The organism is Phycicoccus jejuensis (assembly GCF_044797865.1).
Lineage (GTDB): Bacteria > Actinomycetota > Actinomycetes > Actinomycetales > Dermatophilaceae > Phycicoccus > Phycicoccus jejuensis.
Genome location: NZ_CP085209.1, coordinates 2836256 through 3742574 on the forward strand (window position 1 = coordinate 2836256; position 906319 = coordinate 3742574).

At 73.2% G+C, this 906319-nt stretch carries 857 protein-coding genes, 8 tRNA genes, 3 rRNA genes, 4 pseudogenes and 3 riboswitches (2 of these 875 cut by a window edge); of the genes and pseudogenes, 318 read left to right on the plus strand and 554 right to left on the minus strand.

All coding sequences use genetic code 11. From position 1 onward, the window contains the following. A protein-coding gene (locus LG324_RS13465) for a type IIA DNA topoisomerase subunit B (protein ID WP_404348651.1) crosses the window boundary here: on the minus strand, positions 1-1945 show its 5' portion. It extends 182 nt beyond the left edge of the window; the window shows 1945 of its 2127 coding nt (coding positions 1-1945); the start codon lies at positions 1943-1945; its stop codon lies beyond the left edge, outside the window. Positions 1946-2181: 236 nt separating this feature from the next. On the opposite strand from LG324_RS13465, the gene LG324_RS13470 reads away from it, so the two are divergent. Continuing rightward, positions 2182-2394, plus strand: a complete 213-nt coding sequence (locus LG324_RS13470; protein WP_030528975.1) for a hypothetical protein — start codon at positions 2182-2184, stop codon at positions 2392-2394. Positions 2395-2429: 35 nt separating this feature from the next. After that, on the plus strand, positions 2430-2912 hold the full coding sequence (locus tag LG324_RS13475; RefSeq protein ID WP_030528974.1) for a DUF456 domain-containing protein: 483 nt from the start codon (positions 2430-2432) through the stop codon (positions 2910-2912). 34 nt (positions 2913-2946) lie between these two features. Here LG324_RS13475 and LG324_RS13480 read toward each other — a convergent pair whose 3' ends face one another. The 6 genes from LG324_RS13480 to LG324_RS13505 form a co-directional block, all read right to left on the minus strand. Next, a complete protein-coding gene (locus tag LG324_RS13480) occupies positions 2947-3327 on the minus strand; it encodes a DUF3040 domain-containing protein (RefSeq protein WP_404348653.1) in 381 nt (126 codons plus the stop codon). Positions 3328-3390: 63 nt separating this feature from the next. Further along, entirely contained in the window at positions 3391-4689 is a 1299-nt protein-coding gene (gene dinB, locus LG324_RS13485; RefSeq protein ID WP_404348656.1) for a DNA polymerase IV, read from the minus strand. Between the two features lie 18 nt (positions 4690-4707). Next, positions 4708-5481, minus strand: a complete 774-nt coding sequence (locus LG324_RS13490; protein ID WP_030528971.1) for a bifunctional 2-polyprenyl-6-hydroxyphenol methylase/3-demethylubiquinol 3-O-methyltransferase UbiG — start codon at positions 5479-5481, stop codon at positions 4708-4710. A gap of 45 nt (positions 5482-5526) precedes the next feature. After that, on the minus strand, positions 5527-9354 hold the full coding sequence (locus tag LG324_RS13495; protein WP_404353149.1) for a DNA polymerase III subunit alpha: 3828 nt from the start codon (positions 9352-9354) through the stop codon (positions 5527-5529). 59 nt (positions 9355-9413) lie between these two features. After that, positions 9414-9827: an SAV_6107 family HEPN domain-containing protein gene (locus tag LG324_RS13500; protein WP_036830319.1), complete on the minus strand. Its 414-nt coding sequence runs from the start codon at positions 9825-9827 to the stop codon at positions 9414-9416. 14 nt (positions 9828-9841) lie between these two features. Continuing rightward, positions 9842-10117: a DUF6504 family protein gene (locus LG324_RS13505; protein WP_207021630.1), complete on the minus strand. Its 276-nt coding sequence runs from the start codon at positions 10115-10117 to the stop codon at positions 9842-9844. A gap of 220 nt (positions 10118-10337) precedes the next feature. Between LG324_RS13505 and LG324_RS13510 the strand changes: the two genes are divergently transcribed. Both LG324_RS13510 and LG324_RS13515 read left to right on the plus strand, forming a co-directional pair. Continuing rightward, complete coding sequence (locus LG324_RS13510; RefSeq protein WP_404348659.1) at positions 10338-10874, plus strand: YbaK/EbsC family protein; 537 nt, start codon at positions 10338-10340, stop codon at positions 10872-10874. Between the two features lie 53 nt (positions 10875-10927). Then, positions 10928-11401 carry a heme-degrading domain-containing protein gene (locus tag LG324_RS13515; RefSeq protein WP_404348661.1) on the plus strand — a complete coding sequence of 158 codons (474 nt, stop codon included), beginning with the start codon at positions 10928-10930 and terminating at the stop codon, positions 11399-11401. Here LG324_RS13515 and LG324_RS13520 read toward each other — a convergent pair. From LG324_RS13520 to LG324_RS13535, 4 genes are all read right to left on the minus strand, one after another. Beyond that, positions 11361-12485, minus strand: a complete 1125-nt coding sequence (locus tag LG324_RS13520) for a threonine aldolase family protein (protein ID WP_404348663.1) — start codon at positions 12483-12485, stop codon at positions 11361-11363. The genes LG324_RS13515 and LG324_RS13520 overlap by 41 nt on opposite strands. Before the next feature lie 96 nt (positions 12486-12581). Continuing rightward, the gene (locus LG324_RS13525; protein ID WP_404348666.1) at positions 12582-12899 is read right to left on the minus strand and encodes a DUF1963 domain-containing protein; all 318 of its coding nucleotides are present in this window, start codon (positions 12897-12899) and stop codon (positions 12582-12584) included. 6 nt (positions 12900-12905) lie between these two features. Next, the gene (locus LG324_RS13530) at positions 12906-13526 is read right to left on the minus strand and encodes a DUF1963 domain-containing protein (RefSeq protein ID WP_404348668.1); all 621 of its coding nucleotides are present in this window, start codon (positions 13524-13526) and stop codon (positions 12906-12908) included. Positions 13527-14076: 550 nt separating this feature from the next. Then, positions 14077-14322, minus strand: coding sequence for a hypothetical protein (locus LG324_RS13535; RefSeq protein ID WP_404348669.1), 246 nt, complete (start codon positions 14320-14322; stop codon positions 14077-14079). Between the two features lie 300 nt (positions 14323-14622). On the opposite strand from LG324_RS13535, the gene LG324_RS13540 reads away from it, so the two are divergent. Beyond that, a complete protein-coding gene (locus LG324_RS13540) occupies positions 14623-15111 on the plus strand; it encodes a hypothetical protein (protein ID WP_404348672.1) in 489 nt (162 codons plus the stop codon). Between the two features lie 286 nt (positions 15112-15397). On the opposite strand, the gene LG324_RS13545 is transcribed toward LG324_RS13540, so the two are convergent. Continuing rightward, a complete protein-coding gene (locus LG324_RS13545) occupies positions 15398-15841 on the minus strand; it encodes a hypothetical protein (RefSeq protein ID WP_404348674.1) in 444 nt (147 codons plus the stop codon). 277 nt (positions 15842-16118) lie between these two features. Between LG324_RS13545 and LG324_RS13550 the strand changes: the two genes are divergently transcribed. From LG324_RS13550 to LG324_RS13560, 3 genes are all read left to right on the plus strand, one after another. Further along, the gene (locus tag LG324_RS13550) at positions 16119-16628 is read left to right on the plus strand and encodes a DUF2716 domain-containing protein (protein ID WP_404348676.1); all 510 of its coding nucleotides are present in this window, start codon (positions 16119-16121) and stop codon (positions 16626-16628) included. 76 nt (positions 16629-16704) lie between these two features. Continuing rightward, positions 16705-17124, plus strand: coding sequence for a hypothetical protein (locus LG324_RS13555; protein WP_215511259.1), 420 nt, complete (start codon positions 16705-16707; stop codon positions 17122-17124). A 349-nt stretch (positions 17125-17473) separates the two neighbouring features. Beyond that, positions 17474-17722, plus strand: a complete 249-nt coding sequence (locus tag LG324_RS13560; RefSeq protein WP_404348678.1) for a DUF6959 family protein — start codon at positions 17474-17476, stop codon at positions 17720-17722. Positions 17723-17776: 54 nt separating this feature from the next. On the opposite strand, the gene LG324_RS13565 is transcribed toward LG324_RS13560, so the two are convergent. Beyond that, positions 17777-18418 (minus strand): hypothetical protein, encoded by a 642-nt coding sequence (locus LG324_RS13565; protein ID WP_404348680.1) that lies wholly within the window; start codon positions 18416-18418, stop codon positions 17777-17779. 578 nt (positions 18419-18996) lie between these two features. Between LG324_RS13565 and LG324_RS13570 the strand changes: the two genes are divergently transcribed. The 14 genes from LG324_RS13570 (at position 18997) to LG324_RS13635 (ending at position 31178) form a co-directional block, all read left to right on the plus strand. Further along, entirely contained in the window at positions 18997-19155 is a 159-nt protein-coding gene (locus LG324_RS13570; protein ID WP_404348683.1) for a hypothetical protein, read from the plus strand. A gap of 69 nt (positions 19156-19224) precedes the next feature. Beyond that, positions 19225-19536 (plus strand): hypothetical protein, encoded by a 312-nt coding sequence (locus LG324_RS13575; RefSeq protein WP_404348685.1) that lies wholly within the window; start codon positions 19225-19227, stop codon positions 19534-19536. Between the two features lie 68 nt (positions 19537-19604). Further along, positions 19605-20522: a tyrosine-type recombinase/integrase gene (locus LG324_RS13580; protein WP_404348687.1), complete on the plus strand. Its 918-nt coding sequence runs from the start codon at positions 19605-19607 to the stop codon at positions 20520-20522. Between the two features lie 273 nt (positions 20523-20795). Next, positions 20796-21272 carry a hypothetical protein gene (locus LG324_RS13585; protein WP_404348689.1) on the plus strand — a complete coding sequence of 159 codons (477 nt, stop codon included), beginning with the start codon at positions 20796-20798 and terminating at the stop codon, positions 21270-21272. Positions 21273-21554: 282 nt separating this feature from the next. Then, a complete protein-coding gene (locus tag LG324_RS13590; RefSeq protein ID WP_404348691.1) occupies positions 21555-21821 on the plus strand; it encodes a hypothetical protein in 267 nt (88 codons plus the stop codon). Positions 21822-22407: 586 nt separating this feature from the next. Continuing rightward, positions 22408-23283, plus strand: a complete 876-nt coding sequence (locus LG324_RS13595; protein ID WP_404348694.1) for a DNA polymerase beta superfamily protein — start codon at positions 22408-22410, stop codon at positions 23281-23283. A 221-nt stretch (positions 23284-23504) separates the two neighbouring features. Beyond that, entirely contained in the window at positions 23505-23879 is a 375-nt protein-coding gene (locus LG324_RS13600; RefSeq protein ID WP_404348696.1) for a hypothetical protein, read from the plus strand. A 56-nt stretch (positions 23880-23935) separates the two neighbouring features. Then, positions 23936-24430 carry a hypothetical protein gene (locus LG324_RS13605; protein ID WP_404348699.1) on the plus strand — a complete coding sequence of 165 codons (495 nt, stop codon included), beginning with the start codon at positions 23936-23938 and terminating at the stop codon, positions 24428-24430. Positions 24431-24694: 264 nt separating this feature from the next. Continuing rightward, a complete protein-coding gene (locus tag LG324_RS13610) occupies positions 24695-25357 on the plus strand; it encodes a DUF4304 domain-containing protein (RefSeq protein WP_404348701.1) in 663 nt (220 codons plus the stop codon). Positions 25358-25588: 231 nt separating this feature from the next. Continuing rightward, complete coding sequence (locus LG324_RS13615) at positions 25589-27046, plus strand: 3' terminal RNA ribose 2'-O-methyltransferase Hen1 (protein WP_404348703.1); 1458 nt, start codon at positions 25589-25591, stop codon at positions 27044-27046. After that, positions 27039-29573 (plus strand): polynucleotide kinase-phosphatase, encoded by a 2535-nt coding sequence (locus LG324_RS13620; protein ID WP_404348705.1) that lies wholly within the window; start codon positions 27039-27041, stop codon positions 29571-29573. Before LG324_RS13615 ends, LG324_RS13620 begins: the two co-directional genes overlap by 8 nt. Before the next feature lie 260 nt (positions 29574-29833). Further along, the gene (locus tag LG324_RS13625; protein WP_404348707.1) at positions 29834-30118 is read left to right on the plus strand and encodes a hypothetical protein; all 285 of its coding nucleotides are present in this window, start codon (positions 29834-29836) and stop codon (positions 30116-30118) included. A 57-nt stretch (positions 30119-30175) separates the two neighbouring features. Further along, positions 30176-30562, plus strand: a complete 387-nt coding sequence (locus LG324_RS13630) for a hypothetical protein (RefSeq protein ID WP_404348708.1) — start codon at positions 30176-30178, stop codon at positions 30560-30562. Between the two features lie 235 nt (positions 30563-30797). Beyond that, on the plus strand, positions 30798-31178 hold the full coding sequence (locus LG324_RS13635; RefSeq protein WP_404348710.1) for a hypothetical protein: 381 nt from the start codon (positions 30798-30800) through the stop codon (positions 31176-31178). A gap of 67 nt (positions 31179-31245) precedes the next feature. On the opposite strand, the gene LG324_RS13640 is transcribed toward LG324_RS13635, so the two are convergent. Next, complete coding sequence (locus tag LG324_RS13640; protein WP_404348713.1) at positions 31246-31644, minus strand: hypothetical protein; 399 nt, start codon at positions 31642-31644, stop codon at positions 31246-31248. A gap of 263 nt (positions 31645-31907) precedes the next feature. Here LG324_RS13640 and LG324_RS13645 point away from each other — a divergent pair, with 263 nt between their 5' ends. Both LG324_RS13645 and LG324_RS13650 read left to right on the plus strand, forming a co-directional pair. Further along, complete coding sequence (locus LG324_RS13645) at positions 31908-32387, plus strand: hypothetical protein (protein ID WP_404348714.1); 480 nt, start codon at positions 31908-31910, stop codon at positions 32385-32387. Between the two features lie 70 nt (positions 32388-32457). After that, on the plus strand, positions 32458-32892 hold the full coding sequence (locus LG324_RS13650) for a hypothetical protein (protein ID WP_404348716.1): 435 nt from the start codon (positions 32458-32460) through the stop codon (positions 32890-32892). 37 nt (positions 32893-32929) lie between these two features. On the opposite strand, the gene LG324_RS13655 is transcribed toward LG324_RS13650, so the two are convergent. Continuing rightward, positions 32930-33835, minus strand: coding sequence for a methylenetetrahydrofolate reductase (locus tag LG324_RS13655; protein WP_404348717.1), 906 nt, complete (start codon positions 33833-33835; stop codon positions 32930-32932). 105 nt (positions 33836-33940) lie between these two features. Between LG324_RS13655 and LG324_RS13660 the strand changes: the two genes are divergently transcribed. Further along, on the plus strand, positions 33941-35026 hold the full coding sequence (locus LG324_RS13660; protein ID WP_404348718.1) for a polyprenyl synthetase family protein: 1086 nt from the start codon (positions 33941-33943) through the stop codon (positions 35024-35026). A gap of 9 nt (positions 35027-35035) precedes the next feature. On the opposite strand, the gene LG324_RS13665 is transcribed toward LG324_RS13660, so the two are convergent. Beyond that, complete coding sequence (locus tag LG324_RS13665) at positions 35036-35425, minus strand: Rv2175c family DNA-binding protein (RefSeq protein WP_030528960.1); 390 nt, start codon at positions 35423-35425, stop codon at positions 35036-35038. A 165-nt stretch (positions 35426-35590) separates the two neighbouring features. Here LG324_RS13665 and LG324_RS13670 point away from each other — a divergent pair, with 165 nt between their 5' ends. The 3 genes from LG324_RS13670 to LG324_RS13680 are packed head-to-tail and all read left to right on the plus strand — an operon-like array spanning position 35591 to position 39596. Continuing rightward, positions 35591-36700: a LysM peptidoglycan-binding domain-containing protein gene (locus LG324_RS13670; RefSeq protein ID WP_404348720.1), complete on the plus strand. Its 1110-nt coding sequence runs from the start codon at positions 35591-35593 to the stop codon at positions 36698-36700. Positions 36701-36750: 50 nt separating this feature from the next. Further along, a complete protein-coding gene (gene pknB / locus LG324_RS13675; RefSeq protein WP_404348722.1) occupies positions 36751-38661 on the plus strand; it encodes a Stk1 family PASTA domain-containing Ser/Thr kinase in 1911 nt (636 codons plus the stop codon). A 5-nt stretch (positions 38662-38666) separates the two neighbouring features. Then, complete coding sequence (locus LG324_RS13680; RefSeq protein WP_404348724.1) at positions 38667-39596, plus strand: DMT family transporter; 930 nt, start codon at positions 38667-38669, stop codon at positions 39594-39596. Between the two features lie 314 nt (positions 39597-39910). Here LG324_RS13680 and LG324_RS13685 read toward each other — a convergent pair whose 3' ends face one another. The 6 genes from LG324_RS13685 to LG324_RS13710 form a co-directional block, all read right to left on the minus strand. Continuing rightward, positions 39911-40243: a hypothetical protein gene (locus LG324_RS13685; RefSeq protein WP_157577636.1), complete on the minus strand. Its 333-nt coding sequence runs from the start codon at positions 40241-40243 to the stop codon at positions 39911-39913. Between the two features lie 63 nt (positions 40244-40306). Next, on the minus strand, positions 40307-41353 hold the full coding sequence (locus LG324_RS13690; protein ID WP_404348726.1) for a threonine aldolase family protein: 1047 nt from the start codon (positions 41351-41353) through the stop codon (positions 40307-40309). A gap of 8 nt (positions 41354-41361) precedes the next feature. Then, complete coding sequence (locus tag LG324_RS13695; protein ID WP_404348728.1) at positions 41362-42714, minus strand: class II 3-deoxy-7-phosphoheptulonate synthase; 1353 nt, start codon at positions 42712-42714, stop codon at positions 41362-41364. Positions 42715-42784: 70 nt separating this feature from the next. Continuing rightward, on the minus strand, positions 42785-43486 hold the full coding sequence (locus LG324_RS13700) for a response regulator (RefSeq protein ID WP_404348730.1): 702 nt from the start codon (positions 43484-43486) through the stop codon (positions 42785-42787). Further along, positions 43483-44664, minus strand: coding sequence for a MacS family sensor histidine kinase (gene macS / locus LG324_RS13705; RefSeq protein WP_404348732.1), 1182 nt, complete (start codon positions 44662-44664; stop codon positions 43483-43485). Before macS ends, LG324_RS13700 begins: the two co-directional genes overlap by 4 nt. A 7-nt stretch (positions 44665-44671) precedes the next feature. Next, positions 44672-45478 (minus strand): 1-acyl-sn-glycerol-3-phosphate acyltransferase, encoded by an 807-nt coding sequence (locus tag LG324_RS13710; protein ID WP_030528951.1) that lies wholly within the window; start codon positions 45476-45478, stop codon positions 44672-44674. A 144-nt stretch (positions 45479-45622) separates the two neighbouring features. On the opposite strand from LG324_RS13710, the gene LG324_RS13715 reads away from it, so the two are divergent. After that, positions 45623-46168, plus strand: coding sequence for a hypothetical protein (locus tag LG324_RS13715; protein ID WP_404348734.1), 546 nt, complete (start codon positions 45623-45625; stop codon positions 46166-46168). A 9-nt stretch (positions 46169-46177) separates the two neighbouring features. Here the strand turns inward: LG324_RS13715 and LG324_RS13720 are convergent, their stop codons facing one another. Genes LG324_RS13720 through LG324_RS13735 form a run of 4 tightly spaced genes read right to left on the minus strand, consistent with a single transcriptional unit; the run spans position 46178 to position 48709 of the window. Beyond that, the gene (locus tag LG324_RS13720; protein ID WP_404348736.1) at positions 46178-46861 is read right to left on the minus strand and encodes an endonuclease/exonuclease/phosphatase family protein; all 684 of its coding nucleotides are present in this window, start codon (positions 46859-46861) and stop codon (positions 46178-46180) included. A 9-nt stretch (positions 46862-46870) separates the two neighbouring features. Then, a complete protein-coding gene (locus LG324_RS13725) occupies positions 46871-47911 on the minus strand; it encodes an ROK family glucokinase (RefSeq protein WP_211251020.1) in 1041 nt (346 codons plus the stop codon). Continuing rightward, positions 47904-48257: a hypothetical protein gene (locus LG324_RS13730; RefSeq protein WP_404348740.1), complete on the minus strand. Its 354-nt coding sequence runs from the start codon at positions 48255-48257 to the stop codon at positions 47904-47906. The genes LG324_RS13725 and LG324_RS13730 overlap by 8 nt, the downstream gene beginning before the upstream one ends. Before the next feature lie 8 nt (positions 48258-48265). Further along, complete coding sequence (locus tag LG324_RS13735) at positions 48266-48709, minus strand: SRPBCC family protein (protein WP_030528946.1); 444 nt, start codon at positions 48707-48709, stop codon at positions 48266-48268. Positions 48710-48783: 74 nt separating this feature from the next. Between LG324_RS13735 and LG324_RS13740 the strand changes: the two genes are divergently transcribed. Both LG324_RS13740 and LG324_RS13745 read left to right on the plus strand, forming a co-directional pair. Then, entirely contained in the window at positions 48784-50574 is a 1791-nt protein-coding gene (locus tag LG324_RS13740; protein WP_404348742.1) for an AMP-dependent synthetase/ligase, read from the plus strand. Further along, positions 50567-51949, plus strand: coding sequence for a hypothetical protein (locus LG324_RS13745; RefSeq protein ID WP_404348744.1), 1383 nt, complete (start codon positions 50567-50569; stop codon positions 51947-51949). The genes LG324_RS13740 and LG324_RS13745 overlap by 8 nt, the downstream gene beginning before the upstream one ends. Here the strand turns inward: LG324_RS13745 and LG324_RS13750 are convergent. From LG324_RS13750 to LG324_RS13760, 3 genes are all read right to left on the minus strand, one after another. Beyond that, complete coding sequence (locus tag LG324_RS13750) at positions 51906-53162, minus strand: hypothetical protein (protein WP_404348746.1); 1257 nt, start codon at positions 53160-53162, stop codon at positions 51906-51908. The two genes, LG324_RS13745 and LG324_RS13750, sit on opposite strands and share 44 nt — an antisense overlap. A gap of 23 nt (positions 53163-53185) precedes the next feature. Continuing rightward, positions 53186-53434 carry a hypothetical protein gene (locus LG324_RS13755; protein ID WP_030528942.1) on the minus strand — a complete coding sequence of 83 codons (249 nt, stop codon included), beginning with the start codon at positions 53432-53434 and terminating at the stop codon, positions 53186-53188. A gap of 87 nt (positions 53435-53521) precedes the next feature. Beyond that, positions 53522-59887 (minus strand): Ig-like domain-containing protein, encoded by a 6366-nt coding sequence (locus LG324_RS13760; protein WP_404348749.1) that lies wholly within the window; start codon positions 59885-59887, stop codon positions 53522-53524. Positions 59888-60049: 162 nt separating this feature from the next. Here LG324_RS13760 and LG324_RS13765 point away from each other — a divergent pair, with 162 nt between their 5' ends. The 4 genes from LG324_RS13765 to LG324_RS13780 all read left to right on the plus strand — a co-directional run bounded on the left by LG324_RS13765 (position 60050) and on the right by LG324_RS13780 (position 63338). Next, the gene (locus LG324_RS13765) at positions 60050-61768 is read left to right on the plus strand and encodes a DEDD exonuclease domain-containing protein (RefSeq protein WP_030528239.1); all 1719 of its coding nucleotides are present in this window, start codon (positions 60050-60052) and stop codon (positions 61766-61768) included. A gap of 66 nt (positions 61769-61834) precedes the next feature. Next, positions 61835-62236 (plus strand): VOC family protein, encoded by a 402-nt coding sequence (locus LG324_RS13770; protein ID WP_404348752.1) that lies wholly within the window; start codon positions 61835-61837, stop codon positions 62234-62236. Positions 62237-62277: 41 nt separating this feature from the next. After that, positions 62278-63033 carry a dienelactone hydrolase family protein gene (locus LG324_RS13775; RefSeq protein WP_404348754.1) on the plus strand — a complete coding sequence of 252 codons (756 nt, stop codon included), beginning with the start codon at positions 62278-62280 and terminating at the stop codon, positions 63031-63033. A gap of 23 nt (positions 63034-63056) precedes the next feature. After that, on the plus strand, positions 63057-63338 hold the full coding sequence (locus tag LG324_RS13780; RefSeq protein ID WP_030528237.1) for an Lrp/AsnC family transcriptional regulator: 282 nt from the start codon (positions 63057-63059) through the stop codon (positions 63336-63338). Positions 63339-63363: 25 nt separating this feature from the next. On the opposite strand, the gene trpD is transcribed toward LG324_RS13780, so the two are convergent. Together trpD and LG324_RS13790 are read right to left on the minus strand one after the other, a co-directional pair. Continuing rightward, positions 63364-64437 carry an anthranilate phosphoribosyltransferase gene (gene trpD / locus LG324_RS13785; protein ID WP_404348756.1) on the minus strand — a complete coding sequence of 358 codons (1074 nt, stop codon included), beginning with the start codon at positions 64435-64437 and terminating at the stop codon, positions 63364-63366. 5 nt (positions 64438-64442) lie between these two features. Further along, complete coding sequence (locus LG324_RS13790) at positions 64443-64889, minus strand: hypothetical protein (protein WP_404348757.1); 447 nt, start codon at positions 64887-64889, stop codon at positions 64443-64445. A 221-nt stretch (positions 64890-65110) separates the two neighbouring features. Between LG324_RS13790 and LG324_RS13795 the strand changes: the two genes are divergently transcribed. From LG324_RS13795 to LG324_RS13820, 6 genes are all read left to right on the plus strand, one after another. Then, positions 65111-65695: a heme-copper oxidase subunit III gene (locus LG324_RS13795; RefSeq protein ID WP_030528234.1), complete on the plus strand. Its 585-nt coding sequence runs from the start codon at positions 65111-65113 to the stop codon at positions 65693-65695. A gap of 54 nt (positions 65696-65749) precedes the next feature. Then, on the plus strand, positions 65750-66562 hold the full coding sequence (locus tag LG324_RS13800; RefSeq protein WP_404348759.1) for a cytochrome c: 813 nt from the start codon (positions 65750-65752) through the stop codon (positions 66560-66562). Between the two features lie 43 nt (positions 66563-66605). After that, positions 66606-67751, plus strand: a complete 1146-nt coding sequence (locus LG324_RS13805; protein WP_404348761.1) for a Rieske 2Fe-2S domain-containing protein — start codon at positions 66606-66608, stop codon at positions 67749-67751. 1 nt (position 67752) lies between these two features. Further along, positions 67753-69492 (plus strand): ubiquinol-cytochrome c reductase cytochrome b subunit, encoded by a 1740-nt coding sequence (locus tag LG324_RS13810; RefSeq protein WP_030528231.1) that lies wholly within the window; start codon positions 67753-67755, stop codon positions 69490-69492. Positions 69493-69591: 99 nt separating this feature from the next. Beyond that, positions 69592-71004, plus strand: coding sequence for a serine hydrolase domain-containing protein (locus LG324_RS13815; RefSeq protein WP_404348763.1), 1413 nt, complete (start codon positions 69592-69594; stop codon positions 71002-71004). Positions 71005-71007: 3 nt separating this feature from the next. Continuing rightward, on the plus strand, positions 71008-71361 hold the full coding sequence (locus LG324_RS13820) for a metallopeptidase family protein (protein ID WP_404348765.1): 354 nt from the start codon (positions 71008-71010) through the stop codon (positions 71359-71361). Positions 71362-71437: 76 nt separating this feature from the next. On the opposite strand, the gene LG324_RS13825 is transcribed toward LG324_RS13820, so the two are convergent. From LG324_RS13825 to coxB, 3 genes are read right to left on the minus strand one after another with little or no spacing between them, the layout of a single operon-like run. Next, entirely contained in the window at positions 71438-71851 is a 414-nt protein-coding gene (locus LG324_RS13825; RefSeq protein WP_404348767.1) for a cytochrome c oxidase subunit 4, read from the minus strand. A gap of 3 nt (positions 71852-71854) precedes the next feature. Next, positions 71855-73600 (minus strand): cytochrome c oxidase subunit I, encoded by a 1746-nt coding sequence (ctaD, locus tag LG324_RS13830; protein ID WP_404353150.1) that lies wholly within the window; start codon positions 73598-73600, stop codon positions 71855-71857. A gap of 25 nt (positions 73601-73625) precedes the next feature. Beyond that, positions 73626-74519 carry a cytochrome c oxidase subunit II gene (gene coxB / locus LG324_RS13835; RefSeq protein ID WP_404348769.1) on the minus strand — a complete coding sequence of 298 codons (894 nt, stop codon included), beginning with the start codon at positions 74517-74519 and terminating at the stop codon, positions 73626-73628. Between the two features lie 130 nt (positions 74520-74649). On the opposite strand from coxB, the gene LG324_RS13840 reads away from it, so the two are divergent. Together LG324_RS13840 and LG324_RS13845 are read left to right on the plus strand one after the other, a co-directional pair. Continuing rightward, a complete protein-coding gene (locus LG324_RS13840) occupies positions 74650-75780 on the plus strand; it encodes an aminotransferase class V-fold PLP-dependent enzyme (protein WP_404348772.1) in 1131 nt (376 codons plus the stop codon). Beyond that, a complete protein-coding gene (locus tag LG324_RS13845) occupies positions 75777-76022 on the plus strand; it encodes a sulfurtransferase TusA family protein (protein WP_030528224.1) in 246 nt (81 codons plus the stop codon). The genes LG324_RS13840 and LG324_RS13845 overlap by 4 nt, the downstream gene beginning before the upstream one ends. Here LG324_RS13845 and aat read toward each other — a convergent pair. The 4 genes from aat to LG324_RS13865 form a co-directional block, all read right to left on the minus strand. Then, positions 75980-76684 carry a leucyl/phenylalanyl-tRNA--protein transferase gene (gene aat / locus LG324_RS13850; protein WP_404348773.1) on the minus strand — a complete coding sequence of 235 codons (705 nt, stop codon included), beginning with the start codon at positions 76682-76684 and terminating at the stop codon, positions 75980-75982. The two genes, LG324_RS13845 and aat, sit on opposite strands and share 43 nt — an antisense overlap. Positions 76685-76698: 14 nt before the next feature. Beyond that, positions 76699-77682 (minus strand): carbohydrate kinase family protein, encoded by a 984-nt coding sequence (locus tag LG324_RS13855; protein ID WP_404348775.1) that lies wholly within the window; start codon positions 77680-77682, stop codon positions 76699-76701. Between the two features lie 77 nt (positions 77683-77759). Further along, complete coding sequence (locus LG324_RS13860; RefSeq protein ID WP_030528221.1) at positions 77760-78131, minus strand: iron-sulfur cluster assembly accessory protein; 372 nt, start codon at positions 78129-78131, stop codon at positions 77760-77762. A gap of 206 nt (positions 78132-78337) precedes the next feature. Beyond that, positions 78338-79501 carry a glycerate kinase gene (locus LG324_RS13865; RefSeq protein WP_404348777.1) on the minus strand — a complete coding sequence of 388 codons (1164 nt, stop codon included), beginning with the start codon at positions 79499-79501 and terminating at the stop codon, positions 78338-78340. 86 nt (positions 79502-79587) lie between these two features. Between LG324_RS13865 and LG324_RS13870 the strand changes: the two genes are divergently transcribed. Both LG324_RS13870 and nadA read left to right on the plus strand, forming a co-directional pair. Continuing rightward, positions 79588-80103 (plus strand): DinB family protein, encoded by a 516-nt coding sequence (locus tag LG324_RS13870; RefSeq protein WP_404348778.1) that lies wholly within the window; start codon positions 79588-79590, stop codon positions 80101-80103. A 19-nt stretch (positions 80104-80122) separates the two neighbouring features. Then, positions 80123-81319, plus strand: a complete 1197-nt coding sequence (gene nadA / locus LG324_RS13875) for a quinolinate synthase NadA (protein ID WP_404348781.1) — start codon at positions 80123-80125, stop codon at positions 81317-81319. 6 nt (positions 81320-81325) lie between these two features. Here nadA and LG324_RS13880 read toward each other — a convergent pair whose 3' ends face one another. Genes LG324_RS13880 through LG324_RS13895 form a run of 4 tightly spaced genes read right to left on the minus strand, consistent with a single transcriptional unit; the run spans position 81326 to position 84509 of the window. Continuing rightward, positions 81326-81874 (minus strand): hypothetical protein, encoded by a 549-nt coding sequence (locus LG324_RS13880; protein WP_242525606.1) that lies wholly within the window; start codon positions 81872-81874, stop codon positions 81326-81328. After that, on the minus strand, positions 81864-82091 hold the full coding sequence (locus LG324_RS13885) for a hypothetical protein (RefSeq protein ID WP_030528216.1): 228 nt from the start codon (positions 82089-82091) through the stop codon (positions 81864-81866). The genes LG324_RS13880 and LG324_RS13885 overlap by 11 nt, the downstream gene beginning before the upstream one ends. Before the next feature lie 55 nt (positions 82092-82146). Continuing rightward, the gene (locus LG324_RS13890) at positions 82147-83190 is read right to left on the minus strand and encodes a glutathione S-transferase family protein (RefSeq protein ID WP_207021571.1); all 1044 of its coding nucleotides are present in this window, start codon (positions 83188-83190) and stop codon (positions 82147-82149) included. Between the two features lie 17 nt (positions 83191-83207). After that, entirely contained in the window at positions 83208-84509 is a 1302-nt protein-coding gene (locus LG324_RS13895; RefSeq protein ID WP_404353151.1) for a dipeptidase, read from the minus strand. A 151-nt stretch (positions 84510-84660) separates the two neighbouring features. On the opposite strand from LG324_RS13895, the gene LG324_RS13900 reads away from it, so the two are divergent. Continuing rightward, the gene (locus LG324_RS13900; protein ID WP_404348783.1) at positions 84661-85239 is read left to right on the plus strand and encodes a DUF3043 domain-containing protein; all 579 of its coding nucleotides are present in this window, start codon (positions 84661-84663) and stop codon (positions 85237-85239) included. Positions 85240-85249: 10 nt separating this feature from the next. Here the strand turns inward: LG324_RS13900 and LG324_RS13905 are convergent, their stop codons facing one another. The 3 genes from LG324_RS13905 to gcvT all read right to left on the minus strand — a co-directional run bounded on the left by LG324_RS13905 (position 85250) and on the right by gcvT (position 89835). Next, positions 85250-88429 (minus strand): hypothetical protein, encoded by a 3180-nt coding sequence (locus LG324_RS13905; RefSeq protein ID WP_404348785.1) that lies wholly within the window; start codon positions 88427-88429, stop codon positions 85250-85252. A gap of 90 nt (positions 88430-88519) precedes the next feature. Beyond that, on the minus strand, positions 88520-88735 hold the full coding sequence (locus tag LG324_RS13910) for a hypothetical protein (protein ID WP_030528212.1): 216 nt from the start codon (positions 88733-88735) through the stop codon (positions 88520-88522). Continuing rightward, positions 88732-89835, minus strand: a complete 1104-nt coding sequence (gcvT, locus tag LG324_RS13915; RefSeq protein ID WP_404348787.1) for a glycine cleavage system aminomethyltransferase GcvT — start codon at positions 89833-89835, stop codon at positions 88732-88734. The genes LG324_RS13910 and gcvT overlap by 4 nt, the downstream gene beginning before the upstream one ends. A gap of 56 nt (positions 89836-89891) precedes the next feature. Between gcvT and LG324_RS13920 the strand changes: the two genes are divergently transcribed. Next, the gene (locus tag LG324_RS13920) at positions 89892-91418 is read left to right on the plus strand and encodes a leucyl aminopeptidase (RefSeq protein ID WP_404348790.1); all 1527 of its coding nucleotides are present in this window, start codon (positions 89892-89894) and stop codon (positions 91416-91418) included. Between the two features lie 73 nt (positions 91419-91491). Here LG324_RS13920 and LG324_RS13925 read toward each other — a convergent pair whose 3' ends face one another. Then, the gene (locus LG324_RS13925; protein WP_030528209.1) at positions 91492-91686 is read right to left on the minus strand and encodes a DUF5302 domain-containing protein; all 195 of its coding nucleotides are present in this window, start codon (positions 91684-91686) and stop codon (positions 91492-91494) included. Between the two features lie 77 nt (positions 91687-91763). Then, on the minus strand, positions 91764-92090 hold the full coding sequence (locus tag LG324_RS13930) for a hypothetical protein (RefSeq protein WP_404348792.1): 327 nt from the start codon (positions 92088-92090) through the stop codon (positions 91764-91766). Positions 92091-92251: 161 nt separating this feature from the next. Here LG324_RS13930 and lpdA point away from each other — a divergent pair, with 161 nt between their 5' ends. Genes lpdA through LG324_RS13945 form a run of 3 tightly spaced genes read left to right on the plus strand, consistent with a single transcriptional unit; the run spans position 92252 to position 96476 of the window. Then, positions 92252-93634, plus strand: a complete 1383-nt coding sequence (gene lpdA / locus LG324_RS13935) for a dihydrolipoyl dehydrogenase (protein WP_404348795.1) — start codon at positions 92252-92254, stop codon at positions 93632-93634. 39 nt (positions 93635-93673) lie between these two features. After that, a complete protein-coding gene (sucB, locus tag LG324_RS13940) occupies positions 93674-95575 on the plus strand; it encodes a 2-oxoglutarate dehydrogenase, E2 component, dihydrolipoamide succinyltransferase (RefSeq protein WP_404348798.1) in 1902 nt (633 codons plus the stop codon). Positions 95576-95585: 10 nt separating this feature from the next. Next, positions 95586-96476, plus strand: coding sequence for a TIGR01777 family oxidoreductase (locus tag LG324_RS13945; RefSeq protein WP_036829692.1), 891 nt, complete (start codon positions 95586-95588; stop codon positions 96474-96476). A 9-nt stretch (positions 96477-96485) separates the two neighbouring features. Here the strand turns inward: LG324_RS13945 and LG324_RS13950 are convergent, their stop codons facing one another. Beyond that, on the minus strand, positions 96486-97958 hold the full coding sequence (locus LG324_RS13950; RefSeq protein WP_404348802.1) for a protein kinase: 1473 nt from the start codon (positions 97956-97958) through the stop codon (positions 96486-96488). A gap of 84 nt (positions 97959-98042) precedes the next feature. Here LG324_RS13950 and LG324_RS13955 point away from each other — a divergent pair, with 84 nt between their 5' ends. Next, positions 98043-98777: a Type 1 glutamine amidotransferase-like domain-containing protein gene (locus LG324_RS13955; RefSeq protein ID WP_404348805.1), complete on the plus strand. Its 735-nt coding sequence runs from the start codon at positions 98043-98045 to the stop codon at positions 98775-98777. Between the two features lie 12 nt (positions 98778-98789). Here LG324_RS13955 and LG324_RS13960 read toward each other — a convergent pair whose 3' ends face one another. Together LG324_RS13960 and LG324_RS13965 are read right to left on the minus strand one after the other, a co-directional pair. Then, a complete protein-coding gene (locus LG324_RS13960; protein ID WP_404348808.1) occupies positions 98790-99821 on the minus strand; it encodes a Gfo/Idh/MocA family protein in 1032 nt (343 codons plus the stop codon). Next, positions 99818-102106: an MMPL family transporter gene (locus tag LG324_RS13965; protein ID WP_404348810.1), complete on the minus strand. Its 2289-nt coding sequence runs from the start codon at positions 102104-102106 to the stop codon at positions 99818-99820. The genes LG324_RS13960 and LG324_RS13965 overlap by 4 nt, the downstream gene beginning before the upstream one ends. Positions 102107-102177: 71 nt before the next feature. Here LG324_RS13965 and lipB point away from each other — a divergent pair, with 71 nt between their 5' ends. Genes lipB through LG324_RS13980 form a run of 3 tightly spaced genes read left to right on the plus strand, consistent with a single transcriptional unit; the run spans position 102178 to position 104684 of the window. Then, positions 102178-102816, plus strand: a complete 639-nt coding sequence (lipB, locus tag LG324_RS13970; protein WP_030528200.1) for a lipoyl(octanoyl) transferase LipB — start codon at positions 102178-102180, stop codon at positions 102814-102816. 57 nt (positions 102817-102873) lie between these two features. Continuing rightward, positions 102874-103899 carry a lipoyl synthase gene (gene lipA, locus LG324_RS13975; protein WP_030528199.1) on the plus strand — a complete coding sequence of 342 codons (1026 nt, stop codon included), beginning with the start codon at positions 102874-102876 and terminating at the stop codon, positions 103897-103899. Between the two features lie 59 nt (positions 103900-103958). After that, entirely contained in the window at positions 103959-104684 is a 726-nt protein-coding gene (locus LG324_RS13980) for a DUF4191 domain-containing protein (protein WP_030528198.1), read from the plus strand. A gap of 21 nt (positions 104685-104705) precedes the next feature. Here LG324_RS13980 and LG324_RS13985 read toward each other — a convergent pair whose 3' ends face one another. Next, complete coding sequence (locus tag LG324_RS13985; protein ID WP_404348813.1) at positions 104706-105152, minus strand: hypothetical protein; 447 nt, start codon at positions 105150-105152, stop codon at positions 104706-104708. A gap of 188 nt (positions 105153-105340) precedes the next feature. Between LG324_RS13985 and glnA the strand changes: the two genes are divergently transcribed. The 3 genes from glnA (at position 105341) to LG324_RS14000 (ending at position 109055) form a co-directional block, all read left to right on the plus strand. Further along, positions 105341-106765 (plus strand): type I glutamate--ammonia ligase, encoded by a 1425-nt coding sequence (gene glnA / locus LG324_RS13990; RefSeq protein ID WP_404348816.1) that lies wholly within the window; start codon positions 105341-105343, stop codon positions 106763-106765. A 102-nt stretch (positions 106766-106867) separates the two neighbouring features. Beyond that, a complete protein-coding gene (locus LG324_RS13995) occupies positions 106868-107695 on the plus strand; it encodes an LLM class flavin-dependent oxidoreductase (protein WP_404348819.1) in 828 nt (275 codons plus the stop codon). A gap of 250 nt (positions 107696-107945) precedes the next feature. Continuing rightward, positions 107946-109055: a hypothetical protein gene (locus LG324_RS14000; RefSeq protein ID WP_404348822.1), complete on the plus strand. Its 1110-nt coding sequence runs from the start codon at positions 107946-107948 to the stop codon at positions 109053-109055. Here the strand turns inward: LG324_RS14000 and LG324_RS14005 are convergent, their stop codons facing one another. The 4 genes from LG324_RS14005 to LG324_RS14020 form a co-directional block, all read right to left on the minus strand. Continuing rightward, entirely contained in the window at positions 109056-109634 is a 579-nt protein-coding gene (locus LG324_RS14005) for a molybdenum cofactor guanylyltransferase (protein ID WP_404348825.1), read from the minus strand. Beyond that, a complete protein-coding gene (locus LG324_RS14010) occupies positions 109631-110527 on the minus strand; it encodes a cation diffusion facilitator family transporter (protein ID WP_404348828.1) in 897 nt (298 codons plus the stop codon). The genes LG324_RS14005 and LG324_RS14010 overlap by 4 nt, the downstream gene beginning before the upstream one ends. Next, entirely contained in the window at positions 110524-110823 is a 300-nt protein-coding gene (locus tag LG324_RS14015; protein ID WP_342666161.1) for a metalloregulator ArsR/SmtB family transcription factor, read from the minus strand. The genes LG324_RS14010 and LG324_RS14015 overlap by 4 nt, the downstream gene beginning before the upstream one ends. 63 nt (positions 110824-110886) lie before the next feature. After that, the gene (locus LG324_RS14020; RefSeq protein WP_404348831.1) at positions 110887-111657 is read right to left on the minus strand and encodes a thioesterase family protein; all 771 of its coding nucleotides are present in this window, start codon (positions 111655-111657) and stop codon (positions 110887-110889) included. Between the two features lie 171 nt (positions 111658-111828). Between LG324_RS14020 and LG324_RS14025 the strand changes: the two genes are divergently transcribed. The 3 genes from LG324_RS14025 (at position 111829) to LG324_RS14035 (ending at position 113659) form a co-directional block, all read left to right on the plus strand. Next, the gene (locus tag LG324_RS14025) at positions 111829-112269 is read left to right on the plus strand and encodes an Hsp20/alpha crystallin family protein (protein ID WP_030528189.1); all 441 of its coding nucleotides are present in this window, start codon (positions 111829-111831) and stop codon (positions 112267-112269) included. Between the two features lie 151 nt (positions 112270-112420). Continuing rightward, the gene (locus LG324_RS14030) at positions 112421-112993 is read left to right on the plus strand and encodes a dihydrofolate reductase family protein (protein WP_404348834.1); all 573 of its coding nucleotides are present in this window, start codon (positions 112421-112423) and stop codon (positions 112991-112993) included. Between the two features lie 36 nt (positions 112994-113029). Beyond that, positions 113030-113659 (plus strand): class II aldolase/adducin family protein, encoded by a 630-nt coding sequence (locus tag LG324_RS14035; RefSeq protein ID WP_404348837.1) that lies wholly within the window; start codon positions 113030-113032, stop codon positions 113657-113659. 7 nt (positions 113660-113666) lie between these two features. Here the strand turns inward: LG324_RS14035 and LG324_RS14040 are convergent, their stop codons facing one another. From LG324_RS14040 to mtnA, 3 genes are read right to left on the minus strand one after another with little or no spacing between them, the layout of a single operon-like run. Continuing rightward, positions 113667-114440 carry a hypothetical protein gene (locus LG324_RS14040; protein WP_207021522.1) on the minus strand — a complete coding sequence of 258 codons (774 nt, stop codon included), beginning with the start codon at positions 114438-114440 and terminating at the stop codon, positions 113667-113669. Next, positions 114437-115126 carry a SatD family protein gene (locus LG324_RS14045; protein WP_207021521.1) on the minus strand — a complete coding sequence of 230 codons (690 nt, stop codon included), beginning with the start codon at positions 115124-115126 and terminating at the stop codon, positions 114437-114439. The genes LG324_RS14040 and LG324_RS14045 overlap by 4 nt, the downstream gene beginning before the upstream one ends. Before the next feature lie 46 nt (positions 115127-115172). Then, a complete protein-coding gene (gene mtnA / locus LG324_RS14050) occupies positions 115173-116219 on the minus strand; it encodes an S-methyl-5-thioribose-1-phosphate isomerase (protein WP_404348839.1) in 1047 nt (348 codons plus the stop codon). A 73-nt stretch (positions 116220-116292) separates the two neighbouring features. Between mtnA and LG324_RS14055 the strand changes: the two genes are divergently transcribed. Both LG324_RS14055 and LG324_RS14060 read left to right on the plus strand, forming a co-directional pair. Next, positions 116293-118134: a hypothetical protein gene (locus tag LG324_RS14055; protein ID WP_404348841.1), complete on the plus strand. Its 1842-nt coding sequence runs from the start codon at positions 116293-116295 to the stop codon at positions 118132-118134. Positions 118135-118307: 173 nt separating this feature from the next. Then, positions 118308-119171 carry a universal stress protein gene (locus tag LG324_RS14060; protein WP_404348843.1) on the plus strand — a complete coding sequence of 288 codons (864 nt, stop codon included), beginning with the start codon at positions 118308-118310 and terminating at the stop codon, positions 119169-119171. On the opposite strand, the gene LG324_RS14065 is transcribed toward LG324_RS14060, so the two are convergent. The 24 genes from LG324_RS14065 to mraZ form a co-directional block, all read right to left on the minus strand. After that, complete coding sequence (locus LG324_RS14065; RefSeq protein WP_404348846.1) at positions 119161-121302, minus strand: S9 family peptidase; 2142 nt, start codon at positions 121300-121302, stop codon at positions 119161-119163. The two genes, LG324_RS14060 and LG324_RS14065, sit on opposite strands and share 11 nt — an antisense overlap. Before the next feature lie 73 nt (positions 121303-121375). After that, positions 121376-123190 (minus strand): bifunctional metallophosphatase/5'-nucleotidase, encoded by a 1815-nt coding sequence (locus tag LG324_RS14070; RefSeq protein ID WP_404348848.1) that lies wholly within the window; start codon positions 123188-123190, stop codon positions 121376-121378. A gap of 157 nt (positions 123191-123347) precedes the next feature. Then, a complete protein-coding gene (dnaE, locus tag LG324_RS14075; RefSeq protein ID WP_030528169.1) occupies positions 123348-126968 on the minus strand; it encodes a DNA polymerase III subunit alpha in 3621 nt (1206 codons plus the stop codon). A 79-nt stretch (positions 126969-127047) separates the two neighbouring features. Then, positions 127048-127971, minus strand: coding sequence for an RluA family pseudouridine synthase (locus LG324_RS14080; protein ID WP_030528168.1), 924 nt, complete (start codon positions 127969-127971; stop codon positions 127048-127050). Next, complete coding sequence (lspA, locus tag LG324_RS14085) at positions 127964-128545, minus strand: signal peptidase II (protein ID WP_084696725.1); 582 nt, start codon at positions 128543-128545, stop codon at positions 127964-127966. Before lspA ends, LG324_RS14080 begins: the two co-directional genes overlap by 8 nt. Beyond that, entirely contained in the window at positions 128518-129372 is an 855-nt protein-coding gene (locus tag LG324_RS14090) for a TraR/DksA family transcriptional regulator (protein ID WP_404348853.1), read from the minus strand. The genes lspA and LG324_RS14090 overlap by 28 nt, the downstream gene beginning before the upstream one ends. 171 nt (positions 129373-129543) lie before the next feature. Continuing rightward, on the minus strand, positions 129544-131070 hold the full coding sequence (locus LG324_RS14095; protein WP_404348855.1) for a DivIVA domain-containing protein: 1527 nt from the start codon (positions 131068-131070) through the stop codon (positions 129544-129546). Between the two features lie 143 nt (positions 131071-131213). Continuing rightward, a complete protein-coding gene (locus LG324_RS14100; protein WP_030528164.1) occupies positions 131214-131504 on the minus strand; it encodes a YggT family protein in 291 nt (96 codons plus the stop codon). A gap of 49 nt (positions 131505-131553) precedes the next feature. Beyond that, on the minus strand, positions 131554-132042 hold the full coding sequence (locus LG324_RS14105; RefSeq protein ID WP_030528163.1) for a cell division protein SepF: 489 nt from the start codon (positions 132040-132042) through the stop codon (positions 131554-131556). Between the two features lie 56 nt (positions 132043-132098). Next, entirely contained in the window at positions 132099-132800 is a 702-nt protein-coding gene (locus tag LG324_RS14110) for a YggS family pyridoxal phosphate-dependent enzyme (protein ID WP_404348858.1), read from the minus strand. Then, positions 132797-133531 carry a polyphenol oxidase family protein gene (locus LG324_RS14115; protein ID WP_404348860.1) on the minus strand — a complete coding sequence of 245 codons (735 nt, stop codon included), beginning with the start codon at positions 133529-133531 and terminating at the stop codon, positions 132797-132799. The genes LG324_RS14110 and LG324_RS14115 overlap by 4 nt, the downstream gene beginning before the upstream one ends. Next, positions 133531-134790 (minus strand): cell division protein FtsZ, encoded by a 1260-nt coding sequence (gene ftsZ / locus LG324_RS14120; protein WP_404348862.1) that lies wholly within the window; start codon positions 134788-134790, stop codon positions 133531-133533. Before ftsZ ends, LG324_RS14115 begins: the two co-directional genes overlap by 1 nt. A gap of 232 nt (positions 134791-135022) precedes the next feature. Then, a complete protein-coding gene (locus tag LG324_RS14125; RefSeq protein ID WP_030528159.1) occupies positions 135023-135778 on the minus strand; it encodes a cell division protein FtsQ/DivIB in 756 nt (251 codons plus the stop codon). Then, positions 135775-137232, minus strand: coding sequence for a UDP-N-acetylmuramate--L-alanine ligase (murC, locus tag LG324_RS14130; RefSeq protein WP_404348863.1), 1458 nt, complete (start codon positions 137230-137232; stop codon positions 135775-135777). The genes LG324_RS14125 and murC overlap by 4 nt, the downstream gene beginning before the upstream one ends. A 2-nt stretch (positions 137233-137234) precedes the next feature. Beyond that, positions 137235-138326, minus strand: coding sequence for an undecaprenyldiphospho-muramoylpentapeptide beta-N-acetylglucosaminyltransferase (gene murG / locus LG324_RS14135; protein ID WP_404348865.1), 1092 nt, complete (start codon positions 138324-138326; stop codon positions 137235-137237). Beyond that, positions 138323-139585: a putative lipid II flippase FtsW gene (gene ftsW / locus LG324_RS14140; protein ID WP_404348868.1), complete on the minus strand. Its 1263-nt coding sequence runs from the start codon at positions 139583-139585 to the stop codon at positions 138323-138325. Before ftsW ends, murG begins: the two co-directional genes overlap by 4 nt. A gap of 3 nt (positions 139586-139588) precedes the next feature. Beyond that, a complete protein-coding gene (murD, locus tag LG324_RS14145; protein ID WP_404348871.1) occupies positions 139589-141079 on the minus strand; it encodes a UDP-N-acetylmuramoyl-L-alanine--D-glutamate ligase in 1491 nt (496 codons plus the stop codon). Beyond that, positions 141076-142158 carry a phospho-N-acetylmuramoyl-pentapeptide-transferase gene (mraY, locus tag LG324_RS14150; protein ID WP_030528154.1) on the minus strand — a complete coding sequence of 361 codons (1083 nt, stop codon included), beginning with the start codon at positions 142156-142158 and terminating at the stop codon, positions 141076-141078. Before mraY ends, murD begins: the two co-directional genes overlap by 4 nt. Next, positions 142155-143558: a UDP-N-acetylmuramoyl-tripeptide--D-alanyl-D-alanine ligase gene (gene murF / locus LG324_RS14155; protein ID WP_404348874.1), complete on the minus strand. Its 1404-nt coding sequence runs from the start codon at positions 143556-143558 to the stop codon at positions 142155-142157. Before murF ends, mraY begins: the two co-directional genes overlap by 4 nt. Next, positions 143555-145096, minus strand: a complete 1542-nt coding sequence (locus LG324_RS14160; RefSeq protein ID WP_404348876.1) for a UDP-N-acetylmuramoyl-L-alanyl-D-glutamate--2,6-diaminopimelate ligase — start codon at positions 145094-145096, stop codon at positions 143555-143557. Before LG324_RS14160 ends, murF begins: the two co-directional genes overlap by 4 nt. Positions 145097-145106: 10 nt before the next feature. Further along, entirely contained in the window at positions 145107-146912 is a 1806-nt protein-coding gene (locus LG324_RS14165; RefSeq protein ID WP_404348878.1) for a peptidoglycan D,D-transpeptidase FtsI family protein, read from the minus strand. A gap of 271 nt (positions 146913-147183) precedes the next feature. Next, positions 147184-147660 (minus strand): hypothetical protein, encoded by a 477-nt coding sequence (locus tag LG324_RS14170; RefSeq protein ID WP_207021505.1) that lies wholly within the window; start codon positions 147658-147660, stop codon positions 147184-147186. Continuing rightward, a complete protein-coding gene (gene rsmH, locus LG324_RS14175) occupies positions 147657-148637 on the minus strand; it encodes a 16S rRNA (cytosine(1402)-N(4))-methyltransferase RsmH (RefSeq protein ID WP_404348882.1) in 981 nt (326 codons plus the stop codon). The genes LG324_RS14170 and rsmH overlap by 4 nt, the downstream gene beginning before the upstream one ends. 179 nt (positions 148638-148816) lie before the next feature. Further along, positions 148817-149260 (minus strand): division/cell wall cluster transcriptional repressor MraZ, encoded by a 444-nt coding sequence (gene mraZ / locus LG324_RS14180; protein ID WP_030528148.1) that lies wholly within the window; start codon positions 149258-149260, stop codon positions 148817-148819. A 408-nt stretch (positions 149261-149668) separates the two neighbouring features. On the opposite strand from mraZ, the gene LG324_RS14185 reads away from it, so the two are divergent. From LG324_RS14185 to LG324_RS14195, 3 genes are read left to right on the plus strand one after another with little or no spacing between them, the layout of a single operon-like run. Beyond that, on the plus strand, positions 149669-150673 hold the full coding sequence (locus tag LG324_RS14185) for an AAA family ATPase (RefSeq protein ID WP_404348884.1): 1005 nt from the start codon (positions 149669-149671) through the stop codon (positions 150671-150673). 3 nt (positions 150674-150676) lie between these two features. After that, a complete protein-coding gene (locus tag LG324_RS14190) occupies positions 150677-151939 on the plus strand; it encodes a DUF58 domain-containing protein (protein WP_404348886.1) in 1263 nt (420 codons plus the stop codon). Further along, entirely contained in the window at positions 151936-154260 is a 2325-nt protein-coding gene (locus LG324_RS14195) for a DUF3488 and DUF4129 domain-containing transglutaminase family protein (RefSeq protein ID WP_404348888.1), read from the plus strand. The genes LG324_RS14190 and LG324_RS14195 overlap by 4 nt, the downstream gene beginning before the upstream one ends. 35 nt (positions 154261-154295) lie before the next feature. On the opposite strand, the gene LG324_RS14200 is transcribed toward LG324_RS14195, so the two are convergent. From LG324_RS14200 to LG324_RS14225, 6 genes are all read right to left on the minus strand, one after another. Further along, positions 154296-155822 carry an RNA polymerase sigma factor gene (locus LG324_RS14200; protein WP_030528144.1) on the minus strand — a complete coding sequence of 509 codons (1527 nt, stop codon included), beginning with the start codon at positions 155820-155822 and terminating at the stop codon, positions 154296-154298. 245 nt (positions 155823-156067) lie between these two features. Continuing rightward, the gene (locus tag LG324_RS14205; RefSeq protein ID WP_030528143.1) at positions 156068-156457 is read right to left on the minus strand and encodes a universal stress protein; all 390 of its coding nucleotides are present in this window, start codon (positions 156455-156457) and stop codon (positions 156068-156070) included. A gap of 29 nt (positions 156458-156486) precedes the next feature. Next, entirely contained in the window at positions 156487-157644 is a 1158-nt protein-coding gene (locus tag LG324_RS14210) for a homoserine O-acetyltransferase (protein ID WP_404348891.1), read from the minus strand. Positions 157645-157660: 16 nt separating this feature from the next. Then, a riboswitch (SAM riboswitch) is annotated at positions 157661-157772 on the minus strand. Positions 157773-157857: 85 nt separating this feature from the next. Then, positions 157858-158982: a DUF4192 domain-containing protein gene (locus LG324_RS14215; protein WP_404348894.1), complete on the minus strand. Its 1125-nt coding sequence runs from the start codon at positions 158980-158982 to the stop codon at positions 157858-157860. 130 nt (positions 158983-159112) lie between these two features. Beyond that, positions 159113-159484, minus strand: a complete 372-nt coding sequence (locus tag LG324_RS14220) for a YkvA family protein (protein ID WP_030528140.1) — start codon at positions 159482-159484, stop codon at positions 159113-159115. Between the two features lie 32 nt (positions 159485-159516). Continuing rightward, positions 159517-160254 carry an EcsC family protein gene (locus LG324_RS14225; RefSeq protein WP_242525598.1) on the minus strand — a complete coding sequence of 246 codons (738 nt, stop codon included), beginning with the start codon at positions 160252-160254 and terminating at the stop codon, positions 159517-159519. A 139-nt stretch (positions 160255-160393) separates the two neighbouring features. Between LG324_RS14225 and LG324_RS14230 the strand changes: the two genes are divergently transcribed. Then, positions 160394-162085: a DNA polymerase gene (locus LG324_RS14230; protein WP_404348897.1), complete on the plus strand. Its 1692-nt coding sequence runs from the start codon at positions 160394-160396 to the stop codon at positions 162083-162085. Between the two features lie 17 nt (positions 162086-162102). Here the strand turns inward: LG324_RS14230 and LG324_RS14235 are convergent, their stop codons facing one another. The 5 genes from LG324_RS14235 to LG324_RS14255 form a co-directional block, all read right to left on the minus strand. Beyond that, entirely contained in the window at positions 162103-163029 is a 927-nt protein-coding gene (locus LG324_RS14235) for a proteasome assembly chaperone family protein (protein ID WP_404353152.1), read from the minus strand. A gap of 85 nt (positions 163030-163114) precedes the next feature. After that, positions 163115-166960 carry an ATP-dependent RNA helicase HrpA gene (gene hrpA / locus LG324_RS14240; protein ID WP_404348899.1) on the minus strand — a complete coding sequence of 1282 codons (3846 nt, stop codon included), beginning with the start codon at positions 166958-166960 and terminating at the stop codon, positions 163115-163117. 21 nt (positions 166961-166981) lie between these two features. Next, positions 166982-168154 carry a hypothetical protein gene (locus tag LG324_RS14245; protein WP_404348901.1) on the minus strand — a complete coding sequence of 391 codons (1173 nt, stop codon included), beginning with the start codon at positions 168152-168154 and terminating at the stop codon, positions 166982-166984. After that, positions 168154-168444 carry a hypothetical protein gene (locus LG324_RS14250; RefSeq protein ID WP_030528134.1) on the minus strand — a complete coding sequence of 97 codons (291 nt, stop codon included), beginning with the start codon at positions 168442-168444 and terminating at the stop codon, positions 168154-168156. The genes LG324_RS14245 and LG324_RS14250 overlap by 1 nt, the downstream gene beginning before the upstream one ends. Before the next feature lie 72 nt (positions 168445-168516). Continuing rightward, the gene (locus tag LG324_RS14255) at positions 168517-169884 is read right to left on the minus strand and encodes a bifunctional o-acetylhomoserine/o-acetylserine sulfhydrylase (protein WP_051750423.1); all 1368 of its coding nucleotides are present in this window, start codon (positions 169882-169884) and stop codon (positions 168517-168519) included. A gap of 80 nt (positions 169885-169964) precedes the next feature. Then, positions 169965-170077, minus strand: a riboswitch (SAM riboswitch). 83 nt (positions 170078-170160) lie between these two features. Here LG324_RS14255 and mgrA point away from each other — a divergent pair. Then, positions 170161-171210 (plus strand): L-glyceraldehyde 3-phosphate reductase, encoded by a 1050-nt coding sequence (gene mgrA, locus LG324_RS14260; protein ID WP_404348903.1) that lies wholly within the window; start codon positions 170161-170163, stop codon positions 171208-171210. Positions 171211-171223: 13 nt separating this feature from the next. Next, a complete protein-coding gene (locus tag LG324_RS14265; protein WP_404348905.1) occupies positions 171224-171658 on the plus strand; it encodes a nitroreductase family deazaflavin-dependent oxidoreductase in 435 nt (144 codons plus the stop codon). Between the two features lie 27 nt (positions 171659-171685). Here the strand turns inward: LG324_RS14265 and LG324_RS14270 are convergent, their stop codons facing one another. Continuing rightward, positions 171686-172144 (minus strand): hypothetical protein, encoded by a 459-nt coding sequence (locus LG324_RS14270; protein ID WP_207021492.1) that lies wholly within the window; start codon positions 172142-172144, stop codon positions 171686-171688. Further along, positions 172137-172499, minus strand: coding sequence for a hypothetical protein (locus LG324_RS14275; protein ID WP_030528129.1), 363 nt, complete (start codon positions 172497-172499; stop codon positions 172137-172139). Before LG324_RS14275 ends, LG324_RS14270 begins: the two co-directional genes overlap by 8 nt. A gap of 81 nt (positions 172500-172580) precedes the next feature. On the opposite strand from LG324_RS14275, the gene LG324_RS14280 reads away from it, so the two are divergent. Beyond that, entirely contained in the window at positions 172581-173486 is a 906-nt protein-coding gene (locus LG324_RS14280; protein WP_404348908.1) for an alpha/beta fold hydrolase, read from the plus strand. 25 nt (positions 173487-173511) lie between these two features. On the opposite strand, the gene rocD is transcribed toward LG324_RS14280, so the two are convergent. The 4 genes from rocD to LG324_RS14300 all read right to left on the minus strand — a co-directional run bounded on the left by rocD (position 173512) and on the right by LG324_RS14300 (position 177057). Then, positions 173512-174729 carry an ornithine--oxo-acid transaminase gene (gene rocD, locus LG324_RS14285; RefSeq protein ID WP_404348910.1) on the minus strand — a complete coding sequence of 406 codons (1218 nt, stop codon included), beginning with the start codon at positions 174727-174729 and terminating at the stop codon, positions 173512-173514. Positions 174730-174805: 76 nt separating this feature from the next. Next, positions 174806-175189: a hypothetical protein gene (locus LG324_RS14290; protein ID WP_404348912.1), complete on the minus strand. Its 384-nt coding sequence runs from the start codon at positions 175187-175189 to the stop codon at positions 174806-174808. Positions 175190-175293: 104 nt separating this feature from the next. Then, positions 175294-176283: a patatin-like phospholipase family protein gene (locus LG324_RS14295; RefSeq protein WP_404348914.1), complete on the minus strand. Its 990-nt coding sequence runs from the start codon at positions 176281-176283 to the stop codon at positions 175294-175296. A 78-nt stretch (positions 176284-176361) separates the two neighbouring features. After that, positions 176362-177057: a SprT-like domain-containing protein gene (locus LG324_RS14300; protein WP_404348916.1), complete on the minus strand. Its 696-nt coding sequence runs from the start codon at positions 177055-177057 to the stop codon at positions 176362-176364. 249 nt (positions 177058-177306) lie between these two features. Here LG324_RS14300 and LG324_RS14305 point away from each other — a divergent pair, with 249 nt between their 5' ends. Further along, the gene (locus LG324_RS14305) at positions 177307-178878 is read left to right on the plus strand and encodes an OFA family MFS transporter (protein ID WP_404348917.1); all 1572 of its coding nucleotides are present in this window, start codon (positions 177307-177309) and stop codon (positions 178876-178878) included. A gap of 125 nt (positions 178879-179003) precedes the next feature. On the opposite strand, the gene LG324_RS14310 is transcribed toward LG324_RS14305, so the two are convergent. From LG324_RS14310 to LG324_RS14320, 3 genes are all read right to left on the minus strand, one after another. Continuing rightward, positions 179004-179873, minus strand: a complete 870-nt coding sequence (locus tag LG324_RS14310; RefSeq protein ID WP_404348919.1) for a hypothetical protein — start codon at positions 179871-179873, stop codon at positions 179004-179006. 41 nt (positions 179874-179914) lie between these two features. After that, the gene (locus LG324_RS14315; RefSeq protein ID WP_404348921.1) at positions 179915-180493 is read right to left on the minus strand and encodes a DUF6318 family protein; all 579 of its coding nucleotides are present in this window, start codon (positions 180491-180493) and stop codon (positions 179915-179917) included. 98 nt (positions 180494-180591) lie between these two features. Beyond that, a complete protein-coding gene (locus LG324_RS14320; protein ID WP_404348923.1) occupies positions 180592-180969 on the minus strand; it encodes a winged helix-turn-helix transcriptional regulator in 378 nt (125 codons plus the stop codon). A 102-nt stretch (positions 180970-181071) separates the two neighbouring features. On the opposite strand from LG324_RS14320, the gene LG324_RS14325 reads away from it, so the two are divergent. Both LG324_RS14325 and LG324_RS14330 read left to right on the plus strand, forming a co-directional pair. Next, positions 181072-181938, plus strand: coding sequence for an SDR family oxidoreductase (locus LG324_RS14325; protein WP_404348925.1), 867 nt, complete (start codon positions 181072-181074; stop codon positions 181936-181938). Further along, complete coding sequence (locus tag LG324_RS14330; protein ID WP_404348928.1) at positions 181935-182777, plus strand: SDR family oxidoreductase; 843 nt, start codon at positions 181935-181937, stop codon at positions 182775-182777. Before LG324_RS14325 ends, LG324_RS14330 begins: the two co-directional genes overlap by 4 nt. A gap of 33 nt (positions 182778-182810) precedes the next feature. On the opposite strand, the gene LG324_RS14335 is transcribed toward LG324_RS14330, so the two are convergent. From LG324_RS14335 to LG324_RS14345, 3 genes are read right to left on the minus strand one after another with little or no spacing between them, the layout of a single operon-like run. Beyond that, entirely contained in the window at positions 182811-183821 is a 1011-nt protein-coding gene (locus LG324_RS14335) for an aldo/keto reductase family protein (RefSeq protein WP_404348930.1), read from the minus strand. 57 nt (positions 183822-183878) lie between these two features. Then, positions 183879-184214: a hypothetical protein gene (locus tag LG324_RS14340; protein ID WP_404348932.1), complete on the minus strand. Its 336-nt coding sequence runs from the start codon at positions 184212-184214 to the stop codon at positions 183879-183881. Between the two features lies 1 nt (position 184215). Then, a complete protein-coding gene (locus tag LG324_RS14345; RefSeq protein WP_404348935.1) occupies positions 184216-185301 on the minus strand; it encodes a hypothetical protein in 1086 nt (361 codons plus the stop codon). A 264-nt stretch (positions 185302-185565) separates the two neighbouring features. On the opposite strand from LG324_RS14345, the gene LG324_RS14350 reads away from it, so the two are divergent. From LG324_RS14350 to LG324_RS14360, 3 genes are all read left to right on the plus strand, one after another. Beyond that, positions 185566-187272 carry a SulP family inorganic anion transporter gene (locus LG324_RS14350; RefSeq protein WP_404348937.1) on the plus strand — a complete coding sequence of 569 codons (1707 nt, stop codon included), beginning with the start codon at positions 185566-185568 and terminating at the stop codon, positions 187270-187272. A 358-nt stretch (positions 187273-187630) separates the two neighbouring features. Further along, entirely contained in the window at positions 187631-188620 is a 990-nt protein-coding gene (locus LG324_RS14355; protein WP_404348939.1) for a hypothetical protein, read from the plus strand. 179 nt (positions 188621-188799) lie between these two features. Beyond that, the gene (locus LG324_RS14360; RefSeq protein ID WP_404348942.1) at positions 188800-189387 is read left to right on the plus strand and encodes a hypothetical protein; all 588 of its coding nucleotides are present in this window, start codon (positions 188800-188802) and stop codon (positions 189385-189387) included. 83 nt (positions 189388-189470) lie between these two features. Here the strand turns inward: LG324_RS14360 and LG324_RS14365 are convergent, their stop codons facing one another. Next, positions 189471-190256 (minus strand): DUF4352 domain-containing protein, encoded by a 786-nt coding sequence (locus LG324_RS14365; RefSeq protein WP_404348944.1) that lies wholly within the window; start codon positions 190254-190256, stop codon positions 189471-189473. A 221-nt stretch (positions 190257-190477) separates the two neighbouring features. On the opposite strand from LG324_RS14365, the gene LG324_RS14370 reads away from it, so the two are divergent. The 3 genes from LG324_RS14370 (at position 190478) to LG324_RS14380 (ending at position 193929) form a co-directional block, all read left to right on the plus strand. Then, positions 190478-191824 carry a DUF222 domain-containing protein gene (locus LG324_RS14370; RefSeq protein ID WP_404348947.1) on the plus strand — a complete coding sequence of 449 codons (1347 nt, stop codon included), beginning with the start codon at positions 190478-190480 and terminating at the stop codon, positions 191822-191824. An 85-nt stretch (positions 191825-191909) separates the two neighbouring features. Beyond that, a complete protein-coding gene (locus tag LG324_RS14375) occupies positions 191910-192839 on the plus strand; it encodes a hypothetical protein (RefSeq protein ID WP_404348949.1) in 930 nt (309 codons plus the stop codon). Positions 192840-192885: 46 nt separating this feature from the next. After that, positions 192886-193929: a LacI family DNA-binding transcriptional regulator gene (locus LG324_RS14380; RefSeq protein ID WP_404353153.1), complete on the plus strand. Its 1044-nt coding sequence runs from the start codon at positions 192886-192888 to the stop codon at positions 193927-193929. A gap of 53 nt (positions 193930-193982) precedes the next feature. Here LG324_RS14380 and LG324_RS14385 read toward each other — a convergent pair whose 3' ends face one another. The 6 genes from LG324_RS14385 to LG324_RS14410 all read right to left on the minus strand — a co-directional run bounded on the left by LG324_RS14385 (position 193983) and on the right by LG324_RS14410 (position 208243). Continuing rightward, entirely contained in the window at positions 193983-195896 is a 1914-nt protein-coding gene (locus tag LG324_RS14385) for a glycosyl hydrolase family 28-related protein (protein WP_404348951.1), read from the minus strand. 153 nt (positions 195897-196049) lie between these two features. Continuing rightward, positions 196050-196181, minus strand: coding sequence for a hypothetical protein (locus tag LG324_RS14390; protein WP_404348953.1), 132 nt, complete (start codon positions 196179-196181; stop codon positions 196050-196052). 546 nt (positions 196182-196727) lie between these two features. Continuing rightward, positions 196728-200081, minus strand: a complete 3354-nt coding sequence (locus tag LG324_RS14395; RefSeq protein WP_404348956.1) for a DUF499 domain-containing protein — start codon at positions 200079-200081, stop codon at positions 196728-196730. Beyond that, positions 200081-201922, minus strand: a complete 1842-nt coding sequence (locus LG324_RS14400) for a DUF262 domain-containing protein (RefSeq protein WP_404348958.1) — start codon at positions 201920-201922, stop codon at positions 200081-200083. Before LG324_RS14400 ends, LG324_RS14395 begins: the two co-directional genes overlap by 1 nt. A gap of 1 nt (position 201923) precedes the next feature. Beyond that, entirely contained in the window at positions 201924-204698 is a 2775-nt protein-coding gene (locus LG324_RS14405; RefSeq protein ID WP_404348961.1) for a DUF1156 domain-containing protein, read from the minus strand. A gap of 134 nt (positions 204699-204832) precedes the next feature. Next, entirely contained in the window at positions 204833-208243 is a 3411-nt protein-coding gene (locus tag LG324_RS14410) for a helicase-related protein (protein ID WP_404348963.1), read from the minus strand. 500 nt (positions 208244-208743) lie between these two features. Between LG324_RS14410 and LG324_RS14415 the strand changes: the two genes are divergently transcribed. Then, a complete protein-coding gene (locus LG324_RS14415; protein WP_404348965.1) occupies positions 208744-211014 on the plus strand; it encodes a DEAD/DEAH box helicase in 2271 nt (756 codons plus the stop codon). Between the two features lie 99 nt (positions 211015-211113). On the opposite strand, the gene LG324_RS14420 is transcribed toward LG324_RS14415, so the two are convergent. The 4 genes from LG324_RS14420 to LG324_RS14435 form a co-directional block, all read right to left on the minus strand. After that, entirely contained in the window at positions 211114-212298 is a 1185-nt protein-coding gene (locus LG324_RS14420; RefSeq protein WP_404348967.1) for a hypothetical protein, read from the minus strand. Positions 212299-212968: 670 nt separating this feature from the next. Beyond that, complete coding sequence (locus LG324_RS14425; RefSeq protein WP_404348969.1) at positions 212969-215935, minus strand: vitamin B12-dependent ribonucleotide reductase; 2967 nt, start codon at positions 215933-215935, stop codon at positions 212969-212971. 58 nt (positions 215936-215993) lie between these two features. Continuing rightward, positions 215994-216491, minus strand: a complete 498-nt coding sequence (gene nrdR / locus LG324_RS14430) for a transcriptional regulator NrdR (protein ID WP_030528099.1) — start codon at positions 216489-216491, stop codon at positions 215994-215996. 295 nt (positions 216492-216786) lie between these two features. Next, the gene (locus LG324_RS14435; protein WP_030528098.1) at positions 216787-216972 is read right to left on the minus strand and encodes a hypothetical protein; all 186 of its coding nucleotides are present in this window, start codon (positions 216970-216972) and stop codon (positions 216787-216789) included. A gap of 184 nt (positions 216973-217156) precedes the next feature. On the opposite strand from LG324_RS14435, the gene LG324_RS14440 reads away from it, so the two are divergent. Further along, positions 217157-217324 carry a hypothetical protein gene (locus LG324_RS14440; protein WP_157577486.1) on the plus strand — a complete coding sequence of 56 codons (168 nt, stop codon included), beginning with the start codon at positions 217157-217159 and terminating at the stop codon, positions 217322-217324. Between the two features lie 10 nt (positions 217325-217334). Here the strand turns inward: LG324_RS14440 and LG324_RS14445 are convergent, their stop codons facing one another. Continuing rightward, positions 217335-218063: an ABC transporter substrate-binding protein gene (locus LG324_RS14445; RefSeq protein WP_404348973.1), complete on the minus strand. Its 729-nt coding sequence runs from the start codon at positions 218061-218063 to the stop codon at positions 217335-217337. 56 nt (positions 218064-218119) lie between these two features. On the opposite strand from LG324_RS14445, the gene LG324_RS14450 reads away from it, so the two are divergent. Continuing rightward, the gene (locus LG324_RS14450; protein ID WP_404348974.1) at positions 218120-218701 is read left to right on the plus strand and encodes a GNAT family N-acetyltransferase; all 582 of its coding nucleotides are present in this window, start codon (positions 218120-218122) and stop codon (positions 218699-218701) included. 217 nt (positions 218702-218918) lie between these two features. On the opposite strand, the gene LG324_RS14455 is transcribed toward LG324_RS14450, so the two are convergent. Together LG324_RS14455 and LG324_RS14460 are read right to left on the minus strand one after the other, a co-directional pair. Beyond that, complete coding sequence (locus LG324_RS14455; protein WP_404348976.1) at positions 218919-219098, minus strand: hypothetical protein; 180 nt, start codon at positions 219096-219098, stop codon at positions 218919-218921. A 272-nt stretch (positions 219099-219370) separates the two neighbouring features. Then, positions 219371-219772 carry a LysM peptidoglycan-binding domain-containing protein gene (locus tag LG324_RS14460; protein WP_404348978.1) on the minus strand — a complete coding sequence of 134 codons (402 nt, stop codon included), beginning with the start codon at positions 219770-219772 and terminating at the stop codon, positions 219371-219373. A gap of 250 nt (positions 219773-220022) precedes the next feature. Here LG324_RS14460 and lexA point away from each other — a divergent pair, with 250 nt between their 5' ends. Further along, entirely contained in the window at positions 220023-220739 is a 717-nt protein-coding gene (gene lexA, locus LG324_RS14465; RefSeq protein ID WP_242525592.1) for a transcriptional repressor LexA, read from the plus strand. Between the two features lie 12 nt (positions 220740-220751). Here the strand turns inward: lexA and LG324_RS14470 are convergent, their stop codons facing one another. Then, positions 220752-221720: a succinylglutamate desuccinylase/aspartoacylase family protein gene (locus tag LG324_RS14470; RefSeq protein WP_030528092.1), complete on the minus strand. Its 969-nt coding sequence runs from the start codon at positions 221718-221720 to the stop codon at positions 220752-220754. Continuing rightward, positions 221720-222196, minus strand: a complete 477-nt coding sequence (locus LG324_RS14475) for an ATP-dependent zinc protease (RefSeq protein WP_404348982.1) — start codon at positions 222194-222196, stop codon at positions 221720-221722. The genes LG324_RS14470 and LG324_RS14475 overlap by 1 nt, the downstream gene beginning before the upstream one ends. A 23-nt stretch (positions 222197-222219) precedes the next feature. On the opposite strand from LG324_RS14475, the gene LG324_RS14480 reads away from it, so the two are divergent. Beyond that, positions 222220-223419 (plus strand): RimK family alpha-L-glutamate ligase, encoded by a 1200-nt coding sequence (locus tag LG324_RS14480; RefSeq protein WP_404348984.1) that lies wholly within the window; start codon positions 222220-222222, stop codon positions 223417-223419. 9 nt (positions 223420-223428) lie between these two features. Here LG324_RS14480 and LG324_RS14485 read toward each other — a convergent pair whose 3' ends face one another. Both LG324_RS14485 and LG324_RS14490 read right to left on the minus strand, forming a co-directional pair. After that, complete coding sequence (locus tag LG324_RS14485; RefSeq protein ID WP_404348987.1) at positions 223429-223938, minus strand: GNAT family N-acetyltransferase; 510 nt, start codon at positions 223936-223938, stop codon at positions 223429-223431. Next, positions 223935-224909: an NAD-dependent protein deacetylase gene (locus tag LG324_RS14490; RefSeq protein ID WP_404348989.1), complete on the minus strand. Its 975-nt coding sequence runs from the start codon at positions 224907-224909 to the stop codon at positions 223935-223937. The genes LG324_RS14485 and LG324_RS14490 overlap by 4 nt, the downstream gene beginning before the upstream one ends. Before the next feature lie 108 nt (positions 224910-225017). Here LG324_RS14490 and LG324_RS14495 point away from each other — a divergent pair, with 108 nt between their 5' ends. Next, positions 225018-225971 carry a LysR family transcriptional regulator gene (locus tag LG324_RS14495; RefSeq protein ID WP_030528087.1) on the plus strand — a complete coding sequence of 318 codons (954 nt, stop codon included), beginning with the start codon at positions 225018-225020 and terminating at the stop codon, positions 225969-225971. Between the two features lie 7 nt (positions 225972-225978). Here LG324_RS14495 and LG324_RS14500 read toward each other — a convergent pair whose 3' ends face one another. The 9 genes from LG324_RS14500 to LG324_RS14540 form a co-directional block, all read right to left on the minus strand. Beyond that, positions 225979-228357 carry a ComEC/Rec2 family competence protein gene (locus tag LG324_RS14500; RefSeq protein WP_404348992.1) on the minus strand — a complete coding sequence of 793 codons (2379 nt, stop codon included), beginning with the start codon at positions 228355-228357 and terminating at the stop codon, positions 225979-225981. Continuing rightward, on the minus strand, positions 228354-229232 hold the full coding sequence (locus LG324_RS14505) for a ComEA family DNA-binding protein (RefSeq protein WP_404348994.1): 879 nt from the start codon (positions 229230-229232) through the stop codon (positions 228354-228356). Before LG324_RS14505 ends, LG324_RS14500 begins: the two co-directional genes overlap by 4 nt. Positions 229233-229343: 111 nt before the next feature. After that, positions 229344-229961, minus strand: a complete 618-nt coding sequence (locus LG324_RS14510; protein ID WP_404348996.1) for a glycerol-3-phosphate acyltransferase — start codon at positions 229959-229961, stop codon at positions 229344-229346. Next, the gene (locus LG324_RS14515) at positions 229961-230821 is read right to left on the minus strand and encodes a DegV family protein (RefSeq protein ID WP_404348999.1); all 861 of its coding nucleotides are present in this window, start codon (positions 230819-230821) and stop codon (positions 229961-229963) included. Before LG324_RS14515 ends, LG324_RS14510 begins: the two co-directional genes overlap by 1 nt. Positions 230822-230861: 40 nt before the next feature. Then, positions 230862-232220, minus strand: a complete 1359-nt coding sequence (locus LG324_RS14520) for an aminotransferase class V-fold PLP-dependent enzyme (protein WP_404349001.1) — start codon at positions 232218-232220, stop codon at positions 230862-230864. Positions 232221-232260: 40 nt separating this feature from the next. Next, a riboswitch (SAM riboswitch) is annotated at positions 232261-232374 on the minus strand. An 83-nt stretch (positions 232375-232457) separates the two neighbouring features. After that, positions 232458-234110 carry an amidohydrolase gene (locus LG324_RS14525; RefSeq protein ID WP_404349004.1) on the minus strand — a complete coding sequence of 551 codons (1653 nt, stop codon included), beginning with the start codon at positions 234108-234110 and terminating at the stop codon, positions 232458-232460. Between the two features lie 18 nt (positions 234111-234128). Next, complete coding sequence (leuS, locus tag LG324_RS14530) at positions 234129-237032, minus strand: leucine--tRNA ligase (protein ID WP_404353154.1); 2904 nt, start codon at positions 237030-237032, stop codon at positions 234129-234131. 161 nt (positions 237033-237193) lie between these two features. Continuing rightward, on the minus strand, positions 237194-237658 hold the full coding sequence (locus tag LG324_RS14535; protein ID WP_404349005.1) for a DUF4396 domain-containing protein: 465 nt from the start codon (positions 237656-237658) through the stop codon (positions 237194-237196). 34 nt (positions 237659-237692) lie between these two features. Further along, the gene (locus tag LG324_RS14540; RefSeq protein ID WP_404349008.1) at positions 237693-238325 is read right to left on the minus strand and encodes a lysoplasmalogenase; all 633 of its coding nucleotides are present in this window, start codon (positions 238323-238325) and stop codon (positions 237693-237695) included. A gap of 428 nt (positions 238326-238753) precedes the next feature. Between LG324_RS14540 and LG324_RS14545 the strand changes: the two genes are divergently transcribed. Beyond that, complete coding sequence (locus LG324_RS14545) at positions 238754-239581, plus strand: helix-turn-helix domain-containing protein (RefSeq protein ID WP_404349010.1); 828 nt, start codon at positions 238754-238756, stop codon at positions 239579-239581. A gap of 16 nt (positions 239582-239597) precedes the next feature. Here the strand turns inward: LG324_RS14545 and LG324_RS14550 are convergent, their stop codons facing one another. Then, positions 239598-241070: a flavin-containing monooxygenase gene (locus LG324_RS14550; RefSeq protein WP_404349013.1), complete on the minus strand. Its 1473-nt coding sequence runs from the start codon at positions 241068-241070 to the stop codon at positions 239598-239600. Positions 241071-241163: 93 nt separating this feature from the next. Here LG324_RS14550 and LG324_RS14555 point away from each other — a divergent pair, with 93 nt between their 5' ends. The 3 genes from LG324_RS14555 to LG324_RS14565 are packed head-to-tail and all read left to right on the plus strand — an operon-like array spanning position 241164 to position 243417. Beyond that, positions 241164-241673: a glutathione peroxidase gene (locus LG324_RS14555; RefSeq protein ID WP_030528075.1), complete on the plus strand. Its 510-nt coding sequence runs from the start codon at positions 241164-241166 to the stop codon at positions 241671-241673. After that, the gene (locus tag LG324_RS14560; RefSeq protein ID WP_404349015.1) at positions 241670-242815 is read left to right on the plus strand and encodes a metallophosphoesterase; all 1146 of its coding nucleotides are present in this window, start codon (positions 241670-241672) and stop codon (positions 242813-242815) included. The genes LG324_RS14555 and LG324_RS14560 overlap by 4 nt, the downstream gene beginning before the upstream one ends. Further along, entirely contained in the window at positions 242812-243417 is a 606-nt protein-coding gene (locus LG324_RS14565; protein WP_404349017.1) for a DNA-3-methyladenine glycosylase I, read from the plus strand. The genes LG324_RS14560 and LG324_RS14565 overlap by 4 nt, the downstream gene beginning before the upstream one ends. A 97-nt stretch (positions 243418-243514) precedes the next feature. On the opposite strand, the gene katG is transcribed toward LG324_RS14565, so the two are convergent. The 7 genes from katG to LG324_RS14600 all read right to left on the minus strand — a co-directional run bounded on the left by katG (position 243515) and on the right by LG324_RS14600 (position 248473). Continuing rightward, positions 243515-245704: a catalase/peroxidase HPI gene (gene katG, locus LG324_RS14570; RefSeq protein WP_404349019.1), complete on the minus strand. Its 2190-nt coding sequence runs from the start codon at positions 245702-245704 to the stop codon at positions 243515-243517. A gap of 62 nt (positions 245705-245766) precedes the next feature. Beyond that, on the minus strand, positions 245767-246198 hold the full coding sequence (locus LG324_RS14575; RefSeq protein ID WP_030528071.1) for a Fur family transcriptional regulator: 432 nt from the start codon (positions 246196-246198) through the stop codon (positions 245767-245769). A gap of 251 nt (positions 246199-246449) precedes the next feature. Then, positions 246450-246522: transfer RNA gene (locus tag LG324_RS14580), tRNA-Ala, on the minus strand. 67 nt (positions 246523-246589) lie between these two features. After that, positions 246590-247249: a histidine phosphatase family protein gene (locus tag LG324_RS14585; protein ID WP_404349022.1), complete on the minus strand. Its 660-nt coding sequence runs from the start codon at positions 247247-247249 to the stop codon at positions 246590-246592. Next, complete coding sequence (rsfS, locus tag LG324_RS14590; protein WP_030528069.1) at positions 247246-247626, minus strand: ribosome silencing factor; 381 nt, start codon at positions 247624-247626, stop codon at positions 247246-247248. The genes LG324_RS14585 and rsfS overlap by 4 nt, the downstream gene beginning before the upstream one ends. Then, positions 247623-248192 (minus strand): nicotinate-nucleotide adenylyltransferase, encoded by a 570-nt coding sequence (gene nadD / locus LG324_RS14595; protein ID WP_030528068.1) that lies wholly within the window; start codon positions 248190-248192, stop codon positions 247623-247625. The genes rsfS and nadD overlap by 4 nt, the downstream gene beginning before the upstream one ends. A 26-nt stretch (positions 248193-248218) precedes the next feature. Beyond that, entirely contained in the window at positions 248219-248473 is a 255-nt protein-coding gene (locus LG324_RS14600; RefSeq protein WP_404349026.1) for a hypothetical protein, read from the minus strand. Positions 248474-249038: 565 nt separating this feature from the next. Between LG324_RS14600 and LG324_RS14605 the strand changes: the two genes are divergently transcribed. Next, the gene (locus LG324_RS14605; RefSeq protein WP_051750415.1) at positions 249039-250043 is read left to right on the plus strand and encodes a glycosyltransferase family 2 protein; all 1005 of its coding nucleotides are present in this window, start codon (positions 249039-249041) and stop codon (positions 250041-250043) included. On the opposite strand, the gene LG324_RS14610 is transcribed toward LG324_RS14605, so the two are convergent. Continuing rightward, on the minus strand, positions 250028-251335 hold the full coding sequence (locus LG324_RS14610) for a glutamate-5-semialdehyde dehydrogenase (protein ID WP_404349030.1): 1308 nt from the start codon (positions 251333-251335) through the stop codon (positions 250028-250030). The genes LG324_RS14605 and LG324_RS14610 overlap by 16 nt on opposite strands. Positions 251336-251401: 66 nt before the next feature. On the opposite strand from LG324_RS14610, the gene pdxY reads away from it, so the two are divergent. Next, positions 251402-252265 carry a pyridoxal kinase PdxY gene (gene pdxY / locus LG324_RS14615; protein WP_404349031.1) on the plus strand — a complete coding sequence of 288 codons (864 nt, stop codon included), beginning with the start codon at positions 251402-251404 and terminating at the stop codon, positions 252263-252265. Between the two features lie 144 nt (positions 252266-252409). Here pdxY and proB read toward each other — a convergent pair whose 3' ends face one another. The 6 genes from proB to LG324_RS14645 form a co-directional block, all read right to left on the minus strand. Beyond that, entirely contained in the window at positions 252410-253543 is a 1134-nt protein-coding gene (gene proB / locus LG324_RS14620; RefSeq protein ID WP_051750414.1) for a glutamate 5-kinase, read from the minus strand. A gap of 5 nt (positions 253544-253548) precedes the next feature. Beyond that, the gene (gene obgE, locus LG324_RS14625) at positions 253549-255072 is read right to left on the minus strand and encodes a GTPase ObgE (RefSeq protein WP_404349033.1); all 1524 of its coding nucleotides are present in this window, start codon (positions 255070-255072) and stop codon (positions 253549-253551) included. A 101-nt stretch (positions 255073-255173) separates the two neighbouring features. Next, entirely contained in the window at positions 255174-255440 is a 267-nt protein-coding gene (gene rpmA / locus LG324_RS14630; protein WP_030528061.1) for a 50S ribosomal protein L27, read from the minus strand. Positions 255441-255477: 37 nt separating this feature from the next. Further along, a complete protein-coding gene (rplU, locus tag LG324_RS14635; protein ID WP_207021391.1) occupies positions 255478-255786 on the minus strand; it encodes a 50S ribosomal protein L21 in 309 nt (102 codons plus the stop codon). A 182-nt stretch (positions 255787-255968) separates the two neighbouring features. Beyond that, a complete protein-coding gene (locus LG324_RS14640; RefSeq protein WP_404349036.1) occupies positions 255969-258869 on the minus strand; it encodes an Rne/Rng family ribonuclease in 2901 nt (966 codons plus the stop codon). 73 nt (positions 258870-258942) lie between these two features. After that, positions 258943-259701: a TIGR03936 family radical SAM-associated protein gene (locus tag LG324_RS14645; protein ID WP_404349038.1), complete on the minus strand. Its 759-nt coding sequence runs from the start codon at positions 259699-259701 to the stop codon at positions 258943-258945. Between the two features lie 154 nt (positions 259702-259855). On the opposite strand from LG324_RS14645, the gene LG324_RS14650 reads away from it, so the two are divergent. Further along, positions 259856-261223, plus strand: coding sequence for a transaminase (locus tag LG324_RS14650; protein ID WP_404349040.1), 1368 nt, complete (start codon positions 259856-259858; stop codon positions 261221-261223). A gap of 75 nt (positions 261224-261298) precedes the next feature. Here LG324_RS14650 and LG324_RS14655 read toward each other — a convergent pair whose 3' ends face one another. The 5 genes from LG324_RS14655 to LG324_RS14675 form a co-directional block, all read right to left on the minus strand. Then, positions 261299-263296, minus strand: a complete 1998-nt coding sequence (locus LG324_RS14655) for a protease pro-enzyme activation domain-containing protein (RefSeq protein WP_404349043.1) — start codon at positions 263294-263296, stop codon at positions 261299-261301. Positions 263297-263449: 153 nt separating this feature from the next. Further along, a complete protein-coding gene (locus tag LG324_RS14660) occupies positions 263450-264412 on the minus strand; it encodes a permease prefix domain 1-containing protein (protein ID WP_404349045.1) in 963 nt (320 codons plus the stop codon). A 24-nt stretch (positions 264413-264436) separates the two neighbouring features. Further along, positions 264437-264769, minus strand: a complete 333-nt coding sequence (locus tag LG324_RS14665; protein WP_030528054.1) for a PadR family transcriptional regulator — start codon at positions 264767-264769, stop codon at positions 264437-264439. A 69-nt stretch (positions 264770-264838) separates the two neighbouring features. Then, entirely contained in the window at positions 264839-265789 is a 951-nt protein-coding gene (locus tag LG324_RS14670) for an acyl-CoA thioesterase (protein WP_404349048.1), read from the minus strand. Between the two features lie 32 nt (positions 265790-265821). Further along, positions 265822-266739: a potassium channel family protein gene (locus LG324_RS14675; RefSeq protein ID WP_404349051.1), complete on the minus strand. Its 918-nt coding sequence runs from the start codon at positions 266737-266739 to the stop codon at positions 265822-265824. A gap of 107 nt (positions 266740-266846) precedes the next feature. Here LG324_RS14675 and LG324_RS14680 point away from each other — a divergent pair, with 107 nt between their 5' ends. Then, complete coding sequence (locus LG324_RS14680; RefSeq protein ID WP_030528051.1) at positions 266847-267284, plus strand: YdeI/OmpD-associated family protein; 438 nt, start codon at positions 266847-266849, stop codon at positions 267282-267284. A 367-nt stretch (positions 267285-267651) separates the two neighbouring features. On the opposite strand, the gene LG324_RS14685 is transcribed toward LG324_RS14680, so the two are convergent. Continuing rightward, entirely contained in the window at positions 267652-269625 is a 1974-nt protein-coding gene (locus LG324_RS14685; RefSeq protein ID WP_404349054.1) for a TIGR03960 family B12-binding radical SAM protein, read from the minus strand. A 54-nt stretch (positions 269626-269679) separates the two neighbouring features. Here LG324_RS14685 and LG324_RS14690 point away from each other — a divergent pair, with 54 nt between their 5' ends. The 3 genes from LG324_RS14690 (at position 269680) to LG324_RS14700 (ending at position 272903) form a co-directional block, all read left to right on the plus strand. Next, positions 269680-271059, plus strand: coding sequence for a dihydrolipoyl dehydrogenase family protein (locus LG324_RS14690; RefSeq protein WP_404349057.1), 1380 nt, complete (start codon positions 269680-269682; stop codon positions 271057-271059). A 420-nt stretch (positions 271060-271479) separates the two neighbouring features. Beyond that, positions 271480-272055, plus strand: coding sequence for an RNA polymerase sigma factor (locus LG324_RS14695; protein WP_404349059.1), 576 nt, complete (start codon positions 271480-271482; stop codon positions 272053-272055). Next, complete coding sequence (locus LG324_RS14700) at positions 272052-272903, plus strand: hypothetical protein (protein WP_404349061.1); 852 nt, start codon at positions 272052-272054, stop codon at positions 272901-272903. The genes LG324_RS14695 and LG324_RS14700 overlap by 4 nt, the downstream gene beginning before the upstream one ends. Before the next feature lie 116 nt (positions 272904-273019). Here LG324_RS14700 and LG324_RS14705 read toward each other — a convergent pair whose 3' ends face one another. From LG324_RS14705 to rbfA, 5 genes are all read right to left on the minus strand, one after another. Further along, positions 273020-274891, minus strand: coding sequence for an AMP-dependent synthetase/ligase (locus LG324_RS14705; RefSeq protein ID WP_404349063.1), 1872 nt, complete (start codon positions 274889-274891; stop codon positions 273020-273022). 97 nt (positions 274892-274988) lie between these two features. Next, entirely contained in the window at positions 274989-276095 is a 1107-nt protein-coding gene (locus LG324_RS14710) for an FtsW/RodA/SpoVE family cell cycle protein (protein WP_404349066.1), read from the minus strand. A 14-nt stretch (positions 276096-276109) separates the two neighbouring features. Further along, positions 276110-277072 (minus strand): bifunctional riboflavin kinase/FAD synthetase, encoded by a 963-nt coding sequence (locus LG324_RS14715; protein WP_030528044.1) that lies wholly within the window; start codon positions 277070-277072, stop codon positions 276110-276112. Between the two features lie 10 nt (positions 277073-277082). Then, entirely contained in the window at positions 277083-278012 is a 930-nt protein-coding gene (gene truB, locus LG324_RS14720) for a tRNA pseudouridine(55) synthase TruB (protein WP_404349068.1), read from the minus strand. Further along, positions 277996-278478, minus strand: a complete 483-nt coding sequence (rbfA, locus tag LG324_RS14725) for a 30S ribosome-binding factor RbfA (RefSeq protein WP_404349071.1) — start codon at positions 278476-278478, stop codon at positions 277996-277998. The genes truB and rbfA overlap by 17 nt, the downstream gene beginning before the upstream one ends. 101 nt (positions 278479-278579) lie before the next feature. Here rbfA and LG324_RS14730 point away from each other — a divergent pair, with 101 nt between their 5' ends. After that, a complete protein-coding gene (locus tag LG324_RS14730) occupies positions 278580-279653 on the plus strand; it encodes a Dyp-type peroxidase (protein ID WP_404349074.1) in 1074 nt (357 codons plus the stop codon). Between the two features lie 81 nt (positions 279654-279734). Here LG324_RS14730 and infB read toward each other — a convergent pair. The 4 genes and pseudogenes from infB to rimP all read right to left on the minus strand — a co-directional run bounded on the left by infB (position 279735) and on the right by rimP (position 284602). Next, positions 279735-282571: pseudogene (gene infB / locus LG324_RS14735) on the minus strand (translation initiation factor IF-2). Between the two features lie 130 nt (positions 282572-282701). Next, entirely contained in the window at positions 282702-283001 is a 300-nt protein-coding gene (locus LG324_RS14740; protein ID WP_404349077.1) for a YlxR family protein, read from the minus strand. Positions 283002-283012: 11 nt separating this feature from the next. After that, entirely contained in the window at positions 283013-284077 is a 1065-nt protein-coding gene (gene nusA, locus LG324_RS14745) for a transcription termination factor NusA (protein ID WP_030528038.1), read from the minus strand. A gap of 3 nt (positions 284078-284080) precedes the next feature. Next, positions 284081-284602: a ribosome maturation factor RimP gene (gene rimP / locus LG324_RS14750; RefSeq protein WP_030528037.1), complete on the minus strand. Its 522-nt coding sequence runs from the start codon at positions 284600-284602 to the stop codon at positions 284081-284083. Between the two features lie 102 nt (positions 284603-284704). On the opposite strand from rimP, the gene LG324_RS14755 reads away from it, so the two are divergent. Both LG324_RS14755 and LG324_RS14760 read left to right on the plus strand, forming a co-directional pair. Then, on the plus strand, positions 284705-285622 hold the full coding sequence (locus LG324_RS14755; RefSeq protein WP_404349081.1) for a DUF4439 domain-containing protein: 918 nt from the start codon (positions 284705-284707) through the stop codon (positions 285620-285622). Beyond that, a complete protein-coding gene (locus LG324_RS14760; protein WP_404349083.1) occupies positions 285619-286512 on the plus strand; it encodes an aminoglycoside phosphotransferase family protein in 894 nt (297 codons plus the stop codon). The genes LG324_RS14755 and LG324_RS14760 overlap by 4 nt, the downstream gene beginning before the upstream one ends. A 48-nt stretch (positions 286513-286560) precedes the next feature. Here LG324_RS14760 and LG324_RS14765 read toward each other — a convergent pair whose 3' ends face one another. From LG324_RS14765 to LG324_RS14790, 6 genes are all read right to left on the minus strand, one after another. Further along, the gene (locus LG324_RS14765; RefSeq protein WP_030528034.1) at positions 286561-287037 is read right to left on the minus strand and encodes a (2Fe-2S)-binding protein; all 477 of its coding nucleotides are present in this window, start codon (positions 287035-287037) and stop codon (positions 286561-286563) included. Positions 287038-287047: 10 nt separating this feature from the next. Next, positions 287048-289099 (minus strand): molybdopterin cofactor-binding domain-containing protein, encoded by a 2052-nt coding sequence (locus tag LG324_RS14770; protein ID WP_404349086.1) that lies wholly within the window; start codon positions 289097-289099, stop codon positions 287048-287050. Continuing rightward, positions 289060-289392, minus strand: a complete 333-nt coding sequence (locus tag LG324_RS14775) for a hypothetical protein (RefSeq protein WP_404349089.1) — start codon at positions 289390-289392, stop codon at positions 289060-289062. Before LG324_RS14775 ends, LG324_RS14770 begins: the two co-directional genes overlap by 40 nt. A 127-nt stretch (positions 289393-289519) precedes the next feature. After that, on the minus strand, positions 289520-290581 hold the full coding sequence (locus tag LG324_RS14780) for an ABC transporter ATP-binding protein (protein ID WP_404349091.1): 1062 nt from the start codon (positions 290579-290581) through the stop codon (positions 289520-289522). Then, positions 290578-292173 (minus strand): ABC transporter permease, encoded by a 1596-nt coding sequence (locus LG324_RS14785; protein ID WP_404349093.1) that lies wholly within the window; start codon positions 292171-292173, stop codon positions 290578-290580. The genes LG324_RS14780 and LG324_RS14785 overlap by 4 nt, the downstream gene beginning before the upstream one ends. Next, on the minus strand, positions 292174-293205 hold the full coding sequence (locus tag LG324_RS14790) for an extracellular solute-binding protein (protein WP_030528030.1): 1032 nt from the start codon (positions 293203-293205) through the stop codon (positions 292174-292176). It lies immediately after the preceding gene. A 149-nt stretch (positions 293206-293354) separates the two neighbouring features. Here LG324_RS14790 and LG324_RS14795 point away from each other — a divergent pair, with 149 nt between their 5' ends. Then, positions 293355-295985: an AMP-binding protein gene (locus tag LG324_RS14795; protein WP_404349096.1), complete on the plus strand. Its 2631-nt coding sequence runs from the start codon at positions 293355-293357 to the stop codon at positions 295983-295985. Here the strand turns inward: LG324_RS14795 and LG324_RS14800 are convergent. Further along, complete coding sequence (locus LG324_RS14800; protein WP_404349099.1) at positions 295901-296317, minus strand: pyridoxamine 5'-phosphate oxidase family protein; 417 nt, start codon at positions 296315-296317, stop codon at positions 295901-295903. The two genes, LG324_RS14795 and LG324_RS14800, sit on opposite strands and share 85 nt — an antisense overlap. A 108-nt stretch (positions 296318-296425) precedes the next feature. Between LG324_RS14800 and LG324_RS14805 the strand changes: the two genes are divergently transcribed. Continuing rightward, on the plus strand, positions 296426-298417 hold the full coding sequence (locus LG324_RS14805) for a thioredoxin domain-containing protein (RefSeq protein ID WP_404349101.1): 1992 nt from the start codon (positions 296426-296428) through the stop codon (positions 298415-298417). 459 nt (positions 298418-298876) lie between these two features. Here the strand turns inward: LG324_RS14805 and LG324_RS14810 are convergent, their stop codons facing one another. Genes LG324_RS14810 through LG324_RS14820 form a run of 3 tightly spaced genes read right to left on the minus strand, consistent with a single transcriptional unit; the run spans position 298877 to position 301670 of the window. Next, complete coding sequence (locus LG324_RS14810) at positions 298877-299656, minus strand: FAD:protein FMN transferase (RefSeq protein WP_404349104.1); 780 nt, start codon at positions 299654-299656, stop codon at positions 298877-298879. Continuing rightward, positions 299653-300204 carry an FMN-binding protein gene (locus tag LG324_RS14815; RefSeq protein WP_404349106.1) on the minus strand — a complete coding sequence of 184 codons (552 nt, stop codon included), beginning with the start codon at positions 300202-300204 and terminating at the stop codon, positions 299653-299655. Before LG324_RS14815 ends, LG324_RS14810 begins: the two co-directional genes overlap by 4 nt. A gap of 35 nt (positions 300205-300239) precedes the next feature. Continuing rightward, a complete protein-coding gene (locus LG324_RS14820) occupies positions 300240-301670 on the minus strand; it encodes a ferric reductase-like transmembrane domain-containing protein (RefSeq protein ID WP_404349109.1) in 1431 nt (476 codons plus the stop codon). Between the two features lie 116 nt (positions 301671-301786). On the opposite strand from LG324_RS14820, the gene LG324_RS14825 reads away from it, so the two are divergent. Beyond that, complete coding sequence (locus tag LG324_RS14825; RefSeq protein WP_404349112.1) at positions 301787-303709, plus strand: alpha-amylase family protein; 1923 nt, start codon at positions 301787-301789, stop codon at positions 303707-303709. A 67-nt stretch (positions 303710-303776) separates the two neighbouring features. On the opposite strand, the gene LG324_RS14830 is transcribed toward LG324_RS14825, so the two are convergent. After that, entirely contained in the window at positions 303777-304685 is a 909-nt protein-coding gene (locus LG324_RS14830) for a hypothetical protein (protein ID WP_404349114.1), read from the minus strand. 119 nt (positions 304686-304804) lie between these two features. Further along, positions 304805-305650: a DDE-type integrase/transposase/recombinase gene (locus LG324_RS14835; RefSeq protein ID WP_404349116.1), complete on the minus strand. Its 846-nt coding sequence runs from the start codon at positions 305648-305650 to the stop codon at positions 304805-304807. A gap of 61 nt (positions 305651-305711) precedes the next feature. Here LG324_RS14835 and LG324_RS14840 point away from each other — a divergent pair, with 61 nt between their 5' ends. Continuing rightward, complete coding sequence (locus tag LG324_RS14840) at positions 305712-307058, plus strand: IS256 family transposase (protein ID WP_404349120.1); 1347 nt, start codon at positions 305712-305714, stop codon at positions 307056-307058. A 31-nt stretch (positions 307059-307089) separates the two neighbouring features. Here the strand turns inward: LG324_RS14840 and LG324_RS14845 are convergent, their stop codons facing one another. From LG324_RS14845 to LG324_RS14860, 4 genes are all read right to left on the minus strand, one after another. Then, on the minus strand, positions 307090-307446 hold the full coding sequence (locus tag LG324_RS14845; RefSeq protein WP_404349122.1) for a helix-turn-helix domain-containing protein: 357 nt from the start codon (positions 307444-307446) through the stop codon (positions 307090-307092). Positions 307447-307600: 154 nt separating this feature from the next. Then, entirely contained in the window at positions 307601-308380 is a 780-nt protein-coding gene (locus tag LG324_RS14850) for a TSUP family transporter (RefSeq protein ID WP_207023117.1), read from the minus strand. 3 nt (positions 308381-308383) lie between these two features. After that, positions 308384-309139 carry an HAD family hydrolase gene (locus LG324_RS14855; RefSeq protein WP_404349124.1) on the minus strand — a complete coding sequence of 252 codons (756 nt, stop codon included), beginning with the start codon at positions 309137-309139 and terminating at the stop codon, positions 308384-308386. Continuing rightward, the gene (locus LG324_RS14860) at positions 309136-310905 is read right to left on the minus strand and encodes a proline--tRNA ligase (protein ID WP_404349126.1); all 1770 of its coding nucleotides are present in this window, start codon (positions 310903-310905) and stop codon (positions 309136-309138) included. The genes LG324_RS14855 and LG324_RS14860 overlap by 4 nt, the downstream gene beginning before the upstream one ends. 210 nt (positions 310906-311115) lie before the next feature. Between LG324_RS14860 and LG324_RS14865 the strand changes: the two genes are divergently transcribed. From LG324_RS14865 to LG324_RS14880, 4 genes are all read left to right on the plus strand, one after another. Further along, complete coding sequence (locus LG324_RS14865; RefSeq protein ID WP_051750410.1) at positions 311116-312387, plus strand: ROK family protein; 1272 nt, start codon at positions 311116-311118, stop codon at positions 312385-312387. A gap of 152 nt (positions 312388-312539) precedes the next feature. Next, positions 312540-314138: a multiple monosaccharide ABC transporter ATP-binding protein gene (gene mmsA / locus LG324_RS14870; protein ID WP_207023126.1), complete on the plus strand. Its 1599-nt coding sequence runs from the start codon at positions 312540-312542 to the stop codon at positions 314136-314138. A 19-nt stretch (positions 314139-314157) separates the two neighbouring features. Then, complete coding sequence (gene mmsB / locus LG324_RS14875; RefSeq protein WP_404349130.1) at positions 314158-315459, plus strand: multiple monosaccharide ABC transporter permease; 1302 nt, start codon at positions 314158-314160, stop codon at positions 315457-315459. Positions 315460-315548: 89 nt separating this feature from the next. Next, positions 315549-316658: a substrate-binding domain-containing protein gene (locus LG324_RS14880; RefSeq protein WP_404349132.1), complete on the plus strand. Its 1110-nt coding sequence runs from the start codon at positions 315549-315551 to the stop codon at positions 316656-316658. A gap of 98 nt (positions 316659-316756) precedes the next feature. On the opposite strand, the gene LG324_RS14885 is transcribed toward LG324_RS14880, so the two are convergent. The 4 genes from LG324_RS14885 to ispG are packed head-to-tail and all read right to left on the minus strand — an operon-like array spanning position 316757 to position 320001. After that, positions 316757-317620 carry a GNAT family N-acetyltransferase gene (locus LG324_RS14885; RefSeq protein WP_404349134.1) on the minus strand — a complete coding sequence of 288 codons (864 nt, stop codon included), beginning with the start codon at positions 317618-317620 and terminating at the stop codon, positions 316757-316759. A 16-nt stretch (positions 317621-317636) separates the two neighbouring features. Beyond that, positions 317637-318482 carry a DUF4081 domain-containing GNAT family N-acetyltransferase gene (locus LG324_RS14890; protein ID WP_030528013.1) on the minus strand — a complete coding sequence of 282 codons (846 nt, stop codon included), beginning with the start codon at positions 318480-318482 and terminating at the stop codon, positions 317637-317639. A 9-nt stretch (positions 318483-318491) separates the two neighbouring features. Next, the gene (locus LG324_RS14895; RefSeq protein WP_404349136.1) at positions 318492-318836 is read right to left on the minus strand and encodes a hypothetical protein; all 345 of its coding nucleotides are present in this window, start codon (positions 318834-318836) and stop codon (positions 318492-318494) included. Positions 318837-318840: 4 nt separating this feature from the next. Beyond that, positions 318841-320001: a flavodoxin-dependent (E)-4-hydroxy-3-methylbut-2-enyl-diphosphate synthase gene (ispG, locus tag LG324_RS14900; protein WP_404349137.1), complete on the minus strand. Its 1161-nt coding sequence runs from the start codon at positions 319999-320001 to the stop codon at positions 318841-318843. A 34-nt stretch (positions 320002-320035) separates the two neighbouring features. Between ispG and LG324_RS14905 the strand changes: the two genes are divergently transcribed. Next, positions 320036-320989, plus strand: a complete 954-nt coding sequence (locus tag LG324_RS14905) for a hypothetical protein (protein ID WP_404349139.1) — start codon at positions 320036-320038, stop codon at positions 320987-320989. 444 nt (positions 320990-321433) lie between these two features. On the opposite strand, the gene LG324_RS14910 is transcribed toward LG324_RS14905, so the two are convergent. The 10 genes from LG324_RS14910 to LG324_RS14955 form a co-directional block, all read right to left on the minus strand. After that, a complete protein-coding gene (locus tag LG324_RS14910; protein ID WP_404349141.1) occupies positions 321434-322795 on the minus strand; it encodes a M50 family metallopeptidase in 1362 nt (453 codons plus the stop codon). Beyond that, positions 322792-324009 (minus strand): 1-deoxy-D-xylulose-5-phosphate reductoisomerase, encoded by a 1218-nt coding sequence (dxr, locus tag LG324_RS14915; RefSeq protein ID WP_404349143.1) that lies wholly within the window; start codon positions 324007-324009, stop codon positions 322792-322794. The genes LG324_RS14910 and dxr overlap by 4 nt, the downstream gene beginning before the upstream one ends. Before the next feature lie 23 nt (positions 324010-324032). Next, positions 324033-325079: a DnaB-like helicase C-terminal domain-containing protein gene (locus LG324_RS14920; protein ID WP_051750408.1), complete on the minus strand. Its 1047-nt coding sequence runs from the start codon at positions 325077-325079 to the stop codon at positions 324033-324035. Between the two features lie 89 nt (positions 325080-325168). Continuing rightward, positions 325169-326629, minus strand: coding sequence for an NAD-dependent succinate-semialdehyde dehydrogenase (locus tag LG324_RS14925; RefSeq protein WP_404349145.1), 1461 nt, complete (start codon positions 326627-326629; stop codon positions 325169-325171). Positions 326630-326716: 87 nt separating this feature from the next. Further along, positions 326717-327982, minus strand: coding sequence for a saccharopine dehydrogenase family protein (locus LG324_RS14930; protein ID WP_404349148.1), 1266 nt, complete (start codon positions 327980-327982; stop codon positions 326717-326719). Positions 327983-328025: 43 nt separating this feature from the next. Then, positions 328026-328835, minus strand: coding sequence for an ABC transporter permease (locus tag LG324_RS14935; RefSeq protein ID WP_404349150.1), 810 nt, complete (start codon positions 328833-328835; stop codon positions 328026-328028). Next, a complete protein-coding gene (locus LG324_RS14940) occupies positions 328832-329746 on the minus strand; it encodes an ABC transporter permease (protein ID WP_404349153.1) in 915 nt (304 codons plus the stop codon). The genes LG324_RS14935 and LG324_RS14940 overlap by 4 nt, the downstream gene beginning before the upstream one ends. Then, positions 329743-330882, minus strand: coding sequence for an ABC transporter ATP-binding protein (locus LG324_RS14945; protein WP_404349155.1), 1140 nt, complete (start codon positions 330880-330882; stop codon positions 329743-329745). Before LG324_RS14945 ends, LG324_RS14940 begins: the two co-directional genes overlap by 4 nt. Then, positions 330882-332123, minus strand: a complete 1242-nt coding sequence (locus tag LG324_RS14950; protein WP_404349157.1) for a PotD/PotF family extracellular solute-binding protein — start codon at positions 332121-332123, stop codon at positions 330882-330884. The genes LG324_RS14945 and LG324_RS14950 overlap by 1 nt, the downstream gene beginning before the upstream one ends. A 12-nt stretch (positions 332124-332135) precedes the next feature. Further along, positions 332136-333581 (minus strand): gamma-aminobutyraldehyde dehydrogenase, encoded by a 1446-nt coding sequence (locus LG324_RS14955; protein ID WP_404349159.1) that lies wholly within the window; start codon positions 333579-333581, stop codon positions 332136-332138. Between the two features lie 201 nt (positions 333582-333782). Here LG324_RS14955 and LG324_RS14960 point away from each other — a divergent pair, with 201 nt between their 5' ends. From LG324_RS14960 to LG324_RS14975, 4 genes are all read left to right on the plus strand, one after another. Beyond that, positions 333783-334274: an Lrp/AsnC family transcriptional regulator gene (locus tag LG324_RS14960; protein WP_030527999.1), complete on the plus strand. Its 492-nt coding sequence runs from the start codon at positions 333783-333785 to the stop codon at positions 334272-334274. Beyond that, positions 334271-335710 carry an aspartate aminotransferase family protein gene (locus LG324_RS14965; protein WP_404349161.1) on the plus strand — a complete coding sequence of 480 codons (1440 nt, stop codon included), beginning with the start codon at positions 334271-334273 and terminating at the stop codon, positions 335708-335710. Before LG324_RS14960 ends, LG324_RS14965 begins: the two co-directional genes overlap by 4 nt. Positions 335711-335775: 65 nt before the next feature. Then, positions 335776-337089 carry an NAD(P)/FAD-dependent oxidoreductase gene (locus LG324_RS14970; protein WP_404349164.1) on the plus strand — a complete coding sequence of 438 codons (1314 nt, stop codon included), beginning with the start codon at positions 335776-335778 and terminating at the stop codon, positions 337087-337089. Positions 337090-337118: 29 nt separating this feature from the next. Then, on the plus strand, positions 337119-338225 hold the full coding sequence (locus LG324_RS14975; RefSeq protein WP_404349166.1) for an LOG family protein: 1107 nt from the start codon (positions 337119-337121) through the stop codon (positions 338223-338225). Here LG324_RS14975 and LG324_RS14980 read toward each other — a convergent pair. The 3 genes from LG324_RS14980 to rlmN all read right to left on the minus strand — a co-directional run bounded on the left by LG324_RS14980 (position 338222) and on the right by rlmN (position 341264). Beyond that, positions 338222-338776, minus strand: coding sequence for a DUF805 domain-containing protein (locus LG324_RS14980; RefSeq protein ID WP_404349168.1), 555 nt, complete (start codon positions 338774-338776; stop codon positions 338222-338224). The two genes, LG324_RS14975 and LG324_RS14980, sit on opposite strands and share 4 nt — an antisense overlap. A gap of 71 nt (positions 338777-338847) precedes the next feature. Further along, the gene (locus LG324_RS14985; RefSeq protein ID WP_404349170.1) at positions 338848-340029 is read right to left on the minus strand and encodes a hypothetical protein; all 1182 of its coding nucleotides are present in this window, start codon (positions 340027-340029) and stop codon (positions 338848-338850) included. Positions 340030-340061: 32 nt separating this feature from the next. Further along, positions 340062-341264 carry a 23S rRNA (adenine(2503)-C(2))-methyltransferase RlmN gene (gene rlmN, locus LG324_RS14990; RefSeq protein ID WP_404349172.1) on the minus strand — a complete coding sequence of 401 codons (1203 nt, stop codon included), beginning with the start codon at positions 341262-341264 and terminating at the stop codon, positions 340062-340064. 175 nt (positions 341265-341439) lie between these two features. On the opposite strand from rlmN, the gene LG324_RS14995 reads away from it, so the two are divergent. Continuing rightward, a complete protein-coding gene (locus LG324_RS14995) occupies positions 341440-342276 on the plus strand; it encodes a hypothetical protein (RefSeq protein WP_404349174.1) in 837 nt (278 codons plus the stop codon). Positions 342277-342299: 23 nt separating this feature from the next. Here the strand turns inward: LG324_RS14995 and LG324_RS15000 are convergent, their stop codons facing one another. The 3 genes from LG324_RS15000 to pyrH all read right to left on the minus strand — a co-directional run bounded on the left by LG324_RS15000 (position 342300) and on the right by pyrH (position 344534). After that, positions 342300-343166, minus strand: coding sequence for a phosphatidate cytidylyltransferase (locus LG324_RS15000; protein ID WP_404349176.1), 867 nt, complete (start codon positions 343164-343166; stop codon positions 342300-342302). Positions 343167-343173: 7 nt separating this feature from the next. Beyond that, positions 343174-343731, minus strand: coding sequence for a ribosome recycling factor (gene frr, locus LG324_RS15005; protein WP_404349179.1), 558 nt, complete (start codon positions 343729-343731; stop codon positions 343174-343176). Between the two features lie 86 nt (positions 343732-343817). Then, positions 343818-344534 (minus strand): UMP kinase, encoded by a 717-nt coding sequence (gene pyrH / locus LG324_RS15010; RefSeq protein WP_030527990.1) that lies wholly within the window; start codon positions 344532-344534, stop codon positions 343818-343820. A gap of 189 nt (positions 344535-344723) precedes the next feature. Here pyrH and LG324_RS15015 point away from each other — a divergent pair, with 189 nt between their 5' ends. Together LG324_RS15015 and LG324_RS15020 are read left to right on the plus strand one after the other, a co-directional pair. Beyond that, positions 344724-345212 (plus strand): phosphoribosyltransferase, encoded by a 489-nt coding sequence (locus LG324_RS15015; protein ID WP_404349181.1) that lies wholly within the window; start codon positions 344724-344726, stop codon positions 345210-345212. A 3-nt stretch (positions 345213-345215) separates the two neighbouring features. Next, positions 345216-345749: an NUDIX domain-containing protein gene (locus LG324_RS15020; protein ID WP_404349183.1), complete on the plus strand. Its 534-nt coding sequence runs from the start codon at positions 345216-345218 to the stop codon at positions 345747-345749. 19 nt (positions 345750-345768) lie between these two features. Here the strand turns inward: LG324_RS15020 and LG324_RS15025 are convergent, their stop codons facing one another. After that, entirely contained in the window at positions 345769-345948 is a 180-nt protein-coding gene (locus tag LG324_RS15025) for a hypothetical protein (RefSeq protein WP_404349184.1), read from the minus strand. Between the two features lie 88 nt (positions 345949-346036). Between LG324_RS15025 and LG324_RS15030 the strand changes: the two genes are divergently transcribed. Continuing rightward, positions 346037-346417: a nuclear transport factor 2 family protein gene (locus tag LG324_RS15030; RefSeq protein WP_404349186.1), complete on the plus strand. Its 381-nt coding sequence runs from the start codon at positions 346037-346039 to the stop codon at positions 346415-346417. Positions 346418-346480: 63 nt separating this feature from the next. Here the strand turns inward: LG324_RS15030 and tsf are convergent, their stop codons facing one another. Both tsf and rpsB read right to left on the minus strand, forming a co-directional pair. Next, positions 346481-347311 carry a translation elongation factor Ts gene (gene tsf, locus LG324_RS15035; protein ID WP_404349189.1) on the minus strand — a complete coding sequence of 277 codons (831 nt, stop codon included), beginning with the start codon at positions 347309-347311 and terminating at the stop codon, positions 346481-346483. A gap of 68 nt (positions 347312-347379) precedes the next feature. Further along, complete coding sequence (gene rpsB / locus LG324_RS15040; RefSeq protein ID WP_404349191.1) at positions 347380-348315, minus strand: 30S ribosomal protein S2; 936 nt, start codon at positions 348313-348315, stop codon at positions 347380-347382. A gap of 295 nt (positions 348316-348610) precedes the next feature. Between rpsB and LG324_RS15045 the strand changes: the two genes are divergently transcribed. The 3 genes from LG324_RS15045 to LG324_RS15055 all read left to right on the plus strand — a co-directional run bounded on the left by LG324_RS15045 (position 348611) and on the right by LG324_RS15055 (position 351767). Beyond that, positions 348611-349864 (plus strand): MFS transporter, encoded by a 1254-nt coding sequence (locus LG324_RS15045; RefSeq protein WP_404349193.1) that lies wholly within the window; start codon positions 348611-348613, stop codon positions 349862-349864. Between the two features lie 10 nt (positions 349865-349874). Next, positions 349875-351041: a pyridoxal phosphate-dependent aminotransferase gene (locus tag LG324_RS15050; RefSeq protein WP_404349195.1), complete on the plus strand. Its 1167-nt coding sequence runs from the start codon at positions 349875-349877 to the stop codon at positions 351039-351041. A gap of 105 nt (positions 351042-351146) precedes the next feature. Then, positions 351147-351767, plus strand: coding sequence for a murein hydrolase activator EnvC family protein (locus tag LG324_RS15055; RefSeq protein WP_404349198.1), 621 nt, complete (start codon positions 351147-351149; stop codon positions 351765-351767). On the opposite strand, the gene LG324_RS15060 is transcribed toward LG324_RS15055, so the two are convergent. From LG324_RS15060 to LG324_RS15080, 5 genes are all read right to left on the minus strand, one after another. Further along, positions 351754-353007 carry a hypothetical protein gene (locus LG324_RS15060; protein WP_404349200.1) on the minus strand — a complete coding sequence of 418 codons (1254 nt, stop codon included), beginning with the start codon at positions 353005-353007 and terminating at the stop codon, positions 351754-351756. The two genes, LG324_RS15055 and LG324_RS15060, sit on opposite strands and share 14 nt — an antisense overlap. Further along, positions 353000-353911, minus strand: a complete 912-nt coding sequence (locus LG324_RS15065) for a tyrosine recombinase XerC (RefSeq protein ID WP_404349203.1) — start codon at positions 353909-353911, stop codon at positions 353000-353002. The genes LG324_RS15060 and LG324_RS15065 overlap by 8 nt, the downstream gene beginning before the upstream one ends. Before the next feature lie 88 nt (positions 353912-353999). Next, the gene (dprA, locus tag LG324_RS15070; protein ID WP_404349205.1) at positions 354000-355136 is read right to left on the minus strand and encodes a DNA-processing protein DprA; all 1137 of its coding nucleotides are present in this window, start codon (positions 355134-355136) and stop codon (positions 354000-354002) included. Further along, on the minus strand, positions 355133-356674 hold the full coding sequence (locus tag LG324_RS15075) for a YifB family Mg chelatase-like AAA ATPase (RefSeq protein WP_404349207.1): 1542 nt from the start codon (positions 356672-356674) through the stop codon (positions 355133-355135). Before LG324_RS15075 ends, dprA begins: the two co-directional genes overlap by 4 nt. Continuing rightward, positions 356671-357063 carry a YraN family protein gene (locus tag LG324_RS15080; RefSeq protein WP_207023197.1) on the minus strand — a complete coding sequence of 131 codons (393 nt, stop codon included), beginning with the start codon at positions 357061-357063 and terminating at the stop codon, positions 356671-356673. The genes LG324_RS15075 and LG324_RS15080 overlap by 4 nt, the downstream gene beginning before the upstream one ends. Positions 357064-357243: 180 nt before the next feature. Here LG324_RS15080 and LG324_RS15085 point away from each other — a divergent pair, with 180 nt between their 5' ends. Beyond that, a complete protein-coding gene (locus LG324_RS15085; RefSeq protein WP_404349209.1) occupies positions 357244-358626 on the plus strand; it encodes an NAD-dependent succinate-semialdehyde dehydrogenase in 1383 nt (460 codons plus the stop codon). Between the two features lie 16 nt (positions 358627-358642). Here LG324_RS15085 and LG324_RS15090 read toward each other — a convergent pair whose 3' ends face one another. The 5 genes from LG324_RS15090 to rplS are packed head-to-tail and all read right to left on the minus strand — an operon-like array spanning position 358643 to position 361248. Next, positions 358643-358957, minus strand: a complete 315-nt coding sequence (locus LG324_RS15090) for a DUF2469 domain-containing protein (protein WP_030527975.1) — start codon at positions 358955-358957, stop codon at positions 358643-358645. Beyond that, positions 358954-359694, minus strand: coding sequence for a ribonuclease HII (locus LG324_RS15095; protein ID WP_404349213.1), 741 nt, complete (start codon positions 359692-359694; stop codon positions 358954-358956). The genes LG324_RS15090 and LG324_RS15095 overlap by 4 nt, the downstream gene beginning before the upstream one ends. Beyond that, positions 359691-360455, minus strand: a complete 765-nt coding sequence (gene lepB, locus LG324_RS15100; protein ID WP_242525814.1) for a signal peptidase I — start codon at positions 360453-360455, stop codon at positions 359691-359693. Before lepB (LG324_RS15100) ends, LG324_RS15095 begins: the two co-directional genes overlap by 4 nt. Further along, positions 360452-360832 carry a S26 family signal peptidase gene (locus LG324_RS15105; RefSeq protein WP_030527972.1) on the minus strand — a complete coding sequence of 127 codons (381 nt, stop codon included), beginning with the start codon at positions 360830-360832 and terminating at the stop codon, positions 360452-360454. Before LG324_RS15105 ends, lepB (LG324_RS15100) begins: the two co-directional genes overlap by 4 nt. A gap of 56 nt (positions 360833-360888) precedes the next feature. Continuing rightward, the gene (gene rplS, locus LG324_RS15110; protein WP_030527971.1) at positions 360889-361248 is read right to left on the minus strand and encodes a 50S ribosomal protein L19; all 360 of its coding nucleotides are present in this window, start codon (positions 361246-361248) and stop codon (positions 360889-360891) included. A gap of 226 nt (positions 361249-361474) precedes the next feature. On the opposite strand from rplS, the gene LG324_RS15115 reads away from it, so the two are divergent. Next, positions 361475-362233, plus strand: a complete 759-nt coding sequence (locus LG324_RS15115; RefSeq protein WP_404349216.1) for an ABC transporter permease — start codon at positions 361475-361477, stop codon at positions 362231-362233. Positions 362234-362332: 99 nt separating this feature from the next. Here the strand turns inward: LG324_RS15115 and trmD are convergent, their stop codons facing one another. The 5 genes from trmD to LG324_RS15140 all read right to left on the minus strand — a co-directional run bounded on the left by trmD (position 362333) and on the right by LG324_RS15140 (position 365508). Further along, entirely contained in the window at positions 362333-363547 is a 1215-nt protein-coding gene (gene trmD, locus LG324_RS15120) for a tRNA (guanosine(37)-N1)-methyltransferase TrmD (protein ID WP_404349218.1), read from the minus strand. A 5-nt stretch (positions 363548-363552) separates the two neighbouring features. After that, a complete protein-coding gene (gene rimM / locus LG324_RS15125) occupies positions 363553-364092 on the minus strand; it encodes a ribosome maturation factor RimM (protein WP_207023202.1) in 540 nt (179 codons plus the stop codon). 94 nt (positions 364093-364186) lie between these two features. Next, a complete protein-coding gene (locus LG324_RS15130; RefSeq protein ID WP_030527967.1) occupies positions 364187-364429 on the minus strand; it encodes an RNA-binding protein in 243 nt (80 codons plus the stop codon). A 2-nt stretch (positions 364430-364431) separates the two neighbouring features. Next, positions 364432-364893, minus strand: a complete 462-nt coding sequence (gene rpsP, locus LG324_RS15135; protein ID WP_404349222.1) for a 30S ribosomal protein S16 — start codon at positions 364891-364893, stop codon at positions 364432-364434. 180 nt (positions 364894-365073) lie between these two features. Then, positions 365074-365508 (minus strand): MarR family winged helix-turn-helix transcriptional regulator, encoded by a 435-nt coding sequence (locus LG324_RS15140; protein ID WP_404349225.1) that lies wholly within the window; start codon positions 365506-365508, stop codon positions 365074-365076. Between the two features lie 74 nt (positions 365509-365582). Here LG324_RS15140 and LG324_RS15145 point away from each other — a divergent pair, with 74 nt between their 5' ends. Beyond that, entirely contained in the window at positions 365583-366278 is a 696-nt protein-coding gene (locus LG324_RS15145) for a maleylpyruvate isomerase family mycothiol-dependent enzyme (protein WP_404349227.1), read from the plus strand. Positions 366279-366368: 90 nt separating this feature from the next. Here the strand turns inward: LG324_RS15145 and LG324_RS15150 are convergent, their stop codons facing one another. Further along, positions 366369-366830 (minus strand): RrF2 family transcriptional regulator, encoded by a 462-nt coding sequence (locus tag LG324_RS15150; protein ID WP_404349229.1) that lies wholly within the window; start codon positions 366828-366830, stop codon positions 366369-366371. A gap of 121 nt (positions 366831-366951) precedes the next feature. Between LG324_RS15150 and LG324_RS15155 the strand changes: the two genes are divergently transcribed. Then, positions 366952-367905 (plus strand): sulfite exporter TauE/SafE family protein, encoded by a 954-nt coding sequence (locus tag LG324_RS15155; RefSeq protein WP_404349231.1) that lies wholly within the window; start codon positions 366952-366954, stop codon positions 367903-367905. 6 nt (positions 367906-367911) lie between these two features. Here LG324_RS15155 and LG324_RS15160 read toward each other — a convergent pair whose 3' ends face one another. Continuing rightward, on the minus strand, positions 367912-368997 hold the full coding sequence (locus LG324_RS15160) for an amidohydrolase family protein (protein WP_404349233.1): 1086 nt from the start codon (positions 368995-368997) through the stop codon (positions 367912-367914). 86 nt (positions 368998-369083) lie between these two features. Between LG324_RS15160 and LG324_RS15165 the strand changes: the two genes are divergently transcribed. From LG324_RS15165 to LG324_RS15175, 3 genes are read left to right on the plus strand one after another with little or no spacing between them, the layout of a single operon-like run. Further along, complete coding sequence (locus LG324_RS15165) at positions 369084-369656, plus strand: helix-turn-helix domain-containing protein (RefSeq protein ID WP_404349235.1); 573 nt, start codon at positions 369084-369086, stop codon at positions 369654-369656. Between the two features lie 2 nt (positions 369657-369658). Continuing rightward, a complete protein-coding gene (locus tag LG324_RS15170) occupies positions 369659-369898 on the plus strand; it encodes a hypothetical protein (protein WP_404349237.1) in 240 nt (79 codons plus the stop codon). A 45-nt stretch (positions 369899-369943) separates the two neighbouring features. Next, positions 369944-370678, plus strand: coding sequence for an MFS transporter (locus LG324_RS15175; RefSeq protein WP_404349239.1), 735 nt, complete (start codon positions 369944-369946; stop codon positions 370676-370678). On the opposite strand, the gene LG324_RS15180 is transcribed toward LG324_RS15175, so the two are convergent. From LG324_RS15180 to LG324_RS15200, 5 genes are all read right to left on the minus strand, one after another. Beyond that, positions 370668-371483, minus strand: coding sequence for an alpha/beta fold hydrolase (locus tag LG324_RS15180; protein ID WP_404349242.1), 816 nt, complete (start codon positions 371481-371483; stop codon positions 370668-370670). The genes LG324_RS15175 and LG324_RS15180 overlap by 11 nt on opposite strands. Further along, positions 371480-373078 (minus strand): signal recognition particle protein, encoded by a 1599-nt coding sequence (ffh, locus tag LG324_RS15185; protein ID WP_404349244.1) that lies wholly within the window; start codon positions 373076-373078, stop codon positions 371480-371482. The genes LG324_RS15180 and ffh overlap by 4 nt, the downstream gene beginning before the upstream one ends. Before the next feature lie 185 nt (positions 373079-373263). Next, positions 373264-375660 (minus strand): [protein-PII] uridylyltransferase, encoded by a 2397-nt coding sequence (locus tag LG324_RS15190; protein WP_404349247.1) that lies wholly within the window; start codon positions 375658-375660, stop codon positions 373264-373266. 3 nt (positions 375661-375663) lie between these two features. Further along, positions 375664-376002, minus strand: coding sequence for a P-II family nitrogen regulator (locus tag LG324_RS15195; RefSeq protein ID WP_030527957.1), 339 nt, complete (start codon positions 376000-376002; stop codon positions 375664-375666). Next, positions 376002-377399: an ammonium transporter gene (locus LG324_RS15200; RefSeq protein WP_404349249.1), complete on the minus strand. Its 1398-nt coding sequence runs from the start codon at positions 377397-377399 to the stop codon at positions 376002-376004. Before LG324_RS15200 ends, LG324_RS15195 begins: the two co-directional genes overlap by 1 nt. A gap of 141 nt (positions 377400-377540) precedes the next feature. Between LG324_RS15200 and LG324_RS15205 the strand changes: the two genes are divergently transcribed. After that, positions 377541-377927: a thiol-disulfide oxidoreductase DCC family protein gene (locus LG324_RS15205; RefSeq protein ID WP_404349252.1), complete on the plus strand. Its 387-nt coding sequence runs from the start codon at positions 377541-377543 to the stop codon at positions 377925-377927. A 31-nt stretch (positions 377928-377958) separates the two neighbouring features. Here the strand turns inward: LG324_RS15205 and ftsY are convergent, their stop codons facing one another. The 3 genes from ftsY to LG324_RS15220 all read right to left on the minus strand — a co-directional run bounded on the left by ftsY (position 377959) and on the right by LG324_RS15220 (position 381453). After that, on the minus strand, positions 377959-379161 hold the full coding sequence (gene ftsY, locus LG324_RS15210) for a signal recognition particle-docking protein FtsY (protein WP_404349254.1): 1203 nt from the start codon (positions 379159-379161) through the stop codon (positions 377959-377961). Between the two features lie 55 nt (positions 379162-379216). Beyond that, complete coding sequence (locus tag LG324_RS15215) at positions 379217-381169, minus strand: M13 family metallopeptidase (RefSeq protein ID WP_404349257.1); 1953 nt, start codon at positions 381167-381169, stop codon at positions 379217-379219. An 80-nt stretch (positions 381170-381249) separates the two neighbouring features. Then, positions 381250-381453, minus strand: a complete 204-nt coding sequence (locus tag LG324_RS15220; protein ID WP_404349260.1) for a hypothetical protein — start codon at positions 381451-381453, stop codon at positions 381250-381252. A 74-nt stretch (positions 381454-381527) separates the two neighbouring features. On the opposite strand from LG324_RS15220, the gene lepB (LG324_RS15225) reads away from it, so the two are divergent. Both lepB (LG324_RS15225) and LG324_RS15230 read left to right on the plus strand, forming a co-directional pair. Beyond that, positions 381528-382244, plus strand: coding sequence for a signal peptidase I (gene lepB / locus LG324_RS15225; RefSeq protein WP_404349263.1), 717 nt, complete (start codon positions 381528-381530; stop codon positions 382242-382244). A gap of 183 nt (positions 382245-382427) precedes the next feature. Continuing rightward, complete coding sequence (locus tag LG324_RS15230; RefSeq protein ID WP_404349265.1) at positions 382428-383459, plus strand: NAD-dependent epimerase/dehydratase family protein; 1032 nt, start codon at positions 382428-382430, stop codon at positions 383457-383459. Between the two features lie 230 nt (positions 383460-383689). On the opposite strand, the gene smc is transcribed toward LG324_RS15230, so the two are convergent. The 3 genes from smc to LG324_RS15245 all read right to left on the minus strand — a co-directional run bounded on the left by smc (position 383690) and on the right by LG324_RS15245 (position 388226). Next, entirely contained in the window at positions 383690-387262 is a 3573-nt protein-coding gene (gene smc / locus LG324_RS15235) for a chromosome segregation protein SMC (RefSeq protein ID WP_404349267.1), read from the minus strand. A 295-nt stretch (positions 387263-387557) separates the two neighbouring features. Then, positions 387558-387851 (minus strand): chorismate mutase, encoded by a 294-nt coding sequence (locus LG324_RS15240; protein WP_036829645.1) that lies wholly within the window; start codon positions 387849-387851, stop codon positions 387558-387560. Between the two features lie 60 nt (positions 387852-387911). Beyond that, the gene (locus LG324_RS15245; protein WP_404349270.1) at positions 387912-388226 is read right to left on the minus strand and encodes an acylphosphatase; all 315 of its coding nucleotides are present in this window, start codon (positions 388224-388226) and stop codon (positions 387912-387914) included. 93 nt (positions 388227-388319) lie between these two features. Between LG324_RS15245 and LG324_RS15250 the strand changes: the two genes are divergently transcribed. Next, entirely contained in the window at positions 388320-390263 is a 1944-nt protein-coding gene (locus LG324_RS15250; protein WP_404349272.1) for an acyltransferase family protein, read from the plus strand. On the opposite strand, the gene mutM is transcribed toward LG324_RS15250, so the two are convergent. From mutM to LG324_RS15300, 10 genes are all read right to left on the minus strand, one after another. Beyond that, positions 390241-391110 carry a bifunctional DNA-formamidopyrimidine glycosylase/DNA-(apurinic or apyrimidinic site) lyase gene (gene mutM, locus LG324_RS15255; protein WP_207023241.1) on the minus strand — a complete coding sequence of 290 codons (870 nt, stop codon included), beginning with the start codon at positions 391108-391110 and terminating at the stop codon, positions 390241-390243. The genes LG324_RS15250 and mutM overlap by 23 nt on opposite strands. Continuing rightward, positions 391103-391867, minus strand: a complete 765-nt coding sequence (rnc, locus tag LG324_RS15260) for a ribonuclease III (protein ID WP_036829643.1) — start codon at positions 391865-391867, stop codon at positions 391103-391105. The genes mutM and rnc overlap by 8 nt, the downstream gene beginning before the upstream one ends. Before the next feature lie 11 nt (positions 391868-391878). Next, complete coding sequence (gene rpmF, locus LG324_RS15265) at positions 391879-392073, minus strand: 50S ribosomal protein L32 (protein WP_030527944.1); 195 nt, start codon at positions 392071-392073, stop codon at positions 391879-391881. Position 392074: 1 nt separating this feature from the next. Further along, positions 392075-392653, minus strand: a complete 579-nt coding sequence (locus tag LG324_RS15270) for a DUF177 domain-containing protein (protein WP_030527943.1) — start codon at positions 392651-392653, stop codon at positions 392075-392077. Between the two features lie 101 nt (positions 392654-392754). Further along, positions 392755-394875 carry an acyltransferase family protein gene (locus LG324_RS15275; protein ID WP_404349277.1) on the minus strand — a complete coding sequence of 707 codons (2121 nt, stop codon included), beginning with the start codon at positions 394873-394875 and terminating at the stop codon, positions 392755-392757. After that, positions 394865-395368, minus strand: a complete 504-nt coding sequence (gene coaD / locus LG324_RS15280) for a pantetheine-phosphate adenylyltransferase (RefSeq protein ID WP_404349280.1) — start codon at positions 395366-395368, stop codon at positions 394865-394867. The genes LG324_RS15275 and coaD overlap by 11 nt, the downstream gene beginning before the upstream one ends. Before the next feature lie 35 nt (positions 395369-395403). Then, complete coding sequence (locus tag LG324_RS15285) at positions 395404-396033, minus strand: hemerythrin domain-containing protein (RefSeq protein WP_404349282.1); 630 nt, start codon at positions 396031-396033, stop codon at positions 395404-395406. 62 nt (positions 396034-396095) lie between these two features. Continuing rightward, the gene (gene rsmD, locus LG324_RS15290) at positions 396096-396659 is read right to left on the minus strand and encodes a 16S rRNA (guanine(966)-N(2))-methyltransferase RsmD (protein ID WP_207023250.1); all 564 of its coding nucleotides are present in this window, start codon (positions 396657-396659) and stop codon (positions 396096-396098) included. Next, entirely contained in the window at positions 396659-398833 is a 2175-nt protein-coding gene (locus LG324_RS15295) for an ATP-dependent DNA helicase RecG (RefSeq protein WP_404349285.1), read from the minus strand. Before LG324_RS15295 ends, rsmD begins: the two co-directional genes overlap by 1 nt. Position 398834: 1 nt before the next feature. Beyond that, positions 398835-400499: a DAK2 domain-containing protein gene (locus LG324_RS15300; protein WP_404349287.1), complete on the minus strand. Its 1665-nt coding sequence runs from the start codon at positions 400497-400499 to the stop codon at positions 398835-398837. A gap of 147 nt (positions 400500-400646) precedes the next feature. On the opposite strand from LG324_RS15300, the gene rpmB reads away from it, so the two are divergent. Further along, positions 400647-400841, plus strand: coding sequence for a 50S ribosomal protein L28 (rpmB, locus tag LG324_RS15305; protein ID WP_030527936.1), 195 nt, complete (start codon positions 400647-400649; stop codon positions 400839-400841). Between the two features lie 74 nt (positions 400842-400915). Here the strand turns inward: rpmB and thiL are convergent, their stop codons facing one another. Beyond that, entirely contained in the window at positions 400916-401923 is a 1008-nt protein-coding gene (gene thiL / locus LG324_RS15310; protein WP_404349289.1) for a thiamine-phosphate kinase, read from the minus strand. Between the two features lie 131 nt (positions 401924-402054). On the opposite strand from thiL, the gene LG324_RS15315 reads away from it, so the two are divergent. Both LG324_RS15315 and LG324_RS15320 read left to right on the plus strand, forming a co-directional pair. Next, positions 402055-402288 carry an Lrp/AsnC family transcriptional regulator gene (locus LG324_RS15315; protein ID WP_207023259.1) on the plus strand — a complete coding sequence of 78 codons (234 nt, stop codon included), beginning with the start codon at positions 402055-402057 and terminating at the stop codon, positions 402286-402288. A gap of 2 nt (positions 402289-402290) precedes the next feature. Continuing rightward, positions 402291-402728 (plus strand): DUF3515 family protein, encoded by a 438-nt coding sequence (locus LG324_RS15320; RefSeq protein ID WP_404349291.1) that lies wholly within the window; start codon positions 402291-402293, stop codon positions 402726-402728. Between the two features lie 19 nt (positions 402729-402747). On the opposite strand, the gene LG324_RS15325 is transcribed toward LG324_RS15320, so the two are convergent. Continuing rightward, complete coding sequence (locus LG324_RS15325) at positions 402748-403869, minus strand: D-alanine--D-alanine ligase family protein (RefSeq protein ID WP_404349293.1); 1122 nt, start codon at positions 403867-403869, stop codon at positions 402748-402750. 26 nt (positions 403870-403895) lie between these two features. On the opposite strand from LG324_RS15325, the gene LG324_RS15330 reads away from it, so the two are divergent. Next, positions 403896-405002, plus strand: a complete 1107-nt coding sequence (locus tag LG324_RS15330; RefSeq protein WP_404349295.1) for a trans-sulfuration enzyme family protein — start codon at positions 403896-403898, stop codon at positions 405000-405002. Between the two features lie 21 nt (positions 405003-405023). On the opposite strand, the gene LG324_RS15335 is transcribed toward LG324_RS15330, so the two are convergent. Continuing rightward, positions 405024-406022: an NAD(P)H-dependent glycerol-3-phosphate dehydrogenase gene (locus tag LG324_RS15335; RefSeq protein ID WP_030527930.1), complete on the minus strand. Its 999-nt coding sequence runs from the start codon at positions 406020-406022 to the stop codon at positions 405024-405026. After that, positions 406019-406777 (minus strand): lysophospholipid acyltransferase family protein, encoded by a 759-nt coding sequence (locus LG324_RS15340; RefSeq protein ID WP_404349297.1) that lies wholly within the window; start codon positions 406775-406777, stop codon positions 406019-406021. Before LG324_RS15340 ends, LG324_RS15335 begins: the two co-directional genes overlap by 4 nt. A gap of 89 nt (positions 406778-406866) precedes the next feature. On the opposite strand from LG324_RS15340, the gene cofC reads away from it, so the two are divergent. Continuing rightward, on the plus strand, positions 406867-407709 hold the full coding sequence (gene cofC / locus LG324_RS15345; protein WP_404349299.1) for a 2-phospho-L-lactate guanylyltransferase: 843 nt from the start codon (positions 406867-406869) through the stop codon (positions 407707-407709). A 22-nt stretch (positions 407710-407731) separates the two neighbouring features. Here cofC and LG324_RS15350 read toward each other — a convergent pair whose 3' ends face one another. The 3 genes from LG324_RS15350 to leuC form a co-directional block, all read right to left on the minus strand. Next, positions 407732-408481, minus strand: coding sequence for an HU family DNA-binding protein (locus LG324_RS15350; RefSeq protein WP_404349302.1), 750 nt, complete (start codon positions 408479-408481; stop codon positions 407732-407734). A gap of 259 nt (positions 408482-408740) precedes the next feature. Then, on the minus strand, positions 408741-409331 hold the full coding sequence (gene leuD / locus LG324_RS15355; RefSeq protein ID WP_215511142.1) for a 3-isopropylmalate dehydratase small subunit: 591 nt from the start codon (positions 409329-409331) through the stop codon (positions 408741-408743). Continuing rightward, a complete protein-coding gene (gene leuC, locus LG324_RS15360) occupies positions 409331-410743 on the minus strand; it encodes a 3-isopropylmalate dehydratase large subunit (protein WP_404349304.1) in 1413 nt (470 codons plus the stop codon). The genes leuD and leuC overlap by 1 nt, the downstream gene beginning before the upstream one ends. 152 nt (positions 410744-410895) lie before the next feature. Between leuC and LG324_RS15365 the strand changes: the two genes are divergently transcribed. Beyond that, positions 410896-411639, plus strand: coding sequence for an IclR family transcriptional regulator (locus tag LG324_RS15365; protein WP_030527924.1), 744 nt, complete (start codon positions 410896-410898; stop codon positions 411637-411639). A gap of 109 nt (positions 411640-411748) precedes the next feature. Then, entirely contained in the window at positions 411749-412087 is a 339-nt protein-coding gene (locus LG324_RS15370) for an NAD(P)-dependent oxidoreductase (RefSeq protein ID WP_207023276.1), read from the plus strand. Between the two features lie 4 nt (positions 412088-412091). On the opposite strand, the gene LG324_RS15375 is transcribed toward LG324_RS15370, so the two are convergent. Next, complete coding sequence (locus tag LG324_RS15375; RefSeq protein ID WP_207023279.1) at positions 412092-412589, minus strand: monooxygenase family protein; 498 nt, start codon at positions 412587-412589, stop codon at positions 412092-412094. 87 nt (positions 412590-412676) lie between these two features. On the opposite strand from LG324_RS15375, the gene LG324_RS15380 reads away from it, so the two are divergent. After that, a complete protein-coding gene (locus LG324_RS15380) occupies positions 412677-413306 on the plus strand; it encodes a MerR family transcriptional regulator (RefSeq protein WP_404349308.1) in 630 nt (209 codons plus the stop codon). 62 nt (positions 413307-413368) lie between these two features. Here the strand turns inward: LG324_RS15380 and LG324_RS15385 are convergent. The 4 genes from LG324_RS15385 to gltX all read right to left on the minus strand — a co-directional run bounded on the left by LG324_RS15385 (position 413369) and on the right by gltX (position 416002). Next, a tRNA-Glu gene (locus LG324_RS15385) sits at positions 413369-413441 on the minus strand. 104 nt (positions 413442-413545) lie between these two features. Further along, a tRNA-Gln gene (locus LG324_RS15390) sits at positions 413546-413620 on the minus strand. Positions 413621-413717: 97 nt separating this feature from the next. After that, positions 413718-414458 carry an HAD family hydrolase gene (locus tag LG324_RS15395; protein WP_404349310.1) on the minus strand — a complete coding sequence of 247 codons (741 nt, stop codon included), beginning with the start codon at positions 414456-414458 and terminating at the stop codon, positions 413718-413720. Beyond that, positions 414455-416002: a glutamate--tRNA ligase gene (gene gltX / locus LG324_RS15400; RefSeq protein WP_404349313.1), complete on the minus strand. Its 1548-nt coding sequence runs from the start codon at positions 416000-416002 to the stop codon at positions 414455-414457. The genes LG324_RS15395 and gltX overlap by 4 nt, the downstream gene beginning before the upstream one ends. 68 nt (positions 416003-416070) lie before the next feature. Here gltX and LG324_RS15405 point away from each other — a divergent pair, with 68 nt between their 5' ends. Both LG324_RS15405 and LG324_RS15410 read left to right on the plus strand, forming a co-directional pair. Further along, positions 416071-416775 (plus strand): DUF2306 domain-containing protein, encoded by a 705-nt coding sequence (locus LG324_RS15405; RefSeq protein ID WP_404349315.1) that lies wholly within the window; start codon positions 416071-416073, stop codon positions 416773-416775. A gap of 32 nt (positions 416776-416807) precedes the next feature. Then, a complete protein-coding gene (locus tag LG324_RS15410; protein ID WP_404349318.1) occupies positions 416808-417107 on the plus strand; it encodes a DUF1905 domain-containing protein in 300 nt (99 codons plus the stop codon). Positions 417108-417125: 18 nt separating this feature from the next. Here the strand turns inward: LG324_RS15410 and LG324_RS15415 are convergent, their stop codons facing one another. The 3 genes from LG324_RS15415 to LG324_RS15425 form a co-directional block, all read right to left on the minus strand. Further along, positions 417126-417404, minus strand: a complete 279-nt coding sequence (locus tag LG324_RS15415) for a hypothetical protein (protein ID WP_030527916.1) — start codon at positions 417402-417404, stop codon at positions 417126-417128. 85 nt (positions 417405-417489) lie between these two features. Beyond that, complete coding sequence (locus LG324_RS15420) at positions 417490-418260, minus strand: fumarylacetoacetate hydrolase family protein (protein ID WP_207023291.1); 771 nt, start codon at positions 418258-418260, stop codon at positions 417490-417492. Between the two features lie 29 nt (positions 418261-418289). Then, the gene (locus LG324_RS15425; RefSeq protein ID WP_404349320.1) at positions 418290-419216 is read right to left on the minus strand and encodes an SGNH/GDSL hydrolase family protein; all 927 of its coding nucleotides are present in this window, start codon (positions 419214-419216) and stop codon (positions 418290-418292) included. A 131-nt stretch (positions 419217-419347) separates the two neighbouring features. Between LG324_RS15425 and LG324_RS15430 the strand changes: the two genes are divergently transcribed. Continuing rightward, a complete protein-coding gene (locus tag LG324_RS15430; protein WP_404349322.1) occupies positions 419348-420268 on the plus strand; it encodes a 3-methyladenine DNA glycosylase in 921 nt (306 codons plus the stop codon). Here the strand turns inward: LG324_RS15430 and LG324_RS15435 are convergent. Further along, complete coding sequence (locus LG324_RS15435; protein ID WP_404349325.1) at positions 420221-421597, minus strand: HNH endonuclease; 1377 nt, start codon at positions 421595-421597, stop codon at positions 420221-420223. The two genes, LG324_RS15430 and LG324_RS15435, sit on opposite strands and share 48 nt — an antisense overlap. Before the next feature lie 119 nt (positions 421598-421716). Here LG324_RS15435 and LG324_RS15440 point away from each other — a divergent pair, with 119 nt between their 5' ends. From LG324_RS15440 to LG324_RS15470, 7 genes are all read left to right on the plus strand, one after another. Further along, on the plus strand, positions 421717-422004 hold the full coding sequence (locus LG324_RS15440; protein ID WP_404349327.1) for a hypothetical protein: 288 nt from the start codon (positions 421717-421719) through the stop codon (positions 422002-422004). 20 nt (positions 422005-422024) lie between these two features. Next, positions 422025-422444 carry a hypothetical protein gene (locus tag LG324_RS15445; protein ID WP_404349330.1) on the plus strand — a complete coding sequence of 140 codons (420 nt, stop codon included), beginning with the start codon at positions 422025-422027 and terminating at the stop codon, positions 422442-422444. A gap of 106 nt (positions 422445-422550) precedes the next feature. Then, positions 422551-423861 carry an MFS transporter gene (locus LG324_RS15450; RefSeq protein WP_404349332.1) on the plus strand — a complete coding sequence of 437 codons (1311 nt, stop codon included), beginning with the start codon at positions 422551-422553 and terminating at the stop codon, positions 423859-423861. A 128-nt stretch (positions 423862-423989) separates the two neighbouring features. After that, positions 423990-425243 (plus strand): ABC transporter substrate-binding protein, encoded by a 1254-nt coding sequence (locus tag LG324_RS15455; RefSeq protein ID WP_404349334.1) that lies wholly within the window; start codon positions 423990-423992, stop codon positions 425241-425243. Further along, complete coding sequence (locus tag LG324_RS15460) at positions 425240-426178, plus strand: carbohydrate ABC transporter permease (protein ID WP_404349337.1); 939 nt, start codon at positions 425240-425242, stop codon at positions 426176-426178. The genes LG324_RS15455 and LG324_RS15460 overlap by 4 nt, the downstream gene beginning before the upstream one ends. Then, a complete protein-coding gene (locus LG324_RS15465; RefSeq protein WP_030527907.1) occupies positions 426175-427014 on the plus strand; it encodes a carbohydrate ABC transporter permease in 840 nt (279 codons plus the stop codon). The genes LG324_RS15460 and LG324_RS15465 overlap by 4 nt, the downstream gene beginning before the upstream one ends. 32 nt (positions 427015-427046) lie before the next feature. Further along, the gene (locus LG324_RS15470; RefSeq protein ID WP_207023307.1) at positions 427047-428231 is read left to right on the plus strand and encodes an ABC transporter ATP-binding protein; all 1185 of its coding nucleotides are present in this window, start codon (positions 427047-427049) and stop codon (positions 428229-428231) included. A 6-nt stretch (positions 428232-428237) separates the two neighbouring features. On the opposite strand, the gene cimA is transcribed toward LG324_RS15470, so the two are convergent. Next, positions 428238-429830 (minus strand): citramalate synthase, encoded by a 1593-nt coding sequence (cimA, locus tag LG324_RS15475; protein WP_207023309.1) that lies wholly within the window; start codon positions 429828-429830, stop codon positions 428238-428240. Positions 429831-430216: 386 nt separating this feature from the next. Between cimA and LG324_RS15480 the strand changes: the two are divergent. Both LG324_RS15480 and LG324_RS15485 read left to right on the plus strand, forming a co-directional pair. Beyond that, a pseudogene (locus LG324_RS15480) lies at positions 430217-430489 on the plus strand (LLM class flavin-dependent oxidoreductase); the annotation flags it as partial. A gap of 139 nt (positions 430490-430628) precedes the next feature. Then, the gene (locus LG324_RS15485) at positions 430629-430763 is read left to right on the plus strand and encodes a hypothetical protein (RefSeq protein WP_404353175.1); all 135 of its coding nucleotides are present in this window, start codon (positions 430629-430631) and stop codon (positions 430761-430763) included. Positions 430764-430785: 22 nt separating this feature from the next. Here LG324_RS15485 and LG324_RS15490 read toward each other — a convergent pair whose 3' ends face one another. Together LG324_RS15490 and LG324_RS15495 are read right to left on the minus strand one after the other, a co-directional pair. Then, positions 430786-431910 (minus strand): MBL fold metallo-hydrolase, encoded by a 1125-nt coding sequence (locus tag LG324_RS15490; RefSeq protein ID WP_404349341.1) that lies wholly within the window; start codon positions 431908-431910, stop codon positions 430786-430788. A gap of 21 nt (positions 431911-431931) precedes the next feature. Then, complete coding sequence (locus LG324_RS15495; protein WP_404349344.1) at positions 431932-433074, minus strand: phosphotransferase; 1143 nt, start codon at positions 433072-433074, stop codon at positions 431932-431934. Positions 433075-433123: 49 nt separating this feature from the next. On the opposite strand from LG324_RS15495, the gene LG324_RS15500 reads away from it, so the two are divergent. Continuing rightward, entirely contained in the window at positions 433124-433543 is a 420-nt protein-coding gene (locus LG324_RS15500; protein ID WP_404349347.1) for a MarR family winged helix-turn-helix transcriptional regulator, read from the plus strand. Between the two features lie 13 nt (positions 433544-433556). On the opposite strand, the gene LG324_RS15505 is transcribed toward LG324_RS15500, so the two are convergent. The 11 genes from LG324_RS15505 to LG324_RS15555 all read right to left on the minus strand — a co-directional run bounded on the left by LG324_RS15505 (position 433557) and on the right by LG324_RS15555 (position 446344). Beyond that, on the minus strand, positions 433557-434303 hold the full coding sequence (locus LG324_RS15505; RefSeq protein ID WP_404349350.1) for a gamma-glutamyl-gamma-aminobutyrate hydrolase family protein: 747 nt from the start codon (positions 434301-434303) through the stop codon (positions 433557-433559). 8 nt (positions 434304-434311) lie between these two features. Further along, positions 434312-435079 (minus strand): 3-oxoacyl-ACP reductase, encoded by a 768-nt coding sequence (locus LG324_RS15510; protein ID WP_404349352.1) that lies wholly within the window; start codon positions 435077-435079, stop codon positions 434312-434314. Positions 435080-435131: 52 nt separating this feature from the next. Continuing rightward, on the minus strand, positions 435132-436517 hold the full coding sequence (locus LG324_RS15515; protein WP_030527901.1) for an aldehyde dehydrogenase: 1386 nt from the start codon (positions 436515-436517) through the stop codon (positions 435132-435134). A gap of 10 nt (positions 436518-436527) precedes the next feature. Then, a complete protein-coding gene (locus LG324_RS15520) occupies positions 436528-437913 on the minus strand; it encodes a glutamine synthetase family protein (RefSeq protein ID WP_030527900.1) in 1386 nt (461 codons plus the stop codon). 14 nt (positions 437914-437927) lie between these two features. Beyond that, positions 437928-438650 carry a FadR/GntR family transcriptional regulator gene (locus LG324_RS15525; protein WP_404349355.1) on the minus strand — a complete coding sequence of 241 codons (723 nt, stop codon included), beginning with the start codon at positions 438648-438650 and terminating at the stop codon, positions 437928-437930. Between the two features lie 83 nt (positions 438651-438733). After that, positions 438734-441199, minus strand: a complete 2466-nt coding sequence (locus tag LG324_RS15530) for an FAD-dependent oxidoreductase (protein ID WP_404349357.1) — start codon at positions 441197-441199, stop codon at positions 438734-438736. Then, positions 441196-442095: a phosphotransferase gene (locus tag LG324_RS15535; protein ID WP_404349359.1), complete on the minus strand. Its 900-nt coding sequence runs from the start codon at positions 442093-442095 to the stop codon at positions 441196-441198. The genes LG324_RS15530 and LG324_RS15535 overlap by 4 nt, the downstream gene beginning before the upstream one ends. 11 nt (positions 442096-442106) lie before the next feature. Continuing rightward, on the minus strand, positions 442107-443762 hold the full coding sequence (locus LG324_RS15540; protein ID WP_404349362.1) for an amino acid permease: 1656 nt from the start codon (positions 443760-443762) through the stop codon (positions 442107-442109). Positions 443763-443884: 122 nt separating this feature from the next. Continuing rightward, positions 443885-444979: a branched-chain amino acid aminotransferase gene (locus tag LG324_RS15545; RefSeq protein ID WP_404349364.1), complete on the minus strand. Its 1095-nt coding sequence runs from the start codon at positions 444977-444979 to the stop codon at positions 443885-443887. 58 nt (positions 444980-445037) lie between these two features. Then, positions 445038-446108 carry a 3-isopropylmalate dehydrogenase gene (locus tag LG324_RS15550; RefSeq protein WP_404349368.1) on the minus strand — a complete coding sequence of 357 codons (1071 nt, stop codon included), beginning with the start codon at positions 446106-446108 and terminating at the stop codon, positions 445038-445040. Between the two features lie 140 nt (positions 446109-446248). Further along, positions 446249-446344, minus strand: a complete 96-nt coding sequence (locus LG324_RS15555) for a hypothetical protein (protein ID WP_030527893.1) — start codon at positions 446342-446344, stop codon at positions 446249-446251. 423 nt (positions 446345-446767) lie between these two features. Here LG324_RS15555 and LG324_RS15560 point away from each other — a divergent pair, with 423 nt between their 5' ends. Further along, the gene (locus LG324_RS15560; protein ID WP_404349371.1) at positions 446768-447283 is read left to right on the plus strand and encodes a DUF3995 domain-containing protein; all 516 of its coding nucleotides are present in this window, start codon (positions 446768-446770) and stop codon (positions 447281-447283) included. Here LG324_RS15560 and serA read toward each other — a convergent pair. The 5 genes from serA to LG324_RS15585 form a co-directional block, all read right to left on the minus strand. After that, complete coding sequence (gene serA, locus LG324_RS15565) at positions 447270-448856, minus strand: phosphoglycerate dehydrogenase (protein ID WP_030527891.1); 1587 nt, start codon at positions 448854-448856, stop codon at positions 447270-447272. The genes LG324_RS15560 and serA overlap by 14 nt on opposite strands. Before the next feature lie 150 nt (positions 448857-449006). Next, positions 449007-449474 (minus strand): DedA family protein, encoded by a 468-nt coding sequence (locus tag LG324_RS15570; RefSeq protein WP_404349374.1) that lies wholly within the window; start codon positions 449472-449474, stop codon positions 449007-449009. Positions 449475-449565: 91 nt separating this feature from the next. Further along, positions 449566-450597, minus strand: coding sequence for a ketol-acid reductoisomerase (ilvC, locus tag LG324_RS15575; protein ID WP_404349376.1), 1032 nt, complete (start codon positions 450595-450597; stop codon positions 449566-449568). Positions 450598-450658: 61 nt separating this feature from the next. Further along, complete coding sequence (ilvN, locus tag LG324_RS15580) at positions 450659-451171, minus strand: acetolactate synthase small subunit (protein ID WP_030527888.1); 513 nt, start codon at positions 451169-451171, stop codon at positions 450659-450661. A gap of 9 nt (positions 451172-451180) precedes the next feature. Continuing rightward, positions 451181-453061, minus strand: a complete 1881-nt coding sequence (locus LG324_RS15585) for an acetolactate synthase large subunit (RefSeq protein WP_030527887.1) — start codon at positions 453059-453061, stop codon at positions 451181-451183. A 264-nt stretch (positions 453062-453325) separates the two neighbouring features. Between LG324_RS15585 and LG324_RS15590 the strand changes: the two genes are divergently transcribed. Beyond that, on the plus strand, positions 453326-453541 hold the full coding sequence (locus LG324_RS15590) for a hypothetical protein (protein WP_404349380.1): 216 nt from the start codon (positions 453326-453328) through the stop codon (positions 453539-453541). Continuing rightward, positions 453538-454110 (plus strand): FUSC family protein, encoded by a 573-nt coding sequence (locus LG324_RS15595; RefSeq protein ID WP_404349382.1) that lies wholly within the window; start codon positions 453538-453540, stop codon positions 454108-454110. Before LG324_RS15590 ends, LG324_RS15595 begins: the two co-directional genes overlap by 4 nt. Here the strand turns inward: LG324_RS15595 and LG324_RS15600 are convergent. The 3 genes from LG324_RS15600 to ilvD are packed head-to-tail and all read right to left on the minus strand — an operon-like array spanning position 454095 to position 458140. Beyond that, positions 454095-455666, minus strand: a complete 1572-nt coding sequence (locus tag LG324_RS15600) for a hypothetical protein (protein WP_404349384.1) — start codon at positions 455664-455666, stop codon at positions 454095-454097. The two genes, LG324_RS15595 and LG324_RS15600, sit on opposite strands and share 16 nt — an antisense overlap. A gap of 7 nt (positions 455667-455673) precedes the next feature. Continuing rightward, positions 455674-456447: an ABC transporter ATP-binding protein gene (locus LG324_RS15605; RefSeq protein ID WP_242525817.1), complete on the minus strand. Its 774-nt coding sequence runs from the start codon at positions 456445-456447 to the stop codon at positions 455674-455676. Continuing rightward, positions 456440-458140 carry a dihydroxy-acid dehydratase gene (ilvD, locus tag LG324_RS15610; RefSeq protein ID WP_404349387.1) on the minus strand — a complete coding sequence of 567 codons (1701 nt, stop codon included), beginning with the start codon at positions 458138-458140 and terminating at the stop codon, positions 456440-456442. Before ilvD ends, LG324_RS15605 begins: the two co-directional genes overlap by 8 nt. Positions 458141-458312: 172 nt before the next feature. Here ilvD and LG324_RS15615 point away from each other — a divergent pair, with 172 nt between their 5' ends. Then, positions 458313-458903: a fasciclin domain-containing protein gene (locus tag LG324_RS15615; protein WP_404349390.1), complete on the plus strand. Its 591-nt coding sequence runs from the start codon at positions 458313-458315 to the stop codon at positions 458901-458903. A gap of 73 nt (positions 458904-458976) precedes the next feature. Here LG324_RS15615 and LG324_RS15620 read toward each other — a convergent pair whose 3' ends face one another. From LG324_RS15620 to LG324_RS15635, 4 genes are all read right to left on the minus strand, one after another. Next, positions 458977-459789 carry an anti-sigma factor family protein gene (locus tag LG324_RS15620; protein WP_404349392.1) on the minus strand — a complete coding sequence of 271 codons (813 nt, stop codon included), beginning with the start codon at positions 459787-459789 and terminating at the stop codon, positions 458977-458979. Next, entirely contained in the window at positions 459776-460354 is a 579-nt protein-coding gene (locus LG324_RS15625) for an RNA polymerase sigma factor (protein WP_245616120.1), read from the minus strand. The genes LG324_RS15620 and LG324_RS15625 overlap by 14 nt, the downstream gene beginning before the upstream one ends. A 109-nt stretch (positions 460355-460463) precedes the next feature. After that, the gene (locus tag LG324_RS15630) at positions 460464-461114 is read right to left on the minus strand and encodes a fasciclin domain-containing protein (RefSeq protein ID WP_207023350.1); all 651 of its coding nucleotides are present in this window, start codon (positions 461112-461114) and stop codon (positions 460464-460466) included. A 119-nt stretch (positions 461115-461233) separates the two neighbouring features. After that, entirely contained in the window at positions 461234-463312 is a 2079-nt protein-coding gene (locus LG324_RS15635) for an MMPL family transporter (protein ID WP_404349395.1), read from the minus strand. 74 nt (positions 463313-463386) lie between these two features. Here LG324_RS15635 and LG324_RS15640 point away from each other — a divergent pair, with 74 nt between their 5' ends. Together LG324_RS15640 and LG324_RS15645 are read left to right on the plus strand one after the other, a co-directional pair. After that, complete coding sequence (locus LG324_RS15640; protein ID WP_404349397.1) at positions 463387-463875, plus strand: MarR family winged helix-turn-helix transcriptional regulator; 489 nt, start codon at positions 463387-463389, stop codon at positions 463873-463875. Further along, the gene (locus tag LG324_RS15645) at positions 463872-464855 is read left to right on the plus strand and encodes an SDR family NAD(P)-dependent oxidoreductase (RefSeq protein ID WP_404349400.1); all 984 of its coding nucleotides are present in this window, start codon (positions 463872-463874) and stop codon (positions 464853-464855) included. The genes LG324_RS15640 and LG324_RS15645 overlap by 4 nt, the downstream gene beginning before the upstream one ends. Before the next feature lie 4 nt (positions 464856-464859). On the opposite strand, the gene LG324_RS15650 is transcribed toward LG324_RS15645, so the two are convergent. The 5 genes from LG324_RS15650 to gatC form a co-directional block, all read right to left on the minus strand. Further along, on the minus strand, positions 464860-465492 hold the full coding sequence (locus LG324_RS15650) for a DUF3626 domain-containing protein (protein ID WP_404349402.1): 633 nt from the start codon (positions 465490-465492) through the stop codon (positions 464860-464862). Beyond that, entirely contained in the window at positions 465479-466009 is a 531-nt protein-coding gene (locus LG324_RS15655) for a histidine phosphatase family protein (RefSeq protein ID WP_030527874.1), read from the minus strand. Before LG324_RS15655 ends, LG324_RS15650 begins: the two co-directional genes overlap by 14 nt. 78 nt (positions 466010-466087) lie before the next feature. Beyond that, on the minus strand, positions 466088-467614 hold the full coding sequence (gene gatB, locus LG324_RS15660) for an Asp-tRNA(Asn)/Glu-tRNA(Gln) amidotransferase subunit GatB (RefSeq protein WP_030527873.1): 1527 nt from the start codon (positions 467612-467614) through the stop codon (positions 466088-466090). Further along, positions 467611-469128 carry an Asp-tRNA(Asn)/Glu-tRNA(Gln) amidotransferase subunit GatA gene (gatA, locus tag LG324_RS15665; RefSeq protein ID WP_404349406.1) on the minus strand — a complete coding sequence of 506 codons (1518 nt, stop codon included), beginning with the start codon at positions 469126-469128 and terminating at the stop codon, positions 467611-467613. The genes gatB and gatA overlap by 4 nt, the downstream gene beginning before the upstream one ends. Before the next feature lie 8 nt (positions 469129-469136). Next, positions 469137-469433: an Asp-tRNA(Asn)/Glu-tRNA(Gln) amidotransferase subunit GatC gene (gene gatC / locus LG324_RS15670; RefSeq protein WP_030527871.1), complete on the minus strand. Its 297-nt coding sequence runs from the start codon at positions 469431-469433 to the stop codon at positions 469137-469139. Positions 469434-469559: 126 nt separating this feature from the next. On the opposite strand from gatC, the gene LG324_RS15675 reads away from it, so the two are divergent. Beyond that, positions 469560-470231, plus strand: a complete 672-nt coding sequence (locus LG324_RS15675; RefSeq protein WP_030527870.1) for a trimeric intracellular cation channel family protein — start codon at positions 469560-469562, stop codon at positions 470229-470231. 10 nt (positions 470232-470241) lie between these two features. Here LG324_RS15675 and LG324_RS15680 read toward each other — a convergent pair whose 3' ends face one another. Continuing rightward, positions 470242-470793 (minus strand): hypothetical protein, encoded by a 552-nt coding sequence (locus LG324_RS15680; RefSeq protein ID WP_404349411.1) that lies wholly within the window; start codon positions 470791-470793, stop codon positions 470242-470244. A 62-nt stretch (positions 470794-470855) separates the two neighbouring features. Here LG324_RS15680 and LG324_RS15685 point away from each other — a divergent pair, with 62 nt between their 5' ends. After that, on the plus strand, positions 470856-471275 hold the full coding sequence (locus LG324_RS15685) for a YbaB/EbfC family nucleoid-associated protein (RefSeq protein WP_207023374.1): 420 nt from the start codon (positions 470856-470858) through the stop codon (positions 471273-471275). Continuing rightward, on the plus strand, positions 471272-471727 hold the full coding sequence (locus LG324_RS15690; RefSeq protein WP_207023376.1) for a hypothetical protein: 456 nt from the start codon (positions 471272-471274) through the stop codon (positions 471725-471727). Before LG324_RS15685 ends, LG324_RS15690 begins: the two co-directional genes overlap by 4 nt. Positions 471728-471746: 19 nt before the next feature. On the opposite strand, the gene LG324_RS15695 is transcribed toward LG324_RS15690, so the two are convergent. Next, entirely contained in the window at positions 471747-472097 is a 351-nt protein-coding gene (locus LG324_RS15695) for a hypothetical protein (RefSeq protein ID WP_030527866.1), read from the minus strand. 127 nt (positions 472098-472224) lie between these two features. Here LG324_RS15695 and LG324_RS15700 point away from each other — a divergent pair, with 127 nt between their 5' ends. Together LG324_RS15700 and LG324_RS15705 are read left to right on the plus strand one after the other, a co-directional pair. Further along, positions 472225-472524, plus strand: coding sequence for a hypothetical protein (locus tag LG324_RS15700; protein WP_404349415.1), 300 nt, complete (start codon positions 472225-472227; stop codon positions 472522-472524). Next, the gene (locus LG324_RS15705; RefSeq protein ID WP_404349418.1) at positions 472521-473522 is read left to right on the plus strand and encodes a hypothetical protein; all 1002 of its coding nucleotides are present in this window, start codon (positions 472521-472523) and stop codon (positions 473520-473522) included. Before LG324_RS15700 ends, LG324_RS15705 begins: the two co-directional genes overlap by 4 nt. Before the next feature lie 18 nt (positions 473523-473540). On the opposite strand, the gene ligA is transcribed toward LG324_RS15705, so the two are convergent. Genes ligA through LG324_RS15720 form a run of 3 tightly spaced genes read right to left on the minus strand, consistent with a single transcriptional unit; the run spans position 473541 to position 476621 of the window. Continuing rightward, entirely contained in the window at positions 473541-475694 is a 2154-nt protein-coding gene (gene ligA, locus LG324_RS15710; protein WP_404349421.1) for an NAD-dependent DNA ligase LigA, read from the minus strand. 40 nt (positions 475695-475734) lie between these two features. Beyond that, positions 475735-476100 (minus strand): hypothetical protein, encoded by a 366-nt coding sequence (locus LG324_RS15715; RefSeq protein ID WP_404349423.1) that lies wholly within the window; start codon positions 476098-476100, stop codon positions 475735-475737. A 44-nt stretch (positions 476101-476144) separates the two neighbouring features. Beyond that, complete coding sequence (locus LG324_RS15720) at positions 476145-476621, minus strand: DUF664 domain-containing protein (RefSeq protein ID WP_404349426.1); 477 nt, start codon at positions 476619-476621, stop codon at positions 476145-476147. Positions 476622-476728: 107 nt separating this feature from the next. On the opposite strand from LG324_RS15720, the gene LG324_RS15725 reads away from it, so the two are divergent. Both LG324_RS15725 and LG324_RS15730 read left to right on the plus strand, forming a co-directional pair. Beyond that, positions 476729-477085: a YciI family protein gene (locus LG324_RS15725; RefSeq protein ID WP_030527860.1), complete on the plus strand. Its 357-nt coding sequence runs from the start codon at positions 476729-476731 to the stop codon at positions 477083-477085. 111 nt (positions 477086-477196) lie between these two features. Beyond that, positions 477197-478690 (plus strand): long-chain fatty acid--CoA ligase, encoded by a 1494-nt coding sequence (locus tag LG324_RS15730; protein ID WP_404349428.1) that lies wholly within the window; start codon positions 477197-477199, stop codon positions 478688-478690. Positions 478691-478702: 12 nt separating this feature from the next. Here the strand turns inward: LG324_RS15730 and LG324_RS15735 are convergent, their stop codons facing one another. The 3 genes from LG324_RS15735 to LG324_RS15745 are packed head-to-tail and all read right to left on the minus strand — an operon-like array spanning position 478703 to position 481577. Next, a complete protein-coding gene (locus tag LG324_RS15735) occupies positions 478703-479671 on the minus strand; it encodes a DMT family transporter (RefSeq protein ID WP_404349430.1) in 969 nt (322 codons plus the stop codon). Further along, positions 479671-480672 carry a methionine synthase gene (locus LG324_RS15740; protein ID WP_245616119.1) on the minus strand — a complete coding sequence of 334 codons (1002 nt, stop codon included), beginning with the start codon at positions 480670-480672 and terminating at the stop codon, positions 479671-479673. Before LG324_RS15740 ends, LG324_RS15735 begins: the two co-directional genes overlap by 1 nt. Further along, complete coding sequence (locus LG324_RS15745; RefSeq protein ID WP_404349433.1) at positions 480669-481577, minus strand: DUF1272 domain-containing protein; 909 nt, start codon at positions 481575-481577, stop codon at positions 480669-480671. The genes LG324_RS15740 and LG324_RS15745 overlap by 4 nt, the downstream gene beginning before the upstream one ends. A gap of 80 nt (positions 481578-481657) precedes the next feature. Between LG324_RS15745 and LG324_RS15750 the strand changes: the two genes are divergently transcribed. Both LG324_RS15750 and LG324_RS15755 read left to right on the plus strand, forming a co-directional pair. Beyond that, complete coding sequence (locus LG324_RS15750) at positions 481658-483079, plus strand: PLP-dependent aminotransferase family protein (protein WP_404349435.1); 1422 nt, start codon at positions 481658-481660, stop codon at positions 483077-483079. Between the two features lie 72 nt (positions 483080-483151). Beyond that, entirely contained in the window at positions 483152-483433 is a 282-nt protein-coding gene (locus tag LG324_RS15755; protein WP_404349437.1) for an excalibur calcium-binding domain-containing protein, read from the plus strand. A gap of 66 nt (positions 483434-483499) precedes the next feature. Here LG324_RS15755 and LG324_RS15760 read toward each other — a convergent pair whose 3' ends face one another. Continuing rightward, complete coding sequence (locus LG324_RS15760) at positions 483500-484474, minus strand: pirin family protein (RefSeq protein ID WP_207023396.1); 975 nt, start codon at positions 484472-484474, stop codon at positions 483500-483502. 109 nt (positions 484475-484583) lie between these two features. Here LG324_RS15760 and LG324_RS15765 point away from each other — a divergent pair, with 109 nt between their 5' ends. After that, complete coding sequence (locus LG324_RS15765) at positions 484584-484778, plus strand: hypothetical protein (protein ID WP_030527852.1); 195 nt, start codon at positions 484584-484586, stop codon at positions 484776-484778. Between the two features lie 5 nt (positions 484779-484783). Here LG324_RS15765 and LG324_RS15770 read toward each other — a convergent pair whose 3' ends face one another. The 5 genes from LG324_RS15770 to LG324_RS15790 form a co-directional block, all read right to left on the minus strand. Next, the gene (locus tag LG324_RS15770) at positions 484784-485128 is read right to left on the minus strand and encodes a TraR/DksA family transcriptional regulator (RefSeq protein ID WP_404349440.1); all 345 of its coding nucleotides are present in this window, start codon (positions 485126-485128) and stop codon (positions 484784-484786) included. Continuing rightward, positions 485118-486200, minus strand: coding sequence for a tRNA 2-thiouridine(34) synthase MnmA (gene mnmA, locus LG324_RS15775; protein ID WP_207023398.1), 1083 nt, complete (start codon positions 486198-486200; stop codon positions 485118-485120). The genes LG324_RS15770 and mnmA overlap by 11 nt, the downstream gene beginning before the upstream one ends. Then, positions 486200-487384 carry a cysteine desulfurase family protein gene (locus LG324_RS15780; protein WP_404349443.1) on the minus strand — a complete coding sequence of 395 codons (1185 nt, stop codon included), beginning with the start codon at positions 487382-487384 and terminating at the stop codon, positions 486200-486202. Before LG324_RS15780 ends, mnmA begins: the two co-directional genes overlap by 1 nt. Before the next feature lie 139 nt (positions 487385-487523). Continuing rightward, the gene (locus tag LG324_RS15785) at positions 487524-488483 is read right to left on the minus strand and encodes an electron transfer flavoprotein subunit alpha/FixB family protein (protein ID WP_030527848.1); all 960 of its coding nucleotides are present in this window, start codon (positions 488481-488483) and stop codon (positions 487524-487526) included. 32 nt (positions 488484-488515) lie between these two features. Then, positions 488516-489304, minus strand: coding sequence for an electron transfer flavoprotein subunit beta/FixA family protein (locus LG324_RS15790; protein WP_030527847.1), 789 nt, complete (start codon positions 489302-489304; stop codon positions 488516-488518). 248 nt (positions 489305-489552) lie between these two features. Here LG324_RS15790 and LG324_RS15795 point away from each other — a divergent pair, with 248 nt between their 5' ends. Genes LG324_RS15795 through LG324_RS15805 form a run of 3 tightly spaced genes read left to right on the plus strand, consistent with a single transcriptional unit; the run spans position 489553 to position 491584 of the window. Then, positions 489553-489834, plus strand: coding sequence for a hypothetical protein (locus LG324_RS15795; RefSeq protein WP_404349447.1), 282 nt, complete (start codon positions 489553-489555; stop codon positions 489832-489834). Beyond that, positions 489831-490274: a DUF4394 domain-containing protein gene (locus LG324_RS15800; protein WP_404349449.1), complete on the plus strand. Its 444-nt coding sequence runs from the start codon at positions 489831-489833 to the stop codon at positions 490272-490274. Before LG324_RS15795 ends, LG324_RS15800 begins: the two co-directional genes overlap by 4 nt. 41 nt (positions 490275-490315) lie before the next feature. Next, the gene (locus tag LG324_RS15805; protein WP_404349451.1) at positions 490316-491584 is read left to right on the plus strand and encodes a DUF2254 domain-containing protein; all 1269 of its coding nucleotides are present in this window, start codon (positions 490316-490318) and stop codon (positions 491582-491584) included. A 28-nt stretch (positions 491585-491612) separates the two neighbouring features. Here the strand turns inward: LG324_RS15805 and LG324_RS15810 are convergent, their stop codons facing one another. Both LG324_RS15810 and LG324_RS15815 read right to left on the minus strand, forming a co-directional pair. Next, positions 491613-492392: an enoyl-CoA hydratase/isomerase family protein gene (locus LG324_RS15810; protein ID WP_404349453.1), complete on the minus strand. Its 780-nt coding sequence runs from the start codon at positions 492390-492392 to the stop codon at positions 491613-491615. Further along, positions 492389-492859, minus strand: a complete 471-nt coding sequence (locus LG324_RS15815; RefSeq protein ID WP_207023414.1) for a T3SS (YopN, CesT) and YbjN peptide-binding chaperone 1 — start codon at positions 492857-492859, stop codon at positions 492389-492391. Before LG324_RS15815 ends, LG324_RS15810 begins: the two co-directional genes overlap by 4 nt. 195 nt (positions 492860-493054) lie before the next feature. Between LG324_RS15815 and LG324_RS15820 the strand changes: the two genes are divergently transcribed. Both LG324_RS15820 and glgX read left to right on the plus strand, forming a co-directional pair. Then, positions 493055-494476 carry an aspartate aminotransferase family protein gene (locus LG324_RS15820; RefSeq protein ID WP_404349455.1) on the plus strand — a complete coding sequence of 474 codons (1422 nt, stop codon included), beginning with the start codon at positions 493055-493057 and terminating at the stop codon, positions 494474-494476. A gap of 59 nt (positions 494477-494535) precedes the next feature. Further along, the gene (glgX, locus tag LG324_RS15825; RefSeq protein WP_404349457.1) at positions 494536-496665 is read left to right on the plus strand and encodes a glycogen debranching protein GlgX; all 2130 of its coding nucleotides are present in this window, start codon (positions 494536-494538) and stop codon (positions 496663-496665) included. 20 nt (positions 496666-496685) lie between these two features. Here glgX and LG324_RS15830 read toward each other — a convergent pair whose 3' ends face one another. Continuing rightward, positions 496686-497213 (minus strand): hypothetical protein, encoded by a 528-nt coding sequence (locus tag LG324_RS15830; protein WP_030527840.1) that lies wholly within the window; start codon positions 497211-497213, stop codon positions 496686-496688. Positions 497214-497323: 110 nt separating this feature from the next. Here LG324_RS15830 and LG324_RS15835 point away from each other — a divergent pair, with 110 nt between their 5' ends. The 6 genes from LG324_RS15835 to glgB all read left to right on the plus strand — a co-directional run bounded on the left by LG324_RS15835 (position 497324) and on the right by glgB (position 508822). Further along, positions 497324-498637, plus strand: coding sequence for an alpha-hydroxy-acid oxidizing protein (locus tag LG324_RS15835; protein ID WP_404349460.1), 1314 nt, complete (start codon positions 497324-497326; stop codon positions 498635-498637). Between the two features lie 130 nt (positions 498638-498767). Then, positions 498768-501308, plus strand: coding sequence for a glycogen/starch/alpha-glucan phosphorylase (locus LG324_RS15840; RefSeq protein WP_030527838.1), 2541 nt, complete (start codon positions 498768-498770; stop codon positions 501306-501308). Between the two features lie 66 nt (positions 501309-501374). Then, complete coding sequence (locus LG324_RS15845) at positions 501375-503402, plus strand: maltotransferase domain-containing protein (RefSeq protein WP_404349463.1); 2028 nt, start codon at positions 501375-501377, stop codon at positions 503400-503402. A gap of 14 nt (positions 503403-503416) precedes the next feature. Continuing rightward, positions 503417-505150, plus strand: a complete 1734-nt coding sequence (gene treS / locus LG324_RS15850; protein WP_404353155.1) for a maltose alpha-D-glucosyltransferase — start codon at positions 503417-503419, stop codon at positions 505148-505150. Beyond that, the gene (locus tag LG324_RS15855; protein ID WP_404349465.1) at positions 505143-506600 is read left to right on the plus strand and encodes an aminoglycoside phosphotransferase; all 1458 of its coding nucleotides are present in this window, start codon (positions 505143-505145) and stop codon (positions 506598-506600) included. The genes treS and LG324_RS15855 overlap by 8 nt, the downstream gene beginning before the upstream one ends. Continuing rightward, positions 506597-508822, plus strand: coding sequence for a 1,4-alpha-glucan branching protein GlgB (gene glgB, locus LG324_RS15860; RefSeq protein ID WP_051750390.1), 2226 nt, complete (start codon positions 506597-506599; stop codon positions 508820-508822). Before LG324_RS15855 ends, glgB begins: the two co-directional genes overlap by 4 nt. A gap of 61 nt (positions 508823-508883) precedes the next feature. Here glgB and LG324_RS15865 read toward each other — a convergent pair whose 3' ends face one another. From LG324_RS15865 to LG324_RS15875, 3 genes are read right to left on the minus strand one after another with little or no spacing between them, the layout of a single operon-like run. Continuing rightward, on the minus strand, positions 508884-509423 hold the full coding sequence (locus tag LG324_RS15865) for a DsrE/DsrF/DrsH-like family protein (RefSeq protein WP_030527833.1): 540 nt from the start codon (positions 509421-509423) through the stop codon (positions 508884-508886). Between the two features lies 1 nt (position 509424). Further along, complete coding sequence (locus tag LG324_RS15870; protein ID WP_404349468.1) at positions 509425-509739, minus strand: TusE/DsrC/DsvC family sulfur relay protein; 315 nt, start codon at positions 509737-509739, stop codon at positions 509425-509427. Positions 509740-509763: 24 nt separating this feature from the next. Continuing rightward, positions 509764-511008 (minus strand): NAD(P)/FAD-dependent oxidoreductase, encoded by a 1245-nt coding sequence (locus tag LG324_RS15875; protein WP_404349471.1) that lies wholly within the window; start codon positions 511006-511008, stop codon positions 509764-509766. Between the two features lie 115 nt (positions 511009-511123). On the opposite strand from LG324_RS15875, the gene pgm reads away from it, so the two are divergent. Continuing rightward, positions 511124-512788, plus strand: coding sequence for a phosphoglucomutase (alpha-D-glucose-1,6-bisphosphate-dependent) (gene pgm, locus LG324_RS15880; RefSeq protein WP_404349473.1), 1665 nt, complete (start codon positions 511124-511126; stop codon positions 512786-512788). Between the two features lie 276 nt (positions 512789-513064). Here the strand turns inward: pgm and LG324_RS15885 are convergent, their stop codons facing one another. After that, positions 513065-513598, minus strand: coding sequence for a DUF1697 domain-containing protein (locus tag LG324_RS15885; protein ID WP_404349475.1), 534 nt, complete (start codon positions 513596-513598; stop codon positions 513065-513067). A gap of 86 nt (positions 513599-513684) precedes the next feature. Between LG324_RS15885 and LG324_RS15890 the strand changes: the two genes are divergently transcribed. Further along, positions 513685-513981 (plus strand): hypothetical protein, encoded by a 297-nt coding sequence (locus tag LG324_RS15890; RefSeq protein ID WP_404349477.1) that lies wholly within the window; start codon positions 513685-513687, stop codon positions 513979-513981. Here LG324_RS15890 and LG324_RS15895 read toward each other — a convergent pair. From LG324_RS15895 to LG324_RS15925, 7 genes are all read right to left on the minus strand, one after another. Beyond that, positions 513956-515224, minus strand: a complete 1269-nt coding sequence (locus LG324_RS15895) for a RimK family alpha-L-glutamate ligase (protein WP_207023447.1) — start codon at positions 515222-515224, stop codon at positions 513956-513958. The genes LG324_RS15890 and LG324_RS15895 overlap by 26 nt on opposite strands. A gap of 15 nt (positions 515225-515239) precedes the next feature. Beyond that, positions 515240-515986 carry an esterase family protein gene (locus tag LG324_RS15900; RefSeq protein ID WP_404349480.1) on the minus strand — a complete coding sequence of 249 codons (747 nt, stop codon included), beginning with the start codon at positions 515984-515986 and terminating at the stop codon, positions 515240-515242. Between the two features lie 22 nt (positions 515987-516008). Beyond that, positions 516009-517061, minus strand: coding sequence for an alpha/beta hydrolase-fold protein (locus LG324_RS15905; protein ID WP_404349482.1), 1053 nt, complete (start codon positions 517059-517061; stop codon positions 516009-516011). A 2-nt stretch (positions 517062-517063) separates the two neighbouring features. After that, positions 517064-518059 carry a tetratricopeptide repeat protein gene (locus LG324_RS15910; protein WP_404349486.1) on the minus strand — a complete coding sequence of 332 codons (996 nt, stop codon included), beginning with the start codon at positions 518057-518059 and terminating at the stop codon, positions 517064-517066. A gap of 43 nt (positions 518060-518102) precedes the next feature. After that, positions 518103-519128 (minus strand): hypothetical protein, encoded by a 1026-nt coding sequence (locus LG324_RS15915; RefSeq protein WP_404349489.1) that lies wholly within the window; start codon positions 519126-519128, stop codon positions 518103-518105. Continuing rightward, the gene (locus tag LG324_RS15920) at positions 519125-519826 is read right to left on the minus strand and encodes a hypothetical protein (protein WP_404349492.1); all 702 of its coding nucleotides are present in this window, start codon (positions 519824-519826) and stop codon (positions 519125-519127) included. Before LG324_RS15920 ends, LG324_RS15915 begins: the two co-directional genes overlap by 4 nt. 107 nt (positions 519827-519933) lie before the next feature. After that, the gene (locus LG324_RS15925) at positions 519934-520449 is read right to left on the minus strand and encodes a MarR family winged helix-turn-helix transcriptional regulator (RefSeq protein WP_404349494.1); all 516 of its coding nucleotides are present in this window, start codon (positions 520447-520449) and stop codon (positions 519934-519936) included. Between the two features lie 62 nt (positions 520450-520511). On the opposite strand from LG324_RS15925, the gene LG324_RS15930 reads away from it, so the two are divergent. Beyond that, a complete protein-coding gene (locus tag LG324_RS15930; RefSeq protein WP_404349497.1) occupies positions 520512-521276 on the plus strand; it encodes an HAD family hydrolase in 765 nt (254 codons plus the stop codon). Then, entirely contained in the window at positions 521273-523816 is a 2544-nt protein-coding gene (locus tag LG324_RS15935) for a glycoside hydrolase family 65 protein (RefSeq protein WP_404349499.1), read from the plus strand. The genes LG324_RS15930 and LG324_RS15935 overlap by 4 nt, the downstream gene beginning before the upstream one ends. A 20-nt stretch (positions 523817-523836) precedes the next feature. On the opposite strand, the gene meaB (LG324_RS15940) is transcribed toward LG324_RS15935, so the two are convergent. Further along, on the minus strand, positions 523837-524802 hold the full coding sequence (gene meaB / locus LG324_RS15940; RefSeq protein WP_404353156.1) for a methylmalonyl Co-A mutase-associated GTPase MeaB: 966 nt from the start codon (positions 524800-524802) through the stop codon (positions 523837-523839). Positions 524803-524807: 5 nt separating this feature from the next. Then, a complete protein-coding gene (locus tag LG324_RS15945) occupies positions 524808-526007 on the minus strand; it encodes an acetyl-CoA C-acetyltransferase (RefSeq protein WP_404349501.1) in 1200 nt (399 codons plus the stop codon). Positions 526008-526142: 135 nt separating this feature from the next. Here LG324_RS15945 and mce point away from each other — a divergent pair, with 135 nt between their 5' ends. Beyond that, complete coding sequence (gene mce / locus LG324_RS15950; RefSeq protein WP_030527815.1) at positions 526143-526580, plus strand: methylmalonyl-CoA epimerase; 438 nt, start codon at positions 526143-526145, stop codon at positions 526578-526580. A gap of 6 nt (positions 526581-526586) precedes the next feature. Here the strand turns inward: mce and LG324_RS15955 are convergent, their stop codons facing one another. After that, positions 526587-528596 (minus strand): hypothetical protein, encoded by a 2010-nt coding sequence (locus LG324_RS15955; protein WP_404349503.1) that lies wholly within the window; start codon positions 528594-528596, stop codon positions 526587-526589. A 150-nt stretch (positions 528597-528746) separates the two neighbouring features. Between LG324_RS15955 and ccrA the strand changes: the two genes are divergently transcribed. Then, a complete protein-coding gene (ccrA, locus tag LG324_RS15960; RefSeq protein ID WP_207023466.1) occupies positions 528747-530087 on the plus strand; it encodes a crotonyl-CoA carboxylase/reductase in 1341 nt (446 codons plus the stop codon). A 73-nt stretch (positions 530088-530160) separates the two neighbouring features. Next, positions 530161-531387 carry an AI-2E family transporter gene (locus LG324_RS15965; RefSeq protein ID WP_404349506.1) on the plus strand — a complete coding sequence of 409 codons (1227 nt, stop codon included), beginning with the start codon at positions 530161-530163 and terminating at the stop codon, positions 531385-531387. Positions 531388-531393: 6 nt separating this feature from the next. Here LG324_RS15965 and LG324_RS15970 read toward each other — a convergent pair whose 3' ends face one another. The 5 genes from LG324_RS15970 to LG324_RS15990 form a co-directional block, all read right to left on the minus strand. After that, positions 531394-531672: a hypothetical protein gene (locus LG324_RS15970; RefSeq protein ID WP_404349508.1), complete on the minus strand. Its 279-nt coding sequence runs from the start codon at positions 531670-531672 to the stop codon at positions 531394-531396. A gap of 17 nt (positions 531673-531689) precedes the next feature. Next, positions 531690-534155 carry an FAD-dependent oxidoreductase gene (locus LG324_RS15975; protein WP_404349510.1) on the minus strand — a complete coding sequence of 822 codons (2466 nt, stop codon included), beginning with the start codon at positions 534153-534155 and terminating at the stop codon, positions 531690-531692. Positions 534156-534202: 47 nt separating this feature from the next. Next, a complete protein-coding gene (locus LG324_RS15980) occupies positions 534203-535534 on the minus strand; it encodes a peptidoglycan DD-metalloendopeptidase family protein (protein ID WP_404349512.1) in 1332 nt (443 codons plus the stop codon). Between the two features lie 223 nt (positions 535535-535757). Further along, positions 535758-537536 (minus strand): 3-hydroxyacyl-CoA dehydrogenase family protein, encoded by a 1779-nt coding sequence (locus tag LG324_RS15985; protein WP_404349514.1) that lies wholly within the window; start codon positions 537534-537536, stop codon positions 535758-535760. 84 nt (positions 537537-537620) lie between these two features. Beyond that, positions 537621-538076, minus strand: a complete 456-nt coding sequence (locus LG324_RS15990) for a hypothetical protein (RefSeq protein ID WP_207023474.1) — start codon at positions 538074-538076, stop codon at positions 537621-537623. Positions 538077-538160: 84 nt separating this feature from the next. On the opposite strand from LG324_RS15990, the gene nucS reads away from it, so the two are divergent. Next, positions 538161-538856, plus strand: coding sequence for an endonuclease NucS (gene nucS / locus LG324_RS15995; protein ID WP_404349516.1), 696 nt, complete (start codon positions 538161-538163; stop codon positions 538854-538856). Between the two features lie 32 nt (positions 538857-538888). Here nucS and LG324_RS16000 read toward each other — a convergent pair whose 3' ends face one another. Next, positions 538889-539332 (minus strand): histidine phosphatase family protein, encoded by a 444-nt coding sequence (locus LG324_RS16000; protein WP_404349519.1) that lies wholly within the window; start codon positions 539330-539332, stop codon positions 538889-538891. 148 nt (positions 539333-539480) lie between these two features. Between LG324_RS16000 and LG324_RS16005 the strand changes: the two genes are divergently transcribed. Next, positions 539481-540026, plus strand: coding sequence for a type 1 glutamine amidotransferase domain-containing protein (locus tag LG324_RS16005; RefSeq protein WP_030527804.1), 546 nt, complete (start codon positions 539481-539483; stop codon positions 540024-540026). A 27-nt stretch (positions 540027-540053) separates the two neighbouring features. On the opposite strand, the gene LG324_RS16010 is transcribed toward LG324_RS16005, so the two are convergent. Continuing rightward, on the minus strand, positions 540054-542132 hold the full coding sequence (locus LG324_RS16010; protein WP_404349523.1) for a methylmalonyl-CoA mutase family protein: 2079 nt from the start codon (positions 542130-542132) through the stop codon (positions 540054-540056). 105 nt (positions 542133-542237) lie between these two features. Then, the gene (locus tag LG324_RS16015) at positions 542238-542576 is read right to left on the minus strand and encodes an STAS domain-containing protein (RefSeq protein ID WP_242525824.1); all 339 of its coding nucleotides are present in this window, start codon (positions 542574-542576) and stop codon (positions 542238-542240) included. Positions 542577-542729: 153 nt separating this feature from the next. Between LG324_RS16015 and LG324_RS16020 the strand changes: the two genes are divergently transcribed. Next, on the plus strand, positions 542730-543353 hold the full coding sequence (locus LG324_RS16020) for a cob(I)yrinic acid a,c-diamide adenosyltransferase (RefSeq protein WP_404349527.1): 624 nt from the start codon (positions 542730-542732) through the stop codon (positions 543351-543353). Between the two features lie 2 nt (positions 543354-543355). Here LG324_RS16020 and LG324_RS16025 read toward each other — a convergent pair whose 3' ends face one another. The 17 genes from LG324_RS16025 to LG324_RS16105 form a co-directional block, all read right to left on the minus strand. Next, the gene (locus tag LG324_RS16025; RefSeq protein WP_030527800.1) at positions 543356-543787 is read right to left on the minus strand and encodes a DUF2550 family protein; all 432 of its coding nucleotides are present in this window, start codon (positions 543785-543787) and stop codon (positions 543356-543358) included. Positions 543788-543812: 25 nt separating this feature from the next. After that, complete coding sequence (locus LG324_RS16030; RefSeq protein ID WP_030527799.1) at positions 543813-544079, minus strand: F0F1 ATP synthase subunit epsilon; 267 nt, start codon at positions 544077-544079, stop codon at positions 543813-543815. Beyond that, entirely contained in the window at positions 544076-545533 is a 1458-nt protein-coding gene (atpD, locus tag LG324_RS16035; protein ID WP_030527798.1) for a F0F1 ATP synthase subunit beta, read from the minus strand. The genes LG324_RS16030 and atpD overlap by 4 nt, the downstream gene beginning before the upstream one ends. A 14-nt stretch (positions 545534-545547) precedes the next feature. Further along, positions 545548-546447: a F0F1 ATP synthase subunit gamma gene (locus tag LG324_RS16040; RefSeq protein ID WP_030527797.1), complete on the minus strand. Its 900-nt coding sequence runs from the start codon at positions 546445-546447 to the stop codon at positions 545548-545550. A gap of 36 nt (positions 546448-546483) precedes the next feature. Continuing rightward, the gene (atpA, locus tag LG324_RS16045) at positions 546484-548124 is read right to left on the minus strand and encodes a F0F1 ATP synthase subunit alpha (protein WP_030527796.1); all 1641 of its coding nucleotides are present in this window, start codon (positions 548122-548124) and stop codon (positions 546484-546486) included. 78 nt (positions 548125-548202) lie between these two features. After that, on the minus strand, positions 548203-549015 hold the full coding sequence (locus LG324_RS16050; RefSeq protein ID WP_030527795.1) for a F0F1 ATP synthase subunit delta: 813 nt from the start codon (positions 549013-549015) through the stop codon (positions 548203-548205). Next, entirely contained in the window at positions 549015-549599 is a 585-nt protein-coding gene (locus tag LG324_RS16055; RefSeq protein WP_030527794.1) for a F0F1 ATP synthase subunit B, read from the minus strand. The genes LG324_RS16050 and LG324_RS16055 overlap by 1 nt, the downstream gene beginning before the upstream one ends. Before the next feature lie 56 nt (positions 549600-549655). After that, positions 549656-549877 (minus strand): ATP synthase F0 subunit C, encoded by a 222-nt coding sequence (atpE, locus tag LG324_RS16060; RefSeq protein WP_030527793.1) that lies wholly within the window; start codon positions 549875-549877, stop codon positions 549656-549658. Positions 549878-549960: 83 nt separating this feature from the next. Then, positions 549961-550800: a F0F1 ATP synthase subunit A gene (gene atpB / locus LG324_RS16065; protein WP_404349533.1), complete on the minus strand. Its 840-nt coding sequence runs from the start codon at positions 550798-550800 to the stop codon at positions 549961-549963. A 115-nt stretch (positions 550801-550915) separates the two neighbouring features. Continuing rightward, the gene (locus LG324_RS16070; protein ID WP_404349535.1) at positions 550916-551371 is read right to left on the minus strand and encodes a hypothetical protein; all 456 of its coding nucleotides are present in this window, start codon (positions 551369-551371) and stop codon (positions 550916-550918) included. A 95-nt stretch (positions 551372-551466) separates the two neighbouring features. Next, positions 551467-552852, minus strand: coding sequence for a sugar transferase (locus tag LG324_RS16075; protein ID WP_207023482.1), 1386 nt, complete (start codon positions 552850-552852; stop codon positions 551467-551469). 20 nt (positions 552853-552872) lie between these two features. Then, the gene (gene glyA, locus LG324_RS16080) at positions 552873-554153 is read right to left on the minus strand and encodes a serine hydroxymethyltransferase (protein ID WP_030527789.1); all 1281 of its coding nucleotides are present in this window, start codon (positions 554151-554153) and stop codon (positions 552873-552875) included. Further along, on the minus strand, positions 554146-554862 hold the full coding sequence (locus tag LG324_RS16085; protein ID WP_036829612.1) for an L-threonylcarbamoyladenylate synthase: 717 nt from the start codon (positions 554860-554862) through the stop codon (positions 554146-554148). The genes glyA and LG324_RS16085 overlap by 8 nt, the downstream gene beginning before the upstream one ends. A 43-nt stretch (positions 554863-554905) precedes the next feature. Continuing rightward, positions 554906-555775, minus strand: a complete 870-nt coding sequence (gene prmC, locus LG324_RS16090; protein ID WP_404349539.1) for a peptide chain release factor N(5)-glutamine methyltransferase — start codon at positions 555773-555775, stop codon at positions 554906-554908. Continuing rightward, entirely contained in the window at positions 555772-556848 is a 1077-nt protein-coding gene (prfA, locus tag LG324_RS16095; RefSeq protein WP_404349541.1) for a peptide chain release factor 1, read from the minus strand. Before prfA ends, prmC begins: the two co-directional genes overlap by 4 nt. Positions 556849-556932: 84 nt before the next feature. Continuing rightward, the gene (gene rpmE / locus LG324_RS16100) at positions 556933-557148 is read right to left on the minus strand and encodes a 50S ribosomal protein L31 (protein ID WP_030527785.1); all 216 of its coding nucleotides are present in this window, start codon (positions 557146-557148) and stop codon (positions 556933-556935) included. Between the two features lie 242 nt (positions 557149-557390). Beyond that, positions 557391-557837 carry a sensor histidine kinase gene (locus LG324_RS16105; RefSeq protein ID WP_404349544.1) on the minus strand — a complete coding sequence of 149 codons (447 nt, stop codon included), beginning with the start codon at positions 557835-557837 and terminating at the stop codon, positions 557391-557393. Positions 557838-558000: 163 nt separating this feature from the next. Between LG324_RS16105 and LG324_RS16110 the strand changes: the two genes are divergently transcribed. After that, positions 558001-558855: an LLM class flavin-dependent oxidoreductase gene (locus LG324_RS16110; protein WP_404349547.1), complete on the plus strand. Its 855-nt coding sequence runs from the start codon at positions 558001-558003 to the stop codon at positions 558853-558855. A 75-nt stretch (positions 558856-558930) separates the two neighbouring features. Here the strand turns inward: LG324_RS16110 and rho are convergent, their stop codons facing one another. The 7 genes from rho to LG324_RS16145 all read right to left on the minus strand — a co-directional run bounded on the left by rho (position 558931) and on the right by LG324_RS16145 (position 567867). Beyond that, a complete protein-coding gene (gene rho, locus LG324_RS16115) occupies positions 558931-560724 on the minus strand; it encodes a transcription termination factor Rho (RefSeq protein ID WP_404349549.1) in 1794 nt (597 codons plus the stop codon). Between the two features lie 245 nt (positions 560725-560969). Next, positions 560970-561902, minus strand: a complete 933-nt coding sequence (gene thrB / locus LG324_RS16120; RefSeq protein ID WP_030527781.1) for a homoserine kinase — start codon at positions 561900-561902, stop codon at positions 560970-560972. Position 561903: 1 nt separating this feature from the next. Further along, positions 561904-563007, minus strand: coding sequence for a threonine synthase (gene thrC, locus LG324_RS16125; RefSeq protein ID WP_404349551.1), 1104 nt, complete (start codon positions 563005-563007; stop codon positions 561904-561906). Position 563008: 1 nt separating this feature from the next. Beyond that, positions 563009-564322 (minus strand): homoserine dehydrogenase, encoded by a 1314-nt coding sequence (locus LG324_RS16130; RefSeq protein ID WP_030527779.1) that lies wholly within the window; start codon positions 564320-564322, stop codon positions 563009-563011. Positions 564323-564351: 29 nt separating this feature from the next. Then, positions 564352-565770, minus strand: coding sequence for a diaminopimelate decarboxylase (gene lysA / locus LG324_RS16135; protein ID WP_404349555.1), 1419 nt, complete (start codon positions 565768-565770; stop codon positions 564352-564354). Positions 565771-565781: 11 nt separating this feature from the next. Then, entirely contained in the window at positions 565782-567428 is a 1647-nt protein-coding gene (argS, locus tag LG324_RS16140) for an arginine--tRNA ligase (protein WP_404349558.1), read from the minus strand. A 10-nt stretch (positions 567429-567438) separates the two neighbouring features. After that, the gene (locus LG324_RS16145) at positions 567439-567867 is read right to left on the minus strand and encodes a response regulator (RefSeq protein ID WP_051750386.1); all 429 of its coding nucleotides are present in this window, start codon (positions 567865-567867) and stop codon (positions 567439-567441) included. A 65-nt stretch (positions 567868-567932) separates the two neighbouring features. Here LG324_RS16145 and LG324_RS16150 point away from each other — a divergent pair. The 3 genes from LG324_RS16150 to LG324_RS16160 all read left to right on the plus strand — a co-directional run bounded on the left by LG324_RS16150 (position 567933) and on the right by LG324_RS16160 (position 571181). Then, positions 567933-568004: transfer RNA gene (locus LG324_RS16150), tRNA-Arg, on the plus strand. Between the two features lie 390 nt (positions 568005-568394). Beyond that, complete coding sequence (locus tag LG324_RS16155) at positions 568395-570416, plus strand: DEAD/DEAH box helicase (protein ID WP_404349561.1); 2022 nt, start codon at positions 568395-568397, stop codon at positions 570414-570416. A gap of 15 nt (positions 570417-570431) precedes the next feature. Continuing rightward, the gene (locus LG324_RS16160; protein ID WP_404349564.1) at positions 570432-571181 is read left to right on the plus strand and encodes a ZIP family metal transporter; all 750 of its coding nucleotides are present in this window, start codon (positions 570432-570434) and stop codon (positions 571179-571181) included. 37 nt (positions 571182-571218) lie between these two features. Here LG324_RS16160 and LG324_RS16165 read toward each other — a convergent pair whose 3' ends face one another. Next, positions 571219-572247, minus strand: a complete 1029-nt coding sequence (locus LG324_RS16165) for a hemolysin family protein (protein WP_404349567.1) — start codon at positions 572245-572247, stop codon at positions 571219-571221. Further along, positions 572244-573575, minus strand: coding sequence for a hemolysin family protein (locus LG324_RS16170; protein WP_030527772.1), 1332 nt, complete (start codon positions 573573-573575; stop codon positions 572244-572246). The genes LG324_RS16165 and LG324_RS16170 overlap by 4 nt, the downstream gene beginning before the upstream one ends. A gap of 164 nt (positions 573576-573739) precedes the next feature. On the opposite strand from LG324_RS16170, the gene LG324_RS16175 reads away from it, so the two are divergent. From LG324_RS16175 to LG324_RS16195, 5 genes are all read left to right on the plus strand, one after another. After that, positions 573740-574741 carry an ABC transporter ATP-binding protein gene (locus tag LG324_RS16175; RefSeq protein ID WP_404349569.1) on the plus strand — a complete coding sequence of 334 codons (1002 nt, stop codon included), beginning with the start codon at positions 573740-573742 and terminating at the stop codon, positions 574739-574741. After that, positions 574738-575535: an ABC transporter permease subunit gene (locus LG324_RS16180; RefSeq protein ID WP_030527770.1), complete on the plus strand. Its 798-nt coding sequence runs from the start codon at positions 574738-574740 to the stop codon at positions 575533-575535. The genes LG324_RS16175 and LG324_RS16180 overlap by 4 nt, the downstream gene beginning before the upstream one ends. A 181-nt stretch (positions 575536-575716) precedes the next feature. After that, positions 575717-579526 carry a multifunctional oxoglutarate decarboxylase/oxoglutarate dehydrogenase thiamine pyrophosphate-binding subunit/dihydrolipoyllysine-residue succinyltransferase subunit gene (locus LG324_RS16185; RefSeq protein ID WP_404349573.1) on the plus strand — a complete coding sequence of 1270 codons (3810 nt, stop codon included), beginning with the start codon at positions 575717-575719 and terminating at the stop codon, positions 579524-579526. A 27-nt stretch (positions 579527-579553) separates the two neighbouring features. Continuing rightward, positions 579554-579730 (plus strand): DUF6104 family protein, encoded by a 177-nt coding sequence (locus LG324_RS16190; RefSeq protein ID WP_169742049.1) that lies wholly within the window; start codon positions 579554-579556, stop codon positions 579728-579730. 8 nt (positions 579731-579738) lie between these two features. Further along, the gene (locus LG324_RS16195) at positions 579739-580413 is read left to right on the plus strand and encodes a GDSL-type esterase/lipase family protein (protein WP_030527768.1); all 675 of its coding nucleotides are present in this window, start codon (positions 579739-579741) and stop codon (positions 580411-580413) included. Between the two features lie 132 nt (positions 580414-580545). On the opposite strand, the gene LG324_RS16200 is transcribed toward LG324_RS16195, so the two are convergent. From LG324_RS16200 to rfbB, 4 genes are read right to left on the minus strand one after another with little or no spacing between them, the layout of a single operon-like run. Then, positions 580546-581514: a zinc-binding dehydrogenase gene (locus LG324_RS16200; RefSeq protein WP_404349576.1), complete on the minus strand. Its 969-nt coding sequence runs from the start codon at positions 581512-581514 to the stop codon at positions 580546-580548. A gap of 10 nt (positions 581515-581524) precedes the next feature. Then, the gene (locus tag LG324_RS16205) at positions 581525-582193 is read right to left on the minus strand and encodes a bifunctional 2-polyprenyl-6-hydroxyphenol methylase/3-demethylubiquinol 3-O-methyltransferase UbiG (RefSeq protein WP_051750385.1); all 669 of its coding nucleotides are present in this window, start codon (positions 582191-582193) and stop codon (positions 581525-581527) included. A gap of 50 nt (positions 582194-582243) precedes the next feature. After that, positions 582244-583107, minus strand: a complete 864-nt coding sequence (gene rfbD / locus LG324_RS16210) for a dTDP-4-dehydrorhamnose reductase (protein ID WP_404349580.1) — start codon at positions 583105-583107, stop codon at positions 582244-582246. Further along, on the minus strand, positions 583107-584114 hold the full coding sequence (rfbB, locus tag LG324_RS16215; protein WP_404349583.1) for a dTDP-glucose 4,6-dehydratase: 1008 nt from the start codon (positions 584112-584114) through the stop codon (positions 583107-583109). The genes rfbD and rfbB overlap by 1 nt, the downstream gene beginning before the upstream one ends. A gap of 52 nt (positions 584115-584166) precedes the next feature. Between rfbB and rfbA the strand changes: the two genes are divergently transcribed. Further along, positions 584167-585039 (plus strand): glucose-1-phosphate thymidylyltransferase RfbA, encoded by an 873-nt coding sequence (gene rfbA / locus LG324_RS16220; protein ID WP_030527763.1) that lies wholly within the window; start codon positions 584167-584169, stop codon positions 585037-585039. Continuing rightward, entirely contained in the window at positions 585039-585647 is a 609-nt protein-coding gene (locus LG324_RS16225) for a dTDP-4-dehydrorhamnose 3,5-epimerase family protein (RefSeq protein ID WP_404349586.1), read from the plus strand. The genes rfbA and LG324_RS16225 overlap by 1 nt, the downstream gene beginning before the upstream one ends. A 6-nt stretch (positions 585648-585653) precedes the next feature. Here the strand turns inward: LG324_RS16225 and LG324_RS16230 are convergent, their stop codons facing one another. Further along, entirely contained in the window at positions 585654-586832 is a 1179-nt protein-coding gene (locus tag LG324_RS16230) for an NADP-dependent malic enzyme (RefSeq protein ID WP_207023534.1), read from the minus strand. 310 nt (positions 586833-587142) lie between these two features. On the opposite strand from LG324_RS16230, the gene LG324_RS16235 reads away from it, so the two are divergent. The 5 genes from LG324_RS16235 to sodN are packed head-to-tail and all read left to right on the plus strand — an operon-like array spanning position 587143 to position 590596. Then, complete coding sequence (locus LG324_RS16235) at positions 587143-588063, plus strand: ABC transporter substrate-binding protein (protein ID WP_404349589.1); 921 nt, start codon at positions 587143-587145, stop codon at positions 588061-588063. 2 nt (positions 588064-588065) lie between these two features. Then, on the plus strand, positions 588066-588980 hold the full coding sequence (locus tag LG324_RS16240; RefSeq protein WP_404349591.1) for an amino acid ABC transporter permease: 915 nt from the start codon (positions 588066-588068) through the stop codon (positions 588978-588980). Further along, positions 588980-589840 (plus strand): amino acid ABC transporter ATP-binding protein, encoded by an 861-nt coding sequence (locus LG324_RS16245; protein WP_404349594.1) that lies wholly within the window; start codon positions 588980-588982, stop codon positions 589838-589840. The genes LG324_RS16240 and LG324_RS16245 overlap by 1 nt, the downstream gene beginning before the upstream one ends. Then, complete coding sequence (locus LG324_RS16250; protein ID WP_207023543.1) at positions 589837-590154, plus strand: S24 family peptidase; 318 nt, start codon at positions 589837-589839, stop codon at positions 590152-590154. Before LG324_RS16245 ends, LG324_RS16250 begins: the two co-directional genes overlap by 4 nt. A gap of 46 nt (positions 590155-590200) precedes the next feature. Then, positions 590201-590596: a superoxide dismutase, Ni gene (gene sodN / locus LG324_RS16255; protein ID WP_030527756.1), complete on the plus strand. Its 396-nt coding sequence runs from the start codon at positions 590201-590203 to the stop codon at positions 590594-590596. Between the two features lie 74 nt (positions 590597-590670). Here the strand turns inward: sodN and manA are convergent, their stop codons facing one another. From manA to LG324_RS16275, 4 genes are read right to left on the minus strand one after another with little or no spacing between them, the layout of a single operon-like run. Then, positions 590671-591825 carry a mannose-6-phosphate isomerase, class I gene (gene manA, locus LG324_RS16260; protein ID WP_030527755.1) on the minus strand — a complete coding sequence of 385 codons (1155 nt, stop codon included), beginning with the start codon at positions 591823-591825 and terminating at the stop codon, positions 590671-590673. A 49-nt stretch (positions 591826-591874) separates the two neighbouring features. Further along, positions 591875-593191: an HD-GYP domain-containing protein gene (locus tag LG324_RS16265; protein WP_404349598.1), complete on the minus strand. Its 1317-nt coding sequence runs from the start codon at positions 593189-593191 to the stop codon at positions 591875-591877. 5 nt (positions 593192-593196) lie between these two features. Beyond that, positions 593197-594450 carry an HD-GYP domain-containing protein gene (locus LG324_RS16270; protein ID WP_404349600.1) on the minus strand — a complete coding sequence of 418 codons (1254 nt, stop codon included), beginning with the start codon at positions 594448-594450 and terminating at the stop codon, positions 593197-593199. 25 nt (positions 594451-594475) lie between these two features. Beyond that, on the minus strand, positions 594476-594619 hold the full coding sequence (locus LG324_RS16275; protein WP_404349602.1) for a hypothetical protein: 144 nt from the start codon (positions 594617-594619) through the stop codon (positions 594476-594478). Between the two features lie 159 nt (positions 594620-594778). Here LG324_RS16275 and LG324_RS16280 point away from each other — a divergent pair, with 159 nt between their 5' ends. Beyond that, positions 594779-594853, plus strand: a complete 75-nt coding sequence (locus tag LG324_RS16280; protein ID WP_009775747.1) for a 50S ribosomal protein bL37 — start codon at positions 594779-594781, stop codon at positions 594851-594853. 62 nt (positions 594854-594915) lie between these two features. Here LG324_RS16280 and rsrA read toward each other — a convergent pair whose 3' ends face one another. The 4 genes from rsrA to LG324_RS16300 all read right to left on the minus strand — a co-directional run bounded on the left by rsrA (position 594916) and on the right by LG324_RS16300 (position 597415). Beyond that, the gene (rsrA, locus tag LG324_RS16285; RefSeq protein ID WP_036829601.1) at positions 594916-595191 is read right to left on the minus strand and encodes a mycothiol system anti-sigma-R factor; all 276 of its coding nucleotides are present in this window, start codon (positions 595189-595191) and stop codon (positions 594916-594918) included. Then, positions 595191-595823, minus strand: coding sequence for a sigma-70 family RNA polymerase sigma factor (locus LG324_RS16290; protein WP_036829600.1), 633 nt, complete (start codon positions 595821-595823; stop codon positions 595191-595193). Before LG324_RS16290 ends, rsrA begins: the two co-directional genes overlap by 1 nt. Positions 595824-595958: 135 nt before the next feature. After that, positions 595959-596576 carry an alpha/beta family hydrolase gene (locus tag LG324_RS16295; RefSeq protein WP_404349606.1) on the minus strand — a complete coding sequence of 206 codons (618 nt, stop codon included), beginning with the start codon at positions 596574-596576 and terminating at the stop codon, positions 595959-595961. Then, on the minus strand, positions 596573-597415 hold the full coding sequence (locus LG324_RS16300; protein WP_404349609.1) for an SOS response-associated peptidase: 843 nt from the start codon (positions 597413-597415) through the stop codon (positions 596573-596575). Before LG324_RS16300 ends, LG324_RS16295 begins: the two co-directional genes overlap by 4 nt. A gap of 87 nt (positions 597416-597502) precedes the next feature. Here LG324_RS16300 and LG324_RS16305 point away from each other — a divergent pair, with 87 nt between their 5' ends. From LG324_RS16305 to rsgA, 3 genes are read left to right on the plus strand one after another with little or no spacing between them, the layout of a single operon-like run. Continuing rightward, positions 597503-598045: a DoxX family protein gene (locus tag LG324_RS16305; RefSeq protein ID WP_030527748.1), complete on the plus strand. Its 543-nt coding sequence runs from the start codon at positions 597503-597505 to the stop codon at positions 598043-598045. Continuing rightward, positions 598032-599324: a 3-phosphoshikimate 1-carboxyvinyltransferase gene (gene aroA / locus LG324_RS16310; RefSeq protein ID WP_404349613.1), complete on the plus strand. Its 1293-nt coding sequence runs from the start codon at positions 598032-598034 to the stop codon at positions 599322-599324. The genes LG324_RS16305 and aroA overlap by 14 nt, the downstream gene beginning before the upstream one ends. Further along, positions 599324-600352 (plus strand): ribosome small subunit-dependent GTPase A, encoded by a 1029-nt coding sequence (gene rsgA, locus LG324_RS16315; RefSeq protein ID WP_404349615.1) that lies wholly within the window; start codon positions 599324-599326, stop codon positions 600350-600352. The genes aroA and rsgA overlap by 1 nt, the downstream gene beginning before the upstream one ends. A gap of 39 nt (positions 600353-600391) precedes the next feature. Here the strand turns inward: rsgA and LG324_RS16320 are convergent, their stop codons facing one another. The 5 genes from LG324_RS16320 to LG324_RS16340 form a co-directional block, all read right to left on the minus strand. Next, positions 600392-601600 carry an ABC transporter ATP-binding protein gene (locus LG324_RS16320; protein WP_404349617.1) on the minus strand — a complete coding sequence of 403 codons (1209 nt, stop codon included), beginning with the start codon at positions 601598-601600 and terminating at the stop codon, positions 600392-600394. Next, the gene (locus LG324_RS16325) at positions 601593-602624 is read right to left on the minus strand and encodes an ABC transporter ATP-binding protein (RefSeq protein ID WP_051750438.1); all 1032 of its coding nucleotides are present in this window, start codon (positions 602622-602624) and stop codon (positions 601593-601595) included. Before LG324_RS16325 ends, LG324_RS16320 begins: the two co-directional genes overlap by 8 nt. A gap of 8 nt (positions 602625-602632) precedes the next feature. Continuing rightward, complete coding sequence (locus LG324_RS16330) at positions 602633-603553, minus strand: ABC transporter permease (protein ID WP_030527743.1); 921 nt, start codon at positions 603551-603553, stop codon at positions 602633-602635. Next, positions 603546-604475: an ABC transporter permease gene (locus tag LG324_RS16335; RefSeq protein WP_157577460.1), complete on the minus strand. Its 930-nt coding sequence runs from the start codon at positions 604473-604475 to the stop codon at positions 603546-603548. Before LG324_RS16335 ends, LG324_RS16330 begins: the two co-directional genes overlap by 8 nt. A 212-nt stretch (positions 604476-604687) precedes the next feature. Next, on the minus strand, positions 604688-606310 hold the full coding sequence (locus LG324_RS16340; protein WP_245616115.1) for an ABC transporter substrate-binding protein: 1623 nt from the start codon (positions 606308-606310) through the stop codon (positions 604688-604690). A gap of 276 nt (positions 606311-606586) precedes the next feature. Here LG324_RS16340 and hisN point away from each other — a divergent pair, with 276 nt between their 5' ends. After that, positions 606587-607369, plus strand: coding sequence for a histidinol-phosphatase (gene hisN / locus LG324_RS16345; protein ID WP_404349621.1), 783 nt, complete (start codon positions 606587-606589; stop codon positions 607367-607369). Here the strand turns inward: hisN and LG324_RS16350 are convergent. From LG324_RS16350 to LG324_RS16375, 6 genes are all read right to left on the minus strand, one after another. Beyond that, on the minus strand, positions 607366-607881 hold the full coding sequence (locus LG324_RS16350) for a methylated-DNA--[protein]-cysteine S-methyltransferase (protein WP_404349624.1): 516 nt from the start codon (positions 607879-607881) through the stop codon (positions 607366-607368). The two genes, hisN and LG324_RS16350, sit on opposite strands and share 4 nt — an antisense overlap. Continuing rightward, positions 607871-609217 (minus strand): pitrilysin family protein, encoded by a 1347-nt coding sequence (locus LG324_RS16355; protein WP_036829597.1) that lies wholly within the window; start codon positions 609215-609217, stop codon positions 607871-607873. The genes LG324_RS16350 and LG324_RS16355 overlap by 11 nt, the downstream gene beginning before the upstream one ends. After that, positions 609214-610512 carry a M16 family metallopeptidase gene (locus tag LG324_RS16360; protein WP_404349628.1) on the minus strand — a complete coding sequence of 433 codons (1299 nt, stop codon included), beginning with the start codon at positions 610510-610512 and terminating at the stop codon, positions 609214-609216. The genes LG324_RS16355 and LG324_RS16360 overlap by 4 nt, the downstream gene beginning before the upstream one ends. Positions 610513-610570: 58 nt before the next feature. Beyond that, entirely contained in the window at positions 610571-611935 is a 1365-nt protein-coding gene (locus LG324_RS16365; RefSeq protein ID WP_036829700.1) for an NAD(P)/FAD-dependent oxidoreductase, read from the minus strand. A gap of 306 nt (positions 611936-612241) precedes the next feature. Continuing rightward, positions 612242-612318, minus strand: a tRNA-Met gene (locus tag LG324_RS16370). 96 nt (positions 612319-612414) lie between these two features. Then, positions 612415-615486 carry a UPF0182 family protein gene (locus tag LG324_RS16375; protein ID WP_404349630.1) on the minus strand — a complete coding sequence of 1024 codons (3072 nt, stop codon included), beginning with the start codon at positions 615484-615486 and terminating at the stop codon, positions 612415-612417. 103 nt (positions 615487-615589) lie between these two features. On the opposite strand from LG324_RS16375, the gene LG324_RS16380 reads away from it, so the two are divergent. Then, positions 615590-616132 carry a PPA1309 family protein gene (locus LG324_RS16380; protein WP_404349633.1) on the plus strand — a complete coding sequence of 181 codons (543 nt, stop codon included), beginning with the start codon at positions 615590-615592 and terminating at the stop codon, positions 616130-616132. Between the two features lie 22 nt (positions 616133-616154). Here LG324_RS16380 and LG324_RS16385 read toward each other — a convergent pair whose 3' ends face one another. Then, entirely contained in the window at positions 616155-617228 is a 1074-nt protein-coding gene (locus tag LG324_RS16385; protein WP_404349635.1) for a PDZ domain-containing protein, read from the minus strand. Next, positions 617225-617659 (minus strand): molybdenum cofactor biosynthesis protein MoaE, encoded by a 435-nt coding sequence (locus tag LG324_RS16390; RefSeq protein ID WP_030529688.1) that lies wholly within the window; start codon positions 617657-617659, stop codon positions 617225-617227. Before LG324_RS16390 ends, LG324_RS16385 begins: the two co-directional genes overlap by 4 nt. Before the next feature lie 98 nt (positions 617660-617757). Here LG324_RS16390 and LG324_RS16395 point away from each other — a divergent pair, with 98 nt between their 5' ends. Further along, the gene (locus tag LG324_RS16395; RefSeq protein ID WP_404349638.1) at positions 617758-619125 is read left to right on the plus strand and encodes a zinc-dependent metalloprotease; all 1368 of its coding nucleotides are present in this window, start codon (positions 617758-617760) and stop codon (positions 619123-619125) included. Then, positions 619122-619703 carry an NUDIX hydrolase gene (locus LG324_RS16400; RefSeq protein ID WP_030529686.1) on the plus strand — a complete coding sequence of 194 codons (582 nt, stop codon included), beginning with the start codon at positions 619122-619124 and terminating at the stop codon, positions 619701-619703. Before LG324_RS16395 ends, LG324_RS16400 begins: the two co-directional genes overlap by 4 nt. Here the strand turns inward: LG324_RS16400 and LG324_RS16405 are convergent. Beyond that, complete coding sequence (locus tag LG324_RS16405) at positions 619659-620207, minus strand: M48 family metallopeptidase (RefSeq protein ID WP_404349641.1); 549 nt, start codon at positions 620205-620207, stop codon at positions 619659-619661. The genes LG324_RS16400 and LG324_RS16405 overlap by 45 nt on opposite strands. Before the next feature lie 196 nt (positions 620208-620403). Between LG324_RS16405 and LG324_RS16410 the strand changes: the two genes are divergently transcribed. The 3 genes from LG324_RS16410 (at position 620404) to LG324_RS16420 (ending at position 622598) form a co-directional block, all read left to right on the plus strand. Then, positions 620404-620565: a DUF5679 domain-containing protein gene (locus LG324_RS16410; RefSeq protein ID WP_013493366.1), complete on the plus strand. Its 162-nt coding sequence runs from the start codon at positions 620404-620406 to the stop codon at positions 620563-620565. Positions 620566-620700: 135 nt separating this feature from the next. Beyond that, positions 620701-621246, plus strand: coding sequence for a hypothetical protein (locus tag LG324_RS16415; RefSeq protein WP_404349644.1), 546 nt, complete (start codon positions 620701-620703; stop codon positions 621244-621246). After that, positions 621243-622598, plus strand: a complete 1356-nt coding sequence (locus LG324_RS16420; protein WP_030529683.1) for an AarF/ABC1/UbiB kinase family protein — start codon at positions 621243-621245, stop codon at positions 622596-622598. Before LG324_RS16415 ends, LG324_RS16420 begins: the two co-directional genes overlap by 4 nt. 4 nt (positions 622599-622602) lie before the next feature. Here LG324_RS16420 and LG324_RS16425 read toward each other — a convergent pair whose 3' ends face one another. From LG324_RS16425 to LG324_RS16450, 6 genes are all read right to left on the minus strand, one after another. After that, positions 622603-622800, minus strand: a complete 198-nt coding sequence (locus LG324_RS16425) for a hypothetical protein (protein WP_404349647.1) — start codon at positions 622798-622800, stop codon at positions 622603-622605. 2 nt (positions 622801-622802) lie between these two features. Further along, entirely contained in the window at positions 622803-623375 is a 573-nt protein-coding gene (locus LG324_RS16430) for an HhH-GPD-type base excision DNA repair protein (RefSeq protein WP_404349649.1), read from the minus strand. Positions 623376-623502: 127 nt separating this feature from the next. Beyond that, on the minus strand, positions 623503-623634 hold the full coding sequence (locus tag LG324_RS16435; RefSeq protein ID WP_256437940.1) for a hypothetical protein: 132 nt from the start codon (positions 623632-623634) through the stop codon (positions 623503-623505). A gap of 50 nt (positions 623635-623684) precedes the next feature. Next, the gene (locus LG324_RS16440; protein WP_030529680.1) at positions 623685-623972 is read right to left on the minus strand and encodes a WhiB family transcriptional regulator; all 288 of its coding nucleotides are present in this window, start codon (positions 623970-623972) and stop codon (positions 623685-623687) included. A 212-nt stretch (positions 623973-624184) separates the two neighbouring features. Further along, entirely contained in the window at positions 624185-624427 is a 243-nt protein-coding gene (locus LG324_RS16445; protein WP_030529679.1) for a hypothetical protein, read from the minus strand. A 157-nt stretch (positions 624428-624584) separates the two neighbouring features. Next, positions 624585-626708 (minus strand): ATP-dependent DNA helicase UvrD2, encoded by a 2124-nt coding sequence (locus LG324_RS16450; RefSeq protein WP_404349653.1) that lies wholly within the window; start codon positions 626706-626708, stop codon positions 624585-624587. A 94-nt stretch (positions 626709-626802) separates the two neighbouring features. Here LG324_RS16450 and LG324_RS16455 point away from each other — a divergent pair, with 94 nt between their 5' ends. Continuing rightward, the gene (locus LG324_RS16455) at positions 626803-627063 is read left to right on the plus strand and encodes a mycoredoxin (RefSeq protein ID WP_030529677.1); all 261 of its coding nucleotides are present in this window, start codon (positions 626803-626805) and stop codon (positions 627061-627063) included. Between the two features lie 15 nt (positions 627064-627078). Here the strand turns inward: LG324_RS16455 and nudC are convergent, their stop codons facing one another. Continuing rightward, the gene (gene nudC, locus LG324_RS16460; protein WP_030529676.1) at positions 627079-628023 is read right to left on the minus strand and encodes an NAD(+) diphosphatase; all 945 of its coding nucleotides are present in this window, start codon (positions 628021-628023) and stop codon (positions 627079-627081) included. Positions 628024-628064: 41 nt separating this feature from the next. On the opposite strand from nudC, the gene LG324_RS16465 reads away from it, so the two are divergent. Further along, entirely contained in the window at positions 628065-629204 is a 1140-nt protein-coding gene (locus LG324_RS16465; protein WP_404349657.1) for a phosphotransferase, read from the plus strand. Here LG324_RS16465 and LG324_RS16470 read toward each other — a convergent pair. Then, positions 629155-632457, minus strand: coding sequence for a UvrD-helicase domain-containing protein (locus LG324_RS16470; protein WP_404349659.1), 3303 nt, complete (start codon positions 632455-632457; stop codon positions 629155-629157). The genes LG324_RS16465 and LG324_RS16470 overlap by 50 nt on opposite strands. Continuing rightward, positions 632454-635546 (minus strand): ATP-dependent helicase, encoded by a 3093-nt coding sequence (locus LG324_RS16475; RefSeq protein ID WP_404349661.1) that lies wholly within the window; start codon positions 635544-635546, stop codon positions 632454-632456. Before LG324_RS16475 ends, LG324_RS16470 begins: the two co-directional genes overlap by 4 nt. A 122-nt stretch (positions 635547-635668) precedes the next feature. On the opposite strand from LG324_RS16475, the gene LG324_RS16480 reads away from it, so the two are divergent. Then, positions 635669-636388 (plus strand): VOC family protein, encoded by a 720-nt coding sequence (locus LG324_RS16480; protein ID WP_404349664.1) that lies wholly within the window; start codon positions 635669-635671, stop codon positions 636386-636388. Between the two features lie 10 nt (positions 636389-636398). On the opposite strand, the gene LG324_RS16485 is transcribed toward LG324_RS16480, so the two are convergent. From LG324_RS16485 to moeB, 3 genes are all read right to left on the minus strand, one after another. Beyond that, positions 636399-637841 carry a DUF222 domain-containing protein gene (locus tag LG324_RS16485; RefSeq protein WP_404349666.1) on the minus strand — a complete coding sequence of 481 codons (1443 nt, stop codon included), beginning with the start codon at positions 637839-637841 and terminating at the stop codon, positions 636399-636401. 118 nt (positions 637842-637959) lie between these two features. After that, positions 637960-638397 (minus strand): DUF1810 domain-containing protein, encoded by a 438-nt coding sequence (locus LG324_RS16490; RefSeq protein ID WP_404349668.1) that lies wholly within the window; start codon positions 638395-638397, stop codon positions 637960-637962. Between the two features lie 2 nt (positions 638398-638399). Further along, positions 638400-639596, minus strand: coding sequence for a molybdopterin-synthase adenylyltransferase MoeB (gene moeB / locus LG324_RS16495; protein WP_404349670.1), 1197 nt, complete (start codon positions 639594-639596; stop codon positions 638400-638402). 91 nt (positions 639597-639687) lie between these two features. On the opposite strand from moeB, the gene LG324_RS16500 reads away from it, so the two are divergent. From LG324_RS16500 to LG324_RS16510, 3 genes are all read left to right on the plus strand, one after another. Next, positions 639688-640308 (plus strand): TetR/AcrR family transcriptional regulator, encoded by a 621-nt coding sequence (locus tag LG324_RS16500; protein ID WP_207025348.1) that lies wholly within the window; start codon positions 639688-639690, stop codon positions 640306-640308. A gap of 133 nt (positions 640309-640441) precedes the next feature. Further along, complete coding sequence (locus tag LG324_RS16505) at positions 640442-640666, plus strand: DUF3107 domain-containing protein (RefSeq protein WP_030529618.1); 225 nt, start codon at positions 640442-640444, stop codon at positions 640664-640666. A gap of 149 nt (positions 640667-640815) precedes the next feature. Then, positions 640816-641142, plus strand: coding sequence for a GlsB/YeaQ/YmgE family stress response membrane protein (locus LG324_RS16510; RefSeq protein WP_242525966.1), 327 nt, complete (start codon positions 640816-640818; stop codon positions 641140-641142). Positions 641143-641209: 67 nt separating this feature from the next. On the opposite strand, the gene LG324_RS16515 is transcribed toward LG324_RS16510, so the two are convergent. Further along, positions 641210-641878 (minus strand): ferritin-like fold-containing protein, encoded by a 669-nt coding sequence (locus LG324_RS16515; protein WP_030529616.1) that lies wholly within the window; start codon positions 641876-641878, stop codon positions 641210-641212. A gap of 185 nt (positions 641879-642063) precedes the next feature. On the opposite strand from LG324_RS16515, the gene LG324_RS16520 reads away from it, so the two are divergent. After that, on the plus strand, positions 642064-643599 hold the full coding sequence (locus LG324_RS16520) for a DEAD/DEAH box helicase (protein WP_404349674.1): 1536 nt from the start codon (positions 642064-642066) through the stop codon (positions 643597-643599). Between the two features lie 78 nt (positions 643600-643677). Here the strand turns inward: LG324_RS16520 and LG324_RS16525 are convergent, their stop codons facing one another. The 3 genes from LG324_RS16525 to LG324_RS16535 form a co-directional block, all read right to left on the minus strand. Beyond that, on the minus strand, positions 643678-644733 hold the full coding sequence (locus LG324_RS16525; RefSeq protein ID WP_404349677.1) for an NAD(P)-dependent alcohol dehydrogenase: 1056 nt from the start codon (positions 644731-644733) through the stop codon (positions 643678-643680). Positions 644734-644824: 91 nt separating this feature from the next. Then, the gene (locus LG324_RS16530) at positions 644825-645598 is read right to left on the minus strand and encodes a ParA family protein (RefSeq protein ID WP_030529613.1); all 774 of its coding nucleotides are present in this window, start codon (positions 645596-645598) and stop codon (positions 644825-644827) included. Positions 645599-645641: 43 nt separating this feature from the next. Then, entirely contained in the window at positions 645642-646547 is a 906-nt protein-coding gene (locus LG324_RS16535) for a LysR family transcriptional regulator (RefSeq protein ID WP_030529612.1), read from the minus strand. Between the two features lie 76 nt (positions 646548-646623). Here LG324_RS16535 and LG324_RS16540 point away from each other — a divergent pair, with 76 nt between their 5' ends. Next, positions 646624-646890 (plus strand): hypothetical protein, encoded by a 267-nt coding sequence (locus tag LG324_RS16540; RefSeq protein WP_207025343.1) that lies wholly within the window; start codon positions 646624-646626, stop codon positions 646888-646890. A gap of 7 nt (positions 646891-646897) precedes the next feature. Here LG324_RS16540 and LG324_RS16545 read toward each other — a convergent pair whose 3' ends face one another. Then, on the minus strand, positions 646898-647338 hold the full coding sequence (locus LG324_RS16545) for a VOC family protein (RefSeq protein WP_404349681.1): 441 nt from the start codon (positions 647336-647338) through the stop codon (positions 646898-646900). Between the two features lie 101 nt (positions 647339-647439). On the opposite strand from LG324_RS16545, the gene LG324_RS16550 reads away from it, so the two are divergent. Together LG324_RS16550 and LG324_RS16555 are read left to right on the plus strand one after the other, a co-directional pair. Continuing rightward, the gene (locus tag LG324_RS16550) at positions 647440-648306 is read left to right on the plus strand and encodes a methylenetetrahydrofolate reductase (protein ID WP_404349683.1); all 867 of its coding nucleotides are present in this window, start codon (positions 647440-647442) and stop codon (positions 648304-648306) included. A gap of 28 nt (positions 648307-648334) precedes the next feature. Continuing rightward, positions 648335-649219 carry a homocysteine S-methyltransferase family protein gene (locus LG324_RS16555; protein ID WP_404349686.1) on the plus strand — a complete coding sequence of 295 codons (885 nt, stop codon included), beginning with the start codon at positions 648335-648337 and terminating at the stop codon, positions 649217-649219. Here the strand turns inward: LG324_RS16555 and LG324_RS16560 are convergent. From LG324_RS16560 to LG324_RS16580, 5 genes are read right to left on the minus strand one after another with little or no spacing between them, the layout of a single operon-like run. Continuing rightward, entirely contained in the window at positions 649206-649790 is a 585-nt protein-coding gene (locus tag LG324_RS16560; protein ID WP_404349688.1) for a DUF1638 domain-containing protein, read from the minus strand. The genes LG324_RS16555 and LG324_RS16560 overlap by 14 nt on opposite strands. Positions 649791-649818: 28 nt before the next feature. Further along, positions 649819-651795: an ASKHA domain-containing protein gene (locus LG324_RS16565; protein ID WP_404349690.1), complete on the minus strand. Its 1977-nt coding sequence runs from the start codon at positions 651793-651795 to the stop codon at positions 649819-649821. Further along, a complete protein-coding gene (locus LG324_RS16570) occupies positions 651792-652685 on the minus strand; it encodes a dihydropteroate synthase (protein ID WP_404349693.1) in 894 nt (297 codons plus the stop codon). The genes LG324_RS16565 and LG324_RS16570 overlap by 4 nt, the downstream gene beginning before the upstream one ends. Beyond that, complete coding sequence (locus LG324_RS16575) at positions 652682-653347, minus strand: corrinoid protein (protein ID WP_207025338.1); 666 nt, start codon at positions 653345-653347, stop codon at positions 652682-652684. The genes LG324_RS16570 and LG324_RS16575 overlap by 4 nt, the downstream gene beginning before the upstream one ends. Then, positions 653344-654111, minus strand: a complete 768-nt coding sequence (locus LG324_RS16580) for an IclR family transcriptional regulator (RefSeq protein ID WP_404349695.1) — start codon at positions 654109-654111, stop codon at positions 653344-653346. The genes LG324_RS16575 and LG324_RS16580 overlap by 4 nt, the downstream gene beginning before the upstream one ends. A gap of 137 nt (positions 654112-654248) precedes the next feature. Between LG324_RS16580 and LG324_RS16585 the strand changes: the two genes are divergently transcribed. The 9 genes from LG324_RS16585 to LG324_RS16625 all read left to right on the plus strand — a co-directional run bounded on the left by LG324_RS16585 (position 654249) and on the right by LG324_RS16625 (position 667007). Then, a complete protein-coding gene (locus LG324_RS16585) occupies positions 654249-655688 on the plus strand; it encodes a trimethylamine methyltransferase family protein (protein ID WP_404349698.1) in 1440 nt (479 codons plus the stop codon). 46 nt (positions 655689-655734) lie between these two features. After that, on the plus strand, positions 655735-656517 hold the full coding sequence (locus LG324_RS16590) for an IclR family transcriptional regulator (RefSeq protein WP_404349700.1): 783 nt from the start codon (positions 655735-655737) through the stop codon (positions 656515-656517). Between the two features lie 138 nt (positions 656518-656655). Continuing rightward, a complete protein-coding gene (locus LG324_RS16595) occupies positions 656656-657735 on the plus strand; it encodes a glycine betaine/L-proline ABC transporter ATP-binding protein (protein ID WP_207025334.1) in 1080 nt (359 codons plus the stop codon). Beyond that, positions 657732-659846 (plus strand): proline/glycine betaine ABC transporter permease, encoded by a 2115-nt coding sequence (locus LG324_RS16600; RefSeq protein WP_030529599.1) that lies wholly within the window; start codon positions 657732-657734, stop codon positions 659844-659846. The genes LG324_RS16595 and LG324_RS16600 overlap by 4 nt, the downstream gene beginning before the upstream one ends. 56 nt (positions 659847-659902) lie before the next feature. Beyond that, complete coding sequence (locus tag LG324_RS16605) at positions 659903-660877, plus strand: ABC transporter substrate-binding protein (protein ID WP_404349703.1); 975 nt, start codon at positions 659903-659905, stop codon at positions 660875-660877. A 142-nt stretch (positions 660878-661019) separates the two neighbouring features. Continuing rightward, complete coding sequence (locus tag LG324_RS16610) at positions 661020-662639, plus strand: BCCT family transporter (RefSeq protein ID WP_404349705.1); 1620 nt, start codon at positions 661020-661022, stop codon at positions 662637-662639. 119 nt (positions 662640-662758) lie between these two features. Next, a complete protein-coding gene (locus LG324_RS16615) occupies positions 662759-665284 on the plus strand; it encodes an FAD-dependent oxidoreductase (RefSeq protein WP_404349707.1) in 2526 nt (841 codons plus the stop codon). Beyond that, positions 665281-666054: an electron transfer flavoprotein subunit beta/FixA family protein gene (locus LG324_RS16620; protein WP_404349709.1), complete on the plus strand. Its 774-nt coding sequence runs from the start codon at positions 665281-665283 to the stop codon at positions 666052-666054. Before LG324_RS16615 ends, LG324_RS16620 begins: the two co-directional genes overlap by 4 nt. Then, complete coding sequence (locus LG324_RS16625) at positions 666051-667007, plus strand: electron transfer flavoprotein subunit alpha/FixB family protein (protein WP_404349711.1); 957 nt, start codon at positions 666051-666053, stop codon at positions 667005-667007. Before LG324_RS16620 ends, LG324_RS16625 begins: the two co-directional genes overlap by 4 nt. Before the next feature lie 14 nt (positions 667008-667021). On the opposite strand, the gene LG324_RS16630 is transcribed toward LG324_RS16625, so the two are convergent. Beyond that, the gene (locus LG324_RS16630) at positions 667022-667873 is read right to left on the minus strand and encodes a RecB family exonuclease (RefSeq protein WP_404349713.1); all 852 of its coding nucleotides are present in this window, start codon (positions 667871-667873) and stop codon (positions 667022-667024) included. Positions 667874-667955: 82 nt separating this feature from the next. Between LG324_RS16630 and LG324_RS16635 the strand changes: the two genes are divergently transcribed. The 4 genes from LG324_RS16635 to betT all read left to right on the plus strand — a co-directional run bounded on the left by LG324_RS16635 (position 667956) and on the right by betT (position 674838). Continuing rightward, a complete protein-coding gene (locus LG324_RS16635) occupies positions 667956-669344 on the plus strand; it encodes an L-serine ammonia-lyase (protein WP_404349715.1) in 1389 nt (462 codons plus the stop codon). Positions 669345-669528: 184 nt separating this feature from the next. Then, positions 669529-670998, plus strand: a complete 1470-nt coding sequence (locus tag LG324_RS16640) for an aldehyde dehydrogenase family protein (RefSeq protein WP_404349717.1) — start codon at positions 669529-669531, stop codon at positions 670996-670998. Between the two features lie 53 nt (positions 670999-671051). Next, positions 671052-672731, plus strand: a complete 1680-nt coding sequence (betA, locus tag LG324_RS16645; RefSeq protein WP_207025355.1) for a choline dehydrogenase — start codon at positions 671052-671054, stop codon at positions 672729-672731. A gap of 22 nt (positions 672732-672753) precedes the next feature. Then, positions 672754-674838 carry a choline BCCT transporter BetT gene (gene betT / locus LG324_RS16650; protein ID WP_404349720.1) on the plus strand — a complete coding sequence of 695 codons (2085 nt, stop codon included), beginning with the start codon at positions 672754-672756 and terminating at the stop codon, positions 674836-674838. Here betT and LG324_RS16655 read toward each other — a convergent pair. Next, positions 674762-675970 (minus strand): MFS transporter, encoded by a 1209-nt coding sequence (locus tag LG324_RS16655; RefSeq protein ID WP_404349724.1) that lies wholly within the window; start codon positions 675968-675970, stop codon positions 674762-674764. The genes betT and LG324_RS16655 overlap by 77 nt on opposite strands. Before the next feature lie 26 nt (positions 675971-675996). Between LG324_RS16655 and LG324_RS16660 the strand changes: the two genes are divergently transcribed. Beyond that, positions 675997-676569 (plus strand): CGNR zinc finger domain-containing protein, encoded by a 573-nt coding sequence (locus tag LG324_RS16660; protein ID WP_207025323.1) that lies wholly within the window; start codon positions 675997-675999, stop codon positions 676567-676569. Between the two features lie 24 nt (positions 676570-676593). Here the strand turns inward: LG324_RS16660 and LG324_RS16665 are convergent, their stop codons facing one another. Next, the gene (locus LG324_RS16665) at positions 676594-677028 is read right to left on the minus strand and encodes a hypothetical protein (RefSeq protein WP_030529586.1); all 435 of its coding nucleotides are present in this window, start codon (positions 677026-677028) and stop codon (positions 676594-676596) included. 72 nt (positions 677029-677100) lie between these two features. Between LG324_RS16665 and LG324_RS16670 the strand changes: the two genes are divergently transcribed. Both LG324_RS16670 and LG324_RS16675 read left to right on the plus strand, forming a co-directional pair. After that, on the plus strand, positions 677101-677550 hold the full coding sequence (locus LG324_RS16670; RefSeq protein ID WP_030529585.1) for a hypothetical protein: 450 nt from the start codon (positions 677101-677103) through the stop codon (positions 677548-677550). Between the two features lie 43 nt (positions 677551-677593). After that, positions 677594-677764: a hypothetical protein gene (locus LG324_RS16675; protein WP_157577715.1), complete on the plus strand. Its 171-nt coding sequence runs from the start codon at positions 677594-677596 to the stop codon at positions 677762-677764. Positions 677765-677785: 21 nt separating this feature from the next. Here the strand turns inward: LG324_RS16675 and purU are convergent, their stop codons facing one another. Continuing rightward, the gene (gene purU / locus LG324_RS16680; protein WP_404349728.1) at positions 677786-678637 is read right to left on the minus strand and encodes a formyltetrahydrofolate deformylase; all 852 of its coding nucleotides are present in this window, start codon (positions 678635-678637) and stop codon (positions 677786-677788) included. Positions 678638-678752: 115 nt separating this feature from the next. Here purU and LG324_RS16685 point away from each other — a divergent pair. After that, positions 678753-678992, plus strand: a pseudogene (locus LG324_RS16685) (histidine kinase dimerization/phospho-acceptor domain-containing protein); the annotation flags it as partial. 327 nt (positions 678993-679319) lie between these two features. Here LG324_RS16685 and LG324_RS16690 read toward each other — a convergent pair. After that, positions 679320-679943 carry a MarC family protein gene (locus LG324_RS16690; RefSeq protein WP_207025319.1) on the minus strand — a complete coding sequence of 208 codons (624 nt, stop codon included), beginning with the start codon at positions 679941-679943 and terminating at the stop codon, positions 679320-679322. Continuing rightward, on the minus strand, positions 679940-680785 hold the full coding sequence (locus LG324_RS16695; protein ID WP_030529581.1) for a PHP domain-containing protein: 846 nt from the start codon (positions 680783-680785) through the stop codon (positions 679940-679942). Before LG324_RS16695 ends, LG324_RS16690 begins: the two co-directional genes overlap by 4 nt. 97 nt (positions 680786-680882) lie before the next feature. Between LG324_RS16695 and LG324_RS16700 the strand changes: the two genes are divergently transcribed. Both LG324_RS16700 and LG324_RS16705 read left to right on the plus strand, forming a co-directional pair. After that, positions 680883-681389: a SigE family RNA polymerase sigma factor gene (locus tag LG324_RS16700; RefSeq protein ID WP_030529580.1), complete on the plus strand. Its 507-nt coding sequence runs from the start codon at positions 680883-680885 to the stop codon at positions 681387-681389. Next, entirely contained in the window at positions 681386-682504 is a 1119-nt protein-coding gene (locus LG324_RS16705; protein ID WP_404349732.1) for a hypothetical protein, read from the plus strand. The genes LG324_RS16700 and LG324_RS16705 overlap by 4 nt, the downstream gene beginning before the upstream one ends. Positions 682505-682508: 4 nt before the next feature. Here LG324_RS16705 and LG324_RS16710 read toward each other — a convergent pair whose 3' ends face one another. Both LG324_RS16710 and LG324_RS16715 read right to left on the minus strand, forming a co-directional pair. Beyond that, complete coding sequence (locus LG324_RS16710) at positions 682509-683051, minus strand: MaoC family dehydratase (RefSeq protein WP_404349735.1); 543 nt, start codon at positions 683049-683051, stop codon at positions 682509-682511. Between the two features lie 160 nt (positions 683052-683211). Further along, positions 683212-684150, minus strand: a complete 939-nt coding sequence (locus LG324_RS16715) for a type IV toxin-antitoxin system AbiEi family antitoxin domain-containing protein (protein ID WP_404349737.1) — start codon at positions 684148-684150, stop codon at positions 683212-683214. 162 nt (positions 684151-684312) lie between these two features. Here LG324_RS16715 and glpK point away from each other — a divergent pair, with 162 nt between their 5' ends. After that, positions 684313-685824: a glycerol kinase GlpK gene (gene glpK / locus LG324_RS16720; protein WP_207025313.1), complete on the plus strand. Its 1512-nt coding sequence runs from the start codon at positions 684313-684315 to the stop codon at positions 685822-685824. Positions 685825-685832: 8 nt separating this feature from the next. Here glpK and LG324_RS16725 read toward each other — a convergent pair whose 3' ends face one another. Both LG324_RS16725 and LG324_RS16730 read right to left on the minus strand, forming a co-directional pair. Further along, complete coding sequence (locus LG324_RS16725; protein ID WP_404349739.1) at positions 685833-687377, minus strand: class I adenylate-forming enzyme family protein; 1545 nt, start codon at positions 687375-687377, stop codon at positions 685833-685835. Continuing rightward, positions 687374-688447, minus strand: coding sequence for a DUF2332 domain-containing protein (locus LG324_RS16730; RefSeq protein WP_404349742.1), 1074 nt, complete (start codon positions 688445-688447; stop codon positions 687374-687376). The genes LG324_RS16725 and LG324_RS16730 overlap by 4 nt, the downstream gene beginning before the upstream one ends. Positions 688448-688533: 86 nt before the next feature. On the opposite strand from LG324_RS16730, the gene LG324_RS16735 reads away from it, so the two are divergent. Continuing rightward, positions 688534-690024 (plus strand): aminopeptidase P family protein, encoded by a 1491-nt coding sequence (locus LG324_RS16735; RefSeq protein ID WP_404349745.1) that lies wholly within the window; start codon positions 688534-688536, stop codon positions 690022-690024. Here LG324_RS16735 and LG324_RS16740 read toward each other — a convergent pair. From LG324_RS16740 to LG324_RS16755, 4 genes are all read right to left on the minus strand, one after another. Then, a complete protein-coding gene (locus tag LG324_RS16740) occupies positions 690002-690676 on the minus strand; it encodes a hypothetical protein (RefSeq protein ID WP_404349747.1) in 675 nt (224 codons plus the stop codon). The two genes, LG324_RS16735 and LG324_RS16740, sit on opposite strands and share 23 nt — an antisense overlap. A gap of 4 nt (positions 690677-690680) precedes the next feature. After that, entirely contained in the window at positions 690681-691424 is a 744-nt protein-coding gene (locus tag LG324_RS16745) for a PIG-L deacetylase family protein (protein WP_404349749.1), read from the minus strand. A 32-nt stretch (positions 691425-691456) separates the two neighbouring features. Then, positions 691457-692044, minus strand: coding sequence for a general stress protein (locus LG324_RS16750; protein ID WP_404349752.1), 588 nt, complete (start codon positions 692042-692044; stop codon positions 691457-691459). A gap of 70 nt (positions 692045-692114) precedes the next feature. Then, positions 692115-693314 carry an acyl-CoA dehydrogenase family protein gene (locus LG324_RS16755; RefSeq protein WP_404349754.1) on the minus strand — a complete coding sequence of 400 codons (1200 nt, stop codon included), beginning with the start codon at positions 693312-693314 and terminating at the stop codon, positions 692115-692117. A gap of 291 nt (positions 693315-693605) precedes the next feature. Between LG324_RS16755 and LG324_RS16760 the strand changes: the two genes are divergently transcribed. The 4 genes from LG324_RS16760 to LG324_RS16775 are packed head-to-tail and all read left to right on the plus strand — an operon-like array spanning position 693606 to position 697363. Next, positions 693606-694451 carry a serine protein kinase RIO gene (locus LG324_RS16760; RefSeq protein WP_404353157.1) on the plus strand — a complete coding sequence of 282 codons (846 nt, stop codon included), beginning with the start codon at positions 693606-693608 and terminating at the stop codon, positions 694449-694451. Positions 694452-694484: 33 nt separating this feature from the next. After that, positions 694485-695279, plus strand: a complete 795-nt coding sequence (locus LG324_RS16765) for an alpha/beta hydrolase (RefSeq protein WP_404349757.1) — start codon at positions 694485-694487, stop codon at positions 695277-695279. A gap of 9 nt (positions 695280-695288) precedes the next feature. Then, positions 695289-696329, plus strand: a complete 1041-nt coding sequence (locus LG324_RS16770) for a Gfo/Idh/MocA family protein (RefSeq protein WP_404349759.1) — start codon at positions 695289-695291, stop codon at positions 696327-696329. Between the two features lie 5 nt (positions 696330-696334). Beyond that, positions 696335-697363, plus strand: a complete 1029-nt coding sequence (locus tag LG324_RS16775; protein WP_404349762.1) for a saccharopine dehydrogenase — start codon at positions 696335-696337, stop codon at positions 697361-697363. A gap of 21 nt (positions 697364-697384) precedes the next feature. Here LG324_RS16775 and LG324_RS16780 read toward each other — a convergent pair whose 3' ends face one another. The 3 genes from LG324_RS16780 to LG324_RS16790 form a co-directional block, all read right to left on the minus strand. Beyond that, the gene (locus LG324_RS16780) at positions 697385-698248 is read right to left on the minus strand and encodes an HpcH/HpaI aldolase/citrate lyase family protein (RefSeq protein ID WP_404349765.1); all 864 of its coding nucleotides are present in this window, start codon (positions 698246-698248) and stop codon (positions 697385-697387) included. Further along, positions 698245-699309, minus strand: coding sequence for an HpcH/HpaI aldolase/citrate lyase family protein (locus LG324_RS16785; RefSeq protein WP_404349767.1), 1065 nt, complete (start codon positions 699307-699309; stop codon positions 698245-698247). Before LG324_RS16785 ends, LG324_RS16780 begins: the two co-directional genes overlap by 4 nt. A gap of 303 nt (positions 699310-699612) precedes the next feature. Then, complete coding sequence (locus LG324_RS16790) at positions 699613-701055, minus strand: DUF222 domain-containing protein (RefSeq protein WP_404349770.1); 1443 nt, start codon at positions 701053-701055, stop codon at positions 699613-699615. A 320-nt stretch (positions 701056-701375) separates the two neighbouring features. On the opposite strand from LG324_RS16790, the gene LG324_RS16795 reads away from it, so the two are divergent. Genes LG324_RS16795 through LG324_RS16810 form a run of 4 tightly spaced genes read left to right on the plus strand, consistent with a single transcriptional unit; the run spans position 701376 to position 705035 of the window. Next, positions 701376-702029 carry a hypothetical protein gene (locus LG324_RS16795; RefSeq protein WP_404349772.1) on the plus strand — a complete coding sequence of 218 codons (654 nt, stop codon included), beginning with the start codon at positions 701376-701378 and terminating at the stop codon, positions 702027-702029. A 10-nt stretch (positions 702030-702039) separates the two neighbouring features. Beyond that, positions 702040-703338 (plus strand): magnesium transporter MgtE N-terminal domain-containing protein, encoded by a 1299-nt coding sequence (locus LG324_RS16800; protein ID WP_030529560.1) that lies wholly within the window; start codon positions 702040-702042, stop codon positions 703336-703338. Further along, positions 703331-703891: a DUF1003 domain-containing protein gene (locus LG324_RS16805; RefSeq protein WP_207025228.1), complete on the plus strand. Its 561-nt coding sequence runs from the start codon at positions 703331-703333 to the stop codon at positions 703889-703891. The genes LG324_RS16800 and LG324_RS16805 overlap by 8 nt, the downstream gene beginning before the upstream one ends. A gap of 10 nt (positions 703892-703901) precedes the next feature. Continuing rightward, entirely contained in the window at positions 703902-705035 is a 1134-nt protein-coding gene (locus LG324_RS16810; RefSeq protein WP_030529558.1) for an Mrp/NBP35 family ATP-binding protein, read from the plus strand. Positions 705036-705065: 30 nt separating this feature from the next. On the opposite strand, the gene LG324_RS16815 is transcribed toward LG324_RS16810, so the two are convergent. The 4 genes from LG324_RS16815 to sigE are packed head-to-tail and all read right to left on the minus strand — an operon-like array spanning position 705066 to position 708108. Then, positions 705066-705557 carry a twin-arginine translocase TatA/TatE family subunit gene (locus LG324_RS16815; protein ID WP_404349777.1) on the minus strand — a complete coding sequence of 164 codons (492 nt, stop codon included), beginning with the start codon at positions 705555-705557 and terminating at the stop codon, positions 705066-705068. A 27-nt stretch (positions 705558-705584) separates the two neighbouring features. Next, positions 705585-706937: a trypsin-like peptidase domain-containing protein gene (locus LG324_RS16820; protein ID WP_404349779.1), complete on the minus strand. Its 1353-nt coding sequence runs from the start codon at positions 706935-706937 to the stop codon at positions 705585-705587. Continuing rightward, positions 706934-707488 carry an anti-sigma factor family protein gene (locus LG324_RS16825; RefSeq protein ID WP_404349781.1) on the minus strand — a complete coding sequence of 185 codons (555 nt, stop codon included), beginning with the start codon at positions 707486-707488 and terminating at the stop codon, positions 706934-706936. The genes LG324_RS16820 and LG324_RS16825 overlap by 4 nt, the downstream gene beginning before the upstream one ends. After that, positions 707485-708108 carry an RNA polymerase sigma factor SigE gene (sigE, locus tag LG324_RS16830; RefSeq protein ID WP_051750730.1) on the minus strand — a complete coding sequence of 208 codons (624 nt, stop codon included), beginning with the start codon at positions 708106-708108 and terminating at the stop codon, positions 707485-707487. Before sigE ends, LG324_RS16825 begins: the two co-directional genes overlap by 4 nt. A 135-nt stretch (positions 708109-708243) precedes the next feature. On the opposite strand from sigE, the gene LG324_RS16835 reads away from it, so the two are divergent. After that, complete coding sequence (locus LG324_RS16835; RefSeq protein WP_207025224.1) at positions 708244-708879, plus strand: O-methyltransferase; 636 nt, start codon at positions 708244-708246, stop codon at positions 708877-708879. A 9-nt stretch (positions 708880-708888) separates the two neighbouring features. Here LG324_RS16835 and LG324_RS16840 read toward each other — a convergent pair whose 3' ends face one another. The 8 genes from LG324_RS16840 to dapE all read right to left on the minus strand — a co-directional run bounded on the left by LG324_RS16840 (position 708889) and on the right by dapE (position 715816). After that, positions 708889-709245 (minus strand): hypothetical protein, encoded by a 357-nt coding sequence (locus LG324_RS16840; RefSeq protein ID WP_030529552.1) that lies wholly within the window; start codon positions 709243-709245, stop codon positions 708889-708891. 189 nt (positions 709246-709434) lie between these two features. Further along, complete coding sequence (locus LG324_RS16845; protein WP_084696920.1) at positions 709435-709605, minus strand: DUF3117 domain-containing protein; 171 nt, start codon at positions 709603-709605, stop codon at positions 709435-709437. A 125-nt stretch (positions 709606-709730) separates the two neighbouring features. Further along, entirely contained in the window at positions 709731-711053 is a 1323-nt protein-coding gene (locus LG324_RS16850; protein WP_404349786.1) for a hypothetical protein, read from the minus strand. Next, a complete protein-coding gene (locus tag LG324_RS16855; protein ID WP_404349789.1) occupies positions 711040-713097 on the minus strand; it encodes a DivIVA domain-containing protein in 2058 nt (685 codons plus the stop codon). The genes LG324_RS16850 and LG324_RS16855 overlap by 14 nt, the downstream gene beginning before the upstream one ends. Further along, positions 713094-713531 carry an SRPBCC family protein gene (locus LG324_RS16860; protein WP_404349792.1) on the minus strand — a complete coding sequence of 146 codons (438 nt, stop codon included), beginning with the start codon at positions 713529-713531 and terminating at the stop codon, positions 713094-713096. Before LG324_RS16860 ends, LG324_RS16855 begins: the two co-directional genes overlap by 4 nt. Then, positions 713531-713860, minus strand: a complete 330-nt coding sequence (locus LG324_RS16865) for a DivIVA domain-containing protein (protein ID WP_404349795.1) — start codon at positions 713858-713860, stop codon at positions 713531-713533. The genes LG324_RS16860 and LG324_RS16865 overlap by 1 nt, the downstream gene beginning before the upstream one ends. A 48-nt stretch (positions 713861-713908) precedes the next feature. Beyond that, positions 713909-714637: a TIGR00730 family Rossman fold protein gene (locus LG324_RS16870; RefSeq protein ID WP_404353158.1), complete on the minus strand. Its 729-nt coding sequence runs from the start codon at positions 714635-714637 to the stop codon at positions 713909-713911. A 72-nt stretch (positions 714638-714709) separates the two neighbouring features. Continuing rightward, positions 714710-715816: a succinyl-diaminopimelate desuccinylase gene (dapE, locus tag LG324_RS16875; RefSeq protein ID WP_404349797.1), complete on the minus strand. Its 1107-nt coding sequence runs from the start codon at positions 715814-715816 to the stop codon at positions 714710-714712. 69 nt (positions 715817-715885) lie between these two features. Here dapE and dapD point away from each other — a divergent pair, with 69 nt between their 5' ends. From dapD to LG324_RS16890, 3 genes are read left to right on the plus strand one after another with little or no spacing between them, the layout of a single operon-like run. After that, positions 715886-716809 (plus strand): 2,3,4,5-tetrahydropyridine-2,6-dicarboxylate N-succinyltransferase, encoded by a 924-nt coding sequence (gene dapD, locus LG324_RS16880; RefSeq protein WP_404349799.1) that lies wholly within the window; start codon positions 715886-715888, stop codon positions 716807-716809. Positions 716810-716858: 49 nt separating this feature from the next. Then, positions 716859-717746: a hypothetical protein gene (locus LG324_RS16885; protein WP_404349802.1), complete on the plus strand. Its 888-nt coding sequence runs from the start codon at positions 716859-716861 to the stop codon at positions 717744-717746. Between the two features lie 49 nt (positions 717747-717795). Continuing rightward, positions 717796-718305 carry a hypothetical protein gene (locus LG324_RS16890; RefSeq protein ID WP_404349804.1) on the plus strand — a complete coding sequence of 170 codons (510 nt, stop codon included), beginning with the start codon at positions 717796-717798 and terminating at the stop codon, positions 718303-718305. Between the two features lie 76 nt (positions 718306-718381). Here LG324_RS16890 and LG324_RS16895 read toward each other — a convergent pair whose 3' ends face one another. From LG324_RS16895 to fdxA, 3 genes are all read right to left on the minus strand, one after another. Next, the gene (locus tag LG324_RS16895) at positions 718382-719668 is read right to left on the minus strand and encodes a citrate synthase (protein ID WP_404349807.1); all 1287 of its coding nucleotides are present in this window, start codon (positions 719666-719668) and stop codon (positions 718382-718384) included. 89 nt (positions 719669-719757) lie between these two features. After that, the gene (gene dapC / locus LG324_RS16900) at positions 719758-720918 is read right to left on the minus strand and encodes a succinyldiaminopimelate transaminase (RefSeq protein WP_404349810.1); all 1161 of its coding nucleotides are present in this window, start codon (positions 720916-720918) and stop codon (positions 719758-719760) included. Positions 720919-720922: 4 nt separating this feature from the next. After that, on the minus strand, positions 720923-721249 hold the full coding sequence (gene fdxA / locus LG324_RS16905; protein ID WP_030529541.1) for a ferredoxin: 327 nt from the start codon (positions 721247-721249) through the stop codon (positions 720923-720925). A gap of 21 nt (positions 721250-721270) precedes the next feature. Between fdxA and LG324_RS16910 the strand changes: the two genes are divergently transcribed. Next, complete coding sequence (locus tag LG324_RS16910; protein WP_404349814.1) at positions 721271-722311, plus strand: GNAT family N-acetyltransferase; 1041 nt, start codon at positions 721271-721273, stop codon at positions 722309-722311. Here LG324_RS16910 and LG324_RS16915 read toward each other — a convergent pair. From LG324_RS16915 to typA, 6 genes are all read right to left on the minus strand, one after another. Next, positions 722280-724946, minus strand: coding sequence for a hypothetical protein (locus LG324_RS16915; protein ID WP_404349817.1), 2667 nt, complete (start codon positions 724944-724946; stop codon positions 722280-722282). The two genes, LG324_RS16910 and LG324_RS16915, sit on opposite strands and share 32 nt — an antisense overlap. Before the next feature lie 104 nt (positions 724947-725050). Beyond that, complete coding sequence (locus LG324_RS16920) at positions 725051-726793, minus strand: VanW family protein (protein ID WP_404349820.1); 1743 nt, start codon at positions 726791-726793, stop codon at positions 725051-725053. After that, positions 726790-727281, minus strand: a complete 492-nt coding sequence (locus LG324_RS16925) for a flavin reductase family protein (protein ID WP_030529537.1) — start codon at positions 727279-727281, stop codon at positions 726790-726792. The genes LG324_RS16920 and LG324_RS16925 overlap by 4 nt, the downstream gene beginning before the upstream one ends. Then, on the minus strand, positions 727278-728135 hold the full coding sequence (locus LG324_RS16930) for a PIG-L family deacetylase (protein WP_404349824.1): 858 nt from the start codon (positions 728133-728135) through the stop codon (positions 727278-727280). Before LG324_RS16930 ends, LG324_RS16925 begins: the two co-directional genes overlap by 4 nt. Then, positions 728132-729982 (minus strand): ABC transporter substrate-binding protein, encoded by a 1851-nt coding sequence (locus LG324_RS16935; protein ID WP_404349826.1) that lies wholly within the window; start codon positions 729980-729982, stop codon positions 728132-728134. The genes LG324_RS16930 and LG324_RS16935 overlap by 4 nt, the downstream gene beginning before the upstream one ends. A gap of 9 nt (positions 729983-729991) precedes the next feature. Further along, positions 729992-731887, minus strand: coding sequence for a translational GTPase TypA (typA, locus tag LG324_RS16940; RefSeq protein ID WP_030529534.1), 1896 nt, complete (start codon positions 731885-731887; stop codon positions 729992-729994). Positions 731888-732142: 255 nt separating this feature from the next. Between typA and LG324_RS16945 the strand changes: the two genes are divergently transcribed. From LG324_RS16945 to LG324_RS16985, 9 genes are all read left to right on the plus strand, one after another. Then, positions 732143-733819, plus strand: a complete 1677-nt coding sequence (locus LG324_RS16945) for an ABC transporter substrate-binding protein (RefSeq protein WP_404349830.1) — start codon at positions 732143-732145, stop codon at positions 733817-733819. A 111-nt stretch (positions 733820-733930) separates the two neighbouring features. Beyond that, a complete protein-coding gene (locus LG324_RS16950) occupies positions 733931-734938 on the plus strand; it encodes an ABC transporter permease (RefSeq protein WP_207025211.1) in 1008 nt (335 codons plus the stop codon). Next, positions 734935-735918, plus strand: coding sequence for an ABC transporter permease (locus LG324_RS16955; RefSeq protein ID WP_404349833.1), 984 nt, complete (start codon positions 734935-734937; stop codon positions 735916-735918). The genes LG324_RS16950 and LG324_RS16955 overlap by 4 nt, the downstream gene beginning before the upstream one ends. Positions 735919-735925: 7 nt before the next feature. Further along, a complete protein-coding gene (locus LG324_RS16960) occupies positions 735926-736942 on the plus strand; it encodes an ABC transporter ATP-binding protein (RefSeq protein ID WP_404349836.1) in 1017 nt (338 codons plus the stop codon). Then, the gene (locus LG324_RS16965; RefSeq protein ID WP_404349838.1) at positions 736939-738153 is read left to right on the plus strand and encodes an ABC transporter ATP-binding protein; all 1215 of its coding nucleotides are present in this window, start codon (positions 736939-736941) and stop codon (positions 738151-738153) included. Before LG324_RS16960 ends, LG324_RS16965 begins: the two co-directional genes overlap by 4 nt. Positions 738154-738218: 65 nt before the next feature. Continuing rightward, on the plus strand, positions 738219-738527 hold the full coding sequence (locus tag LG324_RS16970; protein WP_404349841.1) for a 4a-hydroxytetrahydrobiopterin dehydratase: 309 nt from the start codon (positions 738219-738221) through the stop codon (positions 738525-738527). A 1-nt stretch (position 738528) separates the two neighbouring features. Continuing rightward, positions 738529-739278 (plus strand): VIT family protein, encoded by a 750-nt coding sequence (locus tag LG324_RS16975; protein WP_404349844.1) that lies wholly within the window; start codon positions 738529-738531, stop codon positions 739276-739278. Between the two features lie 3 nt (positions 739279-739281). Beyond that, positions 739282-739977, plus strand: coding sequence for a type 1 glutamine amidotransferase (locus LG324_RS16980; protein WP_404349847.1), 696 nt, complete (start codon positions 739282-739284; stop codon positions 739975-739977). A gap of 257 nt (positions 739978-740234) precedes the next feature. Continuing rightward, on the plus strand, positions 740235-741206 hold the full coding sequence (locus LG324_RS16985) for a hypothetical protein (RefSeq protein ID WP_404349849.1): 972 nt from the start codon (positions 740235-740237) through the stop codon (positions 741204-741206). A gap of 83 nt (positions 741207-741289) precedes the next feature. Here the strand turns inward: LG324_RS16985 and malQ are convergent, their stop codons facing one another. From malQ to LG324_RS17000, 3 genes are all read right to left on the minus strand, one after another. Beyond that, positions 741290-743419 (minus strand): 4-alpha-glucanotransferase, encoded by a 2130-nt coding sequence (gene malQ, locus LG324_RS16990; protein ID WP_404349851.1) that lies wholly within the window; start codon positions 743417-743419, stop codon positions 741290-741292. Positions 743420-743489: 70 nt separating this feature from the next. Beyond that, entirely contained in the window at positions 743490-745139 is a 1650-nt protein-coding gene (gene mctP, locus LG324_RS16995; protein WP_030529523.1) for a monocarboxylate uptake permease MctP, read from the minus strand. Further along, positions 745136-745459: a DUF3311 domain-containing protein gene (locus LG324_RS17000; protein ID WP_084696916.1), complete on the minus strand. Its 324-nt coding sequence runs from the start codon at positions 745457-745459 to the stop codon at positions 745136-745138. Before LG324_RS17000 ends, mctP begins: the two co-directional genes overlap by 4 nt. 137 nt (positions 745460-745596) lie before the next feature. Here LG324_RS17000 and LG324_RS17005 point away from each other — a divergent pair, with 137 nt between their 5' ends. Together LG324_RS17005 and LG324_RS17010 are read left to right on the plus strand one after the other, a co-directional pair. After that, entirely contained in the window at positions 745597-746394 is a 798-nt protein-coding gene (locus tag LG324_RS17005; RefSeq protein WP_036830605.1) for a PIG-L family deacetylase, read from the plus strand. A gap of 106 nt (positions 746395-746500) precedes the next feature. After that, the gene (locus LG324_RS17010) at positions 746501-747313 is read left to right on the plus strand and encodes an SGNH/GDSL hydrolase family protein (protein ID WP_404349856.1); all 813 of its coding nucleotides are present in this window, start codon (positions 746501-746503) and stop codon (positions 747311-747313) included. Between the two features lie 22 nt (positions 747314-747335). Here the strand turns inward: LG324_RS17010 and LG324_RS17015 are convergent, their stop codons facing one another. Further along, positions 747336-748262 (minus strand): universal stress protein, encoded by a 927-nt coding sequence (locus LG324_RS17015; RefSeq protein ID WP_404349860.1) that lies wholly within the window; start codon positions 748260-748262, stop codon positions 747336-747338. A gap of 143 nt (positions 748263-748405) precedes the next feature. Between LG324_RS17015 and LG324_RS17020 the strand changes: the two genes are divergently transcribed. After that, positions 748406-748591 carry a hypothetical protein gene (locus LG324_RS17020; RefSeq protein ID WP_404349862.1) on the plus strand — a complete coding sequence of 62 codons (186 nt, stop codon included), beginning with the start codon at positions 748406-748408 and terminating at the stop codon, positions 748589-748591. A 159-nt stretch (positions 748592-748750) separates the two neighbouring features. Here LG324_RS17020 and LG324_RS17025 read toward each other — a convergent pair whose 3' ends face one another. The 3 genes from LG324_RS17025 to LG324_RS17035 are packed head-to-tail and all read right to left on the minus strand — an operon-like array spanning position 748751 to position 750110. Then, complete coding sequence (locus LG324_RS17025) at positions 748751-749209, minus strand: hypothetical protein (RefSeq protein ID WP_404349865.1); 459 nt, start codon at positions 749207-749209, stop codon at positions 748751-748753. Further along, positions 749200-749784 carry a helix-turn-helix domain-containing protein gene (locus tag LG324_RS17030; RefSeq protein WP_404349867.1) on the minus strand — a complete coding sequence of 195 codons (585 nt, stop codon included), beginning with the start codon at positions 749782-749784 and terminating at the stop codon, positions 749200-749202. Before LG324_RS17030 ends, LG324_RS17025 begins: the two co-directional genes overlap by 10 nt. 47 nt (positions 749785-749831) lie before the next feature. Then, entirely contained in the window at positions 749832-750110 is a 279-nt protein-coding gene (locus LG324_RS17035; RefSeq protein ID WP_404349869.1) for a DUF3024 domain-containing protein, read from the minus strand. 148 nt (positions 750111-750258) lie between these two features. Here LG324_RS17035 and LG324_RS17040 point away from each other — a divergent pair, with 148 nt between their 5' ends. The 4 genes from LG324_RS17040 (at position 750259) to LG324_RS17055 (ending at position 754983) form a co-directional block, all read left to right on the plus strand. Then, positions 750259-750453, plus strand: a complete 195-nt coding sequence (locus tag LG324_RS17040; protein WP_404349872.1) for a hypothetical protein — start codon at positions 750259-750261, stop codon at positions 750451-750453. Between the two features lie 112 nt (positions 750454-750565). Beyond that, positions 750566-753412 (plus strand): MobF family relaxase, encoded by a 2847-nt coding sequence (gene mobF / locus LG324_RS17045; protein ID WP_404349875.1) that lies wholly within the window; start codon positions 750566-750568, stop codon positions 753410-753412. A 160-nt stretch (positions 753413-753572) separates the two neighbouring features. Further along, on the plus strand, positions 753573-753803 hold the full coding sequence (locus tag LG324_RS17050; RefSeq protein WP_404349878.1) for a helix-turn-helix transcriptional regulator: 231 nt from the start codon (positions 753573-753575) through the stop codon (positions 753801-753803). A 58-nt stretch (positions 753804-753861) separates the two neighbouring features. After that, positions 753862-754983, plus strand: coding sequence for a tyrosine-type recombinase/integrase (locus tag LG324_RS17055; protein ID WP_404349881.1), 1122 nt, complete (start codon positions 753862-753864; stop codon positions 754981-754983). 301 nt (positions 754984-755284) lie between these two features. On the opposite strand, the gene LG324_RS17060 is transcribed toward LG324_RS17055, so the two are convergent. Further along, positions 755285-756757, minus strand: coding sequence for a protein kinase (locus LG324_RS17060; protein WP_404349883.1), 1473 nt, complete (start codon positions 756755-756757; stop codon positions 755285-755287). A gap of 1135 nt (positions 756758-757892) precedes the next feature. Further along, positions 757893-759530: a hypothetical protein gene (locus tag LG324_RS17065; protein ID WP_404349885.1), complete on the minus strand. Its 1638-nt coding sequence runs from the start codon at positions 759528-759530 to the stop codon at positions 757893-757895. Positions 759531-760556: 1026 nt separating this feature from the next. On the opposite strand from LG324_RS17065, the gene LG324_RS17070 reads away from it, so the two are divergent. The 4 genes from LG324_RS17070 (at position 760557) to LG324_RS17085 (ending at position 765757) form a co-directional block, all read left to right on the plus strand. After that, a complete protein-coding gene (locus LG324_RS17070; RefSeq protein ID WP_404349887.1) occupies positions 760557-762395 on the plus strand; it encodes a GTPase domain-containing protein in 1839 nt (612 codons plus the stop codon). A gap of 14 nt (positions 762396-762409) precedes the next feature. Then, positions 762410-764134, plus strand: coding sequence for a GTPase (locus tag LG324_RS17075; RefSeq protein ID WP_404349890.1), 1725 nt, complete (start codon positions 762410-762412; stop codon positions 764132-764134). 85 nt (positions 764135-764219) lie between these two features. Then, the gene (locus tag LG324_RS17080) at positions 764220-764366 is read left to right on the plus strand and encodes a hypothetical protein (protein WP_404349893.1); all 147 of its coding nucleotides are present in this window, start codon (positions 764220-764222) and stop codon (positions 764364-764366) included. A gap of 308 nt (positions 764367-764674) precedes the next feature. After that, positions 764675-765757, plus strand: a complete 1083-nt coding sequence (locus LG324_RS17085; protein WP_192912052.1) for an IS110 family transposase — start codon at positions 764675-764677, stop codon at positions 765755-765757. Positions 765758-765808: 51 nt separating this feature from the next. Here LG324_RS17085 and LG324_RS17090 read toward each other — a convergent pair whose 3' ends face one another. The 3 genes from LG324_RS17090 to LG324_RS17100 form a co-directional block, all read right to left on the minus strand. Then, positions 765809-766879, minus strand: a complete 1071-nt coding sequence (locus LG324_RS17090; protein WP_404349896.1) for a transposase — start codon at positions 766877-766879, stop codon at positions 765809-765811. Positions 766880-767177: 298 nt separating this feature from the next. Further along, a complete protein-coding gene (locus LG324_RS17095; RefSeq protein ID WP_404349898.1) occupies positions 767178-767447 on the minus strand; it encodes a hypothetical protein in 270 nt (89 codons plus the stop codon). A 134-nt stretch (positions 767448-767581) separates the two neighbouring features. Continuing rightward, positions 767582-768205, minus strand: a complete 624-nt coding sequence (locus LG324_RS17100; protein WP_404349900.1) for a uracil-DNA glycosylase — start codon at positions 768203-768205, stop codon at positions 767582-767584. Positions 768206-768761: 556 nt separating this feature from the next. Here LG324_RS17100 and LG324_RS17105 point away from each other — a divergent pair. Then, entirely contained in the window at positions 768762-769316 is a 555-nt protein-coding gene (locus tag LG324_RS17105) for a DUF1697 domain-containing protein (RefSeq protein ID WP_404349903.1), read from the plus strand. A 125-nt stretch (positions 769317-769441) separates the two neighbouring features. Here the strand turns inward: LG324_RS17105 and LG324_RS17110 are convergent, their stop codons facing one another. From LG324_RS17110 to LG324_RS17135, 6 genes are all read right to left on the minus strand, one after another. Further along, positions 769442-770341: a transposase gene (locus LG324_RS17110; RefSeq protein ID WP_404349906.1), complete on the minus strand. Its 900-nt coding sequence runs from the start codon at positions 770339-770341 to the stop codon at positions 769442-769444. A gap of 580 nt (positions 770342-770921) precedes the next feature. Then, positions 770922-772007 carry a redox-regulated ATPase YchF gene (ychF, locus tag LG324_RS17115; protein WP_404349908.1) on the minus strand — a complete coding sequence of 362 codons (1086 nt, stop codon included), beginning with the start codon at positions 772005-772007 and terminating at the stop codon, positions 770922-770924. Positions 772008-772019: 12 nt separating this feature from the next. Beyond that, on the minus strand, positions 772020-772376 hold the full coding sequence (locus tag LG324_RS17120) for a YdeI family protein (protein ID WP_030529505.1): 357 nt from the start codon (positions 772374-772376) through the stop codon (positions 772020-772022). 134 nt (positions 772377-772510) lie between these two features. Beyond that, the gene (locus tag LG324_RS17125; RefSeq protein WP_036830589.1) at positions 772511-773026 is read right to left on the minus strand and encodes an NUDIX hydrolase; all 516 of its coding nucleotides are present in this window, start codon (positions 773024-773026) and stop codon (positions 772511-772513) included. Between the two features lie 9 nt (positions 773027-773035). Then, positions 773036-773683: a hypothetical protein gene (locus tag LG324_RS17130; RefSeq protein WP_030529503.1), complete on the minus strand. Its 648-nt coding sequence runs from the start codon at positions 773681-773683 to the stop codon at positions 773036-773038. 20 nt (positions 773684-773703) lie between these two features. Continuing rightward, complete coding sequence (locus tag LG324_RS17135) at positions 773704-774165, minus strand: glutathione peroxidase (RefSeq protein ID WP_404349912.1); 462 nt, start codon at positions 774163-774165, stop codon at positions 773704-773706. A gap of 9 nt (positions 774166-774174) precedes the next feature. On the opposite strand from LG324_RS17135, the gene LG324_RS17140 reads away from it, so the two are divergent. Further along, the gene (locus tag LG324_RS17140) at positions 774175-775368 is read left to right on the plus strand and encodes a DNA recombination protein RmuC (RefSeq protein WP_404349915.1); all 1194 of its coding nucleotides are present in this window, start codon (positions 774175-774177) and stop codon (positions 775366-775368) included. Here LG324_RS17140 and LG324_RS17145 read toward each other — a convergent pair. After that, positions 775350-775805, minus strand: a complete 456-nt coding sequence (locus tag LG324_RS17145) for a GNAT family N-acetyltransferase (RefSeq protein ID WP_404349918.1) — start codon at positions 775803-775805, stop codon at positions 775350-775352. The genes LG324_RS17140 and LG324_RS17145 overlap by 19 nt on opposite strands. Before the next feature lie 10 nt (positions 775806-775815). After that, positions 775816-776829, minus strand: coding sequence for a 4-hydroxy-3-methylbut-2-enyl diphosphate reductase (locus LG324_RS17150; RefSeq protein WP_036830585.1), 1014 nt, complete (start codon positions 776827-776829; stop codon positions 775816-775818). 82 nt (positions 776830-776911) lie between these two features. Between LG324_RS17150 and xseA the strand changes: the two genes are divergently transcribed. After that, positions 776912-778156 (plus strand): exodeoxyribonuclease VII large subunit, encoded by a 1245-nt coding sequence (xseA, locus tag LG324_RS17155; protein ID WP_404349921.1) that lies wholly within the window; start codon positions 776912-776914, stop codon positions 778154-778156. A gap of 19 nt (positions 778157-778175) precedes the next feature. Here xseA and LG324_RS17160 read toward each other — a convergent pair whose 3' ends face one another. Further along, the gene (locus LG324_RS17160; RefSeq protein ID WP_404349924.1) at positions 778176-778775 is read right to left on the minus strand and encodes a TetR/AcrR family transcriptional regulator; all 600 of its coding nucleotides are present in this window, start codon (positions 778773-778775) and stop codon (positions 778176-778178) included. 77 nt (positions 778776-778852) lie between these two features. Here LG324_RS17160 and LG324_RS17165 point away from each other — a divergent pair, with 77 nt between their 5' ends. Beyond that, complete coding sequence (locus LG324_RS17165) at positions 778853-779401, plus strand: hypothetical protein (protein ID WP_404349926.1); 549 nt, start codon at positions 778853-778855, stop codon at positions 779399-779401. 9 nt (positions 779402-779410) lie between these two features. Further along, a complete protein-coding gene (locus tag LG324_RS17170) occupies positions 779411-779644 on the plus strand; it encodes an exodeoxyribonuclease VII small subunit (RefSeq protein ID WP_030529496.1) in 234 nt (77 codons plus the stop codon). 48 nt (positions 779645-779692) lie between these two features. Here LG324_RS17170 and LG324_RS17175 read toward each other — a convergent pair whose 3' ends face one another. Together LG324_RS17175 and LG324_RS17180 are read right to left on the minus strand one after the other, a co-directional pair. Next, positions 779693-780244: a dihydrofolate reductase family protein gene (locus LG324_RS17175; protein ID WP_030529495.1), complete on the minus strand. Its 552-nt coding sequence runs from the start codon at positions 780242-780244 to the stop codon at positions 779693-779695. Between the two features lie 324 nt (positions 780245-780568). Continuing rightward, positions 780569-781126, minus strand: a complete 558-nt coding sequence (locus LG324_RS17180; RefSeq protein ID WP_030529494.1) for a DUF4245 domain-containing protein — start codon at positions 781124-781126, stop codon at positions 780569-780571. Positions 781127-781253: 127 nt separating this feature from the next. Between LG324_RS17180 and LG324_RS17185 the strand changes: the two genes are divergently transcribed. From LG324_RS17185 to lhgO, 6 genes are read left to right on the plus strand one after another with little or no spacing between them, the layout of a single operon-like run. Beyond that, positions 781254-782183: a carbohydrate kinase family protein gene (locus LG324_RS17185; RefSeq protein ID WP_404349931.1), complete on the plus strand. Its 930-nt coding sequence runs from the start codon at positions 781254-781256 to the stop codon at positions 782181-782183. Continuing rightward, complete coding sequence (locus LG324_RS17190; protein WP_404349933.1) at positions 782180-783883, plus strand: fumarate hydratase; 1704 nt, start codon at positions 782180-782182, stop codon at positions 783881-783883. The genes LG324_RS17185 and LG324_RS17190 overlap by 4 nt, the downstream gene beginning before the upstream one ends. Continuing rightward, positions 783880-784398, plus strand: coding sequence for a beta-class carbonic anhydrase (locus tag LG324_RS17195; RefSeq protein ID WP_404349935.1), 519 nt, complete (start codon positions 783880-783882; stop codon positions 784396-784398). Before LG324_RS17190 ends, LG324_RS17195 begins: the two co-directional genes overlap by 4 nt. Then, a complete protein-coding gene (locus LG324_RS17200; RefSeq protein ID WP_404349937.1) occupies positions 784395-785234 on the plus strand; it encodes an MOSC domain-containing protein in 840 nt (279 codons plus the stop codon). The genes LG324_RS17195 and LG324_RS17200 overlap by 4 nt, the downstream gene beginning before the upstream one ends. Before the next feature lie 10 nt (positions 785235-785244). Beyond that, positions 785245-786630, plus strand: coding sequence for a GH1 family beta-glucosidase (locus tag LG324_RS17205; RefSeq protein WP_404349940.1), 1386 nt, complete (start codon positions 785245-785247; stop codon positions 786628-786630). Between the two features lie 19 nt (positions 786631-786649). Beyond that, positions 786650-787837, plus strand: coding sequence for an L-2-hydroxyglutarate oxidase (gene lhgO, locus LG324_RS17210; RefSeq protein WP_404349942.1), 1188 nt, complete (start codon positions 786650-786652; stop codon positions 787835-787837). Between the two features lie 33 nt (positions 787838-787870). Here lhgO and LG324_RS17215 read toward each other — a convergent pair whose 3' ends face one another. From LG324_RS17215 to rplM, 4 genes are all read right to left on the minus strand, one after another. Further along, positions 787871-788296, minus strand: a complete 426-nt coding sequence (locus LG324_RS17215) for an Ohr family peroxiredoxin (protein WP_030529487.1) — start codon at positions 788294-788296, stop codon at positions 787871-787873. Positions 788297-788364: 68 nt separating this feature from the next. Beyond that, a complete protein-coding gene (gene glmM / locus LG324_RS17220) occupies positions 788365-789711 on the minus strand; it encodes a phosphoglucosamine mutase (protein WP_207025174.1) in 1347 nt (448 codons plus the stop codon). 116 nt (positions 789712-789827) lie between these two features. After that, positions 789828-790340 carry a 30S ribosomal protein S9 gene (gene rpsI, locus LG324_RS17225; protein WP_030529485.1) on the minus strand — a complete coding sequence of 171 codons (513 nt, stop codon included), beginning with the start codon at positions 790338-790340 and terminating at the stop codon, positions 789828-789830. Beyond that, positions 790340-790783, minus strand: coding sequence for a 50S ribosomal protein L13 (rplM, locus tag LG324_RS17230; RefSeq protein WP_030529484.1), 444 nt, complete (start codon positions 790781-790783; stop codon positions 790340-790342). The genes rpsI and rplM overlap by 1 nt, the downstream gene beginning before the upstream one ends. Before the next feature lie 220 nt (positions 790784-791003). Here rplM and LG324_RS17235 point away from each other — a divergent pair, with 220 nt between their 5' ends. The 10 genes from LG324_RS17235 to LG324_RS17280 all read left to right on the plus strand — a co-directional run bounded on the left by LG324_RS17235 (position 791004) and on the right by LG324_RS17280 (position 800123). Further along, positions 791004-791618: an ArsR/SmtB family transcription factor gene (locus LG324_RS17235; RefSeq protein WP_404349946.1), complete on the plus strand. Its 615-nt coding sequence runs from the start codon at positions 791004-791006 to the stop codon at positions 791616-791618. Beyond that, positions 791615-792904, plus strand: coding sequence for an MFS transporter (locus LG324_RS17240; RefSeq protein WP_404349948.1), 1290 nt, complete (start codon positions 791615-791617; stop codon positions 792902-792904). Before LG324_RS17235 ends, LG324_RS17240 begins: the two co-directional genes overlap by 4 nt. Before the next feature lie 69 nt (positions 792905-792973). Further along, positions 792974-793636, plus strand: coding sequence for a hypothetical protein (locus tag LG324_RS17245; RefSeq protein WP_404349951.1), 663 nt, complete (start codon positions 792974-792976; stop codon positions 793634-793636). A gap of 18 nt (positions 793637-793654) precedes the next feature. Next, on the plus strand, positions 793655-794176 hold the full coding sequence (locus LG324_RS17250; protein WP_207025171.1) for a sigma-70 family RNA polymerase sigma factor: 522 nt from the start codon (positions 793655-793657) through the stop codon (positions 794174-794176). Next, complete coding sequence (locus tag LG324_RS17255; RefSeq protein WP_404349954.1) at positions 794173-794838, plus strand: anti-sigma factor family protein; 666 nt, start codon at positions 794173-794175, stop codon at positions 794836-794838. Before LG324_RS17250 ends, LG324_RS17255 begins: the two co-directional genes overlap by 4 nt. A 109-nt stretch (positions 794839-794947) precedes the next feature. Beyond that, positions 794948-796156 carry an iron-containing alcohol dehydrogenase gene (locus LG324_RS17260; protein ID WP_207025169.1) on the plus strand — a complete coding sequence of 403 codons (1209 nt, stop codon included), beginning with the start codon at positions 794948-794950 and terminating at the stop codon, positions 796154-796156. Next, on the plus strand, positions 796153-797526 hold the full coding sequence (locus LG324_RS17265) for a GAF domain-containing sensor histidine kinase (RefSeq protein ID WP_404349958.1): 1374 nt from the start codon (positions 796153-796155) through the stop codon (positions 797524-797526). The genes LG324_RS17260 and LG324_RS17265 overlap by 4 nt, the downstream gene beginning before the upstream one ends. Further along, a complete protein-coding gene (locus tag LG324_RS17270) occupies positions 797520-798203 on the plus strand; it encodes a MadR family response regulator transcription factor (protein WP_306790197.1) in 684 nt (227 codons plus the stop codon). The genes LG324_RS17265 and LG324_RS17270 overlap by 7 nt, the downstream gene beginning before the upstream one ends. Positions 798204-798329: 126 nt before the next feature. After that, the gene (locus LG324_RS17275) at positions 798330-799736 is read left to right on the plus strand and encodes a DUF222 domain-containing protein (protein ID WP_404349961.1); all 1407 of its coding nucleotides are present in this window, start codon (positions 798330-798332) and stop codon (positions 799734-799736) included. 9 nt (positions 799737-799745) lie between these two features. Then, entirely contained in the window at positions 799746-800123 is a 378-nt protein-coding gene (locus tag LG324_RS17280; RefSeq protein ID WP_404349964.1) for an AAA family ATPase, read from the plus strand. A gap of 17 nt (positions 800124-800140) precedes the next feature. Here LG324_RS17280 and mftM read toward each other — a convergent pair whose 3' ends face one another. The 4 genes from mftM to mdo form a co-directional block, all read right to left on the minus strand. Continuing rightward, entirely contained in the window at positions 800141-801055 is a 915-nt protein-coding gene (gene mftM / locus LG324_RS17285; protein WP_404349967.1) for a mycofactocin oligosaccharide methyltransferase MftM, read from the minus strand. Continuing rightward, the gene (locus LG324_RS17290; RefSeq protein ID WP_030529734.1) at positions 801052-802578 is read right to left on the minus strand and encodes a VWA domain-containing protein; all 1527 of its coding nucleotides are present in this window, start codon (positions 802576-802578) and stop codon (positions 801052-801054) included. The genes mftM and LG324_RS17290 overlap by 4 nt, the downstream gene beginning before the upstream one ends. A gap of 9 nt (positions 802579-802587) precedes the next feature. Then, positions 802588-803775 (minus strand): MoxR family ATPase, encoded by a 1188-nt coding sequence (locus tag LG324_RS17295; protein WP_030529735.1) that lies wholly within the window; start codon positions 803773-803775, stop codon positions 802588-802590. Positions 803776-803881: 106 nt separating this feature from the next. Next, positions 803882-805174: an NDMA-dependent methanol dehydrogenase gene (gene mdo / locus LG324_RS17300; protein WP_404349971.1), complete on the minus strand. Its 1293-nt coding sequence runs from the start codon at positions 805172-805174 to the stop codon at positions 803882-803884. Between the two features lie 237 nt (positions 805175-805411). On the opposite strand from mdo, the gene mftA reads away from it, so the two are divergent. From mftA to LG324_RS17340, 8 genes are read left to right on the plus strand one after another with little or no spacing between them, the layout of a single operon-like run. Then, positions 805412-805522, plus strand: coding sequence for a mycofactocin precursor MftA (gene mftA, locus LG324_RS17305; protein WP_030529737.1), 111 nt, complete (start codon positions 805412-805414; stop codon positions 805520-805522). Positions 805523-805532: 10 nt separating this feature from the next. Continuing rightward, complete coding sequence (gene mftB, locus LG324_RS17310) at positions 805533-805796, plus strand: mycofactocin biosynthesis chaperone MftB (RefSeq protein WP_030529738.1); 264 nt, start codon at positions 805533-805535, stop codon at positions 805794-805796. Next, on the plus strand, positions 805793-807028 hold the full coding sequence (gene mftC, locus LG324_RS17315; protein ID WP_030529739.1) for a mycofactocin radical SAM maturase: 1236 nt from the start codon (positions 805793-805795) through the stop codon (positions 807026-807028). The genes mftB and mftC overlap by 4 nt, the downstream gene beginning before the upstream one ends. Positions 807029-807033: 5 nt before the next feature. After that, complete coding sequence (gene mftE / locus LG324_RS17320) at positions 807034-807768, plus strand: mycofactocin biosynthesis peptidyl-dipeptidase MftE (protein WP_404349976.1); 735 nt, start codon at positions 807034-807036, stop codon at positions 807766-807768. Next, a complete protein-coding gene (locus tag LG324_RS17325) occupies positions 807765-808535 on the plus strand; it encodes a mycofactocin-coupled SDR family oxidoreductase (protein WP_404349978.1) in 771 nt (256 codons plus the stop codon). Before mftE ends, LG324_RS17325 begins: the two co-directional genes overlap by 4 nt. Further along, positions 808528-809952, plus strand: a complete 1425-nt coding sequence (gene mftF, locus LG324_RS17330; RefSeq protein ID WP_404349981.1) for a mycofactocin biosynthesis glycosyltransferase MftF — start codon at positions 808528-808530, stop codon at positions 809950-809952. Before LG324_RS17325 ends, mftF begins: the two co-directional genes overlap by 8 nt. Continuing rightward, entirely contained in the window at positions 809949-811139 is a 1191-nt protein-coding gene (mftD, locus tag LG324_RS17335; protein WP_404349984.1) for a pre-mycofactocin synthase MftD, read from the plus strand. The genes mftF and mftD overlap by 4 nt, the downstream gene beginning before the upstream one ends. Before the next feature lie 4 nt (positions 811140-811143). Next, positions 811144-811803, plus strand: coding sequence for a hypothetical protein (locus LG324_RS17340; protein WP_404349987.1), 660 nt, complete (start codon positions 811144-811146; stop codon positions 811801-811803). Between the two features lie 106 nt (positions 811804-811909). On the opposite strand, the gene LG324_RS17345 is transcribed toward LG324_RS17340, so the two are convergent. From LG324_RS17345 to rpsJ, 41 genes are all read right to left on the minus strand, one after another. Further along, positions 811910-815047, minus strand: a complete 3138-nt coding sequence (locus LG324_RS17345) for an alpha-amylase family glycosyl hydrolase (protein WP_404349989.1) — start codon at positions 815045-815047, stop codon at positions 811910-811912. Positions 815048-815187: 140 nt separating this feature from the next. Next, positions 815188-816882, minus strand: a complete 1695-nt coding sequence (locus tag LG324_RS17350) for an ABC-F family ATP-binding cassette domain-containing protein (protein WP_404349991.1) — start codon at positions 816880-816882, stop codon at positions 815188-815190. 119 nt (positions 816883-817001) lie between these two features. Next, positions 817002-817118 (minus strand): 5S ribosomal RNA (gene rrf, locus LG324_RS17355). 83 nt (positions 817119-817201) lie between these two features. Then, a 23S ribosomal RNA gene (locus tag LG324_RS17360) occupies positions 817202-820332 on the minus strand. Positions 820333-820741: 409 nt separating this feature from the next. Continuing rightward, positions 820742-822267 (minus strand): 16S ribosomal RNA (locus LG324_RS17365). The 16S, 23S and 5S rRNA genes sit together here, the layout of an rRNA operon. A 637-nt stretch (positions 822268-822904) precedes the next feature. Next, a complete protein-coding gene (truA, locus tag LG324_RS17370; protein WP_404353159.1) occupies positions 822905-823750 on the minus strand; it encodes a tRNA pseudouridine(38-40) synthase TruA in 846 nt (281 codons plus the stop codon). A 92-nt stretch (positions 823751-823842) separates the two neighbouring features. Further along, positions 823843-824541: a 50S ribosomal protein L17 gene (gene rplQ, locus LG324_RS17375; RefSeq protein ID WP_030526860.1), complete on the minus strand. Its 699-nt coding sequence runs from the start codon at positions 824539-824541 to the stop codon at positions 823843-823845. A 38-nt stretch (positions 824542-824579) separates the two neighbouring features. Beyond that, a complete protein-coding gene (locus tag LG324_RS17380) occupies positions 824580-825614 on the minus strand; it encodes a DNA-directed RNA polymerase subunit alpha (RefSeq protein WP_030526859.1) in 1035 nt (344 codons plus the stop codon). Between the two features lie 152 nt (positions 825615-825766). Further along, complete coding sequence (rpsD, locus tag LG324_RS17385; RefSeq protein ID WP_030526858.1) at positions 825767-826375, minus strand: 30S ribosomal protein S4; 609 nt, start codon at positions 826373-826375, stop codon at positions 825767-825769. Between the two features lie 35 nt (positions 826376-826410). Then, entirely contained in the window at positions 826411-826815 is a 405-nt protein-coding gene (gene rpsK, locus LG324_RS17390) for a 30S ribosomal protein S11 (RefSeq protein WP_030526857.1), read from the minus strand. A gap of 58 nt (positions 826816-826873) precedes the next feature. After that, entirely contained in the window at positions 826874-827251 is a 378-nt protein-coding gene (gene rpsM, locus LG324_RS17395) for a 30S ribosomal protein S13 (RefSeq protein ID WP_030526856.1), read from the minus strand. Positions 827252-827465: 214 nt separating this feature from the next. Continuing rightward, entirely contained in the window at positions 827466-827579 is a 114-nt protein-coding gene (rpmJ, locus tag LG324_RS17400; RefSeq protein WP_006592630.1) for a 50S ribosomal protein L36, read from the minus strand. A gap of 28 nt (positions 827580-827607) precedes the next feature. Further along, on the minus strand, positions 827608-827829 hold the full coding sequence (gene infA / locus LG324_RS17405) for a translation initiation factor IF-1 (RefSeq protein ID WP_006946284.1): 222 nt from the start codon (positions 827827-827829) through the stop codon (positions 827608-827610). A 412-nt stretch (positions 827830-828241) separates the two neighbouring features. Beyond that, positions 828242-829267 carry a methylmalonyl Co-A mutase-associated GTPase MeaB gene (gene meaB / locus LG324_RS17410; RefSeq protein WP_404349998.1) on the minus strand — a complete coding sequence of 342 codons (1026 nt, stop codon included), beginning with the start codon at positions 829265-829267 and terminating at the stop codon, positions 828242-828244. Then, positions 829264-831432: a methylmalonyl-CoA mutase gene (gene scpA / locus LG324_RS17415; protein ID WP_404349999.1), complete on the minus strand. Its 2169-nt coding sequence runs from the start codon at positions 831430-831432 to the stop codon at positions 829264-829266. The genes meaB (LG324_RS17410) and scpA overlap by 4 nt, the downstream gene beginning before the upstream one ends. Further along, complete coding sequence (locus LG324_RS17420) at positions 831429-833246, minus strand: methylmalonyl-CoA mutase subunit beta (RefSeq protein WP_404350001.1); 1818 nt, start codon at positions 833244-833246, stop codon at positions 831429-831431. The genes scpA and LG324_RS17420 overlap by 4 nt, the downstream gene beginning before the upstream one ends. 102 nt (positions 833247-833348) lie before the next feature. Next, positions 833349-834203, minus strand: coding sequence for a type I methionyl aminopeptidase (gene map / locus LG324_RS17425; RefSeq protein ID WP_404350004.1), 855 nt, complete (start codon positions 834201-834203; stop codon positions 833349-833351). Between the two features lie 119 nt (positions 834204-834322). Beyond that, the gene (locus LG324_RS17430; RefSeq protein WP_404350006.1) at positions 834323-835264 is read right to left on the minus strand and encodes a DUF559 domain-containing protein; all 942 of its coding nucleotides are present in this window, start codon (positions 835262-835264) and stop codon (positions 834323-834325) included. A gap of 212 nt (positions 835265-835476) precedes the next feature. After that, positions 835477-836037 (minus strand): adenylate kinase, encoded by a 561-nt coding sequence (locus LG324_RS17435; RefSeq protein ID WP_030526850.1) that lies wholly within the window; start codon positions 836035-836037, stop codon positions 835477-835479. A 64-nt stretch (positions 836038-836101) separates the two neighbouring features. Then, positions 836102-837415 carry a preprotein translocase subunit SecY gene (gene secY / locus LG324_RS17440; RefSeq protein WP_030526849.1) on the minus strand — a complete coding sequence of 438 codons (1314 nt, stop codon included), beginning with the start codon at positions 837413-837415 and terminating at the stop codon, positions 836102-836104. A gap of 175 nt (positions 837416-837590) precedes the next feature. Continuing rightward, positions 837591-838082, minus strand: coding sequence for a 50S ribosomal protein L15 (rplO, locus tag LG324_RS17445; RefSeq protein ID WP_051750200.1), 492 nt, complete (start codon positions 838080-838082; stop codon positions 837591-837593). Between the two features lie 2 nt (positions 838083-838084). Next, a complete protein-coding gene (gene rpmD, locus LG324_RS17450) occupies positions 838085-838267 on the minus strand; it encodes a 50S ribosomal protein L30 (RefSeq protein ID WP_030526847.1) in 183 nt (60 codons plus the stop codon). Beyond that, positions 838267-838908, minus strand: a complete 642-nt coding sequence (rpsE, locus tag LG324_RS17455) for a 30S ribosomal protein S5 (protein ID WP_030526846.1) — start codon at positions 838906-838908, stop codon at positions 838267-838269. Before rpsE ends, rpmD begins: the two co-directional genes overlap by 1 nt. 46 nt (positions 838909-838954) lie before the next feature. Then, on the minus strand, positions 838955-839329 hold the full coding sequence (gene rplR / locus LG324_RS17460; protein WP_030526845.1) for a 50S ribosomal protein L18: 375 nt from the start codon (positions 839327-839329) through the stop codon (positions 838955-838957). A 3-nt stretch (positions 839330-839332) separates the two neighbouring features. Further along, a complete protein-coding gene (gene rplF / locus LG324_RS17465) occupies positions 839333-839869 on the minus strand; it encodes a 50S ribosomal protein L6 (RefSeq protein WP_030526844.1) in 537 nt (178 codons plus the stop codon). Between the two features lie 12 nt (positions 839870-839881). After that, positions 839882-840280 (minus strand): 30S ribosomal protein S8, encoded by a 399-nt coding sequence (rpsH, locus tag LG324_RS17470; RefSeq protein WP_030526843.1) that lies wholly within the window; start codon positions 840278-840280, stop codon positions 839882-839884. Between the two features lie 109 nt (positions 840281-840389). Continuing rightward, positions 840390-840575, minus strand: a complete 186-nt coding sequence (locus tag LG324_RS17475; RefSeq protein WP_030526842.1) for a type Z 30S ribosomal protein S14 — start codon at positions 840573-840575, stop codon at positions 840390-840392. Between the two features lies 1 nt (position 840576). Then, complete coding sequence (gene rplE / locus LG324_RS17480; RefSeq protein ID WP_030526841.1) at positions 840577-841137, minus strand: 50S ribosomal protein L5; 561 nt, start codon at positions 841135-841137, stop codon at positions 840577-840579. Between the two features lie 5 nt (positions 841138-841142). Further along, positions 841143-841487, minus strand: coding sequence for a 50S ribosomal protein L24 (gene rplX / locus LG324_RS17485; RefSeq protein WP_030526840.1), 345 nt, complete (start codon positions 841485-841487; stop codon positions 841143-841145). A 3-nt stretch (positions 841488-841490) separates the two neighbouring features. Beyond that, entirely contained in the window at positions 841491-841859 is a 369-nt protein-coding gene (rplN, locus tag LG324_RS17490; RefSeq protein WP_030526839.1) for a 50S ribosomal protein L14, read from the minus strand. An 80-nt stretch (positions 841860-841939) separates the two neighbouring features. Continuing rightward, on the minus strand, positions 841940-842227 hold the full coding sequence (rpsQ, locus tag LG324_RS17495; RefSeq protein ID WP_051750125.1) for a 30S ribosomal protein S17: 288 nt from the start codon (positions 842225-842227) through the stop codon (positions 841940-841942). Continuing rightward, positions 842224-842460, minus strand: coding sequence for a 50S ribosomal protein L29 (gene rpmC / locus LG324_RS17500; protein WP_030526837.1), 237 nt, complete (start codon positions 842458-842460; stop codon positions 842224-842226). The genes rpsQ and rpmC overlap by 4 nt, the downstream gene beginning before the upstream one ends. Further along, positions 842460-842879 (minus strand): 50S ribosomal protein L16, encoded by a 420-nt coding sequence (gene rplP / locus LG324_RS17505; RefSeq protein WP_030526836.1) that lies wholly within the window; start codon positions 842877-842879, stop codon positions 842460-842462. The genes rpmC and rplP overlap by 1 nt, the downstream gene beginning before the upstream one ends. 3 nt (positions 842880-842882) lie before the next feature. Then, entirely contained in the window at positions 842883-843680 is a 798-nt protein-coding gene (gene rpsC, locus LG324_RS17510; protein ID WP_030526835.1) for a 30S ribosomal protein S3, read from the minus strand. After that, positions 843680-844078 carry a 50S ribosomal protein L22 gene (rplV, locus tag LG324_RS17515; RefSeq protein WP_030526834.1) on the minus strand — a complete coding sequence of 133 codons (399 nt, stop codon included), beginning with the start codon at positions 844076-844078 and terminating at the stop codon, positions 843680-843682. Before rplV ends, rpsC begins: the two co-directional genes overlap by 1 nt. Next, positions 844078-844359, minus strand: coding sequence for a 30S ribosomal protein S19 (rpsS, locus tag LG324_RS17520; protein ID WP_030526833.1), 282 nt, complete (start codon positions 844357-844359; stop codon positions 844078-844080). The genes rplV and rpsS overlap by 1 nt, the downstream gene beginning before the upstream one ends. 15 nt (positions 844360-844374) lie before the next feature. Continuing rightward, entirely contained in the window at positions 844375-845211 is an 837-nt protein-coding gene (rplB, locus tag LG324_RS17525) for a 50S ribosomal protein L2 (protein WP_030526832.1), read from the minus strand. A gap of 19 nt (positions 845212-845230) precedes the next feature. Next, a complete protein-coding gene (gene rplW / locus LG324_RS17530; RefSeq protein WP_030526831.1) occupies positions 845231-845530 on the minus strand; it encodes a 50S ribosomal protein L23 in 300 nt (99 codons plus the stop codon). Further along, complete coding sequence (gene rplD / locus LG324_RS17535) at positions 845527-846210, minus strand: 50S ribosomal protein L4 (protein WP_404350020.1); 684 nt, start codon at positions 846208-846210, stop codon at positions 845527-845529. The genes rplW and rplD overlap by 4 nt, the downstream gene beginning before the upstream one ends. Before the next feature lie 2 nt (positions 846211-846212). Then, complete coding sequence (gene rplC / locus LG324_RS17540) at positions 846213-846866, minus strand: 50S ribosomal protein L3 (RefSeq protein ID WP_030526830.1); 654 nt, start codon at positions 846864-846866, stop codon at positions 846213-846215. An 8-nt stretch (positions 846867-846874) separates the two neighbouring features. Further along, positions 846875-847183, minus strand: coding sequence for a 30S ribosomal protein S10 (gene rpsJ / locus LG324_RS17545; RefSeq protein ID WP_012867945.1), 309 nt, complete (start codon positions 847181-847183; stop codon positions 846875-846877). 424 nt (positions 847184-847607) lie between these two features. On the opposite strand from rpsJ, the gene LG324_RS17550 reads away from it, so the two are divergent. From LG324_RS17550 to LG324_RS17560, 3 genes and pseudogenes are all read left to right on the plus strand, one after another. Beyond that, positions 847608-848132, plus strand: a complete 525-nt coding sequence (locus LG324_RS17550) for an ArsR/SmtB family transcription factor (RefSeq protein ID WP_404350025.1) — start codon at positions 847608-847610, stop codon at positions 848130-848132. 32 nt (positions 848133-848164) lie between these two features. Continuing rightward, positions 848165-848482: pseudogene (locus LG324_RS17555) on the plus strand (MFS transporter); the annotation flags it as partial. A 265-nt stretch (positions 848483-848747) separates the two neighbouring features. Further along, positions 848748-849224 (plus strand): hypothetical protein, encoded by a 477-nt coding sequence (locus LG324_RS17560; protein WP_404350027.1) that lies wholly within the window; start codon positions 848748-848750, stop codon positions 849222-849224. Here the strand turns inward: LG324_RS17560 and LG324_RS17565 are convergent. Beyond that, positions 849124-850056: an EamA family transporter gene (locus LG324_RS17565; RefSeq protein ID WP_404350029.1), complete on the minus strand. Its 933-nt coding sequence runs from the start codon at positions 850054-850056 to the stop codon at positions 849124-849126. The two genes, LG324_RS17560 and LG324_RS17565, sit on opposite strands and share 101 nt — an antisense overlap. A 73-nt stretch (positions 850057-850129) precedes the next feature. Between LG324_RS17565 and LG324_RS17570 the strand changes: the two genes are divergently transcribed. Both LG324_RS17570 and LG324_RS17575 read left to right on the plus strand, forming a co-directional pair. Then, positions 850130-851047, plus strand: a complete 918-nt coding sequence (locus tag LG324_RS17570) for a LysR family transcriptional regulator (protein WP_404350031.1) — start codon at positions 850130-850132, stop codon at positions 851045-851047. A 102-nt stretch (positions 851048-851149) separates the two neighbouring features. After that, positions 851150-851992: a hypothetical protein gene (locus LG324_RS17575; protein ID WP_404350034.1), complete on the plus strand. Its 843-nt coding sequence runs from the start codon at positions 851150-851152 to the stop codon at positions 851990-851992. An 89-nt stretch (positions 851993-852081) separates the two neighbouring features. On the opposite strand, the gene tuf is transcribed toward LG324_RS17575, so the two are convergent. The 28 genes from tuf to LG324_RS17715 form a co-directional block, all read right to left on the minus strand. After that, positions 852082-853278 carry an elongation factor Tu gene (gene tuf / locus LG324_RS17580; RefSeq protein ID WP_030526824.1) on the minus strand — a complete coding sequence of 399 codons (1197 nt, stop codon included), beginning with the start codon at positions 853276-853278 and terminating at the stop codon, positions 852082-852084. Between the two features lie 120 nt (positions 853279-853398). Continuing rightward, positions 853399-855513 carry an elongation factor G gene (fusA, locus tag LG324_RS17585; RefSeq protein WP_404350037.1) on the minus strand — a complete coding sequence of 705 codons (2115 nt, stop codon included), beginning with the start codon at positions 855511-855513 and terminating at the stop codon, positions 853399-853401. Positions 855514-855616: 103 nt separating this feature from the next. Next, a complete protein-coding gene (gene rpsG, locus LG324_RS17590; RefSeq protein ID WP_030526822.1) occupies positions 855617-856087 on the minus strand; it encodes a 30S ribosomal protein S7 in 471 nt (156 codons plus the stop codon). Continuing rightward, the gene (gene rpsL, locus LG324_RS17595) at positions 856087-856461 is read right to left on the minus strand and encodes a 30S ribosomal protein S12 (protein WP_030526821.1); all 375 of its coding nucleotides are present in this window, start codon (positions 856459-856461) and stop codon (positions 856087-856089) included. The genes rpsG and rpsL overlap by 1 nt, the downstream gene beginning before the upstream one ends. Positions 856462-856762: 301 nt before the next feature. Next, positions 856763-857290: a GNAT family N-acetyltransferase gene (locus LG324_RS17600; RefSeq protein WP_404350041.1), complete on the minus strand. Its 528-nt coding sequence runs from the start codon at positions 857288-857290 to the stop codon at positions 856763-856765. Between the two features lie 4 nt (positions 857291-857294). Beyond that, positions 857295-857990 (minus strand): spermidine synthase, encoded by a 696-nt coding sequence (locus tag LG324_RS17605; protein ID WP_404350043.1) that lies wholly within the window; start codon positions 857988-857990, stop codon positions 857295-857297. Between the two features lie 92 nt (positions 857991-858082). Then, the gene (locus tag LG324_RS17610; RefSeq protein ID WP_404350046.1) at positions 858083-861970 is read right to left on the minus strand and encodes a DNA-directed RNA polymerase subunit beta'; all 3888 of its coding nucleotides are present in this window, start codon (positions 861968-861970) and stop codon (positions 858083-858085) included. A gap of 101 nt (positions 861971-862071) precedes the next feature. Continuing rightward, the gene (gene rpoB, locus LG324_RS17615; protein ID WP_207025145.1) at positions 862072-865557 is read right to left on the minus strand and encodes a DNA-directed RNA polymerase subunit beta; all 3486 of its coding nucleotides are present in this window, start codon (positions 865555-865557) and stop codon (positions 862072-862074) included. Between the two features lie 350 nt (positions 865558-865907). Beyond that, positions 865908-866555 carry a hypothetical protein gene (locus LG324_RS17620; RefSeq protein ID WP_404350049.1) on the minus strand — a complete coding sequence of 216 codons (648 nt, stop codon included), beginning with the start codon at positions 866553-866555 and terminating at the stop codon, positions 865908-865910. Continuing rightward, on the minus strand, positions 866539-867024 hold the full coding sequence (locus LG324_RS17625) for a hypothetical protein (protein WP_207025143.1): 486 nt from the start codon (positions 867022-867024) through the stop codon (positions 866539-866541). Before LG324_RS17625 ends, LG324_RS17620 begins: the two co-directional genes overlap by 17 nt. Next, positions 867021-868277, minus strand: a complete 1257-nt coding sequence (locus tag LG324_RS17630; RefSeq protein WP_404350051.1) for an MCE family protein — start codon at positions 868275-868277, stop codon at positions 867021-867023. The genes LG324_RS17625 and LG324_RS17630 overlap by 4 nt, the downstream gene beginning before the upstream one ends. Continuing rightward, positions 868274-869482, minus strand: a complete 1209-nt coding sequence (locus LG324_RS17635; protein WP_404350054.1) for an MCE family protein — start codon at positions 869480-869482, stop codon at positions 868274-868276. Before LG324_RS17635 ends, LG324_RS17630 begins: the two co-directional genes overlap by 4 nt. Next, positions 869479-870666: an MCE family protein gene (locus LG324_RS17640; protein ID WP_404350056.1), complete on the minus strand. Its 1188-nt coding sequence runs from the start codon at positions 870664-870666 to the stop codon at positions 869479-869481. Before LG324_RS17640 ends, LG324_RS17635 begins: the two co-directional genes overlap by 4 nt. Continuing rightward, positions 870663-871688 carry an MCE family protein gene (locus tag LG324_RS17645; RefSeq protein WP_404350059.1) on the minus strand — a complete coding sequence of 342 codons (1026 nt, stop codon included), beginning with the start codon at positions 871686-871688 and terminating at the stop codon, positions 870663-870665. The genes LG324_RS17640 and LG324_RS17645 overlap by 4 nt, the downstream gene beginning before the upstream one ends. Continuing rightward, positions 871685-872716 (minus strand): MCE family protein, encoded by a 1032-nt coding sequence (locus tag LG324_RS17650; RefSeq protein WP_404350061.1) that lies wholly within the window; start codon positions 872714-872716, stop codon positions 871685-871687. Before LG324_RS17650 ends, LG324_RS17645 begins: the two co-directional genes overlap by 4 nt. Continuing rightward, on the minus strand, positions 872713-874011 hold the full coding sequence (locus LG324_RS17655) for an MCE family protein (RefSeq protein WP_404350063.1): 1299 nt from the start codon (positions 874009-874011) through the stop codon (positions 872713-872715). Before LG324_RS17655 ends, LG324_RS17650 begins: the two co-directional genes overlap by 4 nt. After that, the gene (locus LG324_RS17660; protein WP_207025137.1) at positions 874008-874835 is read right to left on the minus strand and encodes an ABC transporter permease; all 828 of its coding nucleotides are present in this window, start codon (positions 874833-874835) and stop codon (positions 874008-874010) included. Before LG324_RS17660 ends, LG324_RS17655 begins: the two co-directional genes overlap by 4 nt. A 5-nt stretch (positions 874836-874840) precedes the next feature. After that, on the minus strand, positions 874841-875608 hold the full coding sequence (locus tag LG324_RS17665) for an ABC transporter permease (RefSeq protein ID WP_030526807.1): 768 nt from the start codon (positions 875606-875608) through the stop codon (positions 874841-874843). Continuing rightward, positions 875605-876576, minus strand: a complete 972-nt coding sequence (locus LG324_RS17670; protein ID WP_036828735.1) for an ABC transporter ATP-binding protein — start codon at positions 876574-876576, stop codon at positions 875605-875607. The genes LG324_RS17665 and LG324_RS17670 overlap by 4 nt, the downstream gene beginning before the upstream one ends. Positions 876577-876859: 283 nt before the next feature. After that, a complete protein-coding gene (gene rplL, locus LG324_RS17675) occupies positions 876860-877252 on the minus strand; it encodes a 50S ribosomal protein L7/L12 (protein WP_030526805.1) in 393 nt (130 codons plus the stop codon). A gap of 67 nt (positions 877253-877319) precedes the next feature. Further along, positions 877320-877937, minus strand: coding sequence for a 50S ribosomal protein L10 (rplJ, locus tag LG324_RS17680; RefSeq protein ID WP_404350068.1), 618 nt, complete (start codon positions 877935-877937; stop codon positions 877320-877322). A 329-nt stretch (positions 877938-878266) separates the two neighbouring features. After that, a complete protein-coding gene (locus LG324_RS17685; protein WP_030526803.1) occupies positions 878267-879094 on the minus strand; it encodes a hypothetical protein in 828 nt (275 codons plus the stop codon). A 178-nt stretch (positions 879095-879272) separates the two neighbouring features. Beyond that, entirely contained in the window at positions 879273-879989 is a 717-nt protein-coding gene (gene rplA, locus LG324_RS17690) for a 50S ribosomal protein L1 (protein WP_030526802.1), read from the minus strand. Between the two features lie 77 nt (positions 879990-880066). Further along, positions 880067-880498: a 50S ribosomal protein L11 gene (gene rplK, locus LG324_RS17695; protein WP_030526801.1), complete on the minus strand. Its 432-nt coding sequence runs from the start codon at positions 880496-880498 to the stop codon at positions 880067-880069. Between the two features lie 88 nt (positions 880499-880586). Then, positions 880587-881477: a transcription termination/antitermination protein NusG gene (gene nusG / locus LG324_RS17700; RefSeq protein WP_030526800.1), complete on the minus strand. Its 891-nt coding sequence runs from the start codon at positions 881475-881477 to the stop codon at positions 880587-880589. Positions 881478-881536: 59 nt separating this feature from the next. Then, positions 881537-881803, minus strand: coding sequence for a preprotein translocase subunit SecE (secE, locus tag LG324_RS17705; RefSeq protein WP_030526799.1), 267 nt, complete (start codon positions 881801-881803; stop codon positions 881537-881539). Positions 881804-881919: 116 nt separating this feature from the next. After that, a tRNA-Trp gene (locus tag LG324_RS17710) sits at positions 881920-881992 on the minus strand. Between the two features lie 156 nt (positions 881993-882148). Beyond that, entirely contained in the window at positions 882149-882982 is an 834-nt protein-coding gene (locus tag LG324_RS17715) for an endonuclease/exonuclease/phosphatase family protein (protein ID WP_404350073.1), read from the minus strand. A gap of 162 nt (positions 882983-883144) precedes the next feature. Between LG324_RS17715 and LG324_RS17720 the strand changes: the two genes are divergently transcribed. The 4 genes from LG324_RS17720 (at position 883145) to LG324_RS17735 (ending at position 887143) form a co-directional block, all read left to right on the plus strand. Then, the gene (locus LG324_RS17720; protein ID WP_404350075.1) at positions 883145-884446 is read left to right on the plus strand and encodes an aminotransferase class I/II-fold pyridoxal phosphate-dependent enzyme; all 1302 of its coding nucleotides are present in this window, start codon (positions 883145-883147) and stop codon (positions 884444-884446) included. A 4-nt stretch (positions 884447-884450) separates the two neighbouring features. Continuing rightward, a complete protein-coding gene (locus LG324_RS17725; protein ID WP_030526795.1) occupies positions 884451-884954 on the plus strand; it encodes a DUF5709 domain-containing protein in 504 nt (167 codons plus the stop codon). A gap of 119 nt (positions 884955-885073) precedes the next feature. Further along, complete coding sequence (locus LG324_RS17730; protein ID WP_404353160.1) at positions 885074-886039, plus strand: adenosine deaminase; 966 nt, start codon at positions 885074-885076, stop codon at positions 886037-886039. 501 nt (positions 886040-886540) lie between these two features. Continuing rightward, complete coding sequence (locus LG324_RS17735) at positions 886541-887143, plus strand: helix-turn-helix domain-containing protein (protein ID WP_404350077.1); 603 nt, start codon at positions 886541-886543, stop codon at positions 887141-887143. A gap of 91 nt (positions 887144-887234) precedes the next feature. Here the strand turns inward: LG324_RS17735 and LG324_RS17740 are convergent, their stop codons facing one another. The 8 genes from LG324_RS17740 to LG324_RS17775 form a co-directional block, all read right to left on the minus strand. After that, positions 887235-888305, minus strand: a complete 1071-nt coding sequence (locus tag LG324_RS17740) for a UDP-N-acetylmuramate dehydrogenase (protein WP_404350079.1) — start codon at positions 888303-888305, stop codon at positions 887235-887237. Next, positions 888305-888727, minus strand: a complete 423-nt coding sequence (locus tag LG324_RS17745; protein ID WP_404350081.1) for a MaoC family dehydratase — start codon at positions 888725-888727, stop codon at positions 888305-888307. The genes LG324_RS17740 and LG324_RS17745 overlap by 1 nt, the downstream gene beginning before the upstream one ends. Beyond that, positions 888727-889176, minus strand: a complete 450-nt coding sequence (locus tag LG324_RS17750; protein WP_030526790.1) for a MaoC family dehydratase N-terminal domain-containing protein — start codon at positions 889174-889176, stop codon at positions 888727-888729. Before LG324_RS17750 ends, LG324_RS17745 begins: the two co-directional genes overlap by 1 nt. A 125-nt stretch (positions 889177-889301) precedes the next feature. Next, positions 889302-889469, minus strand: coding sequence for a 50S ribosomal protein L33 (rpmG, locus tag LG324_RS17755; protein WP_030526789.1), 168 nt, complete (start codon positions 889467-889469; stop codon positions 889302-889304). Between the two features lie 130 nt (positions 889470-889599). Beyond that, positions 889600-889673, minus strand: a tRNA-Met gene (locus LG324_RS17760). A 52-nt stretch (positions 889674-889725) separates the two neighbouring features. Next, positions 889726-889798 (minus strand) — tRNA-Thr (locus LG324_RS17765). Positions 889799-889848: 50 nt separating this feature from the next. After that, positions 889849-890619, minus strand: a complete 771-nt coding sequence (locus tag LG324_RS17770; RefSeq protein ID WP_404350084.1) for a helical backbone metal receptor — start codon at positions 890617-890619, stop codon at positions 889849-889851. A gap of 2 nt (positions 890620-890621) precedes the next feature. After that, a complete protein-coding gene (locus LG324_RS17775) occupies positions 890622-891383 on the minus strand; it encodes an SDR family NAD(P)-dependent oxidoreductase (protein ID WP_404350086.1) in 762 nt (253 codons plus the stop codon). 78 nt (positions 891384-891461) lie between these two features. Between LG324_RS17775 and LG324_RS17780 the strand changes: the two genes are divergently transcribed. Both LG324_RS17780 and LG324_RS17785 read left to right on the plus strand, forming a co-directional pair. After that, positions 891462-892259 carry a deoxyribonuclease IV gene (locus tag LG324_RS17780; RefSeq protein ID WP_404350088.1) on the plus strand — a complete coding sequence of 266 codons (798 nt, stop codon included), beginning with the start codon at positions 891462-891464 and terminating at the stop codon, positions 892257-892259. Positions 892260-892356: 97 nt separating this feature from the next. Next, positions 892357-893607: a glycoside hydrolase family 76 protein gene (locus tag LG324_RS17785; RefSeq protein ID WP_404350090.1), complete on the plus strand. Its 1251-nt coding sequence runs from the start codon at positions 892357-892359 to the stop codon at positions 893605-893607. A gap of 41 nt (positions 893608-893648) precedes the next feature. On the opposite strand, the gene LG324_RS17790 is transcribed toward LG324_RS17785, so the two are convergent. The 7 genes from LG324_RS17790 to LG324_RS17820 all read right to left on the minus strand — a co-directional run. Then, a complete protein-coding gene (locus tag LG324_RS17790) occupies positions 893649-897200 on the minus strand; it encodes an ATP-binding cassette domain-containing protein (protein WP_404350092.1) in 3552 nt (1183 codons plus the stop codon). Positions 897201-897256: 56 nt separating this feature from the next. Continuing rightward, complete coding sequence (gene icmF, locus LG324_RS17795; protein ID WP_404350095.1) at positions 897257-900499, minus strand: fused isobutyryl-CoA mutase/GTPase IcmF; 3243 nt, start codon at positions 900497-900499, stop codon at positions 897257-897259. Positions 900500-900560: 61 nt separating this feature from the next. Beyond that, the gene (locus LG324_RS17800) at positions 900561-901610 is read right to left on the minus strand and encodes a diguanylate cyclase (RefSeq protein ID WP_404350098.1); all 1050 of its coding nucleotides are present in this window, start codon (positions 901608-901610) and stop codon (positions 900561-900563) included. A 93-nt stretch (positions 901611-901703) separates the two neighbouring features. Further along, positions 901704-902150 (minus strand): type II 3-dehydroquinate dehydratase, encoded by a 447-nt coding sequence (gene aroQ, locus LG324_RS17805; protein ID WP_404350100.1) that lies wholly within the window; start codon positions 902148-902150, stop codon positions 901704-901706. 105 nt (positions 902151-902255) lie between these two features. After that, positions 902256-904898 carry a DUF4153 domain-containing protein gene (locus tag LG324_RS17810; RefSeq protein WP_404350102.1) on the minus strand — a complete coding sequence of 881 codons (2643 nt, stop codon included), beginning with the start codon at positions 904896-904898 and terminating at the stop codon, positions 902256-902258. Then, on the minus strand, positions 904895-905593 hold the full coding sequence (locus tag LG324_RS17815) for a response regulator transcription factor (protein ID WP_404350104.1): 699 nt from the start codon (positions 905591-905593) through the stop codon (positions 904895-904897). The genes LG324_RS17810 and LG324_RS17815 overlap by 4 nt, the downstream gene beginning before the upstream one ends. Positions 905594-905682: 89 nt before the next feature. Then, on the minus strand, positions 905683-906319 hold the 3' portion of the coding sequence (locus LG324_RS17820) for an NADPH-dependent F420 reductase (RefSeq protein WP_404350106.1). Its footprint extends 47 nt past the window's final position; only the last 637 of its 684 coding nucleotides appear in the window; the start codon falls outside the window, past its right edge — the gene reads right to left on this strand; the stop codon is at positions 905683-905685.

A 906319-nucleotide genomic window follows, 5' to 3' on the forward strand; every position in this document is an offset into this window, starting at 1 on the left:
CGTCCATCTCGCCGAGGCCCTTGTAGCGCTGGAGCGGCTTGGTCTTCTTGCCGCGCTTGGCGAGCAAGGCCATCGTCCGGCGCATCTCGGCCTCGGAGTAGGTGTAGATGACCTCGTTGGCCTTGCTGCCGGGGTTGACGACCTCGATGCGGTGCAGCGGCGGCACCGCGGCGAAGACCCGGCCGGCCTCGACGAGCGGGCGCATGTAGCGGAAGAAGAGGGTGAGCAGGAGGGTCCGGATGTGGGCGCCGTCGACGTCGGCGTCGGTCATGATGATGACCTTGCCGTAGCGCGCCGACTCGAGGTCGAAGGTGCGCCCGGAGCCGGCGCCGATGACCTGGATGATCGAGGCGCACTCGGCGTTGCCGAGCATGTCGGTGACCGAGGCCTTCTGGACGTTGAGGATCTTCCCGCGGATCGGCAGGAGGGCCTGGTGGTCGCTGCTGCGGGCGAGCTTCGCGGTGCCGAGCGCGCTGTCGCCCTCGACGATGAACAGCTCGGTGTGCTCGGGGTCGCTGCTGCGGCAGTCGGCGAGCTTGGCCGGGAGCGAGGACGACTCCAGCGCGGTCTTCCGGCGCTGGGTCTCCTTGTGCATCCGCGCGCTGATCCGCGACTTCATCTCGGCGACGACCTTCTCGAGGAGGGTCGCGGCCTGCTGCTTGGTGGGGCGCTTGGTCTCGGTGAGCAGCGCGGTGAGCTCACGCTCGACGACGCGCGAGACGATCTGGCGGACCGCGGCCGTGCCGAGGACCTCCTTGGTCTGGCCCTCGAACTGCGGCTCGGCGAGGCGGACGGTGACGACGGCGGTGAGGCCGGCGAGCGCGTCGTCCTTCTCGAGCTTGTCGGTGCCCGCCTTGAGCCGGCGGGCGTTGGCCTCGACCTGCTTGCGCAGCACCTTGAGCAGCGACTGCTCGAAGCCGGCGACGTGGGTGCCGCCCTTCGGCGTGGCGATGATGTTGACGAAGGAGCGCAGCGTCGTGTCGTAGCCGCTGCCCCAGCGCACCGCGACGTCGACGACGCACTCGCGCTCGACGTCGGTCGGGGTCATGTGGCCGGCGGCGTCGAGGACGGGCACCGTCTCGGTGAAGGTCCCGGTGCCCTGGAGGCGCCAGACGTCGGTGACCGGGGCGTCGGCGGCGAGGTACTCGCAGAACTCGGAGATGCCGCCGTCGTGGAGGAAGACCTCCTCGGTCGGCTCCTCGCCGCGCTCGTCGCGGACGACGATGGTCAGGCCGGGGACGAGGAAGGAGGTCTGCCGGGCGCGGCCGAGCAGGCCCTCGAGGTCGAGCCCGGCGTCCTTGAGGAAGATCTGCCGGTCGGCCCAGTAGCGCACGCGCGTGCCGGTGACCCCGCGCTTGGGCTTGCCGACGACCTCGAGGTCGCTCGTGGCGGTGTAGGGGGTGAACTCGTGCTCCGGGTCCTTGCGGCCCTGGGCGCCCGCGACGTCGGAGAAGACACCCGGCTCGCCGCGGCGGAAGCTCATCGCGTAGGTCTTGCCGGCGCGGTCGACCTCGACGTCGAGCCGGGAGGAGAGGGCGTTGACGACGGAGGCGCCGACGCCGTGGAGGCCTCCTGAGGCCGTGTACGAGCCGCCGCCGAACTTGCCGCCCGCGTGCAGGCGCGTGTAGACGAGCTCGACGCCGGTCAGGCCGGTGCGCGGCTCGATGTCGACGGGGACGCCGCGGCCGTTGTCGCGGACCTCGACCGAGCCGTCGCCGTGGAGGATGACCTCGACCCGGTCGCAGAAGCCGCCGAGGGCCTCGTCGACCGCGTTGTCGATGATCTCCCACAGGCAGTGCATGAGGCCGCGGGAGTCGGTGGACCCGATGTACATGCCGGGACGCTTGCGCACCGCCTCGAGGCCCTCGAGGACCTGGAGGTGGTGGGCGGTGTACTCGGTCGCGGACTTGCTCGTCGCGGTCTTCTTGGCAGCGGTCGCAGGCACGTCCGCAGGGTATCCGGCGGCCCCGACGGCCCCCGACAGGCGCACCGCAGGGCCCGGTGCCGACGCGTCCGGGGGGTCGGTCGAAAGATCACGATCTCGACACCGCCCGGTCAGTTCGACACCCCCTCCGCCCCGGGAAGCAAACGGCGTGCTTGACTGTTGCAACGCCTGCCGATCCACACAGGGTCGGTGGACCGAACACCTAGCACTGACCCGGACGAGCCGAGGAGGCCGACGTGAACGCCGCACTGGCACCCACCCTGACCGCCGCGGACCGGTGCGACCGCTGCGGGGCCCAGGCGTACATCCGCGCCCGCCTCCACGCCGGCGGAGAGCTCCTGTTCTGCGCCCACCACGGCCGTGAGCACGTGCCGGCCCTCGTGGACAAGGCCGACATCATCGACGAGAGCGAGCGGCTGACCGAGCGCCAGCCCGTCGTCGGCGACTGACCCCACCCGCAGCATCCCTCACCGTGGACGCGCCGGTGGATGACATCTGGCTCGTCCTGCCCCCGCTCCTCATCCTGCTCGGGCTCGTCGGGATCGTCGTCCCGGCGCTGCCCGGCACCCTCCTCGTCGTGGCGGGCGTGGCCGTCTGGGCCGTCGTCACGCACACCCCCACCGCATGGGTCCTGCTGACCCTCGCCGTCCTCGTCGCCGTCGCCGGCCGCGTGCTGCAGTACCTCGTCCCCGGGCGGCGGATGAAGGCGCAGGGCGTGCGCACCTCGACCCTGGCGCTGGCCCTCGTCCTCGCGGTCGTCGGGTTCTTCGTCGTCCCGGTCATCGGGGCGCTCATCGGGTTCGTGCTCGGTATCTGGCTCGTCGAGACCGGCCGGGGCGCCTCCCGTGCGGAGGCGTGGACGCGCACGAAGCACGCCGTCGTGGCCGTCGCCCAGAGCATGGGCATCGAGCTCGCGGCGGCGCTCGTCGTCGCCGGGCTCTACGTGCTCGGTCTGCTGCTCACCTGACGGGTCCGCCCACCGCTGCTGCGGCGGGCAGGATTCACCAGTTGCCGCCCTGGCGGCGCTCCCAGCGCTCGTCGAGCCGGTCGATGAGCGAGCTCTTGCGGCGGGGGCGGCCCTTGGCCGGCTGGACGCCGCCCTCGGGGCTGACGACACCGAGGTGGGCCTTGCGGGGCGGGGTGACGGCGTAGGCGACCGAGGCGACCATGAGGGCGAAGCCGATGGCCCCGACCCACATCGTCGTGTTGACCCCGACGAGGACGAGACCGAGCCCCGCGACCAGCCCGAGCACGCCGATGATCCACCGTCGTCGCTGGAGGAACCCGCCGCCCTTCATGCTGGAGGCGAACTTCGGGTCCTCGGCGGCGAGCGCCTGTTCCATCTGCTCGAGCATCTTCTGCTCGTGGTCGGAGAGGGGCACAGATCCTCCCTGGTCGGCCCAAGGCGTCCTCACGACGCCCCCGGGGGGTGTAGCTCTGGAATGTCAGGATATGTCGCGGCGTCCTCCCACGGAAGCGGATGGACGAGGTTGCACACCAGACGGACGAGGTTCGACGTCCGTGGGGCGGGGACGGACGAGGCTGGCCGGCCGGACCACCCCCGAGCCGAACCGCGCGCGGGCCCGGTCGACCGCCCGGTCGGCGTCCCGCCAGCCGTGCTCGGGCTCGCCGAGCACCCCCTGCAGCGGGGCCTCCGTCGCCGGGACGAGACCGGAGAGCCGGACCCCGACGAGGCGGATCCGGGCGCGCTGGAGGCCGAGGGCGTCGAAGAGGGAGACCGCCGTCGCGTGGAGCGTGCGTCCGCTGTCGGTCGGTTCGCGCAGCGTCCGGGAGCGGGTGATCGTCGTGAAGTCGCTGAACCTCACCTTGAGGGTGACGGTCCGCCCGGTGAGCCCGGCCGCGCGGGCCCGGGCCGCGGTGCGGTCACCGAGCCCGAGGAGGCGCCGGCGGATCTCGGTGGCGTCGTCGATGTCGGCCTCGAAGGTCTCGTCGCTGCCGATGCTCTTCTCGCGCTGCTCGCGCTCGACCGGCCGGGGGTCGCGCCCCCAGGCGAGCTCGTGGAGGTGGCGCCCGGTGGCCGTGCCGAGCGCGCGCTCGAGCGTCGCGAGCGGCGTGTGGGCGATGTCGGCGACGGTGTGCAGGCCGAGCCGGGTCAAGGCCTCCTCGGTGCGGTCCCCGACCCCCCACAGCGCCGCGACGGGCAGCTGCTGGACGAACGGCACGACCTCGTCGCGCGGGACGACGACCATCCCGTCCGGCTTGGCCAGCCCGGAGGCGAGCTTCGCGACGAACTTGCTCGGCCCGACCCCGACGGAGCAGGTGATGCCCTGCTCGTCGTGGATGGTGTCGCGGAGCATCTGGGCGATGGCCGCGGGGCTGCCGAGGCGGCGCAGCGCCCCGGAGACGTCGAGGAAGGCCTCGTCGAGCGAGAGCGGCTCCAGGTGCGGCGTCACCGACCGGAAGGTCTCCATCACCCCGGCCGAGATCGTCGCGTAGAGGTCGTGGTCGGGGCGCAGCACGGTGGCCTGCGGGCAGAGGCGACGGGCCCGGGACATCGGCATGGCGGAGGCGACCCCGAACCGGCGCGCCTCGTAGGTCGCCGACAGGACGACGCCGCGGGTGCCGCCGCCGATGATCACCGGGGTGCCGACGAGCTCGGGGTGGGCGAGCAGGCTCGCGGACGCGTAGAAGGCGTCCATGTCGACGTGGAGGACGGTGCAGCCGGTGTCGTCGGGCGGGGTGTCGACGAGCCGCTCGGGCAGCGCGAACTGCCGCCGGCTCACGGGGCGCTCCCCCGGTGCTCAGCCCCGGGTCGCGAGGACGTGCAGGGCGCTGCCGAGGCTGCCGAGCACCGGGTGGGCGGTGTCGGCCGCCGCGGCCTCCTCGAGGGCGGCGAGGGCGGTGCGGTCGGCCTCGGAGTCGAGCAGCGCGGAGGGCACGAGGTCGGCGAAGACCCGCACGCCCTGGACGTGGACCGGGGTGAGGCCCTGTGCCTGGACGAGCGCGACGACCGCGGCCTCGTCGAACCGCCGGGGCGCGGGGTCCTCCTCGCCCCAGCGCCCGTCGGGGCGCTCGAGGACCGCGCGGGCCCGGTCGAGCCGGCCGGCGAGGGCGTGGGTGAGGACGGCGTGCAGGCGCTGCGCGACGACGAGGCTGAAGGTGCCCCCGGGGGCGAGGAGGCCGGCGGCCGCCCCGACCGCGGCCGCGGGGTCGTCGACGACCTCGAGGGTGCCGTGGAGGCAGACGAGGTCGAAGGGCTCGTCGGCGCCGACGAGGGAGGCGACGGTGTCGGCGTCGCCCTGCAGCGCCCGGACCCGGGCCTCGACACCGCGCTCGCTCGCGCGCCGGCGCAGCGAGAAGAGGGCGTCCGGGCTGGGGTCGACGACGGTGAGCTCGTGGCCGGCGACGGCGAGGGGCACGGCCGTGCCGCCGGTGCCCCCGCCGAGGTCGAGGACCCGCAGCGGCCGGCCGAGCGCGGTGCGGCGCTGCTCGGCGTGGGCGTCGAGGACGCGCTGGACCGCCGTCGTCCGCGACCCGCTCGCGGGGCCGGGCCGCCGGCCGCGGTCGTCGGACACGGTGGGTCTCCTCCGGGACGGTGGGGCGCTGGTGCGGTGCCCACCCTAGTGTCCCGAGCTGCCGGGGCTCGCGTGCCACAGCTTGCGCGGCGGCAGCGCCGGGGTCGCGGCCGCCGCGGCCGGGACGACCCGCCCCGGGGGCGTGCCCGGGACCGGTCGCGGCATCCCGCCCGGGTGGTCGAGGACCGGGGCCCCACGGCCGGCGCGGGGGTCGGCGCCCGCCGGCTTGATGTCGGCGTACGGCGACTGGCGGAAGCCGGAGGCGTGGACGAGGACCCGGCGTCCGGAGCGCTCGGCGGCCTCGCGGGCGGCGTGCTCGGCGGCCTCGGCGCGGGCGACCGCCTCGGCCTCCCCCGCCGCGACGGCGGCCCGCACGGCCTCGAGCCCCCCGAGCTGCCAGGCGTCCCAGAGCGCCGCGAGCTCCCACGCACCGGTGGCGCGGATGGAGACGCCGCGGTCGCCGGTGCGGCGCAGCACACCGCGGACGAGGAGCAGCCACGAGTGGAAGACGACGCCGGAGTACGGGCCCTGGACGTCCTCGAAGAAGGTGCAGTCCGAGGGGCCGGTGCCGTCGTCGAGGGTGAGGAAGACCACCCGCCGTCCGGAGCGCACCGGCGGGGTCTGGGTCGCGACCTTGACCCCGGCGACCCAGACCTCCGAGCGGCTCCGGGAGCCGACGAGGTCGCGGCTGCGGGTGACCCCGAGGGCCTCGAGCAGCGGCTCGTAGAAGCTGACGACGTGGCTCGAGACGTCGAGGCCGAGCACGTCGAGCTCGGCCCGGACCCGCTCGGCCCCGGTCATCTCGGGCAGCCCGGCCCCGGCGACGAGGCGCGGGCGGTCGCCGAGGTCGAGGGTCAGCTGGGTCGGCTGCTCCGCGGCGGGCACGACCTCACGGGCGGCCCGGCTCTGCGCGGCCGCGCGGAGACGGACGTCGACCCCGCCCGCCTCGACCTCGGCCGCCGCGGAGGTCGGCAGCGCCCGCCGGGCGGCGCGCGTCCCACGGGAGCGCCCGCTCCCCCGGTCCCAGCGGTCGAGCTCGGCGACGTGGAGGAGCAGGTCGCGGCGGGTGACCCGGCCGCGCCGCCCGAGCCCGCCGTCGGCCGTCGTGCCGTGGAGGGAGTCGAAGGCGCCGGCGAGGACGAGCCGCTCGACGACCGGGCGGCTGACCCGGGCGCGGGCCCAGAAGTCGCCGAGGTCGGCGTAGGGCTGGCCGGCGACGACGCGGGCGACCTCGGCCTCGCTGATGCCCTTGACGTCGGCGAGCGAGAGCCGGATGCCGTAGGGCTGGGGGTCCTGCTTCCACCCCGGGCGCGGGTCCGGGGCGACCTCCTCGACCGGCTCGATCCGGTAGACCTCGCGCGAGGCGTTGACGTCGAGGCCGAGCACGGGGATGCCGAAGGAGCGGGCGTCGTCGAGGAGCAGCCGCTTGGGGTACATCCCCGGGTCGTGCGTGAGGATGCCGGAGAGGAAGGCCGCCGGGTGGTGGGTCTTCAGCCACGCCGAGTGGTAGGTCGGCAGCGCGAAGGCCGCGGCGTGCGCCTTGCAGAACCCGAAGGACGCGAAGGACTTGAGGACCTCCCAGATCCGGTCGCGGTCCTCGGCCGCGTAGCCGCGGGCCGCGGCCGCCGGGCGCCACCACGCCTCGACCTCCTGCTGGCCGTGCGGGGTGCCCATCGAGCGGCGGACCTCGTCGGCCTGGGCCAGGCTCACCCCGGTCGTCTCGGCGACGATGAGGAGCACCTGCTCGTGGAAGACGACGACGCCCTCGGTCTCCGCGAGCGCGGGGACCAGGCTCGGGTGGAGGAAGCGCGTCTCGCGCCAGCCGTGCCGGGACTCGAGGAACGGCGTGATCATGTCGGACTTGACCGGGCCGGGCCGGAAGAGCGAGATGTCGACGATGAGGTCGTCGAAGGCGGTCGGGCCGAGCTTGCCGACGAGCTCGCGCTGGCCGGGGCTCTCGATCTGGAACATCCCGAGGGTGCGGGTCGTGCGGATCAGCTCGAAGGTGTCGGGGTCGTCGAGCGGCACCTGCGCCTCGTCGTCGAGGTCGATGCGCTCGCCGGTGACCCGCTCGACCTCGGCGACGGCGTGCGCCATCGAGGACTGCATCCGGATGCCGAGGACGTCGAGCTTGAGGAAGCCGAGGGTCTCGACGTCGTCCTTGTCGAGCTGGCTCATCGGGAAGCCGAGCCAGGACGCCTCGACGGGCGTGCGGTCGAGCATCCCGGCGTTGGACAGGACGACGCCGCACGGGTGCAGGACGATGTGGCGGGGCAGGCCGTCGAGGGACTCGACGAGGTCGAAGAACTGCGCCATCCGCGGGGAGTCCAGGCCGCGGCTGCGCAGCTCGGGCAGGTCGGCGATGGCATGCCGGGCGTCCTTGGCGCGCACGTGCGGGAAGGCCTTGGCGATCTCGTCGATCTCGAGCGGGGGCATCCCGAGCGCGGCCCCGACGTCGCGGACGGCGTGGCGGACCTTGTAGGTGTCCATCATCGAGACGCACGTGACGCGCTCGCCGCCGAAGCGCTCGAGGACGGCCTCGTAGATCTCGGTGCGGCGGGCGGACTCGACGTCGACGTCGATGTCCGGCAGCTCGGCGCGCAGCGGGGAGCAGAACCGCTCCATGAGCAGCCGGTGGCGGATCGGGTCGACCCCGCTGATGCCGAGGAGGTGGTTGACGAGGCTGCCGGCGCCCGAGCCGCGGGCCGCGACCCGCACGCCGCGGGCCCGGATGAGGTCGGTGACCTCGGCGACGGTGAGGAAGTACGTCGGGTAGCCGAGCGAGCGGACGACGGTGAGCTCGGCGTCGAGGCGGTCGAGGACGACCTGCCGCTCGGTGTCGGTGGCGTCCGGGTAGCGCCGGCCGACCGCCGCGCGGCAGCGCTGCGCGAGGACGTCCATCGGGTCGGTGCCGGGCTCGATGCCGAGGATCTCGGGCTCGGGCAGGTGGACCGCGCCGATGCCGAGGTCGTCGCGGGCGTGCTGGACGCACTCGGCGGCCACCCGCGCGGTCATCGCGAGGAGGCGCTGCGCGCGGGCGGTGTCGCCGCCCGTGACGGTGAGGGCCCGGGCGTGCATGTCGGCGGTGCTCGCGAGGTGGCCGGCGTCGGTGACCCGGTCGAGGTGGCGGGAGTCGAGGACGACGAGCCGGCGCGCGGCGTCGAGGACGTCGACGGTGCGCACCTGCCCCGGCTCGGCGTGCCGGACGGCGGCGCTGAGGACGGCCGTCACGCCGGCGGCGTCGGCGAGGGCGAGCATCCGGCCGGTGTGCGACCGGCAGCCGGGGGTGCCCTCGGGGCCGCCGTGGAGGACGACCTCGACGGCGAGGCCGTCGCGCGGCAGGAGCGCGCGCCAGCGGGCGAGGAGGTCGCGGGCGTGCTCGCGCTGCCCGGCGAGGACGGCGCGCCCGACGTCGGAGTCGGGGCCGAGAAGGACGACGAGGCGCGCGGGGGCCGCGGCGTCGTCGCCGGCCGGGGCGGTCCACCGGGCGAGGAGGGCCGGGGTGGTGACCGGGATACCGCGCTCGCCGCGCAGGTGGGTCTCGGTGACGAGCCGGCAGAGGGAGGCCCAGCCGGCGCCCGCGGCCGCTCCCCCGCCGCCGCCCCGACCGAGGACGGTGACCCGGGGCCGGCGCGGGTCGACGATCGCGCCGCCGCGCACCGGTGTGCGTGCCCGCCGCACGGGCGGGGCGGGCAGGAGGTCCTCGACGGCGAGGTCGACCCCGAGGACGGGGTCGACACCCGCCGCGCCGCACGCCTGCGCGAAGCGGACCGCGCCGTAGAGGCCGTCGCGGTCGGTCAGCGCGAGCGCGCCCTGGCCGAGGTCGACGGCGCGGGCGACGAGGTCCTCGGGCTGCGAGGCGCCGTAGCGCATCGAGTAGCCGGAGGCGACGTGGAGGTGGGCGAACCCGTCGGCGGTGGGCACGGCGGGCCTCAGGCGGAGCGGACGGGCGCGAGCCGGCGGGCGGCGGGGGCGACGGGGACCCCGAGGCGGGCCGCGACGAGGTCGAGGAGGACCTCGGCGTCGCGCAGGAGGTCGTCGGCCTCGCGGGCGGTGACCCGGACCAGGCCGGTCTCGACCCCGACCCGGTGCCCGGTCACCGCGGCGAAGCGCTCGGCCCACTCGGTGAGCTCGGGCGCGGTGCGGGCGACGAGCGCCCAGACGTCGTGCGGCCCGGCGCCGGGGGCCTCGGGCGCCGGCCGGGAGGCGACGAGCGCGGCGGCGGCGCGCAGCGCGGCGAGCGAGGCCGCGAGGTAGCGGGTGGAGGCCCGGCCCGCGACGCAGGCGTCGGCGAGGGAGGCGCGGGAGCGCTCGAGGAGGTCGAGGGTGGTGGCGGCGTGGGGCATCGGTCTCGTCCGTCTCAGTCGTGGGCCCGCAGGAGGAGCCAGTGGTCGTCGTCACGGCCGAGGTCGAAGACCCCGACCGGACCGGACGGCGGGCGGGCCTCGACCCGCCACACCCGCCGCTCGGTCGCGGTGGCCGCACCGTCCTCCCCCACCTCGCGCCACCAGGCGCGCCGCTCCTGCCAGGCGTCGAGGACGGCGCACACGGTGTAGCGCCGCCCCCGCCAGACGAAGGAGCGCGGAGCCGGGTCGGCCCCCGCCACCTCGAGCGGGTCGTCGTGACGACGCACCATGAGGCACCTCCGGACGGGCAGGACCGATCGCCCGGCGACCTCGCGGGGCCGGTGGACCGGTGGGGGATGTTCGAACGCGTGTTCGACCTGATGACCACTGTAGACCCCCGTCCCGACATCCCGTCAAGCGGTTCCGAGGACCCGGACCGGCTCGTCCGGGGCGCCGCGACACCTCCCCGCACACCTCCCGCACGGGGCCCCGCGTCACTACGCTGCGGTCATGTCGACCGACCCCGCCGACGTGGCCGCCGCACCCCCTCCGGAGCGCGACCTCACGGCCCACCGGCGCGTCGCCGGGGTCCTTGAGACCCTCGCCCTGCACCACGTCCGCCCCGAGCTGCGCCAGCTGCCCGGGGCGGTCCGCACCGCGCAGGCCGCCGCGGACGCGCTCGGGGTCTCCCCCGCCGAGATCGCCAACAGCCTCGTCTTCGTCGCCGTCGGCGCCGACGGCTCTCGCACGCCCCTGCTCGTCCTCGCCTCGGGCGGGCACCGCGTCGACACCGCGAAGGTCGGGAGCCTCCTCGAGGTCGACGCGCTCGAGCGGGCCGACCCCGACTTCGTCCGCGAGCACACCGGGATGGCCATCGGCGGTGTCGCGCCCGTCGGGCACCCGCAGCGGCTGCAGACGGTCGTCGACGTCACCCTCGGGCGCTACGACCGCGTCTGGGCGGCCGCCGGCCACAGCCACGCCGTCTTCGCGACGACCTACGACGAGCTGATCCGCATCACCGGCGGCCAGGCGATGGACGTCGCCTGACCCGGGACCCGACCGGCGCACGGATCGGTTGACAGGTGCCCCATGATGGCGCTGTGGACCAGTGGCCGACGACGGAGGACATCGCGCGGGCGGAGGACGAGGTCGTCCTGCCCGAGCTCACCGAGCAGACCGCCTACGCCCTCGGCCGCCGGTCCGTGGAGGCGGGTCTGGAGCAGGGGCTGCCGATCGCGGTCGGGGTCTGGCGAGGAGAGCGCCAGCTGTTCCACTGCGCGCTCCCCGGGTCGACGCGCGACAACAACGAGTGGCTGCGCCGCAAGGGGCGCGTGGTGATGCGGTTCGAACGCTCCTCGCTGTACGTCGCCCGACTGTGCAAGGACCAAGGGACTACTCTCGCAGAGAAGTTCGCGCTGCCCTCGGCACGGTTCGCCGCTGCCGGCGGCGCCGTCCCGCTGCACGTCCGGGGAGCCGGTGTCATCGGGTGGATGGGCGTCTCCGGGCTGCCGCAGCTCGAGGACCACCGGTTCGTCATGAGGATCCTGCGCGAGCACCTCGACGCGCGGCGCTGACTAGGCTCCTCATCGCGGCCAGCTGGTCCTCGACGTCCCAGTCGAGGGTCGCGTCGCCCACGGTGAGCTCGGTCATCGCCCAGCCAGGCACCTCGGCCGGGCGCCACCGGCTCGCCAGCGCGACGTGGTCGGTCTCCATGACGCGCAGGGTCGCCTCCTCCAGCGCCTCGAGCGGGGCGTCCACGAAGACCCGGAACGCGTTGGTGTGCGGCGGGTCGGGGTGGACCCGCACACCGTCGACCGAGCCCAGGCCCGCGGCGAGCTCCCGGGCACGGGTGGCGTACACCGCCATCCGGGGCAGCCGGCGGCGCAGCCCGTCACGCGCGCCGACGGCGTAGGGCAGCATCGAGAACAGCGTCCCCCCGTGCCTGGCCCGCCAGCGTCGGGCCTGCGCGACCAGGTCCTGGGAGCCGGCCAACGCGGCGCCGGCGACCCCACCGAGGCCCTTGTAGAACGAGACGTACACGGAGTCGAACAGGGCGGCGATCTCCGCGAGCGGGCGGTCGTAGAAGGGTTGGCTCTCCCACAGCCGGGCCCCGTCGAGGTGGACCGGCACGCCCCGCTCGCGCGCCCGGTCGGTGAAGGCGACCAGCTCCTCCCACGAGGGCAGCAGGTAACCGGCATCCCGGAGGGGGAGCTCGAGGCTCACCGCGGCCAGCGGCCCGGCCAGCCGGTCGAGGTCCGCAACCGTCGCGGGACGTGGCTCGTCGGTCAGGTGCTGCACCCGCAGGTGGTGCATCTCGGACAGGGCGTCCAGCTCGTGCACCACGAGGTGCGAGAGCCCGTGCACGGCCACCGCGTCGGTGGACGACCGCTCGGCCCAGGAGCGCATCGCGGCCTGCTGCGCCATGACCCCGCTGGGCATGAACACCGCCGACTCGGTGCCCAACAGCTGCGCCACCTCGTGTTCCAGCGCCTCGACCTCGCCGCCGCCGCCGTACCGGTCGAGGTCGGGCACCGTCGCCGCGTCGGCCAGCTCCGCCAGCCACCGCCCGGGCGTGATGTCACCGTGCCCGACCAGCCATCGGGTGCACCCACGACGAGCCGCCGCCCGACGATCGGCAGGTGTCGCTGCGTCCGTCATCTCGCGAGCGTAGCCCGCCGGCACGGTCGCGTCAGGGCTGATGTTTCCTGCGCCGCAACGCGACTGGCAGCGACGACGCGCGGTCCGTGACGGTGGTCAGCAGCACTGCCAGGTGAACGAGATGGCGGTGGGGTCGTCGTTCGTAGGGTCGCCCGTGCGCGCCAGCCAGTACAGGGTTCCGACGTCGCCCCACATCATGTCGAGGTCGTCGTCGCTGTCGACCTGGAACAGCAGCTCCCACCGCTCGGCCTCCGCGCGGAGCCTGGGGTCCGTCCACGCGACCTCGTTGTGCAGCGCGGCGTGGGCGACCTCGTCCTCGACAGGGCCCTGGACCGGCGTGGCGTAACCGCCCACCTGGTGCCGCGGCCCGGTGTGGCGTTCGTCGAGGGCCTCGGTGAAGTCGTCGCCGGCCACGGGATGCTACATGAAGGAGCGGTGGTCCTGCCCGGGCTCCAGGAACGCGTCGCGCAGGTCCGGGTGATCCCATCCCGGTGCGGTCATGATGGTCCGCCCTGCCATGCGGGCCTCGGGGTAGACGGTGATCCCGTCGGGCGCCTCCCGCGCAGGGGCCGTGAGGTCTGTCGGGAGGTGGACGGCGCGGGCGCCCTGCAACGTGGCTGCGTCCCAGGTTCCGACCGTCGTCTCGTGGTCGTCGTAGGACCCGTCGAAGTAGAAGAAGAGCAGCCTCCCCGACGACGGGGCGGGCAGCGCGAGGGCGAAGGTCGCGAGCTGGTCGCAGTCGAGCTCGCCGATGTACGAGAGGGGGCCGTGGCCCTCCCACCACGGCCACGGCATGTCATCCGGCAGGGTCGGTAGCCCTCCGAGCCTGCCGACCTGCCGCTGCGCCCCCGTGACGGGAACGAGCCGGATCGCGGGCCGGAGCAGCCGGAGCCAGCGCTCGCGGACGTCGTCGGGCAGGTACCGGTCGGCGATCCCGCGAACAAGGTCCTCGTCCGTCACCTCGTCAGGGCGGGGCCGGCTCGTCTCGGGCGGCGAGTTGTCCGGCGCATCGTCGCGTCGCTTGCCGAAGGGAAATCGCATGGCACACATCGTGCCTCGCGACCCACGATGCCGCTCGCCGCTCTGCGCTGGGGGCAGTCCGCGTCCACCAGACCGCGACCCGGGGAGCTGGCGGTGGAAGGCGGCCCCACGCCGATGCAGCCGCCCTCTTCGATGTCCGTCCGCGCCCGCGGTGGCTCCGCGTAGCCTGCACTCTGTGCAGGAAACGTCGAACGCCCGCCCTTCGCTGCGGTGGGACGACCCGTGGTTCGCACTCGCGCTCGTCGGTCTGCCGGTCGGAGCAGCGCTCGCAGCCACCTTCTGGCTCGCCGGCGTTCTTTGGCCCGGGTTCCTCCCGCCACCGTGGGCCGGCGGAGTCATCGGGCTCGCCTACGGGGCGAGAGCTGCTCTGAGGAGTGCCCGAGCGGGGGGCTGACGAGGCCGGGAGGGCAAGCACCCCCCACGGCTCTTGATGTCCTCCGCATCCAGCGCCCCCGGTCGGTGTACGCGCGACGAGCGGAGCAGGGTCGCGTTCAGCGCTCATGCCGATGTGCGGATGTTTCGCGTGGCGAGCACGAGTGACGACGGCGGCTCAGATGTTGAAGATGACCAAGGCTGCGATGTATCCGGCGAAGCTGGACCAGAGAAGGCCGGTACCGAACGCCGGCATCCGGGGTCGTCGTCGCCCCAGCAGCCGTGTCACTCCTCCCACGACGAGCATCAGCGCCACCAGGATCACGGTGAGGGCGATCTCTGGGATGGCGCCCCATTCCCGCCGCGGGGGCGAGCTCGCGTAGCCCAATGCAGGCTGCACGACGATCAGAACACCGACGGCCACTCCGAGGAGCGCAGGACCTCTCCCACTCGCACGTGCGCTGGTCGGCGCCGGCCGCTCAGCTGCCCGTTGCTCAGGAGCCTGCAACTCGGCCACCCCCAACGTCGTTCATGCCTCGTCCGGGTCAAGAGCCTCGACGTTTCGGGCGGCGTCAGCAGCAACGATGAGCAAAGCGTTGCGAGTCCGTGATCCACGGGAGGCGGTGAAGCATCCATGGCCCTCGTGACATCTCCACCCATGACACAGCAGGTGAGGCTTCACAAACGGTCGAGGCAATTCCGCTTGGCGGCTATCGTCGCTCGCGTGACGTACGACATCAGTTTGGTGCGTCCCGAGCCAGGTCTAACCGCGCTCCAGACGCTCGAGTGGCAGAGCGCGCAGTTCGATCTTGAGGCGTTCGAGCTCGAGGGCCCGGCTCTCCTGCATTTGTCAGAGCATGACGTCGCCGGCTGGAGACGGGTGTGCGAACAAGTCGCGTCGTGGGGCTACGAGACACAGCAGGAGAGCTTTCCGTCCTACGTGGGGGTCGCCCTCGTGGATCCCCGCGTCCGAGTGGAGTTCTCGGGTGTCTCAGGGTCGATCGCCATCCCCTTTTGGTACGTAGGTGACGCGGCGGCCCGGGCGCTCCGGGTCGCTTACGAGATCGGTCGCCTCATGGAGCGCGAGTTCGGGTTTGTTGGTGTCGATGGACAAACTGAGGCGGGGCTGGACGTGGTGCACCTGACAGAGGCCGTCGCCCTGTATCTGGGCACCCGTGGGGCTGCACTCCGGGCGATATCAGAACGCGAGTAGCGGCATGATCCCGCCGAGCCAGACCGACTCTGCGGTCAAGACGCAGCTCCCACGCTGGCGAGGTGAGCAACTTCTCGGCTGAGACGCGACCCGCTCGCTCAGCCCTCGCAGGGCCAACAGTTCACTCGCCGTGCGACTCGGTGTCTAAATTGTCAGTGCGCAGCCGACGTCGCCGTAGCGTCGACACTCATGGAGCCACGACGGGAACTGGATCTCGGCCCCGTTTGGTCGCTGAGGGAGTCGTCTCGAGTTAGAACATTCCCAACCCGCTCATGCCGCGCTGCGATCACACGACTCGGCGCACGTCCCAGGCAGCCCAGCGCCCTGGCCATCGCTCCACGGTCAGCTCATCGCCAAGGTCCCCGATGCCCACGTGGCCGGCCTCAAACCCCAACAGCACACCGACGACGCCGATTGCCTTGCCCCTGGAGAACTGCTCGAGCGGTTCGACGGCGCGGATGGTCTCACCGACCCTCTCCGCCAAAGGTCGCGGACCACCGCGCTCCAAGACGAGACGCCCGTGCTCACCCATCTCCACGACAGCGCTCTCGGCCGTCTGCTCGAGCAGCAACAGGAGACCGTCCAGAGTGTGAAGCTTCACTACGCCAACGTCCTGGACAGTCAGCCAGACATGAACCGGCTCAGGGCGGCGCGCACCCTCGAACTCGTGCCACTGGGTCGTCACGGCTTCGAGGCGGTGGCCCACCAGCGCGTCGGGGGCGATCTGCACAGACGCCATGCTGTCACTTTTACACGAGACTCGCGCCCTCGCCGAGGCCTTCACAGGCCGCGGACAGCGCCATCGATCTGCCGCCAAGCGTGAGCCCAGACATCCTCAACGGATCGCGCGGAGGACCTCATTCGCCTGCGCCCGCGCTGCAGCCCAGCGAGGTGAGGATTCCAGTGACGAGGCGTGCCACAGCTGGGCGTTCTCGGGTCCGCTCATGCCGCGTAGAGACTGCAAGTCACCATGCGCGGACGCTTCCCGCGTGGGTACCTCTCGAGGCATGATCAGCCCGTTTGCCGCGGAGGGCATCTGGATCCCCTTGGACCACGACGTCGCTTGGGCACCCTTTGAGCGATTCCACTTCGAGGCGAACTACTACGAGACCCAGCAACCGGCGATTGCACTTCCGGAGGACGCCCTGGTCGTAGACCTGGCCCCGGTCTTTACCGACGAGGGTGCGATGTTCGCCGCCGGAGAAGCCGCGATCAACGCCTCGGCCCTACGTGCGTTCGTGTCGCTCGCGGGGGACCTCGAGATGACAGCCCTCGACTGGCAGCACACCCCCTACCGGTACTCCCCCGCGAAGCACGCGTTGGCCAACATCGAGGCGTGGCCCGTCCCGGTCTTTCCTAACGGGGACTACTACATCCATCTCGGACCCGACGCTGCGTGGGGAACCTTCGGGCACCCCTGGCAACGAACCATCACACTCTGGGGACGCAGCCTCACCGAGTCTCTCGGTGCCGACCTTCTTTCGTGGTTGCCCCGTCACCCGCAGAGCCGAACCTGATGTCCTCATCTGCCGCCGACCGTGCGTATCTTCATCCCGGCGTCGCGCCCCAATCGCTGGCGGCAGACTCAGGCCCGTGATTGCCGAGCGATGGTCCGATCTGGTGTCGGAAATGTACGTACTAGTACATGAGCAGGCTGCTCTGTATGAGGTGACCCACGAAGTCAGGGATCTTGGTTCTGAGACTCCGGACGTCGTACACGGGCCGTGGCTGGCAAGTGAGTGCCAAGCCGCTCTGATCCCGTGGCATGAGGCGGGCTGGCTGGACCTCGTGGCCGACGAGAACCCTCCGCAAATGCTCGCGGCCGCCGAGTGGCGGCACCGAGCCACACAAGAAGGTGCCTACATGGTTCTTGCTGCCAAGGATGCGACGAAACTCCTTCAGGACACGTCCCTTTGGACCATCGACAGCGCAGACGGCCACGTCATGCTCTCGCTGAACGACGAGGGCGTTCGGCACGACTACCCGGAGTGGCTGGCCCTAGCGCAGCCCTGAACACGTCCTGCAATGCCGCGGAGCGGGCACGATCAGCAGTCCTCATCCTGGGCCCGAGAAGCGCCGCGAACACATGCTCGCCTCGTCACGCCGGCCAGTGTCTTCCTCCCAGATGCAAGCCGCGCAGCGACTTAGGTCTTCTCGGCCTGGCCGAGGATGGGCCGACTCATCGTGCCCACAGTCGGGGCATGACTTGTCGACGACCGGCGGACATGCTCGCTGCGAACGACGCCAGAAGGGCATGAATCCATTGTTGGCCCGCTGGCTCCCTGGACCATCCGAAATGGCCGCACCTCGGTCGCTTCGAAGTCCAGCGCCGAAGGTGGTGGCCGCATGGGAGGCTCCCGTCATGGAACGTGCCACTGAGATTGAACTCCTGTCGCCCAAGACCAATCGAGTCGTCGTCCGAACGATGGGCCGGCGATACGCGGGCATCGTCGTACAGGGTGACCGTCTCAGTGAGTGGGTGACCATGGCGCGCTCCACGAACCCTGAGGACCGTGACGAACTCCGTCAAGAACTAGAGGAGTCCCTGCGGGAAGTCATCCGAGCGTCCGAAGCCGCGGGCATCGGCGTGCCTCACCTGCCGCCAATCTGACACTTCCGGAGACGTGCGCACATGCCGCAGTTGGTGACATCGCCCACGAGGCTTCTACGCCGGGTCGGTTGCCTCGTCGATGACCTGGCACCCGGTGGGGTCAGTGAGGAGGATCCTTGCGGGCTTGACCGCTGCCGCCTCGATGCTGGCCAGATTGGGGGTCTGTTGAAGTAGCGCCTTGGCCTCGGCGGGGCTGCGTGCGGGCAGGGAGAGCGTGCCGTCATCAGCCACGGCGGCTAGAAGCGAGCCGTCACCAGCTGTACCGTAGAGGGACGAGTCATACGCGAAGACGGGCGACTTGTTGAGGAAGACCAGGGTGCGACCGAGGTCTCGCAGATCCTGGTCGGCACGATCTGGGTCGATGTCCGGGCCGAATGCCAACCCGATGGTGATCTCGTCGCCCACCGCGGCCTGGCCGCTGACGACGTGGTCGACCATGAAGTGGGCCTCCACTGTCTTCCAGACGGCGTCATCCGCATCGAAGTCGACGGTCTGACCGTCCGGGGCGTCGGCACCGGCAACAACGAACGCCTTGCCGGGCGCTGCGGACTTGAAGCGCCCGGTGACGACGGCAGTGGTCATCGCTTTGGGCTCGGCCTGCCCGAGGCGAAAGCGTGTATTGCCCAGCAGATCATCGAGAGAGTCGTAGGGCTGGCAGCTGCCCGCACCTTCAGTGCGGTCTCGGAGTGCTTCCATGGTTCCCGGGCTCCCCAGCGAGCATGCCGAAAGAGTGAAGCCAACAGCGAGCACGACGGCTTGTCGAACTGCCCGCATGCGTGCCTCCCGGGGTGTACCCGCTTCGTCCTGTGACGCCACCAGGGGACGGTTGGGTTCCACTGTGGCAGGGCATCAGCCAGCGCGCACTGGAGTCAGTGCAAGGTCGGCCTCAAACGTCCGGACATGCCGCGATGCACTTGGTCCGCCCGTGCGTCCTCGTCCGGATGACATGCTCCTGGGGTGGCAAAGGAACACGGGTCTCGGCTCCCCACTCGCACCAACGAGTGGGCAGTCGCTGTGCGCCTGAACGACGGGCGCGTCCTCTTCTGGTGCGGGGAGCAATCCGAGCGCAGAGGCCAAGACTGGGCCGGAGAGTCGCAAGCATTTCGCTTCCCTACGCAAGCGGACGCGGAGCGGTACGCCGCAGCGTGCGCGAGCAACTCCAAGGCGTGGGAGTACCGCGCCGTTCTCCTGAAGCAGTCGCGGTAGCTGTCCGACCGTTCGCTCATGCCGCGACTCGTGCGGAGGCAAGGCGGGGGCAAGTAGCCTCGCGTTCCATGGCCGAGGATGAGAAGTGGGTGTCGCTGCGAAGCCTGCTTCAAAGTGAGGTGCGGGCGATGGGCTGGCGGCTTTCTGCTCTTACCGAGGCCGAGCGGGATGAGCTCCTCGATGAGCTGACAGACCGCCTGTACTCCAAGGTCAGCCTCGCTGAGTAGGGGTGAACAGTCGCCCTCTCATGCCGCTGGTTGGCGGGCACGTGGTCTGCCTGCGACACACTCCTGTGTATGGATATCACTCCGACGGATGCGGTTGGCGAGCGTGACGTCACGGTGAGCATTCACGTCTTTCCGCCTGGCGCAGCCGTCGTTTCGAACTGGGACGACGAGAGCAGACTGCAACTGCACGTCGACGACCTTCACGACCAGCAGGTCGTCCAGATCATCGCCAATGTGGCAGGGCTGCGGTCGTTGGCTCGCCACTGCCTGACGTTGGCGCAAGAAGGGCTCACTGGCCCACAGCATGTCGATTTCGATGCTGATTCCGGCTGGTTCGAGACGCATGAGGTCGGGCTCCGTATTCAGCGGGGGTGGGAGTAGAACGACCAGCTGGCGTCGTCTTTGACGCGATGGCTTGACCGTTCCCTGGTCAGGGCAGACGCTGCCCGATGGCCACTTCGCATGTCCTGACCCCGATCGCCCTCCCTCCCATCGACGACCGTCTGCTCCACGCCATCGCGGCCTACCTGGCCCGCTTCAAGGGGGCCTCGCGAATGCACAGCGAGTCCGATCTGCGCGTGTACCTCACCTGGTGCCGCGAACACGGCCTCGACCCGCTGGCCGCTCAACGCCCACACCTAGAGCTGTACGTGCGCTGGATGCAAGAGGTTCGCCGATACCGTCCCTCGACGATCAGCCGGAGGCTCGCCGTCGTGGCCGGCTTCTACCGCACCTGCGTGATCGACGACGTTCTAACGCACTCACCAGCCGGATACGTCCGCCGGCCCAACGTCCCGCCCGAGTCGCCCACCCTCGGGCTGACCCACCTGCAGTTCGAGGCCATGCTCGCCACCGCCCGCACCTCGCCCAACCCAAACGACTTCGCCCTCGTGGCGATGCTCGGACTGCTCGGACTGCGGATCTTCGAGGTCTGCGGGTCGGACATCACCGATCTCGGCGAGGAGCACGGCCACCGCGTGCTCAAGGTCCGCGGCAAAGGCGGCAAGGTCGTCCTGACCCCCCTGCCACCCGCGGTGTCCCGAGCCATCGAACGCGCAGTCGGGGAGCGAGAGTCCGGCCCGATCCTGCGTACTCGACGGGGCACCCGGATGGACCGCCAGTGCGCGACCCGCCGCCTGCGCCGCATCGCCGAAGCCGGCGGCGTGCACGTCGCGCGGATGCACCCCCACATGCTGCGCCACACCTTCGTCACCACCATGCTCGACGCCGGCGTCGACCTGCGCGACGTCCAGATCGCCGCCCGCCACGCAGACCCACGCACCACCATGCGCTACGACCGAGCACGCAAGAACCTCGACCGCCACCCCAACTACATCCTCGCCGCCTACATGGCCTCCGGCACCTGACACTGAGGCAGGCAGCGCCTACCGCTCATGCCGCGGGGCGGTGCAGTAGCGACCGGTCCGTCCCCTCGCGCCCGTCCAATCACATTCGGATCGCGCGGCCACACCTCATACTTCATCAATGCCTGACATCGCCCAGGGAGAAGCTCTCGCGACGACGCCGTCCGCGCCGGCGGCAATGGTCGGCGTGCTCTCTTCACTCTGGCCATGGTCGCTGCCGGTTCGGCGGCCCTCGTCGTGTGTGTGGGGGTCGTCGGCCGACTCAGCGGCTGGCTCGTGCTCGACCCGCTGACAGGCCACACCACCGCGACGGTCGCACTTCTCCTCGTCTCCTTGATGATCGCCATCTGGCTGGCTCCCGCTCGGCTCGGTCGCGGCCCGGTCTTCCGCGCTTTGACCAGCGCTGGTCTCGCCACCCTGCTGCTCGGTACCGCCGGCTACGCGGTCCTCTTCGCGCCCACCGGGCACACCACCTACCCCGCCCCAGGGGGCCGCACCGCGCTCGTGGTCACTGACGACATCGACGTCATCGACCCCCTGTGGATCCTCACCGTTCGCCAGACATCACCGTGGGCCGCTCGAACCTGGCCGGTCGGATGTTTCAACGGTGACAACCCCGGCAACTCGCTGACGTCCGTCGCATGGACCTCGCCCACCCGACTCCAGATCGAGACGGGAGGCGGCTCCAGCTTCGCGGTGGAGATCGACCCCACCACGGGCCGCCCGTCGAGCACCGCCACTGCAGGCTGCTGACAGACCACGAGACCCGCCCGCGCGTCCGCAGCCTGCGTGCAACGCAGTCGTCCACTCATGTCGCGATGTGTGACATCCAGCGAATCAGTGGTCAGGAGCGGTAGTCCTCGAACTCCCAGTAGGCCAGGCGGCCGAGTCGCTCACCGACCCCTTTACCGATGTGTCGGCCTCGACCGCCTGCACCCTCGCCGACAGCCATTGCGGCCGCTTCGCCGTGAGGTGAGAGCGGGTCCGACGCTCGCAGCGAGAGAATCGCGATCATGGAGCCGACAGCACTTGACGATGCAGAGCTCGAACAGACTGATGCGCCTGTCTGACCTCGGTGACCCACCACCGTGGAGCGCATGGGTCGAAGACCGTGACCATGCAGCGGGCGACACCTTTATCATGATCGATGCCGATCCCGATCGCCGTGAGGACCTCTACCTCACGCGGGACAGCGGACCAGCCGACGCTGCCGCCCACGACCTCGTCGCTGCGGCACGGAACGCCCTGCCCATCCTGATCGAGGAGATCCGACGCCTCCGGTCGCACCTCGACCCGATGTAGCGACCGTTCGCCCACGCCACTCCTCGTACACCTGTCGGGCACCGGGCAATTCGCGCTTCATGGGCTCACTCCGTTGCGTCCTCGGGCGTATGGCCGTCCGCCTGGCAGACAGCACGAGCACGACGGGCGATGGCGGCTCAGACGTTGCCGATGACCAACGCTGCGATGGATCCGGCACAGCTGGACCAGAGGAGACCGGTACCGAACGCCGCCATCCGGGGTCGCCGTCGCCCCAGCAACCGGGCCACTGCACCCACGACGAGCGTCATCGCCACCAGAACCACGGTGAGGGCGATCTCCGGGATGACGCCCCATTCCCTCCGCGGGGGCGAGCCCGCACACGCCAACGCGGGCTGCACGACGACCAGCACACCGACGGCCACTCCGAGGAGCGCAGGACCCCTCGCACTCCCCCGTGCACCCAACCCGGCCACCCCCCAACACCTTTCACGCCTCGTCCGAATCAAGACCCTCCACGTTTCGGGCGGTCTCCGCAGCAACGATGGGCAAAGCGTTGCCGGTCCGTGACCCACCGAGGGCGACGGCCCCACGCCGCAGGGGGTGGGAGGACGTACGGTTCGGTGTCATGAGTCCGGCAACCGAGATCCACGGGGACACGTCACTGCCAGAGGGATTCAGCCACCCGCACGCCTCTGAAGAGGCTCGGGCGATCGCACAGGCAGGCATGATCCTGCGGGTTCAGGTGGGGTCCGGTGTGCATGGCACGTCCATCAGCGGGCAGGACGACCGCGACGAGATGGGGATCTGCCTCGAGCCCCCTCGCTTCGTCACAGGACTGGCTCGCGTCCCACGGGGCATCGACGCCGGCAACGCCGAGGTCGAGTTCGAGCAGTACCAACGGCACACGGTGTGGGACAAGCCCGGCGGGTTGGCCAACCGCTCAGGAGCGGGAGACCTCGACGTGGTCATCTACTCGGCACGCAAGTGGTGCCGGCTGGCACTGGCCGGCAACCCGACGGTCCTTCTCGCCCTGTTCGTTCCGGACGAGGAAGTCGTCCACCGCAACCGGTACGGCGCCGAGCTGGTCGACAACGCTCACCGCTTCGTCTCCAAGCTCGCAGCAGCCCGCTTCCTCGGCTATCTGCAGTCGCAGCGCGACGCGATGACCGGTGCCGTCGGAGCCCACACCAACCGGCCCGAGCTCGTCGCCGTGCACGGCTACGACACCAAGTTCGCCATGCACGCCCTGCGGCTCGGCGTCCAGGGCGTCGAGCTGCTCACGACAGGCCGGATCACTCTCCCGGTGCCGGCGCCCGAGCGCGACTACCTGCGACAGGTGCGGCGAGGCGAGGTCGAGCTCGAGGAAGTGGTCGCCAAGGTCGACGAGGCCGAGGCCAGGCTCACCGCCCTGCGCAACGCCTCGGCCCTACCCGACGAGCCCGATCGTGCGTGGGTTGACGAGTGGCTGCACCGCTCACACCTGGCCTACTGGGCCCGCTGACGAAGGGACCTCGCGACCCAACTGCTCATGCCGCCACCGGCACGATGCCGGGTCAACCGGCGGAGGACCAGACCCGTTCGACCTCTGCGGCTGAGATCGCCCAACGAGTCCAGCCCTCGAGGGCGTCCAGCCGTACATCGCCCAGCCGATCATCCGGACTCAGGTGCGGCTGATCGGCCGGGCGCCCGGATGCAGGCCGTCGCGGGCAGCATGATGTGGCCATGCCCGAACTCTCGTTGATCGGCTACTGGCGCGCGGAGGGGGACACGAGCTCGCCCTATCCGGACCCGCGAGACTGGATCGACCCTGACTGGGACGAGGTCGAGCGAGACAGGACCTGGTTCTACTTCGTGTCGGGCACCTTGTTTCGTGCCTTCATGGGGTACTCGCCGTGCCGGATCTGCGGCGAGAACAACGGCGCGGTCGAGTACACGGACGGCACGTACGTCTGGCGTGAGGGCTTGGCTCACTACGTGTACGACCACGCGGTGCGACTGCCTGACGTCGTGGTGTCTCACGCCCGTCGCCGCTTGCGCGACGTCGAAGGCCTTGACCCCGACACGGACTGGTGGGTCGAGGCGACCGCGAAGAAGTAGTCGCTCATGTCGCAACTGCGGACGTGTTGTGGACCGTCGGCCGCCATGCTGTCGTCATGTCTTACGACCTTGCGGTGTGGGAGGGACGTCGCCCGTCAAACGGCGCTGATGCTGCGGCTGAGTACGAAGAGCGCATGGATGCCATGGAAAGGGCCTTGCAGGGCTCTGACGAACCTGCGCCACCAACGGCCGGGATCCGCGCGTTCGTGGAGGAAGCCCTGGCTCGGTACCCCGAGCTCGCGGACGACTCCGGCCCGGAGTGCCCCTGGGCCTCCGCGCCATTGATCGAGGAGGCCGTGGGTGACTTCATCTACTTCCCGATGACGTTCTCGGGTGCGGAGTACGCCCGGGATGTCATCGCGGACATCGCCCATGCGCGCGGGCTGGTCTGCTTCGACCCACAGGTCGAGCGCCTCCTGCCCGACGTGGACGCACCGTCTGCGTCGTTCATCGCTCAGGCTGCATACGCAGCGACGGAGGACCACTTCTCGACACAGCGTTCGCCCCGTCAACGGCGCGGCTGGCTCGCGCGACTGTTGGGAAGAGAGTGAGCCCGAGGCGACGCTTCCGCTCATGCTCCGGTGAGACCGTGAATCACGATGTGCGGATGCGGCCAGCGTGCGTACTGTGCGAGACAGGTCATCCCGTCTGCCCGCGGAGGAAACCTGGTTCCCCCTGGACGCCCTCGTACGCACCGAAGCGCGAATGCGCGGTCTAGGCACGACGCCTGGGGCTCGCAACGCGACGCGTGACGCTGCTGCAACCTCTTCCGTGAACCGGCAGCGCCGCCAACGTCCGGGTGGCACAGTGCAGGCGTGCTCGCCCGTGACGCCCTGCGCCAAGCCGTCAAGACGACACTCGCGCCTGCACTGCGCGCCCGGGGCTTCCGCGGCACCTACCCGACCTGGCGCCTGCAGCGCGAGGGCGATGTCGTGCTCGTCAACCTCTTCGGCAGCCAGTTCAACGAAGGCCCGTACGGCGACTTCCTGCTCACCATCGGTGTCGTGCCCGCGGCCTGGTGGTCCTGGAGCCATGAGTGCGCCGTGGGACACAGCCTGTTCGAGAGCGGGAGCCGCCCGGGCAAGGAGCAGCCGTGGGACTGCCTCTCCTCGAAGATCGTGCGTCCGCGTGGCCGCCGGGAGCAGTGGCCGGTCGACGCCGACCAGGACGTCACCGCCGTCGCTGAGGCGATGACCGCCGCCGCCCTACGCGCCCTGCCCGCCGCGCTCGCGCTCACCGGGCCCGGTCGGCTGGCAGCCGCCGTGGAAACGGACAAGGCGCGGTTCAGCGCGTTTGCCGCCGGGGTTCCTGGCGGGCGCGAGATGGCGCTCGCCGTGCTCATGAGCGACGTCGGCGGCGCGCGTTTCGATGCGGCCTACGCCGCGCTCGAAAAGGCTGTCAGGAACAGCAACTCACCCATGCCGCGCCGGACCCTCCCGTGGGTCCTGCACAGGGCCGGTCTCGAGAGCGGCGCGTGAGCCCGCGCAGCATCGGCGCCGGCGGGGCTGGGTGAGACGAGCGACTGCAGCTCCCAGCCCGGTCGACCGGACGGTGGCAGGCATGACGACCGACCCTGCCTCCGCTCCGGCGCACCCCGAGCCCGCTCTGCGCCGTCGCGTCGCCGGGAAGGGCATGGACGGGCGCGGCGACGACGCTCCCGAGGCGTCCCGGCAGGACTGAGCCACCGGCTGTCGCCACCCAGCGCCTGGATGGTTCACCGGTGCGCCGGGTTCCGTTCGGGCAGACTGTGCCGGGTGCTCCTGACCGTGACCACGACACACCGACCGGCGACGGATCTGGGGTATCTGCTCCACAAGCACCCCGACAGGGTGCAGCGGTTCTCCCAGTCGTTCGGGACGGCCACCGTGCTGTACCCGGAGGCCACGACCGAACGGTGCACGGCCGCGCTCCTGCTGGAGGTCGACCCGGTGCGCCTGGCGCGCTCTCGCGGGCGCACGTCCCCGGACTTCAGCCTCGGCCAGTACGTCAACGACCGCCCGTACGCCGCGTCCTCGCTCCTGGGGGTGGCGATGGCCGACGTGTTCAGCACCGCCCGCGCGGGCCGGTGCGCCTCACGTCAGGAGCTCGCGGACACGGCCATCCCGCTGGAGATCGGCCTTCCCGTGCTGCCGTGCCGCGGCGGGGAGGACTTCGCCCGCCGGGTGTTCGAACCGCTGGGGTGGACGGTGCAGGTCGAGCCCATTCCCCTGGACGAGCGGTTCCCCCAGTGGGGCGAATCGCGCTACGTGCGGTTGCGTCTGACCGGGGTGGTGCGGCTCGCCGACGCCCTCAACCAGCTGCACGTGCTGCTGCCGGTGCTGGACGAGTCCAAGCACTACTGGCAGGGACCGGACGAGGTCGACAAGCTGCTGCGCTCCGGGCAGGGCTGGCTGGCCGAGCACCCCGACGCCACGCTCATCACCCGCCGCTACCTGGGTCGGGGAGGCGGGCTGACCCGTGTCGCCCTGGCGCGTCTGGCCGAGCTGGGTGACGACGTCGACGAGTCCGTCGAGCCGGCCGCCGAGGAAGAGGCCCTGCAGCCGGCGGAGAAGCGGGTGCCGCTGAACACCGCCCGCCACGACGCGGTCCACCAGGTGCTGCTCGAGCTGGGCGCGAGCTCGGTGATCGACCTCGGCTGCGGTCCGGGGCAGTTCCTGGACCGCCTGGTGCGCACGGCGGCCTTCTCGCGGGTCGCCGGCTGCGACGTCTCGACCCGTTCCCTGCAGATCGCGGCCCGGCGGCTGCGGCTGGAGCGGATGAGCGAACGTCAGGCCGACCGGGTCACCCTCTTCCAGGGGGCCCTGACCTACGAGGACTCGCGCATGTCCGGCTTCGACGCGGCCGTGCTCATGGAGGTCATCGAGCACCTCGACCCACCGCGTCTCGGTGCGCTCGAGCGCGTCGTCTTCGGCGCGGCCCGGCCCGGCGCCGTCGTCGTGACCACCCCGAACGCCGAGTACAACGTCCGCTACGAGGGACTGAGCGGGATGCGTCACCCGGACCACCGGTTCGAGTGGACCCGCGCCGAGTTCGCGCAGTGGGCCGACCGCGTCGCTGCCGAGCACGGGTACACCGTCCGCCTCAGCGGCATCGGCGAGGTCGACGAGGACCTGGGCAGCCCGACCCAGATGGCCGTCCTCACCCGCGGGGAGTCCGACCATGCCTGACGTCGATGTGCGCGAGCCGGCCGGTCCGGTCCGGCTCACCCTCCCGGCTCGTGGGCTGGTCGTCCTCATCGGGATCTCCGGGAGCGGCAAGTCGACCTTCGCCCGCACGCACTTCAAGCCCACCGAGGTCGTCTCGAGCGATGTCTGCCGCGGGCTGGTCGCCGACGACGAGAACGACCAGTCGGCCACCCCGGACGCCTTCGACGTCCTGCACTACATCGTGGGCACCCGGCTGCGGCGGGGCCTGCTCACCGTGGTCGACGCCACGAACGTCCAGCAGGCCGCACGAGCCTCCCTGGTCGCCCTGGCCAAGAGCCACGACGTCCTGGTCGACGCCGTCGTCATCGACGTGCCGGAGAAGGTTGCCGCACAACGCAACCGCGCCCGGCCCGACCGTGACTTCGGCGACCACGTCGTGGCCCGCCAGCACCGGGACCTGCGGCGGTCCCTGCGGCGGCTCGGCAAGGAGGGCTTCCGCCGTGTGCACACCCTGCGCGAAGACCAGGTCGACACCGTCGAGATCGTGCGCGAGCGGCCGTGGAACGACCGCACCGAGGTCCACGGCCCGTTCGACATCATCGGCGACGTCCACGGCTGCGCCTCAGAGCTGACGACCCTGCTGACCGACCTCGGCTGGGACCTGCAGCTGGACCGGACCGGGCGCGCCGTGGGCGCGAGTCACCCGGCCGGTCGGCAGGCCCTCTTCGTCGGCGACCTCGTCGACCGCGGCCCCGACACCCCGGGCGTGCTGCGCCTGGTCATGGGGATGGTCGCGGCCGGAACGGCCCTGTGCGTCAGCGGGAACCACGAGGCCAAGCTCGTGCGCGCCCTGCGCGGAGCACGTGTCCAGGTCTCCCACGGACTCGCCGAGTCGATGGCCCAGCTCGCCGAGGAGGACGAGGATTTCCGCGCCGAGGCGCTGCGGTTCATGGACGGCCTGCTCAGCCACTACGTCCTGGACGGCGGCTCCCTCGTCGTCGCCCACGCCGGCCTCAAGGAGGCCTACCACGGCCGGACCTCGGGCCGGGTGCGGTCCTTCGCCCTCTACGGCGACACCACCGGTGAGACCGACGAGTACGGTCTGCCGGTGCGCTACCCGTGGGCGCGGGAGTACCGCGGCCGTGCGATGGTCGTCTACGGCCACACCCCGGTCCCGACCGCGGAGTGGGTCAACAACACCATCTGCCTCGACACCGGCGTCGTCTTCGGGGGCGCGCTGACCGCCCTGCGCTACCCCGAGAAGGAGCTCGTGTCGGTGCCCGCCGAGCAGGAGTGGTACGCCCCGGTGCGTCCCCTGGCCCCGGCCACCACGGAACGGGAGCCGGCGGTCCTCGAGATCGGTGACGTCGCCGGCACGCGCTGGCTGGAGACCACCCACGCCGGCAAGGTCAAGATCCCGGAGGAGAACGCCGCTGCCGCGCTGGAGGTCATGAGCCGCTTCGCGGTGGACCCCCGCTGGTTGATCTACCTGCCGCCGACCATGTCCCCCGTCGCCACCGCCACCCGCGACGGGTTCCTCGAGCACCCCGAGCAGGCGTTCGAGGAGTACGCGGACTGGGGAGTCGAACGTGTTGTCTGCGAAGAGAAGCACATGGGCTCACGCGCCGTCGCCGTCATCACCCGCGACTCCCACACCGCAGCCCGCCGCTTCGGCGTCACCGACGGCAGCACCGGCGTGATCCACACCCGCACCGGCCGGCCCTTCTTCGCCGACACCACCGACCTCGTGGACCGGTTGCGCGCTACTGCCGCACCGTTGTTCGACACGCTCGAGACCGACTGGCTCGCGCTGGACTGCGAGCTGCTGCCCTGGTCGGCCAAGGCCCTGGACCTCATCCGCTCCCAGTACGCCTCCGTCGGCGCGGCGGCCGCGAACGCACTGCCGGCCGCGCTCACCGTGCTGGAGCAGGCTGCCGGCCGCGGACTCGACGTCGGTGACCTCGTCGCCCGCACCCGGACGCGACTGGACAACGCCACCGCGTTCCGCGCCGCGTACGGCCACTACGTCCGGTCCACCGACGGGCTCGACGGTGTCACGCTCGCCCCCTTCCAGGTCCTGGCCGCGGAAGGCCGCCCCCTGGCCGTGACCGAGACCCACGAGTGGCACCTGGAAACCCTGTCCCGGCTCGAGGGTGACCTCATCACCCCCACCCGGCACCGGTACGTCGACCTGTCGTCCGCCACCGATCGCGAGGCCGCCACCGCGTGGTGGACGGAGATGACGGCCGACGGCGGCGAAGGCATGGTCGTCAAGCCCGCCCACCTGACCCCCGGGCGCATCCAGCCCGGCATCAAGGTCCGCGGACGGGAGTACCTCCGCATCATCTACGGGCCCGACTACCTGGACTCCCTCGACGTGCTGCGCAACCGCCACCTGGGCAAGAAGCGCCAGCTCGCCCTCCGTGAACACGCCCTCGGCCTCGAGGCCCTCACGGCGTTCGTGGAGCAGCAACCCCTCTGGAAGGTCCATCAAGCCGCCTTCGCCGTGCTCGCCCTCGAGTCCGAGCCCGTCGACCCCCGGCTCTGACGCCACCCCGACCCCGGGCCGGCCGCGACCGTACGCAGGCGCGACGAGCGCCGGACCACCCCGGACCGCCGCATGGAGTGGGGCTGAGAGGACTCCTGCTCGTGGACCTCACCAGGGTCGCGGAGCTCTTCACCTGCGGCCGCACGGCGGCCGTGCCTCGGGAACGGCGGGCGCCTCCGGCGCGTCCATGGCTCGACGTCCTCGACGGAGAGCGTCCAACGCCGCGCCAGGTGCCAGACCGACGAGGAGGGAGCCGTCCGATGAGGCGTGCGATCGAGACGTGGCTCGCCCGGCCGCGCCGATCCCTGGTCGACGCGATCCCCGGCAGCAAGTTCGTGCAGGCGCTGTGGGCCTTCCCCTACGTCTGCGCAGGATTCCTCGTGGCCCATCTCCTCGGAGCCGAGGAGGACGTCGGTGACGACCTGTGGCTGCTGTCCGTCTTCACCGTCATCGCCGTCGTGGAGACGGTCTTCGTGGTGTCGTGGCTCCGGCGCCCCACCCGGACGCAGGCCGCCCGACACGAGCGCAGGGGCACCGGCGGCTGATCGCAGGTGTCGCCGCGGCGTGCGCCGACCGGGCTCGGTCCCTGTGATCATGGCGGGGTGGGCAAGAAGCAGCAGTCCCCGACCTTCGCCGAGATCGTCCGCGGGCTCGAGCCGGTCGTGGGTGAACCCGACCCGGACGCCGGCACGTGGCCGTCGCCGATGAGGGACCGCCAGTGGACGGATGGCGCCGGCGTGATCTGGCACATGCGTGGTGCTCGCCTCGACCTCAGGGGGGTTCGACGCGTGATGGCGCTGCCCGACGTCCGTGTTCTCCACTGCTACGGCATGCACCCGCGGGAGGTCGCCGGAGAGGAACGCAACGAGCTGTTCGACCGCCTCGAGCAGTTCTTCGCAGGTCTGGCGCCGCCCATGAGCACGTTCGACGTGGCCGAGTTCAGGGACGACGACCGAGCGGTGATGCTCGTGGTCGAGGAGAGCTGCTGACTCGTCCTGTGCGCGGCCTGCGGTGTGCGGACGGCCCACCTGAGGCTCGCTGCGCCCCCGCGCGCCTTCGACTCGACAGGTCGGCATCCGCCCTCGGCCGGAGCGGCCTCGTACACCTCGGCGGCCGCCGAGCCGCTCACGGCGGCCGCCGACCCCAAGGGTCGGCTCGCGGATCTCGTCGCTCACGCCGCGCCACGTGAGCGGGTCATCGGCCGGCACCTCCTATCGTCAGGACATGCTGTCGAGCGACGCGGACGACGGGACCCGCGAGATGCCCGTGCCGGCCGGCTGGCGTCCCGCCCTGACCGAGATCGCCGACCTGCTCGTCGACGGGGACCCCCGTCGAGCTCGACGCGTCGCGTACCTGGAGCCGGTCCCGGAGCAGGTGTGGTCGCAGTGCCGTGACGCCGTCGAGGACTACGGCGACGTCGACGTCGTGCCCCTGCCGCCCGCCACCTGGGAGACCTCGGTCTGCCGGCGCTGGGGCGAGGGCTGGCTCTGTCTCGTCGACCTGTGGACCGCACAGGAGGGGCGCTGCGACCTCGTCCTCGAGGTCCGGGTCCGCGAGGAGACGGACGGGCCTCGCTTCACCATCGGCATGGTGTACGTGCCGTAGCCGAACACCCCCCGTGCAGCCGACGAGACCCCGCCGGGTCACGCTCCGACCACCCACGGCTCACGGGCTAGCGCTGACGTGCGACAGGAACGGAGAGAGCGACGGGCAACGCAAGGGGTTCGAGCTCGTCCACGATGATCCGCGCCATCGTGTCGATCATCTCCGGCGTGTACCCCGTGCCATCGGTGTCGCACACCAGGACCAGGGCCTCGTCCTGGATGAAGGAGGTCACGCCCTCGACATGCATCCCGCCACCTTCGTGACCCTCGGGAGTGACCATCGAGAGCCGACTCATGAGGTGGGGCATGGCCGACACGAGCTGAGCGGGGAGATCGTCCTTCGAGCTGACACCGCGCTCGAGGCGAAGCTCGAACGTGGGCTCCCCCCAGAACGCGAGCAGCTCAGCACCAGGGTCGGGAACTTCCCCCACGGGCACCTCGACCGGAAGTCCGTTCGCCGGCAGCACTGACTTGAATCCCTGCCGTTCGTAGAGACGGTCCTGAACACGTACGTGCCTCATCGTGACGCTCCCCCTCGGATGCTGACGTCGGCCGGCCTTGGCAGGGCCCCCAGGGCGCACACGCTAACCGCGCCCCCGACGGGCGCGCAGGTGATCCTCCGGATCGAGGACGGTCACACGTGTCTTGCGTGGCTGGTCCATGCCGCAGGAGGTCGTAGACCTGTACCAGTGCGAGGTGCTGCGAGCAGCGGGCTGGCTACAGTCCCTCCGTGAAGATCTCCGAGCCCGTCCGGAGGAGCGATGGGCTCTCACAGAGCTCTGTACACCCAGGCCGCGCAGACGTGCTGTTGGGCGGGCTCGATCCGGCGTGGCCGTTCGTGTTGGTCGAGACCTGGGACGGCCAGTCGGACTGGCACGAGGCCGTCGTCGCCGTCGGTCCGCATGAGCTGCCCCGCAGGCGAACCGTCCGCCGGCACCAGTTCGACGTGCTGGTCGACCCCGCCGAGGCCCGCGAGATCGGGGTCCAGATTCGGGCGCAGGGCGCCGCTGGTGGCGGGTTTGCGTGCTTCCAGTTCCGCGAGCGACCGCGCGCCTCGTTCAGGTTGCCCGAGTGGTCGAGGGGACGGGCCGACGCCATGCGCGGACAGGGAGTGGAGATCGCGGTCGAGCTCCCCCACGACAACGAGGTGGCTGTGGTGTGGTCGCCGAAGGAGTCGACGTTGCTGGACTACCTCAGCCGTCTGACCTGACCCTCTGGGACGCACGGCCGGACCACGCGATCGCCTGTCGGTCCTTCCCCGTGCGTGAAACCATGCGGACGTGGCGAAGAAGGGGCAGCGAGCGAGGACGTTCGTCGAGCTCGCGGCCGAGCCCACGTGGTCGCAGACCGCAGCCGCTCGGACGGGCGCGCACGCCGTCCGCCCCGGCGCGGTGAACGCCGCCGGCGAGTTCTTCGACCCCGACGGCCGGCGTCTCACGCTCGTGGATGGCGACCTGGGTCCGGCGCAGGCCCAGCGGGCCGTCGACGCAGGGGCCCTGGTCGTGGCCGAGTGCTGCGGCTGCGGTGGGGGCTCGAGGGGCTGCACCCCCGTCTGGCTCGACGCACGCCAGGTGGGCTCGCTGCGCGGCGGGGCTCCCCCGGTGTTCACCGGCCGCCACCGCGCGCCCACGTGGCTGGAGCTGTGGACCGGACCCGAGACCGACGTCGTGTTCACCCACGGCGACGTGTCGTGGGGCGGAACGGCGCTGGGATAACCCCTCTGGCCGGCCGTCGCGAACCCGGCGCCCGGCGTCAGAGACCGAGGGCCTCGTGCACCTCGAGCGTGGCGGTCGAGCGGTTCATCGTGATGAAGTGCAGCCCCGGCGCGCCCTCGTCGAGGAGGCGGCGGCCGATCTCGACGGCGATCTCGACGCCGGCCGCCCGTACCGCCGCGGGGTCGTCCTTGACGACCTCGAGGCGCTCGACGACGCCGGGCGGCAGGGGCGTGCCCATGAGCTCGCTCATCCGCTGGATCTGCCGGTAGCTCGTGACCGGCATGAGCCCCGGCGTCACCGGCAGGTCGCGGCGGGCGGCGACCCGGTCGCGCAGACGCAGCCACGTGGCGGGGTCGAAGACCATCTGGGTGATGGCGAACTCGGCGCCGGCGTCGGCCTTGCGCACGAGCACCTCGACGTCGTGGTCGAGGTCGGGGCTGTCGGGGTGGACGTCGGGGAAGGCCGCGACGCCGAGCGTGAAGTCGCCGAGCCCGCGGACGAGCCGGACGAGGTCCTCGGCGTGGTCGAGGCCGTCCGGGTGGTTGCGCCACGTGCCGCGGACGTCGCCCGGCGGGTCGCCGCGCAGCGCGAGGACGTTGCGGACGCCGGAGTCGGCGTACTGGCCGACGACCCGGCGCAGGTCGGCGACCGACTGGTCGACGCACGTGAGGTGCGCGAGCGGGGTGAGCGAGGTCTCGTCGGCGATCCGGCCCGTGACCCGGACGGTGCGGTCCTGGCTCGTGCCGCCGGCGCCGTAGGTGACCGACACGAACGCCGGGCGGACCCGCTCCAGACGACGGATCGCGTCCCAGAGGAGCACCTCCGCGGCGTCGTCCTTCGGGGGGAAGAACTCGAAGCTGACGGCCGGGCGGGCATCCCGCAGGCGCGCCGGGATCGACGCGACGAGGTGCTCGGGGCGGCCGCCCCCGCCGAAGTGGGCCATGGCGGCGAGGGTACGCGAGGCGCGACACCGTAGGCTCGGGGGCACCAGCATCCGACCGTCGCCCGTCCGGCGCCGACCCCGCCCGAACCGCCGAGGAGCCACCGCGTGACCAGCGTGCTCGACACCGCCGACCTGCGCGGACGGGTCCAGCGCGTCCTCGACGACGAGCTGGCCGCGCAGGCGCGCGTCCTCGCCGAGCTCGGACCGGACGTCGAGGACCTGCTGCTGGCGATCGGCGACCTCCTGCGGGGCGGCAAGCGGCTGCGCGCCGCCTTCCTCTACTGGGGCGGTCGCGCCGCCGGGCTCCCCGACTCCGAGTCCCTCGTGCGCCTCGCCGCCGCGATGGAGCTGTTCCAGGCCGCGGCGCTCATCCACGACGACGTCATGGACGACTCCGACACCCGCCGCGGGATGCCCGCCGCCCACCGCGCGCTCGCCACCCGGCACGCCGACCGCGGCTGGTCCGGCGACGACGCCCGCTTCGGCCTCGCGGGCGCCGTGCTCGCCGGTAACCTCTGCCTCACGTGGACCGACGAGCTCTACGCGACGTGCGGGCTGCCGGACGCCGACGTCGCCCGCGGCCGCCCCGTCTTCGACCGGATGCGCACCCAGCTGATGGCCGGCCAGTTCCTCGACGTCGTCGAGTCGGTGCGCCCCTGGGCCGGCCTGCCCGACGACGAGCGCGTCGCCCGCGCCGGCCGGGTCATCCGCTACAAGAGCGCCAAGTACACGGTCGAGCACCCCCTCCTCATCGGCGCGACGGTCGGCGGGATGGACGCCGCCGGGCTCGACGCGCTCTCGCGCTACGGCCTCGACGTCGGGCGGGCGTTCCAGCTGCGCGACGACCTGCTCGGCGTCTTCGGCGACCCGGGCGAGACCGGCAAGCCCGCCGGCGACGACCTGCGCGAGGGCAAGCGCACCGTCCTCCTCGCGCACGCCCTCGCCGGCAGCGACGCCGGCGGGCGCGCCCGGGTCGAGGAGCTCGTCGGCCGCCCGGACCTCGCGGTCGGCGACGTCGACGAGCTGCGCGGCCTCATCACCGGCTCGGGCGCCGTGGGCGTCCTCGAGGACGAGATCGGGCGGCTCGCGGACTCCGCCCGGGCCGCGCTCGACGCCGCGCCCGCGCTGGACCCGCAGGCCCGCGAGGTGCTCCTCGAGCTCGTCGCGACCGCGACCGCCCGCCGCGCCTGAGGCGAGGGCCTAGAAGGCCTCCTCCATCGCCCGCCGGCGGACCTCGGTCTTGAAGCCGGCGCGGATGGCGTCGAGCGGCGTGCCGGGCACCGGCAGCGTGTCGTCCGGGGTGTGCAGCCAGCGGATGATCTCGGCGTCGTCCATCCCGCCGTCGGCGAGCACGGTGAAGGTGCCACGCAGCGCCGGCAGGGGCCCGTCGTCGTCGACGAAGCCCGCCGGGACCGAGACGACGTTGCGCTCGCCGCGGCGCACCGCGATGAGCTCGCGCTCCTCGAGGAGGGTGCGCACGTCCGAGAGCCGGCGGCCCAGCCGCTCGACGAGGTCGGGGACGGTCAGCCACTCGGGGACGAGGGCCTCGAGGTCGTCGCGGGCGTCGGGGCTCGTCGGGGTCTCGCTCACGCGGGCCAGCGTGCCACAGCCCGGGCCGGCGACGGGAGCAGCCCCGGGGCCGCCGAATCCCTTCCACACCACGCACACCAGCCGTCACTCCGGTACCTTGAGTCCCGGATATCACAGCCGAGACGCCCTCGCGCGCCCGACACCCCCGACGAAGGACCCCTCCGCATGGTCACCGCCGCTCCCCCGCCCGCCGCTCCCGCCGCCACGCTGCACGCCGTCGCCGCCCCGGGCCGGGTCGCCCCGCACGGCTGGACCGCGCACACCGTGCGCCCCGGTGAGACGCTCGACGGCATCGCGCAGCGCTACCGCACGACCGTGCGGGTCCTCGCGGCGCACAACCACCTGAAGAACCCTGGCACGATCCACCCCGGCGACCGGATCTCGGTCCCGCGCACCTCGGGCGGCGCCTCGTCGGCCAAGGCGGCGACCACCAGGAGCACCGTCCACGTCGTGCGCTCCGGCGACACCCTCAGCGGCATCGCGCAGCGCTACGGCGTCTCGCTCGCGTCCCTGCTCAAGGCCAACCACCGCTCCGCGAGCTCGTTCATCCACCCGGGCGACCGCCTGGTCGTCCGGGGCGGGAAGACCGCGTCGTCGTCGTCCTCCAAGGCCGCCGCCCGCTCGACGGCCCCCTCGACCAGGTCCTACACCGTGCGCTCCGGCGACACCCTGAGCGGCATCGCGGCCCGGTACGACACGACGGTCGGCGCGCTCGCCCGCGCCAGCGGCATCTCCACGGGTTCGCTGCTGCGGGTCGGCCAGCGCCTCAAGGTGCCCACGACCGCGGCGCACGCGGTCTCCGACACCTTCAACAGCGTGAAGTACCCCTCCGGCGTCGTCGCGGCCGCCCGCCGCAACCACGACCTCCTCGCGAAGCGCTCGGTCCCGAGCCGCACCGAGACCAAGCGGATCATCACCGAGACCGCCCGCCGGCACGGCGTCGACCCCCGCCTCGCGCTCGCCGTCGGCTACCACGAGTCGGGCTGGAACCAGCGGGCCGTCTCCTCCGCCAACGCCGTCGGCGTCATGCAGGTCATCCCCTCCGGTGGTGAGTGGGCCTCCTCGCTCGTCGGGCGGAGGCTCAACCTGCTGGACGCCCGCGACAACATCACCGCGGGGGTCGTGATGCTGCGTGCGCTCGGCCGCGCGGCCTCCAGCACCGACCAGGCGATCGCCGGGTACTACCAGGGCCTGGCGTCGGTCCAGCGCCACGGGATGTACTCCGACACCAAGGCCTACGTGCGCTCGATCAACCGCCTCCGCGCGACCATGTGACCGGCCGGTCGCGGGACGGGGGCAGGGTCGTGACTACGTACACTCCTACGGTGTCATCCACCGGCGACGCGCTCATCGGGCGCACCCTCGACGGCCGCTACCGCGTGCTGTCGCGCCTCGCCGACGGCGGGATGGCCACCGTCTACCTCGCCCTCGACGAGCGCCTCGAGCGCGAGGTCGCACTCAAGGTGATGCGACCGCACCTCGTCCACGACGACACCTTCGTCAGCCGCTTCCGGCGCGAGGCCCGCGCGGCCGCCTCGCTCTCGCACCCGAACGTCGTCGCGGTCTTCGACCAGGGCCAGGACGACGGGCACGCCTTCCTCGCGATGGAGTACGTGCCCGGCCAGACCCTCCGGGAGGTGCTGCACGCCGAGGGCTCGCTCTCGCCGCGCGCCGCGCTCGATCTCCTCGAGCCGGTCCTCATGGCGCTCGCCGAGGCCCACGGCAAGGGCCTGATCCACCGCGACGTCAAGCCCGAGAACGTCATCATCAACGACAACGGCACCGTCAAGGTCGCCGACTTCGGCCTGGCCCGCGCGGTCTCGAGCCAGACGATGACCAGCTCGTCCGGCGTCCTGCTCGGCACCGTCGCCTACCTCTCCCCCGAGCAGGTCGAGCGCGGGGTGGCCGACGCCCGCTCCGACGTCTACGCCGCCGGCCTCGTCCTCTTCGAGATGCTGACCGGCACCAAGGCCTTCACCGGCGAGACCCCCATCCACGTGGCCTACCAGCACGTGCACGGCGGCGTGCCGGCTCCGTCCGAGCGCGTCCCCGGCCTGCCCGCGTCGATCGACGAGCTCGTCGCCGAGGCGACCGCCCGCGACCCCGACGAGCGGCCGGCCGACGCCGCCGAGCTGCTCGCGCTGCTGCGCCGCACCCGCTCCGGCCTCAGCGCCGCCGACCTCGACGCGCGCCCCGCCGGGGTCGCCGCGGCCGCCGCTGCCAGCGTGCCGACCTCGACCGCGGCCCTGCCGGTGCGCGACCGCACGGCCCTCGCGCCCGCCTCCGACACCGCCCGCACGACCGCCATCGACGTCGGGGCGCGCCCGCTCGAGGGCGTCGTCGTCGACGACCGGCGCCGCCGGCCGCGCAACTGGTGGCCGGCCGCCGCCGCGTCGGTGCTCCTCGCCGCCGCGACCGCGTGGTTCTTCTTCCTCGGCCCCGGGGCGACCGCCACCGTGCCGTCCGTCGTCGACCGCCCGCAGGCGCAGGCCGTCGCGGCGCTGCGCTCGGCCGAGCTCGACGCCACCGTGCAGCAGGCGTTCTCCGAGGACGTCGCGAGCGGCACCGTCATGGACGTGCGCCCCGGCGTGGGCTCGACCGTCCGGCGTGGCAGCGACGTCGTCCTCACCGTCTCCAAGGGCAAGGAGCGCTACGCCGTGCCCGACCTCGCCGGGTCCACCCTCGCCGAGGCCCGCCGGCAGCTGGAGTCCGGCACGCTCGCCCTCGGCAAGGTCACCGAGGCGTTCTCCGAGAAGGTGCCTGACGGCCAGGTGGTCTCGACCTCGCCCAAGGCCGGGACGCAGCTCAAGCGGGACGCCGCCGTCGCGCTCGTCGTGTCCAAGGGGCGCCAGCCGATCTCGGTGCCGGACGTCACGGGCAAGGACGCCGCGGCGGCCACGAAGACGCTGGAGGACCTCGGCCTCGACGTCGACGCCTCCCGCCAGGAGAACAGCGACACCGTCGCCGCGGGCGACGTCATCAGCCAGTCCCCGCGCGACGGCACCCTGTACCGCGGCGACCAGGTCACCCTCGTGGTGTCCAAGGGGCCGGTGCTCGTCGACGTGCCGAACGTCATCGGCAAGCAGCTGCCGGAGGCCCGCCGCATCCTCGAGGGCGCCGGCTTCCAGGTCAAGGTCGAGCGGGCCCTCGGCGGCATCTTCGGCACCGTCCGCTTCCAGGACCCCGAGAACGGCAAGGCCCGCAAGGGCTCGACCGTCACGGTCACCATCGTCTGACGACGGTGACCACCTCCCCCCGGCTCGCCCGCGCGGCGACGCTGCTCCTGCTGTTCGTCACGGCCGTCTGGGGCTCGACCTTCTTCCTCATCCGCGACCTCGTCGAGACGGTGCCGCCGAGCGACTTCCTCGCGGTGCGCTTCGCGATCGCGGCCGTCGTGATGTTCGCCGTCTTCCGGCGGCAGACGCTGGCCCTCTCGCCCGCCGACCTGCGCCTCGGGGTCGCCCTCGGCGTGCTCTACGGCCTCGCACAGGTGCTGCAGACCGTCGGGCTCGCGCACACCGACGCGTCGGTGTCGGGGTTCGTCACCGGCACCTACGTCGTCCTCACGCCCGTGCTCGGCGCGCTGCTCCTGCGCGACCGCGTCGACGCCGTCACGTGGAGCGCCGTGGCCCTCACGACCGTCGGCCTCGCCGTGCTGTCGCTGCGCGGGCTGTCGGTCGGGTACGGCGAGGGCGTGACGCTCGCGTCGGCCGTGCTCTACGCCGGGCACATCATCGTCCTCGGCCGGTGGTCGACCCCGTCCGCCGCCGTCGGACTGGCGACCGTGCAGGCCGGCGTCATCGCGCTCGTCTGCGGGGTGGGGGCGGTCCCGGACGGTCTGACCCCGCCCTCCGGCGGCGGCCAGTGGGCCTCCGTGCTCTACATGGCCCTCGTCGCCGGCGCGGCGGCCCTCTGGGCACAGACCTGGGCGCAGGCGCACCTCACGGCGACACGCGCCGCCATCGTCATGGCGATGGAACCGGTGTTCGCGGCGTTCTTCGCGGTGCTGCTCGGCGGCGAGTCGGCCACGCCCCGGCTGCTGCTCGGCGGCGGGCTCGTCGTGGCGTCGATGTACCTCGTCGAGCTGCGCGGGATGCTCGCCCGCCGGCGCCGCCGGGGGGCCAGCGCCGCGGACGACCCGCCCGTCGAGGCGCTCCACCACGACGTCTGACGCCACCCGGGGGTCGAGGTGTCGCGACGTGCCGACGTACGGTCGTCGCACGGACGACGAGACGGGTGCCGTGGACGACGGTCCGGACCAGTGGAGCCTCGAGGCCAGGCAGGTCCTGCTGGCCCGCGCCGAGGAGGTACGGACCGCGATCAGTCGCTCCGTGGACGACGTCTCGACACTCGCAGGACACCAGGCCGAGCTCCCCGAGCTGTTCGACGTCTCGGATCGGCTGCGCTCCGTGGTGGGTGCGTTCGACGACGCCGCGTTCGACCTCACCGGCGTCTCCCCGTTGGGGTCGACGCCTGGGACCCCGGTCAGAGCTGGAAGAGCCGCACGCAGACGGCGTAGCAGCGCGCCACCGACTCCGGGTCGTGGTGCTCCCCCGGAGACTCACCGACGCGCCGCGCGCGCTCGCGCAGCGCCGCTCCCGGGTCGGGCGAGACGAGGTCGAGGCACAGCCCGGTGACGACGAGCCCCGCGTCGTGCTCGTCGAGGTCGTCGATCACCAGCCCGTCGTACAGCAGGGTCGCAGCCTCGCCGAAGACCTCCCGGGCCATCTCCCGGTCGACCCCCGGCCGGGCGTCGGCCACCCACTCGGCGGTCGCGAGGAACTGGTCGTAGGGCGGGTGGGTCGGCACGGGTCGCACGTTGCGAGGGTGGCACCGTGCCAGGCCCGCCGACAACCGGGTTCCTCCGCCGGGTGCCAGGCGTCAGGCCGCGGTGAGCACCTCGCGCGCCGCGGCGATGGCGGCCTCGGTGCCGGCGTCGTCGACGTCGAGGTGCCAGACCAGGCGGACGGCCCGCGGCCCGACCGAGTACGTCCGCACGCCGTGGGCGAGCAGCGCCTCGACGAACGCGGCCGAGGTCAGCCCGGCCGCGCCGACGTCGAGGACGACGATGTTGGTCTCGACGGTGGCGGGGTCGATGACCCCGGGCACCGCCTCGGCGCAGGCGTCGGCGAAGCGGCGTGCCCGGGCGTGGTCGTCGGCGAGCCGCTCGACGTGGTGCTCGAGGGCGTGCAGGCCGGCGGCCGCGAGGATGCCCACCTGGCGCATCCCGCCGCCGTAGCGCTTGCGCCAGATGCGCGCCTCGGCCATCGCGTCGGCGGACCCGACGAGGACCGAGCCCACGGGGGCGCCGAGGCCCTTGGAGAGGCAGACCGACACGGTGTCGAACTCGCGACCGTAGTCGGCCAGCGCCACCCCGGACGCCACGTGGGCGTTCCAGAGGCGCGCGCCGTCGAGGTGCATCGCCACGCCGAGAGCCGTTGTGGCAGAACGGACCTCGCGGATAGCCCCGATCGGCTGGACGGTGCCGCCGCCGAAGTTGTGCGTGTTCTCGACGACGACGAGCGAGGTCTCGACCTGGTAGGGACCGACCCCGGTCGTCACGAGCGACATCGGGCCGGCCGGGTCGAGCAGGCCGCGCTCGCTCGCCCAGGTGCGGCTCGTGATGCCCGAGAACACCGCTGCTGCACCGAGCTCCGCGCGCACGACGTGCGCCTGCTGGTCGGCGACGAGCTCGCGACCCGGTGCGACGTGCAGCCGCAGCCCGAGCTGGTTGGCCATCGACCCGGTGGGGGTGTACAGCCCCGCCTCGTGGCCGAGCAGGCCGGCGACCTTCTCCTCGAGGACGCGGACCGTGGGGTCCTCGCCGAAGACGTCGTCGCCGACGTCGGCGCGGGCCATCGCCTCGCGCATGGCGGGGGTCGGTCGGGTCAGGGTGTCGGACAGCAGGTCGGCGCGGATGGCGGCCACCTCTCGGGTCAGTCCTGCGAGAGCATCTCGGCGACGAGGAACGCCAGCTCGAGGCTCTGCTGGTGGTTGAGGCGCGGGTCGCAGACCGACTCGTACCGGGTCCCGAGGTCGGCGTCGAGGATCTTCTCCGACCCGCCGATGCACTCGGTGACGTCGTTGCCGGTCAGCTCGACGTGGATGCCGCCCGGGTGCGTCCCGAGGCCCTGGTGGACCTCGAAGAAGCCGCGCACCTCGTCGACGACGTCGTCGAAGTCGCGGGTCTTGAACCCGGACGCCGACGAGAACGTGTTGCCGTGCATCGGGTCGCAGACCCACGAGACCTGCGCGCCGGACGCCGTGACCTTCTCGACGATGGAGGGCAGCGCCTCGCGGATGCGGCCGGCGCCCATCCGGGTGATGAAGGTCAGCCGGCCGGGCTCGCGCTGCGGGTCGATGACGTCGATCATCCGCAGGAGGTCGTCGACGTCGGCGCCCGCGGACACCTTGACGCCCACCGGGTTGCGGACCTTCGAGACGAAGTCGATGTGCGCGCCGCCGAGGTCGCGGGTGCGCTCGCCGACCCAGATGAAGTGGCCCGAGGTGTCGTAGAGCTCGCCGGTGCGCGAGTCGACGCGCGTCATCGGTCGCTCGTAGTCGAGCAGCAGCGCCTCGTGCGCGGAGAAGAACTCGGTCGTGCGCATCGCGTCGAAGTCGGCGCCGCACGCCGACATGAAGCGCATCGCCTTGTCGATGTCCTTGGCGAGGTGCTCGTAGCGGGCGTTGGCCGCGTTGGCGACGAAGCCCTTGTTCCAGTCGTGGACGTGGCGCAGGTCGGCGAAGCCGCCGGTCGTGAAGGCGCGCACGAGGTTGAGCGTCGCGCTGCTCGCGTGGTACCCGCGGACCAGGCGCATCGGGTCCGGGCGGCGCGACTCGGCGGTGAACTCGTAGTCGTTGACCATGTCGCCGCGGTAGGCCGGCAGGGTCACGCCCTCGCGGGTCTCCTCGTCGCTCGAGCGCGGCTTGGCGTACTGCCCGGCCATCCGCCCGACCTTGACGACCGGCACCGACGCGCCGTAGGTGAGGACGGCGGCCATCTGGAGGATCGTCTTGACCCGGTCGCGGATGTTGTCGGCCGTCGCCGAGGTGAAGGTCTCGGCGCAGTCGCCGCCCTGGAGTACGAACGCCTCGCCGCGCGAGACGGCGCCCATCCGGGCCTTGAGGACGTCGCACTCCCCCGCGAACACGAGCGGCGGATAGGTCGCGAGCGTCCCGACGGCCTCGTCGAGGGCGGCGCGGTCGGGCCAGGTCGGCTGCTGCGCAGCCGGGAGGTCGGCACCGGCGGCGAGCCGCTGGAGGGGCGTGGAGGAGGTGGTCGTGCTCACGAGCGTCAATGGTAGGTGCGCGTCCGGCATCCGGGACACGTGGCCCGGATGCCGGATGGCCCCCGACGCCTCAGGTGGCCGCGGGGTCCTCGTCCTCGAGGCCGTGCGCGAGCGCGAACCGGACGAGCTCGACGCGGTTGTGCAGGTGCAGCTTGCCGAGGGTGTTCTGCACGTGGTTCTGGACCGTCCGGTGCGACAGCACGAGCTGCGCGGCGATCTCCTTGCTCGTCATCCCCGTCGCGACGAGGCGCAGGATCTCGGTCTCGCGGGCGGTCAGCTGCGGGATGGGCCGCTCGGGCGCGGACTCCGTCGGCTCCTCCGCCGCGCCGAGCCGACGGAACTCCCCGAGGACGAGCCCGGCGAGCCCCGGCGTGAAGACCGCCTCGCCGCGGGCCGTCGCGAGCACGGCGTCGAGGATCTCGCCGGGCGAGGCCGACTTCACGAGGTAACCGGTGGCACCGGCCTTGATCGCCGCGAGGACGTCCTGCTGCTCGCCGCTCGCGGAGAGGATGAGCACGCGCGTCGGCAGGTCGCCGAGGGCCCGGCACACCTCGTCGCCGCGCATCCCCGGCAGGTTGAGGTCGAGGACGAGGACGTCGGGGGTCGTCGCGCGGGTGCGCCGCACGGCCGCCGGTCCGTCCGCGGCGGTGCCGACGACCTGCACGCCGCGGGCCACGAGGTCGCGCTCGAGCGCGGAGAGCCAGAGCGGGTGGTCGTCGGCGACGAGCACCCGGGGGGCGGTGTCCGTCCGGGTCGTCGGGGCGTCGGTCACGGCTGCTCCTGGGCTCGGCGCGGGACGGTGAGGTGCACGGTGCATCCTGCCCCGGGACGCGTGGTCCACGTGGCGGTTCCGCCGAGGTCCTCGACCCGGCCGCGGATGGACGACGAGACCCCCAGCCGGCCACGGGAGGAGGCGGACACGAGCTCGGCGAGCTCGGCGCCCGCGCCGTCGTCACGGACGGTCAGCTCGACGCCGGTCGCGTCGCCCTCGAGGAGCACCCAGGCGCGGGCCCCGGGACCGGCGTGCCGCTCGACGTTGTCGAGGACCGCCGAGAGCGCGGCGTCCAGCTCGTGGGCGACCTGCGGGTCGACGAGCAGCGGGTCGCCGGGCACGGCCACCCCGACGCCGGGGCGCTCGTGGGCGGTGACGAGCAGGCGCAGGTCGACCTCGGCGCCCTCGACGCCGTGGAGGTCGACGGGCGCCTCGCCCGGTGCGCCCGCCCCCGAGACGAAGCGGCGCAGCGCCCGCTCCTGGTCGGCGGCGAGGTCGGCGAGCTCCTGCGCCGGACCGCCGAGCTCGACGCCCCGGCGGTGGATCCACGCGAGGGACTGCAGCACGCCGTCGTGCACGACGCGGGCGATGCGCTCGCGCTCGCGCAGCCGCTCGCGCTCGAGCAGCACCTGCTCCTCCCGGGCGAGTCCGGAGCGGGCGAGGTCGACGGCGAGGCCGATGAGCCCGCCGAGGAGGACGAGGATGACGATGTTGTGCACGGTCGCCTGCGTCGGGCGGCCGGCGATCTCGACGAGGTCGGCGGCGGCGATGACGAGGGCTGACAGCAGCCCGCCCCGGGCCCCGGCGACGACCGCGCTGCCCGCGACCGACCCGGCCGCCCACACGGTCGGCAGCGTGTACTGGCCGGCGCTGACCGCGTCCATCCCGTCCGCGAGCGGCGTCGCGAGGATGGCGAGGACGGCGATGGCGACCTCGACCCCGACGACGACCCGGCTGCGCCGCCGGTAGAGCAGCAGCCCGAGCGACCACACCGCGAGGACGCCGATGACGAGGACGGCGACCCATGGCCGGACCATGTCGTCGCGGCGGGTCCACGCGAGGAAGGCCGCGTAGGCGGTGCCGATCGGGCGGAAGACGTCGAGCCCGCGCAGGAAGGCCTCGACGACGACCGGCTCGCGGCGGCCGGTGCGGGGTGAGCGCGGTCCGAGGACTCCCACGTGCGCCTCAGCTCGCGCGACGCTCCGGACCGGCGTCGCCCTCCAGCCCCTCGGCGTCGAGCGCGGCCTCGAGCTCGGTCGCGGCGCGCCCGGGGGTGGCGGCCTCGGCGGCCTCCTTGGCCTTGTTCTTCTTCTCGCGGGCGATGCGGTCCTTCATCGCCGTCGCGTACATGTCGACGTACTCCTGCCCGGAGAGCTCCATCAGCGCGTACATGATCTCGTCGGTGACCGAGCGCAGGACGAAGCGGTCGCCCTCCATCCCCTCGTAGCGCGAGAAGTCGAGGGGCTCGCCGATCCGGACGCCGATGCGCACGAGCTTGGGGACCTTCGTGCCCGTGGGCTGCGCCTTGTCGGTGTCGATCATCGCGACGGGGATGACCGGGACGCCGGCCTCGAGGGCCATCCGGGCGACGCCGGTGCGGCCCTTGTACAGGCGACCGTCGGGGCTGCGGGTGCCCTCGGGGTAGAGACCGAGGATCTCGCCGCGGTGCAGGACACGCAGGCCGGAGGTGAGCGCGGCCTCGCTCGCCCGGCCGCCGGAGCGGTCGATCGGCAGCTGGCCGACGCCCTTGAAGAACGCCGCCGTGAGCCGGCCCTTGAGGCCGACGCCGGTGAAGTAGTCGGCCTTGGCGAGGAAGGTCATCCGGCGCGGCACGACGAGCGGCAGGAAGATCGAGTCGCTGAAGGAGAGGTGGTTGCTCGCGAAGATCGCGGCCCCCTCCTCGGGGATGTTCTCCTCGCCCTCGACCCAGGGCCGGAACAGGAGGCGGAGGATCGGCCCCAGGACGACCGTCTTCAGCACCCAGTAGAACACCGATCCACCCTTCCGCGTCTGTGCCGGGAAGCCTAGTGCACCCCCGCGGTGTTGCTCCCCCCGTCACGGACGACGGGCGACCCCTTCGCTCGCACAGGAGGCCGTGCGAAGATCATGCCCTGCCCCGGACCCCCAGGAGTGACCGTGAACGAGCGGCCAGGCGAGATGGACGAGCGCGACGTCGACGAGCGCTTCGCGTCCATCGTGGCGGCGTGGGACGGGGCCCTCCCCTCGGCCGACGACCCCGAGGTCGACGAGACCCCCACGGCCCGGGACGCCGCTCCCGCGCAGGACGACCCGGACGAGCCCGCCGCGTCGACGCCGACCCCGCCCGCGACGCGTCCGCCGTGGGTCAACCCGCCGGTCGACGTCGTCGTCCCCGCCTCCGCGTGGCGCGCCGCCGAGCCTGCGCCCGAGCCCGCCGAGGCCGCCGCGGAGGATCCGGACGACGACGAGCACTACGACCCGCCCGCCGTCGAGCTCCCCCCGCAGGAGGACCTGCACTTCTGGGGCGCGGTCGTCGGCCTCGTCGCCGGGCCGCTCTGCCTGCTCTACGTCGCGCTGGCCCGGCCCTTCCACAGCACCCGCTGGTTCGTCGCCGGGCTCGTGCTCTCGCTGGCCGGCTTCGCGCTGCTCGTCCTGCGCCAACCCCGCCACCGCGACGACAGCGACGACGGCGCCCGCGTCTGACGCTCGGGCTCAGCCGACCTCGAGGTCGACCCAGGCGGGGCGGTGGTCGCTCGCCCGCGCCCACACCGCCTCCGGGACCGCGACCTCGCGGAAGGGCAGGACTCGCAGCCCGGGAGACGCGAAGAGGACGTCGAGGCGGCTGCGCGGTGACCGCGCCGGGAAGGTCGGGACGTGCGGGCCCGCGACGCCGAGCCGGTCCGGCTGCGCGACCCGGCGGAACGCCTCCCCGTCCTCGCCCTCGTTGAGGTCGCCGGCGACGACGAGCGGCTCGACCCCGTCGAGCGCGGCGAGGACCGCCTCGACGTGGCGCACCCGCTCGGCCGCGCGCAGGGACAGGTGCAGCGACACGGCCGTCACCTCGTGCCCGCCCGGCAGGCGGACGGTCGCCCGCGCCCAGCCCCGGGTGCGGTCGGGCCAGCGCACCGGCAGGCGGTGGTGGGACGCGTCGAGCAGCTCGACGTGCGGGGCGGTGAGCACGGTCGTCCCGCCGCTCCCCCGCTGCCGGCCGCTCCAGCGCATCCCGCAGGCGTCGGCGAAGCGCCGCAGCCGCCACGGCGCGAGCAGGCGCCGGGGCACCTCCTGGAGGCAGAGCACGTCGGGGTCGACGGCACGCACGAGCCGGGCGGCGAGCCGGTGGTCGTCGAGGAAGTCGCGCGTGTTGTACGTCGCGACCCGGAACCGCTCGACCGGCACGGCGTCCGGTCAGCCGGCGGGCGGCGCGTCGCCGGCTGCCGGACCGGACGCGTGGTCGGCCGCGTCGGCCCAGGCGAGGTCCGCCGCCCCGACCCGCGCGAGGTCCGCGGCCCCGACGAGGCCCGCCTCGTTGCCGAGCTGCGCGGCGACGATCGTCGCCTCCGGGCGGTAGCCGCGGCCGGTCAGCTGGCGCCGGAAGGCCTCGCGCGCCGGGCCGAGGAGGAGCTCGCCGGCCGCGCTCACGCCGCCGCCGATGACGAAGGTGCCCGGGTCGAGCGCCGCGGCGAGGTCGGCCATCCCGACCCCGAGCCAGCGGCCGATCTCGCCGAGCAGCTCACGGGCCAGCGCGTCGCCGTCGCGCGCGGCCTCGGTGACGAGCGGACCGGTCAGCTCGCTGGGGTCACCGCCCACGCGCTCGAAGAGGTCCGAGACGACCGGGCTGCCGGCCGACATCAGGGCGCGCGCCTCGCGGACCAGCGCGTTGCCGGAGGCGTACTGCTCCCAGCACCCGCGGTTGCCGCACTCGCAGCGGATGCCGTCCGGCACGACCTGCATGTGCCCGAACTCGCCCGCGATGCCGAAGCGGCCGCGCACGACCCGGCCGTCGAGGACGATGCCGCCGCCGATGCCGGTGCCGAGGTTGACCATGACGAGGTGGCTCTCGCCGCGGCCGGCGCCGAAGCGGTGCTCGGCCCACACCGAGGCGTTGGCGTCGTTGTCGACGAAGATCGGCATCGCGAGCCGCTCGCCGAGGGCCGCGCGCAGCGGCTCGTTGCGCCACGAGAGGTGCGGGGCGAAGACGACGGTCGCGCGGTCGGCGGCGACGAAGCCCGCGGCGCCGATGCCGACGGCCACGACCTCCTCGCTGCCCGCGCCGAGCAGCTCCTCGACCGCGGAGACGATGGTGTCCTCGACGACCCGCGGGCTCGTCGAGCGGTGCGGGGTGTCGCGGCGGGTGCGGCGCAGCACGGCGCCGCTGCCGTCGACGAGGCCGGCGGCCACCTTGGTGCCGCCGATGTCGACACCGACCGCGAGGGGTCCCTCAGCCACGGTCGCCTCCCTGCTGGTCGTCGTGGGCCCGCCCGCGGGCGGAGGCGAGGTCACCGAGGACGGCGGCGGCGAAACCTGCCAGCTCGGCGAGCGTTCCGAGCGTCTCGGGACTGAGCTGGCGGACGAAGGCCGAGGCCCGGCACACCGGGCACCACTGGCACACCGGGTCGTCGCACGAGAACGTCTCGGCGGCAGGCGGGTCGGTGCGGGTGTCGTCCGCGGCCGGCGCTCCGGTGGCTCCGGCGCCCGCCGCGGAGTCGCGACCGGCGCGGCGCAGGCTCTCGAGGAGGCGCCCGGCCTCCTCGGCGACGCTCCCGACGTCCTCGTGCCAGCGCTGCGCGGTCATCGTGGCGATCAGCCCTCGACGCGCTTCTTCAGCTCGCTGAGCGCGGCGTCGATGATGAGCTTCTCGGCCTTGCGCTTGAGCATCCCGATCATCGGGATGGTGAGGTCGACCTCGAGGTCGTAGGTGACCCGGGTGCCGGCGCCGACGGCCTCGAGGGTGTAGCTGCCGGTGAGGCCCTTGAGCAGCGAGGCGCGCACGAGGTGCCACGAGATCACGCCGGTGCCGTCCTCGGCGACCGCCCAGTCGTACTCGAGCACGTACTGGTCCTTGATCGCGCCCGCGTCGAGGGTGAACTCGACCTGGTCGGCCCAGCCGTCGCCGTCCTCGGTGAGGACCGAGCACGCCTTGACCTGCTCGGCCCACTCGGGGTAGTCCTCGAACGCCGCGATGACGTCGAGCACCTCGCCCGGGGAGGCGGCGATCTCGGTGGAGGAACGGGTGCGGTCGGCCATGGCACCGCAGGCTACCCGTAGGCCGGGGCCTAGAGTTGGGGGGCTTCCCCACCCGAGACCGAAGGAGTCCGACGGTGCACGAGACCTTCACGCCCCTCGTCCTGCCCGCGACGAACGAGGGCACGCTGGGAGACCTCCCGGCCCGTCTGGCGGCGGACCGTCCCGGGCGGGTGGCGTTCTCGGTCCGCTCCGGCGCGGGGTGGACCGACGTCACGAGCGCGACGTTCGCCGCGGAGGTCGCGGCGCTCGCCAAGGGGTTCCTCGCCGCCGGCATCGGGGTCGGCGACGTCGTGGGGATCATGAGCCGCACCCGGTACGAGTGGACCCTCGCCGACTTCGCCCTCTGGGCCGCCGGCGCCGTGCCCGTCCCCATCTACGAGACCTCCTCCCCCGACCAGGTCGAGTGGATCCTCGGCGACTCCGGCGCGGTCGGCGTGCTCGTCGAGTCCGAGTCCCACCTCGCGGCGATCGAGCGGGTCCGTGGGCGCCTGCCCGGCCTCGCGCACGTCTGGGTGCTCGACCACGGCGACGTCGACACGCTGAGCCGCGACGGGGCCGACGTCGAGGACCGCGAGCTGGTCGAGCGCCGCACGGGGATGGACCGCGACTCGCTCGCCACCGTCATCTACACCTCGGGCACGACCGGTCGCCCCAAGGGCGTCGAGCTGACGCACGGCAACTTCCTCACCCTCGCCGAGAACACCGCCGAGCAGATCGCGGCGGTCGTCAAGGCCGACGGCGCCTCGACCCTCCTCTTCCTCCCGCTCGCCCACGTCTTCGCGCGCTTCATCGAGGTGCTCGCGGTGACCGCCGGTGTGCGGATGGGCCACTCGTCGGACCTCAAGACGCTGATGGACGACTTCGCGTCGTTCCGGCCGACCTTCATCCTCGCCGTGCCGCGGGTGTTCGAGAAGGTCTACAACAGCGCCGAGGCCAAGGCGGAGGCCGGCGGCAAGGGCAAGATCTTCGCCGGAGCGGCCGCAACCGCCATCGCCTGGTCCGAGGCGCTCGACACCGGCTCGGTCCCGCTCGGGCTGCGCGTCAAGCACGCCGTCTTCGACAAGCTCGTGTACGCCAAGCTGCGCGACGCGATGGGCGGCCGGGTGCAGTACGCCGTCTCGGGCGGCGCGCCGCTCGGGACGCGGCTGGGGCACTTCTTCCGCGGCATCGGCGTCTCGATCCTCGAGGGCTACGGCCTGACCGAGACCACCGCCCCGGCGTGCGTCAACCTCCCCGACGCGATGCGCATCGGCACGGTCGGTCCGCCGCTGCCGGGCGTCGACCTCAAGATCGCCGACGACGGCGAGATCTGCATCAAGGGGGTCAACGTCTTCCGCACCTACCGCGGCAACGACGACGCGACGAAGGAGTCGGTGCGCGACGGGTGGTTCCACACCGGCGACATCGGCGAGCTCGACGAGAAGGGCTACCTGCGGATCACGGGCCGCAAGAAGGAGATCCTCGTGACGGCCGGCGGCAAGAACGTCGCGCCCGCCGTCCTCGAGGACCGCCTGCGGGCACACCCGCTCGTCAGCCAGTGCATCGTCGTCGGCGACGGCAAGCCGTTCATCGGCGCGCTCGTGACGCTCGACGAGGAGATGTACCCCGCCTGGGCCGCGAACCACGGGCTCGACGACCTGCCGTTCTCGAAGGCGAAGGACGACCCGCGCATCCAGGCAGAGATCCAGCGGGCCGTCGACGACGCGAACACCGCTGTCTCCAAGGCGGAGTCGATCCGCAAGTTCGTCGTCCTCGACGCCGACTTCACGGAGGAGTCGGGCCACCTCACGCCGTCGCTCAAGCTCAAGCGCAACGTGGTGATGCGCGACTTCGGCGACGAGGTCGACGCGCTCTACGGTGGCTGAGCCCGCGGCCGGGCGCCCCGCGCCGGGAGTGCGGGCGGCGGCACCCGCTGTCGTCCTCGCCGTCGCCTGGCTCGCCTGGTTCGGGGTCGCGCAGTGGAGCGTCGTGCGCTTCCGGGTACCGATCCTCCTCGTCCTCACGGCGGGGACGGCGCTGCTCGCGTGGTGGCTCGTCCGCCGGGTCGAGGTGCCCCTGCCCCGGTGGCTCGCACCGGTGCTCGTCCTGGGCTCGGTCGTGCTCACGCTCACCGTCCCGCTGTTCTCGTACCTGCGCGGCGGGTGGCTGACGGCGGCGCTCGCCGTCGTCGCGGTGGGCGGCGTGGCGCTCGCCGGCCTGCTCCTCGTCCGCGCGCCGTGGGGTCCGCCCGCGGTGCTGGGCGGGGCCGCCCTGACCCACACCGTGCTCGCCTCGGTCGCGGTGCTCGGGGACCGTGCACCGAAGATCGACGTGTGGGTCATCCTCCAGCAGGGCGCCGACGTCTCGGCCCGCCTCGGCAACGTCTACACGGCGCAGTGGAGCGGCTCCCCCGGTGTGCAGGACCACTTCACGTACCTGCCGTGGATGATGGTCCTCACCGCGCCGGGGCGCTGGGTCGCCGGCGACGTGCGCTGGATGATGCTCGTCTGGACCCTGGTGCTGCTGGCCGGTCTCTGGTACCTCGCCGGCGGCACGCCCTCGGGCCGGGCGCGGGCGGCGGCCGCGGCCGCGGTGCTCGTCGTCGCGCCGGGCACCATCACCCAGGTCGACCAGGCCTGGACCGAGCCCGTGCTCGCCGCCCTCCTCGTCTGGTGGGCCGCGCTCGTCCGCCGCGGGCACGCCTGGTGGGCCGTCGTGCCGCTCGCCCTGGCCTGCGCGAGCAAGCAGCACCTCGCCCTCGTCGCCCCGGTGCTCCTCGTGTGGCAGCCGTTCGGCTGGCGGCGCACTCTCGCCACCGGCGGCCTCGCGGGCGTCCTCGTCCTGCCGTGGCTCGTGGCCGACCCGGCGGCGTTCGTCGACGACACCGTGACGACCCTGCTCACCTTCCACCCGATCCGGTTCGCCAACACCTGGTACCTGTACTTCCTCAACGTCCACGGCGTGGCGCTGCCGTTCGCCGTCACCGGGCTCGCGATGCTCGCCGCGGTCGGCGGCGCGATGTGGGCCGTGTGGCGGCGCCGGCCCCCGGTCGGCGAGGTGCTGCGCTGGGCCGCGCTCGTGCTCGCCGTCGCGAACCTCGTCAACAAGCAGGCGTTCTACAACCAGTTCTGGCTGGTGGCGGCGCTCGTGCTGGCGTCGGTCCTCGTGCCCTCCGGGGCCGACGACGACGCAGCCGGGCGCGGCGACCCGGACGCGCTCAGCGCGCGAGGTCGTCGAGGCGCTGACGCCACAGCCGCGTGAGCGCCTGACGGTCGAGCCCCGCGACCTCCGGCAGGGCGGTGTCGCAGATGCGTTCGGCAGCCTGCTCACCGCCGGTGGAGGCACAGGCCCGCAGCAGCCGGTCCAGGCCGGCCTCGCCCCGCCGGTCGGCGAGGAGCTCGACGGCCTGCCACGCGGCGAGGTAGGTGACCTCGAGCGACCCACCGGCGGCGAAGGCGGCCGCGTCCGGGAGGTCCCGGGGTGCGGCGCCGGCCCGGACGGCGGCGGTCAGCGGCGCGAGCAGGTCCGTGACGGGGACGTCGGCCCCGGCGTACCCGACGTGGTCGGCGTAGCCCTCCGAGAGCCACGTGGGCAGGGCGCCCGGCAGCGTGGCGCGGACGGCGACGTGCGCCAGCTCGTGGGTGAGGACGACGGCGCGCCCGGTCCGGGTCAGGCGCGCGTGCGCCGAGGGGTCGAGCACGACGCGGTCGCCCGTGGCCCGACCGTCCTCGCCCGTCGGGCCGTCGGTGCTCGCGCCCACCCCGTCGTCCGCGGCCGCACCGAGGAGCGCCTCGCCCTCGGCCACCGTCGCCGGGGCGAGGACGAGCACTCGGCCCGGGGTGCGTGACCAGCGGCGGGCCAGACCCGGCAGCGCGTCGTCGACCGTCCGGCCGGCGGCGTCGAGGTCGGCGGACGGCAGGGTGCCGGCGACGACGGCGTGCGTCGTGCGTCGGACGGTGAGGCCCGGCATCGCCGTCCACGGCGGCGCCTGGGCCCCGGGGGCGGAGGCCTCGGACGCGACGAGCCAGCGGTCGCCGTCCCGCACGACGCCGTAGCGGGTGCGGGCCGTCCGGTCACCGCGGTCGAGGCCCGCAAGGCGGTAGCGGACCCCGACGTCGACGGCGGAGGGGTCGTCGACGGGTGCGACGACGTCGTGGGCGAGGCGGTCCGGGCGCAGCGCGCGGGTGGCGTCGAAGGCGGCCAGCTGGGCGCGGCCGGCGGCACCGTCGGGGTCGGCGACGGTGGCGCGGAACGCGTCCCGGTCACCGTCGAGGACGGCGGCGTCGCGGCGCGCGAGGAGCTCGTCCAGGGCGGTGGCGGTGGCCGAGGCGGTGTCGACCTCGGGAGAGCCGGTCGGGGTCGCGGTCCGCGGTGCGACCCGGGGTGGCGACGCGTCGCCCCCGCTGCAGCCGGCCAGGAGCACCAGCCCGACGACCGCCGCCGTCAGCGGGCGGGACGGGCGGTGGGCGGGCACCGCGTCATCGTACGGAGAACGGCTCAGCCGACGGCGCGGCTCCCGTGGGCGGCCCCGGGCTCGACCGTGGCCCGCACGGTGGCGGCGGTCTCGGCGTCGACGAGGCCGGCGCGGACGAGCCGGGTCACGACGGCCCGCTCCTCGGCGTCGAGGGCGCCGTCGGTGCGCGTGCCGGTGATGCTCAGGAGCACGGGCACCATGCAGTCGTCGCAGTGCAGCTCGCGCACCGGGCAGGTGCGGCAGTCGATGGTCATCACGTCGTCACGGGTCATGCGTCTCACCTCGTCCTCGTTGTCGTGAACGACGCTAGGGGTGACCACCGACAGGGCACCGCCGTCCCCGGTGGGGATCGGCCGGCGCTACCAGCGCAGGCTGCCGCTCGTGCCTCCGCACGAGGCCGTGACCGTCCCTGTCCCGCCGTAGAAGTTGTCGCTCTCCTTCGTCGCGTTGCCGCCCATGGTCAGGTTGCGCCACCCGCTGACCGAGCGGCCGTCGACCGAGAAGCTGCACGTGACCGAGCCGCCGAGCCCCGAGGTCCGCACGGCGATCCAGCGACAGCCGGCGCTCGTGCAGGAGCCGTTGCCGGTGGCGCACGAGCGCTCGTTGCACGTGCTGCCCTTGAGGACCTCGACCGTCTTGGGTCGCGGCCGGGTTACCGATCCCTCATCCGACCAAGGGGAGTCGTATGAGGTGTCACCCTCGGTTACCCGAGCCTTCACCCTGAATGTATGTCCTCCGAAGGACACATCCTTATCTCGGAAGGTGTCCGTAACCTGGCGCCAGCCGGTCTCCCGGCCATCGATTGAGAATTTGACCTGCTCGATACTCCGACCGTTAGTGTCATTAGCCCAAGACCACACAATGTCCCCGCCATTCAGTTCTCCTCTGGGCCGGCTCGGTACGGGAGTCGCACCGAAAGGCCTAACCCCGTTGGAGGTACCCGGCTCGGACTGCGACATGGAGTTTACGGTCCAGACACGAATGTTGAACTTTCTGTTCTCTGTCGTGCCCGCGGTCGCGTAGATCGACGTGGTGAATGACTCCACTGTCCCCGGAGCACATCTGCGCGCACAATTCACCGTTCCTGACTTACCGCCTCCGCTCCATCGAAAAGCAGTGAATGATCCCGATCGAGGCTCGCCAATACTGAACGTTACTTCGATTCGTTGGTCGTCATCAGGGGTTGAAGCCCGAACATCCTTAGGGGTCGACGGCTGTCCGACCGACGTGAACGACGACGCGTTCGACTTGGGCCCCTCGAGGTCGGCACCGTTGGTCAGGGTCGCCGTGTACCGGTACTGGCGCCCGTCGTAGGGGATGACGACGCTCGCGCTGCGGTCACCGGCCCCGGTGCGCGCGGCGACGGTCCACCCGCCGCCGTCGACGGACTGGTAGAGCGTGTAGCCGGTCGTCGGCGGCCCGTTGGGGCTGCCCTGCTCCCACGAGACGGTCAACGTCGCCGAGTCCTTCGCCGGGCCGGGGCCGCTCGCCGCGATCTTCGGGGCCGGCAGCGCGGGCGGGGTGCCGGCGGACTGCATCGAGACGGCGGGTCCGAACGGACCCGCGCCGAGCTCGTTCCACGCCTGGACCTGGACGTCCTGCTCCGCCATGTTGTCCAGGCCCGTGACGGTGGCCTGCCGCCGCGGCACGACGACGTTCTGCGTCGTGGTCTGGCCGGTCGAGGAGATCAGGCGGACGACGTACTTGCGCAGGGCGCTGCCCTCGTTGACCGGCTGGTCCCACGCGATGGTGAGGCGACCGTCGCCGCGGTCGACCATCCGCACGCCGGTCACCGCCCGCGGCAGCGTGTCGGGGCGGACGGCGGCGCTCGCTTCGGACGGGTCGCCCTCTCCCACACCGTTGACGGCCGCGACGGTGAACCTGTAGTCCTTGCCGTTCGTCAGTCCCTGGACCGTGCACGGCGAGGCGGTGCACGTCGTGCTGCCGGACGAGCCGCCGGCCCAGCGGACGACGTACGAGGTGATGGTGGCTCCGCCGTCGTAGGTGGGGGGCAGCCACGCGACGCGGGCCTGGCCGCCGGCGTCGCGGTCGGCGACCGCCTGCACGCGACGCGGCGGGTCGGGACGGCCGAGGAGGGTCACCGTGATGCGCCCGCGCGCGCTGCGCTTCGGGCCGTCGCTGAGGGTCACGGCGACCGCGGCCTTCTGCGAGGGCCGGTCGCCGGCGGTCAGCGTGACGGAGCATCCGGAGCGGGCCACGGTCAGGCCGCTCCCCTGCTCGACGGACGCGGCGGTGACGGTGCACTCGGGCTGCGGCAGCGGCGAGTCCAGGTAGGGACGCAGGTCGACGGTGCGGGACTGGCCGGCCTCGAGGCCGTCGACCGTCACCGGTCGCACGCGTGCCGGCGGCAGCGGGTCCTCGGGCGAGGTGCTGTCGGTGCCGTCGGCCCCCGCGGTGTCGGCACGGCCGATGACCCGCACGGCGATCGTCGAGGGCTCGCGCAGACCGGGCGCCGAGACCTCGATGGTGCCGTTGCTGCTGCGGGCGTCCCCGTCCGCGTGGAGCGTCAGGCGGCGGTTGCCCGCACCGTCGACGCGCAGGTCCGCGTCCGGCTCCTCCCGCCAGCGAGCGGAGAACTCGACGTCGTCGAGGGTCATGCCGACCGGGAGCCAGGCGTGGCAGACCGTCGGGATGTCGACCGTGCGGTCCAGGCCGCCCGCGGTGACCGTGACGGCGCCGTCGGGGCAGCGCAGCAGCGGCACCAGCGGCCCGACCTGCACCGGCACCGACACGTACGCCGTGCCGAAGTCCTTCTGGTCCACCGCGCTCTGGTCGGTCACCTCGAGCATCACCGCGGCCGGGCCGACATACCCGTTGGAGGAGGTCAGCTGCAGGGTCCGGTTGTCGGTGAGGCTGACCGAGAGGTTCTCCGCCGGGGAGGCCGAGACCGTCGAGGCCGTCGTCACCGACACCACCCGGCCGCGCGGGGAGCGCACGTAGTCGCCCAGGTTGACGGTCTTGGACGAGTCGGGGTCCATCGTGATGAGCGAGCCGGCCACGACGAACGGCTGCCCGTTGGCGCCGGTCGGGACGTGGATGAGCGCCATCGCCTCCTCGTTGTCCTCGTCGACGATGACGTAGGGCACCGAGTAGGCGTGGTCGAGGATCTTGACGCTGACCCGACCGTCCGGCGTGACCTGCGCGTCCGGGGAGAGGACCTCCTTGACCCGCAGCGTGGCGGGGTCGGAGTCGACGTCGGTGTCGTTGGCCAGCGCGTCGACCACCGTCGAGGTCTCCCCCGGCTTCGGCGCCGCGACGTCGTCGTTGGCCACCGGCGGGTTCTTGTACCCCGCGACGGGCCGGACGAGGATGCTCGCGCGGGACGGGTCGTACAGGCCGTCGCTGATGCCGTACGCCAGCTGGTGCACGCGGGCGGTGTCGTCCGGGACCTTGGTCCGCACCGTGTGGTCCTCGTCGACGCGCCAGGCGCGCAGGGCATCCGCCGGGTTGAGCGACTCGGTGTCGACCTCGACGACGTCGCCGCGGGCGATGAGGTCGTTGACGAGCGGCTTGACGGTGACCGTCTTGCCCGGCGCTGCGAACACCTCGTCGTCGACGGCGACGGGCGGCTGCGGGTCGCCCGGCTGCACCACGCCGACCCGCACGAACGCGCGGCTCGTCGCGCCGAAGCGGTCGCGCACCTCGTACGTGATGACCTCGGTCCCTGCGGCGAGCGGGAAGGACTCATACCGGATCGTCGTCGGCCCGACCCCCACGACCCGGCCCAGCGCGAGGTCGACCGGGCCGTCGTCGGCGCCCACGACCCCGGTCAGGGTGACGCTGTCGCCGTCGGGGTCGACGCCGAAGGTCGGGATGGTCATCGTCAGCGGGTCGCCCGCCGTCACGGTCGCGGTGAAGCTGCGAGCCACGGGCGACTGATTGACCTGCTGCTTGGTGGGAAGAGGGTTGACCTGCACCCGCGCTCGTGCGGTCTGCGCCCGACCCTTCGCTCCCTCGGCGTACGCGGCGTACTCGATCGTCACGAACTTCGGCGCCCGCAGGCCGCGGGCCTCGGGCACGTAGCGCACGACGTTGCCGGAGGCGAAGGCGCGCTGGGCGTCCCCCTTGCTCACGACCTTCACCGACTCGGGGTCCAGGCGCAGCGGGATGCCGTCGGCCATCGTGTCGTTGTCCAGCACCGGGATGCTCACCGTGTCGCCCTCGCGCACCGTCGCGGTGTCGTCCTCGACGAGCGGGACGGCGTCGTCGGCGGGGGGCTGCTGGAGCACCGACACCTCTCCGCTGGTGCGCTGCGTGCCGTCGCTCACGGTGTAGCGGATGGTGCCGCGACGCCCGGTCCCCGCGTCGAGGGGTGCGGGCTCCGCGGCCTCCAGGCGCAGCCAGCGACCCTGGTAGATGGAGGCGCGCAGCCAGCCGGAGCCGTCCGCGGGCGACGCGGCCGCGGTGACCAGCACGTCCCCACGCGGCGAGTAGTCGTTGGCGAGGACGTCGACGAGGGCGGGCGCCTGGTCGTGGAGGGTCGCGGTGTCCGGCACCGCGACCGGCGGAGCGCCCTCGGGCGGGGCGGTGAGGTCGACGCGGAGGCGGCCGGGCGCGGCGCCGGCGCCGGTGACCGCGGAGTAGCTGAGCTCGAACGTCCCGGGGGCGTTGCCGGTGACCGTGACGGTGCCGGTCGCGAGGTCGGTGTCGACCTGGAGCGGACCGACCGGCCGGACCTCGGAGCGCAGCCGCAGCGACGCGTCGGGCTCCCCGGGGTCGGCGCCGGCGATGTCGTTGCCCAGCGGCTCGACCTGCAGCGGCTTGCCGACGACGCCGCGCACGGCATCCGGCTGCGTGGTGGGGGGCTCGAAGCGCACCTCAGGCCCGGTGCCGAGCACCTGGGCCTCGACGGTGCCCTTCGTGGACCCACCGCGGCCGTCGGTGACGACGTAGCCGATCGGCTGGCGCCCCTCCTCCACCGGAGCGGTGAGCGTCACCCGCCCCGCGCCGTCGACGACGGCTCCCTCGGCGTCCGCGCGGGCGGCCAGCGTGTCGTTCTCGGGGTCGCGCCAGTCGGCGAGGACCGGCACCGACAGGCGCTTGCCCGCGATGACCGGGTAGCGCCGCTGGGTGAGCTGGGCGCCACCGGGCCGCAGGGTCGGCGCGGAGTTGACCTCGTCGCCGACGACCCGCACGGAGACGCGGGCCGCTCCCTTGGAGGTGACCTTGCCGTTGTTGACCTTGTACGAGAACTCGAGCTGCTGGCCCTCGGTCCCCGCGGGCACCGACAGGTCGACGGCCTGCCCGTCGGCCGACACGGTGGCCGCCGCGCCCCGGAGGGTCGGGGGCGTCACGTCGCGCTGGTCGATCGCGAGCACGGACCCGGCGACGTCGGTGTCGTTGTCGAGGACGTGCAGCTTGCTCACCCGGCCGGGGCGCACCGTCTGGGCGTCGGGGACGGCCTTGGGCGGCTGCTGTGCGGCGGCCTCGTCGACGAGGTTCTCGTCCTTCTTCTGGTTCTTGTCGTCCTGGCGCGTCGGCGGCGTCAGCGCGTCCCAGTTGTCGATCTTCGTCGGCTTGTCCTCGAGGTCCCAGACCCCGCCGTTGTCGAGGTCGTTGAGGACGACGAGGCCGCGGTTGACCCGCAGCGCCACGCCGTCGCGGGTCGGCTGCTCGCCGTCGGCGGGCAGCGTGGCCGTCTGCTCGTCGCCGGTGCGCCCGCAGTTGGCCCCGTAGAAGACGCGACCCTCCTCCGCCCACGCCGCGTGGACGCAGCCGCCGAGGACGACCGGGCGGCTGAGCAGCGTGGCCCCGGGGACGCGGTTCACCCGCTCGCCGACGACGACGCCGCCCGGCGAGAGGCCACCGTCGAGCGGCACCTGCGTCGCCCGGGCCGAGGACTCGACGACGACCGTGTCGGCGTCCGGGCCCGGCACCTGCAGCGCCGCCGACCGGGCCCCGTCCGTCGTCACCTGCGCGTCGACGCCGTCCCGCTCGTCGGCGGTGAAGACCCGGTCCGACGCCGGGTCGTACGCGACCCAGCGGGGGCCCACGGCCGTGACGTCCGGCGACGGGGACCGCAGGGCGGTCGGCGTGACGACGGGGCGCGAGAAGCCCCCGGCGGCCGTGGGCGCGAGGGTCGTGACCTTGCCGTCGGCGCCGGAGACGACGTGGATCGCGCCGTCGAGCCCCACGGCGAGCGCCGCCTGGCGCCCGACCGTCGCGAGCGGCTTGGCGCCGGCCGCCACGCCGGGGAACTCCGTCGTGCCGCTGCGAGGGTCGACCCGCTGGCCCCAGACCTTGCCGCTCGCGGGGTCCAGGAGCGCGAGGGTGCCGCCGCGCAGGTCGACCGGGCTCGGGCGGAAGCCCTTCGCCGTGCCGCGACCCGGGCCGGGCACGACGGCGACCGCGTCGCCGGCCGTGGAGGCGGCCACGTCGAGGGCGGAGAGCTCGCCGGTGCCGGTGTCGAGGCCGAGGACGACGGCACCGTCCTGGAGGAGGTCGAGCCCGGCGCCGGGCGCCGCGTCGGTGGCGATGCCGGTGTCGAGCTGGCCGATCGGCACGTTGGCCTTCGCGTACTTCGCCTGGGCTCCGGAGCTGACCCAGACACCGGCGTCGTTGAGGTCGGCCTCGTGGACCGTGGTGCCGTCGCTCGCGACCGCGGCGTACCCGAGGCCGGAGGCGACGAGGACGACGGCGAGCAGGCTCGCGAGGCGGCGACGGGTCTGCCGGCTCCGCGCGCGTGCGCCACCGCCACGTGCCACTGCTGCCTCCCTCGTGCGCTCCCCCGGTGCCCACGGCCTCCGGGCCGTCGCGACGTCGCCACACTGTAACCGCGCGGGCACGCCGTCGGGCCCGGACCCGGAGGGGAGCACTCCCCGCGCGCCTCGACGGACCTGTCGGTGCCCCGACCTACCGTTCGGGGCATGACGATGGTCCAGGGCACGTTCGACGACCTGGGCACCCCGCTGTCGTCCGTCGACTTCGTCGTCGTCGACCTCGAGACCACGGGCGGCAGCCCGGCCGAGTGCGGCATCACCGAGATCGGCGCCGTGCGCGTGCGCGGTGGTGTCGTCGTCGGCGAGTTCCAGACGCTCGTCAACCCCGGCGAGCCGATCCCGGCGTTCATCTCGGTCCTCACCGGCATCACCGACGCGATGGTCGCGGGCTCGCCGCGCATCGAGACCGTGCTCCCGCAGTTCCTCGAGTTCGCGGCCGGGTCGGTGCTCGTCGCCCACAACGCCCGCTTCGACGTGTCGTTCCTCAAGGCCGCGGCGCTGCGCTGCGACCGGGAGTGGCCGTCGTTCGCCGTCCTCGACACCGTGCACCTCGCCCGCCAGCTCGTCCCCCGCGACGAGGTCCGCAACCACCGCCTCGGCACGCTCGCGGCGCACTTCGGCGCCACGACCACGCCCGACCACCGGGCGCTCCACGACGCGCGCGCGACCGTCGACGTCCTCCACGCGCTGATCGGGCGGGTCGGCAGCCTCGGCGTGCACTCCCTCGAGGAGCTCCTCGACTACACCGCCCGCGTCTCCCCGGCGCGGCGCCGCAAGCGCCACCTCGCCGACGGCCTCCCGGACGCCCCCGGGGTCTACCTCTTCAAGGACGGCGACGACCGCGTCCTCTACGTCGGCACGTCGGTCTCCATCCGCACCCGCGTCCGCTCCTACTTCACCGCGTCCGAGCACCGTCGCCGGATGGGCGAGATGGTCCGCCTCGCGGAGTCCGTCTCGCCCGTGGTCTGTGCGACGACGCTCGAGGCGGAGGTCCGCGAGCTGCGGCTCATCGCCCAGCACAAGCCGCGCTACAACCGCCGCTCGCGCCATCCCGAGAAGGCGCTGTGGGTCAAGCTGACCGTCGAGCCGTTCCCGCGCCTGTCGATCGTGCGCGCCGTCGCCGCCGACGGCGCCCGCTACGCCGGGCCGTTCGGCTCTCGGCAGGCGGCGGAGGCCGCCGTGTCGGCGGTCCACGAGGTCCTCCCGCTGCGCCAGTGCGTCGAGCGGCTCTCCCCCAGCCGCCCGCGCACCGCCTGCGCCCTCGCCGAGATGGGCCGCTGCGGGGCGCCCTGCACCGGTGCGCAGGGTGTCGACGAGTACGCCGAGGTCGTCGCCGAGGCCGCCGCGCTCCTCGACGGGCACGCCCGCGGTCTCCTCACCGCGCTCCAGGAGCGGATGGCCGCCCTCTCGGGTGCGGAACGCTTCGAGGACGCGCAGGTCGTCCGCGACCGCCTCGTCGCCCTCGTGCGCGGGACGACCCGCAGCCAGCGGCTGCACCCGCTCGCCCGCATCCCCGAGCTCGTCGCCGCCCGGCGCTCGGTCACCGGCGGCTGGGAGGTCGTCTGCGTCCGCTACGGGCGGCTCGCCGGGAGCACCACCTCGCCGCGGGGCGCCGACCCGATGCCCTACATCGGGGCGCTGCGCGCGAGCGCCGAGGTCGTCGCGGCGCCCGTCGCCCCGGCCACCGCGGCGACCGCCGAGGAGAGCGAGAAGGTCCTGCGCTGGCTCGAGGCGCCCGGGGTGCGCGTCGTCGACGTCGACGGCGACTGGACCTGCCCGGTCGGCGGCGCCGCGGCCGTGCGCGAGCAGCTCGAGCCGCTCGAGACCTCGCGCCGCCGCACCGCCGGCTTCGCCGGCGTCTCCTGACCCGGGTCCGGGCAGCTCGGGCGATGCGGACGCGTCCCGTCCGCTTCCGTCCCTAGGGTCGCCCCCATGGCACCGCACCCGATCCTCGACCTCGTCGTCCTCGACTGCCCCGACCCGATGCGCCTCGCCCGCTTCTACGGCGACGTCCTCGGCTGGGACCTGGAGGAGGGGTCGCACGCCGACTGGGCGACCCTCGTCCCGCCGGGCGGCGGCGTGTCTCCCGAGCGGCCGGACGGGCGCACGACCCTCGCCTTCCAGCGCATCGACGACTGGGTGGCCCCCACCTGGCCGGGCGGCGCCCACCCGCAGCAGTTCCACCTCGACCTCTCGGTGCAGGACATCGACGCCGCCGAGCCGGCCGTGCTCGCGGCGGGCGCGAGCGTCCACGCCGAGCAGCCCTCCTCCGACGGCGGGTTCCGCGTCTACCTCGACCCGGCCGGCCATCCCTTCTGCCTCGTGCGCGGCTGACGCGACGGCCTCCCCGTTCTGCTGGGCGTAGCGTCGGCCCCGTGAGCGACCTCCACCTCGTCGACGTCCCCGTGCCCGGCGGTTCCGCCGAGGCCCACCTCTCCCTCCCGCCCGCCGGCCACGGCCCCGGCGTCCTGTTCGTCATGGACGCGATCGGCCTGCGCCCGCAGATCGCCGCGATGTGCGAGCGCATCGCCTCGTGGGGCTACACCGTCCTCGCGCCCAACGTCTTCCACCGCGAGGGCAGCGTCGCCGAGCTGATGCCGACCGGCGACCTGCGCACCCCCGAGGGCCGCGACGCGTTCATGCAGCTCGCGATGCCGCGCGTCGGCCGCCTGACGAGCGACCTCTCGCGGCCCGACGTCGCCGCCTACCTCGAGCACCTGCGCGGGCTCGACGCCACCGACGACGGCCCGGTCGGCGTCACCGGCTACTGCATGGGCGTGCGCATCGCCCTGCGCGCGGCCGGCGACCACCCCGACGTCGTCGCGGCCTGCGGCGGCTTCCACGGCGGCGGGCTGGTGACGGACGAGCCGGACAGCCCGCACCTCTCGCTCGCGACCACCCGGGCCGAGCTCGTCCTCGGCCACGCCGACCACGACCGCTCGATGCCGCCCGAGGCCGTCGAGACGCTCGGCACGGCGGCCGCCGAGGCGGGCCTGTCGGTGAGCAACGAGGTGTACCCGGACGCACCCCACGGCTACTCGATGGCCGACACCTCGATGTACCAGGAGGCGGGCGCCGAGCGGCACTTCGCCGAGCTGCGCGGGCTGCTCGACCGGACCCTGCGGTCCTGACGGCCGCTGGCTAGGCTGACCGCGTGATCACCGCCATCGTCCTCATCACCGCCGACGTCGACCGCATCCCCGAGGTCGCCCAGGAGATCGCCGACATCGACGGCGTCACCGAGGTCTACTCGGTCGCCGGCGACGCCGACCTCGTCGCGATGGTCCGCGTCCGCCAGCACGAGGCCCTCGCCGACGTCATCGCGGACCGGCTCAACAAGGTCACGGGCGTCACCGGCACGAACACGCACATCGCGTTCCGCACCTACTCCTCGCACGACCTCGAGTCGGCGTTCAGCCTCGGACTCGAGGACTGAGGGTCGGGACCAGGGCGACGCGCGCTCAGGCCCCGGCGATCTCGCGGGTCGTCGCGACCCAGCGCTCGAGCAGGCCCGCCGCGGCGCCCGAGTCGAGCGCCTGCTGGGCCCGGCGCACGCCGGTGGCCAGGGCGGCGGTCAGCGACTCCCGCGTCGGCTCGCCGTCCAGCCCGGCCGCGACGGCCAGGGCCATCCCGGCGTTGAGGACGACCGCGTTGCGCGGGGCGCCCGCCTCGCCGGCGAAGACCCGTCGGGCGACGTCGGCGTTGAAGGCGGGGTCCCCGCCGCGCAGCGCCTCGACCGGCGCGCTCGACACGCCGACGTCGGTCGGGTCGACGACGAGCTCGGTGACGACGCCGTCGCGCACCCACCAGACGGTCGAGGTCGTCGCGAGGGTCAGCTCGTCGAGGCCGTCGTCGCCGCGGAACACGGCGGCCGCCCGGCCCCGCCCGGCGAACACACCGGCGATGAGCGGGGCGATGCGGGCGTCCGCGACCCCGACGGCGGCGTAGGTCGGCTGCCCGGGGTTGGTCAGCGGGCCGAGCGCGTTGAAGGCGGTGCCCACGCCGAGCCCGGAGCGGGCCTGGGCGGCGTGCCGCATCGAGGGATGGAAGGCCGCGGCGAAGCAGAAGGTGATGCCGGCCCGGACCGCGACCTCGGCGACCCGCGACGGCGGCAGCGACAGGTCGACCCCGAGCGCCTCGAGGACGTCGGCGGACCCGGACGACGACGACGCCGCCCGGTTGCCGTGCTTGACGACGCGCAGGCCGGTCGAGGCGACGACGACCGAGGCCATCGTCGAGATGTTGACCGAGTGCATCCGGTCGCCACCGGTGCCGACGATGTCGACGCTCTCGCCGGGCACCTCGATGCGGTTCGCGTGCTCGAGCATCATGTCGGCGAGCCCGCGCAGCTCGTCGACGGTCTCGCCCTTGGCCCGCAGCGCGACGAGGAAGCCGGCGAGCTGCACCGGCGAGGCCTCGCCGGACATCACGCGGTCCATCGCCCAGCGGGCGGCGTCCGTCGACAGGTCCTCGCCGCGCAGCAGCGCGGCGAGGAGGTCCGGCCAGGTCAGCGCACCGGACGGCGAGGCGGTCACGCCGCTCAGCCGACGGTGGCCCGGCCGCGGGCGAGGCCGGCGACGGCCTCGGCGACCGCGATCGGGTCGAGGGGATGCGGGACGGCGTCGTCCGCGAGCGACCAGCCGGCCAGCCACGCGTCCTGGGGGCGGCCGATGAGCACGAGGATGGGCGGGCAGCGGAAGATCTCGTTCTTCAGCTGACGGCACAGCCCGAGCCCGCCGACCGGGGCGGCCTCGCCGTCGAGCACGACGACGTCGAACCCGCCGGCATCCATCGCCCCGATGACCGCCTCGGCCGTGGCGCACTCCTGCCACGACGCGACCTCGACGTCGCGCGCGGGGCGACGACCCGCGGCGGCGCGGACGGCGTCACGGGTCGTGATGTCGTCGCTGTAGAGGAGGACGCGCACCCGGTGGATGCCGTCGGCGCTCGAGGTGGACGGGCCCGCGGGGGCGTGCGCATCGGTCATGACGTGCATCGTAGCGAGGACGTCCCGGGGCGCCGGACCCGACCGCTCGGCGGGAACACACCACCGGTGCAGGGCGTTGTCGAGCCTTTCGGGGGGTCGCCTCGTCACACCCCCTCCGGTGTCGGCATAATGCGTCCGTGGCGACTTCTGCAGCAGCTTCCGTCAAGAACGCGGGACCGGTCCCGTCCATCCCCGGCTCCGGCCCCGCGACGCGGCCGAACATGGTGGCCGTCGGGACGATGGTCTGGCTCTCCAGCGAGCTCATGTTCTTCGCGGCGCTCTTCGCGTTCTACTTCACGCTGCGGGGGCACCTCCCCGAGATGTGGGCGGAGGAGAGCGCGATCCTCAACGTGCCGTTCGCCACGGCCAACACGATCATCCTCGTCGTCTCCTCCGTGTGGTGCCAGCTCGGTGTCCTCCAGGCCGAGCGCGGCGTCGTCGCCCGGCCGGCCGGCACCCGCCTGACCAAGGTCAGCGCCTGGGGCATGCGCGAGTGGTACGTCGTCACCTACGTCTTCGGCGCCATCTTCATCGCCGGGCAGGTGCTCGAGTACGCCACGCTCGTCACCGAGGGCGTCACCCTCTCGTCCGACTCCTACGGCTCGATCTTCTACCTCGCGACCGGCTTCCACGGCATGCACGTCACGGGCGGTCTCATCGCCTTCCTCCTCATCATCGGCCGCACCTTCACGACCCGCCGCTACACGCACGCGCAGGCCACCGGCGCCGTCGTCACGTCCTACTACTGGCACTTCGTCGACGTGGTCTGGATCGCCCTGTTCCTCATGATCTACGTCCTGAAGTAAGTTCTCCCGCACGCCGACTCGACACGTAACGCAGCAGACGACAGGAACCCCTCCGTGAACGCACTGGCAGCCCGCCGCCGGCACCCCGCAGCGATCGCCGTCCTCCTCATGATCGGCCTGTTCCTCACGGGGGCCGTCTACGCGGCGGTGGCCCCGGAGCCCGCCGACGCCACGACGCAGGCCCTCCCGGCCCAGTCGGTCGCCGAGGGCAAGGCGCTCTTCCGGGCCAACTGCGCCTCGTGCCACGGCCTCAACGCCGAGGGCCGCCAGACCGGCACCGGCGACCAGATCGCCGGCCCGCCGCTCGCGGGCGTCGGCGCCGCCGCCGTCGACTTCCAGGTCGGGACCGGCCGCATGCCGATGACCCAGCCCGGTGTGCAGGCCATGCGCTCCGACGACGTGAAGTTCACCGACGAGCAGATCGCCGCGATGGGCGCCTACATCGCCTCCCTCGCCCCGGGCCCGTCGGTCCCCTCCGACGAGGCCGTCGACCCCACCAAGGGCGACGCCGCCCTCGGTGGCGAGCTGTTCCGCGTCAACTGCGCCATGTGCCACAACTTCGCCGGCTCCGGCGGCGCCCTGACCCGCGGCAAGTACGCGCCCTCGCTGCGGGACGTCACCGGCAAGCACATCTACGAGGCGATGGCCACCGGCCCGCAGAGCATGCCGGTCTTCAACGACTCCAACATCACCCCCGAGAACAAGCGCGACGTCATCGCCTTCCTCGACACCCTCAACCAGGAGCCGAGCCCGGGCGGTCTGACCCTCGGCTCGCTCGGCCCGGTCACCGAGGGCCTCTTCGCCTGGGTCTTCGGTCTCGGCATCCTCGTGGGCTGCGCCGTCTGGCTCGGCTCCAAGGCCGCCTGACCCCCACCACGTTCCCTTCCGTCGACGACAGATCGGTACCCCGATGAACGAGCAGGACCCCCACACCCCCGGCACCGAGGTGACCCCGGCCGGGTCCCACGGTGAGGCCGTGCGCCTCGACGAGGGCCACGTCGTCGGGACCGGCGGCCTCCCGGACCGCTTCACCAACCCCGGGCTCCCCCACCACGTGCCGCGGATGGCGGACCTCGACGAGTCCGCCGCCAAGCGCGCCGAGAAGCAGGTCGCGGCCCTCTTCGGCGTCTCGATCATCGCCACGCTGCTCTTCATCGTCCTGTACTTCGCGCTCGACGTGGACCAGACGGTGTTCATCCCGGGCATCGGCACGACGAGCGCCACGAACGCCGGCCTCGGCGTCACCCTGGCCTTCTCGCTGCTCGGCATCGGCCTCGGCGCCGTGCACTGGGCCAAGACCCTCATGCCCGACGAGGAGGTCGTCGAGGAGCGCCACCCGCTGCGCGCCGCCGACGCCGACCGCGACGAGGTCGTCCGGGTCATCACCGAGGAGGGCGGCAAGTCGCAGATCGGCCGCCGCCCGCTGCTCAAGATGACGATGGGTGGCGCGCTCGGCCTCTTCGCCGTGCCGCTCGTGCTGCAGGTCGGTGGCTCGCTCGGCGAGCTGCCGCAGAAGAGCCTCTCGCTCACCTGGTGGAACGGTGGCCCCAGCGGCCCCGGCGAGGAGCCGACCTTCAAGCCGCTGCGGCTCATGAAGGACCCCGAGAACCAGCCGATCAAGGCCTCCGACGTGACGATCGGGTCGGTCTACCACGTCATGCCGCAGGGCCTCCTGCCCGACCCGGAGACCAACGAGGGCGGCGCCGAGCACCTGCTCGAGGAGAAGGCCAAGGCCGCCGTGCTCCTCATGCGCCTGGACCCCGCGCAGATCCAGTCGCAGAAGGAGCTCGACTGGGGCTACGAGGGCATCGTCGCGTACTCCAAGATCTGCACCCACGTCGGCTGCCCGGTCGGCCTCTACGAGCAGCAGACGCACCACCTGCTCTGCCCGTGCCACCAGTCGACCTTCGACGTGACCCAGGACTGCAAGGTCATCTTCGGTCCGGCGAAGCGTCCGCTGCCACAATTGAAGATCACCGTCGACGACGAGGGCTACCTCGTCTCCGCACAGCCGTTCCGCGAAGCGGTCGGCCCGAGCTTCTGGGAGCGTGGCTGACATGTCCACGACCGCGAACCAGCGTCCGGCGGACGCCCTGCGCACCGGTGACGGCCCGCGGCACGTGGCCCCGTCGGCCGGCGCGAAGAAGATCGGCGGGCTCGCCGGCTGGGTCGACGACCGCACGGGCGCCGCCAAGCCCGTCGGCTACCTCATGAAGAAGGTCTTCCCCGACCACTGGTCCTTCATGCTCGGCGAGATCGCCATGTACTCGATGATCATCTGCCTGATCACCGGTGCCTTCCTCACGTTCTGGTTCGTCCCGAGCGCCGGCCACACCGTCTACGACGGCTCCTACGTGCCGCTGCGCGGGGTCGAGATGTCGGAGGCCTACGCCTCGACGCTGCACATCTCGTTCGACATCAAGGGCGGCCTCATCATCCGCCAGATCCACCACTGGGCCGCGCTGATGTTCGTCGTCGCCCTCGTGGTCCACATGTTCCGGGTGTTCTTCACCGGGGCGTTCCGCAAGCCCCGCGAGATCAACTGGGTCATCGGCTCGGTCCTCGCCCTCCTCGCGATCGTCGAGGGCTTCGCCGGCTACTCCCTCCCGGACGACCTGCTCTCGGGCACCGGCATCCGCGCGATGGCGGGCTTCGTCCAGACGGCGCCGGTCATCGGCTCCTACCTGGTCTACGGCATCTTCGGCGGGCCGTTCCCCGGCGAGATGATCATCCCGCGCCTGTACTCGGCGCACGTGCTGCTCATCCCGGCCATCCTCATCGGCCTGTTCACGGCGCACATCGCGCTCGTGGCGCTGCAGAAGCACACCCAGTTCCCCGGCCCGGGCCGGACCAACGACAACGTCGTCGGCTACCCGGTCATGCCGGTCTACGCGGCCAAGGCCGGTGGCTTCTTCTTCATCGTCTTCGGCGTCCTGGCCCTCATCGCCGCGCTCGTCCAGATCAACCCGGTGTGGGCCTACGGCCCCTACGACCCCTCGCCGGTGACGGCCGGGTCGCAGCCGGACTGGTACATGGGCTTCGCCGACGGCGCGCTGCGCCTGCTGCCCGGCTGGCTCGAGTTCACCGTCTTCGGCTTCACCGTGTCGATGAACATCTTCCCCGGCGCGCTGATCCTGCTGCCGCTCGTCTACGTCATCCTCGGTGCGTACCCGTTCGTCGAGCGCTGGGTCACGGGTGACGAGCGCGAGCACCACCTGCTCGAGCGCCCGCGCAACGCCCCGGTCCGTACCGGCATCGGCATGGCGGGCATCACGGCGTACACCGTGCTGCTCTTCGCCTCCGGCAACGACATCATGGCGATCAAGCTCGGCATGTCGATCAACGACCTCACGTGGTTCTTCCGCGTCGGCTTCTTCGTCCTGCCGGTCGTCGTGTTCTGGGTGACCAAGCGCGTCTGCCTCTCGCTCCAGCGCCGCGACCGCGACACGGTCCTGCACGGCCGCGAGTCCGGCACGATCATCCGCACGCCCGACGGCCGCTTCTTCGAGCGTCACGAGGCCGGGCTGCCCGAGGACCAGTGGGTCCTCGTCCAGCACGAGGCCGTCGCGCCGCTCGAGCTCGAGCCCGAGGTCGACGAGCACGGCGTCGCCCGCCCGGCCGCCCGCAAGGACCGGATGCGCGCCCGCCTGTCGCGCTTCTACTTCGCCGACGCGGTCAACCCCGTCACCCCGGCGGAGCTCGCGGCCGCGCACCACCACGGCCACGAGACCGAGGCCCTCGAGGGCTCGCAGGCCGCCGGCGAGATCGAGTCCGCCGAGCCGGCCGGCCGCCACTGAGGCACCCCGCCCGACCGCCCGAGGCCGCACCCGCCCAGCGGGTGCGGCCTCGTCGCGTCCCGGGCCGTGTCGCACCGGCGCGCGCCTAGGCTGGAGCGCGTGAGCACCCTGGCGCCCCTCCCCCTGCCCCGCACCCGGCCCGAGGACGCGGGGGTGCCTCCCGCGGCGCTCGAGGCGCTCCTGGAGCGGTGGGAGCGCGTCGGTGTCGAGGCGCACGGGCTCGTCGTCCTGCGGCACGGCGAGGTCCTCGCCGAGGCGGACTGGGCGCCCTACACGCGCGACGGTATCCGGCTCGTGTACTCGGTGAGCAAGACCTTCACGGCGTGCGCCGTCGGGTTCGCCGTCTCCGACGGGCTGCTGCGCCTCGAGGACCGCCTCGTCGACCTCTTCCCCGAGGCCGCGGACGCCGCCGGCCCCCGGGCCCGCACCCTGACGCTGCACCACGTCCTCTCGATGTCGACCGGCCACCACTCGGACACCCTCACGTGGCGCGGCCTCGACGTCGCCGACTTCCCCGCGCAGTTCCTCGCGACCGAGCCGGACGAGGATCCGGGCTCCTGGTTCGTCTACCACAACGGCGCCACGCTCATGGCGGCCCTGGCGGTCCAGCGGGCCGCCGGGCAGCGCCTGCTCGACCACCTGCGCCCCCGCCTGCTCGACCCGCTCGGCATCGACGACGCCGCCTGGCAGGGCACGGACGGCCTCGACCTCGGCTATTCCGGCCTGCACGTGACGACCGAGGCGCTCGCCCGCCTCGGCGAGCTCCTGCGCGCCGACGGGGTCTGGCAGGGCCGTCGCGTGCTCCCCGAGGGATGGGTCGCGCGGATGACCTCGGTCCACGTCGACACCGCCCCGCACCCCGAGACGGTCGACTGGCAGCAGGGCTACGGCTACCAGGTCTGGCGCTGCCGGCACGACGCGTTCTGCGCGGACGGCGCGTGGGGGCAGTTCTCGCTCGTCCACCCGCCCAGCGGGCTGGTCCTGGCCGTCACCTCCCTCGCGACCGACACCCAGGCGCTGCTCGACGCGGTCTGGGAGGAGCTGCTGCCCGCGCTCTCCCCCGCGCCGCTCCCCCGCGACGACGAGGCGCACGCACGCCTGCTGGAGCGTCTCTCCGGCGCCCACCTGTTGCCGGTCACCTCCGACGACTCACCACTCCCCGAGGCCGCTCACGCGCCCGTGACGGCCCACCACGAGCCCGACGAGGACCACCCCTCGCTCCGGTCGCTCTCGGTCCGGGCCACCGGCGACGCGCACGCACCGTGGCAGCTGACGGTCGACGACGGCGACGTGCTCGTCCTGCCGGCCGGTGACGGCGCGTGGGTCGGGGACGGCCCGTGGTCCGCGTCGGCCGGCTGGACCGCCCCGGGTGTCTTCGAGGCGGTCGTCGTCGCCCGCGAGACTCCGCACGTCCTGCGCCTGCGGGCACAGGACGGCGTCCTCACCGCGGCGTGGAACGGACGGCCGCTCGGATGGCCGGCCCTCGTCGCCCTCCGGGCGCCCCGGGGCTGAGCGGTGGACGCGCTGACGCCCGAGCACTTCGACGCCATCGTCGAGGACGCGCTCGACGAGGTACCCGGGGAGCTGATGGGGATGCTCGACAACGTCGTCTTCCTCGTCGAGGACGAGCCGCCCGCCGACGACCCCGAGCTGCTCGGCGTCTACGACGGCGTCCCGCTGACCGAGCGGGGCGACGGCTGGGGGGCCGGGGCGCTCCCGGACCGCATCGTCCTCTTCCGCGGCCCCCTGACCCGGATGTGCGAGGACCTCGACGAGCTGACCGACGAGATCGCCGTCACCGTGGTCCACGAGATCGCCCACCACTTCGGGATCGACGACGCCGCGCTCCACGACCTCGGCTGGGGCTGAGACCACGCACGCCCGGTCGGACGACGACGAGGGCCGCCCGGGATCTGCCGGGCGGCCCTCGTCGTGGGTCACGTGCTCAGAGGGCGTTGGGGCCCTTCCAGTACTCGAAGGTCCAGCCGACGAGCGCGGGGATCGCGAAGAACGCCCCGATGATGAACAGCCACCAGCCGACCGCGAGTCCGAGGAAGCAGACCGCCGCGGCCCCCGCGAGGAAGAGCGGCTGCCAGCTGTGCGGGCTGAAGAAGCCGTACTCGCCCTGGATCTCGTCGATCTCGCCCAGCGGGTCGTCCCCCGGGTCGCGGTCCAGGCGCCGCCGGGTCATCCAGAGGTACCACGCGATCATCATCCCGAGCAGGCCGCCGAGGATGAGGCCGATCGTGCCGACCCACTCCGTGCCGATGACCGTCGAGGACGTCCACGTGCCGTAGATGGCCGCCATGACGAACGCGAACACGCCGATGAGCATGCCGATCCGTTCCATCGCCCGCATGGCTCAGGCCTCCTTGTTCTTCTCGTCGACGAAGGCCTCGCCGTGCAGGTCGGCCGGGCCGAGCGCGGACACCAGGCCGCTGTCGGAGCTGTGCGCGGCGTCGTGGACGCCGGCCACCGCGGCCTCGGGGTGGTGCAGGTCGAACGCGGGGCGCTCGGAGCGGATCCGCGGGATGCGGTCGAAGTTGTGCCGCGGCGGCGGGCAGGACGTCGCCCACTCGAGCGAGGCGCCGTAGCCCCACGGGTCGTCGGTCTCGACGAGCGGCGCGTACCGCCAGGTCTTCCACACGTTGTAGAAGAACGGGAGCATCGAGGCGCCGAGCAGGAAGGCACCGGCCGTCGAGATCTGGTTGCCCAGGGTGAACCCGTCCTCCGGCATGTAGTCGGCGTAGCGGCGGGGCATGCCCTGCGCACCGAGGATGTGCTGGACGAAGAAGGTCAGGTGGAAGCCGAGGAACAGCATCCAGAAGTGGATCTTCCCGAGCTTCTCGTCGAGCATCCGCCCGGTGAACTTCGGCCACCAGAAGTAGAAGCCGGCGAACATCGCGAACACGACCGTGCCGAAGACGACGTAGTGGAAGTGCGCCACGACGAAGTAGCTGTCGGAGAGCTGGAAGTCCAGCGCCGGGCTCGCGAGGATGACGCCGGTCAGGCCACCGAAGAGGAAGGTGACGAGGAAGCCCAGCGCCCAGAGCAACGGCGTCGAGAAGTCGAGCTTGCCGCCCCACATCGTGCCGATCCAGTTGAAGAACTTCACACCGGTCGGGACCGCGATGAGCATCGTCATGATCGCGAAGAACGGCAGGAGCACCTGTCCGGTCACGTACATGTGGTGCGCCCAGACGCTGACCGAGAGGGCCGCGATGGCGATGGTCGCGTAGACGAGGGTCTTGTAGCCGAAGATCGGCTTGCGCGAGAAGACCGGCAGGACCTCGGAGATGATCCCGAAGAACGGCAGCGCGATGATGTAGACCTCCGGGTGCCCGAAGAACCAGAAGATGTGCTGCCACATGATGGCCCCACCGCTGGCGGGCTCGAAGATCTGCGCCCCGAACCTCCGGTCGGCGCCGAGCGCGAAGAGCGCGGCGGCCAGGGCCGGGAAGACGAGGATGACGAGGATCGAGGTCACGAGCACGGTCCACGTGAAGATCGGCATCCGGAACATCGTCATGCCGGGGGCGCGCATCGTGAGGATCGTCGTGATGAAGTTGACGGCGCCGAGGATGGTGCCGAAGCCACTGAGGGCGAGGCCGAAGACCCAGAGGTCACCGCCGATGCCCGGGCTGTAGGTGTTGTCCGACAGCGGCGCGTAGGCGAACCAGCCGAAGGCGGCGGCGCCGTTCGGGGTGATGAAGCCCGCCGCGGCGATGAGGCCACCGAAGAGGTAGAGCCAGTACGCGAACATGTTCAGCCGCGGGAACGAGACGTCGGGCGCCCCGATCTGCAGCGGCATCAGCGCGTTGGCGAACCCGGCGAACAGCGGCGTCGCGAAGAGCAGCAGCATGATCGTGCCGTGCATCGTGAACAGCTGGTTGTACTGGTCCGGGTTGTCCACGATCTGCAGGCCCGGCTCGGCGAGCTCGGCGCGGATGAGCAGCGCCATGACGCCACCGATGAGGAACCACGCGAACGAGGTGATGAAGTACAGGTTGCCGATGACCTTGTGGTCGGTCGTCGTCACCCACTTGACGACGGTGGCACCGGGCGAGAGCCGGCGGGTGCGCTGGCGGACGCCCGCCTCGCGCCGCATCGTCGTGTCGGTCGCGGCGCTCATGTCAGTTACCTCCGCCGGGCTGGACGTTCTGGCCGCTCATCAGGGCCTCGCGGTTGAGGGTGTTGTTGAGCAGGCCGGTCTGGTCGGCCGCCCGCAGGTCGGCCATGTGCTGGTCGTACTCGGCGCGCGAGACGACCTTGACGTTGAAGAGCATCTGGGAGTGGTAGGCGCCGCAGAGCTCGGCGCACTTGCCCTTGAACTGCCCCTCCTCGGTGGGGACGACCTGGAAGCGGTTGACCCGCCCCGGGATCATGTCCATCTTCTGGAGGAAGGCCGGCACCCAGAACGAGTGGATGACGTCGCGGGAGGTGAGGACGAACTCGACCCGCTCGCCGACCGGCAGGTACAGGGTGGGGATGGTCTCCTCGGCCCCGGGCTCGCCGGTGAGGATGGCCTGCGTGCCGACCTCGTGGACGTCGTCCTCGAGGTAGTTGAAGTCCCAGCTCCACTGCTTGCCGACGACGTTGACGGTGACGTCCGGCTTCTTCGAGGTGTCGATGAGGGCGGCCTCGTCGCGTGCCGTGTAGTAGAAGAACACGACGATCATCAGCATCGGGACGACCGTGTAGAGGATCTCGATCGGGATGTTGTAGCGCAGCTGCACCGGGAGCTCGGTGTCGTCCTGGCGGCGACGGTAGGCGCCGATGCACCAGACCGTGAGGCCAATGACGAGCAGGCCGACCGCGATGAGCGCGATCCACGCGCCGATCCACAGGGTCGTGACGCGCTCGCCCCCCTCGGTCACCGCGTGCGGGAGCCATCCGGTGGAGGCGTCACCGCGCAGGTCGCCGCTGGCGCAGCCGCCGAGCGCGAGGGTGGCGAGGGCACCCACGAGGACCGTGGTGCCGAGCCGCCGCCGTGGGCGACGGGGCGAGGAGGAGTCGTGCTGGCGCACCGCTGCACCCTTCGTGTCGTGGAGCGAGGACGATCGAGGCAAACCCTACTGCACGGGTACCTCACCGGGCATGGAGGGGGGCTACCGTCGAGCCGTGGCGCACACCACCGTTCAACCTTCCACAGCCTCCTTGACGGCGGGCCTCCTCGACGCCTCGCGCGGCCCCCTCCACCCCCTCGCGGCGCAGACGCTGACGGCGGCCCTGGGCGCCGCCTGGGCCGACCCCGTCGCCCGTCACGCGCCCGGACGGGCCGCCCGGGCGCACCTCGACGCCGCACGAGCGGTGCTGGCCGGCGCTCTCGGCGCCCGTCCCGACGAGCTCTCGCTGCACGGCAGCGCCGAGGAGGCCCTGGCCGTCGGGCTCGACGGTCTCCTCCACGCGCGGCGGCGCACCGGCGACCGGACGGTGGCGGGAGCCACCGAGCGTTCCGTGCTCCTGCTGCGCGCCGGCGCCGAGGACGCCGTGCCCGTCGACGGGACCGGCCGGGTCGACGCGGACGCGTGGGAGCGCGCGGTCGCGGCCCCCGGGGTCGCCGCGGCAGTCCTCCAGACCGCGAACGGCGAGGTCGGCACGTGCCAGCCCGTCGAGCGCCTGGCCCGTGCCGCCCGGGATGCCGGGGTGCCGCTCCTCCTCGACGCGACGGCCTCCGTGGGGCGCGAGCCCCTCCCGCCGGGAGCCGGTGACGTCGTCGTGGCCGACGCCGCCTCCTTCGGGGGGCCGCCGCTCGGGCTGCTCGTGGTCCGCACCGGCACCCGGTCCTCCCTGCCCGCTCCCCGACGGGAGGCAGAGCACGGCCGCGCCCTCGCGGCGCCGTGGGTCCCGCTCGCCCTGGCCGCCGCCGAGGCCTGGCGCCAGACCGAGCACGCCTGCGCCGACGACGCACGGGAGGCGCGCGCCCTCGTGGACCGCGTCCGGGCCGCCGCCGCGGGCGTGCGCGACGTCGAGGTGCTCGGCGACCCCACGGACGCGCTCCCCCACGTCGTCACCTTCAGCGTGCTGCTCGCGGACGGGGAGGCCCTCGTCGACGAGCTGGCCGCGCGCGGGGTCGCCGTCGCCTCCGGGTCGGCCTGCACCTCGAGCACCCTGCGGCCGAGCCACGTCCTCGCCGCGATGGGGGTGCTCACGCACGGCAACGTCCGCGTGACCCTCCCGCTGGCCTCCGTCGCGCCCGACCGGGAGGACGCGGTCGCGCTGCTCTGTCGTGAGCTGCCGGACGCGGTGCGGGCCGTCCGCGTCCGGATGGGGACCGAGGACCTGTGAGCGGGGACGCGACCGTCGACGCCCGGGGCACCCGCTGCCCCGTGCCGGTCATCCGGGTCGCCCGGGCGACCCAGGACCTCTCCCCCGGGTCGACCGTCGTCCTGCTCGCCGACGACGTGGCCGCCCGGTCCGACGTGCCGGCGTGGGCGCGGATGCGCGGCCACGGGCTGACCCTCGAGGACGAGGGCTCGTGGACCCGCTACACGGTCGTCGTCGGGACGACGGTCGCCAGGTCGACCTGAGGCGCCTCGAGGGCGCGCTCGAGGGCGCGACGGTAGTCCTCCCGCGACCACTCCTGCGCGCCCATCCGGCGCAGGTGGTCGGTGGCCCACTGCACGTCGACGATCCGGCGCGGGTCGCCGTCGGCGAAGAAGCGCGCGGCGAGCCCGACGAGCGCGACCTTGGAGGCGTCCCGGACCCGGTGGAACATCGACTCCCCGGCGAAGAGCCCGCCGACCGACACCCCGTACAGGCCGCCGACGAGCGCGTCGTCCTGCCAGACCTCGATGCTGTGGGCCCATCCGAGCCGGTGCAGCTCCTCGTAGGCGGCGGCGAACTCGTCGGTGATCCACCGCCCCTCCCGCGAGGGGTCGGCGCACCCGGCGACGACGTCGGCGAAGGCGGTGTCGACGGTCACCTCGAAGCGCGGGAGCACCTTGCGCAGCGAGGACCGCACCCGCAGCGCCCCCGGCGGGATCACCCCCCGGGGGTCGGGTGACCACCAGCCCACCGTGCCGGCGCCGTCGCGGCCCAGGCCCATCGGGAAGAGCCCGAGGCGGTAGGCGGCGAGCAGCGTGCCCGGGTCGAGGTCGGCCCCGGCGGCGACGAGGTCGTCGCCCTCCACCGCGTCGGCGGCGTCGAGCAGCCAGCCGGTGGGCGGCGGCTCGACGGGAGGGAAGGCCACGGCGCGGCCCGGCGTCAGTCGCGGACGAAGCGCACGTGCGGCGCGATCTCGGCCGCCGCCCCGGCCCCGTAGGCGGCCTCGAGCCGGGCGAGGAACCCGGCCCGGCCCACCTGGTACTCCTGGGTGCCGACCGTCTCGAGGACGAACGCCGCGAGGACCGAGCCGATCTGTGCGGAGCGCTCGTGCGACAGCCCGCCGGAGAGCCCGACGAGGAAGCCGGCCCGGAACGCGTCGCCGACCCCGGTCGGGTCGACCCGCTCGACGTCGCCCGCCACCGGCACGTGCACGGGCTCCTGACCCCGGGTGCGGATCTCGGCGCCGTCCTTGCCGAGCGTCACGACCCGGGTCGTCACGCGGGCGTCGATCTCCTCCTGGGTCCACCCGGTCTTGGTCGAGGTGAGGTGCGACTCGTACTCGTTGGTGATGAGGATCTCGGCGCCGTCGACGAGCTTGCGGATGAACGGGCCGTCGGCGAAGGCCAGCTGCTGCGAGGGGTCGGCGATGAAGGGGATGCCGCGCTCGCGGCACTCGTCGGTGTGGCGCAGCATCGCGTCGGGGTCGTCGGCGCCGATGAGGACGAGGTCGAGGTCCCACCGGTCGTGGATGGGGCCGAGCTCGATCATCCGGGCCTCGCTCATCGCGCCGGCGTAGAAGGTCGCGATCTGGGCCATGTCGTCGTCGGTCGTGCAGACGAACCGGGCGGTGTGCCGCGTGCTGGAGACGAGCACGTGGTCGGTGACGACGCCGTGCCGGCCGAGCCAGCTGCGGTAGTCGGCGAAGTCCTCGCCGGCGGCCCCGACGAGGAGCGGCCGGGCCCCGAGCACCCCCATCCCGAAGCAGATGTTGCCCGCGACGCCACCGCGCCGGATGTCGAGCTGGTCGGCGAGGAAGCTGACCGAGATCTTGTCGAGCTGCTCGACGACGAGGGAGTCGGCGAAGCGGCCGCGGAAGGTCATGAGGTGGTCGGTCGCGATGGACCCGGTGACGGCGATCTGCACACCGGCAACCTACCCGGCCCCCGGGGACGCGGACGGGCCCGGACCCCTCGAGGAGGTCCGGGCCCGTCCGGGGTGCGTCAGCTGAAGCTGTCGCCGCAGGCGCAGGAGCTGCCCGCGTTGGGGTTGTCGATCGTGAAGCCCTGCTTCTCGATGGTGTCCGAGAAGTCGATGGTCGCGCCCTCGAGGTAGGGGGCGCTCATCCGGTCGACGACGACCTCGACACCGTCGAAGTCGCGGACGAGGTCACCGTCGAGGGTGCGCTCGTCGAAGTAGAGCTGGTAGATCAGGCCCGAGCAGCCGCCGGGCTGGACCCCGACGCGCAGCCGGAGGTCGTCGCGCCCCTCCTGCGCGAGCAGGGAGGCGACCTTGGAGGCGGCCACGTCCGTGAGCAGCACGCCGTGGGCGGCGGTCTCGGTGGTGGCCTCGGTGGTCTGGAGCTGGTCGCTCATGGGTGAGGACTCCTCGTCGCTGTCGGTGGGCCGGCCGGGTGGCCGCCACGAGGGGGAACCCCGGGCGGGGCCTCGGTGTTCCCGGACTCCTCCACTGTACGTCGCGCCCCCGACGGACGGTGCCACCGCCCACTCCCGTGCCCGGCTACGCCGCAGTAACTGCTGCTGTGGCGACACGTACTGCGGTGTGGCCCGCGCTCGGGGTGTCAGCGCGCCGGGGACCAGGTGCGCGCGACGCGCCGGGCGCGGGCCCGCAGGGTGCCGACCGGGTCGGCGAGCATCGCGTCGACCTCGTGCGGGTGGTCGGCGAGGGCGTAGCAGCCGGCCAGGCCCATCGTCATCGTCTCGCGGCGCCCGACGAGCAGCTCGCCGGCGACGACGACGGCCGGGCGGCCGGTCGCGGTGGTGGCCTCGGCGACGCCGGAGACGACCGAGCCGCGCACGGAGGTCCAGTCGAGCCGGTCGGTCGCCGTGACGACGAGGTCGCTGCCGGCCGCGGCGACGTCGAAGCCGGTGAGGCGCAGCACCTCGGTGACCGCGGGCACCGGGCGGGCCCCGAGGACGAGGAGGGCGTACCCGAGCCCCCCGGCCGCGCCGGCGCCGAGCTCGCGGTCGAGGCGGCGGGGCTGCCCGCTCAGGAGGTCGAGCGGGCGCGGGACCGCCCGGCCCACGACGTCGGTGAAGTGCCCGAGCGCGGACTCCAGCGCCTGCGAGGTCTCGGGCGTGGCGCCCTTGCCCGGCGAGCCGACGGCGCTCGTGCCCGAGAGGCCGAGCAGCGGGGTCTCGTCGTCGGTCGCGAGGACGATCTCGGTGCCCGAGAGACGGTCGAGCACCCCCGGCAGGCCGATGAGGGCGGACTCGTCGGCGTCGCGCAGGGCGAGGCCGCCGCGGGCGAGCACGTCGGCGGGGCCGGCGCCGAGGGCGGCGAGCATCCCCGCTCCGCCGTCGTTCGTCGCGCCGCCGCCGACCCCGACGACGACACGGTCGACGCCCTCGGCCACCGCGGCCTCGAGCAGCTGCCCGACCCCCCAGGTGCTCGTGATGCCCGGGTCGCGCTCGTCGGCGGCGAGCAGGTGCAGGCCGATGGCCTGCGCGGCCTCGACGTAGGCGGTGCGCCGCCCCGGCTCGTCGACGAGCAGGAGGGTCGCGGGCACCTCGCGACCGAGCGGGTCGCTCACGGTCGTCGCGACCATGTCGCCGCCGCAGGCGCGGGCGACGACGTCGAGGAAGCCCGGCCCGCCGCTGGAGAGGGGCAGCAGGCGCACCTCGTCGTGCGGCGCGCCGAGGGCCCAGCCCTCGGCCATCGCGGTGGCCACCTGGACCGGCCCGAGGGTCGAGCCGAAGGCGTCGGGGGCGATGAGCACGCGCACGGGGCGAGCGTATCGCCGCAGGCCCTGGCGGGTGTCGGTGGACGGGCCTAGGGTCGCGCCACCAGCCCAGCCGCCAGGAGGCCCTCGTGACCGAGACCCAGCCCACCGACCTCGACCCCGAGCGGGTCGCCCTGCTCGAGGCGCTCGCCCAGCAGCGGTACTTCTTCCTCCACACCGTCGAGGGCCTGACCGACGAGCAGGCCCGGCTCACGCCGACCGCCAGCAGCCTCTGCCTCGGCGGGCTCGTCAAGCACGTCGCGCTGACCGAGCGCGGGTGGACCGACTTCGTCGAGCACGGGACGATGGCCGGCGGCGACGACGCCGACCTCGAGGCCCGCGAGCGGGAGTTCCGCCTCCTCGAAGACGAGACCCTCGAGGGCGTCGTCGGCCTCTACCGCGAGGTCGCCGCCCACACCGACGAGCTCGTCCGCACCGTCGACCTCGACTCCAGCCACCCGCTGCCGCCCGCGCCGTGGTTCACCCCGGGCGAGCACCGCAGCGCGCGGCGCACCTTCCTCCACCTGCTCTCCGAGCTCGCGCACCACACCGGCCACGCCGACGTCATCCGCGAGACGGTCGACGGTCAGAGGTCGATGGGCTGAGCACCTAGGATCGGTCGCCGTGACCACCACGACCGGCACGCCGCAGCACGCCCCGCTCCCCCTCCTCGTCCTCGGGCAGGGCCGCGAGCTCGCGACCGAGCGGGGGGTCGAGTGCCCCGGCGACCTGCCGGCACCGTCCGACCCCGGCCTCGTCGAGCGCGCCCGGATCGCCCGTGCGGCCCTCGGCGACCGCCTCTTCGTCCTCGGGCACCACTACCAGCGCGACGAGGTCATCGAGTTCGCCGACGTCACCGGCGACTCCTTCAAGCTGGCCAAGGAGGCGGCGGCCCGCCCGGACGCCGAGTACGTCGTCTTCTGCGGCGTGCACTTCATGGCCGAGTCGGCCGACATCCTCACCTCCGACGCCCAGACCGTCGTCCTGCCCGACCTCGCCGCCGGTTGCTCGATGGCCGACATGGCGGCGCTCGACCAGGTGCAGGAGTGCTGGGACGAGCTCGTCGCCGCGGGCGTCGCGGACACGACCGTGCCGGTCACCTACATGAACTCCTCCGCGGCCATCAAGGCCTTCACCGGGCGCCACGGGGGCACCGTCTGCACCTCCTCCAACGCGCGCACCGCCCTCACCTGGGCGCTCGAGCAGGCCGGTGACGGCGGCAAGGTGCTCTTCCTCCCCGACCAGCACCTCGGCCGCAACACCTACGTCCGCGACCTCGGGGGCGACCTCGACGGCTGCGTCGTCTGGGACCCGCACCGCCCGATGGGCGGGCTGACCCCGGAGCAGCTGCGCGACGCGACGATGATCCTGTGGCGCGGGCACTGCTCGGTGCACGGCCGCTTCTCGGTCGAGGCGGTGCAGGCCGCCCGCCGCGAGGTACCGGGTGTGCGGGTCATCGTCCACCCGGAGTGTCGTCACGAGGTCGTCGAGCTCGCGGACGAGGTCGGCTCGACCGAGAAGATCATCAGGACCATCGCCGCCGCCCCGGCGGGCACGGCCTGGGCCGTCGGCACCGAGCTCAACCTCGTCCGGCGCCTCGCCGCGCAGTTCCCCGAGCAGCGCATCCTCTTCCTCGAGAAGAACGTCTGCTACTGCTCGACGATGAACCGCATCGACCTGCCTCACCTCGTGTGGGCGCTCGAGTCGCTCGTCGACGGCCGCGTCGTCAACCCGATCCGCGTCGACCCCGAGGTCGCGCACTGGGCGAAGGTCGCGCTCGACCGGATGCTCGCCCTCCCCGGCGAGACCTCGAAGGACTGACGCGCCTCACGCCTGGGCGGGTCGCCCGGTGTCCCGGACGAGGTAGAGCCAGGGGAAGGCCCGCACCGCGACGACCCATCCGTCGCCCTCGTACGCGGCGGCCGGGCGTGACCAGAGCACCCGGCGGTGCTCCCACTGCGTCGGCGTCCGCACCATCCGGTGGCGCAGCATGCCGGCGCCGACCGTGCGCCAGCCCTGGCGCCCGGCCAGCTCGAGCTCGGGCATCTCGTCGAAGGCGGTGACCGGGCCCAGCCAGCGCTCCTGCGCCTCGGTCGGCCCGTCGTCGACGACCCCGCCGAACCGCTGCTGAGCGGCCTGCCGGCTCAGGCCGAGGACCTCGCCGACGGCGGCCCAGCTGCGGCCGTCGGCCCGGGCCGCGGCCACCGCCTGCTGCAGGAGGTCGCGGGTGGCCGCGTGCGCGCTCGCGGAGCGCGCGACGAGCGCGAGGGTGTCCGGCGCCTCCTGCGCCTCGACCGGCCCGAGCACGACGCGGGCGAGACGGTCGGCCAGCGCCTCGTCGGTCACGGTCGCGGGCGCGAGCGGGTCAGGCGTCACGGTCGCGGCTCGGCAGCCAGAGCCGGTCGCCGCCGGAGGCCCGGCCCCACAGGCCACTGCCGATGGTCGCGGCGCCGAGCACCATGAGGGCGACGGTCATCCCCTGGAACAGCCCGTGGACGAAGCCGGACTCGACGACCCGGCTCAGCCAGAAGGTGACGAGGCCGACGAGCACGAGGGTCGTGCCGCCGCCGAGGGCGGTGCGTTGCGCGGTCATGTGTCAACCATCCCTTGACGTTGCCCCGATGTCAAGGGATGGTTGACAGACGAGGTCAGCCGGCGTGGACGAGCCCGTCGTCGCCGACGTGCGGGTTGTGCGCGGTCGGAACGCGCTCCCCCGCCGGCGGCGGGCCGGGCGGCGTGCCGTCGCCGAAGGGCCGTCCGCCGAGCTCCTCGCGGCCGTGCGGCGTCGCCCAGCCGGCGAGGTCCGGGCCCGCCGGCACGACGCCGGTCGGGTTGATGTCGCGGTGGACCTCGTAGTAGTGGCTCTTGACGTGCACGAAGTCGGTCGTGTCGCCGAAGCCGGGGGTCTGGAACAGGTCGCGCGCGTACGCCCAGAGGACCGGCATCTCGCTCAGCTTGCTGCGGTTGCACTTGAAGTGCCCGTGGTAGACCGCGTCGAAGCGCGCGAGGGTGGTGAAAAGCCGGACGTCGGCCTCGGTGATGGTCTCGCCCATGAGGTAGCGCCGGGTCGCGAGGCGCTCCTCGAGCCAGTCGAGCGCCGTGAAGAGCCGCTCGTACGCGGCCTCGTACGCCGCCTGGGTGCCGGCGAACCCGCAGCGGTAGACCCCGTTGTTGACCTCGGTGTAGACGCGCTTCATCACCGCGTCCATCTCCTCGCGCAGCGCCTCGGGGTAGAGGTCCGGCGCGCCGGCGCGGTGGTGCTCGCGCCACTGCGTCGACAGGTCGAGGGTCATCTGCGCGAAGCCGTTGGTCACGACCTCGCCGCTCGGGACGTCGACGAGGGCGGGCACCGTGATGCCGCGCGGGTACCCCGGGAAGCGCTTCTCGTAGGCGTCCTTGATCCGCGGGATGCCCAGCACGGGGTCGAGTCCGTCGGGGTCGAGGTCGAAGGTCCACGAGTCGGCGTCGTGCGTCGGGCCGCAGATGCCCATCGAGATCGCGTCCTCGAGCCCGAGCAGGCGCCGGACGATGATCGCCCGGTTCGCCCACGGGCAGGCCCGGGCGACGACGAGCCGGTAGCGGCCGGCCTCGACCGGCCACTCGTGCTCGCCGGCGCCGTCGACGGTCACCCGGTCCTCGATGTAGTTGGTGTCGCGCTGGAAGTCGTCCTCGACGTACGTGCCCTGGGCCACGGTCGGTCCTCTCTCGGTCAGGCGGGGAGTGCGCCGAGACGGGCGAGGAGGAGCGCCTCGGCGAGGCACACCGCCTCGAACTCGGCGAGGTGCAGCGACTCGTTCGCGCCGTGCGCGCGGGTGTCGGGGTCCTCGACGCCCGTCACGAGGATCGCGGCGTCGGGGAAGCGCTCGGCGAACGCGGCGACGAACGGTATGGACCCGCCGACGCCGATGTCGACCGGCTCGGTCCCCCATGCGTCGGTGAACGCGGCGCGCGCCTGGTCGTAGACCGGGCCCTGCGCGTCGGCGGCGAAGCCGAGCCCGCGCTCCTCGAGCTCGACCTCGACCCGCGCGCCCCACGGCGCGTTCGCCAGCAGGTGGGTCTTGAGCGCCTCGAAGGCCGCGAGGTCGTCCTGGGTCGGCGCGAGGCGCATCGACACCTTCGCCCGGGCGGAGGGGACGAGGGTGTTGGAGGAGCGCTCGATCGTCGGCACGTCGAGGCCGATCGTCGTGATCGCCGGGCGGGTCCACAGGCGCGAGAGCAGCGACCCGGTGCCGATGACCTCGACGCCGTCGAGCAGCCCGGACTCGGCCCGCAGCCGCGACTCGGGGTAGTCGAGGTCGGAGGCCTCGCCCGCGTCGAGACCGGTGACCGCCACGTCACCGGCGTCGTCGTGCATCGTCGCGAGGAGCCGGACGAGCGCGGTGATGGCGTCGGGGACGGCGCCGCCGAACATCCCGGAGTGCACGCCGTGGTCGAGGGTCGTCACGGTGACGACGACGCGGATCATCCCGCGCAGCGTCGTCGTGAGGGCCGGCTCGCCGACGTCCCAGTTCTGGCTGTCGGCGAGGACGATGGCGTCGGCCCGCAGCCGCTCGCCGTGGCGCTCGAGGATGGTCGGGAGCGAGTCGGAGCCGATCTCCTCCTCGCCCTCGACGAAGACCGTGACGCCGACGGGCAGGTCGTCGCCGTGGGCGCGCAGCGCGGCGACGTGCGCCATCACGCCGGCCTTGTCGTCGGCGGCGCCGCGGCCGTACAGCCGGCCGTCGCGCTCGGTCGGCTCGAACGGCGGGCTGTCCCAGAGCGCCTCGTCACCGGGGGGCTGGACGTCGTGGTGGGCGTAGAGCATCACGGTGCGCGAGCCCGGCGGGCCGGGGCGGTGGCCGATGACCGCGGGCCGGCCGCCCTCGCGCACGATCTCGACCTCGAGCCCCTCGCCGCGCAGCAGCTCGGCGGTCGCCTCGGCGCTCGCCTCCACGTGGGCCTGGTCGAAGGCGTCGAGCGAGACGGACGGGATGCGGGTCAGCGCCTCGAGGTCCGCGCGGACCTGCGGCATGAGCTCGCGGATGCGCTCGCGGAGAGCGGTCTTCTGGGCGTCGGGGAGCACGTCGGTCACGCCTCGAGACCCTACCGACCCGCGGGGCGCCGGCGGCGCTCGCGCCCCGGGCGGACGGAGGCACCCCGCGGATGCACCTAGAGTTGGATCCGTGTTCGGACGCAGCAAGTCGAGTGAAGAGGCTCCCGCGGCGCAGGCGCAGGCCGCCCGCGAGGGCGCCAAGGGCCGCCCCACGCCGAAGCGGCGCGACCAGGAGGCCGCCCGCAAGCGTCCGCTCGTCGTCACCGACCGCAAGGCCGCCCGTGGCCGCGACCGGCAGGAGCGCCGCGAGCAGCTGGCCAAGGTCCGCCGCGCCCTCGAGACCGGCGACGAGACGCACTTCCCGCCGCGCGACCGCGGGCCGGTCCGTCGCTACATCCGCGACTTCGTCGACGCCCGCCGCAACCTAGGCGAGTTCCTCCTGCCGGTGATGCTCATCGTCCTCGCGCTCAGCCTGGTCAAACAGCCGGCGATCTTCGCCGCGAGCGTCTACCTCACGTGGGGCGCCGTCCTCCTCGTCGTCATCGACACCGTGCTCATGTGGCGCCGCCTCAAGAGCCGCCTCGTCGAGAAGTTCGGCGCCGACGGCGTGCCGAAGGGCAGCGTCTCGTACGCGGTGATGCGCGTCTTCCAGCTGCGCCGCAGCCGTCGTCCCGTCCCGATGGTCGCGCGGGGCGAGTACCCCTCCTGACCCGGGCGGCTCAGCCGCCGCTCGCCCCGCGGGCGAGGCAGAGCGCAGAACGCATCGTCCCGTAGCCGCGGGCGGACAGGGGCGAGGTGTCGCGGTCGGCGGCCGTGCAGGTGTCGGCGACGACGGTGGGCGCGAGCCCCTCGGACGCGACCGCCGGTGCGGTGTCGCAGGCCCCGCTCGCGACGGGCGTCAGGCCGGTGCCCGCGACCTGGTCGTCGCGCGCGCAGCGCAGCGTCCGCAGCGACTCCCGCGACAGCACCCAGCCGAGCGGGGCCGCGATGGACGGCCGGGTCGGCTGGTAGAAGACCTTGACGGCCGGGCCGCGCCAGCGGTCCAGCGCGCTGCAGACCGCGCCCGAGGCGTCCTCGCAGCCGGGGACGACGTCGCGCGTGGCGAGGACGTCGAGCGCCCGGTGCAGCTGGGTGTCCGTCGAGGACAGCCCCGCCGTCGCCGCCCCCTTGGTCAGCAGCGGCACGAGGACCTCGTTCGTCGTCCCGGCCGGGACGGCCGAGAGGTCGCTGCCCTCGCCGTTGTCGAGGTAGACGAGGACCGGCAGCACGAGCGGGGCGTCCACACGTCCGGCCACCACGTCCGCGTTGTGCGCCCGCAGAGCCGGCAGCCACCGGGGTGCGAGGTCGACGAGCGTCCCGAGCCCGTCGTTGTCGGCGTAGCCGCCGTCGACGACCTGCTGCGTGTCGGGCGATCCCCCGCCGTCCGGGCACCCGGTCGCGACGACGCCCGACGGCGTGACGTAGGGGAAGCGCGAGGCGAGGAGCGCGACGGTGCTCGCGCGCAGCGCCGGTGACCGGCCGGTGCACCCCGTGCGCAGCGTGACGAGGAGGTCGACCGAGTCGGGCACCGCGGTGGGGGTCCGGCAGTCGCGCGCATCGGGGACGGTGTCGAGCCCGACCTGGCTGAGCAGGGTGCGGCACCGGGTCGCCACCGACGTGGAGTTGAGGACCAGGGCGCCGGTGACCCGTCCGGCCGGCGGCGCGAGGTAGGGCGTCCGCAGCCCCGGCACGGCGCGCTCCCACGCCCGTTCCATCAGCCCGGCGCGGTCGACCCAGCCGCTCTCCCCCGACGTCGGGAAGGCCAGGCCGGTGACCGAGCGCAGCGGGTCGCGCAGGAGGAGGCCGCTCACCGCCGAGCCAAGCGCGTCCGGGCCGGCCATCCGCTCGACCGCGGGGAAGGCCTGCCCGCTCGTGCCGGCGAACGCCGACACCGTGAGACCGACGGCCCCACCGCTGGCCCCGGACGACACGAGCGCCTCGGCGCAGTCACCCCCGGCGGCGTGCAGCGCGTCGGTCCCGAGCGCGGTCCAGGCCGCCGCCCGGATGCCGCCGCCCTCGGCGGCGAGGAGGAACAGCGGACGGACCCGGTACGACGTCCCGGGCAACGCCGTGCCGCAGCCGGGTTCGTCGAGCATCGTCCCGAGCCGGCTCGCGAGGTCGGGGCGGGCCGCGGGGTCCGGGGCGCTCTCGGCGAGGGTGCGCAGGCCGTGCACCCTCGCGTCGCTGCCCGTCAGCCCGACGACGAGGCCGGACAGGAGCACGAGCGTCATGACGGGGGCGGTGCGCAGGACCGGGGTCATCGGCCGCGACAGGAGGTCGGGTGCCCCGCCGCCCTGGAGCAGGATGACGGTGGCCCCGAGCGGCAGCGCCACGGCGGTCACCGCGAGGAGCATGACGCCGATGACCCCCAGCCGCTCGGCGCTCCCCTCCGGGAAGAGGCCGAGCACGACGAAGAGGGCGACGCCGAGCGCGAGCAGGAGCCAGCCCGCGAGCCGCGAGCGCTGCTGCGAGGTCTCGCCCAGCACCCGGCCCGGCACGAGGGCGACGAGCAGGTCCTCCGGGGCGTGGCGACCGAGGAGGCCGGCGACCCACCGGGCGAGCGGCCAGGTGAGGACCGCTCCCACGGCACCGAGCAGCAGGAGGGCGAGGTTCCACCCCCCGCTGCCGAGGGCCACCGGCGCCGTGAACGCGCGGACGAGACCGAGACCGGGGATGACGAGCACGAGAACCCCGAGGACGTCGCCGACGACCCGGGTCGTCGCCGCCTGCTCCGCGGTGACCGGCCGGCGGTAGGGGCTCCACGGCACCGTGCCCCCGCGCCGACGCCACCACAACGAGCCGGCCCACACGACGAGCGGGATGCCGACGGCCAGGCCGAACCGCACCCCGATGACGTCCCAGCGGCCGAGGAGCAGCCGCGAGGGCGGCAGTCCGACGAGGAGCACCGCGAGCGTGACGAACCACGGCAGCAGCGAGGGCTTGTGGTAGGGCGCCGCGCTCGGTCTCGGGCCGTCGCCGAGGACGCGCATCGCGACGTGGTGGCTGCGCAGCCGGCCGACGACGACGACGAGGACCGCGACGAGCCCGGTGAGCACCCCGCTGACCAGCGCGTGCCGGGCCGGGCCGGAGTCCACCCACTGCCGCTGCACGTCGGGCAGCTGGTCGAGGACGTCGGTGCCCGAGGCCAGCCCGAGGGCCGCGAACGGGACGACGACGAGCAGGCTGAAGCGGTGGGTGTAGAGCGCGCCGACGACCCGGCGGGCGGGGCCGGAGGGTCGGCGGACGTCCGAGGGCCCGTAGGGCGTCCCGTGCTCCGGTCCCCGGGGGGTGTCGCTGCGCTGCCGGGCGGCGAGGACGACCGCGAGGAGGGCCAGGAGCAGCCCGAGCCACGTGACGGCGCTCGCCGTGACGAGCGCGGTGGGGTGGCCGGCGCCGTCGGCGAGGTCGACGAGGAGCGCGGACTCGACGAGGTCGGCGCCCGCCCCGACGCCGAGCAGCACGAGGGCGGCGACCCACCAGGGCCGCCCGCGCGAGGACCCCGCGACGGCCGGGCGCAGCAGGGCCGCCGCGCCGAGGGCGTACAGCGCGACGAGCCCGACGTCGACGAGGGCGTAGGCGACGACCCAGCGGGCCATCCCGGGGACGGCGGCCACCGTCGGCGCCACGAGCGCCCAGCTCTCGCGGGTCGCCCCCGGCGAGAGGACCGCGCCGGGCGAGGTCAGCCCGCCCAGCGACACGGTCCGGCCGGCCGTCACGACCTGGGAGACCAGCCCGTCGAGCTGCCCGAGCGCGATGAGGACGGCGACGACGGCGCTCGCCCAGCCCCCGGCGAGCGCGGCCCGCCGAGGGGGCAGCACGGCCGCGAACGCGTCGCGGACCGGCATCGGTTCCGTCGCCATGCGGACCTCCTCACCCCGGCCTCCCGGCCCGTCGACCCATCGTCCTCCGGCAGGAGGCGCGGGGGTCGGACGGTGATACGCCCCGGCGCGTCAGGGAGCGGGCTCGAGCCCCATCGGCCCGTAGACCACCGCGCCGTCGCGGTGCAGGGTCACCGAGGCGACCCCGGCGTCGGCGAGCTCGTGCCAGACCTCGCCGAACCAGCTCTCGGCGTCGGACTGCGTCGGGAAGGTGGTGGTCGTCGTCGGCTCCCCGGTGACGGGGGCGCCGTCGGCGTCGGCGAAGGTCCAGGACCACTGCTCGCTCATGCGCCACGCACCCCCGCCTCGACGAACGGCGGCTTGCTGACGGTGGCCGCCACCGCCCGGCCGCGGACGTCGATCGAGACCTCGTCGCCGAGGGTCACCGACCGGTCGAGGAGCGCGAGCGCGACGCCCTGCTTGCGGGTCGGCGAGAAGGTGCCGGAGGTGACCTCCCCGACGACGGCGCCCGAGGCGTCGGTCACCGCGCAGTGCGAGCGCGGGATGCCCCGGCCGGTGACGACGAGGCCGCGCATCAGCCGGCTCTCCTTCGCGGCGCGCTCGGCGGTCAGCGCCTCCTTGCCCCAGAAGGCGTCCTTGTCCCAGCCGACGGCCCACGCCGCGCCGGCCATGACCGGCGTGATGTCGAGCGAGAGGTCGTTGCCGTGCAGCGGGTAGCCCATCTCGGTCCGCAGGGTGTCGCGGGCTCCGAGGCCGGCGGGCAGGCCGCCCTCCTCGGTGACCGCCGCGGCCAGCGCGTCCCAGACCGAGCCGGTGACGTCCCAGGCGGGGACGATCTCGTAGCCGCGCTCGCCCGTGTAGCCGGTGCGGCAGACGATGACCGGCAGCCCGTCCCACTCGGTCTCGACGAAGCTCATGTAGTCGTGGTCGACGGGCAGGCCGAGCCGGGCGAGGACCTCGTCCGAGCGCGGGCCCTGGACCGCGATGACGCCGTAGCGGTCGTGGAGGTCCTCGACGACGACGCCCTCGGGCGCCGCGGCGGCCAGCAGCTCGACGACCCGCGCGGTGTTGGCCGCGTTGGGGATGAGGAAGACGTCCTCGTCGGAGCGCAGGTACTGGATGAGGTCGTCGACGACGCCGCCGTCCTCGGTGCAGCACATCGTGTACTGGGCCTGGCCGGGGCCGATGCGCCGCAGGTCGTTGGTCAGGCACGCGTTGACGAACTCGGCGGCGCCCGGGCCGCTGACCCGCGCCTTGCCCAGGTGCGAGACGTCGAACAGACCGACGCGCGCGCGGACCGCGGTGTGCTCGGCGACGACACCCCCGCCGGGGTACTCGATCGGCATCGACCACCCCCCGAAGTCGGCCATCTTCGCGCCCAGGGCGACGTGCCGGTCGTGCAGCGGCGAGTGCTTGAGGTCGGTCATGGTCGCACCGTACCGCGACCCACGGACGCCCCGGCGGGCCCGGTTAGTCTGCCGCCATGACTTCAGTGACCGTGACGACCAAGACCTCAGCCGACCTGCCGGTCGACGCCCTCGTCGTCGGCTCCGTCCGCACCCCCGACGGCGCCGACCTCGCTGCGGGGCACGGGCTGCCGCGCAAGGCCGTCGTCCACCTGCAGGCGGTGCTCGCCGACCTCGAGGCCACAGGGAAGGCCGAGGAGGTGCACCGCGTCGTCGCGGTGCCCGGCGTCAAGGCGACCTCCGTCGTCGTCACCGGCCTCGGGGAGGGCACGACCCGCCGGACCGCCTTCGAGCACACCGTCCTGCGCGAGGCGGCCGCGTCCGCGCTGCGCTCGGTCCGCGGCAAGAAGGCCGTGGGCGTGGCCCTCCCGACGCCCGACGCCGAGTCGCTGTCGGCGGTCGCGGACGGCGCCTTCGCCGGCTGCTACGTCTACGACAAGGCCGCTCCCCTGCCCGCGCGCAAGGGCCGCCCGGCCGCCACGCCGGTCACCGGCCCGAAGATCGTCGTCGTCTCGGGCCTGGGCCAGGGCAAGGCCGCCAAGGACGCGGTCGCCCGCGCCGGGGTCCTCGGCGCCGCCCGCGACTGGGCCCGTGACCTCGTCAACATGCCGCCGAACCTGCTCTACCCGCAGTCCTTCGCCGATGCCGTCAAGAAGCGCGCGGCCGAGTCCTCCGCGAAGATCACCGTCTCGGTGCTCGACGAGAAGGCGCTCGTCAAGGGCGGCTTCGGCGGCATCACCGGCGTCGGCCAGGGCTCGTCCAACCCGCCCCGCATCGTGACGATGAGCTGGTCGCCCTCGAACGCGAAGGGCTCGGTCGCGCTCGTCGGCAAGGGCATCACGTTCGACACCGGTGGCCTCAACCTCAAGCCGTCGACCGGCATGGTGACGATGAAGTGCGACATGGCCGGCGCGGCCGCCGTCGCCGCGACGGTCCTCGCCGCCGCCGAGACCGGTGTGCCGGTGGCCGTCACGGGCTACCTCTGCCTCGCCGAGAACATGCCGAGCGGCACCGCGCAGCGGCCGAGCGACGTCGTCGTCATGCGCAACGGCACGAGCGTCGAGATCCTCGACACCGACGCCGAGGGCCGGATGGTCCTCGGCGACGGCATCTGCCTCGCCGCCGAGAAGACCCCCGACTGGATCGTCGACATCGCGACGCTGACCGGCGCGCAGATGATCGCCCTCGGCGACGACACCGCCGGCGTCATGGGCAACGACGACGCCTTCCGGGCGAAGGTCGTCGCGGCCGCCGACGCCGCGGGCGAGGGCGCCTGGCCGATGCCGCTGCCGGCGGCGCTGCGCGCCAAGCTCGACACCCCGACCGCCGACATCGCGCACAAGGGCGACCGCGCCGGCGGGATGCTCACCGCGGCCAAGTTCCTCGAGGAGTTCGTGCCCGAGGGGATGACGTGGGCGCACGTCGACATCGCCGGGCCGGCCTTCAACGAGAAGGGACCGAAGGGTCGCAACCCCAAGGGCGGCACCGGGTTCGGCGTCTCGACGCTGCTCGGTCTCGTCGAGGGGCACGCCACGCGCGCCTGACCACCGACCGCACGACGCACGGCGGGCACCCCGGACGGGGTGCCCGCCGTGCTCGCGTCGTGGAGGGTGGCGCTCAGCCGCCGCTCTTGCGCCGGAACATCTGCTGGCGGGCACTGGTCTCCGGGCCGTGCGCGTGGTCGACCTTGCCGTGCTCGGAGGAGTCTGAGACGTCGGTGCCGCCGTGGGCCTGCTTCTTGTCCAGGGCCGCCCGGAAGCGGGCCTTGACGTCGTCGGGGACGGCGGCGCGGGGTCGGTCCTTGGCGGCCATGACGGCTCCTTCGGGGTGCTCGGGATCGGGTCCCCCACCGTGCCACGCCGGGGCGCGCGAGGCCACCGGGTTCTCGCTCAGCCGCGCTCGTCGCGCCGCTGCCGCGCGGTCCAGGCCCGCATCCGCGCCGGGTAGCCGGTGAGGTTGACGTCGTAGACGGGCACCTGCAGGTTGCGGGCGACCTCGAAGGCCTGAGGGCGTGATGGCAGGGCGCGGCGGGTCCACTCGCCGTCGTGCGCGATGAGCACGACGGTCGTCGCGGTCACGTTGGTCGCCGGCTCCACGTACGCCTCGACCCCGCGCCGCGTGCCCACGAACTCCTCCAGGTGGGCACGCGCACTCGCGAGGTCGCTGCCGTCGTGCGGTGCGGCGCCACCGCGCCGGCCTCGTCTCCACCACGCCATGCGCACACGATAGGCGAGCCACCTGCCCTCTCCCTGTGCGTCCGCCACGCGTCGCCACCTCGTGCGCGGGCCCGCGGGGGTGACAGGATGCGGGACGTGGCCGGCGCGCCCACCCCCAGCGCCGCCGTGCCCACCGACCGCCACCGCGAGAACGGAGCAGCATGCCGGCCACCGCCGAAGCCACCCACGACGTCGTCGTCCTCGGAGGAGGGAGCGGCGGGTACGCCTGCGCGTTGCGCGCCGCCGAGCTCGGCCTCTCGGTCGCCCTCGTCGAGAAGGACCTCCTCGGCGGGACGTGCCTGCACCGCGGCTGCATCCCGACCAAGGCCCTGCTGCACGCCGCCGAGGTCGCGGACGCGGCGCGCGAGGCGGGCCGCTTCGGTGTGCGGGCGACCTTCGAGGGCGTCGACCTCCCGGCCGTCACGGCCTACCGCGAGGGCGTCGTGGCCCGGCTGCACAAGGGCCTCCAGGGGCTCGTCTCCGGGCGGAAGGTCGAGTACGTCGAGGGCACCGGCCGGCTCGACGGCCCGCACACCGTCGTCGTCGGCGACCGCCGGCTCGTCGGGCGCCACGTCGTGCTCGCCACCGGCTCCTACGCCCGCACGCTGCCCGGGCTCGAGCTCGGCGGCCGCGTCGTGACGAGCGACCAGGCGCTCGGCCTCGACGAGGTCCCCGGCCGCGTCGTCGTCCTCGGGGGCGGGGTGATCGGCGTCGAGTTCGCCTCCGTCATGCGCTCGTTCGGCTCCGAGGTCACCGTCGTCGAGGCCCTCCCCCGGCTCGTCGCCGCCGAGGACCCCGCCTCCAGCAAGGCGCTCGAGCGGGCCTTCCGCAAGCGCGGCATCACGGTCCGCACCGGCGCCCGTTTCGCCTCCGCGACCGACGGCGCCGACGCCGTCGCCGTCCGCCTCGAGGACGGCACCGAGCTCGAGGCCGACCTCCTACTCGTCGCCGTCGGGCGCGGCCCGGTGACCGACGGGCTCGGGTACGAGGAGGCCGGTGCCACGGTCGAGCGTGGCTTCGTCGTCACCGACGAGCGCTGCCGCACCGGCGTCGAGGGCCTGTGGGCGGTCGGCGACATCGTCCCCGGCCTGCAGCTCGCGCACCGTGGGTTCGCGCAGGGCATCTTCGTCGCCGAGTCGATCGCCGGGCTCGAGCCGGCCCCCGTCGTCGAGTCCACCATCCCCCGGGTCACCTACTGCGACCCCGAGGTCGCGTCCGTCGGTCTCACCGAGGAGCAGGCCCGCGAGGTCCACGGCGACGCCGTCGAGGCCTACGAGTACAACCTCGGTGGCAACGGCAAGAGCCAGATCCTCGGCACCCAGGGCTTCGTCAAGCTGGTGCGGGTCACCGACGGCCCCGTCGTCGGGGTCCACATGGTCGGCTCCCGGATGGGCGAGCAGGTCGGCGAGGCCCAGCTGATCGTGGGCTGGGAGGCCCACCCGGAGGACGTCACGCCCTTCGTGCACGCCCACCCGACCCAGAACGAGGCCCTCGGCGAGGCGCACCTGGCGCTCGCCGGCAAGCCCCTGCACGCACACAACTAGAGTGATGACCGCCACCGCCCACGAAGGAGAGCACCACTGATGTCGGAACGTGTACAGATGCCCGCACTCGGCGAGTCCGTGACCGAGGGGACCGTGACGCGGTGGCTCAAGGGTGTCGGCGACGAGGTCGCGGTCGACGAGCCGCTGCTCGAGGTCTCGACCGACAAGGTCGACACCGAGATCCCCTCGCCGGTCGCCGGCACGCTCCAGGAGATCCTCGTCCAGGAGGACGACACCGTCCCGGTCGGCGCCGACCTCGCCGTCATCGGTGACGGGCCGGCCTCCGGCGGTGGCGACTCCGCCCCCGAGCAGTCGCAGGAGCAGTCCTCCTCCGACGGGCCCTCCGACGAGGTGGCCGACCCGGCCGACACCGACGCGGTCGCCGAGGCCGGCGACGAGGGCGGCCAGGAGCCGGCCGAGCCGCAGTCCGACGATGGCGCGCAGGAGCAGCCCGCGCCGTCCTCGGAGGGCTCCTCCGGCGGGTCCGGCGACGGCACGACCGTCCAGATGCCCGCGCTCGGCGAGTCCGTCACCGAGGGCACCGTCACCCGCTGGCTCAAGGCCGAGGGCGACGAGGTCGCCGTCGACGAGCCGCTCCTCGAGGTCTCGACCGACAAGGTCGACACCGAGATCCCCTCGCCGGTGGCCGGCACGCTGACCAAGATCCTCGTCCAGGAGGACGAGACCGTGCCCGTGGGCGCCGACCTCGCCGTCGTCGGCGGGTCCGGCGGCGGGTCCGCCCCGGCCGCCGAGCCCGAGCAGGCTCCCGCGCAGGCCGAGGAGGCCCCCGCGAAGGAGGAGGCCCCCGAGCCCGAGCCGGAGCAGCCGGCCCAGCAGGACGAGCCCGCGCCGGCCCCGGCCGACGAGGCTCCCCCGCAGGAGAAGCCGGACGAGGCCGCCGCCGCGGCCGACGAGGCCCCGGCCGCGACCACCGCGCCGTCGTCCTCGACCTCGACCGCGCCGACCCCGCGCGAGAACGAGTCCGACGCGAGCAGCTACGTCACCCCGCTCGTGCGCAAGCTCGCCGCCGACCACGGCATCGACCTCGCGTCGGTCACCGGCACGGGCATCGGCGGGCGCATCCGCAAGCAGGACGTCCTCGCCGCCGCCGAGGCCAAGAAGGCCCCGGAGCCCGAGCCCGAGGCCCCCGCCGCGGCGCCCGCGTCCCAGCCGTCGTCGTCCTCGGCCCCGGCGGCCGCGGCGAAGCCGGCCGCCGACAACGGCCTGCGCGGCACGACGCAGCCGATGTCGCGCCTGCGCAAGACGATCGCGCGTCGCATGGTCGAGTCCCTCCAGGTCTCGGCGCAGCTGACGACGGTCGTCGAGGTCGACGTCACCCGCATCGCGCGGCTGCGCGACCGGGCCAAGGCCGACTTCGCGCAGCGCGAGGGCACGAAGCTCAGCTTCCTGCCGTTCTTCGCCCTCGCCGCGGTCGAGGCGCTCAAGGCGCACCCGACCGTCAACGCGAGCATCGAGGACGACCAGGTGACCTACCACGGCACCGAGAACCTCGGCATGGCGGTCGACACCGAGAAGGGGCTCATCGTCCCGGTCCTCAAGAACGCCGGCGACCTCAACATCGCGGGCCTGGCCCGCGGGATCGCCGACCTCGCGAACCGGACGCGGAGCAACAAGATCATGCCCGACGACCTCGCGGGCGGGACCTTCACGATCACCAACACGGGCTCGCGCGGTGCGCTGTTCGACACCCCGATCATCAACCAGCCGCAGGTCGGCATCCTCGGCACCGGCGCCGTCGTCAAGCGGCCCGTCGTCGTGACGGCCGAGGACGGTGGCGAGACGATCGCGATCCGCTCGATGGTCTACCTGGCGTTGTCCTACGACCACCGCATCGTCGACGGCGCCGACGCCGCGCGCTTCCTCACGACGATGAAGCAGCGACTCGAGGAAGGGGCGTTCGAGGCCGACCTCGGTCTCTGACGCGCCCGCCGTGAGCCGCATCGTCGTCACCGGCTCGTCCGGGCTGATCGGCACCGCGCTCGTCGCCGCGCTCCGTGAGCGCGGCGACGAGCCGGTCCGGCTGGTCCGGCGCGCCCCCGCGGCCGCCGACGAGGTCCGCTGGGACCCCGCGAGCCGCCATCTCGACCCGGCCGTCCTCGACGGCGTCGACGGCGTCGTCCACCTGGCCGGCGCGGGGGTCGGCGACAAGCGGTGGACCCCCGCCTACAAGCGCGAGATCCTCGCCTCGCGGACCGACTCGACGACCGCGGTCGCGGGGGCCGTCGCGGCGGCCGACCACCCGGTCCGCCTGGTGTCCGGGTCGGCCGTCGGCTTCTACGGCGACCGCGGTGACGAGGAGCTGACCGAGGCCAACCCGGCCGGCACCGGCTTCCTCGCCGACGTCGTCCTCGCGTGGGAGGCCTCCGCGGCTGCCGCGGTGGACGCCGGGGCCTCGGTCGCGTTCGCGCGCACCGGGATCGTCATGGCCCGTGACGGTGGCGCGATGGCCCCGCTGCTGCGCCTGGCCCGGCTCGGGCTCGGCGGCCCGCTCGGCCTCGGCCGCCAGTTCTGGCCGTGGATCACCCTCGTCGACGAGGTCCGCGCGCTGCTGCACCTGCTCGACCACCCGGAGGTCACCGGACCGGTCAACCTCGCCGGTCCCACCCCGGCCCGGCAGAAGGACGTCGCGGCCGCCCTCGGGCGCGCCCTGCACCGGCCGGCCGTGCTGCCCGCCCCGACGCCGGCGCTGCGGCTGGTCGTCGGCGAGTTCGCCGGCGAGATCATGGGCAGCCAGCGCATCGTCGGGGAGGCCCTCGTCGCGAGCGGCTTCGTCCACGAGCACGGGGACCTCGACACCGCGGCCCGCTGGCTGGTGGCCTGAGCGCGGCGCTCACGTCGCGCGCAGCGCCTCGAGCCTCCATCCGTCCGCGGTCCGGACGACCTCGACGAGCACCGGCTCCCCGGGGACAGCGGTGACGTCGGTGTCGTCGCCCGGGCGGACGACGCGGTGTGCGCCCACCCCCACCGTGGCCCGGAGCACCGCCCGGTCGGCTCCCGCGGAGCGCACCGCCACGTCGGTGACCCGGTAGCGCAGCCCCTCGTAGCGCGTGCCCGCCGCGCGCAGCGTGCGCACCGCGGCGGCGTCGCGGCGGTGCAGGGCCCCGGCCGTGGTCTCGGCGGCGTCCAGCCGGGCGGCGTCCGCGGCGCGGTAGGCGGCCGCCCGCTCGTCGGCGAGCACGGTGAGCAGCTCCTGCGGCCGCTGCACGGGGGCGAGGGGGTCCAGGCGCGGGTCGTCCGTGGCCGCCGGCTCGGCGCTCGGTGCCGCGCTCGGTGCCGCGGCCGGGACCGACGCCCGCGCGGGGTCGTCGCGGCCGACGAGGACCCCGGCCACGACGAGCGCCGCCACGAGGCCGAGGGCGCAGGCGCCGAGGCCCGCGGCACGCACGACCCGGAGGCGGCCGCCGGCCCGCGGCGCCGTCGCCCGGTGCCTCCCCCGCTGCACCGCGGGCGGGACGGGCGGCCGGCCCGCCGCGGCGCGCAGCCGGTAGGTCACCGCGCTCTCGTCGTCACCGCCGACCCGCAGGCGCAACGGCTCCGGCCGGGCGGCCGCGAAGAGCAGGCACGCGAGCTCGTCGGCCCCCGGGCGCTCCTCCGGACGGGGGTGGACCGCCGCCTCGAGCGCCGCGACGACCGCCTCCGAGCCCGCACCCGCCCGGCTCACCTCCGCGAGCGAGGGCCGCAGCCCGGGCGCACCGGGCACCTCGCCGGCGAGGCAGAGCCAGCCGAGCGCGCCGAGGGCGTAGACGTCGGCGGCGGGGGTGGGGGCGGCTCCGAGCAGCACCTCCGGGGCGAGGTGGCCGGGCGTCCCCCAGACGGCGGCCGGCGCCTCCCCCAGCACGCGTCCGAGGCCGAGGTCGGCGAGGGCCGGGCGGCCGTCGAGGTCGAGCAGGACGTTGCCGGGCGACACGTCGCCGTGCACCACGCCGGCCGCGTGCAGCCGCCCGAGGGCCTCGGCGAGAGGGGCGAGCACGGTGACGACCTCACCGGGCCCGAGGTGACCCCTGGCGCCGACGAGGGCCGCCAGCGAGCCCCCGCGCATCAGGGGCATGACGAGCGCCACGCGGGCGTCGGGCAGCGTCAGGCACGCCTCGACCCGCACGACGTGCTCGGCGGCCGCGCGGCTCGACACCGCCGCCTCGCGCACCGCGGCCTCGGCGGCCTCCGGGTCGGCGTGCGACACCTTGAGCGCCACGCGCCGCCCGTCGGTCAGGCGCACCGCCTCCCAGACGTGCGCCGTGCCTCCGCTGCCCAGCAGCCGCCCGATCCCGAAGCCCGGGACGGCCGGCGCCTGCGTCGTCTCCATGGCCACCACCGTGCCCGACCCGACGAGGACGCCAGCGGAGTTTTCCACAGACGTCATCGCCCGCCCGGCCCCTAGGGTGGCGCGATGACCACCGACGCGCCGACGATCCTCGCCACCTCGGGCGGCTACCGGCCCGGGCACCGCACCTGGTTCGAGCTCGACGCCCTCGTCCACCACGCCGTCGAGCTCTCGGGCGCCCACGGCCGACGGCCCCGGGTCGCGTTCGTCGGCACGGCCTCGGGCGACCCGGAGGCGTTCTCGTTCCGCGCACTCGAGGCCGGCCGGGTGGCCGGGTTCGACGTCAGCGTCCTGTCGCTCTTCCCCATGCCCAACCACGAGGACCCCGCGGCCCTCCTCCTCGAGCAGGACGTCGTGTGGGTCAACGGCGGCTCCGTGGCGAACCTGCTGGCGGTCTGGGACGTGCACGACCTCCGCCCCGCGATGCGCGCGGCCTGGGAGGCCGGGGTCGTGCTCGCCGGGGTGTCGGCCGGCTCGATCTGCTGGTACGTCGGGGGCACGACCGACTCCTTCGGCCCCGAGCTGCGCGCGGTGACCAACGGCCTCGGGCTGCTGCCGTACGGCAACGGCGTCCACTACGACTCGGAGGAGCGGCGCCGACCGCTGGTGCACTCGCTGGTCGCCGACGGCACCCTGCCCGAGACGCACTGCACCGACGACGGCGTCGGCCTCGTCTACCGCGGCACGGAGCTGGTCGAGGCGCTGTCCGAGCGCGACGGCAAGGGCGCCTACATCGTCACCCGGGACGGCGACCGGGCCCACGAAGAGCGGCTCGAGCCGCGCCGGCTGCCCTCTCCCTGAACGGGACCCGGGTCAGCGCGGTGGGTCGACGACCGCGACCACCCGCTCCTCGCGCGCCGAGGCGCGGGCCGCGTCGACGACCGAGAGGACGTGGACGGCGTCCCACGGGTCGACGGGCATCGCGGCCTGCGGGTCGTCGGCCGACAGCGCGGCGGCGACGGCGCGGTAGAGGTCCGCCTGGCTGCTCGACACGCGGGCGACGGGCTGGCGCTCGTCACCGCGGTACAGCCAGCCGGCGTGGTCCGCGTCGAGGTCGGACTGTGCCGACCACGGGTGCGCCTCGCCCTCGAAGTCGGCCAGGACGAACGCGGCGGCGGTGCCCAGCAACCGGATCCGTGGGCCCGGCGCCCCCGCGAGCGACGTGGCCGAGAGGTGCGACTCCACTCCCCCGGCGTGCCGGCAGAGGAGGAACGCGTCGTCCTCCGCCCGGGTGGTGCGGGCGTGCGCGGTGGCCACGACCGAGCGCACCGGGCCGAACAGCCGGACGGCGGCGTCGACGAGGTGCGTGTGCAGGTCCAGCAGCAGCCCACCGCCCTCCTCGGGCGGGGCGTTCTCGCGCCAGCGGTCCTTCGGCACGGGACGCCAACGCTCCCAGCGCATCTCGTAGCGGAACGGCTCCCCGACGAGGCCGTCGGCGACGACCTTCGCCAGCGTCACGTGCTCCGGGTCGTAGCGCCGGTTCTGGAAGACGGTGAGGGGCACGCCGGCCCGCGCGGCGTACCGCACCGCGTCCGCGGCCGAGGCTGCGTCGACGGCGAGCGGCTTGTCGACGACGCAGGCGACGCCGGCGTCGACGACGGCCCGCACCTGCTCCGCGTGGCCACCGCTCGGGGTGGCGAGCACGACGAGGTCGAGGCCCGGGACCGCGAGCAGCGCGTCGAGGTCGGCGACGACCTCGACGCCGGGCAGGTCGGAGCGCGCGGCCGCCACCCGCGCGGCGTCCCGCGTCGAGACGGCCACGACGTCGAGGCCCGCCTCCCGCAGGCGCGGCGCGTGGATGTCGCGCCCGGCGAAACCGAAGCCCGCCAACCCGACCCGCGTCATCGCGATCCCTCCGCCGGCTCGGTGGCCGGCGGGTGGGCCCCGGCCGCGTGGTGCCCCGGCCCGGACCGTCCGCCGTCGGCGACGAGCCGCGCCGGCCACCACACCCGCGGTCCGAGGTCGTGGGCCATCGCGGGCACGAGGAGCGACCGGACGACGAAGGTGTCGAGCAGCACGCCGAAGCCGACGATGAACGCGATCTGGACGAGGAACTGGATGGGCAGCACCGACAGCGCGGAGAAGGTCGCCGCGAGGACGATCCCCGCGCTCGTGATGACACCGCCGGTCACGGCGAGGCCGACGAGCACGCCCGGCCGGGTGCCGCGCACGAGCGACTCCTCGCGCACCCGCGTCATGAGGAAGATGGAGTAGTCGATGCCCAGCGCGACGAGGAACACGAAGCCGTACAACGGGATCGCGGGGTCGCCGCCGGTGAAGCCGAGCACGTGGTCGAAGACGAGGGCCGAGATCCCGATCGTGGCGCCGAAGGACACGACGTTGCCGACGACGAGGACGAGGGGCGCGACGAGCGAGCGCAGGAGCAGCGCGAGGATGACGAAGATCACCGCGAGGATCGTCGGGACGATGACGCGCAGGTCGCGCGCGCTGGCGTCGAGGACGTCGAGGTTGGTGGCCGCGTTGCCCCCCACGAGCGCGTCCGGGCTGACGGCGTCGAGGTCGGTGCGCAGCCGCTCGACGGTGTCCTCCGCGCCCGCGCTGTCGGCCGCGTCCTTCGTCGTCGCCTGGAGGAGCACGTCGCCGTCGACGACCTTCGGCGGCGGGGCGTCCTGGCCGGGCTGCGGGGGCACGAGCCCGAGGTAGGCCGAGTCGATGCCGGGGTCCTTCGAGACGAGCTCGAGCGCCGCGTCCGCGTCGGCCTGCGGCACGACGACCTGGAGCGGCTGGGCCGCGCCGGCCGCGAAGTGCTCCGCGATGACCTCCTGCGCGGTGATGGAGTCGACCTCGGTGAGGAAGGTCTCCTCGATGGAGGCACCGCCGGCCTTGAAGGTGGGGACGAACGCCGCCGCCGCGAGCAGCGCGACGAGGGTGACGACCCAGGTACGGCGCGGGTGCGTGCCGACGAGGCGGGCGACCCGGCCCCAGACGCCGCGGGCGGAGCCGACGACGTCCTCGGCGTGGGCGTGGTCGACCTTCGGGGCGAAGGGCCAGAAGATGCGGCGGCCGAAGAGCAGGAGCACGGCGGGCAGGAAGGTGAGGGACGCGAGGAGCGCGCCGGCGATGCCGAGGGCGCCGACCGGGCCGAGGCCCGAGGTGCTGCGCAGCTCGGCGAGCAGGAGGCAGAGCAGGCCGATGATGACCGTCGCCGCGGACGCGCCGACCGGTTCGACGGCGCCGCGCCAGGCCTTCTTCAGCGCGACCCACGAGCTCTCCTCGTCGTGCAGCGCCTCCTTGAAGCGGCTGACGAGCAGGAGCGCGTAGTCGGTGGCGGCGCCCACGACGAGGATGAAGAGGATGCCCTGCGACTGGCCCGACAGTGTGATGACGTCGTTCTTCGCGAGCTGGTAGACGACCGCCGCCGCGGCCGACAGGCCGAGCACCGCGCTGACGAGCACCGCGATCGGCAGGATCGGGCTGCGGTAGACGACGAGCAGGATGACGAGGACGACGACGAGCGCGACGAGCAGGAGGATCCCGTCGATCCCGGCGAACGCCTCGGAGAAGTCGGCGATGAGCCCGCCCGGGCCGCCGACGTACCCCTCGAGCCCGTCGGCCGCGAGGTCCGTGCGCAGTGCCTCGCGCAGGGCGTCCGCGCCCTCGGCGAGCGGCGTCGTCTCCCCGGAGGCCGCGGTACCCGTCGTGCCGTCGAGCGGGACCGACACGAGCACCGCCTCGCCGTCCTGGGCGGGGACGGGCACGACCTGCGACCCGGGCACGAGGTAGTCACCGAGCGTCCGGCCGGCCCCGAGGCCGGGCAGCTCGAGGGAGGGCACCGACTCGGCGAAGCGCTGCACCGCCTCGAGGTCGCCGGCGTCCAGGCGCCCGCCGCCGGTCCGCTCGACGACGACGAGGTAGGGCAGCTCGGTGCTCTCGCTGAAGCGTGCGACGGCGTCGCTGACGAGGGTCGACTCCGCCTGCGCGGGGAGGAAGGTCGAGTTGTCGTTGGACTGGACGCCGGCGAGCTTGCCCTGGGCCTGCCCGCCGATGCCGCCGACGAGCAGCCAGAGCAGGACGACGGCGACCGCGCCGAGCAGGGCCCAGCGGGGACGCCGGGCCTTCGCCCGGGGGTCGTCGGCGGGGGCCTCGGGGGTGTCGGTGTCCGCACTCATGGACCCAGCGTATTGAGGTCCGGGCGGGCCGTCCGCCGGGTCCGCCCCGGCCCCGGCGTACCGTGGGCGCCATGCGCTTCGTGCACCTCGGCTTCGCCCCCGACCTCGTCGACTACGAGGCCGGGTGGGCCACCCAGCGCGAGGTGCACGCGCAGGTCGTCGACGGCACCCTCGAGGACACGACCCTGCTGCTCGAGCACGCCGCGGTCTACACGGCCGGCAAGCGCACCGAGCCGCACGAGCGCCCGGTCGACGGCACGCCCGTCATCGACGTCGACCGTGGCGGCAAGATCACCTGGCACGGCCCCGGGCAGCTCGTCGGCTACCCGGTCGTCCGGCTGCCCGAGGTGCCGATCGACGTCGTCGCGCACGTGCGTCGCCTCGAGGAGGTGATGATCCGGACCTGCGCTGATTTCGGCGTCGAGGTCGTCCGGGTCGAGGGCCGCAGCGGCGTGTGGGTGCTCGCCGACGAGCGCGGCCCGGACCGCAAGCTCGGGGCCATCGGCGTCCGGGTCAGCCGTCGGGTGACGATGCACGGCTTCGCGCTCAACTGCGACGCCGACCTCGGCTGGGCCGACGCCATCATCCCGTGCGGCATCGCCGACGCGGGCGTCTCGTCGATCTCCCGCGAGGCCGGGCGCACGGTCACCGTCCAGGACGTCCTGCCCTACGCGGAGAAGCACCTCGCCGACGTCCTGGGCCGCGCCTGAGCACCCTCCCCGCACCGCCGTCCCGGGCTGTCGGGACCGGAGCGTAGGCTGGAACGCGTGACTGTCGCACCCGAGGGACGCCGCCTGCTGCGGGTCGAGGCGCGCAACGCCGAGACCCCGATCGAGCGCAAGCCCGAGTGGATCCGCACCACGGCCCGGATGGGGCCGGAGTACACCCAGATCCACTCGATGGTGAAGGGCCAGGGCCTGCACACCGTGTGCCAGGAGGCCGGGTGTCCCAACATCTTCGAGTGCTGGGAGGACCGCGAGGCGACCTTCCTCATCGGCGGTGACACCTGCACGCGCCGCTGCGACTTCTGCGACATCGCCACCGGGCGCCCGCAGCCGCTCGACCTCGACGAGCCGCGCCGGGTCGCGGAGTCGGTCGCGACGATGGGGCTGCGCTACGCCACCGTCACCGGTGTCGCGCGCGACGACCTCGCCGACGGCGCGGCCGGCCTCTACGCCGACACCATCCGGCAGATCCACGCGCTCAACCCCAACACGGGCGTCGAGATCCTCCCGCCCGACTTCGGCGCGAAGCCGGAGCTCGTGGGGCAGGTCTTCGACGCGCGGCCGGAGGTCTTCGCGCACAACCTCGAGACGGTGCCGCGCATCTTCCGCCGCATCCGGCCCGCGTTCACCTACGAGAAGTCCCTCAAGGTCCTCTCGATGGCCCGCGAGGCCGGTCTGGTCACCAAGTCCAACCTCATCCTCGGGATGGGCGAGGAGGACCACGAGATCGAGGAGGCCATCCGCGACCTCCACGACGCGGGCTGCGACATCCTGACGATCACGCAGTACCTGCGCCCCTCGCCGCTGCACCACCCGATCGACCGGTGGGTCAAGCCCGAGGAGTTCGTCCACTGGTCCGAGGTCGCCGACGAGGTCGGGTTCAAGGGCGTCATGGCCGGGCCGCTCGTCCGCTCGTCCTACCGCGCCGGCCGCCTCTGGGCCACGGCGATGCGCCGCTGGGGCCGTCCGATCCCCGAGCACCTCGCGCACCTAGCGCAGGCCGCGAACGACCCCGCTCGCCAGGAGGCGGCGTCGTTGGTCGCCAAGGCGGCCCGGCCCGTATCCTGAGGCCCGCGTCCCCGCACTCGCGGGCGACCGCACCGTCCTCGACCAGGAGCACCTCCCCCGTGTCCGACGCACCCGAGAAGAAGCAGGGCCGCATCGCCGAGATCCGGCAGGCCTACCAGGCGATCAAGTCGCTCGACCCGAAGCTCGGGTGGTGGATGCTCGGGGCCGCGCTGCTCACGGCGGCGGTCATCGTCGGCATCGGCGCGATCTTCGGCGGCGGCTGGCTGATCTACGCGGCCATCATCGCCATCCCCTCGGCGTTCCTCGCCGCCGTCATCGTCATGAACCGCCGCGGCAACACGGCGATGTACAAGGCGCTCGACGGGCAGGTCGGCGCCGCCGGTGCCGCCCTGACCGGCATGGGCCGGCGTGGCTGGTACGCCGCGCAGGAGCCGGTGGCGATGGAGGGCGCGCGCGGGACGCGGGCCCAGGACATGGCCGGCGCCGCGATGGTCTTCCGCGCCCTCGGCCGCCCGGGCGTCGTCCTCATCGGCGAGGGCCCCGCCGGGCGCGTCGCCAAGCTGCTCAAGCAGGAGGAGAAGAAGGTCGCCCGGGTCGCCCCCGGCGTGCCCGTCCACCTGTGGACCGTCGGCGACGGCGAGGACCAGGTCCCCGTCAAGAAGATCTCCGGCAAGCTGACCCGGATGCGTCCGGTGCTCACCAAGGCCGAGGTGTCGGTCGTCAACAAGCGCCTGAAGTCCCTCGGCGGCCTCAAGCCCCCGGTGCCCAAGGGCATCGACCCGACGAAGGCGCGCATGGACCGCAAGGCGATGCGGGGCCGCTGACGGCTCGCGCGCCCGCGCCGCTCAGGCGGCGGGCGGCGTGACCGGCACCCCCGGCCGGACGATGCGGGTGCCCGCGGCGAGGTCGTGCAGGCCGCGGCCGCCGGCGGTGAACAGCGCCGGGAGGACGAGCGCGGCGAGCACCGAGCGCAGGAGCACCTGGAGCGGGAAGACCCGCCGGCGCACCTGCCACACCTGCAGACCCACGAGCCGGTGGCCGACGCTCGAGCCGGTGACCGAGACGAGCACGGTGCTCAGCACGACGTAGACGCCGGCGACGGCCCAGCTGCTCGTCGGCAGGCCGAGGACCATCGGCGGGGTCTCCCCCGGCTGGGCGAGGTCGAAGGGCAGGACGAGGAAGGTCACGAGGGCGCTGAGCGTCCAGTCGACGACGAAGCCGACGAAGCGGCGCAGCAGCGTGGCGTCCGCCGGGGTCGCGGTGGGGCTCGGCGGGGTGGAGGTCGGCGGCACGCCACCAGCGTACGCGGCGACGCGTTCCACGCTTCGGGCGCGTCGTCCCACGCCTTGATACGGTGGCTGGCGTTACGTCGACGAAACATCCGGGTCACGGTCGGGAAACCGCCCCGCCCTAGCGTCGTCGGCAACGCCATCAGGGCTGGCTCCCATAGCCCCTGCACCGAACCAGGAGGTTCAACACAGTGTTCAGCTCCGCTGACGAGGTCCTCTCCTTCATCAAGGACGAGGACATCACGTTCGTCGACATCCGGTTCTGCGACCTTCCCGGCGTCATGCAGCACTTCAACGTGCCCGCCGCCTCGGTCGACGAGGACTTCTTCACCAACGGCCAGATGTTCGACGGATCCTCGATCCGCGGCTTCCAGGCCATCCACGAGTCCGACATGAAGCTCATCCCGGACCCGACGACGGCCTACGTCGACCCGTTCCGCGCCGAGAAGACGCTCATCATGAACTTCTCGATCGTCGACCCCTTCACCGGTGAGCCCTACAGCCGCGACCCGCGCAACATCGCCGCGAAGGCCGAGGCGTACCTCAAGTCGACGGGCATCGCCGACACCGCCTTCTTCGGCGCCGAGGCCGAGTTCTACGTCTTCGACGACGTGCGCTTCGAGACCAAGGCGAACGCCAGCTACTACTACATCGACTCCGTCGAGGCCGCGTGGAACACCGGCCGCGTCGAGGACGGCGGCAACCGCGGGTACAAGACCCGCTACAAGGGCGGCTACTTCCCCGTCCCGCCGGTCGACCACTTCGCCGACACCCGCGACAAGATCTGCCTCAACCTCGCCGAGGTCGGCCTCAACGTCGAGCGCAGCCACCACGAGGTGGGCACCGCCGGCCAGCAGGAGATCAACTACCGCTTCAACACGCTGCTGCAGTCCGGCGACGACATGATGAAGTTCAAGTACGTCGTCAAGAACACGGTCTGGGCCGAGGGCAAGACGGCGACGTTCATGCCGAAGCCGATCTTCGGCGACAACGGCTCGGGCATGCACACCCACCAGTCGCTCTGGAAGGACGGCGAGCCGCTCTTCTACGACGAGCGCGGCTACGGCGGCCTCTCCGACCTCGCGCGCTGGTACATCGGCGGTCTGCTCAAGCACGCCCCGGCGCTGCTCGCCTTCACCAACCCGACGGTCAACAGCTACCACCGCCTGGTGCCCGGCTACGAGGCCCCGGTCAACCTCGTGTACTCGGCCCGCAACCGCTCCGCCTGCGTCCGCATCCCGATCGCCGGTGACAGCCCGAAGGCCAAGCGCATCGAGTTCCGCATCCCGGACCCGTCGTCCAACCCGTACCTGTGCTTCGCGGCGCAGCTGATGGCCGGTCTCGACGGCATCCGCAACCGCATCGAGCCGCCGGAGCCCGTCGACAAGGACCTCTACGAGCTGCCGCCGGAGGAGCACGAGGCCATCGCGCAGGTCCCCGGCTCGCTGCCGGCCGTCCTCGACGCGCTCGAGGCCGACCACGAGTTCCTCCTCGAGGGCGACGTCTTCACCGAGGACCTCATCGCCACGTGGATCGAGTGGAAGCGCAAGAACGAGGTGGACCCGATCCGCTTCCGCCCGCACCCGCACGAGTTCGAGATGTACTTCGACATCTGAGCCACCGCGCGTCACGACGCCCCCGCCGGTCCGTCCGGCGGGGGCGTCGTCACGTCCCGTGGTGGCCGATGAGAACCGTCCGCCCCTAGGGTCTGCCCCACCATGCCAACCCCTCTTCGCCCCTTCCGCTTCGGCGTTCTCGCCCCGCTGGGCGACGACGTCCGCTCCTGGCTCGACGGCTGCCGCCGGATCGCCGACCAGGGGTACTCCACGGTCCTCGCACCCGACGTGCCCGGCTGGCAGCCCTCCCCCACCGCGACGCTGGCCATGGCAGCTGCGGTGACGCCGTTGCGGGTCGGGACCTGGGTCACCGCGGCGCTGGTCCGCCCGCCGTGGGTGACCGCGTGGGAGGCTCATTCCCTCACCGTCCTCACCGAGGGTCGCTTCGAGCTGGGCCTCGGGACCGGCCGACCCGGCCTGGGCGAGTTCCTCGCGGAACGCGGTGTCCCGGTTCCAGACCCGGTCTCGCCGTCGACCGGAGTGGAGCTACTGAGGGCCACGGTCGATGCGCTCCGCGACCTCGACGGCGCCGCCCACACGACGCCCGTCGCCGTCGCGGTCCGAGGACCGCTGTCGCGCGCCCTCGCCGCCGAGGTCGCCGACACGGTGACGGTCGCCCACGCCCCGACCGACCGTCGCGCGGACGTCGCGCGCCGGGTGCGCGAGGTCACCGCGGTCCGCGACGTAGAGGTCGCCCTCCACGTGCCCGTCGTCGGCGACCGGGTCGCCGCGTTCATGGCCTCCGTCCGCGACACCGACCCGGCGGCGCTGCGGGCCGCGGACTCCCTCGCCGTCCTCCCCGAGGACCCGGTCGCCGCCGCCGAGGAGCTGCTGCGCCGACGGGAGGAGCTCGACGCCAGCTACGTCGTCATCGGCGCCGACGCGGCCGACGTCCTCGCGCCCGTCGTCGAGATGCTCGAGGGCCGGTAGCCCGGCCCTCGAGCGTGCCGTGGAGCGCGCAGACGGTCGACCATCCTGAGAGGGCGACAGCGGTGCTGACCAGCCACGTCGTCAGACAACACGCCTGTGGTTCTCAGGTCGGTTTTGGCCGGTCTGGCAGCGGCGGGCTAGCGTCTCGCCCCGTTGTGTCCGGTGCAGGGACCGGCACGACTGCCGGGGGGAGACCGCACGACCGTCGGTCGTCGCACGCCGCGACGGCCCCCACCCCTGGAGTTCCTCCGTGCCCACGACCACCTCGATCACGACTGCCCTCGGCACCCTCACGGCCGTCGCCGCCCTTGCCCTCGGGACCGCCACCGCTACGCCGGCGAGCGCCGCCCAGACACCGTCGGTCGGTACCTCCGGAGGCACAGCCGCCGCGACGGCCCCGACGCCGACGACCAAGACGAACTACGGCGGCCTCTACGGCTCGACCGCGACGGACCGCACCCGCCGGGGTGTCGACCAGCAGTGGCTCAAGGTCCGCTGGGCCGACCTCGAGCCCCGGGAGGGCGTCTACGACCTCACGCCGATCACCCGCCTCCTCGCCTCGGACCCGAACCTCGTCGTCCGCCTGCACGTCCAGGGTGGCCAGTTCGCCCCTCAGTGGCTCAAGTCCGCTGCCGGCACCGCGCACGTCACCAACGCCAAGGACAGGGTGGGGGCCAACGTCGGTCGCTACTGGACCCCCCGCTACCGCGCCGCCTACGAGCGCTTCGTCGCCGCCCTCGGTGCCCGCCTGGACGACCACCCGCGCGTCGCGTCGGTCAACATGTTCGGGGCCTCCCTCGTCTACGACGAGCCGTGGATCACCGGTGGCCCCGCCGCCGGCGCCGCGCTCCACCGTGCCGGCCTGACCAAAGACAAGGCCGTCGCCGCGCAGGAAGCCGGCCTTGCCGCCACCGTCGGCGCCTTCCCGCACACCGTCGTCGAGATGCCCCTCCACAGCCGTCTCAGCTGGCCGGTGGCGGGTGGCGAGAAGGGCAGCTGGGCGGAGGGGCGCACGCTCGCCAACGCCTGGGACGCCGAGTACGGCAGCCGCGTGGTCTTCACGGACTACGGCTGGGGCGCCGGCGACTGGACCGCCGCCGCGAGCAGCCTGGCCACCGCGCCGAACCTCTACTCATGGATGCACAAGCGCGCCGACCTCGGCCGCCCGATCGGTTTCCAGGCCACGCTCGCCCCCGGCAAGGCCGCCGGCACCGTCCGCCCCACGGCGGCGGTCGCCCTCGCGGCCTCCCGGGAGGCTGCCCGGATGGGCGCCAGCTGGTTCGAGCACCACAGCTGGGGCTACCTCACCGTGGTCCAGGCCCGGGCGATGGACGCCGCGCTGTCGGCGAACGTGGGCTGATCAGCCCCCGGTGAGGTCGGCCTCGGCCTCGGCCAGTGCCTGCGGCGTCTCGACGTCGCGCGCCGCGGCCGTCCCGACGTGGACGGAGACGTAGCCCGCGTCGAGCAGCGCCATCGCCCGGCCGCCGTGGCCGGTGCCGAGCCCGAGGTGGGCCAACGACGAGCGCCGGTAGACGCCGAGCAGCGGCGTGACCCGGCCCTCGTCGTCCTCGGCGACGGCGGCGCCCACCGTCTCTTCAGCACCGAGCGCGACGACGAGCGACGGCAGCACCACCCCACCGGCCGGCATGTCGCCGGCGAGCACGGCGACCACGTCGCCGTCGCACGCCGCGGGACCCGTGAGCACCGCGGCCAGCGGACCGCCGCCGGGAGGGTCCTCGCGCACCCATCGGGCTCCCGGACGGGCCAAGGGGCGCGCAGGACCGACGAGGACGACCGGCCACCCGGACGGGATGCTCGCCACCGCCCGCTCGAGCACGCTCGACCCACCGAGGGGCGCCGCGAGCCTGTCGGCCCCGAAGCGGCGTGACGACCCGCCCGCGAGAACGACGACCGGGACGCCCTCCCGAGGCGCCGTCACCAGTCGGTCCCGTGGCAGACCGCGGCGCCGGGCGACTCGACCTGCACCGTCGCGTGCGCGATCCCGAACCGCTCGCGCAGGACACCGGCGGCCCGCTCCAGCACCGCCTCCCCCGCCTCGTCGCTCACGAGGTGCGCGGTGGCGACGTCCATACCGGAGGTGAGCGTCCACAGGTGCAGGTCGTGCACCTCGACGACGCCGTCGACCTCCTCGAGCGCCGTGCGCACGGCCTCGGGGTCGACCCCGGCCGGGGCGTGCTGGCCGAGCACGGCCAGCACCTCGCGCCCCAGGTGCACGGCACGGACGAGGACGAACACGCCGATGGCCAGCGCGACCACGGTGTCCCACCACGGGTTACCGGTCGCACCCACCAGCAGTGCCGCCACGATGACGCCGACCGACCCAGCAGCGTCGGCGAGGACCTCGAGGTAGGCGCCCCGCACGTTGAGGCTCTCGGCCGCCCCACCGCGCAGGAGGGCGAGTGAGACGAGGTTGACGACGAGCCCGATCGCCCCGACGAGCACCATCGTCCCGGAGGCCACCTCCGGCTCGGCGCCGAGGCGGCGCAGGGCCTCGATGACGACGTACACCGACACCCCGACCATGACGAGCACCGCGAAACCCGACGCGAACACCTCGGCCCGGTAGGAGCCGTACGTGCGCCGCCCGGTCGTGTCCGCGCGCGTCGCGACCCGGGTGGCGACGAGCGCCGCGCCGAGCGTGACGACGTCGGCCGCCATGTGGCCGGCGTCCGAGAGGAGGGCCAGCGAGCCCGACGCGAGGCCCGCGAGCAGCTCGACGACGAAGAAGGCCGCAACGAGGCCGAACGCGACGGCCAGCCGCCAGCGGTGCCGCCCGCCGGCGTGCCCACCGTGGCCGTGCGAGCCGCTCACGCGGTGGCCGCCCTGGCGCCGTGCCGGGCGTGGTCGCGCGCGACGCCGAGCAGCGTGCGGACGTGCTCGTCGGAGAGGGAGTAGTGGACGTGGCGTCCCTCGCGCCGGCCGACGACGACCCCCGACGCGCGCAGCAGCCGCAGCGCCTGGCTCGCCGTCGACTCCGCCGTCCGGGTCGCCTCGGCGAGGTCGTGCACGCACAGCTCCCCCGCGTCGTGCAGCGTCAGCAGCAGCCGAACCCGCGTCGGGTCACCGAGCAGCCGGAAGACCCGGGCCATCTCGTCCGTCTCGTCCACGTCTCTCCTGACATCTGATCGTCTGCTCAGATGTCATGATGCCACGTCCGGCCCGGCAGCCCGTCAGCGCGGGCGCACCGTGACGCACTGCGCGAGCGACCCGAGCGGGCCCCTCGCATCGTGCAGGCGGCTGCTGGTCAGCCCGATGCCGTTGTCGCCGAACGTGATCGACGCATCGACGCCGAGCCACTCCCCCACGGGCTCACGCAGCAGGTGCGCCGTGAGGTCGATGTTCGGGTAGTGCACCTCGCGTGGGTCGGCACGGACCGTCATCCCGTTGGCGATGTCGAGCAGGCCGGCGACCCGCGCCGTGGCACCCACCGTCTCGCCCTCGACGAGCGGCACCGGCGTCCGCACCCAGAACCACCCGCGGCCCGGCTCCTCGAGGTGGCGGCGCACCTCGACACCACCGATGAAGCCACCGGGCCACGTCTCACCCGGCGCCCAGGCCTGGAGCTCGTCGGGTCCGGGGATGCCGGGCAACGCGGTCCCGGCGACGGCGGCCGTGTCGCGCTCCGCCATGAGCCAGGCCCGCAGCAGCGCGACCGGACGGCCGGCGTGCGAGAGGCTCGCCTCGACGAGCTCGATGGTCCGTCCGGGCCGGACGACGCGCACCTCGGTGGCCACCTCGGCGACCGGGACCGTCCCGAGGATGTCGTAGCAGAGGCGCGAGAGCACGAGCCCGTCGTCGCGGCGCGCGTCCCGGTCGCGCTCGACGACGTGGGCGAGGAGGCCGAGGGCCGGCGCGATGTGCTGCTCGTCCTCGCGCCACGCGCCGCCGGTGTGCTCGCTCGCGCGGAAGGTGTGCTCGTCCAGCCGGTGGAAGTACGCCACGCCGTCGTCCTCTCGTCGGGTCCTCCAGACCCTACGCACGCCGATGCACGCGAGCGCGAACGCCGCCTTGCTGTCCTCGCGAACCCCTTGCCTGAGCGAACACCGCTGCGTAAACTTGAGTGCACACCACTCATGGCGACTCCGGTCGCCACCGATCCCGAGGAGGTTCCCATGGCCACCACCTTCGACCCGTTCCGCGACCTCGACCGCATGCTCACGGGCAGCTTCCGCCCCGCGGCGACCGCCATGCCGATGGACCTCGTGCGGTCGGCCGACGCCTTCGTCGCGCGGATCGACCTGCCCGGCGTCGACCCCGCGTCGATCGACGTCGACGTCGAGGACCGGACGCTGACGATCCGGGCCGAGCGCCGCGAGGCACCGGGCGGCGAGGTCCAGTGGCTCTCGCACGAGCGCCCGACCGGCACCTTCGCCCGACAGCTGACCCTCGGCCACGGCGTGGCGCTGGACCGCATCGCGGCCGACTACGCCGACGGGGTCCTCACGCTGACCATCCCCGTCGCCGAGGAGGCGCGTCCCCGGAAGATCAGCGTCAACCACAGCGGCTCGCGCCGCAGCATCGAGGCCGAGGCCAAGCAGCCGGCCACGGTCTGAGCGCACGCGTCCGCACGGCGGCGCCGCCCACGGTCGTGGGCGGCGCCGTCCGTTGCGCACGAGCAACCGGCGTGCGACGGGGCCGGCTGTGCGCGTACGGTCGACGGCGGCCGTCCGGCCCCGCACCACGACCACCGACCCCAGGAGCACCGTGCGCCGCCTCGTCTACTACGTCGCGACCTCCCTCGACGGCTTCATCGCCGACCCCGCCGGGGATGCCTCGGCCTTCCCGGTCGCGCCCGACACCCTCGCGGCGCTCTTCGCGGAGTACCCGGAGACCTGCCCGGCGCACGTGCGGGCCGCGCTCGGGGTCGACGCCCCGCCGCGGCACTTCGACACCGTCGTCATGGGTCGCGCCACCCACCAGCCCGCGCTCGACGCGGGCCTGACCAGCGCCTACCCGCACCTGCGGCAGTACGTCGTGACCCGGCGCGAGGACCTGCCCGAGGACCCGACCGTCACGGTCGTCCACGACGACCCGGTCGCCCTCGTGCGGGCGCTCAAGGCCGAGGAAGACGGGCTCGACGTCTGGCTCTGCGGCGGCGGCGACCTCGCCGGCCAGCTGCTCGACGAGGTCGACGAGCTGCACCTCAAGGTCAACCCGGTGCTCCTCGGCGAGGGCGTGCCGCTCGTGCGCGGCGCGGCCGACCCCGCCGCGTGGCGCCTCGCGAGCAGCACCCCGCTCCCCCACGGCGTGCTCCTCACGCGGTACGTGCGCGCCTGACCCGGCCCGCGCTCCGGCGTGCGCCATGATCACCTCGTGACCCCGACCCGCGCCGACCTCCTGGAGCAGCTCGTCGACACCGGTCGGCACGTCGTCGAGCGCGGCCTCGTCCAGGCCTCGGGCGGCAACCTGTCGGCCCGGCTGCCCGGCACTGACGCGTTCGTCGTCACCGGCACCGGGACGTGGCTGGACCGCCTGCGTCCCGAGGAGTTCGCCGAGCTGTCGCTCGACGGCGAGCACCGCGGCGGCGCAGAGCGGCCCTCGGTCGAGTGGAAGCTGCACGCCCGCACCTACGCGGCCCGCCCGGACGTGGGCGCCATCGTCCACCTCCACCCGCAGCACGTCCTGCTCGTCGACCTGCTCGGGGCGCCCATCCGGTTCACGACCCTCGACCACCAGTACTACCTCGGCTCCGCCGGACGGGTGCCGTTCCTCCCCTCCGGCACCGAAGAGCTCGCCCGGGCGGCGGCCGACGCGGCCCGTGACCACGACGCCGTCGTCCTCGCCCACCACGGCTGCTCGACCCTCGGCGACACCGTGCCGATGGCCCTGCGCCGCGCCCTCAACCTCGAGGAGGCAGCCGCGATGACCTACCGGCTGCTCGTCGCGGGCGACACGACGGCCGACTTCCCGGCCGAGTACCGGGGCCGCATCATCGACGTCTGACCGGGCCTCAGCGGGCGAGGACGAGCGTGCCGAGCGCGAGCAGCCACGACACGAAGGACCCGACGAGGAAGTACTCCGTCACCTCGTCGATGCCGACGCCGTCGACCGACTCGCGCTCGGAGCGCTTGCTCTGCAGCTCGGGGAAGCGGATGAGGCCCTTGGCGGCGATGACGAGCCCGGCGGCTCCGAGCTGACCGGCGAGGCCGAGGCCGATGATGAGGACGCGCTCCATCGGGCCGAGCAGCCGCCCGCCGCGCAGCTGCTCCGACGCATCGGGCCCCGGTGCCGAGGCGACGTGGCCGCTCGGTCGCGCGGCGCCGATCGCGACGAGGACGAGGCGCACGACGACGTTGCCGGTCGCGAGGTTGGCCAGCAGCAGGCCGGCGACGAGCAGGACCTGCCCCGGCTCGACGCCGACGAGGACCCCCGGGACGTGGGCCCAGCCGAGCCAGGCGGCGAGCGGGCCGCCGACGTCTCCGGCCCACCCCGAGAGCCCGACGAGCCAGACCGCGCCCCCGGCGAGCGAGGCGAGGGCGGCGACGTGGCCGCTGCCGGTGGTCAGCGACTGCTGCGACCAGCGCAGCCAGAGCAGCAGCGCGACGAGCGAGGCGGCGAGGACGACGACGTCGAGCGGCGACCAGAGCCCGCCGAGCACGGCGGCGCCGACGACCCCGAGCACGCCGGCGAGGCGCGCACGCCCCTCGGCCGACGGATGGGCCCCGCCGCCCCGGACGAGGTCGGCGAGCCCGACCCCGAGGAGCCACACCCCGAGCCAGGTCACGGCAACACCCGGAGGAGCTCGTGCGCCGCGAGCACGGCACCGATGCCGTCGCCACGGACGCGCTGCGAGACCGCGGACGCGCTGACGCCCTCGCGGGTCGCGAGCTCGGCCTGGGTGGTCTCGGGGTCCATCAGTCCTCGCAGGAGTCGCAGGGATCGGTCCGAGAGGGAGCCAACCAGATGGTCCCGACACAGCAGCGCCGCCGTGACGGCCGCCTCCGGTCCGGTCGCGTCGAGACCGCCCCCACGGACCATCGCGTCGGCCTCGGCGTCGACGGTGCGGACGCCGGTGCGCAGCCACCGCGTCGCCGCGCGGGCGGCCGTCTCCTCGACCGCCTCGACCGCGGCTCGCGCCGCCCACCAGCCCGGGCCGTCCTCGAGCCCCCGCTCCGGGTCGAGGTCGGAGACCGGTCCCCGCCCGATGCCGACCCGGACGTCGGCCTCCGGGAGCAGCTCGAGACGGACCCGGAGCGCGGCGTCGAGGGCCGCGCCGAGCGTCGCGTACGTGCCCTGGAACTCGTCACCGACGGTGGTCCGCAGCCCCGAGACCGACGGGCAGCGCGCGTCGGTGGCCGTGAGCGCCTCCTCGAGCCGCACCTGGAGCCGCCGCCGGTCCGCGGCCCCGCGGGACGCGACGAGGTCACCGATGAGCACGCACGGTGAAGCAGTGGACTTCAGATCAGCCATCTGAAGATCATACCTTCATGTGGCCGATCTGAAGGGCGAGGCTTCATCACCCGTCGGACGAGCCGTCCAACCGGTCGCCGGCGGCGGGCTCGACGACCCCGCGCTCGGTGGCCACCGCCGTGACGAGGCGGGCCGGGGTCACGTCGAAGGCGGGGTTGAACCCGGGCGTCCCCTCGGGCGCGACGCGCACCCCGGTGAGCATCGTCACCTCCTCCCCGGGCCGCTCCTCGATCTCGATCTCGGAGCCGTCGGCCATCGCGAGGTCGACGGTCGACCAGGGCGCCGCCACGAGCAGCGGGATGCCGGCCTCCCGGCAGGCCAGGGCCACCCCGAGCGTGCCGACCTTGTTCGCGACGTCGCCGTTGGCGGTGATGCGGTCCGCGCCGACGACCGCGCAGTCGACGAGGCCGCGCATGATCGTCGACGCCGCGGCGCCGTCGGCCTGGACCGCGTGCGGGATGCCCTCGGCCGCGAGCTCCCACGCCGTGAGCCGGGCCCCCTGCAGCAGCGGGCGCGTCTCGTCGGCGTAGACGAACTCGACGAGACCGCGCGCGTCGAGCTCGCGGACCACCCCGAGCGCGGTGCCCCACGCCGAGGTCGCGAGCACGCCCGCGTTGCAGTGAGTCAGCACGCGCAGCCGCTCCTTGCCCGTGCGCTCGAGGAGCCAGTCGGCCGCGAGGCGCGAGAGCTCGCGGTTGGCCGCCTCGTCCTCGCGCGCCACCCGTAGCGCCGCCTCGAGGACGGCGGCCCGCCCCTGCGGGACGAGAGGTCGGACGGCGTCGACGCCCCACGCGAGGTTGACCGCGGTCGGCCGGGCGTCGCGCACCCGGTCGACCTCGCGCCGGAGACGATCCTCGTCCCACCCCTCGTCCGCCGCCTGGTCCATCGCGACGACGACCCCGAGCGCACCCGTCACCCCGAGCGCCGGTGCCCCGCGCACGGCGAGGCGCCCGATGGCGTCGACGAGCGTGTCGACGTCCTCGACGACGAGGTGCTCGGTCACGGTCGGCAGGAGGGTCTGGTCGAGGATGCGCAGGGCGCCGCGTCCGTCGCGGCCGGCGGCGGCATCCCACTCGAGGGCGAGGAGGCTCATGCCCCCGACCCTAGGGCCCGTCCCGGCCGCTCCTGGACCTGCGCGCGTCGCCACCCGCCGCTAGCGTGCGCCCATGGCCAGCCTCCGCGCCCGGCACGTCCTCGGCGCCGCCCTCGTGACCACCGCCCTCCTCGCCCCGCTCGGCGCCACCGCCGCGAGCGCCCGACCCGGGTCGCACCCGCCGGCGGGAGGGGACCCGAGGGTCGCCGACGTCCTCGTGCCGATCGGCGGCGGCTACGAGACCGACACCCTGGAGGCGTTCGCGCGCACCGCCGCCGCCCGCGCCTCGGGACCGACGGTCGACCTCGTCGTCGTGCCGTCGGCCTACGGCGACGCCCCCGAGGACCGCGCCGAGAACCTCGAGCTCGCCGGCGAGCGCACCGAGCAGCTGCGCGCGGCGTGCGAGAGCGCCGTGCCGGCGCGCTTCACCGGCTGCACCGCGCGCCTCGCCGTCCTCCTCGACCGGGCCGACGCGCTCGACCCCGCGAACGCCACCGCGCTCGCCGACCCCGCGACGGACGGGATCTTCGTGCTCGGCGGCGACCAGGGCCTCGCGATGCAGGTCCTCGCCGCCAGCCCGGCCGAGCGCGCCGTCAGCGCCGCGACCCGGCGGGGTGTCGTCCTCGGCGGGACGAGCGCGGGCGCCGCCGTCGAGTCCCGCTCGATGATCAACGGCTACGTCGGCGACCTCGGGCCGGCCGAGGGCCTGCGCCGCGGGTCGACCCTGCTCTGGTGGGGTGACGACGCCGACCTCGAGCGCGGTCTCGCCACCGGCTCGCGGCGGGCGATCTACGACCAGCACTTCCACCAGCGGGGACGCCTCGGTCGCACGCTCTCGACGCTGGCGACCGCGGACGAGCACTTCCGTGGCGCGAGCCCGGTCGGGGTGGGCGTCGACTACGGCACCGGCGTGCGCGCCACCGAAGACCGACTCCTCTCCGGGGTCTTCGGCCAGGGCTCGGTCTCGGTCGTCGACCTCGAGACCCTCCGGGCCACGCACACCTGGGGCGGCGCCGAGCGCACCCTGTCGGCCCGCCGCATCCTCACCCACCTCCTGACCGAGGGCCAGACCTACGACCTGGGCACCCGCACCCTGACCCGCCTCGGTCACGTCGTCCGGCCCCCGCGGGCGACGCCCTGGCGCGCCCCGGCGGCCCCCGGGCGCGGCACGCTCGTCGTGGGCGGCGGCGTCCTCGGCTCACCCGTCATGGTCGACGTCGTCGACCGGGCCCGTGCCGTGCGCGCCGACGCCCGCGCGCGCCTCGTCGTGCTGGCCCTCGGCACCGACGCCCCGGCCCTCGGGGCGCGCTACGCCGAGGCGGCCCGGGACGCGGGCTGGAGCGGCACCGTGCAGGTCCTCACCCGCGAGACCCTGCGCGCCGACTCCCTGCGCGGCGCCACCGCCGCGTTCCTCGTCGGTGACGACCCGGCCACGGTCGGTGCCGACCTCGCCGGTCCGCGCGTGCGGGACGCCGTGACCGACGCCGTGCGGCGCACTCCCGTCGTCCTCACCGACGGCGCCGTCTCGGCCGCCGTCGGCGAGCGCTGGTCGCCGACCGCCCGCCCGACCGACGACGAGCTCGAGGACGCCGGCATCGCCGCCTTCCGCGCCGGGGACGCCCGCTGGCGCACCGGCCTCGGCCTCGTGCGCGCCACCGTCGTGCCGCACCTCGCGGCCGACAACCGCTGGGGCCGCCTCTACGGCTCGGTGGCCGTCGACCGGCACGACCTCGTCCTGGGCGTCCTCGACGGCTCGGCCGTCGTCCTGGGGCGCGGGTCGGCCTCCGTGACGGGCGAGTCCGTCGTCGTCGCCGACGGTGACGAGGCCCGGACGTGGACCTCGTCCAACGGGTCGATCGGCGCCGCGAACGTCGTCCTCGACGTCTTCTCCGACGGGCAGTGGCTGCGTCGCTGACCCCGCTCCCCGGACCCGCCGCGGCCCGGTGCGCGCGGACGTGACATCCGTCCTTGTGCCCGGGCCGCGCCGGTGGGACCGTCGGAGGTGGAGGCACCCCACCTCCCTCGACGACGGACCTCCCGAGCAGTCGCAGCCCGCCGCCGGGTGCGCTGCACGGGAAGGACGAGTCGATGAACCAGTCCCGGGTCGTCGTCGGGGTCGACGGGTCTCCGCTCTCGGAGGCCGCCGTCGTCCAGGCCGCCCACTTCGCGAGCACCCGCGGGATGACCCTGCACGTGCTCCACGCCTTCGCGCCCGACCTGCCGATGCTCGGCTTCGGTGCGCTGGCCGACCGCTCGGTCGTCACCGACCACGGCCGACGGCTCCTCGACGTCGCGGTGGCCCGCGCCCACGCCGCCCATCCCGACCTCACCGTCACCTCCGCCCTGCACGACGGCTACGCCAGCACCTCCCTCGTCGCCTCCTCGCAGACCGCCGCGCTCGTCGTCGTCGGCGTCGCCGGCCACGGGGTGCTCAGCCGCGCCGGGCTGGGCGCGGTCGCGATGCAGGTGCTCACCCACGCCCGCTGCCCCGTGCTCGTCGTCGGCCACACGAGCGCCGCCAGCACCCCGGTCTCCGGCGGCCGGGTCGTCGTCGGGTTCGACGGCTCCGACTCCTCCGTCGGAGCGCTGCGGACGGCCGTCCGGGAGGCGGACGTCCTGAGCGGGACGGTCGACGCCGTCCACGCCTGGCAGGCGCGCGCCGCGACCGACCCGACCCTCGCCGACGCCTCGAGCTGGGAGGACTACGTCGCGGGCGTCGAGCAGATGGTGGAGCGGGAGGCCGCGCCCCCGGGCCCGGAGCACCCCGACGCCAAGGTCGAGGTCCACGTCGTGCGCGACGACCCGGTGCACGCCCTCGCCGCGAGCAGCGAGGGCGCGAGCCTCCTCGTCGTCGGCGCGCGGGGACGCGGCGGCTTCGAGGGCCTGCGCGTCGGGTCGAGCGCGCTGCGCGTCGTCTCGCGCAGCGCCTGCCCGGTGCTCGTCAGCCGCTGACGGTCCCGGGGCCGTCGACGCGCTCGGTGGCCCCGAGCCGGTCGAGGACGAACGCCCACTCCCACGCGATCTGCTCCCAGGCGGCGTAGCGGCCCGAGCGGCCGCCGTGGCCGGCGGACAGCTCGGTGCGCAGGAGCACCGGGTGGGTCGCGGGGTCGTTGGTCACGGTCTCGCGCAGCCGGGCGACCCACTTGGCCGGCTCGGTGACGTAGACGCGCGTGTCGTGCAGGCTGGTCGTCGCGAGGACCGCCGGGTAGGCCTCGGGGCGCACGTTCTCGTACGGCGTGTACGCCCGCATCGTCGCGTACACCTCCGGGTCCTCGAGCGGGTTGCCCCACTCCTCCCACTCCCCCACGGTGAGCGGCAGCTCCGGCTGGAGGATGGTGGTCAGCGCGTCGACGAAGGGCACCGCCGCGTGCGCGACGCGGAACAGGCCGGGCGCCGCGTTGAGGACGGCGCCGACGAGCAGCCCGCCGGCGGAGCCACCCTCGAGGCCGAGCCGGTGCGGCGCGACCCATCCCGTCGCGACGAGGTGCTCTGCGGCGGCGACGGTGTCGGAGAAGGTGTTCGGCTTGGCGAGCAGCTTGCCCTCGTCGTACCAGCGGCGGCCCATCTCGCCGCCGCCGCGGACGTGCGCGACGGCGAACACGACGCCGCGGTCGAGCAGCCCGAGCCGTGCGACCGAGAAGTACGGGTCGGACGAGATCTCGTAGGCGCCGTAGGCCGCGAGCAGCCCCGGGTTGGTGCCGTCGGCCACGACGCCACGACGGCGCACGACGGACACCGGCACGGGCGTGCCGTCCGGCGCCGTGGCCCACTCGCGCGACTCCTCGTAGTCGGCGGCGTCGAACCCGCCGAGCACCGGCTGGCGCTTGAGCTCGGTCCGCTCCCCCGTCGCGAGGTCGACGTCGAGCACCGTCCGCGGCGTGGTCCACGACTCGACGACCACCTGGACCGACCGCTGGTCGGGCTCCGGGTTGTCGCCGAGGCCGATCGAGTGCACCGCCGTCCCGACCTCGACGTCCCACGGGGTCCCGTGGCCGGAGACGGAGGTGACGTCGCGCGGCAGCACACGCAGCGCGGTGAGGCCACCCGTGCGCAGCGAGAGGACGGTCGCGTCGTCGAACGCGTCGACGCCGACGAAGCGCTCCCCGTCGCCGGAGGCCAGCAGCGGCACCCACTGCTCGTGGCTCGTCGCGTCGAGCGGCGCCCACGCGAGGTCGGAGTCCGGGTCGTCGGCGTTGTGCACGACGAGCAGCCGGTCGTCGGCGGGCTCGACGTCGTACTCGACGCCCTCGCGCCGCGGCGCGACGACGCGCCACTGGCCCTCGGGGTCGTCCGAGGGGAGCATCCACACCTCGGAGGTGGTCTTGGAGCCGAGCCCGAGCAGGAGCCAGCGCTCGTCGCGGCTGCTGCTCACGCCCATCCAGAAGCGCTCGTCGGTCTCCTCGTGGACGAGGACGTCGTCGCCGGGGTCGCCGCCGACGCGGTGGCGCCACAGCTGGTGCGGCCGCCAGGCGTCGTCGACGCGGGTGTAGAAGACGAAGGAGCCGTCGCGGCTCAGCTCGACCCCGTACCCGATGCCGGTCAGCGTGTCGTCGAGGACGCGGCCCGTCGCCACCTCGCGGACGACGAGGTCGAAGCGCTCGTCACCGGCGGTGTCGACGGCGAAGGCGAGCAGCCGGTGGTCCGCGCTGACCGTGAGGGCCCCGAGCGAGAAGAACTCCGACTCACCCGCCTCGACGTTGCCGTCGAGCAGCACCTGCTCCCCCGGCAGCGCGGCGCCCTCGGGGTCGGGGCGCGGGTCCCCGTCGGTGCGCGGCACCCGCACGTGGATCGCGTACTGCTTGCCCTCCGCGGTGCGCGAGAAGTACCACCAGGGACCGCTCGCGACGGGCACCGAAAGGTCGTCCTCCTTGACCCGCGCGCGGATCTCGTCGAAGAGCGTCGTCCGCAGCGGGGCGAGGTGCTCGGTCATCGCCTCGGCGTAGGCGTTCTCGGCCTCGAGGTACTCGCGCAGCGCGGGGTCATCGAGGTCGCGCATCCACCAGTACGGGTCGACCACCCGGTCCCCGTGGTGCTCGCGGACGTGCTCGCGGCGCGGGGCGGTGGGCGGGGTCGGGCTCGGCATGGCGTCACCCTAGCCACGGACACGGCGAGGGCCGCACCCCGGTGGGGTACGGCCCTCGTCGGTGCCTCGCGGGTCAGAGCCCGGCGACGCGGTCCGCCGGAGCGGTGAGGTTGGGCGTGGCCCCGAAGTAGTCGACGAGGTTGGCCAGGTCCTCCTTGCCGCCGAGGACGTTCTTCCCCGCGGAGAACGCGGTGAAGGAGTCACCCCCGTTGGCGAGGAAGTTGATGGTCGCGACGCGGTAGGTGGCGTTCATGTCCATCGGCGTGCCGTTCAGGGTCATCGACCCCGGCACGACCCGGCTGCCGGCCGGCTGGGTGGCGTCCCACGTGTAGGAGAAGCCGTCCGAGACACCGAGCCCGAGCGCGTCACGGCCACCGGCTCGGCCGGGGACGTACTGCTGCTCGAGGACGGCCTTCAGCTCGGCCCCGGTGAGGTCGAGCGTCGTGAGGATGTTGCCGAACGGCGCGACGTCGTAGGCCTCGGCGTAGGTGATCTGTCCGGTGCCCTCCGCGTACTTCGGCGCGAGGAGCAGGCTGGCGCGCACGCCGCCGACGTTCATCAGCGCGAGCTGGGCGCCACCGTTGGCCGGGGCCTGGGTCCCGAAGAGGATCGCGTCGGCGACGAGGTCGGCCATCGGGGTCTCGATGCCGCGGTTGCCGCTGGAGTCACCGGTGATGTCCTGCGTGTTGCTGCCGACGACCTGCGCGGCGAGCGGGCCCGACAGGGCCTTCCACTTGTCGATGATCGCCGTCTGCGTCGCGTCCTTCGCGAAGGCGGTGCGGCTCACGAGGTGGTTGACCGAGGTCGACTTCTTCCGGTCGACCTCGCCGGTGCGGCGGTCGATGACGAGGTTGGTCTCGGAGACGACCTGGCCGTAGGACGCGGCGCTGGTCACCAGGCGCGGGTTGCCCTTCGGGTCCGGGATCGAGCAGGTGTAGGGCTGGTGGGTGTGCCCGGTGATGATGGCGTCGACGTCGGCGGTCATCGTCCTGGCGATCGTCGCGATCGGGTCGGAGATGCCGACGCACTGCTGGTAGGTGCCGCTCTGGACGCCGCCCTCGTGGAGCAGGACGACGATCGAGCTGACGCCCTTCTTGCGCAGCTCGCGCGCCTGCTTGTTCGCGGTCTCGACCTCGTCCTTGAAGTCGACGTTCGCGACGCCGGCCGGGTCGACGAGGCTCGGGGTGCCCTCGAGGGTCATGCCGATGAAGCCGACCTTGACGCCGTTGACCTTCTTGATCGAGGTCGCCGGCAGGAGCGTGCGCTCCTTGTCGTGGTGGTGGTGGCCCTTGCGGTCCTTGTCCTTGCTCGCCTGCTGCTTGAGGACGACGTTGGCGGCGAGCCACTGGAAGTCGGCGCCGGCGTAGGGCTGCGACGGGAAGTAGCAACCGTCCGTCGGGTGGCAGCCACCCTTCTGCATGCGCAGCAGCTCGGTGGTGCCCTCGTCGAACTCGTGGTTGCCGACGCTGCTGACGTCGAGCTTCATCGCGTTGAGCGACTCGACCGACGGCTCGTCGTGGAAGAGGCCCGAGAGGAACGTCGAGCCGCCGATGAGGTCACCGGCCGCGACGGTCAGCGAGCTGCCCTTCGGGGCCTTGGCCCGCAGCGTGGACAGCGCGGTCGAGAGGTACTCGGCGCCGCCGACCGGGGTCTGGCTCGGGTCGAGGGTCTTGCTCAGCGGACCGTCGGTCGCCTCGAGGTGACCGTGGTAGTCGTTGAACGAGAGCAGCTGCACCGTCGTCGTCGCCGGCGGCTTCGGGTGGTGGTGGCCACGGCCGTGGTGGTCGTCGTGGCCCCCGGCCAGCGCGGCAGGCGTGCCGGCGGCGAAGGTCGCGAGGGCGGCGGCGGCGACACCCGCACCGAGGACGCGTCGTCGGGTCGATCTCATCGTGGGGGTTCTCCTGGGATTCTCCGGGCGGGCCACCCCCTGTCCGGGCGGCCGCACGGGGTAGACCCTAGGAGAAAGTCCACGCGACGGCACCCCCTGGCGGGCATCGGGTTCCCGGTGTCGCCGGACGTTCACCGCGCGGTCGACCCGCGGGCGCTCAGGACAGACAGCGCGGGCCGAGCAGCACCTTGAGGTCACCGAAGAGGGCACCGTCGGCGGAGACCCGGTAGGCCGGGTCGAGACGGATCTCGACGGTCCGCCCGGGCTTGACGAGCTTGAGGTGGACCTCGGTCGTGCCCGGGTGGTTGGTGAGGACGCCCTTGAGCTCCTCGATGCGCTGCGGGGTCGCCCGGACGGTCTCCATCGTCACGACGACCGGGCCGCGCGGCCCCTCGCTCACGTCCGGCAGGGTGAGCTCCTGGGCGTAGATCGACACCGAGTCGTCGCGCTTGTTGAGCTTGCCGCGCACCACGGCGATCTGGTCCTGCTGGAGCATCCCCGCCACGGTCATGTACGCGCTGGGGAAGAACAGGCACTCGATCGAGCCGGCGAGGTCCTCGAGGGTCGCGATGGCCCAGAGGTCGCCCTTCTTCGTGCGCTTGATCTGCAGGCCGGTGATGAGGCCGGCGATGGTGACCATCGCCCCCTCGGGCCGGCCGGCGTCGTCGCCGGTCAGGGCGGCGATCTGGGTGTCGGCGTGCGCGGAGAGGACGTGCTCGACCCCGAAGAGCGGGTGGTCGGAGACGTAGAGGCCGAGCATCTCGCGCTCGAAGGAGAGCAGGGTCTGCTTGTCCCACTCGACCCCGGGCACGGGCGCGAGGCCCATCATGTCGCCGCCGCCCCCGCCGGAGCCGGCGTCGTCGGCGAAGGCCCCGAAGAGGCTGTCCTGCCCGATCGCCTCCTGCCGCTTCACCGCGACGAACGCGTCGACGTACTCCTCGTGGATGCGCAGCAGGCCCATCCGGGTCTCGGCCAGGCCGTCGAACGCGCCGCCCTTGATGAGCGACTCGATGGTCCGCTTGTTGCAGACGACCGCCGGCACCTTGGACATGAAGTCGCGGAAGGAGGTGAAGCGTCCCTTCTCCTCGCGGGCGGCGATGATCGCCTCGACGACGTTCTGGCCGACGTTGCGGATCGCGTGCAGGCCGAAGCGGATGTCGGTGCCGACCGCGGCGAACGGCCCGACGGAGTCGTTGACGTCCGGCGGGAGGACCTTGATGCCCATCCGGCGGCACTCGCCGAGGTAGAGGGCCGACTTGTCCTTGTCGTCGCCGACGCTCGTGAGCAGCGCGGCCATGTACTCGGCCGGGTAGTTGGCCTTGAGGTAGCCCGTCCAGTACGAGACGAGGCCGTAGGCGGCGGTGTGCGCCTTGTTGAACGCGTAGTCGGAGAACGGGACGAGGACGCCCCACAGGGCCGCGACGGAGGCCTCGTTGTAGCCGTTGGCCTTCATGCCGTCGGAGAAGGGGACGTACTCCTTGTCGAGCACCTCCTTCTTCTTCTTGCCCATCGCGCGGCGCAGGAGGTCGGCGTTGCCGAGGGTGTACCCGGCGAGCTTCTGCGCGATCTCCATGACCTGCTCCTGGTAGATCACCAGGCCGTAGGTCGTCTGGAGGATCGGCTCGAGCGCCTCGACCATCTCGGGCTGGAGCTTGCCCTTCAGCTGCGGGTCGAGCGGGACGAGCTCCTGCTTGCCGTTCTTGCGCAGGGCGAAGTTCGTGTGCGCGTTGACGCCCATCGGCCCGGGGCGGTAGAGCGCGAGGGCCGCGGAGATGTCCTCGAAGTTGTCCGGCTGCATCAGCTTGAGCAGCGTGCGCATCCCGCCGCCGTCGAGCTGGAAGACCCCGAGGGTGTCGCCCCGCGCGAGGAGGTCGTAGGTGGCCTTGTCGGTCATGTCCTTGGACAGCGCGTCGAGGTCGATCTCCTCGCCGCGGTTGGAGCGCACGTTGATGATCGCGTCGTCGAGGATCGTCAGGTTGCGCAGCCCGAGGAAGTCCATCTTGACCAGGCCGAGCGACTCGCAGCTCGGGTAGTCGAACTGCGTGATGACCTGCCCGTCCTGCAGGCGTCGCATGATCGGGATGACGTCGATGAGCGGCTCGCTCGACATGATGACGCCGGCCGCGTGCACGCCCCACTGGCGCTTGAGGCCCTCGAGGCCCTTCGCGGTCTCGACGACCTCCTGGAGGTGCTGCTCCTGCGCGACGAGGTCGCGGAACTCCTTGCCCTCGCCGTAGCGGGGGTGGTTCGGGTCGTAGATGCCCGACAGCGGCACGCCCTTGCCCATGACGTCCGGCGGCATCGCCTTGGTCAGCTGCTCGCCGACGGCGAAGGGGTGGCCCATGACGCGGGCGGAGTCCTTGACGGCCTGCTTGGCCTTGATCGTGCCGTACGTGACGATCTGCGCGACCCGCTCGGCGCCGTACTTCTCGGTGACGTAGCGGATGACCTCGCCGCGCCGGCGCTCGTCGAAGTCGACGTCGAAGTCGGGCATCGACGCGCGCTCGGGGTTGAGGAACCGCTCGAAGATCAGGCCGTGCGGGACGGGGTCGAGGTCGGTGATCTTCATCGCGTAGGCGCACATCGAGCCCGCACCCGAGCCACGGCCCGGGCCGACGCGGATCCCGTTCTCCTTGGCCCAGGTGATGAAGTCGGCGACGACGAGGAAGTACCCCGGGTAGCCCTTGGAGACGATGACCTCGGCCTCGTAGTCCGCCTGCTTCTGGGCGTACTCGGGGATGCCGCCGGGGAAGCGCTCGTGCAGGCCCTTCTGGACCTCCTTGACGAACCAGCTCGTCTCGTCCTCGCCGGGCGGGCAGGGGAAGCGCGGCATGTACCGGCCCTCGCCCTCGGTGAACGAGATGTCGCACATCTCGGCGATGAGGAGGGTGTTGTCGCAGGCCTCGGGCAGCTCGCGCCAGGTGTGGCGCATCTCGGCCGGGCTCTTGAGGTAGAAGTCGTCGGCGTCGAACTTGAACCGGCCCGGGTCCATCATCGTCGAGCCGGACTGGACGCACAGCAGCGCGCCGTGGGCCTTGGCGTCCTCGGGGCTCGTGTAGTGCAGGTCGTTCGTCGCGACGAGCGGGAGGTCGAGCTCACGGGCCAGGCGCAGGAGGTCCTGCTGCACCCGGCGCTCGATGTCGAGACCGTGGTCCATCAGCTCGCAGAAGAAGTTCTCGCGGCCGAAGATGTCGCGGAAGTCCGCGGCGGCCTGCTTCGCGAGGTCGTACTGGCCGAGGCGGATGCGGGTCTGGATCTCGCCGGAGGGGCAGCCCGTGGTCGCGATGAGGCCCTGGCCGTACTGGTCGAGCAGCTCGCGGTCGACGCGCGGCCACTTCGCGTAGACCTGGTCGAGCGAGGCCTGGCTGTCCATCCGGAAGAGGTTGTGCAGGCCGGTGTTGTCGCGGGCCAGCAGCGTCATGTGCGTGTAGGCGCCGGAGCCGGACACGTCGTCGCCGGGACGGGTGCGCTCGTCGCCCCACTTGACGCGCGTCTTGTCGGTGCGGTGGGTGCCCGGGGTGACGTACGCCTCCACGCCGATGATCGGTTTGACCCCCGTGCCCTGGGCCTTCTTCCAGAACTCGTACGCCCCGAAGACGTACCCGTGGTCGGTCGTCGCGAGGGCGGGCATCCCCATCTCGGCGGCGCGCGTGAACAGGTCGCCGATGCGGGCCGCGCCGTCGAGCATCGAGTACTCGGTGTGCACGTGCAGGTGCACGAACGAGTCGCCCTTCGAGGACGACGTGGGGCTCGGGGTCGGGGCGGCGGGGGTGGACATCGCGGACCATCCTAGGTCGCCCCGGGGACACCCTCGGCGTGTCGGGGTCCGTGTCGCCGCGAGCCCCCGCCGGACCGGCTCAGAGCCGGTCCAGCGCCTCCTGGAGGTCGGCCGGGTAGCCGCTCTCGAAGGTGACCCACTCCCCCGAGCCGGGGTGCTCGAAGCCGAGCCCGACCGCGTGCAGCCACTGCCGCTCGAGGCCGAGACGGCGGGCGAGCGTGGGGTCCGCGCCGTAGGTCGGGTCGCCGACGCAGGGGTGGCGCACGGCCGCCATGTGGACGCGGATCTGGTGGGTGCGCCCCGTCTCGAGGTGCACCTCGAGCAGGCTGGCGTGGCGGAACGCCTCGAGCAGCTCGTAGTGCGTGACCGCCGGCTTGCCGGAGTCCATCACCGCGAACTTGTAGTCGTGGCCGGGGTGGCGCCCGATGGGGGCGTCGATCGTCCCGACGAGCGGGTCCGGGAGGCCCTGGACGAGCGTGTGGTAGGTCTTCTCGACCCGCCGCTCCTTGAACGCGCGCTTGAGCACGCTGTAGCCGCGCTCGCTCTTGCAGACGACCATGAGCCCGGAGGTGCCGACGTCCAGGCGCGAGACGATGCCCTGGCGCTCGCTCGCGCCGCTCGTCGAGATGCGGTAGCCGGCGGCCTTGAGGCCGGCGAGGACGTTCGGGCCGGTCCACCCGACGCTCGGGTGCGCCGCGACGCCGACGGGCTTGTCGACGACGACGATGTCGTCGTCGTCGTGCACGACCCGCATCCCCGGCACCGGCTCGGCGACGACCTCGAGGGTCGGGCTCGCCGGGCCGCTGGGGATCGAGACCTCGAGCATGTCGCCGGCGCTCACCCGGTGGCTCTTGCCGACCGGGCTCGCGTTGACGGCGACCTCGCCGGAGGCCGCGAGGTCGGCGGCCCGGGTGCGTGAGAGCCCGAAGAGGCGGGCGATGGCGGCGTCGACGCGCTCACCCTCCAGCCCGTCGGGGACGAGGACGGTGCGCTGGTCAGCCATCGGCCGGCTCCGCCGCGTGCTGGCCCACCGGGCCGAGCGGGGTCCCCCGGTAGGCGAGGACCATGACGAGCCCGGCCGCGACGACGATCGCGATGTCGGCGACGTTGCCGACGAACCAGCCGAAGTAGTCGATGAAGTCGACGACGTGCCCGCGGCCCGGGCCCGGCTCGCGGACCAGCCGGTCGACGAGGTTGCCGACGGCGCCGCCGAGGAGCAGCCCGAGGGCCACCGCCCACGGCCGGTTGCCGACCCGGCGCACCGCGACGAGGACGAACACGAGGATGACGAGCGAGAGGACGGTGAGCATCCACGTCCTGCCGTCACCGAGCGAGAACGCCGCCCCCGGGTTGCGGATGAGGTTGAGCCGGATCGCGTCGCCGACGAGACCGACCGGCTGCCCGGGGGTGAGGGCCGCGAGGGCCCACACCTTCGTGGCCTGGTCGAGCACGAGGACGACCACCGCGATGGTCAGCAGGAGGGCGCGCAGACGGCTGCGTCGCTCGCTCCGGGGCTCGGAGGGACGGGTGGGGGTGGCGTCGGCCGCCGTCAGCGGCGCTCCTGCTTCGTCTTGCATGGCATGCACAGGGTCGCACGAGGAGCGGCCTGGAGCCGCATCTTGCCGATCGGGTTGCCGCACGACTCGCACGTGCCGTAGGTGCCGTTCGCGAGCCGCTCGAGGGCGTGCTCGGTCTGGTCGAGCATCTCGCGGGCGTTGTTGACCAGCGAGATCTCCTGCTCGCGCTCGTAGGTCTTGGCGCCGGCGTCGGCCTGGTCGTCGCCCGCGCCGTCGCCCGAGTCACGCATGAGGTGGACGAGGTCGGAGGCGGCGTGGGCGATCTCGGTGCGCAGCTGCTCGGCGTCGTGCTCGAGCTCGCGGCGCACCTCCCGCAGCTCGGCGGCGGTCCACGGGCTCTCGTCCCCGCGGACGGGCAGCGAGGCGGCGGTGGCGGCCTTCTTGGCGGGCGCCTTCTTCGCGGGCGCCTTCTTCGCGGGCGCGGCCTTGGTCGCGGCCTTCTGCGCCGGTGCGGCCTTCTTCGCGGGCGCGGCCTTCGTGGCGGGAGCCTTCTTCACCGGGGCCTTCTTCGCGGGCGCGGCCTTGGTCGCGGTCTTCTTCGCGGGCGCAGCCTTCGTGGCGGGAGCCTTCTTCACCGGGGCCTTCTTCGCGGGCGCGGCCTTGGTCGCGGCCTTCGTGGCGGGGGCCTTCTTCGCCGGGGCCTTCTTCGCGGAGGCGGCCTTGGTCGTGGTCTTCGTCGCCGCCGCCTTCGTGGCGGGCGCGGCCTTCTTCGTCGCCGCGGCCGGCGTGGCGCCTCCTCCCGACCCGCGCGTCACCGCCTTCCGGGCGGCGCCGGCCGCCCGGGAGGTCGTCTGCTTCGCGGCGGACAGGGCCCGCTTCACCACCATGGCCTGCGCCCTTTCGGGGACGGGGTGGGCCCTCGCGGCCCGCCCGGTGCGCCGAGGATACGGGCACGGCCGGGACGGTGGGGACCCGAAACGCCGGGTCCTGCCTGTGCGTTCGCTGGACGCACGAGGGGCCCGGGATCGCTCCGGGCCCCTCGTGGGTCGACGCGTGCGTCAGACCTGCTGCTCCTGCGGCTGGTCGGCGGGCGCCTCGTCGTCGTCGGCGGCGACGTTCTTGAGGTCGGCCAGCTGGCCCTGGATGTAGTCGTGCAGGCGGGCGCGGTAGTCGCGCTCGAAGCTGCGCAGGGACTCGATCTTGCGCTCCAGGAGGTTCCGCTCGCGGCCGAGCTCCTCGAGGATCGAGGCCTTCTTCTGCTGCGCCTCGGCGACCATGCCCGTCGAGCGCTCGCGCGCCTCGGTGAGCATCTCGTCGCGCTGGGTCGTCGCGGTGCCGATCATCTCGTCCCGCTGGGCCGTCGCCGTCGACACGAGCTCGTCGTGCTGCGCCTGGCCGGTCGAGACGAGCTCGTCGTGCTGCGCCTGGCCGGTCGAGACGAGCTCGTCGTGCCGGGCCTGACCCGTGGTGACGAGCTCCTCGTTGCGGGCCTGGCCCGTCGAGATGAGCTCGTCGTGCTTGCGCTGCGCGGAGCCGACGAGCTCGTCGTGCTTGCGCTGGCCCTCGGACACGAGCTCGTCGCGCTTGGACTCACCGGCGGCGACGTGCTCGTCGTGCAGGCGCTGCGCGAGGGCGATGACGCCCGCGGCGCTCGCGCCACCACCGGCGCCCGCGAGGGCGGCGGCGCCACTGGCGGAGTCGCCCTGCGCCTGCTCGGGCTTCTCGTTCGCCCGCTGCTCGGCGGCCTCGGCGCGCTGGGTCGCCTCCTGGACCTGCTGCTCGGCCTCCGCGGCGCGGCGCTCGGCCTCGGCGAGGCGCTCCTCGACGGCGGCGACGCGCTCGTCGGCCTCGCGGCGCGACTCCTCGAGGCGGGTCGTGAGGACCGACACCTGCTCGTCGACGGCGTCGCCCTGCTCCTGGCGGGCGGCGGCGAGGGCGGCGGCGTGGTCGTCGCGCTCCCCGGTGACCTCGGCCAGCTGGCCCTCGAGCTCACGGACCCGCTCCTCGAGGGAGGCGGCGCGGCGCTCGGCCTGGGCGCCCTGGTTCTGGAACTCGCCGGCGCGGCGCTCGGCGTCGGCGACGCGGGCGTCGACGTCGCCGCTCTCGCCACGCAGCGCCTCGATCTCGGCGTCGCGCTGGGCGAGGAGCTGCTCGAGCTCGGCGGTGCGCTCACCCATCTGCTTCAGCTCGCCGCGCAGCTCCTCGAGCTGCCCCTGGGCCTCGGCGACGCGGGAGTCGCCCTCGCCGCTGCTCTGCTGCAGCTCCTCGAGCTGTGCCGCGAGGTCGCTGCGGGCGCCCTCGAGCTCGGAGACGCGGGCGGCGAGGGTCGCGTTCTTGGAGCGCAGCTCCTCGGTCTCGCGCGAGGAGTCCGCGTCCGGCCGCGCGAGCGCGGCGGTCGGGGCCATCCCCCGGCCCTCGCGGCTCGCGGAGAGCTCGCCGCGCAGGTCCTCGGACTCCTTGGACATCCGGCGCATCTCGGCGACGATGTCGTCGAGGAAGTCGTCGACCTCGCGCTCGTCGTAGCCCCGACGGAACTGGGTCTGGGTGAACGTCTTGTTGAGGACGTCCTCGGGCGTGAGAGCCATGCACAACTCCTGGTGGCCGGTGGGGGACACGGTCATGGCGCACGGCAGCACGACGTGCTGGGCTCCGGGCGTCCGCAGGCCAGCCTAGACGATCGCCGACCCCCTGTGACGGGTGTGGCCTGCGGGGTCCGTCCCGGCGCGCGTCAGGCGGCGAGGCCCTCGAGGATGCGCTGGAGGATGATGACGCCGACGAACAGGACCATGAACGACAGGTCCACCGACACCGCCCCGAGGCGCAGCGGCGGGATGACCTTGCGCAGCGCCCGCAGCGGCGGCTCGGTCAGCGTGTAGACCGGCTCGGCGACGAGCAGAACCGGGCCGCGAGGCCGCCACTCGCGGGCCAGGATGCGGATCCAGTCGAGGACGACCCGCCCGATGAGCACGACGAGGTAGAGGAACACCACGAAGGCGAGAACGGCGAAGACGGCACCCATGGGTCGAGTGTGACGGATGGACCTGGGCGGCCCGTGCGCGGGGCGCCGGTCAGCTCTGGTTGAAGACGGTGCGGCCGGCGACGGCCTGACCGTCCTCCGCGAGGACCTCGACGGTCTCGGGCGAGAGGAGGAAGACCTTGGAGGTCACGCGCTCGATCGAGCCGTGCAGGCCGAACACGAGCCCAGCGGCGAAGTCGACGAGGCGCTTGGCGTCGGCGTCGCCCATGTCGGTGAGGTTCATGATGACGGGGACGCCGTCACGGAAGCTCTCGCCGATCGTCTTGGCCTCGTTGTACGTGCGCGGGTGGATCGTCGTGATCCGCGAGACGCTGGCGGCCTCGTGCGTGCGCACGACCTCGGCCACGGGACGGCGGGTGGGGAGAGGGGTCACCTCGGCTCCTCGGTGCTCGACGCGGTCGTGGTGGCCCTGCTGGTCGGCGTCGAGGTCGTCGTAGGCCTCGTCGTACTCGTCGTCGTAGCGGCCCTGGTCCTCGGCGAGGCCCAGGTAGACCATCGTCTTGCGCAGCGCGCCAGCCATCCAGTGCTCCTCGGTCGTCGGTCCTGCGGGTCAGGGCCGTTGCGTCGGGACCGAAGTTACCGGTGGGACTGGCGAGAACCGAGGATTGCCGACCCGACACGCAGGTGTGTCGCGCCTTCCGCGACGGCGTCCTCGAGGTCGCCGCTCATCCCGGCCGACAGCCAGGTGGCGTCGGGATGGTCCGCCCGCACCGCCTCCGCGAGGGCGCGCAGCCGGGCGAAGGCCGGCCGGGGCTCCTCGCCGAGCGGCGCGACCGCCATGAGGCCGCGCAGGCGCACGTGCTCGAGGCCGCCGACCACGTCGGCGAGGTCGCGGACGTCGTCCGGCGCCGCTCCCCCGCGCCCGCCGGCGGCGTCGAGCCCGACCTGGACGAGGACGTCGAGGACGCGGCCCTCGCGCTCGGCGGCGCGGTCCAGCGCCCGGGCGATCTTCGCGCGGTCGAGGGAGTGCACGACGTCGGCGTAGCGCGCGACCGACCCGGCCTTGTTCGACTGGAGCTGGCCGATGAAGTGGACGGTGAGCCGGTCCCGGTGGGCGAGCCCGGCGACCTTCGCCGAGGCCTCCTGGTCGCGGTTCTCGCCGATGTCGCGCACCCCGAGCCCGGCAAGCAGGTCGACGTCGGAGGCGGGGAAGAACTTCGTGACGGCGACGAGCGTCACGGGGTCGGTGCGTCCGGCCGCGGTGACGGCGGCGGCCACACGCTCGCGCACGGCGGCGAGGCGTCGCTCCAGCTCGGCCGCGCGCTCCGGCGTGCTCACCGCGACCTCGCGACGACACCGGCGAAGCGCCCCGTCGTGCCCTCGCCGCGGTAGGAGTAGAGGTCCTCGCGCTCGCGCGTGCAGCCGGCCACCCACGTGACGGGCACGTCGAGGTCGGCGAGCTGCCCGACGACACCGGCGGCGACGTCGACGGCGGGGGTGCCGGTCCACGAGACGGTGGCGCTGACCGGGGCGACGCGCGCGACGTCCGCGCGCATCACGGCCGGGACCTCGTAGCACCGGCCGCAGACCGACGGCCCGACGACCGCGTCGACCGAGCGCGCCCCGAGGTCGCGCATCGCCGCTACGGCGCGGCCGACCACGCCGGCGACCAGCCCGGGACGGCCGGCGTGCACGGCGGCCACGACACCCTCCGGGCTCGCGAGGAGGACGGGGACGCAGTCGGCGACGAGCACCGCGAGGGCGAGGTCCGGCGCGGTCGTGACGAGCGCGTCGCACCGCGGTGCGACCTCCGGCACGGCGTCGACGACCGCGACCTCGGCCCCGTGGCACTGGTCCATCCAGACGAGCGGGCGGCCGACCGCCTCCCCGAGGCGGCGCCGGTTCTCACGGACGTCGGCCTCGTCGTCCGCGACGTGCAGCCCGAGGTTGAGCCCGGCCCACGGCCCGCGGCTCACCCCGCCCGGGCGGCCGGTCAGGGCACGCCACGCCGCGGGGGCGGAGTCCTCCCACAGGAGCACCCCGCCCCCGGTGGGCGTCGACGTCGTCACTACTTGAGGAAGTCCGGGACGTCGAGGTCGTCGTTCTCGTCGAACGTCACGGTGCGCGGCGGCTGCTGGCGCACCGGCTCGGCCGGGGTCGACTCGCGCTCGGTGCGGACCGGCGCGTCGTCCTGCTCGGGCCGCGGGGCCGCGACCGGCGCGGGCGCCTGCGGCTGCTGCACCGGGGCGGGCTGGTGGACCGGGGGCTGCTGCACCGGCGGCTGCACGGGCGGGGCGGCCGGTGCGGCGGTGGGCGCGGCCGGCGCCGCCGGGCGGCCCTGGATGGTGCCGAGCGCCCGGTCGTCGGCCCGGCGGACCGGGGCGCCACCGTCGAAGCCCGCGGCGATGACGGTGACGCGCACCTCGTCGCCGAGCGCGTCGTCGATGACGGCACCGAAGATGATGTTCGCCTCGGGGTGCGCGGCCTCCTGGACCAGGCGCGCGGCCTCGTTGATCTCGAAGAGGCCGAGGTCGCTGCCGCCCTGGATCGACAGGAGCACGCCGTGCGCGCCGTCGATGCTCGCCTCGAGCAGCGGGCTGGAGATCGCGAGCTCGGCGGCCTGGACCGCGCGGTCCTCGCCGCGGGCCGAGCCGATGCCCATGAGCGCGGAGCCCGCCCCCTGCATGACCGACTTGACGTCGGCGAAGTCGAGGTTGATCAGGCCCGGCGTCGTGATGAGGTCGGTGATGCCCTGGACACCCGAGAGGAGCACCTGGTCGGCGCTGCGGAACGCGTCGAGCATCGACACGCCGCGGTCGCTGATCGAGAGCAGCCGGTCGTTCGGGATGACGATGAGGGTGTCGACCTCCTCGCGCAGCGCGGCGATGCCGTTCTCGGCCTGGTTGGCGCGACGGCGACCCTCGAAGGTGAAGGGGCGGGTGACGACACCGATCGTCAGGGCGCCCAGGCCCTTGGCGATGCGGGCGACGACGGGGGCACCACCGGTGCCGGTGCCACCGCCCTCGCCAGCGGTGACGAAGACCATGTCGGCCCCCTTGAGGACCTCTTCGATCTCCTCGGCGTGGTCCTCGGCCGCCTTCTTGCCGACCTCGGGGTCGGCGCCGGCGCCGAGGCCGCGGGTCAGCTCGCGGCCGACGTCGAGCTTGACGTCGGCGTCGGACATGAGGAGCGCCTGCGCATCGGTGTTGACGGCGATGAACTCGACACCCTTGAGGCCGACCTCGATCATCCGGTTGATGGCGTTGACACCGCCTCCGCCGATGCCGACGACCTTGATGACGGCGAGGTAGTTCTGGGGTGCTGCCACGGGATTCGGCCTTCCACTTCAGGTCACAGGCGTGTGTGCGACTCGGGTAACCCTCGACCTCAGGTACAGGGTTACAGTTCGGTCACGGTTGTCGATGGGGTGACGCTACGTCGCGGCGCGGTGGTCCTGCACCCTCCGGCTGGGCGTGTCGCGACATCGCGTCGGGCAAATCCTGTCACGGCTCTCAGGCCGCGCCTCACCCGCCCCACCGGTCACTCCGGCCCCGTCGGCCTCAGCGCGTGACGGGGGTGTCCGGCGCGCTGACGTCGACCGTCTTCGCCTTCGTCGTCAGCAGGGCCCGCAGGACCCGGATCTTCAGCGCGGACTCGTCCTCGCCGCCCCACACGACGGTCTTGCCGCGCAGCGTGAAGGTCACGAGGTCGGCGCTGCTCACGGTGACCGACCGCACGTCGTCGGAGAGGTCGGAGGGCAGGTCGCGCAGCAGCGCCAGGGCCGCCTGCAGCGCCTCGGGGGTCATCGCCCGGGACCCGGTGGCGGTGACGACCGGCACGCCCTTCGGCGCCTTGTCGACGCTGCCGAACGAGACCCCGGTGGCGTCCACGACCTCCAGTCGACCTTGAGGGTTCTTGACGACGATCGAGGGCACCCGCGGGACCACGTCGACGACGAGGGTCCGCGGCCAGGAGCGGCGCACCGACACCTCGGCGACGGTGACGCGCGTGCGGACGTCGGTCTCGACGGCGGCGGTGTCGACGCGCACGAGCGGCGTGCCGGTGGGCACGTCGACGAGCTCGCGGACGGCGGCGGCCTCGGCCCCCGAGACCCCGACGACCTCGACGTCGTGGACCCCGAGGGCGCCGGTCCAGCCGACGAGCCACCCCGTGCCCGCGACGAGCGCCAGCACGACGAGGGCCGCGAGCCCGCGCAGCCACGGTCGACGGCGACGGGCGAGCGCGCGCTCCCGGAAGCGGGAGGCCGACGACTCGAGGCCGCGGGCCCCGGGGCGCCGGGTCGCCGTGTGGCTCATGCCCGCTCCCCCGCTCGTGCGCGCAGCGCCTCGAGGAGCGGCGCGCCGAGACGGGTCACGTCGCCGGCGCCGACGGTCAGCACGAGGTCCCCGGGGGCGGCCGCCGCCGCGAGGAGCTCGACCGCCCGGTCGGCGTCGACCCCGACGTCGACGCGTCGACGCCCGGGCAGCTCGACGAGGGGGTCGCCGACGAGGGCCGAGGTGACGCCGGGCAGCGGCGCCTCCCGGGCGCCGTAGACGTCGAGGAGCACGACGTGGTCGGCCGGCGCGAGGGCCTGCGCGAAGACGTCGGCGAAGTCGCGCGTGCGGCTGTAGAGGTGGGGCTGGAAGACGACGAGGACCCGCCCGCGGCCGGCCCGCGCCACGACCCCCGCCGCGGTCGAGACCACCGCGGCCACCTTGGCCGGGTTGTGCGCGTAGTCGTCGACGACGGTCACGCCGTCGACCTCGCCGCGCACCTCGAACCGCCGGCGCGCGCCGGTGAAGTCCCCGAGCCCCTCGACCACGGCGTCGAGGTCGGCGCCGAGCCCGTCGACGGCGGCGCCCAGCGCGCCCACGGCGTCGAGGACGTTGTGCAGGCCGGGGACCCGGAGGGCGAGGGTGACCTCGCGCCCGCCGTGCCGGACGCGCGCGGTGGTGCCCAGCCCGGCGGGCTCGACGGCGAGGACCCGGACGTCGGCATCGGCGTGCTCGCCGTAGGTGAGGACGCGGTGGCCGCCGGCCCGGTGGTGCTGCGCGAGGCCGAGCGCGCCGGGGTCGTCGTGGCACGCGACGAGCAGCCCGCCCGGGCGGACCGTCCCCGCGAAGACGTCGTAGGCCTCGGTGACGGCCTCGGGCGTGCCGTAGAAGTCCAGGTGGTCCGGCTGCACGCTCGTGACGACGGCGACCTCGGGCCGGTAGACGACGAAGCTGCCGTCGCTCTCGTCGGCCTCGACGACGAACGCCTCGCCCGAGCCGAGGGCTGCGTTCGTGCCGAGCTGGGCGATCTCGCCGCCGCTGGCGAACGAGGGGTCGGCGCCGGCGTGGACGAGCGCGGCGGTGAGCATCGAGGTCGTCGTCGTCTTGCCGTTGGCCCCGGCGACGGCGACGACGCGGGTGCCGGCCGAGACGGCGGCGAGGGCCTGCGAGCGGTGCAGGACCCGCAGACCGCGCTGCCGGGCGGCCGCGAGCTCGGGGTTGTCCTCGCGGATCGCCGACGAGACGACGACGGTGTCGACGCCGTCGACGTGCGCCGGGTCGTGACCGACCCACACCGTCGCGCCGGCGGCCCGCAGCGCCTCGAGCACCGGGGAGTCGGCCACGTCGGAGCCGCTGACCGCCACCCCGCGCTGGAGCAGCAGCCGGGCGACGGCGGACATCCCCGCGCCGCCGATCGCGACGAGGTGGACCGCGCCCAGCTCGTCCCACGCGGGGACGGCGGCGGCGAGGTCGAAGCGCTCGTTGGTGACGGGCACGCTCAGCGCCTCCCGGCGGCGCGGACGACGAGGTCGGCGAGCAGCTCGTCGCCGCCGCGCTCCCCCACCGACGCGGCGGCCGTGGCCATCGCGGCCACCCGCCCGGTGTCGGTGACGAGGGGGACGACGGCCGAGCCGACCCACGCCGGGTCGACCGCAGCGTCGTCGACGAGCAGGCCGCCGCCGGCCTCGACGACGTGCGCGGCGTTGAGCCGTTGCTCGCCGTTGCCGACCGGCAGCGGGACGTACACGGCGGGCAGGCCGACCGCGGTGAGCTCGCAGACCGTGTTGGCGCCGGCGCGGGCGACGACGAGGTCGGCCGCGGCGTAGGCGAGGTCCATCCGGTCGCAGTACGGCAGGACGACGTAGGGGGCGCCGGGGACCGGCCCGGGGTCGAACTCCTTGCCGGCGCCGGTGACGTGCAGCACCTGGACCCCGGCGGCCGAGAGCTCGTGCACCGCGCCCGCGAACGCGGCGTTGAGGCGAGCGGCCCCGAGGGAGCCGCCGGTGACGAGCAGCGTGGGGGCGTCGGTGAGCCCGAAGCGTTCTCGCGCCTCCGCCCGGTGCGCTGCGCGGTCGAGGGTCGCGATCTCGTGGCGCAACGGCATCCCGGTGACGGTCGCACCGGGCAGCGACGTGCCGGGGAAAGTGACGCCGACCTCGGCGGCGACGCGCGCGCCGAGCCGGTTCGCCAGCCCCGGGCGGGCGTTCTGCTCGTGGACGACGACGGGCACCTTGCGGCGGCGCGCGGCGAGGTAGGCCGGCGACGCGACGAACCCGCCGAAGCCGACGACCACCTCGGCGCCGGTCGACTCGATGGCCTCCTCGGCCGCCGCCACGGCCCGGCGCAGGTTGCCCGGCAGCCGCAGCAGGGCGGCGCCCGGCCTGCGGGGGAACGGGACCCGCGGCACCTCGAGCATCGGGTACCCGCGCTCGGGCACGAGCCGGGCCTCGAGCCCCTGGGCGGTGCCGAGCGCGGTGACCCGGACGTCGGGGTCGCGTCGGCGCAGGCAGTCGGCGAGGGCGAGCAGCGGCGAGACGTGCCCGGCCGTGCCCCCGCCCGCGAGGAGGACCGAACCGGGGACGCCGCTCATGACCGGCCCCGTCGCCCGCGGACCGCGCCGGAGACCACGGCGAGCGAGCGGCGCACCGACGACGGGCGGGCCGAGAGCGCCTCGCGGCACCCCGGCTCATGACGTGCGAAGGACAGGAGGATGCCGAGCGCACCCATCGTCGAGATGAGCGAGGAGCCACCGGAGGAGACCAGCGGCAGCGGCACGCCGATGACCGGCAGCAGGCCGATGACCGCTCCGATGTTGACCATGGCCTGGACGATGATCCACGTCATGATCCCGGCCGTGACGACGCGGACGAAGAAGTCCTCGGAGCGGCTGACGAGGCGGTAGCAGGCGAAGGCGAAGCCGGCGAACAGGAGCAGGACCGCGAGGGTGCCCGGCAGCCCGAGCTCCTCGCCGATGATCGCGAAGATGAAGTCGTTGTGGGCCTCCGACAGCAGGCCCCACTTCTCGCGGCTCTGGCCGAGGCCGAGGCCCAGCCAGCCGCCGTCGGCGAGGGCGTAGCGCCCGTGGATGGACTGCCGCGCGACGCCCCACTCGTCGGTGTCGCGGCCGAGCCACACGTCGAAGCGACCGAGGCGGTTGGGGCTCGTGAGGACGAACGCGACGACGGCCCCGAGGAACGGGATGCCCGCGATGACGAACCAGCGCACCGGGATCCCGGCGGCGAAGAGCACACCGGCGACGACCGCCCCGAGGATGAGGACGGTGCCGAGGTCGTGGCCCAGCGCGACCGTGCCGACCCCGAGCGCGGCGAGCGGGACGAGATACGGGACGAGGACGTGACCGAGGTCGCGCAGGTGACGGCGCTTCTTCGCGAGGACGGCACCCCCCGCGAGGGCGAGCCCGACCTTGATGGCCTCGGAGGGCTGGATGCTGATCGGCCCGATGAACACCCAGTTGCGGTTGCCCTGGAAGCCGCCGCGGCCGAGCGGCGTGAAGACGAGCAGCTGGAGGGCGACGGCGACGAGCAGCGCGGGGACGGCCAGACGGCGCCAGGTCCGCGTGGACACGCGCGACGCGACCGCGAGGGCGACCACGCCGATCGTCGCGTAGACCGCCTGGGTCGCGAAGATCGCGTAGGCCGAGCCGTCGGTGTCGAGCGCGGTGATGGCGCTCGCCGACAGGACCATGATGAGCCCGAAGACGACGAGGGCCCCGGTGAGGAAGAGCAGCACGTAGTACGTCGTGACGGGCGAGTCGAAGCGGTCGACCCACGCCTGCACGCGCGAGGTGCCGCGCGCGGTCTGCCGGGCCGGTGCGGTGGCGGACGACACGGGCTACCCCTCGCCGGTGAGCCGCCGCACCGCCGCAGTGAAGGCGTCGCCGCGCGCACCGTAGTTCGCGAACATGTCCATCGACGCCGCGGCCGGTGCGAGCAGGACGACGTCGCCCGGGCGGGCGAGGTCGAGGGCGTGCTCCACCACGGTGTCCATGGCCCCAGTGTCCGTTTGCGCCACGTCGACGACGGGGACATCCGGGGCGTGTCGGGCGAGCGCCTCGGAAATGGCCGAACGGTCACGCCCGAGGAGGACGACGCCACGCAGCCGGTCGGCGACCGCGGCGACGAGGCCGTCGACGTCGGCGCCCTTGAGCAGCCCGCCCGCGACCCAGACGACGTGCTCGAACGCGGCCAGGCTGGCCTGCGCCGCATGGGGGTTCGTGGCCTTGGAGTCGTCGACCCAGCGCACGCCGCGCACGACCCCGAGGTCGGCGATGCGGTGCGGCTCGGGCACGAAGTCCCGCATCCCCTGGCGCACGGCCGACGGCGGCACGCCGTGGGCGCGGGCCAGCGCCGCGGCGGCGAGGGCGTTGGCCACGAGGTGCGGAGCCGGCATCGGCGCGTCGGGACCGGCGCGCAGGTCCTCGAGCGTCCCGAGCTCGGCGGCCGAGGTGCGGCGCTCGGCGACGAAGGCGCGGTCGGCGAGGACGTCCTCGACGAGCCCGAGCTCGGACAGGCCCGGCGTCCCGAGCCGGAAGCCGACGGCCCGGCAGCCCTCCTGGACGTCGGCGTCCTCGACGAGGCGCCGCGTGGCCTCGTCGTCGACGTTGTAGACGCACGCGACCTCGGTGTTGGCGTAGACCTTGCCCTTGGCGGCGGCGTACTCCTCGAGCGAGCCGTGCCAGTCGACGTGGTCGGGCGCGATGTTGAGGCAGACCGACGCCTCGGGCGCGAGGGAGTGCGACCAGTGCAGCTGGAAGCTCGAGAGCTCGACGGCGATGGCGTCGTAGGGCTGCGGGTCCATGACGGCCTCGAGGATGGGCGTGCCGACGTTGCCCGCGCTGCACGCCCGCAGCCCGGCGGCGCGCAGCATCGCGGTGAGCATCTGCACCGTCGTCGTCTTGCCGTTGGTGCCGGTGACGGTGAGCCACGGCGCCGCGCCCTCGCGCGGCCGCATCCGCCAGGCGAGCTCGACCTCGCCCCAGACCGGGAGGCCGGCCGAGGCCGCGGCGGCGAGCAGCGGCTGGTCGGGGCGCCAGCCCGGGGAGGTGACGACGAGGTCGAGGGGCTCCTCGGGCAGCGCCGACACTGTCTCGCTCCCCCAGCGCAGCCGGGCGCCGAGGATGTCGAGGATGCGCGCGCGCTCCGACATCGCCGAGCCGTCGGCGGGCTCCTGGCCGTCGACGACGAGGACCTGCGCGCCGCGCTCGAGGAGCGCGTCGGCGGCGGCGAACCCGGACACCCCGAGACCGGCGACGAGCACGCGCAGCCCGGCCCAGTCGGCCTCGCGGTGGGTCAGCGCGTCGGTGCGGGCGGACCCGGTGCTCATCCGGCCCCCACGACCCACTCGGCGTAGAACAGCCCGAGGCCGAGCGCGACGAAGAGGCCCGCCACGATCCAGAAGCGGATGACGATGGTGACCTCCTGCCACCCGAGCAGCTCGAAGTGGTGCTGCAGCGGTGCCATCTTGAACACCCGCTTCCCCGTCGTCTTGAACGAGGCGACCTGGATGATGACCGAGAGGGTGATCGTGACGAAGAGGCCGCCGAGGACGACGACGAGCAGCTCGGTGCGGGTGAGGATGGCCAGGCCGGCGAGCCCGCCGCCCAGCGCGAGCGAGCCCGTGTCGCCCATGAAGATCTTGGCCGGTGAGGCGTTCCACCAGAGGAAGCCGAAGCAGGCGCCCATGCCGCACGCGGCGACGATCGCGAGGTCGTGTGGGTCGCGGACCTCGTAGCACTTGGTGCCGGGGTTCCACTGGCAGTTCTGGTTGAACTGCCAGATGCCGATGAGCACGTACGAGGCGAAGACCATGACCGACGCCCCCGTCGCGAGGCCGTCGAGCCCGTCGGTGAGGTTCACGCCGTTGGACGTCCCCGCGACGATGACGTTGGCCCAGATGACGAAGAGGATGACGCCGACGACCGTCCCCGCGAAGGCGAGGTTGACCGGGGTGTCGCGGACGAACGAGATCGCCGTCGACGCGGGCGTGCGGAAGGAGCTGTTGGGGAACTGCAGCGCGAGCACGGCGAAGACGACGGCGACGAGCGTCTGCCCGGCGAGCTTCTGCCCGGAGCGCAGGCCGAGGCTGCGCTGCTTGCTGATCTTGATGTAGTCGTCGAGGAACCCGACCAGGCCCATCCCGGCCATGAGGAAGAGCACGAGCAGGCCGCTGACCGAGGGCACCTGGCCGGTCACGAGGTGCGCGACGGCGTACGCGGCGAGCGAGGACAGGACGATGACGGCGCCGCCCATCGTCGGCGTGCCGCGCTTGGTGTGGTGCGAGGTGGGCCCGTCGTCGCGGATGAACTGGCCGTACCCCTTCTTCACGAGGTAGCGGATGAAGGTGGGGGTCCCGAACAGGGCCAGCACGAGGGAGACCACGGCGGCGATGAGGACGGCCTTCACGGGTGCTGCTCCTGGGGGGTCGCGAGCGAGTCTCCGAGCAACCGTAGCCCGGCGTCGCGGCTCGACTTGAACAGGGCCACGTCGCCCGCGCGCAGCTCCGCGCGCAGCAGCGACTCGGCCTCGGCGGCGTCGGCGACGGTCCGGACGCGGGTGCGCCCCCCGGCCGCGGACGCGCCCTCGGCGAGCGGCGCCGCGGCCTCCCCGACGACGAGCAGCTCGTCCACGTCGTGCGCGACGGCGTCCGCGCCGACCTCGGCGTGGAGGGTGTCGGACTCGGGGCCGAGCTCGAGCATCGTGCCGAGCACGGCCCAGGTGCGCCGCCCCTCCCCCATCCGGCGCAGCGCCTCGAGGGCGGCGTGCATCGAGTCCGGGTTGGCGTTGTACGCGTCGTTGACGAGGGTCACGCCGTCCGTCCGCTCGGTGACCTCCATCCGCCACCGGCTGACCGGCGTGGCCGCGCCGAGGGCGGCGACGACGTCGGGCAGGGCGAGGCCGAGCTCGAGCGCGACGGCGAGGACCGACAGGGCGTTGCCGACGTGGTGGCGCCCGACGAGGCCGAGCGTCACGTCGGCCGCGCCGGCGGGCGTGTGCACGGTGAAGGACGCGCGGCCCCCGGCGTCGAGGACGACGTCGGTGGCCCGGACGTCGGCGTCGTCGGCCTCGCCGACGAGGACGACCCGGGCGTCGGTGACCGACGCCATCGCGCGGACGGCGGGGTCGTCGGCGTTGAGGACGGCGACGCCGTCGGCCGGCACGGCCGCGGGCAGCTCGGACTTGGCGCGGGCGATGGCCTCGCGCGAGCCGAACTCGCCGACGTGCGCGGTGCCGACGTTGAGGACGACGCCGATGCGCGGCGGGGCCATCCGGGCGAGGTAGGCGATGTGGCCGACGCCGCGCGCACCCATCTCGACGACGAGGAACCGGGTGTCGGGGGCGACGCGGCAGACGGTCAGCGGCACGCCGACCTCGGAGTTGTACGAGCCGACGGGCGCGACGGTCGGCCCGGCGGTCGCGAGGACGGTGCCGAGCAGGTCCTTGGTGCTCGTCTTGCCGGAGCTGCCGGTGATGCCGACGACGGCGAGGTGCGGCGAGCGCTCGACGACCGCCCGGGCGAGGGCGGCGAACGCCTCCTGGGTGTCGTCGACGACGACGCACGGCAGGTCCTCGAGCGGGCGCGTGGTCAGCGCGGCGACGCAGCCGGCCGCGATGGCGGCGGCGGCGAAGTCGTGGCCGTCGGCGTGCTCGCCGACGCGGGCGACGTAGAGGCCGCCGGGGGCGGCCTCGCGCGAGTCGGTGACGACCGGGCCGTCGACGAGCAGCGGGACCGCGTCGGCCTCCGTGACACCGGTGAGCCGGCCGGCGGTCAGCGCGACGACCTCGGCGAGGGGGATCGGGATCACGGCGCCACCACCGCGGCGGCCAGGCGCAGCGCCTCGCGCAGCTCGTCCCGGTCGTCGAAGGGATGGACCACTCCCCCGACGTCCTGACCGGTCTCGTGGCCCTTCCCGACGACGGCCACCGTCGCGGCCGAGCCCTCGGCGGCGACCGCGGCCACGGCCTCGCGGACCGCGCGACGGCGGTCGCCCACCTCGACGACCCGCACCTCACGGCCCTGCGCCCGCACCGACTCGACGCCCTCGAGCACGGCCGCGCGGATGACGGCGGGATCCTCGGAGCGCGGGTTGTCGTCGGTGACGACGACGAGGTCGGCGGCCTGCGCGGCGGCGGCGCCCATCGCGTGGCGCTTGTCGCGGTCACGGTCGCCGCCGGCGCCGGTGACGCACACGAGCGTGCCGGGGGTCGTCGGCCGCAGCGCGCGCAGGGCGGCGGTGATCGCGTCGGGGGTGTGCGCGTAGTCGACGACGGCGCGCGGCAGGTCGACGGCGCCGTCGAGGGCGACCCGCTCCATCCGGCCCGGCACGTGCGGGTCGGTGAGGACGGCCTCGGCGACGCGCTCGGGGGCCTCGCCGGCGAGGACGAGCGCCGCCGCGGCCATCGCCGTGTTCGTCACGTTGAAGTCTCCCGGCAGCGCTGAGCGCAGGGCCAGGTCGACGCCGTCCGGACCGGTCAGCCGGAACGCGGCCGGGTCGGTGGGGTCGGGGTGCACGCTCCAGTCGGCATCCGTCCCGGTGGCGAGGGACGCGACGGGCACCGATGCCTCCTCGAGCAGCCGTGCGCCCCAGGCGTCGTCGACGCAGACCAGCCCGCGGCGGGCGCGCTCGGGGGTGAAGAGCGAGGCCTTGGCCGCGAAGTAGTCGTCCATGTCGTGGTGGAAGTCGAGGTGGTCCTGGCTGAGGTTGGTGAAGAGCGCGACGTCGTAGACGACCCCGTCGACCCGGTGGAGGGCGAGGGCGTGGCTGCTCACCTCCATGACGCAGGTGTCGAGGCCGCGCTCGGCCATCACCGCGAGGAGGGCGTGCAGGTCGGGGGCCTCGGGGGTGGTGCGGACGCTGCCGACGCGCTCGTCGCCGATGCGGGTCTCGACCGTGCCGATGAGCCCGACCTCGTGGCCGAGGGCGGTCAGCGCCGAGTGCAGGAGGTAGGCGGTCGTCGTCTTGCCGTTGGTGCCGGTGATGCCGATCATCCGGACCGGCAGCTCCTCGGTGCCGTGGACGCGCGCGGCGACGGCGCCGAGGACGGCGCGCGGCTCCTCGACGACGACGGCCGGCAGGTCGACGCCCGCGGCGGCGAGCCGGTCGCGGCCGGCGGCGTCGGTGAGGACCGCGACCGCCCCGGCCGCGGCGACCTCGGCACCGAAGTCGGCGCCGTGGGCGCGGGCGCCCGGCAGGGCGGCGTACAGGTCCCCCGGGCGCACCGCGCGCGAGTCGAGGGTGACCCCCGTGACGGCGGGGTCGGAGGCGGGCGCCGGCGCACCGACGAGGGTCGCGAGCTCGTGGAGCGGGGTACGGCGCGGCGAGGACGGCCGGGGGGAGAGCATCCGGACGACCTTACCGCCTCGGCTGCTTCGTGCCGTCACGCAGCACGTCGGGGTCCGCGAGCGCCTCCTCGGGGTCCACCTGGAGGGTCAGGTGCTGCGCCTTCTTCCCCGTCGGCGGGATCTTCAGCTCCTGGAGGGCGTAGGTCATCACGTCCTTGAAGACCGGCCCCGCGACGTAGCCGCCGAAGAAGGGGTAGGTCGGCTTCTGGACGATGACGGCGACGACGACCTGGGGGTCGTCGGCCGGGGCGTAGCCGATGAAGCTCGCGGTCTTGCCGCTGTACTTGCCCACCTTGTCGTCGTAGAACTCGGCGGTGCCGGTCTTGCCCGCGATGCGGTAGCCGGGGATCGTCGCCTCCTCGGCGGTGCCGTCGGGGCTGACGACGCCCTCGAGCATCTTGCTGACGTCGCCCGCCGTCTGCTCCGAGACCACGCGGCTGCTTGCGGACTTCGGCATCTCCGTCACGGTGCCGTCGGCCTCGCGGACGCTGTCGACGAGGCGCGGCGCGACGCGCACGCCGCCGTTGGCGATCGTCTGGAACACCGAGGCCGCCTGGATGGCCGTGACCGAGATGCCCTGGCCGAACGCAACCGTGGCCCGCTGGGAGCCGCTCCACGTCGAGGACTTCGGCAGCAGGCCGGCCGACTCGCCGGGGTACCCGACGCCGGAGCGGGAGCCGAGGCCGAACTTGTGGAAGTAGCGCTCGAGCGTCGAGGACTTGAGGGTCTCGGAGACGAGGATGGTGCCGATGTTGCTCGACTCCGCGAGGGTGCCGGCGACCGTCCGGTACTGCGTCGGGTGCTCGTGCGAGTCCTTGAAGGACCGGTCGTAGCGCGGCAGCCGGTTGGGGATGACGACCGGGGTCGACGGCGTGACCGTCTTCTCCTCGAGGGCCGCGGCCATCGTCATGATCTTGGCGGTCGAGCCGGGCTCGAAGACGTCCGAGAACGCCTTGTTGTCCAGCTGCGCCCCCTTCTTGCCCACGTCGGTGTCGGGGTCGAAGGTCGGGTAGGAGGCCACGCTCAGGAGGTCGCCGCTGCGCGCGTCCATGATGACGACGGTGCCGGCCTTGGCCTTGGTCTCCTTGATCCGCTGGGCGAGCGCGTTCTGCGCGTACCACTGGAGCGAGGAGTTGACCGTCAGGGTCACGTCGCGGCCGTCGACGGCGGGGGTCGTGCTCGACGCCGCGGCCGGGATGGCGGTGCCGTCGCGCCCCTGCTCGTAGGTCGTCTTGCCGGGGGTGCCCTCGAGGTCCTTGTCGACCATGAGCTCGACCCCGCCGCCGGGGGTGCCGTCGTCGGTGACGTAGCCGACGAGGGCGGCGGTCGTCGTGCCCTGCGGGTAGGTGCGCTCGGAGCGGGTCTCGCGGCGGTCGCGCAGGACGCCCGGGATGCCCAGCTTGGCGATCTTGTTCCAGGTCAGCGGGGTGACGTCGCGGCTGAGGACGCGGTAGCGGCTCGTGCCGGTCAGCTGGGTCACGAGCTCGCTGACCGGGGTGCCGAGGAGCGGCGCCAGCTGCTCGGCCGCGCGCTGCACCGCGTCCGCGGAGGTCGTCGGGTCGCAGGTGTTCTTCTTCGTGCCGTAGGTGCAGACGACGGTCTGGTCGACGGTGACGACCTCGCGGACGACGCTCGAGGCGAGGACGGTGCCGTCGGCGGCGAGGATCTGCCCGCGCATCGCGGGGATGATCTGGGCCGTCACGCGCTTGCTCTCGGCCTCCGCGGCGACCGCGCTGGCGTCGAGGCCCTGGATGCGCACGAGCTGGGCGCCGAACACCGACAGGACGAAGATCGTCGCGACGGTGAGGGTGCGCATCCGGCGGCGGGTGCTGGGCCCCGGGTCCTCGCGGCGCCGGCGGGCCGGCGGACGGCCCCCTCCCCCGCCGCCGACGCCCGACGGGCGGGGGCGCGGACGCGAGGCCTGGCGCGGAGCGGGTCGCGCGCCCTGGCGCGGAGCGGGTCGCGCGCCCTGGCGAGGCGCCGGGCGCGAGCCCTGCCGGGCGGCCGGGCGGGCGGGGGCGCGACGGGTCCGGGGGCCGGGCGGCGGCGTCGTGGGCGGGGTCACGGGCGGCGGGTCCTCGCGGTCGTCAGCGGCTGGTGGGCGTGGAGGAGGCCGTCGGGCGGGCGCCCGAGGACGACTCGGTGACCACGCTAAACGTCTCGTCCTTGCTCGCCTTCTTCGCCACGCCGACGACCTTGCCGTCGCTCAGGCGCAGGAAGGCCGGCGTCTCGGCGGGGACCATCCCGAGCGAGCGCGCCTCGCGGGCGAGGGGGCCCGGGCCCGACACCGCGTCGAGCGCGTGGCGCAGGTCGTCCTGGGTGTCGGCGAGCGCGTCGGAGCGGTGCTGCAGGTCGCGCATCGTGAAGGAGCCCTTGGCCATCGCCGTGTTGAGCAGGAGCACGCCGACGAACCCCGCCACGACGAGCCCGATGCACAGGGCGAGGAAGGCGCCGCTGCCCGCGCTGACCGGCGGGGCGACGACGCGCAGCCGCCGCGGGGCCGGAGCGGTCGCCCGGCGGGGTGCCGGGCGGACCTGGGTGCGGGCCGTGGCGAGCTGGCTCATGCGGGGGCTCCGTTCGGGGAGAGACGTTCTGCGGCCCGGAGGCGGACCGAGGCGGATCGGGGGTTGGACTGCAGCTCGGCGTCCGAGGGGGTCTCGGCGCCGCGCGTCAGCAGGCGGAGGTAGGCGGCGTGCTCGGGCAGCTCGACGGGCATCCCGGCGGGGGTGCGGCTGCGAGCGCCCTCGGCGAAGGCCTGCTTCGTGATGCGGTCCTCGAGGGAGTGGTAGGACTCGACGACGATCCGGCCACCGGGTGCCAGGGCGTCGATGCCGGCGCGAACCGCCCGCTCCCAGACCTCGAGCTCGGCGTTGACCTCGATGCGCAGCGCCTGGAAGGTGCGCTTGGCCGGGTGGCCGCCGGTGCGCTGCGACGCCGCCGGCACCGCCGTCCGCAGGACCTCGACGAGGCGGGCGGAGGTGGTGAACGGCTCCTTCTCGCGCTCCCGGAGGATCGCGGAGGCGATGCGGCCGGCGAAGCGCTCCTCGCCGTAGGTCTTGAGGATGCGCGCGAGGTCGCCGTGCGCGTAGGTGTTGAGGACGTCGGCGGCGGTCATCCCCCGCGTCTGGTCCATCCGCATGTCGAGCGGGGCGTCGTGCCGGTAGGCGAAGCCGCGGTCGGCCTCGTCGAGCTGGAGCGAGGACACCCCGAGGTCGAAGAGGATCCCGTCGGCGCGGCCGTCGGCGTGCTCGGCGAGGACGTCGGCGAGCTCGTCGTAGACCGCGTGCACCGCGACGAAGCGCTCCCCGAACGGCGCGAGCCGCTCGGTGGCGAGGGCGATGGCCTCGGGGTCGCGGTCGAGGCCGACGACGCGCGCCTGCGGGCAGCGGGTGAGGATCGCCTCGGTGTGCCCACCCATCCCGAGCGTCGCGTCGACGCAGACCGCACCGGGGTGCTGCAGCGCGGGCTCGAGGAGGTCGACGCAGCGCTCGAGGAGCACGGGGACGTGGCGGGCGCCGGCGTCGCCTCGGCTGCTGGTCATCTCATTCCTTCGCGGGTGTCGTGGCGGGTCGTGGTGCGGGGCGACCCGGCGGCTGGTCCCCATCCGATCCGCGCCCGGCGCGGGGGAAGACGCGTCGGGTGTCGGGTCGGCTGGAGGCCGGCGGTCGGGTCGTGGTGCGGGCGGGTGCTGCGGTCGGGGTCGGTCGGGGGTCGTGGTCTCTACAGGCCCGGGACGACCTCCTCGGTGCCGGCGGAGTAGTCGGAGTAGGCCGGCATGACGGCCTCGAGGTAGGCCTCCCAGCGGCCGGTGTCCCAGACCTCGAGGCGGGAGCCGTTCCCGATGACGGTGCAGTCCTTGTCGAGCCCGGCGTAGGTGCGCAGGGCGGCCGGGACGGTGACGCGCCCCTGCTTGTCCGGGGTGTCCGGGTGGGCGCTGGCGCGGAAGACGCGGATGAAGTCGCGCACACCCTTGGCCGAGCCGGAGACCGACTGCATCTCCTGCGAGATGCGGTGGAACTCGCTCGTCGGGAAGACGTAGAGGCAGCCCTCCTGGCCACGGGTCACGACGAGGCCGTCGGCGAGGGCGCCACGGAAGCGGGCCGGGAGGAAGAGCCGGCCCTTCTCGTCGAGCTTGGGCGTGTGCGTGCCGAGGAACTCGTCCACGTCCCGCACCTCCTCGACCCGACGGCGGCTCCCTCTACCTCCGTGTTCCTCCACTTTACTCCACTAGTGGCCCCTCTGAAGAGCTTTTCGGGCTGTCCGAACGGCTGAATTCCAAGAACTTGCAGGTCAGCGGCGGTGGGGCGAAGTGGGGAACTTCTCGTGGACGCCCCACGCCGCGGGGCCCGGGCCGCTCCGGCGACGCGCGGGACCCCCGCGGTGGGGCGTGGTGGGGCCGGGGGTGGGGCATGGTGGGGAACCGGGTGGAGGGTGGTGGAGGCCGTGGCGGCGGGGCATCCCGCGTGCGCGAACCCATGGCCCCCGACCGCGGCCTGTTGCACGATGAGGGCACCACCGGCGGCCCTCGGCCGTTGGACGCACTCAGCAGGAGCCGACGAGAGGACCACCGGCGTGAGCGACGTCGAGCACGACCCCCAACCGAGCCCGGACGCGAGCGCGCGCGGCGCCTCCCTCGACCAGGTGCTCCAGGTGTCCAGCCGCCTGGCCACCGCGATGAGCTCGGTCATCGAGGGCAAGCAGGCCGTCGTGCGCACCGCGGTCACGGTGCTGCTCGCCGAGGGGCACCTCCTCGTCGAGGACGTCCCCGGGGTCGGCAAGACCCTGCTGGCCAAGACCCTCGCCCGGTGCATCGACGCCCCCGTGCGCCGGGTGCAGTTCACCCCGGACCTGCTGCCGAGCGACATCACCGGCGTCTCGGTCTACAACCAGGACGTGCGCGACTTCGAGTTCCGCCCCGGCGCCATCTTCGCCAACGTCGTCGTCGGCGACGAGATCAACCGCGCCTCCCCGAAGACCCAGTCGGCGCTGCTGGAGTCGATGGAGGAGGGCCAGGTCACCGTCGACGGCACGACCTACACGCTGCCGCGGCCCTTCATCGTCATGGCGACCCAGAACCCCATCGAGATGGAGGGCACCTACCCCCTGCCCGAGGCGCAGCGCGACCGGTTCATGGCCCGCATCTCGATGGGCTACCCGTCACCCCGCTCGGAGCTGGAGATGCTGGACCTGCACGGCGCCGGCTCCCCCCTGGACGCGCTGCGGCCGGTCACCGAGGCCGCGACCGTGCAGCAGATGATCGAGGCGGTGCGGCGGGTGCACGCCTCCCCCGCCGTCAAGCAGTACATCGTCGACCTCGTCGGCGCCACGCGCTCCTCGTCGGCGCTGCGCCTCGGCGCGTCCCCGCGGGCCACGCTGCACCTGCTGCGCGCCTCGCGCGCGCACGCCGCCCTCGCCGGGCGCGACCACGTCCTGCCCGACGACGTCCAGCAGGTCACCGTGCCGGTGCTCGCGCACCGGCTCATCCCCACCGGCGAGACGCAGATGGCGCGCCGCACCACGGCCGACGTCCTGACGGACCTGCTCCAGCGGGTGCGCGTCCCGGCCCCCACCCGCTGACCCGTGGACCTCCTGCGCCGCACCCTGACCACCCGAGGAGCCTCCTTCCTCGGGTGCGGGACCGTGCTCGTCGCGGCGGGCGTGCTCCTCGGCCAGCACGACGTCACCCGCATCGGCGTCCTGCTCCTCGCGCTGACGGCCGGCTCGCTCGTGCTCGTGCGCCGGCACGGCCTGCGCCTGGAGGTCACCCGGTCGGTCGAGCCGGGCCGCGTCGCCATCGACCAGCGCTCGGTCGTCACGCTGCGGGTCCGCAACCTCGAGCCCTCGCCGACGCCGGTGCTCATGGCGGAGGAGGGCATCGACTACGCGCTCGGCGACCGGCCCCGCTTCGTCATCGCGTCGATGCGCGGTGGCACGACGCAGGAGGTGCAGTACAGCGTCCGCTCGCACACCCGCGGGGTCCACCACCTCGGTCCGCTGCGCGTCCGGGTCCGCGACCCCTTCGGCCTCACGCTGCGCACCGCCGCCGTCAGCGGGCACGCCGAGGTCGTCGTCCTCCCCCGCGTGTTGCCGCTGACGGCCGGGCGCTCGCTCGGCCGCGGCATCGGCAGCGAGGGGTCGATCCCCCACATGGTCGCGCTGCACGGCGAGGACGACCAGACCATCCGCGAGTACCGCGACGGCGACGACCTGCGGCGCATCCACTGGCCGGCCACGGCGCGCACGGGCGAGCTCATGGTCCGCCAGGAGGACCGGCCGGCCAAGCGGCGCGCGGTCGTCCTCGTCGACTCGCGCACGGCGGGGCACGGCGGCTCGGGCCGCTCGGGGTCGCTCGAGTGGGCGGTGACGCTCGCGGCGTCCGTCCTCGTCCACCTCGTCGACGGCACCCACGCCGTCCACCTCCTGACCGCCGACCCGGGCGACGACACCGGGGTGCGCCACGACGACACGGTCGACGGCGGGCTCGACGCCCTCGCCCGGGTGGGCCTGGGCACCGACGACGGCACCCGCGCGGTGCTGCACGCGGCGAGCGGCCTGACCGGCCAGGGCGGGCTCGTCGTCTACGTCGGAGGACCCCTCACCGACGACGACGCGCAGACCCTCGCCGCGCTGCGCCAGCCAGGGTCCACCGGCGTGGCCCTCGTCGTCGACCCGACCCGCTTCGGGCGCACCGCCGGCGGGGAACGGCCCTCCGAGGGCGGCGCGGCCGCGACGGTCGCCACGCTCCAGGGCTCCGGCTGGCTCGCGTCCGCCGCCGACGCCGGCACCGGGCCGGCCGAGGCGTGGTCCGGGGCCGTCTCCACCACCCTGGCGGGGGCCCGATGACCCGCGCCAAGCCGCTCGAGACCCTCCTCGTCGCCCTCACCGCGCTCGCGGTCACCCTCCCGCTCACCGACCTCTTCGCGCCCACCGGCGACTGGTTGCGGCCCAGCCTCGTGCTCGTGCTCCTCGTCGCGCTGACCGGCGCGGCCCTGCGCGCCCTCACCGTCGCCCGGCCGCTCGTCGTCGCCGGGCAGGTCCTCGTGCTCACCGAGGCCGTCGCGCTCCTGCACGGCCAGGGGCACCTGTGGGGAGGGCTCGTCCTCACCCCCGAGACCGGCCGGGCCCTCGGGGTCCTCCTCGACCAGGCGTACGGCACGGTCACCGCCTACTCCGCCCCGGCGCCGTCCGACCGCGGCGTCGTGCTCGCGGTGAGCCTGCTCGTCGGCCTCGCCGCGCTCGTCACCGACGCGATCGCGGTCACGTACCGCAACCCGGCGCTCGCCGGCATCCCGCTGCTCGCCGCCTTCCTCGCGGCCGCGACGAACACCTATGCCGGTCTCGCCGCCTGGTACCTGCTGCCCCCGGCCGTCCTCTGGCTGGCCCTCGTCGGGCGGCAGGGCGTGCGGACGCTGCGGGCGTGGGGCGGGCTGGCGGCCGAGGGCCACCGCGACGCCGACCCGGGGACCTCCTTCGCCACGACCGGACGCGTCGTCGGGGCGCTGGCCCTCGCCGCCGCCGTCGTCGTGCCGGCCCTCGTCCCGCACCTGCCGACGACCTTCATCGCGGACGGCCTGGCCCGCGGGGACGGGGGTGGCAACGGCGGCGCCGTCCGGCTCTCGACGAGCATCGACATCGCCCGCGACCTCGCCGACCGCTCCACCGACCCCGTCATCACCTACCGGACCTCGGCCGACGAGCCGGAGCCGCTGCGCGTCGGCGTGCTCGACACCTACCGTCGGGGACGCTGGGTCGACACCGACGACCCGGCCTACGTCCCGCCGGACGGCCAGCTGCCGGGGTCGGGGGCCGCTCCGGACGTCAAGCGGACGACCGAGCGCATCGAGGTGCTCTCCTCGTCGGTCGCGCCGCCGCAGGTCGCCCTGCCGGCCAACCCGGTCGGGGCCCCGTTCGCCCCCGGGACGTGGCAGGTCACCTCGGGCGGCGTCGTGGAGCTGACCCAGCCGGTCGGCGAGTACACCGTCGAGTACACGAAGCTGGCGCCCGAGCCGGAGCAGTTCGGCACGACGGTCGAGGGGGCCGCCCCGAACCCCGAGGACCTCGTCGTCGACCAGCGGGCGCAGTCCGCCGTGCGCGAGGTGCTCGACCGCGTGACCGGCGACGGCGACACCCCGCTCGAGGTCGCGACGAGCATCCAGGACTACCTGCGCGGCCCGGACTTCACCTACTCCGAGGACCTCGCCGAGGACACCGCCCAGGGAGCCGCGGCCGAGGAGCCGCTCGTGCGCTTCCTGCAGACCAAGCGCGGCTACTGCGTGCAGTTCTCCAGCGCGATGATCATGATGGCGCGCGAGAGCGGCATCCCGGCGCGGATGGCCGTCGGCTTCCTCCCCGGCACACCCGACGGCAGCGAGCGGGTCGTGCGCGTCAACGACGCGCACGCGTGGCCCGAGCTGTGGTTCCCCGAGCTCGGGTGGGTGCGCTTCGAGCCGACGCCCGGCGTGCGCAGCGGCCTGCCCCCGACGTGGACCCGCGACCGGACCGACGCGACGAGCACGGCCGCCCCGTCGGCCTCGGCCGGCGCGTCCTCCACGCCGTCCGCCTCGGCGGGCCCCTCGCGCGACGTCACGGCCGAGGACCCGCAGGACACGGGCTCGACGACCTCCGCGACCGGGCCGCTCGACCTCGTGAGCCGCCACCTGACGAGCCTGCTCGTCGTCCTCGGGGTGCTCCTGGCCGCGGCGCTGCTGCCGGCCGGCGCGTGGTGGGCGCGCCGTCGGGCCCGCGCCCGGGCCCGCGACGACGCCGAGCGGGTCGAGGCCGAGTGGCAGTCGCTGCTGCTGCGGCTCGGTGACGTGGGCCTCGTGCCGACCGACGGCGCGACCCCGCGCCAGGCCTCCCAGCAGCTGGGGCGCGCCGCCTACCTCACCCCGGAGGAGGACGCCGCCCTCGACCGGGTCGTCGACGCGCTCGAGCGGGCCCGTTACGCGCGGCCCGGCGCTCCCCTGCCCGACGTCGCCGAGGACGCGCGCACGGTGTGGCGCGCGGCCCTCGGCCGCCGCCGGCGCGGTGACCGGCTGCGGGCGCTGCTGCTCCCGGCCGAGGGGCGCCGCCAGTGGGCGAACGCCCTGCGCCTGCCGGGGCGCCGTCGCGACGACGACTCCGTCACGTCCGACCGCGAGGACGAGCGCATGCCGGTCGGCTGAGCCGGCCCGACCCCGTCGTCGTGGTGCGGCGGACCTCAGTCGAGGTAGTCGCGCAGCGCCTGGCTGCGGCTCGGGTGGCGCAGCTTGCTCATCGTCTTGGACTCGATCTGGCGGATCCGCTCGCGTGTCACGCCGTAGACCTTGCCGATCTCGTCGAGGGTCTTCGGCTGGCCGTCGGTCAGGCCGAAGCGCATCGAGACGACACCGGCCTCACGCTCCGAGAGGGTGTCGAGGACGCTGTGCAGCTGCTCCTGGAGGAGGGTGAAGCTCACGGCGTCGGCCGGGACGACCGCCTCGGAGTCCTCGATGAGGTCACCGAACTCGCTGTCGCCGTCCTCGCCGAGCGGGGTGTGCAGCGAGATCGGCTCGCGGCCGTACTTCTGGACCTCGACGACCTTCTCGGGCGTCATGTCGAGCTCCTTGGCCAGCTCCTCCGGGGTGGGCTCGCGCCCGAGGTCCTGGAGCATCTGGCGCTGCACGCGGGCGAGCTTGTTGATGACCTCGACCATGTGCACCGGGATGCGGATGGTGCGCGCCTGGTCGGCCATCGCGCGGGTGATCGCCTGGCGGATCCACCACGTCGCGTAGGTCGAGAACTTGTAGCCCTTGGTGTAGTCGAACTTCTCGACCGCACGGATGAGGCCGAGGTTGCCCTCCTGGATGAGGTCGAGGAAGAGCATGCCGCGGCCGGTGTAGCGCTTGGCCAGGCTGACGACGAGACGGAGGTTGGCCTCGAGGAGGTGGTTCTTGGCCTTCTTGCCGTCCTGGGCGATCCACCACAGCTCGCGCTTGAGCTTCATGTCGATCTTGGCGCCGGAGTTCAGCTGCTCCTCGGCGAACAGGCCGGCCTCGATGCGCTTGGCGAGCTCGACCTCCTGCTCGGCGTTGAGGAGGGCGACCTTGCCGATCTGCTTGAGGTAGTCCTTGACCGGGTCGGCGGTCGCGCCGGCGGTGACGACCTGCTGCGCCGGGGCGTCGTCGTCGTCGTTGGTCATGACGAAGCCGGCGTCCTCGGTCTCGCCCTCGGGCTTGGCGGTCGTGGACTCGCCGGTCTCGTCGGCCGCCTCGTCCTCGGTGGCCAGCTCGTCCTCGAGGTCGACGGGCGCGTCCTGCGCGGGGGCCTCGGTGGCGGCGGCCTTCTTGGCCGTCGTCTTCTTCGCCGGGGCGGCCTTCTTCGCGGGCGACGCGGCGGCCGAGGCGGCCTTCTTCGTCGTCGACGCGGCGGCGGTCTTCTTGGCCGCGCCGTCGGTGGCGGCGGCCTTCTTGGCGGCCGGCTTCGCGGCGGCCTTCTTCGTCGTCGCCGTCGAGGTCTTCTTCGCGGTGCGGGTCGCGGCCGCGGCGACACCGGCGGTGTCGTCGTGGCGGACCTCGATGCCCTGGTCACCGAGGGCGCGCAGGACGACGCGGCCACGAGCCGGCGTGACGTCGGCGGCGCGCATCGCCTCGGCGACCTGCGTCCCGCTCACCGACCCGTTGGTCCGCCCCGCACGCACGAGGTTCTGGAGCGCCTCGTGGGCGAACTCGGGGGGGAGGGTGCTCGGTTCGGAGGGCTTCGAGGACACAGGCGACACCGACTACCTTTCGTCGCGGAGAACCGCTGGACCGGGACACGAAGGAGCCGGTGCTGCGGTGGTGAGGGTCCGGGGAGTGGCGCTCCGGCTGATCGGTTCGACCCCATCCGGCCCGGTGCGCTCTACCATTATAACTTTGCTCGACCGCTTCGCCCACATCCACCCGGTCGCACGCCGGCACGACGCACTGCCACAGCGCCCGTCGGGGCGCTGCAGCACAGCGGAACCGGGCCGGCTCAGCCCTTGACGGCGAGCACCGCGCACGGCGCGTCGAGCAGGATGCGCTGCGCGTTGGAGCCGAGGATCAGCTTGCCGACGGGCGTGCGGCGCCGCAGGCCGATGACGATGAGGTCGGCGCCGGTCTCGTTCGCGACCGCGATGAGGTCCTCGGCGGGCTCGTTGCCCCGCACGAGCTGACGCACCTCCATCTCGGCGCCGGCGGCCTTGATCTCGTCGGTGGCCCGGCGCAGCTCCTCCTCGGCGGAGCGCGCGGTCTCGTCGTCGAGGCCTCCCCGGTGGGAGTTGATGACGACGAGTCGGCTCCCCCGCCCCTTCGCCTCCTCGACCGCGCGAGCCAGAGCGGCCCGCCCCTCCTTCGTCGGGACGAAGCCAACGACGATCGTCACGATGTCCTCCTCGGCGCTGCTGCGGTCAGTCAGTCGACCGTACCGCAGGGCGCGTCGGGTTCAGCCGCAAGCACGGCGCGGATGAGCGCCCCGACCTGCGCGACCTCCGTGAGGAAGCCGTCGTGACCCTGGTCGGACTCGATCGTGCTCGACCGGGTGCCCGGCCGGGCCCGCACGATGTCCTCCGACAGGCGCACCGGGTAGAGGCGGTCGGTGCAGACGCCGGCGACGTGGAGCAGGCCCGGGAACGCGCGCAGGGCGGCCGCGACGCCACCGCGCCCACGACCGACGTCGTGGCTGTTCATGGCCTCCGACAGCACGAGGTAGCTGTTGGCGTCGAACCGGCGCGCCAGCTTGGTCGCGTGGTGGTCGAGGTAGCTCTCGACGTCGTAGCGCCCGCCGCCGCCGAGCGGGTCCTCCCCGGCCCGCGGCCGACGGCCGAACCGCGCGTCGAGCTCGCTCCCGTGCCGGTAGGTCGTGTGCGCGATGCGCCGGGCGATGCCGAGCCCGGTGACCGGCGCGCGTCCGGTGTCGTAGTAGTCGCCGTCCTGGTAGTCCGGGTCGTGGCGGATGGCGAGCAGCTGCGGCTGGCACCACGCCACCTGGTCGGCGGTGGCCGCGGCGGTCGAGGCGAGGACCAGGGCACGCCGTACCCGGGCGGGGAACGAGGTCGCCCACTCCAGTGCCCGCATCCCGCCCATCGAGCCGCCGAGCACGAGGGCCCAGGCGTCGATGCCGAGGTGGTCGGCCAGGGCCGCCTCCGCCGCGACCTGGTCACGGATCGTGAGGAACGGGAAGCGGCCGCCCCAGGCTCGCCCGTCCGGTGCCGTCGAGGAGGGGCCGGTGCTCCCCTGGCAGCCGCCGACGACGTTGGCCGCCACGACGAACCAGCGGTCGGTGTCGAGCGGCGCCCCGGGACCGACGAGCCCCGGCCACCAGCCCTCGGTGGGGTGCCCCGGCCCGGACGGACCGACGACGTGGCTGTCGCCCGTCAGCGCGTGCTCGACGAGGACGGCGTTGTCACCCTCCGGCGACAGGGTCCCCCACGTCTCGTAGGCGAGGGTCACCCCGGGCAGGACGCCCCCTCGCTCGAGCGGCAGGTCGCCGACCGCCGCGAAGCGACGGTCGCCGACGGGGTCGCCGGGACGCCACACGGCGCCCGTCGACCGGGTCGGGGTGGCAGTCATCGATGGGACTCCTCGGCACTCGCGCTTGCCGCGGGGGCTGTGCCGCGGCCGGGTCATCACCCGGGGCACCCCACCGCGAGGAGGGTTGCCGCCCAGCAAACCGGGGTTTGGCACTGGGACTCATGACCTGCCCCGATGGTACCGGGAGGCGCCGACGGGTACCGGTGTTCGTCCGACAGCCGAACACCGCTCCTCCACCGGCCCGGTGCGCGCTCACCCGGCCCGCCCGAGCCGTCCGGCGACCGTCGCGTCCCCACCGGCCCGCGTCAGGGTCTCGGGGCGCAGCCCGTGCTCGACGACCCCGGAGAGGAGCTGCGCGAGGCGGTAGCCCGGCTCCACCCGCAGGGCCCGCTCCAGGGCGGCGCGCGCCACGGCGCCGTCGCCGAGCTGCCAGGCGAGCTGCGCCGCCGTCGTGCACACCGCCGCCGCGTCGTCCGGCCGGTCGTCGGGGACCGCACGGGCGAGCGCCAGCAGGCGCTCGAGCAGCTCGTGACGGCCCTCGGTCCCCCGCGGGACGTGGACCCACGACCCCATCCCCGCCCAGCGCGGCAGGTGCCGCTCGAGCAGGGCGACCACCACCGCGTCGAGCAGGCCCCGGGGCACCACCCCCGGTGCGACCCAGGCGATCAGCGCGTCGCGCAGGCCGATGTCGCGCAGTCCCTCGACCGCCCGCGCCAGGACCTCCGGCGGGGGCTCGAGGCGGGGACGGCCGACCGCGTCCGGCCGGGCGAGCACGAGCGCCCAGGCCCGCACCGCCTCGCGCCGCACGCGGGCGCTCCCCCGGCGGGACCGGCGGTCGAGCGCCGGGAGCGGGAGCCAGGCCCCGACCGCCGACGCGCGCTCCGCGTCGGGGGCGACGAGGCCGTCGACCGCGGCACGGTCGGGCAGGGGCGCGAGGCCGCGGGCGACCAGCTCGGCCACCGCCGGCACCGCGTGCGGGGCCGGCAGCACCACGCCCTCGCGCGGGCAGCAGGCCCGCTCGCAGACCGGCGAGTACCGCCGTCCCCCGCGCACGACCGCGACGTCGGCCACCTCGGCGCCGTGCGACTCGAGGGCCTCGAGGAGCGCGAGCAGCAGGGGGTCGCAGGCGTGCGCCTCGTCCTCGTAGCCGACGAGGAGGACCGGCCCCGCGAGCTCCCGCCGCAGCGGCCCGAGGACGGCCTCGACCGTGTCCCCGACGTGGTCCTCGGGTGGGAGGTCGACCCGGGCGACGAAGTGGACCCGGCGCCGGTGGTCGAGGGCGACCGCCACGACGCTGCGCGTCGGGTGGTAGCCGAGCTGGTAGGGCAGGACGGCGAGCAGCTCGTCGGGCCCGTGGACGGTCGTGGTGTCGCTCATGCGACCACGCTGCCGCCGCGGGAGGCCGGTGCGACAGGGGCCGCCGGCGATCTGTGGACGACGGACCTCCGCGGCCCCGCCTGTGGACGACCGGCCCCGTGCCGCTCAGGGGACCGTGCCGGTCACCGCGTCAGCGGACGACGTCCCCCGGCACCGTCTGCGGGCCGCGACCGGTCTCGCGCTCCCACTCGAGGAACTTCTCGGTCTCCTCGACGAGCGTCGTCGCGACCCAGCCGAGCACCATCGCGTCGTCGGCGAGGCCGAGCACGCCGAGGACCGCCTCGGGCAGCAGGTCGACGGGCGAGACGACGTACGCGGCGCCGGCCGCGACGAGGCCGAGCTTGCCCATCGAGGTGCCGGTGTACTCGCCGGAGCGGATCGCGGTCACCATCCGCGGGACGGCGGAGGCGCGCTCCCCGAGCGAGGGGCCGCCGTCCTTCGTCGCGAGGCGGATGGCGCGCCCGAGGGCGCCGACGTAAGCGAGGGTGCGGGCCTTGGCCATGGGTTCCTCCTGGGGTCGCTGGGGTCGCGGGGTCAGGCCGGGCCGATGCGCCCGGCGACCGCCGGGAACTCGCGCTTGGCGTCGCTGGCGAGGCGGCGGAGCAGGACGACGTCGACCCCCGCGCCGACGACGCCGCCGACCACAGGGACGCCACGGCCGAAGCGCGAGAGCACACCCTTGCCCGAGCTCGCGACGAGCTTGAAGAACACGCCCTTCTTGACGACCATCGCGGCCGGGCCGGGCAGGCGCTGGGCGGCGAGGTTGGCGAAGCCGCCGACGGGGGCGGCGACCCCGGCCTTGGCGAGGAGGTCGTCGGCGTCGGCGCCCGCGAGGGTCAGCAGCACCGCGGCCCGCACCTGCGGCTGCGCGATGTCGTGGCCACGCACGCGGGCGATGGCCGCGGTCATCCGCGTGGCGAGGGCGTAGTACGCGACGACGTTGGCGGGCAGGGCGATCGGCAGCGTGACGAAGCCGCCGAGGCCGGTGACGAAGCCCTCGGCGCCGGCCAGCCTCAGGTGCGACCGGACGATGCCGTCGACCGCCTTCTCGACGTCGCCGCCGGCCGAGCGCAGCGCGGCGTCGGCGGTCTTCGCCGCGGAGTCGAAGGGGCCGCGGCCGTCGATGCCGACGTCGAGGATCTGGTCGACGACGCGGACCGCCTGGCGCCCGACGACACCGTCGTCGGCCTTCGGGTCGTTGGCGCGCTCGAGCGCGGAGCGGGTGTCGCTCACGGCGTCCTTGGTGGTGCGGCCTCGGTCGAGCAGTCCCACGCGTGGTCCTCCTGGTGCCCCGGGGCGGACCGTCGGGTCCGCGCGTGTCCGGCTGTCGTCATCCTGCCACGCAGGCCGCTGACCAGCGGCGTCCCGGTCCCCGTCATCGGTGACGGTGTCGGCCCGTACGCTCGGCGCCATGCTGACGGGCGAGGTGGCGGTGCTCGTGGCGGGCACGGGCGGTCGCGCGGTCGCCGTGCTCCATCGCGACCGCGTCGTCACGGTCCCGGCCGCGCAGGCCCCCGAGGTCGTCGGCCGGCTCGAGGCGGAGCACCACCCCCGGTGGGTGTGGTGGTCGGCCCGGGAGGCCGCGACCGGCGTCGTCGCGGCCCGCGTGCACCTGGCCCGCGCCTGGGACCTCGCCGAGGCCCACCGGCTCCTCCACGGCGGGTGGGACGCCTCCCCCGCGCTCGTCTGGGCCGCTGCCCACGGGCTGTCCGCCGACTCCGTCCCCGCGCCGCCCGGGGGCGACCTGTTCGACCTCGTCGGCGCCGCCGACCTGCCGGCGGACGACGTGCTCGTCGACACCGCGGGCCACCTGCGCGCCGACCACGAGCGCTGGCTCGAGGAGCCCGGCCACCTCGCCGCGTGGGCGCACGCCGCGCTCGACACGGCACGCCTCCAGCTGGACCAGATGGCCTCGGTCTCGGCCCGGCTGGCCGCGACGACGGCCTCCGAGTCCGCCGCGGCCCTGCTCTGCCTCGAGCTCGAGCGCGACGGCCTCCCGCTCGACCGCGCGACGACGGAGGGCCTCGTCGCCGGCGCGGCCGGGCCGCGCACCGTCGGCGACGCGGACGGCGTCGCGGCGCGCCGGGCCCGCGACGCCACCGTCCTGCGCCACGTGCCGGGCCGCGAGGGCACCGACCTGCGCAACCCGGTGGCCGTCAAGGAGATGCTCGCGGGCGTCGGCGTCGACGTGCCGAGCACCCGCAAGTGGGTCCTCGAGGCCTACCGCGAGGTCCATCCGGTCGTCGAGGCGCTGCTCGCGTGGCGGCGGGACGAGCGCATCGCCACCACGTACGGCTACCGCTGGCTCGACACGCACGTCGGGCCCGACGACCGGCTGCGCGGCCGGTGGACCGCCTGCGACGGCGCGGCCGGCCGGATGACGGCCGAGAACGGCCTGCACAACCTCCCGGCCGCGCTGCGCCCGGGGGTCGCCGCCCACCCGGGCCACGTCCTCGTCCGCGCCGACCTCGGGCAGGTCGAGCCCCGGGTGCTCGCGGTCGTCAGCGGCGACACCGCGTTCGCGGCGGCCACCCGGGCGGACGACCTCTACGCCCCGGTCGCCCAGCGGCTGGGCTCCGAGCGGGCCGTCGCGAAGATCGCGGTGCTCGCGGCGATGTACGGGCAGCGCAGCGGCGCGGCCGGCGAGGCGCTCAAGGGCCTCGAGGCCGCCTACCCGGTGGCCATGGGGATGCTCGACCGCGCCTACGACGCCGGGCGCCGGGCCGCCCCGCTGCGCACGTACGGCGGGCGGCTGGTGCCGACGGCCCGGTTCGTGGCCGGCCGGCCGCCGGGCGCGGACCCGCAGGTCGACGCGGCGCGGGGTCGCTTCGCGCGCAACGCCGTCATCCAGGGCTCGGCCGCCGAGCTCTTCAAGGCGTGGGCGGCCACGGTCCGCGCCTCCGTACGCGACCTCGGGGCGAGCGTGGTCCTGTGCCTCCACGACGAGCTGCTGCTCCACGTGCCCGAGGCGGCGGCCGGGGAAGCCTCCCGTCGGGTCGACGACGCACTCACCGACGCCGCGCGCCGGTGGTCGGGCGGGGCGCCGGTGCGCTTCGTCGCCGACACCTCCGTGGTGCGGCGCTGGTCGGAGGCCAAGGACTGAGGCCGCCGGCCGGGCGGTCAGGCCGTGGGGCCCTGCGGGTCGTCCTCGTCGTCCGACACCGAGCGCAGGAAGTCCTCGAACTCGGCGCCGAGCTCGTCGGCGGACGGGATCTGCGAGGTCTCGGTCGCGAGCAGGCTCGGGCGCTCCTGGCCCTCGACGAAGGCGTCGTACTGCTGCTCGAGGGCGGTGATGACCTGGCGCGCCTCGTCGCTGTTGGCGACCTCGGCGGCGATGGCCTGCTGGTTGACCCGGGCTCGCTCGACGAGCTCGTCGTTCGGGAGGTTGAGGCCGGTCGCGTCGGTGATGGCGTTGAGCGCGGCGAGCGCGCCCTCGGCCCACTCGGCGGTCGCGAGGTAGTGCGGCACGTGCACCGCGAACCCGAGCGCGTCCTGGCCGGCCTCGCCGAGGCGCAGCTCGAGGAGGGCGCCGATGGACGCCGGCACCTGGACCCGCCCGAAGGGCGAGCGGGCCTCGCCGATCAGCGCGTCGTCGGTGGCGTGCGCGGTCATCCCGACCGGACGGGTGTGCGGCACACCCATCGGGATGCCGTGCGTCGTGACGACGAGGGAGACCCCGAGCATCGCGATGAGCTCGCTGATGGCCTCGACGGTGCGCTCCCACTGGTAGTCGGGCTCGGGCCCGGTCAGCACGTAGTAGGTCTGCCCGTCGCGGTCGGTGAGCCGGTGCAGGAGCATCGCCGGGTCGTCGTACTCGAGCCAGCGGCTGGTGTCGAAGACCATCATCGGACGGCGGCCGCGGTAGTCGAGGAGCTGGTCGACGTCGAAGGAGGCGACGACCTCGGGGTCACCGGTCTCGAGGAGGTGCGAGCCGAGGGTCTCCTGGACCTGCCCGGCGTCGACGAAGCCGCCGAGCAGCACGAGCAGGACGCCCGGGCGGGGGGCGTCGACAGCGGTCTCGAGGCGGTACAGGGCGGACGGGTCCATCACGGGAGAAGCCTTTCACGGTGGTGCGTCGTGAGGGTGGAACGTCCGGCCGGGGCGACGGATTCCCCCGCCGCCGCCCGGCGGGTCACTCCGTGACGGCGGCGATGGCCCGGCGCACGCGCTTCTCGGAGACCGAGCCCTTCGTGCCGAGGCTCTGCGCGAAGAGGCTGACCCGCAGCTCCTCGACCATCCACCCGATGTCGGTGACCTCGGGGGCGGCGCGGCGGGCGGCGGGCAGCGACTCGAGGAGGTCGGCGTAGGCGGACTCGACCGCGTCGACCTGCTCCTGGAGCACCGGCTCGCGCGCGTTGCCGGCGGCGCGCTCGAGGCGGTGCTGGGCGGCCCGCAGGTAGCGCTGGAGGTCGGCGAGGCGGGCGACCCCGGTCGCGGCGACGAACCCCGGGCGGACCAGCCCGTCGAGCTGGGCCCGGACGTCGGCGCGCGCTGCCCGGGTGGCGGTGGAGGCACCGCCCGCGGCGAGCGCGTCGAGCGTGCGACGCACCTGCGCGGCGAGGACGAGCACCGGCTCGACCGCCTCGACGACGGCGAGGACGCGGGTCGCCGCGTGGGTCCGGACGGCCGCGAGCGCCGCCTCGAACGCCTCCGGGGTGCGGACCGGTCCGCGGACGTGCTCGGCGACGAGGTCGTCGACGGCGGCGTCGAGGCAGTCCTGGAGCAGCGCGGGGACCGACCCGTGCGGGTTGTCGGCGAGCGCGAGCTTCTGGGCGTTGCCGAGCCGGCCGAGCACCCGCTTCCACGGGGCCGTCGTGTTGAGCAGCAGCAGGCGCCGGACGCCCGCGCGGTGAGCCGCCGCGGCGGAGCCGGCGTCGGGGAGGACGCGCAGCCCGACGGAGGCCTCTTCGTCGACAAGCGCGGGAAAGCCGACGACGGTCAGCCGCCCGGCGCGCCCCTCGAAGGTCTCGGGGATGGTGCCGACGTCCCACGTCGTGAGGCCGGTGCGCTCGATCGAGGCGCCGGCGCGGGCCATCCCCTCGCGCACCGCTCCCCCGGCCTGCTCGCGCAGCGCGTCGAGGTCCTTGCCCACGGCGACGACGCGGCCGCCCGGGCGCTCGACCGAGAAGGTGACGCGCAGGTGGTCGGGCACGCGGGCGAGGTCGAACTCGGCCGGGTCGACGCGGACCCGGGTGCGCTCGAACAGGACCCGCGCCAGCTCCTCGACCATCGAGCCGCGCGCGGGGTCCATCTCGCGCAGCGCCGCGGCGGCGTGGTCGGGCGCCGGGACGAAGTGCACGCGGGTCGCCTTCGGCAGCGAGCGGACGAGCGCGACCGCCAGCTCGTCGCGCAGCCCGGGCACCTGCCAGTCGAACCCGTCGGCCGTGACCCGGTTGAGGACGGCGACCGGGACGTGCACGGTGACGCCGTCGGCGGCCTGCCCGGGCGCGAACTGGTAGGTGACGTCGAGCGCGAGGTCGCCCTGGCGCCAGGTGCGCGGGTAGTCGCTCGCCGACACCGACTCCCCCGCGTCGGAGGTGAGCACGTCCTCGGTGAGGTCGAGCAGGTCGGGGCGGCGGCGACGCTCGCCGCGCCACCAGCGGTCGAAGTGCCGCTCGGTGACGACGTCCGGCGGGATCCGGCTGTCGTAGAACGCGAAGACGATCTCGTCGTCGACGACGATGTCGCGGCGGCGCGCCCGCTCCTCGAGCTCGGCGACGCGGGCGAGGGTGCGTTGGTTGCGCTTCCAGAAGTCGTGCACCGGCTCCCAGTCGCCCTCGACGAACGCCGACCGCACGAAGATCTCGCGTGCGGCCTCGGGGTCGATCCGGGCGTACTGGACGGTGCGGTCGGTGACGAGCGGCACCCCGAACAGCGTCACGCGCTCGGTCGCGACGGCGGCGCCGGCCTTGCGGCTCCAGCGCGGCTCGCTGACCGTGCGCGTGACGACGTGCCTGCCGGCCTCCTCGGCCCACTCGGGGTCGATGGTGGCGACGGTCCGCGCCCACAGCCGCGAGGTCTCGACGAGCTCGGCGGCCATGACGTACTCGGGCTTGCGGCGGAAGAGGGTCGAGCCGGGGCTGATGCCGAACCGGGCTCCGCGGGCGCCGAGGTACTCGCGCTTGACCTCGTCGCGCACCCCCACGTGCGAGAGCAGGCCGGCGAGCAGCGCCCTGTGCACGGTGTCCCAGTCGGGGTCCTCGCCCTTGGCGGCGGTCGCGAGCTCGGGGTCGATGCGGGCCTGCCGGGTCGCGCGCCGGAGCTGGGCGTGCAGGTCCTGCCACTCGCGGATGCGCAGGTAGTGCAGGTACTCGTTCTTGCACATCCGCCGGAACGCGCTGTGCGAGAGCTCCTTCTGCTTCGTCTTGAGGTAGGTCCAGAGGTTGAGCAGCGCGGCGAAGTCGGAGCGCTCGTCCTTGAAGCGCGCGTGCTGCTGGTCGGCCTGCGCCTCCTTGTCGACCGGCCGCTCGCGCGGGTCCTGGATCGACAGGGCGGCGACGAGCACGAGCACCTCGCGGGTGCAGCCGAGCCGGCCGGCCTCGACGACCATCCGGGCCAGCCGCGGGTCGAGGGGCATCCGGGCGAGGGTGCGGCCGGTGGCCGTGAGCCGGCGGGCGCGCCCGCGGTGGCGACCGGGGCCGCGCTCGTCGGTGGAGAACGCCCCGAGCTCCTCGAGCAGGCGCACGCCGTCGGCGACCTGGCGGGCGTCCGGCGGGTCGACGAACGGGAAGCGCGCGACGTCGCCGAGGCCGAGCGAGGTCATCTGGAGGATGACGGCCGCGAGCGAGGTGCGCTGGATCTCGGGCTCGGTGAACTCGTCGCGCGCCTCGAAGTCCTCCTCGGAGTACAGACGGATGCAGACGCCGGGCGCGACGCGGCCGCAGCGGCCCGCCCGCTGGGCGGCGCTGGCCCGGCTGACCGGCTCGATCGGCAGCCGCTGCACCTTGGTGCGCTGGCTGTAGCGGGAGATGCGGGCGGTGCCGGTGTCGACGACGTAGCCGATGCCGGGCACCGTGAGCGAGGTCTCGGCGACGTTGGTGGCGAGGACGATCCGGCGCCCTCCGCCGCGGCGGAAGACCCGGTGCTGCTCGGCCGACGACAGCCGGGCGAACAGGGGCAGCACCTCGGTGCCCGGCAGCTTCAGGGCGTTCAACGCGTCGGCGGCGTCGCGGATCTCGCGCTCCCCCGAGAAGAACACGAGGATGTCGGTCGCGTCCGGGGCGGGCGGCGCCTCGGTCCACAGCTCCTCGACGGCCTGCACGACCCCGGTCACCTGGTCGCGCTCCTCGACGACGTGCGTGCCGTCCGGGGTCGTCTCGACGAGCGGACGGTAGCGGACCTCGACGGGGTAGGTGCGCCCGGACACCTCGAGCACCGGCACCTCGCGGACGACCTCGCCGCGCTCGTCGGTGCCGAAGTGCCGGGCGAAGCGCTCGGGGTCGATCGTCGCCGAGGTGACGACGACCTTGAGGTCGGGGCGCCGCGGCAGCAGCTGCTTGAGGTAGCCGAGGATGAAGTCGATGTTGAGGCTGCGCTCGTGCGCCTCGTCGATGATGATCGTGTCGTACCGGCGCAGGTCGCGGTCGCGCTGCATCTCGCTGAGCAGGATGCCGTCGGTCATCACCTTGACCCGCGTCGCGTCGCTGCTGTGGTCGCCGAAGCGCACCTGGTAGCCGACGGGCCCGCCGAGCTCGACCTCCATCTCCTCGGCGATGCGCTCCGCGACCGACCGGGCCGCGATCCGCCGCGGCTGGGTGTGCCCGACCTGGCGGCCCCCCGCCCCGCGGCCGAGCTCGAGGCACATCTTCGGGAGCTGGGTCGTCTTGCCCGACCCGGTCTCGCCGGCGATGACGACGACCTGGTGGTCACGCAGGGCCGCGAGGATCTCCTCGCGCGCGGCGACGACGGGCAGGTGCTCGGGGTAGTGCAGCTCCGCCGCGGCGACCGCCTCGAGCGCGGTCTCGGTGCGGGCGGGCATGCCCGACAGGATAGGTCGCCCTCACCGCGGGCTCCGACCGGACGTCCCCTGCCGCTGGGGTCCGCGCTCCTGCGGGACGACGTGCGGCAGGGCCTTCCGGGTCGCGTGCAGGCTCACCCCGGCGGTGTAGAGCCCGACCGTCCGGGCCCCGCCCGCCCGCACGAGCCGCAGCTCGCGTCCCGCGGCGGCCACCTTCGCCCGGACCACCCGGACACCGGCGGCCCGCAGCCGCGCCGCGGCTCCCCCGACGACCACCGGCGCGGACGGTGCCGCGTGGGCGACGGTGGGAGGCGCCAGCATGAGCCGGACCCGGGCGTCCTGCAGCCGGGTCCGCGCCGTCTGGCCCGCCCCCATGAGGATGCGCTCCTGGGTGCCCAGTGTCCTGGCCACGGCCACGCCGTCCGGGCCCACGACCGTCCCGACCTTCGCCGCCGTGGTGAACGACTGCCCGGCGACGCCGAGGACCCACGCGCCGGCCGCGACCCCCACGTCCCGCGCGCTCCCCTCGTCGTACCCGACGAGCAGCACCCCGTCGGCGAGCGTCCCGACGCCCTCGCCGACCACCCCGGCGGCCGCCAGCGGCGGCGCGAACCGCGTCGGCAGCGCGGCGAGCATCCCGACACCGTGGCCGACCGAGCTCGCCTGCCGCAGCGCGCGGTAGAGCGCCGAGTCGCCGATGTCGTCGTCGGCGAGCGCCCCGAGGACGCCGGCGCAGCGGGCGTCGGCGGAACGCAGCCGGTCCAGGGCCGCCGCGTGCGTGCACTCGGCGCGCAGGACGGTGGCCATCTCGTCCTGCTGCGCCCGACGGACCGCGAGCAGGACGGGGTCCACCTCGGTCGCTCCGGCCCCGACGAGGGCGACGGCGCGCTCCTCGAGGAGCCGATGGGCGTCCCACGCGTCGCCGTGCGCGGTGACCGCGTGCTGCACCACCGCCTGCTCCTCCTCGAGCACCGTCGCATAGGCGCGCAGCGGGGCCACCGCCCCGAGGTAGCGGTGGGCCGCGCGCTCGAGCACGGCCGGCGCCGTCTCGATCCGGGCGCCGAAGGCCTCGCCGGCGGGCCCGTCCCAGACCGCTCCGTCGCGCAGCCGGGCGAGGTCGGCCGCCGTGTCGGCGAGCCGCCGACCGGTCGCGTCGCACGCCGAGGCGACCGCCCGCACCCCCTCCGCCGACCCCTCGACCGGACCCAGCGACATCACCACGTCGGGCCACCCCGCAGGCCGCGCGAGACCCCCGCCTCGAGGTCGAGGTAGGCGCCCCCCGCCGTCCCGGCCGCCTCGCCGAGGACGGTCAGCGCGTCCGCCATCCGCAGCCGCGCGTGCCGCCACCCGCCGAGCAGATCCTCGAGCGCGGCGCCGCTGCAGCCGGGCCCGAACGCCCATCGGTCCGCCGCGGGGTCCCCCATGAGCGTGAGCGACTCGGCGAGGTCGAGCAGGCGCTCCCCCACCTCCAGCACGCTCGGTGCATCCACCCGGTACGTCGTCATGCCCCGACGCTAGGCGGGGGCGGCGTCCCGCCCGCCGGGTTGTCCACAGGCCCCGGCGGGCGGGAGGGTCGCTCAGCCCTGCGTAGCGCCGACGAGCTCGGGCGCCGCGTCCCCGGAGCCGTCACCGGCCGCCGCGGCGAAGCCGGCGTCGAGGTCGGCGAGGATGTCGGCGACCGACTCGATGCCCACCGCGAGGCGCACGAGACCGGGCGTGACACCGGCGGCCAGCCGGTCCTCGTCCCCGCCCTGGCTGTGCGTTGTCGACGCCGGGTGGATGGCGAGCGAGCGCACGTCGCCCATGTTCGCGACGTGGCTGTGCAGCGACAGGCCCTCGACGAAGCGGCGCCCGGCCTCGATGCCACCGCGGATCTCGAACGCGAGCACCGCCCCGGCGCCCAGCGGCGCGTACTTGTCCGCGAGCGCCTTCCCCGGGCTGCTGTCGAGCGAGGCCCACCGCACCGACTCGACCTGGGGGTGCTGCTCCAGGTGCTCGGCGACCCGGCGGGCGTTCTCGAGGTGGCGCTCCAGGCGCAGGCTGAGGGTCTCGATGCCCTGCCCGATGAGGAAGGCGTTGAACGGCGAGACCGCGGCGCCGAGGTCGCGCAGCAGCTGCACTCGCGCCTTGAGGATGTACGAGAGGTTCGCGCCGAAGGGGCTGCCGACGCCGAGGTCCGGGCCGAAGCGCAGCCCGTGGTAGCTCTCGTCCGGGGTGTTGTAGTTGGGGAAGCGCTCCGGGTCCGTCGTGTAGTCGAAGGTGCCGCCGTCGACGATGACGCCGGCGATGGACGTGCCGTGCCCGCCGAGGTACTTCGTCGCCGAGTGGATGACGACGTCGGCGCCCCACTCCAGCGGCCGGATGACGTACGGCGTCGCGATGGTGTTGTCGACGACCAGCGGCACGCCGACCTCGTGGGCGACCGCGGCGACGGCCTCGATGTCGAGGACCTCGGCCTTGGGGTTGGCGATGGTCTCGCCGAAGAACGCCTTGGTGTTGGGGCGCACCGCGTCGCGCCAGGCCTGCGGGTCGGTGTGGTCCTCGACGAAGGTGACGTCGATGCCGAGCTTGCGGAAGGTGAACTTCAGCAGGTTGACCGTGCCGCCGTAGAGCGCCGCGCTGGAGACGATGTGGTCACCGGCCTCGGCGATGTTGAGCAGGCCGAGCGTCGTCGCGGCCTGCCCGGACGCCACGAGCAGCGCCCCGACCCCGCCCTCGAGCGCCGCGATGCGCTGCTCGACGGCGTCCTGCGTCGGGTTCATGATGCGCGTGTAGATGTTGCCGAACTCGCGCAGCGCGAAGAGGTTCTCGGCGTGCGCGGTGTCGTTGAAGACGTACGACGTCGTCTGGTAGATCGGCAGGGCCCGGGCGCCGGTGGCGCTGTCGGGCTGTTGGCCGGCGTGCACCTGGCGGGTCTCGAAACCCCACTGGGACGGGTCGGTCATCGGTTCGCTCCTGACTCGTGGGTGCGACCGACCGGCGGGCCGGGCGCACGCGGACGTGTGCTCGGCGGGGTGCCCAGGGGCTCCCGCGCTTGCGCGCGACGGGTGCCGCACGCCTGGTCCTCACCCGGGGCACCCCACCGCGGAGGAGGGTTGCCGGCCAGCGAGCCGGGGCTTGGCGCTGGCGCTCATGACCTGCCGTCAGGATACGCACGGGCCGGCCCGCGGTCAGCCCCCTCCCCCGCCCGTCTCACCCCGCGAACGGGGCAGGATGACCCCATGACCTTCCACGCCGACGAGTACAAGGCCGCCGCGGGCCGCTACCGCGCCGGGATGCCCTACCGACGCACCGGCCGCTCCGGCCTCGACCTCCCCGCGATCTCGCTGGGCCTCTGGCACAACTTCGGCGACGACGTGCCGCTGGAGCGCCAGCAGGCGATCCTGCGGCGCGCGTTCGACCGGGGCGTCACCCACTTCGACCTCGCGAACAACTACGGCCCGCCCTACGGCAGTGCCGAGCGCAACTTCGGGACCCTCTTCGCCCGCGACTTCCGCCCCTACCGCGACGAGCTCGTCATCAGCTCCAAGGCGGGCTACGACATGTGGCCCGGCCCCTACGGCCAGGGCGGCGGCTCGCGGAAGTACGTCACCGCCTCGGCCGACCAGTCGCTGCGGCGCACCGGCCTGGACCACTTCGACATCTTCTACAGCCACCGCTTCGACGAGACGACCCCGCTCGAGGAGACCTGCGGGGCGCTGGACTCCCTCGTGCGTGCCGGCAAGGCGCTCTACGTGGGCATCTCGTCCTACTCGGCGCAGCGCACCCGCGAGGCCGTCGAGATCCTCCGCGCGATGGGCACGCCGCTGCTCATCCACCAGCCGTCGTACTCGATGCTCAACCGCTGGATCGAGGAGGAGGGGCTGCTGGACGCCCTCGGCGAGACCGGCGTCGGCTGCATCGCCTTCTCCCCGCTGGCCCAGGGGATGCTGACGAACAAGTACCTCAAGGGCATCCCCGAGGGTTCGCGTGCGGCGCAGGGCAAGTCGCTCGACCCGGCGCTGCTCACCGACACCGCGCTCAAGCACATCCGCGCCCTGGACCGGCTGGCGAAGACCCGCGGCCAGACCCTCGCGCAGATGGCCCTCGCGTGGGCGCTGCGCGACCCGCGCGTCACGTCGGTGCTCGTCGGCGCGAGCTCGGTCGAGCAGCTCGACGACAGCCTCGACGCCGTCAAGAAGCTGCGCTTCACGAAGGACGAGCTCGCGAAGATCGACAAGCACGCCCAGGACACGGGCATCAACCTCTGGAAGACCTCGAGCGACAAGTGAGTTGAGAGACGACATGAGCGACGACTACATCCCCTCCCCCTCCGACTGGGTGCGCGAGCAGGTCGAGAAGATCGACGAGACCGGCGACACCCGTTCGGTCAGCGTGATGGACCGCCCGGTCGTCATGCTGACGATGCGCGGCCGCAAGACCGGAGCGCTGCGCAAGGTCCCGCTGATGCGCGTCGAGCACGACGGCACGTACGCCGCCGTCGCGAGCAAGGGCGGCGCGCCGGAGCACCCCGTCTGGTACGGCAACCTCCTCGCCGACCCGAACCTCACCCTCCAGGACGGCACCGAGTCCTGGGAGGCCGTGGCCCGCGAGATCGACGGCGCCGAGCGCGAGGAGTGGTGGGAGCGCTGCGTCGCCGCCTACCCGCCGTACGCGGAGTACCAGACCAAGACCGACCGCCTCATCCCCGTCCTGCTGCTGGAGCGCAAGGACGCCTGAGGCGCCGACGTCGCCCCGGCCACCGGCTCAGTCGGAGGTCGGGGCGACGTCCTGCTCGTGGGCGGCCGCGTCGGCCCGGGCGCCGCGCTCGACGCGGCGGAACCACAGCAGGCCGAGCACCGGCAGGACGAGCGGCACGAACCCGTAGCCCTGGCCGAAGTGCGACCAGACGGTCTTGTCGGGGAAGGCCGAGGGGTCGAGGTAGGACGCCAGGCCGACGAGGAGCACCCCCGCGAGCTCGACCGCGCACGCGACGATGCCGACGCGCACCCAGCGACCGCCGCGGGCGAGGCACCACGTCGCGAGCAGGTAGACGACGGCCGCCAGCGCCGACAGGACGTAGGCCAGCGGGGCGCGGTCGAAGTACTCCGAGATCTGGAGCACCGAGCGCCCGGTGGCGGCGAGCGCCAGCACGCCGTAGACGACGACGAGCAGCACGCCGGGGCCGCCGAGGGCCCGGCGGTCGCGCGGGGCGGGGTCAGTCATAGGACATCCAGATCTGGGCGAGCCGGGCGGACATGACGCCGACGGCGAACGCGCCGACCGCGATCGAGCCCATGGCCCAGCGGGACTTCTCCTTGATGGCGAGGAACGCCGTGCCCGGCGGGATCACCGGAAGGCTCACGAGGTAGGCGATGAACGTCGCCCGCTCGGCCGAGTCGGTGACGTGCCCGCTGCCGACGAGCCCGCCGACGAGCACGACGAGCAGCGCGAGCTCGAGCAGCCCCGCGATCCCGAGGAGCAGGTCGTCGATGAGGCGGTCCCGGACGGCGTAGACGACCGCCGCGCCGCAGAGGACCACCGAGAGGCCCACGACGACGTACGTCAGCGCTGCGATCACCGGCTCATGCTAGACGGGCCGCCGTCCACGACGGCGCGGGTGCCCGTGCCGACGCCCCGGTCGGGGTGCGACACTGCGGACATGGCAACGGCGCAGCTCGGTGACGTGGAGATCGCCTACGAGGTCGACGGGCCCGACGACGGGGTGCCGATGCTCCTCGTCATGGGTCTGGGGACGCAGCTCGTGGGCTGGCCGCAGGACCTCGTCGACGGCCTGGTGACGCGCGGCTTCCGGGTCGTGCGGCACGACAACCGCGACATCGGCCTGTCGAGCTTCACCCCGGGCCCGCCGCCGGCGCGCTCGGCGGTCGTCCGCAGCTTCCTGCGCCCGGGCTCGGGCGGGGCCGACTACCTGCTCGCCGACATGGCCGACGACGCGGCCGCGCTGCTCGACCACCTCGGCATCGCCGCGGCGCACGTCGTCGGCGCCTCGATGGGCGGGATGATCGCGCAGCAGCTGACGATCGACCACCCCGAACGGGTCCTCAGCCTCACCTCGATCATGTCCAACACCGGCAGCCGCCGGCACGGGCGCGTCCACCCGCGGCTGCTGCCGACGATGGCGATGTCGTTCACGCAGCCGCGGCCGACCGACGAGGAGGAGGCGGTGCGCCTCGGGGTCGAGGGCTGGCGGGTCATCGCAGGGCCGCTCTTCGACGAGGAGGAGATGACGGCGCAGGTGCGGGCCGCGGTGCGGCGCAGCGTGAGCCCGATCGGCACGGTCCGCCAGCTGCTGGCCATCCTCGACAGCCCCGACCGCACCGAGCGCCTGCGCGAGGTCGACGTGCCGACGCTCGTCGTCCACGGCCTCGCCGACCGCCTCGTGCAGCCGAGCGGCGGCATCGCGACCGCGCAGGCCGTGCCGGGCTCGCGGCTGCTCATGTTCCCCGACATGGGGCACGACCTGCCGCGCTCCCGCCGGGTCGAGATCGTCGACGCCATCGCGCAGAACGCGGCCCGGGCGGCCGAGGTGCGCGCCGGCTCCTGAGCCCGGGTCTGTGCTGTCGGCCCGGTCAGCCGAGGGAGGCGCCGACGGCGTCGACGAGCAGCTGCACCTCGTCCTCGGTGACGACGAGCGGCGGCGCCAGGCGGATGGTCGAGCCGTGCGTATCCTTGGCGAGGACGCCGCGGGCCAGCAGCCGCTCGCACAGCTCGCGCCCGGAGGGGCCGCCCGGCGAGACGTCGAGCCCGGCCCACAGGCCGCGCACCCGCAGGCCGTCGAGGCCCCGGCCGACGAACGGGCGCAGGCCCTCCTCCAGGACCGCACCCAGCCGGGTTGCGCGCGACTGGAACTCCCCCTCGGCGAGCATGAGGCAGACCTCGTGCCCGATCGCCGCGCCCATCGGGTTGCCGCCGAAGGTCGAGCCGTGCGAGCCGGGGGTGACGACGTCGAGCACGGCGTGGTCGGCGGTGATCGCGGACACCGGGTAGAGGCCGCCGCCGAGCGCCTTGCCGAGGACGTAGACGTCGGGACGGACGTCCTCGTGCTCGCACGCGAAGGTGCGACCGGTGCGTGCGAGGCCGGACTGGACCTCGTCGGCCACCATGAGGGCGCCGGCGGTGTCACAGACCTCGCGAACCGCGCGCAGGTACCCCTCCGGCGGGATGACGACGCCGCCCTCGCCCTGGATGGGCTCGAGGAGGACCGCGACCGTCGTGTCGTCGACGGCCGCGCGCAGGGCGTCGACGTCGCCGTACCGCACCGTGCGGAACCCCGGTGTGTAGGGGCCGTACTCGTCGCGCGCGACCTTGTCGTCCGAGAAGCTGACGATGGTCGTGGTGCGTCCGTGGAAGTTGCCCTCCATGACGACGATGCTCGCGGTGTCCTCGGGGACGCCCTTGACCCGGTAGCCCCACTTGCGCGCGACCTTGATCGCGGTCTCGACGGCCTCGGCGCCGGTGTTCATCGGCAGGACGACCTCGTGACCGGTCAGCGCCGCGAGCTCCTGTGCGAACGGCCCGAGCCGGTCGTTGAGGAAGGCCCGGCTGGTCAGCGTGAGCCGGTCGAGCTGGGCGTGGGCGCGGGCCCGCAGCCGGGGGTGGCCGTGGCCGAAGTTGAGCGCCGAGTAGCCGGCCAGGCAGTCGAGGTAGCGCCGGCCCTCCACGTCGGTCACCCAGGCCCCCTCGCCGTGGGCCAGCACGACGGGCAGCGGGTGGTAGTTGTGCGCGGCGTAGCGCTCGGTGAGGGCGATGTGCGCGCCCGAGTCGAGCGGGGTGCGGTCTGACGTCATCGTCGAACCTCCTTCACCCCGACCCTAGCGACGCCGCCGGGTGGGGGCCGGGAGGCGGGCGCGGACGTCGGCGGGCTCACACCGTCCCGGGCGCGACGACGAGGTAGACCGAGGCGGCCAGCGCGACGACGACGGCGGCGAGCTTGTCCGCGGGCAGCGAGGTGCCGAAGTGCAGCCGGTCGACGAGGAGGATGCCGACCTGGAGCAGGACGATCCAGCCCATCGTCACGACCGCGAGCTCGGCGTCGCGCAGCGACGAGGCGTAGACCCAGAAGAGGACGACGAAGGCGAGCACACCGCCGACGAGCGCGACGGCGCTGCCGTCCTCGGCCCAGTGCTTGGCCGCGACCGCCCCGAGCAGGTCGAGGCCGGCGAGCACGGCCATCGCGGCGAGCGCGACGACCGGCAGCGGCCACGAGTCGGGGACGGGGAGCAACGGGACGGAGCGGATCGTGGGCATGGCGGTCTCCGGGGCGTGGTGGGCGACCCGGGGTCGGTCGCCCCTCGCCGGTCAGGAGGCGCGCGGGGGCCGCGCTGATACCTCGCGCGTCCGCCGTGCCGCGCTCAGGCGTCCCAGACCTCGGCGATCCGCGGGGCGATGCGGGCCCCGTGGGCGCGGGCCGCCTCGAAGGTCTCGGCGCCGCGCGTCATGTCCAGCGGGTTGGCGCCCATCGCCCAGAGGTCACGGGCGTCGGGGACGACGATCGCGGTGCGGCTCTCGGCCTTGAGGGCGCGCAGCTGCATCCGCGGGAGGTCGCGAAGGTGCGGGCCGACCGGGTACGGCGAGAGGACGAGGATGCGCCGGTGCCCACGCGCGAGGTCGACGTTCGCGATGCTGCGCAGACCGCCGTCGACGTAGCGCCGTCCAGCGACCTCGACGGCCGGGAACACGCCGGGCACGGCGCAGCTCGCGGCGACCGCCCGCTCCAGCGGCACTCCCCCGCGGCCGTCGAAGACGACCGAGGTGCCGGTCTCGGCGTCGACCGCGGTGACGAGCAGCCGGCCCTCCGGCCAGTCCTGGCCGACGAGGCCCAGCCCGACGGTCCCGAGCCACTCCTCCTCGGTCGGGGTGGCGGCCTCGAGCGCGGCCCGGGCGACGACGGCCCGGCCGCCGCGGCGGTCGGTGCTCAGGGTGGAGCGGACGTAGCGTCCGGCGTCCGCCGGCCCGAGACGACCGTAGCTCGTCAGCGGAGCGCCCTCCCGGATGCGGTCGAACGCGCTGTCCTCGTCGGTGCCGAGGCGCAGGTGCGCCGCGACGATCGACCCGGCCGACGTGCCGACCATCGTGTCGGCGGTGCGGACGTCGACGCCGCCGTCACGCAGGCCGAGGACGATGCCGGCCTCCCACGCGATGCCGGTGGCGCCGCCGCCGGCGAGGACGAGCGCACGCTCGACGCCGTCGTCCGGAGGCGTCCACTCCTCGAAGCCCCCGGTCGTCGGGTCGGCGACCCGGTGCGTCCCCTCGAGGGCCGGCCGGGTCGTGTCGTCCGCGACGGGGTCCGGGCCCGGTCCCGGGACCGGGGCAGGCCCGCTCGCGTCCTCGTGGGTGCTCACGCCGTCTATTGTCGGTGGTCGCCCCCGGCCGGACCACCTCCGCCCGCCGTGAAGGTCGTCACCGGACGAATCCTGAGGTCAGGCGACCTGTCCGGACCGCAGCCTGCGCACGGCGTCGAGGGGGAGACCGACGAGCTCGTCGCCGACCCTCACCTGGCAGCGCACCGCCCCGACCAGCTCGACCTCGCCGACCAGCCCGGCCCAGGGCCCGGTCGAGACCTCGACCTCGTCCCCGACCCGCGGCGGCTCGGCGACCACCCGGGGCGCGAGCGAGGCCCGGCGCAGCTCGGCGAGCTCGGCCGCGTACCGCGGGGGCATCGAGGCCGGCCGGCCGCGGTGGGTCCACGTGAAGAGGTGGGCCGCGTCGAAGGTGCGCGAGCAGCGACCGCAGGACATCACGCGGGTCGGGGCCCGGTGGCGGCTGCGCTCGTGGCCGGCCGGGCAGCGCCCGACCCAGTCACCCGGGACGCGCGGCGCGTCGGCGGGGACGCACCGCTCCCCCGAGCAGCCGATGCGCACGGCGGTCGCGCGCCACACCTCGTCGTGCCCGTGCTGCGGCCCGACGAGCGCGTGCGCGATCTCGTGGAGCAGCGTGTCGCGCACCTCCTCCTCCGAGTGCAGCCGGGTGAGGGGCGCGCTGATGCCGATCTGCCGACGGGCGAAGCGGCACACCCCGGCCCGCGTCTTCGCGCGGTCGGCGACGACGGTCCAGCCGTCCAGGCCGTGCTCGCGGACGAGCCGCCGCCCCATCGCCAGCGCCTGCTGCAGGTCCATCGCCACCTCCTCGGTCGATCTCGTCGGGACGAGCCTAGGCAGCGCCACCGACAGCACGGCCGCGCCACCCCGGGCGGACGTCGCTCCTGTGGACGACGCGCCCTCCCGGTGTGGCCTGTGGACGGTGACCGGATCGGTGCGTCGCTCCGGCCCCGGCCGCTCACGCGCCTGCCTAGTCTCGTCACCGGCGCGCCGACGGGTCAGCGTCCGAGGCGCAACGTCGCGCCGGGAGTAGTGGAAGGGGTACCCATGTCCGCCACCACCACCGAGAGCAGGCCCTCCGGGTCCGGCCTGCTGTCGCTGCTCGACCGGCACCACACGGTCGCGCCCCGCGACTACAACCGCTGGCTCATCCCGCCGGCGGCGCTGGCCATCCACCTGTGCATCGGGCAGGTGTACGCGACGAGCGTCTACAAGGCGTCGATGGTCGCCCACTTCGACAGCTCGCTCACCGCGGTCGGGCTCGTCTTCTCCATCGCCATCGTCATGCTCGGGCTCTCGGCCGCGGTGCTCGGCACGTGGGTCGACCGGGTCGGGCCGCGCAAGGCGATGTTCGCCGCCGCCTGCGCCTGGGCGCTCGGCTTCCTCGTCGGCGCGGTCGGGATGGCCACCTCCCAGCTGTGGCTGGTCTACCTCGGCTACGGCGTCATCGGCGGGACCGGGCTGGGCATCGGGTACATCTCGCCGGTGTCGACGCTCATCAAGTGGTTCCCGGACCGCCCGGGCCTCGCGACCGGTATGGCGATCATGGGCTTCGGTGGCGGGGCCATGGTCGCGTCGCCCCTGTCCCGGCAGCTCATGTCGTTCTTCGACGCCGACTACGACCCGTCGGTCTCGGGGTCGCTCGCGAACGGCACCGCCCTCACGGGGCTCTTCGTCAGCCTGGCGGTCATCTACTTCCTCGTGATGATGATCGGCGTCACGAACGTCCGTGTGCCGGCACCGGGGTGGGCCCCGGAGGGCTTCGACCCGTCGACGCTGTCCAACAAGAGCGACCTCATCACCGACCGCAGCGTGTCGGCGGCCAACGCCATCAAGACGCCGCAGTTCTGGCTGCTGTGGGTCGTCCTCTTCTGCAACGTGACCGCCGGCATCGGCATCCTCGAGCAGGCCGCGCCGATGATCCAGGACTTCTTCCGTGGCTCCGACGGCACCTCGTCGGTGGCGGTCGCGGCGGCCGGCGGGTTCGTCGGGCTGCTGTCGCTCTTCAACATGGCCGGACGCTTCGTGTGGTCGACGACCTCCGACAAGATCGGTCGCAAGCCGATCTACATGGTCTACCTCGGCGTGGGCATCGTCCTCTACCTCGTTCTCGCGCTGATCGGTTCGACGGCGACGGCGATCTTCGTGCTCGTCGCGGCGATCATCATCAGCTTCTACGGCGGTGGCTTCGCGACGGTGCCGGCCTACCTGCGCGACCTCTTCGGCACCTTCCAGGTCGGCGCCATCCACGGGCGGCTGCTCACGGCGTGGTCGGCGGCCGGTGTCGCCGGTCCGCTCATCATCAACGGGTTCCTCGACGCCGCGGGCACGCCCGGCAAGCTGACGGCGGCGGACTACCGGCCCGCGCTCTTCACGATGGTCGGGGTGCTGGCGGTCGGGTTCGTCGCCAACCTCATGGTGCGCCCGGTGGCGTCGAAGTTCCACGAGCCGGAGGGCCGGACGGCCGCCGCGGCCGAGGACTTCGCCGGCGACGAGGCCGAGGGCTCGACCGCGCGCGGCGGCTCGCTGCGGGTGTACCTGTCGTGGGGCGTCGTGCTCGTGCTGCTCGCCTACGGCGTGGTCCAGACCCTCATCACGGCGGCCAAGCTTTTCGCCTGACCTCCCCTCCCCGCTCCTCCCCGCGATCTGCGGGGGTCCGCGTGCCACCGCACCCGGACCCCCGCAGATCGCCACGAGAAGCGGACGAGCGGTGCCGGCTCCCGACGGGACGGACGTGGGCGTCGTCAGTTCGAGTAGAGACGGGCCTTGGCCTCGCGCACGGTGAGGGTCACCGGCGTTCCCTGCAGCTCGACCGCGCCGGGGATGTCGATCCACCCGCTGCCCCCGACCCGGAACTGTCCCGTGTAGACGATGTCGGCGCGGACCTGCTGCTCGCCCGGTTGGGTGTAGGTCTGCACGACGGTGCCGTCGGGGTACGGACCACCGAGGTCCGTCGTCGGACCGACCGTCCGCTCCCCCAGGTGGTAGGTGATCGACTTCAGGCGTGGTCGGATCTCGACCTCGTGACCGAGCAGCGTCGCCGGGTCCGGACGGTCGACCTCGTCAGGCCCGAACCCCGCCTCGGGGAACTGCACCTCGAAGAACGTCGGCAGGTTGACGAGGGTGACGTCACCCTCCGGCTGGATGTTGACCGTCGGCTTCGTGAAGTCGGTGTCCCGGAACGCCTGACGGATCATCCCCATCGTCAACGCGTTCGCGTTGCCCGGCACCCGCTCCGGCCAGCACGTCAGGTCCAGACGCTCCCACGCACCATCGGCCCCCGTCAGCGGTTGACCGTCCTGCTCCACCTGCCTCCGCCAGACCGCCACCGCGGGACCCTCGCCGCCTCCCGTCGTCACCCGACACAGGCCCCACGAGGCCGGGCAGAGATCCCCCTCGTTCTGACCGGGCTCAGCGGTGCTGCACGCGGAGACCGCCGCGTAGTCATAGAACGGTCCCTTGGCCGTTGCGTTGCGAAAGTAGTGAGTCGACAGAGAGTCGACTTCAACCCGGCTAAGCGTCTTCACCACACTGCCGTGCTCGGTGAGACCACCCGAGAATCCGCCGCCTGGGTCACCGGCGTAGGCGGGCGGCCATCCACCGGACAGTGCCACTGCCAATCCGAACGAAAGCCCTGCGACGAGGCGGGCCGGTCTCAGCCCCTCTCGATCCCGCGAACTAGCCATCGCTGATCCACCCACCTCAAAGCAGCGTTCGCGTCAGCCGTCAACTTCTTGTCGCGCGCAACCTCCTTGCCTGAGGAGTCAACGACCCGTGCGCCCGATTGCGTGAACTTGATGCGGACGTACTGCTCACCCTCCGGTGCGCCACCGAAACTCTGTGCCTCATTAAGGCGAACGGGCTCCTCCGCGTACCTCTGCTGCTTGTCAGCCAGCTTCTGAGTTGTGTCCTCCGAGTTCGCACAGAACTCGCACCCGCTGGTCCCCATGGACTTGATGAGGCCCGGCTGGGGCTTGGTCCAGGCGACGTTGAATTGGTCGAAGAAGTACTCGACGTACGCCTCGGCGCCGGCGGGGGTCTGCTCCCGCGCAGCGGCCGGGATCTCGGGACCACTCGAACTGGGCGAAGGAGATGGGCTCGACGACGGGGACGCGCTCGGGCTCGCCGACGTCGCGCTCGGCGACGGCTGGTCACCGCCGGAGGAGTCGCAGCCCGCGAGCAGCACCGTCCCCAGCGCCGCCCCCGCGACGACCCAGCGCGATCCCCTCGTCATGCCTGCCTCTCCGGGCGCCCCCTCGGCGACCTGACCACAAGGTACCGAGCATCGGCGCGGAGGGCACGCGGTCATCCACAGGCCCGCGACGGCCGGGCTCAGCGCGTGCGCGCCACGATCCCCTCGGCCCGGGCCGCGACCCACCCGAGCAAGGGCACGAGGTGCCCGGCGAGCTCCTCGCCCATCGGCGTCAGGCTGTACTCGACCCGCGGCGGGATGACGGGGAACGCCTCGCGGTGCACGAACCCGTCGGTCTCGAGCGTCCGCAGCGTCTGCGCGAGCATCTTCTCGCTCACGCCGTCAGCGCGGCGTCGCAGCTCGCTCCAGCGCAGCGGCCCCTCCGTCAGCGAAACGAGGACGAGTAGCCCCCACTTGCTCGTGACGTGGTCGAGGACCGTCCGGCTGGGGCATCCAGCCGCGATGACGCCGTCGGGGTAGATCGTCCGCAGGTCGCTGACCTCATTGCTCACCGTCACGCCAGTACCTTACTCGAAAGTGCGTACTGTCCCTCGGGAAGCGACCACCCCACGGCCCGGTTGCACCCACCGACCCCGCAGCACCCCAGAGAGGACCACCCCATGACCATTGTCGTCACCGGCGCCACCGGGCAGATCGGCCGCCTCGTCGTCGAGTCGCTCCTGCGCCGCGGCGCCTCCCCCGCCGACGTCCTCGCGACCGGCCGCGACGCCGACCGCCTCCGCGCCCTCGCCGACCTCGGCGTCCGCACGGCCGTCGTCGACTACGCGGACCCGGCGTCCCTCCGCGACGCCTTCGACGGCGCCGACCGCGTCCTCTTCGTGTCCGGCAGCGAGGTCGGGCAGCGCATCCCCCAGCACACCAACGTCGTCGAGGCCCTGCGCTCATCGGGCGTCGGGCTCGTCGCCTACACGAGCATCGCCGGCGCCGACTCCTCGACGATGCAGCTGGCCGCCGAGCACCAGGCGACCGAGCAGATGCTCCGCGACGCGGGACTCCCCCTCGTCCTCCTGCGCAACAGCTGGTACCTCGAGAACTACACGCCGCAGGTGCCGACCTACCTCGAGCACGGCGCGGTCGTGGGAGCGGCCGGCGACGGCAGGGTCAGTGCCGCCACCCGCGCCGACTACGCGGACGCCGCCGCGGCCGTGCTCCTCGACCCCGACGCCACCCCCGGGACGGTCCACGAGCTCGGCGGTGAGGGCTTCACCCTCGCCGACCTCGCGGCCGCCGTCTCCGAGGCGTCCGGGCGCGAGGTCGCCTACCGCGACGTCACCGAGGACGAGCTCGCCGGCATCCTCGCCGGCGCAGGCCTCCCCGACCCCGTCGCCCGCGTCTTCGCCGACTCGGACCGCGGCATCGCCCGCGGCGAGCTGGAAGTGACGAGCGGCGACCTCGAGCGCCTCATCGGCCGTGCACCCACCTCGATGCGGCAGGCCGTCGCCGACGCCGTGGCGGCGCAGCCGTGACCCGGTTCATCATCGGCGTCACGGGCGCCACGGGCGCGGTGGGTGGCCTCGTCGCCCGCGACCTCGCCGCCCGCGGTGTTCCCCAGCGACTCATCGTCCGGGACGCCTCTCGCGCACCGCAGCTGGACGGCGCCGAGGTGGCCACGGCCTCCTACCGGGACGGCGACGCGATGCGCGCCGCGCTCGACGGTGTCGACGTCCTCCTGCTCGTCTCGGCGTCCGAGTCCGAGGACCGGATGAGCGAGCACGCGAGCGCCGTCCGGTCCGCCGCCGAGGCCGGCGTCCGCCACGTCGTCTACACCTCGTTCCTCGGCGCGGCGGCCGACTGCACGTTCACGCTCGGCCGCGACCACTGGGCGACGGAGAACCTGGTCCGCGACAGCGGGATGGCCTTCACGTTCCTGCGCGACAGCCTCTACCTGGACTTCCTGCCCCTCATGGCGGGCGAGGACGGCGTCATCCGCGGACCGGCCGGGGACGGCCGGCTCGGTGCCGTCGCACGCGAGGACGTCGCCCGCGTCGCGACTGCCGCGCTGCTCGACCCGGAAACGCACGCGGGTCGCACCTACGACCTCACCGGCCCGGAGGCGTTGTCCTTCAGTCAGATCGCCGCCACCATCAGCGAGGTGACAGGGCGGGAGGTCAGCTTCCACGACGAGAGGGTCCAGGAGGCGTACGCCAGCCGCGCTCCGTACGAGGCACCCGACTGGCAGCTCGACGCGTGGGTGTCGACGTACACGGCCGTCCGGGCCGGCGAGCTCGACGTGGTCACCGACGACGTCCGGCAGGTCACCGGAAGGGCGCCGGTCTCGCTACGAGAGCTCCTCTCCTACAGCTGAACCGGCGCCCCATCCGACGAGTTCGGCTGCGCCTCAGGCCACGCGGGTCTGCGGTGCGTTCTTCTCGGTCATCGCCGGGTCGCGCACGACGGAGTCGCCGAGCGCGTCGTCGATGGCCTGCATCGCCGACGGCTCGAGGGTGACGCCCGCCGCCTTGACGTTGCTCTCGACCTGCTCGGGCCGCGACGCACCGACGAGCGCGGCGGACACGTTGTCGTTCTGTAGCACCCATGCGATGGCCAGCTGCGCCATCGTCAGGCCCGCCTCGTCCGCGATCGGCTGGAGCTTCTGCACGCGGGTCAGCAGCTCGTCGTCCATGAAGCGCTTGATCATGTCGGCGCCGCCCTTGTCGTCGGTCGCGCGCGACCCGGCCGGAGGGGCCTCGCCGGGCTTGTACTTGCCGGTGAGCACCCCCTGCGCGATCGGGCTCCAGACGATCTGACCGATGCCGAGCTCCTCGCAGGCCGGGACGACCTCGGGCTCGATGACGCGCCACAGCATCGAGTACTGCGGCTGGCTCGAGATGAGCTGGATGCCGAGGTCCTTGGCGAGGGCGTGGCCCGCGCGGATCTGGTCGGCGGTCCACTCCGAGACGCCGATGTAGAGGGCCTTGCCCTGCCGGACGACGTCGGCGAACGCCTGCATCGTCTCCTCGAGCGGCGTCTCCGTGTCGTACCGGTGGGCCTGGTAGAGGTCGACGTAGTCGGTCTGCAGGCGCTGCAGCGAGCCGTTGATCGACTCCATGATGTGCTTGCGCGACAGGCCGGTGTCGTTCTTCCCGCCGGGGCCGGTCGGCCAGTAGACCTTGGTGAAGATCTCGAGGCTCTCGCGCCGCTCGCCCTTGAGGGCCTCGCCGAGGACGCTCTCGGCCTTGGTGTTGGCGTAGACGTCGGCGGTGTCGAAGGTGCTGATGCCGTGGTCGAGAGCGGCGCGCACGCACGCGGTGGCCGCCTCGTTCTCGACCTGCGACCCGTGGGTCAGCCAGTTGCCGTAGGTGATCTCGGAGATCTTGAGACCGCTGTTGCCGAGGTATCTGAAGTCCATCCACCCACAGTAGGAGGGGTCCGCCCGCGCGAGGCTCGACAGGTGCGGGCGGACCCCCTACTTCGACGGTGTCGTCGTCGGGGTGGCCGCGGGCGAGGACACCACGGTCCGGGCCGGAGCGGGTGGCTGGGCGTCCGCGGCGGCGCCCCCGCCGGCGCCGACGTAGAAGCCCAGCAGGCCGGTGAGCACAGCGAGGACGATGCCGAGGCCGGTGAACAGGCGCGGTCGGGTCCCGTAGAGGCCGGCCGGTCCGGGGACGGCGACGCCGTAGTCGTTCTCCCAGAACTGCCAGCCCTTCGGCGCCGCGGGCCACTCGGGCTCGGGGCGCCATCCGGGGTCGGGCACCCAGCCCTCGGGCATCGGCGGCCAGGTGGGGGGCGTGACGAAGCGCATGTCAGGCGGACGCGCGGCGCTCGGTGCAGCACATCGCTGCGAGGCGCTCGGCCAGCCCGGGCACGACCTCGAGGGCGACCGGCTCCATCGCCTTGTCCGCCCCGGCGGCGCCGAGCACGGTGCCCCGGCCGATGCGCCCGAGCAGCGACACGGCGTCGAGCCCGAAGTCGGCCCGGTGCAGGTCCTCGCGGGCGATCTCGGCGACGGCGAGCAGGCAGACGTCGTCGTAGGGGCCCGTGGCCGTCGAGCGCAGCACGTGGACGCGGACGGACCCCGCACCCGGCGAGGCGGCGAGCGCGCGACGCGCGGTCGCCACCAGCAGGCCGGCGACGTGCTGGCGGTAGAGCTCGGTGCGGTGGGCGGCCGAGGCACGCCGGATGGTCAGCGCGCGGTCGGCGGCCATCCGCACCTCCTCCGCCGGGAGCACGTGCTCACCGGGCGCGAGGACGGCGATCTCGAGGACGGACCCCTCGGCGCCGAGCGCCTTGGCCCGCGTGCCCGGCTCGCGGGCGAAGACACCGTCGACGTGCTCGGTGACCGTCGCAGGGTCGTTGGCGCACAGCGCCTTCCACCAGGCGTCCAGACGGCGCTCCTCGGCGCGCACCCGCTCCTCGGCGGCGCGGCGCGCGACGTCGATGTCGGAGTGGGCCCGGCGGCGCGCGACCTGGGCGGCCTGCCGGCGCTTGGACAGGTCGAACCACGGCACGCCGCGGACCGCGGCCTCGGCGTGCCGGGCGACGATCGTCGACTCGTCGACCCGGTCGGCGCGCGGCGCGCAGGGGCGCTGGGCCGGGGCGAACCACGAGCGGTGGACGGACGTCAGGGCGTCCTCGGCGTCGAGGATCGACTCGGCCAGGGCCGACGTCGCGGCCGACGCGTGGGTGAGGGTGAGGCGGCCCGCGCCGGGGTCCTGGGGCAGCTGGCGACGGGTGACGGATCCCGTCGTCGAGGGCACCGGGACGGCTGTGGAGGCCTCGCCCGCCGGGACGGGGACACCCGCCGACGAGCGCTGCGAGAACGTCTCGCGGAACGCCGGGCTCGACACCCGGACGCGGGCTCCGTCCACCGTGACGACTGACGTGCTCACCTGAATCTCCTTCGCGGGGTTCCGTCCCTCTGCTGGTGGAAAATTACTGACCCAGAGCGGTTCTCGACCGCCACTTGACCAACCCTTTAACAACCCGTGGCGCCCCCGTGACCGACACCGTTGTCACCCTCCACCGAACGGTCGAGGCCCTCCGTCCGTCCGTCCGATGGTCCGCGGCGGTCGGTCCGTGCTGGGCTGGGTAGTACGGATTCCGCACGCGTGGAACCTGCTCGTCCCGCCGTCGCGCAGGAGCAGGATGGTGGGGTGCGCGCGCTGTCGACGATGGTCCCGGAGAACCTCCGGTCGCTGCGTCACTACCCGCGCGGTCATCTCGCGGGCGACGTGCTGGCCGGCCTCCTCGTCGCCGCGCTGGCCGTGCCGCAGTCGCTCGGGTACGCGGCCGTCGCCGGTGTCCCCCTCGTGGTCGGCCTCTGGACGCTGCCGCCGGCACTCCTCGCGTACGCCGTGTTCGGCTCGTCCAAGGTGCTTTTCGTCGGGCCGGTGTCGACCGTGTCGGTGCTGTCCGGCTCCATCGTCCGGGTGCTGTCGGGGGGCGATCCTGCGGCGGCGGTCGGCCTGACGTCGGGGCTCGCGGTGGTCGCGGGGCTCGTGCTCGTCGTCGCCGGCCTGCTGCGGCTGGGCTGGGTCGCGCAGTTCCTCAGCGAGCCCATCGTCACGGGCTTCGTCGCGGGGCTCGTCGTCCTCATCGTCGTCGGCGAGGTCCCGGCCCTCGCCGGTCTACCGGCTCCCGTCGGCGCGCTCGGTGACCGTCTCGTGGCGCTCCTGCGCGGAATCGGTGGCTTCGACGGTCCGACGCTGGCGACCGGGGCGGTCGCCCTGCTCGTGCTCTTCGCGGGCCAGCGCCTCGCGCCACGGGTTCCGTGGTCGCTGGTCGTCCTCGTCGGCGGCGTCCTCCTGTCGCGCGGGGCGGGCCTGGCGGGTCACGGCGTCGGAACCGTCGGGGCGGTCCCCAGCGGCCTCCCCGTCCCCCGGCTGCCGGACGTGGACCCGCACCTCCTCTCCGGCCTCGTCACGGGGGGCGTGGCGATCGCCGCCGTGGCCGTCGCCGAGGGTCTCGCCGCGGTGCGACTCTTCTCGGCCGACGACGTCGACGCACGCACCGACGACCGCGAGCTCGTCGCCCACGGCGCGGCCAACCTCGCCTCCGGCACCTTCGGCGGGATGGGCGTCGGCGGCTCGCTCTCGAAGACCGCGGCCAACGCGAGCGCCGGTGCGTGGACGCAGCTGAGCGGGATCACCGCGGCCGTCGCGACCCTCGTCTTCCTCGTCACCGCGACCGGGCTGCTGGCCGACCTCCCGCGCACGGTCCTGTCGGCGGTCGTCATCCACGCCGTGTGGGGGCTGGTCCACCCGAGCGCGTTCGCCCGCTACCGGCGGTTGCGGCGCAACGACTTCGTCGCCGCCGTCGTGGCCCTCGTGGGGGTCCTCGTCCTCGGGCCGCTCAACGGGCTGCTCGTCGCGGTCGCCCAGTCCATCCTCGGGCTGGTCTACCGCTCGGTGCAGGTGCGGGTCGACGAGATGGGCCGCGTCGAGGACGAGAAGGCGGCGTGGGGGTCGCTGCGCTCGGACCCCACCCGGCGGACCTACCGCGGCGTCGTCGTCGTCCGGCCGGACGGGCCGCTGTTCTGGGCGAACGCCTCGACGGTCCTCGCCCAGGTCGAGCGGATGGCCCTCGACCGGCGCGACCGGGACCGCGGCGCCACGCTCGTCCTCGACCTCGAGGCGACCAACCAGATGGACGCCACGACGTGCGACCGGCTCGGGCACCTCGTCCGGTCGCTGCGCCGCAAGGACGTCGACGTGCACCTCGTGCGGGTGCTGTCCGACGTGCGCGGGGTGCTCGAGCGCTCCGGCCTGGTCGGCCAGCTCGGGCCGCACCACCTGTGGCACTCCATCGCCGCCGGCGTCAGGGCGGCACAGCGCGCCCACCGGTCGACCGACCCCTCCTGAGCCGGCTCGCCGACGTCGGTTGTCCACAGGCCGGCGGCGGTGCAGGGGCGGGGCGAGCCCGGACGCGGCAGTCTGTCGACCGATCGGCGGGAGGTCCGCCGACCGACGGAGGGGGCGCACCATGACCGGACCGAGGTTGACGCGCGGGCTCGTGCTCGCGGCGGCGGCAGCAGCCGTCCTGACGGCGGGCGCGTGCTCGACCTCACCCGCACCGGACCGCGGGGACGCGACGCCGGCGAGCACCCTCCCGAGCCTCAGTACCACCGCGGCACGGCCGCTCGGGCCGGACGACGTCCTCCCTGTCGCCCTTTCCGCCCTCCCTCCGCGTCGCGGTTGGGCCGGGACCGCCTCGCGACGGATGACGGCGGTGTCGGTGTGCGGCCCCGACCTCGGCCTGCCGGGGCAGGCCGACGGGACGGTCGTGAGCACCGAACGGCTGCCCGCTCCGGACGCCGGCTCCTCGTCCGCGGACCCGTCACGGGTTGCCGCCGGCGTCGTGGCGGTTCCCGACGGTGACGAGGCCAGGGCCCGGGAGGTGGTCAGCGGCCTGCAGGAGTGCGACGGCCGTCGTGCGGACGGCCGCCGCTGGACCGCGACGACGGCCTCCGCGGGTGGAGCCGAGGTGGTCACCGTGACCGGGGCGCCGAGCTCGTCCGGCTCGAAGGAACCTCGGCAGGTCTTCACCGCCGCGGTGATGGACCGGCTGGTCGTCGTCTGCGTCGCCACCGACCGATCGGCGTCAGCGGCCTCGCGCTCCTCGAGCGAGTGCCTCGAGGGAGCCCGGCTCGGGGTCGCCGCGGTGCGAGCGCCGGAACCTGACCACGGGTCGGTCGCCTCCGCCGCCGTGGTGGCGGCGCGGCTCGCGCCCACGAAGGCGTGGGAGGTCGTGACGGACGAGACAGCCGCCTCCACCCCCTGTTACGGCGACGCACGGCAGCCGCCCTCGGCGGGTGTCGTCGCAACGCGATGGTCCGACGGGTCGCTCGCCGGCAGGCCGGGTAGCGTTCTCGTCCAACCGTTCCCGGACGCTGCGAGTACGACCCGCGAGCTAGAGAGGTATCGCGAGCTGGCGCGGACGTGCCGGGGCGAGGTCGTACTCCACGAGGCGACGGCCGCCACGCCGGAGTACCGCGTCACCCGCCTGCCGGCGCAGGAGACGACGAGCGGAGGCGGGGGCGTCCGCTTCCCGAGCTTCTTTGGCACCCGCACGAAGCGGCAAGGCACGTCGCAGGTGACCGAGGTGTTCGTCGACGGTCCGCACCTCGTGTTCGTCAGCGGGGAGGGCGAGAACGACCAGCAGGCGGCGGCACGGGCGGATGCCGTCCTGGACGACATCCTGGGTGGCTGAGGTCGCCGTCCCGGCCGGTCTGTGCCGCAGCGGAACTCCTCGTGTGCTGATGTGACCGAGGCGACATCAGAATGCCTTTTCAACTACTACGCGTAGTAGTAGTTTCAGTGGTGCAAGACCACCCGGCACCACAGACCACGGGCCCCCACCCCGGGCCCACCCGAAGGGACGCGAACGACATGCGCAAGGCATTCGACAAGCTCATCTCCTGGACCGGCATCATCGTCGCCACGGTCCTCCTCGTCGCCGCGGGCCTGCTCACGTGGGCCTCGACCTTCGCCACCAGCACCGTCCACGACCAGCTGGCCGCCCAGCAGATCACGATGCCCGTGGCCGCCGCCCTCACGACGCCGCAGATGAAGGCCGAGCTGACGCAGTACGCCGGCCAGGAGCTGACCACCGGCGCGCAGGCCAAGGCGTACGCCGACTACTACATCCAGGCCCACATGGACGAGGCCTCGCAGGGCAAGACGTACTCGCAGGTGTCCGGTGAGTACATGGCCGCCCTCAAGACCGCCCCCACCGCGCAGGCCACGCAGGACCTCGGCCAGCTGCGCCAGACCCTCTTCATGGGAACGACCCTCCGCGGGATGCTCCTCAACGCCTACGCCTTCGCCACCATCGGTGCGATCGCGATGTGGGCCGCCATCGCCGCCTTCGCCGGCTCCCTGGTGATGTTCGTCCTCGGCGGCCTCGGCCTCCGGCACGCACACAAGGTGAACCTCGTCGAGGCCCCCGGCATCGAGAAGATCCACTCCCACGCCTGAGACCCCAACCCTGCCACGCGATCTCGACAACGAGGCCCCGGTCGGACCACCCGACCGGGGCCTCACCCTGTGAAGGGCAGCGGCTACTTGGTGAGAGCCACGTCCACACCATCAGAGAACGCCGAGTCATGGAGCTCGACCTTTGCCAGCTTGACGTTCTTCGGCACATCGAAGTAGACGCGCCCCTTGATGGTGTTTCCGGGGTTGATCTCCTCCAGCAGCACTTCGGACCTGTCGTCATAGATCGAGGCCTCTGAGTCCGCCGAGAACTTCCGGCCCTTGCTGTCATAGGCAATCTGGTTGTCCGCGAACATGGTCTGGGGCTCATCGCCGATGTTGCTAATCGAGACATCCAGCCGACAGAACTGCCCTTGGGCCTTCGTGTTGAGGTACTCGTTCCCCACGGACTTGATGCCGCAGGTCACCTTCGAGACAACGAACTCGAACTTGCCGTCGCGAACCTTGCTGCCGATGCGCGGACCGGCTGGCTTCGTCGCTGCAGGCTTCGGCTTGGCGGTGGCTGCGGGACTCGCTGAGGTCGTTGCAGCGGCGGCGGGGGACGCGCTGGGAGCAGGGCTGGCCTCGGCCGGCGAGCTCGTGGAGGTGCTACCGACTGCCGGGGTAGTGGGCTCATCGCCGCCCGCGGACCCGAGCGCACTGCCGAGGATGATGACACCAACGACCCCTGCGGGAATCATCAGACGCTTCTTCTTGAACCACGGCTTGCCCGACGTCGCGAAAGTGCTCTGCTCGACCGCCGGCGTGGCGGCGTCCGTGCCCGGAGCGAAGTGCTCGGTCCACTGGGCGCCGTCCCAGTAGCGCTGCCGACCGTCCGCCTGCGGGTACCAGCCGGCTGGTGAGTTCGTCATGTCGTGCTCCCTGTCTCGGACATCGAGAGACACGCATCGGCCCCCCGGGGTTCACGACAACTCCCCTGCGTGAACTCCGGCGACGGTACATAACCGCTGGCCGAAGAACCAGCCGCGACTCGCGGAATCGTCCGAACGACCGATGCCGGGCAGGGTGACGCTCGGCACGAGGACTGTCGGTGGGCGTCCCTACGATGGGAGGCAATAGGAGGGAGAGCGCCATGGGGGTCGCCGCAGGGGTCGCGAGTCGATCCGCCGCGGCCTCGGTCACGGCCTTCCGGACGTCCCTCGCCGACGTGCCTGTCGACGAGCTCGACGACCGCGAGCGCATCGATCTGCTGACCGAGCTCGAGCGGCTCAAGGGCGCCGTCGCGGCGGCCCAGGCCCGAGCCACCGACGCCTTCCGTCGCTCGCACGAGGCGGCGGCTCCCCAGGACGCTGGGCGCTCCGTCGGCTCGCAGGTCGCCCTCGCTCGCCACGAGTCCCCCACTCTCGGTGACCGGTTCGTCGGGATGTCCCGCGCGCTCGTCCACGAGATGCCCGCGACGATGGCCGCATTGACCGACGGCGACATCGGCGAGCGCCACGCCCTCGAGGTCGTCCGCGAGACGGCCACGCTCACCCACGAGGACCGCGCCGAGGCCGACCGCCGCCTCGCCGGCGTCCTCCCCCGGCTCGGGCCACGGGCCGCCGGCCGCGCCGCGCGACGGGTCGCTGCCGAGCTCGACGCCGCCTCCGTCGTCCGCCGCATGGAGGCAGCGGCCGCCTCCCGACGCGTCTCGGTGCGCGCCGCACCGGACGGGATGGCATGGCTGACCGTGCTCGCCCCGCTGCGCGACGCCGTCGGCGCCTACGCCGCGGTGCGTGCCCGCGCCCAGCTGGTCGTCGGTGGCGGGTGCGACGACGAGGCACCCGACGGGCGTGGCCTCGGCGCGGTCATGGCCGACACCGCCACGAGGCTGCTCGCCGGTCTCGCGGTCGGGCAGGTCCAGCCGGTCGAGGTCCACCTCGTGATGACCGACCGCTCCCTCTTCGGGACGGGCGACCCCGCCGCCTCCGTCGACACCCCGGCCCGCATCCCGGGGCACGGCTCGGTCCCCGCGCCCGTCGCGCGCCGGTGGGTCCGCAACGCCGGCGACGCCTCCGTGTGGCTGCGACGCCTGTACGCGAGCCCCGACGCCCGCGACCTCGTCGCGATGGATGCCCGCCGTCGGCTGTTCACCGGCCTTCTGCGCCGGATGGTCGTCCTGCGCGACGACGTCTGCGCCAACCCGTGGTGCGACTCCCTCGTCGCCCACGCCGACCACGTCCACCCCGTGTGCGACGGTGGGCCGACGAGCCTCGTCAACGCGGCGGGACTCTGCGCCCGGTGCAACCTCGTCAAGGAGTCGCCCGGGTGGCAGGTGGTCGTCGTCCGCGGGTCACCCCACGAGCTCGAGGTCCGCACCCCGACCGGGCACCGCCACCGCTCTCTGTCCCCGCCCCTCCTCGGATGGGGCTCCGACCCGCCACCCGACGACGAGTCCGTGCTCGAGGGTCACCTCGCCGCCCTCCTCGACGCCGCCTGACCTCCACGCTCTGACGCTCGGCCGTTCGGTCACCCCTCGCCACGGATGCCCGGCGCCCGCCGCGACGCGCTCCTAGCCTGTCGGGGTGCCGACCGGGGGTGACGACGAGCTGGCGCGCTTGGCGCGCGAGGTCCCGGCCGTGGCCGAGCTCCTCGACGAGCACGCCGCGGCCGGGGCCGTCGTCCCCGTCGTCGAGATCCCCAGCAGCGCCAATCGGCAGCGCGGCCCACGCACCCCGCTTCTCGTCGGACTGCTGCTCGTCGTCCTCCTCGCACTCAAGCTCGGCTGGTCGCACCTCGTCACCATCGCCGACTACCTCGTCAACGGCGATCCCACCTTCCGGGTCGGTGTCGGCGTCTCACCGGTCCCCTCCGCGGAGGGCGGCCGGATGCGCGCCGCCGTGCCGCTGCCGGACCCACCGGACATCGACAGCTACGCGTTCATCGACGAGGTCGACAGCGGCGAGCCGGTCACCTTCGACCCGTGCCGTGCCATCCACTACGTCATCCACGACCCGCACGACGTCGGTAACACCGGCCGCGACGCCATCACCGACGCCGTCGCCGAGGTGTCCGCGGCGACCGGGCTGGCCTTCGTCTTCGACGGCTACACCGACGAGAAGCCCTCGCCGTCGCGCACCCTGCGGATGCCCCAGTACGACCGGCAGTGGGCACCGGTGCTCATCTCCTGGAGCGACCCGGACGAGACCCCCCGCCTCGAGGGCGGCATCGTCGGGCTCGGTGGCCCGCGGGAGTCCGACCGCCCAGCCACCCGCCGCAGCTGGGTCACCGGCGCCATCGAGCTCGACGCCCCGACGCTCGGCAGGTGGATCCACGACCCGCAGCGCCGCGGGGACGCACACGGCGTCATCGTCCACGAGCTCGGCCACGTCCTCGGGGCCGACCACCCCCAGGCCGACGACCAGCTGATGAGCGCGACCAACGGGCCGGGCACCCTCCAGGACGGCGACCGCTACGCCTTCGCCAAGCTCGGCAGCGGTCCCTGCCTGCGGTGAGCGCCCGCCTCCGAGCCGGGGTGGCTACCGTGTGGGCGTGCACCGGATGATGCCCGCCCGCCAGCGGCCGACCCTCGAGCAGGTCGCCGCCCGCGCCGGCGTCTCGCGGGCGACGGTGTCCCGGGTGGTCAACGGCTCCCCGACGGTCGAGGAGGCGATGGCCGAGCGCGTCCGCGCCGCCGTCGACGAGCTCGGCTACGTCCCCAACCCCGCTGCGCGAGCGCTGATGACGCGCCGCGCCGACGCCGTGACGCTCGTCGCGGCCGAGGCGACGAGCCGCGTCTTCGGGGACCCGTTCTTCGCCGCCGTCGCCCGCGGGGCCAGCCAGGAGCTGGCGCGCTCCGGGCTGCACATGGTGCTCTCGATGGTGCAGACCGACCAGGACCTCGACCGGCTCGCCGGCTTCCTGCGCGGCGGGCACGTCGACGGCGCGCTCGTCATCTCCGAGCACGGCGACCACGACGTCGTCGGGCTCGTCGAGGGCTGCGGCATCACCGTCGTCGCCGGCGGCCGGCCGGTCGCCGAGCACCCCGGCGTCGGGCACGTCGACCACGACAACGTCGAGGGCGGCCGGCTCGCCGCCCGTCACCTGCTGGCGAGCGGGCGGCGGTGCATCGCGACCGTCGCCGGGCCGCAGGACATGACGGCGGGGACGGACCGGCTCGCCGGGTTCCGCGAGGCACTGGGCGAGGCGTTCGACGACGAGCTCGTCGAGGTCGGCGACTTCACGACGACCGGTGGCGCGCTGGCGACATCCGTTCTGCTGCAGCGCCGCTCGGACGTCGACGGCCTCTTCGTCGCCAACGACCTGATGGCCCTCGGCGCGCTGACGGCGCTGCGGGAGGCCGGGCGCTCCGTGCCGGTCGACGTGGCGGTCATCGGCTTCGACGACGCCGACGTCGCCGCGGTGGCCGCTCCCCCGCTGACGACCGTGCGCCAGCGCACCGAGACCCAAGGTCGGCTGATGGCCCAGCTCCTGCTCGAGCGTCTCGGCCGACCGGTGCCCGACCCGCTGCCGGAGCTGGCAGCGGCCGAGGCATCCGGGTCGGTCGTGCTGGGCGTGGAGCTGGTCGTCCGCGACAGCGCCTGAGCGGGAACCTGCTCGGCGCTGCCGCGGACGGGTCCGGGCTCAGGCGGTGCGGCTCACGGGTACTCGCTGACGTACGCCGGGGTGCCGGTGTTGCTGTTGTCGACCTGGCTACCGACGTCGTTGACGACGTGGCGGGTCGTGCCGGCACCGAGGTTGACGGTCAGCAGGTGGTGCAGCCGTACACCCGGCGTGGTCGGCACCTGGAAGCCGTGCTCGGTGACGATCGACGGGTTGTTGCGGTTGTAGACGTACGACCCGCCGCCCCAGAGCTCGTGGGTGCGGACCTTCGGGGAGACGACGTAGCCGGCGTAGCCGAGGGTGCCGTCGGGCTGGGCCCAGTCCGCTTGCGTGGGCGGGTCGTAGGGAAGCTCGTTCTGGTAGAGGACGGTCCGTCCACGTTCGCCGTTCCAGATGGTGTTGTGCTGCTGGAAGTGCTCGACGAACAGGCCGGTCGCGGTGACGTCGTCCCCGTTGACGATCAGGCCGTTGGTGCCGGTGTTGACGGCCCAGCGCTCGTCGTCACCGAGGAAGCCGCCGGTGAAGTCCTCGACACCGTGGTCGGCGCGCCACACCCAGGTGTGGTCGACGAGGACATGGTCGGCGTCGATCTGCAGCGCAACCTTGACCTTGCCGATGTGCGGGCCGCCGACGCGGAAGTAGACGTCGCTGAGGGTCAGCGGGTCCTTGGCGCTCGAGCCACGACCGGAGCGGTCGCCGCCCTTGCCCTTGTCGTGGTCGTCGACGTGGAGGAGGTTGCGCGACAGCGTGGTTCCCGCGTCGATGGTGACGCCGGCGATGACCGTGCCGGCACCGTCGGCGACCTCAAGGGGCGTGGCGCCCTTCTGCGCGGTGAGGGTGGCGTGGCCCATCCCGAGGACGACCGTGCCGGGGCGCTTGACCTCGATGCTGCGGTCGACGTCGTAGATGCCGGGGGTGAGCAGCAGGTGCTGCCCCTTCGCGAGCGCCTTGTTGATGTCCTTGACCGACTCGCCGGGCTTCGCGACGTGGAAGGCGCTGAGCGGCAGCGTCTTTCCGGGTGTCAGGCCGTTCTCCCAGCTGCGGCCGCGGGTGTCGGTCTGTGCCGACGGCACGCGCACGGCCCAGCGGGTGCCGTCCATGAACAGGTACGGCTTCTCCCGGCTGACCGGCGTCGTCTCGAGCGTCGTGTACGGCGGGTTCGGGAAGGCGCTGTCGTCGGGGGCGCCCTCGACGCCGGCGAAGACCTGGTTCCACACGCCGTTGCTCCAGCTGTCGACAGTGCTGTTGCGGGTCAGCCACTGCTGCTGCGAGCCGTTGATGACGGTCTCGGCGGAGGTGTCGGCGATGAACCCGCCGCTGGCGTACTGCGGCCCGGCGGTGCAGTAGTCCATCAGGCTGAGGTTGCCGCCCTTGACGGCGACGCGGCGCATCGAGACGGCCTGGCTGACGGCCCAGAAGTTCGCCGACTGACGGCAGCCGTCCTGGCCGGTGCCGTTGACGTCGATCGTCAGGTTGCTCAGGGTGCGCCAGAAGTTGTTGAGCGCGATGCAGTTGCTCGTGCCGCCGTCGTCGAGGCAGCGGTTGTAGACCTCGATCTTGCCGATGACGTGCACGTCGTCGGGGCTCGCGCCGAGGCCGGCGACCTCGGTGTTGTAGCCGACCTTGAGCTGCAGCGGCTCGGTGGCGGTGCCGTAGGTGCCGGGCTTGAAGAGGATGCTCCAGCGGCCGGTGCCCATCTCGTCGTCGGTCTGGGCGTTGCTGATTGTGTCCACTGCGGCCTTGATGTCGGCCGTGGCCATGCTCGGGTCGAGGACGAGCACCTTGCTGCCGAGGTCGAGGCTCAGGGCCGGCGGCTTGGGCTTGGCCGGCGCCGCGGCGGCGGGCGCCAGCTGGGCGGCCGTGCCGGTGAGGGCGAGGAGGCCGGTCACGACGCCGGCGACGGCGCGGCGGGTGGCTCGGGTGGTCCTCGCGGGCGGGGGTGAGGTCATGTCGCAGTCCGTTCGCGCCGGGGCTCGCTCGTCGGTGAGAGAGCGCTCTCTGACGCGTACCCAACCACACCCCCGCTCCCCCGACAACTCGTGGCCTGCCCGGCGTGGAACCCTTGACGACGGCTTGACCGAACCCGTCGCGGGCCTGTTAGTTCAGCTGAGGATGCCGTGCCGCGCGTTCCGGGCCTGCGCACTGGAGCGCGCATCCACCATCGACCAGATCCGCACCACCTGGAGCACGATGAACCCGATGAAGACGACGGGGAGCAGAAAGTCCTGTTCCACGTCGCCCCAAAGGAGACTCTTGCGGGACCCTTAACACGTACGCGGAATCACGACCTGCCCACCTCAGAATTCTCAATAGCCGTGCGTTGAACGGCTGCATCTCAAGGCCCCAGAATGATCAAGCACGTCTCCCACGGTGGCAATCAAATCAACGGGGTGCCATCAGGAGAACGCCATCTCGTATCAGGGACACCACCTCCGTTCACCCGGCTGGATCCCAACGCTGGCACACATCGGTTATGAGGCGAAAGCCGTGGCGCTGTGGCCTGTGGCCTAGACCTTCTTCTTGAGGCCGCAGGTGGTGCACTGCAACCAGTTTGTGCTGATCCGTTGAAGTGTGTGCGTACCGCATTCCGGGCACAGATGTCCCTTCGCCACTACATCTCTCCATTCGTGAGTGAGTCATCACACAGGATGCGTGACGAAAGTGGTCTATTTTCGGCCCCACCTCCGGGGGGCGTCTCCGGACTCATATCAATTCAGCGGGACGCTGTGCGGACTCAGGCGGGCTTGCCTCTCCTACGTGGCCAACAAGAGGACGCCCGATTACAGGTCCTCGAAACTGGCCTGGTCGAACTTTAGCGTTCTCGCATTCTCCGAGATGGTGCGTACCCTGCCTTCGTTGAAGCCGTCGTCGTCTGTCGCCTCGATTTCGATTCTGACGGTGACGCGAGTGTTCTCGCCTGAGCGCAGATGCGCGAGCACCTCGTCCGCGACATTCTTGAAGTCCAGCGCGATCTTGTCAGCATGCAGAGTCTTCACGGCGAAGAAGCGGGTCGGCCAGTGAAGGTCCGGCGGAGACGGCGGCTGAGGCCCGGGGCCCGGCGAGGGCGACGGCCCTGGACCGGGACCGGGCTCGGGCTCAGGGCCCGGGCCGGGTTCCTTACTGCGCTGCTTCTGTGCGACATCTGGACGCACCAGCAAGAGCGAGTCTGTTGCCACCGGGGCGCTCTCCCTGTCGCCCGGAGTCCAGAGCCCGATGTAGCGTTCCGAAGCCTCGTCGTAGCCCGCGGCAAGAGCGAACCCGTCTGTCTGCCAGATCATCGGCAGGTCGAGGATCCCCGCGTCCAGAACCGAGCGGTCGCGCAGTCGCGGCATGTACGGGTATTGCGAGTACAGCCCCCACAACGAGCCCAGTGAGACGTGCCCGTCCTTCCAGATCTGCGGGATCCTTCCGATAGCGAGTCGGATGGTCGCCGCAGCCTGTCGCGTGGAGAGATCACCATCGTTGCCGAGGCGCCGCGAGACGCGCTCAGCGAGGGCGTCGGATTGACCCTCGACCCTGGTCTCCTTGATCAGAAACGGGGCGCCCGGGTCGGGCTGGGCCGGGACGAGGGCCCAAGTAAAGCTCTGCAGTAGCCGTGCCGTGACTGTCTGGTCGGCCTGAGCCGCCCTCTGCGATGCCTGGTTCTTCTGGTTCTGAGTTAGATCGAGGTCGGCCTCATTCGACAGAACGTGCTTCCAGCCGAGGTAGTCGCGGGTCGCGTTGTTGAGCTCCTCGAGTCGCGCCTCGTCCGCTGCGAGATAGACGAGGGCGTTGCGGTGCGTGCGGTTCGAACTTCCACGGTGCTCGATCGCCTTGTGGGCGAACTCCTTGGCCGCAGATTCAGCGTTGCGCTTGTGCGCAACCTTCGGGTGCAGAATGACCAGGCGTGCCTCGTCGCTGTCGGGGATATCGGCGTTCGACTCGGGGCAAACGTGGACGCCGGCGAAATCGCCCCGCTTGCGACCCTGGTCCTGCAGCCGTCGCACGATCTCGGCCCAGACATCTTCCTTGTGGAGGCGCTCGGCCTGGTCTTTCGCCGTACGAGTGATATTGGCCTGGACGTCGTACCAATACTTGCCCGACCCCGAATAGAAATACGTGGCGCGGTCGCCGAGTTGCGTCAGTGCGGAGTAGAAATTGCCTGGGATATCGCCAGGAATGGCGGTCCCAAGAAACACCCGCTGAGCGCCGATACCTTTGTGCACCGAGCCCGGTGCGATCGTCGGGGCCGCACCAAAGAACACGGTCCGCGCAAGGCGCTTGGTGAGCGCCCGTTGGCCGAAGAGCGGCTTCTCCTTATCGATGCGTGCGGGTTCGGAGTTCGAGCCATCGACATCGGCGTCGATGATCGGCTTCCACGAGTCTTGGAGATACTGAGTGAGTTCGGAGTTCACGTTCGATGTCGCGAGCGGGATCGACGCTGGCATGATCAGCGGCGACTGGTCTTCGCCGGTCCACAGCGCGTGGATGACCGTACTCATCAGCCGCAGGACGCCGCGGGTCCGCTGGAAGCGTTCCAGCGACGACCACTCTTCGTAGAGGGTGTCGAACAGTTCGGGGTGAATCGGGTACGTCTGCTTGATCCGGTTCTCGTAGGCTGCGTCGCGTGCCTCGCGCGGGAAGTCGTCTGAGAACTTGCGGTACATCTCGACGTACGCCCGGGCGGTCGCACCGATGGCTGCCAGGGAGGCAGCGTCAGGCTGCTTGAAAAGCCGCTGCTTGACGATGTGGTAGGCCTCGTCTGACGACGCGGGGCGCCACTGGTCGGCGACGCGGCGCACGACGTTCTGCAGGCGCTTGAGTGCTTCGAGTCCGTTCTGACCGCCGACCTCTTCGGCGTTGCCGACGACGATCTTGTCGTTCGCATCTCCTGTTTCGGAGGCAGGGATCGAGATGGCGAGCAGCACGCCCTTGGTGCCCTTGACAGCTTCGGTGAGGGACTGGGCGAAGGTGAACTGGTCGTCGAACGTGCCCCCGGCAAGATCATCGCGACCGACCAGGGAACGGGCGTAGGCGACCCACTCGTCGATGAGGATGACGGCGGGCGCGTACGTGGCGAGCAACTCGTGAAGAGCGTCGCCAGGATGAGTCCGGTCTCGGTCGGCCTTCGCAACGAGCGCATACGCCTCGGGGCCCCCGAGCTGCCACGCAAGCTCGCCCCAGATGGTGTTGACCTGAGTGCCATCGTCTTTCGCCACGCCGGACGGGCTGAAGTGGTTACCGACGATCGCGACCCTGTTCACATTGGTGGCCGAGTACCCGTTGGCGGTGAGAAGCTCCTGGGTCTCCTGCGGGAAGTTGCCGACCGGAAGCCCCGCGGCGACGTGCCACAGCGACAGCATCGAGTGGGTCTTGCCGCCACCGAAGTTGGTCTGTAGGTTGATGACCGGCGAGGCGTTGTCGTCCCCCGCGAGCCGGCGAACGGCTCGGCCGATGAGGTCACGAAGCCCCTCGGTCAGGTAGGTGCGACGGAAGAACTCGACCGGGTCCGCGTAGTCGGCGTCGACCTCGCCCCCCGTCGCGACCTTGTAGAGGTCCGCAGCGAACTCGGAGGCGTGGAAGTTGCCGGTGGCGACGTCGTCATGCGGCTGAAGAACCTCACGCCAGGGCCGGAGGCCGGCCGCCTCAGGGTTATCGACGGCTGCCTTCAGGACTTTCTTGTCGTCCTTATCGGCAGTGACGCGACGCAAATTGAGCCGAACGCCGCGGACGTCGTCTGCTTCTTTGGCGGCACCAATCAGCTTGAGGAGTCGCTCGCCGGTGTCAAGGGCACGGTAGGCGTCGTCGTCGGTAAAAGTGCCATTGTGGGCCCACTGGTTGCGCACTTCGCGAAGCTCGCTGGCGAACGTCTCCCCGGTACGCCCGATCGCCTGATTGAAGGGGTACCACCCCGGCTTGAAGCCACCGGTGATGTTGCCTTCGGTGAGGATCCTGAACTGCACCTGCGGGTCGCGGGCGTCGTACGTCTTCGTCGACGGAGCGCCGTTCTTGCTGTCCTTGGCCTCGACGAGCTTCGTCCAGACTGCACCGAGCGCGGGGTCGCCCTGCCCGACGACCGTCGCGATGAAGTCATCGAGGGCAGGCGCGAGCACCTGGAACATGCGGTCGATGCGGTCGCGGTTGCTGAGGGCCATCAGTCTGTCTCCGTCGCTTCGTCGTCGATGAACTCGTCTGGCTCGAACCGAGAGGAGTCCTCGTCGGCGAAGCCTTGGTCGATGTCGCGCTGGACGTTCTTGCCTATGGCGGCCTCGACGAGGCGGCACAGCGACTCGCGGCGCGCCCTGAAGTAGCCGTGGAAGTCGTCCGTCCGCAGCAGGTCGGCAGGGACAAGGTGGGTCCCCAACAACTCGTCGAGGCGCTGCGACTTCAGCTGAGCGCGGGACTCGATCACCTGCAGATACAAGGACGGGGCTGCGCCGCCGATGGTCCGGTTGGTGCGGGCGCTGATGGTCGTCTTGTTGATGATGCTCTCGCGGTGCTCGCCATCGACCCCGGTGTCGTTGCACCACTTCTGCGGGAAGATGTGATGAATGTCGACAGCTAGGTCGACGTACTGCACCTTGTCGAGCGCCTTGTCTTCCATCCAGTCACGGGCACCGCCCGCGAGGATGAGCGCGGCGATGCCCTTGTAGGCAGCGGCGTTCCGGGTCCGCAGCGAGTGAAGGCGCGACTCGGTGAAGTTGGCATCCTGAACGGTACGCGGGACAGGCTTCGTCTCGTCCTGCGCCCACGGCGGGACCATTTCGATATCGCGCGCGAACCGAGATTCGATCGCTGATCCGTACAGTTCGCCCAGCACGCCGCACCAGTACCAGCGAATGAGCCGCTCGCTCACACCGATGAGATCAGCGTCTTTGCCGAGGACGACCTTGATGGCAGCCAGAGGAACCAGCTGCTTGGGGTACGGCACGTCACGAGGAGCGAAGATGTGACGGTCGGCGAGGAAGGTGGCCGCCCAGATGAAAGCCTCGCGCAGAGGATCGCGCCACTCCAGGTAGTCCACCAAGGTGAGTTTGAGGACGTCCTCGCGCTTGGCAGAGATTGCGGGCGGACGGTCGGACGTGTCTTTGAGGTTCCGCTTCCGGGTGGTGAGCATCGTGAGGGCCTGCAGGAAGTCGGTGTTCTCCACTGCCGCGAGGACGGGATGGGACGACCACTTGAGCTGGGTCTCCTTCCAGTCATCGTTCAAGCGGAAGTCCTCCCCCGACTGCTCGTAGTAGCCGGCATCTCCTGCGAAGACAGCAGTGAGAAGCTCGAAGACGTTCAGAGGCAGTCCACCGATGTTGACCTTCTCGAAGACGGTCGCAACGGCTGCCTTGTCGGTGCCCTCGTCGAGAACGATCGCCGGGATGTCGTAGGTCGCGGCGGGCTTGATGAACTGCTCGTGGAAGCGTTTCCCGAGCTCTCGGTCGTCGAGTTCCAGGATCCAGCTCATGTAGTCGCCGTAGAGCAGGTGAAGCGGGAAGTACCCGTGCTCCCGCTGCTTGTCGTGGTCGCCCAGGTTCAGGACCACATCCTTGCCAAAGTTGGTACGGACGACGCCGTCGACCGGGATGCTGATGACGGCCTCATCGACTCGGTTTGAATTGCTCAGCGCCGTTTCCATGTGCATGAGGTAGCGGCGGTCGAGCAGCTTGCCGCGGCTGTCCTTTGTCGCGACCGCACCATCGCCGCTGAGCGCCTGCGTGAGTGACGTCAGACGCTGCTGGCCATCGAGGAGGAGGAATTTCGCCTCCGTCCCCGCGGCCAGGTCGACGCCCTCGACCGCGCGCGGCTTGAAGCGGACGAGCGTGTTCCCCGTCTTCAGCAACATGACCGCGCCGAGTGGGTGGCCACGCAGAACCGTCACGAGGAGCTGCCGGATGCGCTCGTCCTCCCACTTGTACCCGCGCTGGAAGTCAGGGAGCTGGATCTCCCCTGACCGCGTCCACGTCAGGTACTCGCCAAGCTCGTACATCGGCGTCAGAAAGCCCACGTCAGTCGTCCCCCCTGTCGAAGTCGAACGCTGCCTGCGCGACAGCAGGCTTCTTGACACTCCTGGCGGCGTCGAGGATCTCCGGCCAGCTGGTAACCAAGTTGTTGAAGCTGAGTGCGTCCTTCGTCCACCCGTTGCCCTCGGCGATGCGGAATAGGAGGTGCGCTAGTTCCTTCACGAGATCTGCGTCGACGGCGTTGTCCGGTCGCGTGAGAGCAGTTTTCAGGAACTGGCCGGCCGGCGCTATGCCGTCGCGTTCCAGCACCTTAATCAGATGGTGCAGCGCCTCCCAGTTGCTCGTGTGCGTGTCTTTGAGAACGGAGTAGTCCCACGAGAGATCGGCCGGCTTGATGAGTTGAACGTTGCCCGCCCGGCTGGTGAGGACCTCTTCGCGGTCCATGGTGTCAACGCTCGTGTTGCGAGCGCGAGCCAGGCTGTCCGCGTCACCGAACTTCCCGACGCCGTACCCGTACTGTCGATACCACGCGATGGCGAAGCGTGAGGTCGTGTCGAAGTCCCCCTCTTGCTCGTTCAACACCTGATCAAGGATCTCGTTTATTCGCGCTAGTGCTGCCCGGACAGTCATCCTCTTTCCGTGTGGCTCGAGCACCGCAGAGTATCGGCTAAATACAGCCATTCCCGGACCAATTGCCGCTTGCGGAAGATCGACCGGTGCAATCCGGCCCTGCTGCAGCTTACGTAAGGCGTCCGGGAGTTCTCCTTCGAGGGCCGCGATGAACCCACGGCGGTCTGTAGTTGGCGCCGCCTCACCTCTGGGTCGCAGGGACAGTACAATTGACGAAGCGAGCGCGTTCTTGCCGCTTGCAATCATCCGGTTGCTGAGCTCTGAGCGGCTCGGCCACGTGGACGTGATCTCCCATCCACTCCGGATCATGCCCTCGAGCAGGGTCTCCCAACCCGTGGATGCCTCGCCAGACTCGTCGCTATCGCTCTGCTTGAAGGCATACCAGACAGTCATCGGGTATTCCCTCGAGGCCGATTCTCGCGCGCGTGCGAATACGTCCCGGAATCCATCCTCGAAAAAACCACGAGCCCCTTCGCGGCCGCCATGTCGGTACGGATTCGCAACGAGCTCGTCGGCCTTCGGCACGAGCATTGTTGACATCAGCGCCGGGTGGATGTCTCGAAGAGACCTGCGGAGCCATACGTAGAAGAAGTCCGATAGATCGGAGTACCCAATGTTGTCGTAGTACGGAGGGTCCGTGCTGATGACGAAGTTCGCGTACGACCGCGCCGAGGCGTCGGCAGTCTCGGCATGTCCGGCGACGCCCTCAGTCGGAAGTCCGGCGAGCGCTTCGGCCGTCCACGAAACAGCACCACGCCAGCTCCCGGTCCCGTCTGCGAACTGATTCGGCTCGACGAAGTCCCAAGTCATCGGTAGCGCCTGGCGAGCAAACGTGTTCCGTGTGCTCTCACGCCCCAAGAACCAAGTGACGATGGTTGAGCCGCGGTCGGCGACCTTCGAGAGTGCCATTGCCAAGTACGTGGCGACGGCGTCGGCGTACTCACGTGATCCGCCGTCTGAAACAACCCTTTCGTGCACGTCTTTCACAAGATCACTGAACGTGGCTAGTACCCAGAGCTGTCGGTGGGTGAATAGGTCGGTCCACCTGTCAAACCCATAGATTCGAATTGTTTGATGGGTCGAAGGGCTCACGCTGTGGTCAGGCATTGTCTGCACCGGAATGTCTGGCGGCTCGGGGACATCTGCAGCTGCGACGTGGGACGCGGTAGGGGCGAGGTAAACACGCTGCCGGTTTCCCTCAGCGACAATTGCCATCAACTGATGCGACAATCGTCCAACTTGACCTTCGGCTCGAACATACTTGAGGTCGACCGAGGCCTTGCAGGCGATGCAGAACGCGCCACTTCGGCCGACGGTCCCGTCGGTTGCTGGTGTGGGTGCGCCGCCTGCGCCCTCGCCGATGGAGAACTCGACCCGCTGCCCAGAGGGATGCTCTGGTGCTTTGACGACCCGGGGGACGACGTACCGCTCGCTCCCCTTCTTGTTTCGAAGCCACCACGAGCGTACGAGCGGCATTTCGATAGCGCACGCCGGGTTCGGGCAGGCAACAGTCCGAGCCCACATCCATGCGACGACCTTCAAGCGGCGTCCGTCGGGAGTGGTTGCCGCTGGGAACATGTGTGAGAGCCGCTCCGCAGCGCGGTCCCGCATCCACTCGCCGTACGCTCGGACGTCGGCTGCAAGCCCCTCGAGTCCCTGCCAGGTCGGGATCTCCGCTTCCGTGACGCCGGGAAACAGCGGAGCTCGGCCACGGAGCCCCGACGGCAAATCGATCAGTGCCTTATTGATCAGCACTGCGACAGGATTCAGGTCAGACCCGGTGGCCTCAAGGCCGAGCCTCTGTGCTTCGAGCGGGATCGTTCCGCCGCCTGCGAAAGGATCGAGGAGCGCGGGAAGATCACCACTCGACGACTTTCGAATTTCTTCGCAAGCTTCCGCGAGCAGCCTCTGATTGCTGCTGTTGTCCCAATTGGCAAGGCGCTCAATCAGCTGGTGAAGGCGATCACGCTCGAGACGCTGCAACTCCTCCGTTGGAAATTCGTCCGGACGGGACGAAGGATCATCGACAAGCTGCGCGAAGATGACCGCACGCGCTGCAGTATGGGGCCTCCGCGCCCACCACAGGTGCAGAGTCGACGGGTGCCCGTGCTTGATGGACTTTTCCCGGGCGGACTCACGGTTGATCGCCTCCAGCGGCAGAGCCACCTCGATCAGCTTGCGCTTGTGCACTAGTTCCTCAACCCTCCGGGCCCGCGGTGACGGGCGAACCTCGCCGCCATGCGGCGCGTGATTGCGTACATCAACTTACCTATAGGGCCCCACGCTTCTAATGGAACGCGAGTCATTCGCCCGACCCTCCAGCATCAGAATGGCGACCTGCCCTTGACCCAGGTCTTGGCCCAGTCTCCGCGGACACCGGTGGCCTCGAAGTCACCGAGGTCAGTGGTGGCGAACGGGTCTCCGAGGTAGCGCACTTCGTCGAACTGCGGGCCGCGCGTGTCGACTCTCACGAGCGCGAGGCGGTAGCGCGGGGCAGCGTTCTTGCCGGTCATGACCTCGTTGTGGGTGACGAAGAAGTCCTTGGCACCCTCGATGCGGGCCTTGACCTCGATGCGGTAGGTGTCGCCGTTGCCGTCCGTCGAGAGGATGTCGAAGCCCTTGTTGTTGAAGGCCTGCTCGACCGGCTTGCGGCCGAGGTCCCGCTCTCGGGCCATCACCAGGTCCACGCCGCGACGCTCGATTTCCTTGGTCTCCTTGGCGTGCATGGGCGCGGTGGCCGGGATCTCGCCCTCGAGCATCCCGATCGGCAGCACCAGGGCCGCGGTCACGATGTGTGGCGGCTTGGTCGACATGAGCTGCTGTTGATCGAGCAGCGCGAGGCGCTTGCGGAGCCGGGTGTCGAGCTCGACGGCCTTGCGGTTGAGGCTGTCGGACGACTCCTTCGGCTTCTCGTCCTTCTGCTCCTTCTCCGATGCGACCGCGGCGTCCAGCAGGAGGCGCTCCGTTTCGGAGCTCAGGCGCTTCGTCACCAAGTCACGCGCCTTCTCGAGCTCCGCCCGCCGTCGCGGCTGCACCTCAGCGAGGTAGTCGGGGAGCTGGTTGGCGATGATCCAGCTCATCGCCTTGTCTTCGGCCTCGCCAAGCCAGGCTAGGTGCCGGGCGGCGTCGACAGCGGGGCCTGCGGGGGCGGCCACGCAGTCAAGGTAAGGCGCAGGGCCGGCGGGGGTGACGGTGCCGAACTGGTCGACGTAGGCGTAGCCAAAACGACGGGCCACCGATTCGCCAGTGGCATCGGCGACAGCTTCGACGACCCCGACCAGCAGCTGGGGCTCTTCGAGCGTCGATGAGACCAAGACCGTGCCCTGGTTGAGAGCGCCGCCGAAGTTGCGGATCGCCTCTCCCATGACCGCGTCGTGGAGCGGGTGGCCCGGTGCGAGGAGGTCCGCACGACTCAGGTCGTCCGGCTGGACGCGGGCCAGGTCGAACGTGACCCGGTCGTACTTCGTGGCGATCGGTCCGGTACCGGCCGAACGGATGTGCTGGGGCACGTTGGCGATCTCGTACCGTCCCTGCTCGCGCTTGACGATGCGACCGCCCAGCTTGGCGAACGCTGCCTTGAACGCGAGTTCGATGTAGTGCGGCTGGAGCCGACGGGCCCGTGCTTCGTCCATGGCAGCACGCAGTGCGTGCAGGTCTGCATCCGCGAGGTGCTCGGACGCGAGGGCCCGCTCATCGAGGAGGTCCTTGAGCCCGTCCCCGACGGAGGCATCGATGACCTCGTGCATCTTGGCTTTCACGTCCTCCCGCTCGCCGTACTGGATGGCTTCCAGCAGCAGGTTGCGCAGTGGGGTGTCACTGAAGGCTTCGCCGAGGACGTCGAAGACCCTGCCGCCGTAGGTCTGGCGCATTTGGTCGAGCTTCTCCAGCAGCCGGGTGAACACCTCGCCCTCTCGGGTGTTGGAGGCGACGAGGTTCCAGAGTCGGCAGACCTCCTCCTGTCCGATGCGGTGGACGCGGCCGAAACGCTGCTCGATGCGGTTGGGGTTCCACGGGAGGTCGTAGTTGACCATCAGGTGCGCGGCCTGGAGGTTGAGACCTTCGCCCGCTGCGTCGGTGGCCAGCAGAATCTGGCAGTCGCGGTTTTTGGTGAACTCCTCGGTGATCTGGCGACGCTCCGCCCGACGTACTCCACCGTGAATCGCGCGCACGGCGTCGGGCCTGCCGAGCAGCGAGCCGATCTTGCCTTGCAGGTAGTCGAGGGTGTCGCGGTGTTCGGTGAAGATGATGAACTTCCGCGGCCAACCGTTCTTGTCGGTGACGAGGGCGTGGTCCTGAAGGATGTTCGACAACTCAGTCCACTTGCGATCGGTGCCGGCCTCGCGCACCAGCCTCGCGGTCTGAACGAGGTCCGCGAGTTCAAGGAGTTCGGTGTTGAGCTCCTCAACGGTCTGGGCGGCGGTGGCAGCGTCGAGCAGTTCCTCCTCAGCCGCCTCGATCTCCTCGGCATTGAACTCGTCGTCATCGATCTCGCTCAGGTCGATGTTCGGGTCGACTTCGCGGTAGGTGCCGTTCTGGATCTCCTGTTTCTTGCGCTCCAGCCGCTCGCAGCGCCGGACCAGGCTCTTGAGGATCGCTTCGGGGCTCGAGGCCAAGCGCCGCTGGAGGACGGTGAGGGCGAAGCCGACGGTGTTCTTGCGCTTGCCACCGACTCGGTCAGCGCGGTTCATTCCCTCACGGACGTAGTGCGTGACGTGTTCGTAAAGGTCGTACTCCAGCGCGGTCAGCTCGTAGGGCACCGTCTCGGCGATACGCTCGGGGAAGAGTTTCTTGCCCTCAAAGGTCAGGAGATCCTCCTTGACCATCCGGCGCATCACGCCGCTGAGGTCCGTGCTCTTCTTCTGCTTCCCTTCGAAGCGATCGCGGTCGAGCAGTGTCAGGAAGAGTTGGAAGTCCTCTTCCTTGCCGGAGTGCGGCGTCGCCGTCATGAGAAGCAGGTGACGAGTGATCTGGCCGAGCAATTCTCCGAGCAGGAAACGCTTAGTCTTGCGCAGCTCGCCGCCGAAGTAGTGGGCGCCCATCCGGTGCGCCTCATCGACGATGATCAGGTCCCACTCGGTCTCCTTGAGCTGGGCCTGGAGCTGCTCGTTGCGAGACAGCTGGTCCATCCGCGCGATGAGGAGCGGGTTGGTCTCGAAGACGTTGAAGTTCGCCTGGGCATCGATGAGCTGGTTGGTGAGCAGATCGAACCGGAGGCCGAACTTGAAGAAGAGCTCGTCCTGCCACTGCTCGACCAGCCCGCCAGGGGCGATAATCAGGCACTGCTTGACGTCATCGCGGAGCAGCAGTTCCTTGATGTAGAGCCCAGCCATGATCGTCTTGCCGGCGCCGGGGTCGTCGGCGAGGAGGAACCGCAAGGGGGTGCGAGGCAGAAGTTCCCCGTACACAGCCCGGATCTGATGGGGCAAGGGCTGAACGTCGCTGGTGGCCACGGCAAGCATCGGATCGAAGAGCCCGGCCAGCGTGATGCGCTGGGCCTCGGCGACTAGCTTGAACACGCTCGCCTCAGCGTCGAAGGCTCGGCTTCGACTCTGCGCCGGCGACAGCTGGGCCTCGTCCTTGCGAAAGACCACCTGCTGACCAAGCTGGCCCGAGGACGTCTTGTAGGTGAGCTCAAGAGCATCGAGCCCATGCCACTGTGCCGCGATCACGGTGACAGGTTCGCCAGGGATGAGGCCGTCCAGACGCAGCCCCGCCTTCACTTGCTCCAGCAGCATTTCCACTCCCTCGTTGCCAGCCGCCCCACGGTAGTCCAAGGGCCCGACACGACTCATCGCAACACGATCGCCACTGGGGCCCCCGTTAACCTTCTCAGCACAGCGACGGACCGACGGGGACAATGGAACGAGACGAGCGGCAAGAGCTTCGCGCGGCTAGCGACGAAGTCGGGGAATGGATCGAGAGGGCTCGATCGGTGCTGGCGGGTCGGGCGCAGGTCGAGGCAGCGGGAGCACACGCCGTTGCCCAACTCCGGCAGGCCGTTGTGGAGGTGCACCACGACGGTCGTTTGCGCTGGCGGGTCCTTCCCTTGCGCCACCGGCATGAGGAAGCTCTTGGACTCATTGCTCATGAGCGTCAGCTGCCGGTCATGACGCCCACGGAATCGGAGCTCCTCGATCGGTTGCTCGACGAGACCGCTTCGTTTGTGAGACAAGGCAGGACGGCGACTGGTGCCCGGCGGCTCGTCGTCGGTGGCAAGAGACGTCAGGCAGGGACGGTGGCCGCTCGCTACCTGCGCGCGTACCGCGACTGGGCGATCGCGGTGAACCTGGCGGGACTCATCGAGCGCAGCGCCCCGGCAGCCCTACCCGCTCACCGGCGCGTTTCTAGCGGGGATGCGCTCAGCGACTGGGTGGGCTTGGCACCCCATCTTCGTGATCTTGGCCGCAGTCAGGAGGCCCTGCCTGTTGCGACCGTGGCTCACCTCCGCGACGCAGTGCAGACCATTGAAGGGGCTCTGCGCCGGGAAGAGCGCTACCGAGCGGACGTGCTCAAGGCGGCCGAAGAGCTCCGCCGCCACGAAGTAGAACGGCTGTTGCAGGACATGCCGGTCGTAAGGCTCAAGGAGGCCACCCGCGACCGCCTGCGCATCACCCCGCTCACCGATGCCGGCATCGCCACGGTCAAGGACGTGCTCGCCCACGGCAACCGACTCGAGCACCTCCCGGGCATCGGGCCGACCACGGCCACGCGTATGCGAGGGGCAGCGCAGACTCTCTGGCAGACCACCTATGACGAGATGCCTGTTCGCATCGACTTGAAGAACCGCTCCCGAGCTGCGACCGAGCTGCTGCGCCGACTCTCGGCGTGGGACGCCATGCGGCAGACCAAGGGAGCCACCACCGACTTGGCATGGACCGAGTCGCTAGCCCCCCTCGCGCAGGAGCTTGATTCGGAGGTGTCCCACCTGCTCCTGCTGTCCGAGGAGCCGTCGAGCGCCTCCTTTCACGAGGCCGTAGAGGCGGTTACCTCCCGTGGGCGCAGTCTCACCACCGCCAAGGTCAGCGGGGGCGCGCAGGGACCCTGGGACGACTTCCTCCAGCGGCCCGCCGACTACTTCGCGATGCTGTCGGAACTCGGCTTCCTGACCGAAGACGAGGAGAAGACCCACGGAGACCTCCCCGACCACATCGTCGACGCGGTGCGCCGACTTGAACTGAACACTCAACACCTGTCGGCCTCCCTGCGCGGCTACCAGAGTTTTGGCGCGCGCTTCGCGCTAGTCCAGCGGAAGGTCATCCTCGGAGACGAGATGGGGCTGGGAAAAACGGTGGAGGCTCTGGCCGTCATGGCTCATCTCCGGGCCAAGGGGGGCCACCACATGCTGGTTATCTGCCCAGCCGCTGTCGTGACCAACTGGATGCGCGAGGTGCAGTCGAAGTCGGCTCTGCGGGTTCATCGCCTACATGGGACTAGCCGGGAGGCCGGACTGCGCGGCTGGCTCCGCGGGGGTGGCGTGGCCGTGACGACCTTTGAGACGCTCGCCTGGCTGGAGCCCCAACTGCCAGGCGACCAGACCGTGGCATGCGTCGTCGTGGACGAGGCGCACTACGTGAAGAACCCCAACGCTCAGCGCTCAGAACGAACCGCCAGGCTCATCAAGCGTTCCAAACGATCTGTCCTTTTGACTGGAACGCCTTTGGAGAATCGCCTGGACGAGTTCCGCGCACTCGTCGGGTACATCCGCCCGGACCTCATTGTGGATGCCGATGAGCTCGCGCCGCAGCGGTTCCGCCGACAGGTGGCGCCGGCTTACCTGCGCCGGAACCAAGAGGACGTGCTGACCGAACTACCTGACCTTGTAGAGGTCGACGAGTGGCTCCCGATGTCGACGCAGGACACCAGTTGCTACCGAGACGCGGTGTTGGCAGGCAACTTCATGGCCATGCGCCAGGCCGCGATGATCTCGGGAGACAAGTCCGAGAAGCTGAGGCGGCTGGTGGAGGTCGTCAAGGAGGCCGAGGACAACGGCCGTCGCGTCATTGTCTTCTCCCACTTTCGAGAAGTCTTGGACAAGGTGGCAAGTGCTCTGCCGGGGCAAGTCTTCGGTCCACTAACAGGCTCTGTCCCTGCCGGAGCGCGCCAAGTGATAGTCGACCAGTTCTCATCTGCCAGCCACGGTGCCGTTCTGGTATCGCAGATCGTCGCCGGAGGGGTCGGCCTCAACATCCAAGCTGCCTCCGTTGTGGTCATCTGCGAACCTCAGCTCAAGCCAACTACCGAGTGGCAGGCCATCGCCCGGGCCCGCAGGATGGGCCAGCTCGACAAAGTGCAAGTGCATCGCCTCCTCTCTGAGGAAGGGGTCGATCAGCGCGTTACCGAGATCCTGGCGACAAAGCGAATGCTCTTCGAGGACTTCGCTCGTGTCAGCGAAACGGCGGGCAGCGCTCCCGAGGCGTTCGACGTCACTGAAGCCCAGCTAGCCCGTGAGGTCGTCGCCGCCGAACGAGGGCGCTTGTTCTCGGCGGCCCCCAACCACGCGGAATAGCGCCGGGACCCAGCCAGGCCCCGTGTGTCTCTTCGTCGTGCACGCGCGAAGCGATACGTGTGCAGTCCTCCTACGTCGGATCGCGCGGCGTTCGGTCCGCTACCACCGATTCCTACGCGCCTCTTGACGGATTGCCCCCGCGTCGAACTCGCTCGCACATAGATCCGCGAGGTCTCTGAGAGCCGTGAGCTCGCCCGCGCTCACCTCGCCGTCGATCACCGCCGCCAGGACGGCTGCATCGTAGAGGCCCGCTCGATCTCCACGGGCTGCGTTCACCTTCGCCCAAACAACCGAGGGCTCGAGATCGACGACCTCCCGCAGCTCCTCTAATGCCGGAATGTCCTTCTCGAGCTTGTACAGGATCGACGTGACCTCGTGAACGAGTCGTCGTTCGTCGTCCCGAGCCGGCCCGTCGACAGTCGAGATGAGCCAGAGGACCCAGACGAGCTCGTCGTGCAGATGGGTGCGGCTCGTGACCCGCCGGGCGACCTCCAAAATCTGCGCGTCGTGGCGGAAGATTCTTTGGGCGTGTCGACCGGCAATTCGCGTCGACCAGTAGTTCACGCCCGTCGAAATCGGAACACTCACGACGGGTATCGCGAACTTGATGATGTTGCGTTGGAGCAGGTACTTCCCCACCACCGGGAGGCTCTTGGCAGTGGCCAGCGTCGAGCCGCTGAAGACTTTCTTCAGAACTGGGCGCAAAATCGCAGGGGCTCCCTTCGATGCCGCCCCTCGGCCCATCTCTCCGCTCTTCACGGCGAATGCGACGCGGATCAGTTTCCACACGTCTTCCGGATCGTCGAGGTCCAGGGGGACGCCGTAAAGGACCGCGATGTCATATGCGAGGCGAAGTTGAACTTGCGTGACGAACAAGAGATCTACGGCGAAGCTTGCTACGCCTCCGGGCACGGTGACCGGTGACGCGCCACCTCCACTACCCATAGTGGCGGCTACCGCTCCCGTGTACGCACTCGCGCTCAATCCACCCTCGATGCCCGCGTAGCGCGATGCCAGCTGGATCCGAGCATCGGCCACCGCGTCGGGGGGCAGATGAGGGTACTTCGTTCGAAAGTAGTGCGCATCCACCTTCTCGACGTACCGGGCGAGAGAGAACGTCAGCAACTTGGCGAACCACGATCCGCCCTTGAGGTCATCGAGCGAGAGGGTCTGCGCGAAGGCCTTGAGCCCTTGAAGTTCCCCTTCGACTGCCTCTCGCTCGTCTGGGCTAGTCGCGCCCTCGCCCTGCGAGTCGTGATTTTCGGTAGACAAGCGCCTCTCCATTCATAGCAATTTCGAGCTCTTCCATCGGCCAGGCCACCCCCGATGAGCGAACCTATCCGTCTCTCACCGTTCCTTGTCGGAAGCTGCAAGAAACTCGACTACTTGGAGTACGAATCGACCCCATCAGCTGTGTCGTCTCGATGCGCAAGTCTGCTTGGGCGCACTACCAGCAAGTCTCTCGCCCTCAGTCATTACTCTGAGGGCTGTGAGACCTTGGAAGGACGACATCAGTAGCGCACTGCGCGACCTTGGTGGCGAAGGGGACTTGAGCGAGATCTACGAGCGCGTCGCACAGTTGCGTTCACCTCTGCCGCAGTCATGGCAGGCGGTCGTGCGCCACGTCATCGAGAGCCATTCATCCGACTCCGCAAACTTCAGAGGCACCGACCTCTTCTACTCAGTCTCCGGCATAGGCTCGGGTAGATGGGGCCTGCGAAGTTGAATATCTCGTGCGCTGGCGTCTGAACTAGTTGCTCTGTCGGACGTTCTCTCGATCCGCGTGGCACACACGCCCCCTGGCTCAGCAAGTTTCTCGTCTTGATTCTCGTCAGCGCTGTACGACGGGGATACAACACGCCGGCGAGGGCTTAGGTTCACGCACCCTCAGGCGGCACGACGCGGGCCCGGGCGGAGTGGTTTCCGCCCGGACCCTTGTCGTGTGGCTGGTGCGTCAGCTGCAGCCGCTGGTGGAGCCGCACCCCTCGCAGACGTAGCAGGAGCCGGCGGGGCGCATCTTCGTCCCGCAGGTCATGCACATTGGGGCGTCGGCGGCCTTGGAGTTGCCGAACGCCGCGAGGAGGTCGGCCGAGGAGTGGATCTCCGCGGAGACCTCACGGGCCGAGGCCGCACCCGAGCCGGACGCCACCGTGGCCGCGGAGCCCGCGTCCGAGGAAGGCGCGTCGGCCGGGGCCGGCGCGGACGAGGAGGCGGGCTCCTCGGCCTTCTTCGACGTGGCGCCGATGCCGACCGAGAGGGACTCGATCTCCTCGACGAGCTCCTCGTCCGACTCGCCGGACTCCGGTGCGTAGGAGCCGGTCTCGAGCTGGCGAGCCCGCTCCTCCGCCGTGTGGATGCCCATGTACGAGCGGGTGTCGAAGTCCAGGTGGTCCAGCGCCAGCCGGCGGAACACGTAGTCCATGAGCGACTGCGCCATCCGCACGTCCGGGTCGTCCGTCATGCCGGCCGGCTCGAAGCGCATGTTTGTGAACTTCTCGACGAACGTCTCGAGCGGCACGCCGTACTGCAGCGCGACCGAGGTGACGATCGAGAAGGCGTCCATGACACCGGCGAGCGTGGAGCCCTGCTTGCCGAACTTGAGGAACACCTCGCCGAGGCGGCCGTCTTCGTACGTGCCGGCGGTGAGGTAGCCCTCGGCTCCGCCCACGGCGAACGACGTCGTCTGCGAGCTGCGGCGCTTCGGCAGGCGCTCACGCGTCGGCCGGTAGACGACCTTCTCGACGATCTCCGTGGTCGCGGCGGCGACGGCGGCCGAGGCCTTGTCGGCGGCGGCGTCCTTGGCGGTCGAGCCACCGTCGGACAGCGGCTGGCCGACCTTGCAGTTGTCGCGGTAGACGGCCAGCGCCTTCAGGCCCATCTTCCAGCCCTGGACGTAGACCTCCTCGATCTCCTCGACGGTCGCCGTCTCCGGCAGGTTGACCGTCTTGCTGATCGCGCCGGAGAGGAACGGCTGCGTGGCGGCCATCATCCGGACGTGGCCCATCGGGGAGATGGCGCGCGCACCCATCGCCGTGTCGAAGACCTCGTAGTGCTCGGTCTTCAGGCCCGGCGCGTCGATGACGTGGCCCTTGTCGGCGATGTACTCGACGATCGCCTCGACGGTCTCCTCGGTGTAGCCGAGCTTGCGCAGGGCCCGCGGGATCGTCAGGTTGACGATCTGCATCGAGCCGCCGCCGACGAGCTTCTTGAACTTGACGAGCGAGAAGTCCGGCTCGATGCCGGTCGTGTCGCAGTCCATCATGAAGCCGATGGTCCCGGTGGGCGCGAGCACGGAGGCCTGCGCGTTGCGGTAGCCGTTCTTCTCACCGAGCTTGACGACGTCGTCCCAGGCCTTCGTGGCGACCCGGTGGATGTCCTTGTCCATCGTGGAGATCGTGCGGACCGCGTCGTTGGCGGCGGCGTGCTTGCGCATGACGCGCTGGTGGGCGTCCGCGTTGCGGGCGTAGCCGGCGTACGGGCCGACGACCGCGGCGAGCTCGGCAGAGCGCTTGTAGGCGGCACCGGTGAGCAGCGAGGTGATCGTCGCGGCGAGCGCGCGGCCACCGTCGGAGTCGTACCCGTGACCCGTGGCCATGAGCAGCGCACCGAGGTTGGCGTAGCCGATGCCCAGCTGGCGGTAGTCGCGGGTCGTGGCGCCGATCGACTCGGTCGGGAAGTCCGCGAAGCAGATCGAGATGTCCATCGCCGTGATGACGAGCTCGACGACCTTCTGGAAGGTGACGGCGTCGAAGGTGTCGTCGTCCTTGAGGAACTTCAGGAGGTTGAGCGAGGCGAGGTTGCACGAGGAGTTGTCGAGCGACATGTACTCCGAGCACGGGTTGGACGCGGTGATGCGGCCGGTCTCGGGGTTGGTGTGCCAGTCGTTGATCGTGTCGTCGTACTGGATGCCCGGGTCGGCGCACTCCCAGGCGGCCTTGGCGATCTTGCCCATGAGCTCGCGGGCGTCGACGGTCTCGATGACCGAGCCGTCCATCCGCGAGGTGAGGCCGAACTCGGTGCCGTCCTGGACGGCGCGCATGAAGGCGTCGTTGACGCGGACCGAGTTGTTCGCGTTCTGGTACTGGACGGAGGTGATGTCCTTGCCGCCGAGGTCCATGTCGAAGCCGGCGTCGCGCAGGGCGCGGATCTTGTCCTCCTCGCGCGCCTTGGTCTCGACGAACTCGACGATGTCCGGGTGGTCGACGTCGAGGACGACCATCTTCGCCGCGCGGCGGGTGGCGCCACCGGACTTGATGGTGCCCGCGGACGCGTCGGCGCCGCGCATGAAGGAGACCGGGCCGGAGGCGGTGCCGCCGGAGGAGAGGAGCTCCTTGGAGGAGCGGATGCGCGAGAGGTTGAGGCCCGCGCCCGAGCCGCCCTTGAAGATGAAGCCCTCCTCCTTGTACCAGTTGAGGATGGAGTCCATCGAGTCGTCGACCGAGAGGATGAAGCAGGCGCTGACCTGCTGCGGGCTCTTGGTCCCGACGTTGAACCAGACCGGCGAGTTGAAGCTGAACACCTGGTGCAGCAGGGCGTAGGTCAGCTCGTGCTCGAAGATCTCGGCGTCGTCGGCGTTCGAGAAGTAGTCGTAGTCCTTGCCCGCCTTGACGTAGGTGAGGACGACACGGTCGATGAGCTGCTTGAGCCCGGTCTCGCGCTCGGGCGTGCCGACCGCGCCGCGGAAGTACTTCGTCGTGACGATGGTGGAGGCGTTGACGCTCCAGAAGTCGGGGAACTCGACCCCGCGCTGCTCGAAGATCGTCTCGCCGGTCTTCCAGTTCTGCTGGACGACGTCGCGCTTCTCCCAGGTCACCTCGTCGTAGGGGTGCACGCCCGGGGTGGTGTAGATCCGCTCGATCTTCACCCCCTTGCCCTTGGCGGCCTTGCGGGCACCTGCACGTGCTCCGGCGACATCGGTCATGCCTCTTCCCTTCCTTCTGCCCCTCTCCCGGGGGCGGTGGTGACCTGGTGGTGCTGTTCTACTGCTGGGGTGTGACAGGCGCGGTGGCCTGCGGTTCCTGCGCGGTCGCCTCGCGTTCGGCGCGCAGGAGGGTGATGGCCGACTCGAAGTCCTCGAGGGAGTCGAAGGCCTGGTAGACGGAGGCGAAGCGCAGGTAGGCGACCTCGTCGAGCTCGCGCAGCGGCTCGAGGACGGCCAGGCCGACCTCGTGCGCGTCGATCTCGGCCGAGCCCGCACTGCGGATCGACTCCTCCACCTTCTGGGCGAGGATGGCGAGGTCGTCCTCGGTGACCGGGCGGCCCTGGCAGGCCTTGCGGACACCGACGAGGACCTTCGCCCGGCTGAACGGCTCGGTGGCGCCGGAGCGCTTGACGACGCTCAGGCTGGCGGTCTCGACGGTGGTGAACCGGCGGCCGCACTCCGGGCACTGGCGGCGGCGGCGGATGGCCGCGCCGTCGTCGGTCGTGCGGGAGTCCATGACCCGGGAGTCGGTGTGCCGGCAGAACGGACAGTGCATGACGGCGGGCCTCCCCCTGTGGACGGAACGGTGGACTCTCGTGTGAACAACCTGTGGAGAACTGGCATTTCGTGTGCACAAGATGTGGACGAACTACAGCGGTGTAACCACTAGATGTTGTGGCTCATCGTGCCATCCGTGTGACCCGCGACGCAACAGGGGGAGCTCGAAGATCGGCCGTTCGGCTGTTTGCGCAGGTCAGCGGGGGTGCGGACCCCTCCGCGACGACGGTCCACGGCGTGTCGCACCACCACCAGTGGGACGGATGTGACGCCTGAGGCACCAGATCTGGGGGTCACTCCCCCGGCGCAGCGCCCTGGTGGACCAGCGCCGCGATGACGGCACCGTGCCAGTCGCTCGGCCCCGCGCTCCCCCGCGCGCCGGCCCCGCAGCCGCACTCCCAGTGCCACCGGCCACGGGCGTCGCACCCGACGACCGGGTGGTGGCTGCGGCGGGCGGTCCGCCGACGGAAGGTGCTCATGGCCCTCAGGAGACCCCGGCGCGCGCGGTGATACGGGCATCGTCCGTTCGGCCAGGTCTGCACCGCCGAACACCCGGGGCGCGCCGACTTTGCCAATCCTTGACCAAATCCTGATGCGACTCTGGTGAATGTCAGGGAGAAGTCGGGGGCAACGCGTCTGGGAGGACACGTGATGGGTTACACCATGGAAGGCCCTCTGGGCCGCTACACCGAGGGCGCGACCTCGCGTCGCGAGCCGGGCCACGGCCCGGCCTCGCCGCTGCTCGACCTCCTCCTCGTCGGCGTCGCGGCGCTCGGGCGTCGCACCCAGGCCGCGCACGACGACGAGGACCATCGGCTGCGCCGGCACTGACCCCCGGAGCTCACCCGCGCGGGTGCAGGAGGCCCGCCAGCTCCTCGACGCCGTCGACGAGCCGCGGCCCCGGCCGCGCCCACAGCCCGTCCGCGTCGACCGCGTGGACGACGACGCCGTCGGGCAGCACCCGGGCGGCGACGAGCACGTCGGCCTGGCGCTGCGCCCCCTCGCGGTCGTAGCCGCACGGCGCGACGACGACGACCTCCGGCCTGGATGCGGCGAGGTCCTCCCACCCGATGGCGACCGACCGCTCCCCCGCCGCCCCGAGGACGCACTCGCCGCCGGCCAGCTGCACCATCTCGGGGATCCAGTGCCCCGGCGCGAACGGCGGGTCGGTCCACTCGAGCACCGCGACGCGCGGCCGCCGGCGCCCCGCGACGTGAGTACGCACGGCGTCGAGGCGCTGCCGCAGGCTCGCAACGAGGGCCGCTGCCTCCGTCTCGCGGCCGACGGCCGCCCCCACCGCGCCGACGGAGGCGAGGACCTCCTCGAGCGTGTGCGGGTCGACGGTGAGGACCGCGGCGCGGCAGCCGAGGTGGCGCAGCGCGGCGTCGACGGTCGAGACGTCGATCTCGCCCGGGGCCAGGCCCTCGGGCAGCGCGGAGGTGGAGACCACCCGGCGCGTGCGCGCCTCCGGCGGGAAGTCGCACTCGAAGGTCACGCCGACGACGTCGTCCCCCGCCCCGAGGGCGAAGAGGATCTCGGTGGCCGAGGGGATGAGGCTGACGATGCGCACGCCCCGACCCTACGGAGGTGGTGGCGCGGTGTCGGTGCGCGGTGCTTGGCTGCGGCATGACCACCTGGGAGACCCACCCCGTCACGCCCGACCGCTTCGAGGACTTCGCGGACGTCGTCAACCCCAACCGGCGTGCGACGCACTGCTGGTGCCTCTCGCACCGGCTCCGGCAGCGCGAGATCGACGAGCTCGGCGACGGCAGCCGCGAGCAGGCCGCCCGACGCCTCTGCGAGCGTGCGGTGCCGCCGGGGGTCGTCACCTACCGCGACAGCGTCCCGGTCGGGTGGTGCAACATCGGAGCGCGCAGCGACATCCCGCGGCTCGTGCACTCGACGAGGATCCACCCGGTCGACGACGTCCCGGTGTGGAGCATCGTCTGCGTCGTCGTCCGCGGCGGCCACCGGCGCCAGGGGGTGACGGCGCACCTCATCGAGGGCGCCGTGGCCTGGGCGGCCGAGCAGGGGGCGCCGGCGGTCGAGGCCCACCCGGTCGACCCCGGCGAGCGGCGGCTGGACCTGACGATGGCGTTCGTCGGGACCCGGGCGATGTTCGAGCGGGCCGGCTTCGAGGAGGTCGGTGTCACCGACGCCACCGCGAGCGGGATGCCGCGCCTGGTCATGCGGCGGACCCTGGCCTGACCCTCGGCCCGTCAGCGCCGGGGACGGCCGATCCCCCCACCCGGACCCGGTCGGGGGTCGGAGTGGGGGGACCTGCGGTGCCCCGGCGACGTGAGGGCCGCGGCCTCCCTGCAGACGACAGCCAGCGCCGCCCGCTCCGTCGTCGCGTCGGTGGAGAGCCAGCGACGACGAGGGGGTGCGACCCGGGGACCCTCTGTGTATCCCCGGGCCGCACGTCTCATTCCCCGGGGCTCTGGCTGTGGTGCACGAGTGCCGCCGTGTAGGCACCGTGCCAGCCGCCCGAGGTGGCGGACCCGCGCGCTCCGCAGCCGCACGACCAGAGCCACCGGCCCTGGCCGCCGCACTGGACGACCGGGTGGTGGGTGGGGCGGTAGGAGCCGCGACGACGTGTCCGCATGCCTTGAAGTCTGTTCGTGCACAAGGGGGTCGCGCAGCGTCGGAGCGTGCCCGCGGGCCGATGGGACCCGGAGGTCCGACAGGTCGGGGGATGCCCCCTCCCCCGTTCGGCCGAGCGTGGCGCGCTTGACAGGGGTGCGCGGCCGGCACCGGCCGGACACAGCACGGAGGGCGCCGTCTCCTCTGCACGGGAGACGACGCCCTCCGGCGTCCGAGTCGGGTCGAGGGACTCGGGGATCGTGGCGCGCCGGACCGGGCGCCCCCGGCGGCGGCTCAGCCCGCAGGGACGACCAGCTGCTGACCGGCGCGGATCTGCGCGGTGCTCAGCCCGTTGGCGAGCTGGATGGCGACGATGCCGTCGCTGATGGACATCGAGGGCAGCTCACGGGACGCGATCTCGGACAGCGTCTGGCCGGGCGACACCGAGACGGTGTGGGCCGGCTCGACGGCGCCCGCGCCCCCGAGGCCGCGCAGGCCGAGGGCTGCCGCCAGCGCGAGGGTGGCGAGCACGAGCAGCACGAGGCGGCCGCGGCGGGTGATCCGCAGCGCCGGCTGTGCGGCGCGGGCCGCACGCCCTCCGGTGGCGCCGCCCTCGAGAACGACGAGCCGCGGGCGGCGCGCCGGCACGGGGCGGGTGTGGCCGAGGTCGGTGGGGTCCCAGGCGATCGCGCTCATCATGTCCTCCATCCCGGCGGCCGGGGCCACCGTCGAACCGGTGTTCGATAGAACGTCTGTACGAGTTATAGCACGCACGTTCGAGGCGGACAAGACACGCGTCGAACACATGTTTGAGTTCGAGGCCCGTCGCTCGTAGGATGTCCGCATGCAGATCAGACTGCATGTCACCACCGACAGACCGTCTGACCTGCGAAAACACCGGTCAGGCCCCCCGTCGGCACGGGGCGGCCGCAGCGAAGGGGTCGAGATGGCACGTCCGAGGAACGCCGACATCCACGAGATGCCCGACCGCGGCGACGGCGGGGACCTCACCCACCGCCAGCGCAAGATCCTCGAGGTCATCCGCAACGCCGTCGACCGGCACGGCTACCCGCCGAGCATGCGCGAGATCGGCGAGGCCGTCGGGCTCACCTCCCCCAGCTCGGTCGCCCACCAGCTCTCGGCGCTCGAGCGCAAGGGCTTCCTGCGCCGCGACCCCAACCGGCCGCGCGCCATCGAGGTCGTCTCCCCCGACCGTCAGGGCTCCGGCTACCGCCGCCCCGAGGCCGACGAGGTCGTCGACGTCACCGGCGAGGGCGACGAGCGCCCCGAGGCCTCCTACGTCCCGGTCCTCGGCCGGATCGCCGCCGGCGTCCCGATCACCGCCGAGGAGGTCGTCGAGGACGTCTTCCCGTTGCCCAAGCAGATCGTCGGCGAGGGCAGCCTCTTCCTGCTCAAGGTCGTCGGCGACTCGATGGTCGACGCGGCCATCTGCGACGGCGACTGGGTCGTCGTGCGCCAGCAGCCGACCGCCGAGAACGGCGACATCGTCGCGGCGATGCTCGACAACGAGGCGACGGTCAAGACCTTCAAGCGGCGCGACGGCAAGGTCTGGCTCATGCCGCACAACCCGGCCTTCGAGCCGATCGACGGCGACCACGCGACGATCCTCGGCAAGGTCACCGCGGTCCTGCGCCGCGTCTGAGGCCGGCCGGCGTCAGTCCTCGACCTCGGCGATGTGGACGACCGCGTCGCCGGAGTTGACCAGCGGCGCCTCGGTGCGCCCGACGACGACGCCGGAGCGGTCGGCGTGCACCAGCCGCACCCGCTTGCCGAGCGAGTCGAAGAGGCCACCGAGGCGCGCCCCGCGCTCGACGCGCTCCCCCAGCGCGACCTCGAGGTGGAGCATGCCGGTGCCGCGCGCCCGGACCCATCCGCTGCGGAACGAGACCGCCGACGGCGCCGGCGGGTCCTCGGCGACCGGCTCGGTCATCCCGAGCGCGGCGAGCACGCGGCGCACGCCGAGCACGCCGGCGTCGACGGCCCAGCGGTCCATCCGCCACGCCTCGCCCGCCTCGTAGAGCAGGACGGTCGCGCCCCGCTCGCGGGCGGCGTACCGGAGCGAGCCGTCGCGCAGCTTCGCGTTGAGCATGACGGGGGCCGCGAAGGCCTCGGCGAGCGCGCGGGTGCGCGGGTCCTCGAGGTCGGCGCGGACCTGCGGCAGGTTGGTGCGCCGGTCCGAGCCGGTGTGCAGGTCGATGCCGACCTCGCACTTGTCGACGACCTCGGTCATGAACAGGTGCGCGATGCGCCCGGCGAGCGAGCCGCGCGGCGACCCCGGGAAGGAGCGGTTGAGGTCGCGGCGGTCGGGCAGGTATCGCTGCCCGGCCGAGAAGCCGAGGACGTTGACGATGGGGACGGCGATCAAGGTGCCGCAGAACGTCTTCGGGTCGAGGCCGGCGACGACCTGACGCACCACCTCGACCCCGACCGCCTCGTCGCCGTGGATGGCGGCGTCGACCCAGACGGTCGGTCCCTCCTCGCGCCCGTGGACGACCCGGACGGGCAGCTCGACGTCGGCGCCGGTGACCAGACGGGTGATCGGCAGCGACACCGACTGCGTGCGCCCGGCGCGCACGCGCACGTGGCCGATCTCGAAGGAGGGCCGAAGGGGGCGCCGGGCCATCAGGCCCTCCCCCGGTTGCGCCGGCGCATCGCGAGCGGCGGACGGCCGCCGAGGTAGGAGCGGCCGGGGTCGACGGCGAAGCCCTGGCGCAGCGCCTCGCGCCCGACGAGCATCCGGAAGCCCATCTCGTCGCGGCGCGCGAGGGTCATCTCGGCGGCGACCGTGCGGCCCATGAGGACGAGGTCCATCGCGACGACGAGCCGCTCCTCGGCGTGGCCCGAGGACGAGCGGACCTCGCGCACGTCGAGCACGGGGCACTCGCACTGGACGGCGTCGGCCTCCGAGCGCTGCCACGGCTGGATGCGGAAGCGGGCCCACCGCTCGCCGTCGCGCTCGAGGTCCTCGAGGTCGAAGGCGTGGATCGACGAGGACCGCGCGCCGGTGTCGAGCTTGGCCTTGACCCACGGCACACCGACCGCCGGGAGGCCGACCCACTCGCGCCAGCCCGCGAGGGTGTAGGAATGGCTGTCCGTCATCCGTCCTCTCCCGTCGGGAAACCATGAAGCTCGCGATCCTCTCCCGCGCGCCTCGCTCGTACAGTACGCAGCGCCTGCGCACCGCCGCCCAGGACCGTGGCCACCAGGTCAAGGTCCTCAACACCCTCCGCTTCGGCATCGACCTGTCCGGAGATGAGCCGGACCTCCAGTTCCGCGGCAAGCGGCTCTCGACGTACGACGCGATCCTGCCGCGGATCGGCAACTCCATCACCTACTTCGGCACCGCCGTCGTGCGGCAGTTCGAGCAGATGGACGTCTACACGCCCAACACCTCGTGGGGCATCGCGAACTCGCGGGACAAGCTGCGCGCCACCCAGATCCTGTCGCGGCACAACATCGGGATGCCGCCCACGACCTTCGTCCGCGACCGCGCCGACGTCATCCCCGCCATCGAGCGGGTCGGCGGTGCGCCGGTCGTCATCAAGCTGCTCGAGGGCACCCAGGGCATCGGGGTCATCCTCGCGCCGGAGATGAAGACCGCCGAGGCCATCATCGAGACGCTGCAGTCGACGAAGCAGAACGTCCTCATCCAGCGGTTCGTCAAGGAGAGCAAGGGCCGCGACATCCGCGCGCTCGTGGTCGGCGACCGCGTCGTCGCCGCGATGCGCCGGGTGGCCAAGGGCGACGAGTTCCGGTCCAACGTGCACCGCGGCGGGTCGGTCGAGCCGGTCGAGCTCGACCCCGACTTCGAGCGCGCCGCCGTCCGCTCCGCGCAGATCATGGGCCTGCGGGTCGCCGGTGTCGACATGCTCGAGAGCGACGAGGGGCCGCAGGTCATGGAGGTCAACTCCTCCCCCGGCCTCGAGGGGATCGAGACCGCGACCAAGCTCGACGTCGCGGGCGCGATCATCGACCACATCGACAACCAGGTCGCCTTCCCCGAGATCGACGTGCGCCAGCGCCTCACCGTCTCGACGGGCTACGGCGTCGCCGAGATCGCGGTGCACGAGGCGTCCGACCTCGTCGGGAAGTCGTTGGGCGACAGTGGTCTTCGCGAGCGTGACATCACGGCACTGACGCTGCACCGCGGGACGATGGTCATCCCCAACCCCAACAGCCACCACGTGCTCGAGGCCGGCGACCGGATGCTCTGCTTCGGCAAGCTCGAGGAGATGCGCTCGATGATCCCGAGCCGCCGCCGGCGCACGCGCAAGGTCAAGCGCCTGCCGAAGGAGCCGATCCACGACGCGCGCCCCGAGTGAGGCGAGGCGTCAGCGCCCGTCGGGGTGCGGGCGCTGCCAGAACGCGGTGTCGACGCGGCGGCCGAGCTTGTAGCCGACCTCGCGCAGCGTGCCGACGTGCTCGAACCCGTGGGCCCGGTGCAGCGCCTCGCTCGCCGGGTTGGGCTGCGCGATGACGGCGACGCAGGTGTGCACGCCGTCGGCGTCGACCCGACGCAGCAGCTCGGCGTAGAGCCGGCGGCCGAGGCCCTGCCCCCGGGCGGCCTCGGCGAGGTAGACCGACACCTCGCGGGTGCCGTCGTACGCGGCGCGCGGCCGGTAGGTGCCCGAGAACGCGTAGCCGAGCACGTCGCCGTCGGGCGCGACGGCGACGAGCACGTGGTCGCCGGGGCGCGTGGACGCGACGCGGTGGGCGTAGTGGTCGTCGGGGCGCGGCTCGAGGTCGAACGTCGCGACGGTGTTCCGGACGGCGTCGTTGTAGATGACGGCCATTCCCGGCAGGTCCGCCGGTGTGGCGGAACGGATCTCGGCCGCGGTCACGCGGCCGCCCCGTCGCGCAGCAGCTGCTCGAGCGTCGGGGCGAGGGGCGCGTCGACCCGCAGGGCCATGTGCTCGTCACCGCGCGTCGGCCCCCGCGTCACGGCAGCCACCGGGATGCCCCGGCGCGCCGCGTGCCGGACGAACCGCAGCCCCGACATCACGGCGAGCGAGGAGCCGAGGACGAGCAGCGCGGGCGCGGCGTCGGTCAGCGCGAAGCACGCGTCGACCCGCTCGCGCGGCACCGAGCCGCCGAAGAACACGACGTCGGGCTTGAGGGTGTCGGCGCCGCAGACGAGGCAGAGCGGGAGCCGGAAGCCGGCCACGGCGTCCTCGGGCAGGACGACGTCGCCGTCCGGGCGGATCTGGCTGCTCACCTGCGAGCCGTCCGGCGCCTCTCCGCGCACCCGCTCCTCGAAGCCGGGGTTGGCGGCGGCCATCCGCGCCTGGAGCTCCTCGCGGCCGGAGCGGTCGCCGCAGGTGAGGCAGACGACCTCGGCGAGCGTGCCGTGCAGCTCGGTGACGTCGTGCGAGCCGGCCGCCTGGTGCAGGCCGTCGACGTTCTGGGTGATGACCGGGCCGAGCAGCCCCGCCTCCTGGAGGGCGGCGACGGCGTGGTGGCCACGGTTGGGCTCGGCGCGCGAGAAGCGCTGCCAGCCGACGAACGAGCGCGCCCAGTACCGCTGCCGGTTCTCGCTCGAGGCGCAGAACTCGCCGTGCTGCATCGGCATGACCCGACGGGTGCCGTCGCGGCCGCGGTAGTCGGGGATGCCGGAGTCGGTGGACATCCCGGCCCCGGAGAGGACGAGGGTGCCGGGGTGCGCGCGCAGCAGGTCCGCGAGCCGCGCGACGGCGGCGGGCTCGCGGGCCTCGGGCGGCAGCGGCCGGGTCGCCCAGTCGGGGGTGCGGCCGACCTCGTCGCGACCGGCGAGCCGCAGCGTCGCGACGGGGGGCGCGCTGGGGGTCTCCGGCATGGCGCCAGTATCCCCCGCGCCGCCGACACCGCCCCGGGGAGCGGCCGCGGATGACGCCGCGTTGCGAGACCCGGGCGGTCGATAACGCCCGCTTATAGGATGGGCCCCATGATCGACGCCGCCGGCCTCCGCGTCATGCGAGCCATCTCTGAGCAGGGCAGCTTCACCGCCGCCGCCGCCTCGCTGGGCTACACCCAGCCGGCCATCTCGCAGATGGTCCGCCGCCTCGAGCAGCGCACCGGCACGGTGCTCGTCGAGCGGGTCGGGCGCAACGTCCGCCTCACCGAGGCCGGCCGGGTGCTCGCCCGCCACGCCGGCCCGGTGCTCGCCGCGCTCGACGCCGCCGAGGAGGAGGTGGCGGCCATCGCCGGGCTGCGCAGCGGCCGGGTGCGGCTCATGGCCTTCCCGTCGGCCTCGGCGACCCTCGTGCCGCGGGCGCTCTCGCTCGTCAAGCAGCGCTTCCCCGACGTGCACATCACCTTCACCGAGGCCGAGCCGCCCGAGAGCATCGCCGCCCTGCGCGCCGGCGAGTGCGACCTCGCCATCGCCTTCGCCTACGAGGGCACCGACGCCACCCGCGGCGAGGAGGACCTCGACGCGTTCGTCGTCACGCCGCTGCTCGAGGACGAGGTGCGCCTCGCCATGCCGCGCGAGCACCCGGCCGCGCACGAGGCGACGGCCCACCTCGCCGAGCTCGCGCAGGAGCCGTGGATCGCCGGCTGCCCGCGCTGCCGGGGCCACCTCGTCCAGCTCGCCGACGCCGCCGGGTTCCGCCCGGACGTCGCCTACGAGACCGAGGACTACGTCGCCGTCATGGGCCTGGTCGCCGAGGGGCTCGGCGTGGCGCTCATCCCCGACCTCATCCTGCGCACGGTCCACCACGACCAGGTCGTCGCCCTCCCGATGGAGCCGGCGTCGCGCCGCACCATCACGGCCCTGACGACCCCCGACCTCGGGCGGGTGCCGGCGGTCCGGGCCACGCTGGAGGCGCTCATCGAGAGCGCGGGCTCGCAGTCGACGGCACCGACGGTCCGGCAGCCGGAGCCGACCTTCTCGATCTGACACCCGCTCAGCGTGCGGTGACGACCCGCAGGCCGCCGCGCCGCTCGACGAGGGCGACGTCACCGCGCTGGTCGGTGCGGTAGACCGCCGAGCCCAGCCGGCGCAGCAGCGCGAGGTGCGCCGGCGCCGGGTGCCCGTAGTCGTTGTCCGCGCCGACGCTGACGACCGCGACCGGCGCGCGGACGGCGGCCATCAGCCCCTCGTCGAGGTTGGCCGAGCCGTGGTGCGGCGTCTTGACGAGCTCGAACCCGCGGGCGGCCGCCGCCATCGCCGGGTCGCGGCGCAGGCGCAGGAGGAGGTCGTGCGCCGCCTCGCGCTCGACGTCGCCGAGGAGCAGCGCGTCGACATCGCCGGTGCGGGCCGCGAGGACGACGCTGCCGTTGTTGGGCACCGACCCCTCGGCGATGCGGCGCCACGGGCTCCAGACGACGGCGTCGACCTCCCCGAGCCGGACCCGGTCGCCGGCGTGGAGGACGCCGACCGGGATGCCCGCCGCGGCCGCCGTGCGCCGGACGGTCGCGGCCGCCGACGCGGGCTCGGCGACCGGGCCGACGAGCACCTGCCGCACGGTGCGGCCACGAAGGGCGCCGGCCAGGCCGTCGACGTGGTCGGCGTGGAAGTGCGTGAGGACGACCGCGTCGAGGGTCGTGACGTCGAGCCGGTCGAGGCAGCCGTCGACGAGGGCGGGGTCGGGCCCGACGTCGACGAGCACCCCGCGCCCCGGACCGCTGCGCAGGACGACGGCGTCGCCCTGGCCGACGTCGCAGACGACGACCCGCCAGCCCTCGGGCGGCCACGTGACGAGCCGGGTCGGCAGGAAGGAGGCCAGCGCGAGCAGCGCCACGCCGAGTACGGCCACCGGCCGGCGCGCGACGCCCGCGACGAGGGCGCGACCCGTGAGGACGACGACGAGGAGCAGGCCGGCCAGCAGCAGCGCCCCGGGGGGCCCGTCCGGCCAGGGCAGCGTGCCACCCGGCACCTCGGCGGCCGCCCGCGCGACGCGCGCGATGCCGGTCGTGGGCACCACCCCGACCCACGCGACGAGCTCGGCGCCGCGCCCCCAGACGAGCGAGACGAGGGAGGCGGCCACCCCCGCGACGGTGGCGGGCGGGACGAGCGGCGCCGCGAGGAGGTTCGCGAGCACGCCGACGACGCTCACCGACCCCTGGAGCAGCACGACGACCGGGGCCGTCATCACCTGCGCGGCGACGGGCACGGCGAGCGCCGGCCCGAGCGGCGCGAGCCGACGGGGCAGCCGGCGCCCGACGGCCTCGCCCCACGGGCGGGTGAAGAGGAGCAGCCCGAGCGTCGCGAGGGTCGAGAGGACGAAGCCGTACGAGCGCGCGAGCCACGGGTCGAGGACGAGGACGACGACGACCGCGCCGGCGAGCACCGGCAGCCCGGCCGAGCGCCGCGACCGGCTGAGCCCGAGCAGCCCGATCGCGCCCATCGCGGCCGCGCGCACGACGCTCGGCTCGGGGCGCGCGAGGACGACGAACCCCGCGAGGGCCAGCCCCGCGAGCACCGGCCGCAGGGGCCGCGGGACGCCGACGACGGCGCACAGGCCGAGCACCAGCCCGGTGACGACGGCGACGTTGCTGCCGGAGACGGCGGTCAGGTGGGTCATCCCGGTGGCCCGCATCGCCTCGGTGAGGTCGGGCGGGGTGCGGCTCGTGTCGCCGATGACGAGCCCGGGCAGCAGGCCCCGCGCATCGGCCGGGGCGTCGTCGACGGCGTGGCGCAGGCCGGTGCGCAGCCGCTCGGCACCCCGCGCGACCGCCCCCGGCGGCGCGAGCGACACCGGCCGCCCGGAGACCGCGAGCGTGGCGACCCGGTCGTCGGCCAACTCCATCGGCCCGAGCCGTCCGCGGACCCGGACGGTCTCGTGCCACCGCGGCGCCAGCAGCACCTCGCCCCCGACGAGGAGGACGGGCGCCGACGTCGCGACGGTCCGCCCGCGACCGGTCAACCGCTGCACGGTGCCGGCGCGGACGAAGCGCGCCGACCCGTCACGCGCGGCCACGCGGATCGCCTCGCCGGTGACGAGCACGTCGGCGGTCACGACCGCCCGCCCGGCCGCGAGCTCGCGCACACCGCCCTGCTCGCGCGCGACCGTCGCCGCCACGGCCGACACCTGCAGCAGGGCGACGAGGACGACGGCGAGCGTGACCGGCCACCGCCACACCGCCGCACGCCCGCCCGGCCGGCGGACGACCCGCACCCACGCATGGAGGACCAGGCAGGCTACGACCTCCACACCGACGACGACCAGCCGTGCGCCCCACCCGAGCCCGAGCGTCGCGGCGGCCACCGCCCATGCGACGAGTGCCGGGCCGAGCAGCCGCAGGTCCCCCGCGTCGGCGGTGGGCGTCCCGGACTGCGTCACGGCACGACCAGCGGCCGCAGCTGCTCGAGCAGCTTCTCGCCGATGCCGCTCACCTCCGCGAGCTCGTCGACGCTCGAGAACCGGCCGTGCGCGGTGCGCCACTCGACGATCCGCTGGGCGAGGACCGGCCCGATGCCCGGCAGCCCGTCGAGCGTGCCGGCGTCGGCCGTGCTCAGCGACACCGGTGCGGCCGGGGCGCCCGACGCGCCCCCGCTCGCACCCCCGACCGGCGACGCGGGCGGTGCGACCGGGGCCTCTCCCTCCGCCGGCACCCGCACCTGCTCACCGTCGACGAGCACGCGCGCGAGGTTGACGGCGGAGAGGTCGGCCCCACCCGTCGCACCGCCGGCGGCGTCGACCGCATCGGCCACCCGGGAGCCGGCGGGCAGGGACCGCACCCCCGGGCGGCGGACGCGGCCGACGACGTGCACGACGACCTCGCCGGACGGCGACGGCGACACCGACGACGACGACGAAGGAGACGCCAGGGACGACGTCGGCACCCCGACGTCGACGGCTCCCGCCGTCACCCCGACCGGGCCGGCCCGCGCCCCGCCCCCGGGCGCGACGACGTCGCCGTCCGACCCCGCGCTCGCGACGCGCAGCCCGAGGACGACCGCGGCGAGCAGCGCGAGGACGACGACCCCGAGCACGGCCGAGCGCCCCGGCTGCCACCGCGCCCCCTGCAGCGTGGTCGGCAGCCGCACGCGTCGCCGGTCCTCGACCCGGTCGTCGGCGTCGTCGTGGACGCCTCCGTCATCGGCCTCCGACGTCGCGGACGGCACCTCGGGCACCCATCCGGCCGACCGCGAGCGAGAGCGCAGCCACGCACTCGCCCGGGGCGAGAGGGCGTCGGGGTCGGGGCGCTGGCGCATCCCCCGACGCTAGGCAGCCCACGTTCCCGCGGCACCGGGCCGCGGGCGATCTGTGGACGACGGACCGCGCCCGGCCCGCCTGTGGACGACCTGCCGCCGAGGAGACCGACGTCAGCCGCTCCGGCGCCCCCGGACCCGACCCCACGCCGCGCGCATGTTGCGCCGGTGCCGGGCGAGGACGAGCACCGACACGAGCAGCAGCCAGACCCCCTCGTCGCGCGCCAGCCCGACCACCCCCGTCGACGCGAGCCCGGCGCCGGCGACCGCCCCGAGCACCGCGAGGAAGCCGGTGGCGACGACCGAGGCCTCCCCCACCCGGCGCAGCGCGGCCAGCGCGAGCGCGAACACGACCACCGCCGCGAACGCCACCCACGGCGCCACCGCGAGGATCCCCCCGAGCGCGCAGGCGACGCCCTTGCCGCCACGCCCGCCGAGGAACGGGCTGTAGACGTGCCCGAGGACGACGCCGCCGGCGACGACGAGGGCCGGCAGCGTGCCGGCCCACAGCATGACGAGGAGCGTCGGGACGAAGGCCTTGAAGACGTCGAGGACGAGCACGAGCGCGCCCCACCGCCGGCCGAGCACCCGTCCGGCGTTCGTCGCCCCGGGGTTGCCCGACCCGGCGTGCCGCAGGTCGGCCCCGAGCGCCCGCGCCACGACGGTCGCGACGTTGGCCGAGCCGACGAGGAACCCGAGCGCCGCGAGCGCGACGAGGGCGAGGACGGCCATCAGGACACGCGCGGCACGACGGCGACCGCGAGCGTGCCCGGGCCGACGTGCGCGCCGACGACGGCGCCGAGCTCGACGACCCGCACGCCCGCGTCGGGCATCCGGCCGCGCAGCCGGCCCGCGAGGCTCTCGGCGCGCTCGGCGGAGTCCAGGTGGTGCACGGCGAGGTCGACACCGGGCGCTCCGGCCGCCACGGCGGCCTCGGCCGCCTCGACCGCGATCTCCTCGAGCCGGGCGATGGCGCGGCTCGACGTGCGCACCCGCTCGAGCGGGACGATCTGGCCGTCGCGCAGGCCGAGGATCGGCTTGATCGACAGCGCGGACCCCACGAGCGCCCCGGCCCGCCCGATCCGGCCGCCGCGCCGGAGGTACTCCAGGGTGTCGACGTAGAAGACGACCGTGGCGCCCTCGCACGTGCGCCGCACCGTCTCGGCCACCTCGTCGAGGGAGGCGCCACTGACGGCCGCCCGCGCCCCGGCGAGCACGGCCTCGCCCATCGCCATCCCGAGGGCGCGGGAGTCGACGACGCGCACCGGCACCGGGGCGGTCCCGGCGGCGAGGCCCGCGCCGGCGACCGTGCTCGACAGCTCCCCGGACAGGTGCACCGACACGATGCCGTCCGCGCCGTCGCGGGCCGACGCCTCGTAGGCCTCCGCGAACGCCGCCGGCGCCGGACGCGAGGTCGAGACGGGCGTGAAGGCGTGCAGCGCCGCGGCGACCTCGTCGGAGCCGACGTCGACGCCCTCGCGGTGCTCGTGCCCGCCGATGACGACGTGGAGCGGCACGACACGCACCGGCAGCCCCTCGAGGTCGCCCGGCGAGAGGTAGGCGGTGGAGTCGGTGACGATCGCGGTGGTCACCCTGCGCAGGCTAGCGCCCCCCACGCCCCGGGAACCGGCCTCACCAGGGCAGCGGGACGTCGAGGTCGCGCGGGTCGTCGGCCGGCACCCAGCCCCGCCCCGGCTCCTCGACGTACTCGACGCCCGGCCCGTCCGCCGCGAGCGCGGCGACGGCGGCGAGCAGCCGCTCGACGTGCTCGTCGGTCGTCGCGAGGCCGGCGCTCGCGCGCACGGCGGTCACCGCGCCGTCACCGTCCCGGGCCAGGAGCGCGTCGACGAGCCGGTGCGCGCAGAACTTGCCCGCCCGCACCCCGATGCCGTGCTCGGCGCTCAGCGCCGCCGCGACGAGGTGGCTGTCGAGGCCGTCGACGGTGAAGGCCGCCACCGGCACCCGCGGGTGGTCGGCTCCGAAGACCGAGTGCACGCGCACGCCCGGGATGCCCGCGAGCCCCTCGAGCAGCCGGGCCCCGAGCCGCGCCTCGTGCGCCTCGACCGCCGCCCGGTGGGTGCGCAGCGCCGCGCACGCGGCCGCCAGCGCGACCGCCCCGAGGACGTTCGGGCTGCCGCCCTCGTGGCGCGCCGCGCCCGTCGCCCACGTGACGCCGTCCGCCGAGACCGCCGCGCTGGCCCCTCCACCAGCGAGGTGGGGCTCGGCGGCGTCGAGCCAGTCGGCCCGCCCGACGAGGGCGCCGGCGCCGTAGGGGGCGTGCAGCTTGTGCCCCGAGAACGCGACCCAGTCGACGTCGAGCGCGGTGAGGTCGACCGGCCGGTGCGCGACGAGCTGCGCGGCGTCGAGGAGCACCCGGGCACCGTGCCGGCGGGCGACGGTGACGACGCGCTCGACCGGCCACAGCTCACCGGTCACGTTGGACGCCCCGGTGACGACGACGAGCGGGGTCGGCCCGCCCGCGAGGCCGGCGAGCGTCGACCCGAGGCGGCCGAGCGCCTCCTCCGGGGAGGCGGGAACCGGGAGCCGGTGCGTGGCGGCGGCCGGCCACGGCAGCAGCGAGGCGTGGTGCTCTGTGTCGAACACCACGACGGGCGTCCCCGGCGGCAGCGCGCGGGCGAGGAGGTTGGTCGCCTCGGTCGTGGTCCGCACGAGGACGACGAGGTCGTCGGCGCGAGCCCCGACGAAGCGCGCGACCTCGTCGCGGGCGGCCTCGTAGTGGGCGCTCGTCACCCGCGAGAGCCATCCGGTGCCGCGGTGCACCGAGCTGTAGGTGCGGGTGGCGGTCGCGACCGCGCGGACCACCGACTCGAGCGCGGGGGTCGAGGCCGCGTGGTCGAGCGGGGCGTATTCGACGAGCGCCCCGGACACGACGGGCACGGGGTCGGGCGCGACGACGGCGGGGAGGGACCGGGTCAGCAGGGAGGGGCCGGCGTGGCCGACGGCGACGAGGGCGGTGTGGTGCGTGGACATCGGGGCTCCTGAGGGCCTCGTGGACCCTCGGGACGCCCGGGATCCGCGCTTGCCGACGCCGCTGCGGCGCCGACCAGGTCGTCACCCGGGGCACCCCACCGCGGAGGAGGGTTGCCGGCCAGCGAGCCGGGGCTTGTCACTGGCACTCATGACCTACGCCGACGAGTGTGACGAACGCGCCCGCGACCCGTCATCCCGGGTCCACGACGTGGGACGGCCCCGCCGCTCCGGGTGGCCTCAGGCGTCGTCGGCGGCGTGCACGCGCCGGCCGTCGACGAAGGTCTGCAGCACCCGCGTCGCCCCGATCTCCTCGGGCGGCCCGGCGAACGGGTCGCGGTCGAGGACGACGAGGTCGGCGAGGGCGCCCTCCCGGATGCTGCCGGTCCCCTCGTGCCGGTTCACGAACGCCGAGCCGGCGGTGTACGCGGTGAGCGCGGTCGCGAGGTCGAGCCGCTGCTCGGGCAGGAACACCGGGTGCTCCGGCTCGCCCTCCCGGTGCGCCTCGGGGATCTGCCGGGTCACCGCGACGTGGATCGCGGCGAGCGGGTCGGCGGTCGAGACGGCCCAGTCGGAGCCCATCGCGAGCGTCGCCCCGGAGCGGTGCAGGTCGCCGAACGGGTACTGCCACGAGGTGCGCGGCTCGCCGAGGAAGGGGATGGTCAGCTCGACCATCTGCGCCTCGAGCGCGGCCCAGAAGGCCTGGAGGTTGGCGACGACGCCGAGCTCGCGGAAGCGGTGGACGTCGTCGGGGTGGATGACCTGGACGTGGGCGAGGTGGTGGCGCGCGTCACGGCGGCCGTTGGCGGCGATGGCTCCCTCGACGGCGTCGAGGCACTCGCGCACGGCGCGGTCGCCGATCGCGTGGAAGTGCAGCTGGAAGCCGGCGGCGTCGAGCTGCACCGCGGCCGGCAGCAACGTCTCGACGGGGACGAACGAGATGCCCGAGTTGTCGGTGTACCGGCCGTGCCCGTCGCAGTACGGGTCGAGCATCGCGGCGGTGAAGTTCTCGGGCACGCCGTCCTGCATGATCTTGACGCTCGTCGCGCGGAACCGGTTCGTGGACAGGGCGTCCCGCCGCCCGATGATGTCGGGCACCTGCTCCAGCCCGGTGTTGCGGTCCCACCAGAGCGCGCCGACGACGCGGCCGGTCAGCCGCCCGGACTCGTCGGCCGCCCGGTACGCCCGCGCCGGGTTCCCGCCGTCGCCGTAGTCGCCGATGATCGCGTCCTGCCAGGCCGTCACGCCGAGCGCGTGCAGGTGCGCCTGGGCGCGCAGCAGCCCCTCGAGCCGCTCGTCGTCGGTCGTCTCCGGGGCGATGTTGCCGACGAGGGCCATCGCGCCCTCGTGGAGGGTCCCGGTCGGGTGGCCGTCGGCGTCGCGCTCGATGCGCCCGTCGCGCGGGTCGGGGGTGTCGCGGTCGATACCGGCGCGCCGCAGCGCCTCGGAGCTGACCCAGGCGCTGTGCACGTCGCGGTTGGGCAGGAAGGCCGGCCGGGCTCCCACGACGGAGTCGAGCTCGGCCGCCGTCGGGGTGCCCCCGGGGAAGGCGGTCATCGACCACCCGCCGCCGAGCACCCACTCCTCGTCCGGGTGCTCGCGGACGTGGCGGGCGATCCGCTCGAGGTAGGCGCGCGCGGTCGAGAGCCCGTCGAGGTCGCAGCGCCCCATGTGGACCCCGGCCCACACCGGGTGCACGTGCGCGTCCTGGAAGCCGGGCAGGAGCATCCGGCCGCGCAGGTCGACGTGCTCGGTCCGCGAGGTCGCGAGGTCGAGCACCTCCTCGTGCCCGACGGCGACGACGCGCCCGTCGTCGACGGCGACGGCGGTCGGGCGCGAGCGCACCGCCCGCGCCGTGAAGACGGGCCCTCCCGACAGGATGAGGTCGACCACCGCCGCGCGCGTCCCGGGTCAGGCGGGGACGACGTTGACGAGCTTCGGGGCGCGGACGATGACCGTGCGCACCCCGTTCTCGAGGCTCGCCTGCACCTTGGGGCTCGCGAGGGCGAGCTCGCGCAGGGCGTCCTCGGTGATGTCGCTCCGCACCTCGAGGCGGTCCTTGACCTTGCCGCGCACCTGGACGACGCAGGTCACCGTGTCGTCCACCAGCAGTGCCGGGTCGGCGACCGGGAAGGGCTCGTGCGTCAGGGACCCGGTGTGCCCCAGCCGCATCCACAGCTCCTCGGCGAGGTGGGGGGCCATCGGGGCGACCATGAGCACGAGGGCCTCGGCGGCCGCGCGCGGCACACCGCCCTCGAGCTTGGTCAGCGCGTTGTTGAGCTCGGTCAGGCGCGCGATGGCCGTGTTGAAGCCGAGCGCCGCGTAGTCGGTGCGGACGGCGTCGATGGTCCGGTGCAGGACGCGGTTGGTCGCGTCGTCCGGCGTGGCGTCGGTGACGACGACCTCGCCGGTCTCCTCGTCGACGACGTTGCGCCACAGCCGCTGGAGGAAGCGCTGGCTGCCGACGACGGCCCGGGTGTCCCAGGGCTTGCTCTGCTCGAGCGGGCCGAGGCCCATCTCGTAGAGCCGGAAGGTGTCGGCGCCGTACATCTCGTACATCTCGTCCGGGCTGACCATGTTCTTGAGCGACTTGCCGATCTTCCCGAACTCGCGGGTGACCGGCTCGCCGTTCCAGGTGAAGGTGCCGTCGGGGCCCTCGACGACCTCCTTGGCCTCGACCGGCTGGTCGCGTGCGTCGCGGTACGCCGGCGCCTGGATGTAGCCCTGCGCGAAGTACGTCCGGAAGGGCTCGCTCGAGCGCAGGTGGCCGAGGTCGTGGAGGACCTTGTGCCAGAAGCGGGCGTAGAGCAGGTGCAGCACCGCGTGCTCGACGCCGCCGACGTAGAGGTCGACACCGCCGGGGTCGCGCGTGCCGGCCGGGGCGCCCGCGACCGGGGTGTCGCGCGGGCCCATCCAGTAGTCCTCGTTGGCGGGGTCGACGAGCGCGTCGCCGTTGGCCGGGTCGAGGTAGCGCAGGTAGTACCAGCAGGAGCCCGCCCACTGCGGCATGACGTTGGTGTCGCGGCGGAAGCGTCGGGTGCCGCGGCCGTCGCCGAGGTCGAGCTCGACCTCGACCCACTCCGTGTCGCGCGCCAGCGGCGGCTCGGGCTCGCTGTCGGCGTCGTCCGGGTCGTAGACCTTCGGCGAGTAGTCCGGCACGTCCGGCAGCTCGACGGGCAGCTGGTCGGCGGGCACGCCGTACGCGATGCCGTCCTCGTCGAACAGCACGGGGAACGGCTCACCCCAGTAGCGCTGGCGCGCGAAGAGCCAGTCGCGGAGCTTGTAGGTGACGGCGCCGCGGCCGTACCCCTTCTCCTCGAGCCAGGCGGTCATCCGCTCCTTGGCGTCGGCCACGCCGAGGCCGTCGAGGCTGATCTCGTCGTTGGCGGAGTTCGTCGCCGGGCCGTCGCCGGTGTAGGCGGTCGACTCGTCGTGGTCTGCCGGCGGCTGCACCGTCCGGACGATGGGCAGCTCGTAGGTGGTCGCGAAGTCCCAGTCGCGCTCGTCCTGCGCGGGCACGGCCATGATTGCGCCGGTGCCGTAGCCCATGAGGACGTAGTCGGCGACGAAGACCGGCACGCGGGCGCCGTTGACCGGGTTGATGGCGTACCCGCCGGTGAAGACACCGGTCTTGGTCTTGCCCTCGGCCTGGCGCTCGAGGTCGGTCTTCGCACCGGCCTCGGCGCGGTAGGCCACGACCGCCTCGGCCGGGGTGGCGTGCCCGCCGGTCCACGCGTCGCGCGTGCCCTCGGGCCAGCCGTCGGCCGGGACGAGGGTGTCGACGAGGGGGTGCTCGGGGGCGAGCACCATGAAGGTCGCGCCGAAGAGGGTGTCGGGTCGGGTCGTGAACACCTCGATGCCCTGCGCGTCCGGGGCGGTCTCGACCGGGAACGTCACGTGGGCGCCCTGGCTGCGGCCGATCCAGTTGCGCTGCATCGTCTTGACCTTCTCGGGCCACTCGACGCCGTCGAGGTCGTCCGCGAGCCGGTCGGCGTACTCGGTGATCCGCATGACCCACTGGCGCAGCTGGCGCTTGAAGACCGGGAAGTTGCCGCGGTCGGAGCGGCCCTCGTTCGTGACCTCCTCGTTGGCCAGCACCGTGCCGAGGCCCGGACACCAGTTGACGGTGGCCTCGACCGACTGCACGAGGCGCTGGGCGTCCAGCAGCGCGGCACGCTCGGTGTGCGAGAGGTCGTCCCACCCGCGGCCGTCGTCGGCGGGCAGCGGGCGGGTGCCGTCGCGGTACTCGGCGACGAGCTCGTCGATGGGGCGGGCGCGGCCGGTGCCGCCGTCCTCGCGGGGTGCGTCGTGGTCGTACCAGGAGTTGAAGATCTGCAGGAAGATCCACTGCGTCCAGCGGTAGTAGTCCGGGTCGATCGTGCGGATGGCGCGGCGGTCGTCGTGGCCGAGGCCGAGGCGGCGCAGCTGGCGCGCCATGATGGCGATGTTCTCCTCGGTGGTCGTGCGGGGGTGCTGCCCCGTCTGGACCGCGTACTGCTCGGCGGGCAGACCGAAGGCGTCGTAGCCGAGGCAGTGCAGGACGTTCTTCCCGAGCATCCGGTTGTAGCGCGCGAAGACGTCGGTGGCGATGTAGCCCAGCGGGTGGCCGACGTGCAGGCCGGCGCCGCTCGGGTAGGGGAACATGTCCAGGACGAGGAGGTGGCCGCCCTCGTACCCGGCGACGGCGTCGGGCTCGGCCCACGGGCCGGCGGGGTTGGGGGCGTGGAAGGTGCCACGCTCGGCCCAGCGGTCCTGCCAGGCGACCTCGATGCGGCCGGCCAGCTCGGCGGTGTAGCGGTGCGGGGTGTCGCTCATCTCGTCCTCGTCGTCGTCGTGTCCTGCGGCCATGAAAAAACCCCTCGCACAGGAGGGGTCGCCGCGCGGGCCGGGTGGGCCGCGCGGCTACGGAAGGAGCAGGAGCCTCGGCACGCGCTCAGGGTACCGCAGGGCGGTGGGCCGCTGCCGGGACACCCGGGTCAGTGCATCGCGTGGACGACGGCGTGGCCGCGGCCCCGGCTCATCAGCCAGCGGTTGACCGGGACCGTGACGACGAAGGCCAGCGCGAGCGACCCGGCGAGAGAGACCCAGAAGAGGACGGTGCCGAGGCCGGCGTCCATCGCGCCGGGGACGAGGACCATCGCCCCGTTGTCGATGACCTCCATGACGAGGATGGAGACGGTGTCGGCGGCGAAGGCCACCCCGAGGGCGGCGCCGAGCGCCAGGCCGGCGGCGCGGACCGAGCGGACGGTCAGGGCGTAGCCGGTGGCGAACGCGAGGACGACGGACAGGACCACGACCGAGCCGGTGCCGAGGCCGAAGGCGGTGCCGATGACCATCCCGGCGACCTCACCGATGGCGCAGCCCGTGAGGCAGTGCAGCGTCGCGGAGGCCGCGTCGCCCCAGCTCGTCGGGCCGTGGTGGGCGTGTGCGTGGGTGCTCATGATGGCGACAACAAGATACCCCCTGAGGGTATTCCTAGACGAGCAGGCCGGCCACGATGAGCGCCTGCGCGAGGTGGTAGGTGACGATGACGACGAGGCGCGCCCCGGGACGTGGGGTGACGAACCGGTCGAGCGCGAGCAGGGTGTCGCTGACGACGAAGAGCGTGACGCCCGCGGCGACGAGCGGGCTGCCGGTGGCCCATCCCGTCACCGCCATCGCCGCGATGACCGCCATGTAGACGCCGACCGCGGCGCCGAGCCCTGCTCCCCCGTCGCGCGTCGCGGCGGGGAGGATGCGCCGGCCGGCCACGAGCGCGACGGCGACGGTGGCCGCGCCGGCCGCGGCGAGCGCGGGGTGGTCGAGGCCGTCGCGAACGAAGGCGAGGACGTACGCGAGGTGGCCGACGAGGAAGGCCGCGAGGCCCGCGACGAAGCGTGGCTCGGAGTCGTCGAGGAGGAGGACGTCGCCCACCCCGCCGAGGACGAGCGCGACGAGCAGGGCGGGGCCGGCGGGGTGGTCGAGGGCGCCGGCCGCGAGCGCGACGGCCACGAGGCCGACCATGACTGCCGGCTTGGCCCACCGCTCGACGCCGGCGCGCTGCGTGGCGACTGCCCACCAGTCGGCGAGCGCGACGACGGCGGTGAGGACGGCGGCGACGGCGAGCACGGCCGCATCCTGCCAGCGGCGGGGCGGGCCGGCGGACGGCGGAACCGCGGTCCGGCCCGTCGCCGATCCTGAGAGCGACCGGTCGAGAGGTGCTCTCCCAGCCTCCTGCCCCTCCGGAAGGTTTCCCTTCCACCACGCAAGGTTTATCTTCCACCCGCAAGCATGTGGTTGCACCGCGGAAGGTTTCGCTGCCCGCGGGCAAGGTTTGCCTTCCACCCGGCAAGGTTTCCCTTCCGCTGTGCAGGGATGTGGTTGCGGAAGCAAGCAAATGGTTGCGGCTGGAAGGTAAACCTTCCGCGATGGCAGGAGGCTGGGGGAGCACCTGTCGACCGGTCGCTCTCAGGATTCCGGGGCCTGTGGATGACGCCCGCGGCGGCCGGGTCCGGGCGGGCAGGATCGGTGTCGTCCCCACGGAGCGGAGGAGACCGATGGACGAGCCAAGTCCGACCCAGGCCGGCGCGACCGAGGCCGGCGCGAGCGAGGCCGGCGCGACCGAGTCCGGCGCGAGCGGGGCCGGCGCGAGCGAGCAACCCGCAGGACCGCCCCCGACGAGCGAGCCGCCCACGGCATCACCGCCGGCGCTCGACGTCGCAGAACCCGGGCCGCCGACGCCCGCGCCCGGCGTCGCCCGGGGCCGCCTGTCGTGGACGACGCGCCGGGGCATCCCGCCCGAGGACACCGCCGAGCACGCGCCCTGGCTGCGCCTGCACGAGCACCTCGCGCTACGCCCCGGCGTCCGGGCCGACGGTCCACGCCGCTGGGAGCGCCCGGACGCCGACGACCCGCTCCACCTCCCGGCGCTGCTGCGCCAGGCGAGCGCCCAGCTCGACCGCGACCTCGTCCGGGCCCTCGAAGAGATCTCCCCGGTCCTGACCCCCGAGGGGTTCGACGCCCTCCGCCGGGTCGTCGCCAAGCCCTCCGACGGGGTCAACCTCGCCGAGTACCTCGGGCGCTCCGAGGCCGCCGTCAGCCGCCTCCTCACCACCCTCACCGCCCACGGTCTGGTTCGCCGGGAGCAGGGCTGGCGCGACTTCCGCACCCGCCGCACCGTCGCGACCGACGAGGGCCGCGAGCTTGTGGCCCGCGTCGAGCAGGACGTCGAGATGCTCCTGGACGCCGCGCTCGTCGCCCTCGAGGACGACGAGCGCCACCACCTGCGTCTGCTCCTGCGCGAGCTCGCCGACCGCCCGATCAAGCGGCCGCCCCGCCGCCCCCGCCGGACCGCGCGCACCCGCCCGGCCCCGGACGCCGCCTGACGACGCGACGAGACCCTCAGCGCGTCTCGAGCACCCCGTCGTCGAGGCGCCCGAAGCGGGTCGTCGCGACGTCGTACGCGTAGCTCTGCACGACCCGCCACGGACGGCGCGACCCCTGCCGCGGCAGCAGGTGCGCCCCCCGCCGCACGTACCCCGACGTGAGGTCGAGCAGCGGCCGGTCCTCCCCGCCGGAGCCGTCCCACCGCGGCACCGCGACCGTCCGCCCCCGGCTTGTGAGGTGACCCAGCAGCTGGCACATCCACCGCGCCGTGAGGTCGGCGCGCAGCGTCCAGCTGGCGTTCGTGTAGCCCACGGCCAGGAACAGGTTGGGCACGTCCGAGAGCATGCAGCCCTTGTAGACGTGACGCGACGGCACGTCGACCACCTCCCCGTCGACGACCAGCTCCGCTCCCCCGGCGAGCTCCAGCCGCAGCCCGGTGGCGGTGACGACGACGTCGGCCGGCAGCACCCGGCCCTCCCCGGTCCGCACACCCTCGGCGACGAACGCGTCGACGGTCGAGGTGACGACCTCGGCCCGCTCCCCCGACAGCACGTCGAGCAGGTCCCCGTCGGGCGCGACGCACACGCGCTGGTCCCACGGGTCGTAACGCGGCGAGAAGTGCGTGTCGACGTCGTACCCGGCGGGCAGCCGTTCCTGCAGCCGCTTGCGCAGGACCTTCCGCCCGGCCGTCGGCCACCGCCGCAGCGCCTGGTAGCTGGCCGTCGCGAGCGCCACGTTCTTGCCCCGCACCAGATGGTGCGCCGCCCGCGCGGGCAGCACGCGGCGCGCGACGTCGGCCACCCGGTCGGCGCCCGGCAGCGCGGCGACGTAGCTCGGGCTGCGCTGCAGCATCGTCACGTGCGCCGCGCCCTGCTCGACGAGCGCAGGCACGAGCGTGATGGCCGTGGCCCCGCTGCCGACGACGACGAAGCGCCGGCCCGCGACCGGCATCCCCTCCGGCCAGTGCTGCGGGTGCACGACCTCGCCACCGAACGACTCCTGGCCCGGGAACTCGACGACGTGCCCCGCGTCGTACGCGTAGTAACCCGTCGCCAGGTGCACGAAGCGCGCCCGGTGCTCGAGCACCTCCCCGTCGGACCGGCGCGCGGTCACCGTCCACCGCTCCTCGTCCGAGGACCACGCGAGCCGCGTCACCCGCTGCCCGAGATGCGTCCGCTCGGTCACGCCGTACTCGTCGGCGGTCGCCCGGACGTACTCGAGGATCTCCGACGCGGGCGCGATCGAGCGGCGACCGCGCCACGGCCGGAACGGGAAGCCCAGCGTGTACATGTCCGAGTCCGAGCGGATGCCGGGATACCGGAAGAGGTCCCACGTGCCCCCTGTCGCCTCGCGCGCCTCGAGCACCGCCCAGGTCAGCTCGGGCCGCTCGGTCGCCAGCCGGCACGCGGCGTCGATGCCGGAGATGCCGGCGCCGACGACCAGCACGTCGACGTCGAGCGGGGGCGGTCGCATCGGGTCCGGTGACACTCGCTCAGGCTAGGTCCGCCGTCGGTGCGCCGTGCGTCGAGGGTTGCCGCGCACCCCGGAACGTGCTCAGGGCCGCGTGCGACGATGAACGACATGACCACCCTCTCCGACTTCACCGCCACCACGCTCACCGGCGAGGAGCGCCCCCTGTCGACGTACGCCGGCGACGTCGTGCTCGTCGTCAACACCGCGAGCAAGTGCGGCTTCACGCCGCAGTACGCCGGTCTCGAGGCCCTCTACGACGAGCTCAAGGACGAGGGCTTCGTCGTGCTCGGTTTCCCGTGCAACCAGTTCGGGTCGCAGGAGCCGGGCAGCTCGGACGAGATCGGCGAGTTCTGCCAGATGAACTACGGCGTCTCCTTCCCGATGTTCGGCAAGGTCGACGTCAACGGTGACGACGCGCACCCGCTCTTCGAGTGGCTGAAGTCCGAGAAGAAGGGCCTGCTCGGCGGGCGCATCAAGTGGAACTTCACGAAGTTCCTCGTCGCCCGGGACGGCACGGTCGTCAAGCGCTACGCCCCGAACACCGAGCCGGCCGACCTCGCCGGTGACGTGCGCGCCGCCCTCGCCGCCCCCGCCCCGGCGTCCCCGGACGGCGCGTGAGCGCCCTCGCGGCGCTCGTCCCGGTCGTCGTCCTCGGAGGCTTCCTCGCCTTCGTCTGGCACCGCCTGGCCGTCGCCCCGCGCTGGGGCCGGCGCTGGGTGCCGTGGCTGCTTGCGCTGGTGCTCGCGGCTCTCGTCGCGGCGGTGCTGGAGCAGTTCGACGTCTGGGGCGGCGCGTGGAGCGCCGGGACGATGCGGCCGGTCGCCTGGACCGGCGCCGCGTTCCTCGCGACGTGCCTCTACCTCTTCCTCGGCCTCGTGCCGGTGGCCCTCGTCAGCGGCGCGATCTGGCTGCTGCGGTGGCGCCACGACCACGGGCGCGACGCCCGGCGCCGGTTCAACCGGGTCGCCGCGCCGCTCGTCGCCGCCCTCGCCGTCGGCCTGACCGGCTACGGCGCCTGGGAGGCCTCGCGCCCCTCGGCCACGGCCTTCGAGGTCGCCTCCCCCGAGCTGCCCGCCCAGTTCGACGGGGCCAAGGTGGCGCTGCTCACCGACCTGCACGCCGGCGCCGTCCGCAGCGCCGGGTTCACCCGCACGGTCGTCGACCTCGTCAACGCCCAGCGGCCGGACGTCGTCGTCATCGCCGGTGACCTCGTCGACGGCACCGCCGCCCGCTACCGCCAGGAGATCGCGCCGCTCGCCGACCTCGAGGCCCCGCTCGGCGTGTACGTGACGACCGGCAACCACGAGATGTACCGCGACACCGCCAACTGGGTCGACGAGTTCCGCCGCCTCGGGCTGACCGTCCTCGCCAACGAGCACACGCCGCTCGAGCGTGACGGGGCGTCGATCACCCTCGCCGGCGTCCACGACTACTCGGGCACCGGCCCGTTCACGCCCGACCCCGACGCCGCCCTCTCGGGCGTCGACGTCGCCGGCTTCACCCTCTACGCGGCGCACCAGCCGCGCCAGGCCTTCGCCGTCGAGGGCCGCGGGGTCGACCTCCAGCTGTCCGGGCACACCCACGGTGGGCAGCTGTGGCCGATCCGCTACCTCGTGCCGCTCCAGCAGCCGATGGTCGACGGCGAGGCGACGGTCGCCGGGACGCGGGTCATCACCTCGCGCGGCGCCGGCGCGTGGGGGCCGGCCGTCCGGGTGCTCGCGCCGCCGGAGGTGCCGATCATCACGCTGAGGCGCTCGTGAGCGACGCCGGCACGGTCGTCGGCGACGACGGGCTCGCGCGTCCCGTGTGGGCCGCGAGCGACCCGCTGCTGCAGCACTACTACGACACCGAGTGGGGCATGCCGGTGCGCGACGAGCGCGGGCTGTTCGAGCGCCTCTCGCTCGAGGCGTTCCAGTCGGGGCTGTCGTGGGCGACCATCCTGCGCAAGCGGCCCGCCTTCCGGGCGGCGTTCGACGGATTCGACCCCGAGGTGGTCGCCCGCTACGGCGACGACGACGTCGCCCGGCTGATGGCCGACGCGGGCATCGTCCGCAACCGCGCCAAGGTGCTCGCGACGATCACGAACGCGCGCGCGACGCTCGACCTGCGCGACGACCCCGACGGCGACCTCGCCCGCTTCGTCTGGTCGTTCCGGCCGGCCGACACCCCCCGCCCGCAGACCCCCGCCGACGTGCCCACGAGCTCGCCGGAGTCCCTCGCCCTCTCGAAGGCGTTGAAGCGCAAGGGGTTCGTCTTCGTCGGCCCGACGACGATGTACGCCCTGATGGAGGCCGTCGGCATCGTCGACACCCACCTGCTCGGCAGCCACCGGCGCGGCACGAGCGGCGTCTGGCCGAGCTGACCGACCCCCGCACCACGAACGCCGCGGCCCGGCTCTCCGTGCAGGAGGACCGGGCCGCGGCGTTCGTGCGGGACCCCGTGGGGGTCGGCGGCGCAGGTCAGCGGTGCAGGTCGAAGCGGTCGTTCTCCATGACCTGGACCCACGCGCCGACGAAGTCGTCGACGAAGCGCTGCTCGCCGTCGGCGCTGCCGTAGACCTCGGCGATGGCCCGCAGCTGCGGGTGCGAGCCGAGCACGAGCTCGACCGCGGTCGCCTGCCGGCCGTCGCTGCTGTCGTAGACGTTCGCGGTGTCGCGCGAGGTGCTCCACGTGACACCCGGCTCGAGGACCGCCGCGAGGACGTCGTTGGTCAGCTGCCCGGGACGCCGGGTCAGCACGCCCACCGAGGTGTTGCCGTACGTCGCCCCGATGGCGCGCAGGCCACCCACGAGCGCGACCATCTGCGGCGCCGAGAGCCCGAGGACGTTCGCGCGGTCGAGCAGCAGCCCCTCCGGCGCGATCTTCTCCTCGTGGCGCAGGTAGCCGCGGAAGCCGTCGGCACGCGGCTCGAGGTAGGAGTACGACTCGACGTCGGTCAGCTCCTGCGTCGCGTCGGTGCGGCCCGGCGTGAACGGCACGGTGAGCTCGCGGCCGGCGTCGCGCGCCGCCTTCTCGATGCCGGCGGAGCCGCCGAGCACGATGAGGTCGGCGAGCGAGACGGTGCGCCCGCCCTTGCCGTCGAAGTCGCTCTTGACGCGACCGAGCACCTCGAGCACCGAGGCGAGCTCGGCCGGCTCGTTGACCTCCCACGAGCGCGCCGGCTCGAGGGCGATGCGGGCACCGTTGGCGCCGCCGCGCATGTCGGTCTTCCGGAACGAGGCCGCGGAAGCCCACGCCGTCTTGACGAGCTGCTGCACCGTGAGGCCCGAGGAGAGCAGGGCCTCCTTGAGGTCCGCGACGTCGGCGTCGGTCAGCGGCTCGCCGGACGCGGCGGGCACCGGGTCCTGCCACGGCTGCACCTCGGGCACCCACGGGCCGAGGAAGCGGTCGACCGGGCCCATGTCGCGGTGGAGCAGCTTGTACCAGGCCTTGGCGAAGGCGAGGCGGAACTCCTCGAAGTTCTCGTGGAAGCGCCGCGAGATCTTCTCGTACTCCGGGTCGAAGCGCAGCGAGAGGTCGGTCGTGAGCATCGTCGGCTTGCGGCGCGCGGGCGTGCCGTCGGGGTCCGGGACCGAGTTCTCGGCGTCCTTGGCCTCCCACTGCCACGCACCGGCCGGGCTCTTGACGAGCTCCCACTCGTAGCCGAAGAGGTTGTCGAAGTAGAGGTTCGACCACTCGGTCGGCTTCTGGGTCCACGTGACCTCGAGGCCCGAGGTGATGGCGTCCATGCCCTTGCCGGAGCCGTACTCGCTCTTCCAGCCCAGGCCCATCGCGTGCACCGGGCAGCCGTTGGGCTCGGTGCCGACGAGGTCGGGGTCGCCCGCGCCGTGGGTCTTGCCGAAGGTGTGGCCGCCGGCGATGAGCGCGACGGTCTCCTCGTCGTTCATCGCCATCCGCTTGAACGTCTCACGGATGTCGCGGGCCGCCTTGACCGGGTCGGGCTCGCCGTTGGGGCCCTCCGGGTTGACGTAGATCAGGCCCATCTGCACAGCGCCGAGGGGGTTGGAGAGCTCGCGGTCGCCGCTGTAGCGCTCGTCGCCGAGCCAGGTGTCCTCGGTGCCCCAGTTGACCTCCTCGGGCTCCCAGACGTCGGTGCGGCCGAAGGCGAAGCCGAAGGTCTCGAAGCCCATGTCCTCGAGCGCGACGTTGCCGGCGAGGACGAGCAGGTCGGCCCAGGAGACCGCCTGGCCGTACTTCTGCTTGACCGGCCACAGCAGACGACGGGCCTTGTCGAGGTTCGCGTTGTCCGGCCAGGAGTTCAGGGGCGCGAAGCGCTGCTGGCCGCGCCCGCCACCGCCGCGGCCGTCCTCGACCCGGTAGGTGCCGGCGGCGTGCCAGCTCATCCGGATGAAGAGCGGGCCGTAGTGGCCGTAGTCGGCCGGCCACCAGTCCTGCGAGGTGCGCATCACCTGGACGAGGTCGGCCTTGAGCGCGTCGACGTCGAGGCCGGAGAAGGCCTGCGCGTAGTCGAAGTCGGCGCCGAGCGGGTTGCCCTTCGGGCTGTTGGTGTGCAGGACCGAGAGGTCGAGCAGGTTGGGCCACCAGTCCTGGTTGGTGCGGGGGGCGCCCTTCTTCGGGGTGGGAGCGTCGATCGCCGGGTTCTCGCTCTCGCTGCCCTGCGCGGTCACGCCCTGCTGCTGGTCGGTCACGTCAGTCCATCTCCTGTTTCGGTGGGTGGTGCTGGTGCTGGTGCGGGTCGGGTGGTCGGGGGTCAGGCGGGCCGGGCCGCGGCGCAGTCGGGGCAGGTGCCCCAGTAGACGACCTCGGCCTCGTCGATCGCGAAGCCGTGGTCGTCGTCGGCCGTGAGGCAGGGGGCCTCGCCGACGGCGCAGTCGACGTCGGCGACGGCGCCGCAGGTGCGGCACACGACGTGGTGGTGGTTGTCGCCGACGCGCGCCTCGTAGCGCGCGACGGAGCCGGCGGGCTGGAAGGCGCGCACGAGGCGGGCCTGCGTCAGCGCGTGCAGCGAGTCGTAGACGGCCTGGTGCGACACGGCGGGCAGCGGCCCGCGGACGGCCCGCAGGATGCTTCCGGTGTCGGCGTGCGGGTGGGCGTGGACGGCGGCGAGGACCTCGAGCCGCGGCCGGGTGACCCGCAGACCGGCGTCGCGGAGCATCCCGGGGAGGTCCGTGTCGGCTGCCATGCCTGCCACCCTGCCGACTTTTCCTGAACGTGTCAAGACAAGCGTTTTCCGCTCCGGGGAATGCCCCGCGTCCGGCGGATGAACCGGCCCGCAGACGCAGGAACGGGCCGGCATGTCGCCGGCCCGTCCTGGTTCCACTGGTGGAGCTGAGGGGACCCCGTCGCTCGTTCCTCGCTCCTCCTCGAATCACTCCGTTCGATCGCACGACAAAGGGCCCGGCGGAAAAGCGTGCCGGGCCCTACGTCGTGCGGTGGAGCTGAGGGGATTCGAACCCCTGACCCCCTCCATGCCATGGAGGTGCGCTACCAACTGCGCTACAGCCCCGAGTGGGTGTTCCCCCGAGGGGGCGTCGTGAAGTTTACAGACGCGGTGCCCCACTCCCAAATCGGCCTCACGGGGGCGAGGTCCCGGGCCGTGACGGCGCCCCGGAGGAGGCGTTCCAGGCCTGCAGCCGCCAGCCCTGACGGCCCTCGACGAGCTCGGCCCAGTGACAGTTGCCGAGCGAGCCGAGCACCCGCCAGGCGAGCTCCTGCTCGAGCCCGAGCAGCCACGCGACGGCCGCCCGACCGGCGGCGCCGTGGGTCGAGACGACGACGCACTCCCCCGCCGCCATCGAGCCGACGAGCGCCTGCAGGCCCTCACCGACGCGGGCGACGACGTCGGCCATCGACTCGCCGTCGCCGCCGCGCGGGACGTCCTCGCCGCGCAGGACGGCGGCGCGCTCCTCCGGCCAGCGCTCGGTGACCTGGTCGTTGGTCAGGCCCTGCCAGGCGCCGGCGTGGATCTCGCGGAAGCGGGCGTCCTCGACGAGCGGGACGCCGCACGCGCGCGCGACGCTCTCGCCGGTGCGCCGGGCGCGCTGGAGGTCGGAGGTGACGACGCGCGAGGGGCGCAGCGGCGCGAGGGCCGGCCCGACCGCCGCGGCCTGCTGCTCACCGAGCTCGGACAGGGGGCTGTCGAGCTGCCCCTGCCAGATGCCGGCGGCGTTGTGGGTCGTCTCGCCGTGCCGCAGCACGACGAGCCGGCGCGGGCCGAGCCCGTCCGGGCTCACCGGCCGCCCTGCTCGGTGCCGACGACACCGAGGTCGAGGGCGGGGCAGTCGCGCCAGAGGCGCTCGAGCTCGTAGAACTCACGCTCCTCGTCGTGCTGGACGTGGACGACGATGTCGCCGAAGTCGATGAGGACCCAGCGGCCCTCGCGCTGGCCCTCGCGGCGGATCGGCTTGACGCCGCGCTCGCGCAGGACGTCCTCGACCTCGTCGACGATCGAGCCGACCTGCCGCTCGGACTCGGCGGAGACGATGACGAAGACGTCGGTCAGCGCGAGCTGCTCGGAGACGTCGATGCCGGAGATGGTGGTCGCGAGCTTGTCGGAGGCCGCGGTGGCGGCCGCCTTCGCGAGCTCGAGCGAACGGTCGGACGCGGTCACGGTGCTCCTCGGTAGAGGTGGTACTTGCTGATGTACTGGACGACGCCGTCGGGGACGAGGTACCAGACCGGCTGGCCGGCCCGGACCCGGTCCCGGCAGTCGGTGGAGGAGATGGCCATGGCGGGCACCTCCTGGAGGGTGACGCGCTCCCCCGGCAGCCCCAGCTCGCTGAGGACGTACCCGGGGCGCGTCACGCCGACGAAGTGGGCGAGCTCGAAGAGCTCGTCCGCGTCCTTCCACGACAGGATCTGGGCCAGGGCGTCGGCGCCGGTGATGAAGAACAGCTCGGCGTCGGGGCGCTGGGCCCGCAGGTCACGGAGGGTGTCGACGGTGTAGGTGGGTCCCTCGCGGTCGATGTCGACGCGGGAGACGGTGAAGCCGGGGTTCGAGGCGGTCGCCACGACGGTCATGAGGTAGCGGTGCTCGGCGGGCGAGACCTCCCGCGCGTCCTTCTGCCACGGCTGGCCGGTGGGGACGAAGACGACCTCGTCGAGGCCGAGCAACGTCTGGACCTCGGAGGCGGCGACGAGGTGGCCGTGGTGGACGGGGTCGAACGTCCCGCCCATCACCCCGAGGCGCACCGGGCGGTCGCTCAGTGGTGCCCCGGGTGCTCGGGCCAGTGCGTGTCCTCGTGCGCGTCGGCGTCGCCGGTGGCCGTGCGGCTGCCGGCGGGGGTGCCGTCGCCGTACTCGGGACGGGCGTACTTGTTGTGCGTCCCGCGGAAGGACCAGGTGACCCCGAGGAGGAAGGCGAAGGTGAGCAGCGCGATGATCCCGATCATCCACGGCGGGATGGGGAGCTCGCGGTTGGCTTCCTCGGCGGCGATCAGGAACGCGGTGCTCGACATGAGGGACAGCGTACCGTCCCCGTTGTCCACGGATTTCGTCCACAGGGGTGTGCACGAGCGGCGCTCCCCGCACCGCCGCCTGTGGACGACGGGGCCGCGGGGTGGGACGCCGACGGAAAGGCCGGCGAAGCGGTTGCACACCCACCCGTCCGGGGACTAGAACAGTCGCACGCCCCTTCGGCGGCCGAGGTCCGGCAAGGCCTACGGTCCGAGGCCGTCCCGGGGGTGGGTCGATCGGATAACGGCACGCCGTTCCCGGTCCGGGTCCTCCCGGTCCGGAACATCCGGACCTCTCGGGGAACGGATGCCGCGCGCGACGGCGCGGGTGCTGCGGCCGACGGCCCGGAGTCGAAGACCGTCCCCTCGGGGACGGCGCCACCGTCGCGTGGCACCTCTGTGCGGTTCGCCGTGGGGACTGACCGGCTCGAGTCCGACCGGCGGCACGGCCGTCGGCGCAGGGCCCCCGAATCTCATACTCGGGGGCCCTTCGCCTTCCGCGCGCACGCACAGGCGGATCACGGCGAGACACAGGTCCCGCACGGGCTCGGCCTCTACCCTGAATGGCATGCCGCTCTCCCCCGTCCTCACGGTCGTCGTGCCGATGTACGACGAGCAGGAGGTGCTGCCGCTGTTCGTCGAGCGGCTGCGCCCCCTCGCCGAGTCCTGGGGCGTCCCCTACGAGGTCCTCTGCGTCGACGACGGCTCGACCGACGCCACGCCGGTCCTCCTCCAGCGCCTGCGCCGGGAGTGGCCGCAGCTGCGCGTCGTGCGCCTGCGGGCCAACTCCGGGCACCAGGCCGCCATCTCCGCCGGGCTGTCGCTGGCCCGCGGCGACTACGTCGTGACGATCGACGCCGACCTCCAGGACCCGCCCGAGACGATCGGCGAGATGCTCCGCGTGGCGCGCACCGAGGGCGTCGACGTCGTCTACGGCGTGCGTGAGGACCGCTCGAGCGACACCGCCTTCAAGCGCCTGACCGCCCGCGCCTTCTACCGCTCCATCCGGGCCCTGTCCGACGTCGACGCGCACGTCGACGCCGGTGACTTCCGGCTGATGTCCCGCGCCACCGTCGAGGCGGTCAACGCCCTGCCCGAGGGCAACCGGGTGCTGCGCCTCGTCGTGCCGGCGCTCGGCTTCCCCAGCGCCTCGGTCGGCTACCGGCGGGCCGCTCGCGCAGCGGGCGAGTCGAAGTACCCGCTGGCCAAGATGATCCGGCTCTCGGTCGACGCGGTCACCGGCTTCTCGATCGCCCCGCTGCGCTTCGCGACGTGGCTCGGGCTGCTCGGCGGCCTCGCCGCGCTCGTCGTCCTCGTCTACGCGCTCGTCGCGATGCTGCTCGGCAACACCCTCCCCGGCTGGACCTCGACCGTCGTCATCGTCGCGGCGGTCGGCGCCGTCCAGCTGCTCGCGCTCGGCATCCTCGGCGAGTACGTGGGGCGGACCTACTCCGCGCTCCAGGCGCGCCCGGCGTACTTCGTCGCGCACGACAGCCTCGAGCAGGACGCCGCGCGCGGCGACGAGGAGCATCCGCTCCCCCGCCCGGCGGCCTCGGGTCAGACGCGGACCTGACCGTCTCCCTCGACGACCCACTTGGTGGACGTCAGCTCGGGCAGGGCCATCGGGCCGCGGGCGTGCAGCTTCTGCGTCGAGATGCCGATCTCGGCCCCGAACCCGAACTCGCCGCCGTCGGTGAAGCGGGTGCTCGCGTTGACCATGACCGCGGCGGCGTCGACCTCGGCGGTGAAGCGACGCGCGGCCCCGCGGTCCTCGGTGACGATGGCCTCGGTGTGGCCCGAGCCGAACCGGCGGATGTGCGTCAGCGCGGCGTCGAGGTCGTCGACGACGCCGACGGACATCTCGAGGCCGTGGAACTCCGTGGCGAAGTGCTCGTCCGTGGCGGCGTCGTGGGCCACCCCGGCCGCCCGCGCGCCGGCCGAGGCGCGCTCGTCGGTGTGCAGCACGACCCCCTCGGCCGCGAGCGCGGCGAGCGCCTTGGGCAGGAAGGCGTCGGCGACGGCGCGGTGGACCAGCAGCGACTCGGCCGCGTTGCAGACGCTCGGGCGGTGCGTCTTGGCGTTGACCGCGATGGCCAGGGCCTTGTCGAGGTCCGCGGCGGCGTCGACGTAGACGTGGCAGTTGCCGATGCCGGTCTCGATGACGGGCACGGTCGAGCCGGTGACGACGGCCTGGATGAGGTCGGCGCCGCCGCGCGGGATGAGCAGGTCGACGAGACCGCGGGCCGTCATCAGCGCGGTGACGACCGAGTGGCCGCCGTCGAGCAGGGCGACCGCGTCGGCGGGCAGACCCTGGCGCTCGAGCGCGGCCCGCAGGACGGCGACGGTGGCCCGGTTGGTCTCGGCCGCGGCGCTGCCCCCGCGCAGGATGACCGCGTTGCCGGACTTGAGGCCGAGGCCGGCGGCGTCGACGGTGACGTTGGGCCGGGCCTCGTAGATCATCCCGACGACACCCATCGGCACCCGCACCTGGCGGATCTGCAGCCCGTTGGCCAGCGTCGAGCCGCGGACGACCTCGCCGACCGGGTCGGGCAGCGCGGCGATGTCGCGCAGCGCCTGGGCGACGGCCGCGACGCGCGGGGGGTCCAGTCGCAGCCGGTCCTGGAGGCTCTCGGGCATCCCGTGCTCGCGCCCGCGGGCGAGGTCGCGCTCGTTGGCGGCGACGACCTCGTCGGTGGCGGCGTCGAGGGCGTCGGCGAGCGCGTGGAGGGCGGCGTCCTTCTCGGCGCGCGAGAGCAGGGCGAGGCGGCGGGAGGCGGTGCGGGCGGCCTCGGCGAGGACGCGGACCTGCTCGACGTCGGCGGCGCTGGGCCCCTGGTCGGCCCCGGTGGCGGTGCGGTCGGACATGCGCCAAGGGTAGGCCCGGCCCCCGACGGGGGTCGCGGCACTTCCGGCGGGCGGGACGGTGACAGGATGGAGGGCGTGACGACGATCCTGTCCATCCAGTCCTCCGTCGCGTACGGCCACGTCGGCAACTCCGCGGCGGTGTTCCCCCTGCAGCGGCTCGGCGTCGAGGTGTGGCCCGTCCACACGGTGCACTTCTCGAACCACACCGGCTACGGCGCGTGGCGCGGCCCGCTCATGCCGCCGGAGGACGTCCGCGAGGTCGTCACCGGCATCGAGGAGCGCGAGGCCCTCGGCGAGGTCGACGCGGTGCTGTCGGGCTACCAGGGCGGCGAGCAGATCGGCGAGGTCGTCCTCGACGCCGTCGCGCGCACCAAGGCCGCCAACCCCTCGGCGATCTACGCCTGCGACCCGGTCATGGGCAACGCGAAGTCGGGATGCTTCGTGCACCCGGCCATCCCGGTCCTGCTGCGCGAGAAGGTCGTCCCGCAGGCCGACCTCATCACGCCGAACCAGTTCGAGCTCGGCTTCCTCACCGAGACCGACCCGGGCGACCTCGACTCCACGCTGGCCTCCGTCGAGGCCGCGCGGGCGATGGGCCCCTCGACCGTGCTCGTCACGTCGGTGCTGCGGCCCGACCGTCCCGAGGACACCATCGAGATGCTCGCGGTGCACGACGACGGCGCGTGGATCGTCCGCACCCCGCACCTGCCGCTCAAGGCCAACGGGTCGGGCGACGTGACGGCGGCGCTCTTCACGGCGCACCTGCTCGAGACCGGCGACGCCGGCGTCGCGCTCGGGCGCACCGTGTCGTCGGTGTTCGACCTGCTGCAGCGCACCCTCGACTCCGGCCGGCGCGAGCTCCAGCTCGTCCAGAGCCAGGAGGAGATCGCGCACCCGCGGATGCAGTTCGAGGTCGAGCGCATCCGCTGAAGCCCCCCGCGCCGCGCCGCGGTGGCTCGCACCAAGGACCTCACGCGTATCGGGTGACCCGATACAGCTGCGCTGAACCCCGGAACGGTTCCGGGGTACGGCGCGGTCGTATCGGGTGACCCGATACGCGTGTGACAGGTGGGGTCAGAGGACGACGAGGTCGTCGCGGTGGACGACCTCGCGCTCGTACCCCGGGCCGAGCTCGCGGGCGAGGTCGCGCGTCGAGCGGCCGAGCAGCCGCGGCAGCTCCGTCGAGGCGTAGGTGACGAGCCCGCGGGCGATGACGCGGCCGTCCGTGGCGCAGACGTCGACCGGGTCGCCCGCGGCGAACGAGCCGACGACCTCGGTGATCCCGGCCGGCAGGAGCGAGGTGCGCCGCTCGGTCACCGCGGTGACGGCGCCGTCGTCGATGACCAGCCGCCCCTTGGCCGACGTGGCGTGGGCCAGCCAACGCTTGCGCGAGGCCCGCGTCGCGGCGGCCGGCGCGAAGACGGTGCCCACGTCGGCGCCGTCGAGGCCGGCGGCGACGTCGGCGAGCCGGGTCAGGAGGGTCGGGATGCCCGCGGCGCCGGCGATGCCCGCGGCCTCGACCTTGGTCACCATCCCGCCGCTGCCGACGGCCGAGCCGGTGCCGCCGATCGTCACGGCCTCGAGGTCGGCGTCCGTCGCGACGAGCGGGACCCGCTGCGAGCCGCCCTTCGACGGCGGGCCGTCGTAGAGGCTGTCGACGTCGGTGAGGAGGACGAGCCCGTCGGCGCCCACGAGGTCGGCGACGACCGCGGCGAGGCGGTCGTTGTCGCCGAAGCGGATCTCCTGCGTGGCCACCGTGTCGTTCTCGTTGACGATCGGGACGATGCCGAGCTCGAGCAGCCGCTCGAGGGTGCGCCGGGCGTTCGTGTAGTGGCTGCGGCGGGTCGTGTCGTCGGCGGTGAGCAGGACCTGGCCCACGGTCAGGCCGTGCCGTGCGAAGGCCGCCTGGTAGGCCGCGACGAGCGCACCCTGGCCGACCGACGCGGCGGCCTGCTGGGTCGCGAGGTCGGTGGGGCGCCGGTCCAGCCCGAGCGGGCCGATGCCGGCGGCGATGGCGCCCGAGGACACGAGCACGACCTGGTGCCCGGCGGCGCGGCGCCCGGCGAGGACGTCGACGAGCGCCCCGAGCGCGTCGAGGTCGAGGCGCCCGCCGTCGGCGCTCGTCAGGGACGAGGAGCCGACCTTGACGACGAGGCGGCGGCCCGCCCCCACGGCACGGCGCAGGGCGGCGGCAGCGGTGGCGGGCACGGGCGTCAGTCCTCGTCCCGGGCCGTGGCCCAGTGGCCGGCGCGGCGCTCGGCGGCGAGCTCGTCGCGGGCCGCGGTCTGCGCGTCCTTGCGGCCGTGGAACTCGTCGCGCTTCTCGGCGCGGGTCTTGCGCCCGGAGTCCTCGAAGCGCACGTCGGTGCCGCGCGGGCCGGCCAGCAGCTCGGCGCCGCTCGCCATCGTCGGCTCCCAGTCGAAGACGACCGCGTCCTCGAGCGGGCCGATGAGGACGGTCGAGCCCGAGACGGCGCCGGCCCTGAGCAGCGCCTCCTCGACCCCGAGCCGGCTCAGCCGGTCGGCGAGGTAGCCGACGGCCTCGTCGTTGGAGAAGTCGGTCTGGCGCACCCAGCGCGTCGGCCGGTCCCCGAGGACGCGGAAGACCTCGCCCTCCGGCGTGTCCTCGCGGCGCACGTGGAAGCCGCTGTCGTCGACGGCCTTCGGGCGGATGACGACGCGCGGCCGCTCGACGACGGCGGCCTCGAGCTCGGCGCGGGCCTGCGCGACGTGGCGCGCGAGGGCGAAGGTCAGCTCCCGCAGGCCGGTGTGGGCGACGGCGGAGACGACGAACACCTCGAGGCCGCGCTCCTCGAGCATCGGCTTGACCATCTCGGCGAGGTCGCGGGCCTCGGGCACGTCGGCCTTGTTGAGCACGACGATGCGCGTGCGCTCGGACAGCGGGCGGCCGCCGAGGCTGTCGTCGGAGACGTACGCGGCGAGCTCGGCCTCGATGACGTCGAGGTCGGTCATCGGGTCGCGGCCGGGCTCGAGGGTCGCGCAGTCGACGACGTGGACGAGCACCGAGCAGCGCTCGACATGGCGGAGGAACTCCAGGCCGAGGCCCTTGCCCTCGCTCGCGCCGGGGATGAGGCCGGGGACGTCGGCGATCGTGTAGCGCTCCGAACCGGCCGTCACGACACCGAGGTTCGGCACGAGCGTCGTGAACGGGTAGTCGGCGATCTTGGGGCGGGCAGCCGAGACGACGGAGACGAGCGAGGACTTGCCGGCGCTCGGGAAGCCGATGAGCGCGACGTCGGCGAGCGACTTGAGCTCGAGGACGACGTCGAGGGCCTCCCCCGGCTCGCCGAGCAGCGCGAAGCCCGGCGCCTTGCGGCGGGCGCTGGCGAGCGCCTTGTTGCCCAGGCCGCCGCGGCCGCCGCGGGCGACGACGTAGGTGGCGTCGAAGCCGACGAGGTCGGCGAGCACCTCGCCGTCGGCGCCCTTGACGACGGTGCCCTCGGGGACGGAGAGGACGAGGTCGGCGCCGTCGGCACCGTTGCGCTCGTCACCGGCCCCCGGCTTGCCGTTCTCGGCCCGGCGGTGCGGCGTGTGGTGGTAGTCGAGGAGCGTCGTGGCCTGCGGGTCGACCGCGATGACCACGGAGCCACCCCGGCCGCCGTTGCCGCCGTCGGGACCGCCGAGCGGCTTGAACTTCTCGCGCTTGACGGATGCCACCCCGTGCCCGCCGTTGCCGGCGGAGACGTGGAGGACGACGCGGTCGACGAAGGTCGCCATCGCGGTGGGGCTCCTGACTGTGGGATGCGACGAGGGGCGGGCCGATCGCGGCCCGCCCCTCGGGTGGTGCGTGGTGCCGGGCCCGGGGGCCCGGCGAGGCGTCACACCGCGACGGTCTCCACCGGCGTGATGTTGACGGTCTTGCGGCCGCGCTTGGTGCCGAAGGTCACCGCACCCGGGACGAGCGCGAACAGCGTGTCGTCGCCGCCACGGCCGACGCCGTCGCCGGGGTGGAAGTGGGTGCCGCGCTGGCGGACGATGATCTCGCCGGCCTTGACGACCTGGCCGCCGTAGCGCTTGACGCCGAGGTACTGGGGGTTGGAGTCACGACCGTTGCGGGTCGAGGACGCACCCTTCTTGTGTGCCATGTCTGTGGTTCCTGTCCGTGAGGTCCGAGCGAGGTGCTCAGGCGTCGATCGCGGTGATCTTGACCTGGGTGAGCGGCTGGCGGTGGCCCTGGCGCTTCCGGTAGCCGGTCTTGTTCTTGTACTTGAGGATCGTGATCTTCGGGCCCTTGGCGGCCTTCACGACCTCGGCCGTCACGGTGACCTTGGCGAGCTTCGCGGCGTCGCTCGTGACGGTCCCACCGTCGACGAGGAGCAGCGGCTGCAGCTGGATCTTGTCGCCGGCGACGCCGGTCTGCTTGTCGATGAGCAGGGTGTCGCCCACGGAGACCTTCTCCTGGCGACCACCTGCGCGCACAATCGCGTACACGGTACGTACTCACTTCCTGTTCGGGCGCGCTCGCTGGTCGACCGGCCGGTAGCGACCCCGTGGACGACACGGGACACCGACGCGGTGGGCGCACCGACTCACCAGACTACCGGCGCGGCGGGCGGCCCCCCCCGGGGGCCCCCCCCCCCCCCCGCGGTCCGGGTCGTGCCTGCCGGGCTCGGTCAGGCGTCGCCGTCGGCTGCGGCCTCGACCGCCGCCGGCGGGGGGCCGGCCGGGGCGACGACGCGTCCGCGCTTGCGCCGGGTCCGCGGCGCCGGCGCGGCGGCCGGGGCCTCGACGACGGGCGCCGGGGCCGGCTCGGCGACGGGCGCGGGCGCCTCGGCCACCGGGGCGGTCTCGGCGGGCTGCTCGGCCACCGGCTGCGGGTCGGCGTCGGGCGCGGTGACGGCCGCCACCTCGGCGGCGATCTCCGTGGCGACGTCGGCCGGGTCGGTGTGCTTGAGCGCGGCGGCGTGGGCGGCCGCGGCGATCTGCGCGGCGGTCGGGCCGCCGGCCGGGCGCGCGGGCTCGGGCGCGGGCGCCTCCTTGGCCGGCTGCGGGGAGCCACCGGACGAGGTCCCGTTGCCGCCCCGGCGACCGCGGCCCGACGAGCGGCCGGAGTCGCCGCCGGAGCCGTTGCCGCCACCGTGGCCGCCGCCGGAGCGGTCGACCGGCTCGGTGTGGACGACGATGCCGCGCCCGCTGCAGTGCTCGCACTGCTCGGAGAAGACCTCGATGAGGCCGGAGCCGACGCGCTTGCGGGTCATCTGGACCAGGCCGAGCGAGGTGACCTCGGCGACCTGGTGCTTGGTGCGGTCGCGCCCGAGGCACTCGAGCAGGCGCCGGACCACGAGGTCGCGGTTGGACTCCAGCACCATGTCGATGAAGTCGATGACGATGATGCCGCCGATGTCGCGCAGCCGGAGCTGGCGGACGATCTCCTCGGCGGCCTCGAGGTTGTTCTTCGTCACCGTCTCCTCGAGGTTGCCCCCGGAGCCGACGAACTTGCCGGTGTTGACGTCGACGACGGTCATCGCCTCGGTGCGGTCGATGACGAGCGAGCCGCCCGAGGGCAGCCAGACCTTGCGGTCCATCGCCTTGGCGATCTGCTCGTCGATGCGGTGGGCCGCGAAGACGTCGTCGTCGGAGGTCCACCGCGAGACGCGCGCGGCCAGGTCGGGCGCGACGTCCTCGACGTACTCGCTGACCTCGCCCCAGGCCTTCTCGCCGGAGACGACGAGCGAGGAGAAGTCCTCGGTGAAGACGTCGCGGATGACGCGGATGGTGAGGTCGGGCTCGCCGTGCAGGAGCGCGGGCGCTCCCCCGCTGCCGGACTTCTTCGCCTTGGCGGACGCCGCCTTCTTCTCGATGCGCTCCCACTGCTTCATGAGGCGCTCGACGTCGGCCTTGAGGTCGGCCTCGGACGCGCCCTCGGCGGCGGTGCGGACGATGACGCCGGCGCCGTCCGGCACGACCTCCTTGAGGATCGCCTTGAGGCGGGCGCGCTCGGTGTCGGGGAGCTTGCGCGAGATGCCGGTCATCGAGCCCTCGGGCACGTAGACGACGTAGCGGCCGGGCAGGCTGATCTGCGAGGTGAGCCGCGCGCCCTTGTGGCCGATCGGGTCCTTGGTCACCTGGACGAGGACGGTGTCGCCGGAGGAGAGGGCGTTCTCGATGCGCTTGGCCTGGTTGACCTCGAGCCCGGCGGCGTCCCAGTTGACCTCGCCGGCGTAGAGCACGGCGTTGCGGCCCTTGCCGATGTCGACGAAGGCGGCCTCCATCGAGGGCAGGACGTTCTGGACGCGGCCGAGGTAGACGTTGCCGGCCATCGACGCGGTGGTCTCGCGGGAGACGTAGTGCTCGACGAGCACGCCGTCCTCGAGGACCCCGATCTGGGTGCGGCCCTCACGGCCGCGGACGACCATCGTCCGCTCGACGCTCTCGCGGCGGGCGAGGAACTCGGCCTCGGTGATGATCGTGCGGCGCCGGCCGGCCTCACGGCCCTCGCGGCGGCGCTGCTTCTTGGCCTCGAGGCGGGTCGAGCCCTTGACGGCCGTCGGCTCGTCGCGCTCGGCGCGCGGCTCGCGGACCTTGGTGACGGTGCCGGGCGGGTCGTCGCCCTCGCCGCCCGCTCCCCCGCGGCGGCGGCGGCGCCGGCGGCGGCTCGAGGAGGAGTCGCCGTCGCCCTCGGCCTCGGTGTCGTCGGCGGCCTGGCGACCCCCGCGGCCACCGCGGGCCGGGGCGTCGTCGTCGGCGGCGGGGGTCTCGGTGTCCTTCTCGGCGGCGGGCGCCTGCTCGTCCTCGCCCTTGCCGCGGGCGCGGCGGCCGCGGCCACCGCGACGACGGCGGCCGCGGGAGCCGCCCTCGCCCTCGTCGGTGGCGTCGGCGGAGGCGGGACGCTCGGCGGTGGTCTCGTCGGAGGCCTGCTCGGCGGCGGCGGGGGCCGCCTCGGCCGGCTCCTCGGCGCGCTCGGCGGGCGCCTCGGCCGGGGCCTGCGCGGGCGAGGTGGCCCGGCGGCGGCGCGGGGCGACCGTGACCTCGGGGGCCTGGAAGACCAGGCCGAAGGCGGGGCCGGCGGGCGCGGGCTCCTCGGCGGCGGGCGCCTCGGCCGTCGGCTCGACGGCCGCGTCCTCCTCCTCGGGCTCCTCGACGGGGACGAGCTCGGGCAGGGGCTCGGCGACCGGCTCGACGACGAGGTCGAGGGTCTGCGCGGCCGCGGCCTTCTTCGAGGTCTTCTTGCGGGCGGCGGCCTTGCGCTTGGGCTTGGCCGGGGCCTCGTCCGCGGCGGCCGCGGGGGCGTCGACCGGGGCGTCCGCGGCGGGGGCGGCGTCCGTCGCCTCGACGGCGGGCGCCGGCTCCGGGGCGGCGGCCTTCTTCGTGGCCCGCTTGCGCGGGGCCCGCTTCTTCGGCGCGGGCGCCTGGGCGGCCTCGTCGCCGCTGCTCGCCTCGACGGGCGCCGCGTCGGCGTCGGTGGTGGTGGTCGGGTCGGTCTCGGAAGCCATGACGGCCCCTTTCGTCACCCGCGGGCCGTCGACCACACCGGAGACGCCCTGGGGCGGCTCCTCGCCGGCCGTGCGGTGCACGATCGGATCGTGTGGGCCGAGCGGCCCGCACGGAAGTCAGCTGCTGCCTCGATCGGCTCGCGCGGGGGGCGCGTCACCTCTCGGGGCCGACGGCCTCCCGGTCGGCGGCCAACGGGTCGGCCACCCCGGCACGGTCCTCACGGAGCGGGCCCTGCGCCAGTCGGGTCACCAGTGGTGGAACCGGTGGTGCGAACCCCGTCACCGCGTGGAGTGCGGTCAGGATGTCATCGGGGCGTACGGACGGTGTGGTGTGCCGTACGACCATCCGCAGTATCGCACACCCCTCCTCGTCGGACCCGGCGACATGCAGGTCCAGGACCGCCTCGCGGGTGTCGAACGTGCGGGGGCCGGACTTGAAGGTGCGGGTGGTCTCGGCCCGCTCGGCGACGAGGTACGCCGCGACGACCGGCTCCAGCTCCTCCGGCGTGCTGCCCCGCAGGCGCAGGTCCCACTCGCTCGCCTCGAGCCGGTCGGCGAGCGCGCCGGGCCCGGCCTCGACGACCTCGAGGACGTCGAGGTCGACGGGCAGGGCCTCGTCGAGCGCGGCCCGGACGGCCTCGGGGTCGACCCGCTCGGTGACGCGGATCTCGAAGTACTCGGCCTCGCTCGCGGTGCCGGTCGGCGCCGCGTTGGCGTAGGAGATGAGGGGGTGCGGGTGGAAGCCCGCCGAGAAGGCCATCGGCACGCCGGAGCGGCGCAGCGCCCGCTCGAGCGCGCGCGAGAAGTCGCGGGTCGACGAGAAGCGCAGCCGGCCGCGCTTGGCGTAGCGGATGCGGAGCTTCTGGACCGCCGGGGGCGGCGGGGGTCCGTCGGGGGTGCGCTGGCGGGCCATGGTGCCCAGCGTAGGAGGCGGCGGCCGGTCGACCGAACCGGCCCCACCGGCGTCGACGGAGACCGTGGATCGAGGAGGCCCGACGTCCGCTGGTCACGGATCGAGTGGCGAGCGGGGGTTCTCGCCACGCCATCCGCAGCACTATCGTGCCTCCATGCCGAGCACCGACCGCGCCCGACTCGCCCGTCTCCTCGCCGCCGAGCAGGAGCAGTACACCGCGGACCACCCACGCAGCCGCGCGCTCTACGAGGCCGGCGGCAACCTCTTCGGCCGCGTGCCCATGACCTGGATGAACAAGTGGAGCGGCGGCTTCCCGCTCTACCTCGACCACGCCCGCGGGAACCGGATCACCGACGTCGACGACCACACCTACGTCGACTTCGCGCTCGGCGACACCGGTGCGATGGCCGGCCACTCCCCCGCGCCCACCGCGGCGGCCGTCGCCCGGCGGATGGGCGAGCTCGGCGGCATCACGACGATGCTGCCCAGCGAGGACGCGCAGTGGGTCGGCGAGGAGCTGACCCGGCGCTTCACGATGCCGCTGTGGAGCTTCACCCTCTCGGCGACCGACGCCAACCGGTGGGCGGTGCGTCTGGCCCGGCTCGCGACCGGCCGCTCGAAGATCCTCGTCTTCGGCTACTGCTACCACGGGTCGGTCGACGAGACGTTCGCGGTCCCCGGCCCCGACGGCACGACCGTCTCGCGCCCCGGGAACGTCGCTCCCCCCGTCCCGCTCGAGATGACGACCCGGGCGGCGACGTGGAACGACCTCGCGTCGGTCGAGCGCGAGCTCGCCCACGGCGACGTCGCCGCGATCCTCACCGAGCCGGCGCTGACGAACATCGGCATCGTCCTGCCCGAGCCGGGCTTCCTCGAGGGGCTGCGCGAGCTCGCCACGAAGCACGGCGCGCTGCTGATGATCGACGAGACGCACACGTTCTCGGCCGGATGGGGCGGCGCGACCCGGGCGTGGGACCTGCAGCCCGACATCTTCGTCATCGGCAAGTCGATCGGCGGCGGCATCCCCTGCGGCGCCTACGGCATCAGCGAGGAGGTGGCGCGCGCCGTCACCCGGCACACCGAGACCGGCGAGGCCGACATCATCGACGTCGGCGGTGTCGGCGGGACGCTCGCCGGCAACGCCCTCTCGACGGCGGCGATGCGGGCGACGCTCGCGGAGGTCCTCACCGAGGACGCCTTCGACCACATGCTCGGGCTCGCGAGCGCCTTCACCGAGGGGGTGCAGGCGACGCTCGACGAGTACGACGTGCCGTGGTCGGTGAGCCGGCTCGGGGCGCGCTCGGAGTACCGGTTCGCCCGTCCCGCACCGCGGTCCGGCGAGGAGGCCGCCGCGGCCCACGACGACGGCATCGACGCGTACATGCACCTGGCGATGGTCAACCGCGGCATCCTCATGACGCCGTTCCACAACATGGCGCTCATGTGCCCGGACACGACCCGGGAGGACGTCGACCTGCACACCCGGACCTTCCGCGAGGTCGTCGGCGCGCTCTACGCCTGACCCCGCGCACGCACGAGGGCCCGGCCGCACGTGGCGGCCGGGCCCTCTGCTGCGCACCCGGGGGCAGGCCGGGTGTCAGTGCCGCCGTGAGGCGGTGGCGAGGTAGCGCGCCGTCGGCGCACCCACCCCGGTGACGTCGTCCCAGCCGCGACCGGTCGTCAGGCTCGAGTCCTGGTCGAAGGTCCGGACGCTGGGGACGAGCCCGTCGTCGGCGTTGAGGCCGTTGACGTAGTCGACGCGCACGTTGCCGCGGTCGCCCTGGTGACGGACGTCGTAGAAGACGCCCGAGGTGCGGGCCAGGCGGTAGAGCGACGGGTTGGCGAAGCCGATGCGGCCACGGTGCTGCTGCACGGTGGCCTGGAGGCCGGCCATGAGCGGCGACGCGAGGCTGGTGCCACCGATCCGGTACTCGCCGTAGCGGACTCCCTGGCCGAAGCGCGTCGGCGCGTCGAAGACCTGGGTCTCACCGACGAGCATGCCGGTGGTCGGGTCCGCGTCCATCGCGACGTCGGGGACGCCGCGCATCGCGCAGCCGGTCACCGTGTGCTGCTGGTAGAACGGCTTGGTGAAGCGGTCGCTGCACCCGCCGCCGGCGCCGTAGAGGTAGCCGACCGGCGCCCACGCACCGTTCGAGAGCGTGTACTTCTCGGTGCCCCAGCCGGTCTCGAACCGGCGGCGTCCCTGCTTGTCGATGGCGAGGGCCGTGCCGCCCACTGCCGTGACGTAGGGGTCGGCCGCGGGCCAGTCCGGCGACACGACACCGGTGTTCGCGCCCTCGTCGCCGTCGTCACCCGAGGAGAAGTAGGTGCCGATGCCCTGGACGGCGCCCTGGAGGATGACCGACTCGTAGGCCTGGACGAGCGCGTCGTCGATGGTCGGCGTCTTCACGCCGTCGACGACGACGTAGGTCGGCTCGCCCCACGAGTTGGAGATGAGCGAGGCCTTGTTGTCGTGCACCACGCGGGCGATCGAGTTCAGCAGGTCGTCGTCGTAGCAGCTGGCCGCGCCGTAGTAGGCGACCTTCGCGTCGGGCGCCATCCCGTGGACGGCCTGGACGTCGAGGGTCTCCTCGCCGTACCAGCCGTTGCCACCGCACTCCTCGACCTTCGTGGGGTCGTACGTGGTGTCGTTGGCCTGCGTGAACTGGTTGCGGCGGAAGGCCTTGTCCCCGTGGCGGGTCGCGTAGGTGTTCGCGTCCTCCTCGATGGTGGGCGCCGCGAACGCGTCGGTGATGGCCACCGTCTCGCCCTTGCCGGTCAGGTGCGACGCGGTGATGCCGTACGCCGAGCGCAGCTGCTTCGGGGTGTAGCCGCACACCGAGTAGGGCAGGTGCTTGCCCTCGAACGCCGGGTCGGTCCGGTCGACCTTCTGGCCGTAGTACGCGCCGCAGGTCGTCGAGTTGACGAAGCCGGCGGGCGGCCCGAGGTCGCTCGGCGAGGCCGTCGAGGTGGACGCCGTGCCCCGGCCACCCTCCTGCGCGGGCCGGGTCCGGTGCGTCACGGTGTCGAGTCCCGTGACGGCGAGGACCTGCGCGCCGAGGGCGTCGGGCACGGTGACGGCGCTCGTCGGGGCCGTGCCCGTGGCACCGTCGAGCGTGAAGGTGCGCAGGTTCGCCGTGAAGGCCGACGAGACCGCCTCGCGGCTGCCGGAGACCTCGACGAAGTGGCGGTCGGTGCCGACGGTGTCGACGTGCAGGCCCGCGCCCCGGGCCCATCCGCTGACGGCGTCGACGGTCGCGGCGGTGGGCGCGTAGCGCGCCGCGTACCGCGCGGTGTCGAGGTAGTGCCCGTACTGCGCCGAGGACGGGTCCGAGACCGCGGCCGCGAGCCGGCGCAGGCCGGCGCCGTCGCGGGGCGCGAGCCAGACCTTGACCCGGGTCGTCGGGCCGGACGTCGCCGCCGCGGAGCGCTGGGCCTGCGCCCGCGTGGTCCACGCCGGGGCGGGGCTGACCGTGTGCCGGCCGGTGCCGTGCGGTGCAGCGGCGGCCGCGCCGGCGCCGAGCGCCCCGGCTCCGGTCGCGGCGAGGACGGCGGCGCCGACGAGCGCCACCGTCCCACGAGTGGTTCCTGTCACGGGATACCTCCTGGGAGACCTGTCACGGGGCGGTGGCCCCGTGACGCGCAGCCTCACCCCGCGAGCCCGCTTCGCACCCTGACGGATGTCACGGATCGCCCTCCGGCGCAGGGCGGCCCCGCGCCGGCGTCCTCAGCAGGTCCTCAGCCGGCGTCAGCGGCTGCGCATCCGCCGGGCGGTCTCGACCTGGTCCCAGACGGTGACGACGACGACGCCGAGCACGGTGGCGACCCGCAGGTCGCGGCCCGCGGTCGCCCATCCGCCGTCGACGAGCGCGGCGACGAACGCGGGGTCGTAGAGCCGGTCGGTCTGCGCGAGCCCGACGAGCAGCGCCGCGACCGCGAGGTCGAGGGCGACGCCCACGCCGACCGTCGTCCACGTCCAGCGGCGAGCCCGGAGGGCGCCGAGCACGAGCGCCGCGTGGGCGGCCAGCAGGACGAGGAACAGCGGCAGCCATCCCGACCAGAGCGCGGGGTCGAGCACCGGCACGGCCTCCCCGCGCACCCGGACCGGCGAGCTCGTCTCCTGCCAGACGACCGCGAGGGCCATGACGACGAGGGCGACGACCGAGAACACGGCCTCCGACCGCCCGACCGACCGTCGCGAGGACGGGGCGTCGGGGAGCTGGTCGGGCGTCCAGCCCATGACTCCCGTGCCGGGCTGCGCGCGCTCCAGGATGGCGAACACGAGCGTGGTCCAGAACACGACGTGGAACGCCGTGGTCAGCCCGGCCAGGGCGGCGCTCCCGAAGGCCGGCCCGACGCCGTCGGTCGCGACGTCGTCGACGAACAGCCGCACGACGAGGGTCCCCACCGCGGCGATCGGCGAGATGACGGTGACGAGCAGGGTGACGAGCCGGCGCCACTCGGGGTAGACCGCCGGCCCGATGAGGTGCAGCGGACGGCCGGTGTAGCCCGCGGCGAGGCGGACCGGGTCACCGAGCTCGACGAGGACGGCGCGCTCGGCCTCCTCGCGGTCGGTCGCGGCGTCGGTGTCGAGGCGGGCCTCGACCATGTCCTCGATGGTGCCGCGCAGCTCACGGTCGACGTCGTCGCGCTGGTCCTGCGCGAGCTCGCGGACGGTGGCGGAGACGTAGCGGTCGGTCAGGCTCCCCATGGTGGGCTCCTCCGGTCGGTCGGGTCAGGCGAGGTCGGTGATGGCGGCGTCGAGCGCGCGCCAGTCGGCACGGAGGGCGGCGAGGACGTCCTCGCCGGAGGGGCTCGTCCGGTAGAACTTCCGCGGGCGGGACTCCTCGGTGTTCCACTCCGCCGTGAGCAGGCCCTGCTTCTCGAGCCGGCGCAGCAGCGGGTAGAGCGTGTTGGCGTCGACCTCGAAGCCGGCCCGGCCCAGCGTCTCGAGGAGCGCGTAGCCGTAGCCCGCGGTCCGCAGGCTCGCCAGGGCGGCGACGACGACCGTGCCCCGACGCAGCTCCTGGAGGTGCCCCGCGAGGGTCGGGTCGTCGGGTGAGGTCATGCCGACACGATAGTGTGTGTCGCACACCATCGTCAACGACACACTGTCACCGATCCCCCGGTGCCCCCATCAGTCGCCGAAGCGCTCCCGGATGGCGACGAGCTCGAGGGCATGGGCGTCGAGGTCCCGGTCCTCGTCGCTGACCGGCGTCCAGGTCGGCGCCCGGACGGCCCGCCGCTCGGCGTCGAGGGCCACGAACACGGTGCGGCAGTACGTGGTCAGCTCGAGGGAGCCCTCGCCGTCGGCGGGATCGCCGGAGCGCACGTGGACGCCCACGTGCATCGACGTGCGGCCGGTGTGCAGTAGCCGCGCCTCGACCTCGACGAGGTGGCCGATGCGCAGGGGCCGGTAGAAGCGCACCCCGCCGGTGAAGATCGCGACGTTGTCGGCGCTGCCCGTCCACCGGGTGGCGAGGACGTGGGCCGCCTCGTCGATCCAGCGCATGACGATGCCGCCGTGCACCTTGCCGCCCCAGTTGACGTCGGTGGGCGCGGCGAGGAAGCGCATCGTGACGCGCGGGGCGGTGCCGGCGTCCGAGTAGACCTGGCCGGCCATCGCGGCCTCGACCTCGGCGCGGAGCTCGGCCCGGCGCACCGCCCAGCGCTGCTGCAGCTCCTCCCCCAGCGTCGCCGGGACGAGCGGCGGCACGGGGGTCGAGCGGCCCTCGGCGTCGACGGCGACGAAGACGATGAGGCAGCGCGTGGCCGGCTCGAGCCGACGGGTGCGCGGGGCGCCCGAGGCGACGTCGACCGTGATGTGCATCGACGAGCGGCCGGTGTGGACGACGGTGGCCGTCACCTCCACGAGGTCACCGACCTCGACGGGACGGGTGAAGCGGACGTTGCCGACGTACGCCGTGACGCAGTACGTGCCGCTCCAGCCGGCGGCGGCCGCGTAGCCCGCCTTGTCGATCCACTCGAGCACCCGACCGGCGCTCACCGAGCCGGAGTGCCCGGCGTCGGTCGGCGCGGCGAGGAAGCGCAGCGTGATGGCGCGGGGCGGGGTCGGTCGCTCGTCCACGGCGTCATCCTGACAGGGGCGCCGGCGGCGCGTCAGCCGTCGACGACGGTCGGGACGCGCCCGTCGGCCGCGAGCGCGCGCAGGCGGCCGACCTGGTCGGGGGTCCCGAAGACGATGAGCGTCGCGCCGGCGGCCAGCACGGTCTGCGGGGGCGGTGACGGCGTGAACGGCCCCTTCCGCGGCGCGCGCACGGCGAGCAGCTGGCACCCGCACGTCCCCGGGACGTCGACCTCGGCGAGGGTGCGGCCGACGTCGGCGTGCAGGGCGAAGGAGGCCATCCTCCGGCCGCCGATGAGCTGCGGGTTGACCGCCCGCGTGGCGCCGGCGAGGACGAGCTTCTCCTTGGAGCCGAGCGTGCGGGCCCGGCTGATGATCACGAGGGCGCGGGCACGGTCGATGCCGGCGGCCCGCAGGGTGTCGTCGCTCGCGGCGTCCCCGTGGACGAACGGGCCGGTGTGGCCCTCGAGCCGGGTGGCCTCGGTGTCGACGACGACGACCGCGTGGCCGCGGTCCAGCAGGTAGCGGGTCGTGGAGCGCCCGACCCGGCCGAACCCGCAGACGATGACGTGGTCGCGCAGCCGCGCGATGTCGCGCTCCATCCGGCGCCTCCCGAGGTGCTCGCGCAGGTGACCCTCGGTGACGGCCTCGACGAGGACCCCGAGGTTGTACAGGACGGTCCCCACCCCGAGGAGGATGAGGACGATGGTGAAGGCCTCCCCGGTGGGGCCGAGGGGCCGGACCTCGCGGAAGCCGACCGTCGCCACAGTCGTCACCGTCTGGTAGAGCGCCTCGAGCAGGGTGAAGCCGAGGACCAGGTAACCCAGTGTCCCGACGACGATGACGACGGCGAGCGCGGTGAGCGCCACCGCGATCCGTCGGACCGCGTCACCCGCCGAGTCGGTGCCGAGCAGCAGCGAGCGGCGTCCGCTGCTGCTGCTGGGCCGGCCCACGTCGTCATCGTGGCACCGGCGGACAGGTGCGCGCCGAGGGTTGCGGCCGACGCCACGGGTCGGCTCGGTCACTCCCCCGCCCGGCGCCGGTCGGGCACACTCCCCCCATGGAGTTCACGACGCAGCTGGAGGCCACGGGCGGGACGACGACGGGGTTCGTCGTCCCCGACGAGGTCGTCGAGGCGCTCGGCGGCGGGCGACGGCCCAAGGTCGCGGCGACGGTCGCCGGCCACACGTGGCGGACGAGCATCGCCGCGATGGGCGGGCGCTTCCTCCTCGGCGCGAGCGCCGCCGTCCGGGAGGCCGCGGGCATCGCGGCCGGCGAGACGCACACCGTCACGGTCGTCCTCGACGACGCGCCGCGCACCGTCGAGGTCCCCGAGGACCTCGCCGCGGCCCTCGCCGCCGACGCGGACGCGGCCCGGGCGTGGGAGGCGCTGACCTACAGCGCGCAGCGCCGGCACGCCGAGGCCGTTGTTGCGGCGAAGAAGCCCGAGACGCGGGCCCGGCGGGTCGAGACGGTCGTCGCGAGCCTGCGCGCCTGACCGCCGCCGACGAGCCCGCACGTGCGGGGTTATCGCTGTCCGTCCGGGCCGGCGCCCGCGCCAAGCCCGCACGTGCGGGGTTATCGCTGTCCGTCCCGGCCGGCGCCCGCGCCAAGCCCGCACGTGCGGGGTTATCGCTGTCCGTCCCGGCCGGCGCCCGCGCCAAGCCCGCACGTGCGGGGTTATCGCTGTCCGCTCCGCCCGGCGCCCGCGCCAAACCCGCACGTGCGGGGTTATCGCTGTCGCACCCAGCTCCGGACTTTCCGCGCCGTCACCGTGATGACGGGGAAGATCCCTCGGGACGCGGATGCATCCGCGTCGTCCCGGAAGTTCCGCGCCGTCACGGTGACGACGCGGATCCTCGCGGTCAGTGGGTGTGGGCGGCCTCGGCCATCCGCTCGCGGCCGGAGCCGAGGACGGTGAGGGGCAGGAGCGTCTTGCCGGTCGGACCGATCTCGATCTCGGTGTTCATCTGCGGGCAGACGCCGCAGTCGAAGCACGGCGTCCAACGGCAGTCGTCGACCTCGACCTCGTCGACGGCGTCGAGCCAGTCCTGCCAGAGCCACTCCTTGTCGAGGCCGGAGTCGATGTGGTCCCACGGCAGGACCTCCGACTCCTCGCGCTCGCGGGTCGTGTACCAGGCGACGTCGACGCCCTGCGGCGGCAGCTCGCGCTCGGCGGCGTCCATCCACCGCTCGTACGAGAAGTGCTCGGACCAGCCGTCGAACCGACCGCCGTCGCGCCACACGGCCTCGATGACGCGGCCGACCCGGCGGTCGCCGCGCGAGAGCAGGCCCTCGACGATGCCCGGCTTGCCGTCGTGGTACCGGAACCCGATCGAGCGGCCGAACTGCTTGTCCGACCGGATGGCGTCGCGCAGCTTCTGCAGGCGCGCGTCGGTCTCGTCGGCCCCGAGCTGGGCGGCCCACTGGAACGGCGTGTGCGGCTTGGGCACGAACCCGCCGATGGACACCGTGCAGCGGATGTCGCGGCGGCCGCTGACCTCGCGTCCGGTCTCGATGACCCGCTTGGCGAGCTCGGCGATCTGGAGCACGTCCTCGTCGGTCTCGGTCGGGAGGCCGCACATGAAGTAGAGCTTGACCTGCCGCCAGCCCGCGCCGTACGCGGCGGCGACGGTGCGGATGAGGTCGTCCTCGCTGACCATCTTGTTGATGACCTTGCGGATGCGCTCGGAGCCGCCCTCGGGCGCGAAGGTCAGGCCGGAGCGGCGACCGTTGCGGGTCAGCTCGTTCGCGAGGTCGATGTTGAAGGCGTCGACGCGCGTGGACGGCAGCGACAGACCGGTGTTCGTGCCCTCGTAGCGGTCGGCGAGGCCCTTGGTGACGTCGGCGATCTCGGAGTGGTCGGCGCTCGACAGCGAGAGCAGCCCGACCTCCTCGAAGCCGGTCGCGGCCAGACCACGCTCGACCATCTCGCCGATGCCGGTGATGGAGCGCTCGCGCACCGGGCGGGTGATCATCCCGGCCTGACAGAAGCGGCAGCCGCGGGTGCAGCCACGGAAGATCTCGACCGACATCCGCTCGTGCACCGACTCGGCGAGCGGCACGAGCGGCTGCTTCGGGTAGGGCCAGGCGTCGAGGTCCATGACGGTGTGCTTCGACACGCGCCACGGCACGCCGGGACGGTTGGGGGCGACGCGCTGGATGCGGCCGTCCGGCAGGTACGAGACGTCGTAGAAGCGCGGGACGTAGACGCCGCCGGTGCGCGCGAGGCGCATCAGCACCTCGCGCCGACCCCCCGGGCGGCCCTCGCGCTTCCACGCCCCGACGATGTCGGTGACGGCGAGCACGGCCTCCTCGCCGTCGCCCACGACCGCGGCGTCGACGAAGTCGGCGATCGTCTCGGGGTTGAACGCGGCATGGCCGCCCGCGACCACGAGCGGGTGCGACTCGTCGCGGTCGGCGGCGTGCAGCGGGATGCCGGCGAGGTCGAGCGCCGTGAGCATGTTGGTGTAGCCGAGCTCGGTCGAGAAGGAGAGCCCGAAGAGGTCGAAGTCGCCGACCGGGCGGTGCGCGTCGACGGTGAACTGCGGCACGCCGTGCTCGCGCATCAGCGCCTCGAGGTCGGGCCAGACGGCGTAGGTGCGCTCGGCGAGGGCGTCGGGCCGCTCGTTGAGCACTTCGTACAGGATCATGACGCCCTGGTTCGGCACACCGACCTCGTAGGCGTCGGGGTACATCAGCGCCCAGCGCACGGTCGCGTCGCCGGCGACGTCCCACTCCTTGACGGTGGAGTTCAGCTCGCCGCCCACGTACTGGATCGGCTTGCTGACCTGCTCGAGCAGCGGCTCGAGCCGGCGGAAGACGGACTGTCCGGGCATCCCACAAGGGTAGGTGGGGGTTGCTGCAGGCCCAAACCGTGCTTGGCTGGCCCCATGAGCAGCGACACCGCGGTGGACCTCGTCGTCATCGGCCTCGGACCGGGTGGGGAGCACCTGGCCACCGAGGCCGCCAAGGCCGGTCTCACCGTGGTCGGCGTCGACGAGCGCCTCGTCGGCGGCGAGTGCCCCTACTACGGCTGCGTCCCCTCGAAGATGGTCATCCGGGCCGCGAACCTGCTGGCCGAAGCCCGCCGGGTGGGCGGGCTCGCCGGCAGGGCCGAGGTCTCCCCCGACTGGGCGCCGGTGCACGCCCGCATCCGCGACGAGGCCACCACCGACTGGGACGACACCGTCGCCGTCGAGCGCCTCGAGCGGGCCGGGGTGCGGTTCGTGCGCGGCCACGCCCGGCTGGTGGGCACCGGCGTCGTCGACGTCGACGGCCGCCGCTACACGGCATCCCGCGGGGTCGTGCTCAACACCGGCACCGCACCCGCCGCTCCCCCGGTCGACGGCCTGGCCGACACCCCGTTCTGGACCAACCGCGAGGTGCTCCGCGACACCACCGAGCTGCCGGCCTCGATGACCGTCATCGGCGGTGGCGCGATCGGTGCCGAGCTCGCGCAGGCCTTCGCGCGCTTCGGCACGCGCGTCTCCCTCGTCGAGATGGCGCCGCGCATCCTCGCGCTCGAGGAGCCCGCGGCCTCCGAGGTCGTCACCACCTCCTTCGCGGCCGACGGCATCCAGGTCCTGGCCGGGGCCTCCATCCGGTCGGTCGCCCACGCCGACGGTCGCTTCACCGTCTCGGTCACCGACGCCGACGGCACCGACCTCGACCTCGACGCCGACCGGCTGCTCGTCGCCGCCGGCCGCCGCCCGAACCTCCACGACATCGGCCTCGACACCGTCGGGCTCGACCCCGTCGCCCGCTCGCTCGAGACCGACGAGCGGATGCGCGCGGGCGAGAAGCTGTGGGCCATCGGCGACATCACCGGCAAGGGCGCCTTCACCCACATGTCGATGTACCAGGCGGGCATCGCCGTGCGGGACATCACGGGCACGGACGGACCGTGGGCCAGCTACCACGCCGTCCCCCGCGTCACCTACACCGACCCCGAGGTCGGCGCCGTCGGGATGACCGAGCAGCAGGCGCGCGACGCCGGGGTCGACGTCCGGGTCGGGCAGGCACCGCTCGGCGAGAGCTCGCGCGGCTGGATCCACGGCCCCGGCGGCGAGGGCGTCATCGTCCTCGTCGAGGACCGGGCGGCCGGCCACCTCGTCGGCGCGACCTCGGTCGGGCCGATGGGCGGCGAGGTCCTCTCGATGCTCGCGACGGCGGTGCACGCCAAGGTGCCCACGGCAGTGCTGCGCGAGCAGGTGCTCGCCTACCCGACCTTCCACCGCTCCGTCTCCACCGCGCTCGCCGACCTCGACTGACACCCCCCTCCTCCCCTCTGTCCAGCGGAGTCGAGTGCGGAAGTGGTCGCCCCGGCTGCCACCTCCGCACTCGGCTCCTGGAGGTGGTGGAGCCGGCCGTGACCCGCTGACCCTGCAGCCGCACGCGCGAGACGGTCGCCGCACCGAGCCGTCGCCATCTCGCCTCTGCGGCGTGGTCTCACCCTGCCGACCCGCCACATCACCACGGCACGGCGGGACGGCCCCGGCGCGCCGGACGCACCACGGCACGGCAGCGACCGCGGCGGGCGGAGATGGCGGGCCACGTCCGAGACACGACTTCGTCCACGAAACCCCGGCTCCGAGCTCGTGTCTCGTCGACATTTCGGGGTGACCCCGAAATGTTGGGATCGGTGGGGCCGGCGGTGACACACTGCCGCCGGAGCCGGACAGGAGGGGGACATGGAGACACCGAGCGACCAGCCCCCGCCGGGCGACGAGGAGCGCTTCCGCGCCGCGTTCGCGGCGTGGTACCCCGACGTCCTGCGCTTCGTCAGCCGTCGCGTGCACCCCACCCACGCCGAGGACGTCGTCGCCGAGACCTTCCTCGTGCTGTGGCGGCGGGTCGCCGACCTGCCGGCCGACCCCGGTGACGGACGGGCCTGCGCCTTCGGCGTCGCCCGCGGGGTGCTGCTCAACGACCGGCGCGGTGTCCGGCGGCGCGAGGCGCTGGCCGTCCGGCTGGCCGACGAGGCCGGGCGCAGCCGTCCCTTCGGCGGCGAGGACCCCGACCTCGTCGCCCGCCGCCTCGACCTCGTCGCCGCCTGGCCGCGCCTGACGACCGGTGACCAGGAGGTGCTCGCCCTCGCCTACTGGGACGACCTCACGTCGCCGGAGGCCGCGAGCGTCCTCGGCATCTCGCCGGTCGCCTTCCGGCTGCGACTCACCCGCGCCCCACGCGCCCTGCGCCGCCACCTCGACCTCGTCGGGACCCGTTCCGCCCGAACCCGACCCGTCCCCGAAGGGAGCCCGTCATGAGCCGCTCCGACCTCGACGCCACGACCCGCGCGGCCCTGACCGCCCTCGACCCCGCCCCGCGCGAGCTCGACCCGGCCCAGCAGCGCCGCGCCGCCGCCACCCTCGAGCGGGTCCTCGCCGCTCCCCCGGCGCCGGTGCCGCCGCGGCCGGCCCCACGCCGACGCACCGGGCGCCGCCTCGCCCTGACCGGGGCCCTCGCGGCGGCGACCACCGTCGTCGGGGTCGTCGGCGCCCAGGTGCTCACCGGCGGCGACTCCGCCTACGCGACGTGGACGGCCACCCCGCACCGCCCGACGACCCCCGAGCAGCTGGCCGCCGCCGACGACTGCCGCGACTCGCTCGTCGACACCCTCCAGGGTGACGGGCCGGACCCGACCGGCGTCAGCCGCAGCACGATCGAGCGCGCCCCGGTCGTCGCCGCCGAGCAGCGCGGCGCCTGGACCCTCGTCGTCCTCGGCGACGACCGCGGCTTCGACGCCACCTGCATCACCGAGGACCGCTTCCTCGGGGGCACCGAGTTCGGCTCGATGGGCTACGGGCCGGGCTCCCCCATCCCGGGGCCGCGCGAGGTCGCCGTGACGAGCGGCGGCTCGGGCGGCTCCTCGGGGCGGATGGTCTCGGTGCTCGTCGGGCTCGTCGGCCCGCAGGTCGCCGCGGTCACCGTCCACACGCCGGACCACGGCGACGTCGTCGCGACGGTCGCGGGCGGCCACCTCGCGGCGTGGTGGCCCGGCCCGGTCGGGGTGACGCCGGACGACCCCGCCCTCGACACCACGCCCCCGGCCACGGTCACCTACACCGACGGCTCGACCCGCGAGGTCCGGCTCGGCGTCGGCGAGCGCGGCTGACGAGCCCCGCATCCCTCGGGTCGAGTGCGGAAGTGGTCGCTCCAGCGGCCACTTCCGCACTCGACTCCGGAAGGAGGGAGGGACCCCCCGGGGGGAAGGAGGGGGGAAGGGAGGGGTCAGCCGGAGTAGTGGCTGTCGAGGACGTCCTTGTACCGCTCGGCGACGACCTTGCGCTTGAGCTTGAGGCTCGGCGTCAGCTCGCCCTGCTCGACGGTGAGGTCGCTCTCGAGGATGGTGAACTTCTTGATCGTCTCCCACCGGTTGAGGCCGGCGTTCAGCTGGTCGACGTAGCCCTGGACCATCTCGCGGCAGGCGTCGGAGGTGACGACGTCGCGGTAGGAGGCGCCCTCCATCCCGTTCTGCGCGGCCCAGCCGGCGGTGGCGTCCGGGTCGAGCGTGATGAGCGCGGAGACGAAGTTGCGGTCGGCCCCGTGGACGATGAGCTGGCTCGCGTACGGGCACAGGCCCTTGAAGGTCGACTCGATGACGGCCGGCGCGATGTACTTGCCGCCGCTGGTCTTGAAGAGGTCCTTCTTGCGGTCGGTGATCCGCAGGAAGCCGCGCTCGTCGAGCTCGCCGATGTCGCCGGTGTGCAGCCAGCCGTCGGGGTCGATGGTCTCGGCCGTGGCGTCGGGGTTGTTGTGGTACCCCTCCATGTTGCCCGGGCCGCGCAGCAGCACCTCGCCGTCCTCGGCGATGCGCACCTCGATGCCGGGCAGCGGCCAGCCGACCGTGCCGTAGCGGTAGGCCCGGGTGCGGTTGACGAACGACGCGGCGCTCGTCTCGGTCATCCCGTAGCCCTCGGCGATGAGCATCCCCATCGCGTCGAACCAGCGCGCGACGTCCTGGTTGAGCGCCGCGGAGCCGGAGATGAAGAAGCGGATGTTGCCGCCGAAGCGCTCGCGGATCTTGCTCGCGACGAGCTTGTCGAGCAGGGCGTGCTTGCGCGCCAGCAGGCCGGAAGGCTGCTTGCCCTGCTCCCGCAGGATGCTCACCTCGCGGCCGGTCGCGGACGCCGCCCGGAAGAGCTTCAGCTTGAGGCCGCCCTCGGCCTCCATCATCATCTGGATGCGCGCGTACGCCTTCTCGAAGATGCGCGGCGCGGCGCCCATGAAGGTCGGCTTGACGACCGCGAGGTTGTCGACGATCTTGTCGATCCGCCCGTCGATGGCCGTCGCGAAGCCGATCTGCAGCGGCAGGGTCAGCAGGTTCTTGCCGAAGACGTGCGCGAGCGGCAGCCAGAGGTACTGGACGTCGTCCTCGGTGAGGATGTCGATGGCCTCGGTCGCGGCGCCCTCGTAGGTCCAGGCGCTGTGCAGCAGGCGCACGCCCTTGGGGCGGCCCGTCGTGCCGGAGGTGTAGATGATGGTCGCGAGCCGGTCCGGGGTCAGCGCGTCGATGCGCGCGTCGACCGCGCCGGGGTCGCCCTGGAGGTACTCCCGACCCAGCTGGCGCAGCTCGTCGAAGGTGAGCGTCCAGTCGTCGCCGTCGGGGCGGCCCTCCATGAGGACCACGCGCCCGACCCCGGGGGTCCGCTCGCGCACCGAGCGCAGCTTCTCGAGCTGCTCGGTGTTCTCCGCGAACACGACCCGCGTGCCGGAGTCGGCGAGGATGAAGGCGACGTCGTCGGCGATCGTCGTCGGGTAGATGGTCGTCGTCGCGGCGCCCGCGACCATGACCGCGAGGTCGGCGAGGGCCCACTCGTAGCGGGTGCCGGAGGCGATGGCCACGCGGTCCTCGGGCTCGACCCCGAGCGCGACCAGCCCGGCGCCGAGCTCGCGCACGACGACGTCGAGCTCGCGCCACGAGGTCGTCAGCCACTCGTCACCCGCCTCGGACACCTTGGCGTGGAGGAAGGCCGGCCGGTCGCCGGAGGCGGCGACCCGGTCGCGGAACAGGTGCGCGACGCTGCGGGCACGGTGCTCCAGGACCGCGTGGTCCACGGGCTCGTCGGCGGGGCTGTGGATCTGCGGGGTCACCCGGTGCATGGTGCATCGTCCTCGGCATCGGTGGCGTGGTCGCAGAATCCTGTCACACGAGCCGCCCGGAGGGAACGGGTTCGTTACCGGCGGGTCACTTTCCTTGTCACGGCGCGCGCGAGCCGCCCTGCGCGGCGTCGACGAGCCCGACCGCGAGCCACGAGGCGAGCATCGACGAGCCGCCGTAGGAGACGAAGGGCAGCGGCAGGCCGGTGACCGGCAGGAGGCCGAGGTTCATCCCGACGTTCTGGACCACCTGGACCGCCAGCCACGTCGCGACGCCGACCCCGACGAAGCGGCCGAAGGGTTCCTCGCAGCGCGCGGCGACGACGAGGACCCGGACGACGAGCACCCCGAGCAGCACGACGAGGCCGGCCGCCCCGACGAACCCGAGCTCCTCCCCCGCCACCGAGAACACGAAGTCGTTGAGCTGGAAGGGCACGAACCCGCCCTGGGTGCGAGGCCCCTCCATGAAGCCCTGCCCCCACAGGCCGCCCCCGGCGACGGCGAGGCGGACCTGGCCCACCTGGTAGCCGGCGCCGAGCGGGTCGGCGGACGGGTCGAGGAAGGTGAGCAGCCGCGCCCGCTGGTAGCCCGAGAGCAGCGGCGTCGTCCAGGCGGCGACGCCGAGCCCCAGGGCGGCCACCACGAGCAGCGCGACCCAGCGCAGCCGCAGCCCGGCGACGACCACCACGACGACGCCGACGGCGGTGAGGACGACCGCGCTCCCGAGGTCCGGCTGGAGCGCCACGAGGCCGACCGGCACGGCGAGGACGAGCACGGCGAGCCCGACCTCCCGGCCCCCGGGCGGCGCGCCGCGCGAGGGCCACGGGGTGAGGACGGCGGCGAGGGCCAGCACGATCCCGACCTTGGCGAGCTCGGCCGGCTGGAGGGTGAAGCCGCCGACGAGCGGGATCCAGGAGCGGGCGCCGTTGACCGTCGTGCCGAGCGGGGTCGGGACGAGCAGCAGGAGGACGACGGCCGCTCCCCAGGTCCACGGCGCCGCGACGCGCAGCCGCCCCCGCCCGGCCCGCGCGACGAGCACCGCCAGCGCCAGCCCGACGGCCGCCGTGACGAGGTGACGCACGAGGTAGGCGGACCCGGCGGTGCGGACGGTGGCCGACCACACGAGCAGCGCGCCGACGAGCGATGCCCCGCCGGCGGCGACGAAGAGCCCGACGTCGTGACCCGCCGCCCGGCCGCCCCGGCGCACGGCCGGGACGCCGGTCAGGCGGGGACGATGTTGGCGAGGACCTCGCGGCACCGCTCGACGTCCCCCGCCATCGCGTCCTTGAGCTCCTCGACGCTCTCGAAGCGCAGCGTCGGGCGGATGTGCTCGACGAACTCGACCATGACGGTCTCGTCGTAGAGGTCGAGGTCGTCGCGGTCGAGGACGTACGCCTCGACGGTGCGCCGGTCGCCGGTGTCGAAGGTGGGGTTGGTGCCGACGCTCACGGCGGCCGGCATCGTGCGGTCCGGGGCGTCGTCGGGCACGTCGAGCCGGGTCAGCCAGCCGGCGTAGACGCCCTCGGCGGGCACGAGCCCGAGGGAGTCGGGCGAGAGGTTGGCCGTCGGGTACCCGAGGCCGCGGCCCCGGTGGTTGCCGTGCACGACCTCGCCGACGACCCGGTGCGGACGGCCGAGGATGCGCGCGGCCTCGGCGACGCGGCCCTCGCCGAGCTCGCGCCGGATGACGGTCGAGCTGAAGCGCTCGCCGTCGCCGACGTCGTCGAGCGCGATGACCTCGAAGCCGAACTGCTCCCCGAGGTCGACGAGGGTGCCGACGTCGCCGGCGTTGCGGTAGCCGAAGCGGGTGTCCATCCCGACGACGACGCAGCGGGCGTCGAGGCCGCGGACGAACACGGAGCGGACGAAGTCCTCGGGCGTCTGCTGCGCGAACTCGGTCGTGAAGTCGAGGACGAGCAGGCCGTCGACGCCGGTGTCGGCGATGAGGTCGTCACGCACCCGCCCGGGGGCGATGAGCTCGGGGGCGCGCTCGGGGTGCAGGACCGCCACCGGGTGGGGGTCGAAGGTGATGGCGACCGAGGGCAGGCCGAGCCGGGCGCCGGCCTCGACGAGGGCCGAGATCACCGCCTTGTGGCCGCGGTGCACGCCGTCGAAGTTGCCGAGCGTGAGCACGCAGGGGCGCAGGGCCTCGGGCGTGGCGGCGGGGTCGGTCCATCGGTGCACGGGTGACACTCTACGAACTCGCCGGGGCGAAGGTGACGAGGGACCGCGCGGTGGGGCGCGCCTCGTCGAGCAGGGCCACGAGCGTGCCGTCCGGGGCGAACGCCGCGACCGGGCCCGTGCGGCCCGGGCTGAGCGACGGGATGCGCTGGCCGTAGCCGAGGGCGCGGGCCTCGTCGGCGTCGAGGGAGCGCGAGGGAAACGTGGCCCGGGCGGCCTCGGCCAGCGGAAGGACCGGCATCGGCTCGCCCTGGCGCGCCTCGAGGTCCGCGAGCGGGTGGGCGTCGGCCAGGGTCAGTCCGCCGACGCGGGTGCGGCGCAGGGCGGTGAGGTGGCCGGCGCTGCCGAGCGCGGCACCGAGGTCGCGCGCGAGGGCCCGCACGTAGGTGCCGGAGGAGACCGTGACCTCGACGTCGACGTCGAGCACGGCGGTGCCGTCGGGCGCCGTGCCCGCCCGGGCCTCGACGACGACGAAGCGCGACACCGTGACCGGCCGCGCCGGCAGCTGCACGTCCTCCCCCGAGCGCACCCGGTGGTAGGAACGCTTCCCGTCGACCTTGATGGCGCTGACGGCGCTCGGGACCTGCTCGACGGCGCCGGTCAGGCCCACGATGGCGGCCTCCACGGCGGCGCGGTCCAGGGACCCGGCGCCGGGGGCGCTCGTCACCTCGCCCTCGGCGTCGTCGGTCAGCGTGCTCTGGCCGAGGCGCACGGTCGCGGTGTAGTCCTTGTCGGCGCCGACGAGGTGGGTGAGCAGCCGGGTGGCCCGGCCGACGCCGAGGACGAGCACGCCGGTCGCCATCGGGTCGAGGGTGCCGGCGTGGCCGACCTTGCGGGTGGCGCACAGGCGCCGGCTGCGGGCGACGACGTCGTGGCTCGTCCAGTCCTGCGGCTTGTCGACGACGAGGAGGCCGTCGGGCGCGGGCTCAGCGCTCGAGCGCACCCGACGCCTCGTCCCGGGGCCCCTCGTCGGTGCCGTCGTCCTCGTCCGCCTCGGGCTTGCGGTAGGGGTCGGCCTCGCCGGCGTAGGTCGCGGCGGCGGCCGCGGCCGCGACCTGCGCGTCGCGCTCGCGGGCCTCCTTGAGCAGGTCCTCGAGGTGCGCCGCGGTCTCGGGGATCGCGTCGGCGATCCACTCGAGGCTCGGGGTGAGGCGGATGCCGAGCTGCTTGCCGACGAAGGAGCGCAGCCGGCCCTTGCTCTCCTCGAGCAGCCGGGCGGTCGTCTCGCGCTGGGCCTCGTCACCGAAGACGGTGTAGAAGAGCGAGGCGTGCTGGAGGTCGCCGGTCACGCGGACGTCGGTGACGGTGACGAACCCGAGGTCGGGGTCCTTGACGATGGACTCGAGGTTCGCGGCGGTCAGCGTCTTGATGCGGTCGGCGACCTTGCGGGCGCGTGCTTCGTCGGCCACGGGTCCTCCTCGGGCTGGGTGGGGTCTCGGCCTCTCGCGGGGCGTCCCCAACCCTAGTGACCCGCAGCGCCCCCGACCGCCCCGGGGCTACCATCGTCGCCATGGCGACCGCAGGGGCCCCTGTGGTGCGTGCCGCGCGTGCGGCCACGGCCACGCTCGCGGTCCTCGGGGTCTCGGCCGGCGCCCACCAGCTCGGTGGCGGGCAGGCCCCGGGGGCGGCCGCCTTCGTCGTCCTCGCGCTCGTCCTCGGCCCGGCCCTGTGGCTCGTGGCGGGGCGCCGCCTGCGTACCGCCGGGGTGCTCGGCGTGCTGGCCTCCGCCCAGGTCGTCGTCCACCTCGGGCTGCTCTCGATGGCCCCCGGCCACGGCACCGGCACCGCTGCGCACCACCACGGCGCGGCGCTGCTGGGCACCGGCGCCGCCATGCCGCCGATGACCCACCTCGAGCCGCGGATGCTCCTCGCCCACGTCGTGGCGACCCTTGCGCTCACCCTCCTGCTCGCCCGTGCCGAGGACGCCCTCTGGCACGTGGTCTCCGCGCTGCTGCCCCCGGCCGCGGCGCCGCTGCGCTCTCCCCTCGTCCCGCGGCTCGCCGTGCCCCTCGTGGCCGTCCGGCCCCTCGGGCGCACGCCGCGTCCGGTGGGGGGCCGGGCGCCACCTCTCGACGCCGACCTGCTGTGGGTCGGGTACGACGGACCGGCGTGGCTGCGCGGGGGCTCGTCGGTCGTCGTGGGCCGCATCGCGATGGACCTCGACGCCTGGGACCGCGCCGACCGCCTCTCGCGCGAGAACGCGGTCGGCCGCCGGCTCGACACCGGCGGGCCGGTGACCGGAGGGGGCGTCGACGCCCCGGCCGACCTCGCGGCCGTCGACGAGCTCGGCTTCCACCGCATCGACGACGCGGCCCATCTGCGCCGGGCGCACGCGAGCGCCCCGCACGAGCGGTTCCTGCGCCGGCCCTACTCCTACGACGACGGCACCGGCGCCGCGAGCAGCACCGGGCTGATCTTCGTCGCGTACCAGGCCGACCCCGTGCGCCAGCTCGTGCCGGTCCAGCGTCGGCTCGCCGAGATGGACCTGCTCAACCTCTGGACGACGCCGGTCGGCTCGGCCGTCTTCGCCGTCCTGCCGGGGGCGCGACCGGGCGAGCTGCTCGGCGAGGCGATGCTCACCTGACCCCGTCCCCCCACCCGTCGAGTGAACAGGACACGCCGTGCGCCCCGGAGGGCACACGGCGTGTTCTGTTCACTCGATGCGTCAGGCGCGCGGCTTCTCCCGCATCTCGTAGGTGGTGATGAGGTCCTCGAGCTGGAGGTCGTTGTAGGACCCGAGGTTGATGCCGCACTCGAAGCCCTCGCGGACCTCGGTGACGTCGTCCTTGAACCGGCGCAGACCGGCCACCTCGACGTTCTCGGCCACGACCACACCGTTGCGGGTGATGCGGGCCTTCGTCCCACGCTTGATCTCGCCGCTGCGGACGATCGAGCCGGCGATGTTGCCGAACTTGCTCGAGCGGAAGATCTCGCGGATCTCCGCCGAACCGAGCTCGACCTCCTCGAACTCCGGCTTGAGCATGCCCTTGAGGGCCTGCTCGATCTCGTCGATCGCCTGGTAGATGACCGGGTAGTACCGGATCTCGACGCCCTCGCGCTCGGCGACCTCGGCGTTCTGGCCCTCGGCCCGCACGTTGAAGCCGATGATGATCGCGTTGGACGCCATCGCCAGGTTGATGTTGTTCAGCGTGATCGCGCCGACGCCGCGGTCGATGATCCGCAGGTCGACCTCGTCGCCCACGTCGATCTGCAGCAGGGCGTCCTCGAGCGCCTCGACCGAACCCGACACGTCACCCTTGAGGATGAGGTTGAGGGTGTCGACCTTGCCCGCCGCGAGGGCCTCGTTGAGGTCCTCGAGCGAGATGCGCTTGCGGGCCTTGGCCAGGCTGGCCTGGCGGTCGGCGGCCTCGCGCTTCTCGGCGATCTGGCGCGCGGTGCGGTCGTCGGGGGCGACGACGAAGGTGTCGCCGGCCCGCGGGACCGAGGAGAGACCGAGCACCTGGACCGGACGCGACGGGGTCGCCTCCGAGACGTTCTGGCCGTGCTCGTCGAGCATGGCGCGGACGCGGCCGTGGGCCGAGCCGGCGACGATCGCGTCACCGACGTTGAGGGTGCCGGACTGGATGAGGACGGTGGCCGTCGCACCGCGACCCTTGTCGAGGTTGGCCTCGATCGCGACACCACGGGCGTCGCGGTCGGGGTTGGCCCGCAGGTCGAGCGCGGCGTCCGCGGTGAGCAGGACGGCCTCGAGGAGGCTGTCGATGTTCTGCCCCTGCTTCGCGGAGACGTCGACGAACATCGTCTCGCCGCCGTACTCCTCGGCCACGAGGTTGTACTCGGTCAGCTGCTGGCGGATCTTGCTCGGGTTCGCGCCGTCGACGTCGATCTTGTTGACCGCGACGACGATCGGCACGTCGGCCGCCTGCATGTGGTTGAGCGCCTCGATGGTCTGCGGCATGACGCCGTCGTCCGCCGCCACCACGAGGATCGCGATGTCGGTGACCTTCGCACCACGGGCACGCATGGCGGTGAACGCCTCGTGACCCGGGGTGTCGATGAAGGTGATCGGACGGTCGACGCCCTCGTGCTCGCGGTGGATCTGGTAGGCACCGATGTGCTGCGTGATGCCACCGGCCTCGCCGCCCGCGACGTCCTCGTTGCGGATGGCGTCGAGCAGGCGCGTCTTGCCGTGGTCGACGTGGCCGACGACGGTGACGACCGGCGGACGGGCCTCGAGGTCCTCGTCGTCCTCCGAGTCGATGCCGAACTCCAGGTCGATGCTGAAGGAGTCGTAGAGCTCGCGCTCCTCCTCCTCCGGCGAGACCATCCGGATGTCGTAGCCGAGCTCGGTGCCGAGGACCTTGAAGGTGTCCTCGTCGAGGCTCTGGGTCGCCGTGGCCATCTCACCGAGGTGGAACAGCACGGTGACGAGCGCACCGGGGTTGGCGTTGATCTTGTCCGCGAAGTCGCTGATGCTCGCGCCCTGGCGGATCTGGATGACGGTCGAGCCGTCGCCGCGGGGGACGCTGACGCCGCCGATCGACGGCGCTTGCATCTGCTCGAACTCGGCGCGCTTGGCGCGCTTGGACTTGCGGGCGCGGCCCGGACGACCGCCACCGCGGCCGAACGCACCCTGGGTGCTGCCGCGGCCACCGCGACCACCGGGACCACCCGGACGGCCGGCGAAGCCACCGCCACCACCGGGACGGCCGGCGCCACCGGCACCCGGACGACCGCCGCCGCGGGCCGGACGCTCGCCGGGGCGGGCGACCGCGCTGCGGTCGGGCATCATGCCGGGGCTGGGACGCGCGCCACCGGGACGGGGGCCGCCGGTGCCCGCCGGGGCACCCGGACGCGGACCGCCGGGGCGGTTCTGCGGACGGGGCATGCCCTGGCTCGGGGCGAAGGGGTTGTTGCCCGGGCGCGGGGCGGACTCGCGGCTGCGGCCCATCCCCTGGCTCGGGGCGTACGGGTTGTTGCCCGGGCGCGGGCCCGACGGGCGGGGACCGCCCGGACGCGGGCCGGCGGAGCCACCCTCGCGCGCCGCGGGGGCGGCGGGAGCGGCGGGCGCCGGTGCGGCGGGGGCCGCCGGGGCCGGGGCCTTGGGGGCCGGGGCCTTCGGGCCGGGCGTCGCCGGAGCCGGCGCGGACGGCGCCGCGGCGGCGGGCGCCGCCGGGGCCGGGGTGGCCGGAGCCGGGGTGGCCGGGGCCGCGGGGGCTTCGGGCCGGGGGTGGCCGGAGCCGGCGCGGACGGGGCCGCGGCGGCAGGCTGCTGGGGGGCCGCCGGGGCGGCGGGAGCGGCCGGAGCCGCCGGGGCGGCGGGGGCCTTGGGGGCGGGCGCCTTGGGGGCGGGCGCCTTGGCGGCGGCCTTCGGGGCCGCGGCCTCGACGGGGAACCGCTCGTTGTAGCGCCGGACCACCGGCGCCTCGATCGTCGAGCTGGCGCTCTTGACGTACTCGCCCATCTCGTTGAGGCGCTCGAGGACGACCTTGCTGGTCTCCCCGCGCTCCTTCGCAAGTGCGCTCACACGGACTTTAGACACATCTCTCCTGTCCAGGTCCGTGCCGGGGCGGCGCGGACCGTCGTTACAGCTGGGGGGTGCTCATCGCTGAGGACTCATCGGGTGCTCATTGCGTTCAAACCCGCTTCCGGTTCTGTCGTGCATCTGACGGTCACTCCTGCTCGAGGCCCTCGACCCAGGCCCGCACCTCGGTGGTGTCCGGGGCGGCACCGGCTCGCAGTGCGCGCCCGAACGCCCTCCGACGGACGGCGAGGTCGAGACACGAGACGCTCGGGTGCAGCCAGGCGCCGCGTCCCGGGCGACGGCGCCCGGGGTCGGGGAGGACCGTGGGGCCCTGCTCCGCCTGCCCGAGTACCACTCGCAGGAGTGCCGACCGGCTATCCGTCCCCCGGCACCCGATGCACGTGCGCACGGGCCCCGACGTCCGGAGTCCAGTCCGGTCGGTTCGCACCAGTCTACCGCCTATGCGGGCCCGGGCGTGTCGCGGGCACCCGTGGACCCCCCGCGGCCGGCGTCGGTGTCGGGCCGGATGTCGATCCGCCAGCCGGTCAGCTTGGCCGCGAGACGCGCGTTCTGCCCCTCGCGGCCGATGGCCAGCGAGAGCTGGTAGTCGGGGACGACGACGCGCGCGGCGCGCAGCGTCGGGTCGACGACCTCGACCGACTGCACGCGCGCCGGCGACAGGGCCGAGGCGATGAAGGACGAGGGGTCCTTGCTCCAGTCGACGATGTCGATCTTCTCGCCCTGGAGCTCGGCCATGACGGCGCGCACGCGGGCGCCCATCGGGCCGATGCAGGCGCCCTTGGCGTTGAGGCCGGGGACGGTCGAGTGCACGGCGATCTTCGTGCGGTGCCCCGCCTCGCGGGCCAGGGCCGCGATCTCGACGCTGCCGTCGGCGATCTCGGGCACCTCGAGCGCGAAGAGCTTGCGGACGAGGTTGGGGTGGGTGCGCGAGAGCCCGATCTGCGGGCCGCGGGGGCCGCGCTTGACCGAGACGACGAAGGTGCGCAGCCGCTGGCCGTGCTGGTAGGTCTCGCCGGGCACCTGCTCGGCGAGCGGGAGGATGCCCTCGATGGTGCCGAAGTCGACGAGCACGTGCTGCGGGTTCGGGCTCTGCTGGACGACGCCGGCGACGATGTCGCCCTCGCGACCCTTGAAGTCGCCGAGGATCGCGTCGTCCTCGATGTCGCGCATCCGCTGGACGATGACCTGGCGGGCCGTGGACGCGGCGACCCGACCGAAGCCGGTCGGGGTGTCGTCGAACTCTGGGCCGAGCTCGCGGCGCGGGCGGGCGGGGTTGCCCTCCTCGTCGACCTCGCCCTCGGGCGCCGGGACCTCGTGCTCCTCGCGGGCCCAGATGACGACGTGACCGGTCTTGCGGTCCAGCTCGGCGCGCGCGGAGCGGTAGTGGCCGTCGGTGCGCTGGTAGGCCAGCAGCAGGGCCTGCTCGATGGCGGGGACGATGATGTCCAGCGAGATGCCGCGCTCGCGCTCCAGGGCGCGCAGGGCGGCGAGGTCGATGTCCACGGGTCAGCTCTCCTTCGGGTCGTCGTCGCGGCGCGAGAACTCGACCTGCACGGCGGCGTGGTCGAGGTCGGGGTAGGCCAGCGGGACGGTGCGGGCGGGGGTCTTGGCGGTGGCGGGGACCTCGAGCACGAGGCCCGCGCGGTCGGCGGCCACGAGGCGTCCGGTGGTCTCGCCGTCGGCGGTCCGGGCGGTGACGAGGCGGCCGACGTTGCGCTGGAAGTGGCGCGGCAGGGTGAGCGGGCGGCCGACCCCGGCGGAGGAGACCTCGAGGGTGTAGGGCTGCTCGCCCATCACGTCGCTGGTGTCGAGGGCCTCGCTCACGGCGCGGGTGGCGTCGGCGACCTCGTCGAGGGAGAGGGGGGTGGTCGGCTCGGTGACGCGGTCGACGTCGCCGAGGTCGCGCTCGATGAGGACGCGCACGACGCGGCGCTTGCCGGCCGGCGTGACGGTGACGTCCTCGAGGACGAGGCCGGCACCGGCCAGGCCCTCCTCGAGGACGGGTCGGACGCTGTCCGCGGTGGCCATGACGCCGGTCTCCTCTCCCTGTGCAGTTCTCGTCCCGGCTCGCGCCGGGGGCACCACTCTAGGGCCCCGCGACGCGTGCTCGCACCGTGGCATGATGGCGCGGTGCCGGCCGACGACCCCCGGCGTCCGGGGCGGCGCCTGCTGCTCGCCGGCACCGGGACCGTCCTCCTGGGCGTGCTCACGGGGTGCGGCGTCCGCCTCGAGGACGACGCCCCACGCCTGCCCCTCGTGCCCACCCGTCGTCCCCTCCCGGCGCAGGACCTGATGGCGGCCCTCGTCCGCGACACCGCGGTCCTCGCCGCTGACGCGTCCGCGCTCGGCGACGACCTCGGCACGGACCTCGCGACCGCCCACCGGCGACAGGTGACCGTGCTGCGCACGACGCTGCTGCGGGCCGGCGTGCCCGCGGACGCCCTCGACCCGACCCCCTCCCCCTCCTCGACGGCCGACCCGCGGGGGCTGCGGTCCGACGTCGCCGCCCGGGAGTCGGCGGCCGCGGCGGCGGCGTCGTCGTTCGCGGCGGCTCCCACCGAGCTGCTGCCGACCCTCGCGGCGCTGCACGCGCAGCGTGTCGCGGCGGCGGCCCTGCTCGGCGAGCCGGCCCGGCCGACGGGCGACCCGCCGGCCGGGACCGGCCCCACGGACGCCCTGTCCGCCCTTCGGAGGGCCTGCTACCTGCTCGAGGTCGCGGCCGCGCGCTCCGCCGGCGCCCGGCGCGAGCGGGCCGTCGTCACCCTCGGCGTGCTGCGCGCCCTGCGCGACGACGCCGCGCGCCCGGGCCAGCCCCCGCCGGCCCTCGGGTACCCGCTGCCCTTCGCCGTCAGGACCGGGGCCGACGTGGACCGGCTCGTCGCCCGGGCCACGACCGACCTGCGCTCGTCGCTCGGCGCGGCCCTGCCCGCGCTCCTCGCGACCGACGCGCCGACCGGTCTCGCGGGCGCGGCCCGCTGGCTCGGTGGCGTCGAGGTCGAGGTGCACCGGTGGGGCGGGTCCCTCGTGCCGTTCCCGGGGCTCACGTGACCGTCGAGCTGCCGCCGGAGTGGGCGGCCCGGGTCGCCACCTACCCGGCGGACGGCGGCCCGACCGGGGAGGACTGGCTGGCGACCGTCCCCCGGCTCGTCGCCCAGGCGCTGGAGGGATGGGATCTCGTCCTCGACGACGGACCGGCGGGCACCGGGTGGACGGCCCTCGTCCTGCCCGTCCGCCGCGGCACCGAGCGCTTCGCGCTCAAGGTCGGCTGGCCGCACCCCGAGGGCACGCACGAACACCTCGCCCTGCGCACGTGGGGCGGGGAGGGCGCGGTGCGCCTCGTCGCGGCCCTGCCGTCCGACGGCCTGCTGCTCCTCGACCGGCTCGAGCGCACCGACCTGACGGACGCGTGGGACGAGGAGGCCTGCGCGGTCGTCGGCGGGCTGCTGCGGCGCCTCCACGTGCCGGCCCCGCCGCAGGTCCCGCGCATCGCCGCCTACCTCGAGCCGCACCTGGAGCGGATGGTCTCACGACCCGCCGTCCCGCGGCGCCTCGTCACGCGCACGCTCGGGCTCGCGCGCGACCTCCTGTCGGGGGCGCCGGAGCTCCTCCTGCACACCGACCTGCACTACGAGAACGTGCTGCTCCACCCGCAGGAGGGCTGGACGGCGATCGACCCCAAGCCGGTCGCGGGGCACCCCGGCTTCGACCTCTGGCCGGTGCTGCGCAACCGGTTCGCGGAGATGGGCACCGGCTCGGCCTTCCGCTGGTCGGTGCGCCGGCGGCTCGAGGTCGTGGCCGAGGCCGCGGGCCTCGACCCGGACGAGGCACGCGCCTGGACGCTGCTGCGCGCCGGGGTGGAGGTCAGCTGGGCGAGCGCGCTCGAGGGCGACGAGGCCGTCACGGCGTGCATCGCCCTGCACAAGGCGCTCGACGAGTGACCGCGGGTCGCGCCGCCCCCTCGTGACGGCACGACCCGCGGCGGGTCGTCACATCCGCTCGGCGCCGTCCCGGATCGCCTCGCGGATGCGGGTGTAGGTGCCGCAGCGGCAGATGTTGCGGATGCCGTCGAGGTCGGCGTCGGTGATGGCGCGGCCCTCGGCCCGGACGCGGCGCACGAGCGCCACCGCGGCCATGATCTGGCCGGGCTGGCAGTAGCCGCACTGCGCGACGTCGTGGTCGACCCACGCCTGCTGCATCGGGTGCAGGTCGGCGTCGACGGTGTCGGCGAGGCCCTCGATGGTCGTCACCTCGTCGTCGGGCGCGAGGTCGCCGACCCGGACCGAGCAGGGGTTGAACGCCTTGCCGTTGACGTGCGACGTGCACGCCTTGCAGACGTTGATGCCGCACCCGTACTTGGGCCCGGTGAGGCGCAGGACGTCCCGGAGGACCCAGAGGAGGCGGACGTCGTCGGCCACGTCGACCGTGACCCGCTCGCCGTTGACGAGGAAGGTGTGCTGGGGCATGGCTGGCTCCTCAGGAGGTGTAGGACAGGCCGTCGGTCGGCGACTCGGGCACGGACGGGACGAAGCTCTTCGGGGTGAAGGAGACCGTCCCGTGGTTGACGGGGAAGCGGGTCGGGACCTTGCCGGTCGCCCGGGCGTAGGCGCACGCGACCGCGGCCACCGACGCCGCGACGCCGGCCTCACCGGCGCCGCCGGGCAGCTCCTCGTCGGAGGGCATGACGATGCACCGGAACTCGGGCGGGACGTTCCACTGCCGCGTGTAGAAGTAGTTGTCCCAGCTCGCCTCGAGGAAGTGGCCGTCTTGCAGGTGGTTGCTGCTCGTGAGGGCGAGGGCGATGCCGTCGGCGACGCCGCCCATCATCTGCGCCTCGAGCCCGCGCGGGTTGACGACGAGCCCGGCGTCGACCGCGATGACCGCCTTCGTGACGCGCGGGCCGGTGACGGCGTCGCGGATCTTCCGGTTGACGGTCGCGGGCCGCGTGTCGAGCTCGACGAGCACCGCCGTCGCACCCTTGTACTCGGTGTGGACGGCGATGCCCTGGGTCACGCCCTTCGGCAGCGCGCGACCCCACCCGCCGGCCTTCGCGACCGCCTGGAGGCAGCGCTTGGCCTTCGCGTTGCGCAGGAACGACATCCGGAAGGAGTAGGGGTCCTTGCCGAAGCGCTTGGCGATCTGGTCGACGGCCAGCTCGTTGGCGGTCGCGACGTCCGGGCTGTAGATGTTGCGCATGCTGCCGGTGTTGAACCGGGTGTCGACCTCGTTGAGCAGCTGCGTGACGACGCCGAAGTCGTAGGGCAGCTCCTGGGTCAGCGTGAAGATCGACTGCGAGAGGCTGAGCCCGCCGAGGTTGGCCGGCAGCTCGGCCGCGAGGGCGGTGAGCCGCTCCCCCAGCCCGTGGCCGAAGTCGGTGACCACGCTGGTGTGCCGCTGCTCGAAGGTGAGGACCTGGCCGGCCAGCATCGTCGCCCGCACCCGCGAGGTCGCCATCGGGTGCGTGCGCCCCTGGCGCGGCTCGTCGGCGCGGTGCCACATGAGCTTGACCGGCTTGCCCATCGCCTTGGAGATCTTGGCGGCCTCGATGGCGGCGTCACCGAACAGCTTGTGCCCGAACGACCCTCCGCCGGTGACGACGTTGACGGTGACCTTCGAGATCGGCAGGCCGACCGCGCGGGCCACGTTGCGCTGCGCCACGAGCGGCGCCTTGAGGCCGGCCCACACGGTGGCGCGGTCCCGACGGACATCTGCGATGGCGCAGTTCGGCTCCAGCGCAGCGCTGCTGCGGAACATGAACTCCACCCGCAGGTCCAGGGTGCTCGCGAGCACCGGCACCTTCGGGACGACCATCGGCAGCTCGGCCCGGCGCAGCTCGGCGAGGATGGACTCGTCGTCCTCGCCGTCGACCGGCCCGCCGTTCCACTGCACGTCGAGCGCGCGGACGGCGTCGATGCACTGGCCGAAGGTCGCGGCCCGGACGGCGACACCGGTGTCGACGGTGACGACGTCGGTCACACCCGGCATCGCCTTCACCGTCGCGAGGTTGCGGACCGCGCGCGGCGTGCCGTTGAGCGTCGGCGGGCGGCAGACCATCGTCGGCAGCGCGCCCTCCACGAAGAGGTCCATCGTGAACTGCTTGCGGCCGGTCACGGCGGCGACGGCGTCGTCGCGGCCGTGCGAGGTGCCGATGACCGAGAACTCGCGGCGGGGCGTCAGAGAGACCTCGACCGCGACGTCCTCCGTGCTCGCGGCGAGCGTCGACAGCTGCCCGTACGTGAGCGTGGCGCCGGTCGGTCCGGTGACGACGCCGGCCTTCGTCGTGAGGGCCGAGAGCTGCGCGCCGAGCTCGGTGGCGGCGGCCCGCAGGAGCACGCCGCGGGCGGTGGCGGCCGCGACGCGGATCGGCGTGAACATCGACTGCATCGTGTTCGAGCCGCCGGTCAGCTGGTTGAAGACGAGCTCGGGCCGCGCCGGCGCGAGGGTGACGCGGACGCGGTCGACGGGCAGGTCGAGCTCCTCGGCGATGATCATCGCCGCAGCCGTCGTGATGCCCTGGCCGACCTCCATCCGCGGGATGCGAAGTGGGCGACGCCGTCCTCGTCGAGGTCGATCCGGATGAGCTGCGAGGTCGGCAGGGCCGAGTTGGTCTGCAGGTCACCGAGGTCGAAGATCTCGGGCACCTGCGGGGGGCTCGGCACCGCGGCGGACGCGCTCGGGGCGCCGCTCGACAGGTCGGCCGCGACGGCCAGGGTGCCGCTCGCGAGCACCCAGCCGATGAGGCGGCGGCGGCTGACGCCGGGGCGGTCCGATGGTTCCGAGGCGGGGGTCTCGGGCGTACGGGAGGTCGGGGCGGTCGTCATCGACGGTCCTTCCTGCACCCACCGACCGGACACGTCGTCGTGCCCGCAGGGGGATCGGGCGGCGCGGGTACCGAACGTTCGGAGCCGACCCCCGGACCGGATGGGTCCGGGTTCGGAGCAGGTCCGGTCAGCCGATCCCGGGCGCGCTGCCGGCCGCGAGGAGGTGCGGCCGGCCGTCGACCGTCACCTCCACCCGGGAGCCCACCGGCGGCGGCGGGGTGTGCGAGGTGCGCGCGCGGACGAGGACGTCGGCGGTGTCGAGGTGCACCTCGACGAGCGCGTCGTGACCGAAGTAGGCGACGTGGCGCACCTCCCCCGTCGGCGCCACGGCACCGGACCGGGCGTCGGCCAGGCGCAGCTGTTCGGGGCGGATCATCACCTCGACCGGGCCCGCGCCGGCGCGGCGGTCGGCCGGGAGGTCGCCGAGCGCGCAGCGCACGACCCCGGCCTCGAGCACGCCGGGGAGGAAGCAGGCCTCGCCGAGCGAGAGCGCGGAGCGGCGGTCGGCCGGCGACGAGTAGACGAGCGAGGGGGCGCCGACCTGGCTGAGCCGGCCCTCGTGCATGACGGCGACCTCGTCGGCGAACGAGAGGGCCTCGGCCTGGTCGTGCGTGACGAGCACGACGGTCGCGCCCTCGTGCGCCAGCGCGTCGGCGACGGCCTCACGGGTCGTGGCGCGCAGCTCGGGGTCGAGCGCGGAGAACGGCTCGTCGAGGAGGACGACGCGGGGACGCCGGGCCAGGGCGCGGGCGAGCGCCACCCGCTGCTGCTGACCGCCCGAGAGCTGGTCGGGGCGGCGGGAGGCGGTCTCGGCGGGCAACCCGACGAGCTCGAGCAGCTCGGCGACGCGCTCGCGAGCGCGACGCTCCCGTCGGGGGAGGCCGTAGGACAGGTTGGCCGCGACGTCGAGGTGCGGGAAGAGGTTGCCCTCCTGGGCGACGTACCCGAAGCCGCGCTTCTCCGGGGGCACCCACGTGCCGGGGGCGGCCACGAGCTCGTCACCGATGCGGACCTCGCCCGCGTCGGGGCGCATGAAGCCGGCGACGACCCGCAGCAGCGTCGTCTTGCCGCAGCCCGACGGGCCGAGCACCGCGGTCGTCGTGCCCGAGGCGACGGTGAGGTCGATGCCGTGCAGCACGGGCGTGCGGGGGTGCGACGCGGTGATGCCGGTGAGGCGCAGGGCGGTCACGGGGTGTGCTCCTCGGGGCCGCTGCGCAGCAGCAGCCAGGTCAGGGGTGCGGACAGGAGGACCAACGCGGCAGCGTACGGCGCGGCGGCCGCGTAGTCGAGGGAGGCGCTCGCCTCCCAGAACGCCGTCGACAGCGTCTGGGTGCCGGTCGGGGCGAGCAGGAGGGTCGCGGTCAGCTCGGTCGAGACGGCGATGGCGACCAGGGCGGAGCCGGCGAGGGTGCCGCGCAGCATGAGCGGCAGCTGCACCCGCACGAACGTCCGCAGCGGTCCGTCGCCGAGCGAGCGCGCGGCGTCGGAGAGCTCCGGCGGCACCGCGGCGACGGCGGCCCGCGTCGAGACCATCGCGCGCGGGATGAAGAGCACCACGTAGGCGAGGACGAGCACCGCCGAGGTCTGGTAGAGCGAGCGGGCCCAGGTGATGGAGAGGGTGATGAGCGCGAGGGCGACGACGACGCCGGGCACCGACGAGGCGAGGTAGCTGACCCGCTCGACGAGCACACCGAACCACGTGCGCCGGCGGGCGAGCAGCCACGCGGCGGGCAGCGTGGCGAGCGTGGTGACCAGGGCCGCGACGAGCGCGAGCCGGACCGTCGACCACAGGGCGGGCCAGAGCACCGTCGGCTCCAGCGCCTCCTCCGGGCGGGTGAGCCACGTGCCCGTCACCCAGGCGGGCACGCCGACGGCGAGCACGGCGAGCGCGGTGACGGCGAGCAGCGCGAGGGGCGTCGCCCGGCCGAGCCTCGCCCGGGCCGGGCGGCGGGCCGCGCCCGAGCCGACCCGCACGTACCGGGTGCGGCCGCGGGCGAGCAGCTCGACCGTGAGCAGGGCGACGGCGAGGCCGACGAGCACGAGGGCGAGGACGCTGCCGGAGCGGCTGTCGAAGGCCACGTCGAACTGGTCGAGGATCGCCGTCGTGAAGGTCGGGAAGCGGAGCATCTCGAGCGCGCCGAACTCCGACAGCAGGTGCAGCGCGACGAGCAGGACGCCACCGAGCAGCGCCGGGCGGACCTGCGCGAGACCGACCTTCGCGGCCGTGCGCCACGGGCCGAGCCCGAGGGCGCGCGCGGCCTCCTCGAGCCCGGGGTCGGCCGACCGCAGCATCGCGGCCACCGGGAGGAAGACGAACGGGAAGTACGACAGCGTCGTCACCAGCACCGCTCCCCCGAGGCCCTCGAGGCCCGGCAGCACGGTGGACCAGGCGAAGCTGTTGACGAAGGCCGGGATGGCCAGCGGCGCGACGAACAGCACGCGCCACAGGCCGGCGAGCGGCAGGCTCGTGCGCTCGACGAGCCAGGCGGCCCCGACGCCGAGGACGGTGGCGAGCGTGCCGGTCAGCGCGACGAGCGCGAGCGTGTTGCGCATCAGCTCGCCGACGCGCGGGCGGAGCAGGAGCGCGGCGACCTCGGACGGCCCGGCCTCGAAGGCCTTGAGCGCGACGACGGCCAGCGGCAGCAGGCACACCAGCGCGACGAGGACCGCCCCGAGGCGCAGACCGGGGCTGCCGCCACCCGGCCGACGACGCCGCGGGGACGCCGCCGACGCCGAACTCGGCGTGGGGGTCGGCGTCGTGACGGGCGCGGTGGTCGACACCTAGAGCAGACCGGCCTTCGTCATGAGCGAGATGACCTCGGGGCCGTTGAGGGTGAAGGGGTCGATCTGCGGGGCCTCGAGGGTGTCGAGCGGCGGCAGGGCGGGGTCGGAGGCGGCGTCACGGCCGACCGCGTACTCCTTGGAGGCCGTGGTGCCGAGCGCCTGCTGGCCCTGCTGGGAGGTGACGAAGGCGAGGAACTTCTGCGCGTCGGCCTGCTTCGTGCTGCTCTTGAGGACGGCGCCGCCGGAGAGGCTGACGAACGCGCCCGGGTCCTCGTTCTTGAAGTAGTGCAGCTTCGTGTTGCCGCTGCCCGACTTGTTGAGGGCCTGGTCGCGGTACCAGTAGTAGTGGTAGATCACGCCCATCGCCGACTGGCCGGCGTTGACGGCCTTCATCGTCGCGATGTTGTTCTGGTAGACCTTCGCGTTCTTCTTGAGCGCGTCGAGCCACGCGGCGGTCTTCTCCTCGCCCTCGGTCGCGAGGACCGCAGAGACGATGGCCTGGAAGTCGGCGCCCCCGGCCGCGGCGCCCCACTGGCCGGCGTACTTCGGGTCGGCGAGGTCCATGAGCGAGGACGGCAGGTCCTGCTCGGAGATCTTCGAGGGGTTGTAGACGAGCACGGTCGAGCGGGCCGCGATGCCGACCCAGTCCTTCGAGGACGGCGCGTAGCCCGGGCCGACCTGCGCCAGCGTCGAGGCGTCGACCGGCGCGAGCAGGCCCGCCCGCTCGACGGTCGTCATCGCCGGGGAGTTCTCGGTGAGGAAAACGTCGGCCGGGGAGCTCGCGCCCTCCTGGACGATCTGCGAGCCCATCGAGGAGTCGTTGCCGTAGCGGACCTGCACCTCGATGCCGGTCTTCTCCTGGAACTCCTTGCCCCACTCCTCGGTGAGGTTCTTGTGCTGGGCGCTGTAGATCGTCAGCTTCGAGGAGTCGAGGTCGTCGCCGGCCTCGAGGGTGCTCTCGCCGCAGGCGGCGAGGCCGAGCAGCGCGACGAGCGCGGCGGCCGTGGCGGACAGGGTCCGGCGTCTCACCGAGTCATCCTCCGTCTGTGTAGGGAAGGCTTGCCTAACTCGGTCCAGCGTAACGGAGCGCTGAGCGTGCCCACGACCGACCCGGGGCGCGAGACGGATCACACCGCCCGTCTTGCGTTAGGTGTGCCTAACCTTATTGACTGTCCGCCGTGCCCACCCTGCTCGCCACCGCCCCGCTGCCCGGCGCGACGTCGCCGACGCTCGCGCCCGACGGCGTCAGCCTGACGCGGCTCGCGGCCCTCGGCGGGCGGACCGCCCTGCACACGGTCGACGGGCCGGTGTCGTACGCCGACCTCGCGGCGCGCGCCGCCGACGTCGTCGGGCTGCTGCCCTCGGGGCGCTCGCTCGTCCACGTCCGGGCGAGCGCGACGGTGGCGACGGTCGCCCAGCTCGTGGCGGCGCGGGCCGCCGGGCACGTCGTGCTGCTCTCGGCCCCCGGGCGCGCTGCGCGGTCGCTGGCCGAGGCCTACGACCCCGACGTCGTCCTCTCCGCCGAGGGCGTCGACGTGCTCCGGCCGACGAGCGCGCACGACCTGCACCCCGAGCTCGCGCTGCTCATGAGCACGAGCGGGTCCACCGGTTCGCCCAAGCTCGTCCGGCTCTCGCAGCGCAACCTGCTGGCCAACACGGCGCAGGTCCGGGCGGCCCTGGGGGTCCGGTCCGACGACGTCGCGGCGCTCACCCTGCCGCTCAGCTACTGCTACGGCCTCTCGGTCCTGCTGTCCCACCTCGACGCCGGCGCGTCCGTCCTCCTCACGGACCTCTCCGTCGTCGACGACTGCTTCTGGGACCAGGCGCGCGCGGCCGGCGTCACGACCATCCCGGGTGTCCCGCACACCTTCGAGCTGCTCGAGCGGAGCGGCTTCGCCGAGCGCTCGCTCCCGACGCTGCGGCAGCTGACGCAGGCCGGCGGCCGGATGGACCCCGAGCGCGTCCGCCGCGTGGCCCGGCTCGGCCGCGAGCGCGGTCACGAGCTCGTCGTCATGTACGGCCAGTGCGAGGCGACCGCTCGGATGGCCTGTCTCGCAGCCGATCTCGTCGAGGAGCACCCCGACTGCGTCGGCACCCCGGTGCCCGGTGGGGCGGTGCGCATCGACGACGGCGAGATCGTCTACGCCGGCCCCAACGTGATGCTCGGGTACGCCGAGCACCCCGCGGACCTGGCGCTCGGCCGCACCGTCGACGAGCTGCGCACCGGCGACCTCGGCGAGGTGACGCCCGACGGCCTCCTGCGGGTCACCGGCCGGCGGGCGCGCTTCGTCAAGGTGCTCGGCCACCGGGTCGACCTCGACACCGTCGAGGGTGCGCTGCGCGCCGACGGCCACGACGTGCGCGTCGCCGGCCGTGACGGGCTGCTCGCGGTGTCCGCCCGCGGGGCGTCGTCCGCGCCGGCTCGGGAGCGGGTCCGCCGGGCCGCGGTCCGCGCCTCGGGGGTCCCGGCCGACGCGGTGCGCGTCGTCGCGGTCGCGGAGCACCCGCTGCTGCCGTCGGGCAAGCCGGACCACCGGGCCGTCCTGGCCCAGGCGGCACCGACCGAGGTCGAGGCCGTCGCGAGCGACGCCGGGGTGGCGGCGCTCTACTGCACCCTGCTGCACCGACCCGCGGCGCCCGACAGCACGTTCGCGTCGCTCGGCGGTGACTCGCTGTCCTTCGTCGAGGTGTCGGTGCGGCTGGAGGAGCTGCTCGGGCACCTCCCCCGCGGCTGGCACCTGATGACCGTCGCGCAGCTGGACGCCTTGCGCCGCAGCCCGGTTCGCGCATCGGGACTACGCCTCCCCCGCTGGCGCACCGTCGAGACGAGCGTGGCCCTGCGGGCCCTCGCCATCGTCCTCGTCGTCGGCACGCACACGCACGTGTTCACGCTGCAGGGCAGCGCCAACGCCCTCCTCGTCGTCGCCGGCTTCCAGCTCGCGCGCTTCCAGCTCGCGAGCCCCGACCCGGGCGAGCGCAGCCGGGGGCTGCTCGGCGCCGCGCTGCGGATGGCCCTCCCGACGCTCGTCGTCGTCTGGGCGGCGCACTTCCTCCTCGGCCTCTATGCCCCGCGCAACCTCGTCCTCATGAACTGGGCGCTCGGTGCCGAGCACCTCGGGCCGCCGTGGCGCTTCTGGTTCGTCGAGGCCCTCCTCGTCGCGCTCGTCGGCATCGGCCTGCTCGTGCGCCTCCCCCGCGTGACCGCCCTCGACCGGCGCCACCCGCTGCTGTTCCCGGTCGGCCTGTCGGTCGCTGCCTTCGTCGCCTTCCGCCTCCCGGTGCTCGACCTGCCGACGCCGCGGATGCAGGGCGCCGCGCTCGTCGTGCTCCACCTGGTCCTGCTCGGCTGGGCCCTGGCCCGGGCGACCTCCACCGGGCAGCGGCTGGCCCTCACCGCCGTGTCCGCCGCGATGGTGATGACGTTCTCGGGCAACCCCTCCCGCGATGGGCTGACCCTCGCCTGCGTGCTCGCGCTGCTCTGGGTCCCGACGGTGCGACTGCCCGGGCCGGTGGTCCCCGTCGCGCGGGTCCTCGCCTCCGCGTCGCTGTTCGTCTACGTCGCGCACTGGCAGGTGCTCCAGTGGACCTGGGGGCTGCCCGAGCACGGGCCGGTCCTCGGGCTCGTCCTCGGCACCGCCGCGGGTCTCGCCTACTGGTGGCTGTGGACCGGCCCGGTGACGGGCGGCTGGTCCCGCCTCGTCGCCCTCGGCCGGGCGCGGCGACCTCAGTCGGCCTTGGCCTCGCCCCAGCCGTGCCAGTGGCTGACCTCGACCCAGCAGCTGATCCGCCGGCGTTCGCGCACCCGGTAGTCCTGTCCGCCGTAGAGGTTCGAGAGGCGGTCGATGTCCGCCATCGCCCGCTCCGGGTCCTCCTCCCACCGCACGATGCGCCCCCGGATGCTCACGTGCGTGTACCAGCTGCCCTCCTCGAGGGCGGTCAGCGCGACCTCGGGCCGCCGGCGCATCCACGACACCCGCGCTCGCTCGGCGTCCATGTTGAGCAGGACCGTGCCGTCGTCCTCGAGGAGGTACCAGGTCGCGACGGACATCGGGGAGCCGTCCGGACGCAGGACCGCGACGACCGCCGGGTTGGGCCGGCGGAAGAGCTCGGCGACGTCTGGGGGCAGCGGGGCCTTGGGCACGGTGGGTCTCCTCGATCGGCAGCCGGGACGGTCGCCTCCAGCATGCCTGCCCGAACGCACCGCAGGCGCCCCGGCGCCCGGCCGGGTCGCCGCCCGTACGGTGGGGTGATGGCGAACCGGCTCGCGGCATCCCTCTCCCCCTACCTCCTGCAGCACGCCGACAACCCCGTCGACTGGTGGGAGTGGGGCGACGAGGCGTTCGCCGAGGCACGACGCCGGGACGTGCCCGTGCTGCTGTCGGTCGGGTACGCCGCGTGCCACTGGTGCCACGTCATGGCGCACGAGTCCTTCGAGGACGAGGAGGTCGCGCGCGTCCTCCTCGACGGGTTCGTCGCCGTCAAGGTCGACCGCGAGGAGCGCCCCGACGTCGACGCCGTCTACATGGCCGCGACCACCGCGCTGACGGGTCAGGGCGGCTGGCCGATGACGTGCCTCCTGACCCCCGACGGCGACCCGTTCTTCGCCGGCACCTACCTCCCGCGGGCGCACTTCCTCGGGCTGCTCGACAACGCGTCGCGGGTCTGGCGCGAGCAGCGCGACCAGGTCCTCGCCTCCGGCGCGCACGTCGCGCAGCGGCTTCGCGAGGTGACCGGTCCCCCGGCCCCGGCGCCCGTCCCGGCCGACGTCCTCGACGGGGCCGTCGTGCGCCTGCGCAGCCAGTACGACGAGGTGCGGGGCGGGTTCGGCGGCGCCCCGAAGTTCCCGCCGTCGATGGTGCTCGAGTTCCTCCTGCGCCACCACGCGCGCACCGGGTCCGCCGACGCCCTCGCGATGGCCCGTCACACCGGCGAGGCGATGGCCCGCGGCGGGATGTACGACCAGCTGGCCGGCGGCTTCGCGCGGTACGCGGTCGACGCCTCGTGGGTCGTGCCGCACTTCGAGAAGATGCTCTACGACAACGCCCTCCTGCTGCGCGTCTACGCCCACCTCTGGCGGGTCACCGGCGACCCCCTGGCCCGGCGGGTCGCGGAGGAGACCGCCGACTTCGTGGTCCGCGACCTCGGCACCCCCGAGGGCGCGTTCGCCTCCGCCCTCGACGCCGACACCGTCGTCGACGGCACGTCGCACGAGGGCCTGACCTACGCCTGGACCCCGGCGCAGCTCGCGGAGGTGCTCGGCGCGGACGACGGCGCCCGCGCTGCCGACCTGCTCGCCGTCACCGACGACGGCACCTTCGAGCACGGCAGCTCCACCCTGCAGCTGCGGCGCGACCCCGAGGACGCCGCGTGGTGGTCCGCCACCCGCGCCCGCCTGCTCGAGGCCCGGGGGTCCCGTCCTCAGCCGGCGCGCGACGACAAGGTCGTCACGGCCTGGAACGGCCTCGCCATCGCCGGGCTCGCCGACGCCGGGGCGCTGCTCGGGCGGCCCGACCTCGTCGACGCCGCGGCGCGCGCCGCCGACCACGTCCTCGCGACGCACGACGTCGACGGGACGCTGCACCGCACCTCTCGCGCCGGTCGCGTGTCGGCTGCACCCGCCGTCCTCGACGACCACGGCGACCTCGCCGAGGGTCTCCTGGCGCTGCACCAGGCCACCGGCGAGGCGCGCTGGCTCGTGCGCGCGGGTGACCTCCTCGACCGCGCCCTCGCGGGCTTCGTCGACGCCGACGGCGCCCTGCACGACACCGCCCACGACGCGCCGGGGCTGTTCGCTCGCCCGGCGAGCCGCAGCGACAACGCCGAGCCGTCGGGCGCCGCGGCCCTGGCCGGGGCACTCCTCACGTACTCCGCCCTCACCGGCTCGGGCCGGCACCGCGAGGCCGCCGACCGCGCGCTGGCCGCCTGTGGCTCGGTGGCCGCGTCCGAGCCACGCTTCGCCGGATGGGCCCTGGCGGTCGCCGAGGCCGCCGTGGCCGGACCGCTCCAGGTGGCCGTCGTCGGCGAGGGGTCGGAGGCCGGCGCGATGCTCGCCGCGGTCCGGGCAGCGACCTCGCCCGGGCTCGTGCACGTCGCCGGCCGGCCGGACGCCCCCGGCATCCCCCTGCTGGCCGACCGTCCTCTCGTGGACGGCGCGGCCGCCGCCTACGTGTGCCGCGGCTTCGTCTGCGACCGGCCGGTCACCGACGCCGAGGCGCTGGCCGAGGCCCTCGCGCGGGGCTGAGCGGGCGGCTGCCGTCCGTGGGCCGGGGCCCACGGACGCCGGGCGGCACAGAGGGAAGGCGACCGGCGCTCGGCGCGGCCACCGCCGTCCCGGCGCCCGCCGACCCGCGCTGCAGCCACCCGTGGGCGACCGGCGCCGGGCCGAGCGAGCCCCGCGGCGACGCCGCAGGACCCGCCGGGTCCGAGGGAGCCGACGACCCGGCACGGCGGAGCAGCGGTGGCGCACCGCAGGTGCGCCACCCGACGGGCCCGGGGCGTCGGCGGGTGCGGACGCGGGAGCACGCGGAGCTGCGATCGGACCATGACCCGGCCTGTGGCTCGAGCCGGGACCCCTGCTGAAGCCCGGCGTGGTGCGTCGAACATAGCAGCGGCCGCGCGCCCGCGGCAGGAGCCTCCTGCGGCGGTGGACAACCCCCCCGCGGCCTCGTAAACCCCGCTGTGCCACAGGCGCGGACGTTCGTCAGAGGACGATGAGCGAGTACTCCGGGTCACGCTCCGGGAGCATCCGGGCCACCCGCTCGGGGTCCACCCACGCGGCCGTCGCCCACACGTCGGCCCACGTGAGGTCGGGACCCACGACCGTGCACGAGCCGGGTCGCGCGACCCCTCGCCCGGTCCGCGGGTCGACGACGTGGGCGCCGCGTGCGGCCGCCCCGGAGGTCGCGACGCCACCGCGGCGCACGGCCACGACGTCCGCGACCCGGCCCGGCGTGCGCGGATCCTCGAGCCCGATCCGCCACGTCGGCGCGGTGACGGACGGCCCGGGCCCCACCCCGACGGCGACGTCGCCGCCGGCCCCGAGGCTGTAGGCGATCTCGGGCACGACGGCGAGGTGCTCCGCGGCCCGGGCGGCGGCCCAGCCCTTGACCAGACCGGTCGGGTCGAACACCGGGCGGCCACCCTCGCGCGAGCGCCAGGCGGAGAACAGGCCGTCGGTGCGCTCCTCGGCCTCGAGGCAGAGCTCGACGACGTCCGCGACCCAGCCGTGCACGTCGTCGACCTCGCCGTGCTGGAGGCGCAGCAGGTCGCTGTCGGCGAGCCACGTCGAGAAGACCGCGTCGGCCCGCCGCAGGTGCGCGAAGGCCCGCCGGACCGCGGCCTCGATGTCGGGGCGGGTCGGCTCGACGGCCCGCACGTGGATGCTCACCGCGGTGCCCATCACGTGCTCCACCCAGGCCCGGCGGGCGAGGACCGGCGGCGCCGGGGCGGCGGGGGCCACGGGGATCTCGGCGGTGATCACAGGTTCGCCTGGTCGATCGCGGACTGCAGCGACTGGATGTAGCCGTCGGAGGTGAACGTCGCCCCCGAGACCATGTCGATCCCGGCGTCCTGAGCCTGCACGGCCTCGTCGTTGAGGATCGGCACGGCGTAGCCGTTGATCTCCTGGTCGCGGTGGTCGCTCCACGGCACCTGCGTCACGGAAGACTTCGTGATCTTCCCGTCCTTGACGGTGATCTCGACCTGCACCGGCCCGTACCGCGTCTGGATCGCGTCGCCGGTGTAGGTCTTCGCGGCGGACGACGAGGACTTCCTCGTCGTCGAGGGGGACGGTGTCGCGCTCGAGGTGTCCGAGGACCCGGACGACGACGAGCCGGACGACGAGGACGAGTCGTCGCTCGAGCCGCTCGACGTCCCGTCGCCGCTCGCGGCGTCGGGCACCGCGGCGCCGCCGGCGTTGGCGTCGCCGAGCGCCACGGTGGTCGCGCCTTGCCCGGTCGAGGTGTGGTAGCTGAAGAGCAGGACGAGCGCCGAGACCGTGCTCAGCAGCCAGGTGGTGATGCGTCGCATCGTGGAGGTCCTCGCGGGGTCGTGGGGGTCGAGGGTCAGTAGCCGAAGCGCTCGAGGTGGATGGCGTCGTGCGGGACGCCGGCGGTGTGCGCGGCGTCGCGCACCGCGTCCATCCAGCCGTCGTTGCCGCAGACGTAGACCTCGTGGCGGGCGATGTCGGGGACGATCTCGCGCAGCGCCTGGGCGTCGCCGAGGTGCGCGGCCTGCTGGGGCAGCCAGCTCACCCGGTCCCGCACCCGGGGGCCCTCGACGAGGAGGTAGCGGGCGCCGCGGGCGGCCGCGAGCGAGCGCAGCTCGTCGGCGAGGACGGCCTCGGCGCGCGAGCGCACGCGGTGGACGACGGTGACGTCGCCGGGGTGCTGCGGGAGTTCCTCGAAGAGGGCGCGCATCGGGGTGATGCCGATGCCCGAACCCATGAGGAGCACCTTGCGCCGGGTGCGGACACCGCCGTGCATCCGGCCGTACGGGCCCTCGACGAGGACGCGGGTGCCGGGCCGCAAGGCGGCGAGACGGGCCGACCCGTCCCCGAGGTGGGCGACGGTGATCCGCAGGGTGCGTCCGTCCGGGGCGGCGGAGATCGAGTAGGGGTTCGCGCGCGTCCAGCCGGGGCCGTCGAGGAAGCGCCACTGGAGGAACTGGCCGGCGCGCACCGGCAGGTGCCGGACGCCGTCACCGCCGACGGTGACGCTCGTGACGCCGGGTCCCTCGGCGCGCACGTCGAGGACACGGATCGGGGAGCGCAGCGAGCGCCACAGCGGCAGGCCGACGCGGAAGATGAGGACGGAGGCGGCCGTGACGGCCCACAGGCCCCACCAGAAGACGGTGGCGGCACGGGAGTCGAGGAAGTCGGCGCCGGTCCACAGCTGGTGCGGCAGGACCAGCCCCGCGCCGAGGTAGCCGTAGAGGTGGATGAGGTGCCACGACTCGTAGCGCAGCCGGCGACGGGCGCGCTTGACCGAGGTGACGACGACCATGACCAGCGCCGCGGTGCCGGCCCACGCGAGGAGCATCCCCGGGTAGCTCACGACGAAGTCCCACGTCGTGCCCCAGAGGCCGAGGGGCCCGCTCGCAGCGTACCCGAGGGTGATGAGGCCGATGTGGACCACCAGCAGCGTGAAGGAGGTGAAGCCGACGAGGCGGTGCACGCGCGCCAGCTCGTCCTGCCCCCAGGCCTGCTCGACCCACGGGACGCGGGCCATGAGGACGACCTGGAGCAGCAGCAGCGCGGAGGCGACGAGCCCGGTCAGCCGGCCGGTCGACGTGAGGGCCCCGGCCAGGGTGCCGAGGTCCTGCACGCCACCGTCCTGCACCCAGAGCGCCGTGACCCCGAGGAGCACCGCCCAGCCGGCGGCCGCGGTCGCGTCCCGCCACCAGCGCGGCACGGGCACGACGGCGCAACGGGGACGGCGGAGAGCGGCGTGGGGGCGGCGGTAGGCCTCGTCGGGCGCCGCCGTGCTCGTCGTCATGCCTGAACTGTCGGGTGGCTCCCTATGCGTCACCTGTGTGCCGTCTCGGGCCGCCGTGTGAGTGCCGGGGACACGCTCCGTGGAAGCTGTGGAAACGCTTGCGCGGATTCGGCAGGATGGCGCCCGTGACCGCACCGGTGCCGCCGCCCCCCGCCCTCCCGACCTCCGGGTGGGACCCGGAGCGCGCCGGGATGCTGCAGGCGCGGCTGGAGCGCTGGTGGCCGGACCTGTGGAGCGGTCTCGTCGCCGTCTACGGCGAGGACCGGGCGGCGCAGACGGCCTCCGAGCTCGTGACCCGGGCCGCCCGCGCCTACGCGCGCCGACCCGACCGGCTGCACCGGCGCGACCTCGAGCGGATGCTGCGCCCCGACTGGCTCCAGGAGCCCTCGATGGTCGGGTACGCCGCCTACACCGAGCGCTTCGCCGGCGACCTGCGCGGGGTCGGCGAGCGCCTGGGCTACCTCGAGGAGCTCGGCGTCACCTACCTCCACCTCATGCCGCTCTTGCGCCCGCGCGAGGGCGACAACGACGGCGGCTACGCCGTGGCCGACTACCGGGAGGTGCGCGCGGACCTCGGGACGATGGAGGACCTCACCGCGCTCGCCGACTCGCTGCACGAGCGCGGGATGAGCCTCGTCCTCGACCTCGTCCTCAACCACGTCGCGCGTGAGCACGAGTGGGCGCGCAAGGCGCGCGAGGGCGTGCTGCGCTACCGCTCGTACTTCCACGTCTTCCCCGACCGCCGCCTCCCCGACGCCTACGAGCGCACGCTGCCCGAGGTCTTCCCCGACTTCGCCCCCGGCAACTTCACGTGGGACGAGGAGCTCGACGGCTGGGTCTGGACGACCTTCAACGCGTGGCAGTGGGACGTCAACTGGGGCAACCCCGACGTCCTCGTCGAGTACGCGCAGGTCGTGCTCGACCTCGCCAACCGCGGCGTCGACGTCCTGCGCCTCGACGCCATCGCCTTCATGTGGAAGCGCCTCGGCACCGACTGCCAGGGGCAGCCCGAGGTGCACGCGCTGACGCAGGTGCTGCGCGCGGTGACCCGGATCGCTTGTCCCGCAGTGGCGTTCAAGGCCGAGGCCATCGTCGCCCCCACCAAGCTGCTCGCGTACCTCGGGGAGCGCGAGCACACCGGCAAGGTGAGCGACCTCGCGTACCACAACAGCCTCATGGTGCAGGTCTGGTCGATGCTCGCGGCCCGCGACGTCCGGCTGGCCGCGCACGCGCTGGGGTCGCTGCCGCCCAAGCCCGCGAGCGCCACGTGGCTGACCTACCTGCGCTGCCACGACGACATCGGCTGGGCGATCATGGACGAGGACGCGGCGGCCGTCGGCGTCACCGGCCCGGGGCACCGCCACTTCCTCGCCGACTGGTACTCGGGCGACTTCTGGGGCTCGCCGGCGCGCGGCCTGGTCTTCCAGTTCAACCCCGAGACCGGCGACCGGCGCACGTCCGGCACCGCGGCCTCGCTCGTCGGCATCGAGGGTGCGGGCACGCCCGAGCAGCTCGACCTCGCCGTCGCGGCCCTCCGGCTCGCGCACGCCGTCGTCGTCGGCTGGGGCGGCATCCCGGTCATCTGGAGCGGCGACGAGCTCGGGCAGGTCAACGACCCCGAGTGGGCGTCGGAGCCGGGCCATGAGGACGACAACCGGTGGGCGCACCGGCCGCGGCTCGACGTCGCCGCGATGGCGACGCGGCACGACCGCTCGACGGTGTCCGGGCGGGTGTTCGGCGACCTCGTCGGGCTCGTCCGGGCGCGGGCCGCGCTGCCGCACCTGCACGGCTCGGTCGAGACGCGCATCGGCCCGGTCGACGACCCCGGCGTGCTCGTGACCCTGCGGGAACATCCCCTCGGGCGCTTCGCCGGCGTCTACAACGTGACGCCGCAGGAGCGGGTCTGGCCGGGCTGGCGGGTCCACGAGCTCGGGCTCGACGCGGCCGTCGACGCCCTCACCGGGCAGCCCCTCCCCTGGCACGCCGACGGCGACGTCCACCTGCCGCCCTACGCCGCCCTCTGGCTCACCACCCCCTGACCCCGCCCCCCTTCCACTTCCTCCTTCCCGCGAATGTGTGTTGAATCGCCGGGGACCCCCGGCGGTTTCACACGCATCCGCGCAGGCCGGCGCGGACCTGGGCCATGACGGTCGACTCCTGGAGGCGCAGCGCCAGCAGGTCGAAGCGCAGCACCCGGTCGCTGCCGAGCGTCACGGTGTTCTGCCGCAGGTTGTCGTCGGTCAGGGCGAGCCCCGAGCGATGGCCCGACCCGTCGATCTCGACGACGAGCCGGGCGAACGCCCACCGCACGTCGAGGTAGATGCGCCCCGTCGGCCCGCGACGCACGACCTGCCGGTCCGGCTCGGGGATGCCGTGGCGCCGGCACATGGCCGCGAAGTCGAGCTCGCCGAGGGACTGCGCGCCGTCCGCGACGTCCCGCACGACCTGCCGGATGAAGGGGTGGCGACCCCGGGTCCGCACCACCTTCGCCGCGGCGACGAGGTCGGCCCCGGTGACGAGCCGCTGCTGGACGGTCATCGCGAGCACGAGGGCGGCCTGCCGGTCGCTCCTCGCCCAGCCCGCGGCACGCACGGCGGCCACCGCCGGTCGTGTCCGCGGGAACGAGTCGCCGTCGACCAGCTCGTCCGGCCGTCGCCGCACCCGGTGGATGCGCACGTCGTCGACCCGCGGACACCGGGAGTTGCGCGTCACCGAGACGTGGACGTCGTGCTCGGTGAAGCCGGTGAGCCCCGCGGCGACCAGGCTGCTGACGCCGTCCACGACGGCGACCGCGTGCCCGACCTCCCACACCGCGAGCCACGGCCTCGCCGCATCCGCCAGCGGCCCGCGGTGCATCGCAACGGTCATGCGCCCGGGCAGCGCCCACCGGTCAGCCGCCACCTGGCGCGCCACGGCGTCCCGGTCGACGCCGAGCCCGCGCAGCAGCGACCGCGAGAGGATGCCGCCGTACGGTTCGGCCAGCCTCTCGACTCCTCGTCGGTGCTCCGGGTCCATCCGCGCAGCCTGCACCGCCGGGCGGTCGGCCCGCAGTCGTCATCCACAGCCCCGCGAAGGCGTGTGAAATCGCCGGTCATCCCCGGTGTCATGTGACAGGACCTGTCGGACATGTGGTGTCAGGACCTTTCGGACAGTAGTGGCCTCCAGGTGGTGCGGTCCTGGTAGCGGCGGGTGGGGTCGATGTGGAGGCGGGCGATGAGGGTGGCCTCGTGGAGGATGACCACGTCGTGGTGGTCGCGCACCACGGTGACGGTGGCGGCGGCCCAGGAACGGCCGATGCTGGTGACGGCGTCGCGGCCGAGGTTGACGTGACCGTTGGGGGCCACGGTGAAGCGGGTGGTGGTGACCGGGCCGGGGAGGGGTTGCGGGCTGGGCAGGGCCTTGGCGGTGGCGGTGTAGCGCTCGTGGGGGGTCTGGTCGGGGTCGAGGGCCTGGTGGGGGCGTTCGGTGTTGAACAGCACGTCGTAGGTGTCCAGGAGGCGTTGCAGCTCGGGGATGCCGCGGGCGGGGGCACGGGCGGTCAGCCAGCGGCGTAGGGGCTGCCAGTCGCGTTCCTTCTTCCCGCAGGTCTGGGGATGGTGCGGGCTGGCGGTGACGGGCTGGGTGCCCAGGGCGCGCACGCGGGCTTCGAAGGCGGTCATGGCGTGGGCGATGCGGCGGCCGTTGAAGGCCAGGGAGTTGTCGGTGAGCAGCATCGCCGGGGGGCCGTGGCGGGTGGCGCAGGCAGAGAACAGCTCCCACGCGTCGTGGCTGTTCTCGTTGGGGGCCACCCGGGTGCCCAGGATGTAGCGGGAGTGGTCATCGATCAGCCGCAGGATGCACACGGTGGAGGCGTCGGCCAGCCTCCACTGCTTGCCGTCCAGCTGCCAGCAGGCGTTGGGGCGGGGGTGCTCGAAGCGGCGGTAGGAGGAACGAGGCCGTTTCGCCGGCTGGGGGGTGATCAGTCCTTGACGGCACAGCACCGGAGGTGTCAGATCGTCTGTGTAAGGGGTCGGTCCGTCTGAAAGGAAGACGATGGATCCCATGACCGATGAGCAGGGCCCGGCCGCGTCGGCGGCTACGGGGAGGGACGTGGCGGCTGAGCTGGCCGCCTCGGGTGCCTTGGATGAGCTGTTCGCGCGGATCGATGCCGGCCAGGTCCAGATGACCGGCACCGACGGGTTGATCCCGGGACTGATCAAGGCCGCGCTCGAGCGAGGCCTGCAGGCCGAGCTCAGCGATCACCTCGGCTACGACAGGGGCGCCCCGGAGGCGTCGATGTTCGACAACTCCCGCAACGGGTCGACACCCAAGACGCTGGCGACCCAGGTCGGGCCGGTCGATCTGGACACCCCGCGGGATCGGCAGGGCACGTTCACCCCGCAGCTGGTCCCCAAGGGCGCGCGCCGCCTGGACGGCCTCGACGCGATGATCGTCAGCCTCTACGCCGGCGGGATGACGTTGCGCGACATCGCCCACCACCTGCACGCCACGGTCGGCACCGAGCTGTCGTACGAGACGATCAGCAAGATCGTCGACGAGATCGGCGAGGAGGTCCTGGCCTGGCAGCGGCGCCCGCTGGAGGCGCTGTACCCGGTGATCTACCTGGACGCGATCGTGGTCAAGGTCCGCGACGGCGGACACGTGGTCAACAAGGCCGCCCACCTCGCCGTCGGGGTCGACATGGACGGGGTCAAGCACGTCCTGGGGATCTGGGTGCAAACCACCGAGGGCGCCAAGTTCTGGGCGTCGGTGTGCGCCGACCTGGCCAACCGCGGCATCCGTGACGTGCTCATCGTCTGCTGCGACGGGCTCACCGGGCTGCCCGAGGCGATCGAGGCCACGTGGAGCGCCGCGACCGTGCAAACCTGCGTGGTGCACCTGATCCGGGCCTCGATGCGGTTCGTCGGCTACGGCGACCGCAAGGCCGTCGCGGCCGCGCTGCGACCGATCTACGCCGCCGCCGACGTCGCGGCCGCCCAGGCAGCGCTGGAGGCGTTCGAGGACCTCTGGGGCGGGAAGTACCCGCACGCGGTCTCCACCTGGCGCGCGGCCTGGGAACGGTTCACCCCGTTCCTCGCCTTCCCGCCCGAGCTGCGCCGGGTCATCTACACCACCAACGCGATCGAGTCCCTGAACTACCAGCTGCGCAAGATCATCAAGAACCGCGGCCACTTCCCCAACGACACCGCCGTCGTCAAGCTGCTCTGGCTGGCGATCTGCACCATCGAGGACAAACGCGCCCGAGAACGCGAGAAGGAACGCGGCCGACCCGCCGACCAACGCAAAGCCCCCGGCCGGCTCGTCGAAGGCCAGATCGTCACCAACTGGAAGAAGGCCCTCGCCCAACTCGCGATCGCCTACCCCGACCGGATCAACCCCCACCTCTGACCATGCCCCTTACACAGACACATTGACAGGCTCACAGCACCCGGTGGATGGTGCGCGGCTGCGGGACATCGACGATCCCGGCCCGGCGTAGCCGGGCCGCGATGCTGCGCGCGCCATGGTCCCAGCCCGCGGCCGCCAGCTCCTGCCGGGTCGCCACGATCAACGCCACCATCGAGGCCGGTGTGGCCGTGGGAGAGCGCGAGGGGCGGCTGGAGTCATCCAGCAGCCCCTCCACACCCCGAGCGCGAAACCGCCTCAGGTACCGGTAGTAGGAGTCACGGCCGATGCCCAACGCGGCGCACTTGGCCGCGACCGTGCCCTCCGCATCCAGCATCGAGACGAACGCCACCTGCAAACGTGCCTCCATCGGCACCGACTTCCCGGCCATGAGCAATGCTCCCGGCCCGCTCGGTGTCCGACAGGTCCTGTCACATCAACCGTCCGAAACGTCCTGTCACTCGACACCGGTCATCCCCGGCGGTTTCACACACATTCGCGGAGAGGGAGGGAGGGGGCGAGGGGGGCGGGTCGGGGTGGGGGTGTCACCAGAGGCCGGCGAGGTCTCCTCCGATGCGGAGGGTGAAGGCGCCGACGACGACGACGAAGACCGTCCGGACGAACCGGCTGCCGCGCGCGACCGCGGTGCGCGCGCCGACCCACCCGCCGAGCAGGTTCGCGACGGCCATGACCCCGCCGACGACCCACACGACGTGCCCCCCGGGGGCGAACACCGTCAGCGCGCCGAGGTTCGTCGCGAGGTTGGTGATCTTGGCCTTGGCGCTCGCCTCGAGGAAGGCGTACCCGAGCAGCCCGACGAGCGCGAAGACGAGGAAGGACCCCGTGCCCGGCCCGAGCGCGCCGTCGTAGACACCGATGACGAAGCCGGTCAGCACCGCGGCCGTCGTGTGCCGGGCGCCGCTGAAGCGCAGCCGGGTCAGCTCCCCCACCGACGGTTTGAGCAGCGTGTACGCCCCGACGACGACGAGCATGACGAGGATGACCGGGTTGAAGAGCGACTTCGGGATGTGCAACCCGAGCAGCGCCCCGCCGATCGCCCCGACGTACGCGACGGCCGCCATCGGCAGCGCCGTGCGCAGGTCCGGTTTCACCCGCCGGTAGTACGTGACCGACGCGGTGGCGGTGCCCCACACCGACCCGAACTTGTTCGTCGCGAGCACCTGGGCCGGGGTGGCCCCGGGCATCCCGAGCAGCAGCGCGGGCAGCTGGACGAGCCCGCCGCCCCCGACGACGGCGTCGACCCACCCGGCGACGAACCCGGCGAGCGCCAGCAGCGCGAGGACGTGCGGCGCGACGTCACCCACGGGTCACGCGGCGTTCCACCCGTCGACGATCTCCAGCACGTCGAGCAGCTCGTGGGCCCGCGCGTCGGGGACGGCGGTCACCTCGACCTTCTGGTTGTCGGGCAGCACCGAGTGGGGCACCCACACGGCGCGCATCCCGACCTGCTGCGGGCCGTGCACGTCCTCGAACATCCGGTCGCCGACGTACACCGCCGCGGCCGGCTCGACCCCGACGGCGCGGCACGCCGCGAGGAAGACCTCCGGGTGCGGCTTCACGTGGTCGAGCTCGCTCGAGTAGAGGTCGGCGTCGATGAGCTCGAGCACGCCGTCGCGCGCGAAGATCTCGCGGTGATACTCGCGCGTCCAGATGGTGTTGGACAGCACGCCGACCTTGATCCCCCTCTCGCGCAATCCTTCCCAGAGCGGCTTGACCTGCGGGTCGGTGAGGGTGTGCGGCTCCCAGAAGCGCCGGTACGCCGCGAGCGCGAGGTGGTGCCGGTCGTGCTCGGCGTCGACCCCGGCGGCGTCGAGGATGTCGGCGAGCGCCGCGGACGAGTGCTCGTCACGGCCGCGCGCCCACGCCCCGGCCTCCGCCTCGAGGATTCGCTCGGCCAGCCGGTGCGCCTCGTCGAGGTCGGCCTGCGGCACGTCCGGCGACCCGACGGGGATGCCGTGCACCTCGCGCGCGAAGACCCGCCACTGCTCGGGCAGGTCGACGTCGTGCCAGGGCGTCAGCGTGCCGCCCCAGTCGAAGACGACCGCCTCGACGCGGCGGCTCACGCGCGACCGACCTCCGCCAGCACCTCGCGCACCGCGTCGTCCGTGGCGACCTCGCGGCGCTCGCCGGAGCGACGGTCCTTGACCTCGACCTTCCCCTCGGCCAGCCCGCGGCCGACGACGACGATGGTCGGCACGCCGATGAGCTCGGCGTCCTTGAACTTGACTCCGGGAGAAGCCTGCCGGCGGTCGTCGAGCAGCACCTCGACACCCTCGGACTCGAGCGCGCGGGTCAGCTCCTCGGCGTACCGGTGCACCTCCTCGTCCTTGCCGGTGGCGACGACGTGCACGTCGGCGGGCGAGAGCTCGCGCGGCCAGACGAGCCCGAGCTCGTCGTGGTTGCCCTCCGCGACGCACGCGACGGCGCGCGAGACACCGACGCCGTAGGAGCCCATGACGACGGTGCGGAGCTTGCCGTTCTCGTCGAGCACCTTGAGGTCGAGCGCCTCGGCGTACTTCGTCCCGAGCTGGAAGATGTGGCCCATCTCGATGCCGCGCGCCGACTCGAGCCCGTGCCCGCACGAGGGGCAGGCGTCGCCCTCGCGGACGTCGGCGGCCTCGATCGTGCCGTCGGCGGTGAAGTCGCGCCCGGCGACGAGGTCGAGGACGTGCCGGCCGTGCTCGTCGGCGCCGGTGACCCACGCGGTGCCCTCGACGACGCGGGGGTCGAGGAGGTAGCGGATGCCCGAGGACCGCTCGGAACCGAGCGCCCCCGGCCCGATGTAGCCCTTGGTCAGCGTCGGGTAGCGCGCGAAGTCCTTCTCGTCGAACGCCTCCACGCTCGCGGGCTCGACCTGCGCCCCGAGGCGCTTCTCGTCGACCTCGCGGTCGCCGGGCAGGCCGATGGCCAGCGGCTCGCGCGTGCCGTCGGGGTGGACGAGCATGACGACGACGTTCTTCAGGGTGTCGGCGGCGGTCCACGACCGGCCGTCGGCGCGGGGGAAGGAGTGCTCGAGGTGGGCGACGAGCGTGTCGATCGTCGGGGTGTCGGGGGTGTCCTCGACGTGCGCGGCGGGCACTCCGGAGGCGTCGACCGCGTCGGGCACGGGCACCCGGACGGCCTCGACGTTCGCGGCGTACCCGCAGTTCGCGCACCGGACGTAGGTGTCCTCGCCGTTCTCGGCGGTCGCGAGAAACTCCTCGGACTTCGAGCCGCCCATCGCCCCGGCCATCGCCTGGACGATGACGTAGTGGAAGCCGAGCCGGTCGAAGATCCGGACATAGGCGTCGCGGTGCAGCTGGTAGCTCTTGTCGAGCCCGGCCTCGTCGAGGTCGAACGAGTAGCTGTCCTTCATGACGAACTCGCGCCCGCGCAGGATGCCCGCACGGGGCCGCGCCTCGTCGCGGTACTTCGTCTGGATCTGGTAGATCGACAGCGGCAGGTCCTTGTACGAGGAGTACAGGTCCTTGACGGCGAGGGTGAACATCTCCTCGTGCGTCGGGCCGAGGAGGTAGTCGTCGCCCTTGCGGTCCTGCAGGCGGAAGACACCGTCGCCGTACTCGGTCCAGCGACCGGAGGTCTCGTAGGGCTCGCGCGGCAGCAGCGCGGGGAAGAGCAGCTCCTGGGCGCCGATGGCGTCCATCTCGTCCCGCACGATGCGCTCGACGCGGCGGAGCACCTTGAGCCCCAGCGGCAGCCACGTGTAGATGCCGGGGCTGACCCGGCGGATGTACCCGGCCCGCACGAGCAGCTGGTGGCTCGGGACCTCCGCGTCCGCCGGGTTCTCGCGAAGGGTTCGCAGGAACAGGGACGACATGCGCATGGCCACGGGGAGGCTCCTGGGGTCGTGGGAGAGAACCCGGCAAGGATAACGACGCGCCCGCCCCCGGCGCCGCGCGGTTTGTGCGGCGGCCGGACAGCCCACCGCTCCCCGCGCCGCCCGCGCGGGTCCGCGCCACGGCGCCCCGCCGCCCCGGCCACCGACCGTCATTTGTCCGGTGGTCGAACGAAAGGGCCCGGCAGGGCTATGGTGACCGCCATGTCGACGTCGACGAGCCGTCGGGCCCCGGGGTCCGCGCTGCCCCGCGGAGGGGGCCGGGAGGCCGCGCGCCAGTCGACCCTGCGGGAGCACAACCTCGCCGTCGTCCTCCAGCGCGTCGTCGACGCCCAGGCCGTCGGCGCCCCGCTGTCCCGGGCGGCCATCGCCGGCGAGGTCGGCCTGGCCCGCGCCACCGTCTCGGACCTCGTCGACCGGCTCATCCAGGCCCGCCTCGTCACCGAGCTCGAGCCGCTGACCGCCTCGCGGGCCGGGCGCCCCGCCGTCCCCCTCGCCCCCTGCGGCCGCTCGGTCGTCGGGCTCGGGCTGTCGGTCGGCATCGACCACCTCTCGGCGCTCGTCCTCGACCTCGCCGGCATCACCGTCTCCGAGCGCGTCGTCGAGGTCGACCTGCGCGGGTGCGACCCCGACCGCACCTTCGCCCGCCTCGCCGAGCTCGCCGCCGAGACCGTCCGCGCCGTGACCGCCGACGGGATGCGCGTCGCGGGGGCCTGCGTCGCCCTGCCCGGCCTGGTCAGCCGCGAGACGACCACGCTGCGCTACGCGCCCAACCTCGACTGGCACGACATCGCGGTCGACGACGCGCTGACCCGCCACCCCGCCTTGGCGCACCTCCGGGTGACCGCGGCCAACGACGCCGACCTCTCGGCGCGGACCGAGGTCGAGGAGCGCCGCCGCCGCGACCGCCGCCCGGCCGAGGCCCAGAACTTCCTCTTCGCCTACGGCGCGGTCGGTATCGGCTCGGCGGTCGTGCTCGGCGGCCGCGTCTTCGAGGGCATGCACGGCTGGGGCGGCGAGATCGGCCACGTCGTCGTCGACCCCGATGGCCGGCCCTGCCACTGCGGCGCCGTGGGGTGCCTCGAGCCCTACGCCGGCAAGGACGCGATGGTCGAGGCCGCCGGCATGCCCCCGGGCACGACGACGGCGGCCCTGAGCGGCGCCGCCGAGACCGCCGGCCCGGCGGCGGACGCGGTCGACGCCGCGGCCCGCGCCCTCGGCCAGGCCGCCGCCACCGTCGTCAACGTCGTCGACGTCGACGAGGTCGTGCTCGGCGGGGTGTACGCGACGCTGCACGGCCGCCTCTCCCCCCGCGTCCTCGCGGAGCTCGAGCGCCGGGCCGTCATCGCCCGGTGGGCCACCGTCCGCGTCTCCCCCGCGCTCGGTGGCTCCAGCTCGCCGGCCCGCGGCGCCGCGCTCACCGTCCTCGACGACGTCATCGCCGACCCCTCGGCCTGGCTCGTCACGGCCGGGTGAACGGCGAGTTACCCGATCGTTACCAGCGGGTACCGGGCAGCCTCTTGCCGGACAACGGTGTCTCCAATATGTTCGGCCGTACAACAATTCGCGTGAGCCCCGGGCCCCAGCGGCCCACCGGACGCCTGAAGCCCTCAACGTCGAGGATGGGAATGAGCAACGTCGCACCGACCGCCACGGGCACGGCCCGCACCGGCAGCCACGAGGTCATCCTCGAGATGCGCGCCATCACCAAGGAGTTCCCGGGCGTCAAGGCCCTCTCCGACGTCGACATGACCGTCCGCCGCGGCGAGATCCACGCGATCTGCGGCGAGAACGGCGCCGGCAAGTCGACCCTCATGAAGGTCCTGTCGGGCGTGCACCCGCACGGCAGCTACCGCGGCGAGATCCTCTGGAACGGGGCCCCGGCCCAGTTCTCCTCGATCCGCGACAGCGAGCAGGCGGGCATCGTCATCATCCACCAGGAGCTCGCGCTCATCCCCGAGCTGTCGATCGCCGAGAACATCTTCCTCGGCAACGAGCAGACCCGCCGGGGCGCGATCGACTGGGTGCAGACGCAGGCCAAGGCCGCCCAGCTGCTCGAGCGCGTCGGGCTCTCCGAGGACCCGATGACCAAGGTCAAGGACATCGGCGTCGGCAAGCAGCAGCTCGTCGAGATCGCCAAGGCCCTGTCCAAGGACGTGCAGCTGCTCATCCTCGACGAGCCGACGGCGGCGCTCAACGAGTCCGACTCGCAGCACCTGCTGCAGATCATGGACGGCCTGCGCTCGCACGGCGTCACCTGCATCATGATCAGCCACAAGCTCAACGAGATCGAGCAGATCTCGGACGCCATCACGATCATCCGCGACGGCCGCTCCATCGAGACCCTCCGGGTCAAGGAGGACGGCGTCGACGAGAACCGCATCATCCGCGGGATGGTCGGCCGCGACCTCGAGTCGCGCTTCCCCGACCACACGCCGACGATCGGCGAGGTGTTCTTCGAGGTCAAGCACTGGAACGTCCAGCACCCGGTGCGGGCCGACCGGCTCGTGGCGAACGACGCGAGCTTCTTCGTCCGCCGCGGCGAGATCGTCGGCTTCGCCGGGCTGATGGGCGCCGGCCGCACCGAGCTGATGCGCAGCATCTTCGGCCGCTCGTACGGCACGCTCCTCGGCGGCACGATCGTCAAGGACGGCAAGGAGCTGCACCTCAAGCACGTCCGCGACGCCATCGACGCCGGCCTCGCCTACGTCACCGAGGACCGCAAGACCCTCGGCCTCAACCTCCTCGACGACATCAAGCGCACGACGGTCTCGGCCAAGCTGTCCCGGATCACCCACGGCCTCGTCGTCGACGAGACCGAGGAGTACCGGATCGCGGAGCAGTACCGCCAGGACCTGCGCACCAAGACCCCGAACGTCGAGGAGGGTGTCGCCAAGCTCTCGGGCGGCAACCAGCAGAAGGTCGTCCTCGCGAAGTGGCTCTTCACCGAGCCCGACCTGCTCATCCTCGACGAGCCCACCCGCGGCATCGACGTCGGCGCGAAGTTCGAGATCTACGGGATCATCCAGCGGCTCGCGGCGCAGGGGAAGGGCGTCATCGTCGTCTCCTCCGAGCTGCCCGAGCTGCTGGGCCTCGCCGACCGCATCTACACGATCGCCGAGGGCCGCATCACCGGCTGCCTCGACAAGGCCCAGGCCGACCAGGAGTCGCTCATGCGCCTCATGACGAAGAACACCACCCGCACCCAGGCCAACGCGGTCTCCTGACCCCGACCCGAGGACCCCCATGAACATCGTCCGCAAGATCTTCGGTGGCGACATCCGCCAGCTCGGCATGGTCGCCGCGCTCGTCATCCTCATCGCGTACTTCCAGATCAAGACCGGTGGCCTGACGCTGGACCCGAACAACGTCAACAACATCATCCAGGGCAACGCGTACATCCTCGTCCTGGCCATCGGGATGGTGCTCGTCATCATCGCCGGCCACATCGACCTCTCGGTCGGCTCGATCTCGGCGTTCGTCGGCATCGTCGTCGCCATCGCGATCCGCGACTGGAGCCTCCCCTGGCCCGTCGGCATCCTGCTCGGCATCGGCCTCGGTGCGCTCGTCGGTGTCTGGCAGGGCTTCTGGGTCGCGCGGGTCGGGATCCCGGCCTTCATCGTCACCCTCGCGGGCATGCTGTTCTTCCGCGGCGCCAACCAGTACGTCGGCAAGAGCAACACCGTCCCGGTCCCCGAGGGCTTCCAGGTGATCGGCTCGGGCTCGCTCCCCGAGGTCGGCCCGAACACCGGCTACAACAACCTCACCGTCCTGCTCGGCATCCTCGGCTGCGCGGCCATCGTCTACGGCGCCCTGCGCTCGCGGGCCCGCCTGACGAAGATCGGCGCGCAGGTCGAGGAGGCCTGGGCGATGTGGACCCGGCTCGCGCTCGTCTGCCTCGTCATCCTCGGCGCGATGTTCCTCATCGCCTCGGGCCGCAAGGGCTTCCCCGTCTCGGGCCTCATCCTCGTCGTGCTCGTCCTCGTCTACGGCTTCATCGCGAGCAAGACGGTCCTCGGCCGGCACATCTACGCGGTCGGCGGCAACCGCCACGCGGCCGAGCTCTCCGGTGTCAAGAGCCGGCAGATCAACTTCTTCGTCATGGCCAACATGGCCGTCCTCGCCTCCCTCGCCGGCATGATGTTCGTCGCCCGCTCGACCGCGTCCGGCCCCTTCGACGGTGTCGGCTGGGAGCTGGACGCGATCGCCGCGGTCTTCATCGGTGGCGCGGCGGTGACCGGCGGTGTCGGCACGGTCGTCGGCTCGATCGTCGGCGGTCTCGTCATGGCCGTCCTCAACAACGGCCTCCAGCTCGAGGGCGTCGGCGCCGACGCCACCCAGATGATCAAGGGCCTCGTCCTCCTCATCGCCGTCGCCTTCGACGTCTACAACAAGAGCCAGGGCAAGCCCTCGATCCTCGGCCTGTTCCAGCGCAACCGCGACCGCAACCGGCGCCTGGCCGAGGCCGAGAGCGGCACCGTCGACACCCAGAACCCCGCCCAGTCGAGCGTCACCTCGACGAGCAGCACCCTCGGCTCGGACTCCTGAGCCACCACCAGACCCCTCCGGCCGGCGCCCGCCGACCCGTGAGCAGGACCCCGCGTCCGCAGGACGCGCGAGTAGAAGGAAGAGCACATATGCGTCACCTCACCAAGGCGCTCGCGGTCACCGCGGTCGCCGGCCTCGCCCTCACCGGCTGCGGTCGGTCCGACTCCGACAACACGGCGGCCACGGCCAGCGCAGGCAGCTCGGCCGCGGCCGGCGGCTTCGCGGCCGACTCGGTCATCGGGATCTCCCTGCCGCAGAAGACCTCCGAGAACTGGGTGCTCGCCGAGCAGCTGTTCAAGGACGGCCTCGCCTCCGCCGGCTTCAAGGGCGACGTGCAGTTCGCCAACGGCGGTGTCTCGGAGCAGCAGAACCAGATCCAGGCCATGGTCACCAAGGGCGCCAAGGTCATCGTCGTCGGCGCCATCGACGGCTCGCAGCTGGGCACCCAGCTCAAGGCCGCCAAGGAGTCGGGCGCGACGGTCATCGCCTACGACCGCCTCCTGACCAACACCGCCGACGTCGACTACTACGTCGCGTTCGACAACTTCAAGGTCGGTGAGCTCCAGGGTCAGGCGCTCCTCGAGGGCATGGCCAAGAAGAAGCCGAACGGGCCGTACAACATCGAGCTGTTCGCCGGCTCCCCCGACGACAACAACGCCAAGGTCTTCTTCGACGGCGCGATGAGCGTCCTCAAGCCGAAGATCGACGACGGCACCCTCAAGGTCGTCTCGGGCCAGACCTCGTTCGAGCAGGCCGTCACCCAGGGCTGGAAGGCCGAGAACGCGCAGAAGCGCATGGACACCCTGCTCGCCGGCTCCTACGGCGGCAGCACCGAGCTCGACGGCGTCCTCTCCCCCAACGACACCCTGGCCCGCGCCATCCTCACCTCGGTGAAGCAGGCCGGGAAGCCGAACCCGGTCGTCACCGGCCAGGACTCCGAGGTCGAGTCCGTCAAGTCGATCATGGAGGGCGTCCAGTACTCCACGATCAACAAGGACACCCGCGAGCTCGTCAAGGAGACCATCGCGATGGTCACCGCGCTCCAGAAGGGCGAGAAGCCGACCGTCAACGACGACAAGTCGTACAACAACGGCGTCAAGGTCGTCCCGGCCAACCTCCTCGCCCCGGTCATCGTCACCAAGGAGAACGCCGCCGAGGCCTACGCCAACGACCCGACGCTCGGCCCGCTGACCAAGTGACCCCAGCCGGCTGACCGCACGGTCATCCACGACGAGGGCCCGTCCGCACCCGCGGACGGGCCCTCCGTCGTCCCCGGCGGAGAGGACGAGGAAGGCGTTCAGGCCTCGCGCTCCCAGCGGCTGCGCAGCCCGGCGTCGACGAACCCGAGCCGCTCGTAGAGCCGGTGGGCCGGGTTGTCGACGTTGACGGCGAGCCAGGCCTCCTCGCAGCCCCCGCGGGCCAGGGCCCGCAGCGACCGCGCGACGAGGTGCGCGCCGAGACCCCGGCCGCGCCAGGCCGGGACGACGCCGACCTGGTCGAGCCAGCAGTCCGACAGCGTGACGAAGCCCGCGACCCGGGCGTCGGCGTCGAGGACGACGCGCGAGCGGTCGGGCCGGAAGCCTTGGTCCTCGGTCAGCTCGCCGACCCACTCCTCGAGCGGGGTGTCGGGGAAGCCCGGTCGGTCGGCGAACGACGCCCGGTAGGCGCGGTGGAAGAGCGGGGCGGTGTCCTCGCTCCAGGCCAGGGCCTTGGTGCCGCGGGGCCGGCGCACGAGCGGCACGGCGTCGAGGTCGTGGCGCATCACGTGCTCGGCGAAGGTGCGACGCAGCCCGAGCGCGACGAGGAAGTCATCGGTGCCCGCCGAGGTCGTCTCGACGACGACCCGGGTCAGCACTCCCCCGGACCGCTGGGTGCACCAGGCGGCCAGCTGCTCCCCGAGGCCGGTGTGCCGGGCCGAGGGTCGCACGAGCCCGGTGGCGCTCCATCCCCCGCCCCCGACCTGGCGCACGGCGGCGGCCGCGACGAGGTCGCCGGTCTCGTCCCGACCGCCGACCCCGGGGCCGTCGAGGAAGAGCCGGCGCAGCATCGCCTCGTCGGCGAGGAGCGGCAGCCCGCCGTCCGCGCGCAGGCAGGCCAGGGCGAGCTCGCGCAGGTCGGGCAGGTCCGCCGGCCCGAGGGGCGTCCACTCGGTGAGGGCCATCAGCGGGGCCCGGGGCTCACAGCAGGACCGTGGAGAACTCGCCGACTTCGTGGAAGCCGAGTCGGTCGTACGTGGCCCGGGCGGCGGTGTTGAAGTCGTTGACGTAGAGCGAGACCAGCGGCGCCTGGCCGGCCATGACCTGCTCAAGCACCGAGGCGAGCATCGGCACCGCGAGACCCTGCCCGCGCAGCCGCGGCGCGACCCAGACCCCCTGGAGCTGGGCGCAGCCGAGGGCGATGCTGCCGATGTCGGTCTTGAACACGACCTCGCCGTCCTCGACGACGACGTAGGTGTGCCCCCGAGCCACGAGCGAGGAGATGGAGGCGCGGTAGCCCCTGCTCGAGCCGCTGTAGGGGCGGTAGCCGATCTCGGCGGTGAACATGTGCTCGGCCGCGGGCAGGACGAGGTCGACCTCCGAGGGACGAGCGGGGCGGACCCGCTCGTCGAGGGCGACACCGAGGGCCGACGGCGGCTGGTGGGCGGCGAGCAGCGGCTGGTGCGCCCGCACCGCCCGCGGTGTCCCCCAGTGGGGCTCGAGGTGGCTCCAGAGCCCCTCGACCTCCTCCCGTGGCCCGAAGACCGAGGCGGCCCGGCCCCGCCAGCGGCGCAGCCGCTCGGCGAACGCCGGCTGGTCGGCGGCGGTCGTGCCGACGGGGACGACGTTGGCGCTGGCCCAGCAGAGCGAGCGCAGCTCGCCCTCCTCGCGCAGGCCGAGCACCGAGCCGATGGACCCCGTGCGCGCCCCCTCGAGGAGGCGCGCGGCGACGAACACACCGCGCGGCAGGTCGCGGGCGCACACCTCGAGAGCGGCGTCGCGGTCGGCGAGCGACAGCGGCCGGACCGGGGATCGTGTGCGCAGCACGTGCACAGCCTAGGGCCGCGCGGCCCCGAGCACAGGATGCTCCAGGTCGGTGTTGTCCAGGACCCACGTGGCGCGGGACCGCGGCGCCACCTCGGTGAGGTACGTCCGCTGGCCCCCGACGTACCGGACGTTGGCCTCCGACGCGGCCCGGTGGACCTCGCGCCTCCCGTCGAGCAGCGCGGCCAGCTCACGCGCGAGCACCGTCTTGCCGGCCCCGTCGACGCCGTCGAGCGCGACGACGGTCCGCTCCCCCGGACGCAGTGTGAGCAGGCGGTCCGCCAGCTCGCGGAGCACCTCGGCCCGCTGCCCGGTCGGAGCAGGAGGGACGAACGCGTCGAGCGCGGGTGAGGTCACCCGGTCAGGAGACGGTGACGCTCGGGGCGCCCGCGGACTCCTCGTCGACCGGCTCGCCCATCTCCTCGGCGATGCGCATGGCCTCCTCGATGAGGGTCTCGACGATCTGGCTCTCGGGGACGGTCTTGATGACCTCGCCCTTGACGAAGATCTGGCCCTTGCCGTTGCCGGAGGCGACACCGAGGTCGGCCTCGCGGGCCTCGCCGGGGCCGTTGACGACGCAGCCCATGACCGCGACGCGCAGCGGCACGGTCATCCCCTCGAGACCGGCGGTCACCTCGTCGGCGAGCTTGTAGACGTCGACCTGGGCCCGACCGCACGACGGGCAGGAGACGATCTCGAGCTTGCGCGGACGCAGGTTGAGCGACTGGAGGATCTGGATGCCGACCTTGACCTCCTCGACCGGCGGGGCCGAGAGGGAGACGCGGATGGTGTCGCCGATGCCCTGCGACAGCAGCGCCCCGAACGCGGTCGCGGACTTGATCGTGCCCTGGAACGCGGGGCCGGCCTCGGTGACGCCGAGGTGCAGCGGCCAGTCGCCGCGCTCGGCGAGCAGCTGGTAGGCCTTGACCATGACGACGGGGTCGTTGTGCTTGACCGAGATCTTGAAGTCGTGGAAGTCGTGCTCTTCGAAGAGGCTCGCCTCCCAGACGGCCGACTCGACGAGCGCCTCGGCGGTCGGCTTGCCGTACTTCTCGAGGATGCGCTTGTCGAGCGAGCCCGCGTTGACCCCGATGCGGATGGAGACACCGGCCTCCTTGGCGCGGCGGGCGATCTCGCCGACCTGGTCGTCGAACTGCCGGATGTTGCCGGGGTTGACCCGCACCGCGGCGCAGCCGGCGTCGATGGCCGCGTAGACGTACTTCGGCTGGAAGTGGATGTCGGCGATGACCGGGATCTGCGACTTCTGCGCGATCGCCGGCAGGGCCTCGGCGTCGTCCTGGCTCGGGCACGCGACACGGACGATGTCGCAGCCGGCGGCGGTCAGCTCGGCGATCTGCTGGAGCGTGGCGTTGATGTCGGTCGTCGGCGTCGTCGTCATCGACTGCACCGACACCGGCGCGTCCCCGCCGACCTCGACCTTGCCGACCCGGATCTTGCGGGACGGGCGGCGGGGGGCGATGACGGGCGGCGGCGCGGCAGGCATACCGAGGGAGACGGACATGGAACCAAGCCTACGGTCCGAACCTCGGAGGACCATGAGTGACCTCCCCGCGACCTCGTCCACCCGCGCAACCCTCGACGCGGCCGTCGCCGACGCACAGGAGGCCGGGCACCTGCGCCGGCTGGTCGGCGGTCTCGACACCGAGCTCGAGGCCGCTCGTCGCGAGCGGGACCTCGTCGAGCGGCGCCACCGGCTCGAGGCCGACGACGTGCGCCGGCTCGAGGGCGTCGGGTGGTCCTCGCTCGTCGCCGCCGTGCGCGGCACCCGCACCGGTGAGCTCGACCGCGAGCGGGCGGAGGAGACCGCTGCTCGCTACGCGCTGCAGGCGGCCTCGGCGCGGGTCGCCGACCTCGAGGCCCGCCGTGCAGCGACCGTCGAGCAGCTGGAGCGCCTCGGCGACACCGCGGGCCGGGTCGAGCGGGCCCGGCACGCCCACGCCCAGGCGGTCCGGGCGGCCGGCGCCTCCCCCGAGCTCGAGACCGTCCTCGACGACCTCGCCCGGGTCGAGTCCCTCGGCACCGAGCTCGACGAGGCCACCGCCGCGGGCCGCCGCGCCGCCCACGAGCTGGCCGCCGCGCGCGGGCGCCTCGGCTCGGCCGAGAGCTGGTCGACCTACGACACCTGGCTCGGGGGTGGGCTCGTCTCGTCGATGGTCAAGCACGACCGCCTCGACGACGCCGGCCGCCACGTGGCATCGGCGCAGTCGGCCCTCGCCGACTTCGCCCGCGAGCTCGGCGACGTCGGCGCGGTCGACACCCTGCGCGCCGACCTCGGCGTCGGGCCGACGATGCGGACCGTCGACATCTGGTTCGACAACCTCTTCACCGACCTGTCGGTCCGCGCGCGCATCAAGGACTCCGCCGCCGACGTCGACGCGGCGGCGCTGGCCGTGCGCGACGTCCTCGCGGACCTCGAGCGACGCGCCGGCCTGCTCGCGCAGGAGCGGGCGGCGCTGCTGCGCCGGCGCGACGAGCTCGTCGGCGGCTGACCGACGAGGCGAGGCCGAGGCGGCAGGACGGGGTCGGGGTGACCTCGCGGTGCCGGGGACACCTCGCCGTGCCGGGGTGCCGTGGCAGTGCTGCGAGGCGAGGTCGGGGCGGCAGGGCGAGGTCGGGGCGGAAGGACGACGTCGGGGTGACCTCGCGGTGCCGGGGACACCTCGCCGTGCCGGGGTGCCGTGACAGTGCTGCGAGGCGAGGTCAGGACGGCCAGGCGAGGTCGGGGCGGCAGGGCGGAGCTGGGACGGCAGGACGAGGTCGGGGTTACTCCCGGCGCCCGGGGCGGCAGGGCGGAGCTGGGTCGGCCGGACGGGGTCGGGGTGACCGCGCGGTACCGGAGACACCTCGCCGTGCCGAGGCGCTAGGGCAGTGCGGTAAGGCGAGGTCGAGGCGGCAGGACGGGATCGGGGTGACCTCGCGGCCGCGACCCGGCGTCAGCCGAGGCGGACGGGGTTGACGAGGTCGGCGTAGATGAGCAGCGCCGACATCCCGATGAGCACGATCGCCACGGAGTAGGCGACCGGCAGGGCCTTGGCGACGTCGACGTAGCCGGGGTCCGGGCGCCCGCGCAGCCGGGCCCACCGGCGCTTCGTGCCCTCCCAGAGCGCGCCGGCGACGTGCCCTCCGTCGAGCGGCAGCAGCGGCACGAGGTTGAAGACGAAGAGCATGAGGTTGAGGCCCGCGAGCAGGCTGACGAGGAACCACAGCCGGTCGGTGACCGACCCGCCGGTCAGCGAGGAGAGCCGACCGGTCGAGGCCTCCCCCGCGACCCGGCCGACGCCGACGACCGACATCGGGCCGTCGACCTCGCGCTCGGCACCGGAGAACGCCGCGTTCCAGACACCGACCATCCGCGAGGGGATGTCGACGAGGGCGGCCGCGGTGCGCACCACCGCGTCGGTGAGGATGCCCGGCACCGCCGTCGCCGGCTGCGGGACCCACGCCGTCGGGGAGCTGCTCGTGACGCCGAGGAAGCCGGCCTCCGTGGTCTGCACGGTGCCGTCGGCGTTCGTGACCGGGCGGCCCTGGTCGTCGAGGACGGCGACCTGGGTGCGGATCGGGGTGACGCTCAGCGAGAGCTGCCGGCCGTCGCGCTCGACGACGACGTCGACGGCGCGCCCGGCGGCGGGCCGGACGAGCCGGCCCACGTCGGTCAGCTCACGGACGGGCTGCCCGCCGATCGACACGAAGCGGTCCCCGGGGAGGATGCCCGCCGCGAGGGCGGGGGTCTGCGGCTTGCCGGCGCACGACGTGGCCTGCGACGCCTGCGCGGCCGGCACGACGCACTGCGCGACGGAGGCCACCTGGGCCCCGGGCTGCGCCGTCGGCAGCCCGTGGGCGGTGACGAAGAGGGTGAGCAGGACGACGCCGATGAGGAGGTTCATCAGCGGGCCGCCCATCATGACGACGACCTTCTTGGGGACCGAGAGCCGGTAGAACACGCGGTCCTCGTCCCCCGGCTTGACCTCCTCGAGGCTCGCCGCGCGGGCCTCGTCGACGAGCTGGCTGAACCGGCCGGTGCTCGAGGCGCGCAGCATGCCGGGGGCGTCGCCGGGGCGCGGCGGGAACATCCCGATCATCCGGATGTAGCCACCGAGCGGGACGGCCTTGAGGCCGTACTCGGTCTCGCCGCGGCGTCGCGACCAGACGGTCGGGCCGAAGCCGACCATGTACTGCGTGACCTTGACGCCGAACTTCTTGGCGGGGACGAGGTGGCCGACCTCGTGCAGCGCGATGGACGCGGCGACGCCAAACGCCATGGCGAGCACGCCGACCACGTAGGCCAGGATCGTCACCGGTCTCCTCCGGGGGTCTCGACGGGTGCCGCCCCCACGATCTCGCGGGCCCGCTCGCGGGCCCACCGGTCGGCGGCGAGCACCGAGTCAACGCTCGAGGCGTCGACATCGATCCCATTGTGCCCCGCGGACGCCTCGTGCGCCTCGACCACCCGCGCCACGGTGTCGACGATGTCGGTGAACCCGATGGCGCCGTCGTGGAAGGCGTCGACCGCGACCTCGTTCGCCGCGTTGTAGACCGCCGGGTGCGTGCCGCCGGCCTCCCCCACCCGCCGGGCCAGCCGGACCGCCGGGAAGGCGTCGTCGTCGAGGGGGTGGAACTCCCACGTCTGCGCGGCGGTCCAGTCGCACGGCACGTCGACGTCGGTCAGCCGCTCGGGCCACGAGAGGCCGAGCCCGATCGGGACGAGCATCCGCGGCGGCCCGAGCTGGGCGATCGTCGAGCCGTCGTGGAACTCGACCATCGAGTGGATCTGCTGCTGGGGGTGGACGACGACGTCGATCCGGTCGAACGGGACGTCGAAGAGCAGGTGGGCCTCGATGACCTCGAGGCCCTTGTTGACGAGGGTCGCCGAGTTCGTCGTGATGACCCGGCCCATCGAGAAGTTCGGGTGCGCGAGGGCCTGGTCCGGCGTGACCCCGGCGAGCTCGGCGCGCGTGCGGCCACGGAACGGGCCGCCGCTGGCCGTGACGACGAGCCGGCGCACCTCGCTCGCCCGGCCGCCGCGCAGCGACTGCGCGATGGCGCTGTGCTCGGAGTCGACGGGGACGATCTGGTCGGGGCGGGCCGCCTTCTTGACGAGCGGGCCGCCGACGATGAGCGACTCCTTGTTCGCCAACGCCAGGGTCGAGCCCGCGGCGAGGGCCGCGAGGGTGGGCCGCAGGCCGATCGAGCCCGTGATGCCGTTGAGCACGACGTCGGCCCCGCAGCCGGCCGCGAGCGTCGCGGCGTCGTCGCCGACGACGACCTCGGGCCGGTAGGACGGGTCGCCCGCGGCGGCGGCCACCGCGGCGCGCACCTCGTCGGCGTCACCGACGGCGGCGGCCACGAGGGGCGCCCGGGTCGTGGCGGCCTGCTCGGCGAGCAGCCGCAGGTTGCGCCCGGCCGAGAGGGCGACGACGGTGAAGCGGTCCGGGTGGGCGGCGACGACCTCGAGGGCCTGGGTGCCGATCGAGCCGGTGGAGCCGAGGACGGCGACGGTGCGAGAGCTCACGGCTCGCCATCCTGCCTCATCGCTCACGACGTGAAGACGCGCTCCTCGATGAGGCGCTCGCCGACGACACGGACCTGCGGCCGGTACCGCCCGTGCTCGAAGTCCTTCTCGACCTCGAGCTCGATCTGCCCGCCGCCGAAACGGTTCTTCTCCACCGAGATGACGACCCAGCGGCGGTAGGTCTTGATCGCCCCGAGGTCGTAGGTCAGGTGCTCGCGGGCGACGATGTTCTCCTTGGTCTGGAGGATGAGCACGATGTCGGCCTCGTACGCGAGCGCGCTGCTGCCGCGCAGGTCGCGGGTGCGCATCCGGTGCCCGGCCCCGAGGCCCTCGCGGTCGGCGGCGGTGATCGCGACGACGGGGCACTCGAGCTCCATCGCGATCTCCTTGAGCGTCTCGACGACGAAGGTGACGCGGGTGGTCTCGTCGGCGGTGCCCTCGATGCCGTCGACGGGGATCTTCTGGAGGTAGTCGACGAGCACGAGCGGGGGCTCGCCGGTCTCGTCGGCGACCGCGGCGACGGTGGCGGCGATCTGGCCGATCGTCGTCATCCGGTTGCCCTCGACGATGTGCAGCCGGTCCGACCAGCGCTCGACCGCCATGAGCGCCTCCTGCCCGAAGGACAGTCCGCGCATCGCCGAGCCGAGGCCGCGGCGGTCGGGGTCCTCGGCCTCGAGGACGGCCCGGAAGGCGCGCACGTCGGCCGGCGGGAAGATCGGGTCGTCGACGAGGTCGGCCGCCGCCGCGGCCTCCAGGCCGAGGAGTCGCTGGATGAGCGAGGCGGCGGTCAGCTCGAAGGAGAAGACGACGGCGTGCCGGCCGGTGACGACGGCGTTGCGCATCATCTGCATCGCGAAGGTCGTCTTGCCGGCGCCCTCGGTGCCGGCGACGAGCACGAGCTCACCGGAGCGCAGGCCACCGGTGAAGGTCGTGTCGAGCAGGTCGAAACCGGTCGGCCACACGGTGGCCCCGGGTCGGGCGCCGAGGCGCAGTGCCTCGTCGGTGTCGTCGAGGAAGGAGCGCACGGACCGCTGGCGGTCCGGACGGTCGGAGTGACGGGCCCGGCTCATGGGGCCAGTGGAGCACCCGGGACCCGTGGGGCGCAGCCGGACGCGGACGATCCTGTCCCTTCGGACGAGGCCGCCCGCGCCCGGAGGCCTCAGGTCGCGAGACCCACGTACTTGACCTCGAGGTACTCGTCGATGCCCTCGAAGCCGCCCTCGCGGCCGAACCCGGACTGCTTGACCCCGCCGAAGGGCGCCGCCGGGTTGGAGACGATGCCGGTGTTGACGCCGACCATCCCGAACTCGAGCGCCTCGGCGACCCGCAGGACGCGGGCGTTGTCGCGGGTGAAGACGTAGCCGACGAGCCCGTACTCGGTCGCGTTGGCGCGCTGCACGGCCTCGGCCTCGGTCGCGAAGGTGCAGATCGGCGCGACCGGCCCGAAGATCTCCTCGGTGAGGCAGCGCGCGTCGGCCGGGACGTCGGTGAGGACGGTCGGCGCGTAGAAGTACCCGCGGCCCTCGACCGGCGCCCCGCCCGTGAGGACGGTCGCGCCCTTGTCGACGGCGTCCTCGACGAGCTCGTGGACCCCGCGGCGCGCCTTCTCGGTGATGAGCGGGCCGACGTCGACGCCCTTCTTCGTGCCCTTGCCGACGGTGAGGCCGGCCATCCGCTCGGCGAGCCGGCGGGAGAACTCGTCGGCGACGTCCTCGTGGACGAAGAAGCGGTTCGCCGCGGTGCAGGCCTCCCCGATGTTGCGCATCTTCGCGAGCATCGCGCCCTCGACGGCGGCGTCGAGGTCCGCGTCCTCGAAGACGACGAACGGCGCGTTGCCGCCGAGCTCCATCGAGACGCGCAGCAGCTGCTCGGCCGACTGCTCGACGAGCTTCTTGCCGACGGCGGTCGATCCGGTGAAGGTCAGCTTGCGCAGGCGCGGGTCGCGGATGACGGGCTCGCAGACCTCGCCGGAGCGGGTCGTCGTCACGACGTTGAGGACGCCGTCGGGCAGCCCGGCCTCGCGCATGACCTCGGCGAGCAGGAGCATCGTCAGCGGGGTCTCGGCCGCCGGCTTGACGACCATCGTGCAGCCGGCGGCGACCGCCGGCCCGATCTTGCGGGTGCCCATCGCGAGCGGGAAGTTCCAGGGGGTGATCATCAGCGTCGGCCCGACCGGCTGCGCCATCGTCAGCAGGCGGGTCGCGCCGTTGGGGGCCACCGAGTACCGCCCGTGGATGCGCACGGCCTCCTCGGAGAACCAGCGGAAGAACTCCGAGCCGTACGCGACCTCGCCCCTGGCCTCGGCGAGGGTCTTGCCCATCTCGAGGGTCATGAGCATCGCGAACTCGTCGGCCCGGGCGGTGACGAGGTCGAACGCGCGCCGCAGGATCTCGCCCCGCTCGCGGGGAGCCGTCGCGGCCCACGCGGGCTGGGCCTCGGCGGCAGCGGCGAGCGCCGCCATGCCGTCCTCGGGGCTCGCGTCGGCGCACGTCGTGAGGGTCGCGCCGCTCGAGGGGTCGTGGACCTCGAAGCGGGCGCCCCCGGTGGCCTCGCGCCACCGGCCGCCGATGAGCAGGCGGGTCGGGACCGACTCGACGAGGGCCTTCTGCGTGGTCGCCATGATCTCCTCCGGTGGTGCGGGACGGCGCGGGCGTGCGCCGGACGGGTCGAGCCTAGGACGGGCGGGGCGGCCGGGGGCCGGCCGGGGTCAGCGGTCCTCGAGGCCCCACGGCGAGCCGTAGCCGGCGGGCTTCGGGGCGGCGAGCAGGTCGAGGAACGGCACGGCGTCGAAGGCCTCCGGGCCGAGCACGCCGGCACCGGACCAGGCACCGTTCGAGAGCAGCTCGAGCGCGACGACGGGGTTGACCGCGGTCTGCCAGACGACGCACTGGGCGTCGTACTCGCGCATCGTGTCGGCGTTGTCGGACACGTGGTAGAGGTAGGTGCGCCGCGGCTGCCCGTCCTTGCCGGTCCCGGTGACCCACAGGCCGGCACACGTCTTGCCCTCCATCCGCGGGCCGATGGTCAGCGGGTCCGGGAGCACCGCCGCGACGAGGTCGCGGGGGCTCACCTCGACGCCCTTGACGGTGACCGGCTCGGTGCGGTCCAGGCCGAGGGTGTGCAGCGTGCGCAGGATGGTGATCATCTCCTCGCCGAGCCCGTACTTGAAGGTGACCTTCTTCGCGTCGACCCAGCGGGGCATGAGGAGCACCTCCTCGTGCTCGACGTGGACGCACTCGACCGGGCCGATGCCCTCGGGGAACTCGAAGACCTCGGGCTCGCTGAACGGCGGGAGGGTGGACCAGCCGCCGTCGGGCTCACCGGCCCGGTCCTTCTCCCAGACGACCGGCGGGTTGAGGCACTCTTCGATGATCGTCCACATCGAGAAGCCGGGGGCGAAGACCTCGTTGCCGTCCTCGTCGCGGATGACGAGGTTGGCGCCGTCGCGGGTGCCGAGCTCGTCGATCTCCGAGAAGAGGTGGTCGGCGGCGTAGCGCGCGAAGACGTCGGACAGGCCCGGCTCGACGCCGATGCCGACGAGCGCGAGGCGGCCGTCGGCCTCCCACTCCCCCGCCTGCGCGAACTGCTCGTCGCCGAGCTTGACGCCGACCTTGGCGTAGGGCTCCTCCGGGTGCCGGCGCGAGAGGCTCATCGCCATGTCGAGGTAATCGGCGCCGCCGGCGCGCGTTCCCTCGAAGATCGGGACGACGAAGCGCGGGTCCACGGCGTTGAGCACGTGCGTCGCGCCGACCTCGCGGACGAGCGCCTCGACGGCCGCGGCGTCCGAGGCGTCGACCTGCGCGGCGCGGAAGCGGCTCTCCCCCTCGCGGCGCCCGGAGGCCGCGGCCACCGTCCGCTCCGCCCGGGAGACGTCGTGGTCTGCCACGACCCACGCCTCGAAGAAGTCACGCTCTGCGGCGATGCGCGCGGCGGCGTCGCCGACGCCGCCCGCACCGATCATGAGGACGCGCACGGGAACCTTCCTGTCGGCCGGGGAGGGTCCCCGGCGGGGGGAGTCACTTGCCGCTGCGACGGGTGTTGCCGACGACCTGGCCGATGATGACCAGGGCCAGGGCGAGCACGAACATCGAGAAGCCGATGACGTTGGCCTGGGCGGGGATCCCGCGCAGGTAGGAGACGTAGACGAACTTGGGGAACGTCGTCTCGTTGCCGGAGACGAAGTTCGTGATGATGAAGTCGTCGAAGGACAGCGAGAACGACAGCAGCGCGGCCCCGACGATGCCGGGGAGGACGAGCGGGAAGGTGACCCGCCAGAACGTCGCGCCCGGCCCGGCGTAGAGGTCCTGCGCGGCCTCCTCCATGCGCGGGTCGAGGCTCTGGAGACGGGCCTTGACCGTGACGACGACGAAGCTGATGCAGAACATGATGTGCGCGATGGTGATCGTCCAGAAGCCGAGGCCGAGGCCGACGCGCGAGAAGCCCTGGACGAAGATCGTCAGCAGGCTCGCGCCGAGGACGATCTCGGGCGTGGCCATCGGGACGAAGACGAGGACGTTGCTCGCCGCCCGGCCGCGGAACTGGTGGCGCACGAGCGCGAAGGCGAGCAGCGTGCCGAGCACCGTCGCGATGACGGTCGCGATGACGCCGATCTGCAGCGAGGTGACGAGCGCGTCGCAGACCCCGGGCGCACCGCAGGGGTCCTTCCAGTGCTTGAGGGTCGGGCTCCCCTCGGGGTTCCAGACGATGTTCGACTTCCGGTAGTTGTTGAACGAGAAGACGAACGTGTAGGCGACGGGCAGGAACAGGTAGAGCAGGACGAGGACCGCGACGATGATCGCGAAGCGGTTGGTCAACCAGCGGATCACACCAGCTCCTCCGTCCCGAAGCGGCGGACGTAGACGAACACCATGGCGAGGATGAGCGCCATGAGCGTGAAGGACAGCGCGGCGGCGACGGGGAACCCGCCGAGCACCTTGAAGAACTGGCTCTCGATGACGTTGCCGACCATCTTCGTGTTGTCGGCGCCGAGCAGGTCGGCGTTGACGTAGTCACCGGCCGCCGGGATGAACGTCAGCAGCGTGCCGGCGAGGACGCCCGGCATCGACATCGGCAGGGTCACCGTCCGGAAGGTGGTGAACCCGTTGGCGTACAGGTCTCCCCCGGCCTCGATGACGCGGTGGTCGGCCCGCTCGAGGCTGGCGTAGATCGGCAGCACCATGAACGGCAGGAAGTTGTAGGTCAGGCCCGCGACGACCGCCGCCCACGTCTCGGTGATGTGGCCGCCGGGCAGCAGGTGCAGCGCGTTGAGCGTGCTCGCGACCGGACCCTCGTCGGCGAGGATCTGGCGCCACGCGACGGTGCGCAGGATGAACGAGGTGAAGAACGGCGCGATGACCGCGATGAGCATGATGTTGCGCCAGCGCCCGGCCTTGAAGGCCATCGCGTAGGCCAGCGGGTAGGCCAGGCAGAAGGCGAAGAAGGTCGCGAGCCCCGCGAAGAGCAGCGAGCGCCCGAACTGCGGCGCGAAGTCGGTGAGGGCCGAGAGGTAGTTCGAGAAGTTGACGTCGCGGTAGTAGTAGCCCGGGTACCCGGGGAACTGCGACTGCAGGCTGACCGAGAACAGCTGCACGAGCGGGACGACGAAGAAGACGAGCAGCCAGAGCGCCCCCGGGACGAGCAGGAGGTAGGGCAGCCAGCTGCGGCCCTCGCGCTCCTGCGGCGGGGTGTCGCCCGCCGGGGCGCCCCCCGCCGAGCCGGCGTGGGCGAGGGCGCTCACGCCGTCGCCTCCGCGGCGGCCCTGGCCTCGGCCTCGTCGGCCGGCACGGTGAAGGCGTGGGCATGGTTCCAGGCGATCCACACGTCGTCGCCGGGCCGCAGGTCGATGGGGTCGACGTCGAGGTTCTGCTCGTAGCAGCTCCACACCGTCCCGCTCGGGAGGCGGACGAGGTACTCGGTGGCGACCCCGGTGAACGAGACGTCGAGGACGGTGCCCTTGACGTCGTCGCCGGTGCCCTCCGGGGGGCGGCGCAGCACGCGGACCTTCTCGGGGCGCACGCCGAACATCACGGTGCCGTCGGTCGCGTTGGCCCGGGCCAGCGGCACCTTGACCTTCGTGCCCTGCACCTCGGCGACGAGGCTGTCGCCGTCGCGGTCGACGACCCGGCCGGTGCCGAGGTTGGAGCGGCCGACGAAGTTCGCGACGAACGAGGTCCGCGGCAGGTCGTACAGGTCGGCCGGGTGGCCCATCTGCTCGATCCGGCCGTGGTTCATCACCGCGACGGTGTCGGCCATCGTCATGGCCTCCTCCTGGTCGTGGGTGACGTGGATGAAGGTGAGCCCGACCTCGGTCTGGATCCGCTTGAGCTCGACCTGGAGCTGGCGGCGCAGCTTGAGGTCGAGGGCGCCGAGCGGCTCGTCGAGGAGGAGCACCTCGGGCCGGTTGACCAGGGCCCGCGCGAGCGCGACGCGCTGCTGCTGGCCACCGGAGAGCTGGGCCGGCTTGCGGGCCGCGAGGTGGTCGACCTGGACGAGCGCGAGGGTCTCGTCGGCGAGCGCGAGCGCGTTCTTGTCGCCCCGGCGCTTGGGCCCGAAGGCGACGTTGTCGCGGATGGTCAGGTGCGGGAAGAGCGCGTAGCTCTGGAACACCGTGTTGACGGGGCGCTCGTAGGGCCGGCTGCCGGTGATCTCGGTGTCGCCGATGAGCACCTTGCCGGCCGTCGGCTGCTCGAGCCCGGCGACCATCCGCAGGGTGGTCGTCTTGCCGCAGCCCGACGGGCCGAGGAGGGCGAAGAACGAGCCGCGGGGGACGACGAGGTCGAGGTCGTCGACGGCCGTGAAGTCCCCGAAGGACTTCGTGACGGACTCGAGGCGCAGGTCGCCCGTCGCCTCGCGGAAGCCGCTGTTGCGTGCCATCAGTTGCCCTGCACCTTCTGCCAGATGGCGCTGTAGGCCTGGTCGTCCTGGGGCGAGAGCGCCGGGAAGCCCTGGATGTTGTTGTCCTTGATGTACTCCGCCGACGGGAAGATGAACGGGCTCTCGGCCAGCTCGGGGTCGGACTTGGCGAGCTCCTCCTGCGCCCCCTGGACCGGGCAGACGTAGTTGACCCACGCGGCGACCTCGGCGGCGACGGCGGGCTCGTAGTAGTAGTTCATGAGCGTCATCGCGTTGCGGCGGTGCGTCGAGGTGATCGGCACCATCATGTTGTCGCTCCAGAGGGTGCCGCCGGACTCGGGGATGACGAACTGCCAGTTGTCGTTCTCGGTCTCGGCCCGGAGGATGAACAGGTCGCCGCTCCAGACGATGCCGGCGATCGCGTTGCCGGACTTGAGGTCCTCGAGGTAGCTGTTGCCCTTGATCCGGCGGATGTACCCCTCGGACATCTTCTGCTCGATGAGGTCGACCGCGTTCTCGAACTGGGTGCGCCCCCAGCCGCCGGTGATGTCGACGCCCTGGCTCTGCATGACGAGCGCGACGGTGTCGCGGAACTCCGACAGGACGACGATGCGGCCCTTGAGCTCGGGGGTCCACAGGTCGTCGAGGCTCTTGATCTCCTGGGAGACCTTCGTCTTGTCGTAGCCGATGCCGGCGAAGCCCGACTGCCAGGTGAGGGAGTAGTTGCGCCCGGGGTCGAAGCTGACGTCCTTGAGGCTGTCGAGGAGGTTGCTCGCGTTGGGCATCCGGATGATCTCGAGCGGCTGGGCCAGCTGCTCGCGGATGACGCGGTTGGCCATCCAGTCGGTGAAGACGAAGATGTCCTTGCCGATGTCCTGCTTGGCCCGCAGCTGCGGCGCGATCTTGTTGAAGTAGGAGTCGTTGTCCTCGATGTCCTCGGAGTACGTGGCCTTGATGCCCGTCTCCTTGATGAACGCCTCGAGGGTCGGGTACTGCTTGGTGTCCTCGTCGTAGTCGAGGTAGGCGGTCCAGTTGGCCCAGCGCACGACCTTGTCGGTGGCCGAGACGTCCTCCGGCAGTTGCACGGCCGCCGCCGCTCCCCCGGACGGCGGGGTCGGGGGTGCGCACGCGGCCAGGCTCGCGGCGCCGCCCAGCGCGGCCGTCCCGAGGAGCGAGCGGCGCGAGAGCTGTGCGGAGCGGGCGGCCCGGACGAGGTCGCGGACGGCGGGGTCGGCGGGGGGCCGCCGGCGGAGAGGTGCCATGGGTGACCTGCCTCAGCTCTCGATGTTGGCCATGACGTGCTTGACCCGGGTGTAGTCCTCGAACCCGTACATCGACAGGTCCTTGCCGTACCCGGACTTCTTGTAGCCCCCGTGCGGCATCTCGGCGACCAGCGGGATGTGGGTGTTGATCCACACGCAGCCGAAGTCGAGGGCCTTGCTCATCCGCATCGCGCGGCCGAAGTCCTTGGTCCACACCGAGGACGCGAGGCCGTAGTCGACCCCGTTGGCCCAGGCCACGGCCTCGGCCTCGTCGGTGAAGCGCTGGACGGTGATGACCGGGCCGAAGATCTCGTTCTGGATCGCCTCGTCGTCCTGGCGCAGCCCGGACAGCACGGTCGGCTCGAGGTAGTAGCCGTCGCCGAGCGCCGAGACCCGGTTGCCACCGGCCGCGACCTGCGCGTGCGAGGGCAGCCGCTCGACGAACCCCGAGACGTGCGCGAGCTGGCGGGCGTTGTTGACCGGGCCGAGGAGCGCGTCGGCGTCGTCGGGCAGGCCGACCGGCGCGGAGCTCTTCGCGTACTCGGCGAGCGCGGCGACGAAGTCGTCGTGGATGCGCGGCGCCGCGAGCACGCGGGTGGCCGCGGTGCAGTCCTGGCCCGCGTTGAAGTAGCCGGCGATGGCGATGCCCTCGACCGCGGCCTCGATGTCGGCGTCGTCGAAGACGACGACCGGTGCCTTGCCGCCGAGCTCGAGGTGGACGCGCTTGACCTGCGGCGCGGCGCTCGCCGCGACCTCGGCGCCGGCCCGGACCGAGCCGGTGATGGCGACGAGCGAGGGGGTCGGGTGCTCGACGACGAGGCGGCCGGTGTCGCGGTCGCCGGTCACGACGTTGAGCGTGCCGGCCGGGAGGAACTCCGAGGCGATCTCGGCGAGCAGCAGCGTGGACTCGGGGGTGGTTTCGCTCGGCTTGAGGACGACGGTGTTGCCGGCGGCCAGGGCCGGGGCGATCTTCCAGACCGCCATGAGGAGCGGGTAGTTCCAGGGCGTCACCTGGCCGACGACCCCGATCGGCTCACGACGGATCCATGAGGTGTGCCCGGCCATGTACTCGCCGGCCGCCTTGCCCTCGAGGACCCGGGCGGCCCCGGCGAAGAACCGCAGCTGGTCGACCATCGGCGGGATCTCCTCGCTCGCGGTGAGCGCCTTGATCTTGCCGGTGTTCTCGGACTCGAGGGCGATGATCTCCTCGGCGCGCGACTCGAGCGCGTCGGCGATCTTCAGCAGCGCCTGCTGCCGCTCGCTCGGCGTCGTGTTCCCCCACTCCCCGAACGCCTTCGACGCGGCGGCGTAGGCGCGGTCGACGTCCTCGGCGCCGCTGACGGGGGCCTTGGCGACGACCTGCCCGGTCGCCGGGTTGACCACGTCAGTCGTGGCTCCGGTGGAGGCGTCCGTGTAGGACCCGTCGACGAAGTTGCGCAGGTCGCGAGGGCTGCTCATGTCTGGTGCTCCCGGGGGTCGGTGGCGGGGTGGACGCGGTGCGTCGGGGTGACCGGGCACGCGGCTGCGGGCACAGTAGTACGCCGCGCCGCGAAATCACTAGGGTCCGTCCACGATTCATGGGGAATGTTGCACGAATGTGGCACGGAAGTTGCGGAATCCGTTCCCCGGTACTTGCGTGACCCCCGCCCAGCAGCCACGATGGGGCGCGTGACCGCACGGCAGCCCCGCGACCGCTCGCACGACATCCGCCTCGACGACGTCGCCAAACGCATCATCGAGCTCCTCCAGGAGGACGGACGGCAGTCCTACGCCGCCATCGCGAAGGCGGTGGGCCTCTCGGAGGCCGCCGTCCGCCAGCGCGTCCAGCGCCTCCTCGACGCCGAGGTGATGCAGATCGTCGCCGTCACCGACCCCCTCCAGGTCGGCTTCCGGCGTCAGGCGATGATCGGCATCCGCGCCGGCGGGGACCTCGTCGACCTCGGCCAGGCCCTCTCGGACATGCCGGAGGTCGACTACGTCGTGACGACGGCCGGCTCCTTCGACGTGCTCGCCGAGGTGGTCTGCGAGGACGACGACCACCTCCTCGAGCTGCTCACACAGCGCATCCGGCAGCTGCCGGGCGTCGCGAGCACCGAGACCTTCGTCTACCTCAAGCTCAACAAGCAGCACTACAACTGGGGCACCCGATGACCATCCACCCGAACGACGTGTGGGAGCCGAGCTCCGACCGGCACACCGCGACCGGCGCCCTGTACTCCGAGGCCGCCCGCGACCACCTCTGGATGCACTTCACGCGGCACTCGACCTTCGAGGACCCGGGCCACGGGGGCCTCGGCCAGTCCGTGCCGATCATCACCCGCGGCGAGGGCTGGCGGGTCTGGGACGACCGCGGCAACGAGTACATCGACGGCCTCGCCGGCCTCTTCGTCGTCAACGCCGGCCACGGTCGCACCGCGATCGCCGAGGCGATGGCCAAGCAGGCCGCGGAGCTGGCGTTCTTCCCGCTGTGGTCCTACGCGCACCCGCGGGCCATCGAGCTCGCGGAGCGGCTGGCCCACCACGCGCCGGGCGACCTCAACCGCGTCTTCTTCACGACCGGCGGCGGCGAGGCGGTCGAGACCGCGTGGAAGCTCGCCAAGCAGTACTTCAAGCTGACCGGCAAGCCGACCAAGCACAAGGTCATCTCGCGGTCGGTGGCCTACCACGGCACCCCGCAGGGCGCGCTGTCGATCACCGGCATCCCGGACGCGAAGATGCCGTTCGAGCCGCTTGTGCCCGGTGGCCACAAGGTGCCCAACACGAACATCTACCGGGCGCCGGAGCACCTGCGCGAGGACGAGAAGGCGTTCGGCCGCTGGGCCGCCGACCGGATCGCGGAGGCCATCGAGTTCGAGGGGCCCGACTCGGTCGCGGCCGTCTTCCTCGAGCCGGTGCAGAACTCCGGCGGGTGCTTCCCGCCCCCGGCCGGCTACTTCGAGCGGGTCCGCGAGATCTGCGACGAGTACGACGTCCTCCTCGTCTCCGACGAGACGATCTGCGCCTTCGGCCGGATCGGGTCGATGTTCGCCTGCCAGGACTTCGGCTACGTGCCGGACATCATCACGACCGCGAAGGGCATCACCTCCGGGTACGCCCCGCTCGGCCTGATGATCGCGAGCGAGCGCCTCTTCGAGCCGTTCCGGAAGGGCACGACGTACTTCCCGCACGGCTACACCTGGGGCGGTCACCCCGTCTCGTGCGCCGCGGCGATGGCCAACCTCGACATCTTCGACGCCGAGGGCCTCAACGACCGCGTCAAGGAGAACGCCCCCGTCTTCAAGCGCACCCTCGAGCAGCTGCTCGACCTGCCGCTCGTCGGTGACGTGCGCGGCGCCGGGTACTTCTACGGGATCGAGCTCGTCAAGGACAAGGCGACCCGCGAGACCTTCGACGACGCCGAGAGCGAGCGGCTGCTGCGCGGCTTCCTCTCCAAGGCGCTCTTCGACGCGGGCCTGTACTGCCGGGCCGACGACCGCGGCGACCCCGTCGTCCAGCTCGCGCCCCCGCTGACGATGGGTCCGAGCGAGTTCGACGAGATCGAGCGCCGCCTGCGCTCGGTGCTCACCGAGGCCGAGAACCACCTCTGAGCGTGGACGGCTCGACGGGCACCGCGCCGCTCTGGTGGGACGGCCGGTCCCCTTCTCCTGCACCGGTGTCCGACGCCGAGCTGCCGCTGCGCGCCGACGTCGTCGTCGTGGGCGGCGGCTTCACCGGGCTGTGGACGGCCTACTACCTGCTACGGGCCGACCCCTCGCTCGAGGTGCTCGTGCTCGAGTCCGAGCACGTGGGCTTCGGGGCGAGCGGGCGCAACGGCGGCTGGGTCTCGGCCCTCTGGCCGGTCGGCGCCGACACCGTCGCCGCCCGGCACGGCCGGGAGGCGACGCTCTCGCTGCTCGCCGCGCTGCGCGACACCGTCGACGAGGTCGGCCGGGTCGACGCGGACGAGCAGCTCGGCGGCGGCTTCGTCAAGGGCGGGACGGTCGCCCTCGCGTGCACCGCGGCGCAGGAGGCCCGGGCGCGGGCCGCTGCGGCCCACGGCGCGGCGTGGGGCGACGGGACGACGTGGCTCGGGCCGCAGGAGGCCCGCGAGCGCCTCGACTCCCCCGGCGTCCTCGGGGCCACCTTCAACCCGCACTGCGCCCGGGTGCAGCCGCGCGACCTCGTCGACGGTCTCGGCGCCGCGGTCCGGCGCCTCGGGGCGCGGGTCGTCGAGGGAGTGCGGGTGGCGCGCGCCGGGGACGGTGTGGTCGTCCTCGCCGACGGTCGTCGGCTCAGCGCGCGGGCGGTCGTGCTCGCGACGGAGGGATGGACCCCGCGCCTGCCCGGGCACGAGCGCGCGCTCGTCCCGGTCTACTCGCTCATGGTCGCGACCGCGCCGCTGCCCGCCGCGACGTGGGAGCGCATCGGCCTCGCGCAGCGCGAGGTGTTCACCGACCACGGGCACCTCGTCATCTACGGGCAGCGCACCGTCGACGACCGCATCGCCTTCGGCGGCCGCGGCGCGCCGTACCACCTCGGCTCCGGCATCCGGCCCGAGTTCGACCACGAGGAGGCCGTGTTCGCCTCGCTGCGGCGGACGCTGACCGACCTCCTGCCCGCGCTGCGCGGGGTGCGCTTCACGCACGCGTGGGGCGGGCCGCTCGGCATCCCCCGCGACTGGAACCCCACGGTCCTCTGGGACCCGGTGACGCGCACCGGCCGCGCCGGTGGGTACGTCGGCGACGGGGTCGCGGCCACCAACCTCGCCGGGCGGACGCTCGCCGACCTCGTCCTCGGCCGCACCAGCGCCCTCACGGCGCTGCCCTGGGTCGGCCACCGCTCGCCGTCGTGGGAGCCGGAGCCGCTGCGCTGGCTCGGGGTCAACGCCGGTCTGCAGGCCGCCCGGCTCGCGGACGCCGAGGAGACGCGGACGGGCCGCGCGAGCCGCATCGCCCCGCTCCTGTCCCGCCTGACCGGCGGCCACTGATCCCCGTGTGAGGGCGGTAGGTTCGCCCGGTGCACGAGATCGAGACCCTCGACGCCCTCGACGCCGCCCTCGACGCGGGCACCCCGCTGCGCCGGATGCGGCTGCAGGACCTCGACCTCACCGAGCGCGCCGACCGGCTGCTCGCGCGCACCGACCTCGAGGGCCTCGTCGTCCTCGGCGGCCGGCTGCCGGACCGCCTCGGCGAGCACCTGCGCCGGCACGGCGCCCTCGTCTTCCCGACCGACCCGCACGCCCCGGTCGACCCCTATCGCGCGACCCTCTACTCCCCCGAGGAGCTCTACGCCGGCCTGGCCGCCTCGGGCTACGCCACGACCCCCGACGCGCTCGCGTACGCCTGGTCGCGCGACGCGACCCTCGGCCACGACGTCTTCGTCACCCTCCTGCGGGCCGTCCACGACGACTCGATGAGCGACGCGCTCACCGACCTGCTCGACGACCTCCCCGTCGTCGGTGTCATGGGCGGCCACGCCCTGCGCCGCGACGAGGAGGCCTACGCCCGCGCCGCCGCCCTCGGGCACGCCCTCGCCCGCTCGGGCCTCGTCGTCGCCACCGGCGGAGGGCCCGGGGCGATGGAGGCCGCCAACCTCGGCGCGCTCGCCGAGCACCCCGACGACCTCGCCGCGGCGGTCGAGCGGCTGCGGGCCGTGCCCTCCTTCCGGCCCGACGTCGACGCGTGGGCGCGCCTGGCCCTCGAGGTGCGCGAGCCGCTCGTCGCGGGCCGGAGCGCGCGCGCCGTGCGCAGCGTCGGCATCCCCACGTGGTTCTACGGGCACGAGCCGCCGAACGTGTTCTGCGACGGGATCGCGAAGTACTTCAGCAACGCCATCCGCGAGGACGGGCTGCTCGCCCGCTCCCGCGCCGGCGTCGTCGTCCTCGAGGGGGCGGCCGGCACGGTGCAGGAGGTCTTCCAGGCCGCCACCCGCCTCTACTACGAGAGCGAGCCGACCGACGGCCGCCCGCTCCCCCGGCTCGTCCTCGTCGGGGCCCGGCACTGGAGCGAGACGGTGCCGGTCTGGCCCGCCCTCACGGCGCTGGCCGGCGGGCGGCCGATGGCTCAGCACGTGCACCTCGTCGACGACCTCGCCGACGCGGTCGCCCTGCTCACCTCGGCCTAGGGCCGCGCCACCTCCGGGCGTGACGGCTCGTCGCGTCCCGGCAGCGCCATGAGCCAGAGCGGGACGACGAACCCCATCGGCGCGAACGCCAGGAGGAGCCACCACGGACTCTGCCCCGCGTCCCGCAGCCGCCGCGTGCCGACCGCTGCCAGCGGGACGAGCCCGAGGACGAGCACCGCGGCGCCCAGCCGCTCGTCGAGCGCGGCCGGCGCGGCGACGAGGACCAGCACTCCGACGAACGCGAACCAGAACTCCGTCCGGCTCGCTCTCCCCTCGAAGTCCGACCACCCGTCGAGGCCCCGCCGCAGCGCCTGCGCGAACGTGACCTCGGGCGCCGGACCCCCGACCGCCGCACGGACGGGTCCGTCGGCCGGTCCCTCGTCGAGCTCGGCGGGGTCGACGCCGAGCACCTCCGCGAGCGCGGCGGAGGTCGCGAGCCCTGCCGGGCGACCACCCTCGATGCGCTGGACCGTGCGCACGCTCACGCCGCTGGCCTCGGCCAGCTGCTCCTGGCTCCATCCGCGGCGGCGCCGCACCTCACGAAGACTCACGCGCCCAGTCTCACCCGCGAGGGCGCGCCGGCACCACGACACCGACCCGCCATCCGGGTGGCGGGTGCTCCCTACGGGCGCGTGAGCAGGACGATGCCGAGGCACATCTCGTCGGTCGTGCCCTCGCCCCACACGACGTAGCGCTCCTTCTGCCCGGCGAAGGCCGGCAGCAGGTCGCGCAGCGCCTGGTCGTGGCGGCAGGTGACGGTGATGCGGTCCCCCGGCGCGACGCGGACCGGCTTCTCCAGCGGGATGCTCCCCTGGTCGTCGAAGTCCCAGCTCGCGATGTCGAGCACGCGTCGCGCGCGCTCGGTGCCCTTGTCGACGTCGACGGTGATGGACCGGCCGAGCAGGTGCATGTGCCCGGCGACGGCCCGGATCGTGCCCTTCTCCCGGACCGTGCGGGTGCAGCTCTGGACCGGGCCGGGCACGACCGGGCCGCAGAGCAGGTGCAGCAGGTCGGCGGTCGCCGGGCGCTCCTCGAAGCGGCGCGAGACGTCGGCCACCGAGACGACGCGCGCGCACAGACCGGCCGTGCGGTTCTCGCGGCACGGCAGCTCGACCGGGGCCGGCAGGAGCATCGTGTCGAGGGCCTTCTTCCGGCTGCCCGCCGCCTCCGAGACACGTAGCCGGACCGTGCTGCGGTCGGTGCCGGAGCCGGCCAGGAGGTTGTAGTGCATCTGGACGACGAGCCGGCCACCCGCCCGCAGCGGGATGCCGATGTCGTCGGCCATCACCCGCTCGCCACCTCCGGGCGCCCAGGCGCCGACCCAGTCGGCGTCGTCGAGGTTGACCCCGATGCCCTGGATCCCGCTGCCGCCGAAGCAGGTCCAGCCGTCCCCCGGGTCGGCGGAGTCGAGCTGCTCGGCCTGCGCGATGCCCTCCGGCTCGACCCGCGACACGATGACGTGGTGCACCAGCGCCGCGTTGTCGGGGCGGATGTCGACACCGCTCACGAGCTGGTCCGTGCCCAGGTGGGGGTCCAGGAGGAAGCAGCGGTAGTCGTCGGTGGCGGTGGGGGTCGGCGCCGTCGGGGTGTAGGCGCCGGGCAGCCGGACCTCGACGAAGCGCTCCCCGGCGCGCAGCGGCACGTCCGGCGGCCGCGACACCGTGGCGGAGGGCGCGGTCGTCGCGGCGGCGTGGGCCGCCTCGTGCGAGCCCTTCGCCCGCAGGTTGTCGGGCAGCGGCGCGGACGAGCAGCCCGCCAGCCCCACGGCCAGCACGGCGGCCAGGGAGAGCAGGCGTCGTCGCATGACCGGAGCGTAGTGCCGGCGCCCCCCGTCGGTCAGGCGGTGGAGGCGGCCAGCTGCCCGCAGGCGCCGTCGATCTCGGAGCCGCGGGTGTCACGGACCGTCGTCGGGATGCCGTGCGCCCGCAGCCGCTCGACGAACTGCTGCTCGACCCCGCGCCGCGACGCCGTCCACTTCGAGCCGGGCGTCGGGTTGAGCGGGATCGGGTTGACGTGCACCCAGCCCCGGCCGCGGGCGGCGAGCTTCTCGCCGAGGAGGTCGGCCCGCCACGCCTGGTCGTTGATGTCGCGGATCAGCGCGTACTCGATGCTGACGCGGCGCCCGGTGACCTCGTAGTAGCGGTGCGCGGCGTCGATGGCCTCGTCGACCTTGAAGCGCGTGTTGATCGGCACGAGCTCGTCGCGCAGCTCGTCGTCCGGAGCGTGCAGCGACAGCGCGAGCGTCACCGGGATGCCCTCGGCCGCGAGCCGGTCGATGCCCGGCACGAGGCCGACCGTCGACATCGTGATGCCCCGGGCCGAGATGCCCAGGCCCGAGGGCGCCGGCTCGGTGAGGCGCCGGATGGCGCCGATCGCCGCCTTGTAGTTGGCCAGCGCCTCGCCCATCCCCATGAAGACGATGTTGCTGACGCGGACCGGGCCGCCGGCGGGCGCCTCGTCCGAGCCCTCGGCCTCGTCGCCGAGACCGGCCCCCTCGGTGCCCGCGCCCACCTCGGGCAGCCCGCCGTGGCGCAGCATCCGGGCCGCGGCGACGACCTGCTCGACGATCTCGGCCGTCGACATGTTGCGGGTCAGGCCCTCCTGCCCGGTCGCGCAGAACGGGCAGTTCATCCCGCAGCCGGCCTGGCTGGAGATGCAGACCGTCACCCGGTTCGGGTAGCGCATGAGGACCGACTCGACGAGCGCGCCGTCGAAGAGCTTCCAGACCTGCTTGACGGTGGCGCCCTGGTCGGCCGTGATGTGGCGGACCGGCTGGAGCAGCGGCGGCAGGAGGTCGCGGACGAGGTCGTCGCGGACGGCCTTGGGCAGGTCGGTCATCTCGTCCGGGGAGTCGACGAGCCGCTCGAAGTAGTGCGTCGAGAGCTGGTTGGCGCGGAAGGCCGGGTGGCCGAGGGCCGTGGCGGCCTCGCGGCGCTCCTCGACCGTGAGGTCGGCGAGGTGACGCGGCGGCTTGCCCCGGCGGGGCGCGACGAGGGTCAGCTGGCCGGGGGCGGGGCGCGGGGCGGGGGTCTCGGACATGGTCCCCCGATTCTCGCAGGCCGGGCGCGGCCCGGGCGAACCGCGACCGGAGGCGCTGCGCGCCGCTCCCCACCTCAGGATTCTTCGGTTCGCCCACACCGGGACCTGTCATCCCTTTACTCTCTCTTTAACTTCGCTCCGCAGGGGGAGCGAGGATGCAGGGAAAGGCAGGGCCATGGGCCTGTTCGACCGCTGGCGCTCGCTCGCAGGGGGCGCCGCCACCGTCCCGGGGACGACCTCCCCCGTCCGGCACCCGCTCGCGCCGGTGCCGGACCTCGACTCCGACCCCGCGCTCGACGCCGAGGCGCGGGCGCACCTCGAGCGCCTCACCGCCGCCGCCGAGACCGACATCGACTCGATGTCGCCCGCGCGGTTCGACGCCGCGCTCACCTCCCGCCTCGTCGCGCGGGACCGGCTGCACGCGACCGGCCTGGGCTTCCAGTACGTCATGCCCTTCACCGAGCACGTCGACGAGGTGCTGACCCTCGACCTCCCGTTGAGCGTGGTCACCCTCCCCGAGTCCCGCGTCGTGGCGACGCGTCGCCACCTGTGGTCGCTCATGGAGATCGCTCGCGCCAACCTCCTCGAGGAGCTGCAGACCGCCGACGCCGAGCGCATCCGCCTCGGCCGTCCGCGCCACTCGGTCTCCGCGATCGTCGGCGACTCGCCGTACACCTCCTCCTTCGCCCGCTTCCTCCCCGAGGTGATCGAGCGCTGGCTGCCCGGCGCCGACCTCTCCGGCGGGGTCGTCTTCGCGATGCCGCACCGCAACGCCCTCGTGCTGCAGCCGTGCTCGACGCCGGCGGAGGCCCGTGCCGCCCTCGAGCTCGTCCCCGCGCACGCCGCCGAGATGTACGCCGACGGCGCGGGTCCGGTGACGCCGCACGTCTACCACTGGTACCACCGCGAGATCACGTGCCTCACCGAGGAGCTGCCCGACGGCACGCTCGCGGTGGGGTCGACGCCGGTGCTCGACGCGATGCTCACGCGCGGCCGCCGCCGCGCGGGCTGACCCGCCGCGGTCGGGCTCCCGGGTCAGGACACCGGGACGAGGAAGAACAGCAGGGCCCAGGCGATGGGCGCGACCGCGACGAGGGAGTCGAGGCGGTCCATCAGGCCGCCGTGGCCCGGGAGCATCGTCCCCATGTCCTTGATGCCGAGGTCGCGCTTGATGCTCGACTCGATGAGGTCGCCGGTCGTCGCCGCCCCGGCGGCCACCGCCCCGAGGAGCGCGCCGCCCCACCACGGCCCGTCGAGGAGCAGCGGCAGGGACACGGCGCCGACGAGCGCGCACGTGGCGACCGACCCCGCGAAGCCCTCCCAGGACTTCTTCGGGCTGAGCGAGGGCGCCATCGGGTGCTTGCCGAGGAACACCCCGACGGCGTAGCCGCCGATGTCGGAGAACACCGTGACGAGCACGAAGACGATGATGCGCTGGCGGCCGTCGGGCTCGGCCAGCATGAGCGAGGCGAAGCCCCCGAGGAAGACGGGGTAGAAGGTGACGAGCGCCGAGGCCGACAGGTCCCGGGCCGCGCCGTCGAGGCCGTCGGCGACGCGCCACACCACGAGCCCGACGAGCGTCAGGCCGAAGGTCACGACGAGCGCCTCGGCGCCGCGCAGGTACGCCGACGAGATCATCCCGACGGCCCCGAGCAGCAGCGGCGGCAGCGGGACGTGGAAGCCGCGGGTCGCGACGGCCCGCCGCACCTCCCAGGCGCCCCGGCAGATGGCGACGACCACGACGACGAGGAAGGCCCGCGGGTCGAGCACGAGGCTCGCGATGACGACGGCGCCGAGCAGCAGCCCGACCCCGATCGCGGCCCGTAGGTCGCGCCCGGCCCTGGGCTTCGTCGGGGCGTCCGCGGTGTCGGTGGCCGCGGCGGCGTCGGTGGCGTCGGTCATGGGGTGGTCAGACGTCGAGGAGCTCGGCTTCCTTGCCCTTGAGCAGCTCGTCGATCTGCTCGACGTGCCGCTTGGTGACCACCTCGAGCTCCTTCTCGGCGCGGGCGCCCTCGTCCTCGCCGACCTCGCCGTCCTTGACGAGCTTCTCGAGGGAGGTCTTCGCGCTGCGCCGGATGTTGCGGACCGACACGCGGGCCTCCTCGGCCTCGTTGTGCGCCATCTTCACGTACTCGCGACGGCGCTCCTCGGTCAGCTGCGGCATCGTGCAGCGGATGATGTTGCCGTCGTTGCTCGGGTTGACGCCGAGGTCGGCCTGCTGGATCGCCTTCTCGATGGCGTGCATCGAGGACTTGTCGAACGGGCTGATGATGATCGTGCGCGCCTCGGGCGTCTGGAACGACGCGAGCTGCTGCAGCGGGGTCGGGGCGCCGTAGTAGTCGACGGTGATCTTCTGGAACATGCCGGGGTGCGCCCGGCCGGTCCGGATACCGGCGAAGCTCTCCTTGGCGACCTCGACGGCCTTCTCCATCTTCTCCTCGGCCTCGAACAAGGTCTCGTCGATCACGGCAGGCATCTCCTTCGGTTCGCGTCGCGGGTGCGGCGCTGCGGGTCCAGTGTGTCAAAGGCCCGGCAGCACCGGGCCGGGGTCGGTCAGCCGGCGTGGACGAGGGTGCCGATGGCCTCGCCGCGCAGGGCGCGCGTCACGTTGCCGTCGCCCTCCATGCCGAAGACGACCATCGGGAGGCGGTTGTCCATGCAGAGGCTGAAGGCGGCGGCGTCGACGACCTTGAGGCCGGTGCGCAGCGCCTCGCCGAAGGTCACCTCGTCGAGCTTGCGGGCGTCCGGGTTCTCGCGGGGGTCGCTGTCGTAGACGCCGTCGACGCCGTTCTTGCTCATGAGGACCGCGTCGCACTGGCACTCGAGCGCACGCTGGGCGCTCACCGTGTCGGTGGAGAAGTACGGCATGCCGGCGCCGGCGCCGAAGATGACGACCCGGCCCTTCTCGAGGTGGCGGATCGCGCGGCGCGGGATGTAGGGCTCGGCGACCTGACCCATCGTGATGGCGCTCTGCACGCGGGTGTCGACGCCCTCCTTCTCGAGGAAGTCCTGGAGGGCGAGGCAGTTCATGACGGTGCCGAGCATGCCGATGTAGTCGGCGCGGGCGCGGTCCATGCCCTTCTGCTGCAGCTCGGCGCCGCGGAAGAAGTTGCCGCCGCCGACGACGATGGCGACCTCGATGCCCTCGCGGACCGCCGCCGCGATCTGGCGGGCCACCCCCCGGACGACGTCGGGGTCGACGCCGACCTGCCCGCCACCGAACACCTCGCCGGAGAGCTTGAGCAGCACCCGGCGCGCGCGACCCGGCATCCCGGGTGCGGCCGGGGCCTCGGTGGTGGCAGGCGTGGTCACGGGGCCTCCTCGGCGGATGGTGCACAGCGGTCGCCCGATCCTTTCACAGCACGCGCGGCCGGACCGAACCGTGAGGGAGGAGCGGCTGTCCGGGAGTGCGGGCGGACGTGGCTCCCGGACCGGGTGCAGGGCTGCCACGATGGGGCGGTGGACGACGCGCGCGAGGTGCTGACCTGGGAGCTGTTCGACGAGGCCGTCTGGTCGCTGGCCGAGGAGGTCGCCGCCGAGGGCGTCCCGGACATGATCCTGTCGATCGCCCGGGGCGGGCTGCTCATCGGCGGGGCCCTCGGGTACGCGCTCGGGGTGAAGAACACGTACACGATGAACGTCGAGTTCTACAACGGGGTCGACGAGCGCCTGGAGGTGCCGCGCATCCTCCCGCCGGCGCCCGACTTCGTCGACCTCCACGACGCGACGGTCCTCGTCGCCGACGACGTCGCGGACACCGGCCTGACCCTGCGCTCGGTGGAGGAGTTCTGCGCCGGGAAGGTCGGCCGGGTGCGGACCGCCACCATCTACGCCAAGCCCCGCTCGGTCGTCCGGCCCGACCACGTCTGGCGCGACACCGACCGCTGGATCACCTTCCCGTGGAGCGACCGCCCACCGGTCACCGGCCGCGGCGTCGTGGAGGCCTGAGCCGTGTGGCCGGTCACCGCGTCGCGGACCGTCTACGCCAACGCCTGGATCGAGGTCGTCGAGGACGACGTCGTCCGCCCCGACGGTGAGCCGGGGATCTACGGCGTCGTGCGCCTGCGCCAGCCCGCGGTCTTCGTCGTCGCCCTGACCGAGGCGGACGAGGTCGTCCTCGTCACCGTCGACCGTCACACGACCGGCTCGTCGGTCGAGGTCCCGGCGGGCGGCTCCGACGGGCCCGACACGCTGGCCGGGGCGCGCCGCGAGCTCGCCGAGGAGGCCGGGCTCCAGGCCGAGCACTGGCGCGAGGTCGGGCGGATGGACGCGCTCAACGGCATCTGCGTCGCGCCGGAGGTCGTCTACCTTGCGACCGGCCTCTCCCCCGCCGAGGGCGCCGAGCCGGAGGCCGAGGGCATCAGCGCGGTGCGCACGGTGCCGTGGCGCGAGGTGATGACGATGGTCGCCGACGGGCGCATCCGCGACGGCGAGACGGTGGCGGCGCTGATGTTCGCCGCGATCGCCCTGGGGCGCGTCGGCTGACGAGCGGGTCCTGACGGCGTCAGAGGACGCCGGCGTTGCGGAGCATGAACTCCGTGTCGGTGTCGCGCCCGCCGCGCGGGTCGCGGGCCGGCTGCGTCTCCTGGGTCGCCACCATCTCCTCCGGCCGTACCCGGGGCAGGTCGACGTGCACCCGGCGCTCGAGGTCGTGCCGGTCGGTGTGCTGCTGCGCTGCGTCCATGGCGGGCCTCCCGCCCTCATCGTCGCACGCGTGGCCGACGACGTCACGCCTCCGCACCGCTGTCGGTGGCCCGCCCTACGGTCCCGGCATGACCGCCGACCCCGCCGCCGTCGTCCGCCGCTACTGGGCCTGCGCCGAGGCCCGCGACTGGGAGGGCTTCGCCACCACGCTCTCCCCCGACGTCGTCTACCGCGTCCCGCAGACCGGTGAGGTCGTCCGCGGCCGCGAGGCCTACGTGCGCTTCAACCGGGAGTTCCCCGGCGACTGGCACCTCGTGCTCGACCGCGTGCTCACCGACGAGCGCGGCGCCATGACCCGCACGACCTTCTCCGTCGACGGCGCGACGATGACCGGGCTGTGCCTGTTCGTCCTCGACGCCGAGGGCCTGGTCACCGAGGTCGAGGACTGGTGGCCGGAGCCGTACGAGCGCCCGGCCGAGCGGGCGCACCTCACCGAGCTCGAGGACTGACACGACGCCGCCCCCGGGAGGACCCGGGGGCGGCGTGCGTGGTGCGCTCGGTGAGCGACCGGGTCAGGACCCGATGCGGAAGCGCGCGAAGCCGGTGGCCGACGCGCCGGCCTCGTCGAGGACCTTGGCGACGGTCTTCTTGGCGTCCTTGGCGAACGGCTGCTCGAGGAGCACCTGCTCCTTGAAGAAGCCGTTGACGCGACCCTCGACGATCTTCGGGAGGGCGGCCTCGGGCTTGCCCTCCTCCTTCGCGGTGGCCTCGGCGACGCGACGCTCGTTCTCGACCGTCTCGGCGTCGATCTCGTCGCGGGTGAGGACGGTCGGCGCGAACGCGGCGACGTGCATCGCGACGTCGCGGGCGGTCGTGGCGTCGCCGCCCTGCGTGGCGACGAGGACACCGATCTGCGCGGGCAGGTCGGGGCTCGTCTTGTGCAGGTAGGAGACGACGTGCTCGCCCTCGAGGCGCGCGACCCGCTTGACCTCGATCTTCTCGCCGATGGTGGCGTTGGCGTCGTCGAGGAGCTGCTTGACCGTCGTGCCGTCCTCCAGGGTGGAGTCCAGCAGCTGGTCCGCGTCCGCGGCCTTGGTGGCCACGGCCTGCGCGAGCACCTGGTCCGCGAGGGCGATGAAGCGCTCGCCCTTGGCGACGAAGTCGGTCTCGCAGAGGACCTCGACGAGGGTGCCCTGGCCGCCCTCGGCCTGCGCGGTGACCAGACCGTTGGAGGTCGTGCGGCCCTCGCGCTTGGTGACGCCCTTCTGGCCCTTGACGCGGAGGATCTCCTCGGCCTTGGCCATGTCGCCGTCGGCCTCGTCGAGAGCCTTCTTGACGTCCATCATGCCGGCCGCGGTCTTCTCGCGGAGCGCCTTGATGTCAGCGGCGGTGTAGTTCGCCATGGTTTCCTGTCTCGCTCGTTGGGGTGAGGGGAATGAGCCTGTGGCTCAGGCCTGAATGAGCCTGTGGCTCAGGCCTGCTCGGCCGGGGCGGCCTCGGCTGCCGGGGTCTCCTCGGCGGCCGGGGTCTCCTCGGCGGCCGGGGTCTCCTCGGCGGTGGCCTCGGCAGCCTCGGGGGCGGTCGCGGCGGTGGTCTCGCCGGCCTCCGGGGCCACGGCCTCGGCGGCCTGGTCGGCGTCGCCGGAGAGCAGCTCGCGCTCCCACTCGGCCAGCGGCTCCTCGCCCTGGGCCTGCTCGCCCGTGGCGGCCTGGCCACCGGAGCGCGCGATGAGACCGTCGGCGACGGCGTCGGCGATGACGCGGGTCAGGAGGGTGACCGAGCGGATGGCGTCGTCGTTGCCCGGGATCTTGTAGTCGACCTCGTCGGGGTCGCAGTTGGTGTCGAGGATCGCGATGACCGGCAGGCCGAGCTTGCGCGCCTCGTCGACCGCGAGGTGCTCCTTCTTGGTGTCGACGATCCAGACGGCCGAGGGGACCTTGGACATCGAGCGGATGCCGCCGAGGGTCTTCTCGAGCTTGTCCTTCTCGCGCTTCATCATGAGGAGCTCCTTCTTCGTGCGGCCCGAGCCGGCCACGTCGTCGAAGTTGATCTCCTCGAGCTCCTTGAGGCGCGTGAGGCGCTTGGAGATCGTCTGGAAGTTGGTGAGCATGCCACCGAGCCAGCGGTGGTTGACGTACGGCATGCCGACGCGGGTCGCCTGCTCGGCGACCGGCTCCTGCGCCTGGCGCTTGGTGCCGACGAAGAGGATGGTGCCGCCGTGGGCGACGGTCTCGCGGACGAACTCGTACGCGTTGTTGATGTAGGTCACCGACTGCTGCAGGTCGATGATGTAGATGCCGTTGCGCTCGGTCATGATGAAGCGCTTCATCTTCGGGTTCCAGCGACGGGTCTGGTGCCCGAAGTGGACGCCGCTCTCGAGGAGCTGGCGCATGGTGACGACGGCCATCGTCGTTCTCCTTGGTGTGTGTGGTTGTCAGTTGCGTCGGTGGAGCCCGAGCCCCGAGGGGTGGACCCACCTGCCTGGCGTCCCGACGCACCCCGGGCGGACCCGACCTCGTGAGGTCGCGGGCCGCCACTGCCGTGGTGCGTCCCCGGCCGGCGGACCGGCGCGGGAGGAGGACGCGCGAGATGTGGCTCCCGCACGCGGACGCACGGAGGCCATCGGACATGCTACGGCGCGCAGGGGTCCGGCACGAAATCGGTGGGCGGCCCCGCGGGAGCCGAGGTAGCGTCGCGACCTCGTGGGCCGCCTCCTCGACGTCGTCGCCCCGCCCCGGATGGGCGGGGCGTTCCGGTGGAACCTCGCGTCGTCGTGGGTCGCCCAGGTCGGCGACGGCATCGCGCTCGCGGCCGGGCCGCTGCTCGTCGCCTCGCAGACCCGCTCCCCCGTGCTCATCGCGATGGCCGCCGTCGTCCAGAAGCTGCCCGGCCTCGTGCTCGGCCTGTACGCCGGGGCGGTCGCCGACCGGGTCGACCGCCGGCGCGTCGTCCTCACCGCCAACGCGGGGCGCATCGCCGTCCTCCTGGCGCTCGTCGTCGCGCTGCTCACCGACACGCTCTCGGTCGGGCTGCTCCTCGGCCTGCTCCTGCTCGTCGGGACGGCCGAGGTGTTCGCGGACACCGGGTGGCGGGCCATCCTGCCGATGATCGTGCGGCCCGCGGACCTCGGCCTGGCCAACGCCCGTCAGATGTCGGGCTTCCTCGTCGGCGACCAGCTGATCGGGCCGGCCGTCGGGGCGGCGCTCTTCGCGCTGGGGTCGGCGGTGCCGTTCGGGGTGCACGTCCTGGCGCTCCTGCTGTCGGTCGGGCTCTTCACCCGGGTCCGCCTGCCCGTCGTCGAGCGCGCCGCCCCCGACCAGCACGTGGGCCGCGACATCCTCGACGGCCTCCGCTGGATCGCGCACAACGCCCCGGTGCGGACGCTGACGCTCGTCATCCTCGTCTTCAACGTCACGTGGGGTGCGCCGTGGGGCGTCCTCGTCTTCTGGGCGCAGGAGCGGCTCGGGGTCGGCGCCGTCAGGTTCGGCCTGCTCACGACGGCCTCGGCGACCGGAGGCATCGTCGCCGTCCTCTCCTACGGGTGGCTCGAGCGGCACGTGCCGCTGGCCCGGCTCATGAAGGCCTGCCTCGCGCTCGAGGTGCTCACCCACCTCGCCCTCGCGGTGACGACCGTCTGGGCCGTGGCCCTCGCGGTCATGGTCGTCTTCGGCGGCTACGCCTTCGTCTGGGGGTCCCTGTCGTCGGCCGTGCGCCAGCGCGCGACGCCGCAGGACTACCAGGGACGGGTCGGCAGCGTCTACTGGGTCGGCCTCGTCGGCGGGCTGCTCGTCGGGCAGCTGCTCGGCGGCGTCATCGCCGAGCGGTTCGGGGCGGCGGCGCCGTTCTGGTTCGCCTTCGCCGGGGCCGGCCTGACCCTCGTGCTCGTCTGGCGCCAGCTGGACCACATCGCGCACGCCGACGCCGGGACCACCCCGCCCGAGGGAGCCCCCGCGTAGCCTGCGGGCCATGCCCTCGATCCCCGGCCACCCCGCGCTGACCGAGTTCGGGACGACGATCTTCGCGACGATGACGCAGCTGGCCCTCGAGAAGGACGCCGTCAACCTCGGGCAGGGCTTCCCCGACACCGACGGGCCGCCCGAGGTCCTCGAGGCGGCCGTCGAGGCCATCCGGTCCGGGCGCAACCAGTACCCGCCGGGACCGGGCGTGCCGGAGCTGCGTACGGCGGTCGCGGCGCACCAGCAGCGCTTCCACGGCCTGGAGGTCGACCCCGCCCGCGAGGTGCTCGTGACCGTCGGGGCGACCGAGGCCATCGCGGCGGCCGTGCTGGCGCTCGTGCGGCCCGGCGACGAGGTCGTGACCTTCGAGCCCTACTACGACTCCTACGCGGCGACCATCGCCCTGGCCGGTGGGGCGCGGCGCACCTCGCTGCTGCGCTTCCCCGACTTCGCCGTCGACGAGGAGTCGCTGCGCGCCGCGTTCTCGGACCGGACCCGGATGGTCCTGCTCAACACGCCGCACAACCCGACGGGCAAGGTGTTCACCCGCACGGAGCTCGAGCTCGTCGCGCGGCTCGCCGTCGAGCACGACGCGTGGGTGGTGGCCGACGAGGTGTACGAGCACCTGCTCTTCGACGGCCGGCGACACCTGCCCATCGCGGCGCTGCCCGGGATGCGCGAGCGGACGCTGACCATCTCGTCCGGGGGCAAGACGTTCGCGACGACCGGGTGGAAGGTCGGCTGGCTGACCGGACCGGCGCAGGCCGTCGCCGCGGCGCGCGGGGTCAAGCAGTACCTGACCTTCGTCGGCTCGGGTCCCTTCCAGCCGGCCGTCGCCGTCGGGCTCGGGCTGCCGGACGCGGTCTTCACCGACCTCGCGTCGTCGATGGCGGCCAAGCGCGACCGGCTCGTCGCGGGGCTGCGTGCGGCCGGCTTCGAGGTGCCCGTCCCCGAGGGCGGGTACTTCGTCCTCGCCGACGCCGCGCCGCTCGGGGTGCGCGACGCCGAGGCGTTCTGCCTGGAGCTGCCCGACCTCGTCGGCGTCGTCGGGGTCCCTGCCTCCGCGTTCCACGACGACGTCGACGCCGCGCGCACCCTGGTGCGGTTCGCCTTCTGCAAGCGCGACGAGGTGCTCGACGAGGCCTGCCGTCGCCTCGCCGGCCTGCGTCGGGCCTGACCGCTCGCCCCTCCTCCGTCCACAGGGCGCCGGTGGCCGCCGTGTCGTCCACAGATGCTCCGGGCCCCCTGGCCCCCGGCCCGGCGCGCGGTCGAGGCTCGACCCATGACGACGACCGGCACCGTGGGAGCGCTCCTCGTGGCGGCGGGCCTCGCCCTCGGCGTGGGCGCGTCGGTCAGGGGTGGGGCTCCGGGGTCCGTCCCGTCCGGCCCGGCGGCTGCGGCGGCGACGCGCCCGCCGGCCGCGAGCGCGGACCCCGGCGCGCCGGGCGCCGGCTTCCCGGTCGGTCGCGCGCGGTGGCGCTGGCCGGCCACGCCCGTGCCCGGGGTCGTGCGCCGCTTCGCGCCGCCGGCGTCGGCCTACGGTCCGGGCCACCGCGGGCTCGACCTCGGAGTCGCGGGCGCGACCCCGGTGCTGGCGGTCGAGGCGGGACGGGTCACGCACGCGGGCGTCGTCGCCGGCCGGGGCACGGTGACCCTGCGGCACCGCGACGGCCTGGAGAGCACGTACGAGCCGGTCGTCCCCGAGGTGCACGTCGGCGACGAGGTCGCGGCCGGCGGGCGGCTGGGGCTGCTCGGACCGGTGTCCGCCCACTGCGGTCGACGTGCGTGCCTCCACCTCGGAGCCCGACGTGAGGGCGCCTACCTCGACCCGCTCCCGCTCCTCGCCGGAGGCGGCCACGTCCGGCTGCTGCCCCTCGGGGCGACGGGGGTCAGCGTGCGGTGACAGGCGGCGCCGCGGCGCCGGCGGCCGGTGCGACCGCCGCCAGGGGCCCGTGGCCGGCCGGTGCCGCTGCCGACGGGGCGTCGGGGCGCGCCAGCCACCAGGCGGCGGCGAGGACGACGACGAGGGCGATCGCCAGGAAGAGCGCCAGCCGGCGACGGGGCGCCGGCGCCCCGCCCCTTCCGTGGGCCGCCCGCCGGGCACGTGTCCTCGACCGGCCTGCATCTGCCTCGGGTGGTCCGCCGTCGGCCGGTGCTCCGGCCGGTGCGTCGGCCCCACGCAGCCCCGCGCGCCCGGGACGCCGCACGGAGAACCCGCGGCGGGACCGGCCGTGGAGGTCGCTGCGGCGCACGACCGCAGCGGTCGCGGTGGCGTCGGTGTCGCTGTCGGTACCGCCGACCGGCCCGGGCGCGCCCGGGTGGCCGTCCGGCGAGGACGCCGGGGCGACAGCCCGCTCGGCGAGGTCGTGGGCCGGGGAGGGCTCGCGTGCGGGCTCGTCGTCGAGGTCCTCGGGCAGCGAGTCGTCCCACCACGAGCGTCGCGGGGCGGGCCGCTCCTCGTCCGGCTCGCCCGCCGTCGCCGGCACGGGCGCGGACGCGGGCGGCGCGACCGGCCCGACGGGCACGTCGTCCTCGACCGGGGGTGGGGTGTCGTCCCACCACCGGCTGGGCGCGTCGGCGGCGGGGACGGCCGGGGCCGGAGCGGCGTCGGCCACGACGGTCACGGCGGGCTCGGGCTCGGGCTCGGGCTCGGGCTCGGGCTCGGGCTCGGGCTCGGGCTCGGGCTCGGGCTCGGGGGCAGCGAACCACGCCGGGACCGCCGCCGCCGGAGCTTGCGTGGCGGCGGGGAGCACCGAGGCGGGGAGGGCCGAGGAGTCCTCGAGGTCGAGGTCGAGGCGGTCGCCGACGGCTCGCAGGTGGGCGCCACGCGCCGCGACCTGAGCGGCGGTGCCCGCGGCCAGCACGTGGCCGTCCGGGTGGGGCCCGGTCGACGGCTCGGGGGTCGATGGCTCGGCCGACGACGGCTCGTCCTCGTCGGCCCCGAGCGCCGTGAGGTAGGCGGGGCCGTCGGTGCGCCGGAAGCGGCGGGCGAGCCGGCTGCGCTTCGGGGCCGCCTCGGCCTCGGCCAGCGCCTCCTCGAGGCTGATCTCCGTGAGGTCCTTCGGCTCCAGGTAGAGGCGCCGGACCTCGGAGATCCACTCCGGGTACGCGGTGTCCCCCACGGCGCCGGGCACCTCAGGCACGGGGGTGGGCCTGCGCGAAGGACCGCTTGAGGCGGTCGACGGACACGTGCGTGTAGATCTGGGTCGTCGCGAGCGAGGCGTGGCCGAGCAGCTCCTGGACCATCCGCAGGTCCGCCCCGCCCTCGAGCAGGTGCGTCGCGGCGCTGTGACGGAGCCCGTGCGGCCCCAGGTCGGGCGCGTCGGGGACGTGGGCCAGCAGGCGGTGCACCGCGTCGCGGACCTGCCGCGGGTCGACGCGTCGGCCGCGACGACCCAGCAGGAGCGCGGGCCCGCTGCCGCCGACCACCAGGCGTGGGCGGCCCCGCTCGAGCCACTCGGTGACGGCGTCGCGCGCCGGGGTGCCGAAGGGCACCCGCCGCTCCTTGTCGCCCTTGCCGACGACACGCGCGACGCAGGCGTCGAGGTCGACGTCGTCGACGTCGAGCCCGGTCAGCTCGCTCACCCGGATCCCGGTGGCGTACAGCAGCTCCAGGGCCGCGCGGTCGCGCAGGTGGACGGGGTCGTCGTCGTCGGCCGCGGTCGACGCGACCTCGAGCAGGGCGCCGGCCGACCGCTGCGTGAGCACCGGGGGCAGCGTGCGGTGACGGCGGGGGGCCGCGAGCCGGAGCGAGGGATCCTGCTCGACCCGTCCCGTGCGCTCGCACCAGCGGAAGAAGGTGCGCAGGGAGGCGGAGGTGCGGGCGAGCGTGGAGCGGGCGGCTCCGGAGCGGGCGACCGAGCCGAGCCACCCACGCAGGTCCGCGAGGGTGACCGACCGGAGACCGGCGTCGTCCTCGACCCCGGCCGCGGCGAGGAAGGCCGAGACGTCGCGCGTGTACGCGCGGACGGTGTTCTCGGAGCGGCCGCGCTCGGCACGCAGATGACGCTCGAACGCGGACAGCACCTCTGGCTCGGGGGCGGTCACGCCCACACGGTGTCATCGGGCCTCCCGCCACGCAACGGGAACCGCCGCAACATCAACCGTTCGTCCACGCAGGCGCCCGGGCACGTCGTCATCCGGTCCGCGGGACCGCCGCGCCGGCCGCGGTCTTGCGCCAGCGGCCGTCCGCCTGCTCCAGCAACCCCAGGACCTCGAGCACCGCGAGCGCGGCCGGGAGCCGCACCGGGTCGGTGCCCGAGAGCGCGGCGAGGCGCTCGGGTGGGAACCACCGTCGCAGCGGCGCCGCCGCCCAGACGGCGTACTCGGTCGGGTCGAGCGAGTCGGTGGGCCGGGGTTCGGCCCGGCGGGGCGCCCCGAGGTCCTCGCCGATGCGCCCGGCGAGCTCGACCACGTCCGCGACGTCGGTGACCAGCACGGCCCCGGTCTCGCGGACGAGCTCGTGGCAGCCGGCGGACGTCGGGCTGGTCACGGGGCCGGGGACCGCCCCGACGGGCCGCAGGAGGTCACGGGCCTCGCGCGCCGTCGAGAGGGAGCCCGACCGCAGCCCGGCCTCCACGACGACCGTGGCCCGCGCGAGCCCGGCGATGACCCGGTTGCGGGCGAGGAAGCGGCCCCGCAGCGGCTCGGCCCCGGGCGGCACCTCACCGACCACGGCGGCCGTCGCGGCGACCGCGCCGATGAGGCGCTCGTGCGCCCGCGGGTAGGCGCGGTCAAGCCCGCACGCGAGCACGGCGACGGTGTCCCCCTCGGCGGCGAGCGCCCCGCGGTGGGCCGCCGCGTCGATGCCGAAGGCCGCGCCGCTGACCACGGTCCACCCGCGGCCGGCGAGGCCCTCGCCGAGCTCGGCGGCCACCCGGAGCCCGTACGCGGTCGCCGTGCGGGAGCCGACGACCGCCACGGACCGCTCGGTGAGGGCGCCGACGTCCACGCTCCCCCGCACGTACAGGCAGTACGGCGGGGACGAGAGCCGGTCCAGGGCGGTCGGCCACTCCGGGTCGCCCGGGACGAGGACCCGGAGGCCGGCCGCCGCGACCGCGGCCGCCAGCCCGGGCAGGTCCAGCGCCGGCACGCGGACGTAGACCTCCCCGCCGCCCTCGGCCCGTCGCTCGCGGATCGCGGCGAGCGCCGCGCCCCCGCCCTGCTCCGCGACCGCGCGCACGGTGGGTCCGTGCTTGGGCTCGACGAGGTAGGACAGCGCCACCCGAGCCCAGCGCTCGTCGCGCTCGAGCGGCGACACGCCCCCGGTCATGCCGCCGTCCCCTCGGCGCGGCGCAGCTGGAGCCCGAGGGCGACCTCCTCGCGCCCGGGAGTGGTGCGTCCCGCGAGGTCGGCGGCGGACCACGCCACCCGGAGCACCCGGTCGTACCCGCGCAGGCTCAGCCCGCCGGTGTCGAGCGCGCGGTCGATGACGGCGGTGACCGACGGGGCGAGGCGGTAGGGCGGGCGGCGCAGGACGTGGCCGGGCGCGAGACCGTTGACGCTCCAGCCGGCTCCGCGCCAGCGCTCGGCCTGGGCACCGCGCGCGGCGAGGACCCGGGCCGCGACGACCGCGCTGGGCTCCCCCGTCTCGTCGCCGAACGCCGCGGGGCGCACCGGCGGCACGTGGACGCGCAGGTCGACCCGGTCCAGCAACGGGCCGGACAGCTTGGTCGTGTACGCGCGCAGGTCGTGGGCGCTGCACCGGCACTCGGTGCCCTTGCCGAAGGCCATCCCGCACGGGCAGGGGTTGGCGGCGAGGACCAGCAGGAAGCGCGCCGGGTAGCGCACGAGGGCCTTGGCCCGGGCGATGACGACCTCCCCGCTCTCGAGCGGCTGCCGCAGCGTCTGGAGCACCGAGGACTTGAACTCAGGCGCCTCGTCGAGGAAGAGGACGCCGTGGTGCGCGCGCGACACCGCGCCGGGCAGGACGACCCCGGAGCCCCCACCGGCGAGGGCGGCGGTGGAGGTGCTGTGGTGCGGCGCGACGAAGGGCGGGGTCCGGTCCAGGCGCGCCACCTCGCCGACCGGGGCGACGAGGCTGCGCACCGCGTGCACCTCGAGCGCCTCCTCGCGCCCCAGCCGGGGCAGGACGGTGACGAGGCGCTCGGCGAGCATCGTCTTGCCGACCCCCGGCGGGCCCGTCATCAGCAGGTGGTGCCCGCCGGTGGCCGCGAGCTCGAGCGCGACGCGCGCCTCCGGCTGGCCGACGACGTCGGCGAGGTCGGGCCGCCGGTCGGGCTCGTCGTCGGTGCCGGTCGCCCGCTCGGCGACCGGCAGCCCGCCGGGGGCCGGCTCGCGGTACCAGCGGACGACCTCCTCGAGGGTGCGGGCGCCGTGGACGACGAGCCGGTCGACGAGCTGGGCCTCGGCGACGTTCTCGACGGGGACGACGACGTGGCGCGCCCCGCGGCGGGCGGCCTCGAGCAGGGCCGGCAGCACACCGCGCACCCCGCGCAGCCGACCGTCGAGCGAGAGCTCGCCGAGGTGCACGACCGGCTCCACCGCCCCACGCGGGAGCACCCCCGACGCGGCGAGCACGGCCACGGCGATGCCGAGGTCGAAGCCCGAGCCCCGCTTGGGCACCGACGCCGGGGACAGGTTGACCGTGACACGGTGCGGCGGGACCGGGAAGCCGGCCGTCGCGGCCGCCGCCCGCACCCGGTCGGGCGCCTGGGCACAGGCGGTGTCGGGGAGGCCGCCGACCGTGAAGCCCGGCAGGCCGGCCGCGACGTGGGCCTCGACGTCGACCAGGGTGCCGTCGAGCCCGCTCAGGGCGACCGCCCGGGTGCGCCCGAGCCCGAAGGTCACGACCCCACCCCGACGACGTGCCGCACCCGGGGTGCCTCCCCCGGGCGGCACAGCACGCCGACGACGTCGATCCGGACCCGCTCGGCGCCGGGGTGGGCCCGGGCGTACACGGCCGCGAGCCGCCGCAGGCGCAGCGCCTTGGCCACGGTCACCGCCTCGACCGGGTCGCCGAACCCGGTGCCGCGCCGGGTCTTGACCTCGCAGATGACGAGGCAGCGCCCGTCGAGCGCGACGAGGTCGACCTCGCCGTGCTCGCAGCGCCAGTTGCGCTCGAGCACGCGCATCCCCCGCTCCTCGAGAAAGCGCGCAGCGAGGTCCTCCCCGTAGCGGCCGAGCCCGCGGCGGGGGTCGGGCGGAGGGGTGGGCGGTGGGGAGTCGGGCGTCGTCATGCGGCCAGCCAAGCCCGGCCGGTCGGCCCCACGACAGCCCCCCGTGGACATCTGTGGACGACGACCGCGCGTCGGCGCGCCTGTGGACGACCGCGCCGACCCGGCCGTCCGGACGGGGACGGGTGTCGTCGGCGCGTGCCAGCATCGGGTCCTCCCCGCCCGCGAGACCAGGAGCAGCCCGTGACCGCCTACCGCGTCGTCGACCCCACGCGCAACGAGCTCCTCGCCGAGCACCCCACGGCGACCGACGCCGAGGTCGAGGCCGCGCTCGGCCGCTCGCACACCGCGCAGCGCGCCTGGCGGGCCGTCCCGGTGCAGGAGCGGGCGGCCGTCGTCCGCCGCGCCGGGGAGCTGTTCGCCGAGCGACGCGACGCCCTCGCCGCGCTCGTCACCCGCGAGATGGGCAAGCGCACCGGCGAGGCGAGGGGCGAGCTCTCGCTCGTGGCCGACATCTGCGCCTACTACGCCGACGACGGCCCGGCGATGCTCGCCGACGAGCCGCTGAACCCGCGCCGTGGTGGTCGCGCCCACCTGCGCCACGAGCCGATCGGCCCGCTGCTCGGGGTCATGCCGTGGAACTTCCCCTACTACCAGGCGGTCCGGCTGGCCGCGCCCAACCTCGTCGCGGGCAACACCATCCTCCTCAAGCCCGCCCCGCAGTGTCCCGAGTCCGCCCTCGCCGCCGCGCAGGTGTGGCACGACGCAGGTCTGCCCGACGGGTGCTACGAGGTGCTGCTCGCCACCGACGAGCAGGTCGCCGACCTCGTCGCCGACCCCCGGGTCGCCGGGGTCTCGGTCACCGGGAGCGAGCGCGCCGGCTCGGCCGTCGCCGCGCAGGCCGGGCGCCACCTCACGAAGGTCGTCCTCGAGCTCGGCGGCTCCGACCCCTTCGTCGTCCTCGCCGACGCCGACCTGGACCGTGCCGTCAAGCACGCCGTCCTGGGCCGGATGCAGAACTGCGGCCAGGCGTGCAACGCCGCCAAGCGGATCCTCGTCGTCGACGCCGTCCACGACGCGTTCCTCGAGCGCTTCGCCGCCGCCATCGCGGCCCTGCGCCCCGGCGACCCCACCGACCCGGGGACGACGCTCGCCCCGATGGCCTCGGAGGCCGCGGCCACCATCCTCGTCCAGCAGGTGCAGGACGCCCTCGACCGGGGCGCCACCGCGGTCGTCGGCGGCGCCGAGCGGCCCGACCGCCCCGGCGCGTGGGTCACGCCGACGGTCCTCACCGGCGTCACACCGGGGATGCGCGCCTTCGACGAGGAGCTCTTCGGCCCGGTCGCCGTCGTCCACCGGGTCGCCGACGCCGACGCCGCGGTCGAGCTCGCCAACGCGTCACCCTTCGGCCTCGGCGGGGCGGTCTTCGGCACCGACCCGGACGCCGTGGCCGACGTCGTCGCGCGCCTGGAGACCGGCATGGTGTGGGTCAACTCGATGCAGGGGTCCATGGCCGACCTGCCCTTCGGCGGCACCAAGCGCTCCGGCGTCGGGCGCGAGCTCGGGACGCTCGGCATCCGCGAGTTCGTCAACACCAAGCTCGTCCACGAGCCCGGCGCCCGGTGACCCGCGGCGGGAGGGCCTAGAACTCGCCCTTCGGGAGCTCGAGCTCGGACTTCGCGAGCTCCTCGACGTTGACGTCCTTGAAGGTGACGACGCGGACGGTCTTCGCGAAACGCGCCGGCCGGTAGATGTCCCAGACCCACGCGTCGTGCATCGTCACGTCGAAGAAGACCTCGCCGCCGTCGGAGCGCACCTTCACGTCGACGCTGTTGCAGAGGTAGAAGCGCCGCTCGGTCTCGACGACGTGGCTGAAGAGCCCGACGACGTCGCGGTACTCGCGGTAGAGCGCCAGCTCGGCTTCGCTCTCGTACTTCTCGAGGTCCTCCGAGCTCATCGCTCCCCCACGCTCGTCAGCTTCGTCCCGGTCACCGGGCCATCATCGTCCATCGTGCCGGGCAGCCGCCACGAGCGTCGGTGCCACACCGAGGGACCGTGCGCGCGCAGGGCCTCGAGGTGGTCCGGGGCGGCGTAGCCCTTGTTGCCCACCCAGCCGTACGCGGCGTGCTCGCCGTCCTCGGCGCCGAGGTCGACCATGATGCGGTCGCGCGTCACCTTGGCGAGGACGGAGGCCGCCGCGACCGACGAGCAGCGCAGGTCGGCCTTGACCATCGTCGTGACCGGCGGGGTCGCGACGGGCGCGTCGTGCCCGAAGGCGAACAGCCCGACGTCCTCGGGGGCGGTGAGCCAGTCGTGGTTGCCGTCGAGGATGACGAGGTCGGGACGCACGCCGCACTGCGCGAGCGCCCGCGTCCCGGCCAGCCGCAGGGCCGCGATGATGCCGACCTCGTCGATCTCGGCCGCGCTCGCGTGCCCGACGGCGTGGCACAGGGCCCACCGCTCGATGCGCGGGACCATCGCCTCGCGGACGTGCGGCTGGAGCAGCTTGGAGTCGCGCACGCCCTGCGGGGCGCTGCGGCAGGTCTCGTCGATGACGACGACCCCGACCGTGACCGGACCCGCGAGCGCGCCGCGGCCGACCTCGTCCATCCCGGCGAGGACGCGGTGCCCGTCGCGCTGCAGCTGCCGCTCGACCCGCAGGCTGGGCTTCGTCGAGGAGGGGGCGGGGCTCACGAGCCGGACGGACGGGCGGGGACGCCCGAGAAGGCCTCGGGGAAGTCGGAGAGCCAGTCCAGGCGCGAGAACGGCCAGACGATGCCGACGGCGCGACCGGTGATCCGGCTGATCGGCACCGAGCCGTCGCTGCCGTCACCGGCGTCGTCGTGGTAGCGCGAGTCCTCGCTGTCGGAGCGGTGGTCGCCCATGACCCAGACGTGGCCCGCGGGCACCGTGATGTCGAAGGTGATCGAGCTGGCGACGTCCCCCGGCTTGAGGTACGGCTCGTCGACGGCCTTGCCGTTGATGCTCAGCTGCCGCTGCGCCGTGCAGCAGACGACGCGGTCGCCCGGCAGGCCGATGACGCGCTTGATGAGGTGGTCCTCGGACTCGCTGGGCAGCAGCCCGACGAAGACGAGCGCGTCGTGGATGGTCCCGGACACCCCGGTGCGGGGCGTCGTCGGGGTCTCGCCCAGCCAGCCGCCCGGGTCCTCGAAGACGACGACGTCACCGCGCTCGAGGTCGAAGGGGCCCGGGGTCAGCTTGGAGACGACGACGCGGTCCCCGACGAGGAGGGTGTCCTCCATCGAGCCGGAGGGGATGAAGAAGGCCTGGAGCAGCCACGTCTTGACGACGAAGGAGAGCACCATCGCCATGACGAGGACGAGGGCGACCTCCTTGACGGCCGCGCCGAGCAGCCCGGCCGTCGAGCGGTGCTGCTCGGGCTGCTGGGTCGGGGGCACCGGGTTCTCGCCGCGCGTGGTCTCGGGGGCGGTCACGGGAGACCCGGACCGGGGATCGTGCCGACGGAGCCCATCCGGTCCAGCGGCCAGAACCGCCACAGGACGGTGCCCACGACGTCGGAGCCGGTGCCGGCGAGGTCGGTCGACGGCGCGAGCCGCAGCGCCCCGTCGGTCTCGACGAGCCCGAGCTCACCGGCGTCGACGTGGTGGTCGGTCTTGAGGACGAGCACACGGTCTCCTGGCTCGAGGGTGGGGGCGTAGCCGGCGGTCGGGACGTGGTAGCTCTCGAGGAGCAGACCGCGCACGAGGGCACCGACGAGGACGGCGACAACGAGGACGCCGAGCACCCCGGGACGCCACGACCCGGTGCGCGCCGTGGCGGGCACCGGGTCGGTGGCGGTCGGGGCAGTCACTCGCCCGAGGGTAGTCCTCGTGGATGTGCGCCGCGCCCGGGTGGTCGGCTCGCGTCTCAGGCGTTGGCCGGGGTCTCGCGCTTCTCGCGGATCTTGGCGGCCTTGCCGCGCAGCTCGCGCAGGTAGTAGAGCTTCGCGCGACGGACGTCACCGCGGGTGACGACCTCGATCTTGTCGATGATCGGGGTGTGGAGCGGGAAGGTCCGCTCGACGCCGACACCGAAGGAGACCTTGCGGACAGTGAAGGTCTCGCCGACGCCGCCGCCGTGGCGACGGATGACGACGCCCTTGTAGACCTGGATGCGCGAGCGGGTGCCCTCGACGACCTTCACGTGGACGTTGACCGTGTCACCGGCGCGGAAGTCCGGGATGTCGGCCTTGAGCGACGCGCGGTCGAGCTCGTCGAAACGCTGCATGGTGGATCCGTTCTCGCGGGCTGCCACAGGTCATCCGCGTGCTGTCGGTACTGCTTCTCGCTGACGGGAGCGTCACCACCCGGCCGCATGCCGCTGCTCGGACCGGGGTCCGGGGCACTCCCCCTGTGGCGGGGGCCGACGGTGTGGGGTGACGCAGCGGTCCAGTCTGCCAGAGGACGACGGGTCCGGAGAAATCCGCCGAGTCGCGCGGCCCTAGGCTTCCGGGGTGACGATCGACCCCGGCCTGCCCGTCGCCCTCGCCGTCGTCCTGCTCCTCGCCGTGACGGTGGGGGGCTACGTCGTCGGCCGCCTGCCCCGGCCGGCGTCCCCGGTGCTCGCGATGGCCCGGGCGATCGGCCAGCTCGGGGTCGCCGCGCTCGTCATCACCGCCGTCGTGCGCTCCCTCGCCCTGTCGGTCGTCCTGCTCTGCGTGATGTTCACGATCGCCGTCGTGACGACCGTGCGACGGGTCGAGGCCACGCGCGCCTGGCCGTGGGCGACCGTCGCGATGCTCGCCGGCCTCCTGCCCGTGGTCGTCGTCGTGCTCGCGACGCGGACGGTCCCGCCGACGGGGCTGGCGCTCGTGCCGGTCGTCGGCATCATCGCCGGCAACACGATGAACGGGCACACCCTGACCTGCCGGCGGGCCTTCGCCGCGCTGCGCGAGGAGCACGGGCAGTACGAGGCCGGGCTGTCGCTCGGGTTGACCTGCGCCCAGGCGGTCGAGGAGGTCGTGCACCGGCGCATCCCCGAGGCGCTCGTCCCGGGCCTCGACCAGGTCCGCACCGCCGGCGTCGTCACGCTGCCGGGCGCGTTCATCGGCGTCCTCCTCGGCGGCGGCACCCCGGCGCAGGCCGCCGCGGCGCAGGTGCTCGTCCTCGTCGGCATCATGGCGGCGCAGACGGTGACCGCCGTCGTCGCCGAGCGGCTCATCGGCCGGGCGCTGCTCCTGCCGGACGACCTGCGGGCGGCGCTGCGCCCCTGACGGGCTCGAGACCCCGGTTCGTCCACGAAACCCCGGCTCCGAGGTCTTGTCTCGTGGACATTTCGGGGTGACCCCGAAATGTCGGGGCGCGCGTGGCGGTCAGCGGCGGCGCTTGGTGAGGTCGACGGTTCCGGGGAAGGAGCCCTCGCCCGGCAGCAGCCGGTAGCCCGCGCGCTTGTAGCGCCGGATGTTCGCCTCGCTGACCCGGCCGGTGTTGATCCAGTACGTCGAGACCGACTGCGGCGCACCGGCCTCCGCGAGCGCGAGCAGGTCGCGCCCGAGGCCGCGGCCCTGGAGGTCCGGGGCGACCATGAGCCGGCCGGTCTCCCAGACCGTCGGGTCATCGGGGCGCACGCGGCCGCGGACCGAGCCGACGAGCCGGCCGGACCCGTCGAGCGAGGGCACCCGCACCACCCAGGTCGTCCACTCGCCGAGGCCCCGCGCCACGTCCTCGAGGCTCTCCTCGAGCGGCGGGATGTGCCACGACCCCGAGATGCGCCCCTCCTGCATCCAGCAGGCGCGCTGGAGGACGAGCAGCTCGGGGGCGTCGGCCGGGACGGCGGGGCGCACGTCGAGGTCGTCGAGGCCGCCGACGGCCGCGGCGGGGGCGACGAGGTCCGGACGCCGCGCGACCGTGCGGGCGACCCGCTGCTCGTGGCGCCAGCGGGCGATGGCCGCGTGGTCGCCCGAGAGCAGCACCGGCGGCACCTCGCGGGCCGTGCCGCCGTCCTGCCAGAGCGCGGGCCGGGTGTAGACGGGGTACTCGAGCAGGCCACCCTCGTGCGACTCCTCGACGAGCGACTCGGCGTTGCCGACGACGCCCGGGAGCAACCGCGCGACGGCCTCGACGACCGCGAGCACCGCCACCTCTCCCCCGTTGAGCACGTAGTCGCCGAGCGAGACGACGGTGACGCGCATCCGCTCCGCCGCGTGCTCGTAGACGCGCTCGTCGAGCCCCTCGTAGCGGCCGCAGGCGAAGGCCAGCCACGGCTCGGCCGCGAGCTCGTGGGCCATCGCCTGCGTGAAGGGCACGCCGCCCGGCCCCGGGACGAGCAGGTGCGGCACGGGGGCGGCGTCGCTCGCCCCGGTGGCCACGACGTGCTGGAGCGCCCCGGCCCACGGCTCGGGCTTCATGACCATCCCGGCGCCGCCGCCGAACGGGCTGTCGTCGACGGTGCGGTGCCGGTCGTGGGCGAAGTCGCGCAGGTCGTGGACGTGCAGGTCCAGCAGCCCGTCGCGCCGCGCCTTCCCGATGAGCGAGAGGTCGAGCGGCGCGAGGTACTCCGGGAAGATCGAGACGACGTCGAGGCGCACCGGGGTCAGTCCTCGAGGTCGAACAGGCCGCCCGGCGCGTCGACGACGACGCGGCCGCCCGCGACGTCGACCTCGGGCACGAGCGCCGCGACGAACGGCACCTCGCCGGTGCGCCCGTCGTCCAGGCGCACCGCGAGCCGGTCCTGGGCGGCGCCGATGACGAGCCCGGTCACCTCGCCGATCCGCTCGCCGGCCGGCGTGTGGACCGCGAGCCCGACGAGCTCGGCCTCGGTGAAGAGGTCCTCGTCGTCCTCGTCGGCGATCTCGGGGGCGTCCGCGTCGAGGACGAGCCGGGTGCCGCGCAGGCCCTCGGCGCCGGTGCGGTCGGGGACCTCCTCGAAGGCCACCAGCCAGATGCCGTTGTGCACGCGGGTCGAGCGCACGGTGAGGGCCCGCGGGACCCCCGAGCCGGCCTCGGCCTCGGTCGCGAGCACGGCGCCGACCGCGAGGCGCAGCTCGGGCTCGTCGGTGTGCAGGCGGACGGTCACCTCGCCGCGCAGGCCGTGCGGCTTGCCGATCCGGGCGATGACGGTGGACTCGCTCACGCGGACATCCTCTCGGGGACTGGAGGGAACGGGGGGAACGACGGACGGCGGGGCACCCCGGTGTGGGGCGCCCCGCCGTCACGGGTGACGCGGGTCAGCGGACCCGGTCGGTGTCGACGATGTCGATACGGACCGGCTTGCCGCCGGCGAGGGCACCGAGGACGGTGCGCAGCGCGCTGGCGGTGCGGCCGGAGCGACCGATGACGCGGCCGAGGTCGTCGGGGTGCACGCGCACCTCGAGGACCTCGCCACGGCGCAGGTCACGACGACGGACCTGCACCTCGTCCTTGTGGTCGACGATGCCGGTCACGAGGTGCTCGAGAGCCTCCTCGAGCACGGTCAGGCCTTGTCGGCGGACGCGTCGGCGTCGGCGTCCGTGGACTCCGCCGCGGCGGCGCTGCCCTCGGTGTCGGCGGCGACAGGGGCGTCGTCGGCCTTCTTCGCGGCCTTCTTGCGCGGGGTGGTGGCGGCGCCACCGTCGGCCTCGGCCTTGCCCGCGGCGGCGACGGCCGCCTCGTAGAGGTCCTTCTTCGAGGTCTTGGGCTCGGCGACCTTGAGGGTGCCGTCCTTGTAGTGCTTGAGGAGGGCCGCGACGGCCTCGGTCGGCTGGGCGCCCTGGGCGACCCAGTAGTCCGCGCGCTCCATGTCGATCTCGATGAGCGACGGCTCCTGGTTGGGGTCGTACTTGCCGATCTCCTCGATCGCCCGACCGTCGCGCTTGGTGCGCGAGTCCATGACGACGACGCGGTAGATGGCGGTGCGGATCTTGCCCATCCGCTTGAGACGAATCTTGACGGCCACGGTGGCGGTCCCACTTTCGGTTCGTGGACGCGGCGAGACCGCACGATCTGCGTGCGGGGAGCCGACGCCCGGTGTGTAGGCGTCCGGTCCAGGGCCACACGAGAGGGGCGGGCCCGGACGGGTACAGCGGTCCAGTCTGCCAGAGCGCGCGCCCGCGGCCGAATCGGCCCGCGCCGGGGGTCAGCGGTAGGGGTCGGTGACCTCGCGCAGCAGCTCGAGCGCCTCGCGCAGCCGGGCCGTCCGCCGGGGTCCGAGGTGGGCCGCCCACTCCTGCTCGATGCGCGCCTCCTCCGCGCGCGCGACGGGGACGAGGGCGTCCGCGCGGCCCGTCAGGCGCACCAGGCGCGCCCGGCCGTCCGCGGGGTCGCGGACGCGCTCGACGTAACCGGCCCGCTCGAGCTTGTCGACGAGGGCGGTGGCGGTCTGCTTGGCGACCTGCGCACGGTCGGCGAGCACGCTGAGCCGGGTCCCCCCGGGGTCGATGCCCATGAGCAGGCGGGCCTGCGACACGGTGACGTCGTCGTGGCCGGCCGCGTGGACCGCCTCCAGCACGCGCGAGATCGCCGCGCGGGAGGCGATGAACATCAGCAGGCTGGTCGGCAGCTGCTCCGGCATCCGGCCCCTTCACATGGTCCGATGATCGAACTATATTGGTTCGTCGATAGGACCATCCTAGACGGAGGTGCCCGATGGCGGCCGCCGAGCTCGAGTCCCTCTGGGAGGGGGTCGACGACCAGCGCGAGCGCACCGCCCGCCTGCTCGAGGGCCTCGCCCCGGAGCAGTGGGACGCCCCGTCCCTGTGCGACGGATGGACGGTGCGCGACGTCGCCGCCCACCTCACGCTCCAGGCGCAGACGCTCGGTGACCTCCTCGGGCTCGTCGCCCGCCACCCCCGGATGTGGCGCCACCCCGGGCTCAACGGCACGATCCGCGAGTCGGCGCGCGTCGTGGCCGCCGAGCTGGCGACCGACGAGGTGGTCGCGCGCGTCCGGGCGGGGATCGGGTCGCGCCGGTACAACTCCTTCGTCACGCCGCTCGAGACGCTCACCGACGCGCTCGTGCACGGCCAGGACGTCGCGGTTCCCCTCGGACTGCCGCTCGCCATGCACCCCGGGCCCAGCGCCCTGGCCGCGACGCGCCGGTGGGACACGCGACGGTCGTGGCTGGCCTCCGTCAACCGACGCCTCCCGCTCGACGGCCACCGCCTGCGCGCGACCGACGTCGAGTGGGTGCGCGGGGACGGACCGGAGGTCGCGGGCCCCGTGGGCGCCCTGCTCCTCCTGCTGACCGGGCGCCCGGCCGCCCTCGACCGCCTGGCGGGCGACGGCGCGGAGGCCCTGCGCGTCCGGCTCGGCCGCCCCGCCCCCACCACCCCGGCCGCCTGACCCTGCGGATCGACCTGCGCACCACGGCGTCCCCGGACCAGGTCCGACGCGCCGACGGGGCCGACGCGCCTGCGGCCGAAGCGGCACCGGTCAGCGGCTCTCCCACGCGTCGGGCAGCTCGGCCATGGCGCGCACGTGCTCGGGCAGTCGTCCGTCGAGGACCTGCTCCAGCGTCGTCTCGTCGAGGACCCGGCGCAGGGCGGCCCGCGCCGCCACCCACACCGTCGCGAGGTGCTCGGCCGACCCCTCGTAGTGGGTCTCGTGCGGGCGCTGCCCCCGGACCTCCGCGAGCGGGCCGTCGACGGTGCGCAGGACCTCCCCCAGCGTGATCTCGCCCGGGGGGCGGGCGAGGAGGTAGCCGCCCGAGCTGCCGCGCCGGCTCGAGACGAACCCCGCGCGGCGCAGGTCGCCGAGGATCGCCTCGAGGAACTTGGCCGGGACGCCGGCCCGCCGCGCGAGCTCGTCGGAGGGGTGGGCCCGGTCCGCCGTCGGGTCCTCGGCGAGCACGAGGAGGGCACGGACGGCGTAGTCGGCGCGGGCGGAGATGTCCACGCCGCCATCCTTCCACCCGGGCGCCACCGGTCCGGGTTCCGGGAAACCCTTGCGCGCCGTGACCCCTCATCCCTATATTCCCTACTTGTCCGCTAGGTTGCATCTATCGCAGGGGGTCGCCGTGCGGCGTCTCGTTCTTCTCGCCCTCGTCGGTCTGGGCGCCCAGCTCGTCGACGGGTCGCTCGGCATGGCGTACGGGGTCACCTCGACGACCCTGCTGCTCGCCATCGGCACCAACCCCGCGGCGGCGTCCGCGACCGTCCACCTCGCCGAGATCGGCACGACGCTCGCCTCCGGTGCCTCGCACTGGAAGTTCGGCAACGTCGACTGGCGGGTCGTGCTGAAGATCGGCATCCCGGGCGCGGTCGGCGCCTTCGCCGGTGCAACCTTCCTCTCCAGCCTCGACACCTCCGTCGCGGCGCCGGTCATGTCGCTCATCCTCCTGACGCTCGGCGTGTACGTCCTCGTCCGCTTCACCGTCAAGGGCCTGCGCAAGGACCGCCTCGGCCACCCGCTGCGCTCGCGCTTCCTCGCGCCGCTCGGCCTCGTCGCCGGCTTCGTCGACTCCACCGGTGGCGGCGGCTGGGGCCCGGTCGGCACGCCGGCCATCCTCGCGAGCGGCCGCCTCGAGCCGCGCAAGGTCGTCGGCTCGATCGACACGAGCGAGTTCCTCGTCTCCGTCGCCGCGAGCCTCGGCTTCCTCCTCGCCCTGGGGTCGGAGGACATCGACTTCACCTGGGTCGTCGCCCTGCTCGCGGGTGGTCTCGTCGCGGCGCCCATCGCGGCGTGGCTCGTGCGCCACGTGCCGCCGCGCGTCCTCGGCTCGGCCGTCGGCGGGGTCATCGTCCTCACCAACACCCGCACGATCCTCAAGAGCGACTGGGTCGACGCGTCCGAGGGCACCCGCTGGGTCGTCTACGCCGTCCTCTACCTCGTGTGGGCCGCGGCCGTCGCCTGGTCGCTGCGGGCGCACCGCGCCGAGCGCGCCGAGGAGGCGCGGCTGGACCGCGAACTCGACCGCGACCTGGCCGACCTCGAGGACGCCACGGACCCCGAGGCCGCCCCGCGCGGCTGAGGCCGCTCAGCCGACGACGGACCCGCGGAGCACGACGGCCACGGGGTGCCCCAGCACCCCGACGTCGGCCCGCGGGTCCTCGGCGTAGACGACGAGGTCGGCCTCGGCCCCCTCCTCCAGCGCGGGCCGGCCGAGCCAGGCGCGGGCCGCCCACGTCGCGGCGTCGACGGCGTCGAGCGCGGAGAACCCGCAGCGGGTCAGCCGCTCGACCTCCTGGCCGGCGAGGCCGTGGGGCAGGGAGCCGCCGGCGTCGGTGCCGACGTAGACCGGCACGCCGGCCTCGTGCGCCGCCGCGACGGTCTCGTAGCGGCGGGCGTGGAGGTCGAGCATGTGCCGGTGGTAGTCGGGGAACTTCTCGCGGGCCGGCGCGGCGATCTGCGGGAAGGTGTCGATGTTGACGAGCGTGGGCACGATCGCGATGCCCTGCCGGGCGAAGGCGTCGATGCTCTCGGGGACCAGCCCGGTCGCGTGCTCGATGCAGTCGGTGCCCGCGGCGGCGAAGTCGTGCAGGCTCTGCTCGCCGAAGCAGTGCGCCGTGACCCGGGCGCCCTCCTCGTGGGCCGCCGCCACCGCCTCGGTGAGGACGTCGACCGGCCAGCACGGCGTGAGGTCGCCCACCTCGCGGTCGATCCAGTCGCCGACGAGCTTGACCCACCCGTCGCCGGCGCGCGCCTCGAGCCGCACCCGCTCGACCAGCCCGTCGGGCTCGACCTCCCACGCGAAGTTGCGGATGTAGCGGCGCGTCCGGGCGATGTGCCGCCCCGCGCGGATGATCCGCGGCAGGTCGGCGCGGTCGTCGACCCAGCGGGTGTCGCTCGGTGAGCCGGCGTCCCGGATGAGCAGCGTCCCGGCGTCGCGGTCGGTCGTGGCCTGCGCCTCCGCGGTCGCGGCGTCCGTCGCGCCGGTGGCGACGAGGCCGACGTGGCAGTGCGCGTCGACGAGGCCGGGCAGCACCCATCCCGCGACCGTCGTGACGTCGTGGTCCCCCGCCGGGCGCTCGAAGGTGAGCCGGCCGCCGAGCACCCACGCCTCGGGCCGCTCCTCCTCGCGGCCGACGAGGACGGGTCCCGTGAGGTGCAGCACCGTTGCCATGCGCCGACCCTAGCCAACGGCCCTCGTCCGTTGACGTGAGAGAACTCTCTCGATATGGGTCCTCTCAGATCAGGGAGGAGGCCGGGATGGCCGACGCGTACGACGACCTCGAGCTCGACGCCCGCGGGATGCGGGCCCTCGCGCACCCGGTGCGCGTCCGCCTCCTCGGCGAGCTGCAGCGCCACGGTCCCTCGACGGCGACCCGCCTCTCCCCCGTAGTCGGCGCGACGCCGTCGGTCACGAGCTGGCACCTGCGCCACCTCGCCGAGCACGGGATGGTCCCCGACGCGGCGGTGCCGGGGTCCGGGCGCGAGCGGTGGTGGGAGGTCGTGAGCCGGGGCTACCGGCTGTCCGCCGACGGCCCGGGTGCGCTCGAGGCCGGCCGGGCCCTCGCCCGCGTCGTCGAGGAGGTCGAGGGCGACGTCGTCGGCGACTGGCACCGCGACACCGAGCCGGGGCTGCCCCCCGCGTGGCAGGAGGTCGCGGGGCGCTCGAGCACCCGCGTGCTCGTCACCCGCGAGGAACTGCTCGCGCTCGAGGCCAGGTGGGAGGAGCTGCTCGCGCCCTACGTCCACCGCAAGACCGACCCCGCCTCCGCCCCCGCCGGCGCGCGCCTCGTCCACGTCCTGCGGCACGTGATGCCCGAGCGCGACGGCTGAGCGTGGCCGGCGCCCCGCCCCTCGCACCGACCGCCCCGCTCTGGCGCGGCCGGCGGTTCGCCACCGCCTGGGGCGCACAGACGGTGTCCGAGCTCGGCGACCGCGTCTCGGAGCTGGCCGTCCCCCTCGTCACCGCCGACCTCGCCCGCGCGCTCGTCGTCCTCACCGTCCCGGTCGCCGCAGCGCTCGGGGCGCTCACCTTCGGCCACCTGCTCGCCGTCGCCCTGCTGCTCGGGGCGTGATCGACCCTCTTCCGCTCCGCGTGGCAGCCGTTCTTCGTCGCGCTCGTGCCCCGCGAGCGCTACGTCGAGGCCAACGGGCACTTCGCCGCGACCCGCTCGGTCTCGTTCGTCGCCGGCCCCGCGCTCGGTGGCGGCCTCGTCCAGCTGCTCACCGCCCCGTACGCGCTCGTCGTCGACGGGCTCTCGTTCCTCGCCTCCGCGGGCCTGCTGCGCAGCGCCGACGTGCCCGACCGCGAGCCCGCCCCGGACGACGGCTCGTCGCTGCGCCGGCGCGTCGCCGACAGGATGCGGTACGTCTGGCGCGACCCGATCCTCGCGCCGCTGCTGCGCTGCGTGTCGTGGGTCAACCTCTTCACCTTCGTCGTGCAGGCCCTGCTCGTCGTCTTCGCCAGCCGCGAGCTCGGGCTCTCCGCCGGCACGATCGGCTTGGCCCTCGGGCTCGGCGCCTCGGGTGGGCTGCTCGGCGCGGTGGTCGCCGGACGGGTCTCGAGGCGTCTGGGCATCGGGCGCACCGGCGTCGTCGGGCTGCTGCTCTTCACGGTGCCGACGTCCGCGCTCGTCCTCGCCGACGGGTCGGACCTCGCGAAGGCGTCGGTGCTCGCGGCCGTCGAGGCGGTGACCGGCTTCGGCGTGATGCTCTTCGACGTCGGGACGGGGCCGGCGATCGCGCTCGCGGCCCTCGTCGCGGCGCTGGCAGTGCTCTGGCTCGTCGGCAGCCCGGTGCTGCGCGTCCGGGCCATCGACGACGTGCCGGACCCGGACCCCGCCGTCAGGGGCTGACCGAGCGGACGACGCGGCGCAGCGTCTCGACGACGACCTGCGGCGCGTCGGTGTGCACCCAGTGGGCGGCGCCCTTGACGGTCACGAGGCGCACGCGCGGGAAGTGCGCGCGCATCCCCGGCACGTCGTCGGGACGCACGTACCCGGACTCGGAGCCGGCCAGCCAGACGACGGGGCCGTCCCACACCGCGTCCCCGAGGTCCGGGAAGTCGGCGATGAGCGAGGCGCTCCCCCGCTCGGCGTCGGCGCGCACGAGCGCGAGGTTGGCCTGCCACGACCAGTCGCTGCCGTGCCGCCGCAGGTTCTGCAGGAGGAAGGCCTTGACGCCGGGGTCGGGCTCGCGGAAGCGCGCCTCGGCGTCCGCACGGCTGGTCAGCTCGGCCAGCGGCAGGGCGTGCATCTCGTCGATGTAGCCCCGGAAGCGGTCGAGGTCGCCGTAGCCCTTCGGGGCGATGTCGACGACGACCAGGCTCGCGAGCAGCTCGGGGTGCCGCAGCGCGAGGACCATCGAGACCTTGCCGCCGAGGCTGTGGCCGACGAGCACCCAGCGCTCCCCCGGCGCGGTCTCGGCGAGGGTCGCCGCGACGGCCGCCGCGTAGCCCTCGTAGGAGAATTCCTCGCTCCACGGCGAGCGCCCGTGGTCGGGCAGGTCGACGAGCAGGCAGCGTGCGGCCGTGCCGTCGGGGCCGGCGAGGGCCTTGGCGATCTGGGTCCAGTTGCGGCCCTGGCCGAAGAGCCCGTGGAGGAACGCGACCCGCGGGCCGTCGGTGCCGACCGCGAGCGTGTTCAGGCCGGGGGTGGTCACTTCCCGAGGAACCTGTCGAAGCCCTTCGGCAGGTTGGCCGGGTCGAAGGCGGCGGGGTCGAGGTCGCCGCCGCCGCTGCCGAAGCTCGCCCCCGAGGGCGGGGCCTGCGCGGCCTTCTGCGCCGCCGCGCGCTCCTCGGCCGCCCGCTTGGCCGGGTTGCCCGACTTGGACTTCTTGCGCTGCGGCGCCTGCTGGCGGCCGCGCTTGCCGGGGCCGGAGCCCATCCCGGGCATGCCGGGGATGCCGCCGCCCTTGGCGAGCTGCTTCATCATCTTCTGCGCCTCGCCGAAGCGCTCGAGCAGCTGGTTGACCTCGGAGGTCGTGACGCCCGAGCCCTTCGCGATGCGGGCGCGGCGCGAGCCGTTGATCTGCTTGGGGTGGTTGCGCTCGAACGGGGTCATCGAGCGGACCATCGCCTCGACCCGGTCGAACTCGCGCTCGTCGAAGGCGTCGAGCTGGGCCTTCATCTGGCCCATGCCCGGCATCATGCCGAGGATCGACTTGAGGGACCCCATCTTCTTGATGGCGGCCATCTGCTGGAGGAAGTCGTCGAACGTGAAGTCCTCGGCCGCGAGGAACTTGCGCTCCATCTCGGCGGCCTGGGTGCGGTCGAACGCCTTCTCGGCCTGCTCGATGAGGGTGAGGACGTCACCCATGTCGAGGATGCGCGAGGCCATCCGGTCGGGGTGGAAGACCTCGAAGTCCTTGGTGTTCTCGCCGGTCGAGGCGAACATGATCGGCCGGCCGGTGACCGACGCGACCGAGAGCGCCGCGCCACCGCGGGCGTCGCCGTCGAGCTTGGAGAGGACGACCCCGGTGAAGTCGACGCCCTCGAGGAAGGCCTCGGCGGTCTCGACGGCCGCCTGGCCGATCATCGCGTCGATGACGAAGAGGACCTCGTCGGGCTGGATCGCCGCGCGGATGTCGGCGGCCTGCTCCATGAGGTCGGCGTCGACCGCGAGGCGGCCCGCGGTGTCGACGATGACGATGTCGTGCTGGCGGGCGCGGGCCTCGGCGATGCCGTCGCGCGAGACGCGGACCGGGTCGCCGTGCGAGCGGGTGCCCTCGATGTCGCCGCCGACGACGTCGTGGCCGGCGATGTTGCCGCGCTCGGGCGCGTAGACCGGCACGCCGGCGCGCTGGCCGACGACCTCGAGCTGGGTGACGGCGTTCGGGCGCTGGAGGTCGGCCGCGACGAGCATCGGGGTGTGCCCCTGCTCCTTGAGCCAGAAGGCGAGCTTGCCCGCGAGGGTCGTCTTGCCCGAGCCCTGGAGGCCGGCGAGCATGATGACGGTCGGCGGCTGCTTGGCGAAGCGGATGCTGCGCGTCTCGCCGCCGAGGATGCCGACGAGCTCCTCGTTGACGATCTTGACGACCTGCTGCGCCGGGTTGAGCGCCTCGCTGACCTCGGCCCCGAGGGCGCGCTCGCGCACGCTGGCGGTGAAGGCCTTGACGACCGGCAGGGCGACGTCGGCGTCGAGGAGCGCGAGGCGGATGTCGCGCACCGTCCTGTTGACGTCGGACTCGCTGAGGCGGCCCTTGGTCCGCAGGTTGCGGAAGGTCTCGGTCAGGCGGTCGGACAGGCTCGTGAACACCGGGACAGCCTAACGACTGGTCGACGCCCCGCCGGACCGAGACCCGCGCCACCAAGGCCCGCACCCCCGAGACCTCACGCGTATCGGGTCACCCGATACGACCGCGCTTCACCCGACAACGGTTCTCGGGGAAAGCGCAGCGGTATCGGGTCACCCGATACTCGCGTGGTGGGTGTGACCGGGGGTCAGGCCGGCCCGACCCCGTCGCACGTGTCGATGACGAGGCTGACCGCCTGGGCCACCCGGGCCGGCGGCAGCGGCAGCCCGTCGGCGCCGGTGAGGTAGAAGGTGTCGAGCGTCTGCCCCGCGTAGGTCGCGATGTGCGCCGAGCGGACCGACATCCCCGCGCCGGCGAGCGCCGCCCCGAGTTCGTGGAGCAGCCCCGGCCGGTCCTGCGCCCGCACCTCGAGCACGGTCGCCTCGGTGCTGGCCCCGGGCACGACGAGCGCCCGCGCCTGGCCCGGCGAGCCGATGCCCGACTCCCGCGAGGGCCGGGGCAGGTGGGCGCGGCGGCGGTCGAGGGTCTGCAGCGGCGCGCGGTCGCCACGGCCGAGCCGGGCGAGGCCGCGGACGATGCGCTCGGGGTCCGGGACGGCGCCCGACGGGGACTCGACGTGCCACTCGTCGATGGCGATGCCGTCGACCGTGCGCAGGATGGCCGTGCGCACCGTGTGGCCCTCCGCGGCGAGCAGCCCCGCGGTGTCGGCGAACAGCCCGACCCGGTCGAGGTCGACGATGTCGAGGCGGTGCGACCCGCCGCCCGAGACGACGGTGACCCTCGGCTCACCGGCGCGCACCGCGGCCGCGACCTCGGGGTCGAGCGCGCCCGGCCCGGACGGCGTCTCGGGCCCCGCGGAGGCCGGCACCGGCTGCGGCGCGTCGAGGCGCGCCCGGACGGCGTTCGCCAGCTGGTCCAAGAGCGTCGAGCGCCAGTCGGTCCACGCGAGCGGGCCGGCGGCCGAGGCGTCGGCCTCCGAGAGCGCGAGCAGCAGCTCGAGCACCTCGCGGTCGCCGCCGACGGCCTCGACGGCGGCGTCGACGGTGGCGGGGTCCTGGTGGTCGCGACGGGTCGCGAGCTCGATGAGCGTCAGGTGCTCGCGCACGAGCGTGACGAGGACCTCGACGTCGCGCGGCGGGAACCCCCACCGGGTCGCGACGGTGCGCGTCGTCTCGGCGCCGGTCACCGAGTGGTCGTGCGCGCCGCGGACCTTGCCGATGTCGTGGAGCAGCGCGGCGACGAGGAGCAGGTCCGGGCGCGAGGTGCGGCGCACGAGCCCGGCCGCGCGGACGACGGTCTCGACGAGGTGCCGGTCGACCGTGTGCCGGTGCACGGCGTTGCGCTGCGGGCGCGAGCGGACGGCGGCCCACTCGGGCAGCCACTGCTCGACGACGCCGACCTGGTCCAGCCCCTCCCAGACGGTGACGAGCCCGGGGCCGGAGGCGAGGAGGTCGCCGAGCAGGTCGCGCGCGGCCTGCGGCCACGGCACCGGGAGCGCGGGCACGTGGGAGGCGAGGTTCTCGAGGGTCGTCGGGGCGACCGGCAGGCCGGCGCGCGCGGCGACGACCCCGGCGCGCAGCGCCATCCCGTCGTCGGTCTCGGCGAGGCGCGAGGAGCCGAGGACGACCTCGCCGTCGCTCGCGAAGTAGCCGTGCCCGAGCGGGGTCATCTGCGGGCGGCGCGGGCCGACCCGCAGCGAGCGGGCGCGCTGCGACTGCCCGGCGCGGCGCACGGTGCGGTCGAGCGCGTAGGCGATGAGCCGGCCGGCGCCGGAGACGGCGGTCAGCAGGTCGTCGGCGTCCGGGAAGCCGAGCAGCGCGGCGACGGCGTCGTGGTCCTCGCGCCCGAGACGGTCGCGGCCGCGGCCGGTCACGACGTGGACCGCGTCGCGGACGTCGAGGAGCAGCTCGTGGGCGCGGTCGACGCCCCCGTGCGGGCGGTCGGCGAGCCACGCCTCGGCGAGCGCGGCGAGGACGGTCATGTCGCGCAGGCCGCCGTGGGCCTCCTTGAGCTCGGGCTCGATCGACTGCGCGAGGTCGCCCTGGCGGGCGTGCCGGGAGCCGAGCGCCTCGACGAGCTGCGGCAGGCGCTTGCGGGCGTTGCCGCGCCAGTCGTGGGCGACGGTGGAGCGGGCGGCGGTCACGAGCTCGGCGTCCCCCGCCACCGCGGCGAGGTCGAGCATCCCGACGGCCGCGGTGAGGTCGGCGGCCGCCACCTGGCGGCACTGCGTGACCGTGCGGACGCTGTGGTCCAGGCGCACCCCGGCGTCCCAGATCGGGTACCAGACCCGGTCGGCGAGGGCGGTCAGCTCCTTGGCGGGCAGGGAGCGCTCGGAGTGCAGGAGGACGAGGTCGTAGTCGGACAGCGGCCCGGCGTCACCGCGCCCGAGGCTGCCGACGGCGGCCAGGGCCACCCCCTCGAGGCGCACCCCGCCGGTCGCGGTGCGCCAGACCTCGGCGAGCCACGCCCGGTTGAAGGTGGACAGGGCCTCCCGGCGCGCCCGGCCGGCACCGGCGACGGCGAAGTCGCGGGTGCCGGCCAGGTCGAGCCTCCGGGAGCCGATGTCGCTCGAGGAGGTGGCCATCGCTCAGATCGCCTCGACCCCGCGCTCCCCGGTGCGGACCCGGGCGACCTCCTCGACGGGCGTCACCCAGACCTTCCCGTCACCGATGCGGCCGGTCTGCGCGGCCTTGAGGACGACGTCGACGACCGAGCTGGCGTCCATGTCGTCGACGAGGACCTCGAGGCGGGTCTTCGGGACGAAGTCCACGGTGTACTCCGCGCCGCGGTAGACCTCGCTGTGCCCGCGCTGGCGGCCGTAGCCCTGGGCCTCGCTGATGGTCATGCCCTGGATGCCGAAGGCCTCGAGGGCCTCCTTCACCTCGTCGAGCTGGTGCGGCTTGATGATGGCGGTGACGAGCTTCATCACTTGGCTCCTTCGAGGTCGAGGCTCTCGCTGCTGCGGGTGGCGGGGGCGGGGGTGGCCCCGCCGAGGCGGCCGCCGCGGGTCGCGAGCTCGTAGGCGGACTCGGCGTGCTCGGCCTGGTCGATGCCGGCGACCTCGACGTCCTCCGGGATGCGCCAGCCCATCGTCGCCTTGAGGGCCAGGGCGATGACGAGGGTGACGACACCCGAGACGACGAGCGAGGCGAGCGCGACGAGGACCTGGACGACGGTCTGCTGCACGCCACCACCGTAGAAGAGGCCGGTGCTCGTGGAGAGCAGTCCCGCGCCGATGGTGCCCCAGAGGCCGGCGACGAGGTGGACGCCGACGACGTCGAGCGAGTCGTCGAAGCCGAACTTGAACTTGAGGCCGACCGCGTAGGCCGACAGGGCGCCGGCGACGAGGCCGAGGACGATCGAGCCGAGGGGCGAGAGGGCACCACAGGCCGGGGTGATGGCGACGAGGCCGGCGACGACACCGGACGCGGCGCCGACGGAGGTGGCGTGGCCGTCGCGGATCTTCTCCAGGAGCAGCCAGCCCATCATCGCCGCGCAGGTCGCGACGGTCGTGTTGACCCAGACGAGGGCCGCGGTGCCGTCGGGGGCGAGCTCGGAGCCCGCGTTGAACCCGAACCAGCCGAACCACAGCAGGCCGGCGCCGATCATCACGAGCGGGACGTTGTGCGGGCGCATCGGCACCTTGCCGAAGCCGACCCGGACCCCGACGACCAGGGCGAGGACGAGACCCGCCATGCCGGCGTTGATGTGGACGACCGTGCCGCCGGCGAAGTCGATCGGCGCGACGTTCGCGACCCCGTCGGTGGAGCCGAAGACGAGCGACGAGAGGCTCGTCTCGGCGCCGGACAGCAGGCCGCCGCCCCACACCATGTGGGCGATCGGGAAGTAGGCGAAGGTCACCCAGAGGCCCGAGAACACCATCCAGGTCGAGAACTTCACGCGGTCGGCCACCGCGCCGCTGATGAGGGCGACGGTGATGACGGCGAAGGTCAGCTGGAAGCCCACGAACGCGAGCTCGGGGATGTTCCCGTAGCCCTCGTAGCCGAACGGGTTGATGACCGCGTCGGTGTTCGCGAGGCCGAACTTCTCGAACGGGTTGGCGATGATGCCGCCCACGTTCTCGGAGCCGAAGGACATCGAGTAGCCCCAGAGGACGTAGACGATGCCGACGACGCCCATGGCGCCGAACGACATCATCATCATGTTGAGGACCGACTTGGACCGGGTCAGGCCGCCGTAGAACAGCGCGAGGCCCGGCGTGGTCATGAGGAGGACGAGGGAGGCGCAGAGGATGAGGAACCCCGCCGACGCGTAGTCGACGGTCTCCGCAGCGTCTGCCAGCGGGAGGAGTGTCGTGCTCATGGACCAGTACTGTCACGGCCCCGGGTTTCACGACCTGCCGCGTCCCGTTACGCCGGTGTTGCGGGATCGGCGTCCGTGTAAGGAACGCGTTTCGCCGTCCGGCCGGTCCCGCATCGTGAGACCCGGTGCGACGATGGAGGGGTGCCCGCTCCCGTGACGCCCCGGCTCCCGGTCCTGCTCTTCGACGGCGACTGCGCCTTCTGCAGCTCGTCGGTGCTCCTGCTCCTGCGCCTGCGCCGCTCCCCCGCCGACTACGCCGTGGAGCCGTGGCAGCAGGTCGACCTCGGGCCGCTCGGGGTCACCGAGCAGGCGTGCACCGAGGCCGTCCAGTGGGTCGCGGCCGACGGCCGGGTGTCGTCGGCGCAGGACGCCGTCGCGCGGGCGCTGCTCGCGTCGCGGCCGTGGGTGCGCCCGCTCGGGGCCCTCGTCCTCGTGCCGGGGGTGCGCCCGGTGGCGCGGGCGATCTACTTCTGGGTGGCGCGCAACCGGCACCGGCTGCCCGGCGGGACGCCGGCCTGCTCGGTCTGAGCGGGGCCGGGCGCCGCGCCGGGCGGCGGCGTCAGTCGATGATCGCGTCGACGAAGGCCTCGGCGTCGAACGGCGCGAGGTCGTCCGGGCCCTCGCCGAGCCCGACGAGCTTGACCGGCACGCCGAGCGCGCGCTGGACGGCGACGACGATGCCGCCCTTGGCGGTGCCGTCGAGCTTCGTGAGCACGATGCCGGTGATGCCGACGACCTGCGCGAAGACCTCGGCCTGCTTCATGCCGTTCTGGCCGGTCGTCGCGTCGAGGACGAGGAGGACCTCATCGACGGGGCTCTGCTTCTCGATGACGCGCTTGACCTTGCCGAGCTCGTCCATGAGGCCGGTCTTGTTCTGGAGGCGGCCCGCGGTGTCGACGATCACGACGTCGGCCTCGAGCTCCGCGGCGGCCCTGACGGCGTCGAAGGCGACCGACGCGGGGTCGGCGCCGTCGCGGTCGGAGCGCACGGTCGGGACACCGACCCGCCCGCCCCACGTCTCGAGCTGGTCGGCGGCGGCGGCGCGGAAGGTGTCGGCGGCGCCGAGGACGACGTCCTTGTCCTCGGCGACGAGCACGCGGGCCAGCTTGCCGACGGTCGTCGTCTTGCCGGTGCCGTTGACGCCGACGACGAGGATGCAGGCCGGGCGGTCGCCGACGCGCTCGTCGGCGAGCGAGCGGTCCATCGACGGGTCGACGAGGGCGAGCAGCTCCTCGCGCAGCAGGCGGCGGACGGCGGCCTCGTCGGCCACGCCCTCGACGGCGACGCGGGTCCGCAGGGCGTCGACGAGCTCGGTCGTCGCGGCGACCCCGAGGTCGGCGGCGAGGAGGGTGTCCTCGACCTCCTCCCACGCGGCGTCGTCGAGCTTGCCGCCCGCGAGCAGCGCGAGCAGGCCGCGGCCGATCGCCGTGTTGGAGCGCGCGAGGCGCGCCCGGAGGCGGTGCAGCCGGCCGGCCGGGGCCTCCGGGGTCTCGACCGTCGGGACGGTCGGGGTGGGCGCCGGCGCCGGGGCGGGCGGCTCCTCCTCGACGACCTCGCCGGGGTGCTCGATCGTCCCGATCGCGCCGTCCGGGGCGAGGTCGGCGTCGGCCGGGCCGGGCGTGCCCGGGGCGTCGGCGCGCTCGGGCGCCTCGAGGTCGCGCTCGGCGCCGCCGCGTCCGCGGACGAGCCCGAGGACCACGCCGCCGACGACGACGAGGACGGCGACGGCGATGCCGACGTAGGTGAGGATCGAGTCAGTCACCCGGCCATCCTGTCAAGGCGACCGGCGCAGCCCAAACCGGACGGGCGGGCCCGCGTCAGAAGATGCTGACCCGCTCCGCCTCCGGCAGGTACATGCCGTCGCCCGGCTGCGTCCCGAAGGCCTCGTGGAAGGCCGTGAGGTTGCGCGCGGCGTTCGCGCGCAGGTCCATCGGGCTGTGCGGGTCGACGGCGAGCAGGCGCTCGGCCTCGGCGGCCCGCGCCATCCCGCGCCAGACCTGGGCCCAGCCGAGGAAGAAGCGCTGGTCGCCGGTGAAGCCGTCGAGCTCGGGCGCCTCCTGCCCGCCGAGCGAGATCCGGTAGGCGGCGTGGCCGATGGTCAGGCCGCCGAGGTCGCCGATGTTCTCGCCGACGGTCAGCGCACCGTTGACCGGCGTGCCGGGGGCGTCGCGGGTCTCGAGGACGGAGAACTGCCCGATGAGCGCGTCCGCGAGCGCCTGGAACCGCTCGCGGTCCTCGGCGGTCCACCAGTCGCGCAGCTCGCCGCGGCCGTCGAACTGCGAGCCGGAGTCGTCGAAGCCGTGCCCGATCTCGTGGCCGATCACGGCGCCGATGCCGCCGTAGTTGACCGCGTCGTCGGCGTCGACGTCGAAGAAGGGGGGCTGGAGGATCGCCGCGGGGAAGACGATCTCGTTCATCCCCGGGTTGTAGTACGCGTTGACGGTCTGCGGGGTCATGAACCACTCGGTGCGGTCGACCGGGCCGCCGAGCTTGGCGAGGTTGCGCGCGGCCTCGAAGGCGCTGGCCCGCTTGACGTTGCCGAGCAGGTCGCCGGCCTCGACCTGGAGCGCGGTGTAGTCGCGCCAGCGGTCGGGGTAGCCGATCTTCGGGGTGAACGCCTCGAGCTTGGCCAGGGCCTCGGCCCGTGTCGCCGGCCCCATCCACGGGACGGCGGACAGGCTCTGCCGGAACGCCTCGACGACGTTGTCGACGAGCTCGAGCATCCGCGCCTTGGCGTGCGGCGGGAAGTGGCGCTCGACGTAGAGCTGCCCGACGGCCTCGCCGAGCGCGTCCTCGACGAGGGAGACGGCGCGCTTCCAGCGGTCGCGCAGCCGCGGGACGCCCGAGAGGGTGCGCCCGTAGAAGTCGAAGTTCTCCTCGACGAAGGCCGAGGACAGGTACGGAGCGTGCGCGTGGACGACGTGCCACGCGAGCCAGTCGCGCCACGCCTCCACCGGCTCGTGCCGGAGCGCCTCGCCGAGCGCGGTGAGGTAGCCGGGCTGGCGCACGACGACCGCGGAGAAGGTGCGGGCCGGGGCCTGCATCCCCGCGAGGAAGGCGTCCCAGTCGATGCCGGGGGCGAGCGCGTCGAGGCCGGCGCGGTCGAGCAGCGTGTAGGTCCTGACCGGGTCGCGGTTGGTCACCTTGTCCCAGTGGTGGGACGCGAGGTGGGTCTCGAGCGCGACGACGCGCTCGGCGGCCCCCTGCGCGCCGAGGTACCCGGCGAGCTCGAGCATCCGCGCGACGTGCGGGGTGTAGGCCTCGAGCACGGCGGCGTGCTGGGGCTCGCGGTAGTAGGACTCGTCGGGCAGGCCCAGGCCGGCCTGCTCGAGGTAGACGACGTAGCGGTCGGGGTCGCGGTCGTCGGTGTTGACGAAGGGGACGACGGGGCCGAAGACGCCCTCGCGGGCGAGCTCGCCGAGCAGGCCCATGAGGCCGGAGGCGTCGCGGACGGCCGCGACCCGCTCGAGGTCGGCGAGCACGGGGCCGGCGCCGAGGGCCTCGACCCGCTCCTCGTCCATGAAGCTCGAGTAGAGGTCGCCGACCTTGGCCGCGACCGTGCCGGGCGCGGGCGACCCGGCGGCCGTCTCCTCGATGATCGTCCGGACGTGCTCCTCGGCGGCCTCGCGCAGGGCGTCGAAGGTGCCGTAGCGCCCGCGGTCCTCGGGGATGGTCGTGCGCGCCAACCAGCTGCCGTTGGTGAACGCGAACAGGTCGTCCTGCGGGCGGACCGTCTGGTCGACGGCCGACATGTCGATGCCGGACCTCATCGGGGCGGCTCCTTCGCTCTCGGGGGTCGTCTCATTCGACCACACCCCGCGGACACCCGGAGCCGGGTGGCGCCGTGCGCTCAGGCGGCGACGGTCTCGCGCTGCGGCCGGCCGTCGTCCGGGGCCGTCCGTCGGTCGCCGCGCTCGCGCAGGCCCGCGACGGCGGCGGTCCCGCGCTCCGTCAGCACCTCGCGGCCGGCCCGACGGGCGGGGACGGCCACCATCCCGAGGACGGCGACGGCGAGGGCGACGAGGAGGAGCAGGGTGACGACGACCGCGAGCATGCGTCCATTCTCGGGACCCGGTGCGCACGTGGCCAAATCGACACCTGTCACGGGCCGCAACTAGGGTGGCGCGGGTGACCGACCCCGGTGTCGCGACGGCCGAGCCGCCCACCACCCGACGTCGGCGTCGGCTGCCGTGGTTCACCGAGGTCCTCGTCGCCGTGGTGGCGATCGCCCTCGTCCAGGCCTTCCTCGTCAAGCCCTTCGGCGTGCCGTCGCAGTCGATGGAGAACACCCTGCGGATCGGTGACCGCATCCTCGTCGACCGCCTCGACCACGCGGTCGATCGGGGTGACGTCGTCGTCTTCGGGCACGGCGCGACGTGGCAGGACCGTCGGCTGCCGCCGGCCTCGAACCCGCTCGCCCGCGTCGCGCGCGCGGTCGGCGACGTCGTCGGCATCGGCCCGAGCAACACCTCCTACACGGTCAAGCGGGTCGTCGGGCTGCCCGGCGACCGCGTCGCCTGCTGCTCGGTCGACGGCCGGGTGACGGTCGACGACGTCGCCCTCGACGAGCCCTACGTCCACGACGACCTGCCGTTCGTCCGCGGCAGCCTCGACTGCGCGAGCACCCCACGCTCTCAGCGCTGCTTCCCCCAGGTGACCGTGCCCGAGGAGAACCTCCTGGTGCTCGGCGACCACCGCTCGCAGTCGGCCGACTCCGTCCTCGGCTGCCGGGGCTCGACGTCGGGAGGCGGCGAGTGCGCCCGCTTCGTCCCCGTCGAGCGCGTCGTCGGGCCGGTGGTCCTGCGCTTCTGGCCCCTCGGCTCCGTCGGCCCCCTCCCCCGCTGACCGACTCCGCCCCACCTGTCCCACCCGTCACGACATTTCGGGGTCACCCCGAAATGTCCACGAGACACGGGTCACGAGCCGGGGTCTCGTGGACGAACCGGGGTGTCGGCGTTCGCCACGACGCGCTCCGCCCTGCGCGAACAGCCCTTCCGGGCGACCCGTCGGTCGTGGTCGGGTGGCCGGATGCGACTCCTCGTCCTCGGTGGCACCGCCTTCCTCGGTCGCGAGCTGGCCCGCGCCGGCCTCGCGCGCGGGCACGACGTCACCTGCGTGGCGCGCGGCCGCTCCGGGGCTCCGGCGGACGGCGCGAGGCTAGTCCGGGTCGACCGCGACGACCCGGACGCCGGGCTCGACGGGGTCGAGCAGGAGGACTGGGACGCGGTGCTCGACGTCGCCCGCGACCCCGGCCAGGTGCGACGGGCCGTGGCCGCCCTCGCCGGCCGGGTCGGTCACTGGGGGTTCGTGTCGACCGCCAACGTCTACGCCGACCACTCCGTCCCGGGCGCCGACGAGTCCACGCCGCTGCTCGCCCCGCGCGACGTCGGCGGCGACGACCCCGACGCCTACGGCGGCGCCAAGGTCGCGTGCGAGCAGGCCGTCCTCGACGGCCTCGGCCCGTCCCGGACGCTCGTGGCACGCGCGGGCCTCATCGGCGGGCCGGGTGACTCCTCGGGGCGCACCGGGTGGTGGCCCTGGCGCTTCGCGCACCCCGCCGCGCCGGGGCGGGTCCTCGTGCCCGCCGCCCTCGGCGACCCGGTCCAGGTCCTCGACGTCCGCGACCTCGCCGCCTGGATGGTCCGCTGCGCCGAGTCCGGCACGAGCGGCGTCGTCGACGCGGTCGGCCCGACGACGACCTTGGGGCGGCTGCTCGAGGCATCCCGTGCGGCGTCCGGCGGTGATGCCGAGGTCGTCGCGGCGGATCCGGCGTGGCTCGCCGAGCAGGGCGTCGACGCGTGGATGGGCCCGCGCTCGCTCCCGCTCTGGCTGCCGTTCGCCGAGTACGGCGGCTTCGCCTCGCGCACCGGCGAGGCCGCTCGCGCGCTCGGCCTGACCCACCGTCCCCTCCTCGAGACGCTGCGCGACACCCTCGCGTGGGAGGAGGCGCGCCCGGCCGACCAACCGCGACGCACCGGTCTCGACGACGCCGACGAGCGCGCCCTCCTCGCGGCCTGGGCGCAGGGGCCGGGTTCGTCCAGCGCGCGCGGATCCCGGTAGCCGAGTAGCGTCCCGGTCACTTCGACCGAGAGGAACACCATGAAGAAGGTTGCTCGTATCGTCGCCGTCTCGCTCATCGCGGGGGGAACGCTCCTGTCCACCACGCTGCCGGCGAACGCGTTCGTCAAGTGCGGACCGTGCTTCGGGTGCTGCGTGGCGCAGAAGTAGGACACCGCCGGGCGACCCGGCACGGAGGGGCCGGGCGCCGGGGGTGCCCGGCCCTTCCCGGGTCAGGCGGACGCGGCGACGTCGCGGATGCGCTGGCTGACGACCGTCGTCACGCCGTCGCCGCGCATCGAGACGCCGTAGAGCGCGTCGGCGACCTCCATCGTGCGCTTCTGGTGCGTGATGACGATGAGCTGGCTGGAGTCGCGCAGCTCCTCGAAGAGGGTGATGAGCCGGCCGAGGTTGGTGTCGTCGAGCGCGGCCTCGACCTCGTCCATGATGTAGAACGGGCTCGGGCGGGCCTTGAAGATCGCGACGAGCAGCGCCACCGCGACGAGCGAGCGCTCGCCGCCGGACAGCAGCGAGAGCCGCTTGACCTTCTTGCCGGGCGGGCGCGCCTCGACCTCGATGCCGGTCGTCAGCATGTTGTCGGGGTCGGTGAGGACCAGCCGCCCCTCGCCGCCGGGGAACAGCCGCTGGAAGACGCGCTCGAACTGCTCCTTGGTGTCGAAGAAGGCCTCGGTGAAGACCTGCTCCACGCGCTCGTCGACCTCCTTGACGATGTCGAGCAGGTCGCGCTTGGAGCGCTTGAGGTCCTCGAGCTGGGTCGTGAGGAAGGTGTGCCGCTCCTCGAGCGCCGCGAACTCCTCGAGCGCGAGCGGGTTGACCCGGCCGAGCGCCGAGAGGGCGCGCTCGGCCTTGCGCAGCCGCTTCTCCTGCTCCTCGCGGACGTAGGGCTGCGGCTCGGGCAGCGCGTCGGGGTCCTCCCCCGGCGCGGCGACGTGCGGGACCGGCTGGTGCGGCCCGAACTCCTCGACGAGCACGTCGGGGTCGACGCCGAGCTCCTCGACGGCCCTGGCCTGGAGCTGCTCGATGCGCGCCAGCTGCCGGGCGCGGGCCATCTCGTCGCGGTGCGCGGCGTCGGTGAGGTCGCGCAGCTCGTCCTGGACGGTCCCGAGCCGCTCCCGCAGCCCGGCCACGGTGCGGTCGCGCTCGACCCGCTCGGCCTCGGCGGCGTCGCGCAGCGTCCCGGCCCGGGTGAGCGCGGCGGCGACCTCCTCGACGGCCCACGTGGCGGCCTCGTGGACGGCGGCGGCGACCTCGGCCTCGCGGCGGCGCTTCTCGCGCCGCTCGCGCAGCCGCTCGCGGGCGGCGATCTCGTTGCGGGCGGCGCCCTCGAGGGAGTCGGCGCGCCCGGCGAGCGAGCGGGCCCGCTCCTCCTTGGTGCGCAGGGCGAGGCGGACCTCGGTCTCGGCGGTGCGGGCCCGGCTGGCCTCGAGCTCGAGGCGGTCGCGCTCGTCGGTCGAGGGGTCGGCGTCGTCGGCGGCCGGCTCGGCCTCCGCCTCGGCGAGGCGCTGGGCGAGGGCGTCCAGCTCGGCGCGGTCGGCCTCGAGCCGCTCGCTGGCACCGGCGATGGCCTTCTCGGCGCGCTCGGCCTCGGCCCCGGCGGTGCGCATCGCGGCCCCGAGTCCGCCGAGGCGCTCGGCGACGGCGGCCATCCGGGCGTCGGACTCGTGGAGGGCCTCGAGCGCGGCGTCGACGGCGGTCTCGGCGGCGGTCGCCTTCTCGCGGGCGGCGGCCAGCGCGAAGCGCGTCCGCTCGGCCCGCGCCGTGGCCTCGTCGAGGGCGGCCCGGGTCTCGTCGACGGCGGCCTGGACCTCGAGGAGGCTCTCGCCGGCGCTGCTGCCGCCGCGGGCCCAGCCGGGTCCGAAGACGTCGCCGTCGGCGGTCACGGCGGTGACGCCCGGGTGGCGGGCGACGAGGGCGACCGCGTGGGCGGCGGTCGGGACGAGGGCGACCCGCTCGAGCACCTGGTGCACGGCGGGCAGGACGGTGTCCGGGGCGGTGACGACGTCGCGCGCCCAGACGGCGTCGGCGTCCAGCGCCGGCCACGACGCCGGGTCCTGCGGCGCGGCGGTCTCGCCGACGAGCAGCGCGGCCCGGCCACCGTCGGTGTCGCGCAGCGAGGCGAGCGCGGCCGCGGCGGCGTCCGCCGACCCGACGGCGAGCGCCTCGGACGCCCACCCGAGCGCGGCGGCGACCGCGGCCTCGTGTCCCTTGGCGACCTGGACGAGCGCCGCGACCGCGCCGATGACGGCGTGCGCGTCGTCCGCGGCCTCGAGCAGCGTGGCGGCGCCGTCCTTGCGGCGCAGGCTCAGCTCGAGCGCCTCGAGGCGGGCCTGGGCGGTCGAGCGGTCGCGCTCGGCCTCGCGCTCCTCCTGCTGGAGCCGCTCGACCTCGGCCTCGACCTCGGCGAGCCGCTCGGCGGCCGCCTCGTACGTCGTGTCGAGTCCCTCCTCGCCCTCCTCCTCGTGGGCGATGCCACCCTCGAGCGAGGCGAACTCGCGCTCGGCGTCGGCGGCGCGCTGGCGGGCCTCGGTGACGAGGGCCTGGAGCCGGCCGATCTCGGCCTCCCCCGCCTCGATGCGGCTGCGCCGGGCGCCGACCTGGCCGGCGAGCTTGGCCAGCCCCTCGCGACGGTCGGCCGCGGCCCGGGCCAGGCGGGCGAGGCGCTGCTGCTCGGCGGTGAAGGCCTTCTCGGCGTCCTCGCGGGCGGCGACGGCGTCCTGGAGGGCCTGGGTCGTCTCGGCGATCTCGGCCTGGAGCAGCTCCTCGGCCTCGCGGGCGCGGGCGGCCTGCGCGCGCAGCTCCTCGGGGTCGCGGCCGGAGGTGCTCTCGTGCACCTCGTCCTGTGAGAGCAGGCGGACCCGCTCGGCCGCGACCGAGCCGGTGGACTCGAGCCGATCGCGCAGGCTCTGGAGCCGCACGACCCGCTCCTGCGCCCGGCCGAGCTCGGGCGCGGCGTCGGCGGCCTGGCGCTCGACCTCGGTCAGCCGGCCGCGGACCGTCGCGAGGGCGTCCTCCACGGCGGTGCGCCGCTCGAGGAGAGCGGTCTCGTCGGCCACCTCCTGCTCGACGATGCCGGTCAGCTGGACGAGGTCGTCGGCGAGCAGGCGCAGGCGGGCGTCGCGGACGTCGGCCTGGACGACCGCGGCCCGGCGCGCGGCCTCGGCCTGGCGACCGAGCGGCCCGAGCTGGCGGCGGATCTCGCCGGTCAGGTCCTGGACGCGGGTGAGGTTGCCCTCCATCTGCTCGAGCTTGCGCAGCGCCCGTTCCTTGCGGCGGCGGTGCTTGAGGACGCCGGCGGCCTCCTCGATGAACCCGCGGCGCTCCTCCGGGGTCGCCCGCAGCACGGTGTCGAGCTGGCCCTGGCCGACGATGACGTGCATCTCGCGGCCGAGACCGGAGTCCGAGAGGAGCTCCTGGACGTCGAGCAGGCGGCATCCCGTGCCGTTGATCGCGTACTCGGAGCCGCCGCCGCGGAACATCGTCCGGGTGATCGTCACCTCGGTGTAGTCGATGGGCAGGGCGCCGTCGGTGTTGTCGATCGTCAGGCTGACCTCGGCGCGCCCGAGCGGGGCGCGGCCGGCGGTGCCGGCGAAGATGACGTCCTCCATCTTGCCGCCGCGCAGGCTCTTGGCGCCCTGCTCGCCCATGACCCAGGCGAGCGCGTCGACGACGTTGGACTTGCCGGAGCCGTTGGGGCCGACGACGCAGGTGATGCCGGGCTCGAGGCGCATCGTCGTCGCCGAGGCGAAGGACTTGAATCCCTTGAGGGTCAGCGTCTTGAGGTACATCGGCGGGTCGTCTCTCGCAGGGGTCGGGCGGCCCCGGCCGCGGCCGGGTCGCGGGCGATGCTACCGGGGTCGCGGCGCGGTGGCGGGACGCGGCATCCCCCCGGAGGTGCCTGTGGCCCCTGGTGCCGCTGAGGCTGCTGTGCCTCGTGGGACGTCCGCGGGGCTCGTGCCCGGATCCCACGCATCCCACGCGTATCGGGTCACCCGATACGACCGCGCTCTACCCGGGAACGGTTGTCGGGTGAAGCGCACCGGTATCGGGTCACCCGATACGCGTGTGGTCCGGGGACCGGGGTCAGGAGCCGGCGCCGGCGATGTGCTCGTGGTGGTGGATGACCTCGGCGATGATGAAGTTGAGGAACGCCTCGGCGAACTGCGGGTCCAGCCCCGACTCGTCGGCGAGCGCGCGCAGGCGCGCCACCTGGCGCTCCTCGCGGCCGGGGTCGGCGGCGGGCAGCCCCGCGGCGGCCTTGAGCTCGCCGACGGCCTGGGTGCACTTGAACCGCTCGGCGAGCAGGTGCACGAGAGCGGCGTCGATGTTGTCGATGCTCGAGCGCAGCCGCGCGAGGTCCGGGGGGATGTCGCTCACGGCACCATCGTAGGAACCCGCGCCCGGGCCGGCGCGCGGCGTCCGGAGCGCGAACGGGGCTCAGCGCTCGCGGAACCCGCTCTCCCCCTTGGCCGCCGCCCACAGCGGCGCGGACACGAGAGCCACGTGGCCCGGCCGGCCGGTCGTCGACGGCTCCTCCCCGAGCATCCCGTGGAGGGCCTCGACGGCGGCGCGCGGCCCTTCGGCGACGACCTCGACCCGTCCGTCGGCGGTGTTGCGCGCCCAGCCGACGAGCCCGAGCTCGAGCGCCCGGGCCCGGGTCCACCAGCGGAAGCCGACCCCCTGCACGCGGCCGCGGACGAACACGGTCGCCCGCTCGCCGTCCCCGCGCCCGTCCTGCCGCTCCTCGTCCACGCGCCGATCGTAGGCAGCGCGCGCGACAGGCGTCACAGGCGCCCCACAGCGCGCCTCCGTCACGGCGGCCCCCCGCGTCACTACCGTTCCAGCATGGACCCGGTCGCACCCGCGGCGCCCGACGGGCTCGGTGGCGTCACCACCGCGACCCGCCCGGTCGACGACGCCTCCCGGCCGGGCCACCGCCTCGCCGGTCTCGACGGGCTGCGCGCCCTCGCGGTCGTCGCGGTCGTCGTCTTCCACCTCGACCCCGGCTGGCTGCCCGGCGGGTTCCTCGGCGTCGACGTCTTCTTCGTCCTCTCCGGGTTCCTCATCACGACGCTCCTCCTGCGCGAGCGCGCGAGCACCGGCCGGGTCGACCTGCGGGGCTTCTGGACCCGCCGCGCCCGCCGCCTGCTGCCGGCGCTGCTCGTCCTCGTGCCGTCGGCGGTGCTGCTGGCCCGCGTCGCCGAGGGCGACCTGCTCGTCGGCGTCGGTCGCCAGGTGCTCGGGGCGCTGACCTTCACCTCGAACTGGCTCGAGGTCGCGGCCGGCACCGACTACTTCGCGGCGACCTCCCCGACGCTGCTCGCGAACCTCTGGTCCCTCGCGGTCGAGGAGCAGTTCTACCTGCTGTGGCCGCTCGCGCTCCTCCTCCTGCTGCGGGCGGTCCGCCGGCCGGAGGCGCGGGCCGCCACCGCGCTCGGGCTCGCCGTCGCCTCCTCGCTGCTCATGGCCCTGCGCCTGGACCCGGACGCCCCCACGCGCGTCTACTACGGCACCGACACCCACGCGACGGGTCTGATGGTCGGCGCCGCCCTCGCGCTGGCGCTCGCCGCCCCCGGGCGCGCGGGCACGCGGACCGCCCTCTGGGAGCGCCACCGCCGCACGGTCGGCGCCGTCGCGCTCGCCGTCCTCGGCGGCCTGCTCGTCCTCGCCGACGAGCAGTCGTCGCTGACCTTCCGCGGCGGCATCCTCCTCGCCTCCCTCGCGACGGCCGGCGTCGTCCTCGTCGTGGTCGAGCGGCCCGGCCGGCTGCGCGCCCTGCTCGACCTGCCCGCGCTCCGCTGGGTCGGCTCGCGCAGCTACGGCATCTACCTGTGGCACTGGCCCGTCGTCCTCGTCGTGGGGCAGGACATCCCCGTCGCGCCGGGCGGGCTCGACTACGTGCTGACCCGCGGCTGGGCCGTGCTCGTCACGGTCGCGGCCGCGGACCTCTCCTACCGCTTCGTCGAGACCCCGGTCCGGCGCCTCGGCTTCGGCGGGGCCTTCCGGGCCCTGGCCCGCCGGATGCGTCGCGCCGGGACCCGCCGGGCCCGCACCGTGTGGGCCGTCCTCGCCGTCGCGGCCGTCGCGACGACCGCGGTGATGGCGACCGCCCCCGACCGCACCGCCACGGAGCAGATGATCGAGGCCAACGAGGCGGCCCTGGCCCGCGAGGCCGCCGCCACGAGCGCGGCGCCGACTCCCTCGGCCACCCGCTCCCCCGTACCGGCCGAGGCCGCGGGCACCCGGCCCACCGCCGCCGACTGGAGCATGCCCACGGGCGCGGAGGTCGACGCGTTCGGCGACTCGATGCTCGTCGGCGCCAAGCAGGCGATGGAGTACTACTTCCCGAAGATCCGCATCGACGCCCGCTCCAACCGCCGCTGGAGCGAGGCGCCGCGGCTCGTCGGGGCCCGTGGCGACGGGCTGCGCCGCGTCGTCGTCCTCGCCTTCGGCACGAACTTCGGCACCGACGCGCGGTCCATCGAGCGGACCCTGCGCGAGATCGGGCCGGACCGGATGGTCGTCGTCCTCACCGTGCACGGCCGCTACGCCCGGGCCGAGACCGACAACGAGCAGCTGCGCGAGGTCGTCGCCGGGCACGACAACGTCGTCGTCGCGGACTGGGACCGGGCGCTGGCCGACACGAGCGGGATGCTCCAGTCGGACGGCATCCACCCGAGCATCCGCGGGGCGCACCTCTACAGCTCGACCGTCCGGACCGCGATGGCGCAGCTGTCGGAGCGCAAGACCGGGAAGCCGGTGCGGCTCAAGCCGATCCCGCTGCCCTGACCCTGCGGGGGCGCGGCTGGCAGCGCGGGCACGAGAACGAGCTGCGGTTCATGAACTGCTCGCGGCGGATGGGGGTGCCGCAGCGTCGGCACGGGCGGCCCGCCTGGCCGTAGGCGGCGAGCGAGCGGTCGAAGTAGCCCGAGGCGCCGTTGACGTTGACGTAGAGGGCGTCGAAGCTCGTCCCGCCCTGGCCCAGCGCCTCGGTCATCACGTCGGTCGCGTGGTCGAGGAGGGCACCGATGCGCGGCTTGGTCAGGGCCGACGCCGGCCGCTCGCCGTGCACCTGCGCGCGCCAGAGGGACTCGTCGGCGTAGATGTTGCCGATGCCGGAGACGACGGTCTGGTCGAGCAGGACGCGCTTGACCGCGCTGTCCTTGGCCTTGATGCGCCGGATCGTCGCGGCCCGGTCGAAGGCCGGCTCCAGGGGGTCGGGCGCGATGTGGGCGATGCTGCGCGGCACGCCGGCGTCGTCGAGGTCGGCGAGCGCGAGACCGCCGAAGGTGCGCTGGTCGACGAAGCGCAGCTCGGGTCCGCCGTCGTCGAAGGTGAACCGGCCGTGGAGGTGCTTCTCGTCGGGCGCGGCGGCGTCCTCGACGAGCAGCTGGCCGCTCATCCCGAGGTGGAGGATGAGGCCGACGGAGTCCTCGAGGTCCCACCAGAGGTACTTGCCGCGGCGGCGGACGGCGGCGACCCGGCGGCCCTCGAGGCGCTGGGCGAGGTCCTGTGGCCCGGGCAGGTGGCGGCGCGCGACCCGATGTCCCCGCAGCTCGACGGCCGCGAGACGCCGGCCCTCGACGTGTGCGGCGAGGCCGCGGCGGACGACCTCGACCTCGGGGAGCTCAGGCACCGCTCGGGCGGCCCTCGGGCGGCTCGTGGGCGTCGCGGATGGCGGCCCAGCCGTGGGCGGCGGCCTCCTGCTCGGCGACCTTCTTCGTCCGGCCGCAGCCGCGGCCGAGGACCTGGCCGCCGACGACGACCGCGGCCTCGAAGGACTTCGCGTGCTCGGGGCCGTCCTCGGTCACGACGTACTCGGGCGAGCCGAGGCCGTGGCGCGAGCTGATCTCCTGCAGGCTCGTCTTCCAGTCCAGGCCGGCCCCGAGGGTGGCGGACTGGGCGAGCAGCGGGTCGACGAGGCTGTGGACGAGCTCGCCCGCGGCCTCGATGCCGGCCGACTGGTACACGGCGCCGATGACCGCCTCGACGGTGTCGGCGAGGATCGAGTCCTTGTCGCGCCCACCGGTGCTCTCCTCGCCGCGGCCGAGGAACACGAAGTCGCCGAGGCCGAGCGTGCGCCCGACGTCGGCGAGGGCCCGCATGTTGACCACGGCGGCGCGCAGCTTCGCGAGCTGGCCCTCGGACTCGTCCGGGTTGGTGTCGTAGAGCGTCGTCGTGACGACGAGCCCGAGGACGGAGTCACCGAGGAACTCGAGCCGCTCGTTGTGCGGCAGTCCCCCCATCTCGTACGCGTACGAGCGGTGGGTGAGGGCACGCCGGACCAGCGCCTCGTCGACCGGACCGCCGGTCACCTCCGAGAGGTGACCGACGAGCTCGGCGACGGGGCGCAGGGGCGCGAGTGCATCGGCCGAGGCCGACCCCTTCCCCATGGGGAGGGGGGTCAGCCCTGGTGCTCGGTGCGCTCGGCGGCGCCGAAGTGGCGCCCCTTGTAGGTGCCGCACGACGGGCACGCCATGTGCGGCTGGGTCGGCGCCTTGCACTGCGGGCAGGTGGTCGTCGCGACGACCGTCGCCTTCCAGTTGGCGCGGCGCGAGCGGGTGTTGGAGCGCGACATCTTCCGCTTCGGAACGGCCACGTCAGGTCCTCTTCTCTGTCGGCGTGGACGGGTTCTCGGCCAGGGCCGAGAGCGCCGCCCATCGGGGGTCGATCTCGTCGTGCTGGTGCTCGGGGTCCTCCGCGAGCGGCTGTCCGCACACGGAGCAGAGCCCGGGGCAGTCCGGCCGGCACACCGGCTGGAACGGCAGTGCAGGCACCACCGTGTCCCGGACCACCGGGTCGAGGTCGATGTAGCCGTCCTCGACGCGGTACTCCTCGTCGGCGTCCTCGTCCCCCACCTCGTGGTGGTGGTCGTGGCGATCGGCGTGAACGAACAGCTCCTGGAAGTGACCGTCGAGCGGGACGCTCACCGGGTCCAGGCACCGCACGCAGGCGCCGGTGGCCGTACCGCGCACCGAACCCGTGACGAGCACGCCCTCGACGACGGACTCCATCCGCAGCGAGAGGGACAGCGGGCTGCCCTCCTCGACGCGGATGACGTCGGTGCCGAGATCGCTCGGCGCCCCTGCCTCACGCTCGAGCTCGTGCATCGTCCCGGGTCGACGGCCCACGAGCTTGGTGTCGAGCACCAAGGGGGACCGGGGATCGAGACGCGACATGGGCTTTCGGTGGGGTCGGGACGGGTTCGGGTCACGCCGCACGGACGCAGACCGAAGGACAACGGTACCGGCAGGCCCCCCACCTCCCCAAACCGGGGCCGTCAGCGGCGTCCCGGCGGGGCGAGGGCGGCCTCGACGGCGCCCGCGACCTGCGGCGCGAGGGTGCGGGCGTAGGTCGCGGTGACGTGGTCGCCTGCGCGGTGGACGGTGACGTGCCCGACGACCAGCGGGCACTCGCCGCCGGGGCAGATCCACGGAGTGAGGTCGAGGAACGTGACGCCCTCCCCCGCCCGCGCGACGGCCGGGCGCTGCACCGGCAGGCCGCTCGCCGCGACGGCCGGGCCGGCCGCGAAGGTGCACTGCGCGAGCGCGTCGGGGTGCCAGGCGGCGCAGACGTCGAGGTCGTCCGGCGAGACGGGGCTGTCGCCGACGACGACGACCGGGAGCCCGGCTCGGGCGAGCGCGGCCCAGCGCCGCGCGTAGCCGTCCTCGAGGAGCGGGGCGTCGGTGCGCGAGCCGTCCCAGGCTCCCCGCGCCACGCCGGAGGTGACGAGCACGTCCGGCGGGTCGGCCGCGAGCGCCCGCGCCACGGCGGCGTTCCAGGCGTCGCACTCGGGGTAGGCCCGGCCGGCGTTGGCCGCCGGTGCGGCGCTGAACGCGCAGGCGGACTTGCCGTAGGTGACGACGCGCCAGCCGCGCTCGCCGGCCTGCTCCTGGAGCGCGGGCAGCCACTGCATCGCCTTGGAGTCTCCGACGAGCGCGACGGTGACGGCGCCACGCGGGTCGCCGAAGGTGCAGGCGACCGGCTCCGTGGCGCCGTGGTCGACCTGGCAGCGGTCGACGTCGGCGTCCGGCCGGTCCTCGCCGCTGACGAGCGGGTCGGGGGTGACCCAGCCGGGCTGCACGTCGTCGGCGACGGCGCGGCCCGGCACGACGGTGGATGCCCCGAGCTGCGTGAGCGGCGGCACGCGGCCGTCCGGCGGCGTCGTGACGAACGGGGACGCCAGCGGCAGCAGCGGCAGGGCGGCGAGCACGGCCAGCCCGGACATCCCGAGGCCCGCGGCGACGAGGACGCGCGGCCGACGCCGCAGCCACGTCCCGTGGTGGATCGGCTGCTCGACGAACCGCCACGACACCCACGCCGGCCAGAGCGACCCCAGGGCGAGCGCGACGCGGGCCCATCCGGGCAGCGGACCGCCGGTCAGCCGCTCGGCGCTCCAGTCCCCGAGGACGAGCACCGGCCAGTGCCAGAGGTAGATCGAGTACGACAGGCCGCCGACCCAGACCATCGCCCGGGTGCCGAGGAGCCGGACCGGGCCGGAGCGGCCCCCGCGCCACCCGGCCCAGAGGACGAGCGCGGTCGGCAGCGTCGGCAGCAGCGCCCACCCGCTCGGCCACTCGATGCCGGTGGGCAGCGCGACGGCGACGACGACGAGGGCGGCGAGCCCCAGCCAGCCGAGGGCGTCGGCGGCGCGGCTGCCGCCCGCTGGGCGCTCGCGGCCGGTCAGCCACACGGCGAGCAGGGCACCGACGCCGAGCTCCCAGACGCGGGTCGTCGTCGTGAAGAAGGACCCCTCCGGGCTCGTGTGCGAGGCGACGAGCGACCAGACGAACGACACCCCGGTCAGCGCGCCGAGGGCGATCGCCACGGTGCGGCGGTCGGGGCGCCGGCCGAGCAGGCGGGCCACGACGGCGAGGGTCAGCAGGAGGAGCGGCCAGACGACGTAGAACTGCTCCTCGACCGCGAGGCTCCAGAAGTGCTGCACCGGCGACGGGCGCACGTCCGAGGAGAGGTAGTCGACCTCGCGGCCGGCGAGGACCCAGTTGACGACGTAGGTCGCGGCGGCGATGACGTCGTGGCCGACCTGCTGGCGGCGCTGCCCGGGGATGACGAGCCACGAGAACAGGCTCGTGACGAGGAGGACGAGCACGGCGGCCGGCAGGAGCCGGCGCACGCGGCGGCCGACGAAGCGCACCCACGAGACCGTCCCCGTGCGGTCGAGCTCGGCGACGAGCAGGCCGGTGATGAGGAAGCCGGAGATGACGAAGAAGATGTCGACGCCGACGAAGCCGGCGTGGACCGGCAGGCCGGCGTGGTAGGCCAGCACGGAGAGCACCGCGACGGCGCGCAGGCCCTCGACGTCGCGCCGGAAGCCCGGGCGCCGCCCCGTCGTGCGCTGCCCGGCGCGGGTCTGCTCCGGCGCGCTCGCCTCAGCGCTCACGCAGCCGCTCGACGAGGGCGTCGCGGACCTCGTCGGGCACGAGGCCGGTCACGTCGCCGCCGTAGCGGACGACCTCCTTGACGAGCGAGCTCGAGACGTGGGCGAGCGAGGGCTCCCCCGGCAGGAACAGGGTCTCGAGGCCGGTGAGGTGGCGGTTCATGCGGGCCATCGGCAGCTCGTAGTCGAAGTCGGTCCCACCGCGCAGGCCCTTGACGAGGACGCCGGCCCCGAGGTCGCGGCAGACGTCGACGAGGAGCCGGTCCGCGAAGGCCTCGACCCGCACCACGTCGGCCAGGTCCCGGTCGGCGAGCGCGTGCTCGACGAGGGCCACCCGCTCGGGGACGGTGAACGTCCCCTGCTTGGCGGGGTTGTGGAGGATCGCCACGACCACCTCGTCGTGCAGCGCGGCGGCGCGCGCCACGACGTCGAGGTGGCCGTGGGTCACCGGGTCGTAGGAGCCGGGGCAGACGGCCCGGCGGACGCGCTCGCTCACGCGCGCCAACCTAGCAAGGGCCCGGGCGGGGTGGGTCAGTCCCCGTTCTTCGCGGCGTCCTCGACCTCCTCGGCCTTCTCCTTGGCCTCCTCCTTGATGCGGTCGGCCTCCTGGCGCGCCTCCTCGGGGGCGAGGGCGCCCTTGGCGACGGCCTCGTCGATGAGGGCGGCGACCTGCTCCTCGGAGCCGCAGCCCTCCTCGAGGAGCTGGTTGCGGCGGGTCAGCCAGTCGACGCCGAGCCGCTCGCGCACCTCGAGGTCGACCTCCTCGCGCGCCGGGTTGAGGATGGTCTGCTCCTCCTCGTTCGCGTGGTGGTTGACCACCGTCGCGAGGTCCTCGAGGGCGTCGTCGTACTTCTGGGTGTCGGTGCCCTTGGCGCGCAGGAAGGCCAGCAGCGCCTCGTTGATCTCGGCGTGCTCCTCCTCGCCGTGCTCGGCCTCGTGGTCGGTGATGTGGTCGGCCTTGCGGCGCAGGGTCGGGTAGACCTTCTCCTCCTCGGCGACGGCGTGCGCGGTCAGCACCTCGGCCAGGGCGCGGCGGGCGGCCTCGCGGTCGGTGTCGGTGCGCCGGGCCTCGCGCAGGAGGTCCTCGAAGAGCCGGTGGTCCTCGAGGATGCGCTCGATGACGTCGCCGCTGACCGGCCGGGGGATCTCGTAGTCACTCATCCACGCATCCTGTCAGACGGCACGCCTGACCTGCGTCGACGCATCCCGTCCTTCGACGAGCGTCAGGGGCGCTCGGCGAGCCAGACGGTGGTCTCGCCGTACTTGCGCGGCTTGCCGACGCGCTCGAGGCCGGCGGGCCACGCGGGCTCCGGTGAGCGCGAGGAGCGCTCGACGACGACGAGCCCGTCGTCCCCGAGCCAGCCGTCCGCCAGGCGCTCCAGCACGGAGGCCAGCGCCTCCTCCCCGACGTCGTACGGGGGGTCGAGCAGCACGAGGTCGGCCGGGCCCTCGGCCCCGGGCTCGCCGGCGAGCGCCGAGGCGACCGTCGTCGGCACGACCCGCACCCCTCGCAGCGCGAGCGAGGCGACGTTGGCGGCGATGACCGTCGCGGCGCGCCGGTCGGACTCGACGAGCACGCACGAGCGCGCCCCGCGGCTCACCGCCTCGAGGCCGAGCGCGCCGGAGCCGGCGTAGAGGTCGAGGACGTGGGCGCCGCGCACCGCGCCGCGGGCCTCGAGCGCCGAGAACAGCGCCTCGCGGACCCGGTCGCTCGTGGGGCGGGTCCCCGCGCCCGGCGGGGTGCGCAGGGTGCGTCCGCCGTGCGTGCCGGCGATGATGCGGGTCATCAGCCACGCTCCAGGTAGGCGGCCTGCTCGGCGTCGACGCGGGCCTGGACGGCGGCCGCCAGCAGGGGGTGGTTGGCGAGGTCCGGGTCGGCGTCGACGAGCGCGAAGGCGTCCTCGCAGGCCTGCTCGATGACATCCTCGTGCTCGAGGATGTTGAGGAACTCCAGCTGCGTGCGCCGGCCGTGCTGCGCTGCCCCGAGGATGTCGCCCTCGCGGCGCTGGGCGAGGTCGAGGCGGGCGAGCTCGAAGCCGTCCGTCGTCCCCGCGACCGCGGCGAGCCGGGTCAGGGCCGGCTCGGCCTCGGACCCGGTGACGAGCAGGCACAGCCCGGGGAAGCCGCCCCGGCCGATGCGCCCGCGCAGCTGGTGCAGCTGGCTCACCCCGAAGCGGTCTGCGTCCATGACGACCATGACGCTCGCGTTCGGCACGTCGACCCCGACCTCGACCACGGTCGTCGAGACGAGGACGTCGGTCTCGCCGCGCTGGAAGCGCCCCATGACGGCGTCCTTGTGCTCGGGCGACATCCGGCCGTGCAGGACCTCGAGGGTGAGCCCGGCGAGCGCCGGCTCGTCGGCCAGCCGCGTGGCAAGGGCGGTGACGCTGGTCAGCGGCCGCGGCGGCGGCGCCTGGGCCTCGTCGGCGTCGGGGTCGGTGGCCTCGACGGTGAGCACGGCGCCGTCCTCGGGCGCGTCGTCGTCGCCGATGCGCGGGCACACGACGTACGCCTGCCGGCCGGACCGCACCTCCTCGGCGATGCGCTGCCACGTCCGCTCCATCCACCCCGGCCGGTCCTCGGGCACGACGTGGGTCGTGATCGGCGCGCGCCCCGCGGGCAGCTCGCGCAGGGTCGAGGTCTCGAGGTCGCCGAAGACCGTCATCGCGACGGTGCGCGGGATGGGCGTGGCGGTCATGACGAGGACGTGCGGAGGCGTGGACCCCTTGGCGCGCAACGCGTCCCGCTGCTCGACCCCGAACCGGTGCTGCTCGTCGACGACGACCAGGGCGAGGTCGTGGAAGTCGACGTGCTCCTGGAGCAGCGCGTGCGTGCCGACGACGATGCCCGCGTCGCCGCTCACGACGTCGAGGAGGGTGCGCCGGCGCTCCGCGGTCGGCTGGCTGCCGGTGAGCAGCGCGACCCGCGTCCCGTGCTCGGCGCCGCCCAGCATCCCGCCCTCCGCGAGGTCGCCGAGCATCCGGGTGATCGTCCGGTGGTGCTGCGCGGCGAGGACCTCGGTCGGGGCGAGCAGCGCGGCCTGGCCGCCGGAGTCGACCGCCTGGAGCATCGCCCTCAGCGCGACGACCGTCTTGCCGGAGCCGACCTCGCCCTGGAGCAGCCGGTGCATCGGCACCTCGCGACCCATCTCGTCGGCGACGACCGCCCCGATGTCCCGCTGGCCGTCGGTGAGGGTGAACGGCAGCCGCTCGTCGAACGCGGCGAGCAGCCCGTCGGCCTGCCCGGCGCGGGCGCGCGTCGCCGTCGCGGCCGAGGCCCGCCGGCGCTGCGCCAGCGTCGCCTGGAGGACGAACGCCTCCTCGTAGCGCAGCCGCTGCTGCGCCGCCGCGACCTGCTCGAGGGTGTCCGGGCCGTGGATGCCGCGCAGGGCGTCGGTGCGCGACACCAGGTTCCGCCGCGCACGGACGTCCGCCGGCAGGGCGTCGGGCACGTCGTCGAGGACGTCGAGGACGCGGCGCACCGACTCGGTGACCGTCCACGTGTGCAGCTTGCCGACCCGGCGGTAGATGGGGATGAGGTCGCGCCGCTCCTCCGCGTCGTAGTCGTCGAGCATCGTGTAGCCGGGGTGCGTCAGCTGGAGGCGCCCGCGGTAGGTGCCGACCGTCCCGGCGAAGATGCCGCGGGCCCCGGGCACGAGCACCCTGTCGTGCCCCCAGGCCTTGAAGAACGTGATGTCGAGCTCGTGGCGCCCGTCGGTGATGACGACCTCGAGCATCGTGCCCTTGCGCGTCTTCATCCGCCGGGTCTGCGCGGAGCGCACCTCGGCGACCCCGACGAGGAACTCGCCCGGCGTCACGGCGCCGAGGTCGGCCTCGCGGGTGCGGTAGCGACGCGGCCAGTAGGCGAGCAGGTCGCCGACGGTGTGGACGTCGCGGTGCTTGGCGAAGTCGGCGGCGGCCGTGGCGATGATCGGCCGCAGCGGGCTGGACTCGGTCGCCACGTCACTCCACCCCGATGAGCAGCGGGTACACGGGCTGGCCGCCGTCGAGGACGACGACCTCGAGCTCGGGCCGCTCGCGCCCGAGGTCGGTGGCGAGGCGCTCGACGAGCAGCGGGTCCGCGTCGGCGCCGCGGACCAGGGTGACGAGCTCGCCGCCGGCCGAGAGGAGCCGGTCGAGGACGTCGCGCGCCGAGGCCGCGAGGTCGGTGCCGAGGAACGCGACGTCGCCGTCGACGATCCCGAGGACGTCGCCCGGGCGGCAGACGCCGGCCCAGGTCAGCGCCTCCTTGGTGGCCACGGACACCGCCCCGTGGCGGGTCGCGACGGCGGCCTGGGTCATCGCGACGACGTTGGCGTGCACCGGCCGCGCGGGGTCGAGGACGGCCATCGCCGCGATGGCCTGCACGGTGGTGCGGGCGGGGACGACGTGCACCTCGAGGCCGTCGGCCGCGCCGGCCTCGGCGGCGACCTCGGCGGCCATCAGCCCGTCGGGGTCGGCGGGCAGGACGACGACCGCGGAGGCCCCGGTGCGCCGGGCGGCGTCGAGCAGCTGGCTGGCCGAGGCGCGCCGGCCCGGGCCGAACTCCAGCGCGACGGCGCCCGCCTCCTCGAGCAGGGCCACGACCCCCGGCCCCGCGGCGCCGGCGACGACCCCGAGGGGCACGACGGCCTCACGGGCCGCGACCTGGCTCGGCAGGTGGGTGATGCGGATGCGCTCCGGCCGGCCCGCGCCGAGCGCGGCCTCGACCGCGGCGCCGGCGTCGTCGACGTGCACGTGGACGTTCCAGAGGTCCGGGCCGCCGACGACGATGAGCGAGTCGCCGAGGGCGTCGAGCTGCTCGGTCAGCGCCTGCACGCGCGCGGCGTCGGTGTCCAGCAGCAGGTACATCACCTCGAAGGCCGGCCCGGGCGCCTCGGTCTCGTCGGCCGTGTCGTCCGGCGACGGGCGCCGCGGCGGGGAGTGCCAGCGCGCGGGGTCGGTGCCGCTCGCCGCGGTGAGCAGCCCCTCGTCGGCGCTCGTCCACGCACCGGTGACGACCCGGTGCAGTGCCTCGAGGAGCAGGACGCAGCCCGCTCCCCCGGCGTCGACGACCCCGGCGCGGGCGAGGGCCGGCAGCTGCTCGGGTGTGCGGGCGAGCGCCTCCGTCGCGGCCTCGACGGCGGCGGCCGACACCTGGGCCATCGAGCCGCCGGCGTCGCAGGCCGCCCGGGCCCCGGCCGCCGCGGCGTCGGCGACGCTGAGGATGGTTCCCTCCTGCGGGTGCGCGACGCTGGCCCGGGCCTTGGCCGCCCCCCGCTCGAGGCAGGCGGCGAGGAGCGCGACGTCGACCTCGGCGGCGTCCTCCTCGACGACGACGTCGCAGACGCCTCCGACCACCTGGCTGAGGATGACCCCGGAGTTGCCGCGGGCCGAGAGCAGGACGGCGCGGCGCAGCGTGCGGCACTCCTCGACGAGCCCGACGGCGCCGCTCCCCCCGTCGGCCGAGCGCGCCGCGACGACCTCGTCGATCGCGCCGTCGAGGGTGAGGTAGAGGTTGGTGCCCGTGTCGCCGTCGGGCACGGGGAAGACGTTGAGCTCGTCGATCTCCGTGCGGCGCGCCGCGAGGGCGGCCCGGGTCAGCAGGGCCCACTGCCGGGCGTCGGCGGCGGTGAGGACGTCGGGCACGATGTCAGGGTAACGGGGTGGTCCGTCGCCCCGGCCGGAGCCGTTTTGGTCGGGCCGGTGGCCCTCGGCTACTCTTGTCCGGTTGCGCGTGCGCTCTGCGCCGCGCCCCGATGACCACACGACCGTTACTGCATCAGGAGATCTCCCGTGGCTGCCAACTGCGACGTCTGCGGCAAGGGCCCCGGTTTCGGGCACAACATCTCGCACTCGCACCGCCGCACGAAGCGCCGTTGGAACCCCAACATCCAGCGCGTCAAGGCGATGGTGGGCGAGGCCGGTGTGACCCCGAAGCGGCTCAACGTCTGCACCTCGTGCCTCAAGGCGGGCAAGGTCAAGCGCTGACCTCCCCCTGACGCACCCCGGAACGGGCGGCCTCCCTCGCGGAGGCCGCCCGTTCCGCGTCTTCCGGGCAGGGTTCAGGCGCCGGCGAAGTGGTCCCAGCCGCGCACGTCCGGCACGACCCCGTCGACGGTGACGCTCGCGCCGTCGGGCCCGGTCCCGCCGACCCGGCCCACCGCCACCCACGGCCGCCCCGGCAGCGCTCCGAGGTCGACCGACGCCGGGAAGCACCCGACGAGCGAGTGCTCCTCGCCCCCGCCGAGCACCTGGCGCAGCGCCTCGTCCGCGCCGAGGCAGCGCTCCAGCGGGCCGCTCGCGAACCGCGTCCGCAGCGCCTCCCCCGACAGGTCGATGCCCACCCCGCTCGCCCGGGCGACCCGCCCGAGGTCGGTGACGAGCCCGTCCGAGACGTCGACGAGCGCGTGCGCGCCGGCCTCGGCGGCGACCGGCCCGGCCTCCCACGGCGGCCGCGGCGCCCGGTGGGCCGCGCGCAGCCGGTCGGCGTCCTCCCCTCCCCCGGACGAACGCCCCGCGAGGTAGAGGGCCAGGCCGCCGCCGGAGGTCCCGAGCGTGCCGCAGACGGCGACGACGTCGCCGGGGCGCGCGCCCGAGCGCCGGACCGGTCGCCGGCCGCGCAGGTCGCCGAGCGCCGTGAGGGTGACCGTCACGACCCCCGCCGGCCCGGACGACAGGTCGCCGCCGACGACGGGTGCGCCGGACTCCCGCGACACCGCGGCGATGCCCTCGGCCAGCCCGAGCACCCAGTCGACCGGGGTGTCGGGGTCGGCGACGAGCGAGACGAGCAGCCCGGTCGGGACGGCACCCATCGCCGCGACGTCGGCGAGGTTCTGCACGCTCACCTTGACGCCGACGTCGTGCGGGCTCGACCAGTCGTCGCGCCAGTCGCGGCCGCGGACCATCCCGTCGGTCGTCGCGACGACCGTGCCGGACGGGGTCGCGAGCACCGCGGCGTCGTCGCCCGGGCCGACCGGCAGGGCCGCGTCGTCCGGGGCCACGGCCGCGGCGTAGAGGGGGAGGACGCGGGCGAGGAGCTCGGCCTCGTCCAGGTCGCGCAGGCGCTCCACGCGGTGCTCCCTCCCTGCGGTGACGTCCGGTCCACCGGCACGGTAGCGTCTGGGTCGAGCCCCGCCGGACCCGGTGGGCACCACGTGCGGGGCCGCACCGGCCCCGCCGACCGACGACAAGGTGGAGTTCAGTGGTCCAGGCCTACATCCTGATCCAGACCGACGTCGGGCGCGCCGCGTCCGTCGCCGCGACGATCGCCGGCATCGACGGCGTCGTCCTCGCCGAGGACGTCACCGGCCCCTACGACGTCATCGCCCGGGTGGAGGCCGCGACCGTCGACGAGCTGGGCAAGCTCGTCATCTCCCGCATCCAGGACACCGAGGGCATCACCCGCACCCTCACGTGCACCGTGGTCCACGTCTGAGCGTGCCCGGACCCCGTCGGACGGCGGCAGCGCTCGGCGCTGCCGCCGTCCTGCTGTCCGGGTGCTCCTCGGCCGTCGGGGTGAGCGTGCCCGGGGGCGCCGCGGGCTGCGGCGACCCCCGCTGGCCGGCGCAGGTCGGCGGCCACGAGCGCGTCGACACCGACCCCGCGAACGCTGCCGTCGCCGCGTGGGGCGACCCCGCGGTGGTCGCGCGCTGCGGCGTCGGCGCGCTGGCGCCGACCGAGACGGAGTGCATCGAGATCGACGGCGTCGGATGGATCCCGTCGAGCCTCTCGGACGGCACGCGCTTCACGACGTTCGGCACCGACCCCGCGCTCGAGGTGCTCGTGCCGTCGGCCTACGACCCCGCGCCGCTCCTGCTGCCGGCCTTCGACGAGGTCGCGAAAACCCTGCCGCCCAACGGTCTCCGCTGCCGCTGAACCCCGCGGCGGCGGCGCGTCAGCGCAGGCCGGTGCGCCGCTCGAGCGCCAGCGCCACGAGCTCGTCGATGAGCTCGGGGTAGGCGACCCCGGTCGCGGCCCACATCCGCGGGTACATCGAGCTCGGGGTGAAGCCGGGCATCGTGTTGACCTCGTTGAGGACGATCTCGCCCTCGTCGGTGAGGAAGAAGTCGACGCGGGCGAGGCCCTCGCAGCCGGCGGCCTCGAAGGCGCGCGCCGCCATCGACCGGATGTCGTCGGCCACCTGCGACGGCACGTCGGCCGGCGCCTCGAGCCGCACGTCGTCCCCCGCGAGGTACTTGGCCTCGAAGTCGTAGAAGTCGTGGTTCTGCACGACGACGCACTCGCCGAGCTCGCTCGTGCGGGGGGCGTCGGTGCCACGGCCCTCGAGGACGCCGCACTCGATCTCGCGCCCGACGATGCCTTGCTCGACGACGACCTTGGGGTCGTGCTCGCGGGCCGCCTCGATCGCGGCCTCGAGGGCGTCCGTCGACGCGACCTTCGTGATGCCCATGCTCGACCCGGCGCGGGCCGGCTTGACGAACACCGGGAAGGTCAGGGCGCCGACGGCGTCCATCGCGGCCGCGGGGTCGCGCCGCCAGTCGCGGTCGGTGATGACGACGTACGGGCCGATCGGCAGGCCGGCCGCCGCCAGCACGGTCTTCATCATCGCCTTGTCCATCATGACCGCCGAGGCGGTGACGCCCGACCCGACGTAGCGGACGTCGGCGAGGTCGAGCAGCCCCTGGATGGTGCCGTCCTCGCCGAACGGGCCGTGGAGCAGCGGGAAGACGACGTCGACCTCACCGAGCGTGCGCGGCGCCTGCCCCGCCTCGTGGACGACGAGGGTGCGGTCGGTGGCCGAGGTCGGGACGATGACGCTCGCCGACCCGCCGTCGACCTGCGGCTCGTGGCCGGGCGCGAGCCGCAGCGGCTCGGGGTCGTCGGCGGCGAGGACCCAGTGGCCGTCCTTGGCGATGCCCACGGGCACGACGTCGTAGCGGTCGCGGTCGAGCGCCTCGAGGACGCTCGCGGCGGTCGCGCAGGAGACGGCGTGCTCCGACGAGCGGCCCCCGAAGACGAGGGCGACGCGGATCTTGTCGGCTGGGCGGTCGGTCATCGCAGAGGACTCTAGCCGCCCCTAGGGTGGCCCTCGTGACCGACGGCCCCTCCTCGCCCGAGCCCCTCGCCCCCGCCACCCGGCTCGTCGCCCTCGGGCGCGAGCCGGCCTCCCCGGGAGCGCAGGTCGGCGCGCCGCTCGTGCTCACCTCGACCTACCACGCCGACGGCGCGGTCAGCTACGGCCGCGGCGGCAACCCGACGTGGTCGGCCCTCGAGGAGGCCCTCGGCTCGCTCGAGGGCGGCGACGCCCTCGTCCTCGCCTCCGGGATGGCCGCGGTGTCCGCCGCGTTCTCGCTCCTCCCCCACGGCGGCACCGTCGTCGTCCCGGACGCCGCCTACAACGGCGTGATGGCGACCGTCGGCGACCTCGAGGCCGAGGGCGCCGCGACGGTCCGCCGGGTCGACCTCACCGACACCGCGGCGGTCGTCGCCGCCCTCGACGGCGCCGACCTGCTCTGGCTGGAGTCGCCGACCAACCCCCTCCTCGAGGTCGCCGAGGTCGCGACCCTCGCCGCCGCCGCCCGCGAGCGCGGGGTGCTGACGGTCGTCGACAACACGTTCGCGACGCCGCTCCTCCAGCGGCCGCTCGAGGACGGCGCCGACGTCGTCGTGCACTCGGTCACCAAGTACCTCGCCGGCCACAGCGACGTCCTCCTCGGCGCGGTCGTCACGGCGCCCACCGAGGCCGGCCGCGCCCTCCACGACCGCCTGCACCGGTACCGGCGCCTGCGGGGCGCCATCGCCGGGCCGATGGAGTCCTGGCTCGCGCTGCGCGGGATGCGCACCCTGCACCTGCGCCTCGAGCGGGCCTGTGCGAGCGCGGTCGAGCTCGCGCGCCGGCTCGAGGGCCACCCGGCCGTCACCCGCGTCCGCTACCCCGGCTTCGGCGCGATCGTCAGCATCGAGGTCGTCGGCGGGGCCGACGGCGCCGAGCGCGTCTCGGCCGCCACGCGGCTCTGGGTGCACGCGACGAGCCTCGGCGGCGTCGAGAGCCTCCTCGAGCGACGCAAGCGCCAGCCCGACGAGCCCCTCAAGGTCCCCGACGAGCTGCTGCGGCTCTCGGTCGGCGTCGAGGACGTCGACGACCTGTGGCGCGACCTCGCGGCCGCCCTGGAGCACGCAGCGGGCTGACCCCGCGGGTGCCGCTGCGGCTCAGGCGGTCTCGGCCTTGCGGGGCCGCGAGAGCAGGGCGGCGACGACCTCCTGCGCGGTCCGACCGTGCCGGATCATCGCGTCGACCTGCTCGATGATCGGCACGTCGACGCCGTGCGCCCCGGCGAGCTCGAGGATCGAGGTGCAGGACTTGACCCCCTCGGCGGTCTGCCGGGTCAGCGCGACGACCTCGTCGACGGCCATCCCCTGCCCGAGCCGGACGCCGAAGGAGTGGTTGCGCGACAGCGGCGACATGCACGTCGCGATGAGGTCCCCGACCCCGGCGAGGCCCGCGAAGGTCACGGCCTCGCCGCCGAGCGCGGTCCCGAGGCGCATCGTCTCGGCGAGGCCGCGGGTGATGATCGAGGCCTTGGAGTTGTCGCCCATCCCGAGGCCCTCGGCCATCCCGACGGCGAGGGCGATGACGTTCTTGACGGCGCCGGCGATCTCGGTGCCGACGACGTCGGAGCCGGTGTACGGGCGGAAGTACGGTGCGGCACAGGCCGCGGCCACGCGCTCGGCCATCTCCTCGCTCCGGCTCGCGACGACGGACGCGGCGGGCTGCTTGGCCGCGATCTCGCGCGCGAGGTTGGGACCGGAGACGACGACGACCCGGTCGGGGTCCACGCCCCCGACCTCGGCGACGACCTCCGACATCCGCCGGGTCGTGCCGAGCTCGACGCCCTTCATGAGCGAGACGACCGCGGCGTCGCCCGGCAGCACGTGCCCCCAGGCGGTGAGGTTGTCGCGCAGGGTCTGCGAGGGCACCGCGAGGACGACGACGTCCGCGCCGTCCGCGGCCTCCGCCGGGTCGGTCGTCGCGCGGACGGTGCCCGGCAGGCGCAGCTCGGGGAGGTAGTCGCGGTTGACGCCCTCGTTGACCTGCGCGACGACCTCGGGCCGCCGGCCCCACATCGTCACCGGGGTGCCGGCGTCGGCGAGGACGGCCGCGAAGGCGGTCCCCCAGCTCCCGGTGCCGTAGACGGCCGCTCGGCTCATGACGCCTCCTCGATCGGTCGGGGTCGGCCGGTCGGGGTGACGCGGGCCCGTCGTGGGTCGAAGCGCTCGGCGGGCGCGGGCTCGCCCCGCAGCACCTCGAGCTCGATGGTGATGGCGGCCATGATCCGGCGGGTCGCCTCGGCGAGCACGTCGGCCGTCACCGGCAGGTCGTAGAGGTCCGCGAGGTCGACCGGGCGGCCGGCCCGCACCCGCATGACGGTGCGCGGCAGGAGCCGCGGCACCCGCGCGTACGGCGCGAGCATCTCCTGCGGCCCCCAGACCGCGACGGGGACGACGGGGCACCGGGTCTCGAGGGCGACGCGGGCCGCGCCGGTCTTCCCGCGCATCGGCCAGAGGCCGGGGTCGCGGGTGAGCGTGCCCTCGGGGTAGATGGCGACGCACTTGTTCGCGCGGACCGCGGCGACCGCGGCGCGGTAGGCGTCGACCGCGCTGCCCGACTCGCGGTGCACCGGGATCTGGTCGGCCGAGCGCAGCACCGCCCCGACGACCGGGACGCGGAAGACCTCGTCCTTGCCGAGGAAGCGCGGCGAGTACCCCTGGTCGACGAGGAAGTGCGCGAAGGCGAGCGGGTCGACGTGCGAGACGTGGTTGGGGCACACGACCCAGCCGCCCGTGGTCGGCAGGTGCTCGACCCCCTCCCAGCGGCGGCGCGTCAGCGCCCGGAGGACCGGCCGGAGGACGGCGATGGCGAACCGGTACCCGAAGGGACGCGAGCTGTCGGTCGGGGTGGTCACCTGTGGCCTTCCGGGGTGGGGGTCACCGCATTCTGGTCCGCGGTGCAGGTGATGTCGAGCGTGCCACGGCGGGGTGTCAGGATCGGCACGTGCCCTCGTCCCCACCCCTCGCGGTCGTCGTCCCCGTCAAGGGCGGCCCGCTCGCGAAGTCGCGCCTGCCGCTGCCGCGCGAGGACCGGATGGCCCTCGCCGACGCCTTCGCCCGTGACACCGTCGCCGCGGCCGCGTCCCTGCCCGGCGTCCGCGTGCTCGTCGTCACCGGCGACCCCGTCGTGGCGGCCTGGGCCGCGGTCGTCGCCCAGGTCGTGCCGGACCCCGGCGGGGGGCTGGACGCCGCGGTGCGGGCCGGGGTCGCGGCGGCCCGCGGCACGGGCGCCCGCCGCGCCGTCGTGCTGCTCGGGGACCACCCGGCGCTCACCGGCACCGAGCTCGCCGCCACGCTCGAGCGGACGGGCCGGCTCCCCCGGGCCGTCGTCCCCGACGCCGACGGCACCGGCACGGCGCTGCTGGACCTCGCACTCGACGACGGGCCGGCCCCGACGCGCTTCGGGGCGGGGAGCGCTGCCGCGCACGCCGACCTCGGCTGGGAGACGGTCCGGGTGCCCGCCGCGGGCCTGCGGACCGACGTCGACGACGCCGCGTCGCTGGCCGACGCCGTTGCGCTCGGGGTGGGTGCGCACACCGCCGAGGCCCTGGCTCGCGCTACCCTGCCGGGCGTGCAGGCCACCATCCACCGGGTCCCGGACGAGACGGGCGGCAGCGCGCTGCTCGACGACGGCCGCGAGGTCGAGGTGCCGATCGCCGCGCTCGTCGACAGCGGTCTCCTGCACCTGCGCAGCGGCCAGCGGGTGAGCATCGAGCTCGACGCCGACGGCCTCGTCGCCACGCGGGCCTGGATCGTCGGCATCGGGCCGGGCGAGACCATCCACTGACGGCCCCGCCCGACCCGGCGCGTCAGCGCCTGGCGGTCCTCTTGGCCGGGGCCTTCTTGGCGGCCGTCTTCTTCGCGGTCGTCGCCTTGCTCGCCGTCGCCTTCGTGGCGGTCTTCTTCGCGGGGGCGGCCTTGGTGGCGGTCTTCTTCGCCGGCGCCTTCTTCGCGGCGGTCGTCGCCGGGGTCGCCTTGGTCGCGACCTTCTTCGCCGCGGTCTTCGCCGGCGCCGTGGCCTTGGTCGTGGCCTTCTTCGCCGCGGTCTTCGCCGGGGTCGCCTTCGTCGCGACCTTCTTCGTCGCCGTCTTCGCCGGCGCCGTCCTCTTGGTCGCGGTCTTCTTCGCCGCGGTCTTGGCCGGCGCCGCCTTGGTCGCCGTCTTCTTCGCGGTCGTGGCCTTGGTCGCCGACTTCTTGGCGGCCGTCTTCTTGGCCGGGGCCGCCGCCGCGCCCGCGCTGCCGGCTGCGGCGCGCCCCGTCGCCGGGCCGCCCTTGGGGAGCGAGCTGGGCTTGCGGACGTAGTCCTTGAACGCCGTGCCCGGGCGGAAGCGCGGCGCCTTGCTCTTGGGGATGCGCACCGAGGTGCCGGTGTGCGGGTTGCGGCCGGTGCGCGCGGCGCGCTCCGCGCGGTCGAACGTGCCGAAGCCGGTGATCGCGACCTTGCCGCCCCGGGTGACCTCACGGACGATCGTGTCGAGCACGGTGTCCAGCGCGTCGTTCGCGAGCTTGCGGCTGCCGAGGGCCTTCTCGAGCTCCTTGACGATGTCTGCCTTGTTCACGGTGGATCCTCCATCGGTCGGCGCGAGGCGGCCGCCTCGACGCTGGGACGTGGGGCCGGGGCTCGCCGACCTTGTGGACGACGGTATGCCTGCCGGAGAGGCACGTCCACCACTGTCGCGGCGTGTTCTGGTTGCGCGACAGAGGCTTTGGCGTCGCCGCCGGCGTCACAGCAGCCCCACGCACACCAGCGCGGCACCCCCGAGGGGATGCCGCGCCGCTGTGTTCCTGCCCGGAAACGGTTGTGGGAGACGGACTTCGTCAGGCGGTGACGCTCGGCTTCCACGCCGGACGAATTGCCTCGTACGCCGTGATGTCCTCTTCGTGCCGCAGCGAGAGGCTGATGTCGTCCAGGCCCTCGAGCAGGCGCCAGCGGGTGTAGTCGTCGACCTCGAAGGGGGCGACGAGGTCACCGGCGGTGACGGTGCGCGACTCGAGGTCGACCGTCACCGAGGTGCCGGGCTCGTTCTCCAGCAGCTTCCAGAGCAGCTCGACGTCGTCCTGCGAGCACTGCGCGGTGAGCAGGCCCTGCTTGCCGCTGTTGCCCCGGAAGATGTCCGCGAAGCGCGAGGAGATGACGACCCGGAAGCCGTAGTCCATCAGCGCCCACACCGCGTGCTCGCGCGAGGAGCCGGTGCCGAAGTCGGGGCCGGCGACGAGGACCGACCCCGCGGCGAAGGTCGGGTCGTTGAGCACGAAGGTCTCGTCGCCCCGCCAGGCGGCGAAGAGCCCGTCCTCGAACCCGGTGCGCGTCACCCGCTTGAGGTAGACGGCCGGGATGATCTGGTCGGTGTCGACGTTGCTGCGGCGCAGCGGGACGCCGATGCCGGTGTGCGACGTGAACTTCTCCATCAGGCGTTCGCCTCCACGGGCTCGAGGTCGGTAGGGCTCGACAGGGTGCCGCGGACCGCGGTGGCAGCCGCGACGAGCGGGCTGACCAGGTGGGTCCGACCACCCTTGCCCTGTCTCCCCTCGAAGTTGCGGTTCGAGGTCGACGCGCTGCGCTCCCCCGGCGCGAGCTGGTCGGGGTTCATCCCGAGGCACATCGAGCACCCGGGCAGGCGCCACTCGGCGCCGGCCGCGGTGAAGACCTCGTGCAGGCCCTCGGCCTCGGCCTGGACGCGGACGCGGGCGGAGCCGGGGACGACGAGCATCCGCACACCGTCGGCGACGTGGCGACCCTCGATGACCTCGGCCGCGGCGCGCAGGTCCTCGATCCGGCCGTTGGTGCAGGAGCCGACGAAGACGGTGTCGACGTGGATCTCGCGCAGCGGGGTCCCGGCCTCGAGGCCCATGTACTCGAGCGCCCGGCGCGCGGCGACCTTGTCGTTGTCGTCGCCCATCGACTCGGGGTCGGGCACGGCCTCACCGAGGGGGCTGCCCTGGCCGGGGTTGGTGCCCCAGGTGACGAAGGGGGTGAGGGAGGCGGCGTCGAGCGTGACCTCGGTGTCGAACTCGGCGTCGTCGTCGCTGCGCAGCTCGCGCCAGGCCTCGACGGCGGCGTCCCAGTCGGCGCCGGTCGGTGCGTGGTCACGGCCGCGGACGTACTCGAAGGTCGTCTCGTCGGGGGCGATCATCCCGGCGCGCGCGCCGGCCTCGATCGACATGTTGCACACGGTCATCCGGGCCTCCATCGAGAGGGCGCGGATGGCGCTGCCCCGGTACTCGATGACGTGGCCCTGGCCGCCGCCCGTGCCGATCTTCGCGATGACGGCGAGGACGATGTCCTTGGCGGTCACGCCGGGCGAGAGCTCGCCCTCGACGGTCACGGCCATCGTCCGGAACGGCTTGAGCGGCAGGGTCTGCGTCGCGAGGACGTGCTCGACCTCGGAGGTGCCGATCCCGAAGGCCAGCGCCCCGAAGGCCCCGTGCGTCGAGGTGTGGCTGTCGCCGCACACGATCGTCATCCCCGGCTGGGTCAGGCCCAGCTGCGGGCCGACCACGTGGACGATGCCCTGCTCGGCGTCGCCCATCGGGTAGAGCGTGACGCCGAACTCCTCGCAGTTGCGGCGCAGCGTCTCGACCTGGGTGCGGCTCACCGGGTCGGTGATCGGGCCCGGGGTCGTCGGGACGTTGTGGTCCTCGGTCGCCAGGGTGAGGTCGGGGCGGCGGACCGGCCGGCCGGCGAGGCGGAGCCCGTCGAAGGCCTGCGGGCTCGTCACCTCGTGGAGGAGGTGGAGGTCGATGTAGAGGAGGTCGGGCTCCCCGTCGCCCCGTCGCACGACGTGCTGCTCCCACACCTTCTCGGCCAGCGTTCCGGCCATCCCACTCACCTCTCGCCCACGTGACCGCGGCGGTCGGCCGCGGGGTCGTCGGCGGCGGACGCGGCACCGCGTCGTCGCCGTCGTCCCGAGATTCGCACGGTGATGTCACGGATGGACTTGCGTCTCATCCGATGAGATAGCAATATCAAGACATGGACAACAGCAGTGGGGTCGGAGTGCTCGACAAGGCAGCCGTCGTGCTGTCCGCCCTCGAGGCCGGCCCGTCGACGCTCGCCCAGCTCGTGACGGCCACCGGCCTGGCCCGCCCGACGGCGCACCGGCTCGCCGTCGCCCTCGAGCACCACCGGCTCGTGACGCGCGACCTGCAGGGACGCTTCGTCCTCGGCCCGCGCCTCGGCGAGCTCGCGGCCGCCGCCGGCGAGGACCGCCTCCTCGCCGCCGCCGGTCCGGTTCTCGGCGCGCTGCGCGACCACACGAACGAGTCGGCGCAGCTCTTCCGCCGCCAGGGCGAGTACCGGGTGTGCGTCTCGGCCGCCGAGCGCCCCGTCGGCCTGCGCGACTCCATCCCGATCGGCGCCACCCTCTCGATGCGCGCCGGCTCGGCCGCGCAGATCCTCCTCGCGTGGGAGGAGCCCGACCGACTGCACCGTGGCCTCCAGGGCGCGGCCTTCACGGCGACGGCCCTCTCCGGGGTCCGGCGCCGGGGCTGGGCGCAGAGCGTCGGCGAGCGCGAGCCCGGCGTGGCGTCGGTCTCGGCCCCCGTCCGCTCCCCCAGCGGGCGGGTCATCGCGGCGGTCTCGATCTCGGGACCCATCGAGCGCCTCTCGCGCCAGCCCGGCCGCCTGCACGCCGCCACGGTCATGGCCGGCGCGAACAAGCTGAGCGAGGTCCTCGCGCGGCACGCCGCGCAGCAGGAGGTCCAGAACAACGCCTGACCGGTGGGGCCCGCCGGCCGCCACGCAACACGGATGTCACATGCGGCGCGCGCCGGGGCAACATGCCGCGAGCAGGCTGGGCGCACCGTCCATCGCAGGAGGAGCGCCCGTGACCCCGACCGCCGCCTCGCGCATCGCCCGTGACCGCACCCGGCTGCTCGCCTTCCCGCGCCCGGACCGGCCGGCGCTGGTCGTCGGCGGTGGCAGCGTCGCGGCCCGGCGCGCGGCGGCGCTGACCCGGGCCCGGACGCCGGTCATCGTCTTCGCACCGACCCTGTGCGACGACGTCTTCGACCTGCTCGCCGAGCGGCTCGTCACCTGGGAGAACCGGTGGCCCACGCTCGAGGACCTGCGCTCGGCGTGGCTCGTCCACGCGGCGACCGGCGACGCCCGGCTCGACGCCCGGGTGTGCGCGCTCGCCGCGAGCGCCCGGGTCACGGTCGCCTGAGGCCTCAGGACAGCCGGCTGCCGAGCCGCTGGCGGGCCGTCTCACCGCGACGACCCAGCGGGAGGACTCCGGCGATCGACGCGAGCCCGAGCGGCTTCGGACCCGCGTACGCGCTCTCGGCACCGTGCGGCGTCACCTCGTAGGTCTCGTGCCAGATGGTGACGGCGCCGGGGTCCTTCTTCGCGACGGCGTAGAACTCGGTCCACGCCGGCCGGTGCAGGTGGTCGGCGGCGTTCGCGTAGGCGTAGAGGTCCTCGGTGCTGCGCCACCACTGGACCATCGTCGTCGCCATGAGGTGCACGGTCGAGCGGCTGCCGAGGTAGCCGAGCGACTCCTCCTCCCCGCGGGCGGCCGCGGCCTTGTTGCGCTCGAGCTCGGTGATCATCCGCGGCATCGCGCTCGCGGCCTGGCGCACGATGCCGACCCGCCAGGGGCGGTGGACGCGCAGGCCGATGAGGAAGACGGTGAGGGGGCCGTCGTAGGCGTGGGTCATGCGATCCATGGGACGCTCCTGACTGGATAGTGACGCTGTCCGGTGACACCATGGTGGAGAGTGGCACTATCCGGCGTCAAGAGGGAAGGAGCGGGAGTGCGCATCTCGGAGCTGGCGGAGCGGACCGGCGTGCCGGTGCACACGCTGAAGTTCTACCTCCGGGAGGGCGTGCTGCCGCCGGGCCGGGCGACGAGCCGGACCTCGGCCGACTACGGCGACGAGCACGTCGAGCGGGTCCGGCTGGTCCGGGCGCTCGTCGAGCACGGCGGCGTCGGCCTCAGCGGTGTGCGCGCGATCGTCGGCGCCCTGGAGTCCCCTCCCCCGTCCCGTCACGACCTGCTCGGCGCGGCCGCGGCCGTCATCCCGACCCCCGCCCCCCGCGGCCCGGTCGACCCCGAGATCACGGGGCTGCTCGAGGAGCTCGGCTGGTGCACGTGGTCGGGCGCACCCGCCCTCACCGCGCTCGGCGACGCGGTGGCGGCGGCCCGGGCGGCCGGCGTCCCGCTGGACGCAGCGACCCTGCGGCGGTACGCCGCGGGGATGACCGTGGTCGCCGAGGCCGACGTCGACCTCGTCCTCGCGGCGCAGGACCCGGCCGAGGCGATGCGCACCGTCGTGGTCGGGACCGTGCTCGGCGATCCCGTGCTCGTCGCGCTGCGACGGCTCGCCCAGGAGGCGGTGAGCAGCCGGCGTCAGGCGGCCGCCGACGCGCGCGAGGACGCCTGAGACGCAGCCCCGTCGACACACGACGAAGGCCCGGTCCTGGTGGACCGGGCCTTCGCTCGATGTAGCCCCGACGGGATTCGAACCCGCGCTACCGCCTTGAGAGGGCGGCGTGCTAGGCCACTACACAACGGGGCCTCGGTGTCGTCCGGACCACCGCGAGGCGGACCGGGCAACGAGGAGAAACCTTACCGAACGGGAGGGCTTTCTCCGAAATCGCCTCCGGCCGAAGCCGGGGGCGATGGCTGGGGTACCAGGACTCGAACCTAGAACGGATGAACCAGAATCACCAGTGTTGCCAATTACACCATACCCCATGGGGTATGCCGTCCGATGTCCCGCGAGCGGGCCGACCGAGCGGCGAACCGAGAGAGAACACTACCGGGCCTCCTCCCCCGACCCAAATCGCGGGGCTCACACCCCCCGCAGACCGGCGATCTCGCGCAGCGAACGCACCACCGGCACATCGTGCTGCGCGACGAGCAGCCGCTCCCGCTCCCCCGGCTCGCCGTCGCGGACGAGCCACGCCGCGGGCATCCCGGCACCGACGGCGCCGAGCGGGTCGGTGGTCAGCTCGTCGCCGACGTACCCGGTCCGGGACGGGTCGGCCCCGAGCCGCCGCGCGGCTTCGTGGAAGGCGCGGGCATCCGGCTTGCCGAAACCGAGGGTGTCGCGGCTGCAGACGACGTCGAAGAGGTCCTCCAGCCCCGCGGCCACCAGCTTGGCCTGCGTGTAGTCACCCGCCGAGTTGGTGAGCACGCCCACCAGCACGCCCTGCTCCCGCAGCGCCCCGACCGCCGGCCGGACGTCGTCGAAGGCCTCGAGCGCGTCGAGGAAGGCCGGCTCGTAGGCCTCGTCGAACGGCGCCGACCACTCGCCGTCCGGCTGCCCGAGCCACACCGCGAGCTCGCCGAGGCGGGCCCGGCGCATCTGAGCGAAGTCGGTCTCGCCGCGCGTGTACGCGGCGAAGTGCCCCTGCGGGTCGTCACGGAAGCGCACCCCGGCCGCCGCGAGCCGCTCAGGGTCGGCATCCGGCCAGACGCGGGTCGCCGCCGCCGCGCCGGCCCGGTGCATCGCCGTGCGGGTGTCGTAGAGCGTGTCGTCGGCGTCGAGGAGGACGGCCTCGACGCCGAGGCCGTCCCACGCGGCAGTCACAGCGTCGCGCGCAGCGCCGCGAGGCGGGCGAGCGTCGAGTCCTTGCCGAGGATCTCCATCGACTCGAACAGCGGCGGGCTGACGCGCTGCCCCGAGACCGCCGTGCGCAGCGGCCCGAAGGCGAACTTCGGCTTGAGGCCGAGGCCCTCGACGAGCGCGGACCGCAACGCGGCCTCGATCGCCTCGGCGCGCCAGGTGCGATCGGCACCGAGCGGCCCGCCCCGCTCGTCCGGCACGTCCGCCAGCGCGGCCGACGCGGCGTCGAGCGTCGCGGCGGCGTCGTCCTTGAGCTGGGCGCGCGCGTCGTCCGCGACGACGACGGCGTCGTCGGCGACGTAGAACGGCGCGACGAGCGCGGTCGCCTCGGTGAGGTGGGCGATGCGGGTCTGGACGAGCTCGGCGACGAGCTCCAGGCGCGCGAGCTCGGCGAGCGAGGGGTTCTCGCCGAGGACGCCGTCCCGCACGAGGTAGGGCAGGAGGCGGGAGGCGAAGTCGCCGAGCGCGAGCGCGCGGATGTGGACGCCGTTGAGCCAGTCGAGCTTCTTGAGGTCGAAGATCGGGCCGACGGGGTTGACGAGCGACCAGTCGAAGCGCTGCGCGAACTCCTCGAAGGTGAAGAACTCGACGTCGTTGCCCTCGGCGTCCTGGGCCGGCGGGTACGCGAGCAGGCCGAGGAAGTTGACGAGCGCCTCGGGCAGGTAGCCCTCCTCCTGGAACCACGTGAGGCGCGCCTCGGGGTTCTTGCGCTTGCTGATCTTGCTCTTGTTCTCGTTGCGCAGCAGGGGCATGTGCGCGAACCGCGGCGGCTCGAGCCCCAGGCGGCGGTAGAGCAGGACGTGCTTGGGGGTCGAGCTGACCCACTCCTCGCCGCGCACGACGTGGGTGATGCCCATCTCGTGGTCGTCGACGACGACGGCGAGGTGGTAGGTCGGGAACCCGTCGGCCTTGAGGATGACCTGGTCGTCGGGGCGCGGGGCGGTCATCCGGCCGCGGATGAGGTCGTCGAACTCGAGCTCGACGTCGTCCGGGACGAGGAGTCGCACGACGGGCGTCTCGGAGAAGCCGGGCAGCGCGCGCCGCTCCTCCTCGCTCTTGCCGAGGCAGAGGCGGTCGTAGCCGGTCGGCTGCTTGAGGCGCTGCTGCTCCTCGCGCATCGCGGCGAGGCGCTCGGTCGAGCACCAGCAGAGGTAGGCGTGGCCGTCGGCGAGCAGCCGGTCGACGTAGGGGCGGTAGGTCGTCAGCCGCTCGCTCTGGCGGTACGGCGCGCACGGGCCGCCGACGTCCGGGCCCTCGTCCCAGGTGAGGCCGAGCCAGCGCAGCGTGTCGAAGACCTGCTGCTCGGAGTCCTCGCGGAAGCGCGTCCGGTCGGTGTCCTCGATGCGCAGGAGGAACCGGCCCCCCTGCTGGCGCGCGAAGGCGAGGTTGAAGAGGGACATGTACGCCGTGCCGACGTGCGGGTCGCCCGTCGGGGACGGGGCGACGCGGAGGCGGACGGGACCGGGGAGGTCGCCGGCCGGCGGGGCTGCGGGGGTGTGCTCGCTCATGATGGGGCCAGCGTAGTGACGTCGCGCCGGGGGTGGCGCACGGGCGGCGACGGGCGCAGACTCGCGGCATGGCGGGGGCGACGGCGGAGCGACCGGCGCGACGGGTGCGCCCCGTCGGCGTCGTCGTGGCCGTGCTCACGACCGTCGTGCTCGTCTTCTTCGTCCTGCGCCTCGTCACCGACGTGCCGCACCTGGTGGACGGCACCGTCCCGGACGACGACCTCGCCGAGCTCTACGTCGCGCACCCGTGGCTCGCCTACGGCCACATGGTGCCCGGCGTCCTCTACCTGCTCGGGGCCCCGCTCCAGATGTCGGCGCGCGTCCGGGACCGCCACCTGCGCCTGCACCGCCGGCTCGGCCGGGTGCTGCTCGCAAGCGGCCTCCTCTCGGGCGTCCTCGCCGTGGTGCTCGGGTTCGTGTTCGCCTGGGGCGGAGGGGCCGAGACGAGCGCGACGCTCGTCTTCGGCGCATGGTTCGTGCTCTGCCTGGCGCTCGCGCTGCGCGCCGTCCGCTCCGGGCGCATCGCCGACCACCGGCGCTGGATGGTGCGCGCGTTCGCCGTCGGGCTCGGCGTCGGGACCATCCGCCTGTGGGTGGGGCTGTTCACCGGCGTCCAGCTCGGGCTGCTCGGGATGGGCGGCACGACGATGCCGCTGCGGGCCACGTTCGGCGTGGCCTTCTGGCTCGGCCTGTCGATGCACGTCGTCGCCGGTGAGTGGTGGCTGCGTCGCCGACCGATGAGTCCGGCGACCCCCGGCGGTCGGTCCACGTGAGCCGGCAGGGAGCCGGCCGGGAGGAGCCCACCATGGACACCACGCACGACGCCACGCGACCGGGGCCGGTCGACCTGCGCTTCGACGCCGAGGTCGTCCGCAGCGACGCCCCGGGCGGCTGGTGCTACGTCGTCTGGCCGCGGTCCGCGGAGGTCTTCGGCACCCACGGCCTCGTCAAGGTCACCGGCACGGTCGACGGGCGGGACATCCGCACGTCCTTCATGGCGCTCGGCGACGGCCGCCACAAGCTGCCGGTGACGCAGGACCTGCTCCGCGCCCTCGGCAAGGACGTCGGGGACACCGTGTCGGTCCACCTCACCGAGCGGCGCTGACCCGGTTGGGCGGAGCGGTCAGGCCTGGTCCGCGGGCCGGGCGTCGCCGACGTCGGGCGAGCCGGCGGTCTCGTCGTCCTTGACCTCGTCGATCTCGTCGACGACGCGCTCGCGCTCGGCGGGGTCCAGGGCGACGCCGGCCTCGTCGAGGCCGCGGTCCAGCTCGCCCTCGATGGTCTCGCGCTCGCCGCTGTACTCCCACGACGTCACCTCGTCGACGACGTTCTGGGCGGCCTCGGTCGCGGCCTCGTGGGTGGAGGCGTCGTCGGTGGTCTCGGGGCGGTCCTGCTCGGTCACGGGGTGCTCCTCGGGGGTCGGGACGTCGTCATCCCGACCATGCCCCGTGGCGCCCGGCGCGAAACGCGGCCGGGCGCACCGGTGCTCAGTGCCGGACGAAGGGGTTGGCGAGGACCCCGATGCCCTCGACCTCGACCTCGACGCGCTGGCCGGCCTCGACCGGCCCGACGCCCGCCGGGGTCCCCGTGAGGATGACGTCGCCGGGCAGCAGGGTGAAGGCCTTGGACGCGTACGAGACGAGCGCGGCGACGCCGTGCACCATGTCGCCCGTCGTGCCGTCCTGGACGACCTCGTCGTCGCGGCGCGTGACGACCGAGAGGGACGAGACGTCGAGGTCGGTCTCGATCCACGGCCCGAGCGGGCAGAAGGTGTCGAAGCCCTTGGCCCGCGCCCACTGGCCGTCGGAGCGCTGCAGGTCGCGCGCGGTGACGTCGTTGGCGCAGGTGTAGCCGAAGACGACCGAGAGCGCGTCCTCCGGCTCGAGGTCCTTGCACATCCGGCCGATGACCACCGCGAGCTCGCCCTCGTAGTGGACCTCGGTGCTCTGCGGCGGCAGGACGACGGGGTCGCCGGGGCCGACGACCGCGGTGTTGGGCACGAGGAACATCAGCGGCTCCTCGGGCACGTCCGTCCCCATCTCGGCCGCGTGGTCGGCGTAGTTCTTGCCGATGCCGATGACCTTGCTCCGCGGGATGACCGGGGCGAGCAGGCGCACGTCCTCGACGAGGTGCGTGGCGCCGGTCAGCTCGATCCGCTGGTAGAGGGGGTCGCCGGTGACCTCGGCGATCTTCTCGCCGGCCCCGTCGACCAGGCCGTAGACGGGGTCGTCCCCGGTGGTGAACCTCGCGATGCGCATGACGCGAGCCTACCGACCGGGCGTCGGCCTCAGGAGACCCCGGCCTTCCGGGCGGCGTCCGCGACGACGCGGCCGACGACGGCGGCGCCCTCGTCGGTGAGGTGCACGTCGAAGGCGGTGCAGATGTAGGTGAGGGTGCAGACCTGCGCGACGTTGGTCGGGACCTCGCGGCCGTTGAAGGTCGTCGGCGACTCGTCGTCGAACGCGAAGGCGGCGTCGAGCGCGACGTAGCGCGCCCCCGCGGCCTTCGTCGCCTTCTCGATGGCGGCGTCGAGCCCGGAGTACGCGGTCTTCGCGGCGTCGAGCTGGGCCTCGCCCGTGCCGAGGTAGGAGGCCGCGAGCCACGGGTTGTAGTAGCCGAGGACGAGCACCGGCACGTCGGGGCCGGCCGCGGCGCGCAGCCGCTCGACGATCGTCGGCAGGTTCTTCGCGACGGTCCGCACGCCTTGCTCGGCGCAGGCGGCGTCGACCTGCAGCCGGGCCGCGCAGCGGAGCAGGTCGTTGCCGCCGATGTCGAGGGTCACCATCCGCACGTCGGAGCCGCGCTCGCGCAGGAAGGCCTCGGCCTGGGCCAGCTGGCTGCCCTCGGCGTAGTCGCAGCGGCCGCCCTCGAGGAGGGTGCCGGTGGTCTCGCCGCTGCAGGCGAGGTTCTCGACGCCGAGCTCGGTGCCGCCCTGCGACACCCGCGCTGCGGCGAGCGCGGGGTAGGCGGTGTCGCGCCGTTCGCTGCCCCCGGGCTGGTAGCCGGCGGCCAGGGAGTCGCCGAGGGCCAGGACCACGGGGCCGTCGGGGGCCGCCGTCGCGGACGCGGACGGCGATGCGGAGGCGGAGGCGGTGCTCGAGGCCGGCGCCGGGGCCGACGAGGCGGCGGGGTCCGGCTCGGAGCCGCCGATGGTGCAGCCGCCGACGAGGGCGAGCGCGGCGAGCGCGGCGGTGAGAAGCGCGGGGCGGCGCACGGGTGGACCTCCGGGTCGGTGGCTGGACGCTGACGGGGGCGCGGCGGTGGCCGCACCTCCATCCTCACCCGCGTCCAACGCCCGAGGGCTCCCGGGTGTGCCCGGGGCGTCCCGCGGTCGCGACTACCGTGGTGCGGGTGACCGTCGTCCTGGCTCGCGAGGAGTGGCGTGGGCTCGAGCGGGCCCACGCCGAGCGGGTCGACGCCGCGACCGCCGGTCACCGCACCCGTCGCGCCGACGGGCGGGCGCACCCCGTCGAGGACTTCCTGTTCCGCTACTACAACCACTCCCCTGCGAAGCTGCGCCGATGGCACCCCGGCGCCGGCGTGCTGCTCGAGGGAGCGGCGTCCACCGAGCGGGCCGGGTGGCGGCACCACGAGGTCGTCGGCGACGGCGTCCGGCTGGACCTCGGGTCGTTCCTCGACGCGCGGGGTGGCACGGTCTCGTTCGTCCGAGAGCTGCTGACGGCCACGCTCTCGCGGCCCCCGCACCTCGGGTGCTTGGGGCTGCACGAGTGGGCGATGGTCCACCGGCTGCCGGCCGACGACGTCCGCCACACCGGGTGGCCGCTGCGCCTCGGCCCGCGGGGCACCGACGAGGTCGTCGAGCGGCACGCGGTGCGGTGCTCGCACTTCGACGCCTACCGCTTCTTCACCGAGTCGGCCGCCCCGCTCAACCAGCTGCGGCCGACGCGCGAGGAGCAGGTCGCGCACGAGCAGCCGGGGTGCCTGCACGCGGGGATGGACGTCTACAAGTGGGCGTTCAAGCTCGCGCCGCTCGTGCCGAGCGACCTCACGGCGGATGCCTTCGACCTCGCGCGCGACATCCGCGTGCTCGACATGCAGGCCTCGCCGTACGACCTGCTCGAGCTCGGGTACGAGCCGGTGCGCATCGAGACGTCCGAGGGCAAGACCGAGTACCTGACGCGGCAGCGTGAGTTCACGGTCCGGTCGAACGCGTTGCGGCGCAGGCTCGTCGAGGTGCTCGAGCAGGGCGTCGCGCGCTCAGGCGGCGGTCGCGAAGAGCCAGTCGATGCGTCGCTCGAGCGCTGAGCCGCCTCGTCCGTCGGCGCCCGGTGGTGGGTGCGGCTCGCTCCCCCAGCCCAGCAGGGGCGGTGCGAGGGAGCGGTAGGAGTGCCCGGCCGGGGTGCGCGTGACCAGCTCGTGGGGTGAGCCACGCGTCACGGTGACGCACCAGCCGGGCGCCTCCTTGACGAGGTTGCAGCGCAGGCACTTCCCGTTCCCGTTCCATGCGCTGGTGGGCCCGCCGTCGTGGGCGGGGTGGGCGTGGTCGGCCTGGACGATCGGTGCGTCGCAGAACGGCGTCGTGCAGACGTCGTCGCGCAGCACGAGCATCCGGCGCAGCCCGCCGAGGAAGGTGCGGCGGCGGGAGTCCATCGCGACGAGGTCCCGCCCGTCGGGCGTCGTGTAGAGCCGGCGGAGCCACACGGACGCGGGGCCGGCCCCTCGGACCCAGGCGCGGGCGACCGGCGCCGGTACCGAGCCGTGCCCCGGGAGGCGGGCGGGCTCGTCGAGCGGGCGGTCGGCGTCACCGGTGCCGAGGAAGGAGCGGTCGGTCATGACGAGCTGGACCTCGAGGGGCTGCACCTGCCCGTGCGTCCGCCCGGAGAGCAGGCGCAGAGCGGTGTCGGCGCTGACCGCCCCGACGCCCCGCCCGTCGGGCGCCTCGTCCTCGCACTGCCCGCCGACAACGCTCCGCGCCCGGCGCAGCAAGGCGGCGTGCGCGCCGACGATCTCGTGCAGGGGGCCGAGCACCGTCAGGTAGGCCATCCCGTCGGGAGCGGGGCGCACGCTCACCCGCCGGCTCCGCACCGCGGCCTCCATCCGGCGGACGACGGACGCGGCGTCCAGCTCGGCCGCCACCCGGGCGGCGGCCCGTCCGGCCGCGCGGGCGGAGAGCCGATGGAGGGCGTCGGCGATGCGGCGGTCGACCTCGGCCCGGTCCTCGCGGGTCAGCGTCGCGGTCTCGCGGACGACCTCGACCGCGGCCCACTCGGTCGTCGTCCCGTCGGTGAGAGCGGCCATCAGACAGGGCATCTCGTGCACGAGCACCCGCGCCAGGCCGACGAACCGGTCCCCACGGCTCGGGGCCTCGCGGCGGGCGAGCGCGACTTCCGAGCCCACCGAGCGGGTCACGTCGTGCGGCGCCACCGCCTCGCGCGAGAACCGGAGCGCGTCCGTCGCACGGGCCTGGCAGGCCGCCGCCGCGGCCTTGAGCCGCTCCAGCTCGGCGACCAGCGCGACCCGCTCGTGGTCCGTCACGGCCCCGGCGTCGAGCGTGGCCAACGAGGCGCGCAGGGAGGCGACGACGTCCGCGGGCGCAGCAGCACTTCGGCTGTCCTGCAGCGAGATCGCGTCCATCGGCCGTCCCCTTTCCCTGTGCCCCACACTCTAGGAGAAGCCACCGACAAGGCTCCTCCACCGGCTACACCGAAGGCGTCCGGCGTAGACGTCGGCTCGACAGGGACGGCTACCGGGTCATGACGGTGAGGGTCCACCGCACCGGCGCACTCGTCCGGCTGACCTACGACGGCGAGGTCTTCTCCCTGTCCCTGCCGGGCGGGTACGACTGGACCGAGTTCGCCTACCACGACGCCGACCGCGAGGGCGCATTGTCGGACCTCCTGGGGTTCCTCGACGCCTACGCCGACCCGGGCACCCACGAGGTCGTCGTCCGCAGGAAGTTCCGGAGAGACCGGTCCGAGCTGCGGGTCGCCAACGGCGCCGTCCTACGGACCCGTGGCTGGAGCACCGGCCCGACCACGTAGCCGTCTGCCACCATCGTGAGGTGGCCGTCGGTCGTCCCCTCCCCGCGCTCTCGGTGCTCTGCGCGTGCGCCGCCCTCGTCGGGTGCGACTCCGGCTCCGGTCAGGTGCTGGACGCCGGCGGCACCACGGTGCTCGTCGGGGAACGGACCGACTCCGGGGGCGACGCCCTGCTCTCGGGGCGCCTCACGGACGTCGGCGGGTGCCTGGGCGTCGGCGGCACGGTCGTCGTCTGGCCCGCCGGCACGTCGGTCACCACCGGCGGCCCGGCGACGGTCCACGTGCCCGGCCGGCCGTCGGCCGCGCTCGGCGACCCGGTGGACGTCGGCGGCGGCGTGGCGCTCGAACCGGGCGAGCGGCGTTCCGACCACGAGGTGGCCGGCGTCGTCGTCCCCGCGGCCTGCGCCGAGAAGGGTGTGTGGGTGGCGGCTCCCGCCTCGTGACGGCGACCCCCGAGCCGACGACCGCTGTCGTCCGCATCGCGGACCGCGTGGAGCTCACTTGCTCCCGAACCGCCATCGACCGCGTCGCGGTGCGAGGGTCGGGGTCATGGCCAGCACCGACCACCACGTCAGCACGCCGCACGACCGCACCGGGGAGGCGTCACCCGAGGCCGTCACGAAGGCGCGCAAGGCCGTCGTCGCGTCCTCGATCGGCAACGCCCTCGAGTGGTTCGACATCATCGTCTACTCGAGCTTCGCGGTCGTCATCAGCGAGCTGTTCTTCCCCGAGGTCTCCGGCTTCGCCGCGCTGATGCTCACCTTCCTCACCTTCGCGGTGTCCTACCTCATCCGCCCGCTCGGCGCCGCGGTCATCGGCAGCTGGGCCGACCGTCACGGCCGCAAGCGCGCCCTGTCGATGACCATCCTCACGATGATGGTCGGCACCGGCCTCATGGCCGTCGCCCCGACCGCAGCCGTTGTCGGACCGGTCGCGGCCGGCCTCTGGCTGCTCGCCTCCCGTCTCGTGCAAGGGTTCTCGGCCGGCGGTGAGTTCGGCACCGCGACGACCTTCCTCGTCGAGTCGGCCCCCGACCGGCGCGCCTTCTACGGCAGCTGGCAGGTGGCGACCCAGGGCGCGGCGATGTTCCTCGCCTCCGCGTTCGGCTTCGGGCTCACCACCTTCCTGTCCCGCGACGCGCTCTACACGTGGGGCTGGCGCGTCCCGTTCTTCGTCGGGATGCTCATCGGCCCGGTCGGCTGGTACATCCGCCGGAAGATGGACGAGACCGCCGACTTCGAGCACGCCGAGAAGCTCGACTCCCCGCTGGGCTCCACGGTCAGCACGCACCTCGGCCGCCTGCTCGCGGCCGCCGGCGCCGTCGCGCTCGCGTCGATCTCGGTCTACCTCATCCTCTACATGCCGACCTTCGCCGTGAAGAGCCTCGACCTGCCGGGCTACGCGGGCTTCCTCGGCGGCATGATCGCCGGCGTCGTCACCCTCGTCGGCACCCCCTTCGTCGGGCGGCTCGCCGACCGCGTCGGCCCGGCCCGCGTCATGACCGTCGCCGCCGTCGCGGGTCTCGTCGTCGCGTGGCCCCTCTTCCAGCTGCTCGTCGCGGTGCCGACCGTCGCCGTCCTCACCGTCGTCCAGGTCGTGTTCGGCGCGGTCATGGCCTCGTACTTCGGCCCCCTGCCGGGTCTGTACCACGACCTCTTCCCGACCAACGTGCGCACGACCGGCATGGCCGTCGGCTACAACCTCGGCGTCCTCGTCTTCGGCGGCTTCGCGGGCGCGATCTTCACGTTCCTCATCGACCGCACGGGCAGCCTCTCGGCCCCCGCGTTCTACTTCATGGCGGTGGCAGCGCTGTCACTCGTGACGATCACCTTGTGCCGCAAGCGCTTCCATCTGGCCTGAGAGGTCACGGCCCGGACACGGACCGCGCCCACCTGTTGCCCTGAGGCCCACCTGCACCTAGGGTCGCTCCACCGGCTGTGACCCAGGTCACCGTCGGGCACGGCACCCAACGGAGGGAGAGCGGGCCGATGCGACTGCGACGACTCACGGGCCTGGGGGTGGTCGCGGCCTCGGTGGCGGCGCTCGCGGCCTGCAGCGACGGCGACGGCGGCACGCCCGTCATCAACGTCTACGGCAGCACCTCCGACGCGGGGTGGAGCAAGATCCTCGACGCCTGCAACGCCGCCGCCCAGGGCCGCTACACGATCCGCCCCAACCTCATCCCCAGCGACGCCGACAGCCAGCGCGAGCAGTTCGTCCGCCGCCTCGCGGCCCGTGACGAGGGCATGGACGTCCTCGGGATGGACGTCACGTGGACGGCGGAGTTCGCGGAGGCCGGGTGGATCCGCGAGCTGACCGGCGAGCAGGCGCAGGCCGCCACGGACGGCGTGCTCCAGCAGCCGATCGACACCGCGACGTGGAAGGACAAGCTCTACGGCATCCCGCGGACGACCAACGTCCAGCTCCTCTGGTACCGCAAGTCGCTCGTGCCCGACGCGCCGACGACGTGGCAGCAGGTCGTCGACCGGGCCCAGCAGCTGAAGTCCGAGAACAAGCCGTACGTCATCGGCCTGACCGCCGCGCAGTACGAGGGCTACGTGGTCGGCTTCAACACGATCCTCTCCTCGCTCGGCGGCACGCTCGTCAACGAGGACAGCACGAAGCCGACCGTCGACGAGCGCACGGTCGAGGCGCTCGGCATCCTCAAGAGCCTCGCGACCGACGGGCTGGCGAGCGCCTCCCTCTCCAACAGCCAGGAGCCGGAGGTCTTCGCCCAGATGCAGAACGGCCAGGCGGCCTTCGCCATCAACTGGCCGTACATGCTCTCGGCGATGCGCGAGGCCAACCCCGAGGTCGCCGACGACCTCGGCTGGACCAAGCTCCCGCAGTTCAAGGAGGGCGAGCCCGCCCGCGCCACGCTCGGCGGGATGAACTACGCGATCAGCACCTACAGCACGCACCCCGACCTCGCCTTCGACGCCGCGATGTGCCTGCGCAACCCCGAGGCCGAGCTCAACGGCGCCCTCGACGCCGGCAACGTCCCGGTCCTCGAGGAGGTCTTCGACGACCCCGAGTTCCAGGAGGCCTACCCGATGTACGAGGACATCCTCGCCGAGCTCGAGACCGCCGTCCCGCGGCCCAAGACGCCTCTCTACCAGAACATCTCGACGATCGTGTCGTCGACGCTGTCGCCACCGTCGCAGATCGACCCACAACGCACGGCCGACACCCTGCGCACCGAGATCCAGGACGCCATCGACGGCAAGGGGATCCTCCCGTGAGCACCCCGACGCCGCCGGCGGTCGCCGCTCCCGAGCCCGACGAGGGCCTCGTCATCGCCCGCAAGCGCGCCAGCGAGGGCCGTCGCGCCGAGCAGCGCCTGGGGCTGATGCTCTGCGCCCCGGCCGTGCTCGTCATGCTCGCGGTCGCGGCCTACCCCATCGCCTACGCGATCTACCTGTCGTTCTTCAAGGCCGACCTGCGCAAGCCGGACGCCAACGAGTTCGTCGGCCTCTCGAACTACGTGACCGTGCTGACGAGCCCGATCTGGTGGCAGTCCTTCGGCATCACGATGTTCATCACCGTCATCGGTGCCGCCGCCGAGCTCGTGCTCGGGATGCTGCTCGCGCTCGTCATGCACCGCACCCTCGTCGGCCGCGGGCTCGTGCGCACCTCGGCCCTCGTGCCGTACGCCATCGTCACCGTCGTCGCCGCGTTCTCGTGGCGCTTCGCGTGGACGCAGGGCATCGGCTGGCTGGCCGGCGACTCCGCACCGCTGACGGACCGGTGGCCCTCGATCTGGATCATCATCCTCGCCGAGGTCTGGAAGACGGTGCCCTTCATGGCGCTGCTCCTCATGGCCGGCCTGGCGCTCGTCCCCGAGGACCTCCTCAAGGCCGCCTCGATGGACGGAGCCAGTGCGTGGCAACGGTTCTGGCGCGTCACGGTCCCGCTCATCAAGCCGTCGATCCTCGTCGCGCTGCTCTTCCGCACGCTCGACGCCTTCCGCATCTTCGACAACATCTTCGTGCTGACCGGGGGCAGCAACGACACCTCGTCGGTGTCGATGGTGGCCTACAACAACCTGATCCGCGGCCTCAACCTCGGCATCGGGTCGACGATGGCGGTGCTCATCTTCATCACCACCGCGATCATCGCCTTCCTGTTCGTCAAGCTGTTCGGGGCCGCGGCCCCGGGAGGGAGCGGGTCCCGATGACTGCAGTCCCCATCACCCCCCAGCGACGCATCGGCTGGAGCGTCGCCAACGCGATCGTCCTCGTCTACGCCTTCGTCCCGATCATCTGGATCATCTCGCTCTCGCTCAAGGGCGACGACACCCTCAACGACGGCAACTTCCTGCCGCTCAACCCGGACACCACCGCCTACAGCGACATCTTCCGGAACAGCGACTTCATCCGGGCACTGGTCAACTCGATCGGCATCTGCCTCATCGCCACCGGCATCGCCCTGACGCTCGCGACGATGGCCGCCTACGCCATCGCCCGGCTCGAGTTCCCCGGCAAGCGGGCGATCGTCGCGACGTCGCTCCTCATCTCGATGTTCCCCCAGATCGCCCTCGTGACACCGCTGTTCAAGATCGAGACGGCGATCGGCATCTTCGACACCTGGCCCGGTCTCATCCTCCCGTACATCACCTTCGCCCTGCCGCTGGGCATCTACACCCTGTCGGCGTTCTTCCGCGAGATCCCCTGGGAGCTCGAGAAGGCCGCCCAGATGGACGGCGCCACGCCCTACCAGGCGTTCCGCCGGGTCATCGCCCCGCTCGCCCTCCCGGGCGTCTTCACGACGGCGATCCTCGTCTTCATCGCCTGCTGGAACGACTTCCTCTTCGCGATCTCGCTCACCTCGACCAACTCGGCGCGCACCGTGCCCGCCGCGATGTCGTACTTCACCGGCGCGACGACGTTCGAGAAGCCCACCGCGGCCATCGCGGCCGCCGCCGTCGTCATCACCATCCCGATCGTCCTGTTCGTCCTGTTCTTCCAGCGGCGGATCGTCGCCGGCCTCACCTCGGGAGCGGTCAAGGGCTGACGCCCGCGACCCGGACCACGAAGGAGCACCCCATGGCAGAGATCGTCCTCGACCACGTCGTCAAGCGGTACCCGGACGGCGCCCTCGCCGTCGACGACCTCAACCTCGAGATCCGCGACGGGGAGTTCATCATCCTCGTCGGGCCCTCGGGCTGCGGGAAGTCCACGACCCTCAACATGATCGCCGGGCTGGAGGACATCACCCAGGGCGAGCTGCGGATCGACGGCCAGGTCGTCAACGACAAGGCGCCCAAGGACCGCGACATCGCGATGGTCTTCCAGTCGTACGCGCTCTACCCGCACATGACCGTCGCCGAGAACATGGCCTTCCCGCTCGTCCTCGCCAAGGTCGACCAGAAGACGATCGACCAGAAGGTCGGCGAGGCCGCCGAGATGCTCGAGCTGACCAACCACCTCGACCGCAAGCCGGCCAACCTCTCCGGCGGGCAGCGCCAGCGCGTCGCGATGGGCCGCGCGATCGTCCGCAGCCCCAAGGCCTTTCTCATGGACGAGCCGCTGTCCAACCTCGACGCCAAGCTCCGGGTCCAGATGCGCACGCAGGTCTCGCGCATCCAGAAGGCCCTCGGCACGACGACCGTCTACGTCACCCACGACCAGACCGAGGCGATGACCCTCGGCGACCGCGTCGTCGTCATGCGCGGCGGCATCGTCCAGCAGGTCGGCTCCCCCACCGAGCTCTACGAGCACCCGACCAACCTCTTCGTCGGCGGCTTCATCGGCAGCCCGTCGATGAACTTCCTCCCGGCCACCATCGAGGGCGACCGGCTGCAGACCGGCCTCGGCGAGCTGACCGTCCCGGACGCCGTCCGCCGCGCCGTGCAGGAGTCGACCAGCAAGCAGGTGCTCATCGGGTTGCGGCCCGAGCACTTCGAGGACGCCTCCCTCGTCGGCGACAAGCCGGGCGCCACCGTCACCGTGCCGGTCGACCTCGTCGAGTCGATGGGCTCGGACGTCTACGCCTACTTCACCGTCCAGGGCGAGCAGGTCACGTCCGGCGACCTCGAGGACCTCGCGAAGGACACCGGGCAGGACATGGTCGGCGAGGGCACGACGGTCACGGCGCGGCTCGACGCCGCGGCGCGCGTCCGGGCCGGGCAGCAGGCCGAGCTGTGGGTCGACACCTCGAAGATGCACGTCTTCGACGTCGGCAGCGGTCGCAACCTCACCGCCGGCGTCGGCGAGCACGCCGACGCCTGACGCGCGTCAGCGGGGCGGCACCTGCGCGCGGACCAGCCCGTAGGTGACCGACTCGACGAGCGCGTCCCAGCTCGCCTCGAGGATGTTCGCCGCGACCCCGATCGTCGTCCACGACGTCGTGCCGTCGGAGGTCTCGATGAGCACGCGCGTCACGGCGTCGGTGCCGTGGGCGGCGTCGAGGATGCGCACCTTGTAGTCGATGAGCTCGAGGCCGGCGAGCTCCGGGTAGGTGGTGGCGAGCGCGGCCCGCAGCGCGTGGTCGAGCGCGTTCACCGGCCCGTTGCCCTCGCCGGTCTCCACGTGCCGCTCCCCCGCCGCGCGCACCTTGACGGTGGCCTCGGACAGCGCGTCCTCGTCGCCCCGCGCGTCGGTGATGACCCGCCACGACTCGGTCTCGAAGAACGCGGGCAGGCCGCCGTCGAGCTCGCGGCGCAGCAGCAGCTCGAAGCTGGCGTCGGCGGCGTCGAAGGTGTACCCGCGCAGCTCCTTCTCCTTGACGGCGGCGAGCACCCGGCGCAGCGTCGCGGCGTCCGCCTCGTCGGAGGCGTCGAGGTCGAAGCCGAGCTCGCGGGACTTCAGCTCGATGGACGCGCGCCCGGCCATGTCGGAGACGAGCATCCGCATGTCGTTGCCGACGTGCTTGGGGTCGAGGTGCTGGTAGAGGTCGGGGTCGACCTTGATGGCGCTCGCGTGCAAGCCGGCCTTGTGCGCGAACGCGCTCGAGCCGACGTACGGCTGGCGCGAGTACGCCGGCACGTTGGTCACCTCGGCGATGGCGTGCGCGATCCGGGTCGCCTCCTGGAGGCGGTGCGGCTCGAGGAGCGCGCGGCCCTGCTTGAGCTGGAGGTTGGCGACGACGGTGAGCAGGTCGGCGTTGCCGGTGCGCTCCCCGTAGCCGTTGACCGTGCCCTGCACGTGCGTGGCGCCGGCGTCGACGGCGGCCATCGAGTTGGCGACGGCGCAGCCGGTGTCGTTGTGGCAGTGGATGCCCACGCGCGCGCCGGTCGAGCGGACGACGTCGTCGACGATGCCGCCGACCTCGCCGGGCAGCAGCCCGCCGTTGGTGTCGCAGAGGGCCGCGACCTCCGCGCCGGACTCCATCGCGGCCCGGACGACCTCGAGCGCGTAGTCGCGGTCGGTGCGGTAGCCGTCGAAGAAGTGCTCGGCGTCGAGGAAGACCCGGCGGCCCTCCCCGACGAGGAAGGAGACGGTGTCGCGGACCATCTCGAGGTTCTCGGCGAGCGTCGTGCGCAGGGCGCGCTCGACGTGCCCGGTGTGCGACTTGGCGACGAGCGTGACGACCTGCGCCCGGCTGTCGAGGAGCGCGCGCACCAGCGGGTCGGTGTCGGCACGGCCGCCGGCCCGGCGCGTGGCCCCGAACGCGGCGAGGGTGGCGTTGCGCAGCCGCAGGTCGCGTGCGGCCCGGGCGAAGAACTCGGTGTCCTTGGGGTTGGCCCCCGGCCAGCCGCCCTCGATGTAGCCGACCCCGAGCTCGTCGAGGTGCGCCGCGATCGCCATCTTGTCGGCGACGGAGAGGTTGAGCCCCTCCTGCTGCGCCCCGTCACGCAGGGTCGTGTCGTACACGTGCAGGTCGGTCATCGGATCCATCCGCGAGTCAGGCCGGTCTCCCGGCGCCCGTGCCCCGGCCCGTGCGTGCCGGGGCGTCGACGCGTGGTGCTTCGTGCTCCATCATCGCCTCGCCGGTGCCCGGTCGCCCGCGGGGGTGGGCGGTCGACCGTCTCCGTCGGTCCGGCCGCACCCTCCCGAGTGACGTCCCTCCCAACGAAAAGACCTCCCGGGGTGCGGGAGGTCTGCGCGACGAGGAAGTGCTCTCGTCGCGCTACACGATGATGATCGCGGTGGTGGCCGCGTCACGGAACGTCACGGGCCCAGCGTGGCACGGGGCCGGACCGGCGGCCAGCACCCGTCCACATCGTGGCGGTGCCGGACGGCTCGATGTCACCGGGTCCTCGTACGGTGGCGGGATGAGGTACGGGCTCGAGCTCCCCTGCGGAGGCGACGACGTCCCGGCCGACCTGCTGGTCGAGCTGGGTGTCGAGGCCGAGCGCGCCGGCTGGGACGGCGTCTTCCTCGAGGACTACCTGGAGTACTACCGCGGTGAGGACCCCTCGACCTCCGACCCCTGGCTGGTCCTCGCCCTCGTGGCGGGACGGACGCAGAAGGTCACGCTGGGGACGACGGTCACCGGGCTGCTCGCGCGGGACCCCGTCGGGCTCGCCCGGGGGGCCATGACCCTGCAGGCCCTCTCCGGCGGCCGCGTGGTGCTCGGGGTGGGTGCCGGCGACCCCGGCGACCGTGGCGCAGCGCTGAACCCGTTGTGGGACACCACCCGAGGCCGGGGCGGCGGCCCGGCGGGCGGCCCGCGCCGACGGTGTCGTGCCCTACAAGCTCGCCGACACCGGGGGGTGGAGCGACCACACGACCGAGGACGTGCTCCGCCTGCGCGAGGCGGTGGCGCGCCACCGTCGACGCCGCGGCCCGGTGCGGGCCACGAGCCGGGGTCCGGGCTGACCGTCCGGGGCGGGGGCGGTGCTCAGGCTCGCACGGGGAGGCCGGCCGCCGCTTCCCACCACGGGTCGAGGCCGGGCGGGTCCGCCACGTCGACCCGGTCGCCGACGCGCGGGACGACGACCGGGACGCCCTCGGTCGCCGCGGCGACGAGCAGGCGCTCGACCGGCTCGGCCCACGGGTGCGGGGCGAGCACGAAGGTGCACCAGTGGATCGGCAGCAGCAGGCCGCCGCCGAGCTCGACGGTCGCGCGGACGGCCTCCTCGGGGTCGAGGTGGATGTCGCGCCACGCGGCGTCATAGGCACCGACGGCCATGAGCGAGACGTCGAACGGGCCGTGCTCGGCCCCGATCCCGGCATACCCGTCGAAGTACCCGGTGTCGCCGCTGAAGAACACGCGCCCGCCGGGGCCGGCGAGCACCCACGAGGCCCAGAGCGTCCCGTCGCGGCGCAGGCCGCGACCCGAGAAGTGCTGCGACTCGACCGCGGTCACCCGCACGCCGCGGACGTCGTGTCCCTCGCCCCAGTCGCACTCGACGACCCGCGCCCCGGGCACGCCCCAGACGTCGAGGTGCGCGCCGATGCCGAGCGGCACCACGAAGACGGCGTCCGTGCCGGCGGCGAGCGCCTGGATGCTCGCCATGTCGAGGTGGTCGTAGTGGTCGTGCGAGATGACGACGGCGTCGATGCGCCCGAGCGCCTCGAGCGGCACGGGGGTCGCGTGAAGGCGTCGGGGGCCGACGTGCTGGCTCGGCGAGCAGCGCTCGCTCCACACCGGGTCGAGCAGGAGACGGACGCCGTCGAGCTCGACGAGGGCGCTGGCGTGACCGAACCACGTGACGTGCAGGCCCTCGGTCGCGGGCTCGCGGTGCGCGCTGACGACGGGGATGGGCCCCGCAGGCCGGCGCGTCTCGGCGTTGGCCCGGTAGCGCTCGAGCACGTCGCGCTGGCTCGTCGGCATCGACGCCGTCCCGCGGCGGCGGTTGTGGAAGGCGCCCGCGCGGTAGTGCGGCGAGCGCCGCATCCGCTCGAGGCGGACCCCGTCCGGTCGTGCCCCCATGGCGGCACCCACGCCGCGCCCGGCGGCGGCGAGGGCCCCGAGGGCGCTCGCGGCGCCGGCGGCGACGGCCAGTCTGTTGAGTCGGCTCACCGGCCCATTGTCACCCCGGCGTCAGGCGGTGGCGGTCTCGTCCACCCTGTCGAGACAGAACCGGGCGATGGCGGCCCGGTCCCGGGCGAGCGCGGTGAGCGCCGGCGAGGGCTCGGCGCCGAGGTGCTCCCAGGGCAGGCTCGACAGCCCGGTGAGCACGAGGTGGTGCACGGCGTGGCCCCGGGCCACGACCTCCGCGGGCACGTCGCAGCCCTCGTCGCGCAGCCCCGCGACGTAGGCCGCACGGTGGGCGGCGTCGCGACCGGCGAGGTCGCCGGCCGGCGCGCGGCCGGTCTGCACGTCACCGACGAGGAGCTGGCCGAGGTCGGCGCCCGCCGGCATCGGCATCCAGTAGCCGTAGTCGACGAGGGCGAAGCCGTCGAGGCCCCGCACGGCGAGCAGGTTGTTCGGGCAGGCGTCGCCGTGGGCGGGCAGGTGCGGCAGGGCCATCGTTTCCTCGACGAGCTCGCCCGCGCGCCCGGCCGCCTCGAGCAGCCGCCCGCGCAGGTCGGCGTCGAACGCGTCGGCGACGAGCGGGTGGCGCCACGGACCGTCGTCCCGCAGCATCGGCAGGACCTGGTGCGCCAGCCGCCCGTCGCGGTAGTCGCGCAGGGTGAGCCGGACGCCGCCGACGCTCGCCAGCGGCGCCACGCGCGGGCTGCCCGACAGCCGGCCGAGCAGGCGTGCGGCGCGCACCGAGCGCTGCTCGTCCCACGGTTCGTCGACGACGTCGAGCTCCTCGAGCCAGAGGGCGCAGGACAGCTCGTCGAGGTCGCGGACGGCGACCGCGGCCGGCATCGTCAGCCCCGCCGGCAACCGGTCTGCGAGGTCCGAGCGGTAGGCGAGCGGCTCGGTGCGCCAGGGCACCCCCGCCGCCGCCACCGCCCGCAGGTGCTCCGGGACCTGCGCGAAGAGCGGCGAGCGCTCCCAGGCCTGGACGACCTTGACGAAGAGCCGGAAGGGCCGCTCACCCTCCGCCGTCACGAGCGTCCCGCACACCAGGTGCCGCGAGCGCGTCGTGATGGCCACGAGGTCGTAGGCGAACTCGCTCACCTCGACGTCCCGCACCGTGGCCGGACCGTCCACCCCGTGGTGGGCGGCGAGCATCCGGGCGAGCTCGTCGTCGTCGACGGCGGCCGGGCCGAGGGCGTCGGTGGCGACCATGCCCCCTCCTCGTAAAGTCGGTTTACCACCCAGAAGGTAAAGTGACTTTGTGACCGACGTCAAGGAGATCCTGCCCGAGCTGCTGGGGCGGCTCGTCGGACGCCTGCGGTCGGAGGTCGCGGGCCTGCTCGGCCCCGGGCTGCGCTTCTCGCACGTCCGGGTCCTCGACGCGGTGCCGTCCGAGGGCGCCAGCGTCACCGCCCTCGCGGAGCGACTCGGGATGACCAAGCAGGGCTGCGGACAGTTCGTCACGCAGCTCGAGACCGCGGGGCTCGTGCGCCGCGACGCCGAGCCGGGCGACCGCCGCGTGCGCCGCGTCCGCCTCACGCCCGAGGGCGAGCGGCTCCTCGGCCGGGCCCGGGACGCCATGGCGCGGGCCGAGGAGACCTTCGCCGCCGAGGTGGGGCCGCGGCGCTACGCCGGCTTCCGCCGGGTGCTCGACGAGCTCGGGCGCGACGCCCGCGCCTGAGCCGCGGACGCGCTCAGGGCCGGAGCGCCGCCACGTCGGCCGCCGCGCGGACGAGCGCGACGAACAGGTCGGCGAGCTCCCCCTCCTCGGCGTGCCACTGCACCCCGAGGCGGAAGCGGGCCCGCGGGTCCTCCATCGCCTCGAGCGTCCCGTCGCCGTGCCACGCCGCCGGCACCCAGCCCGACCCCTCCAGGGAGGAGGCGAGCACCGCCTGGTGGTGGTAGGTCGGCACGTCGAGCGGCAGCTCGCCGACGAAGGACGCGAGGAGGCTCCCCGGCACCGGGTCGACGTGGTGCGAGGTGTAGACGCCGGGGCTCGGGCAGTGCGCCTCGTGCCCGACGCGGTCCGGCAGGTGCTGCTCCAGCGTCCCGCCGTCCGCGACGGCCATCACCTGCATCCCCCGGCAGACGCCGAGGACCGGCAGGTCGACCTCCGCAGCCGCCCGGACCAGGGCCGTCTCCCAGGCGTCGCGGTCGGGCCGCGGCGCCTGGGAGGTGGGGTGCGGCTGCGCGCCGTAGCGGCCGGCCTCGACGTCCGCTCCCCCGGCGACGACGAGCCCGTCCACGCGCTCGAGCACCGAGCGGGCGAGCGCCGCGTCGACGTCGGGTCGCGGGGGCAGGACGACGGCCACCCCACCCGCCGCCTCGACCTGCGCGACGTACCGGTGCGGCAGGACGACGCTGCGCTGCCCCACCCAGGGGTAGCGGTCGACGTCCTCGACGTAGCAGGTGATCCCGATGACCGGGCGGTGGGTGGGCACGGCCGGGCTCAGAGCGGCGTGACGTAGGCGCCCGAGATGCCGCCGTCGACGAGGAAGGTCGAGGCGGTCATGAAGCTCGACTCGTCCGAGGCGAGGAAGAGCACCGCGTTCGCCATCTCCTCCGGCTCGCCGAAGCGACCCATCGGCACGTGGACGAGGCGGCGCGCGGCGCGCTCGGCGTCCTTGGCGAACAGCTCCTTGAGCAGCGGCGTGTTGACCGGGCCCGGGCAGAGGGCGTTGACCCGGATGCCCTCGCGGGCGAACTGCACGCCGAGCTCGCGGGTCATCGACAGGACGCCGCCCTTGGACGCGGAGTACGAGATCTGCGACGTCGCCGCACCCATGACCGCGACGAAGCTCGCCGTGTTGATGATCGAGCCGCCGCCCTGCTCGCGCATCATCGGGATGACCGCCTTGCAGCAGAGGTACACCGAGGTGAGGTTGACCTCCTGCACCCGGCGCCACGCGTCGAGGTCGGTGTCGAGGATCGAGTCGTCCTCGGGCGGGCTGATCCCCGCGTTGTTGAAGGCGATGTCGACCCGGCCGTGCTTCTCCTTCGCCGTGGCGAAGAGGGCGTCGACGTCGTCCTTGGACGCGACGTCGCAGTGCACGTACGTGCCGCCGATCTCGGCGGCGAGGGCCTCGCCCGCCTCGTCCGCGAGGTCGGCGACGACGACGGTCGCGCCCTCCTCGGCGAAGCGACGCACGGTCGCGAGGCCGATGCCGGAGCAGCCGCCGGTGACGACGGCGACCTTGCCCGCGAGCCTGCCTGACATGTTCTCTCCTCGGTGCTGGGTGGTGCGGTGGGTGGTCGGGGTGGAGCGGAGCTCAGTCCTCGGTGGAGATGAAGACGTTCTTCACCTCGGTGAACGCGTCGAGGGCGTCGGGCCCGAGCTCACGGCCGATGCCGCTCTGCTTGAACCCGCCGAAGGGCGTGGAGTAGCGGACCGACGAGTGGCTGTTGACCGAGAGGTTGCCCGCCTCGATGCCGCGCGAGACGCGCAGGGCCCGGCCGACGTCGCGCGTCCAGATCGAGCCCGAGAGCCCGTAGGCGCTGTCGTTGGCCATCGCGACGGCCTCCGCCTCGTCCTCGAAGGGCAGCACGGCGACGACCGGCCCGAAGACCTCCTCGCGCCAGATCCGGTCCTCGGTGCCCGAGGGCAGGACGACGGTCGGCGGGTACCACCAGCCGGCGCCCTCGGGGGCGCTGCCCCGAAAGGCGACGTCGACCGCGTCGTGCCCGTCGGTGCCGTCGACGTAGCCGCGGACGGTCTCGCGCTGCCGCTCGCTGACGAGCGGGCCCATCTGCGTCGCCTCGTCCCCCGGGTCGCCGACGACGACGTCGCGGACGGCGGTCTCGAAGCGCTCCATGAACGCGTCGAGGACGCTGCGCTGCACGAGGATCCGGGTGCGGGCGCAGCAGTCCTGGCCGGCGTTGTCGAGGAAGCTCATCGGGGCCGCGGCCGCCGCCTTGTCGAGGTCGGCGTCGGCGAAGACGACGTTGGCGGACTTGCCGCCGAGCTCGAGCGTCACCCGCTTGAGGTGCTCCGCAGCGCCGCGCATGATCCCCTGCCCGACCCGGGTCGAGCCGGTGAAGGCGATCTTGCGGACGTCGGGGTGGGTGACGAAGCGCTCGCCGACGACGGCGCCGGCGCCGGGCAGGACCTGCAGCACACCCTCCGGGAGGCCGGCCTCGAGCGCGAGCTCGCCGATCCGCATCGCCGTGAGCGGGGTGAGCTCGGCCGGCTTGAGCACGACGGTGTTGCCGGCGGCCAGCGCGGGGGCCATCCCCCAGCCCATGATCGGCATCGGGAAGTTCCAGGGGACGATGATGCCGACGACGCCGAGCGCCTCACGGAAGGTCACGTCGAGGCCGCCCGCGACCGGGATCTGCCGGCCGAAGAGGCGTTCCGGAGCGGCGGAGAAGTAACGCAGGACGTTGACGACGTTGCCGGCCTCCCAGCGGGCGTTGCCGATGGTGTGCCCCGCGTTGCGGACCTCGAGCCGCGCGAGCTCCTCGGTGTGCTCCTCGACGAGGTCGGCGAAGCGGCGCAGGAGCATCCCGCGGTCGGCGGGCGCGACGGCGCGCCAGGCCGGCCCGACCTCGACGGCCCGCGCGACCGCGGCGTCGGTCTCCTCGACGCCGGCCAGGGTGACCGTGGTGACGACCTCCTCGGTCGCCGGGTCGATGACGTCGTGCGTGGTGGTGCTCATCGCTGGGTGCTCACAGCCTCTCGAATCCGCGGACCCGCTCCCAGTCGGTGACCGCCGCGTTGAACGCGGTGATCTCGACGTCGGCGGCGTTGACGTAGTGGTCGACGACCTCGTCGCCGAACGCGGCGCGGGCCACCGCGCTGCCGGCGAGCAGGTCCCGCGCCTCGGCGAGGGTCGTCGGGACGTGGTCGTACTCGCCCGTGTAGGCGTTCCCCTCGCAGACCGGGGGGAGCTCGAGGCCCTCACGGATGCCGTGCAGGCCGCCGGCCATCATCGCGGCCACCGTGAGGTAGGGGTTGACGTCCCCGCCCGGGACGCGGTTCTCGACGCGCAGGCCGGCGCCGTGGCCGACGACGCGCAGGGCACAGGTGCGGTTGTCGGTGCCCCACGCGACGGCGGTCGGGGCGAACGAACCGGCAGCGAATCGCTTGTAGGAGTTGATGTTCGGCGCGTAGAAGTACGTGAGCTCACGCATCGTCGCGAGCAGGCCGGCGAGGAAGTGGTCGAAGAGCTCGGAGCGACCCCCCTCGCGCTCGTCGTCGGCGAAGACGATCTCCCCGTCGGTGCCGCGCAGCGAGAGGTGCACGTGGCACGAGTTGCCCTCGCGCTCGTCGTACTTCGCCATGAAGGTCAGCGACTGCCCGTGCCGGGCCGCGATCTCCTTGGCCCCGGTCTTGTAGACGGTGTGGTTGTCGCAGGTGCGCAGGACCTCGTCGAAGAGGAAGCCGACCTCGTGCTGGCCGAGGTTGCACTCCCCCTTGGCCGACTCGACGGTCATCCCGGCGCGGTACATCTCGTTGCGGATCTCGCGCAGGACCGGCTCGACCTTGCTGCCGCCGAGGATCGAGTAGTCGACGTTGTACCGGTTGGCCCCGGTCAGGCCCTGGTAGCGGCGGTCCCAGGCGCTGTCGTAGGAGTCCTCGAAGAGGATGAACTCGAGCTCGGTGCCGGCGAAGGCGCCCCAGCCGCCCTCCTGCGCCGCGGCCACCTGCTTCTTGAGGATGGTCCGCGGCGACTGCACGACCTCGCCCGAGCCGTCGAGCCACGACAGGTCGCACTGGACGGTGACCGACCCCGGGTGCGCGGGGGTGCGCCGCAGGGTCGAGAGGTCGAGGTCGAAGAACATGTCGCCGTAGCCGCGCTCCCACGACGAGATCGCGTAGCCCCCGACGGTGTTCATGTCGACGTCGACGGCGAGGAGGTAGTTGCAGCCCTCGGTCCCGCCGTCGAGGACGTGCTCGAGGAAGAAGGCCGCGTGGATCCGCTTGCCCTGCAACCGTCCCTGCATGTCGGTGAACGCGACGATGACGGTGTCGACGGTGCCGTCGGCCACGTCGGTCCGCAGCTGCTCGAGGGTCAGGCGCGGCGGTCCGCCGAGGTGGGTCGGGGTCGTCATGGTCGTCCTCCCGGTCATCCGATGAGCCCCCGCAGGAGTGCGGAGGTCGCGTCGCAGTGTTCTTCCATGGCGGTCCGCGCGTCGTCGGCCGCCCCGGTCAGGATGGCAGCGACGACCGCCCGGTGCTGGTCGTGCGAGTGCTGGATGTTCTTGCGGAGCACGGGGATCGCCGTGAGCAGCTCGCCGAGCGCCGCCTGCGCGCGGGTGACCGCCTCGATGAGCATCGGCGAGCCGGACACCGTGGCCACCGCGAGGTGGAGACGGCTGTCCGCGAGGCGGTGCGCCCCCGGGTCGACGGCCTCCGTCGTCTCGCGCAGGCACGTCTCGAGCCACGCGCGCTGGTCGCCGGAGAGGTCGCGGCTCGCCGCGAGCCACGCGGCCCCCGGCTCCACGACCCGCCGGAAGTCGAGCGCGTCGAGCAGGGTCGCCCCCCGTCGCACGGGTCCTCCGCTGCCGGGAGCGGGCGCGGTGTAGGTGACGACCGACCCGCCGCCCCGGCCGCGGCGCGTGGTCACCAGACCGGCGTCGCGCAGGGCGGCGATGGCGTCGCGCAGCGTGCCGCGCGCCACGCCCATCCGCTCCGCGAGCTCGCGCTCGGGCGGCAGCTGATCGCCGTCGAAGAACACGCCGAGCCGGATGGCCGTCGCGAGCTGCTCGACGGTCGTCTCGAAGGGGTTGCCCGGGGTCTGCCGGAGGATGGCCGACGGCAGGTGGGTCACGAGGGCGGGGTCGCCCATGCTCGGTCCTCCTTCCCGGACGGCGACGCCGGGGGCGTCGTGGGCAAAGGTCCCTTTCCGGACCTTTCGTGGCGTCGAGTCTGTCACGGCGTCACCGTCCGCGCCGTCCGTGGGTCGAGGGGCGGACGCCGCGACACCGTGAGGGGCAGCCGCTCCCCCGCCAGGTCGACCTCCCAGCGCCCGCTGCCGAGCCACCCGTCCTCGGCGGAGCCGGTCGCCCGGTCCCCCACGAGGGCGAGGCCGACCGACGCCCCGACCGTCGCGCCCCACGCCGCGCTCGTCACCTGCCCGGCCGGCACGTCGTCACGCAGGACGAGCTCACCGCCCCACAGCCAGGCCTGCGGCTCGGCGCACACGAGGGAGACGACCCGGCGCGCCGGGACGCGTCTGCGGCGCTCCTCCAGCGCCGCCCGCCCGAGGAAGTCGGAGCCGCCCGCGAGGTCGCAGGCGAAGAGCAGCCCGGCCTCGACCGGGGTCACCTCGGGGGTCAGCTCGCGCCCGAACGCCCGGTACCCCTTCTCGAGCCGCAGCGCCTCGATCGCCGAGTAGCCCGCGGGCACCGCACCGAGGTCCGCCCCGGCGTCCATCAGCGCGTCGTGGACGACCGCCGCCTGCTCGGTCGGTACGGACAGCTCCCACCCGAGCTCGCCGACGTACGTCATCCGGGTGGCGCGCACCATCGAGCGGCCGAGCGGCAGGACGCGCGAGGTGCCGAACGGGTGCGCGGCGTCGTCGAGGGGCTCGGGGATGAGGCGCGAGAGCAGCTCGCGCGAGCGCGGACCCATGACCCCGAGGACGGCGTACGCGCTCGTGACGTCGACGACGCCCGGCCGGCCGACGCGGTGGCGCCGCAGCCGGTCGAGGTCGCGCTCGGTCGTCGCGGCGCTCGAGACGACGAGGAACTCCTCGGGCGCGGTGCGGGTCACGGTCACGTCGGCCTGGTACCCCGCGCGCTCGTCGAGCATGCCCGTGTAGACCGTGCGCCCCACCGGCACGTCGACGTCGGCCGTGCACGTCCACTGCAGGGTGGCCAGCGCGTCGGGGCCGGTCACGAGGTACTTGCTGAACGAGGTCTGGTCGAAGACCGCGACGGCCGAGCGGGTGGCGCGCTGCTCCGCGTCGCACCAGTCGGCCCACGCCGGTCGCTCCCACGAGTACTCGAGCCGCGGTTCCTCCCCGGGCGGCGCGAAGACCAGCGGACGCTCCCACCCGTTGCGCGTCCCGAAGACCGCGCCCAGCGCGGCGACCCGGTCGTGCACCGGCGAGCAGCGTTGTGGCCGACCGGAGGTCAGCTCGCGGTTGGGCCACGGCACCGCGTAGTGCAGCCCGAGCACCTCGACCACCCGGGAGCGCAGCCACGTCGGGTTGGCCGCCACCGACGGGAAGCGGCGCAGGTCGACGGCCAGCAGGTCCGAGGTCGCCTCCCCCGCGACGACCCACTCGGCGAGCGCCCGACCTGCGCCGCCCGCCGACGCGATGCCGACGGAGTTGAAGCCGGCGGCGACGAAGAACCCGTCGCACGCGGGGGCCTCGCCGAGGATGAACTGGTTGTCCGGCGTGAAGGACTCGGGCCCGTTGTAGAACTTGCGGATGCCCGTCTCGGCGAGCACCGGGAGGCGGTGGACCGCGCTGTCCATGAGCACCGAGAAGTGCTCCCAGTCCTCCTCGAGCAGCTGGAACTCGAACGGGTAGGGGATGTCCTGCGGCGCGACCCACGGCTTGGCCTCGGGCTCGAAGCCGCCGACGAGCAGGCCACCGACCTCCTCCTTGACGTACGTGTAGCCGTCCGGGTCGCGCAGCACCGGCAGGTCGCGGTGCACGCCCTCGACCTGGTCGGTGACGACGTAGAAGTGCTCCGCCGAGTGCAGGGGCACACCGACGCCGGCCATCGCCCCGACGAGCGGCGCCCACTGGCCGGCGGCGTTGACGACCACCTCGCACTCGACCTCCCCACGGTCGGTGACGACACCCGTGACGCGCCGCCGGTCACCGCGCTGCTCCAGGTGCATCCCGGTGACGCGCACCCGCTCGTGGACGCGCACGCCGAGCTGCCGCGCGCCGCGGGCGAGCGCCTGGGTGAGGTCCGCCGGGTCCGCGCGCCCGTCGCCCGGCAGCCAGATGGCGCCGACGAGGTCGTCGGTGTGCAGCAGCGGGTAGCGCTCCGCGGCCTGCGCGGGGGTCAGCAGCTCGCACTCGAGGTCGTACGCGGCGGCGCTGGCGACCGTGCGCCGCAGCTGCACCATCCGCTCGGGGGTCCGGGCGACGGTGAGGCCGCCGCAGACGCGGTAGCCGGTCGAGAGCCCCGTCTCGGCCTCGAGCCGGCCGTAGAGCTCCGTCGAGTAGCGGACGAGCCGTGTCGCGGCCTCGCTGGCGCGCAGCTGCCCGACGAGCCCGGCTGCGTGCCAGGTCGTGCCGCACGACAGCGTGCCCTGCTCGAGGACGACGACGTCGGTCTCCCCCAGGTGCGCCAGATGGTAGGCGACGGAGGCGCCGATGACCCCGCCACCGACGACGACCACCCGTGCGCGGGAGGGCAGCTCGCCGCTCATGATCCCGCCGCCCCGGCCAGCAGCCGTTCCCAGCGCGGCCCTCCGGCGAGCTCCCGCGCGGCGTCGAGCTTCTCCGTGGCCCACGCCCGGAAGTCGAAGTCGATCTCGCCACGTCCCTCCTGGATGACGCCCCACAGCGTCCAGCCGTAGCGGGCGAGGAAGCCCCAGAGCTCGGCCCGCGCCGCGTCGCCGGGGTCGCGCCGAGCGTGGTAGACCGCGCACAGCTCGGCGAGCGCCTCGTGGTCGAGGCCGGCCTCGGCGGCCGCGTTGCCCAGCTCGAAGGACGGCTCGTTCATCCCGGAGTACTCGTAGTCGATGATGCGCAGGTCGCCCCCGTCGTCGAGGACGTTGGCGGCGAGCAGGTCGTTGTGGCAGGGCACGAGCGGCTCGGGCCGCGCGGCCAGGGCGGCCTCGGCGCGCTCGGCAACGGGCTCGAGGTCGTCGTACCCGGGCGGGAGCGCGAAGCCCTGCTGCTCGACGACCCGGCGGTACTCCCGGCGCAGCGCGGTCATGTCGAAGCGGCCGACGAACCCCGGCGCGGAGTGCAGCCGGCGCAGCGCCGTCGCGAGCCGGGGCAGGTTGGCCGCGACGTCGGCGTCCCCCCACGTGCGCCCGGGCAGGAAGGCGACGACGAGGATGCCGCGGCCGCCGAGGTAGTCGACGACCGGCGCCCCGACCCCGGTGCCCGCCGCGGCGAGGGTGTTGACGAACTCGGCGTGCCGGTCGACCCCGAGCAGCCCGGTCCCGGGGTCCGAGAGGCGCACGACGACGTCGAGGCCGGTGCCGGTGCGCACCCGCAGGTTGGTGTTGGTCAGCCCGCCGGGCAGGCGCGTCACGTGGCGCGCCTGCCCGGCGAGGACGGGGATCCCGTCGAGGACCTCGTGGTGACCGGTCACGGAGGGGCCGGTCACTTCAGCGGGTCGCCGGGCTTCCAGTCGTGCTCCACCCCGCCGTGGGCCGTCTTGCCGTGGTGCTCGAGCGCGATCTCGTCGGCGCCGGTCATGCCCTCGGGCAGGTCGATCGTCGTCTTCGGCCCGGTGAACCACTTCTTCGCCGACAGGTGCCACCCGACCCACAGCGCGACGAGCGTGCCACCGGTGAGGATGGGGGCGTAGTTGACGAACTTCCAGCTGAACTCGTCGTTCAGCGGGTTCGCGGCCGGGGTGAACGGGAGGACGAAGTACACCGACACGACCGCGATCTCCGCGACCGCGAGCGGGGCCATCCACCGCCACTTGCTGCCGAGGTTCCACCGGCCCTGCTGGAAGGAGTCACCGGCCTTCCACCGCAGGTAGATCGGGATGGCGAAGGCGAGGTAGAGGCCGATGACGGCCACCGACACGACGGCGTAGAAGGCCACCGGGACCGGGGCCCCGTTGATGTCGACCTCGACGAGCGCCGGGAGGGTGATGATCGCGGCCACGACGGACGAGACGAGGACCGCGTTGGCCGGCACCTTGCGGCTGTTGAGCCGCGCCCACCGGGAGGCACCCGGCACCGCACCGTCGCGGCTGAAGGCGAAGAGCATCCGGCTCGTCGAGGTCATGCAGGCGGTGGTGCAGAAGAACTGGCCGATGCTCGCGATGAGGAGCACGGTGCCGGCCCAGCCCGACGAGAGCGCCTGGTTGAAGATCAGGGCCACGCTGCCACCGCCCTCGGTGACCGCCGCGGGGTCCTGGACGGCGAAGAGGAAGGACAGCAGGAGGATCCAGCCACCGATGGCCGAGTAGAAGATCGAGCGCCAGATGCCCTTGGCCGCACCGTCGGCCGCGCCCTGCGTCTCCTCCGAGAGGTGGGCCGAGGCGTCGTAGCCGGTGATCGTGTACTGCGTGAGGAGGAAGCCGAGGGGCAGGACGTAGAACCAGAAGCCGAAGCCCTCGGTGTCACCCCCCGCCAGCCCGCCGCTGTTGTTGACCCGCATCGTGAAGACGTCCGCGACGCTCATGTGCTTCTCGGGGAGGAACACGAGGATGAGGATGACGGCCGCGGCGCCGACCACGTGCCACCACACCGAGACGTTGTTGAGCAGCGCGAGGAGGTGCCCGCCGAAGATGTTGACGAGCGCGGTCAGCACGAGGACGACGAGGAACATCCAGAACACGCGCTGGAGGCTGTAGCCCGCCGCCCACGACTCGCTCATCGTGCTGAACGACAGGTCGAAGAACGTCGCGGCACCGTAGGCGACCGATGCGTCGACCGCGAGCAGGCCGATGAGGTTGAGCCAGCCGGTGTAGTAACCCGCCTTCGCGCCACCGAGCTTGGCCGCCCACCAGTAGATGCCGCCGGACGTCGGGTAGGCCGACACCAGCTCCGACATGCACAGGCCGATGACGAGGATGAAGGCCGAGATGATCGGCCAGCCGATCGAGATGGCGATCGGGCCGCCGTTGTTCCACGCCTGGCCGAAGGTCGTGAAGCAGCCGGCGAGGATGGAGATGATCGAGAAGGAGATCGCGAAGTTGGAGAAGCCGGACCAGCTCCGGTTCAGCTCCTGCTTGTAGCCCAGCTCGGCGAGGAGGGCCTCGTCGTCCGAGTGGCCTTCGGTCGTCCGGGAATCGCTCACGTGCACCTCTTGGTGTGCAGAAGCGGACCGCGGGGGTCCGGGGCGGATCGAGTGGTGCACAGACAACACCCGGCGCTCCGGCGGTGTCAATGGTCCGTTCAGGAACCATTGATCGCGGTCGGTCAGGCCAGGCGCGTCAGCCAGCCGCGCGAGTCCTCGGCGCGCCCGTACTGGACGTCGAGCAGGGCCTGCCGGATGGAGCGCGTGACCTCACCGCCCTCGTCGCCCGCGGTGGACGGCGCCTCGCCGCCGTCCCAGCAGAGCTCACCGACCGGCGTGATGACCGCGGCTGTGCCACAGGCGAACACCTCGCGGATGTGCCCGTCGCGCACGCCGTCCTTCCACTCCTGGATCTCGATGCGACGCTCCTCCGGCTCGAGCCCGAGGTCCTTGGCGAGCTCGAGGATGGAGCTGCGCGTCACGCCCTCGAGGATCGTGCCGGTGAGCTCCGGGGTGAGCAGCCGCGCGTCGTCGGTGACGAGGAAGAGGTTCATCCCGCCGAGCTCCTCGATGTACGTGTGCGTCGCGGAGTCGAGGAACACGGCCTGGTCGCAGCCGTGCTCGATGCCCTCGAGCTGGCCCGCGAGCGAGGAGGCGTAGTTGCCGCCGGTCTTCGCGGCGCCGGTGCCACCGACGCCGGCCCGGGCGTAGTGCTCGGAGATCCAGAGGCGCACCGGCTTGAGGCCGCGCGGGAAGTACGCGCCGGCCGGCGAGGCGATGACCGAGTAGGTGACCTCGTTCGCCGGGCGCACCCCGAGGAAGGCCTCGCTCGCGTAGAGGAAGGGGCGCAGGTACAGGCTCGTCTCGCCCGTGCCGAACGCCGGGACCCACGCCTCGTCGACCTCGACGAGCGCGCGCAGCGAGGCGAGGAAGTCGTCGGTGGGCAGCTCGGGCAGGGCCAGGCGCCGGGCGCTGCGCTGCATCCGCTCGGCGTTGGCCTCGGGGCGGAAGGACCACACCGAGCCGTCCTCGTGGCGGTACGCCTTGAGGCCCTCGAAGACCTCCTGCGCGTAGTGCAGCACGGCGGCGCTCGGCATGATGGTGATCGGGCCGTACGGGTGGATGCGCCCGTCGTGCCACCCGCCGTCGCGGGTCCACGTGGCGCTGGCCATGTGGTCGGTGAAGTACACGCCGAAGCCGGGGTTCGCGAGGATCTCGGCACGACGCTCGTCGCTCGCGGGGTCCGGCCGGCGCTCGAGGTCGAAGGTCAGGCTCATGGGACGGAAGGTCCTTTCCTCGGGAAGCGACGGTGCTCCCGAGAGGCTAGCCGGTCGGTCAGAGGCGCGCCGCGATGGCGTCGCCGACGGCGCTCGTCGAGCGGGCGGCGGTGCCGCGCTCGGCGAGGTCGGCGGCGACGGCCTGCTCGACGCGGGCGGCGGCGTCCGCGAGCCCGACGTGCGCGAGGAGCATCGCCACCGAGAGCACGGTGGCGGTCGGGTCGGCGACGCCCTGGCCGGCGATGTCGGGGGCCGAGCCGTGGACCGGCTCGAACATGCTCGGGAAGCGGCCCTCGGGGTTGATGTTGCCGCTGGCCGCGAGGCCGATGCCGCCGGCGATGGCCGCGGCGATGTCGGTGATGATGTCGCCGAACAGGTTGTCGGTGACGACGACGTCGAAGCGGCCGGGGTCGGTCGCGAGGAAGATCGTCGCGGCGTCGACGTGCTGGTAGGCGGTCTCGACGTCGGGGAACTCGGCGCCGACCTCCTCGACCGTGCGCCGCCACAGGTGGCCGGCGTGCGTGAGGACGTTGTGCTTGTGCACGAGGGTCAGGTGCTTGCGCGGGCGGGCCTGGGCGCGGGCGAACGCGTCGCGGACGACCCGCTCGACGCCGAAGCGGGTGTTGACGCTCACCTCGGTCGCGATCTCGTGCGGCGTGCCGACGCGCAGGGCGCCGCCGTTGCCGGTGTACGGACCTTCGGTGCCCTCGCGGACGACGACGAAGTCGATCCCCTCGGGCGCGACGCGCTCGACGGCCAGCGGGCTCTCGACGCCCGGGTAGAGCTTGGCCGGGCGCAGGTTGACGTAGTGCTCGAGGGCGAAACGCAGCGGCAGGAGGACACCGCGCTCGAGGACGCCGCTCGGCACGCCGGGGTCGCCGATCGCGCCGAGGAGGATGGCGTCGTGGCCCGTGACCTCCTCGAGGACGGAGTCCGGGAGGGTCTCGCCGGTCGCGTGCCAGCGCCGGGCGCCGAGGTCGTACTCGGTGGTCGCGACCTTGGGTCCGTCGGCGCCGACCGCCGCCTCGAGCACCTTGAGCCCCTCGGCGACGACCTCCGGGCCGATCCCGTCGCCGGCGATGACGGCGAGGTCGAGGGAGGACGGGGTGGTCGTGGCGGCGTCGCTCATGTGCTCCAGCCTAGGGAGGTGGGTCCGGGATGCGGACGGCCGTCCCAGCCCGTGGAAGGGCGAGAACGGCCGTCGGGTCCGCGCCGCTCGTGGGCGGCGTCGGGGCTCAGGCCCACGCAGAGCGTGGGACCCGGTCGCTGTCAGTCGTCGCTGTGACCCTGGTCGCGCAGGTCCATCGACTCCTGCAGGGCCTGGCGTGCCAGGGTGGCCTCGTCGAACGTCGTCTCGGTGTTCATCGCGTCTCTCGTTTCCGCGGCGGGTGCCGCTCGGGGGTTCTGGGTGGTCCGGTGCTCGAGCCGGGGTGGGCCGGCGAGCGGTCAGCGGCGTCGCGGGGTCTCCGCGGCGAGGGTGCTGACTACAGGACCTCGCCGCGGCCGGGAATGAGGAGTACGCGCCGCGTCATGCCTCCACGGTAGGAGGACGTCCTACTACCCGTCAGGTCGATCCCACGATGCGGACCGCGCGACGCACGAGATGCGCGTCACACCGGCCGCCGAAGTTCGGAATCGCGCGTCTCGGCGGCCCCTGGACGACGTGATCAGCGGTGGCGACGACGGATCGAGTGCACGGGGCGCCCTCTGTCCCACGACGGCGTCCCGGGGTCCCGCCGGGGTCCTCCCCCATGCCGCGGTCGGTCGCACGCCCGTAGCGTCGACACCGTGCCTCTCCGCCCCTCCGCCCCACCCGCCCTGGTGCTCGCCGCCGGCCTCGGTACCGTGCACGCCGCCTCCAGCCTCGCGTGGGCGGCCGGCTCCCCCGTCCTCGCCGCCACCCTCGGCGAGTGGGCGACGTCGTGGCGGGACGAGTCCCCCGTGGCCGCCGGCCTCGCCCTCGCCGCCATCGGGCTCGGCAAGCTCGCCGCGGCGTGGGTCCCCCTCCTCGCCGCCCGACGTGGCGGCCCGCGGCACGGCCTGCGCATCGCGGCCTGGCTCGTCGCCGCCGCCCTCGTGCTCTACGGCCTCGCGAACACCGTCGCGGCCAACCTCGCCCTGACGGGTGGCCTCGGCCCGGTCGAGGACCTCGTGGCCGTCCGCGGCCACGCCTGGCTGTGGGACCCCCTCTTCCTCGCGTGGGGGCTCGCCCTCGCGGCCGGGCTGCGCCGCACACGACGACGGCGGCCCACCCCCGAGGGGGCGGACCGCCGTCGCGGGGTGCCGGTGGTCAGCCGAGGTTGACGACGCGCACGGTGTCGGCGCCGATCTCGCGACCGATCGCCGCGACGACCTCGTCGGGGATCGCGCGGTCGACCGTCAGCGCCACCATCGCGGTGCCGTCGGCGTCGTGCGGCGAGACCTGCATGGCGGCGATGTTGACGTCGGCGTCGCCGAGGAGGCGGCCGATCGAGCCGATGACGCCCGGCCGGTCGACGTAGGAGAAGAACGCGAGGTGGCGGCTCAGCGGGACCTCGAGGTCGTAGCCGTGGACGCCGGTGACCTTCTGGACGAGCTTCGGGCCGGTCAGCGTGCCGGCCACGGAGACGACCGTGCCGTCGGCGAGCGTGCCCTTGAGCGTCGTGACGTTGCGGTAGTCCTCGCTGCTGCCGTCGGTGACCAGGCGCGACTCCAGGCCGCGCTCCTTGGCGAGCAGCGGGGCGTTGACGTAGGTCACCGGGTCCTCGGTGATGTCGGTGAACAGGCCCTTGAGCGCCGACAGCTCCCAGATCGAGACGTCGTGCTGGGTGATCTCGCCGCGCACCTCGACGTCGAGCTGCACCGGCACGGAGCCGGCGATGGCGGTGAAGACGCGGCCGAGCTTCTCGACGAGGTCGATGCCCGGGCGGACCTCCTCGGCGACCGCGCCGCCGGACACGTTGACGGCGTCCGGCACGAGGTCGCCGCCGAGCGCCAGGCGCACGGACTTCGCGACCGCGACACCGGCCTTCTCCTGGGCCTCCTCGGTCGAGGCGCCGAGGTGCGGCGTGACGACGACCGACTCGAAGGCGAACAGCGGGCTGTCGGTGCACGGCTCGGACGCGAAGACGTCGAGTCCGGCGCCGGCGACGCGACCGTCGGCGATGGCCTCGGCGAGGGCCGACTCGTCGAGGACGCCACCGCGGGCGGCGTTGATGATCCGCACGCTCGGCTTGACCTTCGCGAGGGCCTCCTTGCCGATGAGGCCGAGGGTCTCGGGCGTCTTCGGCAGGTGGATGGTGATGAAGTCGGACTCGGCGAGCAGCTCGTCGAGGGTGACGAGGCGGGCCCCGAGCTGGCCGGCGCGCTGCACCGACACGTAGGGGTCGTAGGCGAGGATCTCGACGCCGAAGCCCTTGAGCCGCTCGGCGACCAGCTGGCCGATGCGCCCGAAGCCGACGATGCCGACCTTCTTCTCGAGCAGCTCGACGCCGCCGTACTTGCTGCGCTTCCACGCGCCGTTCTTCAGCGCCTCGTTGGCCGGCGCGATGTTGCGGGCGCAGGCGAGGAGCAGGCCGACGGCGAGCTCGGCGGCGGAGGTGATGTTCGAGGTCGGCGCGTTGACCACCATCACACCGGCCTTCGTGGCGGCGTCGACGTCGACGTTGTCGAGACCGACCCCGGCGCGGGCGACGACCTTGAGGTTCTTCGCGGCGGCGAGGGCCTCCGCGTCGACCTTGGTCGCGGACCGGATGAGGATCGCGTCGACGTCGGCGATGGCCGGCAGGAGCTGGGAGCGGTCCGCGCCGTCGGTGTGGCGCACCTCGAAGTCGGGTCCGAGGGCGTCGATGGTCGCGGGCGAGAGCTCCTCGGCGATGAGGACGACGGGCTTGGTCACGTGAAAGGTCCCTTGCGTGCGTGGGTGGTCGGGGGTCCGCCGATGCGGTGACGTGCCGTCCGGCACGCCGCTGTGCCGGGACCTCCATCGTAGGCACCCGCCAGCATGTGGACACCAGTGACCACGATGTGATCGTCGTCGCGTCCGGGGTCAGGCCGCGGCGTCGACCCGACGACGCAGCCGCCGCGCCGCGAGGACGACGAGCAGCACGACGCCGGCGGCCACGAGGAGCCACCACCAGGGCACCCGGCCGAGCGCGGCGTCGACGACCGTCATCCCGACCGTCGTGTAGACGGCCGCCCAGAGCAGGGCCCCGAGGACGACCGCGGGCAGGAAGCGGCGCAGCGGCATCCGGAGCATCCCGCTGGAGGCGTTGATCGCGCTCTGCAGGCCGACGGTGAGGAAGCCGAGGGTGACGGCGGGCGGGCCGACCCGGCGCACGAAGCGCTCGGCGCGCGCGACGGCCGGCCGGTCGAGGTGGTGGGCCCAGCGGGTGCGCCCTCCCCCGGCCCGCACGCCGCGCCCGACCCAGTACGTCGCGACCCCGCGGGCCGTGGCGCCGGCCCAGAACGCGACGAGGACGACCCAGAAGGGCCACCCGTCGACGAGGTCACGCATGTGTCGAACGTACAGAACACGCCGTGCGCGAGGAGTCGCGCACGGCGTGTTCTGCTCACTCGACGGGGTGGGTCGAGGTGGTGGTGTCGCGTCAGCGCGCGGCGGAGCCCTCGACGTAGTCGCTGTCGCGGTCGGTGTCGACCCACGCCATGAGCTGGCGCAGCTCGCGGCCGGTGCCCTCGATGGGGTGGGCGGCGCCCTTGGCGCGCAGCTCCTTGAACTCCGGTGCCCCGGCGTCCTGGTCGTCGATGAAGCGCTTGGCGAAGTTCCCGTTGCGGATGTCCTCGAGGACGGCCTTCATGTTGTCCTTGACGTGCGGGTCGATGACGCGGGGCCCGGAGACGTAGTCGCCGTACTCGGCGGTGTCGGAGACCGACCAGCGCTGCTTGGCGATGCCGCCCTCGATCATGAGGTCGACGATGAGCTTGAGCTCGTGGAGGCACTCGAAGTACGCGACCTCGGGCTGGTAGCCGGCCTCGACGAGCGTCTCGAAGCCGTACATGACGAGCTGCGAGGCGCCACCGCAGAGGACGGCCTGCTCACCGAACAGGTCGGTCTCGGTCTCCTCCGTGAAAGTGGTCTTGATGCCGCCGGCGCGCAGGCCGCCGATCGCCTTGCCGTAGGACTTCGCGAGGTCCCAGGCCGAGCCCGAGGCGTCCTGCTCGACGGCGAGGAGCACGGGCACGCCGCGCCCGTCGACGAACTCGCGGCGCACGATGTGGCCGGGGCCCTTCGGGGCGACCATGAGCACGTCGGAGCCGGCCGGCGGCTCGATGTAGCCGAAGCGGATGTTGAAGCCGTGGCCGAAGAGCAGGGCCGCGCCGTCCCGGAGGTTCGGCTCGATCTCGGCCGCGTAGAGACCGCGCTGCACCTGGTCCGGCGTGAGGATGACGACGAGGTCGGCCTCGCGGACGGCGTCGGCGACGGTGTGGACGGTCAGGCCCTCGGCCTCCGCCTTGGCGCGGCTCGTGGAGCCCTCGGCGAGGCCGACGCGCACGTCGACGCCGGAGTCGCGCAGGTTGAGGGCGTGGGCGTGGCCCTGGCTGCCGTAGCCGATGACCGCGACCTTGCGGCCCTGGATCACCGACAGGTCGGCGTCGTCGTCGTAGAACATCTCGGCCATCGGAACAGGCCTCTCCTTCGGGTCGGGTGTGCTGCTGGATGGGACTCTAGGGGGGTGCGGCTCAGGCGCTGCGGAGCGCCCGGTCCGTGATCGAGCGCGGCCCACGGCCGATCGCGACCATCCCCGACTGCACGAGCTCGCGGACACCGAAGGGCTCGAGGACCTCGAGCAGCGCGTGGAGCTTCTCGGTGGTGCCGGTCGCCTCGATGGTCAGCGACTCGGTCGCGACGTCGACGACCTTGGCCCGGAACATCTGGACCATCTCGAGGACCTGGCTGCGGGTGGCGGCGTCCGCGCGCACCTTGATGAGCATGACCTGCCGCTGGACGGCCGAGCCGGGCTCGAGCTCGACGACCTTGAGCACCTCGACGAGCTTGTTGAGCTGCTTGGTCACCTGCTCGAGCGGGAGGTCCTCGACGTCGACGACGACGGTCATCCGCGAGACCTCGGGGTGCTCGGTCTCGCCGACGGCGAGGCTGTCGATGTTGAAGCCGCGGCGGGAGAAGAGCGCGGCGATGCGCGCGAGGACGCCGGGCTTGTTCTCCACCAGGACGGACAGCGTGTGCTTGCTCATGGTTCTCCCTCAGCGGCCGTCGTGGTCGGCGTCGGTGTGCTGCTCGATGGCCTCGGACTCCTCGCGGTCCCACTGCGGAGCGGTGTCGCGGGCGACCTGGATCGCGTCGTTGCTCACGCCGGCGGGGACCATCGGCCAGACCATCGCGTCGCGCTCGACGACGAAGTCGACGACGACCGGGCGGTCGGTGACGGCCATCGCCTGGCGGATCGTCTCGTCGACGTCCTCCGGCCGCTCGCACCGCAGCCCGACGCAGCCGTAGGCGTCGGCGAGCTTGACGAAGTCGGGGACGCGCGAGCCGACCGAGGTGTGCAGGTCGGTGTTCGAGTAGCGCTCGTTGTAGAAGAGGGTCTGCCACTGGCGGACCATCCCGAGGCTGCTGTTGTTGATGATCGCGACCTTGATCGGGATGTTGTTGATGACGCAGGTGGCGAGCTCCTGGTTGGTCATCTGGAAGCAGCCGTCGCCGTCGATGGCCCAGACCGTGCGGTCCGGCTCGCCGACCTGCGCGCCCATCGCGGCCGGGACGGAGTAGCCCATCGTCCCGAGGCCGCCGGAGTTGAGCCAGGCGTTGGGCCGCTCGTACTGCACGAACTGCGCGGCCCACATCTGGTGCTGGCCGACACCGGCCACGTACACCGACTCCGGCCCGCTCAGCGCGCTGAGCCGCTCGATGACGTACTGCGGTGCGAGAGCGCCGTTCTCGGGCGCCGTGTACCCGACGGGGAAAGTCTCCTTCCAGCCGGCCACACGCTCGCGCCACGCGGTGTAGTCGCCGCCCTGCCCGGCCTCCATGTCGGCCTCGACCGCCTCGGCGAGGTCGGCGATGACGGCGCGCGCGTCGCCGACGATCGGCACCTCGGCGACGCGGTTCTTGCCGATCTCGGCCGGGTCGATGTCGGCGTGGATGACCTTGGCCTCGGGCGCGAAGGTCGACAGCTGCCCGGTGACCCGGTCGTCGAAGCGCGCGCCGAGCGCGATGATGAGGTCGCTCTTCTGGAGGCCGGTCACGGCGGCGACCGAGCCGTGCATCCCCGGCATGCCGAGGTGCAGCGGGTGGCTGTCGGGCAGGGCGCCGCGGGCCATGAGCGTCGTCACGACGGGGATCTGCGTCAGCTCGACGAAGCGGCGCAGCTCCTCGCTCGCGCGGGCCCGGATGACGCCGCCGCCGACGTAGAGGACGGGGCGCTCGGCCGCCGCGACGAGGCGCGCGGCCTCGCGGATCTGCTTGCCGTGCGGACGGGTCACCGGGTGGTAGCCGGGCAGGGCGATCTTCGGCGGCCACGAGAACGTGGTGCGCGCCTGGAGCGCGTCCTTGGAGATGTCGACGAGGACGGGCCCGGGCCGGCCGGTGCTCGCGACGTGGAACGCCTCGGCGATGACCCGCGGGATCTCGGCGGGGTCGGTGACGAGGTAGTTGTGCTTCGTGACCGGCATCGTGATGCCGCGGATGTCGGCCTCCTGGAAGGCGTCGGTCCCGATGGCCGTCGAGCTGACCTGCCCCGTGATCGCGACGATCGGCACCGAGTCCATGTAGGCGTCGGCGAGCGGCGTCACGAGGTTCGTGGCGCCGGGGCCGGAGGTCGCCATGCACACGCCGACCCGCCCCGTGGCGGCCGCGTACCCCTCGGCCGCGTGGCCGGCGCCCTGCTCGTGGCGCACGAGGATGTGGCGGACCTTGACGGAGTCCAGCAGCGGGTCGTAGGCGGGGAGGATCGCGCCGCCGGGGATGCCGAAGACCGTGTCGACCTCCATCGCCTCGAGCGAGAGCACGAGGCTCTGGGCGCCGGTCACCTCCACGGGTGCCTTGGCGCGCGCCTGCTCGGCCACCCGGGCCGGGCTGGGAGCCGGTTTCAGGGGTGCCGGGGTCGCCGGTCGGGTGTCGCTCACGTTCGTGTCACCGCTTCCTTCTCGCCGAAAGGGTCGTGCCGGGGTCCGCGCACAAAAAAACCCTCCAGTCCCATGGTGGGACGACGGAGGGAGCGCGCCTGGTCGCGGGGGCGTCAGGCGCGCTGTGGAAGTACGAGGATCCGGGCCACGCGACAACTGTCTCCCCCTCCCCCCGGTGTGTCAACCGGCGAGACGGCCGGTCCCAGCATCCGGGACCGTGGCGTCCGTCACTCCGGCGGGTCCGGGCCGCGCTCGCCTCGCGCCGTGTCCGTCCCGTGGCCACCACGCCGCGTCCTCACCCTCGCGGCCGCGCTCGTCGTCGCCGTCGCGGCCCTCGCCGCGCTCGTCGTCGCGGTGCTCTGCGCCGCCTCCTTCGGTCTCGGTGTCCTCTCCGCGGGGCCGCCCGCCTCGCGACCTTCCTCCCCGTCCTCGCGGCCCTCGGCGCCGGGCTGCCGCTGGGGCGGACCGGTGGCGTCGTGACCCTGTGGGTGGGCGTCGGCGCGCTGCTCGTCGTGGCGGCCGCCACCGCGGCCCGGGCCGGCGCCGCCCCGCAGCCGGTCCCCCTGGCCGAGGCGGGTCGGCACGCGCTGGCCACCGCCGTCGTCGCCGGGGTCGGCACCACCGTGACGAGCGCCCTCGGCCTCGGGCACGGCTACTGGCTCGTCGTCGCGGTCGCGACGGTGCTGGCGGTGTCGCGCAACGAGACCGCCGGCCAGGCCACCGCGCGGGTCGTCGGCACCGTCGTCGGTGTCGTGCTCGCCGTCCTCGCCACCGCCCTCGTCCCGACCGCCGTCGTCCTCGCCGGGGCCGGCGTCCTCGGCGTGCTCGCCCTCGCGTGGACGGCCGTCCGCGAGACCCGCTGGATGGCCGGGGCGTCGAGCGCGGCGATCGTCCTCGTCGGCTCGAGCGGCCTCGTCGGCCGGGCCTCCGGCGTCGCCCTGAAGCGGCTGCTCCTCACGGTGGCCGGGGCGGGGCTCGCCGCGCTGCTCGCGGCGCTGCTCTGGCGGGTCGAGTCCGCGGGGCCGGACCGGCGTCAGACCTGGACCTGACCGAGGCGTCCGAGCATCTCGGGGGCGGTGCGGTCGAGGTGGCGCCCGCCGAGCACGACCCCTGCGGCGAGCAGGCCGGCGCCGTAGAGGACCGAGACCACCACGACGACGGCACCGAGCAGGGCGCTCCCCCGCGACAGCACCGCGCCGACGACGACCGGGAGCACGAGCACCACCGGGCCGACGAACGACGCGAGGGCCGTGAGGCAGCCCTGGGCGGCGCCGCCGGACGACGCGGCGAAGGGGTTGCCGCCGGTCCGCGGGGCGGTGCCCGGCAGGACGGCCCCGACCCCGGCGGCGAGGCCGAGGCTCGCGCCGAACGCCGCCACGACCACGGCGAGCCAGGCGAGCACCGCCTCGATCGCGCCGATCCCCACCGACACGACGAAGGTGAGGGCGACCACCGGGCCGAAGACGACGGCCGAGGCCACGACCCGCCCGAGCCGGTCCTCCCACCCCCGCACCCCGGTGCTCACGTGCATCCACCACGCCGGCCCGTCGAAGGCGAGGTCGTTCATGAGGGTCAGCCCGGCGAAGACCGCGAGGGTCACCACCCCGGTCCCGGCGAGGGCCCCCGTCCCGGTCACGGCCGCCTGCACGACGAAGAAGACCGGCAGCACCGCCGTGCGCAGCGCGATGCTCACGAGGCGGCTGTCCCGGTACCAGGCCCGCACCCGGCGCGCGGCCACCGCGGCCGTCGGCGAGTGCCCGAGCAGGCGCGGCAGGAGCCGGCCGCGACCGATGTGCTGGCCGCCGCCGCTCGTCATCGGGGAGGTGAGCACCCGCTCGAGCTGCCGCACCCACACCCGCCAGAGGACGGCGAGCAGGCCGAGCGCGAGGGCGAGGTGGACGACGGCGGAGGCCCACCGACCGGTCGCGACGTCGAAGGGCAGGCCCCAGGCCCAGCCGACCGGCGTCCATGACGCGACGACGGCGGCATCGCGGGCGTCGAGCGAGCGCAGCGACAGGCCCGGCTCCCCCGAGGTGACGAGGAGGTTGAGGACGAGCGGCAGCAGGGTCGCGAGCGCGACGACGGCCGCCCCGAGCAGCCGACCGGTCCGGCTCGTCATCACCCCGGCGAGGGCGCTGGTGACCGCGCGCGTGAGGAGCACGGCCGTGAGCGGGCCGAGCACGGCCGCCGCGAGCGCCGCCGGGACCGCCGCGGGGTGCGAGGACCACGCGAGCACCTGGGCGAGCGCGAGCAGCGTGAGCACGACGGCGGGGATGCCCGTGAGGGTCGCGGCGAGCAGGCCCCGCGCCAGCTCGGGCGCGCGCAGCGGCAGGACGGTGAAGCGGGTGGGGTCGAGGACGTTGTCGACGCCCGTCGCGACGAGGCTGAGCACCAGCCAGAGGAGCGTGACCCCGGCGAAGAGCGGCACCGTGACCGCCGTGAGCGCGAGGGGGCGCGCCGCGAGGAGCGCGATGGACGGCCCGAGGAGGCCGACCGCACCGAGCGCGACCAGCCCTCCGATGATGGCCGACACCAGCTGGACCGAGCTGCGCGAGAGGGCGGTCCGCCACATCCGCAGCCGCAGCCGGACGATGAGCAGGGTCATCGGCGGCTCACCCCCCGAGCCAGGTGAGGCCGTCCTCCGAGACGTCGCCCGCGCCGACGAGCTCGAGGAAGCGCTGGTGCAGGGAGCCGGTCGCGGTGAGTGCGGCCACGGTGTCCTCGGCGAGCACCCGGCCGCCGGCGACGACCGCCACCCGGTCGCAGAGGCCCTCGACGAGCTCCATGACGTGGCTCGACATGACGACCGTGCCACCCGTCGCGACGTAGCGCCGCAGGATGGTTCGGATGGCCTGGCCCGACACGGGGTCGACGGCCTCGAACGGCTCGTCGAGCACGAGCAGGCGCGGGGCGTGGATGAGCGCCGCCGCGAGGCTGATCTTCTTGACCATCCCCGCGCTGTAGTCGGCGACGACCGTGTCGGCGTCGGCGGCGAGGTCGAGCACGGTGAGGAGCTCCTCGGCCCGCGGACGGCTCACGTCCTGGGGCATCCGGCGCAGGTCGGCGACGTAGTGCAGGAGCTCGCGCCCGCCCAGCTGCTCGAACAGGCGCAGCCCGTCGGGGGCGACCCCCATGACCGCCTTGGCCGCCGGCGGGTCCGCCCACACGTCGTGACCGAGGACGCGCGCGGTGCCGGCGGTCGGGCGCAGCAGGCCGGTCGCCATCGACAGCGTGGTCGTCTTGCCGGCGCCGTTGGGCCCGACGAGCCCGTAGAGGCAGCCCCGGGGCACCGCGAGCGAGAGCCCGTGGACCACCCGCCGCCCCCGGAACTCCTTGACGAGGCCGACCAGCTCGAGCGCCGGCCCCTCCCCCGGTGCGTCAGTCACACACCGCCCCCGTGCTGGCGCTCTGCACCAGCCGGCGGTACTTGGCGAGGACACCGCGGGTGTACTTCGGCTCGGGGTGCGTGACGCCCTCGGACCGCCGGCGCTCCATCTCCGCGTCGTCGACGAGGAGGTCGAGCGTGGCGTTCGCGACGTCGAGGCGGATGCGGTCGCCGTCGCGGACGAACGCGACCGGGCCCTCGTCGACGGCCTCGGGCGCGACGTGGCCGACGCACAGGCCGGTCGTGCCGCCGCTGAAGCGGCCGTCGGTGAGGAGGAGGACGTCCTTGCCGAGGCCGGCGCCCTTGATGGCCCCGGTGACGGCGAGCATCTCGCGCATCCCCGGGCCGCCCTTGGGACCCTCGTAGCGGATGACGACGACGTCGCCGGCGGTGAGGGCGCCCTGCTCGACGGCGTCCATCGCGGCGCGCTCGCCGTCGAAGACGCGGGCGGTGCCCTCGAAGACGTCGGAGTCGAAGCCGGCCGACTTGACGACCGCGCCCTCGGGGGCGAGCGAGCCCTTGAGGATGGTCAGGCCACCGGTGCGGTGGATCGGCTCGTCCATCGCACGCACGACGTGGCCGTCGGGGTCCGGCGGACGGATGTCGGCGAGGTTCTCGGCGACGGTGCGACCGGTGACGGTGAGGCAGTCCCCGTGCAGCAGACCGGCGTCCAGCAGCGCACGCATGACGACGGGGACGCCGCCGACGCGGTCGATGTCGGTCATCACGAAGCGGCCGAAGGGCTTGACGTCGGCGAGGTGCGGGACCTTGGCGCCGATCCGCTGGAAGTCGTCGATGGTGAGGTCGACCTCGGCCTCGTGGGCGATGGCCAGGAGGTGCAGGACCGCGTTGGTCGAGCCGCCGAAGGCCATGACGACGGCGATGGCGTTCTCGAACGCCTCCTTGGTCATGATGTCGCGTGCGGTGATGCCGCGGCGGAGCAGCTCGACGACCGCCTCGCCGGACTTGCGGGCGAAGCCGTCGCGGCGGCGGTCGGTGGCCGGCGGAGCGGCCGAGCCGGGCAGCGACATCCCCATCGCCTCGGCGACGGACGCCATCGTGTTGGCGGTGTACATGCCGCCGCAGGCGCCCTCCCCCGGGCAGATGGCGCGCTCGATGGCGTCGACGTCCTCACGGCTCATCTTCCCCGCGAGGCACGCTCCGACCGCCTCGAAGGCGTCGATGATCGTCACGGTCTTCTCGGTGCCGTCCGACAGCTTGGCGATGCCCGGGAGGATCGAGCCCGCGTAGAGGAAGACCGACGAGAGGTCCAGGCGCGCGGCGGCCATGAGCATCCCCGGCAGGGACTTGTCGCAGCCGGCGAGCAGGACCGAGCCGTCGAGGCGCTCGGCGCTCATGACGGTCTCGACCGAGTCGGCGATGATCTCGCGGCTGACGAGCGAGAAGTGCATCCCCTCGTGGCCCATCGAGATGCCGTCGGAGACGGAGATGGTGCCGAACTCCAGCGGGTAGCCGCCGCCGGCGTGCACGCCGTCCTTGACCGCCTTGGCCAGCCGGTCGAGCGAGAGGTTGCACGGGGTGATCTCGTTCCACGAGCTCGCGACGCCGACCTGGGGCTTCGCGAAGTCGTCGTCGCCCATGCCGACGGCGCGCAACATCCCTCGGGCGGCGGTCTTCTCGAGACCGTCGGTGACGTCGCGGCTGCGGGGCTTGATGTCGGGCGTCGTCGTCATGCCGGTCATCCTAGGTTCGCCGCCGGGGTCTCGCCCGGGTGTCCCGCCGATCGACCCACGACCGCCGCCGCCGCAGGTCGTCGAAAGTTTGTCGAAGGAAGTGCATCCACGGGCACGGTGACGACGGAAGTGGGGGTGTCAGGAACACCACCCCCTCCGGAAGGACCCCGTCATGCGACGCACCCTCGCCGCCACCGCCGCCCTCTCCCTCGCGCTCGTCGTCAGCGCCTGCGGGTCGGACTCCGACACCGACGCCGGGGCGAGCACCCCCGCCACCTCCTCGGCCGCGCCGACCTCGGCCTCGCCGAGCGCCTCGGAGTCCGCCGCCGCCTCCGCCGACATCGTCGACACCGCCGTCGCGGCCGGCGGCTTCACCACCCTCGCCACCGCGCTCGAGGCCGCCGGCCTCGTCGAGACCCTCAAGGGCGAGGGGCCGTACACGGTCTTCGCCCCGACCGACGAGGCGTTCACGGCCCTTCCCGACGGCACCCTCGACGACCTGCTCGCCGACCCGCAGGGCGCGCTGACCGACGTCCTCACCTACCACGTGGTGCCGGGCAAGGTCATGGCCGCCGACGTCGCGACGATGGACGGTCAGGAGGTCGAGACGGTCAACGGCGAGAAGCTGACCATCGGCGTCGACGGCGACACCGTCACCCTCACCGACACCTCCGGAGGCGAGGTCACGGTGACGCAGACCGACATCGAGGCCACGAACGGCGTCATCCACGTCATCGACGGCGTGCTCGTCCCCAAGGGCTGAGCCACCGACCGACGCGGACGGGCCCCGGGTGCACCAGCACCCGGGGCCCGTCCGTGTGTGCGGCGGACTCTCGTCAGAGGGCGAGGGTGCCGCGCGCGATGCTGTCGCCGGAGTGCTCGGGCTTGTCGTCGTACCCCTCGCGGGAGATGTCGACGATGACGTAGCCCTGGTCGATGAGCGACTGGTCGATGGCGAAGCGCTGGTTGCCCTCGCCGGGCCGGAGCACGCCCACCGAGACCATCCGCTTGAGGTCCTTGTTGATGAGCCACACCTCGAGGTATCCGGTGCCCGGGTCGAGCGCCGGGGTGTCGACGTCGAGGTCGAGGTGGCCGTCGACGCGGACGGCGCTGGCCGCCCCGAGGACCTGCTGCGTGTCGAGGGTGTCGAGCTTCGTCTCGCCGAGCACGACCGCGGACGGTGTCGGCTGCGGCTCCGGACCGTCCAGGGCGCGCACCCCGACGCCCCCGACGACGACCCCGGCAGCAGCGGCGGCGACGAGCCACCCGCCGGCGAAGCGGCGCCGGCGCGACCGGGCGGGCGCCAAGGAGGCCGCGGGTGCCGGGTCGGGCAGCGGAGCGACGACACCGCGCGGCGGCGCGGGCGGGGTCGCGTCGTCGGCGACCGCGCCGTCGACGACCGTGAGGACGGGACGCCCCTCCTCGTCACGGTCGATCTCGGCGGCGACCTTGTCCCAGAGGCCGGCCGGCGCGGCGACGAGGTCGACCGGGTCGCGCAGCAGCTCGGAGACGGCGCGCAGGGCGGCGACCTCGTGGGCGCAGCGGGGGCAGGTCTCGAGGTGGGCGGACACCTCGGCCGGGACCGGGTGACCGGTCGCGAGCAGCACGAGGTCGTCGTCCGGGTGGACGGCGTGCTCAGGCGTGGTCATCGGTCACCTCCTCCAGGTGGCGTCGCAGGGTCGTGAGTCCTCGGCGGATGTGGCTCTTGACGGTGCCGAGCGGGAGACCGAGCCGCTGCGCGACCTCCTCATGGGTGAGTTCGTCGACGAGGGCCAGACGGATGGCGCTCGCGCGGGGTTCGCCGAGACGGTCGAGCGCGTCGGCCAGCAGGAGCCGCGCCGCGAGCCGCTCCTCGGGGGGCGGAGCGTGCGTGTCGGGCAGGGACTCGCGCGCCGCCGCCTCGGCGTCGCGGGCCTGGCGGGCCCGCTGGGCGTGCAGGTCCGCGACCTTGTGCCGGGTGATGCCGACGAGCCAGCCGGGCACCGACCCGCGCGTCGGGTCGAGCGTGTGCCGGCCCCGCCACGCCGCGACGAACACCTGCTGGGTCACGTCCTCGGCGTCGTGGTGGTTGCCGAGCGAGCGCACCGCCAGCGTGTGGACCAGGCCCGACCAGCGGGCCCAGGCCTCCTCCAGCGCCTCGCGCGACCCCGCCACGAGACGGGCGGCGACGTCGTCGACCTGCGCCTCGGCCCCGGTCTCCGCGTCCACGCTCACGCCACCCACCCTAGGGCGTGCCGCGCGGTACGGCACCGACGGCGGCGCCGCACCGATGGTGGGGTCCTGTCCCCCCACCACCGGCGCGACGCCCGTCGCGAGCGACACCTCAGAGGTCGAGGGGCCGCAGGACGAAGACGATCCCGTGGGCGATCTGCTTGTTGCCCTTGTTGATGTCGAACCGGCGGGGGTTGACGAACGGGTTGACGTCGTTGCGGTCCTGGTCCTTGAGCTCGATGATCGGGATCCACTTGTTGAGGACCTTGACCGTCACCGTGCCGCCCTGGGCGGTCGTCAGGGCCGCGCCGTTGGCCTTGACGGCGTCCCGCTTGGTGATCGTGGCGCCCGGCACGACGTGGTAGAGCAGCACCTGCTCGATCGCGTCGACCCCGACGGCCGCGACGAGGGCCTCGAAGGTCTTCTTCTCGGTCGAGGGCCAGCGCTTGGTGAGGTCGTACGCGAGGACCTGGAACGAGCGGTCGTCGGGCAGGAACGCGGTGACCGGCGTCGTGCCGTCCGCCAGCACCTTGACCGGGCTGTTCGGCTTCGCGGCGAGCACCGCGAGGACCGCCTCGGTGACGATGTCGTAGTCGTACCAGTTGTGGTCGAACGTGTTGCCGTCGCTCGTGAGCACGGCCGCGAGGCTGCGGGTGCCGGTGGGCGTGGACGATCCGGACGACGCGCTCGCCGGGGCTGCGGCGAGGGTGGTGGCACCGAGGGCGACGGCCACGGCGGCGGTGACGAGGCGACGGGTTCGCATGGAGGACCTCCTGGTCGAGGGAGGGTCGCCCCGGTGGCGACCCACCCCCTCTTCCGCCGCGCCCCCCGGCCCGGATGCACCGGGCGGGAGGAAATTTCTCCTCCCGCCCGGGCGTGGCCTCAGGCGCTCGGCGCCCCCGCGGCGACGGGCTCCTCGTCGCGGCCGGCGCCGCGCTCGTCGTCGTGGCGCCGGAGCCTGCGCGGCCACCAGAACCGCTCGCCGAGCAGGACCGCGGCGGCCGGGACGAGCAGGGTCCGCACGATCAGCGTGTCGAGCAGGACACCGACGCAGATGATGACGCCGAGCTGCGCGAGGACCACCAGCGGCAGCACGCCGAGCACGGCGAAGACCGCGGCGAGCAGGATGCCCGCGCTCGTGATGACGCCACCGGTCGCCGCGAGGGCGCGGAGCATGCCCTCGCGCGGCCCGTGCCGCCGGGCCTCCTCGGACGCCCGTGTCACGAGGAAGATGTTGTAGTCGACGCCGAGCGCGACGAGGAAGACGAACGCCAGCAGCGGGACGCCCTCGTCGAGCCGTTCGAACCCGAGCACCTGGGTGAAGAGCACCCAGCTGATGCCGAGGCTGGCGAGGTAGGTGCCGACGACGGTCGCCACGAGGACGACCGGGGCGACGACGCTGCGCAGGAGCCCGCCGAGCGCGAGGAGCACGAGCCCGAGGATGAGCGGCAGGATGAGGGCACGGTCGCGGGAGGACGCCTCGGCCGTGTCGACCGCCTCGGCCTCGGTGCCTCCGACGTAGGTGTCGGGCTGGTCGGCGAGCGCCTCGCGCAGGGCACGGACGTTGTCGCGGACCTCGTCCGAGCCGGGGTCGCCGGAGAGCACGGCGTCGACCTCGGTCACCCCGCCGCCACTGGCCGCGACGCGGGCGGACTCGACGCCGGGGACCTGCCCGACCCGCTGCGCGAGCGCCTCGCCGTCGCCGCGCGTCATGACGACGACGGGGTCGACCGAGCCGGCCGGGAAGGACTCGCCGTAGCGCTGCGAGGCGGTGATGGACTCGGGGGTGTCGAGGAACTGGTCGGCCGTCGAGAGGCCGGCCTTGACCTGGCTGATGCCGCCCGCGGCGACCGCGAGGCCGACGACGACGACGGCGACGACCGCGACGGGTCGACGGGCGACCGCGTCACCGACCCGGCGCCAGGCCGAGTGACCGTCGGCGAGGCCGGTCTGGCCGACCCGCGGGACCTGGGGCCAGAAGATCCACCGGCCGAAGACGACGAGCGCGGCCGGCAGGACGACGAGCACGAAGAACGCCGCGACGACGACGCCGACGGCGCAGGCGAGCCCGAGCCCGCGGGTCGCGGGGAAGGCCGACAGCAGGAGGGTGAGGAGGCCGAGGACGACGGTCGAGGCGCTCGAGAGCACGGCCTCGGTGGTGCGCCGCAGCGCGTGGGCCATCGCCGCGCGCCGGTCCTCGGTGGTGCGCAGCTCGTCGCGGTAGCGCGAGATGAGCAGCAGCGCGTAGTCGGTGCCCGCACCGAAGACGAGCACCGAGAGGATGCCCACGGTCGACTCGTCCCAGGCGACGTCGAAGAGGGCCAGCGTGTGCGTCGCGGCGACGGCGGCGAGCTGGTCGGCGACGCCGACGACGGTGAGCGGCACGAGCCAGAGGACCGGGCTGCGGTAGGTGAGGACGAGCAGCAGCGCGACGACGCTCGCCGTCGCGAGCAGCAACCGGGTGTTGGCGCCGTCGAAGACACCGGCGAGGTCGGCCTGGATCGCGGCCGGACCGGTGACCTGCGCGGTCAGCCCGTCGGGCAGGTCGGCCTTCGCGGCCTCCCGGATCTGCGCGACGGTGTCGGCCGTCCGGGTCGCGTCGCCCTCCTGCACCGGGACGACGACGACGGCGGCCGTCCCGTCCTCGCTGCGCTGCGCGGGGATGCCGGCGGCGCCCGGCAGGTCGCGGGCCTTGGTCTCGATGGCCTGCGTGTCGGCGTCGGTCAGCCTGCCGTCCCGCGCGAAGAGGACGACGGCCGCCGACCCCTGCTCGTCGGGCAGCTGCTGGCGCAGCGCGGCCGCCTCGCGGCTCTCGGAGTCGAGCGGCAGGGCGGTGAGCGTGCCGTCGGGCTTCTCGGCCTGCCCGACGACGCCGACGACCGCACCGGCGGCGAGGAGCGCGACGAGCGCCAGCAGGCCGGCGACCCACCGGCGGGTGACGAGGTCGGCGATGCGTCCCACGGTTCAGCCTCCGTTGCTGTTGACAGGAATTGCTAGGATCGGAGCAACAGGTGATTCACCTAATTGCTAAGTTGGTGAGTGATATTACGGATAACGACCCCCAGGACGCAACCCGCGCCGTCACCGAGCTCGTCCCGGCCTGGACCGGCTCGAGCACGCTCGACACGCTCCAGGAGCTGACCGACGTGGCCGCCCAGGTCCCCCACGAGGTGGCCAGGCGGGCGGGCCTGTCGACCTCCGAGCTGCACTCGCTGCGGCACCTGGCGATGGGTTCGATGGGCCCGGTCGACCTCGCACGCGCGCTCGGCGTCACGTCGGCGGCCTCGTCCCAGGTCATCGACCGTCTTGTCGCCCGTGGCCACGCAGAGCGCCGCCGCCACCCCGCCGACGGCCGGCGCACCGAGGTCGTCATCACCGAGTCCGGTCGCCGCGAGGCCGTGCGTCACCTCGCCCCGATGTTCGAGGGCCTCGCCCGCACCGACGCCTCGCTGACGCCCGCCGAGCGCGAGGTCGTCGAGCGCTACCTGCGCGGCGCCATCGCCGCGATGAGGTCCCTCACGTGAGCGGCCCGCTCCCCCGGGCCGCCGCCCGGCTCGTCGACACCGCCCTGGACCGCACGGTCGCTCCCGGTTTCACCGCGCTCGGAATCGCCGTGCGCCGGCGACTGCCGGGCTGGCCCGCCGACCCCGCCGTCGGGGCCCTGGCCGGCCGGCACGTCGCCGTCACCGGCGCGACGTCGGGCCTCGGCCGGCGCACGGCCCTCGACCTCGCCACGCTCGGTGCCACCGTCCACCTCGTCGTCCGCGACGCCGAGCGCGGCGAGCGCGTCGCGGGACAGGTGGCCGCCGCCGTCGGACGACCGGACGCCGCCCGCGTCTGGCGCTGCGACGTCGCCGACCTCGACTCGGTCCGGACCTTCGCGGGTCGCTTCGCCGCCGCCGACGTGCCGCTGCGCGGGCTGGTGCACAACGCCGGCGCGCTGCCCGCGGAACGCACGGCGTCACCGCAGGGCCACGAGCTGACCCTCGCCCTGCACGTGCTCGGCCCGGTCCTCATGACCGAGCTGCTCCTGCCCGTCCTCGAGCAGGACGCCGGCCGCGTCGTCCTCGTCACCTCCGGCGGGATGTACACCCAGCCGCTCCCTGTCGACGACCCCGAGTACACGACCGGCCGCTACAGCGGGTCGGTCGCCTACGCCCGCAGCAAGCGCGGCCAGGTCGAGCTCCTCCCCGTGCTCACCGACCGCTGGGCGTCGCGCGGGGTCACGGTCCACGCCACGCACCCGGGCTGGGCGCGCACGCCCGGTCTGGACGCCTCGCTCCCGTCCTTCTCGAAGGCATTGCGCCCGGTCCTGCGCACCGACGCCGACGGCAGCGACACCACCGTCTGGGTCGTGGCGACCGAGCCCGCCCCGGAGCCGGGCCGGCTGTGGCACGACCGACGGCCACGGCCGACGAGCGTGCTGCCCTCGACGCGCACGACCACCGCGGACCGCGTGCGCTACTGGACCGGCGTCGCGGACGCCCTCGACCTGCACCCCTGAACCCTCAACGCTCCCGGGGCGACCCGAAGCGCGCGACGTGGTGCCAGACCTTCTTGAGGTCCTGCGGGTCCTCGCGTCCGGTCTCGACGGCCCGGCCGACGACCGCGGCGTCCAGCCGGCCCTCCTCCCGCTCGAGGGCGTCGCTCAGCGGCCTCGCCGCGAACGCATCGGCCGGACCGACGAGGTCGCAGCGCTCGACCGTGCCGACGGCGGTGGGCAGGAAGACGGAGTCGGGGAAGCAGAAGGTCGTCCGCGGCAGGACGGACGAGGCCAGCCGGACGTGGGCCGAGCCGAAGCGCGGGGCCCCACCGAGACCCCGCCGTCGGTGGTCCAGCGCCCCGTAGCGCGGCCGCTCCGCCGCGGGCGCGTCGTCGTAGGCGCCCCCGAACATCCGCTGCTCCCACCGCCAGCGGCTGCCCCCGGGGTGGGCGGTCAGCCCGCCGTTGCTCGTCCCGGTCTCGAACTGCGAGCGGTACACCCGGTCGTGGCCCAGGTGCTCGAGCACCGTGCGGCCGGCCGACCTGCGCTCCGGGTGGAAGTTCACCGTCACCCGGAGGGTCGAGTCCAGCGGCCCTCCGCGGGCGAGCCGCCGGACGTGCTCGAGGGCCCGCAGCCGGCGGTCGTCAGCGCCCGTCACGGGCGACGTGGAAGCGCTCGAGCTGCGCGTCGCCGAACGCGAGGTCGGACCACCGGCCGGCGTAGTGCAGGACGGCGAGCGCGCAGGTCGGGAAGCCCTCGGCCATGGCCCGGTGCCCCTCGGCGCTGCCCTCGCCGTCGGCGAGCAGCTCGGCGAGGGCGGGGATGCCGGGCGCGTGGCCGACGACCATGACGACGTCGGCGTCGTCGTCGGCCTCGTGCACGACGTCGAGCAGCGCCTCGGGAGAGGCGTTGTAGATGCGCCGGTCGTGGTGCACGTCGGCCTCGGGGCAGCCTGCCTCCCAGACGAGCTCGCACGTCTGCCGGGTCCGCTCGGCGGTCGAGCAGAGCACCTCGTCGATGCCGATGCCGTGCTCGTGCAGCCAGCGACCGGCGGCGCTCGCGTCGCGCCGGCCCCGGCCGGTCAGCTCGCGCTCGTGGTCGCCGCCCGGGTTGGTCTCCTCCGTCTTGGCGTGCCGGAGCAGGACGAGGACGCGGTCTCGGGCGGCGCTGGTCATGCTCCGATCATGCACCCGTGGGGCACGCGGGTCATCCCCACGCGCCCCCGCGTGAGGAGGGCGACAGGACCTCGCAGGTCAGGCCTGGCCGAGCCGCTCGAGGATGATGGCGCGAGCCGCGCCGGCGTCGGCCTGACCCTTCATCTCGCGCATGACCTGGCCGATGAGCGCACCGACCGCCTGCACCTTGCCGTCGCGGATCTTCGCGGCGACGTCGGGGTTGGCGGCGATGACGGCGTCGACGGCCGACTCGAGCGCCCCGGTGTCCTGGACCAGCTCCAGGCCGCGGGCGTCGGCGACGGCGGTGGGCGTGCCCTCGCCGTCGAGGACGCCCTCCCAGGCCTGCCGGGCCATCGAGTCGTTGAGGCGGCCACTCGTGACGAGGCCCTCGAGCTCGACGACGTGCGCCGGGGTGACGCCGAGGCGCGCGGCGTACGACGGCACGTCCTCGCCCTCGGTGTTGGCGCGGCGCGCGATCTCGCCGGACCACCACTTGCGGGCGGCCGCGGGCGAGGCGCCGGCGGCGACGGTGTCCTCGACGAGCTCGACGAGCCCGGCGTTGACGACGTCGCGCATCTCGAGGTCGCTGTAGCCCCAGTCGGCCTGGAGCCGCTTGCGGCGGGCGGCCGGCGGCTCGGGCAGCGTGGCCCGCAGCGCCTCGACCGTCTCGCGCGAGGGTGCGACGGGCACGAGGTCGGGCTCCGGGAAGTAGCGGTAGTCCTCGGCGTCGGACTTGACGCGGCCCGAGGTCGTGATGCCGGTGTCCTCGTGCCAGTGGCGGGTCTCCTGCGTGATGGAGCCGCCGTCGGTGAGCACCGCTGCGTGCCGGCCGATCTCGTAGCGGACGGCCCGCTCGACCGAGCGCAGCGAGTTGACGTTCTTGGTCTCGGTGCGCGTGCCGAAGGTGTCGCCGTCGCGCGGCATGAGCGAGAGGTTGACGTCGCAGCGCATCGAGCCCTGCTCCATCTTCACGTCCGAGACGTCCATCGCCTTGAGCAGGTCGCGCAGCGTCGCGACGTAGGCCTTCGCGACCTCGGGGGCCTTCTCGCGCGTCGCGACGATCGGCTTCGTGACGATCTCGATGAGCGGGATGCCGGCCCGGTTGTAGTCGACGAGCGAGTGGGTGGCGCCGTGGATGCGACCCGTCGCGCCGCCGACGTGCAGCGACTTGCCGGTGTCCTCCTCCATGTGCGCGCGCTCGATCTCGACGCGGAAGGTCGAGCCGTCCTCGAGCTCGACGTCGAGGTAGCCGTCGAAGGCGATCGGCTCGTCGTACTGCGAGGTCTGGAAGTTCTTCGGCATGTCCGGGTAGAAGTAGTTCTTCCGGGCGAACCGGCACCACTCCGCGATGGAACAGTTGAGCGCCAACCCGATCCGGATGGCCGACTCGACCGCGACCGCGTTGACGACCGGCAGGGCGCCGGGCAGGCCGAGGCACACCGGGCAGACCTGCGTGTTCGGCTCGGCGCCGAACTCGGTCGGGCAGCCGCAGAACATCTTCGTGTTCGTGCCCAGCTCGACGTGCACCTCGAGGCCCATGACGGGGTCGAACGAGGCCAGCGCCTCGTCGAACGAGAGCGTGCGCTCACCGGTCGTCGTGCTCATCGGGACACCTCCGTCAGGTCGGGCGCGCAGTCCAGCAGGGGGCCTCCCCAGGCCGCGGCGAGGCGAGCCTCGAGGGCCGCGCCCACCGAGTACAGCCGCTCGTCGGCCATCGCCGGGGCGAGCACCTGGAAGCCGGCCGGGAGGCCGTCCTCGTCGGCGAGGCCGCTCGGCAGGGACAGGCCGGGGATGCCGGCGAGGTTGGCCGGGATCGTCGCGATGTCGTTGAGGTACATGGCCATCGGGTCGTCGAGCTTGTCGCCGAGCCTGAAGGCGGTGGTCGGCGCGGTCGGCGTGACGAGGACGTCGGCCGTCTCGAACGCAGCGGCGAAGTCGTCGGCGATGAGCCGGCGCACCTTCTGCGCGGAGCCGTAGTACGCGTCGTAGTAGCCGCTCGAGAGCGCGTAGGTCCCGAGGATGATGCGGCGCTTGACCTCGTCGCCGAAGCCGGCGTCGCGGGTCGCGGCCATGACCTGCTCGGCGCTCGGCGCATCGATGCCGTCCGGGGTGACCCGCAGGCCGTAGCGCATCGCGTCGAACTTGGCGAGGTTGCTGCTCGCCTCGCTCGGGAGGATCAGGTAGTACGCAGCGAGCGCGTAGGTGAAGGACGGGCAGGAGACCTCGACGACCTCGGCCCCGGCGTCGACGAGGTGCTGGACGGCCTCGTCGAAGCGGGCCTGCACGCCGGGCTGGAAGCCCTCGCCGGTCAGCTCGCGGACGATGCCGATGCGCATCCCGCTGACGTCGGCGCGGCGCGCGGCCTCGACGACGGCGGGCACCGGGGCGTCGACGGACGTCGAGTCCATCGGGTCGTGCCCGGCGATGACCTCGTGCAGGAGAGCCGAGTCCAGCACGGTGCGGCTGCACGGGCCGGCCTGGTCGAGGGAGGACGCGAGCGCGACGAGGCCGTAGCGCGAGACCCCGCCGTAGGTCGGCTTGGTGCCGACCGTGCCGGTGACCGCGGCCGGCTGGCGGATCGAGCCGCCGGTGTCGGTGCCGATGGCCAGCGGCGCCTGGAACGAGGCGACGACCGACGACGAGCCGCCGCCCGAACCGCCGGGGATGCGGTCGAGGTCCCACGGGTTGTGGCTCGGCCCGAACGCGCTGTGCTCGGTCGAGGAGCCCATCGCGAACTCGTCCATGTTCGTCTTGCCGAGGATCGGCATGCCGGCCTCGCGCAGGCGGCGCACGACGGTCGCGTCGTACGGCGGCACCCAGCCCTCGAGGATGCGGCTGCCGCAGGTCGTCGGCAGCCCGCGGGTCGCCATGACGTCCTTGACGGCGATGGGGACGCCGGCGAGGGCGTGCAGCTCCTCCCCCGCGGCGCGACGGCGGTCGACGTCGTCGGCGGCGGCGAGCGCGCCGTCCTCGTCGACGTGCAGGTAGGAGCGCACCGCGCCGTCGACGGCGGCGGTGCGGTCGAGCAGCGCGCGGGTCACCTCGCGGGAGGAGACCGAGCCGGCGTTGAGGAGGTCGGCGAGCTCGGCGGCGGTGGCGCGGGTCAGGTCGGTGGTCACGCGGTCGGTCACTCCTCGTCCAGGATGCGGGGCACGCTGAAGCGCTGCTGCTCGCTCTCGGGGGCACCGGCGAGCGCCTCCTGCGGCGTCAGCGACGGCCGGACGACGTCCGGGCGGGTCACGTTGACGAGCGGCAGCGGGTGGCTCATCGGCTCGACGTCGGCGATCGGGGCCTGCTGCACCGTCGCGACGGACTCGAGGATGACGCCCAGCTCCCCGACCATGCGGTCGAGCTCGGCGTCCGAGAGGTCGATCCGGGCGAGCCCGGCGAGGTGCGCGACGTCGTCGCGGGTCAGGTCGGCCATGGCGGTCAGTCTATGGGGGCACGCGGTCACGGCCGCGCGGCGCCCAGCCGGCTCACGCGCCGGGGAGCCCGTGCCCGACCCGGTCCCCCACGGCGCGCCGGCCCGTGCCGCTGCGAGAATCGGCCGGTGCTCACCGACACCGCGTCGCTCCAGACGGTCCTCGACGTCGTCGGGGTCTTCGTCTTCGCCCTCTCGGGCGCCATCGTCGCGGTCCGTCGGGGGCTGGACCTCTTCGGCATCCTCGTGCTCGGCTGGGTCGCCGGCCTCGGGGGCGGGATCATCCGCGACCTCTTCCTCGGCATCACCCCGCCGGTGGCGGTGAGCGACTGGCGCCTGCTGGCCGCGGCCGTGACCGCCGGCCTCGGGGTGTTCCTCCTCCACGGCACGTGGGAGCAGTCGTCCTCGACCCGCCCGCACGCTCGGCGACGCCGCGTCTCGTCGGTCGTGCGCCTGCTCGACGCGGCCGGGCTCGCGGTCTTCGCCGTGAGCGGCGCCCTCGTCGCCCTCGACCGGTCGGCCGGGCCGCTGGCCGCGACGCTCATCGGGGGCATCACGGCGGTGGGCGGCGGCATGCTCCGCGACGTCCTCGCCCGCCAGGTCCCCGAGGTGCTCCAGCGCGAACTCTACGCCGTGCCGGCCCTCGTCGGGGCGGCGCTCGTCGTCCTCCTGCACGACCTCGACGCCCTGACGCCCCTCACGGCCTGGCTGTGCGTGGGACTGGTCTTCGTCATCCGGGTCGTGGCCGTGGCCCTGGACCTCAACGCGCCTCGGGCGCTGCGCAGCACCCCCGTCGAGTAGCAGGACCCGCTCAGGCGGGGGTGCGGGGACCGACGGCCGCGAGCAGCGCCGCGGTGTCCTCGTCCCGCACGAGGTCGGGACGGCGTTCCACCCAGCCGCGCACGACGGCCAGGGACTCCGGGAAGCCCGTCTCGCTGGGCCGCAGCGCGGCCGCGGTCCGACCGTCCTTGTCGACGAGGAGGACGGCCGCGGGCCGAGGGCCGGTGGGCGAGACGGTCGTCGGCCCGCGGAGCACGACGCGTCGCAGGTCCTGCAGTCCGGTCTCCCGCCGGGTGAACACCGTCCGCCGGGTGACGGTCCACGGCCCGACGCGGACCTCCGTGCGCCAGAGCACGAGGAGCGACCCCGCCATCGTGACGAGGAGGAGGCCGGACACCAGCCAGCCGCCGACGACGTAGCCCGTCCACCCCGAACGGCCTAGCGGGACGCCGGGGTCGCCGGCGCGGGCCGCGTCGACGACCGCCAGGAGGATGCCCAGGCAGAGGGGCGCCATGATCACGGTGGCCAGGAGGCGCAGCCCTCGCTGCACCCGGACCACCACCTCGCGCGCGTCGTCGACCACCCCCGCACGGTAGCCGTCGCGACCACGCCCCGGGGGAGCGCCGGTCCTCTAGGGTGGCGCCCATGGTGGGGTCATCGGCCGGGAACGGCTACGGAGACATCGACGCCCAGGTCGAGGCCGCGCACGAGCGCGCGCAGCGGTCCGGCGTCTGGGTGCGCGAGATGGAGCAGCTCACCGGCCGGGGCACGGCCCTGCGCGGGGGCGTGAGCGTCGAGGTCGACCTGGGCGGCACCGTCGTCGGGCTCGGCATCAGCGACACCGCCGCCGGCCACGGCGGTCAGGCCGTCGCCCAGGCCGTGCTCGAGGCGCACGCCGAGGCCCAGCGCGACCTGCGCCGGCGCACGGAGGAGTCCACCGCGGCGGCGTGGGGACCCGGGTCGGCCACCACGGCCGCGGTGACGGACGAGGTCGAGCGGCTCACCCCCCGCGCCGAGCGCGACGAGCCGGACCCCCGCCCCCGACCGCAGGGAGGTGCCTGGTGAGCGGGTTCGACGACCTCAGCCGCATCGACGGGCTCGGCCAGGCCGAGCTCGACCGGCTCGCCACCCGCGCGCGCACCGCCCTCGAGTGGCGTCGCACCGCCGAGCAGCAGCGAGCCGCCGGCGAGCACGAGGGCGTGCGAGCGACGGTGAGCGGCACCGGAGCCCTCGTCGACCTGCGCATCGCGACGAGCGCCTGCGCCGACGGCGGCGACGCGCTGGCCGCGCGGGTGGGCGAGGCCATCTCACGTGCCCGGGCCGAGGTCGCCCGCCATGTCGTACGCACCGCCGAGGACGCGTTCGGCGAGGACGCCTCCGAGGTCCGCACCGTCCGCGAACAGTGGGAGGCCGGTGCGCTCCACCGGCCGGCCGTGCTGCGCACGGGGACCGACGAGGGCGACCGCGGACCGAGGCGTCCCCCGCCCCCGCCGCCGTCCGGCGGCGGAATGTGGTGAGCCGGAAGCCGACCGCGTCCTAGCCGACCGCCGACCAGCCTCGGGCCAGGAGACGCAGGACGTTGACGACGATGCTGCCCGCGGCGACGACGAGCAGCACGCTCATGAGGGCCCAGAAGCCCCAGCGCACCGCGAGTCCGCCGGACGACCCGGGGGTCTCGGCGCGCATGGCCGACCACCAGTGGTTCTCGGCCAGCGGCCCGTATCCGCCGGTTGCGTTCGGCAGGAACGGGACCCACCAGTCCCCCGTCGCGCGTGCACGGAGCGCCTCGGTGACGACCGGGCGGACGATGAGCCACAGGGCGAGGGCAGCGATGCCGACCACCCCGATCCCCACCAGCACGAGCAGAAGCCGCAGCCCCCAGGCCATCGGTCGTCCCTTCGGTCGAGATTCCCACCCCGACACCCGGCGGGGAGCGCTCCCCATCGTCAGGGGTGGCGAGTCCGCATATCGTACGGGCGGAGGGGTCGAGGGACCTCGGGAGGGACGGAACACCGTGCAGTACGACGTGAACCCCACGGGCATCCAGCAGCATGCCGTGAGCCTGGCCGGCATCGAGGCCGACGTGCGCTCGAGCTCGACGGCCGCGGAGACGACGCTCGACGGGTCGTCCTTCGGGGTCATCAACCAGTTCCTCGCGAGCACGGTCGGGCTCTTCGCGGGCGCGGTCAACACCGGCATCTCGAACGCCGCCGCCGACCTCGGCAAGACGGTGACCATCCTGCGCACGCAGGTGACGAACTACCAGGACGACGACGCGAGCGCCGCCGGGAACGTCGCGGGGGCCGGCCGATGAGCGACCTCGTCGTCGCCCCGGGCGAGCGGTCGGCCACCTCGGGCGCCGGTCTCATCGACTCGGGCACCTCACTGTGCCAGGCCATCGGCGACCGCAGCTGGGTCGACGCGGCGCTGTCGGGCGTGGCCGTCGGGTTCGACGTCGTGGCGACGGTGAGTGACCCGCTGGGCAGCCTGTTCGCCGCAGGCATCGGGTGGGTCATCGACCACCTGGACCCCATCAAGAGCTGGTTCGACGACCTCGCGGGCAACCCCGAGGAGGTCAGCGCCTTCGCCGGCACGTGGCTCAACGTCGCCAACAGCCTCTCGGCGAGCAACACGACCTTCGTCATGGGGGCGAACCAGAAGCTCGAGGGCATGTCCGGCCCCAACATGACGCGCTACCGCGAGCACATCGACGAGATGTCCGACCGCCTGTCGTTCTGGTCCGGCGCCGCCCGGGCCATGTCGATCGGCACCGAGGCCGCCGCGGTCATCGTGGGCTTCGTCCACGGGCTGCTGCGCGACGCCCTGGCGCAGATCGCCGGGGCGATCTGCAGCTATGTCGCCGAGCTCGTCATCACCCTCGGCGCGGCGACCCCGCTGGTCATCCACCAGGCGACGACCCGCGTGTCGGCGCTCGTCGCCGAGATCGGTCCGAAGATCACCGGGCTCAAGAACTCGGTCACCGACCTCGACAGCCTCATGCACGAGCTCCGCGACATCCTCAACGACATCCCGCGCTTCCTCGGCAACCGCTACTCGGTGCCGAACCACCCCAACCTGCGGTGGAGCAACGTGGTCAACGACCCCGCCCACCTGCTCAACGGGATGTCCGTGCGCGACGCGATGAACCTCGTCAACGTCAAGCCGCAGTACCGCCACCTGTTCGCCAACGACCCCGCCCTCTGGGCCAAGGTCGTGCGCGAGGCGTTCCGGGACGGGGTGCCGGGCAACGCGAGCGACGCCGGCAAGAACATCAACGCGGCGATCCAGAACCAGATCGAGGGCCACCACTGACGCGCGCGGGCGGGGGCCTCAGTCGGGTGAGCCGGTCTCGAGCAGGCGGGTGAACTGCGCCTCGTCGAGGATGGTCAGCCCGAGCTCGCGCGCCTTGTCCTCCTTGGAGCCGGCGTTGGCGCCGACGACGACGTAGTCGGTCTTCTTCGAGACCGACCCGGACGCCTTGCCGCCGCGCGCGAGGATGGCCTCCTTGGTCTCGTCGCGCGAGTACCCCTCGAGCGAGCCGGTGACGACGACGGTGAGGCCGGCGAGGGTCTGCTCGACCGACTCGTCGCGCTCGTCCTCCATCCGCACGCCGTCGGCGGCCCACTGCTCGACGATGCGCCGGTGCCAGTCGGACCCCTCGCCGTCGAACCACTCGCGGACCGCCTGGGCGATGACCGGCCCGACGCCCTCGACGCCGGCGAGCTCCTCGAGGCTCGCCTCACGCACGCGCTCCATCGAGCCGAGGTGCTGCGCGAGCGCCCGGGCGGCCGTGGGCCCGACGTGCCGGATGGACAGCGCGACGAGCACGCGCCACAGCGGCTGGTCCTTGGCGGAGCCGAGGTTGTCGACGAGCCGCTGCCCGTTGGCCGACAGGACCCGACCGTCGACGACGGCGTCCTCGGGGTCGGTCTTCTTGGCCGCACGCGTGTAGAGCGGCACGCGGGCGACGTCGGCAGCCGTGAGCGAGAACACCATCGCCTCGCTCGGGCCGCCGAGCTCGGGGTCGTCGAGGACGCCGGACTCCAGCAGCGCCGTCGAGCCCTCCCAGCCGAGCGCCTCGATGTCGAACGCGCCGCGTCCGGCCAGCGAGAACAGCCGCTCGCGCAGCTGGCTCGGGCAGGACCGCGAGTTGGGGCAGCGGATGTCCTTGTCGCCCTCCTTCTCGTAGGCGAGCTCGGTGCCGCACGACGGGCAGTGCGTCGGCATCTCGAACTCGCGCTCCGAGCCGTCGCGCAGGGCGACGACCGGGCCGAGGATCTCGGGGATGACGTCGCCGGCCTTGCGCAGGACGACGGTGTCACCGATGAGCACGCCCTTGCGCACGACCTCGTGGGCGTTGTGCAGCGTGGCCATCGAGACGGTCGAGCCCGCGACGGTGACCGGCTCCATCACCCCGAACGGCGTGACCCGGCCGGTGCGGCCGACGTTGACCTGGATGTCGAGGAGCCTCGTGTTGACCTCCTCCGGCGGGTACTTGAACGCCATCGCCCAGCGCGGCGCGCGGCTGGTCGAGCCGAGCTGCCGCTGCACCGAGAGCTCGTCGACCTTGACGACGACCCCGTCGATCTCGTGCTCGACGCTGTGCCGGCGCTCGCCGTAGCCGTCGACGAAGGCTTGGACGTCCTCGACGCTGCCGAGGACCCGGTAGTGCGTGCTCGTGGGGAGGCCCCACGCGTGGAGCAGGTCGTAGGCCTCCGACTGCCGCGTGATGTCGAAGCCGCGCCGGGCGCCGATGCCGTGGACGAGCATCCGCAGCGGGCGGGTCGCGGTGACGCGGGGGTCCTTCTGCCGCAACGACCCCGCGGCGGCGTTGCGCGGGTTCGCGAAGGGCGGCCGACCCTGCTCGACGAGCGAGGCGTTGAGGTCGCCGAACGCCTCGATGGGGAAGAACACCTCGCCGCGCACCTCGACGAGCTCGGGCACGTCGTCGCCGTGCAGCTCGGTGGGGACGCCGTCGATGGTGCGGACGTTGAGCGTCACGTCCTCACCGGTGCGCCCGTCGCCGCGGGTGAGGGCGCGGGTGAGCCGGCCGTTCTCGTAGAGCAGGTTGATCGCGAGACCGTCGATCTTCAGCTCGCACAGCCAGTGGAAGGACGCTCCCCCGGCGTCGCGCTCGACCCGGGCGGCCCACGCCGCGAGCTCCTCGGCGGAGAAGGCGTTGTCGAGACTGAGCATCCGCTCGAGGTGGTCGACGGCCGTGAAGTCCGTGGAGAAGGTCGCCCCGCCGACCTGCTGGGTCGGGCTGTCGGGCGTGCGCAGCGAGGGGTGCTCGTCCTCGAGGGCATTGAGGCGCTTCATGAGCGCGTCGTACTCGCCGTCGCTGACCGTCGGCGCGTCCTTGACGTGGTAGGCGAACTGGTGGCCGCGCGCCTCCTCGGCCAGCGTCTCCCACTCGTGCCGGACCTCGTCCGGGACGGTGGCGGCGGGCTCCTGCGCGGCGGGGTCGGTCGGGGTCTCGCTCACCCGCCCATCCTGCCGCAGACCACCGACGGCCCGGCGCGCGTCAGCCCTGCGGGTACGGCCCGGGCGCCGACGCGGCCGGCGGGGCGGGCTCGTCGTCCCGGCGGTCGGCGAGGACGGCCGCGACGCCGAGCGCCGAACCGACGAGCGACACCAGGCCGAGCGCGGTCTGGAGCAGCGAGAGCACCGGGTACACCTCCATCCCCCACGTGCCTCCGAACCAGAAGCTCCCGGTGATGGCGGCCTGCGACACCCCGCTCACGAGGCCGATGCCGAAGGACAGCAGGGCGAAGGTCCGCCACGACGCGCGGGTGCGCCGCCGGGCGACGAGGACGAGCCCCACGAGAGGCGGCACGAGGTGCGCCACCACGAGGAGCATCGACAGCACGCTGGTGATCGAGGCCGACACGACCGTCCCTCCCGGACGGACCCCCCGCCCTCCTGCGACGGACCCTAGCGCTGCCCGGCCTGGCGGCGGGCACGCTCGAGGACGATGTCGCGCGTCACCTCCAGCTGCCCGAGGTGCTGGGCGAGCTCCTCGTGGACGTGGAGCAGGACCGCACCCTGGGTGGGGTACGCGTCCGGCTGGTCCGGCGGGGGTGCGACGGGCGGGTGCCCGAGCCGCGCGGCGCGCACGTCGTCGGCCAGGTCGCGGCGGGCGCGCGCCAGCAGGGCGAGCGCCTCCTCCGCCGTGCCCGCGGCACGGAACTCCGCGTCCCGGTCGCGCGGCACGGGCAGGCCGCGGTTGACGGTCCTCCCCCACCGCGCCATGACGCCCGCGACGTGCGTCACGAGCGCGAAGGCGCTGTTCGACCCGGGCACCTCGTCGAGCCGGGCGTTGACGTGGTGCTCGCCCAGCTCACGGCACAGCGCCTCGTACTGGTCGAGGAGGCCCTCGCAGGAGGCGAGCAGCTCGTCGGCGGCGGTCATCCGGCGAGGCTAGCCCGCCGCCGTGCGAGGTCGTGGGAGGGCGGCTGTCGAGAACCGGGCCGCTCGCTCGTCGTCCCGGTGACCGCCCCCACGAGAGGATGCCCACCGTGCCCGAGTTCATCGTCATGTTCCCCGCCGACGACGAGGCGGCCTGGCTGGCCGCCACCGCCGACCAGCGCCAGGCCACCTACGACACCGACGTCGAGTTCGTCGAGCGGCTGCGCGCCGCCGGCGGGTCGGTGACCGGTGGCGCGGCCCTCGGTCCGAGCGCCGGCGTCGCCACGCTGCGCCGGGACCCGAGCGGGGACGCCCTCGTCACCGACGGGCCCTTCGCCGAGACCGCCGAGCAGCTCTCGGGCTTCTACGTCGTGCAGGCGAGCGATCGGGACGCGGTCGTCGAGGCCGCCCGCGTCCTGCTGCGGGCCCACCCGGTCGTCGAGGTCCGCCCGGTCGACGAGGACTGAGCGGTCCCGCGCCTCGACACGAGGAGAGCCGGGTCGACCGACCTCTGGCGCGAGCGCGCCCCGGCGTACGAGGATGGGGGTCCGTCACCGACGCCGGACCCAGGAGCACCGATGACCAACCTCTCGACCAACCTCACGACGACCGCCGCGGCGCACCCCGAGCAGGACGCGCTGCGGGTCAACGGCCAGGGCGTCACCTATGCCCAGCTGCACGGCATGGCCGCCAAGGTCGCGGGGACGTTGCGCGAGAACGGCATCCAGCCCGGTGACCGCGTCGCCGTCATCCTCCCCAACGTGCCGGCCTTCCCGGTCGTCTACTGGGGCATCCTCCTCGCCGGCGGCATCGTCGTCCCGATGAACCCGCTCCTCAAGTCCGGCGAGATCGACTACTTCTTCACCGACTCCGGCGCGAAGATCGCCTTCGTCTGGCCGGACTTCGTCGACGAGGCGGTCAAGGGGGCGCAGAACAGCGGCACCCGGGTCGTGACGACGGGCGCGATGGGCCCGGAGGACTTCGAGGGCGGCACGCCCCTCCCGGAGCCCACCCCCCGCGAGGACGACGACACCGCGATCATCCTCTACACCTCCGGGACGACCGGCCGCCCGAAGGGCGCCGAGCTGACCCACAGCAACATCCACCTCAACGCGATGCGCTCGGCGCAGGTCATCCAGCAGATGACCGCCGACGACGTCGTCATGGGCTGCCTGCCCCTCTTCCACGTGTTCGGGCTCGTCGTCGGGCTCAACGCGGCGACGATCTCGGGCGCCTCGCTCGCCCTCATCCCCCGCTTCGACCCGCAGGCCGCGGTCGAGGTCATCGAGAAGGAGCGGGTGACGATCATGCAGGGCGTGCCGACGATGTACGCCGCGATCCTCAACCACCCGAGCTCGGACGGGATGGACGCCAGCTCGCTGCGCACCTGTGCCAGTGGCGGGTCCGCGATGCCGCTCGAGGTGATGAAGGCCTTCGAGGAGAAGTTCGGCTGCGTCATCCTCGAGGGCTACGGCCTGTCCGAGACCTCCCCCGTCGCGAGCTTCAACATGCCCGACAAGGAGCGCAAGCCGGGCACCATCGGCGTGGCCATCCCCGGGTGCGAGATGAGGTGCGTCGACCTCGACGGGAACGAGGTGCCGGTCGGCGAGGTCGGCGAGATCGCCATCCGTGGCGACAACGTCATGAAGGGGTACTGGAACAAGCCCGAGGCGACCGCGGAGGCCATCCCCGACGGCTGGTTCCGTACCGGCGACCTCGCGACGATGGACGACGAGGGCTACTTCACGATCGTCGACCGCAAGAAGGACATGATCCTGCGCGGCGGGATGAACGTGTACCCCCGGGAGGTCGAGGAGGTCGTCTACCAGCACCCCGACGTCCTCGAGGTCGCCGTCGTCGGCCTGCCCGACGACCTCCTCGGCGAGCAGGTCGGTGCGGCCGTCGCGCTGCGCGAGGGCTCGACCGCGACGCCGGAGGACATCATCGCGTTCACGAAGGAGCGCATCGCGGCCTACAAGTACCCCCGGAAGGTGTGGGTCGTCGACGCGCTGCCCAAGGGCCCGACCGGCAAGATCCTGCGCCGCGAGGTCCGCGCCCCCGCCGAGGGCTGAGCCGAGCCGCGGTCAGGCGGTGGTCTGCTCGCGCTCCCGCACGGCCGCGGCCTCGGGGGTGCGGGGCCGGCGGTTGACGACCCACGCGGCCGCGAGGACGACGGCGAAGCCGACCACCTGCCAGGCCCCGAGCCGCTCGTGGAGGACGAGGACGCCGAGCAGCACCGAGACGACCGGGATGAGGTAGGTGATCGTCGAGCCGACGACCGGCCCGGCGCCCCGGACGACGTCGAACTGCAGGACGTAGGCGAAGCCGGTGCCGACGACCCCCAGCACCAGGACGCAGGCGAGCGGGAGCCATCCGGGGACGTCCGTCGCGGCCCTGTGCGCCCAGAGCGCGTCGAGGCCCTCGGGGCGGGTCAGCGCCCAGCCGAGCGCCGTCGGCACCATGAGCGCGAGCCCGGTGAGCAGCGTGGCGGCAGGCATCGCGAGCCCGCCGAGGTCGGCGCCGGCGAGGAAGCGGCGGTTGTAGGTCCACCCGACGCCGTAGCTGGCGCCGCCCGCGAGGGCCATCGCGAAGCCGACGAGGTCCGGCCCCTCGGTCGAGGTCCACGGCTGCATGATCGTCACGACGCCGAGGAACCCGATGCCGACGGCCACGAGGCGCCGTCCCGTGACCCGGGCGCCGGGGAGCAGGGCGAGGGTCGCGAGCACGGTGGCGATCGGGGTCGCGGCGTTGCCGATTCCGGCGAGCGCCGACGAGATCCGCGTCTCGGACAGCGCGAACAGCGTGAACGGGAGCGTCGCGAGCAGGAGGCCGCACACGAGCAGGTGCCCCCAGACGCGCGCCCCTCGCGGGAGCCGCCCGCCCCCGGCGAGGAGCAGCGCGGTGACGACGACGGCGCCGGTGACGATGCGCAGCCCGGAGATCTGCACCGGCTCGAGCGACTCGAGACCGACCTTCATGAGCAGGAAGCTCGAACCCCAGATGAGGACGAGCGCGACGAACTTGACCTGCCAGGCCACCCGCGGGCCGGCCATCAGGACGCCTGCTCGGCGAGGCGCCGCGCGGTGTCGAGCGCGGCCCGCAGCACCCCCTGCGCCACCGCGGGGGTGACCCCCGCGAGCCCGCAGGTCGGCGCGACGACGAGCCCCTCGACGGCGGCCGCGTCCAGGCCCGCCCGCCCGAGGCCCTCGACGAGCGCGCGGTGCGCCCCGGTGTCGGTCGTCGAGCCGTCGGTCGCGAGGACGCCGGCGTACACCCCGGTCCCGGCCTCGAGCGTCGCCGCGACGCTCTCCCAGCGCGCGGGCGAGGCGGCGGTGAGGTCGAGCGCGAGCGCCCCGGCCCCGGTCGACCTCAGGAGCGGGACGGGCGCGGCGGGGTGGCAGGAGTGGACCACGGTCGGCCCGTCGTGGGCCGCGAGGAGCTCGCGCAGGCCGGAGGCGACGGTCTGCGGGTCGACCGCGCGCACCCGGCCGTAGCCGGACGCGGTCGGCAGCGAGCCCTCGAGGACGGCCGTGAGGGCCGGCTCGTCGACCTGGAGCACCACCTCGGCGCCGGGCACGAGCCGGCGGACGTCGGCGACGTGGCGGGCCATCCCCTCGGCGAGCGAGGCCCGCAGGTCCGCGGCGGCGCCGGGGTCGGTGACGACCCGCTCGCCGCGGTTCAGCTCGAGGGTGGCGGCCAGCGTCCACGGCCCGCAGACCTGCACCTTGAGCGGGCCCGACCAGCCGTCGTAGGCCTCGGCGAGCTCGTCGAGGTCCTCGCGCAGGAGCGAGGCGGTGCGCGAGGCGTCCCGGCCCGGCCGGTCGACCAGCCGCCATCCGCTCGGCTGGAGGTCGACGGGCAGGTCGACGAGCATCCCGGCGGCCCGGCCGACCATGTCGGCCCCGGGACCCCGCGCGGGCGTCTCGGGGAGGAAGGGCAGCCCGAAGCCGTCGCCGTCGACGAGGAGGTCGCGCACCGTGCGGACGGCCTCGCGCGCCGACGCCCCCGGCCAGGAGCCGATCCCGGTGGCGCGCACCGGCGCCGACGTCGTCACGTCCACCGTCCGACGAGTGCCTCGACGGAGGCCGGGACCGGCGCGTCACCGGCCCACGGCGCGGGCTCGGGCACACCGGCCACGGTCCGCAGCGGCACGACACCGCACCAGGCCCCGGCGGTCTCCTCCTCGGGGACGCTCGGGCCCCCGGCGCGCGCCTTGAGCAGCCAGCGTCCGTCGGTGATGGGGAGGGCCATCGCGAGCGTCGCGGCCTCCTCGCGGCGGGTCGTCGGCCGTACCTCGCCGGTGCGCCCGGGCAGGAGGCGGTCCGAGAGCCGGTCGAGGGCGCCGGCGCGCTCGGCGCCGGTCAGGGTCACGAGCTCGCCGTGGACGACGGCCGAGCGGTAGTTGGCCGACGACTCGAACGTCGTGTGGGCGACGACGAGCCCGTCGACGGACACGACCGTCAGGGCGGCGGGTGCGCCGGAGGCCACCCGGCGCAGCGCGCCCGCCCCGGTCGAGCCGTGCAGCAGGATGCGGTCGCCGTCGCGGGCGAAGAGCATCGGGACGACCCACGGCCGGCCGTCGACGACGGTCGACAGCGTGCCGGCGAGGACCTCGTCGAGGAGCGCGTCGAGGGCGCCGCGCTCGGTGCTGCCGCGCTCGGCGTGGCGAGCGAGCCGCTCGGGGGCACGGTCGGCGTGCGCGAGACCGCAGTAGCCGGTGCCGGGACACTCCCCCGCGGACACCACGCGCTCGGTGGAGGCGGGGGTGCGGCGCAGCGCGTCGCCGACCCGGGTCGGGCGCGGCACGAGCTCGCCGCCGCAGTTAGGGCACACCCGCTCGAGGTGCTCGGAACACCCCGCGCAGAACGTGCACTCGTGGGAACAGACGACCGCCCCCACGGCGTCGGCGGGCAGGTCGGCGTCGCAGCACTCGCACGACGGGCGCATCTTCAGGGTCACGAGGCCATCCTGCCAACACCACTGGACCACGCGGAAGGACCACTATCGACCGATCGGGCAGGACCGGTATGGTGCGAGCCGTGGCCCGCTCCCCCCGCGCCCTCGACCTGCCCCTGCGCCTGGCGGACTCGTCCGCGCCGCTGCGCCACCGGGTGGCCGACGCCGTGGTCGACGCCCTGCGCTCCGGCCGGCTGCGCCCCGGTGACACGCTCCCCTCCACCCGGACCCTGGCGGCCTCCCTCGGCGTCTCGCGCGGTCCGGTCGTCGCCGCCTACGACGAGCTCGCCGCAGCCGGGTTCCTCGTCTCGCGCGCCGGGTCGGGCGCCGTCGTCGCCGCCGGCGCGGACGTCGCGGCCCGCGCCGGCGCCGCCACCCACGTCCCCGAGCCGGGCCGCGAGCGCCCCGTGACCCCGGCCCCTCCCGTCCCCGCCGCGCGCTTCGACCTGCGCCCCGGCCGCCCGGACACCTCCCTGCTGGACCGGGCCGCGTGGCGGCGGGCGTGGCGGGCGGTCGGGGACGCCCTGCCCGGCAACGACGCCGGCGAGGTCCCGCGGCACGCCCTCCTGCGGGGCGTCCTCGCCGACCACCTGCGCCGCAGCCGCGGTGTGGTGGTCGACCCGGACGACCTCTTCGTCGTCCCCGGGGTCGGCGGCTCGCTGCGGGCGCTGCCCGAGGCGTTCGGGCTCGTGGGCCGGACGGTCGCCCTCGAGGACCCGGGCTACGTCGAGGCCTGGACGGCGTTCGGCGCCGAGGGGGTCCGCACGCACCCCGTGCCCGTGGACGCCGACGGCCTCGACCCCACCCGGCTTCCCGCGGAGACAGCCGCCGTCTACGTCACGCCCTCGCACCAGTACCCGCTCGGCGCGCGGATGCCCGTGACCCGCCGCGTCGCGCTGCTCGACTGGGCCCGCACGACGGGCGGCCTCGTCGTCGAGGACGACTACGACGGGGAGTTCCGCTACGACGTCTCCCCGCTCCCCGCGCTCCGGTCGCTGCCCGGTGCGCCGGACCACGTCGCCTACGTCGGCACCGCCTCCAAGCTCCTCGCGCCGTCGCTGCGCGTGGCGTGGGTCGCCGTCCCCCGGCACCGGCGCGACGCCTTCCGGGTCGCGGTCGAGTCGCGCGGCCTCGTCGTCAACGAGGCGACCGGCCTCGCCCTCGCCGAGCTGGTCTCGTCCGGCGCCCTCGCCGCCCACCACGCGCGCGCGAGCCGGACCTACGCGGCCCGCCGCGGCGCCCTCGTCGCCGCGGTGGCCGACCGGATGCCCGACGCGGTCCTCGAGGGCGTCGACGCGGGGCTGCACGTCGTCCTGCGCCTGCCCGACGGCACCGACGACCACGAGGTGGCCCGGCGCTGCGCGCACGTCGGTGTCGAGGTGAGCCCGTTGTCGGCGTACGCCGTCGAGTCGGACGTGCGCGGCCTGGTCGTCTGCTACGCCGGTCTGCCCGAGTCCTGCGCCGGCGACGCCGTCGAGCTGCTCGCCGCCGCGGTCATGCGCTGACCGGTTCGCCTGCGCCGCAGGCGTCCCGACCGCTAGCGTCGGTCCGTCGACACCCAGGGGGAAGGACCCGTCATGTCCCGGAAGTCCGGCGCAGCAGCCGTCGTCGAAGCGGTCGCCGTCGCGCTCACCATCGGACCGGCCGCGCCCGCGGGCGCCGTCACCGGCACGTGGAAGAACTGCACGAGCGTCAACAAGAAGTACCCGCACGGCGTGGGCAAGGTGAAGGCCAGGGACCGCACGTCCGGCCGGCCGGTCACGACGTTCCGCAAGAGCGACTCGCTCTACGCGCAGGCCATGCGGGCCAACAAGGGCCTCGACCGCGACAAGGACGGCATCGCCTGCGAGAAGCGCTGAGCCACAGGTCGGCACGACGACGCCCCCGTCACCTCACGGTGACGGGGGCGTCGCTGTCGTGCGGGGTCAGAGCACGTCGTGGCCCGGGTGCGGCTCGCTCGGGATGGTCCCGAGGCGACCGGCCTGGAAGTCCTCGAACGCCTGGATCAGCTCGGCGCGGGTGTTCATGACGAACGGGCCGTACGCCGCGACGGGCTCGCGGATCGGGCGCCCACCGAGGATGTAGAGGTCGAGGCTCGGGCTGCGGCTCTCCTGGCTCTCGTCCGCACCGACCTCGACGACGTCACCGCCACCGAGCACCGCGAGCTGGCCCATCCGCAGCGGACGCCGGTCGGGGCCGACCGAGCCGTTGCCGTTGAGGGAGTACACGAGCGCGTTGTAGGCCGGGTTCCACGGCAGCCGCACCCGCGCGCCGGGCGCCACGGTGACGTGGAGCGCGGTGATGGGCGTGTGCGTGATGCCGGGGCCCTCGTGCCCGTCGAGCTCGCCGGCGATGACGCGCACGAGCGCGCCGCCGTCGGGGCTGGACAGCAGCGCGACGTCGCCGCCACGGATGTCCTGGTAGCGCGGCGCCGACATCTTCTGCGCCGCCGGCAGGTTGACCCACAGCTGGAGGCCGTGGAAGAGACCGCCGCTGACGACGAGCTCCTCCGGCGGGACCTCGATGTGGAGCAGGCCGGAGCCGGCCGTCATCCACTGGGTGTCGCCGTTGGTGATGACGCCGCCACCGCCGTGGCTGTCGCGGTGCACGAACGAGCCGTCGATGATGTACGTGACGGTCTCGAAGCCGCGGTGCGGGTGCCACGCGGTGCCCTTGGGCTCGCCCGGGGCGTACTCGACCTCACCCATCTGGTCCATGTGGATGAAGGGGTCGAGGGCGGCGAGGTCGACGCCGGCGAACGCGCGGCGCACCGGGAACCCCTCGCCCTCGAAACCCTGCGGGGCGGTGGTCACCGAGCGCACCGGACGGGACACCGCCGTGGGCAGGGGCTCGGAGACCCGGGGCAGGGTCAGGATGTTCTCGACGGTCACGGCCGGCATGTCACTCACGCTCCTCGTGGTCATCCTCCGGGGTGGAGGGTCACCGCGTCCAACAGTAGTTGACAGTTCAACTATTCCGCGACCCGGGGCACGGGTTAGCCTTCGACGCATGAGCCGCTCCGTGTCCGTCGTCCTCGGCGCCGTCCTCGTGCTCGTCGGCCTGCTCTGGATGCTCCAGGGCCTCGGCTACGTCGGCGGCAGCCCGATGACCGGCGTGACCCTCTGGGCCGTCGTCGGCCCGCTCGTGGCGTTCGCCGGGCTCGCCCTGGCCTTCCTCGGCGGCCGGCGCAGCCGCGACGGCTGACCCCGTCAGCCCGCGTGCCGCACGCAGGTGCGGGCCGTCGGCCGGGCCTCGAGCCGGCCCGCCGGGATCGGCTGGCCGCACACCGAGCACACGCCGTAGCTGCCGTCGTCCACGCGTCGCAGCGCGGCGTCGAGCTCGGCGAGGTGCTCGCGCTGCCCGTCGGTCAGGGCCGCCAGCTGCGAGCGCTCGTACGCGATGGTCTGCCCCTCCGGGTCGTGCTCGTCGTCGGCGTTGGAGTCCTGCGAGGCCTCGACGAGGCGGCCCATGTCGGCCTCCATCCCCGCGAGCCGCTCGAGGAGGGCCGCCCGCTCGGCGAGCAGCCGCTCGGCCGGGGTGGCCTCAGGCGGCACGCGAGGTCCCCGTGATCGTCGCGGACCCGACGACCCGGGTGCCGTCGTAGAGCACGACCGACTGGCCGGGCGCGACCCCGCGCAGCCGTCGCTCCAGCCGCACGCGGACCGCGTCGCCCTCGACGGCGGCCGTCGCGGGCACCTCCTCGCCGTGGGCCCGCACCTGCGCCCCGACCGCGACCTCCCCGGCGGGCGCCGGGCCGCACCAGCGCAGGTGCGCCCCGTCGACGACGTCGACGCCGAGCAGGTCGGCCGTGCCGACGAGCACGCGGTTGCGGGGGGCGTCGACCTCGACGACGTAGCGGGGGTCGCCGTCCAGACGGGAGCGGTCGATGCCGAGCCCGCGCCGCTGGCCGACCGTGAAGCCGTGCGCGCCGGCGTGCTCGCCCACGACCTCGCCGCTCACCGCGTCGACGAGCTCGCCGGGCCGCTCCCCCAGGCGCCGGCCGAGGAAGCCGCGGGTGTCGCCGTCCGGGATGAAGCAGATGTCGTGGCTGTCGGGCTTGCGCGCCACCGAGAACCCGCGCTCCGCCGCCTCCTCGCGCACCTGCGGCTTCGTGAGGTCCCCGAGCGGGAAGAACGCGCGCCCGAGCTGGTCGGCGTCGAGGACGCCGAGGACGTAGGACTGGTCCTTGGCCGCGTCGACCGCGCGGTGCAGCTCGCGCCCCGCCGACCCCTCGACCACGCGCGCGTAGTGGCCCGTGGCCACCGCGTCGAACCCGAGGGCGAGCGCCTTGTCGAGCAGCCCGGCGAACTTGATCTTCTCGTTGCAGCGCAGGCACGGGTTCGGGGTGCGCCCGGCGGCGTACTCGGCGACGAAGTCCTCGACGACGTCCCGCTCGAACCGGGCGGCGAGGTCCCAGACGTAGAACGGGATGCCGAGGCGGTCCGCGACCCGGCGCGCGTCCCCGGCGTCCTCGAGGGTGCAGCAGCCGCGGGCCGACTCGCGCAGCGTCGCGGCCGAGCGCGAGAGGGCGAGGTGGACGCCGACGACCTCGTGGCCGGCGTCGAGCATCCGTGCGGCGGCGACCGCGGAGTCGACCCCGCCGGACATCGCGGCGACGACGCGCATCAGAGCAGCCCGCCGGCCCGCCGGGCCCGCTCGACGACCCCGGGGAGGGCGGCGAGGACGGCGTCGACGTCGGCGTCGGTCGAGGTGTGCCCGAGGGTGAGGCGCAGCGCGCCGCGGGCCGCGGTCTCGTCGTGGCCCATCGCGAGGAGGACGTGGCTGGGCTGCGGCACCCCGGCCTGGCACGCCGAGCCGGTGCTGCACTCCACCCCCGCCGCGTCGAGGAGGTAGAGCAGCGAGTCCCCCTCGCAGCCGGGGACGAGGAGGTGGGCGTTGCCGGGCAGGCGCCCCTCGGCGTCTCCCGGCCGCCAGCAGCCGCTCACCGAGATGCCGAGGTCGAGCGCGAGGGCGCCCTCGACGAGGCGGTCGCGCAGCGCCATGACCCGCTTGGCCTCGACGTCGCGGGTGGCGACCGCGTGGTCGAGGGCGACCGCGAACGCGTGGACCGCGGGGGCGTCGAGCGTGCCGCTGCGGACCTGGCGTTCCTGGCCGCCGCCGTGGAGCTGCGGCACGAGGACGGCGTCGCGACGGGCGATCAGCGCCCCCACCCCGAGGGGGCCGCCGAGCTTGTGCGCGGTGACCGTCATCAGGTCGGCGCCGGAGTCGTCGAAGCGCACCGGCAGGTGCCCGACCGCCTGGACGGCGTCGGTGTGGAAGGGGACACCGTGGGCGCGCGCGGCGGCGGCCAGCGCGGCGACGGGCTGGACGGTGCCGACCTCGTTGTTGGCCCACATGACGGAGACGAGCGCGGTGTCGTCGGCGTGCTCGGCGAGCAGGGCCGCGAGGTCGTCCGCCGACAAGTGCCCGCAGCGGTCGGGCTCGAGCCACGACACCCGGGCCCCGCGCCGCTCGACGAGGTGCTCGACGGGGTCGAGCACGGCGTGGTGCTCGATGGCGCTGGCCACCACCCGCACCCGGCGCGGCTCGTCGTCCCGGCGGGCGAGCCAGGTGCCCTTGACGGCGAGGTTGTCGGCCTCGGTCCCGCCCGAGGTGAAGACGACCTCCGAGGGTCGGGCGCCCAGGGCCGCGGCGATCCGCTCGCGCGACTCCTCCACGGTCTTGCGCGCGGCGCGGCCCGAGGTGTGCAGCGAGGAGGGGTTGCCGACGCGGCCCGCCGACTCGACGAACGCCTCGACCGCGGCGGGGAGCATCGGCGTGGTCGCCGCGTGGTCGAGGTAGTGCGTCACGAGGGTCGAGTCTACGTTTCGGGGCCTGGCGGGCCGGCGGCCGGAGTCGCCCCGGGTACGGCAGAGGGGCGAGCGGATCGCTCGCCCCTCACCTGTCGCGCTCGCGCGCGACGAGACCGCCTCGTGAGCGGTGGTCGGCTCAGCCCTTGCGCTTCTTGACCTCGGTCGTGGCCTGCGGGAGGACCGAGAAGAGGTCGCCGACGACGCCGAAGTCGACGAGCTCGAAGATCGGCGCCTCCTCGTCCTTGTTGACGGCGACGATCGTCTTGGACGTCTGCATGCCCGCGCGGTGCTGGATGGCGCCCGAGATGCCGGCCGCGACGTAGAGCTGCGGCGAGACCTGCTTGCCCGTCTGGCCGACCTGGTTGCTGTGCGGGTACCAGCCGGCGTCGACGGCCGCGCGGCTCGCGCCGACGGCGGCGCCGAGGCTGTCGGCGAACTCCTCGACGGGCGAGAAGTCGCCGCCGGTGCCGCGGCCGCCGGAGACGACGATGGCCGCCTCGGTCAGCTCCGGGCGCCCGGTCGCCTTCTTCGGCTGCGAGTCGGTGATGCGGGCCGCCTTCGCGGCGTCGCTGACGCTCACCTCGACGGCCTCGACCGCGCCGGCCTCCGGCGCGGCCTCGATGGAGGCCGAGTTGGGCTTGACGCAGATGATCGGCGTGCCGGTCGTGACCTTCGCGGTCACGGTGTACGAGCCGGCGAAGACCGACTGTGTCGTCTCGGGCGTGCCGTCCTCGCCCGCGCGGACGTCGACGGCGTCGGTGATCATCCCGGAGCCGGCCTTGATGGCCAGGCGGGCGGCGATCTCCTTGCCGGCGGCGTTGCTCGGGATGAGCACGGCTGCGGGAGAGGTCTTCTCGATGAGCTGCGCGAGGACCTCGGCCTGCGGGGCCACGAGGTAGGTCGCGGCGTCGGCGTCGTCGACGACGTACACCTTGTGCGCGCCGTACTTGGCGTAGGTCTTCTGCGCGGTCTCGGCGCCGGGGCCGATGTGCACCGCGGAGGGCTCGCCGAGGCGGCGGGCGAGGGTCAGCAGCTCGGCGGTCGCCTTGCGCAGGCGCCCCCCGGCGTGGTCGGCGAGGACGAGTACTTCAGCCATGGGTCTGTGCTCCTGGTCTCGGGCGGCCGCGGTCAGAGGAACTTCTGGGCGCTGAGGAACTCGGCGAGCTTCGCGCCGCCCTCGCCCTCGTCGGTGACGATCTGGCCCTGCTCGCGCGGCGGGCGCTTGGCGAACGCGACGACCGAGGTCCACGCGGCGCCGAGGCCCACATCACCGGCGTCGACGCCGAGGTCGGCCAGCGACCAGGTCTCGACCGGCTTCTTCTTGGCGGCCATGATCCCCTTGAAGGAGGGGTAGCGCGGCTCGTTGATCTGGTCGGTGACCGAGACGAGCGCCGGCAGCGCCGCCTCGATGGTCTCGGACGCGACGTCACCGTCGCGGCGGATGGTGACGCGGCCGTCGCCGACGGTCAGCTCCGAGGCGTAGGTGACCTGCGGCAGGCCGAGGCGCTCGGCGAGCATCGCGGGCACGACGCCCATGACGCCGTCGGTCGAGGACATCCCGGTGAGGACGAGCTCGGGGCTGCCGTCGGTCGCCTTCTCGACGGCCTTCGCGAGGACGAGCGAGGTGCCGACGGCGTCCGAGCCGTGGATCGCCTCGTCCTGCACGTGGACCGCCTTGTGGGCGCCCATCTGGAGGGCCTTCTTCAGCGCGTCGGCGGCGGCCTCGGGGCCGACCGTCACGACGGTGACCTCACCGTCGCCGGCGGCCTCGACGATCTTGAGGGCCTCCTCGACGGCGTACTCGTCGAGCTCGGAGAGCAGGCCGTCGACGGCACGGTCGACGGTGTTGTCGGACTCCTGGAACGTCCGGTCGGACTGGGCGTCCGGGACGTACTTGACGCAGACGACGATGTTCATCCGTCCCTCGTCCCTTCGTGTCGTGGGGGGTCTTGCGCCGGGTGGTCCCCGGCGCACAACGCCTCCCATCCTCTCAGCCGGTGAGCGCTCGTTCACCACCCGGTCGGCGTGACGGTCACCACCCCGTCGAGGGTCCCGCGGCCATCCGGGGCGCGACGGCGCGCCGAAGAAACCTGCGACGGCGTTCAACGGACACGCGCCGGGCCCCGTATCCACCGGTACCAGCCCACGGACCGAAGGAGCTCCCGATGCACCGCACCCGCCTCGCCGCCGCCGGCGTCCTCACCGCCGCCCTCGCCCTCCCGATGGCGCCCGCCGCCCCCGCCACCCTCCTGCCCTCCCCCGACGCCGTCGGCCTCGCGGGCGCGAGGACGCTGGTCGCCGTCGACCTCGACCGTCCGGGCTCCGCCCGCTCGCTCGGCGCCGTCACCGGCCTGACCCAGGACACGCGCCTCGTCGGTATCGACCACCGTCCGGCCGACGGGCGCGCCTCTACGCCGTCGGCGACCGCGGCGGCGTCTACACGGTGACCGTCCCCGAGCGGCGCCTGCTCTTCACCAAGGCGCCGAAGGCCACGCTCGTCAACCGGCTCACGGTCGCCCTCGAGGGCAAGCACTTCGGCGTCGACTTCAACCCCGCGGCCGACCGCCTGCGGGTCATCAGCGACACCGGCCAGAACCTGCGCCACGACGTGAACCCCGGAGGCACGACGATCGCCGACACCCCGCTCAACGTCACCGGGGCCACCGGCCCGTCGACGGGCGTGACCGCCGCCGCGTACACCAACCCCGACACCGTCGTCCTCGGGCCGGACGGCACCCAGTTCCCGGCCGGCGAGTTCGTCGGCACGGGCGAGCGCACCATGCGCTGCAACCTCAACTCCTCGGTGCTGCGCGAGAGGGCGAGCGGCTTCGAGGTCCTCGGCGACGACGGCCGGGTCCTCGTCCGCTCGTCCTTCCCCCGCGCCTGACGGTCCGCGCCACGCCCCCGACGGTCTGACAGGATCGGTGGATGAGCGACGAGGGCGGTACCGGGCCGGGCACCGTGCGACGCACCGTCGGTCCCGTCGGGGACCCGGTCACCGTCGGCTGGTGGGAGTCGCTGTGGCGCCCCTTCTGGGCGCTCCCCTCCGCCGTCGTCGTCGTGACGGCGCTCGCCGGCGCCACCCTCCCCCTCGTCGACGAGCACCTGCTCGGCGACGTCGACGTCCTCTTCGGCGGCAACGCGGACTCCGCGCGCAGCCTGCTCGGGACGATCGCCAGCGCGATGATCTCGGTGACCGGGCTGGTCTTCTCGATCACGATGGTCGTCATGCAGCTGGCGAGCAGCCAGTTCACGCCGCGGCTGCTCTCCACGTTCCTCGGCAGCCGCGTGGTCCAGGTGACCCTCGGTGTCTTCATCTCCTCGTTCGTCTTCGCGCTCATGGTGCTGCGCGACGTGCGCGGGGGTGACAGGCCGTTCGTGCCCCAGCTGTCGGTGACCGTCGCCTTCGTGCTGGTCCTCGCGAGCGTCGCCCTCTTCCTCGCGTTCATCCACCACATCACCGACTCCATCCGCGTCGACCAGGTCGTCGACCGGATCGCGCGGCTCACCGTCGAGGCCCTGGAGCGCGGGTCGGCGCAGGAGTGGGACGACACCTCCGCGGTGCCCCCGACGTGGTCGCAGGGTGACGGTCCGGGGGTGACCGTGACGACGGGGTCGGAGCACGGCGTCGTCTCGCGGGTGCACCTCAGCGCCCTCGTCGAGTGTGCCGAGCGGACGGGCGCGGTCGTCGAGCTGCGCACCCGCCTCGGCGAGGTCCGGCACCGCGGCCAGGTGCTCGCGGTCGTCCACGGGGGTCGCCGCGACGACGACCTCGCCGAGGCCGTCCGCGACGCCATCGGCCTCGGCCGGGAGCGCAGCATGACCCAGGACCCCGAGTTCGGGGTGCGCCAGCTCGTCGACATCGCCGAGCGGGCCCTCTCCCCCGGGGTCAACGACCCGACGACGGCCGTGCAGGTCCTCGACGAGCTGCACCGCATCCTCCGGGCGGCGGCGCTGCGGCCGGACCGCTCGAACCTCCTCGTCGACGGGTCGGGCGCGGTCCGGGTCGTGGACCGGCCGACGACCTTCGCCCGCCTCCTCGACCTCGCGCTCGACGAGGTCTGGCACTACGGCCGGGACGGGCTCCAGGTGCCCCGTCGCATCGAGGACCTGCTCGAGGACCTCGTCGCCGACGGGCGCCCGGAGCACGCCGCGACCGCCGCCGCCAAGCTCGCCGGGCTGCGCCGGGTCGCGTGACGCCTTCGGGTGGGCCGAGGGCGGAGGGTCAGGCGCCCTCGAACGGGGCCGGGCCCTTGCCCTTCTCGACGAAGTGGCGCATCCCGGTGGACTGGTCCTTCGTCGCGAAGAGGCCGGCGAAGAGCACGCGCTCGATCTCGAGACCGGTCTCGAGGTCGACCTCGAGACCCCGGTCGATGGCCTCCTTCGCGGCGCGCAGGGCGTAGGCGGGGCCGCCGACGTAGCGCGCGACGAGGGAGCGGGCGCTCTCGTACACCTCGGCGGCCGGGACGACCCGGTCGACGAGGCCGATGGCGAGCGCCTCCTGCGCGTCGACGAAGCGGCCGGAGAACACGAGGTACTTGGCCTTCGCCGGTCCGACGAGCCGCGCGAGGCGCTGCGTGCCGCCGGCCCCCGGGATGATGCCGAGGTTGATCTCGGGCTGGCCGAGCTTGGCGTCGTCGGCGGCGACCCGCCAGTCGCACGCGAGCGCGACCTCGCAGCCGCCCCCGAGGGCGTACCCGGTGATGGCGGCGACGGTCGGCTTCGGCAGGCCGGCGAGCGCCTTCGTGAAGTCCTGGAGCAGCGCGGAGTGGTCGACCATGTCGGTGTACGACATCGTCTCCATCTCCTTGATGTCGGCGCCCGCGGCGAAGACCTTCTCGCCGCCCCAGACGACGACGGCGGCGACGTCGCGGCGCTCGGCGGCCTCGCGGCACGCGGCGACGAGGCCGTGCTGGATCTCGGCGTTGAGCGCGTTCATCGGCGGCCGCTCGAGCCGGATGGTGCCGATGCCGTCCGCGACCTCGAGGCGGACCAGCTCGGTCACTGCCCGTCCTCGATCGGCTGGCCGGTCTCGGGGTCGATGCCGAGGATGCGCTGGTGCCACAGGTGCACGGCGGAGAGGACGACCTGGATCGAGACCTGGGTGAGCGTCGAGAGGTCCGCGCCCGGGGTGACGACGTGCTCGCCGGTGACGACGAGGGTCGTGCCCGCGATGCCGGTCTTCACGTGGTTCATGTGCAGGTTGATCTCGTTGCACGTCTCGTGGAGCTTGAGCCGGTCGGCGGTCAGCTCGTCCTGGATCTGCCACTGGCCGAACAGGCGCATGATCTCGACGTCGCCCTCGGTGCAGCGGACGAAGAGCTGCTGGTCGTTGACCGTGAAGGCCACGTCACCGTCGCCGTCGAGGTTCGGGGCGAGCCCGAGGTCGACGAGGACGTCGAGGACCCGGCCGCGCAGCGGGTGCTCGTTCGCGGGCGGCGGGAAGTTGGGCAGCGAGGTGGGGTCGGTCATGGCCCCACCGTATCGACCGCACCCGACGGCGCGACCGGGCCGGGTGGGCCGGACCGGGGCCGCCGTCGAGGCACGATGCGGCCCTCAGGACTCGCCCCGACCCCGGATCCGGTAGTACATTCGGCCCCAGACCTCTGTGATGGGTAGCCTGACGGCCCCGTCGCCACGGATTCCACCACCCCAGGAGCAGCGACGATGTCCGCGACCGAGACCCCGGCCCGCCCGTACCCCGCCCACGACCCGGCCACCTACCGCCGCCTCCCGGCGAGCAGCCGCCCGGTCGACCCGGCACGCGTCGAGTCCCTCCTCGCGGCCGAGTGGGAGCGCTTCGCGGCGAGCACCCCGGCCTCCGGCGAGCACAACACCCGCGCCGCGCGCACCCTGCCGCTCGGCGTCACCTCCTCCTTCCAGCACTGGGACCCCTACCCCGTCTCGGTCGCCTCCGCCCGGGGCGCCTGGCTGACCGACGTCGACGGCCGCCGGATGCTCGACCTGTCGATGGGCTTCGGCGCGATGCTCGTCGGCCACCTCAACCCGACCGTCGTCGAGCACGTGCAGCGCGCGCTGACCGACACCGGCACCCTGTTCGTCACCCCGTCCCCGCAGGCGACCGAGATGAGCGAGCGGTTCTGCGAGCGCTTCGGCCTCGACATGATCCGCTTCACCAACTCCGGCACCGAGTCGCTGATGTACGCGATCCGCGCCGCCCGTGCCTACACCGGCCGCAAGGCCGTCGTGAAGATCGAGGGCGGCTACCACGGCGGCTACGACGCCCTCCAGGTGTCGGTCAAGCCCGCGCTCGAGGACATCGGCCCGGCCGAGGCCCCCGTGCCCGAGGTGCCGTTCGACGTCGAGGCCGGCACCGTCCACGTCGTCCCCTACAACGACCTCGACCGCCTGCGCGCGATCCTCACCGAGCACGGCCGCGAGATCGCCGTCATGGTCGTCGAGCCCGTCGTCGAGAACCTCTCGATCGTCGTCCCCGACGCCGGGTACCTCGCCGGCGTCCGCGAGCTGTGCGACGAGCACGGCGTCGTGCTGCTCTTCGACGAGGTGAAGACCGGCCTCACCGCCGGGTACGCGGGCGCCGCGCAGCGCCTCGGCGTCAAGCCCGACCTCATCACCCTCGCCAAGTCGATCGGCGGCGGCCTGCCGCTCGCCGCGTTCGGTGGCCGTCGCGAGGTCATGGAGGTCGTCGTCGACGGCCGGATGGCGCACTTCGGCACCTACAACGGCAACCCGCTCGTCATGGCCGCCGCGAAGGCCGTCGACGAGATCTGCACCCCCGAGGCCCTCGCCGCCACCGAGGCGATCAACGTCCGCGCCCTCTCGGCCATCGACGACGTCATCGACACCTTCGAGCTGCCGGCCCACACCGTCGGCCTGGGCGTCAAGGGCTGCGTCACGTGGTCGACCGCGCCGGTGCGCACCTACCGCGACTACAAGGCGACCGACTTCGCGATGGCCGAGCTGTCGTGGCTGTGGGGCGTCAACCGCAACATCCTCACGCCGCCCGGCCTCGACGAGCAGTGGCTGGTCTCGCTCGCGCACACCGACGAGGACATGAACCTCCTCGTCGAGCACGTCCGCGAGCTCGCCGAGGCCCTGCGCGCCTGACCCGCACCGACACCGCCGACACCCCCACGCCCGCGCGACCGCCCGGCTAGGGTCCTGCCGTGCCCACCCGCCCCGCCCCGCCCGGGCCGACGACCCGTGACCTGCCGCCGCTCCCCGGGGTGACGCTCGTCCCGGGCGGCGCCGACGTCGCCGTGTACGCCGGGCACGCCGAGGCCGTCGACGTCTGCCTCTTCGAGCCCGGCGACACCGCCGGCACGAGCGAGCGAAGGGTCGCGCTGCGCGAGCGCGCCCACGGCTGGTGGTTCGGCTTCGTCCCGGGGATGGGGCCGGGGACGCGCTACGGCGTGCGGGTCGACGGCCCGTGGTCGCCCGACCACGGGCTGCACCACAACCCGGCCAAGCTGCTCCTCGACCCCTACGCCGGCGCCGTCGAGGGCGAGGTGGCGTGGGGCCCCGAGGTGTACGGCCACCGGGTCGACGAGCGGTGGCGCGGGGACCTCGAGCAGCGCTCGCCGCTCGACAGCCGGGGGCACGTCCCGCGCGGCGTCGTCGTCGACCACTCCTTCGACTGGGGCGACGACGCCCCGCCGCGCCGCTCGCGCAGCGAGACGGTCGTCTACGAGGCGCACGTGCGTAACCAGACGATGCTCCTGCCGGGAGTGCCGGAGCACCTGCGCGGCACGTACGCCGGTCTCGCGCATCCCGCCTCGGTCGAGCACCTGCTCTCGCTCGGGGTGACCACCGTCGAGCTGCTGCCCGTCCACGCCTTCACCCACGAGCCCCACCTCGTGCAGCGCGGCCTGACCAACCACTGGGGCTACAACACGCTCGGGTTCATGGCGCCGCACGCGCGCTACGCCGCCGCGTCCGACCCCCAGGGGGTCGTCGACGAGGTCAAGGGCATGGTCAAGCTGCTCCACGCCGCGGGCATCGAGGTCGTCCTCGACGTCGTCTACAACCACACCGCCGAGCAGAGCCGGTCGGGGGCGATGCTCTCGTGGCGCGGCCTGGACCAGCGCGCCTACTACCGGCTCGACGAGCGCGGGCGCGACATCGACGTCACCGGCTGCGGCAACACCCTCGACCTGCGCCACCCGGTCGTCTGCCGGATGGTCCTCGACAGCCTGCGGCACTGGGTGCAGACCTACCGCGTCGACGGGTTCCGGTTCGACCTCGCCGTCGCCCTCGGCCGCGGTCGCGGTGACGACTACGACCCCGACCACCCGTTCCTCGTCGCGCTGCGCACCGACCCCGTGCTCTCCCGGGTCGTGCTCGTCGCCGAGCCCTGGGACCTCGGGATGCACGGCTGGCGCACGGGGCAGTTCCCGCCGCCGTTCCTCGAGTGGAACGACCGCTTCCGCGACACCGCCCGGCGCTTCTGGGTCGGGGACGTGCGCGCGCAGTCGCTCGGCGAGCGCGGGCACGACGCGCGCGAGCTCGCGACCCGGCTGTCCGGCTCGCGCGACCTGTTCGGGGCCCGTGACCGCGGCCCGACCGCCTCGGTCAACTTCGTGACCGCGCACGACGGGATGACCCTCGCCGACCTCGTCGCCTACGACCGCAAGCACAACGAGGCCAACGGCGAGGACAACCGCGACGGGACCGACGGCAACGGCTCGTGGAACCACGGGGTCGAGGGACCGACCGACGACCCCGAGGTGCTGGCGGCCCGGACGCGCGCCGTCCGCGCCCTGCTCGGGACCCTGCTGCTCTCGCAGGGCGTGCCGATGCTCACCGCCGGCGACGAGATGGGACGCACCCAGGGCGGGAACAACAACCCCTACTGCCAGGACAACGAGGTGTCGTGGGTCGACTGGGAGCTCGCGCCCTGGCAGGAGGACCTCCTCGAGACCACCAAGCACCTGCTGGCCCTGCGCCGGGCGCATCCCGTCCTGCGCCAGCGCACCTGGCTGACCGGCCGCGAGGTCGACGACGAGGGGACGCTCGACGTCGCCTGGTACGCCGCCGACGGCCGGCCGATGGGTGACCGCTGGCACGGCGAGGGCACCCGCGTGCTCCAGATGGCCCTCGCGCCGCCGGTGGACGGCAGCAGCGCGGCGCTCCTCGTCGTCCACGGCGGGGTCGGCGACACCGAGGTGACGCTGCCCACCGGTCGCCACCGCCTGCTCTGGGACAGCGCGTGGGAGCGCCCGCGGGCGCAGGACGCGCCGCACGAGGGCACGGTGCTCGTCGCCGGGCCGTCGGTGCGCCTCTACGCGCCGGCCTGACGGCCCCGGTCGCGGGGGCCTCAGGCGGCGGCGATCCACCCGGCGCGCGCGACGCGCTGGAGCAGGATCACGGTGAGCACGCCGACGACGACGCTCGCGAGGAAGGCCAGCGGGTAGAGGCCGAAGCCGCCGGCGGTGAGCACGAGCGCGACGAGCAGGAGGACACCGACGACCACCGCGGCGACGCGCAGGATGCGCGCCCAGCGGGCCGAGTCGGGGTCGTCGGCCGGGGCCGTGGCCAGGATGCCGGTGCACAGCTGGTGGACGAGCAGCGTCACGACGACGATCTCGACCGTCAGGGCGGTGAGCAGCAGCGTGCCGAACCGCGGCGCGGCGAACAGCGGCGTGCCGAGGAACGCCCAGACCGGGATGCCGACGACGGCGGCCGCCCGCGCCCGGACGAACGCCGGGTGGACGCTCGCGGCGCCGGCGAGGCCGATGATCACCCACGCGTAGCCGACGAGGTCCGGCAGGACGTCCCAGCCGGCGAGCGGCAGGTCGACGACGACGACGAGAAGACCCCAGGCGACCCACACGAAACGCTGCACGGCACGACCCTAGGGCGTGCGGCCCGGGCCCGGTCGCCCGGTTCGCCCGGCGGGCCCTCGGACGGGTCGACCGGTCCCCGCCCGGCCCCGCACCGTGTAGACAGTCGGGCATGGCGGCAGCACCCAGGCAGGTGGCAGAGGGCATCGGACGCGTGGCGCAGGCGGCGATCTACCGGGCGGGATCCTTCGGTCGCCGCCCGGCCGTCCCCACCGACGGCACCCGCCTCGAGGAGGCCGCCGAGACGGTGATGTCGCGCCGCGGCTTCGCCTACGTCGCCGGCTCGGCCGGCAGCGAGGCCGGCGCCCGCGCCAACCGCGAGGCGTTCGACCGGTGGCGCGTCGTGCCGCGTCTGCTCGTCGACACCTCCGAGCGCGACCTCTCCGTCGAGGTCCTCGGCCGCCGCCACGCGACGCCGTTGCTCGTCTCCCCCGTCGGCGTGCTGTCCGCCGCCCACCCGGACGCCGACCTCGCCGTCGCCCGCGCCGCCCGGGACGCCTCCGTCACCCCGGTGCTCAGCACCCAGGCGAGCGTCCCGATGGAGACCGTCGCCGAGGCGCTGGCCGGCAGCCCGTTCTGGTACCAGCTCTACTGGAGCCGCGACGACGACCTCGCCGCCTCCCTCGTCCACCGCGCCGAGGCCTGCGGCGCCGAGGCCCTCGTCGTCACCCTCGACACCGCCTACCTCGGGTGGCGCCCCCGCGACCTCGACCTCGGCCACCTCCCCTTCGCACGCGGCGAGGGCATCGCGCAGTACACCTCCGACCCGGTCTTCGCGCGTCTCGTCGCCGAGCGCGTCGCCGCCGCCTCCGCCCGCCCGGCCGGACCGAGCCCGCGCCCCACCCCCGCCGCCGTCCGCACCCTCCTCGCGGTGAGCCGCAACCACCCCGGCGGCACCCGCGACAACCTCCGCTCCCCCGTGCCGCGTGCCGCCGTCGAGACCTTCCTCGACGTCTTCTCACGCCCCTCGCTCACCTGGGACGACCTGCCGCGGCTGCGCGGGCTGTCGAGCCTGCCGGTCGTCCTCAAGGGCGTGCTCCACCCCGACGACGCCACCCGCGCGCTCGACCTCGGGGTCGACGGCCTCTGGGTCAGCAACCACGGCGGCCGGCAGGTCGACCGCACCGTCGCCGCGCTCGACGCGCTGCCCGGCGTCGTCGCCGCCGTCCGCGAGCGCGCCCCCGGCACGCCGGTCCTCTTCGACAGCGGGGTGCGCACCGGTGTCGACGCGCTCGTCGCGCTCGCCCTCGGCGCCACCGCGGTCGGCATCGGCCGCCCGCACGTCTACGGGCTCGCCCTCGCCGGCGAGGAGGGCGTCGGCGAGGTCCTGCGCAACATCGCCGCCGAGCTCGACCTCACGGCGGCGCTGACCGGCGTCCGCACGCTCGCCGACGTCACGCCCGACCTCCTCACCCGCGCCGGCTGACCGGCATCCGGTCGAGGGGCTGCGCGCCACCCCCCGAGTGTGCAAGCGTTTCCGCACGAGGTCGCTACCCTGTGTCAGCGCACCACCGTCGCCGCGCCCGACCCACCTCCTGCCCGAAGGACGAGCACCGATGACCGACACCGTGCCCACGAGCTCCCTCGTCTCCGACGAGTCGCCGTCGACCGACGCCCGCCGGATCGGCCCGGAGTTCCGCACGACGCACCCGCTGGCCAACGGCCCGGTCGTCCAGCCGGCGACGACGGTCGACGGCTTCGTCGAGACCTTCCTCGCCGAGCTCAACTACAGCCAGGGCACGCTCCTGTCGCAGTCGACCGTCAACGACCAGTACCTCGCGCTGGCCCGGACGGTGCGCCGCTACCTCATGGCCGACTGGCTCGAGACGGGCGCGCGCCGCCGCCAGGCGCAGCAGAAGACCATCGGCTACCTCTCGGCCGAGTACCTGCTCGGCCGCCAGCTCGGCAACAACGTCCTCGCGACCAACCTCCAGGACATCGCCGAGGAGGCGATGCGCCGCTGCGGCATCGACATCGCGACGCTGCGCGCGCAGGAGGTGGAGCCAGGCCTCGGCAACGGCGGCCTCGGCCGGCTCGCGGCCTGCTTCGTCGACTCCCTCGCGACGATGGACGTCCCCTGCATCGGCTACGGCATCCGCTACGAGTACGGCATCTTCCGCCAGACCTTCGAGGAGGACCGCCAGGTCGAACGGCCCGACTCCTGGCTCTCGCTCGGCAGCCCCTGGGAGTTCCCGCACCCGGAGCGCCAGGTGCTCGTCGGCTTCGGCGGCTCGACGACCACGACGACGGACGACGCCGGCACCGAGCGGACCACGTGGACGCCCGACTGGAACGTCCTCGGGATGCCGTACCACTACATGGTCCCCGGCTTCCGCAACGGCGTCGTCAACACCCTGCGCCTGTGGAGCGCCCGCGCCACCCAGGCGTTCGATCTGCAGATCTTCAACTCCGGCGACTACGCCCAGGCCGTGCGCGCCCAGACCTTCGCCGAGAACATCTCGAAGGTCCTCTACCCCGAGGACTCCACGCCCCAGGGCAAGGAGCTGCGCCTGCAGCAGCAGTACTTCTTCGTCGCGTGCTCGCTGCACGACTTCATCGACAACACGCTGCCGGCGGACTTCGACCTGCGCCGCCTGAACGAGCGGATCATGTTCCAGCTCAACGACACCCACCCGGTGATCGCCATCCCCGAGCTGATGCGCATCCTCATCGACCGCAAGGGCTTCGACTGGGACGAGGCGTGGAGCATCACGCAGAAGTGCTTCGCCTACACCTGTCACACCCTGCTGCCCGAGGCGCTCGAGGTCTGGCCCGTCGAGCTCCTCGGCCGGCTGCTGCCCCGCCACCTCGAGATCATCTACCGGATCAACGAGGAGTTCCTCGAGGAGGTCCGCGCGGCCTTCCCCGGCGACGAGATGCGGGTGCGCCGGATGTCGGTCATCGCGGAGTACCCCGAGCGCTCGGTCCGGATGGCCTACCTCGCGACGGTGGCCGGCTCCAAGGTCAATGGCGTCGCCGAGCTGCACAGCCAGCTGCTGCGCGACAAGGTCCTCCCCGACTTCAGCGAGCTCTGGCCCGAGAAGTTCACCAACGTCACCAACGGCATCACCCCGCGCCGCTTCGTGCGCCTCGCCAACCGCCGGCTCTCCGCGCTGCTCAACGACACGATCGGCGAGGGCTGGGTCACCGACCTCGACCGGCTGCGCGAGCTCGAGCCCTACGCCGACGACGCCTCGTTCCGCGCCGAGTTCCGCCGGGTCAAGCAGGCCAACAAGGAGCGGCTGCACGACCTGCTCAAGGTCCGCGACGGGCTCGAGATCCCCCGCGACACGATGCTCGACGTCATGGTCAAGCGCCTCCACGAGTACAAGCGCCAGACCCTCAAGCTGCTCCACATCGTCTCGCTCTACGACGACGTCGTCTCCGGCCGCGTCGCCGCCGACGACATCGTCCCGCGCACCTTCGTCTTCGGCGCCAAGGCGGCCCCCGGCTACCACATGGCGAAGGAGATCATCTTCCTCATCAACGCCGTCGCCGACGTCGTCAACACCGACCCCGTCGTCGCCGGCCGGCTCTCGGTCGCGTTCCCGGCGAACTACAACGTCACCCTCGCCGAGAAGCTCATCCCGGCCGCCGACCTCTCCGAGCAGATCTCGCTCGCGGGCAAGGAGGCCTCCGGCACGGGCAACATGAAGTTCGCCCTCAACGGCGCGCTGACCATCGGCACCGACGACGGCGCGAACGTCGAGATCCGCCGGCTCGTGGGCGACGACCACTTCTTCCTCTTCGGGATGACCGAGCCGGAGGTCGAGCGGCTGCGGCCGGGCTACTCCCCCTCGAGCTACTACGAGGAGAACCCGCGCCTGCGCAGCACGATCGACCTCCTCGCGAGCGGCCGCTTCACCGACGGCGACCGCCAGGCCGTCGCCCCGGTCATCGACAACCTGCTCCACCAGGACGCCTTCATGGCCCTCGCGGACTTCCAGGCCTACCTCGACGCGCAGGCCCGCGTCGACGCCGCCTACCGCGACGAGGACGCGTGGTCGCGCTCGGCCATCCTCAACGTCGCGCGCTCGGGGTTCTTCTCCTCCGACCGCTCGATGCGCGACTACCTCGAGCGCATCTGGCGCGCCTGACCACGACGCGGACGGGCGGGTGACGCGACCCGCGCCACCCGCCCGCGTCCGTGTAGGTTCGGTGGGGTGAGTGATGCCCTCCGCACCGCCCCGCCCCAGGTCCCGATCGGCCGCATCCCGGTCCAGGACGTCCGCCCCGTCGTCGACCACGGGGCGCGCCCCGCGAAGGCCGTCGTCGGGGAGGATCTCGAGGTCTCCGCGACCGTGTTCCGGGAAGGCCACGACGCGGTCAACGCGACCGTCGTGCTCACCGACCCCGACGGCGCCGAGCACCACGTGCCGATGACGTGCACCAACGAGGGGCTCAACACGTGGGTCGCCCGCGTGACCCCCGACCGCACCGGCTGGTGGTCCTACCGGGTCGAGGGCTGGTCGGACCCCTACGGCACCTGGGAGCACGACGCGACGATCAAGGTCGCCGCCGACGTCGACACCGAGCTGATGCTCAAGGAGGGCGCCCTCGTCCTCGAGCGGGCCCTCGACGAGGTCGACCGCACCCCCGACCAGGAGAAGGTCCTCGTCGACGCCATCCGCACCCTGCGCGACGCGAGCCGCCCCGACCTCGTGCGCCTCAAGGCCGGCACGGACGCGGCCGTCGAGCTCGAGCTCGGCGCCCGCCCGCTGCGCGACATGGTCTCGCCGTCGGCCGAGCACGCGCTGCTCGTCGAGCGCGAGCGCGCCCTCTACGGCGCCTGGTACGAGCTGTTCCCGCGCAGCGAGGGCGCCCGCTACGACGCGGAGGACCACCGCTGGGTCACCGGCACGCTGCGCACCGCCGCCGAGCGCCTGCCGGCCATCGCCGCGATGAAGTTCGACGTCGTCTACCTCACGCCGATCCACCCGATCGGTCAGGCCGCGAAGAAGGGCCCGAACAACACCCTCGACGCACGCCCCGAGGACCCCGGCAGCCCGTACGCCATCGGCTCCCCCGACGGCGGCCACGACGCCATCCACCCCGACCTCGGGACCTTCGCCGACTTCGACGCGTTCGTCGCCGAGGCCGAGCGCCTCGGGATGGAGGTCGCGATGGACCTCGCCCTCCAGTGCTCCCCCGACCACCCGTGGGTCGCCGAGCACCCGGAGTGGTTCACGACGCGCGCCGACGGCACGATCGCCTACGCCGAGAACCCGCCGAAGAAGTACCAGGACATCTACCCGCTGAACTTCGACAACGACCCGGCGGGCATCTACGCCGAGGTGCGTCGCGTCGTCCAGGTGTGGATCGACCACGGCGTCAAGATCTTCCGCGTCGACAACCCGCACACCAAGCCGGTCGAGTTCTGGCAGTGGATCATCGCCGACGTGGCGAAGGACCACCCCGACGTCATCTGGCTGGCCGAGGCCTTCACGAAGCCGGCGATGATGCACACGCTCGCCAAGGTCGGCTTCCAGCAGAGCTACACGTACTACACGTGGCGCAACACCGCCCCCGAGCTGCGCGAGTACCTCCAGGAGCTCTCGGGCGAGGCGGCCGACTACATGCGGCCCTCGTTCTGGCCGACGACCCACGACATCCTCACGCCGTACATGCAGTTCGGCGGCCCGGCGGCGTGGAAGGTGCGCAGCGCCCTCGCGGCGACCCTCGTGCCGACCTACGGCATCTACGCCGGCTACGAGCTGATGGAGCACGTCGCCCGCCCCGGCGCCGAGGAGCAGATCGACAACGAGAAGTACGAGTTCAAGGACCGCGGCTGGGCGGACTACGAGCCCGGCGGCCCGAAGGAGGGCCAGTCCCTCGCGGGTTGGCTGACCATGCTCAACGAGGCGCGCCGCGCCCACCCGGCGCTGCACCGCCTGCGCAACATCCAGTTCCACCACGTCGACGACGAGAACTTCATCGCGTTCTCCAAGCGCCGCGTCCTCGACGACGGCTCCGACGACGTCGTCCTCGTCGTCGCCAACCTCGACCCGCACTCGACCCGGGCCACGACCCTGCGCCTGGACATGCCGGCGCTCGGGTTCCAGCCGGGCGACTCGTTCGAGGCCCACGACCTCGTGACCGGCGAGACGTGGACGTGGCAGCGCGACGTCTACGTCCGCCTCGGCCCGGAGGTCGAACCCTGTCACGTCGTCGAGCTGAGGAGGCCCTGGTGAGCGCGATCCCCGGGATGGGGCACAGCACCCCCGGCCTCGGCATGAACCAGCCGGGCCTGCGGCACGACCCCGAGTGGTTCCGCACGGCCGTCTTCTACGAGGTCCTCGTGCGCGCCTTCGGTGACTCGACGGGCTCGGGCGAGGGCGACTTCAAGGGCATCATCAACCGGCTGGACTACCTCCAGTGGCTCGGCATCGACTGCCTCTGGCTGCCGCCGTTCTACGCGAGCCCGCTGCGCGACGGCGGTTACGACATCTCCGACTACACGCAGGTGCTGCCGGAGTTCGGCACGCTGCCGGAGTTCCGCGAGCTCATCACCCAGGCGCACGCCCGCGGCATCCGCATCGTCACCGACCTCGTGATGAACCACACGAGCGACCAGCACCCGTGGTTCCAGGCCTCGCGCAGCGACCCGGACGGCCCGTACGGCGACTTCTACGTCTGGTCCGACACCGACGACCGCTACACCGACGCGCGGATCATCTTCATCGACACCGAGACGTCCAACTGGACCTTCGACCCGATCCGTCGCCAGTTCTTCTGGCACCGGTTCTTCAGCCACCAGCCCGACCTCAACTTCGAGAACCCGGCCGTGCACGAGGCGATCTTCGACGCCGTCCGGTTCTGGATGGACATGGGCATCGACGGCTTCCGGCTCGACGCCGTGCCCTACCTCTACGAGGAGGAGGGGCACAACTGCGAGAACCACCCGAAGACGCACGACTTCCTCGCCTCGCTGCGCCGGATGGTCGACACCGAGTACCCGGGGCGCATCCTGCTCGCCGAGGCCAACCAGCCGCCGCGCGACGTCGTCGACTACTTCGGCACCGAGGAGTCGCCGGAGTGCCAGATGTGCTTCCACTTCCCCGTCATGCCGATGCTCTACTACGCGCTGCGCGAGGAGAAGGCGTCGCCGATCATCGACGTCCTCGCCGACACGCCCGCCATCCCGGCCGGCACGCAGTGGGGCACGTTCCTGCGCAACCACGACGAGCTGACCCTCGAGATGGTGACGCCGGAGCAGCGCGCCGCGATGTACGGCTGGTACGCCCCGGACCCCCGGATGCGCGCCAACGTCGGCATCCGCCGCCGGCTCTCGCCGCTGCTCGACAACAGCCGCCCCGAGATCGAGCTGATCCACGCGCTGCTGCTCTCGCTGCCCGGCTCGCCCTGCCTCTACTACGGCGACGAGATCGGGATGGGTGACAACATCTGGCTCGACGACCGCGACGCGGTGCGCACGCCGATGCAGTGGACCCCGGACCGCAACGCCGGCTTCTCGACCGCCGACCCCGGCAAGCTCTACCTGCCCGTCGTGCAGTCGCTGGTGCACCACTACAACCACGTCAACGTCGAGGCGCAGATGGCCTCGGGCTCCTCGCTCCTGCACTGGGTGCGCGGCATGCTCGCGGTCCGCCGCGAGCACCCCGTCTTCGGGCTCGGTGACTTCACGGTCTGCGACTCCACGCACGACCGCGTCCTCGCCTACACCCGGGTCGACCGGCGCGACCGCGACGTCGAGGACCGCTCGGCCAAGGCGGTGCTCTGCATCAACAACCTCTCCTCCCGCCCGCAGGCCACGACGGTGACGCTCCCCGAGGAGCTCGCCGGCTGGGAGACGCGGGACCTGTTCGGCGGCACCGGGTTCCCCGACGTCTCCGCCGACGGCACCCTCACCGTCACCCTCGGCTCGCGCGACTTCTTCTGGCTGGCGCTCGACCCGCCGCCCGGGAGCGACCGTGGCTGAGATCCACACCGGCGCGAGCCTCACCCCCTCGAAGCAGGAGCTCGTCGAGGAGTGGATGGGTGAGCAGCGCTGGTACGCCGCGAAGGGCCGGCGACCCAGGGTGCGTCGGCTCGCGGCGTGGCGGCTCGACGACCCGGCCGGCGAGGTCGGCATCGAGACGATGGTCGTCGTCGACGAGTCCGGCGACGAGCCGGTCGTCTACCAGGTGCCGCTCACCTACCGCGGCGAGCCGCTGGCGTCCGCCGACCACGCGCTCGTGGGCACCCTCGAGCACTCGGTGCTCGGCCGCCGGTGGGTGTACGACGCGCCGCACGACCCGGCCTACGCCGCGCAGCTCCTCGAGCTCGTCCAGGGGCGGGTCCCGGCCGCGTCGTCGTCGGCCTCCGACGCCGTCGACGACTCGGTCTCGGGTGTGCCGCAGCCGAGCTGGACCTCCGCCGTCCGCGTCCGCTCGTCCCGGGTCCTCACCGGCGAGCAGTCGAACACCTCGGTCATCCTCGACACCGAGGACGAGTCCGGCGCCCGCGTGCCGCTCATCGTCAAGGTCTTCCGGATGCTCTCGCCCGGTGACAACCCCGACGTCGTGCTCCAGGGCGCCCTCGTCGACGCCGGCTCGCGCCGCGTGCCCGGGGTCGTGGGCGCGGTGACCGGCGCCTGGCCGCACCCCGGGCCCGAGGGCGACCGCCCGGCCCACGGCCACCTCGCCTTCGCGCAGGAGTTCCTGCCCGGCGTCGAGGACGCCTGGCGGGTCGCGCTGCGCGCCGCGGAGGACGGCACGGACTTCACCGGCCCGGCCCGCGAGCTCGGCGAGGCCACCGCCGAGGTGCACCGCACCCTGGCCGGTGTGCTCGGCACGAGCCCGACGACCCCCGAGCAGGTCGACGCCATCCTCGCGAGCATGCGCTCGCGCTTCGACGCCGCCGTCGCCGCCGTGCCCGGGCTCGCGGCCGAGGCGCCGGCCGTCGAGGCCGTCCTCGCTGCTGCCGCGGCGGCCGACTGGCCTGCGCTGCAACGCATCCACGGCGACTACCACCTCGGCCAGGTGCTGCGCTCCCCCGAGCGCGGCTGGGTCCTCCTCGACTTCGAGGGCGAGCCGCTGCGTCCGCTCGCCGAGCGTGTGCTGCCCGACCAGTGGGTCCGCGACGTCGCCGGGATGCTCCGCAGCTTCGACTACGTCGGCGGCACGCTCGAGCGCGTCGTCGGCCGCTCCGCCCGCTCGTGGGTCACCGCCGCCCAGGACGCCTTCCTCGACGGGTACGCCGCCGAGGCCGGCAAGGACCCCCGCCACCGTGCCGCCGTGCTCGCCGCCTTCGAGCTCGACAAGGCGCTCTACGAGGTGGTCTACGAGGCCCGCAACCGACCCGAGTGGCTCGCGGTCCCTCTCGACGCCGTGACCCGGCTGACCGCCCGCTTCTCCCCCGCCACCCCGCCGCAAGGAGATCTCTCGTGACCCCCTCCCCCAGCCCCGAGGTCGGAGGCGCCATCACCGCGCTCGTCCAGGGCCGCCACCAGCAGCCGCACGACCTGCTCGGCCAGCACCTCGAGCCGGCGGGCCTGCGCATCCGCGTCCTGCGGCCGATGGCCCGCTCGGTGCGGGTGCGCTTCGAGGACGGCGAGGAGCTCGCGCTCGAGCACGAGGCCGAGGGCGTGTGGACCGCCGTCCGGCCGGAGACGACGCGGACGATGGACTACCGCCTCCTCGTCGCGTGGGACGACGGCATCGAGCACGAGCAGGACGACCCCTACCGCTTCGCCCCGACCCTCGGCGAGGTCGACCTGCACCTCGTCGGCGAGGGCCGGCACGAGCAGCTGTGGACGGTGCTCGGCGCCCGGGTGCACACCTACCCGGGCCCCATGGGCGAGGTCCGCGGCACGTCCTTCGCGGTCTGGGCCCCGCGGGCCAAGGCCGTCCGCGTCGTCGGCGACTTCAACGGCTGGGACGGGCGCGTGCACCCGATGCGCCACCTCGGCAGCAGCGGCGTCTGGGAGCTCTTCGTCCCCGGTGTCGGCGCGGGTGCGGTCTACAAGTACGAGATCCGCGGCGCCGACGACGTCGTGCGCGCCAAGGCCGACCCGATGGCCCGCCGCACCGAGTGCCCGCCGCGCACCGGCTCCGTCGTCGACGAGAGCACCCACGCGTGGGACGACGCCGCCTGGATGGAGCAGCGCGCCTCACGCGACCCGCACACCGGCCCGATGAGCGTCTACGAGGTCCACCTCGGCTCGTGGCGCCAGGGCCTCGGCTACCGCGAGCTCGCCGAGCACCTCGTCAACTACGTGACCGACCTCGGGTTCACGCACGTCGAGCTCCTGCCCGTCATGGAGCACCCGTACGGCCCCTCGTGGGGCTACCAGGTGACGGGCTACTACGCCCCGACCGCGCGCTTCGGCGACCCCGACGACTTCAAGTACCTCGTCGACGCCCTGCACCGCGCCGGCATCGGGGTCATCCTCGACTGGGTGCCCGGGCACTTCCCGCGCGACGAGTGGGCCCTCGCCCGCTTCGACGGCCTGCCCCTCTACGAGCACCCGGACCCGCGCCGCGGCGACCAGCCCGACTGGGGCACGCACGTGTTCGACTTCGGCCGGCTCGAGGTGCGCAACTTCCTCGTCGCCAACGCGGTCTACTGGCTCGAGGAGTTCCACGTCGACGGCCTGCGGGTCGACGCCGTCGCCTCGATGCTCTACCTCGACTACTCGCGCAAGGACGGCGAGTGGATCCCCAACGTCCACGGGGGCCGCGAGCACCTCGAGGCCATCGGGCTGCTCCAGGAGGCCAACGCGACGGCCTACAAGCGGGTGCCCGGCATCGTCACGATCGCCGAGGAGTCGACCTCCTGGCCGGGCGTCACCCGCCCGACGTCCGCCGGCGGCCTCGGCTTCGGCCTCAAGTGGAACATGGGCTGGATGAACGACACCCTGCGCTACCTGCAGGAGCAGCCGGTCCACCGCCAGTACCACCACAACCTGCTGACCTTCTCGCTGATGTACGCCTTCAGCGAGAGCTTCGTGCTGCCCATCAGCCACGACGAGGTCGTCCACGGAAAGGGCTCGCTGCTGACGAAGATCCCCGGCGAGCGGCCCGAGCAGCTCGCGACGCTGCGGGCCTTCCTCGCCTACATGTGGAGCCACCCCGGCAAGCAGCTGTTGTTCATGGGCTCGGAGTTCGCCCAGCCGCAGGAGTGGGCCGACGGGCGCTCGCTCGAGTGGTGGCTCCTCGACCACGCGGCACACCACCGCGTGCACGCCCTGGTCAAGCAGCTCAACGCGCTCTACCGCGCGCACCCCGCCCTGTGGACGCTCGACGAGCAGCCCGCCGGCTTCCGGTGGCTCGACGCCGACGACAACACCGGCAACCTCCTGTCGTACCTGCGCCACGAGCGGTCCGACGGCACCGGCGACGTCGTCGTCACGGCCGTCAACTACAGCGGCGAGGACAAGGAGTGGGTGCGCCTCGGCGTCCCGCGCTCCGGCGACTGGGAGGTCGTCCTCGACACGAGCGGCTACGACGAGGCCGGCAGCCCGAGCCAGGGCGGCGTCGTCGTGTCCGCCGAGCCGACGCCCTGGAACGACCAGCCGTGGTCGGTCACGGTGCGGGTCGCCCGCCTCTCGACGGTCTACCTCGCGCCGGTCCCGGGCACCGAGCGTCCGGCCACCGTCCTCGACATCTGACGACGCGCGAACGGCCCGGCGGGTGACAGGGTCCCGCCGGGCCGTCGTGCGCGCCGCCCCCTCAGATGAACAGCAGCTGCGCGCCGTCGGTGAGCTCGATGAAGTCGCTCGCGGAGATGATGCCCTCGACGCCCTCGTAGAGGTCGTCCTCGGTCACGTGGTTCATGTCGGCCGACATCCGGCAGGCCCACATGTGCACCCCGGAGCCGCTGAGCAGCTCGAGGAACTCCGGCACGTCGGGCACGTCGAGGTCGGCGATCTGCTTCTTCATCATCCTCGTCGCCGCGGCCGTGGCCCCCGGCAGGGCGCCGAGCATGTGGTGGATCCCCACGCCGCTGTGGCCCGGCGGGTGCATCGCCGTGTTGCCGACGAAGCTGAACTTGAGGTCGGCCATCGTCGCGCGCGTGATGATGTCGAAGCCCCAGAAGGTGAAGAACATGTGCGTCTCGACGCCCTCGCCGACGGCGGCGTTGGCGAGGACGAGACCCGGGTAGGCCATGTCGAGGTTGCCCTTGGAGCAGATGATCGCGAGCTTGCGCCCGCTGTCGACGGCGTCGTCGAACGAGGGGACGACGACGGGTGCGGTGTCGGTGGCGGTCATGTCAGACACATCCCCTGGGCTTGGGTAGGCCGGAGACGTAGGCCATCTTCTTGGCGGGCTTGCCGGGGAAGAGCGCGAAGAGCTGCTTGGCGGGCGTCCCGGTCTGCGTCGAGACCCGGCGCAGGGTGGCGGTCTCGCCCTGGGCGGCGAAGTCGTCGCGCAGGAAGTGGATGAGCTTCCAGTGCTCGTCGCCGAGCCGGAGGCCGATGAGGCCGGCGAGCTCCGGGGCGAGGTCCTCGCTCCACTCGTCGGGGCGGGTGAGGAAGCCCTCCTCGTTGACCTCGACCTGGTGGCCGGCGATCGTCGTGGTGGTCATCGTGGTGTGTCCTTTCCGTGGGGCTCAGGCGGGGTTCTTGCCGGCCATCGACATCTCGGCGGGCAGGCCGAGCGGGCGACCGGGGAGCAGGGCGTTCCAGTAGACGTGCCGGAACGCGAGCTTGCCGAGGTGGTTGGCGCGCGACTCCCCGAGCAGCCGCATCGGGCCGACCTTCGGGAGGGGGAAGGTGCCCGTCAGGGGCTCGGTGTCGTAGTTGAAGTCGAGGAGCAGCGCCTTGCCGTGCCCCGACTCGACGAAGCAGTTCGCGTGGCCGTCGAAGGAGTGGGTCATCGGCCGGCCGGCGACGTGCTCGACGAAGTTCTCGACGAAGACCTCGACCGAGAAGTGCGCGACCGACCCCGCCTTGCTCGTCGGGATGTTGCTCGCGTCGCCGAGGGCGAAGACGTCGTCGTACCCGTGCGCGAGGAAGGTGCGCTTGTCGACCGGCACGTAGTTCAGCTCGTCGCCGAGCCCCGACGTGCCGACGAAGTCCGCGCCCATGTTGAGCGGCACGGTGACGAGCTGGTCGTAGGCGACCTCCCGCTCGTCGAAGGAGACGATGACCTTCCGCTCCTGGTCGATCCGCTCGACCATGAAGTCGGGCTCGACGGTGATGCCCTTCTCCTCGAGCAGGCTCCCGAGCGTCCGGCTCGCGACGGGCTTCGTGAACGCGCCGTCGAGCGGGGTGACGAAGACGAGCTCGGTGCGCTCGCGCAGGCCGCGCTGCCGCAGCCAGTCGTCGGCGAGGAAGGTGAACTCCAGCGGCGCGACCGGGCACTTGATCGGCAGCTCGGTGATGTGCACGACGAGGCGGCCGCCCGTGAAGGTGTCGAGCTGCTCGTGCAGGGCGAGGGCGCCCTCGTACGTGTAGAACTCGCCGACCTCGTGGTGCCACTGCGGGCCGAGGGTCCCCTCGGTCTGGTCGGGGCGGGGCGAGGTGCCGGTGGCGATGACGAGCTGGTCCCAGGGCAGGATGCGGCCGTCCTCCAGGCGCACCTCGTGGGCGTCGGTGTCGACCCGCTCGACCGTCCCCATGACGACGTCGACGCCGTCGTGGATGAAGGGGCGCTTGGTCCTGCGGACCTGCTCGGGGGTGGTGATCCCGAAGGGGATGAACAGGTACCCCGGCTGGTAGTCGTGGACGTCGTCGCGGTCGACGACGGTGATGGTCCATGCCTCGCGGGGCAGCCGCTTGCGCAGCTTGTTGACGATCATCGTCCCGGCGGTCCCGGCGCCGAGGACCAGCAGGTGCTTCTGGGTTCCGGTCATGGTTCCTTACTACTCGTCGTAGTAGTTGCGGTCTACCCCGTGGGGTATGTCCGGGTGTGATCTCGCAGACACCGTCACCTGTCGGTGGTGCGGGTGGTCTGCGAGGATCGGCGCCATGACCTCCTCGCGCGCCGGACAGCCCGCCCAGCCCTCCGACCTCGTCGACGTCGCGGCGCTCGTCACGGCGTACTACACGCGCGTGCCCGACCCGGAGGACGTCGACCAGCAGGTCGCGTTCGGGACCTCCGGCCACCGCGGCTCGAGCCTGCGCACGTCGTTCAACGAGGCGCACATCCTGGCCACGACGCAGGCCATCTGCGACTACCGGCGCGAGCAGGGTTACGACGGACCGCTGTTCATGGGTCGCGACACCCACGGCCTGTCCGAGCCCGCGTGGTCGAGCGCCCTCGAGGTGCTCGCCGCCAACGACGTCACGGTGCTCGTCGACTCCGGCGACCGCTACACCCCGACCCCGGCGGTGTCCCACGCGATCCTCGTCGCCAACCGCGGCAAGGTCTCCGGCGTCGACGACATGCCGGCCGGCCGCGGCCTCGCCGACGGCATCGTCGTCACCCCGTCGCACAACCCGCCGACCGACGGCGGGTTCAAGTACAACCCCCCGCACGGCGGGCCGGCCGACTCCGACGCGACGAAGGTCATCGCCGCGGCGGCCAACGCGTACCTGCGCGCCGGGCTGGACGGCGTGCGGCGCATCCCCTTCGCCCGCGCCCGGGCCGCCGCGCAGTCCTACGACTTCATGGGCCGCTACGTCGACGACCTGCCGAACGTCCTCGACCTCGACGCCGTCCGCGAGGCCGGGGTGCGGATCGGCGCCGACCCCCTCGGGGGTGCGGCCGTGGACTACTGGGGCGCGATCGCCGAGCGGCACCGCCTCGACCTCACGGTCGTCAACCCGCTCGTCGACCCGACCTGGCGCTTCATGACGCTCGACTGGGACGGCAAGATCCGAATGGACTGCTCCTCCCCCTCGGCGATGGCCTCGCTCATCGAGCGGCGCGACGAGTACGACGTCGCGACCGGCAACGACGCCGACAGCGACCGGCACGGCATCGTCACCCCGGACGCCGGTCTCATGAACCCCAACCACTACCTCGCGGTCGCCATCCGCTACCTCTACGGCGGGGCGCGCCCGCAGTGGCGCGAGGACGGCTTCATCGGCAAGACCCTCGTGTCGAGCTCGATGATCGACCGGGTCGCGGCCGACCTCGGACGCCGGCTCGTCGAGGTGCCGGTCGGCTTCAAGTGGTTCGTGCCGGGGCTGCTCGACGGTTCCGGCCCGTTCGGCGGCGAGGAGTCGGCCGGTGCGTCGTTCCTGCGCCACGACGGCTCGGTGTGGACGACCGACAAGGACGGCATCCTCCTCGCCCTGCTCGCCTCCGAGATCATCGCGCGCACCGGGCGGACCCCGAGCGAGCACTACGGCGACCTCGTCGCGCGCCACGGCGAGCCGGCCTACGCCCGCATCGACGCCCCGGCGGACCGCGCGCAGAAGGCGAAGCTCGCGGCCCTCTCCCCCGCCGACGTCGCGGCCGAGACCCTCGCCGGCGAGCCGATCACCGCCAAGCTCACCGAGGCGCCCGGCAACGGCGCGGCCATCGGCGGCCTCAAGGTCGTCACGGAGTCGGCGTGGTTCGCGGCGCGGCCGAGCGGCACCGAGGACGTCTACAAGATCTACGCCGAGTCCTTCCGCGGCCCCGACCACCTCGCCCAGGTCCAGGCCGAGGCCAAGGACGTCGTCTCCGCCGCCCTCGGCTCCTGACCCGACCGCCCCACCCGCCCCACCCGCCCCATCAGCCCCATCAGCCCCAACATTTCGGGGTCACCCCGAAATGTCCGCGAGACCCCGGCTCCGGACCGGGGTCTCGCGGACGAACCGGGGTCTCGCGCCGTGCCGGGGCGACCTCGCCGTGCCGGTGCCCCCTCGCCGTGCCGGGGTGATGTCGCCGTGCCGGGGCGCCCTGACAGGGCGGCAGGACGAGGTGGGGGCGGCGCAGCGGGATGACCGCGGCCGCGCGAGGTCGAGGCGGCGTGGTGGTCAGCGGGCGTCGATCTTCGCGACGAGCTTGGTCAGCATCGTGACGTTGCGGCTCGTGCTGCTCGCCGGGCCGAGGATGCGCTCCCAGTCGCGCGTCACCAGACGGGAGTCGGTCGACTTGCCCCGCATCCGCCAGTGCACGTCGCTCCCCCGGACGACGATGGTGTCGAACTCGTTCGAGAGGGCCTCGAGCGCCCCGCCGTCCGCGGCGGACGGCGCCGAGCGCAGGAACAGCACGAAGTGCGTGTCGCCGTCGGCGACCTCGAACGGCCGGTCCTCCAGCACCGCGTGCAGCTGCGTCGGCGTCCGGACGAACGTCGAGCACTCGAACCCGAGCTCCTCCTCGAGCGCCGTCTGCACCGCTCGCTCGACCGCCGCCCGGGTACCCGTCGCGTCGAGCACGACGTTGCCGCTGTTGACGTACGTCCAGACGTCCTCGTACCCGAGGCCCTCGCACACGGCGACCACGCGGCTCATCGCGACGCGACGCCGGCCGACGTTGACGGCCCGCAGGAACCCCACCCGGGTGCTCATGGCGCCCACCCTAGGCCCGTCACGCGCCGCGGCAGGGCGACGTGGCGCCCCCACGGGCGTACGGTCGGGCGCAGGGGGTGGTCGCCGTGGAACCTCTCTCGGGGGACCCGGCGACCTGGCCGGTCGCGCCGCCGGGCTCGCCGTTCTACGTACCGCCGACACCGACCCGGGTCCTGCGCCGTCGAATGGTGCTCGATCTCGCCGTCTTCGCGCCACTGCCGGTCGCGCTCGTCGTGTTCCTCGTGCTCGGCCGATGGCGCGAGTCCGCGTTCCTCTTCCTCGCCCTCCTCCCTCTCGCGTCGCTGCGCTGGCTGCGGGCGCGAGCCACGCTGGCCGAGCTGCGCCGCCGGCGGGAGCTCAGCCCGCCGCCGGACCCGTCGTGAGCCGCACCTGCTCGTCCGAGAGCCACAGCCCGATCAGCCCCGTGAAGTGGGCCTCGAAGCGCTCCCACTCCTGCGGCGGGTAGGTCTGCTGCACGGTCGAGACGAGCATCCGGTGGAAGTCCTCGGAGCCGACCCACTCGAGGACCATCTCGGGGACGTGCGCCAGCGTCGAGTCGCAGAAGGCGCGGTAGCGCTCGGCCTCGAAGTGGTCGTCGGCCAGGGTCTGGTAGGCAGCCAGGCGCCCCTGGTGGTCGAGCACCTCGTCGTCGGCCACGGCGAACCACGGGGCGGTGTCGATGTGCGGCCGCGGCGAGCGCCCGGTCACGGTGCAGAACGTCGTCCAGCGCAGCAGCGCCGTCATCGCCCACGGGAAGTAGTAGTGCAGCGACGTGACGGCGACGTCGGGGCAGGCGTTCGCGTAGTCGATGGGGTACACGACCCCGTCCTTGACGAGCATCTCGCAGGAGTTGAACTCCCACCGGAAGAACGCGTTGACGGTCTGGCTCACCGTGAGGACCTCGCGGCCGACCTCGTCGGAGAGGAAGTCGTGGACGACGGCGTAGCGCTCGTGCATCGGCTCCTCGGGGCGGAACTTCATCGCCATCGTCTCGGGGCCGATGGTCAGGGTCCGGACGAAGTGCTCGTAGTCGGGCACCGAGGCCTGCAGGTGCATGAGCATCTCGCCGGAGTCGTCGTACGCCCGGTGCAGGTCCTCGCGGTCGCGGACCTGCGAGACCCCACGCCAGCCACCGCCGTCGAAGGGCTTCATGTAGAGCGGGTAGCCGAGCGAGTCGGCGATCTCGTCGAGGTCGAACGGCCGGTTGTACTTCGCCGAGGTGAAGGCCCAGCGGGCGTTGTCGACGGGGTTCTTGTACGGCACGAGCACCGTCTCGGGCACGTTCATCCCGAGCCGCATGAGCGCGCAGTACGCCGAGTGCTTCTCCATCGACTGGAAGGTGAACGGGCTGTTGAGCAGGTAGACGTCATCCATGAGCGCGGCCTTCTTGAGCCACTCGCGCGGGTGGTAGTACCAGTGCGCGAGCCGGTCGATGACGAGCTCGTGGCGCGCCCGGTCGCGCAGGTTGAACGGCTCGATCGTCATCCGCTCGGTCGAGAGCGTGTGCCGCGAGCCGTCGGGCGCGGTGAGCACGCCCAGCCGGGCGGCGAGCGCCTCGAACGCGGTCGGCCAGTCCTGCTCGGCGCCGAGCAGGAGGCCGACGGGGTGGTCGGTCGGGTCGGTCACGGCGAGGTCCCTTCGTCAGGTGAAGCGGGGCAGGTGGTGGGCGAGCTGGCGGGACCACCACGGCCAGTCGTGGGCGCTGTCGTGGCCCCAGACGTCGAGCTCGTGGCGGATCCCCTTGCCGGACAGCACGTTCGCGAACTCGTGGGTGGCGGGCAGCGACCGCGTCGGTGAGACCTCGAACGGCCCCTGCCCGACGACGAGGAGGATGGACACCCGCGCGCGCAGCCAGTCGAGGTGGTCGCCTCCGGCGTGCGCGACGTAGGCCGACGGGTTCGCGAAGTGCGTCGCGTCGCCGACCTCGCCCCAGCCGTTCCACGTCGTCGGGTCGTAGTTGCCCGACAGCCCGATGGCGAGGGGCACGACGTCGGCGCGGGTCAGCGCGAGGTGCACGGCGTGGTACGCGCCCATCGACGGCCCGACCGCCACGACCTCCGACGAGCCGCCGCTCTCGCCCTGCACCCACGGCAGGACCGCCTCCGAGAGCCACGCCGTGTACGCGCCGGCGCGGCGGGCGCGCTCCTCGGTCGGCAGCGAGGTGTCGGACCAGGACCAGCCGTCGAGGGAGTCGACGCAGAAGAGGCTGACCCGGCCGGCGTCGACGAGCGGGCGGACCGCGTCGAGCATCCCGTTGCCCTCGGCGTCGCGCGCCGCGCCGGCCTCGGACGGGAAGAGGAGGACCGGCCGCCCCCAGTGGCCGTACCGCACGACCTCGAGGTCGGCGTCGTGACCGGGGACCCCGAGCCGGACGCTGCGCTGCTCCATGCGCCCCGACCCTAGCCGGGCGTCAGGGCCGCTCGCCCTCCGAGCACCACACCGTCCGCAGGACGTCGGTGAGCGTGGGGTCGAGCGCGTCGCGCCACGCCGTGTACGAGTGCAGGTCGTCGACCTCGCGGTGGCGCACGTCGTGGCCCGCGCGGGCCAGGGCCGCGGCCATGTCGCGGTTGTTCGCGGCGTTCTCCTCGAGCGCGCCGCACGTCATCCCGACGACGAGCGGGTGCTCCGCGTGCCGGGTGTCGAGGACGGCCTGGACCGCGCGCGAGATGCGGCCGAAGTACCTGAAGCCGCTCTCGGAGTCGTCGTGCCGGACCTGGAAGAACGAGCCCGACTGCGCGAGAACCCCACCCACGCGCGGGGCCGCGGCGAGGGCCAGCAGCAGCGCCGTCAGACCACCGAGGCTGGCACCGACGACGACGACCGGCGCCGAGACGGGGTGCGCCGCCGCGATCCGGTCGAGCCCGGCCTCGGCGACCGTGCGCAGGTAGCCGGGCGAGCCGGAGTACCACGCGTCGCGCAGCACCGGGTGGGCGAGCGCGACGCGGTGCGGCGGGAGGACGCCGGCCTCGACGAGCGCGCCGGAGTAGCGCGTCATCCCGGCGAGCAGGTCGTACTCCGGCCCGTCGTGGACCAGCAGCAGCGGCGCGGGCTCGTCGTCGGCGAGCCGCTCGGGGGTCCACACGGTGACGGGCACGTCGTCGGCGGTCTCGCCCGCGACGGCCATCGGCGACATCCGCCCCGGGGCCACGGGGGCGTCGAGCCACCACGGCGGCGCGTAGCCGGGCAGCTCGAGCACCGACCGGTCGCCGAACGCGGTGCCGACGCGCAGCGGGTTGGCCGGGTCGCAGACGACCTCGGTCTCCTCACCCCGGCGCAGCGCGAGCCGGTACTCGACGCGCCCGAGGGCGGGCCGGGGCAGGACGAGCCGCCAGCCGCCGGGGACCGCCGTGAACTCCCGCGGCCCGGGCACGGCGGGGTCGCAGTCGAGCGAGACCCCGGTGAGCGTGGCGTCGTCGGTGTCGTGGACGAGCTCGAGGGTCTCGTCGGAGACGACGACGGGCACCGTCAGAAGAGGGCGCTCATGAGCGCGGTGCGCCCCTTGCGCACCCGCTCGTCCTGCGGGCCGACGACGTCGAAGAGCCCGAGGAGGTGGGTGCGGGCGCGGTCGCGCTCCTCCCCCGCGCTCGTGCGCACGAGGTCGACGAGGCGGGTGAAGGCGTCCTCGACGTGACCGCCGAGGACGTCGAGGTCGGCGACGACGCAGGCGGCCTCGACGTCGGACGGGTCGGCCGCGGCCGCCGCGCGGGCGGCGTTCAGGTCGACACCCTGGGTGCGCTCCATGAGCCGCACCTGCGCGAGCCCGAGGCGCGCGTCGTCGTCGGAGGCGTCCGCGGCGATCGCCTGCTCGTAGGCCTGCGCGGCCGCCGTGAGGTCACCCCGCTCGATGGCCTCGTATGCCGCCTCGTGGAGCGGCGAGAGCGCCTCCTCCTCGGCCTCGGCGCCCTCGGGGAGCGGGCCGAGGTCGACGCGACCGGTGATGCCGTTCTGCACCGCGGCCTGCAGCAGCTGCTCGACGGCCTGCGCGACCTGGCCCTCGTCGGCGATGCCGGGGAAGAGCGGGACCGGCTGGCCCTGGAGCATTCCGAAGGTGGCCGGCACGGTCGGCTGGCCGAAGGCCTGCACGAGCAGCGGCTGGAAGGCCTGGAGCAGCTCCGGGTGGCCGGTGAGGTCGGCGGTGAGGACGAGGACACGCCCCTCCTGCCGGGCGGCGACCGCCGCGACCGTGTCGATGAGCTGCCGCGTCTGCGGGTGGCCCGAGGACCACAGGACGAGCAGCCCGGCGACGTTGACCGTGCGGGTCAGGGCCTGCTGGAGCGTGGCCGGCGTGACCTCGACGACGAGGCCGTCCGGGACCGCGCGCCCGGCGGGGGCCGGCGGCCCGGGCACCGGCGCGGCGGGTGCGGCCGCGCCGGCGGTGGCGGCGCCGGGGGTCGTCATCGCCGCCACGGCGGACAGGTCGACGGCGCCCCGGGCGCCGGCGGGGTCGGGAGTCTGCGTCATGGTCGGATTCTCGCGCACCTCGGGCCCTCGCGCGGGACCGGGGTCAGCGACCCTTCCCGGAGACGAGGAGCTCGGTGGCGCCGATGGCGGCCACCTCGCCCTCGGTCGGCACGACGAGGACGACCGGCTCCAGGCTCGTGAGGCGCAGGTCGCGGGTCACCTTCTTCTTCCCGACGAGCCCCGAGTAGCGCGAGGGCAGGACGAGCTCCTTGGCCCCGGAGCCGACGGTGATGGTGTCGGTGCGCCGCATCATGCCGAAGGTCACGACGCCGCCGTCGGCGAGCCGGAAGGCGAGCGCGTCGTCGAGGACCGGCTCGTGGGCCTGCTCGAGCGTCGCGAGCTTGCCGAGCGCCTTGGCCTGCACGGCCGCCGAGGCCTCGAGCGCCTGGCCGAAGGGGTCGTCGGTGGTGACGCCGGCGGGCGCCTTCTTCGGGGCGGGCCGGCCGAGCGCGGCGGCGTAGGCGCCGTACGCCTTCTCGGGTGACATGACGAGGCCCTCGCCGTCCGTGACGTCGACGAACGGGGCGCCCGCGCCCTGCGAGCCGAGGCTGGGCAGGCGCGAGCCGGCGAGCATCGGCACCGAGGCCTCGATGCGGTACGGCTGGTCCGGCTCGCGCGAGACCATGACGTGCAGCGACTGGGTGGAGGTCGCCTCGTCGAGGGTGGTGGCGAGGATGGCGCGCGGCCACTCGCGGCCCCGCGACTGCGCGAGCACGGACGGCTCGGGCTGCTTCGCGAGGTCGGTCGCGGCGGCTGGCGCGGCCCCACGGGCGGCGGTGTTGTCGGCCATCGTCAGGGCGTCGCCCGCGAGGACCTTCGCGCGGGCGTCGTGGCCGGCGTCGCCCTTCGTCGCGGCGTCGGCCGCGGCGGCGGAGAGCAGGCGCGTCGCGATGACGGTCGCGCCGTCCTCGTCGAGCGGGGCGGACGCGGGCTGCTCCGCCGGCGCGGGGTGGACACCGACGAGCGCGTCGGTGGCACCGCAGCCGGTGGTCGCGAGCGCCAGGCCGAGCGCCGCGGCCGCGAGGGCGGTCCGGCGACGGGGCCGGACGGACAGGGGGTGGCGGGTCATCGGGCGTCCTCCGGGGCGTCGGCGGTCGGCTCGTCGGCGGTCTGCTCGTCGGTGTCCGGCCCGGGAGCCGGTCGGGCGGGCACGGACGGTGCGGCCGGTGCCGGGCGGGGGCGACGCGGCCAGAGGGCGACGACGCCGGCGGCGAGGAGGAAGAGCCCGACGAGGGCGGCGACGACCGACTCGACGAACCAGCGCTTGTCGACGACCGTGAGCGTCACCTGCTCGACCGAGCCGCCGTCGGCGGCGATGACGACGCTCTCGGGCGCGTCCGCCTGCTCGACGGTCAGGGCGACCGGACCGTCGGCGTCGTCCTGCTGCCGCCAGAGGTCGGCGGCGCCCGGCGTCGCCGGCTCACCGCTGCCGCGGGCCGCGGTGAGCAGGGCCCAGTCCCGGACGGACACGCCGGTCACCTCGACGTGACGGCCCTCGCCGATGACGGCCGAGGCGTCGGAGGGGTTGGCGCGGGCCATCCAGAGCGACGCCCCGCGGGACGGGGTGGCGCTGACGCGCACGTCGGCATTGACGCGGTTGAGCACGTCGGGGGTGATGACGACCGGGGCGCCCGGGGCGGGCTTGGCGGTGAACTCGGCGGTGCCACTGCCACCGAGGGCGGCGGCGAACCACACGCCGGTCGCCGTGAGGGCGAGCCCGACGAGGGCGGCGAGGGCGCCGGCCACCCGCGTGAGTGTCCTGAGCATCGAGAGGGTTCCTTCGGGTCCGGGGACGCCCCGCACCGGGTCGGTCGGGCGCAGGGCGATCTCTCCACGATGACAAACGCCGACGGGTCCGGACAAATCCCCGGTTCTCAGGGAAGGAAGTCGCGCGACCCCACCCGTACCTCCCGCAACAGGGAGAACAGGAGGGCGTGCTGCTCCTCGGAGAGCGAGGCGAGACCGAAGTCCGCCTCCTCGAGGTCGCGCGTCACGGCCTCCATCGCGACCCGCCCGCTGTCGGTGATGACGGCGAAGGCGCCGCGCCGGTCGGCGGGGTTCGGGACCCGCTCGACGAAGCCCTGGGCGACGAGGCGCTGGACGATGTTCGTCGCGCTCGTCGGGTGGACCATGAGCCGCTCGCCGACCTTGGACATCGACAGCCGACCCTCCCGGCTGAACGCGAGGAGGACGAGCGCCTCGTAGCGGGCGAAGGTCAGCCCGTGCCGCCCGGCGATGGCGTCGAAGCGCCCCAGGAGGAGCTGCTGGACGCGCATCACCGACGTCGCGGTGGCCATCGAGGTCGCCCGCGACCCCTCGCCCCACCGCGCCACCCACAGCTCGCGCGCCCGCTCGATCGGGTCGAACGGGAGGCGGACCGGCTCGCTCACGCCTCAACGCTAGCGAACGCGACACGCCCGCCGTTCGCCCGTCCGGGCCCCGTGTCCCTACCGTGGTCCCCGTGACTGGCTCGAGAAGCGTGGCCTGGGACGCGTACGCCGCCGTCCTCTTCGACCTCGACGGCGTGCTGACGCCGACCGCCGAGGTGCACATGGCGGCCTGGGCGGAGATGTTCGGCGCGTACCTCGCCGGCGTCGACACCTCCCGACCCGGGCTCGAGGGCGCCGACACCTCCCCCTACACGGACGCCGACTACTACGCCCACGTCGACGGCAAGCCGCGCTACGAGGGCGTCGCCGACCTCCTCGCGGCGCGCGGCATCACGCTGCCGCACGGCTCCCCCGACGACCCGCCCTCCGCCGAGACCGTCTGCGGGCTGGGCAACCGCAAGAACGACGCCTTCCGCACCGTCCTCGAGCGCGACGGCGTGCGCCCGTACCCGGGCTCGGTCGCCCTCCTGGACCGCCTGCGCGACCTCGGCACGCCGCTGGCCGTCGTCTCGTCCTCCGCCAACGCGCCGGCCGTCCTCGACGCCGCGGGGCTGACCGACCGGTTCCGCACGGTCGTCGACGGGCGCGTGGCCCGCGAGCTCGGGCTCGCGGGCAAGCCCGCCCCCGACACCTTCCTGCACGCCGCGCGGGTGTGCGGGGCGGAGCCCGGCGCCTCGGTCGTCGTCGAGGACGCGGTCTCCGGCGTGCGCGCCGGAGCCGCGGGCGACGTCGCGCTCGTCGTCGGCGTGGACCGCGGGGCGGGCGCCGAGGCGCTCACCGCCGCCGGCGCCGACCTCGTGGTCGCCGACCTCGGCGAGCTCGCGTGAGGACCGCGGCCGTCGGGCCGGACCCCGTCGACCGGCTCCGCTTCCCCGCCGACCCCTGGCGCCTCGTCGAGTGCGCTCCCGACACGAGCGACCTCGGGCTGACAGAGACCCTCTTCGCCGTCGCCAACGGCTACCTCGGGATGCGCGGCAACCCCGAGGAGGGCCGCGAGGCGCACGCGCACGGCACCTACGTCAACGGGTTCCACGAGACCTGGCCGATCCGGCACGCCGAGTCCGCCTACGGGTTCGCACGCACCGGGCAGACCATCGTCGACGTCCCGGACGCCAAGCTCATGAAGCTCTACGTCGACGACGAGCCGCTCGTCGTCGGCATGGCCGACCTCGAGCACTACGAGCGCGCGCTCGACTTCCGGGCGGGCCTGCTGCGCCGCTCCCTCGTCTGGCGCACCCCGTCGGGCAAGCGCGTCCGGGTCGACTCGACCCGGATGGTGTCGATGACCGAGCGCCACCTCGCCGTGCTGACCCTCGAGGTGACGATGCTCTCGGGCGACGCGCCGGTCGTCGTGTCGTCGCAGCTGCTCAACCGGCAGGACGGCGAGGACGAGTACCACGCCCCCGCCCCCAGCCGCGCCTCGACGAGCGACCCCCGCAAGGCGTCGGTCTTCGAGGGCCGGGTCCTGCTGCCCGTGCTCCACACCGCCGACGAGGACCGGCAGGTCCTCGGGTACCGCTGCGCGAGCTCGGGGATGACCGTGGCCGTGGCCGCGGACCACCGGGTCGCCATCGAGGACCCCTACGAGGTGGTCGTCCGCGACGACGACGACCTCACCAAGGCCGTCTACCGGGTCGAGGCGCACGAGGGCCACACCATCCGCGTCGAGAAGCTCGTGGCCTACCACACCTCGAACAGCCTGCCCGTCCGCGAGCTGCGCGACCGCTGCGAGCGCACCCTCGACCGTGCGGTGCGCCGCACGGTCGCCGACCACCACGCGACCCAGCGCGCCTGGTTCGACGCCTTCTGGGCGGCGAGCGACGTCGAGGTCGACACCGCCGACCAGCACGCCGACGCCGTGCAGCAGGCGGTGCGGTTCAACCTCTTCTCCCTCGCGCAGGCCAGCGCCCGGGCCGACCGGATGGGCGTGCCGGCCAAGGGCGTGACGGGGTCGGGCTACGAGGGGCACTACTTCTGGGACAGCGAGATCTACGTCGCGCCGTTCCTCACCTACACACAGCCGCAGACCGCCCGCAACCTGCTGCGCTTCCGCAGCCTCATGCTGCCGGCGGCCCGCGACCGGGCCCGCGAGATGTCGCAGCGCGGGGCCCTGTTCCCCTGGCGGACGATCAGCGGCGAGGAGGCCTCGGCCTACTACGCCGCCGGCACCGCGCAGGTGCACATCGACGCCGACGTCGTGCACGCGCTGACGCAGTACCTCGCCGCGACCGGCGACGTCGAGTTCCTCCTCCGGCACGGCATGCCGATCCTCGTCGAGACGGCTCGTCTCTACGCCGACCTCGGGTTCTGGCGCAGCAACGGCGCCGACAGCTTCCACATCCACGGGGTCACCGGCCCCGACGAGTACACGACGGTCGTCAACAACAACCTCTTCACCAACGTCATGGCCCGGGCCACCCTCGAGCAGGCCGCCGACGCGGCCGACCGGCTGCGCACCGAGCACCCGGACGACTGGGCGGTCATCGCGCACCGCCTGCACGTCAGCCCGGACGAGGTGGCGGAGTGGCGGCGGTGCGCCGACGGGATGCACATCCCGTTCGACGAGGGCCTCGGCATCCACCCCCAGGACGACTTCTTCCTCGACCGCGAGGTGTGGGACCTCAGCCGCACGCCCGCCTCGCTGCGCCCCCTCCTCCTGCACTACCACCCGCTCGTCATCTACCGCTTCCAGGTGCTCAAGCAGGCCGACGTCGTCCTCGCCCTCTACCTCCAGGGCCACCGTTTCACGGCCGAGGAGAAGCGCGCCGACTTCGAGTACTACGACCCGATCACCACCGGGGACTCGACGCTCTCCGCCGTCGTGCAGTCGGTCGTGGCCGCGGAGGTGGGCTACCACCAGGCCGCGCTGGAGTACTTCCACGACGCCCTGTACGTCGATCTCGCGGACCTCCACGACAACACCGTCGACGGCCTCCACGTCGCTTCCGCGGGCGGCGTGTGGGCGACCCTCGTCGGCGGCTTCGGCGGGATGCGCGACCACGGCGGACGCCTCGCCCTCGACCCGCGGCTGCCCGCGGCCTGGGGATCGTTGTGCTTCCGCCTCACGTGGCGGGGCACGCGAATCGCGGTGCGGCTCACCGCCTCCGAGCTGCGGATGGAGGTCGAGGCGGGTGACGGCGAGGTGCCGGTGTCGGTCCGGGGCGCCGACCACGTCGTCGCGCCGGGCCGGCCGGTCGTCGTCGCGCTCGGGCACCAGGGACCCCGCGTCGACGGTCTGCTCCCCAAGCGCCCGCAGACCGGCGGCACCCGCGCCGACGGCAGCCGGATCACCGCGGGGGTGCCGGACCCGATGCCCTTCGACGTCGCCGACTCCCCCGACGCCTTCGCGGGCGACCCGACGAGCTGAGCCCGCGGCCCGACCGACCGTCAGGTCGTGCGGGACGCCTCGACGAGGCGGTCGGCGGCCGACCACGCGTCGGTCCGGCCGTCGACGACCTCCGCGGCGAGCGCGCCGAGCCGGTCGGCCCCGGCGACCCGGCCGACGCGGGCCCGCAGCGCCTCGAGCGCCAGGCCCTCGACCTCGCGCGCGGCCCGGGCCAGCCGCCGGTCGCGCAACCCGTCGGTGCCCAGGTGCGCCCGGTGGGCCTCGACGGCCTCGACGAGGTCGTCGACCCCCTCGCCGGACGTGGCCACCATCCTCACCACCGGTGGGCGCCAACCTGGTTCGCCCCGGTCGGCCATCTCCACCATGTGCCGCAGGTCGCGGGTGGTGCGTGACGCCCCCTCGCGGTCGGCCTTGTTGACGGCGAGGACGTCACCGACCTCGAGGATGCCGGCCTTCGCGGCCTGGATGCCGTCGCCCATGCCCGGCGCGAGCAGGACGACGGTGGTGTCGGCCGTCCCCGCGACCTCGACCTCACTCTGTCCCACCCCGACCGTCTCGAGGAGGACGACGTCGCAGCCGGCGGCGTCGAGCACGCGCAGGGCCTGCGGCGCGGCCCACGACAGGCCGCCGAGGTGACCGCGCGAGGCCATCGAGCGGATGAAGACCTCGGGGTCGGCGGCGTGCTCTGACATCCGGATGCGGTCGCCGAGCAGCGCCCCGCCGGAGAAGGGCGAGGACGGGTCGACGGCGAGGACGCCGACGCGCCGGCCGCGGGCGCGGTGGGCCGCGACGAGCGCGTTCGTCGTCGTCGACTTGCCGACACCGGGGGCGCCGGTCAGGCCGACGACGTGGGCACGGCCCGAGTCGGGGGCGAGGGCCGCCATCACCTCGCGCAGGGCGGGGTGGGCGTCCTCGACGAGGGAGATCAGCCGGGCGACGGCGCGCGGGCTCCCCTCCCTCGCCGCGGAGACGAGGGAGGGGACGTCGACGTCGCGCGCCGCGGCCAGCGGGGTCAGCCCCGGGCCGGGACCTTGACGACGAGGGCGTCGCCCTGGCCGCCGCCGCCGCAGAGGGCGGCCGCGCCGACACCACCGCCGCGGCGCTTGAGCTCGAGGGCGAGGTGCAGCGTGATGCGCGCGCCGGACATCCCGATGGGGTGGCCGAGCGCGATGGCGCCACCGTTGACGTTGACCTTGTCGGCGTCGAGGCCGAGCTCCTTGGTCGAGGCGAGACCGACCGCGGCGAAGGCCTCGTTGATCTCGACGAGGTCGAGATCGGTCGGCGAGATCCCCTCTCGCGCACAGGCCTTCGCGATGGCGCGCGCCGGCTGGCTCTGCAGCGTCGAGTCCGGGCCGGCGACGACGCCGTGGGCGCCGATCTCGGCGAGCCACTCGAGGCCGAGCTCTTCGGCCTTCGAGCGCTTCATGACGACGACGGCCGCGGCGCCGTCGCTGATCTGCGACGCCGAGCCCGCGGTGATCGTGCCCTCCTTGCTGAAGGCCGGGCGCAGACCGCCGAGCGACTCGGTCGTGGTGTCGGGGCGGATGCCCTCGTCGCTCTTGAACTCGACCGGCTCGCCGCGGCGCTGCGGGATGCTCACGGTGACCACCTCGTCGTCGAAGAGGCCGTCCTTCCAGGCGCGCGCCGCGAGCTGGTGGCTGCGGGCCGAGAACTCGTCCTGCTGCTCGCGGGTGAAGGCGAGGTCGCCGGTGTTGGCGGTCTCGGTGAGCAGGCCCATCGCCTGGTCGGTGAACGCGTCCCAGAGGCCGTCCTGCGCCATGTGGTCGTGGAGGGTGACATCGCCGTACTTGTAGCCGTCGCGGCTCTTCTCGAGCAGGTGCGGCGCGTTGGTCATCGACTCCTGGCCACCGGCGACGACGACGTCGAACTCGCCGGCGCGGATCAGCTGGTCGGCGAGCGCGATGGCGTCGATGCCCGAGAGGCACACCTTGTTGATGGTCAGCGCGGGCACCGACATCGGGATGCCGGCCTTCGTCGCGGCCTGGCGGGCGGGGATCTGGCCCTCGCCGGCGGTGAGGACCTGGCCCATGATCACGTAGTCGACCTGGTCCGGCGCGACGCCGGACTTCTCGAGGGCACCCTGGATGGCGAAGCCACCGAGGTCGGACCCGCTGAAGCCCTTGAGGGAGCCGCTCATCCGCCCCATCGGGGTGCGGGCGCCGGCGACGATGACGGTCGGGTCGGTGGACATGCGGTGGCCTCCGTGGTCGGGTCGGGAAATCCTCTCGATGCTAGTCGGCGGCCTCCGACGCTGCCGACCCCGAGGCACGGTGACGCTCGCCACCGTGCCCTGTCGCCGCGCGCGGGGCCGACCTACGCTGGCCGCATGAGCGCCACCGACCTCTTCACCGCCATCGACCACGTGGGCGTCGCCGTCCGCGACCTCGACGAGGCGGTCGCCTTCTACGAGCGCGCCTACGGGATGACGAAGCTGCACGAGGAGACGAACGAGGAGCAGGGCGTGCGCGAGGCGATGATGGGCGTCGGCGACAGCGGCTCCTGCATCCAGCTGCTCGCCCCGCTGTCGGAGGAGTCGACGATCGCGAAGTTCCTCGACCGCAGCGGTCCCGGCATCCAGCAGATGGCCTACCGCGTCGAGGACATCGACGCCGTCTGCGCGACCCTGCGCGAGCGGGGGCTACGCCTGCTCTACGACACCCCGAAGCGCGGGACGAGCGACAGCCGGGTCAACTTCGTGCACCCGAAGGACGCCGGCGGCATCCTCGTGGAGCTCGTCGAGCCGGCGGCCGACGCCGCCCACTGACCCCGCTCAGGCGTCGCGGCGGGGTCCGGCGGCCGCCAGGACCGGCAGCAGCGGCAGCAGGACGAAGGCCGGGACGACGAGCCCGGAGTCGTTGACGGCGAACCCGACGACCCCGAGGACGACGGCCGCGCGCAGGAGCACGCCGCCGGGCGCCGGAACGCGCCACCCGGTGCGCCACGCGACGAGCAGGAGCACGAGCGCCGCGAGCGAGATCGTCAGCAGCGGCGGCGAGCCGAGGTTCGTCAGGTTCTGCGCGAGCTTGCGCCCGACCACCTCGTCGGCCCCGCCGTCGATCACGGTCTGGACGAACTCGCCGAGGTGCGTGCGCGCCGCGGCCGGTCGCAGCCAGTCGAGGACCGCGAGCGCCAGCGTGAGGACGACGACGGCGACCCCGGCGACGAGGACGCGGACGACGGTGAGCCGCAGGCCCGCCGCGGCCGCGAGGACGAGCAGACCGCCGAGCACGAGACCGGGCGGGCCGCCGAAGTCGGCGCCGTAGGAGGGATGGCCCTCGAGGGCCGTCGCGAGCAGGAGCAGGAGCGCGGCGAGGCCCACGGCGACCCGTCGGCGGGGCCGCGCCCACGCTCCGAGCGCCGCCATGACGGTGAGGACCGCGACGCCGTAGAGCGCGAAGCTCGTGTTGCCGAACCCGTAGAAGCGCCCGCCCACGGTCGGGTTCTGCCCGAAGACCGACGAGAGCTGCAGGCGCGAGCCGGCGAGGACGTCGCCACCGAGCACGACGAGCGTGACGGCGCCGACGACGAGGGCCGCGCCGAGGCGGTGGCGCCGCCCGGCCGCGAGCCCCACGGCCGTGACGAGCACGACGCCCACGGCCAGCGCACCCGCGAACGCCAGGCGCGGGCGACCGGTCGACCACCACGGCACGAGGTTGGCGACGAAGGTCGCGACGGGCACGGTCGCCACGGCGACGCCGGCGGCGACGAGCCACGCCGGCAGGGGCGCGTCCCCTCCCCCACGGCGACGACGGACCAGCAGCACACCGACGGCGGCGGCGCACCACAGCGCGAAGGCCGCCGCCAGCCACCCGGTGACCTGGGGGCTCACCTCGCGCAGCGTCGCGGCCCGGACCTCGAACCCGTCGCGCGCGGCGACCCGCTCCTGCCCGGGCACGTCGTCGGCCTCGGCGGTGACGACCCGCCCGGTCAGCCCGGAGGCGTCGGCACCGGACCACTCGAGCACGGACGCCGTGAGGTCCTGGAGCTGCACGAGGCCCGGCTGGCGCGTCGAGGGCGAGGTGAGGACGCCCGCGGGCGGCCCGGAGACGACGACCGCACGGGGGCGCACCGGCGACTCGCCGTCACCGACCCCGGCGACGACGAGGCGGGTCCCCGGCGCCGTCGAGCGGACGAGGCCCTCGACGACCGCGTCGAGGCGGCGCAGCGCGGCGTCGCGCGCCGGCGGGTCGACCGGGAGGGTGCCGGCGTCGACGAGCAGCACCGGGCACGAGGGGGTGGCGGGGACGTCGGTCGAGTAGTCGGGGACGGCCCCGTCCTCGTCGGCGGCCGCGAGCGCGGCCCCCGGCCCGACGGCCTGCACGCACGTACCGGCGTCGGCCAGCCGCTGCCCGAGCGTCCCCGGCACCGCGCCGTAGGACGCGTCGCGTGCGGCCTGCCGGTAGGTGGCCCAGCCGGGGAGGACCCCCGACTCGGGGGCGGCCGGCGGCTCGCAGGTCGCGGTCGGGCCACCGGCCCGGCGCCCGGCCGACAGCGTGAGCCACCCGTCGACGGCGCACGCCCGCGAGTGCGGCCCCCGCACGGTGAGCGACGCGACGGCGCCCTCGGCGGCGACCCGCGAGAGCCACGGCGTGCGGGCCTCGTCGATGTCGGACCACGCGAGGCCGGGGGCCCCGACGAGCACGACCGGGACGGGGTCCGCCCCGGTGGCCGCCGAGGCCGTCGGCACCGGGCCGAGGAGCAGCCCCAGCACCGCGCAGAGCGTCGCGACGAGCGCGCCTACCACGGCGCGCCGGGGTCGGCGGATGGGCTCGGGACACACACCGGAACGGTATCCCGCGCGCCCGCCCACCGGCTCGCCGCTCCGTGACCGGGGTCACGGGGTGACTGCCGTCTCAGGCAGTACCGGGCCCGGTGACCGGCCAGTAGGTTCGCCGGGAACCGCTGCCCAGCACCGAAGGAGCACGACCCCATGGACCAGATCCGCGAGGCCATCCTCTCCGGTGACCGCACCCCCGAGACCTACTCGGGCATCGCCGTCCCCGGCTCGTACCGCGCCGCCACCGTGCACAAGGACGAGGTCGACATGTTCGAGGGCCTGTCCACGAAGGAGAAGGACCCGCGCCGGTCCCTCCACGTCGAGGACGTCCCCACCCCCGAGCTCGCCCCCGGCGAGGCGCTCGTCGCGGTGATGGCCAGCGCCATCAACTACAACACCGTGTGGACCTCGATCTTCGAGCCCGTCTCGACCTTCGGCTTCCTCGAGCGCTACGGCCGCACCTCGGAGTTCGCGAAGCGGCACGACCTGCCCTACCACGTCGTCGGCTCCGACCTCGCGGGCGTCGTGCTGCGCACCGGCCCGGGCGTCACCAAGTGGAAGCCGGGCACCGAGGTCGTCGCGCACTGCCTCTCGGTCGAGCTCGAGGACGCCGAGGGCCACGACGACACGATGATGGACCCGCAGCAGCGCATCTGGGGCTTCGAGACCAACTTCGGCGGGCTCGCCGAGCTCGCGATCGTCAAGGCCAACCAGCTGATGCCCAAGCCGGCCCACCTGTCGTGGGAGGAGGCGGCCTCCCCCGGCCTCGTCAACAGCACGGCCTACCGGCAGCTCGTCAGCAAGAACGGCGCGCACATGAAGCTCGGCGACCGCGTCCTCATCTGGGGTGCCTCCGGTGGCCTCGGCTCCTACGCCACCCAGATGGCCCTCGCCGGCGGCGCGACCCCGATCTGCGTCGTCTCCTCCCCCGAGAAGGCGGACATCTGCCGGGCGATGGGCGCCGAGCTCATCATCGACCGCTCCGCCGAGGGCTACCGGTTCTGGAACGAGGACAACACCGCGCAGGACCCGAAGGAGTGGCAGCGCCTCGGCAAGCGGATCCGTGAGCTGACCGGCGGGCACGACGTCGACATCGTCTTCGAGCACCCGGGCCGCGAGACCTTCGGTGCGTCGGTCTACGTCGCGCGCAAGGGCGGCACGATCATCACCTGCGCCTCGACCTCGGGCTACCTCCACGAGTACGACAACCGCTACCTGTGGATGAACCTCAAGAAGATCCTCTCCTCGCACTTCGCGAACTACCGCGAGGCGTGGGAGGCCAACGACCTCATCGACCGTGGCATCGTCCACCCGACCCTGTCGAAGACCTACCGGCTCGAGGACGTGGGGCAGGCGGCGCTCGACGTCCACCGCAACGCGCACCAGGGCAAGGTCGGCGTCCTCACCCTCTCGCCCGAGGAGGGCCTGGGCGTCAGCGACCCCGAGAAGCGCGCGCGCTTCGAGGCCGAGATCAACCGGTTCCGGGACGCCTGAGCGACATCCCGGGCGCCTCCGCCCCCGGCCCGCACCCGCCACTAGGGTGTGGGCCGGAGGTGTGCCGGTGCGGATGACGACGGTGTGGGGCCCGGTGTCCCGGTGGGGCGACTACCGGCGGCGCCAGCGGCGCGTCCTCGAGCAGAGCAACCACATCGACCCCGAGGCGATCCCCGCCGAGGGCGACCTGCCGCCGGTCCCCGCGGGCGCGCTCGACCCCGGGACCGCCGCCCTGCTGCGCTACGGCTCGGCGGGCCAGCCGCTCAACCGGCACTCGCCCTTCTACATCGGGTTCTTCGGGGCCACGGGGGCGCTCCTGGCCGTCGGCCTGTGGACGGGCCTCGCCCGGCTCGCGACGACGATCACCATCCTCCTCGTCGCCTTCTTCCTCGCCCTCGCGCTCGACCCCGTCGTCGAGAAGCTGTCGCAGCGGTGGCTGCCCCGCCCCGTGGCCGTCACGGCGGTCTTCGGCGGGCTGCTGCTCGTCCTCGCCGCCATCGCCTCGCTCGTCCTGCCGACCGTGGTCGTCCAGGGGTCGGCCCTCGCCGCCCGCACGCCCGAGTACGTCGGCGACCTCCTCGACGCCCGGTGGGTCCGCGAGCTCGACCGGCACTACGACGTCATCGACCGGCTCCAGGCCGAGCTCGTGTCCAAGCTGACCGACCAGTCGTTCGTCGAGGGCCTGCTCGGCGGCCTCCTCGGCGCCGGCCGGGCCGTGCTCAGCGGGACCTTCCAGGTCCTCACCGTCCTCGTCCTGACCCTCTACCTGCTCGTGTCGATGCCCCGGGTCAAGACCGCCGCCTACGCGCTGGTCCCGATGAGCCGGCGCCCGCGGGTCGTCGCGCTCTCGGAGGAGATCATGCGTCGGGTCGGCGCGTACGCCGGCGGCCAGGTGCTCATCGCGACCCTCAACGCGGTGCTGTCGTACGTGATGCTCCGCATCGTCGGCGTGCCCTACCCCGCGGTCCTCGCGGTGACCGTCGGCCTGCTCGGCCTCATCCCGATAGTCGGCGCCACGCTCGGCGCGGCCATCGTCACCCTCGTCGCGTTCTTCGACGAGCCGCAGAAGGCGCTCGTCGTGGTCGTCTACTACGTCGTCTACCAGCAGGTCGAGAACTACGTCATCGCCCCGCGGGTCATGCAGCAGACGGTCTCGGTGCCCGGCACCGTCACGGTCGTCGCCGCGCTCGCCGGCGGGGCGCTGCTCGGCGTGCTCGGGGCGCTGCTCGCCATCCCCGTCGCGGCCGGGCTGCTCCTGCTCTACGAAGAGGTCCTCGTCCCGCGCCAGCGCGAGGCCTGAGGAGGCTCAGGGCTGCGCGGCGTGCCGCGAGGCCCAGCAGCGGGTGTGCCAGTGGCGCCGCTCCTCGACCCCGCCCACCCCGGTCGCCGGCCACGCGACGACGTGGGCCGTCCCGACCGGGATGCCATGGTGGCACCCCGGGCAGCGGTACTCGCGGCTCGACGTGGCGCCGGTCAGCCGGCGGACGTGCCAGGGCCGTCCGCGCCACAGCTCGGTCGCGACCTCGGTCGAGCCGCCGAGCGGACGGGACTCGAGGTCGCGGCGGCGACGGTTGGAGCGGGGCACGTCGACCAGTCTGCCGCTCAGCCCCGCACGCGCGCGGACGTGGGGTCGTAGGGCGGGCGGAGCGAGACCTCGGCCGGGTACCGCGTGCCCGCGACGTCGACCTCCCAGCGGCCCTCGCGCAGCCACTGCGCCGTGACGCCCTCCTCGTGCTCGACGCCCGCGAGGCCGACGGCTCCCCCGACGCTCCAGCCGTAGGAGCCGCTGCGGACGTCACCGACCGCGACGCCGTCGCGCAGGACGACCTCGCCGTGGAAGAGCAGCGGCTCGATGTCGGCGACGACGAGCGAGACGACGCGGTGGCGCGGGGCGCCGGCCCGTGCGCCGGCCTGCACGGCCTCACGGCCCCGGAAGCCGCCCGGCTTGTCGGCCGCCACCGCGAAGGACAGCCCGGCGGTGCGGACGTCGTCGGTGGTGTCGACGTCGTGGCCGTAGTCGCGGTAGCCCTTCTCGAGGCGAAGGCTGCCGAGCGCGGCGAGCCCCGTCGGCCGCAGGCCGTGCGGCGCGCCGGCCGCGAGCAGCCGGTCCCACACGGCGGGCGCGGCGGCGGCCGGGACGTAGAGCTCCCAGCCCAGCTCACCGACGTACGTGACGCGGACGGCGAGCACCGGCGTGCCGTCGACCTCGATGCTGCGGGCGGCCCGGAACGGGAAGGCCTCGTCGCTCCAGTCCGCCTGCGGCGCCACGGTCTCGAGCACCGCGCGGGACGCCGGCCCCTGGAGGCTGAGCATCGCGCCGTCCTCGGTGACGTCCGTGACGGTCGCGTCGGCGTCGCCGAGGGCGCGGCGCAGCATCCCGAGGACCTGTGCGTGCTGGGTGTCGGAGGCGACGACGAGGAGGTCGTCGGCGGCGAGGCGGGTCACCGTGAGGTCGGCGAGCAGGCCGCCATCGTCGGCGAGCCACTGCGTGTAGGTGATCCGGCCGTCGACCGACAGGTCGCCCGCGCTCAGGTGGTCGAGCACGGCGAGGGCGTCCGGGCCGCGCACGGCGAAGCGCCCCATGAACGACATGTCGAACAGGCCGGCGGCCTCGCGGACGGCCCGGTGCTCGGCCTCCCAGCGCGCGAACCACGGGGCGCGCCCCCAGGTCGGCTCCGCCTGCGGGGTCTCCCCCGGCCCGGCGTACCAGGCGGCGCCCTCCCAGCCCGAGACGTCACGCAGGTACCCGCCGGCCGCGACGACCCGGTCGTGGACGGGCGAGCGGAAGACACCCCGCGACGTGGTCAGCTGCACGCCCGGCGTGTGCGCGGCGTAGACGGTGCCGAGCACCTCGGCGGTGCGGGCCCGCCGGTGCTCCGGCAGCAGCTGGTGCTCTCGGAAGCGGGCGACGTCGATCCCCGTGACGTCGACGTCCGGCCTCCCGGTGAGCACCCAGTGGGCGAGGATGCGCCCGAGCCCGCCCGCCGAGAGGATGCCGACCGAGTTCAGCCCCGCGCAGACGAAGTAGCCGTGGATGCCGGGGGCCTCGCCGACGCCCGGGGCGAGGTCGGGCATGAAGGACTCGGGGCCGCAGAAGAAGGTGCGGATGCCGGCGGTCTCGACGACGGGCACGCGCGCCATCGCCTTCTCGAGGAACGGGCCGACGCGGTCGGTGTCGGGCGGGAGGGTCCCGAAGGAGAAGTCCCGCGGGATGCCCTCGACCTTCCAGGCGGCCGCGACCGGCTCGAAGAGGCCGACCATCATGCCGCCGCCCTCCTCGCGGTAGTACCCGTAGGAGGCGGGGTCCTCGAAGACCGGGGCGTCCGGGCTCATCCCCTCGATCGGCTCGGTCACGAGGTAGTAGTGCTCGGCAGCCTGGTTGGGCACGACGACGCCGTTCTGCGCGGCGAGCTCGCGGGCCCACATCCCGGCGGCGTTGACGACGACGTCGCACTCGACCGTGTCGTGGTCGGTGACGACCCCGGCCACCTCCTCGACGACGCCGCGCCGGCGCGTGAGCACCTGCTCGACGCGCACCCCCTCGGCGATCCGCACGCCGCGGGCCCGGGACCCCTTCGCGAGGGCCATCGTCAGGTCGACGGGGTTGACCCGGCCGTCCCCGGGGACGTGGAAGCCGCCGGCGAGGTCGTCGGTGCGGGCCAGCGGGAAGAGCTCGGCCATCTCGGCCGGCGAGACCTCCTCGACCTCCAGCCCGAGGCGCCGCTGGAAGGTCGCGACCCGCCGGTACTCCTCGAGGCGGTCGCGGTCGGCGGCGGCCTCGACGAGCCCGACCGGCGTGAAACCGGTCGACTGCCCCGTCTCGGCCTCGAGTCGCCCGTAGAGGTCGCGGGAGTACAGGCGCAGCCGCGTGCTCGTCTCGCTGAAGGATCCGAAGCACGTCATGAGGCCGGCGGCGTGCCACGTCGTGCCGGAGGTCAGCCGGTCGCGCTCCAGCAGCAGCACGTCGCTCTCGCCGGCCTGCGCGAGGTGGTAGGCGACCGAGGTGCCGATGACACCCCCGCCGACGACGACGACACGGGCGCGGGCGGGCAGCGGTGCGGGGCTCACCCGCCGACCCTACTGGCCGGCGCGGCGGCCCCGACGGCCCGGACGGCTCAGCGCTGCTTGCGGATCTGGCTCGCGGCCGACCAGGCGCTGGCGCCCATCGCGTTGACCGCCCGGACCCGCACCTGGCAGGTCTGGTACCCGGTCAGGCCACGGTGGTTGTAGTAGTACGTCGAGGCGTTCGTCGTCCTCGTCGTCCACGGCTTCCACGCGGTGCCGTAGTAGCAGCGCACCTGCGTCTCGTAGCGGGAGACGGCCGCGCCGTTGTCGGTGCTCTTCCACCAGCCGTAGTGGATGTAGTCGCGGGTCGGCGAGGTGAGGAAGCGGGGGCTCTTCGGCACCGAGGGCACGCTCGCCGGGACGTACGACACCTGCGGCGCCCAGGCGCTGAAGCCCGAGGCGTTCGCGAAGGCCACCGTCGTCCGGTAGGTGCGGCCGTTGGTCAGGCTCGTCAACGTGGTGCCGGTCGTCGTGCCGCCGTAGGTGCGGTAGACCGGGTCGTTCCACGCCGACAGGCTCGGGCTCCACAGCTGCGTGGCGATGCGGACCGTCGTCGTGCCGGCGGGCGGCGTGCCCCACGACAGCTGCGCGGAGGAGCTCTGGCGGGTGACCGAGAGGCGCGGCGCGGTCGGCGTCGAGACCCACGGGGAGGCGATGCACGCGTTCGTCGAGTCGACCGTGGAGCTCTGCCCCTTGACGAGGCTGTCGAAGGACGAGACGCCGAAGGCCCTCGGGTAGTCCGCGCGCCCGTACGCGGTGCAGGCCGACAGGATGCGCGGCTCCACCCGCGTGCCCTTGATGCCGCCCTCGCGGACCTCGAAGTGCAGGTAGTTCGTCGTGCAGGGCAGGGTGTCGCCCCAGTGCCCCATCCGCCCGATCTGGGTGCTCGGTGTGACCCGGGTCCCCTCCGCCACGGTGAGCGAGTCCAGGTGCGTGTACTTGGTGACGACGCCGCCCCCGTGGTCGACCCAGCCCCACGTGCCGTCGCTCTGGCCCGAGGTGCTGCAGGTCCGGCTGGTCGCCCCGACGTGGAACACGCCCGCGCCGGCCGCGTAGACCGGCTCCCCGAGGTCGCCGATGAAGTCGATCGCCCAGTAGCCGTGGTAGTCGCCGCCGCTGCCCGCGCAGTTGGACTTCACGCACGAGATGGCCGAGGCCTTGCGCAGCGGCAGCCACACCGGCGCGCTGTACGGGTGGCTCGAGTCGATGGCCGCGACCCGTCCCGGCGCCGGGGCGGCCGGCAGGACGACGGGGCGCACGATGCGCGGCCCGTCGGCGAGCGCGGGGGCGGTGGCACCGACCGCGGCCGCGACGACCGTGGCGGCGGCCAGGAGGACGCGCCCGAGGGCGCGCGGGACTCGCAGGACAGGGGTGGACTGCATGACGTCGGCTCCTCGGGCAGTCCTCACCGCGCCGTGCGGCAGGGGTGCACGGCGTCGTGAGGTGGGCGGCAGGGCGTGCTGGGCAGAGGGTCCACGTCTGCGCTGCAGCACCGATCTCCCCCTCAGGATCCCGTGCGACACGCCGGTGCGCACCCCGAAAGGTGTGTGATGTCCGTCCGGCCGATGCCCATCCACCGATCGGCCACGCCCGGACGGGCCGGGCTCAGGCGTACGTGCGGAACCCGCGCCCGGTCTTCCGGCCGAGGTAGCCGGCCGTCACGAGGTGCTCGAGCAGCGGCGCCGGCGCGTAGCCGCGCTCACGGAACTCGAGGTAGAGCTCGCGCTCGATGGCCAGCGACACGTCGAGCCCGACGACGTCGAGCAGCTCGAAGGGCCCCATCGGCAGCCCGCAGCCGGTCTTCATCGCGGTGTCGATGTCGTCGGCGCTCGCGTAGTTGGCCTCGAGCATCTTCACGGCGTCGTTGAGGTACGGGAAGAGCAGCGCATTGACGACGAAGCCGCTGCGGTCGCCGCAGGTGACGGCCACCTTGCCGGTCCTCGCGCACAGGTCCTGGACGGTCGCGACGACGTCGGGCGCGGTCGAGATCGTGTGGACGACCTCGACGAGCCTCATCACCTGCGCCGGGTTGAAGAAGTGCATCCCGATGACGTCCTGCGGCCGGGCGGTGACCTTGGCGCAGTCGATGATCGGCAGCGACGAGGTGGTCGTCGCGAGGATCGCGCCCGGCTTGCAGATGCGGTCGAGGTCGCGGAAGAGGTCCTGCTTGACCGCGAGGTCCTCGGCGATGGCCTCGACGACGAGGTCGACCTCGGCGAGCGCCTCGCGCCCGGTCGCGCCGGCGACCCGGCCCAGGAGCGCGTCGGCGTCGGCCTGCTCCATCCGGCCCTTCTCGACCGCGCGGGCGCAGCTGCGGCCGAGCGCGGTGACGACGTCGGCGACCTTGGCGTCCGAGCGGGCGACGAACGTCACCGCGTAGCCGGCCTTCGCGAAGACCTCGATGATGCCGGTCGCCATCGTGCCGCTCCCGACGACACCGACCGTGCGCACCTCGCGCAGGTCGACGCCCGCGGGCACCCCGCCGGACGGGGTCTGCGCGTCGGCGACGACCTCGGGCGAGCCGGGGGCGGCGTAGGTGTAGAAGCCGCGGCCCGACTTCCGGCCGAGCAGGCCGGCGGAGACCATCTGCTTGATGATCGGGCTCGGGGCGTGGAGGCGGTCGCGACCCTGCTTGTACATCGTGTCGAGGATCTCGTACGCGGTGTCGAGGCCGATGAGGTCGAGCAGCTGGAGCGGGCCCATCGGGTAACCGCACCCGAAGCGCATCGCGGCGTCGAGGTCCTCGCGGGTGGCGTAGCGGCTCTCGTACATCGCGACGGCGTGGTTGAGGTAGCCGAAGAGCAGGGCGTTGGCGATGAAGCCCGCCTTGTCGCCGACGATGACCGGCTTCTTGCCGATCCGCTCGGCGAGCGCCTTGACGTCCTCGAAGACGTCGTCGGCCGTGATGACGGTGCGGATGACCTCGACGAACTGCTGCACCGGGGCCGGGTTGAAGAAGTGCATCCCGACGACGCGCTTGGGGTCTCGGGTGGCGACGGCGATCTCGGTGACGGGCAGCGAGGAGGTGTTCGTCGCGAGGACGGCGTCAGCAGCGACGATGTCGTCGAGCCGACCGAGGATCTGCTTCTTGAGCTCCAGCTGCTCCGGGACGGCCTCGACGACGAGCTGGCAGCCCGCGAGGTCGGCGAGGTCGCTCGTGAAGCGGACCCGGGCGTGGAGGGCGTCGTGCTGCTCCTGGGTGATCTTCTCGCGGCGCAGGGCGCGGCCGGTGCTGCCGGCGAGGATCTCGCGACCGTGGGCCACCCCGGCCTCGTTCGCGTCGACCGCGACGACGTCGATGCCGTTGCGCGCGAACACCTCCACGATGCCTGCGCCCATGGTCCCGAGGCCGATCACACCCACGCTGGTGAAGTCACGCGTCATGGCGGCGATCCTTCCAGAGGGCCCCACGGGCCACGAGACCGGCGGGGCGTGACGCTGCTTACCCCGTGGCGGCGGGGCCCGGCGTCACCAGTCGACGCCCGCGGCCACGAGCTCGACCTCCAGCCCGAGCCGGTCGCGCGGGTCCAGCGGCAGCAGGCCGATGGGTGTCGGCACGCTGGCGTGGCCGCAGAGCTGCACGAGGACGTGGTCGTACGCGGCCCGCGCGGCGGCGAGCCGGGCGGCGCGGTGCGGCTGGTCGTCGCCCTCGATGCGCACGACCTCCGCGGCCAGCCGGCGCAGCTCGAGGACGAGGAGCACCGGCAGCACCGGCTCGGGACGGGTCCGGCGCACCATCCCGACGCGCTCCATCCCGTCGGCCACGCCCCGCAGCCGGTCGGCGCACCACCGGGTCGGCCGGCCGAGCCGGCGCAGGACCCGCGGCGCGGGCTCGCCGGTGAACCAGCGCAGGAGGGAGAGGCCGGCGACGAAGACGGCGCCCGGCAGCGCCACGAGCACCAGCGGCACCAGCGCTGCCCTCATCGGCCTCACCTCGGGCACCAGTGTGCGCGCGGGGTCCGGGGCGGGGCAAGCGGCCTCGACGGCCGGTCGGTAGGGTTCACGCTCGTGCGGATGGTCATCGCGAGGTGCTCGGTCGACTACGAGGGACGCCTGAGCGCCCACCTGCCCCTCGCGACGCGCCTGCTCCTCGTCAAGGCCGACGGCTCGGTGCTCGTCCACTCCGACGGCGGCTCGTACAAGCCGCTCAACTGGATGTCCCCGCCGTGCGCGATGGCCGAGGTCGCCCCCGACGAGACCGAGGCCGCCGACGGCGTGACCGCCGTCTGGGTCGTCCAGCACGCGAAGTCCGAGGACCGGCTGCGGGTGCGCCTGCACGAGGTCCACCACGACAGCTCGCACGACCTCGGGGTCGACCCCGGCCTCGTCAAGGACGGGGTCGAGGCGCACCTCCAGCGGCTGCTCGCCGAGCACATCACGACCCTCGGGGAGGGCTGGACCCTCTCGCGCCGCGAGTACATGACGGCGATCGGGCCGGTCGACATCCTCTGCCGCGACGCCTCCGGCGGCCATGTCGCCGTCGAGATCAAGCGGCGCGGCGAGATCGACGGCGTCGAGCAGCTGACCCGCTACCTCGAGCTGATGAACCGTGACCCGCACCTCGCGCCGGTCACCGGCATCTTCGCCGCCCAGGTCATCAAGCCGCAGGCGCGCACCCTCGCCGAGGACCGCGGCATCCGCTGCGTCGTCCTCGACTACGACGCCCTGCGCGGCATCGACGACACCGAGCACCGCCTCTTCTGAGCCCGGACGATCCTCTCGACCTCGAACGGGACTCAGACCGGCCAAGCGCCCGCGGTCCAGCCATCGTCCCCGACGGTGAACCGCAGCGGCACCGCGTTCGGCACGAACCCGTGGTCCAGAACGTGGTCGTCGCGAAGGTTGTCGCAGAGCCGGGGCACCGCGAAGGCCATGACACCGCCGTGGTTGACGACGAGCACCTGCTCGCGCCGGAACTCGTCGGTCAGCGAGAGCAGCGCCGCTCGGACCCGCGCGAGCACCTCGTGGCCGCTCTCCGCTCCCGGGACCCGGCGGTCGAGGTCCCCGCGCCGCAGCCAGGCGTCGAAGACGTCCTGGAAGGCCGGGTCGCCCTCCGGCAGGCCGGCGACGCGGTCGTCGTGCAGACCCAGCTCCCGGACCTGCTCACGCCCTCTCGCGGAGAGCCATCCCCCGGCGTCGCGGTAGACGGACGGCTCGTCGTGCTCGGCCTCGCCGGCCAAGAATCCGAGTCATCACGGTGACGGCGCGGAAGCTCGTCGGCGTCGCGGATGCATCCCCGTCCCAGTCCAACATCCGCGTCATCACAGGGACGACACGGTTCCTCCGCACCGCTGTTTCGGCGTCCTCCCGGCCGGGTAGCCGATGGTCATGACCGACACGAACACCACCCCCCGCAAGGTCGCCTTCCTCGTCGCCACCGAGGGCATCGAGCAGGTCGAGCTCACCGAGCCCTGGAAGGCCGTCGAGCAGGCCGGCCACACCCCCGTCCTCGTCTCCACCGAGTCCGGCGAGGTGCAGGCCTTCAACCACCTCGACAAGGCCGACACCTTCTCCGTCGACGTCGTCGTCTCCGACGCCGAGGTCGGCGACTACGACGCCCTCGTCCTGCCCGGCGGTGTCGCCAACCCGGACGCCCTGCGCACCGAGCAGGACGCCGTCTCCTTCGTGCGCACGTTCGTCGAGTCCGGCAAGCCGGTCGCCGCGATCTGCCACGCCCCGTGGACGCTCATCGAGGCGGACGTCCTGCGCGGTCGCACGCTCACCTCGTGGCCGAGCCTGCAGACCGACCTGCGCAACGCGGGCGCGACGTGGGAGGACCGCGAGGTCGTCATCGACGACAACCTCATCACGAGCCGCAACCCCGACGACCTCCCCGCGTTCGGCAAGGCCCTGACCGACGCCCTCGGCGCCTGACCGACGCCCCCTCGCGCCCGTCCCGGCTCAGGCCGGGGCGGGCGCGTCGCTGTCGGCGGCCGGCGGTGCGAGGTTCCGGGACTCGCGGATGACGTCGACGAAGCGGGCCATGATGTCGTTGAGCCCGAAGTCCTTCGGGGTGAACACCTCGGCCACCCCGAGCGCCTTGAGCCGGGCCGCGTCGGCGTCCGGGATGATCCCGCCGACGATGACCGGCACGTCGCCGGCGCCGGCCGCCCGCATCCGCTCGAGGACGTCGGGCACGAGCTCCATGTGCGAGCCGGAGAGGATCGAGAGCCCGACGAGGTGGACGTCCTCGGCGACGGCCGCGCCGACGATCTGCTCGGGCGTCAGCCGGATGCCTTGGTAGACGACCTCGAAGCCGGCGTCCCGGGCCCGGACGGCCACCTGCTCGGCCCCGTTGGAGTGCCCGTCGAGCCCCGGCTTGCCGACGAGCACGCGCAGCCGCTCGCCGAGCTCCTCGCCGGTCGAGCGGACGAGCTCGCGCACCCGCGCCAGCTCGGCGCTGCCCGCGGCGATCCCGACCGAGCCCGTGACCCCCGTCGGGGCCCGGAACTCGCCGAACACCTCGCGCAGCGCGCCGGCCCACTCCCCCGTCGTCAGCCCGGCCCGCGCGCACTCGAGCGTGGCCGGCACGAGGTTGGCCGACCCGGCCGCGTCCTCGCGCAGGCGGGCGAGCGCGCGCTCGGCCCGCTCGCGCCGGGCGGGGTCGGCGTCCCGCTCCTCGCGCCAGCGCCGCACCGCCTCGACGGCGGCGGCCTCGACCCCGGGGTCGACGGTCTGGATCGCGGTGTCGAGGTCGGCGGTCAGCGGGTTGGGCTCGGTCGACTCGAAGCGGTTGACGCCGATGACGACCTCCTCGCCCGCCTCGATGCGGGAGCGGCGGCGCGCGTGCGACGCGACGAGCTCGGACTTCATGTAGCCGCCCTCGACCGCCGCGACCGCGCCGCCGAGCTCGGCGACCCTCGCCATCTCCTCGCGCGCCCCGGCGAGCAGCTCCTCGACCTTGGCCTCGACGACGACCGACCCCTCGAAGAGGTCCGCGTACTCGAGCAGGTCGGACTCGTAGGCGAGCACCTGCTGGATCCGCAGCGACCACTGCTGGTCCCACGGCCGGGGCAGCCCGAGCGCCTCGTTCCAGGCCGGCAGCTGCACGGCGCGGGCCCGCGCGTCCTTGCTCAGGGTGACGGCGAGCATCTCGAGGACGATGCGCTGGACGTTGTTCTCGGGCTGGGCCTCGGTGAGCCCCAGCGAGTTGACCTGCACGCCGTAGCGGAAGCGCCGCTGCTTGGGGTCCTGCACGCCGTAGCGCTCGAGCGTCACCTCGTCCCAGAGCCGGACGAAGGCGCGCATCTTGCACATCTCCTCGACGAACCGCACGCCGGCGTTGACGAAGAACGAGATGCGGGCGACGACCTCGCCGAACCGCTCCGGCGGCACCTGCCCGGAGTCGCGGACCGCGTCGAGGACCGCGATCGCGGTCGACATCGCGTAGGCGACCTCCTGCACCGGCGTCGCCCCGGCCTCCTGGAGGTGGTAGCTGCAGATGTTGATCGGGTTCCACCGCGGGATCTCGGCGACGGTGTGCGCGACGAGGTCGGTGATCAGCCGCATCGAGGGTCCGGGCGGGAACGCGTAGGTCCCCCGCGACAGGTACTCCTTGATGATGTCGTTCTGCGTCGTGCCGGCCAGCGCCCGGACCGCCTCGTCGGGGTCGAGCCCGGCCGCCTCGGCCTGCTCCTCGGCGACCACCTGGTACAGGGCGAGCAGCCACATCGCCGTCGCGTTGATCGTCATCGACGTGTTCATCTCGGCGAGCGGGATGCCGTCGAAGAGCGCCCGCATGTCGCCGACGTGCGACACGGGGACGCCGACCTTGCCGACCTCGCCGCGGGCGAGCGCGTGGTCCGGGTCGTAGCCGGTCTGGGTCGGCAGGTCGAAGGCGACCGACAGGCCGGTCTGGCCCTTCTCGAGGTTGCGCCGGTAGAGCGCGTTGCTCGCCGCCGCGCTCGAGTGGCCGGCGTAGGTGCGCATGACCCACGGGCGGTCGCGCTCGGGGCGCGGGGCGTCGCTGCTCTCGGACATGGCCGGAACGCTAGCCGCGGGCCCCGGAGCCGGGTAGGTCGTCCGGCGGTGAGAGTGCCCACACGTGAGGCACGCCACGGCGGCCGGCGTCGCGCCGGCCGCCGCTCAGGGCACGGGGACCGGCGGCGCCAGCAGGCCGGGCAGCCGCAGCCGCAGGAGCAGACGGCGGGTGCGGTCGTCGGCGGCCACGACGACGAGGCGCCGACCGGCGCGGTGGGCCCGCCGGTGCGCCTCGAGCAGCAGCCCGAGGGCGCACGCGTCCCCGATGTGCGCGCCCGTGAGGTCGAGGTGGAGCGGGTCCGCGCCCTGGGCGATGACCCGGTGCAGCGCCGACCTGAGGTCGGCGGCGCTGCGGGCGTCGAGGCGCCCCGTCACGGTGATGAGCACACCCTCGTCCCGGGCGTGCTCGGTGATGGTCGCGGTCGGTTCTCCCCGGTCGGCCACGTCCTCCCCCTCTCCACGTCGTCGTGTGCCCCTATCGACCCACGAACCCACCCCGGTGGCCCAGCGCACACGGTCACGATTCGACAACGACGTCGCCGATGTCACCTAGCGGCCAGCGCCGTGGCCGTGCCGGTCGCCTGCCAGACTGTGCGCATGGTCAACCTCACCCGGATCTGGACCAGGACCGGCGACGACGGCACGACGGCGCTCGGCGACCTCAGCCGCACCCGCAAGACCGACGTGCGCCTGGCCGCCTACGCGGACGTCAACGAGGCGAACGCCGCCCTCGGCGTCGCCATCGCGTGCGGCGGGCTGCCGGTCGAGGTGCGCACCGTCCTGCTGCGCGTGCAGAACGACCTCTTCGACGTCGGCGCCGACCTGTGCACGCCGCTCCAGGAGAGCTACGAGTACCCGCCGCTGCGCGTCAAGGACGAGTGGGTCGCCGAGCTCGAGGCCGACTGCGACACCTGGCTCGCCCCGCTCGAGAAGCTGCGCTCGTTCATCCTGCCCGGCGGCACGCCCGGCTCGACCTACCTGCACCAGGCGCTCACCGTCGTCCGGCGGGCCGAGCGCTCGACGTGGGCGGCCATCGAGGAGTACGGCACCGAGCCGGGCACCGAGCGCGGCCACGGCGGGGTCAACCCGACGACCGCGCAGTACCTCAACCGGCTCTCGGACCTGCTCTTCGTCCTCGCCCGCACGGCCAACGTCGACGCCGGCGGCGACGTCCTCTGGGCGCCCGGCGGCGGCCGCGAGGCCGACCCCAACGCCCGCTGAGGTCAGGCGACGTTGACGTTGAGTCCGGGCGGGCTCGACTCGAGCCAGGCCCGGACGGCGGTGTAGGCCGCCGGCACGAAGGCGAACTCGCACGAGCGGCCCGCCGCGGTGCCGGTCACGGCCACCGGCTCCGACAGCCCGGGGATGACCTCGGTCGTCGGCTGCGGCGAGCCGAGCTCGACCTCCCCGCGCAGCCAGGAGACCTCGGGCCGCAGCGACGGCCCGACGATGCTGAACCACTCGAAGCGCTCGGCCCCGAGCCGGGCCAGGCCCAGGCGCCAGCGTCCCCCGTCGTCGTCGCGCAGCGCGCAGAGCATGACGGGACGACCGTCCCCGGAGATGAACCGACGGCGCGCCCACACGAAGGTGAGCGCGCCGAGGACGGTGAGGACGACGAGGGCGAGGACGAGCTCGGAGACGACCAGTGCATCCATCCGAAGCCCGTCCCCGCCCGTGTCGTCAGGAACCCATGCCGGCGGCGTCCACCGTCTCGGCGACGATCGTCACGCGGTCGTGGTCGACCGACATGAAGCCGCCGTCGACGACCGCGCTCTTCCAGCCACCGGCGTTGATGCGGACCTCGCCCTCGGCGAGGACGACGAGCATCGGCTGGTGGCCCGGGAGCACGCCGAGGTCGCCCTCGGTCGAGCGGGCGCTGACCTGGCTGGCCTCGCCCTCCCAGACCTTGCGGTCCGCGGCGACGAGCTCGACCTGGAGAGCCATCAGAGGTTCTTCTGGATCTCGGCCCACTGGCGCTCGACGTCGTCGAGGCCACCGCACATGAAGAACGCCTGCTCACCGACGTGGTCGAAGTCGCCGTCACAGATCTTGGTGAAGCCCTCGATCGTGTCGGCGAGCGAGACCGTGGAGCCCTCGATGCCGGTGAACTGCTTCGCGACGTAGGTGTTCTGCGACAGGAAGCGCTGGAGGCGACGGGCCCGGTTGACGAGGACCTTGTCCTCCTCGGAGAGCTCGTCGATGCCGAGGATCGCGATGATGTCCTGCAGCTCCTTGTTGCGCTGGAGGATCCCCTTGACGCGCAGCGCGGTGCTGTAGTGGTCCTCGGCGATGTAGCGGCGGTCGAGGATCCGGCTCGTCGAGGTGAGCGGGTCCACGGCCGGGTAGATGCCGAGCGACGCGATCTCGCGCGAGAGCTCGGTCGTCGCGTCGAGGTGCGCGAACGTCGTGGCCGGCGCCGGGTCGGTGTAGTCGTCGGCGGGGACGTAGATCGCCTGCATCGAGGTGATCGAGTGACCACGCGTCGAGGTGATGCGCTCCTGGAGGGTGCCCATCTCGTCGGCGAGGGTCGGCTGGTAGCCCACCGCGGACGGCATGCGGCCGAGGAGGGTCGAGACCTCGGAGCCGGCCTGCGTGAAGCGGAAGATGTTGTCGATGAACAGGAGCACGTCCTGCTTCTGGACGTCGCGGAAGTACTCCGCCATCGTCAGCGCCGACAGGGCGACGCGCAGGCGGGTGCCCGGCGGCTCGTCCATCTGGCCGAAGACCAGGGCGGTCTGGCCGAGGACGCCGGCCTCCTCCATCTCGACCATGAGGTCGTTGCCCTCACGGGTGCGCTCGCCGACACCGGCGAACACCGACACACCACCGTGGTCGCGGGCGACGCGGGCGATCATCTCCTGGATGAGGACGGTCTTGCCGACGCCCGCACCACCGAAGAGGCCGATCTTCCCACCCTGGACGTACGGGGTGAGCAGGTCGATGACCTTGATGCCCGTCTCGAACATCTGGGTCTTGGACTCGAGCTGGTCGAAGGCCGGGGCCTTGCGGTGGATCCCCCAGCGCTCGTTGACCTCGAAGCGCTCGCCCTCGGCGAGGTTCATGACCTCACCGGTCGTGTTGAACACCTTGCCGAGCGTGACGTCGCCGACGGGCACCGTGATGGGGCCGCCGGTGTCCTGCACCGCCGTGCCGCGGACGAGACCGTCGGTCGGCTGCAGGGAGATGGCGCGGACCATGTTGTCGCCGATGTGCTGGGCGACCTCGAGGTTGAGCGACTTCTTCTCGCCGCCGATCTCGACCTCGGTGGTCAGCAGGTTGTACTGGTCCGGCATGCCGTCGACGGGGAACTCGACGTCGACGACCGGGCCGATGATGCGGGAGATCCGGCCGACCGCGCCGGCGGCGGCGGCCTCGCTGTTCTCGGTGACAGTGGCAGTCATGGTCTCTCTCTCACTCACTTGCTCTCGGCCAGCGCGCTGGCGCCACCGACGATTTCGCTGATCTCTTGGGTGATCTCGGCCTGGCGCGCCTGGTTCGCCAGCCGGGTGTACTTCTTGATGAGCTCCTCGGCGTTGTCCGTCGCCGACTTCATCGCCCGCTGGCGGGCGGCGAGCTCGGAGGCGGCGGCCTGGAGCATGCAGTTGAAGAGCCGCGCGTTGACGTACTTCGGCAACAGCGCGTCGAGCACCTGGGCGGCCCCCGGCTCGAAGTCGTACAGCGGGAGCAGCTCGTCCGCGGACGGCTTCTCCTCACCCTCGACGACCTCGAGCGGCAGGAGGCGGATGACGTCCGGCTCCTGGGTCACCATCGACACGAAGCGGCTGAAGACGACGTGCACCTCGTCGATGCCGCCCTCGTCGGTCGCCGTCGTGAAGTCGGCGACGAGCCGCTCCCCGACCTCGCGGGCGATCTCGAAGGACGGCTTCTCGGAGAAGCCGCTCCACTCCGCCGCGATCTCGCGGTGGCGGAACTTGTAGAACCCGATCGCCTTGCGGCCGAGGAGGTAGGGCACGACCTCCTTGCCCTCGTCGCGCAGGCGCGCGACGAGGCGCTCGCTCTCCTTGATGACCGAGGAGGAGTACGCACCCGCGAGGCCGCGGTCGGAGGTCATGATGACGACCGCCGCACGCCGCACGTCGGTCTTCTCGGAGGTGAGCGGGTGGTCCTCGGTCGAGAACGTCGCCACCGCCGAGACCGCACGGGTCAGCGCCCGGGCGTACGGCGAGGACTCGCGGACCGCCTCCTGCGCCTTGACGACGCGGGCCGCGGCCATGAGCTCCATGGCCCGGGTGATCTTCTTCGTCGAGCTGACGGCGCGGATGCGCTGCCGGTACTCCCGGATCTGCGCTCCCATGTCATCCCGCCTTTCGTCGTGTCTCGGTGGAGGGCGTCAGCGCTTCTGGCGGACGATCTGCTCCTGGTCGGAGTCCATCGCCTCGCTGCCGTCCTCGCCCTGGTCGTTGACCGGGACCGACTCGGCGCCCGAGCCGTCGAAGAGCTTGGTCTTGAAGGTCTCGACCTCGGCCTCGAGCGCCTGCTCGGTGCTCTCCTCGAACTTCCCCGTCTCGCGGATGGCCGCGAGGAGGTCGCCCTTGGTGCGGCGCAGGTGGTCGAGGAACTCGCCCTCGAAGCGGCGCACGTCCTCGACGGCGACGCTGTCGAGCTTGCCGGTCGTGCCCATCCAGATGGAGACGACCTGCTCCTCGACCGGGACCGGCGCGGCCTGGCGCTGTTTGAGGAGCTCGACGAGGCGGGCACCCTTCGCGAGCTGGGCGCGGGAGGCCGGGTCGAGGTCGGACGCGAACATCGCGAAGGCCTCGAGGGCGCGGTACTGCGCGAGGTCGAGCTTGAGGCGACCGGCGACCGACTTCATCGCCTTGATCTGCGCGGCGCCACCCACGCGGGAGACGGAGACACCCACGTCGATCGCCGGGCGGACGTTGGCGTTGAACAGGTCGGCCTGGAGGTAGATCTGGCCGTCGGTGATCGAGATGACGTTGGTCGGGATGTACGCCGAGACGTCACCCGCCTTGGTCTCGATGATCGGCAGGCCGGTCATCGAGCCCGCGCCGAGCTCGTCGGAGAGCTTCGCGCAGCGCTCGAGCAGCCGGCTGTGCAGGTAGAAGACGTCACCGGGGTAGGCCTCGCGGCCCGGCGGGCGGCGCAGCAGGAGGGAGACGGCGCGGTAGGCCTCGGCCTGCTTGGACAGGTCGTCGAAGACGATGAGGACGTGCTTGCCCTGGTACATCCAGTGCTGGCCGATGGCCGAGCCGGTGTACGGCGCGAGGTACTTGAAGCCCGCGGAGTCGGAGGCGGGGGCCGCGACGATGGTCGTGTACTCCATCGCGCCGGCGTCCTCGAGGGTGCCGCGCACGGAGGCGATCGTCGAGCCCTTCTGGCCGATGGCGACATAGATGCAGCGGACCTGCTTCTCCGGGTCGCCGGTCTCCCAGAACTCCTTCTGGTTGATGATCGTGTCGACCGCGACCGTGGTCTTGCCGGTCTGGCGGTCACCGATGATCAGCTGGCGCTGGCCACGCCCGATGGGCGTCATCGCGTCGACGGCCTTGAGGCCGGTCTGCAGCGGCTGGTGGACCGACTTGCGCTGGACGACGGTCGGCGCCTGGAGCTCGAGCGCGCGGCGCTCGTCCGAGGCGATCTCGCCGAGACCGTCGATGGGGTTGCCGAGCGGGTCGACGACGCGGCCGAGGAACGCGTCCCCGACGGGGACCGAGAGGACCTCGCCGGTCCGCTTGACCTCCTGGCCCTCCTCGATCTTGGAGAAGTCACCGAGGACGACGACGCCGATCTCGTGGACGTCGAGGTTGAGCGCGAGGCCCAGCGTGCCGTCCTCGAACTGCAGCAGCTCGTTGGTCATCGCCGAGGGCAGGCCCTCGACGTGCGCGATGCCGTCACCGGCGTCGGTGACGCGGCCGACCTCCTCGCGGGAGGCCGCCCCCGGCTCGTAGGAGCGCACGTAGCTGTCCAGCGCGTCCCGGATCTCGTCCGGACGGATCGAGAGCTCCGTCATGTGTGATCTTCTCCTCGGTCACCGGCCCCTGTGGGCCGCAGTTCGTGTGGTCGTGCGTCTGAAGTTGTCGTGCGGAGGTCAGCTGCCGGTGACGTGCCGGCGCGCCTCGTCGAGGCGGCGCAGCACGGTCCCGTCGACGACCTCGTCGCCGACCTGGACCCGGATGCCGCCCATGACGGCGGGCTCGAGGACCACCTGGAGGGCGACGGCCTTGCCGTAGTGCTTCTCGAGCGCGCTGCGCAGGCGGGCCTGCTGCTGCTCGCTCAGGGCGACGGCGGTCGTCACCAGGGCGGTGAGCTCGTCGCGACGGCGCGAGGCGAGCTCGAGGTAGGCCTCCATGACCCGGTCGAGCCGACGACCGCGCGGCGTGCGCACGGCCTGCTCGACGAGGCGCACCGTCTCGGGGGCGGCCTTGGCGGCCAGCAGCGTCCGGACGAGGCCGGCCTTGCCCTCCGCGTCGGTGTTGCGGCTGGAGAGCGTGTCGCGCAGACCGGGGTCGGCGGCGACGATCCGCTCGAAGCGGAACAGCTCGTCCTCGACCCGGTCGATGCGGCCCGCGGACTCGGCACCCGCGAGGACCGCCTGCACGGCGAGGCTCTCGAGGGTGTCGCCGAGGTCGCGCTCGTCGGCCCACCGCTGGCCCGCCACCGTGGCGACGAGCTCGGCGGTGGAGGCGCCGAGGCGGCTGCCGAAGAGCGAGCGGGCGAGCCCGGCCTTCGCCGAGCCCTCGCGGGAGGGGTCGGCGAGCGCGCGCCGCAGGGACGCGTTGCCCTCGACGACACCGGTCACCGCGAAGAGCTCCTCGGCGAGGGTCCCGGCGTCACCGCCGCGCAGGGCGGTGTCGAGGGCCTCCTGGGAGGCCTTCGCGGCACCGCGGGACGAGCCACGCATCAGGCGTCCTGCCCGGCCGGCGCGACCTTCTCGGGCCGGACCTCGCCGGCCTCGAGCTCCGCGAGGAATCGGTCGACGATGCCCTTCTGGCGCACCTCGTCCTCGAGGGACTCGCCGACGATCTTGCTCGCGAGGGCGGTCGACAGCGTGCCGACCTCCTGGCGCAGCTGGACCACGGCCTGCTGGCGCTCGGCCTCGACCTGGCGCTTGGCCGACTCGGTGATGCGGGACGCCTCGGCCTGGGCCTGGGCGCGCATCTCCGCGACGATCTGGGCGCCCTGCTCGCGGGCGGACTCGCGGATCGAGTTCGCCTCGGCGCGGGCCTCGGCGAGCTGGGCCGTGTACTGCTCCAGCGCGGCCCGGGCCTCGGCCTGGGCGACCTCGGCCTGCTGCATGCCGCCCTCGATCGCCGCGGCGCGCTCCTCGTAGAGCTCCTCGAGGCGCGGGACGACCTTCGTCTTGTACAGCCAGTACAGGATGCCGAAGGCGATGATGCCGATGATCATCTCGGCGGGGTGGGGCAGCAGCGGGAAGCCCGAGGGGAATCCGGTCTCCTCGGCGGCCACTACGGATGCGGTGAGCACATCGCGTCCTTATCTCGTCGGTTCAGGTCGAGCAGGTGCAGGTCGGTGACCCGACGTCAGTTCGGGTTCGTGCCCTGGAAGACGAAGGCGAAGACGAGACCGAGGATGGCCAGCGCCTCCGTGATCGCCATGCCGGTGAAGGCGATGGTCTGGAGCATGCCGCGGGCCTCGGGCTGACGGGCCACACCGTTGATGTAGGCGGCGAAGATCAGGCCGACACCGATGCCGGGGCCGATCGCGGCGAGACCGTAGCCGAGGTAGGCGATGGAGCCGTACATGTCGTGTGTTCCTTTCGGTGGCGCCGGGCCGGTCCCGACGTCGGGGATGGTGCGGGGGTCGTGCTACCGGACGAGGCCGGGGGTCAGTGGTGCTCGCTCACCGCGTCGCTGATGTACAGCGCGGCGAGGAGGGTGAAGATGAACGCCTGGAGGAACTCGATGAGGAGCTCGAAGAACGTCATCGCGATCGAGAAGACGAAGGAGAGGACGCCCGAGGCGTTGAGGAAGAGGTTGTCCCCGTAGAGGAGGAGGTACTCGCCGCCGAGGATGAACACGAGGAGCATCAGGTGGCCGGCCAGCATGTTGCCGAAGAGTCGCAGCGCGAGCGTCAGCGGCCGGATCACGAAGTACGTGAGGAACTCCAGCGCGAAGAGGATCGGCTTGAGCCAGCCCGGCAGGCCGGGGGGCACGAGGCTCTTGAAGTAGGGCAGGACTCCGTGCTTCCGGCGGATCGCGACCGTGTGGTAGGTGATGTAGACGATCACCGTGAGCACGAGCGGGATGCCGAGGCGGCTCATCGTCGGGAACTGGATGAACGGGACGATGCCGAAGACGTTGTTCACGAGGATGAGCGTGAAGAGCGTCATGAGCAGCGGGACGAACTGCAGGAAGTCCTTGCTGCCGATGATGTCGCGCCCGATGGTGTTGCGGACGAAGTTGTAGCTGCCCTCGACGAGGAACTGGCTCTTGGTCGGGACGACCGACAGCTTGCGGGTCGCGCCGAGGTAGAACCACGCGAGGAGGCCGACCGAGATGAGCAGGACGAGTGCCGGGCGGGTCAGCACCCACGGGCCGGTGCCGTCGAACGGCACGACGGGCCACCAGAAGTTGGCCACGCCGGGGGTCTGGAAGCCCCCCTCGCCTCCTTCGGCGGTCGCGACGGCGGCGGGCAGCCAGCTAGCGGAGACCACGGTCGGGCTCACAGCCTCTCCTCGGGGAATTCACAGGCGCCGACGACGGGCACCCGGGTGGACTGGACGTACGCTACCCGACCGCCGCGAGTGGTCGCGACGGCGGGACCCGCGGTCCCGGGCGCGCTCACGGGCGCTCCTCCGGGTCCGCTGCGGGCTCGTCGTAGACGGGGAAACGAGCGGTGCGCATCGCGCGCCAGGCGAAGGCCTGCCAGGCGATGGTGACGACGAGGGCGGTCACCGCGAGCGCGGTGCCGTCGACCCAGGAGGCGTCACGGAAGACGATGAAGAACACGAGCAGGAGCAGGACCTGCCCGAAGTACACGGCCATCGCGACGGCGAAGAACGCGTGCGGGCTGGCGCTGCGGACGAGCCGGCTGAGCAGGAACATCCCCGAGGCGTAGAAGCCGACGGAGACGGCGAGGCCGAGCAGCGAGCCGACGAAGGCGCCTCCCCCGCGCACGACCGTCAGGACGACCACGGCCACGACGCCGGCGACGGTGGACGGGAGCAGCGCTCCTCGCAGCATCACCGCGAACGGCGCCCCGGCGGGGGCGACGGCGTTCTCCTGGGGGTCGGTCATCCGTGATCGGCCTTGTCGTCGAGGGGTGGAGATCGACTCTCCGTGGACGGCTTGTGAAAGTTATCACAAGCCCCCGGCGAGGCCAAAAGCGCAGGTCAGACGCGCCGGGCGAGGACCACCCAGATGGTCCGCGCGATGATCTCGAGGTCGAGCACCGGGGACCAGTTGACGAGGTACTGCAGGTCGTAGCCGAGCTTGTACTGGGCGTCGGTGTGGTAGCGACCGTGGATCTGCGCGAGGCCCGTCAGCCCGGGAGGGACCTCGTGGCGACGGGTGTACCCCGCGATCTCCTGGTCGAACCCCGCCGTCAGCTCGGGGCGCTCCGGGCGCGGGCCGACGACGGACATCCGGCCGGTGAGGATGTGGAGGATCTGCGGCAGCTCGTCGGCGCGCGTGGCCCGCACCCAGCGGCAGGCGGGGATGACGCGGGGGTCCGCCGTCCCGCTCGAGAGCTGGGCACCCTCGACCTCGGCGTCGGTGCGCATCGTGCGGAACTTGACCATCTCGAACGTCTCGCCGCCGACGCCGACGCGCGTCTGGCGGTAGAGCAGCGGGCGCCCCGCGACGGCGAGCTGGTGCAGCGCCACTCCCCCGAGCAGCAGCAGCCAGACGGGGGCGGTGGCGACGACGAGGACGAGGTCGAGCAGCCGCTTGAACCGGCGCTGCGAGATGGCCATGGTCTGCGGCATGAGGAGCACGAAGGGCAGGCCTGCGACCTCGCGCAGCCGGTCCAGGCCGAAGAGCGTCTCGCGCCCGCCGACGCGCAGCAGCACCGTGACGTCCTGCTGGTCCAGCCGGCCGATCGTGCGGGGGTACCAGACGTCGAGCCACGCGGCGGTCAGGAGCAGGACGTCCGTCGCCCCCGTGCGCGCCACCACCTCGACGATGCGGTGCGGGTCGTCGACCTCGGCGACGACCTCGAGCCGCGAGTGGTTGTCGACGACGTGCTGGCGGGCAAGCTCGATGTCGGGGCCGAGCCCCGCGAGCACGACGCGCGGAGGACCTTCGCGCCGCGTGCGCATCCAGTGGACGACGCCGCGGTTGACCGCGACGGCGACCCCCGCGAGCGCGATGACCGCCACGAGGTTGAGGATCGGGAACGGCAGGGGCCGGTCGACGATCGACCCGCGCTGGCGCAGCAGGGCGCTGAGCACGAGGTTGAGCAGGGCGACGAAGCTGCCGGCGGCGAGCGAGAGCCGCGCCGCCCGCGGCAGGACCGCTGCTCCCCCGAGCCGGGGCTCGCGCTCGTAGAGCCCGCCGAAGTAGAAGGCCACGAGGAAGATGAGGGAGGAGACGGCGAACGACAGCCCGTAGAGGGCCGTCGGGTACGTCGGCCAGGGCGGCAGCCCGTTGCGCCAGAGCATCGACAGCACCGACAGCAGGAACACGGCCCCGGCGTCGAGCACCATGACGAGCCGGAAGCCCCGGCGGTTGAGCCGGGTCAGCAGGCGCGGTTCGGGGGCCGGGACGGAGTCGGTCACGGGCGGCGGCTCCGGCGGCCTCAGGCCGGGCGGGGGTACGCCGGGAACGCCTGCACGAGCTCGGTGACCTCGGCGCGGACCTCGCGCGAGACCGCGTGCTGCGGGTCGGCGTCGCCCTCGGTGACGGCCCGGGCGATGAGGCGCGCGATGGTGCGCATCTCGTCCTCGCCCATCCCCTGCGTCGTGACGCACGGGGTGCCGACCCGGATGCCGGACGCGATGTTCGGCTTCTGGGGGTCGAACGGGATCGCGTTCTTGTTGAGGGTGATCCCCGCGGCGTCGCTGCGCGCCTCGGCGTCGACACCGGTCACGTGCACACCCTGGAGGTCGTGCAGGCTGAGGTGGGTGTCGGTGCCACCGGTCGTCGGGCGGATCCCGTGCTCCCCGAGGGCCTGCGCGAGCACCTTCGCGTTGGCGATGACCTGGCGCGTGTACGCGGCGTACTCGGGGGTCGCGCACTCCTTGAAGTTGACGGCCTTCGCGGCGATCGTGTGCATCTGCGGGCCACCCTGCATCATCGGGAAGACGGCCTTGTCGATGGCGGCGGCGTGCTCCTCGCGGCAGACGATCGCGCCGGAGCGCGGGCCGCGCAGCACCTTGTGCGTCGTGAACGAGACGACGTCGGCGTGCGGCACCGGGCTCTCGATGGCCTGCCCGGCGACGAGGCCGATGAAGTGCGCGGCGTCGACCCAGAAGATCGCGCCGACCTCGTCGGCGATGGCCCGGAAGCGCGCGAAGTCGATGGTGCGCGGGATGGCGGACCCGCCGGCGAGGAGCACCTTGGGGCGGTGCTCCTTGGCGAGGCGCTCGACCTCGTCGTAGTCGATGTCCTCGGTGTCCTTGTCGACGCCGTAGTGCACGGCGTCGAACCACTTGCCGGAGAACGAGACCTTGGTGCCGTGGGTCAGGTGCCCGCCGTGCGGGAGGCTCATCGCGAGGATGGTCTCGCCCGGCTTGAGGAACGCGCCGTAGACGGCCTGGTTCGCGCTGGCGCCCGAGTGCGGCTGGACGTTGGCGTGGTCGGCGCCGAAGAGGGCCTTGGCGCGCTCGATGGCGAGCGACTCGGCCTTGTCGACCTCCGAGCAGCCGCCGTAGTAGCGGCGCCCCGGGTAGCCCTCGGCGTACTTGTTCGACAGCGTCGAGCCGAGGGCCGTGAGGACCTCGGGGCTCGAGAGGTTCTCGCTGGCGATGAGCTGCAGCCCGCCGCGGAGCCGGTCGAGCTCGCCGGTGAGGACCGAGGCGATCTCGGGGTCGAACGCCGAGAGGGCGTCGAAGTCGGATCCGTAGAACGTGTCACTCATCGTCGGCGCTCTCCCGCGGCTCGTCCTGGCTGCTCGCGCCGGGCCCGGCGCCCGACAACTCTAGGGCGTCGGCGCGCGAGCGCTCGACGACGGCCATGACGGCCTCCTCCGACAGCGCGCCGAGCCGGAGGATGGCCGGCTCGTCGCGGGTGCAGTCGACGATGGTCGACGCGAGGCCGCCCGTGCTCGGGCCGCCGTCGAGGTAGAACTCGACGCTCGCGCCGAGCTGCGTCGCGGCCTCGACGACCGTGCGGCTCGAGGGGTACCCGTGGCGGTTGGCGCTGCTCACGGCCATCGGGCCGACCTCGCGCAGGAGCGCGAGGGCGACCTCGTCGTCGGGCATCCGCAGCGCGACCGTGCCGCCGGTCTCGCCGAGGTCCCAGGCGAGCGAGGGCTGGGCGCGCAGGACGACGGTGAGCGGGCCGGGCCAGAACTCCTCGACGAGCGCGCGCGCGTAGTCGGGCACCTCGGTCGCGAGGCCCTCGAGCGTGCGCGCCTCGGGGACGAGGACCGGCGGCGGCATGTCGGTGCCACGGCCCTTGGCGTCGAGGAGGTCGCGGACGGCCTCCGGCGAGAAGGCGTCGGCGCCGATGCCGTACACGGTGTCGGTGGGCAGGACGACGAGACGTCCGTTGCGGACCCCCTCGGCGACCTTGGGCAGCGCGTCGGCGCGCCCCGCCTCGGTGGTGCAGTCGAAGACCGGGCTCATGGGGACCAGCGTAGGGCGCGGGCCCCACCGGGACGCGGAGGGTTCAGCCGCGCCCGTCGCGGACCGCGACGGTGGTGCGCGGCCGGCCGGCGAGGTCGCGGTGGTCGACGACGTCGCGCCACTCCCCCGTCGCCCGCAGCGCCGCCGGCAGGCTCTCGCCCTGCTCGTCGGCGTGCTCCATGACGAGCACCCCGCCGGCGTGCAGGAGCACCGCGGCCCGCGCGGCGACGGCGAGCGGCACGGCGAGGCCGTCGGCGGAGCGGCCGTACAGCGCCAGGGCCGGGTCGTGGTCGCGCACCTCGGGGTCGACCGGGACGGCGCCGTCGGGGATGTACGGCGGGTTGCTCACGACGACGTCGACCGTCCCCTCGAGGTCGTCGAAGGCCGTCGTGGCGTCACCGAGCCGCAGGTCCACCGGCAGGCCGAGTCGGTCGGTGTTGCGACGCGCCCAGCCGTGCGCCTCGGGCGACAGCTCGACGGCGTGCACCCGGGCGCCCGGCACCTCGTCGGCGACGGCGAGCGCGATGGCCCCCGACCCGGTGCAGAGGTCGACGACGACCGGGGCCGACCCCGCCACGCGGGCCGCCTCGACCGCGTGCCCGGCCGTCAGCTCGGTCTCGGGGCGCGGCACGAAGACGCCGGGCCCCACGGCGAGGGTCAGGTGCCGGAAGTGCGCCCGTCCGGTGAGGTGCTGCAGCGGCACCCGCGCGGCCCGTTCCTGCACGAGGTCCTCGAACCGCGCCGCGTCCCGCTCGACGACGGCCGTGCGCAGGATGCCCCGCATCCGCACCTCGCCGTGGTCGAGGCCGAGCACGTGCGACAGGAGCTCGACGGCGTCGGCGTCCGGCGACGGGACGCCGGCCCCCGCGAGCGCGGCCCGCGCCCCGGCGAGGAGGACGTCGGTCGTCGTCATCGGTCGGAGATGGCGGCGAGCCTCGCGGCCTCGTCGGCGTCGACGGCGGACTGCACGACCGGGTCGAGGTCGCCGTCGAGCACGGCGTCGAGGTTGTGCGCCTTGTAGCCGGTGCGGTGGTCGCTGACGCGGTTCTCGGGGAAGTTGTACGTGCGGATGCGCTCGCTGCGGTCGACGGTGCGGACCTGGCTCGCGCGGGCGTCGGACTCGGCGGCGTGCCGCTCGTCCATCGCCATCTGGTGCAGGCGGGCGCGCAGCACCCGCAGCGCGGCCTCGCGGTTCTGCAGCTGGCTCTTCTCGTTCTGGCACGAGACGACGAGCCCGGTCGGCAGGTGCGTGATCCGGACGGCGGAGTCGGTCGTGTTGACGCTCTGCCCGCCCGGGCCGCTGCTGCGGAAGACGTCGATCCGCAGGTCGCCCGCGTCGATCGTCACCTCGACCTCCTCGGCCTCGGGCATGACCCAGACCCCGGCGGCGGAGGTGTGGATGCGGCCCTGGCTCTCGGTGACGGGAACGCGCTGCACGCGGTGCACGCCGCCCTCGTACTTCAGGCGCGCCCACGGCGCCTCGCCGGGCGCCGCCGCGCCCCGCGACTTCACCGAGACGCGGACGTCCTTGTAGCCGCCGAGGTCGGACTCGGTCGCGTCGAGGACCTCGGTGCGCCAGCCGCGGCGCTCCGCGTGCCGCAGGTACATCCGCAGGAGGTCACCGGCGAAGAGGGCCGACTCCTCGCCGCCCTCCCCCGCCTTGACCTCGAGGATGACGTCGCGGTCGTCCTCGGGGTCGCGCGGCACGAGGAGGCGGCGCAGCCGGTCCTCGGCCGCGGCGACGGCCGCCTCGAGCGCGGGCAGCTCCTCGGCGAAGGCCGGGTCCTCGCCGGCCAGCTCGCGGGCCGCCCCGAGGTCGTCGTGGGCCGTGCGCCAGGCGCGGTGCGCGGCGACGACCGGGCCGAGCGCGGCGTAGCGCTGGTTGGCCTCGCGCAGCCGGTCGGGGTCGGAGGCGACGGCGGGGTCCCCCATCGCACGCTCGAGCGCGGCGTGCTCGGCGACGAGCACCTCGGCGGACTCGATCACGGGCCGACCTCCTCGGGACGGGTGGGGGTGGAGACACGGACGCGCCGGCCCGCCCTCCAGGGGCGGACCGGCGCGTCGCGGATGCTACTTGGCGGCCTTCTTGCCGTAGCGGGCCTCGAACCGGGCCACGCGGCCACCGGTGTCGAGGATCTTCTGCTTGCCCGTGTAGAACGGGTGGCAGGCGCTGCAGACGTCGGCGTGGATGACGCCGTTGGCCGCGGTGCTGTGGGTGGTGAACGTGTTGCCACACGTGCAGGTGACGGTGGTCTCCACGTACGTGGGGTGGATGTCCTTCTTCACGATGTCTCCTCGGATGTCTCCGGGTCGGCGGGCCCAGCACCCTGCTGGTCACCCTGGGCGCCCCGACTGCGGCCCTCGTGGGAGGCTGCTCAGGAAACGCGTCTGTGCCGTGAACCGGTCCAGCGGTCAAGTGTGCCAGAGCAGGTCACCGTCTCCTAAACGGCGGTGCTCCGTCCTCGACCACCCAGCACAACGGCCCGGGCGCCCGCGGCATTCCCGCTGTCGGGCGCCGCCCGGGCCCGTCAGACGACGGACAGGTGCCGGCCCGGCGCGGCGGCCGGCCAGGTCAGCTCGACGACGTTCCCCACCCCGGCGACCGACGTCACGTGGAGCCGGCCGCCGAGCGCCTCGACGGCCTCGCGGGTGAGGCCGCCGTCGGAGCCGGCCGGGGCGACGCCCGGGCCGGTGTCCCCGAGCCGCAGGGTGACGAGCCCGGCGTGCCGGCCCAGCGAGAGCGCGACCTCCGTCCCCGGGGGCAGCGTGGCCACGGCCCGCACGAGCACCGGGACGACGAGGTCGTGCCACGCCGCGGAGGGCAGCGGGAGGTCGAGCGGCTCGTCGTCGAGGTCGACCGAGAACAGGAGCGAGCGCCGGCAGGCGGCCGCGGCGAGGGTGGTCACGGCGTCGACGAGCAGCGCGGAGAGGTCGGGGGCCTCGGGCAGTGGCGAGGTGACGGGCTGGGCGGACATCGGGACTCCTTCCGGTGCTCGGTGGGGGCGTGCCGCCACGCTAGGGACCCGCCCCCGGGTGCGGTCCAGACCTCGGCCGCAGGTGGGGCCGTTCGCCCGATGCCCTCCTCGACCGGTCATCGCCCCGGGCCGACCGTCGGTCCCGGGGGCTACCGTCGGGCGGATGAGGTACGGAGCCGTCGTCCCGTGGGCCACCGAGCGCGAGTTCGCCGATCTCGCGCGCGTCGCGGAGGACGCGGGGTGGGACCAGGTCTTCACGTGGGAGGCCGTCTGGGGGCAGGACGCGTGGGCGACCCTCGCCGCGGCGGCGATGGTCACCGAGCGCATCCGGCTCGGCACGATCGTCACCCCGGCGTCCCGCTACCGGCCCTGGGACCTCGCCTCCCGGGTGGCCTCCGTCGACCGGCTCTCCGGTGGACGGGTCACCCTCGGCGTCGGGCTCGGCGCCCTGCACGGCAACTGGCTCGCCTTCGAGCCCGACGAGGGCCGCGCGACCCGCGCCGCGAAGCTCGACGAGGGCCTCGCCGTGTGGGCCGGGCTCCTGCGCGGCCAGCCGTTCGAGCACCACGGCGAGCACTGGTCGGCGCAGCCGGTCACCGAGCTCGTGCCCCCTCCCCCGGCGCAGCGCCCGCACCCGCCGGTCTGGTGCGTCGGCGCGCTGCTGCCCGGTCGCTCCCGCCAGCGCTCGCTCGAGCGCGCGGCCCGCTGGCAGGGTGTCCTGCCCGCGGTCGTCGGCGCGGGCCCGGACGACCCCGGTTCGCGCCTCACCCACGACGCCCTGCGCGAGGTCGTCGCGCGGCTGACCGACCTACGGGCCGGCGCCGGGCTCTCGATGGACGGCTACGACGTCGTCGTCGAGGGCGACTCCCACGGGTCGTTCGGCGACGCCCGTCCTCCGGTCGACGCGTGGGCCGAGGCCGGCGCGACGTGGTGGGTCGAGTCCTGGTGGGACCTCCCCGACGACGACGCCGGGCGGACGGAGCTGCGCCGCCGGCTCGCGCTCGGTCCGCCGCGCTGACGTACCGTCCACCGCGACGACGACGCCCCGGCCACGCCATGGCGTGACCGGGGCGGTCGGGTCGGGCGGGGCGCCTCAGGCGTCCTCGTCCTCCGGCTTCATCGAGCTCGTCTGCTGCACCGAGACGAGGAACTCGTAGTTCGTCTTCGTCTTCTTCAGCCGGTCGAGCAGCAGCTCGATGCCCTGCTGGCTGTCGAGCGCGGCGAGCACCCGGCGCAGCTTCCACATGATCTTCAGCTCGTCGGGGGCCAGGAGGATCTCCTCGCGCCGCGTGCCGGAGTTGTTGACGTCGACCGCCGGGAAGATGCGACGGTTCGCGAGCTGCCGGTCGAGCTTGAGCTCCATGTTGCCGGTGCCCTTGAACTCCTCGAAGATCACCTCGTCCATCCGCGAGCCGGTCTCGACGAGCGCCGTCGCGAGGATGGTCAGCGAGCCGCCGTCCTCGATGTTGCGCGCCGCCCCGAAGAACTTCTTCGGCGGGTAGAGCGCCGCCGAGTCGACGCCGCCGGACAGGATGCGCCCGCTCGCCGGCGCCGCCAGGTTGTAGGCGCGGCCGAGCTTGGTGATCGAGTCGAGGAGCACGACGACGTCGTGGCCCATCTCGACGAGCCGCTTGGCCCGCTCGATGGCGAGCTCGGCGACGGTCGTGTGGTCGTCGGCGGGCCGGTCGAAGGTCGAGGCGATGACCTCGCCCTTGACGGCGCGCTGCATGTCCGTGACCTCCTCCGGACGCTCGTCGACGAGGACGACCATGAGGTGGCACTCGGGGTTGTTCGTCGTGATCGCGTTGGCGATGGCCTGCATGACCATCGTCTTGCCGGCCTTCGCCGGGGCGACGATGAGCCCGCGCTGGCCCTTGCCGATCGGGGCGACGAGGTCGATGATCCGCGTCGTCAGCTGCTGCTGCGTCGTCTCCAGGCGCAGGCGGTCCTGCGGGTAGAGCGGCGTCAGCTTGCCGAACTCGGGGCGCCGGCGGGCGTCCTCCGGGGTCATCGCGTTGACCGTGTCGAGACGCGCGAGCGGCGTGTACTTCTGGCGGTTGTTGCGCCCGCCGACGGTGTGCTGCTGCGCCTCCTCGCCCTCGCGGACGGCCTTGATCGAGCCGGTGACGGCGTCGCCCTTGCGCAGGCCGTAGCGCTTGACCATCTGCATCGGGACGTAGACGTCGCTGCTGCCCGGCAGGTAGCCGGTCGTGCGGACGAAGGCGTAGCTGTCGAGGATGTCGAGGATGCCCGCGACCGGCACGAGGACGTCGTCGTCGTGGATCTGCGGCTCCCCCGCCTCGGAGCGCTGCTCGGGGGCGTCACCGGGCTGGCGGGTCCGCTTGTCGCGGTTGCGTCCCCGGTTGCGGCGACGGCGACCGCGGCCGCCCTCCTCGTCGTCGTCCCGGCGCTGCTGGTCGGCGGCGCCGCGGTCGTCACGGGGCTGCTCGCGCTCGAAGCGCTCCCGGCGGGGCTGCTCGCGCTGCTCGCGCTGCTCGCGCTGCTCGCCGCGGTCGCGGGACTGCTCGCGGTCGCCGCGCTCGCGCACCTGCTCGCGCTCGGCACGCTCGACGGCCGGCGCCGGCTCGGGCGCGCGCTCGGCGGCCGGCGCCGGCTCGGCGGGGGCCTCGGTGCGACCGGCCGGGGCCTCGGCCCGGCGGGAGCGGCGCGCGACGGGCTGCTCGCCCGTGGCGGCGGGGCCGCTCTCGCCGTTCTGGCGGGCGCGGATGGCGGTGACGAGGTCGCCCTTGCGCATCTTGGCGGTCCCGCTGATGCCCATGCTCGAGGCGAGGCCCTGCAGCTCGGCGAGCCGCATGGCCGACAGGGCGCCGGACCGGCGCTGGCCGCCGGCGGACGCCGACGCCTCGAGGGTGGTGGTGTCTGACACGAAGGATCCTTTCCCTCGCTCGTGGACCGGCAGGGTGAGCCGGTCTGGGTGGAAGGGGCCACGCCCGAGCGTGCAGCCGGTCAGGCTGCGGTCTCTGTGCCCCGGGGGCGTGGGAGGGCGGTCGGCTGCAGGCATCGGGAACAGGGCCCGGCATCGGCGGCGATCGCTCGGTTTCCACAGTACCACCGCGCCCGGGGCCCGGACGCCGGATCCACCGGGACGGACACCGCGCGCGTCCGTGCAGGTCAGGGCCCGTCGACGACCTCGACCGACGCACCCTCGGCGGGGATCCCCGGTGTCAGCACGCGCCACCCCGCGGGGCCGAACGAGCGGGCGTGGTCGAGCCGTTCCCGCTGCGCGAGGACGAGGACCGACGGGCCGGCCCCCGAGATCGCGGCGGCGTGACCGTCGGCGCGCAGGGCGTCGACGAGCGCCATCGACGCGGCGTAGGACGGCCGGCGCGCCTCCTGGTGCAGCCAGTCGCGGGTGGCCTCGACGAGGAGGGCGGGCTCGTCGCGCAGGGCGTGGACGAGGAGCGCGGCGCGGGCGGAGTTCGCCGCGGCGTCGGCGAGGCGCACCTGCTGCGGCAGCACCGAGCGGGCGCGCGCCGTCGAAAGCTGGGTGTCCGGGGCGAAGACGACGGGCGCGAGGTCCGGGTGCACCGGCAGGCGCACCGTCGTCGTCCCCCCGGGCTCGCTCCACGAGAGGGTCACGCCGCCGTAGACGCTCGCGGAGGCGTTGTCGGGGTGGCCCTCGAGACGCGCCGCCAGCGAGTTCGCGGCGTCGAGGTCGACCGCTCCCCCGTCACCGCGCGAGACCGAGGCCAGGGCGAGCGCGGCGACGATGCCGGTGACGATCGCCGTCGCCGACGAGCCCATCCCCCGGCCGTGCGGGACGGCGTTGACGCACTCGAGGCGCAGGCCGGCCGGCGCCTCGACGGCCGCCTCCGCCCAGGCCGTGCGCATCGCGCGGTGCACGAGGTGCGTCTCGTCGAGCGGGACGGCGCCCGCCCCCTCGCCCTCGACGACGACGACGAGGCCGGGCTCGGCGGTGACGGTCGCGCGGCAGCGGTCCCACACACCGAGGGCGCAGCCGACGGAGTCGAACCCGGGCCCCAGGTTGGCGCTGCTCGCCGGCACGCGGACGTCGACGGCCACCCCCGGGCGCAGCGCGCTCACGTCACCCCTCGAGGCCGAGCGCGGCCGCGACCGAGTAGGCGTCGACCGGCACGCGGACCGGCTCGACGTCGCCGCCGTCGGCCGAGCGCAGGGCCCACTGGGGGTCCTTGAGGCCGTGGCCGGTCACGGTGCAGACGACGGTGGCGTCCTGCGGCACCCGCCGGGCCCGGTGCATCTTGAGCAGGCCGGCGATGCTGGCCGCCGACCCGGGCTCGACGAACACGCCCTCGGTGGAGGACAGCACGCGATGGGCCTCGAGGATCTCGTCGTCGGTGACGGAGTCGATGAGGCCGCCGGACTCGTCGCGTGCCGCCTCGGCCTGCCGCCACGAGGCCGGGTTGCCGATGCGGATCGCCGTGGCGACGGTCTCGGGGTGGTCGACCGGGTGACCGAGGACGATCGGTGCGGCGCCGGCCGCCTGGAAGCCCCACATCTGCGGGCGCCGGGTGGCCACGGGCGGCAGGAGCGTGCCGTCGAGAGTGGGTGTCTCCGAGGCGTACTCGGTGTAACCCTTCCAGTACGCCGTGATGTTGCCGGCGTTGCCGACCGGCAGCACGTGGATGTCCGGGGCGTCGCCGAGCGCGTCGACGACCTCGAACGCGGCCGTCTTCTGGCCCTCGATGCGTGCGGGGTTGACGGAGTTGACGAGCTCGACCGGGTAGGACTCGGCGAGCTTGCGGGCGACGGTCAGGCAGTCGTCGAAGTTGCCCTCGACCTGGATGAGGGTGGCGCCGTGGGCGATCGCCTGCGACAGCTTGCCCATCGCGATCTTGCCGTCGGGCACGAGGACGGCGCAGGTCATCCCCGCCTTGACCGCGTACGCGGCGGCGCTGGCGCTGGTGTTGCCCGTGCTGGCGCAGATGACGGCCTTCGCGCCGTTCAGCTTCGCGGCGGAGATCGCCGCCGTCATCCCGCGGTCCTTGAAGGACGCGGTCGGGTTGAGGCCCTCGTACTTGACGAGGACGTTGGCCCCCGTGAGCTGCGAGAGGTTCTCGCACGGGATCAGCGGGGTCCCGCCCTCGAGGAGGGTGACGACCGGCGCGCCGGCCAGGCTCGGCAGGCGCTCGGCGTACTCGCGGATGACGCCGCGCCACTGGTGGGCCACGTCAGGCTCCTTCCACACGCATGACGGAGGCGACGTCGTCGACCGCCTCGAGGGCGGCGAGGGCGTCGACGGTGGCGGACAGCGCGGCGTCGCTCGCGCGGTGGGTCACGACGATGAGCCGCGCCCGGTCGCCCTCGTCGGGGACGACCTGCTGGCGGACGGTCTCGATCGAGACGCCCTGCTCGGCGAAGACCGCCGCGACCTGCGCGAGCACGCCCGGGCGGTCGGCCACGTCGAGGCTGATGTGGTAGCGCGTCACGGCACGCCCCAGGTCGACGACGGGCAGGTCGGCGTAGGCCGACTCCCCCGGCCCGCGCCCGCCGGCCACCCGCTGGCGGGCGACGGCGACGACGTCGCCGAGGACGGCGGACGCCGTGGGGTCGCCGCCCGCGCCGCGGCCGTAGAACATCAGCTCGCCGGCGGCCTCGGCCTCGACGAACACGGCGTTGAACGCCTCGCGGACGCTGGCCAGCGGGTGCGAGCGCGGGACCATCGCCGGGTGCACGCGCACGCTGACGGCGTCGGCGCCCTCGGCCTCGACCCGCTCGCAGATCGCGAGCAGCTTGACGACGCAGTCGTTCTCGCGTGCCGCGTTGATGTCGGCGGCGGTCACCTCGGTGATGCCCTCGCGGTGGACGTCGGCCGAGGACACGCGGGTGTGGAACGCGAGGCTCGCGAGGATGGCGGCCTTCGCGGCGGCGTCGAAGCCCTCGACGTCGGCGGTCGGGTCGGCCTCGGCGTAGCCGAGCGCCTGGGCCTCGGCGACGGTCTCGGCGAAGCCGGCCCCCGAGACGTCCATCTTGTCGAGGACGAAGTTCGTCGTCCCGTTGACGATGCCCATGACCTTGCGGACCCGGTCGCCGGCGAGCGACTCGCGCACCGGCCGCAGGATCGGGATCGCCCCGGCGACCGCGGCCTCGTAGTACAGGTCGACCCCGGCCCGGGCGGCGGCCTCGAACAGCGTCGGGCCGTCCTCGGCGACGAGCGCCTTGTTGGCGGAGACGACGGCCGCGCCGTGCTCGATCGCGCGCAGGATGAGGCCGCGCGCCGGGTCGATGCCCCCGACGACCTCGACGACGACGTCGGCCCGGGTCACGAGCTCCTCGGCGTCGGCGGTGAAGAGCGAGGGGTCGACCGGGACGTCCGGCCGCGGGCGCTGCGGACGCCGCACCGCGATGCCGACGAGCTCGAGCGGGGCGCCGACGCGTGCGGCGAGGTCGTCGGCCTGCTCGACGAGCATCCGGGCCACGGACGAGCCCACGACGCCGCACCCGAGCAGGGCGACGCGCAGGGGTGCGCCGGGTTCGTGGGCCATGGCGGGATCGGTCTCCTCGGTCGTCGGGCTCAGTCGTCCGCCACGTCGAGGGCGAGCAGGTCCTCGATCGTCTCACGACGCACGAGCACCCTGCTCTCGCCTCCACGGACGGCGACGACGGGCGGTCGGGGGGTGTGGTTGTACTGGCTGGAGAGGCTGCGGCAGTAGGCGCCGGTGCCCGGCACGGCGACGAGGTCGCCCGGGCGGACGTCGGCCGGCAGGTACTCGTCGAGGACGACGATGTCGCCGCTCTCGCAGTGCCGCCCGACCACGCGGGCGAGCACGGGGTCGGCGCTCGAGGCCCGGTTGGCGAGGGTGCAGGAGTAGTCGGCCTCGTAGAGCGCCGGGCGGGCGTTGTCGCTCATCCCGCCGTCGACCGAGACGTAGGTCCGCGAGTGACCCGCGCCGAGGTCGACCGTCTTGACGGTGCCGACCTCGTACAGCGTGAACGTCGTCGGGCCGACGATGGCGCGCCCCGGCTCGACCGAGACCCGCGGGACGCGGTCCCCGAACTCGCGGCCGACGATGGCGGCCATCGCCGCGGCGAGCGCGTCGGCCGGCAGGGGGTCGTGCTGCGAGGTGTAGGCGATGCCGTAGCCGCCGCCGAGGTCGACCTCCGGCATCGCGACACCGTGCTCCTCCTCGACCCGTCGGTGCAGCCCGGCCAGCCGGTGCACGGCGGCCTCGAAGCCCCCGGTGTCGAAGATCTGGCTGCCGATGTGGCTGTGCAGGCCGCGCAGGTCGACCGCCTCGGGGTGCGCGAGCAGCCGGGCGACGGCCTCCATCGCCCGGCCCCCGGCGAGGCTGAAGCCGAACTTCTGGTCCTCGTGCCCGGTGGCGATGAACTCGTGGGTGTGCGCCTCGACGCCCACCGTGACGCGGACCATGACCGGCGCGCGCACGCCGAGCTCCGTCGCGAGCGCCACGACGCGGTCGATCTCGTCGAACGAGTCGACGACGACGCGGCCGACCCCGTAGGTCAGCGCGGCCCGCAGCTCGGCGACGGTCTTGTTGTTGCCGTGGAAGGCGACCCGCTCCGCGGGGAAGCCCGCCCGCTGCGCGACGGCGAGCTCGCCGCCGGTGCAGACGTCGAGGTGGAGGCCCTCCTGGTCGACCCAGCGGGCGACGGCCGTGCAGAGGAAGGCCTTGCCCGCGTAGTAGACGTCGGCGCCCCCGAAGCGCGCGAACGCGTCGGCGAACCCGTCGCGGAAACCCCGTGCGCGCGACCGGAAGTCGTCCTCGTCCATGACGTAGGCCGCCGTGCCGTGACGCTCCGCGAGCGTGACGACGTCGACCCCTCCCACGGTGAGCCGTCCCCGCTCGTCACGCGCGACCGACGACGCCCACAGCTGCGGCAGCAGCTCCATGACGTCGCCCGGGGAGGGCAGGTAGAGCGGGGGTCCGCCGTAGCCCTCGGCGTGGAGGGCACCGGCCTCGTGCGCGCGCACGGCTCAGCCCCTCACATGCGCTCGGGCGCGGAGACGCCGAGCAGGTCGAGACCGTTGGCGAGGACCTGCCGGGTGGCGTCGTTGAGCCACAGGCGGGTGCGGTGGAGGTCGGTGACCTCCTCGTCGGCGGTCATCGGGCGCACACGGCAGGTGTCGTACCACTTGTGGAAGCGCGCGGCGAGCTCCTCGAGGTAGCGCGCCACCCGGTGCGGCTCGCGCAGGTGCGCGGCCTGGGCGACGACCCGCGGGAAGTCGCCGAGCACGGCGAGGAGCGCGGCCTCGGTGGGGTCTCCGAGCAGCGAGGCGTCGAAGCCGTCCGCGCGGTGCACGCCGTCCTCGGCCGCGAGGCGCGCCACGTTGGCCGTCCGGGCGTGGGCGTACTGCACGTAGAAGACCGGGTTGTCGTTGGACTGCTTGCGCAGCTCCTCGCCGTCGAGCGAGAGCGGGCTGTCGGCCGGGTACCGGGCCAGCGAGTACCGGATCGCGTCGGTGCCGATCCACCCGATGAGGTCGCGCAGCTCGATGATGTTGCCGGCGCGCTTGGACAACTTCGCGCCGTTGAGGTCGACGAGCTGCCCGATGCGCACCTCGATGTTGTGCTCCGGGTCGTCCCCCGCGCAGGCGGCGATGGCCTTGAGCCGGTTGATGTAGCCGTGGTGGTCGGCGCCGAGGAGGTAGATCTTCTCGTCGAAGCCGCGGTCCTTCTTGGACAGGTAGTACGCGGCGTCGGCGGCGAAGTACGTCGGCTCCCCGTTCGCCCGGAACAGCACGCGGTCCTTGTCGTCGGTGAAGTCGGTCGTCCGCAGCCACACGGCGCCGTCCTGGTCGAACACGTGCCCCTGCTCGCGCAGCCGGTCGACGGCCGAGGCGACCGCGCCGCCGTCGTGGAGGCTCTTCTCCGAGAACCACACGTCGAACCGCACCCCGAAGGCCTCGAGGGTCTCGCGGATGTCGGCGAGCTGCAGGGGGTAGGCGAGGTCGCGCGCCACGACGAGTGCCTCGTCGTCGGGGAGCGAGACGAGGTCGGGCCGCTGCGCGAGCACCTGCTCCGCGAGGTCGTCGACGTACGCGCCGGGATAGCCGCCCTCGGGGGTCGGCTCGTCCTTGGCGCGGGCCAGCACCGACGCGGCGAACTTGTCCATCTGCGAGCCGGCGTCGTTGAGGTAGTACTCCGTCGTCAGCGTGGCGCCGGAGGCCCGCAGCAGCCGTCCCATGGCGTCGCCGAGCGCCGCCCAGCGGGTGTGCCCGAGGTGCAGCGGCCCGGTCGGGTTCGCGGAGATGTACTCGAGGTTGATGACGTGGCCGGCCTCGGCCTCGTTGTGGCCGAACGCGGTTCCGGCCTCGACGATGCTGCGCGCGAGCTCGCCGGCGGCCGCGGCGTCGAGCGTGATGTTGAGGAAGCCCGGGCCCGCGACGTCGACCGCGGCGACGCCGTCGACCGCCCGCAGGCGCTCGGCGAGGGCCGACGCGAGCTCGCGCGGGTTCATCCCGGCGGGCTTGGCCAACTGGAGCGCGATGTTGGTCGACCAGTCCCCGTGGTCGCGGTTCCTCGGACGCTCCACGCGCACCTCGTCGGGGACGGTGACGGCGAGGTCACCGGAGTCGACGGCGGACACGAGGGCGTCGCGGATGGCGGCCGAGAGCTGTTCGGGGGTCACCCGCGCCAGTCTACGGACGGCGGTGTCGGGCCCGTCCGGCCGCCGCGAGCCGTGAGACGACCGCCACGAGGTCGTCGGGGTCGAACGGCTTGCTCACGTAGGCGTCGAAACCGGCGCCGCTCACCTCGGGGCTCTCCAGGTCGGTCGCCGTGGCGGTGACGAGGACGACCGGCACGTCGTCCAGGGGGTGGTGGGAGCGGATCGCCGCGATGGCCCACCAGCCGTCGTACGGGGCCATCTGCGAGTCCAGGACGATGACCGCCGGGCGCTCCCGGTCGGCGTCGATGAGCCGGCTCATGGCCTCGTGCCCGTCGGCCGCCTCCTCGACCCGGAAACCGCCCAGCTCGAGGTTGATCCGCAGGAGGCGGCGGATCGCCTCGGTGTCGTCGCACACGAGGACGAGTGGCCCGTCGCCAGGTCCCGCCCACCCGGTTTGCATGGCCCCAAGCCTAGGCTGCTAGCCTCTCCCCGCGTCGCGGTTTCGACCATGACGCGCGTCATGCCGCCCCCGTAGCTCAGGGGATAGAGCACCGCCCTCCGGAGGCGGGAGCGCAGGTTCGAATCCTGCCGGGGGCACCGACCGCAAAAGGGCCCGGACCGCGCGCACACCGCGCCGCGGACCGGGCCCTCCCGTCGTCCTCCCCCCACCCCGCGGCGGTCGTGACCGCACCGTGCTCGTCCGACGGGCCCGGGCGGGCATACTCTGGGGTGGGGACCGGTCCTCGCTCGAGGACCCCGGGTGGTGCCACCACCCGGATGCGGCACCGCCGCGTGCACGCCGACGGCGTGTGCACCCGGTCCCCCGCGACACCGGCTGGCGTCCCCGGCCCGCACCCACGGGTGCCCGCCGACGCCACGACCCAGGAGAAGGAACGCTTGGCACAGCGAGCACCCCGGCGCCGCAGTGGCGGTCCCCGAGACCGTCGCCCGACCCGCACGACGCACGAGGAGGGACTCCTCCCCGTCATGGCGCGCACGGTCCGTCAGGTCGAGGCCGCGGCCGGCCGCGGGCACGTCCGCCCCTCCCAGCGCACGACCTTCCAGGTCCTCGCGCTGCTCGTGCGCGAGGAGCGGGCACGTCTGAAGGGCGACCCCTCCGTGCCCGAGTCCGAGCGCACCGCGACGATGACCCGGCTCGACGGCATCGCGACGATCCTCGCGAAGACCGCCGCCCGGGACACCAGCCTGCTCCAGCTGCTCGCCGAGGACGCCGTCGTCCCGCCCGAGGCCCACGACCTCAAGAACGACATGCTGCGCTCCGCCGGCCGCGAGCCGGAGCCCGAGCCCGAGCCGCCGGCCCCCTCGGCCGACGACGCCCCCGCCCCGCGCCGCGTCGTCCCGACCGCCGTCATGGCCCGCCAGCTCGCCAACCCCTTCCTCGCGCCGGACCTCTCCGCCGTCCAGGCCGTCCGGCCGCGCACCAACCGGCTCGCCACCTGGGAGCTGCTGACCCCGCTCTTCCGCGCCTTCGAGCAGGGCGGCGACGCGACGTGCATGCCGCTGCCCGAGCCCGAGGGCGTCGTCCACGGCATCGAGGGCCTGGAGCTGATGCACCACCAGGCCCAGGTCGTCGCCGCGGCCGCGGCCGGGCACCGCACCTTCCTCCTCGCCGACGAGCCCGGGCTCGGCAAGACCGCCCAGTCGCTGCTCGCGGCCGAGGCCGCCGGCGCCTTCCCCCTGCTCGTCGTCGTGCCCAACGTCGTCAAGGCCAACTGGGCCCGCGAGGCCGCCCGGTGGACGCCGCGGCGCACCGCGACCGTCGTGCACGGCGACGGCGACACCGTCGACGGCTTCGCCGACATCGTCGTGGTCAACTACGACATCCTCGACCGCCACGTCGGGTGGCTCGGCACCCACGGCTTCCGCGGGATGGTCCTCGACGAGGCGCACTTCATCAAGAACAAGGCCTCGCAGCGCTCCAGGCACGTGCTGGCCCTGTCGCAGAAGGTCCGGGAACGAGCCGCCGCGCCGCTGCTCATGGCGCTGACGGGGACGCCGCTCATCAACGACATCGAGGACTTCCGGGCCGTCTGGCAGTTCCTCGGCTGGATCGACGACACCCGCCCGCGCCCCGCCCTCATGGCGGCGCTCGAGGAGACCGGCCTCACCCCCGCCGACCGCGGCTTCTCGGCCGCCGCCCGGCGCAGCGTCATCGACCTCGGCATCGTCCGGCGCCGGAAGGTCGACGTCGCCTCCGACATCCCGGCCCGCCGGGTCGCCGACCTCCCCGTCGAGCTCGACGACGAGGCGAGCCGCTCGGTCCGCTCCGCCGAGCAGCAGCTCGCCACGCGCCTCCTCACCCGCTACGACGCGGCCGTCTCCGCGCGCAGCACCCCCGTCGAGGGCGTCGACCACGAGCTCGTCCGCCGCGTCGCCGCGGCCCTGCGCCGCGACACCGGCGGCGAGACCTCCGGCGACAACGTCTTCTCGGTCCTGCGGCGCATCGGCCAGGCCAAGGCCGGCCTCGCGGCCGACTACGCGGCCCAGCTGGCGCGCAACGTCGGCAAGGTCGTCTTCTTCGCCAAGCACGTCGATGTCATGGACACCGCGGAGGCGACGTTCGCCAAGCGCGGCATCGGGTACTCCTCCATCCGTGGAGACCAGACCCCTGCCGTCCGCGCGGCGAACATCAAGGCCTTCCTCGAGGACCCCGAGGTGTCGGTCATCGTCTGCTCGCTCACCGCGGCCGGCGTCGGGCTCAACCTCCAGGTGGCCTCGAACGTCGTCCTCGCCGAGCTGTCCTGGACCTCGGCCGAGCAGACCCAGGCGATCGACCGCGTCCACCGGATCGGGCAGACCGAGCCGGTCACCGCGTGGCGCGTCATCGCCACCGGCACGCTCGACCCGCGCCTCGCGGAGCTCGTCGACGAGAAGGCCGGGCTCGCCGCCCGCGCGCTCGACGGGTCCGACGAGGAGGTCGGCGACGCCACCGACGTCCAGCTCGAGGCGATGGTCACCCTGCTCGAGGACGCGCTCGCCGCGCGCTGACGCCGTGGGCACCCGGTGAGCGCCGCGCTGGAAGCGGGCCTGTGGGGTCTGCTCGCCGGCGGGGCGCTCGTCGTCGGTGCCCTCGTCGCGTGGTTCGTCCGCGTGCCACGGGCGGTTGTCGCGGTCGTCATGGCCTTCGGCGCCGGGGTCCTCGTCTCGGCGCTGTCCTTCGACCTCGTCGACGAGGCCGAGCGCACCGGCGGCCTGCTGCCGACGGTCCTGGGCTTCCTCGGCGGCGCCCTGGCCTACTTCCTCGCGAACGTCGCGCTCGGGCGGCTCGGCGCCCGGCACCGCAAGCGGTCGCACGGCCGGCAGCCGTCCGAGTCCGAGCAGCCCGGCAGCGGCGCCGCCATCGCCGTCGGCGCGCTGCTCGACGGCGTGCCGGAGTCGGTCGTCCTCGGGCTCAGCCTGCTCGGCGGGCAGGGCGTCGGGGTGCCGGTGCTGGCGGCCATCGTCATCTCGAACCTGCCGGAGGGCCTCTCGAGCGCGGCCGGGATGAAGTCCGCCGGTCGCAGCGCCCGCTACGTGTTCGGCGTGTGGGTGGGCATCGCCGTCGCGAGCGGCCTGGCAGGGCTGGTCGGGGTGCTGCTCCTCCAGGGGGCCTCCCCCGAGGCCGTCGCCGCCATCACGGCGGTCGCGGCCGGCGCCATCCTCACGATGGTCGCCGACACGATGATCCCCGAGGCCTTCGAGCGCACCCACATGGTCACCGGGCTGGTGACGACGCTCGGCTTCGCCACCGCGTTCGTCGTCGGGCGGCTCTGACCCGCAGGGCCGGGCCGCCCGACGACGGTGGGCGCGCTCAGCGCTGGGACGCGTCCGAGACCTCGCCGACGAGCTCCTCGATGACGTCCTCGAGGAACACGACGCCGACGACGACCCCGTCGTCCGCGACGACGCGGGCGAGGTGGGAACCGCTGTCCTGCATGGTCTGCAGCACGGACTCGACCTCGTCACCGCGGCGCACGGTGGCCATCCGCCGCACGCGCTTGGTCGGCACCGGCTCGGTGCGCTCCTCGTCGTCGGCGTAGAGGACGTCCTTGAGGTGCAGGTACCCGCCCACCTCGCCGGCGCGGTCGAGCACCGGGTAGCGCGAGTAGCCGTGCCGGGCGACGAGCCGCTCGATGTCCTCGGGCGTCGCCTCGGCGGTCACGGTGACCAGCTGCTCGATCGGCACCCCGACGTCGGAGGCGTCCTTGTCGCTGAACTCCAGTGCGGCACCGAGCCGCTCGTAGTCCTGCGCCCCGACGAGTCCCTCCTCGCGGGACTCGTCGAGGATGTGCGCGACCTCCTCGGCGGTGAACGCCGACGCGAGCTCGTCCTTGGGCTCCACGCCGAAGAGCCGCATGACGGCCTTGGAGAGCCGGTCCATCCCGTGGATGAGCGGGGCGACGACCTTCGAGACCCACACGAGCGGCGGCACGAGGACGACGGCGGCCCGCTCGGGCTTCGCGATGGAGATGTTCTTCGGGACCATCTCGCCGTAGACGACGTGGAGGAAGACGACGACCGCGAGCGCGAGGAGCAGGGCGACGACGTCGGCGACGACCGTCGAGAGGCCGAGGCCCTCGGCGACCGGGACGAGCGCGTGGTGCAGCGCCGCCTCGGACACGGCGCCGAGGAGCACCGAGCAGACCGTGATGCCGAGCTGGCACGTGGCCAGCAGGATCCCGGTGCGCTGCAACGCCTCCATCGCGACCCTGGCGCCCTTGCTGCCCGCCTCGGCGAGGGGCTCGAGCTGGCTGCGGCGGGCGGACATCGCGGCGAACTCCGCGCCGACGAAGAACGCGTTGGCGGCGAGCAGGACGACGGTGACGAGCAGCGTGGTCACGCGCCCACCTCCGTCGGGCGGGCGGTGGGGACGGCCCGCACCGGCAGCAGCCGGACCCGGTCGACCCGGTGGCCCTCCATGTCGACGACGCGCGCGGTCCAGCCGTCGACGACGACCTCGTCACCGACCTGCGGGACGCGGCCGAGCGCGGCCATGACGAAGCCGCCGACCGTCTCGTAGGCCGGACCCTCGGGCACGTCGACGCCGACGCGCGAGCGCACCTCGTCCGGCCGCCAGAGGCCCGGCACGGTCCAGGAGCCGTCCGGCAGACGGCGACCCGTCGTCTGACCACGGTCGTGCTCGTCGCTGACCTCGCCGACGATCTCCTCGACGAGGTCCTCGAGCGTCACGACGCCGGAGGTGCCGCCGTACTCGTCGACGACGACGGCGAGCTGCATCCCGCCGCCACGCAGGCGGACGAGGAGCGGGTCCAGGCGCAGGGTCTCGGGGACGAACACGGCCTGGGTCATCAGGGCCGACACGGGCACGTCGGCCCGGCGCTCGAAGGGGACGGCGATGGCCTTCTTGACATGGACGATCCCGTCGACGTCGTCCCAGTCGGCGCCGACCACCGGAAAGCGCGAGTGGCCGGTGTGCCGCGCGAGCGCGACGAGGTCGGCGGCGGACGCGGTGCGGTCGATGGACGTCGCCCGCGAGCGCGGCGTCATGACGTCGGCCGCGCTCTGGTCGGCGAACCCGAGGGACGCGGTGACGAGACGGGCGGTGCCGACGTCGAGGGTGCCGGCCTCGGCGGAGCTGCGGACGAGGGAGGCGAGCTCCGCGGGGCTGCGGGCGGCCGACAGCTCCTCCTGGGGCTCGATGCCGAGCGCGCGCAGGGTGCGGTTGGCCACGCCGTTGAGGACGGCGATGAGCGGCTTGGCGGCGAGGCCGAACCAGCGGACCGGGCCCGCGGAGACCTTCGCGGTGGCCATCGGCAGCGACACGGCGAGGGTCTTGGGGACCATCTCTCCGACGATCATCGAGAAGCCGGTGGCGAGGACCATCGCGAGCACCGCCCCCACGGAGGTGGCGACGCCGACCGAGAGGCCGGCCGACTCCAACGGCCCCTGGAGCAGGACGCCGACGGAGGGGCTCGCGATGAAGCCGAGGACGAGGGTGGTCAGCGTGATGCCGACCTGGCACGCCGAGAGCTGCGTCGACAGCTGCCGGTGCGAGGTGAGGACGGAGCGGGCGCCGGGCTCACCCGCGTCGACGGCGCGCTGGACGGCCGGACGGTCGAGGGCCACGAGCGAGAACTCCGCCGCGACGAACAGGGCGGTACCGACCGTGAGGACGACACCGAGGAGGAGCAGGAGCCAGGGGGTCATCGGTGATCAGGACTGGGAGGGTGCATGCCTCCACAGCGTACGTGCCCCCGGGCGGGTTCCGGCCGGTGCTCATCCCCCGGGGGGAGCGCCGCGTCCACCGAGGGGTTGACCCTCCCCCTGCGGCAGGCTGGGAGGATCGGTGCCATGAGCACGCGGAGGACACCATGACCACCACGACCGGGCGGCCCGGGGGCGCCGACTCCGGTCGCATCGAGATCACCGGCCTGACGAAGACCTTCGGCCAGTTCGTCGCCGTCGACGGCCTGACCTTCGGCGTCGAGCCCGGCCGGATCACCGGCTTCCTCGGCCCGAACGGCGCGGGCAAGACAACGACCCTTCGCATGCTCCTCGGCCTGATCCGGCCGACGAGCGGCACCGCCACCATCGGCGGGCACCGGTACGCCGAGCTGTCGCGCCCGCTGACGACCGTCGGCGCGGCGCTGGAGGCGACCAACTTCCACCCCGGCCGCAGCGGCCGCGACCACCTCCGGGTGCTCGCCGACGCGTCGGGCATCCCGGCCGGCCGGGTCGACGAGCTCCTCGAGCTGACCGGCATCCCGGCCGCGGCGCGCAAGCGGGCCGGCGGCTACAGCATGGGGATGCGCCAGCGCCTCGGCCTGGCCGCGGCGCTGCTCGGCGACCCGCAGGTCCTCGTCCTCGACGAGCCGGCCAACGGGCTCGACCCCGAGGGCATCCGCTGGCTGCGCGGCTTCCTCAAGCACCTCGCGAGCGAGGGCAAGACCATCCTCGTCTCGAGCCACCTCCTCCAGGAGGTCGCGCAGACGGTCGACGACGTCGTCATCATCGCCAACGGCCGTCTCGTGCAGGCCGGCCCGATGGAGGAGCTCGAGGGCACCCCGGGCTCGCTCGTGCAGACCAGCGACGCGGCGGCCCTCGCCGGCGCGCTGCGGGTCGCCGACGTGACGAGCAGCGTCCAGGAGGACGGCTCGCTCGTCGCGGACACCGGCGACATGCGCCTCGTCGGGGACGTCGCCCTGCGCGCCGGTCTGCCCATCTACGGTCTGCGCCCGCAGCGGGCCGACCTCGAGACCCTGTACTTCTCCCTCACCGAGGGCACCAACCGCAACCTCGGCGACGGCGCCGCCCCCGTGGGTGCGCCCACCGAGGGCGACGCCGTCACCGGCCAGGAAGGAGCGAACCTGTGATCCCCGCGGTGCGGAGCGAGTTCCGCAAGTTCTTCACGACCCGCCTGTGGTGGGGCATGGCCATCGCGATCTTCGTCGCGGGGGCCGCCTTCGCCGCGCTCTTCGGCTTCCTCCTGACGAGCGAGACCGCCCGCAGCGGCGAGGCCGGGGTGCCGACCGGGGACGCGACCCAGGTCGCCAGCAGCGTCTACACCGGCGGGCTGTCCATCGGCTACCTGTTGCTCCTGACCATCGGCGTGCTCCAGATCGGGTCCGAGTACCGGCACAAGACGATCAGCGGCACCTTCCTCGCGACGCCGCGCCGGCTGCGGGCGATGCTCGCCAAGGTCGTCGCCCTGCTCGGCATCGGCGCCGTGTACGGCCTGGTCAGCCTCGTCGGGTCGGTGTCCGTGGGCGCCGTCGTCCTCGGCCTGCGCGACCAGGACGCCTTCCCGTCCGGCACGATCGTGCGCACCCTCGCCCTGAGCCTCCTCGTGCTCGGGCTGTGGGCGCTCATCGGCCTCGGCATCGGCATCCTCATCCCCAACCAGGTGGCCGCGCTGCTCATCGGGGTCGGGGTGGCCTGGATCGTCGAGCCGCTCATCGGGTTCGCCATGAGCTTCTGGGAGTTCGGCCGCGAGCACGTCGCCCAGTTCCTGCCGACGTCGGCGACCAACGCGATCGTCAACGCGGTGTCGAACGGCCCGGACGAGGTGCGCCTCGAGTGGTGGGGCGGCGCGCTCGTCCTCGCCGCCTACGCGGCCGTCCTCGCCGGCATCGGCATCTGGCGCACGACCCGGGCGGACATCGCCTGACGGCGGGCGCCGCCCGAGGGCGGACGGCACGTCGTCGCGGCGACCGGTGGGCGGGCCCCACCGGTCGCCGCGCGTTCGGCACCGCTCGGCGTGCGGCGACACGGTCGCCACGGCCACGTAATAGGCTGGGACGAACACCCGCGACCCGCACGCGACCAGCCGAGAAAGAGGCGCATAGCCCGTGGCCGAGCAGTCCCCGTCCAGCGACCCCCTGACCGCCTTCGGACCCAACGAGTGGCTGGTCGACGAGCTGTACGAGCAGTACCAACGGGACCGGAACAGCGTCGACAAGGCGTGGTGGAGCTTCTTCGCCGACTACCAGCCCGGTGACGCCGCCAAGGGCCGCACCAACGGGGGGTCCGCGCACGCCGGCAACGGCAGCCCCGCCCCCCGGCCGCAGGAGGAGGCCGCCCAGCCCGAGACCCCCGCCCCGGCGGCTGCGAAGCCCGCCCCGAAGGAGCCGCAGGCCGCTCCGGCGCCCGCCCCGGCGAAGTCCGAGCCCGCCGACGAGAAGCCGGCCGAGGCCAAGGCCGCCCCGATGCCGCGCGAGCCCCAGGCCCCCAAGCAGACCGGGCCGCTCGCCGAGTCCGCGCACCAGCCGATCCGTGGCGCGAGCGCGCGCGTCGTCACGAACATGGAGGCCTCGCTCGAGGTCCCGACCGCCACCTCGGTGCGCGCCGTGCCGGCCAAGCTCCTCGTCGACAACCGCATCGTCATCAACAACCACCTCGCCCGCAGCCGCGGCGGCAAGGTGAGCTTCACCCACCTCATCGGCTACGCCCTCGTCAAGGCCCTCGGCGTCATGCCCGAGATGAACAACGGCTTCGGCCACGACGAGAAGGGCAAGCCGGTCCTCATCACGCCGGCGCACGTCAACCTCGGCCTCGCGATCGACATCGCCAAGCCCGACGGCACCCGCCAGCTCCTCGTGCCGTCCATCAAGGCCGCCGAGACGATGGACTTCGCGCACTTCTGGACCGCCTACGAGGACGTCGTCAAGAAGGCACGCGGCGGCAAGCTGACCGTCGAGGACTTCCAGGGCACCTCGATCTCGCTGACCAACCCCGGCACGATCGGCACCGTCCACTCGGTACCCCGCCTCATGCAGGGCCAGGGCACGATCATCGGCGTCGGCGCGATGGACTACCCCGCCGAGTGGCAGGGCGCGAGCGCCGAGACGCTCAACCGCAACGCCGTGAGCAAGATCCTCACGCTGACGAGCACCTACGACCACCGCATCATCCAGGGCGCGCAGTCCGGAGACTTCCTGCGGATCGTCCACTCGCTGCTCCTCGGCGAGCAGGGCTTCTACGACGAGATCTTCGAGAGCCTGCGCATCCCCTACGAGCCGGTCCGCTGGGTGCGCGACGTCTCGGCCGCGCACGACGACGACATCAACAAGGTCGCCCGCGTCCAGGAGCTCATCCACGCCTACCGCGTGCGCGGCCACCTCATGGCCGACACCGACCCGCTGGAGTACAAGCAGCGCCGCCACCCCGACCTCGACATCACCAACCACGGCCTCACGCTGTGGGACCTCGAGCGCGACTTCGCGACCGGCGGGTTCGGCGGCCAGCCGTTCCTCAAGCTGCGCAAGATCCTCGGCATCCTGCGCGACTCGTACTGCCGCACCATCGGCGTCGAGTACATGCACATCCAGGACCCGGAGCAGCGCCGCTGGATCCAGGACAAGGTCGAGGTCGGGTACGCCAAGACCACGCGCGAGGAGCAGCTGCGCATCCTGCGCCGCCTCAACGCCGCGGAGGCGTTCGAGACCTTCCTCCAGACGAAGTTCGTCGGGCAGAAGCGCTTCTCGCTCGAGGGCGGCGAGTCCGTCATCGCGCTGCTTGACCGCGTCCTGTCGATGGCCGCCGAGGACGAGCTCGACGAGGTCTGCATCGGGATGCCGCACCGCGGCCGCCTCAACGTGCTGGCCAACATCGCCGGCAAGTCCTACGGCCAGATCTTCCGCGAGTTCGAGGGCAAGCAGGACCCGCGCTCGGTCCAGGGTTCCGGCGACGTCAAGTACCACCTCGGCACCGAGGGCGAGTTCACCGCCGAGTCCGGCGCGACGACGAAGGTCTACCTCGCGGCCAACCCGAGCCACCTCGAGGCCGTCAACCCGGTGCTCGAGGGCATCGTCCGCGCCAAGCAGGACCGCCTCGACCTCGCCGGCGAGGACTTCACCGTCCTGCCCGTGCTCATGCACGGCGACGCCGCGTTCGCCGGACAGGGCGTGGTGGCCGAGACGCTCAACCTCAGCCAGCTGCGCGGCTACCGCACCGGCGGCACCGTGCACGTCGTCATCAACAACCAGGTCGGCTTCACGACCTCCCCGAGCAGCTCGCGCTCCTCGACGTACTCGACCGACGTCGCGCGGATGATCCAGGCGCCGATCTTCCACGTCAACGGCGACGACCCGGAGGCGTGCGTGCGCGTCGCCGAGCTCGCCTACGAGTTCCGCAAGGAGTTCCACAAGGACGTCGTCGTCGACATGGTGTGCTACCGCCGCCGTGGTCACAACGAGGGCGACGACCCGTCGATGACGCAGCCGCTCATGTACAACCTCATCGAGGCCAAGCGCAGCGTCCGCAAGCTCTACACCGAGGCGCTCATCGGCCGCGGCGACATCACCGTCGAGGACGCCGAGGCCGCGCTGCGCGACTACCAGCAGCAGCTCGAGCGGGTCTTCGTCGAGACCAAGGAGGCGCTGAAGTCGGCCGAGAAGGACGCCCGGGACGGTCGCAAGGCCGACGCCGGCTCCGGCCTCGAGCCGCCGGCCGCGCAGGCCCCCTTCGCCGACCGCACGACGCACTCGGCCACCGAGACCGCGATCAGCACCGAGCTGCTGCACCGCATCGGCGACGCCTTCTCCACGCCGCCGGACGGCTTCACGGTGCACCCCAAGCTGCGCCAGATGCTCGACAAGCGCACCCAGAGCACCCGCGAGGGCGGCATCGACTGGGGCACCGGCGAGCTGCTCGCCTTCGGCTCCCTCCTCATCGAGGGCACGCCGGTCCGCCTCGCCGGGCAGGACAGCCGCCGCGGCACGTTCGTCAGCCGGCACGCCGTGCTCATCGACAAGGAGAACGCGTCCGAGTGGACGCCGCTGCTCTACCTCGGCCAGGGCCAGGCGAAGTTCTGGGTCTACGACAGCCTCCTGTCCGAGTTCGCGGCGATGGGCTTCGAGTACGGCTACTCCGTCGAGCGGCCCGACGCGCTCGTCCTCTGGGAGGCGCAGTTCGGCGACTTCTTCAACGGAGCGCAGACGATCGTCGACGAGTTCATCAGCAGCTCGGAGCAGAAGTGGGGCCAGCGCTCCTCGGTCGTCCTGCTCCTCCCCCACGGCTACGAGGGCCAGGGCCCGGACCACTCGTCGGGGCGCATCGAGCGCTTCCTCACGATGTGCGCCGAGGGCAACATGACCGTCGCCTACCCCTCGACCCCCGCGTCGTACTTCCACCTGCTGCGCCGCCAGGCCTACGCCCGGCCGCGCAAGCCGCTCATCGTCTTCACCCCGAAGTCGATGCTGCGCCTCAAGGCGGCGGCGAGCTCGGTCGAGGACTTCACGACCGGTGGCTTCCGGCCGGTCCTCCCGGACCGTCCGGGCGCGACGGACGGCTCGGTGACCCGCGTCCTCCTCGCCGCCGGCAAGGTCGTCTACGACCTCGAGGCCGAGCGGGCCAAGCGCGGCGACACCTCGACGGCGATCCTGCGGATGGAGCAGTACTACCCGCTCCCCGGCGCGGAGCTGACCAAGGCCCTCGCGCAATACCCGGACGCCGAGGTCGTCGTCGTGCAGGACGAGCCCCAGAACATGGGCGCGTGGCCCTTCCTGGCGCTCAACCTGCCCGAGGAGCTCGCGGCCCACGGCGAGACGCGGCCCCTGCGGGTGGTCTCCCGTCCGCGGTCGGCGTCGCCGGCGGCGGGCTCGACCAAGCAGCACCAGGCGGAGCAGGCCGACCTCGTCGCCCGCGCCTTCGACCGGTGAGGCGGGGCCGCCGGTAGGCTCGAGGACGTGTACTTCACCGACCGCGGCATCGAGGAGCTCCAGGCGCGGCGGGGGGACGAGGAGGTCACCCTCGACTGGCTGGCGGAGCAGCTGAGGACGTTCGTCGACCTCAACCCCGACTTCGAGGTGCCCGTGGAGCGGCTGGCCACCTGGCTGGCCCGACTGGACGACGAGGACGAGTGAGCGAGCAGATGCCGGACGAGCAGGGCGGCCCCGGGGGCCAGTCCCCCATCGAGTTCCGCCCGAGCGCGGAGGCGGTGGTCGTCCCCGACGGTCCACGCGACCTCGCGCTCGTCTTCCTCGGCGCCTCCCTCGTCGCCGGGGTCGGCGACCCCAAGGGCCAGGGCTGGGTCACCCGCGTCGTCGGGCGCACCCAGCACCCGGACCTCACGCTGACCTCGTACAACCTCGGCGTGCGGGGCGACACCTCCGGCGACCTGCTCGAGCGGTGGGCCGGGGAGGTGCCGCGGCGCTGGCGCGGCCGGTCCGAGAAGCGCCTCGTGCTGTCGGTCGGGACGAACGACATCCTCTCGGGCGTCTCGCTGGCGCGGCACCGGCTCAACCTCGCGAACCTCCTCGACGACGCCGCGTCGTCGGGCGTCGGCACCTTCGTCGTCAGCCCGCCCCCGACGGACGACGAGGAGCTGAACTCGCGGCTCGAGGTCCTCGTCGACGCGCAGGCCGACGTCTGCGGTCGGCGCGGGGTCCCGTTCGTCGACTGCTACGCCCCGCTGCTCGGGCACGACCAGTGGCGCACCGACCTCGCCGCGTCCGGCGTGCCGCACCACCCGGGCCAGGCCGGCTACGGGCTCATCGCCTGGCTCGTCCTGCACAATGGCTGGAACGACTGGCTCCAGATCGCCTGAGCGACACGTCGATCCCCTGCGTCACGGTGATGGCGGGGAAACCCGCCTCGGACGCGGATGTATCCCCGTCCGCGACGAACAACCGCGCCATCACGGTGATGACGCGGTTGTTCGTCGCGACCCTTCCGTCGGTCAGACGGTGAAGACGACCTTGCCGGCGACGCGGCCCTCGACCATCCGGGCGAAGCCGTCGCGTGCGTCGGCCAGGGGCATGACGGAGTCGACGAGCGGCTCGATGCCGGCGTCGACGACGAACCGGGCGAGGCGCTCGAGCTCGTCGCGCGTGCCCATCGTCGACCCGACGACCCGCAGCTGCTTGAAGAAGATCTTCGTCAGCTCGGCCTTCGAGGGGGCGTCGCCCGACGTCGCGCCCGAGATGACGACGGTGCCGCCCGGCCGCAGGCTGTTGATGCTGTGCGACCAGGTGGCGGCGCCGACGGTCTCCATCACCGCGTCGACGCGCTCGGGCAGCCGGGCGCCGCTCTCGAAGGCCCGGTCGGCCCCGAGCCAGACGGCCTGCTCGCCCTTCTCGGCGTCGCGCGAGGTGACCCACATCCGCAGCCCGGCCGCGGAGCCGAGCTGGACCAGGGCGGTGGCGACCCCGCCCGCGGCGCCTTGGACGAGCACGGTGGCGCCGGGCTGCACGGCGGCGTTCGTGAACAGCATCCGGTAGGCCGTGAGCCACGCGGTCGGCAGGCAGGCGGCGTGCTCCCACGAGAGGTCGTCGGGCTTGGGCACGAGGTTGTGCGTCGGGACGGCGACGACCTCGGCGAGCGTGCCGTCGTGCACCTCGGACAGCAGGCTGCGGCGCGGGTCGAGGGTCTCGTCGCCGGTCCAGCCGGGCGAGGCGACGACCGCGTGGACGATGACCTCGTCACCGCCCTCGGTCACGCCGGCGCCGTCGCAGCCGAGGACCATCGGGAGCCGGTCGGCCGGCAGCCCGACCCCGCGCAGCGACCACACGTCGTGGTGGTTGAGGGCCGCGGTGCGCAGCCGGACGGTCGTCCAGCCCTCGGGTGCCTGCGGCTCGGGGCGCTCCCCGACCTCGAGGCCGCTCAGCGGGTCGTCGGCGGACTGGGACTTCGCGAAGGCGGCGATCATGCTCCCGACCCTACGGGGTCGGACGGCGGCGGGCGACGACGACGAATTGGTAGGTCAGCAGGTCGCGCAGGCCGGGGACCCAGCCGACGAGCAGCGCCAGCTTGTTGACGGCGACCGGGGCGTCGACGAAGCGCTGCGAGCGCTTCCACGCGACCGGCTCGAGCGAGGTCTGCGCGAGCAGCTCCTCGATGTCGCGGCGCGCGAACCACCGCAGGTGCGTCGAGTCGTGCAGTCCGCGGTCGCGGCGCGGCCAGGTGCGGCGCAGGAACACGCTCGTGAAGGTCGCCAGGTGCCCGACGTTCGGCAGGCTGATGACGACCTCGCCCTCGGGCGCCAGGTGGTCGGTGAAGGCGTCGAGGACGCTCCAGGGGTCCACGAGGTGCTCGAGCACGTCGGCGAAGACCATGCAGTCGTAGGGCCCCTCGAGCTGCGCGACGATCTCGTCGAGGCGGTTGAGGTCGCCGGTGACGACCCGGTCGAGGCGGCCGCGGGCCTCGCCGGCCAGTCCCTCGTCGTACTCCACCCCCGTGACGCGGGCTCCCTGTCGGCGCTTGACGGCGTCGCCGAGCGTGCCGTTGGCGCACCCCACGTCGAGCACCTCGCGGTGGCCGGTGCCGATCCGCTTGAAGATCTCGGGTCGCAGGCCGGTGTAGGACGAGTAGCGCGTGAAGGTCTTCACGGGGGGTGAGTCTGCCCTACGCGGGGCCCGGACGGATGCCCCGACCCGGCTCAGGCGCGCCGTTCCGTGCCGAGGACGGTGGGCGCGGCCCGGTGCAGCGCGTCGCGCCAGTGCGGCAGCGGCTCGAGCCCGGCGGCGCGCCACATCGCGTGGTCCAGGACGCTGTACGCGGGCCGTGGGGCGGGGGCCGGGTAGGCGTCGGAGGTGATGGGGGCGACCCGCGCCGGGTCCTCCCCCAGCTCCTCGAGCACCGCGCCGGCCAGCCCGTGCCAGGAGGTCTCGCCGGCGGCCGTCCCGTGCCAGATGCCGTAGGGCGCGCCGGCCTCGACGATCCGGGCGATGCCGTCGGCGAGGTCGACGGTCCACGTCGGCTGGCCCACCTGGTCGGCGACGAACCCGAAGGTGTCGCGCTCGCGCGCGAGGCGGGCGACGGTCGCCGGGATGCTGCGCCCGTGCGCCCCGTAGAGCCACGCGGTGCGCACGACCCAGGCGCGGGGGCACTCGGCCCGCACGGCCCACTCCCCGGCCGCCTTGGTGCGGCCGTAGGCCGAGGCGGGGGCGACCGGCGCGTCGGCGGGCCACGGCGTCGTGCCGTCGCCGGCCACGACGTAGTCGGTGGACACGTGCACGAGCGAGCCCGGGCCGGCTGCCACGGCGCGCGCGAGGTTGGCCGCGCCGACGGCGTTGACCGCGAAGGCGCGGGCCTCGTCGGTCTCGGCCGCGTCGACCGCCGTGTAGGCCGCGCAGTTGACGACAACGTCGGCGCCCGCGACCGCCGCGGCGCAGGACGCCGGGTCGAGGACGTCGACCGCGGGCAGGTCCATCCCCACGACCTCGTGCCCGCGCTCGCGCAGCACCTCGACGAGGTCGGTGCCGAGCATCCCGGCCGCACCGACGACCAGCCAGCGCGCCATCAGCGGCCGAGGACCTGTTGCGTGCGGGCGTACCGGGCCTCGGTGGCCTCCTTCTGCGGGCGCCACCAGGCCTCGTTCTCGCGGTACCAGTCGATGGTGGCGGCCAGGCCGTCGCGGAAGCTCTCGTAGCGCGGGCTCCAGCCGAGCTCGCGCCGCAGCCGGTCGGCGTCGATGGCGTAGCGCAGGTCGTGGCCGGCGCGGTCGGTCACCTGGTCGAAGCCGTCGGGGTCCTCGCCCATGAGCTCGAGGATGAGCCGGACGACGTCGAGGTTGTTGACCTCGCCGTCAGCGCCGATGAGGTAGGTCTCGCCGGAGGCGCCGCGGTCGACGATCGTCCAGACGGCCTCGTTGTGGTCGTCGACGTGGATCCAGTCCCGCACGTTGAGCCCGGCGCCGTAGAGCTTGGGGCGCACGCCGTCGATGACGTTGGTGATCTGGCGGGGGATGAACTTCTCGACGTGCTGGCGCGGGCCGTAGTTGTTCGAGCAGTTCGAGATCGTCGCGCGGATGCCGAAGGAGCGGACCCAGGCGCGCACGAGCAGGTCCGAGCCGGCCTTGGTCGAGCTGTACGGCGAGCTCGGGTTGTACGGCGTGGCCTCGGTGAACTTCGCGGGGTCGTCGAGCTCGAGGTCGCCGTAGACCTCGTCCGTCGAGATGTGGTGGTAGCGCACCCCGTGGCGGCGCACGGCCTCCAGCAGGGTGAAGGTGCCGACGAGGTTGGTCCGCACGAACGGGCTCGGGTCCTCGAGCGAGTTGTCGTTGTGCGACTCGGCCGCGAAGTGCACGACGAGGTCGCACTCGCCGACGAGCCGGTCGACGAGGTCGGCGTCGGCGACGTCGCCCTCGACCAGGCGGACGCGGTCGAGGGTCCCCTCGAGCGAGGCGGTCGAGCCGGCGTACGTCATCAGGTCGAGCACGGTCACGTCCGCGTCCGGACGCGTCGCGAGCGTCCGGTGCACGAAGTTGCTGCCGATGAACCCGGCTCCCCCGGTGACGAGTACCTTCATGCGCGCAAGGCTACTGCCCGGCCCGGAACCGCCCACCGATAGGCTCGACGGCATGAAGGGCATCGTCCTCGCCGGCGGAAGCGGCACGCGGCTGCACCCCATCACCATGGGGATCTCCAAGCAGCTCATGCCGATCTACGACAAGCCGATGGTCTACTACCCGCTCTCGACGCTGATGATGGCGGGCATCCGCGAGATCCTCGTCATCACCACCCCCGAGGACGTCGACCAGTTCCGCCGGCTGCTCGGCGACGGCTCGCGCTGGGGCATCGAGCTCTCGTACGCCGTGCAGCCGCGGCCCGAGGGTCTGGCCCAGGCCTTCGTCATCGGGGCGGACTTCATCGGCGAGGACTCCGTCGCCCTCGTCCTCGGCGACAACATCTTCCACGGCAGCGGCCTCGGCACCGCGCTGCGTCGCCTCACCGACGTCGAGGGCGGCCACATCTTCGCCTACCACGTGGCCGACCCCACGGCCTACGGCGTCGTCGAGTTCGCCGACGACGGGACCGTCGTGTCCATCGAGGAGAAGCCGGCGCAGCCGCGCAGCGACTACGCCGTGCCGGGCCTCTACTTCTACGACAACGACGTGGTCGAGATCGCGCGGTCCCTGGAGCCGAGCCCCCGCGGCGAGCTGGAGATCACGGCGGTCAACGACGCCTACCTGCAGCGCGGCGAGCTGACGGTCACAGTGCTCCCCCGCGGCACCGCGTGGCTGGACACCGGCACCTTCGAGGGGCTCATGGACGCCAGCCAGTTCGTCCACGTCGTCGAGGCCCGCCAGGGCCACAAGGTCGGGTGCGTCGAGGAGATCGCCTGGCGGGCCGGCTGGATCGACGACGACGCCCTGCGCGCGCTCGGCGACGCGCTCCTCAAGTCCGGGTACGGCGCTTACCTCCACGCCTGCCTGGCCCGGGGGACGCGCTGATGGACATCCGCGCGCTCTCGATCGAGGGGGCCTTCGTCGTCACCCCGCGCCAGTTCCCCGACGACCGCGGCGTCTTCCTCGAGTCCTTCCGCGGCGACCGGCTCGCCGAGCACCTCGGACACCGCCCCGACGTCGTCCAGACCAACGTGTCGGTCTCCTCGCGCGGCACGGTGCGGGGCATCCACTTCGCCGACGTCCCACCCGGCCAGGGCAAGTACGTCACCGCGCTGACCGGCTCGCTCGTCGACTACGTCGTCGACATCCGCGTCGGCTCGCCGACCTTCGGGCAGTGGGAGGCGGTCCTCCTCGACACCGTCGACCGCCGCGCGGTCTGGCTCTCCGAGGGCCTCGGCCACGCGTTCTGCGCGCTCGAGGACGGCACGACGGCGATGTACCTGTGCTCCGCCGCGTACAACCCGACCGGCGAGCACGGCATCCACCCGCTCGACCCCGCCGTCGGCCTCGAGCTGCCCGAGGGGGTCACGCCGCTGCTCTCCCCCAAGGACTCCGAGGCGCCCACGCTCGCGGAGGCCGCGGGCCAGGGCCTGCTCCCGACGTGGGAGGCGTGCCGCGCGCACGCCGAGGAGCTGGCCCGCCGCTCGCGCTGAGCGCGCTCAGCCCCGCGCCGACCGGGTCGGGGCGAGCCGCCGCACGGCCTGCGCCACCGCCTCGGCGACCCCGGGCTCGAACACCGAGGGCACGATCTGCTCCGCCGTCGGCTCGGGCACCATGTCCGCGATGGCCCGCGCCGCCGCCAGCTTCATCGCCTCGGTGACCCGCGTGGCCCCGGCGTCCAGCGCGCCCCGGAAGATGCCGGGGAAGGCGAGGACGTTGTTGATCTGGTTCGGGAAGTCCGAGCGCCCCGTGGCCACGACGGCGGCGTGCCGGTGCGCGACGTCGGGGTGCACCTCGGGGGTCGGGTTGGCGAGCGCGAAGACGATCGCGTCGGGGGCCATGGCGGCCACCTGCTCCTCCGGCACGGTGCCGCCGGAGACGCCGACGTAGCAGTCGGCCCCCTCGAGCGCCGTCCCGAGCGAGCCGGTGAGGCCGCGCGGGTTGGTCGAGAGCGCGAGCCGCTGCTTGTGCTCGGAGAGGTCCGGGCGCCCGGCGTGGATGATCCCGCGCGAGTCGCACACGACGACGTCACGGACGCCGGCGCGCTGGAGGAGCCGGGTCACGGCGACGCCGGCGGCCCCGGCGCCGGCCACGACGACCCGCAGGTCCTCGAGCCGGCGGTCGAGGACGCGCACCGCGTTGTACAGGCCGGCGAGCACGACGATCGCCGTCCCGTGCTGGTCGTCGTGGAACACGGGGATGTCGAGGCGCTCCTTGAGCTGCTCCTCGATCTCGAAGCAACGCGGCGCCGAGATGTCCTCGAGGTTGATGCCGCCGTAGCTCGGCGCGATGCGGGCGATCGCCTCGACGAGCTCCTCGACGGTGCCGGTCTCCATGACCACCGGTACCGCGTCGATGCCCGCGAAGTGCTTGAACAGCACCGCCTTTCCCTCCATCACGGGCATCGCCCCGAGCGGGCCGATGTCCCCGAGGCCGAGGACGGCCGTGCCGTCGCTGATGACGGCCACCGTGTTGCCGCGGGCCGTGTAGCGGGTCGAGAGCGTGGGGTCGGCGGCGATGGCGAGGGACACCTCGGCGACCCCCGGGGTGTAGAGGAGCGAGAGGTCCTCGCGCCCCCGGAGCGGTTGCGTCGCGTGTACCCCCAGTTTCCCGCCCTCGTGAGCACGGAAGACCGGGCTCTCCGGGTCGAAGGACGGCAGGACGGGGGACGCGGACACGATGGCTCCTCGGAGAGGGAGGGGGGCACGCGAGCGGACAGCGTGCGGAAGGGGGTGCTGCGGCCCGCAGGGATGGGTGCGTCTGCGGGTGTCGCGCGGCGGGGGTGTCCACCGGAAGGTCCTCATCATGGCACAGGGGCCCCCGGCGGCCGAGGCCTCCGCGTGTGACGCACGTCGCGGTGCGGGCCCGCGGACACGCCCGGATAGTTACCCGGGCGTGACGCACGTCGCACGCTCCGGTGGCAGGATCACCTGCACACCCTCTCGGTCGGGCGCCCACCCGGGGTCCGGCACCCGTGAAAGGACCAGCATGCTCCGCACCCGTGCGATCGCCGTCGCCGCTCTCGCCACGACCGCCCTCGCCCTCTCGACCTGTGGCTCCGACTCGCTCTCGACGGGCGGCAGCACCACCTCGGCGCCGGCCGGCTCCTCGGCCCCCGCGCCGAGCGTCGACGCGGCCCTGGCCGCCAAGCTCCCGGAGAAGATCAAGAGCGCCGGCAAGGTCGTCATCGGCACCGACGCCACCTACCAGCCGAACGAGTACCTCGACTCCGACGGCCAGACGGTCATCGGCATGGACGTCGACCTCTTCGACGCCGTGATGGCGAAGTTCGGCGTCAAGACCGAGTGGCAGCCCTCGGCGTTCGACTCGATCATCCTCGGGGTCCAGAGCGGCAAGTACGACGTGGGCGTCTCGAGCTTCACGGTCAACGCCGAGCGCGAGCAGCAGGCGACGATGGTCAGCTACTTCAAGGCCGGCACCCAGTGGGTCACCCAGAAGGGCAACCCGAAGAAGGTCGACCCGGCCAACGCGTGCGGCCTCAACATCGCGGTCCAGAAGGGCACGGTCCAGGCCGACACCGACCTGCCCGCCCGTGACAAGGCGTGCACCGACGCCGGCAAGCCCGCCATCAACGCCCTCGTCGACGGCGACCAGGCCAAGGTCACGGCCATGGTGCAGTCCGGCAAGGCCGATGCGATGCTCGTCGACCTGCCCCCGGCCATCGCGGCGGTCGACTCCACCGGCGGCACCCTCGAGCTCCTCGGCGACCAGTACGACTCCGCCCCCTACGGCTACGTCCTGCCGAAGGACCAGACCGAGTTCGGCGACGCCATCGTCGAGGCGCTCAAGCAGCTCGAGGCCGACGGCACCTACCAGGAGATCCTCGCCAAGTGGAAGACCGAGGGTGGCGCGATCAGCGACTTCGCGGTCAACCCCTCCGTCGGCTGACCATGACCGACACCACCGCCGACCGGCCGGGCGCGATCGACGCCCGGCCGGTCCGGCACCCCGGACGCTGGGTCGCGGTCGCCGTCATCGGGGTCCTCGTCGCGATGCTCGTCAACTCGTTCGTCACGAACGAGCGCTGGGACTGGGCCTACACGTTCCAGATCATGCAGCAGAAGTCGGTGATCAACGGCCTGTGGATGGGGACCATCCTCGGCACGGTCATCGCGATGGCGATCGGCGTCGTCCTCGGCGTCGTGCTGGCCATCATGCGGATGTCCGAGAACCCCGTCCTGCGCGGTGTGTCCTTCGTCTACACGTGGTTCTTCCGGGCCATCCCGCGCTACGTCCTGCTCTCGCTCTTCGCCGTCGGCTTCGGGTACCTCTACCTCAACAAGTTCGACGTCGGGATCCCGTTCTCCAGCATCCACTTCGCGACGATCGACTACAGCGCGTGGTCGAGCACCGTCCTCATCGGCGGCATCGCGCTCGGCCTCTCGGAGGCCGCCTACATGGCCGAGATCGCGCGTGCCGGCATCCTGTCGGTCGACCGGGGGCAGGCCGAGGCCGCCCAGGCGCTCGGGATGGCCCCCGGCAAGACGATGCGCCGCATCGTCCTCCCCCAGGCCATGCGCGTCATCGTGCCGCCGACCGGCAACGAGACGATCGCGATGGTCAAGGACACCTCGCTGTTCATCGCCGCCAACATCACCATCGAGCTGTACTACCAGGCGACCTTCTTCGGCTCGCGCGCCTTCAAGATCATGCCCGGCCTCATGGCGGCGACCCTCTGGTACCTCATCGTCTGCACCATCCTCATGGTCGGGCAGTCCTGGTTGGAGCGGTACTTCGGCCGTGGCTACGGCCCGACGCCGAAGGCCACGAAGCAGAAGCTCACCGAGATCGGAGCCGACCACTGATGCCCGCCACGTCGGACGCACCGCTCGTCCACGCCGTCAACGTCACCAAGTCCTTCCACGGCAACGAGGTGCTCAAGGGCATCGACCTCGACGTGCGCACCGGCGAGGTCGTCGTCCTCCTCGGTCCCTCCGGCTCCGGCAAGACGACCTTCCTGCGCTGCATCAACCAGCTCGAGACCATCGACGGCGGGCGGATCTGGGTCGACGGCGACCTCATGGGCTACGACGACCGCGGCGGCACCCTCCACCGCCTCACCGACAAGCGGATCGCCGCCCAGCGCCGCGACATCGGCATGTGCTTTCAGCGCTTCAACCTCTTCCCGCACAAGACGGTCCTCGAGAACGTCGTCGAGGCGCCCGTGCAGGTCAAGGGCGTGGACCGGCGCACCGCCGAGGCGCGGGCGCACGAGCTGCTCGAGCAGGTCGGCCTGCAGGACAAGCCTGCTGCCTACCCGAGCCAGCTCTCGGGTGGGCAGCAGCAGCGCGTGGCCATCGCCCGGGCGCTCGCGATGGAGCCCAAGCTCATGCTCTTCGACGAGCCGACCTCGGCCCTCGACCCCGAGCTCGTCGGCGAGGTTCTCAAGGTGATGCGCGACCTCGCGCAGAAGGGGATGACGATGATCGTCGTCACCCACGAGATGGGCTTCGCCCGCGAGGTCGCCGACCGGGTCGTCTTCATGGACGGCGGCGTCGTCGTCGAGGAGGGCCCCCCGGGCCAGGTCATCGGGAACCCGCAGCACGGGCGCACCCGCGCCTTCCTCTCCCGGATGCGCCAGGAGGAGCAGGCCCACGCGCAGGCCGTCACCGAGGCGGTCAGCGCCGGGGCCGCCGCGCTCGACGACGCCCCGAAGGAGCCGTGAGGCCGGCGCTCGTCCGCGTCCGCGGGCGCTCGATGCTCCCCACCTACCGCGACGGCGACGTGCTGCTCGTGCTCCGCGGGCTGCGCCCGCGCGCTGGGCGGGCCCACGTGGTGCGCCTGCCACCGGACGCCGCGGGCCGCCCGCGACCGCTCGCGGTCAAGCGGCTGACCGGGCGCGACCCGGACGCGCCCGAACGCTGGTGGGTGGACTCGGACAACCCGGCCGAGGGGGTCACGTCCTTCGACGTCGGCTCCCTCGCCGAGGCCGACGTCCTCGCGGTGGTCGCCGGGTTGGTGTGGCGTCCGCTGGGGTAGGTTGAGGAGGACCGCGCGTCCCCCCATCTGATCAGGAGTGACCCACATGCTGTCCCTGTTCCGCGTCACCGAGGTCTCGGCCCACTGCGACCTCCCGTGCGGCGTCTACGACCCCGCCCAGGCCCGCATCGAGGCGGAGTCGATCAAGGCGATCATCGCCAAGGTCGCCGACAACGACGACCCCGACTTCCGCACCCGCGCCATCCTCATCAAGGAGCAGCGCTCGGAGCTCGTCAAGCACCACCTGTGGGTGCTGTGGACCGACTACTTCAAGGCGCCGCACTTCGAGAAGTACCCGCAGCTGCACACCCTGTTCAACGAGGCCACGAAGCTCGCCGGCGCCTCCGGCACCAAGGGCGAGCTCGACGCGGCCAAGGCCGACGAGCTGCTCGCCAAGATCGACGAGATCGCGACGATCTTCGCCGAGACCAAGAAGGCCTGAGCCACCGGCTCGAGTCCGACGGCGGGTGTCCCCTCGGGGGCGCCCGCCGTCGTCGTGTCCGAGGGTGCCCGAGCTCAGAGGCCGGGGACGGTGACGACGTAGACCTCGCCGGAGCCCTCGAGGTCGACCGGGCCCTCGCGGTCGGGCAGGAACGCGGAGCCGGTGTCGGAGAGCTCGACCTCCCCGGTGGCCGAGCGCAGGGTCACCCGCCCGCGCAGGCAGAAGACGAGCCGCGGGCCCGCCTCCCCCGGCAGCCGGCGCCCGGGCTGCACCCGGTGCAGGAGGAAGCGGTCGGACGCCCCGGGGTACACCTCGACACCGTCGGCCAGCCGGACGCCACGGCCCGCGACGCCGTCGGCGCGCGGGTCGACGATCCGCAGGAGCTCGGGGACGTTGACCTCCTTCGAGGTGAGACCCGCGCGCACCACGTTGTCGGAGTTGGCGAGGACCTCGATGCCCAGGCCGTGCACGTACGAGTGCAGGACCCCGGCCGCGACGTCGATGAACTCCCCCGGCCGCAGCACGCGGTGGTGCATGAGGAGCAGGACGACGAGCCCGATGTCGTCGGGGTGCTCCTCGGCCCGGGCGACGACGGCGGCGGCCGCGCCGGCGATCTCGTCCTCGCCCTCGGACATCCGCAGGCACGCCGCGACGACCTCGCGGGTCAGCCCCGGCACCTCGACCGGCGGCGTCGCGAGGACGTTCGCCAGCACCGCGTGGCAGGGGTCCTCGGCGCCCCGCGCCGCCTCGACGGCGCGCGTGAAGGCGGGCACCGCGAGCCGGCGGGCGATCTCGGCGACCTCGTCCGGCTCGCGCATCCCGACGAACACCTCGAAGGGGGCCACCGCGAGGAGCAGCTCGGGCTTGGCCGAGTCGTCGACGTAGACGCTGTCGCCGGTCAGCGCCCGCAGCTCACCGGCCTGCGCGGCGCTCGGGTGGACCTGGATCGAGATGGCCCGCCCCGGGGCGAGCACCTTGAGGAGGAACGGCAGCCGCTCGCCGTGGCGCTCGACGCAGGCCGCTCCGAGCTCGCCGACCGGGTCGCTCGCGACGACCGCCGCGAGGTCCGGGGCGCCCGGACGGTCGGTGCCGGCGGGCCCGCTCTCGTGAGCCCCCATCCACAGCTCTGACTCCGGCAGGGCGGTCGGGATCGAGCGGCCCTGGAGGCTCGCGATGGCGACGTGGGATCCCCACGCGTCGTTGAAGACGACAGGCGTGAGGCGGTCCACGGGGTCCTTCGGGTCGGGGCGGCCGGACGGGCCGGCAGGTCGCTCGACTCTACCGGGCGCCCGCGCCCTGCTCGCCGACGCGCCCTACGGCCCCGTCCTCGACGATGCGGGTCAGGGCGTCGACGACGTCGGGGTCGTACTCGTAGCCGAGGCCGAGGTGGATCCGCTCGATCGCCGCCTCGACGAGCGCGGGGTCGGCCGAGCCACCGGTCAGGTCGTCGTAGGCGTTGGCGCACTTGATGATTCGGCTCGCCATCGGGACGTCCTCGCCGAGCTCGCGGACCATGCGGTACGGAACGGTCTGGTCCTCGACGTAGTCGGCGACGTCCTCGAAGATCTCGGCGCGGCGGATGATGCGACCGCCCTCGGCCGCGATGGAGCGCTGGTCGGCGGGCGCCGCGAGCACCGTGGCGCCGTCCGGGATGGGGTCCAGCAGGGAGATCTGCCCCAGGTCGTGCAGGAGGGCCGCGTACTCGAGGTCGCGCAGCGTCCGTTCCGACAGGCCGAGGACGCGTCCGATCCGGAGCGACAGCTGGGCCACGCGCTCGGCGTGGTGGACCGGGGTGTAGCCGCCGTGCTCGGTGAGGTGCGACAACGTGGCGATGAGCTGGCGGTTCGTGGCGCGGTTGCGGATGTACTGCCGCACCGCGGTGTAGGCCATCGCGAGCGGGAAGAGCGCCAGCGGCAGCGACAGCAGCCCGAGGACCGGGGCCATGAGGGCGACCATGGGTCCGGTGACGACGACCGCCACCGTGAGCGGCGCGGCCTCGCCCACCTCGTCGCGCACGGCTGCGGACCACGGGGTCCGCTGGCGCTCGGCGCGCACGGCCGCCACCAGGACGATCTCGGTCAGCAGCCCGACCGTCGCGACGAGCACCATCTCGAGGGCCACCGCGGCGCGCGGCACCGTCGGGTCGACCTGGGTCTGCCAGAGCGTCGGCGCCCCCCAGTCACGGGTGACGAGCGCGGCGACCGCCACCCCGACGACGCGGGCGGCGAGCACCGGGGCGCCCGCCGGCCGGTGACGCAGCGCCCGGTACCCGGCGGCGAGCAGCAGCCCCGCGGCGACGACGAGGACGACGAGCCCGGCCTGGACGTCGAAGCGTGGCTCACCGAACACCGGCCCGAGGAAGACCGCGCTGAGGGCCGCGGCGGACGACAGCGGCGCGGTCTCACGGCCGCTCGGCATCCGGATCCGGGCCAGCTCGCCGAGCGCGACGCACGCGACGACGACGAGCAGCGTGTCGCCGTGGGTCGTGAGCAGCGTCGGCAGCTCCCACCCGGCGGCGAGGAGCCCGCGCAGGACCGCGAGGGCCCCGAGCAGGAGGACGACCGTCCGGGCGACCCCCTGGGGCCGACGGATCATCGGCCTCATCGCCGCACCGACTGACCGCTCCGCATCAGCGCGTGGTCCAGGGCCCGGAGGATCTCGCCGTCGGCCGTCCGCCGGGCGAGCAGCTCCCTGGCCTGCGTCGGGGCCAGCAGGTGCCCGTCCGGTGGCCCGACGGAGGTCAGCAGGTCGAAGCTGTCGGCCACGCCCACGATGCGCGCGGGGAGCGACAGCTGCCGGTCGGTGCCGAGCGCCTCCCGGTGGCGCCGGATGGGGTCGAGCGCCCCGTCGAGGAAGCTGAGGTCGTGGAGGATCTCCGCTCCCCGTGCCGGGTAGTCCAGCACCGCTGCCTCGTCGGTCAGGTCGATGCTGCGCGCGGTCCGGGTCGGCAGGCTCGTCTGGCCGAGGTCGTGGAGCATGCCGGCCACCCGGGTCTCGGCGACCTGCTGGGGGCCGAGCCCGAGGTGCTCGGCCATGTGCGCGCTGAGCTCCGCGACCCGGGCGCTGTGCCCGGCGAGGCGGGGGGCCTTCGCCTCGAGGGCGGCGACGAGCACCTCAAGAGCTCGTTGTTGGCCGGTGAGCTCCTCGGCGTGCTGGCGGTAGGCCCACTGCGCGACGACGAGCGGCGCCAGGGCGATGACCGCGGCCGCCGGGCCGAGGTCGGCCGGCTTCCAGAGCACGACCATGATGAGCGCGATCGCGGTGTACCCGATGTGCGCGAGCCCGGTCCCCCGGGCCACCGCGAGCGCCTGGGGGCGCATCGGCACCCCTTCGGCCACCCGCATGACCCCGACGACCGCGAGGAGGTTGGTCACGGCCTGCGCGAGGTCCGCGAACAGGAGCGGGACCGCCAGGCCCACGACGATCGCGCCGACGCCGCGCAGGCTGCCGGGGTCGGTCGTCCCCCCGGCCAGGAGGAAGACGATGCCGCCGGCCGCGCCGTGGAGCGAGAACTGCGCGGTGTTGAACACGCGGTTGCGCAGCGGGGCCTTCTTGTACTGGATGCCGCCCAGGACGGCGCCGACGACCGCGACCCCCGCGGGACCGACGATGGCCTGGCTGGCCACGAGGATCACGCCGGACAGCGAGGCCCGCACCCGGCCCTCGACGACCGCGTCGGGCAGGAGGACCTGCAGGACGGCGAACAGCAGGAAGACGAGCAGGGCCGCCGGGTCGGGCAGCCCGTAGCGCAGCCCGGACCAGATGCCGAGCGCGACGGCGAGAGCCGCGACGGCCGCGATGTACGCGGCCGTCGCGGCCCTCGTGGACCGACGCTCGCGGGGCGAGTCGCTCATCGGCGCAGCCCCGGAGCGGGAGTGGTCACCAGCTCCAGGAGCCCTTGGCCGACGCGCCGGCGACGACGTTCGAGCCGTCGGAGGGAGCGGCCGACGCGGTGCCCGAGACGGTGATCGTGGCGAGAGCGGCGAGGAGCGCGGCAGCGGCGAGAGAACGGAACGTGCGCATGATGTGTCCTTCTTCCAGAGGGTGGATGTCCCGGCCCTGGCTCTCCGGGGCGGCCGAGACAGCGGAATTCTTTCACGGGCGGTGGTGTGCGACAATCGCAACGGACAAGATCGCCCGCGCGTGTCGTCGCGCTGGGCACCCCACGGACGAGGAGTCACCATGAGCAAGCGCGCCCGCAAGCGCCGCTCGCGCAAGGGCAACAAGGCCAACCACGGCCGCAAGCCCAACGCCTGAGCGCGCGGACGACGAAGGGCCCGGAGTGCGTCGCACTCCGGGCCCTTCGCTGTCCGGTGGGGTCAGTCCTCGTGCTCGACGCGGACGACGGTGAGCCTCTGCAGCACCTGCATCCGCACCGCGGCGGGGGTCTCGGTCTCGGTGCACGACCGCTTGACGACGGCCTTGACCGCGGCGTCGAGGTCGTGCTCGGCCAGGCACGGGCGGCACTCGGCGAGGTGGGTCGCCACACGCTTGACGTCCTCGGGGCTCATCTCGCCGTCGAGGTACTCGTAGATGTGGTGGAGGACCTCCGAGCAGTCGGCGTGCCCCTGGTGGTCGGCGTGCTGGTGTCCCATCACTCCACCTCCGCCCCGACGAGGCCGCGGTCCCGGGCGTAGCCGGTGAGCAGCGCGCGCAGCTGACGACGCCCGCGGTGCAGGCGGGACATGACGGTGCCGATCGGGGTCCCCATGATCTCGGCGATCTCCTTGTACGCGAAGCCCTCGACGTCGGCGAGGTAGACGGCGAGCCGGAAGTCCTCGGGGAGCTCCTGGAGCGCCCGGGTCACCTGCGTGTCGGGCAGGTGCTCCAGCGCCGCGGCCTCGGCGGACTTGAGGCCGGCGGACGTGTGCGACTCCGCCCGCGCCAGCTGGTAGTCCTCGACCTCGGCGGCGTCGGACTGCTGGGGCTCGCGCTGCTTCTTGCGGTAGGTGTTGATGTAGGTGTTCGTGAGGATGCGGTACATCCAGGCCTTGAGGTTGGTGCCCGGACGGTACTGGTGGAACGCGGCGTAGGCCTTGGCGTAGGTCTCCTGGAGGAGGTCCTCGGCGTCGGCCGGGTTGCGGGTCGTCCGCATGGCCGCGGCGTACAGCTGGTCCATGAGGGGCATGGCCTCGCGCTCGAAGCGGGCCTGCCGCTCCTGCGGGGTCTCGGTCGCGAGGTCGACCTCCTGCGAGGTCTCCTCGAGCGGTGTCTGGGGGGTGCTCATCGCCTCCCAGCCTATCCGGGCCCGGGGACGGGTCGAGGTGTCGAGGACGAACACGAAAGGTGCCTCCGGTCGGTGACTGTGCTGACGCAGGCGAGAACGCCGGGGGCCGCGGAGTCATTCCGCGCCGCGCCCGGGTCAGGACGTCAGCGACGCCAGGACGGCGAGGGCCGCGGCCGCGACGGCCGGGGCGGAGCGCTCGAGCGAGTGTGGACCGTCGACCTCGGCGAGGGTGCCGCGCGGGGGCAGGACGGCGCGCAGCTCCGCCGGGGTGCCGAACGGGTCGGTGCGGCCCTGGACGACGTGGACCTCCAGCCCGTCCGCGGCGGGCCGGGCGAGCTCGTCGGCGCGCGAGCGCTCCGGACGGCCCGGTGGGTGCAGGGGGAAGGAGAGGGCGAGCACCGCGCGCGCCCCCACCGCGGACGCCGTCCGGCAGGCGACGCGGGCCCCGGCGCTGCGGCCCCCGGCGACGAGAAGCGGCCCCGGGTCGAGGTCACGGAGCACGGCGACCCAGGCGGGGTCGAGCGCCGCGGGGCCGGGTCCCAGTCGCTTGCCGGCCACCCGCCAGGGCTGGTCGACGAGGACGACCCGCCACCCGGCCCCGAGCGCGGCGTCGCGCACGGCGGTGACGTCGGCGGTCCAGCGCAGGCCCCCGGCGCCGTGACCGAGGACGAGGGTGCCCGCCGCGTCCCCGGACGGCTCGCTCGTCGCGCTGCGGGCCGTCCCCGCCGGCGTCGCGTGCAGCCGCTCGCTCACTCCGCCGGACCGCCGACGACCTCGCCGGTCGTCGGGTCGACGACGCCCACGAGGTCCGCCTCGGGAGCCGGCTCGAGCAGCCCCGGCCCGTTCGCGCGGCTGCTGCTCACGGCACGCGAGACCGGGTACGCGGTGAACCGTCCCGGCGCCCGGGGCCCGAGCAGGTCCGCCACGTCGGCGGCGCCGGCGGCCGGGTCGAGCCAGCGGGCCCACTCCCCCGCCTCGAGGACGACCGGCTGGCGGTCGTGGATGCGGTCCAGCCCGGGCTCGGCCGGCCCGGTGAGGACGGTGAAGGTCGTCAGCCAGGCGAGCGGGTCGTCGGCGTCGGCGACCGCGGGGTCGCGCCAGAACTCGTAGAGGCCGGCCATCGCCACGCTCGCGCCGTCGGCGCGGGAGGTGAAGAACGGCTGCTTGCGCGGCTTGCCCTTGGCGTCCAGCGCCGTCGGCGAGGCCTGCCACTCGTACCATCCACGGGCCGGGACGAGGCAGCGACGGGCGGCGAGCGCGCGGGCGAAGGCGGGCTTCTCGGCGACCGACTCGACGCGGGCGTTGATCATCCGGACCCCGCCCCTGGCGTCCTTGGACCAGCTGGGCACCAGCCCCCACGTGAGGAGGCGCAGCTGGCGCCGCGCCGCGGCCTCGCGGTCCTCCCGCGGGGGGCGGCTGAGGACGACCGGGGCCTGCTTGGTCGGGGCCATGTTGTGGTCCGGCGTCCCCGGCGGGGGCTCCTGCGGGTTGACGAGGACGCTGCGTCCCGGCTCGCCGGTCCGGTCCTCGTCGACCTCGAACTCGAGGACGAGCTCGTCGGGGTTCGCCGTCGCCGCGTAGCGCCCACACATGGTGCTCAGGCTACGCAGCGGCAGCCCGAGCAACTACGGTAGGCCGGGAGGTCCTGACCAGCAGCGACCCCGACCCGGAGGTCCCGGATGTCCTTGGTGCGACGCCTCGCCCGACCCCTGCTCGCGTCGATGTTCGTCGTGGGGGGCACCGACCAGCTCAAGCACCCCTCGGCTAAGGCCGAGAAGGCCCGCCCGGTCGTCGAGAAGCTCGCCCCCCGCCTCGGGCTCCCCGACGACACCGAGCTGCTCGTGCGGGCCAACGGCATCGTCATGGTCGGCGCCGGCACGATGCTCGCCCTCGGCAAGCTGCCGCGCCTCTCGGCGGCCGTCCTCGCCGCGTCCCTGGTCCCGACCACCGTCGCCGGCCACCAGTACTGGCGCGAGGACGACCCGGCGACGCGCGCCCAGCAGCGCACCCACCTCCTGAAGAACCTCGGGATCCTCGGCGGCCTGCTCATCGCCGCGGTCGACACCGAGGGCCGGCCCGGGCTGGCCTACCGCGCGCACCTGGCGAACGAGAGCGTGCACCGTGCCGGTCGCACGACCCGGCGCGAGGTGCGGCACGCCGCACGGACCGCCGCCACCGAGGCCAAGCTGAAGGCGGCCCAGGCGCAGCATGCCTTCTCCTGACTGGCCCGCTCCGACCGCCGGGTCCCCGGTCGACGCCCGCGTCGTCCTGCCCGGCAGCAAGTCCCTCACCAACCGCTACCTCGTCCTCGCGGCCCTCGCCTCGGACGTCTCCCGCCTGCGGGCGCCGCTGCGCTCGCGCGACACCCTCCTCATGGCCGGGGCGCTGCGGACGCTCGGCGTGGGCGTCGACGACGTCGACGACGGTGACTGGCTCGTCACGCCCGCGGCCCTGACCGGCGGCGGCACCGTCGACTGCGGCCTCTCCGGCAACGTCATGCGGTTCGTGCCGCCGCTGGCCGGCCTCGCCGTCGGCTCCACCCGCTTCGACGGCGACGAGGGGGCCCGCCACCGCCCGATGGCCCCCGTCCTCGAGGGTCTGCGTGCGCTCGGTGTCGAGGTCGACGACGGTGGCCGCGGAGTGCTGCCCTTCACCGTCCACGGCACCGGCGCGATCCGCGGTGGCGAGGTGACCATCGACGCGTCGGCGTCGTCGCAGTTCCTCTCCGGGCTGCTGCTCTCGGCGCCGCGCTACGACCGGGGGGTCACCGTGCGCCACGCCGGTGGCACCCTGCCGAGCCTCCCCCACATCGAGATGACCGTCGAGACGCTGCGCGACGCGGGGGTCGTCGTCGACGACGGCGACGCGGACACCTGGCGGGTCGAGCCGAGCGAGGTCAACGCGCTCGACGTCCAGGTCGAGCCGGACCTCTCCAACGCCGCGCAGTTCCTCGCGGCCGCCCTCGTGACCGGCGGCACGGTGACCGTCCCCGGCTGGCCGCAGTACACGACCCAGGGCGGCGACTTCGTCCGCGAGGTCCTCGACATGATGGGCGCCGAGGTCGTCCTCGACCGCTCCGGCCTCACCGTCACGGGGACCGGGGGCATCCTCGGGGTCGATGTCGACCTGCACGGCTCGAGCGAGCTCACCCCCGTCGTGGCGGCGGTCGCGGCCCTCGCCGAGGGGCCCAGCGTCATCCGCGGGGTCGCGCACATCCGTGGGCACGAGACCGACCGCCTCGCCGCGCTGCGGACCGAGCTCACCGGCGTCGGCGCCGAGGTCACCGAGACCGAGGACGGGCTGCGCATCGTCCCGAAGCCGTTGCACGGCAACCGGTTCCGCACCTACGCCGACCACCGGATGGTCATGGCCGCCGCCGTGCTCGGCCTCGCCGTCCCGGGCATCGTCATCGAGGACGTCGGGACGGTCGGCAAGACGATGCCGGAGTTCACCACGCTCTGGGAGCGCATGCTCGACCAGCGGGTCCACGCGGACGCGTGATGGCGAGGTCGACCCGGGACTACGACGAGTCCGACGTCCGCATCCGTCCCAACCGTCGAGGGTCGCGCCCACGCACCAAGGACCGGCCCAAGCACGAGGACGCCGTCGTCGGCCGCGTCCTGGGGGTCGACCGCGGCCGCTACCGCGTCCGCGTCGACGACGGCTCGGCGCACCACGACCTCGTCGCGATGCGGGCCCGCGAGCTGGGCCGCAAGGGCATCGTCGTCGGGGACGAGGTGCACCTCGTCGGCGACACGAGCGGGGCCGAGGGCTCGCTGGCCCGCATCGTCCGGCTCGGGGAGCGCGTGACCCTGCTGCGCCGGACCGCCGACGACACCGACCCGGTCGAACGGGTGCTCGTCGCCAACGCCGACCAGCTCGTCGTCGTCTCGGCCCTGACCAACCCCGAGCCCCGCCCGCGCCTCATCGACCGGTGCCTCGTCGCCGCCTACGACGCCGGGATGGATCCCCTCCTCGTCCTCACCAAGGCCGACCTCACCGACCCCGCGCCCTTCCTCGAGCAGTACGCCCCGCTGTCGGTGCCGCACGTCGTCACCTCGCGCACACCGCAGGACGACATCGAGGGGCTGGACGCGGTGCTCGAGGCGCTGCGCGGGCGCACCAGCGTCCTCGTCGGTCACTCCGGGGTGGGCAAGTCGACGCTCGTCAACGCGCTCGTCCCGGACGCGCTGCGGGCCGTCGGCGTCGTCAACGACGTCACCGGGCGCGGCCGCCACACCTCGACCTCCGCGGTGGCCCTCCCCCTGCCCGACGACGACGGCTGGGTCGTCGACACCCCGGGCGTGCGCTCCTTCGGGCTGGCGCACGTCGACCCGACGCGCATCGTGCACCACTTCCCCGACCTCGAGCCCGGCACGGCGGAGTGCCCGCGGGGCTGCACCCACGACGAGGAGGAGTGCGCCCTCGACGCCTGGGTGGCGAGCGGGGCCGCCGGCCCGGCCGGCCCCTCGCGCCTGGACTCCCTGCGCCGGCTGCTGCGCACGCGAACGGCCGCCGGCGAGGACTGATCCCCACCGGCGGCCGTCACGGGTGACGCGCCGCGCGCGTCAGCGCTGCTGGTCGTCCGTGTCCTGGACGACGCGGCTGGTGTCGGCCGGAGCCTGCGGGTCGGTCACGCTCGACCGCTCGACCGTCGAGCGGTCGTCCGGCGCGAGCGAGTCGTCCTGTCCGAGACCGGAACCCACGTCGTCGAGGTCGTCGGTGCTGCTGCTGACGAACCGCTCGTCGGGCACGAGGTCGCTGACGTCGACCGTCTCGACGACGAGCCGCGGCTCGGCGAAGTGGCACGCCGAGAGGTGGCCGCCGGCGCCGTCCTGGCGCATCTCGAGCTGGGGCTCCTCCTGGCTGCAGACGTCCTGCGCCTTCCAGCACCGCGTGTGGAAGCGGCACCCCGACGGCGGGTTGGCCGGCGAGGGCACGTCGCCGACGAGGACGATCTGCTCGCGCTTGCCGCGCAGGGTCGGGTCGGGCACCGGCACGGCCGAGAGCAGGGCCTGCGTGTACGGGTGCGTCGGACGCGAGTACACCTCGTCCTCCTCGCCGAGCTCGGCCATCCGCCCGAGGTACATGACCCCGACGCGGTCCGAGATGTGCCGGACGACGGACAGGTCGTGCGCGATGAACACGTACGCCAGGCCGAGCTCGTCCTGCAGCTTCTCCATGAGGTTGACGACCTGCGCCTGCACCGACACGTCGAGCGCGGAGACCGGCTCGTCGCAGATGAGCACCTTGGGGTTGAGCGCGATGCCGCGCGCGATCCCGATGCGCTGGCGCTGACCGCCGGAGAACTGGTGCGGGTAGCGGTTGATGTGCTCCGGGTTGAGCCCGACGAGGTCGAGCAGCTCCTGGACCCGCTGCCGGCGACCCCCCTTGGGGACGACGTCGGGGTGGATCTCGAGGGGCTCGCCGATGATGTCGCCGACCGTCATCCGCGGGTTGAGCGACGTGTACGGGTCCTGGAAGACGATCTGGATGTTGCGGCGCAGCCGACGGGTCTCGCGGGCCGAGGCCCCGGACCAGTCCTGCCCCTCGAACTGCACGGTGCCGGCGGTCGGCTCCTCGAGGCGCATGAGCAGGCGGCCGAGCGTGGACTTGCCACAGCCGGACTCGCCGACGATGCCGAGCGTCTCGCCCTTGTGCAGGTCGAAGCTGACCCCGTCGACGGCCTTGACGTGGCCGACGGTGCGGCGCAGCACACCCTTCTTGATCGGGTAGTGCTTGACCAGGTTGTTGGCGCTGAGGACGACCTCAGGCATCGATGACCTCCTCGGCGAAGTGGCAGGCGGACAGCCGGCCGGGGGCGACCTCGCGCAGGGCGGGGCGGTCGGTGCGGCAGATGTCCTGCGCCATCCGGCAGCGCGGGTTGAAGGGGCACCCCGGCGGGATGTTCATGAGGTTCGGCGGCAGGCCGCCGATCGCCGCGAGGGTCTGGCCCTTCTGGTCCAGACGTGGGATCGACTCGAGCAGGCCGCGCGTGTACGGGTGACCCGGGGAGGCGTAGAGGTCGAGGACCTCGGCCTTCTCGACGAGCCGGCCCGAGTACATGACCGCGATCCGGTCCGCGACGTCGGCGACCACACCGAGGTCGTGGGTGATGAGGATGAGCCCCATCTGGCGCTCCTCCTGCAGCTCCTCGAGGAGCGCCATGATCTGCGCCTGGACGGTGACGTCGAGGGCGGTCGTCGGCTCGTCGGCGATGAGCACCGCCGGGTCGAGCGCGATGGCCATCGCGATCATGATGCGCTGGCGCATGCCGCCGGAGAACTGGTGCGGGTAGGCCTTCACCCGGTCGCGGGCGGCCGGGATCTGCACCCGCTCCATGAGGCGGACGGCCTGCTCGAGCGCGTCGCTCTTGTTCATCCCGCGGTGGACGCGGAACATCTCGGCGATCTGCCAGCCCACGGGGAAGACGGGGTTGAGCGACGAGAGCGCGTCCTGGAAGATCATCGAGATCTCCGGTCCGCGGGTCTTGCGCCGCTGCTCCTCCGGCATCGTCAGGAGGTCCTCGCCGCAGTAGCGGATGTGCCCCTGCGGGATGACCGCCGGCGGCATGTCGAGGATGCCCATGATCGCCTGCGCGGTGACGGACTTGCCGGAGCCGGACTCACCGAGGATGGCGAGCGACTCGCCCTGGCGCAGCTCGAACGAGACGCCGTTGATGGCCGTGGCCACGCCGTCGCGGGTGTGGAACTCGACGAACAGGTCGTCGACCTCCAGGAGGACGCCGTCCTTGGGGGTGTAGGTGTGCCCCGAGGTCGTGGTGTCGGTCGCGGTGCTCATCGTGTCGCTCACCGGTTCTTCGGGTCGAGGGCGTCACGGACCACGTCACCGAGCATGATGAACGCGAGAACCGTGAGGGACAGGAACAGGCTGGGGAAGAACAGCATGTGCGGGGTGGTGCGCATGCCGACGACCGCGGCGCTGATGTCGACGCCCCAGGAGACGGTCGGCGGCTGCAGGCCGATGCCCAGGTAGGACAACGTCGCCTCCGCCGAGATGTAGGCCCCGAGGTTGATCGTCGCGACGACGATCATCGGCGCGAGGGCGTTGGGGACGATGTGCGAGCGCACGACGCGCCACGGGCTCGCGCCCAGGGCCCGCGCGGCCTGCACGTAGTCGTTCGGCTTGACCTGGATGACGCTGGAGCGCATGAGGCGCGCCATGCTCGGCCAGCCGAGGACGACGAGCGCCAGCACGACCTTGAGGACGATGTAGAAGTAGTTGTCCGTGGCCGGCAGCGTGACGAGCACGATGACCGCACCGAGCAGCAGCGGGATGGCGAAGAAGACGTCACCGAGCCGCGAGAGGATCGTGTCGGTCCAGCCGCCCACGTAGCCGGCGAAGACACCGACGATGCCACCGACGAGCGTCGTGAAGACGGTCGTCAGGAGGCCGACGAGGATCGACGCGCGCGCCCCGTAGATGCAGCGGGCGTAGATGTCGTAGCCCTGGATGTCGCGGCCGAACCAGGCGTCGGCGTTGGGCCGCACGCGGGCGTCCCGCAGGATCGCCTCGGTCGGGTTGGTGCTCGTGAACAGGCTCGGGAAGATCGCCATCAGCGTGAAGATCACGATGAGCACGGACGAGACCCAGAACAGCGGGTTGCTGCGCATCGTGCGCCAGGCGTCCGAGGCGAGCGATCGGGCGGGAGCGGAGTCGCCGCCCTCGGGAGTGGACGTGGGGGCTTCGGAGACGGCGGCCTCAGTCATGGCTGATCCTCGGGTCGAGCAGTCCGTACAACAGGTCGACGAGCAGGTTGACGACGAGGTAGACGATCACGAGGAAGGTCACCGAGCCGACGACCGAGGCGCCGTCCCGCACCCGGATCGCGCGGAAGATGTAGCCGCCGACGCCGGGGATGTTGAAGATGCCCTCGGTGACGACGGCGCCGCCGAGGAGGGCCCCGAAGTCGAACCCGATGAAGGTGACGACGGGGATGAGCGAGTTGCGCAGCGCGTGCAGGCCGTAGGCCCGGCGCTTGGTCAGACCCTTGGAGATCGCGGTGCGGACGTAGTCCGAGCGCAGGTTCTCGACGAGGTTGGTCCGCATGAGGCGCGCGACGTAGGCGACCGACAGCGAGCCGAGGACCAGCGCGGGCAGCAGCAGCTCGTAGAACGTGGGGTTGCTCGAGGTCACCGTGACCGGGAACAGCCCGAACTTCACCCCGAGGTAGAGCTGAGCGACGTTGCCGATGACGAAGATCGGGATCGAGATGAGTACGAGGGTCGAGACGAGCACGAGGTTGTCGAGGAACCCGCCCTTGCGGATGCCTGTCAGCACGCCGGCCAGGATGCCGACCAGCGCCTCGAACGCGACCGCCATGAGCGCGAGCTTGCCCGTGACCGGCACGCGCAGCTTGAGCTGGTCGGCGACCGGGGTGTCGCTCGCGGTCGTGCCGAGGTCGCCCTTGGCGAGGTTGACGACGTACTTGCCGTACTGGATGGGCAGGGGGTCGTCGAGGTTGTACTTCTCGATGAAGGCCGCGCGGTAGGCCGCCGAGCAGGGGCGCTCACCGCACTTGCCCGCGACGGGGTCGCCGGGTAGGGCGAAGACCATCGCGAAGATGAGGAACGTAGCTCCCAGGATCACGGGGATCATCTGCAGGATCCGCCGGACGATGTAGGTGCCCACGTCACCTCCTTGGGGTTTCGGGACGCGTCGCCGGGGGTCGGGCGAGGGGCGTCGGGGTGGATTACCGGGTTGAACCTAGACCATGCGTGCGGGCATCGGTAGCAGGGGACCGGCCTTTCCCGCCTGCTCTGCCCGGACACGGCCGTCGGCCTGCCAGCTGCTGCTGACAGGCCGACGACTGTGGGGGTCGGGACCTCAGGAGGTCCCGTCCGTCACTTCAGGGCGACCGACGAGAAGTCGATCGTGCCGAAGGCGGTGATCTTCACGCCGGTGACCTTGTCGGACCAGCCCATCGTGGTCTTGCCGTACCACATCGGGATGGCCGGCATGTCCTGCGCGAGGAGCGCCTCGGCCTGCTGGTACAGGCTGTTGGCCTCGGCCTCGTCGGTCGACGCGGCCGCCTGGGTCAGCAGCTTGTCGAACTCCGGGTTGGAGTAGTCACCGTCGTTGGACGACGCGCCGGTCTTGAAGATCGGGGCGAGGAAGTTCTCGATCGACGGGTAGTCCATCTGCCAGCCGGTGCGGAACATGCCCTTCATCTTGCGCTCCGCGATCTGCGTGCGGAAGGTCGCGAAGTCGACGACACCGGTGGCGACGCAGTCGACACCCAGGGCCTGCTTGATGCTGTTGCAGGTGGCCTCGGTCCAGTCCTTGTGCGCGGCGTCCGCGTTGTAGGACAGGGTGATCTTGTCGCCCTTGAAGCCGCCGGCCTCCTGGAGGAGGGCCTTGGCCTTGGTCGGGTCGTAGGTGCAGTACTCACCGCACTGGTCGGCCTTGTAGCCGTCGACGACCGGGGAGACCCAGCCGGTGGCGGGGACGCGGGTGTTGTTGAAGATCTGCTTGATGATCGTGTCGCGGTCGATCGCCATGGAGATCGCCTGACGGATCTTCGGGTCCGCGTAGTTCGGGTCGACCTTGGTGGGCGCGAAGGTGACCGTCTGGATGACGCCGGTCTCCTTCTGCGCGTTGCGGTCGGGGAGGTCCTGCTTGTACTTGTCGTCGATCAGCGCGCTGGTCGGGATCTCGTCCGTGATGTCCAGGTTGCTGGCGATGACGTCGTTGTACGCGGCGTCGGACTCCGTGTAGATCTTGAAGGTGATCTTGTCGACCTTGCCGCCGAAGTCACCGGTGTAGTCGGCGAACTTGGACAGGACGATCGACTGCTCCTTGTTCCAGGCGTCCAGCTTGTACGGGCCCGAGCCGATCGGCTTGTCGCCGAAGGCCTTGGGGTCCGAGAAGAAGGCGTCCGGGAGCGGCGAGAACGCCGAGTAGCCCAGGCGGACCGGGAGGTTCGAGACCTTCTCGGTCGTCTTGATCGTGAAGGTGTAGTCGTCGACGACCTTGAGGCCGGTCAGCTTGTCGGCCTTGGCCTTGCCGTCACCGGCGCAGGGGTCGTCACCGGTGCCGGTGCACTGGAGGTCGCCGTAGCCCTCGATGGGCTCCATGAAGTAGCCCGAGGACTGGCCGTTGGGCGCGTAGGCGGCGTAGTTCCAGGCGTCGACGAAGTTCTTGGCCTTGATCTCGGTGCCGTCGTGGAACTTGCGACCCTGCTTGAGCTTGATCGTGAAGTTCTGGTTGTCCGTCGTGTCGATGGACTCCGCGAGGTCGTTCTCCGGCTTGGCCGTCTCCGCGTTGTAGTGCACGAGCTTCGAGAAGATGGCGTCGATGACGTTGCCACCGCAGGTCTCGGTCGTGTTGCTCGGGACGAGAGGGTTCTGCGGGTTGCAGCCGCGGACGGTGATCTCGCCGCCCGTCTTGCCGCCGGCCGCCGAGCTCTGGTCGCCGCCGCTGTCCCCGCTGCCACAACCGGCAGCGAGCAGAGCAACGGCGGACATGGCCGCAACGGCGACCGTGCGAGCAGTTCCTCGCATGGATGTCCTCCTGTGACGTGGTGCCACCCGAGGTCGGGTGGGCTTCTCCGTGAGGATGCCCCGGTCGGGTGCATCTCCCTGACAACGCCCTCCGGCGTGCCCGCACCACTAAAGACCAGAACCTCCACAGAGGGAAGTTCCGTGGCGCACCGAGACCCGATTGTGACCGAAGTGCGACCGCGCCGTGCCGCACGCCGGAAGATCTTCGGCCGCGGGAGGCCGCGGGGTAGGTTGAGCCGCGTGCCGGGCTACGACGACGACCTCCGCCTCGCCCACGTCCTCGCCGACGCCGTCGAGCGGCTGACGATGGAGCGCTTCCGCGCCGAGGACCTCCACGTCGAGACCAAGCCCGACCTCACGCTCGTCAGCGACGCGGACCGCGCGGCCGAGGAGCTGCTCCGGGCCCAGCTGAAACGCACCCGCCCGCGGGACGCCGTCATCGGCGAGGAGATGCCCGACACCGGCGCCAGCCCCCGGCAGTGGGTCGTCGACCCGATCGACGGCACGCACAACTTCGTCCGGGGCGTCCCGGTGTGGGCGACCCTCATCTCCCTCGTCGACCACGGCGTCCCGGTCGTCGGCCTCGTGGCGGCGCCGGCGCTCGGTCGTCGCTGGTGGGCCTCGCAGGGCACCGGCGCGTGGTCCGGCCGGAGCCTGACGAGCGCCCGGCGGCTGCGGGTCTCGGGCGTCTCGACGCTCGACGACGCCTCCCTGTCGATCTCGAGCACGACCTCCTGGGAGGCGGTCGGCCGCCTCGACCCGATGCTCGACCTCGCGCGCGCGTGCTGGCGCGAGCGGGCGTACGGCGACTTCTGGTCCTACATGCTCGTCGCCGAGGGGGCGGTCGACATCGCCGCCGAGCCCGAGCTCTCGACGTACGACATGGCCGCCCTCGTCCCGGTCGTCACGGAGGCCGGCGGTCGCTTCACCTCGCTCGACGGGGTCGACGGCCCGTTCGGGGGCAACGCCGTGGCCACGAACGGCCTGCTCCACGACGAGGTGCTGGCCCGCCTCTCCCGCTAGGGCTCGAAGAGCGAGCCCTGGTCGGCCTCGGTGGCGACGCCCTCGAGGTGCAGGAGGAAGGCCTTGCGCTGCAGCCCGCCGGCGTAGCCGGTCAGCGTGCCGTCGCTGCCCACGACGCGGTGGCACGGCAGGAGCACGGGCAGCGGGTTGGCGCCGTTGGCGGCCCCCACGGCACGGGACGCGCCCGGCGGCAGGCCGAGCCGGGCCGCGAGCGCCCCGTAGGTGGTCGTCGTGCCCCACGGCACGAGCGCCAGCTCGCCCCACACCCGCCGCCGGAAGTCCGTGCCGTCCGAGCGCAGCGGCAGGTCGAACCCGGTGCGCTCCCCGGCGAAGTACTCGGCCAGCTGCCGACGGGCGGCCGCGAGGACGGGGTGGACGCGGGGGGCTCCGTCGTCCACCGGCCCCTCGGCGTCGAACCGGACCGCGACGAGGGCGTCACCGTCCGCGACGAGCTCGAGCGCGCCGACCGGCGAGCCGACGACGAGCGAGGTGGTCCCGGCGTCAGCGGGCAACCGTCGTCACCGGTCCGGGCACCCGGCCCTCGAGCGCCGGCACGATGCTCGCGGCGTCGCCGACGAGGACGACGGTCCACTCCCCCGTCGCCACGCGGCGGTAGGCGGTGTCGAGGTCCTCGACGCCCAGCTCGCGCAGCGCCGCCAGGTTGCGCGTCGTGAAGTCGAGCGGCAGCCCCTCCAGCGCGAGGGCGGCGGTCTCGTCGGCGACCGCGTCGGCGGTGGCGTACCGGCCCGGGGCGGTCTTGCCGACGAAGTCCACACCGGAGCGCAGCTCGGCCGGGGTGAACCCCTCCCGGGCGTCGGTGAGGATGCCGAGGAGCAGCTCGAGCGCCTCCCCCGTCACCTCCGAGCGCACCGACCCGGACGTGACGAACGAGCCGCCCGCGACCCGGGGCCGGAAGGAGGCGCGGACCCCGTAGGTGTAGCCCTTCTCCTCGCGCAGCACGGCGTCGAGGCGCGCGTTCGGGGAGCCGCCGACGACAAACGCGAGCACCGGGTGGGGCGCCCAGCCGTGCGGCGTCGAGCGGTCCGGGCCCGGGCAGGACACGGCGATCTCGGTCTGGACCGACCCCGGCCGGTCGACGACCACGACCCGCGCCCGGTCGGCGGCCGGTCGCGGGGCGACCGGCCGGCTGCCCGGCTCGTGGCGCGGGGCGTCCCACGCACCGAGGGTCGCGGTGAGCACCTCGAGGGCGGCGGTGCCGGTGAGGTCGCCGGCGAGGACGACGGTGGCGTCCTGGGGGCCGACGCGCCGGGCGTGGTGCTCCACGACGGCCTCGCGGGTGATCCGGCCGATCGACTCCACGGTGCCGGCGGCCGGGCGGGAGGCCCGGTCCCGCGGGTCCCACAATGTCGCGGCCACCTCCCGTGCCGCACGGTGCGCGGCCGAGGCCCGTTCCTGCTCGATCTCGGCGAGGCGCCCACGCAGGATGCGCCGCACCTCCGCCTCGGGGAAGACCGGGTGCGCGAGCGCCTCGGTCAGCAGCCGGGCCGCCGTCGGCAGGTGCGCCTGCGGGACGTCGACGTCGACGAGGAGGCCGCCGTCCGAGACACCGGCGCCGAGCGCCATCCCGTGCCGCTCCATCAGCTCGGCGAACTCCTCGGGGCCGTGCTCGGCGGTCCCCTCGTCGAGCAGCCGCGCGGTCATCGACGAGATGCCCTCGAGCCCCTCGGGCTCGTCGGCGAGGGAGCCCGGGACGACGACGCGCAGGGAGAGGACGTACTGGCCGGGCAGGTCGTGCAGGAGCAGGCGGACCCCGTTGGGCAGGAGGTGCTCCTGCGCCGCGGGGAAGACCCAGGGCTCGGGGTCGAGGACGGCCGGGCGGGTGCTCACGCGACCGCCTCCGTCGCGTCGGCGTCGCCGGAGGCGTCGAGGTAGGCGACCACCGCCCGGCTCTCGGGGCGCAGCCAGCGACGGGTCACCTCGACGACGCGCTCGGCCGTCACGGCGCGGACCCGGTCGAGGTGGGTGTTGACGAGCTCGGGGTCGTCGTGGAGCAGCGCGTACCGGCTCAGGAGGTCCGCCCGCTCCTCCTGCGAGGCCAGGGCCGACAGCCACGCCCGCTCGGACTGGGCGATGGACGCCTCGAGCTCGGCCTCGGTCGGGCCGTCGGCCGCGAGGCGCTCCAGCTCCTCGACGAGCGCCGCCTCGAGGTCGGCGGGGTCGGCGTCGGGGGCCGCGTCGATGACGACGAAACCGAGCGAGACGCCGTCGACGAACCCCCACGCGGTGGCGTGGGCGCCGACCGCGCTCTGCTCGCGCCGCACCAGCCGGCGCACGAGCCGCGAGGTCGACAGGCCGCCGAGGCAGTCGAGCGCCACGGTGGCGGCGACGAGCTCGTCGGTGCCGTCGACCGGCAGCCGGAAGGCGACGTGCAGGCGGTCGTTGGGCACCTGCTCGCGCCGCTCGACGCGGACGGGGGCCGTGAGCGGCTCGAGCTGCGCGAGGGTGGGCCGGGGCTCCTCCGCCCGGGACTCGATGCCGCCGAAGTACCGCTCGACGAGGGCGAACCCCTCCCCCGGCTCGACGTCGCCGCACAGCGTGACCACCGTGTTGTCCGGCGCGTAGTAGCGGCGGAAGAACGCGTGCACGTCCTCGAGTCCGGCCGCGTCGAGGTCCTCCATCGACCCGATCGTCGGGTGGTGGTACGGGTGCCCCTCGGGGAAGACGGTCGCGTAGACGTCGATGAGCGCGGTGCCGTACGGCTGGTTGTCGTACCGCTGGCGCTTCTCCTCCTTGACGACGTCGCGCTGGTTGTCGAGGTTCTCCTGGGTCAGCGCGTCGAGGAGGTGGGCGTGCCGGTCCGCCTCGAGCCAGAGCGCGAGCTCGAGGGCGCCCTTGGGCACCGTCTCGAAGTAGTTGGTCCGGTCGAACCACGTCGTCGCGTTGAGCCGGCCCCCCTCGGCCATGAGCGCCTCGAAGTGCTCGCCGCTGCGGACGTTGCGCGACCCCTGGAACATCAGGTGCTCGAAGAGGTGCGCGAACCCGGTGCGGCCCGCCTGCTCGTGGCGGGAGCCCACACCCACCCAGAGGTTGACGGTGACGTTCGGGACGGTGTGGTCCGGGGAGACGACGACACGCAGCCCGTTCGGGAGCGTGCGCCGGTGCACCGGGTAGTCGAGCGGCATGGCCGTCACCCTAGGTCAGCGGCGCCCCCGCGTCCCAGCCCCGACGCAGGACGCGGGCTCAGCCTGCGTCGCGCAGCTCGTCCTTCGGGGTGGAGCGCAGCTCGTCGCCGACCTGGAGCATGGCCCGCCGGCCGAACACCTGCTGGTGCGTGGCCACCCGCTCCGCCCGGCCGCGGCCGAGGAAGCTGACCGCCCAGTGCAGCAGCGTCGTGATGCGGTTCTTGAAGCCGATGATGTACACGAGGTGCACCCCGAGCCACAGCAGCCACGCGAGGAAGCCGTGGAAGCGCAGGCGGCCGATCGAGGCGACGGCGCTGAAGCGCGACACCGTGGCCATCGAGCCCTTGTCGAAGTACTCGAACTCGCCCTGCGAGGGCTTGCCGTCGAGCCGGTGCGCGATCTCCTTGGCGGCGAAGCGCGCGCCCTGGATGGCGACCTGCGCGACCCCGGGGAGGTCCTTGAGCGCGATCATGTCGCCGACGACGAAGACCTCGGGGTGGCCGGGCAGCGTGAGGTCGTCCTGCACCTTGACCCGGCCGGCCCGGTCGAGCTCGACGCCGGACTGCTCGGCCAGCTGCTTGCCGAGTGGGCTGGCCTGCACCCCGGCCGCCCAGACCTTCGTGAGCGTCTCGATGCGCGTCACGTGGTCCTGGCGGTCCTTGTACGTGAGGCCGTCCTCGTCGACACCCGTCACCATCGCGCCGGTGCGCACGTCGACCCCGAGCTCCTGGAGCCGCTTGCGCGCCGCTCCCCCGAGGCGCTCGCCGAAGCTCGGCAGGATCGTGTCGGCCGCGTCGAGGAGGATGACGTGCGCCTGGGTCGGGTCGATGCGGCGGAAGTCGTGGCGCAGCGTCCGGCGCGCGAGCTCGGCGATCTGCCCCGCCATCTCGACCCCGGTCGGGCCGGCCCCGACGACGACGAAGGTGAGCGCGCGGCGCACGTCCTCCTCGCTCGTCGCGAGCTCGGCGAGCTCGAACGCGCCGAAGATGCGGCCGCGCAGCTCGAGCGCGTCGTCGACCGACTTCATGCCCGGCGCGTACTCGGCGAACTCGTCGTGGCCGAACCAGGACTGGCCGGCGCCGGCCGCGACGAGCAGCGAGTCGTACTCCGTGACGGTCGTCGTGCCGAGCAGCTCGGAGGTGACGGTGCGCGCCGTCAGGTCGACGTCGGTCACCTCGCCGAGGATGACCCGGGCGTTCTTCTGCTTGGCCAGGACCTCGCGGGTGCTCGGGGCGATCTCGCCCTCGGAGAGGATCCCCGTGGCCACCTGGTAGAGCAGCGGCTGGAAGAGGTGGTGCGCGGTGCGCGCGACGAGGGTGATCTCGACGTCGTCCCGGCGCTTGAGGGCCTGGGTGCCGAAGAGGCCACCGAAGCCGGACCCGATGACGACGATCCGGTGCTTGCGGTTCACGGGGGTGGTCACGTCGGTGTCAACGTGCTCGGCGCTGTCGGTATGCCGGGGCTGCGGCGTGCTGGGGGTCACGGCGGAGGTCTCCTGGGGCTGGGCGCGGGTGGGGCGTGCCCGCGCGGGCGGAGGGAGCGTCGGCGGTCCCTGGTGGGTGGGGTCGTCCCCCGATCATCCCGGCTCGGCCGTGGTCGTGGGGCGGTCCGTGCCGGCGGACCCGCGCTCACGCGCGGGTCGCGGGGGCAGGACCCGCGCTCGCCCGCCGGCATCCCGCCCATGACATCGGCCCCGACCGGCTGTCGCCGGTCGGGGCCTCGTTCGTACTGGTAGCGGGGGCAGGATTTGAACCTGCGACCTCCGGGTTATGAGCCCGGCGAGCTACCGAGCTGCTCCACCCCGCGTCGTGGTGAGTCGCACCCCGGGGGGCGCGCTCGGTATGTCTCGAGGTTAGACGATGGACTCCGCCGGGACCAAATCGGCCCCGGCGGAGCCCTGCGTCATCCGGCGCTGGCGGTCGTCGACGCCGACGGCGCCGGGGACGGCGAGGCCGACGGGGACGCCGAGGGCGTCGGGGTCGGCGCCGTCGTCCCGAGCTGGCGGGCGAGCTCGTCGGCCTTGGCGATCGCCGCGGACAGCTTCTCCTGCGCCTCGCCGTAGGCGGTGAAGTCGCTCTTGCTCAGCGCCTCCTGGCCGGCCTGGTAGGCCGCCTGGATCTCGGCGATGGCCGCGCTCAGCTGCTGCGGCAGACCCGTGCCGGGGTCGGTCGGCGTGCCGCCGCCGCCCCCGCCGTCGCTGCCGCCGCCGTCGTTGCCGCCCGTGTCGCCCTGGCCCTCGCCGAAGAGGCCGGTGATGGCCTGGTCGAGGGTGTCGCCCCAGGCGACGTTCGAGCCGTACACGGCGACGGTGATCTTGTTCTGCGGGAACGAGCCCGAGCCCTCCGAGGCCTGCACGTAGACCGGCTGCACGTAGAAGGTGCGGCCCTGCAGGGGGAAGGTCAGCAGGTTGCCGAAGGTCAGCTTCTTGCCGCCGCTGGAGTTGTTGGTGATGTACTGCGCGAGGCCCAGCTGCTCCGCGGGGTTCTGCGAGCGCACGTTGGAGTTCTGGATCTGGTTGCGCACCTGGCCCGGTCCGGACGGCGCCTGGTTCGAGGAGTACTCGACGAGCCGGAGCTTGCCGAAGTTCTCGGCCCGCTCCCCCGCGGTCGACCCGGCGTCGGCGTCGACGGCGAGCAGGCCACGGAGGATCTCGCGGCCGCCCTCGGCGTTGCTCGCCGGCACGAACGGCGAGGTGATCGAGAACGAGGCGCGGTCCTCGCCCGGCAGCGCGATCGACTGGAACACCACGGGGATGTCCTGGGTCGACAGCGAGGGGTCGCGCGGTACCCGCCAGCGGTCGTTGCCGGTGTAGAAGTCGTCCGGGTTGGTGATGTGGTACTCGTTGAGCAGGTCGCGCTGGATCTTGATGAGGTCCTGCGGGTAGCGGATGTGCGACATCAGCTCGCCGGAGATCTCCGAGATCGGGCGCACCGTGTTGCCGAAGGCCTGGCTCCACGCCTTGAGGATCGGGTCGCTCGTGTCCCAGCCGTAGAGCTTGACCGAGCCGTCGTACGCGTCGACGGTCGCCTTGACGGCGTTGCGCACGTAGTTGGCCTCGCCGGTGCGGACCTGCACGACGTTGCTGCGCTGGGCGACCGAGTCCGACGTCGCGTTCGCGAGGTCGACGAGGCGGCTGTTCGGGTAGGCCGACGAGGTCGTGAAGCCGTCGACGATCCACTGCACCCGCCCGTCGACGACCGCCGGGTAGACGTTGCCGTCGAGGGTCAGCCAGGGCGCGACGCGCTCGACGCGCTCCTGCGGGGTGCGGTGGTCGAGGATGCGCGAGCTGTCGTTGACCGCGTTGGAGAGGAAGAAGTTCGCCTCGCGGTACTTGATCGCGTACGCGAGCTTGCGGAAGGTCGAGCCGATCGAGACGCCGCCTCCACCGCTGTAGGTGTTGTTGACCGACGACCCCTCCGAGGAGCCCGGACGGTCGTACTCCTTGGCCTGCGCCCCGGCGGGGGCACCGACGACCGAGTACGACGGCGACAGCTCGCCGAAGTAGATCCGCGGCTCGTACTCACCGAGGTTGTTGCGGGTGCCGCCCTCGAAGAAGACCGGGTCGCCCTCGGCGGTGCGCTGGTTGCCGTACGCCGCGTAGAAGCCGTAGCCGTGGGTGAAGACCGTGTGGTCGTTGATCCAGTTGCGCTGGCTGTCCGGCAGGCCCGAGAGGTTCATCTCGCGCACGGCGACGACGGCGTCGTTGACCCGGCCGTCGATCGTGTAGCGGTCGACGTCGAGGGTGTCGGGGAAGGCGTAGAAGTCGCGCTCGCCCTCGAGCTGGCGGAAGGTCGGTGCGACGACGTTGGGGTCGATGACGCGCACGCCGGGGATGGCCTCGGCGTTGGAGCGCAGCGTGTTCTCGGACGGCGCCTGCGCCGGCACCGTGTTCTCGATCCGCTCGACGCGGTCCAGCCCGAAGGCCGCGCTCGTCGCCTTGATGTTGCGGTCGATGTAGGTCGCCTCGAGCGAACGCTCGGAGGGCCGCACCCGCAGCGACTGGATGAGCGCCGGGTAGATCGTGCCCGCGACGACGGCGGTGACGACGAGCAGCCCGACCCCGATGATCGGCAGCCGCCAGCTGCGGCTCCAGATCGCGGCGAGGAAGAAGATCGCGCACATGATCGCCGCGACCGCGAGGATGGCCTTGGTCGGCAGGACCGCGTTGGCGTCGGTGTACGTGATGCCCGTGAGCAGCGACCCCTTCTGCGTCGAGAGCGAGTAGCGGTCGAGCCAGTACGACCCGGCGCGGGTCAGCGCGATGAGCGCGCCGACGACGCCGAGGTGCACGTAGGCGGCCCGCGTCGACGGCCCGCGGCCCGGCAGCTGGAGGCCGCCGTAGACGTAGTGGGTGAACGCGCCGGCGAGGAAGGTCAGCACGAGCACGACGGTCAGGAAGCTCACGAGGAAGCGCAGCCACGGCAGCGTGAAGACGAAGAAGCCGACGTCGAGGCCGAACTGCGGGTCGGTGACACCGAAGGGCTGCCGGTTGGCCCAGAGCAGGTACGTGCGCCAGGCCCCCATCGACCCCGAGCCCGCGAGCAGGCCGAGGACGCCCGGGATCGCGAACAGCGCGATCCGGCGCAGCGGCTCGATGGCCTGGCGGTACTGCTCGAGCACCTGCTGGGCCGGCGTCACCGGGACATAGATCGGCCGGGTGCGGAAGGCGACGACGAGCGAGGCCGCGACCGCACCCGCCGTCAGCACGAACGCGAGGACGAAGATGACCGCCTTGGTGGCGAGCTCGGTCGTGAAGACGCTGCGGTAGCCGACCGACTCGTACCACCAGACGTCGGTCAGGAGGTCGGCGGCGATGCCGCCGACCACGGCCAGGCCGATGAGGACGAGCAGGGTGGGCAGCAGCGGGCCCCTCCGGCGCGGCCGCGCGGGGCGGCCTCCCTCGGCGGCGCGCCCGGACCCGTCATCGGGTCCGTCCGGGCGGTCGCGTCCGTCGAACCAGTCCGAGCGACTCACAGCTCTCCTCGTCCCGTGTGCCGGGGTCGTCGTGCGATGGGTGAGGTCAACCTATCTCGCACACCCGAACGCGCGGAGGGCGGGAAAGGTTGCGTCGGGCACCATGGAGCCCGTGAGCCCCGACCGACGCCCCGTCACCGACCCCCTGACCCTCGCCGCGCTCGACACCGAGCGGCACGTCGCCCGCTCCGGGTGGGACCAGCCGGTCCGGCTCTTCGCGCTGGTCCACACCGCCGAGCTCGTGGAGCGCGAGCCGCAGCTGGCGCAGGGTCTGGCCACCCACGACGCGGTGGCCGGCGCCCTCTCGGCCATCGAGCAGGACGAGCTCCCCGAGGCCACCGGGCTCGAGGAGCTGCTCGGCCGGATCGCCTGGCCGGCGGAGGTCGCCGGCTGCGCGGTCGCCGTGGAGCGGGTCGTCCTCCCCCCGGCCGCCGAGCGCGACCTGCCCGAGAACCCCGAGGAGGCGGTGCGCGCCGTCGCCGCGCACCCCGACCGCGCCGACGTGCGCCTGCTCGTGGCCGTCACGCGCGACGGCGCCGCGCGCTGCCTGCTGCGCCAGCGGGCGCACGACAGCGACGACGAGGTCGCCCTCGGCGAGGACCTCGCGCCGGGCATCGTCCACGCCCTGCGCGCGACCCTGGACTGAGCGCCCCGGGCGACCGGCCAGCTCAGCCGCAGCGCGGCAGGCCGGCGGTGTCGCCCTTCGCGATGCCCTCGACGGCGGTCCTCGCGTCGTCGAACGTCGTCACCTTGAGCAGGGTCATCCCGTCCGGCACGTGGTCGACGGCGTCCGCGCAGTCCTGCGCGGGCGAGAGGAACCAGCGGGCTCCGGCCTCGTGGGCGCCGACCATCTTCTGCCGGATGCCACTGATGGGGCCGACCGCTCCGCCGTCGGCGATCGTCCCGGTGCCGGCGATGCGCTGGCCACCGGTCAGCGACCCCGGCGTCAGGGCGTCGTAGATCGCGAGGGTGAACATCAGGCCCGCGGAGGGCCCGCCGACCTGGCCGGTGTTGAGGGTGACGGAGACGGGCAGGTCGTAGTCGGTGCGCAGGAGCACGCCGATGACCGGCTGGCCCCGCACGTCGCCGGTCGTCACCGTGAGGCGCTTCTCGAGGCCGTCCCGCTCGACGACGAGCGCGACCTCCTCCCCCGGCCGGTGCTCGCGCACCGCACCGCGCACCGCGTCCGGGTCGGACGCGGCCTCCCCGTCGACGCTCCGGAGCACGTCGCCCTTCTCGAGCACCCCGGCGGCCGGGCTGCCGTCCGGCACGTCGGCGATGGCGACGTTCGTCGTCACCGGCTTCCCGAGCGCCCGCAGGGCGGTCGCGGCCGCCACGACCTGCGACTCGTTCATCAGCTCGACGTTCTGCTCCTGCACCTGGTCGGCCGTCGTGTCGTCGGGGAAGTAGTCGCTCTCGGGGGCGGTCTCGCTGTCTCCGCGCCACCACGCCTCCGCGAGGTCGTAGATCGTCACCGTCCGCCCGGGACCACCCTCGAAGGCGACGGTCGTGAAGTCGAGCGCGCCCTGCGTCGGGTACGTCTGCGCCCCCTGCACCGACAGCACCGGCTTGCCGTCGACCTCGCCGAGGACGTTGGTGGCCGGGCCCGGGGACAGGATGACGTAGGGCAGGCCGACGAACGTCATCCCGGCGGCGAGCACGACGAGCACGAAGAGCGAGGTGAGGAGGGTGGCGGCGAGCCGGCCGCCACGCGCGGAGGGCGGGGGGACGCCCAGGCTCACGGCAGCCCCACCCACTCGGTCGAGCCGTCACCGAGGGACTGGTGCTTCCAGATGGGCGTGCGCGCCTTGAGGGTGTCGATGACCGCCCGGCAGGCGTCGAAGGCCTGGCCGCGGTGCGGCGCCGACGCCGCGACGACGACCGCGAGATCGCCGATGGCGAGGGTCCCGGTGCGGTGGACCGCGGCCACCCGGACGGCGTCCGAGGACGCGAGGACGTGCTCGCACACCTCCTGCATCGTCGCGAGGGCGCTCGGGTGCGCCGAGTACTCCAGCCCGGTCACGGCGTCGCCGTGGTCGTGGTCGCGCACGAGCCCGACGAAGAGCGCGACGCCGCCGCACGCGGGGTGGCGGACGGCGTCCAGCGCCTCGTCGACGGACAGCGGCTCGTCGCGGACCGCGACGAGCGCGACCGCGGAGTCATCGGTGGCCATGGGGCTCCTCGGGGGACGGCCGCCGGAACGATTCGCGCGCGGCCGTGGTTGGGTACGACAGACGCCCATCCTCTCATCCGACCTGCAGGAGACCGGCCGTGACCGACCACGCCGACGACGACGAGACCCCCGACCTCCCCCCGGAGCTGGAGCAGATGCTGCGCGGCCTCACCGGCGGCGCCGAGCTCGACCCGCAGATGGTCGCGATGATGCGGAACATGGGCCTGGACCGGATCGACCCGCAGATGCTCCAGATGGTCATGTCCCAGGTGCAGGCGATGTTCGCGGCCCCGCCCGGTGACAGCACGCTGGACCCGGCGCTGGCCACCGACACCGCGCGCAAGACCGTCGCGGCCGCCGGGGACGCCCTCGCGGCCGAGGCCGACCGCCGGGCCGCCGCCGAGGCCGTGCACGTCGCGAACCTCTGGCTCGACGCCGTCACCGACCTCACCGCCCCCGCGCTGCGCGGCACCGCGTGGAGCCGTGCGGAGTGGGTCGAGGCGACGATGCCCGTCTGGACCGACCTCGTCGAGCCGGTGGCCGAGGGCGTGACCGACGCCGTCACCGCGGCGATGACCCGCCAGCTCTCCGACCTGCCCGAGGACGCCCTGCCCGCGGGGATGGCCGGGATGCTCGACCAGGCCGGCCCGATGCTGCGCCGCATGCACGGCTCGATGTTCGCCCTCCAGCTCGGCCAGGGCGTCGGGACCCTCGCCGGGGAGGTCGTCACCGGCTGCGAGGTCTCGCTCCCGCTCGTGCCCGCCCCCGACGTCGTCATCATGCCGCAGGCCCTGCGCGAGCTCGCCGACGGCCTCGAGGTCGACGAGCCGCAGGCCCGCCTGTACCTCGCGGTCCGCGAGGTCGCCCGCGTGCGCCTGTTCGCCGACGTGCCGTGGCTCTCGGCCGGCCTGCGCGCGGCCGTGCGCGACTACGCCGGCGACATCACCATCGACACCGACGGCATCGAGGAGGCGGTCCGCTCGATCGACCCCTCCGACCCCCAGGCGGTCCAGGAGGCGCTGCAGGGGCGGCTGTTCAACCCGCAGCACTCCCCCGCGCAGCAGGCCGCCCTCGGCCGGCTCGAGACGCTGCTCGCCCTCGTCGAGGGCTGGGTCGACGTCGTGACCGAGCGCGCGGTCGCCGGTCACCTGCCGGCCGCCGACGCCCTCGGCGAGGCCGTGCGCCGGCGCCGCGCGAGCGGCGGCCCCGCCGAGAAGGCCTTCGGCTCGCTCGTCGGGCTCGAGCTGCGTCCGCGCCGGCTGCGCGACGCCGCCAACCTCTTCCGCGCGCTGGAGGACCGGGCCGGCGCCGAGGGCCGCGACGCCGCCTGGCGCCACCCGGACCTCGCGCCGTCCTCGGCCGACCTCGACGACCCGCTGGGCTACGCCGAGCGGTCGACCACGCCGGCCACCGACGACCTCGACGCCGAGCTCGACGCGCTGCTGCGCGGCGAGGGCGACCGGTGACCGACCCCGTCGACCCCGCCCGCGAGTACGCCCACCTGCACGCCGACGCCACTGCCGTGCTCGACCGCTGGTCGGCGCCGGACGCGGAGCAGGAGGAGCTGCGCCGCGGTTACCTGACCCACCTCGCGGCGCACCCGGACGGCGTGGCCAAGGCCGGGCCGCCCGCGCACCTCACCGGGTCCTGCCTCGTCGTCGACGCCACCGGCGAGCACGTCCTGCTCACCCACCACCGGCGGGCCGGGCAGTGGTTCCAGCTGGGCGGCCACCTCGAGCCGGGCGACGCGACGCTTTATGACGCCGCGCGCCGCGAGGCCCGCGAGGAGTCCGGCATCCCCGACCTCGAGCCGCTGCCCGCGCCGGTGCAGCTGGACCGGCACACCCTCGAGGGCGACTTCGGGCGCTGCCGCGAGCACCTCGACGTCCGCTACGTCGCCCGGGCCGCCGCGGACGCCGTGCCGCGGGTCAGCGCGGAGTCGCACGACGTGCGCTGGTGGCCGGTCGACGCGCTGCCCGAGGGCACCCGCGCCGAGCTCTCACCCCTCGTCGAGGCCGGCCGCCGGGCCCTCGGGCTCCTCTGAGGACGGCATCCCCGAGGCGTGCGCGAGCCCGTCGAGGAACCCGCGGGCGCGCTCCAGGCGCGGGTAGGAGCCCAGCAGCCGCCAGAAGGCCGGGCCGTGGCCGGCGACGAGCAGGTGCGCGAGCTCGTGGAGCAGCACGTAGTCGAGGACGTGTGTCGGGACGTCGCGCAGCCGGTCGGAGACCCGGATCGTCCCGTCCGTCGGGGTGCACGAGGCCCAGCGCTTCTCCATCGTCGACACCCACCGGACGCTGCTCGGCCGCGCGTGCCCGCCGAGGTAGCGCTCGGACAGGCGGGCGGCCCGGGCCGCGAGCGCGTCGTCGCCGAGGGCGCTGCGGGTGTCGCCGCGCTCGAGCCGCGTGAGCATCCGCTCCACCCAGCGGGCCTCCTCGGCGGCCGAGAACGAGGCGGGGATGAGCACGACCGTGCGTCCGCCGTCCCGGTAGGCGCTCACGGTGCGGCGGCGTCTCCGGCTGCGGCGGACCTCGACGTCCCGCGTGGCCACCCCCCGACTCTACGCACTGCGGTGACCGTGGGGCCGGTGGGACGCGCGTGACCAGCGAGGACGCCACGGCCCGCCCCGGCCGCGCGTCACATGGGCAGCGACCCCCCGCGTGGCTACTGTGGGACGGTCCAGGCCGCCCCCGGGGGGCGGTACACCACTCCGGACGGGTTCCCGGCCGGTGACAAGGAGTACGTCGATGGCTGACGAGACCTACAAGGGCGAGTTCTACTGCGTGAAGTGCAAGGAGAAGCGCGAGGCGGAGGGGAAGGTCGTCGTCTCCGAGAACGGCCGGCGGATGGCCAAGGGGCAGTGCCCGGTGTGCGGGACGAACCTCAACCGCATCCTCGGGAAGGCCTGAGCGGCCGACCCTCGACGACGGCCCCGGACCACGACGGTCCGGGGCCGTCGCCGTGCCCGGGGCCTGTGGACGACGCCCGCGGTGGAGGCGCGCGGCCGGGCAGGATGCCGCCAGGGGTCCGGGCAGGAGGCAGCGATGGAGCGGGTGCGGGTCGTCGTCGACGGGTGGGGCGTGCTCGCGTCCGAGACCGCGGGCCGGCTGCGCCGCTGCGGGGTGCCGGTGCGCGCCGGGGCGCACGAGGCCGACGCCACCGAGCTCGCGCTCGTCGCCGGCCTGCCCGGGCCCGACCTCGTCGTGCTCGTCGCCGAGCACGGGCCGCCCGAGTGGTGGAGCGCGCCGTGGCTCGGGGCGCCGTGGCAGGCGCACGACGTCGCCCTGCTGCCCGTCGTCCGGCACACCGCGGGGGTCGACGTCGGTCCGCTCGTGCTCCCCGGCCGCACGCCGTGCCTCGTCTGCGTCACCCCGCCCCCACGGCCGACCGGTGCGGCGGCGCCGCTCGGGGCCGGGGCCGTCGTGCTCGCCGCCGCGGTGGCCACGGTCACCGCCCTCGCGACCCTCGCCGGGGACGCCGCGCTCGGCGGCGTCTCGACCGAGATCGGCCCGCAAGGCACGACCGTCGTGCACCGGGTCTGGACCTCCCGGCCCGGGTGCGGCTGTGCGTCGGTGAGAATGGCGGGGTGAGCGAACGCGACCGGGAGATCCCCGGCTCCTCCATCGCCCGGGCCGCTCGGCTCGCGGGCCTGCCCCTCGGCCACGCCGGGCGGGCCGCCCTCGGCATGGGCAAGCGGGTCGGCGGCAAGCCGGCCGAGGCCGTCGCCGCCGAGCTCCAGGCCCGCACCGCCGAGCAGATGTTCGCGGTGCTCGGCCAGCTCAAGGGCGGCGCGATGAAGTTCGGCCAGGCGCTGTCGGTCATGGAGGCCGCGATGCCCGAGGAGGTGCTCGGCCCCTACCGCGCCACGCTGACCAAGCTCCAGGAGTCGGGGCCGCCGATGGGCGCCGAGCGCGTGCACGGCATCCTCGCCCAGGAGCTCGGGCCGCGCTGGGCCACGACCAAGCTCGTCGAGTTCGACGACGTCCCGGCCGCCGCCGCCTCCATCGGCCAGGTCCACCGTGGCGTGTGGCGCGACGGCCGCGAGGTCGCCGTCAAGATCCAGTACCCCGGGGCGGGCAAGGCGCTGCTCTCCGACCTCAACCAGCTCTCGCGGATGGCCCGGATGGCCGGCTCGTGGGTCCCCGGCATCGACGTCAAGCCGATCATGGAGGAGCTGCGGGCGCGGATGAGCGAGGAGCTCGACTACTCGCTCGAGGCCCGCCACCAGCGGCACTTCGCCCGCGCCTTCCGGGACGACGAGGACGTGCTCGTCCCCGACGTCCTCGTGGAGTCGCCGCAGGTCCTCGTCACCGAGTGGGTCGAGGGCACGCCGCTCGCCCGCGTCATCGCCGACGGGACGCCGGAGGAGCGCGACGAGGCCGCCTCGCTCTACCTCGAGTTCCAGCTGCGCGCCCCCACCCGGGCCCGCCTCCTGCACGCCGACCCGCACCCGGGCAACTTCCGGATCACGCCCGACGGGCGCCTCGGTGTCCTCGACTTCGGCGCGGTCAACCGCCTCCCCCAGGGCATGCCGCCCGAGATGGGCGAGATCCTCACGGCGAGCCTCGCCGGCGACGGCGAGGGGCTCGTCGCGGTCCTGCGCCGCGCCGGCTTCATCCGCCCCGGCATCCAGATCGACCCCGACGGCCTCGTCGAGTACCTCCAGCCGCTCGTCGAGCCGATCCTCCACGAGCAGTTCACGCCCACCCGCGAGTGGCTGCGGGGCGCGGCTGCCCAGATCCAGGACCCGCGCCGGCCGCAGTTCCTCATCGGCCTCAAGCTCAACCTGCCGCCCGACTACCTCCTCATCCACCGGGTGTGGCTCGGGGGCATCGGGGTGCTCAGCCAGATCGGCGGCACGGTGCCCCTGCGCGAGATGGTGTGCGCCTACCTGCCCGGCGTCGACGAGTCCCGCTTCCCCCCGGACCCCGACGCCGCCTGACCCCTCACCACCAGGCGGAGTCGAGCTTGCCCTCGATGCTGCGCAGGTGCCGGCGGCTGCACGCCGCCCAGGTCCAGACCTCGCGACCGCTCTCGGTGCCGCGGCTCCACGTGAGCCGGGCGAGGGCGGCGGCCTCGGAGTCCGCCGGCGTGCTGCCGCACGTCGCGCAGACCGGTCGCTCCTCCCCCGCCGCGTCGCTCACGCTCAGCCCTTGGTCTTCGCCGCGGCCTTGGCCGCCTTCTTGAAGTCGCGGACCTTCTGGAGGGAGTCGGGGTCGACCACGTCGGCCACCGAGCGGAAGGAGCCCGTCTCGGCGTAGGCGCCGCACGCCTCCTGCCAGCCAGCGGGCCGCACCCCCAGCTGCTTGCCGAGCAGGGCCGCGAAGATGCGCGCCTTCTGGTCGCCGAAGCCGGGCAGGGCCTTGAGGCGCGTGACGAGCTCGCGGCCGGTCGAGGCGGTGGTCCACAGGCGCGAGGCGTCGCCGTCGTACTCGTCGCGGACGACGACCGCGAGCGCCTGGATGCGCCCGGCCATCGACCGGCCGTAGCGGTGGACGGCCGGCGGCGTGGCGCAGAGGTCGGCGAAGGCCTCGGGGTCGGCCGCGGCCAGGGCCGCGGGGTCGAGGGTGCCGAAGCGCTCGAGCACCTTGGCCGGACCGGCGAAGGCACGCTCCATCGGGAACTGCTGGTCCAGGAGCATCCCGGTGAGGAGCGCGAAGGGGTCCTCGGAGAGGACGCGGTCGGCGGCGGGGTCCTGGGCGATCGTCAGCGCGGCCATGGGGCCAGCGTAGCCAGCACGTCGGCGACCACGGCGCGCCAGAAGTCCCGCCCGCGCAGGGGTGGGACGGGCACCGCCCCCGGCGTGGTGCCGGGGGCGGTGCGGTCCGCGGTGTGCACGCCGGCCCTCATCGGACGATGGCGTGGACGACCGCCTGCATCTGCTCGCGGTTGGCCGCCTCGCGCTCGACCCGCTGCGCCTCGTGGGCGCGGCGCTCGTGCACGACGCGACGGATCCGCTGCATCCGTCGGTGGTACATGTCGTTCTCCTGTCGGAAGTGCTTGTGTGCGTTGGTGGTCGGGGCCGCGGTCAGGCCGCGACCTCGGTCTTGCGCGGGCGGCCCCGGGGCCGCTTGCGCGCCACGGTGACGCCCTGGACGAAGTACTCGCCACCCCAGACGCCCCACGGCTCGCGCCGCTCGAGCGCGCCGGCGAGGCAGCTGCGGCGCACCGGGCAGGTGCGGCACAGGGCCTTGGCGAACTCGACCCCCTCCGGGGTGTCGGCGAACCAGAGCTCGGCGTCGTTCTCGCGGCAGGGGATGCCCTCGCCGTCGATGACGTCCGGGTCCTGCAGGTCGAGGAGATCGGTCAGCTGCATCGGGGGGTCACCTCCGTTCGTCGAGCGCCGGGTGTGGCGCGGGGTGGTACTGGGCGGGCGGTCGGTGTCGGTCCGGTCGCTCACTGCGGTCATGGCTGCTGGTCCTCGCGTGCTGTGGTGGTCGGTGGAGCGGCGCCCGGGCCGTGCGGGCAAAGAGAAAGGCCGCGGATCCCTGGGGGGATCCGCGGCCTCGAGGTGGCCCTGTCTGGTGGTCAGACGGGGGGTGCCTCGAGGCGTGGGTACACGGATCCCGTGGACGGGACGGCGATGCCGAAGCCGGTGGCCTCACCGGCGACGGCGCGGTCGCGCATGCCGAGGTCGGCAGCGGACACAGTGCGCCCCTGGACCTGACGGAGATCGACCGCGTGGGCGGTGTTGGAGCCGTACCAGACGGTCGTGCCGGTCTCGCGGGCAGCAGCCATCGCCGTGCCGTTCGTCGTCATCGTCTTCTCCATCGGTCCAACCCTCCTTCGCGGTCTCGGTCGTGTCGGTGCCCGGGCGGGCACGCGAGGTGTTGCGAGCAACTGTAGGGGGGCCCGCGGAACCTCGGCAACGGATTAAAACGGGTCGCCCGTGACTGTTCTCCGCACAGCGATCCGAAACCGTTGTGCCTCAGGCGTTCTGGGCCTCGGAAAAAGTTCTGACGAGATCGAGCACGGCCTCGCCGAAGCGCTCCAGCTTGGCCGGGCCGACCCCGGCGATTCGCGAGAGCTCGGCCGCGTCGGCCGGCTCGCGCTCGGCGATCGCCGTGAGCGTGGCGTCCGTGAAGACGACGAACGCCGGCACGTCGAGCTCCTTGGCGGTGGCGAGGCGCCAGGCCCGCAGCTCCTCGAAGAGCTGCTCGTCCATCGTCGGCGGGCAGGCCGTGCACCGGCCGATCGTGCGCTCCTTGGCGGTGGCGAGGCCTCCCCCGCACACGCGGCACGTCGTCGGGAGGGCGGCCCGCTCGCCCCCGCGGACCTTCTTCGCCGACTGCTTCGGCCGGCTGCGGGCCGCCTCGCCGAGCACGGACTCGGTGCCGTCGAGGAAGCGCGAGGGCCGGCGGGTGCCCTTGGCACCGGGCGTGCGGGCGCGGGCGTAGGACAGGACGAGCCGGTCGCGGGCGCGGGTGACGCCGACGTAGAGGAGCCGGCGCTCCTCCTCGATCTCGTCGGGGGTCTCGGCCATCGTGATCGGCATCAGCCCGTCGGAGCAGCCGACGAGGAAGACCGTGCCCCACTCCAGGCCCTTGGCGGCGTGCAGCGACGCGAGGGTGACGCCCTGGACGGTCGGGGCGTGCTGGGCGGCCGCGCGCTCGTCGAGCTCGCGGACGAGGGCGGGCATCCGGGCCTCGGGGTCGGTGGCGGCGAAGGAGTCCGCGAGGGCGGCGAGCGCCGAGAGCGACTCCCACCGCTCGCGCGCGGCTCCGCCGGAGGTCGGCGGCTCGCGGGTCCAGCCGACCCCGAGCAGGACGTCGCGGACGAGGTCGGGCAGCGCCACCTCGCCGTCGTCGCTGCGGGCCGCGCCGCGCAGCAGGACGATCGCCTCGCGCACCTCGCGGCGGGAGAAGAAGCGCTCGCCCCCGCGCACGAGGTAGGGGATGCCGCGCTCGGCCAGCGCCGACTCGTGCATCTCGCTCTGCCCGTTGGTGCGGAAGAGCACGGCGATCTCGGAGGCCGGGTGGCCCGCGTCGAGCAGCCCCCGGATCCGCTCGGCGACCTGGTCGGCCTCGTGCGGGTCGTCGTCGGCGACGAGGAGCTCGGGGACGACGCCGTCCTCGCGCTGGGCGCGCAGCTCGACGGAGCCGGAGCGGCGCCCGCCCCCGGGGCTGCGCAGGACGAGGTTGGCCAGCCCGACGACCTGCGGGGTCGAGCGGTAGTTGCGGACGAGCTCGACGACCCGGGCGTGCGGGTGGCGCGAGCGGAAGCCGAGGAGGTGCGCCGGGGAGGCCCCGGTGAAGGAGTAGATCGTCTGCGCGGGGTCGCCGACGACGCACACGTCCTCGCGCTCGCCGAGCCACAGCTCGAGGAGGGTCTGCTGGAGGCGGTTGACGTCCTGGTACTCGTCGACGACGAAGTGCCGGTACTGCGCCCGCACGGCCCGCGCGACCTGCTCGTGCTCGCCGAGGATGCCGGCGGTCAGGAGCAGGACGTCCTCGAAGTCGATGACGCCGCGCTCGGTCTTGACGCTCTCGTACCCCTCGATGACCCGGGCCATCGCGGTGGCGTCGAGGCCGGCCGGGGGCTCGCGCCGGGCCCGCGTCGCGGCGGCGGCGTAGGTGTCGGAGGTGAGCATCGAGACCTTGGCCCACTCGATCTCGGCGGCGACGTCGCGGACTCCGGCCGAGTTGAGGCCGAGGCGCAGGCGGCCGCCGGTCTCGGCGACGGCGCTCGCCTTGTGCGGCATCACCTCGGGGGCGGCGCCGCCGATGGCCTGCGGCCAGAAGTAGTGCAGCTGCCGCAGCGCCGCGGCGTGGAAGGTGCGCGCCTGGACCCCGCCGACCCCGAGGTCGCGCAGCCGGGTGCGCATCTCTCCGGCGGCGCGGGCGGTGAAGGTGACCGCCAGGACGCGCTGCGGCTGGTAGGCCCCGGACAGCACGCCGTACGCGATGCGGTGGGTGATGGCGCGCGTCTTGCCGGTGCCCGCGCCGGCGAGCACCGCCATCGGCCCGAGGGGGTGCGAGGCGACCTCGCGCTGCTCGGGGTCGAGCGCGTCGAGGACGTCGTCGGCGCCGGGGTGCACGGGGAGGATCGTCATCGGGGTCGATCCTAGGTCTCGCCCCCGACGCTCCCCCGGGCCGGGCGACGCCCGCGTCGGGAAGGACCCGGGGGCCCCCGCTGTTGACGTGGTCATGAGCGCTCCCGCGAACCCGGCCCCCGGCACCGTCACGATGTTCACGACCACCTGGTGCGGCTACTGCCGCCGCCTGAAGTCCCAGATGGAGCGCGAGGGCATCGAGTTCACCGAGGTCGACATCGAGCGCAAGCCCGACGCCGCGGACTTCGTCATGCTCGTCAACGGGGGCAACCAGACCGTGCCGACGGTCCTCTTCCCCGACGGCACCGCCGCCACCAACCCCTCGCTCGCCGAGGTCCGCAGCCGCCTCGGCTGAGCGGACGCCGGCGGCTCAGCGCATCGAGGTGACCTCCGGCGCCTCGATCGGGCCGCCGTACCAGTGCTCGACGATGCGCCGGGCGATGGACACCCGGCCCGGCACCGCGACCGAGCCGTCGGCCACCGCCGCCGCGAGCTCCTCGCGGGTGAACCAGCGGGCCGCGGCGATCTCGTCCTCCTGCAGGCGCAGGTCGGTGCCCCGTGCGTGGGCGGTGAAGCCGACCATGAGCGAGGACGGGAAGGGCCACGGCTGGTCCCCGAGGTAGCGCACGTCGTCGACCTCCACGCCGACCTCCTCCGCCACCTCGCGGGCGACGGCGCCGGCCAGGGTCTCCCCCGGCTCGACGAACCCGGCGAGCACCGACATCCCGCGGGTGCGGAAGCCGCGCCCGCGGGCCAGGAGCAGCCGGTCGTCGTCGTCGACGACGGCCATGATGACCGCGGCGTCGGTGCGCGGGTAGTGCTCGCTGCCGTCGGCGACGCAGCGCCGCACCCAGCCGGCCTGCACGGGACGGGTGCGCGACCCGCAGCGCGGGCAGAAGCCGTGCACCCGGTGCCAGTTGGCGAGGGCGAGGGTGGAGGCGAACAGGGCCGCCCCGAGGTCGTCGACGTGGGCGCCGACCTCGCGCAGCGTCGCCGTGCCCGGGTCCGGCTCGACCTCGTCCGCGGCGTCCGGCCCGTCCTCGACCACGCCGACGTACTGCGCCCCCTCGTGCTCGCCGAGGTAGACCACGAGGTGCCCGGCGTCGGACGCGACCGGGGGCCGGGTCACGACGCGGACGACGCCGTCGTCGTCGGTCGTCACCGGGACCCGGTCACCGCACAGGTGCACGACGCGCGTCGCCGGGTCCGCGAGCAGGCGGGGCGTCAGGTCGGGGTCGCCGCGTCGCTCCGCGTGCCGGTCGAGGGTGCGCCGGGTGAGGGCGACGTCGGGAAGAGTTCGCTCGGCACGGGCCACCCTCCCAGCCTAGGTGGCGGGCACGGCCTACCGTGGGGCACGTGGACCGCAGCCCCGCACAGCTCGCCGCCCTGGCCAGTGCCGCCGTCCCGGGCCTGGACCCGGTGAGCGTCGAGGCACTCCCCTCCCTCCCCGGGCAGGCCTTCGACGTCGCCTTCGTCGAGGACCAGGAGCACCGCCGCTGGGTGGTGCGCGTCCCCCGCACCGAGGTCGCGGGCGCCGAGATGGACCGCTCCGTCGCGCTGCTCGGCCTGCTCGCGCGCCGTCTGCCGTTCGCCGTGCCCGCGCCGCGTGGCTTCGTCGACCTCGGCACCGGCGGACGGGCGGCCGTCTACCCCTACCTGCCGGGGCACGCACTCGACCTCTCCGCCCTGCCGCACGGGCCGGGGCTGGCGGCCGAGCTCGGCCGCGCGATCGGCGCGCTGCACAACACCGACCCCGCGCTCTTCGAGGAGGCCGGGCTGCCGGCCTACGACGCCGACGCCTACCGCACCCGCCGCCTCGCGGAGCTCGACCGGGCCGCCGAGACCGGCCGGGTCCCGACGACCCTCCTGACCCGCTGGGAGGAGGCCCTCGAGGACGTCGCCCTGTGGCGCTTCGCCGCGACCCCCACCCACGGCGACCTCGGTGGCGAGGAGGTCCTCGCCGTCTTCGACGACCCGCACGACGCGGCCTCCGGGCGGGTCAAGGCGATGACCGGCTGGGAGGACGCCCAGGTCGCCGACCCGGCCGACGACTTCGCCGCGCTCGTCGCCGAGGCCTCGCCGGAGGCCGTCGACACCGTGCTCGAGGCCTACGCCCACGTGCGGGTCGAGCGACCCGACGTCAACCTGCTCGTGCGGGCCCGGCTCGGCGCCGAGCTGCGGATGCTCGGCCGCCTCATGGCCGCGCTCGCCCGCAAGGACGTGCCCGCGGTCGAGGTGCTCTCGACGCAGCTGCGCCGGCTCGACGACGCCGTCCACGTGGCGATGGAGCGCGGTGAGGACGACTACCGCCGCACCTCGCTCGCCCCCGTGACCCCGCGCTCGCGCCCCGCTCCGCCGCCGGCGCTCGTCGTCGACGACGACGAGGAGGACGAGCTGCCGGAGGTCACTGCCGAGGCCGACGAGGTCACGGACGACGCCGACCAGGTCACGGACGACGCCGACGAGGTCCGCGAGCCGCGGCGAGAGCTCGGCTGAGCTCGGCCTCGTCCGGCAGGTCGGGCCACACGGTCTCGCCGGTCGCCGCGTGGAAGAAGGCGCCGCGCACCCGCAGCGGGTCGACCCCGCGCAGCCGCGACCACGCGAGGCGGTAGGCGCCGAGCTGCACCGCGCGGGCCCGGGCCCGCGCGCCGGTGGCCGGCTGCCCGGTCTTCCAGTCGACGACCGTCCACTCGGGCTCGCCGTCGGCGCCCCGCCCGGCGAACACGGCGTCGATGCGCCCGCGGACGGCGATGCCGTCGATGACCGTCTCGACGCTCGTCTCGACCTCGAGCGGGGTGCGCCCGGCCCACTCGGACGCGAGGAAGGCCTCCCGGAGCGCGTCGAGGTCCTCGCTGCCGCCGTCGTCGTCGGCGAACCCCGGCAGCATGTCGACGTCGACGATGGCCGCCCGCGCGTAGTGCTCCTCGACCCACGCGTGGAAGGCCGTGCCCCGGCGCGCCGCGAGCGCCGGCGGCTGCGGCATCGGGCGGCGCAGCCGGCTCGTGTAGGCCTCGGCGTCCTCGGCGAGCGAGACCAGGGCCGAGGTCGAGAGGTGGGCCGGCAGGACGACGTCGACGTCGGCGCCGTCGCGGCGGCGTCCGCGCTCGTCGAGGAGCATCCGGACCTCGGCGTCCCACGGGCCGGCGCCGGTGGCGGGCTCGGGATCGGCGGCGGCCGCGACCACCTCGCGGGCCGGGCCGAGCAGCAGGTCGCGGCGGGCGACGTGGTCGGGGGTCGGCCAGGGCACGCTCACCGCCTGCGCCGTGCGCGGGTTCTGCGGCTTGGGGTCGTCGGTGGGCGGCAGCTCCGCCCACGGCCCCGGGGCGACCCCCTCGAGGACCCGCACCTCCTCGAGGAAGCGCGAGGTGACGCGCGGGGACGCGGCCGAGCCCCAGACGTGGGCGGTGAGCAGGAGGTCGAGGCGGGCGCGCGTCGTCGCGACGTACGCGAGGCGGCGCTCCTCGGCGATGCCGTGGTCGGCCGAGGCGGCCGTGAAGCGGGCGAGGGCCTCAGCGGCGCTCTCCCAGTCGTGGCCGTCGGCCCAGCCGAAGCGGGGCAGGCCGTCGCGGTCACCCCGCAGGTCGTGCGGCAGCGCGGCGAGGCCGACGAGCCACGCCTTGTCGTTCGGGTCGCCGTGGCCCCACGCGTCGCCGACCGGTCGGCTCTGGGTGGCCGAGTGCGCCGGGAACGAGGACTCGACGAGGCCGGGCACGGCGACGACGTCCCACTCCAGCCCCTTGGCCGCGTGGACGGTCATGACCTGGACGGCGTCCGGCCGGGCCTCGACCCAGCCGAGGTCGAGGCCGCGCTCCTCGTCGACGGCCGCCTCGAGCCAGGCGAGGAAGCCGCCGAGCCCCGGCCGGTCGGCGCTCGCGGCGAAGGTGGCCGCGACGTCGGCGAAGGCGTCGAGGTGCGCCCGGGCCGCACCGGTCGAGTACCCCGGCCGGGCGAGGACCTCGATGTCGAGGCCGAGCGCGACCTCGGCCTCCGCGACGAGCTCGGGCAGGCCGAGGCCGGTCAGGCCGCGCAGCCGGCGCACGCACGCGCCGAGGCCGGTCAGCCGGGCCAGCGCGGCGGGGCCGAGGCGCTGCCCCTCCTCCCCCACCCAGTCGGGCGGCGGCAGCGCGTCGAGCGCCTCGACGATGCTCGCCTCGTCGGCGGCGTCGGGGGCGAGGTCGGCGCCGCGCTCGGGACGGTGGCGTCCCTGGCGGACGCGGGCCCACTCGCCGAGCCCGTCGAGGTCGGCCGCGCCGAGCCGGCAGGAGGGGCCGGTGAGCAGGCGCATCAGCCGGTCGCCGCGGGTGGGGTCGGCGACGACGTGGAGGAGCGCGACGAGGTCGGCGACCTCGGGCGTGTGCAGCAGCCCGCCGAGGCCGACGACCTCGTGGGGCACCCCGGCCTCCTCGAGCGCCTCGACGACCGGGTCGAACTGGGATCGCTTGCGGCACAGGATGGCTGCGGTCCGGCGTCCGGGCCGGGCCATCCGCGCGCGCAGCCAGCCGACGACGTGGGCGGCCTCGTCCTCGAGCGTGCCGAGGCGGGCGACGGCGACGTGGCCGGGCCCGGCTCCGGGGCGCTCGACGAGCCGCTGGACGGGGACGCGGGTGGTCGACGCGAGGGGGGCGGCGACGACGTTGGCGGCGGCGAGGACGGCCCGGTCGTTGCGCCAGCTCGTCGAGAGGTGCAGGACCTCGGCGGGGGCCGGGTCGCGGAAGTCGGAGCGGAAGCGGTCGAGGGTCGTCGAGGAGGCGCCGCGCCATCCGTAGATCGACTGGTGGGGGTCGCCGACGGCGGTGACGGGGACCGGCTCGCCGGGGGCGACGAACAGGGCCCGCAGCAGCTGCAGCTGCGCCTCCGAGGTGTCCTGGAACTCGTCGAGGAGGACGGCCCGGAAGCCCTGCCGCTCGGCGGCGCCCACCTCGGGCACGGTGAGGGCGAGCCGGGCGGCGAGCGCCACCTGGTCGGAGAAGTCCATCGCGTCCCGGGAGCGCTTGAGGGCGTGGTAGGCCTCGACGAGGGGGACGACGGCGGCCCGGGCGCGCAGGACGTCGACGGTGTCGCGCATCGGGTTGGTGCGCCTGCGCGAGCCGTCCGGCTTGGTCAGCGCGTCGAGGGCGTCGACGACCTCCGCGAGGTGCTCGGCGACCTGCCGGGGCTCGACGAGGTGCTCGGCCATCTCGCCGGCGAGGTCGACGACGGCGGTCGTGACGGTGGACTCCGCCTTGTCGACGGCGTCCATCGGCCCGTCCCAGGCGACGACGGCCTCGTGCGCGAACTGCCACGCCGCGGCCTCGGTGAGCAGCCGGCTCTCGGGCTCGACCCCGAGGCGCAGGCCGTGCTCGCGGACGATGCGCCCGGCGTACGCGTGGTAGGTCGAGACGGTCGGGGTGTCGTCGAGGACCGCGGCGCCGGCCTCCGGCGCGGGGGTCCAGAGCCCGGCCTCGCGCAGCGTCGTCAGGCGCGCCGCGAGCCGCTCGGACAGCTCGCCGGCCGCCTTGCGGGTGAAGGTCAGCCCGAGCACCTCGTCGGGCTGCACGAGCCCGTTGGCGACGAGCCAGACGACGCGGGCGGCCATCGTCTCGGTCTTGCCCGAGCCCGCACCGGCGACGACGAGCAGCGGCCGCAGCGGCGCCTCGATGACCGCCGCCTGCTCGGGCGTCGGGGCGTACGACTGGCCGAGGGCCTCGGCCAGCGCGACGGCACTCCACCGTGGGGGCGCCTGTGCTGCAGCAAGGTCGGTGGTCGTCACAGGCGTCTCCCCTCCGGCTGTGCCGGGCAGGAGTCCTTGACCTGGCAGGTGCCGCACACGTCGCGCGAGGGGGTCGCGACGACGGTGGCGGCGGCCATCCCGTCGGCGGTGCGCAGGACGAGGTCGCGGGCCCACGTCGGCTCGGGGTCGGCGCTCAACGGTGCCTGCACCTGGAGCGTCGTCGAGCGGTTCGCCGCCCGCCCGAGCTGGAGCAGGGCCGCGCCGCCGGACCCCGTGCCGTGCGCGGCGAAGGCGCCCTCCTCGACGGCGAGCTGGTAGGCCCCGAGCTGGCCGTTGCGCGCCAGCTCGTCCTTGGTCGGCTTGCGCGACCCGGTCTTGAGGTCGATGACGCGCACGGCTCCCCCGGGCCCGATCTCGATGCGGTCGACGGTGCCGGCGACGACCGCCCGGCCGAGCGCGACCCGCATCCGCTCCTCGGACGCGGCCCGGCGCCAGCCCTCGGCGCTCGCCTCGCGGTGGTAGCTGGCCAGCCGCGCGGTCATCTCGCGGGCCCGGCCGAGGTCGCGGCGCGAGAGCCATCCGGGCGGCAGGCCGAGCCGCCCCCAGCGCGCCTCGAGCTCGGCGGCGTAGGTCGCGGCGTCGACGTCGCCGAGGTCGTGGGCGACCTCGTGGACGAGGGTGCCGATGTCCTGGGCGCCCATCGAGGGGCCGTCGCCGCCGCTCGTGCGCAGCAGCCACTGGAGGCCGCACTGCCCGAACCGGTCGATCGTCGACGGCGAGACCCGGACCGGGGCGTCGTCGGTGCGACGCGGGCGGTCGTCGGTGGTGGCGCGCAGGGCCCACCACTGGGCGGGGTCGGCGCCGGGGACACCGGCGCGGGCGAGCCGGCCGAGCGTCGTGACGGCGGCGCCGCGCAGGGCGGGGTCGTGGTCGACGAGCGCGCGCCGCAGCTCGGCGACGAGGCCGGGGAGGGTGAGGGGACGCGGGACGTCGGTGAGGGGGCGGGCGTCGGGGCGGGGGTCGACGACGTCGAGGTAGGGCGAGGGCTGCTCGTCCTCGCTGCGGACGGCGGTGACGACGAGGCGGTGACGCGCCCGGGTGGCGGCGACGTGGAACAGGCGCGTCTCGTCGTGGGCGACCTGGGTGCGCGCGGCGCGGGGCGAGGGGTCGCGGCCGGTGACGACGTCGACGAGGTCGGTGGAGCGCAGCATCGAGCCGCGCAGCCGGAGGTCGGGCCAGGCCCCCTCCTGCACCCCGGCGACGACGACGAGGTCCCACTCGAGCCCGGCGGCCGCGGCGGGGGTGAGCAGCGCGACAGCCTCACCGGTGGCGGCCCGCGCCGCGAGGGTGTCGCCGGCGACCTCCTGCCCGCGCAGGTGCTCGAGGAAGTCCGCGGGCCGGGCGCCCGGGAGCCGGTCGACGTACCGGGCGGCGGCGTCGAAGAGCCCGATGAGCGCGTCGAGGTCGCGGTCGGCGCGCTGCCCGGCCGGCCCCCCGGCCAGCGCCGCCTCGCGCCACGCGTCCGCGAGGCCGGCAGCCGACCACATCGCCCAGAGGACCTCCTCGACCCCGAGGCCGTCGCGCAGCGCCGCGACCCCGGCGGCGAGGACGCGGTGCACGCGACGGGCCGGGCGCGCCTCGGGGCCGACGTGGTCGAGAGCGGCCGGCGTGAGCACCGCCTCGGCGAGGAGCACGTCGCTCGTCCGCCCGCCCCCGCTGTCGAGCTCGAGCCGGCGCAGCGACCGCCGCAGGCGGCGCAGGCCCACGGCGTCGGCCCCGCCGAGGGGGGAGGAGAGCACGTCGACGACGGTGTCGGGGTCGAGCTCGTCGGCGCCGGCCACCACCTCGAGGGCGCAGGCGAGCAGGGTGAGCAGCGGCCGGACGGCCACCTCGTCGCGGACGGGGAGCTCGGCCGTCGCGGTGTCGACGGGGACCCCGGAGGAACGCAGGACGCGTCGCAGCGAGGCCGTCCGGGAGCCGCCGCGCACGACGACGGCCATCCGGGACCACGGCACGCCGTGCAGCAGGTGGGCCTCGCGCAGCAGCCCCGCGACGAAGGCGGACTCCTGGGCACCGGTGCGCAGCAGGTGCGCCTCGACCGCGCCCTCGCCGGCCACGGGCTCGGGCGCCCGGTGGGCGGCTCCGCCGACGACGCCGACGTGCGCGACGACCCGCCCGGCGGCGCGGACCACCGGCGCGGTGCAGCGGTGACCCGTCCGCAGGACGTGCGTCGCGGCGTCCGGCCAGGCTATGACGAAGAGGCGGGGGTCGGCGCCGCGGAAGGTCTGGGTCGCGGCGTCGGGGTCGCCGGTGAGGACCACCGGGACGCCGCTGTCGCGGGTGAGCACGGTGACCAGCCGGACCGCGGCCGGTGTCAGCTCCTGGGCGTCGTCGACGACGACGAGGCGCAGGCGGGAGCGCATCCGCCTCAGCGCCTCGCTGTCCTCCTCGAGGAGGTCGGCGGCGGCGGTGAGGACGGTCGCGGGGTCCCATGCCCCGGGGGCGGACAGCGCAGTGACGTCCTCGTACTCGGCGAGGACGGCGGCGCCGGCGACCCACTCGGGGACGCCGTGCTCGCGGCCGAGGCGCTCGAGGTCGGGCGGGGTGAGGCCGAGCTCGAGGGCACGCATCAGCAGGTCGCGCAGCTCGGCCCGGAAGCCGCGGGTGGCCAGCGCGGGGAGCACCGACCGCGGCCACGGCGGGGTGGGGGCCGAGCCGGTGGCGTGTCCGGCGAGGAGCTCGCGGAGGATGACGTCCTGCTCGGGGCCGCTCAGCAGGCGGGGCGCCGGGTCCCCGGCCAGGGCGGCCGCCTCGCGCAGGACGCCGAAGCCGAAGGACTGATGGGTGCGCGCGAGCGGGGTCGACGTGGTGCCGCCGAGCCGGGCCGTGACGACGTCGCGCAGGCGGGCGGCCGCGAGGCGGGTCGGGGCGAGCAGCAGGCAGGAGTCGGCGGGGGCCCCGTCGCGGACGGCGCGCACCACGCGCTCGACCGCGACCGTGCTCGTCCCCGTGCCCGGCGCCCCGAGGACGCGGACCACGAGGTCGTCGGCGTCGACCGCCGCCTGCTGCTGCGGGTCGAGGGCCGGCTCGGCCACCGAGGCGGTGGCGGGGCGGCGGAGGACGAGCACGTCGCGATTCCACCACGTCCGACCGACACCGGCTCGGCCGGGCGTCCTGCGGGAAACCGTGTTGCCGGTGGCCGCCGACGGACCTGGCGTCGGCGCGTCACCGACGACGGGGAGGATCCCGGATGACCCTGCACCTCGAGGCCCTGGTCGTCGACGCGGCGGACCCGGTGGCCCTCGCCCGGTTCTGGGCCGGAGTCCTCGGTTGGACGACCGCCGAGGACCGCCCCGGTGCGGTCACCGTGGTCCCGTCCGACCCGGCGTGCGTCGCCCTCCGGTTCCGGGCCGCGGCCGCGCCGTCCGGGGCGAGCCGTCACCACCTCCACGTCACGAGCACCTCGACCGACGACATGGCCGCGACGGTCGAGCGGGTCCTCGCGCTCGGCGGCCGACACCTCGACGTGGGGCAGCAGCCGGACGAGGAGCACGTCGTCCTCGCGGACCCCGAGGGCAACGCGCTGTGCGTCATCCCGCCGTGGAACCGCTTCCTCGCGGGCACCGGGCTGCTCGGCGAGGTCGCCGGGGACGGTGGTCGGGCGACCGGCGTGTTCTGGAGCGAGGCGCTGGGCTGGCCTCTGGTGTGGGACGAGGACGACGAGACGGCGGTCCAGTCGCCGGCCGGCGGCACGAAGGTCGCGTGGGGTGGCGGCCCGGTGGCTCCGAAGGACGGGGTGAGCCGCACCCGGATGGAGGTCGTCGCTGCGGCGGGCACCGACCTCGCCGATGCCGTCGCCGAGCTCGAACGTCTGGGCGCTGTCCGTGTGGATACCGTTCTCGCTGAGGGCGACTCGGTCACCCTGGTCGACCCGTCCGGCACCGAGCTCGTCGTCCTGTCGCCCCGCTGACGCCCCGGGCTCAGCCGGTCGTGCGGTGCTGGGGTTCGGTGGTGCGGGTGGCGCCGTCGGGGCCGTGCCAGGTGACGGTGCCGTCGGGGGCGAGGTGGGGTCGCCACCGGCCTTGCTGCTTGAGGCGGTGGTGGCGCCGGCAGAGGTCCTCCAGCCCGGTGGGGGTGGTCGCACCAAGAGGCCATGGCCGGACGTGGTCGAGGTCGCAGTGTGCGGCGGGTCTGGTGCAGCCCCACATCCGGCACGTCCCGTCCCTCGTCTTGACGAACTCGCTGATCGCCGTCGGTGGCCTGTACGCGGCAGTCGTGAGGGAGGCCAGGGTCCCGGTGTCGGCCTCGAGCACGGCGCGGGCCACCTCGAACGGCAGCAGCTTGAGGAGGTTGGCGAGGGTGGCGGGGTCGACCCAGCCCAGACCCGGCAGCTGAGTCCCGGACACCGCGTACCCCGACGACACCACCGCCTGCTTCACGCTGAGGTCGCCGTCGAGCTCGGCCGGCTCCGCCAACCACGACAGCGCTTCCCGGCTGGCCGCGTCCAGGTCCCCGTAGCGCGTCTCCAGTCCGGTCACCGCGTCGATGACCGTCTCGTCGTCGTCCCACTCCATCCGGAACCTCGTCCCACACTGCTCCTCGGGCGCCGGCCGGTCGGTCACCACGGGCACCCCGAGGGTGACCTGGGCGCTGACCTTGACGTTGCACAGCACGAGGTCGGCCAGCGCGTCCGCCCGCGACTCCGGCACCGACAGCGCGCCGTCGCTCTGCCGGTAGCCCCCGGCCAGCTCCTCCACCGCCGCCCACATCGCGCTCGAGGTCGCCGTCGGCAGGGAGGCGAACCAGTCGCTCAGCCCGTCCTCCCCGGGCCGGACCTCCACGCACCGGCCCCGCTTCCGCAGCGCCACGTGCGCCGCGACCTGGTCCGCCGCCACCCGCGTCGCGACCCGCCGCGCCTCACCCGCGACCCGCGCCGGGTCCATCCCCGCCAGCCGGGGCGCCAGCGCCGCATCCACCTGCCCGCAGGCCTCGGCGTCCAGACCGGCGCACGCGTCGACGACCTTGTGCACGTTCACCACGGCCACCTCGCCCGCGACGAGCAGCTCGCGCACCCGCGGGAACCGCTCACCCAGCGCCGCACCCAACGCCGCCTTCCGGCCCGCCACCCCCTCGGTCAGCCCCGTCGCGAGCGACATCCGCGTCGAGGCCATCGCGTCGACGAACCCCACCGGATGCACCCGCTCCCACGACCCGGACCGCACCGTCGTCTCCACCCTGGCGCCCCACGCCCCCGCCACCGCCGTGGCCCCCTCGGCCGCGTTCACGACACCCTGCAGCTCCCCGGCGAGCGCGAACGCCTCCTCCGGCGACAGGCCGTGACCCTGCTCGACCAGCTCACGACCCAGCCGCGCGCACTCCTCGCGCAGACCCGCGATGCGGCGGGAGAGGGTCTCGGTGTCCATGCCTCAGTGTACCGAACACGTGTTCGACAGACAAGGGTCCCAAGAGCATTGTGGACAACCAATCGAGCTCGCGCACAGCAGGATCCCGCACCGAGCAACCGTGCTCACACCGCCCGGATCAGAGGAGGCGCAGCGTCTCGGGGTCGTCGGTGCCGCCGAAGTACTGCTCGAGCGCCGCCCGGAAGGGCGTGTCCTCTCCCGGACCGGAAGCCACCGCGAACAGGGTCATCGAGGAGCGCAGCTTGACGGCGTCGATGCCGCCGAGGACCGCCTCGGCGTCCGACCCCGGCAGCGCGAGCAGGGCCTCGACGCACTCGTGCAGCCGCGGCCCCAGCACCGGGTGGGCGAGGTACTCGCGGGCCTCCCCCACCCCGCGCACGCCGTAGTGCTGCGCCGTCGCGCTGCGTCCGAGCCCGGCCACCTGGGGCAGGACGAACCACATCCAGTGCGAGCGCTTCCGTCCGGCGCGCAGCTCGGCCAGCGCGGCGGCATACGTCCCGCCCGAGTCCTGGGCCGCGACGAACCGCTCCAGGCCGTCCGCACCGTCACCGGCCACCCTCAGTACCCCGGCACCGACGGGTCGATGTCGCGCGACCACGCGAGGATGCCGCCGGGCACGTCCCACGCGTCGACGCCGCGAGCCCGCAGCAGGTCGACGGCCTCCGCCGAGCGCCCACCGGCCTTGCAGTGCACGACGACCCGGCGCCCGTCACCCCCGGGCACGGACGCCCCGGCACGCACCTCACCGACCGGCAGCAGCACCGAGCCCGGGATGGCCGCGACGTCGCGCTCCCCCGGCTCGCGGACGTCGAGCAGGACGAATTCGGCCCGCCCCGCGTCACGCTCGGCGAGCAGCCGGGCGAGCTCCTCGACCCCGACCTCGGGACGACCCAGCGAGCCATCGTCCGCCAGATCGCCTGCAGCACAGGCATCCTCACGCTGCGTCGCCCACCCGAGCGGACGCGTCGCGTCGGCCGAGGCGCCGCACACCGCGCAGCCCGGGTCGCGCCGGACCGGCACCGCGTCCCACGTCTGGCGCAGCGCGTCGTGGACGAGCAGCCGGCCGACGAGCACCTCCCCCGACCCCGTGACGAGCTTGACCGCCTCGGTCGCCATGACGGACCCCACCGACGCGCACACCGCGCCGAGCACCCCGCCGACCGCGCACGAGGGCACGGCGTCCGGCGGCGGTTGCTGCGGGAAGACGCAGGCGTAGCAGGGGCCCTCGCCGGCCCACCACACCGACACCTGCCCGTCGAACCGGTAGACCGACCCCCAGACGTGCGGGATGCCGAGCCGGGCGCACGCGTCGCCGACGAGGTAGCGCGTCGGGAAGTTGTCGGCGCCGTCGAGGACGAGGTCGTAGTCCGCGAGCACCTCCATCGCCGTCACGGCGTCGAGCCGCTCGCGGTGCCGCACGACGACCGTGTCGGGCGAGATCGCCGCCACGGCGTCCGCGGCGGAGTCGACCTTGGCGCGACCGACGTCGTCGACGCCGTGCACCACCTGGCGCTGGAGGTTGGTCGACTCGACGACGTCGTCGTCGACGACCCCGATCGTGCCGACCCCCGCCGCGGCGAGGTAGAGCAGCGCGGGCGACCCCAGCCCCCCGGCACCGACGACGAGGACGCGCGCGGCGCGCAGGCGGCGCTGGCCGTCGAGCCCGAGGTCGGGCAGGAGGAGGTGGCGGGCGAAGCGGGTCCGCTCTGCGGCGGTGAGCTCGGGCCCGGGCGGCACCAGCGGGGGACGCGCCATACGGCGAACCTAACACCGGCGCGGGGCACAGCCCCCGGCCACGACCTACCCGTCCGTAGGATGACGCGCGACGCCACGACCGGAGGACCCCATGACCAGCACCACGACCCCTCGCAGCTCGCGGATGCCGCGCAGCGAGCGCCGCGCCCAGCTGCTCGAGGCCGCCCAGGCCGTGTTCGTCCAGTCCGGCTACCACGCGGCCGCGATGGACGAGATCGCCGACCGCGCCGGCGTCTCCAAGCCCGTCCTCTATCAGCACTTCCCCGGCAAGCTCGACCTCTACCTGGCCCTCCTCGACACCCACTGCGACACCCTCGAGCAGCTCGTGCGCCGGGCGCTCGGGACCGACGCCGGCGACAACGAGGCCCGCGTCCGCGCGACGGTCGCCGCCTACTTCGACTTCGTGACGCGCGAGGACGCCGCCTTCCGCATGGTCTTCGAGTCCGACCTCACGAGCGTCCCGCAGGTCCGCTCGCGGCTCGACGCCGTCGAGCTCGCCTGTGCCGAGGCCATCGCCGAGGTCATCGCCGAGGACACCGGTGCGGACGACGAGCGGGCGCTCCTCCTCGGCTCTGCCCTCGCCGGGATGGCCCAGGTGGCGGCCCGGCACTGGCTGGCCCAGGACGGCGACATCCCCGAGGCCGAGGCCGCCGCCACGATCAGCACGCTCGCCTGGCGCGGGCTCGGCTCCTTCCCGAAGGTCGGGTCCTGACGACCGCTGCGCTGCGCCCTCGGCGAACACGCCCGAGCACCGGAACAGCCCCGACGCGTCGCGGGTTAGCCTGAGCGCGAGTACCCATCCGAGCGGGCCCCGGCCCGCGAGACCGACGAAAGGTGCGTGCCCCGTGGAGGTCACCATCGGTGTCCAGAACGTCGCCCGCGAGCTCAGCCTCGAGACGAACGCCGACGCGGACGAGGTCGCCGCGGCCGTCGACGCCGCCCTCGCCACTCCGGAGGGGATCCTGCGCCTCACCGACACCAAGGGCCGCACGGTCCTCGTGCCGGGTCGCTCGGTCGGCTGGATCCAGGTCGGCGAGACCGACAAGGGCAAGGTCGGCTTCGGCATCTGACGCACACCGGCGCTGACCTGCGCCGATCCCTCGTTCCGACCCATCCTGTCGAAGGTTTGACGAATCTTCGTCCAAGGTCTAGCGTCGCGTCGTGCCCGAGATCCGGGCACGTGTGACGGGGCCCTCGGGCCCGGAACGGGAGAAACCGCATGACCGAGCTCCTTCCCATGGCCGCCAGCTGCGCCCCGTCGGGCGTCGGCGGATGGATCGGCACCATCATCTTCGGCGCCGTCATCGGCGTCCTCGCCCGCCTCGTCCTCCCCGGCCGGCAGGCGATCAGCATGGTCGTCACCGTCGTCATCGGCATCGTCGGCGCCCTCATCGGCTACTGGCTCTCCGCCCAGATCGGCGTCTGCACCACCGGTGGCATCGACTGGCTGCGCTGGGTCATCTCCGTCATCGTCGCGGCCGTCCTCGTCGTGATCTACGAGCGCGTCATGGCCTCCCGCGGCGGCGCCCCCCGCACCCGCGCCTGACCGACACCCGCACGACGACGGCCCCCGCCACGTGGCGGGGGCCGTCGTCGTGCGCAGGAGGGGCCGCTCAGGCCTCCAGACCCATCCGGGCCATCCGCTTCTGGTGGTTCTCGGTGAGCCGGGTGAACATCCGACCGACCTCGCCGAGGTCGAGCCCTCCCCCGACGAGCAGCGCCGCCATCGCGTCGCGCTCGACGGCCACGGCCTGGGCCTGCGAGAGCGCCTCGCCGAGCAGCCGTCGCCCCCACAGGGCGAGTCGGCCCGCGGCCGTGCGGTCGGTGCGGATGCTGTCGCGGACGATCTGGACGACGAACTCCGCGTGCCCGCCGTCGTCGAGGGCGTCCTGCATCACGCCGCGCGTCTCCTCGTCGACGAACGCCGACATCTCGCGGTAGAAGTCCTTGGCGATGCCCTCGCCGACGTACGCCTTGACCAGGCCCTCGAGCCACCCCCGCGGGCGGGTGCGCTCGTGGAAGGCGGAGAACGGCGCGACGAAGGGCGCCATCGCCGCCTCCGGGTCGACGCCCAGGCCCGCGAGGTGCGCGCTGAGGCGCTCGTAGTGCTGGAAGTCGGTCGTCGCGAGGCGTCCCATCCGGGACTTCAGCGAGAGCGTCGGGGCGAGGTCGCAGTCGGCCGCCATCCGCATGAAGGCGGTCAGCTCGCCGTAGGCCAGCACCCCGAGGAGGTCGACGACGGCGGCGTCGTAGCCGTGCTCCTGCGCCCCGTCCGCGTCCATGCGTCGGAGCCTAACGGTAGAGTGGCGGCGACCACGGTGCCCGGTCGGCTCGCACCCGTGTAGTGACCTTGATGGGCGGACGCCCGGTGTCCCCGGACGCCGCGACCGCCCCCGATGACCTCCGATCGGCCCGCAGCCTCTGCGCTGGTGCGCCCCGCGCGCCCGCCGACCGAAGAAGAGAGTCCATGACCGACGTCACCGACGCCCAGGCCGAACCGCAGGCCGCCCCGACCGAGCCGACCCCGAGCTTCTCGGACTTCCCGATCCACCCCGACATCGTCGCGGCGCTGGCCGGGCACGGCATCACGAGCCCCTTCCCCATCCAGGCGATGACGCTGCCGGTCGCGCTCGGCGGCCACGACATCATCGGCCAGGCCAAGACCGGCACGGGCAAGACCCTCGGTTTCGGCATCCCGATCCTCAACCGCGTCGTCGCCCCCGGTGACGACGCGTTCGCCGGCCTCCCGGCCGCGGGCAAGCCGCAGGCCCTCGCCGTCGCCCCGACCCGCGAGCTCGCCGTCCAGGTGGCCGGCGACCTCGAGCGCGCCGGCGCGAAGCGCGGCATCCGCGTCCTCACCGTCTACGGCGGCCGGGCCTACGAGCCCCAGGTCGAGGCGCTCAAGCGGGGCGTCGAGGTCGTCGTTGGCACCCCGGGCCGCCTCATCGACCTCGCCCAGCAGGGCCACCTCGACCTCGGCCACGCGCGCATCGTCGTCCTCGACGAGGCCGACGAGATGCTCGACCTCGGCTTCCTCCCCGATGTCGAGAAGATCCTCGCGATGACGCCGGCCGGCCGCCAGACGATGCTCTTCTCGGCGACCATGCCGGGCGCCGTCGTCACCCTGGCCCGCCGCTACATGAACCAGCCGACGCACATCCGCGCGATGGGCGACGACCAGGAGAACGCGCACACGGTCAAGGCCGTCGAGCAGCACGTGTACCGCGCGCACGCGATGGACAAGGTCGAGATGCTCGCGCGCATGCTGCAGGCCGAGGGCCGGGGTCTGACCATCGTCTTCAGCCGTACCAAGCGCACCGCCGCCAAGGTCGCCGACGAGCTCGTCGAGCGCGGCTTCGCGGCCGCGTCCATCCACGGTGACCTCGGCCAGGGCGCGCGCGAGCAGGCGCTGCGCGCGTTCCGCAACGGCAAGGTCGACATCCTCGTCGCCACCGACGTCGCGGCCCGTGGCATCGACGTCGAGAACGTCACGCACGTCATCAACTACCAGTGCCCCGAGGACGAGAAGACCTACCTGCACCGCATCGGGCGCACCGCCCGCGCCGGCAACACCGGCACCGCGGTCACCTTCGTCGACTGGGACGACCTGCACCGCTGGGGGATGATCAACCGCGTGCTCGACCTCGGCATCCCCGAGCCGGTCGAGACCTACTCCTCCTCGCCGCACCTCTACACCGACCTCGCGATCCCCGAGGGGACCAAGGGCCGCCTGCCGCGCGCGAAGCGCACCCGCGAGGGCCTGGACGCCGAGGTGCTCGAGGACCTCGGCGAGACCGGCAAGTCCGGTGGTCGTGGTGGCCGCGGCGGTGGTCGCGCAGGCCTTGACGGCGGGCGTGACTCCGGCCGTGGCGGGCGTGACGGCGGCCGCGGTGAGGGTCGCTCGTCCGACCGCCCGACCGAGGGCGGCGAGCGCCCTCGGCGCAGCCGCAACCGCCGCCGCACCCAGGGCGGCAAGCCGGCCGGCGAGGGCGCGCAGGGCTGAGCCCGCACCTCCCCACGCACGACGAGAGGGGCCGCATCCCGGGTGGGATGCGGCCCCTCTCGCGCGGGGTGGACCGGGTCAGTCCTGCGGGGTGATGGTGCTCGTGTCGATGACGGCGCGGTAGCGGACGTCACCGTCGACGACGCGGTCCCAGACGGCGTCGACGTCGGCGGCGTCGACGACCTCGATGGTCGCGGCGATGCCGTGCTCGGCGCAGAAGTCGAGCATCTCCTGGGTCTCGGCGATGCCACCGATCTGCGAGCCGGCCACCGCGCGGTTGCCACCGATGAGGGCGCCCGGCGGGATCTCGTAGGGGGCCGGCGGGAGGCCGACGTTGACGACGACACCGGCCGGCTTGAGCAGCGCGACGTAGTCGGCGATCGGGATGTCGGCGCTCACCGTGTTGAGGATGATGTCGAAGGTGCCCTTGGCGGCCTCCATCGCCTCCTCGTCCTTCGAGGCGATGTGCGCGGTCGCACCGAGGCCGATGGCGTCCGCGGCCTTCGCGTCGCTGCGCGAGATGGTCGTGACGGTCGCGCCCATCGCCGTGGCGATCTTGACGCCCATGTGGCCGAGGCCGCCGACACCGACGATGGCGACCTGCTTGCCCGTGCCGGCGCCCCAGCGGTGCAGCGGCGAGTAGGTCGTGATGCCGGCGCAGAGCAGCGGGGCGGCGACGTCGAGCTCGATGCCGTCGGGGATGCGCAGGACGAAGCGCTCCGAGACGACGACCTCCTGGGCGTAGCCGCCCATCGTCCACTCGCCGTCGTAGCCCTGGGCGTTGTACGTGCCGACGGAGGGCTTGACGCAGAACTGCTCCATGCCGTCCTTGCACTGCTCGCACTCGCCGCACGAGTCGACGAGGCAGCCGACGCCGACGCGGTCACCGACCGAGTGGCGGGTGACGTCGGAACCGACCTCGACGACCGTCCCGGCGATCTCGTGGCCGACGGTCAGGGGGAAGTGGGCGGGGCCCCACTCCTCACGGGCGGTGTGGATGTCGGAGTGGCAGATGCCGGCGAAGGCGATGGCGATGCGGATGTCGTCCGGTCGCAGGTCGCGCCGCTCGATGGTGCCCTGGCGGAAGCCGGAGGTCGCGGAGTCGGCGATGAGTGCAGGGGTGGTTGTCGTCATCCCAGCAGGCTAGGACGCCTCCCCCACCCGCGGTCAAACTCTGGACAAACATTCGACGATGAGCGATCTCACCGCCGCTCGGGGAATACGGTCAGAGTGTCTCGAGCAGCCCCGCCGCGACCTCGCGGTAGGCCGTGGCGCCCTTGCTCGAGCGCGCCGTCGAGAGGATCGAGCGGCCGACGGCCGGGGCCTCGGCGAAGCGCACGGTCTTGGGGATCGGGGGGCTGAGCACCGGCAGGCCGTAGCGCTGGCCGACGTCCTCGAGGACCTCGCGCGCGTGGGTGCTGCGACCGTCGTACAGCGTCGGGAGGATGCCGATGACGCGCAGCTTCTTGTTGAGGATCTTCTTGACGTCGGCGACGGTGTCGAGCAGCTGGCCGACGCCGCGGTGGCTGAGCATCTCGCAGGGCATGGGCACGACGAGGCCCTGCGCGGCGGTCAGCGCGTTGAGGGTGAGCACGCCGAGGCTCGGCGAGCAGTCGAGCAGGATGACGTCGTAGTCCTTGCGGACGGTGTCGAGGGCGCCCTGGAGCACGTACTCGCGCGCCGGCCGGCCGAGGAGGACGGCCTCCGCGCCGGCGAGCTCGATCGAGCTGGGGACGAGGTCGACACCGTCGGCGCAGGTCTGGACGACGTCGGCGAGCTCGGCGGCGCCGAGGAGGACGTCGTGGACGGAGGACTCGACGGTGTCCGGGTCGACGCCGAGGCTGAAGGTCAGGCAGGCCTGGGGGTCGAGGTCGACGAGCAGCACCCGCTTGCCGGCCTCGGCGAACGCGGCGCCGAGCGAGGCGACGGACGTCGTCTTGGCGACCCCGCCCTTCTGGTTGGCGAGGGCGATGATCGTGGCCTTGCGCTTCGGCGCCATGGGGCGGCCCTTTCGGATCGTCGTCGGGGACGGCCCGATCCTCTCATCCGGCGCGGCGGCGCCCGGACGCGAGGACGAAGCGGCGGAACGCCTCGGCCGACGGCAGGAGGGGGCGGCCGTCGACCCACGCGAGCCCGACCTCGCGGTGCGCGCCGACGTCGGTCAGGGGCAGGAGCCGGGTGCGGGCGAAGGTCGCCGGCACGGAGAGGCCCTGCGCGGGGACGACGGAGACCCCGAGACCGGCCGCGACGAAGCCGCGGATGGTCGGCAGGTCCTCGGCCTCCATCGCGACGGCCGGGATGAAGCCGGCGGCCCGGCAGAGGTCGAGCGTCTGCTGGCGCATCCCCGACGGTGGGGCGCGCAGGACGAACGGCTCCCTGGCGACCTCGGCGAGGGCGACCTCGGAGCGGCCGGCGAGCGGGTGGTCGGTGGAGACGGCGAGGACGAAGGGCTCGTCGAGGACGTGCTGCCACACGACGCCCTGGCCGGCGACGCGGGCGGCGGTCAGCTCGAGGTCGGCGCGGCGGGTCGCGAGCTGGGTGGAGATGCGCCCGTCCTCGCCGACCGCGGTGCGCTCGATGACGACCCGGACCCGGGGGTGCTGCTCGCGGAAGGCCCCGACGAGGCCGGGGACGAGCCAGCTGCCGAGGCTCAGCGGGTAGGCGAGGGTGACGACGCCGCTCTCGGGGTCGACGATCTCGCCGACCGCGGCGAGGCCGTCGTCGAGGTTGTTGACGAGGGCGTCGACGTGGCGCTTGAACGCCGAGCCGGCGTAGGTCATCCGCAGGACCCGGCCCTGCCGGTGCAGGAGCGGGGTGCCGACCTCGTCCTCGAGCCGGGCCAGCGCGCGCGAGACCCCCGACTGGCTGACGCCGAAGACGTCGCTCACCTCGGTGACCGTGTAGCCGTCGGCGACGAGCTGGAACCAGCGCAGCGACTCGGTGTCCATCCCATGACGATACGTCATGTGTTGCTTGCGTCGTTTTCATTGGACGCATGGATGGCGTCGCTCGCACACTGGATGCATGACGAACACCACCGCACTCTGGACCACCGTCAAGGACGAGCTCCGTGAGCGCCGCGAGCAGCGCGCCGCGGTCCGCCGGCTGCGCGAGGACCTCTCGCACTACCGGACCCCCCACGAGATCGAGGACCTCCTCGTCGCCGTGGACACCCAGGAGGCGCAGGGCATCGCGACCGAGGAGGCCCCGCTCATCCGCTCCATCCTCCAGGAGAACCTGCAGGCGTACTACGGCACCCAGTCGCCGGTCCGCCGCGCCGCCGGTCTCTGACCGCCCCTCAGCCCGGGACGACGGGCTCCGTGCCCGGGACGACCCGGCGGCCGATCGGGCCCGGGTTCCAGGCGACCTCCCAGCGCACGCCGTCGGGGTCGGCGAAGTAGCCGGAGTAGCCACCCCACTCCCGCTCGACCCCCGTCCCGACCGGCGCCCCGGCCGCCGCGGCGAGCGCCAGCACCTCGTCGACGAGGGCCGGCGTCTCGACGTTGTGCGACAGCGTGAGCGGCAGCAGGCCGGGCCCCCTCACCGTGACGCCGCCGACCTCGGCCTCGAAGTGCGCCCGGTCCCAGAGCGAGAGCACGAGCCGCTCCCCCGCCGGGAACATCACGACCTCGCCGTCGACCTCCAGCTCGGGCACCCACCCGAGCCCGTCGACGTAGAAGCGCCGCGAGGTCGCGAGGTCGGCGACGGCCAGGGTGACGAACGAGATTCGCTGCTCCATCCCGGCAGCCTGCCACCACCACCCGACACGGCTCTGGCGCCCGGGGCACCCCCACCCCTACGCTGGCTCCCGTTGGTGCGTATGACGAGACGGGTTGCACGATGAGCAACGAACTCCCCACCGTGGCCCTCGCCCACCTCCTCGAGGGGGCGCGCTACGAGGTGATGCCCACTCCCTCGATCACCGAGGCCGTCCTCGAGCACGTGCCCCCCACCCTCACCGTCACCGTGACCGCCGCTCCGAGCAAGGGCCTGGCCGCCACCCTCGACACCTCCGTCGCCCTCGCGACCGCCGGCTACCGGGTCGTCCCGCACCTCGCCGCGCGCATGGTCACCGGCCGCGCCGAGCTCGAGGACGTCGTCTCCCGGCTGGCCGAGGCCGGGGTGACCGCGGTGTTCGTCCCCGGCGGCGACGCCGACCCCCCGGCCGGCGACTACACCTCCGCCCTCGACCTCCTCCAGGACCTCGCCGCGCTCGAGCACCCCTTCACCCACGTCGGCATCACCGGCTACCCCGAGTCGCACCCGAGCATCGACGACGACGTCACCGTCCAGTCGATGTGGGACAAGCGCCGCTACGCCACCCACGTCGTGTCCAACATGACCTTCGACGCCGAGCACCTCGGCACCTGGACCGAGCGCGTCCGCCGCCGCGGGGTCACCCTGCCGATCCTCGTCGGGGTCGCCGGGCCGGTCGACCGCACCAAGCTGCTCGGCGTGGCGACGAAGATCGGCGTCGGCGAGTCGCTGCGCTTCCTGCGCAAGCAGAAGTCGGTCTTCGCCCGCATCGCTTCCCCCGGCTTCTCGACCGACCGCTTCGTCAGCCGGGTCGCCGTGCTCGCCGCCAACCCCGCGCTCGACATCGAGGGCCTGCACGTCTTCACGTTCAACCAGGTGGCGGTCATCGAGTCGTGGCGACGGCGGATGCTCGACGAGGCCGTGTCCGCCCGGGTCAGACCGCCGGGATGACCGCCGCACAGTCGCTACCGTGGTCGACGTGACCAACCGACTCACCACCCTCCTCGCCGGGCGCCCGGCCATCGCCGACGGCGGCTACGGCTGGCTGCTCCAGGAGCGGGGGCTGCCGATGGGCGAGTGCGCCGAGTCGTGGAACCTCACGAACCCCGACGCGGTCGCCGCCCTCCACGAGGAGTACGCGGTGGCCGGCGCCCGCCTGCTCACGACGAACACCTTCGGCGCCACCGAGCCGCGGCTGGCCCAGCACGGCCTCGCCGGGCAGGCCGAGCAGGTCAACCGCGCCGCGGCCGCCCTGTGCGCCACCGTCGCTCGCCGCCACGACGCCCTCGTCGCCGGAGACATCGGCCCCACCGGCGAGCTCCTCGAGCCGCTCGGCGCCCTGACCCCCGAGGCCGCCCGCGAGCTCTTCGCCGAGCAGGTCCGCGGCCTGCGCGACGGCGGCGCCGACCTGCTCCTCGTCGAGACGATGAGCGACCTCGAGGAGGCACGCGCCGCCGTCGCCGCCGCCCGCGCCGAGGCCCCCGAGCTGCCCCTCGTCGTCACGCTGTCGTTCGACACCAACCTGCGCACGATGATGGGCGTGACCCCGGCCGCCGCCGTGGCCGCCCTCGCCGCGGACGGCGTCGACGCGGTCGGCGCCAACTGTGGCCGCGGCCCGGACGAGATGCGCACCATCGCCGAGCAGCTCGTGGCCGCGCGGCCGGACGGGGTGCTGCTCGTCGCCCAGTCCAACGCCGGGCTGCCGGAGCTCGACGGCGACCGCTTCGTCTACACCGTCGGGCCCGAGGCGATGGCCGACCACGCGCGCGAGCTGCGTGACCTCGGCATCGACGTCGTCGGCGCGTGCTGCGGCTCCTCGCCCGCGCACCTGCGGGCGATGGCCGCCGCGCTCACCGCGGGCTGACCAGCGCGGTCAGGGCGGCCTCGAGCCCGCCGGACCCGGTGTGCCGCACCGTCAGCGGCAGGCCGATGGACTCCGCGGCCTCCTGGGCGAGCCCGCGCAGCTCCGCCTGCTCCGCGGGGTCCCGCGTCTGCACCAGCCAGACGACGCGCGCGTAGTGGCGGAAGTAGTCGTCGCGCAGCTCGGGATGGCGGTCGAGCCCCAGCTCGCGCACGACCGTCCGCGCGAAGGACCGCACGAGGAAGTCGGTGAGCAGGTAGGTGCCGGGCTCCTCCGCGGACAGCACCTCCACGGTCGCCGGTCTCGCGAACAGGTCGTAGCAGTGCAGCCCCGGGAGCCGCTCCACCCCGAGCTCGCGGCAGACCGCGTCGAGCGCCCCGTAGGTGCCGCAGTCCGCGTACCCGACGACGACGCGGTCGTACCTCGACCCCAGGTCCGCGACGGCCTCGGCCACCGCCGGCGCGATGCGCTCGGGCCGGTTGTGCAACAACGGTGGCAAGGGGTGGACGTCGAGCGGCCACCCGTGACGGGCCGCCGCCTCGGCCGCCGGCTGCGCGATGGCCCCGCAGGCCACGAGGGCGACGCGCCCCGGGTCGCGCGCCTCAGACGGGGAAGGCGAGCTGGTCGACGAAGCGGTCGTTGAAGTCGGGGCGGTCCGAGAGCTCGACATAGCGCACCTCCTCGAGCAGCGCGTCGGCACCGGCCCGCTCCCGGGCCGACAGCAGCACCATCTTCGCGCCCTCCCCCGCGACGTTGCCGGCCGAGACGATGCGCAGCACCGACAGCTTCGGCACGAGCCCGATGCGGACCGCGGACGACGGCGAGAGGTAGGACCCGAACGAGCCGGCGAGCAGCACCTGCTGCACCTCGGACGCCTCGAGCCCGAGCTCCTCGAGCAGCAGCGACCAGCCGGTCGAGATGGCCGCCTTCGCGAACTGCAGCTCGCGGACGTCCCTCTGCGAGAGGTAGACCGACTCCTCGACGGGCGCGTCGGCGGAGTGCCGGTGCAGGACGAAGACCCGCTCCCCCTCGCGCACCGTCGCCATCCGGTCGGCGAGCACCGGCGCGAGCTCGGCGGCGCGCTCGTCGGTGACGAACCGGCCCGAGGAGTCGAGCAGGCCGACGCGGGCGAGCTCGGCGACCGCGTCGACGAGCCCCGACCCGCACACCCCGCGGGCCTCGACGTCGCCGATGACCCCGAGCGCGACCGCGAGCGAGGGGTCCTCGGCGTCGGGGTCGAGCCGGACGACCTCCACCGCCCCGTCGGCCGCGCGCATCCCGCAGCGGATGGCGCCGCCCTCGAACGCCGGCCCGGCGGGTGCGGCGGTCGTGACGATGCGCTCCCCGTCGGTCAGCGCGATCTCGCAGTTCGTGCCGACGTCGACGAACAGCCGGACCCGCTTGTCGCGGTCGAGGCCGCTCGCGAGCATCCCGGCGACGATGTCGCCGCCGACGTAGGCGCCGAGGGCCGGGAAGACGACGGCGCGCGCGCCCGGGTGCAGCGTGAGCCCGAGGTCGGACGCCAGCAGCACCGGCCAGTCGGCGGTCGCCTGGACGAAGGGCGCGACGCCCAGCGGCTCGGGGTCGACGCCGAGCAGGAGCGCGGTCATCGTCGCGTTGCCGGCCAGGGCCACCTCGTAGACGCCGGCCGGGTCGACGCCGCCCTCCTCGCACACCTCGGCGGCGAGCCCGGCGAGGGTCTCGCGGGCGAGAGCGGTGAGGCGGGGCAGCGCCTGCGGGTCCATCATCGTCGCGCTGATCCGGGTGATGACGTCGCCGCCGAACGGCTGCTGCCGGTTGAGCACCGACGACACCGCGACCGGCGTCCCCGTCTCGAGGTCGAGCAGCGTCGCGACGACCGTCGTCGTGCCGAGGTCGTAGGCGATGGCGTGCCGCCGCCCCGTCGTGTCACCGGGCTCGACGTCGACCAGCGTCTCGTCGACGACGACCGCCGTCACCTTGAAGTCGTTCTGCCGCAGCACGACCGGCAGCCGGCGCAGCGCGTACAGGTCGGGATTCAGGGTGAGGTCGTCGACGGCGTCGCGCAGCCGCGCGAGGTCGGTGCGCTGGTCGGCGAGCGTCGGCTCGGTCAGCTCGACGTAGCGCTTCTGCACCGACGGCCGCAGGATGACCTGCCGGCCGACGCCGACGGTCGAGGCCTTGGGCCGGGTGACGAGCGGCGGCACCTCCACGTCGAGGTCGTGCGTCGCGCGGACGAGGCACGCGAGGCGCCAGCCGTCGTGGATCTGGTCGGCCGTGAAGGTCCGCACGTCGTGCCGGGTCACCGGCGCCGTGCCGCGGGTGAGCCGGACCCGGCACTTGCGGCAGGTCCCGTGCCCGCCGCAGGTCGAGTCCACGGCGATGCCGTTCCACGACGCCGCGTCGAACACCGACACCCCCGGCGGCACACGGACGACGCGCTCGGCCGGGCTGAAGGACAACGTGACCCGGCCGGCTCCGGCGAGCTCGGTGTCGTCGACGTCGGAGGTCAGCGGCGCGGGCGGCTCGAGGAGCCCCTCGCGTCGCAGGCCCTCGACGACGTCCTCGAAGGGCTGGTCCGGCCCGCGCTCGCCCGTCACGCCGTCCCGGCGGCCACGGCCTCCGCCGCCTGCCGGGCCCGGTGCGCGCCGATCCACGACATGCCCCACTCGTCGTTGCCGAGGAGGAGGTCCGAGGCCCGCACCGCGTCGACGACGTGCGGCGTGCGCGCGTCCATGATGGCGCTCGTCATCCCCGCCGACATCGCGAGCGGCAGCCAGGCCGCGTTGATGGCGTGCCGGCCCGGCATCCCGAAGCTGACGTTCGAGGCGCCGCACGTCGTGTTGAGGCCCCACCGCTCGCGGATGCCGCGGATCACCTCGAGCGTCGTCCGACCGACCGTCGAGTCGGCGCCGATCGGCATGGCGAGCGGGTCGATGACGATGTCCTCGATCGCGATGCCGTACTCCTGCGTCGCGACCCGGACGATCTTCTCGGTGAGGGCGAGGCGCTTCTCGGCCTCCATCGGGATCTCGTCCTCGTCGTTCGGCAGCGCGACGATGGCGGCGTCGTACTTCTTGACGAGCGGCAGGATGGCGGCCATCCGGTCGTCCTCGGCGGTGATCGAGTTGACGAGCGCGCGGCCCTGGTAGACCGACAGGCCGGCCTCCAGTGCCTCGACGACCGAGGAGTCGATGCACACCGGCAGGTCGGTCAGCGACTGCACGAGCTGGATCGCCTTGGTCAGCAGCTCCGCCTCGTCGGTGAGCGGCACGCCCATGTTGATGTCGAGCACGTCGGCCCCGCCCGCGACCTGTGCCGCCACGTCCTTGGCGATGATCGACAGGTCGCCCTCGCGCAGCGCGGCCTGGAAGACCGGCCGGCCGGTCGGGTTGATCCGCTCGCCGATGACGCAGAACGGCTTGTCCGCACCGATGACGACCTCCTCGGTCGCCGATCGGAGGACGGTGTGCCGCAGCGGGGCGCTCACGCGGGCACCTGCGAACGACGCGCGGCGAGAAGGGCCTTGGCGCGCTTGACGGTGGCCGAGGCGTCCGCGGCGTAGCCGTCGGCTCCGACCGCGTCGGCGTACTCCTGGGTGACCGGCGCGCCGCCGACCATGACGATGACCGAGTCGCGCATCCCCGCCTTCTCCAGGGCGTTGATGTTCGCCTTGAACATCGGCATCGTCGTCGTGAGGAACGCCGAGAAGCCGACGATGTCCGGCTGGTGCTCGTCGATGGCGGCGACGAACTTCTCGGGGGCGACCTGCACCCCGAGGTCGATCACCTCGAAGCCGGCGCCCTCGAGCATGATGTTGACGAGGTTCTTGCCGATGTCGTGGACGTCGCCCTTGACCGTGCCCATGAGGAACTTGCCGATCGTCTCGACGCCGGTGTCGGCGAGCAGCGGGCGCAGCACCTCCATCGAGCCGGCCATCGCCCGGCCGGCGATGAGCATCTCGGGCACGAAGAAGTCGCCGCGCTCGAAGCGCGCACCGACCTCCTCGAGCGCCGGGATGAGCGCGTCGAAGAGCAGCGTGCCGGGGGCCATCTGCATCCCGAGCGCCTGGTGGGTGAGGTCGAGCACCGCCGGGCCGTTGCCGACGAGCGTCTCGTCGTAGAGGCCCTTGAGGATGTCGTCGGGTGTCATGCCGCTCCTTCGTGTGGGTGGTGCTCGAGCCGGGCGGACAGGGCCGCGGCGTGGGTGGCGACGAGGGCGCCGGTCGACGCGAGGTCGCCGACGAGGCGGGACGTCGGTCCCGAGATGCCGAGGGCGGCGACGACCGACCCGCGGTGGCGCACCGGCGCCGCGACACCGGTGAGCCCGGGCTCGAGCTCGTCGACGGTCGTCGCGTAGCCGGCGCGGCGGATGCCGGGCAGCTGCGCGGCGAGCTCGGCGCCGCTGGTCACGGCGTCCGGGGCCGGCGGGTCGAGGGGGCCGGAGGGCACGGGCAGCGCGCCGTGGGCGTAGAGGACCTTGCCGAGCGCGGAGGCGTGGGCGGGCACGTCGGTGCCGACCCAGTCGCGCGAGCCGAGGTAGTACGAGGAGTCGACCTGCGCCACCTGCACGACCGTGCCCCGGCGCGGCACACCGAGGTTCACCGTCTCGCCGGTGATCTCGCCGAGCTCGCGCATCGTCGGGCCGGCGACCTCCGCGAGCACCTCGTCGCCGGTGCGCCGGGTCGCGTAGAGGTCGAACAGCGGGCCGGGGGCCCACGACCCGGTGTCGTCCCGCGCGAGCAGGTCGGCCCGCTCCAGCGCGGCGAGCAGCCGCGAGGTGGTCGAGCGCGCGAGCCCCGTCGAGTCCGCGAGCGCCGCGGCCGTCAGCCCTCCGTCGGCGTGGACCACCCGGACGACGAGGTCGGCGGCCCGGTCGATCGACTGGGTTCCGGTGGTCGGGGGCGGGGTCGGCACGGGGGGGGTCCTCTCGCAGGGCGGCGGCGACCGTCTGTCGCCGCTCACGATGTGGGCCTTGTGCGCCCACATGATGAGGCTAGGATGTGGCGCGGCTCACCGTCAACGCTCGTCCTGCCCTGTGGAGGCCCACGCGCATGTTCACGAACCGGATGCCGCGCTACGAGATCCTCTCGGCGGACGCGATGGCGCAGCTGGACGCCGGCTGGCGGCGACTCGTCACCGAGATCGGGGTCGAGTTCATGAGCGAGCGGGCTCTCGAGCTGTTCCGGCAGGCCGGCCAGCGGGTCGAGGAGAACACCGTCTTCCTCGACCCCGAGTTCGTCCTCGAGCAGGTGGCCAAGGCGCCGCGCGAGTTCGACGTCCAGGCGCGCAACGCCGAGCGGAGCATCCACATCGGCGGCGACTCGATGGCCTTCGGCGCCGTGTACGGGCCGCCGTTCGTCCGCGAGGGCGAGACGCGTCGCGACGGCACGCTCGAGGACTACCGCAACTTCGCCCGTCTCTCGCAGTCGTTCTCGGTGCTCGACTCCGCGGGCGGCGTGGTCTGCGAGCCCAACGACGCGCCGCTCGACTCGCGCCACCTCGACATGACCTACGCCCTGATGACGATCACCGACAAGGTGTTCATGGGCAACGTCGTCTCCGGCGAGAACGCCCGCGACGTCATCGCGATGTCCGAGATCCTCTTCGGCGGGCGCGAGGCCATCGAGCGGACGCCGGTCAGCATCAGCCTCGTCAACTGCAACAGCCCGCTGCGCTGGGACGACCGGATGCTCGACGCGCTCTTCGAGTACGCCGCGGCCGCGCAGCCCGTCGTCCTCACGCCGTTCATCCTCATGGGGGCGATGTCGCCGGTCACCATCCCGGCGGCGCTCGTCCAGCAGATCGCCGAGGCGCTGTCGGGCATCGCCCTCGCGCAGCTCATCCGCCCGGGCTGCCCGGTCATCTTCGGCTCGTTCCTCTCGAACATCGACATGCAGTCGGGCTCACCGACGTTCGGCACGCCCGAGTCGGGCATCGGCCTGCTGTGCACCGGCCAGATCGCCCGCCACTTCAACCTGCCGTTCCGCACCGGTGGCGGCCTCACGTCCTCGCAGGTCCCGGACGCACAGGCCGGCTACGAGGCCCTGATGACGCTGCTCCCGACCTTCCTCGCGGGCACGAACTGGGTGATGCACAGCGCCGGCTGGCTCGAGGGCGGCCTCGTCGCGGGCTTCGAGAAGTTCGTCATCGACTGCCAGATCGTCGAGATGCTCCAGCACGAGTTCACGCCACTCGAGATCGACGAGGGCTCGCTCGGCTTCGACGCCCACCAGGAGGTCGGGCACGGGGGGCACTTCCTCGGCTCGATGCACACGATGGAGCGCTTCCGGACCTGCTTCTACCGGCCGTTCCTCAACTCCTCGGAGAACTACGAGCGCTGGATGCGCAACGGAGCGCAGGACACGGCGACGCGCGCGCAGGCGATCTGGCGCAAGCGCCTCGAGGAGTACGAGCAGCCGGCGCTCGACGAAGCCGTGCGCGCCGAGCTCGAGGAGTACGTCGTGCGCCGCCGGCGCGAGCTCGGCGACTGACCCGGGGTCCGTCGGCGAGGGTTGCGCCCTTCGCTACCGTTGCGCCATGCGCACCACCTCGCGGGACGCCGGCTCGACCGTCCAGTCCGTCGACCGGGCCGTCACCATCCTCGAGCTGCTGGCCCTGCACGGCGAGGCCGGGACGACGCAGCTGGCCCGCGAGCTCGGGGTGCACAAGTCGACGGCCAGCCGGCTCGTCGCCGCGCTCGAGCGGCGACGGCTCGTCGAGCAGGTCGAGGAGCGGGGCCGCTACCGGCTCGGCGTCGGGGTCCTCAAGCTCGCCGGGGCCACCACCGCCCGGCTCGACCTCGCGAAGGAGGCCCGCCCGGTCGTGCGACGCCTGGCCTCCGAGACCGGCGAGACGGTCAACCTCGCGGTGCTCTCGGGCGGCGCCGCGCTCTACGTCGACCAGGTGTCCGGCTCCTCGACCCTCTCGTCGTACAACTGGGTCGGCCAGCACATCCCGATCCACGCGACGAGCAACGGCAAGGTCCTCGTCAGCGAGCAGCACGACCCCGAGCTGACCCGCACCCTCGGCGAGCTCACGCCGTACACGCCCTCGACCGTCACCGACCGCGCGGTGCTCGACGCGCAGCTCGCGGAGGTCCGCGAGCGCGGGTGGGCCCTCGCGACCGACGAGCTCGACGTCGGCCTCACCGCCCTGGCCGCGCCCGTCCGCGACGCCCACGGCGACGTCGTCGCGTCGATCAGCGTCTCCGGGCCGACCTTCCGCTTCGGCGCCGACCGGGTCGACGAGCTCGTCCCGCTGCTCCTCGCCGCGACCGAGGAGGCGTCGGCCCGGATCGCCCACCAGCCCGTGGAGCGCTGAGCCAGCCTGAGGACGCCGGGGACCACCCGCAGGAAGGGTCCTTGACCGCGGCGACCCCGGAGCGCCATCCTGTTGCGCAGAACACGCGGTGTTGCACATCGCGCAACTCTGCGGAGGTGGAGCGTGACGGACCTGGCCGTGAGCAGCAGGACGACATCCGCGACGGACGCGACCTCGGCCGCCCTCTCCGTCCGGGGCCTGTGGAAGGTCTTCGGACCGAACGCCGACAAGCTCCTCGGCACCCCCGACCTCGAGCTGTCCCGGCAGGAGCTGCAGGCCAAGAGCGGGCACGTCATCGGCGTGCGCGACGTCTCCTTCGACGTCGCCCCCGGCGAGGTGTTCGTCGTCATGGGGCTGTCCGGCTCGGGCAAGTCGACGCTGGTCCGGCTCCTCACCCGCCTCATCGAGCCGACGGCCGGCACGGTCGTCCTCGACGGCGAGGACCTCACGGGGATGGGCGAGGACCAGCTGCGCGAGATCCGCCGCCGCAAGGTGTCGATGGTCTTCCAGCACTTCGGCCTGCTCCCCCACCGCAAGGTCATCGACAACATCGCCTTCGGCCTCGAGATCCGCGGCGAGGAGAAGTCGGGCCGCCGCTCGCGCGCCCAGGAGATGGTCGACCTCGTCGGCCTCACCGGCTACGAGCTCAACTACCCCGACCAGCTCTCCGGCGGGATGCAGCAGCGCGTCGGCCTCGCCCGCGCCCTCGCCGGCGACCCGGCGGTGCTCATGTTCGACGAGCCGTTCAGCGCGCTCGACCCGCTGATCCGCCGCGACATGCAGAAGGAGGTCATCCGGCTGCACCACGAGGTCGGCAAGACGATGGTCTTCATCACCCACGACCTCGACGAGGCGCTCAAGCTCGGCGACCGCATCCTCATCATGCGCGACGGCGAGATCGTCCAGGTCGGCGCCCCGGACGAGATCATCGGCGCCCCCGCCGACGACTACGTCCGCGACTTCACCGCCGAGGTGCCGAAGTCGCACGTGCTGACCCTGCGCTGGGTCATGCGCCCGCCGGGCTCGGCCGACGAGGGCGCCGGCGCCCCGGCACTGCCGGACACGACGGTGGTCCGGGAGGCCGCGCGCGCGGTCCTCGCGGCCGACGGGCCGGTGCGCGTCGTCGACGCGAGCGGCGCGGTCGTCGGGGTCGTCGACGACGAGGACATCCTCCGGGTCGTCGTCGTCGAGCAGCACGCCCCGGCCGGCGCGCGGTGACCACGACCCTGGAGCCGGCCCGTCCGGCCCCGACGAAGGAGGCGCAGCCCGTCGCCGAGCGCGCGACCTCCCGCCGCACCGGCCGCAAGCTGCTGGCCGTCCTCGCCCTCTGGGTCCTCGCGTGGGCCACCCTGCGCGGCCGGCAGACCCTCGAGCTGGCCAACGCCGACACGACCGGCCTGCACGACTGGTTCAACGACGTCCGCGACCGGGTGCAGCTCCTCGGGCAGGACAACTGGTTCTTCCACGGCGTGCTCGGGACGATCGCGAGCGGGCTCGACACGTTCGTCGGCGTGCTCCAGGAGCACCTCAGCTCGGTGACGCCGGGCGACTGGCTCGGCTGGTTCGGCGTGCTGCTGCTCGCCGCCTGGGTCACCTACGCGCTCGCCGGGCTGCGCTCGACGCTCCTCGTGACCGTCGTCCTGCTCTTCCTCGGTCTCGCCGGCCTCTGGACCGACGGCATCGACACCCTCATCGTCACCATCGTCGCGGTCGTCATCTGCATGGTCGTCGGGCTGCCGCTCGGCATCGCGATGTCGCGCAGCCGGCGCACCTCGGCGGTCGTCACCCCGGTGCTCGACGCGATGCAGACGATGCCGTCGTTCGCCTACCTCACGCCGATCGCGCTGTTCTTCGGGATCGGCCCGGCGTGCGCCATCGTCCTCACCCTCGTCTACGCGCTGCCGCCGCTGGTCCGCATCACGGAGCACGGGCTGAACTCGGTCGCGGAGAACACGGTCGAGGCCGGCCGCTCGCTCGGGGTGACGAAGGGGCAGCTGCTGCGGCAGGTCCAGCTGCCGATGGCCAAGCGGACGATCGTCGTCGGCATCAACCAGTGCACGATGGCGGCGCTGTCGATGGCGACCATCGCGGCGCTCGTCAACGGCCCCGGCCTCGGCAAGCCGGTCATCGCGGCCCTGCAGACCCTCAACGTCGGGGCCGCCGCGGTGGCGGGCCTCGGCATCGTCCTCATCGCGATCATGCTCGACCGCACGACGACCGCAGCGAGCGAGCGCTCCTCCCCCGCGGGCCAGCGGGTCGCGGCCGTCGGCTCCCCCGGCATCTTCGGCGGGCGCACCCTCGTCCTCGAGAAGCTGCCCCGCTGGGCCACCGAGGAGGGCGGGCGCGGCACCGACCGCCGCTTCCTCACCCCGAGCGGCCGGCGGCTCGTCCTCGCCGTGCTCCTGCTCCCCGTCCTCGTCGGCGCCTACTACTCGACCCGCTACCTCCAGCTCTCGCAGTTCCCCGACCTCTCCGGCGTCCCGGTCCTCGGCGAGCTGACCGCGGGCCCCCTCGGCGGGCACATCAACGACCTGACGAACGCCGTCGTCGACGCGATCTCCGGCGTGACCAACGGGTTCAAGGACCTCGTCACGGCCGTGATGCTCAACCCGCTGCAGTCGCTGATGTCCGACCTGCCGTGGTGGGTCATGGCCCTCGTGCTGCTCGCCGTCGCGTTCCTCCTCGGCGGCTGGCGGCCGGCCGTCGTCACCCTCGTCTGCGAGGCCGTCGTCCTCGGCACCGGTCTCTGGTACGACGCGATGGTCACCCTGACGATGACCCTCGTCGCGACGGTCATCGTCATGCTCGTCGCCGTCGTGCTCGGTGTCGCGATGGGTCGGGGCCGGCGGGCGGACACCGTCATCCGGCCCTTCCTCGACGGCTTCCAGACCATCCCCGCGTTCGTCTACCTCGTGCCGGCGCTGGCGCTCTTCGCGGCGACCCGCTTCACGGCGATCATGGCCGCCGTCGCCTACGCGGTGCCGATCGCGACCAAGCTCGTCGCCGACGGCGTGCGCGGCGTCTCGCCGGCCACCGTCGAGGCCGCCCGCTCCACCGGCATCACCCGGTGGCAGATGATCTCCAAGGTCCAGCTGCCGATGGCCCGCGAGGCCCTCGTGCTCGCGACCAACCAGGGCCTGCTCTACGTCCTGTCGATGGTCGTCATCGGCGGGATGGTCGGCGGCGGCAGCCTCGGCTACCTCATCGTCCAGGGCTTCGTCCAGGGCCAGCTCTTCGGCAAGGGCCTGGCCGCCGGCATCGCCATCACCGCGCTCGGGATCATGCTCGACCGCATCGCCCGCCACGCCGCCGCCCGGTTCGGCCGATGAGCCGGGCACCCCACCACGACCCGCGGACGACCGCGGACAGGAGAGAGGTCCAGCCCATGGCACGAGCAACCCACCGGACCGCGCTGGTCGCGGCCACCGCCGCCCTCGCCCTCGGGCTGAGTGCCTGCGGCGGCGGCAACATCGAGCAGCCGAGCGCCTCCGGGACCGCCGGCGGGGGCGGCAAGGAGTGCGGCGACCTGCGCATCGCCGTCAACCCGTGGACGGGGTACGTGAGCAACGCCCACGTCATCGGCTACGTGGCACAGACCAAGCTCGGCTGCAAGGTCACCTACCCCGACGTCAAGGAGGAGGTCGGCTGGCAGGGCATGGCCTCCGGGTCGATCGACACCATCGTCGAGAACTGGGGCCACGCCGACCTCACGAAGAAGTACGTCGACGAGCAGAAGACCGTCCAGGACGCCGGCCTCACCGGCAACCAGGGAATCATCGGCTGGTACGTGCCGCCGTGGATGGCCGAGAAGTACCCGGACATCACCGACTGGAAGAACCTCAACAAGTACGCGTCGATGTTCAAGACCTCCGAGTCCGGCGGCAAGGGCCAGCTCCTCGACGGCGACCCCTCCTACGTGACCAACGACGAGGCGCTCGTCACGAACCTGAAGCTCGACTACAAGGTCGTGACCGGTGGCTCGGAGGCCGCGCTCATCACGAGCTTCCGGCAGGCCGAGAAGAACAAGACGCCGCTGCTGGCGTACTTCTACGACCCGCAGTGGTTCTTCTCCGAGATGAAGCTCGTCAAGGTCAACCTCCCGGAGTACACCGACGGCTGCGACGCCGACGCCAAGAAGGTCGCGTGCGACTACCCGCCCTACGCGCTCAACAAGCTCATCGCGACGAAGTTCGCCGAGTCCGGTTCTCCCGCAGTGGACCTCATCAAGAAGTTCCAGTGGACCAACGACGACCAGAACGCCGTCTCGGAGATGATCGCCAACCAGAACATGAGTCCTGACGACGCGGCGAAGAAGTGGGTCGAGGCCAACCCCGACAAGGTCGCCGCCTGGCTGTCCTGACCCCCGTCCGACCCCGCCGTGCCGCGGCGCCCACCCGGGCGCCGCGGCACGCGGCCGTTGACGGACGACGTGATCCACCTCACACTGCTGCTGTTGTGCGATGCGCACAGCGTTCCGTCCAGCGCAACCGAGGGGCACGGCCATGGCGACGACGACACCACCCCCGCTGACCACCGAGCAGGCGCCGGAGCCGCCCCGGCGCTCCCCCGTCGACAAGGTGGTCTTCGGGGTCGCGGCGACCCTCTCGCTGCTCTTCCTCGTCTACGGCGCGGTCGACGGCGAGGGCTTCGGCGAGACCGGCGGCAGCATCCTCGGCTGGATCACGACGAACTTCGGCTGGTTCTTCGTCCTGACCAGCGGCGGCTTCGTCGTCTTCAGCGCGTTCCTCGCCGTCAGCCGCTACGGCAACATCAAGCTCGGCCCGGACGACTCGGTGCCCGAGTTCTCGACCTTCTCGTGGGTCTCGATGATGTTCGCGACCGGCATGGGCATCGGGCTGATGTTCTACGGCGTCGCGGAGCCGCTCACCCACCTCAACACGCCACCGCTCGGGCTCGCCGAGCCGGGCAGCGACGAGGCCGCGCACCTCGCGATGGAGTACACGTTCTTCCACTGGGGCGTCCACCCGTGGTCGATGTACGCCGTCATCGGGCTGACCATCGCCTACTTCGCCTACCGCAAGGGCTCAGGCAACCTCATCAGCGCGGCGTTCCGGCCGCTGCTCGGCGACCGCGTCGACGGCGCCGCCGGCAAGGGCATCGACACCCTCGCCGTCCTCGCGACCCTCTTCGGCTCGGCCACCTCGCTCGGCCTCGGGGCGCTGCAGATCACCGGCGGCCTCTCCGACGTCTTCTCGGGCCGGGAGTACGGCACGGCCGCCGCGGTCGCCGTCATCGCCGTCCTCACGCTCTGCTTCGTCGTCTCGGCGGTCAGCGGCATCGACCGCGGCATCAAGTGGCTCTCCAACGCCAACGCCGTCGCCGCCGCGCTGCTCGCCCTCTTCCTCTTCGTCGTCGGGCCGACCGTGTTCATCCTCTCGACCTTCACCGAGTCGATCGGCGGCTACCTGACGCACCTGCCGACGATGAGCTTCCGCACCGGCGTCTTCGGCGGCGGCGAGTGGCTCAACGGCTGGACGATCTTCTACTGGGCCTGGTGGGTCTCGTGGACCCCCTTCGTCGGGATGTTCATCGCCCGCATCTCCAAGGGCCGCACCATCCGCCAGTTCGTCGTCTTCGTCATCGCCATCCCCTCGCTCGTCTCGTTCGTCTGGTTCTCGATCCTCGGCGGCGCCGCCTTCGACCTCCAGCTGACCCAGGGCGAAGACATGAAGGCGCTCGTCGACTCCGGACTCGAGACGACGCTCTTCGGCACCCTGCGGGCCTACCCGCTCGCCACGGTCACCGTCGTGCTCGCCGTCTTCCTCATCGCCATCTTCTTCGTCACCGGCGCCGACTCGGCCTCGATCGTCATGGGGATGCTCAGCCAGGGCGGAGACGAGGAGCCCCGGCGCTCGCTCGTCGTCTTCTGGGGCGTCGCGACCGGCGCGGTCGCGACGGTCCTGCTCGTCACCGGCGGCGAGGACGGGCTCGGGGCGCTGCAGACGGGGGTCATCATCATCGGCTTCCCGTTCCTCATGGTGCTCATCGCGCTGTGCGTCTCGCTGTGGAAGGCGCTGCGGCAGGAGACCTTCGAGTCGACCCTCCAGGGGCCGATCCGGCGGCACCTGCGCGAGCACCCGGCGGCGCGCCAGGACGTCTGAGCCGGACGGCGGACGACCGGTTGGCACGGCGTCCGCCGTCTGCCATGCTGTGCGAACGTGTTGCACGATAAGCGCCGGGTTGCGCGATACGCACCACCGGCGTGACGGAAGGACCCCCCATGGCCGCTCTCCCCGCCTCCGCGCGCTGCGTCGTCATCGGCGCCGGCATCGTCGGGAACTCGCTCGTCCACCACCTCGCCGAGCTCGGGTGGACCGACATCGTCCAGCTCGACAAGGGGCCCCTGCCGAACCCGGGCGGCTCCACGGGCCACGCGAGCAACTTCATCTTCCCCGTCGACCACTCACGCGAGTTCGCCGACATCACGCTCGACTCGATGCGCCAGTACAAGGAGCTCGGGGTCTTCACGGAGTCCGGCGGGTACGAGGTCGCGCGCACCGAGGAGCGGATGGAGGAGCTGCGCCGCCGGATGAGCAGCGCGAAGGCGTGGGGCATCCCCGCCGAGCTCGTCACCCCCGAGCAGGTCGCCGAGAAGGTGCCCTTCCTCGACAAGGACGTCATCATCGGCGCCGCCTGGTTCCCGACCGTCGGCGTCGTCGACAGCCTCCGCGCCGGCACGATCATGCGCGAGCGCGCCGTCGAGCGCGGCGCCCTGACGACCGTCCCCAACGTCGAGGTGACCGGCATGGAGGTCGTCGACGGCCGCATCCGCGCGGTCGAGACCACCCAGGGCCGCATCGAGGCCGAGACCGTCGTCGTCGCCTGCGGCGTGTGGAGCCCGAAGATCGCCCGGATGGCCGGCGCGCACATCCCGTTGACCCCCGCGGTCCACCAGATGATCTCGGTCGGCCCCTGCGAGGTGCTCGCCGAGAAGCCCGGCGAGATCAGCTACCCGATCGTGCGCGACATGGACACGTTCTGCTACGAGCGCCAGCACGGCTCCGACATGGAGGTCGGCTCGTACGCGCACCGGGCGATCCTGTGGGACCCCGAGGACATCCCCTCGATCGAGCAGAGCAAGCTCTCCCCCACCGAGATGCCGTTCACCGAGGACGACTTCGACCCGCAGCTCGAGCAGGCCCTCGAGCTCATGCCCGAGCTGCTCGGCGACGAGCGGGCCGAGATCCGCTACGCCATCAACGGCCTGCTGTCGCTCACGCCGGACGGCTACCCGATCCTCGGCGAGACGCCCGAGGTCAAGGGCCTCTGGTCGTGCGCCGCGGTGTGGATCAAGGAGGGCCCGGGCACCGCCCGCGCGGTCGCCGAGTGGATGACCCACGGCAACCCCGAGATCGACCTGGGGCACAGCGACATCGCGCGCTTCCACCCGCACCAGAAGACGCGGGCGCACGTCAAGGCGCGCACGTCCGAGTCGTTCATCAAGACCTACGGCATCGTCCACCCCGCGGAGCAGTACGGCAGCAACCGCGACGTCCGCCTCGCGCCGATGCACGCCTCGCAGAAGGAGCTCGGCGCGGTCTTCTACGAGACCGCCGGCTGGGAGCGGCCGCACTGGTACACCTCGAACGCCGGGCTCGTCGAGAAGTTCGGCCCCGAGCAGACGATGCCGCGCGAGCACGAGTGGGACGCGCGCTGGTGGTCGCCCATCATCAACGCCGAGCACCTGCAGATGCGCGAGGCGGCCGGGCTCGTCGACCTCTCCGCGTTCGCGATCTTCGACGTCGTCGGGCCGAGGGCGCTCGAGGCCGTGCAGCGGATCATCGTGGCGCAGGCCGACGTCCGCATCGGCCGGGTCGTCTACACCCCGGTGCTCGACGAGCGCGGCGGGTTCCGCTCCGACCTCACCGTGATGCGCCTCGCGCACGACCGGTTCCGGGTCGTCACCGGCGGCGCGCACGGCATGGCCGACAAGAAGTGGTTCGCCGACCGGATGCCCGAGGACGGCGGCGCGGTCGTCGTCGACCTCACCTCGAGCTGGACGACGATCGGCCTCTGGGGCCCGAAGGCCCTCGAGATCCTCTCCGGCCTCACCGACGCCGACGTCTCGCCCGGCGGCTTCGCCTTCGGCACCTGCCGCGAGATCGAGGTCGGGACGCTGTCGGTGCTCGCCTCGCGCATCTCGTACGTCGGCGAGTTCGGCTGGGAGCTCTACGTGCCCATCGAGGCGGGAGCCGCCCTGTGGCAGAAGCTCCTCGACGCCGGCACTCCCCTCGGGATGGTGCCCGTCGGCATCGGCGTCTACGGCACGACCGGCCGGATCGAGAAGGGCTACCGGGCCTACGGCTACGAGCTCGACACCGAGCGCACGCTGATGGAGACCGGCATGTCGCGGGCGAAGTGGAAGGAGCAGGACTTCATCGGCAAGGACGCGGTGCTCGCGCAGGCCGACGCGGCCCCGAAGGCGGTCCTCTGCTCGCTCACCGTCGACGACCACACGTCGGCGTCCGGGGTGAAGCGCTACATGCTCGGCGGCGAGCCGATCCTCACCCGCGAGGGTGGCACGCTGACCGACGGCCACGGCCGCCACCCGTACGTGACGACGGCCGGCTCCGCCCCGAGCCTCGGCAAGCACGTGCTCATGGCCTTCCTCCCGCCGGAGGTCGCCACCGTCGGCACCCAGCTGGCCGTCTCGTACATGGAGGAGCTCTACCCCGTGACGGTCGCCGCGGCCGACGCGACCCCGCTCTTCGACCCCGAGAACCTGCGGATCCGGGGGCGGGCGTGACGAACGTCCTCGTCTGCGTCAAGCGCGTCCCCGACCCCACCGGCGAGGTCGTCCTCACGCCCGACGGGCTGCGCGTCGACGGCCGGTACGCCGGCTACACGACGAGCGCCCACGAGGAGGCCGCCGTCGCGCTGGCCGTCCAGGTCGCCGAACCCTCGGGCGGCACCGTGACGGTGCTGTCGGTCGGCTCCGAGGACAGCCTCGAGCAGGTGCGCGCCGGCATCGCCGTCGGCGCCACCGACGGCGTGCTCGTCGAGGCCGACGCCGACCTCCTCGGCCCGGCCGACGTCGCCGAGGCCGTCGCGGAGGCCGTCCGGGCCCGCTCGGACGCGGGGACGACGTACGACCTCGTGCTCCTCGGCAACGACGCCGCCGACACCGGCGACTTCCAGGTCGGCGTGCGGCTGGCCTACCTCCTCGACCGTCCCGTCGTCGCGGGCGTGCAGACCGTCACCGTCGACGGCGACGTCGCCACCCTGCACGCCAAGGGACCGGAGGGCACCGAGGTCTACGAGGTCACCCTGCCCGCGGTCGTCACCGTCCTCGAGGGCGGGGTGTCGCCGAAGTACCCGAGCGTCATGGGGCGGATGCGCGCGAAGAAGGCCGAGGTCGAGCGGATGACGTGGTCGGGCACCCCCGGCGGGTCGGGCCGGGAGGCCCTCACCGTGCCCGAGGCCCCGCCGAGCCAGGTCACCGTCCTCGGCGAGGGGCCGACCGCCGCGCCCGCCCTCGTCGCCGTCCTGCGCGAGCTCAAGGTGGTGCACTCGTGAGCGTCGTCGTCCTCGTCGAGGTCGAGGAGGGACGGGCCTCGCTCGTCTCCCGCGAGACCCTCGCCTTCGCCCGCTCCCTCGGCGCCGGCGACCTCCACGCCCTCGTCGTCGGGTCCGCGTCCGAGGCCGTCCTCGCCGACTGCCGCGAGGCCGGGGTCGTGGTCGTCCACGAGGCCGCCGACCCCGCGCTCGAGCGGTACGCCGCCGCGGCCTGGGCCGCGGCCGTCGAGGCGGCCGGCCGGGCCGCCCGCGCGGACCTCGTGGTGGCCCCGGGCACCGGCCGCGGCAACGAGGTCCTCGCCCACGTCGCCGCCCGCCGCGGGCTGCGGATGGCCGCCAACGTCGTCGCCGTCGAGTCGCTCTCACCGCTCGTCGTCCAGCGCCAGGTCGTCGGCGGCGCCGCCCTCGAGCGGGCGACGGTCCCGAGCCGGGTCCGGCTGCTGTCGATGGCCGGGCACGCCGTCGAGCCGACCCCCGCGGACGCTCCCGGCGAGGCGCGCGTCCAGCCGCTGGCCGTCGCCGTCGACCCCAAGGACCTGCGCGCGCAGGTCGTGCGCGTCGAGCGGCGCGAGCAGGGCGACAGCTCGGGGCTGACCGCGGCCAAGGTCGTCGTCGGCGCGGGACGCGGCGCGGGCGGGCCGGACGGCTTCGCGGCCGTCGACGCCCTCGCCGAGCGCCTCGGCGGGGCCGTCGGTGTCTCGCGCGTCGTCACCTCGCTCGGCTGGCGCCCGCACCACGAGCAGGTCGGCCAGACCGGCTCGCGCATCGCGCCGGACCTCTACCTCGCCTGCGGCATCTCGGGGTCGATCCAGCACTGGGCGGGCTGCGCCTCCAGCCGGACGATCATCGCCGTCAACACCGACGCCGACGCCCCGATGGTGACCAAGGCCGACTACGCGGTGATCGGCGACATGCACGAGGTGCTGCCGGCCGTGCTCGAGGAGCTCGGCTGAGCGGGCACCCGCCCTCAGTCCTCGAGCGCGGCCCAGTCCGCCTTCTCGGGCGCCGCGGCCTGCCCCTCGGGGCAGTGGGCCCGCAGGTCGCACCAGCCGCACAGCGGCCCGGTGACGGCGGGGAACATCGAGGACTCCGCCCCGCGGCGGGCGAAGTCGGCGTCGGCCCGGCGCGCGTCGCGCATGATCGAGCGCGCCCGCTCGACGTGCCGGCCGATGGACTCACCGGTGTGCTCGTGGGCCGCGACCGTGCCCGAGGGCACGTGGTGCAGCTCGACCCGGCGGACCGGGCGGCGGAACATCTTCCAGACGGCCGCGGCGTACAGGGCGAGCGGCAGCGAGGTGCGCGCGTCGTCGTCGGTCGAGACCTGGCGCGAGGTCTTGTAGTCGACGACGACGAGCTCACCGTCGCGGTCGTCGAGCCGGTCGATGCGGCCCTGCACGCGCAGGTCGTCGCTGACGAACGACACCGTGCGCTCGATGCCGACGGGCCGCTGCTGCGGGCCGGAGCGCTCGAGGTAGGCGACGACCGCGTCCTGCATCCGGGCCCGCCAGCGGGCGGACTGGGCGGCGTCGCGGAAGCCGACGTCGATCCACGCCTTCTGCACCAGGCGCGCGCCGAGCTGCGGGGTGCGCTCGGGCTGGTCCCACCAGTCGCGCAGGGCGTTGTGCACGGCGTTCCCGAGCGAGGTGTGGGCCCGCTGCGTCCGGGCCGGCGGGCGCGGGCGGTCGAGGTAGGCCAGGCGGTAGCGGCGCGGGCAGTCGAGGAAGGTGAGCAGCTTGCTCGGGCTGCCGCCCCAGAGGGGCTCGGGCATGCCGGGGAACGCCGCCTGCTGCGGCTGCGCCTGCTCCCCCGTGCCCGTCACGGCACCGACGGTAGCCGGTACGTCCGACGCGTCCGCAGGGCCGTCCCCAGGCGCTCCCGGCGGATGACACACTGAGCGCCTCATGGCCATCTCCTCCTTCGACCTGTTCTCCGTCGGCATCGGTCCCTCCAGCTCGCACACCGTGGGCCCGATGCGCGCCGCCCACACCTTCGTCACGGCGCTGCGCGAGGACGGCCTGCTGCCCCGCGTCGGCCGGGTCAAGGCCGAGCTCTTCGGCTCGCTCGGCGCCACCGGCCACGGCCACGGCTCGGTCAAGGCCGTGCTCCTCGGCCTCGAGGGCGAGGCGCCCGAGACCACCGACCCGCGCGCCGCCGAGAACCGCGTCGACGAGGTCCGTGCCGCGCGCACGCTGCACCTCGGCGGCAGCCACGACGTCGCCTGCGACCCCGACGTCGACGTCGTCCTCCACCGCCGTGCGACCCTGCCCTTCCACTCCAACGGGATGCGCTTCACCGCGTGGGCCTCGGCCGACCCGGCCGAGGGCGAGGAGCCGCTGCGCACCCGCGAGTACTACTCGGTCGGCGGCGGCTTCGTCCTCGACCAGGACGAGGTCGGGCAGAACGAGATCGTCCCCGACCACACGCCCGTCCGGTACCCGTTCACCACCGGGGCGCAGCTGCTCGAGCGGTGCGCCGAGGCCGGCCTGCCGATCAGCGGCGTCATGCTCGCCAACGAGCTCTCGTGGCGCACCGAGGCCGAGGTCCGTGCCGGGCTGCTGCACCTCTGGGAGGTGATGCAGGAGTGCGTCGACAACGGCTGCCGCACCGACGGCGTCCTCCCGGGCGGCCTGCGCGTCCAGCGCCGCGCGCCCCGGCTCGTGCGCCAGCTGCGCGGTGAGCACGCCGGCGACCCGCTCGCCGCAATGGACTGGGTCACCCTCTACGCGCTCGCCGTCAACGAGGAGAACGCCAGCGGCGGGCGCATCGTCACCGCTCCCACCAACGGCGCGGCGGGCATCATCCCGGCGGTCCTGCACTACTACACGCGCTTCGTGCCGGGCGCCGACGACGACGGGGTCGTGCGCTTCCTCCTGACCGCGGCCGCCATCGGCACGCTCTACAAGGAGAACGCCTCGATCTCCGGCGCCGAGGTCGGCTGCCAGGGCGAGGTCGGCTCGGCCTGCTCGATGGCGGCCGGCGCCCTCGCGGAGGTCCTCGGCGGCACCCCCGGCCAGGTCGAGAACGCGGCCGAGATCGGCATCGAGCACAACCTGGGGCTCACCTGCGACCCGGTCGGCGGGCTCGTCCAGATCCCGTGCATCGAGCGCAACGCCGTCGCCTCGGTCAAGGCCATCACCGCCGCCCGGCTCTCGCTGCGCGGCGACGGCCGCTCGGCGGTCGTCTCGCTCGACAAGGCGATCAAGACGATGCGCGACACCGGGCGCGACATGAAGGTCAAGTACAAGGAGACCGCGCGCGGCGGCCTCGCCGTCAACGTCATCGAGTGCTGAGGCCGGGCCACCTCTCCCTCCCCACCCGTCGAGTGAACAGAACACGCCGTCCGGACCGCTTGCCCGACGGCGTGTTCTGTTCGCTCGACGGGGTGCGCGCTCGCCTGACCTGCACTCCTTGACGGTCGGAGCGGTTCTCCGACAGGCTGGTCCATCCGTCCCCACCCCGACAGTCAGGACGACCATGGCCGACCTGTACCTCGACGGCGCCTGGGTCGGCGCCGCTGCCGGCGGTCGCCGGACCATCGTCTGCCCTGCCGACGGCACGACCGTCGGAGAGGTCGACGAGGCCGACGAGACCGACACCCTCGCGGCGATCGACGCCGCCCGCCGCGCGGCCGACGACGGCCGCTGGCGCGACACCCCGCCGACCGAGCGGGCCGCCGCCCTCGGGCGCATCGCGGACCTCCTCGAGCGCGACACCGACGAGATCGCGCGCGCCGAGGCCCTCGACACCGGCAAGCGCTTCGAGGAGGCGAGGCTCGACGTCGCCGACGTCGTCAGCGTCTTCCGCTTCTACGCCGGCAAGGGCGAGGACGTCGAGCGCGTCCGCGAGGTCGACCCCGGCCAGCCGCACGTGCGCAGCCGTGTCGTCCGTGAGCCGATCGGCGTCTGCTCGCTCATCACACCGTGGAACTACCCGCTGCTGCAGGCCAGCTGGAAGGTCGCGCCGTGCCTGCTGGCGGGCAGCACCTTCGTGCTCAAGCCGAGCGAGATCACGCCGCACTCGACGATCCTCATGGTCCGCGCGATCGAGGAGGCCGGCGTGCCGGCCGGCGTCGCCAACCTCGTCCTCGGCACAGGGCCCGGGTGCGCCGGCCCGATGTCCACCGACCCGCGCGTCGACCTCGTGTCGTTCACCGGCAGCCTCGCCGTCGGCAAGCACCTCATGAAGCAGGCCGCCGACACCGTCAAGCGGGTCGCCCTCGAGCTCGGCGGCAAGAACCCCAACATCGTCTTCGCCGACGCCGACCGGGAGGCCGCGATCGACAACGCGATGACGGCGGTCTTCCTCCACTCCGGCCAGGTCTGCTCGGCCGGCGCCCGGCTGCTCGTCGAGGAGTCGGTCGCGGAGGAGGTCGTCGACACGATCGTCGAGCGCGCCGGGGCCATCCGGATGGGCCCGCCGTTCGACCAGGACGCCCAGACCGGGTCGCTGACCAGCGCCGAGCACCTGAAGAAGGTCGAGGACTACGTCGCGACCGGGCTCGCCGAGGGCGCCCGGCTGCGCTGCGGCGGCGCCCGCCCCGACGACGAGCGGCTCGCGAGCGGCTACTACTACCTCCCCACCGTCCTCGACCGGTGCCACGTCGACATGCACGTCGTCCAGGAGGAGTCCTTCGGGCCGGTCCTCACGGTCGAGACCTTCCGCACCGAGGAGGAGGCGGTCCGCCTCGCCAACGCCACCCGCTACGGCCTCGCCGGCGCGGTGTGGACCAGCGACACCGAGCGGGCCCGCCGCGTCGCCCGCGCGCTGCGCCTGGGCACCGTGTGGGTCAACGACTACCACCCGTACGTCGCCCCCGCCGAGTGGGGCGGCCACAAGCAGTCCGGCATCGGCCGCGAGCTCGGCGAACTCGGCCTCGAGGAGTACCAAGAGACCAAGCACGTGTGGGAGAACACCGAGCCGGCCCCGACGGGGTGGTTCTCATGAGCGTCCTCGACCGCGTCACCGACACCGCCCGGAGCCTGCGCGACCGGACGACGATGGCCGAGGTCCCCGACCAGGTCGACTACGTCGTCGTCGGCGGCGGCAGCGCCGGGTCCGTCCTCGCCAACCGCCTCTCGGCCGACCCCGGCACGAGCGTGCTCGTCCTCGAGGCCGGCCGCAACGACCTCAAGCTCGACCCGTTCATCCACATGCCGGCCGCGCTGCCCTTCCCCATCGGCAGCCGGTTCTACGACTGGAAGTACGAGTCCGAGCCCGAGCCGCACATGAACGGCCGGCGGATCTACCACGCGCGCGGCAAGGTCCTCGGTGGGTCGAGCTCGATCAACGGGATGATCTTCCAGCGCGGCAACCCCAAGGACTACGAGCGCTGGGGCGCCGACCCGGGGATGTCCGACTGGGACTACGCGCACTGCCTGCCGTACTTCAAGCGGATGGAGACCTGCCTCGCCGGCGCCGACACCTGGCGCGGCGGCGACGGGCCCCTCGTCATGGAGCGCGGCCCGGCCACGAACCCGCTGTTCACGGCGTTCTTCGACGCCGCCGAGCAGGCCGGCTACCCGCGCACGAGCGACGTCAACGGCTACCGGCAGGAGGGGTTCGCGCCCTTCGACCGCAACGTCCACCGCGGCCGCCGCCTCTCCGCCGCGCGCGCCTACCTCCACCCGGTCATCGACCGCCCTAACCTCCACGTCCGCACCCTCGCGATGACGACGAAGGTGCTCTTCGAGGGTACCCGCGCGGTCGGGGTCGAGTACCTCGCGTTCGGTCGGAGGCACACGGTGCGCGCCGGCGAGGTCATCCTCTCCGGCGGCGCGATCAACACCCCGCAGCTGCTCCAGCTCTCGGGCGTCGGCGACCCCGAGCTGCTGCGGCCGCTCGGCATCGACGTCGTCTCCGGGCTGCGGGGGGTCGGCGAGCACCTCCAGGACCACCTCGAGGTGTACATCCAGCACGCCTGCACCCAGCCGGTCTCGATCGCGCCGGGGCTCGCCTACAAGAACCGCCCGAAGCTCGCCGCCGAGTGGCTGTTCCTCCGCAAGGGCCTCGGGGCGACGAACCACTTCGAGGGCGGCGGCTTCGTCCGCAGCAACGACGACGTCGACTACCCGAACCTCATGTTCCACTTCCTGCCGATCGCGATCCGCTACGACGGCTCGAGCCCGGTCGAGGGCCACGGCTACCAGGTGCACATCGGCCCGATGTACTCCGACGCCCGCGGCTGGCTGCGCATCCGCAGCACCGACCCGCGGATGAAGCCGGCCATGCAGTTCAACTACCTCTCGACCGACCAGGACCGGCGCGAGTGGGTCGAGGCCATCCGCGTCTCGCGCGAGATCCTCGCCCAGCCGGCCTTCGCCCCCTACGACGGCGGCGAGATCTCGCCCGGGTCGAAGGTCGAGACCGACGAGGAGATCCTCGACTGGGTGCGCGCCGACGCCGAGACGGCCCTGCACCCCAGCTGCACCGCCCGGATGGGCACCGACGACCTGTCGGTGCTCGACCCGACGTCGATGCGCGTCCACGGCACCGAGGGCCTGCGCGTCGTCGACGCCAGCGCGATGCCGTACGTGACCAACGGCAACATCTACGCGCCGGTCGTCATGCTCGCCGAGAAGGCGGCCGACCTCATCACCGGTGCCACCCCGCTCCCGCCGTCGGACGCGCCCTGGTACGACCTGCGGGCCGGGAGCCCGCTCGACCCGCCGACGTCCTGACCGCCCCACCGAGGAGGACCCGATGAGCGCCGCCACCGACACCCCGCCGACCGACACCCCGGAGGCCGGGCCGCCGGACGAGGGCGGCACGACGGGCCTCCTCGGCGGGCCACCGGTCCGGATGCCGGTCTTCGTCGCGTCCCTCACCGGCGTGCTCGTCGTCGCGCTCTGGGCGCTGCTCGCCCCGTCGTCCGCCGAGAGCGCCCTCGGCGCGGTGACCACGTGGGCGACCCAGTGGTTCGGGTGGTTCTACGTCCTGCTCGCCACGGCGGTGCTCGGCTTCGTCGTCTGGCTCGGGCTCTCGCGCTACGGCCACGTGCGCCTCGGCCCCGACCACTCCCGGCCGGAGTTCTCCACCTTCGCGTGGGCCTCGATGCTCTTCGCCGCCGGCATCGGCACGGACGTGATGTTCTACTCCGTCGTCGAGCCGGCGTCCCACTACATGGCGCCGCCCGAGGGCGGCCCGGCTCCCGAGAGCATCGAGGCCGCGCGCGACGCGACGGTCTGGACGCTCTTCCACTACGGCGTCACCGGCTGGGGCATGTACGCGCTGATGGGTCTGGCCCTCGGCTACTTCTGCTACCGCAAGGGCCTACCGCTCGCCGTCCGCTCGGCCCTGGCCCCCGTCCTGGGCAAGCGGATCGACGGCCCGCTCGGCCACGCCGTCGACACCGCCGCGGTGCTCGGGACGATCTTCGGCGTCGCGACCTCCCTCGGCATCGGCGTGGTCTTCCTCAACGTCGGGCTCAACGTCCTCTTCGGCGTCGGCGTCGGCACCGGGGCGCAGATCGCGCTCGCCGCGCTGGCCGTGCTCATGGCGGCGGTGTCGGCGACGAGCGGCGTCGACCGCGGGATCCGGTTCCTGTCGCAGCTCAACGTGCTCCTCGCGCTCGGGCTCGCCGGGTGGGTGCTCGTCACCGGCAACACCGCGCTGCTGCTCAACGGCGCCGTCGCCAACGTCGGCGACTTCCTGCGCACCTTCCCGGCCAAGACGCTCGAGACCTTCCCCTTCGTCGACAACGCGACGTGGATGAGCACGTGGACGCTCTTCTTCTGGGCCTGGTGGGTCGCGTGGGCGTCGTTCGTCGGGCTCTTCCTCGCCCGGATCTCGCGCGGCCGGACCATCCGGCAGTTCGTCCTCGGAACGCTCGTCATCCCGTTCGCGTACATCGTCATGTGGATCTCGGTGTTCGGGAACGCCGCGATCGAGCGGATCCGCGGCGGCGACACCGACTTCGCGCAGGCCGCCCAGGACTTCACCGGCGTCGGCTTCTACGACCTGCTCTCGCAGTACCCGGCCGGCAAGGTCGTCATCGCGCTCGCGTTCTTCGTCGGGCTGCTCTTCTACGTCACCTCCGCCGACTCGGGCGCGCTCGTCATGGCCAACCTCACGAGCCGGCTCGGTGACCTCACCGAGGACGCGGCGGGCTGGCTGCGCATCACGTGGGCGGCCGCGACCGGCCTGCTGACCATCGCGATGCTCCTCGTCGGCGGCATCACCGCGCTGCAGTACGCGACGATCATCTTCGGCCTGCCCTTCGCCGTCGTGCTCGTGCTCGTCATGGTCGGGCTCGTGCGCGCCCTGCGCGTCGAGGGACGCCGGGCGGACAGCCGGACCCAGAGCATGTACGGCCTGCTCTCGGCGCGGGCCGCGACGACCCGCCGCGAGGACCGCGCGACCTCGTGGCGGGCGCGCGTGGCGCGGGCGACGAACTTCGTCGACCGCCGGGACGCCGTCCGGCACCTCGAAGGGGTCGTGGCCCCGGCGCTCGCCGAGGTCGGCGAGGAGCTGTGCCGCCACGAGGTCGAGACGACGTGCGAGGTCGACCTCGGGGGCACGGCCCCGTCGGTCACGCTGCGCACCCCGGCCGCCGAGCCGCCGTTCGTCTACCGCGTCGAGGTCGAGATGGCCCCGGTGCCGACCTACGGGGGTCGGATGGTCCAGAGCCGCGACTCCTACGCCCGCCTCGAGGTGCACCTCGCCGACGGCGGGCAGGGCTACGACGTCATGGGCTGGTCGGCGGCGCAGGTCATCCACGACTGCCTCGACCACTACGAGCGCCACCTCGAGTTCCTGCGGCTCGCGGAGCCGACCACTTCGGCCTGAGCGCCGCGGGCGGCCGGGCGTGACCGGCGGCGAGAAGCAGGGCCACCGCCGCGCCGGCGAGCCACGGCGCGGCGGGGTCCAGCCCGAGGAGCGCACCCCCGAGCAGCGGTGCGACGAGCGTCGCGACCCCCCACGAGAGGCCCTGGACCGTCATGACGGCGGCCTCGGCGCCGGGCACGGCGAGGCGGGACGCGACCGCCTGCTGGGTCCCGACGACCAGCGTCCCGGCGGCGCCCTCGAGCACCGCGCCGGTGACGAGCGCGGGCACGCCACCGACCGCCCACGTCGTGAGCGCCGCGCCGAGCAGCGCGAACCCGGCCGCGAGCACCCGGTGGGCCGGGGCGTCGACCTCGACCCGCGCGAGGACCCGGTGCGTGGCGACCGCCGACAGCGCGCCGGCCACGAGGAGCCAGGCGGTCGTCGACGGCGGGTGGCCGGCCCGCTCGACGGCCAGCGGGAGGACGAGCACGACGACCATGACGACGGTGGCCGAGACGGTGCACAGCCCGGCCCACCCGAGCACCGGCGGACGCAGCGCGGACCGCCAGGCGCGGGGCACCCGCGACGGCCGTGGCAGCGCGGGGAGGAGCAGCGCGACGAGCGCCGCGGCGAGGAGGCTGCTCGCGGCGTCGACGGCGAAGAGGGCACCGACGCCCCAGCGGGTGACGAGGGCGGCGAGCACGCCGGCGACGACCCCGGCCACCGAGAGGCTCGCCCAGAGCAGCGAGAAGCGCGAGGCCCGCCGCCCCGGCTCGACGCCCGCGACGACGGCGGTCTGGGTCGCCGGCTCGACGACCTCGTAGGCCAGGCCGAGGGCGACGACGCCCGCCCCGACGACGAGGAGGTCCTCCCCGGCCGCCACGACCGCCTGGGCCACCCCGGCCGCGGCCAACCCGGCGACGAGGGCGGCGCGCGGGCCCCACCGGGTCGTCACGACGCCCCCGAGGACCCGCGAGGGGATCGTCGCCGCGCCGAACAGCGCGAGGACGACCGAGGTCGTGCCGAGCGGCACCCCGAGGTCGCGCGTGAGCCGGACGCCGAGGAACCCCATCCCGGCGCCGCCGAGCCGGTTGACGACACGGGCGGCGACAAGGACGCCGATGACTGACGTAGGCTTCTTCAGCAGTGACACGCACGTGAGAGTAGGTACCTTCAGTCATGCGTTTCAACAGTCACGTCGACGCCGTGCTCGACACGACGGTCCGCCTCGTCAACGCGCTGACCCCGGGCACCGACGGCGGCCGCGAGCACCCGGCACCGCCCCGGGCCGCCCTGCGCGGCGCGGTCGTCGAGGCGGTCCGCTACGACGGCTACGACCCGCGCCCGTCGGCCCGGGACCTCGATGACCTGCTGCCGGAGGTCCACGCGGCCCGCGAGGTCGTCGAGCACCTCGACGCGGGGCGCGACGACGCCGCCGCCGACCTCGTCAACCGCATGCTGCGCCGGACGCAGGCCCACCCCGAGCTCGACCGCTCCCCCGACGGGCGCTGGGCCATCCACTTCCACGGCCCCGACACCTCCTTCGCGCGCGGGTGGTCCGCGGGCATCGCCGCCGGGCTCGCGATGGCGATCGGTGGCGACCTGGGCTCGCGGCTCGGGGTCTGCCGGGCGCCGGGCTGCGACCGCGTGTGGGTCGACCGCAGCCGCAACACCCACCGGCGCTTCTGCTCCACGCGCTGCCAGAACCGGGTCAAGGCCGCCGCGCACCGCCGACGCACCCGGCAGGGTTGAGCCGCGGCCGGTCCCGACCGGCGCTCACGACGCGAGGTCGTCGGCCGCCCGCAGCGGCGCCGGGAAGGGCCGCACCGCCGCCGGGGTGGCGACGAACGCCGCGACGAGCGGGACCCCGAGCCGGCGGCAGACGTCGAGGGCCATCTCGTGCCACGCGCGGTCGGTGTCGGTGAGCAGCACCGAGCCGTCGCGACCGCGGGCGAGCACCACCCCGCCGAGGTCGAGGGGCCGCAGCGCCTCGACGAGGCCGTCGCGCAGCTCCCAGGGGTCGTGCTCGTCCCCGGTGTCGCCGATGACGAGCGGCGTGCGCAGCCGCAGGGTGTCGTCGAGCAGGAGGAACCCGGCGCACCCGTCGACGCGGTCGGCGTGCGACACGACGAGGTCGACGACGTCGGCCGCGAGGAGCGGGTCGTCGAGGGGCAGGTCGGGCCAGGTCTCGGGCAGGTCGTCGAAGCTCATGCCTCGAGCGTGGCCGAAACCCACGCGAGCGCCGCGGGGTTTTCCACAGGGCCGTGCCCGTACCGTCGGTCCATGGCCCACGACTCCGTCGACGACGCGCACACCCGACCCGCCGGCACGAGCGACGCCACCGTCGCCGCCCTCGGCAAGCTCTCGGAGGCCCTCGAGGTCGTCGAGGAGGCCCGCGGGCACCTCTACGCCTTCCACCGCCGCTGCGGAACGGCCGACCTCACCCTCGGCGAGGCGGTCGACGCGCTGCGCGACGCCGGCCACACCGAGCTCGCCGACCGCGTCGAGACCGACCTCGTGGGCCGGAACGTCCTCGCCGGACGCTGGTCCTTCCAGGTCGTCGAGGAGTACGACGACGGGTACTACGCGACCTTCCGCGAGCACGAGCGGCGCGCCCGCGAGGAGCTGATGGAGGGCCGCCGGCACGTCTTCGAGGCGGAGATGAAGGAGGACCGCCGCACCGCGGGCCGCGCCGGCCACGCCGCCACCCCGGAGGACTCCTCGCGCGGCTGAGACACGCCCGTATCACCGCGGCCCACCCGGCGCTCCTCACCGCATGAGGACCATCACCCCGGGCATCGCCCGCGCCGTCACCCCGTCCGACTGGACCGCCGAGCAGCTCGCCCGCCGCGAGGCCCCGCCCCGGCAGCTGCACCTGCCGCGCATCCCGCGGCCGGCGGCGGCGCACCTGCCGCACCTCGGCGTCGCGCGGCACCGCACGCCCTGAGCCGCAGGGCGGCCCGACAGGTCAGTCGAAGACGACCGTCCGCGTCCCGTTGAGGAGGATGCGCGACTCGCAGTGCCACCGGACGGCCCGCGCGAGCACCCTCGACTCGACCTCCTCGCCGGCCCGGACGAGCGCCTCGGGCGTCATCCGGTGGTCGGCGCGCACGACGTCCTGCTCGATGATCGGCCCCTCGTCGAGGTCCGGCGTCACGTAGTGCGCGGTCGCCCCGACGAGCTTGACCCCCCTCTCGTGCGCCTGGTGGTAGGGCTTCGCGCCCTTGAACGAGGGCAGGAACGAGTGGTGGATGTTGATGACGCGCCCCTCGAGGTCGCGCGCCAGCGAGTCCGAGAGGACCTGCATGTAGCGGGCGAGGACGACGAGGTCGACGTCGTGCTCGGCGACGACCTCGAGCAGCCGCGCCTCGGCCTCGGCCTTGGTGTCGGCGGTCACGGGCACGTGGACGAACGGGATGCCGTAGGAGGCGACGAGCGGCTCGAGGTCGCGGTGGTTGGAGACCACGGCCGGCACGTCGAGGTTGAGCTGCCCGCTGCGCCACCGGAAGAGCAGGTCGTTGAGGCAGTGCCCGAAGCGGCTGACCATGAGCAGCGCACGGGTCGACGTGTGCGCGTCGCGCAGCGACCACTGCATCGCGAAGCGCTCGGCGACGGGGGCCAGCAGCTCCTGCCAGCGCTCGACGCCGCGGTCCTCCCCCGCCACGGACCACCGGATGCGCAGGAAGAACTGGTCGGTGCGCACGTCGTCGAACTGCTGGCTCTCCTCGATGTTGCCACCGTGCTCGAAGAGCAGGGTCGTGACCGCCGCGACGATGCCGGGTCGGTCGGGGCAGGACAGGAGCAGGACGTACTCGGGCACGGGTCCACCGTACGGAGGTCCGGGTCGGCGGCGCGTGCGCGTCCGCCGGGCCGGGTGCCGGTGCCGGGTGGGGTCCCAGACCGAGCTGGGCCGGATGGCCGGCGCCTTCGACGAGATGCTCGACGCCGTCGAGGGCGCCGAGGGCCGCGCCGTCGCCGCCGAGGCGCGGGTGCGCGACTTCGTGCTCGAGGCCGCGCACGAGCTGCGGACCCCCCTCGCGGGGGTGCAGGCCTCCGCCGAGGCGCTGCTGCTCGGGCGGCCGGAGCGCGAGGAGCAGGAGCGCCAGCTCGCCGGGGTCGTCCGCGAGTCGCAGCGCGCCGGCCGCCTCGCCGACGACCTCCTGCTCATGGCCCGGATCGACCGCGGGGTCGAGCTCGAGCGACGACCGGTCGACCTCCACGACCTCGCCGAGGACGTGGCGGCCTCCGCGGCGCGACGACCGGGCGCGGCGGTCACCGTCGGCACCGCGCACGGGCCGGCGCTCGTCGAGGCCGACCCCGACCGCGTCACGCAGGTCCTCACCAACCTCGTCGACAACGCCCGGCGCGCGGCCGGCCCCCGACGGCCGCGTGCACCTCGACGTCGGCCCCGGCGGACGCGTCGTCGTCGCCGACGACGGGCCGGGCGTGCCGCGCGCGGACCGCGAGCGCATCTTCGAGCGGCTCGTCCGCCTCGACGAGGCTCAGTGGGCGGCGCCGGCCCCCTGGACGAAGGCGATGACGGCGTCGGCGACCATCTGCACGGCGATGGCCGAGAGCAGCAGGCCGGCGATGCGGGTGAGCAGGACGATGCCGCTGTCCTTGAGGAGCCGGGCGAGCGGGGTCGCGAACCGGAAGACGACGAAGACCAGCCCGAGCGCGGCGACGAGCGCCACCGCGACGGCCACCACGCCGCCGGTGCCGTCGGCGTTCTGCACGGCGAGCATCGTCGCGACGATGGCGCCGGGGCCCGCGAGCAGCGGGGTGCCGAGCGGCACGAGGGCGACGTTGACCCCGGCGTCGGCGTGCTGCTCGGACTCGGCGCCGGTCAGCAGCTGGAGCGCGACGATGAGGAGCAGCAGCCCGCCGGACGCCTGCAGCGCGGGCAGCGAGATGTGCAGGTAGTCGAGGATCCGCTGGCCGAAGACCGCGAACGACGCGATGACGCCGAGCGCCACGAGGCTCGCGCGGCGGGCCGCCGAGACCTTCTGCTCCTTGGTGAGCGGGCCGGTCAGCGCGAGGAAGATCGGGATGGCGCCGGGTGGGTCGAGGATGACGACGAGGGTGACGAACGTCGTCGTGAAGGCGGAGACGTCGAACCAGCTCACGGCCGGACCACCTCGGCCCCGGTGGCCAGCGCCTCGATCCGCTCGAGCACCTCGGGCGTCGTCGTGCGCTCGCCGAGGCGGTTCTGCTTGCCGTCCCCGTGGTAGTCGCTGGAGCCCGTGACGACGACGTCGAGGGACGCGGCGAGGTCGACGAGGTGGCGCACCGCGTCGGGGTCGTGGTCGCGGTGGTGCGCCTCGATGCCGGCCATCCCGGCGGCGACCATCTCCTCGAGCAGCTCGTCCCCGACCGTGCCGGCCCGGGTGACCGACAGCGGGTGCGCGACCACCGGCACCCCACCGGCCGCCCGGACGACCTCGACGGCCCGCACGGGGTCCGGGGCGTAGTGGCCGACGTAGTAGGGGCCCCGGTCGGACAGCAGGTGGGCGAACGCCTCGTCGCGGTGGGCGACGGCGCCGGCCCGGACGAGGGCGTCGGCGATGTGCGGTCGCCCGGGGGTCGCCCCCTCCTCGACCTCGGCGCGCACCGACTCGACCGACACCGGCAGGCCGTCGGCGGCCATCCGGTCGACCATCCGGTCCAGGCGGGTCTCGCGGCTGTCACGCGCCTGCTCGAGCTCGGCGACGAGGGCCGGGTGCGTGCGGTCGGGCAGGTACGCCAGCAGGTGCACGGACCGGCGGCCGCGGGCGCAGGACACCTCGATGCCGGGCACGAGCGCGATGCCCAGGCGGCGGGCGGCCTCGGACGCCTCGGTCCATCCGAGGGTCGTGTCGTGGTCGGTCAGCGCGAGCGTCGTGAGGCCGGCCTCCACCGCGGAGGCCACGACCTGCGCCGGCGGCTGTGTGCCGTCGCTCGCGGTGGAGTGCGTGTGCAGGTCGATCACCCGCAGATGCTATCGGCGAGCGAAGACCCTCCCGACCGGGGCAACCTTTCCCCGGGTGCCGCCGTAGAGAGGGTGACACCGAGCACCAGGAGGATCCATGAGCACACGGGTGAGGGCCGAGCGCGACGCCGCGTTCACGGCCTTCGTCGAGCAGGCCTCGCCGTCGCTGCTGCGCACGGCGTGGCTCCTCACCGGCGACCACCACGCGGCCCACGAGCTCGTGCAGGCCGCCCTCGTCAAGACCTACGTCGCCTGGCCGCGGGTGCGTCCGGAGGGGGCGCTCGCGTACTCGCGCAAGATCCTCGTCAACGAACGGACCGACTCCTGGCGCCGACGCCGCGGCGAGGTCAGCGTCGGCGAGGTGCCCGAAGCGCCCGTGTCCGCATCGACGACGAGCGAGGACCGCGACCTCGTCGTCCGCCTCCTCGCGGGCCTGCCCGACCAGCAGCGACGTGTCGTCGTCCTGCGCTACTACACCGACCTCAGCGAGCAGGCCGTCGCCGACCTGCTCGACATCTCGCTCGGCTCCGTCAAGTCCGCCGCCTCGCGCGGGCTCGCCGCCCTGCGCACCCAGCTCACCACGACCGACGGGAGCACCCGATGAGCCACGACGTCTTCGAGGACGAGCTGCGCACGCTGCTGCGCGGCGCCACCGAGGCCGAGAACCCCGCGTTCCACGACATCGACACCACCGAGGTCCTCGGCAGCGGCCGCCGCGTCGTGCGCCGCCGCCGGATGGCCGCGGCCGGCGCCGCGCTCGCCACCGTCACGGTCGTCGGGATCGGCTCGTGGGCCGCGCTCGACGGGTCGTCGGACCGCGCGCTGGAGGTCCCGGCCACCCGCACCAGCGCTCCGGCGACGGGAGCGGTCACCGCGTTGCTCGAGCCGTTCGCCGACCTCTCGAGCAGCACCGACGGCCGGCCGCTCTCGATCCCGGGCCCCCAGCGGGTGGGGGTCCGGATCGCGCCCGACGCCACGCCCGACCTCGAGTACCTCGCGGTCGGCGCTGACGGCAGCACGTCGATGCTGGGCGGCTCGAGCCTCGACGGCATCCCGGCCCTCGCGTCGACCTGGGGCACCGCCGGCCCGGACGCGCACGTCCTCGTCGGGGTGCTCCCGGAGCAGGCGAAGGAGTTCCAGCTCGTCACCCCGATGTCCGACGAGGGCGGCCACGCCTCGACCTCGGTCCGAGCGCCCCTGGCCGGCACGGGCCGGCAGGCGTTCGCCGTGCGGTTCGAGGTGGCCGGCGACGCCGACACGGTCCAGCACCTCCTCTGGTGGGACGGTCGCGGGACGGTCCACGACGAGACCGGCGCCGTCGTGCCCGCGGTGACGCTCGATGACGCGGAGCGGACGGTCGTCTTCGTGTCCGAGGACCTCGACCGGATGGGCACCTTCTCGGCTGACGGGGGGCAGTCGATGATGGAGCTCGACGGCTCGCGCAACAGCAGCGGACGCCCGTTCCTGGGCACCGGCCGCGGCGAGGGCTCGCGCGTCGACTACCTGTTCGCCGCCGTCGTGCCCGCCGGGACGACGCCCGGCACCTTCACCGCCGCGACGGGCACCGAGGTGTCGGACCCGCTGACCGTCTCCCCGCTCGCCGGCACCGACCTCGCGATCCTCTGGACCCGCTACTCCGCACCGGAGGCCGCGAAGGGGTCGGGCTACCGGAGCATCACCTGGGACGAGGGAGGCCGCACGGTCACCGAGCGGCCCTGATCCCTCACGACTGCTGCGTGGCAGCCGGACCGGGCCAGTTCCGGTCCGGCTGCGGCGTCGGGCGGCCGGGCTGCTCGCCGCCGCGGGCGTCGAGGTAGGACTGCTTCGGGACCATCACCTTGCGCCGGAAGATGCAGACGACGGTGCCGTCCTGCTTGTAGCCGATCGTCTCGACGTGGACGACCCCGCGGTCGTCCTTGCTCGTGCTCTCCCACTTGTCGAGCACCGTCGTCTCGCCGTAGAGGGTGTCGCCGTGGAAGGTCGGCGCGACGTGCCGGAGGCTCTCGATCTCGAGGTTGGCGATGGCCTTGCCGCTGACGTCCGGCACCGACATCCCGAGGAGGATCGAGTAGACGTAGTTGCCGACGACGACGTTCTGCCCGAACTGCGTCGTCTCCTCGGCGTAGTGGCTGTCGAGGTGGAGCGGGTGGTGGTTCATCGTCAGCAGGCAGAACAGGTGGTCGTCGTACTCGGTCACCGTCTTGCCGGGCCAGTGCTTGTACGTCGCCCCGACCTCGAACTCCTCGTAGCTGCGCCCGAACTGCACGTCGATCTCCTTCGCTCCGGTGTCCCGGACATCCTCGCGCGAGCCCGCGACCGGCGGCAGCCCGCCGCGACGTGCCCTTCCCCACACCGGCGCAGCGACCCGCAGGCACCCGGCGCGGGGGCATCACCGGCCCACCCTGCTTCGTGACGGGGAAATCGGCTCAGGACACGGTTGTTGCCACGCCCGATGCCGACAACCCCGCCAGCGCCCGCCGGACCCGCGCGACGACCCGCTCGGGATGCGCCAGGTCGGCCCACGTGACGCGGACGACCGCGTACCCGAGCGCGCGCAGGCGGTCCTCCCGGCGCTTCTCGGCGACCAGCGCCTCACGTCCGTCCGTCCCGCCGTACTTCACGGCCCCGTCGAACTCGACGACGACGCGGTCCTCGACGAGGAGGTCGACCCGACCGACGAGACCGTCGTCGTCCCCGACCCACACCTGCGCCCGCAGCACGAACCCGGCGTCCACGAGGAACAGCCGGGTCAGCGTCTCGCCCGGCGACTCGGAGAGGGCGCTGCACCGAGCCATCACCGGCTCGGCGCGCAGGACCTGCGCCGGGCGCCCGGCCAACCGCCCGAGCGCCTCACCGAGCTGCTCTCGCGAGATGCGCCCGGAGTGCAGCGCGGCGTCGACCGGCACCATCCCCGCACGCACGCCCGACCGGACGACCACCTGCGCGAGGGCGAACGCGACGGGGACGCACCGGTAGCCGTCGGCGACGACGTGCTCGACGTCCTCCCGGGGGTGGACCCGCAGGCCCCCGGCCGAGCGCGTACGGGTCGACCCGCCGAGGACGTCGACGACGTCGAGCGCAAGGTCGACGAGCGGCAGCCCGTGGAGGGCGAGGGCCGACTGGTGCGAGGCCACGTCCTCCCCCCGGGTCCGGAGCACAGCCCGCGTCCGGAGGGCCAACCGTTGCTCGGGTCCCGCGTCCGTCCAGCACTCGCCGAGCACATAGGCGTCGCGGCGCACCCGCACCACGCCGCCCGCGGCCCTGGCTCGGCGCAGCGCCGTCTCCTCCACCCCGAGGCCCGTCGCCTCCGCGCTGGTGAACACCCCACCTCGGGCCAGCGCGAACGCCGTCAGTCGACCGTCCATCCCGAGATCGTGCTGGAACCGGTCGCCACAGCCGCGGACTTGTCCACAGGGTCCGGCGGGGACGGGGTTGTCGGCAGGGGGGCGGGACAACGACCCCGCCCGGCGCCGACAAGCCCGCCCGGAGCCTCGGTGGTCGAGGGTCGGGGGCTCTAGGGTCGGGTCATGGCGGACTTCATCGGCGCGGTCGACCAGGGCACGACGAGCACCCGGTTCATGGTGTTCGACCACGACGGGCGCGAGGTGGCCCGTCACCAGCTCGAGCACGAGCAGGTCCTCCCCCGCGCCGGATGGGTCGAGCACAACCCGCTCGAGATCTGGGACCGCACCCAGACCGCCATCGGCTCGGCCCTGACGAGCTCCGGTCTCTCGACCAGGGACCTCGCCGCGATCGGCATCACGAACCAGCGCGAGACGGCGATCGTCTGGGACAAGCGCACCGGCCGCCCGTTCCACAACGCGATCGTCTGGCAGGACACCCGCACCGCCGCGATCGCCCGCGCGCTCGACGCCGACGGCCGCGGCGACGTCATCCGCGAGAAGGCCGGGCTGCCGCCCGCCACCTACTTCAGCGCCGGCAAGGTCCAGTGGATGCTCGAGAACGTCGACGGCCTGCGCGCGGCCGCCGAGCGTGGGGACGCGCTCTTCGGCACCCCCGACACCTGGGTCGTCTGGAACCTCACCGGCGGCCCGGACGGCGGCCTGCACGTCACGGACGTGACGAACGCCAGCCGCACGATGCTCATGGACCTCACCACGCTCGACTGGGACGACGAGCTCCTCGGCTTCTTCGGCATCCCTCGTGCGATGCTGCCGACCATCAGCGCGAGCAGCCACGCGGAGGCGTTCGGGCGCACGGGCGACCGGCGCGGCACGAGCGCGGTGCCGATCACCGGGGTGCTCGGTGACCAGCAGGCGGCGACCGTCGGCCAGGTGTGCTTCGCGCCCGGTGAGGCCAAGAACACGTACGGGACGGGCAACTTCCTCCTGCTCAACACCGGCGAGGAGCTCGTGCGCAGCACGAACGGGCTCCTGACGACGGTCGCCTACCAGCTGGGCGACGCCAAGCCGGTGTACGCCCTCGAGGGCTCGATCGCGGTGACGGGCAGCGCGGTCCAGTGGCTGCGCGACCAGCTGGGCATCATCTCCGGCGCCTCCGAGGTCGAACGCCTCGCGGCCCAGGTCGAGGACTCCGGCGGCGTGTACTTCGTGCCGGCGTTCAGCGGCCTGTTCGCGCCCTACTGGCGCAGCGACGCCCGCGGCGCGATCGTCGGCCTGTCGCGCTTCAACACCAACGCGCACCTGGCGCGGGCGACGCTCGAGGCCATCTGCTACCAGTCGCGCGACGTCGCCGACGCGATGGTCGCGGACTCCGGTGTCGAGATGACGTGCCTCAAGGTCGACGGCGGCGTCACCGCGAACCGGTTGTGCATGCAGCTCCAGGCCGACGTCCTCGGGGTGCCGGTCAGCAAGCCGGTCGTCGCCGAGACGACCGCGCTCGGCGCTGCGTACGCGGCCGGCCTGGCGGTCGGGTTCTGGGCCGACACCGACGAGCTGCGGGCCAACTGGGCCGAGGACGAGCGGTGGGAGCCGACCTGGTCCGACGAGCAGCGGCGCGACGGCTACGCCGGGTGGCGCAAGGCCGTCGACCGCACCCTCGACTGGGTCGACGACTGAGAGTCGTTCTACGACAACGGCTCCGGGCCGCGGGCCAGCGACCGTCGCACGACCTTGCCGTTGGCCGTGCGCGGCAGCCGCCCGACGACCCGGACGGCGCGCGGGCACTTGTAGCGGGCCAGGTGCTCGGCGGCGAAGGCCAGCAGCACCTGCTCGTCCGGGTGCTCGTCCGCCGCCGGGACGACGAACGCCGTGATGATGCGCACGCCGTCGCGCACGGCCACCTCGGTCACCGCGACCTCGCCGACGGAGGGGTGGCGCGCCAGGACGGCCTCGACCTCGTGCGGCGAGACCCGGTACCCCATCGAGGTCATCACGTCGTCCGCCCGGCCGTGGTGGTGGACGTAGCCGTCGGCGTCGACGTGGACGAGGTCGCCGCTGACGAACCAGTCTCCGCGCCAGGCGGACCCGTCCTCGTCCGGACGCTGCCAGTAGCCGAGCATCAGCCCCGGGTCGCTGCGGTGCACCGCCAGCAGCCCCGCCTCGCCGACCGGCAACGGCTCCTCTCCACCCTCGACGGGCAGCACGGCGATACGCCGACCCGGCTGCGCGCGGCCGGGGCTGCCGGGCCGCACCGGGGTCGACGGTCCCGACGAGACGAACGTCGAGACCTCGCTCATCCCGAGCGCCTCGAACAGCTCGAGCCCGGTCCGTGCTCGCCACTCCTCCAGCAGGACCGGAGCCAGCGCCTCCCCCGCCGTGACGGCGTGCCGCAGCGAGCGCAGCGGACCGTCCGGAGCACCGAGCGGACCACCCGCGCACCGGGCCAGCAGCTGCCGGTAGACGCCCGGGACCGCCGCGAACACCGTTGCCGCGCAGTGCTCCACGAGGCGAGGCCACGCTGCCGGGTCGCGACGTCCGCTGTGGACGACCGCCGTGGCGCCGACCGCCCAGGGGTCCGTCAGCCCCACCCCGAGCGTGTAGGTCCACGTGAACGACCCGGCGTGGAGCACGACGTCCCCCGGGCCGATGCCGAGCCACCCGTCGTACATGGGCCGCCGGCCGAGCACCGACCGGTGCGCGTGCAGCACGCCCTTGGGCCGGCCGGTCGTCCCCGACGTGTAGACGAGGAACGCGGGGTCGTCGGCCTCCGTCGACGCCCAGTCCGCCCGAGCGCCACCGGCCCGCCACCGACCGAGGTCCTCCGGCCCCACCACCGGCAGCCCGGTGGACACCTCGAGGCCCGGCGCCACCGCGAGCGCGACCGCGCCGCAGTCGGCCGCGACGAACGCGACCTCCTCGGCGGTCAGCTGGTCCGAGGTCGGCACGGGCACGACACCCGCCGCCACCGCCCCGAAGAACGCGAGCGCGAAGTCGCTCGTGTCGCCGAGCCGCAGGACGAGCCGCTCCCCCGGCCGGATCCCGCTGCCCAGCAGCCCCGCCGCGACGGCGCGCACGGCGTCGGCCAGCTCCCCCCACGTCCACCGCTCCTCGCCCGCCGACGGGTCGTCGAGGTCGTGCGTGACGACGAGCCCGAGCCCGTCGGCCGGCCGGTGCGGCGCCGGGCCGAGGCACGCGCGGGCGAGGTTGACGGGCGGCAGCCGCGGCGTCATCGACGCTCGAGCTGCACCGGGGGCCCGTGGTGGTCGCAGGTGCCGAGGAGGACCCCGTCGAGCTCGATGCGCGGCATCCGCGGCAGGGGCCGTGCGACGGCCGACTCCCAGACCGCCCACGGGGTCTCCATCGACACGTGGGCGAGCGGCATGCGGCCCCGGGCGTCCACCATGGCGGACTCCACCGCCCGGGCCTCCTCGACCGCCCAGTAGACCCGGGTCACCGAGTGCCACACGACCGTCAGCACCCCCTCCGCCGGGGCGGCGGCCAGCTGCTCGGCGAGCCACGCACCGGCCGGCGCGGCGTCGACGGTGACGGGGTGCCGGCGCATCGCCTCGAGGGCCCCGTCGAACCGCAGGTGGCGGTCGAGCATCCACGGCCAGACGAAGGAGCGCATGTACGCCTCTCCCTCCTCCGTCGAGACGTCGACCGGTGCGAGGTCGCACCCGCGCCGCTCGACGACCTCGAACGGCTGCGGGTCGAACCCCGCTGCGCCACAGGCGTCGATGACGAGGGGGGCGTCCTCGGGGCCTGCGCTCCAGCCGTCGCCCTCGAACCGGTACCGGTCGACCTGCAGACCCATCCCCGCCGACGCCCCGAGCTCGAGCAGCCGGACGTTGCGCAGACCGGTCCGCCGCACGGCCTCCGAGATGCCGACGAGCAGCGCCACGGCCCGACCGGGCTCGTTGGTCTGCGGCGCGTCGTCGAGACTGTCCCTCAGCTCGACGACGTGCGCGGCGAGCACCGGCCGGACGGCCGCCCAGGCCTCCTCGGGGTCGGCGTCACCGCCGAGCACCGGGTAGAACGGCACGAGCTGCGGGGCGTCGCCGCGCAGGACGATGCGGAAGAGCCCGGCGAGCAGGCGCAGCTGGACGAACTGGCGCGCCTCCGAGTGCTCCCAGCCCTCGAAGATCTCGCGGGTGACGCCCTCGTCCTCCCAGTCGTCGGCCATCTCGGCGAGGAGCACCCCGTAGAGGTGGTCACGGTGGCCGAAGTGCTCGCGGAACCGGTCCGCCAGGGTCTGTCCGGCGCCGGTCCCGTGGCCGTGCGCCGCCTGCTCTGCTGTCACCGGCAGAGTGTCGCAACGTGCGCTCCGACGCCGCAAACGCTGCGCCACGGGTCGGGCGGCCGGGCGGCCGTGGCAGCATGGGGTGGGTGAGCGAGGAGCAGAAGCAGGCCGACAACCGCGCCCGGGCGACCACCGACGAGCTGCGGGCGTTCATCCGCGAGGACTGGGCGCCGCGTCGCCCGACCGTCACGGGCCCCTCGCCCGCCGCGGCCCCGGCCGCCGCGCGCCGCGCCGTGCTGAGCGCGGCCTACCCGAAGCAGCGGCTGGTCGTCCCCGCGGGCGGGCTCAAGGTCCGCAGCAACGACACCGACTACGTCTTCCGCCCGCACACCGCCTTCGCCTACCTCACCGGCCTCGGGGCCGACCGCGAGCCGGACGCCGTGCTCGTCCTCGAGCCGCTCGAGGACGGCGGCCACGAGGCGGTCCTGTACTTCCGCCCGCTCGCCGACCGCGACAGCGACGAGTTCTTCGCCGACGCCCGCTACGGCGAGTTCTGGGTCGGCGCCCGGCCGACCCTCGAGGACGTCGAGCTCGAGCTCGGCCTCACCGCGCGGCACGTCGACGGTCTCGTCGACGCCGTCGCCAAGGACGCCGGCGAGGTCACCGTCCGCGTCGTCCGCGACGCCGACCACGAGCTGACCGGCCGCCTCGACGCCGCCCGCGTCGCGAACGGCGCCGCCGAGGAGGGCCTGCAGGAGTCCGACGACGCCCTCGCCCACGAGGTCTCCCTCATGCGCCTGTGCAAGGACGACTACGAGGTCGAGCAGATGCGCGAGGCGGTCGCGGCCACCCACGCGGGCTTCGAGGCGATGATCGCCGCGCTCCCCGACGCCGTCGGCGACCCCCGCGGCGAGCGCCGGCTCGAGGGCACCTTCGGGCTGACCGCCCGCCACCGCGGCAACGGGGTCGGCTACGACTCCATCTGCGCCGCCGGCGACCACGCGAACACGCTGCACTGGATCAAGAACACCGGCGAGGTCACCGCCGGCGAGCTCGTGCTCATCGACGCCGGCGTCGAGGTCGACAGCCTCTACACCGCCGACATCACCCGCACCCTCCCCGTCGACGGCACCTACACCGACGCCCAGCGCGAGATCTACGACGCCGTGTACGCCGCGCAGCAGGCGGGCATCGCCGCCGTCAAGCCGGGCAACAAGTTCTCCGACGTCCACGCCGCGGCCATCCGCGTCATCGCCGAGCACCTGCACGCCTGGGGCCTGCTCCCCGAGGGCGTCTCGGTCGAGGACAGCCTCGACAAGGAGCACGGCCAGTACCACCGCCGCTGGATGGTGCACGGTACCTCGCACCACCTCGGCCTCGACGTCCACGACTGCGCCCTCGCGACCCGCGAGGAGTACATGGACGCCGAGCTGCGTCCCGGGATGGTCCTCACCGTCGAGCCCGGCCTCTACTTCAAGGCCGACGACCTCAAGGCGCCCGAGCGCTTCCGCGGCATCGGCGTGCGCATCGAGGACGACGTGCTCGTCACCGAGGACGGCTGCGAGAACCTGTCGGACGCGATGCCGCGCAGCTCGGCGGACGTCGAGGCCTGGGTCAGGCGCGTCCAGGGCCGTTGACCCGGTCCCCGGCCCACGTGAGGTCGTCGGTCACCGCGACGTCGTAGGTCTCGAGCACCGGGTCGGCCCGCAGGGCGTCGGCGACGTCGTCGTCGCACGCCACGAGGGTGAAGTCCCAGTCGATCTCGGTCGCCACGCACCACGACCGGTCGGCCGGCCAGACGTAGTTCGCGCTCTGGTCCCAGGGGGCGGCGATGCCCGGCCACTCGGTGACCGCCTGGCGCGGGCCGGTGAAGAGGGCGTAGTCGCGCAGGTTGCCGACGAGCAGCGGGTCCGGCGGGTCGACCCATCCGAAGCCGCTCCACACGCCGTGCACGACATCACCCCTTGCGGGACAGTGCCGCAGCACTATCTCCAGCGTCGCGGCCGGGATGCTCCCCTCCTCCGGGTCGATGTCCCCCGACCGCCCGTCGACGACGTGGTCGGCGATGGACCGCCACTGCACCAGCGGGTGCATCGTGCGACCGGTGCGCGCCGCGACCGCGGCCCAGGTTGCGCCGTCCGTCCCGACCGGGTGCAGCACCCGCACGACTCGCGCGAAGCCCGACGGCACGACGGACCCGGCCGTTCCGAACCGGTCCTCCCGACGGTCCAGCCGGTCCACGAGCCAGGAGCCGACCGAGACGTCGGTCAACCGGCGCACGACGGCCACGGCGTCAGCGTCGGTCGATGACGACCTGCGCGGTCCACGCGTGCTCGACGCCGGCCGCCTCTCCCCCGCCGCCGAGGATCATCTGGAGCAGCTCGCGCGGGGACGGGAAGTCGTCGGGCAACGCCGCGTTGTAGGCCGCGTGCGCCTCGAGCGAGTGCACGGACGCCTCGAAGTGCTCGCCCGACACGTCGACGGCGTGCGTCGGCGAGGGCGACCCCGCGACGGCGACGACCTTCACGCCGGCCCACGGCTCGAGGCCCTCGTCGAGCAGGTCGCGGTGCAGCCACCGGTTACCGGCGTCGGCCACGGCGTCGAGCGTCGCGAGCCCGACCGCGCGGTGGTCGGCCTGGTTGACCATGTTCGGCCCGAAGAACTCCGCCCAGGTCTGGCCGACGACGAGGTCGGGCCGGTGCCGCCGGATGGCCGCGGCGATCTCACGCCGCAGCGGCACCCCGGCCTCGATGGCGCCGTCGGCCCGGCCGGCGAACTCGACGACGTCGACCCCGACCCGGCGGGCGCTCTCGCGCTCCTCGGCCTCCCGCACCGGACCGGCCTCCTCGGGCGACATCGTGTCGATGCCGGCCTCGCCGCGAGTCAGGAGGAAGTACGCGACGTGCGCCCCCTCGCCCACCCAGCGGTGCACGGCCGCGGCCGTGCCGTACTCGATGTCGTCCGGGTGCGCCACGACGCAGAGGACGGAGCGGAAGGGACCCTCGAGGGGTACGAGGTCGGGACGGTCGTCGGCCATGGGCCGAGGCTACGCGCGCCCGACCCGCCGCGTCAGGCCTGCGGCGGCTGCTGCGGCTGCGCGGGGTGCTCGGTCGCGAGCCGGGCCCGCTCGGCCTCCTGCGCCTGGCGCACCTGCTCCTGCGCGGCCTTCATCGGGTCCATCTGGGCGAGCAGCTCGCGGCCGCGGGTCACGTGGCGGTGCTCGACGAGGACCTCGTACTTGGCGGCGACGACCTGGCTGACCGAGGTGAAGTCGCGCTGGCCGCGGGTCAGCCGGTAGCCGAACCAGGCCCACACCATCCCGAAGACGGCACCGAAGAGGACCGTCGAGATGATCGAGACGATGTTGAAGCCGCTCGGGTCGAAGACCGCGAAGATCGTCCCGACGAACAGACCGAGCCACATGCCCGACAGGGCGCCGGCGCCGACGACGCGGCCCTGGGTGAGCCGGCCCGTGACGCGCTCGATCTGCTTGAGGTCGGTGCCGACGATCATCACGTCCTGGACCGGGAACTCGTGGTCGGACAGGTAGTCGACGGCCTTCTGCGCCTCCTCGTAGGTGTCGTGGACCCCGAGGCTCATCGGGTACTCCAGCGACAGGGCGGCGCGCAGGCCCGGGCGCATCGGCTGGGTGCTCATGCCCCCAGTGTGTCACCGCCCGCTGGACGCCGGCTGGACGCCTGCTGGGCGGAACCGCCGGTGCCGAGGGTCAGCGGGCCTTGTAGTCCTCGAGGAGGCGGCGGCCGATGATCATCTTCTGGATCTCGGCCGTGCCCTCGCCGATGAGCAGCATCGGCGCCTCGCGGTAGAGGCGCTCGATCTCGTACTCCTTGGAGTAGCCGTAGCCGCCGTGGATGCGGAAGGACTGCTCGACGACGTCGGCGCAGTTCTCGGCGGCGAGGTACTTGGCCATGCCCGCCTCGAGGTCGTTGCGCTGGCCGGCGTCCTTGAGCCGCGCGGCCTTGACCATCATCTGGTGGCTCGCCTCGACCTTGGTCGCCATGTCGGCGAGGCGGAAGAGGATGCCTTGGTGCTCGGCGATCTTCTTGCCGAACGTCTCGCGCTGCTGGCTGTAGGCGATGCCGAGCTCGAACGCCCGCCGCGAGAGGCCGCAGGCGCGGGCGGCGACGTTGACGCGGCCCACCTCGACGCCGTCCATCATCTGGTAGAAGCCCCGGCCCGGGACCCCGCCGAGGACCTGCGCGTCGGTCGTGCGGTGGCCCTGGAAGACGAGCTCGGTCGTGTCGACGCCCTTGTAGCCCATCTTGTCGATCTTGCCGGGCACCGTGACGCCCTGCGCGGTCTCGCCGAAGCCGGACTCCTTCTCGACGAGGAAGGTCGTCATGTTCTTGTACGGGCTCGTGGACTCCCCGAGGTCGGTCCTGACGAGCACCGCGACGAGGTTGCTCGAGCCGCCGTTGGTCAGCCACATCTTCTGGCCGTCGATGGTCCAGCCGCCTTCCTCGCCCCGGACCGCCTTGGTGCGGATGGCGGCGACGTCCGAGCCGAGGCCCGGCTCGCTCATCGAGAACGCCCCGCGCACCTCGCCGGTCGCCATCCGCGGCAGGTAGCGCTGCTTCTGCTCCTCGGTGCCGTGCTGGAGCAGCATGTACGCGACGATGAAGTGGGTGTTGATGATGCCGCTGACGCTCATCCAGCCGCGGGCGATCTCCTCGACGACGAGCGCGTAGGTGAGCAGGCTCTCGCCGAGGCCGCCGTACTCCTCGGGGATCATCAGCCCGAAGATCCCCATCTCCTTCATGCCCTCCACGATCTGCGTCGGGTACTCGTCCTTGTGCTCCAGCTCGGTGGCGACGGGGAGGATCTGCTCGTCGACGAACTCGCGGACCAGCTTGATGAGCTCGTGCTGCTCCTCGGTGAGACCGTCGGTGGTCTGGAGTCGGGACATGCGCGGATCGCCGCCTTCGCGTGGGTCGGTGGTGTCGCGGATCAGTGTGCCTGCGGCAGCAGCGCCCCGGAACGCCCGTCGACTGTGAGTCCCCCCACCGTGTGACGCCGCCCACGCCCCGGCCGCCGGGAAAAGGAGTGGCGCCGTCGGGGACGGCTGCCCCACGCTGGGGTCCGAGCGCGCACCCCGCGTGCTCCCGCACGACGAAGGAGGCCGACATGTCCACGACTGTCCCGGGCCGCACCCCGGCCCCGATCCCCTTCCTCGCACAGGAGCACTCCGTTGGCACACATGCCGTTCCACCTGCCGCAGAAGCAGGCAGCCTTCTCCACCGACACCTCCCCTGACGCCCCGCCCGAGGGCGAGCGCTGGTCCTCCTGGGACGGCGCGACCCACGGGCCGAAGCCCCGCCCGGGCTGGGTCGTCACCGCGCTCGGCGCCGTCGACGCCGACCTCGGCGTCCTCAAGACCGGCAAGGAGGCCGACGTCCACGTCGTGCGCCGCTGGGTCCCGGGCTCCGGCACCGTCTCGACGATGGCCGCCAAGCGCTACCGCAGCGGCGACCACCGCCTCTTCCACCGCGACGCCGGCTACCTCGAGGGACGCCGGGTCCGCAAGAGCCGCGAGGCGCGCGCGATGGCCCGGCGCACCGACTTCGGCAAGCAGGTGATCGCCGGGCAGTGGGCGGCCGCCGAGTTCGCCGCGCTCGGCTCCCTCTGGGAGCTCGGCCTGCCGGTCCCCTACCCCGTCCAGCTCGACGAGTCCGAGATGCTCATGGAGTTCGTCGGCAGCACCGACGGCCCGACGCCGGTCGCGGCGCCGCGCCTGGTCCAGACGCGCCCCGAGCCCGCGCTGCTGCGCGACCTCTACGAGCAGCTGCGGTCGGTGATGCTCACGCTCGCCCACCACGGCTGGACGCACGGCGACCTCAGCCCGTACAACGTCCTCGTCCACGACGAGCGCCTCGTGCTCATCGACTGGCCGCAGGTCGTCGACGTCATCGGCAACCCGCAGGGCTTCGAGTTCCTCGAGCGCGACGCGCTGACGATGGTCACGTGGTTCGCCCGGCGCGGGCTCGAGGTCGACGCGGGCGAGCTCGTCGGCGACCTCGTCGCGGAGGCGACGGCGCGGTTCTGACACCTCCCACTGCCCCCGCCCTAGCCTGACGTTGTGCCCAGCCCGCCCCGCCGCCAGGTCGTGGCCGGGGCCGTGTCGGCCGCGGCGCTGGCGCTGGCGGGTTGCTCGGCCGGTGGCGTCGAGGTCCGCCGCGGCACCCTGCGCTCGCGCCACGTGCCGGGGCGCGACCTCCCGTGGGTCCTCGCGATGCCGCACGACCGGTCGGTGCTGCGCGCCCCCGTCGTCGTCCTCCACGGCAAGGGCGGGCACGGCGAGCAGGCCCTCGACCTCCTCCACCTCGACGACCACGTCGCCGCCACGGGGCTGGCGGTCGCCGCGGTGGACGGCGGCAACGGGTACTGGCACCGGCGCGACGACGGCACGGACTCCGGCGCGATGGTCACCGACGACTTCCTCCCCCTCGTCGCCGAGGAGTACGGCGCGACCGACCGGGTCGCGTTCCTCGGCTGGTCGATGGGCGGCTACGGCTCGCTGCTCCTCGCCGGCGAGCTCGGGCCGGGGCGCGTCGCGGCCGTCGCGCCGATGAGCGCGGCGCTGTGGACCTCGCCGGGCGCGTCGGCCCCCGGCGCCTTCGACGACCGCGAGGACTTCGAGCAGCACGACGTCTTCGCCGCGTCCCGCCGCCGGGTCCTCGGGCGCATCCCCGTGCGCATGGCCTGCGGGCGCGAGGACCCCTTCGCCGCGGCGAACCGGGCCTTCGGGCAGGTCCTCCCGTCGGCGCGCGTGACCATCGACGACGGCGGGCACACCGGTGACTACTGGCGCGACCACGGCGGTCCGCAGCTGCGCTGGATCCGCTCGGTGCTCGACGGGGGTGCGAGCGCCTAGGGTTCACCCATGCCGTCGCCGCTCTCCCTCGCCCCGCCGACGACCCGCGACCCGCTCGAGGCGCCCCCGCTGCGCTGGGGCGTCATCGGCCCGGGTGGCATCGCCCACGTCTTCGCCGACGCCGTCCGCGAGGGCACCCGCTCGTGCGTCGTGGCCGTCGGGTCCCGGTCGGCCGAGCGGGCGCAGGAGTTCGCGGAGCGGCACGACGTCGCGAGCGCGTACGGCTCGTACGAGGAGCTCGTGGCCGACCCGGCCGTCGAGGCGGTCTACGTCGCGAGCCCGCACAGCGAGCACCACGCCCACGCCCTCCTGGCCCTGCGCGCCGGCAAGCACGTCCTCGTCGAGAAGGCCTTCACCCGCAACCGCGAGGAGACCGACGAGGTGCTCGCCGCCGCGGAGTCGGGCGGACTGCTCGCCGCGGAGGCGATGTGGAGCCGCTACCTGCCCCAGTACGACGTCGTCCGCCGCACCATCGAGGCCGGCACGCTCGGCGAGGTCGTGCTCGTCCAGGCCGACCACGGCCAGCACCTCTGGCCGGACGGTCCGCGTCGGCTCTGGGACCCCGAGCTCGCCGGCGGGTCGCTCCTCGACCTCGGCGTCTACCCGGTCCACTTCGCCGACCACGTCCTCGGCGAGCTCGGCACCGTCGCGGCCCGGGGGACGCTGAGCCCCGAGGGGGTCGACGTCACCGTCGGCATCAGCTCGGTCAAGGGGTCGACGCTCGCCCGGATGACCTCGACCATGGCCGCGGCGACGCCGTGCGCCGCCCTCGTGGCGGGCGCGACCGGGCGCCTGGAGCTCACCGGCCCCGGCCACTTCTACGGCGCGGCCAGCACCGTGCGGCTGCTCGACCCCGAGGGGACCCTCGTCGACACCTTCGAGCCCGAGCACCCCGACCACGGGTTCCGCTACGAGGCGGCCGAGGTCGCGCGCGCCGTGGCCGCAGGACGCCGCGAGACCTGGTCGGTGCCGTGGGAGGCCACCCGGAGGGCCATGGGGGTCATGGACGAGGTCCGCCACCAGCTCGGCGTCGTCTACCCGGGAGAATGAGCCCCATGTCGTCCCCGCACCTGTGGCTGCGCCACGAGACCCGCTCCACCGAGCGCCGCGCCCCGCTCGTCCCCCACGACGCGGCGCGCCTCGTCGCGGACGGCGTCCGGGTCACCGTCGAGGAGTCGCCGCAGCGCGTCTTCGGCATCGAGGCCTACCGCACCGGTGGCTGCGAGGTCGCGCCGGCCGGGTCGTGGGTCGACGCCCCCGACGACGCGTACGTGCTCGGCATCAAGGAGCTCCCGGACGCCCCGACCGAGCTGCGGCACACCCACATCTTCTTCGGGCACGCCTACAAGGGTCAGGAGGGGGCCGGCGCGCTGCTGCGCCGCTTCACCGCCGGCGGGGGCACGCTGCTCGACCTCGAGTACCTGACCGTCGACGGCAGGCGCGTCCTCGCCTTCGGCTACTGGGCGGGCTACGTCGGCGCCTCGCTCGGCGTCCTCGCGACCCGGGGCCGGCTCGAGCCGCTGCACCCGATGGAGAAGGCCGAGCTCGACGCCCTCGTGCGCTCGGCCGGCGCCGACGGGATGTCGGCGCTCGTCATCGGCGCCCAGGGCCGCAGCGGCATCGGTGCCCTCGACGCGCTCGTGGCCGCCGGCACCGTCCTCGACGGCTGGGACCGCGAGGACACCCGCGAGCTCGACCACCAGGCGATCCTCGAGCACGAGCTGCTCGTCAACTGCGTGCTCTCGACGACGCCGCAGGAGGCGTTCGTCCGCCCCGAGGACCTCGACGCCGACCGCGCGCTGCGCGTCGTCGCCGACGTCACGTGCGACGTCACCTCCGAGCACAACCTCGTCCCGGTCAACACCTCGATCACGTCCTGGGAGGAGCCGGCGCGCCGGGTCGCCGACACCCCGGCGCTCGACGTCATCGCCGTCGACAACCTGCCCTCGCTCCTGCCGCGTGAGGCCAGCGTGGCCTTCTCGGCCGACCTCGTCCCGCTCGTCCCGTCGCTCGCCGGGCGCCGCGGGCCGTGGGCCGCGGCGGCGGCCGCCTACCGCGACGCCCAGACGGTCCGCACCGCCTGAGGCCGGGGTGGCCGCTCGGCGTCAGCGCGAGCGGACGACCTCGTCGACCGCGAGGACGCGCCGGGCGACCTCGACGTGGAGGTTCTCGACCATCCGGCCGCGGTACGTGACGACGCCGCGGCCGGCGCCGGCCTCCCAGGCGTCGAGCAGCCCGTGGGCGTCCTCGACCTCCTCGGCGCTCGGGGCGAACACGGCGTTGCACGGGTCGACCTGCCCGGGGTGGATGAGCGTCTTGCCGTCGAACCCCAGGTCGCGGCCCTGCCGGCACTCGGCCTCGAGGCCCTCGGTGTCCTTGACGTCGTTGTACACACCGTCGAGGACGGCCACACCCGCGGCGCGGGCCGCCAGGAGGACCGTCGAGAGCGCGGTGAGCAGGGGCGCTCGTCCGGGGACGAACCGCGCCTGCAGCTCCTTGACGAGGTCGTTGGTGCCGAGCACGAGGACGGCGAGCCGGTCCGACGCAGAGGCGATCTCGCGGGCGGCGAGGACGGCGCCGGGGGTCTCGACCATCGCCCAGAGGCGCGTGCGGTCCGGGGCGCCGTGGCGCTCCATCGCGGCGACGAGGCCGCGGACCTCCTGTGCGGAGCCGACCTTCGGCACGACGATGCCGTCCGGGCCTGCGGCACAAGCAGCCTCGAGGTCGGCGTCGTGCCACTCGGTGCCGAGGCCGTTGACGCGGATGGTCACCTCACGGTGTCCGTAGTCGCCGGACGCCGCTGCCGCGCAGGCGTTCTCGCGGGCGTGCGGCTTGTCGTCCGGGCCGACGGCGTCCTCGAGGTCGAGGATCAGCCCGTCGACCGGCAGCGTCTTCGCCTTCTCGAGCGCGCGCTCGTTGCTGCTCGGCATGTAGAGCACGGAGCGGCGCGGGCGGTAGGCCTCGCTCATGCGTCGCTCCCCTCGGCGTAGAGCTCGGCGAGCTCGGGGTCGTTGGCGGACAGGCGGTCCGCGAGCTCGAGGATGACGAGGCACTGCTTGAGGCTCGCGTCGTCCTCCATCTTCCCGTCGAGCATCACCGCGCCCGTGCCGTCACCCATCGCGGCCCGCACCCGGCGCGCGTGCGCGACGTCGTCGGCCGACGGGCTGAAGACCTTCTTGGCGATGGCGATCTGCACCGGGTGCAGGCTCCACGTGCCGACGCAGCCGAGGAGGAAGGCGTTGCGGAACTGGTCCTCGCAGGCGACGACGTCCTTGATGTCCCCGAACGGGCCGTAGTACGGGAAGATCCCGTGCATCGCGCAGGCGTCGACCATCCGCGCGATCGTGTAGTGCCACAGGTCCTGCTGGAAGACCGACCGGGCGCCCTCGACGTCGCCGTCCACCGGGTCCTGGCGCACGAGGTAGCCGGGGTGGCCGCCGCCGACCCGCGTCGTCTTCATCCGGCGGTCGGCGGCGAGGTCGGCCGGGCCGAGGCTGATGCCCTGCATCCGCGGGCTCGCGCCGGCGATGGCCTCGACATTCGCCATGCCGCGGGCCGTCTCGAGGATGGCGTGGACGAGGATCGGGCGCGTGACGCCGGCCTTCGCCTCGAGCTGCGCGAGGAGCCGGTCGACGTAGTGGATGTCCTCGGGGCCCTGGACCTTGGGGACCATGACGACGTCGAGCCGGTCGCCGATCTCGGTGACGAGCGTGATCAGGTCGTCGAGCGCCCATGGGCTGTCGAGGGCGTTGACGCGCGTCCAGAGCTGGGTGTGCTCCCCGAAGTCGGTGGCCCGCGCGATGTCGACGAGCCCCTGGCGGGCGGCCTCCTTGTTCTCGGCCTTGACCGCGTCCTCGAGGTTGCCGAGGAGCACGTCGACGGTGCCGACCATGTCGGGCACCTTCGCGGCCATCTTCGGGTTGCTCGGGTCGAAGAAGTGGATCATCCGGCTGGGCCGGGCGGGCACCTCCCGGAGCGGCATCGGCGCCCCCACGGCGAGGGGGGCGAAGAAGTCCTTGGCGCTGCGCATCGTCGAGCCTTCCGAGGCGGGGTGCACGGTCGCGTCGGACGCTAGCAGCGGGCCGGGCCCCCTCCGCATGAGCCACGTCACGGTGTGACCCACGCCGCGGCGGGACTCCTCGCCCCGCCGGGTGCCACACGGGGCCGGCAGGACGAGATCGGGGCGGCAGGACGAGGACAGGGCGACCCGGCAGGCGCACCCAGCGACGCCGCTCGTGCCGACATCGAGCCGGACAGGAAGTGACGCAAGCGTCGATTTCTGTACGCCGCACCGTGGGGCGACAGGGTGGGCGTCGGCAGTCCGAGGCGGCGGTCAGCCGGTGGTGCGGTGGGCGGGTTCGGTGGTGCGGGTGGCGCCGTCGGGGCCGTGCCAGGTGACGGTGCCGTCAGGGTCGAGGCGGGGTCGCCAGCGTCCTTGTTGCTTGAAGCGGTGGTGGCGCCGGCAGAGGTCCTTCAACTCGGTCGGGGTGGTCTGGCCGGTGGGCCAGGGACGGACGTGGTCGAGGTCGCAGTGCACGGCGGGTCTGGTGCAGCCCCACATCCGACACGTCCCGTCCCGGGTCTTCACGAACTCGCTGATCGCCTTCGAGGGTTTGTACGCGCCGGTGGTGAGTGAGGCCAGGGTGCCGGTCTCCGCGTCGAGGACGGCCCGGGCGACCTCGAACGGCAGGACCTTGAGGAGGTTGGCGAGGGTGGCGGGGTCGACCCAGCCCAGGCCAGGCAGCAGGGTCCCGGACACCGCGTACCCGGGCGACACGACGGCCTGGGGGTGGGTGAGGTCGCCGTCGAGCTCGGCCGGCTCCTCCAACCACGACAGCTCCTCGCGCGAGTCCGGGTCGAGGTCGCCGTACCGGACGACCTCACCCGTCGTGGCATCGATGAGCGTCTCGTCGTCGTCCCACTCCACCCGGAACCTCGTCCCCGACGCCTGCTCCGGCGCGGGCCGGTCCGTGACAACAGGCACCCCGAGGGTGACCTGCGCCGAGACGCGCACGTTGCGCAGGACGAGATCGGCCAGCGCGTCCGCCCGCGACTCCGGCACCGACAGCGCGCCGTCGCTCTGCCGGTAGTCCCCGGCCAGCTCCTCCACCGCCGCCCACATCGCCGAGGACGTCGCTGTCGGCAGGGACGCGAACCAGTCCGTCAGGCCGTCCTCCCCGGGCCGGACCTCCACGCACCGGCCCCGCTTCCGCAGCGCCACGTGCGCCGCGACCTGGTCGGCCGCCACCCGCGTCGCGACCCGCCGCGCCTCACCCGCGACCCGCGCCGGGTCCATCCCCGCCAACCGGGGCGCCAGCGCCTCGTCCACCTGCCCGCAGGCCTCGGCGTCCAGCCCGGCGCACGCGTCGACCACCTTCTGCACGTTCACCACGGCCACCTCGCCCGCGACGAGCAGCTCGCGCACCCGCGGGAACCGTTCACCCAGCGCCGCACCCAACGCCGCCTTCCGGCCCGCCACCCCCTCGGTCAGCCCCGTCGCAAGCGACATCCGCGTCGAGGCCATCGCGTCGACGAACCCCACCGGGTGCACCCGCTCCCACGAGCCCGAGCGCACCGTCGTCTCCACCCTGGCGCCCCACGCCCCCGCCACCGCCGTGGCCCCCTCGGCCGCGTTCACGACACCCTGCAGCTCCCCGGCGAGAGCGAACGCCTCCTCCGACGACAGGACGTGACCACCCTCGACCAGCTCGGCCCCCAGCCGCGCGCACTCCTCGCGCAAGCCCGCGATGCGGCGGGAGAGGGTCTCGGTGTCCATGCCTCAGTGTAGCGAACACGTGTTCGACGGACAAGGGCCCACGAGGCTCGGTTCGCCCTCAGCAGAACAAAATTCGTCGTCGCGAGAGAAGCAGAACCCCCTCCGGCTCCCCTCCTGCCCGACCCCCTCGCAGCCCCGCCGTCGTGGTCACGCCGTGCCGCCCGGGTCTCGCCGTGCCGGGGTGCCATGAGGCACCGGCCGGGCGAGGTCGCACCGGCAGGGCGAGACGGCACCGGCGGGACGCACCACGACCGCTCGTCCCGAGTGCGTCGCAATGCGAAGCAGCCGGGACGAGCGGGTGCTGTGGGAGAGTGCTGGACATGTCCGACGAGGCGACCACCGACGCCAGCGCCGCCGCCAACGCCAGCGCCGCCGCCGACGTCACGCCCGCCGCGCCCGCTCCCCCACGGGTCGACGTGACGAAGCTGCTCAACGAGGCCGCGTCCAAGTCGGGGCTGCTGTGGGTCCGCCTGCCGGACGGTTCGACGTACCCGGTCTGGCACGTGTGGCACGACGACGGCGACGAGCGGGGCACCGGGCCGGCGGCCTACGTCGTCTCCGGCCCCGGTGAGCAGCACCTGCCGTGGCTGCCCGGCGAGGTCGAGCTCGTCCTGCGCAGCAAGGACACCGGCGGCCGCCTCCTCACCATCCACGCCACCACCAGCGTCCTCGAGCCGGGCACCGACGCGTGGGAGCAGGCCGCGGCGGTCCTGCGGCCCGAGCGGCTCAACGCCCCGGGCAGCGCCGAGGAGGTCCTCGAGCGCTGGCGGGCGCACAACACCCTCCACGTCCTCACCCCGCACGGCCGACCCGGCGAGCAGCCCGGCCACCACGGCACGAGCAGCGGCGCGGCCCCCGTCCGACCCGCGGCGCCCGCGACCGCGCGGTGGCGCCCCTGGCACTGGCGCGGCCGGGCCGGCGCCCGGCGCAACACCCCGGACGAGCCGTCCACGCCCCCCTCCGACGGCGGATAGCCTGTCGGACGTGAGCACGCCGACCCGGGCCTTCGTCGGCCGCCTGTCCGAGCTGGACGTCTTCGACCCGCTCGGCGACAAGGTGGGCCGCGTCCGCGACGTCGTCGTCACGTTCAGCGCCACGAAGTCCCGTCCGCGGGCCATCGGCCTCGTCGTCGAGGTGCCGGGCCGCCGCCGCGTGTTCGTCCCGATGACCCGGGTCACGTCCGTCGAGGGTGGCCAGGTCATCACGACCGGCCTGGTCAACATGCGCCGCTTCGAGCAGCGCCCGAACGAGACCCTCGTCGTCGCCGAGCTCCTCGAGCGCACCGTCCAGGTCCGCACCGAGGACGGCGACATCGCGACCGCCACGGTCCAGGACGTCGGCATCGAGCAGCTCGGCCAGCGCGGCTGGAACGTCACGCGCGTCGCCGTGCGCCTCGACGCCTCGCGCCCCTCCCGCCTCGGCCGCCTCGGGCGCCGCCGCGGCGAGACCTTCGTCGCGACGATCGAGGACGTCGTCGGCCTGCGCACCGCGAGCGAGGGGCAGGGCGCGGCCAAGCTGCTCGAGACCTACGAGGACCTCAAGCCCGCCGACCTCGCCGAGGTCATCCACGACCTCAGCCCGCGCCGCCGCGCCGAGGTCGCCGCCGCCCTCACCGACGAGCGCCTCGCCGACGTCATCGAGGAGCTGCCCGAGGACGACCAGGTCGAGATCCTCGTCGGCCTCGAGGTCGCCCGCGCCGCCGACGTCCTCGAGGCGATGGAGCCCGACGACGCCGCCGACCTCCTCTCCGAGCTGCCGCCGGAGCGCCAGGAGGAGCTGCTCGAGAAGATGGACGCCGACGAGGCCGCGGACCTGCGCCGCCTCCTCACCTACGACGAGAACACCGCCGGTGGCCTCATGACGACCGAGCCGGTCATCCTCGGCCCGGAGGCGTCGATCGCCGAGGCCCTCGCCGTCGTCCGCCGCCAGGAGCTCTCGACCGCGCTGGCCTGCACCGTCTTCGTCTGCCGCCCGCCGCTGGAGACCCCCACCGGCAAGTTCCTCGGCGTCGTCCACATCCAGCGGCTCCTGCGCGAGGCGCCGCACCAGCCGATCGGCGGCATCCTCGACAAGGACGTCGAGCCGCTGCCGCCCACCGCGAGCCTGGGCCAGGTGACCCGGACGCTCGCCACGTACGACCTCGTCGGCATGCCGGTCGTCGACGAGGAGGGGCACCTGCTCGGCGCGGTCACCGTCGACGACGTGCTCGACCACATCCTTCCCGACGACTGGCGCGAGGAGCGCCACGACGTCGTCCCCCACGAGGAGGTGACCCGTGGCTGAGCGCGAGCGCCGCTCCCGCATCGACACCCCCCGCGAGGCCGGCCGGCGGCGCTTCACGCTGCCCGCCGCGTTCTCCGGGGAGGCCTTCGGCGTCCTGTCCGAGAAGTTCGCCCGGTTCATGGGCACCGCGTACTTCCTCATCGGGATGACGGTCTTCGTCGTCGTCTGGCTCGCCTGGAACACCTTCCTGCCGGCTGTGCTCCAGTTCGACCCCCGCTCGCTCAACTACACGCTGCTCACGCTCATCCTGTCGCTGCAGGCCTCGTACGCCGCCCCGCTCATCCTCCTGGCGCAGAACCGCCAGGCCGACCGCGACCGCGTCGCCCTGGAGCAGGACCGCTCGCGCGACGAGCGCAACCTCGCCGACACCGAGTTCCTCACCCGCGAGGTCGCCGCACTGCGCATCGCCATGCGCGACACCGCGACCCGCGACTTCGTCCGCAGCGAGCTGCGCGACCTGCTCGACGAGATGGAGGAGCGCGGCCTCGTCGTCGTGCAACAGCCCCCCGCCCCGACCGGGGCCGACGACGGCCGGACCGCGCCGCGGACCTAGACTCGGGGGTATGCCGCAGGTCAGCACCGACGTCCTCCACGCCGCCCTCGAGAAGGTCATCGACCCCGAGATCCGGCGCCCGATCACCGAGCTCGGGATGGTCGGCGACCTCGCGTGCGACGACGACGGCCGCGTCGCCGTCACCGTCCTGCTCACCGTGGCCGCCTGCCCGCTCAAGGACACGCTGACCCGGGACACGACGAACGCCCTGGCGGCGGTCGACGGCGTCACCGACGTCAGCGTCACCCTCGGCGTCATGAGCGACGAGCAGCGCGCCGAGCTCAAGACGAAGCTGCGCGGCGGCACCGCCGAGCGCGAGGTCCCCTTCGCCAAGGCCGGCTCGCTGACCCGCGTCTACGCCGTCGCCTCCGGCAAGGGCGGCGTCGGCAAGAGCTCGGTCACCGCCAACCTCGCGGCCGCCCTCGCCGCGCAGGGCCTGCGCGTCGGGGTCGTCGACGCCGACATCTACGGCTTCTCGATCCCCCGGATGCTCGGCGTCGAGCACAAGCCGACCCAGGTCGACGACATGATCATGCCGCCGGTCAGCCACGACGTGAAGGTCATCTCGATCGGGATGTTCGTGCCGGGCAACCAGCCGGTCGTCTGGCGCGGGCCGATGCTCCACCGGGCGCTGCAGCAGTTCCTCGCCGACGTCTTCTGGGGCGACCTCGACGTCCTCCTCCTCGACCTCCCGCCGGGCACCGGCGACATCGCGATCTCCGTCGCGCAGCTCATCCCGGGCGCCGAGATCCTCGTCGTCACGACGCCGCAGCAGGCGGCCGCCGAGGTCGCCGAGCGCGCCGGCTCCATCGCCCTCCAGACCCACCAGCGGGTCGCCGGCGTCATCGAGAACATGAGCTGGCTCGAGCTGCCCGACGGCTCCCGCGAGGAGATCTTCGGTTCGGGCGGCGGCCGTGAGGTCGCCGAGTCCCTCTCGCGCTCGATCGGCGCCGAGGTCCCGCTGCTCGGCCAGATCCCGCTCGACACGCGCCTGCGCATCGGCGCCGACCAGGGCAGCCCGGTCGTCCTCGGCGAGCCGGACTCCCCCGCCGCGGTCGCGCTGCGGGGCATCGCCTCCGGCCTCGCCACGCGCTCGCGCGGCCTCGCCGGTCGCTCGCTCGGCCTCTCGCCGGTCGGCCGCTGACGACCCTTCCGACGCGGGCGGCCGGCCCGGTCAGGTCGCGTCGGTGTCGAACGGTGTCGGCAGCGCGGGGTCGAACGCCGTCGGCGTCATCCACGGCTGAACGGTGACGTACTCGTCGTCGTAGCCGTCCTCGACGTACCCGTCGCCGAGGTCGGCGTCGGTGTCGGAGGGGGTCGACGCGGCGGCCGCGTCACCCGCCGGACGACGCACCCGGGCGGCGTCGCGCACGCTCGAGATCTCGCCGCGCACCGGGGCGACGGCCTCGTCGAGCGGGTCGAGCAGCGCCTCGCGGACGATGCGTCGGGGGTCGTACTGGCGCGGGTCGTACTGACGCCAGTCGATGTCGTCGTACTCCGGGCCGAGCTGGTCGCGCAGCGAGTCCTTGGCGCCCTCGGCCATCACCCGCAGCCGGCGGATGCCGTGCGCGAGCTTGGCCGCGTACTCCGGCAGCTTGTCCGGGCCGAGGACGAACACCGCGATGAGTGCGAGCAGGATGATCTCCCACCCGTTGACGCCGAACACCGCGTCACGCCCCTTCGCTGCGGGGGGTCACTCCGACCCCTGGAGCACCATGGTGACATCCCGCTCCCGACCGTCGCGCACGATGGTCAGCTTGACGGACTCCCCGACCTTGCGCGCGCGGATCTTGACGACGAGCTCGCCGTCGTCCGTCACCGGCCGGCCCTCGAAGGCGGTGATGACGTCGCCGGCCTCGATGCCCGCCTCGTCCGCCGGTCCGCCCGGGTTGACCGCCGGGTCGCCGTCGGGCCCGTCGTCGGCGACGCGCACGCCCTCGCCGTCGTAGGAGCTGTCGAGGTACACGCCGATGATGGGGTGCTCGGCCCTGCCGGTCCTGATGAGCTGGTCGACGGTCGTCGCGACCTGGTCGCTGGGGATGGCGAAGCCGACGCCGATGTTGCCGCTCTGGCCGCCGAGCGAGGTGCCCGGCACCCGGGCGATGGCGGAGTTGACGCCGATGACCCGGCCCTGCATGTCGAGCAGCGGGCCGCCCGAGTTGCCGGGGTTGATCGCGGCGTCGGTCTGGATCGCGTTGATGAACGACTGGTCGTCCTGCTGCCCCGGCGTGACGGGACGGTCGAGCGCACTGACGATGCCGCTCGTCACGGTCGAGTCGAGGCCGAGCGGCGCGCCGACGGCGATGACCTCGTCACCGACGACGACGTCGGCGGAGCTGCCCACCGGCAGCGGCGTGAGGTCGGCGCCCTCGACCCGCACGACGGCGAGGTCGTAGGACCCGTCACGCCCGACCACCTTGCCGGACACCTGCTTCCCGTTCGAGAGGACGACGGTGATGGTGGAGTCGCCGGCGCCGGCGACGACGTGGTTGTTCGTCACCACGTGCCCCTGGTCGTCGTAGACCCAGCCGGAGCCGGTGGCGCCACCGTCCGCCCCCTCGACACGCAGCGTCACGACGCTCGGCAGCGCCGTGGCGGCGATGTTGGCCACCGAGCCGCGCGGCCGGCTCGTCGCACCGGCCCCGGGCTGCGGGGCGGCGACGGACGTGCCCGTCGAGCCCGAGCCGCGGTCGGCCAGCGCACCACCGACGATGCCACCGGTCGTGCCGGCCACGAGGGCGGTCGCGAGGGCCACGCCGACGAGCGCGCCCCACCCCGGGCCGCGCCGGCCGGGACGGGGCTCGGGCTGCGAGACGGGGTGGGCCGCCGAGGCGGAGGGCGGCACGGGCGGGGCGCCCCACGAGCCGCTGATCGGCTGGTACGGCGGCGGCGGGGGCGGGCCGGCCGGGAGCTCGGTGGTCGGCTCCGCGCCGGCGGCGCTCGCCCACTGCGGCTCCGCGGCGGGCACCGGCTCGGTCGCCGGGCCGCTCGGGGGCTCGCGGTCCCACGGCTGCCAGTCGTCGGACCCGCGGTCCCGTTCGCTCATGGCGTCGATTGTGCCTGCTGGCGCGACGACGCGGGCGGGGAGGTGCGCGTCGTGAGGCTGACCTGCGCGAACGCCGTCGTCCCGTGCGGGACGACGACCCGCGTCGTCGCGGAGGCGGGCCCGGCCGGGGAGCCCGCGGGCCGCACGACGGCGGGGCTGCCGATGACCGTCAGGCTCCAGGCGGCCGCGGCGGAGACGCCCGCCGCGGCGGCCGCCACGACGGTGGCGCGCAGCGCGCTGCGGTGGCAGGGCGGGGCGGACGGGGCGAGCAGCCGGAGGGGGTCCGGTCCGGCGGCCGCCGCCGGCGCGGAGGTGGCCGACGGCTCGAGGTCGCGCGCGAGGGCGAGCAGGGTCACGCGCAGGTCACCGGGCATCGACGGTGCGCCGGCGAGGGCCGCCCGCAGGCGGCGCTCCTGACCGACCGCGTGACGGCACATCTCGCAGGCGACGAGGTGCCGGTCCCAGGCCTGCTCGCGGGACGCGCCGAGACGGCCGGCGGCGTACTCCGAGAGCTCGTCGTCGAGGCACTGCACGCCCGCGCGGGCCGTCATACGACTCCGGCGGCGGGTCGCCGGACGACCGGGCCGCGGCGGGTGGGAGCGGTGACCTCGGGGCGCGGGCGGGGGGCCCGGTGGGCGAGCGCCTCGCGCAGCTGGGCCCGGCCGCGGTGGATGCGCGAGCGCACCGTCCCGAGCTTGATGCCGAGCGTCGCGGCGACCTCCTCGTAGGAGAGGCCCTCGATGTCGCAGAGGACGACCGCGGCGCGGAAGTCCGGCGAGAGCGCGTCGAGCGCGCGCTGGACGTCGTCGTCGAGGTGGGTGTCGGCGAAGGTCTGCTCGGGGCCGAGGTCGCGGCTCGGCAGGCGCGCCGCCGACTCGTCCGAGAGGGCGTCGAAGCGGATGCGCTGCTTGCGGCGCATCTTGTCGAGGAAGACGTTGGTCGTGATCCGGTGCAGCCAGCCCTCGAAGGTGCCGGGCTGGTAGGTGTGCAGCGAGCGGAAGACGCGGACGAAGACGTCCTGCGTGAGGTCCTCGGCGTCGTGGACGTTGCCGGTCAGACGGTAGGCGAGGCGGTAGACGCGCGCCGAGTGCTGCTCGACGACCTCCTCCCACGACGGGGGCACCCACGCGGTCCCCGTGCCCACCGGGGCCGGGTCTGCGGTCGTCGCCATCGGTTCCTCGCTCACCACGCTGCTCATGCCACCCATCGATACGTGCCGGAACCGTGAATTGTTCCCGGGAAGGCTGAACGCCGGCTGGGAACCGGTGGCGCGCCACCCCCTGCCGGGCGCACTAGGGTTGCCGCCATGAGCGGACTGAAGCCGGCCAGCTGGTCCTACGCGGAGGAGTTCGTCCCCGAGCCCGAGGTCGTCGAGGCGGCCCGCCGCCGGGGCGCCGAGCTCGGCGCCGCCTCCCCCGTCGGCACCGGGGCGGGCGCCGTGCTGCGCCTGCTCGCGGCGAGCGTGCGGGCCAAGCACGTCCTCGAGGTCGGGACGGGCGCCGGCACCTCCGGGCTCTGGCTGCTCTCGGGGATGCCCGACGACGGCATCCTCACGACGATCGACGTCTCGGCCGAGCACCAGCGGCTCGCGCGCCAGGCGTACGCCGAGGCGGGCTACCCGCACCAGCGCACGCGCGTCATCACCGGCGCCGCCGCCGAGGTCCTGCCGCGGATGGCCGACGGCGGCTACGACATGGTCCACGTCGACGCCGACAAGGACACCTACCCGACCTACGTCGAGCACGCGGTCCGGCTGCTGCGCAGCGGCGGGGTGCTCGTCGTCGACAACATGCTCTGGCACGACAAGGTCGCCGACCCCGCCTCGCGGGACGCCACGACGACGACGTTGCGCGACCTGGGCAAGACCCTGCGCGACCACGACGACCTCGTCACCGCGCTCCTGCCGGTCAGCGACGGCGTCCTCGTCGCCGTCCGCCGCTGAGGACCGGCGTCAGCTGACCGAGGGCCCCGCGCCCCGGCGGAAGCCGGCCGGGCCCTCGGCGATCGCGACGACCTCCCACTCCTCGATCGTGCTCGGCGCCGACCCGATGATCGCGCTGCCCGGCGCGGTGGCCGCCCCCGGCTCGAACCCCTCGCGGAAGTGCTGCCGCTCCTGCTCGCTGTCGAAGACGTAGGTGCCCTCGAACCACTCGCCCTCGCGCATCCGCCACACCTTGAAGGCCAGGCCGTCGAGGAACATGAAGCGCGCGATCGAGGTGCCGACGACGTACTCGCGCAGCTCGTCGGCCACCCCCGCAGGGGCGTCCTCGAGCGACCAGCGCACCGTCAGTCCGTAGCCGGCGTTCATCCGTGGGTCCTCCTCGGCCGCCGGGTCCCGGCGGGTCGTCGTGTCGTGGCCCTCGACCGTAGGCGGGCGCGGCGCGGCGGCGCCACACCGTCTCACCGCGTACCCCGCACGCTCGCCGCGACACCTCCCCCGGACACGACGGAGCCCCCACCGGATGATCGGTGGGGGCTCCCGTCGGCGGCCTGCCGGTCAGAGACCGTCGCAGTTGTCGATGGCCTCGCCCAGCGCGCGCACCTCGTCGGGGGTCATCTCGACGACGAGCCGCCCACCGCCCTCGAGGGGCATGCGCAGCACGATGCCGCGACCTTCCTTGGTGACCTCGAGCGGGCCGTCGCCCGTCCTCGGCTTCATTGCCGCCATGGCGTGATTCCCTTCTTCGTCGCGGCAGCGTGGGTCGCGCCGCGTCCTGCTCGACGCCGGACCGCCGAGACTCGGAGACCATTATCGCAGCAGGCTTGCGGCGTGGCGAAATCCGAACCCGCACGTCACGGGGGGAAGGAGCCCCACGGGGTGTACGTGAGGAGGCTGCAGGTCCACCAGAGGATGCCGCCGGCGAGGACCACGACGACGACGGCCACCCGCCGTTTCCAGTGCGGCACGACCTGCCCGCCGTCGGCCGTGCGCATCGCGACCGAGGCCACGAGCGCGGCCAGCGGCATGTCGAGGAGGAGGAAGCGCCACATGGAGGTGATCGGCCGGACGACGGCGAAGAGGAAGAACGGGTAGGCGAGGGCCCACACGCGCATCTCGACGCTCATCCAGCGCCCGTGCCGGCCGAGGACGAGCGCGACGTAGGTGGCGGCGAGGGCGACGAGGACGAGCACGCCGGCCAGGCCCTTGCCGTCCCAGGCCCACTGGAACCACAGGACGAACGGGCCGTCGGCGGGCTTCTGGCCCCACGCGGCCTGCACGTCGAAGAACGCGGTCGGGACGCCGGTGGCGAACCCGGCGACGGCCGGCCACGCGATCGCGCTGACGCCGACCGAGGCGAGCATGACGACGATGCGCGGCCACTGCCCGGCGAGCGGGCGCAGCCCGGCGGCCCGCTCCTCGCGCCAGCGGACCCCGAGGTGGATGAGCACCGCGAGCCCGAGGGCCGGGGCGACGCCGCGCGTGAAGCCGAGGGGCAGGGCGACCGCCGCCACGAGGAGGTAGTGGCGCCGCACGAGGACGAGCAGCGCGGCGGCGACGAGGGCCACGGCGAGCGCCTCGGTGTACGGCTTGAGCATGATCGACGTCGTCGGGTAGAAGCACCAGAGGCACGCGGCGACGAGGGCGAGGCGCTCGCGCTGCGGCTGGCGCGCCGCGTGGTAGGTGCTGCGGAAGAGTGCGTGGATGAGCACGGCCCCGACGGCGCCGAGGACGAGGTTGAGGACGACCCCCGCGACCTCGAAGGACATCCCGGTGAACATCAGCCCCTTCACGAGGTAGGGGTAGAGCGGGTAGAAGGCCCACGCGCTGTAGGTGATCCGCCCGTTGTCGGCGTCGCGCGGCAGCGGGACGGGGTAGCCGTCCTCGACGATGCGGTGGTACCAGACGCCGTCCCAGAGCCCGACGAGGTCACCGACGGTGGGGTCCTGGTGGCCGACGCCCGCGGGGTTCTGGAACCAGGTCGCGGCGACCCAGAGCGCCGCGAGGGCGACGACCCGCGAGACGGCGTACACGGCGAGGATGGTGAGGACCGGCCGCTGGAGGGCGCGCCCGGCGAGCTCGTGCCGCCCGGCGGAGGTCGCGAGGCGGCGCAGCAGCGGGCCGCGACCGGTGCCGGTCACGGCCTCGGTGGCGGGGGCCAGCTCAGCCTGCGCCATCGGTCAGCCTCCTCACGTCCCAGAGATACACCCCGTCGAGGTGCTGCGGGTCACCGAGGAGCGTCACGAGAGAGTCTCGCAGGGAGCCGGCCGCCGGGCGGTCGTCGGGCAGGACGACGGCGTCGACGCGCCCGTCGCGCAGGTTCTCGACGAAGCCGGACCGCTCCTGCGCGCTCGCGGGGACGACGACGTCGGTCTGCGCGACCTGAGCCAGCCACACGGTGAGCCCGGTCGGGGTGGCGCCGTACTGGCCGCCCCGGTCGGGGCCCCCGTTCGGGCCGACGAAGTAGCCGGCGACGACGGGGAAGCCCCAGCGGGCGGCGGCCTGCCACTCCAGGGCGCGCGCGTCGGCGACGTTCGGTGGGGGCACGGCGAGGACCGAGCCACCGTCGTCGACGTGCTCACGCCACGTGCCCTGCGTGAAGAACGCGGGGACGACGGGGCGCGGGTCGACGACGAGGGGGGTCGGGACGACAGGCAGCAGGGCGACGACTCCTGCGGCGAGACCGAGCGCGAGCCCGGGCCCGGGCTGGTCGGCGAACCGGTCGACGGCCCGCCGCAGGTGCTCGACGCCGAGGGCGAGGAGCACCCCGAGCACCGGGAGCGCGACGAGGGTGAACCGGGTCGGCAGGACGTTCTGGACGACGGGCACGAGCTCGAGGAGCGCCCACGGCCCGGGGATGCCGAGCGCCGTGCCGTGGAGGGTGAGCTCCTCGCCGAGCGAGAGCCAGCAGGTGACGACGACGACCGCCGCCAGCGCCCGGACGACGACGCTGCGCCACAGCGCGACCACGGTGAGCCCGACGGCCACCCAGAGGGCGACGCCGAAGAACGAGTTCTCCTCGGTGCGGTTCATCGAGAGGGCCGCGGACGCCCACGGGTCCGCCCCCACGGTGCGCGTGGCCCTCCCCCACAGCTGGGCGAGGTCGTTGCCGCCGGGCGGGTGCCAGATGGAGGCGTAGCTCTGCGGGCCGAGGAACTGCCACCAGAGGGGGAAGCCCACGAGCACGAGGGCGACGAGGCCGGCCACTCCGCCGCCGGTGAGGAGCGGGCGCCAGCGGACGCGCCCGTGGGCGGCCCACACGACGCCGCCGACGAGCAGCCCGACCGCCGTGAGCAGCAGCACCTCCTCGCCGATGAGCACCTGCCACGCGACGAGGAGCCCGAGGACGACCCCGTCGCGCACCGGACGGCGCCCCTCGGCGAGCCGCAGCACCCGGTCGACGATCACCGGCACGAGGACCTGGACGACGAAGTTGGGGTGCCCGTTGGCGTGGCTGACCATCCCCGGGCCGAACCCCGCGAGCGCCCCCGCGAGGAAGGCGGCGAGCGGGTGCACGGCGAGCCGCCGGCGCACGAGCCAGTACCAGCCGCTCGCCGTCAGGGCCAGGCCGAGGAGCTCGACGAGGACGAAGGTGACCTCCGGCCCGGCGAGGAGGGTGAGCGGGGTCAGCGGCACCCCGAGCCCGAGGACCGCGGCGTTGGCCATGAGGTTGACGCCCGTCGGGAAGTTCTGGAGGTCGCTGAGCAGCGGGTTGGAGAGCGTGGCGAGGTTGTGCGCGGTCGCCCCGAAGTACCACTCGAAGGCCTGCTGGTCCTGCACGCCCTGCGACAGGTAGCCGGTGCGGACCGCGCCGAGCAGGTGCATCGTCACGTAGGCCGCGACGAGGAGGTAGGCCAGCGGGGCGAGGAGGTCGGTGCGGCGCAGCGGCGCGGGGCGTCCGGCAACCGGGTCACGCCCGGGTGCCGGACGTCCTCGAGGGGGCGGCTCGTCCTCCCCCGCCCCCGTCGGGGCGGCGGGCGCCGGCGGCGCCTCGCCGCGCAGCACCCGCAGCTCGGCCTCGCGCTCGGCGATGCGGGCCTCGAGCCGGTCGACGACCTCGTCGACCTGGTCGGTGCGGTAGCCCCGGAAGGTCGTGCGGTAGGTGCCGGCCCGCGGGTCGTCGACGAGCACCTCGTCGTCCGTCCGCTGGCGGCCCAGCCACCACGCCGCGCCGAGGACCGCGCCGACACCGAGGACCGCCGCGAGGACCGACCAGGTCACGAGCCGCCCCGACGGCGCTCGGCGCCGGCCACGAGGCCCTCGACGACCTTCCCGAACAGCAGCGGTCCGAGGCGGTCGCCGACCGGGCGCGTCTGGCGGCGCAGGCCGGGCAGCCAGATCTCCTCGGTCCACGTGACGCGGCTGCCGGCGGGGTCGTCGTCGACGGTGATGTCGGCCCAGCCGCGCAGGAACCAGCCGGTCTTGACCAGCCGCAGCCGGCGCCCGGGCTCGAGCGCGGTGACGAGCATCCGGTCCGAGCCGGCGACCGGCCCGAGGCGGGTCACCGCGTTGACCTCGGCCCCGAGGACGAGGCCGCCGTCGGGCACCTCGACGTCGGTGAGCGGGACGTGGGCGGTGTGGGCGCGCAGGTCGGTCACGGCGTCCCAGGCGGCCTCGCGGGGCAGGTCGCTCGCGCGGCGGATCGTGAAGGCCATCAGGTCTCCCGGGAGGTGGGGTCGGTCGGGTCGGCGGGGGCCGGCGCCGCGGCGTCGCCCCGCAGCTCGGCGACGTCGCGCTCGCGCGCCGCCAAGGTGTCGGCGAGGTCGAGCAGGTGGGCGTCGACCTCGTCCATCCGGTAGCCGCGGGCGGCGGTGTCGAAGCGGACGGAGGGCACGTCGGCGGCCGCCGGCTCGGGCGGCAGGCCGTGGTCGGGCGTGGTCGTCACGGCGTCGGCGAGGGGGTCGACGCGCAGGCGGCCGGTCGCCACGAGGGCCACGACGGCGACGAGCGCCAGCGCGACGAGGGCGAGCAGGACCGGGACCACGAGGGGGATCCTACGATCCGGACCTGCGGCCGGGCCGGGTCCGCGGTGTCACTCGGACCGGGCCGTCGCGGCCCGCTGCTCGGCGACCGCCCGGTCGGCCTCGACGACGACGCGCACGGCCTCGTCGGGGTCGTCGGTGACGATGAGCAGCGCGAGGTCCTTCTCGCTGATCGTGCCGGCCGCCACGGCGGTCCCGCGCAGCCAGTCGAGCAGGCCGCCCCAGTAGTCGGTGCCGAGCAGGACGATCGGGAAGCTCGTGACCTTCTGCGTCTGCACGAGGGTCACCGCCTCGAAGAGCTCGTCGAGGGTGCCGAAGCCGCCGGGCAGGACGACGAAGCCGCACGCGTACTTGACGAACATCGTCTTGCGGGCGAAGAAGTAGCGGAAGTTGACGCCGAGGTCGACGTAGGGGTTGAGGCCCGCCTCGAAGGGCAGCTCGATGCCCAGCCCGACCGACGTGCCGTCGGCCTCGAGCGCCCCCTTGTTCGCCGCCTCCATCGCGCCGGGACCGCCCCCGGTGATGACGGCGTAGCCGGCCTCGACAAGAGCCCGGCCGACCCGCTCGCCGAGGGCGTACTCGGGGCTGTCGGGGCGGGTGCGGGCCGAGCCGAAGACGCTGACCGCCGGGCCGAGCTCGGCGAGCGCCCCGAAGCCGGTGACGAACTCCGACGTCACCCGCATGACGCGCCACGGGTCGGAGTGGACCCACTCCGCGGAGCCGCGGCTGTCGAGGAGGCGCTGGTCGGTGGTCGAGCGCGGCACCTTGGACCGGCGCATGACGACCGGGCCCTGGTGGTAGTCGCGCTCCTGCGGCTGCTCGGGGGTCTCCACGGCGTCAGCCTAGGTGGCTCACCCGTCCGACCCGCGCAGCCAGCGCAGGAGTGCGGCCTCGCAGGCGTCGTACTGCGCCACCGGGCACTGCTCGTCGTCCATGTGGGCGAGGTTGGGGTCGCCCGGGCCGAAGTTGACGGCCGGCACGCCCATCGCCGAGAAGCGGGCGACGTCGGTCCAGCCCTGCTTGGCGAGGACCGGCAGGTCGAGCGCCTCGACGAACGCCTTCGCCGCGGGCAGGTGCAGGCCGGGACGCGCGCCACCGGCGTTGTCGCCGACGCTCACCTCGAAGCCGTCGAAGACCTCCCGGACGTGCGCCTCGGCCTCCTGCGGCGACAGCGAGGGCGCGTAGCGGTAGTTGACGGTGACGACGCAGCGGTCGGGGATGACGTTGCCGGCGATGCCGCCCTCGACCTTGACGGCGTTGAGCGCCTCGGCGAACTCGAGCCCGTCGACCTCGACCGTCCGCGGCCGGTAGGCGACGAGCCGGGCCAGCACCTCGGCGGCGTCGTGGATGGCGTTGTGGCCCTTCCACGGGCGCGCCGAGTGCGCCGCGATCCCCTTGGTCGACACCTCGGCCCGCAGCGTGCCCTTGCAGCCGCCCTCGACGCGGCCGTCGGTCGGCTCGAGGAGCACGGCGAAGTCGGCGTCCTCGACGAGGTGCGGCGCCTGCTGCTCGACGTGGAGCAGCCCGTTGAACTCGCTGTCGATCTCCTCTCCCTCGTAGAAGACGTACGTGATGTCGCGGTTCGGCTCGGCGACCTCGTGGAGGACGCGGAGCATCACCGCCACCCCTCCCTTCATGTCGACCGTGCCGCGGCCCCACAGGACCTCGCCGTCTGCGCCGGGGACGCGGCGGGTCGGCAGGTTGGCCGGGTCGCTCGTCAGGGGGACGGTGTCGAGGTGGCCGGCGAGGACGACGCGCTCGGCTCGACCGAGGTCGGTGCGGGCGACGACCGTGTTGCCGAGGCGCGTGACCTCGAGGCGGCCGACGGCGCGGACGGCGGCCTCGACGGCGTCCGCGAGGGCCGCCTCGTCGAGGCTGACCGACGGGACGTCGCACACCTGCGCGGTGAGGCTCGTGACGTCGAGGGAGAGGTCGAGGACGGGCGTGGGACCGGTCATGCCGACACCCTAGTGAGCGCTCGGCGGGGTCGTCCGGGCCGCCCGGGCCGCCCCCGTAGGCTGGAGACCATGACGCGCACCGCCTGGGGCCACGGCCTCCTGACCCGCACGGCCGAGGGCACCGTCCTCGACGCCTGGTTCCCCGCCCCCGCCCTCGGCGAGCCCGACGGCGCCGAGGCCCCCGAGGAGCTGCGGGCCCTCGCGGTCGCCGACGACGTGCGCGGCGTGGCCCGCGAGACGGTGACCGTCCGCGTCGACCTCGACACCGCGCCGGCGTCGACGGAGGACGCCTACCTGCGCCTGCACCTGCTCTCCCACCGCCTCGTCGAGCCCAACTCTCTCAACCTGGACGGGCTCTTCGGGGTGCTCCCCAACGTCGTGTGGACCACCCAGGGGCCCTGCGCCGTCGAGGGCTTCGAGACCGTGCGCGCCCGGATGCAGGCCCGCGGCCCGGTCCAGGTCCTCGCCGTCGACAAGTTCCCGCGGATGGTCGACTACGTCCTGCCCACCGGCGTCCGGATCGGCGACGCCGACCGGGTCCGCCTCGGCGCCCACCTCGCGAGCGGCACCACCGTCATGCACGAGGGCTTCGTCAACTTCAACGCCGGCACGCTCGGGTCCTCGATGGTCGAGGGCCGGATCAGCCAGGGCGTCGTCGTCGGCGACGGCTCGGACATCGGCGGCGGCGCCTCGACGATGGGGACCCTCTCCGGCGGCGGCACGGAACGCGTGAGCATCGGCAGGCGTTGCCTGCTCGGAGCCGAGGCCGGGCTCGGGATCGCCCTCGGTGACGACTGCGTCGTGGAGGCCGGGCTCTACCTGACCGCCGGCACCAAGGTGACGCTGCCGGACGGCACGGTCACCAAGGCCCGTGAGCTGTCCGGGCAGTCCAACCTGCTCTTCCTGCGCAACTCGGTGACGGGCACCGTCGAGGCCCGCCCGCGCGACGGGCACGGCATCGTCCTCAACTCGGCCCTGCACGCCAACGACTGACCGACCACCCGCTCCACCGCCAGACCCGTACCCCGGAGGACCGTCCCCGATGCCGCGCACCCGCAAGGGCTCCGTGACCCTCGCCGAGCAGCGCCGGCCCGCCCGCCGCGGCCGCCGGGTCGCGGCCGTGCTCGTGCTCGCCCTCGTCGTCGGGCTCGGTGTCGTCGGCTGGGGCGGCGTGCAGCGCCTCCTCCACGCGGTGTCCGGCGAGCAGTGCCGCGTCACCGCCGCCGGTACCACCCACGAGTGGGCTCCGGACCAGGCGAGCAACGCGGCCGCCATCACCGCGATCGCGCTCAAGCGGGGGCTGCCGCCGCGGGCCGCCTCCATCGCCCTCGCGACGGCGATGCAGGAGTCGAAGGTGCGCAACGTGCGCTACGGCGACCGGGACTCCCTCGGCCTGTTCCAGCAGCGGCCCTCGCAGGGCTGGGGCTCGGCCGAGCAGATCCTCGACCCCGAGTACTCGACGAACAAGTTCTACGACGCGCTCGAGAAGGTCAAGGGCTACACCTCGATGGAGATCGCCGTCGCGGCCCAGGAGGTGCAGCGCTCGGCCGCCGGGTCGGCCTACGCCCAGCACGAGGACAAGGCGCGCACGACGGCGTCGGTGCTCTCCGGCCAGACGGCGCGCGGCATCGGGTGCGCGCTCAAGGCCCCCGAGTCGGCCGGCGACCCCGACGCGCTCGTCGCCCTCGTGAAGAAGGACTTCGGCCTGACCGCCACCCGGCGCGACGGGACGGTGCGGGTGAGCACCGGCTCCTCGCAGGAGGCCTGGGCGGTCGCCTCGTGGGCCGTCGCCCGCGCCACCGACACCGGCGCCACCCAGGTGAGCACCCACGGCCTGCAGTGGGACCGCTCGATGGACGACTCGGCGTTCACGTGGGTCGACGGGGGCGGCGTCGGCGACCGCGAGGTCGTCATCCGCCTCGCCGCGTGAGCCGAAAGCCCCGCTCGCGTCCTGAGCCAGGTGGGGCCATCCTTGGCCGATGGACCAGACGGTACTCATCGCCGTGGTGACCGCCACGGCCGGCGTGCTCGGCGGTGTGACGACCGGGCTCGTCGGGGTGCTCGCCGCCCGGAGCCAGCAGCGTCGCGTTGAGGCGGCCGAGGAACGCGCCTGGCGACGTGACCTCGCCGAGCGCGACAGGGAGCGGCTGCACGCGCTCGCCGAGGAGATCACGGTCCAGCAGCACCGGCTCTTCATGCGCACGGTTGCGCTCATGGACCAACCGGCCCCGCAGCGGGGCGAGGACCAGCTCGCCGCGCGCGACGCGGCGAACGACCTCGCCTTGCTCTGTGCTCGCGCCGGCCTCCTCGGCGCTGATGGCGTCGAGTCCGACCCCCTCGTCGGCGTGAGCCGCGACCTGAGGGCGCGCCTGCGGGAAACCACCCCTCTCACGCAGGAGGAGCGCGACTCTTTCCGCACGACCTACAACGCCGAGGCCGGTCGTCACCGAGATCGGCTCGCCGCCAACCTGCGCCGCCTGCGCGGCTGAGTCGCGTGTGGGCGCCGGCGGACGCGCGACGGCCCGGCACCCCGTGGGGTGCCGGGCCGTCGGCGTGTGCGGTCGGTCAGCGCTGGTCGAGCGGCACGTAGGACCGCTCGGTCTCGCCGATGTAGACCTGCCGCGGGCGGCCGATCTTCAGCGCCGGGTCGGCGATCATCTCGCGCCACTGGGCGATCCAGCCCGGGAGGCGGCCGAGGGCGAACAGGACGGTGAACATCCGCGTCGGGAAGCCCATCGACTTGTAGATGAGGCCGGTGTAGAAGTCGACGTTCGGGTAGAGCTTGCGCTCGACGAAGTAGTCGTCGGCCAGCGCGATCTCCTCGAGGCGCATCGCGATGTCGAGGAGCCGGTCGTTGCCGCCGGTCTTCGCGAGGATGCTGTGGGCGGTGTCCTTGATGATGGCCGCGCGCGGGTCGTAGTTCTTGTAGACCCGGTGCCCGAAGCCCATGAGGCGGACGCCGTCCTCCTTGTTCTTCACCTTCTTCATGAACTCCTCGGCGGTGTACTCGGCGCCGTCGATGCGCTCGAGCATCTCGAGGACCGCCTGGTTCGCGCCGCCGTGCAGCGGGCCGAAGAGGGCGTTGATGCCGGCCGAGACCGACGCGAAGAGGTTCGCGTGGGAGGAGCCGACGAGGCGCACGGTCGAGGTCGAGCAGTTCTGCTCGTGGTCGGCGTGCAGGACGAGGAGGAGCTCGACGGCCTTGACGATCTCGGGGTCGAGGTCGTACTGGGTCGCGGGGACGCCGAAGGTCATCCGGAGGAAGTTCTCGACGAGGCTGAGGTCGTTGTCCGGGTACAGGAACGGCTGCCCGATCGACTTCTTGTACGCGTAGGCCGCGATGGTCGGCAGCTTGGCGAGGAGGCGGATCGTCGAGATCTCGACCTGGTCCTCGTCGAACGGGTCGAGGCTGTCCTGGTAGAAGGTCGACAGCGCCGAGACGGCGGAGGACAGGACGGGCATCGGGTGCGCGTCGCGCGGGAAGCCGCGGAAGAACCCCTTGAGGTCCTCGTGGAGCATCGTGTGCTCGCGGATGCGGTCCTCGAAGTCGGTCAGCTCGGTCGGGGTCGGCAGGTTGCCGTAGATGAGCAGGTACGAGGTCTCGAGGAACGTCGAGCTCTTCGCGAGCTCCTCGATCGGGTAGCCGCGGTAGCGGAGGATGCCGGCGTCGCCGTCGATGTAGGTGATGGCGCTGGAGCAGCTGGCGGTGTTCGTGAACCCGGCGTCGAGGGTGACGTTCCCCGTCTCCTTGAGCAGCTTCGAGATGTCGTAGCCGCTGTTGCCCTCCGTCGCGGGGACGAGGGGGAGGTCGAGCTGCGTGCCCGCGGCGTGGAGGGTTGCTCCGTCGGTCATGTCGCGATCCTTGGGGTCGATGGGGCGTTGGGCGTCCTTTCGACCCTACCCGCCGGTCACCGGTGGAAAAAACGGGGGCGACGTGAGATTCAACGCTCGGGTCGGGCCAGACGACGGGCGGCGGCCTCGATGCGCTCGTCGGTCGCGGTGAGCGCGATGCGCACGTGCTCGCGACCGGCGGGCCCGTAGAAGTCCCCGGGGGCCACGAGCACGCCCCGGTCGGCGAGGCGGTCGAGGGTGGTCCGCGAGCCCTCGCCCGCGGTAGCCCAGAGGTAGAGGCCGGCCTCGGAGTCGTCGACGCGCAGCCCGAAGGCCTCGACGGCCGGCTGCAGGACCGCGCGCCGGGCGGCGTAGCGCGCCTTCTGCTCCTCGACGTGGCCGGCGTCGGACAGGGCCGCCACGAGGGCCCGCTGCACGGGCCAGGGGACGATCATCCCGGCGTGCTTGCGCACCTCGAGGAGCTGCCGCACGACGGCGGGGTCGCCCGCGACGAAGGCGGCCCGGTAGCCGGCGAGGTTGGACTGCTTCGAGAGCGAGTAGACGGCGAGCAGCCCCTCGTGCGAGCCGCCGCAGACGCGCGGGTCGAGGATCGAGGGCGTGGTGGGCGGTTCGGTCGAACCCGCCTCTCGCGGACGCCAGTCCAGCTCGGCGTAGCACTCGTCGGAGGCGACGAGCACGCCGTGCTCGCGGGCCCAGTCGACCACCTTGCGCAGGTGCTCGACGCCGAGGACCTTGCCCGTCGGGTTGCCGGGGGTGTTGAGCCACAGCAGCCGCGGCGTGGTGGCGGGGGTGAGCGGACCGAGGGCTGTCAGCGCGTCGACCGCCATCGGCACCGCGCGGGCCAGCCGGGCGCCGACGTCGTAGGTCGGGTAGGCGACGCGCGGGAAGCCGACGACGTCGCCCTCCCCCAGCCCGAGGAGGGTCGGCAGCCACGCGACGAGCTCCTTGGAGCCCACCGTCGGCAGGACACCGGCGGGGTCGAGCCCCGGCACACCGCGCCGCGCCGCGAACCAGGCGGCCACGGCCTCGCGCAGGTCCAGTGTGCCGTAGGTCTGCGGGTAGCCCGGGGCGTCCGCCGCCTCGGCGAGCGCGCGCTGCACGAGCCCGGGGGTCGGGTCGACGGGGGTGCCGACCGACAGGTCGACGAGCCCGTGCCCCGCGTCCGGCCCGAGGTCGGGGTCGGAAAAGGCGCTCGCCCGCTCCTTGGCCGGAGCGAGCGAGTCCCAGGGGAAGTCGGGGAGGGTCAGCACCCCGTCACTCGTCGTGCTCCTGCGGGGGCAGGTCGGCGATGATCGGGTGGTCCTTGGCGATGACGCCGAGCTTGGCCGCGCCGCCGGGGCTGCCGAGGTCGTCGAAGAACTCGACGTTCGCCTTGTAGTAGTCGGCCCACTGCTCGGGGACGTCGTCCTCGTAGTAGATCGCCTCGACCGGGCAGACCGGCTCGCACGCACCGCAGTCGACGCACTCGTCGGGGTGGATGTAGAGGCTGCGCTCGCCCTCGTAGATGCAGTCGACGGGGCACTCCTCGATGCAGGCCTTGTCCTTCAGGTCCACACAGGGCTGCGCGATCACGTACGTCATGCCGCCCATACTATTCACGCCATGAGCATCCCGGAGGGCGGCCCGCCGCCGCACTCCCCCGACGTCCCGCCCGTCGGGACACGCGTCGTCGTCCGGCACCGGCTCCCGGCGCCCGACCCGTTCTCGGGGGCGACGCTGACCGACGTCGTCGGCGACCTCCTCGCGGTCGATGCCGACCACCTGCTCGTCCGCACCCGCCGCGGCGAGGTCGCCGTCCCCCGGCCGTCGGTGACGGTCGTCAAGGAGCTGCCGCCGCGCCCGTCCCGGCGCGGCGCACCCCACCTCGCCCTCTCGGTCGACGACCTGGAGCGCGTCATGGTCGGCGCGTGGCCGGCGGCCGAGAGCGAGCACCTCGGCGACTGGCTGCTGCGTGCGACGTCGGGCTTCACGCACCGCGCCAACTCCGCTCTCACGGTGGGCGACCCGGGCACGACGCTCGAGCGGGCCGTCGAGCTCGTCGAGGCCTGGTACGGCCAGCGAGGGCTGCCGTCGATGCTCACGCTCGCCGGGCCGGTCGGCGTCCGACCGGACGCCGACCCGCTCGGAGCCCTGCTCGTCGCGCGCGGCTACGTCCCCCGGGTCGCCACGAGCGCCCTCACCGCCGCCGTCGACGAGGTGCTGGCCGCCGTGCCGGAGCCGGCCCACGGAGGGCTGCGGGTCACGACCTCGACCACGCTCGAGGACCGCTGGTTCGACGCCTACCGCGGCTACCGCGAGGCGCCCGAGGGACCGGCACGCGCCGTGCTCACCGGGTCGCCGGAGCAGGTGTTCGCGTCGGTCGAGGACGACGAGGACGTCCTCGGCGTCGGGCGCCTGGGTGTGGCGTCGACGTGGGGCGGCATCGCCGCGATGTTCGTGGAGCCGCGGGCCCGCCGGCGGGGCGTCGCCTCCGCGCTGCTGCGCCGGCTCGCCGGCGCGGCGGCCGACCGGGGTGTGCGGTCGCTGCACCTGCAGACCGACACCGACAACGCGGCCGCGCAGGAGCTCTACCGGAGGGCGGGGTTCGTCGTGCACCACGAGTACACGACGCTCACCCGTCCGAGGACGCCCGCGGGTCGATGAGCAGGGACTCGTCACCCGCCGGCGGTGGCGCGTCCAGCGGGGCGGTGGACGTCGCGTCCGGCGCCACGCGCACGTCGTCGTCGTCGTCGTCGGCGGAGAGCGGCGAGAGGGCCAGGGTGAGGACGAGCTGCGCGGCGAGCTGCGCGGTGTGCTCCTCGCGGCCGACGTAGGTGTACTCGCGGGGGTCGACGTACATCCGGCCGTCTGTCGAGCGGGCCTGCATCTGCACCGCGAGGGACAGGTGGTGGACCGCGGCCGCCCGGGCCCCGGCGCCGCGCGGCCCGTCGGCGAAGCCGAACGCCGCCGCCTGGGTGTCGAGCAGCGCGAAGGGCAGCACCTGCCCCTCCCCCCAGTCGCAGCCCTGGGGGTAGTAGACGCCGTACCCGGAGCGGGTCGCGGCGTCGTCGACGTCACCGGCGTCGGCGGGAGGCCGCGGGCGGTACACGCTGCCTCCGGGCGCGGCGTACCCGTCGGCCACGTCGTACTCGGTGTCGACCAGCCCGGCGTACACCGCGGGCAGCCCGACGAACGCCGCCTGGGGCGCGTCGGTCCCCGCCAGCCGGGCCAGGAGCACGGCGTCGACGTTCTGGTAGGCGTTGGTCGCGTAGTCGGGGGCGACGCGGTCGTGGTTGACGACCGACCCGTCGTCCTCGACGTTCCAGCCCAGGAGGAGCGACCTCAGCGGGATCCCGTCGACCGTGGCCGTGCTCGAGAGGTCGGCACGGCGGCTGAACGAGTTCGCGAGCAGGCGCACCTGGGCCGCCCGCCAGACGTCGCGGCGCTCCGCGGTGGGGAGCATCGCCAGGGCGACGGCCGGGGCGAGGGCGAACCACGAGCTCTCCTCGGAGCCGGAGTTGCCCGGGCGCAGGACCACGCCGGACCTCGACACCATGACGTACGGCTCGGCCGTCGTCGCGAAGTCGGCCTCCGAGACCACCATGTCGCGCACGCACTCCCGGGTCCGTGCGGACAGGCCGGTCCACGACAGCCACGCCGCCCGGGCCGCGAGCGAGGACCACATCGTGCTCTGCCAGGAGTGCCCCCACCCGCCGACGCGCGTGGCCCGGTGCCGGCAGGCGACGGTGCCGACGACCCGGTCGACCACGGCGAGCGCCTGCGCCCGCGACATCCCCGCGTCCTGCGCGTCGTAGACGTCGGTGGCGAGCGCCGTCGACACCCCGAGCGCCTCCATGGACAGGCGCCGGACGGCGTCGGTCCGGTCGGCCTGCGCCGCGGCGTCCATCGGGCGGGCGAGCAGCGACGGAGCGGTCTTCGGCCACCAGGTCCTCAGGCCGTGCCGGACCGAGGTCCGCAGCACCGACTCGGCGTCGTCGCGGAGCGGGCCGTCGCGCAGCCCCTGGGCGAGGACGGCCGCGCCCGGTGCGACGACGACCGTCGGCTCCGGGACGGCGCCGACGTAGCCGACGAGGTCGACGACGACGTGCCCCCTGCCCCCGGACCGGACGACGGAGACCCCGCCGTCGACACCGAGGGGCACGAGCACCTGCCGGGCGACCGGGACGTCGTCTCGCGCGTTGACGTCGGACGTCGCGGGGGTGCGCTCCCCGGTCCCGACGAGGACGAGCGTGCCCGCGGCGCCCCGGCCGGGCACCGCGGTGACGGTGAGCAGGGCCGCCGAGGCGCCGGCCGGGACGCCCCCGCGCCCGGCGACCTTCTGGTCGAGCCGGCGGCCCGAGCCGACCGGGGCGCCGCTCGTGCGGGTGTCGACGAGACGCGTCGGCCGCAGCGCCTGGAGCCGCCCGCCCGCCGCGGAGGGACCGACGAGGTAGCCGACGACGTCGACGACGAGGTGCGTGGAGCCGGCCCCCGCGGCGAGGGCCAGACGACCGTCCGGGCCGACGCCGACGAGCGCCTGGGTGGCGACGACCTGGTCGCGGACCGTGTTGCCGTTCGACGTGGAGGGGCGGGGGCTGCCGTTGGCCCACGAGAGCAGGGGCAGCCCGCTCGCGCTCGACGAGACCGACGTGAGGTTGGCGACGACGGCGGTGGCGCCGACGGGCACCGCGCCGGTGGTGACCCGCACCGTCGTCGGGACCGTCGAGACCCGACGCCCGGTCCGGCGGGTGTCCAGGACCCGCACGGGCGCGACGGCGTGCACGCCCGGTGTCGTGGGCCGGGGGCTCGCGGCGTACCACCCGACGAGGTCCACGACGACGTCGACGGCCGCGCCGCCGCTGGTGACGACGACCGCGCCGTCGGCCCCCGGTCGCGCGAGGACGGTGTTCGCGACCGCGCGGGCGCGGGGGAAGTTGAGGGACGACGCGGCAGGAGGTGTCGTGCCGGAGGCGTGGACGGTGAGGTGGCTCGAGCCGGAGGCCCCGACGGCGGTGACGTGCAGCTGCACCGCACCCACCCCGGCGGCGGGGAGCCCCCCGCGACCGACGACCGGGACGACGAGCCGCCCACCGGGCCGCAGCCTCTGGCCGGTGGTGCGGGTGTCGGCCAGGCGGGCGGGGAAGACGGCCCGGTAGCTGCCCGCCTCCGGTCGCGCGACGGCCGCCGCGGCGACCCCGCTGCCCGCCGCCGCCGGCGCGGCGACCGCCGTCGCCGGGGGCAGCAGGAGCGCCGCCACCACCGCGAGCGCGGCCCATCCACGCACCTGTCCCCGACCCACGTCCAGCCCCTTCGTCGTCCCCGGCCGGAAACGCTACAGGACTGGCGCAGAGCCGCTCTCACCCACGACGAGGAGCTGTCCGAAGGGACGACACCGGCATCGGCTCAGCGGCCGGAGGCGGTACAGGTCACGTCGTCCTCGGGCACGTAGGAGGTCGTGAACGAGGCCTTCCGGACGACCTTGCCGCCCTGCTTGAAGATGCGGCCGATGTCGACCTTGAAGCCGGGGACGGGGCCCTGCGGCTTGCAGGTCGGGCTGTCGTCCCGGACGACCTTCGGCTGGACGATGTCGTAGCGGGCGCTCTTGGTCGCCTCGACGTCGTACTTCTTCGTGCCCCAGTACGTGACGGTGACCGAGGTGTCCGTCGCGACGACGTCGATGAGGATGCCGCCGTCGAGCGTGTTCGTGAACTTGTTGTGCAGGTCCGGCCACGAGATCGTCGCCTCCCGGCCCTCGGGGTAGCGCGAGATGTAGAACGAGTGGGCCTGCCACGCGTCGAGCTGCACGCCGGCGAAGAACGAGGCGTTGAAGATCGTCGTCGAGACCTGCGAGATGCCGCCGCCGTAGCTGTCGGAGAAGCGGTTGTTGAGGATGATCCCCGCCTTGACGTAGCCCTTGTCGGGGGTCCGCTCGCCGAGGACGCCGTTCATGCTGAACTGCTCGCCCGGGGGCACGTAGGTGCCGTCGAGGTAGCGGGCGGCGTTCTTGATGTTGGTGACGCGCGCCGCGCCCGGCTCGTAGTAGGTGGTGAAGCTGGAGACCTTCTCCCGGGGCAGCGTCTTCTTCGCGACCTCGGTCGTGAACTCCGGCTGCACCTCCTTAGTCGTCACCGTGGCGGTCTTCGACGGGGTGGAGAAGGCCGTCCAGACCGCGGCGCTGATCGAGGCGTCGTCGAGCGCGCTGCCCGGGGCCGACGGGGCGACCTTCGGCTTGCGCCAGTCGTTGCCGGCGAACGTGACGACGGCGTCCTTCGGGGCGACCTCGAGCTTGGCCTTCTTCGCGGCCGCGTGGACGATCGCGCGCAGCTTCTCGTCGTCGGCGCGCGGCGTGATCGTGCCGTCGTCGGCCGGCGTGAGCACGGCCGCCGGGGCGAGCTGCTTCGCGGACAGCTCGAAGGAGGACCCGCCGACCTGCACGGTGACCGGCGCGGACACGGCGACCTCCGCGAACTCGTCGCGGACCCGCTGCAGCTCCTGCGCGGACACCTTCGGGGCCCGGACGTCGCCGACGACGGCGACGGTGTCGCGGCCGGGCCAGGCGCGACGCACCGCGGCAGCCGTCCGCGCGACGTCGGTCTCGACCCCGGCGACCGGCTCCTCGTAGGCCACCTTGCCGCCGGCGACGGAGACGCTGCCCTCCTTCGCCGACGCGTCGAGCTCGTCCCGCACGCCCTCCAGCGCCTCGCCGAACGCGGCCTCGTCGACGGTGACGGCGGCCGGCTGCTCCCCGCCGCCGGCGACCTGGCGCCAGACGTCGGCGGGGGCGAGGCTGAAGCCGACGAGCGGGTCGACGCTGGCCGGGACGTCGACGGCGAGCCCGGCGTCGGCCGGGTCGACGGACGCCTCGCCGGCCGGGGACGTGAGCGTCAGCGGGCGGCCCGATCCGTCACCGAGCGCGCGCGCGAGCGTCGCGCGGGCCTGCGCTCCGCTCTGCCCGCCGACCTCGACGCCGGCGACGGTGGTGCCACGCGCGACCCGGTCCGCGGCCCAGGCCGCGGTCGCGCCGTAGACGACGGCGAGCAGCACGAGCGCCCCGCCGACGACGTAGGGCCAGCGCCGGCGGCCGGGCGCGGGGTCCTCCCACGCCGGCTCCTCCCAGGTGTCCGGCCCGAGCAGGTCGTCGGTCATGCGAGGCTCCCGTAGCGGCCGCGGTAGTGGACGAGGGCGGGCCCGACGGTGTCGGGGATGTCGACGCCGAGCACCTCGCCGACGACGATGACGTGGTCCCCCGCGGGGTGGACGGCCGTGGTCCGGCACTCGAGCGTCGTCAGGGCGCCGTCGACGAGCGGCACGCCGGTCTGCGGGCCGCGGTGGTGCGGCGCCCGGTCGAGCTGGCCGTGCAGGGGGCGGCCGCGGGTGGCGAACCAGTCCGACAGCGGCCGCTGGTCGACGCCGAGCACGCTGACACCCCAGACGCCGGCGTCGACGACGGCGTCGTGGAAGCGGCTCTCGGTCTCGACGCAGACGAGGACGAGCAGCGGGTCGAGCGAGACCGAGGTGACGGTGTCGGCGGTCATCGCGTGGTCGTGACCGCCCTGGCGCGTCGTGATGATGCTGACGCCCTGGGCCATCCGGCCCATCGCCTGCCGGAAGACGGCCTCGTCGGGGGTGCTCACGACGCCTCCCCCACCGGGCGGCCCGTCGCGAGGTCGAGGCGCGCGTAGCCCTCGCGGCCGGCGAGCCGGAAGACGTGGCGGTTGGACAGGGCGTACCACCCCGGGCCGACGACGACCTGGGTCTCGTGGGCGCGCAGGGCCTGCTCCTGGGCGGGCACGACGGAGGCGTCGACCACGACCCGGGTGACGACCTGGTCCGGGACGACGTCGCCCGCGTACTCGCTCGTCGCGTCCGGCACGACCCACCCCTCGCCCGCGGGGACGTGGGCGGCGAGCCAGGCGTGGTCCTCGCTCGCCCAGGTCAGCGGGGTGAGGCGGCCGAGCAGCGGCAGGTCGGCCCCCGTGGTGCGCAGGGCCTGCCGGGTCGCCGCATGGGTGCGCACGTGGTCGGGGTGGCCGTAGCCACCCCCCGCGTCGTAGGTGACGACGACGTCCGGGGCGAGGCGCTCGACGACGGCGGCGACCGCGGCGGCCGCGACCTCGGGCGCCACCCCGGCCCAGGCGCGCGGGTCGGCCGCGGCGGCCGAGCCGGCCATCCCCGAGTCGCGGAAGGCGCCGTCGGCGTCTTCGAGCAGGTGGTGGGTGACGCCGAGGACGGCCATCGCCCGGTGCAGCTCGTCGCGGCGGTGCGCGGCGAGCGCGGGGCCGTCGCCCTCGAGGTGCGCGAGCGCCGGCGGGATGACCTCGCCCTCCTCGCCGAGCGTGCACGTGAGGACGTGGACCTCGTCGCCCCGGGCCGCGTGGTGGGCCAGCGCGACCCCGGTCGTCAGCGTCTCGTCGTCCGGGTGGGCGTGGACGAAGAGCATCCGGGACGGCCTGCCCCCGAGGTCGAGGCCGTCGAGCAGGCCCCTCACGGCACGACCGCGATGTCGGCGAGCTCGACGACGCCGCCGAGCACGGTGTTGGCCGAGAGGTTGCGCACGTCGCTGCCCGCGATGTACAGCGCGCGGCGCTCCGCGAGCCCGATGTAGGCGCCCTGCTGGAGCAGCCGGCGGTCGACGTCGGCCCAGCCCCGCTCGCGGGCCGTCCGGTCGGCGACGGTCGAGGTCTTGGCCATCTGCTCGTCGAGGCGCTCGTCGCTGAAGTAGCCGTAGTCGCGGCCGGGGCCCGCGTCGGTGATGTTGATCGTGCTGTCGAACAGCGGCGGGAGCACCGTCGAGCCGGAGGGCCACGCGGGTGCCCAGTTGGACCAGAACACGTCGTAGTCCTCGGCGGCGGACTTCTGGACGATCGTCGAGAAGTAGTCCTCGGTGATCGGCTCGACGGTCGGCGCGAAGCCGGCCTGCCGCCAGCCCGCGACGAGGGCCGCGACGGCCTTGTCTGCCGTGGGGTCGGAGCGGTAGGCGAGGGTGAACTCCACCGGGCCCTCGACCTTCGCCTCGGCGAGCAGGGCCTTGGCCCGGGCGGCGTCGCCGCGCACCCCGGCCCCCACCGGGTCGTCGTCGTGCGCCGACGGCAGGGCGCTCGGCAGGAGCGACACCGACGGCTGCGCCGCGGTGGCGCCGCCGATCGCGGTGACGTACGCGTCGCGGTTGGTCGCGGCGGCGAGCGCCAGCCGGACCTTCTCGTCCGCGAAGACGGGGCTCTTGACGTTCGGCACGAGGTAGTCGACCACGCCGGTCAGCGGGTTGACCGACCGGTCACCGAGGCTCTGCACGGCGGTGACCTGCTGCTGGATGGCGGGCGGCACGGACGCGAGGGCCACGGCGGCCCGGCCGGCGGCGTTGTCGGCGCTCACCTGCTGCGCGATCGCCTCCGCGTCCAGGCCCTCCTGGTAGCGGATCTGGTCCGGGTAGGCCTTGCGCACGGGGTCGCTCGCGGCGTCCCAGTGCGGGTTGCGCACGAAGAGGCCGCCGCGGCCGGGCTCCCACGCGCCCCGCAGCATGTACGGGCCGCTGCTGAACACGTCGTAGGTGCCGTCGGCCCGACGGTCGGCGGACTTCTTGACCGGGCCGAACGCGGGCTGCGAGAGCATCTCGGCGAAGTCACCGACCGGGGTGCTCAGGGTGAACGTGATCTGGCGGTCGTCGCACGTCACGGCCTTGTCGAAGACGGCCTGCGCGGCCTTCGCCTTCTCGCCGGAGCCGTACGGACCGGTGTAGGTGCTCGACCCGTCGGCCTCGCGCGGGATGGCGAGCACGGCCAGCGCGTCGGTCGGGCCGCCCGTCACCTCGTCGGTGGCGAAGGTCCGCGAGATGCCGTAGGCGACGTCCGCGCAGGTCAGCTCGCTGCCGTCCTGCCACCGCAGGCCCTCGCGGAGGGTGAAGGACCAGGTCTTGAGGTCCTCGCTCGCGGTGCCGGTGTCGGTCGCGAGGTCGCCGACGAGCCGCGACTGCTGCTGCGGGTCGGTGCTCGGGGCGTAGGCGGTGAGGGTCCGCGCGAACACCCGCCCGGCGAAGGCCATGTCGGCCCGCGACGCGATCCGCTGCGGGTCCCACGAGGGCACCGGACCCAGGGCGAGCGCGCTGAGCGTGCCCCCGCGGGTGTCGACGCGGTCCCCGACCGCCGAGCTCGGCAGCGTGTCGGAGCCGGTGCCGCCGCCGCGCTGACGCGCCACGACCACCCCCGCCCCGACGAGCACCGCGACGACGATGAGGGCCAGCCCCACGACGAGGCGCGTCGGACGGCGCCGGCTCGCCCGCCGCCGCGCGCTGCGCGAGACGGCGGCCTGCTCGGGACTGCGGTCGCTCCTGCTCGTCATGCCCTGCGGTCAGCTCCTCCTGGCGCGGGCCGCGGCGCGGGCGCGCAGAGTCTGGTCGAGCTCCACCTTCCGGATGCGGATCGCCTCGGGGGTCACCTCGACGCACTCGTCCTCGCGGCAGAACTCGAGGGACTGCTCGAGCGAGAGGGCGCGGGGCGGCGCGAGCCGCTCGAGGACGTCGGCACCGGCGGAGCGCACGTTGGTGAGCTTCTTCTCCTTGGTGATGTTGACGTCCATGTCGTCGGCGCGCGAGTTCTCGCCGACGATCATGCCCTCGTACACCTCGGTGGTCGGCGGGATGAAGAGCGTCCCGCGCTCCTGGAGGTTCATCATCGCGTAGGCGGTCGCGGGCCCCGAGCGGTCCGAGACGAGCGAGCCGCTGATGCGGGTCGTGATCTCGCCGAGCCAGGGCTCGTAGCCCTCGAAGACGTGGTTGGCGATGCCGGTGCCGCGGGTGTCGGTGAGGAACTGCGTCCGGAAGCCGATGAGGCCGCGCGAGGGGACGAGGTACTCCATCCGCACCCAGCCGGTGCCGTGGTTGGTCATCTGCTCCATGCGGCCCTTGCGGGCGGCGAGCAGCTGGGTGATGGAGCCGAGGTACTCCTCGGGGGTGTCGATGGTCAGCCGCTCGACCGGCTCCTGCACCTTGCCGTCGACCTCGCGGGTGACGACGACCGGCTTGCCGACGGTCAGCTCGTAGCCCTCGCGGCGCATCTGCTCGACGAGGATGGCCAGCGCGAGCTCGCCACGGCCCTGGACCTCCCAGGCGTCGGGGCGCTCGGTCGGCAGGACGCGCATCGAGACGTTGCCGATGAGCTCGCGGTCGAGGCGGTCCTTGACCAGGCGCGCGGTGACCTTGGCGCCCTTGACGCGGCCGGCCATCGGGCTGGTGTTGATGCCGATCGTCATCGAGATGGCCGGCTCGTCGACCGTGATGAGCGGCAGCGGCCGCGGGTCGTCGAGGTCGGCGAGGGTCTCGCCGATGGTGATCTCGGGGATGCCGGCGACGGCGATGATGTCGCCCGGGCCGGCGGACTCCGCGGAGCGGCGCTCGAGCGCCTCGGTCATGAGCAGCTCGGTGATCTTCACCGGGACGGTCGAGCCGTCGCGGCGGCACCAGGCGACCTGCTGGCCCTTGCGGATCGTGCCGTTGTGCACGCGCAGGAGCGCGAGGCGGCCGAGGAAGTTGGACGCGTCGAGGTTGGTGACGTGCGCCTGGAGCGGGGCCTCGTCGTCGTAGGAGGGCGCCGGGATCGTCTCGATGATCGTCCGGAACAGCGCCTCGAGGTCCTCGTCCTCCGGCAGGCCGCCGTCGGCCGGGCGGGTCAGCGAGGCGCGGCCGGCCTTGGCCGAGGCGTAGACGACCGGGAAGTCGAGCTGGTCCTGGTGGTGCTCGGCGTCGACGAGGAGGTCCATGAAGAGCTCGTAGACCTCGTCGACGACCTCGGCGATGCGGGCGTCGGGGCGGTCGACCTTGTTGATGCACAGGACGACGGGCATCTGCGCGGCGAGCGCCTTGCGCAGGACGAACCGGGTCTGGGGCAGCGGGCCCTCGGAGGCGTCGACGAGCAGGACGACGCCGTCGACCATCGACAGGCCGCGCTCGACCTCGCCACCGAAGTCGGCGTGGCCCGGGGTGTCGATGATGTTGATGGTCATGCCGTCGGTGATCCCGGCGTCGACCGCGGCCGGGCCGGCGTACCGGACGGCGGTGTTCTTCGCGAGGATGGTGATGCCCTTCTCGCGCTCGAGGTCACCGCTGTCCATGGCGCGCTCGTCGACGTGCTGGTGCTCGCCGAAGGCTCCGGACTGCCACAGCATCTTGTCGACGAGCGTGGTCTTTCCGTGGTCGACGTGCGCGACGATGGCGACGTTACGGAGGTCGTCGCGGCGGGAGGCAGACATGCCCACCAGTCTCTCAGGTCTTGCGCCAGCGACCGAATCGGCGTAGTGGCGCGGCCGCGGAGACGCGCCGAAAGGTCTGCGCCGCGGATTCGGTCTCACTTGGGTAACCACTCGCGTCGGGCCGTTCCCCCCGCGCAATTTGCTGGCTAGGGTCCGTGCAACCGCGAGGGGCCGGGCGACCGGTGCCCGCGCGGGACCTCGTCCGCCCGACCCGGGCGGTCCGAGCGATCGCACACCCAAGCGAGGTTCACACTGATGACACGCAAGCGCACGGCGCCCCTCGTGCTCCTGACGGCCGCCGCCCTGAGCATGACGGCGTGCGCCCAGTCCGAGCGGGACTCCGACGGAGGGACGGGCGCATCCGGTGCCACGAACGTGAAGGACACCTTCACGTTCGGCGCGGCGGGGGCCCCCGACGTCTTCGACCCGCTCTACGCGACCGACGGCGAGACCTTCCGCATCACCCGCCAGATCCACTCGGGCCTGCTCGGCATCAAGCCCGGCACCGCCGACATCCAGCCCGAGCTGGCCGAGAGCTGGACCCCGTCCGAGGACGGCCTGTCCTGGACCTTCAAGTTGCGCCAGGGCGTCAAGTTCTCCGACGGCGAGCCGTTCAACGGCCAGGCGGTCTGCGACAACATGCAGCGCATGTTCGAGCAGAAGGGCGCCGGCCAGACGGCGGCCGAGTACTGGGGCTACTTCTTCGGCTCGTTCAGCGACGACCCGTCGGGCTCGCTCTACAAGTCGTGCGAGGCGCCGGACGAGAACACCGCAGTCATCGACGTCACCCGCACCACCTCGAGCTTCCCGACGATCCTGTCGCTCGACTCCTTCTCGATGCAGTCGCCGAAGGCGCTCAAGGACGGGGACGCCAACAACGTCCAGGCGCAGGGCGAGGGCTTCACCTACCCCGCCTACTCGAAGGCCCCGGTCGGCATCGGCCCGTACAAGCTCTCGAAGTACGACGAGGCGAACAAGACCGTCACCCTCGTCGCCAACGAGAACTACTACGGCGAGCAGCCGAAGACCAAGACCCTCGTCTTCAAGATCATCCCCGACGAGAGCACCCGCCGCCAGGAGCTGCAGGCCGGCTCGATCGACGGCTACGACCTGCCCAACCCGGTCGACTGGAAGGGTCTGGAGGACGCCGGCAACAAGGTCGAGGTCCGCCCCGCCTTCAACATCCTCTACCTGGGCCTGAACCCGGAGCGGAACCCGAAGCTCAAGGACCTCAAGGTGCGCCAGGCCATCGCCTACGCCCTCAACCGGGACCAGATGGTCAAGACCCAGCTGCCCGAGGGCGCCAAGGTGGCCTCGCAGTTCATGCCCGACACCGTCTCCGGCTACAACACCCAGCTCCAGCCGTACGCCTACGACCCGGAGAAGGCCAAGTCGCTCCTCGCCGAGGCCGGCGCCGAGGGCATGACCCTCAAGTTCGCCTTCCCGACCGAGGTCTCGCGGCCGTACATGCCGGACCCCCAGAAGATCCACGCCGCGTTCACCAAGGACCTCGAGGCCGTCGGCATCAAGGTCGAGCAGGTGAGCAAGCCGTGGAACGGTGGCTACCTCGACGACGTGTCGGCCAACGGCGCGTACGACATGTGGCTGCTCGGCTGGACCGGCGACTACAACGCCGCGGACAACTTCCTCGGCACCTTCTTCAGCAACCTCAAGAGCAACGACTTCCACACGAGCGTGATGCCGTGGGGCAAGACGCTCTCCGAGGACCTCAAGAAGGCCGACGCCATCGTCGACGAGGGTGAGCGCGACGCCGCCTACCAGGACATCAACAAGCGCATCGCCGAGGAGTACCTGCCGGGCATCCCCGTCAGCCACTCCCCGCCGGCGCTCGTCACGAGCGGCAAGGTCCAGGGCCTCGTGGCCAGCCCGCTGACGGCGGAGACGTTCGACACCGTCACCGTAGGCAAGTGACCGCGCGGGGTCCCCACCCCGCGAGCACGTCCGTATAGGGTCGGTGGCCGCCCCGAACACAGCCGTTCGGGGCGGCCACCGTCGTCCACCGGGAACACCAGGAGCCTCACGTTGGCGCGTTTCATCATCAGACGACTCCTCCAGATGGTGGGGGTGGTCTTCGTGCTCTCGCTGCTCCTGTTCTTCTGGCTGCGCTCCCTGCCCGGAGGCACGGTCTCCGCGATCCTCGGCGAGCGGGCCACGCCCGAGACCCGGGCCGCGCTGACCAAGGCGCTCGGCCTCGACGAGCCGATCTGGGTCCAGTACTGGAAGTTCCTCACCCGCGCCCTCCGGGGCGAGTTCGGCGTCTCGACCGGCGTCCTGCCCGGGACCGACGCCATGACGATCTTCCTCGACCGGCTGCCGGCCACCATCGAGCTGAGCTTCCTCGCCCTGCTCATCGCCGTCGTCCTCGCGATCCCGCTCGGCTACGTCTCCGCCCGGCGCGCCAACTCGCCGCTCGACAGCGGGCTGGTCATCGTCTCGCTCGTCGGTGTCGCCGTCCCGGTCTTCTTCCTCGCCTTCCTCCTCAAGTACCAGCTCTCGGTCGAGCACAACTGGTTCCCGGTCTCGGGCCGCCAGGACAACATCGGCTGCACCCGCGTGACGAACTTCTTCGTCCTCGACGGCCTGCTGACCCGGGAGTTCGACTGCTCGGCGAGCGCCCTCAAGCACCTGGTCCTGCCGTCGGTGGCCCTCGCGACGATCCCCTTCGCGGTCATCTACCGCATCACCCGCGCCTCGGTCCTCGACGTGCTCGGTGAGGACTACGTGCGCACCGCCGAGTCCAAGGGCCTCAACGCCCGCGTCATCCGGGGCCGGCACGTCCTGCGCAACGCCCTGCTGCCCGTCGTCACGACGATCGGCCTCCAGACCGGCGGCCTGCTCGCCGGAGCGGTGCTCACCGAGCAGGTCTTCAACTTCGGCGGCATCGGGAACGCGCTGGCGGTGGCCTTCCAGCGGCGCGACTACCCGGTCCTCGAGGTCCTCATCCTCGCGGCCGCCGCGATCTACGTCATCATCAACCTGCTCGTCGACATCGCGTACGCCGTCATCGACCCGAGGGTGAGGACCCGATGAGCCCCACCAACCCCATGAACCGCCGCAAGGACCGCATCGACGACCTCGCCGCGACCTCGGGCGGCACGGCCACCCTCGTCCGCGAGGCCGGGACCGTCGACGAGAAGCCCGGCGTCTCGCTCATCGCCAGCGCGTGGAAGCGCCTGCGCCGCAACCCGGTCTTCCTCATCGGCGCGGGCATCACGCTCCTCTTCGTCGTCCTCGCCCTCGTGTCGCGCGTCATCGCCCCGCACGACCCCGCGGTCGGCTACCTCATCGACCAGGTGCGCCCGCAGTCCAACCCCGTGCCGGGCCCCCAGCCCGGGTTCCCGCTCGGCGCCGACGACGCCGGCCGCGACCTGCTCTCCCGCCTCATCGTCGGCAGCCAGCAGACGCTCATCGTCGGGGTCTTCGCGACGCTGTTCGGACTCGCCGGCGGGATGGTCCTCGGCGTCCTCGCGGGCGCGTTCGGGGGGTGGGTCGACGCGCTCGTCATGCGCATCGTCGACGTCCTGCTCTCGATCCCCTCGCTGCTGCTCGCCTTCTCCATCGCCGCGCTGGCCGCCCGCCCGAGCCAGCTGACCGTCATCATCGCCGTGGCGGCCGTCCAGGTGCCGATCTTCGCGCGCCTGCTGCGCGGGTCGATGCTCGCCCAGCGGCACAGCGACCACGTGCTCGCCGCCCGTGCCCTCGGTGTCACCGAGCGGGCCGTCGTCTTCCGGCACATGCTGCCCAACGCGCTCGGTCCGGTCATCGTCCAGTCGACGCTCGTGCTCGCGACGTCGATCATCGACGCCGCCGCCCTGAGCTTCCTCGGGCTCGGCAACCCCAACGACCGCCAGCCCGAGTGGGGCCAGATGCTCGGCAAGGCCCAGACCTACATCTACGACTACCCGCACCTCGCCGTGTACCCGGCGCTGTGCATCATCGTCGTCGCCCTCGGCTTCACCCTCATGGGCGAGTCGCTGCGCGAGGCCCTCGACCCCAAGAGCAGGAGGTGACCCGCCGATGACCGCCACGGCGACCACCCCGTCCACGAACCGTCACGGCGACGAGCCGCTGCTGTCCGTCCGCGACCTGAGGGTCACGTTCACGCGGCAGGGCGAGGAGCCCTTCACCGCCGTCGACGGCGTCTCGTTCGACGTCCGGCCCGGCCAGACCGTCGGCCTCGTCGGCGAGTCCGGCTGCGGCAAGTCCGTCACCTCGCTCGCGATCATGGGGCTGCTCCCCCCGCGCGGCAACCGGGTCGAGGGCACCGCGACCTTCGACGGCACCGACCTGCTGCGCCTCGGCTCCTCCGAGATGCGTGACCGGCGCGGTCGCGACATCGCGATGATCTTCCAGGACCCGCTCTCGTCGCTGAACCCGGTGGTGCCCGTGGGCCTGCAGGTCACCGAGGTCCTCGAGCGCCACCGCAAGATGTCGCGCAAGGCGGCGACGCCCCTGGCCCGCGACCTCCTCGAGCGCGTCGGCATCCCCGACCCCGACCGCCGGCTCAAGGACTACCCGCACCAGATGTCGGGCGGGATGCGCCAGCGCGCGCTCATCGCGATGGCCCTGGCCTGCGCGCCGCGACTGCTCATCGCCGACGAGCCGACGACCGCGCTCGACGTGACCATCCAGGCGCAGATCCTCAGCCTGCTCAAGGAGCTGGTCCAGGAGACCGGGACGGCCCTGGTCATGATCACGCACGACCTCGGGGTCGTCGCGGGGCTCTGCGACGAGGTCAACGTCCTCTACGGCGGCCGGATCGTCGAGCGCGGCGGCCGGCACGAGCTCTTCGGGCAGCCGCGCCACCCCTACACGAACGGCCTGCTCGCGTCGATCCCCCGGCTCGACGCCGAGCGTGCCCCGCTGACGCCCATCCCCGGCTCGGTGTCGGACAACCTGCCGTGGACGAGCGCCTGCGCCTTCGCCCCCCGCTGCTCGCAGCCGGTCGACGTCTGCACCCAGCGGACGCCGCAGCTCGAGGAGTCCGGCAGCCGCGCGCTGCGCTGCTTCAACCCCGTCGGAGGACCCCGATGACCGCCACCGCCGAGCCCACGCCCGCCGAGACGCCCGCCGACGAGCGCGAGCTGCTCGTCGACGCCCGCGGGGTCAAGGTGCACTTCCCCATCAAGCGCGGCGTCATCTTCGACAAGGTGATCGGCCACGTCTACGCGGTCGACGGGGTCGACCTGCAGATCCGCAAGGGCGAGACCTACGGCCTCGTCGGCGAGTCCGGCTGCGGCAAGTCGACCCTCGGCAAGGCGATCCTCAACCTCGAGCCGCCGACCGAGGGCAGCGTCCTCGTCGACGGCACCGACGTCGCCTCGCTCAAGGGCGCCGCGCTGCGCCGGCGGCGCAAGGACTTCCAGATGGTCTTCCAGGACCCGATGAGCAGCCTCGACCCCCGGCAGTCGGTCGAGTCGCTCCTCGTCGAGGGGATGAAGGCGCACGGCCTCGCGACCGACGCCAAGGCCACGGCGAAGCGGCTGCGCGAGCTGCTCGCGGCCGTCGGCCTGCCCGCGGCGGCCCTCAAGAAGTACCCGCACGAGTTCTCGGGCGGCCAGCGCCAGCGCATCGGCATCGCCCGCGCCCTCGCGGTCGAGCCGAAGCTCATCGTCGCCGACGAGCCGGTCTCGGCGCTCGACGTGTCGGTGCAGGCGCAGGTCATCAACCTGCTCGAGGAGCTCCAGGACGAGTTCGACCTCACCTACCTCGTCGTCGCCCACGACCTCGCGGTCGTCCGGCACATCAGCGACCGGATCGGCGTCATGTACCTCGGCGGGCTCGTCGAGGAGGCGTCGGCCGACGACCTCTACGCGCAGCCGCTGCACCCGTACACGCGGGCGCTGCTCTCGGCCGTGCCGCTGCCCGACCCGGCCGCCGAGGACGCACGCGAGCAGATCCTCCTCGTCGGCGACCTCCCCTCCCCGTCGCGCCCGCCGTCGGGCTGCCGCTTCCACACCCGCTGCCCGTGGCGGCAGGAGACGCGCTGCGACGACGAGCGCCCGCAGCTGCGGGTCGTCGAGGTCGACGGTGTGCCCGCCTCGCACCGGGTCGCGTGCCACTTCGCCGAGGAGATCGCCCGCGGCGAGATCCAGCGGCACGAGGTGACCGCCACCGCGACCGTGCAGGACTGGCGCGGCGAGGACGAGGGCGACGCGATCGGCCCGGCGTCGGTCGCGGAGGCCGAGGCCGACGCGCGCCGCACGTCGTCCGCGAGCTCGCAGATGACACCTCCCGGGCCCTGAGACGCCGGGCACGGTGAGGCTCACCTGAGGTGCCGTCGGCGCCCCGGGTGCCCGATGATGGCGGGATGAGCCGACTCCTCACCGACGACGAGGTCACCCGCCAGCTCGCCGACCTGCCCGGCTGGGCGCGCGAGGATGACGCCCTCGTGGCCTCGATCGAGGCGCCCGACTTCCCCGCCGCGATCCGCCTCGTCGCGGCCGCGGCCGACGAGGCCGAGCAGATGAACCACCACCCCGACATCGACATCCGCTGGCGCACGACCCGGTGGCTGCTGACGACCCACGACGCCGGCGGGCTCACCCAGCTCGACATCGAGCTGGCCCACCGCATCTCCACCGCGGCGCGCGCCGAGGGGGCGACCTTCCGTGACTGACGTGACCCCCGACCACCAGGCGCCGGACCGCGTCGACGCCGCCGCGCTCGAGGGCCACGACGAGGCCCACGACCGCTCGTTCTCGAGCCGGCTCAACTGGCTGCGCGCCGGGGTGCTGGGCGCGAACGACGGCATCGTCTCGACCGCCGGCCTCGTCATCGGCGTGGCCGCCGCGACGGCCGAGCGCGGGCCGGTGCTGACGGCGGGCCTCGCCGGGCTCGCGGCCGGCGCGATGAGCATGGCGGTCGGCGAGTACGTCTCGGTGAGCACCCAGCGCGACAGCGAGAAGGCCCTCATCGCCAAGGAGATCCGCGAGCTGCGCGAGGAGCCGGAGGCCGAGCTCGCCGAGCTCGCGGCGATCTACGAGGGCAAGGGCCTCTCCCCCGCGCTCGCCGAGCAGGTCGCCGTCGAGCTCACCGCCCACGACGCCCTCGGCGCGCACGCCGAGGCCGAGCTCGGCATCGACCCCGAGGACCTCACCAACCCGTGGCACGCCGCGTGGGCGTCGATGATCGCCTTCACCGTGGGGGCGCTGCTGCCGCTGGTCGCCATCCTCCTGCCGCCGACGGAGTGGCGCGTGCCGGTGACGGTGCTCGCCGTCGTCCTCGCGCTCGCCGGGACGGGCCTGGTCAGCGCCCGCCTCGGGGACGCCGACGCGCAGCGGGCGACCGTCCGCGTCGTCGTCGGCGGCCTGCTCGCGATGGCCCTGACCTACGCGATCGGCTCGCTCGTCGGCACCCAGGTCGGCTAGGCCGTGCCGCGGCTCCTCGTCGTCCAGCACGAGCCGGACGCCCCTCCGGCGTGGCTCGGCGAGTGGTGGGCCGCGCTCGGCGTCGGGCTCGACGTCGTCCGCGGGGACCTCGGGGAGCCGGTGCCCGCGCGCCTCGCCGACGGAGGCCACAACGGGCTCGTCGTCCTCGGCGGGGCGATGGGCGCGAACGACGACGGCGAACACCCGTGGCTCACCCCGACCAAGGCCCTGCTGCGCGACACCGCCCGGGCCGGCGAGCCGGTGCTCGGCGTGTGCCTCGGCCACCAGCTCGCCGCCGTGGCGCTCGGCGGCCGCGCGGGGCCAAACCCGTCCGGGCGGACCATCGGGGTCGCACCGGTCGCGCTGACCCGCGAGGGCGCGGCCGACCCCCTGCTCGGGGGGTCGGCAGGGGCGCCGGCGGTGCACTACAACGACGACGTCGTGCTCGACCTGCCGCCGGGCGCCACGCTCCTCGCCACGCTGCCGGACGGTCGGCCGCAGGCGCTGCGGCTCGGGCTGCGGGCGTGGTCGGTGCAGTTCCACCCCGAGACCTCCCCGGAGGTCTTCGCGGACTGGGTGCGCGCCGAGCCCGGCTCCGCCTCCGGGGCCGCGGCCCTCGCCGAGGTCACCGCCGCCCGCGAGGCGCTGCGCACGGCGTGGCAGCCCCTCGCCGGCCGCTTCCTCGCCCAGCTCACCTGACCCCGAGCCACCACCACCCCCGCCGTCGGTTCCTGCGGCGATGGTGGCGTCGGTGGCTGCCTCCGTGGCGTCGCACAGGGGGTGATCGCCCCCGTTCCGACGCCACGAGCGGCGCCCCGAGGCCCACCACGGCTGCGCGCGCCCCTCGACGGATGTCGACGCCCGGGTCGTCCACAGGCGTCGACGCCGGACCCGGCCGTCCACAGGTTCGCCCCGGCGTCTCGTGCGTCCACCTGCCGGCGGTCGACGATGACTCCGTGCCAGAGCTCCCACCCCAGGTCCTCGACCTCCTCGCCCGTCAGGACGGCGTCGTCAGCCGCTCCCAGCTGCTCGCGCACGGGGTGAGCGTCGAGGCCTGGCGGTGGAACGCCGGTCGCGGCTGGCGGGTGGTCCTGCCGAGGGTGGTGCTGATGAGCAGAGCGGAGCCGACCGTGCGGCAGCGTCACGTGGCCGCCCTGCTGTGGGCGGGCCCCACGTCCGTCCTGGCCGGCCCGACAGCGGCGCGCCTGCACGGCATCACCTCGGCGGAGGACGACGGCACCGTCCACCTGCTCGTCCCGCGGCCGGGGTCGGACCGGACCGCGGGGTTCGCCGCCGTCCGACGCACCGTGCTGCACGACCCCGACGTCGTCGTCCGCGGACCGCTGCGGATGTCCTCCCGCGCCCGGTCCGCGGTCGACGCGGCCGCCGTCGCCGCGAGCCCCGACACCGCCGTGGCCCTCGTCGTCGAGGCCGTCCAAAAGGGCATCGCCCGTCTCGACGACGTCGCGGAGTGGGCCTACCGCACCAGGGCGGCGTCCGGCGGACAGGTGGACGCCGCCGTCGCGGCCGCGGCGAGCGGCGCGTGGTCGCGTCCCGAGCACGCGCTCGCCGTGCTCGTCCGCACCTCCGATGTCCTCCCCGAACCGTGGCTCAACCCCGGCCTCGTCAGCGCCACCGGGTCGCGGCTCGTCAGCCCCGATGCCTGGTTCGACGACGTCGCGATGGCGGTGATGGTGCACTCGCGCCGGTTCCACGGCCAGGGCGATGAGTGGGACGCCACCGTCGAGTCGGACGCGACGTCCACCGCGGCCGGCATCGTCGTCGTCGGCGTGACGCCTCGGAGCATCGACCGGACGCCCGAGGCGGTGCTGCGGCGCCTGGAGGACGCTTACACCGTCGCTGCGGCGCGCCCTCGCCCGGCGGTGCGGGCCACCCGCCGCGACCCGTGGATGGGGTGGGTGGCGTGACCGATGGTGCAGGAATGGGGGCGATCACCCCCCTCGCGACGCCACCACCCGAGCCCCGAGCCGCGCCATCGCGGACTCCGGGGTCAGGGGGTGCGCAGGGCGGTGAAGAGGGCCTCGGCGAGGGGTGCCTCGCGGATGTCGTCGAGGTCGACCGGGGTGCCGTCCGGGCCGGCGAGCGGCAGCCGCCAGTTGGGGTACTCGTCGTTGGTCCCCGGCTGGTTGATGGCCCGACGGTCGCCGACGAGGTCGGGCAGCGCGACGGCGAGCATCCGGCTCGGGGTGCGGGCCAGCCAGCGGTGCAGGGCCACGACGGTCTCGTCGACGTCCGCGTCGGCCGAGAGCAGCCCGCGCTCCGCGAGCGCCGCGCGCACCCGCCCGATGGCTGCCTGCTCGACCTCGCGCTCCTCCTCGACCGGCCGGGTCAGCAGCCCGAGCCGCTCGCGCACCGCCACGTGCTCGAGGGTCAGGTACCCCGCGGTCGGCGGCAGGTCGTGCACCGTGACCGTCGAGAGGCACAGGTCGCGGTAGGACTCCGGCGGGCGCACGGTGTCGTCGTCCCACTCGAACCACAGGATGGACGTGCCGAGCAGCCCGCGCTCGAGGAGGACGTCGCGGACGTTGGGCGCGACGACCCCGAGGTCCTCGCCGATGACGACGGCGCCCGCGCGCTGCGCCTCGAGGACGAGGATGCCGAGCAGCGCCTCGTGGTCGTAGTAGACGTAGGTGCCGTCGACGGGCGAGCCGCCGGCCGGAATCCACCAGAGGCGGAACAGCCCGAGGATGTGGTCGACCCGGATGCCGCCGGAGTCGCGCAGCACGGTCCGCACCATGTCGCGGAACGGCGCGTACCCGAGCTCCGCGAGCCGGTCGGGGCGCCACGGCGGCTGGCTCCAGTTCTGGCCGAGCTGGTTGAACGGGTCCGGCGGCGCGCCGACGGTGACGCCGCGGGCCAGCGCGTCCCCGAGGCCCCACGCGTCGGCACCCACCGGGTGCACCCCGACGGCGAGGTCGTGGACGACGCCGAGCGTCATCCCGGCCGCCGTCGCCTCGCGCTGCGCCCCGGCGAGCTGCTGCTCGAGGAGCCACTGCATCCACCGGTGGAAGTCGACGTCGTCGGCGTGGGCGGCGGCGAACGCGCGCACGCCCGGCCCGTCGGGGTCCTGGAGGTCGGCCGACCACTGCGTGAACGGCAGCCCGTGGACGTCGGCGAGGGCGCACCACGTGGCGAAGTGCAGCAGCCCCTCCCCCTCGCGGGCGCAGAACTCCTCGAAGGCGTCCGCCCGCGCGCCCGAGCGCCCGGCGTCGAAGACGAGCCGCAGCGCCTCGCGCTTGACCGTCCACGCGGCGTCGCGGTCGATGCGGTCGCCGTCGTTGAGCGCCCGCCCCCGCGCGGCGAGCCCGAGGAAGGACCGGTGCGCGGTCGCGTCGAGCGAGGCGACCTCCGGGACGTCCTCGACGTGGAGGTAGAGCGGGTTGACGAACCGGCGGGTCGTCGGCAGGTAGGGCGAGGCCTCCATCGGGGTCACCGGCTCGGCCGCGTGCAGCGGGTTGACGAGGACGAAGTCGGCGTCGTGCGCGGCGGCGGCCCACGTCGCGAGGCCGGCGAGGTCGCGCAGGTCGCCGACGCCCCATGTCGTCGCCGAGCGCACCTGGTAGAGCTGGGCCATCAGCCCGACGACCCGGCGCGACGCGACCGGCTCGGGCAGCTCGAGCCGTTCCGGCGTCACGACGAGGGTCGCGGTGGCCGACGCGGCCTCGAGCGGCTCGGCGTCCCCGACGGCCACGAGCCGGTGCCACCCGAGCGGGAGATCGGCCGGCAGCTCGAAGGTCGCCTCCCCCAGCGGCACCCCGTCGACGACGCGGTCCGGCACCCAGCGGTCGACCTGCGCCGCCTCGACCCGTCCCCCGTCCTCGAGCTCGACGACGAGCCCGACGCCCGACCCGGCGGGCACGTGCACCTGCACCTGCGCGGTGCGCCCGGCGCGGGTGACGACGGTCGGGGGCAGCGTGCGCCGCCACGGCCGGTCGGCGTGGTCGGCGAGCGAGACCTCGACCGCGGCGTCGTCCGAGGCCTCGACCCCGAGCGCCGCGAGCACCGCGACGATCGACGACGTGGGCACGACGACGTGCTGCCCGCGCCAGTCCCAGTACTCGGTGGCGACGCCGTGCGCCTGGGCGAGCTCGACGAGCCGGGGCGACGGGGTGGGCTGCATGCCCCCATCCTGCCAACGGCAGGGGCGGGCGCGGACTCCCGGTCCGCGCCCGCCCCCGTGCCGTCCCGGGTCAGGGGTTCGGCGTCTCCTGGTGCAGCGGCTGGAGCACCTTCTGGACCCGCGGGTCACCGGCGTCGGCGAAGTAGTCGCCGCGGATGGTCTCGTCCTCGCCCTCGGGGGCCTTGGCCGCCCGGAGCACGAACGTGCCGAGCACCGCCACGACGAGGTTGAGCGCGAACGCCGTCACCGCGATGTAGCCCATCTGCCCGATGAAGGGGATCTCCGAGAGCGAGCCACCGAAGTGGTTGATGCCCGCGCGCGGGTTGGCGACCTGCCACGCCTGCCAGGTGCCGTAGACCATCCCGACGGCCCAGCCGGCGGTCAGCGCCCACCGGTGCAGCCAGCGGGTGTAGAGCCCGAGGACGACGGCCGGGAAGGTCTGGAGGATCCAGATGCCGCCGAGCAGCTGGAAGTTGATGGCGTTCTGCTTGTCGAGCGCGAGGACGAAGACGAGCGCGAACGCCTTGACGAGCAGCGACACGAGCTTGGAGACCTTGGCCTCCTGCTGCGGCGTCGCGTCGGGCTTGAGCCACTCCTTGTAGATGTTGCGCGTGAAGGTGTTGGCCGCCGCGATGGACATGATCGCCGCCGGCACGAGCGCCCCGATCGCGATGGCCGCGAAGGCGACCCCCGCGAACCACGACGGGAACGAGTCCTCGAACAGCTGCGGGATGACCAGCTGCGCGTTCGGCTTGCCGTCGAGCCCGATCGGCTTGGTCCCCGCGGCGATGGCGACCCAGCCGAGCAGGGCGAGCAGGCCGAGCACGAACGAGTACGCCGGCAGGATGGACGCGTTGCGGCGGATCGTGTTGCGGTCCTTGGCCGACAGGCTGGCCGTCACCGAGTGCGGGTACATGAAGAGCGCGAGCGCCGACCCGAGCCCCAGCGTCGCGTAGGCCCAGTGCGCCTGCGCCCCGGGCACGAACGCACCGGTCGGCTTGCCGTCGGTCGGGTTGGGCGTGGCCATCTTCTGCTCGGCCGCCGAGAAGATCGCGTCCCAGCCACCGAACTTCGAGGGCAGGTAGACGATCGCCACGATGATGACGAGGTAGATGAGGAAGTCCTTGACGAACGCGATGACGGCCGGCGCACGCAGGCCGCTCGAGTAGGTGTAGGCCGCGAGCAGCGCGAAGGCGATGAACAGCGGCGCGTCCTTGGCGATGATGTTGCTGCCGCCGCCGAGGCCGACGACCTCGAGCACCGCCTGGATGCCGACGAGCTGCAGCGCGATGTACGGCATCGTCGCGAGGAAGCCGGTGACGGCCACGGCGAGCGAGAGCCCGCGCGAGCCGAAGCGTCCGCGCACGAAGTCGGCCGTCGTCACGTACCCGTGCCGGTGGCTGACCGACCACAGGCGCGCCATGAAGACGAAGATGATCGGGTAGAGGACGATCGTGTAGGGCACCGCGAAGAAGCCCGACACCGCGCCCGCCGCGAACATCGCCGCCGGCACCGCGACGAAGGTGTACGCGGTGTAGAGGTCGCCGCCGAGCAGGAACCACGTGATCCACGTGCCGAACGAGCGTCCGCCGAGACCCCACTCGTCGAGGGACTCCATCGACGTCGGTCGCCGCCAGCGGGTCGCGAGGAAGCCCATGACGGTGACGAGGAGGAAGAGGACGGTGAGGACGGCCAGCGCGACGCCGTCGACCCCGCTCACGCCTGCTCCCCCGTCCGGTCGCCGGCGCTGGGGCCGGTCATCGCGCGGTGCGGGCGGGCGCGCAGCACGATCCGGTAGGCCGTGTACGTCAGCGCCGAGCAGAGGAACACCCAGAGGAACTGGTACCAGATGAAGAAGGGGAAGCCCCACAGCCGCGGCTCGACGCGGCTGTAGCTGCCGACCCAGAGCAGCGCGACGACGGGCAGCGCGAGGAGCACGCCGGCGACGGCGAGCAGCTTCTTGTTCGCGGGCGGCACGGTGTCGTGGTCGACGGCGCCGGCGCCGCCCTCCCCGTCGTGCCCGGTGTGGACGTTGCTCATGGACCCTCCTGGGACCCCCGGTGGAGGTCCGGCGGCGACCGGACCACCCGACACCGTAGGGACTGGTGGGGCGTGTGTGGAGTTCCCGCGCCGGTCGGTGTCCGACGACGTCGTTGGGCCTCGGCATGATGGGCGGCGTGTCGACCATCGTCTTCCTCCACGCCCACCCCGACGACGAGGCCTCGCAGACCTCCGGCACGATGGCCCGCGCCGTCGACGAGGGGCACCGCGTCGTCCTCGTCGTCGCGACCAACGGCGACCACGGCACCGCGCCCGACGACCTCGCCGAGGGCGAGACGGTCGTCGAACGGCGCCGGGCGGAGCTCGCCGCGTCCGCCGCGGCCATCGGCCTGCACCGCGTGGTGTGGCTCGGCTACGCCGACTCCGGGATGACCGGGTGGGAGCAGAACGCCCACGAGGGTGCGTTCACCGGCGCCGACCTCGACGAGGCCGCGCGCCGGTTCGCGGACGTCCTCGACGAGGAGGACGCCGACGTCGCCGTCGGCTACGACTGGCACGGGGGCTACGGCCACCCCGACCACGTCCAGGTCCACCGGGTCCTGCACCGGGGCGTCGAGCTGGCCGCCCGCCGCCCGCGGGTCCTCGAGTCCTCGATGAACCGCGACGCCATGCGCCGGATGTACGAGCTGGCGAAGGCCGCGGGCCGCGACGACGACTGGGACCCCGACCGGCCGATGGACGACGGCAACCCGATGGGCACGCCCGAGGCCGAGCTGCACTGGCGGGTCGACGTCCGCCCACAGCTCGAGCGCAAGCGGACCGCGCTCGGCGCGCACGCCAGCCAGACGAGCGACGTGGGCATGATGCTCGCGATGCCGTCGGAGGTGTTCGAGGCCGTGTTCGGGTTCGAGCACTACCTCGAGCCGGGCCGCGCGGCCGGGCTCGTCGACGGATGGCCCTTCGCCGTGGCCTGAGCCCGACGCCGGGTCGACGCTCCGGTTGCGAGGGGTGCCGACCGGGTCCACGCTGCAGGGGCCCGGGGCGGCGAGCCGCCCGCGACACCGCACGAAGGAGTGCCCGTTGCCCGTTCGTCCCCGCCTGCGCTCGCTCGCCGCCGCCGTCGCGGCCCTGCCCCTCGCCCTGGCCGCCACCGCCCTCCCGTCCGCGGCTGCCGCCGAGCCGGACCAGTACGTCGCGCTCGGCGACTCCTACGCCGCGGGCAACGGCACCGGCTGGCCCGACCTCAGCCTCTCCTGCTACCGCAGCAGCCTCGCGTACGCACCCCTCGTCGCGAAGGCCCGCCCGAACACGAGCCTGACCTTCCGGGCGTGCTCGGGCGCCGAGACCGGTGACGTGACGGGCGGCCAGACCGCGGCCCTGTCGTCCTCGACCGACTTCGTGACGGTGAGCATCGGCGGCAACGACGTCGGGTTCGTCGACCTCATCCTCAGCTGCGTCAACAGCTGGGATGAGAAGCTCTGCCGCTCGACGGTCGCGAAGGTCGAGGCCCGCATCGACGCCGAGCTGCCTGCGAAGCTCGACGCGACGTACGCCGACATCCGCACCCACGCCCCCGGCGCGAAGGTCATGGTCGTCGGCTACCCGAAGCCCTTCGGCGGCGCCGTCTCGTGCAGCCAGGCGAGCGGCGTGAACACCCGCGAGGCCGGCCTGCTCGACGGCGTCTCCGCGCACCTCGACCGCGTCCTCGCCGCCCGGGCGAAGGCCGCGGGCTTCACCTACCTCGACCCCGCCGCCACCTTCACCGGTCACGAGGTCTGCTCGGCGACGCCGTTCGTCTGGGGGAAGAAGACCGGCCTGCTCGACATCTACCACCCGACGAGGGCCGGGTACCGCGACGGCTTCGCGCCGCTGGTCCGGGCCGCGATGGGCTGAGCGGCCGCGCCGACCGCCGCCCTCAGTGGACGACGGCGACCGGCCGGGTCGTCCGCTGCACCACGGTGCGGCTGACGCTGCCCATGAGGAGCCCGGCGAAGCCGCCCCTGCCCCGCCGCCCGACGACGACGAGGTCGGCGTCGACCTCGTCGGCCACGTCGAGGACGGCGCGGGCCGGCCGGCCGTTGCGGACGACGACGGCCACCTCGACGTCCGGGTGGGCCGCCCCGGCCTCGGCCAGGGCCGCGCGGGTGGCTGCCCCCACGCGCTCCTCGACCCGGGACCAGCGGTCGGTCCCGGGCTCGGTGACGACGACGCCGTCCTCGACCTCGACCGTCCAGGCCGTCACGGCGGTGACGACGCCACCGACGGACGCGGCCTCGTCCACCGCGTGGGCGAGGGCGCGACCCCCGGCGTCGCTGCCGTCGGCCCCGACGACCACCCGGTGCGGTTCCACCGGCGGCAGCGACTCGGGCACGACGACGACCGTCCCGTGCCCGTGGGCCACGACCGCGAGCGCGGTCGACCCGAGGACGAGGCGCTCCAGCCGGTCGTGGGTGGAGGCGCCGACGACCACCGTGGCGCGCTCCGAGAGGTGGACGAGGACACCGGCCGGTGACCCCACGGGGGTGCGGACACCGACCTCGAGGCCCGGGTGGCGCTCACGCAGCCCGGCCGCGAGCCCGTCGAGCCGGGCCCGCTCGGCCACCTCGAGCTGTTCGCCGAACCACGGCGCCTCGGTCGCCAGCACCGAGTACGGCGCGAGCACGGGGCCGATCTCGACGACGTGCACGAGGTCGAGCCGCACCCCCTGCCGCACCGCGCAGGCCGCGGCCCACGCGAGGACGGCCGCCTCGTGGGCGGAGCCGTCGAGCGCGGCGACGAGCGGTGGGCGGGCCGGTCCCTCGGGACCCCGGCCCGACTGCTTCGGGAGCACGTTCTCGGCCATGACCCCAGCGTCCTCCGCCGGCGGCCGGTGACGCAGTCTCGTGGGTCACAGCGGGCGCGTGGAACCGGTCACGGAGACCGTCGGGGGCTGTCGGTGGTGGCGGCGAGGATCTCCCGACAGGTACTCGAGAGGGAGTGGTGACGATGGCACGCGTCGTGTGGTTCGACGTCCCGGTGGCCGACATGGGCAGAGCGGTCTCGTTCTACGAGGCGCTGACCGGGGAGCCGCTCGTACGGCTCCCGGTCGGCGCCGACAAGGAGACGGCGCTCCTCGCCGCGCAGGAGGGCGGGTCGGCCTGCCTGAGGCGAGCGCGCCCGGTCAGACGTTGAAGCGGAACGAAATTCGCTGTTTCGGCCGTCGTCGGCCATCGTCGGATAGCGACGGAAAACACGTCCTGACCTGCGGATACGTCACGGTCGGGCCGTTGGACGTCGTCGACGGGAATCGGCCTCCGCCGGACTTCTTGCGGACTGTTTGCGGACCGCCGGTCAGGTCGAGAGGCCCCTGGTGAGGGCGGCGTCGAACAGCGTGCGCGCCACCTGCTCGGCCTTCTCGGTCGCTGCTGCCCCCACCGGCTTCGCCTCGTAGCGGTCCTGGTTGCGGGCGCGTCGCAGGCGGTCGAACTCTCGCGCTGCCTTCTCTGCCGGAGGCTTGTCGAACACAGCGCGCAGGTAGCGGCCGAGCGCCTCGTGCTGGCCTGGCCCGTTGGTCGTCCGGAAGCCGTACGCCGCCAGCAGCGCCTCACCGGTGTCGTGACAGGCGTCGTAGGCGACGCCGTACCTGACGGTGACGCTCGTGAGCAGCGGCAGCTGCTCCAAGCGCTCCCCGGCCTGCCGCAGGAACGAGCTCGCCCGCGCGAGGTCTGCGGGCACGGCGTCGAGTCGTCGCGCCTCGACCAGTGCGATGACCGTTGCCTGCTGGACGCGGGTGAGCGGGGTCAGTGCCACGCCAGCTCCCCGATGACGGCGACCACCGGGCCGCTGCGCACGTTGTCCAGAAAGCCGGAGGACGCGGCGAACTCCTCCGGGGTGAGGATCGTCGGGTTGACGGGACGGCGCACCGCCGACTCGACGCGCGTGCACGCCTCGTAGACCGCGTCCACATCGGGCGCACCGAGCACCATGAGGTCGATGTCGTGCGGGGCCGGTCCAGCATCACCGAGCAGCCGAGCGGCGAAGGAGCCGTAGAGGAACGCGGCCTCGATCCCGTCGATGCGGGCAAGCTCCTCGGCCAGGATCACCATCGGGCCGGTCACGACCATGAGGATCTCGCGCAAGGGCCCCACCAGCGGACTCTCGTCGCTGGCGCGGATCAGCCTCGTGCGGCCCACGTGTCGCTCGCTCAGGATGCCGGCGTCCACCAGACGCGCGACCTCTCGGTGGGCGGTCGGATACGCCAGGTCGGCCCGCTTGGCCAGGTCGGTGACGCTCAGCTCGTCGCCGGTGAGCAACAAGGTGGAGAGCAGGCGCGCCTGACCGTCCGACCGGAAGATCGGAGCGAGGAGGGGCGCCTCAGTTCTCATATACCTGAGATTATCCTCCATTATATCGACAGTCAACGAGCGGCTCGCTAACCCCAGAAGATGGGATCGTCGCTGGTCTCGATGTAGTCGAGTAGCGCCTGGATGTTCGTAGTCGGGCGCTTGCGCTTGTACTCGTGGAACTTCAGGTTGCGGTCGCGCCAGTAGATCGCCCATCGGCCGGTCGACTTCGTGTAACGCAGCCGCGCGATCGGGAACCGGGTGTGCTCCCCGACGCCGTCCCACGGCGGCCGCACCTCGACGATGTCGACGTGTCGGTCGGAGACGTCCGCCTCGACCTTCAGCTCGTCCCACAGGTGCTCAGGCACGCGCTCTTGTGCCCACCGCCGGATGCGGTGCAGGTCAGTCTCTGGAAGTGCCATCACACCAGTCCATAGCGCACAACCTACGACGCATCATGAATCTCGGGGACGACGCCAACCGCCTTGCCGCGGAAGCGCGTGCCTCTACGACTTCGTGACGTCGTACCTGTCCGGCAAAGACCGCGCGGAGGGCGTGGAGTCCGAGCGTTGGAAGTCCTATACGTACGACGAGCCCGTGGCGCGCGACAAGGCCAACCTCGACATCACCCGGCTGCGGGACGTATCTCTCGCGGACGCCGACAACCTGCCGGCACCCGAGGTCATCGCCGCGAGTTCGTCGAGGATCTGACCGCTGCGCTGGCCGCGTTCGAGGCCGTCGCCGCCGCACTCGAAGCATCGTCCACCGACTCCTGATCTTCTCGCTCTTCCAGACCCGCCCAGCTTCGTCTCGTCTGGAACCGTTGACTATTCACGGTCCCCAGAATCTCCTCGCCGTCACTCTCGACTTCCTGCCATGCCACCTTCATTCAGAGCGGCACGCATGCTACGAAGGACGTAGATGGGCCGCCCGTAATCGGGCGGTCCACGCGGCATTTCTAGGGGTCCGTTGGTTGTCGACGGACATCGTGAAGGCGGGGGTCCGGGTGCACGGAGGGGTGAAGTTCTACCGCGGAGCACCGAGGGCCGCGCGGGCCTACGTCGAGCGCGACCGGTCGCGGGCGGACGACTACTACCTCGCGGAAGGCAGCGGCGTCGCGATACGGCTGATCGCCACCCCCGACGGCGTGCGAAGCCTGGGCGGCATGACCGGGGAGCTGTACGAGCAGTGGGTCGCCGGCATCGACCTTGACACGCTAACGGCCAAGGGCCACGTACGAACCGACGACAACGCGCTGCGCTTCGTCGAGGTCGTGGTCAACGGTCCCAAGACCTGGTCCCTTGCGGCCGCTCTGTACCCGGAAGTCTCCGCAGCCCTGGACCGAGCCCAGGACAAGGCGGCCATCGAGATAGTCAGCTGGATCGCAGCGCACGCGACCACCCGCGTGGGCCCTCGCGGGCGCCAGGTCCACGTTCCCGTCGAGTCCATCGAGGCCGCGGTCATCCGCCACTACACGTCTCGCGCGGGCGACCCGCACCGCCACCTCCACCTGCAGATCAACGCCCGCGTCTGGGCGGCCAGCGCCTGGCGGGGCATCCACTCCGTCGGCGTCCGGGACAGCATCGAGGCGATCAACGGCATCGGCCACGCCGCCGTCGCGACCGACCCGGAGTTCCGGGCAGTGCTGGCTGCGCACGGGCTGACCGTCGACCCCGAGACGAGCGAGATCCGGGAGCTCGCGCCGTATGTCGGCGCCTTCAGTGCCAGGGCCGCGCAGATCCGCCGCAACGTAGACCGGCTCGAGGCCTACTGGCGAGACGGGCATCCCGACCAAGAACCGGGTCCTCGGATGCGTGAGGTGTGGGACCGGCGGGCGTGGGCGGAGGCGCGACCCGACAAGGTCGTGCCGAGGGACGGTTGCGAGCTCGTCGACCGCTGGAACGCCGAGCTCCGCGAGGTCGGCTACCGCGACCCCGCGCACGCCGTCACCCTCCGGCGAACGCTGCCGGGGTGGATCGACCGCGACGCCGCCGCCGACCTGGTCGTCTCGATGCTCGGCGTCAAGCGATCGGCGTGGAACACCGCCGACATCCGCGGGAAGACCGAGGTCCTCCTCTCCCAGACGGCGCTGGTCGCCGACCCAGCCGCCCGGACCGAGCTGGCGGAGGACGTCACTGCCCGCGCCGTCGCGCGCTGCACGCCGCTGCTGAACCGGCGCGACGTCCCCGACAACGTCCGCTCCCTCACTTCGCCCGTCGTCCTTGCCGTCGAGGGTGATCTCATTGCCCGGATCGCACGACGCGCCGATCACTCCGCCAAGCTGCATCGTTGCGACAGCCTCGACCCGCATCAGGAAGACTCCGTCCATCACGACGCCGTCGGCGCGCTGACGAGCGCCGCGCCCCTCGTAGTCGTCCAGGGGGCCGCTGGAGCAGGCAAGACCACGGTTCTGCGCGCGGTCCGCCAGCAGCTGGCGTACCACGGTCGCCGGCTGGTCGTGGTGACCCCGACGATGAAGGCCGCCGACGTGGCCGCGCGTGAGACCGGCGCCGAGGGACACTCCGCGGCGTGGCTGATCCACCAGCACGGGTGGCGCTGGGACGACGACGGGCACTGGTCCCGGCAGTCCGACCCCGGACCCTGCGAGTCGGCAGTCCTTCGACCCGGGGACCTGCTCGTGGTCGACGAGGCCGGGATGCTCGACCAGGACACCGCCCGGGCGCTCCTCACCGTCGCCGACGAAGTCGGCGCCCGGGTCGCGTTCATCGGGGACCGCCACCAGCTCCCGGCCGTCGGCCGGGGCGGCGTCCTCGACCACGCTGTCGCCTACGCGGACCCGGCGGCGGTCGTGACCCTTGAGACCGTGCGCCGCTTCACCGACGAGGCCTACGCCATCCTGAGCCTCCGGATGCGCGAGGGCTACCGAAGCGACGAGGTGTTCGACGCACTTCTCGCACGCGGTCAGATCGTCGTGCACCCCTCTGACGTCGAGCGCACAGCGGCGCTCGCGCGCCTCGGTGCGGCCGGCGACCTCGTCATGGCCGACACCCGCGAGCAGGTCGCCGACCTCAACGCGGCCATCCGCGCGCAGCGCACGGACGTCGATCCCCTCTCCGGTCGCCGCCCGACGGTGACCACCAGCCGCGGCGAGACACTCACGGTCGGCGACCGGGTCGCGACGCGCCGCAACGACCCCGACCTCCGCGTCGCGAACCGACAGACCTGGACCGTGACCGGCGTGGGCGGCGACGGCTCGGTGACCCTCCACGATCGGGGACGAGACCAGATCGTCCCCGCCGAGTACGCGCGAGAGCACGTCGAGCTCGCCTACGCCACGACCGTCCACGGAGCCCAGGGCGAGACCGTCCCCCGAGCCCACGTCGCCCTGACCGACTCCACCGGCGCCGCAGCGGCGTACGTCTCCATGACCCGCGGCCGAGCCGGCAACACGGCGCACCTGGTCGCCGAGACCCTCGAGGACGCCAAGCAGCAGTGGATCGACGCGTTCGCGCGCAACCGGTCCGACCTCGGCCCCGCCCGCGCCCGCGACGCCGCCCTCGAGGACATCGAACGGTACGGACCCGCGCTGCGACCGGAAGCGCCCTCACCGGCCCAGGAACGACGGCACCGAGAGCGGGAACAACACCACGGCCCGTCACCCACTCGGGGCTCAAAGGCCTCTCGGTCGGGCGTTGACAACTATTTCTGAACTTTCGTGGGGACGTGCCCTGACCTGCGGCGATGCCAACGTCCCTCCCTTTGTCCCTCCCCCGCGAGGCTCCGGGCGGGTACGAAGGCGGGTACAACCCCCTCCCATGATGACCGGCGTGAGCCGACGCTCACTGTCACCGATCACGAGGAGCGCCATCATGACCGCACAACACCACCCCACTCTTCGCCCACAGGACGCCGGGGACGAGATGCTCACCCTCCAGGAGGCTTGTGCCTTCCTCCGGGTGCCTGAGGGAACCCTGCGCTACTGGCGCCACCTCGGGTCCGGACCGCGCAGCTTCAAGCTCGGCCGCCACGTCCGGTACTGGCGCGGGGACCTCATCCTCTGGCTCAGCGAGCAGACCAACCGTCCACAGAACCACCGCTGAGACTGCCCGCCGTCAGACCTCGGAGAGACGATGGAGCGATCTCGGAAGGAGCATCACCATGGCGGGAAACATCGCCAAACGAGCCAACGGCAAGTGGCGGGCGCGGTATCGCGACGAGTCCGGGAAGGAGCACTCGCGACACTTCAACCGCAAGATCGACGCCCAGCAGTGGCTCGACGCGGTCACCTCGGCCGTCGTCACCGGAACCTACGCGGATCCACAGGCCGGCCGGATCACCTTCGCGGCGTTCTTCGGCGAGTGGTCAGCCCGCCAAGTCTGGGCACCCGGCACCGTGCTCGCGATGTCGCTGGCGGCCAGATCCGTGCCCTTCGCCGGGAAGCCGATGAAACAGGTCCGGCGCTCGGACGTCGAGACCTGGATCAAGCAGATGAACGCCGCTGGCCTCGCCCCCGGCACGATCAAGACCCGGTACGTCAACGTCAGGTCGGTGTTCCGCGCCGCCGTCAAGGATCGGGTTATCGGAACCGACCCGACCGACGCAGTACGCCTCCCTCGCGGTCGCCGCGCGGACGTCGCGATGTCGATCCCCACGCCCGAAGACGTGGGGCAGCTCATGGCCGTCGCCGACGAACGGTTCCAGCCGTTCATCGCCCTGTGTGCCTTCGCCGGACTGCGGCTCGGCGAGGCCGCCGGCGTCCAACTCGGCGACGTCGACTTCCTCCGCAAGTCACTCAAGGTCTCCCGCCAGGTGCAACGTGTCAACGGCGGGGCGATCGACGTGCGGGCGCCGAAGTACGGGTCAGAGCGCGTCGTCTACCTCGCCGACAGCCTCGTCACCGTCCTCGCCAAGCACGTCGCCGCCCACGGCACCACCGGTAATGATCGTTGGCTCTTCGCCGGGGACGGCGACGGCCCGCCCCACCAGAACACCGTCAGCTACTGGTGGCGCAAGACACTGCACGACGCCGAACTGTCCGGCATCAAGCTCCACGACCTGCGGCACTTCTACGCCTCCGGCCTCATCGCCGCCGGGTGCGACGTCGTGACCGTCCAGCGCTCGCTCGGTCACTCGAAGGCGACGACGACCCTCAACACGTACGCCCATCTCTGGCCGACCGCCGAGGACCGGACAAGGAGGGGCGCAGAGTCGATCATGTCCGTATCGCTCGGCGAGCCCTCCGGGCGACTCGCCGAGAACGAGACGAGCACAGGCGAATGAGCCCCGCCCTGGGACGGCAGACGTGCCTCCCATTGCGTGCCGGTGGCGCGTCATAGCGCCCACTGTGGGCGCTCCACTTCGCCCGCTTTCGGTAAGGACGCTCACGGGGCAGGTGGCCCACGTGCCCCACCGATCGATCTTCAAGTGCCGCGACGGTACGAGAGGACGTTCCTAGCACTGGCGATGACGAGCCATCCCCTTCAGGACGCACCCCCTTTTCGTAGTCCATCCTCCGAAGGGAGTTCGGCTGTCGAGGGCCGTCGTTCGGCTTCCCGGCTGACCCGAACGTTCGCTGCGGCCATCACGGCCGTCGCCAAGGTCGCGTTGCACCGGGCTCCGGCATAGTCCCGGGAACCTGGAGCGAGCCCTCCCCAGCATCAGCGAACCAGCCAATCCAGCGGTCGACAAAGGCGGCGAGGTCAGCCCGGTCGAGCTCCTCGGGGCCCCAAGCTAGTTGCGTCGTCCCCATAACGCCGTTGAACGCGACCTCTGCGGACCGAGGCTCGAGTGCAAAGGGTACGAGGCTCGGTTGGCCCCCCCAAGCGAAGTTCATGAACGCCACCTCGAACCATGCGTAGTGGCCCGCCGTGGCTGCGTCACAGAACCACAAGGCGTGGCTTCGGCCTAGGTAACCCCGGCTCGCAGCCGCCTGAGTATGCACGGTCATTTGCGATACGGCCACGATGTCGAATGGGCCACCCCACGGCGAAGCATCGAAGGACTTGACGCTCGCCATACCCATCCGTCCGGACTTCAAGGACGCGACCCAGGCCATCGCCCCCCTTCCCTCGTTGAGTTCAACGACGGCCTCCGGCGCCTCGTCTTCAACCACCGCTCGCAGTTGTTCCTCAATGGAGTAGAACGAGCGCTCAGCTGCCTGCGCCAGTGCTCGGCGCCGCTCTGCCTCGGAAGCCACGCTTTGCTTCTGTGCGTGCGCCAAGGCCTTTGCCTCAACAGCGGTGCGGTTCAGCGCAGCCAGACGCGCCGCGCCCCCGGACTGTGGCTCGCTCAACGAGCGCTCCAACTTCTGGACCACCAGCGCCGCGGGCGGACGTGCCTCCGGCGCCTTTATCAGGCACTCCTCGACAAGTACGCGGAGCCGAGGGGTCCCGGCCGATAGAGCGGGCGGAATGTGATGAAGATGCTGCTCACGAAAGTCTGGCCCGGGAAAGGGCCGATGACCCGCTAGCAGCTCGAAGGCCATGACACCGAAGGCGTAGATGTCCGTGGCACTCGTAGCCCGTTCGATTCGCCACTGCTCCGGAGCCGCGTACGGTCTTGTGAAGGAGTACTTGCGTGTGGCCGCGTCGGTGGCCGCCTCCGCGTATCGGGCGATGCCGAAGTCCGCAAGGCACCATGTGCCGTTGAGAAGCAGTACGTTCTCTGGCTTCAGATCGCGGTGGACAGCCACGTCGACGAGCCCTGCGAGCGCTCTAGCCACGTCCATGAGGATCTCAACCGACTCGTCCAAGTCGAGGGGCCCACCCGCGTCAAGTAGATGCTGACGGAGAGACTTGTCCGCGCGGGGCATCACCATCGCCCATTCGCCCGCGTGTTCGCCGGTATCCCAAATCGGAACGATATTGGGTGCCGCTTGAATGTGGTCATTGTCGCCGAAGAGCAGTTCGCGCTCCGCCCCGGGCAACTTCGCAACGAACTTGACGACCGCCCGCTCTCCGTTTTCGCCTTCGGCCTCAAAGACTCTGCCAAAGCCCGCCGCGTCCGCAGTGAGCTGGGCCCCGACTGTCCATCTACTCTTCAACTCAACGATCACACTGCCACCCTAGGGGTGGCGGGAGACGCTCGCGCTCGGTGCCAACAGACGTGAGTCCCACTGTCGGGAAAGGGCGCCCCCAGCGTCGCTTGCGCCAGCGGATCCGCTCCGGCCGCCCGAACGCTGGGGCGTCGACCAGCTCCACCTCGTCGCCGCCGTGCCCACGCGCGAGGACGCCGCAGGACGGACAGCCCATCACCGTCGGCGCCGACTCCACCATGACCAGGAGCCGGCCGCTGCCGTCGCGATCAACACCACTCACGTGCAGCCGTCCATTCCAACGAGCACGTCACAAAAGGTCGCAGTAGCCGCCGACGGCGCGGCAGCACAACGTGAGGTCATCCATCGTCGAGGTCCCTGAGATCAGGTGAGGTAGAAGTCCTCTGATCCTCGGGGGCCTCGACCCCTTCCCCCGGCAACGACCCGCTCAGCGCGCCGCGGCCTCACCCACGCTCAACCGTGAAGAGCCGGCAAAGTGTTGGGCCGCCGGCCAAGAACGATACCTGGTGACAGACCCGACCCGTAATGAAGGCGGAGGCTCGGCGCCGCACGAAGCGCAACCATCTACGTGCGGGGTTCCGGAGGAGGAGCGACCTCAGAACGGCGACCGCATGCGCGGGAGGATTCCAGCGAAGGGACCACCCAAAGGACCACATGAGGCGACTGGCGTCAGTGTGCCCACTGCGCTCAACGGGATCGCAATCCGCACACTAGCGAAGCCTTTGGGCGACCAGCAAGATGCCTCGAGGTCTAGGGACAGCTAGAGAACGCATCCTACCGAGGGCAAGGCATCACGATTCGAAACGAGAGCGGACGCGCCCTTTCGGTGGTGGCGCCGGGCAGGGTCGCTTACTCCAACTCCTGCTTTTCGATGGGGTTTCGCAGCTTGTACGAACGCCCGCGCAACTTCACCCTCTTGCCCGAAGTGCGACGGATTTCGGCGCCGCTTTTGGGCTTCCGCTGAGCGGACATCCCCACCAAGACCGCGTCTGCGGTCTTGAGGGCCTCAGGCGATGCATTCTTGAATGAGCGTGCATCAACTGGCTCAGGGCTTTCCCAATAGCCCGAACCAGTACCGTATGTAGTCGACACCGACCGCAACTCCTTCTTGGAGAATGCTGTGATTATACTCTGCCTAATCAACCAAGTCAAATACCTGTCCGCCCGTGTCGTCCCTTGATTGCTCGACACGGCGCAGGAATGAGCCATAGGTCATGCTGCGAAAGGCCCACGCGCCTGCCAGTACCACCGACACCAGGATTGACGCACCGGTTAGGGCGATCCATCCACCTGTACTTCCGAAGAGAACATATCCCGAGAAGGCGTATACACGCGCGTATCCGAGTGCCGATATCGCGGCAATCGTTGATAGGCATGCTGTGGCGTACCCGCCGACACGGGCGAGCATCACACCACCAATCGGCCCGGAGCCTAAACTGAGGCCGACTATCGAGCCGGCGACAAAAGGGAAAGCGAGCAACACTGCTAGCAGGTCTCCCCTCGGATTCTTTCCGCTTGAGACAACGGCGCCGCCTGCCACGATCAAGACCGTGCTTGCGAACGAGGCCACGGCCGCTGCACCGATTGATCCGGGAGGGCGCTCAAAGAAGCCAGCCTGCACACGGAGGTGGTCCAAGTTTATCTGCGGCGTTCCTCCACGGATGTACAGATGTAAATACCTTTGTCCCCGACGACGTCGAAAGCGTCTGTAATCCGCGTGACGATTCGGCCCATGAAGATCGAGATCGGTTGCCGTGAAGCTGGCAGTGTCTGACGAGGGGCGCAGGCTTTGAAAGGTCTGTCGCGATAAGTAAGTGCCCGGGACGCCAAACAACTCCAGGTGGTAGCTACGGCACCGTGCAGCATTAGCGAGGTAGTGCACGAATGCCGCCGGGGTAGTTCCAGCTATCGCGCGTAGTAGTGCGACGAATGGCCCCACATCCCTCGTCTTTATGACCTCGCGGACCGGAGGCGTAATCAAGTCTTGGATGAATCGGTGCTTCTCCTCTACAAGAGCAGAGGTCCCCCCTTGCGGAATCCACACAACATGTGAGTAGTTAAATGTCAGATGATCTAGGAGCAACTCAATCGTGGTTCTAAAAGCATCGTCGGGGACATAGTTGCTGAGTCGCAACTTGAGTGCCTCTAAGTCTGCGACTGTTGATTCAACAATAGGCGACGAAACGAGATCAAAGAGTGCCGGCCGAATCTCCCCACAGTATCGCTCGATGTCAGCGCCCCCATCTGAGGCCAACTTGTCTATCGCACTGATGGCCAGGGCTGAGGATGCCGTCTGCGAGAGAACTGGGGCAGCCGTGTGATTGACCATCACGTCCAAAGCGTCTACCAAGATTCCCTTTTGATGGAACAGAACAGGATAGAAGAACCCTTCTGCACTGATTGGGGTGACGGTGTGTACCGATGTGACCTCAAGCGCTCGAGTGAGGGGCGTAACCACCTCGCGGATTCGGTCCGTGAAGATTGATGGACTAAGTAGGCACCTGGCGAAGGTGAGATCCGAGGTCTCGTTCGACTCTTGGTACGGTGGACAGATTGCGAGGCTAGACCCGGTGGCGCTAGTCCTGACCGAGGATTTGCTCGCGGAAGAGAGTCCCAGCTCAACTAGGCGTGCTCGACAGTAGAGCAAGAAGATTGCGGAGGGCAGCAACGCCGCCAGAAGTGTCCGGGTGATCGCCGCCTTTGCGTCAGTTGGGTCTGATAACAGTGCCACGGCGTACGGCACAGCCAAACTAAAGAGCAAGACGATCAGCACGGCGTTAGCCGATAGTCGACGCGACCCCCGGTGACCAGCCTCCATCGCTCCCCCTCCAAGGCCTACAACGGGGGCCATTCTGCCAGCGGCAGCACCCCGCCACCGGAGAATCGAGCAGTCAGCCGGACCCGCGAAACGGCGACGCCCTCTGCAGGTGGCGCAATCACCTCCGCGTTGCGCTATCAGTGGAGCCGCTCACCGGCCCCCAGCGTCACACGCCCGTTGGGTGACCAGGGCCCCGTTCTGGCCAGTCGCGGCAGCAGCTTCGATGGAATGCGTCTCCTCGCCGCGCGTGGGCGGCGCCCCGCGGCTCTCGCTCATCGGCGAGGCCGGGGGCGCCTTGTCAGCCCGGGAGCTGTCTGAGTCGCCGGTGCCAAGCATCAGGCATTTACCCGCGGACGTCTGCACCCACCGGTCTCCCGAGTAGACCTCCCGGCACTGGATGCTTCACAGCGCCGCCAGGCGCCCTCCACCTGGGCACTTCGTCCCGTGCGGCCAACCAGATGCGTCCCTTCCAGTTGAGGTACTCGATGCCGAGGTCGCTCCGTTCTCCTTCTGCCAGTGGTGCCCTTCCAGCAAGCCCTCTGGGGGCTGGCGCTTCTGGGACGTCAGCGGATGCACTATCCATCGAGCATGGCCGGGGGCTACTTCGACACCATTTGCACTTCTATTGCGGAAGGCTGAGAGCCCCCATCGGCGGGAATCGACAAGGCTCCACAGCGTGTCGTGCCGGTGCGGGAAGATCGTGTTGTGTCCACGAGTGCAGCACCCTCCCGCCATGAGTGGCTGGCATCGGCGCTCCCAGCCATCTTTGGGGAGGAGCCTGACTCGTCTGACCCGTGGCCCGGCTTGTTGGACGTCCTGGCGAAGTTCCGAGCACTTGTCAGCGAGGTTTGGCTGGAAGCAGTCCGCGGTGCGGAGGAGGTCGGTGGAGTTGGCGACGGACTCCTCCCTGTTCCGCCCGATTCCACTGCCGTTCCTGCGGACCTTGTAGATGAGCATGGGTCGCCGATGCGGGTTGTGTTGATGGGCCGCACGATGGCCGGGAAGTCCTCCGTGCTCACCGCGCTGTCCGGCTCCCACCACGACCGGATCGGTGACGGTCGGCAGCGCTTCTCCCGAGACATCTTCGGAGCCACTACGTCAGTGTCTGAACACATCGAGGTAGTTGACACTCCGGGCGTCGGAGCCCACGGCGGCGCCGACGACACGGAGATGGCCCTGGGAGCTGCACTCGGTGCTGATGTCATTCTGTGGGTCAACAGCAGCGACTCGATCCAGCACGAGTCCGCGGCAGCTTTGCGGCTTCTCGGAGTGATCGGCAAACCCATCATCGTTGTACTCAACTGCCGTCAGGCCCTCGAAGGCGTCGGCAGACTCAACCTCCTGCGCTTCCCGGATCGAGTCTTCGGGGGCAAGGACGGCCTCCTCGACGAGATTCGGCGGCACATGGCCGCGTCCGGGGTTAAGCCCCTCGACGTCGTCTATGTGCACGCGCTTGCCGCAGCTGAAGCACTGGCGGCTGACGATGTCGACGACCAGCTTCACGCCGCCAGCCGTATCGATGACCTCACGGATGCACTGCTGCGCGAGCATGACGCGCATCGCGAGAGTCGACGAGCTCTTCGCCTCGTCGACCAGACCCGCCAAGAAGCCGAAGAACTCGCGCGGGCACTCCACTCGGGATCGTCAACCCTTCGCGCCCAGGCAGAGCGTGATCGCGGCATGGCGACCGACATGCACCAGCGTCTCCATCGCCTGGTGCGTACTACGGGCGAAGGAATGGAGTCAGACGTGGAGGCCGCAGTGGGCCGTCGCCGCGACTGGCACCTCACCGTGACTGACTTCGGAACGACTCTCCAGTCGGACTGGGCTGATGCCCTAACCGCGCTTCAGGACGAGCTGGGGAGGACACTGGAACTTCGGCTGACCGCTCTGGCTGAGGAGATCAAGTCCACGATCGACCAGACCGACGCTGAGTGGTCGAACGTGTCGCTGGACCAGTTCAAGCTGCGAGGCCTCTCAGGCTTCGATGCCGTCTGGGGCAACCGACTTGCCCGTGCAGGAGTCGGCGCGGGTGGCTCGCTGCTGGGATTCGGAGGCGGCGCATGGCTCGGCGCCCAGATCGGCGGAGCCATCGGATTGGTTGGCGGTCCCGCGGCACTTCTGACTGCCGGAGTTGGCGTCGTCGTGGGGGGCATCGTTGGATTGGCCGCGGGGCGAATCAAGGGTCTCGTCGACCACATCTTCTTGGGCAAGGATGGCGTCCTGCGCAAGCGCCGGGACGAAGTGGCACAGCAGGTCGGGCCGATACTCGACGACCTGGCACAGGAGTACCGAACCGCGATCACCGCTCAGCTGAACGACCTTCGTGACGCTCTGGCGCGCGAACATGAGCGAAGCGAAGAGCAGGCCGCCGCGCTTGAGCACGTGGCGTCGGCCTGGACGACCGCTTGCCAGAACCTGCGCTCGCTCCTGCGCGAGATCGACAGGGAGACTACCTCTGGTCTGCTTCGTATCAACCGGCGTGAGCGCCTTGCCGCGTCGGTGATTCGGGCGACACGTGTGCCGGGCGTCTGCATCTTCGCCGAGTTCGACGAGTCGGGGTTCTGGGAGTCTTGGCTCTTCCCGCCCGATCTCGGTGAACCCCTCGCGGGAGGGAAGACCCCAGCCCCAGGAGCAGAGGCCGCCAATGCTCTCGCATACGCCCTCAGCTTGGTCGACGCTCCCATGCATCTCATCAGGGCGGATGGTGAATCTGCCCACTTGAGGATCGACGCCGATATCCCTTCCTCAATCGCTCAAACCTGGTCGGAAGCGCTTGAGGTGCACATCGGCAGGCATATTCAGATCGAGACAACATGAAGGACCAAGAGCCAATGACCCGCAACCTCTTCAAGAAGTCCTCGGCGACCGCGCGCGGCTTGGGTGACGAACTCCGCAGCATCCTCGACGACCTCGACCCAGCCGTGGGTGAACCGCTGCTGAGCCGGCTTTCAGTCGACGCCCACCCCACGCCGCTCTTGGTGTTCACCGGTTATCACAGCGCAGGAAAGTCGACGCTAATCGAAGCGCTTACTAACCGTGCCTTCAACATCCCGATCGGCTCTGGCGTTACAACCGACGCCGTCACGGAGTACGACTGGGACGGCGACGTCCGACTGGTTGACACTCCTGGTGTCCGTGCCGATCGTCCGGACCACGACGAACTGGCGGAGCGCGCTCTACAAGCGGCCGACCTGGTCCTCTTCGCGGTCCCGGTCGAACTCTTCGATGACACACTAGTGGCGCACCTCCGAGACGTCCTCGGACGACTTGCGAAGTCACGTCAAACGCTCATCGTTGTGACCAAGGCGGGGACAATGGAGGCTGCTCCGGGCCATCGGGAGGCAGCAATCGAGAAGGCGCTCGGCTCGTTCGAACAGGTCCCGTGGGTTGAGTGTGACGCTCAGTACTACCTCGACGGCCTTGACTTGGCAGAGGTCGCTCCCGACGACTCAGCTGCCTTCATCGAGGCGTCCGGATTGGCAAAAGTTGCTGACCTCATCAACAGCTTCGCCAGCCATCAAGGCGAGTTGGGCAGGCTGAGTCAGCCCCTGCAGCTTGTAGTTGCGATCTCGCTCGAAGCATCTGCATCGCTCACAGACGACCCCAACGAGCGGGCCGCGCTGACGGTGCTCGCACGACAGCGTTCTGCGCTCTCCAAGAAGCGCATTCATCTTGCTGACCTCTTGGAATCCCGGTCTGCCCAGTTCCGCTCGGACGCGGTTCGAGCCGCCACAGAGTTCGCCGATGGCATCGAGCGCAACGAGCAGGCCGGTGAGCTTTCGGAAGCGATGCTGGAGGGTCACATGGCGACCCTCAATGAGAACCTAGGCACTGCCCTAGAACGTTTCGAGGGTGCTGTAAAGCAAGTGCTGGAAGTCCAGTTCGATGACCTCGCCTCGGAGGTGATGGCGATCGAAGAGAGCCCCTACGGACGCCTAGCAGTCCAGCTCGGCGAGCTCGAGACCACCAGTTTCGACGGGCGCGACGTCAAGGTCCGGCCAGGCAGCGCTCCTGCGACCGCGGCCCCAACCTGGACGGGCGATCTGTCCAAGTACCTAAAACAGTTCAACAAGTTCTGGGGTGCTGGGGATGGGGTGAAGGCCGCAGCAGGCAGCAACGGTCACCAAGTCGTCCTCAAGGTCGGCCATGCTTTCGGCAAGAAGTTCAAGCCATGGGAGGCCGTCAAGACCGCAAACACAATCGGCAAGGTTGCGAAAGTTGGCGGTGTCGCCATCGCTGTCGGCTTGGAGGCGTACAGCGTCTTTGCTGAAGAGCGAGCCGCAGTGAAGGCGGAGCGGGCTCGCGCAGAGCGTCGTCGAAACATTACCCAAGAGGTCTTGGCTCAGGCTGACTCAATCATCGCAGATGCTCTCCAAGCGGTACGCGACGACTTAGACGCCGTCTTCAAACCCGAGTTCCAACGCATCGACGCGATGGCTACAGAGATACATGGTGCACGCTCGAAGCGGTCTGACCTTCGCGATCGCTTGACGTCGATCCAAGAACGGGCGGGTTCCGCCCTCGCCATCCTCGCGTCGTCAGCGACAACTGCCTGACCGCTGATTGACGTGGACGCTTCATGTTCGTCAAGCCGGTGAGGTACGTCCGCCAAACCGTGTTCTGCCCTGTGCCTCAGGAGCCGTGAACAGTTCGCTGACGCCGGTGATGGGCTTCCCCGAGCTCATGAATCTTCGCAGCCGCTCAGCCGATACGAAGCCATGCCTGAATCAAGTTGGCACGAAGGTCTGGTGGGTCTCCGAAGCCAGCGACCTGACCGCCGGCGAGTGAATGACCTGTAAGTCTTCGTCTCGGCTGGCCTGGGGCTGGCTGGCAGGGTTGGCGTCGGTCACCCGGTGCGCGTTGTGACTCCTGAATCGCCTGACCCCCCTTGGGGGTGTCATGCCTGGGATCTGTCCAGCGTGCGCTGGGTGCCGGCGCCGACCCTGGCCCACAACGATGGCTTGATCAGAAGCATGTCCACCAACGGGATTGCCGTCCCGGTGGTGTGACTCATTACAGGCCCGCCTCGTCGTGACTTCTCACCCGGGCTGACGCCGGCAACGACGTCCAACCCGAACAAGTGAGGAGAACATCGCATGCCCAGTCTGCCGGTCACGGTGGCTGAGACCTACCGCTACGTCGTAGGGGTCGACACCCACGCCGCAACCCACAGCTACGCCGTCGTCGATGACCGCGGGGCACTGCTCGACCAAGCCACCTTCCCGACCTCCCCGGCCGGGCTGCGTCGCGCGAGGGACTGGATCGGTCGCCGCACCCAAGGTGATCTCGACTCGGTGCTGATCGCCGCCGAAGGAACTGGCTCCTACGGGGCTGTTCTCAGCGACGTCCTGTCTGATGCGGGCTACCGCGTGGTCGAAGCACCAACCCCTCGGCGCGAACGTGGCCGCGGGAAGACCGACGCTCTTGACGCTGTCCTCGCTGCCCGTGCCAGCTTGGTCATGCCGCTGGCCTCGCTACGTGATCGCCGCGCCGGTCAAGCGCACACCGCGCTGCGGGTCCTCACCGTCGCCCGTGAGCACCTCAACGTCGAGCGGACCAGGTGCATCAACGCACTGACCTCGATGCTGCGCAGTCACGACCTCGGCGTCGATGCCCGAAAGTCTCTGACTTCCCAGCAGGTCACCACCATCGCTGGATGGCGACGTCGCGAGGAAGGGATCGGGACGGCGACCGCCCGCGCTGAGGCAGTCCGACTGGCCAAGCGCGTGCTCGTGCTCGATGAGGAGCTGTTCGAGAACCGTCAGCGACTGACCGAGATCGTCACCGCCGAGGCGCCCGAGCTCCTCGAATTGCGCGGCGTAGGCGCCGTCACCGCAGCCATCATCCTGACCGTCTGGTCCCACCCTGGACGCATCCGTAGCGAAGCGGCCTTCGCCGCGATCGCCGGCACTGCACCAATCCCCGCCTCGTCCGGCAACACCGTGCGTCACCGCCTCAACCGCGGCGGCGACCGCCGGCTCAACCGGGCACTGAACACCATCGTGCTGACCCGCATGCGAACTGACCCAGACACCCGGGCCTACGTCCAACGGCGCCTGGCCGAGGGCAAGACCAGCAAGGAAATCCGACGCTGCCTCAAGCGCTACGTCGGACGGCAGATCTTCCGCACCCTCGCCGCGACCCACCCAGGACCAGAAGTGCTCGCGCCAGCTGCTTGACACGACATAGAAGCATCCCAGACACTCCTGCCCTGGCCACCTGCGACGCTCCTATGCTTCGTCAAGCGGCCGCGGCCCCGTTTTCGAGGAGGCGGTAGAGGTCGCGTGCGACGTAGCGGGTGAGGCAGCGTTTGATCTCGCGGCTGGTCCTGCCTTCGGCGGTTCGGCGGGCGACGTAGTCGCGAGTGGCTGCTGGTACTGGATTAGGATCCGGACCACGGTGTGCAGTGCCTGGTTCAGGTGCCGGTCGCCGTAGCGGTTGAGCCGATGCCGGGTGGTGACCTGGCCGCTGTTGGCCGGGATGGGTGCCACGCCGGCGAGCATCGCGAAGGCGGCCTCGGAGTGGATCCGGCCGGGGTGGGACCAGGCGCACAACACCGTTGCAGCCACGATCGGCCCGACCCCGAACTCCTCGAGCAGATCAGGACGCCAGCCACGGATGATGGCCACAATCGCCTTCTGGTGGGCACGTGCTTCGTTCAATAGCGCGTGCACGCGACGCGCCAACGCCCGCAGCGCCACCACGGTGCTGGTGGTCTCGGTGTCCCAGGACGAGTGCACTCGTTGGTGCGCGGCGGTGTTGAGCATCGCGGCCACCTTCTGACCGCGGAACCGGGCTCGGATGGGTTCGGGTCCGGCGATCACCAAGCTGAACACCTGCAGCTGGGCGTCGGTGGAGGCGTTGATCGCGGAACGGCGTGCAGCCAACAGCACTGACAGTGCTTGGCGTTCGCCTCCGCTGCGTGGTGTTCCCAGCCGGGGTCGAGCCATGGCTTCGCGCGCGGCGCGGATCGCATCGAGGGGATCGGACTTCGCGCCGTTGCGGCGCGCGGCCCGCTTCGGTCGGTCCAGCTCGATGACGATCTCCGAGCTCGCGAGCAGGTGGCGACTCAGGCCGGCGCCGTGGCCGCTGGTCCCTTCGATCGCCCAGGCTCGCAACGTCGCATGCTGGTTGGCGAACTCCACCAGCTCGGCGTAGCCCTCGCCTGTCGCCTCGACGGTGACCTGACCCAGGACCCCACCGGTCGCGGTGTCCACAACGGCCGCGGAGTGGGTGTGGACGTGGGTGTCGACACCGATGACGACATCGACCACTTCGCGTAGATCGGTCAGACTGTCCATGCGTTCTCTCCTTCTCCGGACGGGACGTGGTTCCGGTCCGGGACGAAGGTTCGGCAGGACTGTGATGAGACGCGCCCGGCGCCGCTAACGCCGGGTGGTCAAGCGCCTGATCAGGCCAGCACCTTCCGCCGGGCCGGGGCCGGCAACCGCGGGCGGACAAGTCGCAGCAAAGGCACTGAGCCAGTCTCAGCGTGGGTCACACCCGCGGCCACCAACTCACAGCCCACCACCAGCAGGCCGCGAAGGCGATCCTCACAGTCTCAGCGCCGCGAGTGGAGCACTTCATCCGTCGCTGAACTCACACGTCGTACCGAACCTCTATCTCCGGACCCAGTTCTCGCGCAAGATCTCTGGAGAGGAGGCGCCCGTGGCGACGCCATGCTTCGTAGCGATCTCGCTCCTTGATGCGGAAGTCGGGGCCAAGCTGATCCTCCCAATCCCTGGCCCACTCTCGGAGATCGCGGCGGAGTCGGTCACTGATGCTCAACTGGTCGAGGTCGACCATGCCCTCCGAGCCCCAAACGGGATCGGCCGTGTAGTCCGGGTACACGCGGAGCACCTGACGCATGGCGCCAGTCTGCCGTCATCCCCGCCTTCTGACATCCGTCGTCACCCCTGTCCGGGACGTGCCACTGCCCTGGGCTGGCCGCGTCACAGCGCCGCCAGCTCCCCTCGATGAAGCCGGCACCTGAGGGAGTGGGGTCACCGCCGTGAAGCCTCCGCGTACGCCTCTGCCACAGCCGCGTTGAACTCCTGGAGGGAGCGCCCCCGTGTGGCCGCCGCTGGGATGGGACTGGGATGTGGCGCGTTGATCACGTGTATCCCGCGAGATCCCAACACGTCGTATGCGCTCGCCATCGAAGCTTGCGCCGGTCTACCCACGGCGAGCACGACCCGGACGTCCGGTGCAAGGTCAAGCAACTGCCGCAGGTACTCCATGCCACGGGCCACATCGGTGGATGTGACGGTCCGATTCCTCTTCCCATCGCCGACGTACCAAGGGACGGCATTCCAAGCCAGCCCAAAGGTGCGAGGCATGCCGCTTGCTTGATAGGACAACCAGACGTTCTTGGCCGTCCCGTCGTCGTTGTCGGCAGAGAGCATCCCCGAGCCAAGCGCGGCCGGGCCAGCGGGCGACTCCAACACGAACAGGACCCTGGCCTGGATCCCGCCAGAGTCGGGGTCCACGTAGGGCACGAAGACCGGGGGCGCACCGCTCGGGTGGGCCTGTGCCCATTCCTGAGCAATCTCCAGACGGATCCGGTCGACCAACTGGTTGATCGGCGCTACGTGGCCCTCCCACAGCCGTGCCTGCTTGGCAGCCAAGAACGCACTGTCCTTATGCCGTTTGGGTTCGGAGCTAAAGACCGACGGCAGGTCGACAGGTTCAGATGCGTCCGGCGGCGGACGGTCGGGACCAGTGGCAGCTTCGTGCTCTCGAAGCCGCTGGAGCACGGCGGTCCACTCCTCACCCAGGGTGCCGCCGCCACCGTGACGGTCCTCTCGGGTTAGGTAGAAGGCCCACCCCCTAAGGAGGTCCACACCGCACCAGTCCGGGACTCGACCTTGACGGCGGTAAACCTCCCGTGGTCCTTCGAGAACAGTTGCGAGCATCTCAGGGCCCGTCGCCAGGCGTCGGTACGCGTCATAACTGTGAGCCCACCGCACCTGCGCGTCCGTCGCCGAATCAGGCATTCATCACTCCTCGAGGTCGGCAGTGACCAACGCAAAGCCGCTCTCGTCCCCGGCTCGTCAGTCCGGTTCAGACGGTACTGCTCAGGCTTGCGGCCGCGTCACCTGCAACGGGAAGGTGCATCACTTCGCCGCCTGCCGGCCTGGCCTTCCGTGACGCGCCTACCTGGGCGTCATTAGGGTCGGGGCCATGCCACTGTTCGCAGCCCTCCTTCGCGGCATTGCACCCAGCGGCACGAACATGACCAACGACAAGCTTCGCGGCGTCTTCGAAGGGCTTGGGTTCGAGGACGTCGCGTCCGTCGTGTCCAGCGGCAACATCGTCTTCCGAAGTAGCCCCGTGGACGCGCCCGACCTCGAGCAACGCATCGAGCAAGCCCTGGCCCTCGAGCTCGGCATCTCGAGCCGAAGCCTCTTGCGCTCCTACTCGGAACTGCGCGCGTTGGTCGACAGCGATCCCTTCCCGGGCCTGACTCACCAGTCCACGACCTATCTGACGGCTACGTTCATCAAGGACCCCTCGGCCCCCGACGTCGTCGCCGACCAACTGGATCCGGGCGCCACGGTCGTCCGCTACGACCCAGCCGCTCGCGCCATCCTTGCTATCACGGACAACAGTCAGCCCGAGCGAGCCCGGCGCTTCATGCTCTGGTTAGAAGCGTCCCACGGGAACGGCATCACCACCCGCAGCTGGCTCACGGTCGAACGAATCATCAAGAAGCTGGAGACGGTAGCCAAGCGCTGACTCCGCCGCCAACAGGGATGCGGCGGCGACGACCCCGCAGCGCTGTGAATCACAGATGCGCACCGTGACCACCTTCCCAGCAGCTGACCGCTGCGGTAGATACGACGCTCCTATCCTTCGTCAAGTCACCGTGGCCGTGTTTCGAGGAGCCGATAGAGGTCGCGGGCAACGTAGCGGGCGAGGCAGCGTTTGATCTCTCGGTTGGTCTTGCCTTGGGCAGTTCGGCGTGCGACGTAGTCGCGGGTGGCTGGCTGGTACTGGATCCGGCTCGCGACCACTGTGTGAAGTGCGTTGTTGAGCTGGCGGTCGCCGTAACGGTTGAGCCGATGACGGGTGGTGACTTGGCCGCTGTTCGCCGGGATCGGTGCCACGCCGGCGAGCATCGCGAATGCCGCCTCGGAGTGGATCCGGCCGGGGTGGGACCAGGCGCACAACACCGTCGCGGCCACGATCGGGCCGACGCCGAACTCCTCGAGCAAGTCGGGACGCCAGCTGCGGATGATGGCCACCATCGCCTTCTGAAGCTCGCGTGCCTCCTTCAGCATCGCGTGCGCCCGACGAGCCAAGGTCCGCAGCGCCACCACCGTGCTGGTCGTCTCGACGTCCCACGATGACTGGACACGCAGCTTGGCGGCGGTGTTGAGCATCGCGGCAAGCTTCTGGCCGCGGAACCTGACCCGGATGGATTCGGGTGCTGCGATGACCAGGCTGAAGACCTGCTGCTGGGCCTCGGTGGAGGCATCGACCGCGAAGCGGCGTGCAGCCAAGAGCACTGACAGTGCTTGGCGTTCGCCCCCGGTGCGGGGAGTTCCCAACCGCGGTCGGGCCATCGCCTCCCGCGCAGCGCGGATCGCATCAAGCGGATCAGACTTCGCGCCGTTGCGACGTGCAGCTCGCTTCGGACGGTCCAACTCGATGACGATCTCCGAGCGCTCCACCAGGTGGCGGCTCAGACCGGCACCGTGACCGCTGGTCCCCTCGATCGCCCAGTCTCGCAACACCGGGTGGTTGTTGGCGAACTCCACCAGCTCGGCGTAGCCCTGCGCTGTCGCATCGACGGGACCTCGCCGAGGACACCACCGGTCGCAGCATCGACCACGGCCGCGGAATGGGTGTGGACGTGCGTGTCGACGCCGATGACGACATCGACCACCTCACGCAGATCGGTCAGACTGTCCATGCGTTCTCTCCTTCTCCGGACGGGACGTGGTTCCGGTCCGGGATGGAGGCTCGGCAGGACTGTGATGAGACACGCCCGGCGACGCTAACGCCAGGTGGTCAAGCTCCTGATCAGGCCAGCTCCTCCAACCGGGCCGGGGCCGGTGACCACGACCGGACAGGTCGCAATAAGGCACAAAGGCCAGTCTCTTCGGGGGTCACACCCGCGGTCACCAACCACAGCCCAGCACCTTCAGGCTGCGCTGGCGATCCTCACAGTCTCTTCGCCGCCCAAGGGTCACCTCATGGGCGGATCACATGGCCGCAGCGGGGTCCGGACATAGGCCCTCAGAACGGGCAGATCGAGCACATCGCGCTGAACTTCTTGCGGACTGTGTGCGGACTGCGAGGGGTCGTACCCACTCTGACCTGCGCAAACGCGTCTATTCAGACGTTGAAGCGGAACTCGACGACGTCGCCGTCCTGCATGACGTAGTCCTTGCCCTCCATGCGCGCCTTGCCGGCGGCCTTCGCGGCGGCCATCGAGCCGAGCTCGTCGAGGTCGGAGAACGACACGATCTCGGCCTTGATGAAGCCGCGCTGGAAGTCGGTGTGGATGACCCCGGCGGCCTGCGGCGCGGTCCAGCCCTGGCGGATGGTCCAGGCGCGCGACTCCTTCGGGCCGGCGGTCAGGTAGGTCTGCAGGCCGAGGGTGTGGAAGCCGACCCGCGCGAGCTGGTCCAGGCCGGACTCCTCGGCGCCGAAGGACTCGAGCATCTCCTGGGCGTCCTCGGGGGACATCTCCATGAGGTCCATCTCGAGCTTGGCGTTGAGGAAGACCGCCTCGGCCGGCGCGACGAGGGCCGCGAGCCGGGCGTGAAGGTCGGTGTCGCCGAGCTGGTCCTCGTCGAGGTTGAAGACGTAGATGAACGGCTTGGTCGTCAGCAGCCCGAGGCCGGCGGCCATCCCGAGGTCGACGCCAGCGGCGGCCCCGTGCGCGTAGAGGGTCTTGCCCTCCTCGAGCACCTTCTGGGCCGCCAGCGCGTTCTCGAGGAGCGGCTTGGACTCCTTCTTGATCCGCGCCTCCTTCTCGAGACGGGCGACGGCCTTCTCGAGGGTCTGGAGGTCGGCGAGGACGAGCTCGGTGTGGATGGTCTCCATGTCCGACTCGGGCGAGACCTGGCCGTCGACGTGCACGACGTCGCCGTCCTCGAAGGCGCGGACGACCTGGCAGATGGCGTCGGCCTCACGGATGTTGGCGAGGAACTTGTTGCCCAGCCCCTCCCCCTCGGACGCGCCGCGGACGATGCCGGCGATGTCGACGAAGGAGACGGTGGCGGGGAGGATCTTCTCGCTGCCGAAGATCTCGGCCAGGCGCTGCAGGCGGGCGTCCGGGAGCGGGACGACGCCGACGTTGGGGTCGATCGTCGCGAACGGGTAGTTCGCCGCCAGGACGTCGTTCTTCGTCAGCGCGTTGAACATCGTCGACTTGCCGACGTTGGGGAGACCGACGATTCCGATGGTGAGTGCCACGGGACGAGGAGTCTACCGAGCCCCGGGCGTCGCCCCGACCGCCAGGGCCCGGCGCCCGGCCGGCGTCATCCGGCCCTGCGCCTCCAGCCGCTCCGCGATGCGGCGGTTGCGCTCGGACGTCGTCCCGCGCCCGCGTCGCGGGGTGAAGCGCTGGAGGTAGGACCGCTCGTCGTACCGGCGGCGGGTGCTCTCGCTCCACCCGAAGGCGATGCCGGCCTCGAGCAGCTCCTCGAAGGTGACGCTGCGCAGGCCCGACCGGGCCCGGGCCAGGCGCACCCAGCCTCCCGGATCGCTCTCGTGGTGGGCGGTGAGCCACGCCCAGAGAGCGTCGCGGTCGGGGAACTCGAGGACCGGCTCGGACGGGGTCATGACCCGACGGTAGGGCGACGCGGTGACAGCCGCCGCTCAGGCGGTGAGGGCGGAGACGAGGATGTAGCCGAGGATGCCGAGGCTCACGAGGACGAGCCCGCCGAGCAGCATCAGGGCGACGCGGTGCTCGCCGTTCACGTCGCTCCCCCGGCCGGCTCGCTGTTCTCGAGGTAGAGCGTCGTGCCGGGGGTCCATCCGGCGACGACCTCGAGCATCCGCGCGGTGTACGGGGCCACGTGCTCGGCCGCGGCCTCGGGCCGGACCCAGTGGGCGCCGGCGATCTCGCGGGGCAGGAAGCGGGCGGGGTCGAGCTCGCCCTCGAAGACGCCGAGGTCGAAGAGGAAGAGGTGGGCGTCGTCCCAGCCGCGCCACGGCGGCAGCCAGTTGACGGCGACGAGACCACCCACGGCGACCTCGAGCCCCAGCTCCTCGTCGACCTCGCGGGCGACGGTGAGGGCGGGCGGCTCCCCCGGGTCGACGACGCCGCCGGGCAGGTCCCACTCCTTCTTGTACGACAGCTCGCACAGGAGGACCTCGCCGGCCGGGTTGCGCAGCAGCCCCTGCGCGATGTTGCGCTTCTTGGGCAGCCGGGCGTTGAGGATGGCGATCCGCCGCAGGCGCTCGGCCTCGGTCTCCTCGCGTCGCGCCATGCCGTGACCCTACGCGAGCGCGGTGACGGCCCGGCCGCCGAGCCGCCGGACGAGCCGCTCGACGACGAAGGCCGCGTTGGCGTCCCGCACCTCTGCCGGGACCGGCGGGAGCAGGTCGTCCCAGACCACCATGAACGACCCGCGCAGCTGCGGCATCCGCGCGGGGCGGGCGACGAACCACACGTGGGCGTGGGCGCCACCGTCCCCGAGCCGCAGCACGTGGCAGCGGCCCACGGAGGGCAGCGCCTCGACGGCGCCGACGAGCGCCACCTGCAGGCGCCCCAGGGCCGCCGCGAGGTCGTCGCTCAGCGCATCGACGTCGAGGTGCTCGAGGGGCTCGGCGACGAGAACCAGCGGCGAGCCCGACGGCGGGGCGACCTTGACCCGCCAGCCCACCCCCTCCCAGACGGCGGCCCAGTCGCCGGTCGCGGCCGGACCCTCCATCGCCGCCTCGCGGCAGTGGCAGCCGCTCGGATCCTCGCCGCGTCGCGGCGGCTCGACGTCGACGAGGACGGGCCCGACCTTGGCCCGGAGGCCGTCGACCTCGAAGGGGAACACGTCCCACCCGAGGACCTCCTGGCCCCCGACCGGCAGGCGACCGTCGCGGTCCTGCGCGGCAACGACGCGGGCGGCGTACTCCTCGGCGCTCTCGGGCATGCCCGCGAGCCTAGGACGGCTCAGGCGGCGAGGGCCTTCTCGATGGCGCCGCGCAGCTTCTCGGGCTTGGTGCTGGAGCCGAACCGCTTGATCGGCGTGCCGTCGCGCCCGACGGGGAACTTCGTGAAGTTCCACTTGATCTTCTCGCTGCCGAGGCCGCCGCGTGCCTCGTGGCGCAGCCACCGGAAGAGCGGGTGGGCGTCGTCGCCGTTGACCTCGACCTTGGCGAACAGCGGGAAGGTCACGCCGTGGTTGACGCGGCAGAACTCGCCGATGTCCTCGGCGCTGCCCGGCTCCTGGCCGCCGAACTGGTTGCACGGGAAGCCGAGGACGACGAGGCCGCGGTCCTTGTACTCCTGCCAGAGCGCCTCGAGGCCGTCGTCCTGGGGCGTGACGCCGCACTGAGACGCGGTGTCGACCGGGTGGAGGTTCGGACTCGCGGCGCGCGGCGGATTGCCGGGCCTGTCGGAGGGCTCTGCCATGGTCCTCGCATGGACGGGATGACGTGGGGCGTGCTGGGGCTGGTCGTCGGCGCGGTCGTGGCGTGGCTGCTCGCGCGGCTCGTGCACCGGGCGGCGGTGGCGGGGATCGAGACCGAGCGCAACCTGCTGCGCGAGCGGGTGCTCGACCTCGAGACCTCGCTCGCCGAGGACATGGAGACCGCGGCCCTGCTGGCGCCGCTCAAGGACGCCCTGGTGCGCGTCGAGGAGCACGTGGGTGTCCTCGAGCGCGACCGGTCGCAGCAGTACGGCTCGCTGCGGGCGCTGCTCGGCCGGGTCGAGGCCGAGACGCAGGGCCTGGGCCGGGCCACCGCCTCGCTCGCCGGGTCGCTGCGCTCGTCGTCGGTGCGTGGCGCGTGGGGAGAGGTCCAGCTGCGCCGCGTCCTCGAGGCCTCGGGGATGCTCTCGCGCTGCGACTTCGAGGAGCAGGTCGGCGTCCTCGGGCCGCACGACCGGCAGGTCCGCCCCGACGTCGTCGTGCGCCTCCCCGGTGGCAAGTCGCTCGTCGTCGACGCCAAGGCGCCGATGACGCACTTCCTCGACGCGCAGGCCGAGGAGCTGACCGACGACGAGCGCACCGCGCTGCTGCGCCGGCACGCCGACGCCGTCGCGGGCCACGTCGCGACCCTGGCCGCCAAGGAGTACTGGGCCGCCTTCCGCGACGGCCCCGAGATGGTCGTCTGCTTCGTCCCGAGCGACGCGATGCTCGCCGCTGCTCTCGCCGCCCAGCCGGCGCTGCACGAGAAGGCGCTGGCTCGCCGGGTCGTGCTCGTCGGCCCGGCCTCGCTCATGGCCCTGCTGCGCACCGTGGCGTTCACGTGGCAGCAGGACGCCCTCTCGCAGAGCGCCCGTGAGCTGCTCGACCTCGGCCGCGAGCTCTACGGCCGGCTCGGCACGCTCGGCGCGCACACGGCCAAGGTCGGCCGTTCGCTCCAGTCGAGCGTCGAGGCGTACAACGCGATGGTCGGGGCGCTCGAGTCGCGCGTGCTCGTCACCGCCCGGCGGATGCGCGACCTCGAGGTCGTCACCGACGAGCTGTCCGTCCTCGAGCCGGTCCGCACCGGTCCGCGGCCGCTCACCGCGCAGGAGCTCATCGACGCCGTCACCGAGCCGGATGCGCGCCCGCAGCTGGTGCTCGACGAGGCGCGCCCCGACGACGGGGAGGGTCAGAGGTCGATCTCGTAGTGGTACGTCGTGGGGCCGCCCGGTCCCTCCGTGGCGTACAGCCCCTCGCTCTCGTAGAGGGCTCGGGCCGCGACGTCGTCGGCGCTCGTCGCGAGGTCGAGCAGGTCGCACCCGCGGGCGCGGGCCCGGTCGAGGCAGGCCCGCAGCAGGGCCCGCCCGAGGCCGTGGCCGCGGGCGGCCGGCGCCACCCAGAGCTCGGCGAGGTAGGCCTCGTCGCGCGTGCTCCAGAGCGCCGGGCGGTAGCGGACCACCGCCACCCCGAGCTCACCCGCGAGGAGCACGTCGGTGTCGCCGCGGCCGGTCAGCTCCGCGAGCCGCGCGGCGAGGGCGTCCGGGCCGGGCGACGGGTCGTCGTACTCGGTGTTGAACGCGTCGAGCAGCCGCCCGGCGAGGGCCAGCCCGGCGCTCGTCGTCGCGAGCTCGACCCGGTCGTCCACGGCGCGCCGGTCAGCGCAGGGCGCTGGTCTCGGCGAACGAGCCGTCGTGGCGCATCTTGTCCGACATGCCGGCGGCCTTGAGGTCGCGCCGGATCTCGTTCGGCAGCGCGAACATCAGCGACTCCTCGGCGGCGACGACCGGGCGGACGTCCTCGAAGCCCCGCGCCGCGAGGTAGTCGAGCACGCCGCGGACGAGGATCTCGGGCACGGACGCACCGGAGGTCACGCCGACGGTCGAGACGCCGTCGAGCCAGGACTCGTCGATCTCGTCCGCGTAGTCGACGAGGTGGCCGGCCCGCGTGCCGTGCTCGAGCGCGACCTCGACGAGGCGCACCGAGTTGGACGAGTTGCGGGAGCCGACGACGATCATCAGGTCGCAGTCGGCGGCCATCTGCTTGACCGCGAGCTGGCGGTTCTGCGTCGCGTAGCAGATGTCGTCGCTCGGCGGGTCCTGCAGCTTCGGGAAGCGCTCGCGCAGCCGGCGGACGGTCTCCATCGTCTCGTCGACCGAGAGCGTGGTCTGGCTGAGCCAGACGACCTTCTCGGGGTCGCGGACGGTGACGTTGTCGACGTCGTCCGGGCCGTCGACGAGCTGGATGTGCTCGGGCGCCTCGCCCGCGGTGCCGACGACCTCCTCGTGGCCCTCGTGGCCGATGAGGAGGATGTCGAAGTCGCTGTCGGCGAACCGGACGGCCTCACGGTGCACCTTGGTGACGAGCGGGCAGGTGGCGTCGATGGTGCGCAGGCTCAGCGCGCGCGCCTCCTCGTGGACGACCGGGGCCACGCCGTGCGCCGAGAAGACGACGGTCGCGCCCTCGGGCACCTCGTCGGTCTCGTCGACGAAGATCGCGCCACGCTGCTGCAGCGTCGTGACGACGTGCTTGTTGTGGACGATCTCCTTGCGGACGTAGACGGGGGCGCCGTAGAGGTCGAGGGCCTTCTCGACGGTGACGACGGCCCGGTCGACACCGGCGCAGTAGCCGCGGGGGGCCGCGAGGAGCACGCGCTTGGTCGTCTCAGCCATGTGTCCATCGTAGGTGGGGCCTTCGTCCGGGCCCGCATCGCGGGCGGACGGGCTGACGGTGCCGCCGCCTAGGGTGGCCCCCGTGAGCACCCCGGCGCGCGCACCCCTGCCCGAGCGGGCGGTCGACACCACGGCCGAGAACCCGTGGCCGGTCCGCCTGCTCTCGATGAAGATCGGCGAGTACGTCGAGAAGATGTCGGTCCTCTGGGTCGAGGGACAGGTCGTCCAGCTGACCCGGCGGCCCGGCGCGCGCACGGCGTTCCTCACCCTGCGCGACCCCGACGTCGACATGAGCCTTTCGTGCTCGGTCCACGTCAACGCCCTCGACGCGATGCCCGGTCCGCTCAGCGAGGGGGCCCGGGTCGTCCTCCAGGCCAAGCCGTCGTTCTGGAGCCAGCGCGGCTCCCTCGTCATGGACGCCCGCCAGATCCGGCCGGTCGGCGTCGGCGAGCTGCTGGCGCGTCTGGAGTACCTCAAGCGCCACCTCGGGCAGGAGGGCCTGTTCGACCGCGACCGCAAGCGCCCGTTGCCTTTCCTCCCCCGGCGCATCGGCCTCGTCTGCGGCCGGGCCAGCGCCGCCGAGAAGGACGTCGTCGAGAACACGCGGCGCCGCTGGCCGAGCGCACGGTTCGAGATCCGGCAGGTCGCGGTGCAGGGCACCAACGCGGTGGCGGAGGTGACCGCCGCCCTCGCCGAGCTCGACGCCCACCCCGAGGTCGACGTCGTCGTCATCGCCCGCGGGGGCGGGGGCGTCGAGGACCTCCTGCCGTTCTCCAACGAGACGATGCTGCGCGCCGTCGCCGCCGCGACCACCCCGGTCGTCAGCGCGATCGGGCACGACGTCGACACCCCGCTGCTCGACCTCGTCGCCGACCACCGCGCCTCCACCCCGACGGACGCCGCGAAGGCGATCGTCCCGGACGCCGTCGCCGAGCGGCGCGGGCTCGAGGTCGCCCGTGAGCGCGGGCACCGGGCCGTCGGCGGACGGCTGCACCACGAGCGGCGCCGCCTCGCCGAGCTCGCGAGCCGCCCGGTCCTCGCCGACAAGGGGGCGTTCCTGCGCTCACAGCGCGAGGTGGTCGAGGCGCTGCGCTCCCGCGCGCTGCACCGGGTCGAGGCCGGGCTGCACCGGCAGCGCGACCGGGTCGACCACCTCCGCGCGCAGGCCCGGGCGCTCTCACCGCAGTCGACGCTGGACCGCGGGTACGCGGTCGTGCAGCAGGTCGGCGGCGGCCTCGTCACCGACCCCGCCGACCTCGCACCCGACGAGCTGCTGCGGGTCCGTGTCGCCCGTGGGGACTTCGGGGTCCGCGTCGTCGGGTCCTGACACCGCGGTCGCCGGCAGCTCAGCCCGCGGCGAGCCCGGCGAGGTGGTGCCGGACGACCGCACGCACGCCCCGGTGGTCGGTGACCTCCGGCTGGAGCACGACGTGCAGCGCGAGGCCGTCGAGGAGGGCGTGCAGCCGGGTGGCCTCGGCCTCGTGGCGCGCGGGGTCGGCCGCCGGCAGCAGGGCGGCGACGACCCTGTCGACGAGGGAGCGGATGCCGAGGTGCGCCTGCGTCGACACCTCGGCGAGCCGCGGGGCGGTGCGGGCCAGGGTGACGAGCTCGAGCCAGACCGCGGCCTCGGCGCGCCGCTCGTCGTCGAGTGGCAGCACCTCCCCGCAGAGGTCGACGAGGTCGTCGAGGTCCGGGGCGTGGGCGGCGTCCCACCCGCCGACGCGGGCCGCCACCCGGGCCCCGACCCGGTCGGCGACGGCGTGCATCGCGAAGGCCACGAGGTCGTCCTGGCTTGCGGCCGTGTGCCGCATCGAGCCGACGGACAGGCCTGCCTGCGCCGCCACGGACCGGACGGACACCGCACCGATCCCGTCCCGGCGCACGACGGCCAGCAGCGCGTCGGCGATGAGCTGCCGGCGCGCCTCCTGGTCGACGACCCTGGGCACGGACCCTGTCTAGCAGCCCGGGGCGGCGGGTCCATCTATTTGGTACGGTCGTACCAACAAATCGGGAGGGACGCACTGTGCTCGTCGCCGTCATCGTCACCTGCGAGGTCCTGTTCTGGGTCCTCGTCCTCGCGGGGCTCGCCACGCGCTACCTGCTGCGCCGTCCCCAAGTCGGCGGGTGGCTGCTCGTCGCCGCGCCGCTCGTCGACCTCGTGCTGCTCGTCGCGACCGTGCTCGACCTGCGCGGCGGCGCCACCGCGACGACGGCGCACGCCCTCGCCGCCGTCTACCTCGGGGTCTCGGTGGGCTTCGGGCACTCGATGGTCCGCTGGGCCGACGAACGCTTCGCGCACCGGTTCGCGGGCAGCCCCGCCCCGGCCCCTCGCCCCCGCGCCGGACGGGCGCACGCGGCGCGCGAGCGCCGCGGCTTCCTGCGTCACCTCGTCGCGTACGCGGTGGGGGCGTCGCTCCTCGGGGTCGGCATCCTCGTCATCGGGGACGCGGCCCGGACGGAGGCGCTGCTCGGGACGCTGCGCCTCTGGTCGCTCGTCGTGGCGGTCGACGGGGTCATCAGCCTCAGCTACTCCGTGCGCCCTCGACCGGCGGGGGTCGGTGGGCGTCGGTAGTCTCGCGGCATGCCGAAGGACGCCCCCGCCCCCGACGCCGGCACCGGCGCGAACGCCGACGTCGCCGAGCTGGGGTACGAGCAGGCGCGGGACGAGCTGGTCGACATCGTCGCCCGGCTCGAGAGCGGGCAGGTCGGCATCGAGGAGAGCATGGTGCTGTGGGAGCGCGGCGAGGCGCTCGCGGCGCACTGCGGCCGCTGGCTCGACCAGGCCGAGCAGCGCGTCGCCGGCCCGCAGGACTGAGGCCCGCGGGCCGGCCCCCTCCGCCTCGGGTGACGCCGGCGACGCGTGTCAATCGGCGGTGCGCAGGCCGTAGGTCGTGACGACGTTGCCGGCCGAGGTCGCGGTGGACTCGAGCAGCTCGAGGCGCGTCACGGGCACGTCGTCCCCGAAGAGCCGCCGCCCGGCACCGACGACCGGGTGCGTGGTGAGCGTCAGCCGGTCGACCACCCCGCCGAGGAACAGCGAGCGAACGGTCTCGACGCCGCCGACGACCGCGATGTCGCCACCGTCGCCCTCGCGCAGGGCGCGGACGTGGTCCAGCGGGTCGCCGTCGATGCGGGTGCTGTTCCAGCCGAGGTCGTCCCCGAGCGTGCTCGAGACGACGTGCTTGCGGACCGGGTTGACGAACGCGGCGAAGGGGTCGCCCTCGGCGGCTGCGGGCCAGAACTCGGACCACTCCTGCCAGAGCTTGCGGCCGATCACGACGTCGGTGACGTTCGCCAGGGTGCGGCCCATCATCTCGCCCTCCTCGGGGCCGAAGTGGCCGAACTGCCACTGGTCGGGGGACTCGACGACGCCGTTGACGGCGTGGAAGAGGTGGGCGGTGACGAGGCGGGTCATGGGGTCCTCCGGTGGTCGTGCGGGTGGCGTGGATGCTGTCGCACGGATGGACCACCCCGCCACCGCGAACTCATCGCTCGGGCATGCGGCGACCGCAGGCCTGCCCGGTCGAGGCGGCCGGCCCCCGTCAGCACACCCTTCGGACAGTCACTGTCGTTCGCTCCCGATGGCGGAGCAACCGGGACGAACGGTCGCGCCTGACCGCTCATCCTGCGTGCGTCAGGGACGGGAGCGAACGACAGCGGCCGGACGTGCACACCAGGCCCGGACCCTTCCGCGCGCGGGCACCGGCGTGAGCGCGGACCTCGATCCGCGCCGGCTGCGTCAGCGCACCGGCTGGAGCGACTCGATGTACGTCTCCATGTCCTCGAAGGTCGCGGTGCCCGTGATGAGCGTCGCGAGCTCGCCCGACCCGGTCGGCGGGACGTACAGCAGGCTGTTCTGCACCTTGTTGTCGCGGACGAACTTCTCCCACGTGCGCCCCGCCACCTCGACCGTCCCCTCGCGCGGGGCCCGGTTGGTCTGCGCCGAGATCCACCCGCGGCTGGGGTCCTTCGTCTGCTCGACGGCGACGAACGTGCCGGACGGCGTCTGGTAGCCGACGTGCCAGGTCCGGAAGCCGTCGGTCACCGGCACGTACCGGACCGAGGTCGGCGACCAGCCGCTCGGCAGCCCCTCCGGCTCGACGATCGGCCAGCCCGAGGACGTCCGGATCTCCTGCGCCTTCGTCGCGACGTCGACGACGGGCCCCCCGACCCGGTCGACCCGCGGCACCATGAAGACCAGCACGAGCACCATCCCCAGCACCGCGAGCAGCGACAGGACGAGGTTCTTCGTCGACCCCATCGAGTAGCGGCTCTTCGGGGCGGTCGGGGTGCTCACTCCCCCATCGTCGCCGACGGGCGGCGCAGACGCCCAATCGGTGCCGACGATAGGGTTCGACACGCCGCCCTCGACCGTGCCGGCCACGGGCGGGCCCGTCAGCAGCCGCCAGAGAGGTTGGGATGCCGTGAGCGCCTCCGCGCCGCCGGTCGTCGTCGTCGGCGAGCTCCTCGTCGACATCGTCAGCTACCCCGACGGGCGGTCGGCCGAGCACGTCGGGGGCTCGCCCGCAAACGTCGCGGTGGGTCTCGCCCGGCTGGGCCACGACACCCACGTCGCGTGCCTCGTCGGCGAGGACGCCCGCGGCGCCCGCTGCGCCGAGCACGTGGAGGCCAGCGGCGCGCACCTGCTGCCCGGCAGCCGCAGCCCGCACCACCCGACCTCGACCGCCCTCGCGACCATCGACGAGCACGGCGCGGCCTCCTACGTCTTCGACCTGCACTGGGACCTCCCGCCGGTGCAGCTGCCCGACGGCACCGGCCACCTGCACACCGGGTCGATCGCCACGACCCTCACGCCGGGCGACGCCGAGGTCGAGGACGCGATGCGCCGGGCAGGCGCCCAGGGCACCGTCTCGTACGACCCCAACGTGCGCCCGACGATCATGGGCGACGTCGCCGACGTCCGCCCCCGGGTCGAGCACCTCGTCGGCCTCTCCGACGTCGTCAAGTGCTCCGAGGACGACCTCGAGTGGCTCTACCCGGGCGACTCCCCCTCCGCCGTCATGGCCCGGTGGGCCGACCTCGGCGCGTCGCTGACGGTCGTGACCCTCGGCGGTGACGGCGTCGTCTGGCGCGCCGCGTCCGGCGAGGAGGGCCGCGCGCCGGCCCGCATCAAGGACGTCGTCGACACCGTCGGCGCCGGCGACTCCTTCATGGCCGGCCTCGTGTCCGGTCTCCTCGACACGGGGCTGCTCGGCAGCCCCGACGCCCGCGAGCGCCTCGCCCGCGCCACCCTCGACGACGTCGACCCCGCCGTCGAGCGCGCCCTCGCCACGAGCGGGGTCACCGTCCGCCACGCCGGCGCCTACGCCCCCACCCGGGAGGAGATCCGATGACCGACTTCGCCTACGAGGACCTGCTGCCCGTCGGGGCCGACGAGACCCCGTACCGGCTGCTGACGACCGATGGCGTCGAGACCGTCGACGGCCCGGGCGGCCGGCGCTTCCTCCAGGTCGCCCCCGAGGCGCTGCGCCTGCTGACCGAGACCGCGATGCACGACATCGCCCACTACCTGCGCCCCGCGCACCTGCAGCAGCTGGCGAACATCCTCGACGACCCCGAGGCGAGCAACAACGACAAGTTCGTGGCGCTCGACCTGCTGAAGAACGCGAACATCGCCGCCGGAGGCGTGCTGCCGATGTGCCAGGACACCGGCACCGCCATCGTCATGGGCAAGCGCGGGCAGCACGTGCTCACCGAGGGCACCGACGAGGCCGCCGTGAGCCGCGGTGTCTACGACGCCTACACGCGCCTCAACCTGCGCTACAGCCAGATGGCCCCGGTGACGACCTGGGAGGAGAAGAACACCGGCTCCAACCTGCCGGCCCAGGTCGAGCTCTACGCCGACACCACGCCCGGCCACGAGACGACGTACAAGTTCCTCTTCATGGCCAAGGGCGGCGGCAGCGCCAACAAGTCCTTCCTCTTCCAGGAGACGAAGGCGATCCTCAACCCGGACGCGATGATGCGCTTCCTCGACGAGAAGCTCCGCGGCCTCGGCACCGCCGCCTGCCCGCCGTATCACCTGGCCATCGTCATCGGCGGTACGAGCGCCGAGTTCGCCCTCAAGACAGCCAAGTACGCCAGCGCGAAGTACCTCGACCAGCTGCCCAAGCAGGGCGACCCCGCCACCGGCCACGGCTTCCGCGACACCGAGCTCGAGGAGCGCGTGCTCGAGCTGACGCGCGAGTTCGGCATCGGCGCGCAGTTCGGCGGCAAGTACTTCTGCCACGACGTCCGCGTCGTCCGGCTCCCCCGCCACGGCGCCAGCCTCCCCGTCGCCATCGCCGTCTCGTGCTCGGCCGACCGCCAGGTCCTCGGCAAGATCACCCCCGAGGGCGTCTTCATCGAGCAGCTCGAGACCGACCCCGCCCGCTTCCTCCCCGACACGACCCACGAGGGCCTCGAGGACGCCGAGGGCGTCAGCGGCACCGGAGCCGGCGCGGTCGTGCCGATCGACCTCAACCGGCCGATGGACGAGATCCTCGCCGAGCTGACGAAGTACCCCGTCAAGACCCGGCTGAGCCTCACCGGCCCGCTCGTCGTCGCCCGCGACATCGCCCACGCGAAGATCAAGGAGCGCCTCGACGCCGGCGAGCCGATGCCGCAGTACCTCAAGGACCACCCCGTCTACTACGCCGGCCCGGCCAAGACCCCCGAGGGGATGCCGTCGGGCTCGTTCGGCCCGACGACCGCCGGCCGGATGGACTCCTACGTCGAGCAGTTCCAGGCCGCGGGCGGCTCGATGGTCATGCTCGCCAAGGGCAACCGCAGCCGGCAGGTGACCGACGCGTGCCAGGCGCACGGCGGCTTCTACCTCGGCTCGATCGGCGGCCCGGCCGCGCGCCTCGCCCAGGACTGCATCCGCAGCGTCGAGGTGCTCGAGTACCCCGAGCTCGGCATGGAAGCCGTCTGGAAGATCGAGGTCGAGGACTTCCCGGCGTTCATCGTCGTCGACGACAAGGGCGAGGACTTCTTCGCCGGCGTCACCAAGCCCGTCGCATTCACCATCGAGAAGAGGACCGGACTGCTATGAGCGAGCCCACCACCACCACGCCCGCCGACTTCGACGACCTGCTCGCCGCCAACGAGCACTTCGCCGAGACCTTCGACCTCGCCGGCTTCGACGGCGTCGCCCACGCGGGCATCGCCATCGTCACGTGCATGGACAGCCGGATCGCGCCGCTCGCGATGCTCGGCCTGCACCCCGGCGACGCGAAGATCTTCCGCAACCCCGGCGGGCGCGTCACGCCGCAGGCCCTCGAGGCGATCGTCCTCGCGGTGCACCTGCTCAACGTCAACCGCGTCCTCGTCGTCCCGCACACCCGTTGCGCCGTCGCCTCGAACACCGAGGAGGAGCTGCAGCGCCGGGTCGGCGAGTCGGCCGGGGTCGACGCGTCGTGGCACGACTTCAACGTCGTCACCGACCAGCAGGCCGCGCTCGAGCACGACGTCCACGTCCTGCGCTCCCACCCCCTCATCGGCGAGCGGGCCCTCATCGGCGGCTTCATGTACGACGTCGACACCGGGCGCATCAGCCGGCAGGCGTGAGCACCCGGCTGGAACGGGTGGCGCTGCACCCGGTCAAGAGCACCGCGGTCCGCGCCGTCCCGGCCGCCACGGTCGAGCCCTGGGGTCTGCGTGACGACCGCCGCTGGATGGTCGTCACGCCCGACGGCGAGTGCCTGACCGCCCGCGAGGAGCACGCCCTCTTCGCCCTGACCGCCGACACCCCGGGCACCGACCCCGGCCTCGGCGCCGCGCTGCGGCTGCGCGCGGACGGCGCCGACGACCTCCTCGTCGAGCCCCCGCACGGCGAGCCGGTCCCCGTGACCGTCCACGGGCGGGCGCTCACCGGTCGCGTGGCCGAGGACGCCGCCCACGCCTGGCTGCGGGATGCCCTGCGGCGCACCGACGTCCGGCTCGTGCACGTCGCCGACCCGCGACCGCTCAACCCGACGCACGCCCGCCCCGGCGAGGCGACCGCCTTCGCCGACGGCTACCCGGTCACGCTCGCGTCGGCGGCCTCGCTCCGGCGGCTCGGCGACTGGGTCGCGGAGACCGCGCTCGAGCGCGGCGAGGAGCCGACCACCATCGGCATCGACCGCTTCCGGCCCAACCTCGTCGTCGACGGCGACCTCGAGCCCTTCGAGGAGGACGGCTGGAGCGCGGTCACCGTCGGCGCCGTCACCTTCCGCGTCGTCAAGCCGGTCGACCGCTGCGTCATGACCACCCTCGACCCCGCCACCCGCGAGCGCGGCCACGAGCCGATCCGCACGCTCGCCCGCCACCGGCGCTGGGAGGGCGCGACGTGGTTCGCCGTCCAGCTCGTGCCGGTGTCCACGGGCGAGGTCCGCGTCGGCGACGAGGTCCGGCCCGCCCGGTAGGTTCGTGCGCATGACGACCTCCGAGCTCACCTTCCCCGAGGGCTTCCTCTTCGGCGCCGCCACCGCGAGCTACCAGATCGAGGGCGCGACCAAGGAGGACGGCCGCGGCCAGTCCATCTGGGACACCTTCTCCGCGACCCCGGGCAAGGTCGCGAACGGCGACACCGGCGAGGTCGCGTGCGACCACTACCACCGCGTGCCGGAGGACGTCGCGCTCATGCAGAGGCTCGGGCTCGAGGCCTACCGGTTCTCCGTCGCGTGGCCGCGCATCCAGCCCGACGGCACCGGCCCCGCCAACCCCCTCGGGCTCGCGTTCTACGACCGGCTCGTCGACGAGCTGCTCGGCGCCGGCATCCGCCCGGTCGTCACGCTCTACCACTGGGACCTCCCGCAGGCCCTCGAGGACCGGGGCGGCTGGCGCTCCCGCGACGTCGCCGGCTGGTTCGCCGACTACACCGCCCACGTCGTCGGCGCGCTCGGCGACCGCGTCGTCAACTGGACCACGCTCAACGAGCCGTGGTGCTCCTCGATGCTCAGCCACTCGATTGGGGCCCACGCCCCCGGCCACCGCGACCCGATGGAGGGCCTGCTCACGGCCCACCACCTGATGCTGGCCCACGGCACCGCGGTGCCCGTCATCCGCGAGCACTGCCGCGACGCGCAGGTGTCGATCACCCTCAACCCGACCCAGGTCCACGGCCCCGCCGACCCCACGGAGGCCGACCTCGACGCCGTGCGCCGCGCCGACAACGCCCTCAACGGCGTCTTCTTCGGCCCGCTCTTCCACGGCGCCTACCCCGACGGGATGCTCGACGACGTCGCGCACCTCACCGACGGCTCGTTCGTCCACGACGGCGACCTCGCGACGATCGGCGCACCGCTGGACAACCTCGGCGTCAACAACTACTTCCCCACCCGCGTGCGCGCCACCGCCGACGGCGACGAGCCGGTCGGCAACACCCACCTGCTGCCGGGCTGCGAGCGCGTCTCCGAGATCGACCCCCGCCCGCCGGTCACGGCGATGGGCTGGGAGCAGTCGCCGGAGTCGCACCGGCTGATCATCGAGCGCTCGGCCCGTGAGTGCGGCCTGCCGGTCTACATCACCGAGAACGGCTCGGCCTGGGACGACACCGTCTCGCCCGACGGCGCCGTCCACGACCCCGAGCGCGTGGCGTACCTGCGCGACCACCTCGGCGCCGTCGCCGACGCGATCGAGGGCGGCACCGACGTCCGCGGCTACTTCGCGTGGAGCCTCCTCGACAACTTCGAGTGGGCCTACGGCTACGACAAGCGCTTCGGCATCGTCCACGTCGACTACGACACCCAGGTGCGGACCATCAAGGACTCCGGCCTCGAGTACGCGCGGGTCATCGCGGAGCACCACGGGCGCGGATGACGCCGGGAGTGGCCGACCGATGAGCCGCCGGGTCGTGGTCGTCGGCGGCGGGATCGTCGGCCTCGCCGTCGCCCACCGGCTCGTCACGGACGACCCCGCGGCTCGGGTCACCGTGCTGGAGAAGGAGTCCGGCTGGGCGAGGCACCAGACCGGGCGCAACAGCGGCGTCGTGCACTCGGGCCTGTACTACCCGCCGGGCAGCGCGAAGGCCCGCTGGTGCCGCAGCGGCGCGGCCGAGCTCCTGGCCTTCGCGCGCGAGCACGGGGTCGCCCACGCCGTCACCGGCAAGCTCGTGGTCGCCACCTCCCCCGACGAGCTGCCCCGCCTGGCCGCGCTCCACGACCGCGGGCTGGCCAACGGTCTCGCCGTGAGCCGCCTCGACGCCGACGGCGCCCGCGCGCACGAGCCGCACGTCGCCGCCCTCGCAGCGCTGCACGTCCCCGAGACCGGGGTCGTCGACTACCCGGGCGTGTGCGCGGCGCTCGTCGACCGCCTCGCAGCCGCCGGCGCCGACCTGCGGCCCGGCACGGAGGTCGTCGGCGGGCACGACGGCGCCCGCGAGGTCGTGGTCGAGACCAGCCACGGGACGGTGGCCGCCGACCTCGTCGTCACCTGCGCCGGCCTGCGGACCGACCTCGTCGCCGAGCTCCTCGGGCACCGGCCGTCGGTGCGCATCGTGCCGTTCCGCGGCGAGTACCGCGAGCTCGCCCCGGAGGCGGCGCACCTCGTCCGCGGCCTCGTCTACCCCGTCCCCGACCCGGAGCTGCCCTTCCTCGGCGTGCACCTGACGCGCGGCGTCGACGGCCACGTGCACGCGGGCCCGAACGCCGTCCTCGCGCTCGCCCGCGAGGGCTACGGCTGGGGTGTGGTCCGGCCCCGCGAGCTCGCCGGGACGCTCGCGTACCCGGGCCTGTGGCGGCTGGCCCGCCGGCACGCCCGCAGCGGTCTCCACGAGGTCGCGCGCTCGCTCGACGCCCGACGCTTCGGCGACAGCCTGCGCCGGCTCGTCCCCGACCTGCGGGACGAGGACCTGCGCCCGGCCCCCGCCGGCGTCCGCGCCCAGGCGGTGCGCCCCGACGGCACGCTCGTCGACGACTTCCTCGTCGAGCGCTCCGGCCGCTGCGTGCACGTCCTCAACGCGCCCTCGCCGGCGGCCACCGCGGCGTTCGCGATCGCCCGACACGTCACCGGCCTCCTCCCGTCGTGACGGGAGGAGGCCGGTGGGGTGGTGCAGGGGGCGTCAGGCGGGCTTGCCGACGACGGTGACGTCGATGTTGCCGCGGGTCGCCTTGCTGTAGGGGCAGAACTCGTGCGCCTTGTCGGCGAGCGCCTGCGCGGTCTCCGCGTCGACACCCGGGATGGTCGTGACGATCTCGACCGCGAGGCCGACACCGGTGGCCGTCTCGCCGAGGGTGACGTCGGCGGTCGTCTCGGCGCCGGTGACGTCGATGCCGTCCTGCTGCGCCACGTGCGCGAGCGCGCCGTTGTAGCAGGCGGCGTAGCCGGCCGCGAAGAGCGTCTCCGGGTTGGCGACCGGGTTCGAGGTGCTCGGCTTGCCCAGCTTCACGTCGACGGTGCCGTCGGCGCTCTTGGTGTGGCCGTCACGGCCGCCGGTGGAGGTGGCGGAGATGCTGTAGAACTTCTTGGTCACGGACTCGTGGGGCACGGAGGCTCTCCTTCGACGTCGACAGGTGGTCCCTCGTGCCAACCGAACCCCCGGCGCGGCCATTCCCGTCAGAGGGCCAGTCGCTCCTTGACGACCGCGCAGAGCCGGTCGCAGACCTCGCGGGCGTGCTCCTCGGTCGCGGCCTCGACCATGACGCGCACGACCGGCTCGGTGCCCGACTTGCGCAGCAGCACGCGGCCGGTGCCGGCGAGGGCCTCCTCCTCGGCGCGGACGGCGGCCTGGAGCTCCTCGTCGCTCTCGACGCGCGACTTGTCGACGCCCTTGACGTTGACGAGGACCTGCGGCAGGCGCGACATCACGGTCGCGAGCTCGGCGAGCGGCGTGCCGGTCTCGACGACGCGCGCCGCGAGCATGAGGCCGGTGAGGACCCCGTCGCCGGTCGTGCCGTGCTCGAGCATGATGACGTGCCCGGACTGCTCGCCGCCGAGGGAGTAGCCGGAGCGGCGCATCTCCTCGAGGACGTAGCGGTCGCCGACACCGGTCTGGCGCACCTTGACGCCCTCGCGCTCCATCGCCTGGATCAGGCCGAGGTTGCTCATGACGGTGGCGACGAGGGTGTTCTCGCGCAGCACGCCGCGCTCCTTGAGGGCGACCGCGAGGACGGCCATGATCTGGTCGCCGTCGACCTCGCGGCCGTCGTGGCCCACCGCGAGGCAGCGGTCGGCGTCGCCGTCGTGGGCGATGCCGAGGTCGGCCCCGCGCTCGAGGACGGCCGCCCTGAGCCGGTCGAGGTGCGTCGAGCCGTAGCCGTCGTTGATGTTGAGGCCGTCGGGGTCGGTCCCGATCTCGACGACGTCGGCGCCGGCGAGCCGGAAGACCTCCGGCGAGACCGCGCTCGCGGCGCCGTGCGCGCCGTCGATGACGACGGTCAGGCCGTCGAGGCGGTTCGGCAGCGTGCGCAGCAGGTGCGCGATGTACCGCGCCTGCCCGGCGCGGTTGCTCTGGATGCGGCCGACCTCCGCGCCCTGCGGGCGGTCCCAGTCCTGGCCGATGCGGGCGGCGATCTCGTCCTCGACGGCGTCGGGCAGCTTGTGGCCGCCCTCGGCGAAGAACTTGATGCCGTTGTCGGGCATCGGGTTGTGCGACGCCGAGAGCATCACGCCGAAGGTCGCGCCCATGTCCGCGGTGAGGAAGGCGACCGCCGGGGTCGGCAGGACCCCCACGTCGTGCACGTCGACACCGGCCGAGGCCAGGCCCGCGGTGACCGCGGCGGAGAGGAACTCGCCGCTGGCCCGGGGGTCGCGGCCGACGACCGCGCGGGGGCGGCGGCCCGCCTGCCGGTCGGCGTCACCGAGGACGTGGGCCGCGGCGATGCTCAGGTCGAGCGCGAGTTCGACGGTGATGTCGCGGTTCGCGAGACCACGGACGCCGTCGGTGCCGAAGAGTCGGGACATGCTGGGGGCCTTTCGGTGGTGGGGCAGCGACCGAACCTACCGTGTGGCGGGCCGGGACACGGCGACGGCGGCACCCCCGAGGGGTGCCGCCGTCGGCTCGTCGCGCGGGGCGCGGGTCAGCGCTTGCTGTACTGCGGCGCCTTGCGGGCCTTCTTGAGACCCGCCTTCTTGCGCTCGGGGACGCGGGCGTCACGGGTGAGCAGGCCGGCCTTCTTGAGCGCCGGGCGGTTCAGCTCCTCGTCGACCCCGTTGAGCGAGCGGGCGACACCGAGGCGGACGGCGCCGGCCTGGCCGGAGGGGCCACCGCCGTGCACGCGCACGAGGACGTCGTAGGCGCCGTCGAGCTCGAGGACCTTGAGCGGCTCGTTGACGATCTGCTGGTGGACCTTGTTCGGGAAGTACTGCTCGAGCGAGCGGCCGTTGATCTTCCACTCGCCGCTGCCCGGGACGATCCGGACGCGGGCGACGGCCTGCTTGCGGCGGCCGGTCGCGCCACCGGGCGCCGAGGCGCTCGGGCGGCGGGTCGACTCGGTCGCGACGGTGCCGTCGGACTCGGAGGTGTACTCGGTGACGGGGGCGTCGTTGACGTCCGTCCCGGCGGTCTCGTCGATCTGGGCGTTCTCGGACATCACTGGGCCACCTGGGTGATCTCGAAGGGCTTGGGCTGCTGGGCAGCGTGGGGGTGCTCGGCGCCGCGGTACACCTTGAGCTTGGTCAGCTGCTGGCGGCCGAGGGAGGTCTTGGGGACCATGCCGCGGATGGCCTTCTCGATCGCCTTCTCCGGGCTCTTGGCGAGCAGCTCGGTGTAGGAGGTCGAGCGCAGACCGCCCGGGAAGCCCGAGTGGCGGTAGGCCTTCTTCTGCTCGGCCTTGGAGCCGGTCAGAGCGACCTTGTCGGCGTTGATGATGATGACGAAGTCACCGGTGTCGACGTGCGGCGCGAAGGTCGGCTTGTGCTTGCCGCGGAGCAGCACGGCCGCCTGGCTCGCGAGCCGGCCGAGCACGACGTCGGTGGCGTCGATGACGTGCCACGCGCGGGTCACGTCGCCCGGCTTCGGGGTGAAGGTACGCATGAGAGTCCTCTTGTTGCGGGTCGGATGGCGTGTGCCGAGTGCTCCCGCGAGGGAGCGACGGCCCTCGTGACAGCGCACGGCACACCAGTCGTCCATGCTACGGACCCGTGCCCCGCTCCCCCAAATCGCCGGCGGATGGTCCCTGACCTGCGGCGATGCCGTCCACATCCTCTCTGCACGACTCTTGTGCAAACAAACTGTGCACAGGTAGTGTGCACGCATGACCTCTTCCGACCCCACCGACGACGGGCACCTGACCGGCCTGCGGCTCGACGCCGCGGCCCTGAAGACCCTCGCCCACCCGCTGCGCAGCCGCCTCCTCTCGGCCCTACGGGTCGGCGGCCCGGCGACCGCCACCGACCTCGCCGCGGCGCTCGGCACCAACTCCGGGGCGACGTCCTACCACCTGCGCCGCCTCGAGGCGGTCGGCCTCGTCGCCGACACCGGCGACGGCGAGGGCAAGCGGCGGCTGTGGCGCGCCGCCACCGAGAGCCACCAGTGGGAGCCGAGCGACTTCGCCGGCGACGACGACGCCGAGAGCGCGCTCGGCTGGCTCCAGCGCGACTACTCCCGCCACCTCGGCGAGCGCTACGAGCGCTGGCTCGACGTCGAGTCGACGTGGCCGGTCGACTGGCGCGACGCGATGGGGATGGACGACTCGTGGGTCGTCGCCACCCCGGACCAGGCGCGGGCCCTGCGCCAGGAGCTCGACGACGTCGTCGCGCGCTACCGCCGCGTCGGCCAGGGCAACCCCTCGGCCCGCCGGGTCGCCGTCTACGCCGTCATGTACCCGGTCGACCTCGACCGCGCCCCGCGGGGTGGCGAGCAACGATGAGCACGACGGCGTCGAGCACCGCCCCGCTCACCGTGCGGCAGGCGCTGCGCGTCCTCCTGCTGCTGACCTTCACCCGCTGGTTCCCCGTCGGGCTGGTCATCGGCGTGACGACGCTCCTCGCCCTCGAGCGCGGGATGTCGCTGGCGCAGCTCGGCGTCATCCTCTCGATGCAGGGCTTCGTCGTGCTCGCGCTCGAGCTGCCGACCGGTGGTTTCGCCGACGCCCTCGGTCGCCGCCCGCTGCTCGTGGCCTCCGGCGTCGTCGCGCTCGTGTCCGCGCTCGTCTTCGTCCTCGCGCAGACCTTCGCCGCCTTCTGCGTCGCCCTCCTGCTCCAGGGCGTCTTCCGCGCCCTCGACTCCGGGCCGCTGGAGTCCTGGTACGTCGACACCGCCCAGGCCGACGACCCCGACGTCCCCGTCGAGCAGGGCCTGGCCCGAGCCGGCACGGTGCTGGGCGTCGCCATCGCGCTCGGTGCCGTCGTGTCCGGCGGGGTCATCGCGTGGCACCCCGTGCGCGCGCTCACCGCGCTCGAGAACGCGTACTGGCTCTCCATCGCCTTCGTCGTCGTCAACCTCGTCGCCACGCTCGTCCTCCTGCGCGAGCCGAGCACGCACGTCGACGCCCGCGGCGTGCGCCGCGCCCTCGACTCCGCGCGCGAGGCGCCCCGTGTCGTCGTGGCCGGCGTCCGGCTGCTCGGCCGCAACGGCGTCCTGCGGGCGCTCGTGCTCGTCGAGGTCTTCTGGAGCGTCGGGATGATCGCCTTCGAGACGTTCATGCCGGTCCGCCTCTCCGAGCTCGTCGGCGGCGAGACCGAGGCCGGCGCGCTCATGGGTCCGGTGTCCGCCGCTGCCTGGGGACTGTTCGCGGCGGGGTCGGCGGCAGCCGCGCTCGCCGCCCGCCGGGTCGGTGTGACGTGGACGGCCATCGCCTCCCGCGTCCTCCAGGGCGGGTTCGTCGTCGTCATGGCCCTGATGACCGGCCCGGTCGGGCTCGTCACCGCCTTCTTCGTCGTCTACACGCTGCACGGCACCGCGGGTCCGGTCCACAGCACCCTGCTGCACCGCCAGGCCGACGCCGCCAACCGCACCACGGTCCTGTCGGTCAACTCGATGGTGGCCGGCGGCTGCTACAGCCTCGGCCTGCTCGTCCTGGGCCCGCTCGCCGAGGCGACGAGCACCGCGACCGGCATCCTCGTCGCGGGGGCCTTCAGCGTCCTCGGCGCGCTCTGCTACCTCCCCGCGCTGCGCCAGGAGCGCGCCGGAGCGGTGCCCGCGGTCGCCGGCTGAACCGACCGGGCCCCGCCGGCGTACCTCCCCTCGACGGCGGGAGGTACCCGCCGGCCCGAGGAGGACACCGTGGGACCACGCACCGCCCTGACCGTCGCCATCGCGAGCACCGCCGCCGTCGTCGCGGTGGCCGCCGCCTCGCCGAGCCCTGCGGCCGCCGACGGCGACCACGGCCACCGGCAGCGCGGCGCCGAGGTGCGGATCGTCGCCCCCGCCCGCCACGACGTCGTCGGCGTCGCCGGGCGCGCCTGGGCCGTCGACCTGCGCGTGACCGTGTACGGCCCCGACGCGCTGACCCGGTCCGCGTTCACGCCGCAGCTGACCGGCCCCGCCGCGCACGCGAGCACCGCCCCGTTCCCCGGCGCCTTCGCCCCGGGCGCCGACGAGGCGCTGCCCGGGCTCGTCGTCCTCGACTCGACGACCGCGGTCGGCGCCGGGGCGGGCCAGAACCTCGCGGGCCTGTTCAACCTCACGGCGCTCACCGACAACCGGCCCGACCGGGTGTCGGTCATGGACACGTGGATCGTCGGCGCCCCGTCCTTCGGCACGGGCACCCGCTCGACCATCCTCGCCGCGGTCGTCGCCGACCTCGACCACGACGGCCGCTACGACGACGCACCCGCCGTCGTCCCGGACGTGGACGGGGACGGCGACGTCGACGCCCGCGACCTGCGGGCACTCGGGCTGGCGTCCGAGGTCGCCTCGGTGGACTTCGTGGTCACCGGGCCCTGAACGGTCCACCATCTCCCCATGACCCCACCGGCGGACGAGGCCGCGCTGGCCACGGTGTACGCCGCGCACGCCCCGGCGGTGCGCGCGTACCTGCGGCGCCGCGCGGCCTCCCCGCAGGTGGCCGACGACCTGCTCCAGGAGACGTTCCTGCGGGTGTGGCGGACCATCGGACGGCTCGAGCCCGGGCGCGACGAGCGCGAGGTGCGGGCCTACGTCCTCACCGTCGCCCGCAACGTCGCGACGGACGCGTGGCGCTCCGCGGGCCGCCGGCCCGAGCTCCTCGACGACGGCTCGGTCCTCGAGGCCCTGGCCGGGGACGACGGCCTCGAGGAGGCCGTCGACGGCTGGCTCGTGGCGGAGGCGCTGCGGCGGCTGGCGCCGGCCCACCGCGAGGTCGTCCGGCTGCTGTTCCACGAGGGGATGTCGGTGCGCCAGGCCGCCGCCCGGCTCGGGGTGCCAGAGGGCACCGTGAAGTCACGGAGCCACTACGCGGTGCGCGCCCTGCGCGTCGCGTTCGAGGAGATGGGAGTGACCCGGTGACCGAGGACCACGACGAGCTGCGGCACCTGCTCGGGCCCTGGGTGCTCGGCGGGCTCGACGCCGCCGACCGCGCCCGGTTCGGCGCCCACCTCGCCGCCTGCGACGGGTGCCGGACGGAGGTGGAGGCCGCCACCCCCGTGGCCGGCCTCCTGCGCCGTGTCCCGGAGGACGTGTGGGCCGAGCCCGCCCGGGCGACGACACCCGAGCAGGAGGTGGCCCCGCTCCTCGGCGCCGTGGCCGCGCGGCGCCGCGCCGCTCGCCGACGCGCCGTCGCCCTCGGCGCCCTCGCCGCGGCCGTCGCCCTCCTGGCCGGCGTCGTCCTCGGGGCGCGCCTGGACGACGCCGGGTCGCCGCCCGCCCCCAGCACGGCCGTGACGCTCGCGTCCACCGTGGGCTCGGGCCCGAGCGGACGGGCCGACCTGGAGTCCCGCCCCTGGGGCACCCAGGTGGCGCTCGAGCTCGCCGACCTCCCCCGGACCGGCCGCTACACCCTCGTCGTCCACGCCACCGACGGCCGCCGGGAGACCGGCGCGACGTGGTCGGCCACCGACCGCGACGTCATGCGCGTCGTCGGCGCGACGTCGCTCCCGGCGGGCCGCATCGCCACCCTCGAGGTCGTGTCGGCGGCGGGCGACACGCTCGCCGAGGGCCACACGACCTGACCGTTCGGAGAGGGGGTGGCCGGTCCCGGCCACGGGCCGGGCGGACGGGTGCGCGTCCCGGCCGAGCGGGCTACCGTTGCTGCCACCCGAGGGGTGCAGGAGGGCCGCGATGACGGCGCTGGACGGCAACGGAGCCGGGACGACGACCACGACGTGGCCGCTCGACGCCTCCGCGCTCGTCAAGTTCCAGGCCCCCGAGATCGTCTTCGGGATCGGCGCCCTCGCCGAGGCCGGCTACGCCGCCCGCCGGCTCGGGGCGCGCCGGCCGTTCGTCGTCACCGACCCGGGCATCGTCGAGGCCGGGTGGGCCCACGAGCTGCTCGGCCACCTCCGCGAGGTCGGCCTCTCCCCCGTCGTCTGCAGCGACGTCTCGCCCAACCCGCGCGACGTCGAGGTCGCGGCCGCGCACGACCTCTACCGGGCCAACGACTGCGACGTCATCATCGGCCTCGGCGGCGGCTCCGCGATGGACGCCGCCAAGGGGGTCGCGGTGCTCGCCGGCAACGGCGGCTCGATCCTCGACTACCGGGGCGTGGACCAGGTGCACCGCGAGATCCCGCCGCTGCTCATGGTGCCCTCGACCTCCGGCACGGGCGCCGACGTCAGCCAGTTCTGCATCGTCACCGACACCACGCGCCACGTGAAGGTGACGATCATGGGCCGCGCGCTCGTGCCCGACATCTCCATCACCGACCCGCGCCTGCTGACGACGATGCCCGAGTGGCTCAACGCGGCGACCGGCCTCGACGCGCTGACCCACGGCATCGAGGCCTTCGTCTCGCGGGCGCACAACGCACTCGCCGACGTCCACGCGCTCAACGCGGTCGGCCTCGTCAACCAGCACCTCGTCCAGACGATGCGGGCCCCCGACGACCCCGAGGCCCGCACCGGGATGGCCGAGGCGGCCCTGGCCGCCGGGCTCGCCTTCACCAACGCGATCCTCGGCGCGACGCACGCGATGAGCCACCAGGTCGGCGGGCTGCTCGACGCCCCGCACGGCGTCATCAACGGCATCCTCCTGCCGCACGTCATCCGCTACAACGCCGAGTCCTCCCCCGACCGCTTCGTGCCGCTCGCGCGCTCCGCCGGGCTGGCCGTCGACGGGATGCCGCCGGCCGAGGCCGCCGAGGCCCTCGCGGTGAAGGTGCGCGTCATGGCCGACGAGGTCGGGGTGCCGCGGTCGCTGCGCTCGCTCGGCATCACCGAGGAGCACCTCGTCACGCTGTCGCAGAACTCGCTCGAGGACGCCTGCCTGACGACCAACCCGCGCCCCACGGACGCGGCCGACATCGAGCGCATCTTCCGGGCGGCGCTGTGACCGAGGGCGCGACCGACCTCTCGCGCCTGACCGGGGTGCGGTCCGGCAAGAACTCCTACTACCCGGCGTACGTGCGCTCCACCGAGCGCACCCAGCGCGCGGTGCGCGCGATGGACACGATCTCGCGGGCCGTCGTCCGCACCGTCGAGGGCCCGCGGGGGCTGCTCGAGGAGGTGGCGCGGGCGGCGGCCGACCACCTCGACGCCGACTGGGCGGTGCTGGCCCTCGCCGACAGCCACCTCGAGCGCGCGCGGCCCCGCTTCGTCGTCATCGGCCCGGACCGGCGCAGCGTCGGCGACCCCACCGAGGTGCCCGAGGCCGTGCGCCTCGAGCTGTCGGCGGTGCGCTCGGGCTACGCCGGGCCCTCGGCGCGCACCGACGTCTGGATCCGCGTCCCGATGTACCTCGAGGGGCGCCGCGTCGGCGGGCTGGCGGCCAGGCACGGCCTCCACGAGGAGCCGGAGCCGGAGGACCTCGCCGTGCTGCGCATCCTCGCCAACCAGGCGGCGGTCTCGCTGCACACGAGCGAGCAGTACCAGGCCGGGCTCTCCCTGCACCGGCGCGCCCAGCGGCTGCACGAGGAGGCGCGGGCGCAGGCGCGCGACCTCGCGACGCGCACGGCGGAGCTCGAGGCGGCCGAGCACCGGCTCGCCGTCGCCGAGCAGCGTGAGCTCGTCGACGCCGAGCGGCACCGCATCGCGCGCGAGCTGCACGACAGCGTGACGCAGTACGTGCTGTCGGCGGGGATGGCCGTCGAGGTCGCACGCGGGGAGGCGGAGGCGCTCGGCGCAAGGCAGGTCGGGGCGCAGCTGCAGACCGCGAAGTCGTTGACGCAGACGGCGGTCGAGCAGCTGCGCACCGCGATCTTCGCCCTGACCCGTCCGCACACCGACTCGGTCGCGTCGCTCGAGGACCTGCTGCGCGAGGTCGTCCACCACCACCGGCCGATGCTCGACATCCAGGTGCGCGTCGCGGGGCGGACGACGGCGCTCGGGCACGACGTGCACCACGAGGTCGCCCGGGTCGTCGGCGAGGCCCTGTTCAACGTCGTCACCCACGCCGGGGCGCGGCGCGCGGTCCTGCGGGTGCGGTGGATGCCGGACGCCCTCGTCGTGTCGGTGTCCGACGACGGCGACGGCGAGCCCGCCGCGCTGCGCCGGATGCTCCAGCTCGAGCGCCGGACGGTGCGAGACGGCCGGCACCAGGGGCTGGCCAACATGGACTGCCGCGTCCGGGGGCTGGGCGGGACGCTGGCCTTCCGCCGCTCGCGGCTGGGCGGCGTCCGGCTGACCTTCCGCATCCCGCTGCCCGTCGTCCGGGTCCCCGCCGGGCTCGTTCCCCCGACCGCCGAGGAGGCCACGCCGTGCTGAGCACCGCCGACGTCCGAGACACCCCCGCCGACCGCGAGACCATCGGCGTCATGCTCGTCGACGACCACGCGATCGTCCGGCAGGGCCTGCGGTCCGTCCTCGAGCGCGAGCCCGACATCACCGTCGTCGCGGAGGCCTCCTCGCGTGGAGAGGCGCTGGCCGTCCTCGAGCGCGTGACCCCGCGCGTGGTCCTCCTCGACCTCAAGCTGTCGTCGTCGAGCGACACCGAGGGTCTCGAGCTCGCGCAGGCCATCAGCGCCGGCCACCCGAGCGTGGCCGTCCTCGTGCTGACGACGTTCCTCGACGAGCAGCTCGTCCTCGAGGCGGTGCGCGCGGGTGCACGCGGCTACGTCGTCAAGGACGTCGACACCGCGGCGCTCGTGCGCGCCATCCACGACGTGAGCAAGGGCGAGTCGGCGTTCGACGCACGGTCCGCGGCGGCGATGGTGCGCGGGATGCAGGCGCCGCCGCAGCCGGTCGCCCCGACCCTGTCGGCGCGCGAGGACGAGGTGCTCCAGCTCCTGGCACGAGGGTTGTCCAACAAGGAGATCGGCAAGCGGCTCTACATCTCGGAGACCACCGCGAAGTTCCACGTCGGCAACATCCTGCGCAAGCTCGAGGTGTCGGGGCGCGCCGAGGCGGTCTACGAGGCGACGAAGCGCGGGCTGCTCTCCTAGCGCCGAGCGACCTCGGTCGTGGCTGCAGGACAACGGTTTTCCACAGTGAGGTAGGACGGCAGCCGTCGTCCACAGGTGCCCTGGCGGGACGGGTGGACTGTCGGTGTCCGGTGACAGGATGGTCACATGTCAACCGGGACAGCCGAACTCGAGGAGCGCCGCTCCCGGCTCGAGGCTGCCCGCGACGCCCTGACCGGGCTCGACGACGCCCTGGCCGTCGCGCCCGGTGACGACCTCGGTGGGTTGATGGAGCTGCTCGACGAGGTCGCCGCCCGCGCCTCCGCGGCGCGCGTCGTGGTCGCGCTGGAGGCCGTGCGGCGCGGGGAGGTCGCCGGGTCCGCCACCCACGCCTGGGTCCGGCAGCACGCTCCCTCCCTGCGGCAGTCCGGCGCCGCGGCCGTGGCCCGGATCGTCGTCGACGTCGCCGCCGGCGACACCCCCACCCAGCGCCACGACCCCGACCCCAACACCGCCCTCGGCGTCGTCTGGACCGCCGTCCACGGCGCGCAGGTCGAAGCGCACACCGGGTGCGCCGTGCTGCGCGAGGCCACCCGCCTGGCACCCCTGCTCCAGCCCGCTGCCCTGCCGACCGCCACCTCCGGGCTGGTCGCCCTGGCCGCCGAGCACGGACCCGCCGTGATGCGGCGCCTGCGACCCCGGCTGCTCGCCGAGCACGGCCACCACGACGCCCTGCAGGACCTCCACACCCGCCTGGCCACCGCCGCCCGCCTGTCCATGCCCCACATCGAGTCCGCGGACCTGACCGAGTACCAGCTGTGGATGACCCCCGAACAGGCCGCCACCCTCGAAGCCGCCATCGGCCCCCTCTCCGCCCCCGCCCCCAACGACGAGACCGGCGAACCCGACCTGCGCCCCGCCGGACAACGCCGCGTCGAAGCCCTGACCGCCGTGTGTGCCACCGCCACCATCCTGCACACCGGCAGCCACGACACCGACCGCGGCCCCGACACCACCCTCCACCTCACCATCCCCCTGAGCGACCTCACGAGCGGGACGACCCCGGACCCCGGCGAGCTGCTCACGAACCTCACCGGGACCGCCCACGGCGCCGGCACCGTGCTCGCGACCACCGCCGACGGCACCCTCCTGCCCCCCGAGACCGTCCGCCGCCTCGGCTGCGACGCCACCCTCGTCGCCCACCTGCTCGGCGCTCGCGGCGAACCCCTCACCCTCACCCGCATCCTGCGCCTCTACACCCGCGGCCAACGCCGACACCTGCTCCTGCGCGACCGCGGCTGCACCTACCCCGGCTGCACCGCCCCCGCCGCCTGGACCCGCGCCCACCACGTCCACCACTGGGCCGACGGCGGCCCCACCGACGTGGCCAACGCCGCGATCCTGTGCCCCCGCCACCACACCCACGTCCACCTTCGACGCCTCTGGGCCATCGTCCGAGCACACCCAGACGACCACGGCAGCCACGTCGCCTGGGACCTCACCCCCGGCTCCTACGACCGACACCTCGCCACCCTCCGCCACCCACCCGACGACCTGACCGGCACGGCAGCCTGAACCCGGTGCTTGCGCAGCGGCGCCGGGGTGGTGCTCGACTTCGGCTGCTGGTCGCCCGAGGAGCGCTACGCCATCCGCGCGATCGCCGAGTCCGCCGGTGGGCGGTTCGTCCTCGAGGTCGTCCGGGCGAGCGAGGAGGAGCGGCGACGACGGGCGCGGCAGCGCTGGCTCGACCACCCCGAGACGACGTTCGAGATGACCGAGGCCGACCACGACCGCTTCCTCGCGGCGGTCCGGCTCCCCGACGACGAGCTCGCCGGCGGCCCGCTGCCCGCCCCGCCTGACGGGCACGCGACCTGGCACGGCTGGGCGAGCGAGCGCTGGCCGACTCTGCCCGACCTGTCACCGAGCGACACGGCGGCGACCGGCCCGGACGCCTCCCTCTGACGGAGAGCCCGTACACCTCACCCGCGGTCGAGGACGAGCCATCCTCCGTGGTGCTCGGTGACCTCGGCGCGCCACCCCTCGGCGGCCGCACCCCACTCCCGCAGCACCCGCAACGTGACGGCCCACAGGTGCCCGTACTGCTCGCTCGGCGAGTCCTCGAGCGGGACCCCGACCACCACCCGCGACCGGGCCAGCCGGCACGCCTCGCGCAGCACCTGGGCCGCGTGGTCCGGCTCGAGGTGCTCGAGCAGGTGGACCGCGAGAACCGTGTCGGCGCTGTCGTCGGGCAGTGGCACGTGGGCCGCGTCGCAGGTCAGCGTCGCGACGTCGACCCCGAAGCGGGGCGCCATCGCACCGAGCAGCCGCATCGTGCCGCCGGAGACGTCCGACGCGGTCACCGCCCGCCCGTCGGCCGCCACGCGCAGCGCGAGGAAGCCGAAGCAGCTCCCCAGCTCGAGCACGGACCGCCCGCTCACCAGGGACTCGGCCCGCGCGTAGACCGGGGCGTAGTCACGGATGCAGCCGTGCCCGGCCGGCGCGGCGTTCGAGTTCGGTCGAGGCTCGGCCCGGGCCGCCGCCCCGACGGCCGCGAGGGTGTTGGCGTAGAACGCCTCCCACGCCACCTCGGGCTCGTCGGCGCACGTCAGCACGACACCGGTGAACACCCGCTCGAAGAGCTCGGACCCGCGCAGCCACCCCGGCTCGAAGAGCTCGTCCGACAGCAGCCCGGCGAGGTCGTCGTCGACCTCGCCCAGGCCGAGACCGTGCTCGACCACGAGGTCCGTCCCGTCGTGGACGAGGTCGAAGTGCGGGGTGCGCACCGCGCCCAGCCGCATTCGGCTGTCCGGACGACGCCGGCGCACCGTCACCACACCGTCGCGGTAGCAGGACCCGACCACCGGGGCGAGGGCGTCGATGGGTGCGACGGTCACACCAGCACCTCCGCCATCCGGTGCGAGAACGACTCCAGCGCACCAAGGTTGCGCACCACCTCGATGTGGTCGCACGACGGCTCGTACAGCGGCAGGTCGCACCGGCCGAGCGCCCACGAGTAGCGCGGCTCGGGGGTCAGCCACACCACGTGCCGCGCCCGACGGGCGATCTCCTCGAACGCGCCGACCGCGGGGTCCTTGCCGTTGCCGCGCCCGTCGCCGATGACGACGACGGTCGTGCGCCGGGTGATGGCCGAGCCGTACTCGTCGAGGAACTGGCGCAGCACGCTGCCGTAGTCGCTGTCGGCGTCGACGTCGACGACCCCGCCGTCCGCGCGACCGGCCATGACCATCGCGAGCGCCTGCTGGACGTGGTGGTCGTCGAAGAGGTCGGTGATCTCGGCGACCTCGTCGACGAACGCGAACGAGCGGACCTTCGACGCCACCGACTGCAGCCCGTGGACGAGGTGCAGGGCGAACCCCGACGCGGCACGCACCGACAGCGAGACGTCGCAGAGGACGAGCAGCTGCGGCCGGTCCTCCCGCTTGCTCACGAGTACCGGCCGGAACGGGACGCCGTCGTAGCGCATGTTCGAGCGCATGGTCCGCCTGCTGTCGATGACCCCGCGCCCCGCGACGTGCCGCCGGGGACGGGGCGCCCCCCGCAGCGCGCGCAGGAGCCGGCGCACGGCCTCCTCGAACGCGAGCCGGTCCGACTCCGCGAGGACCTCGGCGCGCGCCACGTCCAGCTCGCGCTCCTCGACCTCGGCCTGCGTCGCCATGAGGTGCTCGAGGTGCTGCTTGATCCGTTCCGGCAGCGACGCGAGCAGGGGTGCCAGCTGCTCGCGCAGCCGCGCGACGTCGGGGTCGTCGAGCAGCGCCTCGAGCTCGTCGTCCGGCTCGCCGAGCCAGCTGAGCAGCGCCAGCTCCTCGGCGACCGTGAGCTCGACGTCGAGCTCGGCGCCGCGCGCCTGCGTCAACCGCCCGGGGGTCCCCGGGTTGTGCAGCCGGGAGGTCGAGACCTGCACGCGCGCGGCCTCGCCCTGCGGCGTCACGCCGTCCTTGGACAGCACGACCTCGTCGGTCATCGACGCCATGTCGATCTTGTTCGCCTCCTGGTGGAGGTTGTACTGCTGTGCGAGGTCCTCGGGCCGGAAGAACTCCCGGATGTCCTGCGGCGCACCGTGGCTGTGCCCCTGCTGCGGGGTGTCGGAGAGCTCGTCCGAGATGGTCAGCCCGGTCAGCTCGCCCTCGTCCGACAGGTCGTCGTGCGCGTGCCCGTGCCCCTCGGCCTCGGTGACGACGGCCCGCAGCCGGAAGAACCGGTCGAAGACGGCGTCGAACACCTCGAGGTCGCGCCGGTCCTTGACGAGGGTCACCCGCAGCGCCGAGCGCAGCACCTCGCGGTCGGCCATGATGCCCGGCTGCGCCGCCGCCTCGAGCGCGTCGACCGCCTCCGCGACGCTCACCCGCATCCCGTGCAGGCGCAGGAAGCGGATGAACCGGTGCAGCGAGCTCTCCACGACGCCCCGCTAGACCGGTCGCCGCCGGGCGCCGCCGGTGCGGAACGAGCGCTGGCCCTGGCTGCTCGAGACCTTGCGCGGCTCGGCGGGAGCGGCGCTCGGCGAGCCGTAGTACGCCTCGTCGTGCCGGCCGGGCTGGTCCTTGCCGGCCCGCACCTCGCGGCCGTCGGGTCCGTCGGCGCCCCCGGGGTCGTCGTGCGCGTGCCCGTGGCCATGACCGTGCCCGTGGCCGTGACCGCGATCGGCCGGCACGGTCTGGTTCGGGTCGACGAGCCGCGGCAGCTCGCGGGTCGCGAGCCCGAGGTCGCGCTCGTACTTCGTCACGACGTTGAGCGTCTCGGCGAGCACCGGCGCCGACAGCTCGGTCACCCCGAGGACGGCGAGGGTCCGTGCCCAGTCGATCGTCTCCGAGATGCTCGGTGCCTTGCGCAGCTCCAGCTCGCGCAGGCCGCGCACGACCCCGACGAGCTGCTCGGCGAGCGCGTCCGCGAGCCCGGTGTCCTTGGAGCGGATGATCTCGAGCTCGCGCTCGGCGCTGGGGTAGTCGAGGAACAGGTGGAGGCAGCGCCGCTTGAGGGCCGCCGAGAGGTCACGGGTGTTGTTCGAGGTGAGGACGACGATGGGCGTCTGCTCCGCGACGAACGTGCCGACCTCGGGCACCGAGACCTGGAACTCGGCGAGCAGCTCGAGGAAGACCGCCTCGAGCGCCTCGTCGGCCCGGTCCACCTCGTCGATGAGGAGGACGACCGGGTCCGGCGACGTGATCGCCTCGAGCAGCGGGCGCGCCACGAGGAAGCGCTCGGAGAAGAAGACGCTGTCCTGGGCCGCGATCCGGTCCACCGCCGCGGAGATGTCGGGGGCGTCCTCGACGACCTGCCCGATCTTGTCGCGGAGCATCTGCGTGTAGAGCAGCTGCTTGCCGTAGTCCCACTCGTAGAGGGCCTTGGTCTCGTCCTGCCCCTCGTAGCACTGCAGGCGCAGCAGCCGCCGTCCGGTCGCGGCGGCCACGCTCTGCGCCAGCTGGGTCTTGCCGACCCCCGCCGGCCCCTCGAGCAGCAGCGGCTTGCCCAGCGCCGACTGGAGGAAGGCGGTCGTCGCCAGCCGGTCGTCGGTGAGGTAGCCGACGTCGCGGAGCCGCTCGCGCGCGTCCTCGACGCTCGCGAAGGTCGTCGGGGTGGGGGCGGGGTCGGTGCTCACGGGTGGTGTCCTCCAACGTCGTCGGTGGTGGGCCGTGCCGGGTCGTGCCGTGGGGCCGGCGCCACCCGTCCGCAGCGAGCGCGGTCGGGTGGCGCCGGGGCGTGGGTCACGAGATGAGGTCGTCCAGGTCGCCGTTCATGCAGTGGTCGACGACCGGGCGCACCGTCTCGAAGGTGCACTCCTTGGCGTTGCCCGGGGTGCAGGCGTCACCGAGGACGTGGTTGGTGATGCGGTCGACGTCCGCGTCGTCACCGGTGATGACCTTCGCGTTCTCGTAGAACTTCGTCGGACCCTGTCCGAGACGGTTCTTCGAGTAGCTGTCGGCCGTGACGTCGGTGAACTTCTCGGTGATGCCCACGTCGCGCAGGAGGCGGATGGCCGCCTCGAGCGCGGCGTCCGCGGCCTGCACGTCGGTCATCCCGTAGGTGTCGACGCCCATCGCCTCGGCCATGTCAGCGAACCGCTTGTACTGGGTCGGCATGTTGAAGGCCCAGACCCGCGGCAGCGCGATCGCGTTGTTCAGCCCGTGGTGGGTGTCGTAGAACGCCGACACCGCGTGGCTGATCGAGTGGATGATGCCGAGCCCGCCGGAGTTGAACGCCTGCGCGGCGATGTACTGCGCGTACATCATCCCCTGGCGGCCGGCGAGGTCCTGCCCGTTCCAGACGGCCTGGCGCAGGTTCTCGGCGGTCAGCTTGATGGCCCGCAGGGCGTTGCCGAGCGAGGGCTCGAAGTTGAGCCGCGAGACGTAGGGCTCGCTCGCGTGGGCGAGGACGTCGAACCCGCACTGCGCCGTGTAGTCGACCGGGCAGTCGTAGTAGAGCACCGGGTCGTCGATGGCCAGCGTCGTCACCGACGCGTCGTCGAAGGCGACGTACTTGTGGGGGTTGTCCGGGTCGGTCGTCGTGTCGGTGATGACGTACGCCCACGACGTCTCCGAGCCGGTGCCGGCCGTCGTCGACACCGCGATGTGCGGCGGGTTCTTCGGGTTCTCGGACTTGTTGAAGCCCTCGAACTCGTTGACGTTGCGGCCGTCGTGGGCGACCGCGACGCGCGCCCCCTTGCAGGCGTCGTGCGAGCTGCCGCCACCGATGGACACGAACGAGTCGCACTCGTTGTCCTGGTAGAGCGAGACCGCGTCCATGACGTTGTAGTCCTTGGGGTTGGACTCGACCTTGTCGTACACGACGACCTCGAGGCCGTGGTACTTCATCGACTCCACGATCTTGTGGACGACGTTCGTGCCGCGCAGGCCCGACGTCATCACGAGGGTCTTGCGGAAACCCAGCTTGAGGGCCTCCGGACCGATCATCTCGTGCGCCCCGGGACCCATGAGGGCCCGCGGGAAGGGGTGGAACTCCTTGATGGGGAACGGTTTGAGCAGCTCGTCGACCTGCATCGGACATCCTCCTCGTTGAGGCACTGGGGGTCAGCGGCCTCGACGCTAGGAGCGCGGCGACGGCGTGCATAGACGAGGTCGCGGAAACCGCCCGCCCTGCCCGGGACCCCCCTACCCGGTCCGGCAGGAGGGCACCGACCGGGCGAGGGGTGGGCGCCCCGACGGCGCGTTCCTAGCGTGGTGGGCACGTCCCGTGCCGCGGGTCGTGACCACCGACGATGCTGGAGAGGAGTCGCCATGACCCCCGAGGAGATGGCACAGGAGACCACGGAGGACGAGCGCGACGAGCTGCTCGCCGACACCCTCGTCGAGGACGTGTCCATCGACGGCATGTGCGGCGTCTACTGAGGCCGGCGACGTGCTCGAGCAGTCCTGGGAGCTGAACGGCTCGGTGGCGATCCGCCCCGAGCCGTTCGGCGCCCTGCTCTACGACTTCACCAGCCGCCGGCTCACCTTCCTCAAGGACCCGCGGCTCGTCGCCGTCGTGGAGGGGCTGCAGGCCGCCCCCACCGTGGCCGACGCCCTCGACCGCGCCGGCGTCCCCGCCGCCGACCGCCCCGGCTTCGACGCGGCGCTGCGCCGCCTCGCCGACCAGCGGATGATCACCAGGAGGACCGGATGACCCTCGCCCCCGAGCGCCCCGCCACGACCCCCGCCCCCGGGACCCGGCTCGTCGAGCACTTCGAGCACGGCCTCGACGCCCCCATCTGCCTCACCTGGGAGCTGACCTACGCCTGCAACCTCGCCTGCGTCCACTGCCTCTCGTCGTCGGGCCGCCGCGACCCGCGCGAGCTGACGACGCAGGAGTGCTTCTCGCTCGTCGAGGAGTTCCAGCGGATGAAGGTCTTCTACGTCAACATCGGCGGTGGCGAGCCGACCGTGCGCCCCGACTTCTGGGAGATCGTCGACCACGCCGTGGCCCACGACGTCGGAGTCAAGTTCTCCACCAACGGTTTCCGCATCACCCCGGAGCGCGCCGCGCGCCTCGCGGCCACCGACTACGTCGACGTGCAGGTGTCCCTCGACGGCGCCACGCCCGAGGTCAACGACGCCGTCCGCGGCGCCGGCACCTACGACGCGGCGCTGCGCGCGCTGCGCAACCTGCGCGACGCCGGGATGACCGACACGAAGCTGTCGGTCGTCTGCACCCGCGAGAACATCCCGCAGCTCGACCGCTTCAAGGAGATCGCGGACGAGCACGGCGCCGTCCTGCGGCTGACCCGCCTGCGGCCGGCCGGCCGCGGGGCCGACGTCTGGAACGACCTGCACCCGCTGGCCGAGCAGCAGCGCGTCCTCTACGACTGGCTCGTCGCCCACGGCGACGGCGTCCTCACCGGTGACTCGTTCTTCCACCTCGCCGCCTTCGGCGACGCCCTGCCCGGGCTCAACCTCTGCGGCGCCGGACGGGTGGTCTGCCTCGTGGACCCCGTGGGCGACGTGTACGCCTGCCCCTTCGCGATCCACGACCGCTTCCTCGCCGGCAACGTCCGCGACGCCGGGTTCGGCAGCGTGTGGCGCGACGCCCCGCTGTTCGCCGACCTCCGCTCGCCCCAGACCGGTGGGGCGTGCACCCGCTGCTCGGCGTACGACGCCTGCCGCGGCGGGTGCATGGCGGCCAAGTTCTTCACCGGCCTGCCGCTCGACGGCCCGGACCCGGAGTGCGTCAAGGGCAACGCCGAGGCCTCCCTCGCCGCGGTCGCCGACGGGGTGCGCCCCGCGCCGAGCCAGGACCACAGCCACCGGGGCCCGGTCCGCAACGCACCGGTCCCGGTGACCATCGCCCGCCGGCCCCCGGCCTCGCCGTGCGACGAGAGCCCGCTGGGTCCGGCCCGGGACGCGCTCCCCGCGGGCTGACGTCGGTGGACCTCGGGACCGCCGCCACCGGCGAGCACCTCGTCGGCGCGACCGTGCTCGTGCCGCTCGGGGCCTGCGAGCAGCACGGAGCGCATCTCGGCCTGGCCACCGACTCGGTCGTCGCGCGGGCCGTCTGCGCGCAGGTCGCGCTCCGGCTGGCGGACCGCGCGGAGCAGCGGCGCGTGGTCGTCGCCCCCACCCTGGAGTACGGGGCGAGCGGCGAGCACGAGGGCTTCGCCGGGACGGTCTCGATCGGCACCGAGGCGTTGCGCTTCGTCCTCGTCGAGCTCGTCCGGTCGGTCCGGCGGTGGTGTGGCCCCGTCGTCCTCGTCACCGGGCACGGCGGCAACGCCGAGGCCGTCGCGAGCGCGACCCGGCGGCTGCGCTGGGAGGGGCACGACGTCGCCTGGACCTCGTGCGCCGAGCCCGGCTGGGACGCCCACGCGGGGCGGGCCGAGACCTCGCTGGCCCTCGCCGTCGCCCCGGGGTCGGTGCGCCCCGACCGGGCCGTCGCAGGGGCCCTCGACCCCCTGCCGGAGCTGCTCCCCCGGCTGCGCGCGGGCGGGGTCGCGGCGGTCACCCCCACCGGGGTCCTCGGCGACCCGCGCGGCGCGAGCGCCGACGAGGGCCGTGGGCACCTCGCCGCCCTCGCCGCACGGGTCACCGCCCAGGTGCTCGCGGGCGACGTCGACGAGCACGGCCGCCTCGTCCGGCCCGAGACCGCGGGGGTGCCGGGATGACGGGCCGCGTCGCCGTGGTCGCGGGGGGCGGCCGGGGCATCGGCGCGGCGGTCGCGCGCCGGCTGCGCGCCGCCGGACCGGTCACCGTCCTCGACGCCTTCGACGGGGAGACCCTCGGCTACCGGCACGCGACCTCGTCGGACCGCACGGCCCTGACCGACGACGGCATCCCCTGCCGGGAGGTCGACCTGCGCGACCTCGACGCCACGCGCGCGGCCGTCGACGCCGTCGCCGCCGAGCACGACGGCCTCGACGTCGCGGTGGCCTGTGCCTCGGTCATCGCCGGCGGGACGCCGTTGTGGGAGACCGACATCGCCGTCCGGGACGGGCTGCTCGCCGCCGACGCCGCCACCGCCTGGAACCTCGCGAGCGCAGCGGTCCCCCACCTCCTGTGCCGGCCCGCCGGGGCCCGGCCCACGGTCGTCGTCCTCACCTCCGCCGCCGGGGCCCACGGCCTCTACGGGCTGTCGGCCTACGTCGTCGCCAAGCACGCCGCCACCGGTGTCGTGCGGGCCCTCGCCGCGGACCTCGTCGGCACCGGTGTCACCGCCGTCGGCGTGGCCCCCGGGGCCACGGACTCCCCGATGCTCGCCGCCACGGCCCGCCTCTACGGGATGGACGACGTGCAGCCGCTCGCCGAGCACCAGGCGGCGCGCCGCCCGCTCGACCCCGACGAGGTCGCCGCCGTCGTCGAGCTCGCCTCCAGCGCCGGCACCGTGCTCCACGGCGCCGTGCTCGACGCCGACGGGGGGTTCGGCCGTGGCTGACCTCCCTCGTGGGTTCCGGGTGCGGCTCGCCGACGACGCGCACCGGTGCGACGACGGCCGCACGCTCTTCGGGGGATCCTCCGGCCGGCTCGTCCACCTGCGCCCCGCCGCCCTGCGCCGCATCGACGACGCCGGCGTCCTCGCCGTCGAGGACCCGACCTCGGCGAGGGTCGCGCGGATGCTGCTGGACCGCGGTCTCGCCCACCCGTGGTGGAACGGCAGCCGCCCGGCGACGTGCGGCGACGTCACGGTCGTCGTCCCGGTGCTCGACCGCCCGGACGCCCTCGACCGGCTGCTCGGCGGCCTGCCGGGCACCATCGTCGTCGTCGTCGACGACGGCTCCACCGACCCGGCGTCGATCGTCGAGGTCTGCCGCCGGCACGCCGCCCGCTACGTCCGCCACCCGGAGCGCCGGGGCCCCGCCGCCGCCCGCAACACGGGGCTGCGCACCGCGAGGAGCCCCGTCGTCGCCTTCGTCGACTCCGACGTCGTGCTCGACGTCCAGTCTCTTGCCGCCCTCCGACGCCATCTCGAGGACCCGGGGGTCGCTCTCGTGGCCCCCCGGGTCCTCGGGCTGGACGACGGCCGCGGGGTCCTCGCGCGCTACGAGGCCGCGCGCTCCTCGCTCGACCTCGGTGCGTCACCGGCGCGCGTCCACCCGCACGGGCGGGTGTCCTACGTCCCGAGCGCCGTGCTCCTCGCCCGGCGGGACGCGCTCGGCGCCGGCTTCGACGAGTCCCTGAAGGTCGCGGAGGACGTCGACCTCGTGTGGCGGGTCGCCCGCGACCACGACGTCCGCTACGACCCGTCCGTCGTCGTCCGCCACGAGCACCGCACGACCACACGGGCCTGGCTGTCGCGCAAGGCCTTCTACGGCACCGGGGCCGCGCTGCTCGCCGCCCGCCACGGGGAGGCCGTCTCTCCGGCGGTCCTCGCGCCCTGGTCGGCGGTCGCCGCCGCGGCCCTCCTCGCGCAGCGGCGGTGGAGCATCCCGGTCGCCGTCGCGGCGAGCGCCGTGGCCGAGGTGACCCTCGCCCGCCGCCTGCGGGGCAGCGACCACCCGCACCGGGCCGCCGTCGCGGTGCTCGGGGTCGCCCTGCACGCCACGCTGACCCAGACCACCGCCCTCGTCGTGCGCCACCACTGGCCGCTGACGGCGGCCCTCCTGCCGTTCTCGCGGCGCGCCCGCCGCGTGGCCCTGGCCGCGGCCGTCGTCGACGGCGTGCTCGACCACCGTCGGGTGCGCCCCGACCTCGACGTCGCGCGCTACACCGCGCTCCGCCGCGCCGAGGACCTCGCCTACGGCGCGGGCCTGTGGGCCGGCTGCCTGCGCGCACGCTCCCCCCGAGCCCTCCTCCCCGTCCTCCGGCACCGGCCGGCCCGCACTCCCATCCCCTCCGAGAGGTCACAGTCATGAGCAGCAACGGATGGTTCGAGACCGTCGCCGAGGCCCAGCGGCGCGCCGAGAAGCGCCTGCCGCGCTCGGTCTACAAGGCCCTGCTCGCCGGGTCCGAGCGCGGCCTCACCTACGAGGACAACATCGCCGCCTTCTCCGAGCTCGGCTTCGCCCCGCACATCGCGGGGGGCAGCGCCGAGCGGTCCCTCGGCACCCACGTCATGGGGATGGACCTCGCGCTGCCGGTCATCATCTCCCCCACCGGGGTCCAGGCCGTCCACCCGGAGGGCGAGGTCGCCGTCGCCCGGGCGGCCGCGGCGCGCGGCACCGCGGTCGGCCTCAGCTCCTTCGGTTCGAGCCCGATCGAGGAGGTCGTCGCCGCCAACGACCGCACGCTGTTCCAGATCTACTGGTCGGGCGGCCGCGACACGATGACCGAGCGGCTCGAGCGGGCCCGCTCGGCCGGCGCCAAGGGTGTCATCGCGACGCTGGACTGGACCTTCTCGCACGGCCGCGACTGGGGCAGCCCCACCATCCCCGAGGCGCTCACCCCGAGGGCCATGCTGTCCTTCGCCCCCGAGGTCGTCCGCAAGCCGCGCTGGCTGCTCGACTTCGTCCGCTCCGGCGCCCTGCCCGACCTCACGACCCCGAACATGGCGCCGCGCGGGCAGAAGGGGCCGACGTTCTTCGGTGCCTACGGCGAGTGGATGACGACGCCACCGCCCTCGTGGGAGGACATCGCGTGGCTGCGCGAGACGTGGGGCGGCCCCTTCATGGTCAAGGGCATCTGCCGGGTCGACGACGCCCGGCGCGCCGTCGACGCCGGGGCCACGGCCATCTCGGTCTCGACCCACGGCGGCAACAACCTCGACGGCATCCCGGGCGCGATCCGGATGCTCCCCGGCATCGCCGACGCGGTCGGCGACCAGGTCGAGGTCGTCTTCGACTCCGGCATCCGGCGCGGCGGCGACGTCGTCAAGGCCCTGGCCCTCGGCGCGAAGGCCGTGATGATCGGGCGCGCCTACCTGTGGGGCCTCGCCGCGAACGGGCAGGCCGGGGTCGAGAACGTCCTCGACATCCTCTCGGGCGGGGTCTCCTCCGCCCTGCTCGGGCTCGGCCGCAGCTCGGTCCAGGAGCTGAGCCGCGACGACATCCTCGTCCCGGAGGGGTTCACCCGCACGCTCGGCGCCACCGAGGTGCCACGCTGACCGGGTGAAGCAGTTCCTCCTCGGTGTCCTGACGACCCTCGTCGTCCTCGCCCTCGGTGTGCTCGTCCTCGGGCTCTCGCTCGGCTCGGGGGCCACCCCGGTCGCCCTGCCCTCCCCGCCGCCGTCGGGGGTCCGGGTGCCGCCCCCTGGCGACCTCGGCCCCGACGAGACCTGGCTCGGGGCGGTGCAGCTCGACAGCCGCGAGGTCGTCGCGGCGGAGGGCGACCTCGTCGACGTCGACGCCACCGGCACCGGTGTGCGGTTCGGCCCCGACGGGCTGCGGGCCGCGACGCTCGCGGTGCGGGCCACCGTGCCGTTCGGGACCGTCGCCGACCAGGTGGGTGACGGGACCCTGCTGTACGCCGCCGGCGGCGGGCGGGCCGGGGTCGAGCGGCAGGTCACAATCCTCGGCCGCGACCTGCTGGTGCGCGCCACCGGCGCCGTGCGGGCCGAGGGCGGGCTGCTCGTCCTCGAGCCGGAGACCGTCGACGTCGGCGCCCCCGGCCCCGTGGACGCGGCCCTCGGAGCGGCGGCGCGCCGCCTCGTGACGATCCGGACGCCGGTGGCGGGCCTGCCCGACGGGTTGGTCCTGCGCGAGGTCGGGGTCGGCGGCGCCGGGTTCGCCGTCCGGCTGGACGGCCGCGACGTCGCGCTCGGGCGCTGACCGGGCGGCCCCCGCGGGGCCGCACCCTCCACGCGTGGACGGGTCCGCCGCCTCCCGGAGGGAAGGTGGCGGACCCGTCGTCGTCGGTTCCGGCTGACGCGCCCGGTCAGGGCGCCTCGGAGGTCACCGTCGTCTCGTGCGTGCGGACGTCGTAGAGGAACGTCGTCCGGGCGCCGTCGACCGGCACGGTGAGCGACATGTTCGCGCCGCCCGGCACGCCGCCGTCACCGTAGTTGGTGTCCCACGTGAGGTCGTGCGCGATCTTGAACTCGTAGGTCCCGGCGGGGATCCCGGTGAGCGTCAGCGCGTACACGCCGTCCCCGTCCGGGTCCTGGAGCCAGGGCCGCAGGCAGTCGGCCGCCCAGTCCCCGGCGCAGCCGAGCTCGGACTGGAACGAGCCACCGGCCACGACGATCGGACCCTGCTCGTCGGACGTCGCCCAGTGCGTCGCCGGGTCGTAGTAGAACGTGACCTTCCCGTCCGTCGTCTCGACGTCGATGTTCGCCCCGTCGCGGACGCCGCCAGCGCCGTAGTTCTCGGTCCACGCCTTGTCGAGCGCGGCCTTGTACGAGTACGGACCCACGGGCAGGTCGACCGTCTTCTTCCAGATCCCGTCCGTGGTGTCGAGGCTCGCCTGCGCCTGGTCGCAGTCGGGCAGCCAGTCCGCCACACAGCCCATCTCGCTGTTGAGCGTGCCGGCGAAGGCCACGGTGCCCGGCTGGGTCGCGGGACGGTCGCCGTTCTGCGGCACCGTCGCCGACGGCGGCTGCGCCGTCACGGCCCACCCGCTGTCGGCCGCCATCCGACCGGCCGCGTCCTTGACGACGGCGCGGTACTCGAGCGGGGTGCCGACGGGCATCGCGCTGACGTCGTGGAAGACGCGGAACGGCGCGTTGTCGTCGGTCCCGAGGAGCGTCCAGTCGCGGGTGCCGACGGGCCGGTACGAGAACGTCACCTGGCTGAAGGTGCCGGACTCCACGTCGGCGGCGACCTCGGTGCGCCCGCTGACACCGGTCCCGTCGAGACCGACCGTGACCTTCGGGGCGGCGACCCGGGTGTCGACCGGGGACGCGGCCCGCCACACGGCGACGGTGAGCGGCGGGACGGTCACCGTGACCGAGCCGTCGGTGCTCGTGCGCAGCGTGCTCTTCGTGCCGTACAGCGGCTGGAAGCGGCTGCGGCTGGTCCAGGTGTCGAACGTCGCCGACTTGGCGGTCGTGCCGTTGTTGGCGACGACGAGGTACTCGCGCGGCGCCTTGTCGCCGTGCCGCTTGTCGTCGCGCTTGCCGTGGTCGTCCCGCCCGTCGCCCGACCCGACGCGTGAGACCGCGAAGAGGCCGGCGCCCTCGTCGGCGTAGCGCTGCACCTGCGCGCCGTCGGCGAGGACCGGGTGCTTGACCCGCAGGCGGGCGAGGTCGGCGAGGTGGCGGTAGATGGGGTGCTTCGTGGAGTAGCGGTCGCGCGAGCCGGGCTTCCCGGCGAGGACGGCCTCGTCGTTGTAGACCTGCGTCTTGCTCGCGAACATGTCCTGGCGCGCCAGCTGGTCACCACCGGTCCCGATGAAGCCCTGCTCGTCGCCGTAGTAGGTGACCGGGTTGCCGCGCATCGTGTACATGAGCGAGTCGGCGAACAGGACGCGCTTCAGCAGCTCCGCGTCGTCCTTCGCCGCGCCCTTGAGGAACATGGCGACGCGGCCCATGTCGTGGTTCCCGAGGAAGGTCGGCAGCTGGTAGGCGTTGCTGTCGGCGTCGGTGTAGTAGTCGTCCTTGGCGAAGAAGTCGGCAAGGACGTTCGCCGGGTTGCCCTTGGCGAAGTCGACGCCCTGCTGCTGGAAGCCGAAGTCGAGCGTCGCCTGCAGCTTGCCGGCGGTCGTGTACTCGGACATCACGGCAGGGTTGCCGTCGTAGACCTCGCCGAAGGCGAAGAAGTCCTTGTTCCGGATGCGCTGGGCCTCACCGAGGATGTCCGGGATGAACTTCTGCCAGAACTCGAGGTTCACGTGCTTGACGGTGTCGATGCGGAAGCCGTCGATGCCGAAGTCGACCCACTGCTTGTAGATGTCGCCCATCCCGTCGACGACCTCGGGTCGCTCGGTGAACAGGTCGTCCAGGCCGATGAAGTCGCCGTAGGTGGAGGACTCGCCGGCGAAGGTCGAGTCGCCGCGGTTGTGGTACATCGTCACGTCGTTGAGCCACGCCGGGGTCTTGGCCTTCTCGTCACCCGGGTGCAGGAACGGGGTGTACGGGAAGGAGACCTGCGGGTCGAGCGTCGGGAAGGCCTGGTTGACGTACTCGCGGTCGTCGAAGGCGGTCCCGTCCGCGGTCTTGTACGGGAAGGCCTTCTTCGTGCGGTAGGTGTACTGGCCCTCGCGGTAGTCGATGACGTCGGCGGTGTGGTTGGTGATGATGTCGAAGAAGACCTTCATCCCCTTCTTGTGCGCCGCGTCGATGAGCTTCTTCATCTCGGCGTTGGTGCCGAGGTGCGGGTCGATCTTCGTGAAGTCGGTGATCCAGTAGCCGTGGTAGCCGGCGCTCTCCTCGCCGGGCTTGCCCTGGACCGGCTTGTTCGTGAAGCTCGGCGTCAGCCAGATCGCCGTCGTGCCCATGCCCTTGATGTAGTCGAGCTTCTGGGTCAGGCCCTTGAGGTCGCCACCGTGGTAGAAGCCCTTGTTCGTCGGGTCGAAACCGGTGGTCAGCGGGCCACCGGTCAGGCCACCGCGGTCGTTGCGGGTCGAGCCGTTGGCGAAACGGTCTGCCATGACGAAGTAGAACCGCTCGCGCGTCAGGCTCGAGCGCAGCGAGTCACCGGCCCGGCGCCGGTCCTCACGGGTCGCGGTGCCCGCGAGGTCGACGGGGGTCATCGAGATCGCGTGGGTGGCGTCGTCGTAGGTGAAGCGGAGGCGGGCGTCGCCCTCGAGGACGAGCGGCACGTTGGGTCCGTTGCTCACCCCGCCGGCGCCGTAGTTCTCGTCCCAGCCGTCGTCGACGGCGACCTTCCACTGGTAGGTGCCGGCCGGCACGCGGAAGGTGGCGCTCCAGAGGTCGGTGCTCCCCTCCCGGGTCAGCTCGGTGGCGTCGCAGGCGGGCGCCCAGTCCTCCGCGCAGCCGAGCTCGCTCTGCAGGTCGCCGACGAGGGCGACGGAGCGGTCGGCGGCGGAGGCCGGGACGGCGGCCAGCAGGCCCGGTGTCCCCAGGACCAGGGCCGTCGCGACGACGGTGGACAGGCGGCGATGGGCTCGGGACATCGTTGCTCCTCGGGTGGCGGACGGTGGTCCCGTCCGGCGCGGGCTCTCCGACCAGTGAACCTAGATGCGTAAACGCTTTACATGAAGGGGGCGGGACCGTCCTGACCAAGTCTTTACCCTTCGCCCCGAGGGCTCCCGCCTCAGCGCTGCCGCTGTACGCGGCCCTCGTCCCAGACCGGCTCGTCGGCCTCGACGACGCGACCGTCCTGGCGGAAGACGAGGAACCGGTCGAGGCCGCGGGCGAACCAGCGGTCGTGCGTCACGACGACGACGGTGCCCTCGAAGGCCGCCAGGGCGTCCTCGAGCGCCTCGGCGGAGTGCAGGTCGAGGTTGTCCGTCGGCTCGTCGAGCAGAAGCAACGTCGCGCCGGACAGCTCGAGGAGGAGGATCTGCAGACGCGCCTGCTGGCCGCCCGAGAGCGCGTCGAAGGTCTGCTCGGCGGCGGCGGCGAGCCCGTAGCGGTCGAGCGCGCGGGCGGCGAGGTCCCGGGGCATCCCCGCCCGGTGCTCGTCACCGCGGTGGAGGATCTCCAGCAGCGTGCGCCCGTGGAGCATCACGTGGTCGTGGGTCTGCGCGAACCAGCCGGGTCGCACCCGGCTGCCGAGGACGACGCGGCCGGCGTGCTCGACGGGCGCCGGCCGGATGTCCCCGACGGGCTCGTGCTCGCGCTCGGGGTCGGTGCCGCCCGCCGCCAGCAGGCGCAGGAAGTGCGACTTGCCGGAGCCGTTGCTCCCGAGCACACCCACCCGCTCCCCGAACCAGAGCTCGGTGTCGAAGGGCTCGACGAGCCGCTCACCGCCGACCCGCAGCTCGAGCCCCGTCGCGACGACGGCCCGCTTCGCGGTGCGGCCACCGGCCAGGCGCATCGACACCTTCTGGCGCAGGGGGACGGCCTCGGGCGGACCGGCCTCCTCGAACCGGCGCAGACGGGTCTCGGCGGCCTGGAGGCGCGCGGCCATGTCGGAGTTGTAGGCGGCTTTCTGCCGGTACATGACGACCAGGGCCTTGAGCTTCGCGTGCTCCTCGTCCCACCGACGCCGCAGCTCGTCGAGCCGGGCGTTGCGCTCCTCGCGGGCGACGTCGTAGGTCGCGAACCGCCCGGGGTGCACCCAGGCGGTGTTGCCGCCGCGGCCCGGTTCGAGGGTGACGATGCGGGTCGCGACCCGGTCGAGCAGCTCGCGGTCGTGGCTGACGAACAGGACGGTCTTCGGGGAGGCGACGAGCTGCTCCTCGAGCCACCGCTTGGCCGGCACGTCGAGGTAGTTGTCCGGCTCGTCGAGGACGAGGACCTCCTCCGGGCCGCGGAGCAGGGCCTCGAGGACGAGTCGCTTCTGCTCGCCGCCGGAGAGGGTCGAGACCGGCCGCCACTGGGCCCGCTCGTAGGGGACCCCGAGCGCCGCGACGGTGCAGACGTCCCAGAGCGTCTCCCACTCGTAGCCGCCGGCGTCGCCCCAGTCGACGAGGGCCTGGGCGTAGTCGAGCTGGTCCTGCTCGCTCTCGCGCTCCATCATCGCGAGCTCCGTGCGCTCCACCTCGGCGGCCGCGGCGCGGATGGCGTCCGGAGCCACCGAGACGAGGAGGTCCTTGACGCTCGAGCCGTCGCGGACCTTGCCGATGAACTGCCGCATCACCCCGAGGCCCCCACTGCGGGTGACGACACCGTCCTGCGCGACGAGGTCCCCGGCGAGGATGCGCAGCAGCGTCGTCTTGCCGGTGCCGTTGGGCCCGACGAGCGCGACCTTGGCGCCCTCCCCCACCCGCAGGCTGACCTCCCGCAGGAGGGGTCGTCCGTCCGGGAGCGCGTAGCCGACGCCGGCGATGTCGAGGTGTCCCACCCCTCCATGCTCCCAAGCGGGGCGGGAACGGGCACCCGATTTTCTCTCGTGAAACCGACAGGACTCCGGAAAACCGAGAAAGGGCCCACCATCGCTGGTGGGCCCTTTCTGGAATGGTTGTCCGGCTGCGTCCTACTCTCCCACACCGTCACCAGTGCAGTACCATCGGCGCTGAAGGGCTTAGCTTCCGGGTTCGGAATGGAGCCGGGCGTTTCCCCTTCGCTATGACAGCCGAAACTCTATGGAGATCTCAATCGGGTTCCCGACCGTATCTCGGGAACTGCACAGTGGACGCGAGCACGCAAAGAATCTTTGGGTGTGTATCAAGTTGTCGGCTTATTAGTACCAGTCAGCTGCATGCATTGCTGCACTTCCACATCTGGCCTATCAACCCGGTCGTCTAGCCGGGAGCCTCTCGGGAACGAGTCCCATGGAAACCTCATCTTGAAGCGTGCTTCCCGCTTAGATGCTTTCAGCGGTTATCACTTCCGAACGTAGCTAATCAGCGGTGCCCTTGGCAGGACAACTGACACACCAGAGGTTCGTCCATCCCGGTCCTCTCGTACTAGGGACAGCCCTTCTCAAGTTTCCTACGCGCACAGAGGATAGGGACCGAACTGTCTCACGACGTTCTAAACCCAGCTCGCGTACCGCTTTAATGGGCGAACAGCCCAACCCTTGGGAGCAACTCCACCCCCAGGATGCGACGAGCCGACATCGAGGTGCCAAACCATGCCGTCGATATGGACTCTTGGGCAAGATCAGCCTGTTATCCCCGGGGTACCTTTTATCCGTTGAGCGACGGCGCTTCCACAAGCCACCGCCGGGTCACTAGTTCCGACTTTCGTCCCTGCTCGACCTGTCAGTCTCGCAGTCAAGCTCCCTTGTGTACTTACACTCGACACCTGATTGCCAACCAGGCTGAGGGAACCTTTGAGCGCCTCCGTTACATTTTAGGAGGCAACCGCCCCAGTTAAACTACCCACCAGGCACTGTCCCTGATCCGGATCACGGACCGAGGTTAGATATCCAGAACGACCAGAGTGGTATTTCAACGTTGACTCCACACACACTGGCGTGCATGCTTCACAGTCTCCCACCTATCCTACACAAGCCGTACCGAACACCAATACCAAGCTATAGTAAAGGTCCCGGGGTCTTTCCGTCCTTCTGCGCGTAACGAGCATCTTTACTCGTAGTGCAATTTCGCCGAGTTCGCGGTTGAGACAGTGGAGAAGTCGTTACGCCATTCGTGCAGGTCGGAACTTACCCGACAAGGAATTTCGCTACCTTAGGATGGTTATAGTTACCACCGCCGTTTACTGGGGCTTAAATTCTGAGCTTCGACCCTCAAAGGATCTAACCCGTCCTCTTAACCTTCCAGCACCGGGCAGGCGTCAGTCCGTATACATCGTCTTGCGACTTCGCACGGACCTGTGTTTTTAGTAAACAGTCGCTTCTCCCTGGTCTCTGCGGCCCTTCACCCTAGGAGGCAAGCTCCTTCAGGGTCCGGGCCCCCCTTCTCCCGAAGTTACGGGGGCATTTTGCCGAATTCCTTAACCACGATTCACTCGATCGCCTTGGTATTCTCTACCTAACCACCTGAGTCGGTTTGGGGTACGGGCGGCTCGAACCTCGCTAGAAGATTTTCTTGGCAGCATAGGATCACCCTGCTTCCCGCATTCGCGGTCACTATCAGGTCTCAGGACATGTGTGACACGGATTTGCCTATGTCACTCCCTACACCCTTGGACGTGGACTACCATCGCCACGCGGAGGCTACCTTCCTGCGTCTCTCCATCGCTTGACTACTACAACCTCGGGTCACGCGTTCCGCCGGCCGACCACCCATCCGAAGACGGGCGGCAATGGCCGGTTTCAGGCGTTTAGCATCAGAAGGTTCGTCATGGGCGGTTCTTCGCCGGTTCCGGAATATCAACCGGATGTCCATCGACTACGCCTGTCGGCCTCGCCTTAGGTCCCGACTTACCCAGGGCAGATTAGCTTGACCCTGGAACCCTTGGTTATTCGGCGGACGGGTTTCTCACCCGTCATTCGCTACTCATGCCTGCATTCTCACTCGTGTGGCCTCCACGGCTGGATCACTCCGCCGCTTCCCTGGCCACACGACGCTCCCCTACCCATCGACACGCTTGGACCACCAACCCGCAGGCGTGGTGGCCGGGCAAAGTGTCAATGCCACAGCTTCGGTGGTGTGCTTGAGCCCCGCTACATTGTCGGCGCGGAATCACTTGACCAGTGAGCTATTACGCACTCTTTAAAGGGTGGCTGCTTCTAAGCCAACCTCCTGGTTGTCAATGCAACTCCACATCCTTTCCCACTTAGCACACGCTTAGGGACCTTAGCTGGTGATCTGGGCTGTTTCCCTCTCGACTACGGAGCTTATCCCCCGCAGTCTCACTGCCACGCTCTCACTTACCGGCATTCGGAGTTTGGCTAACGTCAGTAACCTGGTGAGGCCCATCGGCTATCCAGTAGCTCTACCTCCGGTAAGAAACACGTGACGCTGCACCTAAATGCATTTCGGGGAGAACCAGCTATCACGGAGTTTGATTGGCCTTTCACCCCTACCCACAGCTCATCCCCTCAGTTTTCAACCTAAGTGGGTTCGGTCCTCCACGACGTCTTACCGTCGCTTCAACCTGGCCATGGGTAGATCACTCCGCTTCGGGTCTAGACCCAGCGACTCAATCGCCCTGTTCGGACTCGCTTTCGCTACGGCTTCCCCACACGGGTTAACCTCGCCACTGAGCACTAACTCGCAGGCTCATTCTTCAAAAGGCACGCCGTCACCCCACAAAGAGGGCTCCGACGGATTGTAGGCACACGGTTTCAGGATCTATTTCACTCCCCTCCCGGGGTACTTTTCACCTTTCCCTCACGGTACTTGTCCGCTATCGGTCACCAGGGAATATTTAGGCTTAGCGGGTGGTCCCGCCAGATTCACACGGGATTTCTCGGGCCCCGTGCTACTTGGGATACTTCTCTGGAGATCATGACATTTCGTCTACGGGGGTCGCACCCTCTGTGCCGGACCTTTCAATGTCCTTCGACTATGACACGATTTTCTGACTCCATGACAAGGTGTCAGCCTCGTCCGAGAAGTCCCACGACCCCGTACCTGCAACGCCTGACAGCTCTCACACAGATACGGTTTAGCCTCTTCCGCTTTCGCTCGCCACTACTCACGGAATCGCGGTTGCTTTCTCTTCCTGTGGGTACTGAGATGTTTCACTTCCCCACGTTCCCTCTACCCGCCCTATATATTCAGGCGGGAGTGACTGGACTTGCCTCCAGCCGGGTTTCCCCATTCGGAAATCCTCGGATCACAGTCTGGTTATCGACTCCCCGAGGCTTATCGCAGATTCCTACGTCCTTCTTCGGTTCCTGGTGCCAAGGCATCCACCGTGTGCCCTTAAAAACTTGATGCACAAAGATTTTAAGATGCTCGCGTCCACTGTGTAGTTCTCAACATACGGGCGGGCCCTCGCCGTACCCGGCGCCTACCAAGCAGCTGCTCGGCGGTTCGACCGCGACGAAGGTCCGACAGCCCCACCCCACCGCAACGGCAGGAGTGAAGGCCCGAGGGGGGAACACCACCAGCATCAAGCCGGCGGGCCCGAACCCTCAGGACCCAACAACGTGTCAGGCACCGCGCCCCATGATGCCCCCACGTTCCACACCCACCCCGAAGAGCGAGCCGTACTAGCGAGGACCACCAGGTCCACGATGCCAGAATCGATGTTCCACCCAGAGCACCCGCTGCCCCACACTCGGGGACAGACCGGGCGTTACATGGACCAGACACCTCAAGAGGCATCCGGCCAGTGCTCCTTAGAAAGGAGGTGATCCAGCCGCACCTTCCGGTACGGCTACCTTGTTACGACTTAGTCCCAATCGCCAGTCCCACCTTCGACAGCTCCCTCCACAAGGGTTGGGCCACCGGCTTCGGGTGTTACCGACTTTCGTGACTTGACGGGCGGTGTGTACAAGGCCCGGGAACGTATTCACCGCAGCGTTGCTGATCTGCGATTACTAGCGACTCCGACTTCATGGGGTCGAGTTGCAGACCCCAATCCGAACTGAGACCGGTTTTTTGGGATTCGCTCCACCTCGCGGTTTCGCAGCCCTTTGTACCGGCCATTGTAGCATGTGTGAAGCCCAAGACATAAGGGGCATGATGATTTGACGTCGTCCCCACCTTCCTCCGAGTTGACCCCGGCAGTCTCCCATGAGTCCCCGCCACTACGCGCTGGCAACATGGAACGAGGGTTGCGCTCGTTGCGGGACTTAACCCAACATCTCACGACACGAGCTGACGACAACCATGCACCACCTGTATACGAGTGTCCAAAGAGAACGACATCTCTGCCGCGTTCTCGCATATGTCAAGCCTTGGTAAGGTTCTTCGCGTTGCATCGAATTAATCCACATGCTCCGCCGCTTGTGCGGGCCCCCGTCAATTCCTTTGAGTTTTAGCCTTGCGGCCGTACTCCCCAGGCGGGGAACTTAATGCGTTAGCTGCGGCACGGATCTCGTGGAATGAGACCCACACCTAGTTCCCAACGTTTACGGCGTGGACTACCAGGGTATCTAATCCTGTTCGCTCCCCACGCTTTCGCTTCTCAGCGTCAGTTATGGCCCAGAGACCTGCCTTCGCCATCGGTGTTCCTCCTGATATCTGCGCATTTCACCGCTACACCAGGAATTCCAGTCTCCCCTACCACACTCTAGTCTGCCCGTACCCACCGCAAGTCCGGGGTTGAGCCCCGGATTTTCACGGCAGACGCGACAAACCGCCTACAAGCTCTTTACGCCCAATAATTCCGGACAACGCTCGCACCCTACGTATTACCGCGGCTGCTGGCACGTAGTTAGCCGGTGCTTCTTCTGCAGGTACCGTCACTTGCGCTTCTTCCCTGCTGAAAGAGGTTTACAACCCGAAGGCCGTCATCCCTCACGCGGCGTCGCTGCATCAGGCTTTCGCCCATTGTGCAATATTCCCCACTGCTGCCTCCCGTAGGAGTCTGGGCCGTGTCTCAGTCCCAGTGTGGCCGGTCGCCCTCTCAGGCCGGCTACCCGTCGTCGCCTTGGTGAGCCACTACCTCACCAACAAGCTGATAGGCCGCGAGCCCATCCCAGACCGAAAAACTTTCCACACCATGACCATGCGGCCTGATGTCGTATCCGGTATTAGCTCCGGTTTCCCGGGGTTATTCCAGAGTCTGGGGCAGGTTACTCACGTGTTACTCACCCGTTCGCCACTGATCACCCAAGAGCAAGCTCTCGAGGTCACCGTTCGACTTGCATGTGTTAAGCACGCCGCCAGCGTTCGTCCTGAGCCAGGATCAAACTCTCCGTTGATGAATACACATCCACCAAGCCCCGCAAGGGCACCCAGTGGACAACTCATACACACGAGATCGTGTGAAACCCGGCTGAGCACGAACAACCAGCAAAAGCTGTTTGTTCGTCATCAACCAAAGGAAAAACTCGGCACCACTCCCACCCCCACCCGAACGGGCAAGGAACGAAGCGATGCGACGAGGTAAAAATTGGCATCGATTCTTGACACGCTGTTGAGTTCTCAAGGTCCGGACGCGCACCCACGATCTGTTTGCGAACATCTCGCCGGGGCTGTTCCGTGTTGTCCCAGTCGCGCTGAGGCAACTGTTCAAACTTACCCGCGTCCATGCTTGGGCGTCAAATCCGTGACCCGCTCTTGGAGCGGCCGGCGTTGATCGCGCTTGGATCTCTGCGGTGTGTCCCACACTGTAGCACCCGTTCCGGGCCCTTCTCCACTCACCCCGGTCCGTGCGGACCTCGTGCGGGTGGAGCTGGTAGGAGCCAACCCCGGGACCGGCCTCCGCGAGGTCTCCCTGCGGTGTCCGTTCCTCCCTCTCGGGCTGACGTCGAGAACAGTAGATGACTCCTCGCGCAGAACACAAATCCGCTCCCCGGTCCCTGGCTGCGAGGTCCTCCCCCAGGACGTCCGTGCAGGTCAGCCGGCCTGACCCGGCAGCACCCGTACCGCGCGGGCCTCCTCCGCCCGCGCCGCGAGCCCGTCGTCGTCGGGGTAGGTGACCTCCTCGAGCGAGAGGCCGTGCGCCGGCATCACCTTCACCCGCGGGTCCCGCACCCCCGCGAGCAGCACCTCGCGCGGCCACGCCGCGGGGTGGCGCCCCTCCCCCACGGGCACGACCGCGCCCACGAGCGCCCGCACCATCGAGTGGCAGAACGCGTCGGCCACGACCGTCGCCTCCAGGACGCCGTCCGCCCCGCGCTCCCAGGCGTAGTGGAGCAGCGTGCGCACGGTGCTCGCCCCCTCCCTCCGCTTGCAGAACGCGGCGAAGTCGTGCAGCCCGACGAGCGAGCCGGCGGCGGCGTCCATCGCGGCCACGTCGAGCCGGTCGCGGACGAGCACGGTGTCGCGCCGCCGGAGCGGGTCCATCCCCCCGGCGTCGTCGCAGACCCGGTAGCGGTAGCGCCGCTGCAATGCGGAGAAGCGCGCGTCGAACCCCTCGGGCGCGACCCGGACGTGCTGCACGACGACGTCCGCCGGCAGCACTCCCCCGAGCCGGGTCCGCGCCGCCTCCTCCGGCGAGCGGTCCGAGCGCCCCGGCAGCCGCTCGAAGGCCTCCCGGTCGACGTCGGCGTGCACCACCTGCCCCCGCGCGTGCACCCCCGCGTCCGTCCGTCCCGCCACGGTGACGCGCACCGGCGCGTCGGCGCGCAGGACCGTGGTGAGCGCGGCCGACAGCTCCCCCTCGACGGTCCGCAGCCCCGGCTGCGCCGCCCACCCCGAGAAGTCGGTGCCGTCGTAGGCGAGGTCGATCCGCAGGCGCACCGTCACGCCGTCCAGCGTACGGGCGCCCGGGACACGACGAGGGCCGCCTCCCTCACGGGAGACGGCCCTCGTCGGTCAAGTCGTGGGGAGGCTCAGGCCTCGTCCTCGACCTGCTGCGCCGCGGCGCCACCGGCCGGCTCGAAGCCGGCGGCCTCGGCGGCCGCGGCGTCCTGGAACCAGAACTCGGCGACGGTCTGCTCGAACCACTGCGAGCCCTCGACGTGGTACTTGCCCGAGTCCGCGTTGCCCTTGACGGTGTAGCCCTCGGGGCCCGAGCCGTCCTCGTTCGCGGCGACGGCACCCTCGGGGAGCTCGACCGCAGCGGTCTCCTCGGTGGTGGTCTCCTGGACGGGAGCCTCCTCGGCCTTCGCCGCGTCCTTGGCCGCACGCTTGGTCGCGGCCTCGGCCTCCTTGACGGTGGCCTTCTTGGCGACGGGCTCGCGGACGAGCTCGATGACCGCCATCGGGGCGTTGTCGCCCTTGCGCGGGCCGACCTTGGTGATGCGGGTGTAGCCGCCGTTGCGCTCCGCCATGTCGGGGGCGATCTCGACGAAGAGGCGGTGGACGACGCCCTTGTCGCGGACGACGGTCAGCACGCGACGGCGGGCCGAGAGGTCACCGCGCTTGGCGAAGGTGACGAGACGCTCGGCGAGGGGGCGCAGGCGCTTGGCCTTCGCCTCCGTCGTCGTGATGCGGTCGTGCTCGAAGAGCGACGTCGCGAGGTTGGCGAGGATGAGCCGCTCGTGAGCGGGACCGCCTCCGAGACGGGGACCCTTGGTGGGGGTAGGCATTGCTGTTCTCCTTGAGTGACGTGCCGGGAGGCGTTAGGTCAGAGCTGCTCGTCCTCGGCGAACGCCGAGTCGTCCTCGCCCTCACCGAAGGTGAAGTCGTCGTAGCGGTCGGCGATCATGCTCGGGTCGAACCCGGGGGGGCTGTCCTTGAGCGCCAGGCTCATGCCGGCGAGCTTGGCCTTGACCTCGTCGATCGACTTCGCACCGAAGTTGCGGATGTCGAGCAGGTCGGCCTCGCTGCGGCCCACGAGCTCACCCACGGTGTGGATGCCCTCGCGCTTGAGGCAGTTGTAGGACCGGACGGTGAGGTCGAGGTCCTCGATCGGCAGCGCGAGGTCGGCGGCCAGGGCGGCGTCGGTCGGCGACGGGCCCATGTCGATGCCCTCGGCCTCGACGTTGAGCTCACGGGCCAGGCCGAAGAGCTCGACGAGGGTCTTGCCCGCCGAGGCGAGCGCGTCGCGCGGGGCCATCGAGGACTTGGTCTCGACGTCGACCACGAGGCGGTCGAAGTCGGTGCGCTGCTCGACACGGGTGGCCTCGACCTTGTAGGTCACGGTGAGGACCGGGCTGTAGATGGAGTCGACCGGGATGCGGCCGATCTCCTGGTCGCCGGCCTTGTTCTGCACGGCGGAGACGTAGCCGCGGCCGCGCTCGACCGTCAGCTCCATCTCGACGGTGCCCTTGTCGTTGAGCGTCGCGATGTGCAGATCGGGGTTGTGCACCTCGACACCGGCCGGCGGCGCGATGTCCGCGGCGGTGACGGCGCCCGCACCCTGCTTGCGCAGGTACATGACGACCGGCTCGTCGTGCTCCGAGGAGACGACGAGGCTCTTGACGTTGAGGATGATCTCGGTGACGTCCTCCTTGACCCCGGGGATCGTGGAGAACTCGTGGAGCACGCCGTCGATGCGGATGCTCGTGACCGCGGCACCCGGGATGCTCGAGAGCAGGGTGCGACGGAGGCTGTTGCCGAGCGTGTAGCCGAAGCCGGGCTCGAGGGGCTCGATGCTGAAACGGCTCCGGTACTCGGAGACGACGTCCTCGGAGAGGACGGGACGCTGTGCGATGAGCACGGTGGTTCTTCCTTCCCACGGGCGACCGCCATATGACGCCGCGTGAACGCCGGGCACCATCCCGGCACCCGCCCCGGCTCGGTCCCCGGGACGGGCTTCGTCCGCGGTCGCCGGCCCCTCGCGAGGAGGGGCCGGCAGCCGCGGACGTCAGGTCAGTTCTTCGAGTAGAACTCGACGATGAGCTGCTCGGTGAGCACCGTGTCGATCTGCGCACGGGTCGGCAGCGAGTGGATGAGGATCTGCAGCGAGCCCGGGACGACCTGCATCCAGGCCGGGGTCGGACGCTCGCCGAAGGTCTCGCGGGCGAGCTGGATCGGGAACGACTCCACCGACTGCTTGCGCACGGTGATGATGTCGAACTGCTCGACCCGGTAGCTCGGGACGTCGACGCGCACGCCGTTGACCTCGAAGTGGCCGTGCGTCACGAGCTGGCGCGCCTGACGACGGGTGCGGGCGAGGCCGGCACGGTAGACGACGTTGTCGAGACGGGACTCGAGGATCGTCAGGATGTTCTCGCCGGTCTTGCCGGGGCGGTTGGCCGCCTCCTTGTAGTACCGACGGAACTGCTTCTCCATGACCCCGTAGGTGAAGCGGGCCTTCTGCTTCTCCTGGAGCTGGGTCAGGTACTCCTTCTCCTGGATCCGGCGACGGCCGTGCTGGCCGGGCGGGAACGGGCGGAGGTCGAAGTTCTTGTCACCGCCGACGAGGTCGGTCTTCAGGCGACGCGACTTCTTGGTGATGGGACCGGTGTAACGGGCCATGTCTCTCTCTTACCTTTCGCGAAGTCTTGTGTCGCTCAGACGCGGCGGCGCTTGGGCGGACGGACGCCGTTGTGCGGCTGGGGGGTGACGTCCTGGATCGAGCCGACCTCGAGGCCGGCCGCGGTCAGGGAGCGGATGGCGGTCTCGCGACCGGACCCCGGGCCCTTGACGAAGACGTCCACCTTGCGCATCCCGTGCTCCATGGCACGGCGCGCAGCGGCCTCGGCGGCGGTCTGCGCGGCGAACGGCGTGGACTTGCGCGACCCCTTGAAGCCGACCTGGCCGGCGGAGGCCCAGGAGATGACGGCACCGGTGGGGTCGGTGATCGAGATGATCGTGTTGTTGAACGTGCTCTTGATGTGGGCCTGGCCCACGGCGACGTTCTTCTTCTCCTTGCGGCGCACCTTCTTGGCGCCGGTGTTGCGTCCCTTGGGAGGCATGTGTTTCTCCTACGAAGTCTTCGGAAGCGGTGGTGGCGTGACGCGCGTCAGGCGCAGGTCACTTACCGGCCTTCTTCTTGCCGGCCACGGTGCGCTTGGGGCCCTTGCGGGTCCGCGCGTTGGTCTTGGTCCGCTGGCCCCGGACGGGGAGGCCCCGGCGGTGACGCAGGCCCTCGTAGGACCCGATCTCGACCTTGCGGCGGATGTCCGCGGCGACCTCGCGCCGCAGGTCACCCTCGACCTTGAGGTTCTCCTCGATCCAGTCGCGGAGCTTGACCAGGTCGTCGTCACCGAGGTCCTTGACCCGGGTGTCGGCGGAGACGCCGGTGGCCGCGAGGGCCTTCTGCGCGCTGGTCTTCCCGACTCCGAAGATGTAGGTCAGTGCGACCTCGGCGCGCTTGTCGCGCGGGAGGTCGACGCCCATCAGACGTGCCATGTGGGGATGTTCCTTCTCGTGGTGTCCGGAGGTCTGGAGCAGCACCGGTCCGGCCATCCTGGTCCGGTCCCCGGCCTCCGGGCCGGGGGTGACGTCCCGCGTCCACCTGCCATCCAGGTGACCCGTCGGGGGTCGGGTGCTGCGTGCTTCTCTTCTGCGTGCTCGGATCGTCGACCCGTGCGGCCCTCGCGGGCGGTGGTGCGTCTGACTCGCGTCAGCCCTGGCGCTGCTTGTGGCGCAGGTTCTCGCAGATCACCATGACCCGGCCGTTGCGGCGGATCACCTTGCACTTGTCACAGATCTTCTTGACGCTCGGCTGAACCTTCATGTCGCCTTTGCTGTCTCGTCGATGTGTCTCAGCGGTAGCGGAAGACGATGCGGCCGCGAGTCAGGTCGTACGGGCTCAGCTCCACCACCACACGGTCCTCGGGGAGGATCCGGATGTAGTGCTGCCGCATCTTGCCGGAGATGTGCGCGAGCACCTTGTGACCGTTCGTGAGCTCAACCCGGAACATCGCGTTCGGGAGTGCCTCGACGATCGTGCCCTCGATCTCGATGACGCCGTCCTTCTTGGCCATACCCTCTCAATCCGCCGTTGGGCAGCCCTTCGTCAGGTCGGACCGCCCATGGAAATCGGCCCCGTGCTGCTTCGCAGGACGCACCATGCAGAACGCACACGTGACCGACTTTCAATGCTACGCGAGGAGGGGGCACATCACGAAATCCGCGGGGACGCCGTGGGAAGCCCGGAGACACGCCACCGGGCCGGCCGATGCAGGGGGGTGGCCGGCCCGGTGGGCTGTTCGAGTGGGCGTCCGGTGCAGGGGTGGACTCCCGTCTCCACGCCCCGGTGGACAGGGGCCTGGACTCGAGGTCCGGCGTCACCGGGGTGCGAGGACGACTCTGCCCTCTTTGTCAACGACCCACCAACCCCACGCGTCCCGCGTGCCTTTTCGGCCCCGCGGTCACGGACGACCGGCCGGGCCGCCATCAGCCGTTCGGACGAGCCGTGGGCGGGTCCTCGGCGGCGCGCAGCTGCGCGGCGTACAGGGAGAGCACGCGGGCGGCGCCCTCGACCGCACTCGTCGTCCCGGCGCGCACGGCCTCCTCGATGGCCGCGCGCTCGGCCTGCACCGCCGGCGCGGACCGCACGCCGTCGGTCAGCTCGGCGTCGACGAGCGCCCACATCCAGTCCTGCTGCTGCTGCGCCCGGCGGGCGGCCAGCGAGTGCCGCTCCTCGAGGTGGGCGCGGTGCTCGAGCACCGCCTGCCACACCTCGTCCAGCCCCGCGCCGGTGAGGGCCGAGCAGGTGAGCACCGGGGGGCGGCGTACGTCGCGGCCGGGCATCATCAGGCGCATCGCACCCATGAGCTCGCGCGCCGCGGCCCGGGCCGGGAGCTCGCCGTCGCCGTCGGCCTTGTTGACCGCGATGACGTCGGCGAGCTCGAGGATGCCGCGCTTGATGCCCTGCAGCTGGTCGCCGGCGCGGGCGAGGGTGAGCAGAAGGAAGGTGTCGACCATCTCGGACACCGCGATCTCGTTCTGCCCCACCCCGACCGTCTCGACGACGACGACGTCGAAGCCCGCCGCCTCGAGCACGAGCATCGACTCGCGGGTGGCCCGGGCGACGCCGCCGAGGTGGCGGCCCGAGGGGCTCGGGCGCACGAACGCGTCGTCGGAGGCGGCCAGCCGCGCCATCCGCGTGCGGTCGCCGAGGATGGAGCCGCCGGTGCGCCGGGAGCTGGGGTCGACCGCGACGACCGCGACCCGGTGCCCCTGCTCGACGAGCCGCACGCCGAGGGCGTCGATGAACGTCGACTTGCCGGCGCCGGGGACCCCGCTGATGCCGACCCGGACCGCTCCCCCGGTGCGGTCCGCGAGGGCGCCGAGCAGCGCCCGGGCGCTCTCGCGGTGGTCCGGGCGCCGCGACTCGAGCAGGGTGATGGCCCGCGCCACGTGCTGGCGCGAGCCCTCCCGCACGCCGGCGACGAGGTCGTCGACGTCGACGGGCTTCACCCGAGCCGCTCGCGCAGCTCGTGGACGAGGGCGACGGCCGCCTTGCTGATGACGGTGCCCGGGGGGTAGATCGCGTCGGCGCCGGCCGCGCGCAGGGCCTCGTGGTCCTGGTCGGGGATGACGCCGCCGACGACGATCATCAGGTCGTCGCGACCGAGGTCGTCCAGGGCGGCGCGCAGCGCCGGGACGAGGGTCAGGTGGCCGGCCGCGAGCGAGCTGACGCCGACGACGTGGACGTCGGCCTCGACGGCCTGCCGGGCGACCTCCTCCGGCGTCTGGAAGAGCGGGCCCACGTCGACGTCGAACCCGAGGTCGGCGAACGCGGTGGCGATGACCTTCTGGCCGCGGTCGTGGCCGTCCTGGCCCATCTTCGCGACGAGGATGCGCGGGCGGCGGCCCTGCTCCTCCTCGAACTCCTCGACGGCGGCCTGGGCCTCGCGGACGGTCGCGTCCTCCCCCGCCTCGGCGCTGTACACGCCCCCGATCGTACGGATCTGGGCGGTGTAGCGACCGAACGCCTCCTCCATCGCGAGCGACATCTCGCCGACCGTGGCCTTGGCACGGGCCGCCTCGATGGCGAGCGCCAGGAGGTTGGTCGCCATCGTCCCGTCGGAGCCGGCCCGGGCGGCCTCGGTCATCCGGGCGAGCGCGGCGCGGCAGGCGTCCTCGTCGCGCTCGGCGCGCAGCCGCTCGAGCTTGGCGACCTGGCTGGCGCGCACGGCGGCGTTGTCGACCTTGAGCACCTCGATCGGCTCGTCCTCGTCGACGGGGTAGGTGTTGACGCCGATGACCGGCTGGTGCCCGGAGTCGATGCGCGCCTGGGTGCGGGCGGCCGCCTCCTCGATGCGCATCTTCGGGATGCCGGCCTCGATCGCCTTGGCCATCCCGCCGGCCGCCTCGACCTCCTCGATGTGCTGCCACGCGCGCTCGGCGAGGTCGCGGGTCAGCCGCTCGACGTAGGCCGAGCCGCCCCACGGGTCGATCGTGCGGGTCGTGCCGGACTCCTGCTGGAGCACGAGCTGGGTGTTGCGCGCGATCCGGGCCGAGAAGTCCGTCGGCAGCGCGATCGCCTCGTCGAGGGCGTTGGTGTGGAGGGACTGCGTGTGCCCCTGCGTCGCGGCCATCGCCTCGACGCAGGTGCGCACGACGTTGTTGAAGACGTCCTGCGCCGTGAGGCTCCAGCCGGAGGTCTGGCTGTGGGTGCGCAGGCTGAGCGACTTCGGGTTGGTCGCCCCCTGCTCGCGCACGAGCCGCGCCCAGAGCAGGCGCGCGGCCCGCATCTTCGCGACCTCCATGTAGAAGTTCATCCCGATCGCCCAGAAGAACGACAGCCGGGGCGCGAACCGGTCGACCTCGAGGCCGACCGCCTGCCCCGCGCGCAGGTACTCGACGCCGTCGGCGAGGGTGTACGCGAGCTCGAGGTCCTGCGTCGCCCCGGCCTCCTGCATGTGGTACCCGGAGATCGAGATCGAGTTGAAGCGCGGCATCTCCTGGCTCGTGAAGGCGAAGATGTCGCTGATGATCCGCATCGAGGGCTCGGGCGGGTAGATGTAGGTGTTGCGGACCATGAACTCCTTGAGGATGTCGTTCTGGATGGTCCCGGTCAGCTGCTCCGCCTTCACCCCCTGCTCCTCGGCCGCGACGACGTAGAGCGCGAGGACCGGCACGACGGCGCCGTTCATCGTCATGGACACCGACATCCGGTCCAGCGGGATGCCGTCGAAGAGGGTGCGCATGTCGTAGATGGAGTCGATGGCGACGCCGGCCATCCCGACGTCGCCGGCGACGCGGGGGTGGTCGGAGTCGTAGCCGCGGTGGGTCGCGAGGTCGAACGCGACGCTCAGGCCCTTCTGGCCGGCGGCGAGGTTGCGCCGGTAGAACGCGTTCGACTCCTCGGCCGTGCTGAAGCCGGCGTACTGGCGGATCGTCCACGGCTGGGTCGTGTACATCGTCGGGTAGGGGCCGCGCAGGAACGGCGGGGCGCCGGGCACGGTGTCGAGGAAGTCGAGGCCCTCGAGGTCGTGCTCGGTGTAGAGCGGCGGGACCTCGATGCCCTCGGGGGTGGTCCAGGCGGGGGCGTCGGCCGGGGTCGCCGGGGCGGTGGCTCCGTCCGGCGGGGTCGCGGGGCCGAGGTCGAGGCCGGTGAAGTCGGGGACGGTCGTCATCGGGTCTCTCCCTCGGTCGGGGCGCCGAGCCGGTCGAGCAGGTCGGTGAGCAGGGCGACGACGTCCATCCCGTCGTACACCTCGCCGTCGACGAGGCCGGCGTCGTCGCCGAGCTCGCGGGCGCGGCCGGCGAGCAGGACGCGCTCGGCGCCGGCGGCCCGCAGCTCCGCGACGGCCTCGGCGCCGTGCGTGACGTACTGCTCGCGGCTGCTCGCGAGGACGGCCACCGGGCCGACCTCGTCGGTGGCCGCGAGGCCGCCGGCCGCGAGGAGGTTGAGGACGAAGCCCTGCCGAGCGCCGAAGTCGCGCTGGGCGCCGAGCGTCCGGACGGTGACCTGCGGGGCGTCGAGCGTGCGGGCGCGGTCGCGCAGCGCCTCGAAGACGGCGGCGTCGCGGCGCGGGACGAAGGCGCCGTCGGACGTCGCGAGCCCGGCGCGGGGGCGCCGCTCGGGCGCCGTGTCGGCGAGGTTGGGGAACATCGAGACGCCGGTGATGGGACGGCGACGGGTGGCGAGGAGCGGGTCGCGCTCGGCCGTGGCGGCGTCGACCCACTCGCGCAAAAGCCCGTCGCGCAGGGCGGCGAGCACTCCCCCGGCGCGCTCGACCTCCTGGAAGCGGGCCCAGACGCGCTCGGCCACCTCGTCGGTCAGCGACTCGAGGTACCACGAGCCGCCACCGGGGTCGGTGACCCGGCCGACGTTGGACTCGTCGGCGAGGAGGATCTGCGTGTTGCGGGCGAGCCTGCGCGAGAACCGTTCCGGCAGACCGGCCACCGTGTCGTGAGGCAGCACCGTGATGGCGTCGGCGCCGCCGATCGAGGCGCCGAAGGTCGCGAGGGTGTTGCGCAGGACGTTGACGAACGGGTCCTCGCGGGTGGCCATCCGCAGGCTCGTCACCGCGTGGGTGCGGGCGCCGCGGTCGGCCTCGGGCACACCGACCGCCTCGCCGATGCGCGCCCAGGTCCGGCGGAGCGCACGCAGGACGGCGGCGGTGAGGAACTGGTCGGCGGTGGCGCTGACGCGGAACTCGATGTGCCGGAACGCTGTTGCCACGTCGATGCCGGCCTGCTCGAGGTGGCGCAGGTACTCGACGCCGGTCGCGAGGGCCACCGCGAGGGCGTCGACCTCGCTGGCCCCGGCGTCGTGCAGCACGCGCGCGTCGACGGTGACGGCGCGCCAGCCGTCGCGGCCGTCGAGCGCGGCGACGAGGCCGGCCATCGGCTCGAGGTCCGGGGCGGTGCCGGTGCGCAGGGCCGCGCCGACCGGGTCGAGGCCGAGGTTGCCGCCGACGGACCCACTGTCGCCGACGACGTCGAGCAGCGCCCGGGCGGCGCCGGGCTGGTCGGTGGCCGACGAGACGACGACCGGTGCGAGGTCGAGCCGGACGTCGGCCAGGACCTCGGCGAGGTCCGCGGGCGCGACGCCGTCGTCACCGACGTGCACCCACACCGAGGTGACGCCGTGCTCGAGGTCGTCGAGGACGCCCGTGCGGCTGCGCGCGGCATCCGGGTCGTCGTGCAGCTGACGGACGTCCCACGGCAGGGTGGCCTCGCGCAGGACGCGCCCGCGGGTGAAGGGCATCGCCCCGGGCACCCCGAGCGGGCGGTCCTCGCGGAGGTAGAGACCGGCCGTCGTGAGCCCGCCGTCGAGCGCCGTGACGAGCGCCGCCTCGGCTGCCTCCGGCTCGGTCCGCACGTCGTCGGTCCGGCGCTTGTCCAGCACGTCCGCGACGAGCCGCTGCCAGTCCTCGCGCGTGCGGGGGTCGAACCCCTCGGCGAGCGGCAGGTGGCCCTGCGGAGGCGACGACGTCGTCATCGGGCACTCCTGGGGTCGGTGGTCTGCTCCACCTCCACCCTAGCCAGCGGCAGGGTCCGGCTCACCGAGACGTCGGTCACCCGGCGCCCGGTCCGAGCGCCGTCAGGCGGGCGTGATGTCGGCGAAGGGGACGCGCAGCGCGGCGAGCCGCTCGCGGCCGCCGTCGAGGGCCGTGAGGACGCAGGTGCCGGCCGCCGTGACGGCGACGGAGTGCTCCCAGTGGGCGGCGCGCGAGCCGTCGCGGGTGACGACGGTCCACTCGTCCTCGAGCACCGTGTTGTCCTGGTCGCCGAGGGTCACCATCGGCTCGATGCAGATCGTCATCCCGTCGACGACGGACGGGCTGCGGCCGTCGACCCGGTAGTTCGGGACCTGCGGGTCCATGTGCATCGAGGTGCCGATGCCGTGGCCGACGTAGTCCTCGACGATGCCGTACTCGCGGCCGCGGGCGTCACCGGAGGTGGTCAGCGAGTCCTCGACGGCGGCGCCGACGTCGTAGAGCGGGCGGCCGACCCGCAGCGCGGCGATGCCGGCCCAGAGCGAGGTCTCGGTGTCGTCGCTCAGCTCGAGGTCCTCGGGGCGCCCGGCCTCGCGGCCGCCGACGACGAGGGTGAGCGCGGCGTCGCCGTTCCAGCCGTCGACCTCGGCGCCGCAGTCGACCGAGAGCAGGTCGCCGGCCTCGAGCACGCGGCCGCGCGGGATGCCGTGGACGATCTCGTCGTTGACGCTCGTGCAGAGCGTGTGGCGGTAGCCGGGGACGAGCTGGAAGTTGGGGATGCCCCCGTGGTCGCGGATGTGCACCTCGGCGAGGGCGTCGAGGTCGAGCGTCGTCATCCCCGGGCGGACCTGCGCGCTGACGAGCTCGAGGGTGCGGGCGACGAGCAGGCCGGCCGTCCGCATCTTCGCGAGCTGCTCCGGGGTCTTGCCCTCGACGCGGTCACGGCTGAACAAACCCATGGCGCGAACCCTACCCGCGCCCCGCCGCACCCCCGGAATCGCGCACCTCCACCCGTCGAGTGAACAGAACACGCCGTCGGCACCCCGCCTCGGACGGCGTGTTCTGTTCACTCGACGGGTCAGATGGCCAGACCGCGCGGGTCGAGCCCGAGAGCGCGGACGAAGCGCAGGAGGCACGCCGTGCGTCGCCCGCCGACCTGGACGTCCTCCGCCCAGATCTCCAGCACCGACCACCCCTCGTCCTCGAGCGCCGCACGACGGGAGGCGTCCATGCTCCGACGCCGCCTGCTCGCGTGGTGCGCCCCCTGGTACTCGCCGACGACCCGGGACTCCCGCCACACGAGGTCTCCCTCGGCCAACCACTCCCCGGCCCGGTCGACGATGTCGGCGTTGACCTCCGGCTCCGGGAAGCCGGCCCGCGCGAACATCAGGCGGGCGCGGCTCTCCATCGGAGACCTGACCCCCGGCCTCACGTCCTCGAGCGCCTGCAGCAGCATCACCTTCCCGCGCGGGCGCACCCGCTGCTCCAGTGGCTGCCGCAGCATCCACTGCGCGTCCCTGGTCCCGGTCGTCACCGACGCGACGACGGCGTCGCCCGCCACGACCAGGTCGTCCACGGTGAGGTGCCGCCGACCCAGCTCACCGAGGTCGCACCACGTCTCTTCCGGCGCCACCACCGTCACCCCGTGCACGACCGCGAGGCGTCTGGACTCCAGGCCACGGTGGCCGAGGCAGCCACGACGTCGCGCCTGTCCGTCAGCAGTGGGAGCAATGACGTGCAGCGGGCCTTCGAGGGCCAGGGCTTCGAGACGTGACGGCAGTGGGATGCCGAGAAGGGCCGCGGCCGTGACGTGGGAGTAGGCACGGTCGCTCGGCAGTCCGACGGCGAACGCAGCAGCCCGGTCGACGAGACCGACGGGCACCGCCCGCGCGTGGACACCACGAGTGGGATGCACGAGGTCGCCCCGCCGCAGGCGCGCCGGCGTGACTCCGGCCTCGCGCGCGGCCGCGGTGCTGAACGGACCACCCACGAGGGCGGCAGGCAGGGACGCGGGCTCCATGCCCGAAGGGTGCCGAAATCCGGCGGCACGACCGCGAACTTCTCCACAGCACCCCGTCGAGTGAACAGAACACGCCGTCTGCACATGGGCTCGGACGGCGTGTTCTGTTCACTCGACGGGTGAGAGGGCTGGACCGTGACAAGGCCGAACGCAGGAGCTCCCGCGGCTCCGGGGTGGTTCCAGGTGCCGCGGGAGCTCCTGCGTGACGGGGGTCAGGCGAGGGCGGAGGTGATCCGCTCCGTCACCGCGTCGACCTCGCCGTCGCCGTCGACCTCGACGAGGAGGCCACGCTCCCGGTAGGTGTCGGACAGCGGCTTGGTCTCGCGGTGGTAGATGGCCATCCGCTCGCGGATGACCTCCTCGGTGTCGTCGGCGCGACCCTCGATCTCGGCGCGCTTGAGGAGCCGGCCCACGACGACGTCGTCGTCGACGGTCAGCTCGAGCACGCGGTCGAGGGAGCCGCCGGACGCGGCGAGCATCCCGTCGAGGGCCTCGACCTGGGCGAGGGTGCGCGGGTAGCCGTCGAGCAGGAAGCCCCGTGCGCAGTCGTCCTGGCCGAGGCGGTCCTCGACGATGGCGTTGGTGATCTCGTCCGAGACGTAGCCGCCGGCGGCGAGGATCGCCTTGACCTGCTGCCCGAGCTCGGTCTCGTTCTTGATGTTGGCGCGGAAGATGTCGCCGGTGGAGATGGCGGGGATGCCGAAGTGCTCGGCGATGCGGGAGGCCTGCGTGCCCTTACCGGCACCGGGCGGACCCAGGATGATCAAGCGCATCATGACGGGGACCCCGCGACGTATCGGGGGGAGCGGAGCGGAGGGAGAACTTCGTGGGGTGTCATCAACGGAGGAACCCTTCGTAGTGACGCTGCTGCAGCTGGGCCTCGATCTGCTTCACGGTCTCGAGTCCGACACCGACGATGATGAGGATCGACGTGCCACCGAACGGGAAGTTCTGGTTGGCGTTGACGAGGACCAGCGCGACGAGCGGGAGGAGCGAGATGAGCGCGAGGTAGATCGCGCCGGGCACGGTGATCCGGGTCAGGACGTAGTTGAGGTACTCGGCCGTGGGTCGCCCGGCACGGATACCCGGGATGAAGCCGCCGTACTTCTTCATGTTGTCGGCGACCTCGGTGGGGTTGAACGTGATCGACACGTAGAAGAACGTGAAGAACAGGATGAGCGCGGTGTAGAGCGCCATGTAGATGGGGTGGTCGCCGCGGGTCAGGTAGCTCTGGATCCAGTCGACCCAGCCCGGGTTGACGCCGTTGGGGCCCTGGTTGAACTGCGCGACGAGCGTGGGCAGCGTCAGCAGCGAGCTCGCGAAGATGACCGGGATGACGCCGGCCATGTTGACCTTGAGCGGGATGTACGTCGAGGTGCCGCCGTAGACGCGGCGCCCGACCATCCGCTTGGCGTACTGGACCGGGATGCGCCGCTGGCTCTGCTCGACGAAGACGACGAGGGCGATGACGACCAGGCCCAGGAGGATGACGAGGAGGAATACGCCCCAGCCGCTGCGCTGCTGGATGTCCCACAGCGAGGTCGGGAACTGCGCGGCGATCGAGGTGAAGATGAGGAGCGACATGCCGTTGCCGACGCCCTTGTCGGTGACGAGCTCGCCCATCCACATGATGACGCCGGTCCCGGCGGTCATCGTGAGGACCATGATGAGGATCGTCACGACCGAGCTGTCGGACAGGATGTTCGTGCACGACGGGTTGTTGAACAGCGTCTGCGGGTTCTGCGCGAAGGTGATGAGCGTCGAGCTCTGGAGGATCGCGAGACCGATCGTCAGGTAGCGCGTGTACTGCGTCATCTTCGTCTGCCCGGCCTGGCCCTCCTTCTTGAGGGCCTCGAACCGTGGGATGACCACCGTCAGCAGCTGGATGATGATGCTGGCCGTGATGTACGGCATGATCCCCAGCGCGAAGATCGACAGCTGGAGGAGCGCGCCCCCGCTGAAGAGGTTGATCAGCCCCAGCAGCTGGTTGCTGTTGTCGGCGCCGGCGATGCAGCGCTGGACGAGCGGGTAGCTGACCCCGGGGGTCGGCACGTGCGAGCCGAGCCGGAAGAGCACGATGATGAACAGCGTGAACAGCAGCTTCCTGCGCAGGTCGGGCGTCTTGAACGCGCGGCCGAAGGCGGTGAGCACAGGGTCCTCCGTAGGTGGCGGCCGGAAGGTGGTGGCCGCGTCGGTCAGCGATCCGTCACAACATACCCGGTGACCCGGCGGGGGCCGGGATGCACGGGTGGGGTGAACGCGCGGCAGGGCCGGCTCCGGGGGATGTCCCGGAGCCGGCCCTGCGACACGCGGTCATGCGGGGGCGTCAGGCGGTCGTCGCCGAGCCGCCTGCCGCCTCGATCTTCTCCTTGGCGCTGCCGGAGAACGCGTGGGCCGTGACGTTGACGGCCGACGTGATCTCGCCGCTGCCGAGCACCTTCACGAGGTGCCCGTCGCGGACGGCGCCCTTGGCGACCAGGTCCTCGACCGTCACGTCGCCACCCTGCGGGTAGTGCGTGTTCAGCCAGTCGAGGTTGACGACCTGGTACTCCGTCTTGAACGGGTTCTTGAAGCCGCGGAGCTTCGGGAACCGCATGTGCAGCGGCGTGGTGCCGCCCTGGAAGCCGGCAGGCACCTGGTACCGGGCCTTGGTGCCCTTGGTACCGCGACCCGCGGTCTTCCCGCGCTTGCCACCCTCACCGCGACCGACGCGGATCTTGGCCTGCTTGGCGCCGGGCGCCGGACGCAGGTGGTGGACCTTGAGCGCCGAGGCGCCCTCGGACGCCGCGGCCTTGGCGGCCTTCGTGGTGTCGGCCATGATCACTCAACCTCCTCGACGGCGACGAGGTGCGTCACCGTCCGGACCATGCCACGGATCTCCGGGCGGTCCTCCTTGACGACGACGTCGCCGATGCGCTTCAGACCGAGGGTGCGCAGCGTCTCACGCTGGTTCTGCTTGCCCCCGATCCCGGAACGGGTCTGGGTCACCTTGAGCCGTCCCATCACGCACCGGCCTTCGCCTCGGCCAGGCCGGCGGCCTGGGCGCGGAGCATCGCGGCGGGGGCGACCTGGTCGACCGGGAGGCCACGGCGGGCCGCGACGGCCTCCGGGCGCTCCAGGCCGCGCAGGGCCTCGACGGCCGCGTGCACGATGTTGATCGCGTTGTCCGAGCCGAGGCTCTTGGACAGCACGTCGTGGATGCCGGCGCACTCGAGCACCGCACGCACCGGGCCACCGGCGATGACACCGGTACCGGGGCTGGCGGGGCGGAGCATGACGACACCGGCGGCGGCCTCACCCTGGACGGGGTGGGGGATGGTGCCCTGGATGCGCGGGACGCGGAAGAAGTTCTTCTTCGCCTCCTCGACACCCTTGGCGATCGCCGCGGGCACCTCCTTGGCCTTGCCGTAGCCGACGCCCACGGTGCCGTCGCCGTCGCCGACGACGACGAGCGCGGTGAAGCTGAAGCGGCGGCCACCCTTGACGACCTTGGCGACGCGGTTGATGGTCACGACGCGCTCGAGGTACTGGTTCTTCTCGGCCTCGCGGGAGTCACGGCCGCCGCGACGGTCGTCGCGGCCTCCACGACGGTCGCCGCGCTCGGCGCCGCCGGTCCCGGTGCCTCGACGCTGGGGTCCTGGCATCAGATGTTCCTCTTCTCGACGTTCGTGGTGGTACGAGCAGCGTGGGTCACAGGGCCAGCCCGCCTTCCCGAGCGCCGTCCGCGATGGCGGCGACGCGACCGTGGTACTTGTTGCCACCACGGTCGAACACGACGGCCTCGACACCCGCGGCCTTGGCGCGCGAGGCGACGAGCTCGCCGACCTTCTTGGCCTTCTCGCGCTTGTCGCCCTCGAGGGCACGCACGTCGGCCTCCATGGTCGACGCCGACGCGACGGTCTTGCCGACGGTGTCGTCGACGACCTGGACGAAGACGTGGCGCGAGGAGCGCGAGACGACGAGCCGGGGCCGGACGGCGGTGCCGGTGACCAGCTTGCGGAGTCGGGTGTGACGGCGCGTGCGCGCGGCCGTCTTGCCCTTGGCGCGCTTGACGATCATGGCCATCGGTTACTTACCAGCCTTTCCGACCTTGCGGCGGATCTGCTCGCCCGCGTAGCGGACGCCCTTGCCCTTGTACGGGTCGGGCTTGCGGAGCTTGCGGATGTTCGCGGCGACCTCGCCGACGAGCTGCTTGTCGATGCCCTGGACCGAGAACCGGGTCTGGTTCTCCACCGCGAAGGTGATGCCGGCCGGCGGCTCGACGGTGATCGAGTGCGAGTACCCGAGGGCGAACTCGAGGTTCGAGCCCTTGGCCAGCACGCGGTAACCGGTGCCGTGGATCTCGAGCTTCTTCTCGTAGCCCTCGGTGACACCGAGGACCATGTTGTTGATGAGCGAGCGGGTCAGGCCGTGGAGCGAGCGCGAGGTGCGCTCGTCGTCGGGGCGCTTGACCTCGAGCACGCCGTCGGTCTGCTCGACGGTGATCGGCTCGGCGACGGTGTGCGAGAGCTCGCCCTTCGGGCCCTTCACGGTGACGTGCTGACCGGAGACGGTCACGTCGACACCCGAGGGGACGGTGACGGGGAGACGTCCGATTCGAGACATGTCTGCTACCCCTTACCAGACGTAGGCGAGGACTTCCCCACCCACACCCTTGTTGGCGGCCTGACGGTCGGTCAGCAGGCCGGACGACGTCGAGATGATCGCGACACCGAGACCACCGAGCACCTTGGGAAGGTTGGTGGACTTGGCGTACACGCGCAGCCCGGGCTTGCTCACGCGGCGCAGGCCGGCGATGGAACGCTCACGGTTGGGGCCGTACTTGAGGTTCACCGTGAGGGTCTTGCCCACCTCGGCGTCCTCGACGGACCAGCCGGCGATGTAACCCTCGGCCTCGAGGATCTCGGCGACGTGGCTCTTGAGCTTCGAGAACGGCATGGAGACTGCGTCCTTGTGCGCCGAGTTGGCGTTCCGGACGCGGGTCAGCATGTCCGCGATCGGGTCGGTCATGGTCATTGGGCTTCTCCGCCCTCTCTCACCGTGGTTTCTGCCGGGGATCCCGGCGGACCTGCGATGTAGATGGTCTGTGGATGGGGTGCCGCCCGGGGGCGGCGGAGGTGAGGACTTACCAGCTGGACTTGGTCACACCGGGGAGCTCGCCCGCGTGGGCCATCTCCCGCAGGCAGATCCGGCACAGGCCGAACTTGCGGTAGACCGAGTGCGGGCGCCCGCAGCGCTGGCACCGCGTGTAGCCGCGGACCGCGAACTTCGGCTTCTTGTTCGCCTTGTTGACCAGGGCGGTCTTGGCCATGTCAGTTCTCCTTGAACGGGAAGCCGAGCGCCTTGAGCAGCGCGCGTCCCTCGTCGTCGTTCGTCGCCGTGGTGACGACCGTGATGTCCATGCCGCGGACGCGGTCGATCTTGTCCTGGTCGATCTCGTGGAACATCGACTGCTCCGTGAGGCCGAAGGTGTAGTTGCCGCGGCCGTCGAACTGCTTCGGCGAGAGGCCGCGGAAGTCGCGGATGCGCGGCAGCGCGATGGTGACGAGCCGGTCGAGGAACTCCCACATCCGGTCGCCGCGCAGCGTGGTGTGCGTGCCGATCGGCATGCCCTCACGCAGCTTGAACTGGGCGATGGACTTGCGGGCCTTCGTCACGACCGGCTTCTGGCCGGTGATGGCGGTGAGGTCGCGGACGGCACCCTCGATGAGCTTGCTGTCCTTGGCGGCGTCGCCGACACCCATGTTGACGACGACCTTGACGACACCCGGGACCTGCATGACGTTGGCGTAGCCGAACTGGTCACGCAGGGCGCCCTTGATCTCGTCCTGGTAGCGCGCCTTGAGGCGGGGCTTGGTAGCGGTCTCGGCCATCTCTCTCACAGGTCCTTGCCCGAGCGCGCGCCGACGCGGACACGGCTCGTCTTCTGACGGCCGTCACGCTCGACGGTCTCGACGCGGGTCTTGATCCGGGTGGGCTTCTTGTCCGAGGGGTCGACGATGGCCACGTTGCTCACGTGGATCGGCGCCTCCTGGACGACGAGGCCACCGGTGCGGCTGCCCCGGGTCGACTCGCCGGCCTTGGTGTGCCGGGTCACCCGGTTGACACCCTCGACCGTGACGCGGCCGGTCTCGCGGTTGACCGCGATGACCTTGCCGGTCTGGCCCTTGTCCTTGCCGGCGAGCACCTGGACGGTGTCGCCCTTCTTGATCTTCGAGGCCATGGTTCAGAGCACCTCCGGGGCCAGGCTGATGATCTTCATGAACTTCTTCTCGCGCAGCTCGCGCCCGACCGGGCCGAAGATGCGCGTGCCACGGGGGTCACCGTCGTTGCGGAGGATGACCGCGGCGTTCTCGTCGAAGCGGATGTAGGAACCGTCGGGACGACGGCGCTCCTTGCGCGTCCGGACGATGACGGCCTTGACGACGTCGCCCTTCTTCACGTTGCCGCCCGGGATCGCGTCCTTGACGGTGGCGACGATGGTGTCGCCGATGCCGGCGTACCGGCGACCGGAACCACCGAGAACACGGATGCAGAGGATCTCCTTCGCACCGGTGTTGTCGGCGACACGCAGTCGCGACTCCTGCTGGATCACTGTCTAACTCCTACTCGTCGTGCTGGTTCTCGCCGGGGGCGAGCCTGGCCGAACTGACTGGATTGCCTTGCGGCAGAGGCTTACTTGGCCTTCTCGAGGATCTCGACGACGCGCCAGCGCTTCGTCGCGGACAGCGGCCGGGTCTCCATGATGAGGACGCGGTCGCCGATGCCGGCGGCGTTGGCCTCGTCGTGGGCCTTGACCTTGCTCGAGCGGCGCATGACCTTGCCGTAGAGCGCGTGCTTGACGCGGTCCTCGACCTCGACGACGACGGTCTTGTCCATCTTGTCGCTCACCACGTAGCCCTGGCGGGTCTTGCGGTCGTTGCGGCTGACGGTGGTCACGGTCTCGTCCTTCTTCTCGCTCACTTGGCCTCACCCTTCACGCCGATGCCGAGCTCACGCTCACGCATCTCGGTGTAGATCCGGGCGATGTCCTTGCGGACGGCGCGGAGCCGACCGTGGTTGTCCAGCTGCCCGGTGGCGGACTGGAAGCGGAGGTTGAACAGCTCCTCCTTGGCCTTGCGCAGCTCGTCGACGAGACGCTCGTCGTCGAAGCCCCGCATCTCCTTGGGGCTCAGGTCCTTGGAACCGACTGCCATCAGAAGTCACCACCCTCACGCCGGACGAAGCGGCACTTCATCGGCAGCTTGTGCATCGCGAGACGCAGGGCCTCGCGCGCGACGTCCTCCGGGACACCGGAGAGCTCGAACATGATCCGACCCGGCTTGACGTTGGCGATCCACCACTCGGGGGACCCCTTGCCGGAGCCCATGCGGGTCTCGGCCGGCTTCTTGGTCAGCGGGCGGTCCGGGTAGATGTTGATCCAGACCTTTCCGCCACGCTTGATGTACCGGGTCATCGCGATACGCGCGGACTCGATCTGGCGGTTGGTGACGTAGGCGGGCTCGAGGGCCTGGATGCCGTAGTCACCGAACGCGATGGTCGTACCGCCCTTGGCCATACCCGAGCGACCCGGGTGGTGCTGCTTGCGGTGCTTGACTCGACGGGGAATCAACATGGGTCAGGACTCCTCGGTGCTCGGAGCGGCCGGGGCCTGCTCCTGCTGGGCCTGGGCGGCGGGGGCCTCGGTGCGACGGGCGCGGGCCGGGCGGTCCGCGCCGTCACGACGCGGGCCGCGACCCTGGCGCGGAGCCGTGGCCTGCTGTGCCGCGAGCTCGCGAGCGGTCATGTCGCCCTTGTAGATCCACACCTTGACGCCGATGCGCCCGAACGTGGTCTTGGCCTCGTACAGGCCGTAGTCGATCTGCGCGCGGAGGGTGTGCAGCGGCACGCGACCCTCGCGGTAGAACTCGGTGCGGCTCATCTCCGCGCCGCCGAGGCGGCCGGAGACCTGCACGCGGATGCCCTTGGCGCCGGCGCGGGTGGCGGACTGCATGCCCTTGCGCATGGCGCGACGGAACGAGACACGGGCCGACAGCTGCTCGGCGATGCCCTGCGCGACGAGCTGGGCCTCCTGCTCGGGGTTCTTGACCTCGAGGATGTTCAGCTGCACCTGCTTGCCCGTGAGCTTCTCGAGCTCACCGCGGATGCGGTCGGCCTCGGCGCCGCGGCGGCCGATGACGATGCCCGGGCGGGCGGTGTGGATGTCGACGCGGACGCGGTCACGCGTGCGCTCGATGTCGACACGGGCGATACCGGCGCGGTCCATGCCCGTGGACATGAGCTTGCGGATCGCCACGTCCTCCTTGACGTAGTCGCGGTAACGCTGACCCTCCTTGGTGGAGTCGGCGAACCAACGGCTCTTGTGCTCCGTCGTGATCCCGAGACGGAAGCCGTGCGGGTTGACCTTCTGACCCATCAGCGGGTGCCTCCGTTCGTGGTCTTGGCGGGCTTGGGAGCGACGACCACCGTGATGTGGCTCGTGCGCTTGTTGATGCGGCCGGCGCGGCCCTGGGCGCGCGGACGGAACCGCTTCATGGTCGGGCCCTCGTCGACGAAGGCCGCGGAGACGACGAGCTCGCGCTCGTCGAACCGCTCGGCCGTCTTGTCGGCGCGGACGCGGGCGTTGGCGATCGCGGACTCGAGGACCTTGAGGACCTGCTCGCTCGCCGCCTGGGGCGCGAAGCGCAGGACCGACACGGCGTCGGGCGCAGCCTTGCCGCGGATGAGGTCGACGACGCGACGCGCCTTCATCGGCGTGATCCGGGTGTGGCGGGCGGTCGCCCGCGACTCCAGCGTGGTGTTGTCGGTGGCCATCAGCGACGACGCCCCTTCTTGTCGTCCTTCACGTGACCCTTGAAGGTGCGGGTCGGTGCGAACTCGCCGAGCTTGTGGCCGACCATCGCCTCGGTGACGAACACCGGGGCGTGCTTGCGGCCGTCGTGGACGGCGAAGGTGTGGCCGAGCATGTCCGGGCTGATGACCGAACGGCGCGACCAGGTCTTGATGACGTTCTTGGTGCCCGCTTCGTTCTGGACATCCACCTTCTTCTGAAGGTGGTCGTCGATGAAGGGGCCCTTCTTCAGGCTACGAGGCATTCCACAGGCTCCTTATCAGCGCTTCTTGCCAGTACGACGGCGACGCACGATGAGCTTGTCGCTGGGCTTGCCGGGGCGGCGGGTGCGGCCCTCGGGCTGGCCCCAGGGGCTCACCGGGTGACGACCACCGGAGGTGCGGCCCTCGCCACCACCGTGCGGGTGGTCGACCGGGTTCATGACGACACCACGGACGGTCGGGCGCTTGCCCTTCCAGCGCATGCGGCCGGCCTTGCCCCAGTTGATGTTCGACTGCTCGGCGTTGCCGACCTCGCCGACGGTGGCGCGGCAGCGCACGTCGACGTTGCGGATCTCACCGGACGGCATGCGCAGCTGCGCGTAGGGGCCGTCCTTGGCGACGAGCTGCACGCGCACACCGGCGGAGCGGGCGATCTTCGCGCCGCCACCGGGCTTCAGCTCGACGGCGTGGATGACCGTACCGGTCGGGATGTTGCGCAGCGGCAGCGTGTTGCCCGGCTTGATGTCGGCCGAGGGGCCGTTCTCGATCGTCGCGCCCTGCTCGAGGCCCTTGGGGGCCAGGATGTAGCGCTTCTCGCCGTCCGCGTAGTGCAGCAGCGCGATGCGGGCGGTGCGGTTGGGGTCGTACTCGATGTGAGCGACCTTGGCCGGCACGCCGTCCTTGTCGTGGCGACGGAAGTCGATGACGCGGTAAGCGCGCTTGTGGCCACCACCGATGTGACGGGTGGTGATGCGGCCGTTGCTGTTGCGACCACCGCTCTTGGTCAGCGGACGGACGAGGGACTTCTCGGGGGTGGAGCGGGTGACCTCGACGAAGTCGGCCACGCTCGACCCGCGACGCCCCGGCGTCGTCGGCTTGTACTTGCGGATACCCATGGTGTAGTCCTCAGCTTCCTCAGGCGCCGGCGCTGCCGAAGATGTCGATCGAGCCCTCGCGGAGGGTGACGATCGCGCGCTTGGTGTCCTTGCGCTTGCCGGTGCCGAACCGCGTGCGACGGGACTTGCCCTGGCGGTTCATCGTGTGCACGGAGTCGACCTTGACCTTGAAGATCTCCTCGACGGCGATCTTGATCTCGGTCTTGTTCGACCGCGGGTCGACGAGGAAGGTGTACTTGCCCTCGTCGAGGAGGCCGTACGACTTCTCGGACACGACCGGCGCGATCAGGATGTCGCGGGGGTTCTTGCCCTGGCTCACTTCTCGTCCTCCACATCGGCCTCGGCGGTCTTCTTGGCCGGAGCCTTCTTCGCCGCGGCCTTCTTGGCGGGCTTCGCGGCGGCGACGGTCTCACCGGTGAACGCCTCGTAGGCGGCCTGGGTGAAGACGACGTCGTCGGCGCAGAGCACGTCGTAGGTGTTGAGCTGGTCGACCGCGAGCACGTGGACCTCGGCGAGGTTGCGCACCGACTTCAGCGACACGATGTCGCTGCGGTCGAGGACGACGAGCAGGTTCGGGCGCTCGGTGAGACCGGCGAACAGGGCCTTGGCGTCCTTGGTCGAGGGGGCCTCGCCGGTGGCGATGGACTCGACGACGTGGATGCGGCCGTGGCGCGCCCGGTCGGAGAGGGCACCGCGCAGGGCGGCGGCCTTCATCTTCTTGGGGGTGCGCTGGTTGTAGTCACGCGGCTGCGGGCCGTGCACGGTGCCACCGCCGGCGAACTGCGGCGCACGGGTCGAGCCCTGGCGGGCCCGGCCGGTGCCCTTCTGGCGGTAGGGCTTCTTGCCACCGCCGCGGACGTCGCCGCGGGTCTTGGTGGCGTGCGTGCCCTGACGGGCCGCCGCGAGCTGCGCGACGACGACCTGGTGGATCAGCGGGACGTTGGTCTGGACGTCGAAGATCTCCGAGGGGAGGGTGACGTCGAGCGTCGTGGTAGCCATGGTCAGGCCCCCTTCGCGGCCGAGCGGACGAGGACGACCGCACCGCGGGGACCGGGGACGGCGCCCTTGACGAGCAGCAGGCCCTTGTCGGCGTCCACGGCGTGGATCGTGAGGTTCTGCGTGGTGTGGCGCACGCCGCCCATGCGGCCGGCCATGCGCATGCCCTTGAACACGCGGCCCGGGGTGGCGCAGCCACCGATGGAGCCGGGCTTGCGGTGGTTCTTGTGCGCACCGTGCGAGGAGCTGACGCCGTGGAAGCCGTGACGCTTCATGACACCGGCGAAGCCCTTGCCCTTGGTGGTCGCGCTGATGTCGACCGAGGAGCCGGACTCGAAGGTGTCGGCGCCGAGCTCCTGGCCGAGCGAGTACTCGCCCGCGTCGGCGGTGCGGATCTCGATGAGGAAGCGGCGCGGGGTCACGCCGGCCTTCTCGAAGTGGCCGGCCAGCGGCTTGGTGACCTTGCGGGGGTCGATGGCGCCGTAGCCGAGCTGGACGGCCGCGTAGCCGTCGACGTCGGCCGCGCGGACCTGGGTCACGACGTTCGGGCCGGCCTGGATCACGGTGACGGGCACGAGTCGGTTGTTCTCGTCCCACACCTGGGTCATGCCGAGCTTGGTGCCCAGCAGACCCTTCTGGGTCTTCGTGGCAGTAGTCATCGCGAGCCTCAGAGCTTGATCTCGATGTTGACGTCAGCCGGGAGGTCGAGACGCATCAGCGAGTCGACGGCCTTCGGCGTCGGGTCGATGATGTCGATGAGGCGCTTGTGCGTGCGCATCTCGAAGTGCTCGCGGCTGTCCTTGTACTTGTGCGGCGACCGGATGACGCAGAAGACGTTCTTCTCCGTCGGCAGCGGCACGGGGCCAACCACGGTCGCACCCGCGCGGGTCACGGTGTCGACGATCTTGCGCGCCGAGCTGTCGATGACCTCGTGGTCATACGACTTCAACCGGATGCGGATCTTCTGTCCCGCCATCTGTTGTTCCGTCTCTCTCTCGCCGTCCATCTGTCAAAGTGCCGGCCCGTGGACCTCCGACCCCCGCGGTCGGGCGTGTCGCCCTTGTTCCGCAGTTCGGGCGCAGGCGATCTCTCGCGTTCGTCCGTGGGTCCGGCTGTCCGGTGGAACCGGGCCTGGCTCTTCGCCGACGAGCCGCCCCGCCGTCCGGCGGTTCAGTACCTCGTCGCGGTGGGCTCCCGGTCCCGGTCTGGGACGCGGGGGCACGCCAAGCAACCCGGCTAGTCTGCCAGAGCCCTCGCGCCTGACCAAATCGGCCGCTACACCGCCGGGGCCCCCTCCCCCGGCACCCCCGCCGCCGTGGCGCGTCGAGGACTCCCCAAGAACTCTTTGACACTTCGTGCGCCGCGGTGTCCCACTGCCCAAGAACCCTTTGGAGGTAGTGATGACCGACCCCGGCCACCTGCGGGCCCTCGCCCACCCGACGCGGCTGCGCATCCTGTCCCTGCTCACCGGCAGCGCCCTCTCCGCGGCGGACGTCGCCCGGGAGCTGGGGCTCACGCACGCCAACGCCTCCTACCACCTGCGCCTCCTGCGCGACGCGGGCGAGCTCGTCGTCGCCGGGGAGGAGAGCATCCGCGGCGGCCGTGCCGTCCGCTACCGCCACCCCTGGCGGGAGGAGGACCGCCCGGGCGGCGCGTCGACCGGTGGGGTGGACCCCGGCGCGGCCGAGCTCGTCGTGCGCGCCGTTACCCAGGAGCTGCAGCGTCGCTACCGCGACCGGCGCCGGGACCTGCCCGGGATCGTGACCGACGCCGAGCTGTGGGTCGAGGAGGAGACGTGGGTGCGCGCCCGCGAGCTGCTGCTCGAGGCCGCGGCGCTCGTGCACGACGGGGCGAGGGCGCCGCGTGCGGAGGGCACGACGCTCGTCAACCTCTCGCTGTTCGCCTTCGCGATGGACCCACGGTGAACGCCGACGGCGCCGGCCTCGCGCCGCTGCGCGTGCGCGGGTTCTCGTGGTACCTCGCCTCACGGACGGCGAACCTCGTCGGCACCTCGGCCGCGACCGTCGCCCTCGCCTTCGCGGTCCTCGACCTCGGCGGCTCGGCCACCGCCCTGGGCCAGGTCCTCGCGGCACGGGTGGTGCCGATGACCGCGCTCCTGCTCTTCGGGGGCGTGCTCGCCGACCGGCTCCCCCGCTCGCTCGTCCTCCAGGGCTCGAACCTCGCGAGCGCGCTGCTGCAGGGGCTCACGGCGGCGCTGCTCCTCGCCGGGGTGCGCGAGCTCTGGCCCGTCGTCGTCCTCCAGGCGCTCCAGGGCGCGGCGTCCGGGACGGGCTTCCCGGCGATGGCCGGCATGGTGCCGACCCTCGTCCCCGCCGAGCCGTGGCCCGGCCGGCCCCGCCGACCTCCCCCCCTCGGTCGTCCGCGACCTGCGCGAGGGGTGGCAGACCTTCCGGGGCACCCCGTGGCTGTGGGTCGTCGTCACCGCCTTCGCGCTCCTCAACGCGGTCTGGGGCGGTGCGTGGCTGACGCTCGGTCCGGCCCTGGCCGAGGACACGGTCGGTCGACCCGCCTGGGGCTGGGTGCTGTCGGCCGAGGCGGCCGGCGCGCTCGTCGCGACCGCCGTCCTGCTGCGCGTCCCGCTCGGCCGGCCGCGGCGGGTCGGCATGCCGGCCGTCGCCCTGCTCGGCCTCCCCCTCGTCCTGCTCGGCGGGGGGTCCCCGGCCTGGCTGCTCGTGCTCGCCGCGGTCGTGGCCGGCGTCGGGCTCGAGGTGTTCGGCATGGGCTGGAACCTCGCCGTGCAGGAGCACGTCGAGCCGGCCCAGCTCTCCCGGGCCTACTCCTACGACGCGCTGGGCTCGATGGCGCTCGTGCCCGTCGGGCAGCTCGTCGCCGGGCCGGTCGCCGAGCGGTTCGGCCTCGCCCCCGTGGTCCTCGCGGGCGGGCTCGCCGTCGCCGTCATCGCGCTGACGACGCTGGCGTCACCGGACGTGCGCCGCCTGCCACGCGCGCCGTCACCCCACGGCGCGGCCGACCCCGCCACCGTGGCCCCAGGGTGACCAGCGCGACGCCGAGCACGAGCAGGACGCCCCCGCCGACGACCAGCGCGGTGGGGACCTCGCCGTCGGCGACCCACGCCGTCGCGATGCCGATGGGCGGGACGAGCAGCGTGAACGGCGCGACGTCCGAGGCCGGGTGCCGCTCGAGGAGGCGGTTCCAGATTCCGTAGCCGACGAGGCTCGCGAGCACCGCGGTGTAGGCGGTCGAGAGCCAGTTGACGGCCGAGAGGTGGGTCAGGGCCGTGCCGACCGCGGCCGGCCCGTCGACGAGGAGGCTGAGGCCGAGCGCGGGCACCGGCACGACGAGCGCCGACCACACCGTGAGGCCCAGCCCGCCGGGCACCCCGAGCCGGCGCACGAGCACGTTGCCGGTCGCCCACGACAGCGCCGCGAGGACGCAGACGACGAGGGCGACGACGGGCACGCTGCCACCGCGCCCGAGCGCGACCACCCCGAGGCCGAGCGCGCCGACCCCGACACCGGCCAGCTGCACGCGCAGCGGTCGTTCGCCGAGGACGAGGGCGGCGAGCCCGACGGTGAGGACCGCCTGCGCCTGGAGCACCAGCGAGGCCAGGCCCGGCGGCATGCCGAGGGCCAGGGCGGAGTACAGGAGGCCGAACTGCCCCAGGCTCATGCAGGCGCCCACGGCGAGCACGCGCCGCAGCGGGGCGTCGGGCCGTGCGACGAAGGGCAGGGCGAGGAGGACGACGGCGAAGCGGAGTGCGACGAAGAGCAGCGGCGGGACACCGTCGAGCCCGCGCTCGATGACGACGAAGTTCATCCCCCAGACGAGCATGACGAGGACGGCGGAGAGCGTGTCGCGCAGCGGCATGCCCCCATCCTCGCGCCGGAGCTCCGTTCAGCACCAGCGCACGATCGTGCCACGCTCCGTGTAGCGTCGCTACATGATCGAGCTCGAGCACCTCGCCACCCTCGCGGCCGTCCGACGCACCGGGTCGGTCGGCGGGGCCGCGGCCGAGCTCGGCTACACCCCCTCGGCCGTCTCGCAGCAGGTCAAGCGGCTCGAGCGACGGGTCGGCGGCCCGGTCCTCGAACGCGTCGGGCGCGGCGTGATGCTCACCGAGCTGGGTCGCCACCTCGTCGACGAGGGCGGCGACATCCTCGCCCGCCTCGAGCGGCTGGAGTCCGGGCTCGGGCGGGTGACCGGGGGCCCGGTCGCCGGCGGGGTCCGGCTCGTCGCGTTCTCGACGGCCGTGCGCGGGCTCCTCGCCCCGGCGCTGCGCACCCTTGCCGTCGACGAGCCCGACCTCACCGTCACCCTCGTCGAGCGTGACCCGCACGAGGCGATCGACCTCGTCGCCGCCGGCGGGGCCGACGCCGCCCTCGTCCACAACTGGGGTGACCTCCCCCTGCCCTTCCCCGAGCACGTCGAGGTCGTCACGCTCGGGGTCGACACCGCCGACGTGCTCGTCCACCGAGACCACCCGCTCGCCGGCGCCGCCGGCGCGACCGCCCTCGACCTCGTCGCCGACGACTGGGTCTGCGCACCCGAGGGCTCGGTCTGCCACGGCTGGCTCACCCACATGTTCGACCTCCACGGCGCCCGCCCGCGCATCCGGCACTGGTCGTGGGAGTTCGCCTCGCACGTCGGCCTCGTCGCCGAGGGCGTCTGCGTCAGCCTCGTCCCCCGCCTCGGGCGCGAGCAGCTGCCGGCGTCGGTCGTCGCCGTCCCGCTGACCGACCCCGTGCCGACCCGCCGCGTCATGATGACGTGGCGCCGGAGCATGGCCCCCTCTCCCGCCATCGCCCGGGTCCGCGAGGAGCTCGCGCGCGTGGGTGCGGAGCGGCTGACCCCGGCCTGAGCGGCGTGGCGGCGTCACGGCGTATCACCGCGGGCCGTGCCGCCCTCCTGAGGAGCACGCGACGGGTCCCCGGCGCCCACCCCACGGAAAGGTGCTCCCCCCGTGCGCACGTCACCCCTCCTGCGCCGGGCGGCCGTCGCCGCCGCCGGCGCCGCCCTCCTCGTCCTCGGCGCCGCCGGCGCCGACGCGGGTGGTCCGCAGCCGGGCACCGCGCAGAGCCGGTCGGCCGCGCCCCGGCCGGCCCTCGTCACCCCGTCGACCGCCGCGGGCTCCGAGCTGCGCTTCGTCGCGGTCGCCCCCTGCCGGATCATCGACACCCGCATCGCCGGCGGTCGGCTCACGGCCGCCTCCCGCACCTTCGACACCACGGCGACGAGCTACGCCGCCCAGGGCGGCAAGGCCGAGTCGTGCGACGTCAGCGCCGTCGCGACGGCGGTGCAGCTCAACCTCGGGGCGATCTCGCAGAGCGGGAGCACGAGCGACCTCAAGGGCTGGGCGACGGGCACGACCGAGCCGACCGCCTCGCTCGTCAACCACAACCCGTCCGGCCCGGTCGCCAACATGGTCACCGTGCCCGTCGACACCAGCGGCCGGCTGACGCTCAGGACCCCGGGCTCGGCCCACGTCTTCGCCGACGTCGCGGGGTACTGGGTCATGCCGCTGTACGTCTCGGTCGACGCGACCACGGCGCCACCGACCGTCCACGCCGGCGCCTCGTCCGGGTTCGTCGGCGTCGTCAAGGACGGGACGGGTTCGTCCCGGGTGACCTTCGACCGCAACGTCAGCCGCTGCACCCCGGCCGCCACCGACTACCTCTTCGGGGCGGTGCACGAGATCTCGGTCGACAGCGACTTCTCGCACGACAGCACCGTCTACGTCTCGGTCAAGAACTCCGCCACGGGCGTCGCCGAGGACACGATCTTCCACCTCGTCCTCACCTGCTGACCCGCCGACCCCGGGGGCACGGCGAAGGGCCCGCACCCCCGGGGGTGCGGGCCCTTCGACGGGCTGCCGGTCAGGCGACCGGCGTCAGGTCACTTCGTGATCTTGGTGACCCGGCCGGCGCCGACGGTGCGGCCGCCCTCGCGGATGGCGAACTTGAGGCCCTCCTCCATCGCGATGGGCTGGATGAGCTCGACGGCCATCTCGGTGTTGTCGCCGGGCATGACCATCTCGGTGCCCTCGGGCAGCGTGACGACGCCGGTGACGTCCGTGGTCCGGAAGTAGAACTGCGGACGGTAGTTGTCGTAGAACGGGGTGTGACGGCCACCCTCGTCCTTGGACAGGATGTAGACGTTGGCGTCGAACGCCGTGTGCGGCGTGATCGAGCCCGGCTTGACGACGACCTGGCCGCGCTCGACGTCCTCGCGCTTGATGCCACGCAGGAGCAGGCCGACGTTCTCGCCCGCACGGCCCTCGTCGAGGAGCTTGCGGAACATCTCGATGCCGGTGGCCGTGGTCTTGGTCGGCGGGCCGGTGTGGATGCCGACGATCTCGACCTCCTCGTTGACCTTGAGGACACCGCGCTCGATGCGGCCGGTGACGACCGTGCCACGACCGGTGATCGTGAAGACGTCCTCGACGGGCATGAGGAACGGCTTGTCGGTGTCGCGCTCCGGCTCCGGGATGTAGTTGTCGACGGCGTCCATGAGGTCGAGGACGGTCTGGCCCCACTCGGCGTCGCCCTCGAGCGCCTTGAGCGCCGAGACCTTGACGACGGGGAGGTCGTCACCGGGGAACTCGTAGGAGCTCAGCAGCTCGCGGACCTCCATCTCGACGAGCTCGAGGATCTCCTCGTCGTCGACCATGTCGGCCTTGTTGAGCGCCACGACGACGTAGGGGACGCCGACCTGGCGGGCCAGGAGGACGTGCTCCTTCGTCTGCGGCATCGGACCGTCGGTGGCGGCGACGACGAGGATCGCGCCGTCCATCTGCGCCGCACCCGTGATCATGTTCTTCACGTAGTCGGCGTGGCCCGGGCAGTCGACGTGGGCGTAGTGACGGCCCTCGGTCTGGTACTCGATGTGCGCGATGGAGATCGTGATACCGCGCTGCTTCTCCTCGGGCGCCTTGTCGATGTCGTCGAACGCGAACTGGGGGTTCAGGTCCGGGTACTTGTCGTGCAGGACCTTGGAGATCGCAGCAGTCAGCGTCGTCTTACCGTGGTCGATGTGACCGATGGTGCCGATGTTGACGTGCGGCTTGGTCCGCTCGAACTTTGCCTTCGCCACTTGATGTCCTCCTCAGGACTGATTTCTCGGTAACGCCGTTACGACCGGGCAGGACGTGGCGTCGTCTGGGGGTTGGTTGGAAGTGCTTCTCTCAGGCGAGATCAGCGACCACTGTAGCGGTCACTCGCCCCGGGTCTTCTTGATGATCTCCTCGGCCACCGACTTGGGGACCTCGGCGTAGGAGTCGAACTCCATCGAGTAGTTCGCGCGACCCTGGGTCTTGGACCGCAGGTCGCCGACGTACCCGAACATCTCCGACAGCGGGACCAGGCCGCGGACGACCTTGGCGCCGGAGATGTCCTCCATCGCCTGGATGTGGCCACGCCGCGAGTTGATGTCGCCGATGACCTCACCCATGTAGTCCTCAGGGGTGCGGACCTCGACGGCCATCATCGGCTCGAGGAGGACCGGCTCGCACTTGCGGACGGCCTCCTTGAGCGCCATCGAGCCGGCGATCTTGAACGCCATCTCCGAGGAGTCGACGTCGTGGTACGCACCGTCGAGGAGCGTCGCCTTGATGCCGACCAGCGGGTAGCCGGCGAGCACGCCGTACTGCATGGCGTCCTGGATGCCGGCGTCGACCGACGGGATGTACTCGCGCGGGATGCGGCCACCGGTGACCTTGTTGGAGAACTCGTAGAGCTCGCCCTCGGCGGTGTCCAGCGGCTCCAGCGCGATCTGGACCTTCGCGAACTGGCCCGAGCCACCCGTCTGCTTCTTGTGGGTGTAGTCGTAGCGCTCGAGGGTCCGCTTGATGGTCTCGCGGTAGGCGACCTGCGGCTTGCCGACGTTGGCCTCGACCTTGAACTCGCGACGCATGCGGTCGACGAGGATGTCGAGGTGGAGCTCGCCCATGCCGGCGATGATCGTCTGGCCGGTGTCCTCGTCGAGGTGCACCTGGAAGGTCGGGTCCTCCTCGGCCAGCTTCTGGATCGCGGTGCCGAGCTTCTCCTGGTCGCCCTTGGTCTTGGGCTCGATGGCGACCTGGATGACGGGCTCCGGGAAGGTCATCGACTCGAGCACGACCGGCTTGTCGATGTCGCAGAGGGTGTCACCGGTCGTCGTCGTCTTCAGACCGATGGCGGCGTAGATGTGGCCCGCCATGGCGTCCTCGACCGGGTTCTCCTTGTTGGCGTGCATCTGGAAGAGCTTCCCGATGCGCTCCTTCTTCACCTTGGTGCTGTTGAGCACCTGGGTGCCGGCGGAGATGTGGCCGGAGTAGACGCGGATGAAGGTCAGCGTGCCGAAGAACGGGTGCGAGGCGACCTTGAAGGCGAGCGCGGAGAACGGCTCGTCCTTGCTGGGCTTGCGCTCGACCTTCTCGTCCTCGTTGCCCGGGGCGTGACCCTCCATCGCCGGCACGTCGAGCGGCGAGGGGAGGTAGTCGACGACCGCGTCGAGCATCGGCTGGACGCCGCGGTTCTTGAACGCGGAGCCGCACAGGACCGGGTAGACCTCGGAGGCGATCGTCAGGCGGCGGATGCCGGCCTTGATCTCCTCGGCGGTGAGCTCGCCGCCCTCGAGGTACTTCTCCATGAGGGCGTCGTCGGACTCGGCGACCCGCTCGATGAGCTGGTGGCGGTACTCCTCCACGCGCTCGACGAGGTCGGCCGGGATGTCCTGGATCTCGTACTTGGCACCCATGGTGACATCGCCCTTGGCGTCGCCCTCCCACACGAGCGCGCGCTTGTAGATGAGGTCGACGACACCGACGAAGTCGTTCTCGGCGCCGATCGGCAGCTGGAGCACGAGGGGCTCCGCGCCGAGGCGGTCCTTGATGGTGTCGACGGTGAAGTAGAAGTCCGCGCCGAGCTTGTCCATCTTGTTGACGAAGCAGATGCGGGGGACGTTGTACTTGTCCGCCTGGCGCCAGACCGTCTCGGACTGGGGCTCGACGCCCTCCTTGCCGTCGAAGACGGCGACGGCGCCGTCGAGGACGCGCAGCGAGCGCTCGACCTCGACCGTGAAGTCGACGTGACCGGGGGTGTCGATGATGTTGATCTGCGACCCCTCCCAGAAGGAGGTGACGGCGGCGGAGGTGATGGTGATCCCCCGCTCCTTCTCCTGCTCCATCCAGTCGGTGGTGGAGGCGCCGTCGTGCGTCTCGCCCATCTTCCGGTTGACACCGGTGTAGAAGAGGATGCGCTCGGTCGCCGTGGTCTTGCCGGCGTCGATGTGCGCCATGATGCCGATGTTGCGGACCTTCTTGAGGTCCGTCAGGACGTCCTGTGCCACGTTCTGTGCTCTCGTCTCGTCGCTTCGGGTGGTGCGGGGGGGTGCGGTCTGCACCGGTGGTCCGGGGAGCCGGCCGCGGGGCGGCGCGGCTCCCCGGACGGGGTCACCAGCGGTAGTGCGCGAAGGCCTTGTTGGACTCGGCCATCTTGTGCGTGTCCTCGCGACGCTTGACCGCGGCGCCGAGGCCGTTGGACGCGTCGAGGATCTCGTTCATGAGGCGCTCGGTCATCGTCTTCTCACGACGCTGGCGCGAGTAACCGACGAGCCAGCGCAGCGACAGCGTCGTCGCGCGGTTCGGCTTGACCTCGATCGGGACCTGGTAGGTCGCACCGCCGACGCGGCGGGACTTGACCTCGAGCGTCGGCTTGATGTTGTCGAGCGCGCGCTTGAGCGTCTGCACCGGGTCGGTGCCGGTCTTCTCGCGGCAGCCCTCGAGCGCGCCGTAGACGATGCGCTCGGCAGTGGACTTCTTGCCGTCGAGGAGGACCTTGTTGACCAGCGAGGTCACCAGCGGGGACTGGTGGACCGGGTCGATGACGAGCGGCCGCTTCGGAGCGGGACCCTTGCGCGGCATCAGCTCTTACCCTTCTTCGCGCCGTAGCGGCTGCGCGCCTGCTGACGGTTCTTGACGCCCTGGGTGTCGAGGGCGCCGCGGATGATCTTGTAGCGCACGCCGGGGAGGTCCTTCACACGACCGCCGCGGACGAGCACCATCGAGTGCTCCTGGAGGTTGTGGCCGACACCGGGGATGTAGGCGGTGACCTCGATGCCGCTCGTGAGGCGCACGCGGGCGACCTTGCGGAGGGCGGAGTTCGGCTTCTTGGGGGTGGTCGTGTACACGCGCGTGCACACGCCGCGGCGCTGCGGGGAGCCCTTGAGGGCAGGAGTCTTGGCCTTGACGGCCTTGTCCTGCCGGCCCTTGCGCACCAGCTGGTTGATGGTAGGCAACCTGGATCCTTCGGTCTGGTCTGGTCAAGCGACGGCGGTCGCGCCGTCACTCCTTGTCATGGCCGCTGCTCGACCCCCGCGTTCGGGTGTGTCGCACCGGCTGCTCCTCCCTGCACTCCCCATGCGCCATTCCCCGAGGGGATGTGGTGTGGTGGGGCGCCCGGCAGGAGGTGGGCGAGGCCGTGCCCGTCGCCTCGCGGCGCCGGTCCCGGCTCCTGGGTCTGGTCCTAGCCAGACACAACACCCAAGGATACCGGGCCGCGCGTGGGCACCCAAATCGGTTGCCGGCGTCCTCCCCGCCTCAGAGCCGGTCGAACGCCGGGGCGTAGCGGAACGGGCCCGCGAGCCCCGGGTGCCAGGCCCGCAGCCGCAACAGCTGGAAGAACCGGTCCTCCCACGGCCCGGGCGGGGCCACCCCGTGGTCGGCGGCGGTCTCGAACCCGAAGGCGCCGTAGAACCCCGGGTCGCCGAGGAGCACGACCGAGGGCTCGGCGAGCTGCTCGGCGGTCGCGACGACCGACGCCACGAGGGCCGAACCGATGCCCTGCCCCATGTGGTCCGGGCGCACCGCGAGCGGCCCGAGCCCCACCGAGGGCCCCTCCCCCATCGACGCGCGGCTGCAGACGACGCTGCCGACGACACCGCCGTCGAGCTCGGCGACGAAGGTCAGCGCCGGCAGGAGGTCGTCGTCGGCCCGCAGGCCGTCGACGAGCCGCGCCTCGGGCTCGCCGTCGGAGAAGTCCGTCGTCGCGAAGGCGGCGAGGACGAGGTCGCGGACCGACCCGGCGTCCTCGGGACGCTCCGGGCGGATGACGAGATCGCGGCGCACCGGGTCATCCTCCCCCGGCGGGCGCCCCGGACGCCAACGAGTACAGCGCGTAGTCGAGCTCGCGGCCGTCACGCCGGACCGGGAGCACCACCTCGTCGACCACGTCACCGGGCCCGGCCACCGCGCGCATCGCCTCGAGGAGAGCCGGCGCCCGGTGCGAGGACCACACGACGAACCGGCCACCCGGACGCAGCACCCGCCGGGCCGTCGACAGCGAGCCCTCCTCGTAGAGAGCCGCGTTGGCGGCATGGACGAGGAAGTCCGGGCCGTTGTCGACGTCGAGCAGGACCAGGTCCCAGGGCCCGTCCGGGGCGGCCCTGCCCGCGAGGACGTCCGCGACGTCGGCCACGTGGAGGGTGCACCGCTCCCCCTCGAGCCCGGCCAGCTCCTCGACGAGGCCTTCCCGGGCCCAGCCCACGAGCGGCGCCGCGAGCTCGACGACGTCGACGTGGCGCACCCGCGGGTCGGCGAGGACCGCGCGGGTGGTGAACCCCAGGCCGAGGCCCCCGACGAGCACGCGGGCCGGCGCCGGGTGGTGCCGCAGCGCCTCGTCGGCGAGCACCCGCTCCGTGGACACGTCGGCGGTGTCCATCGCGAAGACGCCGTCGACGACGAGCTGGAGGACCCCCTCGTGCCGACGCAGCACGACCTCCCCCGCCGGCGTCCCGGCCCGCGCCAGCGTCACCGGCGGCTCGTCCATCCGGTCACCCTAGGCCAGCGCCCCCGGGAACGCCGACGGGCGGGCACCCGTGGTCTCCCACGTGGTGCCCGCCCGTGCGGCGGTGCTGCGGCTCAGAGCCGGTCGAGACCGAGCTCGCTGTCGTCGAGGCGGACGGCCTCGCCGGACCCCGGGCCGAACGAGAACGCGTAGTCCTCGTAGTTCGGCATGGAGTACATGGCGGCCTTGGCCTCCTCGGTCGGCTCCACCGCGATGTTGCGGTAGCGGGTCAGACCCGTGCCGGCCGGGATGAGCTTGCCGAGGATGACGTTCTCCTTGAGGCCGAGGAGGGAGTCGGAACGACCCTCCATGGCGGCCTCGGTGAGGACGCGGGTGGTCTCCTGGAAGGAGGCCGCCGACAGCCACGACTCGGTCGCGAGCGAGGCCTTGGTGATGCCCATGAGCTCGGGACGACCCGAGGCCGGCTTGCCGCCCTCGGCGACGACACGACGGTTCTCCTCCTCGAAGCGGCCGCGCTCGGCGAGCATGCCCGGGAGCAGGTCCGCGTCGCCCGACTCGATGATCGTGATCCGGCGCAGCATCTGCCGGACGATGACCTCGATGTGCTTGTCGTGGATGGACACACCCTGCTGGCGGTAGACGTTCTGCACCTCGTCGACGAGGTGCTCCTGCGTCTTGCGCGGGCCGAGGATGCGCAGCACCTGCTTGGGGTCGATCGACCCCTGCGTCAGCTGCGCACCGACCTCGACGTGCTGGCCGTCCTGCACGAGCAGGCGGGCACGCTTGGTCACCGGGTAGGCGTGCTCCTCGGAGCCGTCGTCCGGCGTGAGCAGGAGGCGACGCGCCTTGTCGGTCTCCTCGATCGTCACGCGGCCGGAGGCCTCGGCGATCGGCGAGACACCCTTGGGCGTGCGGGCCTCGAAGAGCTCGACGACACGCGGCAGACCCTGCGTGATGTCGTCACCGGCCACACCACCGGTGTGGAAGGTGCGCATCGTCAGCTGGGTGCCGGGCTCACCGATGGACTGCGCCGCGATGATGCCGACGGCCTCACCGATGTCGACGAGCTTGCCGGTGGCCAGCGAGCGGCCGTAGCACTTGGCGCAGGTCCCGACCTTGGAGTCGCAGGTGAGGACCGAGCGGACCTTGACCGAGTCGACGCCGGCCGCGAAGAGCGCGCCGATGACGACGTCCCCGAGGTCGATGCCGGCCTCGGCGAGGACCTCGCCGTCCTTGACGACGTCCTCGGCGAGCGAGCGGGCGTAGACCGAGGTCTCGACGTCGTCGTGGACCGCGCGGGCGCCGGTGCGCTCGTCGGTGCTCGCGATCGGCATCTTGAGGCCACGCTCGGTGCCGCAGTCGTCCTCGCGGATGATGACGTCCTGCGACACGTCGACGAGACGACGGGTCAGGTAGCCCGAGTCCGCCGTGCGCAGCGCGGTGTCGGCCAGGCCCTTGCGGGAGCCGTGCGTCGAGATGAAGAACTCGAGCACGGTGAGGCCCTCGCGGAAGTTCGCGCGGATCGGCCGCGGGATGATGTCGCCCTTCGGGTTCGACACCAGGCCACGCATGCCGGCGATCTGGCGCAGCTGCATCCAGTTACCGCGCGCACCGGAGGAGACCATCTTGAAGATGGTGTTCGTCCTCGGGATGTTCGCCTCCATCTCCTTGGCGACCTCGTTCGTGGCCTGCGTCCAGATCTCGATGAGCTCCTGGCGGCGCTCGTCGTCGGTGATCAGACCGCGCTCGTACTGCGTCTGGACCTTCGTGGCCTTGGTCTCGTAGCCGTCGAGGATCTCGAGCTTGCGCGGGGGCGTCACGACGTCGGAGATGGCGACCGTGGTGCCCGAGCGGGTCGCCCAGTGGAAGCCGTACTCCTTGAGCGCGTCGAGGCTCGCCGCGACCTGCACCTTGCTGTAGCGCTCGGCGAGGTCGTTGACGATCGTCGAGAGGCGCTTCTTGTCGACCTGGTCGTTGACGAACGGGTAGTCCATCGGGAGCGTCTCGTTGAAGAGCGCGCGACCCAGGGTGGTCTCGACCGTCATCGCCGGCACGTAGCCCTCGGCGTCGAGCTCGATGCCCTCGGGCAGCTCGGTCATCGGCGTGGGCACGAGGTGCTCGAGACGGATCTTCACGAGCGAACCGAGCTCGATCTGGCCGGCGTCGAAGGCCATGCGGGCCTCGGACACCGTCGAGAACGCCCGACCGGCGCCCTTGCCGTCCTCGACCTCGGAGGTGAGGTGGTAGAGGCCGATGATCATGTCCTGGGTGGGCATGGTCACGGGACGGCCGTCGGCCGGCTTGAGGATGTTGTTCGAGGACAGCATGAGGATGCGGGCCTCGGCCTGGGCCTCCGCCGACAGCGGCACGTGCACAGCCATCTGGTCACCGTCGAAGTCCGCGTTGAACGCGGTGCAGACGAGCGGGTGGATCTGGATGGCCTTGCCCTCGACGAGCTGCGGCTCGAAGGCCTGGATGCCGAGGCGGTGCAGCGTGGGCGCACGGTTGAGCAGCACCGGGTGCTCGGTGATGACCTCTTCGAGGACGTCCCAGACCTGGGGGCGCTGACGCTCGACCATGCGCTTGGCCGACTTGATGTTCTGGGCGTGGTCGAGGTCGACGAGCCGCTTCATGACGAAGGGCTTGAAGAGCTCGAGCGCCATCTGCTTCGGCAGGCCGCACTGGTGCAGCTTGAGCTGCGGGCCGACGACGATGACCGAGCGGCCGGAGTAGTCGACGCGCTTGCCGAGCAGGTTCTGGCGGAACCGGCCCTGCTTGCCCTTGAGCATGTCGGACAGCGACTTGAGCGGACGGTTGCCGGGGCCCGTCACCGGGCGGCCACGACGGCCGTTGTCGAAGAGGCTGTCGACGGCCTCCTGGAGCATCCGCTTCTCGTTGTTGACGATGATCTCGGGCGCACCGAGGTCGAGCAGCCGCTTGAGGCGGTTGTTGCGGTTGATGACGCGGCGGTACAGGTCGTTGAGGTCCGAGGTCGCGAAGCGGCCACCGTCGAGCTGCACCATCGGGCGCAGGTCCGGCGGGATGACCGGGATCGCGTCGAGGACCATGCCGGCCGGCTGGTTCGTCGTCGTCTGGAAGGCGGAGACCACCTTGAGGCGCTTGAGGGCGCGGGTCTTGCGCTGGCCCTTGCCCGTGGCGATGCTCTCGCGCAGCGACTCGGCCTCGGCGTCGAGGTCGAAGGTCTCGAGGCGCTTCTGGATCGCCGCGGCGCCCATCCCGCCCTCGAAGTAGAGACCGAAGCGGTCGCGCATCTCGCGGTAGAGGACCTCGTCGCCCTCGAGGTCCTGGACCTTGAGGTTCTTGAAGCGGTCCCAGACCTGCTCGAGGCGCTCGACCTGCTGGTCGGCGCGACGGCGGATCGCGTTCATCTCGCGCTCGGCGGAGTCGCGGACCTTGCGCTTGGCGTCGGACTTGGCGCCCTCGGCCTCGAGGGCGGCGATGTCGTCCTCGAGCTTCTTGGCGCGGCCCTCGACGTCGGCGTCGCGGCGGTTCTCGATCTCCTTCTTCTCGACCTGGATCTGGGCCTCGAGCGAGGGCAGGTCGGCGTGCCGCTGGTCCTCGTCGACGGACGTGATCATGTAGGCCGCGAAGTAGATGACCTTCTCGAGGTCCTTCGGGGCGAGGTCGAGCAGGTACCCGAGGCGGCTCGGGACACCCTTGAAGTACCAGATGTGGGTGACGGGGGCGGCGAGCTCGATGTGGCCCATCCGCTCACGACGCACGGCGGCGCGGGTCACCTCGACGCCGCAGCGCTCGCAGATGATGCCCTTGAAGCGGACCCGCTTGTACTTGCCGCAGGCGCACTCCCAGTCCCGGGTCGGGCCGAAGATCTTCTCGCAGAAGAGGCCGTCCTTCTCGGGCTTGAGGGTGCGGTAGTTGATCGTCTCGGGCTTCTTGACCTCACCGTGGCTCCAGGCGCGGATCGAGTCCGCGGTGGCGAGGCCGATCCGGAGCTCGTCGAAGAAGTTGACGTCGAGCACGTGGTTCCTTCTTTCGTTTCTTACGTCAGTCGTGGTCTGTCAGGTGGTGTGTCGAGCGGGTGGTGGGCCGGGGCGCGCACGGCGCCCCGGCCCCGCACCTGTCAGACCTCTTCGACGCTGCTCGGCTCGCGCCGGGACAGGTCGATGCCGAGCTCCTCGGCGGCGCGGAAGACGTCGTCCTCCGCGTCGTGCATCTCGATGGTGGACCCGTCGCTGGACAGGACCTCCACGTTGAGGCAGAGGGACTGCATCTCCTTGATGAGCACCTTGAAGGACTCGGGGATGCCGGGCTCGGGGATGTTGTCGCCCTTGACGATCGCCTCGTAGACCTTGACGCGGCCGTTGACGTCGTCGGACTTGATGGTGAGCAGCTCCTGCAGCGCGTAGGCCGCGCCGTACGCCTCGAGGGCCCAGACCTCCATCTCACCGAAGCGCTGGCCACCGAACTGGGCCTTACCGCCGAGCGGCTGCTGGGTGATCATCGAGTAGGGACCCGTGCTGCGCGCGTGGATCTTGTCGTCCACGAGGTGGTGCAGCTTGAGGATGTACATGTAGCCGACCGAGACGGCCTCCGGGAACGGCTCACCGGAGCGGCCGTCGAAGAGGCGGGCCTTGCCCGAGCCGTCGATGAGGCGGACGTCGTCGCGGGTCTTGCGCGTGCTGTCGAGCAGACCGACGATCTCGTTCTCGCGGACACCGTCGAACACCGGCGAGGCGACGCGGGTGCCGGCCGGGGCCTGGCGCGCGTCCTCGGGGATGAGCTCGGCCCACTCGGGCTTGCCCTCGATCTCCCAGCCGCGGCTGGCGGCCCAGCCGAGGTGGAGCTCGAGGATCTGCCCGACGTTCATGCGGCCGGGGACACCGAGCGGGTTGAGCACGACGTCGACCGGGGTGCCGTCCTCGAGGAAGGGCATGTCCTCGACCGGGAGGATCTTGGAGATGACGCCCTTGTTGCCGTGGCGGCCGGCGAGCTTGTCGCCGTCGGTGATCTTGCGCTTGTTCGCCACGTAGACGCGGACCAGCTGGTTGACGCCCGGGGGCAGCTCGTCGCCCTCGTCCTTGTCGAAGACCTTGACGCCGATGACGGTGCCGGTCTCGCCGTGGGGGACCTTGAGGGAGGTGTCGCGGACCTCGCGCGCCTTCTCGCCGAAGATCGCGCGCAGCAGGCGCTCCTCCGGGGTCAGCTCGGTCTCGCCCTTGGGCGTGACCTTGCCGACGAGCAGGTCGCCGTCGCGGACCTCCGCACCGATGCGGATGATGCCGCGCTCGTCGAGGTCGGCGAGGACGTCCTCGGAGACGTTCGGGATGTCCCGGGTGATCTCCTCGGGGCCGAGCTTGGTGTCGCGGGCGTCGACCTCGTGCTCCTCGATGTGGATCGAGGAGAGGACGTCGTCCTGGACCAGGCGCTGGCTGAGGATGATCGCGTCCTCGTAGTTGTGGCCCTCCCACGGCATGAACGCCACGAGGAGGTTGCGCCCGAGCGCCATCTCGCCACCGTCGGTCGCGGGACCGTCGGCGATGAGCTGGCCGGCCTCGAGACGCTGGCCCTCGTCGACGCGCACGACCTGGTTGTAGCTGTTGCCCTGGTTGGAGCGGTCGAACTTCGCGATGCGGTAGGTGCGCGAGGTGCCGTCGTCGGCGGCGACGGTCACGAGGTCGGCGGAGACCTCGGTGACGACACCGGCCTTCTCGGCGACGACGACGTCACCGGAGTCGACCGCGGCGCGGAACTCCATGCCGGTGCCGACGAGCGGGGCCTCGGCCCGCACGAGCGGGACGGCCTGGCGCTGCATGTTCGAGCCCATGAGCGCGCGGTTGGCGTCGTCGTGCTCGAGGAACGGGATGAGCGCGGTGGCCGCGGACACCATCTGGCGCGGGGAGACGTCGATGTAGTCGACCTCGGCCGCCGGGACGTACTCGACCTCGCCACCCTTGACGCGCACGAGCACGCGCTCGTCGGCGAAGTGGGTGCCGTCCTCGGAGAGCGTCGCGTTCGCCTGGGCGATGACGTGCTCGTCCTCCTCGTCGGCGGAGAGGTAGTGGACGTCGTCGGTCACGCGACCCTTGTCGACCTTGCGGTACGGGGTCTCGATGAAGCCGAAGGAGTTGATCCGCCCGTAGGACGCGAGCGAGCCGATGAGGCCGATGTTCGGGCCCTCAGGGGTTTCGATCGGGCACATGCGGCCGTAGTGCGACGGGTGGACGTCGCGGACCTCCATGCCGGCGCGGTCACGGGAGAGACCACCCGGGCCGAGGGCCGACAGACGCCGCTTGTGCGTCAGGCCCGCGAGCGGGTTGTTCTGGTCCATGAACTGGGAGAGCTGGCTGGTGCCGAAGAACTCCTTGATGGACGCCACGACCGGGCGGATGTTGATGAGCGTCTGCGGCGTGATCGCCTCGACGTCCTGGGTCGTCATGCGCTCGCGGACGACGCGCTCCATCCGGGACAGGCCGGTGCGGACCTGGTTCTGGATGAGCTCGCCGACGTTGCGCAGGCGGCGGTTGCCGAAGTGGTCGATGTCGTCGGTCTCGACGCGGATGTCGACGGTCTCGCCGCGGCGGGTGCCCGGCATCGTCTCCTCGCCGGCGTGCAGCGCGACGAGGTACTTGATCGTGGCGACGATGTCCTCGAGCCCGAGGGTCGAGGTCGACAGCTCGGTGTCGAGGCCGAGCTTCTTGTTGATCTTGTACCGGCCGACCTTGGCGAGGTCGTAGCGCTTGCCGTTGAAGTAGAGGTTGTCGAGCAGGGTCTGCGCGGCCTCCTTGGTCGGCGGCTCGCCCGGGCGCAGCTTGCGGTAGATGTCGAGCAGCGCGTCGTCCTGACCCGTCGTGTTGTCCTTCTCGAGGGTCATGCGCATCGACTCGTAGTCACCGAACTCCTCGAGGATCTCGGCCTCGGACATGCCGAGGGCCTTGAGGAGGACCGTGACGGACTGCTTGCGCTTGCGGTCGACGCGCACGCCGACCATGTCGCGCTTGTCGATCTCGAACTCGAGCCAGGCGCCGCGGCTCGGGATGACCTTGGTGGAGTAGACGTCCTTGTCGGAGGTCTTGTCCGGGGTGCGCTCGAAGTACACGCCCGGGGAGCGGACGAGCTGCGAGACGACGACGCGCTCGGTGCCGTTGATGATGAAGGTGCCGCGCTCGGTCATGAGCGGGAAGTCGCCCATGAAGACCGTCTGGCTCTTGATCTCGCCGGTCGTGTTGTTCATGAACTCGGCGGTGACGAACAGGGGCGCGGAGTAGGTCTGGTCGCGCTCCTTGCAGTCCTCGATCGAGTACTTGACGTCCTCGAAGCGGTGGTCGCGGAAGCTCAGCGACATCGAGCCGCTGAAGTCCTCGATCGGGGAGATCTCCTCGAAGATCTCCTCGAGGCCGGAGCGCTCCGGGACGTCGTCGCGGCCGGCCTCGAGGGCGGCGGCGACGCGCTCCTGCCAGCGCTCGTTGCCGAGCAGCCAGTCGAAGCTCTCGGTCTGCAGGGCGAGGAGATCCGGGACCTCCAGCGGCTCACGGATCTTGGCGAACGAGAGACGGCCCGAAGCCGTCAGAGCGGTGGTCATCTTGGACGTGGTGCGCGAGGCAGCCAAGGAGGGTTCCTTCCACGGGCCTGGTCTGTTGTGCGAACTGGCCGCTCCCGACCCCTCCGACCACCGTGTGCCGTGCCCACGCGGGTCCACCCGGGACAGCCGGGGGCATGGCGATGGGACGACTCGACGACGAGCGAGGGAAGGTTAGGGGCAGCGCAAAGAGATAGCATACCCGAAGAAGGCAGCACCGTCCAACCGCGTCAAGCCCCCAGGCTCCCGGTGCGGCCCCCCGCGTGAGCGGGTGACGCGCAACAGGATGACGCCGCCGGGTGCCCGCGTCAAGCGAAACCGCCGTTCCCGGCGTGCCGCGCCGCGCCGGACGGGCCCGCAGGGCGCCCCGGCGGGTCGTGTCAGTAGGCCGAGAGCCGCTCGACGAGCCAGCGTCCGTCGACCTTGCGCATCGTCGCGATGACCCTGTTCTGGTCCACCGACGGCTGCTCCTCGCCCTCGGCCGTCTTGGCCTGGTTGAGGAAGACCTGGACGGTGACGGTGTCCGGGGTCTGCCCCATGACGCCGGCCTCGTAGCTGCGCGCCTGGACCGTCACCTTCTGCTTCTCGGCGACCGGGGCGATGGCCCCGGCCATCGTCGTGGCGTACTCCGTCCGGAACGAGCCGGTGAGCAGGCCGGCGTTGCGCTGCGCCTGGGCGTCGAGGGTCTTCCAGCTGTAGGAGAGCAGCTGCTCGAGGGAGGTGCGTGCGGCCGCGGTCGCCGCGCGGGCGTCGCGCTCGCGGTCCCCGGGGTCGCGCAGCGACACCGTGAGGACGAGCGCGAGGGCGACGAGGGCGAGGACGAGGAGGGTCAGCGGGGTCGCCGCACCGGCCGGCAGGCGGCCGCGGCGGCCGGCGTCCTCGTCGGGCTCCACCGTCTCGACCGGGTCGGCCGTCTCGGGCTCCGGGGCCGGCGTCGTCGCGGGCGCGGGCGGCTCCCCCGACGGGCGGCCGTGCCGGCGGCGCTGGCCCGCGACCCGGGGGCGACGACGGTCATCCGACGAACTCAAGGCGCTCCACCTTCCACGTGCCGCCGAGCTCCCGCAGGCCGAGCTTGACCCGGTAGGTCTTGGTCTCGCCGTCCGGGACGTTGGTGTTGGTCGTCGGCGCGACGATGCCGACGATGACCTGCGCGGAGTCGCGGTCGCCCGAGACCAGGGCGGCCTCGGCCCGCTCGACCCGTGAGGTCGACTTGTTCTGGACGACGACGCTGCGCAGGTCGGCGAGGCTCTTGCCGTAGCTGTCGAGGAACTCCCCCGTGGCCCCGTCCTCCACTCGCTTGGTGTCGGCGTCGACCTGCCGGTAGTCGAGCGTCGCGAAGTTGACGGCCAGCTGCCGGCCGGCCGCGAGCGCGTCGCGCTGGGCCTGCTCGAGCTGCCGGCCCTCGTACCAGGCGCGGCCGCGGGTCGCGCCGAGCACGACCGTCGCGACGACGACGAGCGCGACGAGGGCCCACAGGACGCGGACGGTGCGGGTCATCGGGTGGCCTCCTCCATGATCCAGGACAGGCCGCCGCCGGCGGCCGGGGCGACGGGCGCCGAGACCGTGGCCGGCGCCCCGTAGGCGGTGGTCCCCAGCGGGACCGGCTCGGAACCGTACGCCATGGCGTACGTCGCGCTGCCGGCCGGGCGGGCCCCCGGCGCGTTCTGGGCGCCGCGGACGGTCGAGGCCGAGCCGCGCGGCAGCGAGCACCGGGCGTCGGTGTTGGCCTTCGGCAGCCCGCTCGTCCGGTTGGGGTCGGTCCTCGTCGTGCCCCCGTAGCCCTGCGTGCACGGGCCGGGCGACTGCGAGAGCTGGAGCCCGAAGTGCGCGGTGCCGTCACCGGGGACGACGGTGTAGCCGCCTGCGACGACCTCGGGGTAGGTGATGAGCAGCTGGTCGATGCCGTCGACGCGGGCGCTCGTCACCTGCCCGACCGTCACGAGGTTGGCGAGGAGCGTGGCGAGCGAGGTGCGGTTCTCGGCGACGACGGCCTCGAGCTCGGCGGACGCCACCGCACCGCGGTCGAGGACCACACGCAGGTCGGGGTCGGAGTCGCGCAGCGTCTCGGAGATCCGGGCCAGGTTCCCCGAGAACGTCCTGATCTGCGAGGCGCCGTCGCGCTGGGTGTCGAGCACGACCTTGCCGGAGCGCAGCAGGGCCACGGTGTCGGGCAGCGCCTCGATCGCGCTGCGCGTCAACGCGTCCCCGCCGTCGATGAGCCGGCCGAGGTCATCGCCGGTGCCCTCGAAGCCGGTGCCGAGCTCGTCGACCACGGTCGAGAGGTCGTCCTTGGGGACCGAGCGCACGGTGCGGTCGACGTCGAGCAGCAGCTGGTCGACGCGCAGCGGGGTGGCGGTGTCGTCGCGCGCGATGACGTCGCCGTCCGCGAGGTAGGGGGCGCCCTCGGCCCGCGGCTGGAGGTCGAGGTACTGCTCCCCCACCGCCGAGCGGTTCTCGACGACGGCGCGGGTGTCGGTCGGCACCTCGACCCCGCTCTCGAGCTTCGCGTGGGCGCGGACGCCGTCGGCGCTGAGCGTCAGGTCCTCGACGCGGCCGACCCGCACGCCGCGGTAGGTCACCTCGGCGCCCTCGAAGATGCCGCCGGAGCTCGCGAGGTCGACGACGACGGTCGGACCGGTGCCGAAGACGCGCTCGGTCAGCCCGACGTAGCTCGCCGAGAGGATCGACGTCGCGACGACGGTGATGACGAGGAAGAGCCCGAGCTGGACCCGGGTCAGGCGACGGATCACGGCTGCCCCCCGGTGTAGAGCGTCGTCCACGAGGCGTCGTCGGCCGCGCCGCCCCCGAGGCAGACCGGCGGGCAGAGCGGGCCGCCCGAGCGCGTCGGCAGCGGCAGGCTCGGGAGGATGGTCGGCACCGGCACCGTGACGGTCGGCAGGACCGTCGGGAGGACCGTCGGCAGGACCGTCGGCAGCGACGTCGGGAGGATCGTCGGCAGCGCGGTCGGCAGGGGCAGGGTGAGGCCCCGGAGGTCGAGGTCGGCCGTCACGTGCAGGTTCGTGTAGTCGCCCTTGATCGCCTGGAGCGAGGAGTCGGGGAAGGGGTAGGTGAGGAGCAGCTGGAGGCTCTTCGGCAGGTCGTCGCCGGCCTCGTTCAGCTGCGCGAGAACCGGCTTCAACGCGGCGAGGTTCGCCAGCGTGTCCTCGCGCGAGGCCCGGACGACCCGCGTGCCGACCTTCCCGAGCCGGTCGAGGGAGGTCAGCATCGTCGTCAGCTGCTCGCGCTGGTCGGCGAGGATCGCGAGACCCTTCGGCAGCTCGCGCAGCACGCCCTCGAGCTCGCCGCGCCGCTGCGCGAGGCTCGCGCTCAGCCGGTCGATGCCGTCGATGGCGCGGACGATCTCGGCCTTCTGGTCGTCGAGACCGCCGACGAAGGTGTCGAGCTGCGTGACGAGGCTGCGGATGTCGTCGGTCCGGCCGCGCAGGGCGTTGTTCAGCTCGGTCTCGATGACCTTGAGCTGACCCACTCCCCCGCCGTTGAGCAGCATCGAGAGGGCGGCCAGCACCTCCTCGACCTCGGGGTTGCGCCCGGTGCGCTCGAGCGGGATGAGGTCGCCGTCGCCGAGCCGGCCGGTGCCACCACCCTCGGGACGCTCGAGGGCGACGTACTTCTCGCCCAGTAGAGAGGTCTGCTTGAGCTCGGCCCGGGTGTCGTCGGGCAGGTCGCTGGCGGCCGGCACCCGCATCGTCACGCGGGCGGTCCAGCCGTCGAGGTCGATGGCCGTCACCTCCCCCACGGTCACCTCGTCGATCTTGACCGACGAGCGCGGGACGAGGTCGAGGACGTCGGCGAACTCGGCCCGGACCGTGATCTGGCGGCCCTCGGCCCGCGGGCCGCCGGGCAGCGGGAGGTCGTAGACGCTCGTGCAGCCCGCGAGGACGAGCGCGGTGAGCGCGCCGACGGCGGCGGTGAGGCGGCGGCGGGTCGTGGTCATCCGAGCAGCCCTCCGAGGGTGGGGTCGGCCCCGCGGAGCAACCCGCCCGTCTCGCCCCGCGAGCCGGTGAGCCCGCCGAGGACGTCGGGCAGCTTCAGGTCGAGGAGGCCGGAGCTCTTGCACAGGTCGGTGTTGCCGGTCCCCGTCGGCCCGGTGATGAGCGAGCAGAGCAGCAGGCCGGGCCGGTCGGTGCCCTGGATGGTCGCCCGGGTGTCGAGCGAGCCCGTCCTCTCGTCGTAGGCGAGCTGGAGGTTGGAGAGCGCGACGGGGGCGTCGTCGAGGGTCTCGGCGAGCGCCTTGCGCTCCTGCGCGACGGCGGAGGTGACGTCGGTGAGGCGCCCGACGTCGTCCGTGAGGACGGCCCGGTTGTCGCGGACGAACGAGGTGACCTGGTCGAGGGCCACCGCGAGGTTGGCCAGCGCCGAGGCGAGGTCGTCGCGCTCGTCGTCGAGGGCGGTGGTGACCGAGGCCAGGTTGTCGTTGAGCCGCCGCACCTGCTTGTCGTTGGCCGCGACCGTCTCGGTGAAGGTGTTGAGGTTCTTCACGGTCGAGAACAGGTCGCCGCGCCCCTCGGCGAACGTCTGCACGGCGCGCGAGAGGTCGACCGTCGTGTCGTGCAGCGTCTGCCCGTTGCCGTCGAGGTTGGCCGCGCCGGTCTCGAGCACCCGCGAGAGCGCGCCGTCGGCGTTGGCCCCCTGCGGCCCGAGGGCGACCATCAGGTCGTCCAGGCTCTGGCTCACGCGGTCGAGCTCGACGGGGACGGCGGTGCGCTCCAAGGGGATCCGTGCGCCGTCGCGCATCCGCGGCCCGTCGGTCCAGACCGGCAGCAGCTGGACGTACCGGTCGCTGACGAGCGAGGGCGCGACGATCGCGGCCTGCGCGTCGGCGGGCACCGGGTGGTCGGTCGTCACGTCGAGGTCGACCCGGACGGTCTCGCCGCGCGGCTCGACCGCCGTCACCTGGCCGACCTTGACGCCGAGGATCCGGACGTCCGAGCCGGGGAAGAGCCCGACCGCCCGGACGAACTCGGCGCTCAGGTGCATCGGCTGGGGCCGCGGCCAGGCGACCGCCACGACCGCGACGAGCGCGAGGACGAGGACGCCGGCCGCGAGCGCGACGCGGCGGGGAGTGCGGCGGGCGACGGCGGCCAGGCGGGCGCCACCGGGGAGCGTGCGTCGGGTCATCCGCGCCCCACCCCCCCGACGGGGTTGGTGAGGTTCTGGATGTAGGTGTCGAACCACGGCCCGGTGCCGAGCGTGTTCGCGAAGAGCCGGGTGAACGGGGCCATCGCGCGGATGGTGTCGCGCAGGTCCTCCTCGTGGCCCTGGAGCGTCGCGAGGACGCCCTTGAGCTGCTCGAGCGCCGGCCGCAGCTCGGCCCGGTTGTCCTCGACCAGGCCGGTGACCTGCTCCGCGAGGGCGCTCGTGTTCGTGAAGAGGGTGTGGATGGCCTCGCGCCGCGTCTCGAGCTCGGCCACGAGGAGGTCGGCGTCCTTGATGAGCTTGTCGACGACCGCGTTCTGCTCGGCGACGGTCCCGGTGACGGAGTCGGCGGCCCGGAGCAGCTCGCGCAGCTTCTCGTCCCGGCTCGCGATGGTCGAGGACAGCCGGCCCAGGCCGTCGAGCGCGCCCCGGACGTTCTCTGGGGTGTCCTTGAACTCGGTCGCGAGGACGTCGAGCGAACGCGCGAGCTGGTCGGTGTCGATCCGCTCGGTCGTGCGGGTGAGGTCGGAGAACGCGGTGACCACGTCGTAGGAGGAGACGGTGCGCGACAGCGGGATCTGCGCGCCGACCTTCATCCGCCCGGTCCCCCGCGGCTCGAGGCCGACGTACTTCTCGCCGAGCAGGGTCTTGATCCGGACCGACGCCCCGGTCGAGGGGCCGAAGGCGACGTCCTCGGTGACCCGGAAGTCCACGCGGACGTGCGAGCCCTCGAGGTCGACGCCGGTGACCTTGCCGACGGTCACGCCGGCGATGCGGACGTCGTCACCGTCGCGCAGCCCGCCGGCCTCGGTGAAGGCCGCGCTGTAGTCGTCACCGCCACCGATGAACGGCAGGCTCGACGCGTTGAACGCCAGCACCATGAGCACGACCATCGCGGTGATGCCGGCGAGGCCGAGGCGCAGCGTGTTGCGGTCGCGCGGGGGCCGCCCGGACCGCGCGTGGCGGGCGGACAGGCGCGGCACCCGCAGCCGGGGCGCCCTCACGACCGGCACCTCGCCGCCGCCACGTCGTACCCCAGCCCCCCGGGCGTCTTGCCGGTCGGCAGCAGCAGGTTCTGCACGTCGAAGCGGCAGAGGTAGAAGTTGAACCACGAGCCATAGGTGGCCGTCCGGGTGATCGTCGAGATCTTCGTCGGCGCCTGCCCGATGAACCGCTCGAACTCCTTCGTGTTGGCCGGCTCGTTCAGCGTGCTCGCGAGGTCCCCGAGGTTCGCGATGTCGCTCCGGAGGTCGGGCCGGGCCGCCTGCAGGAGGCTCGCGGTGTCACCGGTCAGCGCGTTGATGTTCGTCAGCGAGTCGCCGATGGCCGTGCGGTCCTCGGCGAGCCCGGACACGAACCGCTGGAGCTGGCGCAGGAGGTCGGCGAACGCGGTGTCGTTGGACTCCACCGTCCCGAGCACGGTGTTGAGGTTGTCGATCGTCCGGCCGATCACCGCGTCGCGGTCCGCGAGCGCCTTAGTCAGGGACGCGGTCTGGCCGAGGAGGCTGTTGATGTCACCGCCCTCGCCCTGGAGGACGGAGATGATCTGCGCGGAGAGCTCGTTGACGTCCTGCGGCGAGAGCGCGGCGAAGAGCGGCTTGAACCCGTTGAACAGGACGGTGAGGTCGAGCGCCGGGTGGGTGCGGGCCAGCGGGATCGTGCCGCCCTCGGGCAGCGGCGTGGCGTCCCCGGGCTCCTGGGTCAGCGCGACGTACCGCTCGCCGACGAGGTTGCGGTACTTGATGGTCGCCGCCGTCCCCTGCGTCAGGGTCGAGCTGCGCAGCACCTCGAAGGTCACCTCGGCGCTGACCCGGTCCGTCGCGACCCGGATGTCCCTCACGGTCCCGACGCGCACGCCGGCGATGCGGACGTCCTGGCCGCTGCTCAGGCCCGTGACGTCCGTGAACAGCGCGCGGTAGGTGGCCTTGTCGCCCGGCAGGACGTTGGCGATCGTCGCCGCGAGCACGCCCGTGGCGAGCACGGTGACGACGACGAAGGCGAGGAGCTTGACGAGGCTGGGTCCGGTCCTCACTGGTCGACCACCGCCCCCCGCAGCATCGGCCCGGCGAGGAGGGTCGTGAGCGCCGACGGCTCGCCGTGCCCCTCGGAGGCGAGCGCGATGGCGACGACCTCCTGCTCGGCCTGCGTCCCCGCGAGGCCGGAGTCGACGTTGCCGACGGCGACCCCACCGGGCGCGAGGAGGGCCGAGGGCAGGGCGGAGCGGGCGCTGCCCCCGGTGCCGTCGGCGAAGGTGACCGCGCGGCGCGGGTCCTTCTGGCTCCCGCCGGGCGACGGCAGGCCACGGCAGGACGGCCCGCGGTCGTCCTGCCAGGCCGGCTCCTGCCCCGGCCGGTAGGCGCTGCGCTGCGGCGGCGTCTCGACGGTGATGTGGAACTGACCGCCCGCGAAGATCCCCTCGGCGCGCGGGATCCAGGCGACGAGGCCCCGTGCGAGGCAGGGGTAGACGGGCGCGTGCTTGGCGAGGACCTGCAGCGTCGGGCGCTGGACCCGGCCGACCTGGATGATCCGGTCCTCGTTCTGCTCGAGGAAGGACGCCGTCGTGTTGGCGAAGCCGGCCGTCCCGGCGAGGAAGCCCGAGAGCTGGTCCTGCTTCTCGACGATCGTCGTGTTCGTCGTGCGCAGCGCGTTCGCGGCGCGCAGGAGGTCGGGAGCGGCGTCGGCGTAGGTGCTCGCGAGGTCGGCCAGCCCGCTGATGTCCTCCTGGATCAGCGGCAGGTTCGGGTTGAGCTCGGTGAAGTAGCGGTTGACGAGCACGAGGTTCTCGCCGAGCCTCGTCCCGCGGCCGTCGAGCGCGGTCGCCAGCGCGTTGAGCGTGGCGGCGAGCTTCTCGGGCCTGACGGCGCGCAGCAGCGGGAGCAGCTCGTCGAAGACGCGCTCGAGCTCGATGGCCACGGACGTGCGGTCCTGCGGGATGACGTCGCCCTCCCGGATCGCGCGGCCGGGGTCGCCGCTCGGCGCGACGAGGTCGACGAAGCGCTCGCCGAAGAGGGTCTTGGGCAGGAGGCGGGCGCTGACCGACGCCGGGACGAGGTCGGTGGAGGCGGGGTCGAGCGCCAGGGTGAGGGTCGCGCCCTGCGGGCTCGAGGCGATCGAGCGGACCTCGCCGACGACGACGCCGCGGATCTTGACGTCGGCGGCCTCCTGCATCTGGCTGCCGATCCGGTCGGTGCGCAGGGTGACGGTCACGACCTTCGTGAAGACCTTCTCGAAGGTCGCCACGGAGGCCGCGACACCGAGCACGGCGACGAGCAGGAACGCGACGCCGTACGCCCGCTCCCGCAGCCCCGCGAGGAACCCGCCACTCATCCGGCGATCCTCACCGTCGTCGTGGCGCCCCAGATCGCGAGGCTGAGGAAGAAGTCGATGACGTTGACGGCGACGATCGAGGTGCGCACCGCCCGGCCGACGGCCACACCGACCCCGGCCGGGCCGCCGCTCGCGGTGTAGCCGTAGTAGCAGTGGATGCCGATGATGACGACGGCGAAGACGAGGACCTTGGCGAAGGACCAGAGGATGTCTCCGGGGGGCAGAAACAGGTGGAAATAGTGGTCGTAGGTCCCCTTGGACTGCCCGAAGTAGTCGGTGACGATGAAGCGGGTCGCCGCGTACGACGAGAGCAGCCCGAGGACGTAGAGCGGGATGACCGCGACGAAACCGGCGATCATCCGGGTCGTCACGAGGAAGGGCAGGCTCGGGATGCCCATGACCTCGAGCGCGTCGACCTCCTCGCTGATCCGCATCGCGCCGAGCTGCGCGGTGAAGCCGCAGCCGACGGTCGCGGCCAGCGCCAGCCCGGCGACGAGCGGGGCGATCTCGCGGGTGTTGAGGTAGGCCGAGACGAACCCGGCGAACGCGCCGGTGCCGAGCTGGTCGAGCGAGCTGTACCCCTGCAGGCCCACCTGGCTGCCGGTGAAGAAGGCGAGGAAGGTGAGGACGCCGACGGTGCCGCCGATGACGCTGAGCGCTCCGGTGCCGAGCGAGACCTCCGCGAGCAGGCGGACGACCTCCCGCCGGTAGCGGCGCAGGGTGCGCGGGACCCAGCCGACGGACTGCACGTAGAAGCGCATCTGGCCGCTCAGCTCGTCGAGGAGCCGCAGCGGGGCGCGCGTCACGGAGGAGAGACGGGACATCGGCGTCAGATCTTCTGCGGGACGACTTGGAAGTACACGGCGCTGATGACGAAGTTGACGACGAACAGGAGCATGAAGGTGATGACGACGGCCTGGTTGACGGCGTCGCCGACGCCCTTCGGGCCGCCCCCGGCGGTGAGCCCCTTGTAGGAGGCGACGAGGGCGGCGAGCATCCCGAAGAGCAGGGCCTTGATCTCGGCCGTCACGAGGTCGGCCGTCTGCGCGAGGGCGGTGAACGACGCGACGTAGGCGCCGGGGGTGCCGCCCTGGACCAGGACGTTGAAGACGTAGCCACCGGCGACCCCGACGACCGACACGAGGCCGTTGAGGAGGGCGGCGACGAGCATCGTCGCGAGCACCCGCGGCACGACGAGACGCTGGATCGGCGAGATGCCCAGCACCTCCATCGCGTCGATCTCCTCGCGGATCTTGCGCGAGCCCAGGTCGGCGCAGATGGCCGAGCCGCCGGCGCCGGCGACGAGGAGCGCGGTGACGAGCGGCGAGGCCTCGCGCACGACCGCGAGCACCGAGGCCGCCCCCGTGAAGGACTGCGCCCCGAGCTGGCGGGTCAGCGTGCCGAGCTGGAGGGCGATGACGGCGCCGAAGGGGATCGAGACGAGCGCGGTCGGCACGATCGTCACCGACGCGACGAACCAGGCCTGCTGGATGAGCTCCTTCAGCTGGAAGGGCCGCTTGGGCAGCGCCTTCGCGACGTCGAGCACGAGCCCGAAGAACGACCCGGCCTGACGCAGGCCGTTGGTCACGACCGTCATGCGTCCGCCCCCGGGCGCACGCCGACGATGCCGGCCGTCGTCGAGGCGAAGCTGCCGGGCGGTGGGGTGACGTCGTGCGCGCGGCACCACTCCCCCGCGGTGCGCTCGGCGCGGCGGGGTCGGCCGTCGCTCGTCGGCAGCTGGAGCGGGATCGGCGGCAGCGGCGGCAGCTCCTGGCCGGACTCGGCCGCGAGCTCGTCGGCGTCCTTCTCCTCGGACATCCCGATCGGGCCGACCGTCTGCGCGTTGAGGAACTGCCGCACGACCGGCTCCTCCGAGGACAGGAGCATCTCGCGCGGCCCGAACATCGCGAGGTGCTTGTGGTAGAGCAGCCCGATGTTGTCCGGCACGGTCCGGGCCGTGTTGATGTCGTGCGTGACGATGAGGAACGTCGCGTCGATCTGCGCGTTGAGGTCGACGAACAGCTGGTTGATGTAGCTGGTGCGCACCGGGTCCAGGCCGGAGTCCGGCTCGTCGATGAGGAGGATCTGCGGGTCGAGGACGAGGGCGCGGGCCAGGCCGGCGCGCTTGCGCATCCCGCCGGAGATCTCTCCGGGGAGCTTCTCCTCGGCGCCCGCGAGGCCGACGAGCTCCATCTTCTCGCGCACGATGGAGGCGACCTCCTTCTCGCTCTTGCGGGTGTGCTCGCGCAGCGGGAAGGCGACGTTGTCGAACAGGCTCATCGAGCCGAAGAGCGCGCCGTCCTGGAAGAGCACCCCGAAGAGCTTGCGCACCTCGTAGAGGTCGTCACCGCGCAGCTGCACGACGTCGCGGCCGTCGATGACGATCGAACCGCGGTCCGGGCGGATGAGGCCGACGAGGGTCTTGAGGAAGACCGACTTGCCGGTGCCCGAGGGGCCGAGGAGGACGGAGATCTCGCCGGCGGGGAGGGTGAGGGTCACGTCGTCCCAGATGAGCTGGCTCCCGAACCTCTTGGTCAGGCCGCTCACCGCGATCTCGACACCCATGTCGACCCTTCGTCGTGTGGCGCTTCCGTGCGTGGGCGCCGAAGTTACCCAGTGGTAGGCCCCCGGCGCCGCACCATCAGACCATGGGAGGGACGAGGTCGGCGCTTTGAGCACCTATGGGTTTTCTCAGGTGGACGAATGCCCGCGTCGGCGCCCGGACCCGGCCACGCAGACGGGTTCGGAGCCCTCCCCCCGGGCGGATGGGTGCGGACACGCGAGCGGGGCCCGACCGCGAACGGTCGGGCCCCGCTGGTGCGAAGCGAGTCCCCTCACGGGGACGGGCTCACTTGAGGGTGACGGTGGCGCCGGCGCCCTCGAGCTGCTCCTTGGCCTTCTCGGCCGCGGCCTTGTCGACCTTCTCGAGGACGGGCTTCGGGGCGCCGTCGACGAGGTCCTTGGCCTCCTTGAGGCCGAGGGAGGTCAGCGCGCGGACCTCCTTGATGACGGCGATCTTCTTGTCGCCGGCGGCCTCGAGGACGACGTCGAACTCGTCCTGCTCCTCGGCGGCGGCGGCGTCGCCCGCACCACCGGCGGGGGCGCCGGCGGCGGCGACCGCGACGGGCGCGGCGGCGGTGACGTTGAAGGTGTCCTCGAACTCCTTGACGAACTCGGAGAGCTCGATGAGGGTCATCTCCTTGAAGGCGTCAAGGAGCTCGTCGGTGCTGAGCTTGGCCATGATGGCGTCCTTTCGTTGCTGCACTGTGCCGTGAGTGGCGGATTGTGTGGTGAGCGGACCCGCGGGGTCAGCTCGCGTCGCCACCCTCGGCGACGTCGGTGGCCGGGGCGTCAGCCTCGGCGGGGGTCTCCTCGGCCGCGGCCGGGGCAGCGGCGGTGTCCACCGGGCCCTCGGTCTCGACCTTGGCCCGCAGCGCGTCGACCGTGCGAGCGGCCTTCGAGAGCGGAGCGGCGAAGAGGTAGACGGCCTGGCTGAGCGACGCGTTCATGGCGCCGGCCAGCTTGGCCAGGAGCACCTCGCGGGACTCGAGGTCCGCGAGCTTGGTGATCTCCTCGGCGGAGAGGGTCTTGCCCTCGAGCACGCCGCCCTTGATCACCAGGAGGGGGTTGGCCTTGGCGAAGTCGCGCAGACCCTTGGCCGCCTCCACCGGGTCGCCCTCGACGAAGGCGATGGCGGACGGGCCGACGAGCTGACCGTCGAACGCGGTCACCCCGGCGTCCCTGGCGGCGAGCTGGGTCAGCGTGTTCTTGACCACGGCGTAGGTCGCGTTGCCACGCAGGGTGTTGCGCAGGTCGGTGATCTGCTTCACCGAGAGTCCCCGGTACTCCGTGAGGACGGCGGCGTTGCTGCTCTGGAACTTCTCCGAGAGCTCGGCGATCGCCGCGGCCTTGTCGGGACGTGACATTCGGGCCTCCTTCCGTCGGGTCGGACCGCACGGGAAGGGCCAGGAACGAGAACGAGCCCCGGCGCAGGGCACGGGGCTCGGGCAGCACGACGGGTCGTGGCGTTCCGGTACTTCGTGGCCTGCGCTGGTCGCCCACTCGCGGTGGAACCTTCGGTCACGTGCGGGTGCACGCGACGACCGGCGGTCTGTGGTCGTGCACCAGCGTACGGGACGTCGCGCCCCGCCCCAAATCGCGGCCGGGCCGTCCCGGGTCCCCGCACGCCCGCGGCGCCCCGGGAGGTCCCGGGGCGCCGCGGCGGGTGGTGCGGGGTGCGGTTCGCGTCGAGCGGTCAGCTCGTCGGCATCTCGAAGGTGCCGACCTCGCTGGCCGGCGGGGCCTCGACGGTGACGGGCTCGCCCCACTTGGAGTACTTCATGACGAGCTTCTGGCCGGCCAGGTCGGTCGTGACCGTCTGGGGCAGGCCCTCGGCGTCGAAGGACATCTCGTACGAGACGCCGTCGGGCATCTGCTTGAGCGCCTCCTCGGTGACGCCCGGCATGCTCGTGGCCTGCTTCTTGACCATCTCGGCGAGCTGCTCCTTGGAGAGCTTGACCTCGTAGGTCGTCACGCCGTTCTCGACCTTGGTGACGGTGCCCGTGACCCCCTCGACGTCCTTGAGCTGCTCGGTCGGGTTGGCCATCGCCGACTCCATCTGCGACAGCATCGGGCCCATCATCTTCGACATCGCGTCGTCGGCCGAGGGGTCGATCTTGATCCACGGCTTGCCGCCGGCCATCTCCTTGAAGGTGTCGCCACCCATGTACATGACCTTGTCGATGTAGACGACCTTGAAGGACTCGCCGGACTCGCTCATGTCCATCGCCATCTTCGGCGAGGAGCCGCTGTAGTCGAGGTCGGCCTCGATGGTGCCCTCGCTGCCGGTCGTCATCGACATGTGCGCGGTCTTCTTGGCCTGCACGGCCGCGGCGCTCTGCTCGGCGAGGGTCTTGAGCTCGACCGTGTCACCGACCTTGGCGGTCGGGGCCTGCGTCTCCTGCGCGGCCGAGGAGGAGGCGGCGGAGCCGGAGCCGGAGGAGGTCTCGTTGGTGCTCGAGCCGCAGGCGCCGAGCACGAGGGCCCCGGACAGGGCCAGGACGGACAGGACGGTGCGCTTCATACGGTGCTTCCCCCGATGGGTCGTCGTGTGGACGGAGGCGCGTCGAGGCCTCCGGGTGCTTGTCAGCGTACTTCTGCGACGGGGCGTGCGCCCCACCGGTTCCCCGTTCGTGACCACTTCGCGACGGAGCCCGCCGCCCCGGGAAGGGGCGACGGGCTCCGTCGTGGTGGGGCGCCGCTCAGGCGTCGACCTGCTCCTCGAGGAGGTTGCGGGTCTTGCTGGAGTCGAGCGGGATGCCCGGGCCCATCGTCGTCGACAGGGTCGCCTTCGTGATGTACCGGCCCTTGGAGGCGGACGGCTTGAGCCGGAGGACCTCCTCGAGGGCGGTGGCGTAGTTCTCGACGAGCGACTTCTCGTCGAAGGAGGCCTTGCCGATGATGAAGTGGAGGTTCGCGTGCTTGTCGACGCGGAACTCGATCTTGCCGCCCTTGATGTCGGACACGGCCTTGGCGGTGTCCATCGTCACGGTGCCGGTCTTCGGGTTCGGCATGAGGCCGCGCGGGCCGAGCACCTTGCCGAGACGACCGACCTTGCCCATGAGGTCCGGGGTGGCGACGACGGCGTCGAAGTCGAGCCAGCCGCCGGCGACCTTCTCGAGGAGGTCGTCGGAGCCGACGTAGTCGGCGCCGGCCGCGGTCGCGGCCTCGGCCTTGTCGCCGTTGGCGAAGACGAGGACGCGGGCGGTCTTGCCCGTGCCGTGCGGGAGGTTGACCGTGCCGCGGACCATCTGGTCGGCCTTGCGCGGGTCGACCCCGAGGCGGAAGGCCACCTCGACGGTCTCGTCGTACTTGGCGGACGCGACGTCCTTGGCGAGGCGGACGGCCTCGAGCGGGCTGTAGAGCTTGTCCGCGTCGATCTTCTCGGTCGCGGCGTTGTACGCCTTGCTGCGCTTCATGTGCTGCTCCTGGGAGTGGTGGTGGAGTCGTGGTCGTCGGGCCAGCGCAGGCCCTGCCACAGGGGGTGGGACCGGGCTCAGAGCTCGGTCTCGATGCCCATCTGACGGGCGGTGCCGGCGATGATCTTCATCGCGGCGTCGACGTCGTTGGCGTTGAGGTCGGGCATCTTGGTCTCGGCGATCTCGCGGAGCTGGTCCTTCGTGAGCTTGCCGGCCTTGGTCTTGTGCGGCTCGCCCGAGCCCTTCTGCACGCCCGCGGCCTTCTTGATGAGCTCCGAGGCCGGCGGGGTCTTCGTGATGAAGGTGAAGGAGCGGTCTTCGTAGACCGTGATGACGACGGGGATGATGCTGCCGCGCTGGTGCTCGGTCGCCGCGTTGTACGCCTTGACGAACTCCATGATGTTGACGCCGTGCTGACCCAGGGCCGGGCCGACGGGCGGGGCCGGGGTCGCGGCACCGGCCTGGATCTGCAGGTTGATGTACCCGGAGACCTTCTTCTTGGGGGGCATGTCTGTCCTTCTTCGGTGGTGTGGGCCGACGCCGTGGGCGATGACCCCTTTGCAGTGTCCGCGGGTCCCCCGCGAAAGGGGCCTCCGGTCAGATCTTGGCGACCTGGCCGAAGGAGAGCTCGACCGGGGTCTCCCGGCCGAAGATCGAGACGAGCACCTTGAGCTTCTGGGTGTCGGCGTTGATCTCGGAGATCGTCGCCGGCAGCGTCTCGAAGGGGCCGTCCATGACGGTGACCGACTCGCCGACCTCGAAGTCGACGACGGCGGCGTCGCCCGAGGAGGAACCGGAGGAGGACGCGGCGCCACCGGAGGCGGCCGCGGCGACGGGCGTCTCGAGGTCGGCCGGCTTGAGCATCGTGAAGACCTCGTCGAGGGTCAGCGGCACCGGCTGGTGCGCGTTGCCGACGAAGCCGGTGACGCCCGGGGTGTGCCGGACGGCGCCCCACGACTCGTCGGTGAGGTCCATCCGGACGAGGACGTACCCGGGCATCCGGACGCGGCGGACCAGCTTGCGCTGACCGCTCTTGATCTCGGTGACCTCCTCCATGGGGACCTGCACCTCGAAGATGTAGTCCTCCATGTTGAGGGACTGGGTGCGGTTCTCGAGGTTGGCCTTGACCCGGTTCTCGTAGCCCGCGTAGGAGTGCACGACGTACCAGTCGCCGAACTTCGAGGCGAGGTCGTCCTTGAACGCCTTGACCGGGTCGACCGCGTCGAGGACGTCGCCGTCCTCGTCGACCGGGAGGGCCGGCTCGTCGACCGCGTCGTCGTCGGACGCCTCGTCCGCGGAGTCGTCCGCGACCGTGGCGTCGTCCGCGACCTCGTCGGTCGCGGCGTCACCGTCGGCGTCGGCCTCGTGGGCGGCGTCGAAGGACTCGGCCGCGGCGGCGTCGACCTCCTGCACGGGGGTGTCGTCGACGGGAACCTGGGCGGTGTCGTCGGACCCCTGCTCGGGGGTGTCGGTCCACTGGTCGGACACGGGTGACCTCTTCCTTCGTCTGGCGGGTGCCGGGGGCGGGTGGCGCGGGTGGGCGCGCGTCAGGAGCCGAGGACCAGGCCGACGAGCTTGCTGAAGCCGAGGTCGAGACCGGACACGATCGCCATCATCACCGTGACGAACACGATGACGACGAGCGTGTAGTTCCAGAGCTCGTTCCGGGTGGGCCGGACGACCTTGCGGAGCTCGTCGAGGATCTGGCCGACGAACAGCCCGATGGCGCGGAAGAGTCGCGAGACGGGGTTGCCGCCGCGCTCACGGCCCTTGGCGGGGCGGGAGCCGGCCTCGGTCTGGCCCAGGTCGGTCACGACTTGCCTCTTCACGTCGAGCTGGTCGGGTTCGGATGCCTACGGCGCGGCACGACCGTGAAAGGGGGCCCGGACGAGACCGGGCCGCAGATCGTGGACGTACCACACGTGCGACGCAGGGCAGGAGGGACTCGAACCCCCAACCGCCGGTTTTGGAGACCGGTGCTCTACCAATTGAGCCACTGCCCTGTGGGACCACCGTTGGGTGGTGGACCCTGGGTGGTGCGACCTTCTGCCGGGCACGCCGACATGGTGGTCACACCGAACGGACAGCATACGTGAGCCCCGGCCCCGGCGCGAACCCGCCCCGGGGCCGAGGGCCCCCGTCACCGTCCGGAGCAGACGTCAGCGCAGCGGCACGGCGCCGAAGAGCACGCGGTGGTCGGACGGCGAGTCCTTCACCTGCTCGGTGCCACCGCCGGTCCGCGTGGCCGCCTTGGACGCGAAGATGTAGTCGATCTTCTTGGAGTAGAACGTGTTCTTGCCGGACCGCGCGGTCGAGCCGGTTCCCGCGGACTGGGCCAGCTCGCGGAACTCGCCGCCGGAGGCGCTGCCGACCCCGTACATGGCGTTCATCGTGGCCGACCCCGGCGTGGTGTTGAAGTCCCCGCCGACGAGGACGACCTTGGTCGACATCCAGGGCCCAGTCGTGGCCTTGATCGCCTTGGTGAGGTCGTGCCGGAACGCGTCGTTCGCCGCGCCACCGGCGACCAGGTGGGTCGAGCAGGCGCGGAAGGCGTGACCCCCGTGGTTGATGTCGAGGCACGCGAGGCCGTAGGTGTGGTTGTCCACGGGGGTCCCGTTGAGCGGGACCGAGACCGTGCCCGAGACCTCCGCGCTCTTGCCGGTCCAGACCACCGCCTCGCCGATGCCCTGGTCGCCGGAGCACTTGGTCGAGGTCCGACGCTGCCGGTAGTGGGTGTACCCGATGTCCTGCAGCTTCGGGATCAGGCTGGAGCACACCTCCTGCAGCAGCAGGACCTCTGGGCCGCCTCCGTCCGAGAGCTCGCGCACCCGGTTGATCGCGGTGCCCTTCTTCTCGAGGTTGTGCGAGAAGACACGGACGGACGACGACGCGGCCTCGGCGGACGGTGCGGTCGCGGTCGTGCCGACCAGGCCGGCGGCAGCGACCCCCACCGTGGCGAGCGCGGCGAGGATCGGACGGGTGCGGAGCTGCATGGGCTTCCCCCAGAGGTTCGTGGGGGACGCCGATCGCCCCCCGGCGGTCCTCAACCTGCCATCTCGCTCGTCCGCTCGCGATGGGGAGCACTCCCCCGACGGGCCCGTTCGCAGCGCGGTCCGCCCCGACGTCACGCCGTCGTGCTCTGCCACGATGGAGCGGTGAGCACCTCAGCCTCCTCCCGCACCCCCCTCGCCGAGCGCTCCCCCGAGGAGCTGCGGGCGTTCGCCGACGAGCAGCGTGCCGCCTACGCCACCCTGCGCGAGCGCGGGCTCTCCCTCGACCTCACGCGGGGCAAGCCCAGCCCCGAGCAGCTCGACCTCGCCGAGCGGATGCTCACCCTCCCCGAGGGCCACCGCGACGGCCAGGGCACCGACGTGCGCAACTACGGCGGCCTCGAGGGGCTGCCCGAGCTGCGCGTGATGTTCGCCGAGCTGCTCGGTGTCGACGCCGACCAGGTCGTCGCCGGCGGCAACGCGAGCCTGACGATGATGCACGAGGTGCTCGTCGACCACCTGCTGCACGGCGGCGTTGGCTCGCCGCGGCCGTGGAAGGACGAGGAGAAGGTCACCTTCGTCTGCCCGGTGCCCGGCTACGACCGGCACTACACGATGCTCGAGCACTACGGCATCGAGATGGTCACCGTCCCGATGCTCGACGACGGCCCGGACGTCGCCGCGGTCGAGGCCCTCGTCAAGGACGACCCGAGCATCAAGGGCATGTGGATCGTCCCGACGTACGCGAACCCGGCCGGCTCGGTCGTCACGCAGGAGGTCGCGGCCCGGCTCGCGTCGATGCCCACCGCCGCCCCGGACTTCCGGCTCTTCTGGGACAACGCCTACGCGCTGCACCACCTGACGAGCGACGAGGCGAAGTCGGCCGACATCCTCTCGCTCGCCTCGGCGGCGGGGAACCCACACCGGCCGATCGTCTTCGCGTCGACGAGCAAGATCACCTTCGCCGGCGCCGGCGTCGCCTTCCTCGCCGGGTCGCGCGAGACGGTGGCCTGGTACCTGTCGCACCTGAAGTTCGCGTCCATCGGCCCGGACAAGGTCAACCACCTGCGCCACGTCCAGTTCTTCGGGTCGGCCGACGGCGTGCGGGAGCACATGGGCCGTCACCGCGAGATCCTCGCCCCCAAGTTCACGGCGGTCGGCGAGGCGCTCGCCGCGGAGCTCGAGGGTCTCGGCGTCGCCGAGTGGAGCACCCCGCGCGGCGGGTACTTCGTCAACCTCGACGTCCCGGACGGCTGCGCGTCGCGCGTCGTGCAGCTGGCCAAGGAGGCCGGCATCGCGCTGACACCGGCGGGGGCGTCCTTCCCGTACGGCAAGGACCCGCGCGACCGGAACATCCGTCTTGCACCGTCGTTCCCGTCGCTCGACGAGGTCCGGACGGCGATGGCCGGCGTGGCGACGTGCGTCGCGCTCGCGGCCTCCGAGCAGCTGCTCGCAGACGTAGGGTGAGGCGATGAGCGACCAGCCGGAGAACGTGACCGACGACCTCGGGAGCTACTCCCTCGACGACGAGGACCAGCTCCAGCCCGAGGACACCCTGGAGGACGGGGTGGACGACCCGCTGGACCGCGGCTACTCCCCGCCCGAGAAGCTGCACGGCTCCCTCGCGCACGGCGTGACCGCCGAGGAGCAGAGCCGCGACGAGACGATCGAGGAGCGCATCCACCAGGAGGTGCCGGACCCCTCGACCGCGTACGGCGCGCCCGACAACGAGTCCGGCCTGGACGTCGACCGCGTCGGCGGCGACGACCCCGACGCCATCGACGCCGAGGACGACTGGCTCGGCGACGGCGAGGTCGGCGACGAGCGTGCCGGGCGCCTCGTCGCCCCGGACGAGGGCCTCGGCGAGGACGACGAGAAGGACCTCGTCGGCGACGACGTGGGTGTCGACGGCGCGGCGGCCTCCGCGGAGGAGTCGGCGATGCACGTCGTCGACGAGGAGACCTCGGAGGAGTGAGCGAGGCACCGACCGGGAGCACCCCGGCGGTGCGTCGTGACGACGGCCGCGTCCCCTCGGGGGCGCGGCCTCTCGCGACCCTGCCGAAGGCGCACCTGCACCTGCACTTCACCGGCTCGATGCGGGTGGCGACCGTGCGCGAGATGGCGGCCGCCCACGGGATGCGCCTGCCCGCGACGCTCACGCGCGAGTACCCGCCGCGCTTCGACGCGGCCGACGAGCGTGGCTGGTTCCGGTTCCAGCGCCTCTACGACGTCGCTCGGGCGTGCGTCCGCGGCGAGGCCGACATGCGACGGATCGTCCGCGAGGCCGCGCTCGACGACGGCGCGGAGGGCTCGCGGTGGCTGGAGATCCAGGTCGACCCGACGTCGTACGCGCCCTTCGTCGGGGGCATCACGCCGGCGCTCGAGATCGTCCTCGACGAGGCGGCGGCGGTGTCGCGCGAGCCCGGGGCGGCGCAGGTCGGCGTCGTCGTGGCGGCCTCGCGGATGCGCCACCCGCTGGAGGCCCGGACGCTGGCCCGGCTCGCGGCGCGGTACGCGGGGAGCGGCCCGGGGGCGGTCGTGGGGTTCGGCCTGTCGAACGACGAGCGACGCGGCGACACGGCGGAGTTCGCGGCCGCCTTCCGCATCGCGCGGTCGGCGGGGCTGGCGTCGGTGCCGCACGCCGGTGAGCTGCTGGGCGCCGACGCGGTGGCGGCGACGCTGGACGCGGCGGCGCCGGACCGGATCGGGCACGGCGTGCGGTCCGTCGAGGACCCGCGGGTGCTGGAGCGGGTGGTCGCGGCGGGCGTGGCGCTGGAGGTGTGCCCGGGCTCGAACGTGGCGCTCGGCGTGTACGACGCGGCGCCGGAGGTGCCGCTGCGGCAGCTGCTGTCGGCGGGGGCGGTCGTGGCCCTCGGGGCGGACGACCCGCTGATCTTCGGGAGCCGGCTCGTGGAGCAGTACGAGACGGCACGGGCGGTGCACGGCCTGTCGGACGAGGAGCTGGCCGGGCTGGCGCGCTCCTCGCTCGCGGCGAGCCGGGCGCCCGACGACGTGCGGGCCGCGGCCGAGGCCGACGTCGACGCCTGGCTGGCGGGCTGAGCGTCCCACCCACGCCGCGCCGGCTCCGGGCTCGCGGGCCCGTGAGAGGTGCACCGGCCGCTGTTGTTCGCTTCACCCACCGAAGCAACCGGGATGAGCGGTCACCTGCGTCACATCTCGCAGCAACTGGGATGAGCGGTCTCGGTTGCGTCGCAGGCGGAAGCACCCGACCGCTCGTCCCGATTGCTCCACCCACGGACGCAGCCAACCGCTCGTCCCGGTTGCTCCACCCACGGACGCAGCCGACCGCTCGTCCCGGTTGCTCCACCCACGGACGCAACCGACCGCTCGTCCCGATTGCTCCACCCACGGACGCAACCGACCGCTCATCAGGGTTGCCTCACATCTCGGGGCGAACGACAGCGCGGGCCACGCCCCTCGTCTCCGGGCGGGGAGCGACGGGATCGTGACTCGTCCACAGGCGGACCGCGCGGGCGTCGTCGTCCACAGTCCGCTCGAGGGGTCTGGCGCCGGTCGCCGAGCGGGGTCGACGCTCCCGGCATGAGACTCCTCCCCCTCACCTACCCCACGTTCGCCCGCGAGCTGCTCGCGGCCCGGGCGGCGCTGACGGTGCCGAACGAGGTCGGCCTGGCGCTGCGGGCGCACCGACGGACGCTCGGCCTCGGGCAGCGCGCCTACGCCCGGCGCCGAGGCTGGTCGGCGAGCCACGTCGCACGGCTCGAGACCCGCGCCGGTGACCTGCGGCTCACCGACGTGGTCGCCGCCCTCGGACCGACCGGGTACTGCCTGGCGCTGTGCCACCGGGGCGCCGCCCCCGACCCGGAGCCAGACCCCGACACCCCGGCGCCGCCGGCCGCCCTCCCGGTGCCGGTGTCGCCCACCCACTGGCCGCGTACGGAGCTCCTCGCCCTCGTGCGTGACGGCAGCCGGCGCTTCCCCGCCCACCACGACACCACGCAGGTGACCTACCCGCCGAACTGGTGGTGGCAGACGGAGGCCACCCGCATCGGGACCCAGCGCCCGACCTGGTACGCCGACCCGTCGGGACTCGCAGCGCGTCGCAGGACCGCGAGCGCAGAGCCGTCCTCCGGGGTGGGGACACCCGCGACGCGTGACGACGACCAGCACCCGCTCAGCGCATGAGCCCGAACGAGCACCCCGAACGAGCACGACGACCCGTCCCTCGCACCACCGCACACCCGTGGGGACGCAGCGGGTGTGACCCGGCCGGGCGTCAGAGGGTCTGACCGAGGATGACCGGCTCGTTGACGAGGGTCACCCCGAAGACGTCGTGCACGCCGTCGCGCACCTCGCGGGCGAGGGCGACGACGTCGGCCGCACGCGCCTGCCCGCGGTTGGTCACCGCGAGCGTGTGCTTGGTCGACAGCGCCGCCGGCCCGGGCAGCGCGTGGCCCTTGCCGAACCCGGCGCGCTCGATGAGCCACGCGGCCGACGTCTTGACCCGACCGCCCGCCTCCGGGAAGCGCGGCGGCGTGACGTCGGCGCCGAGGCGCTCGGCGACGCGCGCCTCGAGGGACTGGAACTCCTCGGTGGTCAGCACCGGGTTGGTGAAGAACGAGCCGCACGACCAGGTGTCGTGGTCCTCGGCGTCGAGCACCATCCCGCGGCGCCGCCGCTGCGCGAGCACCGCCTCACGCGCGTCGGCGAGGGGCACCCGGGCGCCGACGTCGACCCCCAGCTGCGTCGCGAGGTCCGCGTAGCGCACCGGCCCCGAGAGGTCGGCGAGGACGAGCTGGAACATCACGTCGAGCACGACGTAGCGGTCGGTGCCCTTGAAGAGGGAGTGCCGGTAGGTGAACCGGCAGTCCAGCGACATCATCGTGCGGACGCGCTCCTCGAGCCGGTCCCACACCCGTACCCGGGCGATGGTCTGGGCGACCTCCTGCCCGTACGCGCCGACGTTCTGGACCGGCGTGGCCCCGGTCGACCCCGGGATGCCCGACAGCGCCTCGATGCCCGACCAGCCCTCGGCGACCGCGCGCTCGACGAACGGGTCCCACGGCTCACCGGCCGCGACGACGACGTTCGCGCCCCCGCACGAGTCGGCCGAGTCGACCTCGACCCCCTGCGTGGCGACGAGCACGACCGTGCCCGCGAACCCCTCGTCGGGGAGCACGAGGTTCGAGCCACCCCCGAGGACGAGCAGCGGCTCGTCGGCGTCGTCGACCTCGCGCACGGCGTCGACGAGCTCGTCGGTGGTCTCCGCGACGACCATCCGCGCCGCCGGGCCGCCGACGCGCATCGTCGTGTACCCCGCGAGGGGCTCGTCGTGCAGCTCGCGCATCAGTCGAGGCGGACCACGGCGACGCACCGGCCGAGGACCTTCTGGCCCTCGCTCGTGGCGGTCAGCTCGACCGTCGCCCGACGCGTCTCCGGGTCGAGCGCCTTGACGGTGCCCTCGACGACGAGCTCGGCGCCGGCGGCCGGGACGACGACCGGCTTGGTGAAGCGCGTGCCGTACTCGAGGACCCGGCCGGCGTCGCCGACCCACTCTGACACGACCGTGCCGGCGGCGCCCATCGTCCACATCCCGTGGGCGATGACGTCGGGCAGGCCGACCGACCGGGCGAAGTCCTCGTCCTGGTGGATCGGGTTCTGGTCGCCCGAGGCGTTGGCGTAGGCGACGAGCGTGTCGCGGGTGACGGGCACGGTGACCGGCCCGACGGTGTCGCCCACGGTGACGGACTCGAGCGTGCGGACGGCCATCAGTCCTCCCCTCCCCGGACGACGATGGTCGAGGTGCACGTCGCGAGCGCCTCGCCGCCGGTCGTCGCGAGCTCGGTGCGGGTCGTGACCATCGAGTGGCCACCGGCCTGCCGGACGGCGTCGACGGTCAGCGTGCCGACGACCTCGTCGCCGGCGGTGATCGGGCGGTGGTGGACGAACCGCTGCTCGCCGTGGACGACGCGGCTGTAGTCGATCCCCGCCTCCGGGTCGGCGACGTACGCCCGGTCCGAGGCCTGGGCGAAGCGCACGGCCATCGTCGGCGGCGCCACCACGTCGGCGTAGCCGGCGGCGCGGGCGGCCTCGGGGTCGGTGTGGACCGGGTCGCTCGAGCCCACGGCCGCGGCGAACGCGGCGATGAGCGCGGCGTCGACGGGGTAGGGCCCGCTCGGCGGGTAGGTGCGTCCGACGAAGTCGGGGTTCACGGCCATGCCGCCCACTCTAGGGGCCGGGGCCGACCGACCGGCGGGAGGACCCGGGCACGACGCGAGGCCGCCCGCACCCCGGGGGTGCGGGCGGCCTCGTCGGCTGCGGGCGCGTCGGTGACGCGCCGGCGTCAGCGGGTCTCGCGGTGCGCGGTGTGCTTCTTGCAGCGCGGGCAGAACTTCGCCAGCTCGAGCCGGTCGGGGTCGTTGCGCCGGTTCTTCTTGGTGATGTAGTTGCGCTCCTTGCACTCCGTGCACGCCAGCGTGATCTTGGGGCGGACGTCGGTGGCCTTGGCCATGGAAGCAACCTGCTCTCGGGAAACGAAGTGTGGATCTCGGGTGGCGCGTCGGCGCGGTCCTGGACTGCGCGCGGCACCAAGCACAACAGGGTACGCGCTCCGTGCGGTGACACGGAAATCGCGACCTCGGTAGCGGGAGCGGGGCTCGATCCCGCGACCTCACGATTATGAGTCGTGCGCTCTAACCAACTGAGCTACCCCGCCTTGGGGAACGACCGGGAGCCCTGCTCGGTGAGTCGGACTGCGGCCGGACCAGAGCCCCCTGTCGGAATCGAACCGACGACCTTTTCCTTACCATGGAAACGCTCTGCCGACTGAGCTAAGGGGGCGTGCGCGCCAGTGGAAAACCGCTCTGGAGCGCGACGGAGACACTACACGGTCACTCTCGGTCGAGCGAAATCCGGGCCTCCACGAGGGCGGGTCCGTACCAGGTGAGGAGCCGTCCGGAGACGAGCCGGGTGGGTACCCGCGCGAACGCCTCGGGCCCGTCGGCCGCGGTGAACTCGTAGGGCTCGTCGGGCAGCAGGACGAGGTCGGCCAGCGCCGGGTCGTCCAACGAGGCCACGTCGGCGCTCGGGTAGCGGCCCGTCCCCACCTCTCCCCCGACGACCTCGTACCCACAGCGTGCGAGCAGGTCGGCGGTGAACGTCGGCCGGCCGACGACCATCCACGGGTCGCGCCACACGGGGACGACGACCCGCGCCGTCGGTGCCGGCACCGGCCCCGACCACGCGTCGCGCGCCTCCCCCAGCCACCCGGGCTCGGTGACCTCCAGCGCCTCACCGAGCAGCCGCGCCATCGACGCGAGGGACTGCGGGACGGTCTCGATGTCGGTCACCCAGACCGCGAGCCCGCGCTCGCGCATCCGGCGCACGTCGAGCTCGCGGTTCTCCTCCTTGTTCGCGACGACGAGGTCGGGCTCCAGGGCCGCGACGGCGGCGAGGTCGGGGTTCTTCGTCCCGCGCACCCGGGCGACGTCGAGGTCGGGCGGGTGGGTGCACCAGTCGGTGGCCCCGACGAGCCGGTCGGGGCAGGTCGCCGCCAGCGCCTCGGTCAGCGAGGGCACGAGCGAGACGACGCGGCGCGCCGGGCCCGCGAGGGGCACCGGCGCGCCGAGGTCGTCACGCCGGGATGCGCGGGTGGCCGCCACGGTCAGCGCGGCGCCATCCGCAGGGCGCCGTCCATCCGGACCACCTCGCCGTTGAGGTAGTCGTGCTCGACGATCGCGAGCGCGAGCTGCGCGTACTCCTCCGGGCGTGCGAGGCGCTGCGGGAACGGGACGCCCGCGGCGAGGCCGGCGCGGAACTCGTCCGAGACGGTCGCGAGCATCGGGGTCTCGACGATGCCCGGGGCGATCGTCATGACCCGGATCCCGTGCTGCGCGAGGTCACGGGCCGCCGGCAGCGTGAGGCCGACGATGCCGCCCTTGCTCGAGCTGTACGCGGCCTGGCCGACCTGGCCGTCGTACGCGGCGATGCTTGCCGTGTTGACGACGACGCCGCGCTGGCCGTCGGCGTCGGGCTCCGTGGCCGCCATCGCCTCGGCGGCGACGGTGAGGACGACGAAGGTGCCGAGGAGGTTGACCTCGACGACCTTGCGGTAGAGCTCGATCGAGTGCGTGCCCTTGCGGCCGAGGATGCGTGCCGACGGGCCGATGCCGGCGCAGTTGACGACGACCCGCAGCGGGCGGGCGTCGTCACCGGCCGCGACCGCGACGGCGGCGCGGACGTCGGCCTCGGAGGTGACGTCGGTGGGGACGTACTCGACGCCGTCGACGGCGGCTGCGGTCTCGCAGGCGTCGGGGAGGTCGAGGGCGACCACGCGGGCGCCGCGGCCGGCGAGGGCGGCGGCGGTGGCCGCGCCGAGGCCGGAGGCGCCGCCGGTGACCAGGGCGGTGGTGTCAGCGATCTGCATGGCGCCATCCTGCCCTGCCCCGGGCGCCGGGCCGGGATCGGGCGACCGACGGTCGGCGGCCGGTCGTACGGTGGGCGCATGGAGCTGCGCATCGGAGGACACGTCGACCAGGCCGACCCGGTGGCGGAGGCCGTCGCCCGGGGCGCCACCCTCAGCCAGCTCTTCCTCGGCGACCCGCAGAGCTACAAGGGCCCGGTCGTCGAGTACGCCGGGGGCGCCGAGGCGCTGCGGGCGGCCGCCGAGGCCGCGGGTGTCGACCTCTACGTCCACGCGCCCTACCCGATCAACGTCGCCTCGACGAACAACCGCATCCGGATCCCCGGCCGCAAGCTGCTCCAGCAGCACCTGCACGCCGCCGCCGAGATCGGGGCGAAGGGCGTCGTCGTGCACGGCGGGCACCTCGGCAAGGACGAGGACGCCGCGACGGGCTTCGACAACTGGCGCAAGTGCGTCGACGGCCTCGAGATGCCCGTGCCGCTCCTCATCGAGAACACCGCCGGCGGCGACAACGCGATGGCCCGTCGGCTCGAGGCGGTCGAGCGCCTCTGGGAGGCCATCGGCCGGGCCGGGGGCGGCGACACCGTCGGCTTCTGCCTCGACACCTGCCACGCGCACGCCGGCGGCAACGACCTTGCCGACGTCGTCGCCGAGGTGCGGGCCATCACGGGGCGCATCGACCTGGTGCACTGCAACGACAGCCGCGACGAGTTCGACTCCGGCGCCGACCGCCACACCAACCTCGGGTCGGGGCACATCGACGCCGCCGACATCGCGCACGTCGTCCGCGAGGCCGGCGCCCCGGTCGTCGTCGAGACCCCCGGCGGGGTCGAGGGCCAGCGCGCCGACATCGCGTGGCTGCGTGACCGGTTGGCCTGACGCGATCGGACAGGCCGGCCGCCCGCGTCGACGGCCATCCGCGGTCTCCGTAGCGTCCTGACGGGTCCACGCCACCGGCCGAGGAGACCTGACGACGATGTCGACCCACCGCGCGACCAGCCCCACGACCCGCCTCTCCCGCCGCACCGTCGGCGGAGCGGCCCTCGCCCTCGGCGCCCTCGGCGCGACGGGCCCCACCGCCTCCGCGGTCTCCTCCCGACCCGGGCCGGCGACGGGCCGCGGCCGGTGGGCCGAGCGCGCGGAGGACGCCTACGCGGCCCTGCAGCGGCACTTCGCCGTGCGCGACGGCAGCCGCCTCTACCTCGAGCACTGGCCTGCGGCGCCGGAGGACCCGACCTACTCGTACGAGTGGCCGTTCTCGCAGGCCCACGGGGCGACCCTCGACCTCACCGGCCTGCCCGGCGCCACCGGGCGGCGCTACCTCGACGACCTCGCCGAGCGCCGGACCGGGCAGCGCCGCTACTACAGCGCGGCCGGGTCGACCGGCCTGCCCGGCTACGCGTCCGCCCCGACCGCGCCGTGGGGCAGCGGTGGCGACTTCTTCTACGACGACAACGAGTGGGTCGGCCTCATCGACGTCCAGCGCCACCTCATGCATCGTGACCCCGCGGCCGTGCGCGACGCCCGGATGATCTTCGAGCTCGTCGTCTCCGGCTGGGACGACGACCCCTCGCACCCGGCCCCGGGCGGTGTGTTCTGGACGCAGGCGGACTGGAGCCAGGACCGGAACACGGTCTCGAACATGCCCGGCGCCCAGCTCGGGCTGCGGCTGTTCCAGCTGACCCGCGAGCGCCGCTGCCTCGACTGGGCCCGCCGGATGTACGCGTGGACCAACCAGCACCTGCAGATCCGCGAGCGGGCGCAGGCCGGGCTCTACCACGACCACCTCGACCTCGCGGGGACCGTCGAGAAGACCGTGTGGAGCTACAACCAGGGCGTCCCGGTCGGCGTCAACACGCTGCTGCACCGGGTGACCGGCGAGCGGCGGTACCTGCGCGAGGCGTGCCGCGTCGCCGACGCCGCACGCCGCTTCTACGCCCAGCCCGACCCGGAGCAGCCCGGCCTGACGCGGCTCGACACCCAGCCGGTGTTCTTCAACTCGATCTACTTCAAGAACCTCCTGCTGCTGGCGTCGGTGACCGGCGACCGGCGGGCCGCCGACGACATGGCGGCCTACGCGGACCGGCTGTGGCGCACCCGCCGCGACCGGGAGACCGGCGTCTTCCGCTTCGGCGGCGACTCGACGCAGATGATCGAGCAGGCCGCGGTCGTGCAGCTGTTCGCCGTCCTCGCCTGGTCGCGCAAGGACTGGTCGCTCCTGTACTGAGGTCGCGGGCCGCCCGGGGCTCCCGGGCGGCCCGCGTCGGCTCAGCCGGCGAGGTGCCCCCAGGCGCCGGACAGCTCGCGCCACGGCCCGGTCGCGGCCACCCGCCCGTCGACGAGCACGACGACGCGGTCGGCCTCGGCCAGCGCGGCGCGCTTCGAGGTGGCGCCGACGACCGTCGTGCGGCGGGCGCGCAGGGCCTGCCACAGCTCGACCTCCGTCGCGGCGTCGAGCGCGCTCGAGACGTCGTCGGCGAGCAGCAGCTCGGTCTCGGCGGCAAGGGCCCGGGCGAGGGCCAGCCGCTGCACCTGCCCTCCCGAGAGCCGCACCCCGCGGTGGCCGACGAGCGCGTCGTGCCCGCCGGCCTCGCGGACGTCGTCACCGAGCCGCGCGTCGGCGATGGCGCCCTCGAGCGAGCGGCCGTGCCCGAGGGCGACGTTGTCGGCGAACGAGCCGGACAGGACCCGGGGCACCTGCGCCACGTGGGCGACCTGGCCCGGCCGGAGGAACACCTGGGCGTCGTCGACCTCGACGCCGTTCCACGTGATCGAGCCGGTGTGCTCGAGCAGGCCCGAGAGCGCGGACAGCAGGCTCGACTTGCCGGAGCCGACCTGCCCGAGGAGCAGGACGAGCTCGCCGGCGTGCACGGTGAGGTCGACGCCCTCGACCCCGCGGGTCCCGTCGTCGTGGACGGCCCCGACGCCGCGCAGGCGCAGCTCGCGCAGCGGCACCCGGCCGGGGACCGGGGCAGGGGGCGCGGTGCCGGCGACGAGGTCGACCCCCGCCGGCAGCCGCACGAGGTCGACGCCGCCGGCGAGCCGGCTCGTCGCCTGCTGCCACGAGCGCGTGCCCGGGGCCTCGGTGACGACGGCGCCGGCGACCCGGCCGAACCAGTCGAAGCCGTTGACGGCGCCGGCGACGAGGATCGCGGTGGCGAGGGACCATCCGCCGAGGACGTAGGTGCCCCAGGCCGCGACGACGCCGGCCTGCACCATGACGATCGGCACGCCGTCGAGCACGGCCTGGACGCGGTGCTCGAAGACGGCCGCGCGCACCCGCCCGGCGTCGACCCGCCGCAGGTGGCGGTGGGCGGACGGGGTGGCCGCGGCGAGCTTGACCGTGCGGGCCGACTCGAGCACCGACACGACGGCCCGGCCGAAGCGCGCGCGGGCCCGCGAGGACTCGGTGGCCGAGCGGCCGGCGATCGGCCGGCCGACCGCCGAGGCGAGCGCCGCCCCGACGAGGACGCAGAGCAGCACCCCGCCGGCGAGCAGGCTGCCGCCGAGCAGCGCGGTGACCACGACGATGCCGAGGCCGTTGAGGAAGTCGACCCACCGGTCGGCGTACAGGGCGTAGCGGTCGGCGTCCATCGACCGGGCGACGACCTCGCCGGCCGGGGTGCGCTCGAGCCGGTGCTGGCGGGTCTGGCCGAGCAGCACCGACATCCGGACCCGGAGCATGACCTCGATCCACCAGCGGGGGTAGCGACGCATGGCCGCGACGAGGAGGAACGGCGCGACGAGCACCGACGCCGCGGTCAGCCCGGTGAGCACGACGGTCGTCGGGTCCCACGCGGCGTCGGTCTGCAGGCGCTCGACGAGGCGGCCCCAGACGAACCCGGTGCCGGCCCCGAAGGCGCCGCCGAGCGCGGAGACGAGGAACAGGACGGCCGGCCACACGCCCCAGCGGGGGCGGACGAGCAGCGCCGAGAGGATGCCCCGGGTCAGCGAGGGCCCGTGCCCGGGGTCCGGCAGCTCCGGGGGCGGCCCGGCCCGACGCGCCCCGGCGACGGCGGTGGTGGTGGGCTCGGACGCAGGGTCGGCCGGGGCCGGCTGCTCCGGGCGGCCGGGCTCGAGGTCGTCGCCGCTCGCGGCGAGGAGGGCGCGGAAGGGACCGTCGGTGCGCGCGAGCTCGGCACGCGCCCCCTGCTGGACGACGCGACCGTGGTCGAGGACGGCGACGCGCTCGGCCCGCCGGGTCGTCGAGAGCCGGTGCGCGACGAGGATGCCGGTGCGGCCGGTCAGCAGGCGGTCGGCCGCGCGCACGACGAGGGCCTCGGTCAGCAGGTCCATCCGGGCCGTGGCTTCGTCGAGGACGACGACGGACACGTCGCGCACAAGCAGGCGGGCGAAGGCGACGAGCTGCTCCTCGCCGGCCGACAGCGAGGTGCCGCCCGGGCCGAGGAGGGTGTCGAGGCCGTCGGGCAGGCCCGCGACCCAGCGCTCGAGCCCGAGCTGCGCGACCGCGCCCTCGATGCGCGACCGGGGCAGGTCGGCGAAGAGGGTGATGTTCTCGGCGAGGGTCCCGGCGAGCACCTCGGTGCGCTGCGTGACGACGCCGACCGCGGCGCGCAGCTGCTGCAGGTCGAGGTCGAGGACGTCGACACCGCCGAGGAACACCGTGCCCGGCTCGGGCTCGACCGCGCGGGAGACGAGGGAGGCGAGGGTCGACTTGCCCGACCCGGTGCGCCCGACGAGGGCGCAGGTGCGGCCGCCGGGCACCGTGAGGTCGACGTCGCGCAGCGCGAAGTCGCCCTGGGCGTAGCCGAAGTGCAGGTCGCGGAACTCGAGCTCGAGGGGGCCGGCGGGGACGGGGAGACCGCCGGTGGGCTCGGGCGCGGCGCCGAGGAGCTGCCGCAGGCGCGTCACGGCGCCGAGCCCGGCCTGGAGCTCGGGCAGGTGGCGGGCCATCTGGTCGACCTGGCCGACGAAGGTGCTCGTGACGAGGAAGAGCGTGACGAGGCGGGCGACCGACAGGCCTCCCCCGGCGACGAGGGCCACCCCGGCGACGGCCGTGCCGGCGAGCATCCCGTAGAGCAGGACGCCGGTGCGGCGGGTGACCCGCGCCTGGAGGTCGACGACCTGCGCGAACCGCTGGTGGACGACCGACGACAGGGTGGCGAGGCGGGCGACGACGTGGGCCTGGCCGAGGCTGGTCCGCAGGTCGTCGCGGGCGGTCACGCCCTCCTCGAGGGCCGCGGCGTGGTCGGTCCAGGCGACCTCCTCGGCGACCTTGCGCTCGGCGATCGTCGGTAGCAGCCGGCGGACGAGGAGCACGGCGGCGGTCGCGGTGACGGGGAACAGGACCCACGCGGGCCACCACGTGAGGCCGGCGACGACCCACATCGGCACGGCGGCGAAGACGGTCTTCAGCGCGTCCCACACCTGGCGGCGCAGCATCGTGCCGACGTCGTGGGTGTCGGCGTCGACGCGGTCGAGGATCTCGCCGACCGCCTGCTCGCCGAGGGCGGGAAGCGGCTGGGCGAGCGCGGCGGCGACGAGGTCGTCGCGCAGCCGGCCCTCGGCGTGGTCGACGACGCCGGCCCACACGGTGCGGCCCGCGGTGTCGAGGACCGCGGCGCCGACGACGCACAGGGCGAGCAGCCCGACGAGGCGGGTCGACGGGTCGGCGGCGAGGAGGCCGGCCACGACCGTGCCGAGCGTCCGGCCGAGTGCGCCGGTGGCCGACGCGACGAGGGCGAGGCCGGTCGGCCAGCCGCGCAGCCGCCCGAGCCGCAGGGTGCGTTCGGCGGGCACGACGGCATCACCCGCCGGCGCGAGCGTCGGCGTGACGGGTGCTGCGGTCGTCGTCCCCACGTGAGAAAACTACGGCGTGCCACCGACGCCCGGCACCCGGGTTTCCGGGCGCGGGGTCAGACGTTGCGGCGGTACTGCCCGCCCACCTCGAAGAACGCCTCGGTGACCTGCTGGAGGGAGCACACGCGTGCGGCGTCGACGAGCACGGCGAACACGTTCTCGCCGTTCGTCGCGGCGGCCTTGAGCCGCGCGAGGGCGACCTCGGCCTCCTCGCGGTGGTCGGCCCGGAAGGACTCGACACGGGCGAGCTGCCCCTCCTTCTCCTCCTCGGTGGCGCGCGCGAGCACGACCTCCTTGGGCGAGACGTCGGCCTCGGGCCGCACGAAGGTGTTGACGCCGACGATCGGCAGCGAGCCGTCGTGCTTGCGGTGCTCGTAGAGCATCGACTCGTCCTGGATGCGCCCGCGCTGGTAGCCGGTCTCCATCGCGCCGAGCACGCCGCCGCGCTCGGAGATGCGGTCGAACTCGGCGAGCACGGCCGCCTCGACGAGGTCGGTCAGCTCGTCGACGACGAACGAGCCCTGGAGCGGGTTCTCGTTCATCGCCAGCCCCCACTCGCGGTTGATGACGAGCTGGATCGCCAGGGCCCGGCGCACCGACTCCTCCGACGGGGTCGTGACGGCCTCGTCGTAGGCGTTGGTGTGCAGGCTGTTCGCGTTGTCGTAGATCGCGGTGAGCGCCTGCAGCGTCGTGCGGATGTCGTTGAAGTCCATCTCCTGGGCGTGGAGGGACCGGCCGCTCGTCTGCACGTGGTACTTGAGCTTCTGGCTGCGCTCGTTGGCGCCGTACTTCTCGCGCATCGCCACCGCCCAGATGCGTCGGGCGACGCGGCCGATGACCGTGTACTCCGGGTCCATCCCGTTGCTGAAGAAGAACGAGAGGTTCGGCGCGAAGTCGTCGATGGCCATGCCGCGCGCGAGGTAGGACTCGACGTACGTGAAGCCGTTGGCGAGGGTGAACGCGAGCTGGCTGATGGGGTTCGCCCCGGCCTCGGCGATGTGGTAGCCGCTGATCGAGACCGAGTAGAAGTTGCGGACCTGGTTCTCGATGAACCACTCCTGGATGTCGGCCATCATCCGCAGCGAGAACTCGGTGGAGAACAGGCAGGTGTTCTGGCCCTGGTCCTCCTTGAGGATGTCGGCCTGCACGGTGCCGCGGACGGTCGCGAGAGCCCGGGCGCGGACGGCGTCCCGCTCGTCGTCGCTCGGCTGACGACCGTTCTCCTGCACCCACTTCTCGACCTCACGGTCCATCGCGGTGTTGAGGAAGAACGCGAGGATGGTCGGCGCCGGCCCGTTGATCGTCATCGAGACGCTCGTCGTCGGCGAGGTGAGGTCGAAGCCGTCGTAGAGCGCCTTCATGTCGTCCAGGGTCGCGACGGAGACGCCGGAGGTGCCGACCTTGCCGTAGATGTCGGGGCGGCGGTCGGGGTCGCGGCCGTAGAGGGTGACGGAGTCGAACGCCGTCGACAGGCGCGTCGCCGGCTGCCCCTCGGAAAGCAGCTTGAAGCGGCGGTTGGTGCGGAACGGGTCGCCCTCGCCGGCGAACATCCGGGCCGGGTCCTCGTTGTCGCGCTTGAACGGGAACACGCCTGCGGTGAAGGGGAACCGGCCGGGGAGGTTCTCGCGGCGGAGGAAGGTGAGCAGGTCGCCGTCGTCGGCGTGCCGCGGCAGGCTGACGCGACGGACGACGTTGCCGGACAACGTCTCCCGCGTCAGCTTGGTGTGGATCTCCTTGTCGCGCACCGTGACGACCTGCTCGTCGCCCGAGTACGCCTCGACGACGGAGGGCCACTGCTCGAGGGCCTTGCGGGCCTCGGCGGGCAGGGCGTCGCGCGCGTCGGCGAGCAGCGCGTCGAGGTCGGCGGTGTCCTTGCCGGCCGCCGCGAGCGCCTCGCGGGCGTCCCCGAGGCGCTGCACCCGACGGGCGGCGTCGGCCCAGCGCTCGGTCTCTGCGTGGAAGCCGCGGACGGTCTCGGCGATCTCGGCGAGGTAGCGCACCCGCTGCGGCGGCACGACCTGGCGCAGCATCGTCGAGTGCCGGACGTCGACCGGGGCGAGGGCGCCGTCGTCGACGGGCAGGCCCTTCGCGGCGAGCTGCGCGCGAAGCTCCTGGTAGAGCGCGGTGACGCCGTCGTCGTTGAAGGTCGCGGCGCTGGTGCCGAAGACGGGCATGTCCTCCGGCTTCTTCCCGAAGGCCTCGCGGTTGCGGACCATCTGGCGGCCGACGTCGCGCAGGGCGTCGAGGGCGCCGCGTCGCTCGAACTTGTTGACGGCGACGACGTCGGCGAGGTCGAGCATGTCGATCTTCTCGAGCTGGCTCGCGGCCCCGAACTCCGGCGTCATCACGTAGAGGTTGACGTCGGCGTACGAGGTGATGGCGGCGTCCCCCTGGCCGATGCCGGGGGTCTCGACGACGACGAGGTCGTAGCCGGCGGCCTTGAGGACCGTGAGGACGTCCTCGAGGGCCTCGGGGACCTCGCGGTTCCCGCGCGTCGCGAGGGAGCGGAAGTAGACCCGGTCGCCGTCGAGGCTGTTCATCCGGATGCGGTCGCCGAGCAGCGCCCCGCCGCCGCGACGTCGCGTCGGGTCGACGGCGACGCAGGCGATGCGCAGCTTGTCCTGCTGGTCGGTGCGCAGCCGGCGGACGAGCTCGTCGGTGAGGCTCGACTTGCCCGAGCCGCCGGTGCCGGTGATGCCGAGGACCGGCACGGTGCGGGCCGCGGCGGCGCGCTGCAGCTCGCCGCGGAAGGCGTCGTCGAGGTGGCCGGTCTCGGCGCCGCTGATGGCGCGCGCGACGGCCACGCGCTCGCCCGCGAGGACGGCCTCGACGCTCGTCGGCGCGAGCTCCCAGAGGTCGGTGTCGCAGGCGGCGACGACCTGGTTGACCATCCCCGGCAGGCCGAGCCGCTGGCCGTCCTCGGGGCTGAAGATCGTCACCCCGGCGGCGCGCAGCCGCTCGATCTCGCGCGGGACGATGACGCCGCCCCCACCGCCGACGACCTGCACGTGGCCGGCGCCGGCCTCGCGGAGCAGCTCGACGAGGTACTCGAAGTACTCGACGTGCCCGCCCTGGTAGGAGCTCACGGCGATGCCCTGCGCGTCCTCGTCGAGCGCGGCGTCGACGACCTCGCGGACCGAGCGGTTGTGCCCGAGGTGGACGACCTCGGCGCCCTGGCTCTGCATGATCCGCCGCATGATGTTGATCGACGCGTCGTGCCCGTCGAACAGGCTCGAGGCGGTGACGATGCGGACGGGGTGGGTCGGGACGTGGAGTCCCTCGCTCGGCTGCGCTGCCATGGGGTGGTCCTTCCGGGGTCGCCGGGTGGCGTTCTCCCGAGATAGTAGGACGTCCAACTACCTACCCGGAAGTCACGACCTCGGCGGGAACGGTGCCGACCTGGTCGCGCCCGGCCCGCTTCGCGACGTACAGCGCCCGGTCCGCGGCCGCGTAGAGGTGACGCAGGTCCACCGCGTGCGTCGGGGCGTGGGCCACGCCGACGCTGATCGTCAGCGCGATCGCCTCGTCGTGCGCCCGCTGGAACGGGCTCGCGCGGACGGCCTCGACGAGCTCGGACGCACGACGACGCGCTGCCTCGTGCGTGCTCCCGGGGAGGAGGAGGGCGATCTCGTCACCGCCGAGCCGGCTGATGACGGCCCCCGGTCCACCGTGCCGGCGGACGGTGTCGGCCAGGTGGACGAGGACGGCGTCCCCCGTCGGGTGCCCCCAGGTGTCGTTGATGGTCTTGAACTCGTCGACGTCGAGCAGAACGAGCGCCGTCCCGCCGTCACCGTCGGCGACGGAGAGGGCGGACCGGGCGGCGTCGTCGAGCACCCGACGCGTGACCAGTCCCGTGAGCGGATCGACGGCCGCCAGCTCCCGCAACCGGTCCGTGAGCCGGGCGTTGCGCTCACCGGCCCGGACCAGGAGCCACGTGCTCAGCACGAGCGCAACGCTGACGTACAGGAGGTCGACGGCGGCGTCACCGGACGGCGTGACCGACACCACGAGGACCCCGTCGGCGACCACGGCACAGGTGGTCACGAGCCAGGCCGACGCCCCCGGCAGCTGCGAGGCGGCGAACAGGACCGGCGCGCAGAGAAAGACCTGCCCCGACGCCGACGCGTCGCGCGACGCGAGACCGGAGAGCACGATGGTGAGGATCCCCAGGAGCGGGACGGGGAGCCACAGCCAGGACTGCAGCCTCTCGCCGGCGACGACGAGGAGGACCCCGACGACCATCATCGCGAGCGACGCGCCGATGACGGCGGCCTTCATCCCGGTGGACATGCCCTGGGGGACGAGGCTCGTCATCATCACGCTGAGCCCTCCGGCGACGAGACAGAGCACCGCGCCGAAGCGGGCGGCCGTCTCGCGGTCCCGGGGCCTCGGGAGGGACGGCGGTCGCATGCGGCAAGGCTAGGGAGAGCCCCCCGGCCCCGTGGCCGGCTTCGACCGACATCGGCCGTAGGGACCACCGGGTCGGACCGATCGGCCGCCGGGTCACGACCCCGCGGGACGGGACGCCAACCAGTCGACGGCCTCGGCGTAGCCGGCGACCCCGTGCCCGACGACGTGGTGGTCGCAGACGTCGGCGAGGTAGGAGAAGTGGCGGAACTCTTCGCGCGCGCGGATGTCGCTGATGTGCACCTCGACGCGCGGCACCCGGCACGCCGCGAGCGCGTCGCGCAGGGCCACCGACGTGTGCGTGTACCCGGCCGCGTTGACGACCATCCCGGCGATGCCGGAGCGCCCCTCCTGCACCCAGTCGACGAGCGTGCCCTCGTGGTTGGACTGCCGGAAGTCGACGGTCAGGCCGTGCCGTGCGGCCGCCTCGCGGCAGAGGCGCTCGACGTCGGCGAGGGTCTCGTGGCCGTAGACCGCCGGCTCCCGCTCGCCGAGCAGGTTGAGGTTCGGTCCGTTGAGCACGAGCACGGTGCGGGCGTCCATGCGCCGCAGCATGCCATCCACGACGGCTCACCCGTCGAGTGAACAGAACACGCCGCCGGCACCCTGCTGCGGACGGCGCGTCCTGTTCACTCGACGGGTGGGGGCTCAGCGTCGGAGCGTGTCGGTCATCACCGCGTCGCACGAGGCCGGCGCGGATCCGGGCTGCGGCCGGACCCCGTCGAAGGCCGTGACCGCGCGGGATCGGCCCAGGTTCCACGACAGCCAGTCGTCCGGACCCGGGCCGGAATCCCCCCAGAGGCTCGACACCGGGGCGTAGGCGGCGATGCACTCGACCACGTCGCGGGGCAGGCGGTCGGCGATGGCCGGTGCCGCGTCGGCGGAGAGGCTCGACAGGTAGAGCAGGTCGAGGGTGCGGCCGGCCTCGTAGCGGTCGATGTTGCGGTCGGCCACCCACGCGTCGGGGTTCATCGCGGCGAAGCCGAGGGTGAAGACCGCCCCCGCCACGAGGACCGCCCGGGGCACCCAGCGCCACGACAGCCGCACCACGCCGACGAGGAGCAGCACGACGACCGTGCCGAGCCACAGCTCGAACCCGTCGACGAAGACGCGCAGCACCGTGTAGCCGAACGCGTCCTGGTACAGGGACATCCGCGAGAGCGCCGAGGCGACGACCGCCAGCGTCGCGAGACCGAGCCCGCCGAGCAGCACCCGCAGGACGAGCCGGTCGCGCGCCGACTCCCGCGCGGCGACCCGCAGGGTCGTCGTGATGACGATGACGGTCAGCGCCGTCGCCACGGTGAGCTGGCCGAACCCCTGGTGGACGTACTCGGCGTGCGTGAGGCCGGTCGTGCGACGCAGGTAGGCGTCCCCGCCGAAGAGCGCCGCGGCCTGGGCGACGAGGAAGCCGACGAAGAGCGCGAGCACGAGGCCGACCGGGACCGCCCACTCCCACACCGGGCGCGCGCGCCGCCGCTCGGGCAGCACGACCGCGTCGACCTGTGGCGGGTTGAGCGCGAGGTAGGCACCGGTCAGGGCCACGCCGGACAGGAGGACGAAGGTGAACCCGCGGACGACGATCGAGTCCCACCCGAGGTCGGGCACGAGCGCCGCTGCCCACGAGCCGAACACGGCGTCACCGGTGGCGAACAGGCCGCCGAAGACCACGAGGACGAGCGCGGAGACCGCGACGGTCCGCACCACCGGCCAGAGCATCCCGACCCGGCTCGTCGCCGTCAGGGTCCGCCCGAGCAGGGGCAGGCCGCGCAGCGCCGAGAGCGGCCACGCCGCCCAGCTCGCGACGATGGCCAGGAACCCGTGGGCCCGGGTCAGGGCGGCGGCCGCCACGGCGACCCCGGCGAGCACCGAGAGGACGACCACGCCCCCGGCGTCGCGCAGCGTGGGGACGAGCGCGAGCAGGGCGGCGGCGACCCCGCCGGCGACCGTCCACGGGTCGCGCCGGTGCCGCGCGACGACCCACATGAGCCCCCCCGTCGCGAGCATGACGAGGCTCGTCACCAGCCCGATGTTCCGGTCGACCCACGTCAGCGCACCGAGCAGCCCGATGCCGAGCGCCGCGGCCACGACCCCGACGCGGGGACGGCCGTCGGGCTCGGGCCACAGTCGCGCGACGGCGCCGTCGACGGGCCCGGCTCCCCCGCCGTAGGGGACGGCTGGGGCCGAGGGGGTCGCGGTCATGACGGGCTCCGGTGTGGTCGGTGGGACGGGGTCGCTGGACGGGGTGGAAGCGGCGAGCTCCTCGCGGACGTGCGAGGGGCGCCGGTCGCTGGGGGCGGTCGGCAGGGTGACCCGCAGGGTCGCGCCGGTCGCGCCCGCGGGCGTCGGGACGACCTCGACGCGGCCGCCGTGCAGCTCGCAGACCCAGCGGACGATGGCGAGCCCGAGACCGGTCCCGCCGGCGGCGTCGGCGCCGGTACCGAACCGCTCGAAGACGCGCTCGGCGTCCGCCGCGGGGATGCCGGGGCCGTCGTCGCGGACCTCGAGCACCCAGCGGCCGGCCTCGCCCGCGCGTGCGTCGAGCCGGACGTCGCCGTGGGCGGGGCTGTGCCGCACCGCGTTGTCGACGAGGTTGGCCACGAGCTGCGCGAGGCGTGCGGCGTCACCGGTCACCGTGAGGTCGGGTGGCGACACCCGGTGGCGCACCCGGACCGGCCGGGCGGCGACCCGCGCCTCGTCGACCGCCCGGGTGAGCAGCGACTCGACCGGCACCGGCGCGAGGGCGAGCGGAGCCACCCCGGCGTCGACACGAGAGAGGTCGAGCAGGTCCTCGACGAGCGCCGAGAGCCGTTCGGCCTGCGCGAGAGCGGATTCCAGCGTGGCGCGGTCCGGGGTCGACACGCCGTCGACGAGGTTCTCCAGCAGGGCCCGCTGGGCGGTCAGCGGCGTGCGCAGCTCGTGGGAGACGGTGGCCACGAGCCGCCGCCGCTCGAGGTCGGCGCCCGCGAGGTCTGCGGCCATCGCGTTGAACGCGCGCGCCAGCTCGCCCACCTCGTCGGACGAGCTCGTCGCGACGCGCTGGCCGTAGTCGCCCGCGGCCATCCGCCGGGCCGCCCCGGTCATCTCGCGCAGCGGCGAGGTCATCCCCCGCGCCAGCCACTGCGTCACCGCGACGGCCGCGCCGGCGGTCACCGGCAGGCTCGTCCACCAGGGCACCCCAGCGCCGTCGCCGATGGCGGCGACGAGCACGCCGGCGAGGACGCTCGCCCCGACGAGGACGCCGAGCTTGAGCTTGATCGAGGCGACCCCGTCGAGCGGGCGGTCGGTGTTCACCGCACGACCTCGAGGGCGTAGCCGACCCCGTGCACGGTGCGCACCCGGTCGGCGCCGATCTTCGCGCGCAGCGCCTTGACGTGGCTGTCGAGCGTGCGGGTGCCCGAGGCGTCACCCCAGCCCCAGACCTCGCGCATCAGCTCCTCCCGCGGGCGCACGACGCCCGGGGCGGCCGCGAGGGCGCAGAGGAGGTCGAACTCCAGCGGCGTGAGGTGGACCTCGACTCCGTCGACCGCGACCCGCCGGGTGGCGGGGTCGACGACGAGGCCCGCGAGGTCCACCCGGCCGGTCGAGCGGGCCAGCTGCTCGGCCCGCTCCACGCGGCGCAGCAGCGCCCGCAGCCGGGCGACGACCTCGCGCATCGAGAACGGCTTGGTCACGTAGTCGTCCGCACCGACGCCGAGACCGACGAGCAGGTCGGTCTCGTCGTCGCGCGCGGTGAGCATGAGCACGGGCACCGGCCGCAGGGCCTGGATGCGCCGGCACACCTCGAGGCCGTCGAAGCCGGGGAGCATCACGTCGAGGAGCACCGCGTCCGGGTCGTGCTCCTCGAACGCGGCGACGGCGGCCGGGCCGTCGCCGGCCGTGACGACGCCGAACCCCTCGGCGCGCAGCCGGTCGGCCACCGCCTGCCGGATGGTCGGCTCGTCCTCGACGACGAGGACGACCTGCGCCCCGCTGCTCCCCTCGCTCATGCCGACGAGACTAGGGACACCGGCGTGGGGGGCGCCCGCGTGACGTGTGGAGATCGTGTGAAGGAGCGGCCCGGGGCGGGCCGCTCGCCTCACATGTCGCGGTAGCGGCGGGCGGCGGCGACCCGCTCGCGCAGGCGCGCGGCGTCGGCGGGCACCGGGTGGGACCAGTCGTCGCCGTCGGCGTGCGGCAGCCCGTAGGCGGCGGTGTCGCGCTGGGTGCGCCAGCCCTCGGCGAGCGGCCCGAGGTCGAGCGCGTCGTAGCCGATGGAGTCGAGGAAGGCGGTGACGGCGGCCTTGGCGTCCGCGTCGTCGCCCGCGACGGCGAGCGCCGAGCGGTCGGGCGCTCCTGCCGGGCGGGCGAGCGTGCCGAGGGCGCCGGAGGTGATGTTGTTGAAGACCTTGACGACCCGGCTGTCCGCGAGGTGCTCCTGGACGAGCTCGCTCGTCGTCGTGCTCTCGTCGTCGAGCGCGGCGACGTGCCCGTCGCGCTCCGGGTAGTAGTTGATCGTGTCCATGACGACCTTGCCGGCGAGCTCCGCGGCCGGGAGGTCGCGCAGGGCGACCAGGGGCACGGTGACGACGGCGAGGTCGGCGGCCTTCGCGGCCTCCTGCGGGGTCGCGGCGCAGGCCTGCGGGCCGAGCTCCTCGACGAGGTCGCGCAGCGTCTCGGGGCCGCGCGAGTTGCTCATCACGACGTCGTGGCCGGCGGCGACCGCCAGCCGAGCG

Excerpts from the sequence above, each read along its gene's own strand:
- LG324_RS17205 (WP_404349940.1), top strand. The coding sequence starts at position 785,245 with ATGACGACCTCCGAGCTCACCTTCCCCGAGGGCTTCCTCTTCGGCGCC.
- dprA (WP_404349205.1), bottom strand. The coding sequence starts at position 355,136 with ATGACCGGGGGCGTGTCGCCGCTCGAGCGCGACGAGCGCTGGGCTCGG.
- LG324_RS15805 (WP_404349451.1), top strand. The coding sequence starts at position 490,316 with ATGAGCGACGAGGGCGGTACCGGGCCGGGCACCGTGCGACGCACCGTC.
- LG324_RS15195 (WP_030527957.1), bottom strand. The coding sequence starts at position 376,002 with ATGAAGCTCGTCACCGCCATCATCAAGCCGCACCAGCTCGACGAGGTG.
- LG324_RS16750 (WP_404349752.1), bottom strand. The coding sequence starts at position 692,044 with ATGAGCACCCAGCCGATGCGCCCGGGCCTGCGCGCCGCCCTGTCGCTG.
- LG324_RS17635 (WP_404350054.1), bottom strand. The coding sequence starts at position 869,482 with ATGACCACGACCCGCCGCCGCCTCACCGCCGCCGTCGGCGCGCTCACC.
- LG324_RS16275 (WP_404349602.1), bottom strand. The coding sequence starts at position 594,619 with ATGCGCACGTTCCGTTCTCTCGCCGCTGCCGCGCTCCTCGCCGCTCTC.
- LG324_RS15510 (WP_404349352.1), bottom strand. The coding sequence starts at position 435,079 with ATGTCAGGCAGGCTCGCGGGCAAGGTCGCCGTCGTCACCGGCGGCTGC.
- LG324_RS14920 (WP_051750408.1), bottom strand. The coding sequence starts at position 325,079 with ATGAGCCGGGCCCGTCACTCCGACCGTCCGGACCGCCAGCGGTCCGTG.
- LG324_RS17550 (WP_404350025.1), top strand. The coding sequence starts at position 847,608 with ATGACCGACCCCGGCCACCTGCGGGCCCTCGCCCACCCGACGCGGCTG.
- LG324_RS14340 (WP_404348932.1), bottom strand. The coding sequence starts at position 184,214 with ATGCGCTTCGTCACGCCCCCCACCTGGCCGCCGATGCCCGAGGGCTGG.
- LG324_RS17345 (WP_404349989.1), bottom strand. The coding sequence starts at position 815,047 with ATGTCCCGAGCCCATCGCCGCCTGTCCACCGTCGTCGCGACGGCCCTG.
- aroA (WP_404349613.1), top strand. The coding sequence starts at position 598,032 with ATGCCTTCTCCTGACTGGCCCGCTCCGACCGCCGGGTCCCCGGTCGAC.
- glyA (WP_030527789.1), bottom strand. The coding sequence starts at position 554,153 with ATGAGTGACACGTTCTACGGATCCGACTTCGACGCCCTCTCGGCGTTC.
- LG324_RS16585 (WP_404349698.1), top strand. The coding sequence starts at position 654,249 with ATGTTCACGAACCGGATGCCGCGCTACGAGATCCTCTCGGCGGACGCG.
- lspA (WP_084696725.1), bottom strand. The coding sequence starts at position 128,545 with ATGCAAGACGAAGCAGGAGCGCCGCTGACGGCGGCCGACGCCACCCCC.
- LG324_RS17250 (WP_207025171.1), top strand. The coding sequence starts at position 793,655 with ATGACCCCACCGGCGGACGAGGCCGCGCTGGCCACGGTGTACGCCGCG.
- LG324_RS15465 (WP_030527907.1), top strand. The coding sequence starts at position 426,175 with ATGACTGCAGTCCCCATCACCCCCCAGCGACGCATCGGCTGGAGCGTC.
- glpK (WP_207025313.1), top strand. The coding sequence starts at position 684,313 with ATGGCGGACTTCATCGGCGCGGTCGACCAGGGCACGACGAGCACCCGG.
- lipB (WP_030528200.1), top strand. The coding sequence starts at position 102,178 with ATGCGCTTCGTGCACCTCGGCTTCGCCCCCGACCTCGTCGACTACGAG.
- LG324_RS14195 (WP_404348888.1), top strand. The coding sequence starts at position 151,936 with ATGACCCGCGCCAAGCCGCTCGAGACCCTCCTCGTCGCCCTCACCGCG.
- LG324_RS14360 (WP_404348942.1), top strand. The coding sequence starts at position 188,800 with ATGCGCAAGGCATTCGACAAGCTCATCTCCTGGACCGGCATCATCGTC.
- LG324_RS15835 (WP_404349460.1), top strand. The coding sequence starts at position 497,324 with ATGGCGGCAGCACCCAGGCAGGTGGCAGAGGGCATCGGACGCGTGGCG.
- LG324_RS14545 (WP_404349010.1), top strand. The coding sequence starts at position 238,754 with ATGGACGAGCCAAGTCCGACCCAGGCCGGCGCGACCGAGGCCGGCGCG.
- LG324_RS16270 (WP_404349600.1), bottom strand. The coding sequence starts at position 594,450 with ATGAGCGACTCGCCCCGCGAGCGTCGGTCCACGAGGGCCGCGACGGCC.
- LG324_RS14160 (WP_404348876.1), bottom strand. The coding sequence starts at position 145,096 with ATGCTCTCCCCCCGGCCGTCCTCGCCGCGCCGTACCCCGCTCCACGAG.
- LG324_RS15620 (WP_404349392.1), bottom strand. The coding sequence starts at position 459,789 with ATGACCACGCCTGAGCACGCCGTCCACCCGGACGACGACCTCGTGCTG.
- LG324_RS13910 (WP_030528212.1), bottom strand. The coding sequence starts at position 88,735 with ATGAGCGAGCAGTGGTCCTGGACCTTCGCCGACGCCGACGGCGCCCCC.
- LG324_RS15735 (WP_404349430.1), bottom strand. The coding sequence starts at position 479,671 with ATGGCCGGCCCGCGGGTGGCCTGGCAGGTCAAGTTCGTCGCGCTCGTC.
- rplX (WP_030526840.1), bottom strand. The coding sequence starts at position 841,487 with ATGGCCTCGAAGATCAAGAAGGGCGACACCGTCCAGGTGCTCGCCGGC.
- LG324_RS14535 (WP_404349005.1), bottom strand. The coding sequence starts at position 237,658 with ATGAGCACCCACGCACACGCCCACCACGGCCCGACGAGCTGGGGCGAC.
- scpA (WP_404349999.1), bottom strand. The coding sequence starts at position 831,432 with ATGACGACCGTCCCCGACTTCACCGGCCTCGACCTCGGCCCCGCGACC.
- gcvT (WP_404348787.1), bottom strand. The coding sequence starts at position 89,835 with ATGACCGACCTCAAGCACTCGCCGCTGCACGACCGGCACGTCGCCCTG.
- gltX (WP_404349313.1), bottom strand. The coding sequence starts at position 416,002 with ATGAGCGAGCACACCCCCGCAGCCCCGCCGGCCGGCGACCTCCCCGGT.
- LG324_RS15920 (WP_404349492.1), bottom strand. The coding sequence starts at position 519,826 with ATGCTCAGGACACTCACGCGGGTGGCCGGCGCCCTCGCCGCCCTCGTC.
- LG324_RS13495 (WP_404353149.1), bottom strand. The coding sequence starts at position 9,354 with ATGCGCTACGGCGCCTCGCAGCCCGAGGACCTCGTCGCCCGCGCCGTC.
- LG324_RS13500 (WP_036830319.1), bottom strand. The coding sequence starts at position 9,827 with ATGCCCCACGCCGCCACCACCCTCGACCTCCTCGAGCGCTCCCGCGCC.
- rpsM (WP_030526856.1), bottom strand. The coding sequence starts at position 827,251 with ATGGCACGTCTGATGGGCGTCGACCTCCCGCGCGACAAGCGCGCCGAG.
- LG324_RS13670 (WP_404348720.1), top strand. The coding sequence starts at position 35,591 with ATGGTCACCGCCGCTCCCCCGCCCGCCGCTCCCGCCGCCACGCTGCAC.
- LG324_RS16890 (WP_404349804.1), top strand. The coding sequence starts at position 717,796 with ATGGACCAGACGGTACTCATCGCCGTGGTGACCGCCACGGCCGGCGTG.
- ilvC (WP_404349376.1), bottom strand. The coding sequence starts at position 450,597 with ATGGCCGAGATGTTCTACGACGACGACGCCGACCTGTCGGTGATCCAG.
- rplL (WP_030526805.1), bottom strand. The coding sequence starts at position 877,252 with ATGGCCAAGCTCAGCACCGACGAGCTCCTTGACGCCTTCAAGGAGATG.
- LG324_RS14490 (WP_404348989.1), bottom strand. The coding sequence starts at position 224,909 with ATGCCGGAGACCCCCAGCGCGCCCCCCGTCGCGACGCTGCGGCTCGCC.
- LG324_RS16660 (WP_207025323.1), top strand. The coding sequence starts at position 675,997 with ATGCGTTTCAACAGTCACGTCGACGCCGTGCTCGACACGACGGTCCGC.
- LG324_RS15885 (WP_404349475.1), bottom strand. The coding sequence starts at position 513,598 with ATGAGCACCCGGGTGGGGTTCCTGCGGGCCGTCAACGTCGGCCGGCGT.
- LG324_RS17605 (WP_404350043.1), bottom strand. The coding sequence starts at position 857,990 with ATGGACGAGCCGCCGGTGACGCTGGCGCGGGCCGGGACGCCGGCGGGG.
- LG324_RS17430 (WP_404350006.1), bottom strand. The coding sequence starts at position 835,264 with ATGGAGCCCGCGTCCCTGCCTGCCGCCCTCGTGGGTGGTCCGTTCAGC.
- mftA (WP_030529737.1), top strand. The coding sequence starts at position 805,412 with ATGACCCCCGAGGAGATGGCACAGGAGACCACGGAGGACGAGCGCGAC.
- LG324_RS14025 (WP_030528189.1), top strand. The coding sequence starts at position 111,829 with ATGGCCACCACCTTCGACCCGTTCCGCGACCTCGACCGCATGCTCACG.
- LG324_RS14395 (WP_404348956.1), bottom strand. The coding sequence starts at position 200,081 with ATGGCCCTCAGCAACCGCGACCGCATCGACCGCATGTTCCAGGTGCTC.
- LG324_RS13920 (WP_404348790.1), top strand. The coding sequence starts at position 89,892 with ATGACTTCAGTGACCGTGACGACCAAGACCTCAGCCGACCTGCCGGTC.
- LG324_RS15615 (WP_404349390.1), top strand. The coding sequence starts at position 458,313 with ATGCGACGCACCCTCGCCGCCACCGCCGCCCTCTCCCTCGCGCTCGTC.
- LG324_RS16910 (WP_404349814.1), top strand. The coding sequence starts at position 721,271 with ATGAGCATCCCGGAGGGCGGCCCGCCGCCGCACTCCCCCGACGTCCCG.
- leuC (WP_404349304.1), bottom strand. The coding sequence starts at position 410,743 with ATGGCCGGAACGCTGGCCGAGAAGGTGTGGGAGCAGCACGTCGTGCGA.
- LG324_RS16515 (WP_030529616.1), bottom strand. The coding sequence starts at position 641,878 with ATGGACGCGGACGGGGCGCAGGAGCACGGCTACGACGCCGCCGTCGTC.
- LG324_RS15525 (WP_404349355.1), bottom strand. The coding sequence starts at position 438,650 with ATGGGCGACCCCGCCCTCGTGACCCACCTGCCGTCGGCCATCCTCCGG.
- LG324_RS16665 (WP_030529586.1), bottom strand. The coding sequence starts at position 677,028 with ATGAGCTTCGACGACCTGCCCGAGACCTGGCCCGACCTGCCCCTCGAC.
- LG324_RS17135 (WP_404349912.1), bottom strand. The coding sequence starts at position 774,165 with ATGGCAGAGCCCTCCGACAGGCCCGGCAATCCGCCGCGCGCCGCGAGT.
- sodN (WP_030527756.1), top strand. The coding sequence starts at position 590,201 with ATGCTGTCCCTGTTCCGCGTCACCGAGGTCTCGGCCCACTGCGACCTC.
- LG324_RS16610 (WP_404349705.1), top strand. The coding sequence starts at position 661,020 with ATGGCGACGACGACACCACCCCCGCTGACCACCGAGCAGGCGCCGGAG.
- LG324_RS17780 (WP_404350088.1), top strand. The coding sequence starts at position 891,462 with ATGGAGCTGCGCATCGGAGGACACGTCGACCAGGCCGACCCGGTGGCG.
- LG324_RS14950 (WP_404349157.1), bottom strand. The coding sequence starts at position 332,123 with ATGGCACCTCTCCGCCGGCGGCCCCCCGCCGACCCCGCCGTCCGCGAC.
- lpdA (WP_404348795.1), top strand. The coding sequence starts at position 92,252 with ATGCCGGCCACCGCCGAAGCCACCCACGACGTCGTCGTCCTCGGAGGA.
- LG324_RS14265 (WP_404348905.1), top strand. The coding sequence starts at position 171,224 with ATGAGCGACGACTACATCCCCTCCCCCTCCGACTGGGTGCGCGAGCAG.
- LG324_RS15420 (WP_207023291.1), bottom strand. The coding sequence starts at position 418,260 with ATGCGCATCGCGAGGTTCACCACCGGGGACGACCCCGTCTACGGCCTG.
- LG324_RS14985 (WP_404349170.1), bottom strand. The coding sequence starts at position 340,029 with ATGCGACGACGCCTGCTCTCCCTGGCCGCCGTGCTGGCCGTGGGGCTG.
- LG324_RS14210 (WP_404348891.1), bottom strand. The coding sequence starts at position 157,644 with ATGACTGCCACCCCGACCCGGTCGACGGGCGCCGTGTGGCGTCCCGGC.
- LG324_RS16545 (WP_404349681.1), bottom strand. The coding sequence starts at position 647,338 with ATGGAGCAGCGAATCTCGTTCGTCACCCTGGCCGTCGCCGACCTCGCG.
- LG324_RS16050 (WP_030527795.1), bottom strand. The coding sequence starts at position 549,015 with ATGCGTGGCTCGTCCCGCGGTGCCGCGAAGGCCTCCCAGGAGGCCCTC.
- rsgA (WP_404349615.1), top strand. The coding sequence starts at position 599,324 with ATGGCGAGGTCGACCCGGGACTACGACGAGTCCGACGTCCGCATCCGT.
- LG324_RS14440 (WP_157577486.1), top strand. The coding sequence starts at position 217,157 with ATGGAAGGCCCTCTGGGCCGCTACACCGAGGGCGCGACCTCGCGTCGC.
- LG324_RS15765 (WP_030527852.1), top strand. The coding sequence starts at position 484,584 with ATGAGCCGCTCCGTGTCCGTCGTCCTCGGCGCCGTCCTCGTGCTCGTC.
- LG324_RS16675 (WP_157577715.1), top strand. The coding sequence starts at position 677,594 with ATGAGGACCATCACCCCGGGCATCGCCCGCGCCGTCACCCCGTCCGAC.
- LG324_RS14520 (WP_404349001.1), bottom strand. The coding sequence starts at position 232,220 with ATGTCCACGCACCACACCGCCCTCGTCGCCGTCGGCCACGCCGGCCCC.
- LG324_RS14045 (WP_207021521.1), bottom strand. The coding sequence starts at position 115,126 with ATGGCTGATCTGAAGTCCACTGCTTCACCGTGCGTGCTCATCGGTGAC.
- LG324_RS14685 (WP_404349054.1), bottom strand. The coding sequence starts at position 269,625 with ATGCCCGGACAGTCCGTCTTCCGCCGGCTCGAGCCGCTGCTCGAGCAG.
- LG324_RS16745 (WP_404349749.1), bottom strand. The coding sequence starts at position 691,424 with ATGGCCGACGACCGTCCCGACCTCGTACCCCTCGAGGGTCCCTTCCGC.
- LG324_RS16770 (WP_404349759.1), top strand. The coding sequence starts at position 695,289 with ATGCCGTCGCCGCTCTCCCTCGCCCCGCCGACGACCCGCGACCCGCTC.
- LG324_RS16840 (WP_030529552.1), bottom strand. The coding sequence starts at position 709,245 with ATGAACGCCGGCTACGGACTGACGGTGCGCTGGTCGCTCGAGGACGCC.
- LG324_RS15815 (WP_207023414.1), bottom strand. The coding sequence starts at position 492,859 with ATGACCGACCCCACCTCGCTGCCCAACTTCCCGCCGCCCGCGAACGAG.
- LG324_RS13765 (WP_030528239.1), top strand. The coding sequence starts at position 60,050 with ATGACGATGGTCCAGGGCACGTTCGACGACCTGGGCACCCCGCTGTCG.
- LG324_RS14775 (WP_404349089.1), bottom strand. The coding sequence starts at position 289,392 with ATGACGACCGCCCCGACCTCCCGTACGCCCGAGACCCCCGCCTCGGAA.
- LG324_RS14765 (WP_030528034.1), bottom strand. The coding sequence starts at position 287,037 with ATGCCCCAGCACACCTTCCTCGTCAACGGCGAGCGGGTCACGGTCGAC.
- LG324_RS14290 (WP_404348912.1), bottom strand. The coding sequence starts at position 175,189 with ATGCCCACGATCCGCTCCGTCCCGTTGCTCCCCGTCCCCGACTCGTGG.
- LG324_RS16105 (WP_404349544.1), bottom strand. The coding sequence starts at position 557,837 with ATGTCCGCCCAGCCCGTCACCTCGCCACTGCCCGAGGCCCCCGACCTC.
- LG324_RS13755 (WP_030528942.1), bottom strand. The coding sequence starts at position 53,434 with ATGACCCGTGACGACGTGATGACCATCGACTGCCGCACCTGCCCGGTG.
- LG324_RS15055 (WP_404349198.1), top strand. The coding sequence starts at position 351,147 with ATGACGACGACCGGCACCGTGGGAGCGCTCCTCGTGGCGGCGGGCCTC.
- lhgO (WP_404349942.1), top strand. The coding sequence starts at position 786,650 with ATGAGCCGCCGGGTCGTGGTCGTCGGCGGCGGGATCGTCGGCCTCGCC.
- LG324_RS14880 (WP_404349132.1), top strand. The coding sequence starts at position 315,549 with ATGCGTCACCTCACCAAGGCGCTCGCGGTCACCGCGGTCGCCGGCCTC.
- LG324_RS15410 (WP_404349318.1), top strand. The coding sequence starts at position 416,808 with ATGGACACCACGCACGACGCCACGCGACCGGGGCCGGTCGACCTGCGC.
- LG324_RS14220 (WP_030528140.1), bottom strand. The coding sequence starts at position 159,484 with ATGGCCAAGGCCCGCACCCTCGCTTACGTCGGCGCCCTCGGGCGCGCC.
- rpsD (WP_030526858.1), bottom strand. The coding sequence starts at position 826,375 with ATGGCCCGTTACACCGGTCCCATCACCAAGAAGTCGCGTCGCCTGAAG.
- LG324_RS15145 (WP_404349227.1), top strand. The coding sequence starts at position 365,583 with ATGGCGGCCGCCGAGCTCGAGTCCCTCTGGGAGGGGGTCGACGACCAG.
- dapD (WP_404349799.1), top strand. The coding sequence starts at position 715,886 with ATGACGCGCACCGCCTGGGGCCACGGCCTCCTGACCCGCACGGCCGAG.
- LG324_RS14805 (WP_404349101.1), top strand. The coding sequence starts at position 296,426 with ATGGCGAACCGGCTCGCGGCATCCCTCTCCCCCTACCTCCTGCAGCAC.
- gatB (WP_030527873.1), bottom strand. The coding sequence starts at position 467,614 with ATGAGCACGACGACCGGTGAGCGCACGCTCTCGTTCGACGAGGCGCTG.
- lexA (WP_242525592.1), top strand. The coding sequence starts at position 220,023 with ATGGCACGTCCGAGGAACGCCGACATCCACGAGATGCCCGACCGCGGC.
- LG324_RS16590 (WP_404349700.1), top strand. The coding sequence starts at position 655,735 with ATGCGCACCACCTCGCGGGACGCCGGCTCGACCGTCCAGTCCGTCGAC.
- rpmA (WP_030528061.1), bottom strand. The coding sequence starts at position 255,440 with ATGGCACACAAGAAGGGTGCGTCCTCGACCCGCAACGGTCGTGACTCC.
- LG324_RS16520 (WP_404349674.1), top strand. The coding sequence starts at position 642,064 with ATGACCGACGTCACCGACGCCCAGGCCGAACCGCAGGCCGCCCCGACC.
- LG324_RS14605 (WP_051750415.1), top strand. The coding sequence starts at position 249,039 with ATGCCGCTCTCCCCCGTCCTCACGGTCGTCGTGCCGATGTACGACGAG.
- LG324_RS14610 (WP_404349030.1), bottom strand. The coding sequence starts at position 251,335 with ATGTCCGACCGCACCGCCACCGGGGCCGACCAGGGGCCCAGCGCCGCC.
- betA (WP_207025355.1), top strand. The coding sequence starts at position 671,052 with ATGGCCGAGGTCCCCGACCAGGTCGACTACGTCGTCGTCGGCGGCGGC.
- rpmD (WP_030526847.1), bottom strand. The coding sequence starts at position 838,267 with ATGGGACGGCTCAAGGTGACCCAGACCCGTTCCGGGATCGGGGGCAAG.
- LG324_RS14100 (WP_030528164.1), bottom strand. The coding sequence starts at position 131,504 with ATGGGTGCCGTCTTCGCCGTTCTCGCCTTCGTGGTGTTCCTCTACCTC.
- LG324_RS16615 (WP_404349707.1), top strand. The coding sequence starts at position 662,759 with ATGGCCGCTCTCCCCGCCTCCGCGCGCTGCGTCGTCATCGGCGCCGGC.
- LG324_RS14480 (WP_404348984.1), top strand. The coding sequence starts at position 222,220 with ATGAAGCTCGCGATCCTCTCCCGCGCGCCTCGCTCGTACAGTACGCAG.
- rpmG (WP_030526789.1), bottom strand. The coding sequence starts at position 889,469 with ATGGCCAAGGCCACCGACGTCCGCCCCAAGATCACGCTGGCGTGCACG.
- LG324_RS14865 (WP_051750410.1), top strand. The coding sequence starts at position 311,116 with ATGTCGACGTCGACGAGCCGTCGGGCCCCGGGGTCCGCGCTGCCCCGC.
- LG324_RS17095 (WP_404349898.1), bottom strand. The coding sequence starts at position 767,447 with ATGCGTCAGGTGCTCCGCGTGTACCCGGACTACACGGCCGATCCCGTT.
- LG324_RS15200 (WP_404349249.1), bottom strand. The coding sequence starts at position 377,399 with ATGAGCACGACACTCCTCCCGCTGGCAGACGCTGCGGAGACCGTCGAC.
- LG324_RS17815 (WP_404350104.1), bottom strand. The coding sequence starts at position 905,593 with ATGAGCGAGGGGAGCAGCGGGGCGCAGGTCGTCCTCGTCGTCGAGGAC.
- LG324_RS15405 (WP_404349315.1), top strand. The coding sequence starts at position 416,071 with ATGGCGGGGGCGACGGCGGAGCGACCGGCGCGACGGGTGCGCCCCGTC.
- LG324_RS15630 (WP_207023350.1), bottom strand. The coding sequence starts at position 461,114 with ATGCGAACCCGTCGCCTCGTCACCGCCGCCGTGGCCGTCGCCCTCGGT.
- malQ (WP_404349851.1), bottom strand. The coding sequence starts at position 743,419 with ATGCAGCCCACCCCGTCGCCCCGGCTCGTCGAGCTCGCCCAGGCGCAC.
- LG324_RS17775 (WP_404350086.1), bottom strand. The coding sequence starts at position 891,383 with ATGCAGATCGCTGACACCACCGCCCTGGTCACCGGCGGCGCCTCCGGC.
- murD (WP_404348871.1), bottom strand. The coding sequence starts at position 141,079 with ATGAGCACCGGGTCCGCCCGCACCGACGCGCTGACCCACCGCGAGGCC.
- LG324_RS13590 (WP_404348691.1), top strand. The coding sequence starts at position 21,555 with ATGCAGAGCTCGAACAGACTGATGCGCCTGTCTGACCTCGGTGACCCA.
- LG324_RS17715 (WP_404350073.1), bottom strand. The coding sequence starts at position 882,982 with ATGCAGCTCCGCACCCGTCCGATCCTCGCCGCGCTCGCCACGGTGGGG.
- LG324_RS17070 (WP_404349887.1), top strand. The coding sequence starts at position 760,557 with ATGGGCCGCACGATGGCCGGGAAGTCCTCCGTGCTCACCGCGCTGTCC.
- LG324_RS16455 (WP_030529677.1), top strand. The coding sequence starts at position 626,803 with ATGAGCGCTCCCGCGAACCCGGCCCCCGGCACCGTCACGATGTTCACG.
- LG324_RS14065 (WP_404348846.1), bottom strand. The coding sequence starts at position 121,302 with ATGCCGAGCCCGACCCCGCCCACCGCCCCGCGCCGCGAGCACGTCCGC.
- LG324_RS15215 (WP_404349257.1), bottom strand. The coding sequence starts at position 381,169 with ATGAGGTCCGGCATCGACATGTCGGCCGTCGACCAGACGGTCCGCCCG.
- aroQ (WP_404350100.1), bottom strand. The coding sequence starts at position 902,150 with ATGGACGCCCGCACCGTGCTCGTGCTCAACGGACCGAACCTCAACCTG.
- LG324_RS16760 (WP_404353157.1), top strand. The coding sequence starts at position 693,606 with ATGCCGTTCCACCTGCCGCAGAAGCAGGCAGCCTTCTCCACCGACACC.
- LG324_RS13635 (WP_404348710.1), top strand. The coding sequence starts at position 30,798 with ATGCTGTCGAGCGACGCGGACGACGGGACCCGCGAGATGCCCGTGCCG.
- LG324_RS17420 (WP_404350001.1), bottom strand. The coding sequence starts at position 833,246 with ATGACGACGTCGTCGCCTCCGCAGGGCCACCTGCCGCTCGCCGAGGGG.
- LG324_RS13580 (WP_404348687.1), top strand. The coding sequence starts at position 19,605 with ATGGCCACTTCGCATGTCCTGACCCCGATCGCCCTCCCTCCCATCGAC.
- LG324_RS15990 (WP_207023474.1), bottom strand. The coding sequence starts at position 538,076 with ATGAGGGCAGCGCTGGTGCCGCTGGTGCTCGTGGCGCTGCCGGGCGCC.
- LG324_RS16195 (WP_030527768.1), top strand. The coding sequence starts at position 579,739 with ATGCCGGACGAGCAGGGCGGCCCCGGGGGCCAGTCCCCCATCGAGTTC.
- LG324_RS15165 (WP_404349235.1), top strand. The coding sequence starts at position 369,084 with ATGGCCGACGCGTACGACGACCTCGAGCTCGACGCCCGCGGGATGCGG.
- LG324_RS15440 (WP_404349327.1), top strand. The coding sequence starts at position 421,717 with ATGACGGTGAGGGTCCACCGCACCGGCGCACTCGTCCGGCTGACCTAC.
- LG324_RS13770 (WP_404348752.1), top strand. The coding sequence starts at position 61,835 with ATGGCACCGCACCCGATCCTCGACCTCGTCGTCCTCGACTGCCCCGAC.
- ispG (WP_404349137.1), bottom strand. The coding sequence starts at position 320,001 with ATGTCCGTCTCCCTCGGTATGCCTGCCGCGCCGCCGCCCGTCATCGCC.
- LG324_RS16330 (WP_030527743.1), bottom strand. The coding sequence starts at position 603,553 with ATGACTGAGGCCGCCGTCTCCGAAGCCCCCACGTCCACTCCCGAGGGC.
- LG324_RS15375 (WP_207023279.1), bottom strand. The coding sequence starts at position 412,589 with ATGGATCGCATGACCCACGCCTACGACGGCCCCCTCACCGTCTTCCTC.
- rpsE (WP_030526846.1), bottom strand. The coding sequence starts at position 838,908 with ATGCCAGGACCCCAGCGTCGAGGCACCGGGACCGGCGGCGCCGAGCGC.
- LG324_RS16700 (WP_030529580.1), top strand. The coding sequence starts at position 680,883 with ATGAGCACACGGGTGAGGGCCGAGCGCGACGCCGCGTTCACGGCCTTC.
- mmsA (WP_207023126.1), top strand. The coding sequence starts at position 312,540 with ATGAGCAACGTCGCACCGACCGCCACGGGCACGGCCCGCACCGGCAGC.
- LG324_RS15190 (WP_404349247.1), bottom strand. The coding sequence starts at position 375,660 with ATGGCCACCTCCTCGAGCGACATCGGCTCCCGGAGGCTCGACCTGGCC.
- LG324_RS16130 (WP_030527779.1), bottom strand. The coding sequence starts at position 564,322 with ATGGCCCACGAACCCGGCGCACCCCTGCGCGTCGCCCTGCTCGGGTGC.
- LG324_RS13655 (WP_404348717.1), bottom strand. The coding sequence starts at position 33,835 with ATGGCCCACTTCGGCGGGGGCGGCCGCCCCGAGCACCTCGTCGCGTCG.
- LG324_RS15515 (WP_030527901.1), bottom strand. The coding sequence starts at position 436,517 with ATGAGCACCACCACGCACGACGTCATCGACCCGGCGACCGAGGAGGTC.
- LG324_RS14510 (WP_404348996.1), bottom strand. The coding sequence starts at position 229,961 with ATGGCCGTCCTCGCCCTCGTCGCGCTCGCGGCGCTCGGGTTCCTCGTC.
- LG324_RS16200 (WP_404349576.1), bottom strand. The coding sequence starts at position 581,514 with ATGATCGCCGCCTTCGCGAAGTCCCAGTCCGCCGACGACCCGCTGAGC.
- LG324_RS15520 (WP_030527900.1), bottom strand. The coding sequence starts at position 437,913 with ATGACGACCCCGACCCACCTCGGCGGACCGCCGCGCCTGACCCTCGAG.
- LG324_RS13810 (WP_030528231.1), top strand. The coding sequence starts at position 67,753 with ATGTCCACGACCGCGAACCAGCGTCCGGCGGACGCCCTGCGCACCGGT.
- sucB (WP_404348798.1), top strand. The coding sequence starts at position 93,674 with ATGTCGGAACGTGTACAGATGCCCGCACTCGGCGAGTCCGTGACCGAG.
- LG324_RS15285 (WP_404349282.1), bottom strand. The coding sequence starts at position 396,033 with ATGAGTGACTACGAGATCCCCCGGCCGGTCAGCGGCGACGTCATCGAG.
- LG324_RS15365 (WP_030527924.1), top strand. The coding sequence starts at position 410,896 with ATGGACAACAGCAGTGGGGTCGGAGTGCTCGACAAGGCAGCCGTCGTG.
- LG324_RS15795 (WP_404349447.1), top strand. The coding sequence starts at position 489,553 with ATGCACCGCACCCGCCTCGCCGCCGCCGGCGTCCTCACCGCCGCCCTC.
- LG324_RS14705 (WP_404349063.1), bottom strand. The coding sequence starts at position 274,891 with ATGCACCGGGTGACCCCGCAGATCCACAGCCCCGCCGACGAGCCCGTG.
- LG324_RS17030 (WP_404349867.1), bottom strand. The coding sequence starts at position 749,784 with ATGAGAACTGAGGCGCCCCTCCTCGCTCCGATCTTCCGGTCGGACGGT.
- LG324_RS14690 (WP_404349057.1), top strand. The coding sequence starts at position 269,680 with ATGAGCAGCGACACCGCGGTGGACCTCGTCGTCATCGGCCTCGGACCG.
- LG324_RS15915 (WP_404349489.1), bottom strand. The coding sequence starts at position 519,128 with ATGACCCGCCACCCCCTGTCCGTCCGGCCCCGTCGCCGGACCGCCCTC.
- LG324_RS13925 (WP_030528209.1), bottom strand. The coding sequence starts at position 91,686 with ATGGCCGCCAAGGACCGACCCCGCGCCGCCGTCCCCGACGACGTCAAG.
- LG324_RS17240 (WP_404349948.1), top strand. The coding sequence starts at position 791,615 with ATGAGCACGACGGCGTCGAGCACCGCCCCGCTCACCGTGCGGCAGGCG.
- atpA (WP_030527796.1), bottom strand. The coding sequence starts at position 548,124 with ATGACGGAGCTCTCGATCCGTCCGGACGAGATCCGGGACGCGCTGGAC.
- LG324_RS16410 (WP_013493366.1), top strand. The coding sequence starts at position 620,404 with ATGGCTGACGAGACCTACAAGGGCGAGTTCTACTGCGTGAAGTGCAAG.
- LG324_RS15530 (WP_404349357.1), bottom strand. The coding sequence starts at position 441,199 with ATGAGCGGCGAGCTGCCCTCCCGCGCACGGGTGGTCGTCGTCGGTGGC.
- infA (WP_006946284.1), bottom strand. The coding sequence starts at position 827,829 with ATGGCCAAGAAGGACGGCGTCATCGAGATCGAGGGCACGATCGTCGAG.
- LG324_RS14825 (WP_404349112.1), top strand. The coding sequence starts at position 301,787 with ATGGCGCCCGTGACCGCACCGGTGCCGCCGCCCCCCGCCCTCCCGACC.
- LG324_RS14335 (WP_404348930.1), bottom strand. The coding sequence starts at position 183,821 with ATGGACTTCAGATACCTCGGCAACAGCGGTCTCAAGATCTCCGAGATC.
- LG324_RS15695 (WP_030527866.1), bottom strand. The coding sequence starts at position 472,097 with ATGGCCTGGGGGCTGCGGCTTCTGCTCGTGCTGGTGGGGATCGGGGTG.
- rsmH (WP_404348882.1), bottom strand. The coding sequence starts at position 148,637 with ATGACCAGCAGCCGAGGCGACGCCGGCGCCCGCCACGTCCCCGTGCTC.
- LG324_RS16325 (WP_051750438.1), bottom strand. The coding sequence starts at position 602,624 with ATGAGCACCGCGACCGACACCACGACCTCGGGGCACACCTACACCCCC.
- LG324_RS16870 (WP_404353158.1), bottom strand. The coding sequence starts at position 714,637 with ATGCGCCGGTCCAAGGTGCCGCGCTCGACCACCGACCAGCGCCTCCTC.
- LG324_RS17625 (WP_207025143.1), bottom strand. The coding sequence starts at position 867,024 with ATGACCCGCACCGTCCGCGTCCTGTGGGCCCTCGTCGCGCTCGTCGTC.
- LG324_RS13615 (WP_404348703.1), top strand. The coding sequence starts at position 25,589 with ATGGTTCACCGGTGCGCCGGGTTCCGTTCGGGCAGACTGTGCCGGGTG.
- LG324_RS15900 (WP_404349480.1), bottom strand. The coding sequence starts at position 515,986 with ATGGAGCAGCGCAGCGTCCGGCTCGGGGTCCCCGGTCACGACGCCGAC.
- LG324_RS16820 (WP_404349779.1), bottom strand. The coding sequence starts at position 706,937 with ATGAGCGAACGGGACCGCGGGTCCGACGACTGGCAGCCGTGGGACCGC.
- LG324_RS14460 (WP_404348978.1), bottom strand. The coding sequence starts at position 219,772 with ATGAGCGCGATCGCCTGGGACCCCACCGACCTCGGCCACACCCGCCCC.
- LG324_RS15000 (WP_404349176.1), bottom strand. The coding sequence starts at position 343,166 with ATGACCGACGCCACCGACGCCGCCGCGGCCACCGACACCGCGGACGCC.
- LG324_RS17685 (WP_030526803.1), bottom strand. The coding sequence starts at position 879,094 with ATGAAGCGCACCGTCCTGTCCGTCCTGGCCCTGTCCGGGGCCCTCGTG.
- LG324_RS14255 (WP_051750423.1), bottom strand. The coding sequence starts at position 169,884 with ATGACCGACCCGTCCCAGTGGGGTTTCGAGACCCGCCAGGTGCACGCC.
- leuD (WP_215511142.1), bottom strand. The coding sequence starts at position 409,331 with ATGGAGAAGTTCACGTCGCACACCGGCATCGGCGTCCCGCTGCGCCGC.
- LG324_RS13960 (WP_404348808.1), bottom strand. The coding sequence starts at position 99,821 with ATGACGCGGGTCGGGTTGGCGGGCTTCGGTTTCGCCGGGCGCGACATC.
- rplF (WP_030526844.1), bottom strand. The coding sequence starts at position 839,869 with ATGTCTCGAATCGGACGTCTCCCCGTCACCGTCCCCTCGGGTGTCGAC.
- LG324_RS17235 (WP_404349946.1), top strand. The coding sequence starts at position 791,004 with ATGACCTCTTCCGACCCCACCGACGACGGGCACCTGACCGGCCTGCGG.
- LG324_RS14505 (WP_404348994.1), bottom strand. The coding sequence starts at position 229,232 with ATGCGCCAGCGCCCCGACCCCGACGCCCTCTCGCCCCGGGCGAGTGCG.
- LG324_RS14695 (WP_404349059.1), top strand. The coding sequence starts at position 271,480 with ATGGAGACACCGAGCGACCAGCCCCCGCCGGGCGACGAGGAGCGCTTC.
- gatC (WP_030527871.1), bottom strand. The coding sequence starts at position 469,433 with ATGGCCGACCTGACCCGCGACGACGTCGCGCACCTCGCCGGGCTCGCC.
- map (WP_404350004.1), bottom strand. The coding sequence starts at position 834,203 with ATGGGTTTGTTCAGCCGTGACCGCGTCGAGGGCAAGACCCCGGAGCAG.
- LG324_RS14665 (WP_030528054.1), bottom strand. The coding sequence starts at position 264,769 with ATGACCTCACCCGACGACCCGACCCTCGCGGGGCACCTCCAGGAGCTG.
- LG324_RS14965 (WP_404349161.1), top strand. The coding sequence starts at position 334,271 with ATGACCATCCACCCGAACGACGTGTGGGAGCCGAGCTCCGACCGGCAC.
- LG324_RS17275 (WP_404349961.1), top strand. The coding sequence starts at position 798,330 with ATGTCAACCGGGACAGCCGAACTCGAGGAGCGCCGCTCCCGGCTCGAG.
- LG324_RS16145 (WP_051750386.1), bottom strand. The coding sequence starts at position 567,867 with ATGCAAACCGGGTGGGCGGGACCTGGCGACGGGCCACTCGTCCTCGTG.
- LG324_RS17565 (WP_404350029.1), bottom strand. The coding sequence starts at position 850,056 with ATGCCGCTGCGCGACACGCTCTCCGCCGTCCTCGTCATGCTCGTCTGG.
- LG324_RS17740 (WP_404350079.1), bottom strand. The coding sequence starts at position 888,305 with ATGCGCGAGCTGCACGACGAGCCCCTCGCGGGGTACACGACGATGCGC.
- mgrA (WP_404348903.1), top strand. The coding sequence starts at position 170,161 with ATGACCTTCCACGCCGACGAGTACAAGGCCGCCGCGGGCCGCTACCGC.
- LG324_RS16430 (WP_404349649.1), bottom strand. The coding sequence starts at position 623,375 with ATGGCCGCGCTGACGATCGCCCAGGACCCCGCCGCCGACCGCGTCCTC.
- LG324_RS13885 (WP_030528216.1), bottom strand. The coding sequence starts at position 82,091 with ATGACCGCGCAACGCACCGCCCTCGGCGGCGGCACGACCCTCGTGCTC.
- LG324_RS15050 (WP_404349195.1), top strand. The coding sequence starts at position 349,875 with ATGCCCTCGATCCCCGGCCACCCCGCGCTGACCGAGTTCGGGACGACG.
- LG324_RS14435 (WP_030528098.1), bottom strand. The coding sequence starts at position 216,972 with ATGAGCACCTTCCGTCGGCGGACCGCCCGCCGCAGCCACCACCCGGTC.
- LG324_RS17475 (WP_030526842.1), bottom strand. The coding sequence starts at position 840,575 with ATGGCCAAGACCGCCCTGGTCAACAAGGCGAACAAGAAGCCGAAGTTC.
- mce (WP_030527815.1), top strand. The coding sequence starts at position 526,143 with ATGAGCGCCACCGACCTCTTCACCGCCATCGACCACGTGGGCGTCGCC.
- LG324_RS14885 (WP_404349134.1), bottom strand. The coding sequence starts at position 317,620 with ATGGCCCTCACCGAGTGGACGCCCCTCGGGCCGGCGGACCTGCCCGAC.
- LG324_RS14955 (WP_404349159.1), bottom strand. The coding sequence starts at position 333,581 with ATGAGCAGCCCTCGCGACCTGCGCAACTTCGTCGACGGGTCCTACACG.
- LG324_RS14105 (WP_030528163.1), bottom strand. The coding sequence starts at position 132,042 with ATGGCTGGCGCGCTGCGCAAGACGATGGTCTACCTGGGCCTCGCCGAG.
- rplJ (WP_404350068.1), bottom strand. The coding sequence starts at position 877,937 with ATGTCACGTCCCGACAAGGCCGCGGCGATCGCCGAGCTCTCGGAGAAG.
- LG324_RS17050 (WP_404349878.1), top strand. The coding sequence starts at position 753,573 with ATGACCGCACAACACCACCCCACTCTTCGCCCACAGGACGCCGGGGAC.
- LG324_RS17150 (WP_036830585.1), bottom strand. The coding sequence starts at position 776,829 with ATGGCTGAGACGACCAAGCGCGTGCTCCTCGCGGCCCCCCGCGGCTAC.
- treS (WP_404353155.1), top strand. The coding sequence starts at position 503,417 with ATGGGGCACAGCACCCCCGGCCTCGGCATGAACCAGCCGGGCCTGCGG.
- rocD (WP_404348910.1), bottom strand. The coding sequence starts at position 174,729 with ATGACGTCAGACCGCACCCCGCTCGACTCGGGCGCGCACATCGCCCTC.
- LG324_RS16860 (WP_404349792.1), bottom strand. The coding sequence starts at position 713,531 with ATGGCCTTCACGATCCGCCGCGCGAGCGACCTGCCCCGCGAGGCCGCC.
- LG324_RS15090 (WP_030527975.1), bottom strand. The coding sequence starts at position 358,957 with ATGAGCTCGGAGGACCTCGAGAAGTACGAGAGCGAAGCCGAGCTGGCG.
- LG324_RS14365 (WP_404348944.1), bottom strand. The coding sequence starts at position 190,256 with ATGACGAACTCACCAGCCGGCTGGTACCCGCAGGCGGACGGTCGGCAG.
- LG324_RS14650 (WP_404349040.1), top strand. The coding sequence starts at position 259,856 with ATGCCGAGCACCGACCGCGCCCGACTCGCCCGTCTCCTCGCCGCCGAG.
- LG324_RS13550 (WP_404348676.1), top strand. The coding sequence starts at position 16,119 with ATGATCAGCCCGTTTGCCGCGGAGGGCATCTGGATCCCCTTGGACCAC.
- LG324_RS15875 (WP_404349471.1), bottom strand. The coding sequence starts at position 511,008 with ATGACCGGAACCCAGAAGCACCTGCTGGTCCTCGGCGCCGGGACCGCC.
- LG324_RS16025 (WP_030527800.1), bottom strand. The coding sequence starts at position 543,787 with ATGGATGCACTGGTCGTCTCCGAGCTCGTCCTCGCCCTCGTCGTCCTC.
- rnc (WP_036829643.1), bottom strand. The coding sequence starts at position 391,867 with ATGGGGAAGGGGTCGGCCTCGGCCGATGCACTCGCGCCCCTGCGCCCC.
- LG324_RS15980 (WP_404349512.1), bottom strand. The coding sequence starts at position 535,534 with ATGCAGTCCACCCCTGTCCTGCGAGTCCCGCGCGCCCTCGGGCGCGTC.
- rimP (WP_030528037.1), bottom strand. The coding sequence starts at position 284,602 with ATGGCCACCGCGGACAGCGTCCGACCCGTCCTCGAGGAGGGCCTGGCC.
- LG324_RS17750 (WP_030526790.1), bottom strand. The coding sequence starts at position 889,176 with ATGGCCGTGAACCCCGACTTCGTCGGACGCACCTACCCGCCGAGCGGG.
- rplO (WP_051750200.1), bottom strand. The coding sequence starts at position 838,082 with ATGGCCGACACCACGAAGGCCGCCAAGGCCGCGGCGTCCGAGGGCGCC.
- LG324_RS14245 (WP_404348901.1), bottom strand. The coding sequence starts at position 168,154 with ATGTCGCTGGGTCCGGTCGAGGGGTCGGCGGAGGGGGTGCGGGCGGTC.
- LG324_RS16005 (WP_030527804.1), top strand. The coding sequence starts at position 539,481 with ATGACCGACACGAACACCACCCCCCGCAAGGTCGCCTTCCTCGTCGCC.
- LG324_RS16040 (WP_030527797.1), bottom strand. The coding sequence starts at position 546,447 with ATGGGAGCGCAGATCCGGGAGTACCGGCAGCGCATCCGCGCCGTCAGC.
- LG324_RS17325 (WP_404349978.1), top strand. The coding sequence starts at position 807,765 with ATGACGGGCCGCGTCGCCGTGGTCGCGGGGGGCGGCCGGGGCATCGGC.
- LG324_RS14455 (WP_404348976.1), bottom strand. The coding sequence starts at position 219,098 with ATGCGGACACGTCGTCGCGGCTCCTACCGCCCCACCCACCACCCGGTC.
- LG324_RS14355 (WP_404348939.1), top strand. The coding sequence starts at position 187,631 with ATGACGGCGGTGTCGGTGTGCGGCCCCGACCTCGGCCTGCCGGGGCAG.
- mdo (WP_404349971.1), bottom strand. The coding sequence starts at position 805,174 with ATGCAGGTCGACGAGCTGCTCAAACCGTTCCCCATCAAGGAGTTCCAC.
- LG324_RS13530 (WP_404348668.1), bottom strand. The coding sequence starts at position 13,526 with ATGCGATTTCCCTTCGGCAAGCGACGCGACGATGCGCCGGACAACTCG.
- rfbA (WP_030527763.1), top strand. The coding sequence starts at position 584,167 with ATGAAGGGCATCGTCCTCGCCGGCGGAAGCGGCACGCGGCTGCACCCC.
- LG324_RS14070 (WP_404348848.1), bottom strand. The coding sequence starts at position 123,190 with ATGAGATCGACCCGACGACGCGTCCTCGGTGCGGGTGTCGCCGCCGCC.
- LG324_RS16935 (WP_404349826.1), bottom strand. The coding sequence starts at position 729,982 with ATGACGAGCAGGAGCGACCGCAGTCCCGAGCAGGCCGCCGTCTCGCGC.
- mftC (WP_030529739.1), top strand. The coding sequence starts at position 805,793 with ATGACCCTCGCCCCCGAGCGCCCCGCCACGACCCCCGCCCCCGGGACC.
- LG324_RS14080 (WP_030528168.1), bottom strand. The coding sequence starts at position 127,971 with ATGGCTGACCAGCGCACCGTCCTCGTCCCCGACGGGCTGGAGGGTGAG.
- LG324_RS14315 (WP_404348921.1), bottom strand. The coding sequence starts at position 180,493 with ATGACGAGGGGATCGCGCTGGGTCGTCGCGGGGGCGGCGCTGGGGACG.
- LG324_RS17665 (WP_030526807.1), bottom strand. The coding sequence starts at position 875,608 with ATGACGGTCGTGACCAACGGCCTGCGTCAGGCCGGGTCGTTCTTCGGG.
- LG324_RS17785 (WP_404350090.1), top strand. The coding sequence starts at position 892,357 with ATGTCGACCCACCGCGCGACCAGCCCCACGACCCGCCTCTCCCGCCGC.
- nadD (WP_030528068.1), bottom strand. The coding sequence starts at position 248,192 with ATGGGCGGGACGTTCGACCCCGTCCACCACGGCCACCTCGTCGCCGCC.
- atpD (WP_030527798.1), bottom strand. The coding sequence starts at position 545,533 with ATGACTGCCACTGTCACCGAGAACAGCGAGGCCGCCGCCGCCGGCGCG.
- LG324_RS13965 (WP_404348810.1), bottom strand. The coding sequence starts at position 102,106 with ATGAGTGCGGACACCGACACCCCCGAGGCCCCCGCCGACGACCCCCGG.
- LG324_RS15435 (WP_404349325.1), bottom strand. The coding sequence starts at position 421,597 with ATGGACGCGATCTCGCTGCAGGACAGCCGAAGTGCTGCTGCGCCCGCG.
- rplD (WP_404350020.1), bottom strand. The coding sequence starts at position 846,210 with ATGGCTACCACGACGCTCGACGTCACCCTCCCCTCGGAGATCTTCGAC.
- LG324_RS17140 (WP_404349915.1), top strand. The coding sequence starts at position 774,175 with ATGGACGGGATGACGTGGGGCGTGCTGGGGCTGGTCGTCGGCGCGGTC.
- LG324_RS14425 (WP_404348969.1), bottom strand. The coding sequence starts at position 215,935 with ATGACCGATGTCGCCGGAGCACGTGCAGGTGCCCGCAAGGCCGCCAAG.
- LG324_RS16780 (WP_404349765.1), bottom strand. The coding sequence starts at position 698,248 with ATGAGCGAGGCCTACCGCCCGCGCCGCTCCGTGCTCTACATGCCGAGC.
- pgm (WP_404349473.1), top strand. The coding sequence starts at position 511,124 with ATGACCTCCTCGCGCGCCGGACAGCCCGCCCAGCCCTCCGACCTCGTC.
- sigE (WP_051750730.1), bottom strand. The coding sequence starts at position 708,108 with ATGGCGACGACCGCAGACCCGGCCCCGGTGGGCACGGGGACCGCGTGG.
- betT (WP_404349720.1), top strand. The coding sequence starts at position 672,754 with ATGAGCGCCGCCACCGACACCCCGCCGACCGACACCCCGGAGGCCGGG.
- LG324_RS16785 (WP_404349767.1), bottom strand. The coding sequence starts at position 699,309 with ATGCGCAGCGCCAAGGACTTCTTCGCCCCCCTCGCCGTGGGGGCGCCG.
- moeB (WP_404349670.1), bottom strand. The coding sequence starts at position 639,596 with ATGGCGCGTCCCCCGCTGGTGCCGCCCGGGCCCGAGCTCACCGCCGCA.
- LG324_RS16525 (WP_404349677.1), bottom strand. The coding sequence starts at position 644,733 with ATGACGACAACCACCCCTGCACTCATCGCCGACTCCGCGACCTCCGGC.
- LG324_RS16715 (WP_404349737.1), bottom strand. The coding sequence starts at position 684,150 with ATGGACGGTCGACTGACGGCGTTCGCGCTGGCCCGAGGTGGGGTGTTC.
- LG324_RS16380 (WP_404349633.1), top strand. The coding sequence starts at position 615,590 with ATGGAGCCCGTGAGCCCCGACCGACGCCCCGTCACCGACCCCCTGACC.
- LG324_RS16170 (WP_030527772.1), bottom strand. The coding sequence starts at position 573,575 with ATGACCCCCTGGCTCCTGCTCCTCCTCGGTGTCGTCCTCACGGTCGGT.
- LG324_RS14830 (WP_404349114.1), bottom strand. The coding sequence starts at position 304,685 with ATGGACCCGGAGCACCGACGAGGAGTCGAGAGGCTGGCCGAACCGTAC.
- rplS (WP_030527971.1), bottom strand. The coding sequence starts at position 361,248 with ATGCAGCGTTTCGACGAGCTCGACCGCGCGTCGCTCAAGGCCGACATC.
- rpsH (WP_030526843.1), bottom strand. The coding sequence starts at position 840,280 with ATGACCATGACCGACCCGATCGCGGACATGCTGACCCGCGTCCGGAAC.
- LG324_RS16705 (WP_404349732.1), top strand. The coding sequence starts at position 681,386 with ATGAGCCACGACGTCTTCGAGGACGAGCTGCGCACGCTGCTGCGCGGC.
- obgE (WP_404349033.1), bottom strand. The coding sequence starts at position 255,072 with ATGGCGACCTTCGTCGACCGCGTCGTCCTCCACGTCTCCGCCGGCAAC.
- LG324_RS16390 (WP_030529688.1), bottom strand. The coding sequence starts at position 617,659 with ATGGCCACCGATGACTCCGCGGTCGCGCTCGTCGCGGTCCGCGACGAG.
- LG324_RS16070 (WP_404349535.1), bottom strand. The coding sequence starts at position 551,371 with ATGACCGACCCCCAGGAGAACGCCGTCGCCCCCGCCGGGGCGCCGTTC.
- LG324_RS14660 (WP_404349045.1), bottom strand. The coding sequence starts at position 264,412 with ATGGGGAGCCTGACCGACCGCTACGTCTCCGCCACCGTCCGCGAGCTC.
- LG324_RS15820 (WP_404349455.1), top strand. The coding sequence starts at position 493,055 with ATGTCCGCGACCGAGACCCCGGCCCGCCCGTACCCCGCCCACGACCCG.
- LG324_RS15965 (WP_404349506.1), top strand. The coding sequence starts at position 530,161 with ATGACGACGGTGTGGGGCCCGGTGTCCCGGTGGGGCGACTACCGGCGG.
- LG324_RS15730 (WP_404349428.1), top strand. The coding sequence starts at position 477,197 with ATGACCAACCTCTCGACCAACCTCACGACGACCGCCGCGGCGCACCCC.
- LG324_RS15600 (WP_404349384.1), bottom strand. The coding sequence starts at position 455,666 with ATGACCCTGCTCATCGTCCGGCTGCGGCTGCGGATGTGGCGGACCGCC.
- cimA (WP_207023309.1), bottom strand. The coding sequence starts at position 429,830 with ATGACCGACCTGCACGTGTACGACACGACCCTGCGTGACGGGGCGCAG.
- LG324_RS14495 (WP_030528087.1), top strand. The coding sequence starts at position 225,018 with ATGATCGACGCCGCCGGCCTCCGCGTCATGCGAGCCATCTCTGAGCAG.
- LG324_RS14165 (WP_404348878.1), bottom strand. The coding sequence starts at position 146,912 with ATGCGCACCCTCACCGTCGCGACGATCTTCGTCCTGTCGGTGTTCGGC.
- LG324_RS16290 (WP_036829600.1), bottom strand. The coding sequence starts at position 595,823 with ATGAGCACCCCCCAGACACCGCTCGAGGAGACCTCGCAGGAGGTCGAC.
- LG324_RS16500 (WP_207025348.1), top strand. The coding sequence starts at position 639,688 with ATGACCAGCACCACGACCCCTCGCAGCTCGCGGATGCCGCGCAGCGAG.
- LG324_RS16340 (WP_245616115.1), bottom strand. The coding sequence starts at position 606,310 with ATGTCCGCCGTTGCTCTGCTCGCTGCCGGTTGTGGCAGCGGGGACAGC.
- LG324_RS13735 (WP_030528946.1), bottom strand. The coding sequence starts at position 48,709 with ATGGCCGACCGCACCCGTTCCTCCACCGAGATCGCCGCCTCCCCGGGC.
- LG324_RS17015 (WP_404349860.1), bottom strand. The coding sequence starts at position 748,262 with ATGGCCGAGAACGTGCTCCCGAAGCAGTCGGGCCGGGGTCCCGAGGGA.
- LG324_RS16415 (WP_404349644.1), top strand. The coding sequence starts at position 620,701 with ATGGAGCGGGTGCGGGTCGTCGTCGACGGGTGGGGCGTGCTCGCGTCC.
- LG324_RS14095 (WP_404348855.1), bottom strand. The coding sequence starts at position 131,070 with ATGGCTCTCACGCCCGAGGACGTCCTCAACAAGACGTTCACCCAGACC.
- LG324_RS17640 (WP_404350056.1), bottom strand. The coding sequence starts at position 870,666 with ATGACCCGACGCACGCTCCCCGGTGGCGCCCGCCTGGCCGCCGTCGCC.
- LG324_RS15550 (WP_404349368.1), bottom strand. The coding sequence starts at position 446,108 with ATGAGCGACGCCGCCACGACCACCCCGTCCTCCCTCGACCTCGCCGTC.
- LG324_RS16535 (WP_030529612.1), bottom strand. The coding sequence starts at position 646,547 with ATGGACACCGAGTCGCTGCGCTGGTTCCAGCTCGTCGCCGACGGCTAC.
- LG324_RS17020 (WP_404349862.1), top strand. The coding sequence starts at position 748,406 with ATGGCACGCGTCGTGTGGTTCGACGTCCCGGTGGCCGACATGGGCAGA.
- LG324_RS13825 (WP_404348767.1), bottom strand. The coding sequence starts at position 71,851 with ATGCGGGCGATGGAACGGATCGGCATGCTCATCGGCGTGTTCGCGTTC.
- rpsB (WP_404349191.1), bottom strand. The coding sequence starts at position 348,315 with ATGGCCGTCGTCACCATGCGCCAGCTCCTCGAGAGCGGCGTCCACTTC.
- LG324_RS16450 (WP_404349653.1), bottom strand. The coding sequence starts at position 626,708 with ATGACGATCCTCCCCGTGCACCCCGGCGCCGACGACGTCCTCGACGCG.
- rplP (WP_030526836.1), bottom strand. The coding sequence starts at position 842,879 with ATGTTGATTCCCCGTCGAGTCAAGCACCGCAAGCAGCACCACCCGGGT.
- LG324_RS13510 (WP_404348659.1), top strand. The coding sequence starts at position 10,338 with ATGTCGACCGACCCCGCCGACGTGGCCGCCGCACCCCCTCCGGAGCGC.
- LG324_RS14645 (WP_404349038.1), bottom strand. The coding sequence starts at position 259,701 with ATGGCCCGCCAGCGCACCCCCGACGGACCCCCGCCGCCCCCGGCGGTC.
- LG324_RS16435 (WP_256437940.1), bottom strand. The coding sequence starts at position 623,634 with ATGTACCACCGACGGATGCAGCGGATCCGTCGCGTCGTGCACGAGCGC.
- LG324_RS13950 (WP_404348802.1), bottom strand. The coding sequence starts at position 97,958 with ATGGAGACGACGCAGGCGCCGGCCGTCCCGGGCTTCGGGATCGGGCGG.
- LG324_RS13620 (WP_404348705.1), top strand. The coding sequence starts at position 27,039 with ATGCCTGACGTCGATGTGCGCGAGCCGGCCGGTCCGGTCCGGCTCACC.
- LG324_RS16020 (WP_404349527.1), top strand. The coding sequence starts at position 542,730 with ATGGTCAACCTCACCCGGATCTGGACCAGGACCGGCGACGACGGCACG.
- LG324_RS16110 (WP_404349547.1), top strand. The coding sequence starts at position 558,001 with ATGAGGTACGGAGCCGTCGTCCCGTGGGCCACCGAGCGCGAGTTCGCC.
- rsmD (WP_207023250.1), bottom strand. The coding sequence starts at position 396,659 with ATGACCCGCATCATCGCCGGCACGCACGGCGGACGCACCCTGCGCACC.
- LG324_RS16635 (WP_404349715.1), top strand. The coding sequence starts at position 667,956 with ATGGCCATCTCCTCCTTCGACCTGTTCTCCGTCGGCATCGGTCCCTCC.
- LG324_RS14420 (WP_404348967.1), bottom strand. The coding sequence starts at position 212,298 with ATGGAGAGGCGCTTGTCTACCGAAAATCACGACTCGCAGGGCGAGGGC.
- rpsC (WP_030526835.1), bottom strand. The coding sequence starts at position 843,680 with ATGGGTCAGAAGGTCAACCCGCACGGCTTCCGTCTCGGGATCACGACG.
- LG324_RS14300 (WP_404348916.1), bottom strand. The coding sequence starts at position 177,057 with ATGGACCTGCAGCAGGCGCTGGCGATGGGGCGGCGGCTCGTCCGCGAG.
- LG324_RS17075 (WP_404349890.1), top strand. The coding sequence starts at position 762,410 with ATGACCCGCAACCTCTTCAAGAAGTCCTCGGCGACCGCGCGCGGCTTG.
- LG324_RS16010 (WP_404349523.1), bottom strand. The coding sequence starts at position 542,132 with ATGTCCGAGAGCAGCGACGCCCCGCGCCCCGAGCGCGACCGCCCGTGG.
- LG324_RS16895 (WP_404349807.1), bottom strand. The coding sequence starts at position 719,668 with ATGACCGACGGAGCAACCCTCCACGCCGCGGGCACGCAGCTCGACCTC.
- LG324_RS15865 (WP_030527833.1), bottom strand. The coding sequence starts at position 509,423 with ATGACCGCCACCGACACCGCACCCGTCGTCGTCCCCTCGTTCGACGAC.
- LG324_RS17655 (WP_404350063.1), bottom strand. The coding sequence starts at position 874,011 with ATGAGTGGCGGGTTCCTCGCGGGGCTGCGGGAGCGGGCGTACGGCGTC.
- LG324_RS15945 (WP_404349501.1), bottom strand. The coding sequence starts at position 526,007 with ATGTCCACCGACCCGACCGTCATCGTCGCCGGCGCCCGCACCCCGATG.
- LG324_RS13570 (WP_404348683.1), top strand. The coding sequence starts at position 18,997 with ATGGCCGAGGATGAGAAGTGGGTGTCGCTGCGAAGCCTGCTTCAAAGT.
- LG324_RS13995 (WP_404348819.1), top strand. The coding sequence starts at position 106,868 with ATGCCAACCCCTCTTCGCCCCTTCCGCTTCGGCGTTCTCGCCCCGCTG.
- LG324_RS14090 (WP_404348853.1), bottom strand. The coding sequence starts at position 129,372 with ATGGTGGTGAAGCGGGCCCTGTCCGCCGCGAAGCAGACGACCTCCCGG.
- tsf (WP_404349189.1), bottom strand. The coding sequence starts at position 347,311 with ATGGCGAACTACACCGCCGCTGACATCAAGGCGCTCCGCGAGAAGACC.
- LG324_RS17260 (WP_207025169.1), top strand. The coding sequence starts at position 794,948 with ATGACGGCGCTGGACGGCAACGGAGCCGGGACGACGACCACGACGTGG.
- LG324_RS14250 (WP_030528134.1), bottom strand. The coding sequence starts at position 168,444 with ATGACGACGTACCGGGTGGATGCACCGAGCGTGCTGGAGGTGGGGGAG.
- rplC (WP_030526830.1), bottom strand. The coding sequence starts at position 846,866 with ATGACTACTGCCACGAAGACCCAGAAGGGTCTGCTGGGCACCAAGCTC.
- typA (WP_030529534.1), bottom strand. The coding sequence starts at position 731,887 with ATGTCTGCCTCCCGCCGCGACGACCTCCGTAACGTCGCCATCGTCGCG.
- rpmJ (WP_006592630.1), bottom strand. The coding sequence starts at position 827,579 with ATGAAGGTTCAGCCGAGCGTCAAGAAGATCTGTGACAAGTGCAAGGTG.
- LG324_RS17435 (WP_030526850.1), bottom strand. The coding sequence starts at position 836,037 with ATGCGCTTGATCATCCTGGGTCCGCCCGGTGCCGGTAAGGGCACGCAG.
- LG324_RS17195 (WP_404349935.1), top strand. The coding sequence starts at position 783,880 with ATGAGCGAGCCCACCACCACCACGCCCGCCGACTTCGACGACCTGCTC.
- fdxA (WP_030529541.1), bottom strand. The coding sequence starts at position 721,249 with ATGACGTACGTGATCGCGCAGCCCTGTGTGGACCTGAAGGACAAGGCC.
- LG324_RS15250 (WP_404349272.1), top strand. The coding sequence starts at position 388,320 with ATGGACCCGGTCGCACCCGCGGCGCCCGACGGGCTCGGTGGCGTCACC.
- LG324_RS16850 (WP_404349786.1), bottom strand. The coding sequence starts at position 711,053 with ATGGCGCAGGCTGAGCTGGCCCCCGCCACCGAGGCCGTGACCGGCACC.
- LG324_RS13790 (WP_404348757.1), bottom strand. The coding sequence starts at position 64,889 with ATGACCGATGCGCACGCCCCCGCGGGCCCGTCCACCTCGAGCGCCGAC.
- LG324_RS13505 (WP_207021630.1), bottom strand. The coding sequence starts at position 10,117 with ATGGTGCGTCGTCACGACGACCCGCTCGAGGTGGCGGGGGCCGACCCG.
- LG324_RS16970 (WP_404349841.1), top strand. The coding sequence starts at position 738,219 with ATGAGCCGACTCCTCACCGACGACGAGGTCACCCGCCAGCTCGCCGAC.
- LG324_RS15450 (WP_404349332.1), top strand. The coding sequence starts at position 422,551 with ATGGCCAGCACCGACCACCACGTCAGCACGCCGCACGACCGCACCGGG.
- murG (WP_404348865.1), bottom strand. The coding sequence starts at position 138,326 with ATGAGCGGCGTCCCCGGTTCGGTCCTCCTCGCGGGCGGGGGCACGGCC.
- LG324_RS17090 (WP_404349896.1), bottom strand. The coding sequence starts at position 766,879 with ATGGACAGTCTGACCGATCTACGCGAAGTGGTCGATGTCGTCATCGGT.
- smc (WP_404349267.1), bottom strand. The coding sequence starts at position 387,262 with ATGTACCTCAAGACGCTGACCCTCAAGGGATTCAAGTCCTTCGCCTCG.
- rfbB (WP_404349583.1), bottom strand. The coding sequence starts at position 584,114 with ATGAAGGTACTCGTCACCGGGGGAGCCGGGTTCATCGGCAGCAACTTC.
- pyrH (WP_030527990.1), bottom strand. The coding sequence starts at position 344,534 with ATGCCGGGTCGCGCGCGCCGGGTGCTGCTCAAGCTCTCCGGCGAGGTG.
- LG324_RS14680 (WP_030528051.1), top strand. The coding sequence starts at position 266,847 with ATGGAGTTCACGACGCAGCTGGAGGCCACGGGCGGGACGACGACGGGG.
- rplE (WP_030526841.1), bottom strand. The coding sequence starts at position 841,137 with ATGGCCGAGACCGCTACCAAGCCCCGCCTCAAGGCGCGCTACCAGGAC.
- LG324_RS13575 (WP_404348685.1), top strand. The coding sequence starts at position 19,225 with ATGGATATCACTCCGACGGATGCGGTTGGCGAGCGTGACGTCACGGTG.
- LG324_RS15325 (WP_404349293.1), bottom strand. The coding sequence starts at position 403,869 with ATGACCGACCGCCCAGCCGACAAGATCCGCGTCGCCCTCGTCTTCGGG.
- LG324_RS15755 (WP_404349437.1), top strand. The coding sequence starts at position 483,152 with ATGTCCCGGAAGTCCGGCGCAGCAGCCGTCGTCGAAGCGGTCGCCGTC.
- LG324_RS16755 (WP_404349754.1), bottom strand. The coding sequence starts at position 693,314 with ATGTCCCGACTCCAGACCACCGACGGTCTCACCGAGGAGCAGCACGAG.
- LG324_RS16945 (WP_404349830.1), top strand. The coding sequence starts at position 732,143 with ATGACACGCAAGCGCACGGCGCCCCTCGTGCTCCTGACGGCCGCCGCC.
- LG324_RS15270 (WP_030527943.1), bottom strand. The coding sequence starts at position 392,653 with ATGTCGCGTCTCGATCCCCGGTCCCCCTTGGTGCTCGACACCAAGCTC.
- LG324_RS16085 (WP_036829612.1), bottom strand. The coding sequence starts at position 554,862 with ATGAGCCCGGTCTTCGACTGCACCACCGAGGCGGGGCGCGCCGACGCG.
- LG324_RS14700 (WP_404349061.1), top strand. The coding sequence starts at position 272,052 with ATGAGCCGCTCCGACCTCGACGCCACGACCCGCGCGGCCCTGACCGCC.
- LG324_RS16240 (WP_404349591.1), top strand. The coding sequence starts at position 588,066 with ATGACCGACACCACCGCCGACCGGCCGGGCGCGATCGACGCCCGGCCG.
- LG324_RS16155 (WP_404349561.1), top strand. The coding sequence starts at position 568,395 with ATGGCGCGCACGGTCCGTCAGGTCGAGGCCGCGGCCGGCCGCGGGCAC.
- LG324_RS14555 (WP_030528075.1), top strand. The coding sequence starts at position 241,164 with ATGACCACCCTCTCCGACTTCACCGCCACCACGCTCACCGGCGAGGAG.
- LG324_RS16955 (WP_404349833.1), top strand. The coding sequence starts at position 734,935 with ATGAGCCCCACCAACCCCATGAACCGCCGCAAGGACCGCATCGACGAC.
- rplA (WP_030526802.1), bottom strand. The coding sequence starts at position 879,989 with ATGAAGCGCAGCAAGGCGTACAACGCCGCGACCGAGAAGATCGACGCG.
- rlmN (WP_404349172.1), bottom strand. The coding sequence starts at position 341,264 with ATGTCCGAGACCCCCGCCCCGCGCCCCGCCCCCGGCCAGCTGACCCTC.
- LG324_RS14575 (WP_030528071.1), bottom strand. The coding sequence starts at position 246,198 with ATGGCAGCCGACACGGACCTCCCCGGGATGCTCCGCGACGCCGGTCTG.
- glmM (WP_207025174.1), bottom strand. The coding sequence starts at position 789,711 with ATGTCCCGACTCTTCGGCACCGACGGCGTCCGTGGTCTCGCGAACCGC.
- LG324_RS13520 (WP_404348663.1), bottom strand. The coding sequence starts at position 12,485 with ATGACGGACGCAGCGACACCTGCCGATCGTCGGGCGGCGGCTCGTCGT.
- LG324_RS14370 (WP_404348947.1), top strand. The coding sequence starts at position 190,478 with ATGGGGGTCGCCGCAGGGGTCGCGAGTCGATCCGCCGCGGCCTCGGTC.
- LG324_RS17085 (WP_192912052.1), top strand. The coding sequence starts at position 764,675 with ATGCCCAGTCTGCCGGTCACGGTGGCTGAGACCTACCGCTACGTCGTA.
- LG324_RS15080 (WP_207023197.1), bottom strand. The coding sequence starts at position 357,063 with ATGACGACGCCCGACTCCCCACCGCCCACCCCTCCGCCCGACCCCCGC.
- LG324_RS17120 (WP_030529505.1), bottom strand. The coding sequence starts at position 772,376 with ATGACCCCGTCCGAGCCGGTCCTCGAGTTCCCCGACCGCGACGCTCTC.
- LG324_RS13930 (WP_404348792.1), bottom strand. The coding sequence starts at position 92,090 with ATGGCGTGGTGGAGACGAGGCCGGCGCGGTGGCGCCGCACCGCACGAC.
- LG324_RS13595 (WP_404348694.1), top strand. The coding sequence starts at position 22,408 with ATGAGTCCGGCAACCGAGATCCACGGGGACACGTCACTGCCAGAGGGA.
- LG324_RS15140 (WP_404349225.1), bottom strand. The coding sequence starts at position 365,508 with ATGCCGGAGCAGCTGCCGACCAGCCTGCTGATGTTCATCGCCTCCCGC.
- LG324_RS14125 (WP_030528159.1), bottom strand. The coding sequence starts at position 135,778 with ATGAGCCACACGGCGACCCGGCGCCCCGGGGCCCGCGGCCTCGAGTCG.
- LG324_RS16965 (WP_404349838.1), top strand. The coding sequence starts at position 736,939 with ATGACCGCCACCGCCGAGCCCACGCCCGCCGAGACGCCCGCCGACGAG.
- ilvD (WP_404349387.1), bottom strand. The coding sequence starts at position 458,140 with ATGACGACGACGCCCGACATCAAGCCCCGCAGCCGCGACGTCACCGAC.
- LG324_RS14280 (WP_404348908.1), top strand. The coding sequence starts at position 172,581 with ATGGCAACGGCGCAGCTCGGTGACGTGGAGATCGCCTACGAGGTCGAC.
- LG324_RS16790 (WP_404349770.1), bottom strand. The coding sequence starts at position 701,055 with ATGGACACCGAGACCCTCTCCCGCCGCATCGCGGGCTTGCGCGAGGAG.
- LG324_RS17170 (WP_030529496.1), top strand. The coding sequence starts at position 779,411 with ATGCCGAAGGACGCCCCCGCCCCCGACGCCGGCACCGGCGCGAACGCC.
- LG324_RS15785 (WP_030527848.1), bottom strand. The coding sequence starts at position 488,483 with ATGGCTGAAGTACTCGTCCTCGCCGACCACGCCGGGGGGCGCCTGCGC.
- LG324_RS16440 (WP_030529680.1), bottom strand. The coding sequence starts at position 623,972 with ATGCAGCTGACCGATCTCCTCGACCTGCAGGACCCGGACGTCATCGAC.
- LG324_RS17105 (WP_404349903.1), top strand. The coding sequence starts at position 768,762 with ATGCCACTGTTCGCAGCCCTCCTTCGCGGCATTGCACCCAGCGGCACG.
- hrpA (WP_404348899.1), bottom strand. The coding sequence starts at position 166,960 with ATGCCCGCCCGCACCGAGACCGCGCTCGAGGCGGTCGCCGCGGCGGAG.
- LG324_RS14170 (WP_207021505.1), bottom strand. The coding sequence starts at position 147,660 with ATGAGCCAGCTCGCCACGGCCCGCACCCAGGTCCGCCCGGCACCCCGC.
- LG324_RS16795 (WP_404349772.1), top strand. The coding sequence starts at position 701,376 with ATGTCCGACGAGGCGACCACCGACGCCAGCGCCGCCGCCAACGCCAGC.
- LG324_RS16540 (WP_207025343.1), top strand. The coding sequence starts at position 646,624 with ATGACGAACACCACCGCACTCTGGACCACCGTCAAGGACGAGCTCCGT.
- LG324_RS16300 (WP_404349609.1), bottom strand. The coding sequence starts at position 597,415 with ATGTGTGGGCGCTACGCGGCGACGGCGAACCCCGACGAGCTCGTCCTC.
- LG324_RS14380 (WP_404353153.1), top strand. The coding sequence starts at position 192,886 with ATGATGCCCGCCCGCCAGCGGCCGACCCTCGAGCAGGTCGCCGCCCGC.
- rpsJ (WP_012867945.1), bottom strand. The coding sequence starts at position 847,183 with ATGGCGGGACAGAAGATCCGCATCCGGTTGAAGTCGTATGACCACGAG.
- LG324_RS17735 (WP_404350077.1), top strand. The coding sequence starts at position 886,541 with ATGAGACTCCTCCCCCTCACCTACCCCACGTTCGCCCGCGAGCTGCTC.
- LG324_RS14995 (WP_404349174.1), top strand. The coding sequence starts at position 341,440 with ATGGGCCTGTTCGACCGCTGGCGCTCGCTCGCAGGGGGCGCCGCCACC.
- LG324_RS13905 (WP_404348785.1), bottom strand. The coding sequence starts at position 88,429 with ATGGCGACGGAACCGATGCCGGTCCGCGACGCGTTCGCGGCCGTGCTG.
- icmF (WP_404350095.1), bottom strand. The coding sequence starts at position 900,499 with ATGGCAGCGCAGCCGAGCGAGGGACTCCACGTCCCGACCCACCCCGTC.
- LG324_RS16305 (WP_030527748.1), top strand. The coding sequence starts at position 597,503 with ATGTCCTTGGTGCGACGCCTCGCCCGACCCCTGCTCGCGTCGATGTTC.
- LG324_RS16265 (WP_404349598.1), bottom strand. The coding sequence starts at position 593,191 with ATGATCCGTCGGCCCCAGGGGGTCGCCCGGACGGTCGTCCTCCTGCTC.
- LG324_RS16360 (WP_404349628.1), bottom strand. The coding sequence starts at position 610,512 with ATGCCGCTCGACTACCCGGTGCACCGGCGCACGCTCCCGAACGGGCTG.
- LG324_RS15160 (WP_404349233.1), bottom strand. The coding sequence starts at position 368,997 with ATGGCAACGGTGCTGCACCTCACGGGACCCGTCCTCGTCGGCCGCGAG.
- LG324_RS13600 (WP_404348696.1), top strand. The coding sequence starts at position 23,505 with ATGCCCGAACTCTCGTTGATCGGCTACTGGCGCGCGGAGGGGGACACG.
- LG324_RS13560 (WP_404348678.1), top strand. The coding sequence starts at position 17,474 with ATGGAACGTGCCACTGAGATTGAACTCCTGTCGCCCAAGACCAATCGA.
- LG324_RS17745 (WP_404350081.1), bottom strand. The coding sequence starts at position 888,727 with ATGGCCGTCCGCACGCTCGAGTCCGTCACCGTGGGCGACACCGTCGGG.
- LG324_RS17660 (WP_207025137.1), bottom strand. The coding sequence starts at position 874,835 with ATGTCCCGTCTCTCCTCCGTGACGCGCGCCCCGCTGCGGCTCCTCGAC.
- LG324_RS16725 (WP_404349739.1), bottom strand. The coding sequence starts at position 687,377 with ATGACGCCGCGGCTGCCGCCCGTCAACCTCGCCCGCGCGTGCCTCGGC.
- LG324_RS14470 (WP_030528092.1), bottom strand. The coding sequence starts at position 221,720 with ATGGCCCGGCGCCCCCTTCGGCCCTCCTTCGAGATCGGCCACGTGCGC.
- LG324_RS16485 (WP_404349666.1), bottom strand. The coding sequence starts at position 637,841 with ATGGACACCGAGACCCTCTCCCGCCGCATCGCGGGTCTGCGCGAGGAG.
- LG324_RS14925 (WP_404349145.1), bottom strand. The coding sequence starts at position 326,629 with ATGGCGACCACGCAGAAGGCCCTCGTCGAGTCGGTCCCGACCCGCCTG.
- LG324_RS15655 (WP_030527874.1), bottom strand. The coding sequence starts at position 466,009 with ATGACCAGCGCCGCCCGAGACCGCGTCCTCGTCCTGCTCCGGCACGCC.
- LG324_RS15790 (WP_030527847.1), bottom strand. The coding sequence starts at position 489,304 with ATGAACATCGTCGTCTGCGTCAAGTACGTCCCGGACGCCCAGTCCGAC.
- prmC (WP_404349539.1), bottom strand. The coding sequence starts at position 555,775 with ATGACGACGACCGACGTCCTCCTCGCCGGGGCGCGGGCCGCGCTCGCG.
- LG324_RS15335 (WP_030527930.1), bottom strand. The coding sequence starts at position 406,022 with ATGAGCCGAGCGGCCGTCTACGGCACCGGGAGCTGGGGGACCGCCTTC.
- LG324_RS14730 (WP_404349074.1), top strand. The coding sequence starts at position 278,580 with ATGGCGACCGCAGGGGCCCCTGTGGTGCGTGCCGCGCGTGCGGCCACG.
- LG324_RS14945 (WP_404349155.1), bottom strand. The coding sequence starts at position 330,882 with ATGGCACGCAACAGCGGCTTCCGCGAGGCGACGGGCGACCTGCGCCTC.
- LG324_RS16670 (WP_030529585.1), top strand. The coding sequence starts at position 677,101 with ATGGCCCACGACTCCGTCGACGACGCGCACACCCGACCCGCCGGCACG.
- LG324_RS14820 (WP_404349109.1), bottom strand. The coding sequence starts at position 301,670 with ATGACGACGAGCACGGCGGCGCCCGACGAGGCCTACCGCCGCCCCCAC.
- rpsI (WP_030529485.1), bottom strand. The coding sequence starts at position 790,340 with ATGTCCGAGAACGCCCAGATCGACGAGACCGCCGGGACGGACGTCAAC.
- nrdR (WP_030528099.1), bottom strand. The coding sequence starts at position 216,491 with ATGCACTGTCCGTTCTGCCGGCACACCGACTCCCGGGTCATGGACTCC.
- LG324_RS17055 (WP_404349881.1), top strand. The coding sequence starts at position 753,862 with ATGGCGGGAAACATCGCCAAACGAGCCAACGGCAAGTGGCGGGCGCGG.
- LG324_RS14230 (WP_404348897.1), top strand. The coding sequence starts at position 160,394 with ATGCTGACGGGCGAGGTGGCGGTGCTCGTGGCGGGCACGGGCGGTCGC.
- LG324_RS13565 (WP_404348680.1), bottom strand. The coding sequence starts at position 18,418 with ATGGAAGCACTCCGAGACCGCACTGAAGGTGCGGGCAGCTGCCAGCCC.
- rplV (WP_030526834.1), bottom strand. The coding sequence starts at position 844,078 with ATGGCCACCGACAACACCACGCTGGAGTCGCGGGCGACCGCCCGCCAC.
- LG324_RS14960 (WP_030527999.1), top strand. The coding sequence starts at position 333,783 with ATGGGGCGCGTGACCGCACGGCAGCCCCGCGACCGCTCGCACGACATC.
- LG324_RS15870 (WP_404349468.1), bottom strand. The coding sequence starts at position 509,739 with ATGACCACCACGACGATCGCCGGCCACCAGGTCGAGGTCAACGAGGAG.
- LG324_RS16480 (WP_404349664.1), top strand. The coding sequence starts at position 635,669 with ATGACCCTGCACCTCGAGGCCCTGGTCGTCGACGCGGCGGACCCGGTG.
- LG324_RS14840 (WP_404349120.1), top strand. The coding sequence starts at position 305,712 with ATGACCGATGAGCAGGGCCCGGCCGCGTCGGCGGCTACGGGGAGGGAC.
- LG324_RS14450 (WP_404348974.1), top strand. The coding sequence starts at position 218,120 with ATGACCACCTGGGAGACCCACCCCGTCACGCCCGACCGCTTCGAGGAC.
- LG324_RS17670 (WP_036828735.1), bottom strand. The coding sequence starts at position 876,576 with ATGGGTGTCGAGATCGCGGTGAGCGGCCTGACCAAGAGGTTCGGGAGC.
- LG324_RS15685 (WP_207023374.1), top strand. The coding sequence starts at position 470,856 with ATGGTGGGGTCATCGGCCGGGAACGGCTACGGAGACATCGACGCCCAG.
- mtnA (WP_404348839.1), bottom strand. The coding sequence starts at position 116,219 with ATGAGCCTCCTCGCCCTCGAGTGGGATGCCGCCGCCGGCCGCGACGGA.
- LG324_RS14235 (WP_404353152.1), bottom strand. The coding sequence starts at position 163,029 with ATGGACCCGTCCGCCCTGTACCGCCTCGAGACCGCTGTCGACGCCCCC.
- mnmA (WP_207023398.1), bottom strand. The coding sequence starts at position 486,200 with ATGCGCGTCGTCGCCGCGATGTCCGGCGGGGTCGACTCCGCGGTCGCC.
- ctaD (WP_404353150.1), bottom strand. The coding sequence starts at position 73,600 with ATGCGGCGCGAGGCGGGCGTCCGCCAGCGCACCCGCCGGCTCTCGCCC.
- LG324_RS16960 (WP_404349836.1), top strand. The coding sequence starts at position 735,926 with ATGACCGCCACGGCGACCACCCCGTCCACGAACCGTCACGGCGACGAG.
- rfbD (WP_404349580.1), bottom strand. The coding sequence starts at position 583,107 with ATGGCGCGCTGGCTGGTCGTCGGTGCGGCCGGGATGCTCGGCACCGAC.
- dapE (WP_404349797.1), bottom strand. The coding sequence starts at position 715,816 with ATGACCGGTCCCACGCCCGTCCTCGACCTCTCCCTCGACGTCACGAGC.
- LG324_RS16320 (WP_404349617.1), bottom strand. The coding sequence starts at position 601,600 with ATGCCTGAGGTCGTCCTCAGCGCCAACAACCTGGTCAAGCACTACCCG.
- LG324_RS17730 (WP_404353160.1), top strand. The coding sequence starts at position 885,074 with ATGCGGGTGGCGACCGTGCGCGAGATGGCGGCCGCCCACGGGATGCGC.
- rpmC (WP_030526837.1), bottom strand. The coding sequence starts at position 842,460 with ATGGCAGTCGGTTCCAAGGACCTGAGCCCCAAGGAGATGCGGGGCTTC.
- mftD (WP_404349984.1), top strand. The coding sequence starts at position 809,949 with ATGAGCAGCAACGGATGGTTCGAGACCGTCGCCGAGGCCCAGCGGCGC.
- LG324_RS16445 (WP_030529679.1), bottom strand. The coding sequence starts at position 624,427 with ATGGAGAAGACGATGACGACGAACGGCACGGCGATGGCTGCTGCCCGC.
- leuS (WP_404353154.1), bottom strand. The coding sequence starts at position 237,032 with ATGAGCGACACCCCGCACCGCTACACCGCCGAGCTGGCCGGCCGCATC.
- LG324_RS16235 (WP_404349589.1), top strand. The coding sequence starts at position 587,143 with ATGCTCCGCACCCGTGCGATCGCCGTCGCCGCTCTCGCCACGACCGCC.
- LG324_RS14815 (WP_404349106.1), bottom strand. The coding sequence starts at position 300,204 with ATGCGACGCATCACCACCTGGCTGCTGAGCACGGTCTCGGCGCTCGTC.
- LG324_RS14215 (WP_404348894.1), bottom strand. The coding sequence starts at position 158,982 with ATGAGCGACACCACGACCGTCCACGGGCCCGACGAGCTGCTCGCCGTC.
- rplQ (WP_030526860.1), bottom strand. The coding sequence starts at position 824,541 with ATGCCTACCCCCACCAAGGGTCCCCGTCTCGGAGGCGGTCCCGCTCAC.
- LG324_RS13795 (WP_030528234.1), top strand. The coding sequence starts at position 65,111 with ATGGTGGCCGTCGGGACGATGGTCTGGCTCTCCAGCGAGCTCATGTTC.
- LG324_RS17570 (WP_404350031.1), top strand. The coding sequence starts at position 850,130 with ATGATCGAGCTCGAGCACCTCGCCACCCTCGCGGCCGTCCGACGCACC.
- dnaE (WP_030528169.1), bottom strand. The coding sequence starts at position 126,968 with ATGTCCACCCCCGCCGCCCCGACCCCGAGCCCCACGTCGTCCTCGAAG.
- mmsB (WP_404349130.1), top strand. The coding sequence starts at position 314,158 with ATGAACATCGTCCGCAAGATCTTCGGTGGCGACATCCGCCAGCTCGGC.
- LG324_RS13955 (WP_404348805.1), top strand. The coding sequence starts at position 98,043 with ATGACCACCGACGCGCCGACGATCCTCGCCACCTCGGGCGGCTACCGG.
- LG324_RS15840 (WP_030527838.1), top strand. The coding sequence starts at position 498,768 with ATGACCGACACCGTGCCCACGAGCTCCCTCGTCTCCGACGAGTCGCCG.
- LG324_RS15220 (WP_404349260.1), bottom strand. The coding sequence starts at position 381,453 with ATGCTCGCGGTCGTCGTCACCCTGCTCCTCCTCGTCGCCCTCGCCGTC.
- LG324_RS14325 (WP_404348925.1), top strand. The coding sequence starts at position 181,072 with ATGACCATTGTCGTCACCGGCGCCACCGGGCAGATCGGCCGCCTCGTC.
- LG324_RS14770 (WP_404349086.1), bottom strand. The coding sequence starts at position 289,099 with ATGGAGGTCGGCCAGGGCATCACGACGGCTGCGGCGATGATCATCGCC.
- LG324_RS13895 (WP_404353151.1), bottom strand. The coding sequence starts at position 84,509 with ATGCCGCAGGTCCGCGCGGACCTCGAGGCGCTGACCCGCATCCCGTCC.
- LG324_RS16530 (WP_030529613.1), bottom strand. The coding sequence starts at position 645,598 with ATGGCGCCGAAGCGCAAGGCCACGATCATCGCCCTCGCCAACCAGAAG.
- LG324_RS15705 (WP_404349418.1), top strand. The coding sequence starts at position 472,521 with ATGAGCGACCTCGTCGTCGCCCCGGGCGAGCGGTCGGCCACCTCGGGC.
- LG324_RS14905 (WP_404349139.1), top strand. The coding sequence starts at position 320,036 with ATGAGTGACCTCCCCGCGACCTCGTCCACCCGCGCAACCCTCGACGCG.
- rpsK (WP_030526857.1), bottom strand. The coding sequence starts at position 826,815 with ATGCCTCCCAAGGGACGCAACACCGGCGCCAAGAAGGTGCGCCGCAAG.
- LG324_RS14600 (WP_404349026.1), bottom strand. The coding sequence starts at position 248,473 with ATGTCGAGCACCGCGTTCCTGATCGCCGCCGAGGAAGCCAACCGCGAG.
- LG324_RS15030 (WP_404349186.1), top strand. The coding sequence starts at position 346,037 with ATGACCGCCGACCCCGCCGCCGTCGTCCGCCGCTACTGGGCCTGCGCC.
- LG324_RS14055 (WP_404348841.1), top strand. The coding sequence starts at position 116,293 with ATGGCCAGCCTCCGCGCCCGGCACGTCCTCGGCGCCGCCCTCGTGACC.
- rplB (WP_030526832.1), bottom strand. The coding sequence starts at position 845,211 with ATGGGTATCCGCAAGTACAAGCCGACGACGCCGGGGCGTCGCGGGTCG.
- LG324_RS15985 (WP_404349514.1), bottom strand. The coding sequence starts at position 537,536 with ATGACGCGTGACTTCACCAGCGTGGGTGTGATCGGCCTCGGGACCATG.
- LG324_RS14385 (WP_404348951.1), bottom strand. The coding sequence starts at position 195,896 with ATGACCTCACCCCCGCCCGCGAGGACCACCCGAGCCACCCGCCGCGCC.
- LG324_RS16810 (WP_030529558.1), top strand. The coding sequence starts at position 703,902 with ATGCCGCAGGTCAGCACCGACGTCCTCCACGCCGCCCTCGAGAAGGTC.
- LG324_RS15495 (WP_404349344.1), bottom strand. The coding sequence starts at position 433,074 with ATGGTCGCCACCGACGCCCTCGGCCCGGCCGCCGTCGACGACGACGAG.
- LG324_RS15545 (WP_404349364.1), bottom strand. The coding sequence starts at position 444,979 with ATGAGCCTGACCTTCGACCTCGAGCGCCGGCCGGACCCCGCGAGCGAC.
- LG324_RS16640 (WP_404349717.1), top strand. The coding sequence starts at position 669,529 with ATGGCCGACCTGTACCTCGACGGCGCCTGGGTCGGCGCCGCTGCCGGC.
- LG324_RS16245 (WP_404349594.1), top strand. The coding sequence starts at position 588,980 with ATGCCCGCCACGTCGGACGCACCGCTCGTCCACGCCGTCAACGTCACC.
- LG324_RS15230 (WP_404349265.1), top strand. The coding sequence starts at position 382,428 with ATGCGACTCCTCGTCCTCGGTGGCACCGCCTTCCTCGGTCGCGAGCTG.
- LG324_RS16920 (WP_404349820.1), bottom strand. The coding sequence starts at position 726,793 with ATGACCGACGACCTGCTCGGGCCGGACACCTGGGAGGAGCCGGCGTGG.
- ccrA (WP_207023466.1), top strand. The coding sequence starts at position 528,747 with ATGGACCAGATCCGCGAGGCCATCCTCTCCGGTGACCGCACCCCCGAG.
- LG324_RS14845 (WP_404349122.1), bottom strand. The coding sequence starts at position 307,446 with ATGGCCGGGAAGTCGGTGCCGATGGAGGCACGTTTGCAGGTGGCGTTC.
- LG324_RS15025 (WP_404349184.1), bottom strand. The coding sequence starts at position 345,948 with ATGGACGCAGCGCAGCAGCACACCGACCGGCACGACCTCGAGCGCCGG.
- rpsS (WP_030526833.1), bottom strand. The coding sequence starts at position 844,359 with ATGCCTCGTAGCCTGAAGAAGGGCCCCTTCATCGACGACCACCTTCAG.
- LG324_RS13805 (WP_404348761.1), top strand. The coding sequence starts at position 66,606 with ATGAACGAGCAGGACCCCCACACCCCCGGCACCGAGGTGACCCCGGCC.
- LG324_RS14270 (WP_207021492.1), bottom strand. The coding sequence starts at position 172,144 with ATGACTGACCCCGCCCCGCGCGACCGCCGGGCCCTCGGCGGCCCCGGC.
- LG324_RS17725 (WP_030526795.1), top strand. The coding sequence starts at position 884,451 with ATGAGCGACCAGCCGGAGAACGTGACCGACGACCTCGGGAGCTACTCC.
- LG324_RS13730 (WP_404348740.1), bottom strand. The coding sequence starts at position 48,257 with ATGACCGCGCAGCGCTGGCACGAGGACGTCGGGAGCGTCGCCGAGGAG.
- LG324_RS16550 (WP_404349683.1), top strand. The coding sequence starts at position 647,440 with ATGAGCAACGAACTCCCCACCGTGGCCCTCGCCCACCTCCTCGAGGGG.
- LG324_RS17130 (WP_030529503.1), bottom strand. The coding sequence starts at position 773,683 with ATGCCCGAGAGCGCCGAGGAGTACGCCGCCCGCGTCGTTGCCGCGCAG.
- LG324_RS13860 (WP_030528221.1), bottom strand. The coding sequence starts at position 78,131 with ATGAGCGACCAGCTCCAGACCACCGAGGCCACCACCGAGACCGCCGCC.
- LG324_RS16825 (WP_404349781.1), bottom strand. The coding sequence starts at position 707,488 with ATGACGGCCCGCGCGGGCGTGCAGTGCCTCGACGACGAGCTCTCGGAG.
- LG324_RS15455 (WP_404349334.1), top strand. The coding sequence starts at position 423,990 with ATGCGACTGCGACGACTCACGGGCCTGGGGGTGGTCGCGGCCTCGGTG.
- LG324_RS17190 (WP_404349933.1), top strand. The coding sequence starts at position 782,180 with ATGACCGACTTCGCCTACGAGGACCTGCTGCCCGTCGGGGCCGACGAG.
- LG324_RS15570 (WP_404349374.1), bottom strand. The coding sequence starts at position 449,474 with ATGCGTGACCTCGTCGACGGGTGGCCCTTCTGGGTCGTCCTCGTCGCG.
- LG324_RS16885 (WP_404349802.1), top strand. The coding sequence starts at position 716,859 with ATGCCGCGCACCCGCAAGGGCTCCGTGACCCTCGCCGAGCAGCGCCGG.
- rplR (WP_030526845.1), bottom strand. The coding sequence starts at position 839,329 with ATGGCCATGATCGTCAAGCGCGCCAAGGGCAAGACGGCCGCGCGCACG.
- LG324_RS16775 (WP_404349762.1), top strand. The coding sequence starts at position 696,335 with ATGTCGTCCCCGCACCTGTGGCTGCGCCACGAGACCCGCTCCACCGAG.
- LG324_RS15720 (WP_404349426.1), bottom strand. The coding sequence starts at position 476,621 with ATGACCGCCGCCGACGAGCTGCTCGCCTCCTGCGAGGGCCTCCTCGAC.
- LG324_RS14475 (WP_404348982.1), bottom strand. The coding sequence starts at position 222,196 with ATGACGGACAGCCATTCCTACACCCTCGCGGGCTGGCGCGAGTGGGTC.
- LG324_RS14060 (WP_404348843.1), top strand. The coding sequence starts at position 118,308 with ATGAACCAGTCCCGGGTCGTCGTCGGGGTCGACGGGTCTCCGCTCTCG.
- LG324_RS17175 (WP_030529495.1), bottom strand. The coding sequence starts at position 780,244 with ATGACCCGCCTCGTCACCGCCCACCTCTTCCACGCCGTCAACGGCGTC.
- ilvN (WP_030527888.1), bottom strand. The coding sequence starts at position 451,171 with ATGAGCAAGCACACGCTGTCCGTCCTGGTGGAGAACAAGCCCGGCGTC.
- LG324_RS16510 (WP_242525966.1), top strand. The coding sequence starts at position 640,816 with ATGACCGAGCTCCTTCCCATGGCCGCCAGCTGCGCCCCGTCGGGCGTC.
- LG324_RS16575 (WP_207025338.1), bottom strand. The coding sequence starts at position 653,347 with ATGACACCCGACGACATCCTCAAGGGCCTCTACGACGAGACGCTCGTC.
- LG324_RS15760 (WP_207023396.1), bottom strand. The coding sequence starts at position 484,474 with ATGCCGGCCGTGACCGTCGAGAACATCCTGACCCTGCCCCGGGTCTCC.
- LG324_RS15555 (WP_030527893.1), bottom strand. The coding sequence starts at position 446,344 with ATGAACACCGAGACGACGTTCGACGAGGCCACCCTGGCACGCCAGGCC.
- LG324_RS16835 (WP_207025224.1), top strand. The coding sequence starts at position 708,244 with ATGAGCGGACTGAAGCCGGCCAGCTGGTCCTACGCGGAGGAGTTCGTC.
- LG324_RS16225 (WP_404349586.1), top strand. The coding sequence starts at position 585,039 with ATGGACATCCGCGCGCTCTCGATCGAGGGGGCCTTCGTCGTCACCCCG.
- LG324_RS17125 (WP_036830589.1), bottom strand. The coding sequence starts at position 773,026 with ATGGCGCGACGCGAGGAGACCGAGGCCGAGCGCCTGCGGCGGATCGCC.
- atpE (WP_030527793.1), bottom strand. The coding sequence starts at position 549,877 with ATGTACGGCTCCATCGCCTACCTCGGCTACGGTCTCGCCGCGATCGGC.
- LG324_RS14410 (WP_404348963.1), bottom strand. The coding sequence starts at position 208,243 with ATGCTGCTGGAGCAAGTGAAGGCGGGGCTGCGTCTGGACGGCCTCATC.
- LG324_RS15470 (WP_207023307.1), top strand. The coding sequence starts at position 427,047 with ATGGCAGAGATCGTCCTCGACCACGTCGTCAAGCGGTACCCGGACGGC.
- rplK (WP_030526801.1), bottom strand. The coding sequence starts at position 880,498 with ATGCCCCCCAAGAAGAAGGTCTCCGGGTACATCAACCTGCAGATCCAG.
- LG324_RS15910 (WP_404349486.1), bottom strand. The coding sequence starts at position 518,059 with ATGACGCAGACTCCCGACCCCGCCGGCGCCCGGGGCGCCGTCGACCTG.
- LG324_RS14305 (WP_404348917.1), top strand. The coding sequence starts at position 177,307 with ATGTCCGCCACCACCACCGAGAGCAGGCCCTCCGGGTCCGGCCTGCTG.
- LG324_RS17000 (WP_084696916.1), bottom strand. The coding sequence starts at position 745,459 with ATGAGCAACGTCCACACCGGGCACGACGGGGAGGGCGGCGCCGGCGCC.
- LG324_RS13605 (WP_404348699.1), top strand. The coding sequence starts at position 23,936 with ATGTCTTACGACCTTGCGGTGTGGGAGGGACGTCGCCCGTCAAACGGC.
- LG324_RS16845 (WP_084696920.1), bottom strand. The coding sequence starts at position 709,605 with ATGGCGGCAATGAAGCCGAGGACGGGCGACGGCCCGCTCGAGGTCACC.
- rpsG (WP_030526822.1), bottom strand. The coding sequence starts at position 856,087 with ATGCCGCGCAAGGGTCCCGCTCCGAAGCGGCCGCTCGTCATCGACCCG.
- LG324_RS17800 (WP_404350098.1), bottom strand. The coding sequence starts at position 901,610 with ATGCGACCGCCGTCCCTCCCGAGGCCCCGGGACCGCGAGACGGCCGCC.
- LG324_RS13625 (WP_404348707.1), top strand. The coding sequence starts at position 29,834 with ATGAGGCGTGCGATCGAGACGTGGCTCGCCCGGCCGCGCCGATCCCTG.
- LG324_RS16605 (WP_404349703.1), top strand. The coding sequence starts at position 659,903 with ATGGCACGAGCAACCCACCGGACCGCGCTGGTCGCGGCCACCGCCGCC.
- pdxY (WP_404349031.1), top strand. The coding sequence starts at position 251,402 with ATGGAGGGCGTGACGACGATCCTGTCCATCCAGTCCTCCGTCGCGTAC.
- rplM (WP_030529484.1), bottom strand. The coding sequence starts at position 790,783 with ATGCGTACCTTCACCCCGAAGCCGGGCGACGTGACCCGCGCGTGGCAC.
- LG324_RS16175 (WP_404349569.1), top strand. The coding sequence starts at position 573,740 with ATGACCACCACGACCGGGCGGCCCGGGGGCGCCGACTCCGGTCGCATC.
- rsrA (WP_036829601.1), bottom strand. The coding sequence starts at position 595,191 with ATGGGACACCAGCACGCCGACCACCAGGGGCACGCCGACTGCTCGGAG.